This window comes from Gardnerella sp. KA00243 (assembly GCF_049244105.1).
In the GTDB taxonomy this organism is placed as follows: Bacteria; Actinomycetota; Actinomycetes; order Actinomycetales; family Bifidobacteriaceae; genus Bifidobacterium; species Bifidobacterium leopoldii.
The window spans coordinates 403700-1326445 of record NZ_CP058375.1 but is presented as its reverse complement, the minus strand read 5'-3'; the positions used below and the strand labels follow the sequence as shown (position 1 = coordinate 1326445).

General features: G+C 42.2%; 670 protein-coding genes, 23 tRNA genes, 6 rRNA genes, 2 other RNA genes, 6 pseudogenes, 1 CRISPR repeat array and 6 riboswitches (2 of these 714 only partly in view). Of the genes and pseudogenes, 449 read left to right on the top strand and 258 right to left on the bottom strand.

Features of this window, described 5'->3' with window-relative positions:
• The 4 genes from valS to HXT50_RS05085 form a co-directional block, all read right to left on the bottom strand.
• Positions 1–1930: the 5' portion of a valine--tRNA ligase gene (valS, locus tag HXT50_RS05100; RefSeq protein WP_004105649.1), read on the bottom strand. 836 nt of this gene lie to the left of the window's left edge; the window shows 1930 of its 2766 coding nt (coding positions 1–1930); its start codon is at positions 1928–1930; its stop codon lies off the left edge, out of view.
• Positions 1931–1978: 48 nt separating this feature from the next.
• Positions 1979–3484, bottom strand: a complete 1506-nt coding sequence (locus HXT50_RS05095; protein WP_174164407.1) for an ABC transporter substrate-binding protein — start codon at positions 3482–3484, stop codon at positions 1979–1981.
• Positions 3485–3596: 112 nt separating this feature from the next.
• Positions 3597–4250, bottom strand: a complete 654-nt coding sequence (gene nth, locus HXT50_RS05090; protein WP_032835362.1) for an endonuclease III — start codon at positions 4248–4250, stop codon at positions 3597–3599.
• A 21-nt stretch (positions 4251–4271) separates the two neighbouring features.
• On the bottom strand, positions 4272–5063 hold the full coding sequence (locus tag HXT50_RS05085; RefSeq protein ID WP_032835323.1) for a response regulator transcription factor: 792 nt from the start codon (positions 5061–5063) through the stop codon (positions 4272–4274).
• Positions 5064–5304: 241 nt separating this feature from the next.
• Between HXT50_RS05085 and HXT50_RS05080 the strand changes: the two genes are divergently transcribed.
• Positions 5305–6096, top strand: coding sequence for a beta-carotene 15,15'-monooxygenase (locus tag HXT50_RS05080; protein WP_174164273.1), 792 nt, complete (start codon positions 5305–5307; stop codon positions 6094–6096).
• A 150-nt stretch (positions 6097–6246) separates the two neighbouring features.
• Here HXT50_RS05080 and HXT50_RS05075 read toward each other — a convergent pair whose 3' ends face one another.
• Positions 6247–6741, bottom strand: a complete 495-nt coding sequence (locus HXT50_RS05075) for an inorganic diphosphatase (RefSeq protein WP_004105658.1) — start codon at positions 6739–6741, stop codon at positions 6247–6249.
• Positions 6742–7062: 321 nt separating this feature from the next.
• Between HXT50_RS05075 and HXT50_RS05070 the strand changes: the two genes are divergently transcribed.
• The 4 genes from HXT50_RS05070 (at position 7063) to pgl (ending at position 12972) form a co-directional block, all read left to right on the top strand.
• The gene (locus HXT50_RS05070) at positions 7063–9471 is read left to right on the top strand and encodes an acyltransferase family protein (RefSeq protein ID WP_112928861.1); all 2409 of its coding nucleotides are present in this window, start codon (positions 7063–7065) and stop codon (positions 9469–9471) included.
• Positions 9472–9574: 103 nt separating this feature from the next.
• The gene (gene zwf / locus HXT50_RS05065; protein WP_004105660.1) at positions 9575–11155 is read left to right on the top strand and encodes a glucose-6-phosphate dehydrogenase; all 1581 of its coding nucleotides are present in this window, start codon (positions 9575–9577) and stop codon (positions 11153–11155) included.
• Entirely contained in the window at positions 11152–12093 is a 942-nt protein-coding gene (locus tag HXT50_RS05060; protein WP_410295695.1) for a glucose-6-phosphate dehydrogenase assembly protein OpcA, read from the top strand. The genes zwf and HXT50_RS05060 overlap by 4 nt, the downstream gene beginning before the upstream one ends.
• 54 nt (positions 12094–12147) lie before the next feature.
• A complete protein-coding gene (pgl, locus tag HXT50_RS05055) occupies positions 12148–12972 on the top strand; it encodes a 6-phosphogluconolactonase (protein WP_004574148.1) in 825 nt (274 codons plus the stop codon).
• A gap of 100 nt (positions 12973–13072) precedes the next feature.
• On the opposite strand, the gene gndA is transcribed toward pgl, so the two are convergent.
• Positions 13073–14527, bottom strand: a complete 1455-nt coding sequence (gene gndA / locus HXT50_RS05050) for an NADP-dependent phosphogluconate dehydrogenase (RefSeq protein WP_004574149.1) — start codon at positions 14525–14527, stop codon at positions 13073–13075.
• Between the two features lie 427 nt (positions 14528–14954).
• Between gndA and nrdH the strand changes: the two genes are divergently transcribed.
• The 5 genes from nrdH (at position 14955) to HXT50_RS05025 (ending at position 20159) form a co-directional block, all read left to right on the top strand.
• Entirely contained in the window at positions 14955–15215 is a 261-nt protein-coding gene (gene nrdH, locus HXT50_RS05045) for a glutaredoxin-like protein NrdH (RefSeq protein ID WP_004574150.1), read from the top strand.
• 3 nt (positions 15216–15218) lie between these two features.
• Complete coding sequence (gene nrdI, locus HXT50_RS05040; protein ID WP_064621463.1) at positions 15219–15719, top strand: class Ib ribonucleoside-diphosphate reductase assembly flavoprotein NrdI; 501 nt, start codon at positions 15219–15221, stop codon at positions 15717–15719.
• Between the two features lie 75 nt (positions 15720–15794).
• Positions 15795–18020, top strand: coding sequence for a class 1b ribonucleoside-diphosphate reductase subunit alpha (nrdE, locus tag HXT50_RS05035; protein WP_101885856.1), 2226 nt, complete (start codon positions 15795–15797; stop codon positions 18018–18020).
• A gap of 97 nt (positions 18021–18117) precedes the next feature.
• A complete protein-coding gene (gene nrdF / locus HXT50_RS05030) occupies positions 18118–19212 on the top strand; it encodes a class 1b ribonucleoside-diphosphate reductase subunit beta (protein WP_004105670.1) in 1095 nt (364 codons plus the stop codon).
• Positions 19213–19565: 353 nt separating this feature from the next.
• Entirely contained in the window at positions 19566–20159 is a 594-nt protein-coding gene (locus HXT50_RS05025) for a hypothetical protein (protein WP_004105672.1), read from the top strand.
• Positions 20160–20336: 177 nt separating this feature from the next.
• Here the strand turns inward: HXT50_RS05025 and HXT50_RS05020 are convergent, their stop codons facing one another.
• A complete protein-coding gene (locus HXT50_RS05020) occupies positions 20337–20597 on the bottom strand; it encodes a hypothetical protein (RefSeq protein WP_004105674.1) in 261 nt (86 codons plus the stop codon).
• Between the two features lie 190 nt (positions 20598–20787).
• Positions 20788–21000 (bottom strand): hypothetical protein, encoded by a 213-nt coding sequence (locus tag HXT50_RS05015; protein ID WP_004105675.1) that lies wholly within the window; start codon positions 20998–21000, stop codon positions 20788–20790.
• Positions 21001–21570: 570 nt separating this feature from the next.
• Between HXT50_RS05015 and HXT50_RS05010 the strand changes: the two genes are divergently transcribed.
• The 5 genes from HXT50_RS05010 to HXT50_RS04990 all read left to right on the top strand — a co-directional run bounded on the left by HXT50_RS05010 (position 21571) and on the right by HXT50_RS04990 (position 24839).
• Positions 21571–22032, top strand: coding sequence for a hypothetical protein (locus HXT50_RS05010; protein WP_004574152.1), 462 nt, complete (start codon positions 21571–21573; stop codon positions 22030–22032).
• Positions 22033–22066: 34 nt separating this feature from the next.
• Entirely contained in the window at positions 22067–22720 is a 654-nt protein-coding gene (locus HXT50_RS05005) for a response regulator transcription factor (protein ID WP_004105678.1), read from the top strand.
• A 34-nt stretch (positions 22721–22754) separates the two neighbouring features.
• Positions 22755–23927, top strand: coding sequence for an exodeoxyribonuclease V (locus HXT50_RS05000; protein ID WP_004574153.1), 1173 nt, complete (start codon positions 22755–22757; stop codon positions 23925–23927).
• Between the two features lie 448 nt (positions 23928–24375).
• Positions 24376–24669 carry a DUF2089 family protein gene (locus tag HXT50_RS04995; RefSeq protein WP_421777087.1) on the top strand — a complete coding sequence of 98 codons (294 nt, stop codon included), beginning with the start codon at positions 24376–24378 and terminating at the stop codon, positions 24667–24669.
• Positions 24666–24839 (top strand): hypothetical protein, encoded by a 174-nt coding sequence (locus HXT50_RS04990; protein WP_004105682.1) that lies wholly within the window; start codon positions 24666–24668, stop codon positions 24837–24839. The genes HXT50_RS04995 and HXT50_RS04990 overlap by 4 nt, the downstream gene beginning before the upstream one ends.
• 81 nt (positions 24840–24920) lie before the next feature.
• Here HXT50_RS04990 and HXT50_RS04985 read toward each other — a convergent pair whose 3' ends face one another.
• A complete protein-coding gene (locus tag HXT50_RS04985) occupies positions 24921–26138 on the bottom strand; it encodes a histidine kinase dimerization/phosphoacceptor domain-containing protein (RefSeq protein ID WP_004574155.1) in 1218 nt (405 codons plus the stop codon).
• Complete coding sequence (locus HXT50_RS04980; protein ID WP_004574156.1) at positions 26132–26872, bottom strand: response regulator transcription factor; 741 nt, start codon at positions 26870–26872, stop codon at positions 26132–26134. Before HXT50_RS04980 ends, HXT50_RS04985 begins: the two co-directional genes overlap by 7 nt.
• Before the next feature lie 193 nt (positions 26873–27065).
• On the opposite strand from HXT50_RS04980, the gene HXT50_RS04975 reads away from it, so the two are divergent.
• The gene (locus tag HXT50_RS04975) at positions 27066–27677 is read left to right on the top strand and encodes a hypothetical protein (RefSeq protein ID WP_004574157.1); all 612 of its coding nucleotides are present in this window, start codon (positions 27066–27068) and stop codon (positions 27675–27677) included.
• Between the two features lie 56 nt (positions 27678–27733).
• Here the strand turns inward: HXT50_RS04975 and HXT50_RS04970 are convergent, their stop codons facing one another.
• From HXT50_RS04970 to HXT50_RS04875, 20 genes are all read right to left on the bottom strand, one after another.
• The gene (locus HXT50_RS04970) at positions 27734–28333 is read right to left on the bottom strand and encodes an FMN-binding protein (protein WP_004574158.1); all 600 of its coding nucleotides are present in this window, start codon (positions 28331–28333) and stop codon (positions 27734–27736) included.
• Positions 28334–28378: 45 nt separating this feature from the next.
• Entirely contained in the window at positions 28379–29224 is an 846-nt protein-coding gene (locus tag HXT50_RS04965; RefSeq protein ID WP_004105693.1) for an ABC transporter ATP-binding protein, read from the bottom strand.
• A gap of 50 nt (positions 29225–29274) precedes the next feature.
• Positions 29275–30594 (bottom strand): FtsX-like permease family protein, encoded by a 1320-nt coding sequence (locus HXT50_RS04960; RefSeq protein ID WP_421777086.1) that lies wholly within the window; start codon positions 30592–30594, stop codon positions 29275–29277.
• Entirely contained in the window at positions 30584–31918 is a 1335-nt protein-coding gene (locus HXT50_RS04955; RefSeq protein WP_421777085.1) for an ABC transporter permease, read from the bottom strand. Before HXT50_RS04955 ends, HXT50_RS04960 begins: the two co-directional genes overlap by 11 nt.
• A 12-nt stretch (positions 31919–31930) precedes the next feature.
• Complete coding sequence (locus HXT50_RS04950; protein WP_421777084.1) at positions 31931–33202, bottom strand: Fe-S-containing protein; 1272 nt, start codon at positions 33200–33202, stop codon at positions 31931–31933.
• Positions 33203–33274: 72 nt separating this feature from the next.
• Positions 33275–33919, bottom strand: coding sequence for an iron transporter (locus tag HXT50_RS04945; RefSeq protein WP_004105701.1), 645 nt, complete (start codon positions 33917–33919; stop codon positions 33275–33277).
• A 95-nt stretch (positions 33920–34014) separates the two neighbouring features.
• Positions 34015–35733 (bottom strand): FTR1 family iron permease, encoded by a 1719-nt coding sequence (locus HXT50_RS04940; RefSeq protein WP_064340277.1) that lies wholly within the window; start codon positions 35731–35733, stop codon positions 34015–34017.
• A gap of 256 nt (positions 35734–35989) precedes the next feature.
• Positions 35990–37021: an FAD:protein FMN transferase gene (locus tag HXT50_RS04935; RefSeq protein ID WP_421777083.1), complete on the bottom strand. Its 1032-nt coding sequence runs from the start codon at positions 37019–37021 to the stop codon at positions 35990–35992.
• 344 nt (positions 37022–37365) lie between these two features.
• On the bottom strand, positions 37366–37518 hold the full coding sequence (locus HXT50_RS04930) for a hypothetical protein (RefSeq protein ID WP_421777082.1): 153 nt from the start codon (positions 37516–37518) through the stop codon (positions 37366–37368).
• A 183-nt stretch (positions 37519–37701) separates the two neighbouring features.
• On the bottom strand, positions 37702–38421 hold the full coding sequence (locus HXT50_RS04925) for a Fic/DOC family protein (protein ID WP_421777147.1): 720 nt from the start codon (positions 38419–38421) through the stop codon (positions 37702–37704).
• A 20-nt stretch (positions 38422–38441) separates the two neighbouring features.
• Complete coding sequence (locus HXT50_RS04920; RefSeq protein ID WP_004105736.1) at positions 38442–38627, bottom strand: antitoxin VbhA family protein; 186 nt, start codon at positions 38625–38627, stop codon at positions 38442–38444.
• 893 nt (positions 38628–39520) lie between these two features.
• Positions 39521–39835, bottom strand: coding sequence for a F0F1 ATP synthase subunit epsilon (locus HXT50_RS04915; protein ID WP_032835331.1), 315 nt, complete (start codon positions 39833–39835; stop codon positions 39521–39523).
• A 2-nt stretch (positions 39836–39837) separates the two neighbouring features.
• Positions 39838–41325: a F0F1 ATP synthase subunit beta gene (atpD, locus tag HXT50_RS04910; protein WP_004105740.1), complete on the bottom strand. Its 1488-nt coding sequence runs from the start codon at positions 41323–41325 to the stop codon at positions 39838–39840.
• A gap of 6 nt (positions 41326–41331) precedes the next feature.
• Positions 41332–42336 (bottom strand): F0F1 ATP synthase subunit gamma, encoded by a 1005-nt coding sequence (locus tag HXT50_RS04905; RefSeq protein WP_004574170.1) that lies wholly within the window; start codon positions 42334–42336, stop codon positions 41332–41334.
• Between the two features lie 3 nt (positions 42337–42339).
• The gene (atpA, locus tag HXT50_RS04900; protein ID WP_012913755.1) at positions 42340–44001 is read right to left on the bottom strand and encodes a F0F1 ATP synthase subunit alpha; all 1662 of its coding nucleotides are present in this window, start codon (positions 43999–44001) and stop codon (positions 42340–42342) included.
• Positions 44002–44017: 16 nt separating this feature from the next.
• A complete protein-coding gene (locus HXT50_RS04895; RefSeq protein ID WP_421777081.1) occupies positions 44018–44599 on the bottom strand; it encodes a F0F1 ATP synthase subunit delta in 582 nt (193 codons plus the stop codon).
• Positions 44600–44697: 98 nt separating this feature from the next.
• Entirely contained in the window at positions 44698–45240 is a 543-nt protein-coding gene (locus HXT50_RS04890; RefSeq protein WP_101885844.1) for a F0F1 ATP synthase subunit B, read from the bottom strand.
• A 60-nt stretch (positions 45241–45300) separates the two neighbouring features.
• Positions 45301–45534 carry an ATP synthase F0 subunit C gene (gene atpE, locus HXT50_RS04885; RefSeq protein WP_004105752.1) on the bottom strand — a complete coding sequence of 78 codons (234 nt, stop codon included), beginning with the start codon at positions 45532–45534 and terminating at the stop codon, positions 45301–45303.
• 100 nt (positions 45535–45634) lie between these two features.
• Positions 45635–46489 (bottom strand): F0F1 ATP synthase subunit A, encoded by an 855-nt coding sequence (gene atpB / locus HXT50_RS04880; protein WP_004105753.1) that lies wholly within the window; start codon positions 46487–46489, stop codon positions 45635–45637.
• A gap of 199 nt (positions 46490–46688) precedes the next feature.
• A complete protein-coding gene (locus tag HXT50_RS04875; RefSeq protein WP_421777080.1) occupies positions 46689–47720 on the bottom strand; it encodes a homoserine O-succinyltransferase in 1032 nt (343 codons plus the stop codon).
• 155 nt (positions 47721–47875) lie between these two features.
• Here HXT50_RS04875 and HXT50_RS04870 point away from each other — a divergent pair.
• Positions 47876–47949: transfer RNA gene (locus tag HXT50_RS04870), tRNA-Met, on the top strand.
• A gap of 99 nt (positions 47950–48048) precedes the next feature.
• On the opposite strand, the gene HXT50_RS04865 is transcribed toward HXT50_RS04870, so the two are convergent.
• From HXT50_RS04865 to HXT50_RS04855, 3 genes are read right to left on the bottom strand one after another with little or no spacing between them, the layout of a single operon-like run.
• On the bottom strand, positions 48049–49074 hold the full coding sequence (locus tag HXT50_RS04865; RefSeq protein WP_004574175.1) for a tetratricopeptide repeat protein: 1026 nt from the start codon (positions 49072–49074) through the stop codon (positions 48049–48051).
• A gap of 41 nt (positions 49075–49115) precedes the next feature.
• Positions 49116–50180 (bottom strand): hypothetical protein, encoded by a 1065-nt coding sequence (locus HXT50_RS04860; protein ID WP_421777079.1) that lies wholly within the window; start codon positions 50178–50180, stop codon positions 49116–49118.
• On the bottom strand, positions 50173–51969 hold the full coding sequence (locus HXT50_RS04855; RefSeq protein ID WP_421777078.1) for a hypothetical protein: 1797 nt from the start codon (positions 51967–51969) through the stop codon (positions 50173–50175). Before HXT50_RS04855 ends, HXT50_RS04860 begins: the two co-directional genes overlap by 8 nt.
• 79 nt (positions 51970–52048) lie before the next feature.
• Here HXT50_RS04855 and HXT50_RS04850 point away from each other — a divergent pair, with 79 nt between their 5' ends.
• On the top strand, positions 52049–53035 hold the full coding sequence (locus HXT50_RS04850) for an FKBP-type peptidyl-prolyl cis-trans isomerase (protein WP_064340281.1): 987 nt from the start codon (positions 52049–52051) through the stop codon (positions 53033–53035).
• A 97-nt stretch (positions 53036–53132) separates the two neighbouring features.
• On the opposite strand, the gene nucS is transcribed toward HXT50_RS04850, so the two are convergent.
• From nucS to HXT50_RS04730, 24 genes are all read right to left on the bottom strand, one after another.
• Positions 53133–53840: an endonuclease NucS gene (gene nucS, locus HXT50_RS04845; RefSeq protein ID WP_004105764.1), complete on the bottom strand. Its 708-nt coding sequence runs from the start codon at positions 53838–53840 to the stop codon at positions 53133–53135.
• 36 nt (positions 53841–53876) lie between these two features.
• Entirely contained in the window at positions 53877–55310 is a 1434-nt protein-coding gene (locus tag HXT50_RS04840) for an amino acid permease (RefSeq protein WP_100066591.1), read from the bottom strand.
• A gap of 225 nt (positions 55311–55535) precedes the next feature.
• Positions 55536–58217: an FtsX-like permease family protein gene (locus HXT50_RS04835; RefSeq protein ID WP_421777146.1), complete on the bottom strand. Its 2682-nt coding sequence runs from the start codon at positions 58215–58217 to the stop codon at positions 55536–55538.
• A gap of 85 nt (positions 58218–58302) precedes the next feature.
• Entirely contained in the window at positions 58303–59004 is a 702-nt protein-coding gene (locus HXT50_RS04830) for an ABC transporter ATP-binding protein (protein WP_004105770.1), read from the bottom strand.
• A gap of 109 nt (positions 59005–59113) precedes the next feature.
• Complete coding sequence (locus HXT50_RS04825; protein WP_004105772.1) at positions 59114–59734, bottom strand: DUF5701 family protein; 621 nt, start codon at positions 59732–59734, stop codon at positions 59114–59116.
• 52 nt (positions 59735–59786) lie between these two features.
• On the bottom strand, positions 59787–60854 hold the full coding sequence (locus HXT50_RS04820) for an aspartate-semialdehyde dehydrogenase (RefSeq protein ID WP_421777077.1): 1068 nt from the start codon (positions 60852–60854) through the stop codon (positions 59787–59789).
• An 84-nt stretch (positions 60855–60938) separates the two neighbouring features.
• Entirely contained in the window at positions 60939–61508 is a 570-nt protein-coding gene (locus HXT50_RS04815) for an ACT domain-containing protein (RefSeq protein ID WP_421777076.1), read from the bottom strand.
• A 63-nt stretch (positions 61509–61571) separates the two neighbouring features.
• Positions 61572–62336 carry an aspartate kinase gene (locus HXT50_RS04810; protein WP_112928851.1) on the bottom strand — a complete coding sequence of 255 codons (765 nt, stop codon included), beginning with the start codon at positions 62334–62336 and terminating at the stop codon, positions 61572–61574.
• A gap of 129 nt (positions 62337–62465) precedes the next feature.
• Entirely contained in the window at positions 62466–63074 is a 609-nt protein-coding gene (gene recR / locus HXT50_RS04805; protein WP_004105782.1) for a recombination mediator RecR, read from the bottom strand.
• Positions 63075–63079: 5 nt separating this feature from the next.
• Entirely contained in the window at positions 63080–65485 is a 2406-nt protein-coding gene (locus HXT50_RS04800; protein WP_421777075.1) for a DNA polymerase III subunit gamma and tau, read from the bottom strand.
• 105 nt (positions 65486–65590) lie between these two features.
• Complete coding sequence (locus HXT50_RS04795; protein ID WP_004574187.1) at positions 65591–65995, bottom strand: Rv3654c family TadE-like protein; 405 nt, start codon at positions 65993–65995, stop codon at positions 65591–65593.
• Positions 65992–66372, bottom strand: a complete 381-nt coding sequence (locus tag HXT50_RS04790) for a TadE/TadG family type IV pilus assembly protein (RefSeq protein WP_421777074.1) — start codon at positions 66370–66372, stop codon at positions 65992–65994. Before HXT50_RS04790 ends, HXT50_RS04795 begins: the two co-directional genes overlap by 4 nt.
• Before the next feature lie 29 nt (positions 66373–66401).
• Complete coding sequence (locus tag HXT50_RS04785; protein WP_004574189.1) at positions 66402–66677, bottom strand: DUF4244 domain-containing protein; 276 nt, start codon at positions 66675–66677, stop codon at positions 66402–66404.
• A gap of 138 nt (positions 66678–66815) precedes the next feature.
• Positions 66816–67463 carry a type II secretion system F family protein gene (locus HXT50_RS04780; RefSeq protein WP_421777073.1) on the bottom strand — a complete coding sequence of 216 codons (648 nt, stop codon included), beginning with the start codon at positions 67461–67463 and terminating at the stop codon, positions 66816–66818.
• Between the two features lie 3 nt (positions 67464–67466).
• Entirely contained in the window at positions 67467–68042 is a 576-nt protein-coding gene (locus HXT50_RS04775) for a type II secretion system F family protein (RefSeq protein WP_421777072.1), read from the bottom strand.
• A 29-nt stretch (positions 68043–68071) separates the two neighbouring features.
• Complete coding sequence (locus HXT50_RS04770) at positions 68072–69148, bottom strand: CpaF family protein (protein ID WP_064340588.1); 1077 nt, start codon at positions 69146–69148, stop codon at positions 68072–68074.
• Positions 69135–70310, bottom strand: a complete 1176-nt coding sequence (locus tag HXT50_RS04765; protein WP_421777071.1) for an ATPase — start codon at positions 70308–70310, stop codon at positions 69135–69137. Before HXT50_RS04765 ends, HXT50_RS04770 begins: the two co-directional genes overlap by 14 nt.
• Before the next feature lie 123 nt (positions 70311–70433).
• Positions 70434–71801 (bottom strand): ClC family H(+)/Cl(-) exchange transporter, encoded by a 1368-nt coding sequence (locus HXT50_RS04760; protein ID WP_012913741.1) that lies wholly within the window; start codon positions 71799–71801, stop codon positions 70434–70436.
• 39 nt (positions 71802–71840) lie between these two features.
• Entirely contained in the window at positions 71841–72251 is a 411-nt protein-coding gene (locus tag HXT50_RS04755) for a fluoride efflux transporter FluC (protein ID WP_004574195.1), read from the bottom strand.
• Positions 72251–72754, bottom strand: coding sequence for a fluoride efflux transporter FluC (locus HXT50_RS04750; RefSeq protein ID WP_004574196.1), 504 nt, complete (start codon positions 72752–72754; stop codon positions 72251–72253). The genes HXT50_RS04755 and HXT50_RS04750 overlap by 1 nt, the downstream gene beginning before the upstream one ends.
• A 95-nt stretch (positions 72755–72849) precedes the next feature.
• A complete protein-coding gene (locus HXT50_RS04745; RefSeq protein ID WP_004574197.1) occupies positions 72850–74151 on the bottom strand; it encodes an adenylosuccinate synthase in 1302 nt (433 codons plus the stop codon).
• 116 nt (positions 74152–74267) lie between these two features.
• Positions 74268–75323, bottom strand: coding sequence for a class II fructose-bisphosphate aldolase (fbaA, locus tag HXT50_RS04740; RefSeq protein WP_101892179.1), 1056 nt, complete (start codon positions 75321–75323; stop codon positions 74268–74270).
• 147 nt (positions 75324–75470) lie between these two features.
• A complete protein-coding gene (locus HXT50_RS04735; protein WP_004574199.1) occupies positions 75471–75812 on the bottom strand; it encodes a chorismate mutase in 342 nt (113 codons plus the stop codon).
• A 5-nt stretch (positions 75813–75817) separates the two neighbouring features.
• Positions 75818–76279 (bottom strand): Lrp/AsnC family transcriptional regulator, encoded by a 462-nt coding sequence (locus HXT50_RS04730; RefSeq protein ID WP_004105907.1) that lies wholly within the window; start codon positions 76277–76279, stop codon positions 75818–75820.
• 282 nt (positions 76280–76561) lie between these two features.
• Here HXT50_RS04730 and HXT50_RS04725 point away from each other — a divergent pair, with 282 nt between their 5' ends.
• Positions 76562–77767 (top strand): pyridoxal phosphate-dependent aminotransferase, encoded by a 1206-nt coding sequence (locus tag HXT50_RS04725; RefSeq protein WP_116971229.1) that lies wholly within the window; start codon positions 76562–76564, stop codon positions 77765–77767.
• A gap of 96 nt (positions 77768–77863) precedes the next feature.
• Here HXT50_RS04725 and rho read toward each other — a convergent pair whose 3' ends face one another.
• The 7 genes from rho to gatC form a co-directional block, all read right to left on the bottom strand.
• On the bottom strand, positions 77864–79834 hold the full coding sequence (gene rho / locus HXT50_RS04720; protein ID WP_004105901.1) for a transcription termination factor Rho: 1971 nt from the start codon (positions 79832–79834) through the stop codon (positions 77864–77866).
• 339 nt (positions 79835–80173) lie between these two features.
• Entirely contained in the window at positions 80174–81793 is a 1620-nt protein-coding gene (locus tag HXT50_RS04715; RefSeq protein ID WP_032835339.1) for an NAD(P)/FAD-dependent oxidoreductase, read from the bottom strand.
• 91 nt (positions 81794–81884) lie between these two features.
• Positions 81885–82199 (bottom strand): DUF2469 domain-containing protein, encoded by a 315-nt coding sequence (locus HXT50_RS04710; RefSeq protein ID WP_004105898.1) that lies wholly within the window; start codon positions 82197–82199, stop codon positions 81885–81887.
• Complete coding sequence (locus HXT50_RS04705; RefSeq protein WP_064340577.1) at positions 82199–83107, bottom strand: GNAT family N-acetyltransferase; 909 nt, start codon at positions 83105–83107, stop codon at positions 82199–82201. The genes HXT50_RS04710 and HXT50_RS04705 overlap by 1 nt, the downstream gene beginning before the upstream one ends.
• A gap of 256 nt (positions 83108–83363) precedes the next feature.
• A complete protein-coding gene (gene gatB, locus HXT50_RS04700) occupies positions 83364–84863 on the bottom strand; it encodes an Asp-tRNA(Asn)/Glu-tRNA(Gln) amidotransferase subunit GatB (RefSeq protein WP_004105892.1) in 1500 nt (499 codons plus the stop codon).
• A gap of 33 nt (positions 84864–84896) precedes the next feature.
• Complete coding sequence (gene gatA / locus HXT50_RS04695) at positions 84897–86438, bottom strand: Asp-tRNA(Asn)/Glu-tRNA(Gln) amidotransferase subunit GatA (protein ID WP_421777070.1); 1542 nt, start codon at positions 86436–86438, stop codon at positions 84897–84899.
• Positions 86439–86441: 3 nt separating this feature from the next.
• Positions 86442–86738 carry an Asp-tRNA(Asn)/Glu-tRNA(Gln) amidotransferase subunit GatC gene (gene gatC, locus HXT50_RS04690; protein WP_004105888.1) on the bottom strand — a complete coding sequence of 99 codons (297 nt, stop codon included), beginning with the start codon at positions 86736–86738 and terminating at the stop codon, positions 86442–86444.
• Positions 86739–87238: 500 nt separating this feature from the next.
• On the opposite strand from gatC, the gene vly reads away from it, so the two are divergent.
• Together vly and HXT50_RS04680 are read left to right on the top strand one after the other, a co-directional pair.
• The gene (gene vly / locus HXT50_RS04685) at positions 87239–88789 is read left to right on the top strand and encodes a cholesterol-dependent cytolysin vaginolysin (protein WP_004574203.1); all 1551 of its coding nucleotides are present in this window, start codon (positions 87239–87241) and stop codon (positions 88787–88789) included.
• A gap of 138 nt (positions 88790–88927) precedes the next feature.
• The gene (locus HXT50_RS04680) at positions 88928–91024 is read left to right on the top strand and encodes an ATP-binding cassette domain-containing protein (RefSeq protein ID WP_421777069.1); all 2097 of its coding nucleotides are present in this window, start codon (positions 88928–88930) and stop codon (positions 91022–91024) included.
• Positions 91025–91220: 196 nt separating this feature from the next.
• On the opposite strand, the gene HXT50_RS04675 is transcribed toward HXT50_RS04680, so the two are convergent.
• The 6 genes from HXT50_RS04675 to clpB all read right to left on the bottom strand — a co-directional run bounded on the left by HXT50_RS04675 (position 91221) and on the right by clpB (position 99262).
• Positions 91221–92195, bottom strand: coding sequence for an ABC transporter permease subunit (locus tag HXT50_RS04675; protein ID WP_004574206.1), 975 nt, complete (start codon positions 92193–92195; stop codon positions 91221–91223).
• Positions 92192–93184, bottom strand: coding sequence for an ABC transporter ATP-binding protein (locus HXT50_RS04670; RefSeq protein WP_004105867.1), 993 nt, complete (start codon positions 93182–93184; stop codon positions 92192–92194). Before HXT50_RS04670 ends, HXT50_RS04675 begins: the two co-directional genes overlap by 4 nt.
• Before the next feature lie 146 nt (positions 93185–93330).
• Positions 93331–94137: a TrmH family RNA methyltransferase gene (locus HXT50_RS04665; protein ID WP_116971232.1), complete on the bottom strand. Its 807-nt coding sequence runs from the start codon at positions 94135–94137 to the stop codon at positions 93331–93333.
• 57 nt (positions 94138–94194) lie between these two features.
• Positions 94195–95124, bottom strand: a complete 930-nt coding sequence (locus HXT50_RS04660) for a hypothetical protein (protein WP_421777068.1) — start codon at positions 95122–95124, stop codon at positions 94195–94197.
• Between the two features lie 58 nt (positions 95125–95182).
• A complete protein-coding gene (gene rmuC, locus HXT50_RS04655; protein WP_004105862.1) occupies positions 95183–96523 on the bottom strand; it encodes a DNA recombination protein RmuC in 1341 nt (446 codons plus the stop codon).
• A gap of 144 nt (positions 96524–96667) precedes the next feature.
• Positions 96668–99262 carry an ATP-dependent chaperone ClpB gene (gene clpB / locus HXT50_RS04650; protein WP_421777067.1) on the bottom strand — a complete coding sequence of 865 codons (2595 nt, stop codon included), beginning with the start codon at positions 99260–99262 and terminating at the stop codon, positions 96668–96670.
• 315 nt (positions 99263–99577) lie between these two features.
• On the opposite strand from clpB, the gene HXT50_RS04645 reads away from it, so the two are divergent.
• Positions 99578–100393, top strand: coding sequence for a fumarylacetoacetate hydrolase family protein (locus HXT50_RS04645; RefSeq protein ID WP_174143486.1), 816 nt, complete (start codon positions 99578–99580; stop codon positions 100391–100393).
• A 37-nt stretch (positions 100394–100430) separates the two neighbouring features.
• Here HXT50_RS04645 and HXT50_RS04640 read toward each other — a convergent pair whose 3' ends face one another.
• The 3 genes from HXT50_RS04640 to HXT50_RS04630 form a co-directional block, all read right to left on the bottom strand.
• A complete protein-coding gene (locus tag HXT50_RS04640; protein ID WP_004119565.1) occupies positions 100431–101231 on the bottom strand; it encodes a YggS family pyridoxal phosphate-dependent enzyme in 801 nt (266 codons plus the stop codon).
• A 34-nt stretch (positions 101232–101265) separates the two neighbouring features.
• Positions 101266–102315 (bottom strand): glutamyl-Q tRNA(Asp) synthetase, encoded by a 1050-nt coding sequence (locus HXT50_RS04635; RefSeq protein ID WP_101885829.1) that lies wholly within the window; start codon positions 102313–102315, stop codon positions 101266–101268.
• 172 nt (positions 102316–102487) lie between these two features.
• On the bottom strand, positions 102488–103219 hold the full coding sequence (locus HXT50_RS04630; RefSeq protein ID WP_032842372.1) for an MIP/aquaporin family protein: 732 nt from the start codon (positions 103217–103219) through the stop codon (positions 102488–102490).
• Between the two features lie 663 nt (positions 103220–103882).
• Between HXT50_RS04630 and HXT50_RS04625 the strand changes: the two genes are divergently transcribed.
• The 4 genes from HXT50_RS04625 (at position 103883) to upp (ending at position 109200) form a co-directional block, all read left to right on the top strand.
• On the top strand, positions 103883–106120 hold the full coding sequence (locus HXT50_RS04625; protein WP_064340417.1) for an RNA degradosome polyphosphate kinase: 2238 nt from the start codon (positions 103883–103885) through the stop codon (positions 106118–106120).
• A 289-nt stretch (positions 106121–106409) separates the two neighbouring features.
• The gene (locus HXT50_RS04620; protein ID WP_004119574.1) at positions 106410–107570 is read left to right on the top strand and encodes an NUDIX hydrolase; all 1161 of its coding nucleotides are present in this window, start codon (positions 106410–106412) and stop codon (positions 107568–107570) included.
• Between the two features lie 46 nt (positions 107571–107616).
• Complete coding sequence (locus HXT50_RS04615) at positions 107617–108270, top strand: hypothetical protein (protein WP_004119577.1); 654 nt, start codon at positions 107617–107619, stop codon at positions 108268–108270.
• Between the two features lie 291 nt (positions 108271–108561).
• Positions 108562–109200 (top strand): uracil phosphoribosyltransferase, encoded by a 639-nt coding sequence (gene upp, locus HXT50_RS04610; RefSeq protein ID WP_004119581.1) that lies wholly within the window; start codon positions 108562–108564, stop codon positions 109198–109200.
• 128 nt (positions 109201–109328) lie between these two features.
• Here upp and HXT50_RS04605 read toward each other — a convergent pair whose 3' ends face one another.
• The 6 genes from HXT50_RS04605 to ftsY form a co-directional block, all read right to left on the bottom strand.
• Positions 109329–110126: a type 1 glutamine amidotransferase gene (locus HXT50_RS04605; protein ID WP_117008630.1), complete on the bottom strand. Its 798-nt coding sequence runs from the start codon at positions 110124–110126 to the stop codon at positions 109329–109331.
• Between the two features lie 5 nt (positions 110127–110131).
• Complete coding sequence (locus HXT50_RS04600) at positions 110132–111550, bottom strand: MurT ligase domain-containing protein (protein WP_174143491.1); 1419 nt, start codon at positions 111548–111550, stop codon at positions 110132–110134.
• 15 nt (positions 111551–111565) lie between these two features.
• Complete coding sequence (gene dnaB, locus HXT50_RS04595) at positions 111566–113026, bottom strand: replicative DNA helicase (protein WP_004105840.1); 1461 nt, start codon at positions 113024–113026, stop codon at positions 111566–111568.
• Between the two features lie 65 nt (positions 113027–113091).
• On the bottom strand, positions 113092–114453 hold the full coding sequence (locus HXT50_RS04590; RefSeq protein WP_004105838.1) for an MATE family efflux transporter: 1362 nt from the start codon (positions 114451–114453) through the stop codon (positions 113092–113094).
• Between the two features lie 417 nt (positions 114454–114870).
• A complete protein-coding gene (locus HXT50_RS04585; RefSeq protein WP_064621992.1) occupies positions 114871–116652 on the bottom strand; it encodes an ammonium transporter in 1782 nt (593 codons plus the stop codon).
• A 161-nt stretch (positions 116653–116813) separates the two neighbouring features.
• On the bottom strand, positions 116814–117995 hold the full coding sequence (ftsY, locus tag HXT50_RS04580; protein ID WP_101885826.1) for a signal recognition particle-docking protein FtsY: 1182 nt from the start codon (positions 117993–117995) through the stop codon (positions 116814–116816).
• A gap of 187 nt (positions 117996–118182) precedes the next feature.
• Here ftsY and HXT50_RS04575 point away from each other — a divergent pair, with 187 nt between their 5' ends.
• Together HXT50_RS04575 and HXT50_RS04570 are read left to right on the top strand one after the other, a co-directional pair.
• The gene (locus HXT50_RS04575) at positions 118183–118443 is read left to right on the top strand and encodes a glutaredoxin domain-containing protein (protein ID WP_004105832.1); all 261 of its coding nucleotides are present in this window, start codon (positions 118183–118185) and stop codon (positions 118441–118443) included.
• Between the two features lie 71 nt (positions 118444–118514).
• Positions 118515–118587, top strand: a tRNA-Lys gene (locus tag HXT50_RS04570).
• A 153-nt stretch (positions 118588–118740) separates the two neighbouring features.
• Here HXT50_RS04570 and HXT50_RS04565 read toward each other — a convergent pair.
• On the bottom strand, positions 118741–120156 hold the full coding sequence (locus tag HXT50_RS04565; protein ID WP_004105830.1) for a DUF4032 domain-containing protein: 1416 nt from the start codon (positions 120154–120156) through the stop codon (positions 118741–118743).
• Between the two features lie 250 nt (positions 120157–120406).
• On the bottom strand, positions 120407–121534 hold the full coding sequence (locus tag HXT50_RS04560) for an ABC transporter ATP-binding protein (RefSeq protein ID WP_004105828.1): 1128 nt from the start codon (positions 121532–121534) through the stop codon (positions 120407–120409).
• Positions 121535–121774: 240 nt separating this feature from the next.
• On the opposite strand from HXT50_RS04560, the gene HXT50_RS04555 reads away from it, so the two are divergent.
• Positions 121775–122734, top strand: a complete 960-nt coding sequence (locus HXT50_RS04555) for a DsbA family protein (protein WP_101892176.1) — start codon at positions 121775–121777, stop codon at positions 122732–122734.
• Between the two features lie 95 nt (positions 122735–122829).
• Here HXT50_RS04555 and HXT50_RS04550 read toward each other — a convergent pair whose 3' ends face one another.
• Both HXT50_RS04550 and HXT50_RS04545 read right to left on the bottom strand, forming a co-directional pair.
• Positions 122830–123792, bottom strand: a complete 963-nt coding sequence (locus HXT50_RS04550) for a DsbA family protein (RefSeq protein WP_004105824.1) — start codon at positions 123790–123792, stop codon at positions 122830–122832.
• A 132-nt stretch (positions 123793–123924) separates the two neighbouring features.
• The gene (locus tag HXT50_RS04545; protein WP_004119604.1) at positions 123925–125763 is read right to left on the bottom strand and encodes a serine/threonine-protein kinase; all 1839 of its coding nucleotides are present in this window, start codon (positions 125761–125763) and stop codon (positions 123925–123927) included.
• A gap of 165 nt (positions 125764–125928) precedes the next feature.
• Between HXT50_RS04545 and HXT50_RS04540 the strand changes: the two genes are divergently transcribed.
• From HXT50_RS04540 to HXT50_RS04525, 4 genes are all read left to right on the top strand, one after another.
• Positions 125929–126005 (top strand) — tRNA-Thr (locus HXT50_RS04540).
• A 449-nt stretch (positions 126006–126454) separates the two neighbouring features.
• The gene (locus tag HXT50_RS04535) at positions 126455–127915 is read left to right on the top strand and encodes a G5 domain-containing protein (RefSeq protein WP_004119612.1); all 1461 of its coding nucleotides are present in this window, start codon (positions 126455–126457) and stop codon (positions 127913–127915) included.
• 55 nt (positions 127916–127970) lie between these two features.
• Positions 127971–128867, top strand: a complete 897-nt coding sequence (rsmA, locus tag HXT50_RS04530) for a 16S rRNA (adenine(1518)-N(6)/adenine(1519)-N(6))-dimethyltransferase RsmA (protein ID WP_116442562.1) — start codon at positions 127971–127973, stop codon at positions 128865–128867.
• Between the two features lie 129 nt (positions 128868–128996).
• Complete coding sequence (locus tag HXT50_RS04525; RefSeq protein WP_004105817.1) at positions 128997–129623, top strand: LytR C-terminal domain-containing protein; 627 nt, start codon at positions 128997–128999, stop codon at positions 129621–129623.
• Between the two features lie 58 nt (positions 129624–129681).
• On the opposite strand, the gene HXT50_RS04520 is transcribed toward HXT50_RS04525, so the two are convergent.
• Positions 129682–131154, bottom strand: a complete 1473-nt coding sequence (locus tag HXT50_RS04520; protein WP_050397226.1) for a CCA tRNA nucleotidyltransferase — start codon at positions 131152–131154, stop codon at positions 129682–129684.
• A gap of 42 nt (positions 131155–131196) precedes the next feature.
• Here HXT50_RS04520 and HXT50_RS04515 point away from each other — a divergent pair, with 42 nt between their 5' ends.
• The 5 genes from HXT50_RS04515 (at position 131197) to trxB (ending at position 139502) form a co-directional block, all read left to right on the top strand.
• Positions 131197–131973: an NUDIX hydrolase gene (locus HXT50_RS04515; protein WP_004105813.1), complete on the top strand. Its 777-nt coding sequence runs from the start codon at positions 131197–131199 to the stop codon at positions 131971–131973.
• Positions 131924–134347 carry a DUF6049 family protein gene (locus HXT50_RS04510; RefSeq protein ID WP_174164414.1) on the top strand — a complete coding sequence of 808 codons (2424 nt, stop codon included), beginning with the start codon at positions 131924–131926 and terminating at the stop codon, positions 134345–134347. The genes HXT50_RS04515 and HXT50_RS04510 overlap by 50 nt, the downstream gene beginning before the upstream one ends.
• Positions 134344–136140: a murein biosynthesis integral membrane protein MurJ gene (murJ, locus tag HXT50_RS04505; protein ID WP_116442561.1), complete on the top strand. Its 1797-nt coding sequence runs from the start codon at positions 134344–134346 to the stop codon at positions 136138–136140. Before HXT50_RS04510 ends, murJ begins: the two co-directional genes overlap by 4 nt.
• A gap of 166 nt (positions 136141–136306) precedes the next feature.
• On the top strand, positions 136307–138526 hold the full coding sequence (locus HXT50_RS04500) for a kinase (protein WP_032835464.1): 2220 nt from the start codon (positions 136307–136309) through the stop codon (positions 138524–138526).
• 34 nt (positions 138527–138560) lie between these two features.
• On the top strand, positions 138561–139502 hold the full coding sequence (trxB, locus tag HXT50_RS04495) for a thioredoxin-disulfide reductase (RefSeq protein ID WP_410297159.1): 942 nt from the start codon (positions 138561–138563) through the stop codon (positions 139500–139502).
• Between the two features lie 150 nt (positions 139503–139652).
• On the opposite strand, the gene HXT50_RS04490 is transcribed toward trxB, so the two are convergent.
• The 9 genes from HXT50_RS04490 to rpmH form a co-directional block, all read right to left on the bottom strand.
• A complete protein-coding gene (locus HXT50_RS04490; protein ID WP_421777066.1) occupies positions 139653–140132 on the bottom strand; it encodes a hypothetical protein in 480 nt (159 codons plus the stop codon).
• Positions 140133–140515: 383 nt separating this feature from the next.
• On the bottom strand, positions 140516–141874 hold the full coding sequence (locus tag HXT50_RS04485; protein ID WP_004106045.1) for a ParB/RepB/Spo0J family partition protein: 1359 nt from the start codon (positions 141872–141874) through the stop codon (positions 140516–140518).
• Complete coding sequence (locus HXT50_RS04480) at positions 141874–142845, bottom strand: ParA family protein (RefSeq protein WP_004106046.1); 972 nt, start codon at positions 142843–142845, stop codon at positions 141874–141876. The genes HXT50_RS04485 and HXT50_RS04480 overlap by 1 nt, the downstream gene beginning before the upstream one ends.
• Before the next feature lie 757 nt (positions 142846–143602).
• Positions 143603–144313 (bottom strand): 16S rRNA (guanine(527)-N(7))-methyltransferase RsmG, encoded by a 711-nt coding sequence (rsmG, locus tag HXT50_RS04475; protein ID WP_004119703.1) that lies wholly within the window; start codon positions 144311–144313, stop codon positions 143603–143605.
• A gap of 138 nt (positions 144314–144451) precedes the next feature.
• Positions 144452–145006: a protein jag gene (locus HXT50_RS04470; protein ID WP_004106048.1), complete on the bottom strand. Its 555-nt coding sequence runs from the start codon at positions 145004–145006 to the stop codon at positions 144452–144454.
• Between the two features lie 136 nt (positions 145007–145142).
• Positions 145143–146156: a membrane protein insertase YidC gene (gene yidC / locus HXT50_RS04465; RefSeq protein WP_004106059.1), complete on the bottom strand. Its 1014-nt coding sequence runs from the start codon at positions 146154–146156 to the stop codon at positions 145143–145145.
• Entirely contained in the window at positions 146156–146476 is a 321-nt protein-coding gene (gene yidD, locus HXT50_RS04460) for a membrane protein insertion efficiency factor YidD (RefSeq protein WP_004119706.1), read from the bottom strand. The genes yidC and yidD overlap by 1 nt, the downstream gene beginning before the upstream one ends.
• A gap of 38 nt (positions 146477–146514) precedes the next feature.
• The gene (gene rnpA / locus HXT50_RS04455) at positions 146515–147012 is read right to left on the bottom strand and encodes a ribonuclease P protein component (RefSeq protein ID WP_004119708.1); all 498 of its coding nucleotides are present in this window, start codon (positions 147010–147012) and stop codon (positions 146515–146517) included.
• A 21-nt stretch (positions 147013–147033) separates the two neighbouring features.
• Positions 147034–147168: a 50S ribosomal protein L34 gene (gene rpmH / locus HXT50_RS04450; protein WP_004106067.1), complete on the bottom strand. Its 135-nt coding sequence runs from the start codon at positions 147166–147168 to the stop codon at positions 147034–147036.
• 429 nt (positions 147169–147597) lie between these two features.
• Here rpmH and dnaA point away from each other — a divergent pair, with 429 nt between their 5' ends.
• The 7 genes from dnaA to HXT50_RS04415 all read left to right on the top strand — a co-directional run bounded on the left by dnaA (position 147598) and on the right by HXT50_RS04415 (position 158365).
• A complete protein-coding gene (gene dnaA / locus HXT50_RS04445; RefSeq protein WP_421777145.1) occupies positions 147598–149172 on the top strand; it encodes a chromosomal replication initiator protein DnaA in 1575 nt (524 codons plus the stop codon).
• A 429-nt stretch (positions 149173–149601) separates the two neighbouring features.
• Complete coding sequence (dnaN, locus tag HXT50_RS04440; RefSeq protein ID WP_004106071.1) at positions 149602–150726, top strand: DNA polymerase III subunit beta; 1125 nt, start codon at positions 149602–149604, stop codon at positions 150724–150726.
• Positions 150727–150824: 98 nt separating this feature from the next.
• The gene (gene recF, locus HXT50_RS04435) at positions 150825–152126 is read left to right on the top strand and encodes a DNA replication/repair protein RecF (protein WP_004119711.1); all 1302 of its coding nucleotides are present in this window, start codon (positions 150825–150827) and stop codon (positions 152124–152126) included.
• Positions 152126–152593 carry a DUF721 domain-containing protein gene (locus HXT50_RS04430; RefSeq protein ID WP_004106074.1) on the top strand — a complete coding sequence of 156 codons (468 nt, stop codon included), beginning with the start codon at positions 152126–152128 and terminating at the stop codon, positions 152591–152593. Before recF ends, HXT50_RS04430 begins: the two co-directional genes overlap by 1 nt.
• 181 nt (positions 152594–152774) lie before the next feature.
• Positions 152775–154850: a DNA topoisomerase (ATP-hydrolyzing) subunit B gene (gyrB, locus tag HXT50_RS04425; RefSeq protein ID WP_004106076.1), complete on the top strand. Its 2076-nt coding sequence runs from the start codon at positions 152775–152777 to the stop codon at positions 154848–154850.
• Positions 154851–154919: 69 nt separating this feature from the next.
• A complete protein-coding gene (gene gyrA / locus HXT50_RS04420) occupies positions 154920–157550 on the top strand; it encodes a DNA gyrase subunit A (protein ID WP_004106095.1) in 2631 nt (876 codons plus the stop codon).
• A gap of 245 nt (positions 157551–157795) precedes the next feature.
• Positions 157796–158365 (top strand): DUF3566 domain-containing protein, encoded by a 570-nt coding sequence (locus HXT50_RS04415; protein ID WP_407645754.1) that lies wholly within the window; start codon positions 157796–157798, stop codon positions 158363–158365.
• Positions 158366–158450: 85 nt separating this feature from the next.
• Here HXT50_RS04415 and mscL read toward each other — a convergent pair whose 3' ends face one another.
• Both mscL and HXT50_RS04405 read right to left on the bottom strand, forming a co-directional pair.
• A complete protein-coding gene (gene mscL, locus HXT50_RS04410) occupies positions 158451–158861 on the bottom strand; it encodes a large conductance mechanosensitive channel protein MscL (RefSeq protein ID WP_004106097.1) in 411 nt (136 codons plus the stop codon).
• A 23-nt stretch (positions 158862–158884) separates the two neighbouring features.
• Entirely contained in the window at positions 158885–159622 is a 738-nt protein-coding gene (locus HXT50_RS04405; protein WP_004106098.1) for a phosphatase PAP2 family protein, read from the bottom strand.
• 155 nt (positions 159623–159777) lie between these two features.
• Between HXT50_RS04405 and HXT50_RS04400 the strand changes: the two genes are divergently transcribed.
• The 7 genes from HXT50_RS04400 to pknB are packed head-to-tail and all read left to right on the top strand — an operon-like array spanning position 159778 to position 168613.
• On the top strand, positions 159778–160479 hold the full coding sequence (locus HXT50_RS04400) for an FhaA domain-containing protein (RefSeq protein WP_004119721.1): 702 nt from the start codon (positions 159778–159780) through the stop codon (positions 160477–160479).
• A 33-nt stretch (positions 160480–160512) separates the two neighbouring features.
• Positions 160513–161049: an FHA domain-containing protein FhaB/FipA gene (locus tag HXT50_RS04395; RefSeq protein ID WP_004119723.1), complete on the top strand. Its 537-nt coding sequence runs from the start codon at positions 160513–160515 to the stop codon at positions 161047–161049.
• A 3-nt stretch (positions 161050–161052) separates the two neighbouring features.
• Positions 161053–162717, top strand: a complete 1665-nt coding sequence (locus HXT50_RS04390; RefSeq protein WP_101885817.1) for a PP2C family protein-serine/threonine phosphatase — start codon at positions 161053–161055, stop codon at positions 162715–162717.
• Positions 162714–164195, top strand: coding sequence for an FtsW/RodA/SpoVE family cell cycle protein (locus tag HXT50_RS04385; RefSeq protein ID WP_004106107.1), 1482 nt, complete (start codon positions 162714–162716; stop codon positions 164193–164195). Before HXT50_RS04390 ends, HXT50_RS04385 begins: the two co-directional genes overlap by 4 nt.
• On the top strand, positions 164188–165654 hold the full coding sequence (locus HXT50_RS04380; protein WP_004106109.1) for a peptidoglycan D,D-transpeptidase FtsI family protein: 1467 nt from the start codon (positions 164188–164190) through the stop codon (positions 165652–165654). The genes HXT50_RS04385 and HXT50_RS04380 overlap by 8 nt, the downstream gene beginning before the upstream one ends.
• Positions 165651–166613, top strand: coding sequence for a serine/threonine-protein kinase (locus HXT50_RS04375; protein ID WP_004109538.1), 963 nt, complete (start codon positions 165651–165653; stop codon positions 166611–166613). Before HXT50_RS04380 ends, HXT50_RS04375 begins: the two co-directional genes overlap by 4 nt.
• Positions 166610–168613 carry a Stk1 family PASTA domain-containing Ser/Thr kinase gene (gene pknB, locus HXT50_RS04370; RefSeq protein ID WP_004106112.1) on the top strand — a complete coding sequence of 668 codons (2004 nt, stop codon included), beginning with the start codon at positions 166610–166612 and terminating at the stop codon, positions 168611–168613. Before HXT50_RS04375 ends, pknB begins: the two co-directional genes overlap by 4 nt.
• Positions 168614–169014: 401 nt before the next feature.
• Here the strand turns inward: pknB and HXT50_RS04365 are convergent, their stop codons facing one another.
• Both HXT50_RS04365 and HXT50_RS04360 read right to left on the bottom strand, forming a co-directional pair.
• Positions 169015–170121: a class E sortase gene (locus HXT50_RS04365; protein ID WP_004106114.1), complete on the bottom strand. Its 1107-nt coding sequence runs from the start codon at positions 170119–170121 to the stop codon at positions 169015–169017.
• A 45-nt stretch (positions 170122–170166) separates the two neighbouring features.
• The gene (locus HXT50_RS04360; RefSeq protein WP_004106116.1) at positions 170167–170922 is read right to left on the bottom strand and encodes a DUF881 domain-containing protein; all 756 of its coding nucleotides are present in this window, start codon (positions 170920–170922) and stop codon (positions 170167–170169) included.
• Between the two features lie 77 nt (positions 170923–170999).
• Here HXT50_RS04360 and crgA point away from each other — a divergent pair, with 77 nt between their 5' ends.
• Positions 171000–171392 (top strand): cell division protein CrgA, encoded by a 393-nt coding sequence (gene crgA, locus HXT50_RS04355; protein WP_004106118.1) that lies wholly within the window; start codon positions 171000–171002, stop codon positions 171390–171392.
• A gap of 56 nt (positions 171393–171448) precedes the next feature.
• On the opposite strand, the gene HXT50_RS04350 is transcribed toward crgA, so the two are convergent.
• On the bottom strand, positions 171449–172765 hold the full coding sequence (locus HXT50_RS04350) for a THUMP-like domain-containing protein (RefSeq protein WP_421777065.1): 1317 nt from the start codon (positions 172763–172765) through the stop codon (positions 171449–171451).
• 256 nt (positions 172766–173021) lie between these two features.
• Positions 173022–173726, bottom strand: coding sequence for a rhomboid family intramembrane serine protease (locus tag HXT50_RS04345; RefSeq protein WP_004106124.1), 705 nt, complete (start codon positions 173724–173726; stop codon positions 173022–173024).
• A 161-nt stretch (positions 173727–173887) separates the two neighbouring features.
• Here HXT50_RS04345 and HXT50_RS04340 point away from each other — a divergent pair, with 161 nt between their 5' ends.
• Positions 173888–174097, top strand: coding sequence for a hypothetical protein (locus HXT50_RS04340; protein ID WP_004106126.1), 210 nt, complete (start codon positions 173888–173890; stop codon positions 174095–174097).
• A gap of 200 nt (positions 174098–174297) precedes the next feature.
• Here the strand turns inward: HXT50_RS04340 and HXT50_RS04335 are convergent, their stop codons facing one another.
• A complete protein-coding gene (locus tag HXT50_RS04335; RefSeq protein ID WP_004106128.1) occupies positions 174298–176787 on the bottom strand; it encodes a glycogen/starch/alpha-glucan phosphorylase in 2490 nt (829 codons plus the stop codon).
• A gap of 237 nt (positions 176788–177024) precedes the next feature.
• Here HXT50_RS04335 and HXT50_RS04330 point away from each other — a divergent pair, with 237 nt between their 5' ends.
• Positions 177025–177441, top strand: coding sequence for a sterol carrier family protein (locus tag HXT50_RS04330; RefSeq protein WP_004106130.1), 417 nt, complete (start codon positions 177025–177027; stop codon positions 177439–177441).
• 118 nt (positions 177442–177559) lie between these two features.
• Here the strand turns inward: HXT50_RS04330 and HXT50_RS04325 are convergent, their stop codons facing one another.
• Positions 177560–177940 carry a DUF3073 domain-containing protein gene (locus HXT50_RS04325; protein WP_004106131.1) on the bottom strand — a complete coding sequence of 127 codons (381 nt, stop codon included), beginning with the start codon at positions 177938–177940 and terminating at the stop codon, positions 177560–177562.
• A 145-nt stretch (positions 177941–178085) separates the two neighbouring features.
• On the opposite strand from HXT50_RS04325, the gene trpS reads away from it, so the two are divergent.
• Positions 178086–179177, top strand: a complete 1092-nt coding sequence (trpS, locus tag HXT50_RS04320) for a tryptophan--tRNA ligase (protein WP_004106132.1) — start codon at positions 178086–178088, stop codon at positions 179175–179177.
• A gap of 98 nt (positions 179178–179275) precedes the next feature.
• On the opposite strand, the gene HXT50_RS04315 is transcribed toward trpS, so the two are convergent.
• Positions 179276–180997: a threonine/serine ThrE exporter family protein gene (locus HXT50_RS04315; protein ID WP_064340440.1), complete on the bottom strand. Its 1722-nt coding sequence runs from the start codon at positions 180995–180997 to the stop codon at positions 179276–179278.
• A 206-nt stretch (positions 180998–181203) separates the two neighbouring features.
• Here HXT50_RS04315 and HXT50_RS04310 point away from each other — a divergent pair, with 206 nt between their 5' ends.
• From HXT50_RS04310 to HXT50_RS04255, 12 genes are all read left to right on the top strand, one after another.
• Positions 181204–183960, top strand: coding sequence for a phosphoenolpyruvate carboxylase (locus HXT50_RS04310; RefSeq protein WP_421777064.1), 2757 nt, complete (start codon positions 181204–181206; stop codon positions 183958–183960).
• A gap of 227 nt (positions 183961–184187) precedes the next feature.
• A complete protein-coding gene (locus HXT50_RS04305; RefSeq protein ID WP_004119757.1) occupies positions 184188–184847 on the top strand; it encodes a carbonic anhydrase in 660 nt (219 codons plus the stop codon).
• Between the two features lie 55 nt (positions 184848–184902).
• Positions 184903–185997 carry a permease gene (locus HXT50_RS04300; RefSeq protein WP_004119759.1) on the top strand — a complete coding sequence of 365 codons (1095 nt, stop codon included), beginning with the start codon at positions 184903–184905 and terminating at the stop codon, positions 185995–185997.
• The gene (locus HXT50_RS04295) at positions 185994–186764 is read left to right on the top strand and encodes a TIGR03943 family putative permease subunit (protein ID WP_101885814.1); all 771 of its coding nucleotides are present in this window, start codon (positions 185994–185996) and stop codon (positions 186762–186764) included. The genes HXT50_RS04300 and HXT50_RS04295 overlap by 4 nt, the downstream gene beginning before the upstream one ends.
• Before the next feature lie 76 nt (positions 186765–186840).
• Positions 186841–188136: a hemolysin family protein gene (locus tag HXT50_RS04290; RefSeq protein WP_004106139.1), complete on the top strand. Its 1296-nt coding sequence runs from the start codon at positions 186841–186843 to the stop codon at positions 188134–188136.
• 57 nt (positions 188137–188193) lie between these two features.
• The gene (locus HXT50_RS04285; protein ID WP_004106140.1) at positions 188194–188673 is read left to right on the top strand and encodes a Dps family protein; all 480 of its coding nucleotides are present in this window, start codon (positions 188194–188196) and stop codon (positions 188671–188673) included.
• 126 nt (positions 188674–188799) lie between these two features.
• Positions 188800–188873: transfer RNA gene (locus HXT50_RS04280), tRNA-Ile, on the top strand.
• A gap of 34 nt (positions 188874–188907) precedes the next feature.
• A tRNA-Ala gene (locus HXT50_RS04275) sits at positions 188908–188980 on the top strand.
• Positions 188981–189304: 324 nt separating this feature from the next.
• Complete coding sequence (locus tag HXT50_RS04270) at positions 189305–191617, top strand: heavy metal translocating P-type ATPase (protein ID WP_064340210.1); 2313 nt, start codon at positions 189305–189307, stop codon at positions 191615–191617.
• A gap of 310 nt (positions 191618–191927) precedes the next feature.
• Positions 191928–193406: an FAD-dependent oxidoreductase gene (locus HXT50_RS04265; protein ID WP_117008643.1), complete on the top strand. Its 1479-nt coding sequence runs from the start codon at positions 191928–191930 to the stop codon at positions 193404–193406.
• Between the two features lie 105 nt (positions 193407–193511).
• The gene (locus HXT50_RS04260; RefSeq protein ID WP_004106145.1) at positions 193512–194390 is read left to right on the top strand and encodes a M48 family metalloprotease; all 879 of its coding nucleotides are present in this window, start codon (positions 193512–193514) and stop codon (positions 194388–194390) included.
• A gap of 130 nt (positions 194391–194520) precedes the next feature.
• Positions 194521–194594 (top strand) — tRNA-Gly (locus HXT50_RS04255).
• Between the two features lie 67 nt (positions 194595–194661).
• On the opposite strand, the gene HXT50_RS04250 is transcribed toward HXT50_RS04255, so the two are convergent.
• A complete protein-coding gene (locus tag HXT50_RS04250; protein WP_421777063.1) occupies positions 194662–197694 on the bottom strand; it encodes a Rib/alpha-like domain-containing protein in 3033 nt (1010 codons plus the stop codon).
• A gap of 345 nt (positions 197695–198039) precedes the next feature.
• On the bottom strand, positions 198040–199218 hold the full coding sequence (locus tag HXT50_RS04245) for a lipase family protein (protein WP_004119768.1): 1179 nt from the start codon (positions 199216–199218) through the stop codon (positions 198040–198042).
• A gap of 352 nt (positions 199219–199570) precedes the next feature.
• Between HXT50_RS04245 and ahpC the strand changes: the two genes are divergently transcribed.
• From ahpC to HXT50_RS04230, 3 genes are all read left to right on the top strand, one after another.
• Complete coding sequence (ahpC, locus tag HXT50_RS04240; RefSeq protein ID WP_032842454.1) at positions 199571–200134, top strand: alkyl hydroperoxide reductase subunit C; 564 nt, start codon at positions 199571–199573, stop codon at positions 200132–200134.
• Between the two features lie 126 nt (positions 200135–200260).
• Positions 200261–201934, top strand: coding sequence for an alkyl hydroperoxide reductase subunit F (gene ahpF / locus HXT50_RS04235; protein ID WP_421777062.1), 1674 nt, complete (start codon positions 200261–200263; stop codon positions 201932–201934).
• A 41-nt stretch (positions 201935–201975) separates the two neighbouring features.
• Complete coding sequence (locus tag HXT50_RS04230; protein ID WP_004106155.1) at positions 201976–202878, top strand: LysR substrate-binding domain-containing protein; 903 nt, start codon at positions 201976–201978, stop codon at positions 202876–202878.
• 163 nt (positions 202879–203041) lie between these two features.
• On the opposite strand, the gene trpB is transcribed toward HXT50_RS04230, so the two are convergent.
• The 3 genes from trpB to HXT50_RS04215 form a co-directional block, all read right to left on the bottom strand.
• Entirely contained in the window at positions 203042–204235 is a 1194-nt protein-coding gene (gene trpB, locus HXT50_RS04225) for a tryptophan synthase subunit beta (RefSeq protein ID WP_004106157.1), read from the bottom strand.
• Between the two features lie 571 nt (positions 204236–204806).
• Positions 204807–205388, bottom strand: coding sequence for a dCTP deaminase (dcd, locus tag HXT50_RS04220; protein WP_004119774.1), 582 nt, complete (start codon positions 205386–205388; stop codon positions 204807–204809).
• A gap of 299 nt (positions 205389–205687) precedes the next feature.
• A complete protein-coding gene (locus tag HXT50_RS04215; RefSeq protein ID WP_421777061.1) occupies positions 205688–208678 on the bottom strand; it encodes a cation-translocating P-type ATPase in 2991 nt (996 codons plus the stop codon).
• 228 nt (positions 208679–208906) lie between these two features.
• On the opposite strand from HXT50_RS04215, the gene rlmB reads away from it, so the two are divergent.
• Together rlmB and HXT50_RS04205 are read left to right on the top strand one after the other, a co-directional pair.
• A complete protein-coding gene (gene rlmB / locus HXT50_RS04210) occupies positions 208907–209905 on the top strand; it encodes a 23S rRNA (guanosine(2251)-2'-O)-methyltransferase RlmB (RefSeq protein WP_004106172.1) in 999 nt (332 codons plus the stop codon).
• Positions 209902–211665 (top strand): ABC transporter ATP-binding protein, encoded by a 1764-nt coding sequence (locus tag HXT50_RS04205; protein WP_421777060.1) that lies wholly within the window; start codon positions 209902–209904, stop codon positions 211663–211665. The genes rlmB and HXT50_RS04205 overlap by 4 nt, the downstream gene beginning before the upstream one ends.
• Before the next feature lie 139 nt (positions 211666–211804).
• Here the strand turns inward: HXT50_RS04205 and HXT50_RS04200 are convergent, their stop codons facing one another.
• Complete coding sequence (locus HXT50_RS04200) at positions 211805–213598, bottom strand: S1C family serine protease (RefSeq protein WP_112928824.1); 1794 nt, start codon at positions 213596–213598, stop codon at positions 211805–211807.
• A 185-nt stretch (positions 213599–213783) separates the two neighbouring features.
• Here HXT50_RS04200 and tgt point away from each other — a divergent pair, with 185 nt between their 5' ends.
• The 12 genes and pseudogenes from tgt (at position 213784) to HXT50_RS04140 (ending at position 227363) form a co-directional block, all read left to right on the top strand.
• Positions 213784–215109 (top strand): tRNA guanosine(34) transglycosylase Tgt, encoded by a 1326-nt coding sequence (tgt, locus tag HXT50_RS04195; RefSeq protein ID WP_004106178.1) that lies wholly within the window; start codon positions 213784–213786, stop codon positions 215107–215109.
• A gap of 75 nt (positions 215110–215184) precedes the next feature.
• Positions 215185–215267: transfer RNA gene (locus HXT50_RS04190), tRNA-Leu, on the top strand.
• Positions 215268–215443: 176 nt separating this feature from the next.
• Positions 215444–216214: an alpha/beta hydrolase gene (locus HXT50_RS04185; RefSeq protein ID WP_032842459.1), complete on the top strand. Its 771-nt coding sequence runs from the start codon at positions 215444–215446 to the stop codon at positions 216212–216214.
• Between the two features lie 74 nt (positions 216215–216288).
• Complete coding sequence (locus HXT50_RS04180) at positions 216289–216750, top strand: nucleoside deaminase (protein WP_004106182.1); 462 nt, start codon at positions 216289–216291, stop codon at positions 216748–216750.
• Positions 216751–217140: 390 nt separating this feature from the next.
• Positions 217141–218150, top strand: a pseudogene (locus tag HXT50_RS04175) (LacI family DNA-binding transcriptional regulator).
• A gap of 216 nt (positions 218151–218366) precedes the next feature.
• Complete coding sequence (locus tag HXT50_RS04170; protein ID WP_032842457.1) at positions 218367–219860, top strand: sugar ABC transporter ATP-binding protein; 1494 nt, start codon at positions 218367–218369, stop codon at positions 219858–219860.
• Positions 219861–220031: 171 nt separating this feature from the next.
• Positions 220032–221033, top strand: a complete 1002-nt coding sequence (locus tag HXT50_RS04165) for an ABC transporter permease (protein WP_004106187.1) — start codon at positions 220032–220034, stop codon at positions 221031–221033.
• Positions 221034–221297: 264 nt separating this feature from the next.
• The gene (locus HXT50_RS04160) at positions 221298–222236 is read left to right on the top strand and encodes a D-ribose ABC transporter substrate-binding protein (RefSeq protein ID WP_004119817.1); all 939 of its coding nucleotides are present in this window, start codon (positions 221298–221300) and stop codon (positions 222234–222236) included.
• 293 nt (positions 222237–222529) lie between these two features.
• Complete coding sequence (gene rbsD / locus HXT50_RS04155; RefSeq protein WP_004106191.1) at positions 222530–222925, top strand: D-ribose pyranase; 396 nt, start codon at positions 222530–222532, stop codon at positions 222923–222925.
• Between the two features lie 46 nt (positions 222926–222971).
• Entirely contained in the window at positions 222972–224018 is a 1047-nt protein-coding gene (locus HXT50_RS04150) for a ribokinase (protein WP_004106193.1), read from the top strand.
• A 242-nt stretch (positions 224019–224260) separates the two neighbouring features.
• Entirely contained in the window at positions 224261–225229 is a 969-nt protein-coding gene (locus tag HXT50_RS04145; RefSeq protein WP_004106195.1) for a ketopantoate reductase family protein, read from the top strand.
• Positions 225230–225443: 214 nt separating this feature from the next.
• On the top strand, positions 225444–227363 hold the full coding sequence (locus HXT50_RS04140) for an alpha-glucosidase (protein ID WP_004106198.1): 1920 nt from the start codon (positions 225444–225446) through the stop codon (positions 227361–227363).
• Between the two features lie 25 nt (positions 227364–227388).
• On the opposite strand, the gene HXT50_RS04135 is transcribed toward HXT50_RS04140, so the two are convergent.
• The gene (locus HXT50_RS04135; protein WP_004106199.1) at positions 227389–228159 is read right to left on the bottom strand and encodes an SIR2 family NAD-dependent protein deacylase; all 771 of its coding nucleotides are present in this window, start codon (positions 228157–228159) and stop codon (positions 227389–227391) included.
• A 280-nt stretch (positions 228160–228439) separates the two neighbouring features.
• On the opposite strand from HXT50_RS04135, the gene HXT50_RS04130 reads away from it, so the two are divergent.
• From HXT50_RS04130 to HXT50_RS04105, 6 genes are all read left to right on the top strand, one after another.
• Positions 228440–228721, top strand: a complete 282-nt coding sequence (locus tag HXT50_RS04130) for a hypothetical protein (protein ID WP_421777059.1) — start codon at positions 228440–228442, stop codon at positions 228719–228721.
• A 192-nt stretch (positions 228722–228913) separates the two neighbouring features.
• Positions 228914–230440 (top strand): 16S ribosomal RNA (locus tag HXT50_RS04125).
• A gap of 375 nt (positions 230441–230815) precedes the next feature.
• Positions 230816–233876, top strand: a 23S ribosomal RNA gene (locus tag HXT50_RS04120).
• Positions 233877–234055: 179 nt separating this feature from the next.
• Positions 234056–234172 (top strand): 5S ribosomal RNA (gene rrf, locus HXT50_RS04115).
• Together the 16S, 23S and 5S rRNA genes form the textbook arrangement of a ribosomal RNA operon.
• 446 nt (positions 234173–234618) lie before the next feature.
• Positions 234619–235338, top strand: a complete 720-nt coding sequence (locus HXT50_RS04110) for a nitroreductase family protein (protein WP_421777058.1) — start codon at positions 234619–234621, stop codon at positions 235336–235338.
• Between the two features lie 21 nt (positions 235339–235359).
• Positions 235360–235710, top strand: a complete 351-nt coding sequence (locus tag HXT50_RS04105; protein ID WP_421777057.1) for an XRE family transcriptional regulator — start codon at positions 235360–235362, stop codon at positions 235708–235710.
• A 187-nt stretch (positions 235711–235897) separates the two neighbouring features.
• On the opposite strand, the gene HXT50_RS04100 is transcribed toward HXT50_RS04105, so the two are convergent.
• From HXT50_RS04100 to HXT50_RS04090, 3 genes are all read right to left on the bottom strand, one after another.
• The gene (locus tag HXT50_RS04100; protein ID WP_004104853.1) at positions 235898–236266 is read right to left on the bottom strand and encodes a hypothetical protein; all 369 of its coding nucleotides are present in this window, start codon (positions 236264–236266) and stop codon (positions 235898–235900) included.
• A 161-nt stretch (positions 236267–236427) separates the two neighbouring features.
• On the bottom strand, positions 236428–237588 hold the full coding sequence (locus HXT50_RS04095; RefSeq protein WP_421777056.1) for a histidine kinase: 1161 nt from the start codon (positions 237586–237588) through the stop codon (positions 236428–236430).
• Positions 237585–238256 carry a response regulator gene (locus HXT50_RS04090; RefSeq protein WP_421777055.1) on the bottom strand — a complete coding sequence of 224 codons (672 nt, stop codon included), beginning with the start codon at positions 238254–238256 and terminating at the stop codon, positions 237585–237587. The genes HXT50_RS04095 and HXT50_RS04090 overlap by 4 nt, the downstream gene beginning before the upstream one ends.
• Positions 238257–238732: 476 nt before the next feature.
• Here HXT50_RS04090 and HXT50_RS04085 point away from each other — a divergent pair, with 476 nt between their 5' ends.
• Genes HXT50_RS04085 through HXT50_RS04070 form a run of 4 tightly spaced genes read left to right on the top strand, consistent with a single transcriptional unit; the run spans position 238733 to position 242089 of the window.
• A complete protein-coding gene (locus HXT50_RS04085; protein WP_032842258.1) occupies positions 238733–239635 on the top strand; it encodes an efflux RND transporter periplasmic adaptor subunit in 903 nt (300 codons plus the stop codon).
• Positions 239632–240342, top strand: a complete 711-nt coding sequence (locus HXT50_RS04080; protein WP_032842256.1) for an ABC transporter ATP-binding protein — start codon at positions 239632–239634, stop codon at positions 240340–240342. The genes HXT50_RS04085 and HXT50_RS04080 overlap by 4 nt, the downstream gene beginning before the upstream one ends.
• Positions 240326–241537 carry an ABC transporter permease gene (locus HXT50_RS04075; protein WP_101886213.1) on the top strand — a complete coding sequence of 404 codons (1212 nt, stop codon included), beginning with the start codon at positions 240326–240328 and terminating at the stop codon, positions 241535–241537. Before HXT50_RS04080 ends, HXT50_RS04075 begins: the two co-directional genes overlap by 17 nt.
• Before the next feature lie 27 nt (positions 241538–241564).
• Positions 241565–242089 (top strand): hypothetical protein, encoded by a 525-nt coding sequence (locus HXT50_RS04070; RefSeq protein ID WP_410295728.1) that lies wholly within the window; start codon positions 241565–241567, stop codon positions 242087–242089.
• 44 nt (positions 242090–242133) lie between these two features.
• Here the strand turns inward: HXT50_RS04070 and HXT50_RS04065 are convergent, their stop codons facing one another.
• Complete coding sequence (locus tag HXT50_RS04065; protein WP_421777054.1) at positions 242134–243396, bottom strand: MFS transporter; 1263 nt, start codon at positions 243394–243396, stop codon at positions 242134–242136.
• 135 nt (positions 243397–243531) lie between these two features.
• Entirely contained in the window at positions 243532–245076 is a 1545-nt protein-coding gene (locus HXT50_RS04060; RefSeq protein ID WP_004104838.1) for an aminotransferase class I/II-fold pyridoxal phosphate-dependent enzyme, read from the bottom strand.
• A 319-nt stretch (positions 245077–245395) separates the two neighbouring features.
• On the opposite strand from HXT50_RS04060, the gene HXT50_RS04055 reads away from it, so the two are divergent.
• A complete protein-coding gene (locus HXT50_RS04055; RefSeq protein WP_064340161.1) occupies positions 245396–245653 on the top strand; it encodes a hypothetical protein in 258 nt (85 codons plus the stop codon).
• 35 nt (positions 245654–245688) lie between these two features.
• Here the strand turns inward: HXT50_RS04055 and HXT50_RS04050 are convergent, their stop codons facing one another.
• Both HXT50_RS04050 and HXT50_RS04045 read right to left on the bottom strand, forming a co-directional pair.
• Positions 245689–246495: a nitroreductase family protein gene (locus tag HXT50_RS04050; RefSeq protein WP_064340162.1), complete on the bottom strand. Its 807-nt coding sequence runs from the start codon at positions 246493–246495 to the stop codon at positions 245689–245691.
• Positions 246496–246539: 44 nt separating this feature from the next.
• Positions 246540–246998 (bottom strand): DUF4235 domain-containing protein, encoded by a 459-nt coding sequence (locus HXT50_RS04045; protein WP_421777053.1) that lies wholly within the window; start codon positions 246996–246998, stop codon positions 246540–246542.
• Between the two features lie 169 nt (positions 246999–247167).
• On the opposite strand from HXT50_RS04045, the gene HXT50_RS04040 reads away from it, so the two are divergent.
• Both HXT50_RS04040 and HXT50_RS04035 read left to right on the top strand, forming a co-directional pair.
• The gene (locus HXT50_RS04040; RefSeq protein WP_064340164.1) at positions 247168–247878 is read left to right on the top strand and encodes a histidine phosphatase family protein; all 711 of its coding nucleotides are present in this window, start codon (positions 247168–247170) and stop codon (positions 247876–247878) included.
• 360 nt (positions 247879–248238) lie between these two features.
• Positions 248239–249582, top strand: a complete 1344-nt coding sequence (locus HXT50_RS04035; protein WP_004104821.1) for an ABC transporter substrate-binding protein — start codon at positions 248239–248241, stop codon at positions 249580–249582.
• A gap of 162 nt (positions 249583–249744) precedes the next feature.
• Here the strand turns inward: HXT50_RS04035 and HXT50_RS04030 are convergent, their stop codons facing one another.
• On the bottom strand, positions 249745–250758 hold the full coding sequence (locus HXT50_RS04030) for a LacI family DNA-binding transcriptional regulator (protein WP_004118390.1): 1014 nt from the start codon (positions 250756–250758) through the stop codon (positions 249745–249747).
• A gap of 301 nt (positions 250759–251059) precedes the next feature.
• Between HXT50_RS04030 and HXT50_RS04025 the strand changes: the two genes are divergently transcribed.
• The 3 genes from HXT50_RS04025 (at position 251060) to HXT50_RS04015 (ending at position 253544) form a co-directional block, all read left to right on the top strand.
• Positions 251060–251911, top strand: coding sequence for a carbohydrate ABC transporter permease (locus HXT50_RS04025; protein WP_004118392.1), 852 nt, complete (start codon positions 251060–251062; stop codon positions 251909–251911).
• Complete coding sequence (locus HXT50_RS04020; RefSeq protein WP_004104804.1) at positions 251908–252741, top strand: carbohydrate ABC transporter permease; 834 nt, start codon at positions 251908–251910, stop codon at positions 252739–252741. The genes HXT50_RS04025 and HXT50_RS04020 overlap by 4 nt, the downstream gene beginning before the upstream one ends.
• Before the next feature lie 191 nt (positions 252742–252932).
• Entirely contained in the window at positions 252933–253544 is a 612-nt protein-coding gene (locus tag HXT50_RS04015; protein WP_004104802.1) for a DUF624 domain-containing protein, read from the top strand.
• Between the two features lie 183 nt (positions 253545–253727).
• On the opposite strand, the gene malQ is transcribed toward HXT50_RS04015, so the two are convergent.
• From malQ to HXT50_RS03990, 5 genes are all read right to left on the bottom strand, one after another.
• On the bottom strand, positions 253728–255977 hold the full coding sequence (malQ, locus tag HXT50_RS04010) for a 4-alpha-glucanotransferase (protein ID WP_064340166.1): 2250 nt from the start codon (positions 255975–255977) through the stop codon (positions 253728–253730).
• 276 nt (positions 255978–256253) lie between these two features.
• A complete protein-coding gene (gene pulA / locus HXT50_RS04005; RefSeq protein ID WP_116442882.1) occupies positions 256254–258263 on the bottom strand; it encodes a type I pullulanase in 2010 nt (669 codons plus the stop codon).
• 313 nt (positions 258264–258576) lie between these two features.
• Entirely contained in the window at positions 258577–259500 is a 924-nt protein-coding gene (locus HXT50_RS04000) for a sugar ABC transporter permease (RefSeq protein WP_004104797.1), read from the bottom strand.
• The gene (locus HXT50_RS03995) at positions 259497–260903 is read right to left on the bottom strand and encodes a carbohydrate ABC transporter permease (RefSeq protein ID WP_004104794.1); all 1407 of its coding nucleotides are present in this window, start codon (positions 260901–260903) and stop codon (positions 259497–259499) included. The genes HXT50_RS04000 and HXT50_RS03995 overlap by 4 nt, the downstream gene beginning before the upstream one ends.
• A gap of 159 nt (positions 260904–261062) precedes the next feature.
• A complete protein-coding gene (locus tag HXT50_RS03990) occupies positions 261063–262292 on the bottom strand; it encodes an extracellular solute-binding protein (RefSeq protein WP_064340169.1) in 1230 nt (409 codons plus the stop codon).
• 258 nt (positions 262293–262550) lie between these two features.
• On the opposite strand from HXT50_RS03990, the gene HXT50_RS03985 reads away from it, so the two are divergent.
• Entirely contained in the window at positions 262551–264251 is a 1701-nt protein-coding gene (locus tag HXT50_RS03985; protein WP_117008981.1) for an alpha-amylase family glycosyl hydrolase, read from the top strand.
• Positions 264252–264328: 77 nt separating this feature from the next.
• The gene (locus tag HXT50_RS03980) at positions 264329–265165 is read left to right on the top strand and encodes a TraX family protein (protein ID WP_004119097.1); all 837 of its coding nucleotides are present in this window, start codon (positions 264329–264331) and stop codon (positions 265163–265165) included.
• A gap of 148 nt (positions 265166–265313) precedes the next feature.
• Here the strand turns inward: HXT50_RS03980 and HXT50_RS03975 are convergent, their stop codons facing one another.
• Positions 265314–266339, bottom strand: coding sequence for a LacI family DNA-binding transcriptional regulator (locus tag HXT50_RS03975; RefSeq protein WP_004118431.1), 1026 nt, complete (start codon positions 266337–266339; stop codon positions 265314–265316).
• A 273-nt stretch (positions 266340–266612) separates the two neighbouring features.
• Between HXT50_RS03975 and HXT50_RS03970 the strand changes: the two genes are divergently transcribed.
• From HXT50_RS03970 to HXT50_RS03910, 13 genes are all read left to right on the top strand, one after another.
• Positions 266613–267998, top strand: a complete 1386-nt coding sequence (locus tag HXT50_RS03970) for an extracellular solute-binding protein (protein ID WP_410297182.1) — start codon at positions 266613–266615, stop codon at positions 267996–267998.
• Positions 267999–268045: 47 nt separating this feature from the next.
• Positions 268046–268981 (top strand): carbohydrate ABC transporter permease, encoded by a 936-nt coding sequence (locus tag HXT50_RS03965; protein WP_004118448.1) that lies wholly within the window; start codon positions 268046–268048, stop codon positions 268979–268981.
• 101 nt (positions 268982–269082) lie between these two features.
• Positions 269083–269889 carry a carbohydrate ABC transporter permease gene (locus HXT50_RS03960; protein ID WP_032835185.1) on the top strand — a complete coding sequence of 269 codons (807 nt, stop codon included), beginning with the start codon at positions 269083–269085 and terminating at the stop codon, positions 269887–269889.
• A 126-nt stretch (positions 269890–270015) separates the two neighbouring features.
• Positions 270016–272763, top strand: a complete 2748-nt coding sequence (locus HXT50_RS03955; RefSeq protein ID WP_421777052.1) for a TIM-barrel domain-containing protein — start codon at positions 270016–270018, stop codon at positions 272761–272763.
• 671 nt (positions 272764–273434) lie between these two features.
• Positions 273435–273538: riboswitch (TPP riboswitch) on the top strand.
• Entirely contained in the window at positions 273531–274601 is a 1071-nt protein-coding gene (gene thiO / locus HXT50_RS03950) for a glycine oxidase ThiO (protein WP_004104781.1), read from the top strand. (Overlaps the previous riboswitch by 8 nt.)
• A 122-nt stretch (positions 274602–274723) precedes the next feature.
• Positions 274724–274930, top strand: coding sequence for a sulfur carrier protein ThiS (gene thiS, locus HXT50_RS03945; protein ID WP_004104778.1), 207 nt, complete (start codon positions 274724–274726; stop codon positions 274928–274930).
• 89 nt (positions 274931–275019) lie between these two features.
• Positions 275020–275832 (top strand): thiazole synthase, encoded by an 813-nt coding sequence (locus tag HXT50_RS03940; RefSeq protein WP_410295737.1) that lies wholly within the window; start codon positions 275020–275022, stop codon positions 275830–275832.
• 36 nt (positions 275833–275868) lie between these two features.
• On the top strand, positions 275869–276600 hold the full coding sequence (locus tag HXT50_RS03935) for a HesA/MoeB/ThiF family protein (RefSeq protein WP_004118451.1): 732 nt from the start codon (positions 275869–275871) through the stop codon (positions 276598–276600).
• A 267-nt stretch (positions 276601–276867) separates the two neighbouring features.
• Positions 276868–278751, top strand: coding sequence for a molecular chaperone DnaK (gene dnaK, locus HXT50_RS03930; RefSeq protein ID WP_004104772.1), 1884 nt, complete (start codon positions 276868–276870; stop codon positions 278749–278751).
• Positions 278751–279434 (top strand): nucleotide exchange factor GrpE, encoded by a 684-nt coding sequence (gene grpE / locus HXT50_RS03925; protein WP_004118452.1) that lies wholly within the window; start codon positions 278751–278753, stop codon positions 279432–279434. The genes dnaK and grpE overlap by 1 nt, the downstream gene beginning before the upstream one ends.
• Positions 279435–279560: 126 nt before the next feature.
• Positions 279561–280613, top strand: a complete 1053-nt coding sequence (locus tag HXT50_RS03920; protein ID WP_004118453.1) for a DnaJ C-terminal domain-containing protein — start codon at positions 279561–279563, stop codon at positions 280611–280613.
• An 87-nt stretch (positions 280614–280700) separates the two neighbouring features.
• Entirely contained in the window at positions 280701–281297 is a 597-nt protein-coding gene (locus tag HXT50_RS03915; protein WP_004104765.1) for a heat shock protein transcriptional repressor HspR, read from the top strand.
• 150 nt (positions 281298–281447) lie between these two features.
• The gene (locus tag HXT50_RS03910; protein WP_101886205.1) at positions 281448–282191 is read left to right on the top strand and encodes an HAD family hydrolase; all 744 of its coding nucleotides are present in this window, start codon (positions 281448–281450) and stop codon (positions 282189–282191) included.
• A 116-nt stretch (positions 282192–282307) separates the two neighbouring features.
• On the opposite strand, the gene HXT50_RS03905 is transcribed toward HXT50_RS03910, so the two are convergent.
• A complete protein-coding gene (locus HXT50_RS03905; protein WP_174191656.1) occupies positions 282308–284632 on the bottom strand; it encodes a transglycosylase domain-containing protein in 2325 nt (774 codons plus the stop codon).
• Positions 284633–284804: 172 nt separating this feature from the next.
• Between HXT50_RS03905 and HXT50_RS03900 the strand changes: the two genes are divergently transcribed.
• The 6 genes from HXT50_RS03900 (at position 284805) to HXT50_RS03875 (ending at position 292438) form a co-directional block, all read left to right on the top strand.
• Positions 284805–285947, top strand: coding sequence for an inositol-3-phosphate synthase (locus HXT50_RS03900; RefSeq protein WP_004118456.1), 1143 nt, complete (start codon positions 284805–284807; stop codon positions 285945–285947).
• Between the two features lie 41 nt (positions 285948–285988).
• Positions 285989–286085: signal recognition particle sRNA small type (gene ffs / locus HXT50_RS03895), an RNA gene on the top strand.
• 45 nt (positions 286086–286130) lie between these two features.
• A complete protein-coding gene (locus HXT50_RS03890) occupies positions 286131–287465 on the top strand; it encodes a phosphatase PAP2 family protein (protein WP_421777051.1) in 1335 nt (444 codons plus the stop codon).
• A gap of 131 nt (positions 287466–287596) precedes the next feature.
• Entirely contained in the window at positions 287597–290452 is a 2856-nt protein-coding gene (topA, locus tag HXT50_RS03885) for a type I DNA topoisomerase (RefSeq protein ID WP_421777050.1), read from the top strand.
• A 48-nt stretch (positions 290453–290500) separates the two neighbouring features.
• Complete coding sequence (tmk, locus tag HXT50_RS03880; protein WP_064340640.1) at positions 290501–291205, top strand: dTMP kinase; 705 nt, start codon at positions 290501–290503, stop codon at positions 291203–291205.
• Between the two features lie 54 nt (positions 291206–291259).
• Entirely contained in the window at positions 291260–292438 is a 1179-nt protein-coding gene (locus HXT50_RS03875) for a DNA polymerase III subunit delta' (RefSeq protein WP_101891397.1), read from the top strand.
• Between the two features lie 12 nt (positions 292439–292450).
• Here HXT50_RS03875 and HXT50_RS03870 read toward each other — a convergent pair whose 3' ends face one another.
• Both HXT50_RS03870 and HXT50_RS03865 read right to left on the bottom strand, forming a co-directional pair.
• Positions 292451–293530 (bottom strand): LacI family DNA-binding transcriptional regulator, encoded by a 1080-nt coding sequence (locus HXT50_RS03870; RefSeq protein ID WP_004104752.1) that lies wholly within the window; start codon positions 293528–293530, stop codon positions 292451–292453.
• 99 nt (positions 293531–293629) lie between these two features.
• On the bottom strand, positions 293630–293896 hold the full coding sequence (locus HXT50_RS03865) for an HPr family phosphocarrier protein (RefSeq protein ID WP_004104751.1): 267 nt from the start codon (positions 293894–293896) through the stop codon (positions 293630–293632).
• 274 nt (positions 293897–294170) lie between these two features.
• Here HXT50_RS03865 and ptsP point away from each other — a divergent pair, with 274 nt between their 5' ends.
• The 7 genes from ptsP (at position 294171) to HXT50_RS03830 (ending at position 302605) form a co-directional block, all read left to right on the top strand.
• Positions 294171–295829, top strand: coding sequence for a phosphoenolpyruvate--protein phosphotransferase (gene ptsP / locus HXT50_RS03860; protein ID WP_064340721.1), 1659 nt, complete (start codon positions 294171–294173; stop codon positions 295827–295829).
• 104 nt (positions 295830–295933) lie between these two features.
• Complete coding sequence (locus HXT50_RS03855) at positions 295934–296383, top strand: PTS sugar transporter subunit IIA (RefSeq protein WP_004104748.1); 450 nt, start codon at positions 295934–295936, stop codon at positions 296381–296383.
• A 63-nt stretch (positions 296384–296446) separates the two neighbouring features.
• Positions 296447–296716: a PTS sugar transporter subunit IIB gene (locus tag HXT50_RS03850; protein WP_004104746.1), complete on the top strand. Its 270-nt coding sequence runs from the start codon at positions 296447–296449 to the stop codon at positions 296714–296716.
• A gap of 116 nt (positions 296717–296832) precedes the next feature.
• Positions 296833–298365, top strand: coding sequence for a PTS ascorbate transporter subunit IIC (locus tag HXT50_RS03845; protein WP_004104741.1), 1533 nt, complete (start codon positions 296833–296835; stop codon positions 298363–298365).
• 223 nt (positions 298366–298588) lie between these two features.
• Positions 298589–299140: a YbhB/YbcL family Raf kinase inhibitor-like protein gene (locus HXT50_RS03840; protein ID WP_004104740.1), complete on the top strand. Its 552-nt coding sequence runs from the start codon at positions 298589–298591 to the stop codon at positions 299138–299140.
• 111 nt (positions 299141–299251) lie between these two features.
• Positions 299252–300859, top strand: coding sequence for a C69 family dipeptidase (locus HXT50_RS03835; protein ID WP_101886198.1), 1608 nt, complete (start codon positions 299252–299254; stop codon positions 300857–300859).
• A 228-nt stretch (positions 300860–301087) separates the two neighbouring features.
• Entirely contained in the window at positions 301088–302605 is a 1518-nt protein-coding gene (locus HXT50_RS03830) for a formate--tetrahydrofolate ligase (RefSeq protein ID WP_421777144.1), read from the top strand.
• Between the two features lie 188 nt (positions 302606–302793).
• Here the strand turns inward: HXT50_RS03830 and HXT50_RS03825 are convergent, their stop codons facing one another.
• Positions 302794–303636: an alpha/beta hydrolase gene (locus tag HXT50_RS03825; RefSeq protein WP_004104737.1), complete on the bottom strand. Its 843-nt coding sequence runs from the start codon at positions 303634–303636 to the stop codon at positions 302794–302796.
• A 129-nt stretch (positions 303637–303765) separates the two neighbouring features.
• Between HXT50_RS03825 and rsmI the strand changes: the two genes are divergently transcribed.
• On the top strand, positions 303766–304668 hold the full coding sequence (gene rsmI / locus HXT50_RS03820; protein ID WP_004104736.1) for a 16S rRNA (cytidine(1402)-2'-O)-methyltransferase: 903 nt from the start codon (positions 303766–303768) through the stop codon (positions 304666–304668).
• Between the two features lie 31 nt (positions 304669–304699).
• Here rsmI and HXT50_RS03815 read toward each other — a convergent pair whose 3' ends face one another.
• Complete coding sequence (locus HXT50_RS03815) at positions 304700–304963, bottom strand: hypothetical protein (protein ID WP_004104722.1); 264 nt, start codon at positions 304961–304963, stop codon at positions 304700–304702.
• Positions 304954–305580, bottom strand: a complete 627-nt coding sequence (locus HXT50_RS03810; protein ID WP_064340685.1) for a hypothetical protein — start codon at positions 305578–305580, stop codon at positions 304954–304956. The genes HXT50_RS03815 and HXT50_RS03810 overlap by 10 nt, the downstream gene beginning before the upstream one ends.
• Positions 305581–305884: 304 nt before the next feature.
• Here HXT50_RS03810 and metG point away from each other — a divergent pair, with 304 nt between their 5' ends.
• Positions 305885–307756 carry a methionine--tRNA ligase gene (gene metG / locus HXT50_RS03805; RefSeq protein ID WP_004118486.1) on the top strand — a complete coding sequence of 624 codons (1872 nt, stop codon included), beginning with the start codon at positions 305885–305887 and terminating at the stop codon, positions 307754–307756.
• Positions 307757–308097: 341 nt separating this feature from the next.
• Here metG and HXT50_RS03800 read toward each other — a convergent pair whose 3' ends face one another.
• Entirely contained in the window at positions 308098–309540 is a 1443-nt protein-coding gene (locus HXT50_RS03800) for an aminopeptidase C (protein ID WP_421777049.1), read from the bottom strand.
• A gap of 563 nt (positions 309541–310103) precedes the next feature.
• Here HXT50_RS03800 and HXT50_RS03795 point away from each other — a divergent pair.
• The 14 genes from HXT50_RS03795 to HXT50_RS03730 all read left to right on the top strand — a co-directional run bounded on the left by HXT50_RS03795 (position 310104) and on the right by HXT50_RS03730 (position 331924).
• Positions 310104–311087: an ABC transporter permease subunit gene (locus HXT50_RS03795; RefSeq protein WP_081378950.1), complete on the top strand. Its 984-nt coding sequence runs from the start codon at positions 310104–310106 to the stop codon at positions 311085–311087.
• A 24-nt stretch (positions 311088–311111) separates the two neighbouring features.
• The gene (locus HXT50_RS03790; RefSeq protein ID WP_004104713.1) at positions 311112–312059 is read left to right on the top strand and encodes an ABC transporter permease; all 948 of its coding nucleotides are present in this window, start codon (positions 311112–311114) and stop codon (positions 312057–312059) included.
• Between the two features lie 21 nt (positions 312060–312080).
• The gene (locus HXT50_RS03785) at positions 312081–313970 is read left to right on the top strand and encodes an ABC transporter ATP-binding protein (protein ID WP_421777048.1); all 1890 of its coding nucleotides are present in this window, start codon (positions 312081–312083) and stop codon (positions 313968–313970) included.
• Positions 313971–314293: 323 nt separating this feature from the next.
• Positions 314294–316036, top strand: coding sequence for an ABC transporter family substrate-binding protein (locus HXT50_RS03780; RefSeq protein ID WP_004104709.1), 1743 nt, complete (start codon positions 314294–314296; stop codon positions 316034–316036).
• Between the two features lie 179 nt (positions 316037–316215).
• Entirely contained in the window at positions 316216–318030 is a 1815-nt protein-coding gene (locus HXT50_RS03775; protein WP_116442889.1) for an ABC transporter transmembrane domain-containing protein, read from the top strand.
• Between the two features lie 2 nt (positions 318031–318032).
• Entirely contained in the window at positions 318033–319829 is a 1797-nt protein-coding gene (locus tag HXT50_RS03770; RefSeq protein WP_174163550.1) for an ABC transporter transmembrane domain-containing protein, read from the top strand.
• A gap of 54 nt (positions 319830–319883) precedes the next feature.
• The gene (locus HXT50_RS03765; RefSeq protein ID WP_174163552.1) at positions 319884–320864 is read left to right on the top strand and encodes a TatD family hydrolase; all 981 of its coding nucleotides are present in this window, start codon (positions 319884–319886) and stop codon (positions 320862–320864) included.
• Positions 320865–321028: 164 nt separating this feature from the next.
• Positions 321029–323662 carry a KUP/HAK/KT family potassium transporter gene (locus HXT50_RS03760; protein WP_012914496.1) on the top strand — a complete coding sequence of 878 codons (2634 nt, stop codon included), beginning with the start codon at positions 321029–321031 and terminating at the stop codon, positions 323660–323662.
• 23 nt (positions 323663–323685) lie between these two features.
• A complete protein-coding gene (locus HXT50_RS03755) occupies positions 323686–324501 on the top strand; it encodes an HD domain-containing protein (RefSeq protein WP_004104700.1) in 816 nt (271 codons plus the stop codon).
• A 144-nt stretch (positions 324502–324645) separates the two neighbouring features.
• The gene (locus HXT50_RS03750) at positions 324646–324792 is read left to right on the top strand and encodes a hypothetical protein (protein WP_162720529.1); all 147 of its coding nucleotides are present in this window, start codon (positions 324646–324648) and stop codon (positions 324790–324792) included.
• A 192-nt stretch (positions 324793–324984) separates the two neighbouring features.
• Positions 324985–326511, top strand: a 16S ribosomal RNA gene (locus HXT50_RS03745).
• Positions 326512–326886: 375 nt separating this feature from the next.
• Positions 326887–329947: ribosomal RNA gene (locus HXT50_RS03740) — 23S ribosomal RNA — on the top strand.
• Between the two features lie 179 nt (positions 329948–330126).
• Positions 330127–330243: ribosomal RNA gene (gene rrf, locus HXT50_RS03735) — 5S ribosomal RNA — on the top strand.
• A 430-nt stretch (positions 330244–330673) separates the two neighbouring features.
• Positions 330674–331924, top strand: coding sequence for a DUF6591 domain-containing protein (locus tag HXT50_RS03730; RefSeq protein WP_421777047.1), 1251 nt, complete (start codon positions 330674–330676; stop codon positions 331922–331924).
• Between the two features lie 133 nt (positions 331925–332057).
• On the opposite strand, the gene HXT50_RS03725 is transcribed toward HXT50_RS03730, so the two are convergent.
• A complete protein-coding gene (locus HXT50_RS03725) occupies positions 332058–332597 on the bottom strand; it encodes a hypothetical protein (RefSeq protein WP_421777046.1) in 540 nt (179 codons plus the stop codon).
• A gap of 316 nt (positions 332598–332913) precedes the next feature.
• Here HXT50_RS03725 and HXT50_RS03720 point away from each other — a divergent pair, with 316 nt between their 5' ends.
• The 14 genes from HXT50_RS03720 to HXT50_RS03655 all read left to right on the top strand — a co-directional run bounded on the left by HXT50_RS03720 (position 332914) and on the right by HXT50_RS03655 (position 351273).
• A complete protein-coding gene (locus HXT50_RS03720) occupies positions 332914–333468 on the top strand; it encodes a cysteine hydrolase family protein (protein WP_421777045.1) in 555 nt (184 codons plus the stop codon).
• 229 nt (positions 333469–333697) lie between these two features.
• Positions 333698–336016, top strand: a complete 2319-nt coding sequence (locus HXT50_RS03715; RefSeq protein ID WP_421777044.1) for a choice-of-anchor M domain-containing protein — start codon at positions 333698–333700, stop codon at positions 336014–336016.
• A 34-nt stretch (positions 336017–336050) separates the two neighbouring features.
• The gene (locus HXT50_RS03710) at positions 336051–337253 is read left to right on the top strand and encodes a choice-of-anchor M domain-containing protein (protein WP_421777043.1); all 1203 of its coding nucleotides are present in this window, start codon (positions 336051–336053) and stop codon (positions 337251–337253) included.
• A 13-nt stretch (positions 337254–337266) separates the two neighbouring features.
• Complete coding sequence (locus tag HXT50_RS03705; protein WP_421777143.1) at positions 337267–339462, top strand: choice-of-anchor M domain-containing protein; 2196 nt, start codon at positions 337267–337269, stop codon at positions 339460–339462.
• 51 nt (positions 339463–339513) lie between these two features.
• On the top strand, positions 339514–341229 hold the full coding sequence (locus HXT50_RS03700) for an anchored repeat ABC transporter, substrate-binding protein (protein WP_004118551.1): 1716 nt from the start codon (positions 339514–339516) through the stop codon (positions 341227–341229).
• A gap of 20 nt (positions 341230–341249) precedes the next feature.
• A complete protein-coding gene (locus tag HXT50_RS03695; protein WP_410295756.1) occupies positions 341250–342038 on the top strand; it encodes an anchored repeat-type ABC transporter ATP-binding subunit in 789 nt (262 codons plus the stop codon).
• Positions 342038–342901 carry an anchored repeat-type ABC transporter permease subunit gene (locus HXT50_RS03690; protein WP_064340515.1) on the top strand — a complete coding sequence of 288 codons (864 nt, stop codon included), beginning with the start codon at positions 342038–342040 and terminating at the stop codon, positions 342899–342901. The genes HXT50_RS03695 and HXT50_RS03690 overlap by 1 nt, the downstream gene beginning before the upstream one ends.
• A 20-nt stretch (positions 342902–342921) precedes the next feature.
• Positions 342922–343806 carry a lysophospholipid acyltransferase family protein gene (locus HXT50_RS03685; RefSeq protein ID WP_064340516.1) on the top strand — a complete coding sequence of 295 codons (885 nt, stop codon included), beginning with the start codon at positions 342922–342924 and terminating at the stop codon, positions 343804–343806.
• A 141-nt stretch (positions 343807–343947) separates the two neighbouring features.
• Positions 343948–344943: an NAD(P)H-dependent glycerol-3-phosphate dehydrogenase gene (locus HXT50_RS03680; RefSeq protein ID WP_174163563.1), complete on the top strand. Its 996-nt coding sequence runs from the start codon at positions 343948–343950 to the stop codon at positions 344941–344943.
• 72 nt (positions 344944–345015) lie between these two features.
• Positions 345016–346158 carry a D-alanine--D-alanine ligase family protein gene (locus tag HXT50_RS03675; protein WP_116442850.1) on the top strand — a complete coding sequence of 381 codons (1143 nt, stop codon included), beginning with the start codon at positions 345016–345018 and terminating at the stop codon, positions 346156–346158.
• Positions 346159–346259: 101 nt separating this feature from the next.
• Positions 346260–347252, top strand: coding sequence for a CPBP family intramembrane glutamic endopeptidase (locus tag HXT50_RS03670; RefSeq protein ID WP_410295759.1), 993 nt, complete (start codon positions 346260–346262; stop codon positions 347250–347252).
• Between the two features lie 61 nt (positions 347253–347313).
• Positions 347314–348705 (top strand): homoserine dehydrogenase, encoded by a 1392-nt coding sequence (locus HXT50_RS03665; protein WP_421777042.1) that lies wholly within the window; start codon positions 347314–347316, stop codon positions 348703–348705.
• An 18-nt stretch (positions 348706–348723) separates the two neighbouring features.
• Positions 348724–349800 carry a homoserine kinase gene (thrB, locus tag HXT50_RS03660; protein ID WP_421777041.1) on the top strand — a complete coding sequence of 359 codons (1077 nt, stop codon included), beginning with the start codon at positions 348724–348726 and terminating at the stop codon, positions 349798–349800.
• Between the two features lie 33 nt (positions 349801–349833).
• A complete protein-coding gene (locus tag HXT50_RS03655) occupies positions 349834–351273 on the top strand; it encodes a Maf family nucleotide pyrophosphatase (RefSeq protein ID WP_421777040.1) in 1440 nt (479 codons plus the stop codon).
• 221 nt (positions 351274–351494) lie between these two features.
• On the opposite strand, the gene HXT50_RS03650 is transcribed toward HXT50_RS03655, so the two are convergent.
• Positions 351495–352436 (bottom strand): AEC family transporter, encoded by a 942-nt coding sequence (locus HXT50_RS03650; protein WP_004106240.1) that lies wholly within the window; start codon positions 352434–352436, stop codon positions 351495–351497.
• A 394-nt stretch (positions 352437–352830) separates the two neighbouring features.
• Here HXT50_RS03650 and HXT50_RS03645 point away from each other — a divergent pair, with 394 nt between their 5' ends.
• The 14 genes from HXT50_RS03645 to HXT50_RS03580 all read left to right on the top strand — a co-directional run bounded on the left by HXT50_RS03645 (position 352831) and on the right by HXT50_RS03580 (position 371360).
• Positions 352831–356154: an Rne/Rng family ribonuclease gene (locus tag HXT50_RS03645; protein WP_421777039.1), complete on the top strand. Its 3324-nt coding sequence runs from the start codon at positions 352831–352833 to the stop codon at positions 356152–356154.
• A gap of 174 nt (positions 356155–356328) precedes the next feature.
• A complete protein-coding gene (gene rplU / locus HXT50_RS03640; protein ID WP_004111933.1) occupies positions 356329–356637 on the top strand; it encodes a 50S ribosomal protein L21 in 309 nt (102 codons plus the stop codon).
• 33 nt (positions 356638–356670) lie between these two features.
• A complete protein-coding gene (gene rpmA / locus HXT50_RS03635) occupies positions 356671–356922 on the top strand; it encodes a 50S ribosomal protein L27 (RefSeq protein WP_004106248.1) in 252 nt (83 codons plus the stop codon).
• 147 nt (positions 356923–357069) lie between these two features.
• On the top strand, positions 357070–358752 hold the full coding sequence (obgE, locus tag HXT50_RS03630) for a GTPase ObgE (RefSeq protein WP_004118573.1): 1683 nt from the start codon (positions 357070–357072) through the stop codon (positions 358750–358752).
• 25 nt (positions 358753–358777) lie between these two features.
• A complete protein-coding gene (proB, locus tag HXT50_RS03625) occupies positions 358778–359923 on the top strand; it encodes a glutamate 5-kinase (RefSeq protein ID WP_004106251.1) in 1146 nt (381 codons plus the stop codon).
• A 102-nt stretch (positions 359924–360025) separates the two neighbouring features.
• Positions 360026–361264 carry a pyridoxal phosphate-dependent aminotransferase gene (locus tag HXT50_RS03620; protein WP_410295764.1) on the top strand — a complete coding sequence of 413 codons (1239 nt, stop codon included), beginning with the start codon at positions 360026–360028 and terminating at the stop codon, positions 361262–361264.
• Positions 361265–361421: 157 nt separating this feature from the next.
• Positions 361422–361497, top strand: a tRNA-Trp gene (locus HXT50_RS03615).
• A gap of 36 nt (positions 361498–361533) precedes the next feature.
• Positions 361534–361761 carry a preprotein translocase subunit SecE gene (gene secE / locus HXT50_RS03610; RefSeq protein ID WP_004106254.1) on the top strand — a complete coding sequence of 76 codons (228 nt, stop codon included), beginning with the start codon at positions 361534–361536 and terminating at the stop codon, positions 361759–361761.
• A gap of 41 nt (positions 361762–361802) precedes the next feature.
• Positions 361803–362732, top strand: a complete 930-nt coding sequence (gene nusG, locus HXT50_RS03605; RefSeq protein ID WP_421777038.1) for a transcription termination/antitermination protein NusG — start codon at positions 361803–361805, stop codon at positions 362730–362732.
• Between the two features lie 337 nt (positions 362733–363069).
• The gene (locus HXT50_RS03600) at positions 363070–365349 is read left to right on the top strand and encodes a hypothetical protein (RefSeq protein ID WP_421777037.1); all 2280 of its coding nucleotides are present in this window, start codon (positions 363070–363072) and stop codon (positions 365347–365349) included.
• A 244-nt stretch (positions 365350–365593) separates the two neighbouring features.
• The gene (locus HXT50_RS03595) at positions 365594–367465 is read left to right on the top strand and encodes a SpaH/EbpB family LPXTG-anchored major pilin (RefSeq protein WP_421777036.1); all 1872 of its coding nucleotides are present in this window, start codon (positions 365594–365596) and stop codon (positions 367463–367465) included.
• Between the two features lie 206 nt (positions 367466–367671).
• Positions 367672–368670: a class C sortase gene (locus tag HXT50_RS03590; protein WP_410297202.1), complete on the top strand. Its 999-nt coding sequence runs from the start codon at positions 367672–367674 to the stop codon at positions 368668–368670.
• A gap of 186 nt (positions 368671–368856) precedes the next feature.
• Complete coding sequence (locus HXT50_RS03585; RefSeq protein WP_421777035.1) at positions 368857–370224, top strand: ATP-binding protein; 1368 nt, start codon at positions 368857–368859, stop codon at positions 370222–370224.
• A gap of 629 nt (positions 370225–370853) precedes the next feature.
• Positions 370854–371360: a hypothetical protein gene (locus HXT50_RS03580; RefSeq protein WP_421777034.1), complete on the top strand. Its 507-nt coding sequence runs from the start codon at positions 370854–370856 to the stop codon at positions 371358–371360.
• Between the two features lie 18 nt (positions 371361–371378).
• Here HXT50_RS03580 and HXT50_RS03575 read toward each other — a convergent pair whose 3' ends face one another.
• Positions 371379–372518, bottom strand: coding sequence for a RelA/SpoT domain-containing protein (locus HXT50_RS03575; RefSeq protein WP_421777033.1), 1140 nt, complete (start codon positions 372516–372518; stop codon positions 371379–371381).
• A gap of 46 nt (positions 372519–372564) precedes the next feature.
• Between HXT50_RS03575 and HXT50_RS03570 the strand changes: the two genes are divergently transcribed.
• From HXT50_RS03570 to HXT50_RS03540, 7 genes are all read left to right on the top strand, one after another.
• On the top strand, positions 372565–373026 hold the full coding sequence (locus HXT50_RS03570; RefSeq protein WP_421777032.1) for a Panacea domain-containing protein: 462 nt from the start codon (positions 372565–372567) through the stop codon (positions 373024–373026).
• 197 nt (positions 373027–373223) lie between these two features.
• Positions 373224–373514, top strand: a complete 291-nt coding sequence (locus tag HXT50_RS03565) for a hypothetical protein (protein WP_410297523.1) — start codon at positions 373224–373226, stop codon at positions 373512–373514.
• 341 nt (positions 373515–373855) lie between these two features.
• Positions 373856–374287, top strand: a complete 432-nt coding sequence (rplK, locus tag HXT50_RS03560; RefSeq protein ID WP_004118588.1) for a 50S ribosomal protein L11 — start codon at positions 373856–373858, stop codon at positions 374285–374287.
• Positions 374288–374301: 14 nt separating this feature from the next.
• Positions 374302–374997: a 50S ribosomal protein L1 gene (gene rplA, locus HXT50_RS03555; protein WP_004106273.1), complete on the top strand. Its 696-nt coding sequence runs from the start codon at positions 374302–374304 to the stop codon at positions 374995–374997.
• A gap of 614 nt (positions 374998–375611) precedes the next feature.
• Positions 375612–376472: a hypothetical protein gene (locus HXT50_RS03550; RefSeq protein ID WP_004118590.1), complete on the top strand. Its 861-nt coding sequence runs from the start codon at positions 375612–375614 to the stop codon at positions 376470–376472.
• 430 nt (positions 376473–376902) lie between these two features.
• Entirely contained in the window at positions 376903–378348 is a 1446-nt protein-coding gene (locus HXT50_RS03545) for a hypothetical protein (protein ID WP_421777031.1), read from the top strand.
• A gap of 413 nt (positions 378349–378761) precedes the next feature.
• On the top strand, positions 378762–379223 hold the full coding sequence (locus tag HXT50_RS03540) for a hypothetical protein (protein WP_004118594.1): 462 nt from the start codon (positions 378762–378764) through the stop codon (positions 379221–379223).
• Between the two features lie 121 nt (positions 379224–379344).
• Here the strand turns inward: HXT50_RS03540 and HXT50_RS03535 are convergent, their stop codons facing one another.
• Entirely contained in the window at positions 379345–380691 is a 1347-nt protein-coding gene (locus HXT50_RS03535) for a helix-turn-helix domain-containing protein (protein ID WP_421777030.1), read from the bottom strand.
• 15 nt (positions 380692–380706) lie between these two features.
• Complete coding sequence (locus HXT50_RS03530) at positions 380707–382737, bottom strand: DUF6020 family protein (protein ID WP_421777029.1); 2031 nt, start codon at positions 382735–382737, stop codon at positions 380707–380709.
• Positions 382738–382839: 102 nt separating this feature from the next.
• On the opposite strand from HXT50_RS03530, the gene HXT50_RS03525 reads away from it, so the two are divergent.
• Entirely contained in the window at positions 382840–383742 is a 903-nt protein-coding gene (locus HXT50_RS03525; protein ID WP_112928807.1) for a biotin--[acetyl-CoA-carboxylase] ligase, read from the top strand.
• 589 nt (positions 383743–384331) lie between these two features.
• Here the strand turns inward: HXT50_RS03525 and HXT50_RS03520 are convergent.
• Positions 384332–384982 carry a biotin transporter BioY gene (locus tag HXT50_RS03520; protein ID WP_101886142.1) on the bottom strand — a complete coding sequence of 217 codons (651 nt, stop codon included), beginning with the start codon at positions 384980–384982 and terminating at the stop codon, positions 384332–384334.
• A gap of 205 nt (positions 384983–385187) precedes the next feature.
• On the opposite strand from HXT50_RS03520, the gene HXT50_RS03515 reads away from it, so the two are divergent.
• The 3 genes from HXT50_RS03515 to HXT50_RS03505 all read left to right on the top strand — a co-directional run bounded on the left by HXT50_RS03515 (position 385188) and on the right by HXT50_RS03505 (position 398438).
• Positions 385188–387092: a biotin carboxylase N-terminal domain-containing protein gene (locus HXT50_RS03515; protein ID WP_004106295.1), complete on the top strand. Its 1905-nt coding sequence runs from the start codon at positions 385188–385190 to the stop codon at positions 387090–387092.
• Positions 387089–388735, top strand: a complete 1647-nt coding sequence (locus tag HXT50_RS03510) for an acyl-CoA carboxylase subunit beta (protein WP_101886141.1) — start codon at positions 387089–387091, stop codon at positions 388733–388735. The genes HXT50_RS03515 and HXT50_RS03510 overlap by 4 nt, the downstream gene beginning before the upstream one ends.
• Positions 388736–388853: 118 nt before the next feature.
• Positions 388854–398438, top strand: a complete 9585-nt coding sequence (locus HXT50_RS03505) for a fatty acid synthase subunit beta domain-containing protein (protein WP_421777028.1) — start codon at positions 388854–388856, stop codon at positions 398436–398438.
• Between the two features lie 362 nt (positions 398439–398800).
• Here the strand turns inward: HXT50_RS03505 and HXT50_RS03500 are convergent, their stop codons facing one another.
• The gene (locus tag HXT50_RS03500; protein WP_421777027.1) at positions 398801–408154 is read right to left on the bottom strand and encodes a Rib/alpha-like domain-containing protein; all 9354 of its coding nucleotides are present in this window, start codon (positions 408152–408154) and stop codon (positions 398801–398803) included.
• Positions 408155–408868: 714 nt separating this feature from the next.
• Here HXT50_RS03500 and HXT50_RS03495 point away from each other — a divergent pair.
• The 4 genes from HXT50_RS03495 (at position 408869) to HXT50_RS03480 (ending at position 412324) form a co-directional block, all read left to right on the top strand.
• Positions 408869–409432 (top strand): DUF4190 domain-containing protein, encoded by a 564-nt coding sequence (locus tag HXT50_RS03495; RefSeq protein WP_240321012.1) that lies wholly within the window; start codon positions 408869–408871, stop codon positions 409430–409432.
• Positions 409433–409652: 220 nt separating this feature from the next.
• On the top strand, positions 409653–410135 hold the full coding sequence (locus HXT50_RS03490) for a holo-ACP synthase (RefSeq protein ID WP_421777026.1): 483 nt from the start codon (positions 409653–409655) through the stop codon (positions 410133–410135).
• A 120-nt stretch (positions 410136–410255) separates the two neighbouring features.
• A tRNA-Gly gene (locus HXT50_RS03485) sits at positions 410256–410329 on the top strand.
• 138 nt (positions 410330–410467) lie between these two features.
• Complete coding sequence (locus tag HXT50_RS03480) at positions 410468–412324, top strand: GH25 family lysozyme (RefSeq protein WP_421777025.1); 1857 nt, start codon at positions 410468–410470, stop codon at positions 412322–412324.
• A gap of 325 nt (positions 412325–412649) precedes the next feature.
• Here HXT50_RS03480 and HXT50_RS03475 read toward each other — a convergent pair whose 3' ends face one another.
• On the bottom strand, positions 412650–414842 hold the full coding sequence (locus HXT50_RS03475; protein WP_407645753.1) for a hypothetical protein: 2193 nt from the start codon (positions 414840–414842) through the stop codon (positions 412650–412652).
• Between the two features lie 268 nt (positions 414843–415110).
• Positions 415111–416241, bottom strand: coding sequence for a LicD family protein (locus HXT50_RS03470; RefSeq protein WP_421777024.1), 1131 nt, complete (start codon positions 416239–416241; stop codon positions 415111–415113).
• A gap of 264 nt (positions 416242–416505) precedes the next feature.
• Here HXT50_RS03470 and HXT50_RS03465 point away from each other — a divergent pair, with 264 nt between their 5' ends.
• Both HXT50_RS03465 and HXT50_RS03460 read left to right on the top strand, forming a co-directional pair.
• Entirely contained in the window at positions 416506–418302 is a 1797-nt protein-coding gene (locus HXT50_RS03465) for a phosphotransferase (RefSeq protein ID WP_415696121.1), read from the top strand.
• Between the two features lie 98 nt (positions 418303–418400).
• On the top strand, positions 418401–419366 hold the full coding sequence (locus tag HXT50_RS03460) for a DMT family transporter (RefSeq protein ID WP_116442827.1): 966 nt from the start codon (positions 418401–418403) through the stop codon (positions 419364–419366).
• Here HXT50_RS03460 and HXT50_RS03455 read toward each other — a convergent pair.
• From HXT50_RS03455 to HXT50_RS03445, 3 genes are all read right to left on the bottom strand, one after another.
• Positions 419301–420935, bottom strand: coding sequence for a hypothetical protein (locus HXT50_RS03455; protein WP_421777023.1), 1635 nt, complete (start codon positions 420933–420935; stop codon positions 419301–419303). The two genes, HXT50_RS03460 and HXT50_RS03455, sit on opposite strands and share 66 nt — an antisense overlap.
• An 86-nt stretch (positions 420936–421021) precedes the next feature.
• Positions 421022–422002, bottom strand: coding sequence for a glycosyltransferase family 2 protein (locus HXT50_RS03450; protein ID WP_421777022.1), 981 nt, complete (start codon positions 422000–422002; stop codon positions 421022–421024).
• 63 nt (positions 422003–422065) lie between these two features.
• Entirely contained in the window at positions 422066–424381 is a 2316-nt protein-coding gene (locus HXT50_RS03445; protein WP_174163623.1) for a glycosyltransferase, read from the bottom strand.
• 104 nt (positions 424382–424485) lie between these two features.
• On the opposite strand from HXT50_RS03445, the gene HXT50_RS03440 reads away from it, so the two are divergent.
• Positions 424486–425322: an ABC transporter permease gene (locus HXT50_RS03440; RefSeq protein ID WP_004107518.1), complete on the top strand. Its 837-nt coding sequence runs from the start codon at positions 424486–424488 to the stop codon at positions 425320–425322.
• Positions 425323–425376: 54 nt separating this feature from the next.
• Positions 425377–426684, top strand: coding sequence for an ATP-binding cassette domain-containing protein (locus HXT50_RS03435; protein ID WP_174163626.1), 1308 nt, complete (start codon positions 425377–425379; stop codon positions 426682–426684).
• Between the two features lie 50 nt (positions 426685–426734).
• Here HXT50_RS03435 and HXT50_RS03430 read toward each other — a convergent pair whose 3' ends face one another.
• A complete protein-coding gene (locus tag HXT50_RS03430; RefSeq protein WP_174163629.1) occupies positions 426735–428879 on the bottom strand; it encodes a glycosyltransferase in 2145 nt (714 codons plus the stop codon).
• Between the two features lie 115 nt (positions 428880–428994).
• On the opposite strand from HXT50_RS03430, the gene HXT50_RS03425 reads away from it, so the two are divergent.
• Positions 428995–430242 carry a UDP-galactopyranose/dTDP-fucopyranose mutase family protein gene (locus HXT50_RS03425; protein WP_004107524.1) on the top strand — a complete coding sequence of 416 codons (1248 nt, stop codon included), beginning with the start codon at positions 428995–428997 and terminating at the stop codon, positions 430240–430242.
• A gap of 146 nt (positions 430243–430388) precedes the next feature.
• Positions 430389–430473, top strand: a tRNA-Ser gene (locus HXT50_RS03420).
• Between the two features lie 99 nt (positions 430474–430572).
• On the opposite strand, the gene rfbB is transcribed toward HXT50_RS03420, so the two are convergent.
• Complete coding sequence (gene rfbB / locus HXT50_RS03415) at positions 430573–431664, bottom strand: dTDP-glucose 4,6-dehydratase (RefSeq protein ID WP_004107526.1); 1092 nt, start codon at positions 431662–431664, stop codon at positions 430573–430575.
• A 204-nt stretch (positions 431665–431868) separates the two neighbouring features.
• Between rfbB and HXT50_RS03410 the strand changes: the two genes are divergently transcribed.
• The 4 genes from HXT50_RS03410 to HXT50_RS03395 all read left to right on the top strand — a co-directional run bounded on the left by HXT50_RS03410 (position 431869) and on the right by HXT50_RS03395 (position 435921).
• A complete protein-coding gene (locus HXT50_RS03410) occupies positions 431869–432948 on the top strand; it encodes a DMT family transporter (protein WP_004107528.1) in 1080 nt (359 codons plus the stop codon).
• Positions 432949–433062: 114 nt separating this feature from the next.
• Entirely contained in the window at positions 433063–434076 is a 1014-nt protein-coding gene (locus HXT50_RS03405) for a ribose-phosphate diphosphokinase (RefSeq protein WP_004107531.1), read from the top strand.
• A 103-nt stretch (positions 434077–434179) separates the two neighbouring features.
• On the top strand, positions 434180–434518 hold the full coding sequence (locus HXT50_RS03400) for an ACT domain-containing protein (protein ID WP_004107532.1): 339 nt from the start codon (positions 434180–434182) through the stop codon (positions 434516–434518).
• A 38-nt stretch (positions 434519–434556) separates the two neighbouring features.
• Entirely contained in the window at positions 434557–435921 is a 1365-nt protein-coding gene (locus tag HXT50_RS03395; RefSeq protein ID WP_032842559.1) for a PFL family protein, read from the top strand.
• A 118-nt stretch (positions 435922–436039) separates the two neighbouring features.
• Here HXT50_RS03395 and HXT50_RS03390 read toward each other — a convergent pair whose 3' ends face one another.
• The 3 genes from HXT50_RS03390 to HXT50_RS03380 form a co-directional block, all read right to left on the bottom strand.
• On the bottom strand, positions 436040–436852 hold the full coding sequence (locus tag HXT50_RS03390; protein WP_064340229.1) for a hypothetical protein: 813 nt from the start codon (positions 436850–436852) through the stop codon (positions 436040–436042).
• 129 nt (positions 436853–436981) lie between these two features.
• Positions 436982–437977 (bottom strand): A/G-specific adenine glycosylase, encoded by a 996-nt coding sequence (locus HXT50_RS03385; RefSeq protein ID WP_174143288.1) that lies wholly within the window; start codon positions 437975–437977, stop codon positions 436982–436984.
• 33 nt (positions 437978–438010) lie between these two features.
• The gene (locus tag HXT50_RS03380; RefSeq protein WP_004109264.1) at positions 438011–438712 is read right to left on the bottom strand and encodes a tRNA (cytidine(34)-2'-O)-methyltransferase; all 702 of its coding nucleotides are present in this window, start codon (positions 438710–438712) and stop codon (positions 438011–438013) included.
• A 311-nt stretch (positions 438713–439023) separates the two neighbouring features.
• Here HXT50_RS03380 and rpoB point away from each other — a divergent pair, with 311 nt between their 5' ends.
• From rpoB to thiD, 3 genes are all read left to right on the top strand, one after another.
• Entirely contained in the window at positions 439024–442572 is a 3549-nt protein-coding gene (gene rpoB / locus HXT50_RS03375; protein WP_032835542.1) for a DNA-directed RNA polymerase subunit beta, read from the top strand.
• Positions 442573–442641: 69 nt separating this feature from the next.
• On the top strand, positions 442642–446661 hold the full coding sequence (locus HXT50_RS03370) for a DNA-directed RNA polymerase subunit beta' (protein ID WP_004118670.1): 4020 nt from the start codon (positions 442642–442644) through the stop codon (positions 446659–446661).
• Between the two features lie 681 nt (positions 446662–447342).
• A complete protein-coding gene (gene thiD, locus HXT50_RS03365; protein WP_064340227.1) occupies positions 447343–448263 on the top strand; it encodes a bifunctional hydroxymethylpyrimidine kinase/phosphomethylpyrimidine kinase in 921 nt (306 codons plus the stop codon).
• Positions 448264–448419: 156 nt separating this feature from the next.
• Here thiD and thiM read toward each other — a convergent pair whose 3' ends face one another.
• A complete protein-coding gene (gene thiM, locus HXT50_RS03360) occupies positions 448420–449997 on the bottom strand; it encodes a hydroxyethylthiazole kinase (protein ID WP_004107252.1) in 1578 nt (525 codons plus the stop codon).
• Positions 449987–450098, bottom strand: a riboswitch (TPP riboswitch). Its footprint overlaps the gene before it by 11 nt.
• Positions 450099–450293: 195 nt before the next feature.
• Between thiM and HXT50_RS03355 the strand changes: the two genes are divergently transcribed.
• The 14 genes from HXT50_RS03355 (at position 450294) to HXT50_RS03290 (ending at position 476760) form a co-directional block, all read left to right on the top strand.
• Complete coding sequence (locus HXT50_RS03355) at positions 450294–451109, top strand: hypothetical protein (protein ID WP_064621718.1); 816 nt, start codon at positions 450294–450296, stop codon at positions 451107–451109.
• A gap of 43 nt (positions 451110–451152) precedes the next feature.
• Positions 451153–455781 (top strand): PD-(D/E)XK nuclease family protein, encoded by a 4629-nt coding sequence (locus HXT50_RS03350; protein WP_421777021.1) that lies wholly within the window; start codon positions 451153–451155, stop codon positions 455779–455781.
• A 2-nt stretch (positions 455782–455783) separates the two neighbouring features.
• Positions 455784–459989, top strand: a complete 4206-nt coding sequence (locus HXT50_RS03345) for an ATP-dependent DNA helicase (protein ID WP_421777020.1) — start codon at positions 455784–455786, stop codon at positions 459987–459989.
• Between the two features lie 181 nt (positions 459990–460170).
• On the top strand, positions 460171–460857 hold the full coding sequence (locus HXT50_RS03340) for a GNAT family N-acetyltransferase (RefSeq protein ID WP_004107272.1): 687 nt from the start codon (positions 460171–460173) through the stop codon (positions 460855–460857).
• Positions 460858–460917: 60 nt separating this feature from the next.
• Positions 460918–462312, top strand: a complete 1395-nt coding sequence (locus HXT50_RS03335; protein ID WP_004107275.1) for an MFS transporter — start codon at positions 460918–460920, stop codon at positions 462310–462312.
• Positions 462313–462466: 154 nt separating this feature from the next.
• Entirely contained in the window at positions 462467–464494 is a 2028-nt protein-coding gene (locus tag HXT50_RS03330; RefSeq protein ID WP_004118687.1) for a ribonuclease J, read from the top strand.
• A 106-nt stretch (positions 464495–464600) separates the two neighbouring features.
• Positions 464601–467216, top strand: coding sequence for an aminopeptidase N (gene pepN, locus HXT50_RS03325; protein ID WP_421777019.1), 2616 nt, complete (start codon positions 464601–464603; stop codon positions 467214–467216).
• A 581-nt stretch (positions 467217–467797) separates the two neighbouring features.
• Positions 467798–469225 carry a phosphoglucosamine mutase gene (gene glmM, locus HXT50_RS03320; protein WP_112928885.1) on the top strand — a complete coding sequence of 476 codons (1428 nt, stop codon included), beginning with the start codon at positions 467798–467800 and terminating at the stop codon, positions 469223–469225.
• Positions 469226–469401: 176 nt separating this feature from the next.
• Positions 469402–470055: a peptide deformylase gene (locus HXT50_RS03315; RefSeq protein WP_004107289.1), complete on the top strand. Its 654-nt coding sequence runs from the start codon at positions 469402–469404 to the stop codon at positions 470053–470055.
• Between the two features lie 264 nt (positions 470056–470319).
• A complete protein-coding gene (locus tag HXT50_RS03310) occupies positions 470320–471546 on the top strand; it encodes a hypothetical protein (RefSeq protein ID WP_421777018.1) in 1227 nt (408 codons plus the stop codon).
• 75 nt (positions 471547–471621) lie between these two features.
• The gene (locus HXT50_RS03305) at positions 471622–473016 is read left to right on the top strand and encodes a hypothetical protein (RefSeq protein WP_421777017.1); all 1395 of its coding nucleotides are present in this window, start codon (positions 471622–471624) and stop codon (positions 473014–473016) included.
• Positions 473017–473245: 229 nt separating this feature from the next.
• On the top strand, positions 473246–474616 hold the full coding sequence (locus HXT50_RS03300) for an ABC transporter permease (RefSeq protein ID WP_004118695.1): 1371 nt from the start codon (positions 473246–473248) through the stop codon (positions 474614–474616).
• Positions 474617–474690: 74 nt separating this feature from the next.
• Positions 474691–476013: an ABC transporter permease gene (locus HXT50_RS03295; RefSeq protein ID WP_421777016.1), complete on the top strand. Its 1323-nt coding sequence runs from the start codon at positions 474691–474693 to the stop codon at positions 476011–476013.
• A 105-nt stretch (positions 476014–476118) separates the two neighbouring features.
• Positions 476119–476760, top strand: coding sequence for an ABC transporter ATP-binding protein (locus HXT50_RS03290; protein ID WP_004107298.1), 642 nt, complete (start codon positions 476119–476121; stop codon positions 476758–476760).
• Positions 476761–476830: 70 nt separating this feature from the next.
• On the opposite strand, the gene glnA (HXT50_RS03285) is transcribed toward HXT50_RS03290, so the two are convergent.
• A complete protein-coding gene (glnA, locus tag HXT50_RS03285; RefSeq protein ID WP_004107300.1) occupies positions 476831–478267 on the bottom strand; it encodes a type I glutamate--ammonia ligase in 1437 nt (478 codons plus the stop codon).
• Positions 478268–478458: 191 nt separating this feature from the next.
• On the opposite strand from glnA (HXT50_RS03285), the gene HXT50_RS03280 reads away from it, so the two are divergent.
• The 12 genes from HXT50_RS03280 to HXT50_RS03225 all read left to right on the top strand — a co-directional run bounded on the left by HXT50_RS03280 (position 478459) and on the right by HXT50_RS03225 (position 496512).
• Complete coding sequence (locus HXT50_RS03280; RefSeq protein WP_410297543.1) at positions 478459–480048, top strand: AI-2E family transporter; 1590 nt, start codon at positions 478459–478461, stop codon at positions 480046–480048.
• On the top strand, positions 480045–481271 hold the full coding sequence (locus tag HXT50_RS03275; RefSeq protein WP_032835541.1) for a glycosyltransferase family 2 protein: 1227 nt from the start codon (positions 480045–480047) through the stop codon (positions 481269–481271). The genes HXT50_RS03280 and HXT50_RS03275 overlap by 4 nt, the downstream gene beginning before the upstream one ends.
• A gap of 712 nt (positions 481272–481983) precedes the next feature.
• Positions 481984–482898: an ABC transporter ATP-binding protein gene (locus tag HXT50_RS03270; protein WP_101892126.1), complete on the top strand. Its 915-nt coding sequence runs from the start codon at positions 481984–481986 to the stop codon at positions 482896–482898.
• Positions 482899–482912: 14 nt separating this feature from the next.
• Positions 482913–484565, top strand: a complete 1653-nt coding sequence (locus HXT50_RS03265) for a hypothetical protein (protein ID WP_410295800.1) — start codon at positions 482913–482915, stop codon at positions 484563–484565.
• A 74-nt stretch (positions 484566–484639) separates the two neighbouring features.
• Complete coding sequence (locus tag HXT50_RS03260) at positions 484640–486394, top strand: D-alanyl-D-alanine carboxypeptidase (RefSeq protein ID WP_421777015.1); 1755 nt, start codon at positions 484640–484642, stop codon at positions 486392–486394.
• Between the two features lie 46 nt (positions 486395–486440).
• Positions 486441–487559 carry a tRNA lysidine(34) synthetase TilS gene (tilS, locus tag HXT50_RS03255; RefSeq protein WP_415688407.1) on the top strand — a complete coding sequence of 373 codons (1119 nt, stop codon included), beginning with the start codon at positions 486441–486443 and terminating at the stop codon, positions 487557–487559.
• Complete coding sequence (gene hpt, locus HXT50_RS03250; protein ID WP_101886119.1) at positions 487534–488088, top strand: hypoxanthine phosphoribosyltransferase; 555 nt, start codon at positions 487534–487536, stop codon at positions 488086–488088. Before tilS ends, hpt begins: the two co-directional genes overlap by 26 nt.
• Positions 488089–488149: 61 nt before the next feature.
• Positions 488150–490459 (top strand): ATP-dependent zinc metalloprotease FtsH, encoded by a 2310-nt coding sequence (gene ftsH / locus HXT50_RS03245; RefSeq protein ID WP_004107318.1) that lies wholly within the window; start codon positions 488150–488152, stop codon positions 490457–490459.
• A 274-nt stretch (positions 490460–490733) separates the two neighbouring features.
• Positions 490734–491969, top strand: a complete 1236-nt coding sequence (locus HXT50_RS03240; protein ID WP_032842550.1) for a hypothetical protein — start codon at positions 490734–490736, stop codon at positions 491967–491969.
• A complete protein-coding gene (locus HXT50_RS03235; RefSeq protein WP_032835493.1) occupies positions 491969–492472 on the top strand; it encodes a DUF3180 domain-containing protein in 504 nt (167 codons plus the stop codon). The genes HXT50_RS03240 and HXT50_RS03235 overlap by 1 nt, the downstream gene beginning before the upstream one ends.
• A gap of 153 nt (positions 492473–492625) precedes the next feature.
• The gene (gene ettA, locus HXT50_RS03230; protein ID WP_004118724.1) at positions 492626–494302 is read left to right on the top strand and encodes an energy-dependent translational throttle protein EttA; all 1677 of its coding nucleotides are present in this window, start codon (positions 492626–492628) and stop codon (positions 494300–494302) included.
• Between the two features lie 293 nt (positions 494303–494595).
• Complete coding sequence (locus HXT50_RS03225) at positions 494596–496512, top strand: DEAD/DEAH box helicase (RefSeq protein ID WP_004118728.1); 1917 nt, start codon at positions 494596–494598, stop codon at positions 496510–496512.
• A gap of 431 nt (positions 496513–496943) precedes the next feature.
• Here the strand turns inward: HXT50_RS03225 and HXT50_RS03220 are convergent, their stop codons facing one another.
• Entirely contained in the window at positions 496944–497366 is a 423-nt protein-coding gene (locus HXT50_RS03220; RefSeq protein ID WP_004107331.1) for a DUF3052 domain-containing protein, read from the bottom strand.
• A gap of 269 nt (positions 497367–497635) precedes the next feature.
• Between HXT50_RS03220 and nrdD the strand changes: the two genes are divergently transcribed.
• The 6 genes from nrdD to HXT50_RS03190 all read left to right on the top strand — a co-directional run bounded on the left by nrdD (position 497636) and on the right by HXT50_RS03190 (position 506037).
• Positions 497636–500053 (top strand): anaerobic ribonucleoside-triphosphate reductase, encoded by a 2418-nt coding sequence (nrdD, locus tag HXT50_RS03215; RefSeq protein WP_004118729.1) that lies wholly within the window; start codon positions 497636–497638, stop codon positions 500051–500053.
• A 220-nt stretch (positions 500054–500273) separates the two neighbouring features.
• Complete coding sequence (gene nrdG / locus HXT50_RS03210; RefSeq protein WP_082851874.1) at positions 500274–500981, top strand: anaerobic ribonucleoside-triphosphate reductase activating protein; 708 nt, start codon at positions 500274–500276, stop codon at positions 500979–500981.
• An 859-nt stretch (positions 500982–501840) separates the two neighbouring features.
• A complete protein-coding gene (locus HXT50_RS03205) occupies positions 501841–503691 on the top strand; it encodes an ABC transporter ATP-binding protein (RefSeq protein ID WP_421777014.1) in 1851 nt (616 codons plus the stop codon).
• A gap of 2 nt (positions 503692–503693) precedes the next feature.
• Positions 503694–505745, top strand: a complete 2052-nt coding sequence (locus HXT50_RS03200) for an ABC transporter ATP-binding protein (protein ID WP_004118732.1) — start codon at positions 503694–503696, stop codon at positions 505743–505745.
• 102 nt (positions 505746–505847) lie between these two features.
• Positions 505848–505921 (top strand) — tRNA-Asp (locus tag HXT50_RS03195).
• Between the two features lie 43 nt (positions 505922–505964).
• Positions 505965–506037, top strand: a tRNA-Phe gene (locus HXT50_RS03190).
• Positions 506038–506086: 49 nt separating this feature from the next.
• On the opposite strand, the gene galE is transcribed toward HXT50_RS03190, so the two are convergent.
• Complete coding sequence (gene galE, locus HXT50_RS03185) at positions 506087–507097, bottom strand: UDP-glucose 4-epimerase GalE (RefSeq protein ID WP_004107342.1); 1011 nt, start codon at positions 507095–507097, stop codon at positions 506087–506089.
• Positions 507098–507270: 173 nt separating this feature from the next.
• On the opposite strand from galE, the gene HXT50_RS03180 reads away from it, so the two are divergent.
• The 23 genes from HXT50_RS03180 (at position 507271) to tuf (ending at position 537964) form a co-directional block, all read left to right on the top strand.
• Complete coding sequence (locus HXT50_RS03180) at positions 507271–507549, top strand: YggT family protein (RefSeq protein ID WP_116971142.1); 279 nt, start codon at positions 507271–507273, stop codon at positions 507547–507549.
• Positions 507550–507701: 152 nt separating this feature from the next.
• Complete coding sequence (locus tag HXT50_RS03175) at positions 507702–509030, top strand: DivIVA domain-containing protein (protein WP_004107347.1); 1329 nt, start codon at positions 507702–507704, stop codon at positions 509028–509030.
• A gap of 96 nt (positions 509031–509126) precedes the next feature.
• Complete coding sequence (locus HXT50_RS03170; RefSeq protein WP_004107349.1) at positions 509127–509621, top strand: signal peptidase II; 495 nt, start codon at positions 509127–509129, stop codon at positions 509619–509621.
• Positions 509614–510552, top strand: coding sequence for an RluA family pseudouridine synthase (locus HXT50_RS03165; protein WP_032842548.1), 939 nt, complete (start codon positions 509614–509616; stop codon positions 510550–510552). The genes HXT50_RS03170 and HXT50_RS03165 overlap by 8 nt, the downstream gene beginning before the upstream one ends.
• A gap of 46 nt (positions 510553–510598) precedes the next feature.
• A complete protein-coding gene (gene dnaE / locus HXT50_RS03160; protein WP_004107352.1) occupies positions 510599–514165 on the top strand; it encodes a DNA polymerase III subunit alpha in 3567 nt (1188 codons plus the stop codon).
• Between the two features lie 81 nt (positions 514166–514246).
• On the top strand, positions 514247–514969 hold the full coding sequence (locus tag HXT50_RS03155; RefSeq protein WP_421777013.1) for a hypothetical protein: 723 nt from the start codon (positions 514247–514249) through the stop codon (positions 514967–514969).
• 199 nt (positions 514970–515168) lie between these two features.
• Positions 515169–516506, top strand: a complete 1338-nt coding sequence (glnA, locus tag HXT50_RS03150; RefSeq protein ID WP_004107357.1) for a type I glutamate--ammonia ligase — start codon at positions 515169–515171, stop codon at positions 516504–516506.
• Between the two features lie 1100 nt (positions 516507–517606).
• On the top strand, positions 517607–518419 hold the full coding sequence (mraZ, locus tag HXT50_RS03145; protein ID WP_004107368.1) for a division/cell wall cluster transcriptional repressor MraZ: 813 nt from the start codon (positions 517607–517609) through the stop codon (positions 518417–518419).
• An 11-nt stretch (positions 518420–518430) separates the two neighbouring features.
• Entirely contained in the window at positions 518431–519456 is a 1026-nt protein-coding gene (gene rsmH, locus HXT50_RS03140; RefSeq protein WP_032835539.1) for a 16S rRNA (cytosine(1402)-N(4))-methyltransferase RsmH, read from the top strand.
• A gap of 1 nt (position 519457) precedes the next feature.
• Complete coding sequence (locus HXT50_RS03135; RefSeq protein WP_004107375.1) at positions 519458–520045, top strand: hypothetical protein; 588 nt, start codon at positions 519458–519460, stop codon at positions 520043–520045.
• The gene (locus HXT50_RS03130) at positions 520045–521886 is read left to right on the top strand and encodes a peptidoglycan D,D-transpeptidase FtsI family protein (protein WP_421777012.1); all 1842 of its coding nucleotides are present in this window, start codon (positions 520045–520047) and stop codon (positions 521884–521886) included. Before HXT50_RS03135 ends, HXT50_RS03130 begins: the two co-directional genes overlap by 1 nt.
• Positions 521887–521928: 42 nt before the next feature.
• Complete coding sequence (locus HXT50_RS03125) at positions 521929–522972, top strand: hypothetical protein (RefSeq protein ID WP_032842547.1); 1044 nt, start codon at positions 521929–521931, stop codon at positions 522970–522972.
• A 99-nt stretch (positions 522973–523071) separates the two neighbouring features.
• On the top strand, positions 523072–524661 hold the full coding sequence (locus tag HXT50_RS03120) for a UDP-N-acetylmuramoyl-tripeptide--D-alanyl-D-alanine ligase (RefSeq protein WP_064340269.1): 1590 nt from the start codon (positions 523072–523074) through the stop codon (positions 524659–524661).
• 78 nt (positions 524662–524739) lie between these two features.
• Complete coding sequence (gene mraY, locus HXT50_RS03115) at positions 524740–525843, top strand: phospho-N-acetylmuramoyl-pentapeptide-transferase (protein WP_004107386.1); 1104 nt, start codon at positions 524740–524742, stop codon at positions 525841–525843.
• Between the two features lie 24 nt (positions 525844–525867).
• Positions 525868–527469 carry a UDP-N-acetylmuramoyl-L-alanine--D-glutamate ligase gene (murD, locus tag HXT50_RS03110; protein WP_064340270.1) on the top strand — a complete coding sequence of 534 codons (1602 nt, stop codon included), beginning with the start codon at positions 525868–525870 and terminating at the stop codon, positions 527467–527469.
• 514 nt (positions 527470–527983) lie between these two features.
• Positions 527984–529195 (top strand): peptidoglycan glycosyltransferase FtsW, encoded by a 1212-nt coding sequence (locus tag HXT50_RS03105; RefSeq protein ID WP_410295820.1) that lies wholly within the window; start codon positions 527984–527986, stop codon positions 529193–529195.
• A gap of 51 nt (positions 529196–529246) precedes the next feature.
• Complete coding sequence (locus HXT50_RS03100) at positions 529247–530446, top strand: UDP-N-acetylglucosamine--N-acetylmuramyl-(pentapeptide) pyrophosphoryl-undecaprenol N-acetylglucosamine transferase (RefSeq protein WP_004118776.1); 1200 nt, start codon at positions 529247–529249, stop codon at positions 530444–530446.
• On the top strand, positions 530446–532008 hold the full coding sequence (murC, locus tag HXT50_RS03095) for a UDP-N-acetylmuramate--L-alanine ligase (RefSeq protein WP_064340274.1): 1563 nt from the start codon (positions 530446–530448) through the stop codon (positions 532006–532008). The genes HXT50_RS03100 and murC overlap by 1 nt, the downstream gene beginning before the upstream one ends.
• Before the next feature lie 52 nt (positions 532009–532060).
• Complete coding sequence (locus HXT50_RS03090) at positions 532061–533311, top strand: cell division protein FtsQ/DivIB (RefSeq protein ID WP_421777011.1); 1251 nt, start codon at positions 532061–532063, stop codon at positions 533309–533311.
• A gap of 267 nt (positions 533312–533578) precedes the next feature.
• Positions 533579–533950 carry a 30S ribosomal protein S12 gene (gene rpsL, locus HXT50_RS03085; RefSeq protein WP_003813881.1) on the top strand — a complete coding sequence of 124 codons (372 nt, stop codon included), beginning with the start codon at positions 533579–533581 and terminating at the stop codon, positions 533948–533950.
• Positions 533951–533953: 3 nt separating this feature from the next.
• Positions 533954–534424: a 30S ribosomal protein S7 gene (gene rpsG / locus HXT50_RS03080; RefSeq protein WP_004107405.1), complete on the top strand. Its 471-nt coding sequence runs from the start codon at positions 533954–533956 to the stop codon at positions 534422–534424.
• Positions 534425–534466: 42 nt separating this feature from the next.
• Positions 534467–536596, top strand: a complete 2130-nt coding sequence (fusA, locus tag HXT50_RS03075; protein WP_004107409.1) for an elongation factor G — start codon at positions 534467–534469, stop codon at positions 536594–536596.
• A gap of 168 nt (positions 536597–536764) precedes the next feature.
• Positions 536765–537964 (top strand): elongation factor Tu, encoded by a 1200-nt coding sequence (gene tuf, locus HXT50_RS03070; RefSeq protein WP_004118785.1) that lies wholly within the window; start codon positions 536765–536767, stop codon positions 537962–537964.
• Between the two features lie 626 nt (positions 537965–538590).
• On the opposite strand, the gene HXT50_RS03065 is transcribed toward tuf, so the two are convergent.
• Together HXT50_RS03065 and HXT50_RS03060 are read right to left on the bottom strand one after the other, a co-directional pair.
• Positions 538591–539337: a Bax inhibitor-1/YccA family protein gene (locus HXT50_RS03065; RefSeq protein ID WP_004118787.1), complete on the bottom strand. Its 747-nt coding sequence runs from the start codon at positions 539335–539337 to the stop codon at positions 538591–538593.
• 162 nt (positions 539338–539499) lie between these two features.
• On the bottom strand, positions 539500–540309 hold the full coding sequence (locus HXT50_RS03060) for a GTP pyrophosphokinase (protein ID WP_004107417.1): 810 nt from the start codon (positions 540307–540309) through the stop codon (positions 539500–539502).
• 142 nt (positions 540310–540451) lie between these two features.
• On the opposite strand from HXT50_RS03060, the gene miaA reads away from it, so the two are divergent.
• The gene (gene miaA / locus HXT50_RS03055) at positions 540452–541465 is read left to right on the top strand and encodes a tRNA (adenosine(37)-N6)-dimethylallyltransferase MiaA (protein WP_421777010.1); all 1014 of its coding nucleotides are present in this window, start codon (positions 540452–540454) and stop codon (positions 541463–541465) included.
• Positions 541466–541533: 68 nt separating this feature from the next.
• On the opposite strand, the gene ssrA is transcribed toward miaA, so the two are convergent.
• Positions 541534–541930: a transfer-messenger RNA gene (gene ssrA, locus HXT50_RS03050) on the bottom strand.
• Between the two features lie 323 nt (positions 541931–542253).
• On the opposite strand from ssrA, the gene HXT50_RS03045 reads away from it, so the two are divergent.
• The 11 genes from HXT50_RS03045 (at position 542254) to HXT50_RS02995 (ending at position 563821) form a co-directional block, all read left to right on the top strand.
• Positions 542254–551670, top strand: a complete 9417-nt coding sequence (locus tag HXT50_RS03045; RefSeq protein WP_421777009.1) for an InlB B-repeat-containing protein — start codon at positions 542254–542256, stop codon at positions 551668–551670.
• Between the two features lie 157 nt (positions 551671–551827).
• Entirely contained in the window at positions 551828–552040 is a 213-nt protein-coding gene (gene rpmE, locus HXT50_RS03040; RefSeq protein WP_004118797.1) for a 50S ribosomal protein L31, read from the top strand.
• A 147-nt stretch (positions 552041–552187) separates the two neighbouring features.
• A complete protein-coding gene (gene prfA / locus HXT50_RS03035) occupies positions 552188–553285 on the top strand; it encodes a peptide chain release factor 1 (protein WP_004118799.1) in 1098 nt (365 codons plus the stop codon).
• 33 nt (positions 553286–553318) lie between these two features.
• Positions 553319–554317, top strand: a complete 999-nt coding sequence (gene prmC, locus HXT50_RS03030) for a peptide chain release factor N(5)-glutamine methyltransferase (protein ID WP_004119662.1) — start codon at positions 553319–553321, stop codon at positions 554315–554317.
• A complete protein-coding gene (locus tag HXT50_RS03025; protein WP_421777008.1) occupies positions 554314–555000 on the top strand; it encodes an L-threonylcarbamoyladenylate synthase in 687 nt (228 codons plus the stop codon). Before prmC ends, HXT50_RS03025 begins: the two co-directional genes overlap by 4 nt.
• A gap of 128 nt (positions 555001–555128) precedes the next feature.
• Positions 555129–556232 carry an MraY family glycosyltransferase gene (locus HXT50_RS03020; RefSeq protein ID WP_004107423.1) on the top strand — a complete coding sequence of 368 codons (1104 nt, stop codon included), beginning with the start codon at positions 555129–555131 and terminating at the stop codon, positions 556230–556232.
• A 52-nt stretch (positions 556233–556284) separates the two neighbouring features.
• On the top strand, positions 556285–557829 hold the full coding sequence (gene guaB / locus HXT50_RS03015) for an IMP dehydrogenase (RefSeq protein ID WP_112928771.1): 1545 nt from the start codon (positions 556285–556287) through the stop codon (positions 557827–557829).
• 200 nt (positions 557830–558029) lie between these two features.
• Entirely contained in the window at positions 558030–558737 is a 708-nt protein-coding gene (orn, locus tag HXT50_RS03010; RefSeq protein WP_004107431.1) for an oligoribonuclease, read from the top strand.
• A gap of 57 nt (positions 558738–558794) precedes the next feature.
• On the top strand, positions 558795–560252 hold the full coding sequence (locus HXT50_RS03005; protein ID WP_174163731.1) for a PIF1 family DEAD/DEAH box helicase: 1458 nt from the start codon (positions 558795–558797) through the stop codon (positions 560250–560252).
• 324 nt (positions 560253–560576) lie between these two features.
• On the top strand, positions 560577–562412 hold the full coding sequence (locus HXT50_RS03000; RefSeq protein WP_116442869.1) for a proline--tRNA ligase: 1836 nt from the start codon (positions 560577–560579) through the stop codon (positions 562410–562412).
• Between the two features lie 104 nt (positions 562413–562516).
• Positions 562517–563821 (top strand): zinc ribbon domain-containing protein, encoded by a 1305-nt coding sequence (locus tag HXT50_RS02995; RefSeq protein WP_231880158.1) that lies wholly within the window; start codon positions 562517–562519, stop codon positions 563819–563821.
• A 169-nt stretch (positions 563822–563990) separates the two neighbouring features.
• Here HXT50_RS02995 and HXT50_RS02990 read toward each other — a convergent pair whose 3' ends face one another.
• The gene (locus tag HXT50_RS02990; protein ID WP_004118831.1) at positions 563991–564479 is read right to left on the bottom strand and encodes a single-stranded DNA-binding protein; all 489 of its coding nucleotides are present in this window, start codon (positions 564477–564479) and stop codon (positions 563991–563993) included.
• Between the two features lie 312 nt (positions 564480–564791).
• Between HXT50_RS02990 and HXT50_RS02985 the strand changes: the two genes are divergently transcribed.
• Complete coding sequence (locus HXT50_RS02985) at positions 564792–566240, top strand: CAP domain-containing protein (RefSeq protein WP_421777007.1); 1449 nt, start codon at positions 564792–564794, stop codon at positions 566238–566240.
• 105 nt (positions 566241–566345) lie between these two features.
• On the opposite strand, the gene HXT50_RS02980 is transcribed toward HXT50_RS02985, so the two are convergent.
• Positions 566346–568484, bottom strand: coding sequence for a M13 family metallopeptidase (locus tag HXT50_RS02980; RefSeq protein WP_421777006.1), 2139 nt, complete (start codon positions 568482–568484; stop codon positions 566346–566348).
• Positions 568485–568575: 91 nt separating this feature from the next.
• Here HXT50_RS02980 and map point away from each other — a divergent pair, with 91 nt between their 5' ends.
• The 12 genes from map to HXT50_RS02920 all read left to right on the top strand — a co-directional run bounded on the left by map (position 568576) and on the right by HXT50_RS02920 (position 582760).
• Positions 568576–569349: a type I methionyl aminopeptidase gene (gene map / locus HXT50_RS02975; RefSeq protein WP_004107450.1), complete on the top strand. Its 774-nt coding sequence runs from the start codon at positions 568576–568578 to the stop codon at positions 569347–569349.
• 80 nt (positions 569350–569429) lie between these two features.
• Positions 569430–570566: a peptide chain release factor 2 gene (prfB, locus tag HXT50_RS02970; protein ID WP_421777005.1), complete on the top strand. Its 1137-nt coding sequence runs from the start codon at positions 569430–569432 to the stop codon at positions 570564–570566.
• Between the two features lie 60 nt (positions 570567–570626).
• On the top strand, positions 570627–572018 hold the full coding sequence (ftsE, locus tag HXT50_RS02965; protein ID WP_421777004.1) for a cell division ATP-binding protein FtsE: 1392 nt from the start codon (positions 570627–570629) through the stop codon (positions 572016–572018).
• A complete protein-coding gene (gene ftsX, locus HXT50_RS02960; RefSeq protein WP_004107457.1) occupies positions 572018–572941 on the top strand; it encodes a permease-like cell division protein FtsX in 924 nt (307 codons plus the stop codon). The genes ftsE and ftsX overlap by 1 nt, the downstream gene beginning before the upstream one ends.
• Positions 572942–573087: 146 nt before the next feature.
• On the top strand, positions 573088–574494 hold the full coding sequence (locus HXT50_RS02955; RefSeq protein WP_421777003.1) for a CHAP domain-containing protein: 1407 nt from the start codon (positions 573088–573090) through the stop codon (positions 574492–574494).
• A 134-nt stretch (positions 574495–574628) separates the two neighbouring features.
• Complete coding sequence (smpB, locus tag HXT50_RS02950) at positions 574629–575126, top strand: SsrA-binding protein SmpB (protein ID WP_004107461.1); 498 nt, start codon at positions 574629–574631, stop codon at positions 575124–575126.
• 275 nt (positions 575127–575401) lie between these two features.
• On the top strand, positions 575402–576310 hold the full coding sequence (locus HXT50_RS02945; RefSeq protein WP_004118845.1) for an ABC transporter substrate-binding protein: 909 nt from the start codon (positions 575402–575404) through the stop codon (positions 576308–576310).
• Between the two features lie 144 nt (positions 576311–576454).
• Entirely contained in the window at positions 576455–577456 is a 1002-nt protein-coding gene (locus HXT50_RS02940) for an amino acid ABC transporter permease (protein ID WP_004118856.1), read from the top strand.
• 85 nt (positions 577457–577541) lie between these two features.
• Positions 577542–578330 (top strand): amino acid ABC transporter ATP-binding protein, encoded by a 789-nt coding sequence (locus tag HXT50_RS02935; protein ID WP_004107481.1) that lies wholly within the window; start codon positions 577542–577544, stop codon positions 578328–578330.
• A gap of 95 nt (positions 578331–578425) precedes the next feature.
• A complete protein-coding gene (gene glmS / locus HXT50_RS02930) occupies positions 578426–580333 on the top strand; it encodes a glutamine--fructose-6-phosphate transaminase (isomerizing) (RefSeq protein ID WP_004118863.1) in 1908 nt (635 codons plus the stop codon).
• A gap of 46 nt (positions 580334–580379) precedes the next feature.
• Entirely contained in the window at positions 580380–581810 is a 1431-nt protein-coding gene (locus HXT50_RS02925) for an ABC transporter substrate-binding protein (RefSeq protein ID WP_064340159.1), read from the top strand.
• A 182-nt stretch (positions 581811–581992) separates the two neighbouring features.
• Positions 581993–582760 carry a type III pantothenate kinase gene (locus HXT50_RS02920; RefSeq protein WP_004107486.1) on the top strand — a complete coding sequence of 256 codons (768 nt, stop codon included), beginning with the start codon at positions 581993–581995 and terminating at the stop codon, positions 582758–582760.
• 266 nt (positions 582761–583026) lie between these two features.
• Here HXT50_RS02920 and pdxT read toward each other — a convergent pair whose 3' ends face one another.
• Positions 583027–583626 carry a pyridoxal 5'-phosphate synthase glutaminase subunit PdxT gene (pdxT, locus tag HXT50_RS02915; RefSeq protein WP_004118885.1) on the bottom strand — a complete coding sequence of 200 codons (600 nt, stop codon included), beginning with the start codon at positions 583624–583626 and terminating at the stop codon, positions 583027–583029.
• On the bottom strand, positions 583623–584456 hold the full coding sequence (gene pdxS / locus HXT50_RS02910) for a pyridoxal 5'-phosphate synthase lyase subunit PdxS (protein ID WP_064340158.1): 834 nt from the start codon (positions 584454–584456) through the stop codon (positions 583623–583625). Before pdxS ends, pdxT begins: the two co-directional genes overlap by 4 nt.
• 543 nt (positions 584457–584999) lie before the next feature.
• Here pdxS and HXT50_RS02905 point away from each other — a divergent pair.
• The 12 genes from HXT50_RS02905 to dnaG all read left to right on the top strand — a co-directional run bounded on the left by HXT50_RS02905 (position 585000) and on the right by dnaG (position 601882).
• A complete protein-coding gene (locus HXT50_RS02905) occupies positions 585000–586691 on the top strand; it encodes an ABC transporter substrate-binding protein (RefSeq protein WP_112928747.1) in 1692 nt (563 codons plus the stop codon).
• 475 nt (positions 586692–587166) lie between these two features.
• Positions 587167–588132 (top strand): ABC transporter permease, encoded by a 966-nt coding sequence (locus HXT50_RS02900; RefSeq protein ID WP_421777002.1) that lies wholly within the window; start codon positions 587167–587169, stop codon positions 588130–588132.
• Between the two features lie 42 nt (positions 588133–588174).
• Complete coding sequence (locus tag HXT50_RS02895) at positions 588175–589059, top strand: ABC transporter permease (protein WP_004118899.1); 885 nt, start codon at positions 588175–588177, stop codon at positions 589057–589059.
• Positions 589056–590738 carry an ABC transporter ATP-binding protein gene (locus tag HXT50_RS02890; protein ID WP_421777001.1) on the top strand — a complete coding sequence of 561 codons (1683 nt, stop codon included), beginning with the start codon at positions 589056–589058 and terminating at the stop codon, positions 590736–590738. The genes HXT50_RS02895 and HXT50_RS02890 overlap by 4 nt, the downstream gene beginning before the upstream one ends.
• A 117-nt stretch (positions 590739–590855) precedes the next feature.
• A complete protein-coding gene (locus HXT50_RS02885) occupies positions 590856–591350 on the top strand; it encodes an S-ribosylhomocysteine lyase (RefSeq protein ID WP_004106032.1) in 495 nt (164 codons plus the stop codon).
• A gap of 53 nt (positions 591351–591403) precedes the next feature.
• Positions 591404–591943, top strand: a complete 540-nt coding sequence (locus HXT50_RS02880; protein WP_032842431.1) for a histone acetyltransferase — start codon at positions 591404–591406, stop codon at positions 591941–591943.
• An 84-nt stretch (positions 591944–592027) separates the two neighbouring features.
• Complete coding sequence (alr, locus tag HXT50_RS02875) at positions 592028–593407, top strand: alanine racemase (RefSeq protein ID WP_421777000.1); 1380 nt, start codon at positions 592028–592030, stop codon at positions 593405–593407.
• A gap of 64 nt (positions 593408–593471) precedes the next feature.
• On the top strand, positions 593472–594755 hold the full coding sequence (locus tag HXT50_RS02870; protein WP_004106024.1) for a deoxyguanosinetriphosphate triphosphohydrolase: 1284 nt from the start codon (positions 593472–593474) through the stop codon (positions 594753–594755).
• A gap of 83 nt (positions 594756–594838) precedes the next feature.
• Positions 594839–596581: a PASTA domain-containing protein gene (locus HXT50_RS02865; protein ID WP_032842433.1), complete on the top strand. Its 1743-nt coding sequence runs from the start codon at positions 594839–594841 to the stop codon at positions 596579–596581.
• A 191-nt stretch (positions 596582–596772) separates the two neighbouring features.
• Complete coding sequence (locus HXT50_RS02860; protein WP_421776999.1) at positions 596773–598515, top strand: zinc-ribbon domain-containing protein; 1743 nt, start codon at positions 596773–596775, stop codon at positions 598513–598515.
• A gap of 390 nt (positions 598516–598905) precedes the next feature.
• The gene (locus tag HXT50_RS02855; RefSeq protein WP_032842434.1) at positions 598906–599559 is read left to right on the top strand and encodes a hypothetical protein; all 654 of its coding nucleotides are present in this window, start codon (positions 598906–598908) and stop codon (positions 599557–599559) included.
• A 181-nt stretch (positions 599560–599740) separates the two neighbouring features.
• Positions 599741–601882, top strand: a complete 2142-nt coding sequence (gene dnaG, locus HXT50_RS02850; protein WP_407645738.1) for a DNA primase — start codon at positions 599741–599743, stop codon at positions 601880–601882.
• Between the two features lie 100 nt (positions 601883–601982).
• On the opposite strand, the gene HXT50_RS02845 is transcribed toward dnaG, so the two are convergent.
• On the bottom strand, positions 601983–603734 hold the full coding sequence (locus HXT50_RS02845) for an acetolactate synthase large subunit (RefSeq protein WP_082851858.1): 1752 nt from the start codon (positions 603732–603734) through the stop codon (positions 601983–601985).
• Positions 603735–603989: 255 nt separating this feature from the next.
• Here HXT50_RS02845 and HXT50_RS02840 point away from each other — a divergent pair, with 255 nt between their 5' ends.
• Together HXT50_RS02840 and HXT50_RS02835 are read left to right on the top strand one after the other, a co-directional pair.
• Entirely contained in the window at positions 603990–605183 is a 1194-nt protein-coding gene (locus HXT50_RS02840) for an SLC13 family permease (RefSeq protein WP_064340223.1), read from the top strand.
• Between the two features lie 79 nt (positions 605184–605262).
• A tRNA-Arg gene (locus tag HXT50_RS02835) sits at positions 605263–605335 on the top strand.
• 127 nt (positions 605336–605462) lie between these two features.
• Here the strand turns inward: HXT50_RS02835 and HXT50_RS02830 are convergent.
• From HXT50_RS02830 to HXT50_RS02810, 5 genes are all read right to left on the bottom strand, one after another.
• Positions 605463–605867 (bottom strand): Fur family transcriptional regulator, encoded by a 405-nt coding sequence (locus tag HXT50_RS02830; protein WP_004106002.1) that lies wholly within the window; start codon positions 605865–605867, stop codon positions 605463–605465.
• Positions 605868–605887: 20 nt separating this feature from the next.
• A complete protein-coding gene (purK, locus tag HXT50_RS02825; RefSeq protein WP_004106000.1) occupies positions 605888–607060 on the bottom strand; it encodes a 5-(carboxyamino)imidazole ribonucleotide synthase in 1173 nt (390 codons plus the stop codon).
• Positions 607044–607508 (bottom strand): 5-(carboxyamino)imidazole ribonucleotide mutase, encoded by a 465-nt coding sequence (gene purE / locus HXT50_RS02820; RefSeq protein WP_217430206.1) that lies wholly within the window; start codon positions 607506–607508, stop codon positions 607044–607046. Before purE ends, purK begins: the two co-directional genes overlap by 17 nt.
• A gap of 113 nt (positions 607509–607621) precedes the next feature.
• Positions 607622–610285 carry a phosphatidylglycerol lysyltransferase domain-containing protein gene (locus tag HXT50_RS02815; RefSeq protein WP_174143308.1) on the bottom strand — a complete coding sequence of 888 codons (2664 nt, stop codon included), beginning with the start codon at positions 610283–610285 and terminating at the stop codon, positions 607622–607624.
• Position 610286: 1 nt separating this feature from the next.
• Positions 610287–611666 carry an alpha/beta hydrolase gene (locus HXT50_RS02810; protein ID WP_064340224.1) on the bottom strand — a complete coding sequence of 460 codons (1380 nt, stop codon included), beginning with the start codon at positions 611664–611666 and terminating at the stop codon, positions 610287–610289.
• 309 nt (positions 611667–611975) lie between these two features.
• Here HXT50_RS02810 and HXT50_RS02805 point away from each other — a divergent pair, with 309 nt between their 5' ends.
• Positions 611976–614045 carry an LTA synthase family protein gene (locus HXT50_RS02805; RefSeq protein ID WP_004118929.1) on the top strand — a complete coding sequence of 690 codons (2070 nt, stop codon included), beginning with the start codon at positions 611976–611978 and terminating at the stop codon, positions 614043–614045.
• A gap of 116 nt (positions 614046–614161) precedes the next feature.
• Here the strand turns inward: HXT50_RS02805 and purD are convergent, their stop codons facing one another.
• The 6 genes from purD to purT all read right to left on the bottom strand — a co-directional run bounded on the left by purD (position 614162) and on the right by purT (position 624352).
• Positions 614162–615433 (bottom strand): phosphoribosylamine--glycine ligase, encoded by a 1272-nt coding sequence (purD, locus tag HXT50_RS02800; protein WP_415696150.1) that lies wholly within the window; start codon positions 615431–615433, stop codon positions 614162–614164.
• Between the two features lie 79 nt (positions 615434–615512).
• Positions 615513–616547 (bottom strand): phosphoribosylformylglycinamidine cyclo-ligase, encoded by a 1035-nt coding sequence (purM, locus tag HXT50_RS02795; protein ID WP_415688388.1) that lies wholly within the window; start codon positions 616545–616547, stop codon positions 615513–615515.
• A gap of 96 nt (positions 616548–616643) precedes the next feature.
• Positions 616644–618131 carry an amidophosphoribosyltransferase gene (gene purF / locus HXT50_RS02790; protein WP_004105975.1) on the bottom strand — a complete coding sequence of 496 codons (1488 nt, stop codon included), beginning with the start codon at positions 618129–618131 and terminating at the stop codon, positions 616644–616646.
• A gap of 81 nt (positions 618132–618212) precedes the next feature.
• Complete coding sequence (locus tag HXT50_RS02785) at positions 618213–621968, bottom strand: phosphoribosylformylglycinamidine synthase (protein WP_415688387.1); 3756 nt, start codon at positions 621966–621968, stop codon at positions 618213–618215.
• Positions 621969–622110: 142 nt separating this feature from the next.
• Positions 622111–622893: a phosphoribosylaminoimidazolesuccinocarboxamide synthase gene (gene purC, locus HXT50_RS02780; protein ID WP_004105967.1), complete on the bottom strand. Its 783-nt coding sequence runs from the start codon at positions 622891–622893 to the stop codon at positions 622111–622113.
• Between the two features lie 175 nt (positions 622894–623068).
• Positions 623069–624352, bottom strand: coding sequence for a formate-dependent phosphoribosylglycinamide formyltransferase (gene purT, locus HXT50_RS02775; RefSeq protein ID WP_004105966.1), 1284 nt, complete (start codon positions 624350–624352; stop codon positions 623069–623071).
• A 139-nt stretch (positions 624353–624491) separates the two neighbouring features.
• Between purT and HXT50_RS02770 the strand changes: the two genes are divergently transcribed.
• Positions 624492–624567, top strand: a tRNA-His gene (locus HXT50_RS02770).
• 178 nt (positions 624568–624745) lie between these two features.
• Here HXT50_RS02770 and HXT50_RS02765 read toward each other — a convergent pair.
• The gene (locus HXT50_RS02765) at positions 624746–624931 is read right to left on the bottom strand and encodes a hypothetical protein (RefSeq protein ID WP_101886089.1); all 186 of its coding nucleotides are present in this window, start codon (positions 624929–624931) and stop codon (positions 624746–624748) included.
• A 46-nt stretch (positions 624932–624977) separates the two neighbouring features.
• Here HXT50_RS02765 and HXT50_RS02760 point away from each other — a divergent pair, with 46 nt between their 5' ends.
• The 8 genes from HXT50_RS02760 to HXT50_RS02725 all read left to right on the top strand — a co-directional run bounded on the left by HXT50_RS02760 (position 624978) and on the right by HXT50_RS02725 (position 638249).
• On the top strand, positions 624978–628751 hold the full coding sequence (locus HXT50_RS02760) for a Rib/alpha-like domain-containing protein (RefSeq protein ID WP_421776998.1): 3774 nt from the start codon (positions 624978–624980) through the stop codon (positions 628749–628751).
• A 233-nt stretch (positions 628752–628984) separates the two neighbouring features.
• Entirely contained in the window at positions 628985–630628 is a 1644-nt protein-coding gene (locus HXT50_RS02755; RefSeq protein WP_421776997.1) for a SpaH/EbpB family LPXTG-anchored major pilin, read from the top strand.
• Between the two features lie 89 nt (positions 630629–630717).
• Positions 630718–631740, top strand: coding sequence for a class C sortase (locus HXT50_RS02750; RefSeq protein ID WP_421776996.1), 1023 nt, complete (start codon positions 630718–630720; stop codon positions 631738–631740).
• A gap of 208 nt (positions 631741–631948) precedes the next feature.
• Positions 631949–634648 (top strand): DNA translocase FtsK 4TM domain-containing protein, encoded by a 2700-nt coding sequence (locus HXT50_RS02745; RefSeq protein ID WP_421776995.1) that lies wholly within the window; start codon positions 631949–631951, stop codon positions 634646–634648.
• A gap of 78 nt (positions 634649–634726) precedes the next feature.
• Entirely contained in the window at positions 634727–635407 is a 681-nt protein-coding gene (pgsA, locus tag HXT50_RS02740) for a CDP-diacylglycerol--glycerol-3-phosphate 3-phosphatidyltransferase (RefSeq protein WP_032835516.1), read from the top strand.
• Positions 635408–635516: 109 nt separating this feature from the next.
• Positions 635517–636206 carry a CinA family protein gene (locus tag HXT50_RS02735; RefSeq protein WP_421776994.1) on the top strand — a complete coding sequence of 230 codons (690 nt, stop codon included), beginning with the start codon at positions 635517–635519 and terminating at the stop codon, positions 636204–636206.
• A 204-nt stretch (positions 636207–636410) separates the two neighbouring features.
• Entirely contained in the window at positions 636411–637550 is a 1140-nt protein-coding gene (gene recA / locus HXT50_RS02730) for a recombinase RecA (RefSeq protein WP_004118965.1), read from the top strand.
• A 30-nt stretch (positions 637551–637580) separates the two neighbouring features.
• Entirely contained in the window at positions 637581–638249 is a 669-nt protein-coding gene (locus HXT50_RS02725; protein WP_004118976.1) for a regulatory protein RecX, read from the top strand.
• Between the two features lie 59 nt (positions 638250–638308).
• Here HXT50_RS02725 and thrC read toward each other — a convergent pair whose 3' ends face one another.
• Positions 638309–639835, bottom strand: coding sequence for a threonine synthase (gene thrC / locus HXT50_RS02720; RefSeq protein WP_112928728.1), 1527 nt, complete (start codon positions 639833–639835; stop codon positions 638309–638311).
• Positions 639836–640034: 199 nt separating this feature from the next.
• Between thrC and HXT50_RS02715 the strand changes: the two genes are divergently transcribed.
• From HXT50_RS02715 to HXT50_RS02670, 10 genes are all read left to right on the top strand, one after another.
• A complete protein-coding gene (locus tag HXT50_RS02715; protein ID WP_117008706.1) occupies positions 640035–641312 on the top strand; it encodes a glutamate-5-semialdehyde dehydrogenase in 1278 nt (425 codons plus the stop codon).
• A gap of 28 nt (positions 641313–641340) precedes the next feature.
• Positions 641341–641868 (top strand): hypothetical protein, encoded by a 528-nt coding sequence (locus HXT50_RS02710; RefSeq protein WP_004106492.1) that lies wholly within the window; start codon positions 641341–641343, stop codon positions 641866–641868.
• The gene (nadD, locus tag HXT50_RS02705; RefSeq protein ID WP_004118981.1) at positions 641858–642670 is read left to right on the top strand and encodes a nicotinate-nucleotide adenylyltransferase; all 813 of its coding nucleotides are present in this window, start codon (positions 641858–641860) and stop codon (positions 642668–642670) included. Before HXT50_RS02710 ends, nadD begins: the two co-directional genes overlap by 11 nt.
• A 96-nt stretch (positions 642671–642766) precedes the next feature.
• Entirely contained in the window at positions 642767–643789 is a 1023-nt protein-coding gene (locus HXT50_RS02700) for a ribose-phosphate diphosphokinase (protein ID WP_032835511.1), read from the top strand.
• Positions 643790–643880: 91 nt separating this feature from the next.
• Positions 643881–643951: transfer RNA gene (locus HXT50_RS02695), tRNA-Gln, on the top strand.
• A 114-nt stretch (positions 643952–644065) separates the two neighbouring features.
• Positions 644066–645475 carry a bifunctional UDP-N-acetylglucosamine diphosphorylase/glucosamine-1-phosphate N-acetyltransferase GlmU gene (gene glmU, locus HXT50_RS02690; protein WP_004118983.1) on the top strand — a complete coding sequence of 470 codons (1410 nt, stop codon included), beginning with the start codon at positions 644066–644068 and terminating at the stop codon, positions 645473–645475.
• 36 nt (positions 645476–645511) lie between these two features.
• Positions 645512–645934, top strand: coding sequence for a ribosome silencing factor (rsfS, locus tag HXT50_RS02685; protein ID WP_004118984.1), 423 nt, complete (start codon positions 645512–645514; stop codon positions 645932–645934).
• A 24-nt stretch (positions 645935–645958) separates the two neighbouring features.
• Positions 645959–646777 (top strand): histidine phosphatase family protein, encoded by an 819-nt coding sequence (locus HXT50_RS02680; protein WP_004118985.1) that lies wholly within the window; start codon positions 645959–645961, stop codon positions 646775–646777.
• A gap of 138 nt (positions 646778–646915) precedes the next feature.
• On the top strand, positions 646916–647425 hold the full coding sequence (locus HXT50_RS02675; protein WP_004106477.1) for a LytTR family DNA-binding domain-containing protein: 510 nt from the start codon (positions 646916–646918) through the stop codon (positions 647423–647425).
• 110 nt (positions 647426–647535) lie between these two features.
• On the top strand, positions 647536–647985 hold the full coding sequence (locus HXT50_RS02670) for a DUF3021 family protein (protein WP_004106474.1): 450 nt from the start codon (positions 647536–647538) through the stop codon (positions 647983–647985).
• Positions 647986–648299: 314 nt separating this feature from the next.
• On the opposite strand, the gene HXT50_RS02665 is transcribed toward HXT50_RS02670, so the two are convergent.
• Complete coding sequence (locus HXT50_RS02665) at positions 648300–648704, bottom strand: pyridoxamine 5'-phosphate oxidase family protein (RefSeq protein WP_004106472.1); 405 nt, start codon at positions 648702–648704, stop codon at positions 648300–648302.
• A gap of 344 nt (positions 648705–649048) precedes the next feature.
• Here HXT50_RS02665 and HXT50_RS02660 point away from each other — a divergent pair.
• The 4 genes and pseudogenes from HXT50_RS02660 to HXT50_RS02645 all read left to right on the top strand — a co-directional run bounded on the left by HXT50_RS02660 (position 649049) and on the right by HXT50_RS02645 (position 653414).
• Positions 649049–650055 (top strand): annotated as a pseudogene (locus HXT50_RS02660) (DMT family transporter).
• 190 nt (positions 650056–650245) lie between these two features.
• Positions 650246–651322: a hypothetical protein gene (locus HXT50_RS02655; RefSeq protein ID WP_004106467.1), complete on the top strand. Its 1077-nt coding sequence runs from the start codon at positions 650246–650248 to the stop codon at positions 651320–651322.
• Positions 651323–651501: 179 nt separating this feature from the next.
• Positions 651502–651574, top strand: a tRNA-Ala gene (locus tag HXT50_RS02650).
• A gap of 113 nt (positions 651575–651687) precedes the next feature.
• Positions 651688–651873, top strand: a riboswitch (Lysine riboswitch).
• A 149-nt stretch (positions 651874–652022) separates the two neighbouring features.
• A complete protein-coding gene (locus HXT50_RS02645; RefSeq protein WP_004106466.1) occupies positions 652023–653414 on the top strand; it encodes an amino acid permease in 1392 nt (463 codons plus the stop codon).
• Positions 653415–653527: 113 nt separating this feature from the next.
• Here the strand turns inward: HXT50_RS02645 and HXT50_RS02640 are convergent, their stop codons facing one another.
• Positions 653528–654430 carry an ATPase gene (locus HXT50_RS02640; protein WP_421776993.1) on the bottom strand — a complete coding sequence of 301 codons (903 nt, stop codon included), beginning with the start codon at positions 654428–654430 and terminating at the stop codon, positions 653528–653530.
• A 181-nt stretch (positions 654431–654611) separates the two neighbouring features.
• Positions 654612–654687, bottom strand: a tRNA-Asn gene (locus tag HXT50_RS02635).
• 206 nt (positions 654688–654893) lie between these two features.
• On the opposite strand from HXT50_RS02635, the gene HXT50_RS02630 reads away from it, so the two are divergent.
• Entirely contained in the window at positions 654894–655511 is a 618-nt protein-coding gene (locus HXT50_RS02630) for a M23 family metallopeptidase (RefSeq protein WP_421776992.1), read from the top strand.
• Between the two features lie 142 nt (positions 655512–655653).
• Complete coding sequence (locus HXT50_RS02625; protein ID WP_032842478.1) at positions 655654–657465, top strand: AMP-dependent synthetase/ligase; 1812 nt, start codon at positions 655654–655656, stop codon at positions 657463–657465.
• Between the two features lie 97 nt (positions 657466–657562).
• On the opposite strand, the gene HXT50_RS02620 is transcribed toward HXT50_RS02625, so the two are convergent.
• From HXT50_RS02620 to HXT50_RS02605, 4 genes are all read right to left on the bottom strand, one after another.
• Positions 657563–659272 carry a hypothetical protein gene (locus tag HXT50_RS02620; RefSeq protein WP_421776991.1) on the bottom strand — a complete coding sequence of 570 codons (1710 nt, stop codon included), beginning with the start codon at positions 659270–659272 and terminating at the stop codon, positions 657563–657565.
• 123 nt (positions 659273–659395) lie between these two features.
• Entirely contained in the window at positions 659396–660247 is an 852-nt protein-coding gene (locus HXT50_RS02615; protein WP_350222947.1) for a fructosamine kinase family protein, read from the bottom strand.
• A gap of 54 nt (positions 660248–660301) precedes the next feature.
• Positions 660302–660745: a DUF2871 domain-containing protein gene (locus HXT50_RS02610; RefSeq protein ID WP_421776990.1), complete on the bottom strand. Its 444-nt coding sequence runs from the start codon at positions 660743–660745 to the stop codon at positions 660302–660304.
• A gap of 74 nt (positions 660746–660819) precedes the next feature.
• Positions 660820–661260 (bottom strand): hypothetical protein, encoded by a 441-nt coding sequence (locus tag HXT50_RS02605; RefSeq protein ID WP_004119000.1) that lies wholly within the window; start codon positions 661258–661260, stop codon positions 660820–660822.
• Positions 661261–661500: 240 nt separating this feature from the next.
• Here HXT50_RS02605 and leuS point away from each other — a divergent pair, with 240 nt between their 5' ends.
• The 22 genes from leuS to pyrE all read left to right on the top strand — a co-directional run bounded on the left by leuS (position 661501) and on the right by pyrE (position 695467).
• On the top strand, positions 661501–664485 hold the full coding sequence (gene leuS, locus HXT50_RS02600) for a leucine--tRNA ligase (RefSeq protein ID WP_421776989.1): 2985 nt from the start codon (positions 661501–661503) through the stop codon (positions 664483–664485).
• 153 nt (positions 664486–664638) lie between these two features.
• Positions 664639–665460: a ComEA family DNA-binding protein gene (locus HXT50_RS02595; protein WP_410309263.1), complete on the top strand. Its 822-nt coding sequence runs from the start codon at positions 664639–664641 to the stop codon at positions 665458–665460.
• A gap of 7 nt (positions 665461–665467) precedes the next feature.
• A complete protein-coding gene (locus HXT50_RS02590; RefSeq protein ID WP_174182556.1) occupies positions 665468–667159 on the top strand; it encodes a ComEC/Rec2 family competence protein in 1692 nt (563 codons plus the stop codon).
• Positions 667160–667225: 66 nt separating this feature from the next.
• The gene (gene holA, locus HXT50_RS02585) at positions 667226–668233 is read left to right on the top strand and encodes a DNA polymerase III subunit delta (protein ID WP_421776988.1); all 1008 of its coding nucleotides are present in this window, start codon (positions 667226–667228) and stop codon (positions 668231–668233) included.
• Positions 668234–668304: 71 nt separating this feature from the next.
• On the top strand, positions 668305–668877 hold the full coding sequence (gene tsaE / locus HXT50_RS02580; protein WP_004119012.1) for a tRNA (adenosine(37)-N6)-threonylcarbamoyltransferase complex ATPase subunit type 1 TsaE: 573 nt from the start codon (positions 668305–668307) through the stop codon (positions 668875–668877).
• 89 nt (positions 668878–668966) lie between these two features.
• Positions 668967–669794 (top strand): tRNA (adenosine(37)-N6)-threonylcarbamoyltransferase complex dimerization subunit type 1 TsaB, encoded by an 828-nt coding sequence (tsaB, locus tag HXT50_RS02575; protein ID WP_112928704.1) that lies wholly within the window; start codon positions 668967–668969, stop codon positions 669792–669794.
• A 25-nt stretch (positions 669795–669819) separates the two neighbouring features.
• Positions 669820–670350, top strand: a complete 531-nt coding sequence (gene rimI, locus HXT50_RS02570; RefSeq protein ID WP_112928703.1) for a ribosomal protein S18-alanine N-acetyltransferase — start codon at positions 669820–669822, stop codon at positions 670348–670350.
• A 21-nt stretch (positions 670351–670371) separates the two neighbouring features.
• On the top strand, positions 670372–671415 hold the full coding sequence (tsaD, locus tag HXT50_RS02565) for a tRNA (adenosine(37)-N6)-threonylcarbamoyltransferase complex transferase subunit TsaD (protein ID WP_112928701.1): 1044 nt from the start codon (positions 670372–670374) through the stop codon (positions 671413–671415).
• A gap of 43 nt (positions 671416–671458) precedes the next feature.
• Positions 671459–672625: a tRNA (adenine-N1)-methyltransferase gene (locus HXT50_RS02560; RefSeq protein WP_112928699.1), complete on the top strand. Its 1167-nt coding sequence runs from the start codon at positions 671459–671461 to the stop codon at positions 672623–672625.
• A 9-nt stretch (positions 672626–672634) separates the two neighbouring features.
• The gene (locus tag HXT50_RS02555; RefSeq protein WP_004119025.1) at positions 672635–673192 is read left to right on the top strand and encodes a SixA phosphatase family protein; all 558 of its coding nucleotides are present in this window, start codon (positions 672635–672637) and stop codon (positions 673190–673192) included.
• 118 nt (positions 673193–673310) lie between these two features.
• Positions 673311–675689 carry a 5-methyltetrahydropteroyltriglutamate--homocysteine S-methyltransferase gene (gene metE, locus HXT50_RS02550; protein WP_421776987.1) on the top strand — a complete coding sequence of 793 codons (2379 nt, stop codon included), beginning with the start codon at positions 673311–673313 and terminating at the stop codon, positions 675687–675689.
• 3 nt (positions 675690–675692) lie between these two features.
• Positions 675693–676547 (top strand): methylenetetrahydrofolate reductase [NAD(P)H], encoded by an 855-nt coding sequence (gene metF / locus HXT50_RS02545; protein WP_119521719.1) that lies wholly within the window; start codon positions 675693–675695, stop codon positions 676545–676547.
• A gap of 716 nt (positions 676548–677263) precedes the next feature.
• A complete protein-coding gene (locus HXT50_RS02540; protein WP_421776986.1) occupies positions 677264–684865 on the top strand; it encodes a peptidase in 7602 nt (2533 codons plus the stop codon).
• A 91-nt stretch (positions 684866–684956) separates the two neighbouring features.
• Positions 684957–688145, top strand: a complete 3189-nt coding sequence (locus tag HXT50_RS02535; protein WP_421776985.1) for a bifunctional [glutamine synthetase] adenylyltransferase/[glutamine synthetase]-adenylyl-L-tyrosine phosphorylase — start codon at positions 684957–684959, stop codon at positions 688143–688145.
• 80 nt (positions 688146–688225) lie between these two features.
• Positions 688226–688459 (top strand): hypothetical protein, encoded by a 234-nt coding sequence (locus HXT50_RS02530; RefSeq protein WP_116442760.1) that lies wholly within the window; start codon positions 688226–688228, stop codon positions 688457–688459.
• Complete coding sequence (locus HXT50_RS02525) at positions 688459–688791, top strand: type II toxin-antitoxin system RelE/ParE family toxin (protein WP_004106416.1); 333 nt, start codon at positions 688459–688461, stop codon at positions 688789–688791. Before HXT50_RS02530 ends, HXT50_RS02525 begins: the two co-directional genes overlap by 1 nt.
• 141 nt (positions 688792–688932) lie before the next feature.
• Positions 688933–690168 (top strand): aspartate carbamoyltransferase, encoded by a 1236-nt coding sequence (gene pyrB, locus HXT50_RS02520; RefSeq protein WP_004106414.1) that lies wholly within the window; start codon positions 688933–688935, stop codon positions 690166–690168.
• A gap of 55 nt (positions 690169–690223) precedes the next feature.
• The gene (locus HXT50_RS02515; RefSeq protein WP_421776984.1) at positions 690224–691636 is read left to right on the top strand and encodes a dihydroorotase; all 1413 of its coding nucleotides are present in this window, start codon (positions 690224–690226) and stop codon (positions 691634–691636) included.
• 34 nt (positions 691637–691670) lie between these two features.
• Complete coding sequence (pyrF, locus tag HXT50_RS02510) at positions 691671–692714, top strand: orotidine-5'-phosphate decarboxylase (protein WP_421776983.1); 1044 nt, start codon at positions 691671–691673, stop codon at positions 692712–692714.
• A gap of 94 nt (positions 692715–692808) precedes the next feature.
• The gene (locus HXT50_RS02505) at positions 692809–693705 is read left to right on the top strand and encodes a dihydroorotate dehydrogenase electron transfer subunit (RefSeq protein ID WP_421776982.1); all 897 of its coding nucleotides are present in this window, start codon (positions 692809–692811) and stop codon (positions 693703–693705) included.
• A 5-nt stretch (positions 693706–693710) separates the two neighbouring features.
• Positions 693711–694712 carry a dihydroorotate dehydrogenase gene (locus HXT50_RS02500; protein ID WP_004119039.1) on the top strand — a complete coding sequence of 334 codons (1002 nt, stop codon included), beginning with the start codon at positions 693711–693713 and terminating at the stop codon, positions 694710–694712.
• A 62-nt stretch (positions 694713–694774) separates the two neighbouring features.
• Positions 694775–695467, top strand: a complete 693-nt coding sequence (gene pyrE / locus HXT50_RS02495) for an orotate phosphoribosyltransferase (RefSeq protein ID WP_004106403.1) — start codon at positions 694775–694777, stop codon at positions 695465–695467.
• Here pyrE and HXT50_RS02490 read toward each other — a convergent pair.
• Complete coding sequence (locus HXT50_RS02490; RefSeq protein WP_174143328.1) at positions 695443–695832, bottom strand: YccF domain-containing protein; 390 nt, start codon at positions 695830–695832, stop codon at positions 695443–695445. The two genes, pyrE and HXT50_RS02490, sit on opposite strands and share 25 nt — an antisense overlap.
• A 117-nt stretch (positions 695833–695949) precedes the next feature.
• On the opposite strand from HXT50_RS02490, the gene HXT50_RS02485 reads away from it, so the two are divergent.
• The 18 genes from HXT50_RS02485 to HXT50_RS02400 all read left to right on the top strand — a co-directional run bounded on the left by HXT50_RS02485 (position 695950) and on the right by HXT50_RS02400 (position 718629).
• On the top strand, positions 695950–697146 hold the full coding sequence (locus HXT50_RS02485; RefSeq protein ID WP_004106400.1) for a zinc-ribbon domain-containing protein: 1197 nt from the start codon (positions 695950–695952) through the stop codon (positions 697144–697146).
• A gap of 92 nt (positions 697147–697238) precedes the next feature.
• On the top strand, positions 697239–697802 hold the full coding sequence (gene efp / locus HXT50_RS02480) for an elongation factor P (protein WP_004111770.1): 564 nt from the start codon (positions 697239–697241) through the stop codon (positions 697800–697802).
• 167 nt (positions 697803–697969) lie between these two features.
• On the top strand, positions 697970–698452 hold the full coding sequence (nusB, locus tag HXT50_RS02475; RefSeq protein ID WP_004106395.1) for a transcription antitermination factor NusB: 483 nt from the start codon (positions 697970–697972) through the stop codon (positions 698450–698452).
• 289 nt (positions 698453–698741) lie between these two features.
• The gene (gene carA, locus HXT50_RS02470) at positions 698742–699953 is read left to right on the top strand and encodes a glutamine-hydrolyzing carbamoyl-phosphate synthase small subunit (protein WP_112928691.1); all 1212 of its coding nucleotides are present in this window, start codon (positions 698742–698744) and stop codon (positions 699951–699953) included.
• A gap of 51 nt (positions 699954–700004) precedes the next feature.
• Positions 700005–703400, top strand: a complete 3396-nt coding sequence (gene carB / locus HXT50_RS02465; protein ID WP_004119051.1) for a carbamoyl-phosphate synthase large subunit — start codon at positions 700005–700007, stop codon at positions 703398–703400.
• Positions 703401–703403: 3 nt separating this feature from the next.
• Entirely contained in the window at positions 703404–704315 is a 912-nt protein-coding gene (gene pyrF / locus HXT50_RS02460) for an orotidine-5'-phosphate decarboxylase (RefSeq protein ID WP_004106386.1), read from the top strand.
• 15 nt (positions 704316–704330) lie between these two features.
• Complete coding sequence (gene gmk / locus HXT50_RS02455) at positions 704331–704966, top strand: guanylate kinase (protein WP_421776981.1); 636 nt, start codon at positions 704331–704333, stop codon at positions 704964–704966.
• A gap of 53 nt (positions 704967–705019) precedes the next feature.
• Positions 705020–705304 carry a DNA-directed RNA polymerase subunit omega gene (rpoZ, locus tag HXT50_RS02450; protein WP_004106383.1) on the top strand — a complete coding sequence of 95 codons (285 nt, stop codon included), beginning with the start codon at positions 705020–705022 and terminating at the stop codon, positions 705302–705304.
• 139 nt (positions 705305–705443) lie between these two features.
• Entirely contained in the window at positions 705444–706661 is a 1218-nt protein-coding gene (gene metK / locus HXT50_RS02445) for a methionine adenosyltransferase (protein ID WP_004106381.1), read from the top strand.
• 72 nt (positions 706662–706733) lie between these two features.
• The gene (locus HXT50_RS02440; RefSeq protein ID WP_421776980.1) at positions 706734–709172 is read left to right on the top strand and encodes a primosomal protein N'; all 2439 of its coding nucleotides are present in this window, start codon (positions 706734–706736) and stop codon (positions 709170–709172) included.
• Positions 709173–709194: 22 nt separating this feature from the next.
• The gene (locus HXT50_RS02435) at positions 709195–710364 is read left to right on the top strand and encodes a shikimate dehydrogenase family protein (protein WP_421776979.1); all 1170 of its coding nucleotides are present in this window, start codon (positions 709195–709197) and stop codon (positions 710362–710364) included.
• Positions 710361–711284 (top strand): RNase adapter RapZ, encoded by a 924-nt coding sequence (gene rapZ, locus HXT50_RS02430; RefSeq protein WP_421776978.1) that lies wholly within the window; start codon positions 710361–710363, stop codon positions 711282–711284. Before HXT50_RS02435 ends, rapZ begins: the two co-directional genes overlap by 4 nt.
• 272 nt (positions 711285–711556) lie before the next feature.
• Entirely contained in the window at positions 711557–712504 is a 948-nt protein-coding gene (whiA, locus tag HXT50_RS02425; protein WP_004119060.1) for a DNA-binding protein WhiA, read from the top strand.
• 779 nt (positions 712505–713283) lie between these two features.
• A complete protein-coding gene (locus HXT50_RS02420) occupies positions 713284–714489 on the top strand; it encodes a phosphoglycerate kinase (protein WP_004119063.1) in 1206 nt (401 codons plus the stop codon).
• A gap of 163 nt (positions 714490–714652) precedes the next feature.
• Positions 714653–715459 (top strand): triose-phosphate isomerase, encoded by an 807-nt coding sequence (gene tpiA / locus HXT50_RS02415; RefSeq protein ID WP_032842481.1) that lies wholly within the window; start codon positions 714653–714655, stop codon positions 715457–715459.
• 61 nt (positions 715460–715520) lie between these two features.
• Positions 715521–715769, top strand: coding sequence for a preprotein translocase subunit SecG (secG, locus tag HXT50_RS02410; protein WP_004119067.1), 249 nt, complete (start codon positions 715521–715523; stop codon positions 715767–715769).
• A 139-nt stretch (positions 715770–715908) separates the two neighbouring features.
• On the top strand, positions 715909–716736 hold the full coding sequence (locus tag HXT50_RS02405; protein WP_421776977.1) for an HAD family hydrolase: 828 nt from the start codon (positions 715909–715911) through the stop codon (positions 716734–716736).
• A 261-nt stretch (positions 716737–716997) separates the two neighbouring features.
• Positions 716998–718629 carry an RNA-binding domain-containing protein gene (locus HXT50_RS02400; protein WP_421776976.1) on the top strand — a complete coding sequence of 544 codons (1632 nt, stop codon included), beginning with the start codon at positions 716998–717000 and terminating at the stop codon, positions 718627–718629.
• Between the two features lie 260 nt (positions 718630–718889).
• On the opposite strand, the gene tal is transcribed toward HXT50_RS02400, so the two are convergent.
• Together tal and tkt are read right to left on the bottom strand one after the other, a co-directional pair.
• Complete coding sequence (gene tal / locus HXT50_RS02395) at positions 718890–719993, bottom strand: transaldolase (protein ID WP_004119072.1); 1104 nt, start codon at positions 719991–719993, stop codon at positions 718890–718892.
• A gap of 204 nt (positions 719994–720197) precedes the next feature.
• A complete protein-coding gene (tkt, locus tag HXT50_RS02390) occupies positions 720198–722297 on the bottom strand; it encodes a transketolase (RefSeq protein ID WP_004106357.1) in 2100 nt (699 codons plus the stop codon).
• 220 nt (positions 722298–722517) lie between these two features.
• Here tkt and hrcA point away from each other — a divergent pair, with 220 nt between their 5' ends.
• From hrcA to HXT50_RS02355, 7 genes are all read left to right on the top strand, one after another.
• Positions 722518–723534 carry a heat-inducible transcriptional repressor HrcA gene (gene hrcA / locus HXT50_RS02385; RefSeq protein WP_004106356.1) on the top strand — a complete coding sequence of 339 codons (1017 nt, stop codon included), beginning with the start codon at positions 722518–722520 and terminating at the stop codon, positions 723532–723534.
• Positions 723535–723625: 91 nt separating this feature from the next.
• Positions 723626–724777, top strand: a complete 1152-nt coding sequence (gene dnaJ, locus HXT50_RS02380; RefSeq protein ID WP_421776975.1) for a molecular chaperone DnaJ — start codon at positions 723626–723628, stop codon at positions 724775–724777.
• A 69-nt stretch (positions 724778–724846) separates the two neighbouring features.
• Positions 724847–725830 carry a methionyl-tRNA formyltransferase gene (gene fmt, locus HXT50_RS02375; RefSeq protein ID WP_004106353.1) on the top strand — a complete coding sequence of 328 codons (984 nt, stop codon included), beginning with the start codon at positions 724847–724849 and terminating at the stop codon, positions 725828–725830.
• 25 nt (positions 725831–725855) lie between these two features.
• Complete coding sequence (gene serB, locus HXT50_RS02370; RefSeq protein ID WP_421777142.1) at positions 725856–726509, top strand: phosphoserine phosphatase SerB; 654 nt, start codon at positions 725856–725858, stop codon at positions 726507–726509.
• Between the two features lie 243 nt (positions 726510–726752).
• On the top strand, positions 726753–727583 hold the full coding sequence (locus HXT50_RS02365; protein ID WP_064340188.1) for an inositol monophosphatase family protein: 831 nt from the start codon (positions 726753–726755) through the stop codon (positions 727581–727583).
• Between the two features lie 474 nt (positions 727584–728057).
• Entirely contained in the window at positions 728058–734156 is a 6099-nt protein-coding gene (locus HXT50_RS02360; RefSeq protein ID WP_421776974.1) for a hypothetical protein, read from the top strand.
• 236 nt (positions 734157–734392) lie between these two features.
• A complete protein-coding gene (locus HXT50_RS02355; protein ID WP_004106348.1) occupies positions 734393–734929 on the top strand; it encodes a peptidylprolyl isomerase in 537 nt (178 codons plus the stop codon).
• Positions 734930–735240: 311 nt separating this feature from the next.
• Here the strand turns inward: HXT50_RS02355 and thiC are convergent, their stop codons facing one another.
• From thiC to HXT50_RS02335, 4 genes are all read right to left on the bottom strand, one after another.
• On the bottom strand, positions 735241–737898 hold the full coding sequence (gene thiC / locus HXT50_RS02350; RefSeq protein ID WP_004119078.1) for a phosphomethylpyrimidine synthase ThiC: 2658 nt from the start codon (positions 737896–737898) through the stop codon (positions 735241–735243).
• A riboswitch (TPP riboswitch) is annotated at positions 737896–738001 on the bottom strand. (Overlaps the previous gene by 3 nt.)
• Before the next feature lie 64 nt (positions 738002–738065).
• Complete coding sequence (locus HXT50_RS02345) at positions 738066–738746, bottom strand: methionine ABC transporter permease (RefSeq protein ID WP_004106344.1); 681 nt, start codon at positions 738744–738746, stop codon at positions 738066–738068.
• A gap of 2 nt (positions 738747–738748) precedes the next feature.
• Positions 738749–739573 (bottom strand): methionine ABC transporter ATP-binding protein, encoded by an 825-nt coding sequence (locus tag HXT50_RS02340; protein WP_004119080.1) that lies wholly within the window; start codon positions 739571–739573, stop codon positions 738749–738751.
• Positions 739574–739765: 192 nt separating this feature from the next.
• A complete protein-coding gene (locus tag HXT50_RS02335; RefSeq protein ID WP_004106340.1) occupies positions 739766–740599 on the bottom strand; it encodes a MetQ/NlpA family ABC transporter substrate-binding protein in 834 nt (277 codons plus the stop codon).
• A 221-nt stretch (positions 740600–740820) separates the two neighbouring features.
• Between HXT50_RS02335 and HXT50_RS02330 the strand changes: the two genes are divergently transcribed.
• From HXT50_RS02330 to tig, 6 genes are all read left to right on the top strand, one after another.
• Positions 740821–742518: an NAD+ synthase gene (locus tag HXT50_RS02330; protein WP_421776973.1), complete on the top strand. Its 1698-nt coding sequence runs from the start codon at positions 740821–740823 to the stop codon at positions 742516–742518.
• A 117-nt stretch (positions 742519–742635) separates the two neighbouring features.
• A complete protein-coding gene (gene pflB, locus HXT50_RS02325; RefSeq protein WP_004106337.1) occupies positions 742636–745011 on the top strand; it encodes a formate C-acetyltransferase in 2376 nt (791 codons plus the stop codon).
• Positions 745012–745121: 110 nt separating this feature from the next.
• Complete coding sequence (gene pflA, locus HXT50_RS02320) at positions 745122–746003, top strand: pyruvate formate-lyase-activating protein (RefSeq protein WP_421776972.1); 882 nt, start codon at positions 745122–745124, stop codon at positions 746001–746003.
• Between the two features lie 106 nt (positions 746004–746109).
• On the top strand, positions 746110–746457 hold the full coding sequence (locus HXT50_RS02315) for a hypothetical protein (RefSeq protein ID WP_004106331.1): 348 nt from the start codon (positions 746110–746112) through the stop codon (positions 746455–746457).
• A gap of 206 nt (positions 746458–746663) precedes the next feature.
• On the top strand, positions 746664–748094 hold the full coding sequence (locus HXT50_RS02310; protein WP_421776971.1) for an HRDC domain-containing protein: 1431 nt from the start codon (positions 746664–746666) through the stop codon (positions 748092–748094).
• A gap of 53 nt (positions 748095–748147) precedes the next feature.
• Positions 748148–749497 (top strand): trigger factor, encoded by a 1350-nt coding sequence (tig, locus tag HXT50_RS02305; RefSeq protein WP_012914242.1) that lies wholly within the window; start codon positions 748148–748150, stop codon positions 749495–749497.
• Positions 749498–749633: 136 nt separating this feature from the next.
• Here tig and HXT50_RS02300 read toward each other — a convergent pair whose 3' ends face one another.
• The 4 genes from HXT50_RS02300 to HXT50_RS02285 all read right to left on the bottom strand — a co-directional run bounded on the left by HXT50_RS02300 (position 749634) and on the right by HXT50_RS02285 (position 755232).
• A complete protein-coding gene (locus HXT50_RS02300; RefSeq protein ID WP_421776970.1) occupies positions 749634–751286 on the bottom strand; it encodes a recombinase family protein in 1653 nt (550 codons plus the stop codon).
• Positions 751287–751356: 70 nt separating this feature from the next.
• Positions 751357–751524: a hypothetical protein gene (locus HXT50_RS02295; RefSeq protein WP_180947200.1), complete on the bottom strand. Its 168-nt coding sequence runs from the start codon at positions 751522–751524 to the stop codon at positions 751357–751359.
• Positions 751525–751541: 17 nt separating this feature from the next.
• Positions 751542–752489, bottom strand: coding sequence for a phage major capsid protein (locus HXT50_RS02290; RefSeq protein ID WP_070469374.1), 948 nt, complete (start codon positions 752487–752489; stop codon positions 751542–751544).
• 418 nt (positions 752490–752907) lie between these two features.
• Complete coding sequence (locus HXT50_RS02285; protein ID WP_004121944.1) at positions 752908–755232, bottom strand: phage/plasmid primase, P4 family; 2325 nt, start codon at positions 755230–755232, stop codon at positions 752908–752910.
• Between the two features lie 311 nt (positions 755233–755543).
• On the opposite strand from HXT50_RS02285, the gene HXT50_RS02280 reads away from it, so the two are divergent.
• Both HXT50_RS02280 and HXT50_RS02275 read left to right on the top strand, forming a co-directional pair.
• Complete coding sequence (locus HXT50_RS02280) at positions 755544–755756, top strand: helix-turn-helix domain-containing protein (RefSeq protein WP_004121956.1); 213 nt, start codon at positions 755544–755546, stop codon at positions 755754–755756.
• Positions 755756–756046, top strand: coding sequence for a DUF5960 family protein (locus tag HXT50_RS02275; protein WP_004121959.1), 291 nt, complete (start codon positions 755756–755758; stop codon positions 756044–756046). Before HXT50_RS02280 ends, HXT50_RS02275 begins: the two co-directional genes overlap by 1 nt.
• Positions 756047–756163: 117 nt before the next feature.
• Here HXT50_RS02275 and msr(D) read toward each other — a convergent pair whose 3' ends face one another.
• From msr(D) to HXT50_RS02260, 3 genes are all read right to left on the bottom strand, one after another.
• Entirely contained in the window at positions 756164–757627 is a 1464-nt protein-coding gene (msr(D), locus tag HXT50_RS02270) for an ABC-F type ribosomal protection protein Msr(D) (protein WP_000420313.1), read from the bottom strand.
• A gap of 119 nt (positions 757628–757746) precedes the next feature.
• Entirely contained in the window at positions 757747–758130 is a 384-nt protein-coding gene (locus tag HXT50_RS02265; RefSeq protein WP_421776969.1) for an MFS transporter, read from the bottom strand.
• 385 nt (positions 758131–758515) lie between these two features.
• The gene (locus HXT50_RS02260; protein ID WP_000873143.1) at positions 758516–758686 is read right to left on the bottom strand and encodes a hypothetical protein; all 171 of its coding nucleotides are present in this window, start codon (positions 758684–758686) and stop codon (positions 758516–758518) included.
• A gap of 557 nt (positions 758687–759243) precedes the next feature.
• On the opposite strand from HXT50_RS02260, the pseudogene HXT50_RS02255 reads away from it, so the two are divergent.
• The 4 genes and pseudogenes from HXT50_RS02255 to HXT50_RS02240 all read left to right on the top strand — a co-directional run.
• Positions 759244–759414: pseudogene (locus HXT50_RS02255) on the top strand (hypothetical protein); the annotation flags it as partial.
• Positions 759415–759480: 66 nt separating this feature from the next.
• Positions 759481–761214, top strand: coding sequence for a type I restriction enzyme endonuclease domain-containing protein (locus HXT50_RS02250; RefSeq protein ID WP_306467725.1), 1734 nt, complete (start codon positions 759481–759483; stop codon positions 761212–761214).
• Between the two features lie 65 nt (positions 761215–761279).
• Positions 761280–762203, top strand: coding sequence for a hypothetical protein (locus HXT50_RS02245; protein WP_020757464.1), 924 nt, complete (start codon positions 761280–761282; stop codon positions 762201–762203).
• Positions 762204–762438: 235 nt separating this feature from the next.
• Positions 762439–763836 carry a chloride channel protein gene (locus tag HXT50_RS02240; RefSeq protein WP_421776968.1) on the top strand — a complete coding sequence of 466 codons (1398 nt, stop codon included), beginning with the start codon at positions 762439–762441 and terminating at the stop codon, positions 763834–763836.
• Positions 763837–763969: 133 nt separating this feature from the next.
• Here the strand turns inward: HXT50_RS02240 and HXT50_RS02235 are convergent, their stop codons facing one another.
• Complete coding sequence (locus HXT50_RS02235; protein ID WP_064340609.1) at positions 763970–764740, bottom strand: hypothetical protein; 771 nt, start codon at positions 764738–764740, stop codon at positions 763970–763972.
• Positions 764741–764954: 214 nt separating this feature from the next.
• Between HXT50_RS02235 and HXT50_RS02230 the strand changes: the two genes are divergently transcribed.
• The 5 genes and pseudogenes from HXT50_RS02230 (at position 764955) to HXT50_RS02210 (ending at position 768746) form a co-directional block, all read left to right on the top strand.
• Positions 764955–765566, top strand: coding sequence for an ATP-dependent Clp protease proteolytic subunit (locus tag HXT50_RS02230; RefSeq protein WP_004106325.1), 612 nt, complete (start codon positions 764955–764957; stop codon positions 765564–765566).
• Positions 765567–765568: 2 nt separating this feature from the next.
• Positions 765569–766243: an ATP-dependent Clp protease proteolytic subunit gene (locus HXT50_RS02225; RefSeq protein ID WP_004106323.1), complete on the top strand. Its 675-nt coding sequence runs from the start codon at positions 765569–765571 to the stop codon at positions 766241–766243.
• 153 nt (positions 766244–766396) lie between these two features.
• Positions 766397–766470 (top strand) — tRNA-Arg (locus HXT50_RS02220).
• Between the two features lie 159 nt (positions 766471–766629).
• Positions 766630–767868: pseudogene (locus tag HXT50_RS02215) on the top strand (Na+/H+ antiporter NhaA); the annotation flags it as partial.
• A gap of 71 nt (positions 767869–767939) precedes the next feature.
• Positions 767940–768746 carry a TIGR00730 family Rossman fold protein gene (locus HXT50_RS02210; protein WP_174191566.1) on the top strand — a complete coding sequence of 269 codons (807 nt, stop codon included), beginning with the start codon at positions 767940–767942 and terminating at the stop codon, positions 768744–768746.
• Between the two features lies 1 nt (position 768747).
• Here the strand turns inward: HXT50_RS02210 and HXT50_RS02205 are convergent, their stop codons facing one another.
• Positions 768748–769833 (bottom strand): succinate dehydrogenase/fumarate reductase iron-sulfur subunit, encoded by a 1086-nt coding sequence (locus tag HXT50_RS02205; protein WP_004119090.1) that lies wholly within the window; start codon positions 769831–769833, stop codon positions 768748–768750.
• Positions 769834–769927: 94 nt separating this feature from the next.
• Between HXT50_RS02205 and HXT50_RS02200 the strand changes: the two genes are divergently transcribed.
• The 6 genes from HXT50_RS02200 to era all read left to right on the top strand — a co-directional run bounded on the left by HXT50_RS02200 (position 769928) and on the right by era (position 775556).
• Entirely contained in the window at positions 769928–770725 is a 798-nt protein-coding gene (locus HXT50_RS02200) for a 16S rRNA (uracil(1498)-N(3))-methyltransferase (protein WP_174163855.1), read from the top strand.
• Between the two features lie 112 nt (positions 770726–770837).
• Entirely contained in the window at positions 770838–771200 is a 363-nt protein-coding gene (locus HXT50_RS02195; RefSeq protein ID WP_004106318.1) for a histidine triad nucleotide-binding protein, read from the top strand.
• A gap of 3 nt (positions 771201–771203) precedes the next feature.
• Positions 771204–772397: a PhoH family protein gene (locus tag HXT50_RS02190; protein ID WP_174163857.1), complete on the top strand. Its 1194-nt coding sequence runs from the start codon at positions 771204–771206 to the stop codon at positions 772395–772397.
• Between the two features lie 3 nt (positions 772398–772400).
• Positions 772401–772961 carry an rRNA maturation RNase YbeY gene (ybeY, locus tag HXT50_RS02185; RefSeq protein ID WP_064340645.1) on the top strand — a complete coding sequence of 187 codons (561 nt, stop codon included), beginning with the start codon at positions 772401–772403 and terminating at the stop codon, positions 772959–772961.
• 20 nt (positions 772962–772981) lie between these two features.
• The gene (locus HXT50_RS02180; protein WP_004106315.1) at positions 772982–774490 is read left to right on the top strand and encodes a hemolysin family protein; all 1509 of its coding nucleotides are present in this window, start codon (positions 772982–772984) and stop codon (positions 774488–774490) included.
• A gap of 70 nt (positions 774491–774560) precedes the next feature.
• Complete coding sequence (era, locus tag HXT50_RS02175) at positions 774561–775556, top strand: GTPase Era (RefSeq protein WP_004119093.1); 996 nt, start codon at positions 774561–774563, stop codon at positions 775554–775556.
• Positions 775557–775746: 190 nt separating this feature from the next.
• On the opposite strand, the gene HXT50_RS02170 is transcribed toward era, so the two are convergent.
• Both HXT50_RS02170 and HXT50_RS02165 read right to left on the bottom strand, forming a co-directional pair.
• On the bottom strand, positions 775747–777135 hold the full coding sequence (locus HXT50_RS02170) for a CAP domain-containing protein (RefSeq protein ID WP_421776967.1): 1389 nt from the start codon (positions 777133–777135) through the stop codon (positions 775747–775749).
• 175 nt (positions 777136–777310) lie between these two features.
• Complete coding sequence (locus HXT50_RS02165) at positions 777311–779359, bottom strand: AMP-dependent synthetase/ligase (RefSeq protein WP_004106511.1); 2049 nt, start codon at positions 779357–779359, stop codon at positions 777311–777313.
• 337 nt (positions 779360–779696) lie between these two features.
• Here HXT50_RS02165 and HXT50_RS02160 point away from each other — a divergent pair, with 337 nt between their 5' ends.
• The 3 genes from HXT50_RS02160 to HXT50_RS02150 all read left to right on the top strand — a co-directional run bounded on the left by HXT50_RS02160 (position 779697) and on the right by HXT50_RS02150 (position 782626).
• On the top strand, positions 779697–780323 hold the full coding sequence (locus HXT50_RS02160) for a 50S ribosomal protein L25/general stress protein Ctc (protein WP_004106514.1): 627 nt from the start codon (positions 779697–779699) through the stop codon (positions 780321–780323).
• 279 nt (positions 780324–780602) lie between these two features.
• Complete coding sequence (locus HXT50_RS02155; protein WP_004106516.1) at positions 780603–781772, top strand: branched-chain amino acid aminotransferase; 1170 nt, start codon at positions 780603–780605, stop codon at positions 781770–781772.
• A gap of 140 nt (positions 781773–781912) precedes the next feature.
• Positions 781913–782626, top strand: coding sequence for a trimeric intracellular cation channel family protein (locus HXT50_RS02150; RefSeq protein WP_032842495.1), 714 nt, complete (start codon positions 781913–781915; stop codon positions 782624–782626).
• Between the two features lie 91 nt (positions 782627–782717).
• On the opposite strand, the gene rpsT is transcribed toward HXT50_RS02150, so the two are convergent.
• Complete coding sequence (gene rpsT, locus HXT50_RS02145) at positions 782718–782978, bottom strand: 30S ribosomal protein S20 (protein WP_004106518.1); 261 nt, start codon at positions 782976–782978, stop codon at positions 782718–782720.
• A gap of 722 nt (positions 782979–783700) precedes the next feature.
• Between rpsT and lepA the strand changes: the two genes are divergently transcribed.
• Genes lepA through HXT50_RS02130 form a run of 3 tightly spaced genes read left to right on the top strand, consistent with a single transcriptional unit; the run spans position 783701 to position 787413 of the window.
• Positions 783701–785581, top strand: a complete 1881-nt coding sequence (gene lepA / locus HXT50_RS02140; protein ID WP_032842496.1) for a translation elongation factor 4 — start codon at positions 783701–783703, stop codon at positions 785579–785581.
• On the top strand, positions 785578–786900 hold the full coding sequence (gene hemW, locus HXT50_RS02135) for a radical SAM family heme chaperone HemW (protein WP_004119123.1): 1323 nt from the start codon (positions 785578–785580) through the stop codon (positions 786898–786900). Before lepA ends, hemW begins: the two co-directional genes overlap by 4 nt.
• A gap of 57 nt (positions 786901–786957) precedes the next feature.
• The gene (locus HXT50_RS02130; protein WP_004106523.1) at positions 786958–787413 is read left to right on the top strand and encodes a hypothetical protein; all 456 of its coding nucleotides are present in this window, start codon (positions 786958–786960) and stop codon (positions 787411–787413) included.
• Between the two features lie 376 nt (positions 787414–787789).
• Here HXT50_RS02130 and HXT50_RS02125 read toward each other — a convergent pair whose 3' ends face one another.
• From HXT50_RS02125 to HXT50_RS02110, 4 genes are all read right to left on the bottom strand, one after another.
• The gene (locus HXT50_RS02125; RefSeq protein ID WP_004106525.1) at positions 787790–788239 is read right to left on the bottom strand and encodes a Panacea domain-containing protein; all 450 of its coding nucleotides are present in this window, start codon (positions 788237–788239) and stop codon (positions 787790–787792) included.
• Between the two features lie 118 nt (positions 788240–788357).
• Positions 788358–789290, bottom strand: coding sequence for a LysR family transcriptional regulator (locus HXT50_RS02120; RefSeq protein ID WP_410294487.1), 933 nt, complete (start codon positions 789288–789290; stop codon positions 788358–788360).
• A gap of 182 nt (positions 789291–789472) precedes the next feature.
• Complete coding sequence (locus tag HXT50_RS02115) at positions 789473–790123, bottom strand: HAD family hydrolase (RefSeq protein WP_004119121.1); 651 nt, start codon at positions 790121–790123, stop codon at positions 789473–789475.
• A 98-nt stretch (positions 790124–790221) separates the two neighbouring features.
• Positions 790222–791352: an ADP-dependent NAD(P)H-hydrate dehydratase gene (locus HXT50_RS02110; protein WP_421776966.1), complete on the bottom strand. Its 1131-nt coding sequence runs from the start codon at positions 791350–791352 to the stop codon at positions 790222–790224.
• 471 nt (positions 791353–791823) lie between these two features.
• Between HXT50_RS02110 and HXT50_RS02105 the strand changes: the two genes are divergently transcribed.
• The 15 genes from HXT50_RS02105 (at position 791824) to HXT50_RS02035 (ending at position 806846) form a co-directional block, all read left to right on the top strand.
• Positions 791824–793005 carry a metal ABC transporter substrate-binding protein gene (locus HXT50_RS02105; protein ID WP_004106533.1) on the top strand — a complete coding sequence of 394 codons (1182 nt, stop codon included), beginning with the start codon at positions 791824–791826 and terminating at the stop codon, positions 793003–793005.
• Between the two features lie 144 nt (positions 793006–793149).
• Positions 793150–793872 (top strand): metal ABC transporter ATP-binding protein, encoded by a 723-nt coding sequence (locus tag HXT50_RS02100; RefSeq protein WP_004574322.1) that lies wholly within the window; start codon positions 793150–793152, stop codon positions 793870–793872.
• A 6-nt stretch (positions 793873–793878) separates the two neighbouring features.
• Entirely contained in the window at positions 793879–794835 is a 957-nt protein-coding gene (locus HXT50_RS02095; RefSeq protein WP_004574321.1) for a metal ABC transporter permease, read from the top strand.
• Positions 794836–795729 carry a metal ABC transporter permease gene (locus HXT50_RS02090; RefSeq protein ID WP_004574320.1) on the top strand — a complete coding sequence of 298 codons (894 nt, stop codon included), beginning with the start codon at positions 794836–794838 and terminating at the stop codon, positions 795727–795729.
• Positions 795730–795912: 183 nt separating this feature from the next.
• The gene (gene thrS / locus HXT50_RS02085) at positions 795913–797943 is read left to right on the top strand and encodes a threonine--tRNA ligase (protein WP_101886057.1); all 2031 of its coding nucleotides are present in this window, start codon (positions 795913–795915) and stop codon (positions 797941–797943) included.
• Positions 797944–798158: 215 nt separating this feature from the next.
• Positions 798159–798815, top strand: coding sequence for a CDP-alcohol phosphatidyltransferase family protein (locus HXT50_RS02080; protein WP_004574317.1), 657 nt, complete (start codon positions 798159–798161; stop codon positions 798813–798815).
• A 62-nt stretch (positions 798816–798877) separates the two neighbouring features.
• On the top strand, positions 798878–799636 hold the full coding sequence (locus HXT50_RS02075) for a YebC/PmpR family DNA-binding transcriptional regulator (RefSeq protein WP_004106544.1): 759 nt from the start codon (positions 798878–798880) through the stop codon (positions 799634–799636).
• Between the two features lie 6 nt (positions 799637–799642).
• Complete coding sequence (gene ruvC, locus HXT50_RS02070; protein WP_004106546.1) at positions 799643–800224, top strand: crossover junction endodeoxyribonuclease RuvC; 582 nt, start codon at positions 799643–799645, stop codon at positions 800222–800224.
• An 87-nt stretch (positions 800225–800311) separates the two neighbouring features.
• A complete protein-coding gene (gene ruvA / locus HXT50_RS02065) occupies positions 800312–800941 on the top strand; it encodes a Holliday junction branch migration protein RuvA (protein WP_064340661.1) in 630 nt (209 codons plus the stop codon).
• Between the two features lie 94 nt (positions 800942–801035).
• Positions 801036–802040 (top strand): Holliday junction branch migration DNA helicase RuvB, encoded by a 1005-nt coding sequence (gene ruvB / locus HXT50_RS02060; protein ID WP_217428681.1) that lies wholly within the window; start codon positions 801036–801038, stop codon positions 802038–802040.
• A 59-nt stretch (positions 802041–802099) separates the two neighbouring features.
• Entirely contained in the window at positions 802100–802498 is a 399-nt protein-coding gene (gene yajC / locus HXT50_RS02055) for a preprotein translocase subunit YajC (RefSeq protein ID WP_004574313.1), read from the top strand.
• A gap of 140 nt (positions 802499–802638) precedes the next feature.
• Positions 802639–803220, top strand: a complete 582-nt coding sequence (locus HXT50_RS02050; protein WP_064340745.1) for an adenine phosphoribosyltransferase — start codon at positions 802639–802641, stop codon at positions 803218–803220.
• A gap of 89 nt (positions 803221–803309) precedes the next feature.
• Positions 803310–804683 (top strand): DUF6350 family protein, encoded by a 1374-nt coding sequence (locus HXT50_RS02045; RefSeq protein WP_004574309.1) that lies wholly within the window; start codon positions 803310–803312, stop codon positions 804681–804683.
• Positions 804684–804716: 33 nt separating this feature from the next.
• Positions 804717–806387 (top strand): bifunctional phosphoribosylaminoimidazolecarboxamide formyltransferase/IMP cyclohydrolase, encoded by a 1671-nt coding sequence (gene purH, locus HXT50_RS02040; protein ID WP_421776965.1) that lies wholly within the window; start codon positions 804717–804719, stop codon positions 806385–806387.
• 141 nt (positions 806388–806528) lie between these two features.
• Entirely contained in the window at positions 806529–806846 is a 318-nt protein-coding gene (locus HXT50_RS02035; protein ID WP_421776964.1) for a DUF3017 domain-containing protein, read from the top strand.
• Positions 806847–806854: 8 nt separating this feature from the next.
• Here HXT50_RS02035 and HXT50_RS02030 read toward each other — a convergent pair whose 3' ends face one another.
• Entirely contained in the window at positions 806855–807826 is a 972-nt protein-coding gene (locus HXT50_RS02030) for an MIP/aquaporin family protein (protein ID WP_004106561.1), read from the bottom strand.
• Between the two features lie 245 nt (positions 807827–808071).
• On the opposite strand from HXT50_RS02030, the gene HXT50_RS02025 reads away from it, so the two are divergent.
• The 6 genes from HXT50_RS02025 (at position 808072) to HXT50_RS02000 (ending at position 818142) form a co-directional block, all read left to right on the top strand.
• Positions 808072–808845, top strand: a complete 774-nt coding sequence (locus tag HXT50_RS02025; RefSeq protein ID WP_004106562.1) for a pseudouridine synthase — start codon at positions 808072–808074, stop codon at positions 808843–808845.
• Positions 808842–811046, top strand: coding sequence for a bifunctional cytidylate kinase/GTPase Der (gene der / locus HXT50_RS02020; RefSeq protein ID WP_101886053.1), 2205 nt, complete (start codon positions 808842–808844; stop codon positions 811044–811046). The genes HXT50_RS02025 and der overlap by 4 nt, the downstream gene beginning before the upstream one ends.
• A 60-nt stretch (positions 811047–811106) precedes the next feature.
• Positions 811107–813635, top strand: coding sequence for a DUF3516 domain-containing protein (locus HXT50_RS02015; RefSeq protein WP_174163884.1), 2529 nt, complete (start codon positions 811107–811109; stop codon positions 813633–813635).
• Between the two features lie 86 nt (positions 813636–813721).
• Complete coding sequence (locus tag HXT50_RS02010) at positions 813722–815089, top strand: replication-associated recombination protein A (RefSeq protein ID WP_064340532.1); 1368 nt, start codon at positions 813722–813724, stop codon at positions 815087–815089.
• Between the two features lie 135 nt (positions 815090–815224).
• Positions 815225–816937 carry a PASTA domain-containing protein gene (locus HXT50_RS02005; RefSeq protein WP_415706167.1) on the top strand — a complete coding sequence of 571 codons (1713 nt, stop codon included), beginning with the start codon at positions 815225–815227 and terminating at the stop codon, positions 816935–816937.
• Positions 816938–816972: 35 nt separating this feature from the next.
• On the top strand, positions 816973–818142 hold the full coding sequence (locus tag HXT50_RS02000; protein WP_421775653.1) for a hypothetical protein: 1170 nt from the start codon (positions 816973–816975) through the stop codon (positions 818140–818142).
• Positions 818143–818257: 115 nt separating this feature from the next.
• Here HXT50_RS02000 and HXT50_RS01995 read toward each other — a convergent pair whose 3' ends face one another.
• From HXT50_RS01995 to HXT50_RS01985, 3 genes are all read right to left on the bottom strand, one after another.
• Positions 818258–818563 (bottom strand): YhbY family RNA-binding protein, encoded by a 306-nt coding sequence (locus HXT50_RS01995; protein ID WP_012914205.1) that lies wholly within the window; start codon positions 818561–818563, stop codon positions 818258–818260.
• A gap of 174 nt (positions 818564–818737) precedes the next feature.
• Positions 818738–821050: an energy-coupling factor transporter ATPase gene (locus HXT50_RS01990; protein ID WP_421776963.1), complete on the bottom strand. Its 2313-nt coding sequence runs from the start codon at positions 821048–821050 to the stop codon at positions 818738–818740.
• 47 nt (positions 821051–821097) lie between these two features.
• A complete protein-coding gene (locus tag HXT50_RS01985; protein ID WP_004574293.1) occupies positions 821098–821667 on the bottom strand; it encodes an ECF transporter S component in 570 nt (189 codons plus the stop codon).
• 6 nt (positions 821668–821673) lie between these two features.
• A riboswitch (FMN riboswitch) is annotated at positions 821674–821820 on the bottom strand.
• A gap of 72 nt (positions 821821–821892) precedes the next feature.
• Between HXT50_RS01985 and HXT50_RS01980 the strand changes: the two genes are divergently transcribed.
• The 3 genes from HXT50_RS01980 (at position 821893) to HXT50_RS01970 (ending at position 825075) form a co-directional block, all read left to right on the top strand.
• The gene (locus tag HXT50_RS01980; protein ID WP_004106577.1) at positions 821893–822927 is read left to right on the top strand and encodes a glycosyltransferase family 2 protein; all 1035 of its coding nucleotides are present in this window, start codon (positions 821893–821895) and stop codon (positions 822925–822927) included.
• Between the two features lie 93 nt (positions 822928–823020).
• Positions 823021–823794 carry a polyphosphate--glucose phosphotransferase gene (ppgK, locus tag HXT50_RS01975; RefSeq protein WP_004574289.1) on the top strand — a complete coding sequence of 258 codons (774 nt, stop codon included), beginning with the start codon at positions 823021–823023 and terminating at the stop codon, positions 823792–823794.
• A gap of 93 nt (positions 823795–823887) precedes the next feature.
• Positions 823888–825075: a pyridoxal phosphate-dependent aminotransferase gene (locus HXT50_RS01970; RefSeq protein ID WP_415688495.1), complete on the top strand. Its 1188-nt coding sequence runs from the start codon at positions 823888–823890 to the stop codon at positions 825073–825075.
• Positions 825076–825094: 19 nt separating this feature from the next.
• On the opposite strand, the pseudogene HXT50_RS01965 reads toward HXT50_RS01970, so the two are convergent.
• Both HXT50_RS01965 and HXT50_RS01960 read right to left on the bottom strand, forming a co-directional pair.
• Positions 825095–827312 (bottom strand): annotated as a pseudogene (locus HXT50_RS01965) (beta-carotene 15,15'-monooxygenase).
• Between the two features lie 46 nt (positions 827313–827358).
• Complete coding sequence (locus tag HXT50_RS01960) at positions 827359–828960, bottom strand: ABC-F family ATP-binding cassette domain-containing protein (RefSeq protein ID WP_012914200.1); 1602 nt, start codon at positions 828958–828960, stop codon at positions 827359–827361.
• A 284-nt stretch (positions 828961–829244) separates the two neighbouring features.
• Here HXT50_RS01960 and uvrA point away from each other — a divergent pair, with 284 nt between their 5' ends.
• The 19 genes from uvrA to HXT50_RS01865 all read left to right on the top strand — a co-directional run bounded on the left by uvrA (position 829245) and on the right by HXT50_RS01865 (position 849980).
• Complete coding sequence (uvrA, locus tag HXT50_RS01955) at positions 829245–832136, top strand: excinuclease ABC subunit UvrA (RefSeq protein WP_421777141.1); 2892 nt, start codon at positions 829245–829247, stop codon at positions 832134–832136.
• A 102-nt stretch (positions 832137–832238) separates the two neighbouring features.
• Positions 832239–834581, top strand: a complete 2343-nt coding sequence (gene uvrC, locus HXT50_RS01950; protein ID WP_421776962.1) for an excinuclease ABC subunit UvrC — start codon at positions 832239–832241, stop codon at positions 834579–834581.
• A 67-nt stretch (positions 834582–834648) separates the two neighbouring features.
• Complete coding sequence (locus HXT50_RS01945; RefSeq protein ID WP_004106592.1) at positions 834649–835779, top strand: GuaB3 family IMP dehydrogenase-related protein; 1131 nt, start codon at positions 834649–834651, stop codon at positions 835777–835779.
• A 366-nt stretch (positions 835780–836145) separates the two neighbouring features.
• Positions 836146–836736 carry a hypothetical protein gene (locus tag HXT50_RS01940; protein WP_004106594.1) on the top strand — a complete coding sequence of 197 codons (591 nt, stop codon included), beginning with the start codon at positions 836146–836148 and terminating at the stop codon, positions 836734–836736.
• A 287-nt stretch (positions 836737–837023) separates the two neighbouring features.
• The gene (locus tag HXT50_RS01935) at positions 837024–839063 is read left to right on the top strand and encodes an AMP-dependent synthetase/ligase (protein WP_004106596.1); all 2040 of its coding nucleotides are present in this window, start codon (positions 837024–837026) and stop codon (positions 839061–839063) included.
• Between the two features lie 64 nt (positions 839064–839127).
• Positions 839128–839616: a peptide deformylase gene (locus tag HXT50_RS01930; protein ID WP_004106598.1), complete on the top strand. Its 489-nt coding sequence runs from the start codon at positions 839128–839130 to the stop codon at positions 839614–839616.
• 309 nt (positions 839617–839925) lie between these two features.
• Positions 839926–840744 carry a 30S ribosomal protein S2 gene (gene rpsB / locus HXT50_RS01925; protein WP_004574276.1) on the top strand — a complete coding sequence of 273 codons (819 nt, stop codon included), beginning with the start codon at positions 839926–839928 and terminating at the stop codon, positions 840742–840744.
• A gap of 100 nt (positions 840745–840844) precedes the next feature.
• Positions 840845–841696, top strand: a complete 852-nt coding sequence (tsf, locus tag HXT50_RS01920; protein ID WP_004106601.1) for a translation elongation factor Ts — start codon at positions 840845–840847, stop codon at positions 841694–841696.
• 175 nt (positions 841697–841871) lie between these two features.
• Entirely contained in the window at positions 841872–842621 is a 750-nt protein-coding gene (pyrH, locus tag HXT50_RS01915; RefSeq protein WP_004106602.1) for a UMP kinase, read from the top strand.
• A 19-nt stretch (positions 842622–842640) separates the two neighbouring features.
• On the top strand, positions 842641–843195 hold the full coding sequence (gene frr, locus HXT50_RS01910; RefSeq protein WP_421776961.1) for a ribosome recycling factor: 555 nt from the start codon (positions 842641–842643) through the stop codon (positions 843193–843195).
• A gap of 33 nt (positions 843196–843228) precedes the next feature.
• On the top strand, positions 843229–844260 hold the full coding sequence (locus HXT50_RS01905) for a phosphatidate cytidylyltransferase (protein ID WP_012914196.1): 1032 nt from the start codon (positions 843229–843231) through the stop codon (positions 844258–844260).
• Positions 844261–844302: 42 nt separating this feature from the next.
• Positions 844303–845220: a prolipoprotein diacylglyceryl transferase gene (gene lgt, locus HXT50_RS01900; protein WP_004106607.1), complete on the top strand. Its 918-nt coding sequence runs from the start codon at positions 844303–844305 to the stop codon at positions 845218–845220.
• Positions 845221–845299: 79 nt separating this feature from the next.
• Positions 845300–845965 (top strand): ribulose-phosphate 3-epimerase, encoded by a 666-nt coding sequence (gene rpe / locus HXT50_RS01895; RefSeq protein WP_004574269.1) that lies wholly within the window; start codon positions 845300–845302, stop codon positions 845963–845965.
• A gap of 123 nt (positions 845966–846088) precedes the next feature.
• The gene (locus tag HXT50_RS01890) at positions 846089–846694 is read left to right on the top strand and encodes a CDP-alcohol phosphatidyltransferase family protein (protein WP_004574267.1); all 606 of its coding nucleotides are present in this window, start codon (positions 846089–846091) and stop codon (positions 846692–846694) included.
• Positions 846695–846713: 19 nt separating this feature from the next.
• The gene (locus tag HXT50_RS01885) at positions 846714–847763 is read left to right on the top strand and encodes a DUF881 domain-containing protein (RefSeq protein ID WP_004106613.1); all 1050 of its coding nucleotides are present in this window, start codon (positions 846714–846716) and stop codon (positions 847761–847763) included.
• A gap of 2 nt (positions 847764–847765) precedes the next feature.
• A complete protein-coding gene (locus HXT50_RS01880) occupies positions 847766–848098 on the top strand; it encodes a small basic family protein (RefSeq protein WP_004106615.1) in 333 nt (110 codons plus the stop codon).
• Positions 848099–848101: 3 nt separating this feature from the next.
• Positions 848102–848938, top strand: a complete 837-nt coding sequence (locus HXT50_RS01875) for a DUF881 domain-containing protein (RefSeq protein WP_004574263.1) — start codon at positions 848102–848104, stop codon at positions 848936–848938.
• 18 nt (positions 848939–848956) lie between these two features.
• Complete coding sequence (locus HXT50_RS01870) at positions 848957–849397, top strand: FHA domain-containing protein (protein WP_004106618.1); 441 nt, start codon at positions 848957–848959, stop codon at positions 849395–849397.
• A complete protein-coding gene (locus HXT50_RS01865) occupies positions 849375–849980 on the top strand; it encodes a MerR family transcriptional regulator (protein ID WP_004106620.1) in 606 nt (201 codons plus the stop codon). The genes HXT50_RS01870 and HXT50_RS01865 overlap by 23 nt, the downstream gene beginning before the upstream one ends.
• Before the next feature lie 644 nt (positions 849981–850624).
• On the opposite strand, the gene HXT50_RS01860 is transcribed toward HXT50_RS01865, so the two are convergent.
• The 12 genes and pseudogenes from HXT50_RS01860 to hisS all read right to left on the bottom strand — a co-directional run bounded on the left by HXT50_RS01860 (position 850625) and on the right by hisS (position 865591).
• Positions 850625–851359, bottom strand: a complete 735-nt coding sequence (locus HXT50_RS01860) for an HAD hydrolase-like protein (RefSeq protein WP_421776960.1) — start codon at positions 851357–851359, stop codon at positions 850625–850627.
• A complete protein-coding gene (locus HXT50_RS01855) occupies positions 851352–851699 on the bottom strand; it encodes an RNA polymerase-binding protein RbpA (RefSeq protein WP_004106625.1) in 348 nt (115 codons plus the stop codon). Before HXT50_RS01855 ends, HXT50_RS01860 begins: the two co-directional genes overlap by 8 nt.
• Positions 851700–851808: 109 nt before the next feature.
• Positions 851809–854441: pseudogene (locus HXT50_RS01850) on the bottom strand (DEAD/DEAH box helicase).
• 27 nt (positions 854442–854468) lie between these two features.
• A complete protein-coding gene (locus HXT50_RS01845) occupies positions 854469–854810 on the bottom strand; it encodes a hypothetical protein (protein WP_004574254.1) in 342 nt (113 codons plus the stop codon).
• Positions 854811–854812: 2 nt separating this feature from the next.
• Positions 854813–856732 carry a helix-turn-helix transcriptional regulator gene (locus HXT50_RS01840; protein WP_119526605.1) on the bottom strand — a complete coding sequence of 640 codons (1920 nt, stop codon included), beginning with the start codon at positions 856730–856732 and terminating at the stop codon, positions 854813–854815.
• 291 nt (positions 856733–857023) lie between these two features.
• Positions 857024–858463, bottom strand: a complete 1440-nt coding sequence (locus HXT50_RS01835) for a UTP--glucose-1-phosphate uridylyltransferase (RefSeq protein ID WP_004106635.1) — start codon at positions 858461–858463, stop codon at positions 857024–857026.
• Between the two features lie 208 nt (positions 858464–858671).
• Entirely contained in the window at positions 858672–859757 is a 1086-nt protein-coding gene (locus HXT50_RS01830; protein WP_004106637.1) for an amino acid ABC transporter permease, read from the bottom strand.
• Between the two features lie 5 nt (positions 859758–859762).
• Entirely contained in the window at positions 859763–860440 is a 678-nt protein-coding gene (locus tag HXT50_RS01825; protein ID WP_004574250.1) for an ABC transporter permease subunit, read from the bottom strand.
• 1 nt (position 860441) lies between these two features.
• The gene (locus HXT50_RS01820) at positions 860442–861275 is read right to left on the bottom strand and encodes a glutamate ABC transporter substrate-binding protein (RefSeq protein WP_064340390.1); all 834 of its coding nucleotides are present in this window, start codon (positions 861273–861275) and stop codon (positions 860442–860444) included.
• A 68-nt stretch (positions 861276–861343) separates the two neighbouring features.
• A complete protein-coding gene (locus HXT50_RS01815; RefSeq protein WP_004106646.1) occupies positions 861344–862156 on the bottom strand; it encodes an amino acid ABC transporter ATP-binding protein in 813 nt (270 codons plus the stop codon).
• 146 nt (positions 862157–862302) lie between these two features.
• The gene (gene aspS, locus HXT50_RS01810) at positions 862303–864099 is read right to left on the bottom strand and encodes an aspartate--tRNA ligase (RefSeq protein ID WP_032842491.1); all 1797 of its coding nucleotides are present in this window, start codon (positions 864097–864099) and stop codon (positions 862303–862305) included.
• A 91-nt stretch (positions 864100–864190) separates the two neighbouring features.
• A complete protein-coding gene (gene hisS, locus HXT50_RS01805) occupies positions 864191–865591 on the bottom strand; it encodes a histidine--tRNA ligase (protein WP_004106651.1) in 1401 nt (466 codons plus the stop codon).
• A gap of 96 nt (positions 865592–865687) precedes the next feature.
• Here hisS and HXT50_RS01800 point away from each other — a divergent pair, with 96 nt between their 5' ends.
• Positions 865688–867058: a DUF349 domain-containing protein gene (locus HXT50_RS01800; protein WP_004574246.1), complete on the top strand. Its 1371-nt coding sequence runs from the start codon at positions 865688–865690 to the stop codon at positions 867056–867058.
• Positions 867059–867150: 92 nt separating this feature from the next.
• Here HXT50_RS01800 and HXT50_RS01795 read toward each other — a convergent pair whose 3' ends face one another.
• From HXT50_RS01795 to HXT50_RS01620, 36 genes are all read right to left on the bottom strand, one after another.
• Positions 867151–868278, bottom strand: coding sequence for an Mrp/NBP35 family ATP-binding protein (locus HXT50_RS01795; RefSeq protein ID WP_004574245.1), 1128 nt, complete (start codon positions 868276–868278; stop codon positions 867151–867153).
• Between the two features lie 3 nt (positions 868279–868281).
• Entirely contained in the window at positions 868282–871050 is a 2769-nt protein-coding gene (ligA, locus tag HXT50_RS01790; RefSeq protein ID WP_421777140.1) for an NAD-dependent DNA ligase LigA, read from the bottom strand.
• 58 nt (positions 871051–871108) lie between these two features.
• Positions 871109–874363 (bottom strand): tetratricopeptide repeat protein, encoded by a 3255-nt coding sequence (locus tag HXT50_RS01785; protein WP_421776959.1) that lies wholly within the window; start codon positions 874361–874363, stop codon positions 871109–871111.
• A gap of 174 nt (positions 874364–874537) precedes the next feature.
• A tRNA-Gly gene (locus HXT50_RS01780) sits at positions 874538–874613 on the bottom strand.
• A 143-nt stretch (positions 874614–874756) separates the two neighbouring features.
• Positions 874757–875524, bottom strand: a complete 768-nt coding sequence (locus tag HXT50_RS01775) for a thiazole synthase (RefSeq protein ID WP_004108959.1) — start codon at positions 875522–875524, stop codon at positions 874757–874759.
• Entirely contained in the window at positions 875514–876137 is a 624-nt protein-coding gene (gene thiF, locus HXT50_RS01770; RefSeq protein ID WP_004106663.1) for a sulfur carrier protein ThiS adenylyltransferase ThiF, read from the bottom strand. The genes HXT50_RS01775 and thiF overlap by 11 nt, the downstream gene beginning before the upstream one ends.
• Positions 876138–876335, bottom strand: coding sequence for a sulfur carrier protein ThiS (gene thiS, locus HXT50_RS01765; RefSeq protein WP_004106666.1), 198 nt, complete (start codon positions 876333–876335; stop codon positions 876138–876140).
• Between the two features lie 59 nt (positions 876336–876394).
• Positions 876395–877771: an allantoinase AllB gene (gene allB / locus HXT50_RS01760; protein ID WP_421776958.1), complete on the bottom strand. Its 1377-nt coding sequence runs from the start codon at positions 877769–877771 to the stop codon at positions 876395–876397.
• A 1-nt stretch (position 877772) separates the two neighbouring features.
• Complete coding sequence (allW, locus tag HXT50_RS01755; RefSeq protein ID WP_421776957.1) at positions 877773–879257, bottom strand: allantoin permease; 1485 nt, start codon at positions 879255–879257, stop codon at positions 877773–877775.
• Between the two features lie 319 nt (positions 879258–879576).
• Positions 879577–880818 (bottom strand): hydantoinase/carbamoylase family amidase, encoded by a 1242-nt coding sequence (locus HXT50_RS01750; RefSeq protein WP_119522786.1) that lies wholly within the window; start codon positions 880816–880818, stop codon positions 879577–879579.
• A 193-nt stretch (positions 880819–881011) separates the two neighbouring features.
• Positions 881012–881101: riboswitch (TPP riboswitch) on the bottom strand.
• A gap of 254 nt (positions 881102–881355) precedes the next feature.
• Positions 881356–881428, bottom strand: a tRNA-Val gene (locus HXT50_RS01745).
• A 39-nt stretch (positions 881429–881467) separates the two neighbouring features.
• Positions 881468–881539, bottom strand: a tRNA-Val gene (locus HXT50_RS01740).
• A gap of 30 nt (positions 881540–881569) precedes the next feature.
• Positions 881570–881640: transfer RNA gene (locus HXT50_RS01735), tRNA-Cys, on the bottom strand.
• Positions 881641–881668: 28 nt separating this feature from the next.
• A tRNA-Gly gene (locus HXT50_RS01730) sits at positions 881669–881741 on the bottom strand.
• 412 nt (positions 881742–882153) lie between these two features.
• Positions 882154–882402, bottom strand: coding sequence for a hypothetical protein (locus HXT50_RS01725; RefSeq protein WP_421776956.1), 249 nt, complete (start codon positions 882400–882402; stop codon positions 882154–882156).
• A 917-nt stretch (positions 882403–883319) separates the two neighbouring features.
• Positions 883320–883714: direct repeats of the CRISPR family, unit length 28 nt; unit sequence GGATCACCCCCGCGTATGCGGGAAAGAC.
• Positions 883715–883816: 102 nt separating this feature from the next.
• Positions 883817–884899 carry a type I-E CRISPR-associated endoribonuclease Cas2e gene (gene cas2e / locus HXT50_RS01720; RefSeq protein ID WP_421776955.1) on the bottom strand — a complete coding sequence of 361 codons (1083 nt, stop codon included), beginning with the start codon at positions 884897–884899 and terminating at the stop codon, positions 883817–883819.
• Between the two features lies 1 nt (position 884900).
• A complete protein-coding gene (gene cas1e, locus HXT50_RS01715) occupies positions 884901–885842 on the bottom strand; it encodes a type I-E CRISPR-associated endonuclease Cas1e (RefSeq protein ID WP_421776954.1) in 942 nt (313 codons plus the stop codon).
• A gap of 35 nt (positions 885843–885877) precedes the next feature.
• Positions 885878–886525, bottom strand: coding sequence for a type I-E CRISPR-associated protein Cas6/Cse3/CasE (gene cas6e / locus HXT50_RS01710; protein ID WP_004106694.1), 648 nt, complete (start codon positions 886523–886525; stop codon positions 885878–885880).
• Positions 886526–887401 (bottom strand): type I-E CRISPR-associated protein Cas5/CasD, encoded by an 876-nt coding sequence (gene cas5e, locus HXT50_RS01705; protein ID WP_421776953.1) that lies wholly within the window; start codon positions 887399–887401, stop codon positions 886526–886528.
• A gap of 58 nt (positions 887402–887459) precedes the next feature.
• Positions 887460–888548, bottom strand: a complete 1089-nt coding sequence (gene cas7e / locus HXT50_RS01700; protein ID WP_004106698.1) for a type I-E CRISPR-associated protein Cas7/Cse4/CasC — start codon at positions 888546–888548, stop codon at positions 887460–887462.
• 94 nt (positions 888549–888642) lie between these two features.
• On the bottom strand, positions 888643–889257 hold the full coding sequence (gene casB, locus HXT50_RS01695; RefSeq protein WP_421776952.1) for a type I-E CRISPR-associated protein Cse2/CasB: 615 nt from the start codon (positions 889255–889257) through the stop codon (positions 888643–888645).
• A 22-nt stretch (positions 889258–889279) separates the two neighbouring features.
• Positions 889280–890950, bottom strand: a complete 1671-nt coding sequence (locus HXT50_RS01690; RefSeq protein ID WP_421776951.1) for a type I-E CRISPR-associated protein Cse1/CasA — start codon at positions 890948–890950, stop codon at positions 889280–889282.
• A 3-nt stretch (positions 890951–890953) separates the two neighbouring features.
• On the bottom strand, positions 890954–893791 hold the full coding sequence (cas3, locus tag HXT50_RS01685; protein ID WP_421776950.1) for a CRISPR-associated helicase Cas3': 2838 nt from the start codon (positions 893789–893791) through the stop codon (positions 890954–890956).
• Positions 893792–894365: 574 nt separating this feature from the next.
• A complete protein-coding gene (locus tag HXT50_RS01680) occupies positions 894366–896333 on the bottom strand; it encodes a KAP family P-loop NTPase fold protein (protein ID WP_421777139.1) in 1968 nt (655 codons plus the stop codon).
• A 2-nt stretch (positions 896334–896335) separates the two neighbouring features.
• A complete protein-coding gene (locus HXT50_RS01675) occupies positions 896336–896647 on the bottom strand; it encodes a P-loop NTPase fold protein (RefSeq protein ID WP_421776949.1) in 312 nt (103 codons plus the stop codon).
• 309 nt (positions 896648–896956) lie between these two features.
• On the bottom strand, positions 896957–897865 hold the full coding sequence (locus HXT50_RS01670; RefSeq protein WP_421776948.1) for an ABC transporter substrate-binding protein: 909 nt from the start codon (positions 897863–897865) through the stop codon (positions 896957–896959).
• A 70-nt stretch (positions 897866–897935) separates the two neighbouring features.
• A complete protein-coding gene (locus HXT50_RS01665; protein ID WP_421776947.1) occupies positions 897936–901097 on the bottom strand; it encodes a type I restriction endonuclease subunit R in 3162 nt (1053 codons plus the stop codon).
• 20 nt (positions 901098–901117) lie between these two features.
• Positions 901118–902275, bottom strand: a complete 1158-nt coding sequence (locus HXT50_RS01660; protein ID WP_421776946.1) for a restriction endonuclease subunit S — start codon at positions 902273–902275, stop codon at positions 901118–901120.
• Positions 902268–903290, bottom strand: coding sequence for a virulence RhuM family protein (locus tag HXT50_RS01655; RefSeq protein WP_421776945.1), 1023 nt, complete (start codon positions 903288–903290; stop codon positions 902268–902270). Before HXT50_RS01655 ends, HXT50_RS01660 begins: the two co-directional genes overlap by 8 nt.
• Positions 903290–904858: a type I restriction-modification system subunit M gene (locus HXT50_RS01650; protein ID WP_421776944.1), complete on the bottom strand. Its 1569-nt coding sequence runs from the start codon at positions 904856–904858 to the stop codon at positions 903290–903292. The genes HXT50_RS01655 and HXT50_RS01650 overlap by 1 nt, the downstream gene beginning before the upstream one ends.
• A gap of 141 nt (positions 904859–904999) precedes the next feature.
• The gene (locus HXT50_RS01645; protein ID WP_421776943.1) at positions 905000–907633 is read right to left on the bottom strand and encodes an ATP-dependent Clp protease ATP-binding subunit; all 2634 of its coding nucleotides are present in this window, start codon (positions 907631–907633) and stop codon (positions 905000–905002) included.
• 151 nt (positions 907634–907784) lie between these two features.
• Positions 907785–909203, bottom strand: a complete 1419-nt coding sequence (locus HXT50_RS01640; protein ID WP_421776942.1) for a DUF3027 domain-containing protein — start codon at positions 909201–909203, stop codon at positions 907785–907787.
• Positions 909204–909220: 17 nt separating this feature from the next.
• The gene (locus HXT50_RS01635; RefSeq protein ID WP_004106732.1) at positions 909221–909610 is read right to left on the bottom strand and encodes a cold-shock protein; all 390 of its coding nucleotides are present in this window, start codon (positions 909608–909610) and stop codon (positions 909221–909223) included.
• A 191-nt stretch (positions 909611–909801) separates the two neighbouring features.
• Positions 909802–911751, bottom strand: a complete 1950-nt coding sequence (locus tag HXT50_RS01630) for a sensor histidine kinase (protein WP_116442714.1) — start codon at positions 911749–911751, stop codon at positions 909802–909804.
• A 2-nt stretch (positions 911752–911753) separates the two neighbouring features.
• Positions 911754–912494 carry a response regulator transcription factor gene (locus HXT50_RS01625; RefSeq protein WP_004106736.1) on the bottom strand — a complete coding sequence of 247 codons (741 nt, stop codon included), beginning with the start codon at positions 912492–912494 and terminating at the stop codon, positions 911754–911756.
• Positions 912495–912573: 79 nt separating this feature from the next.
• Positions 912574–913479 (bottom strand): hypothetical protein, encoded by a 906-nt coding sequence (locus HXT50_RS01620; RefSeq protein WP_421776941.1) that lies wholly within the window; start codon positions 913477–913479, stop codon positions 912574–912576.
• A gap of 53 nt (positions 913480–913532) precedes the next feature.
• Between HXT50_RS01620 and HXT50_RS01615 the strand changes: the two genes are divergently transcribed.
• Positions 913533–913826, top strand: coding sequence for a WXG100 family type VII secretion target (locus tag HXT50_RS01615; protein ID WP_004106739.1), 294 nt, complete (start codon positions 913533–913535; stop codon positions 913824–913826).
• A gap of 102 nt (positions 913827–913928) precedes the next feature.
• Here the strand turns inward: HXT50_RS01615 and groL are convergent, their stop codons facing one another.
• Entirely contained in the window at positions 913929–915554 is a 1626-nt protein-coding gene (groL, locus tag HXT50_RS01610; RefSeq protein WP_004119509.1) for a chaperonin GroEL, read from the bottom strand.
• 199 nt (positions 915555–915753) lie between these two features.
• Positions 915754–916428 (bottom strand): LytR C-terminal domain-containing protein, encoded by a 675-nt coding sequence (locus HXT50_RS01605; protein WP_004106743.1) that lies wholly within the window; start codon positions 916426–916428, stop codon positions 915754–915756.
• A 129-nt stretch (positions 916429–916557) separates the two neighbouring features.
• On the opposite strand from HXT50_RS01605, the gene HXT50_RS01600 reads away from it, so the two are divergent.
• The 7 genes from HXT50_RS01600 to HXT50_RS01570 form a co-directional block, all read left to right on the top strand.
• Entirely contained in the window at positions 916558–917274 is a 717-nt protein-coding gene (locus tag HXT50_RS01600; RefSeq protein WP_004106746.1) for a uracil-DNA glycosylase, read from the top strand.
• A 90-nt stretch (positions 917275–917364) separates the two neighbouring features.
• Positions 917365–918489 carry an AAA family ATPase gene (locus tag HXT50_RS01595; RefSeq protein ID WP_004119505.1) on the top strand — a complete coding sequence of 375 codons (1125 nt, stop codon included), beginning with the start codon at positions 917365–917367 and terminating at the stop codon, positions 918487–918489.
• The gene (locus HXT50_RS01590; RefSeq protein ID WP_064340180.1) at positions 918486–919427 is read left to right on the top strand and encodes a DUF58 domain-containing protein; all 942 of its coding nucleotides are present in this window, start codon (positions 918486–918488) and stop codon (positions 919425–919427) included. Before HXT50_RS01595 ends, HXT50_RS01590 begins: the two co-directional genes overlap by 4 nt.
• Before the next feature lies 1 nt (position 919428).
• On the top strand, positions 919429–919956 hold the full coding sequence (locus HXT50_RS01585; RefSeq protein ID WP_174143352.1) for a hypothetical protein: 528 nt from the start codon (positions 919429–919431) through the stop codon (positions 919954–919956).
• Entirely contained in the window at positions 919956–921092 is a 1137-nt protein-coding gene (locus HXT50_RS01580) for a vWA domain-containing protein (RefSeq protein WP_421776940.1), read from the top strand. Before HXT50_RS01585 ends, HXT50_RS01580 begins: the two co-directional genes overlap by 1 nt.
• On the top strand, positions 921089–922204 hold the full coding sequence (locus HXT50_RS01575; RefSeq protein WP_174164382.1) for a vWA domain-containing protein: 1116 nt from the start codon (positions 921089–921091) through the stop codon (positions 922202–922204). Before HXT50_RS01580 ends, HXT50_RS01575 begins: the two co-directional genes overlap by 4 nt.
• A protein-coding gene (locus HXT50_RS01570; protein WP_004119493.1) for a DUF6466 family protein crosses the window boundary here: on the top strand, positions 922201–922746 show its 5' portion. Its footprint extends 45 nt past the window's final position; the window shows 546 of its 591 coding nt (coding positions 1–546); its start codon is at positions 922201–922203; its stop codon lies off the right edge, out of view. The genes HXT50_RS01575 and HXT50_RS01570 overlap by 4 nt, the downstream gene beginning before the upstream one ends.

Genomic DNA, 922746 nt, shown 5'->3' with positions numbered 1-922746 from the left:
TTTGGCCTTCGTCGTAAGTTGCGTCCAAGCCAAGTTTTGCAGAAGTTGCCCAGTAGCGTACAGCATCTGCACCAAACTCTTCGATTGGCTTATTTGGCACAACAACGTTGCCTTTAGATTTAGACATCTTCTTATGGTCAGGATCAAGAATCCAGCCAGAAAGTGCAGCATGCTTCCAAGGCAAGCAGCCGTTTTCAAGATGTGCGCGATCAACAGTACTAAACAGCCAAGTACGAATAATATCCTGGCCTTGTGGACGCAAATCCATTGGGAAAGTAGCCTTAAACAAAGCTTGATTTTCCTCACCTGGCTCTTCCCAACGAGTCACGATTTGTGGAGTTAAGGAAGATGTAGCCCAAGTGTCCATAATGTCTTGCTCAGCAGTAAATCCATTTGGCTGGTCTCGCTGCGATTCATCGAATCCTTCTGGAACGTCAATAGTTGGATCGATTGGCAAACGATCTTCGCTAGGAGTCAAAGGATGCTCGTAATCCACTTCCCCATTTTCGTTTACTGGATACCAAAGTGGGAATGGCACACCGAAGAAGCGCTGGCGAGAGATAAGCCAGTCACCATTCAAGCCGTGAACCCAATTCTCATAGCGCACGCGCATAAAGTCTGGGTGGAAGTTAAGTTCCTTGCCTCGCTCAATAAGTTCAGCATTCAACTTTTCGTCCGTGCCACCGTTCTTTAAATACCACTGGCGAGAAGTGACGATTTCCAAAGGCTTATCGCCCTTTTCGTAGAAGTTCGTCATACGCTTTGTTGGCTTTGGATCGCCTTCCATGTCTCCAGCTGCTTGCAAAGCTTCAACAATTTCCTTACGAGCAGAGAACGTGGTTTTGCCGGCAATTTTCTCGAACATTTCACGGCCGGATTCATCTGTAATCCAATCAGGAGTCGTCATAACGATGCGACCGTTACGCTGAATAATTGGTCGAGTTGGCAAATTCAAATCGCGCCACCACTCAACGTCTGTTACGTCACCAAAAGTACAGCACATTGCAATACCAGCACCCTTGTCCATTTGAGCAGCAGAATGCGCCAAAATCGGAACCTTCACCTTAAACAGTGGCGAATAAACTTCCTGACCAAAGTACTTCTTGTAACGCTCATCTTCTGGATTTGCAATTAAAGAAGTGCATGCAGCAAGCAATTCTGGACGCGTAGTTTCAATATAAATTGGCGTACCATCTTCAAAACGGAACGCAATCTTATGGTAGAAACCAGGATATTCGCGTGATTCAAGCTCTGCTTGTGCAACTGCAGTCTGGAAAGTCACATCCCACAATCCAGGAGCATCTTTTTGATAAGCTTCTCCGCGAGCAAGATTGCGAAGGAATGCTTTTTGCGCAACTCGACGAGGCTGCTCACCAATCGTGTGGTAAGTTTGCGACCAGTCTACAGAAAGCCCGAGCCTGCGCCACAATGCTTCAAAAAGCTTCTCATCTTGAGAAGTCAAGCGCTCGCAAAGCTCAATAAAGTTCTGTCGGCTTACAGGAACCTGATCTTTAGCCTCAATCTTCTTGCCTTCAGTGCCTTCAAAAGGCGGCTTAAAATCAGGGTCATACTTCAACGAAGTATCCACTCGCACACCGTAATAATTTTGTACGCGGCGCTCTGTTGGCAAGCCGTTATCGTCCCAACCCATTGGGTAGAACACGTCAAAGCCTTGCATGCGCTTATATCGCGCAATGACATCCGTATGCGTGTAAGAGAATACGTGACCTACGTGCAAGTGGCCACTAACGGTTGGAGGTGGAGTATCGATAGAATATACGGCCTTACGGTCGCGAGAATTATGGAATGCGTAAGTTTTAGCTTCGTCCCAATTGCTACGCCACTTGTCTTCAAGACCATCAACGCCAACTTTGTTAGGAAGAGGCGTTAAATGTGCGTGCTTTACTGTGTTATTATCCTGTTCACTCATGAACTGAATATTAGAAACTCAGCGCGACAACGCAAATCTTACGCTTTTCTATTTCACCACTACGCTCTGCAATGGCAGAAGCTGATCCGTCATATTTTTCGTATAGCCGCTTACATTAGACTTTACAGCCATAATGCTCTTTCGAGCATATAACCAGTGAGCTGCAGCATTATTGCTTACTTCGCGCGCATATGCACGAGCATTTGCCTCATATTCGTTTGCATTCTTAGAATGAACCGCATCGGCCCAAGCTTGTTGAGCACGCGCGTCTTGCAAAACGAACGGAGAACCGCTTTCTGCAAACATGCCTTCATCTAAAGTACGATTGCTCGTAGTAAGCGCAAGATCATACTTACCTTCACTAATACGCTTACGCATAGTTTGTTGATCAACTTCTTCAAGATTGACCTTAAAACCACTCACGGAACTAATCTGTTTTGAAAGCTCGCGCCCAACTCCACCTTCGCCCTGTGGAACAAGAAAATTGATAGTTCCTAAATAGCTTGCGCTAAAGTAATGGAACAAGGGAGCAGCTTTGCCTGGATTATAAGGATACAATCCATTTAAATCTTCATAACCAGTTGAAAGAGGATCAATAGGTCCTCCTACTGGAACACCACCATTGCCATCAGCTGCAAGTACAGTTTGCGCATTCAAAGCGTATCTCGCAGCTTTACGAGCCTGCTCATCGCAGAAAATCGATGAAACTGTTGTATTTATTGCAATAAATCGCACTCTTGTGCTCTGACCCTCTACCATTTGCGTATTAGCAACAGCAGCAAGACGCTTATTTTCGTTACCTTCAAGCGGAACTGCCATTTGAATATTGCCCTTTTCCATTGCCTCAGCTAGAGCAGTATCGCTATTGAAATATTGCAAAGTAATACTTGCACAAGAAGCAGGGGTTCCCCAATATTTATCGTTGCGAAGTAATACTAAAGAATTGCCTTTATTGTAGTCACTTACAGTGAAAGGACCTGTGCCAAGAGCAGCACTTGCATAGTCGATCATCGATTTTGTGTCATAGACAATGCCAACACGTCCAGCAAGACGACGTAGAAGTAACGCATCTGGATTATTAAGTGTAATTACTAAAGTGTAATCATCCGGATTATTAACAGTTTTAATATTTGTAAGTGCGCTATAACCAGGATAATTATTTGTGATGCCTTGTTTCAAAGATTGTAATACGGAATTCGAAGTCATCTCACTACCGTTAGAGAAACGCACACCTTGACGCAAATTAAAACGATATGTTAAGCCGTCTTTCGAAATATCCCATGACTTCGCGAGACCTGGTTGCAAACTATTATCATCGCCACGTTTAACAAGAGTTTCGTAAACATTACCAATTAAAGCTTGCTGTAAAGCGTCACTGTCGTCGTTTCTAATATCAAGAGATTCAGGAGCAGTACGTAAACCAACTTTTAGCACTGAGTTACTAGCTGGATGCATTATTGCAGCAAAAGGCGAATGACCCTGGTATATTTGCCATCCACACCACAAAATGCCGCTCATTATTACAGACACAACTACAAACACAACCCATGGCATCCAGTCTGCATTAGTGCGAGCATGAGCTGACCTGGAAGTGCGATACGCATATTTGCCTGTTCTTGACATAACCTACAGTCTATATCAATATCTGAATTGGAAACAACACGCTTTAAATAATTGCCGACGGACATGTTGTATTTAAAGGGCATGAAACACATTTTGGATTCCGAGCAGTGCAAATTTTTCTGCCATGCAAAATAAGTCTATGAGAAAGATTAGTCCACTCTTTAGGAGCAAAATAAGCAGTTATTTCGCGCTCAATAGCAACAGGATTTGGACGATTCTGAACCTTACGCCAACCAAGACGACCTGTAACACGTATTACGTGAGTATCTACAGGAAACCCCGGTAATCCAAATGCGTTGCCAAGAACAACATTGGCAGTTTTACGACCAACACCCGGCAACGATATTAAATCTTCCATATTTGATGGCACTATACCAGAAAAATTATTAAGCAAACATGCAGATAATGAAATAATATTCTGTGCTTTTACTCTATAAAATCCGAGAGGGTAAATAATTGACTCAACTTGAGATACAGGAGCAGCAGCTAAGGAACTCGCGTTGGGAAAAATAGAAAAGAGTTCAGGCGTCACGATATTCACGCGCTTATCCGTAGTTTGCGCGCTTAATACAGTAGCGATTAGTAGCTCAAATGGATTTTTGAAATTTAATGCACACTTCGGCTCCGGTATTTCTTTGCACAATAAATCGTACTCTGCATAAATACGAGCTAATTTCGCTTGTTTTGATTCTCGCATATTAGAGCTTCGATAAATCATTTATTGCGCAGACTGCTTATCTGCATCATTTTCAGAATCATCTTCAACACTGCTTTCGGAAATTTCGCTATTCTCATCAGACTCCGAAGGATCAAAGCGATAGCCAACATTACGCACTGTGCCAATTAGATGTTCATATTCAACACCAAGTTTTGCACGAAGCCTACGAATATGAACGTCTACAGTACGAGTGCCACCGTAGTAGTCGTAACCCCATACTTCTTGCAACAAATGAGCACGAGTAAACACCCTGCGCGGATGCTGCACAAAGTATTTCAGCAATTCAAATTCTTTATAAGCTAAATCAACAGGATGACCATGCAAACTCACTGTGTAGCTACGCATATCTACAACAAGATCTCCAGAACGCATAGTTCCATTGTCTGAATTGAAAGAATCATCAATTTCAGAGCCTTGCGAATGCACAAACAAATCATCAGAAGATCCGTGTTGCAAAGAAGCCAAACGCAAACGACCCTCTACTTCCGCCGGAGAAGCATTAGTAAGCACAACATCAGAAATGTTCCACGAAGGATTTACTACAGTAAAACCACCCTCAGTTATAACTAATATGACAGGAACCGTAATATTTGCAACACGCAGAGAAGAACACATTGATTTAGCGAGAGCTAAATCCTCACGCGCATCAAGCAAAAGAATGGTTTGTGCGGGCAGTTTTGCCAAACTTGACGTATCCAAAGAAAGTAAACGCACTTTATGAGATAACAAAGTAAGTGAAGGTAAAACTGAAGAAGGAGAAGCACACGAAGTCATCAATGTGATATCAGTCATATGATGCCTCCAACAAACAATTGATGTAGTAGCAAATTCAGCCTTTACAGGAATTGTAAACCATACTGCGAAAAATAGCGACAACTGCAACACTTGCATCTTCTAAAGATAAAAAATATCAACACAATAAAGCGCAGTGCAGGTTATAGGCTACATTAGTAAATAAACAAAGTAATTTGTTAATATTTTATGGACATATTACGCTTTATAAATATAAAACTTACAGCACTAGGGAGTGTGTATGAGCAATGAAACACGTATCTGCAATAATAAGATGCAGAAAAATGATAATTCTTGCGTAAATGTTCAAAAACATACCCGTATACCTAGCATGAACGCATTAGCGATGTTTGTAAGCCAAATTTTTGTTGTAGTACTTCTCGCAATTGCAGCAATATTGCCAAACGCAACAGCAAAAATAACACTTATATTATGCCTTATCATAATGCTTACATTTATAGCGTTGTGGCCACTGCACGGAAATGTAATTGACCGAGCTATTGCATTATGCGCAGGAATTGCTTCTACATGGTTTGCAACCGGAGTATTAAAGGTATGGCTACCAAAAAGCGTCATTATTGATAACGAAACTGTGTCGATGAGTAAGTTCATTGCTGCAATTCACCCTTACGAACGCTGGGCTGTATCTTTTGCTCTAATTCTTGTAGCAGCAACATTTGTAACATTCTTGAGGCAAATGCTGCGCGAGAATCGCACAAATTTAGTACGAAATCTTTCGCACACGCTTACTGCAAGTATTGCTTGTGCAGCACTTCCGGGTTGGCTATTTTTGCCGTCAATTATTAGTTTTATGCCATCGCTTCGCAATTTAGATGGTGGAATACTCGTTATAGTACTGTGCATATTTATGCTAATCGCGCTATCAGGACTTTCATATTTATGGGTTCGCAACAATTATGAAGAATACGAAACTGGAATAGTTTCGCACGATATCGCCATTTCTATATTGCCAATAATGCTTTCAGGAATGCTCGTGTATATTGCAGGCCTTGGAATGCTAGTAGCTGCTTAAAATTATTTAAAAGCGTATGCAACGTTACATTTTAATTTACTTTTGGAAGCAGCACGCACTTACATAAAAACGTCGAAAACACGGTATGTGTCTTCGACGTTTTATTTATTAGCTTTTAATCTTTATTGTTTTACTCATTAAAAGCGAAACTTATTTTTCGCTTTCTTCCAAGCGCTTGCGAGCTGCGACGATTTCCTTCTCAGCCTGCTCTACACCAGCCCAGAAGTCACCAGGAAGAACTTCCTTACCTGGCTCCAAAGCCTTGTACTGCTCGAAGAAGTGCTTGATTTCAGCTTTATGATACTCGTTCACGTCATCGATATCCTTGATGTCGTCAAAACGAACGTCTGCTGGAACGCACAAAACCTTGTCGTCTCCGCCGGCTTCATCAACCATGTGATACAAGCCAACGGCGCGGCACTCAACAACGCATCCTGGGAACACAGAATTTGGAATCATAACAAGAGCGTCGAGTGGATCGCCATCTTCGCCCAAAGTGCCATCAATATAACCGTAATCATCTGGATAACCCATAGCTGTGAAAAGGGTGCGATCCAAGAATACGCGACCAGTTTCGTGATCCACTTCATATTTGTTCTTAGAACCGCGTGGAATCTCTACCACAACGTTAAAAGTTTCTGCCATATTGGCTCCTTTGATAACTTTAATAACAATTCATATAACTGTTCTATCTCACTTTAGCGCGCACCGACGAACGACAGCAATAGAGCATATAAAACAAAATTTTGTTAACAAATTTCGTTAAATAATAAACGTTTTGTATCACTTACAGAAGTAGTATAAAATCACATATTTCTAGCACATCCTAGGCATAGCAACAAGACACGCTTTAAGCTATAAAAGTGTCTTAATACACAGTTACTATTGCTACGTTTTACACACGATATGTTGCATACATACCAGTATGGTTACCGAAGCGTAGGCAAGATGACAAAAAAGAGATGCGTGAACACTTCCACTGCTTCACAAGCAGATCAATCCTTCAAAACAAAGAAGGTTCCTGCAGAAAAAAATGCTAGTAAAACGACCTCAACTAATCTTTCAGCAAACGCAAATAATACCGTAGAAAAAACTATTCATAGCGCAAAAGCTGAAAATAAACAATCATCTACTTTACCTACAAATACTGTTTCGAAGCGAAATAAAGCAATAGACGGTTTAAGAGCTTTAGCAATTATTGGTATTGTATGCTTTCATATGCGTCCAAGCCTTCTTATGGGAGGATTCCTTGGAGTAACACTATTTTTGGTATTGGCAGGATATTTTTGTACGAGATCAGTTCTGCGCTATTTAAACGCAGATGAAAACGCAAAAAATACAAAAAATATCGGAGATAATAATAAAAATACTCAAGGAATCAAGCATTACTGGGAGTATTTACTAAAGCGCGTAAAAAGAATTTGGCCGTCAACACTTGGAATTATCGCTATAACAGCACCAATTATGTGGCTTTTTTCGCCAAGTCTACTACCAAAGTTACAAGCGGATGCTCTTTCAGGCTCCGGATTCTTTAGCAATATAATGTATGTTGCCCGTAAACTTTCATATTTTGAACAGTCCGGACTACCTTCTCCTATCAAACATCTTTGGTATCTCGGACTTTTAATGCAGGCTTTTGTTATATGGCCTATTATCCTTGCTGCACTTATTAAATTCGTGCGTAGCAAGCTAATACGCATGTATATCACAGCAGGCTTAGCCATACTTTCTTCTATTCTTACTTTTACTTTTGCCTACTTATTTAACAATTACACAACTCCAGCTCGCGTCTACTATTCTCTAGATACGAGAGCATCAGAATTCTTAATGGGTGCAATGCTAGCAATGTACGGTGCTTGGTTTGTCAAACATTCATTCCACGCGTGGCTTATTCATGCATTACATTTGCTAATGGGCAAAAAGAACATATCGGTCAGCTTAGCTTCATCAGTTAAGTTAGACAGTAGTGTAGATAATTCAGCACTAACGAAAAAATCAGATAAATCCTGCGCAAATAAAGAAAAAGAGTTTATTGAAGATGGAATACCTGCTGACTTGCGTAAAGGATTACAAATTGATTTATCAGATAATGGCGTAACTCCAGATATACAAGAACTTCCAAATAACGCATTCAATAAGCCAAAAACTGTTTTTTATAATCCACTTCGTGCATGGCAGCGATCTTGCGTTGGGTTATTGGCAACAATTGTGTTGTGCTACTGCTTCGTGTATGCAGAAGGCACATCTTCAGTATTTGTTTTTGGCGGATACACAATAACAGCAGCCGCTTGCACACTAATACTATGGTCTTGCACGCAAACTGATAATATTTGCTCGAGAATATTTGCATGGACTCCACTCGCCTATATCGGCAGACGCTCTTTTGCAATTTATTTAGTTCACTTCCCTGTTCTTGAATTATTCAACCCAGCAAATAGAACAACTGCTATTTCTACAGGAGAGCAAATCTTGCAAGCACTAGTAATAGTTGCACTTGCAGAATGCTTGTATCAGTTATTTGAAAAGCCAATAAAAGATCAACAATTATTTAAGCTTATTCGCTCTGTCTCACTAACTTTGTGCTGCATAATTATTGTGTCGTTAATTATCTTGCCAGTAAATTGGCAGGATATAGCCAAGCATAGGTCAATGCAGCTTCGCCCAGAATTGACAGCACAAGTAGAGCAATCTTCATCGTCAAATAAAAAACCTACTGCTTTTGACAAAACTAATTCTAAGCAAGAAACAAAAGAAAAAGCAGTTCCAAAAGGTGTGCAAAAGAATGTAGTAAAACAGTCTCTTCCACCTACACCATCGAAGTATCGTATTCTCTTCCCTATTGCAGAAAAAGTTCCACGAAATCTTGTTACTACTCATACGCGGATCGACAAACGACGCAATACTTGTTCCGTAAACTTAACTATGGTTGGAGATTCCATTACTGAAGGCGCTAAACCATATTTGATGCAAGTTATGCCTAACGCTTATATAGATGGAAAAGTGAGTAGACAAATTTTCCACGGAGCTGATGAATACGAGAAAGATATTTCGGCAAAACACGCTGGAGATGTGGTGATTTTCGCTCTTGGAACCAACGGTCCTCCTCATGACGATAGCGTGCTTCAACACATGGTTGATGTCGCAAAAGGTAGACCTGTTTATTTCGTTACCACACGAGTTCCGCAACCTTGGCAGGATGCAACGAACGATAGCTTACGCAAGTTCGCAGCAACTCATCATAATGTTGGCATTATAGACTGGCATGGTTTGAGTAATGGTCACTCGGAATATTTGACTGACGATGGAGTTCACTTAACTCCAATTGGCGGTCCACAATACGCGAAGATGATTCGTTTAGCTGTATGCGGCGGATGAAAATTAGAGTTATAACGCGCTAAAACTTTTTAATACTGTTATTAAGCATAATAAATTGTGTTTTGCGTGGTGAAAATAGCTACGAAATATTACGATAGTATCTATGACTGAGTTGAGGACACTACGTGATTTGCAAGACGCTGGGGAAAGCGTATCTACTTGGACGAATCCTTTGCGCGATCCACGTGATTTGCGTTTAGCTCGCATTGCGGGTCCGTGCAGCCTAGTAATTTTTGGCATTACTGGCGATTTAGCACGCAAAAAACTTATGCCAGCAGTATATGATTTAGCTAATCGCGGGCTTTTGCCTCCAGGATTTGGTTTAACTGGTTTTGCGAGACGCGATTGGACGGATGAACATTTCGTAAACTTTGTGCGCGAAAATATTGAGCAGCATTGCAGAACGCCATTTCGTGAGTCAACTTGGATTAATCTCGCTAAAGGCATACGTTTCGTACGCGGCACCTTTGACGATGCGTCCGCGTTTGAGCGTTTAAGCAAAACAGTGAACGAACTTGATCGAGACAGAGGTACTCGCGGAAATCACGCTTTTTACATGTCTATTCCGCCTTCCAGCTTCCCAGTTGTTGCCCAACAGCTTGCAGCATCAGGTCTTTCGCACTCTTCTGAGCATGCTTGGCGACGCGTAATTATTGAAAAGCCTTTTGGTCACGATTTAGCGAGCGCACGAGAATTGGATCGCGTTGTTTCTGAAGTTTTTGATCCTAATTCTGTGTTCCGAATTGACCATTATTTAGGCAAGGAAACTGTGCAAAATTTGTTGGCTTTCCGCTTTGCTAACGCAATGTATGAGCCGATTTGGAACGCAAATTACGTCGATCACGTGCAAATTACGATGGCTGAAGATATTGGCATTGGCGGAAGAGCCGGATACTACGACGGAATCGGTGCTGCACGTGACGTGATCCAGAACCATTTGCTTCAACTTATGGCGCTTACTGCTATGGAAGAGCCTGTAAGTTTCCGCGCTAGCGATTTGACTGCTGAAAAAACGAAAGTTCTATCCGCAATCCGACTACCTCAAGACTTGGCTGCCAATACTGCTCGAGGACAGTATGCAGCAGGATGGCAAGGCTCTTACAAAGCTGTTGGATACTTGGAAGAGCAAGGAATCGACCCTAAAAGCACTACTGAAACGTACGCTGCAGTGCGACTTGACGTTGATACTCGCCGTTGGGCTGGAGTTCCGTTCTACTTGCGAACCGGAAAACGTTTAGGCAAGCGCGTTACGGAAATTGCTGTTATTTTTAAGCGCGCTCCGCATTTGCCGTTTGAGTCTACTGCAGTTCGAGAGCTTGGTAGCAATGCTATTGTGATTCGGGTGCAGCCAGACGAGGGCGTTACTATGCGCTTTGGTGCGAAAGTTCCTGGCGGAACTGCTATGGAAGTTCGAGACGTTTCTATGGACTTTAGTTACGGACGCTCTTTTACTGAAAGTTCCCCTGAAGCTTACGAGCGCTTGATTCTTGACGTACTTCTTGGCGAACCACCGCTATTCCCAACTACGCAAGAAGTAGATTTAAGTTGGAAAATTCTTGACCCTATTGAGGAATTCTGGAGTTCGCTTGGCACACAACCGCAACCATATCGCGCTGGAACGTGGGGTCCAGCAGAAGCTGATGCTATGCTTGCTCGAGATAATCGCCATTGGAGGCTGCCATGATTATCAACCTTCCTGATACTAATACAAGCAAAATTGCAGCAAAAATCGACGAATTGCACGAAGAGCGCGGCGAATCTGCTACTGGTCGAGTGCTCACTTTGCTTATTGATACAACTCTTAAAGAGTTAGAGCATGCACTTGATGCAGCAAACGCAGCTAGCCGCGAGCATCCTTGCCGAGTTATTGCAATGGTTCGAGATTGGTCTAGCGAGCACGCTGCTGAGCGCGGTGAGGTTGTGCCGAATCTCGATGCTCAAGTACGTTTTGGGGCAGATGCTGGAGCTGGCGAAATTATTATTTTGTATCCGCACAACGGTTTAGTTCGTCATCCGGATACGCTTGTCATTCCACTACTTGTGCCAGATGCACCGGTTGTTGCATGGTGGCCAACAAACGCTCCGGAAGATCCTGCTCACGATTTGCTTGGAGCTATGGCAAGTAGCAGAATTACTGACGCACAGCGAGCAGACGATACTCTTAAAACTGTGCAAAACTTGCGTAAAAACTGGTCTCCGCAAGATGCAGATTTGTCTTGGACGCGTTTAACTCCTTGGCGCGCGTTACTTGCTTCTATGCTCGATCAACCTCCACATTTGCCTATTCTTAGCGCGAAGGTTGTGGGTCCTACTCATTACGTATCTCTGCATTTACTAGCAGCTTGGATTAAGAGTAGCTTGCACGTTCCTGTAGAAATAGTTGAAAATCCTGAAGCTCAAGCTATTACTTCCGTAACTTTAGAACGCAAGGATGGCACATTGTCACTCACTCGCCCTGCTGGCGGAGATCAAGCTTTGATTAGCCTGCCTGGACAGGCTGCACAACCTATTGCGCTTCCTATTCGCACTCTGGATGATTGCTTAAGCGAAGAATTGCGACGCATTGATCCTGACGAAATTTATGCGCAGCTGGTGCGAGATAATCCTTCAGAAAATGCGTGAAACATTACGTGAAACAATTCGTGAAATATTTTTAATTGCATAAAAGGAACAACTATGACAAATAATGAAGTTACTTTTGCACATAACGCAAGTATTTACGGATACGATAATCGCGATGTGCTTGCAGCCGTTGCAGCCCAACGTCTAGTAACGCTTATTATGGAATCACAGAATGATGTGCAAAATCTCAATAAACCATTTCATTTATTACTTACTGGTGGCACAGATTCAATACGCATGTTCCAAATGCTTGCTAATAACCCGCTTTTACCAGCAATTAATTGGAATTTAGTGCATATTTGGTGGGCAGATGAGCGTTTCGTAGCTTATGATAGCGAGGATCGCAATGCGCGCAAGGCTCGCGAAATGTTTCTTAACTTACTTACTTCTAACAAAGCTTTGACAGAATCTCATATTCACGAAATGCCTGCAGATGAGCGTAATGCGGAGGAAATTGTAGCAGCCAGCGACGCTGAAAATGACGCTATTTTAGACGCTGCAGCGCGCGACTATGAGGAAGAAATCGTGAGCATACTTGGCAAAGAGCCAGTGTTTGATCTAGCAATTCTTGGCATGGGGCCGGATGCGCATATGGCTTCACTTTTCCCAGGATTACCGCAGGTTAATAATCGCGATCGCATTGTTGTTGGAGTAAATCACTCCCCTAAACTTCCGCCAATGCGATTGTCTCTTACAGTTCCTGTGCTGGCTCACAGCCACCGCACTTGGTTCTTGACTGCCGGAGTAGAAAAAGGCGCTGCTTTAATGAATGTACTTTCTGGTGATAATAATCCAGAATATCCTGCGTCTTTTGCAAACGGAACTGACGAAATCTCTTGGCTAACCACCGCGGAAACTTTGCAAGCTGCTATTAAGTAACTTGTATAGCTTTCTAGCAACATGCATAATACTCAGAACAATAAATAACAGACCTCTGCATAATAATGCAAAGGTCTGTTATCTCTAAATATTATTTGTTTTAATCTTGCTTTACTTCTGGGCGATTAGGCTCTGCCCACAAAGTGTGGAATACGCCTGGCTCGTCAATGCGACCGTAAGTGTGAGCGCCGAAGAAATCACGCTGAGCCTGAATAAGCGAAGCTGGCAAACGCTTGGAACGCAATCCATCGTAGTATGCAAGCAAGCTAGAGAATGCTGGCACAGGAACCCCGTGCTCAACTGCACGCGCAATAACACGACGCCAAGCAGCCTGCGACTTTTCAATAGCATCCTTAAAGTACGGTGCAAAAAGCAAAGAAACGCTCGCTTCACCGGACTCAAAAGCCTCAGAAACGCGGTTCAAGAACTGAGCGCGAATAATGCATCCACCACGCCAAATGCGAGCAACCGCAGCCTGGTCAATCTTCCAATCATGCTCAATTGCAGCAGCAGCAATCTCGTCGAATCCCTGAGCATAAGAAACAATCTTAGAAGCGTACAAAGCTTGGCGAATATCCTCAATAAACGCCTTACGCTCAGCATCGTTCAAATCAAAATGCACATCCGGACCAGTCAAACCTTGGCTTTCAGCAGCTTCTCGCAAAGCAACCTGGCTGGAAAGTCCGCGAGCAAACACGGCTTCAGCAATACCGGTAACTGGTATGCCGAGCGAAAGCGCAGACTGTACAGTCCAAGTGCCAGTGCCCTTCATGCCAGCGTGATCCACCATCATCTCAACCAAAGGCTTACCAGTCTTAGCATCCTTCTGGCGAAGCACATCAGCCGTAATTTCAATCAAATAAGAATCAAGTTCGCCCTTATTCCACTCGCTAAACACGTCTGCAATTTCGTCGGACTTCATGCCCAAACCGCGAAGCATTAAATCGTAGCTTTCGGCAATAAGCTGCATATCCGAGTACTCGATGCCATTGTGAACCATCTTCACAAAATGACCAGCGCCGTCAGTACCAATATGCGTTACGCAAGGTTCACCTTCAGCAACAGCAGCAATAGACTTCAAAATAGGACCAAGAGTCTTCCAAGATTCCTCAGTGCCACCAGGCATCATCGAAGGACCACGCAAAGCACCTTCTTCGCCGCCAGAAACACCGCAACCAACGTAATGAAGACCACGCGCGCGAATGTCACGCTCTCTGCGAATCGTATCTTCAAAATAAGAGTTTCCTCCGTCGACGATAATATCTCCAGGCTCCATAGCATTTGCAAGTTCTTCAATCACAGCATCCGTAGGAGCACCAGCTTTTACCATAATTATTGCGGTGCGCGGACGCTTTAGAGAAGCCACAAATTCTTCAACAGTTTTTGAAGGCACAAAAGCACCTTCACTGCCATGCTCATTCATTAAAGTTTCAGTGCGCGAATAATGACGATTATAAACAGCTACTGTATTTCCATGATGCGCAAGATTACGCGCTAAATTCGAACCCATGGCAGCCAAACCAACAACACCAATATTTGCCTGAGCTTGAGTCATAATGACACCTCTTATCTTGTACTTGTTTTGTTATTTGCACGCATGCTTTGCGCACCCAAGCAATCTGCATTATCTACAAAATGCACAACTTTTTATTTTGCGTTACGCCCCTTCAAGAAACGCACTTAATAATTTTATAGGCGGATATGCACAAGGCTTAACAATATGCAAGTTAAGTAGTTCCAAATATAAATTCTGTGAAATAGATTACATTTTTAATCGTTAAAACTAAGCTCATATTCACTTCATAAAACACGACACGCTTACAAACACGCTATTTTTAGCTATTTTAAATAATAACTATATATAGTGTTTACACAGTCGACACACCACTATAAATAGTGCTTATTCAGAGTAAGCTAACTACTTGGCTTTTGTCGATACAACACGGAATTGCAAAATTCCCCCATCACCAGAGGAGATTGAAATGACTATCACAGTGTTTACTAAACCTCATTGCCCACAGTGTGATGCAACTAAGCGACAGTTCACAAAACTTGGCGTGAACTTTGAAACAGTAGACTTGTCAAAAAGCCCTGAATCACTCGAACAGTTAAGAAATGCCGGATACCGTCAAGCTCCAGTAGTCATTGCTCCCGACGCATCCTGGAGTGGGTACCGTCCAGATCTAATTGCGCAAATTGCGGATAAACTCGGAACTTCCGCAGAGGCAGCAAAAGAAGCATAAGAAATGTGTGAGCAAGAAAATATAACACAACAAAGCGAGCCTGAATCGCGCGCACAAGGCGAATCAATCGGAGCTGTAGTCTACTTTTCCTCAGTTTCCGAAAACACGTTAAGATTTGTGCAAAATTGCGATTTTCCAAGCAATAACGTAAACGTGTACCGCATACCACTTCGCCCTAAAGAGCCGGAATTAAACGTGCGCGAACCGTACGTTTTGATTGTTCCAACTTACGGCGGTGGAAATATTGCGAAAGCAATACCAATGCAAGTTCGCAAATTCTTAAATAATCGCGAAAATCGTTCGTTTATTCGCGGGGTAATTTCTTCCGGAAATACAAATTTTGGAGAAGCATATTGCGCTGCAGGCGGTCAAATTGCAGGAAAGTGCAAAATCCCAAATATGTACTCGTTTGAACTCACAGGAACTGCAGAAGATATAGAAAAAGTAGCGCATGGGATACCGAGATTTTTAAAACAACTCAAAGAAACAGAACAAACGAAATAAACGAAATAAGTAAAAGAAACAAAACAAACAGCGTTTGAAAAACAAAAATAACGCATGAAGAAAGGAACAAACCCCATGAATAGCACAGATCCGATGAGCGAATCTACTTCGCTTAATCTTGATCACACTGATTCTGCAAGCACAACTGCCAGCACAACAGCAGAGCGCATTCGCAACAGCCGCGACTACCACGTTCTTAACGCTATGCTCGGTCTTTTTGACCCAGAAAAAGGCATTCAGTTTGATAAAGATCAGGAAGCAGAAAAGCTTTACGTTTCGGATTACGTGCAAGAACACAGCATGAAGTTTGCTTCAACTCGCGAACGCTTGAACTATTTGATTGACAACTATTACTACAACGGCAACGTGTTCAACAAATACAGCGATGAGTTTCTCGATAAATTCTACGAGCATGCAGAAGCCGCTCACCACACTTTTGGCACATTCTTAGGTGCTTTTAAGTTCTACACTTCTTACGCTTTAAAGACTTTCGACGGCAAACAGTATTTGGAAAACTTCGCTCAACGCGCAGCTGCAGTCGCTTTGGAACTCGCAGACGGCGACGAAAAAGCAGCGCTCAACTATTTGGACGAAATGCTTGCAGGTCGCTTCCAGCCAGCCACTCCAACGTTCTTGAATCTTGGTAAAGCTCAGCGCGGAGAGGCTGTGAGCTGCTTCCTCGTGCGTTTGGAAGATAATATGGAGTCTATTGCGCGCGGAATTAATTCTGCTTTGCAACTTTCTAAACGAGGCGGCGGCGTGGCTCTTTTGCTTACGAATTTGCGCGAGCTTGGCGCTCCTATTAAGCGCATCGAAAATCAGTCGAGTGGCGTTGTACCTGTTATGAAGCTTTTGGAAGATTCATTCTCTTACGCTAATCAGCTTGGCGCTCGTCAGGGCGCTGGTGCTGTGTATATTAGCGCTCACCACCCAGATATTATGCGTTTCCTCGACACTAAGCGCGAGAACGCGGACGAGAAGATTCGTATTAAGTCGCTTTCTTTAGGCGTTGTTATTCCAGATATTACTTTTGAGCTTGCTAAGCGCAAAGAAAAGATGGCTTTGTTTAGCCCTTACGATGTTGAGCGCGAATATGGCAAGCCTTTTGCAGACATTTCTGTTACTGAACATTACGACGAGATGGTTGCAAATCCTCGCATTCACAAGAAGTACATCGACGCTCGCGAATTCTTTATGACACTTGCGGAAATTCAGTTTGAGTCTGGCTACCCTTACATTTTGTTTGAGGATACTGTGAATCGCACAAATCCTATTAAGGGTCGCATTACTATGAGCAACTTGTGCTCCGAGATTTTGCAAACTCAGGAAGCAAGCACTTATAACGCTGACTTATCTTATAGTCACGTTGGCCGCGACATTTCTTGCAATCTCGGCTCTCTTAATATTGCTAAGGCAATGGATGGTGACTTGGGTGCAAGCGTTGATTTGGCGGTACGTGCGCTCACTTCTGTTTCTGAGCATACTTCGATTGATTCTGTACCTTCGATTCGTCGCGGAAACGCAGAAGGTCACGCTATTGGCTTGGGTCAAATGAATTTGCACGGTTTCCTTGCTCGCGAGCACATGCAGTACGGAAGCGAGGAAGCTCTTGACTTTACAGACATGTACTTTATGACTGTTGCTTACCACGCTTATAAGGCTTCTCACGCTTTGGCTGTAGAGCGCGGACACGCTTTTGCAAGCCTTAAAACGAGTGCCTACGCTAAGCCTGCAGGAAAAGGCAACTATTTCGATAAATACACTGATGGAAGTCGTTCTCTTGAGCCTCGCACTCAAGCGGTTCGCGATTTGTTTGCTCGTTTCAATGTTGCGATTCCAAGTGTTTCAGACTGGGAGCAACTGCGCGACGAGATTTTGCGCGACGGCATTTACAACGAGTATTTGCAGGCTGTTCCTCCAACTGGCTCAATCTCTTACATCAACCATTCCACGAGTTCAATCCACCCAATTGCTTCTCGCATTGAGATTCGTAAAGAGGGCAAAGTTGGTCGCGTCTACTACCCTGCAGCATACATGACGAACGACAATATGCAGTACTTTAAGGATGCTTACGAGATTGGCTGGAAGGCAATTATTGATACTTACGCTGAAGCAACTCAGCATGTGGATCAGGGATTGTCGCTTACTTTGTTCTTCCCAGACACTACGACTACTCGCGATTTGAATAAGGCTCAGATTTACGCATGGCGCAAGGGCATTAAGACTCTTTACTACATTCGTATTCGCCAGAAAGCTTTGGAAGGTACGGAAATTGAAGGTTGCGTAAGCTGCACACTATAAGTAGTAGTGATAAAAATTTTAGCTACGTAGATATTTCCAAATTAAATAAAAAAACTTAAAAATTTTGTAAAACGTAAACACAAGATCAGGAGTAATTATGACAGAACTCGATACAACTGCGCTCGATCCAACAGCATTGCGCAGTAGCCTCGATAAGCCTTTCGGCACAAATCGCGTAATCGCAGATGACGCTATGATGGCAGCTTCTATCACACCATCTCAGTACCGCTACCATCACGGATCGCGTGTACGCCCAGTTAATTGGAATAATATTGTTGACGACAAGGATTTGGACGTTTGGAATCGTCTTATTGCTAACTTCTGGCTTCCTGAAAAAGTGCCGCTGAGCAACGATATTCCTTCTTGGCGTTCCCTCACCGATCTTGAACGCAAGACCACTACTCGCGTTTTTACGGGCTTGACTTTGCTTGATACTAGCCAGGCAACTATTGGCGAGCTTTGCCAGATTGAGCACGCTCGCACTGAGCACGAGCAGGCTATTTACACGAATATTGCTTTTATGCAGTCGATTCACGCGCGCTCCTACTCCTCTATTTTCTCTACTCTTTGCTCTAGCGAGGAAATTGACGAAGCTTACCGTTGGGCTGTTGGCAACGATGTTTTGCAGCAGCGCGTCACCACTGTGCTTTGCGAGTACGAGAGCGAAGATCCGCTTAAACGCAAGATTGCTGCAACTATGCTTTCTTCACTTCTTCTTTACGCGGGATTCTACCTTCCGCTTTATTTTGCTTCTCGCGGAAAGATGATGAACACTGCCGATATGATTCGTTTGATTTTGCGCGATAAGGCGATTCACGGCTATTATTCTGGTTACAAGTTCCAGCGCGGTTTGGAGCTTAGAAGCGAGAACGATAAGAAGAATCTTGAAAAGTTCACTATGAACTTGCTCGATACTTTGTACGATTTGGAAGTTGAGTATTCTGGTCAGATTTACGAAGGATTTGACTTCCACGATGACGTTTTTGACTTCGTTCGTTATAACGCTAACAAGGCTTTGATGAATCTTGGCTATCCTGCTAAGTACAGCGAAGAAGAAACTCACGTAAGCCCAGAAATTCTCGCAGCTCTATCTCCTGCTGCCGACGAAAATCACGACTTCTTCTCCGGCTCTGGCTCCAGCTACATCATGGGAAAGTCTGTTGAAACCGACGACGACGATTGGGACTTCTAGTCGCATAATTGATTGTTTATTTGATTAACTGACTGTTCGATTGGTTAACTAATTAATTTAATTAGTTAACCAATTTAATTTATCTAAGTCAATTATTGAACCAAAATATCGTATACATAAAAACTGAAAAATTAGAAAGTAACATGAGCCCCCTCAGCCTTTATGGTACACTATGGAAAAGAAACTGGTTTTGTTAATCCCTTTATGCAAAAATCAGCAGTGACTATCAATTCATCCTCCGTTTAAACTAAGCGTTTTGGGCTGAACTGAGCAGGCGCTCAAGTTTGGAATCCAAATTGATAAGGATGCCTAGCAGTTGTTAGTCACATCTATACGAAGAAAGAAGGTCAGTTATGGGGAAAATGACTTATAAAAAAGTACTTTGTGTTGTAGTGCTATTCAGTTCGCTGGTGGGGCTAGCGGCCTGCGGTAGCTCCAAAGCAAACAATTCAGCGTCTACGAAAATAACCCATCAGTCAACTAAAAAACATTCAAAATCAATCAAAAAACCTTCAGAAAAGAACGTTCCTGAGGCTTTTGTGAAAGGCGAAAAAGGAACTTTTGAAGCACTAGGTGAAACTAAACCCGTTATTTGGGACGCTTATCCTGATAAGTTGGCCTACGTGAAAGATGCTTTTTATCATTGGACACTTCAAGACGACTGGTTCCAAGTCATTACTGGTCACTACATGGTCGTCGACCGTTTAAATACTTCAGGAATGTTATTAAAGAAACTTCAAAAGGGCACACCAGTTAAATTAAACGGCAAAGACTATAAAGTGGCAGATTATAAAGACTTTGAAGGAGGAGGCAGCGCGGATAAATTGTTAAGCCAGTTCAAAGGATATGTTGAGCAATTCCCTAAATCTGCTTACTTTATTCAAACCTGTCTTGATGCCAGAACTTATGGCGGACAACGTTTAGTAGTTCTTGACGTAGCAAAATAGTAAATGGTTTAGCCACAAAATTTAGGCTATTTGCCAAATTTTGTTGTTTTGAAAATATTGCCTGTTAATCAATATCGTTGATGAACAGGCAATATTTTTTAACTGATTACGCGACTGTATCGTATAACTTTAATTGCACATTCGCTATGTTATACGCGTTATCGTGGTTAATTTACGCTATCTGTCCTCTTCAAGACCAGCAGTGAATTTTTCTGCTAAGATGTGAAAGCCTTCTAAATATTCTCCATAACCATCGGCAATAATCGCATCGTCATGAACTACAAACTTATTATTTTCTAACACTACATACTTGGTAAAGAATTGCTCAAGCTCTGCAGCCAATTTATCAAAATCTTCTTCAGAAAGCTCATCGTCATCGTCACTAGTATTTGCTGCAGCAGATGGATTCCAATTTTTTACTCCAAAATCTTGACTCATGATATTCCTTCTTCTTAATGTAATCTATGAATATTGCATATTAGCATCCTAGACAGCAACCAAAAAGTTACTGATAAATAAAAAACAACTAAATAGGATTAAAATCTACCGTAATATAACTTAGAAAATATGAAATAGAAGATTAGCGAAGTGCTGTGTGCATTTCGCTAATCTTTATGAAATAAATTGTTCAATAACGATCATCAGGTATGAAGGCACGTGCAAAAGCAACAATAAGTGTAAAAACAAATGTTTCAATCCACCTATTTGGAGATGAAATGTAAGCAATTGTATTGCCACTAAATATTGCAAAAATTCCAAGCAAGCCAATAAATGTCAACGGCATATAAGTAGCTTCTCGTTTGATAAGTCGCTTAAAATAAGCCAAAATTTGCTTTTTCATAATGATTCACCTACCCCACTGGTCACGACATTGCCATGCGCAATACCCAATTGAAATGCAATACCAACAGAACCACCGAGTTTCTTTAACACTGTCTTTGCTAAGCGCTTCACCGCATAATTCCTTTCCTTAAAACGTTATTTTGCTGTACAAATAAATTGTGCAATGGCTCTCAGTGTAATAAAAAAATACTGTCATGTAATCAGCTGTAACTATATTTAGTGACACAGTAAAATTGGCAATACTTGTGATTGTTATTTTTGGGCTCAGTAGAAATTTTTATGCTGCAAAAATCAACCCAAACACATCCGTTATCGTGTCAGTTTTTGTTAGATTTGCAATTTTTGCCACGATAACTCCATAAATATGTCTTTATTTAAGAATGGTTCCAAAACGGAAATGTTCTTAAATGTTGATTGTTGAGAACATACAAACTGCTAATCGTAAAAGTTTTAAAAAGTTTTCTAAAAACGCTATCGTTAAAAATAAGTACGCCTATTTGTGTAGATAAAATTTGAACGTTAGTATGTTGGTAATTTACAAAACAAGAATCACAAGGAGGTGCTTATTATGACCAATCCTTTGCGCGGTATACGAGAAGAAGATATCGTCAAGTACTTTAAAGATCACAATCTTTCAGTTGATAAGACGTATGTATTTACCATGAAATACGACCCTTGGTGGAAAGATTTACTCAAACTATTTTTGTTACCTAAATTATTCTATGTAGCGCAAAGTGTTGATGCGCGTATTGTTGCTGCCACTAATAATGAGTTTATTGTTGTTAATCCGAATACCATTTTAGGCTCGGGTAATCTAGCTAAATTAGACGATAAGCATCTTCATCGCATTCCGTGGAATCAACTCACTAATTTTGAAGTTATAAATAAGCCAACAACCCAAATAATTCGCTTTACTGCGAATGGTAAAACCGAAGAATGGAGTGTGCCAACGGAAAGTGCTAGCGTATGGCACTTTAATGTGTACAATCTTGATAATTTGAGAAAAACAATACAATCGCACATCTCTTGATAAGCGGATTCCAAAACAAGATACCATATATTGTATGAACACTACTTACGCAATTGTTGATAATGACACGCTTGTATTGCGATATATGCAACTTCTTCTGAGAAGTCGTTTGCCTGAAAACTTTGTTTGTGCATGGATGTGTTCTTCTGCAAAACAAGCTATTCATCGTTGCGTTACAGAAAATACTCCTGACATACTTTTAGTAGATATGTCAATGAGAGAAATGAGTGGTGTTGATGTAATTAAGGCAATTCGCGAGCGCAATAGCAATATTGTTTTGATTGGCATTACTTCCTACATGCTGGATGAATACGTATTGCAAGTTGCTAAGTCGGGTGGTCAAGCGCTAGTACATAAAGACAATTTAGCAGACATAGTTGCAGCTATTCAATCGCGCACAACAAGCTACGGTTGCCCAGAATTGCCACAATATATTGACTATTTTCACACTCCGCAAGAATCATTCAATATGATTTCTCAGCTTCCGAAGACTTCAGTTTTGTCTCCTCAAGAATCGGAAATTATGCGCTTGTGCAAACAGGGATCTTCTACGAAAGAGATTGCAGATCAGCTTAATGTGAAAGTTTCAACAGTCAACACGCACTTACGGCGTATTTATGGAAAACTTCAAGTTAAAAGTCGTATGCAAGCGCTCGCTGCGCTCGCAAAATATTCGCATGACATATAACGTGTAAGAAATTAACATGTAAAAGTAGGTAGTTATGAAATTATTAACGCGTATGATCAATTTTTTGCCGCATGATGCCTGGCAGAAAATTGGAATTGGCGCAATCATAAGTTGTACTTTGATTCTTGAAATTTGTTCCTATAATAATCTTCATTACTACTCTAATTGGCATGCAATTACGGTTGAAATAGTATGGATTGTAATCTGCTTATGTATTGCAATATGGCCTCGTAAAGCATCTTTTATTGTGCTTATTTGGATGCCGTTGGTAATTATTGCGCCAAATATCAACTACTCATCTATGATGCTTACCATATTGATTTGTTTAGCAATTGCTGTAATTACTCAACCTTGGTACACTGTGCTTTCTTCTTGCGGAGTTTCTTCATGGTTCTTTATTATCTGCGATTTTCAAAACGCTTATGTGTTAGCGTGGTGGCTTCTTATCACTCTTATTTCTAGCGCAATCGTAAAATACTATATTTCCACTATTCACCAACAGCAGGAACAGTTATTTGCACAGCGTTACAACATTTTTCAAAAATATGCCACTATTGCAGCAATTCGCATGCACGATGAAGTAACTAATGAGCTTTCCAGCATTATGATGATAGCTCAACAATCTATTGAACCTCAAACAACTCATGACCAAGAGCATGAAAATTCGCGAGAGATTCTTCAACGTGCTACTACAACTGTTCATAGAGCACGTAATATTATTTCTCTTCTTGACAATGCTACAACTGCAAGCACTGGCGATGTTATGCAATCGACTACATTTTATAAAGATTTTTGCACAGGCTTACGTGTTTTATTTGACTGTGAACAAAAGTCATTTGAAAAGCTTGACTATATTGGTTCCATTGACTTGAGTAGTGATTTAGCTACTGAAAATTCGAGATCAGCACATTTGCCTTTTGAAGAATGTGCTCAGATTGAGTATATTTGCCGAGAACTGCTTGCGAACGTAAAAAAGCATGCTGCAAAACCTAAAGAATACGCCATGAATGTAATGCTTAATGACCATGAATGTCATATTACGTGTATAAATAGTGCGCAACGAGGCGTTCTTGCTAACTTGCAATTAGGATATGGACTGCGTTTTCATAAGATGCTTGCGGAACGAGTTGGCGGAACTTTTAAAGTTATTGAAGATGGCGATTCGTGGATTATTAATGTACATGTTCCACTTCATGTAGAGAAATAGTCATTGTGCTTTCTTGCGCTTTAATCGAGTATTTGGACACGTTTTAATCGAGTATTTGGACGAAGCTTTGCACAGAAGATGCAAGTAAGCGGTTAATTTGCAATGCAGAATGCTGTTTCGTTGCTATGTCATACACGTTATCGTGGCAGTTTTTGTAAGATTTGCAATTTTTGCCACGATAACTTGCTTAAAAAATATAGTTATACAAAAGGAATAACATTTTCAAGCGAACTTGATGAAATTATAAACTTATTGAACGTTCTTAGCTCTAAGCAAAATGACTAAATTTTGTATCCATTGGCGACAAAGCGACAATTTTGGCGACATAAAAATGCCGCTTTGTGTCATATCTCTCATGTTTATTCTTGACAAACTCATATAACAACTTTAATATTTTTAATAAAAGTTTAATTTAATTAAAGTTTTATAGGTTGACGAAAGGGGTGATATGGATCATATTCCAAAATGGATGGCTAATCTCACAGACGAAGATATGTCGTTTATAAGGAACTTTGTATTATCGTCTGGATCGTTAAAAGAAATGTCGCAAATGTATCAAGTCTCTTACCCAACGATGAGAATCAGGCTTAACCGGCTCATTGAAAAGCTGCACATAAGCGACAATGAACCAGAAGACCCGTTCGTTCTTTTAGTAAAGAGTCTTGCTATTGACGATAAATACGATGTTGACACAGCTCGAACACTCATAAACGAATATAGAAAAAGAAAGGATGAATCATGAGCTATGCATTATTTGGTCCAATAATTGACATTCTTATTGCACTTGTTATATGCGTATTAGTGTTCTTTATTGCAAGAAGTCTTATTCGATATGCGCATTCTCTTAAAAAAGACGATAAGTCATCTAAGCAGTCTGCAGAAGATAAAAGAATTGTATTACAAGACTTATAAAACACAAAAATCACACGTTATCGTGGCAAAAATTGCAAAATTCGCAAAAACTGCCACGATAACTCGAGAGTTTAAGTACTGCTAGTTTAGTGGAATAACAACATTGACCAGCCAAGTGTCATCATCTTTTTGCGCGTTTAAAGATCCACCTAAACGTTCCACAGATTTTTTGTGGAATAGTAACCCTTTGCCAAAAACAAGCCTTCCACCAAACTTATTCGACAACGAATTCATGCACATTATTTTGCATTCTCGCTCATCAACAGTAACGTTCATAGAAAAGTCAACGCTAGTATTGCAATGCTTGCGAATATTAGTAAGCAACTCGCTGCACATGCGAATAGCACATTGAGCTTTTTCAGTACTAACAGTTGCAGATGCAGCAAAATCACCACTCCCCGAACTTTTATCAACCACTATTAAAGAGCCATAGTACCCAAGCTGCTCACAAATTTGCCGTTCAGCCTGTAAACGCGCACGAATATTGCATAAAAGATCAGTCAAATTCATGCAATCATTGTTATTAGAACTATAAACAAACTGCGTACTAGCAATATTTGAATCTAAAGAATCATCATACTTTTGTTCAGCTTGCTCAAGCAGGCTGATAACAAGTCTCGCTTTGGAAAGTGCATTACGCGAATGTTCAATAATCTGCTCTAACGATTCTTTTGTATGTTCATTGTTCTCAACATATAAAGCATCCGTCGCAAGCAACGTAATATCAGTAATCTCATTGTTCACATCGTCATGCAATTGCAACGCAACAGACGCAATATAAGACTGGAACTTACTCCGTACAATATCCATTTTTGCGCGATTATTTTCTTCCAACATGTTCAAATATTTGCGCAAAGCGTAGCCACAAATCATAGAAATAAGAACAAAACAAGGAAAAGTAAGCGGAATGTACGCCATTTTTGCAAAGTACATAATATTAAGCGAAACTATGTAAGCGCAAAGCAAATACTTCCACGAATCGTAAAAGCCTGCAACAAGCATGCCAGCGAGCAGCGCAAAAAGCACACAAGTTGCATTTACGCCTGGTACTGCTAACGTTACGCAATAAAAAATCGGAGTTACGAGTGATATTTGACGCGGAAAAGCAATCATAAGAAAAGTTGCAAACATCCAAACGTATTGGCACGCAGATTGTAATGGATTGTGCCACAACCCAGCTGTATTGCAAGATTGCACGTCCATTGATACTACAAGAATCGCCAATATTATGAATAAAGTTCGCTGAATTTTCCAGCTTTTAACCAACTCAATAACGCGCGAAAATGTGTTCATTAACATGCACTATCCGTTTCTTGCAAAAAATTCGGATGATTCTGCGGCGAATTATAAGCATACGACAGATTGCTATTTTGCTCACGATTTTGCATTGCAGCAAATGCGGATATTGCTTGCACTCGGTTAGAAACATGCAATTTTTTGTAAATTCTATGAATATGCGTGTTAATAGTGTTTGGCATAAGACCAAGTTGAGCCGCAATCTGATTCGTTGTGTAGCCTTTAGCAAGCAGATCCATGATTTTTAGTTCTTGAGGCGGCAAAACGCTACGCGATCTTGATTTAGAAAGCCTAATAAAAGATTCTTGCGGTGTAGCAAAATCGTAAGCAACGTCTTTAACGCAACGGCAGCCATACACGTGCTGATTATCGCAATATTGCAAAGCTTCTGCTAGCCCTTTGAAATTGTCTTTAGCAACCATTGCCTGCCCACCAACTTGCGCTACTGACGAAGCATAGGATCTGCAGTCATACGAAGTCATACCAATTAAAATAATGCTATTGTTTTTCTCACGAATTGCGCGTATTACGTCTACTCCAGACATGTCTTTCATTGACATATCAATCAAAATATAATCCGGAGTAGTTTTTGCTACTTGGCAGTATTCCAAAGCTTGCGCTCCAGATTTTACGCACCATTTGCACGCGTACTCGCTTGGCAAAAGCTTGCTGAGCACGTTTCGCATAACCGCTAAAACTAATGGGTCGTTATCTACTATTGCATACGTTTTTTGCATAATGGCTTTCTTGCAATTTCACGCTACTTTTCTTATATTTTACTTTATAAGTGCGCACAAAATAGAGCAAATTGTGTAGCAAGAAATGATTACAAGTAATGCATGTAAGTCAAATGTGATTATAATAAGTGACAGTATGCGACTTTTGGTTGCGTTGAAAACTCATTTTCAATAATGATTGCAGCAGGATTATATGACAAAACGATTAGTAGTATTGCACTCCGCAGAAGTAGCTGCGATGGCGTTTGCCTCGGCAGCTGCTTTTATGCGTAGTTTTGGCTTTTTTGTTTTGTGGCTTGTTTTAGGACTTCTTTCTGTTGCAATGTATTCTTATGCATATTTTTTCTTGCGCAAGAATGTTCTTGAAGGCGAAAATGCAAGTAACACAAATAATATAGCTGAGCTTGATAGCGATAACACTAACAGTATAAGTAGAGATAGTGAACTTAAGAGCACAGGCAGCGAAAAAGCTTGCGATACTGAAAATTACGATAGCTGCGATAATTGCGATAACTATGACAACAATGTTAAAAACAGCTACGGCTCAGAAAACGACAAAAGCGAAAGTGCCGAAGAAAACAAAGTTGTCGCACTAAAACGCAAAAAAGTCGAATTGCAAAATAAGCAAATACTTAACAATTACTCAAATAATTTAACAAATATTATTACATGCTTTATTTGTGGGCTTATTCACGTTCCTTGGATTTATTACTACGGAATTGCAAATGGTGTCTTAGCATTAGTGATTTTGTGTCGAGTCATAAAGCGCCCACAAGGGCACCCTACGGATAAAAGCGATTTTTAAGGATTTAAGCTTATTGGCAATCTACCATTACGTTGAGCACTAACTTTTGAGTACATTTATTGCACGGATTGAATTGAGGCCTCTTGGCGAGCAACATCAAGCGCTTTGTTGAAGGCATCGCTAGTCCAACTTGCTCCAGCAACAACCGAAATATGCAAATTTTTCAACGACTTTCCAACAATTTTTCCAGGTATAGCCTTTGAAAATGCATCCATATGACCTCTTGAAATCGGCGTAAACGGATGAGGCGTTATTTGCACATCGCTAACATTTCCATTTGCAACGCTTAAGCGTACATCAAAACTGTCTTCTGAAACCGGACCATACGTGGATTTGACTTTATAGTCACCATCTTTGTAATTGCCAGTATCAGTTTTAGACTGGTTTTTAGAATCCCCAGAATCTTCACTTTGAGCTGAAGACTTAGATTGCTGAGCACCAGCATTGTACTTGCCTGAAGGATTACCACCATCATCTGCACTCTGACCAGAATTGCCAGCAAACTCATCATTCATTGGCACAGCACTAGGTTCACCGCAAGCCGACAACATAGCAGAAGATGCAGCTACAATTGCAAGCGTAGCAACGGTTTTTGCAACTTTTTTGGATTTCAAATCATCGCGTGAAACATCGTGAAACATATTATCTGAAATCATAAAATCATCGCCTTTAAATCTTGTATATTTTAAAATCTTGCGCAACTAATCATCTAAATTCGCTAATTTAGGCGACTTAGTAGGCTCATGGTCTTGCAAAGCTTCCACAACACTTTCATCAACGTGAGCACTCGTAAACGCAGGCTTGCCACCAATCGCCTCGTACGCTTTGCGCGCACTCTCATTATTCCAACGCTCACCAACAAGCACACCGTGATTAAGCATAATTTCGCGATCCGCGCATTGAGCAACCAGAGAATCGTGAGTTACAACAATAATCGTAGTCCCTTGATTGTGCAGCTGCTTAAACAAATCGAGCACAATCTGCTCATTTTTTTCATCCAAATTACCAGTCGGCTCATCCGCAAGCAGCAACTTCGGACAGTTAATAAGCGCGCGAGCAACGCACACACGCTGCTGCTCGCCGCCAGAAAGCTGGCTTGGTAAATGGTGAGCGCGGTCCTTCAAGCCAACTCGATCCAAAGCATCCATTGCCTGAGCTTCGTCAACAACAGAATGATAGTATTGCGCAACCATCACGTTTTCAACTGCCGTTAAATGCGGCACAAGATAAAACTTTTGAAAAACTAAGCCAATTACGTTTTTACGAACGTCAGCAAGCTGACCGGCATTCAAATCCTCAAGTTTGCGACCTTGCAAAGACACGGAACCCTTGGAAGGCGAATCCATGCAGCCAATAATGTTCATAAGTGTTGTTTTGCCAGAGCCACTCGAGCCAACAATAGAAAGCCACTCGCCTTCTGGCACAGTAAGCGACAAATCGTCAACCGCGCGAAGAGATCCGTAAATCTTGGAAATATGATCCAAAGTCAACAGCATTTTTGGTTTAGACTCCGCGCCTTCCAACTTATTTTCTACATTCTCTGTCATATTAAATCCTTAACTCAAATCTTAAACAATCTCTAAATTTACGCTTAAAATTATTCTTCTCGAAGCACAATCGCCGGATCGATCTTTGAAGCGCGCAAAACAGGCGGCAACGCAGCAACGCAAGATGCAATAATGCTAAACGCCACCGAGAACGCAACAAGCCACCAATTCACGCCCAAATCTCTAGAGAACACCATTGCTGCAAGCAAACGTGCAAACACATACCCTACTGCGGTACCAGCAACGCCACCAACGAAGCCATATAATCCAGCTTCAGCAGTAAACTCCACGCCAATACTCCGTGCACTCGCACCCAAAGCTTTGCGCAAACCAATTTCGTTTCGACGCTGCTGCACAATCGAAGAAATAGTAGTGCTCACACCAACCATCATCAAAACTAGAACAACTAACGACACAATGCAGAACAGGCTGCGAAGCATAGTGATAATACCAGTGTCAGCAGCAGTAACTTTAGTAACTTGCTGAGCACGCACACGCATAGAAGTCATGTCGTTAATACTTCTCACAACAGCATCAACGCTAGGAGCAGAAGACGAGTAAGCAATAACATCCGTACCACGCTTAACTCCTGTAAGAGAATTTACATCTGCGTTTAGCGCATATAACATGGAATCCTCTGCGCCGCCTGTGTCCAAAATGCCACAAACGCGGAAAGTTGTGCCGTGAGTATCCATAATATCTGTTGAGACTCTGCCTTCAACGAGCTTTTGTTGAGATGAATTTTGTGCAGATTCTTCTGAAGAATTTGCAACAGAATTTTGCGCTGGTTTATCTGCAGATTTATTTGCAGCCTTATTTTCAGACTTCTCTGCTGGCTTATGCGAGCCGGCAGCATTATCTGAAGATCTATACGCAATCGCAATTCGAGAGCCTATTTTTAAGCCCATCGCAAGAGCTACATCTCGCCCAACCATAACATTTCCACTGCTAGGCCAAGAGCCGTCTACATTCCAATGCTTATTAAGCGACTTTACTGGACGAACGTCTATTCCTGCTAAAACATACGGAGCTGCGTTAATACGCACGTTTTCGTAACGATACGTAGCAGAGCGCATAGCACCTTTTGCAAGAACCATATCATTTGTGTGCAAAACCATTGCGCGATCAATACCGTTTTTCCACTCGCCCTCAATTGGAGTTACGATAATATTCGCTCCATACGCACGCATTTCATCGCTCATTTGCTGAGGCACAACAAGGCAGATTGCAGCTAAACAAAACAGCGTGGCAGCACCAACAAGCGTTGCAATAACAGCCATCAAAGCACGCGATTTTCTACGAAATACCGCGCTAAATAGCATGGTAATAAACATAGAATTGTTGGAAGTCATATAAGATTTACCTGCCATGAAGCACCTCCGCAGGACGCACACTCAAAATCGAACGAATCGACGAGCCTGCAGCCGCAAGCACAGTCAACGCAAGCAGCACGAACACCAGAACAAATACCATCGGTCGGAACAAAATCGCAGAGTCGAACACTGTAAAACCAATAATCTGCGCCACTGCAAATCCCAAAGCCATGCCGAGTAACGCTCCACCAAACGCAATAACCGCAGTTTCCATAAGCATAAGACGAGCAACAGCACCATCACGCGCACCCAAAGCCTTAAGCAATGCAAGCTCACCGGAACGCTCAGAAATTGAAGCAGCCATAAGATTCGCCACAGCAACAGCCGCAGCAATTAAACTTAACGCAGTCATCAAAACCATAACAGCGCGCGTCTTATTTAATACGTTACCCTGAAGAGCTGCAACTTGACGAACCTGCTTTGCAACAGCTCCAGGAATTACCTCCTCAATTTGGTAAGTAATCGAACTCGGGTAAGCCGTGCAATACCAAGTTTCCCACTCTTCCTGGCTGAGCGCTGCCGGATTTTTAGCAGCCTTTCGCGCTAAATCATTTTCAGGAGTAGTAAGCGCCTTTACTTCAATCGAATCAACCTTATTCGGCTTATTTGCAAGGCTTTGAGCATCGCTAGAACTTGCGTAGATTGCGTTATTATCGTCGTCGCCAGAATCGTATACGCCAACCAAGCGCAACGAAACCTCGCGCCCGTCACGAATCAAACGCAAACGCTGACCAATTTTTAAGTGCAAATGCTCAGCTAGCTGCGCACCTACCATTGCCTCAGATTTATTATCTTTTGCCCAACGACCTGCATTAATCTTCCACCAAGAGCGCAAACCCCTAACACCAACAACCGTTGTTTCCCCGGAAGCGAGCGCAAGCTTACGATTAAACCAAGTTCCAATAATAGGCACTACCAAATCGCCAGAAGATTTCGCTTCAAGATTTGCGTGAACTTTTATTTTCGGCGCAAAATTAGTGATATTAAACGCCCAGAAAATCATTTTTATTTTTGCAGCATCAGATTCTTTTAGCGAAGCAGTAGACTCGTGACTTTCCGCAGCCTTTAAACTCCCAGAACCATTAGTATCAATCTGCTCGCGAGAAGCATACAAATCATTTACAACAGCGCTAGATTTTGGCTGAACCACAATATTCGAACCATATGAACTAAGCTCTGCGTTAATTTTGTCTCCAACGTCATACACAACGCTAAGCATTGACACGCTAACGCACGCGCTTAAGCACACTACGAGCGCAATTAACACACGCTTTTTCAATTGCCGCACAAGAGATCGAGCAACCATGCGCATCATAAACATAGCAACTCTCCCTTACTTAAAATGCGAACTGAGCACGTCTAAATCAGCAGTATGAATTGTGATTTTGCCATGCCCAGCCTTATACGGGAACGGAATCGGATTGCAACCACCTTTAAAACCGATAGTTGCCAAATTAATTGCTACGTCACATTTACGGCAAATAATCTTACCGTCTTTTTCATAGTAGCCTGCATCTCCACAGTTTTCGCAAGCATCCAAGCCAACGCCATACGCTCCACCATTCTTTTTAATGATTATAAAGCGCATAACAGTGCCGTCTTTTGCTTTGTATTGGAAGCGATGCAAATGACCATCTGAAACTTGAACGTAATTAATAGTCGCAACACCATCGTGCAATTCGTACGGTTCTGGAGGCGTAAGAGTTGGTTTAATATTCATAATAGATACGCCTACAGTAAGCGTAAGTATTACTGTGATAGCAGCCAAAAGAGCTGCGAGCGCAGACTTTCGAGATTTCCTTTTAAACGCTCGCTTCGTGCGAATTTCTGCAGCATTTTCACCAACTACAGCCGTTTTAAAGCCGATTATTACGGATGCAGCAGCAGGAATCATAAACACGCTAATTTGCGCCATAATCATTAACGGAGCGTTATTAATTAGCCAAACAAGCACGCTGAAAGAAAAGTCATCCATATAAAGCAGAATGCTTCCTTGCATAATCTGCAAAAGTGAAGTTATGTGCTGCACTAGCAAAATAATCATGCTTAAAACTACAGCGATATTGAAAGAAATCGCGTTAGATGTAGTGCGCAAAGAACGAACCATAAGGCTTAAGCAAATAGCAGCAATAACTCCAAGCACAAAACCAAGCGCTCGAAGCAACATGTCTGATGTAAAAGGCGGAGTGCTTGAATCCACGAAGATAGTAAGCTGCAAAATAACATCTGGCAAAGCATAAAACACAGTAAACGCTAAGCAACATGCACCAATTGCGTTACTTATGTGCATTAAAAGCGGGCAATTACGCCAATTTCTTACTATTTTGTGTGAAAAGATAACCACAATAATTGCAGCAATATCAAGCGGAACTGCAATGCACAACGCCGGCATATTAATAAAGTTTCGCTGATTAATGACCACAGATGCGCGAAGTATAGCAAAAATAAGAGCTGCAACTGTGCCTGCAGACAGCCCATACAATCTCCAACGTGCGCTTAGAGGCTTATCTCGCCCCTCGCCAACAGTGAGCGATGTGCTTAATCCCATTGTGAGTAGCGTAAGAGGGAGCAGCCCAGGCATAACTGCCACAAACAGTCTGAGCATAACTCCCTCCTTTGCTGTTACTTATTATTTACTAAAATTATTAATTAATCGCTAATTATTAACTAGCTATCACTACCACTGACGAGGAGTGTACTTCCAATCGTCGAAGGTTGCCTTAATTGGCTCAGTCCAGAAGCGACCGGTTACGCCGGTAGCAGGATCGACGTGAAGCATCCAACCCTTCTTTTCTGGGGATTCAATAGAAAGCACGAGCTTGTAATTTCCAGCCTTGTCAAGCTTAACGTTTGCACCGTAGTGAGGGCCATCGGAAGCGTTCATCTGCATAAAAGTACCCTTGCCAACGGATTCACCGCTTGCCTTATCGACAATCTCATAATTCACAGTCAAATCTGGAATGAACTCGCCCTTACCGTAGCCAAGCTTTGTACCTTTTTGGTTAGCGTGGATATCGGCTTCAAGGTGGAAGCTTGCTTCACTTGCCTTCAAACCCATACCGGCTGGGAGCATATCAACTGGCTGGAAGTACACGGCACCAATAGTAAGAGGTCCAATGTTCTGATCTTGGTGAGGACCAACTGGAACCTCCTCAAAGCCCTTATCGCCGCCCTTGTCGTCGGACTTGTTATCAGACTTCTGCTCGGTTGCTTGTGACTTAGCATCAGTTTTAGCTGAATTGCCATTGGAACCGCATCCAGCGAGCGCAAGCAGTCCAGCAAGAGCTAAAGCTGCAATTGCTGTCATTTTATTATTCTTCATATCTAACCTTCTGTGTTTGTTGTTAGTTATTTTTATTTAATTGTTGTTATTGGTTGTTTATTAATTATTTATTAGTTGGTTATTTGTTGTTTTGCTTATTTATTTTCTATCGCGCGTTTCCCACGACTTCGCGCAATAGATACGCAAAGCAGTGAAATCACAACAATTGCTGCCACAATTTGAGCAACAATCGTCTCAACATACGGATAGAACCCAAGCCAATCGTTAGTTGGCAAGCCTTGAATATACATTCCTTCGAGAGCATCGCCCTCGATTAACGCGTGCACGCCACCGCCCGCAAAAATTACTACGAGAACAGACATAAGAGCGCTTGTTCCAGTAAAGAATGGGCGAATTGGTATGCGCACAGATGCGAAACGAATCAGCAAGAATATCACTACAAGAACTGCAGCAGCGGAAATGAAGCCTCCCCAAATCATAGAGTCAGCTCCGTTTGAAACTGCAAAGATTGCTTGATAGAAGATTACAGTTTCAGCACCTTCGCGGAACACCGCAAGGAAACTCAATAACACTAAAGAAACCAAACTTCCCTTAGAAACTGCTGCCGTTGTTTGCTCACTAATATACTTATTCCATGCTTGCACTGAAGATCTAGAAATCATCCAATTACTCGTGTAAAGCAGCATAAGCATTGCGAACAATGCAACAACGCCTTCTGTAATCTCCTGCTGCGGACCAGAACCATTAAATAGCAAGCCGAATAGTGCAGCTACAGCAAGAGATGCCACAATTCCAGCCGCAATACCTAGGTAAATATACTTCACCATATTCTTGTGACCGGATTTAACAAGGTAAGCAATAATTGCTGCAACAACTAGCAACGCTTCCAAACCTTCACGAAGCAAAATTACGAAAGCCTGACCGAATGAGCTAGTTATGAATTGCATAAATGGATTTGCGCTTGAAGATGCGCCTTTGTCTAATTTTGCTGCGTCTTCAATAAGCATCGCTTTAAGATCCGTTACGAACTTTTTAGCTTGCTCAATAGTTCCGCCGTTGTTCATTGTTTGGCGGCACTCTTTGAATTGATACTCGACAGTCGAAACGCGACTTCCGCTTATTGCATTCATCACGTTCTTCTCGAAACCAAGCTTTTCGTAATACTGGTAATAGGCTTCGTTAATTAAATCAACTGCAGATGCTACTTGAGTTTTATTACCTTTTGCAGACTTGTATTTTGCAACAGACTTGTCGAGAATAACGTTCATTTCTCGAGCAACTTGACCCCACGTACGACCATTGCGCCCGAGGTTTTTCTTTTTTGCAGCATCAAGCTTTTTGCGCTCTGCTTTAATTTGCGCACGCAACTTTTGTGCATAAACATTTGGCTTATCCACTTTTAAGTTGGCATCGAGACTAGATGCAGTTTGTGCAACATCCACTGAAAGAGCCGTCGAAACAGCACTTATTTGTGAACCTTGATTTTGCTGGTATACAAGCGTTTGTAGCTGCTGGAATTGATCAGTTTGTGCCTGAACTTTATTCTGCCCGATTGCATCTCGCACAACCGTAATCATGTTAGAAGCAACATAAACGGAATTGTATGCTGCTTCAAATCGAGTTGCAGCTCCAGAATTATTGCCACTATTGTATTCTGATTGACCTTGTAGCAATTCTTTATTAATTGCTTTAGAAACTTCTGTCCAGCTAGTATATGAACGATCCGCATCTGTTGCAAAAGCTGGAATAGTTGTAGCGAACGAACTCACTATGCAACCTACCAACATGCACACAGCCAGAATCAGTGCAGCCGAGTCACGAATAATTCGGCGCACTTTTACATACGCGCGCATAACATCTCCTCGCGTTCTTCCGCGTCTTCTTGCGATTCCGCACTTCTCACGCGTTTTACGCCTTTTGCGTTAACGCATTTCTGCATATCTACGCGCTCTACCCCAAATTGAGCGCACCCAACTAAAACTTGCCATTACAAAGGCCCCACAGGTACATAATATCGACATATCATGTAGATTGATATAGTTCTACGCAAAAAACACGCAAATATTACAAAAATGATATTGATAACGATAATTATCAATCTTTTTGCGATTATGCAGCAAAAAAATACGCTGGAAAGGCGGCCGTTTTGCGAAGCGCATAATTTGGCGAGATTACAACAAACTCAGCGCCGGCAGTTTGCACAATTTTTTGCAAATCGTTTTCTTGCGAAACAAAAAGCGCAGTTGCGAGCGCGTCGGCATAAGCAGTTGGAAAAGCGCAAGTTTTAGCAGGAATATACGCCCAGCTTGCAGAAAGTTTTTGCGCAGGAGTTCCATCTAAAGCGTTGATTAAGTGAGTCGCAATTAAATTAGACTCAAAAGCATTGTCTGCAAGGCAATTTGCGTCTTTTACTTTCCAACGCTTTCTTGCAGCAGACGAAGCACACAACGCTCCGCTTGCAATTGATGCCACTCCAACTGCTTGCGTTGTATCAAAAGGATTTTCCAGCGCAACTTTTATTTGGTAATCTTCATCGCTAAAGCAAGCGCGCATATCACCGCCGGCATTTACCAAAAAATCGCAATCCGAAAGCGAATCGTCACCAAGCTCGTCTTTAAGAATATTCGTTACAAGATCTACAAAATAACCCTTCCCAGCTGCCCCAAAATCAAGCTGCACTGGCTGATTTGTGTGAAGCGTTGTGCCGCTGTCATCTCGAGAAATATCTGCCCACTTAACTGGCAAAGCGCGGCGATATTTGCTCCAGCTGCCGCTGACACTGCCACTATTCTCGCTCGCGCTAACAGTAGATTCCGGAACGAATTGCACAGAATTATCGTAGCCAAGCGCAAGCAGATCCGCGCCAATACAAGCGTCGAAAGCTCCGCGAGTGGCATCGTAAAACTCGTCGTAAATTGCAAAAAGCGACCCAGCCCACGACGGAAACTCAAAATCGCCGCCATGCTCCGCACAAGCCATACGCGAAACAAGCGAATCTTCACGAAAGCGCGAAAGCACCGATTCATACTCTTCAACAAAAGCGCGAATCCGCTTCTGCACGCGCTGCGAAATCGGCTTGCTGCTAGAGATAATAATCCCCGTTCCAAGCGCGCGCGCAATCGCAGTAACATTTTCAAACATCGCTTGCTTCAATCCCTAAGTCAAAACTCTCTGTTACTCGTCAAAATCCGCAACAAAACAACAAAAACAGCAAAATGTCGACATAGTTTACAGACAGTCTCATTCTATACCGACATTTTTAAAAAATAGCAGCATAGCACACAAAAACATTCGCCTATACCTACATTCTGGCAAAATGAAGGCATAGCGTGCAAAAAATATTCATCTATACCAAAATTTTTGCAAAAACGCATTATAGAAATATTTATGGCACTGGCAACATAACGCAACTCGTTTCTGCGTAGCACGATTTACGCGTTTTAATGAATACCCATAACAACTAGCTAAGAAACAAATAAACAACGCTACTTAAGCAACCAATCAACAATGTTTTCAACACGAATGCCGTCGTAATCATCGTCCAAAGCCTTACTCAAACTAATAACCAGCTTTTCATAATTATTCTGAATCTTCCGAAGCGGCTTTAACTCTCGCTCGCGCACAGACTCATCCATCATGCTTTCAGTTACTTGAATATAAAGCTTTTCGCAAGCAGAAGTCGCAACAAAATCAACTTTTCACAAGTTTAAGTCATTCATGACCTAAACTTCGATTTTTCCTAAGTTTAGGTTATTGATAACTCAAACTTTGTATTTTTGCAAGTTTAGATTGCACACTATAGCGATACATAATTGCTAGATTCAATCTATGCCGTAACGAGTTTTATACGCAGCGTAATCCTTATCTTGCAAAACACTAGCCACATTCGGCGCGTATTCGTATTCTTCTTCAACAAGATGCGCAAACTGCTGCTGCGCTAAAAGCTCAACCTGCAAAGGCTTTGTAATAATGTGGAACATATCTTCAAGAAGCTTTGTCTTGTTAGTATCTTTAGCCTGGCTCGAAGCTTCGTCGTCAACACGCTGCGTTATTAATCCCCAATCGAAATGGTATCCAGCATCTCGCGCAACTATATCCCAAAAAACGCGTTGCGTTCTACCATTGCCCTCACGAAATGGGTGTAAAACATTAAAATTATTGTAATTTACGCTTAGCTTACTAATAAACTCGTCAATAGATAAACCTTGTAATAAATTATCATTTTTAAGCGTTTGCTCGCAGTAGCGAATTCCAACGCCCATATATTCAAGCGGATGAAACGGCTCGCCACCGCCTTTAGACATGTCAATAGTGCGAATCTGACCAGCCCAATCGTAAACATCCTGGAAAAGATAATGATGAATCCACTGCAATTGCTTAACAGTTCCTTCAGCATGCGGCAAATTTTCGTACAAAATAGAACATCTTGTGAGAACAGCATCGTTCTCATATTTATCTAATTCAATCTGATTATTTATATTAGATTTGTTCTTCAATACCCTTGTGTGAGGAATAAGATAAGGGTCAAAAACTGTTTCCACGACACACATAACCCAATAACTTAATCCATTACGCCATATCTAGAACGCATTCTAGCAACAAATTCGTCACTGGTTATAAGACCTTTAGCATATTGATTTGCGTCATAAAGAAACTCTTTTGAAGGCGAATTGCCTTCAAGTCTGCCTGAAGCTATTGCGAGACCCAAATTTTCTTGACGCCTACGTTGCGTTTCTTTATCAATCATTTCTTCTCCCCGCCAACACACACACCCAAATCAAAAACAACTATTAACTATTTTACTATGTGCAATACATTTTGATTACAGCATATTCAATTACAACACATTTTTGTTGCATCATATTTTGCGATTTGACGAATCCAGCATCGGCAACATAACGCCACTAGTTTCGGTGCAACATGATTTACGCACTTTAAAACTAAGCAAATCCCACTTCGCAAATTTGAAAATTTTTTAATTTTGCGAAGTCAGATGATATTTGCACAAGCCGCAAAACACAAAAAACAGAACGCAATCGGAAAATGCATAAAGAAAAGAGCCTTCGCGCGAGCGCAAGCAAGAAAACAAACAAGCGAACGCGAACACAAATAGGCACTCACTTTCAAAAGTGAAAAAATATTACAGTTTTGAAAGTGAAAATACGCATCTATTTTCAAAAGTGAAAAATACTACATACTGCGATTCTGAAAACAAAATTAACGATGATCCCAAATTGGAGCGCGATACTGCTACTATCGCCAACACAATCCCAAAACCCAAACCAAAGCCTAAACCCAAACCAAAGCTCAAACCAAAACAAAGCCTAAACCCAAACCAAAGCTCAAACCGAAACCAAGCCAAAGCTCATAACAAACCTCGCACCACTGCGCGGCAGAAACTTTACAGCGGCGTAAAGTTTCGGTCGGATTAAGGCTGTAAAACGTCAGAAACTTTACAGTCATGTAAAGAAACAGTCGCGAAATAGCAGAAAAACGGCAGAAACTTTACACGCGAGTAAAGAAAAAGTCGTCTACACACCAAAAAACGTCAGAAACTTTACAACGCGCGCCAAAAACAAAAGGCAGGAGCTCGGGATACCCAAACTCCTGCCTTTTCGCTTACTTCACTTATACGTAAGCCTAAATCACCTTAGCGTTAGGCAGCACGTTGCCGTCTTTATCAACGTTACAACTATGCTCAACAGCAATAGTAATATGATCAGAATCAACAGAGAAGAAGCCGTCTGTCACTTTAAAAACGTGACGCACACCCTTCAAATCGTCAACCTTCACAAAACCGTGATCAATCAACGCAAGCACAGCCTCATGTCCAGGAAGCACGCCCATAGCGCCATTCACAGAAGGAATAACCACGAACTTGGCGTCACCTTCCCAAACAGGATGCCTGGCTGCCACCACACTAACGTGCAGCGATTTTACTTGCTTCTCCGACATAATCACGCACCAAACTCTTGCTGCATATCGTGCCAACGACGCTCAAGATCATCAATGCCACCGATACCAGAGAATGCCTGCTCAGGAATCTCATCGTAAACACCATCGCAAATGCGAGTGAATGCCTCAATGGTTTCGTCTGCTGGCACATAAGAACCTGGACGACCAGTGAACTTTTCAGCCACATAGAAGTTCTGACCAAGGAACTGCTCAATCTTACGAGCGCGGCTCACAGTAGTCTTATCTTCCTCACCAAGCTCATCGATACCAATCAAAGCGATGATGTCCTGAAGCTCCTTGTTACGCTGCAAAATAGCCTTAACGCGGTTTGCGCAATCATAATGAGCCTGACCAACGTAACGCGGATCCAAAATTCTAGAAGTAGAAGTCAAAGGATCCACAGCTGGGTAAATACCCTTAGCTGCAATATCACGTGAAAGCTCAGTAGTTGCATCCAAGTGCGTAAAGGTTGTTGCAGGTGCAGGATCAGTGTAATCATCTGCAGGCACATAAATAGCCTGAAGCGACGTAATGGAATGACCGCGCGTAGAAGTAATACGCTCCTGCAATGCACCCATTTCATCTGCCAAGTTTGGCTGGTAACCAACTGCGGAAGGCATACGACCCAGCAAAGTGGACACCTCAGAACCAGCCTGAGTAAAGCGGAATATGTTATCGATGAACAGCAACACATCCTGATTCTGCACATCGCGGAAGTACTCAGCCATAGTCAAAGCGGTAAGAGGCACACGAAGACGAGTCCCAGGAGGCTCATCCATCTGACCAAAGACAAGCGCTGTTTTCTCCAAAACGCCAGCATCAGCCATTTCGCCAATCAAATCGTTACCTTCACGGGTACGTTCGCCAACGCCAGCAAACACAGACACACCACCGTGATTCTGTGCAACGCGCTGAATCATTTCCTGAATCAACACAGTTTTACCAACGCCTGCACCACCGAACAGACCAATTTTACCGCCCTGAACGTAAGGGGTAAGCAAATCGATAACCTTAATACCAGTTTCGAACATCTGAGTCTTAGACTCAAGCTGATCAAAAGCAGGTGGGTTACGGTGAATTGGCCAACGCTCAGTTACTTCAATATGCTCGCCAGGCTTAGCATTCAAAATGTTGCCTGTAACATCGAACACGTGACCCTTAGTAACGTCACCAACAGGTACAGAGATTGGACCGCCAGTATCTCGCACTAAAGCACCACGAACCAAACCGTCAGTAGGCTTTAAAGCAACTGCACGCACAGTCGAATCACCAAGGTGCTGCTCAACTTCCAGCGTGATCTCGTGAACGGTATCACCTTCCGTGTTACCAACGGTAGCAATATCGACTTTGAGAGCATTGTAAATATCCGGCAGATAGCCGACTGGGAATTCAACGTCAATCACGGAACCCTGAACGCGGGTTACGCGACCAGCTGTTGGATCGACCTCCTGCTCAGCTTCTGGAGGCGCTGTGGTCTGATTTTCAGCCATATGCTCCTAATCCTCCTCATTATTCAGCGCATCAGCGCTGCCGATAATCTCGGTAAGTTCTTGAGTAATGGATGCCTGACGAGAAGCATTAAGCTTTCTTGTCAAATCATCCACCAAATTGCGGGCGTTATCTGTAGCCGTATGCATAGCGTTCTGTCTGCTTGCCGTTTCGGAAGCAGCAGAAGTAAGTAAGCACTCGTGAATACGAGACTGAATATACTTCGGCAAAACAGCATCCAATACTTCATCCGGGCTTGGTTCGAAGCAATACTCCACAGCTTCTGGATTGCTGCGGCTAACTGCTTCTTCACGAGCCGAAACTGCGCTCGTAGACGACAACGCTGCTGAAGGACCAGATGCTGCTTCATAGTCAGGACGATGCATAGAAAACTCTTCACCGTCCTTCAAAGGAACCAGCTCAACTGGCAGCATGCGTAACGTACGAACTTTTTGCCTCACCATATTTATAAATTCAGTGAACACAATATACAGTTCCGAAACTCCGCCTTCTGCTTCCGGCGTCATATAAGCGTCCATTAAAGTATCGGAAATCTTTTCAGCAATAGTAACGTCAGGATGGTCAGTAGAACCTTCCCAAGTACCTGCCACATCGCGATTGCGATACTTGTAGTAAGTTGCACCGCGTCGACCGTACACGTACAGTTCTGCATGCTTACCTTCTGCATCGAGTTTTGCAAGAAGTGCTTCAGTCTCACGAATAATCGAAGACGTAAACGCACCTGCCATACCACGATCAGAGGTAAGAGCCAAAACCGCTACGCGATTGCCGGCATGCTCTTTACCAAAAATAGGATGCTTAATATTTGCTTCGTGATGAGCTACCAACGCCTGCACGGCATCGAAAATTGCGTCACTATAAGGCTTAGCATTAAGCGCAATATCTCGCGCTTTAGCGATATGAGAAGACGCAATCATTTCCTGAGCCTTAAAGATTTTACCCAAAGACTGTGTGGAAATAATTCTCGATTTCAATGCAAGTTGGGAGGACATACGCTACTTCCCCTCAGGCTCGCGACTGTCTGCTTTTGGCTTAGCTACAAGCTGTTCCTTCTCAACAGGAGCAGGGTTTTCAGCCGGCGGCAAAGAATCCTTTACAATCAAAGGCTTGCCAGCAGATGTCTTAAACGTCCTACGGAAATCATCAATGGCTGCATCAAGCTTAGCTTCAGTTTCCTTAGTGAAGTCTTCAGTATCGCGAATTACTTGCAAAATGTCGGTTCCTTTATCCAAGTAATCCAACAATTCGCTTTCGAAACGCAACACATCCTTCACAGGAATATCGTCAAGCTTTCCATGAGTACCAGCCCACACAGAAACAACTTCTTGCTCCATTGCTCGAGGAGAGAACTGCTTCTGCTTAAGTAGCTCAGTCAAACGAGCACCGCGAGTAAGCTGTGCCTTTGAGGCTGCATCCAAATCAGAAGCGAACATTGCGAAGGATTCCAAAGACTTGTAACGAGCCAAGGAAATCTTCAACATGCCGGAGACTTTCTTCAAAGCCTTAGCCTGAGCTGCGCCACCAACACGAGACACGGAAATACCAACGTCTACTGCTGGACGCTGACCTGCGTTGAACAAATCAGACTGCAAGAAGATCTGACCATCGGTGATAGAAATCACATTGGTTGGAATGTATGCAGAAACATCGTTTGCCTTGGTTTCGATAATTGGAAGACCGGTCATAGAACCGCCACCCAAATCGTCAGAAAGCTTAGCACAACGTTCAAGCAGACGAGAATGCAAGTAGAACACGTCGCCTGGGTAAGCTTCACGCCCAGGTGGACGACGCAAAAGCAAGGAAATTGAACGGTATGCTTCTGCTTGCTTCGACAAATCATCGAAAACAATCAAAACGTGTTTGCCGTTGTACATCCAGTGCTGACCGATTGCAGAACCAGTGTAAGGTGCAATGTATTTAAAACCTGCAGAATCAGAAGCTGGGCTTGCCACGATTGTGGTGTATTTCATAGCTCCTGCTTCTTCAAGGCTTTGACGCACTGAAGCAATAGTGGAACCCTTTTGACCGATTGCTACATAAATGCAGCGAACCTGTTTCTTTGGATCTCCAGTTTCCCAGTTAGCCCGCTGGTTAATAATCGTATCTATTGCGATTGCAGTCTTACCTGTTTGACGATCACCAATAATCAACTGGCGCTGACCACGACCTATTGGCGTCATTGCGTCAATAGCCTTCAAACCAGTAGACAATGGTTCATCGACTGGATGACGGTGAATAACGTCTGGAGCCTGGGCCTCAAGAATACGACGCTCACTGCACTCAATCGCACCCAAACCATCGATTGGATTACCCAACGGATCAACGGTACGACCAAGATAAGCGTCACCAACCGGCACAGACAACACCTCGCCTGTGCGGTATACTTCCTGCCCTTCCTCAATGCCTGTAAAATCGCCGAGAATAACAACGCCGATTTCGTGTGCATCAAGGTTGAACGCAAGACCCAAGGTATCATTCTCGAATGTGAGCAGCTCGTTTGCCATGCAGCCGGACAATCCAGCTACGTGCGCAATGCCGTCACCAGCCGTAACAACATAGCCAACTTCTTGCGTTGGCATGTCGGTAGGCTTATACGAGTCAACAAACCCGTCGAGTGCCTTGCGTATCAGGGCGGGATCAATAGATAGTTCCGCCATAATTCTCCTTAATTTACTACTTCACTGCCTGTGTCCAAGCACCATTTCGTGCAGAACGCTGCAACTGCTTAAGCTGCATCAACATGGTGCGATCGGTTATTTGATCACCGATTTGTATACGCATACCACCAAGCACGTTTGGATCCACAATTGGGTTAATGTATGCGCGATGACCCAACTTATTGCTGTAGATTTCAATCAAACGCTTAATTTGCTTATCTGTAAGCGGCTGAGCAGTAGTAACTGTAACCAATGTTTCGCCAGCTTCACGCTCAAATCCTGACCAAGCACCACCGAAGCTACCGGTTTTACCGCTTTCAGCACCTCCGTGCCAAGTTCCTACTAGATAATGCATAATGCGCAATACAACAGGGTGCGCCTTACCTCCAATAAGCTCGTCAATAAGGCGAGACTTATCTTCCGAAGACCTATTCGGATCAGTAATCGCATCAGAAAGCTCAGGATACTTATCAATCATGTCCATCATTGACGAAAGCTCGTCCGAAATGCGCTGCGCTTCATCGTGCGCATCTGAGATGGCCTGAGCAAGCGAAGAACGCGACAAACTATCGTTTACTCGCGCTGCCTTTTCTGGCATTCTTACCTCCTCGTTTCTGTAAAAACGAAGTAACGCAAATAATACAAAATGAAATAACCGTAATTTTATTTTGCGATTATTCAGTTTTGCACATTACTTTACTTGCTTTGATCCGAATTTTTAGTGTCTCCAACTTCATCGATCACATGATCAATAATCTTGGAACTGACGGTATCGTCATCCAATTTGGATGCAAGAATCTTGCCAGCTAAAGCTGCTGCAAGAACCGATACTTCTCCTTGGAGGCTGGACATGGCATGCTTATGCTGAGCCTCAATAGAATGCTGTGCTTCACTGATAATCTTCGCAGCATCCTTTTCAGCGCGTTGTCTAGCTTCGCCAATAATTTTTGAAGCTTCCGACCGAGCCTCTTCACGAGTATTTGCAGCATCAGTTTGAGCTTGAGAAAGTTCGTTTTCAATCTGGCTCTTTAACTCGTCTGCTTCACGCTGCACATTAGCAGCCTTAGCCATTCCACCTTCAATTTTTTCTGCACGCTCATCAAGAATTGCCTGGAATTTAGGCATAACGAACTTGTAGAAAAACGCTGCAAGAACAACTAAAACAACCAGCGACCATATAACGTCGTAAGGCTCCGGCAAGAACAACGCCAGTTTATTAGTTTCGGCTGCATATGCCATGGCTTGTCCTTTCTATTCTTTCAACACTTGTATGCGTTGGAACGAGTTGTTTCGTTCGGTTCAGCTTCCCATAATGTAGGCAACGAATCCGAGCAAGCCCAGAACCTCAATGAATGCCAAGCCAATAAACATGAACAACTGAATACGGTTGCCGACTTCTGGCTGGCGTGCAGTGGATTCCATAGCCTTGGATACAACCATTGCCATTCCGATAGCAGGGGAAAGAGTAGCAACGGCAAAGCCGAGAATGCTAAGGTTGCCCGTCAATCCTGCGAGAGCGATGATACTATTCATTGGTTTCCTTTCTTTAGGAACAGTAACCAGTTATAAACCCTAAGATTATTAAACCTGTTTTATCTGTTTGCTTTAACTAGCTTTAATTAGTTTTACCTATTTATGCAATAGCAACAGCAGATTTTTCTTCTTTCTCGGGGTAACTTTCCGAAATATACACAGATGCAAGAACGGTAAAAATAAACGCCTGCAAGCCTGCGACTATTACTTCGAATACTGTAAACAGAATGCCACCAAGCAGCCATAATGCACCGCCTAAGGCAAGGAGTTTATTGCTGGAATCCACCACAAAGAAGTTGGTGAATACTAGACAAGTGGCCACCAGCAAATGGCCAGCAATCATATTCGCAAACAAACGGATTGTAAGCGAAAGTGGTCGCACAATCAACAATTCCAGAAGCTGCAATGGCGTAAGAATAAAGTAAATTGGCCATGGCACGCCTGCTGGGAACAAGGATTCACGGAAGAACGTTAGGAATCCTTTTTCTCTAATTCCAGTTATTAAGTATTGGCATACAACCCAAAGAGCAAACACTAATGGCCCTGTAATAGTTGCGGTTGCAGCCATATTTAAGCCTGGAATAACTGAGCAAAGATTAAAGAAAAATATTGTTATAAAAAGAGTTGTTATCATTGGCACATAACGCTTGCCGCGCTCTTCGCCAATCATTTCGTACACAATGTTAAATCGCACAAAGTCCATTAGAATTTCTAGCACGCTTTGGAATCTTCCTGGAACCACTTTTGCGCGAGCTGCTCCAATGCCAAAAATAATCATAACGATTACGGCCATAATAATACGCACCATAACAATTCGGTTCATGGCAAATGGAGTGCCTTGGAACAAAATCTCTGGAGGCAAAAACTCACTAATATCAGGTAGCTCTGGTTTATTCGAAGCTACAGTAGAAGCTACAGTCGTGGTCTTCTGTAAAACATCAACCATCACATCCATAAGTGCCTCCTTATAGCAATCCGTTCACACGCCTCAATTCAGTGCCGCTCACTCACATACTCAATTCAATCATTCTCGCGGCATATATATCAACTAGATCATATGTTTCATATTTCGTAAGGCGCGGGGCACGAAACGAAAAATATATCTAATTGCTGATTGTACTCTTTGCTTGTACATAATTACGCAACTTCAAAATTTATTTGTTCATACCGTACTTAATGCCGTCAAATGGATAAAAATTATCGGAGCGCGGAGAAGCCGGCTCATGCCTTATAGAACGTTCAGTTCCAAGCCTTCCAGCAGTTCTTAAATGAGGAATATCAGAAAGATTGTAAGGCGTAGTTTCGTACACCCAATTAAGCCAGTTGCGCCAAAGCAAATTCGCGTGCGCGCGCCAAGAAAATAATGGCTCTAATTTTGGATCGTCATGAGGGAAATAGTTGTAAGGAAATGGCACGTTGCTCAAACCTTTTAACATGTCACGCTCATATTCCTGCGCAAGAGTCATTTTGCCATATTCCCAATGTCCTAGCGCAAAAACTTCAGAAAAATCACGCTTAGCAACTAAGCCCGGACCAGATTCGGGACCATACGTAAGAATTTGTAAACGCTGATCTGCAGAAATGCTGTCAACATCAACACTCGCTATTCTAGAATGCGGTTGTAAAGCGATTTCATCAAAACCATTTGTAAGAAAACAGTACTCATCCTGCAAATATTGCGGGAACACGCCAAAAACTTTTTTGCTGAGAACATGCTTTTCTACGCCATATCGATAGTAAAGCGCGCCCATCGCGCCCCAGCACAAATACATTGTTGAGAAGACGTGTGTTGATGCCCAGTCAAGAATTTGCGTAAATTCGTGCCAGTAGTCGACTTCTTCAAATTCCATATGCTCAACAGGAGCGCCCGTCACAACGAATCCGTCGTAATAGTTGTTACGAAGTGCGTCAAGATTTTCATAGAATTTTACTAAATGATCAGCGCTAACATGTGTCGATACATGCGTAGAAGTTTTCATAAAATCGACGTCAACTTGCAAAGGAGACTTAGAGATGAGTCTCAAAAGCTGAGTTTCTGTCTCGATTTTTTTGGGCATAAGATTCAAAATCAACAAACGAAGTGGTCGAACATCCTGCTGTTCTGCTTCTGGGCGTTCCAATGCAAAAATTCGCTCAGCATCTAATATGCTTCGCGCTGGCAATCCTTCAGGAATCTTAATAGGCATGTGTTTATTATACTCCACACTTGTTTATGTTTATTATGTCTATGTCACTCATGTACACGAATCGTAAAATTCTAACCAAATACAGCGAGACACGCCCGAAAGTTGACAAATCTAAATTTGCACCTATCGTAGATAGAGCTGCTAAAAGTAGCCGACGCGGGGTGGAGCAGCTCGGTAGCTCGCTGGGCTCATAACCCAGAGGTCCATGGTTCAAATCCATGCCCCGCTACTAAAGCCAAGAATCACACAAATTTCTCACGATTGTTGTGGTTCTTGGCTTTTTTGTTTAATACTACATAAGTCGCCCAAAAGCGTCATCGCGCAATAATCAATAAAGAAGAATTGCAAGACGGCGACGAGCGCGCGCAAGACGCTCATCATCTGCAGGAAGTATGGCAAAATACTCAAGCATACGAGAACGAATAGCATCCGCATCACTCTTATGACCAGATGCAAGGAAGTCAAGCAGTCGCCCAAAAGCGTCATCAATATGACCGTCAATCATATCTACATCTGCTACTGCAAGCTGCGAATCTAAATCATCCTTATTATCGCCAGCAGCCTTTCTAACCGCAGCAACATCAGTATTAGTATTACGCGAAAGCAACAAAGCTTTTGCATGTTCACGCGATGCAAGCACATCATGAGGATCTGCTTCCATTACTTTTGCATACTCGCGTGCAGCACCTTCATAATCACCCTTCATAGCAAGCGAATGAGCTTGCTCATGAGCAGGCGGAACATTCTCAACAGAGTTATTCCCGGAACTATCTTGATCTGAGTCTTTAGACATTTCAGACTTTTTCTCAACCGAGGATTCCACAAAAGGAGCAGTTCCAGCAACACCAGAGCGTTCAGCAACCTGAACCAATTGCGGCAAAATAGTGCCACAAATCTGCTGTAATTCCTCGTCGCTAGGTAAACCTTGCGCAATAGGCATAGGACGTCCGCCAATTAAACCGTAAATTGCAGGAAGCTGCTGCGCTTGCAATGCTTGAGCAATACTTGGGCTTTCATCAGAGTCGATACGAGCTAACTGCATACGACCGTCAAGCGCGTTAACAGCATCCGCTAATTTCTGTGCCACATCATAATAGGCCTCGTCATTAGCTTGCCAAAGCAAAATAACAATTGGGAAACTTACAGACGTTTGCACCATCGCCTGAAAAGACTGCTCATTAACATCGATTACATAGCCGCCAGCTTTTGGAGCAGAAGAACCAGTAGAGCCCGATGCAGCTTTAGCAGCTTGCTTAGCTTGAGCTTCTACGCGACGCTTTACGCCTTCTAAATCTACAGCCCCAGCAAGCGAAAATCCGCCAGGATTCATGCCTTGCGCTTTACTACTCACCATTTTTCCTCTTTTCCAAGCACACTAAATTGTACTTACAAAATTTATAAAGCTTCTACCTTAATAGGCTGACGCTCAGCACCAACAGGAATAATCTTCATATGAGAACTAGCTGGAGGAACTACTAGAGCAATAACATTTACGTAAGTTACTCGCATAGTACCTTTTGCTTTACCGTCGCCAAATAATGCTTTTTCTTCATCAGAAGCAGGACGAGATTCACGCCCTTCACCAGCTTTACGAGTCCACACAGAATCTATGCGCGCAACAACCAAATCGCTTCCATCGCTTGAACGCATAATGCTTATTTGTTTGAGATTTGGTGTAAAGATTTGTTCTTGAGAGCCTTTATTTCGCTCCATTCCAGCTTGCACTGCTTTAGAAAGTTCAACTAACTTTTTACGCAAATAATCGTCAGCAAAATGCTTCGCGTACTTGCTGTTTTCACCATTTTGTAAAACGTCTGCATACGCAGCTACCGCTTCATCTGGAGTCATCACCAAACCAGTATCGTTAGATTTACCCATTGAAGAACCAATACTTGGCACAGCAAATTTAGGAAGATGCACTCCAGGGAATAAGCGCGCAACAGCCCAAAGTTTATAATTCGAACGCGCTCTCTGTTGACGTAAAACCAGCAAACGTTTTGACTGTTGATCTTTAGTAGTAGTTGTAATAGTCATTAAATCTCTTGGCCAACCAGAATTAGTTGGCACAATAGTTTGCGCGGCTTCACGTGGAATAGTGGTCTTAGGATCTAAGTTTCCAGTTTTGTTTGCAATCGTAAGCTCGCTCGTGCGAATATCGAGAGCAGGTCCAGAAACTGCTTGAGATAATGAATCCACATCTTTTTCGTCGTTTGCCTTTTCTAGAGTGCGAAGCAACCCCAAGCGGATATCTTTTTCTTGGAGCATAGTCACATTAGGCAACTCTTGATTACTACGCGCTTCAGCAGGTTTCGGCACCTGCCCATCGCAAGCAGATAATCCGGTTACCATAACCGTTGATACAACACATGCTATTAATGTGACTATGTTGTTGCGCAATACGCCTCTATTTTTACTTTTTACGCGATGAATATCGACATTAGTATTACGCATTTTACTCATTTCCTCGCTCACTTGAAGAATTACCACGGTAGCCTTTCCCATTTTTTCTGTAACGACCGTTACCACCGTCTCCTCTAAACCCATTTCGTTTTATGCGAGACTGCTTATCGTTGCTATTTTTAGACGAATTTTGACGTTTGTTTGATTCTGAGTTGCGATAGTTTTCGTGATCATTAAGCTTTTTCTTACTAGATTCATGTGAAATCTTGCTATTACTATCTGAAGGCTTGACCGTTTCTAAACGTTTCTTTGCAAACTTTTCAGAATTATTAGCATTGTTTCTATCGTTCTGACGGTTACGCCTCTTGTTATTCTGCTGTGCATACTTATTTTGCTGCTGATGCTTATCCTTATGATCGTTCAGACTATTGCCATCCGACGCGCTTGCGTAAGATTTTTTCTTATTTCGCGGAGTCTTAATATTCTGAGAATTCCGCTTATATTGCTTATTTTCTGAATTTGCTGATTCTGCTGAATTTCCAGAATATTTCGCATTTCCTATATCTTCCGCATTTGCTAAATCTTCCCCGTTTGCCGCAGCATCCTGATTGTGCAAATCATTAAATTCATCATCAACATTGCCTAAGTCATCTAAATAAGAATTATCGTCATGTTGCTGCATAAAGCGCGCGGCAAACGCAAGCATTTCATCTTGTGCAATAACAGTAGTTTCAGCCAAAGAATCAGTAGATGCAACCGCTGTAGAAGCAGACGCAATTCGAGTTTGCATACCATTTGAGTCGCCGCTTTGCATTGAATCTTTGCGACGACGTGCATGACCCCCATGCCTTGCGTGACTTCCAGAATCCTTCTTGTGTCGTTTGTGACCAAAAATACCAGACAAGGTTCCAGAAATCGCCTCAGCAAAGGTGACTTCGTCACGCTGTGCAGACTTTACTGCCAACGCTCCTGAACGGCTAGCTATTAATTGCTTATTACGACGACGATGCGGAGCCATTGCAAAAATAGTTGCAGAAAGTATAGCTAATACTGCAAAAAGTGCTCCTACAAAATATAAAGGCGTTGCAAAATCTGGAATTTGATTACGACGCCACCGCAATTCTATGGAAGCTTCCGGTACATTATCCCCCAAATCAATTAGCAAAACACGTCTAGCAGCCTGCGAACGCAGTGCAGAAGAAGCAGTATCAGAGCTATTTGACTTACTAGAGCGAGTGCCTGATTTAGACATTGTGCCGTTTGCAACAGCATGATCGTATGACGCAGAACCAGAAGATTGAACATAATCTGCAGTATTTATTGCCAATTTCGCTAAACCAAGCTGGCATGTAACTATAGGCCATAAATTAGATTCTTGGAATTTTACGTCAGGATCCTTAATGTCCACAGAGTCACCCGCTTGCACAGAGGTTCTACCAGACACTTCAGAAACTGAAAGATTATTCCAATCACGCAAACCAGTAATTCTTTGTACTGGAGAACCTGCCACCCAGCCTCTTACGTCTTTCGTTAAACCTACAGCAACACAAATAGGCTTACGCGTATGCAAAGCAGCGACACTAATACGAACCCTGTTATCTACAAGATTCAAAACACCAGGATCAGTGACAATATAACGAGTTCCAGATACTTTAGCGTACGCAATAACCACATTACTAGGCTTCCAAAATGTTGAGTTGGCAACACCAAGAACAACACTTAATACTGCAAGCAAAGCAAAAAATGGAGCTACAACGCCGCGCATGATTTTACTGCGCAAAGTGAGCCGTCGCATTGGTCGTCGCATTGGTCGTCCTTCTGTATCAGAAGCATCTTCTATATTTGTCATAACGATACCATTCTACAGTCTTTTAATATTACTTGCATGTTTTGATGTAAAAATCAGCGTCAAGCGGTAATGTGAGGCTATGAAAAAAATCAAAACATTAGGACAAAAATCTCTTTTACTTCGCGCTTTCGCAACTATTAGCGCAGTAGCAATGTGCGTAGTGCTTGCTTCATGCGGAGAAAATTCTGACAATAACAATTTAACTGATGAAAACGCTCAAAAAGCTGGAATGCAGTTACTGGAAGGCGTAAGCGCATCGGGAGAGCTGGGCAAAAAGCCTAAAATAACGCTGAAAACGCCTGTAAAAGTAAAGCAAAATACTTATGCCGTTTTGCAACGAGGCAACGGAGAAACAATTAAAGAAGGCGATCGCGTATGCTCTCAGGGCATTGTGTTCGACTCCAAAACCGGCAAAGAGCTTATGAATACTTGGAAAGAAGGCAAAGTTGATTGCTCAATTTCCATTAATAAAAACTCTACAAGCCGACCATATTACGCTTTAATTAAGGGCAAAAAAATTAATACGACTATTGCTTTGGGCGTAAGCGGAGGAGCCAAAAATCCTTCATATATTATGGTTCTTACAATGGTTTCGCGATCAAAATCTCTAACTAGAGCAACAGGCAAAGCTGTTACGAATATTCCCGCAAATTTGCCGAAGGTAACTCTTGATAAATCTGGAGCACCAACCTTAGATAAAAATAACTACGTTCCAGACGGAAAGCTTGTTTCTCAGACTTTGATTGAAGGAACCGGCAAAAAAGTAACTGCAAAAGACACAGTTTCCGCTCATTACACTGGTTGGACTGCCGATAAAGACGGCAAACTTCATCAGTTTGATTCTTCTTGGCTTCGTGGCATACCTGCAGACTTCCAACTTGCTGGAGGAGTAATCCCTGGTTGGACTAAAGGCTTAACTGGAAAGAAAGTTGGTTCCCAAGTTCTTTTGGTAATCCCACCAGAAGATGGCTACGGCAAAGAAGAAAAGAAGGACGCGCGCGGAAACGTAACTATTCCTGCAAATGCCACGCTGTACTTTGTAGTCGATATTCTTTATGCTTCGTGAGATTTGTAATTTTGCAAACTGTTGCAAAATTAACTAGCGATTCATAAATAATAAACCCCTCCTTCCCGAGGGGTTTTTACATATTTAGAACACATATTTAGAACAGACGAAGATCGTTGGACTCGACTCCACGCATTTCATCGTAATCCAATATTAAGCAAGTAAATCCACGATCCTCAGCCAAAACACGGGCTTGTGGACTAATAGTTTGCGCAGCAAAAATACCTCTAACCGGCTTAAGTAACGGATCTCTATTCAGCAACTCACAATAACGCGTAAGTTGCTCAACGCCGTCGATACCGCCATGCCGCTTAATCTCAATAGCGACATGTACACCATCCGCGTCCTGAGCCATAATATCCACTGGGCCGATAGCCGTAGGATATTCACGGCGCACCAACGTGGCACCATCGCCGATTCGTTCAATCTGCTCAGCCAAGTAACGTTGCAAATGATCCTCAACACCATCTTTAACTAAGCCAGGATCCTCACCCAAATCGTAAGTATTATCACTATAAACATGCTCAAGCGAAATCATAAGCAAATCATCGCTTTTAGCAGCAGCAACACGCAAAATACAGCCATCTACAACAATGCCAGCATCGGATTCGCCGCTATCTTCTTTACGTAAAACACGCATAGTACAAGGAGCTACCATCCAATTAAGAGGTTTATACGCACCAAGCTCAGAAAAAATAAGTACGCTGCCATCTGCTTTAATAAGCAACACTCGCTTAGCTAAAGGAAGCGTGGCATTTAACCTACCTGTATACTCTGCACTGCAATCTGCAACAATAATTCGCACACAGCAAGCATAACAGAAATCAAGTAAAGAAGTACCCTACTTCCCCAAAGCTTCAGCTAAATCGCGATTCTGCCAATGCTGATGTAAGGCGCAGTATCCGCCGAACAATACGAGCCACACTAGTCCACCAATTGCAGAAGCTCGTGTATCGTCACTAATAAACAAAGTCACATACACAAAAGCAAAGAACGCTATAGTAATAGAATTCAAAAGCTTATAATGCGGCATAACGAAACCGTCTGGCATAAAATCAGCAGATTCACGGTACTTACGATGCGTAACCATAATCAAAATATAAATCATGATTATCACTGCAGAAGAAGCCGAAGCAAACAAAATAAACGCACCATGAATGCCAGGGATCGAATTAATAATTGGCGAAAGAAGAATCAAAGCAGACGAGAACAAAATCGCGCGAGCAGGAACCTTCGTGCGTGAAACCTTACGCAACTTACCCAAAAGAGGCGAAGGTGACTCAAGCGCAATCTGATACATGTGGCGACCAGCAGAATACAGCAAAGAATTAAGCGCAGAAGAAGCAGCTGTAATAACCACAAAGAACACAAGCGCAGAAGCCCAATGCAATCCTGCGTATTGGAACACCATAATGAATGGTGACATAAATACGCCTTCCGCATTCGTAGCTTTAAACTGTTGCCACGGCACAATAAGCATAATCGCTATAAGAGCGCCAACATAGAAAACTAGTACGCGCACAATAATCTCGTTAATAGCCTTTGGTAAAACCTGACGAGGATTCTTAGTTTCCGAAACAGTCACACCAACAAACTCAATAAGCTGGTACGCATAAAACACCATTTGGAAGCTCATTAAGAAAGAAAGCCATCCGTTTGGCATAAGCGAAAAATTGTTGAAAATATTATCTAATCCAGCGTGACCAGCAGGACTTATTACGCCACCATGCAAAGGAGCTGCAGAGTAATGGTAACCAACTAAAGCCATAACTACGGCTGTAACAATAAGAGCAACAATTAGCGTGATTTTAATCATTGAGAACCAAAACTCAGTTTCCCCAAATAGCTTTACAGCTACCAAATTTATGCACACTAAAGCCGCTAAAAATACTACTTCTATAAGCCATTTCCAATGACTTACGTCAATATCGAAAGTTTGGAAGAATGTGACGCAATACGTACTAACTGCCGTAATTTCGCTCATACCAATAAGTACAAGCACAAACCAATACGACCATCCAGCAAAATTACCCCAACCTCTGCCAAGATAACGCGTAATAAAACTAATAAAAGTATGCTGGTTTGGATCCTTGTACATTAGCTCACCAATACCACGCATCAGCAGGAACATAATCAAGCCCACAATAATGTAAACGAATACAATACTCGGACCTGTTAAGCTAATTGATTTTCCAGAACCAAGGAACAAACCTGTTCCAATTGTGCCGCCAATAGCAATAAATTGCACATGACGCTTGGTAAGACTACGCTCCATTTGGTTTGTATTGCTACTTGCATTTTCTTGCGCAGATACGCTAGAAGATTGATTATGAGAAGATGTGCTATTGTGCGTCTCTGTAGATTCTGTTTGTTTAGAACCTACATTAATGTCACTATTCACAGTCTCACTCATTATTACAACTCCGTTCCTTAATAGCCACGAATTTCTAATTTTATAGGAACCCTTAACTATTCATTACGCATTCCACAATTCGCGCAACTATTCCACACTTTTAAGTGAGCTTACTGGATCTATGCGATCCAAAGCTGGGTTGGTAGCCCATTGCACAATTAACGCAAAAATTAGTGTTGCAACGCCAGCAATGCAATAGCTTAAAGGAGCTACTTCAACTTCAAAATACAAAGACGGCATACGAAGCGCGCTAGTCAACAATCCTGCAATAAGCCTTCCTAATGGCAATCCAACTGCAATGCCGATAACAGTTAAGGTAAGCATTTCTTTATGCACATAGGAATGAACTTCTCTACGATAAAAACCAAGAACTTTCAGCGTAGCCATTTCGCGAGTACGTTCCGAAATATTAGTACTTGCAAGAGTAAAAAGCACAGCTAAAGCTAAGCCAGCAGCCAAAGTTACGATTAAAGCAACAACAGCATTCATAAGATCAAAACTAAAAGCATGCTTCATACGCGTAATATTCATAACAGCAAGCACACCGTCACGTTCAGAAACCTTGTCAGCATATTTAATTTTATTATTATCGCTACCGCGCAAACGCAAAATTAACGCATTATGTTTCAGAAGCTTACTGTTTTCACCATTAAATAAGCGTTCGTAGCAACGTTCAGTCATGTAAATATTAGAACCGATAAGATTACGAACAATAGCTTTAACTTTAACCTTCGCACGTTTAAAACTAGTATTCGTCACATTAATTTCGCTACCACGAGTAATGTCCAGAGATACAGCAGCGCTTTGAGAAAGCAACGGACCTTCATCCGTAAGTTTAATAGTTTGCAAATTATTGTTCACATCCTGCAAATTTACAAGATGAGACAAAGCTTTTGTGTCTTTTACAACAATCAACTGCACGCTTTCCGCATCCTCAACATGACGACTATTCGACTTATTTGATTGGCTTTTAGCTATTTCTCCAGAGCCCACATAAGCCGGAAGTATAGTTTCTACTTTATTGTTTGACTTGTCTTGCTCAACGCTTTTCTTCATATTTTGGAAAGATCCTGGAGCCGAGATAGAAATCATATCGTATCGATAAATTCCCTCGTATTGGCGAATACCCAAGGTCGCAACAGTATCGTTCAAAGCAAGACCGCAAACAATAAGCGCTGTGCAACCAGCAACTCCACCAATAGTCATGCACAATCTGCCTTTAAATCGCGCCAAATTGCGAACGGTAACCTTATTTAAGAAACTCATTCGCTTCCAAATCCAAGGCAACCTTTCAAGAAGAACGCGAGAACCAGCTTTTGGAGCTTTTGGTCTTAACAAAGCTGCAGGAACTTGCTTTGTTTCTCGCCAACTAACAACGATTGTGCATATTGCAACAGGAATCACAAATGCTAGCACACACAAAGAGCCATATAGCCAGTCATACTTCAACCTAACGTCTGGCACAGCGTATAAACCACGCAAGATTTTTAGTAAAAGTGAAGGGATTGCAAGAAAACCCATAATATCGCCAATTCCGCCGCCAACAAAGCACGCAAATATCGCGAAGAAAGCATGTCTTGTTACTGCAGTAGAACGACCGTATCCCAAACTTAAGTATGTACCAATAAGCCCTCGCTCTTCTTCAACCATACGAGCCATAGCAGTTAAACTCATCATCATTGCTACAACAAGAAATACTGCTGGGAAAGCGTATCCAAGTGACTGTATTGAAGCAACGTCAGAACGCAAACTCGCATAACTATCGTTAGCTATGCGAGTAGATATATGCCATTGAGCTTGAGGAACACGTTTTTGAATCTCTGACTTAATTTGCTTACGAATTTGCTTTTTTGCTTGCTCTTTAACAAAATTTGGAGCACGCTGAAGCCTTGGATCGTTTGCAATAATATTTTTTAATTTTAAATTAACTTGTTTGTCGATAATTTGATTGCGTCGAGCTGTTTCGCGTTTAGATTGCACGAGTTCCTGAATCTGTTCAGATGCATCGTCAACAATGCCACGATAATCTTTAGAAAAAACATTGACACGTTGAGCATCATTCAAACGCACCGATATTGCTGTATACGGCAAGCTAGTCACGTTATCAGGAGCAGCAGAAGTAAATATTGGATATCTAGACGTCACAGAGTTACGAAATGCTTTAGATTGATAGCCATCAGGATTGTTTAAATCGTTGCTATCTAGCACGCTACCAGTTATGCGCAAACGATAAGTTTTAGACTTTGAATTAGAAGAACCAAGACTTCCAACGCCTGCATTTTGCTGCACGTTGACTACTATCACATTGCCAATGCTCAATCCACTATCGTGTAAAAATCGCTGAGTTACAACAGCTTCACTATTATTTTTAGGCATGTTGCCCTTAAGCAAATGCAAGCGATTAAGATTTTTTTGTGATTCTACATAATGCACGAAATTCATTGCGTATGAAGACTTTGCATCATCTGTTGCGTGCGCTGTTGCTTTCCAAGAACGCTCTGCTTCAACTTCACTCACACTTGGCAACGCGCGTAATGCTGCAACATCGTCTTTAGTTAAACCAAGAGTAGATACGATTTGCAAATCATAAGCATGCAATTTCGCATACATATCGTTAGTAGCGAGAAACATGTCGTTGCATCCTGCATAAATACCAGTCATAACAGCAACGCCAAGCATTGCAATAACCGCAAGAACGCAAAAGCGGCGCCATTCGCGAACCCACATTCTAATTGCGCTAATAAATACTATTGGCAGCAACGAATGCATGCGCTTAACTTCACCACCATTATTGGCATTTTTATTATCAGATTGCTTTGAAACTGCTGCTACTTTCCGCATAACAACCACCTAATCACCACTCAATATCGGCTATAGCCATAGGATGTTCTTGCACAGTTTCGTCTACAACTTTCCCAGAACGGAAACGAACAACTTTGTGAGCCATCGGAGCAATGGCAGCATTATGAGTAATAATCAGCACTGTCATGCCTTCAGTTCGGCAAATATCTTGCAATAATTGCAATACTGCCTTACCTGTTTCATAATCCAAAGCACCAGTAGGCTCGTCACATAGCAATAGTTTAGGTTTTTTAGCAAGAGCGCGCGCAATAGATACGCGTTGCTGCTCACCGCCAGAAAGTTGCGCTGGGAAATTATGAAGCCTTTCTTTCAAGCCAACATCAATAAGCGTTTGAGCAGGGTCAAAATGATCTGCACAAATTTGCGAAGCTAACTCTACGTTTTCAAGAGCAGTTAAATTTGGAACTAAATTATAAAATTGAAAAACAAAACCAATGTCTTCTCTGCGGTAGCGAACCAAATTACGACCTTTTAGCTTAGTAACATCGCAATCGCCAACAACAACACGACCACTTGTTGCAGTATCCATGCCGCCCAAAATATTTAATGCTGTAGTTTTTCCAGCGCCAGATGCACCTAAGATTACTGTAAGCTCACCGCTTTGTGCAGTAAAACTGGCATCATCTAAAGCTCGCACAGCACCAGAACCTGATGGGTATTCTTTCACTACATGATCAAAAGTTATATATGCCACAATGCACCTTCACAATATGAGAAACTATAAAAATTCAACTTCTCTTTATTTGTATTATCTACCGTTATATTTCGTACTATTTTACTAAATGAGCGCAAAATTCGCTAACTTACTTCAGCGACGACACTCCACATCTTTCCATGCAATATGCATTACCAAGCCAAGTATGACGAGAATTTGGCCAAACAGCACCTAAACGCGGAGCACACTGACTCATCCATATACTTGGCACACGCCCATCTGCGCTTTGCGAACCAAGCAAATTAAATCCATTCTTGCTTTCAAGCCAATCTGGATGCTGTGTTGCAATAGCAAGCCCTTCCTCAAGAGTAAGAGGCAAACGTTCATCAGAATCAATAAGCTTACGAGCGACATCAGGCTCTCGATTCAAATACGATGAGCCAGTATGTGGATCGACGACTATATAGAACGGGCCTTTAGGAAACTCATACCCGTCTTTGGGAAGAAAACTTATGATATCTCGCGGAGGCATAGTGGTGAATCCAGCCATACGATTAATACTCGTACGAGAAATCAACGATTCAGGCGAAACTAATTCACGCGTAGGAACCAATAAAATATTCGCACCTAAACTACTATTTTCAAGCGCACACAATATAGGATTTGCCAACTTACGAAAAGCATCGGCACTCATATCAGCCACATCTGGATACCCAAGTGCCACTATACGATCGAGTTGCTGCTGTATTTCTTCAGATGCTATTGACATAATTCCAGTTTACGCAAAATCTTACATAATCGCGAGCGCAATATAACCATAATTAGTTTAGGAAATTACGCTTTTTAGCAATAATTTCAGCCAATTGCACAGCATTTAGTGCAGCACCTTTTCGCAAATTATCGTTAGTGATGAAAAGTGCCAATCCCTTATTTCCATCGATCGCTTGGTCTTGCCTAATTCTACCAACATAACTTGCAGACTTTCCTGCCGCTAGCTGAGGAGTAGGAATATCGTTAAGCTCAACTCCTTCAGCCTTGCTTAATACTTCGCGAGCCATGTCTGGAGTTACATCATGCTCAAACTCAGCGTTTACACTCATGCCGTGACCAGTGAAAACACCTACGCGCACACAAGTACATGAGGCTGCAAGATTTGGCAAATGCAAAATCTTACGGCTTTCATTGCGCAATTTTTGTTCTTCGTCAGTTTCTTCAGAACCGTCATCAACTATTGAACCAATAAAAGGCACTACATTAAAAGCAATAGTACAAGCAACTTTTGTAGGTTCAGGGAAATCTATTGCACTACCGTCGAAAACGAGTTTATCTGCTCCTTGGTTTAATGCAGCTTGAGCCTCATTCATGAGTTGCAAAGCACCGGCTCGACCGGCGCCAGAAACAGCTTGGTAAGACGAAACAATTAAACGTTTTAATCCAAAAGCATCAGCAAGCGGCTTTAATACAGGCATGCAAGCCATAGTTGTGCAATTTGGATTTGCTACTATTCCTCTTGGAATAGTCTCTAAATCTTCAGGGTTTACTTCCGCAACTACCAAAGGCACATCGTTATGCATACGCCATTGCGAAGAATTATCTACTACAATTGCGCCAGCTTCAGCGAATTTCGGAGCCCAAATTTTTGAAGTTCCGCCGCCTGCAGAAAAAATAGCTATGTCAATCCCGTGCAAATCTGCTTTTTCTACATCTTCTACGACTACGTCTTTGCCACGATATTGCAAAACTGTGCCAGCAGAATGAGCGGAAGCCATAAAACGTAAATCTTTTATTGGAAAATCGCGCTCGTCAAGCACTCGACGCATTACCATACCAACTTGGCCAGTTGCGCCAGGTACTGCCACGTTCACGCCTTTTTCGTTGATAATTGTCATCGAGACTCCCCTAAAAGTAAGTACGTATAATTTCTACAGTTTTTACAATTCTACAATTTAGTTAATTTAATAATTTAAATTGCTTCAGCGCCCGCTTCCGCCGTACACTACTGCTTCAACCTGGCTTGCGTCCAAACCGTAAGCAGTATGCAAAGCACGAACAGCTTCATCAATTTGTTCAACAGGAACCATGGCAGCAATACGAATTTCCGAAGTAGAAATCATCAAAGTATTTATACCATGTTCACTTAGCACAGTGAAGAAGGTAGCAGCTAGACCTGAATGTGTTTTCATACCAACGCCAACAACAGCTACTTTTCCTACTACTGGAACGACATCCATAGAAGTAAATTTCAATTCATCATGCGCTTCTTCTAGAACTTTACGGACTGCTTCCATTGACGCTCCTGGAGCAGTAATAGAAATATCTGCTGTACCAGTAGAAGCACTTGCTTGCGCAATCATGTCAATATTTACATTTGCTTTTGCAAGAGTTGTAAATACTTTCGCAGCCATACCAGGAATATCTGGAATACCGCGAACCGTAATCATTGCCTCACTGCGATCATGAGCAACGCCAGAAATAACAGGAGTTTCCGGACCTAAATCAGGAAATAAATCGCCCATAGTCGAAAGAATATCGTGGTTTACCATTGTTACCGCCTTTAAGCTCGAAGATTATTTGACATTATCTATTAATATTTAGTTTCGTATTTTCTAACTCAGATTAGGCAAATCGTTCGGATTAATATTATTTGGAACTATAAGCGTTCCGTTCCTATGTGAGAATGAACTTCTAACATGAAGAGGCATACCAAAACGCTGAGCGTACTCAACACAACGCAACGCAAGTACGCGCGAACCGCAAGATGACATTTCAAGCATCGAATCATAATCGATTACAGGAATACGTTTTGCAGTTGGCACAATACGTGGGTCTGCAGTAAATACTCCATCTACATCCGTGTAAATCTCACATATATCAGCACCTAAAGCAACCGCAAGAGCTACAGCTGAAGTATCCGAACCACCTCTACCGAGAGTCGTGTCATCTCCAACTTCGTTAATTCCTTGGAACCCGGCAACAATTGCAACACTGCCTTTGCTAAGAGCTCTTCTGACACGATCAGGCTTAACCGCACGAATATGCGCAGCTCCGAACTGAGTATCTGTCATAAATCCAGCTTGAGAACCAGTAAAAGAATAAGCATGAGATCCTTGAGCATGAATAGCCATTGCAAGCAAACTCATAGAAATTCGTTCGCCTGCTGTCATAAGCATATCCATTTCGCGAGCAGGAGGATTAGTATTTACACTCATTGCTTGATCAATTAAATCGTCAGTTGTATCTCCCATCGCTGAAACTACAACAGCAACATCATTGCCTTCTGCTTTTGTAGAAAGAATGCGTTTGGCAACACGTTGTATGGAATCCGTATCCGCTACAGAAGAACCACCGTATTTCTGTACGATAAGCGCCAATTTTTACCCCTTGCTCATGTCAATATTGATAAACGCACAGGATATGCCGAATAATGGCTTCGATATCAGACTACCAACTATGCCCTATTTATTGATAATGATTTGTGCACATAAAAACAATATTCAAAATTACACAGATTGACGGCCAGAAAATGCACGACCTAAAGTGATCTCATCCGCATACTCTAAATCTCCACCAACAGGCAATCCACTTGCCAAGCGAGTAACTTTAATTCCTAGAGGATCGAGCAATCGAGCCAAATACGTAACAGTCGCTTCACCTTCTATATCAGGATCAAGCGCAAGAATAATTTCTTGAACTTTTGCATCTTTAAGACGTTCAAGTAATTGCGTAATTGCTAAGTCCCCAGGCCCAACATTTGCCATTGGGTTAATTGCACCACCAAGAACATGATAAACACCTGAATACTCATGAGTTCGCTCAATACTCATAATGTCTTTAGGTTCTTCAACTACGCAAATTTTGCTATGATCACGCCGAGGATCTGCGCATACTATGCAAGGACTCTGCTCGCATACGTTTCCGCATACATCACAAAAACGCACACTTTCTTTCATGTTATTAATTGCGTCTATTAGCTCTTGAACATCTTTATCCGAGGAAGAAAGTAAGTAAAACGCAATACGCTGAGCGCCTTTAGGTCCAATCCCTGGAAGCTTTGAAAATGCTTCAATTAAGCGACCAATTGCTCCATCATATGACGATGAATTATGCACTGTAACTACTCCTCTTGCTTTTTCTTAACGCTCATAATCGCATTTTTAGGATTTTTAGGATCAGTAGAAGCAAATTCTTCAACAGATTTAACTTCAAAAATTTGTTTAAGCTCATCAGTGCTTACAGATGTTGCTGATTCTAATGAAGCATCGTCCATTGAACATTCGTCAGCAGTAGCTCCATTCGTAGGAGAAACAGTAGTCTGAATTGATTCAGCAGACAATTCTGAAGTATTAGTTGCATTCTGAACTTGAGACTGTAGTTTATCTTGATCCAAGACACCAGAAATAGCTTCATCTTGGTTATGAGAATGCGAACTCTTCTGTATTGTAATCTCGTCATCATGATTCATAGGCTCATCTTCAATAGAAGAGCCTTTAGAAGAAGACTCTTCAGAAGAAGAGTTTTCTGGCATTGCAATCACATCCGACATAGGCATAGACGACATGTCTGCCCAAACATCATCATCCGCATTCGCAACATCACTTAACTCATCCGCAGTATTTTCAGAAGCTACTGATGCTGCGGAGCCATCAGCGCCACTAAAACCCGAAGATTCTTTTTTAGTAGGATTTTTATTTATTCCGCTGCTATCAGAATCAGTTTTATTACTAAAACCAGCAGATATACCTGTTTTACGCAATAAAATATCGCGCTTAACTTTTGCAAGCTTCTGCGGATCCATTCGAGCAACAGATTCTACTTGTTCACCATTAGCAGCAACTGGTGCAGGAGCAATCATTACTTGCGTGCCAAATATCTCATGCACTTCATTCATTACTACTTTTGGCACTTTTTGTCCATCATATGGAGAAGTAGTGCATACTGCGAGCGCAAACGCATGTTGACTCATAGGCTCATTAAAAGTCAAAATAAGACGCTGTCGACCTGATTGTGCTGAAGTAAGTTGCACTGTAGGAACATACTCACGAGTTACATACTCACGTACGTCATCAGGCAATTTTGAAACTACTTTATCCCACATTGCATCAGTATCCATGGAATCATTCTTTGAATTAGCATTATGCGCATCGTTCAAAAACACTTTTTTAGATTCCGTTTCTTTTGTGTTTGTAGCAGATTGCGTTTCTGCTTTAGCAATAGGAGATGCTGTAGTTTCAGAAGGTAGTGAAGAATTTGAAGTACTATTATTCTCACTATCTGCAGAAACATATTTCTTATTGCGTGTAGAACCTACGAAATGAGCACCAGAAGATACTTTATTTTGAATATTCTGCTTAGAAGTGGAAATATTTTGTTGTTGCACGTTATTGATGCGCAAATTAGTTGCAACAGTATTTGAAGTTTCGCTGTCTGCAAGCAAACGAGCAACTAAAATTTCCAAATTCATGCGAGGAGAAATTGCACTAGCCATTGCACTTAAAGCATCATTAATTGTTTGAGCCATACGTGCTAAATCATGCAATGTCATGCTTGCAGATTGCTTATTCAATATTTCCAAATCTTCTGGAGAAACATCATTAAGTAAGCTTGAAGCCGCTTTAGGACCTGCAGATACCATAAGCAACAAATCACGAACTCTACCTAATAAATCTTCTACAAACTTACGAGTATCGTAACCTCCAACAATAACGCGACGAACTACATCGTATATCGAAGCACCATCATGATTAATAAGATCGTCAATGAATTCGCTAATCAATGAATTAGGCGTAAAACCTAATAAAGCAACCGCAGAATCCAAAGAAATTGAACCATCAACAGCACCCACCATAAGCTGATCGAGCACAGATAACGTATCTCGCATTGATCCCGCACCAGCGCGCATAACAAGGCGAAGAACTCCCGGCTGCGGCAGAATACCTTCCTTTTTGCAAATATCTTCAAGATATGGAGACATTACCTCTGGAGGCACAAGTCTGAAAGGATAATGGTGTGTACGCGAGCGAATAGTGCCAATAACTTTATCCGGCTCAGTGGTAGCAAAAATAAACATTACATGCTCAGGCGGCTCTTCTACAATCTTAAGCAAAGCATTAAAACCTTGCTGTGTAACCATATGAGCTTCGTCGAGAATGAAAATCTTATAACGGTCACGAGCAGGAGCGAAACCAGCACGCTCACGCAACTCTCTAGCATCATCGACACCGTTATGGCTTGCAGCATCAATCTCTACAACGTCGATAGAACCTGCACCGCCAGTAGCTAAATCTTTACAGCTTTGGCACTCTCCGCATGGGTGCGAAGTTGGTCCTTTTTCGCAATTAATGCAGCGAGCTAAAATTCGCGCAGAACTTGTTTTACCGCATCCACGTGGTCCAGAAAATAAATATGCATGCGTTATTTTCCCTTGGTCTAATGCTCTAGACAAAGGTATGGTAACCTGATCCTGCCCAATAACACCATCAAACGTGTCAGGACGATATCTACGATACAGTGCAAGTGCCATGTTTCCTAACCTACCGCGACCTAACTATTTCCCCGATATATCTTAGTTAAGACTATCAGCAGCCGCCACCCGACTGCTGATATTTATATTCGTTTTTGCTACTTACTACTTATTGCAATCTTCTAGTCCTGCTCTAGCAGAAACTTCCACGTTAGAAGCAAATGGAATATTCAGCCCAACAGAAACACGAACAGTTACATCATTACTAGTAGAGTTGCAAGATTTCAAAAAAGCATTGCTTGAAGCAACAGTACGCGCAACAACCTCACACGCATTATCCTCCATCCTTTGCAACGCAGAAGCACCGGATAAAGCAGCAGAAGTTGCAACAGCATAAGCTTGATGTTTAGCTCCGAGAACATTACATAAAATAGCAGAAAGCACTAGTATTGAGCAGACTGCGATCACTAGCATAATGCCAAGCATAGTGCCAGAACCGCAGTCGATGCCCTTACATCGCTTATGAATGAAATTTATTGAATGCTTCACAAAATTCTTGCGCCTACTCATACTAAAACCTGGCTTACATGACTTTCCACTAGAGGCGGCAAAATATGAAGAGGATCAGGAATAAGAGGACATTTAACAACAATATTCGCCATATTATTGCTACGACTTATTTTCACCGACGCTCCTTGACCTGCGACCGACTGCACGATACTTGCGGCAGCTTTATCGTCCTTATGAGTCACAAGATAATACGCAACTTGCGCAGCAGCATCATGACAATTCATAGTACATACAACTGCTCTACCTATGCCAATCAATACAAATAACAGTATTAATGCACAAGGTAAAACAATAGAAAATTCAGCAGTTACCGTCCCTCTGTCATAATCACTAATTTTGCGCAACAACCTTTTGCACACAATAACTTTCAGCATCATAAGCTCATTTCATCCGCTAAAGCATGCCGTTAGCCGATTTTCAATGCTTTTTTAACTAAATCTGTCAACGTTGTGCGAACCGTATCTGATTTCAAAATAGCAACTAGCAGTGCAGCAAAACCAGTGGCAGCAATAATAACTACTGCATATTCAGCTGTTACAGCTCCAGAATCCTTATTTTTAAGACCGTCAGCGTACAATTTTCTTTTTTGACACAAACATGACTCAATATTCACTAATTGTTCATTTACTTGAAGCATAGACACAGAGCATCGTGCAACAAGTTTTTGCATTATCCCAACCATCATCTTGTACCTTTCACTTCAAACTATCCGAAATTTTCGGATAGAAATATTATTACAACTTGTTTTGCGAATGAAAATAAAAAAATTGCATTGTGGATAAAAGCTAATTTATTTTTCTAGAAATTTATTTTTAAAAAGCTAGCGCATAAGTGACATAACTGTTGGCAAAATTCCTATGCATATAAAAGATGGCAAAAAACATAATCCAACAGGAAGCAGCAATCGCACAGACAACCTAGAACTTTCTTGTCTAGCAATATTGGCCATATTTCTCTCATAATGTTGAGCAAGTGCAGACAATACAGGAACTGGAGATGAACCATAACACCATGATTCTTTTAAAGATGTCATTAACCATCTAGCTAATATTTCTGAAGAATCTAAGTTTTTACGATTAGTAAATTTTGATTTATTTTCTAATTCAAAATTATCTTGTCTAGTATAAGTAGAAGACCATGCTTCATGCCACGTATCTCCTGCAAGTAAAGCATTGGAAACAGAGCAAAGCCACATGCCTTGACCGCAAGGAAACACTTGCCCAACAGCACTAAGAGCCCTAGTAATAGCAACACCACTACGAAGTGAAACAATAATCATATGTAAACCAAGAAGAGGATCTACATATGAAACTTTTGAATTACGCCATTCGTATTTAAATAGCATAATTTTACTGTTAAAGCGCATACGATTATCTAATGAATCGCACTCTAATCTCAAACTCACCCATTGCCAAACAATTACAACAAACAATGGGATGATAAACAAAAGCTGCTTTGTGGATTCCATAAATCATCCTTCCAGCGAAGCAGCATCCATTGCATGCTGAGATATTTGCAACATAGAACTAACCCACGCCAAACCCAATCCATAACATATTCCACCTATTGTTAATAAAATCCATCCATTTACTGTTGTAATTAACATCAAAATAGGGTGACCACCTAGTAATTCACCAGCAAAAAGAGCCAAAATAGGTAGAGCAGTAAGTAATTTTATTGTTGCTTTTGGCATTGCAGCTACATCAGCACGTAAATCTTCTGCACGCTTCTGAGCATGATATGACGCTGCCGTAGCTTCCACACATTCTGCCATAGCGCAACCAAGAGTATTACTCAATTCATATGAAGCCATAAGACTTTCAGAAACAGTATGCATATGTTTTTCAAGCTGACGACGTTGAGTCTTATTCATATTGCGCTTCTTTGGAAAACAACGTTCATAAAGCCATTTATAAATAATTTTTGTATTAACTGCATTACTGCAAATACATTGTTGAGACTTAGAGTCACTGTGAACAATCATTGCAAGAGTAGAACCAGAACGTAATGCAGCAATCATTCCAGCAAGAACTTCTTCAATATCCATTTTTACGCTCCAAGCAACACAATCGACTACTAATTATTTGAACTGTCAACACATATGCTGGCCATATTCCCGGGAAGATTCCAATAATTTGAAAACTTAACCCATGCAGGCAAAAATTTCATAACAATACTGCCGTCAATTCCACAAGATAATTGCAAAACTGGAACGCCGCACAGCAACGAAACGCTAGAAGCGTATTGCAGAATACCGAGTTCTTTGATCATTCGACGCCCGTTAGAGGATCTCTCTACATGAATAACAACATCGAATGCTCCAGCAGCTAAAGCACATAAAGCTGCAGGCTCCAACCCAGCCAATAACCCTAATGCCATAAGACGAGCGGGAACTTTTTCTATTTCATCTGCATGAAGAGTTGTCATTCCACCCTTATGCCCGGAAGTAAACACTCTCAACAAATCAGCAATTTCTTCCCCACGACATTCACCAAGAATAATGCGATCCGGACGCATTCTTAATGTTGCTTTTACTAATTGAGATAAGCCAATTTCTCCTACACCTTCTACATTAGCTTCTCGCGCACTTAACGAAACATGATTTTGTGTCAACTCGCCAAGCTCTCTAATTTCTTCAACAGATACAATACGATCTTCGCAATCAGCAGCAGCCAACAAAGCCTTCATAAGTGTGGTTTTCCCAGATCCAGTACTTCCAGTGATCATTATATTTGCTCGCTTTTTAACTAGAACGCTTAGAATACAAGACAATTCTTTTGGAAACATGCCTTGATCACTCAAAGAAACAAGATCATAACGATTAATTGAAGGAAAACGAATTGACAATGCTGCTCCTTGAGATACAAGTGGCGCTAAAACAGCATGTATGCGAATGCCAGAAGTACTTGAAGCATCAGCAATAGGACACGCATCATCCAGTCTTTTGCCTAATTGTGCACAAAGCCATACAGCATATTCTCTTAACAAAGCAGGGTTGTTAAGCGGAACTCGAGTTGCGCGTTCCTTAAGACCTTGCCCACAATCTACCCACACACGACCGGACTCACTTACAACCATGTCTGTAACTCTTACATCATTGGCAAATTCCTGCAGAATTCCAAAATCGATATCACGAATATTATTTACGATCATATTTACCTCTTGAATATTTCGAACGACGATATTGCGAACGACGATATTTAGTTACAGCATTTTTTGTATTTGATATAACATCTCCAATAAGCCAATTATTTATGCATTGCATGGTTTCCTTCATTGAAGATGGGATATTTCGAATACCGTAGCCCCCTATAATGTCGGTGTGCATGCGAGCATCATGTTGCAATGAACCAAGAAATGTAGTTGATAAATATTCAGAAGCTTCATCGATACTTAAAACATAAGATTTTTGCGTTAAACCGCGAGGAGACAATCCAACAACAGCAAATTTGTTGAACTTTACGCCAGAATCACACAAAGTATCTAATTTTTGCAGCAACGCTCTAAACCTTGCTAAATCAAGCACAGATAGCTCAACCGCAGCAAGAGTCGCACTGTCAATAAATTGCGGAATATTACGGTAAGACTTCATAGCAGTCTCGCCAGAACCTATATCTACAATAACTACATCAACAGCATCAGCTAAACCTCTAATAGCAGCTTCTAAAACCCAAGGTTCAGGATATTTACCATGCCATGGAGAAAATGCTAAAACATCCACATTATCCCAATGCAATAGCTCATTGCGCAACACATAGCCATCGCATCTACCTAAGGGAGCATCAACTTCTTGCAACCTGCGACCTTCATCTGATTCCAAACCAAGCAGAACGTCTAAACCGCCATGAGTCAAATCAGCATCTACAAGAGCAACACTATGGCCTTGTTCACTTATATAGCGAGAAAGAATAGATAGAGAAGTGCTTAGCCCAATGCCATCTGCAGCAGACATTCCAACCAAAATATTTTTAGGCAATGGATCTAAAGAATCACGCGCAATAAGATTATCTTCTTCAGCATTATTAAACATACGAGATTTATGCTTAATAGAAATATCTTGCGAGCGTTCAGTATTTTGAAAACTCTCCACATCTTGAGAACTCTTAGGCAAAAGAGTCATCACAGTATGATCGTCAGCTATACATGGCGCAATTTTTATACCATTAGACGCAGATTCGTATATAGATTTATCTGCAACTTGAGGAGGATAAACATAACGTTTAACATCTCTAAATGCGCCTACAGCTTCGCCATTGTTATAATTCTTATCAATCTGCTTAACGCCAATTGATTTATTGTTTACACTCATATTCATACTCATGCGCCTATTGAAACGCATACAGCAATGAGTTTTCAACAATATTCATGCAATGTGGTTAAAAGCTCAGGAAATATTAAGAATAAGCAAATATTGCACAAAAATTATCTATAAAAACATCTATTTTACAGAATTTACAGATGGCAATACTAAATCTTTATTAACTTTCATATAGCGTTCAAGTAACTCACCATAAATTGGCTTAGTTTTTAGAATATCTGAAATAAGCAATGCGATAAATGCAGAAGCTGCAACTGGGAGCGTATGAATCATAGTTCCAGACATTTCAACAGTAAGCAAAATCGAAGTGAGTGGAGCTTTTACAGATGCAGACAACGTACCAGCCATAACGCAAACTGCAAACACAGATACAAATTTTGTATCAATGCCAAATGCTGAAACGCTAGTAATCCAGCGCGCAGCAACACCACCTGCGAGCGCACCTACTGCAAGAATAGGCATAAAAATACCGCCAGGAGCACCACAGCCAAAACTTGTAGAAGTAAACAACATTTTTGCCACAAATAGCAAACAAAGCATTGCAAGACTTGCTTTTCCATATTCAGAAAGTCGCACTAAATTAGATCCGCCACCAAGAACTTCAGGCAGGAACAAGCCAACTGGTATTGCAATTAAGCAAGCAATAGCAACAGGCATCCACTTTGGCAAATATCCGTATAATGTTTGCAAACCAAGTAACGAACGATTCATTATCGAGCCTACAAAACCTGCAAAAATACCAAGAGGAATAATCCAAATATGCAAGTTCATCGGCAAATCTGGAATCTGACCAAAATCAAGAACTGGACGCAATCCGAAACAAGTTTGCGAAACAAAATCAGCACATAAAGCAGCTGCAGCAGCTCCTATAAGAACAATTGAAGTTAAGCCGTGCTGAATCTCCTCCATAGCAAACATAACTCCAGAAAGTGGCGCAGAAAACGCAGCAGATAAGCCGGCTGCAGCTCCAGCAGTTACCACATAATGCTCTTTAATATCGTCACGCCTACCTTTACGGAAAATTCGAGACAACATCTGAGCACCACATGCACCTATTTGAATAGATGGACCTTCACGTCCAAGAGACAATCCAAATAAAGAACCAAGTAAACCGCCAACAAAACGCACTGGCAGAATCGTGTGCCATCGCATATTCAAACCGCGATTAACATACCCCACGACTTGAGGAATACCACTTCCAGAAGCCATACTTTCTTTACGACTCATCCAGCCAATAATTAGACCTGCAATTACAGCAAAAATTAAACATGGCAAAATCCACCATGCGTTATGCCGGATTTGTAAATACATCCAACGCGCAAAATCCGTACCGTATTCAATACCAAGCCTGTAAGAAGCTACTAATGAACCAGAAACAGCGCCGACAAATATCCCAGCTAATATTACTTTCCAACGAAGCTGGCAAAAAGTTTTTGATATTTGCTTTAACTTATTGCTTAAAAAGCTCAATGCATTCTTAAACTTCACTACAACTCGATTCTGCGCACAACACTTAACTTCTAAATACTAAATTACGTGCAGTAACAATATTTGCGAAACAATATACCCAACAGAAGCAGCAAAGAATGGAACAATAAGTTCTGCAAAAAGCAAGAACACTCCATCTTTTATGCGCTTTCTTTGAATAAGATCCACACCTTCAAAAATTGCAGTAGAAAACGTGGAAAATCCACCCAAAAATCCCAAAATCATCAAATAAGCAAAACGTACTCCACATATTGCAGCTGCAACCATGAAAACATTAGACACAACACCTATAGCAAATGAAGCAACGCAATTGATAAATAGCGTTGCAACTGGAACTTCGCTTTTATGAGCAGCTGAAATTTTTTTAGTCATTGCGCATCTTAAAACAGCACCTAAACCGCCAAAAAAGCAAGGCAAAATAAACATAATAAAAACGTATAAAGAATTCATCACTTCATCACCTTAGTATTAGCTTCTGCAACAGATCGACTTTGCTTTTTATTCATGCAATTCGCAATTCCTGCTCCAACCCAATTACCAACAAAAGCCATAAAAACGCCAAAAAGCAGCGAAAAAAGCATGCCCAAAACAACAAGCGTCATGCGTGGAGCCATGAAAGACATTGCACTTTCAAACGCGAAAGTAGACATAGTCGACAATCCGCCACAAAAGCCTGTTCCTAGCGCATATTTATACAAAGTTTGCTTTTCTTGCGTTAAAGCTTTAACAGATATTGCAGTAACAAGAGCAAAAATAAAGCATGCAATCATATTTGACAAAAAAGTCCCTAAAGTAAGCTGGCCAAATATAAATGATTGTCCGTCTACTTGGTGAATCGTGTGCGCATAAGAAGAAATTACTGCGCGCACGAAAGCTCCACATGTACCACCAATAAAAACTAAAAAGTATAATCGACAATTATTTTTTTTATTTTTTCCGCTTATTTTACTCATTTTCACTCTTTTTGAAATTATCGTCATAAACCAAAACGACACTCCCAATCGAGAAGTGCCGTTTTGCTAAGTTGATCATAAAATAATAAACAATTTCAGTCAATTAGTGAGTGAACACTAATGATATGATCACGCTGCGGACCAGTTCCAATAGCAGAAATACGGCAATGAGAAAGCTCTTCCAAACGCTTTACATAACTTTGCGTATTTTGAGGCAAATCTTCAAACTTATGGATTTGAGAAATATCCTCATTCCAGCCTGGAAGCATCTCGTATACTGGTTTCGCAGAAGCAAATAGTGATTGATCTACAGGCATTTCTTCCATACGCTGAACTGTTCCATCAGACAAAGCCACATCATAAGCCACGCAAACTGGGATTTCCTTCAAACCAGTCAAAACGTCAAGCTTAGTAAGAACAATATCCGTCAAACCATTTACGCGAGTTGCATAACGGCTTACTACAGAATCAAACCATCCACAACGACGAGGACGACCAGTTGTAACACCATATTCATGGCCTTGCTCACGCAACCAGTCACCCTGCTCATCCAAAAGTTCAGTTGGGAATGGACCTTCACCAACACGAGTAATATACGCTTTCGCTACTCCAATTACGCGCGTAATACGAGTAGGACCAACACCAGTACCCGTGCAAGCGCCACCAGCAGTAGGGTTTGAAGAAGTTACAAACGGATAAGTGCCATGATCGACGTCAAGCATTGTGGCTTGTCCACCTTCAAACAGCACAGTTTTGCCTTCATCCATTGCTTCATTCAATACTAATGAAGTATCAGCAACATATTTCTTCAAGCGTTTGCCAAGCTCCACAAGTTGAGCGGTAACTGCATCAATATCAATAGGATGTTGATTATAAAGTTTTACAAGCATTTGATTCTTTTGATGCAAACTTGCTTCAACTTTGTCGCGCAAGTGATCAGCATTAAATAAATCATGCACTCGAATACCAACACGATTAATTTTATCCGCGTAAGTAGGTCCAATACCACGACCAGTCGTGCCGATCTTGTGTTTACCAAGGAAACGCTCAGTTACTTTATCAATAACTCGATGATACGGAGTAATAACATGCGCGGCTTCGCTCACAAGCAAGCGCGAGCAATCTACACCGCGAGATTCCAAAGCGTCAATTTCTTCAAGCAATACCTCTGGGTCAACAACAACACCATTACCAATTACAGGCGTAACATTAGGGCTGATAATTCCGCTTGGAAGTAAATGTAATGCATAAGATTTATCGCCAACAACAACAGTGTGTCCGGCATTATTACCGCCATTAAAACGTGCGACAATATCAACCTTTGAACCAATTAAATCTGTTGCTTTGCCTTTACCTTCGTCACCCCATTGAGCTCCAATAAGCACAATACCAGGCATGCCGCACCTCCATTTTTGAGCTAACGCTGCTCAAATAAGCACAATTCTTACCTGTTAAGACTATCTCTATGCCACTACCGAATAAGAAAAAGAAATATATAAAATTAAAAAATTTACTATTTCAGTGCTTTACCAGCAGAACCTAACTGCACACAAGCTTCTACTACACGCTGAGCCATGGCTTTTTCGGCTTCACGACCCCAAGATCGAGGATCATATAACTTCTTTTCGCCAACTTCTCCGTCTATTTTAAGAACAGAGTCATAATTACTGAACATGTGACCAGCAATTGCACGAGTAAAAGCATATTGAGTGTCAGTATCTATATTCATTTTAATTACGCCGTAGCGCACAGCTTCAGCAATTTCTTGAGCAGTAGAACCAGATCCGCCATGAAATACCAGCAGGAACGGCTTTTTAGAAGCGCCAAAGGTGCGAGTATCACAAATATTTTGATAGTTCTGATATACAGTTTTTTGGATTTCTTGCAATAATTTAGGATGCAGTTTTACAACGCCAGGCTTATAGGCTCCATGAACGTTGCCAAAAGTAAACGCTGCCATATACCTGCCACGTTCACCCAAGCCAAGCTTATCTACAACACGCAAAGCATCTTCAGGCGTAGAATACAATCTCTCGTCAATATCAGCACGATGCCCGTCTTCTTCTCCACCAACAGCACCAATCTCAATTTCAAGAATTGTGCGAGATTTTTGCGAAGCGTCAAGCAACTGTTCTGCAACGTCTAGATTATGTTGCAAAGGCACTGTTGAACCATCCCACATATGCGACTGGAATAACGGTTCTTCGCCTTTTTTGACTTGTTCTGTTTCATAAGAAATTAGTGGTTTAATCCAACCATCTAAATATTGCTCAGCACAATGATCTGTATGAAGCGCAATAGTAATATTAGGGTATTGAGCTGCCACTTCGTGCGCAAACTTTGCAAATGCTATTGAACCAACAACACGATTATTGAGAGATTGACCTGAAAAATAAGCAGAACCACCGACAGAAACTTGAATAATGCCATCAGATTCAGCTTGAGCGAACCCCTGCAAAGCTGCATTAAGAGTTTGCGTACTAGTAACATTGATAGCAGGGTATGCGTAGCCACCTCGACTTGCAGCATCAAGCATATGCGCATAACGTTCAACAGTTGCAATAGTCATACTTGTATTATCCGCCTTTATTACTCAGATAGCTATGCATATGCACAAAAACATTACATACTGGTATGCGAAAATCTATCTTCAAAATCTACAAACTGATTGTGATTCTATAGTTCAGCTCAATTAAAATAACAGAAACATCTAATCTCAAAACTGCATTTGCTGATGACGTTTTTTAGCCTCAGTAACAACAAACTCGTGATATTTCAACGCAATCGAAGAATCTAATCCGGCATTTTCCGCAATATTTAGCAAACTTTCTATTTGCTGCTGCTCTCTTTTAGAATCCTCAGGAGCAAATCCAGCTTCAGCCTTCAACTCACCAATTCGTTTCGTAGTTTTAAACCGCTCAGCAAGCAGCGCAATTATTGCATTATCAAAATTATCAACAGATTGACGCAACACAATAATCTCTTCGGCAGCAACTTTGCAACATGTCGTAAGAGATGTATCGCGCGCGTCAACCGTTGTTTCAGAAAAATCACACATATTATTTAATCGAAATATGTTTGCAGAACCATAGTTGTTTCTGTACTGACAGGGACTATGCGATGAATGGTATTAATAAGTTCTTCCAATTTGCTTGGCGTAGCAACACGCACTACCAGCATAAAACTTGGACTACCAGTAATCGAATAGCAAGCTTCAATACCAGAAATATCACGCAATTTGTTAGGTATTGTAGCTTCCTGCCCAAAATCAAGTGGCGTAACAGACACAAATGCACTTACAGGTAAACCACGACGCTCATAGTCAATTAACGCGCGATAACCGGTAATAACACCTTTACGCTCAAGCTTTTGCACTCGAGATTGAACCGCAGAAACAGACAAACCCGAAGCCTTAGCCAAACGAGTTAACGTCGCTCGGCCATCATGCTCGAGAATATCAACAATGATTGCATCAGTTGAATCCATAGCTATACTAGTTTCAGCTTTATGAGGATTTCCAGCCATACGTCCTCCATTCTCCAGTCGACGCTGAATTGAGAATCTAAAACGAATCTATGTAGCGCCACATTGCAGTCTCTTTTATGGTACAGTATTTTTTACAGAAAAAGAACAAATTTATTCAAAAAATAATAAAAAATACAAATTATTACGTTAAAAATAATTTTTTCTTTTAACATCAGCCGTAATAGTGTTGTACAATTCGCATAATAAGCGTATAAACGAAACCTATAACCTTTAAAGATTATTCTTATAAAATCAAAACCAACAATCAAAAAGGAGCACAGCATGGCAAAAGTAGCGAAACATGCAATTTCAATACCTCGTTCAGGTATTAGAGATGTATTTGACCGTGTAGAACAAATACCAGACGCTATTTCACTATGCCTAGGAGAACCAGGCGAAACTGCTTCCTCACACATTGTTGAAGCCGCGTGCAACTCATTACGAGAGGGAAAAACAAAATACACAGACGTTTTAGGCATACCAGAATTCCGCGATGCAGCTGCAAATTATACGAATAGAGTAAAAGGTTTAAACTACAACGCAGACACAGAAATTCAAGCCGTTGACGGCGCTACTATTGGATTATATTTAGCTATTAAATCAGTAATAGATCCGGGAGATGAGGTTATTATTCCATCTCCATACTTCACATCATACGATGCAGAAGTGCTAATGTGCGAAGGAATTCCAGTAACTGTAGCCCTTAAGCCAGAACATGGAATGCATATTAATGCAGAAGAAATACGCAAAGCTATATCACCACGCACTAAAGCCATCATTATCAATTCTCCATGCAACCCAACCGGTGCTGTAACAACCGCAGAAGAACTCAAAAAAATTGCAAAATTATGCCAAGAATTTGATCTTTGGGTAATTTCTGACGAAGTCTACCATCCATTCGTATTCGCAAGCAATCCAGAAACTGAACCTTGCAGAAATGCTGTAGCACCATCTATTGCAGCAGCTGAAGGAATGCACGAACGAACCATTATTGTAGAAAGTTTATCGAAAACTTACGCCATGACAGGCTGGAGAATTGGATATATTCTTGCACCAAGTCAAGTTATTGAGCAAACCAGCAAAATTGCAGAAATGATGCATTCTTCTGTAAATTCTACCGCACAATATGGCGGCGTAGCTGCATTAACAGGTCCGCAAGATCACGTGCGCGAAATGAGAGAAGAATATCGCGCAAAACGTCAGCTTGTTATAGACGGATTGGCAAATTGCAATGCATTGCGTCTTATAGAGCCTCAAGGTGCATTCTACGTTTTTGTTGACGTTCGACCAACTGGTTTAAGTTCAGAAGAATTTAGCAAAAAACTTTTAGATGAAGAAAAAGTTGCTGTTGTACCAGGAGAAGCCTTTGGCGCAGAAGGAAGCGGATTCGTGCGACTATCTTACGCTGGAAGAGCAGAAGAACTTAAAGAAGGCGTAGCGCGCATAAGCAAATTTGCACTTGCGCAACAAGCTTTACATGCTGCATAAAATATTAGTTATTAATAAATATAAATATAAATAAAATTATTGCCCCTTGGTAGATAATCCAAAGGGCAATAATTTTAATTCCTTACGAAATAAGAACTACGCAATAGTCGTAGAAGAAGAATTATTCGTAGCAGTGCCAGTTTGTTGAGTTATAGCAGCTAAGAAATCACGGTTTGAAGCAGTTTTCTTCAATCGAGGAATCAAAGTCTGATACGCTTGCTCTGCCTCAAGACCACCAAAGAGACGGCGCAAACGATAAATAACTGGCAAATCTGCAGCTGGAGTAATTAACTCCTCGCGACGAGTTCCAGAAGCATTAATATCTACCGCTGGGAAGAGACGCTTATCAGCCAAATCTCTACTCAAGCGCAATTCCATATTTCCAGTGCCCTTAAACTCTTCGAAGATTACTTCATCCATCTTAGAGCCAGTTTCAACCAATGCAGAAGAAATAATCGTCAAAGAGCCGCCGTCTTCAATATTTCGAGCAGCACCGAAGAACTTCTTTGGTGGGTACAACGCCTGAGCATCAACACCACCGGAAAGAATACGACCAGAAGCAGGAGCTGCAATATTGTAGGCTCTAGCCAAACGAGTCATAGAATCAAGCAAAACCACAACATCCTGGCCAAGCTCAACCAAACGCTTAGCGCGCTCAATAGCAAGCTCAGCAACAGTAGTGTGATCTGTTGCAGGACGATCGAATGTAGAAGAAATCACTTCGCCTTGCACAGTACGTTCCATGTCGGTAACTTCTTCTGGACGCTCATCTACAAGCACAACCATAAGATGCACTTCAGGATTATTTGTAGTAATTGCATTTGCAATATTCTGAAGAGTAATGGTTTTACCAGCCTTTGGTGGCGACACAATCAAACCGCGCTGACCTTTACCAATTGGGGCAACTAAATCAATAACACGTCCCAACATGCGATTCGGAGTAGTTTCTTGCTTCAAACGCTCCTGCGGATATAACGGCGTCAACTTAGCAAATTGCGGGCGGGACTGAGCTTCTTCAACGCTCATTCCATTAATGCTATCGATTGTTTGCAAAGGAACAAACTTTTGACGCTGATTTCGACGATCGCCTTCGCGAGGAGCACGAATGGAGCCTTGAACTGCATCACCCTTACGTAAGCCATATTTTTTAATTTGGCTCATTGAAACATAAACATCGTTAGGACCAGGCAAATAACCAGAAGTGCGCACGAATGCGTAAGATTCTAAGACATCAACAATTCCAGCTACTGGCACGAGCTCTTCCTGAGGCTCTTCACGACGAGGCTCGCGTAAATCATGCTCTTCGCGAGCATCGCGCGCATCACGTGCATCGCGATCAAGACGAACATTGCGATCGTTACGATCTTGACGTTCTCCACGCTCAGCACGACGTTCATCACGATCTTCACGTTCTATTCGATCCATGCGTTCTGAACGATTCTGCCGATCTGAATAATCTGAACGAGACTCATCGTAATCACGTGCACGACCGCGCATACGACGCTGGAAACGATCAGCACGATTTTGTTGTTCTTCTCTATCAAAGTCACGAGAAGCTACACGCTGACGACGCGGTTCACCCTCTGCATGAGAATCTTCACCAGGCAATGTTGCCAAAATTTGATCCAACTCATGCGAGTCCATACCATCTTCTCTACGATCGCGATTATCATTACGATCTTCTGAGGAACGACGACGCTGGAATGTATTATTACGATTCGCATCGCGTCGATAATTTTTATTCCCAAAATCTTCTTCGTCTCTATAGCGACGATCTGAAGTAGCATTGGGAACCAAAACTTCTAATGCTTCTAAATCACTATTGTCTTTCGATGATCCAGCATCTTCTATATCTGTACTAGTATCTGCAGTTTTATTAGGATTTACAACATCACGAGGAACACGAACACTTACACCTGCAGGCGCTTCTCCCCCATTACGAGCAGCCGTCAGTGTAGCCACCAACTCAGGCTTACGCATTGTAGATGTTCCGCGCAAACCCATCTGTTTTGCAAGATCTTTCAATTCTGAAAGCTTCATTTTTTCAAGATTCTGGCCTGTTGCCACAATTTTACCTTTCCTTAACTCACACGGAATAGAGCCCCGGCAAGTCTTTACATGGAAGATTACGGAAAAATCCGTCACGAACTCGCTGCCATTTCATAACAATTCATATGTACATAACAACGAACATTATGTATGCTACTACAGCTATACGACGCTGTACAACGCGACGCGCCATAGTATTTAGTATTTTTTATTACAATTTTTATAAAGCTTTTAAAGCGATATTAGAATAAACAAAAAGCGCCAATAATATGGGTAACACCCAGTATTATTGACGCTATATCGCTAAATTATTTGCGCTTTAAAATCAAACGCTCAAATTTATACGAGAATTAATTACTACTTCTTTTCGTGATACGACTTTTCAGTGTTAACAGACCACACGTTCTTCTTAGAAGTTTCTCCAGTTCGGATATCTTCTACAGCCTCAATAGCAGTTGCCATTGAATGATCTTGGTTATTATAACGATGCTGTCCATTGCGACCAACACAATACAAATTACCGAAGCCATCAAGATAATCAATCAATTCAGGCATCTGAGCGTATGTGTCAAAGTAAGCAGGATATGCCTTTGGCACTCGCTCACGATGAGAATCAAGAACGTCTTCCTCACCATTGATAACCTGCATACGAGTCAACTCGTCAATAGCCATCTTACGAGCATCATCATCACTCATATTCCAGAAGTCGTCGCCTTCTTCGCAGAAGTACTCAAGACCGATCCAAACAGTGTTATCAACATCCTTAACGAGATATGGGCTCCAGTTGTTGAAGATTTGCAAACGTCCGACTTTATATCCAGGATCCTGCACGTAAATCCAGCAATCAGGAACAATAGGAGGATTACCAAGCGTTGGAATAGTGGTAGTATTACGCAGACGCACGCGCTTAACAAGCAAGCCTACAGTCACAAAATCGCGATAAGGCAAACCCTTGGCAACGCGTTGCATTTCTGCTGGAACTTCAGCCTTTTCGTCACCATCTGCACCCTGCTCAAGAGCAGCTACCAAATCCTTAATTGGCATAGAAGATATAAACTGGTCGGCGTGCAATTCTGAACGCTCTCCATTTGCATCTTCAACTACAACACTGGAAATCTTTCCGTCTGCTTGCTTAATAGCAACTACCTTTGCGTCTGTGCGCACAGTAGCACCGTTTTCGCGGCAACGGCGCTCAACTGTTTCCCATAACTGACCAGGACCAAGCTTTGGATACCAGAATTCCTCAATTAATGAGGTCTCTACTTCCTTCTTCTTGCCTTTTTTCTTAGGGAAAAGCTTGGAAAAAGCATTCTTCAACACTTCCACAATGCTCAAACCCTTAACGCGCTGAGCACCCCAATCGGCAGAAATCTGGCTTGGATGCCTACCCCAAAGCTTCTCTGTATAGCCCTCAAAGAACATGGAATAAAGTTTCTTGCCGAAACGATTAATGTAGAAATTCTCAAGATTAGTTTCTGGCAATTTGTGAATCATAGACCACAAATAGCTGAAGCCAACTTTCATTGTCAAAATAAAGCCCATAGAGCGCAAGGTTGCTGCAGAAAGAGAAATTGGATAATCAAAGAAATGATGATTCCAGAAAATACGAGAAACGCGATGACGCTTCAACATCACTTCATCTTCAACTTCAGGATCAGGTCCACCTGCTTCCAAATCGTGATGACGACCAAGCTTTTTATCATCATATGAAGGCGCACCCTGGAGAGGCAGCATTTCACGCCACCATTGCATAATACGGTCATCTTTTGAGAAGAAGCGATGACCGCCGATGTCCATACGATTGCCGTTATACTTCACAGTACGCGAAATACCGCCAAATTCACGCGTGGCTTCGAGCACTGTTACGTCGTAGCGGCTAGATCCACCATCCTTAACGAGTTCCCAGGCTGCCGTCAACCCTGCCGGACCGCCACCAATAATTACCACAGATTCCTTTGGGGATTGTGTATCCGTCACTTGTCCTCCATCTTAATACATCAAATTTTTACGAAAACACTTTGCGTGCTAGGTAAGCAATTTCTATATATCCTTATTGAGCATACGCGCATCACGCGATAGATTCAGGAATGTCAATGTCTGTTTTCTGTACTTCTTCAACATTTACATCTTTAAAAGTTACTATTCGGACATTTTTAACAAAACGCGAAGGGCGGTAAACATCCCATACCCAAGCGTCTGTAAGTTGAACATCAAAATAAACATCCTGACCTGCTGAACGCACATTAAAATCGACTTTATTGGCTAAATAAAATCGTCGCTCTGTTTCTACGACATAAGTAAAAAGCTTAATAACATCACGGTATTCTTTGTATAACGCAAGTTCTGCATCGGTTTCATAGTTGTCGAGATCTTCGGCGCTCATTACTTACCTTCCGTATTACGTTTGCGTCCACGACCTATAATGCGCCACCAAGCTTTTTTTGATGAACTTCCTTCAGAGACGTTTGCATTGTACGGCCATGCTTCATCAAGATTATCACGATGCACAGGTATAGCCACAGAATGTTCATGCGCGCTCAAAGCTTCGATTACACCAGGATTTTCTTCAATAACGTGTAGACCAAACGCATCCAGCGAACGAATGGCATCATATTCATCTACAAGAGTGTCCATTACAACAAAATCTTGATATTTTTGATTTTGAGCATCCCATAATGCGTCGCGCGCAGTACCTGTTTTTACAAATCCAAGAGATTGATACACAGAAAGTGAGCGAGTATTAGTTGCCGGAACTCCTACCCAAATTCTATGCAACCCTAGACCAGTCGGCTCTGATGCAAAGGCATAAGTCATAACCCTAGGCATTGCGTCGCGCGAATAGCCTCTTCCTCGATAATTTTTGCCTAAAACAACTTGAATTCGAGCACTGCGAGACCATCCGTCAATATCTATAAGGAAAATCATGCCGATAATATCGCCGGAAGCGTTATTTGAATCATCCAAAACATCAGGAACAATCGCCCACGCAATAGTGTGACGCAACTGAACATCGCCAGCAAAACGACAAGATTCAGAAGGATTTTCGCCAATAAGACTATCTTTAGTCCATTGCATAGAGCTTTCAACCCACGAATGAACCATAGAACGCTCTGAATTAGCATCCTTTCCAGTAATAACTGCAGCACCATCAAATGCGCACAAATCATCCATTCTTTGAAAATCATCGCACGTAGCTGGACGAAGGTGCGCCATCTCTCCACGAATTTGAGGAATTACTATAGATTTTGGTAACTCGCGAGAGTTAATAACACCATCATTGGTTTGTTGCATAGTCACCTACTTGTATTGTGCCTTTGAAAATTAAGCCCTTCGCATAATTCTCACATCGCATAATATATGATAATCCAGAAGACGAAAAATGCCTCGCAATGTTGATAAATAGTAAATTCTGCGCACCTGCTACACAAACAAATCTGATTTGAGTATGCAGCAAGTACGCAGCACTTACTTTTGAATATTGATTACGCTTTTACGTTTATACATTAGCGTTATCAAATATTAAATTTTTCAGCCTTTACGGCACTTTTCAGCCTTTGATTTTTGCCATCACAATCTTAGTAACAGCCTTAGCATCAGCCTGACCTTTAGTTGCACGCATAACAGCACCAATAATTGCACCCATCGGCTTCATATTTCCAGCCTTAAGCTTTTCTGCAACTTCAGGATCAGCAGCAAGAGCAGCGTCAACAGCAGCTTCCAAAGCGCCGTCATCGTTCATAACCTTGAATCCGTGCTTCTTAACAACTTCATCAGGCTTACCCTCGCCAGCCAAAACGCATGCAACAGTTTGCTTAGCGAGCTTATCGTTAAGATTGCCGTCTGCAATTAGCTTTTCAACTTCAGCCACATCTTGCGGAGTAATAGGCAATTCTTCCAAAGTCACGCCACGAGTGTTTGCTTCGCGAGCAAGCTCACCAAGCCACCACTTCTTAGCACCTGCCGCACTTGCGCCAGCCTTAACGGTTTCTTCAACCAAATCAAGAGCATCCGCGTTCAAAATATCGCGCATTTCAAGATCGCTAATACCCCATTCGCTTTGCAAACGGTTACGGCGCTCGCGAGGCATTTCAGGCATTTCTGCCTTCATGCGCTCAATATGCTCTTTAGTAATGTGAAGCATAACCAAATCAGGATCTGGGAAGTAGCGATAATCGTCAGCATCCGACTTCACACGACCACCAGCAGTGGTCTGAGTTGCCTCATCCCAGTGACGAGTTTCCTGCAAAATCTCGCCGCCTTCGCTCAAAATAGCAGCCTGACGACGAATCTCATATTGGAGCGTCTTTTCGATTCCGCGGAATGTGTTCACATTCTTAGTTTCTGAACGCGTACCAAATGGATCGGTTGGCTTGCGACGGAGCGAAACGTTCACGTCAGCACGCATATTGCCCTGCTCCATACGAGCGTGAGAGATGTTGAGAGCGCGAACAATATCGCGAATAGCACGCATATAAGCACCAGCAATTTCTGGAGCGCGGCTACCTGCACCTTCGATTGGCTTAGTTACAATCTCGATTAAAGGCACACCTGCACGATTGTAATCAACCAAAGAGTGATTTGCGCCTTCAATACGGCCGTCAGCGCCGCCAACGTGAGTATTCTTACCAGCATCATCCTCAATGTGAGCACGTTCAATCGGCACACGGAACACGGTGCCGTCTTCCAGCTCAACATCCAAGTAACCGTTGCCATTAGTAGGCTTATCGTACTGGGAGATCTGATAATCGCGAGGCATATCTGGGTAGAAGTAGTTCTTACGAGCGAACTGGCTCCACTCAGCAATTTCGCAATGTAAAGCCAAACCAAGCTTAATTGCATAATCAACTGCAGTCTTGTTTACAACTGGCAAAGAGCCTGGCAAACCAAGGCTTACAGGAGTTAGCTGAGTATTTGGCTCACCGCCAAAAGATACTTCTGCTGGGCAGAACAGCTTCGTACGAGTGCAAAGCTCAACGTGAGTTTCCAAACCGAATACTGGATCGAATTGCTCAACAGCATCGGCATATTTCATAAGTTTTTCAGCCATTAGATATCCTTCTTACTTAAGCTTTACTTCACTTTACTTAGCCAATGAATCGAGCCAACCAGCTTTAAGCGACTTCCAAATTGGACCGCCCCACTGCTCTTCGAGCGCTGCTTCCAACGCTGCTGCAGGCTTGTACATCTTTTCATCGTGGCATTGCGGAGCAATAATCTGAATGCCAACAGGCAAACCGTCGTCGCTTAAGCCAGCTGGGAGGCTCAAAGCAGGAACTCCAGCCATGTTTGCAGGAATTGTAGCAATATCGTTCATGTACATAGAAAGTGGATCATCCATCTTCTCGCCAAACTTAAATGCCGTTGTAGGGCTTGTTGGAGAAACAAGAACATCTACTTTCTTAAACGCTTCTTCAAAATCGCGAATAATAAGCGTACGAACTTTTTGTGCAGAGCCATACCAAGCATCGTAGTAGCCAGCGGAAAGTGCGTAAGTGCCGAGAATAATACGACGCTTTACTTCGTCACCAAAACCAGCTTCACGAGTTGCAGCCATCATATTTGCAGCAGTCTGAGGCTTGTCTGCTGGTGGCATGACGCGCAAACCGTAGCGCATACCGTCGTAGCGAGCCAAATTAGAGCTAACTTCTGAAGGCATAATAATGTAATAAGCAGCCAAAGAGTAAGGGAAGTGAGGGCAAGAAACTTCCGTAACCTCTGCGCCCATATCCTTAAGCAATTGCACAGCTTCATTAAAGCGTGCTTCAACGCCTGGCTGGAAGCCTTCACCGCTAAGCTCCTTAACTAAACCAACCTTCAAGCCCTTCAAATCACGGCGAGCGCCCTCACGAGCAGCTTGAGCCATTGGAAGAACAGGAGCTGGAATAGAAGTAGAATCGCGCCTATCGTTACCGCCGATAATTTCCTGCAAAAGCGCAGAATCAAGAACGGTACGAGAAACAGGTCCAATCTGGTCGAGAGAGCTTGCCATAGCGATTGCACCAAAACGGCTAACACCACCGTAAGTTGGCTTTGCGCCGACTGTACCAGTTAAAGCACCTGGCTGGCGAATAGAACCACCAGTATCTGTACCCAAAGCAATAGGAGCTTCGAATGCAGCAACAGCTGCAGCTGAACCGCCGCCGGAACCACCAGGAACACGCTCAGTATCCCAAGGATTGCAAGTAGTTTGATAAGCAGAATGTTCTGTAGAAGAACCTTGAGCAAACTCATCCAAATTAGTCTTGCCGAGAATTGGCATGCCAGCTGCTTTGAGCTTTTCAATAACAGTAGCATCGTAAGGTGGAACCCAGCCTTCGAGAATCTTAGATGCTGCAGTAGTAGGAATGCCCTTAGTGACAATCATGTCTTTAATGGCAATTGGCACACCAGCCAACTCAGGCAATCCTTCAGTCTCACCCTTAGCGTTCTTAGCATCAAAAGCATCTGCCTGCTCGAGAGCAATATCTGCAGAAACATGCAAAAATGCCTTAATTTCTGGCTCTGCAGATTCAATGACTGCCAAGTGAGCTTCAACAAGTTCACGGCTAGAAACTTCTTTAGCTTTTACAGCCTTTGCCATATCGGCAGCAGAAAGTTTTACCAAATCTTGAGTATTAGTCATGTTTTATTCCTCCCCCAAAATTCGAGGCGCTACAAACATGCCAGACTCACTTCTAGGAGCATCCGAAAGAGCTTCTTCTTGAGTCAAAGGTGTAGCAGGCTCATCTGGACGCAAATAAGCTTCCAAAGGCACTGGATTTGCAGTAGGTGGCACATCTTCGCCAGCAACTTCCTGCACTTTATTAATAGATTCTGCAATGACGTTTAATTCGCCTTGCAAGCGACTGATTTCTTCGTCGCTTAAAGCAATCTGGGACAAAACGCCCAAATGCTCAATTTCTTCGCGTGTGAATGTAGGCATAACCTCAACTATATGTGTGATACGTGACCTTCGTTAGTAGAAAAAAGCAATGTGGATAAAAGCTTTACGAGAGTTATTTGTTGATTATTTTTGTTTTATTGAGAAAGTACTACAAATTAATTTTTTAAGACTGAAGCAATTAAAAATTGCGCATGCGTAACACTAAATAATACTTGCACAAATATTTTGCATATATTTTCACAAAATTATCACGAATCAAAATACGTAAAATCCGCTCGTTTTATCTGTCAACACGCCGAAACAACAAAACTGACGTAACCAAAAAGTGTTGGTATTTCAGCATTATTTAAACTTTTGTTTGAAACTTAAAAAAATTATTTTAAACAATTATCGCATAAATAAAAAGTGTGTAATAATCATGTGATGTGAGAAGCTGAAGCTGATGCACTGAAGCATATATATGCACTGAAGCACGTATTTTGCGGCATCTCACTGAAAAATAATTTGAAATAAAATCTAATAAAAATCGAAGGATACATATGAAGAGCACAAAGTTCTACCGTAATGCAGCAATGTTGTTGCTCGCGGGCGCGACTATTATTCCACAATGCTTAGCAGTTCCAGCAATGGCAGATTCTTCCACAAAGCCTTCTGCACCAGCTGCATCTTGCGCAGCTAGCAAGGACTCGCTGAACAACTACTTGTGGGATTTGCATTACGATAAAACAAATATTCTCGCACGTCACGGCGAAACAATTAACAATAAATTCTCCAGCGACAGCTTCAACAAGAACGGCGAATTCGTTGTTGTTGAGCATCAGAAGAAGAACATCACCAATACAACGTCAAACTTGTCGGTAACTTCGGCCAACAATGATCGCGTGTATCCTGGTGCATTATTCCGCGCTGACCAGAATTTGATGGATAACATGCCAAGCTTGATTTCAGCAAATCGCGCACCATTAACTTTGAGCATTGATTTGCCAGGCTTCCACGGCGGCGAGAGTGCTGTAACTGTGCAACATCCAACCAAGAGCTCCGTTACTTCAGCAGTTAACGGTTTAGTTTCTAAATGGAATGCACAATATGCAGCAAGCCATCATGTAGCAGCTCGTATGCAGTATGATTCCGCAAGCGCACAAAGCATGAACCAGCTCAAGGCTAAGTTTGGTGCTGATTTTGCAAAGATTGGCGTACCGCTGAAGATTGATTTCGATGCGGTACACAAGGGTGAGAAGCAGACTCAAATTGTGAACTTCAAGCAAACTTACTACACAGTAAGCGTCGACGCTCCAGATAGCCCAGCAGATTTCTTTGCTCCATGCACCACGCCAGAAAGCTTGAAGAACCGTGGCGTTGACAGCAAACGTCCACCAGTTTACGTGTCAAACGTAGCTTATGGTCGCTCAATGTACGTAAAGTTCGATACCACCAGCAAGAGCACTGATTTCCAGGCTGCAGTAGAAGCAGCAATTAAGGGCGTAGAAATCAAGCCAAACACCGAATTCCATCGCATTCTCCAGAATACTTCTGTTACTGCAGTGATTCTCGGCGGCAGCGCTAACGGTGCAGCAAAGGTTATTACCGGCAATATCGATACGCTAAAGGCTTTGATTCAGGAAGGTGCAAATTTGAGCACCTCTAGCCCAGCTGTTCCAATCGCTTACACTACTTCCTTCGTAAAAGATAACGAAGTAGCAACTCTCCAGAGCAACAGCGATTATGTTGAGACTAAGGTTTCTGCTTACCGTGACGGTTATTTGACCTTGGATCATCGTGGGGCTTATGTAGCTCGCTACTACGTCTACTGGGATGAGTACGGCACTGATATCGACGGAACTCCATACGTACGTTCTCGCGCTTGGGAAGGAAACGGCAAGTATCGTACCGCTCACTTCAGCACAACGATTCAGTTCAAGGGCAATGTGCGCAATCTTCGCATTAAGTTGGAAGAAAAGACCGGCTTAGTATGGGAACCATGGCGTACAGTGTACAACCGTACTGATTTGCCGTTGGTTCGCCAGCGCACAATCAAGAACTGGGGCACAACCTTGTGGCCTCGCGTTGCTGAAACTGTAAAGAATGACTGAACTCATATTGCAATTGAGCATAAATAAATAAAACTGAAAAATTAAGGACTTTATCTTATAGCCAGTTATGAGATGAAGTCCTTAATTTTTTACACAAATAGGATTTTTTTATTACATTTTTAGCAGTAGGATTTAGTTATGTTAGAGATACAAAATATATCTAAGTACTATAAAAAACAGCAAGTACTAAATAATATTTCTTTTGTAGCAGAAGATGGTAAAGTTACAGGTTTTGTTGGACCTAACAGTTCCGGAAAATCAACTGCACTATATTGCGCATTGGGACTCATAAAAGCCAATGGAGGTGAAGCATTATTCGACGGCGTCCCATACAAAAAACTTAATTCCCCAATAGAAACAGTCGGCACAGTATTAGATTTAAAAGCTAATTATAGAAATACTAGTGCTATAAAAAAGCTCACATTCGTCGCGAAGTATTGCAAAATTCCAAAAACGCGCGTATCAGAGATTATGGATATTGCCGGAATCAACTCTATACAAAATATGAAAATTAAAGAAATGTCAACCGGCATGCGCAAACGACTTGAGATTGCTGCAGCACTTCTCACAGATCCTCATAATCTTATTCTCGATAATCCATTCTATGGCTTAGACGTTGAAGGAGTTAGATGGATGCGCGATATCTGCAAATACTATGCAGAACGCGGTGGTGCGGTACTTATCAGCACTAATAACATTAGTGAGCTTTCTCTTATTGCAGACGATCTTGTTATTATTGCACATGGTAAAATTCTACAAAAAACAAGCGTGACAGATTTGCTTACTGCATATTCTCAGAACACTGTACGAGTTGTTACTCCTGAACCAGAAAAGCTATTTGACATTATGCAATCGCAGCATAGTGAATGCTCTATTATGCAAGTTGAGCACAAAAACGAAGACGTACAGGAAGGCGCAGCTTTCGTTATAAATAATGCAAATATTGCAGATTTGGCGCAATTCTTTAACGATAAACAATTACTTACATATCAGTTGAGTAAAGAATGTGTTTCACTCGAAGATGCGTATATGGCGGCAATAGGAGACAACGCAGCATATGTGTCCAAACCTCCATATGTTTATAACAATGTACAAAAATACCAAAATTCTACAGAAGCATATGCTCAGGAACACATCCCTAATAATGTCAACAATGAAACGACTCAGCTAAATTCAATACAACAATTAACGCAAGATGCGGCAGTAGATACTCAATTGTTAAATGAGCCTGAGCCACAATTGACTCCTGAACCTCAACTAACAACAGAGAATACAACTGTGGAGGCAGAAGTAGAGACAGCAGTAAAGGAAGAAGTAAAGACAGCAGTAAAGGAAGAAGTAAAGCCTCAGCTGGCGGAAGAACCTCAAGCAGTTGCAGAACCTAAGGCAGTTGAACCTCAGGCAACAATTGCGGTTGAAACGCATGTGACTACTGAGCCTGAAGCACAGGTATTTCCTGAGCTTGATACGCAGCAAATGACAGAGCATGAAACAAAGGTAGCGCCTGAGACTGCTGTGCAAGTAACACCTGAGCCACAACCCGAGCCACAACCTGAACCTGAACCTGAACCACAAGCCAAGCCTGAGACTGAACCACAACCTGCACCTGTGCTACACGCCAACGTAATAGAGGAAGCCTCTCAAACTGACTTGCCAGCTCAAAAGGCACAACCTATTCAACCGCAGCAGGAGACTCCACAATACTTACAAAATCAGTATGCTCAGCAGCCGTACGCACAGCAACCGTATGCTCAACAGCAATATGAGCAACAACCGTACGCTCAACAGCCACAACAAATACAATACGATCAGCAGTACGCTCAACAACAGTACGCTCAACAACAGTACGCTCAACAACCGTACGCACAGCAGCCGTACGCACAACAATCATACGCGCAACAAAATCAGTATGCGCAACAACAATATGAGCAACCGCAACAAATCCAATACGGTCAGCCGTATGCACAACAGCCGTACGGACAACAGCCGTACGCGCAGCCACAATATTACAATCCGCAATACAGTCAGCAACCATACTATGAGCAGCAGTATGCGCAACAAGATCAGTATCCTGAACCACAGCATTGTGAACAGCAGTATGCGCAACCTCAGTATGCTAAGCCTACTACCGAGCTACCATTGTCTGATACTTCATATATTGGGCCAGAGTATGCTCATCCTCAATTTGCTAAAAAGAAACAAAACGATCAGGATTCTCAAGAAAATGCACAATGAGCTTAGTGCCAGAATTAGTGCCATCTATTATTGCTATGGTTGCTCGGGGCGTTATGCTATTTGCAGTGGGCGCTTTACTTCTAGCAAAAAGAATTAAAACTAGTATCGGCAAAAGTTGCAATAAATAAACCCCGCTCGTTTGCTCAGTAATGATTGCAATCGAACGGGGCTTATTTTTTATTTATACTTACTATGTTTAAATATCGCGATGCTTTTCAATAACGTAGCCAATTGCGTACATGACTACAGCCCAAGCGAGAACCACTAAACCGGACTGCCACCATTCGAAAGCAGTTGCGTCTGGCGGAAGTTGTTCGCCCGTTCCTAAGAATCGGCTCACAGCCTTGGCTGGCAAAAGCTGCATAAGTATTGAAGTCCACTTCGCGAAATTGCTCGTAATCATAATAATGCTAACAAAAGTAGGCAAAATCATCACGGCTCCAATAACGCACATAATTCCGCCAGCAGTTGACTTGCAAATCATGCCGAAACCGTACGCCATTGCTGCCACAACAACCATAATTACAGGTGAGCCAAGGAACAGAGTAAGAGGTAATTGCCATGTTCTACTTCCAGACAAGCCTGAGATATTCTCACCCATAAATGCTAATTCTGCAGCAACTAACGAAACTGCCATTGCAATAAGTTGCACAACAAAAACGTAGATTGTGATTGCAACAAACTTAGCAGTAAAGAACATACCCCTGCGTGGTACAGACGTAAGCGAAGCTTGAATTGAAGTTGTGGAATGCTCAGCTGTTATAGCAAGCACTGCAAAAATCGCAATAATAATCAAAGATATAGAGGCAAAACTAATAACTAAGTTGAAAATACCTTCTTGAGAAGAAATGAGGCTGCTTTTATCGCTCGGCCCCATGGTGACTACACCGCTTGATTTGCCAGCAGACGCACCATGTTTAGTAAAGTCAACTTTAGATATTGTTTTTTGCACAATCGCAATAATAAAGCTGAAAATTACAGGCAAAACAATGGCCAATGCCATACACCACCAGGTTGATGCAAGTCCACGCAACTTAACCATCTCAGATTTAAGCGAGTGCATAAATGTAAGACGTAGATGCTGAGCGTTCATGCTTCTGCCGGTTTTGTAAGAGTTGCTTGTTTCTTGATTAACAGATTGATCAACAGATTGATTAATTTGCTCACTCATTTTGCATTTCCTCCATCCGCATATTGCGTTCCAGTCGCAGCAGTAGCATTTGGCAATGCTTTTGTTACGTACTGCTCTTGGCCGTGCGTAAGAGCCAAATATGCTTCCTCAAGCGATGCATGCTCTTGATTTAGCTGGTAAACCATAATTTGATTATCTGCAATTTCGCGAGCAAGTTGATTAAGCTCACAACCTGTTACCTTAAAAAGTTCGCCCTCTTGAACATCTTGAGGTGTGCGATTATCAGACAAAATCTTACATTCCGGATGATTCTGAGTGAGCACAGACTTTAGTTTTTCGCCTTCAGGTGTCACTAAACGTATAGCATGCTGAGAATGTGCATTAACAAAATCTTGTACTGTTGTGCGCGCCAAAATTTCTCCGTGCGCAATAATCACAAGATTATCTGCAGTAAGCGCGACTTCGCTCATTAAGTGAGAACTAAGTAGTATTGCACGACCTTGGCTTGCATAATACTTGCATAATTCGCGAACCCACTTAACACCTTCCGGATCCAAACCATTAACCGGTTCGTCAAGTATGAGATTATGTGGATCTGCTAAAAGAGCCGCAGCAATGGAAAGACGCTGACCCATGCCAAGCGAGAATGAACCTGCCTTGCGATTTTTTACGCTAGTTAAACCAGTAATATCAATGACTTCATCGACACGTTTCTTTGATATTCCGTGAGTTAAAGCCAATGAATACAGGTGATTGTAAGCCGTTCGACCTCTGTGAGCAGACTTTGCATCAAGAACTGCGCCAACTTCCGTCATTGGGGATGCAATTTTTGCGTAAGGTTTGCCGTCAATAAGAGAAGTGCCACTATTTGCATGAATAAGATTTAACGCGCAACGCATGGTTGTAGATTTACCAGCGCCATTAGGTCCTAAAAAGCCCGTGACCTTGCCGTCTTCAGCGACGAAAGAAACATCGTTAAGCGCTGTCTTTGCACCAAAACGCTTTGTAATATGTTGAAATTCTAACATAAATTAACAATATCACAAATAAAAAAAAATAAACATCAAATGTAAGCGTTTATGAGTACAAGCTACTGCGTTTTAACTAATATTGCTGATGAGATTCTGCTGACAAAATTCTGCTACCGAAATTCTAATTAATATTTTATTAAGATTCAGCAATTTGGTGCTGCATGTTGCGCAATCCATGCGTGCATGGAAACAGCCGCAGCTGCTCCTGCGTTTAGCGAGCGAACAGAGCCAAATTGCGAAATATAAACAACGTCATCCGCCATTTCTAACGCTTTTTTAGAAAGACCCGGACCTTCTGCACCAAAAAGCATAAGGCAACGTTTAGGAAACTTGTAGTTTTCCATAGCAACAGCACCTGGAATAATATCGAGCGCTATAACGCGCGCGTTTTTAGCGTCGTGTTCCTTTATATTTGCGATTTTTTCAGCTTCTTTGTTGCCTTCTGCTTGTGCTTTAAGCAAAAGTTGATGCGCTTCTTCTGCTTCTCGTACTATATTTTCGCGCCAATTAGTTACTAGAGTTTCAATAGTTGGGCAGCACTCAACGTATTGGTAAAGCTCAGTCATTAACGAGCCTTTACGATTCCATTTATGAGGCCCTACAATATACACTTTTTTCGCTGTAAACGCATTTGCAGTGCGAACCATAGAGCCTATGTTGAAATCGTGAGTCCAATTTTCTACAGCTACTTCAAACTCGTGGCGTCCTTTAGAATCGAGATCCGCTTTTATAGCTTCTACTTTCCAGTATCGGTAGCGGTCTAGGACGTTGCGCTGGTCACCTTCGTCTAGTAATTCAGCGCTAAACCGCGCATCGTAATTTGGCGATTCTGGATTATCTGGACGAGGCTCACCTGGATGCTCTTCTTCCCACGGGCCAACTCCTATAGGTCGAAATTCTGGTTCATCGGAAGCTTTTGCAGCCAAAGTAATTGGATTCGGTTCGTGCATGTGTGAGTTTTGCTCCGTTTAATACTTTTGCTTAGTATTGGCAGCTAGTAATTACAACTAGTCTTGGCAGCCGTCAGTTGCGCAATCGCCTGTGCAACCTGACTTGCAATGACCGCCACAGCAATCGTCTTCGCAGCAAGGCTCAGTGCAACCGTCATGAGCGCAATCTCCCGTGCACTCTACTTTGCAATGGCCACCGCAGCAGTTATCTTCACAGCAAGGCTCAGTGCAACCATCGTTAGCACAATCTCCCGTGCACTCTACTTTGCAATGGCCACCGCAGCAGTTATCTTCACAGCAAAGCTCAGTGCAACCATCGTTAGCACAATCTCCCGTGCATTTAACCTCACAATGGCCGCCACAGCAATTGTCGTTGCAGCAATCTTCGTGATCTGCATCTGCACGTAATTCTTCTTCACCGAAAGCTTGAACAAATGCCATTTTAGTACTCTCCTCACTTATTGGATTTACTAATTGAAGATGCCTCATGCCTTGTTCGTCGGCGTCAACACCACCAATTAATGCAACTATAGCAAGAATTTGCGCGCCTTGCTGATGAACAATGCCAAAATCAAGACTTAATTCATTTCCGTGTCGTAAAGTAACAAGCGAAGAAGTTTGAACATACGATTTTTCAGAAAGCCAAGAGTCAAGTAACAATACTCGCTTGCCTTTAACTGACGGACCTTTTGTTGCAGGAAAAACAAAATCCATAACAAAGCCGTCGAGTGCAATTCCTTTACGTTCTGCAGCATGAATAAGCGCAAAAACCATCGGCACTGCAGCAGCAGTTAACGCACCAATAGCGTCAACATCGCGTTCTAACGAATACCCAGCTTTCTCAATTGCATCAAAAAGAACATCTCCAACCAGCTTAGAGCCGCGCTGAGCAAATGTAACAGAAAACAGTTCGCTAAATGGTTTCGCACTCATATCCGCACAAAGCATGCGCTTAAGTTCCGCGCGTTCCTCTTGTAATTCTGCCATTTTTGCACTCCTTAGCGTTTAGAGCTGTCCAATTTTTGACGCTTTGATGTTTTTATGCTTAACGATCTTCTACTGATACTTCTGGAGCGCTCAGCTCTTTAACATCAGCTTTATCGGAATCTATAAGATCTATTGAAGCAATAACCTTACTTTGATCTAACTTCTGAAGTTTACGCGCTGTTACCAACACTCTAGACTCAAGTGAGGAAGCAAACTTATTGTAAGCTGCAACTGTTCTTGCCAAAGATACGCCAAGTTTTGAAGCATTTTCTCCAAGAACCGCAAAGCGATCGTACAATTCTCTAGATAAATCGAAAAGTTCTTTTGCATCATCTGTAAGACTTTGCTGCTGCCATGCGTACGCAACAGACTTAAGCACAGCCCACAAAGTAACTGGTGAAGTGAGTGCTACTTTTTGTGCAAAAGCATCATCCATAAGCGTTGGATCCGCTTCAAGAGCCGCCTGAAGCAATGCTTCGTTTGGAATAAATGCAACTACAAAGTCTGGTGCTGTTTCAAAAGCCTGCCAATACGCTTTAGCTCCTAATACTCTAACATGCTCTCGCAAAGCCTTAGCGTGCGCTTTTAGAAGCTCGCTCCTTCTAGCTAATTCTTCGTCACTTGCGTTATCTGGGATTTCACAAGCACGCTGATAATCCGCATACGGAACTTTTGCATCAACTGGAATTGTTTTGCCTCCTGGCAGATGCACAACCATATCTGGCCTCTGCTGTTCGCCATTTACTCCAGTTACAACAACCTGCGTATCAAAATCAACATGCTCAAGCAAGCCTGCAGATTCAACAATATTCTTTAGTTGAGCCTCGCCCCAAGCTCCGCGAACCTTATTATTTCGCAATGCTGCAGAAAGCGAACTTGTTTCGCGGTCAAGCCTTGTTTGCTGCTCACTTAAGCCTTTAAGCTGAGTGCTCAGCACACCCATTTCTTGTTTACGCCCTTCTTCAATCTGCGAAACTTTATTCTTCAATGCTTCGAGATTGTCTTTTACTGGAGCAAGCGCTTCCAAAACTTTACCTTGTTCTTTCAAAGTTTTTTCACGATTTAATCGTTCGCGTTCTTCTCGCTCTGCGCGCAATTGTTCTTCGCGATTCACTCGCAATTGCTCTGCCTGCTGCGCTTTAGCAAGTTCTGCTTCAACAAACTTTAATCGCTCAGCAAGCTGCTCTGCTTGCGTGCGATACCGTATAGCCTGATTGCCATTTTCTTGAGCTTGAGCGCGCGCTTGTTCATACTGCGAGCGCAATTCGTTAAATTCGCGCTGGTTTACGCCATTAGCGCCTTGCGTTCCAGAGTTGTGCTTAACAATAGCCAGCACAACAATAGCGGTTATTACAACAGCAACCACCATTAAAACAAACATCACAATATTATCGAACATACGTTCTATTAAACACTATTGAGTTGACTTTTGAAATATAATTAAACACGTGCATTACCTAATACAAAATAGCGTGCTGTCTACTGGAAAATAATCCAATAAACAGCACGCTTTTTTATTTGACTACATTGAAGAATGCAGGAACTACGCAATCTTTAGGGTCACATGGTCGCTAGTATTCTCACAATCCGCAACTACGCGAGCACCATCATGCACCTTTCCAGAAAGCAGCAATCGCGCAAGCTGATCGCCAATTTCCGTCTGAACCAATCTACGCAAAGGACGAGCACCATAAACTGGATCGTAGCCATGCTCCGCAAGCCAAGCGCGAGCAGAGTCACTCACATCCAAGCTAATGCGGCGGTCGCTCAAGCGTGCAGCCACTTGACTAACTTGAATATCCACAATTCCACCAAGCTCTTCGCGGCTCAACGGATGGAACATAACAAGCTCGTCCAAACGGTTGATGAACTCTGGCTTAAACTCAGCATGAACAGCATTCATAACAGCCTTGCGTTTAGCAGCATCGTCCAAGCCTTCTTGCACAAGGAATTGCGAACCCAAGTTTGATGTCATAATCAAAATCGTATTCGTAAAATCAACCGTTCTACCCTGGCCATCAGTCAAACGACCATCGTCCAAAACCTGCAACAAAACGTCGAATACTTCTGGATGCGCCTTCTCAACTTCGTCAAAAAGCACTACAGAATACGGACGTCTACGCACAGCTTCAGTAAGCTGGCCGCCTTCCTCATAGCCAATGTAACCAGGAGCAGCACCGATTAGACGCGAAACGGAAGCCTTTTCCATGTACTCGCTCATATCAATGCGAACCATTGCACGCTCGTCGTCAAACAAAAAGTCAGCAAGAGCCTTAGCAAGCTCCGTCTTACCAACGCCAGTAGGACCCAAGAACAAGAAGGAACCAGTTGGGCGATTCGGGTCTGCAATTCCAGCACGGCTTCTGCGCACAGCATCCGCTATAGCCTGAATTGCTTCACTTTGACCAACCACACGCTTAGAAAGCTCCTTTTCCATGTTGAGCAGCTTCTCATTTTCGCCTTGCATCAAGCGACCAACAGGAATGCCCGTCCATTCGCTAACGACTCCTGCAATAGAATCAGCATCAACCTGATCCGGAACCATTGGCTCTTTCGCTTCACTTTTAGCATTAGCGGCCTCAGACTCCGCTTCTTCCAAAGCTTTTTGAATGCTTGGGATTTCACCATACAAAATACGGCTTGCTTGTTCCAAGTTGCCTTCACGTGTGAATTTGTCGGCTTCTACGCGCTTAGCGTCGAGTTGCGCTCGCAAATCACCAACCTTGTTATGGCCAGCCTTTTCCGCATCCCAACGCGCTTTCAATCCAGAAAGCTTTTCGCGCGAGTTAGCTAATTCTTCCTGCAACTTTTCTAAGCGTTCGCGCGCAGCAGCATCTTCCGCTTTCTTTAATTGCATTTCTTCCATTTCAAGACGCGTAACTTTGCGCTGCAATTCGTCGATCTCTTCTGGCTGAGAATCAAGTTCCATACGCAAGTGAGCTGCCGCTTCATCCACCAAATCAATCGCCTTATCTGGAAGCTGTCTGCCAGTAATATAGCGGTTTGAAAGCGTTGCTGCAGCTACGATTGCATCGTCACTAATCGTCACCTTGTGGTGCGCTTCGTAACGTTGCTTAAGTCCACGCAAAATCGTCACCGTATCTTCAACAGATGGCTCGCCAACAAACACTTGCTGGAATCTGCGTTCAAGCGCGGAATCCTTTTCAATATGCTCGCGATACTCGTTAAGCGTAGTTGCACCAACCAAGCGCAGCTCACCGCGCGCAAGCATTGGCTTAAGCATATTGCCAGCATCCATTGAACCTTCTGCAGATCCTGCGCCAACAACAGTGTGAATTTCGTCAATAAACGTAATAATTTGACCGTCCGATTGCTGAATTTCCTTCAACACTGCCTTTAAGCGTTCCTCAAACTCGCCGCGATACTTCGAACCTGCAACCATCGAAGCCAAATCGAGGCTTATAAGACGCTTGTTTTGCAAAGTCGTAGGCACATCTCCTGCCACAATTCGCTGAGCCAATCCTTCTACAACTGCCGTTTTTCCAACGCCCGGCTCGCCAATTAGCACAGGATTGTTCTTCGTGCGGCGAGAAAGAATCTGAATCACGCGACGAATTTCCTGATCGCGCCCAATTACTGGGTCGAGCTTTCCTTCGCGAGCGCGCGCAGTCATATCAACAGAATACTTTTCGAGCGCTTTGTAGTTGCCTTCAGCATCCGGACTTGTCACTTTTGCGCCACCGCGCACAGTTGGCACAGCCTTACGCAACACGTCTGCGGAAACGTTGTGCTTTTTGAAAATATCCGCAACAGCGTTTGGTTCGCTAGCAACCATGCCAATAAGCATGTGTTCCGTAGAAACGTATTCGTCTCCCATTGCGCGCATTTCTTTTTCTGCCTGGCTTAGCGCAGCCAAAAGCTGACGACTTGCATCTGGCTTAGTTGTAGTTGAGCCAGTAGATGAAGGCAATGCCACTAATGCGTTACGAATTTCAGCACCGATTTGTTGCGCGTCCGCCCCCGCCTGAGCAATAAGCGCGCGAACGACGCCCTGCTCTTGGCGGAGTAAAGCATCCGCCAAATGCAGAGTGTCAACTTGCGCATTGCCAGCAGCCGCTGCACTTTGCACAGCGTCGCTTAATGCGTCTTGCGCTAAGGTTGTAAACTTTTGTTCCATATCTACCTCATTTCCACGAAAGCTCTAAAACACATTTCAGTTAAGTCAAATCGCTGCAACTTTTATTGCAATTTCAAGCTTTTTGACGATACTTTTGAGTTCTAACGAGCTTTCACTTTCATGTATCTGATACGTATAACAGATTTTCCTATAACTTTATTCCTAAAACTTGAGTGTACTAGACTCAAGTTTTGTTTTCAAGAACTTTCAATCGCAAATAATTTACGCAAATAATTTAATTAAGCAGCAAGCAAAGTTTAGTTAAGTATCGAGCAATGCTTAATTAAGTATCAAATATGTCGTAATCTTAAAAACATGAGAATTGCACGTTTTTCGTATAATGAAGTTCCGCAATACGCTTTCGTTCAAAAAGATGAAACCGACGGTAAAGATTATTTAGTAGCGCTTGAAGGTCATCCTTTAAGCCCACAAGGAGTTAAACCAACTGGTAAACGTTACGCGTTGGATGCGGATGGCGTGCGCTTGCTTGTACCTGTAATTCCTTCGAAAGTATACGGATTGGCAAAAAATTACGATACCCGTTCTGACGACGAGCGCGCTGCTTCTCCTGCGGCATCTTCGCATACTGCTGCAGATATGGTGATTTTTACAAAGCCGAGCACTTCTGTAATTGGTCCGGACGATCCGATTGTGATTCCTGCTTGCTCAAACGACATGAATTTTGAGCCAGAAGTGGCAGTTGTTATGGGCAAAATCGCCAAAAATGTAACTGCAGATACCGCAATGAATTACGTTTTTGGCTTTACTTGTGTAAATGACGTAACTTTACGAGATTGCGCAGGAAGCGACCCAATGTGGACGCGCGCAAAAGGTTTCGACACTTCTTGCCCACTTGGACCTTGGATTACGACCGAGCTAAATTGGCGCGATGCACATATTTCATTTACGCTTAATGGTGAAAATGTGCCGGAAGCTGACGGCACTACAGCTCGACTTATTCACAGTATCCCTGAGCAAATTGCAGCGATTTCAAGCTTCTCAACGCTTCTTCCAGGAGACGTGATTTTGACAGGAACCCCATACCCGGCTGGGACTTTACGCGCGGGTGACGAAGCGATTGTACACGTAGATGGCATCGGTTCGCTGCGCAATGTGATTGTGCATGCGTAACTACAATCATCAATTTGGCTTAAACTTTGACTTAAAACTACACAAATGCGCGTGGGCCAAAGATTGCCGAACCGATTCGAACCATCGTCGAGCCTTCGGCAATCGCCCACGCAAAATCGCCGGACATTCCCATCGAAAGCTCTAATTTTGCAGAGTTTCCATCATAATCTTGCGCGAGTTGTCCACTTACACAATCTCGAATTTCTCGCAATTTTGCGAAACCACTTCTCACTATTTTTTCATCATCCACGCGCGCTCCGAGCGTCATAAATCCGTGCAAATTAAGCGCCGGAAGACTAGATATAGCGAGCGCTTCATCAATCGCACGTTCTGGCGCGCATCCCGATTTCGTAGCTTCTCCCGAAACATTCACTTCCAACATAACGTCTGTGCAAAGTCCCAAATTTTGCGCGCGCGTAGATATTTTTTGCGCAAGTTCAATACCGTCAACCGACTGAATACCATTTGCAAGTGGTAAAACTTTATTTATTTTATTGCTTTGCAGCTGACCGATTAAGTAGAGTGGAATTTCACCGTTCACTCCAACGCTTAAACCTTCTCTAGCAGCTTGTGCGCGTAAAATCTCGGCTTTTGCAACGATTTCTTGTGGGCGATTTTCCCCAACTACTCGCACTCCAGCTTTAAGCGCTGCCATGATTTCGCCAACATCTCGCGTTTTAGTTGCGGCAAGTAGCGTAACCGACTCAGCTTTGCGACCATAATGCAATTCGGCTTGAGCAATGGCGTCTTGCACGCTGTGCACGCCGTCGGCAATTTGACACGCACGAACACAATCGACTTCAGTATTCGCTAAATCTTTTTGCGTCATATATGCCATTTATGCCCCAATCTATCAAACCTAACTACATAGTTTAGTCAAGGAAGGGCACGGATTTGTCGGCTAGGTTTGCGCGAACAGAATCCCACGGCGTGTCAAGGCTTTCAAACAACGCAAGCGCATCGGCAGCACTCATATCTACCGATTGATTTTGACCATGCTTTTTGTATCCCAGAAGATACATACAATAGCCAATCATGCGCTCGGCACTCCAGCCAGATTCTCGAAGCGCACCGACGTCTAGCGAGTGCTTACTTTTTGCAAGCCGCTCACCTTGAGCGTTATCAATTAGCGGCAAGTGCGCAAATTGCGGACGCACATAATGCGTACCGTGAGCCGCAAAAAATCCTGATTTTTCAAGCAGCTCACCAATCCAAATTTGAAGCGCCGCAGAACGAAGCAAATCGCGGCCGCGCACAATATCATTTACTCCCGAAAGCACGTCGTCAACAACAACCGCAAGCTGGTAAGAAAAAACGCCATCCGCTCGGCGAATCACCATATCCCCCAAATCACGATTAATGTTAAACGATTGCGCACCAAAAATCGCGTCTTCAAAATCAATATTTGCTTGCCTCGAATCAGCCGAGGGAACAGCAAGCCTTAAAGAATGTTGCTGATTATTTTGCAAACGCTTTTCGATTTGCGCCAAACCTTCCGCAGTTTTGCGAAGATTTCTGCACGTACCCGGGTAGCGTATAAAACCGTCGCCTTCTTGCGGAGCTGCAATCGCGCGAATATCGGAACGCGAGCAAAAGCAAGGGTAAATCAACGACTTTCCGTCGTCGTCTTGCAAAGATTCTAGCGCCTCAAGAGCTTCTTGGTAAATTGCGGTGCGTTCATGCTGATAAGTCGGCTCGCCGACCCAATCAAGCCCAGCCCAATGCAAGTCGTCAATCACTCGCGCGCTAGCATCCTTTGGCATGCGCGCAATATCAAGATCTTCTAGACGTAAAAGCATGTGTCCGCCTTGCGATTTTGCAGAGAGCCACGCAGCCAACATTGCTACCATATTGCCAATATGCATACGCCCGGAAGGAGTAGGCGCAAAACGACCAATTGCAATAGTTGACTTCGAAAACATGATTTAGTCTTCCTTAATATCTTTAATTAATAAGCATAAACTTGCAAAACATAAGCTTACAAAATAAAAAGCGCGTAACGCATTCATACTAGCATTACGCGCTTCTTACAATCGCAATCAATAGTAATCAATCGCAATAAACCGCAATCAATTACAGCTAAAAGCAACTACTTTATGCAAATAACGACTTATACATAACCACACCCAAGATTGCGCCGGCAATAGGAGCAATAACTGGAATCCACGCTTCACCCCAGCGAGAAGATCCCTTGTGCGGAATTGGCAAAATTGCGTGAAGCAAACGCGGCATAAGATCACGAGCAGGATTCAAAGCAGGACCAGTTGGTCCGCCCATAGAAGTCACCAAACCCCAAACCACGAAGCCGACAACGATTGAAGCGCCAGCCAAATTCTTCTCACCCCATGGAGAGGTAAGGCAGCAAAGAGCAGCCAGAACAAGCACAAGTGTGCCGAAGAACTCGTTAAGGAAGTAGTTAAGCTTGTTGTTATACGCATCCGTAGTGCAGAAAGTGCCAAGAATTGCTTCTGGCTCCTCAGTTTCGTTGTAGTGCGGCAAATACGTTACGTACACAATAAGCTGACCAACCAGCGCACCTAAAAGCTGAGCTACAATATAAGGCACAACGTTAGCCCATGGGAACATGCCGTTTACAGCTTGCGCAATTGTCATAGCAGGATTGATATGCGCGTGGGAAATTCCGCCAAACATGAGCACTGGGAACATAACACCAAAACCGTAGCCCATAGCAATATTTAGCCAGCCAGCATGGTGCCCTTTAGTATTTTTTAATTCAACGTTTGCTACAGCACCGTTTCCGAAAATCATGAGAATAGCAGTGCCAATAAATTCTGCAGCCAACATTGCCATAAACGAATGTTGCATGGTCCTTCGATCCTTCTTACCTGTTTCAAACTCCACACACGTAATCACGCGCATAAATAACGACTCGTCACTTAACAATCGTCCAACAACTCGCAATTGCGATTAGCACAGCATGGAACACAATATATTCTCATTTTCAAAGAAGCTAAGAAAATGAATTCCAACATTTATTCTTTGATAGTTTCCCTTATACGCGCGACAGTCTGCGTAAATAGTAAAATCGCCCTCACATCAAAAGAGGCCCGCCACTTTGGCGAGCCTCTTATCTACAAAAACAATATCTGCGGTTTCATCTTCACAACATCCTCGTTGCAACGGTTAAAGTCTTAAATATCCCGTCCAACGTCCACGGATTTCATATCCATACACTTTTGTGGGTTACCGCTATCTCTTTTTTGTTTTTGTAATTATTATTATCATCGTTTTTTACCTAATAGTAAAGAGCAAATTAGCCTTTGTTAACATATTGTCACTACTGTTCAATTGCACACGAAAAATCGTAACTCTTGCGGCCTTTTGTGAACATGCAAAGGTTATCATGTTAAATTACGTTCGCATGAGACACACTCCGGCGTGTCGCAAGATATTTTTCGAGCGCGAAGCAAGCAAATAAAATCGACACTCATTCGCGCACTTCCCTTACAACGCATACAATTACAGAATATGGTACAAATTTTTGACGCTCCCTCAAAGGCGATTCTGCGCGGTCAAATTGCAGAGCATATCGCCGAAGATGAAAAGGCAGAAAAGCGTGAAGCTCGTGAGGGTGAGCTACCGTTGCCAAAAGATCGTTTCTTCGACCGAGAATTAAGCTGGTTGAAGTTCAATCGTCGCGTGCTTGAGTTGGCTCAGAATACAGATTTGCCACTTCTTGAACGCGCTAATTTTGCTGCTATATTTGCGTCAAATCTCGACGAATTCTTTATGGTTAGAGTTGCAGGATTAAAGCGCAGAATAGATTCTGGAATAGCAGTAACTGCAGCATCCGGCTTAAGCCCTCGCCAGCAGTTGCGCGCTATTAGTGAGGTAACTCACCGCCGTCAAGATGAGCACGCTCACTATGTTATTGAGCACATTCTTCCTGAGCTTGCCAAACAGCGCATTGTTTTGCTCAGCTGGGATAAGCTTACAGAATCAGAAAAAGCACGTTTGTCTGATTACTACAAAAAGCAAGTTTTCCCTGTTCTTACGCCTCTTGCAGTGGATCCTGCTCACCCATTCCCGTACATTTCCGGCAAGTCTATTAACTTGGCTGTTATCGTCGAAAATCCAAATTCTGGAAAGTCGCATTTTGCTCGTGTAAAGATTCCAGATAATTTGAATCGCCTTGTACCAGTTGACGATTTAACAGACGAGGAAGGTCGCGAAGAGCGTTACGGCTTCATTACTATGGAAAAGCTGATTGCAGCACACTTGGAATCGCTTTTCCCAGGCATGATTATTAAGGAAGCCCGCTCATTCCGAGTTACTCGTAACGAAGATATTGACGTTGAGGAAGATGACGCAGAAAACTTGCTCAACGCTATGGAGAAGGAACTTCTTCGCCGCCGCTTTGGACCGCCAATTCGTTTGGAAATTTCTAACGAGGCCAGCCCATTCCTTTCTCAGCTTCTTGCAAATCAGCTTCGCGTAAGCCCTGAGGAAGTATATCGCTTGCCTTCGCCGCTTGATATGACGGTACTGTTTGAATTGCAAGCGCTTGACCGCCCTGATTTGAAGTATCGTCCGTTCATTCCTACTACGAACCGTCAGATTGCGGAAGTTGAAACTAGCCACGCGCAAGATATTTTCGCTTCTATTCGCGAGCATGACATTTTGTTGCATCATCCTTACGATTCGTTCTCTACTTCTGTGCAAGCATTCCTCGCGCAGGCTGCCGCGGATCCAAAAGTGCTTGCAATTAAGCAGACTTTGTATCGCACGTCTAGCAATTCGCCAATTATTGACGCTCTTGTTGACGCAGCTCACGCTGGCAAACAGGTACTTGCGCTGGTTGAGATTAAGGCACGATTTGACGAGGACGCAAATATTGCTTGGGCTCGTAAGCTTGAGCGCGCAGGCGTTCACGTTGTGTACGGCATTGTTGGTTTGAAAACTCACTGCAAGCTTTCGCTCGTGGTTCGTCAGGAAGCAGAAGGATTGCGCCGCTACTGCCACGTTGGTACAGGTAATTACAATCCTAAGACTGCTCGCTTGTACACGGATTTGGGATTGCTTACTTGCGATCCTGTAGTCGGCCAGGATTTGACTCGCTTGTTTAACCAGCTTTCTGGTTACGCGCCGAAGTCTAGTTTCCACCGCCTGCTTGTTGCCCCTCGTACAGTTCGCACAGGTATTATTGCGCGAATTCAGCGCGAGGAAGCTGCAGCTCTTGCTGGTAAAGAAGCATGGATTAAGATTAAGGTCAATTCTGTAGTTGACGAGCGGACTATTGACGCTTTGTATCGAGCTTCGCAAGCTGGAGTAAAGATTGATATTGTTGAGCGTGGTATCTGCTCGCTTAAGCCTGGCATTGAAGGATTGAGCGACAATATTCGCGTTCGTTCTATTCTTGGCCGATTCCTTGAGCACAGCCGCATTTACGCTTTTGCTAACTCTTGCGGTCCGCAGATTGGCGACGGTCCTGCAAGCGGCCCAGAAGTGTGGATTGGTTCGGCTGATTTAATGCACCGCAATCTTGACCGCCGCGTTGAGACGCTGGTTCGTATCAGTGCGCCTGATCAGGTTGAAGCTTTAATCCAGTACATTGATTTGCAAATGGCTGATTCTACTGTTTCGTGGTGGATGGATGGTGACGGCACGTATACCTTGCATTCTCGCGATAAGGAAGGTCGTCCGCTCGTTGACAGCCAGGCTTACTTGATTCATACTCACACGCGTAAGCCTCGCGGCGCGAACTAATCGCAAGCAACTAAATAAACGATAAGTAAGAGCCAGATTCAGTAACATGTTTCTGGCTCTTTTTGTGTTTATTACCACTTCTAATCTGACTAAATCTCAAGCGTTCCAGCAATAGTCGAAATCTTCTACAGCACCATTTGCCAGTTTTAGGAAGTTTTTTAAGTAATTATTTATCAGTTTTGGCAAATTTAAGGATTATAAAACAATTTGTTACTGTTATGACTGTGACAAAAGTAAAAGATTACGGCACAACTAAAAGTTGTGAAAGAAAACCGCTAAAATAGTGAATATGAGTGCAGTAACGACGCAATACGTTGAAGCAGCTGGCGGAATTATTTATCGCAAGCGCAATACTACAAACAGCTCAAATGCAAGTGGAGAGGCAAAAACAAGCAGCGACTCAATAAAGTCTAGCGACGATGATTTTGAGCTTTGCCTAGTCTACCGTCCTAAATATGACGATTGGAGCTGGCCAAAAGGAAAGAATGAGCCAAAAGAATCACATCGCCACACAGCAGTGCGCGAAGTTGGAGAAGAAACAGGATATTCAGTCACACTAGGTCCGCACATCGCCAAAATAGAGTATCCGCTTGAGCGCGAAGGCAAAAAATCTTCCAAGAGCAACACATCAAATAGCAACCAAAATCGCAATTCTCAGCCGGAAGTAATAAAGCGAATCCACTACTGGATGATGCGCTTAATCGATAAGCCAACCGCAGCAAAGCGTCTTCCTGCTTTCGGACCAATTAAGCCTGCTAAACCCACTGAAATCGGCAATGTGTTATGGCTTACTCCTTCTCAAGCACGAAAAAAGCTTACGCACGATAGTGACCGCGAAGTGCTAGATGCTTTCTTAGAGAAGCTACACGAAGGTCAAGCAGAATATAGCACGTTGCTTTTAGTGCGTCACGGAAAAGCTGAGTCTCGAAAAACTTGGCAAGGAAGCGAAGCGACTCGACCAATCACGCCTCTAGGTGCTGCCGCCTCATACGCTTTAGGCCGCGAGCTTGCCTGCTACGCGCCGAATAAAATCATATCGTCTCCTTGGAAGCGTTGCTTAGAAACAGTTGCGGCTTTTGCGCACGACTCTTCGCTTTCTATCGAACAGGTTGCGGAACTTACAGAAGATTGTCACGAGAAAAAACCAAAATCTACATTGTCTGTGCTTATAAACGAAATACAAAATCTTGAGTGCAACACACAAAATACAAGCGAAACTAACAATGTAAGCACAACCAACAATGCAACAGTCATATGCTTGCATCGCCCGGTTATCGGCACTTTCTTCGATTATTTGCGCGAAATAACAAAACCTAGAGCACACAAACGCATACTCAGCCAAAAATCTCCATACATGCCTACAGGAAGCGCAATAGTTTTGCACATAATTAATACCCCTAAAGGCGCTCGCATTATCGATATTGAAAAGGTTCTTCCAAGTGTCTACTAGTTTAAATTCACAATCGAGTTCTATTCATTCAAGCAGATCTGCTTTTATGCCAAGCCCCACTGGCTCTGCCCGCCCAAGCCGACCTGCACAAATGGATCCTGCGATGCTCGCGCAGATTGAAGGAGGCACGGATCCGCAAATTGTGCATGAGATTAGCCGCACTTCCGCTGCTGTTTTGCTTAACCGCGTTCATAAAACACAGTCGCCGGAAATCGTTGAGCGCGTGCTGAATTTGGTTGAAAATGAAGGTATTGAAGTTATTGCAGATTTGTGGAGTCATGCGGAGGCTGAGTCTCTTCCTGGAATGTTGTGGCGACTGTATTTACTGCGCATGTCTTTACGAAAACAGCGCGAAGCTTACGCTGAGTACTGGAGTCTTGGCGAGCCTGAAGCAACAAGTGCTTCAGCTATTACAGGAATTGATGAGACTCCTACCGGAGAAGATATTGCGCGACTTGCAGATTCTATTCTTTCCGGCGCTTTTACAGGCGATTTTGCTGTAGCGCTTTACCGCGCTTCAACTTTTACTTCAATTATTGCGAGCGGAATGCGAGTTTACGCAAAAAAGTTAGACGAGCAAGAAAATACAATACACACGCAAAAAATTTCAAAGGTTTTGCACATATCCGCAAATATGCACGCTCTTTCACTATCTTTTGCTCATGGAGCAAAATTGTGGCGAGCAGGAAAGTTGGAATAAATTATTTTCGATTAAAATTGTGCGGCGCGTGAAAACAGAAAACAAGGTATACTCAAAATGATGCTGGCTTGTGCTTAAGCCCCGGGCTCCATTTTTTGCCGCTGCGAGCGGCGTTTGCGCCGACAGGCGCTTTCGCAAGTCAGTATCGTTTCTGTTTTGAATTTTAGATTTTAGATTTTGCTAGATAAGTTTAAATAAAATATATTTTCCACTCACATTTGTTTATATTTTGCGCAAAAATAACGGCACGCCGCTAGCTTAACGTGCAATGCTTGCACTAATCTAGAAAGTATGGATCTTCATGTTTTACATCATCCGCTGGTGGACCACAAGCTCACCGTTTTGCGAGATAAGAATACACCTTCTAACATTTTCCGCGAGTTGGTTTCCGAATTGGTAACCCTCGAAGCATACGAAGCAACCCGCAATTTGGAAGTTAGCGATCGCGAGATTGAAACTCCTATTTGCAAGATGACTGGCAAGCATTTGAACCGCCCACGCCCAATGGTTGTGCCGGTTTTGCGCGCTGGTCTTGGCATGCTCGATGGCATGACTCGCCTTCTTCCAACCGCTGAGGTTGGATTCCTTGGCATGAAGCGCGACGAGCAGACGCTCGACATCATCACTTATGCCAACCGTTTACCAGAAGATTTAACTGGCCGTCAGTGCTTCCTTCTTGACCCAATGCTTGCCACTGGTGGCACTCTTATTGCTGCTACACACTATTTGGCTGAGCGCGGTGCTAAGGACGTTACTGCTATTAACATTTTGGCAGCTCCAGAAGGCTTGGAACGCCTGGAGAAGGAGATTGATCCTTCTATTGACTTTAAGGTTGTTGTTTGCGCTGTTGATGAGCATTTGAACGACAAAGCTTATATCGTTCCAGGTCTTGGCGACGCCGGCGATCGCTTGTATGGCTTGATTGACTAATAGTTACTAACCAAATCAAGCGAAAGCTAGAATCAAAAACTACAAAAAGCCTGCTGATTTTGCAACACTTTGCAAGTTCAGCAGGCTTTTGTGTTTAGCGTTGACAAATTTTGCGCAGATAAATCTCTTTACCGCGGACGAGTTACGGCCACTTCGCGAGCGCGCTCTGCTAATTCGTCTAGTTTAGCAATTTCCGCGCGTTGAGAATCAGTCTGCTTTGGCGAAAATTCGCCGTAACGATTTTGCGCAGCAGTACGGATTAAAAAGTCAGCCAGACACGGATTTTTTGGCAAAACTGAGCCGTGCATATAAGTGCCAATAACATTGTATTTGCGCGCTCCTTCCGTGTGATCCTTGCCATTATTACCGCAATTTTCACTATCAACCGAGCCAAGTGGCTGAGTATCACCCTCCAAGCTTGTTCGTCCAGAATGGTTCTCATAGCCCACAATATCGCCAAAATCGTCGCTATGTTCCACAAGATTTCCAATCATGCGCACATCTTGACCAACCGTATGCTCGCCAAGTATTCCAATTCCTTTAAGCTTTTGACCCTCAACGGTTTCAAAATACTCTCCAAAAAGCTGGTAAAGTCCGCAAATCATAAGCATTGGAACGCCATTTTCTGCAAGCTCACGAATCGCGCCCGCGCGCGCAAATAAATCTTCTGTGACTCTGCTTTGACCATGATCTTGACCACCGCCGCCAAGAATCATATCCACACGCTCTGGCCATAAATCGCCAACATTGTACTCGTGAAGTACAGGCTTGTAACCGTACAATTCCGCTCGGCGCATAATCGTAAGCACATTGCCGTAGTCGCCGTAAATATTCATGTCTTTTGGATATAGCGACACAATATGTAGCACGCGATTTGCGTTTTCAAAAGTAGCATTTGCTTTACTAATATTACTGGAATCATTCATGACAACTACTTTCCAACTCCAACGTCTTTAACTTCCGCGAGTTGCGCTAAAGCAGCGCGTACGCGAAGCATGGCAGTATACGTGCAGTATATGCGTTTAGCATTTTTAGTATTGCCACTAAAATCGCCATTTACAAAAGCTTTAGCATCTTCTTCCAAATCCGTATTCACATTGCGAGCCTCAACCTTATCGTATTGCAGCCGCAAAGCCATATCCCATGCGCGAGTACCAGAAACGCACTCAACTCCAGTGCCGCTAAAGCTTGCAAAATCAACGTCCCACAGCCAGCTCATGTCTCTACCGTCCGCATATTCGTCACAAATTGCAATCATAGTATCGTGATTTTGCGGATGATCCGAAGCGATTGCAAGCCTAAAACCAATAGGATTCTTCACTAAAACAAGCTCAACAGGAGCGCCATTAACTTCAATTACTTCGCCTCTACCAAAAGCAGGAGTTACGTGCGAAATCGCTTCCATAAGCGCATCGTCATCGAATTTTTGCAGCGCAGAATTTTGTTTTGCAGCGTCCGCCAAGATAGCGCGAACTACTGTTGCTGCAGCAGCAGCGTTGAAAATATTGTAAGCACCGTCAAGTTTTACAGATGTGGTTTTACGCTTGCCATCAAGTATAAACTCAGCCTCATGGTCTCCAACTTTTGAAAGCACAACGTCTGCTTTAGGAAGATTGTTAGCCTTGCTTTCTGCAGCATCTTCGCAATTTTCGCTTTTTTCGGAACTATTGTGCAAATCATCATCCGTCGGGAACATGCTTTTTACAGCGTCATCCAAACCAAAATACCGCACACAAGTCCCGGAAGGAACAACTTTTGCAAGCGCGCAAATACGTGGATCCTCACGGTTTAGCACTACCGTTCCTTCGGTTGCTTCAGCCACGTTGCTTAATAGTTTTGCAGTTGTGTCAATTTCGCCGAATCGGTCAAGCTGATCTCGCATAACGTTTAGCAATAAAGAGTAGCGAGGCTTGATTTGATTTACAAAATGCACTGCGTACGCTTCGTCGAGCTCTAAAACTGCAATATCCGCATTTAGTTTTGTGCCAAAAGCAGGCATTGTTTTTGCAAGGGCTGCCACTACTCCTCTAGTAAAGTTTGAACCGGTTGGATTAGTAAATACGTTAAGTCCTGCGTCGCGCAGCATAGAAGTTACCATACGCGTTGTGGTAGTTTTGCCATTGGTGCCAGAAATCAACACTATTCCGTACGGCAATGCGGCAAGAGTGCGCGCTAAAAAGCCAGAATCGAGGCTCTCAATAACTTTCCCAGGCAATGCGCTTCCACCATGATGTAGCAGCCTAGAAAGCGCGCAAACAAGTTTACCAACAGCAGGCATGGCAAAACTGTACCAATGCTTATGCAAATTTTGGCGCAACTTTTTATGCGATTCATGGTCGCGGCTTGACATACTAAATCACACCCCTTATTGCTGGTAGTCTTGCGGCATATCCATGAACTTGGAAGTTGCACCCAAGAAGGCAAGATTAAACGTGTCAGTAGGGCCGTTACGATGCTTTGCCATAATAATATCTGCTTCGCCTGGGCGATCTTCCTTATTGTAAAAATCAGGGCGATGCACTAGGAACACAACGTCAGCATCCTGCTCAATAGAACCAGATTCGCGCAAATCTGAAAGCTGTGGTTTCTTGTCGTTTCGCATTTCCGGTCCACGATTAAGCTGGCTCAAAGCCACAACTGGCACTTCAAGCTCTTTAGCAAGAAGCTTCAGCGCACGCGAGAATTCCGAAACTTCCTGCTGACGACTTTCCACACGCTTGCCAGAACTCATCAGCTGAAGATAATCAATAACTACTAGCTTCAGATCATTAGTTTGCTTCAAACGACGGCATTTTGCGCGAATTTCCATCAAGCTCATATTTGGGCTGTCATCAATAAAAAGCGGAGCGTTTTGCATTTTTGTCCAAAAAGTATTAAGAGTATTCCAACGATCTGGAGTAATATCTTCCGCTCTTCGCATAGCAGCGAGTGGGATATTAGTTTCTGCAGCAATAATGCGCTGAGCCAATTCCACTTTGCTCATTTCTAGAGAGAATACAATAGACGTCATATTGTGGTGCAGTGCAGCCGAACGAGCAAAATCAATGCCAAGTGTTGACTTACCCATAGCCGGACGACCAGCAACAACAATCATTTGACCAGGCTGCAAACCCTGCGTAACTTCGTCAATATCTCTAAATCCAGTCGGTACACCTTGTTCAAGTTCGTGATTTTGCATTTTATCTAACTGATCAAGTGTATTTTGTAAAACTGGACCAATAGCAACGTAATCTTGACGCACTTTGCCAGCACTCATTTCATACACTTCTGATTGCGCAAGATTTACAATATCTTCTGCTTGCGCCCCGGAAGCAGAATAGCCCATTTGTGCAATTTTTGTGCCAGCAGTAATAACGTTACGAAGAACAGCATTTTGATGCACAATATCTGCGTAGTACATTGCGTTTGCGGCTGTTGGCACAGAAGCTACTAGGCTGTGCAAATAGTCAGCTCCGCCAACTTTATCGAGATTTCCATCTTTCATTAATTCGTTAGCTACAAGCACAACGTCAACAGGCTGTGAGCCAGCGAAAAGCGTAAGAATAGCATCGTAAATTGTTTGGTGCTGCGGTAAATAAAAATCTGATGTTTCAAGTAATTGAGACACTTCGCCAATAGCATCTTTGCTCATGAGCATTCCGCCAAGCACAGCCATTTCTGCATCAACATCGTGAGGAGGTACACGATCAAACAACGTAGCACCTACTTCGGCACCACGATTTGCAACGCCAGAACCATATGCAGAGGCGTCACCATTGCCACCATGATTGCTACCTGCGCGGATAACATTGCCTTTAGTAGATTGCCACATATCATTATCTGCCATAGAAACGAGTATAAACGCGCGCACGTATTATGAAAAAACGTAAATGTATTAACACAAAACTTTATCTACATTTTTAGCGCAGAATCCATCCACGTATCATTTCTTATGCGCAAACTATTGCCTATTGCACGCCCCCCAATATAAACAGCATTTAAAACAACCCACAAAGTAATAGTTCTTATCACGTCATTAGCATCAACGATGACATCAAAAACGCTTGTGAGCGCCAAAAATGTTAAATATACGACAGCCATTACTGAGCAAGCTTTTGCCAAGTAGCGATGATCACCTGCGCCAATCAATACGCCATCTAACGCCCACATCCATCCAGCAAGAGGCAAGAACAATCCTAATATTGTCATACCTACAGAAATTAAAAACTGAATATCTGTATGCTGACTAAATAGTGGCGCGCAACTCCAACCCACGAAAATCATGAATAAACCGACTCCTACGCTGCTTACAGCTCCCACTTGAGCACAAATACGCGTAATCATTCCTGCGCGCTTACGACAGCCTGCACCTAGCGCTGCAGCAACAATAGTCTGCGCAGCAATACCAATTGCATCTAAAATATTCATAACAAAATTCCAGCAAGAATTAGCAACCTGATACGCAGCGAGAGTATTGGTACCGAGATGAGTCGCAGTAACAACCGTAGCTACCATGCACACGCGCAATGCAAGTGTACGAACAAACAAAGGCATACCAGTTCCAGCAGAATGTAGAATATGCTGGAAATGCGGTTTGAGACGCGCACCACTTTGAGTAGCCCAAATAATTGCAGGAATAGTGAGAACAAGTCCCATATACCATTGCGCAATCATTGTTGCAATACCAGAGCCAGCAATTCCCATGTTGAGACCAAATACTGCGATTATATCGAGAATTGTATTTAGAACAGCTCCACTTACAGCAGCAAATAATGTTATGCGCACGTTGCAAAGACCGCGAAATATGCCATTTGCTGCATATACGAGTAGCATCGCAGGCAATCCAGGCATAACCATTTGTGTGTACACAATAGCATTTTGCAACGTAGAGCCACGCGCGCCTATTGCGTAGCATAACGGTTCAGCGGCAAAAATAAGTATGACTGTAAGAATTATGCCAAGCAATAATGCAAGCCACAACCCATCCATGCCAATGCTAAAACCTTCTCGACGCTTACCTGCGCCTAAAAGACGCGCAACCTGTGAAGTTGTATTGTAAGCCAAAAATAAGCAAAGACCTGTAGTAGTAAGAAGTACCGTTGATCCAATAGAAAGACCTGCTAGAGCACTTTTGCCAATGTGGCCAATAATAGCAGTGTCAATAAGTACAAATGCTGGCTCAGATATGAGCTGTCCAAAAGTTGGTACGGCTAGTAGCCAAATATTGCGCAGTACGTCTTTTTTGTTCTGGTTGTCCAACTTTTGATTTGTCATAATGCTTCATTCTACCGCTACTTTGTCACGCTTGTATAAAAGAAGATTGCAATTGCTAACAATTTTATGCAAAAACAATTGCAAGTGAAGTAACACAAATATGCGTAAATCGCAAATAAAAATATTATTTTAAAAAGTTATCCGCAGGATATCCACAATGTTATCCCCACTATGTGGATAAATTTGTGTGATATCCACGTAGACACGCCTAAAATGTGGATAACTTATCTTTTTTATCCACATCAAGCAATTCGTGCGTGTCATATGAATAACTTATTCATTAAAAATAACTTATTAATTAAAAACTTGATTTTAAATTAGCAAAAATAACAAAACCGCATATCTTAGATAAGACATGCGGTTTATATCAAAATAACTAGAACTTGTTGCTAAACAATAGCGCTTACGCACATGCTTCTATTCTTTAGCACTATTATTTCGTTTTCCTGTTTTCTTATTATTCTGCGCTGATTTATCTTTTTCTACAGTTTCAGACTCTTTTTCAGAAGAAGACTCTTTCTGCTCAACTTCAGATTTAGTATCATCAACCTCAGAATCGCCTTGCTCAGGATTTGCCTCAGATTGATCAACCATAAAATCAGATTGTTCAACCTCGTTTTCACCCATATCAATATCAACAGAAGTAAGAACAGCCATTTGAGTTTTATTTGCATCATCATCTGCAACAGCAACTACAGCGCCATCATGACTTTGTGCAATAGAAGAAAAATCGTAAGCACGCTCTCCTTGATCAGCTAAATCAACGCCCTTACGTTCCTTAGCTTCCGAGATTCGCCATCCAAAAAGCTTTTCAAGAACAAAAGCTAGCACTGCAGTTACAGCACCTGCATAAAGCACCGTAATCCCAATCAAGCACAGTTGTGCAACTAACTGATGCCAATCACCAACAGCGAGTAATCCAGAGCCATCAGCAAATAAGCCTACTGCAAGCACACCAATAAGCGCAGCAACACCATTCACGCTAACTACATGCAAGGCACCATCGTAGCGCACAAAAGTACGAGAGTGAGTCACTAGAGAAGTAATAACACCAGAAAGAACACCCAAAACTAAAGCCCACAATGGAGCAATAACATCCGCGGCTGCAGCACTTGCAGCTAATCCAGCCATAACACCAGACGCAGCTCCCAAAGCAGTAAAGCATCCAGAGTGTAAACGTTCAGTCACACCCCAGGCAAGCATTGAAGCAGAAGCAGTTATTGTGGAACTCACCCAAGCATAACCAGCAACTCCAGGAACACCTGCAGAAGAACCAATCATTAACCCAAGCCAACCGAACCAAATCAGGAAAACGCCAAGCATAACGAAAGGAACATTATGCGGCTGGCGAGCAGCAACACCATTTTCGACTGCTGACTGCGTTGCAGTGGATTCAGCAGCAACTTCAGTTACTGTAGCAACTGGAGAGACAACAGTCTCACTAGCAGCATTTTTAGCATGCTCAACATCAGCCCACAATGCGCGCGATAAACGACTTTTAGGATTACGCGAATTAGTAGCTCCAGAATTAGCATTGCCACTCGTATGCGCAACATTCTTAATATGCAAAACAAAACGCTTAAGAGGGAAGTGAGCATGTCCGCCAATGATCATAACAATTGCAAAAGCCGAAACAGCCGCAGCAATATGCAATATAGAGCCACCCGCGAAGTCATGCACTGAAATACCTAACGCCTGTGAAATAGCACCATTAGGCGAAAGCAATCCACCACCGCACACCATATGCGCTAACGGAGCGAATACTAAAGTAATCCACACAGCTACGAAAATAAGCCAAATAGCGTAACGCACTCGACCGGCTAGAGCTCCAGTAATAAGCGCTACTGCAACAACAGCACATGCTAAGCGAAAAGCTGCAGGAATGCCGCCAGATAATCCGGAATTTGCGTCCATAGACGTAAACACACCATGATCTGCCACCATCGAATCACGGAATAGCAAACCGCTCAATGGATCACCTATAACACCACCAGCCATATCTTTGCCAGCAAAAGCTAACGACCATCCCCACAGCGTCCAAACCAGTGTAGTTACAGCAATAGCGCCAGCTGAAAGCATCATCATATTCACCATGGAAGTAGCGCGTTCACGGCCTCCATAGAACAGGGCAATACCCGGCGTAATAATAAACACCAACGCGCCAGCCAACAATGCCCATTGCGGATCCATTGTGGTCATTTTTCACCTCAATTATTTGAAACAGCGCAACAATAACATCATTGCAGCTTAAGTATTACTTATATAACTATTGTACCGAGAAACTCTTATAGCCAAAACTCATAAAGACTTTAGTGGAAGATTAAAAACTACCACTCATGCAGCTACATCAATGCTCAGCATTAAGCGAGCAGACCGTCTACGAAGCTTTGAGCATCAAACGGGACCAAATCATCTGGTCCTTCGCCAAGACCTACTAGCTTAACCGGCACACCAAGTTCACGCTGTACAGCTATAACAATTCCACCTTTAGCGGAACCATCAAGCTTAGTAAGGACTACGCCCGTAATGCCAATAGCTTCAGCAAATACTTTTGCTTGAGACATGCCATTTTGACCAGTAGTAGCATCCAATACCAGCAATACTTCATCAACAGGCATAGTTTTTTCTATAACCCTACGAATTTTGCCAAGCTCTTCCATTAAATTTGCTTTATTCTGCAAACGACCAGCAGTATCTACAATCAATAAATCAGTTTGTTCTTCTTTTGCCTTATTCGCAGCAATAAAAGCAACAGAAGCAGGATCAGCACCATCTTTATCTGCACGAACAACTGGCACGCTTACTGCAGACGCCCAAGTTTCAAGTTGATCAGCTGCAGCCGCACGAAAAGTATCTGCTGCAGCAAACATTACTGAACGTTTTTGGGCAATAAACAATCGCGCTAATTTACCAGCAGTAGTGGTTTTACCGGTGCCATTAACGCCGACCATCATAATAACGCTAGGATGATGCGCATCTGATTTATCTGCATTTAAGCGTCGATCAGCGTCTTCATCTACTATTTTCAATAGTTTCGTACGCAATGCTGAATGCACATCTTCTGAACTAGAAGTACCAGCAATGCGTGCATCTTTGCGTAGATCTTCTACTAATTCTTCACTAGCTCGAGAGCCAACATCGGCCATAAGAAGAGTATCTTCTACATCTTCCCAATCTTCTTCCGAAAGATGGTCCTTGCTTATGATATTAAACAATGCACGACCAAATGGATTTGCACTATGAGCCAAACGTTCGCGAAGACGTTTAATACGCGAAGAAGTACTTTCTGGCAATAATTCAGACTTTACTTCTTCATTAGGTATAACAGCTATGTTACTTTCTATCTGTTTTCCAGATTTTTTTGTTCCACGCGCTTTAGTTTTGCCTGTATCGATTGAACTATCAACGCTTTCAGGAATTACTGGTCCATGACTATTGCTGTGAATGCGCAAAATCACTGCAACTGTTACTAATAAGATGGCAATAACAACAGCCGCAGCCGCAAACCAAATTAGCATGTTCATATCCATAACCATATTCATGACATCAAGACTATGAAAGTCAAGGGACACTAGCAATACATTTCACTATTTTTTCTCATCTTTGTCACACTTCAACGTCAATATGCTTAAGTACATCTGCATCTATTACACTAATAAAAGTAGTAATAAATAGCACGAGCTATTATTACGCAAAATTTGAATTCACAAAATCATTAAGGAGGATTTTATGTCAGATCAGCCTACCGTAAATGTATACGGTGCAGATTGGTGTGGAGATTGCAAACGTGCAAAAGCTGCGCTAACCCAGTATGGTGTGGCATTCGTTTGGCACGATATTGAAACAGAAGAAGGTGCTGAAGAAAAAGCGATTGAAATTAGCAATCAAAAGCACATTCCAGTTGTTACTTTTGCGGATAATACTTTTATGGTTGAGCCATCTGCAACACAAATAAAAGCAAAACTGGAGTCACTCGGAATACTGCAATAAATATATATAACACGCATAAGTTCACACGATATTCACTTCGTCGATTGAATGTAGTATACTTGGCATTTGTTGCCCCTTTAGCTCAATTGGCAGAGCAGAGTCCTTTTAAGTCTTGGGTTGTGGGTTCGAGTCCCACAGGGGGCACTTTTTTATATCCAAATTTAGGGTAAGCAAGTAAACTGCAATAAAAAAACGGGGGAGTCGAAGCTCCCCCTACGAAAAATTCACTTAAGATCAAAAACGACAATCAATGCCATACTTGTTGAGAATTAGCTAATTACTTATATAACGCAATACTCAACTCGCCCAAACACTAGCATCTTGATCATCTTCAACTATATCGTGACCTACAGGTGCTGGAGAAGAATACGTGTATTCATCATCCACAACGCCAGAATCAGCATCTGCATTAATAGCAGCAAGAACATGCTTATCCATTTTGTACTGTGGTAATACGTTCTTAATATAGCTAGTTACAGCATCTTGCATAGCAACGTCATGGCCAACTTTTTCTGCCATAAACCAACGATGATCCAACACTTCATGGAAGAACTGAGCTGGTTCAATTTGCGAACGGAACTCAGGAGGAATCATACGAACTGTTGGCTCGAAAATTTCACGCATCCAATCAGTTGCAACAATTTCTAATTCCTCACCTTGTCTCCACGTCGAAGTGCGATACGCATCCAAATCGTTCAGAAGCCTTCGAGCCTGATTCTCTTGAACGTCCAATCCAGTAAGACGAAGAAGCTTGCGGGAAGCATAACCAGCATCCACAACGCGAGGTCGAACCAAAACCCTTCGACCATCTTCTGAAGTCTTCATCTCCAACTCATCAACATCGAAACCAAGCTCATTTAGACGATTAACACGACGTTCAATTCGCCACATCTCATCAGGACTGAACTTATCAACGTCAGTAAGCGTACTCCAAAGCGAATGATAGCGATCTACTAGACGATTGCCTATACTGATTTCATCTACTTCTGTCGGTAAAAGCTGACCGGAGCTCAAATCCATAAGCTCACCAATAATGTTGGTTCGAGCTAAATCGATATCGTATTCTCGTTGACCTTCTGTTAAACTTCCATGCAAATCACCAGTTTCTGCGTCAACTAGGAATGCAGAAAAAGCATCTGCATCTCGCAAAAACAGCACGTTGGAAAGCGATACATCGCCCCAATAGAAGCCAGAAAGATGCAAGCGCACCATAAGAACAGCAAGCGCATCGATAAGGCGCTCTGCAGTATCCGGACGCAACGTACGAGCAAATAATGCACGATATGGTAGTGAGAACTTTAAATGTTTCGTAACTAACATTGCCTCAAGCTTTTCACCATTAGCGTCATGGCGTCCTGCAACAACAGCTATAGGAGTAACTGTAGGCAACTCAAGTTTACGAAGCCTACGCAAAAGCTCATACTCACGTTCTGCAACTTGACGAGTAATTTCCTTCATTGCATACACTTCATCGCCAACGTGAACAAATCGCACAACGTGACGAGAAATACCACGCGGCAAATTCACGAATAAATCAGCAGGCCATTGAGAAAGTGGTAATTCCCAAGGCAGTGTAAACATTTTTGGATCTGAACTAGCCGCAGTAATCTTCAGTGCCTGCGGCTCTTGAGACGACGCATTCTCGTCCTGTGCAGATACCGAAGTTGCTTGCACAGCACGCGGGTCTAATTGAGGAGCGTCATTCCATTCCATAAAGTTTATTTACCAATCAAGCTCATGCCAACGATATCACTGCATTCCAGATAAACACAGCTCAACCACCGACGAATTATTGATAACAACTATATATAATAAGCGATGCATTGTAATGATGTATTATTGCACACTTATTATGCTGCTTTTTTGTGCCAAAAACGGGGTTCGCGTCATACTGCGAACCCCGCTATACCTTATACCGAAAGTTTGCTTACTAGCTCATATAAGCAGAGGCAAACCAACACTTTTAGTTCAAACGCAACTCCGTAGAAGGTGCGAACAGATGCATCTTAGATGGATCAATCTTGATCTTCACGGTGTCGCCAACCTTTGGAAGAGCACGTGGGTTCACGCGAATAGTAGTGAGCTTGTTTTGATCAGACATCATCGTAGATGCTTCCTCAGGAGAACCATCGGTGATGATATTGCCGTAGATATAGCCATCGGAACCGAGATCTTCCACGTTCATTACCTTCAAGGAGAACGCATTTGGATCATCGGATGTTGCCAAGCTTGCATCTTCTGGACGGAAGCCAACAATAATCTGTCCGTTATCTTCTGCAGTGAGCTTGTCAACAGCCTCAGCTGGAAGAACTATAGAATCCTCACCGATCTGAGCTCGACCGTTTACAACTGGGTGCTGATTGATATTCATGGATGGCGAGCCAATGAAGCCTGCAACGAATACATTTGCAGGGCGGTCATAAAGCTCAGTAGGAGCTCCAACCTGCTGCAATACGCCAAGCTTAATCACTGCAATGCGATCGCCCATGGTCAAAGCTTCAGTCTGATCGTGGGTAACGTACAGAGTAGTAACACCAAGCTGACGCTGCAAAGCAGCAATCTGAGTACGAGTCTGAACGCGGAGCTTAGCATCAAGGTTGGAAAGAGGCTCATCCATGAGGAAGACTTTTGGTTCACGAACAATTGCGCGACCCATAGCAACACGCTGACGCTGACCACCAGACAAAGCCTTCGGCTTACGATCCAAATACTCTGTCAAATCCAACACTTCTGCAGCTTTTTCAACACGCTTGCGAATTTCTTCCTTAGGAACACCAGCAATCTTCAAAGCAAAGCCCATGTTATCAGCAACTGTCATGTGTGGATACAGTGCATAATTCTGGAAGACCATTGCAATATCGCGATCCTTTGGCTGCATTGTAGTAACATCTTGACCGCCGATGAGGATACGTCCTTTGTTAACCTCTTCAAGACCTGCCAACATACGCAAAGTAGTTGACTTACCGCAACCAGATGGACCAACGAGTACGAGGAACTCACCATCTTTAATAGTCATGTTCAAGTCATCAACCGAAGGCTTATCGTTGCCCGGGTATATACGAGTCACATGATCAAATACAACTTCTGCCATGATATGTCCTTTCATCGGCAGGTACGTGCCGAACGATCCGTAGTGAAGGGTGTGCACTCATGACCCCAATTCCTACATCGGCGGGTATCAATCGTCCACAGTTTACTTACCTGGTCCATTGAAGGTTCTCTTCGTTGAGCCATGCCTTAATATATCATGTTTATCTTAGAAAAACAGCAAAAAATCAGTATTTTGCATAAACTCGGCGTGTCGAGTAAGACGCACAAAAGGAGAATAACTATGGATCAACAACAAGAAACAACAAATGATGAAATGCAAAAATCAAATACCCCTTATAGTAAAAGCTTAATTGGCATCGTAATAGCACTAGTTATTCTTGCATTCGCTGCAGGAGCTGGGTTTATGACTTATTACAATTCAATCAATAAACCACAAGTAAAAATTGAAAATCCAACAACCAATAAGCCAGATACACAAATTGAGGATACAGCAAACTCCCAAATAGCCAAAGAGATTAAAAAACTGCCTTCTTCTGACATCCCACCGGCATCTAATTTACAAGGCGGAATTCTTCTTAGCAAGGATGGGTACGGCAAGCAAGCTGCTGGTGCTCCTACAGTTGCTACTTATTTTGATCCTTTGTGCCCTGGTTGCGGATCCTTTAATCGTACTGTTGATGAAACTTTAATTAAAATGGTTGAAGCAGGTCAAATTAACCTAGAACTTCACCCTATGTCATTCTTAAATCGTTTTAGCTCAGATCAATATTCTTATCGCGTCTCAAGCGGTATTGCTTATATCGCCTCATATGATAACGATCCAAAGCATTTGCTTCAGTTTATCAATAGCATCTTTAGTGAAAGATTCCAGCCGGAAGAAGGCGATGGATACCAAGCAACACCGAATAAAGCTCTTATTGATTTAGCTGAAGATGCTGGAGTTGCAAATAAGATTGCGAATGAAGCCTTTAACCTACACTATGTTAAGTGGCAAGAAGTTATTAATGAGAATACTCCAGAAGAAAAAGCTTTATGGAATGTTTCTGGCTCTAATAAAGGCGCTATGACAACTCCAACAGTAACAATTAATGGTAAGCTAGTAGATCTCAATGCAGCTTCTGAAAAGCAGATGGATCCTTTGGAAGCTATATTAAAGTCTTTGGGAATCGATAAAGAACATGTTGGCAAATCTGGCCATATGCCAAAAGTTACATATAAGAGCAAGCCGCTTGATTTATAAATAAAATTAAGTAATTTCTATACTAAAACGGACGTTAAGAATACACTCAACGTCCGTTTTTATTTAATAATTTATATTTCTATAATTTAGCTTATTTACAATGCAATAGGGGAACTAGTGTCAGACACTTTAGGCATCTGACCTGCAACTCCAACTTGCTTTTTATCCAAGCCAATGCAATGAAGCAGAGCATCAAGCACCTTCATTTTTTTCTCATTAATGGCATTCATATCAAGCAATTTATCGTTAATAGTTACTGTTGGAGTTGTCATAGATCCTTTATTTGAACCGCTGACATTCCACAATTCCTTACGATCAGGAGTGTATTTATTAACTAGCAGCTGCCACTTCAAATATTGGCGGTTAAAAGCTTTACTTGCAATTTCGTTTGGAATTCCAGATTTCTTAGCCAGTTTAATCAATTCTTTATTGCTTACAGGCTTATATCCCTCGCCTTCTTCCGGCTGGAATTTTTCGTTAAAAATACCATTGATAAACTGAAGCAAATGCTTTGGATCGTTATCATATGAAGCGATATAAGCAATAGCACTAGAAACACGAGTCGAGTAATGGTCAGTAGAAAGTCCATCCAAGAATGACATTGGGTGAAGTTCTAGGTTAATTTGACCTGCTTCAACCATTTTAATTAAAGTTTCATCAACAGTACGATTAAAGTTTCCACAGCCAGGGCACAAAGGATCAAAATAAGTAGCAACTGTAGGAGCACCAGCAGCTTGCTTACCGTACCCATCCTTGCTAAGAAGAATTCCATTCTTAGAATTAACACCGCTTGGACGAATACTTGGATCAATATTATCCAAATTATGATTAGATTTTGCAGATTGCTCTACTTTTTTCTGAGGCTGAACGTAAGCTGCCTGATACGCAGTAATGCCTACAGCAGCCAACATAGCCGCAACAATAATTACTACAATAACGCCGATAATTGCTTGCTGACGACGCTCACGCGCGGCACGTTCGCGATTTTCTATGGTTCTTTGTAGGCGAGTAGCAGATGAATCTCCCTGCTTATTATCACGCATCTGAATTTTAGGCATTGTTATCCTTCAACCCTTTATTTCGCATGCTAAGACTAGTTCCTAGCAGCATTCTTGCTAATGAAATAATAACCTCACCACAGTTTAGTAGATGGCATCAACGGAAAATACACATTACGTATCGTACTATTTTTATTTTTCAAATGATTTTCCAGAATAAAATAACGCACCTAATCCTAAACGGAATTTTGTAGTCCATTTAACTACAGCAAAAACAACCCATGCAACAATAAATCCTAGAGTATATCCAAATGCAGTATTTGAAAAAATATTAGGTGAGTAAGCTGGCAAAAGAATACGCAAGGATCCAACATCTATAGAAAGTAATTCAGGATTATCACCACAGAGAAATGGATATATAACAGCTCCAATACCTCCAGAAATCACAATAGCTATAACTCGTGGAAGCATGTAGACGAATCCTCGAATAATATGCCATGGCAAAGTTGCAATACGCACTACAGAATCATGACGAGGAATTATTCCATCGTTAAGTTGCCATCTTCGCAAGCTTGATGAAATACTGTAGCCGGATGTTGCACTAATCCACATAAAAACCATCGCAAAACCAATAGAATCGAGAATGCTTAAGCAAGCAATGGCTAAATGAAGAATTATACAAATCAGCAGTATCCATGTTCCTTTACGCACATAATCATGTTGATTAAGAGTATGATCAACAGAAGGCACTTCATCACTTTTAACATGAAGGGAATCGCCTGCTTCATTTTCAATATTGTCATTATCAAAAACGTTATTAGAAGCATGAATAAGTTTTGAAGATTGTGCAATACGTGAATTGTTTGAATTGTCGTTCTGTATATGCTGTAAATCGACATCGTTTAACGCATTAATTCGTGTTTTTTCATCTACACAAAATGTTTTATCGTCTTCACTATCTAATGAATGCGGCATAACAGTAGTAGAACGAACAGTTACGGTTGGCGTTTCTCCATCAGAGTTAAGATTTGTTATGCCAGCTGTACCAGCTGCATCGCAGGTACGAGAATTTGTTAGTATAGCAGTTTTTTCTTTTGTTTCACGACTCGTTTCACGCCACATTTTACGCATAGTTATGTTAGTGGCATTACGGTCAAAAGGGCGGTTCACCTCCGGCCAGGCTAAAGGATCCATAGCATCTTGACTAATTGCATTTTCTAAATCAGATAGCATGCAACGCTGTTCTCGAATCGGATTCAACGCCTTACGAAAAGCAGCCATTGTTCTAGGAGGCAACCCAGTTAAATCTGCATTGCCTGAGGCAGCACGCTCCAAAACCGCCATCATAGGCTTTGTGCCAAAAACAGGCTTACCGGTAGCCGCAAATGCAAGCACAGCAGCAACAGACCACCAATCTGTAAGTTCATCTGAATCTCCGCCTTCAATAATTTCTGGAGCAATAAAACCAGGAGTGCCCATCACTAATCCCGTGCGAGTAACATGGCTTTCACCTTCACCCATCGCAATACCAAAATCTACTAATACTGGTCCAGTAGCAGAAATCATTACATTAGTTGGTTTAATATCACGATGAACAATACCAGCTTCATGAACTGCCTTAACAGCTTCAATAAGCTTATGCGCAAGACGCTCTAAATCATCTGCAATATAGGGCCCATTCTCATCCACGTCTTCGCGCAAATTATGTCCTTCAATCAATTCTGTCACAATAAAAGCGATTGAAGCATCTAATTCCATATCCACTATCGCGCAAACACCTGGATGATGAATCCTCTGCAAAGCCAAAGCTTCACGTTTTAAACGCATTCGAGCACGTTCCTGCTCAGAATCCTCATCTTCACTCTGTTTTGTACGAACAGAAGCACGTAATATTTTCATAGCATATTGATTGCCGCCATCGTCATTAACGCGCCAAACTGACCCCATTGCGCCGCCGCCAAGCCTAGAAATAAGCGTGTATCCGCCTACATTATTCCCTGGCTGCAAATCGAACATGCTTGTATCTTCCATACTGCATTATGTTAATGCCTTATATTGCCAAATACACAAATATAAACAACAAAAAACACGCCGTTTCTATATTCAACATCGCCGTAATTTTGTAATGACGTGGCATATGGTACACTAATCAATTGTTCTACTTAGCATGATTTGTTATGCTAACGAGAAAACATCGCCTCCTTAGCTCAGATGGCCAGAGCGGCCGCCTTGTAAGCGGCAGGTCGCCGGTTCGATCCCGGCAGGAGGCTCCATTTTTATTCCACTCGTTTCGTGAGTATTTCTTATTTTTTGTTCACATATTCCAGAACTATAGTTTTGTTATCTTTCGTATCACATATAATGACGTGAAATGATTAAAGCAGAGGGGATAGTGGCTAATTAACTATTCAAAAATAGAAAAGATTTCTATTTTTCATATACAGTGCCAATTATGGCGTATTATGAAAATGACAAATCTATATCTGCGCACATGATCATCTTTATAACAAAAAACTTTTCGCGAGTAAGAACTCGGGAACCTTCCCCCAACTCAGGGTTTCCGAGGTGAGAGTGGAGCGTCCCCCAACCAGCTCCACCTCATAGGGGGCGGGAATATCCCCTTCTCTCCCGCCCCCACTTTTATTTTGTTTTGCATTCGATTTTGAATGCCAAACTGAAGGTATAATAGAAAAGTTAGCATTATTGCGAAGGGAGTGATTGTATGGCACGTCGATGGACGCCTAGACGATTAATAGTGATGCGTCGTGCAAGAATAATCGCCTGCGTTTTATCTATATCACTCACAGCAACAAGCTTGTTTATATTTACAGCTAAAAAATCTGTTGCAATGATCGTAAATGGAAAAACGCGTATTGTAAGCACTTATTCAACAAATCCAATACGTTTATTGGAAGAACAACACGTGCCAGTAAAAACTCACGATCAAATTATTTCTTCTTCTGGAGATATTCTCACAAATCATTCTACTGTAACAGTTCGCAGTGCTTATCAAACTTCTATCACTGTAGATGGAGTAACTATACCGTTCTGGACTGTTGCAACTAGTGTCGATCAATTAATCGGCTTTTTTAAAGCTAATGCTAAGAACGCTTCACGAATTACAGTAAATTTGCAAAATATTTACGATAAACTAACTTGCGGCTTATCGATTAATAAAAAAGGTCCAATTAGCGTTATCGCTGACGGGAAAACACGCGTTGTGCAAAATGGAGACTTACCTGCGAGCGCAATTCTTGATTCTCAAGGTATAGTGCTCGGCAAGGAAGATCGCGTAAGCGTAGAAGAAGATGATGGAAATACTGTTTTACGTGTTTCTCGAGTTACTCATGGCAAAGAAACTCGTACGGTTTCATTACCTTTTGCCACACAAACTGTAGTAGATCCTAAACTTCCAGCAAATTCTCGCGTTGTACAACAAGTTGGCGTGAATGGTGAGCGGGAAGATGTTTATAACGTTACATACGTAGATGGCAAAGCAGAAAGCGCAACTCTAGTTTCGCAAAATTTGGTAAAGCCTGCAGTTAATCAAGTTATTGCTGTAGGTAAGGCTGCTCCCGCACCAATTCACAAAAATAATACAAATACACAAAAGTCAAAACAATCCAAACAACAAACAAACTCTCAACACAAAAAGCAGAATACTGAGCAGCCTGCAAAACAGGAGAAGAAAAACAGCCAACAGCAAACTCAACAAAATCAGAAAACGCAAAATCAGGCTCAAAGCAAAGACCAGAATGGTAACAATGGTGCGCAAACATCACAAACTCAACAACAAACCGCATCTGCTGCCCCCGCACCTGCAGCTAATCCACCTGCACCCGCTCCAAGCTCTAATCCCGATAGCCTTGTACATGCTACTCCAGAACAAGCTAAACTATTTGCTCAGGGCGCGGCTGCGCAAATGGGTTGGACCGGTAAAGAATGGGAAGATCTTTTATGGTTATGGAATAAGGAATCTGGATGGAGATGGAACGCAGAAAATCCTAGCTCACACGCTTATGGCATTCCTCAAGCTCTTCCTGGAAATAAAATGAGCAGCGCAGGAGCTAATTGGCATGAAGATGCCGCAATACAAATTAGCTGGGGTCTAAGTTACATTAAGGGCAAATATAAAACACCTAGTGGAGCAGTAAAGCATTCGCGCGAAATTGGCTGGTATTAAAAGGCAGCAGCGTGTTTTAACGCACTTTGGTGCAACAGATTAATTGTTACGAAATTTGGATGGTAAAACTTTGACAGAAATCAGCATTGAAAATGAAGGTCAGCTTTTAGGTGCAGCAGATATTAGACGTATTGCTGCCGAGGAAGGCATTACTCCTACCAAAAAGTTTGGTCAAAATTTCGTTATTGATCCTGGTACAGTGCGAAAAATAGTAGCGGCAGCTGGCGTTAAATCTGGCGATATCGTTATGGAGGTAGGGCCTGGTCTTGGTTCTCTTACTCTTGCAATATTGCAAACAGGAGCACAGCTTACTGCAGTAGAAATAGACCCTCCGCTAGCTCGACGATTGCCGCATACTGTAGAAGAATTTATGCCTAAAGCAATGCAAAAGTTTAATGTCATTCTAAAAGATGCTTTAACAGTAAATGCCGATGATGTTCCACAAATTGCACAGGCTAAAAAATTTACTCTTGTTGCAAACCTGCCATACAATGTTGCGACGCCTATTATTCTTACTTTGCTAGAAAAATTTAGCAACTTACAGAATTTTCTAGTTATGGTTCAAAAAGAGGTAGCAGATCGTTTATGCGCACAACCTGGGAATAAAGTATATGGCACACCAAGTGTTAAGTTGGCGTGGTACGGCAAAGCCCAGCGCGCAGGGCTTATCGGTCGTAATGTGTTTTGGCCATCGCCAAACGTTGATTCAGCATTAGTTTCTTTTACTCGCGATTGCACAAGCAAAGGTGACAACAATGAGCGTGAGGGAGTATTCGCTTTCATTGATGCAGCCTTCCAGCAACGACGTAAGACATTGCACGCAGCTCTTAAAAATCAAGTTCCAGAAGAAGCATATAAAAATTCTGGAATTGACCCAACTAGACGCGGCGAGACGCTTACTTGCGATGAATTTATTGCTTTGTATCGCGCATGCAAAGATTGTCAACTATAAATAAAACGCATATTTATTCGTTGAATAAATATGCAAAATAAAATATTACGCAATGAAATATTACGTATATTCTGCAGCTTGTGTAAACTTGCTGCTAACAAAGTTACAAACCACAGATCGGAAGTGAACATGACGCAAGAATACGACGAACGTATTGCTCGTAAAGCTTTCATGTATCAAAGAAAAAGATCTGTACTCACCACAGTGGGCGTAGGCCTAGGCGTCACCTTTATATTTGCTTTACTTGTGCAATTCCACGCTTTTGGTATAAATTCTGTGCGTGCTCCAAAAGATAACCCAAATTATGGTGTTCCAGCTCCATGCGCAATAATAGGAAAAGAAGGAGCCAAAGCCCCTTACGTAGATAATAGAGCTGTAGCAATCAGAGTTCTAAACGGCACAAAGTTCCGCGGTTTTGCTCGCGCTGTTGGCGAAGCTTTAAACGCTCGTGGATTTAACTTAACAGAGGTTAACAATAACAAATCAAGTAATATTAAACGAACAATCATTTACTTTGGAAAAAACGCTATTAATGAAGCTTATACAGTAAACGCTAATTTTACCGATGCAATTATGCGAATGGATGATAGAAAAGATAAGCTCGTCGATATTGTGCTTGGCTCTACTTTTAATAATCTTCGCCCTAAAGTAGATGTTCCAGCAGCAGGCGCAGCAATACATGAAGTGCAAGGATGTATAAGAGCTGACCTTATGAAAAACATTCCTAAGGCAGATCAGCATAAGGAAGTTAGATAAAAAAGAGTAGCAGTATAAAATATTTTACTGCTACTCTTTTATTTAAGTGAAGAAACTTTTACTTTTTGTACGTTTCCTCATACCATCGCTGTAATTCTTCTACAGCAATATCATGGTCTACCGGACCATTATCGAGACGGTAATCAAGCATATGCTTATAAGCCTCACCAACTATTGGACCTGGTTGCAAATGCAATAATTGCATTATTTCATTACCGTCTACATCAGGTCTAATAGCGTTAAAATCTTCCTGCTTTTTAAGCTCTTTTACGCGCTCTTCCATCTCGTCCATCGCATGCTCAAACATTAACGATTTGCGACGATTCTGAGTGGTTGCATCTGCTCTAGTAAGTCGATTCAACCGCTCATACAGATGTCCTGAATCTTTTACGTAACGACGAACTGCAGAATCAGTCCACGGTTCATCAACATACCCATGAAAACGCAAATGCAAATTCACTAATTCAGTAACATCGTCGATAAGATGATGATCAAAATGCAGTGCTTTCAAACGTTTACGAGTCATTTTTGCGCCAACAACATCATGGTGGTGGAAACTAACTTTCCCTCCATCTTCAAATTTTCGAGTTTTTGGCTTCCCAATGTCATGCAATAAAGCAGCTAGGCGCAATGTTAAATCTGGAGACGGCACTGGACCTTCTTGATCTGTTTCCAAAGCTATAGCGCGCTCAAGAACCATCATTGTGTGTTCAAAAACGTCCTTATGACGATGATGCTCGTCAATTTCAAGCTGTAAAGCTGGAATTTCCGGAAGAACACGCTGAGCTATACCAGATTCAACAAGAGCTTCTAATCCTTTACGAGGTCTGTCCGAAAGTAACATTTTAGTAATTTCGTCGCGAATTCTTTCAGCAGAAACAATATCTAACCTATCTGCCATGTCTACAATCGCTTCAGCAGTATTTGCTTCGATACTAAACCCAAGTTGCGCAACAAAACGAATTGCACGCATCATACGCAAAGGATCGTCATCAAAAGATTGACGAGGATCAACCGGGGTTCGCAACACGCCTTTAGCTAAATCACTAGCACCGCCAAAAGGATCCACAAACTCTAAATCTGGCACGCGCAACGCCATTGCGTTGACAGTAAAATCACGCCTAGAAAGATCACCTTCTAAAGTATCGCCATATTGCACTTCAGGTTTACGAGAATCTGGATCGTACACATCAGAACGATATGTAGTAATTTCAACTTTTACTTCTGTACCATCAGCACGCCGACGCATAGCTCCCAACGTGCCAAATTTACGACCCATATCCCAAAAACCATCATGTCCCCAACGACGCAAAATAGGTTCAAACTCTTCAGGTCGAGCTGATGTACAAAAATCAAGATCATGCGACACGCGATGCAGTAGCATATCTCTCACAGGACCACCAACTAATGCAAGTTCATAATGACGCTCAGCAAAAAGTCGCCCCAACTCTATAGCTTCAGGCCAAACTTCGAAGTTCTCAGTCACCCTTACCGACACCCTTTCAGCAAAAATCAATCTATATTCCAGCATACCGTTACCCCAATGCACAGCGGATTGAGTAATGTTGACTATATGATTACTCCTGCAGATTTACGACGTACACTCGCCAAGCTTGCGGATAATCATGCCCAAAATCAAGCTGCTCCTGTTATTACACCACTTGATTTAGCTAAAATGCATAGAAAAAAGTCTTGGCAACAAGACAGTTGCGAAGAGCAAAATGTTGTTGATATTCCGCTGTTTTCTAAGGATGACGGTACTGCGCAAGACTCAGAATCGCCGGAAGATAATCTTCAAAAAACATCTTCTTTCTCAGGCGTATCTCCAGCACTTATGCCACCACGTAGACAGGCAGATACTCCTACAACTTTTGCTTCTTTAGATGCGCAAGACTTGCCAATTATTCGAGAATATTCCGCAGGCGGTTTAGTATTTGACTCTCTTGGGCGTGTCGCAATTATTGCTCGTCATTCGAGAAGCGGACACCTTGAATGGTGTCTACCAAAAGGACATATAGAAAAAGGTGAAACACCTCAAGAAACAGCAGTTCGCGAAATTCATGAGGAAACGGGTATAGTTGGCGAAGTAGTAGATTCGATTGCCACAATCGACTATTGGTTTACAGGCACAACGCATAGAGTACACAAGCTAGTGCACCATTTTGCGTTACGTTATGTAAGTGGCGACTTATCTGTATTAGGAGATCCTGATCACGAAGCAGAAGATGCAATATGGGTGAATTTTAAAGAACTTAATGCAATATTAAGCTATCCAAATGAACGTAAAATTGCATGGCTTTATGCCAAAAAAGCACATAGGCGGTCTAACAGTGAAGAAACTCACGCGTAAACATCAGACCACAAATGCGTCTACTGCTCTAAAGCAGAAATCACTTTCATACGTATTTTCTTTATTACGAATTACGTTACAGACTTGCTTAATTTCTGCACGTTTTATTTTTATATTATTCGTAGTATTTGCAACGATTTTTGCTTTTCCAACAGCAAAATATGCAGGATTAGTAAATTATGCATATGCAAACACGAAAAAAGCAGATTTATCTGACAAAACTTCTACAAGGCAAAATAAAAAACAATCTACGTATGAGAATCCGCATAGCAAGGGCATTGAAATAGATATAACTCAAGCAACGCCTGTAGTAACAGATAAAAGCGGATACCACCTTACTGCAACACTAAAAGCCGTAAAAACGGCACTTCCAGAAGGCACTTTACAACTTTCTATAAATTCCAATTACACTTTTGTTTCGCGCACGGACGTGCAAAATTGGTCGCAAGAGGAATCTCTTATACCAACTCCTCAAATTTTAGATTCCGTAAAAACTCCAAGTTTAGCTTCCGGTCACACGTGCACTCTTAGCTTTAACATACCCGCAGATAAACAAGAATTACGTTCCATCCTGAATTGGGGTCCAAAACCACTAAAAATTACGTATTTCTCACAAAATTATTCAAAATACAAATCGATACATTCTTTTTTGACAAGAGCAAATATTGGCATGCACTCAGCTAGCTTACCAGCGATGAAACTTACTGCGCTTATGCCAATATTAATTCGTACACAAAACGATTTACGCAATTTTAAAACTAATAACATTCAGCCTAGCGATCATTTAGAAACGCTACTTAGAGCCGACAAAGATAGTATTCACAACATTATTGGGAAAGCTGATTTAGCAAATAAACACTCAAAATTACAAACAATCGCAGATTTAAGCACAATACAAGCATCGCATTTAACACTCAAACCAAGCGCTTATATGCAACAATCTGGTTTTGATATCAGTGCTTATGCAGATGACAATAATGACGATTTGTATAAATCGGCAGGAATTACTAAAGAAAAATGGTCTGCAAAAAATTCGCAATCGCAGAAAAATATTACTAAAGCAAATAATTCAAAACAAACCGACTCAGCTAATCATAATTTAAATAAAGCTTATGCATGGCAAACATATGGCAAGTGGACTATTCATGCACTAGAGCAAGCAAAACGTAATGGATATGAAACTGTTATTGCAACAGACGAATTTGACAATAATGCTTCACAGTTTGCTGTTAGAAATGGCATATACGATATAGATACGCCTGCAGGGAATGTGCGAGTTTTGTCACCTCAATCAGTGCTTACTCTTCTAGCAAATGGAAAGCCTACAAGCGATAACGCAACAAGCGAACGAACTCAGGCTGGGCGCATTAATCGTTTAGTGGCACAAAGCGCGTTCTACCAAATGGAACAGCCGTATGTTGATAGGCATATTCTTATTACTTTTTCGAATAATGCATCTAATTCAAATATTGATGCTGTTATGAACGCATTAGAACAATCTCCTTGGCTGTCGTTAAGCGACTTGCAAACAATGGCAAATACGAAGCAAAATGCCTTGCCTGACTGGAAGAAAAATTCCATAATGCGTGAAATATCTCGCAACAGCTCTATAAGCGCGAATATTACTAAAACAAGACGCTCTTGCCTAAACGATTTGTCACATTCAAGGAAAGACGTTTTACGTTTTACTAAGAATATTCTCGACTATAGTGCCGCTAAGCATCCTCATAATACTGAAGGTGACGCTCAAGCACTTGCAAAGCAAACAGCCAAAACAAAAAAACTTATTAGCATAAAAGACTTAGAAAAGTATCTATTACGCTTATACGACGATATTTCGTTGCATGAATTTACCAATAATACAATCGAGCAGCAAAATTCAGCCAAAACTACTGCACACAGCAAGAAAAATAACAAGTCTTGTATAAGTAAAAATACTGCTAAGACTTTTGCAAATACACTGATGAATGGCATTCGCATAATCCCACCGCATGATATTACTGCCGTAAGCGAAACAGCAAGCATGCCTATTACGATAAGCAACACATACTCTTACCCTGTGCAAGTGTATTTATCTGCAAATACTCATGCTATGGAAATTGTTACACGCCGTAAAACTTTAGTAAAAATTCCAGCTAATAGCGAAACTCAAGTAACTTTACCGTTGAGAATTACTACATCAATTCACACAAAAGCTACTTTTGTGCTTGAAGACAATCAGCATCGCGTATTTGCAAAAGAACAGAGCACACTTATTACTAGTACACTGCAAATTAGTGATAAAAGCGGTACGATTATTATAGTATTTGCTTTCATTCTTGGTCTTCTTGGCCTTTGGAGGCAATTCCACCGTAAGAAGGATCCAGACGAATGAGTTCAGTAGGTCGAAATTCTGTAATTATGGCTAGCGGAACAGCCGCATCACGCATTACAGGTCAAATACGTACTATCTTATTAGCAGCAGCCCTTGGAACAACAGGTTTGGCAGCAAACGCATATCAAGCTGGATCTATGATTCCACAGCTAATATATACACTTGTTTCAGGTGGAATTTTCAACGCTGTATTAGTACCGCAAATTGTTCGCACTCTCGAAAAGAAAAATGCCGAGGAACGCTTAAATAAACTTATTACATTTGCAATTCTTCTGCTTCTCGCGCTAACAGTTCTTATGTCTATAGCAACACCTGTGCTCACTATGCTATACGCCGGCGGAAGCGCCGAAATGCAAACATTAACTTGTTCATTTACTTTATGGTGCATGCCTCAAATTTTCTTTTACGGTATTTATACAGTACTTGGGCAAGTTTTGGCAGCAAAAGAGCATTTTGCCATGTACGCGTGGAGTTCAGTTGCAGCAAATATTATTAGTTGCCTAGGCTTTGGCGTTTTTATCATCATCTTTGGTAAAGCAAATAGGATGCCACTAAGTTTTTGGAATGGCAATACTCTTTTGCTCACTGCAGGATTCTGGACTATCGGCGTAGCAGCACAAGCTTTAGTGTTATTCCTACCTCTTATAAAATGCGGAATACACTACAAGCCAAGTTTTGGTATACGAGATATCGGTTTAAGATCAATGGGCCCTGTTGCTGCATGGAGCATGGGCATTGTTATTGTTACACAAATAGTTGTAATGATTACTACGCATATAACAACAAGCGTCCCATTTGTTGCTGAAAAACGTTTAGGATTAGATCAGTTTGAAGTAGCAGGTAATGCTACTTATCAAAACGCTTACACAATGTTCCTATTGCCATACTCTTTAGTTGCAGTATCTGTTGCAACAGCAATTTTCCCTAAAATTTCACGCTCTATTGCATCTCACGATTTACATAGCGCGCGCAATGACTTAAGTGAAGCACTCAGGCATGTAAGCATAATTATGTGCTTCTTTACAGTCATTTTTATTGTTATTCCAACACCTATTTCGTTAGCTTTAATACCATCAATAAGTGTTCAAGAAGCAAACCTTATGTCCGCACCTCTAATGATGCTAGCTTTTGGCTTGCCTTTAACTAGTAGCTATTTGATTATTCAACGCACATTCTTTGCTTTTGAAGACGGTAAAAGTCCTTTTATTTTCGCAGCAGCGCAACTTTTTACTGAGCTTTTCGCTTTTATCGGTTGCATTAATGTACTGTCACCTACTTATTGGGTTACAGCTTTAGGCTCATCAGTTTCAATAAGCTACTTCTTGACTTTCCCATCACTTGTTCATATGCTTCGAAATCGTTTCAACAATGACTTAGATGATCGAAATCTTATAATTACGCATATAAAAATTATTATTGCTTCAATAGTATCTATTGTTGTTGGTTTCTTAGTGAGTAAACCACTATTGCATGTTTTAAACTTCAACTCCCCACATATGCATGGAGTATTAAGGTGGGTATACGCAATACTTATTTGCGCAATAACAACAATTATTATTGCTGTTGTTTATCTGTCAGCACTCTTACTTTTGAGGACCAGAGAACTTGTAGATTTGTCTGCTCCAATAATTAGTAAGCTTGCCCAAAAGATTCCTGCTCTTATTCCTCTTGCTAAAATTTTTGAAGAAACTGCAAAAAGTCAATCACAACGCGAACAGAAAAATCTTAGAATTCCACGTAGAATACAATCCGATGCAAAATATCATGATTCTTCTAACGGCAAAAACTTCTAAGAGCGTAGTTTCATATTGAGCTTTTCCTTAAAATATGTGATTATTTGGGAAATTATTTCAATAACAGCAAAATGCTGTACATAACATGACGGCTCACCAGTACAATTATGTGTTAGTAAAAAATGTTAAGTTACTTATTGCACATGCGTAGGAAGATGAGGAACAAATGGAACCTCGGTTAGGAGATATTGTACTAAATCGATACGTATTAGTATCGCTTTTGCGCAACGAAGCAGGCTTGCAAGTATGGCAAGCTAATGACCGCATACTTACGCAGGATTGCCAGCTTTTTATTGTACGAGATTCACGTTTTTTGCCGCAAGTAAATACAATTGCATCAACCTTGGCTTTATCGCATAGCCGCAAGTTTACGCAAGTACTTCAATTACGGCATCATGATTCTGTTGCAATTATTGTTACAGCTTTAGATCGCGGTATTACTATCAATGATTATTTGGCTCTTAAAAAAGCACCTTTAAGCTACGAAGCAATAAGAACTATTGTTGCAGAAACTGCACAAGCTTTAAGCAGATTACTTGCTAGCAATATCACTCACCACGCTGTTTCTAGTGACACTGTTCGCATAAGTTCTTCAGGAATTGAGTTAGCAGATACTCCAGTAAGTCCTCTTTTGGAAGATGTGACTCAAAAAGATGATGATCAAATTCCAAGGCAAAATGTTGAACATATTGCAACTAAGCAACTTGCGTCATTGTTATACACTTTGATTACTAAAACTTCTTCTCGAATACAAGCTCGTTTTGATGCGTCTCTTCTGCCAGATAATACTCCTTCAGAATTTAGGATGATTTGCACAAGAAGCCTAGCTCCAAATAAAAATAACAACGTAATACCTATGGCGTCTATTGCAGAATTAGTAGCATTATTAGGTTCATACACGCCTTTATCGAAGCTCACAACAAAAGATATTGTGCTTGATGGTAAAACAAGTGCTGCTTCTATTAGCAATGTTCGACTTCGCGAAGCAAAAGATGATTTTATATTACCTTTGCCTGAAGGTCTTTCACAAAGTGAAGAAGAATTTGATGCACAATTAATGCAAAGAAATAATCAGGATTCTAACGATTTTTCTTCAACTAATTCAGCCAACACTATTTCAAACAATACAAATGGATCCGCTAAATTAAGTAATAGTTTCAAAAATGCTGGGAGAACATTAGGATCTCTTCTTAAAAGAAGCAACACTAACTCAGATTCTGAAGGCATTGGTAACAATAGTTTTAGTGACGAAACTAACACTAATACAGATATAGATTTTCATGATATTGCAGCAGCAGAAATGGCTAGCATTCTCGCTCCTACAGAACTTGATACAGACGATGCTCTTTTCCCAACATTGTCTGCTTCATATAAACATTTTCCTGATACTGCTACGTCTAAAAATATTTTTGATCACGCTGAAAATACAAGAAATCAAACTTCCAAAAATACTATTAACGAAACAGGCGTAGTTAGTAGTTTTGATTTTGGGCATCTTCTTACTGAAAATAATCAGCACACAGAATTAATGTCAAGACCACAAAACTTAACTTCAGAAGGCGAATCTACTGGTCGCGTTCCTGTTGTTGATTCTCACGGAAGATTTGTAGCTCCTGGAGAGGAATCAGCAAGAGCACTTAGAGACGAAATAAACAGTGACCAAAACGACGATATCCAAGAAAATGGAGCACCTTCTTTGCCGCCAAGCTTCCAGCCTCTGGAACAAGCTGCTACTTTGCACAAACAAAAGCAGAATACACAAAATAACAACACTATTGCAGATGCTAAAATTTGGTGGGGTCTTTCAACCAAAGTTATTGCTATCGGTGCTGTTTCGTTACTCCTTGTAGCTGGATTAGCTTTGGCATTACATGGTTTATTTGGAAATCATGAAAGCACAGATAGCTTCGGAAACAACGGCTCATGGGATAGCACTAGTCTAGAAAATGTTCCGTTTGGCAGCCAAGGTATTCTTCCTCAAGAAAAACAACCTGCTAAGAAAAATATGGGTCGTAAGCAAGTAAAACCTGTGCCTAAGCCTAAAATTCCTACTAATAACGTTGCTTACGAAGCTGATCGTTATCAATTCTTAAGCTTCCCAGCTAATCAAGCTGGATATGGATACTATATTCACTTAACCGAACCACAAACTGTGTATCGCTTCGTTGTTTCGATACGTTCCTCTGGAGGTCACGCATATTTGTTGGCAGATACTAAAGATAATCCAACTAAGGGAACTCAAGTAGCAGAATTTACATTCGACGAAAGTGGAACAACAGATGTAAAACTTAAGAAGATTGTAAAATCTCAAGATTTCATGCTATGGGTTCCAAAAGATAGCATGCCTAAGAACAGTTTGTACATCAATTCTGTAAAACTGTACTGAATCTCTTATAATAAGTGCTTTAAGGAAATAAGTAATGGAAAATAAACTTCGAAAAGTTATCATAATTGGATCCGGACCTGCAGGATACACTGCTGCAATATATTTGGGTCGCGCTGGGTACAAACCACTTGTTATTGCTGGAGCTCTTACTCCAGGCGGTCAATTGATGAACACAACGGAAGTAGAGAATTATCCAGGATTCCCAGAAGGTATTTTAGGCCCTGACTTAATGGAATCTATGCAAAAACAAGCTGAAAAGTTTGGCGCAGAAGTATTGTTGAACGATGTCACTTCTGTAGACTTTAAGAGCGCTGTAAAGCTCGTTACTACCGATGACGGTATAACTTATGAGTCCGACGCAGTTATTGTCTCTACGGGCTCGCAAGTGCGCAAATTGGGCGTTCCGGGAGAACTCGAGTACTCCGGCAGAGGTGTATCTTATTGCGCAACTTGCGACGGCTTCTTTTTCCGAGGAAAACCAATTACTGTAGTTGGTGGGGGAGATTCTGCTTTTGAAGAAGCATTGTTCCTCACACGATTTGGTTCTTCTGTTACTTTAATTCACCGCAGAGATGAGTTCCGCGCTTCAAAGATTATGGTTGACAGAGCAAAAGAGAACGAAAAAATCAAATTTATTACAAATAGCGTTGTAGATGAAGTGCACGGCAACGATGTAGAAGCTACTTCACTCACTGTTCGCAATGTTATTACGGGAGAAACTCAAGAAGTTGAGTCAGCCGGATTGTTTGTGGCAATTGGTCACACTCCTGCAACAAAGTTCTTAAACGGCCAATTAAAGCTTAATGAAGATGGAACGATTGTTGTTGATGGCGCAACTACTCGCACTTCTGCTGAAGGCGTTTTTGCTGCTGGAGATGTTGTCGACAACATGTATCGTCAAGCAATTTCTGCAGCAGGAATGGGATGCAGAGCAGCTCTTGACGCTCAAGCTTATCTTAACGAAAAATATAGCTAAGCATCATAATATAAACTCCAGCTTTTATATTTGTTAAATTACTAAATTTTATTATTAAAATATTATTAAAGTATTTTCGGCTGAGTAAGTTTCACGTGAAACAAGCTCAGCCGAAAAACGATTTTATCTAATAGATATATTAGTTAGCATTTAGTTATGCTGAGAACCTGGCACAGGAAGAGCAATCTTAGCATTCAACTTTGCCTCGGCTAATTCTTTATGTTTCTCTAGCAACTCATTTTCAATTTCTGAATCCGAGCTGATCGTGTCGTAAGCATTTACTTCATCCAATCTGATGTCATCATCTATGTTAGTGTTGCCAGGATTAGCATAAGTATCGAGATTGACACCGTCAAAAGTAAAATCATAAGATGGAAGCGAAGTGTAATCCCCACCAGTCATATAATCACACTTGTTCAATAATTCAACTGAAACCTTTTTACCTGAATAAAGATTATCAAATGAGTCTAAACTACTCAGGTAAGAACTAGAAGGATTGGTATAAACACTATGATCAACATCATCAAAAACACATGCATGAGCACTGGATGCAAATAATCCAGAAACAACTAGCCCACAAACCACGCTTACACTAAAAGCAAAAGTTTTAGCAACTTTCTTATTTAACATATCTTTCCCTTTCTTCTATATATGCATTTTTGCAAATATTATTCACCATTTATGCGAATGAGCGTTATCTGTTTTAAATATCGGATAACACTAAACATTAGGCTATATACGAACCGATCAAAAATCAAGCATTATGCATAATATTGGATTTGATATTCCTATTTTACTTACTTCACATGCTATTCTTATACATGCCATCCTAATTACGTTGCTACTACTGAGCAACTTATTTGCACACTCCGATATTTATTTCTTAATAGTTCTTAACAGAGATGCAATTACTCGTTGCATAAATTTATTCCGTCCATAAACTGCGGAGATAGGAATATTAGCGCAATTTACTTACTGTTATATTTTGTGCTACATGCTCTTCAAATCTGGTTCTAGTTTTTACCATTCCCATCAACAAGTAAACCAATAATTCGTTGCATTTCTTCAGGAGAAGAAAATACGATTTCAATGCGACCATGATTTTCTGTGCCCTTAATAGAAACTTTGGTAGCAAAATGCTCCTCAAGCTGCTTGCGCACAGGCGAAGAAGACCACTGATTATTGCGACGCACACGCGTACGTACTGCTCCATGAGATGTATCTTCATTCTTCAACGAAACAATCTCTTCAGTACTACGAACTGACAATCCTTCTGCAATAATGCGCTTAGCTAGACTTTCCATATCTTCTGGATTTTCCAAGCCAAGTAGTGCTCGTGCGTGACCTGCAGAAAGCACGCCTGAGGCGACATGTTTTTGCACGCTAGCAGGAAGATTGAGAAGTCTTAAAGTATTAGCAATTTGTGGACGTGATTTTGATACAGACTGAGAAAGCTGAATCTGTGTTAAACCAAAATCATCTATCATCTGAGAATATGCTGCCGCTTCTTCAAGAGGATTAAGAGCAACGCGATGAAGATTTTCAAGCAATGCATCTCTTAACATATTTTCATCAGCAGTTGTGCGCACAATCGCTGGAACTGTATCAAGTTCAGCTAGCTGAGAAGCACGCCATCTTCTTTCACCCATAATAAGTTCATAATGTGCAATTTGTTCATCATTTTTATCGGCATCAACAATAGGTCGCACAACTATAGGCTGTAAAACGCCAACTTCTTTAATAGATGATGCAAGTTCTCGCAGCTCATCTTCATCAAAAATTGTTCGCGGTTGATGCGCATTAGGAACAATATCTAGCGGCTTAAGATAAGCTAAATATCCGCCTTTTACTGGCTTCAAAGGCTCATTTTTTGCGGTTTTATTCGATTTTTCAACAGCTTTATTTTTTTCGCCAAAAGCATTTTCTTCATTATTTTTTGTCTTAGATGACATAAATGTAGTCGATGCTGAATCTCCAAAAAAGAAATCCATAGGTCTAGTGACATCTCCAAGAGATGGCATAGTTGAACGTTTGTGAGAATGCTTGTTAGTATGAATTGACGGCACGGTTTCACGTGAAACATTCTTTATTTTGTTATTATTCTTATCCACATGAGGAGCAATTGAATTGCTCATACTAGGGACCTTTGTTTCATGTGAAACATTTTTTGATTGATTATTATCTTTATGTAACGTTTCACGTGAAACTTTTGCTTGTTTTTCTAATTGACTATCCACAGATTCGGATTTTTCTGTTTCATGCGAAACATTAAATTGCAAATTATTAGACGCATCGGCAAGCGCATCCTCGCCAGGCAAAGCTGGGAACAAAGCACCTAAACCTTTACCCAGGCGAGACTTATTTCCACTCATTATTTATTCTCCTGTTGTTGTTCTTGTCGATTAGCATCTTGCTTTGCTGCAATAACAGATAATACAGTCTTAGATCTTTTCGCAATTTCCAACGCAGCTTCGCGATAAGAAATCGCTCCTGATCCATGAGGATCATAAGTAATAACACTTTGGTTAAAACTTGGCGCTTCAGGTATTTTCACAGTACGAGGGATCGTAGTCTCAAGCACAATATTTGGATAATGTTTTTTAACTTCTTGGAAAACTTCTCTGCCTAATAAAGTTCGCTTGTCAAACATAGTAACAAGCATTGTAGAAACAACTAAAATTGGATTGTAATGTTGCTGGACCAAACCAATAGTTCTTATAAGCTGTCCTAAACCTTCAAGAGCATAATACTCAGCTTGAATTGGTATAAGCATTTCACGTGCTGCACACATTGCATTAATAACTAATAAGCCAAGCGACGGAGGACAATCGATAAAAACATAATCATAGTGTTCGCTGCTATTATCAAGATATTCTTGCAAGGCATCCTTTAACAGATTATTACGATTATCCATATCTGCAAGCTCTAATTCAGCACCGCTTAAATCAATAGATGCTGGAACAACATCAAGTCCCTCAATATCTGGACAAGCATGTTTTACTTCAGCGATACTTTTTCGCCCTTCAAGAACATCGTAAACCGACAAATTACCAGAAGCATGAGGAGCATTTAATGCAGTTGATGCATTCCCCTGTGGATCCATATCAATAAGAAGTACTTTTGATCCACTCACAGCCATAGCTGCAGCAAGATTTACAGCAGAACTTGTTTTTCCTACTCCACCTTTTTGATTAGCAACAGCAATAAAACGCGTTTGCTTAGGCTTAGGATATTTCGCCTGTTCAATGGAATGAAAACGAGATGTCAAATCTGCCAATTCAATACCTAGGGAGGATTTCGAATCTCCAAAAATTCGTTGAATCGTTTCAGCAGCTGATTCCACGATGTATCACCCCCAATTAAATATGCGAAACTCTTAAAATAAAATATCGTGTTTTAAGTTTCGTCGTTTCTATGGACATAAAAAGCACAAATTTTTTTGATGTTTCACATGAAACATCAACACCTTATTCCATAACTAACTACGTATTTTTTCGATTTTTCGCACTGATTAAATCTTGCACGTTCATGAAGCTTTGCAGTAATGCTTTGCTAACAGCGATTATTTGTTGCTTAGTGAGCTTTAACAGTATTGCTCTGCAGACGTTGAGTATTTATTGCTTAAAGAACACTAGCGCCATTGCTGCTGCACACGCCATACCAGGCACTCCTACCGTACCAAAAACAACTGTGATTGGAATTAACGTATGGGAGATAGGAATTGCTTGTCGAGCAATATAAAAGCGGAACGATAGTAATAATCTTATTGACGAATACTATTTTTGCAGAAAAAGTAAGTAAAAAACTAAACTTAACTACACAACCGCTAAGTCCAAATAAGGTATAAGAGCGGAGCGCTGTCCTCATGGCTAATCACCATTCGGCTGAGCTTGCACGGAAAGTCCACTGGACTTTCCGTCTGAACAAGCTCACGCTCCGAGTTGCTTTCGCGCGCTACGCTCTGAGCGCGAAAGCAGGTCGTCGCGCTAGTAATTCCTATCTCACACAGCCACTTCAGAAACCCGCCAGCCAAACACCAGCCCAAAACTCGCGCCACATTAAACGATAACTCGCGCAAACACAAATTTTAATTAAAAAAATTAGGCTTTATCGATTAATACGACTGTAGTCGGCTGCAAACCAGATGCAACTGGCGCTTCAAGAATGCGAGGATTTGTGCCACCAGCTTTTCGAATCATTTTTACAGCTTTTTCTACTTCTGCTTGAGCAGATTTACCTTTTAATGCTATTAATTTCCCGTGCTTATTCAATAGAGGAATAGTCCATCCAGCTAATTTCGTCATAGGAGCTACGGCTCTGCATGTTACTACATCAAACGCTGGAATTTCATGTGACTTAATTTTGTCAATAACTTCATCTGATCTGCCGTGAAATATAGTAACATTTTTTAATTTCATAAGAGCAACGCACTCACACAACCAATCAACACGACGCTCCATAGGTTCAATCAAAGTAACGTCATAATCAGGTAAGCACGCAGCTAAAACTAGACCAGGAAAACCTCCGCCACTACCTACATCTGCAACTCTTTTATTTTTCCTACCAACTACTGCTTCTTTAATAAAAGGAACAACTGCTGCAGAATTTAATATATGCCTTTCCCAAAGAATATTCATATCTCTAGGACCGATAAGACCTCTTACTAATCCTTCTTGCTGAAGTTTCACGTGAAACAGCTTGCACTTTTCTAATGCTTCACCTAAAACTTCACTTAACAATGGGGATCCTTCTAATTCGTCCGCTACTTTTTGTGCATCTTCCTCATATTTTTTATCTAAACTAGCTTCCATATTTTCCCCAAAACAAATAAAAGAAATATAATAAAAAATAAATAAAAAGTAACACAACAAAACATTTTTTGTTTCATTGTGTTACTTTTCATTTTATTTCTCTTTTCCTTTGAAAAGAAACAATTAAATAAAAATTAATTATTCTTCAGAATATTCGCCGTCTACATCGTCAATTTCGTCAATATTTTCATCTTCAGAAGCAACTGAAGGCATGTAAACAGTTACATAGCGGTGTGGTTCTTCACCATGTGAACGGGAACGCAAACCTTCGTCACGTACAGTATCATGAACAACTTTGCGTTCAAAAGAATTCATTGGCTTCAAATTCACAGGTTCACCAGTTTCACGCACCTCATCAACAGCATCTAACGCAATATCGCGCAAATGCTGGCGCTTACGCTTTAAGAATCCATCTACATCAACTATAAGATGCGAACGATCACCGGTTTTTTGCTGAACAGCAAGACGGCTCAATTGCTGCAAGGCATCGACAACCTCACCATTGCGACCAATTAAATTCTTAATATCAGTGTCATCATCTGCAACAATCTGAATCATTGGGCGATTATTGCGCACACCCATCTCAATATCACCCTCATAATCAGCAATATCGAGTAAGCCTTCTAAATAATCTGCGGCAATATCAGCTTCTTCATTGAGTTGATCAACCGTCCTCTTCTCATCTTGTACCATTAATTACTCCTTATCGTGAGAAAATTCACGTTTTAAAAATTTCTGAAGTCTAGTTTAGCGGATAATAAAGCCAAGTTACTAACTTATTTTAAAGTCATAAAAATGACTTTATATATCCGCAAAATGTATCTAAATATTAGCGCTTTGCCACCTTACGCTTACGTTGCGGCTGCTTGCGTTGGAATCCCTCAATCTCTCTACGCTCAGCTTCTTCACGAGCTTTTTGAAGATTCTCTTCTTCAATAGAAGGCAAACCTTCGCGCTCGCGCCGAGCAGTTTCTTTTTGATAATCACGCTTTTCTTTTTCTTCAGCTGCAGGAGATCCAGGAGTTGGGAATGCATAAACCTGCCAAATTGAACGCAGCATATTTATAACATTGTTTACTAACCAGTAAACCAACATTGCAAACGGCATAGCAAACGCAGAGAAAACGTAAATCAACGGGAATCCCCACATCATGAGCTTTTGTACAGTATATTGGCTACCCTGCTTAGACTCAGGCGGAAGATTCTTACGAATATTATTGAATTGCATGTACCACATTGCAGCACACATAAGTACAACAAATATAACTATAACAATTTTACCTGCGCCAGCAGTTGTCATAAAAGTATCTGCAACACCAACCCCAAATACGCGAGTTTTAACGAATTGCTGTGCTGTTGCAATATCAAAGGCACCAAGAGCTGCATGCTTACCACGAGCAATAAAAGGAATAACGGAAAGCGTATACCAAATACTCATAAATGCAGGACCCTGAATCATCATAGGCAAGCACGAACCAGCAGGATTAGCTTTGTTATCTTGATAAAGCTTCATCATTTCACGCTGCATAGCTTCTTTACTTGCAGGGTCATTTTTACCTTTATATTTCTGCTGTATTTTCTTAACCTTAGGCGCAATAGCTTGCATTTTGCGCATGCCTTTAATGCTTTTAATAAATGCAGGGAAAATGCACGCATGCACAACTAATACCAAGAATACGATGGAAAAAACCCATGAAAAGCCAATTTCATTCATTCCAAGAAGAGTTAATAACTTGTGGAATAATGACATAATTTGAGTCATAAGCCACTCAACTGGCGTCAAGATTTTATAAAACCATCCCAAGAATCCATTATCAAGTATGAAGTTATCTTGATTAAACATTAGTTTTCCTTGTCTTCTTCAGCCAAGGGAGTTAGCCGTGGCTCTTCATGTGCCTTAGACCAAGCACATCTGTAAAAAATTGAATATTTGCGTGGCACATCATCAATACTGCAGCTTGTCCAAGGTCTACAGCGTAGAAGGCGTAATAATGCAAGAATACCACCTCTGAACGTGCCATATCTAGCAATTGCTTCAATAGCATAACGCGAACACGTAGGATAGTATCTACAGCAAGCTGGTCTATTTGCAGAAATCGTGCGCTGATACCATCTAATTGCACTAATTACAAACTTAGAGCTTAAACTTTTTTTACTACGCATAACAATAACCACCATTTACTCAAAATAATATATTTCAATTATCCTTGATTCTGATTATTCTCATGCATTTTGCAATTTTGTGTAGAACATAAATCTGCACTAATTTTGCCAAAAAGCTTTTGTATCTGGCATTGTAATGAATCAAATGAAGATTGAGCTGCAGAAGGTTTTGCTCTTAGCACCACATCACAACCTGCAGGTAATAAAGATTCATAATTTTTTGCGATTACTCGTAGACGTCTTTTTACCTTATTGCGAACTACAGCTTTCCCCACTGATTTAGATACAGCAAGACCTAGCCTCTTTACATGTTCAAATTTTTGATCATGTAAGAAGGTACCAGAAAATGCCGCGGGAGTATCACTTTCAAAACCCGTGGCAATATAATCTAAACTTGCACTTCTATCTTCGTTAAGTGTGCTCTGCACGGCTATATCGTCACGCATAATGTAATGCGCGACGATATCCCGGGAACTCACCTTGCGCCGTTTTTTTAGCACCGCAACAAAATCACGGTGGCTTTTCAGCCTTTCCATGCCTTACGACGCTACCTTAACTCAGGCAGACAGTGACTTGCGGCCCTTGGCACGACGACGATTGATTACTGCGCGACCTGCACGCGTACGCATGCGAACGCGGAAGCCGTGCTTCATGTGACGACGACGATTATTCGGCTGAAATGTCCTCTTCATAACTAATGCTCCTGTATTCAGCCATGCAAAAGCATGGCCCCGTATGAGTCAAGCTATACCAAAATACTATTACCCCTCACCAATGTTCAAAACTCCACATTTTCTTATTAAAGAATCAACATAGTCAAATATAAATAAAAATGATTTATTCACATTTCTATTACAATTTATTATACACGCAGAATCGTTGAAAAATAGCCAAATCTCAGCTTTAAACTTATCCACAAATTACACACATGTTATTCACAATTAAACAATTTCAACACGCTAGACTGTGGATAACTTCGTAGGGTCAGAGTAAACATATCTTACTGATACTTATTACACACGTGCGCTCGTAAACAGAATCAGCATTATATACATGCGCTAAATGCAAGTTTGGGGGGTGAAATGGCTGATACATTAGGCGATCCTACATCGCAAGCTGCTTTGGTATGGTCTAATACGCTTACTGTTTTACAGCATAATGCCCTTTTAACTGCGCGCGATAAAGGTTGGTTTGAAGGTGTTAAACCAGAAGCAATCTTTGGTACAACCATTGTTTTGTGTGTATCTAATGCTGCAACGCAACAAGCTTTGCAAAATGAATTAAATTCTCCTCTACTTACAGCATTAAAGATTTGCACTGGTAAAGATATGTTTCCTGCTTTTAGGATTGTTCCTCAATCTGAATATCAGGAAAAAACTGCACAAAGTCCTTCAAATTCTTTATCTCATCAAGCACAGAACAATACGATTTTAAATAAAGCAGTAACTGATAATGCAGCTTTACCTGTTGATAATATTTCAGTTTCAGCATCTAATGATTTGCCATCAGTTACAGCTAATGATGTATCTCCTGTACAACCAGATTTTGATCATGCAACTGGAATATCTACTCTTCAACAAACTGATATTTCTACTGAACAGGCTGCACAGCAAAAAATGCCTGTCTCTGTTCAACGCGATGCAATTACACATTTAAATACGTGCGCAACTTTTGATACTTTTGTGCCTGGCGATTCAAATCGTTTTGCAAGAACTGTAGCTTTGGCAGTCGCAGAGGGTTCCGGCAGAGATTTTAATCCTTTATGTATTTATGGTGGCTCCGGTCTTGGCAAAACTCACTTGCTTAATGCAATTGGCAATTATGCTTTAGTAAAAGATTCTTCACTTAAAGTTCGTTATGTAACAAGTGAGGAATTCACTAATGAATTTATTGAAGCTCTTCAAACACCAAATCAAAGTCAAGGTCAAATTGCTGATTTTAATAGGCGATATCGTGAAGTAGATGTTCTTCTTATTGACGATATTCAGTTCCTTGGTGGAAAAGAAGCAACACTTGAACAATTCTTCCATACTTTTAATTCTTTATATCAAGCAAATAAGCGAATAGTTATAGCTTCAGATGTTGCGCCAAAAAATCTGAAGGGATTTGAAGCACGCTTAATTTCCAGATTTGAATCAGGTCTTACGGTTGATATTAAACCGCCAGATTTGGAAACGCGTATTGCAATTCTGAGAATGATGGCATCAATGAATCACTGTAATGTTCCAAGTGACGTACTTGATTTAATTGCTGAACGTTTTACGGAAAATATTCGTGAACTTGAAGGTGCATTGACACGCGTTACTGCTGTAGCATCTTTAAGTAATCAGCCTGTTAGTAAAGCTTTAGCTGAACAAGCATTACAAGATTTCTTTGCTACAGATATTGAAGTAAGACCAACTGACATCATTAGTCAAGTAGCTCAGTATTTCCACATGACTTTTGATGAACTTGTTGGTCGTCAGCGCACAAAGAATGTTGCACTCGCTCGTCAAATTGCAATGTATCTTGCAAGAGAAATGACAAGCATGAGTTTGGTTGATATTGGCGAAGTTTTTGGCGGTAGGGATCATACTACAGTTATGCATGCTTATACTCGAGTAAGTGGCGAGATGCAAGAAAAGCAAGAAATTTATAACTACGTCATGGAATTAACTGTTCGTTTAAAACAAAATCCTGTTGAGCGTAGAAAGTAAACTTATTTTCCACATATTTATGAAGAAATGTTTAAAAGTTTATAAAAAGTTATCCACATACTTAATAACAAATGTGGGTAAAAGCTGAGCATAACTCGTGGAAAACGCCGCTTAAAAATGTTATTAAGTTGTTTATAAGGCATTTAAAAATGTGGAAACTTTAAAAAATAGAAAAAGCTGTGGATAAGTTGCCTACTTATCCACATTGTTGTTCTTGCGTTATCCACATCTTTTAATTGTTAATAAGTCTTTTAAAAAGCGATTTTTAACCACTTTTCCACATATACACAGTCTTTATTACTGCTTTTATTTATTACTTACTTAATAAGAAAAATAACAATTGCAAAAGCAATGTAATCATTTAAAAATATTTTTTATAGGCAACATCATACTGTAGAATAAATGCAGACTTTACAGAAAAGAGGAAGCATGAAAGTAGAAGTCAACTCTGCATCATTTGCTGATGCTGTAGCTTGGACTACACGCGTAATTGACGCACGCCCTGCAAACCCTATTCTTGCAGGCTTAAAGATTGAAGCAGCAAATGGCACATTGCAACTTTCTGCATTCAACTATCAAATTTCTAGCTGCCATCACATTGAAGCTGGTGTTGACGAAGAGGGAAGCATACTTATTCTAGGCAAATTGATGGCAGATATTACTAAGTCTCTTCCTGCAGAAAAAACTTATCTAAAATCTGAAAATAATACTTTGACTATTACTTCCGGAAAATCAACATTTACTCTGCAACTTATGCCTCTTGGAGAATATCCTGATTTGCCTAAATTGCCTAATAAATTAGGTCAGGTTGATGCACCAACATTTATTCAAGCTGTAAACCAAGCATCTGTTTCTACATCTAGAGAAGAAAATAGACCGGTCTTAACTGGAATTAGGATCCAATTTGAAGATGACACCGTTACTATGACTTCTACTGATAGATTCCGTCTATCTAGATCTACTTTTAAGTGGACACCAGAACATAATGACATTCATTCAACCACTCTTACTCGTGGGTCATTACTAAGAGATATTGCTCATTCTCTTGACGATCATCAAAATGTTATTATTCATTTTAACGAGGAAGATAAGTCACTTTTAGGTTTTGAAAATTCCGGTCGTACAAGTACTTCACAAATAATTGATGGAGAATTCCCTTCTGTAGATCGACTATTTGTAGATGAATATCCTATTCACGCAATTATTAATAAACAATTATTGATAAATGCAATTAAGCGAGTATCTTTAGTCGCCGAAAGAAATGCTCCTATTCGAATGATTTTTTCAAATCAGGAGTTAACTTTGAGTGCTGGTACTGCTGACGAATCACAAGCAAAAGAAGTACTTGATATCGATATGGATGGAGAAGACATAACTGTTGCCTTTAATCCAAACTATTTACTTGAAGGTTTAGGAGCTATTCCAGAGCCATTTGTTCATATGAAAATGGCAACAGCTGTAAAACCTGTTGAATTTAATGGTCAGCAGGAATCAGATGGTGATGAATCAACAGATTATCGCTATTTGCTTGTTCCTATGCGTTTTAATAATTAATATTGTTGCGATATTGCATTGTATTTTAGATTATTTTTTGATGTACAATGTAATATCGCATTTTTCTTTTAAAACTATTAAGAAAGGGTAATTAAGCAATGTATATTTCGCGAATTGCCCTTGATACATTTCGTTCTTGGAACCATATAATTTGTGATTTTAAACCTGGAATAAATGTTATATATGGCAATAATGGTTTAGGGAAAACCAATATTGTAGAAGCATTAGAAGTTACTGGTACTGGAATAAGTCACAGAACATCTTCAACATTGCCTCTTATTAAAAAGGGCTATGAAAAATCAATAATAAGAATAAATACAATTAATAACGAAATAAATTATAAAAAAGATGAAACAAATACTGATTTAAATAATATTTCATCTTTAGAAAGTAATTTAGATAAAACAACTTATGAAATAGACCTTTACTTAAAAGGTTCTAATAGAGCACATATAAATTCTGGTAAAGCATTATATGTTAAAGACATTATTGGATTATTGCCAATAGTTTCTTTTACTCCAAGAGACCAATTTCTTATAATTGGTGATCCTAATGTTAGGCGTACTTTTATCGATCAAGCTGGATCTTTGTTAGTACCAAATTATGTGCAACTATTGCAAGAATTTAAACATATTTCTAAACAGCGTGCTGCACTGTTAAAAAATATTAGAGATTATTCATACAAAAATCAGACAGTTTCATTATCCGGATTAGAAATTTGGACTGGTAAATTTATTGAAAGTGGTATTAACTTAACAAAAGCACGACAAGAAACTGTGCAAATTATTAATAAATATTTCAAAAATATAATTAAATCTTTTACTAATGAAGAGAATACGGGAATAATATATGTTCCTTCTTTTGAAGAAGTATTATTTGAAAAAAATAGTGAGGAAAATGTTGAAAATAAAAACGAGCTTTTTTCTAAAATAAGTGAGCATTTTCAACGTATTTATGAGGGAGAACTAGCTAGAGGATGCAATCTTATTGGCCCTCATCGTGATGATATTGACTTTGTTATTAATAATATTTCTGCTAAAGATTTTGCTTCGAATGGTGAATCTTGGACAATTGCAATAGCTTCAAAAATGGCATTATGCAAGGCCTTAGAAGAAAAAAATAATAATAAACCTATTGTTATTCTCGATGATGTATTTGCACAACTTGATGAAAATAGGCGCATAAGAATATTAAATTTTGCACTTAATCAAGGTCAAGTTTTTATTACTACTTCTTCTCTTAGCGACATTCCTAATAAAGAATATATTAAAAAAACAAATCTTATAAATATTGGAGAACTATTAGAAAAAAATAATGAAATTAATAATTTCAGTGAAGAGCATAATAATATTTTGCTTGATGTAATAGAACAAAGAAAAAATAAGCAGGAGGAAAAATAATGATTCCTGTTAATATTCTTTTAAAAATTGATACTCGAAAATTACCTGCAATTATTTTTGATCCTATTAATAAAAAAGCTGAACGCGAAAATAATCGTGAAAAAATTGCAGAACAAGCTTGGGAAAATTTTGGAAAACCTGGTAGAGATCCTAAATCATTCTGTGGTATTTTAAAAAATTTTGCTTCTACAAGTAACTGGAATAGTCAACTTTCTATAGCAAAATTACGTTCTTCTTGGCATAAAGTAGTAGGGGAAAGTATTGCAAAACATTGTGAAATAAGTCAAGTTGTAAATGGTGTGCTTATTGTTCGTGCTCAATCAACAGTTTGGGCAACTCAACTTTCTTATTTAATTCCACAATTAAAAGAAAAAATTAATAATAACCTTGAAAATATTGAAATAAAAGAAATTAAAGTTATTGGTCCAACAACGAGTGGATTAGGATTTTTAAGAAATAAATTTTAATAATAGTATTATATTTTTTTAAAAATAGTAAAAATGCCTCTTTCTGAAGAGAGGTCATAGTATGTGTGTAGAATGTCATGTATTATGGCTAAAACGCTAGAATCCCCTTTTATGTGCTTTCTAGCATGTGTTGGCTCTATAAATGCCTTTTGATATGAGGCAATTTGTGAAGGGACCTAAAGTGGCAAACACGGAAGATAATTCGATGGATAATGCCGTCGAAGAGCATAAACTTGATGATGCTCAACTCGATGATTCACTTGCTCCTGAACATTATGATGCGAGTGACCTTCGCGTTCTAGAAGGATTAGAGGCAGTTCGTATTAGACCAGGTATGTATATTGGTTCTACTGGTCCTCGTGGATTGCATCATTTGGTTTATGAAATTGTTGATAATTCTGTTGATGAAGCTTTGGCAGGATATGCTTCGCATATTGAAGTAACAATTTTGCCTGATAATGCTATTCGTGTTGTCGACGATGGTCGAGGTATCCCAGTAGATGAAGTGCCAGGCGAAGGTGTTTCTGGTGTTGAAACAGTTATGACTAAGCTTCACGCTGGCGGTAAGTTTGGTGGCGGCGGTTATGCTGTTTCCGGTGGTTTACACGGTGTAGGTATTTCTGTTGTTAATGCACTTTCTACTCGTGTAGAAATTGAGGTTCGTCGTCAAGGATTCCACTGGACTCAAACTTATGTTGATCAGCATCCAACTGCTCCTTTGGCAAAAGGTGAGCCAATGGCAGAAGGAGAATCTACTGGAACTTCTGTGACTTTCTGGCCAGACGGAACAATTTTTGAAACAACAGTTTATGATTTTGAAACCTTGCGTTCTCGCTTCCAACAGATGGCTTTCTTAAATAAGGGTTTGAAGATTTCTTTAACTGATTTACGTAAGCCAGATGAAGCTGGAGATGAAGTTGCAGGTGATTCTGAATCTTCTAGTGAAGAAAAGCATAGAAGTGTAAGCTACCAGTATGAGCATGGTATTAAAGACTATGTTGATTACTTAGTTAAATCTCGAAAAGCTGTTCCAGTAGAGCCAGATGTTATTGACTTTGAGGCTGAAGATCTTGAAATTGGTATTTCTGCGGAAATTGCTATGCAATGGACTGTTGCTTATTCTGAAGCAGTTCACACTTTTGCTAATACTATTTCAACTACTGAAGGCGGTACTCACGAAGAAGGATTCCGTGCAGCGCTTACTACTTTAGTTAATCGTTATGCTCGCGAAAAGAATATTTTAAAAGAGAAAGATACTAATCTTTCTGGTGATGACGTTCGCGAAGGCTTAACAGCAGTTGTTTCAGTAAAGCTTACAACTCCACAGTTTGAAGGTCAGACTAAAACAAAGCTTGGAAATTCTGAAGCTAAGACTTTTGTACAAAGAGTTATGACTGAAAAGCTTGGAGATTGGTTTGATGCTCATCCAAATGAAGCAAAAAATATTATTCAAAAAGCTATAGAAGCTTCTCGTGCTCGACTTGCTGCTAAAAAAGCTCGCGAAAATACTCGTCGCAAGTCTATTTTTGAAACTGCTGGAATGCCAGATAAGTTGAAGGATTGCCAGTCAAGTAATCCTGAGGAATGTGAATTATTCATAGTCGAGGGTGATTCTGCAGGTGGCTCAGCAATTCAAGGTCGCGATCCTATTACGCAAGCAATTTTGCCTTTGCGCGGTAAGATTTTGAATACTGAACGCGCTTCAATTGACAGAATGATGAAGTCTGAAACTATTGAATCCTTAATTACTGCTGTTGGTGGTGGTTATGGAGAAGACTTCGATTTAAGCAAGGTTCGATATCACAAAGTCATTATTATGGCTGATGCTGATGTCGACGGCGCTCATATTGCTACTTTGAATTTGACACTATTCTTCCGCTATATGCGTCCTATGATTACTGCAGGATACGTTTATGTTGCTATGCCACCTTTGTACCGTTTGAAGTGGAGCAAGGGAGCACATGACTTTGTTTATACGGATGCTGAGCGAGACAGAGTTTTGGCAGAAGGTAAAGCTGCTGGTCGTCAACTTCCTAAAGGTGAAGGTATTCAGCGATACAAGGGCTTGGGTGAGATGAGTTATCAGGAGTTGTGGGAAACAACAATGGATCCTGAACATCGTATTTTGAAGCAAATTCATATTGAAGATGCTGCTCGAGCTGATGAAACATTCTCTATGCTTATGGGCGATGAAGTAGAGCCTCGTAGACTCTTTATTCAAAGAAATGCTCATGATGCAAGGTTTATTGACGCTTAAAAGTATTAATTTATTCGAAAAGATAAAAAGAAAAAACTTTAATTTTTATAAGATTAAGAAGGAATTGAAGTGGTAGACGAAATAAATTCCGCTCGTGATGATGCTGAGCGAGATCAGCTTCCAGATGGTTCTATGGAACCACAGAGCCCTCAGGAAGCAGATAATACTGATTATGGCTTAATGAAGGGTGCTCGCGTAAAGAACATGGATTTGCAGCAGGAAATGCGCGAATCTTATTTAGCTTACGCATTATCTGTTATTGTTGAGCGTGCTTTACCAGATGTTCGTGATGGTTTAAAGCCTGTTCACCGTCGTGTTATTTATGCAATGTATGATGGAGGATACAGGCCTGATCGCGGATATAACAAGTGTTCTCGCGTTGTCGGTGATGTTATGGGTAAGTATCACCCTCATGGTGATTCTGCTATCTATGACACTTTAGTGCGTATGGCTCAGTCTTGGTCAATGCGCTATATGCTTGTTGATGGTCAAGGAAACTTTGGTTCTCCTGGTGATGATCCTGCAGCAGCAATGCGTTATACGGAATGCCGTATGGCACCGTTGGCTATGGAAATGGTACGAGATATCGATAAAGATACCGTTGATTTCCTGCCAAATTATGATGGTAAAACTCAAGAGCCTACGGTTTTGCCAGCTCGTTTCCCGAATCTTTTAGTTAATGGTTCTGCTGGTATTGCTGTTGGTATGGCAACCAATATTCCACCTCATAATATGCGTGAAGTGGCTGATGGTGTGCACTGGGCGTTGGATCATCCTGATGCAAGCAAGGAAGAACTTCTTGAAGCTTTAATTCAGCGAATTAAAGGACCTGATTTCCCTACTGGAGCAACAATCTTAGGTCATAAGGGAATTGAGCAAGCCTATCGTACAGGTCGTGGCTTAATTACAATGCGAGCAGTAGTTAATACTGAGGAAATTAAGGGACGTATGTGCTTGGTTGTTACCGAGCTTCCATACCAAGTTAATCCTGATCGCTTAGCTGCTTCTATTCGTGAAGCTGTACGAGATGGCAAAATTCAAGGTATTGCAGATATGCGCGACGAAACGTCTGGCCGTACTGGTCAGCGTTTGGTTCTTGTTCTTAAGCGCGATGCTGTTCCAAAAGTTGTTTTAAATAACTTGTATAAGCATTCGCAATTGCAGCAAACTTTCGGCGCAAATATGCTTGCTTTGGTTGATGGTGTTCCTAGAACTTTGAGCTTGGATGCGTTTATTCGTCATTGGGTAACCCATCAGCTTGAAGTAATTGATAGGCGTACACGTTACTTAAAGCGTGAAGCTGAAGAGCGAGATCATATTTTGCAAGGCTATTTGAAAGCTTTGGATATGATTGATGAAGTTGTGGCTTTAATTCGTTCATCTAAAGATGTTGAAACTGCTCGTACTGGTTTAATGAATTTGCTTGATGTTGATGAAGTTCAAGCGGATGCCATTCTTGCAATGCAACTTCGTAGACTTGCAGCTTTGGAACGTCAGAAGATTCTCGACGAGCATGAAGATTTGATGATTAAAATTGCTGATTACAACGATATTTTGGCAAGCCCAGAACGTCAGCGCAAAATTGTTGGCGATGAACTGGATGAAATTGTTGCAAAATATGGTGATGATCGCAGAACTAAGATTCTTCCATTCTCTGGTGAAATGAATGTTGAAGATCTTATTGCTGAAGAAAACGTTGTTGTAACAGTAACTCGCGCAGGTTATATTAAGCGTACTAAGGCAGACGAGTATCGTGCTCAACACCGCGGTGGTAAAGGTATTAAGGGTGCAAAGCTTCGTGAAGATGATGTAGTTGATCACTTCTTCTTAACTTCTACACACAATTGGTTGCTCTTCTTTACTAATCGTGGTCGAGTTTATCGTCTGAAAGCCTACGAACTTCCAGAAGGATCTCGCGATTCTAAAGGTCAGCATGTTGCTAATTTGTTGCAATTTGCTCCTGGAGAAACAATTCAAGCAGTGTTATCAATTCCAAATTATGATGTCGCTAAATACTTGGTATTGGCAACTCGTTCTGGAAAAGTTAAGAAAACTGCATTGCAAGAGTATGATTCTCCACGTCAAGGCGGTTTGATTGCTGTACGTTTGATGGCAAATGAAGAAACAGGTGAACCTGTTGATGAGCTTATTGGTGCAGCTTTGTGTAATTCAGAAGACGACATTATTCTTGTTTCTAAGCTTGGAATGAGTTTGAAGTTTAGAGCAGATGATGAACAACTTCGACCAATGGGTCGTCAGACTGCCGGCGTTCAGGGTATGAGATTCCGTGAAGGTGACGAATTACTTGATATGGACGTTGTTGCAGCAGAAACTAGTAAAGATCTTCTTGTTGTTACTAATGAAGGTTTTGCTAAGCGAACTGCTATTGAAGAGTATCGTTTGCAAGGAAGAAACGGCTACGGTGTTAAAGCTGTTCAACTTGCAGAGGGTCGTGGTTCATTAGTTGGAGCTTTGATTGTTGAAGAAACAGATCAAGTAATGGCAATTATGAAGTCCGGTAAGGTAATTCGTTCTGACGTTAACGAAGTGAAGCGTACTGGTAGAACAACTCAAGGCGTAACCTTAGCTAAGCCGGATAAAGGCGATGAAATTATTTCTATTGCCCGTAATGAAGAAACGGATGACGAAGAAAATCAATTAGAAGAAAAAGAAGCTACTTCAGAAAATGAGGAAGCTTAAGAAACTTCTTATACGGAATAATATTAATAATATTATTTCTTAAAAATTTGAGAGTACTAATAAAAACTGTTCTAGTCTGTTTTTATTGGTACTCTCATTGGTATAATGGCACTGATTATAAGCAAATTAATAAGAGAAGGAACACTGAGATGAGCGAAAATTTTGAGCCATCGCAAAATCCGATGAATATGAATGAGGAATCTGCAAGATTTTTGTCTAATGACACAGAATTATCTGCAGAAAAAATGGTTCCTTCTAAGGAAGCTAATTATTCAAGTGAAGAAAATAATTTTGATGAAGTATCTGGTAATTCTTCTTTAGGAAATATTGTTAAAAATTCATCATCTTCTGGACGTGTTAGTGGTAGTTCCAATACGTATCGTCGTACAATTGGTGGCGTTGCTTCATCTATTTCCAATAAAACAAACGCAACAAAATCAGGACGTGTTCCGCGTGCTCGTCGTATGAGTCTTTCTTTAGTAAGAGTAGATGCATGGTCTGTAGCAAAAGTAACATTCCTTCTAAGTGTTGCAGGAGGAATTATTCAAGTTATTGCTGCAGGTTTAGTGTGGTTGTTCTTGAATATGATTGGTGTATTTGATCAAGTAACGCAGATTGTTTCTTCTACTGGTTTGGATAGTAACGGTTTTAATCTTGCAGATGTGTTCTCGCTCCCAACAGTATTAAGTGCTGTGACTATTTTTTCAATTGTAGAAATAATTATAATAACCGTATTATCTGCAATAATTGCCCTTCTATATAACGTTGTTGGTTCATTAGTTGGAGGAATTCACATTACTTTAGGTGACGACTGATAGTGTGAATAATTTAGTTTTGGATAATAAAATTCCCACTGTTTACTACGAAGCAGTGGGAATTTTTTATAAGAAAAATAAGAAATTAGCGTTTTACTAGTTCGTCACGAATATCTTGTAACAGTTGAATAGTTTTTTCTTCGCGCTCTTTTCTTTTTTCTTCTTCAGTTTTTTCATGTTCAATTTGCAACAAATCTGCACCAATTTCACGTAATTTATTAATAGGTAAAACAATGCAGAAATAAACTGCTGTAGCAACAATAAGGAAATTCAATAATGCTCCAATTACTGCGCCAAAAGAAATTGTTGCACCATTCATACTAATAGTTAGAACGCCATTAAGTTCTGGCTTTCCGCAAATCATTGCGATAAGAGGATTAATAATATAATTAACTATCGTTGTTACTACTGCAGTTACTGCACTACCCATAACAACACCGACAGCCATATCGATTACGCTGCCTCGTAAAATAAATTTTTTAAATCCTTTTATCATTAGTATTTTCTTCCTTTTATACATTATTGAATATTAGATTGTGAGTTAGAATCTAGTACTTGTTCTTCGTAAGTAGATTTGTCATCATTTCTGTTGTCAATATATAAATTATGTCGCTGGAACGAGCGCAAAATTGTAACAGAAAGTAGTGGATATATAATTGCTGCAGCTAATACATCCGTAGGGAAATGAGCAGCGACAATAATACGTGAAACAGCAACTATAACAACAAGAATTGCGCTAAAAAGTAATCCAAATTGAACTGACGATGGTTTATTAATGTAAAGAATTAACATTGCCATAACGCAAACTGCTACAGCTGCTGAAGTATGACCACTTGGGAAACTTGGATCAGGTGGTAATTTAATATTCAAACCAATGTACGGACGCGGACGATTTACAGCAAATTTAACTGCAAAAATGTAAATCATAGGAAGAAGCGAAATTAAAAGTTGAATTATTGTCATCTTCCAATTTTTATTTATAAATAATGAAAGCGCTGCTAATAAAACAAGTATTGCTATGCAACCCTTAGTTGAAAAAACTAAAGCTAATATTTTTGAAATACTGAGAATTACAGAGGGAACACTCTTGTGGAACCAGGAGACTATGGATGATTCATAAGTGCGCTCTTTACTCGTAACTAGTAGTGCTTTTCCTAAGCACGGAATAACAACTGCGAGTAATAGTGTAAAAATAGTAGCGGAATTTCTAGTGAAAACCGATAATCCGCTGTGATTACTGTTATTTTTCTGCATCATACTTGTTAAGATTACACGCACAATGATGTAAATGCACGTTGGAGAGTACGAAATAATATGTATAAAAAAGAAAATATATTAGAAGAAAAGCGTGTGGTAGTTGAACACCGTACCCGGTGACGAGTACTATGATGAACAGATAGAAAGGGTTTACCATGAGCGTGTTTGACCGATTTGAGAAGAGCGTGGAAGGTGCAATGAACGGCGTCTTCGCAAAATTCGGCTCCAAAGATTTGCAGCCAGTCGATTTTTCGAGTGCTTTGGAACGTGAAATTGACGCTGAAGCCATGCCTATTGGCAGAGATCACACAGTTGCTCCAAATGAGTATCGTTTTAAGCTGAGTACGCCTGATTTTGATCATATTGAACAATGGGGCAGTGAGGCATTAGCTAATGAGCTTGCAGATAATCTTACTCAATATGCTAAGAGTCAGCATTATGCTTTCGTAGGACCTGTAGTTGTTATTTTTGAAGAGGATTTGGAATTAACTAAAGGTAATTTCCATTTGACATCTGAATCTGTTCAGGGTAATGCTGTTCCTGTTACCACAGACGATCAGCAACAAAATCACCCTATGCTTGAAATTAATGGTAACCAGTACCTGCTTACAAAGGATCGTACTATTTTAGGACGTGGGTCTGGTTGCGATATTGTAATAGATGATCCAGGTATTTCTCGTCATCATCTTGGTATTGATATAACTCCTGACGGTGTTATTGCTCGTGATCTTGGATCTACTAATGGTACATATGTAGAAGGTCATCAGGTTCCTGCAGCAACATTGGTTGATGGCAACACTATTACTATTGGTCGTACGCGTATTCTTTATTGGGCATCGTCTCAAGACCAGGAGTAGTAAGTATTTCCGAGCTAGGAGACGATAACGCGCATGATGTTCACTGAATTAACGTTTGCAATACTTAAGTATGGCTTTCTAGTCTTACTCTGGATTTTTGTATGGTGCGCTATCCGTTCGCTTCGCTGCGATATTGAAGTATTTAGTCCTAAAAAATCTCGTTTTTGGAAGAAAAGTTCTCGTCGTAATTCTCGTGAAGCAAAGTTTTCACAAGTCATGCAAGTGCGTGAGACGCCAGTATTTACCAAAGCAGAAAATCAAGAAAATACATCCGGTTCTCCAACTTTGTTAGTTGTTATTGATGGACCTTTGGCAGGATCTTCATTCCCATTGAACGCTGCTGGTGTGACTCTTGGTCGTGCTGCTTCTAATACGGTCGTCTTAAACGATGAATTTGTATCTTCACACCATGCTCGTGTTTATTTTAATCAATCAGTTAATTCTTGGGTTCTTGAAGATTTAGGCAGCACAAATGGAACCATGATTGGTCATAATCGTGTTACTGAGCCTGTTATATTAGCTCCGCGTACTTCTGTGCGAATCGGCGCAACAATGTTTGAATTGAGGTAACAAATGAAACAAATCAATTCAAATAACGAAGAAGAAATTCAGACCGCAGTTACTGGGCAAATAGAAAAAATATCATCTATAACAGATAAAAATGATATTAAAGAAAATCGCGCAAATTCTGTAGAAAAAATACTTTTTATGTATGCTACGGCTGTCAGTGATGTTGGAACTGTTCGTAGTAATAATCAAGATTCTGCATTTGCTGGTGAACATTTAGCTGCAATTTGCGACGGAATGGGTGGTCATGCTGGAGGAGATACAGCTTCTACTATAGCGATTCGTTCTCTTGCACATATTGAACAAGATTCAAGACCGCATGATGTTAAAACTGTTTCTTCAATGATGGAAACATCGATTATGGCTGCTCATGATGCGATTGTTGGTAAAGCTAAGCGTGAGCGCCGTCTTGCTGGAATGGGAACGACAGTGACTGCAGTAACTCTTGTAAGAGGATACTGGGTTCTGGCTCATTTAGGTGATTCTAGAGCGTATCTACTAAGAGATAATCATCTTATGCGCATGACTACTGATCATAGTTATGTTCAGCATTTGATTGATACAGGTCATATTACGCCTGAAGAAGCGCGAAATCATCCTCAACGAAATGTTGTTATGCGAGTATTAGGTGATTTTGATATAGATCCTCGTCCTGATATTGCTTTGCGTTCAGCTCATCCTTCTGACCGTTGGCTTCTTTGCTCTGATGGATTGTGTGGAGTTCTTGAAGATTCAACTATTCAAGATGTGATGAGTAGTATTTCTAATCAAGAAGAATGCGCTCAAAAATTAGTATCTATGGCACTTCGTGCTGGTAGTACAGATAATGTTACAGCCGTTATTGCAGATGCAACGCTTGCACTTGATGCTGATGCATTTGATCTTCCGCATCAAACTCCACTTATTGGAGGAGCTGCAAGTAAGGATCTCGAGTCAATTGCAGATATCGTAAATAAAGCAGTAGCTTCAGCACCGGCATTGCGCGAAGATAAGAATTCACCAGCTCAACGAGCAGCCGCGCTAGCTCAAGATGATGATAATTCTAAAAATCCAGATGAAGGAACAATATCTATTACAAGAATTGTGCAACCTTCACACATTCGTGAAGAAGTTGGAGAATTACATACACCTGACACTAATGAGATTCCTATAGTCAAAAAAAAGAATGGTAAAGTTTCAACGGATCCTCATGATCCAGATGTTGCTCGTGCTGTCAAACATGAGCAGGATGAGGCACATCGTGCTCATTCATTGAGGCGCAGGTGGACTCGCATAGGCATATCTTTGGGAATATTGTTAGTATTATTTGTTATTTCTGGAGTAGGCTACGGAGTATATGCGTGGACTCAAACGCAATATTATATTGGAAAAGACAGTAACAAAGTTGTTATCTACCAAGGAGTGCCAACAAATATTTTCGGTATTGCATTATCTCATGAAGTGGAATCTACTGACATCCCTGTTAATAAACTAGATAGATCTTGGCAGGATCAATTAAAAGAAGGCATTAGTTTTGGCAGCTTAGTTGAGGCTCGTGGTCATGCTTCGTTAATTCGTCGAGAAATGCGTGCACGAGAACAAGAAAAACTTAATGAACAGAATCAAAAGAAATTAGAAAATAAAATAAATAAAAATAAAGATAATGCGAAGCAGGGGGGTAAAACCTCATGAATATGATTGCTACGCGTATCAGACAGATAGCATTGTTGCTTTTTGCAACGTTGCTTTCTGGCATGGCATTTTTACAGATGTTTTTCCGTATTGACGGTTATATTTCTGCTAATTATGCAGCAATGTTGATTCTCGTTATGGCACTGTTTTTCGTATTTTGGGGTGTTCTTCTTGTTAAACAGCCATATGCAAGTCAAGCTATTTTACCTTGTATTATGCTTTTAACTGCAATTGGAACAGTTCTTATAGCTAGAATTGATAGGCAAAATAATACAAATGTTGCAATAAAACAAATGGTGTGGATTTGTGCGGCACTGGTATTATCAATTATTTTCGTTATTCTTTTGAATGATTATCGCATTTTAAGGCGTTTTTCTTATGTGAATATGGTCATAGGCTTGATTCTTTTGCTTTCACCTATGGTTCCTGGATTAGGTAAAGAAATTGGTGGAGCAAGAATTTGGATAGGTTTTGGTGATCACACAGTGCAGCCAGGAGAGTTTGCTAAGCTTTTCCTGTCGTTCTTCTTTGCAGCGTATCTGTTTAATCATCGTGATCGACTTGCTGTAGGTGGAAATAAAGTTTTGGGAATTCACCTTCCTCGCTTACAAGACATGGGACCTATTGCTTTAGTATGGGCCGCATCAATGGGCGTGCTCGTTATTCAGCATGATCTTGGAACGTCATTGATGTTCTTCGCAATGTTTGTGTCAATGTTGTATGTTGCAACAGGTCGCAGAGGGTGGATTGCTGTTGGAGGTATTGCTTTTGTAGCTGGATGCTTGATGGCAGTAAAGTTATTCGCACATGTGCAATATCGTGTGGATTCGTGGCTTCATCCATTTGATAATGCGGTCTATAATCGTTTCCCTGGTGGCTCAGCGCAAATTGTATCTGGATTGTTTGGTTTGGCTGCTGGAGGAACAACCGGAACAGGTTTAGGACAAGGTCATCCTTCTATAACACCGCTAGCTAATTCTGATTTTATTTATGCTTCTGTTGGTGAAGAGCTTGGTCTTACTGGGCTTCTAGCCGTATTGGTTTTGTATTTAATTATTATTGCATCTGGAATGATTACTGCAATGAAAATTAAAGATGGCTTTGGAAAATTATTAGCTTCAGGGCTTGTTTTTACTATGGCTTTCCAAGTGTTTACTGTTGTTGGTGGAATTACTTTGGTTATTCCATTAACCGGTTTAACTTTGCCGTATATGGCAGCTGGAGGCTCTTCTTTAGTGGCAAATTATTTGCTTGCATCTTTGCTTATTGTTATTTCTCACGCTGCAAATAAACCTGAATCTGCTCCTGTTTCAGATACTTTCCAATACGCTGCCTTAGCAGCGTTGCGCGAGCGTGAATTGCGAGAGCGAGCTAATACGAATACAAATAATAGCGAATATAACAATACAGATTATGAAAATAATATAGATGCTTCTGCTGTTATTTCCTCTTCAGAGAGAGGTGATAACAATGAATAAAAGTCTTAGAGAACTTTTTACTGCAGTATTGGTACTTTTTGTAATACTTGGTATTTCAAGTACAATTATTACTTCTATTAAAGCGAATGCTCTAAATTCTGATCCTCGAAATCGCAGAGCTTTATACCATGAGTTTGGTGCTCCACGTGGAGCAATACTTACATCAGATGGCACAGTTATAGCGAAATCTGAACCATCTAAAGATGCTTTTGTGTATCAACGTCAGTATTCTAACGGATTAGTATATGCTCCAGTTACTGGATATTTTTCTATTAGCCAGCGTGCAGATAGAGGAATTGAAGCTTCTCGCAATAGCTTATTAAGTGGAGAATCAGACGCTCTGTTCTGGCAAAAATTCCGTTCATTATTTACTGGAGCAACTAATCGCGGAGCTTCTATAGAGACGTCAATTGATTCACGCTTGCAAAATCTTGCTTACAATCTTCTTAAAGGCAAAGACGCAGCTTTAGTTGCAATTGAGCCAAAAACCGGAAGAATTCGCGCCATGGTAAGCACTCCAAGTTATGATCCGAATGATCTTGCTCTTCACAATATTAATGAAGTAAATAAATCGTATGAGAGAATAACATCAGATGTGTCAAATCCTATGCTGAATCGTGCTGTTTCTGAGCTTTATGCTCCTGGCTCTACGTTCAAAACTGTTGTTGCAGCAGCAGCATTAGAATCTGGAAAATACAAGCCTGATACGAAAATACCTGCTGGTGCGAGCTATGTTTTGCCTGGAACCAAGACGTCTCTTACAAATGTCACTTACCAAGCGAATGGCGTTGATGGAAAAATATCTTTTGAGGATGCTTTAGCATATTCGTCTAATACTGCTTTTGCTCAATTGGGTAATTCTTTAGGATCTGACGTAATTGTAAAGCAAGCAAGAAAGTTTGGATTCTTCGATTCGCTGTCTATTGATGGTTCTGATTCTACTGGATTCCCAATGCGATCCGTGAAATCTACTTTTTCTATTAAGCCAACTCCAGATAGACTAGCTCTGGAATCAATAGGTCAAGGTGATGCTAAGGTTACACCTTTGCAAAATGCTATGATTGCGGCAGCTATTGCAAATAATGGAACATTGATGAAGCCTACTCTTGTTGATTGTGTAAGATCTAGTGATTTGTCAGTATTGTCACAAACTAGACCAACCGTTATGAACCAAGTAATGAGTAGTGACAGTGCATCTAAATTAACTTCTATGATGCAGGCTGTTGTTACAAAAGAAAATCCTAATCTTGCTTTACCTAATATTCATGTTGCTGCTAAAACAGGTACTGCACAGATTGGAATGTATAATCAAGCTGCTAATGGTTGGGTTATTGGATTTGCTCCTGCTGAAAATCCTAGAATAGCTATAGCAGTTATAGTACATAACACAAGTACATTTGGTAGTTACGCGGCAGGACCTATTATGCGACAAGTGATGGAGGAGGCGCTTAAACAATGAAACTCGTTGAAGGACAGTTAGTTCATCATCGTTATAGACTTGATCGCCGCCTTGCTCAAGGCGGTATGGGAGAAGTTTGGAAAGGCTTTGATATTCAACTTGGGCGAATTGTTGCCATTAAGGCGTTACGCACAGATACCGTAAACGTTGAAGCAAAATTACGTCGTCTTCGTGCTGAAGCGCATAATTCTGCCAATTTAGCGCATCCTAATATTGCAGCATTATTTGATTATTATGAGCATGATGGTATTGGATTCTTAATTATGGAATATGTGCCAAGTAAATCATTGGCAGATTTGTATCATAAAGAAAAAATAATTGATCCTACTAAGTTACTTCCTATTCTTATTCAAACAGCTCGAGGGCTTTTTGTAGCTCATTCTCATGGTGTAATTCATCGCGATGTAAAACCTGCAAATATTATGGTTTCTGATACTGGCAATGTGAAAATCACAGATTTTGGCGTGTCATATTCCAGCGACCAAGAACAAATCACTCAAGATGGCATGGTAGTTGGAACAGCTCAATATATTTCTCCAGAACAAGCGCAAGGTGAGCAAGCTACTGCACAATCTGATATTTATTCGTTAGGTGTTGTGGCATATGAAGGCTTGTGTGGACATCGTCCATTTACTGGAGCAACGCCGGTAGATATTGCTGCTGCACATGTTAATGATCCTGTGCCACCTTTGCCAGAAAATGTTGATTTGCAATTGCAACAGTTTATTATGTCTATGCTTGCAAAGAATCCAAAAGATCGTCCAAAAGATGCATTAGTCGTGTCGAAAGTATTATCTCGTATTGAGCGCAGACTGCTAGATCAAGAAACAGCCTTCAACAATACAACAGGAGTACTTTCTACAAATTTGCGACAACGAAGATGTATTAAAAGTATGCCGCAAAACCAAGTAAATATTATTAATATTTTTAATACCAATGATCGCAAGGAGCAGCAATGAATACCACAATGCCCACCTCATTAGCGAATGGTCGATACGAATTAGGGGAGCTTATTGGCCGTGGCGGCATGGCAGAAGTGCGTGTTGCTGTTGATAAGCGCTTAGGTCGTACAGTTGCTGTGAAAATTATGCGTTCCGATTTAGCGAACGATGAGATTTTCCTTTCGCGATTCCGCAGGGAAGCGCATGCCATTGCGCAGATGAACAATCCTAATATTGTGAATATTTATGATTCTGGAGAAGAATCTGTTATAGCAGAAAATGGCTTAGAAGAGCGTTTACCGTATCTTGTAATGGAATACATTAAAGGTAAAACATTACGCGATATTCTAAAAATGAATGGAGCTTTAAGTCAGAGAGACGCTGAACAAGTTATGCTTGGCGTGCTCAATGCTTTAGAGTATTCGCACAGAATGGGTATTATTCACCGCGATATTAAGCCTGGAAATATTATGATTTCTGAACAAGGCTTAGTAAAAGTCATGGATTTTGGAATAGCTAGAGCTCTTGATGATTCTGCAACAACTATGACACAGTCTCAAGGTGTTGTTGGAACAGCACAATATTTGTCTCCAGAGCAGGCTCGTGGTGAACAAGTAGATATGCGCTCTGATTTGTATTCTGCAGGGTGTGTGCTGTATGAAATGCTAACTGGACGTCCTCCTTTTATTGGAGATTCAGCTGTTGCCATCGCATATCAGCATGTTTCGGAAGTGGCGACACCTCTTAGCACACTTGTTCCAGGCATGCCTGCTATGTGGGACAAGATTTGTGCTAAAGCAATGGCAAAAGATAGACAAAATAGATATGCCACAGCATCAGAGTTTAAGAATGACATTCTAGCGTTTATGAACGGTGGAGTGCCTGTTGCAGCAGCGTTTAATCCATTGACTGATTTAGCTAATATGAAGGCGCGTAAGCAGGCTGAACAGAATGCTGCAACTATGGCTATGGGCATGACAGATGGTGCTGCAACTCAATCGTTTAATCCTATTACTGGTCAAGTTGAATCTGCAAATATTGCATTTTCTCCTAGCACGCGCGCGTCACAAAGAGCAACAATGCAAGCGCAACGTCGTAAACGAGTAGTAATCGGATCTATAGTTGGAGTATTAGTAACAGTATTAGTTCTTCTGGGTGTGCTGTTTATGCTCAACCGAAGTCGTGCTACTGGAGATGTTGTAGTTCCAACATTTATGGAGACAACAACGCAGGATGCTGCTCGTGAAAAGTTGCGTGCACTTGGTTTGGTTCCAGATATTCGTGAAGATGATCATTCTTCTCAACCTGAGGGAACTTTTACTAAGCAATCACCGCGTGGAGGTGAGCATGTTGCTTCTGGATCCAAGGTGACTGTATGGTTCTCGGTTGGACCACAATCAACTCGCGTGCCAGATGTAAGTGGTAAAACGCAAGAAGCTGCTCGTAAAATGCTTGAGCGTGCTGGGTTTAAGATTGCTAATGTTCGAGTAGAAGATAGTGCAGATATTAAGAAAGATCATGTAACTCGCACAGATCCTGACGCAGATTCGTTTGCTGATAAGGGTACATTAATTACTTTATATATTGCATCCGGCTTAACTAAAATTCCTGACGGTCTTGTTGGTCAAAGCAAAGACATTGTGGTTAGCCAATTAGAGAATTTTGGTTTTACTACGGATGTAGTTAAGGAAGATTCAGATAATGTGCCTGAAGGTTCTGTAACTCGACTAAATCCGTCGTCTGGTTCCTCTGTTAAACCACACAGCTCTATTACTGTGTACGTTTCTCAAGGTGCTTCGAAAGTTGAAGTTCCTAGTATAGATCTTGGTACTGTTACCTTCAAACAGGCGAAGAAAATACTTGAAGCAAAAGGTTTGAGAGTAGTATCTGATTCAATGGCAAAAGATGACGATATAGTCATGAGCATGTCTGAGGAAGCAGGAAGCAAGGTTGAGAAGGGCAAAGCGATTACATTAGTTACACGTCCAAGCCTTGGTTCTTCGTCTGATTCAGACTGATTTAGATTTGTGTTAGATTAAGTCTGTAAAAATAATGTATATGCTGCTTGTTCTACAAGAAAAGTAGAGCAAGCAGCATTTTTGTATCTCTAATGTTTGTATCTCTAATAAAATCCATATATTACTTATAAAAATTGATGCGTGAAAATAGATCTGCAAAAATAGACTTATATTAGGTTGCAAAGTATGTGATAAAACGAAAAAATAGCTGTTTAAGATATGTTTGTTTATTTAGACATAGTTTTATAGCAATGCGTTATTTTATGTGTTTCTATAGGCTTTTATTTTATTAATATAAACAAAAGGCGACTGCACTTCATACGCAATCGCCTTAAATGTTTTTATTTTGTAAGTTTTAAAGCAATCGTAAGAATATTTAAAACTTACTACTTAACCCGTTATCATACAGTTGTTGAGTAATTAGACATCTGCTGAAGGAATGGAATTGTAGATGCGGCCCAAGGGAAAATCCACTGGAATAATGCTAATACAATGAAGAAATAAATCAGAATCGAAAGAATCCAACGAATCGCTGTAATACCTGGTTGTATGCGCAAAAGACCGCCAAAAATGCTTGCATCAGGCTTTTTCTTTAATCCAGAATGAATAGCGCGAAGTTCTGGCCATTGCCAAGCGATTGCTCCTGCTGCGAAAATCATCACATACACTAATAAAACAACCACCATAACTGGCACTAGTGAAGAAAGATGAGAAACTAGAGATTGTTGCTCATTGTTAATAAACTTCACTTTTCCTTGCTCATCAATAGTAGAAAGTTCTTTTGGAATGCCATCGCTAATCTTTGCCCAATAAGCGAATTTTGCGTAGCTAATCCAGCGATGAGTTGCAGCAGTATACTTAGGTTCGCAAGTTGTAAGAGTAAGCATACGTTTTGTTGGTTTCTCACCAGGATGATCAGGATTTGCATCAATAACTTCACCGTGATCTGGTGTAACAATCTTGTAAGAAGTGTACTTATAGACGAACCAATAATCCTTTGTACGAACTACTATTGCGTCGCCAGGCTTCAGTAAGTCTACATCTCCCAATGGCTGACCATAACCATTTCGGTGACCTGCTACTGCGAAATTACCTATTGCGCCAGGCATTTGTGTGGTTGGATAATGACCTAAACCACGCTTGCTTAAGATGTCTGGCGTAATGCCTTCTACAACATTTCGTTCCCACTGATTTCCAAAACGTGGTATGTATAAACGAGCTACAAGGTCTTCAGACTTTGGTTTGCTTAAAGCAGGTGGGTCAGTATTCTGTGGTAAAGCAATCTTCGTTTTATCGCCAGTTTTTGGGTTTTGCCAAGATATTGCTTGACGCGCCTCTACTTGAGTGTGCTCAGCCTGCTCTCCAGTCCACCACATTTGCCATGCAATGTACAATGCGCAAATAACTGCAAAAGCTATCAACAGTTCGCCAATAATTCCAGCGGCTTGCCACCAGAAATTCGAGCTGCTACGCTTCGTTTTTCCTTCCTGCATATTAGCAGATTGCATAGTGTGCTACTCCTTTATTGATGTATGAAGACTTTGCAACATATTTTATTTGTTTAGCACTTTAGGAACTGTTGCGTACCTTAATGGTTGCAACAAGGCCGATGCTTCGGGGAATCGCAGATTATTCTTTTTCTCCACTTTCCATCCTAATCCAAACGAACTTACATACTCCTTGTAGGTGTGTATGGCTGGTGAATTGTTTAGAGCATCAACCATGCTATCCATTGGACCAATAGCAGATATTTTATACGGTGGCGAGTACTGATGACCTTGCAACATAAGAACGTTACCAATACAAACAACTGCGGAGTTAAATAATACTCGCTGATCCTGAATAGTTATTGCTTCTGCTCCGCCGCGCCACAAAGCATTTACTACAGCTTCAATATCTTGCTGGTGGATTACGTAATCATTAATATTTCCGGATGTTCCGGAACCATTAACTGCGCCTTTCCATAGAGGAGAGTCGTTAAGAGTTACAACAATTCCAGGTCCTTCAAGTTTTGGAAGTACGGTACTACTTCCAGTATCAGAAGATTCTTTTCCTTCACTAGTGCTGCTGCCGAGCGTTTTATTAAGTAAATTAATTTTAGAATCTAAAGATTTTATATCTTCTCGTAAATTTTTTGTGCGCTGCGAATTTCTTTCAACCATTTGACTCGTATTAGAAGTCACAAAAGCAGAGCGGTTTACGCGCAAATTAAGAACGAATAAATAGCCGGTAAGAAATACTGCAACGGCAACAGCAAAACTGCTTAACAGCGAGTGTTGAGCACGATGTTTCCCAGTTCTCTTAGCCATATTTTATCTTCATCCTTCACGCGTTCGAGTGTAACCACTATTATAGCGTGTAGCCGATTGATTGGAGAGTTACAGTTATGGCTGATGAAGAATTGCACACGACTGCAGCTGACGACGCTGCAAAGAAGAGCGATACGTCAAATGAGAATACTTATGGCGTTCCTATGGACGAAGTTGAAGCAGTGTTGAATGCTACTGCGGATAAAGCAACGCTTTCTCCACAGATTCAGCAAATGATGCAGAGACAAGCTGAAAATAGGCGACGTGTCGAAGAAAGCATTAAAGGCACAAAAGCTAATGCTGCATGGTTTGTGCCGCTGTTCTGCACATTAATGGTCGTTGGATTAATTTGGGCTGTTGTTTATTATTTGAACCCTGTGCTTCCAATTCCTGGAATTGGTGCATGGAATTTAGTTATTGCATTAGTAATAGTAATGACTGGATTCATTATGACAATGTGGTGGCGTTAGTCTGTAAAACAAACTGTTTAATATGTTTTAAAAGTAGCTATGCAAATGTTGCGTAGCTACTTTTTTGTTGCTGCTACTGCTCGAATAAGTATGTGATTTTTATTGTTATCAGTTGTTGCAATAATTCTTGTATTTCCGCCATCTTGTAGGTTTAATTTTTTGCGCAATGCTTCTACAGGTATTGGAAAGTTACGAGTAACAATATTTGCATGAGTAATATCAGCAAAAGTTTGTTTTATTTCGCGTTTATTCATGCTGCATACATTTTCAATTTTCCATGTCTTTCCTGGAAATTCTGAGTAGTATTCTTCCGATACGTAAACATGACTATTCGCACTGATTTGTTGTATATTGTATTGAGTTTCTAACAATGAAAAACAGCCAGCTTTCATGATTGCTGCATTCGGCTCATAAACGTATTGCGACCATTCTGGCCAGTTATTTATATCTAAATTTTCATCTTTTTTATTATTTTCTTCTCTATTATTTAAAACATTTGATTCAGGCTGTATTGACACCTGATTTGTTGAAGTATTGTAAGTTGCTTGTATAACAGTTATCTGATCATCGTTTGCACAATATACTGGTACCTTTGTGTGCTGAGAGTTACTAAGTATTATCAATAGTTCTTTGCACTCGTTATTATGTGCGACTATATGTACGGCTTCTACATTGCCACTGAAATCACTAACTGTTTTGTGCCAATCAAGCATTGGAGAAAGTTTAATAATCACTATTTCTGCTTTAGCGAGCAACTGATTTTTAAGATCTAATACGTTTGGAGTGCAATCTTCAATAGCGTATGTGCGAGATCCTTGTTTGTTACGGCGAGCTGGATCGACGTATATTACCGTTGACTTAGGAATATTTTTGAGTGCATCAAGGCTATTGTTGTTGTAGCACTTTACGTTTGTAATACCAAGTGCATTCATATTGTGATGTGCAATGCTAGAAAGTTCGTTTTGCTGTTCAATACAAATAACAGAATCGAAAACTTCAGACATTATTGTGCAATCAACGCCAAAGCCGCCAGTAAGATCCACAAGTGTGCTACTAAAATTTTCTGAATTTAATTTGTTGAGTAATTCTTTTGCAACATTTGCCTTGTATTGTGCTGTTGATTGAGAAGAACACTGTTCCATAGAAATATGCGCAGGGTATATAACTTCGTTGCAGGAAGCCCATTTTGGCAGTTTTTGTTGCGCAATCTGTCTACCTGCTATTTGGTTAATTGCAAACGGTATGTCGATATTCGCGTTGCGTGGAGCTTTAAGAGCAGCTTTGCTTGGCGACAATTGTGCGTTTTCTTTAATAAAAGTGAGTGTAGAAGCGTTTGCTGGTTCTATTGTTTTTGGAACTTGAAGTGTAGACATGAATCTCATTCCTTATGGAGGTGTAGAAAATTTTAGAGCAAGTAAATTTTAAAATTATGTAGTTGATAGTTTAGTCCACAAAAAACTTAAATTGTGGATAACTCTTATAAACTTGTGCACAGGTTCACAAAAGGCAAGTTATCAACGTTTGTGATTAACTATGTGGATAACTTATATAGTTGTCACCAATTTAGGCACAACTTATACACAATCCTGTGCACATTGGTGGAAAACTACACGTGTGTAATTTAATAAATCATGCCTTCAAACAAAACATTGCACAAGCAGTGAGAATAGCAAATAGTGATACAAAATATACTAAGAAACGCGTATTAAACGAAGCTTTTTTAAGTAGCGGATTTTGTACTCCGAGCAATGCTGCAATTGCAGTACCTGAAATTAAGCCTCCAACGTGTGATTGCCAAGCGATATTAGGTACAATAATTGGCATAGCGAGAGTAATAGCAATCCAAATAATTGTTCCTCGCATGTTTTCTCCTAGTCGCCATTGTGCTACGAGAAGTGCACCTATAAGCCCCATAATAGCTCCCGAAGCACCGTATGAAGCAACGAACCAATTATTAGTGAGTTTGCACCATACGATATCAGCTACGCTTCCGCCAAAGCCGGATATTAAATACAATCCAAAAAACTTCCATTTACCGAAGAATCGTTCTAATTCAACTCCGAGCGACCAAAGACATAGCATATTGAAGAAAATATGGGTTAAATTTGGTGCGTGAACAAACATTGATGTGAACCAAGTCCAAGGTGTTTGTAACGCAGTAATTGGAAGAAACGCAGTATAGCTTATTAGAGTCGAATAATAATTTGGATATGCAAAGTTTAGTACCATTTCCAATATCCAAATAAAAATGCATGAATATACTAAAATGGCTGTGGTTGTGTTAAAACGAAGTCTTATATTATTTAAAATATTTTTAATATCAAAGTTGTGCATATGCTTATGATATCGGTTTTACTTCACAAATTTAATCAATAACATTATTTAAAAAAGATGCAACTCTGAAGAAAAGCAACTATGATAGTTATTACGCGACAAAAAGCGGTATAGATTGTTGACTTGGACGAGCAGGTCAGCTTAACCGGAAAGGAGCCATCATGGAGAACAGATCCTCTGGCGGTTGGAAGTTCTTTGCACTGCTCTTCGGAGCACTGCTCGCAGGTATTGCTGCGTTGTATGTGTACAAGCAGCATAATCCTGATTATGACCCTTGGGAGGAACCATGGGAGAACAGTTCTTCGCCAATTGACCTAGGGTTAGAAAAAGAAGAGAAAGAAGCTAACGATACTCCTGCCGCTGAGGCATAAGTGACATTTGCTTTATACAGTCCAAAATAAAGGCGATTGCGTATATTCGTAGTCGCCTTTATTTGTAATTACTAAAGAATTGTTGCAAACAAAAGCGTTTGTCTTACATGCAATTTAACTAAAATCTACACAAAAAGGCGGAAACTGATTAACAGCCTCCGCCTTTTATTTTTTATGTATTGCTATTAGAGAATACTCAATTACTCAGCAACAGGTGTTGGAAGAGCACCAGTGTGCCAAATGCGATCGAGGTAATCTTCGATAGAGCGGTCAGAAGAGAAGTAACCAGAGTTGGCTACATTCAAGACTGCCATGCGAGCCCACTTCATTGGATCGCGGTAAGTTTCCTCAATCTGAGCCTGAATATCCATGTAAGAGCTGAAGTCAGCCATTGCCATGAAGTAATCATGGGTAAGCCAATCGTTAACGAGTGGCTCATACACGCTCTTGTCGCCGTTGGAGAAGGTGCCGTCAGCAACCATATCCACAGCAGTCTTCAAGCGAGGATCAGACTCATAGTACTTACGGGAGCCGCCGTGATCATAGCCTTCAGCGTAGAGCTTCTCAACCTCGTCAACGGTCATGCCGAAGAGGAAGAAGTTCTCAGCGCCAACGCGCTCACGAATCTCAACGTTTGCACCATCGAGAGTACCAACAGTCAAAGCACCGTTCAAAGCGAACTTCATGTTACCGGTACCGGAAGCTTCCTTACCAGCCTGAGAAATCTGCTCATCCAAATCGGTGGCAGGAATCAAGTTCATAGCAAGTTCAATGTTGTAGTTCTCTGGGAAGAACACTGCAAGCTTGCCCTTGCATGCTGGATCGTTGTTTACAACGCGAGCAACATTGTTAATGAGCTGAATCGTAAGCTTTGCCATAGCATAGCCTGGAGCGGACTTAGCGCCGAAGAACACGGTGCGTGGAAGCATCTTGTCAACGTCGATTGTGCCATTCTTGATTCCAGCGTATGTGGAGATAACCTGGAGGATCTTCATGGACTGGCGCTTGTACTCGTGCAAACGCTTAACAATGGTGTTAAACATAGTGTCTGGGTTGATTTCAAAGCCATACTTCTGCTTTGCGAAATCAACGAAGGCAAGCTTGTTCTGCTTCTTAACTTCGGCAAACTTCTTAACGAATGCCTTGTCGTCAGCCAATGGCTTCAAACCTTCAAGAAGCTCCAAATCACCCTGCCATGCGTCGGTGCCCAAGCCCTCAGTGATAAGAGCAGACATGCGTGGGTTGCTCAAGCGCACGAAGCGACGAGGAGTTACGCCGTTAGTAACGTTCTTGAACTTATCTGGGTAAACGCTGGAGAAGTCCTTCAAAGTGACATCCTTCAACAACTCAGAGTGAAGCTCAGCAACACCGTTAACGTAAGAACCGCCGTAGGTAGCCAAGTAAGCCATGCGAACTACAGCACCTTCGCCATTTTCGTCAGCGTCGGTAGCGATGCGCATGCGCTCAACCTGATCCTCAGCAACGCCCTTACCGCGAAGCTCGTTGCGGAACTGCTCGCTAATGCCCTGAATGATCTCAAGGTGGCGTGGCAAAAGTTCGCCGATAAGCTTGGCTGGCCAAACTTCCAAAGCTTCTGGAAGCAAGGTGTGGCAAGTGTAGTTGAAGGTCTTGGTGGTGATACCCCAAGCGGTGTTCCAATCGTAGCCGTACTCGTCCATAAGAACGCGCATAAGCTCTGGAATGCCGATAACTGGGTGAGTATCGTTCAACTGGAAGTTAATCTTGCTTGGGAAGGTGGTGAGATCCGGCTTATCCTGACCTGGGTAGAATACGCGGATAGCATCATGAATAGAAGCAGCTACGAAGAAGTACTGCTGCTCAAGACGCAAAGCCTTACCTTCTGGAGTGGAATCTTCTGGGTAAAGAATCTTAGAAATGTTTTCCGCTGCAACCTGTGGCTTAACAGCGTCCAAGTACTCGGACTTGTTGAAGGTGAGCAAATCAAACTCGTCGTAAGACTTAGCAGTCCACAAACGAAGAGTGTTTACGCGACCAGAATTATAACCTGGAACCATGTAGTCAACTGGTACTGCACGAACAGACCAAGCTGGCTTCCAAACGCGCTTGCCGTTTTCTTCTACAACTTCACCACCGAAGTTGACGCGCTGGTCACGACCATAATCAATGTGACCCCATGGCTCTTCATTGCTAAGCCAGTAATCAGGGGTTTCAACCTGCTTACCTTCTTCATCAAAGCGCTGCTTGAAGATGCCGTAACGATACTGGATGCCGTAGCCAAATGCTGGAACGCCAATAGAGGCGAGTGAATCGATGAAGCAGGCTGCGAGACGACCCAAACCGCCGTTACCTAAACCTGGTTCATACTCAGCATCGATAACAGCCTTTGGATCAAAGCCAAGCTTAGTAACAGCCTTATTGAATTGATCAGTAAGACCAGCGTTCAACAAAGCGTTCTCAAGCTGCTTACCCATCAAGAACTCTGCGCTCAAATAGCCCACAGCCTTGGTGTTGCCATTAACCATGTCATGCTGAGTCTGCATCCAAGAGTCCATCAAGTGACGACGAACTGCGGTAGCAGCGGCAACATACACATCTGCCGTAGTGGCCTGCTCTGGCGTTACACCCTGGGTGTACTTGAGGTGCTCTTGAAGTTCTTTGGCAAATGCCGTCGCAGTAGTTTTGGCTTTCGGCGCGACGTGTTTAGTCATATTTGACTCCTTGTGCCGTTTGATATATTTCCTAAAAGTGTGCAGTCTAAAACTTTGTGTTTAGACAATTAAACCACCACCATTTTGCAGATAACCTTTGCAGATAACTACAAGAGGCATGTGAATGCACACGATAACCCCAAGAATACCACAACCTAACCCCTTTAAATATTTGTATATAACGTCTTAATACAAATATATTGCTGAAAGTAGGTTGTTTAGAAGATAATAAAAAGTATGTCAGTAATACTTGAACGAGATATAAAACGAGGACAATGTGCTTGGCAATCCTGGCGCGAATCAGCTATTAAAGCACTTGGCGATGGCGTAGAAGCTACGCAAATAAATAGTAATATTTTAAATATCTCTTTAAGCGACGAAGCTTTAGCAGTTAGATATTCGCTATATCTTCTTGAAAATAAGGTGCCTGGGTGTGCAGTAGAAGTAAGAGTTGCGCCTTTTGGTGCAGTAAAAATTTTGGAAGGACCAGCTTCGGATCCGCATAATCTCACGCCGCCAGATGTTATTGAACTTGAGCCTAAAGTATGGCTTCGATTAGCGAGTGGTGTTACTAAATGGCATCAGGAACAGGACTTTGGCAACATAAGTGCAATTGGCGAGCGTGATGATTTAAGCGATATTTTGCCGTTGTAAGTTGGCTTTAAGCAGCTTAAATTGCGTATTTACAGCATGTATTTACAAATATCCTGGGCAAACAGTATTTCGAATGCCCAGGATACGTAAATAAAATAATTTTAATAAAATTTAATTTTTAATTGTCGTGTTTGTGTATGAAGTTTGGAATTGGCATAGGGATATGATGATGCACTGGCGTGTGCGCTCCCGAGTTTGTAGAAGAGTTTTCGCTGCTAACGGCTTTTGCAGCTGCTTCCGCAGCCCACTTGGCATACTCGTCTAAATCATCTTCGTTTGAAGCATCAACGGCATCATTTTCTTGATCTGTGTCATTCTCTTCTGGAAGATATGTATCTTCCTCATAGCTTTCGCTCGACGCAAATGGATCGAAGGATCCTTGTCCGGGTTCGCTGGAATTAAGTTCCTTAGCAAGCTCGTCATAATCCGTATCGGTCGTCAGGTATTTGAGCTTACGGGCAATTTTCTGTTGCTTTGCCTTCTGTCGTCCGCGGCCCATCTGACCCCCTCTAAAAATTAAGTAACAATCAGTTCATCACACAAGAGCGTACCACTTAACCGCAACCGAGTATATTGTCTGTGTAAACTTTTACCATAAAAGCCATATTTTCAGCGTAAAAATACGCACAATTAAGGAGCCTAAAATGCCGGAAGAAGCACAGGTTACAGCTGCTGGTAATGAGATGAGCGCAAGCTTCCTTGCAGCGCGTAAACGTTCAGATGCAACGCTTGAAAAGTTAAAAGCTAGCCCTTCGTCTTTTACTATGCTTACTGGAGATCGCCCAACTGGCCGTTTGCATTTAGGACATTATTTTGGATCTATTCGTGAGCGTGTTGCAATGCAGCAGCGCGGAGTAAAAACTAATATTATTATTGCAGATTATCAAGTAATTACTGATCGTGACACTACTGAGCATATTGAAGATAATGTTTTGAATTTAGTGCTGGATTATATGGCTGCCGGAATTGATCCTGAAAAAACAATGATATTTACTCATTCCGCAGTTCCTGCAGCAAATCAGCTTATGTTGCCTTTCCTTTCGCTCGTTACAGAAGCAGAATTACACAGGAATCCTACTGTAAAGTCGGAAATGGAATCATCTGGACATGCTTTAACCGGATTGCTCCTTACGTACCCAGTGCACCAAGCTTGCGATATTTTGTTTTGCAAAGCTAATGTTGTGCCGATCGGTAAAGATAATTTGCCGCACGTTGAAATCACTCGTACGATTGCGCGCCGTTTTAATGAGAGATACGCAAAAAAGAATCCAGTGTTCCCAGAGCCAGCAGCAATTTTGTCTGATGCTCCTGAAATTCCAGGATTGGACGGACGAAAGATGAGCAAATCTTACGGTAATTCGATTATGCTCGGAGCTACTGCCGAGGAAACTGCCAAATTAATTAAGAAGAGTCCAACTGATTCTGAGAGGATGATTACTTTTGATCCAGTAACTCGTCCGCAAGTTTCTGCGCTTCTTACTACCGCAGGTTTAGTTACAGGCAGGGATCCTAAAGAGATTGCTGAAGAAATTGGCAACGCTGGTGCTGGCGCATTGAAAGCTTACGTAATTGAAAATGTAAATAATTTCTTGGCACCTCACCGTGAGCGTCGTGCAGAACTTGCAAAAGACATGGATACTGTTCGAGACATTTTACATGACGGCAATAAGCGTGCAAATGCTATTGCAGAAGAAACGCTTTCCCAAGTGCGAGATGCTATGGGAATGAAGTATTAATTAAATTTCAATAAGTAAAGTAATAAAAAATAAAGCCGCTCGCAAGAAAACTTGTAAGCGGCTTTTTGTTAAAAATTAACGGGCTGAAACTTAGAACATCACACGTCGTAACGCCAGCTTTTATCTGTAATAACGCGTGCTACAGCAAGACCAATAGGTAAGCAAATAATTACCATGAAAGCGCGGAAAGTCCAGTCTAACGCCGGAAGCGTGTGGAATTGACCAAGATAAAACATTGCGCGATACATATAAAGTCCAGGAACCATAATTACGATAGATGGAACCGTAAGACCTATTCGTGGATAACCCAAATATTGAGGCGCTAATCCGTGACGAACGATAGTTCTCCAAGCAGAAGCTAGCAAACCTGCCAATAAAGCACCGCTGAAAGCTGCAATTTCGGCAGCAACTCCAAAATCTGTCATAGTTAAGCGAAGAGTATCTGTAATAGCGCCAATAATGCCAGCAACTATGCACATGCGTTGTGGAGAATTAAACAGCACTGAGAAGCCCCATACTCCGGCAAAAGCTGTAATAAGTCGAAGAACTGTGTTAAGCCAAGGGTTTAATCCGAGAGGAGGGAAGCCTTGAGGATTGAGCTGTACAAGGCTTGCAACCGTCCATCCTGCAAGAGTTCCCATCAAAATAATCGCCATTGTGTAACACAGTCGTTGAATTCCTGAAGGGAAATCAATTTTTGCAATATCTAAGCCGCCTGTAATAAGAGGGAATCCAGGAATAACAAACAACACTGAACCAATATATGCAGTTGTATGATTGAGCGCGCTAGGGTCAAAGAAGCCAATAAGACGTAAAGCCCCAATGCATGATAGTGCACCTATTGCAACAGCTACGAATGTAACTACAAACTGGTTTAGATGCTTCATAAACATTCTGCGACGAATATAGTGACCGATTCCTGCTCCAATAAAAGCACCAATCATGTCGTAAATGCCGCCGCCAAGCAAGAACGCAAAGGATGCGCAAGCAACTGCCGAAGCAAGACCAGCAAACCACGGTTTGTATAGCGGTTTCCTATTTTTAATCAAATCAAGACGGTCGTGTACTTCCCTAACTGTAAGAGGATGATCATTTTTAGATTCGTCATTACTATTAGATGCGTTTACGTGCGAAAAATGTTCAGCGTAAGCACTTTCTGGCTGCAATGCAAAAATGCCGCGTGGTTTTTCTTTTTTTATAGCTTCTTGCAACGCTTTCTTTTTTGCAATTTTAGTAGCATTTTCTTCAGACTGCTTAGCTGTTTGTACAATGGTATGTTCGTCGTCGCTCGCTTGCAATGTGTCAACTAATTCCTTAGAAACAGCAGCTTTAGAGTGATATAAAGAATCGTTTCCAAGCTTGACGTTAAACCAATCTGCAAAATGTTCTAGAAGCCAAATGCGCTCAGTGTTAACACCTGTGGTTGGAAGATCTACAACTTCAGTAATTCGCTCATGCTTATCAGTACAAGTTGCTTCAATATCTGTGAGATTCACGTCCGCGCGCACATGTACACCCATTGGTTCGCCGATTCTGTGCATAAGCTCGCGAACTCGGTAGCTTCCTGTGCCTGCTCCTAAACCGAGCGCACCGACGCGAATAATAATACTCGATTTCGCAGCAATTCCTGCTTGCGTAACTGGCTTATCCCAATCTCGCTCAACATCGTCCATATCGAGTGGAATAGCATGAGTATGAAAACGCCCAGAAGGTTTTCCGACTATATGACCAGTCGAAAGAATTTCAGGCTTATCGCAATCGCAGTTGTTGATGCTGTTGTTGTGTGTATTATTCTCAATATTATTCTCTGCTGTACTCACAATTTTTTAGTATACGCAACCCCGTTGCCGAGTTATATTTTGTTGATAAATCAGCATTCTTTACTACGTCCGGTGGTAGTTTCACAATTAACTTGGTATCTCGCTGGAAACAAGGCTGTGGGCTTGCAACTTCTGACCTACATAACCGCGGAGGAGCCGCGGAAGTCAGACGACCAAGCAACCTTAGTCTGGCGTAAGGAGGTCTGATGGCAACAGAAAATCAGCAGGTTACTCCGGCAGACGCAACTATTGTTACGTCTGGTTTAGGGCGAAAAGGCCCAGAGGAGCGTGACCTTCCAGCATCACTTAAGCAAGACATGGATTTGTGCTTGCATATTCTTCGCGATGTTCTTGGCGAATTTGATGAAAAATTATTAGCAGTATTCGACGATGTGCGTTTGAATGCTGTAGAAGCTAGTGCAGCTCATTTTGCGCAAATGGTAGACGCAAAAGTAACTGCAGATGATGGCTTAAGTAAAGCTGTTAGCAAGCTCAACGGAATGAATTTGCACGATACGCAGCTTTTAGCTCGTGCTTTCGCAACATATTTCCACTTGGCAAATTTGTGCGAGGAAAATTATCGTGTTTCTGTACTTCATCAGCGTGAATGTGAAGTTGAAGATTCGTTGCCGGTTGATCCAGTTAATGAACTAACTTGTGCTTATCACAAGTTGCTTACTGAAATGAGCCCTGCTGAAGCGAAAGAATTGCTCGCAAAGCTTGAGTTCCATCCTGTATTTACTGCGCACCCAACCGAAGCTCGTCGTAAAGCCGTTGCAGGTAAAATTCGCAGAATTTCGCAATTATTAAGCGAACATCATCGTTTAGGCGGATCTGATAAGCGCGAAAATTATCGTCGTCTCTATAACGAAATTGATGCGCTTCTTCGCACTTCTCCGATTGCTTTGAAGAAGCCAACTCCAGTTGAAGAAGCTGACACTATTCTTGACATTTTTGACGCTACTTTGTTTGACACGATTCCAGTCGTGTATCGTCGATTTGACGATTGGCTGCTTGGCAAGAAGGCTGGATTAGTTCCTCCGCGTTGCCCTGCATTCTTCCATCCAGGAAGCTGGATTGGTTCAGATCGAGATGGCAACCCTAATGTGACAGCTAAAGTGAGTCGTCAAGTCGCTCGAAAGTTTAGCGATCACGTGCTTGTGGCTTTGGAGAATCGTACTCGCAAAGTTGGAAAATGCTTAACTATGGAAACGCGCACAACGCCTCCAAGTGTGGAGTTGCTTGAGTTGTGGAATCGTCAGCGCGAAATGAGCGAACAGCTTACAGAAAACGCTTCGGATGTTTCTAACAGTGAGCCGCATCGTGCTGTAATGCTTGTAATGGCTGACCGTTTGCATCGCACTATTAGCCGCGATACGGATTTGATGTATCATTCTTGCGAAGATTTCATTGAGGATTTGCAAATTGTGCAACGCTCTTTGGCAGAAGGCGGAGATCCTCGTGCTGCATATGGTCCTTTGCAGGATTTGATTTGGCAGGCGCAAACCTTTGGATTCCACATGGTTGAAATGGAATTCCGTCAGCATTCTCTCGTGCATTCTCGTGCTTTGGAAGATATTCGCGAACATGGATTGCATGGCGAACGCGGTCCGCTTCAGCCAATGACTCGTGAAGTACTCGATACGTTCCGCGCTTTGGGAGCAATTCAAAAGCGCAACGGTATGCGCGCTGCTCGACGCTACATTATTTCCTTCGCAAAATCTGCTCAGCATGTACGTGACGTATTTGAGCTAAATCGTCTTGCTTTCGCTCATCCACAGGATGCGCCAACAATCGACGTCATTCCGCTGTTTGAGCAGCTTGAAGATTTGCAGAATTCCGTAAATGTGCTTGAGGAGATTATTAAAATTCCTGAAGTGCAAGCTCGTCTTAAGGCTACTGGTCGCAAGATGGAAGTTATGCTTGGATATTCGGATTCTTCCAAGGATGCTGGTCCTACTTCCGCAACGCTTGCTTTGCATTCCGCTCAGGAGCGAATTGCTCAATGGGCTAAGAAGCATGATATTGATTTGACACTGTTCCACGGCCGCGGCGGTGCTGTTGGTCGCGGTGGCGGTCCTGCAAACCGTGCAGTGCTTGCGCAGCCAGTTGGTTCCGTCAACTGCCGTTTCAAGCTTACTGAGCAGGGCGAAGTTATTTTCGCACGATATGGCAATCCAATTCTTGCTATTCGTCACGTTGAATCCGTTGCTTCTGCAACTTTGCTTCAGTCTTCGCCAAGTGTTGAGAAAACTAACACTGATATGACGAAGAAGTATGCAGATATGGCTGCAAAACTTGATGTTGCAGCTCATGAGCGCTTCCTTGATTTGCTGCAAACGGATGACTTTACTCCATGGTTCTCTACGGTTACGCCGCTTAGCGAGATTGGCTTGCTCCCAATTGGTTCTCGTCCTGCCAAGCGTGGTTTGGGTGCGAAGTCGTTGGACGATTTGCGAACAATCCCGTGGGTGTTCTCCTGGGCTCAGGCTCGCATTAACTTAGCAGCATGGTACGGTTTGGGCACGGCTTGCGAAAAGTTTGGTGACTTGGAAACTTTGCGCAGAGCTTACGAAGAGTGGCCGCTGTTCAGTACTTTTATTGACAATATCGAGATGTCTTTGGCTAAGACAGATGAGCGTATTGCTCGCATGTACTTAAGCCTTGGAGATCGTGAAGATTTGAGCGATAAAGTACTTTCAGAAATGCAGCTTACTCGCAAGTGGGTTTTGCAAATTGTTGACGACAAGTGGCCTTTGCAGCACCGTCACGTGCTTGGTCAGGCTATTCGTGTGCGCTCGCCTTATGTTGACGCGCTGTCTGTAATTCAGTCGCTTGCATTGCACAAGCTTCGCAACAAGGTAGACAAAGAAGAGCTTAGCGAAAGCCAGCAGGCAGAGTTCATCTACCTTATTCTTTGCACTGTTTCTGGTGTTGCTGCAGGCTTGCAGAATACTGGATGATTTTATAAGTTTATATGATTAAGAAAAGCCTTCGTGCTGCTTTATTAGCTGTGCGTTGGCTTTTCTTTTTACAATCATATTTTATAAATTTTGTTAGCTTTTATAGCATATTTTCTATTTAACACAGTAACGATAGAATATGTTTTATAAGTCGAAGTGTTTTTAAAATTTGTTGATAGCTTGTATTCGGCACCTTTGCGCAAGCGCATCAATACAAGGAGGTAATAATGCACGAGACAGTCAAAGAAGATCTTTTAGAAGAAGATTCACTTTTGGCTACATCTGTGTGGAGCGCGATGCTAGCTGGTAACCGTAAGTTTGCAGAAGGCTCATTAAATTGTGATGGACTTAGTGAAGAAACGAGATTATCTCTTGTTGAAGGTCAGCATCCTGGAGCTGTTGTTCTTTCCTGTGCTGACTCGCGCGTTGCTCCAGAATTTGTGTTCGGTGCCGGTTTAGGTGATATTTTTTCTGTTCGCACTGCAGGCGAAGTGCTTGATGATGCTGTAATAGCTTCGCTAGAATACGCTGTAAGCGATTTGGGAGTAAAAGTGCTTGTTGTGCTTGGGCACGAGCATTGCGGTGCTGTGCAAGCCGTTTTGCCGAATGTGCAAAAGCTGGTTTCTAAATACGGCGAAGATGAAACAAGCGAAATAATTGAGTCTAGCGAGTCAATATTGCTTCGTTCTTTAGGTCCTGCTGCACTTGCTGGTATTGAAGAAGAATTAAACACGGATGATATTGAACGAATCCATGTATCTAATATTCTTGCTGAAATATGTAATAAATCTCAAACTATTCGTGAATCCGCTTTTAATGATAACCTCATGCTAGTTGGTGCTAGGTATAGAATGAAGGATGGTTTGGTAGAGGTTCTTTCATGCTAAGTAGCATGTAGTCGCATTTTTAACAGAATTATTAATACGTTGTTAGGTTACAAATATGAATCAATCATCTAAAGATACGCTTGGTGCAAATTCTGCAAATTCCACTAATTCTGCGAATTATCTTTTCTTGCTTGTTGGAGCTCCTTTAGTAGCTTTTATTATTGCAGCTGCTCCTGCGTTACAGGGGCGACATCCTTGGTTTCTAATTGATACAACAATTCGAGGTGTTTCCGGCTTGTTGCTACAAGCGATACCTTTTACTCTCATAGGTGTGCTTGTTTCTGCTGCAGTAGAAACTTGGGTAACTGCTGATTTTATTGAGAAACATGCTCCAAAATCTACGGCAAACGGTTTTTTGGCTGCCATATTGGCTGGCGTTTGCGTGCCTGTTTGTGATTGTGTAGTAGTTCCAACGTTTTCTCGTTTAGTCGCAAGAAAACTACCATTGCCGTGCGCCATAACTTTTCTATGTGCAGTTCCTGTTGTAAATCCAGTATCTGTATTAGCAACATTTTATGCGTTCTCTGACGCTCCAGCTGTTGCTATTATGCGTATTGCTCTAGGTGTTGGTATTGCATTACTGGTTGGATTAACTTTTGTTATATTTCCTTCGAAAATCAATATTTTACGTAAGAAAATTTTAGTAGAAAACGAATCTTCTTTACATTGTTCTTGCGAATTGAATAACGAAAGTAATCTCACAAAAAATAATATTGAAAAGCCTAGTATTTCTGTGCAAATTCGCAAATATGTGCAGCATATACATCAGGATTTAATAAAATTAATTCCAATTATTGTATGTGGAACTATAGTTGCTTCTGTAATTCGCGCATGGCTCGGAGCTGATCCTGCTTCTCGCGTACAAGTGAGTAATGTGTTAATTGCTATTCCTGTAATGATGGCTATTGCGTACGCAAGCTCTCTATGCTCCAGCTCAGATGCTGTAATTGCAAGAAGTTTAGCAACATCATTGCCTATGTCGTCGGTGCTAGTATTTCTGCTGTTTGGTCCTATGCTTGATTTAAAGAATACGCTTATGCTCGTTGAGGATTGCCGTGGTAAATTTGTGTGGCGCTTAACATTAACTATTGCTTTTGCGTGCTTCCTAGCGTCATTATTAGCTCACTGGGCTTGGGGGTTCATCGCATGAAAAAACAAAAATGTGTTGAGCATAATGCTTGTAAAAAAATCACTTTAGCTCAATTGGTAGAAGCTATTTTATTGCTATTTTTTGCAGTCATAATTGCGGAAGTTACTTTAAGCGGTCAATATACGCTTTTTACTACGCCTAGAGCATATTATTATTTGTTAATTACTGCTATTTTGCTATTTATTCTGTCTATATGCGCTGCGATTGGATGGTTTTCTGTTTCTTCGCGCGATGTTTGGCGTATGCTTGTAGCTTTCGTTGTTCCTGCGCTACTTATTATTGTTCCTTTGCGTTACGCTCAAAATATTAGTGTAGATGGATTCGACCAGTATGCTGGTGGTCGTGCTATTGCTATTCGTAGCCAAAATTATCCTTTGCCAGGATTGTATGAAAAATCTCATGAGATAGCAGTTGATGATGATGATTTTGGCTCCTGGTATGACGAAATCGATCATAATGCTGCAAAATATGATGGATACACGATTACTCTTACAGGTTTTGTTAGCAGAGATTCTACGTTGAATGCAAATCAATTTAGGGTATCTCGTCAGCTTATGTCATGCTGTATTCTCGACATGTCTCCGTTTGGATTAGTTGCCGAAAAATCAAATATTGGCGAAATTCAAGATCATGAATGGGTGCGTGTTCGTGCACGCGTTTCTAGAGGCAATATTGGCATTCCTGGATATCAGCATCCTGGAGTTGTGCTGCACGTTATATCAATGCAAACAGCTCAAGCTCCAACTGGATATTTTTATCGCCCATAAATAATTTATCTTCGTTAATGGTGATAATTATTTTAGAATTGTTGATATCGCATAGAAGTAAACTAAGATAACAAGTATGGCGATTGGTTTTAATATTCTACTCATTATGATTTTTTTGCTATTTGGTTCCGTATTTGCGGCAACCGAATTAGCTTTAGTGAGCTTGAGAAGTTCGCAAATTGATCGCATGGAATTGCAGGATGCGCGTGGTGCTAGAGTTGCAAAAATTGCCCGCGATCCTAACACTTTTCTATCTGCTCTACAAATTGGGGTAACTCTTTCTGGCTTTCTTTCTGCATCGTTTGGTGAGTCTGCTTTAGCTCCGTATGTTGTGCCGGTTGTATGTTCATGGGGTGTTTCTTCGCACGTTGCTGGCCCACTTACAACAATCTTCCTAACTCTTGTTATTTCTTACTGTTCTATTGTTATTTCTGAATTAGTTCCAAAACGTATTGCTATGCAGCGTGCTGAGCAGATTGCGCGATCGGTTGTGCCGGCAGTTGATGTTTTCTCAAAGATTTGCAAGCCTTTAATTTGGCTTATTGGTAAGAATACTAACGGTTTTGTGCGCATTCTTGGCTTTGATCCTAATGAGAAGGAAAGCGAAGTTTCTGACGAAGAATTGCGTGTTCTTGTCAATAGCAATAAACGTTTAAGTCAGGATGAGCGCAATATTTTGGATGACGTGTTTGATGCTTCGGAAACTATTGTTGCTGAAGTGATGCGTCCTCGTGCTGATGTTGAGTTTTTGGATGGTTCATTGAGCCTTGAAGAAGCTGCCGCGAAAATTCGTGAGCTTCCGTATTCTCGCTACCCTGTTATTGGCAAAGATTTTGATGATGTTATAGGTTTTGTGCATGTTCGCGATTTGCTAGATGTGCGTGATCCAAATGCAAAAACTGTTGCAGATGTAACTCGCGAAGGAATTAGTCTTCCTGGAACTTCCAAACTATTGCCGAGCCTGGAACTTCTTCGTAAACGTGGTATTCATTTGGCTGTTGTCATCGATGAATATGGTGGAACTGACGGTATTGTTACGCTCGAGGACATGACAGAAGAGCTAGTTGGAGATATTCGCGATGAATATGATTTGCCTGGTGAAACTGAGCAAAATAATGTGAATAAAACAACTGCTTTTGTAAATGGTGTTGCAAAAATTGATGGCGGTATGACCATTGAAGATTTTGCTGACATTACCGGCATTGAGCTTGAAGACGGTCCGTATGAGACTGTTGCAGGCTACTTTTTAGCGCATACTGGTTCAATGGGAAGTGTTGGAGCTGTTTTGCATGATGCGGATGGTTACGATATGACTGTGACTGCGGTTGATGGTAGGCGTATTGCGACGATTGAAGTGCGTCGCCGCGCGTAGTTTAAGCCATAGCAGTAGAATAATAACGGTATTAACAAACCTAAGGAAGGATAGAACATGGCTTTGTTGCATATTTTGCCAGGTCTCGACGAAGCGGCCAGTGAAAAGGCTGTTGCCATTTTACAGAATCGTTTAAGCCACGAGCAGGAAGCTGCTTTGGTGCTTAAGCATGCGCATTGGAATGTTACTGGTTCAGATTTTATTGCAGTGCATGAAATGCTTGATCCACAGGTTGCTGAAGTTTTGGCGCAGGCGGATGAAACTGCTGAGCGAATTGCAACTTTGGGCGGTTCTCCACTTGGACGTGCTGATGATGTTGTTGCTGCTCGTACATGGAAGCGTTTTGCTTTGACTGGTCGCAAGTCCACAAAGGAGTATTTGCAAGCGCTTATTGAATACTATAACGATATGATTGCAGACGATCGCAAGGCTATCGCGGAGCTTGATGAGCTTGATTTAGTTAGCTCAAATATTATTCAAGATCATGTTCAACAGTTGGAAAAGTTCCAGTGGTTCATGCGTAGCCATCTTGATTAATTAACCTCTGTTTAATTTTTTGATTCAAACCGCAACATGCTATTTTCTTTTTTATGGCGTGTTGCGGTTTGACATTTTCTGTGTCTGTGCTAATGTAACTACTTGTATGTTTTAGGCGTACGAGTTGGGCCCGTAGCTCAGGTGGTTAGAGCGCATCCCTGATAAGGATGAGGTCGGAGGTTCAAGTCCTCCCGGGCCCACGGAATTGAGTGATTATTTCATTCAATACCGAATGGGGCTATGGCGCAGCTGGTAGCGCATCTGCTTTGCAAGCAGAGGGTCAGGAGTTCGAGTCTCCTTAGCTCCACGAACAGGGTTCTGATTGATTTTTCAATCAGAACTTTTTTGTTTATTAATTTATTTTTTTGGATTTGTTTTGGTTTTGCATTATTTAAGCTTGTGTTTATGAGAATGTTTCTCATCAAGGCTTCATGGTATATTAAAGAGACAAATAAATAATTAAAAGTCATTGTTAATTCCAAAATTGGGATTAACCAAAAATCAACATAAGTATCTTTACGCCGTGTATTGAGTGCGCTATTTAGGTTGCGCTCAGTGGGTTAACAAGGCGTGAAATCGTGTGTTAGCAGCGTTTTAAGCGTAGTTAACCTGATCAGCGTAAGGAAAGTGTATGCGTAAACTTTTAGCATATTGCCGTCGTGCACCACAATTAACAGTCGTAATTCTTGCTTTTCCGTTTATTGCGCCTTTGTACTCGTATAATTTGCCTATATTAACTACTTTCTGTGAGCAAATTTCTAATTTTTCGCAGCAAATCTTTGATTTTTTAAAAATTAATTGCAGTATTTCCATAAGTATTAGTCTTGGCAAAACTATTATCGCTATTCTCGTTTTATATACGAGCGTTATTTCTTTGCGTAATATGATTAAACATTTACTGCATGGAACTTTAGGTATTGATCTACTTGCTTTTGTTGCATTGCTTACAACACTTTGTATTGGTGAGTTCTGGGCAAGTTATTTGATTGTTGTAATGGTTTGGACTGGAGAAGCTATAGAAGATTTTGCGCATATGAAAGCTCAGCGCAATCTATCTCTTTTAGTAAGCGCAGCTCCAAAAACTGCTCACCTTATGACTTTGCCAGGTATTGAGCATGGTATGAATCATAATCAAGCAAATGATGAATCATACGAACCGCCATGTTTGAGTGAAAATCAGTGCAAGCCTAGCTCGTGTGTTCTGTGCCAGCATGCTGAATTTAGAAAAGTAGATGCCGCTAATTCTAAGCAATCTAATAGTAGCGAGCAAAATAGCGAAAGTAATTGCGAAAATAATGACTTGCAAAATTGCAACTGTAAACAAAATAATTGCCCATTTTTGCAAGCATCTACAGACAACGAAATCTCCTCAAATTTGCAGCGTTACGCTACAGTTCCTGTTGATGAGCTAAAGATAGGAAACGTAATTATTGTGCTTCCTGGCGAAACAGTGCCAGTTGACGGTGAATTATTAAGCGGTTCTGCAATTTTAGACACAAGTGCTATTAACGGAGAATCTGTTCCTAGAGAAGTCTATGCGGGAGCTGCAGTGCTTTCAGGCTGTGTAAACGGTGGAGTTGTGCTTATTATGCGCGTAACAAAGCTGTCTAAAAACTCGCAGTATCAGAAAATCATGCAGCTTGTTGAGTCTGCTAGGTCTTCTAAAGCTGCAGTAGTTAGATTTGCAGACATGCTATCTGTGCCGTTTACAGTATTATCTTTTGCGATTGCAGGTCTTGCTTGGAGCTTTTCTGGCGACGCATTGCGATTTGCGCAAGTATTGGTTCTAGCAACCCCATGTCCTCTGCTTATTGCAGTTCCAGTTGCTTGCATGGCTGGTACTGGGCGTTTAGCAAAACTTGGAATTGTTGTTAAAAGTCAGGATGTGCTTGAGCAATTAAGTCGTGTAACAGACGTATTTTTTGACAAAACCGGCACGCTAACTGTAAAACAGCCGCAAGTTGTAAACGTAGACGTAATCGATACTACGCAGAAAGCTGATCGAATTGTGATGCTCGCAGGTGTGCTAGAAACGTATTCTCAGCATATTCTCGCTGGAGGTATAGCAAAAGCAGGTTCAGTTTTGTGGGAGCACACGCATCCATCTTCAACTCCGCAATTGCCTAGCGTTAGAGAATACCCAGTAGTGCATAGTGTGAAGGAAACTGCAGGTCAGGGTATTCAAGGCGTTGTAGATGGTGTTTTGGTGCGCGTTGGGCGTAGAAAGTATGTTACTGAGCAAACTGATATTAATAAACAGGTCATGAATCATATTGCGACACAACATATTGCGGCACAACATGTAGTCAATGCGCTCGCTGCAGACGAAATGGCAACCTATGTTTCCTTTGACGGAGTGCTAGTTGGTCGGATTGTGTTAAAAGACGTGCCTCGCGATAACGCGAAATCAACTATTGACGCATTGCGTACGCTTGGTGCGCGCTCAATATCTATTCTTACTGGAGATAGTTTGCAAGCTGCAACAACAATTGGTAAAAGCGTTGGAATTGACACAATATATGCAGATTTGCTTCCGCAAGATAAATTAGCGTATGTAAAAAAGCACAATTACAATGCAGCCAAAAGTAAGAAAGATTCGACTGTAACAATGATGGTTGGAGACGGTGTAAACGATGCTCCAGTGCTTGCGGCTGCAGATATTGGCGTAGCGGTAACGGATGGCACAGATACGGCAGCATCTGAATGTGCTCAGTTAGTTATTATGAACAACGATATTTCTTCTGTTGCAAGCGCAATAAGAGTAGCAAAACATACTAAATGCGTTATGGTTCAGTCAGTATTGATGGGCATTGGATTGGCAATTATAAGTATGATTTTTGCGGCTTTCGGTTTTATTCCAGCAGTTATTGGCGCAATGATGCAAGAAGCAATTGATGTTGTTGCTATTATGTGGGCTTTAACAGCATTGCGCGAACGAAAATAAAAATATTTTTGGCAATATTTTTTACGATATTCATTACGACATCTTTAATAATATTCGTTTGAGCATTTTATTTATTTGAGCATGTTGTAAGACGAAGTAATGCGCTAGTCTAATTATGAAAGCATACGAGTTAGCTGCAAACGGTAAGAGCTCAAGCTTGTACGTAACTTATTTTTGGCGAAGAATTACATATAAACGCTTTACAGTTACGCTGCTGAGTGGATTGAGGCAACCTATGCTTGTAGGCCGCGCTAAATAGCGCGAAAACGGCGAAAAGTGCCGTATAATACAGCTCAATATGGGGATAATAATGGAAAAAAATAATTTAAGCGAAAATGTTTCACAAGAAACATCTCAACTGCGTATTGCTGTAATAGGAGCAGGCCCTGCAGGAGTGTATTCTTCCGATATCTTCTTACGCCAGATTGCAAAGCGTGGAGAAGAATTGGGATTAGGCTCTAGCGCTCGCATCGATCTTTTTGAAAAATTGCCAGTGCCTTTTGGATTAGTGCGTTACGGAGTAGCTCCTGACCATCCAAGTATCAAATTTATTGCGGATGCGCTTGAAAAGACGCTTGATAATCCAAATATTCATCTTTATGCAAATGTTGAATTTGGTAAGGATATTGCATTAGAAGATTTATTGGAACGCTACGATGCTGTGCTATTTGCAACCGGCGCTGTGAAAGATAGGCCTCTTCGAGGAGTTCCAGGCGCCGATTTAGACGGAGTGTACGGAGCTGCAAAATTCGTAGAATGGTACGACGGATACCCGACTAGCAATCGAGAATGGCCGCTTGAAGCAAAAGAAGTAGCTGTTATTGGCGGCGGAAATGTGGCAATGGATGTTGCTCGTGAGCTTTTACGAGATCCTGATTATTTGCGCGCGCATACGGATATTCCAGACGACGTGTATGAGGGATTGCAAAAAAATAAAACCCAAACCTTGCATTTATTTATTCGTCGTGGAGTTGCCCAAGCAAAATTCTCTGTTCAAGAATTGCGCGAAATGGAAAAGTTATCCGGAGTGCAAATTGTTATTAATGAGGATGATTTTGAACTTGACGATGAGACTATTGAAGTAGCCGGTAACGATAAGCTCACGCGTCAAATGGTTGAGGAACTTTTTGCGATTCGAGACATGGCAGAAGATATGGAAGATGGCGGAAACGTTGATTTTGAGGGGAATCCAGCCGACAAACGCTATATTATCCACTTCAACTGTGCGCCGGTAGAAATTCTTGGTGAAGATGGGCGTGTGAAAGCAATACGAGTTGAGCGAACTGTAACAAGCGCGGATGGCACAATGACTCGTACTGGAGAGTTCGAGGAGTATGCCGTTCAAGCTGTTTACCATGCCATTGGCTACCATCCTGCAGAAGTTACAGGAATTGCTTACGACGAAAAGCGTACTTTGCTTGCAAATATTGATGGACGCTTAGTGACGTCTGTAGAAAATGGCGAAGTCCGTGAGCGATTGTATGCAACTGGCTGGGCTAAGCGTGGGCCGGTAGGATTAATCGGCTCTACAAAATCTGATGCTCTTTTGATTGTTAATAATATGCTTGAAGATTTATCTAAAGCTGGCAATGCTGGGCGAATCGCACCTGATCGCGATGAAAATTCTATAGATAAATTATTGGCAGAAAAGGGCATTAAACCAATTGATTACGCCGGTTGGAAGCGAGTTGACTCTTATGAGCGTGAGCTTGGAGCCAATGAGCAGAGAACTCGAAAGAAAGTTGTTTCAGCGTCTGAACTTGTAAATATTGCTTTAGGTAGCAAATAATGCCCTAAATAAACTGAAAATATTGCTTAGTATTTAAGTTTGTAGTTAGTAAATACGCAGTATATATTCAGAAAAATTTAAGTTCGCATTATTAGGATAGTTCGTATGTTGAAAGGCTTGAGAATACACTATGGCAGCTTAAAAGCCGCACTATTTTTTGTTGTTGTGTGGCTTTTTCTTGCCTTATGTTGGGTTCTTGCTGGCTCGCATCTGTCATCACTAATATGGTTCATTATTCCTGGTATTGCATTTAGTGTTTTTGCTTATTGGTGCTCAAGTAAGCTTGCGATTATTGCTATGCGTGCTACAGAGGTTAGTGAAGAAGAAGAGCCTGTGCTCTACGCAATGGTTAGAGATTTATCTGCTCGAATTGGTAAACCTATGCCGCGAGTAATGGTTTCTCCCTACGAAAGTCCTAATGCTTTTGCAACCGGTAGAAGTGAGCGTCATGCAAGCATATGTTGTACTCGTGGTTTGATTAATATCCTTAACGAGCGCGAGTTACGTAGTGTTATTGGTCATGAATTAACTCATATTTATAATCATGATATTCTCGCTTCTTCGCTGGCTACTGCTACAGCAACAGTATTAACGTACGTTGGTTCTTGGCTTGTTTATGTTGGTGATACATATCGTCGTGATATTCGCAAGTATTGCAAATTTATTGGTAAGTTTTTAAATATTTTATTCGCTCCTATTGCTTCTGTTATTATCAATGCAATTATTCCTGGTTCGCGTGAATTTGACGCAGATAAGGGAAGTAGTGAAATTACTGGAGATTTTGCTGCGCTTGCTTCCGCACTTAATAAAATTACCTACGGCATGCAGCTTCACGAGATGAAATCTACTGCTGGATTGCAGGCTGTTGCTTCTTTGATGATTATTTGCCCATGGAATAATAACGCTCCTGCGCTTGTGCGTTTGTGTACTGCGCGTCCTACTGTTCAGGATAGGATTGGGCGTCTAATGAGCATTGCTGCATGAATATTTTGTTTGTTGAACTTGCTTGTCTTGTTTATTGAGTTCATAAACTGATTCCTAAATATTGAAGCGGTAAGCTGTGCATGATACCCTTAGATGGTTGTTGAAACTAGTTTGCTTTTAGTTACAGCATGCGGATGTAGTTCATCGGTAGAATGGAAGCTTCCCAAGCTTCAGAGGCGGGTTCGACTCCCGTCATCCGCTCCATTCAGATTGTAAAATTGTATAAGTTGTAGTTTTTGTACATTGGATGTATAAAAACTACAACTTACGCTTAGTTAAACTTTCTTTTTCTTGCAATTGTCACAATTGTGCTAGCAAACAGCATCAATGCAACGCTAAGTACAATTGGAATTATTTGTATTCCAGTACGAGGGAGTGCATTATTGGCTATTGTGGATTGTTTGTGTAAATGGGGGTCTTTCTTTACTAAAGTATTCGTCCACGCAACTTGTTTACCGTTTTCGTCAATAAGGACAATCGTATGATTGCCTTTATAGTCTTCCGGGATAACTACGTCGAATACAATCCTGCCATATTCATTAATGTGAACTGTTACATATTTCATTCCATTTGCGCTATAAAGAAGTTTAGGGTTGGAATATATGTAGGCATAAGCTTTTACTGCTTTTTCTAGTTGTAATCTGCGCATGAATTCTGATGTTGCATTTACTGTAACAGTGATATGGTTATTTTTTCCCGCATAAGCAATGTTATTATTCCCGACGGTGAGAGTGTTGCACAACGCTGGAAGTAAATCTGCAATACTCTTTGGTGCTGATGGAATCTGTTGCTGTAATGTGTGTGATTCTGAGTTTGCGTTAAGCTCTATGTGGTTTTCGCGCATAGAATCGTTACTAACTGCAGGAGTTTGTAGAGTTTTGGAAGGATGCGTTGGTCCGGGAAATCCCATGCTTGGAATTTCCTTATGGTCTTGATCGAACTTATTAGTCTGTGGGGTTGTGCTATTTGCAGACTTATCAGGTTCGCCATTGCTAGAGTGCTCACTGTTGCCAGAATGAGATTCTGGTGTTGGTGGAACAGGTTGTGGCTCTGGTTTAGGCGCAGGTTTTGGCGGAACGGGTGTTGGATTCACTGGGTTTGGTTTCGGCTGCAGAGGCACTGCAGGTTGTTGATCAGGCGTCGGTGTCGGCGTAGGCGAAGGCGTTGGTGGAACAGGTGTCGGAGGTACGGGAGTTGGTGTTGGAGCTGGTGTCGCTGGTGTTAGCTCGGTCCATGGTGTTGATTTCTTTGCAGGAATTAACACGGCCCACGTAATACTCTTTTTAGCTGGGTTTAGTGGTGTTGCTGGAATGATTTCTACAACGTGAGCTTTAAGAGTTACTTTCTGTTTTGCTTTGTTTGCAAAGGTTATTTCTACGATAAATGTTGTTTCTCCAGTGTTTGTTGTGTTTGGTTGTTTTACAACTTGTACTGTGCTGTTTTCTGGTAAGTTTTTTAAGTATGGTTTGAAGTCGAAATTATCGGGGATTTTATTGTCTTTTTTGACTTCTATTTTCTTGCCAGGTTCAGCAGTAACATTTGGAATCGGAGTAATGGTTTTGCCTGGTATGAGTTTTTTAGCTGGGTTTAGTGGTGTTGCTGGAATGATTTCTACAACGTGAGCTTTAAGAGTTACTTTCTGTTTTGCTTTGTTTGCAAAGGTTATTTCTACGATAAATGTTGTTTCTCCAGTGTTTGTTGTGTTTGGTTGTTTTACAACTTGTACTGTGCTGTTTTCTGGTAAGTTTTTTAAGTATGGTTTGAAGTCGAAATTATCGGGGATTTTATTGTCTTTTTTGACTTCTATTTTCTTGCCAGGTTCAGCAGTAACATTTGGAAGTTCCTCGATATTAGCCAATCGCTTATGAATAATTATTGGAACTATAATAGTTTTTACTGAATTATCAGATAATGCAAGTAATATTTTACCTTCGTATTTTCCACTTTTAGAAGTGTTAATAGAAGTTTTATCTGTAATATCTGTAATGGTAGATCCTTGCGGTCTGTCTGATGCATTAAGAAGATAATCTGTTACTTTTGGTAACTTATCGTTTTCAAAAATGTCTATGTTTTCAATTTTAGGTTCGAAAGATTGTTCGTCAGTTTTAATAACTGGTTCGTTAACTAATCCGTCGAGTGCAGCAATTTTGCGACCGGTTCCTTCAATTTTATTGCGTTCGCCAACTGTGAATCCTTCGAAACTATCCATTCTAGGCTCAAAGTAACTACGAGATCCGTGACCTTCTCCAGATCTTCCTATGCTTATTGCGCCGTTAAGGTTTCCTATTGGTCCTATTACTTTATCATTATCAACCTTGTAATGAACAGCATAACCCTCTTTTGTTAATTGATCGCCAAAATCAGATGTTTCCCAAAGCCATTTGTTGAATATATTACCTTTGATCCTCGGAGCGTTAAAAGTATAGGCCTTTGTAATCCATTGGTAATTTTTTTGTTTAGCGTAAATTAAAGCACGTTGAGATAAATAACCTCCGAGAGAATGCCCTGTTATATATAAATTAGTAGCAAGTTTTTCTCTATTGATTTTATCCATCACATTGTTTACATCTAAAGCTTGGCTCGGGTTTAATCCAATTGCTAGTTTAATGTCATTAGTAAAATCTCCGCCGCTTTCAGTTCCTCGGATTGCAAGAACTTGCACGCCGTTTTGCTCAATAAATGGGTATGCAGGATTTACATTTTCAAAAAGAATAGCATCAAATCCGCTTCCAAAGTGGTATGTTTCTTTGACTTTCCAGAATGGCGCAAGCTCGTTATGCATAAGCTTGTATTCGTTGCGATTTTTGTAAATTTTAGTGAGCGGTTTTGAGTAGTCAAGTACTTCTTTGACGTAGCTGTCTTCCCTATACACAAGCTCCATAAAAAGAGCCATGTCTCGGGGGCTAATATCCCACCTGCGAGGATTGTTATCGTTTTTGTCATCTAACCCGTCGCCGTCGGTGTCCTTAATAAGTGGATGCGAATTATATCCGTAATATGTGCGTCCGTTTTTTACGTAAGTGTAAAGCTCTTCGCTGTTCTTCAGACCGTCGCCATCGCTATCTTGATCTGGATCTAGCGCGGCTTTATGGTAAAGCAAAGAATCAATCTGATTATTTTCCAAACGAATTCGACCAGTAGAAATGTCGTGAGCAGTTTGTGCAGTCAAAGGAGTGTGAATTGGTGATGTTTCTTCTGCAACTGCGGTTGTTGCTAACGAAGGTACGTAAATCAGAGATGAAACAATCAAACCAAAAGCTAATACAATTCCACTAATTGTGTGAATGGTACTTACTTTTCTCATACTGCTATTCCTTACTTTTTGTACAGACTTCTACTTTATTTTGAAAATATTTTTGCGAGCAGCACAACAGATTTAGCTCAACGTGTTGATTTTATCAGATTTAACAACTTCATAAAATTGTATCTAGTTGAATCAGATAATTTTAATAAGTACCAAAAGTTAATACTTAAGCTTATGCGGTGTAATAGGAAAGAATTTCATTAGATTAATTGATATAGGAAAAGCGCTGAGCTACTTGGGATATTAATGAATCATCGGTAAATCAGCGCTTAGCTTATTGTTAATAAATTACACGAGGTAGCTATCTATTGCTGGTGCTAATTAGCAATCCTTAATTAGCAGTAATTAGAACGTGCGAACATCGTAGAAGTTGTTAAGTTCTTCCATCCAACGTCCAGTGCCAGAAATATCTCCTCTAGTACCTACGGTGAAACCTGGGAAATTGTTCATACGAGCCTCAAGATAGCTTCGAGAGCTATGTCCTTGCGCAGAATTGCCGACGCTTATAGCTCCAGCAAAATTGCCAACAGAACGAATAACCTTGTCGTTGTCTACTTTGTAATGAACAGCGTAACCTTCTCGAGTGAGCTTATTGCCAGTATTGGCGACGGTACGTAACCAACGGTTGAAAATATTTCCCCAAATTTGTGGTGAATTGAATGTGTAAATTTTCTTAATCCAGTTGTAGCCTTTGCCTTTAGCACGAATTAAAGCACGCTGTGCAAGATATCCTCCGAGGGAATGTCCGGTAATATACAAATTGCTAACAGTATTTTCGCGACCATAACGCTCAATCAACTGCTCAACATCTTTAGCTTGATCTGGGTTATGACCTACAGCTATTGCAAAATCATCATCGTAATCATTAAATTGGGAAGTTCCACGAATTGCTAGTACTTGAACAGTGCCTTGTTCTAAGAATGGGTATGGACTTACATTTTCAAACAAAACAGCATCAAATCCTCCCCTCTTGTGGTAGGTTTCTTTAACTTTCCAGAATGGTGCAAGCTCGTTGTGCATAAGGCGGTACTCATTGCGATTTTTGTAAATGTCGTGAAGCGGTTTAGTGTAATCGAGTACCTTATTTATGTAATTATCATCTCGATAAGAAAGTTCAGAGAATAAAGCCATATCGCGAGGACTAATATCCCACCTGCGAGGATTGCTGTCTTGATTATCTGGAATACCATCGCCGTCGGTATCGTTCATCATAGGGTGAGAATTGTACCCATAATAAGTCTTACCGTCTTTAGTGTAAGTGTAAATTTCCTGACTATTAGTTAAGCCGTCACCATCTAAATCAGCTTGCGGATCAAGAGGCTTCTTGTGATATAAAGACATATCCAAAGCCCCAGGTAAATCTAAGCCTATAGTTCCATTTGCGATTTGTTTAGCTGTTTCAGCAGTAAGTGGAGTTTTTGCATAATTATCTGCGGTTGTTGCCATTGCTGGCATTGCGAAAGCAGATAGGCTCAAGAGCATGCATAGGCTAGTTAGGAACCCTGTTACTGCATTGCGTTTCATAGTATCCTCCCATATTTTGTTTAGTTTTGTAGTCAACAAATGTATAGGACGACTGTTTACGATTTGTAGCACCTCTTTGTTAACTACGTGCGTTATATAAATTAATCGAAATTTATTTTGCCGCCACAATTGCTATTCTACACAATTCGTCAATTGTATAGTCTACATAAACAAAAGTCCATACTTCTAAATAAATGTTGTTGCTCCTTTTTGTTTACTAAAATCATTGACGATGTGTATAAGAGCCATAGAAAACATCTATATAACTAGAATTATCAATAGCCATAATCTATTCTTAATAATGAAAATAAAAGCGCAACGAAGGCGCAAATGACCTATTTAGGAGAATGATATGAGTTTAATGAACACACATATTCTTCCATTCAAAGTAAATGGTTATAAGAATGGCGAATTTGTTGAAGTAAACGATACTGATGTTCTTGGCAAATGGGCAATTTTCTTCTTCTATCCAGCTGATTTTTCATTCGTATGCCCAACTGAATTGGAAGATCTTGCAAACCACTATGAGGAATTGCAAAAGCTAGGCGTTGAAGTTTACTCAGTCTCTACGGATACACATTTTGTACACAAAGCATGGCATGACGATTCTGAAGCAATTGCAAAAGTAAAGTACACTATGTTGGGTGATCCTTCTGGAGCTCTTTCGCGTAATTTTGACGCTTGGAATCAAGAATCCGGTTTAGCTCACCGTGCTACGTTCCTCGTAGATCCGCAAGGTATGATTCAGTTCTTTGAGATGACCGCAGACGGAATTGGTCGTAACGCCGACGAGCTCCTTCGTAAAGTTAAAGCAGCACAGTATATTGCAGCGCACCCAGGCGAAGTTTGCCCAGCAAAATGGGAGCAGGGCGAAGAAACCTTGGAACCTTCTATCGATTTAGTCGGCAAAATCTGATTTTTGCAATTAAATATTAAAGAATCTTTTTAAAGAATATTCTCAATGCGTAGGGAGCTACGTTCATAGTTTCCTACGCATTCGCTTATTTTTACTTGTGACTAAAATTACCGAAGGAAGTAAATTATGTCTTTGTTGAATGCGTCATTAACTGCTCAGCTTTCAGAATTACTAAAAAAGATGGTATCTAAAATAGAAATCGTTTCTTACGTTGATAATTCTGAAACATCTCAAAAAGTTAAATCCTTACTAGAAGAAGTATCTCAACAAAGTGACAAAATTAGTATTTCTGAAGTAAATAATAATAAAATTAGCAATGTAAAGCGTAAGCCAAGCTTTGAATTGCGTAGAAAACTAGATAATCCAGTAAATGGAGAATCCACTGTATCGATTAGTTTTGCGGGATTGCCTTTAGGGCACGAATTCAGCTCTTTAGTACTAGCACTTCTACAAGTAAGTGGCTATGCGCCAAAAATTAGTGATGAGCAACGCGATGCAATACTAAAGTTTGGTTCACACAATGTGACAACGTACATGTCGGTAACTTGCCTGAATTGCCCAGAAGTTGTGCAATCGCTTAACACCATTTCTATTATTAACCCTAAAGTTCAGCATACTGTAGTTGAAGGTAGCGCTTTCCGCGAAGAAGTAGATAAACTTGGTGTAATGAGCGTGCCAGCAGTTTTTGAAAATGGCAAACTTATTTCCTCCGGACGAGCAGGAATTGACGAACTTGTATCTGTGCTTGCATCACAAGAAAAATCTGTTGAGCAGGATGAGGATGGCAATAATGGTAATAGCGTTTCTTCGGCAAATGTTGCGCTCGCAGAAAAAATGAATTCGCAAAATCCATACGATATTGTTATTGTTGGCGGCGGTCCTGCTGCTTCTGCTGCCGCAATTTACACTGCTCGCAAGGGCTTGCGTACGGCTATGATTATGGATCATCGTGGCGGCCAGGTTGTAGAAACTGAAAGTATTGAAAATCATATTTCACAAACTCATACGACTGGTTCTCAACTAGCAGTAGATTTAACTAAGCATATTTCTCAATACGATATTGACGTATTTACTCCTGATTGGGCAGACTCGCTCGATTTATCTAAGGAACCATATGGGTTACATACTATTCATGCGCGTTCTGGCGGATCTTTGAAAGCGCGTGCAGTGATTATTGCAACTGGCGCAACTTGGCGTACGTTGGGCGTTCCTGGAGAAGATGAGTATAGGAATAGAGGCGTATCATTCTGTCCTCATTGCGACGGTCCACTTTTCAAAGATAAGAATGTTGTCGTTGTTGGCGGTGGAAATTCTGGTGTTGAAGCTGCTATTGATTTAGCAGGAGTTGCAAAACACGTTACTGTGATTGAGTTCATGGATGTGCTTAAAGCGGATCAAGTATTGCTTAATGCTTTGCATAAATTACCTAACACTGAAGTTATTACAAGTGCTGCAGTAAGCAGTATTGAAGGTAGTGGTAGTAAAGTTACTGCAATACGTTACATAGATCGCAATAAAGCAGACAATGATGAAAACGAAGAACATATTGTTGAAACCGATGGGGTTTTTGTGCAAATTGGTTTAGCTCCGAATACTCGTTGGCTTGCAAATAATATTTCTCTTAATAATCGAGGAGAAATTATTACGAATCGCGCTGGATGCACTGATACTCCGGGTGTTTTTGCTGCTGGAGATTGTTCAGACGAACCGTATAAGCAGATCGTTACAGCGTATGGTTCTGGAGCCAATGCTGCGTTATCTGCATTTGACTATCTTATCCGCAACCCGCAAAATAAATAATTTATAAAATTTATTATGCAATAAACAATGGGAGGCGTCTTATGAATATTAGAGCGTTAGAATATCTAATAGCTTTTGCACAAGAAGGAAGCTTTACCAAGGCGGCTGTTCGTATGCGCGTCTCTCAGCCTACTCTTTCAACGCAAATTAAAAAACTTGAAGAGACTTTAGACGTAGAACTTATTGAGCGCACTCCCGGGAAACAAATCTTAACTCCTGCTGGGAGGGAAGTGGTTTATTACGCTAAACGTATTCAGGCAGATATGTCACGTATTCGACAAGCTGCAAGACGTTCAGAAGATCCATGGTCATCTACAGTGGTTTTGGGTGTGTTCCCAACGTTAGGACCATACTTACTTCCAAGAATTATGCCTGCACTCAGGCGTTTAAAACCAAAACTTACTATTCGTTTTATAGAAGAAAAATCAGCGAAACTTATTGATTTGCTAGATAGTGGTCAAGTCGACGCAGTTATATTAAGCGAAAGTTTGAATGCGCCTTCAATAAAAGTGTGTCATGTTTTTGACGAAGATTTTCTTCTTGCGGCTTCTACAAATTCTTTGCTAGGCCACGAGAGTAAACCAATTGAACTTTCAGATTTGTCTACTCAGAAAGTGCTTTTATTAGAAGATGGGCACTGTATGCGTAGAAGCATGCTCGATGTATGCCAAAAAGTAGGTGCGAAACAATCAGAATTTAGGGCAACGTCGTTAGAAACTTTGCGATATATGGTTATAGGTAGCAAAGATGTGACATTATTGCCGCGTCTTGCAACTGTACCTCCAATTGTGCAACCAATTGGTTTGACGTTGCGTGAGTTTAAGAATCCTAAACCTTATCGATCGTTATATTTGAATTGGCGTGCAGCTTCTCCAGTAGACAAAATTATGGAAGAATTGTGCAAAATAATTAGTTCAGCATGTTCTGATTTGCATAAAAAATAAGTAGGATATTCTGTTTAAAAATGAAAATAGGCACTTCTGTTTGCTAAGTTAGCTACAGAAGTGCCGTATTCTTCTTCTCTTACTTTTCTTTTATTCTCACTTTATTTTGAGAGTTACTGCCTCGTTTTATTTGCCTCGTTTTATTTGTTGCTAAATTAATGATTTATAATTCAATGCCAAGATAGCGTGCTACTTGATTCACATCCTTATCTCCACGGCCGGAAACTGTTACTAAAACAATGTCATCCTTACTCATCTTTGGAACCATCTTCATAGCTTGTGCTATTGCGTGTGAGCTTTCCAAAGCTGGGATGATTCCTTCAACTCTAGAAAGTGCGCGGAAAGCTTGAACTGCTTCATCATCAGTGATCGCGTAGTATTCTGCGCGACCAGAATCCTTTAAATATGAATGTTCTGGGCCGACTCCAGGATAATCTAATCCTGCAGAAATAGAGTAGGCTGGAAGCTCGTTACCGTCATCATCCATAAGAACATAAGTTTTCATGCCGTCCGTAATGCCAATTTTTCCATTCGTCATAGTAGCAGCATTTTGAGGAGTATCAGCACCTTTACCTGCGCCTTCAGCACCAATCAATCGTACAGACGGATCATCAATATATGCTGCAAAAGAACCAATTGCATTAGAACCGCCACCAATGCAAGCAATTACAGCATTCGGTAATCTGCCTTCTTTTTCTAGGATCTGCCTTCTTGACTCTTTGCTAATAACGCTTTGAAAATCGCGAACCATTTGTGGATAAGGGTAAGGTCCCACTGCGGAACCAACGATGTAGAAGGTATCATCCAAGTGCTGTGCATAATCCATAAATGCTGCAGTTACAGCATCTTTTAAAGTTTTTGTGCCCTCTTGAACAGCATGAACTTTTGCACCGAGCAAAGTCATTCTAAAAACGTTAAGTTTTTGGCGTTCGCAATCAAGTGCGCCCATAAAAATTTCGCATTCCATGCCGAATCGTGCTGCTGCAGCAGCAGTGGCAACGCCATGCTGACCGGCTCCGGTTTCAGCGATAATGCGCTTTTTACCCATGCGCTGAGCGAGTAAAATTTGTCCGAGAACATTATTCATTTTGTGAGCGCCGAGATGGTTTAAATCTTCGCGCTTTAAATATACTTTTGCGCCGCCTAAATATTTTGTGAAAGATTCAGCATAGTATAAAGGTGTTTCGCGACCGTCGTAATCTTTTAATAATCCCGCCAATTCATTGCGGAACTCTGGATCGTCTTTGTATTGTAAGTAAGCTGCTGCTACTGCGTCGAGTGCTGGACGAATCATATCTGGTACGTACTGTCCGCCAAATTCACCGTAATACATGTTTTGTTCAACTGCGTTTACCATAATTTTGCCCTTCTTGTGAGTGCCGAGGAAATCGGCATTAGGTTTGTTATTTGTTGTGTTGATTATTTTGTAATTTTGAAGGGCGTGTGCTCAGATAATAAAAAAGCTGGATGGCAGCTTATATGCCATTCAGCTCAAATAATGTTGATGATGAATCCGGCATAGCCCCGTTGATTTGTTTAAAATCAGCAAGCCCACACCGATATGTGAACTCGCTTTTAACTACGCCAGCTGCGCCAGAAACGAGTATTCATGTTCATCAACCTCCAATCTTGTTGCACAAGTTTAGCCGTAGCTGTGACAATGTCAACCTTTTAGTGTTAATTCGGCGTTTCGTGCGGAAAAAATTTAACCCCGGCGTCTATGCGCCGGGGAAATAAAGGAGAGAAGAAAAGAATAATTTTTTAGGTGCTTTGCACCTGTCTTTTTGTCGACAATATTATATAACCACACTATTCTGAGCAGAACAGTAACGCTAACTGATAATTACCTGAGAATTATCTACTTTTCTTCTAAATCTTGCTATTTTAGGAATTAATTTTCTAAAAACGGAATCATTTTTCTAAAAATACTATTCGCTTAAATCAGCACGATAGAAATGTTCATACGAACGTGACGGAGTTGGACCGCGCTGACCTTGATAGTGTGATCCGTTAACAGCTGAACCGTATGGGTTTTCACATGGTGAGCTTAACTGGAAGAAGCACATTTGACCAATCTTCATGCCAGGCCAAAGTTTAACTGGCAAAGTGCTAACGTTTGAAAGCTCCAAAGTAATATGACCTTCGAAACCTGGATCAATGAAGCCAGCTGTGGAATGTGTCAAAATGCCAAGACGACCAAGCGAGCTTTTGCCTTCCAAACGTGCAGCAATAGTAGCGTCAAGTTTTACATACTCCCACGTAGCGCCGAGTGCGAACTCTCCAGGATGAAGAATCCATGGCTCGTCAGGAGCTACCTCGAACTGTTCTGTAAGTTCTCCCTGATTTTCTGCAGGATCAACATACGTGTAAGCATGATTGTTAAATAATCGGAAGAAACGGTCGAGGCGCACGTCAATTGACGCTGGCTGTACCATTTCCGGGGTCCACGGGGTCAAATCAATGTGACCCTCATCATGAGCTTTGAGAATGTCGCGATCAGACAACAGCATGACGTCAAATCTCCTTGCAATAAAGCTTATACATCAGCAACTTCATTGTTCGCACGAAATATTTATTGCTATTTTGCGCGAAAAATACAATACGCACAATTGTAGCGCGTGCCGCGGTCTGTGAGTATGATGCAAGCTATTTCCTGAAAACAAATAAATATTCATGAGCAATAAGCAAAAAATTTTATAGAAAATAAAAACACAAAACGCGGCACAGAGACGTAGGTTATGTAAGAAAACTACGTACTGTACCGCGTATTTATAAATCAGCTGATATTTTTTAGCTAATTGCTTGCTTTTTAAGCAACTGCAGTTAAGGATTTAGCCGCTTTACGCTTAGCAAGAAAACGCAAGAAGCACTTTCTAAGTTCGGAAGCAATTAACACAACCATTGAAAGACCGAGGCACTCGAACCATTCCGTTACGCTCAAAGGAACAGTGCCAAATGGCTCGTTCAAGAACGGTATGTAAATTACAGCCAACTGAAGCACAACAGAAATTGCTATAGCACCCCAAAGCCAACGGTTTGCAAATAAGCCTACAAATACGCTTTGTGAGTCTGAACGAGATGCTAACGCATTCAGCATTTGCGCAAACACAAGAATTGTGAAGCCCATTGTGCGAGCGTGAGTAAGCTGAGCAGCGTGATCCATAATTCCAACAGAACGGTCCGTAAAGAATCCACCTGCCAAATGCATATCCATACCGATTAACGTAATAGCAGCCATGATTATGCCGATAAATACAATATCTCCCCACATTCGTCGGTCAATAACGCTATCGGTAAGCTTTCGAGGCTTTCGATCCATTACGTCGTCAGTTTGCGGATCAACGCCCATCGCGAGTGCAGGAGCTGCATCCGTAAGCAAGTTAATCCACAAAAGCTGAGTTGCAAGCAAAGGCAAAGTTACGCCAACAGAGTTTGGCTGTGTAATTCCCAGTGCGCCAGCGAAAACAACGCCGCCGAAAACAGTACAGACTTCGCCAACGTTAGAACTGAGCAAGTATCGCAAGAATTTACGAATATTGTCGAAAATTCCGCGACCTTCGCGCACTGCTGCAACAATTGTAGAGAAGTTATCGTCAGCCAAAATCATCTTGGCAGACTCTTTAGTTACTTCTGTACCAGTAATGCCCATAGCAACGCCAATATCGGCAGACTTTACGGCTGGAGCATCGTTTACGCCGTCACCAGTCATAGCAACAATGTTTCCTTGACGTTGAAGCGAAGAAACGATAGCTAACTTGTGCTCAGGGGCTACTCGCGCGTACACGCTAGTTTTACTGATAGCTTCATCAAAAGCAATATTATCGTCGTTGCGTGAAAGCAATTCGTCAAGTTCGTCGCCTGTAAGTGCATGCTCATCTTTTCCAATAATCCCAAGATCTCGAGCAATACGCGTAGCCGTAAGAGGATGGTCGCCTGTAATCATAACAGTGCGGATTCCAGCGCGATGAGCTTGAGCTACACTATCTCGAACTTCAATTCGCGGAGGATCAATAATTCCAACCATACCATTCCAAATCAAATCAGATTCTAGTACGTCACTTTGTTCTGCGACGTCCGCGATTTGACCTGCAGCGTTAGAAACCATGCCATCAACTTTTGAAAGACTATCGACTCCAAGCGGCCTATAAGCCATTCCAAGCGTGCGGTAGGCTTCTCCAGAAAGACGTTCAACAGTTGCTAAAATATCTTCGCGATCGCCGTCAGTAAGCGGACGCACGGCACCAGCTACTGCAATACGCGTGCAATAAGAAAGCAGCACGTCCGGAGCGCCCTTAGCGCAAACAATCAGATTTCCAGAATCCGAACCATCTTTAACAACAACAGACATACGTTTGCGTTCAGAAGTAAAAGGTACTTCCGCAACTCGAGTCAAATGAGCGTAACGTTTGTCTGCCTTTGTTTTACGCGCTGCTACTACTAGCGAAACTTCTGTAGGGTCTCCCACAGGCTGCCAACTTTTAGTAGTTTCGTCATAGTGTAAATCGCCGTCGTTAGCTAAACATCCGGAGCCTAACGCGCCTAATACTTCTGTAGCAAGATTTTGCGGCACTGCTAAGTCAGCATCTACAGAACCAATTAATATCATGCGACCTTCAGGCTTGTAACCGCTTCCTGTAAGCTGAACTTCGCCGCTAGGTGTTATTACGCGCTCAACAGTCATCTCGTTTCGAGTTAAAGTACCTGTTTTATCGGAGCAAATAACAGAAGCAGAACCAAGTGTTTCCACGGATGAAAGCTTTTTTACAACAGCATGATGCTTCACCATTCGTTGCACGCCAAGCGCAAGAACTACTGTCAAAATCGCAGCTAAACCTTCTGGAACAGCAGCAACAGCTAGGGAAACAGAAAGCAGCAGAGAATCAATAATATCTTGAATACTGTGGAAGCCTTCAATCAGCCACATGGAAGCAAGAACAACAGCCGCAATAATGCACACCGCAATTCCAAGAACTTTAGAAACGTGTACCATTTCTTTCTCGAGAGGTGTTGCTTCGTCATCTGATTTTGAAAGCATATCCGCGATTTTGCCAACTTGTGTGCGCATGCCTGTAGAGGTGACTACAGCGCGACCGGTTCCTTGTGTAACAGCAGTTCCGTTGAAAACCATATTTGTACGATCGCCTAAAGCTTTTGCAGACGAAAGTGTGTTTGGGCGTTTGCTTACTGCTACAGATTCGCCTGTAAGGCTTGCTTCTGCTACGCGTAAGGAGGCTGCTGCTATAAGTCGACCGTCTGCAGACACGGCATCGCCTTCGCCAAGCACTAAAATATCGCCTGGCACAACTTCTGCAGTATTAATGCGCACCACGCTACCATCGCGCAAAACTGAAGTTTGCGGAGCGCTCATTCTAGCTAAAGCTTCGACTGCTTCTTCTGCTCGCGACTCTTGAATGTAGCCAAGAACTGCGTTTGCAATCAAAATAATGATAATTACGATTGAATCAAACGGCAGAATCTCCCCACCGCTGTTTCCTTTATGTTGTGCGCGCTCAACAAACCACGCGATTGCAGAAATAATAGTTGCTGCAATAAGCAAGTAAACGAGCGGATCTTTAAATTGATCAAGGAATCGTTTCCATGCTGGAATTTTAGGAGCAGCAGCAAGCGCATTCGGACCGAATTGATCAAGTCTTTTTGTGGCTTCCTCAGAGCTTAAACCGCATGAAATATCTACGTTAAGCGATTTAGCTACTTGTTGAACATCACACAATGATGGATCTTTGCTATTAGCTGAAGCGTCAGCCGTTTTATTGGATTGATCAAGAGCGTGATCAACCATATCTTCCCCCTTGGGAGTGCCGCGGAGTAGTCAATAATCGCAATGCTAACGCTATTTTTAGCGCTTCGTATTGTAACTATTGCGCGGTTGTGGAATATTGCAATAGTTTGCAACAATTAAGTACCGTTCTATTATGCCATACAACGCGCCGAGCTTAGAATCAGCAAATTTTGCCGACTCCAGAAAGCCATTAATAGCAATGCCTCGGGGGCATGTGAGAATAGGAGTATGACTACGAAAAAAGGACCGACCAAGGGGTCGGGTGGAAAACATCGCAATGCTTTACGCGGAAAAGGGCCTACTCCGAAGGCTGAAGATCGCGTGTATCACAAAGCTTATTTTGCTAAGAAGGCTGCTATTAAGCGCACGTTTGCGGATCCTCGTTTGGCTGCGCGTCGTCGCGTGGATAAGCTTGGTAGCGATTCAGACGAGTTGGTAATTGGTCGCAATGCTGCTTTAGAGGCTTTAAGAGTTGGAGTTCCAAGCACGCAATTGTATGTAGCTAATCGCATTGAGCACGATGATCGCACGCGCGAAATCGTGAAGTTAGCAGGCATGCAAGGTTTGCGTTTGCTTGAAGCGGATCGCCTTGAAATGGATCGTATTGCACATAGCACGAATCATCAGGGCATTATTTTGAAAGTTCAGCCTTACCAGTATCACTCTTTGCAAGAGTTGGTTGAACGCGCTGAAAAGAAGGCGCGCGCAATGGAAGCTGCTGATTCAGATTCTGCTCGCATTAATGCTCGACCATTGTTTATTGCTTTGGACGGCGTTACAGATCCTCAAAATTTGGGTGCTGTTATTCGTTCTGCAGCGGCTTTTGGTGCTAATGGCGTAATTTTACCTGAGCGCAGAAGTGCTTCCGTAACTGCTGCCGCTTGGAAAGTTTCTGCCGGTGCTGCAGCTCATTTGCCGGTTGCTCGAGTTGTGAATTTAAATAAGGCAATTCAAAGTTTGCGCGAGCGCGGATGGTATGCAATTGGTCTTGATGGCGGAGGCGATAAGCTTGTTGGAGAAACTGGTTTTGAAACTGACCCGTTAGTTGTTGTGCTCGGTTCCGAAGGCAAGGGTATGAGTCGCCTTACACGAGAAGCGTGCGATGCTATTGCTGGAATCCCAATTTCTAGCGCGGTTGAATCTCTTAACGCTTCTGTTGCAGCAGGCATTAGTTTGTACGCTGTTGCTAACGCTCGTCGTTTGGCTGCGAAAACAGAACAACTATGAGCGAAAATACTACTGTGAATACGAATGCAGTTATTACAGATGCAACTGCAACTACGGATACGACTAAAACTTTAAATATTCCAAATAAACTATGGTCCGTAAAACATGCGCGCGCGATTATTTTTATTGCGTACATGGCTGTTGTTGTAGTAGTGATGTGCTTCCATGAGCCTTGGTTCGATGAAGCTCAAAGTTGGCTTATTGCACGCGATTCTTCGTTTGCTGATTTGTTAACTCTTCGCCCACATTATGAAGGCCATCCACCGCTTTGGACTTTGCTTCTTTCAATCCCTGCAAAAACAGGAGTGCCATACGAGATAGGTCTTAAAGGAGTGCAGCTTTTATGTACTGCGCTTTTGGGTGGCTGGCTTATTTTCCGCGCGCCTTTTAGTAAATTGGCTGTATTTTTGCTTCCATTTACGTATTTTTTGTGCTTCCAATATGGCGTTACCTCGCGTCCATATGCTCTTCTTTGCGCGGCTTTGTTTATGGTTGCACATTATTGGAAACAATCTGATTCTAAACCTTCTGATACTTGGAAACTCGCTTTAAGTCTTGTACTTTTATGTGCAATCAGCGCGTACGGTATTGCTTTATCGGCAGGTTTTGCTTTAGCTTGGATTTGGCGAGCTGCAAAATCTGCAGGAATTAAAAAAGCTTTTGCTGAAATATTCTCTAACATTAACAGATTAGTAAGCTGGATAATTCTTGCTTTAGTTGGAATTGCAAGCATTATTTGCATTTGGCCTGCTGCTAATGCTTTTGCATCACGTGAAACATTCGACGGAAATTCTCCTCTTACGCAATTCTTGTCGTTTATTTTCGTTATGCCATCAGAAAGTATGTTTACCCAATTTGCCGGCGATGTCTCTTTACGCAGACTTACACTAAGCGTACCGTCCGCGATTATTTGCGTTATTATTTCGATTTTAATATGGGCTTTCGCCGTAAGAATTGCTTATCGAAGGGGCATGCTTGTTTCTTTGATACTCCCTTACTTGACTTTTGCAGTAGTTGCTACGCAGTATTTCACTTTGCACCACGCAGGAATCGTTTTTGCATTCTTCGTAGCTCAACTTTGGATGTGCATTGCGCGTAAGTCACTGGAATCTAAAGATATGCCGACGATTATTTTTAGGTTATTCAAAGTTGTAAATAAAAATACAAATAAAGCTGAAAATAGCAACAGTAGATCTGCAAGTAAATCTGTTGGAAACAAAGTTATTGCTGGCATTATTACTGTTGTTTTATTGTCCCCAAGCTTGATTTGGAACGCGTATTCTTGCGTTAACGATATTCGATTCGACTATTCAGGTTCGCGCGCACTTGCGCAATTTATTAAGCAAAATCATGCTGAAAACATGCGATTCGTAACGTCTTGGCTGCATCAAGACGAAAAAACCGATAAACAAGGTAATGTTATTGTTCCTGAATTTGAAGATATTCATCAATATTCGTGGCAGCTTATTACAGCAAATCCTTATTTCTCAAAGAATCTTATTGATTGCAGTTATAAGAATAGCTCGTTTATTACAAATGAGCAGCCATCTCAAGAACAGGCATCAAATGAAATGGATGCTTGCAGAGCAAAGAAAGAACCTAAATTCTTTGTCACAGAATCAGATAAGCCTTGGTATTATTTTGTGTATTTAAACTACAATATTGACCATTATACTGAGCGTACTATTGCTAAAACAAAATCATCTTGGAAAGCAGGGACCTCAGAAGGAAGAATTATTGTATACGAGCGTAAAAAATAATTAGCGCATTTATATAAATACATTTAAATATATTTAATTACATTATGAAAATGCCCCTGCGTAAGTTAAGTAACTTATTTAGGGGCATTTATTTTTATTACAATGCTTTACTTTTTAATAGTAAAACATGCGGTTTTATTTACCAGAAACCGAATGGATCAAATATTCCACCATCGTCACCATCGTCATCTCCACGTTGTTGTAAATCGTCATCGTCGTCATCGTCCGACTTACTGCCGCGTTTTTTACTAGGCTTCTTTTGGTTTTTCTTTAATTTCTTTTCTTGCTTATTTGTGCCATTAACAGCAGCTTCTTCTTGGTTGAATGTAACTTGCAACTTAAGTGTGTTGCCGTTACGAACTATTGTGAGCGTAGCTTTTTGATTGAACGCTGTTGCTCTCACATACCCGAGGAGTGCGTAATTATTGGATACAGGCTTATCGTCAAAGGCAACAATAGTGTCATTGGCTTTGAGTCCGGCTTTTTCAGCAGGGCTTCCTTGATTGACAGAAACAATTTGAGCTCCTCCGCGAGTAATTCCTTCGGACTCAACTGCTGTGCTTTTAATCATGATTCCCAGTGCTACGTGTTTTACAGAACCGTTTTTAATAATTTCTGTAACTACTCGCTTCACCAAATTTGCTGGAATTGCAAAGCCGATGCCGATTGATCCTGTAGTTTCCCCTTGAGCTGATGTTGCTGCAATAGAAGAATTAATACCTATGACTTTTCCGGCAGCGTTAAAAGTTGGGCCGCCCGAATTTCCTGGATTAATAGCTGCATCAATTTGTACTGCATTAGTTACAATTTCAGAGCGGCTTTGGTCGTCCATAACTGATACTGGACGATTCAAAGCCGAAACAATGCCTGTGGTAGCTGTATCGTCATATCCAAGCGGATTTCCGATTGCCATAACTGGTTCACCAACGGAAAGTAGATTAGAATCTGCAAATTGGACTGTCTTTAAATTATTTGGTGAATTGTCTAATTTAAGTACTGCCAAATCAGTAGTTTTATCTGCTCCGACTAATGTAGCTGAATAAATTTGACCATTAGAAAGGGTTACTTGAATTTCTTTTGCATCAGAAATTACGTGATTGTTTGTTACAACATAACCTTTTGAATCAATGATTACTCCAGAACCCTTCCCCATGCCTTTCTCTAAACGAGTTTGTATAGAAACAACGGCTCCGGAAACATTTTTTGCAACTCCTTGCCAATCTGGAGATTGACCACCTTTAACTACTGCGGTCCCAGGGCCAGAAGAATGAGAGCCGATGTTTGCGAAAGAGCCGCTTTGTGGAATTGAAATAAGACCTTGCGAGACTACAAATAGGACTACAACTACGCAAACTATTGCAGAAATTGCGGAGGATAAAATGGCGACAAAAGCAGTTGACGAAGAGCTTTTTGTTTTTCTTTTGTTACCTTTTTTGTTTGTGTCGTTTGTATTTGCTGCATTTGTGCTAATAATGCTTGTTTTTGCTATATTTTCATTTTCTTCGTTACTTGCATTATTGTTAAAATTCTGCTGCGCTGGTGTTTGATTGCCAACTTCATTATTTGGGTAAGAATTATTGTCTGTGCCGTAATTATACGGATTTCCGAAGCCGTTAAAATTATTATTTCCGTAGTAATTTTGTGATCCAATGTATTGCGTAGGAGCATTGTTGATATTTGTATTATCCGCATCGTTATTTTGGTTTACGGCGTAATTGTTAGCTGGATACTGTGTAGTGTTTGTACCAACTTCATTTTCGTTATTTGTTGGGCCGTAAGCTCCGAATTCAGGAGCTGGGCTATATGTTTGTGCTGGTTGCGTTGTTTGCGTTGGTTGTGCTGGTTGCGTCGGCTGTTCCTGCTGCTCGTAATATCCATTATTTGCAGTTTCATTGGATTCCTGCTGATTTGCACCATACATATCGTCAGCCATTCATCCTCCTTACAAAAGACTCTTAACACACCATAATAAACCATGCCATTATCTATGTAAGAGATAGTATGTTTTTTTATAATTTTTTAAATAATTTGCCTTGTAAATTTCATAAATTTTGCAAATTAATTTGGATATTGCCACATAAAAATATAAATTGTGCGTGTTTTTTATTTATACTCGTCATGCCTTCTAATAAAGTAAATGCTATGACAAGTCTTCTTGAACATCCACGCGGAGCTGAGCCGGGGAAACCTGGTGACCGCAAAGAATTTTCGTTTACAACTAAAACGCGACTTTCCAATACTGCTGAAGGTAAAGGTCGTGACGGCGCTCGCTATGGGCGCACCGGCGTAATTCACACGCCTCATGGGGATATTCAGACCCCAGCATTTGTACCTGTTGCAACGCAAGCTGCAATGAAGGCAGTGTTGCCAGAAAGCATTAAGGATTTGGGTGCTCAGTGCATGCTTTCAAATGCTTTTCATTTGTACGAACGTCCTGGCGCGGATGTTCTTGACGAAGCTGGCGGATTGGGAAAGTTTATGAACTGGGATAAGCCAACCTTTACGGATTCTGGCGGTTTTCAGGTTCTTTCTTTAGGTGCTGGTTTTAAGAAGACTCTTGCAATGGACGTTACCGGCATGAAGTCGGATGATGTTATTGCAGCAGGTAAGGAGCGTATGGCTTTTGTTGACGAGGATGGCGTAACTTTTAAGTCTCCTCTTAACGGAGCCAAGCACCGTTTTAGTGCTGAAATTTCTATGGGAATCCAGCATAAGCTGGGTGCGGATATTATGTTTGCTTTCGATGAGCTTACTACTTTGATGAATACGCGTCGCTACCAGGAGGAATCGGTGGAGCGTACGTTCCGCTGGGCTAAGCGTTGTGTTGCTGAACATCAGCGTTTAACGCAGGAGCGCGTTGGCAAGCCTTATCAAGCGTTATACGGCGTTGTGCAGGGCGCGAATTATGAGGATTTGCGTAGGCATGCAGCTGAAGAAATTGCTTCTTTAGATTTTGATGGAGTTGGAATCGGCGGCGCTATTGAGAAGCGGATTATTGGTGATACTTGCGCATGGATTTGCGATGCTATGCCGGAAAATCGACCTCGTCACGTGCTTGGTATTGCCGCAGTTGACGATATTTTTGCGTGTGTTGAGAATGGTGGAGATACTTTCGACTGTGTTGCTCCTGCTCGTTGCGGAAGGAACGGCGCAATTTTTACTCGACATGGTCGCTACAACGTAAAACGTGCTGAGTTTAAGCATGATCAGCGTCCGCTTGAAGAAGGCTGCGATTGCTACACTTGTACGCATTATTCCAGAATGTATGTGGATCATTTGCTGCGCGCTAGTGAAATGAACGGATTTACGCTTGCAACTATTCACAACGAGCGTTTCTTTGTGAAGCTGCTCGACGATATTCGAGCTTCTATTGACGGCGGATATTTTGAAGAGTTTCGCGATGAAACTCTTGCTCATTATTACGAAAAAGGTGCAAAAGGCTGAGAGTAGTTTTGAGCGCAAAATGCTAGGCTAAATATTGCGAATTTATGTTAAATATGATAGCCTTGCACTTTGTATGCGAACGTGGCGGAATGGTAGACGCGCTGTCTTCAGGTGGCAGTGAGCGTATGCTCGTGCGGGTTCAAGTCCCGCCGTTCGCACTCGTCAAAAAGGCTGGAATTGCAAGGGTTTTGCCTCTTACGATTCTGGCCTTTTGTGCAAGTATAGTGCAAATATAAAGCAACTATATTGCAACTGCAGTGCAAAAAGTGCGAATGTTGTACAAACTTCTCGAGTATTGTACAAACTTCTATTTATTACAAGCGACGGTGATGTAATGAACGCTAACGATGAACTAAATACCAATAATGCAAATAACAATTCTTACAAATCTCATATCGGTCGTGAATCGCATGTTGTGCCTGGTTATTTTGGTGAGCCTTTAAAAGTTACAAATGCACAGTATTCGCAAGGGGATGCTTCAGCTCATCCAACGCATCCGCTGCTTCTGCTTCTTCACGGTTGGGGCTCTAATGAGGAAGATTTATTGGATTTGTTGCGAGTAGTGGCACCATATAATGATGCAATTGCTTTACGCGCTCCGCTTAAGCTGGCAGAAGGTGCTTACAGTTGGTTCCACGATGCTGTGCCGCAGCGAGAAGATTTAGATTACGACATGTATGCTGCTGCTGTCTCAATCGACGAGTGGGTGCGTGAAAATATTCCAGCAAATCGCGACATTGTGCCATTTGGTTTTTCGCAAGGAGCTGCGCTCGCAGTGCATGTTTTGCGTTTGAATCCTTCACGCTACCGTGCAGCCGTTTCGCTTTCCGGATTCATAGCTCCTGATGTTCCTGCTTCTGCATCTGAAATTGCTTTAAAAGATGACGATTTAGCTGAGCGTAATACTCCTGTATTTTTCGGCTATGGATTAGAGGATGGCGTGATTCCTCCTTACGAATTCTCGGCTGCTGCAGCGTGGCTTGAGGAGCACACTTGGCTTGAAGAACGTCGTTATCGCGGGTTGGATCACGCTGTTGATATGAACGAAATTGGCGATATTCGCAAGTGGTTCGTAACTCACGATATTTCTTCTGGGCTTATGTAAATTTACTTAGATTTATGTAAATTTATTCGATTTTGTTTTTTCTTAATCTGTAAATTAATCTGTAAAGTGATTTCATGAATATGCGCGATGAGATAGTATTTGCAATGAATCAAGCCTTGAATTTGGCTCGAGAGTCTGCTTCTGCAGGCGAAGTTCCAGTTGGAGCAGTTGTGCTTGATGGTGGCGGTAATATTATTGGCAAAGGCGCAAATATGCGGGAGCAGAGTGCTGATCCTTTGGCTCATGCTGAAGTGCTTGCTATGAAAGATGCTGCTATCTCGCGTAAATCTTGGAATCTATCTGACTGTACTCTGGTAGTAACTCTTGAACCTTGCCCCATGTGTGCTGGGGCTGTGCTGCAAACGCGTCTTAAACGCGTGATTTTCGGGGCGTGGGATGCCAAACTTGGTGCGTGTGGGTCTGTGTGGGATATTTTACGAGATCCTCATGTTGGCTCACGCCCGGAAGTCATTGGTTCAGTATGCGAATCTGAGTGTGCTAGGCTCTTGCGAAACTTTTTTGCGCATCAACGTTAGATAAGTGTTGCATTATTTTTTAATGTTGCATTTAATTCAAGATAACGCAGTGCATGAAAAGTAATTTTTAGCGTGTTCCCCTTGTGTTCATTCTAGCAAAATGTTATAGTTGCGGTAACGTTACCGCATGAGGTAAGTTGAAGAAACCGACAATTGTGGAAACGTTATCTCAATTTGCGGATTCTATTCAGCGCTGATGAAGCTGCTCATTGAGAATAAGATTGCACAGAGGCTCTTATGCATGGTTGCATAGTGCTGTTTTTCTCCAACGAGAGGAGTATATGGAAAAACGTAGTATAAAACATGGAGTACAAGCTAAAATCAAAACATATCGATAACAGTGCAAAATTGTTAACACTGGTTGAGCATAAGAGATGAGCTGGAGGTGTCATGTCGTACATTACGATTCGCGATGTTGCGCAACGTGCTGGTATATCAGTATCAACTGTTTCTCGCGCATTGAATAATACGGGTCGTATATCGGCAAACACTAAGGCGAAAGTTGAGCGTGCAGTTGCGGAACTAGGTTATATACCAGATTCTCGCGCTCAGGCGATGCGGTCATCTCGTACTAAGACAGTGGGGTTACTTGTGCCAGATATACGCAATGCGTATTTTGCTGAGCTTGCGTATACTGTGCAAGACTCGTTGTTTGATGCCGGCTATTGTGCGTTTATTGGAACATCTTCTGAGAGTGCGGCTCGTCAAGATTCATTTATTACAAGTATTCTTTCTCAACGCATTGATGGTGCGATTATTGTGCCTCAAGGTGAGGAAACTGATGCTATGAGAATGTTGATGGAGCAGCATCTTCCACTTATGTTTATGGATCGACATGTGGAACCTCGGACTGGCGATTTGACGCATGTGCCAGTTGTGGATTCGGATCCAGAGCAAGGTATTCGTGACGCATTATTGGATGTTAAACAACATGGTTTTTGCTCAGTTGGCTACGTGTCGGGTCCAATTATCGCTTCACCGTCACTGCAAGAACGTGAACAAGTATTTCGTACAGTGGCTTCGGAGATATTTGGCGAAGAACATGTATTTGTAGAATCTACGGGATTTGAACAATCCTCATGTGCTAGCGTGTTGCATCGCATGATTAGCGTTGGTGTAAAAGCGCTTATTATCGGCTATTCGCCAGATGCGCTGCGAGTGATGGATGTAATGGCTCGTGAAGGATTAGTGATAGGCAGTGATATTTCACTTATCTCGTTTGATGATGTTGAAATATTCCGCTTAGCAACGCCGCGTATTTCTACTATTTCGCAACAAGTTCAGCGCATTGGTCGTACTAGTGCTGCACTTTTTTGGATATGTTAGAACATAATGTTGATGTTCAATCGCAGCGAGTAGAAACTATGTATATTCCGCGTGAATCGTTAGGAAATGCGTAGCTGTAAGGCTGTTATTCTATAGCTTGACACTATTGTTATTGATTTTTGTACCGTGACTTTGTAAGCGTGTGCAGCAATCGCCTGAGCGTACCGTTGTTGTTACGTTTTTGCATGCACATTGCGGCATAATTCTCATCCAAAGTACAAGCGTAATGTAGCGTAATTTATTGCATTTTCGTGGCAGCAGTGGTGCTGTAGCGAAGAAAGAGGTAGGACATGACGGAACTATCGCTAGTAGGAGTATCGAAAATATTCGGTAATTCTACGGTAGTTGACAATGTGTCTGTAACAGTAAAACCAGGTGAAGTGCATGTTCTCCTTGGTGAAAATGGTGCGGGCAAGTCAACAGTTATTAAGATGATGAGTGGCATTTATCAGCCAGATAAAGGTCATATTGAGATCAATGGTGAAACAGTGCGAATTCCTAATGTGGATACTGCTCGCAAATTGGGCATTGCTGTGATTCACCAAGAGTTAAATTTGGTGCCAGAACTTTCTATTATGGAAAATTTGTTCCTTGGTATGCTTCCTACGAAAGCTGGTTTTGTTAGTCGGGCGACGATGCGTGCTCGTGCGGAATCTGCATTGCAAGTTATCGGTTTAGATGAAGATGTCAATAAGCCAATGGGACAACTTGGTGTAGCTCGTCAACAAATGGTAGAAATAGCCAAAGCACTTATGCAACATGCATCTATCCTTATTCTTGATGAACCAACAGCTGCTCTAACAAAACCAGAATGTGAACAGTTATTTAACATTATGGAAGATTTAAAATCCAAAAATGTTGGAATGGTGTTTATTTCTCATCATTTAGATGAAATTGCGCGTATTGGTGATGTTGTAACTGTACTTCGCGATGGCAAATACGTCGATACTGTTGATGCGCAAGTTCCTGAGAAGGAACTTGTAAAACTCATGGTAGGTCGTGATATTACAAATCAATTCCCTCATGGCAAACGTAGTCAAGGCAAAGAGCTGCTAAAAGTAGAAGGCTTAACGCGAAAAGGTACGTTAGAAAATGTATCTTTCAGCGTTCATGCTGGCGAAGTTGTGGGTCTTGCAGGTTTGGTAGGTGCTGGTCGTACCGAAGTTCTTCGTGCAATATTTGGTGCAGATAGTTATGATTCAGGTTCAATAACTGTTGATGGTAAATCTATTGCGAAAGCGAATATTGCAGGAAGCATCGCAGCTGGTCTTGGTTTAGTCCCAGAAGATCGTCGAGTACAAGGGTTGATTCTTGAAGCATCTGTTGCAGAAAATTTGGGAATTTCTACATTAGTTCCTACAGCACATGCAGGATTTGCGGATTTGAAAGGGCAGCGTACTCGCGAAGAAGAAACTGCAAAAAAATTGCGTATTCGTATGGCAAACATTGATCAACCCGCTGGTTCGCTATCTGGCGGTAATCAACAAAAAATCGTGTTCGGCAAATGGTCTATGGCGAACGTGAAAGTGCTATTGCTGGATGAGCCTACTCGTGGTGTTGATGTTGGTGCTCGTGTAGAAATTTACGAGTTGATTAACAGTATCGTAGAAAATGGAGGTGCTGTGCTGATGGCATCCTCAGATTTGCCTGAAGTGCTTGGCATGTCAGATCGCGTATTGGTGATGTCGAACGGCAGAATCAGCGGTGAATTAGCTGCAAGCGAGGCTACGCAGGAAAGTGTGATGGAGCTTGCAGTGACTCACCTTAATACATCTGGTATTTGAGCATACAGGAATGAGTAAAACCTTACTGCTTTCAATATGAAACTGATACATGAGCCATATTGAAATCTTAAAAATTAAAGTTACCAATCAAACGTAAAACTTGCATACAACAATTTATTGCACACAGTAGTGCAGTGAGTTATAGCAAAATTTGTTAAAGGAGTATAAATTATGGCTGCTACGAGTAGTGCAAAATCTGAGCATTTGGGATACGGTGCAGTTGATAAAGGATTTTTGCCTGCAGCGAAAAAGTTTGCGTCACGTAATGGCGCTCTTATCGGCTTGATTATCTTGTGTGCTGCGCTTTCGTGCGCCACGCCAGCATTTTTGACAAGTGTGAATATTCTCAATGTGGGTATTCAAGCTGCGACAGTTGCTATTTTGGCATTCGGTCAAACCTTTGTCATCGTGTCCGCTGGTATTGATTTGTCAGTAGGTGCGGTGGCTGCAATTTCTAGCATGTTGGTTGCGTATACAGGCGTTTCTATGGGGTTGCCGCCAGTGTTAACTGTTGTTGTAGGTATAGTAACCGGTGCGCTTTTTGGTCTTATTTCAGGTGTTGCGAACGCTTTTCTTAAGTTACCATCGTTTATTGCTACATTGGCAATGATGTCTGTTGCGCGTGGACTTACCCTTGTTGTTTCAGACGGTCGTCCTATTTCCACCTCTGGTATGGTGAATTTCTTTGGTGCCAACATATTAGGTATTCCAATGCCAATCGTGATGATGATTATCATGGGTGTTATTGCTGCAGTAATACTGAACTTCACCACTACTGGTCGTTCTATGTATGCTGTTGGTGGGAATATGGAGGCCTCTCGCCTTTCTGGTATCAATATTCATAAAACACAAATTATGGTGTTTATTTTTTCCGGTATTTTCGCTGCCATCGCTGGTTTAGTTATTGCCGGTCGTTTACATTCCGCTCAGCCTCAGGCCGCCACTGGCTATGAAATGGATGCTATTGCTTCTGTTGTTATCGGTGGTGCTTCGCTTTCAGGCGGTAAAGGTAAGATTTCTGGCACTTTCGTAGGAGCAATTTTGCTGGCTGTAATTCGTAATGGCTTGAATATTTTGAATGTTTCCTCCTTCTGGCAGCAAGTAGTTATTGGTTTGGTTATTGCCTTTGCTGTGAGCCTTGACACTTTGCGCCGCAAGGAAGATACGCACTGACAGCAAATTAATACTTTTTATAAACTTGATCTTCTCGTAGGAAGGAGGTGAATCTTGCAAATGTTGATTCGTAAGTGGCGAGTAATCAATATTTTCAGCAAGAATTGAAACGATTTGGAATATTATAACTGAACTTTATAACTCAAAACTACGTAACAATAAGGTAAAGAGATGGTGAAACATCAGCCTTATGTCACTGCAACATTGTGGATTTATCGAACTAAAAACTTGCGGTAGCACAGGGCAATAATCAAAGGAGATATGATGAATTATCCAATTATGCGTCGAGGCGTAAAGATTGCTTGCGCGGTTGCAGCAGCATCTGCACTTATTGTCAGCATGAGTGCATGTGGTAGTACTAATGGTGGCGATAAAGTCGCATTGCTAGTTTCTACTTTGAATAATCCGTTCTTTGTGGATTTACGTGATGGTGCCCAAGCTGAAGCAAAGAAACTTGGTGTTGATTTGCAAGTTTCCGACGCTCAGAATGATTCTGCAAAGCAGCAGGATCAAGCGCAGAATGCTCAATCACAAGGTGCAAAAGCTGTTATTATTAACCCTGTAGATTCTGATGCTGCTGGTCCTGCAGTTGCCCCGTTGCTAAGCGCGAACTTGCCTGTGATTTCTGTTGACCGTTCTGTAACTGGTGAAAAAGTTACTTCGCATATTGCTTCCGATAACGTTGCTGGTGGTGCTCAGGCTGCTGACACGCTAGCTAATAGTATGGGCGAAAAGGGTGAAGTTTTGGTTTTGCAAGGTATTCCTGGAGCGGCTTCTACTCGCGACCGTGGCAAAGGATTCAAAGATCGTATTAAAAAATATTCAAATATTAAAGTTGTAGCAGAACAAACTGCTAACTTTGACCGTGCTGAAGCATTAAATGTGGCTACTAATTTGTTGCAATCGCACCCGAATGCAACCGGCATTTACGCCGAAAATGACGAGATGGCATTAGGTGCCATTCAAGCATTAGGAGCTAAAGCTGGTAAAGAAATTAAAGTAGTAGGTTTCGATGGCACTGCTGACGGTATGAAAGCTATTAAAGCCGGCACAATGGCTGGAACAATTGCTCAGCAGCCAAAGGAACTTGGTCGTTCTGCCGTTGCTGCTGCTGTAAAAGCTATTAAAGGGCAAAGTGTTCCAAAGACTGAGCCAATTACTGTGAAAACAGTGACAGTAAAGAATGTAGGTGATTTTGAGTAATACATATTTGCATAAAACTATGTAATTCTGTGTATAAACATTAAAGTTTATGTTGAGTAGTTTTATGGATTAATATAGCTAATGCAAAATTTATATGGCGCTGAGAGCATTCATGATGTTTTCGTGAAAATAATTGTAACAGTAAAATTTATTAATACCGTATGATTTAGCGTTCTCAACGCCATTGTTTTCTTAATAAGATTTTTATCATATATGTTCGTGGTGGCGCATTTGTTATAAAGGTGATGATCATTGTTGATGTCGCTTTCATGAGCCACGATATGGGGTGAATTATGTTAACTCATGGTATTTTGAACGCACAATTAGCAGCTGCTATTGCAAAATTGAGGCATAAGGATCAATTTGTTGTTTCTGACTGTGGCTTGCCTGTCCCAGCGGGCGTAGAAGTTATTGATTTAGCCTTGGTTTTTGGAATACCGCGATTTCCTGATGTGCTTGCATCAATAAAGGACGATCTTGTTCTTGAGTCTGGTATTATGGCGGAAGAAGCTTGTGATGATGTTCCAGAAACATGGGTCAAGGATTTGCTTGGTGTGCCATTGACTTATGTGCCTCATGATGGCGAACAAGGATTTAAGTCTCTTGTTTCGCAAGCTAAATTCGTGATTCGAACGGGTGAGACTACTCCGTATTCTAACGTGTTGCTGCGTTGTGGTGTTCCATTCTAAGCTTTGTTTTGCGCAATATTTAGGGAGAATTATGTGTAGTTATCATATGCTTGACTCGTTGGAGAGTTTAGAAAAGATTAAAGTCATTCAGCCTGTTAACGTGGCTTTGCAACATGAGACATTGCCTGCGTTACGAAATATGAAGATGCCTACTGTAGCGATAGTTGGTTCTATGAATGCGGATTATACTATTGTTGCTAATCGTCTTCCTATGCCTGGTGAGACCATTAAAGGTGACGAAATACGAATACTGCCTGGAGGTAAGTCAGGTAATCAGGCAGTATCTGCTGCAAAGCTTGGTGCGCACGTATGTATGTTCGGTGCTGTAGGTAATGATGCTAATGCTGATTTTCTTACTGGTGCTTTGCGAGAATCTGGTGTTGATACGACGTATGTACGTCATGTACCCAATTGCAACAGTGGCGCAACAGTGATTACAGTGGATGCGCAAAGTGGCGAAAATACTATTGTTTATGCGCCTGGATCTAACTCGCAAGTTGATATTGATTATATTCAGTCGTCATCTGTGCAAGCTGCTATTACTAATGCAAAAGTATTAGGGCTTTGCTTGGAAAGTCCATTAGAATCGGTTACGATGTGCGCTCGCTTAGCACATGAGCATGGCGTAAAAGTTTTGCTTAATAATTCGCCTTTTTTGGATACATTACCGCGAGATCTTATACGATCTGCAGATATCTTACTGGTCAATGAGCATGAAATGGCACAGCTATTGCATATTTCAGAACCAGATAGTGGTGATTGGGATTCATTTGATTGGAAGCATACGCTTCATGCAATGCATGAGTTTGGCTTTAATGAGGCAATAGTAACACTTGGCTCACGTGGGTCTATGGTTTTGGATTATGCTGATAATTCGGTGCATCGAATTATGGCTCAGCATGTCAATGCCGTTGATACTACGGGTTGTGGCGATGCTTTTATGGGTACTGTGCTTGCGTGTTTGTCTGTGGATATGCGGTTGGTTGATGCGGCGTCACTCGCTTCTTATGTAGCTGCATATGCTGCTACTGGATTTGGCGCACAAGCTTCCTACGGTACAGTTGCTCAAATTCGTCAATTTTTTCACTTGTAAGTAGGTGATGCATGCATAAATTGTAAGTATATTCAGTTGACGTTCGCGCCTTGCCGATGTACAGAATTTTGACATTCTTCTAAAACTGTGTAATATGCTATAAAAACCAAAAAGCAGTTGGCTGATTTTAGTCACTACAATCAGCCTTACTGCTTTTTATTATATTCACAGCCGCTTCGACGAATTTCCATGTATGCACGAATTTCGCCTAAGCACATTTTTATCTAAAAGGAGGTGTCACTATGAGTGGCATGAAATATGCAATGATCGGTTCGGGAGCTATGGGATATCGCTATGGCGTTTTGTTGCAGGAAACGGCTGGCATTCATGTTGATTTCATTGATGCCTGGGATGAAAATGTGAATAAAGTTCGCGAGCAAGGCGGCGTAATGGTGAGCCGTGACCACGAAAACCGTCATTTAGTGCCGATTAATATGTATACGCCTGAAGATTATGACGGCGATCCAGACGTGTGGATCGTGTTTATGAAGCAAATGCAGCTTGCGGAAATGTTGGAGCGTTGTAAGCATTTGTTTAAAGAGCATCAGGTTGTGTTTGCTGCTATGAATGGTTGGGGTCATTTCGAAAAGTTGCAGCAATATTTCCCGGATGACCATATTTATGGTGGAACTGCAATGATTGCAACCGTTTTGAACGGTCCGGGCGACGTTGATTTTATTGGTAAAGTTGGCGTTGGTACCATGAACATGTGTGCGTTAAACGAGCAGGTGAGCGATGTTGAGCTTGCTATGCGAGACGACTTTAAAGCTGCAGGCTTGAATCCTACTATTACGGAAGATTTCAAGGGTACGTGCATGGCGAAGGTAGTTTTCAATTCCGTAGTTAACACTTTGTGCACAATGTATCAGATTCAAATGGGCCAGTTTATTTCGTACCCTGGGTCTATGGATATGGCTCGACAGCTTATTAACGAAGCGTACGACGTGTGCGATCGTGCAGGAATTCGTATGGTTAATACGCGTCAGCAGGAGTTGGAGGCTATCGATTACGTAAGTCGTGTTGCAAATCCTTTGCACTATCCTTCTATGTACCAAGATATGAGTCGCGGACGAAAGACTGAAGTCGATTACATTAATGGTTACATAGCAAAGCTCGGTCGCGAAAATGATTACGTTTGCCGTACTCACGAATTCTTAACGCACGGAGTTCATTTGGCAGAACTCGCGTTCAAGCTTCATAATCAGCAATAATTTAGAGAGTATCCCTATAGCTCTTGCAATGAATGAGAAGGAGGAGCGGCTCGCGGTTTTTACTGCGGGCCGCTTTTTATGATCCGCGCGTAACATCTAATATGCTGATAAAATTTAGAGTCTAAAATCATCAATACTATTAAATAAATAAAATTATTTGTAATAAATAAAACTGTAATAAAAATACTTATTAACGTAAATTAATGGGGTTTATATGACTACTTTTGACAGAGCAAACTTGCCAGAATCCGTGCGCACAAACGGCGCTACGCCAAACCCTTGGTGGGCGAATGCAGTAGTGTATCAGATTTATCCGCGAAGCTTCCAAGATACGAACGGTGACGGCATTGGTGATTTGAAGGGAATCACTTCGCGCCTTGACTATTTGGCTGATTTAGGTGTTGACGTGCTCTGGCTCAGCCCTGTTTACAAGTCTCCGCAAGACGATAACGGTTACGATATTTCCGATTATCAAGATATTGATCCGCTTTTTGGCACTTTGGAAGATATGGACGAACTTTTGGCTGGCGCGCACAAGCGTGGGCTTAAAGTTGTGATGGATTTAGTAGTAAATCACACTTCTGACGAGCATGCTTGGTTCCAGGCTTCAAGAGATGCTTCTAGTGATTACGCTGATTGGTATTGGTGGAGGCCTGCGCGTGAAGGTTGTGTGCCTGGTGAGCCGGGTGCGGAGCCGAATAAGTGGGGTTCGTATTTCGGCGGTTCCGCGTGGACTTACGATCCGAAGCGCGGAGAATACTTCCTTCACCAGTATTCTCCAAAGCAGCCAGATTTGAATTGGGAAAATCCTGCGGTTCGCGCTGCCGTGTACAAGATGATGAATTGGTGGATGGATCGCGGAATTGACGGCTTCCGCATGGATGTGATTACGCAAATTTCCAAGCATGTTGATTCTGAAGGTCGTTTGCCTGGGGAAGTTGGCTGCCAGATTGAAGATTTTCCAGCTGGTGCTGACGGCTATTCTTCGCCGTTCCCGTTCTGCTCGGATGGTCCTCGTTTAGACGAATTCTTACGTGAGATGCGTGCAGAAGTTTTCGAAGGGCGCGAAGGTTTCTTAACTGTTGGTGAAGCTCCGGGAATTTCTCCGCACCGTAATACTTATATTACTGACCCTACTCACAGTGAACTCGACATGTTATTCCTGTTCAATCACGTGGATATCGATTGCGAAAACGGAACTAAGTGGAACCCTGTGCCGCTAAAGCTTACGGAATTAAAGCGCGTGATGGCAGAGCAACAGCAAGCGGTAGCGGATGCTGGTTGGGCGAGCTTGTTCTTTAATAATCACGATCAGCCGCGTGCGCTTTCTCGCTGGGGTAGTGAGGCTAGTGAGGAGATGCGCGTGCGCTCTGCTAAGGCGATTGCCATGCTTCTTCACATGCACCGCGGCACGCCTTACGTGTACCAAGGCGAGGAAATAGGCATGACTAACGCGCACTTTACGCGTCTCGAGCAGTATCGCGATTTGGAAGCGTTGAATATGTTTAAGCAGCGCGTAGAAGAAGCGCATATTCAGTCGGCTGAGTCGATGATGGATGCGCTCGCAAAGCGCGGGCGCGACAATTCTCGAACTCCAATGCAGTGGAATGCTTCTAAATACGCGGGTTTTATGCCTTTTAATGTTACGTCGCAAAATAACGCAGAGCCGTGGATTAGCGTGAATCCTAACTACGTAGACATTAATGCAGCTGAGCAGATGGAAGATTCAGATTCCGTTTACGCTTTCTATAAGTATTTAATTGCTTTGCGCCATTCGGAGCCGATTGTTTCTGCTGGCTCTTGGAATTTGGTCGATGCGGATGACGAGTGCGTGTACGCTTTCGTGCGCGAGCTTAAATCTGATTGCGAAAAGCAGGATGACTCTGCAGAGACTGCTGCGGAATCTGCTGCAAATTCTGCGAAATCTACAGAACGCATGCTCGTAATGGTTAATATGACTGATTCAACCGTGCCTATACCTACGCAGAGCGCGCAATTATTGCAAAATCGCGCCTCTAACGCTTTTGTGGGGCGTGAAGTAATGGTTACAACTTACGACGTGAATCACGCGCTTACATCGCTTAAAAACGGTACGCTTGCGCCTTGGGAAGGTATAGCTGTTACTTTGCAATAGTTTTAATAGCGTTACTTTGCAATAATCACTTTGCAATAGTTTCGTCTACTAATTTTGGCAGAGCTTTCGCAATATCTTCGCGAATAATACGCTCTGCCAAATAGTCGTATTGTGTAGAGCCCAAGTTCATTATCGTAATAGGCACTCCTGCACGCGCGGCTAGCGGTACGAGAGAAGCAGCTGGAAATACTTCTAGCGTGGAACCAATAACCCACAGCTCGTCCGCTTTAACTATTGCTTGCGCGCTTCGTTCCATTGCTCCTTCAGGAAGTGCCTCGCCAAAATATACAACGTCTGTTTTGATTAAACCGTTGCAAGGCATATTGCTACGGTATGGAAGAGCGCGTCTGCAATGCGGATCTGGATTCTCGTCTAAATCTGCCATAATATCGGCAGTTTTATAGCTCGCGTGGCAGCTCATGCAGTGTGAGGTTCCAATGCTTCCATGCAAATTCACTATAATGTCTGGGTTATTGCCAGCTTTTTCGTGAAGTGCGTCAAAGTTTTGGGTGGCGATTAAATCTAGCATTCCAGCTTTCTCAAGTTTTACAAGCGCTTTATGTGCTGTTCCTGGTTGAGCATTCCAAACAGGTGACTCTTTTTGCCATCGCCAAGAGTAAATGCGTTCTTCTTCGCTGCTTAAAAACGCGTCTATGTCGTAAACACTCATTTGTTCTGGGTGCTTAGTCCATACGCCATCTGGTCCGCGAAAATCAGGAATGCCAGCGCTTGTGGAGATTCCTGCTCCGGTTAGTACAACAATATGGCGTTTGCTGTTCGATTGCTTGTTGCTCATTCTTCTGCTCCTTCTTTTTATTAATGTCTGTTAATGTCCTATTCTTATTTTCTTTATGTGCTTTATGCTTTTTGTGTTTTTATGTGCTTTGTATTCTTTATAAAAGTTTATTTAATAAGTATCTATTTATATAGGTATTTCTTATTTCGTATGTATTCCATATATCGCACTCATATATTTTTGTGTTATCTAATCGTATATCTCATCTTTTTCTGCTTTTATTGTGTATTTTTCGCGTTGATTCCGTATTAATTGCGTATTTGTTGTTGTTTTTCTTAATGTGTGGGTGCGCGACACTCCCGATTTTGAGGTTTTTGGGGCTATTTTTGATTATTTTTTGTTGGTTTTGATTATTGTTCCTGGTTTTGTGTTGGTTTTTTGGTGTTTTTTGCGTGGTTTTCGACACGCCGGTGTTTTGGCTTGTTTTCAATGGTTTTGGGGTGTTTGTTTTTGGTGGGTTTGCGTTTTAGCGTGGGTTGGTGTAAGTTTATCTCTTGCTGCTCAGCGCGGCTGGTTCTCCTCGGTTGAGGTTGATGGGCCGGCTGGTGTGGTGGTGGTTTGAGAACTCAAGAGCGTGTCTGTACTACTTATTAGTTAATTATTGCCAGTTCATTGCCTGCCTTGCAGATTGCAGGGTGCCTGAGAGATGGTTAAATGGTGGTGAGGTTTTTTGTTGGGATGTTCTTTCCTTAAAGAATGTCTCGTCTTTTTCTTTTTAATATTGGAGCCTTTTGTTGGCTCTTCATTGAAGTTTTTCGTGGAGGGTTCGATTCTGGCTCAGGATGAACGCTGGCGGCGTGCTTAACACATGCAAGTCGAACGGGATCTAGTCAGCTTGCTGACTGGTGAGAGTGGCGAACGGGTGAGTAATGCGTGACCAACCTGCCCCATGCTCCAGAATAGCTCTTGGAAACGGGTGGTAATGCTGGATGCTCCAACTTGACGCATGTCTTGTTGGGAAAGTGTTTAGTGGCATGGGATGGGGTCGCGTCCTATCAGCTTGTAGGCGGGGTAATGGCCCACCTAGGCTTCGACGGGTAGCCGGCCTGAGAGGGCGGACGGCCACATTGGGACTGAGATACGGCCCAGACTCCTACGGGAGGCAGCAGTGGGGAATATTGCGCAATGGGGGAAACCCTGACGCAGCGACGCCGCGTGCGGGATGAAGGCCTTCGGGTTGTAAACCGCTTTTGATTGGGAGCAAGCCTTCGGGTGAGTGTACCTTTCGAATAAGCGCCGGCTAACTACGTGCCAGCAGCCGCGGTAATACGTAGGGCGCAAGCGTTATCCGGAATTATTGGGCGTAAAGAGCTTGTAGGCGGTTCGTCGCGTCTGGTGTGAAAGCCCATCGCTTAACGGTGGGTCTGCGCCGGGTACGGGCGGGCTAGAGTGCAGTAGGGGAGACTGGAATTCCCGGTGTAACGGTGGAATGTGTAGATATCGGGAAGAACACCAATGGCGAAGGCAGGTCTCTGGGCTGTTACTGACGCTGAGAAGCGAAAGCGTGGGGAGCGAACAGGATTAGATACCCTGGTAGTCCACGCCGTAAACGGTGGACGCTGGATGTGGGGCCCATTCCACGGGTTCCGTGTCGGAGCTAACGCGTTAAGCGTCCCGCCTGGGGAGTACGGCCGCAAGGCTAAAACTCAAAGAAATTGACGGGGGCCCGCACAAGCGGCGGAGCATGCGGATTAATTCGATGCAACGCGAAGAACCTTACCTGGGCTTGACATGTGCCTGTCGACTGCAGAGATGTGGTTTCCCTTCGGGGCAGGTTCACAGGTGGTGCATGGTCGTCGTCAGCTCGTGTCGTGAGATGTTGGGTTAAGTCCCGCAACGAGCGCAACCCTCGCCCTGTGTTGCCAGCGGGTTATGCCGGGAACTCACGGGGGACCGCCGGGGTTAACTCGGAGGAAGGTGGGGATGACGTCAGATCATCATGCCCCTTACGTCCAGGGCTTCACGCATGCTACAATGGCCGGTACAACGGGATGCGACATGGTGACATGGAGCGGATCCCTTAAAACCGGTCTCAGTTCGGATCGTAGTCTGCAACTCGACTACGTGAAGGCGGAGTCGCTAGTAATCGCGAATCAGCAACGTCGCGGTGAATGCGTTCCCGGGCCTTGTACACACCGCCCGTCAAGTCATGAAAGTGGGCAGCACCCGAAGCCGGTGGCCTAACCCTTTTGGGATGGAGCCGTCTAAGGTGAGGCTCGTGATTGGGACTAAGTCGTAACAAGGTAGCCGTACCGGAAGGTGCGGCTGGATCACCTCCTTTCTACGGAGTTTTTGTGCACGCTCGGTTGAGTGTGGTTACTGGTGTGGAAAACAGTGGTTAACGTTTTATATGAGTTTGTTGGGCATGCTTTTGGGTTCCCGGATTGCCACCCCCCTTGTTTTGGGGTTGCGGTCCTTGACTCACAGGATTTCGGGTTGATGCTTTTTGAGTGTTGATGCTGGTTTTGTGGTGTTGTGGTGGTTTGAGAACTGGATAGTGGACGCGAGTAAAATGCGAGACTTTTTTGGTTTCGATTTTTTTGCTTTTATCAATTTCAACCGGCTCCTTTTGTTGGAGTCGCTTGATCGTTTTGTGATCGTTTAGTGTGATGATTTTTTGTCTAGAGAATTTTGCTGATGGGTTCTTACTTTAGTGTTTGTCACTGGTAAGGGCGTATGGTGGATGCCTTGGTAGACAGGACCGATGAAGGACGTGACGGGCTGCGATATGCCTCGGGGAGCTGCCGAGTGGGCTTTGATCCGAGGATTTCCGAATGGGGAGACCCGGCCACTGTTATGAGTGGTCACCACAGTTTTTGTGGGGGGTACGCAGGGAAGTGAAACATCTCAGTACCTGCAGGAAAGGATACTCCGTGAGTAGTGGCGAGCGAAAGCGGATCAGGCTAAACCGGGTGCGTGTGATAGCCGTCAGGTGTTGCGCATTCGGGGTCGTGGGATGGACTGTTCAGCCTCTGACGGGGTTGAGGAGAGTGATAAAATGTCGTGCTAGGTGAATGGGATTGAATTCCCAGCCGTAGAGGGTGATGGCCCCGTAGCTTGTCGTGCGATGTCTCTTTATGTTTATTCCCAAGTAGCGCGGGACTCGTGGAATCCCGCGTGAATCTGCCCAGACCGTTGGGTAAGCCTAAGTATTCCTGTCTGACCGATAGTGTACTAGTACCGTGAGGGAAAGGTGAAAAGCACCCCGGGAGGGGAGTGAAATAGTTCCTGAAACCGTGCGCTTACAATCCGTCGGAGCCTTCTTTGTGGGGTGACGGCGTGCCTATCGAAAAATGAGTCTGCGAGTCAGTGGTATGTGGCGAGGCTAACCCGGGTGGGGGAGCCGTAGCGAAAGCGAGTTTTAAAAGGCGTTTGAGTCGCATGTCCTGGACCCGAAGCGGGATGATCTAGCCCTGAGCAGGTTGAAGCGCGGGTAAGACCGTGTGGAGGACCGAACCCACCTAGGTTGAAAACTGGGGGGATGACTTGGGGTTAGGGGTGAAAGGCCAATCAAATTCCGTGATAGCTGGTTCTCTCCGAAATGCATTTAGGTGCAGCGTCGTGTTATTGCTTACAGGGGGTAGAGCTACTGGATGCTTGCGGGCCCATACCGGGTACCAATAGCAGCCAAACTCCGAATACCTGTTAGGTTTATCACGGCAGTGAGTCGGCGGGGGATAAGCTCCGTCGTCAAAAGGGAAACAGCCCTGATCGTCGTCTAAGGTCCCGAAGCGCGTGCTAAGTGGGAAAGGATGTGGAGTCGCATAGACAGCCAGGAGGTTGGCTCAGAAGCAGCCATCCTTGAAAGAGTGCGTAACAGCTCACTGGTCTAGTGGTTCCGCGCCGACAATGTAGCGGGGCTTAAGCACGCCACCGAAGACGCGGCTGCATGATTTGTTTCATGCGGGGTAGGAGAGCGTCCTGTATGGGGTGAAGCGGCAGTGTGAACTTGTCGTGGACTTTACAGGAGTGAGAATGCAGACATGAGTAGCGAGAGACGGGTGTGAATCCCGTCCGCTGAATGACTAAGGGTTCCGGGGCCACGTTCGTCGTCCCCGGGTGAGTCGAGTCCTAAGGCGAGGCCGACAGGCGTAGTCGAATGGATGAACGGGTTGATATTCCCGTACCGGTGTTACACCGTTCGAACTGAATCTGAGAGTACTAACCTTCATTTTCTTGTTGATTGCCTTTCGGGGTTGTTGATGGGTTTGTGTTGGGACTGTATCGGTAGTAGGTTAGCGTGGGAGTGACGCGGGTAGGTAGCCGGCTGCGGAGGTGGTTTTCCGTGGCTAAGCGTGTGGGCTGTCTCCTAGGTAAATCCGGGGGATGTTAAGCTGAGGCGTGATGGGTAGGCTGTAAGGCTGATTCCGGTGATCCTGCTTGCCAAGAAAAGCTTCAACGTGAGGTGTGATTCCGCTCGTACCCTAAACCGACACTGGTGGTCTGGTAGAGTATACCGAAGCGATCGGGCGAATCCTGGCCAAGGAACTCGGCAAATTACTCCCGTGCCTTCGGCATAAGGGAGACCCCTGATGGTGATATGGTTTTACATTGTTGAGCTGTTGGGGGTGGCACAAGCTAGGGGGTAGCGACTGTTTACCAAAAACACAGGAGCGTGCGAAGGCGTAAGCCGCTGTATACGCTCTGACGCCTGCCCGGTGCCGGAAGGTTAAGAGGATCCGTTAGCTTCGGTGAAGCGGTGAATTTAAGCCCCGGTAAACGGCGGTGGTAACTATAACCATCCTAAGGTAGCGAAATTCCTTGTCGGGTAAGTTCCGACCTGCACGAATGGCGTAACGACTTCCCCACTGTCTCGGCCAGGAGCCCGGCGAAATTGCAGTACGAGTAAAGATGCTCGTTAAGCGCAGAAGGACGAAAAGACCCCGGGACCTTTACTATACCTTGGTATTGTCGTTAGGTGTGGATCGTGTAGCATAGGCGGGAGGCTGTGAAGCGTGGGCGCTAGCTTGCGTGGAGTCGACAGGTGAAATACCGCTCTTTCCATATCTGGCGTCTAACCTCGACGCGTTATCCGTGTCAGGGACAGTGCCTGGCGGGTAGTTTAACTGGGGCGGTTGCCTCCTAAAGAGTAACGGAGGCGCTCAATGGTCCGCTCAGCCCGGTTGGCAATCGGGTGTTGAGTGTAATCGCACAAGCGGGCTTGACTGTGAGACTGACGGGTCGAGCAGGGACGAAAGTCGGAGATAGTGATCCGGTGCCGGCGTACGGACGTGGCATCGCTCAACGGATAAAAGGTACCCCGGGGATAACAGGCTGATCATTCCCAAGAGTCCATATCGACGGGATGGTTTGGCACCTCGATGTCGGCTCGTCGCATCCTGGGGCTGGAGCAGGTCCCAAGGGTTCGGCTGTTCGCCGATTAAAGCGGCACGCGAGCTGGGTTCAGAACGTCGTGAGACAGTTTGGTCTCTATCCTCTGCGCTCGTTGGAATGTTGAGGAGACCTGCCCATAGTACGAGAGGACCTGGGTGGACGAACCTCTGGTATGCCGGTCGTCACGCCAGTGGCGCTGCCGGTTAGCTACGTTCGGAAGGGATAACCGCTGAAAGCATCTAAGCGGGAAGCCTGCTCCAAGATAAGCATTCCTTGCACTTTAGTGTGTGAGCCCCCATGTAGAACACGTGGTTGATAGGCTAGATGTGGAAGCCCTGTAAGGGGTGGAGCTGACTAGTACTAACGGGCGATGGTGACATTCTTCCTCACTTTTACTAGTGGGGAGGGTGAGTTCCTTATGAGTATTATTCTTCTAGCGTTAATGAGTACTGAATGTTTTGCTTAACGATCAGTTGGTAAGAGAGTTTTTACGCGCGTTCATGTCCGGTTCCCTAACCGCCACGTGTTGCCACTCAATGGTTTTGAGTGTATAATCTAGTTTTGCGGTGGTCATGGCTCAGGTGAGACGCCCGGTCCCATTCCGAACCCGGAAGCTAAGGCCTGACACGGCGAGGGTACTGCACTCGATAGGGTGTGGGAGACTAGCACGCTGCCGCATTATTTTTCTAGCGGGGAGTTTTTTACTCCCCGCTTTTTTCATACTCGCATACTGTTCTTTCGTTTTCGTATACTGTTATCTGTAATCCTTCAAACGTGGGCGCGACGACCTGTCTGAGCGCTGCGATTTAGCGCGCGAAGGCAATTCAGAGCGGAAACTCGCGTTGGAAGTCCACTGGACTTCCAACGCGAGTTTCGTAGCGAGCACGTATAGTGCGAGTGTCGTCTCGCAAATGGAGCGTAGAGCGAGGGTTAACCCTCCAAACGTGAGAGAGTGTTCTCACAAATGGAGCGCAACACACACCGACACACTCCAAACACGAGGAAAAACTGCGGGCATTTGTGGTCAAAAATGCCGGGACTCTCGCGCTATAAGCACTCAAGCAGGTAGTCACACAAACACGAGAGAGAACACTGCGTGCGTATTCGGTGCGATATACTAAAAGCATGACTACACAAACTTTTGAAGCACTCGCAAAGTCGCGATTTTCTGCACGTGATTTTCTAAATAAGCCAGTCGATTCTAAAATACTTGAAACTATTTTGCAAACAGCTGCACAATCACCGAGCTGGTCCAATACGCGTGGCTACATGCTCGCTATTGCTCAAGGAGAACGCAAGCAGCAGCTAATCGACGCATATGTGCAAAAATGCAAAGCAATGTTTCGTACTAAAGACGCTACCCTTAGCGAAGAAGAGCGCCTGATAGCGCAGAAAATGAGCCAGCCGGATGGAGATTTTCTTGTAATGGCTCCGTATCCACAATCACTTAAAGAGCGTAGCGCTCGTTTAGGGTTGGCGTTGTATAAACATTTAAATATTGATCGCAAAGATTTTCCTGCTCGAAATGCTCACACTTTGCGCAACTTCCAGGCGTTCGGTGCACCAGTTATGGGATTTGTGCTTGTGCGCCGTGATTTTCTGCCGTTTGCTGCGCTGGATGCTGGGATTATGCTGCAAATGTTACTGTTGGCTGCCAAAGAGCAAGGCGTAGACTCATGCCCCCTTGGCGTTCTTGCTACATGGCGTTCGCCGCTTGACGAAGTATTCAACATTCCTCCGGAGTATGCGCTGATTACTGGTTTTGCGTTAGGGTATGCGTCTGAAGCGCACGTAAATGCTTTCCGCGCGGAGCATCCGCCAATCAAGCTTGCGCAGGAAAAGTAACTTCGCACAAACCGATCTATTTTGCAAAATCCAAAGTACTTTGGAAAATATCAGATAGAAGTGCCGGAAATACCAGGATTATTTACTCAAGTGCGTAGGCTTGATCAGGTTGCAGCAATGGTAAAAGATGCTGCTGCAACTTTAAATGTTAAAGTCAATGGCGTGAAAGTAACTCCGAAACTTAGTGAGCAAGATGAGCTTATGCTTCAGCGCATGTTATATGCAAAATCGGCAGCTATAAAAACTCAGCAAGAGGCATCTATGCTTATGCGTGAAACGGTTCGTATACTAAGGAATCAGGGCTTGACGGTTCGTGATGTTGCAGAGCTTACGGGGGTTACTCCGCAGCGAATAAGTTCGCTTAAAGCTTAGTGATTCAAAGCAATGTGGTTGAGGCTATGCGCAAGTAAGTCGCTTAGTAACGCATAAACTCTATGCAAAACAAATAAATAACGGATAAATAAGTAAAGGTCAAGCCGTAGGATGCATGGATGCAACTTGACCTTTGAAAATTGTGATATGTTTTTTATGTTATAAAATCGCAGTCTAATGCTTTTACTTATTTTTTGGCAATTCCAAGAGCTTTTGAACTTTCATCCTTGTCAAGGCCTATAAATAGAAGCACGATTATGCCAATAATCAGCGGAACATAACCGTATCCAGATCCGTGGATTATGCCGAATATTTCCATAAGCCCATTTGCTATTACAGCTAGTGAAGATACTATAAAATATAGTTGTGCGCACCACGGTTTTTTAATGAGAAACATGGTTGCAAGACCAAATAATCCAGCGATAATTTGAGGCACTCCCCATAGATAATCATTACGCATTACAATCAGCGCAATTCCGCTAGCAAGAAATACACCATTGGCTATTGTCCAAAATACGGATGGAATTTGTGCTTTTGTATCTTCTAAATTACTCATATTCTTCTCCTTCTAATACAAGAAAATAATTGTGTATATAAAACTTTGACAATTTATAAATTAATGGCGTGCTAAAAGGTAAACAATATCTTGTATATGAAAACCTTTACAAATAATTACTAACTAAAACTGCTTAAGATTCATTAATCTTTTAAACTGAATCAGTAAAGCATACTGTCTATACAGTTATGTTCATTTTTGAAAGGAATAACTGCATTACATTCCCAATACTTACCAAAGGCTCGAAAATAGAGTGAACCGCCTAAATGCTTTATGGTATCGCGATGAAGCAGAAGTCCTTTTTGAGATACTGAGCGAATTGCATCTTTACTTTTCCCGCCCAAAAATCGAACATTGAACTGTTTTATAACAATTTGTTTTTCGCGTATCGAAATTCTGATGTAATAAACTAAAGAAGCATATTTTCGCATGTTCAAATATAGTTCTTCGATTAATTCAATAACTTCACAGATGATTTCATTGCTAATGTCTTCAGGAATATCGTTACTAGATATATTGCATATGGATCTTCCTTTTAATCCACAAGATGTATTGATTGAGTCGTTCATTTGTAGTGTATCTTCAATGTGCTGGATGAACTCGCTTCGAGCATCTTGCTTAGCAGTATTTCCACGTAGAATGTCGATAATATTATGTCCTTCTTCAAAAGCCTGATCTGCCAAATCATTTATTGCCTCAATAGCACTTCGCTGTTTTTTAGAAATAGACTTGTCAAGTAATGCTATTTTACTTTGTAGTGCAATATCTGCAATCTTATTAGTTAATCTATCGTGCATTCGCACAGCCAGATGAAGATTATTAATTGTTTGCTTATCTTTTTCATAAAGAACCATTTTTTGGTGAGAAATGCGCAAAATAATACCAGTGCAAACGCAAAATATATTTATTAAAAGGTAAGCAATAAGATACTTGAAAGACAAAGTTGATAAGTATCGGTATGCAACGTAGTGTAATGCATCTATTACTAAGAATAAAGGTAGTGTAAATTGAATCGGATATAAATACGAAATAAAAACAAATGATATGATGAGCCCGAAAGTTACTGGTGGAAGATTCAGACTAGGAATAACAAGAATGCTGAGATGTACAAAAATATAGCACATGCTCATAAAATGCGGGAGCAAGCAAAGAAACAGATTTATAGCAGCAAGAATCATGTAAACTATAACAAGTTGTATTGTGCTATTGTCGCTATTCGAGTAAATATATGCATCCATTGTGCTCGACAAACATCCCAATAGTAAAAATGTTTTATTGTCAATAAGCTTTTCTCGCAAACGACGTATTAAGAAAATAATCATTGTGTATCATTTCCTAAATATTCATCATGCAGCCATGTAGTAATAAGTTGTGAACGATTTGTCACATTCAATTTTTTGAACACGCGACGAAGGATAGTTTCCACAGTACAAGTTTCAACAAATAAACGTTTGGCGATTTGCGCATTAGTCATGCCTTTACTGCACAACTTTATAATTTCAGTCTCATGATTCGTTAAAGCAAGGCGTCCATTTTTTGGCTTATTTTGCAAACGCTGAAATGCTGTCGTCGTGTCGTCAAAATGAAGATCTCCTATTATTTGTGGCTTGAACGTGCTATGGGCAATACTGCTAAGCATGGCGCAAATAGTTTCTGGGTGGTTCTTTCCAACAATGCCTTGCGCGCCTGCTGTTGATGCTTTTAAAGCATAATCGTTGATAGGGAATGAAGTTATAGCAATTATTATTGGGAGTGAGTATCTTCTTCGCAATTCGTATAATATTTTAATTCCCGAAACCCCAGACATATACATGTCAATTAGCAGCACGTCTGGGCATTGATTTTGACAAAACTGAATTGCTTGATCGGCGCACGTGGACAACCAGCAAATATTGCAGGACGGAACAACCTGTTCAATATATGTTTTTAGGCCGTGTAGACAAAAACAATCATCATCAACAATGCCAACAGTAATATGCTTTGCTATCATATTGCTCCTTTAGAAAAGCATTATTTAAGTAATAATAGTACTTGAATTTGTATGATGAATATCTTGTCTAGGAAAACCTTTACAAAGCAGATTGTATAAAGGTAGTTACTGGAGCTTATGGGGGTTACTCCGCAGCGAATAAGTTCGCTTAAAGCTTAGTGATTTAATCACAATGTGGTTGGGGGCTATGCGCACGGAAGTCGCTCAGTAGTGTATAAACTCTATGCCAAACAAATCATTCTCTGGTATTACGCAAGCTCCAAGAATCATAAATAAAATCATCATTTAGTCTGATGCAAACTCTTTACGGCGATTATAGGCTATTAAGCAAAAGCTTAAATCTTCAATAAAGTGACAATTATAAAAGCGTCAATTGTAACATTATCAAGCACTTTATTTATTTTGGATCAGTTTGAGAGGCTTGTTTCGACGCATACTATGTGTCTACGAGTTTGGTGAGTAAGGAGATTTGTATTATGAGTAAATTTATGAAAGTACTCTTGCTTGCTGCTCTGCCAGTGTGTTTGCTTACTGCATGCTCTGGTAGAGCAGTTGATGATAGTCAACAGCAGGCATCACATGATTCAGTTCCGCTTGTTTCAGTCAAAAAACAGCCTTTAACACAAGTTGTGTCGGGTAAAGCAGCGATAGAACAATCGTCTACCTTTGTTATCACTGCTGTAAGTAGAGGGAATTTTTCTCCATCGGTAAAAGCAGGCAGTACTGTAAAAGCTGGGAGTGTTCTAGGCTACAATGCTGGTAACAAAATTATTGCTCCCGTAGACGCTAAAGTTGTGTCAGTAGCTGAATCATCTGCGGACGTGCCTAAATCTTTCTCACTATTCACTCTTAAATATGAAGGTTTTTCAATAAGCCTTAATGCAAAAGCTTTACTTCGTTCTGCGGATATTACAGATGTTAAAGGTCGTTTCCAAATTGAAGACGGTGTTGGACCAACCAATTGTTTGCAAATAGTACAAAGCGGTGGAACTTCTACCGATATTGCAGCCTCGGGTAGTAGCAAGAATGATAATGCTGATTCGACTCAAACAGATGAGTCGAGCGCGCAAAGTACACCTAGTGTATCGTCAAAAGTTTTAACGTGTTTAATAGATAAAAGCACAGAAGTAGAATCAGGCCAAAATGCGACGCTTGTTTTTAATGGCAAGCATAAACAATCGGTTCTAACGCTGCCCGTTAGTGCGGTTGCTGGAAGAGTTCAAAAAGGTTTAGTCTCATACAAAAAAGGCGATAATTGGGAGCGTAAAGAAGTTGGTCTTGGAATAAGTGACGGCGCTAATATTGAGATTACGTCTGGTTTGCATGAGGGTGATGTTGTAGCAGGTGTTTCTCCTGATCTCATTCCAGGAGTGCAATGATTATGGGAAACAATCCTGTTCCACTGGTTGAACTACAAGACGTGTCAGCGCGTGTAAAACTAGGCAATGGCGAATGGCTTACCACTGTCAACTCTGCGTCTATGCTACTTAATCAAGGTGAAACATACGCGGTAGTTGGCAGGTCTGGATCTGGCAAAACGAGTCTTATTTCTATTATTGGATTTTTGAATAAAAATTTTACTGGAAAATACTATTATTCTGGCAAGTCAATCCAAAAGTGTAGTGATACTACAGTATCGCATATGCGCGCTAGAAATATTGGTTTTGTTTTCCAAAACTATTCTCTCATTAAGCATTTAAGCATTAGAGAAAATGTTGAGTTGCCGCTTTTATACGCAGGGCTACAACAAAGCAAGCAGACAAGAAGAAAAACGATAGAAGAAGCATTATGTGCTGTTGGATTGCAAGATAAACTCAACGAATACCCTGGAAGTTTATCAGGCGGTGAACAGCAGAGAGTTGCGATAGCGCGTGCTCTCGTCACTAATCCCGAATTACTTATTTGTGACGAGCCAACTGGTGCACTCGATAGTAGTACGGGAGAAAAAGTGCTTCAAGTGTTGCATGATCGTGTTAAAGAATCTGGAACAACATTACTATTAGTCACTCATGATATGAAAGTGGCTCGTTCTTGCTCTCACATTTTTACTATGGAAGGCGGTGTTCTTTATGATTATGCTGCTTAAAGATTTGCGCCTTTCTCCTATGAGATCCTTCCTCACAGGTTTTTCAATGTTTATAGGCATCATTGCCGTTATTGCGTCAGTGCTTATTGGCACGGTTGGTAAGGACTATCTTATTGCAACTAATGAACAGCTAAACGGTCGTAGACCAACATATGAGATTACTTTTTCAGCACAAAATTTTGACGAATATTCAGTATTTAACAAATTCTTAAATCGCATTGAATCCGTAAACCGTAACGCTAACGTTATGCTACAACCAAACACTGGACTACTGTTTAGCGCTTCTATGCCAGCCTCGAAGAGTGTAAAAATAAGCAAAGAATATAAGACTGGCAATCTTCAATATGTTGACGCTGTTTACACTACGGCAGGATACAACAAAGTTTATAACTTACCTATTGTAAGTGGAAGATGGTTTAGTAATAGCGCTAAAAGCAACGCATTAGAAATGGTAGTAAACCAATCTGCTAGCAAAAGATACAAGATTGGTGAAGTAGCATTTATTACTTCTCGTAAAACAACACAAATGAGTCCTATAAGGATTGTTGGAGTTGTGAACGATGGCGTAGACTCAGCAAAAGTATACGTGAATATTCTAGGATTATTACGTTACGCTCCAACTCTTTGGGAATATTCTGGAAAAGAAGCTCAAGGCTCAATCTACTGGTTGAATAAAGAAAATCGTTCTCAAAAATCAATTAAATCTTATGTTTCAGACGCTCTTTACGACTGTTGTGGTGGACAAGTAAACGAAATTAGAAGACATGATAATAGTGATGATTACGAGAATGTTATAACAGTACTGCAATTAAGTTTTGCTATCGTAGCAGCATTATTGCTTTTTGTTTCCGCGTTAGGTTTAATCAATATTGGTTTAGCATCGTTGGAGCAGCGCACGCATGAACTGCTTATACGCAGAGCTTTGGGTGCTACTAGATGGTCGATTGCTTCACTCGTATTAGGCAGTGCGATTATTTTAGCGCTGATAGTTTCGATTGCTGCTGTCGCTGTTTCTTTTGGCCTTGTGTCTACAGCATCAAGTTTTTGGGATGTAGCAAGCCCAGTTAGTCCGCCAGTTTACCCATATGAAGCCGCTATTGGAGCTGTTATTGCGGCTTTTATTACAGCGCTTGCTGGAAGTGTGGTGCCGGCAATAAAAGCATCACGTTTACAACCAGCATTAGCATTGCGTTAATTTTCAAAAAATAAGAAAGAAGGAATAATGAATAATCATACTATTGGTAAAGCAACTCTTATTGTTGGTGTGCTTAGTGCGCTTCTTATGTTTAATGCGTGTGGAGGAATAGGCAACAATGATGCGAGTGGTGTGGGTGGTGCGCGCTCGCAAAATAGTTCGCCTAGAGAGATTGTTGATTTTGCTCATATAGAGAAGGAATATCAGGAATCTGTGGCAAAGCTTAGTTGGCCTGAAAAATATAAAGCTCCTGCAAACTTGGTTGGAGAAGAAAAAGACGGCCAGTTCCAGAGTGGATATGGTGATACGCAAGCATCTAATTATTATCAGTGTGCTTGGGAACGGCAATGGTTAGATACGTATGCTAGTGATGAACAAGCGGCAAGTAAAGCTTTGCATGAGCTTGAAAAAGTGCCTAGCATGCCGTTTATGGGTCCAGACCGTTGTGATGATGCAACGCGAAACTTTTTCAAAGAGCATATGCGTAAAGCAAAACTGGGAGATCCGTCAGGATTCCAACAGGATGTGCAAGCTAATTGTCCTGTGATGTAATTGCATTTGTATAGCTTTATTGTGCTTTCTCACTAAATAGCTTGTTATATGCTTCTTTTTACCCATGTTGATGGTGTCCAATAATCTTTGGTAAGCATTGATGGGTATGTTTGTTTACGAGTTCGAATAATCCATAAGGCTATACCTGTTGAAACAAGTATTACGCCAGAAGCAATCATTATGAATAATGATGAATTTAGATTTCCCCATGCTAGTACGCTTGCATACCCTACGATAATGCCGCATTGCTCCATAATAGAAGTAAAAGTAGTAGTTGCGCCGAGAATGTGTGTTGGTATGCCGTCGAGAAGAGCTGTTTGCCCATAGACAATAGTGGCGTCAAAAATAATACCTGCAATGAAAGCAGAGCAAAGAAAAAGAGCAATCCAATTATTAAGTGCGAAAATAAGTAAAGGAATAGAAAGGAATCCAGGTAGTAAAATAGAGTATAAAATCTCATAATGCAGCACAATATATTTGCATAATAGCGAACCTACAATCATGCCAATGTTAAATATGCTGACTATTGATCCCCACGTGGATGCCGAATGAAAAAGTGTGAGACAATGGTGTGCTCCCATTAGTCTAAATGCAGCAAGCCATGATCCAGATTGTAATGCTGATACTACTCCTAAGACTATTAACCATGGTGTAGATTTCATATAGTGTAGAGAAGCTGCAAAACCAGCAGTTTTACTGCTTCCTGTCTTCGTATTGTTTGCGTTATTTTGTGCTTGCTGGTTTAGATTAACTAACAGTAGAGGTAGCGCCGCTAGTATCATCACAATAGCAATGCTCGTAAAGAAAATGAGCGGATTGCATATATCAACAAATATGCCAGTGATAGCAGGTGCAGCAAGCCTGCTGAGATTAATCCACATGCGCATGCTTGCTAAAAATTTGGTTTTTTCGCCAGCTGGCGCGCTATATGCCATTAATACTTTTTGATTAGGCGAAGAAAATGCAGTAAAGAACCCGAATATTATGCCGAGTAGTGTAACCGTAATAGCAATAAGATTATGCTGTGCTACTAAAGCGAAACCGTATCCAGTACACAGCAAGGCAAAGCAGAACGTTAGAGCTATAAACAATCTAGTTGGTGGATATTTATCTGCGATAATGCCGCCAAGCGGTGCTGCTATGCAGGTCATAAGCGCTACTGATACCGCGTTAAGCGCTGCGTGAGATAAGTCGACATGTATTAAAAGATATAGGCTTACGCCAAATCTACAGCTTGTTATAAGAAAAGCATTAAGCGATAAAACGGCAATAATAAGAGTTGTGCGAATTCGTGCCGCAGCGTTCATTTCCTTCTCTTTTTTCTTTCTTCATGTTATGAACGTCTTTCATATTCTGAGTAACATATGCCTCTTGATATACACCTTTTTATGGACTGTGAGCGAAATGAGTGTTTTATTGCAGTTTATATGCAGTTGTTGCAGCTACTGGCGATAGTAGGAGAGGAAGTTGGAGAGTTTGCTCATTGCGTCGCGAAGCGTTTGCAAGCGCGGCAAGTAAACTACGCGGAAGTAGCCTGGAGTCTGCCAATTAAAACCTTTTCCGTGCACAATCAGCAACTTTTGATCGCGTAGCAAATCAAGCGCAAACTGTTCGTCGTCGTGAATGTTATAGCGGTCTGGATCGAGTTTTACAAACATGTAGAAAGCAGCATCCGGTCGCTCAACGCTTACGCCATCCATCTCCTGAAGCGCGTTATAGCAGTATTCGCGCTGCTCATACACGCGACCTCCCGGCTCCAAATACTTCTCAACGCTTTGGTATCCGCCCAAAGCAGTCTGAATAATCGACTGTGCAGGAACGTTCGAGCACAAACGCATATTAGACAGCATGTTAAGTCCCATAATGTAGTCGCGAGCCTTGGATTTATCTCCCGAAAGGCTCATCCAACCAATGCGGAAGCCAGCAATCATATGCGATTTAGAAAGTCCGCTAAAAGTTACGCAGAACACGTCTGGAGCAAGAGAAGCAATCGAAATATGCTTCTTGCCGTCCATAACAAGACGGTCGTAAATCTCGTCCGCAAAAATAATCAAATTAAACTCGCGCGCAATCTTAACAATCTCTTCCAAAACTTCGCGACTATACAGCACGCCCGTAGGATTATTCGGGTTAATAATCACGATTGCTTTAGTGCGAGGCGTGATTTTAGAGCGAATGTCGGCAATATCTGGGTACCAATGCGACTTTTCGTCACACATGTAGTGCACAGGAGTGCCGCCAGCCAGGCTCGCGCACGCAGTCCACAACGGGTAGTCTGGGCTTGGTATAAGAATCTCGTCGCCGCAATCAAGCAACGCTTGCATAGAAAGGTTAATCAGCTCGGAAACGCCGTTTCCGGTGTAAATATCTTCCATTTGCACGCCTGGAATGCCCTTAAGCTGATCGTATTGCATAATCGCCTTGCGCGCAGAGAAAAGTCCGCGACTATCTGAGTAGCCTTCGCAGTCAATAAGCTGCTGCTGCATGTCGTAAATTACTTCGTCTGGAGCGCGGAAGCCAAAAGGCGCAGGATTTCCAATGTTGAGCTTTAGAATATGCGTTCCGTTTGCTTCCATGCGGTTTGCTTCTTCAACAACAGGACCGCGAACGTCGTAAAGCACGTGTTCAAGTTTTGTGGATTTGTTGAATGTGCGATGCTTTAGAGTTTTGGAAAGTTCAGCTTCTGTAAGCTGCGGCTGTTGCTGCTGTTGTAATTGATTTAATTGTGATTCTTCTGCAGACTGGCAGTTTTGCTCGATTTTTGCACAAGAATGACCGCCTTTGATTCCGTCGCTGCTGATTCCAAGAATTTCAGCTAGCATGTTACGCACGTCTTTGCGAGGCTCAGTTTTGCCGCTTAAATACTGGCTTAACTGGCTTTTGCCAAGCTTATGACCGTTTTTTGCCGCAAGCTCGATTACGTCAATCTGCTTGTACCCTTTGCGCTTCATAGCTTTCTTAAGCTCATCAGCAAAATTCTGTGCCATAATCTGTCTTTCTTGTAAAATCGGCATTTATAAATTGAACAAGTTTATAGCAAAGTTCAAAATATAAGTATTAAATTGAACTATTTGCTCAATATTAGTCGCAAAAATTATTTTGTATAGTAATTTTTCAAAAAATGACGAGAAATAGTAAAAAATAGTAGAAATATAGTAGAAAAATTGAACTAAATTATAATAAATTGAATTTATTTTGAACTTTTGTGAACGTGTTTTGTGGCTTAAGTTTAGGAATAATGCGTGATTTACGCAATTGCGTACGTCTTGTATAAGCTCTGTTAAGCGGTTTGCTACCATAAAAGCTATGTATTTCTTTACTCCGAGGCGTTGCGAATCTACCCAAAAAATCATGTACAAGAATAAAGGGCAGGCTCTTATGGCTGCGGAGCAGAGTCTACGAGAGCGCGGTGCGCAGTTGTGGGTTTATGCTTGTGAATATTGCGGTTGCTGGCATTTGACGCATAAAAACCCGGTAGATCGCATGTATTCCGATATGCGCTCGCCATCCGCAAGCACGAAGCCTAAATCTAGAAAGCGCGGGTACAAGCCAAGACGGCGTTAAGTTAAAACGGCACTAAATTAAAACGGTGCTAAATCTTACGCAACGTTAAAACCTTGCCTTGCAACCTGCTCAACATCTTCTGCTTCGTGTTTTTTGGCAATATCGTCTGCTGCTATAGTAAGAATTTGTGCGCTGAAAGCATCAACTGGTCTGCTAGCATTTCGCAAATCGTAATATTGATGCACGCGATTGTCGAAATCAGCAAGATTTTCTAATAATTCAGCGTCGTCAGCAGGGTAGGTATTCTCAAAAATCTGCATGTCAGCGCTCATTCGCGGCTTTAATTCTGGGCTTTGCGCAGGCTTACCAATTGCCAGGCCGAGCACGGGGTACGTGTATTTAGGCAAATTCAAAATATCAATAAGCTGAGTTCTACTGTTCAAAATTGAACCGAGAATTACGCAACCAAGCCCCAAAGATTCCGCGGCAGTTTCCATGGCATGAAGCGCCAAAATAACGTCATTTTGAGCCTGTGTAAAGCGGTAGCGAGTTTTAAGCATAAACTCGTCGCTACTGGTATCTACGCCATTTTTGTGCGCAATTGCAGCGTTTCTATGTTGATCAATAATAAAAACGTACAGTAGTGGAGCTGTAGCAATATATGTTTGGTTGCCAATTTCGGAAAGCTTTTGCTTAATTGAGCTATCCGTAATTTTAATCGCTGACCAGTCGTTCAAAAACTGGCTACAAGCAGCGCGCTGAGCTACAGCTTCAAGAGTGACAACTGTATCGTTGTCAATTGCTTCGTTGCAAAAAGCGCGAATGGAGCGGCGATTCAGTAAAGTATCGATAGTTTCGTTGTGGCGTAAATTTGGCACGTTATTTCTTATTCCTTTCAGCATTCTCGTTTCAAAATAAGGCCATTTAGTTTATAAAATTTAATAAATTAAAATCGTTTTTGTGAGCGCAATTGTCTTTTTCTTTGCCTTCTCGCAATATAAGACAAGGTTCCGTGGTTTGCTAAGCGACCAACAATCGTAGTAAGAATCGCAGAAAATACTGCAAATCCAAGAGACAGTAGCAGCGGCTCTTCTTGCTTAATACGCTGCTTTTGCGCAACTTTTTCTTTAGAAAGATTGTTAGAACGACTATTAGAGTTTAAATTGATTTTTCTAGTATCAACATGTTTTTTCCATATTAAGTGCGCAATCTGCCCTGCAATAAACGTTGCAAAAGAAGGAAGTGCAGATTTTAGTAATGAATCTCCTAAAGTATTTTGATTTCTCAATCGGCGCTCGCGAAGGGCCTCAATCTTACGATTTGCTGCATTAAGTCGTTGTACGGTAGCTTGAGCCGCACGATGGCTTCGTTGAGTTTTAGTATTAGCCGATGATAATTGCGTCATATTTTCTATGTTAGTGGTAACGAAATACCAATTTTGGCGGTACCATGGAACAGTGATCTTGATTTGCGGCAAAGTGGCTGCAAGTTAAGAAATGCTTACGTAAAGCAATCGTGCTGCTAGGCGTCCAGTGCGATGTGTGTACATGGCGCTGGTGAGGAATGTGAAGACTATGCAAAATAACGGCACTAAAGAATCCTCTCAGAAAGAATGCTCGAAGCAGGGTTGCTTGGTGTTACTTCGCCACGGCCAAACTGCTTGGAGTGTGTCCGGTCAACATACCGGGCGCACGGATTTGCCTCTTACTGAAGTTGGTGTTGAGCAGGCAAAAGAGGCTGGCGCTAGATTGCAGTGTGTGTTCACAAAAGGTTTTGATAAGGATTGTGTGCTTGTAAGTCCACTTCGTCGCGCGCAGCAAACAGCTCAGTTTGCTGGTTTTGATTCGTATACAATTTGCGATAGTGCGCTGGAGTGGGATTATGGTGCTGCTGAGGGTCGCACGCGCGCTGATATTTCTAAACTAAGTGGCGTTGAGGCTTGGGATGTGTGGAAGCATGGTCCTAAAGTTCTTCCTTCTCACATGGTTAGTGACGCTAAAGAGGTGCTTCCTAGTGGAGAAGCAGTGGATGTGCACAGAACTTCTGGAGAAAGCTTGCAAGAGGTTTCGGATCGTACTCAAAAGATTATTGATATGGCAATGCCTAAATTGAAATTAGGTAAGGACGTGCTTATTGTTGCGCATGCTCATGTGTTGCGTATTCTTACTGCGCGCTGGCTTGGAGTAAGCCCAGATTTTGCACGACTTCTTCGTATGGATACCGCGCATTATTCTGTGTTGGGCGCGTACAAAGGCGATAATGTAATTGTGCATTGGAATTGCTGAAATACGGAAAGGCATGGAATACTCTTAGAACCGCGTTTGTGGACGGATGGGCTAAGGAATATAAGATTGCTCGTGGGCAGGGTTAGCTGCTAATTAAATAATTTGTTTTAAACTATGATCCTCAAGAGATTGCGCAATCGTTTGCTAAATTGTTGCGTAATCCCTTTAATTATTGCCAAAAATACGTGCTAATTTTATCGAATATATTAGAGTGTAGTGTTTTTATGACGACACGCGTTAATTTAGTTATGCTATCGTTTGCAATATTGCAGCAGTTGAGGCATAATAAATATTGTCGATAAGGACACCTAGAGGTGTGGCAGTCCAATGACGGGATTGTCGGCATAGGAGAAAGGTTCGATGATGAATCGTACAATTAAATCAACAATTGCACTGGTAGCTTGCTCGGCAATGGCTTTTGGCGCGCTTGCAGCTTGCGGATCCTCCTCAAGTGACAGCTCTGCTAAAGGTAAGGTTTACTTCTTGAACTTTAAGCCAGAAGCTGCAGATCAGTGGAAGGAAGTAGCTAAGGCATACACCAAGAAAACAGGTGTTGAGGTTAAGGTTCAAACTGCTGCTTCCGGAACTTATGAGCAGTCTTTGAAGAGTGAAATCAGTAAGGGTGATGAAGCTCCTACACTCTTCCAGATCAACGGTCCAGTTGGTTACGCAAGCTGGAAGGATTACACTGCTGATTTGAAGGATACTGAGCTTTATAGCCAACTTCAGAACAAGGATATTGCTTTGAAGGATGGAGATAAGGTTGTTGGTATCCCATATGCAATGGAAACCTACGGCTTGATTTATAATAAGGCTTTGCTCAAGAAGTACACCGAGCTTAAGGACGCTAAGGTAAAGTCTGCTGAAGAAATCAACTCCTTCGATAAGTTGAAGGCTGTTGCAGATGATATTCAAAAGCACAAGTCAGATCTTGGTGTTGAAGGCGCGTTCACTTCTGCTGGTTTTGATTCCAGCTCTGATTGGCGTTTTAAGACCCACCTTGCAAATCTTCCTTTGTACTATGAGTTCAAGGAAGATCATGTTACCAAGCAGCCTGCAAAGGTAAAGGGTAGCTTCCTTGACGGTTATAAGAAGATTTTCGATCTTTACATTACTGACTCCACTACACCAGCAACAAAGATTGGTTCCAAGACTGGTGAAGATGCTAATGCTGAGTTCTCCCAGGGTAAAGCTGTGTTCTACCAGAATGGCACTTGGGCTTGGGGTGACCTCTCCAAGGCTGGTATGAAGGCTGAAGACCTTGGTATGCTTCCAATTTATATTGGCGCTAAGGGCGAAGAGAAGCAAGGTTTGGCAACTGGTTCTGAGAACTATTGGTGCATCAATGAGAAGACGTCTGACGCTAACAAGAAGGCAACTAAGGACTTCTTGAAGTGGCTGCTTACTTCCGATGCTGGTAAGGATGCTTTGTCCAAGAAGATGGGCTTCACCACTCCATTCAAGAGCTTCGCAGATATCAAGTCCGACAACCCATTGACTCAGGCAGCTGTTGAAGATGCTAAGTCTGGTAAGACTCCAGTAAGCTGGAACTTCACCGTAATGCCATCTGATAACTGGAAGAACGACCTCGGCTCTGCTTTGCTTGAGTACGCTCAGGGCACCGGCAAGTGGGATAAGGTTAAGACAGCATTCGTGGATGGTTGGGCTAAGGAATATTCTCAGGCTCATGAAGATGACGACTGATCCATTAATAAATAAATAGACGTTGCACCTGCTGACGTAAGCAAGCAAAGGTGACGTAAGCAAATCCGCTAGGATACTGGCACATCATAGTGCTAAGTCCTAGCGGATTTTGTTATTTCGATATTTTGTTATTTCGATATTTTCTAGAAAACTATAAAAGGTCTACTCTTTTAATAATGCAGCTGTGCTTGAACGCACAATAAGTTGCGCTGGAACAATGCGATACTGATCTTCAACTTTCTCTGCGTTTATAAGCGCAAGCGTGATATTTGCCGCAGTAGAAGCAATATCAACCGGATCCTGTCTAATAGTAGTTAAGCCAGTTTCATGCGCATAAAAACTATCGTCAAAACCAATAATTGACACATCTTTTGGAGTAGAATACCCGCTGCGGGCAAGCTGAAACATAAGTGGTATTGCAATCCCATCTTCTTGGCATGCAATTGCTGTTGGCATAATTGAACTTCCAAGAAGCATAGAAACTATGGCACTTATGCGATCAGAATTAGCAGGTGCCACAATTTCTGTAGGTGTGATTCCGCTATTTTGGCATTCATCAATAAAAGAATGGTAACGCTGCAATACGCTGAAATGTAGTGAAACGTCACGAGTTGTGCGCACATATGCAATATTGTGATGCCCTAAACCGATTAAGTGGCGTGCCATAAGTCTTGCACCTTGGTCATCGTCAATATTGATAGTCGCGTCAAAATCGCATTTTTGTGGATATAAGCAGTTTATGCCAACAATTGGCACGCCTGTTGATTTAAGTTGTGCGATTTCGTTGGTATTTACGTCAAAGGAACACACAACAACAGCGTCAGCATTACGTCTAGTTGGGAGCATTGTGAAAAATTCGCTACGCTCTTTGCTGCTGGAAATCTGAAAAATTGACAAATCGTATCCAGCTGTGTGGAATACTTGATTCAATCCTTGAATAATAGATGCAGAAAACCATAGGCGAATTTGATCGCTAATCAATAAAGCGATGCGCAAGGTTTTACCAGATTTTAGTGCTGCTGCAGATTTCGAAATAGAAAAATTCAATTGTTCGGCAATGGCCAATACTTTATTGCGAGTGGATGCAGATACTAAGTTTGGTCGTGTAAATGAGCGCGACACAGTAGAAACTGACACATGAGCTTTATTCGCTACATCTTGAATATTTGCCGACATGTGAACTCCTTTATTCGCGTATAACAAACGTGTAGCACAGCCTTGTGTTTAATTGTTTAGTGCGAACTTTTATAGTTCGAAACAAACAAACGTTTGCAGACATTTCTATTCTAGCAAATTTTGCTGGAATGCCAACGATAATAAGCAATTTTTTAAAATTAAATTCTGATATTTGTTTGAAGTGACATATCGAAAATGACAACGTTTGACATAGCTAATTCATGTAGTAGAATGAAGTTATTGGTTCGGGACAGCGATGTCTACGTGGATGTCGCTCTCAAGGAGGAGAAAGTGACGAGTCATGATTAGTATGAGCGGAAAAGCAATACGTAAATGGTGGTGGTTATTTGCGCTGCCAACGTTTGCTGCGTTTGTTGTTGGCTTCTTAGTGCCATTTATTATGGGTGTGTACTTGAGCTTTAGAAAATTCACTACTGTGACTGATGGTAAGTTTGTGGGTTTTCGTAACTACTATAGAGCTTTAAAAGATCCGCATCTTGTTTATTCGTTTTTGTTCACAACGCTTTTTGCAGTTATTACAACAATAATTATTAATGTTATTGCTTTTGCAATTGCGTACATGCTTACTAAGAAGTTCAAGGGCACGACGATATTCAGAGCCGTGTTCTTTATGCCAAATCTTATTGGCGGTATCGTTTTAAGCTATATTTGGCAGCTCTTGTTAAATGGTATACTCGGCTACTTCAATCGTACGATTACGTTCTCTGAAGTATTCGGTTTCTGGGGCCTTGTGATTGTTGTTTGCTGGCAGCAAATTGGCTATATGATGATTATTTATATCGCAGGAATGCAGGCTCTTCCTGGAGATGTTATGGAAGCAGCTGCTGTCGATGGTGCAAGCCCAAGGCAGACTTTATTCAAGATTACTATTCCATTGATGATGCCTTCTATTACTGTTTGCACATTCTTAACAATTACCAACGGCTTCAAGCTTTTCGATCAGAACTTCGCATTAACTAACGGTGGTCCGTCAAGGAAAACAGAGATGTTAGCTCTCAATATTTATAGAACTTTCACTACTCCAAGATGTGAAGGCGTTGGTCAGGCTCAGGCAGTCATGTTCTTCATTGTCGTGGCTGTTATTGCTATGGTTCAGAATATGCTCACTAGGTCGAAGGAGGTAGCGGCATGAACGAGAAAACAAAGCATCCTGCGTTATGGACTGTGCTGTTCACTCTTATAAGCTTGTTATGGATTTTCCCTATAGCTTTAGTGGTACTGAATTCTTTCAAGTCTAAGGTTGATATTGCAAGCAATCCTTTTACTTTTAGTTCAAAATCGTTTGTTGGAATGTCTAACTACGTATTAGGTTCAAATCGTACTGATTTTCCAATGAGTTTCCTCTGGACTATTGTTGTAACTGTTGGTTCTGTAATCCTCATTCTTCTGTGCACGTCAATGTGTGCATGGTGGATTGTTCGTGTGAACAATTGGGCAGCAAAACTTCTATACGTTTTGTTCCTGTTTAACATGATTGTGCCGTTCCAGATGGTTATGTACACCCTTGCTTACATTACGAACACTTTAAAGTTGAATACTCCATGGGGATTGTGGATTATTTACTTAGGCTTTGGTGCAGGACTTGCAGTGTTTATTTTCACTGGTGTGATTAAGGGTATTCCGCAAGAACTCGAAGAGTCTGCAATGATTGATGGTGCTTCTGTACCACGTATATTCTTCCAGATTATTGTGCCGATTATGCGACCTGCTATTATTTCGGTTTCAATCTTGCAGGCAATGTGGATTTGGAATGACTTCCTGCTTCCATTCTTGACGCTCGATCTCAACAAGTATAAGACGATTTCTATAGCTGTTCAGTATTTGAAGGGTGGTTATGGATCTGTTGAGATGGGTGCCATGATGGGTTGCTTGGTTATGGCAATTGTTCCAATCATAATCTTCTATCTCATCTGCCAGAAGTACATTATCAAAGGTGTTATGTCTGGTGCAGTAAAGGGATAAATTAATTCTCCTCCAAAATTCAAGTGGCAGTAAAAGCGGCGGTGTGCACATACTATTACGTTTGTGCACGCCGTCATTATTTTTTTTAATAGTTACGCTAGTTTGTAATTAGGTGGTAGAGTTCGTTGTTAAAGGTATCTATAGATAGTAGAGCATAGGAATTGCGTCATAAAACCAGGAGATAGTATAGAATGATTTTCTCGTTTGGAAGCCCAGATTCAAAGTTTGCGCAAAGCATGGAAACATTTGCTGATGCCGTGTGGCTTACAATATTGATGATTTTAACAAGCATTCCTTTAATTACTATCGGTGCTTCTCTTTGTGCCGGTCATGATGCTGCAAGACGTACAGAGCAAGGTGAAGGACATATTACTGCAGCTTATTTTCGCGCGTTTGCTAGCAATTTTTTGGAATCTACTATTATTTGGGCTGTAATGGGGCCAGTTTTGCTTGCTATTATTTGGCTATGGCTTTGCGTGTGGTCTACTCCACTTTTAATTATTAAATTTATTCTGAGCATATTGTGGGTTATTGTTGCCGAATGGGTGTTTGCATTACAAGCGCGTTTTAAAAATTCAATTGATAAAACAGTGGTTAATTCTCTTATTTTTGGTATTTCGTATTGGAAAGAAACTCTTATAATGACACTGCTAGATATAGTGTTTATTGTGTTAATATTTGCATCAATCGTATATTTGCCGCAGGGTTTGCCTTTGTTGGTATTCATTGGTTGGGGATCGCTTATTATGCTGCATACTCCGATTTTAGAGCGGGTATTTGCAAAGTATATTAAGCAAGAGTAGTTGACAGTTATATGAATAATTAAAAAATTGGGGTAAGTGGCAAAAAATTAATGAGGCGAGCACTATTATAGATGCTCGCCTCACATAGGACATCATGTAAGAAATATTTTGATTTGCTACTATGCAAATCATATTCCTTACGAGGGGGAATAGAGTCAGTTCATCAGTAAACCAACTATTAGATTATACATGCTTCCGTGTATTTTCGCCGCGCATAACTGCCGTCATAGATAGCACTCGTGGTGACTTAAATACTTCATCGGTGTGAACTACACGACCATCAGCATCAGCAAGTGGAATACGCCAGTTTGGATACTCTGTACTAGTTCCAGGCTGATTCTGTGAACGCTTCTCGCCGACAGCGTCAACCAAAGCAACTTGCAAAAGCAAAGATGGGGAAGTGAGCATAATCGCATGCATAGCTTCCACAATCTCTTGTACATGGCCTTCAACATCCTCAGCAGCATCTTTGCTAATCCAGCCGTTCTCAAGAAGCATCTTCATCATTGCATCGCGTTCAGCTTGAGCAGCCTCCTGGAACGTTTCTACGGAGTCTGTAAGCAGATGAAGCTGCTCGCGAAGCTTGACATGCTCAAAGGCAAGATAACCAGCTGTAGGTGGCATATCGTGCGTAGTAACGGAAGCAAGAGCATACTCTCGATATGTAGACGGATTAGCGAAAATAATTTGCTTCTTTCCAGCCTTCTTAGTAGCAGCTTCAGCTTCGTCGTCGTGAGTGAACCATTCAACAACAGTGCCAAGCACGCCATGAGATGCAAGAACCTTAGAAACATACTTCGGAACAGTGCCCAAATCTTCGCCAATAACAACGCCGCCTGCGCGAGTTGCTTCAACAGTAAGAACTGCGAGCATTGCATCTACGTTGTAGTACACATATGCGCCGTTTCTAGCACCTTGTCCTTGTGGAATCCACCACAAGCGGAACAATCCAAGAACGTGATCAATACGAGCAGCTCCTGCGTGCAAGAACACGTTATGAACCATGTCTCGGTAAGCAATATAGCCAGTTTCATCCAAATAATTTGGATCGAATGGAGGTTGACCCCAATCCTGACCTTGCTGGTTGTAGAAATCAGGAGGAGCACCAACGCTTACGCCATTAGCAAATCGTTCCGGACTCCACCAAACGTCAGCACCGTAGCCGTGTACGCCAACTGCCATGTCTTGCATAAGACCAATTGCCATACCAGCAGCTTTAGCTTCAGCGTGAGCTGCAGCAACTTGCTCATCAGCAATCCACTGAAGCCAACGATGGAACTCAAACAAATCAGCGTGTTCGCGCTTAAGTCGCTCAATTTGCGGAGTGCCTTTGCCTGTAGTGTCAAACCACAAATTCTCGCCCCAAGGAGCACCCCAAACTTCAAACGCAACACACCAAGTTGCAAAAGCGTCAAGATCTTCACCAGAACGATGCTTAAACTCACTAAACTCGCGCTCGCGTTCGGTAGAACGAGGTTGCTTGAAAATAATACGCAACGCAGGAAGCTTGGCATCCCATGCAGCGTTGATATCTATAGGATTTGGATTATTGTTTTGAGGAGCAATAGACTCATGCAATTGCTCCACTTTGGCAAGATCCTCTCCGCTTAATTCAGCATATTCCGGAATATCTTGCGGACGAATATAAGTGACATTCAAGAACCTACGAGACTCAGGCAAGTACGGTGAAGGCTCAAGAGGTGTTACTGGAGCGCACGCATGAATTGGATTAATCAGCATAAAATCAGCCTTACCAATTTCTCCAGCATCCTTAAGTAGGCGACGCAAATCGCCGTAATCGCCAATTCCCCAAGAATCTTTTGAACGCACAGAATACATTTGCGTCATGAATCCCCAACGATGCTTTTGTTTAACGCTTTCAGGCAACGGAATACGCGCAGGTGCAGCAATCAATGTAACATCAGCGTGTTGAGCTGTCTCGCCATTCGTGTTGATTACTTTAGCATGCAAAGTGTGGTAGCCCATTGGCAAATCATCCGGAAGCTCAATGAACAAATCTCCATTGTCTTCGGATTGAATATCGCCTAACGAGCCTTCATAATCTGTTCCATCTTCGAGTGTAAGAGAAATATGAATTTGCTCTTTTTTGGCATCTCCTGCGTGAATTGGTACGCAAGTTTTTGCGCCATTAAACGAAACGACAGTTGGTGGCAATAATTCGCTAGAGCGTTTGCGCTGAACCTTCTCGTATGAAATTGCAATATTGTCTTGAGTGTCGGCAGGCATGCCTAATGCATCAAGTACTCCAACTAATGCTTCATCTGTAATTTCGGTGTAGCTTCCTTGCTGATCAATATAAAAAGTGGCAACGCCGCACGCCTTAGCAAGCTTAATAAGTGGACGTGCAAGACGTTCTGCGCTTTCTTCCATAGGCTTATCAGCATCAGCTTTGCCAGTAGCTGTTGTTGTCATGGTGCTCCTTCTACTTTATGATTTGGCACATTCCTAACATCGTCGTAAGCGTGCCAAATGTGCAACTATGGCGATAGTGCGTAAATCAATACATCTCTGGATTGAAATACACCCTGCCTGTCAATTATATAAATACCTGACATCGTTTGCAAATTAGCGTTGCGACATATTTGCTAGTTTTTATAAGTAATTGCAACTAAACACAAGTGTTGTGATTACTCATGTTTAGTTGCAATCGTCTGATAGTTTATTATTTTTTTACTTACTAAAACGCAATTACTTGTTGCTAAGCACAACAAAAGTTCTGATAGGCAAGTGTAGGGTAGCAGCGCTTTTTTCAGTTGTAATATTTACCTTGGTGTCAGGCTGTTTTCCAGTCCACTTAGCAAAATAATCACTTGAATTAAGTACGCAATGCCACTCTTGAGATTTTGCACTATGAATTGCAGGTAGTTGAATAGTTGCATCTTCATGATACATAGGATTTGCGCAAACAATTAGATTATTGCCAATGCGCGTAGCCAAAACAGTATGGTTAGACGTTTCAAGTTGTTTGCGTTTGCCGTCATACAATGAGCTATATTCAGCGCGAAGCTTTATAAGTGCACGATACCATTGAACAAGCGGATTGAAACGTTCAGTGCGCGCCCAGTCAAGCTGGTTCATTAGTACACCGCGATTATAAGAATTATCGCAACCGTGCTTAGTGCGTCCAAACTCTTCTCCGCTTAGCATAAACGGCGTGCCTGCAGAGCACAAAACAATTCCAGCTGCAAACATATTAGCGTTCAAAATATCCGCAACTTGTTGTACATCTTGAGCGTCAAACTCAAAATCGCTAGCATTCTCGCGCATAGAGATACAAAGCTTATCCCACAAAGTCAAATCGTCGTGAGCAGAAGTATATTGAACAATCTGTCCAACTTCTTTACCTGCAGAAGGAGTATCACGCCATGCATTAAGAGTTTGGCGAGCCGCATCTGAGCACCAGAACTCATTGCCATTAACATATCCACGGTCGCGATGGTTCATAACATTGCCTTTGAGGGAATCGCGAGACTCGTCGCTAAACCAGCCTATGCGCTCGTTAAGAGTGCCTCTGCCGTCTTTATCTCCCATCGGAACTTTCTCATCAACAGCAGGATCCGAAGCACCCCACGGTTCTCCATACATAACAATATCTTTACCGCCAGGAAGCTTGTCTAATGCAGTTCGTGCCTGATTTAAGGTTTCAGTATCAGTCAATCCCATAAGATCGAAACGGAAGCCATCAATGTGATAGCAGCGTGCCCAATGCAGCAAAGATTCAATAATAAACCTGCGGAACATAGGATGTTCAGAAGCCATTTCATTTCCACAGCCAGAGCCGTTAGCAAAAGATCCGTCAGAGTCTCGCCTGCAGAAATACCCAGGAGCCATGCATTCGAAAGCGTTTTCTGCGGACTTGTACATGTGATTATAAACAACATCCATAATTACGCGTTGACCATTAGCATGTAATGCCGCAATCATTGCCTTGCATTCGCGAATTCGCGCAGTGCCATCGTAAGGATTGCTAGAATAAGCACCTTCAGGAACGTTGTAAGCGTGAGGATCATAACCCCAGTTGTATAGAGAATCTAATTCTTCTGCTGAAGCACCGTTTTTGCGCGCATTGTCGATTGTGGATTCGTCAACTGTTGCAAAATCGTAAATAGGTTCGAGTTGCACATGAGTAATGCCAAGCTGCTTTAAATAATCCAAGCCAGTAGGGAAGTTGCATTCAGAAGAATTTGGATTTTGCAAAGATGTATGTTCATCAGTAAAAGCGAGATATTGGCCTCTATGCTCTGGCTTAAAGCCGCCATTAGGATTGCTGCTGAAATCTGCAACATGCGTTTCCCACACAACCATTGCATGGCGCACAAACTTAGGAGACTTATCTTTATGCCAATTGGCAGGAGACACTCGCTCATCGTCTATGACAAGGCTGCGCTCACCATTTACACCGCTTGCTACACCCCAAGGGTCACTAGTTCGATTTACTGTGCCATCTTGGAAAGTAACAAGATAATCGTAGTATATGCCGTCTAAACGCTTACGGAAATTAATCCGCCAAGCTCCGTCATGCAACGGTTTCAATTCGTGTGTTTGAATTGGCTCACTGTTGTTTCCAGTTTCAAAAAGTCTTAACGTCACATTCTGTGCAGTTGGTGCCCATACGGTAAATGTTGTAGATTTAGCATTTAAAGTAAATCCAAGAGGTCCTTCGTATACAGGCCATGTTGCCGAAGATGGAGTCGTCATATAGGGTATCCTTCTTCTTTCGCTATTTTGCGAATTGTCTAAATTTTCTAAATTATCTAATCGTATTAGTCATTATACAGTTTTTTAAATTTTATTATTTACTTATTGTTCTGTTATCAAGTTTTTTTTATGTTTTGCGGCACTATTTGGCTAAACACGGTAGGGTTTATGCGATAGCCATTATCGTATTAAGTCAAACGGTGAGTGTGTTAAGTTATTTTTTATTTTTATGTGTTCGTGTTGTCTAGTGAAAGAGAAGGCTGAAACGCTCGAAAGCGTCTCAGCCTTCAGTAAATTTATATCCTGTAAATTATCAGCCTTTAACGGAGCCAGACATGGACTCTTCGTAGAAGCGCTGCATAATAATGAACAGGATTACGATTGGTATGGAAATGCACACAGCACCTGCCGCGAATGCAGCGTACCAATCAGGTAGATACTTTTTGGTAAGCATCTCCATTAATCCGTAAGCAACTGTGTAGTTTTCCTTATTGTCTCTCACTACTGTCTTCACCATAACGAAGTCTAGCCATGGTCCCAAGAATCCAGTAATTGCTTGGAACACAATCATAGGCTTGCAGATTGGAACAATAATCTTCCAGAATACTTGCCACTTTGTGCATCCATCCAAGTATGCAGCTTCATCCAAAGACTTTGGAATAGTATCCATGTAGCCCTTCATAATGTAGAAGCCAGCACCGCTACCTGCAGAATAAACGATAATAAGTGCGATTAATACAATCGAACCTTTTGTTAAACCAAGAGCCTTCAAAATGAAGTAGATAGCAATAACAGCCATGATACCTGGGAACATACCAAGAATCAGAGCAAGATTCATGAATGTCTTACGTCCTTTGAAACGGAGACGAGACATGCAGAAGGACACTGCTAACACAAACACCAAAGAAATAATGCACACGAAAATTGACACGATCAAAGTGTTGAGGAACATTCGTGGGAAATTAATGTCATCGGTATCGGTAAATAACTTTATATAGTTATTTAGTGAGTATTCAGTTGGGAAGAAGGTTTTCTGATAGGAACCAGTGTTCTTGTTGAAGCTTTCTAACAAAACCCACAAGATTGGAATCAACCAAATAACTGACAACACCAGCAAGAACAGATGCGAGAAAGTATCTCCAATTACTCTTCTGACATGTTGATCTTTAAGGAAAGAAACACTACGAGTGCTCTTTACAACAGCTTCTTCGTTCTTAGTTGTAGTTTTATCACTCACCGGAATCCCTCCTCATTCTTGTAAGATCCAGAGTTGCGATACGTAATCAGTGCTACGACGGCAAGTACCATGAATGTCAAAATACCAATTACTGCACCTGCGTTGTAGTTTTGCTGGTCAACAGTCAACTTGTAGAGCCATGTGATAAGCAAGTCGGTGCCGCCTGCACTGTTGACTTTGCTACTTGCTGGGCCACCTTTTGTTAAGAGGTAAATAACGTTGAAGTTATTGATGTTGCCAGTAAAGGTAGTAATCAAATATGGAGTCATAACAAAGATGATGTATGGCATTGTGACGTTCATGAAACGTTGCCACCAACCTGCGCCATCGAGCTCTGCAGCTTCGTAAAGTTCTGCAGGAACGTTCTGCAAGATACCTGTAATCTGCATGATGGTGAATGGGATACCAACCCAAAGATTGATAAGAATTACCGTCACTCGAGCCCAAGTTACATCCGTAAGGAAAGGAAGCTCTTGATGTATCCAACCGTTTTGCTTAAAGACAATGTTAATAACACCGTTCTGGCTAAGCATATTGTTCATAATAAGCAATGAAACAAACTGTGGAACTGCAATTGTAAGTGAGAAGCAAGTTCGCCACAATCCCTTAAGACGAGTGGACTTTCTATTGATTATCATTGCAATGAACATGCCGAGGAAGAAGTTCAGGAAGGTTGCAAGGAATGCCCAAACAAGAGTCCAGATTAATACGTCAAAGAATACGTCAGCTTTAATTAAATCACTTTTTCCGGTTAAGAATTGAGAAAAAACGTCTAACCCAATCCAGCTGAATTTTTGTTGATGATTCTCATCATAGCTTGTGAAAGCCATAGAAATCATGAAGAACAATGGCAAAATTGTGAATAACACAATGCCAGCAGTTGGAAGAGTCATAAAACCGACGTGTGCTTTTTCGTCAAGAAGAGTCTTAGCATCATCAATGAAATTAAGTGGCTTCTTGCCGTCTGCCATTACAGATTGCGCTTTGTACGCGCTGCGAAGAGCGAGAGTTGCCAGATATACAAGCAATACAATCGCTAATATCGACATAACTCCATACAGTAAAATTTCTACAGAATTATCGCCCGCACTGTATCGCCAGAATCCGTTGACTTTAACTCTGCCCTGTTCTACTGTGCCAAGAGTGTTAATTTTTGGAAGATAATCCAATCCAATTGTAAATAAGAATCCGAATAAAGCTGCTTCACACGCTAAGAATATAACGCCTTTGATGTATTGCTTGCGGACAAAATTGCCAAAGCCAAATATAACAACAGAAATCCATGAAAGAATGTCCGCATGTTTTGCAGCCTCTTTCAGTGAATAAGGTGAAGGAGCAAAGCGTTCTGCAGTTGACGTCTTCTTCTGGCGTCTTTCTCGCTTTGTGGATGTCGTGCCAGTCATGACATGCCTTTCATGTAAACAAAATTATTTTGTAGAAGATAAACAATGCGCCCCACCCCTTGCCGGAGCGGGGGCTGGGGCGCATTGTTTTACTCAAAGTGCATAAAACACTGCTTATGCATCTATTTAGATTTGTTGGCTAGAGTAAGTTTTGTTTACTTACTTCTCTAGGCCCTTAGCAAATTCTGCGGTCTGCGCGGCAGCATTATCGCCAGTAATCTTACCGGTGGAGATAGAAGTGCCGAATGCTTGAACTGGATCCCAGAACTTACCCATTTCAGGAATTGCTGGCTGCAAGACAGAAGTCTTAGCAATGGTTTCCATCTGAGCAACAGCAGCTGGCTCTGCCTTTACGCTGTCAGCAAGGGACTTGTCAGAAGGAATTGCACCTTCCTTTTCGAAAGCAATCTGCTGGGACTTCTTGGAGCCCAAGAATGCAGCGAACTTAGCAGCCATCTCTGGAGACTTGGTGTTGGTGTTGTAAGCAACAGCCTTAGAACCAGCGAAGGACTTCATCTGGTGCTCGCCAGACTCAGTCTTGAAGGTTGGAAGAGCAGCTGCAGCATAGTTATCCTTCAAGGCGTCCTTAACCTTGGCTGCATCCCAAGAACCGGAGAATATTGCATCAACGGAGCCGTCCTTCAAGCCAGCCAAGCCGCGACCATTTCCATCAAGTACGAAGTGCTTTTCGTTTCCAACGAGCTTTGTTGCAATGTACTTGGTAACTTCAGCAGCCTTATCACTGAGCTTCATGCCAGCCTTAGCATCGTTTCCACTTTCGCCGAAGAGAGTCATATTGCCATCGAGGTAGAAGCCTGGGAGATACCAAGCATTAGCAAGATCGAATGAAACCTTGCCTTTTTCAAGCATCTTGTCGAGGGACTTAACGTCATCAGCGGAGAACTTGGACTTGTTGTAGTACATGAACCAAGTGTTGCCGGTGTAAGGAACGCCGTAAAGCTTACCGTCCTGAGCGGTAACAGACTTGATCAAAGTATCTTCGTTCTGTTCCTTAACTTGCTTTGTGGCGTCATCGCTTAATTCGCCGATTGCTCCAGCCTTTACCAAGTCGCCGAGCTGATCGTTAGGGAAGAGGAACACATCAGCAGCAGCCTTAGCATCCTGCTTAACAGCCTTAGCAGCGTCTGGTGGCTCAACAACAGCGTTCTTGAAAGTAACGTTTGGATTTTCCTTCTTGAATTCTGCTTCAACAGTCTTAATCCAGCCGCCATCTTTCTGATCGTCAGCAGAACCCCAAACGGTGAGCTGAACAGGTGCTGAATCAGCAGCCTTCTTATCGCTATTGTTAGTGCTTGAACCGCAAGCTGCAAATCCAAACAAAGTAGCAACTGCAAGACCTGCACCCAGCATCTTCTTAATATTCGTCATCCTTGACCTCCTATATCATGCCAAAAACCGGCATATCATTTGGTGGCGTAGTAACGGACTCCGTTGTGGCGCAACATCGCGATTGCTGCGTAGAGCAGCGTCACAAGTCTCACAAATCCGTTCGTAAGCACTGTGTAGTATACACGGATATCGTGTCGTTTGCAAATGAGTGGCGGGTTAGTCTGTATATTTTGCCCTATAAATTTTTTCAAGTGGTTGTGTGTAAACTAAGTAGCACAACGCTAGAAGGGTGAAATAATGGCATTATACGATCATGCTCAGTGGCTTAAAGACGCGGTTTTTTACGAAATCTATCCGCAAAGTTTTTGTGATTCCAATGGCGATGGCATAGGCGATATTCAAGGAATTATCGAAAAGTTAGACTATGTAAAATCGCTTGGTTGCAACGCAATTTGGCTTAATCCCTGCTATGACTCGCCTTTTAAAGATGCGGGCTATGACGTGCGCGACTACAAAAAAGTAGCTGCGCGTTACGGAACGAACGAAGATTTAAAGCAGCTTTTTAGTGAAGCTCACAATCGAGGAATCCGCATATTGCTTGACTTAGTGCCGGGTCATACGAGTGAAGAACACGAGTGGTTTAAGGAAAGTTCGAAAGCTGAAGAAAACGAATTTAGCAAGCGATATATTTGGACAGACAGTGCGTTTAGCGGCTATTCTATGCCGTTTATTGGCGGTGAAACTGAGCGTGACGCCACTTATATTCTAAACTTCTTCAAATGTCAGCCTGCATTAAACTACGGTTTTGCACATAGGGATCGAGCTTGGCAATCCGCTCCAGATTCCAAAGAAGCGGCAGAAACTCGCGCTGCAATGGTTGATATTATGCGATTTTGGCTTTCGCTTGGTGCGGATGGATTCCGAGTTGATATGGCTGATTCGCTTGTGAAAAACGATGACAATAATGGCGAAGGAAGCCTTGGCAAAGACAATACAATTCGCGCATGGCAGGAAATGCTTGGCACTGTGAAAGAAGAGTATCCGCAGGCTGCTTTTGTGTCCGAATGGGGCAGACCACGTCAGGCTCTTACTGCAGGATTCGACATGGACTTCTATTTGAATTGGCGCTGGGATGGAAACCCTAACGGTTACGCACGTTTAGCTCGTGATGTTGATAATGCTTTAGACGGCAATCCTGAGCATGATCACAGCTACTTTAATGCGCACGGCGGCGGCAGTATTTGCCCATTTTTAGACGATTATTGCCCACAATATGAGTCAACCTATTCGCAAGGTTACTTTAGTTTCATCACGTGCAATCACGATACGCCGCGTCTTGCTCCGCGTCTTGGCGATCGTGAGCGTCGCGTGGCTTTCGGCATGATACTCACTATGCCAGGCGTGCCATTCGTGTATTATGGCGACGAAATTGGCATGAAATATCGCGATATTCCAACAAAAGAAGGCGGCTACGCTCGTACGGGCACTCGTACGCCAATGCAATGGGACGATGCAAAGAATTTTGGCTTCTCGATGGCTGCAAAATCTAAATTATACTTGCCTGTTGAAGCGCGAGCAGACGGAAGAACTTGCGCAAATTCTCGAAAACAAGCAGTGGAAAGTGGTGAAATTCCAACTGTTTCTGCGCAAATTAATTGCGAAGATTCCTTCCTTTCGTGGGTGCGCTCGCTTATTGCGCTTCGCCATAGTCGCAAATCTTTGCAAGCTGACGCGTCTTGGAGAGTTTTGTATGCTCCGGTTGACGGCCGCGGCTTTGCTTACGAGCGTTGCGCAAAAGGTGACGTAGGAGAATCAGCTGTGGAACGAAGCATTGTGGTTATGAACCCAGGTGTAAATAGCGAAATAGTTTCATTAGAAGCATTAGCGAATCTTACGCAAGAATCTGCTTACAATCCATTACTTAAAATTGGAGAAATATCAGTTAATGGTGATTGCTTAACACTCGGCGCTCAAAGTTTTGCAGTGTTTGGAATGTAAATTACAGGTTAGTTAGATACGTAACTACAGATAAAGTTTATATAAACTAGGTATGCGCAAATAAACAAGGACGTGCAATGGGTATTAATAGTGGTAAAGCAATAATGCGTGATAGCGGTAACGCGAATAAGGAAATGCTTGACGCAAACGGCAAACCAATTCGTGCTGACCGTAACATAAAAACTGGAATCACGCTCAATAAACTTAAAATGCTCGGCGCTTTTATGCTTATGCTAGGTGCATTTAGTAACACAGTAATTGCACGAATGTTCGGCGGAACAGTAACCAATAATATGTTCGCATTGACAGTCATATTAGTTTGCGAATTTATAAGCTGGACTGCAGTGCCATGGTATGCGTGGATATTAGTACGCGGATATCACAATACTCATAATTTGAATCTTTACATGTTAAGATTGTTGATTTTAGCAGTGGTCTGCGAAGTTCCATACGATTTGGTGAATTCAAAATGTTTGTTCGACATGCGTTCGCAAAATCCTGTATTTGCAATGGTTATCGCACTATTTGTACTTTCGAGTATAGATACAATTAGGGAGCGTTTAAGCGGATTTAGTAAAGGTTTTGCTATTACTGTGCTTATCATTGCGGGTCTTCTTTGGAATTTGATAGGAAAAGTTTTTGTGCAGCATGGAATTTTCTTCGGCGGTGTAACTTTGCTTATTTTCGTACTTCTTTTTGAATTATTAAAAAAGCGCGAAATTACTATGGAGATGACTGCAGGAATGTTCGGTGCTATGTCGATGCTTGCACCTGGTATTGGTGTGGCTGTGTTGCATTATCGTAGCGCTTATGGTGATGGTCCTAAAAACTCGACGACATTCCGTTGTGTTATGTATGTGTGGTATCCGCTGATGTTGATCATTGCGTCAGTGTTTGCAGTATTCTTGCGTTGAAAACATTTCGTAGCAGTTTTTGGATTTGTTTGTAAGGCGAGTTTTACCGCAAATCAGGGTTTATAGCAAATCAGGGTTTGCTATAAAGCGAGTTTGGTACTACGCCTTGCATAGCGTTTAAACCTAGTTTTCTAATCTGATTCGCTAATCAGTTTGCAGATGTAATGTCTGGGGCAGGACCAGTTGAGTTTCGGATTAGAAGCTGAAGCGGAGCTGTAATATGGCGTCTTGTAATTGGCTGCTCGTTAATAAGTGCTAAAGCAATATTTGCGGCTTGCTGAGCCATCAGACATGGATTTTGTCGAATGGTAGTTAAGCCTAATGCTTCTGCAAAAGTACTATTGTCAAAACCAATAATAGACAAATCTTCTGGCACTCGTATGCCTAGTTTTTGTAAACGAAACAGGAACGGTATAGCTGTGGAATCTTGGTGAAAGCACAGTGCAGTAGGAGGGTTGCTGCTTGAAAATAGTTCTGAAATAGTGGCATCTAAGGGATTGTCTCCAAAGTCAATTGGTAAGATTTTCCCTTGAACTCCTGGTGTATCGTTGCATATCGTTTCAAAACTGGTAATTCGTCTCGAAGAACTGAAGCGAAGTGGTGAATTAAAATGTTCGTAAACATACAGTAGTTTTTTGTGGCCTAAAGTAGTGAGATGGCGCACTGCAAGTTTAATTCCTGCAGTATCGTCAATGCTGATTGCTGCAGAAAGAATTTTAGACGCTACACAATTAATGCCCACAATAGGTACCTTTATGCGTTGAAGTTGCTCTGCCTCATTGTTGCTGATATCGAAAGAAGATACGATTACGGCATCAGTATTACCGCGTAAAGGTAGTTCTTTGAAGAAAGTTTTACGCTGTTCGATACCATCTACTGAATAAATTACTAGATCATATCCGGCTGCGTGCAACGTAGCGTTTAATCCTTCAATAATAGAAGCACTAAACCATTCTATGCGACTGCTACCAATAAGTAGTGCTATGCGGTATGATTTGCCTGATTTCAGTACTCCTGCGGTTCTTGATACAGTAAAGTCGAGTTGTTCTGCTGCTTGCGTAACTTTTGCTCGTGTTGCTGGCGCTACTTTGTCTGGGTGAGCGAAAGTTCTAGAGACAGTGGCTATGGAAACCCCTGCTAGCGTAGCTACATCGCTAATACTGTTTTTTGACATTTTATTTCTTCTGTTCTTTGTTTTTGCTCAAATATGAAGAGTGTTATATATACCCTTCAAAAAGAACATATAAGTGTTATGTAAATACAATAAATGTAAAGGTTTACATTTTTAGACACGCGGGTAAAAAAGTATTTATTTTCGCAAAAATGGTGCAGTTTAACGGATTCGAAATGAAAACCTTTACATTCACATTTTTTCTGTTTGACCAGTGAAAACTTTTCGCAATATTATAGATTTTACCCATTAATTTCACGAAGAAGTGGAGCAACAATGAACATTAGAAAAATATGTATTTCATGTGTCGCTGTTTTAGGCATGCTTGCTAGTGTTAGCGCGTGTGGCAGCAATTCTGCCGGTGTAACCGACACAAAAAAAGATAAAGGTTTGCCGGTAATGGGTGAAGCATTGAAATATGACCCTAACCATCTCGTTAATCAAGGCAAGCCAATTGCTTTGGAATATTGGAGCTGGGGAGACAGTAGTACCGACCCAATCTACGATATGATCAAGCAGTATACGAAAATCTACCCTAACGTAACGTTCAAAACGAAGAACGTTGCTTGGGACGATTATTGGACAAAACTACCGTTAGCACTCAAAGGTAAAAGCGGCCCAGCTCTGTTCAATATTCACAATTCCAAGGATGAGCTTATACGCCCATACGCTGCCGACTACAACGTTGACAAGGCAGCAATGGAAGCTGACTACAGCTCTTCTGTCGCACACGAAGATTCCAACGGAAAAGTAAAGTATATTGACTCGGTCATCAATACTGGCAATATTTACTACAATAAAAAGCTTTGGAAAGAAGCCGGTTTAACAGAAGCAGATATTCCTACGACTTGGGACGAGTTGCGCGAGGTGGCAAAGAAACTTACCAAGTGGAACGGTTCCAAAATGGTACAAGCCGGTTTCAATGTTAATGGTGATGCATACGCTGCAATCAACCAAGGCTTGAACTATCAACGTGGCGAACTTGCGTTCGATAAAAGTGGCAAAAAGCCTAATTTTGACAACAAAATTACGCGCGAAAACATGCAATTCCTAAAGAATTTGTACGACAAAGACAAAGTTATTGCAACAGACTTCGGTACTGATTACACGCAAAGTTTTGGCAACGGACAATCCGGAATGGTATACGCTTGGGGTTGGCTTGAAGGCCTACTGAAAGAAAAATATCCGAACGTAGAATACGGTATTTTCCCAACTCCAACATTCACGAAAGAAACGCCATTCGCTTATGATCGCTACAATGGCGAATCTACTCCAGGAATCAACGCTCACCAAAGTAAAGAACAGCAGGCCGTGGCACAAGACTTTATCAAGTTCATTCTCGCTAACGACGCTTTTATTCGCTCTGCAGTGAAACATCTGAACTCGTTCCCAGCGAAGAAATCGCTACAGAACGATCCAGAGATTCTTAAGGCCCCGGTAATGGCGGCTATTCAGCCTCGCGTGAATAGGTTGATTTGGCCAGGCATCACTCCTTCTACGGTGGAAACCAGCAGCAAGGCAGCATTCCAAAACGTTATGCAAAATGGTCAATCTATTGATTCCGCAGTAAAAGAAGCACAGGCGACCATGGTAAAAGACATGAAGAATTCCAACTTTAAGTCTGCAGAAAGCAAGTATGAATTCTTCAAAGAACACAAGTAAAGATTCATAAACTGAAGTGTGTTCTTTCAAGTAAGGCAAGGGAAATCATGGAACAATTAGATCAGAAATCTCATTCAACTCCTCTAGGGAAAAAATTTGGTGGTATAGCAAAAGTAACCGCTGCGTTGTCTCGAACCTTCTCATTTCGCAATGTGGCAGTGACATTTCTGGTTGCTTATTTCGCGATTTTCCTTGCCTATCCTATTTATAAAGCGTTTGCCGGCAGCTTCCACGAGTGGAATCCGTTGGTTGGAACGTACAACTGGGTTGGGCTCGATAATTTCAAACAGATTTTAACCGACGGCCTATTTTGGAAGTCAATCGGTAATACAGCTATTTTCATGACAATATCCGTAATTTTCCGCATTATTCTCGGTTTGGGTTTGGCAATGTTGCTCAGCTCCAAGCTCGTGCATTGCAAAGATTCGCTGCGTGGCCTATTTTATATGCCAACGATTACACCACTTGTCGCAGTAAGCTTCGTGTGGATGTGGATGTTTGATCCGCAGTTTGGCATGATTGATAAAGTTACGGGATTGAATATTAATTGGCTGCACAGTTCTACTTGGGCCATGCCGGCAATTATTATCATGACCATTTGGAAAGATTTTGGCTACGCAACCGTGCTATATTTAGCAGGCTTAATGAACCTTCCCAAAGATGTGTATGAAGCAGCCGATATTGATGGTGCTAACAGTGTGCAAAAATTCTTCCGCATTACTTTGCCTCTACTCAAACCTACAACGTTATTCATTGTGATCACGTCAATGATTGCTTACCTGCAAGCCTACGTGCAGATTTTAGTTATGACTAACGGTGGCCCAGGAACAGCAACTTACACTATTAGCTACTTGATCTTTGATCAAGCCTTCCAAAAGTATAACTTTGGTATTGCGTCAGCCATGAGCGTAGTGCTTTTTATCTTTACTGGCGTACTCACGATAATCATGTTCAAAGCTTCTGAGGACGGTGAGTTGGTGTGAGCAATAAAACGGAAACGACTGGAGTTGTTGTTACGGTGCCGGCTAAGGGGGGTATTGTGAAAAAATTACGTAACTGTGCAAGAAGCAGCACTCGTCATGCTGTGTTGAGTTGGTCGCTTACTATTTTTCTTTTTCTGCTTTCTGCGCTAACAATTATTCCATTTGTGTGGATGTTCATTTCTTCATTTGCACCAAATAGTGATATTGTGCGTGTCGATGGTGGACTATTTCCTATGCCTAGTACGTTTGATAACTACGTTGGTATTCAGGAAAAATTTGATTTCTTGAGATTATTCTGCAACTCGTTGTTTGTTGCTGTAGCAAAAACGGTAATTGCCATTTATACCAGCGCAGTGTTGGGATATGTATTTGCAAAAATGCGTTTCCGTTGCCGTAATTTGCTTTTTGGTATAGTGATGAGCACCATGATGGTTCCGTGGGCTGTAACTATTATTCCGCAGTACGATATGATGACAAGTTTCGGTTGGCAAGATACGTACCGAGCCTTAATTGTCCCGGGATTAATTAGCGCTTTCGGCATTTTCCTCTTCCGTCAGTCAATAACAGGTATTTCTGACGAACTCATTGAAGCTGCGAAACTGGACGGAGCATCTGATTTTCGTATTTTCCACAGTATTATTCTTCCTATGAGCCATAACACGATTGCGGCGCTCGCCATCTTTACTTTCTTGTGGAACTGGGAGGACTATCTGTGGCCGTTCTTGATGATTTCGGACGAAAAGAAGCAGCTGCTCGCAGTGGGCTTGAAGGTGTTTACTGGGCGATATGGCACTGATTATGGTGGCTTGTTTGCAGCGACTTCTTTGGCGATTGTGCCAGTTATTATAGTGTACGTAATTTTCCAAAAGCAGTTTATTGCAGGTATTTCCACTGGTAGCGGTAAGTAACCCGCATAAGTGAAGAGAAGATACGTAAGTGTTGTGCGCGAAAGCGTGGTGCAACAAGTGTTGTATGACAAATGTTGTGTGACAAATGTTGCAGTGTGGCATTGCGTACTGAGTAAAGGTGCTGCTATGAGTGTGATAAATATAAGCAATCAAGATAAATCACAAATTATCGGTGAAGCTGTGACGTATTCGGATTCGCAATCTCAAATTTTTGCTGACCTTGCAAATTCGCAGTATGCAAAGGCGCAGGATAGTCAGGTAATTAAGGGCGAAAAGTGGCGAATTACAGTTATTACAGATTCGCTGTTGCGTCTTGAGTGGAGTGACGATGGAGAGTTTGTTGACAATCCTACGCAAACTGTGATTTGTCGCAATTTTGCTCAGAAGAGCGCGGATGCTCAGCCACAATTTAGTGCGCATAAAAACGAAAATGGATGGCTGGAAGTAGAAACTGAAAAGCTTCACCTTACTTATAACTGCGAAGCTTTTAGCAAAGAAGGCTTAAGTATTGTTGTGCGCGGAGTGCCATGTACGCAGTTTAATACGTGGCATTATGGCGACGATTGCCCGGGAAATCTTCTTGGAACTTTTAGAACTTTGGATCAGGCGAACGGCCCAGTAAAGCTCGATAAAGGCATACTTTCGCGCGATGGATGGTCTATTTTAGATGATTCTGCAACTTGCGAAATTGCTCCGGCTGAGGAAATAAATGGTAAATCAAACCCGTATGGGGCTTGGGTTAAGTCGCGTGCGCACAAGGTTAGTGAGCAAGCTGGAAGATATAAAGACTTGTATTTCTTCGGCTACGGACACCACTACATTCAAGCAATTCAAGACCTTTATAAGCTCACAGGTGCTCAGCCGCTGCTTCCACGTTTTGCGCTAAGCAATTGGTGGAGCAGATACTATCGCTACCATCAAGACGAATATTTGCAATTGCATAATCGTTTTAAACGCGAAGGCATACCTTTCAGTGCAGCTGTTATTGACATGGATTGGCATGTTACGGATGTTGATGCAAAATATGGTTCCGGTTGGACTGGTTACACGTGGAATGAGGAACTTTTCCCGGATCATCGCGCTTTTTTGCGTAAACTTAACGCTGCTGGCTTGGCTCCAACTTTGAACTTGCATCCGCGCGACGGCGTGCGTGCGTTTGAAAAAGATTATCCGCAAGTTGCGCGAGAGATGGGAATTGATCCTGCAAGCGGTGAAGCTGTGGAATTTGATTTAACAAATCCGCAATTTGTTGAAGCTTACTTCAATATGCATCATCGTATGGAAGATGAAGGCGTGCGATTTTGGTGGATTGACTGGCAGCAGGGAGGCGTGACGCGCGAGCCTGGTTTGGATCCTCTTTGGATGCTAAATCACATGCATTATGAGGATGCTGCGCGCGAAGGTCGCTGGCCGCTTACATTCTCTCGTTATGCTGGGCCTGGTTCGCATCGCTACCCAGTTGGATTCTCGGGAGATACCGTTACTACTTGGGATTCGCTTGCTTTCCAAACTTACTTTACTGCTACAGCTTCCAATATTGGCTACGGATGGTGGAGTCACGATATTGGCGGACACATGCTTGGCGTTAGAAATAACGAGCTGGAAGCGCGATGGTACGCTTTCGGCGCGTTTAGTCCTATTAATCGTTTGCACTCGACTTGTTCGCCGTTTGCTGGAAAAGAGCCGTGGAATTTCCCTCCGGAAACTCGCGGAGCAATGGTGAAAATGCTTCGTTTGCGCGCGGAACTTTTGCCATACGTTTATACGATGAATTATCGCGCAGCTTTTGAAGGCAGACCGATTGTTGAGCCAATGTACTGGCAGTCGCCGGAAGTCGGCATGGCTTACGAAATTCCTAACGAGTACCGTTTTGGAAGTGAGCTTATAGTAGCGCCGATTGTTTCGCCTAATGATGCGGCTGCTTTGCGCGGATGTGCTGGAGTTTGGTTGCCGGAAGGTGATTGGTACGATTTGTTTGACGGACGCAGGTATGTGTCTCGCGGCTTGAATGGTCGCAGATTTGAAGCATGGCGCTCGCTTGATCGCGTGCCTGCTTTTGCGCGTGCTGGAGCAATTGTGCCTCTGCAAGTTTTGCCAGAAGTTGCAGATTGCGAGCGTAGTGCTGATGCTGCTGAATCGGTTAATAGCATTGAAAATCCGCGGGCTTTGCGAATTCTTGCATTCCCTGGAGCTGACGGCGAGTTCGTAATGCGAGAAGATAACGGTGACTTTGCTGCAGCGTCTGCTGGAAACACTGCAGATACACGTATGAATTTTGTGTGGCGAGACGGCAATGGCTCTTCGCAATTCATTATTTCCGGTGTTGCAGGATACGATGCTGCCGTAGAATCTGTACCGCAAAAACGCAACTGGAACGTTGTATTTAGAGGAGTTGCTTGCACAGATTTTGCTCACGTGCGCGTGTTTGTGGGGAGCCAAGAGCTTAACGCAAGCGAGTTTGCGATTTCTTACGAAGGTGAAGAGTCGACTTTGAGTTTGTCGGTTTCTGTAAAAGACGTGCCGGCTCGTTCGGAAATTCGCGTAATTGTTGACGGAGGATTGCAAGTTGCTGCCGATCCTAAAGTTGGTGACGCTTACCGATTCCTGCTTCAAGCACAAGTGCCGTACCGCGGTAAGGAAATGGCTTTTGATGCAGTGAGCGAGGCTAACGGAAGTGCAGGCGCTATTGCTGCAATCTCAACTCTTGAATACGAAAACGAATCGGAAGCAGAAAAGTATCGCAACAATGTTGATATGCTTAACGCTTACGCAACTGATCAGCCTTCCGTAGTGAAGTGGGCGCAATGGCGTTGCACTCTGCCTGTTTCTGTGAAGCATGCGCTTGAGGAGATTTTGCTGCGCTCGGTTGAGTGATTTAATCTGCGCCAGTAACGAAAAAACGGAGTTATGCATTGCCTGCGCAGCGTGACGACCTGCCTGAGCGATGCGATTTAGCGCGCGAAGGCAACTCGGAGCGCCGAGCTTGCTCAAGATTGAAAGCACGGTGTGCTTTCAACGCAAGCGAGGTCTGCCTTCGTCTCGATTGGCGAAGGCAGGGCAGAGTTGTGTGGTTGGGTTTTAGAAACTGGGTTGTGTTTTGTGTGCGCTGACGATCTGCCTGAGCGCATATCCTCACGGCATAGCCGTTCGGCTGATTTGGCATGTGAAGCACACCGTGCTTCACAATTAAGCCAAATCACGCTTTGAAGGAGTCTGAAATTCCAATAATTTCAGACTCAGGCAAAGCGCGCGCGAAGGCAACTCGGAGCGGAAACTCGCTTAAGTTGGGAGTCCAGTGGACTTCCAACGCGAGTTTCGTAAGCGAGCGCGTAATCCACGCGAGCGCTGACTGCGTCAGTAACAAAAATTGCTTAGTTTCACAGCTTGACATACCGGATAAATTAACAGATTTTCTGTAGAAGTGTTAAAATGCTGCACGGTAGTGTGATGAAATTCACATAATTTTGTTACATCTACCTGCAGCATTTGCATATTGCTAAGTTAGCAATATTGAAACGTTCTGCATTTGTAATTCTTGAAAGTCAAGGTTACACCGCGGGAGCCTGTTCTACACAGGCTGAGAGGGCGAAAGCCGACCGTAAACCTGATGCGGGTAATGCCGCCGTAGGGAAGGAGTATATATGCGAAATATTCGTATTATTGGTGCAGGTATTATTGGTTTAGCAACAGCGTGGAGACTTACGGAAGCTGGCGTAAAAGTTAGCATAATTGATCCAGATCCAGTCTCCGGTGCTTCTCACCATGCTGCCGGCATGCTAGCTCCTACCGCAGAAATGCAATATCAGCAAGAAGCGTTGTATCCTCTTATGTTTGAGTCTGCAACTATGTATAAGGAATTGGTTGATTCGGTTGCAAAGTACACCGATAAGCCAACCGGCTACTTAGAGTGCGGCTCTTACGTAATCGGTGGTGACGCTGCAGATAACGAGCACGTGAACGAGTTGTTAAACTTGCAGCACCGTTATGGACGTAGAGCTGAGCATATTTCTGTGAGTAAGCTTCGTGAAATTGAGCCTGCGCTTTCGCCGACGATTGCAGGCGCTGTAAGCGTGCCGGACGACCATCAAATCAACCCTCGTCTTTTCACTGCAGCAATGATTGATGCACTTGAAAAGCGCGGTGTTGTTATTGAGCGTCGCGCAAGCACTCCAGACGATTTGGGTCCAGACACAGTTTTGGCATCCGGCTTGGGTGCTAAGGATATGCTTCCTCAGCTTAAGCTTCGCGCTGTGTGGGGCGATATGATTCGTATGACTATTCCAGAGCCTTTGCGCCCAATTTTGAGTTCCGTGGTTCGTGGGTTTGTGCATGACCGCCCAGTTTATTTGGTGCCTCGCGCTAAGGAAACAGGCGAGCTTGTGCTCGGTGCTACTTCTCGCGAAGATGACCGCGATATTCCAAAGGTCGGTGGCGTGCTTGACTTGCTTCGCGATGCCGCAAGCGTGCTTCCTGGCATTCAGGAATGCTCGATTACTGAGGTTACTGCTGGCGGTCGTCCTGGAACTCCAGATGATTTGCCATTCATTGGCATTGATCCTAAGACGCACACCACGATTTCCACCGGTTACTTCCGTCACGGAATTTTGCTCACCGCTTTAGGCTCTTCTTTGACCACAAAACTCGTGCTTGAGCAAGAGTTGACTGAGAAGGAAAAGGGATTCTTGGAAAGCTGCAATCCTGCACGCTTCTAATCGCTAATTTCGGTGAATTTGCTATATTTCGCTGCGAATTTGTGAAGCGTTCAAATATAGACGTAAGTGTGATGCAGAAAGTACTTTTAGTAATTCAGCTTTTAGTTAGTAAAGGTTAGATTATGCAAATCGTAGTCAATGGTGAAACTGTTGAAGTGCAAGACGGATTAACTGTTGCTCAGCTTATTGCGCAACGTTATGGTTCGGATGCAGGACCTGGTATAGCGGTCGCAATTGGCGACGATGTGCTTTCTCGCGCGCAATGGGAATCAGCAGTCATATGTGATGGGAATCAAGTCGAAATTCTTAGCGCAGTTCAAGGCGGCTGAAACACCACAAAATTAAGCGTGAAATTAGTGCGCTTAATTATTTAATTTTAATTAAGTTTAAATATTAAATATTAAATAAAAGGCTTAAAATGACAGAAAATAATACAGAAGAAAGTGCCGATACTTGGCAGCTTTGCGGTAAGACTTTACACTCAAGGCTTTTGCTTGGTACAGGCGGCATGACGAGCATTGATATTATGGAAAAGTCGCTTGTTGCTTCGGGTGCGGAAGTGGCAACAGTTGCCATGCGTCGTCACGCAAAAACTGGCGTGGATATTTACGGCATGTTGCAGCGCCACAATATTAACGTTTTGCCAAATACTGCTGGTTGCAAAACTGCGCATGATGCTGTTCTTACAGCAAAAATGGCTCGTGAATCGCTTGGAACTGACTGGATTAAGCTCGAAGTAATTGCAGACGACGATACTTTGCTCCCAGATACTCGTGAAGTATTGCTTGCTGCAGAAAAGCTTATTGAAGAAGGCTTTAGCGTTCTTTGCTACACGAATGACGACCCGATTGTGGCTCGTCGCTTGGTTTCGCTTGGTGTGAAGGCTGTTATGCCTGGTGGTGCTCCAATTGGAACTGGTCTTGGCATTTTGAATCCTCGAAACATTGAGCTGATTGTTCAAGAATGCAAGACAGCTGGCGTTCCTGTGATTTTGGATGCTGGTGTTGGAACTGCTTCCGATGTTGTTAAAGCTTTCGAAATTGGCTGCTCTGGTGTGCTTCTTGCAAGTGCTGTAACTCGCTGCCCAGATCCTGTAAAGATGGGCCGCGCAATGGCTGCTGCTGTAACTGCTGGAAAGCTTGCTCACGATGCTGGCCGTATTCCTAAGCGTGAACATGCACTCGCTTCTTCGCCTGTTGAAGGTCGCGCTTGGGCTGATTCTGTACTGTAAATTTCTGTACTGTAATTTTTCGGCATATTATTCAACATGACGATTAATAAAATTTACGACAACCTGCAGGAGCTTGAGGCGGAACGCACTAGCCGTCACTTGCTCCTGCCGGGCTTTACTAATGAACATCAGCAGTTACTTCGCGATGCGAAAATCTGCATGGTCGGTGCAGGTGGACTTGGTTCGCCGTGCTTGCTTTCGCTTGCTGCTGCAGGAGTTGGAGAAATCACAATTTGTGACGACGACGTTGTTGAGCTTTCTAATTTGCAAAGACAGACTTTATATACTGTCGATCAGTGCGGCAAATCTAAAGCGCAACTTGCAGCTAATCGTCTGCAAGCGTTATCTCCAGGTTTAAAAATCAACCTTGTAAATAGATTTAATGAAGACAACGCAAAGCAGCTTGTAGAAAGTCACGATATTGTTATCGACGGTTGTGATAATTTTGATACGCGCTTTTTGATTGCGGATGCTGCTTGGAGTGCTGGTACGCCGGAAGTTTACGGTTCGGTGCTTTATTATGAAGGTCAAGTAAGCGTTTTCGTGCCAGGAAAAGGTCCTGGTTTGCGTGATTTGTATGCGTGCCCTCCGCCTAAAGAAAAAGTGCCAAAATCGGCTGTGTTGGGTGCAACTGCAGCTATTGTTGGCGCAATGATGGCAACTGAAGCAATTAAACTCATAACCGGTATTGGCACGCCGCTTATTGGCGTTTTAGCGCGTTATAACGCTCTGGATAATTCTTTGCGTCGCTTTAAGTTCAGCGCGTGAATCCTATTGAATTTTTCAGAATTTCCCATTAATTTTGCTTAAATTGCAAAACTTGAGTCTAGTTGTATAAAGTTTTTTGTAATTTTTGGGAATAAAAGTTGACTTTTATAAGTTGAGTGTAATAGACTCAAGTTTTGGAAAGTAAAAAAGCTGATGCTTTACATAGTTTCCAACAAGGAATCTAAATAAGGTTCAGCTTACGTAACTACAAAACTTGAAGGAAAGCGTAATTGCACAAAAGGTGCAATACCTAGTTAAGGAGAAATTATGGGACGCGCAGTAGGTATTGATTTGGGAACAACCAACTCTTGCATTGCTACTCTTGAAGGTGGCAGCCCAACAGTTATTGTAAACGCTGAAGGTGCACGTACCACGCCATCTGTTGTGGCATTCAGCAAGTCTGGCGAAATCTTGGTTGGTGAAGTTGCTAAGCGTCAGGCTGTAACAAACGTTGATCGCACGATTAGCTCAGTAAAGCGCCACATGGGCACTGATTGGACTGTTGATATCGACGGCAAGAAGTGGACTCCACAAGAGATTTCTGCACAGGTTCTGATGAAGTTGAAGCGCGATGCTGAAGCTTACTTGGGTGAGCCGGTAACCGATGCCGTTATTACATGCCCAGCATACTTCAACGATGCTCAGCGTCAGGCAACTAAGGATGCAGGTAAGATTGCAGGCTTGAACGTGCTTCGTATTATTAACGAACCAACTGCTGCAGCTTTGGCTTACGGCCTTGAAAAAGGCAAGGAAGACGAGCGCATTTTGGTATTCGACTTGGGTGGCGGTACTTTCGATGTGTCCTTGCTTGAAATTGGTAAGGATGACGACGGATTCTCCACAATTCAGGTGCAAGCAACTAACGGCGATAACCATTTGGGTGGCGACGACTGGGATCAGAAGATTATCGACTGGCTCGTTGGCGAAGTTAAGAACAAGTATGGCGTTGATTTGAGCAAGGATAAGATTGCTTTGCAGCGCTTGAAGGAAGCTGCTGAGCAGGCAAAGAAGGAACTTAGCTCTTCTACTTCTACCTCAATTTCTATGCAGTACTTGGCAATGACTCCTGACGGCACTCCAGTGCATTTGGATGAGACTTTGACTCGTGCTCACTTTGAGGAAATGACTTCCGACTTGCTTGGCCGCTGCCGTACTCCATTTAACAACGTTCTTTCTGACGCTGGTATTTCAGTAAGCCAGATCGATCACGTGGTTCTTGTTGGTGGTTCAACTCGTATGCCAGCTGTGAAGGATTTGGTGAAGGAACTTACAGGCGGTAAGGAAGCTAACCAGTCCGTGAACCCAGATGAGGTTGTTGCAGTTGGTGCAGCCGTTCAGTCGGGCGTTATTAAGGGAGATCGCAAAGACGTTCTGCTTATTGATGTAACTCCACTTTCCTTGGGTATTGAAACCAAGGGTGGAATTATGACAAAGCTTATCGATCGCAATACTGCTATTCCTACGAAGCGCTCGGAAGTATTCTCTACTGCTGAAGACAATCAGCCATCCGTGTTGATTCAGGTTTACCAGGGCGAACGTGAGTTTGCTCGCGATAACAAGCCTCTTGGCACTTTTGAGTTGACTGGAATTGCTCCAGCTCCTCGTGGCGTTCCGCAGATTGAAGTCACTTTCGATATTGATGCTAACGGCATTGTGCACGTTTCCGCTAAGGATAAGGGCACTGGTAAGGAACAGTCCATGACTATTACCGGTGGTTCTGGTTTGCCAAAGGACGAAATTGACCGCATGGTGAAGGAAGCTGAAGCTCACGAAGCTGAAGATAAGAAGCGTAAGGAAGAAGCTGAAGTTCGCAACCAAGCAGAAGCCTTTGCTTACCAGACTGAAAAGCTCGTGAACGACAATAAAGACAAGCTTTCCGATGAAATCTCTAAGGAAGTTACCGACAAGGTTAATGCTTTGAAGGAAGCTTTGAAGGGTGACGACGTTGAGAAGATTAAGTCTGCTCAAAGCGAGTTGATGACTTCTGCTCAGAAGATCGGTCAGCAGCTTTACGCTCAGCAGGGTGCTGCTGGTGCCGAAGCTGGTGCTCAGTCTGCTGCTGGTGCTCAGGCTGGCTCTGCAGCTAAGGATGATGATGTAGTTGACGCCGAAGTGGTGGACGACGACAAGGACGATAAGGACAACAAGTAATGTCCGACTTTAACGCCAACGAATATTTGCAAGATATGGAAGATGCTGACTCGCTGGATGTAAAAGCTACAGGTGATTCTGCGAAATCGTCTGCGCAATCTTCATCGAAAGCTGCTGAAGGTGCAAATCCTGCAGAAACGAAAGCTGATGCTAACGTTTCTGCGAATTCCGCAAATTCTGAGGATACGGCGAATTCCACTGAATCTTCAGAATCGAAAGACAGCCAAGACGCAGATAGCGGCAGTTTAACTCCCTTAGGTAAAGCTAAGAAAGAAGCTGCAGAGTACTTGGAAGCGTTACAGCGAGAGCGTGCTGAGTTTATAAACTTCAGAAATCGTTCTGCCAAAGAGCAGGATCGTTTCAGACAGCATGGAATTATTGACGTGCTGACAGCATTGCTTCCAGCATTGGATGATATTGACCGCATTCGCGAGCATAGCGAAATGGATGATTCGTTCAAGGCTGTTGCAACTAAGATAGATAAGGCTTTTGAAAAGTTTGGTGTGGAAAAGTTTGGTGAAAAGGGCGAAGATTTTGACCCGACCAAGCATGATGCAATTTTGCACAGACCAGATCCAGACGCTACAAAAGAAACTGTTGATGCTGTAGTTGAAGCAGGATATCGAATAGGAGATCGCGTTATTCGCGCCGCTCGTGTGGTCGTTTCTTCACCACAGCAATGACTAACGAAACTCTTTCGTGACTTTATTGCATAACTTGCTCGTGCTGACTCATAAGAGTTGGCACGAGCAGCCTATATTTGGTCAAAAGCGAAATAGCCAATGTGCTTGTGAAGAAAGGAGGCACAAATGGCTGAAAATGAATGGTTAGCTAAGGATTTTTATAAGGTTCTCGGTGTCTCCAAAGACGCAGATGAGGCAACGATTACCAAAGCGTATCGCAAACTTGCTCGTAAATATCACCCTGATTTAAACAAAACAAAAGAAGCTGAAGAAAAATTTAAGGATGTTTCTGAAGCTTATGACGTATTAAAAGATAGTCAAACTCGTCAACGTTACGATGCTATCCGCCAATTTGGTGCTGGTGGTGCTCGTTTCGCTGGAGGAGCAGGTGGTGCTGGCGGTTTCGATGCGTCGAGTTTCTCGGACATTTTCTCCATGTTCAACGGCGGCTCTGGCATGGGTGGTATGGGCGGAAACGGTTCGCGCATTCGCTTTACATCCAACGGTGCTGGACCAAATATGAGCGACATTTTCTCCATGTTTGGTGGAGGTCAGCGCTCTCAAGATTCAGCAGGATTCCAAGGTACGAGTGGCTTTGGCGGTGAGAGGTATTCTCAACCGCAGGAAGCTGACGTGCCTGAAGTTGGCGAAGATATAACAACCGATATAAAGCTCACATTTAAGCAAGCTTTTAAAGGCGCTACAGTATCGTTGCGTGCGGCTGGTGAAACTTTTAAAACGCATATTCCAGCTGGTGTAAAAACCGGACAGAAAATTCGTTTGAAAGGAAAAGGCAAGCCAGGCAAGTTCGGTGGTGCTGCAGGTGACTTGTACTTGCATGTTCAAGTAGAAGCATCAGATAAATTTACTTTGCGAGGCGACGATTTGATTTCTACATTGCCGTTAACGTTAAGTGAAGCAGTGCATGGTGCAAAAGTTAGTATAAACGACCTAGATGGCAATCCTGTTACTTTCAAAGTTCCAGCTTGTGTTTCAAGCGGTGATGAAGTTCGTATAGAAGGTGCTGGAGTGCCTGGAAAGAATGGCGATTTTGTTGGTGTTGTGCAGATTCGTTTGCCAAAGCGTTCGAGCATGTCTCTTAGACGCGTTGCAAAAGAATTTGATAAAACTGCTGGCGAAACTTATGCTGAAGAAATTAAAAAATTAAGACAAAACTAAGTTAACAATAATTTAGTAGGTTAAACACTGTTGAATTGCTTGTAACAGTGCTTTAAACATACTAAAAAGAGCAAAGGAAGGCGTGCTATGACACCAATAACGCGTGAAACTAAAGCACTGTATGAAATGTGTGCAGTTGCTTTAGTGCGTGGTACTGCAACGCTTGACGGGGCAGATGAAGTAGGATTTGTTCTTGATTTGCCAATATTTACCGTAAGCCATGTGGCACGCCTAACCAATACGCACCCGCAAACTTTACGACAGTATGATAGGCTTCATTTAATAATGCCGAATAGAACTGAAGGTGGCGCTCGCCGCTATTCTTTGCGAGATATAGACAGGATTGTGCAAACTCAGCATTTAAGCCAAAATGAAGGTATCAATCTTGCTGGCATCATGCAAATACTTGATTTGCAAGAAGAAAATCGACAGCTTAAAAGACAAGTAAGGCATTTGCTTGATTCTGCAGAGTCTTCAGAACGCAATATTTTTGCTGCAAATGCAGATGGTGACATTGTGGAAATGCAGCGTTCTCGCAATGCGCGTCGCTGGAGGCGGGATATTCTTACAGAGAGGCGAGCGTTACCTTCGTCGTATTCTTCGGAAAGCTATAACAGTAATTATAAAAATCGAAAGTCTTCGGATGAAAAATCTGTGGTGTTGTGGAGAGCGTGGAGCATATAGTAACGTAGGTATGGCTACTTATTGTGCTTAAGTGAGAAATTAGTGAGAATTAACGAGAAGAATTAATAGTGCGAAAAGTAATGCAGAATTAGTGCGAAAATGATGTGCTACAAAAGCTAAAGCAAATATATGCAATATAAAGGATTGTGAATGGCTGAACAGACGACGAATATGTGTGCAAATACTCTTAACTCTAGTGAAGAAAAACATGTGTTGCGTGCAGTTTTCTGGGATATGGATGGTACTCTTATAGATTCCGAGCCGTATTGGCATGAGTCGGAATTTTATTTAGTAAAAAAATACGGTGGATACTGGGATGAAGATTTAGCTTGGGAATGTTCCGGTGGATCCCTTGAAACTGTTGCCAATAAGATGATTCCTTCTGGTACAAAACTTACAGTAGAAGAAATTGGCAAAGGCATGGTTGATTACGTTGCTGCTCGTGAGGCTGAATCCGTGCCGTGGGTTCCAGGAGTTTTAGATGTACTTAAAAGTCTTACGGATGTCGGCATTCCTTCAATTTTGGTGAGCAATTCGCCGCGTTGTTTGGTTGAAAATATTGTGAATCATGCTCCAGAAGGTGCTTTCGCTGGGTACGTGTGTGGAGATGATGGATTTAAGCCGAAGCCTAGTGCTGAGCCTTATCTTGCTGCAGGGAAAATGGTTGGCATTGAGGGCGCGGATGAGGAAGTTGCAAAGCAGATGGCTAATTGCATTGCCATAGAAGATTCTCTATCTGGTCTTACTGCTGCAATTAATTCCGGAGCAACTGTAATTGCGCAAACAGGTTTTTCGCGCGCAAACATATCTGAGAGCAAGCATCATGCAGAACTTAACGGTTATGAAAATGTTACTGCTAAAATGCTTGAGAACATTGTTTTGAGCCGAAACTAATTAACAAACTAGCAAAACTAATTAACAAACTATTTAGCTATTTACTTAGCTAGCTATTCGCATATCTGTTCGTAAATTAGCTACAGTTTTGTTTATAAATAGCTACAGTTGATTTACTAGTTTCCTCCAGTTGTGTCATAGTTATTGTCATAACCATGACCGCCAGAATTATTATCGTAGCTGCCAACGCCGCCCGATGATGAATCGTCACGACCATACAGCTGACTATCAAGGTCTAAATCGTTGTCGTTGTCCTTGTCTTTATCTTTGTCCTTGTTTTTATCCTTACCCTCATTCTCAGTTTTTATATGCGTGAATGTATGTTGTTCGCCTAATCCCCATTTTCCATCAGGTCCACCAATTTTGCCTGTGTCTTTTGCTTCAGGGAATTTAGTATTCGGGGTTCCTATTACCGCTTGACGCATGTATCTTGTAAACAAGTGCACAGGGTAGTCGCTTCCGCCAAGATATCCGTGGAACGGTTTAATTACTTGTGGGCTACCTTTTGCGTCTGGATTCCATATGGCAAATGCGGTAACAATATTTGGCGTAAATCCTACAAAGCTACCAGCAGTTTCATCGTTTGCTGTTCCAGACTTTCCTGCAATTTCTCTACCTACAGCGCGAGCTTCAGTTGCTGTACCATGTTGCACTACGCCAATCATTGCTTTTGTAGCTAGAGCGGCATCGGCTGGTGAGAATACTTGCTTTCCAGCTGTTGGTGCACGGTAGAACTCCTTACCGTCAGGATTTTTTACGCTGGCAACAATATGCAAATCTGGGCGTCTTCCTTGGTTTGCAAATGTTGCATATGCACGCGCAATTTCGCTTACATGCACAGAATCGTTTCCGAGCACAGTAAACGGATTCTTACCATTGACTCGTTCAGGGCTTAAACCTGCCATAACTGCAGTATGAGCAACTTTCTTAGCACCAAGTTTACTTTGCAAATCCATATACACTGTGTTCACAGAATTTGCAGTTGCACTGTATAAGTTAATGGTGCCGTAGCTCATGTTTGCAAAGTTTCCAACAGGTTTATCGATCCCATCAAACTTGCGTGGAGAATTGCCATTGAACATCGTATCCAAGCTAGTGCCAGCCTGAATTGCTCCCATAAGCGCAAAAGGCTTCATAGTAGAGCCCGGCTCGTAAAGCGCTTGTGTGGCGTTATTAAGCTGTTTCTTTAGATAATCGTCTCCTGCGTAAACGGAAATGATTGAACCATCTTTTGCGTTTATTGAAATTCCGCCAACTTGCAGTCCTTCTGGCACAATTCCTCGTCCATCTTGAGAAGGACTTGCAACTTTGAACATTAAATCTTGCTTAGCTTTATCGATAGTAGTAATAATGCGATATCCACCACTGTCAAGATCTTCCTGCGTAAAAGCACCGTTCCTGGTTAACTCATCACGAACCATATGCAATAAATAACCTTGTTGACCTGCGTAAATGTTTTGAGTCGTCTGAGTAATAGTTTTAGGCATTTTTGCTTGCGCTGCTTGAGAAGCTGTAATGTAGCCATCTTCTTTCATAATGCGTAACACGCGCTTAAAACGAATGCCTGCTTCTTTTGGACCAATTGCAGGATCCCAGCTACTTGGTGCTGGAATAATACCTGCTAAAAGTGCAGCTTGCGAAAGTGACAAATCTTTTGCTTCTATGCCGAAATATGCTTTGGCTGCAGCTTGAATTCCGTATGCTCCTCTACCCAAGTAAATAGTATTCATATAATTGCAGAGTACTGTATCTTTATCTTGAGTTTGCGCAATTTTCAAAGCTAAAATAGCTTCTTTTAGTTTTCCAAAATAAGTTTTTGTTTCACCGAGATAATATCTTTCCGCATATTGTTGCGTAATAGTGGAGCCGCCCCAACGCCCGTGCTTTGTAACGTTATGAAGTAATGCGCGTCCAATTCCTTTAAAATCTATTCCGCCATCGTGGTAGAAGGAACGATTTTCTGAAGCAACTATTGCTTTACCAACATATTTAGGTAGTACTGAACAATTGATAATTTCGCGATTTTGCTCAGCAAAAGAACCTAATTCAGTTTTGCCATCTGAATAGTACACTTTCGTCTTATCTGCCATAGCAACTTTGTCTGGTGCAGGTATATCTGTAGTTGCGTACAGATAAGCAAAAACAATTGTGCCTAGCAAAATTGGTACAAAAATAACGATAAGTGCCCAAAAAATAATAGGATGTCTGCCTCGCCAAGTTCTACGACGCCTTCTGCGTGTTGCTGCGCGAGAACGTTCGAATCTCGAATTACGGCTGCTTTTGTTTGATTCAAAAGAATACGAATGTGGACGGTATGAGTCTTGTCCGCTTGGTGGGACAGATGAAGGCATATTCGTATTTTTTTGTGATTGTGACGATATGCTTCGAGTAGCTTTCTCATGCGAAGTAGACGCTCGTCTTCCATCTTTACGTGCAACCATACATTCCACCGTAGCGTCCGGTGTTGAATTTTTCTACAAAACAGCATGTTTTTGTTTAGAAAAGATTAAAAATATTGAATATTAGTACATATTTGTTAAAGCAATAGTATTATGAAATGTGTATGGTGCGGCATAATGTAATGTCGCTTATTTTGCAGGGCAAGGAGTCTATATGAGCATCCGCGTTGCCATTGCCGGTGTCGGCAATTGTGCTTCGTCGCTGGTTCAGGGCGTTGAATATTACAAAAACGCTGATGACGGTGAGAAAATTCCAGGGTTGATGCACGCTGTATTTGGTCAGTATCGTGTGCGCGATATTGAGTTTGTTGCGGCGTTTGATGTTGATTCTCTAAAGGTTGGGCATGATTTAAGTGAAGCAATTGGCGCTTCACAAAATAACACAATTCGTTTTGCTGATGTACCAAATTTGGGTGTGGAAGTATTACGTGGTCCAACTTATGACGGTCTTGGTGATTACTACCGTGAAATGATCGATGAGTCCGAGGCTGAACCTGTTGACGTTGCTCAAGTTTTGCGAGATAAGCATGTGGATGTGCTTGTTTCTTATCTTCCAGTAGGATCTGAGCAAGCCGATAAAGCTTATGCGACTGCTGCAATGGAAGCTGGCTGTGCATTTGTAAACTGCCTGCCAGTCTTCATTGCTTCTGATCCTGAATGGGCACAAAAATTCCGTGATGCAGGAGTTCCTATTATTGGCGATGACATTAAAAGTCAGGTAGGTGCAACTATTACTCACCGCGTTATGGCTCGACTTTTTGAGGATCGCGGTGTGCGTTTGGATCGCACGTATCAGCTGAATGTTGGCGGAAATATGGACTTTATGAACATGCTTCAGCGTTCAAGACTTGAGTCTAAAAAGATTTCTAAGACTCGTGCAGTAACTTCAATCGTGCCTCATGAAATGGATGAGCATAATGTTCATATTGGGCCTTCAGACTACGTAGCTTGGTTGGATGATCGCAAGTTTGCTTTCGTGCGTTTGGAAGGTACTACTTTTGGTGATGTTCCTTTGAATTTGGAGTACAAGCTTGAGGTTTGGGATTCTCCAAATTCTGCCGGAATTGTTATCGATGCTGTTCGAGCCGCAAAAATTGCTTTGGATCGCAAGCTTTCTGGTCCGGTTTTGGCTCCAAGTTCATACTTTATGAAGTCTCCTGCAGTTCAGCATGAAGATAGTGAAGCTCGCCAATTAGTTGAACGCTATATTGCTGGTGATGTTGAAGCTAACGAGTCTCAGCTTGATGAAGATACTGAATTTGCAAAAGAACATGGCAAGAGTGTGTGGCGCGCATAATTTATTACTACTCGACATGTAGCGAAAATCGTGTAATATAGATAAAGCCTCCGTGTGGCACTAAGTCACCCAATCCCCCCAGGGCAGAAATGCAGCAAGGGTAAGTGGCCTCTGGTGGGTGCGCGGAGGTTTTATTATGCGTAAAACTAGCGCGGTCGTAAATACTGTCGTAAAGTCTAAAGTATGAGTGAAGAATTTGCAGGAATTCAATCCAATAGCATTGACAATCAGCATGATGATTCTGCTGGAGAAAATGATGCGCTGCCGGTAGGTGGAACTTCGCAAGATATTAATCGCAACAGTGAAGGTAGTGACTATTCGCATCCTTTGGATTCGATTAATACGATTACGCCATTTTCCCCAATCTCATCTGAGGATAATGACGAAAAAATATCGCCTTTATTTCCAGAAAATACTGAAGAGAAATCTTCTAAACAGTCTGTAAAACAGTTTGTGAAACAAACTAAACGTCAATCTGATTTGTCTGATTTGTCTGATTTGTCTGATTTGTCTGATTTGTCTGATTTGTCGTATTCAACTAATCAGTTATCTTCTGAAGATTCTTCATCGGATGCAGATGATATTGATCAGCTTGATCCGCTCGTAAAGCGTCCTCGAATATCTACCATATTGTGGTGTGTTGCTATTGCAATTGTTTTCCTGGCTTCTGCTGCGTTCATATGGTTTATTAGTGTGCAAACAGTACTTGGTCAAAGCTATGAAGAAATGGTAATTGATGGATTTGGCTCTCATGGTATGCCGTCTTGGCTTGCATTTTGCTTGCGACCTATAAGCGTTTCTATGGTTGTTATAGTTACTGGCATAATAATTGCTCTTGTTTCACTCATAGTAGTTTGTATTCGTAAACGTTGGTGGCTTCTTGGTCAATGTGCTGGAATTATTATTCTTTCGGCTGCTGCTGAACCATTGAAAAAAATTCTTCCGCGCCCAATGCTTATAAGTATTGAATATTTGTCTGCAAATTCAGCACCTTCAGGTCATACCCTACTTATTACTGCATCATGTGCGTTGCTTATTTGCGCAGTTTCGCGCGTTTGGCGCGCATGGGCAGCGGTAGCTGCAGCTTTTATAAGCATTCTTGTGGAACTTTCTTTGGTTGCAGCACATTGGCATAGAGTTTCTGACGTTCTTATGTCATTACTTATCGTTGGTGCTGTAACGCTTATTATGCTCGCATGCACTCGCAGTAGTGGAATGGATATGCCAGCTTATCGACGTTCCTCAATTAGCGTTCAAATTGTAGGAAGCTCTATGATTACGATTGGTGTGTTGGCGTGTTTGTATGCACTTTATTTAATATGGCAAATTCTTCCTGGTGTTGATATTTTTGCTCAATGGGCTGCAAGCGTATCTTATGTAGCAACTTATTGGCTGATTATAGGCGTGTCTTTGCTTGTTTTTGGCGTAATTATGGTAATGCGTCACTCTACAGCTTCGCCGTTGAGTAGGCTTGGATTAGTAGGCGCTCCGCCGACGCCTCCATCTGCTTCTAAGTAATATTGTCTACTCTATCTGCTTTTATCCACCGAGGTGGAATGTAATAGACGTATAACTTAAGTTGCGATACAGTTAGCGTGAAACATATAGTTCGGAATTATATGTTCGATTGTGTTAGGAAAGGAGCGAATATGGCAGCACAGAATAAGCTAGTCATTGTGGAGTCTCCCACGAAAGCGCGAAAAATTGGCGGGTATTTAGGCAATGGATATACCGTCATGGCTTCAGTTGGGCATATTCGCGATCTCGCTCAGCCAAGCCAAGTTCCAGCCTCACGCAAAGCGGCGTTTGGTAAGTTTGGTGTAGATGTCGATCATGGTTTTGCGCCATATTACGTAGTTGGCTCAGATAAAAAGAAAACTGTTTCCGATTTAAAGTCTGCGCTCGCAAAAGCTGACGAATTATATCTGGCAACTGATGAGGATCGCGAAGGTGAAGCTATTGCGTGGCATTTGGTAGAAGCATTGAAGCCAACTGTGCCAGTAAAGCGCATGGTGTTTCATGAGATTACTAAGGATGCAATTCAAGCCTCGCTCAGTAATACTCGAAATGTTGACGACAATATGGTTGACGCGCAAGAAACTCGTCGTGTGTTAGACCGTTTGTATGGATATGAGCTTTCTCCTGTTTTGTGGAGAAAAGTTGGTCCTGGTCTTTCTGCTGGACGCGTGCAGTCTGTTGCTACTAGGTTGATTGTTGAGCGTGAACGCGAGCGTATGGCGTTTACTAAGGCGTCTTACTGGGATATTAGCGCGATTTTAAGTTCTAAAGGCTCAGATGGTGAAAGTGTTGATTTTGAAGCGCGCATGAGCGAGCTTTCTGGTCGCCGTCTGGCTGGTTCTAAAGATTTCAATTCAAAAGGTGAGTTGGTTTCTACAAAAGATGAATCACAAAAAGCTTTGCATGTTGATGCTGATTTTGCATCTAAGCTTTCTAAAGCTCTTGAAAATTCAGATTTTGTAGTTGACTCTATGGAAACGAAGCCGTATCATCGTCGTCCTTTGCCACCTTTTACTACATCAACTTTGCAGCAAACTGCTGGAAACCGACTTTCAATGAGCTCTCGCCAAACTATGCGAGCTGCGCAATCTTTATACGAAAACGGCTATATCACTTACATGCGTACGGATTCCGTAACGCTTTCCAAAGAAGCTATCGAAGCTGCACGTAGTGCCGCTCGTGCAGCGTTTGGCGACGAGTATGTTTCGCAATCTCCTAAGCAGTATGCAACTACGTCTGCAGGAGCGCAGGAAGCTCATGAATGTATTCGCCCTGCTGGAGCGCGTTTCTTAAGCCCGGACGAGCTTGCAGATAAATTACCTGCGGATCAGCTGAAGTTGTATACGCTTATTTGGCAACGAACCCTTGCGTCACAAATGGCTGATGCTACAGGTTTTACTGCAACTGTTAAGTTAAATGCTTCTGCTGGAGAATATGGAGAAGCTTTGTTCCAAGCTTCTGGAACAGTAATTACTTTTGCTGGTTTTATGAAGGTTTTTGGCAATGCACATGCATCTGAAGGTGAAAGCGATAAGGCGCTTCCTCAAATGCAAGCTGGGGATATTCTTGAAGCTAAAAGTGTTAGTGCGGATTCTCACGAAACTCAGCCTCCTGCAAGATATACTGAAGCTTCTTTAGTCAAAACTTTGGAAGCTAAGGAAATAGGCCGCCCTTCTACTTACGCAACGATTATTTCCACAATTATTGATCGTGGATACGTGTATGAGCGTGGACGTGCGTTAATTCCTTCTTGGCTTGCTTTTGCTGTAATTAAGCTTTTGGAAGCGAATTTCCCGAAGTATGTTGATTACGCGTTTACTGCTGATATGGAAAATGGTTTGGACAGAATTGCGCACGGTGAAGAAACCGGTCGCGATTGGTTAACTAGGTTCTATTTCGGTTCTGGTGAAGGTGCCGCTAATTCCGCTGATGAAGCTCATATTGGTTTGCAACAGCAGGTTGCAGAGCTTGGTGAAATTGATGCGCGTGAAATAAATACCATAGACATTGGCGATGGTTTGCATGTGCGTATTGGACGCTATGGTCCTTACTTGGAAGACATTAAGAATCTTGATGCTGAAGGCAACCCTCGTCACGCTTCTTTGCCAGAAACTTTAGCTCCAGATGAGTTAACTGTTGATGCTGCTCGAGAATTGCTTGAGAATAATGCTGAAGGTCCACGTGTGCTTGGAGTAGATCCAGAAACGGGTGGGAACGTAGAAGTGCGCAACGGTCGTTTTGGGCCGTACGTGGCACTGGTAGAAGAGCAGAATAATGCGGAAGATTCTAAATCTTCTAAGGCTTCTAAGTCTTCTAAGGCTCGTCCAAAAATGGCTTCTTTGTTTAAAACCATGGATCCAGCGACTTTGACTTTGCAAGAAGCGTTGCAACTTTTGAATTTGCCACGTTTGGTTGGTGAGTATGAAGAAGTTGATGCCGAAGGCGTTGTAAAACTAGCTCGTATAGAAGCAAATAATGGTCGTTACGGTCCATATTTAACTAAAACATATTCTGCTGTAGATACTTCTGCTGGAGAAACTGTGGAATCTAAGCCGGATACGCGATCTCTTTCTAGTGAAGATGCTATTTTTACTGTTACTTTGCAAGAAGCGAAAGATTTATTTGCGCAACCAAAGTACGGTAAGCGTACTCGTGGTGCCGCCAAGCCGCCTCTTCGTGAGCTTGGTGCAGATCCTGAAACTGGGAAGCCAGTAGTGATTAAGGATGGTTTCTACGGAGCTTATATTACTGATGGCGAAACGAATCGCACTTTGCCAAAGCAGTATACGCCTGAATCGATTGATCCGCAGGATGCATTTGCACTTTTGGCGCAAAAGCGTGCCGCAGGTCCCGTAAAACGCAAAAAGCGCGCGACTAAGAGCACTGCAAAATCTTCTGAAAAGAAGTCTACTGCGAAAAAATCTACCGCAAGGAAAACTTCTACAAAGAAGACTACTTCAAAGAAATCTACCGCTAAAAAAGCATAGGAATGAAATCTAAAGATTAAATAAACCTTGCATATGGAGTCAAAAAATATGGCATCTAAGAATGACGATTTCTCTGATGGCTGCGCTTGCGGAGGAAACTGCGGCTGCAGAAGTGAGCAATCTTATGCAAATAAAGGCTTATTTATTTCTTTTGAGGGCATTGATGGCGTTGGCAAAACTACGCAAGTTGAGGCTCTTAAGGATTATTTGCAATCTTCGGGGCGAGAAGTTGTAGTGACGCGTGAGCCTGGCGGTACGCAGTTGGGTAAAACTTTGCGCGAAATACTCTTGCATGGCACGAGTGTATCTGCCAGAACAGAAGCTTTGCTTTTTGCTGCGGATCGTGCACAGCATGTTGCGCAAGTAATTCGCCCTGCACTTAGCCGTGGTGCAGTAGTAATAACGGATCGTTATATTGATTCTTCGCTTGCTTACCAAGCAGGCGGTCGCGAATTGACTATGGATGATGTGCGAACTTTAAGTGAGTGGGCAACGGATTCGCTGTGGCCTAATCGCACTTATTTGCTAGATATGCAGCCGGAAGATGCTTTTAAGCGTTTGCATCGTGAGCAAGATCGCATGGAATCAGCTGGAATAGATTTCGCACGTCGCACTAGAGAAGCATTTTTAGATTTGGCGCAGGAATCTGCAGATCGTTATCGCGTATTAGATGCAACGTTCTCAGCGAAATCATTATCTGAACTTATTGTGCAAGACGTACATAACTTAATTGAAGAAATTGAAACTAAATAAAGTGGCGAATTTTATAAAGTGAAGAAGTAAAGAAGCTATGCAGGGGGTGAAGCGATGAGTGTGTGGGATAGCGTTATTGGGCAAGAACAGGTAGTTTCGCGATTGCGAAAAATTGCTTGTGCGGATGCTAGCAAAATAGCGCAATCTTGGCTGATTTGCGGAGCTGCTGGCTTCGGTAGTGCGCAAGTTGCGCGCGCTTTCGCTGCAGCTCTCGAAAGTCCGGATCATGGAGAAGGCAGTGATGGAATTAGCGGCGAAAATGAGCTTAGTAAAACTGCCAAAGAAGTTTTAGCAGGATCGCATCCTGATGTGCATACGCTTGCAACAAAAGGCGTAACTCTTAGTATTGACGATGTACGCGAGGCAATTGGGATTTCTGAGCAGATGCCTAGCACTGCTCCTTGGCGAATCATAATTATTGAAGATGTTGACAGAATGTTGGAACGTAGCACAAACGTTCTTCTTAAAGAGATTGAAGAGCCAAGCGAGCATACGATTTGGCTTTTATGCGCTTCAAGTGTTATGGATGTGCTTCCAACAATTCGTTCGCGTACGCAACTTGTGCAATTAGCTACTCCAAACGAGCAGTCTATAGCAGAATATCTTACTAAAAAAACGGATGCGGATAATAAGCTAGCAAATCGTGCAGCCAGGCTTTCTCAAGGAAATATAGCAACTGCTTTTATCTACGCAAGCGATGAGCGTGCTTTAAGTAGGCGAGATGAGCTTATTGCAGGATTGCTCCGTATGCATGATGCTGCCGACGCAATTATGCTTGCTGCAATGCTTATTGACGATGCAAAATCACAAGCAGAAGATGAGGTTCAGCGAAATGTTGAGGCTCAACAAAAAGAATTTCGTAGAATTAACGGATTAGGCGATGAGGATCGCATTCCGCCCAAATTGCGCGCAAGCTACAATGCAATTGGGAAAAAGGATGATATAAAACGTAAAGTAACTCGTGTAAGTCGTGACGTGTTATGCCGTTCTCTTGACGCAATCGATAGCGTGTATAGAGATGTTTTAGTTGTTATTAACGAAGCGCAAAAGTCTTCGCCGATTATAAATCAGGAATACAAGTCTAGAATTGTCCAGTTGGCACAAAGCATGACAGCAAGTAGTGCATTGGATTGTGTTGACAGCATTGCTACTACTCGTCGTCGGCTTTCGAGAAATGGTAACGCAACTCTTGTTTTTGAAGCACTATTTTGCTCACTTTTGCAAAGTCAATAAAATACAAAAGTATCATATCCTCCACGGAAGTGACATATCGCTTGTGCCTATTCTTGGTGAATTTGTTGATTCGCGTCGCATGATTTCCGGTCTAAACTCCATATGTGCAGGTAACCAATGTTGCTCTGATTTGTTAACAGCGGTTAGGCGGATTGCTTCGCGCGCAATTTGCTGATACGGAGGACGGATTGAAGAAAGCTTCGGCTCAGATATTTCTGCCTGTCTGCTATCTCCGTAACCTATTACGAGAACGTCCTGCGGAACTTGCAAAGAAAGCTCATCTAAAGCTAGAAGTGCTCCAAGTGCGACAGCGTCATTTGCGCAAATAACAGCGTCTGGTTTGCGAGATTGTTTAGCGGTAGAATCAGAAAAAAGCCGCATTGTATCTTTGAATCCACGTTGATAAGTAAGTTCTCCAAAAGTTGTCCAATCTGGCTCAGAAAGTAAACTTAATCGGCTTGCAGCAGTCTGAAAATTGGCAAATAAGTTTGCACTTTGTGTGGAGTCAACATTTCCACTTAAATAAGCAATATTATGGGCATCGTGATGCGAAAGATGTATCAAAGCGGCTTCCATCATTGATTCTTGATCCATGCCAACCCAATTCACGTGGAATGAAGTAGTAGTGCCACCAATTTGCACAATGGGAAGATTGTCAACGTAGTTTTCAAGTGTTTTTGTTAAATCACTATTGTTAGATGGCATAACAATAAGACTGTCAACATTATGACCAATAAGCTCTTCTATGCGTTCTTCTTGAGCTTCTGTGTCTTTTCCAGTTCCAACAAGAAGTATTTTATCTATTTCATGAGCTGCTTCATCCAATGCAGAAAGCATATTTACGCTGAATGAATCATCTACGTTGCTTGTGCCCATTACTACGCCGATTGTATTAGTTGTGTCACTTCTTAATGCGCTTGCTGCATAATTTACTGAATAATTAAGCTGCTCTGCAGCTTTTCTTACGCGTTTTGCGATATCGTCATCTTTGGCTCGTCTACCAGAAAGTACACGAGATACTGTTGCAATTGAAACTTTTGCAAGAGCTGCTACATGAGTTATGGAGGCGTTTTGATTAGTTTGATTTGTCATATTTGCCCCCGAATAAGTGCGGTGCTGTAATTATTGGTAAACAGCACCGCAAATTGAATATTATTTATTTGTCAGTTTATGTACACTTACTTATTTATATTATTCGCCTTTCGTGACTACGTCGACAAGATTGTTAGCTACATTTTCAGCGTCTTCACCATCAACGGTAATTGTGATTGAATCTCCTTTAGTAATGCCCAATCCCATAATTGAAAGAATGCTATTCGCACTTACAGGGGCACCTTCGCCTTTCGCAATCGTTACAATGCAATTTGAGGACATTGCGGCTTGAGAAAATTCTGACGCTGGGCGAGCATGTATTCCAACTGGGTCTTCAATAGTAACAGTACGAGTTGCAATTGCCATTTTTTCTCCTTTGAATAATAATTAACAAATTCTGCTTTTATTTTTTATTTTTCATATAAAAGCAAACCATATTTTTTCTTAAGGTTTTTTGTTTGCTATTTTCAACATTAAGTGTAGCATAATTAATTGAAAAATACAGAAAACGTTTTCACTTGTTGTAACAACATTTTTAATGGTGTATAGTTTCATTAGTAAGAAACGTTTACCTACAAGAAATGCTTATGCGGCGTTGCGGCCGTAATAAAGTTTCTAAACCTAAAGGAGGGTTTTAAGTATGGTAATCACTGGTGTTGGCATTGGGCGCTCGATGGCATATGGTGAAGTATTGTGTATGGCACCTGCTTTGCATGAGCCAGAGGATTCTCCTCGTGCTGTTAGTGTGTTGGCTGAGGATGCAAAAAAGGCTGTTAAAAATGCTTTAAATGAAGTAAATAAAGACCTAAACCATCGTGCAAGTGAGGCTCTTGAAGCAAAGGATGAGGGGACTCGAAAGGCAGCACCAATTATGCAAGCTCTTGCACAGATGGCCATCGATCCAGCATTAATAAGTGCAATTGAATCTGGTATTGATAAGGGGAAAACAGCTGAACGTGCCACTTGGGAAGGGTTCGCACAATTTGAAGACATGTTGCGTAATCTTGGTGGTTACATGGCTGAGCGTGCAGGAGATTTGCATGATGTTGGCCAGCGTGTTATTGCATCTTTGATTGGTGTTGAAGCTCCTGGAGTGCCGGAAAGTGATTCGCCTTTTGTACTGGTTGCTAAGGATCTTTCACCTGCTGATACAGCTTCACTTGATTTAAGCAAGGTTCAGGCAATTGTCACTCTTGATGGTGGTCCTACAAGTCACACTGCTATTCTTGCTCGTGCTCGTGGAATTGTTGCTGTTGTTGGAGCACACGATGCCTCTCAGCTGAAGAATCATCAAATTGTTGTAGTAGATGCCGTTAATGGTCATGTTATAAGCAGTCCTAGTGAAGAAGAAATCGCGCATGTTAAAGAGTCTCGTGAGCGTTTAAGCCGCGCTCGTGAATTGCGTGGATTGCCTGGAAGTACAAAAGATGGTCATTTGATTCCTCTTTTGGCAAATGTAGGAAAGCCCTCAGATGCTGTAACTGCTCATGAGTATGGAGCAGAAGGAGTAGGTCTATTCCGAACGGAATTTCTGTTTATTGGTAACGAGCAACCGCCTAGTATAGAAGAACAAACAGAATCTTATACAGAGTTACTATCTCAGTTTGAAGGCAAGAAAGTTGTTATTCGATTGCTTGATGCTGGAGCAGATAAGCCGTTACCATTCTTGACTCCTGAAGATGAACCAAATCCTGCCCTCGGACTTCGAGGTTTGCGTACTCTAAGACAGCATATGGATGTTCTAGATGGTCAGCTGGAGGCATTATCTCGTGCTGATGCTGTGACGAATGCTGACTTATGGGTGATGGCTCCAATGGTTTCAGACGAACATGAAGCAGCATATTTTGTAAAACTTGGTAAATCTAAAGGTCTTAAAAAGGTTGGCATTATGGCAGAGGTGCCTTCTATCGCTCTTGTTGCCGAGGAGGTTGCTCAAGTCGCTGATTTTGTATCTATCGGAACGAATGATTTGACGCAATACACTCTTGCAGCAGATAGAACCCTTGGGTCTGTTTCTAATTATCAAACTGCTTGGCATCCTGCAGTGTTGCGCGCGATCAAAATGATTGCAGACGCTGGTAACGCACATGCTATGCCAGTCGGAGTGTGTGGAGAAGCTGCAGCAGACCCAGACTTAGCGGTTGTTCTTACAGGTCTCGGTATTAACTCGCTTTCTATGACGCCGGTTGCTTTGGACGATGTTCGAGCAGAACTTGCTCAAACTACATTTGATGAAGCTAAGGCTAAAGCTCATGATGCTTTAGCTGGAAAGTTCTACCACTCAATCATGCAAGAATAAGCTAAGGGAGTAATTCAAAATATGATCGTTACGAAAAACATTAAAAATTCGATTACCAATCAGAAATAATCAAGAATAATTAACATGCTTAGAAAAGAGAAAATATGAGTACTGATATTGATGAGCTTCTCCCGGATTCTGCAGTAAACCTTGATATTGCAGCGAAAGATTGGCGTGATGCTATTTGTCTTGCAGGCAATGCTTTGAAGGAGTCTGGCTTTACTACTGATGAATATACGAATCAGATGATTGAAACAGTTGAGAAAATGGGCCCGTATATTGTTATTGCCCCAGGCTTGGCTTTGGCACATTCGCGCCCGTCGGAAGCAGTGTTAAAAAGTGGTTTGAGCTGGATTCGTTTAAGTACGCCTGTTAAATTTGGTAACACTGCCAACGATCCGGTCTCTTTAGTAATTGGTCTTGCAGGTCACGATGAAAATGAGCATATTGGCGTTATGTCCGCGGTTGCTGCAGCTTTGTCTAATCCTGTGAAGACTAGAGAACTTGCACAAGCAAAAAACGCTAAAGAAATTCGCGCAATTCTTAAAAGTTAAATACTAAAGAATTAATTAATTTTGCAAAATTAAAAAAATACAACTCAACGAAAGAGGTTATTTATGAATATTCTATGTGTATGCGGAAACGGCATTGGCACGTCTGTACTTTTAAAAATCAATGTTGAGGCTGCGGCAGCAGACTTAGGTCTTGATGTTACAGTTACTACTTCCGATGCGGGAAGTGCAAAAGGTACTGCGAATATGAATGATCTTGTGCTCACTTCTCCTCAGCTTGCTCCAGAGCTTGAGGGCACTACCACTCCTGTAGAAACAATTGAAAATTTCATGGATGTTGAAGAGGTGAAGGGTGTGCTTGAGCGTTACGCATAAATTATGTGTAACAAATAAACGTTTGATTATGCTGATTACGTGCTTACTGCTTTGGCATAGTCGTACTGTTATTTCATGCGCTATTCGCTTTTTCTAAATAAAAAGAAGGAAATAAGATGAACATTGTAGTTCAGGTTTTAAATTTCATAAGTCAGCAGATTTTGAATGTGCCGGCTTATTTGATTGGTATTATTGCGGCAATCGGTCTTATCGCACTCAAACGTAGTGCAGGACAAGTGATTGCAGGCGGCTTAAAAGCTGCTATGGGTTACCTCATTTTGGGTGCAGGTGCTGGCGTTGTTGTTGGTGCACTTGCTCCATTTGGTGACTTGGTTTTGAAGTCTACTGGTGCTCATGGTGTTGTACCTACGAATGAGGTTATTACTGCTCAGGCTGCAGGTCAGTACGGTGCTACTTCTGCATACATTATTGTGCTCAGCTTCGTTCTTATGCTTCTTGCTGCACGCTTTACTCCTTTGAAGTACATATTCTTGACTGGTCACCACATGGTGTTTATGTCTATGCTTTTGGCTCTAGTTCTTTCCGTTGGTTTTGGTGCAGGCAACCAGTTGCTTATTGTTATTGTCGGCTCTGTCATTATGGCAACGGTTATGGTTGTTCTGCCAGCTTTTGCGCAGCCTTTTATGAACCGTATTACTGGTAGCGATAAGCTCTCGATTGGTCACTTTAACTCTTTAAGCTACATTGTTTCTGGTGCTGTTGGTGCTGCTGTTGGTAAGAAGTCTAAGTCTACTGAAGATATTAACTTCCCTAAGGGTTTGAGCTTCTTGCGTGATTCAATGGTCTCCACGACTTTGTTGATGGTTGTGCTGTATTTGGTATTCGCAGTGTGGGCTTCGGTTGTGTTGCCAGTAAAGGAACTCTTCAAGATTTTCGCGTCTCACCCTACGGACTATAGTGCCTTCTACATGGCGGCTTTTGCTCAGGCTTTGCAATTTGGAATTGGTGTTAGTGTCATCCTTTATGGTGTTCGTATCATTTTAGGTGAATTGGTTCCTGCATTCCAGGGCATTGCTAACAAGGTCGTTCCAGGCGCTCGTCCAGCATTGGATATTCCAATCGTATTCCCATACGGTGCTAATGCTTCTCTTATTGGCTTCTTGTCTTCCTTCGTTGGAGGTCTTGTAGCTCTCGGACTTATTGCAATTTGGATGGGTCCAGCTTGGGGATTGGCATTGATTCTCCCAGGAATGGTGCCTCACTTCTTCGATGGTGGTGGTGCAGGCGTGTTTGGTAATGCAACCGGTGGTCGCCGTGGTGCTATTCTCGGTGGTTTTATTAACGGTTTAATTATTACATTCCTTCCAGCAGTATTGCTTACTGTTATGGGTTCCTTCGGCTTGGCAAACTCCACCTTCGGCGATGCTGACTTTGGTTGGGTTGGCACTGTTGTTGGTAACTTCGCTCACCTCGGTGCAGGCGTTGGTGCTATAAGCTTGATTATTGTTGCTGTTATTCTGTTTGCCTTGGCTTGGGTATGGCAGGTTAAGGTTGTTAACACTGGCTGGCTTCCTGCAGTAAAGCATGCTGAGTTCATTGAAGGAATTAAGAAGCAAGAGCGTGCTGCTAAGAAAGCAGCTGTGGCAGCTAAGGCTGCTGAAACTCATGAGGAGGCTGCTACAAAATAAATAGAGTACAGTAAAAAATTACATTTTAGTTAATGCGCCCAGTTTAGATTTTTCTGGGCGCACGTTTTATATTGACCGTCAAATTATGCAGTTAGCGTTGTTTCTTAGTGTTGTTTTTGCTTGAGTGCCACGATCTGCTTGAACAATTAGATTGCGCTAACGTTTGCGTTTATTTGTTACTCGCGCAGTTGATTAGTGTTGTGTAATGGTAGATACTTAAATTATGAATATTTCTACAGATTTCACTACCATTCCGGATGATTATTCTAAAGCTGCGCCGGAGCAGAATAAGATCAGCGGAGTTCCAGTAGTTTCTTTCCCATTTTACGTTGATAATATGCCATCTTTCGTGCATTATTTGCATTGGCGTTTTGTTGACGACGATGCAATACCGGTATGCGGTTTTGAATGGATTCACTGGACTGCCGCGAACGTGCCTGTTGAAGCGTTAATGTTTGATTTTAATGATTCTCACGCTTTACAAATACCGGAAGATTTTTCTCGCACAATGACTTCTATGATTCCGGAAGCTCTTCAAGGTCGTAACTCGCAAGCAAGCAGATTTATTGGTTGCAATGATTCAGCAATTACTATGCGATACAACGGCCCTCAGCCTCCTGATAAAGATCACGAATACATGTTTGAAGTTTTTGGCACAGAAAAGCCTTTGCCAAATCTTAAGCCGGGATTCTACATGAATGAATTGTTACGCGAAGTAAGAAATGTAACTTCAGGTGTAGATGCTGGTGGAATGTTCCTTACTGGTAAAGCCTAAACGCAAGCACGAGAGCAACCAATTAGGTTAGCAGTTAACGCCTAAGCGTTAGAATCAAACAGTAACAAATCTAAAAATAAAATATAAAATCTAAAAACAGAGGATGCAAATATGGCATGCACAACAATTCTTGTTGGTAGAAAAGCAAGTTACGACGGATCCACGCTTATTGCGCGTAACGAAGACTCAGCAAATGGCGAGTTTAATCCGAAGCGTTTAGTAGTAGTAAAGCCGGAAGATCAGCCTCGCGTTTATAAGTCTGTTCTTAGCCACGTAACAGTCGAGTTGCCGGATAATCCAATGCAATACACAAGCGTGCCAAATGCAGACTTGCGCGAAGGAATTTGGGGAGAAGCTGGCGTTAACGAAGCAAACGTTGCAATGAGCGCAACTGAAACGCTTACGTCCAACGAGCGCGTGTTAGGCGCAGATCCAATGGTTGAACTTCAAAAAGAACAAGGCAAAGTTGGAGATGCTGACTACAAGCCGGAAGCGCCGGGTGGAATTGGCGAAGAAGACTTCTTAACGCTTGTTTTGCCTTATATTCGTAGCGCTCGCGAAGGTGTTGAGCGTTTGGGTGCGTTGCTTGAAAAATACGGCACTTACGAGATGAATGGCGTTGCATTTTCGGATGTGAACGAGATTTGGTGGTTTGAAACTGTCGGTGGTCATCATTGGATTGCTAAGCGTGTGCCGGATGAAGCTTATGTTGTTATGCCAAACCAGCTTGGAATTGACGAGTTCGATTTAGATGATGCTTTTGATGCTCAAGAGGAGCATATGTGCTCGGCTGATTTGCTTGAGTTTATTGAAGAAAATCACTTGGATTTGTCGGTGGAAAACGCTTCTCCGTTTAACCCTCGTGATGCTTTTGGCTCTCATTCGGATGCTGACCACGTGTACAACACTCCTCGCGCATGGTTCATGGAGCGCTTCTTGAATCCGTATGACGAAGTGTGGGATGGTAAAGACGCTGATCATCGTCCGGACAGCAACGATATTCCTTGGGCTCGCCAGCCTGAGCGTAAAGTGACGGTTGAGGATATTAAGTACGTTTTAAGCTCTCACTATCAGGGCACTGAGTATGATCCTTACGGCAATCTTGGAGATGAGCATACTCGTCATATGTTGCGTCCAATCGGAATTAATCGCCAAAGCGAGCTTGCTGTAATGCAAATCCGCCCTTACATGCCGGAAGCAATGCGTGCAATTCAGTGGATTACTTACGGTTCTAATCCTTTCAATTCTTTGATTCCGTTCTATCCAAACGTAAATCGCACTCCAAAGTATTTGGAAGATACGACTACTCGCGTAACAAGCGAAAACTTCTATTGGGAGAATCGCATTATTGCTGCTCTTGCGGATGCCGCATTTAACGACACTGCAAACGCGATTGAGCGCTACCAAGAAGTTGTCGGTTCCCTTGGTCACGCAATGGTCAAGTCTACGGATGCTGCCGTGGCAGATCTTCTTGGCGTTGATTTGGCTGATTACGAGCCAGAACGTGAAGGTGATGAAGGCGAAGATTACGATGATTTAGTTCGCGATCCTGAAGCTATTATTGCCGAGCTTCGCAACGATAAAGTGCGCGAGGCTTTGGCTGAAGCAAATGACGATATGGCAGCAAAGTTGAAGAAAGAAACCGATTCTTTGCTTGACACGGTGCTGTACATCACTAGCATGCGTATGAAGAATGGTTTCAATCGTTCTGATCACTAAATTTAAATTTTATTAAAAATTAAGTGCCTTCCTAAGAAATGAACTTTTTATTTCACACGGAAGGCATTTTTGTTATCTTTTGTTATTTTGCTATAGACGTTGATAATAACGCGTATAGATATTGCGTGTGGTGGCTATGCTACGAACAAACAATCGTATAGTATGAATCATGTAATTAACATTATCCGCATGCATAGTTGTGCCAATATGCCTATGAAAGAGGGGTACATGAGCATTCTTGATTCATACACTACAACATTCGGTTTGGTTAAAAAAATTGATGCCTTTGGGTACTTGGATTATTTAAAGCAACATCCAGAGGAGCCTAGGAAGCGCGGTAAGGTTCTGCTTGTTACTGCTGATACTCCTTTAAAAGCTTCTCGCGGAGAAGGTAAAACAACTACAACTATCGCGTTAGTTGATGCATTGCGTGAGCGCGGTGTGGACGCAGCTGCAGTTCTTCGTCAGCCAAGCATGGGAATTACAGCTGCTGGTTCTAAAGGTGGTGCAAGTGGTGGCGGTAAGTCTTCGCTTTCTCACCCTGAGTTGATTGACTGGGGCCTGTGTGGTGAAATGGCTGCTATTGCTTGCGCGCAGAATTTGCTTGTGTCGTTTGCGGAAAAAGCAGTCGACGAGGGTGTTCTTGATACTATTTTAGTTCCTCGAGTTAGTGAAGTTCCTTCGCGATCTTTGCGAAGCATTGCTGTTGATTTTGGCAAGGGGACTGTTCCTGAGCGCGTTGTTTTGACGCCAACTTGCGAGCTTATGCAAATCGTAGTGTTGTCGCGCAGTATGGACGAGATTTCTCATCGTGTTTCTTCAATGATTGCTGGCACAAAAGACGGTAAGCCTGTTAAGTTTGGTGAGTTTGTGGATTTGTGGCGAATCACCAATATTCTTGCCGACGCTGTAAAGCCTGCTAAAACTGAGACGATTAATGGTTCTCCAATCTACGTCCATTGCGGCCCGTTTGCGAACGTTTCGCTTGGTATTCCAAGCCTTGTAAGCGTTGAAATGGCTTGCGCTGAGCATGATGTTGTAGTGGTGGAAGCAGGTTATGGTACGGATGCTGGTGCTCAAAAGTGGTTAGATATTGCTGCTCGCGAGTTTGGCGCAAAGTGGCCTGCTGCTGCAGTTGTAGTTACTCGCGCAACTACTTGGCGAGATGACGAAACTTTGGCTTGGCGTTACCCATTCCATGTTTCTCGTTTGGAATCTCTTAATATCCCTACGTTCCCGTTGATTAATTTGTGGGAAGGCGAGGATGATCAAGTGCCTGAATTGTTGGAACAAGCCAAGTCTTTAGGATTCAGAAAGCCTATTGTTGGCAATTTATTCCGCGATGGTGGCGATGGTTTGGCAAATCAGCTGGACGATTTTGTGTCTGCAATAACTGATGATGTTGAAACGAAAGTTCCAGAAAGTAGGCGTGGAAAGACGCTTAGGGAGCGAATTAACTTGTTGTGTGCAGAAGCTTACGGTGTTCCTGTTGAGCGTGTGATCGACAAAGCAGGTTTTGCTGATTCATTGAAAGAAGCGCAGGATTTGTGTGCAAATTCTGGAGTTATTTTCGATGACCTTGCGCTTGTTGCTGTTAAATCTCCTGCAACTATGACTGACGACGATCATAAGCCTGCTGAAGAGCGCACTGTGACATTGAAGAAAGTGGAAGTTCACGCTGGAGCTGGAGTTGTGCAGGTAAATCTCACATCTTCACTAACAACTCCAATGCCAAAAATCGTGTGATTGCTTTCTGCTGATTTTCGCTTCACACACGTGCTAGAGCGTGAGCTGAAACGCAAGCTATAAAGCACACTAGAAACGCATATTAAAAACGGCGCTAACGCACAATTTATGATGTGTTAGCGCCGAAATTATATAAATTACATTAATGATTGTTTTACAACGTATTAGAAATGCAAAGCAGCTTTACATCACGCAAAAGTGCGATGCAACCAATCGCAAGCAAGCTTAACCCACTGCTGAACTTCTGGCTGAACAAATTCAGTAAGCACATTTCCGTTTTCGTCGCGTTTTGCTGTTTCTTTAACTGCCAAAGCTAAGCCGTGCGGTCCTTTAGGGAACAGGTGAGCTTCAACACTTACTCCAGCTTCAACGCAAGCGTTCACAAACATTATTGAATTTTCTACTGGAACTGTTTGATCAGTAATGGTTTGCCATACAAATACAGGTGGAGTTTTGCGATCCACGTGATTTTCCAGCGAAAGTTTATTAACAAGTTCAGTTCGCTCTTCGTCGCTAACTTCTCCAAATAGACGATCGAACGTTGGCTTATGCGCATATTTTCCAGCAGAAATAACAGGATATGCGAGCATAAGTGCATTTGGACGCACGTCATCAGCAGCATACCCGTTTGCTTCCTCAACTTCGTCGCTAACACTAGTTGCAAGGTTTGCAGCCACATGCCCTCCAGCGGAGAATCCAATAATTGCAACTTTTTGCGCATCTACGTGCCATTCTTTTGCGTTTTTGCGAATTAAGCTCATCGCTTCTGCGGCTTCTAAAAGCTGAGTTGGGTATGTACTTGGAGTAAGCGAGTATCGCAACACAAAAGTGTGGAATCCTTCTGCAGCAAACTTCATGGCAACAGGCTCTGCTTCACGATTCGAGACGCGCAAGAAACCTCCGCCTGGCAAGATTAAAATTGCAGGACGGTTTTGTAAGCCTTCGCTATCTAAATTATCGTCTAAAATATATCCAATAAGCTGCGCATCGCTTCCATCTGTACTTTTTATTTTCTGATTTATAATCTTCATAGTGTCTCTTTTCGTTTCGCTTATATTGCAATTACACTAAGCATAATTCTAATCAAATACCTCGCTTTGTAAGTGCGTTCTTTTATAAATTCGTGTAGAGTTTTAAGAAGTTTTATAAGGAGATTCAAGATGTGTGATGAAGAAGATAATTTAGGTAAGGTTGTTTTAGCTGCTACGCCTATTGGGAATATGGCAGACGCTTCTGCACGATTAATTAATCTTCTTGAAACTGCTGATATTGTTGCTGCTGAAGACACGCGTAGGCTTTATGATTTAGCGAATCGCCTTGGCGTACATGTTTCTGGTAGCGTAATCGCATATCACGATCATAATGAGCGCAACAAGGCAGATGGTTTGCTAGACAAAGTTGAGCAGGGCAGCACTGTTCTTGTTGTTTCAGACGCAGGTATGCCTACCATTAACGACCCGGGTCTTGCTGTTGTTCGACGTGCAATAGAGCGCGATTTGCCTGTTACTTGCGCGCCTGGTCCTAGTGCAGTTTTAGATGCGCTTGCTCTTTCTGGATTGCCAACTGATCGCTTCTGTTATGAAGGCTTTTTGCCTCGTAAATCTGGTGAGCGTCAACAGCATTTGCGCTCGCTTAAAGCCGAGCGACGAACAATAGTATTTTATGAGGCTCCACATCGTATTGCAGAAGCTATGGAAGATATATTGGCAGTACTTGGCTCTAATCGTCCAATGGCGTTATGCCGTGAACTTACAAAAGATTTTGAGGAAATTCGTCGTGGAACTGTGCAAAGTATTCACGATGGTGTTTTAGCGGATCCTCCTCGAGGTGAAATAGTTTTAGTTATCGGTGGTGCAAGTGACGAAGAAGTGCAGTCTGAAAGCACAGATTTAAGCATTGATGCTCTTGCAAAGCTTTCGCTTGAATGTGCAGAATCCGAAGGTTTGCGCATAAAAGAAGCCATTACAAAAGTAGTAAAAGAGCATCCGTTTGCTGACGGATCTTTTGCTAATCGTAAGCAAGTTTACGCGTCTTGTCTTGAGCACAAACCTGATCAAAAGTAAGATTTCTGCTTTTGCTACTATTTTTTGCTTTCTATTCATTGCTGTCATACGCAGAAAATAGCACTTCAAAACTGTAACGAACGTCAGGCCCGCCTTGTTGAGAAATATATTCTAAGATTTGCGCGTCTGCCGAAGGGTTTGCAATAATCCATTTGCGAAGTTCTGGTATTTTTTGCGCGATATACCATAGCACTTCCGTTTTTGTTGCAGGGTCGATAGCAACAGATGGCGTGAGTATTATAGGTGGTTTTGGAGGGCTGCTTGTTTTAGTTGCATAAGAGTTCTTTATTTCCATGGTTTGTTTGCTTCTTTCGCAATGTTTCGTATCCAATTTCTTGCATGTATTGAGCCTGGGAAATATGGGTTTCCGTCAATAGTACGTTTGCATTTTCGCAAGTCAATGCTGTATTTAGATATCAATAAGTGAGCAATATCTTTTCTATAAGGTTCGTACTCTTCGTTTTCGCTTGGAGTGTACGCTAAATCGCAAATTGTTCGTTCTGGCGTTGTTATTCTAATTTTTCCAAGTATTACGTATTCTTCATTGTTTAAGTGTCTTCGAAATGCTCGGATTGCATGGCCGTGCGGCTTTTTTCTTCTATGCCCATAATCAATAACATCTATATTTTCAGGAAAATTGCCTCCTATCCAAACCCATGCTGCAGTAAATAAGCAGGCTATGCTTTCTGTAGGTATAAGATTGCTCACAATATTACTTCTTCCTTGAGTGGAAATAGCTGCTTTATTTGAATATCCTGCATTTAAATCAAGCCTATTGAATACGCCAATTTGAGAAAGTTTTTTCATGCACATTGGGCCTGGTAAATGGTTGTCGTCAAGTAATTCCGGGAATTGTGTTTGTGTTTCTTCGCAAATATCCAATAAATCGCGTATGTTTTGTTGTTTTTTCAATTTTCCTCAATCCTTTCTTTTTGCATATTTATTTTTTAGCGCGACTATTTACAATGTGTATCGCACATATTGTTGTTTTTCTAACGCATATTTTGTAATTCATGCTTTGTAGTGAATAAGTTTCGTAATGCATAAGTTGAGATTATGTTTATATTTGCTTCAATTCCAGGCTGGTTTTATAACTTGTGGATATGTGGATGAACTCGTGTGAGGCTTGTTATTCAGCGTGTTTTCTCGTATATTTTGGGATTCTTTTTGCAATGTTCTTATGTACTGTCCGCGTTGAACAAGATAATAATTGTCTATGAGTCATATTTTGGTGAATGTTGCTTGGCCGTATGCTAACGGCCCTCGTCATATTGGTCACGTTGCAGGTTTCGGGGTTCCGTCGGACGTGTATGCGCGTTACGAGCGCATGAAAGGTAATGACGTATTAATGGTGTCTGGCACGGATGAGCACGGCACACCTATTTTGGTTGAAGCAGATAAGGAAGGCGTTTCTGCGCAAGAGCTTGCTAATCGTTATAATCGTGTGATTACTAAGGATTTGTGCGATTTAGGTTTGAGCTACGATTTGTTCACGCGTACTACTACTGCAAATCACGAGCATGTTGTGCAAGAAATGTTCCGTCAGTGCTTAAAGAACGGCTATATTTACAAGGGCACTCAGAAGGTTGCTATTTCTCCTTCCACTGGTCGTACTTTGCCAGATCGTTATATTGAAGGCACATGCCCATTGTGTGGCGCAGATGGTGCTCGTGGCGATCAATGTGATGCTTGTGGAAACGAGCTTGATCCGGATGAGCTTATTAATCCAGTTTCTAAAATTAATGGTGAAACTCCGCGCTTTGAAGAAACTGAACATTATTTCCTAGACCTGCCTGCTTTGGCTGAGGCGAATGTTAATTGGCTTCATTCTCGCGAAGGTTGGCGCACGAATGTTATTAATTTCTCGCTTGGATTATTTAATGAAGTAAAGCCGCGAGCTATTACGCGCGATATTGATTGGGGTATTCCTGTTCCTGTTGAAGGATGGATTGATAATCCGAATAAGCGTCTGTATGTGTGGTTTGACGCTGTTATTGGATACTTGTCTGCATCTATTGAATGGGCTCGTCGACAAGGCAAGCCAGACGCTTGGCGTGATTGGTGGTGTGATCCTAAGTCTCCTGGATACTACTTCATGGGCAAAGATAACATTACTTTCCATTCTCAGATTTGGCCTTCGGAAATGCTTGCCTACAACGGTGCTGGTTCTAAAGGTGGTGAGGCTGGCGTTTATGGTCCATTGAACATGCCTGAACAGGTTGTTGCTTCTGAGTTCATGACTATGGAAGGCAAGAAGTTCAGCTCTTCGCGCGGAATCGTGATTTATGTGAAGGATATTTTGGCGCGTTACCCTGTAGATGCTGTGCGTTACTACATTTCTATTGCTGGTCCAGAAAATTCTGATGCTGATTTTACTTGGGCTGAGTTTGCTCGCCATAATAACGAAGAGCTTGCTGCAAGCTGGGGTAATCTTGTCAATCGTGTGGCAAATCTTATTAATAAGAACTTTGGTGTAATCCCTCCTCTTGACGAAGATTCTATGACTGCAATGGATCGCGCTCTTCTCGATCAAACTTCTGATGCTTTTGCTTTGGTCGGTAGTTTGATTGAGCGTCATCGTCAGAAGAATGCTCTTACTGAAGCAATGCGAGTAGTTGCGGATATTAATAAATATATTTCTGCAACTGAGCCTTGGAAAATTAAAGATGATGAGGCTCGCCTTGGTACTGTGTTGCATGTTGCAGCTCAGGCTGTTTCGGATGCTAATCATCTGCTTGCGCCATTCTTGCCTCATGCAGCTCAAAAAGTTTGGGAAGCACTTGGTGGCACTGGCGTATTCTCGCCTTTGCCTCATATTGAAGAAGTTGAAGATTTGGATAATCCAGACTTCAAGTATCCGATTATTACGGGCGATTATCGCTTGGGGGAAACTGTTCATCCTTGGGAGAGTGAGGAGTTGGTAGCAGGTACGCCTGTGCCTAAGCCAAGTCCTATTTTTGCCAAGATTCCAAAAGAAGCAGTTGAGGAGGAGCTTGAGCGTTTCGCATCTGCCTTGTCCGAGCGTCAGCGTGTCGAGGCAGAAAGACTTGCTGCAGCAAAAAAATCTTTGGAAAATAGTGAGAAATAGGTTGAAATTTTCAATAAATAAATTATAAAATTAGAAAACATAGCAAATGGTTCTCTAAAAGAAAATATTTTAAGGAAATTTTAAGGAAAAACTCTTTTCTTTGGACGAATGTTTAGCTATACTAACATGTGTTAATGGTTCGCCATTAGCGAGGTTCGTTTTCGAACCCCATAATTGAAACCTTCTTCTCTCTTTCTCTCTGCCCCGGCGGGTTTCTCTTCCCGCCGGGCTTCTTTTTAATTTATGAAAAATAAAAAATAAATAAAACAACAATAAAAGCGCAGACTGCAAAAGCAATCTGCGCTCACACGGTTACCAAACTTAATTTTAATGGTAACTATTTAACGGCAACGCTTCGAAAGTGGCGCCCATGGTTCAAGCATTACTGGTTCTTGATCCAATACAGCTAAAGTTTCTTTGTCAAGGTACTTTTTGTTGATGATTATTTCGTTCACATAACGATCGAACCACTCTGCTGAGCCAACATAATAGCCGTCTTCGCCAGCATCCTTGCCCCAGCTGTTCTCGATCTTCCAGCGATCTGGATCGCCATCTTTATTAAGATTTACGCCAGTGAATGTCATTGCGTGATTTCCTGGGCAATCCATATATTCCAAACCGTGAGCTTTATCGAATGTAAACTTCACATCAAACAATTCATCTACGCGCACAACTGCAGGATCGAAGAATCCACTGTCACGCAAGGAGAACTGTGTGCAATCGCATGCAAACCAGATTGGATGACCATCTTTTAATTGGTCTACAGCTGCTTTTTTGAATACATCGAGAGGAACGTTAACAAATTCCATTTCCTTTGTTTCAGCTACGTTGGTGCTGTACTTGAATTGGTAGAGCTTGTTGAATGGTGTGCGTTCCATAGGCGCGTTGCATATTGTTACGAAGTCGTTTACGTCAACTGGGACGTACTTCTTTGCGAACTCAAGTGGAGTAATTCCATATTCACAAATCATTGGACGCTCATCTTTGCCGGTTTTTGGCTTGTCAGCTTTGCTGGTTTTCTCGCTATCTTTCTTGGTTTCGTCTTTTTCGCCGTCCTTCTTATCGTCATCGTCATCTTTAGTTCGTGCGAAGAAGTCAAACTGTGCAGGTGGTTCACCCAGGGCAATAGTTGTCATGCGATAAACGGTTTCCAAATCGCGAACTTTCATTTCGCGCAATTCTTCCAAAGAAGTTCCGTTCTTATGAGCTTCACGCAATTCGTATGCAAACTCGCGCAACTTGGTATTGATGTATTGTACGAATGCATCAGAGTCGACTGAGTTCTGTGAATCTGGATATGCACTCTTTGGCACAAGTCCGTACTTGTTTACCAAGTTGACGAACATTTGCCACCAGCCGCCGTCATCGATTGGACCATAGTTAATGCTCTCAAAAAGTCGGCTATTAACATCTTCATCAAGTGTTGAAAGCACATTTTCCAAATAAGCGTTTGCTTTTTCAATCTTGTCCCAGAAGAATAGGTAGCTTTCTGAAAACTCAAAGTCGTCTAAATTCCACTTATGCATTACTTCGTATCGCAAAGTATTAAGTGAGGCGAACATCCAGCAGCGTCCGGAGCGCTTCTGATTGGTAATGCTGCCTTGTTTTAATTCTATTGAGAATTCGCGAGGAAGAGCACGCTTGCCTTGGTAGCTTGTTGCGGCTTTAAGCACACCATTTGTTACTGCTGCATTTGCTGCGAGAAGATTTGCGCGCTGTTCGTTGAAATGTTTGGAATAATTTTTTACATGTTCCAGAGTTACGGCTTTGATGTTTTCAGCCATGAGCTTATTCATTCTCCTTTTAGAGTTGAAAGTACGAATAAAAAATATTGTATACTGCTCAATGTCTCGCGTGTGTTTCTTGTCTATGCCTATTTTCGGCATTTGCTTGAATACTATTAATTATTTTAGTAAAACTACAATTTTTTCGGTAAATATTCAGTTTTTGTAATTAAATTTTGAATTTATTATATTTGCTTATAAAACGTATTTTGTATGTATAAAAATACTTTTTTGATTTTAAAATACATATCTTTGTGTAAAAATATAGCTAGAAATCATTGATATTTTGCGCTTTTTTGCATGTTTAGATATGTATAATGTAACTTATATATACGAAATTTTTCCCTTGGGTATTGAGAAAAGTGTTGTGTAAAAATATTTTCTGTTTGTCTCTTTGTACATAGCTTGGCTAAAAATATACTAATTATGTGTCCCGGATTGACAAGGGTCGATTCAAACACGCCCTTTTCAAGGTCGAGTGTTAGATCGGCAATACTGTAAATCACAAGATTTATGGATGCCGAATGGAGGTAAAAAATGGCTAGTCGTAGAAAAGAGTCACAATGATACGATACATCATTAGGCGATGCCTGAATTATGTGGTGATGTTGTTCGTCGCCGTATCCATGACATATTTCTTGACAAGTGCTTTTATGAGACCGCGTTCGAACTACATGTCTAGGCATCCGCATCCACCTATTGCATCAATCAACCGTTCTTTGGATTTGGCAAATATTAACGACCAGACTCCAGTGTTTACTCGTTATTGCCGTTGGATTTACAACATTTTTACTAAGTGGGATTGGGGATTGAGCCCAGATCAGGCTCCAGTTGGCCCGGCAATTATGTCTCGTATTGGCGCATCTGTTCAGCTGGTTACTGGCGCTACAATTCTTGGCATTGTTCTCGGTGTTAGCGTTGGTGTTTACACTGCTATCCGTCAGTACAAGTGGCAAGATAGAGTTCTTAATTCCACCGCAACCTTCCTGTTGGTTGTTCCTGCAGCAGTTTTGGGTTTGATGGTTGTGCTTGCTGCTATTAGCATTAACCACGCAACAGGCGTGCGACTTTTCTACGTTACTGGTTTGCACTCTTACCAGGGTTCTGACCCGTTCATGTTCCTTCTTGACTTCCTTCAGCATTTGATTTTGCCGACGATTGTTATGACAATTCCTGGCATGGTTGGGTATCATTTAACGCAGCGCACGTATCTTCTCGATACTATGAATGCTGATTACGTTCGTACGGCTCGCGCTAAGGGCTTACCTTTGAATTTGGCTATTCGCCGCCACGCTTTGCGTACTTCTTTGATTCCAACAGCTGTTGACGTCGCCTTCTCTATTGCAGGCGTGTTTACGGGTGCTGTGATTACTGAAACCGTGTTTGCTATTAACGGCCTTGGTAGCTACTTCGTTCAGACCATTATGCAGAACGATATTAACGGTTCTGTTGCTATTGCAGCGTTTGGTGCTGTATGTACCTTAGTTGGTGCTCTGCTTGCAGATATCTTCTCTGCTTGGCTCGACCCACGTATTCGTTTGAACTAGCAGAACAGTGTAGGTGAATTTGATATGAATAAAAAAGATGTATCTTCAAAACCTCAAGAATCTGCTGCAGATAGAAAAGCTACTGCTGGTGCCTGGGGCAACTTTAAGCGCACTGGTAAGATGACGCTTTATACGCGTCGATTCTTCCGTCGCCCGTCTGCAGTTGTGGGCTTGGTTATGCTCGTAATTTTGATTCTTTTTGCTTTGTTTGGCTCAAAGATTTCAAAGTGGAGCTACGACGAACCAGACTTTTCTTCTCTAGCAACTCCTCCTTCTGCAGAGCATTGGCTGGGAACTACGCCAGGCGGTTCAGACATGTACGCAATGGTTGTGCGCGGACTTGGTCGTTCACTTTCCATTGGTATTGTTAGCTCTATTACCATTACAGTTATTGCTGCTTTGGTTGGTACTGCTATTTCTTACTTCGAAGGATGGTTTGAGCAGGTTGGTATGTGGCTTTTGGACATGCTGCTGATTGTTCCTTCCTTCCTGCTGATTGCTTTAATCATTAGTGCTTCTAGTGGTGGTAGCGATTGGCTGTGGTTGGCATTTGGCTTAACAGCTTTTGGTTGGATTGGTTACGCTCGTACTCTTCGTACGTTGACTTTGAGCTTGCGCGAACGTGAGTATGTTCGTGCAGCTAAGTTCGAGGGCGTTTCTTCGTTCCGCATTATTGTGCGCCACTTGGTTCCAAACTTGGGTTCTGTATTGATTATTAACACGGTTCTTGGTGTTATTGGTGCGATTAACGGCGAAACTGCTTTGAGCTTCTTGGGCCTTGGTATTAAGGCTCCGGATACTTCTCTTGGTACTTTGCTTAATGCTGGCCAAAGCGTTGTGCAGACTTCTCCGTGGGTGCTTTTGGTGCCGTCTGCAGTGCTTGTTTTGCTAACCTTCTCCGTGCAGCTTATTGGTGACGGTTTGCGTGATGCCATTGATCCATATTCTAGGTCTGTTGGTAAGGCCGACTAACGAGCGTTTGGAGTGATAAACATGACTGATATTGCAAATAACGCTATTAAGGAAGAAACCACGATGGAAGATCAAAACAACGAACCGTTGCTTTCAGTACGCGACTTGCAAATTAGCTTCGCTTCTGAAGCTGGTACTGTGCATGCTGTGCGCGGAATGAATTTTGATTTGTACCGCGGAAAGACTATTGGTATCGTTGGCGAATCTGGTTCTGGTAAGTCGGTTACGTCCTTGGCTGTTATGGGCTTGCTGGATAAAAACGCTAGCGTTAAAGGCTCTGTAAAGTATAAGGGCGAGGAGCTTTTAACTAAGTCTGATGCAGAAATGAGTAAGATTCGTGGCAAGAATATTGCCATGGTTTTCCAGGATCCTCTTTCTGCTTTAACTCCAGTTTTCTCTATTGGTGATCAGCTTAAGGAAGCTTTGGTTATTCATAACCCGGGCATGAGCGAAGAGCAGATTCGCGAGCGTTCTATTGAATTGCTTGATTTGGTTGGTATTACTAAGCCGGCTGAGCGTTTGAAGGCTTTCCCTCACGAGTTTTCTGGTGGTATGCGCCAGCGCGTGATGATTGCTATGGCAATTGCTAACGATCCGGATATTATTATTGCAGACGAGCCTACTACCGCTTTGGATGTGACTATTCAGGCTCAGGTTTTGGAAGTTTTGAAGAAAGCTCAGCGCGAAACCGGCGCTGCAATGATTTTTATTACTCACGATTTGGGCGTAATTGCTGGCGTTGCAGACGAAGTTATTGTTATGTACGCGGGCCATTTGGTTGAGCATAATAGCGTTGAGGAGATTTTTGCTCACCCAACTCAGCCGTACACTATTGGATTGTTGGGCGCTGTTCCTCGCGTTGATCAAAAGCGCACTCGTCGTTTGACTCCAATTTCTAAGCCGACTATGGATATGCTTATGGCTGAAGAAAATAGCGGCGACGACAGTACAATGATGGGTCTTGAAGCGGAAAGCGAAACTGTTCGCTCGTTGCTTCATGCGGAAACCGAAAAGCCAATTAAGCCAATGTTTGAAGGCATTCCTCGTGAGCAACGAAAAGTTGTTTTGGATGTTAAGAACTTGGTTAAAACATTCCCAATTACTAGCGGCGGCTTCTTGCGACGTAAGGTTGGCGAAGTTCGCGCGGTTGATGGTGTGAGTATTGAGGTTCGTGAAGGCGAAACTGTGGCTTTGGTTGGCGAGTCTGGTTCTGGTAAGTCCACGACTTTGATGGAGATTATGGGCTTGAAGAAGCCTGAGTCTGGTTCTATTACAGTTTTTGGTACTGAGTTGAACGATAAGTTGACTCGTGAGCAGCGTCGCGAACTTCGTTCTAAGATTCAGTACGTGTTCCAGGATCCAATGAGCTCGCTTGATCCTCGTATGCTTGTTTACGATATTTTGGCAGAGCCTTTGCTTGTGCAAAAGAAGTCTAAGGAAGAAATTCGCCAGCGTATTGCTGAGCTTATGCAATTGGTTGAGTTGAATCCTGATCAAGTTGATCGCTTCCCAACGCAGTTCTCCGGCGGCCAGCGTCAGCGTATCGCTATTGCTCGCGCTTTGGCTGTGAATCCTAAGCTTTTGCTTCTTGATGAGCCAGTTTCGGCTTTGGATGTTTCTATTCAGGCTGGAATTATTAACTTGCTTGAAGATTTGCAAGACAAGTTGGGCGTTGCTTACTTGTTCGTGGCTCATAACATGGCTGTTGTTCGACATATTTCTAGCCGAATTGCTGTTATGTATCACGGTCGAATTGTTGAATCTGGTGAAACGGATGAGGTGTTTGATAATCCAAAGCACCCTTACACTCAGGCTTTGATTAGCGCTGTGCCAATTCCGGATCCTACAATTGAGAAGAACCGTAAGCGTATTATTCTTTCTGAAGAAGATAATTTTGACGATGTTAGGTAATTCATGACTTGTTGATTTTAGTTAATCTTCATCAATCTGAATAAATTACTTAGTCGCGCATGTTTATTACAACATGCGCGATTTTTTATTGTGTAACATAAATTTAAAAAACGTAATATATTTTGTTTTTTAGCCAAAATAAACTAAAAAATTTTCTGTTTTGCTCATTATAGATAATAAATTATTCTTTTTTGCCTAATTTTCATAAAGTTGAAAAGAAAAAAATCAATATTTTGTGAAAACGATTTGTCGAATGTCATAGAGTTGTATATACTCATACAACATACCGGAAGACGGACATCATCCGGGGAATGAGAGGAATCATGAAAAATACAAATGCAGGTAAACTGACTGTATTTGCCGCAGCTGCACTTTCTGTTGCAATGCTGCTCGGCGCTTGCGGCGGTGCTACTAACAATGCTGGTAAAGCAGGTATGACTGAAGAGCCAGCTGCTGGTGTTGACACTTCTTACACTGGCGAACTTCCAATGCCAGATGTCAACAAGCGTTACGATAATCCACAGTCACGTGACAACGTTAAGGACGGCGGCACTTACACCGTTGCTCTTCCTGTTCTCGGTCCAAACTGGAATTACGCTTCTAACGACGGTAACTCTGGTTACATGAATACTTTGTGGGGCTTCTACCAGCCAAATCTTATGGCTTATGACACCGTTAAGGGTGAAAAGCTTAAGTACAACCCTGACTACATCACTTCCGTTAAGAAGGTTAGCGATAAGCCACTTGTTGTTCAGTATAACTTGAACCCAAAGGCCAAGTGGAATGATGGCACTGATTTTGACTACACTGCATTTAAGGCTACTTGGCAGGCTTTGAACGGAAAGAACAAGGATTACTCCGTCCCAAGTACTGAAGGCTATGACTGCATCAAGAGTGTTGAACAAGGTTCCACTCCAAAGCAGGTTGTAGTGACTTATGAGAAGCCATGCGCAACATGGGAAATGCTTTTCGCTCCACTGGTTCATCCAAAGGCCGGTGACGTTAAGACCTTCAACCAGGGTTGGGTAAACAATCCTCACAACGAGTGGGGTGCAGGTCCATTCCAGATTGAATCCGCAACCGAAAATCAGGTTGTTTTCACCCGCAATCCAAAGTGGTGGGGTAAGAAGGCAAAGCTCGATAAGGTTGTTGTAAAGCGTATGGAAGATACTGCAGCTTTGAACGCTTTCCAGAACGGTGAAATCGATGCTGTAACCGATAGCATTTCTGCTAAGGACGCAATCAAGTCTGCTCGTAGCGTTAAGGGTGCTCAGCTGCGTTACGGCTACAGCACCAAGGTTCGCGTGCTTAACTTCAACGCTAAGTCCAAGCCACTTAACGAGCTTGCAGTTCGTAAGGCTGTTGTTCAGGCATTCGACGTTGCTACCTACAACAAGATTCAGTTCCAGGGCATGAACTGGAAGAGCGAGCAGCCAGGTTCTGAGCTTCTCTCCATGTTCCAGGCTGGCTACAAGAACAATCTTCCTGCTGACGGCAAGTACAACACCGAAAACGCTAAGAAGACCCTTGAAGCTGCTGGTTACAAGATGGGCAAGGATGGCTACTACGCCAAGAATGGCAAGACTCTTGAGATTTCCTTCACCTTCTTCGGCGATGATTCTACTCAGGCAGCTCTTGCTAACGCATTCCAGGCCATGATGAAGAAGGCTGGAATTAAGTGCAAGACTGTGAACCATGCTGTTGCTAAGTTCTCCGAGGTTGTTGCTTCGCACGAGTACCAGGTGCTTCCATTGGCATGGCAGTCCACATCTCCATTGAGCTTCTTGTCTGCAGCAAGCCAGGTTTACAAGTCTGATAGCGATTCCAACCTCGGTCTCGTTGGCAATAAGAAGATTGATGCTATGCTCAACAAGATTGGCAAGACCTACGATTACAAGGAACAGACTGATTATGCAAACAAGGCAGAGTCTGCAGCTCTCGCACTCTACGGAACTCTTCCAGTTTCTGCTCCTCCTATTTACCAGGTGTTCAAGAAGGGCTTTGCTAACAACGGCCCTGCTGGTTACGCAAGCACCTACCCAGAGGATATGGGCTGGCAGAAGTAAGTAAATTTGTAGCGATAATTCGCGCAAGTTTACTAAGCTGATTGCTTAACTTATAGCATGTGGCGTGTAGTCTTTTGGCTACACGCCACATCTTTTTGTGTATGCTAATGTGAGAAAATAGTATAAATTTAAAATTAAGTCTCAAAAAGCAAAATCGGAAACAAAGGAGAAGCTGGCGCATGTACGTCAATCCGAATAAACGCAAAGATGCGAGTAACGTGCGCTGGGTATTGCAATACTGTAAGCCGGACATGTGGAAAGTTTGGCTTGCTATTTTTCTATTTATTATCAATGACACGATGGCAATGACAATGCCGTTGCTTTCTGGCTTTATTGTGGACAAAATCATTATTGGCAAACAGCATAATTTGCTTATAAGCGTATGCGTTTTAATGGTTGCGATGATGATTGTTCGCGTTGGCTCAAGGTATATTTACCAGCTTTTAATGGAAAAGTTTGGTCAAAATGCCGTGTATCGCCTGGTGAGCGACGAGTACGAAAAGCTTCATTCTCTCGATTTTACGTACTTTAATCACACGCGCACAGGCGACATTATGAGTCGTATGACATCGGATACTGACGCGATTCGTCATATTTTAAGTTGGGTTTCGTATATGGCGTTAGATTGTGTAGTAATGTTCGTGTTAGCGCTGGTTATAATGTTTTCAATTCAGTGGAAGCTCGCTTTAGCACTTATGTCAATTACGCCATTTTTGTTTCTGCTCGCAAAAATTATGGGCAAAAAAGCTAGACCGAAATTCCTTGCAATTCGTGAATCCTTTGCGCGCATGAATTCAATGGTGGAAGAAAATATCGAGGGGAATCGCGTAGTAAAAGCTTTCGTGCGTGAGGATTACGAAACTAAGAAATTCGATAAGTGCAACGAAGACTACTTTAATTGCAATATTACGCTTGCAAAAAATACTCAAAAATACATGCCTTGGCTCGATGGCATGGGTTTTGTGCTTGAGCTTATAACAGTTGGTTTCGGCGGATGGCTTGTTTTGAATGGCAACATGACTTTAGGTGCATTCGTCACTTTTAATAGCTTCCTTTGGATGCTACACATGCCTGTACGAATGGTGGGCTGGCTTATTAATGATTGGCAGCGTTTTAACGCAGGATGCGTGAATATTCGCAAACTTCTTACGCAAGAATCGCATATTAGACATCCAAAAGAAGCGGACGAAACCGTTAAAATTAGAGGTAAAATTACTTTTGAGCATGTTGATTTTTCATTCCCAGACGATCAAGACTCTCCAATCTTAAAAGATATTGATTTAGACGTTCCTGCTGGAAGCAAACTGGGTATTCTTGGTGAAACTGGTTCCGGCAAATCAACTCTCGTAAGTCTTATAGCAAGATTCTATGATCCTACGCGTGGTCGTGTTTTAATTGACGGAAAAGACGTGCGCGAATGGCCGTTAGAAACTGTTCGTAACCAAGTTAGCATAGTTGCGCAGGAAACATTCCTATTTTCGGACACTATTGCAGGAAATATTAGTTTTGGATTACCTCAAACTAAAGAAAATTGTAAGGAATTAGATAATACCATTCGCACGATGGCAACAATTGCTGCAGCAGACGATTTTATTATGGATATGCCAGAAGGCTATGAAACAGTAGTAGGCGAGCGTGGGGTAGGTCTTTCTGGTGGGCAAAAGCAGCGTTTGAGCTTAGCTAGAGCGTTGGCAAATAATCCTGCAATCTTGATTATGGACGATACAACTTCTGCTGTAGATATGGAAACGGAAGAGCATATTCAGCAGGAGCTGAAAAAGCTTGATGGCACGCGCACAATAATCACTATTGCGCACAGAATTTCATCCGTTAAAGATGCAGACATGATTGTTGTGCTAGATCACGGGAAAATTGTTGAACGCGGCACGCATGCTCAGCTTGTTGCAGCGCACGGGAGGTATTGGGAGATTTATAGAAAGCAACTTGGCTTTAAAACTGGCAGGTCTGCAGGATTCGAAACGAAGGGGGAGTAGAAATGGCACAACGTAATACTTATCGTGAAGACGAAGGTCAAGAAGAACACATAAACGTGCACGAACTTATGCGCGTTAGAAAATATATGAAGCCGTATGCTACTAAACTTCTATTCGTAATTATGGTAGTTATTAGCGGCAGCATAATTATGACAGCGATGCCAATGATTACGAAAACGCTAATCGACGTTGTATTGCCTCAGAAAAACGTCAATTATTTATATGCAATTATTGCCGTATTCGCACTGCTCATTATATTGTATGAGCTTGGTTTAGCGTACAGAACTTTAGCAATTACGCGCATTGGTCAGATGATAATCAGGGATATGCGCCGCGATATTTTTACGCATGTTCAATCATTGTCTTTTGATTATTTTGATTCGCGTCCGCATGGGAAAATTCTGATTCGCATTGTAAACTACATCAATACGCTTTCTGACACGCTTTCATCCGGTTTAATTAACGTATTTTCTGACGTTTTTGTGCTTATTATTACATTAATAACAATGTTTGTTATAGATTGGCGAATGGCTTTGTGGAGCTTGGTGCTATTCCCAATATTTATAATTTGGACGCGAACTTTACAAATTTTGCAAAGAAAAGCGTCTAAAAAGTTATCAAATAAACAAAGTAATTTAAATGCGTATTTGCACGAATCAATCGCAGGAGTAAAAACAACGCAAACTTTTGCGCGAGAAGCTACGGCATACGCTACTTTCCAAGAGCAACAAGCAGAAGTAAGAAGTGCTTGGATGCGAAACGTTAGAGTGCAAATGTTACTTTGGCCTGGTGCTTCAATTATTGAGACTGCAGCAATAGCGCTTTTGTATTACTCTGGCATAGCAAACTTAGGTGCAATGAACGTGAGCACGGGAACACTTATAGCATTTGTTTGGTATTCGACTACTTTCTGGGATCCAGTAGTAAATATTGGAAACTTCTATACGCAACTTGTAACGTGCTCAGTTTATTTGGAACGAATTTTTGAAACTTTACGAATTAAGCCAAATATCGTAGATAAGCCAGATGCTATTCAATTGCCTCAAATCGAAGGAAAAGTAGACGTAAACGACGTTGTTTTCCGTTACGAAGAAGATGGAAGGCCAATATTAAACTTGGTTGATTTGCATGTTAATCCTGGCACTACTGTAGCTCTTGTGGGACCTACTGGTGCAGGAAAAACAACTCTTGTAAGTCTTCTTTCTAGATTCTACGACGTTTCAGAAGGCTCGATTACTATAGACGGGTACGATGTACGTTCAGTAACGCTCGCATCTCTTAGAAAACAAATGGGCGTAATGTTGCAAGATAGTTTTATTTTCAGTGGAACCGTACGCGAGAACATCCGTTATGGAAAGCTCGATGCCACTGATGAAGAAATTGAGATTGCAGCGCGTGCAGTTCATGCTCACGAATTTATTGAAGGATTACCGAACGGATACGATACTGAAATTGAAGAGCGCGGAGCCACTCTTTCTGCAGGTCAGCGTCAGCTTATATCGTTTGCGCGAGTATTGCTTGCGAATCCGCGAATTCTTATTCTAGATGAGGCAACAAGTAATATTGATACTCGTACAGAAGAAGCATTACAAGCAGGATTAGCTCAATTACTTAAAAATCGCACATCTTTTGTAATAGCGCATAGGCTTTCGACGATTGAGAATGCGGATTTGATTTGTGTAATCGATCATGGAGAAATTGTTGAAAAAGGCACTCATAACGAGCTTATGGAGGCAAGAGGAGCGTATTATCGTCTTGTAAAATCGCAATATGATGCAATTCGCAAAGCAGTTTTATAAATACTTATCATTCAATAAAAATTGACAGTTGAGTTTGCGAGTAGACTTAAAAATATGAGTAAACATCATCGCGAACATAATTGGGCGCCGGCTTTAGCAACGCAATCTGCAGTATGGGAAAATCTGCTACAAGAAGGAATAACAATTGCAGACGATCATACGCACATGCTTAGCGTTGTGGATTTTGCGCATAATTTGAATCAAGAATTAGCAGAAAAAGGCCGCGATGTAATAGCGGAACCTACTGCAGACGATTTAGTTGTTCAAGCAAAATCATCAGGCGTTTCGCACATGCTAGAAGTCGGATGTGAATATCCAGATTGGGAGCCGACGATTAAGTTTGCTCAAACGCATGAAAATTCAGTTCGCGCAGCAATAGCAATACACCCAAACGAAGCAGTATTACACGGTCACAAAGGAGCTAAAGGTCCTGACGGACTGCCGATAGTTTACAAGCCGTATCACGATATTCCATTTGACGAAGCTATGCAACATTTGCGCTCGCTAGTAATTGCTCATCCAAAAGAAGTAGTGGCAATAGGCGAAACCGGTTTAGATTACTTTCGTACGGGAGAGCCTGCGCGAGAAGCACAAATAGAGGCTTTTCGCGACCATATTGCGCTCGCAAAAGAGCTGAATTTACCTTTACAAATTCACGATCGTGATGCGCATGAAGACGTAGTAAAAGTCTTACTAAAAGATGGCGCTCCTGAGCGAACAGTATTTCACAGTTATGCTGGTGGTGTGGATTTAGCCGAAATATTGAAAGAGCACGGTTGGTACGCAAGTTTTTCTGGAACTATAAGTTACAAAGGCAATGATGAATTACGCGAATCTGCGCGAATTATTGGCGAAGACCATATAACTGTTGAAACGGATGCGCCTTATTTAACGCCAATGCCGTATCGTGGACGGCCAAACGCGCCTTATATGGTTCCTTATACGCTAGAAACACTTTCTGAAGTTCTAAATATATCGTTATTGCAAGCAGCGAAAGTTACACGCGAAAATACGCGAAAAATTTACGAATTTTAGGAATATAAAATCCTTAATTTTCAAGGATTTTTTAATATTTTTTGCGCGATGCACTATTGTTGTATACAATATCCAAGTACGGAAATAAAACTGTGAGGTGTGAGGTTTATGCGACTTCTTGTTGGCATCAAGAAGAAGCCTCATATATGGAGGAACAATTAAGCATGACTAAGTCACGCACTGCTGTACCGTCAAACGATAGTACAAAGGATCCTCGCAACGGCGCGAAAGATTCCGAGAAAAGCACTAAATCCTTAAAAGGTACTAAGGATGCTATATTGCGAGCTGCCTCGTTTACTAAGGCTCCTCAGGTGTCAAAAAAAACGACAACACGCGAAGAGCGCAAAGTAATAGCTCAGCAGCAAGCGCAAGAGGTAAAAGAAGCGGAAAAGCTTGTTGCTAGTGCCGTACGAGGTCCATTAGGTAGATGGTGGGCAAAATTGCAAACCAGTTCCGATCGTTTTACATTGGGAATGGCAATTGTTGCTCTTGGCGTTGTTTATGGCGATATTGGTACTTCTCCGCTTTATACTGCGCAAACATTTTTAGCAGGTCAAGGCGGCTTACAAAACATAAATCGCGCGACTATCTACGGAATGCTTTCGCTACTGTTCTGGTCAATCACATTAATTACAACCGTAAAATACGTATTTGTTGCAATGAGAACAGACAACAAAGGCGAAGGCGGCATTTTTGCTTTATATTCGCTTCTACGTAAAAAAGGCGCATGGCTTGCGATACCGGCAATGATTGGTGGAGCCGCGTTTTTGGCAGATTCTGTGCTGACTCCTGCAGTTTCCATCTCTTCAGCAGTTGAAGGTTTGCGCACTATTGCAGTGTTTAAGCCAATATTCTTAGAAAATGAGAATTTGTCGATGATGATTACGGTTATTATAATCGTCATACTTTTCTCTGTACAGCAACGCGGAACTGAGCGAATTGGCAAAGTATTTGGCATTGTTGTGATGCTTTGGTTTGCTTTCCTTGCGCTGGTTGGTGTCATGAACATTGGCCAAGATTGGACTATTTTTGAAGCACTTAACCCGATTCATGGCATAAAATTCCTGTTTAGCACGCATAATGTGCAGGGATTAGCGGTTATGGGTGTGATCTTCCTTTCTACTACCGGTGCTGAAGCGTTATATTCTGATATGGGTCATGTTGGTAGAGGCAATGTGTACGCAACCTGGCCGTTTATTAAAGTTGCTTTGCTGCTGAATTACTTTGGGCAAGGCGCTTGGATGTTGAAAAATCAAAACGATAAAGCATTATGGTCGATAGAAGGTTTGAACCCATTCTTCCAAATGCTTGAACCGAATGTGCGATATGTTGCCGTTATTCTTTCGGTTACTGCTGGCATTATTGCTTCTCAAGCGTTGATTACAGGCGCATACACAATGGTTTCTGAGGCAACAAGCCTAAATTGGATGCCACATTTGCAAGTGCGATATCCTGCTAGAACTCGTGGACAGCTGTATATTCCAGTTGTGAATGTTGTGCTGTGTGTTGCCACTATTACGGTTCTTGCAGTATTCCGCGATTCTGAACATATCTCTGGCGCATACGGTTTAGCTTTAACTCTAACTATGCTTGCTACGACTATTTTGCTCACAGTGCACATGTGGTATCAAAAGAAGCGATTTGGTGCCTTCATATTTGCAATCGTATTCCTCATGATTGAGATGATGTTCTTTGTGGCTTCCATGGCGAAATTCATGCACGGTGGCTGGTTTACTATGCTGCTCGGTGTTTCAATTTTGATCATTATGGTCACTTGGAAAGATGGAACTAAAATTGAGCGTTCGCAACGTTTGCACATGAAACCGAAAGATTTCCTACCTGTGCTAGATAAGTTGCACGGAGATTTCCGTATTCCGTATTTCGCTGACAATATTGTGTATTTGACTTCCGATCGTGAAATGAAGCGTCTCGATACTGGAATCTTCTTCTCTATTTTTGCCGACCATCCAAAGCGTGCTAGAGCTTGGTGGGCTGTTTCTGTAGAAACAGATGACGCTCCGTTTACTCGTGAGTATTGTGTAGAGAATTTCGGTACGGACTACTTATTCCGCGTAAAAATTAAACTCGGATTTAAAGTGTCGCCTTCTATACCAGCGTATCTTCACCAAATTATGCATGACTTATCGCACACGGGCGAACTTCCTCAGCAAAAATCCGTGTATCCAAAGGTTGATGCAGATCCAGATATTGGACCAATTCGCTATGTTCTGTTGCACAAAGCGTTGATGCCGGAATCTAATATTTCTGTGCGTGGAGCGTTATCTTTAAAGATGAAATATGCAATTAGACATGTTGCTGGTACGCCTGTTAAATGGTTTGGTTTGGCTCCTTACAATCCGGTTGTTGAAGTGCAGCCGTTGTTTGTTTCTACTCGCAGACCTCCGCGTTTGAAGCGTGAAGACTGTTCTCAGCGAGCAGTTCAATCTTTGCAAGGTGCCTCAGCGCTTGAAACTAATATTCACGTTGTGAAAGATATCAGACCTACTGATGCTGAGCAGACTGCTGTTATGAACGCACGAGATATTGCTGCTGCTAATGTGATGTTTGCTAACGAAAAACTTGCCAATACTGGGAAAATTAGCCCAGTTCCAATTAAAGAGACAAAAAAAGTTAGCGTGGAGAAGCCTAATAAAGATGGGGCAAATATCGATGCAGCGAATGTAACGCATGCTGTTGTGCAGGCTGTGGAGGATGCTGCTCGTGCCAATGATGCGAATAGTGTGAAATCTGAAAAGAGTGCAGCAACTGAAAAGAGTGCAAAAAATAATCTTAAGTAAGAATCTTAAGGAAGAGCCTTAAAATGGAAAATGGTGCAGAAAGCATACTTAATTGCAACTCGATAAAACTCGCTAATCTACCTGATTTTGGTGAAGTAGAGAAATTGCATAGTGCAACTGCACCATCTTCTGCTGCTTATGAGCTTATTCACGGTCATTGTGTTGTAATCTCAACAATTGCTTGGCAAATTGCTCATCATTGCAATATGCTTTTGTCCGCTGAAAATCGTGCTGCTCAAATGAGTGGAACTTTGCGTAAGCGTGCTGAAATAGCAAAAAATTGCCTTCAGGAGCTTGTCGGAGATAGTTATGCAATATTACCTGCGGTTAGTGATGGCTTAGCTCCAAAACAGTATATTGATGAATACGCAGCTTTAATAGGTGGATTGTTGCACGATATTGGCACGTATTTTGTGCTTGAAAGTGATGGCAGTAGTAACGCTGGTGGCATATTACGCTTTGATGGACCGAATTATATTTTGCATGGTTTGCGCGGATATAAATATTTAATTGATAATGGTTTTAGTGAGGATGCTGCGCAATTTGCGCGCAACCATACTGGAGTTGGCTTAACTCGAGAGCAAGTTGTTGCGCAAAATTTGCCTCTTCCTGCTGAAGACTATATTCCGCAAACAGTTGAGCAAGAAATTGTTATGGTTGCGGATAAATATAACAGCAAATCGATACCTCCTCGTTTTTTGACAGTTGATTCTTATCGTCGCAAGGCTGCGCGATTTGGTGAAGACAATGCTAATCGGTGGATGCAATTAGTTACGAAATATGGTGAGCCAGATATTGCAGGCCTGGCAGAAATCTTTAATATGCGTGTTGATGCGTGAGCGCTATTGATTTTTTGCGTATTTTTATCCTATTTTTGTGTATTTTTTAAGAAATCTATTATTTTTTAAAAAGTTTTTTATAGATTCAATATCAGATAGCATGTTTTTTGGTGTTTTTTGCATGGTTTTCGACACGCCGGTGTTTTGGCTTGTTTTCAATGGTTTTGGGGTGTTTGTTTTTGGTGGGTTTGCGTTTTAGCGTGGGTTGGTGTAAGTTTATCTCTTGCTGCTCAGCGCGGCTGGTTCTCCTCGGTTGAGGTTGATGGGCCGGCTGGTGTGGTGGTGGTTTGAGAACTCAAGAGCGTGTCTGTACTACTTATTAGTTAATTATTGCCAGTTCATTGCCTGCCTTGCAGATTGCAGGGTGCCTGAGAGATGGTTAAATGGTGGTGAGGTTTTTTGTTGGGATGTTCTTTCCTTAAAGAATGTCTCGTCTTTTTCTTTTTAATATTGGAGCCTTTTGTTGGCTCTTCATTGAAGTTTTTCGTGGAGGGTTCGATTCTGGCTCAGGATGAACGCTGGCGGCGTGCTTAACACATGCAAGTCGAACGGGATCTAGTCAGCTTGCTGACTGGTGAGAGTGGCGAACGGGTGAGTAATGCGTGACCAACCTGCCCCATGCTCCAGAATAGCTCTTGGAAACGGGTGGTAATGCTGGATGCTCCAACTTGACGCATGTCTTGTTGGGAAAGTGTTTAGTGGCATGGGATGGGGTCGCGTCCTATCAGCTTGTAGGCGGGGTAATGGCCCACCTAGGCTTCGACGGGTAGCCGGCCTGAGAGGGCGGACGGCCACATTGGGACTGAGATACGGCCCAGACTCCTACGGGAGGCAGCAGTGGGGAATATTGCGCAATGGGGGAAACCCTGACGCAGCGACGCCGCGTGCGGGATGAAGGCCTTCGGGTTGTAAACCGCTTTTGATTGGGAGCAAGCCTTCGGGTGAGTGTACCTTTCGAATAAGCGCCGGCTAACTACGTGCCAGCAGCCGCGGTAATACGTAGGGCGCAAGCGTTATCCGGAATTATTGGGCGTAAAGAGCTTGTAGGCGGTTCGTCGCGTCTGGTGTGAAAGCCCATCGCTTAACGGTGGGTCTGCGCCGGGTACGGGCGGGCTAGAGTGCAGTAGGGGAGACTGGAATTCCCGGTGTAACGGTGGAATGTGTAGATATCGGGAAGAACACCAATGGCGAAGGCAGGTCTCTGGGCTGTTACTGACGCTGAGAAGCGAAAGCGTGGGGAGCGAACAGGATTAGATACCCTGGTAGTCCACGCCGTAAACGGTGGACGCTGGATGTGGGGCCCATTCCACGGGTTCCGTGTCGGAGCTAACGCGTTAAGCGTCCCGCCTGGGGAGTACGGCCGCAAGGCTAAAACTCAAAGAAATTGACGGGGGCCCGCACAAGCGGCGGAGCATGCGGATTAATTCGATGCAACGCGAAGAACCTTACCTGGGCTTGACATGTGCCTGTCGACTGCAGAGATGTGGTTTCCCTTCGGGGCAGGTTCACAGGTGGTGCATGGTCGTCGTCAGCTCGTGTCGTGAGATGTTGGGTTAAGTCCCGCAACGAGCGCAACCCTCGCCCTGTGTTGCCAGCGGGTTATGCCGGGAACTCACGGGGGACCGCCGGGGTTAACTCGGAGGAAGGTGGGGATGACGTCAGATCATCATGCCCCTTACGTCCAGGGCTTCACGCATGCTACAATGGCCGGTACAACGGGATGCGACATGGTGACATGGAGCGGATCCCTTAAAACCGGTCTCAGTTCGGATCGTAGTCTGCAACTCGACTACGTGAAGGCGGAGTCGCTAGTAATCGCGAATCAGCAACGTCGCGGTGAATGCGTTCCCGGGCCTTGTACACACCGCCCGTCAAGTCATGAAAGTGGGCAGCACCCGAAGCCGGTGGCCTAACCCTTTTGGGATGGAGCCGTCTAAGGTGAGGCTCGTGATTGGGACTAAGTCGTAACAAGGTAGCCGTACCGGAAGGTGCGGCTGGATCACCTCCTTTCTACGGAGTTTTTGTGCACGCTCGGTTGAGTGTGGTTACTGGTGTGGAAAACAGTGGTTAACGTTTTATATGAGTTTGTTGGGCATGCTTTTGGGTTCCCGGATTGCCACCCCCCTTGTTTTGGGGTTGCGGTCCTTGACTCACAGGATTTCGGGTTGATGCTTTTTGAGTGTTGATGCTGGTTTTGTGGTGTTGTGGTGGTTTGAGAACTGGATAGTGGACGCGAGTAAAATGCGAGACTTTTTTGGTTTCGATTTTTTTGCTTTTATCAATTTCAACCGGCTCCTTTTGTTGGAGTCGCTTGATCGTTTTGTGATCGTTTAGTGTGATGATTTTTTGTCTAGAGAATTTTGCTGATGGGTTCTTACTTTAGTGTTTGTCACTGGTAAGGGCGTATGGTGGATGCCTTGGTAGACAGGACCGATGAAGGACGTGACGGGCTGCGATATGCCTCGGGGAGCTGCCGAGTGGGCTTTGATCCGAGGATTTCCGAATGGGGAGACCCGGCCACTGTTATGAGTGGTCACCACAGTTTTTGTGGGGGGTACGCAGGGAAGTGAAACATCTCAGTACCTGCAGGAAAGGATACTCCGTGAGTAGTGGCGAGCGAAAGCGGATCAGGCTAAACCGGGTGCGTGTGATAGCCGTCAGGTGTTGCGCATTCGGGGTCGTGGGATGGACTGTTCAGCCTCTGACGGGGTTGAGGAGAGTGATAAAATGTCGTGCTAGGTGAATGGGATTGAATTCCCAGCCGTAGAGGGTGATGGCCCCGTAGCTTGTCGTGCGATGTCTCTTTATGTTTATTCCCAAGTAGCGCGGGACTCGTGGAATCCCGCGTGAATCTGCCCAGACCGTTGGGTAAGCCTAAGTATTCCTGTCTGACCGATAGTGTACTAGTACCGTGAGGGAAAGGTGAAAAGCACCCCGGGAGGGGAGTGAAATAGTTCCTGAAACCGTGCGCTTACAATCCGTCGGAGCCTTCTTTGTGGGGTGACGGCGTGCCTATCGAAAAATGAGTCTGCGAGTCAGTGGTATGTGGCGAGGCTAACCCGGGTGGGGGAGCCGTAGCGAAAGCGAGTTTTAAAAGGCGTTTGAGTCGCATGTCCTGGACCCGAAGCGGGATGATCTAGCCCTGAGCAGGTTGAAGCGCGGGTAAGACCGTGTGGAGGACCGAACCCACCTAGGTTGAAAACTGGGGGGATGACTTGGGGTTAGGGGTGAAAGGCCAATCAAATTCCGTGATAGCTGGTTCTCTCCGAAATGCATTTAGGTGCAGCGTCGTGTTATTGCTTACAGGGGGTAGAGCTACTGGATGCTTGCGGGCCCATACCGGGTACCAATAGCAGCCAAACTCCGAATACCTGTTAGGTTTATCACGGCAGTGAGTCGGCGGGGGATAAGCTCCGTCGTCAAAAGGGAAACAGCCCTGATCGTCGTCTAAGGTCCCGAAGCGCGTGCTAAGTGGGAAAGGATGTGGAGTCGCATAGACAGCCAGGAGGTTGGCTCAGAAGCAGCCATCCTTGAAAGAGTGCGTAACAGCTCACTGGTCTAGTGGTTCCGCGCCGACAATGTAGCGGGGCTTAAGCACGCCACCGAAGACGCGGCTGCATGATTTGTTTCATGCGGGGTAGGAGAGCGTCCTGTATGGGGTGAAGCGGCAGTGTGAACTTGTCGTGGACTTTACAGGAGTGAGAATGCAGACATGAGTAGCGAGAGACGGGTGTGAATCCCGTCCGCTGAATGACTAAGGGTTCCGGGGCCACGTTCGTCGTCCCCGGGTGAGTCGAGTCCTAAGGCGAGGCCGACAGGCGTAGTCGAATGGATGAACGGGTTGATATTCCCGTACCGGTGTTACACCGTTCGAACTGAATCTGAGAGTACTAACCTTCATTTTCTTGTTGATTGCCTTTCGGGGTTGTTGATGGGTTTGTGTTGGGACTGTATCGGTAGTAGGTTAGCGTGGGAGTGACGCGGGTAGGTAGCCGGCTGCGGAGGTGGTTTTCCGTGGCTAAGCGTGTGGGCTGTCTCCTAGGTAAATCCGGGGGATGTTAAGCTGAGGCGTGATGGGTAGGCTGTAAGGCTGATTCCGGTGATCCTGCTTGCCAAGAAAAGCTTCAACGTGAGGTGTGATTCCGCTCGTACCCTAAACCGACACTGGTGGTCTGGTAGAGTATACCGAAGCGATCGGGCGAATCCTGGCCAAGGAACTCGGCAAATTACTCCCGTGCCTTCGGCATAAGGGAGACCCCTGATGGTGATATGGTTTTACATTGTTGAGCTGTTGGGGGTGGCACAAGCTAGGGGGTAGCGACTGTTTACCAAAAACACAGGAGCGTGCGAAGGCGTAAGCCGCTGTATACGCTCTGACGCCTGCCCGGTGCCGGAAGGTTAAGAGGATCCGTTAGCTTCGGTGAAGCGGTGAATTTAAGCCCCGGTAAACGGCGGTGGTAACTATAACCATCCTAAGGTAGCGAAATTCCTTGTCGGGTAAGTTCCGACCTGCACGAATGGCGTAACGACTTCCCCACTGTCTCGGCCAGGAGCCCGGCGAAATTGCAGTACGAGTAAAGATGCTCGTTAAGCGCAGAAGGACGAAAAGACCCCGGGACCTTTACTATACCTTGGTATTGTCGTTAGGTGTGGATCGTGTAGCATAGGCGGGAGGCTGTGAAGCGTGGGCGCTAGCTTGCGTGGAGTCGACAGGTGAAATACCGCTCTTTCCATATCTGGCGTCTAACCTCGACGCGTTATCCGTGTCAGGGACAGTGCCTGGCGGGTAGTTTAACTGGGGCGGTTGCCTCCTAAAGAGTAACGGAGGCGCTCAATGGTCCGCTCAGCCCGGTTGGCAATCGGGTGTTGAGTGTAATCGCACAAGCGGGCTTGACTGTGAGACTGACGGGTCGAGCAGGGACGAAAGTCGGAGATAGTGATCCGGTGCCGGCGTACGGACGTGGCATCGCTCAACGGATAAAAGGTACCCCGGGGATAACAGGCTGATCATTCCCAAGAGTCCATATCGACGGGATGGTTTGGCACCTCGATGTCGGCTCGTCGCATCCTGGGGCTGGAGCAGGTCCCAAGGGTTCGGCTGTTCGCCGATTAAAGCGGCACGCGAGCTGGGTTCAGAACGTCGTGAGACAGTTTGGTCTCTATCCTCTGCGCTCGTTGGAATGTTGAGGAGACCTGCCCATAGTACGAGAGGACCTGGGTGGACGAACCTCTGGTATGCCGGTCGTCACGCCAGTGGCGCTGCCGGTTAGCTACGTTCGGAAGGGATAACCGCTGAAAGCATCTAAGCGGGAAGCCTGCTCCAAGATAAGCATTCCTTGCACTTTAGTGTGTGAGCCCCCATGTAGAACACGTGGTTGATAGGCTAGATGTGGAAGCCCTGTAAGGGGTGGAGCTGACTAGTACTAACGGGCGATGGTGACATTCTTCCTCACTTTTACTAGTGGGGAGGGTGAGTTCCTTATGAGTATTATTCTTCTAGCGTTAATGAGTACTGAATGTTTTGCTTAACGATCAGTTGGTAAGAGAGTTTTTACGCGCGTTCATGTCCGGTTCCCTAACCGCCACGTGTTGCCACTCAATGGTTTTGAGTGTATAATCTAGTTTTGCGGTGGTCATGGCTCAGGTGAGACGCCCGGTCCCATTCCGAACCCGGAAGCTAAGGCCTGACACGGCGAGGGTACTGCACTCGATAGGGTGTGGGAGACTAGCACGCTGCCGCATTATTTTTCTAGCGGGGAGTTTTTTACTCCCCGCTTTTTTCATACTCGCATACTGTTCTTTCGTTTTCGTATACTGTTATCTGTAATCCTTCAAACGTGGGCGCGACGACCTGTCTGAGCGCTGCGATTTAGCGCGCGAAGGCAATTCAGAGCGGAAACTCGCGTTGGAAGTCCACTGGACTTCCAACGCGAGTTTCGTAGCGAGCACGTATAGTGCGAGTGTCGTCTCGCAAATGGAGCGTAGAGCGAGGGTTAACCCTCCAAACGTGAGAGACTCACATCATAATTGGAGCAGATGTTGACGTTAAACCCTCAAAAACTCATACAACATTAATACTTAAAAGTCCAACAATTTATTTGATATTATTTATAGCAAAGCATGAGATGCATTTTCATGATATGTTCGTATCAATATTGTTAGGAGATGATGTATGAAATGTACAAGTTGCGGAATGGAGTCTTGGAATGACTTCTGCCCATACTGCGGATCAAAATTAAAGGTCGAACAATCAACAGCAGCTTCGACTTTTGAGCAAAATATTCCTGTTCCGCCGCCGCAGCAGAATCTCACTGTTCCAGCAGCTACAGGTTATGGCAGCATGCATGCCAAAAAGAAAAAGCCAATTTATAAAAGATTTTGGTTTTATTTACTCAGCATAATAATAATTGTTGTTGCAATATGCGGATTCTTGAATATTAAAAAATTAGATAACGGCGTTGTTATTAATTGGAATGAGATGGTTTTAGGCTCAGAATTGCCAAATCCTCCATCTAACATGGGTAAAATCATTGAAAACTCTTCTGAAGAAATGAATGTTGATATAAACAATATTTCTGCCAAACAGTTCAATGATTATATTAAAGCTTGCAAGGATAAAGGATTTACTGTAGATTCAAAAACTGATTCTACAGAATATTCTTCTTATAACAGTGAAGGCTATAAATTAAAATTGCTTCGTTATGAAAGCAATAATAAGCTAAGTATTGAGCTAAATGCGCCTATGGAAATGTCTCCAATTACTTGGCCATCGAGTAAAGCAGCTAATCAATTGCCTGTACCAAAATCTATATTCGGAAAGTTCTCCTACGAAAATGAGGATAGCTTCGTAGTTTATATTGGCAACACCAGTATGGAAGATTATGAGAAATATGTGAAAGCTTGCTCTGATAAAGGTTTTACAGTTAATTATAGTAAGGGAGATGATTGGTACTATGCGTACAATAATTCAGGCTGGCATTTGTCATTAAAATACGAAGGCAATAATATTATGAGCATTGGCATCAGTGCTCCAGCCAACAATCCTAAAGATAGTGGTGATTCCAATAAGTCTGATGCGAAGAAAGATGCCGCAAAGGCTGCTCCAAAGCAAGCTACTCCAAAAGCTGAACCAAAACCTAAAACTAACACGAAGCTTGTTAATGGATTGCGTAGTGATTTCAAAGCGGCAATGGATAGCTATGAAACAGTTATGGACGAATATGTTGCGTTCATGAAAAAGTATAAGAAAAATCCAACTGATAAGACTATTCTTAATGAGTACTCTGCGTATTTAGATAAATATAATGATGCAGTAAAAAAGTTCAACAATTGGCATAGCAAAGATTTGAACTCTGATGAGCTTAATTATTATGTTGATGTTCAAGCGAGAGTTTCTAAGAAACTTATAGCTGTGTCCCAATAGTATTAACTATATTTGTTTGCAAATGTAGCGATAATAGTAGGGGTCAATGTTCTAAAATATTGACCCCTACAATTATTTTGTAAACTGCTTATAATTTACAATTTTGTTTACTTTTATTTTGCATGTGCAAAATTTAAAGTCTTGCAGCTTTCTTTTCTTTCTTTTTTATGACAATTCCAACTATTGAGCAAACTATTACAGCCACTGCCAACGGCGTATAAAGGTAATATGTAAAGCCAAAAGTATAATTATCTGAAGGAAGTGCATGACGGCTTACTGCGTCATAATTCATAAGAAGTGATGCAGCTGCCAAGATGAGTGCAAATACAATATTTGCAACAGGCTTATTTAAAAGTGTAAACAATAGTATAAGAAGTATAGATGCGATTAGTGCAATTATGAGAACAACATTTATTATTGCTTCATTCTTGAGCCAGTCATTTCCATGAGAATTATTAGCAAGACAGAAATATAACCTAAGATTTTCTAACATCGATAAATCGACAGCGTCAATATTTTTAAAACCTATTTCTTTTGCAAACAAGATGTCTGGATTTGATGTCAAAAAATTCCTGTATTCTCCGTACGATGAAGAATATGGCAGAAGCAATCCAATTAAAGCAATGCCGCTAAAAATAAGATTAATAATCTGGTGAATTTTTATTTTTTTCATATTCCCTACCTATAAAACTACTTAGTACTGTTAATTTGTTTTTTTGTTTCAATATTTTATCAGTAAGATTTAAAATTTGCCGCAAGGTAGTGATTAAATGATGATAGTCGGTGCAGAAGCAAGTGAGCTTTGAGTATTCTTTGAATATTAAGGTATTGCGCCGATTGCAATTGGGCCAGCAATTGAGTTGATAATTGGGCTATCAATTGAAATAAAATCAAGCAATTAAGAATGCGGAATATTGTAACTAAAGCGATTATGCTATTGCAGTAGAGCTATTTGCGATTATTCTGTAAATTTCATACAAGGAGTAGGTATGAATAAAGCTCTTATTAACATTGATTATACGAATGATTTTGTGGCAAGCGATGGCTCTCTTACTGTGGGCGAGCCTGCGCAAAAGCTCGAAAAGCGTATTACTGAGATTTCGCAGGAATTTCTTGAGGCTGGTGAGTTCGTGGTTTTTGCGATTGATACGCACCATTTGAATGATCCGTATCATCCTGAAACTAAACTTTTCCCACCTCACAATATCGCCGGAACTCACGGTCAGAAGCTGTACGGCGCGCTTGGTGATTTTTACGAAGCAAATAAAGATAAAAGCAACGTGTATTACATCCATAAAACTCGCTACTCTTCGTTTAATGGCACGGATTTGCTGATTAAGCTTCGCGAACGCCATATTGAGGAGCTGCATTTGGTGGGAGTTTGCACGGATATTTGCGTGCTTCACACTGCTGTCGATGCGTATAATCTTGGATTCAAGATTGTGGTTCACAAAGATGCCGTGGCAAGTTTTGATCCTGCAGGTCACGAATGGGCTTTGCGCCACTTTAAGACTTGCCTTAATGCTGATATTGTGGAAGGCTGAGAATTTTAGCTAAAAATATTTAAATAAGTATTCAATAATTATTGAGAATAATAGACGCTGGTTGCTTTAAGCTGCCAGCGTTTTTGTTTATTCGGAGTGTCGACTTGCTATTAATGAGAATCATTATTATTATTAATAGACGTTGTTAAAAAATCTTCCATAATTATTTGCGAAAAGAAGAGCGCATATAACGATAAGAAGATGAAGTGTAGAGAGTGAAATAATAATTATGACTCAGGTCATCAGGAATATTGTGAAACGTGCTTTTGCGATGGCAAGTGTTGCAATACTTGCGTTTGCTGTGCTTGCATCAGGATTTAGTGCAGCTTTACCGGCAGTTGCATTAGAAAATAGTAATCCTGGTGAAAAATACGATCCTACAAAAAAGGAAGTGCTAAGTCATGGCCATACAGACGTGTTTTACCCAATTCAATACAACGGTAAATTCATTATGGCCGTCGAAAAAGACGCTGCTACTTTCTTAAAGCCTGAAAACACTACTTTGCGCGTAGCTAAAAGCACGTACACTACAAAATCGCAACTTCCTGCTCTCGCTACTGAATACTACTATCTCGATAGTTCCGGAAATCAAAAAGGAAACCCTCTTTTCCCGGGTTGGGACACAGGTTATGCTGCATCTTTAGTTGGCGCATCTCACGCAGATGATGCAACAGCAGATATTGCAATTCAGCAAGTTACTGGACCAATGAACGGGCGCATTCTGCTTTGGACTACCGATGGCATTGGAAAAAATTCGAAGAAATTATCATTTGAAGAGAATGATTTAGACGACGAACCTGATACTGATGGCAGTCGATTTATGCTACCTGGCGTAATTCACCAACATACTGCTGGCCACGTGCATGCAAACTGGGGATTTACGCAGCCTGGCGTTTACAAGCTAAAAGTAGCAGCAACTATTACAAATAAGAACACTAAGAAGCAGATCACAACCGAACCTGCAGAATACACTTTTGAAGTAGAAGATACATATTCAGGCGAAGTACCTGCTTCTGGCATTACGGAAACGCTTGATTTGCACCGTCGCGGTGATTTTATTAATCCTGACGATGATGAAGAAGCGCACGAAGCTTCCAAAGATCATAAAGACACAGATAAAGACGATGGCGGCGATATGCGCATCGGCAATATTCGTGATTCCGGGCCTCATCCGCATTATCATTCATACGAAGGTTATGGTGGTTTAGACTTAAAAGTAGTTAACAAACCAAAGGGTGCTCGTATTGAGTGGAGATATGTGCGTGCTGACGAAGGTCCTGACGCGTATGGAACCACTCTTTTTGCTGAGAGATTGCAGCTTCCAGCTGAGCCTGCAATGAACAAGATGAAAGTGTATGCTCACGCAACTGAAGGTGAAACGCAAGTTGGCAAAGATACTGCGTCTGCAACCATCGCCGTTGAAGATCACGGTGCCGACGGACATCCTGTAGTAAAAGCAATTGCTCCTTATAAGCGTTTCAAACCAGGGGATACTTTACACGCGAAAACAGTATTGCTTAACCCTCATGTTGCAACCGACGGTGTTACCGGTGCGCCAATTGACGATCCGACAAGTCCAGTAACTTCCATTGTTAAAGACTATGTTTGGTTGATGAAAAAGGAAGGAGAAAGCGAATTTAAGCGCATTCCGGGTGCTGCAAGCAGCAAGTTGGAGCTAAAACTTGATGCGTCAATGCAAGGTGCAACGATTCGTCCTTCCTTAGTTTTAAAGAACGGTGAACTTTACCGTAATAAAATGTTTGATGAGTTTTGCGATTATGTTATTGAGATGAAAGGTGTTCCTCACTCTCATAACCATGATGGCGATGATGATCAAAGTGGTTCTGATTCTGAAGATGATGAGAACCCTCACGGGAAAAAGCACCATGAGAAGCGTCATAATAAGCGCAAAAATAAGACTAAGCATTTCGCTGGTGGAAAGAACTTTTTGAAAGGCGTATTCGGCGGTGCTGCAAATTCGGGACTATTTGGATCTAGTTCTAATGGTGGATTCCAATTCGAATCTAATTTCTTTAAGAAATCCAACAGAAAATTCAAGCGCACAAAGAAGAATCGCAATAAGACTAACCGCACTAATCGTAAGAATAATTCTAAAAATAATACGCAAAGTGGTGCTAGTTCTGGTTCTAGTTCTTTTACAAGAACAGAAAATTCAAGCGGAACATCGTTACATAATTCATCGCGACGAACTTCTGGCGGAACTCATACTAAGAACAAGAGCTCTAAGAAAAGTGGACAGACTATTCGTAATTTCGTGAGAACAGATAATAATTCTGGCAATAAGTCCAAAAATAGTTCTGTCAATAACCCTGATTTTGTTAAGAATACTGAACACCATGCTTTGCAAGGTGCAAGGCAATACAACGAAGAATCTGATGAAGCGTATGAAGATGATTCAGATGATACAAAAGGTGATAGTTCTTCGACTAAGTGGGTTGCGGTTGCAGCTTCAGGTGCGAGCGTCGGCTTATGCACAATAACTGGTGCATGCGGCGCATTGGTACGTCCTAGATTGAAATTGTTGTAAATAGTATTCGTATTATTACTAGAAAGTTTAAATAATGAATTACAAACAAAATGAAACATTGCAAGTAAAACGAAAGCATGCATATTCTACTGCGTTGCTTGCGCTCATATTTTCTTTAGTAACTTTGGTTGCATCTTTATGTGCACCAAATCCAATGCAAGAAACTGCTTATGCCACTGAAGGCAATCAGCCAGTTATGATTCAAGCAGGTCATGCTGATTTTGGACCAACGCTAATCGACGGCAAATGGAAATTGAAGATTCGCGATGATACTGGTGATGAACCAGTGTGGCGAGACCCAGAAAATGTGGTATTTAAATTAGGTGGCAATTCAATAATTCCTATGCCTGATGACGCTGCCTACAGTTTTATTGGCGAAAAGCCTGGAACGAAGCTGTATGTTATTCCACAAACTCAGAATCCTGATGTGCCGTGGCTTGGTTGGAATACGCAGGAAGGTGGCGTGCTTAACGAGCTCGATCGTGGTGCAAACCTTTCGCTTGAAGGAGTAAGTGGTCCAGGCAAATTGCATGTTTACTTAGAAAATGGCAATAACAATCCACAGCAGCTTTGGGATAGTACTAAAGGTTATCCGCAAAACAGCTGGATTGAAACTAACGCTCATACTCACGTGAATTGGGTGTTTTCTAAGCCTGGAATTTATCATGTGAAGCTTACTTTTTCAGGAAAGCTTAAAAACGGACGCGCTGTAAGCGATACGCGTGTTCTTAATTTTGCAGTTGGAGATAATACTGATCCTAATGCTGCTTTAGGTGCGGGTGCTGCTGCTGGAGCAAGTGGCGACGAAGGTAATGAAGAGGATCAAGATGAAGAAGACAACGATGAATCCACAAAAGATGAAACTAACAATCATCACAAACTCCTTCGCAACAAGCATAAGCATTCTCACAAAGTATCTGAAAAAAGTGACGATACAGCTTTAGTTCTTCAAATCGTAGGTATTTTTGTTGCTATTATTGCCGTAATTATTGTGATTTTTGTGCTAATAGCTGTAGCTAAAAGCAAGAAAGCACGAAATCTTGCGCTTGCTAAGCAAGTTTCTGCACAAGCTAATCAACAGTATGCAAATAATGCAAATTTTGTGAATAATGCAAATGGCGACAGTACTTTGTCAAATTTAGTGCGTGACCAAGAAACGACAGTGATGTCACCAATTAATAATTCTCAATATTCTCAATCAGACAATATGCAATCTGATGGTACTCAGTGGAAATAATGGTGTGACGAAAATGGTTCGTAATAGTATAAAGAAATTATCTCGCGCTTTGTTGGTGGGCGTGTGCTTGTGTGGCATGATGATGGGAACTCCCGCAGCTTTTGCTGACAATGGCAGTGACGCAACTGTTGTAAGCGGAAAGAAATCTTCTAAAGATTTTACCGCCATAAAGCAAGCTAATTTTAAAGCGTGTACGGCTGCTCGCTTAGATAAAACTGCTTCACAACCTGCGGCTGATAGTAAAGCTGCAATGTGCCACGCATATAAAGGTCATACTGACGTTTTTGCAACTTTCTTTGATAGTGCAAGCAAGCGCATAGTATTAGGCACCTTGGGTGATGCGTTTGAAAGTGAAGATAAAGATCACACTCGTTATGATACGAATCGACTTATTTTTGAAGTCGGTTCTAAAAACATCATGCAGCTTTCCAAAGATGAGAACAATCCGGTAATAAAAGAAATCTACGCAACAACTCGCGAAGGTGTAGTCTGGTTCTTTGATCAATCTGGAGCTGGAAATACTGGTGCATTATGGCCCGGTTTAGATACTAGACCGTTATATGAGGGAGCTGGTTCTACAAAAGTTAACCCAACAGTCAAACTGTCATTAACTGGTATCGAAGCACCCCACAACGGCGAAGTTTTTATGTATACTCGCAGCGGTGACGATTATGAGAAAATGCTTGGTTCTGTTGATGGATGGCCGAAAGATGTTGACATCACTGAGACTGGTGGCAAGCATTCTCACATGTATTGGTCTTTTAACCGTCCTGGTGTGTACAAGTTAAAAATGAAGGCTACTACTACCGTTGGTGACGAGGAGCAAAGTTCTGAGCAAGTCTATACATTCCACGTCACTAATCATGATGTAACAGCTGGGGATTTTGCTGATTATGATGGCGCATCTTTTGATGGTGATGAAGATGGTGAAGATGACGAAGAAGATTCAGATGATAATGACGATTCTCAAAGTGAGGATCACAGTATTAATGTGCAACAAAGTAACGGATCTTTCTTCATTAACGGTAACAACAACACTGTGTATGTGACTCCATGGCCTGGAGCAAAAATGCAACAACAAGGACTTCTTGGAAGTAATAGAGGACTTTTTGGAAGTAATAACGGTGGTCTTATTCATGGGGAACATAACGCGAAAAGCGGAAAGCAAGATTCTCAAAGTCAGCAATCTACTTCGACAAAGTTCAAAGACATCAAGGGTGACAAACTCGTTATAGACCACGGTCATGTTGATATTGCTGTATATACTGGCGATTCAAATAAAGTTGATATGGCTGTGCAAGAAGATGTGACAGGAAGCCACGTCTTTAGAGACCCGGATACAGTTGTATTCGCAGTTGGTGATGCTGGTAAAACTAACGGCGTGTATCGTATACCGCAAACACAAATTGATGGTGTGCCATGGATGGGTTGGAATAATCAGTCTATGAATCCGCATAAGCCAACTCAATTGAGCCTAACAGGAGTTGAAGGTCCTGGAAACGTACGTGTTTGGATGTTTGGAGGCTTGGGTGGCGGAGATCAAGAGATTTTCTCTACTCAAGGAGCAACAGATTATACGATACCTGCAAATACGCATGCTCATGCGAATTGGGATTTCGACAAACCTGGATATTACACATTGCAATTCCAAGCTTCTGACGGAAATTCTACAGTAACTCGCAATATTCACGTTGCTGTTGGTGTAGATCCACAAGAAACACCAATGGGCTCTGCTGGCGGTGTTGAAAACAATGAAGAAAAGGACACCAAAAGCAAAAAAGGTGGACCTTCTGCACCTCATAATCCAGCAAAACCTGCTAATTTGCCTCATTCTGGCGGCAATCATGGCAGCCGTGGAATCGGTTTTGTCGGTGGCGGAAATTCTTTTGTTGGAGGTCGTGGTTTTGGATCAAACAATTCACGTTCTGGAAAACAATTGCCAAGAAAAGCTAAAAAGCATAAAGGTCTTGTTTCAAAAATTAGTAACAAGAGGCTCGCTAAAAGTTTGTACCGACAGAAGTTGAACGATAATGATGATGTTGTGAAGTCTGAAGCAAAAGGCGTAACAGGATTATTTAAGCGAAATCCTTTACTTGCTTATTCGCTTCTTGCTGGTGGAATTATTGCTGTGCTTGGCGTTTTGGGTGCAGGGATTTGGTATCTCTACAATCGCGGACTTATTAACTTCAACTGGCTGTTGCGCTATTAGTAGTAGGAGTGTGTGAGGGTGATTCATAGGCCCAGAAGAGTAAAGCAAACTTTGTTTTCTTCGATTGGTGCAATTGCAGTCGTCGCGCTTATTTTGCCGCTTTCTGCTTGTGGTAGTGCTAATGGGAATCGTGCAGGACATCGCGATGGTCGCATTAATGTAGTTACAACTACAGGCGTTTTGCGTGATATGGTGGCGAATGTAGCAGGGGATGCTGCAAATGTGAGTTCAATCGTACCTGATAATGCAGATCCGCACTCTTACGAGCCGCGATTGCGTTCAATCAGAGACGTTGTGTATGCGGACGTGGCTTTTAGTAATTACATGATGCTTGAGGAGCATGGTGTTATTACTGCTTTAGATGCGAATTTGCGAAAAGGCGTGCCGAATGTGCAACTTGCTGAAGAAAGCGTGAAACATGCGGCGGATATTATTCCAATGGTCGAAGATGTGTCGTTGGACACTATTTGGCTTGGTCTTGCTACAGAACGCCAAACTTCGCAGACGGTTGAGGAAGCTGAAGATACTAAAGAGCAACAAAAATCTCAAGAGAAATCTGATAAGTCGCAGTCTTCTCAGGTTTCTCAATCTTCGCAATCAAACGCGCCTTCCACTGTAACGAAAGAAGGACGCGCTACTGTAATAAAGCCAAAAGCATACAACATGAAGCGTTCGGACAGGATCCGCTTAACTGCAACTAAAGTAACTGGTCCTGGTTCGCTTTTCGCTTACCTTACTGGCACTTTTGGAAGTGTAGAAACTTACGTTAATTCAGCAAACGGGATTAACGATGAAGATCATGTGGATTTGCCTGCGGACGCGCACACGCATTTAAGTTGGGCTTTTAGTAAGCCAGGAGAATACACTCTCGGTTTTCACGCAGATATGCTCAATGCTCAAAACGAGAGGGTTGCAAGTTTAGGAAACGCAACTATGCGTTTTGCTGTTGGCATTAACGCGCAGAAATTAGCGAAAAAGCGTGGAGCTAGTGTAGTCTTGAATCAAGGCCATGCAGATTTGGCTTACGATTTAGCTAAACGCGGATTTTTGTACAGAGTTGACACTTTGCAAGAAAAGCGGTCGGTTGCGCCAAAGCGCGTGTATTATGAGCCGCGAGATGTAGTAGTAGAAGTGCCGACTAATGCTTTAAAAGAAATTCCAGCTGAACAAGGCTATAGATTCCTTGGATTTGCAAGGCAGAAAATTTATCAACTTCCACAAGCTGTTCTTGGAAAACATGTTCACGGAGATATTGATCCGCATTTATGGCAGTCAGTGAAAAACGGAATTGCTTATGTGCGCACAATAGCTGACCGCTTGTGTGAAGTCGATCCTAAAAATGCTCGCAAATATCGCGCAAATGCGGACCGATACATTAACAAGCTATTAGATGTAGACGCGTATATGAGGCAAAAAGTGGCGTCAATTCCAAAAGAGCGTCGCAACTTGGTTACAACGCATGACGCTTTTGCATACTTAGGTAAAGCTTATGGCGTAAATATTGCGGGATTTGTAACAATCAACCCTTCAAGCGAGCCAAGCGTGCAAGATAGGCGCAGACTTTCGCAAATTTTGCGCGACTTGGAAATCCCTGCAGTGTTTTTAGAGCCGAATTTAATTTCTCGCTCGTCTGTGCTTAAAGAGCTTGCGTCTGAAGCGCATGTGAAAGTTTGCCCAATTTATGGTGACGCTTTCGACGCAAATGTGCGAACTTACGCGGATATGATGCGAGCTAACGCGGATTCTTTAGCGAAATGTTTGAAGTGAAAGTGTTAAAGGTAGTAAATATGGAAGAAAATGCAGTAATTTGCGCACACAATTTGAATATTTCGTACGGGAATCGCGCTGTGGTAAAAGACGTTTCTTTTACCATTAATAGTGGCGAATTTGTGGGATTGCTTGGTGCAAACGGTGCCGGTAAAACAACGCTATTTCGTGCAATTATGGGTTTGATTCCACATACTGGAAAACTCGAAGTGCGTGCTCCTCATATGGAAGGTGCAAAACTTAATTCTCGCGTATCTTACGTTGGGTATGTGCCACAACGTCACGATATTGCGTGGGATTTCCCACTTTCTGTTTTAGATGTAGTGATGATGGGTAGGATTCGTCATATTGGTTACGTTCGCCGCGCTAAAAAAGAAGATTACGAGATCGCATTAAACTCGCTTGAACGCACAGGAATGGCTGATTTCCAAGATCGCACGATTGGAGAACTTTCTGGAGGCCAGCGGCAACGCGTGCTTGTTGCTAGAGCATTAGCTGGAGAGCCGCGTTTACTTTTGCTCGACGAACCGTTTACTGGACTCGATATGCCTACTCAGGAGCTGCTTACCGATTTGTTCTTGAAATTGTCTGCTTCTGGTGAAGCAATTCTCATGAGCTCACACGATATTATTGGCTCAATTAACTCATGCTCGAGAATAATGCTATTTGATGGCACTATTGTGGGCGACGACGATCCGCAAAATTTGCAAACAGAACAGTGGGTACAAACCTTCCACGTAGCTCCGCAAAATCCGCTTATTAAAGCAGTTGAGCGCGTAATTGGTAAGGAAAGTGTGGTAAAAGAGTAATGTTATCTCCAATAGAATTTATACAAGATTTAACAAATCCGGACCTTTGGTTTTTGCTAAAAGCACTTATTGTAGCGTGCCTTTCTAGCGTAATTTGTGGTGTAGTTGGATGCTATGTAGTGCTTAGAGGAATGGCGTTTATTGGAGATGCTGTAGCTCACTCAGTATTCCCAGGACTTGCTATAGCCTTCGTATTGCAAGGAAATCTGCTATTTGGAGGAGCACTCGCAGGAGTTGCAACCGCGCTAATCGTATCTATTTTTAGCCAAAACCGTAGGCTTCGCGAAGACTCATTTATTGGCGTATTTTTCGTATCTGCTTTTGCTCTTGGAATTGTGATTATTTCTAAAGCATCTGGCTACGCTGGATCCTTAGAATCCTTCTTGTTTGGCTCGATTACAGGTATTCCTGATTCAGATATTGCTGTTGTTGCTATTACTGGTTTGATTATTTTGGCTATATTATGCATGTTCCACAAAGAGCTTGTTTGCGTATCGATGGATCGAGAAACTTCGCGCGCAATGGGATTGCCGGTTGCATGGCTAGATGGAATGTTGTACGTGTTAGTGGCTATCGCTGTAGTTGTTTCCGTGCAAATTATTGGAAACGTGCTTGTGCTTGCTCTGCTTGTGACTCCTGCTGCAACTGCGCGACTGCTTACTGATCGGCTATCTAGGATGATGGTTTTAGCTCCTGTTATTGGTTGCGTTTCTTCGATTGTTGGAATGTATATTTCGTGGAGCTTTGATACAGCAACGGGCGGAACAATTGTGCTCGTAGCAACCGCTCTCTTTGTGCTCGCTTGGGCGTGCTCTCCTAAACATGGGTTGATTGCAAAAGTAGGTCGTAGCGTAGGTTTATAGCATGCTGCACAATAGAAAGCATGGTATCAAAAGGAAAACCTTCGCCAAGAAGTGCAGTAAAACCACTCAGTGATGAGCAAGTAAAGCTTTTAGCAAGTAAACACAATTTAGTTGACCCAACATATTACTATCCGACAGGAAAACGCAAGCCAAATCAGGTAGAAATTGACGCGCAAAATCCTAAAGCCGCCGAAAGACTGCTCGAAGGAACGTCGCGCGTATTGCGTTCGCGCTGCAAAGTAAAGGCGTGGGGATTGGAAAACGTGCCAGAAGAAGGCGTGTTTATTACAGCTTGCACACACGTGACGATGTTTGACGTTTTCATACCTATGACTGCACTATTCCACCAAGGTCGTCGTCCGCGCTACATGGCAAAAGCGGAACTCGCTCACTGGCCAATCTTAGGCAAATGGTTCCAACTTGTAGGCATGCAGCCGGTTCCTCGCAGAAGCGGAAAAGCGCGAGAAATAGAAGAAGAATCTATTAAAATCCTCACCAATGGCAGACCTTTAAGTGTATGGCCTGAAGGAACAGTTACGCGCGATCCTAAAAAATGGCCTATGAGCATGAAGCCCGGAATTGGTATAATTGCTCTCGAAGCATCGCGCAGACTCGGACATCAGATTCCGCTATTTTGCGCGGTTACATGGGGCGCAGCAAGCATTAACCACTGGTGGCCATGGCCAAAGAAAAATGTTGTAATGTGCTACGATACCCAACTCGATTATGCTGACTTGCTAAAGGGGAGTGAAAATTGGGGAGAGCTACCTCCTCTTGAATCTGCTGAAGAGTTGGCTCGTCGCGTGCGTGTGCGTATGACGCAGATTATGGAAGAAATTCGTGGAGAAAAATCTCCTGCAGGATACTTCGATTACAGGCAGATGAAACGCGTTACGGAAGAATAAAAAATATACAGAAGAATAAAATAAAGTATCTTTTAAAAATCCCGTAAAGCGGCATGTGTAGAATTATGTAATAGTGTGATTACAAATAAATAGCTATACAGTAGCTTATAAAACTCACAACCGAAAGGCAGGACGTAAAACATGAACGTTACGGTGTTGGGTGCTGGTGCTTGGGGAACTGCGTTTGGACAAGTACTTGCGGATGCAGGAAATCAAGTGACAATGTGGGCAATAGAGCCGGAAATTGTTGAAGGAATTCGCGACCATCATCATAATGGCGTGCGTCTGCCTAGCGTAGAAAAACTTCCAGAAAACATGACTGCAACTGGGGATCGAGCAGAGGCTGTTGTGAATGCGGATATTGTAGTCGTGGCGATTGCGGCACAGTTTGCTCGCGTTGCGTTGGAAGGTTTCGTGGGTTTGATTCCACAAAATGCGATCGTTGTTTCGCTTATGAAAGGCATTGAGCGCACAACCGGCAAACGTATGGATGAAGTTGTGTGCGAAGCTTTGAACTTACCGCGTAACCGTTTTGCTGCACTTTCCGGACCAAACTTGAGCAAGGAAGTTGCATCTCGCCACCCGGCTGCAGCAGTAGTTGCTTGCGCAGAAAAATCTCAGGCAGAAGTAGTTGCAAAAGCATGCTCAAACAGCTACTTTAAAGCATTTGTGTCAACAGACGTAATCGGCGTAGAAATGTGTGGCTCGCTTAAAAACGTGGTTGCGCTCGCAGTTGGTATGGCTCGAGGCGCAGGATATGGCGAAAATACGGCGGCTATGATTGAAACGCGCGGTTTGGCAGAATTGACGGCATTGGGCGTAGCAGAAGGCGCAGATTCGCGCACTTTTGCAGGTCTTGCTGGCTTTGGTGATTTAGTTGCAACTTGTGGATCTCCTCTAAGCCGCAACTATACTTTCGGTGCAAATCTTGGAAAAGGCATGAGCGTTGAAGAAGCAACTGCCGTAAGCAATGGTGTTGCAGAAGGCGTGCCAACCACAAGTGCAGTAGTTGCAATGGGCAAGCGTTTGGGTGTTGCAACTCCGCTTGCAAGTGCAATGGCTCGCGTGCTTGAAGAAGGAATTTCCTGCCAAGAAATGCTCGCAATGCTTTTCGACGACGATGTTTGCGAAGAGTAAGTAGCGTTTGCAAAAATAATCAAAACTAATCCAAAATAACTAGAATAATTCAAAAATATATAAAGGAAAAAAATGACGAAAAAGCGTGTAGTGTTCTTGTATGGCGGTAAGGCAGACGAACATTCGATTTCTTGCATATCTGCTGCTGGAGTGCTCAGTGCTGTAGACGAAAATCGTTTTGACATTGTGCGGATCGCAATCACAAAACAAGGCGAATGGATTGTTGGTGGTGAAGATCCTCGTAACTTCCGCATGGAAGAAGGCGAGTTGCCAGTAATCACAAAAACCGCTGGAACGCGTGATGTTGTGCTTGACCCTGCAAAGGGTGCAGACGGATTCTTGGTGCGAAAAGCGGACGACACGCTTGAAAGTTTAGGTCATATCGACGCTGTTTTCCCAGTTCTTCACGGACCAAACGGTGAAGATGGCACTTTGCAAGGTTTGCTAGAAATGATGCAAGTGCCGTACGTCGGTTGCGGAGTGTTGGCTTCGGCTGCATGCATGGATAAATACTACGCAAAGCAGCTGTTTAAGGCTGCCGGAATTGATGTCGCTCCGGGGATTGCGTTGGATGCTAGAAAATTTGCAAGTGACTCGACGAATCGCTTTGCTGCGTACGCAAACGAAATGCTTGCGCAAGTTGAGGCAGCAAAACTCGAGTATCCGCTTTTTGTAAAACCAAGCCGTGCAGGATCTAGTTTTGGCGTAACAAAAGTGGAATCGCATGATGCTGAGGCTTTAGCACAAGCCGTTTTTGAAGCTTCGAAGCACGATTGGCGAGTGCTAGTAGAGCAAGGAATTAACGCGCGCGAGATCGAGTGTGCGGTTCTTGCAGCTCGCGATGGCGAGGAGCCGAAAGTAAGTTTGCCAGGTGAAATTGTGTTAGACAAGCGTCAGGCTGGCGAAGATCAGTTCTACGATTTTGATAGCAAATACATGGATTCCGCGGCTTCGCACGTGGAAGTTCCAGCAGATCTTCCTGCGGAAACTTTGGAGCTCGTGCGTAAAACAGCGCTCGCAGCATTCAAAGCAGCAGACGGTAGAGGATTAAGCCGTGTTGATTCGTTCGTGACTCCTGAAGGTCATGTGATGATCAACGAAATCAATACAATGCCTGGGTTTACGCCAATCTCCATGTATCCAAAAGCTTGGGAAGCAACCGGAATAAGCTATGGCGATTTAATTACGAAGCTTATTGAGGGTGTGCTTAAGTAAGTGTGAATAGTGCGAGTAGCGCAAGCAGCGCAAACGTAGCACACGTCAAATAAAAAGCGAAAAATCACAATAAAGCGTAAAGAATAACAAAAGGAATGAGTATGCAAGAGATACAACATGACGACACATATTTGTTGGCGCGAAAGCGGCAGGGAACTATTGGAATGTCATTATGCATGTTCATGGTTGTGTGGATTGCTGCTGCATATGCATTAGGTATGTGCTTTCCGTATTTTTTGCCTAAAGAATTTTTAGAAAAATCTATTGCAACAATATTAGTGTCTGACATTGCGCAATATTTAATAGCGCTTCCTATTGCAATGCTGATTATGCGAGCAGTGCCAACTCTTGCGTCGCGTGAATTTTCTATGTCTTTGCGTCAATTTTTGGGATTCTACGCAGTTAGTGTGCCAGTTATGTATGGAGGAAACTTAATTGGTACAACATTAGCTTCAATTATTACAGACGGTAAAGCAGAAAATCGCATTTCAGAGACTATTGTGTCTGGAAATATGTGGGAAACGTTTGTGTTCGTAGTGATTCTTGCTCCTATTATGGAAGAATGGTTTTTTAGAAAGCAAATACTTTCTCGATTGCGTGTGTATGGCGAAAAGAAAGCAATTGTGTTCTCTGCTTTAGCTTTTGCATTATTCCACATGAATGTATTCCAATTTTTCTACGCTTTCGGGCTTGGGCTTATTCTCGGGTACATGTACGTGCGAACTTCTAAATTGCGTTACAGCATATTTCTTCACATGATTGTGAACTTCCAAGGAAGCGTTGTTGCTTTATGGTTACTAAAACAGATGACAGATGCAAACGGGAATGTTATAGAAATTGACAAATTATCAAATAAAGAGTTAATGGATTTGCCTTCTGGATTTGTGCTAGCTGGATTATATAGCATATTTGTGTTTGCAGTGCTTGTAGTTGGAATAGTGTTACTTGCTCGTAGTCGCCGATATTTAGTTTTCTTTGATGCGCCTTTGGAATTGCCTAAGGAAAATAATTTGAAATCACTTTATGGAACCGTAGGTGTAATTGCATTTTTGATTATTTCTGTGATTCTTAATGTGATGATGCTTTTTTCGTAACTGCTATTTTTCGTAACGAAAAACAAAAATTCAAAATTCATGACTTAAGGAGGCGAGTTATATGTTAAGCAAAAAATTAGCCAATAAAACTATTCGCGTTGGATTGCTTGGTGCCGGAACAGTCGGTTCGCAAACAGCGCGACTTATAGTTGAGCAGAGTGATGAACTTGCGGCTAGAATTGGTGCAAATATTGAGCTTGCAGGAGTTGCGTGCTTGCATCCGGAAGAAGTTGACGCTCCTTGGATTAAGCGTGATTTGCTAACTACAGACACTGCCTCTTTGTGCACCCGCGAAGACGTTGATATTGTAATCGAGCTTATTGGCGGACTTGAGCCGGCTCATACTTTTGTAAAAAGTGCGCTATGCCACGGAAAATCTGTTGTTGCTGCAAATAAAGCGTTGCTTGCAAAGTTTGGTCCGGAATTATACGAGTGTGCAGAAAGTCACGGAGTTGATTTGTACTTTGAGGCGGCTGTAGCAGGAGCGATTCCTATTGTTCGACCGCTTCGAGAGTCACTTATTGGCGACGAAATTACGCAAATTTTCGGGATTGTAAACGGAACTACCAACTATATTCTTGACGAAATGACTGTGCGCGGACTTGATTTTGACTCGGCTTTACGCGCAGCTCAAGAAAAGGGTTATGCTGAGGCTGATCCAACCGGAGATGTTGAAGGTTTCGATGCTGCAAATAAAGCTGCGATTCTTGCAACTCTCGCATTCCAAATGCCGGTAAGTATTGACGATGTTTCTGTTGAAGGAATTAGCGCGATTGACTCTGAAGATATTGCTGCAGCGAGCGCGGAAAAGCGTGTAATTAAGCTACTTGCAGCAGTTGAAAGGCATTGCGACGGCGAATCAAACTCAGATGGCGGAGTAAGCACAGATGGCGGAGTAAGCGTTAGTGTGTATCCGGCGCTTGTTGGCGCGGAGCACCCTTTGGCGTCGGTTCATGGCAGTTTTAATGCTGTATTTGTGAAGGCGCAGGCTGCAGATGATTTGATGTTCTACGGACGCGGTGCCGGCGGCGCTCCAACTGCAAGTGCTGTTGTTGGAGATGTTGTTAGTGCTGCTCGAAATCTTGTGCGTGGATGCGCAGGTTTTGGCGTGCCAATGTACAACAAGTATGTGCCGGCCTCTAGCGAGCAGACCAGAGCAGATTTTGTGATTCGTTGCAATATGGAAGATACTTCTTTGGCTTTGTGCAGCGAAGTTATGGATGTTTTTGCAGATCATGGCGTTGTGTATGAGCGTTTGGCTTCGGCGTGTCAAGCTAAGTATTCTCAAACTGAAGGTGATTCGGATTGCCCACAGTGCGGTCTTGGTGGACCTGGCAGTGTGCGCGTGCTTGTGAGCGAATGTTCGGAAGCTGCGGTTCAAGCTATTTGCGAGGATTTGCAGAAGTTGGACGTTATGTGCGGAAAGCCGCTAGTTTTGCGCGTTATAAAGTGAAAAGCTGCAGGTGATCGTATGAAGCCAGTATGTAACAGTGTTTCCGTGCGCGTGCCAGCAACTAGCGCAAATCTTGGTTCTGGGTTTGATACAGCCGGTATTGCGCTTGATTATGCGGATTCTTTAGTTTTTACTCTGGATGATAATCGTTCTAAAAATTCGCTTGATTCGCTCGATTCTGCTGGAAACGTGCGCGTAATTATTCACGGCGAAGGCGAGGATACGCTTCCAAAAGATGAAACGCATCTAGTTGTAGCGACTTTTCGCAAAGCTTGCAAAATATTTGGTCTGCCAAACTTGCGATTTACGTTAGAAGCGCATAATCGGATTCCGCAAGCGCGCGGTATGGGCTCTTCTGCAGAAGCGATTGTTGCTGCAGTTGCTGCTGCTTGGGCTTTTGCTCACGAAGGTGATCTTAATCGCGAAGCAATTTTCGAAATTGCGGCCGCAATTGAAGGTCATCCAGACAATGTTGCTCCTGCAGTTTTTGGCGGTTTGACGATGAGTTGGAAGCTTGATGCTGGGGAAGGCAAAGGTTCTGTGCGCGTGGATGGAGATTGCGAAGCTCCGCTTTCTACCGGTTTTCATACTGTGCGATACAAAGTTTCGCAAGATATTTCTGTGTCGGTATTCGTTCCTGATTTCGAGCTTTCTACAGAGCTTGCTAGACGCGCGCTTCCAGCAAAAGTGCCGTATGGTGACGCAATATTTAATGTGTCGCGAGCTGCAATGCTTCCGGTTGCTTTTGGTGAGTTAAATAGCGATTCTGAAAATAAATTAGGCACAGTAAAATCTGATATTTCGCGAAATGCGCTACTTTTTGCAGCAACTCAAGATGCTCTTCATCAAACGTATCGTGCAAATCTTATGAAAGATTCGTGGAAGCTGGTGGAGACGTTGCGCGAGCATGGTTTTGCGGCAGCGATTTCGGGAGCAGGATCGTGCGTTGCTGTATTTTATGCAGGAGATGCCGAGTATAACAAGAGTGCAGCTCAAAAAATCGACGCAATTGCCGAGCCGTGGCTTTCGCGTACGGGCTGGCGCGTTTTGCACGTGCCTGTTGATTCTACTGGCGTTGCAATAACTCGCGAATAAGTTGTGTGAAGTTGTAAAAGGGAAGGGTAAGGTATGACAGTTTCGTTGATTTTAGCCTCGCAGTCTCCTTCGCGTAGAGCGGTTTTGGCGGCGGCTGGCGTGATTCCGGTAATTCACGTAAGCGAAGTGGATGAGCCGGCGGCTTTGCGTGATGCCGCTAGTGAGCGAGGTACAAGCGTTGAGCAGTTGAGTGTTGAGCAGCGAGTTACTATTTTGGCTCGCGCAAAAGCTCAAGCTGTGTACCATGCGTGGAAACGTGTGGCGGATACGGCTGCTTCGGCTAGTGGCGATTTAGTTGTGGGGTATCCGCTGGAAGCTGAAACTGAATCTTCTGAACTTGCAGAAACTGCGAAATCTGCTGGTAATGCTTTAGCAAGCGATTCGCAATCAGACGTAACGCATAACGTAGATACGGCGCAAACTCGCGATTTTTCAGGCGTTACTGTTCCTACAAAAACTTTCGATATTCACGATTTTGCATATACAAATAAATCTTCTCATGATTGTAGCGGTGTGCTGATTGTTGGCTGCGATTCCATGTTCTTACTCGATGGTGAGTGCTACGGAAAGCCGCATACTCCTGAAGTGGCATTTGAGAGAATCAAGCAGATGAGCGGAAAAACAGGACAATTGTGGACTGGCCACTGCTTAATCGACGCAAAAACCGGCAAAACTATTTGCAAAACAAGTCATGCAAGCGTAACTTTTGCGCAAATGAGTGACGCGGAAATTCGCGCGTATGTAGCAACTGGTGAACCTCTAGAAGTTGCAGGATCCTTTACACTAGAAGGTTTTGGCGGAGCTTTTATTGAAAGCATTAATGGAGATCCTCACGGTGTTCTTGGAATCAGCTTGCCGCTGCTGAGACAAATGGTTTCAGAGCTTGGATATGCTTGGCCGGATTTGTGGAATAAGGAAAGCTTGGAAGAAGTTGGCGAAAAGAACGATCCGACTTCCACGGCGGTACCTAAAGAAAATGTTCACCAGCCGGGAGATGGCTGGGTGCATTGCAATTGTGGTCGCAGACATTGGGGTCATAACGGTGCTGCTGGAGTTCTGCTTGCTAGGCGAGATGTCGAAACTGGTCGCGTGACGCACGTTGTGATGCAACATCGCGCGCTTTGGAGCGCTGAGGGTGGCACTTGGGGCATCCCTGGTGGCGCAATTTCCGATGGAGAAAGCGCGATTGAGGGCGCATTGCGTGAGTCTTTCGAGGAAGCAAATATTACTTCGGGAGATATTGAAGTTGTTGGAGCTTACCGCGAGGATCACGGAAACTGGTGTTATACAACGGTTTTTGCGTTTGAAAAGCCGGGGCATAGTGTGGATCCTTGCGCGCACGACGACGAGAGTATGGAAATTAAGTGGGTGCCAATTGACGACGTGCCTAAGCTGAAGCTGCTTACGGCAATGCGCACGGATTGGCCGTCTTTTCGTGCGCGCCTTGATGAGTTAGCGCTCCGACATGCTTGAGCGCAGCACAGCGCGCGCGAAAGCAACTCGGAGCGCCGAGCTTGCTTAGGGTTGAAAGCACGGTGTGCTTTCAACGCATGCGAGGTCTGCCTTCGTCTCGATTGACGAAGGCAGGGCAGGTTTGTGTGGTTGGGTTTTAGAAACTGGGTTGTGTTTTGTGTGCGCTCCGACCTGCCTGAGCGCAGCATTGCGCGCGTAGGCGGCATAAACTGCGCACGAAATCATCCCAAAATTGCGGCAATTACGGCTATGCAAATTGGGCTAGTGACAGTAGAAAACAGTATGCCGTCGCGCGCAAAACTTAAGCCGACGTTGTAGCGCGCAGCATAATTGTAAACGTTTTGACCAGTTGGAAGAGCAGCTAACACAACGCACGCATACAAAGTCGCCCCGCGGAAACCCATCACAAAATAAGCTAGCAAAAACGCAATTGCAGGCATAATAAGATTTTTTAACACAGCAACCGTGGCAATAGCAGCGCGATTAGAATCTTTTTGCAAAGGCTTGCTGCCGTAAAGCGACATTCCAAAAGCCATTAAAATCATTGGAACTGCAGAATCGCCAATCATCTTAATTGGATCGTAAAGAAAATTAGGAACAGGGAAGTAGCCAACTTTTGCGGAAATTGCAGAAATAATAATTCCCCCAAGCGAACCAATTAAAAGTGGTTGTTTTAAAGGCTGCTGAGCGATGCGCTTAAGCGAACATTTCCCAGTAGTTGTAATGTCGAGAACAGTCAAACCAACAGGAGTAAATACAGCCTGTTGCATAACTAAAATCGGAGCAACAAGCGCAGGATTTCCCAAAATATAAGTCGCAACCGGCAAGCCAATATTGTTTGAATTTAAATAAAGAGAATTGAGAGCACCTATAGTGCAGTCAGCTGCAGGAAGATGGAAGCAAAAGCGATTAAGCAGAACGAACGCAACTCCAACAATCATCGCAGAAAAGAATGCAACAAAAATCGAAGAGTGAAAAATCTCAAAAATAGGCTCTTTAGAAAGTATTGCAAACATTAAGCAAGGGCTGGAAACGAAAAAACTTACGCGATTTAGGACCATTTGAGCCTGTGAACCGCCAACGCGCATGCGAGCAGTAACGTAGCCTGCAGCAATAACAATGCCAATTACGCAAAAGCCTTGCATTGCGCTGATTAAGCCCATTTCTTGCCTCCAAAATTCGTTAATTGCACGCAAATTGCATGCGTGCGAACCTATGCTGTAACTATAGGAGAGATACGCAACTTTTATGTGCGCTATGGATAAGTTTGAAATTATTGGAATTTTTAGTAACTGCTAATTGGCTTAAAAACAGCGATGCAAATTTTAATATTCAACGAGTCATATATTTGACTCGGCAATATGGCATACTAGAGAGCGGTGGCACTGCAAGCCGCCAGGCAATCGATGGCGTCGATCCCCTCGTGAGCGTTTTCCGAGGCTGGCGTCCGCTGTCGCGCAGCTAGACTTTGTAGAGAGCTTTGGGGTGGCTCGCGCACGTGCGTGCTCAACTTAAAGCCAGGGATGCGAGGCGATGCAGCGTCTCGTGAGGAGCATAGTGCCCAGAATAATAAGAGAACGCTTCAATGAATCTGAAGCTGAAAATAGTAGAACTGTGTCTAAAACCGCTACTTCTGCGGAAATGTCCGGAATAATGCAATCTACAGATTTTGCGGAAAGTAATATAGCTGCCGGTGATACTTTGCAGCAAAGCTCTGGCGTTACGCGTCGCCGTCGCGGTCGACGAGTTACTCGTGGTGCCGGTGCGGCTGGAGAAGCAATGGAACTAAAAGTTGAGGATTCTAGTGCGAAGAATTCTGAGCCGCATGTTGTTAAATCGCGCCCAATAACTTCGCTCCTATTCCAGGAGCCAGTTCTTCCTAAGGTAGTGAACGATCGTAGCGAGGAAAGCAGCAGTTCGCGTAATGACTTGCGTGACAACTCGCGTGATGGCTTGAATGATGATTTGCGCGATGATTTACGTGATATTTCTCGCGGAAGGCGCGGTGGACGCAATAGCCGTGATTCTCGTGATAGTCGTGATAGTAGCGAACGCAAGTCTCGTTCTGAAAGACGCGAGAATTCAAGCGAAATAAAGCGTGATAGTGGCAGAGGGAATAGTCGTGAAACATCGCGTGAAACAAGTCATTCTATGTATTCTCAAGATTCTGAGTACGCTAAGAATTTTCAGGATTCGCAAGATGATCGCGATGAAAAAACTCGCAAAAGCCAGCGTTCTCGCCGTTCTCGCAGATTGAATGCTGTTGAGCGACGTGCTGCAGCTGAAGTTGAGCAAATTGAAGAGGATCTTGCATACGACAATATTGTTTATGCTCCCATTGATACGCGCATCGATGAAACTCTTGATGTTAGCGATATTTTATCTGCGGAAAATGCTTCAAATAGGCGTTCTAATCGTCGCAATATGTCGAATAACATCTCTAATGATGATGACGCTCGAAATGAAAACGGTGCAGTAGACAGCAGAGGCGGTAGCAATAGCAGAGATAACAGAGATAGCCGTAATAGCAGTGACGAAGGCGATAACAGAGGTACAAACGACGATTATAATGCGAATAATAGCAACGATGACGATGAAATAATGATTACGCGTCGCCGTCGTCGCCGTCGTAGCTCTCGCACTGATCGAAATGAAAGCCGCAACGGAAGTCGCGATTTAGACATCGATATTTCAAATGATCTTGACGATGACGTGAATTCTCGCACAAAACGCACAAGTCTAGATGAAGTCTCTCAAGAAGATCGCGATTTAATTCCAGATCCAGAAGAACTTCGTGAGCAAGATGAGGAAGAAACTCTTTATACGCGCCGCCGTCGCCGCCGCCGTTCTAAATCCTCCGATGACACGAATTCCGCACCTTCTCAGGAAGAGTCATCCGACTACACTAATGCAAACGAAGACGACTTGACTTCTCGCCGCTCGCGCAAGCAGCAGTATATAGACGAAATTACGGATATTGAAGGCTCTACGCGACTTGAAGCAAAGCGCCAACGCCGTAGAGATAATAGGCGTGAGCGTAGCCGTCAAAACCTTCTTATGGAGCAAGATTTCCTTGCTCGTCGTGAAAATGTTGAACGATTAATGGTTGTTCGTGAGCGCGATCGTCATACGCAAATTTCCGTTATTGAAGACAATATTCTTGTAGAACATTATGTTTCTGATATTCAAGAAGTTGCTACTGTTGGAAATATTTATCTTGGGCGCATTCAAAACGTGCTTCCAAGCATGGAAGCTGCGTTTGTGGATATTGGTCAGGCTCGAAATGGCGTGCTTTATGCAGGCGAAGTTAATTGGGATATGGCTCGTCTTGAAGGTCAGCCTCGTAGGATTGAGCTTGCGTTTAAGTCTGGCGATCCTGTGCTTGTGCAGGTTACTAAGGATCCAATTGGACATAAGGGTGCTCGATTGACTTCGCAAGTAACTCTTGCAGGGCGTTTCTTAGTGCTTGTGCCATCTGGCGGTATGACAGGTGTAAGCCGCAAGCTTTCAGATCGAGAGCGCTCGCGTTTGCGCGCTATTGTGTCGAAGATTGCGCCAAAAGATATGGGTGTTATTATTCGTACTGCTGCTGACGGTGCAAGCGAGGAGTCGATTGAAAAAGATTTAGATTCGCTCGTTAAGCAGTGGGAGCGCATTGAAGCTAAGCGCGAAGAATACTTGCATGGAAAGCGTCCTAAGTTGTTACAGGGTGAGCCTGATGTGGCAATTCGTGTTGTGCGCGATATTTTCAACGATGACTTCCAAAAGCTTATTGTGGAAGGCGAGGGAGTGCGTCAGCGAATTGATGAATATCTTGAGATGATGGCTCCAGATTTGCGCAGCAAGGTTGAATATTGGGATCCTGCTGAGCATGAAGGCAAAGACGTTTTCGATAAGTGGCAGATTGATAGTCAGCTTCGTAAGGGCATGGAGCGTCAGGTTTATTTGCCAGCTGGCGGCTCTATCGTGATTGATCGTACGGAAGCAATGACTACGATCGATGTGAATACTGGACGATTTATTGGGCGTGGTAAGTCTTTGGAAGAAACGGTTACTCGTTGTAATTTGGAGGCTTCTGAAGAGATTGCGCGCCAGCTTCGTTTGCGCGATATTGGTGGCATGGTTATGATCGATTATGTCGATATGGTTATGCCAGCGAACCGCGATTTGGTTTTGCGTAGGCTTTTGGAATGCTTGGCTAGGGATCGCACGAAGCATCAGGTTGCTGAAGTTACGTCTCTTGGTCTTGTGCAAATGACGCGTAAACGCGTTGGCCAAGGCTTAGTTGAAGCGTTCTCTGAAGAGTGTCCAACGTGCAAGGGACGTGGATTTATTTTGCACGATGAGCCTACTGTTTCTTCGGAATATGCGGATCCTTACGCGCTTAAGGGCGGAGATCCTTTTGTTAAAACAAACAAGTATGGTCACGGAAGCGCAACGGAACAGCCTGCTCCTGTTAAGCAGCAGGGTTCTAGCGCGGAAGTGAGAGCTAAGTTAGCGCGTATAGCTGCCGCATCTGTAATTACTGACGCAGCTCATAAATCTGAAGAAGAAACGCAGTATAGCAATTTTTTGAATTCTGACAAAGAGTCTGTATCTTCTAAGGCGGATGAAACTGGCGAAACTGCGGAAACTGGCGAAACTGCGGATGCTGGCGAAACTGCGGAAACTGGCGAAACTGCTGATGCTGGCGAAACTGCTGAAACTAGTGAAGTTGCGGAAACTAGTGAAGCTGATAAAACTTCTGAAGAATTAATTGAAAATAATTTAGAGGATACTACGCAAGAGATTGTTGGTTATACTTCGGAGCAACCTACGCAAGATGCTACGCAGGAAACTACGCAAGAAACTACAGAAAATGATGATTGCGCCTCTGAATAGTGACTAAGTATATGCCTTGAGTACAATATTGAATATTGTCTGCATTGACTCATGAATCTAGCGACTTGACGTTAGTACATGGGTAGGTGTATTTTTGATAGTCGGTGTCTTGCCGCGCGCGTTTTGCTGTGCGCAAGGCAAAAGTAAGCTTTCAATTGAGCTAAGGAACGAATTATGTACGCGATTGTGAAGGCCGGTGGCCATCAAGAGAAGGTCGAGGTTGGCGACGCCATTCTCGTGAACCGTCTCGATGCAAAGAAGGGCGATACCGTGGAATTCCCGGTCGCGCTCGTTGTTGACGGTGCTAAGGTGACCTTAAGCGCCAAGGATCTTGCTAAGATCACGGTGAAGGCAGAAGTCTTGAATGACGAAGCCAAAGGTCCAAAGATTAGCATTATGAAGTATAAGAACAAGACTGGTGTGGCTCGTCGCAAGGGTCATCGTCAGAAGTTGACTCTCGTCAAGATCACGGCCATCGCCTGATTGACGGTGTTATAAACCTGAAAGGACAGTGAGATGGCACATAAGAAGGGTGCGTCTAGCTCGCGCAACGGTCGCGACTCACAAGCGCAATATCTTGGTGTTAAGAAGTTTGGCGGTGAAGCTGTAGTGGCTGGCAACATTATCGTTCGTCAGCGCGGCACTAAGTTCCACGCAGGTCAGAATGTTGCTTTGGGCAAGGATCACACGCTGTACGCTTTGGTGGACGGCAATGTGAAGTTCGGTATCCGTCGCGACCGCAAGGTTGTTGACGTTGTTACCGCCTGAATTTTAGCTAAGCCAAAGCGCTTCAACAATAAGTCGACGATAATAACTCGGCGATAAAACGTTTAAGCCGCACCCAGTTCGGTGCGGCTTTTTTGTTCTCGCATGTTCCCGAGAATTTAGGTGTTTAGCTTCGAGTAAGGTAGCAGTATGAGTGATTTTGTAGACCGCGTAACAGTGCATGTAAAAGGCGGAGATGGTGGAAACGGATCTGCCGGAGTTCGTCGCGAAAAGTACAAGCCATTAGCAGGCCCAAATGGCGGTAATGGCGGTGACGGTGGTTCCGTTATTTTTGTAGCTGATCGTAACGCAAACAGCTTACTTGACTACCGCTTCATGCCCCACCGCACTGCAGAAAACGGTACGATGGGCTTAGGTGACACTAAAGACGGTTCAAAAGGTGCAGACTTAGTACTTCCTGTGCCTGTTGGAACTGTTGTTTTTACAGCACGCGGTGCCGCAGGCTCTCAAAAGCGACCTGGCGAAGTTTTGGCGGATTTGCAACATGTTGGAGACAAATTCGTTGTGGCGCAGGGGGGTGCCGGCGGTCTTGGCAACGCAGCACTCGCAAACAAAACTCGTCGTGCCCCAGGATTCGCGCTTTTAGGCGAGCCTGGCGAAGAACGCGACGTAATTTTGGAACTCAAGTCTATCGCAGACGTAGCTTTAGTTGGATTCCCTTCTGCAGGAAAATCAAGCTTAGTTGCCTCAATTAGTGCAGCTAAGCCGAAAATTGCTGATTACCCGTTTACTACTTTGGTGCCAAACCTAGGCGTTGTAAGCTTCGGCAACTATCGCTACACAATTGCAGACGTTCCAGGCTTAATTCCAGGAGCTTCCGAAGGAAAAGGCTTAGGTCTTGAGTTTTTGCGTCATATTGAGCGCACAGAGATTATTGCGCATGTAATTGATTGCGCAACGCTGGAGCCAAATCGCGATCCAATTAGCGATTACCACGCTCTTGAGCATGAGCTTGCGCAATACGCTGATAAACTTGAGCTTCCGTTGGGTGCGATTCCAATTCCAGAGCGTCCGCGCATTATTGTGCTAAATAAAGTCGATGTGCCTGAAGCTAAAGAATTGGCTGATTTTGTACGCGGTGAATTTGAGAAAATGGGATTGACTGTATTTGAGATTTCTACCGCGTCTCACGAGGGCTTGAAAGAGCTTGGTTTTGCGCTTGGACGATTGGTTGAAAAGATGCGCGAGAAGCTCGCTGCCGAGGAAGCAGCACGAGAAGAAGAGCGTGTTGTCATCCAGCCGCTTGAGCAGCAGACTTCAGCTTTGCGTCGTCGCCGCGATGATGGACGTGGAAATAGCGCAGACTTTGAAATTAAGCGCGAAGAAGATAGGAATGGTGATTTTTGGTTCACTGTTACTGGCGCAAAACCTGAGCGCTGGGTTGTACAAACGAATTTTGACAACGATGAAGCCGTTGGTTATTTGGCAGATCGCTTAGCAAAGCTTGGTGTTGAGGACGAATTGCGCAAGAAGGGAGCGCGTCCAGGAGACGAAATTCGTATTGGCACTGGGAATCATATGGTTTGTTTCGATTGGGATCCAAGTATTGCCGCCGGTGCAGAAGGATTGGACGGCGCTAACTTGGGTGCGCGTGGTAAGGATTTGCGAATCGAAGCGAACGATCCTCGCGGAGCAAGGCGTACGAATGCTGAGCGTAGACGAGATTATCACAGCATGATGGATGCAAAGAGCGCAGTTCGAGACGCGATGATGGCTGAGCGAAAGTCGGGTCACTGGGCAGATCCTTCTGTGGATGACGATCGTCATGATGAAAATAGCCTGTTTGGTCGTGGAGAAGAGCAGAAAAACTAGAAAAATCAAGGTCAAGGGGAATCTTATGAATAATCCAGAAATTGAGCTTACCGAAGATGGGGTTCGGTGTTCAATTCGTGAGGCGCGTACAATCGTTGTAAAAGTTGGCTCAAGCTCACTTACGAGCGCGTCCGGTCAGCTGGATGTGCAAAAGTTGCGCGCTCTTGTGACTGCAATAAGTCACGCGCAAATGCAAGGCGCTCGCATTGTGCTTGTGTCTTCTGGCGCAATTGCAGCTGGATTTGGTTTGCTCGGCTTTAATGAGCGTCCTAAAGATGTGCCAACTCAGCAGGCAACGGCTTCAGTTGGCCAAGGATTGCTTATGGCTCAATACGAAGCTGCATTTTCGCAATTTGGTTTCAGAGTCGGGCAAATGCTTCTTACGGCGGACGTTACTATTTCGCCGTCGCGCTACCGCAATGCGCAACGCACAATGCTACGTTTGCTTGAGCTTGGCGTAATCCCAATAGTAAACGAAAATGATGCACTTTCTAGCAACGAAATTCGATTTGGTGACAACGACCGTCTTGCAGCTCTTGTAGCAAATATTGTGCGAGCGGAAGCTCTTGTGTTGCTTACGGATGTGGATTCTCTCTATACTGCGCCGCCTAGTGAACCGGGTGCTAAGCGTGTGAGTTTTGTGCCAGATGTGACGCGCGCGATTGAAGAAGTGAAAGTTGGCGCAAGTGTTTCGGGTGTAGGTACCGGTGGTATGGTGACGAAGATGGAAGCTGCGCATGTTGCTGCAGTTTCGGGAATTCCAACTGTGCTAACTTGCGCTGGAAATGCCGGTCCGGCACTGGCTGGAGATGCTGTTGGTACTGTGTTTGCGCCGGTGCATACGCGCGATTCTTCAAGGCGACTTTGGATTGGTTTTGCTTCGCATCCGCACGGAGTTTTGGTGGTTGATAATGGTGCTGCGAAGGCGGTTCGCGGAGGTCGCGCGAGCTTGCTTGCGGCTGGTATTGTTGGCGTGCGTGGCGAGTTTTCGGCGACGGATCCTGTGTGGATTGACGATGAGCAGGGTAACCATTTGGCTAAGGGTTTGGTTGCTTTTGACGCGGAGGAAATTCCGGAGATTATGGGGCGTACGAGCGATGAGCTTGAAGAATCACTCGGCCGTCAGTATGCGCATCCGGTTGTGCACCGCGACAATCTCGTGCTTGTGTGATTACTAGTGGTTCGTGTTTTGTCGATTTCACCAAATGGTTTTGTGTTTTCGACAGTTTCGCTTGTTTCGCTCGTTTCGCGGCTTAAGGTTACACTGTAAATCATGGCAGAGAATATTGCAGAAACTTCATCCTCAGAAAATTGGCGCGTATTAAGCGAGCGTATTAACCGAGTCGCTCCGAGTGCAACTTTGGCGGTAGACGGCAAGGCAAAAGCTATGAAAGCTGACGGCATTGACGTTGTAAGCTTTGGCGCAGGCGAGCCAGATTTTCCTACTCCCTCTTATATTGTTGATGCTGCAACACAAGCGTGTAAAGACCCGCGCAACTATCGTTATACTGCTACGGCAGGTTTACCGGAGCTTAGGGAGGCGATTGCGAGCAAAGTGCAGCGAGATTCCGGCTACGAAGTTTCCCCAAAACAAGTCGTAGTTACAAACGGCGGAAAGCAAGCTGTGTATGAGGCTTGCCAAATTCTCTTAAATGATGGCGACGAAGTTATTATTCCAGCTCCGTATTGGACGAGTTATCCGGAGGCTGTGAAGCTTGCAGGCGGTGTACCTGTGCCAGTTTTGGCAGGTGCAGATCGCGGTTTTGAACCAGATATTGAGGCGATTGAGGCAGCTCGTACTTCACGCACGCGCGCAATTATCGTAACTTCGCCTTCGAATCCTACAGGCGCTATTTGGAGCGCGCAAACTATTCGCGCAATCGGCGAGTGGGCTGTAAAACACCATATTTGGGTTATTTCTGACGAGATTTACGAGCACCTGCATTACGACGGCATTTCGACTTCGTATATTGGCGTTGAGGTGCCGGAAATTCGCGAGCAGCTGCTGATTTTGAATGGTGTTGCGAAAACTTACGCCATGCCTGGCTGGCGTGTTGGCTGGATGGTGGCACCAGAAGATGTTGCTAAAGCTGCAATTAAGCTTCAAAGCCATATGACTTCTAATGTTTCTAATATTTCGCAGCGTGCAGCAATTGCTGCAGTCGGCGGTTCGCTTGACGTGGTTGCCACTATGCGCGAGGCTTTTGATGCTCGACGCAAAGCGATTGTGGAAGCGTTGAACAATATTGACGGCGTTACTTGCCCTCTTCCTCATGGCGCTTTTTACGCGTTTGCTAACGTTGAGGAGCTGCTTGAGCGTCCGCTCGGGGAGCATAGCGAAGTGCCGCATACTTCTTCTCGATTTGCTGAAATGTTGCTTGACGAAGCGCATGTTGCTGCGGTTCCAGGAGAGGCTTTTGGTGCTCCTGGATATTTGCGATTCTCTTGCGCTCTTGCTGACGACCAGCTTGCTGAGGGCATGCGTCGCATGAAGAAGTGGGTTGAAGCTTAAGCAAGTATTTATTGCAAAATAAGAACTTGCTTACCATTGCAAAATGCGACACTCGCTTTTGTGTGATGATATAACGAAATCATGCCCATGAGATAGTATGTCTATCTGGCGGTTTGCTATTTCGTTCCTTTTGGGGTATGATGAGCAAGTTCACCTTAGGGATGTGGCGCAATTGGTAGCGCAACGGTCTCCAAAACCGTAGGTTGTGGGTTCGAGTCCCGCCGTCCCTGCCAGTTTTTTGTTCAAGTTTTTACACGAAGGATTCAAGCATGGCGCAGGCACGCAGTACTAAGAAAGCAGTAAAGCATAACTTGTTCGTGCGTATTGGCATGTTCGTTAAGCAAACTATTGACGAGACACGCAAGGTTATTGCACCTCATGGCAAAGAGTTGTTTGCTTGGTCGTCTGCAGTTTTCATATTTGTTGTATTTTTGATGGCTTTCGTCACCTGCATGGACTTCGGTTTGGGTAAGTCCGTAATGTGGCTGTTCGGCTGAGTTGAAATTGGCTGAGTTGAAATTTTGAAGGTGTATGCAAGATGACTGATGAATTCAATCTCGAAGAAGCAAGTGAAGCTGATGAGGCTTTTGCTTCTCATGATGCTGACGAAGCAAACGAATCAGCTGTGAATAATGAAGCTGTTGCTTCTAGCGAGTCTGTTGAAGCTGATGTGGATGAGGAATCTGCTGATGTTGAAGCTGATGTAGCTGATGGCGCTGCTGCTGACAGTGTTGTAGCTGACAGTGTTGCTGATGCTTCTAACGAAACTGGCGAAACTGGCGATACTGGCGATACTGGCGATACTGGCGAAACTACTGATGCTGATGATGTGAACGAAGCCGACCCAACTGATGCCGGCGCAATCGCTGTAGCAGAATTTTCTAAGAAACTTCGCACTTTGGAAGGCAAGTGGTACGTTCTTCACACGTATTCTGGTTACGAAAAGCGCGTGAAAACTAACGTTGAATCCCGCGTGCAGAACTTTGGTTTGGAAGATAAGATTTTCCAGATTGAAGTTCCTATGGAAGAAGTCGAGAAGCATACAGAAAAGGGTAAGAAGGTTATTACCCGTGTGCGTGTGCCAGGATATGTGTTGATTCGCATGTGGCCGGATGAGAACGCTCGTCGCATTGTGCGCGAGACTGAGGGTGTGACTGGTTTTGTTGGTCCTTCTAGAGAGCCTGCACCATTGAGCCGCAAGGAAGTTGTGTCAATGATGGCTCCGATGATTGCTTCCGAAGCTTTGAAGAATGCTGGCGATAAGCCGGCTGCAGCGCGCAAGCGTAAGGTTGAGGTTGCTTACAAGGTTGGCGATCAGGTGACTGTGACTGACGGTCCATTCTCAACGATGGCAGCTGTGGTTTCGGATGTGGAGCCTACAACTCAGAAGCTTACAGTGTTGGTTTCCATCTTTGGGCGTGAAACTCCTGTGGAGCTTGGATTCAACCAAGTGGAGCCGATTGTTTGAGATGAAAGACTGATCCAAAAGCTTGAGTGAAAAGCTTTAAGTTTTTGTAACTTTTACAAACCGGGGTGTGTTAATTCGCGCCCCGGTTTTTATTATTTACTGCAACACGCCGTAAAATGGGGAAATAATCCTAAATTTTCTTGCAATTACAGTGCTTTTATCAATGTAAATAATAAATATTTCCAAATATTTCGTTTGGCTTGCAAATAGGCGTGGGGGGGGGGGTATAGTGCTGAGTGTTTAAGCAGAGTAATTGAGTTGTTGTTTTTTTTTTTAAGTGTCATCGTAATGATGACATCATGATTCGTAAGCTTTGCAGACTAGAAGGTAGGTGTATATGTTTAATTCGCATATATTTAGCCGTTTCCTTCGACTAGTGCGCTCAATTCGTCGTTCGTTATTTGCTTTTTTCGTGGCGATTGCAATGTTGCTTGCTACATTTGTGATTGCTCCAACTTATGCGTTGAGTGCTGGTGAGAATACTACTGTTACTGAGAAGGTTGAAGGTGCTAAGTCTGGTTCTGCTAAAAATGATGATGAGAATAAGCAGCGGACTAAGCAGAGTGAATCTATTAATACTGAGCCTAATAAGAAAAATACTGATACTTCAAGTACTTTAAATAAAGATAATAAAGAATCGAATCCTGTTGAAAAGCAGCAGAATGCAGATGTGTCTGTCGATAAAGCTAAGTCTGAGACTGCTGTAAATAAAAAAGCTAAAAATGCCCAAAAGAAAGATGCTGATTCTGCAAAAGCTGCTAATAACGGCACTGACAGAAGTGTGAATGGAAAGCCTCAGCTTCCGGAAGAGTGCAAGGGGAAGAAGAGTTTAAGTTCATGCTATAAGATTAGCTACAATATTGGTAGTCCTACTGTAGATAATGATGGTAAGACTATTTTAATAAAGCGTGGTGAAACTAGAACTATTACCCCAGAGTTCAAATTAAGAAAGACTAGAAAACAAACCGGTGTACCAGGCGGCTTGTGGTTTACGTTAGAAAAAGATGGTGAAGATCCTGTACCAAGTTGGGCGAATTTTGAAAAAGATAATGGTGCCACTAAAGTTAAGGATACTAGTAAAGATAAAACAGGCTTTGATGGTTCTGTTACGTTGCGCCCAGGCAAATGGGATCGCGGTAGTTATACATTCAAAATTGGCATATACCACCCTACTGATACAAAAGGTAAAAAAATTGATGTAAGTGTAAAAATTGACGAATCTGATATATCAAAAAATGATTTATCGCTGAGCTTATACGATTTTGGGAAAGAGAATGATAAAGTTCCTGTAAGCGATGACAAAATTATTATAAAACAGAAGTCTAAAGCTATTACTAATAAGCTTTTTATTGATTCTCAATCCAAAGAAGAGCCTGGTTATATTCATCACCATATGATTTGCCATAAAGAGACTAGTACTAATGGTAGTGCAGAAACTAGTGATAGTGCCGATAGTTATACGTTAGACAGTGTTAATGGTTTGAGTTTAGGTACGCAGACTCAGTTCAAGCACATGGATGGTAAGGATCGACCTTCTACTGGTGCAGAGGATTCTGCTGTATATGAGAATGATGATTATACTGAGGAATCTCAAAGCTGGATTAGTGGCACGCCTACAAAGGCTGGGACTTTTGAGTGCAAAGTGTTTGCTATTAAGGATACTAAGTTAGTAAGTAGCGGTGGAGGTAAACATTTCGAAAGTTCTACAGTATCAGACGAGTTTAATAAAAAAGTCCAAGATGATGCAGGTAAGAAGTCTCTGTTTGAGGGAAACATTGTTGAAGATAAGTGGGACAATAAGGCGGATATTCAACAAGGTGTTGACTGGGATTATAAGACTGTAAAAATCCAAGTTGGAGATGATGATAAGCTTGCGCTTAATGTTTATCCTTTTAAGGGCTCTAATGCGTTGACTAGCAAGAATAACAAGATTTCTGCGATGCTCGGTATGGAGCTTAAGCCGTTTGTTGATGCTACTTCTGCGGCGGATAGCGCGAATAAGATTACATTGCGCGTGCTCTGCTCGAAGGGCAAGAAGAAGGATTCTGGCTCGCGATCTGAGCAACCCTCTGAACCGTCGCAACCGTCTCAAACTGCTGGATCGCCGCAAGCTGAGGAGCCTCTTGAATACAAGACTTGGAGTAGCAATCTTGCCGAGCTTGGGTTGAGTGTGCCTGAGGATACGAAGCAAACTAGATGCAATAAGGCAAATGATGGGGATAAAGAATGTACTGCGAAGAACGTTGCGTCTCAAGCTTCTATGGAAGTGACCTTGAAGCCTACTGCTGTTGGCAATTACCAGTGCGTTGTGTACGCGCTGAAGCCTAAAGCGTTCAATGCTCAATCTGGCAAGCAAACGCCTGCGGACATTGATAAGGCATTAGCTGATGATAAGTCTCTTAAAGAAAATAAGGATTTTGCTGCTTTTACGCTCAATATTGATTCGGTGAGCAATTTTACTTTGCCGCACACGGGTGGGCAGAGTTGGAATTTGCAGCTGGGTATTCTTGCCGCTCTGTTGGTGAATCTGCTGGCTGCTGGCTTTGTGGTAAGTCAAAGTGAGCGAGGTCGCAAATTAATTTTGGGAAGGTGGCGAGGCTTATGCAATTACGTATGAAGCAGTTGTATATGCATTTACTCGCCGTGCTTCGCATAAGGCGATTACGTACGCATTTGCGCATAAAGCCTTCCTGTTTCGCGCATTGTTTTATTGCGTATTGTTTTATTGCGCAGTCTTTCCGGATTCGGGAGCGTGATAACACAAGGTAAATGCCAAAAATTTTAAAACTTTACTCGTATGAGCATTATCAATGCAAATTAATTTTCTAGTTGCCGTAAAACGGCAAATGAAAGGAGTGAACATGAAAAAGTTCACTAATAAATTCGTGGCGGCGATTGCGTCGCTTGCTATGGCTGGCACGCTGTGCGTCGCCGGCGCTGTAACAATGACTGGAGTTGCATGGGCTGGTAAGCCGGTTGTTCCGCAACATCCTGCGAATACGGATCCTAAGGATCCTAAGGCTCCGTGGGAGACTGACGCTCCAAAGAATGGTACTATAACCATTCTTAAGTGCGTGAAGAAGGCAAATGATGATAACTCTACTACTTCTCAGACACAAACAGATCCTCAATGCAAAACTGGTTTTAAGCCACTTAAAGATGCTACTTTCAAATTGACTAAAGTCACTTCTGTTAAGGAAAGCGGCAAAGACGTTAATTTAGATCTTACCAAATTTGAGTCTTGGCAGAAGATTGCAAAGCTTGTTACTAAGCTGAACGATCACACTATTAAAGACAGTGGCACTGATGCAGAAGTCAAGCTTGATACCACTAACGCTATTAGTCCGAAGAACACTGATAAAAATGGTATAGCCAAGTTTGGTGATGGCAAGAATAATCTTGATCTTGGCTTGTATAAGGTTGAGGAAACTAACGCGCCTAAGGGCTATGGTGTTTCTGATTTGCAATCCTTCTATATGACACTTCCTTTGCCGGAGTACACTACTAGCGAGGGCAAGGATGCAAAAACGACTGTTTCGTATAACTATAATCCTGTTGTGACGCCGAAGAACAAGGATCTATCGGCTACTATTCAGAAGGTTTACGATAAGACTAAGTTCGCTAGCGTTAAGGATAAAGTGCCTTTTACAATTACTGCGGAAGTGAACAAAGCTAAGCCTAAAGATGGTAAGTTGACTGCTGCTAATCTTCAGGGTTATAAGGTCTTCGATGATGCTCCAACTGCTGCCTTCGCATCGATAACTAAAGATGCTGTGAAGACTGTGAAGATTAACGGCAAAGAGGTGACTAATGACGCCACTACTACTTATTACAAGGTAGAAAATCCTATCACTTCAGCTAATGATGCTGAAGGTAAGAATCTTGCTGCTGGTCACACTCGTATTCTTGTGACATTTGCTGAGAAAGGCCTTGAAAAGATCGCTGATGCTATAAACAATTGTTCTAAAGCTGGAGACACGATTAAGGTTGAAGTAGATCTTGAGTTTGAGCTTAATAAAGACTATCAGGGTGGTAATCCTCCTGCGGATGGTCAGACTGCAGCTGACACTAGCAAGGATCAGATTGTAAACAAGTCTGGCTTCTTCCAGGCTCATGAGAAGAATGAGGGTGACTTGCCGCCAATCATTCCTGATAATGATCATTCTCAAGCGACTATTGACTTCGGTTTCCTTCAGGTGCATAAGTTCTACAAGGAAGGTACTGAAGAGAAGCCGCTTGAAAATGCTGAGTTCAGGATTTTTGCTGATGAGAAAAAGGCAACTGCTTGCGCTCAAGGTCTGAAGGAAAATAAGGAACTTGACAAGATTGAAGCTTGCAAGGCTGCGTCAACTATTGGTGATGCAGCTGCAGCTGCTCAACCTGCTACTGACGTACAGACTGCTACAACAGATTCTAAAGGTAACTTCGCGAAGGCATACAAGACTCGCGCTGATGTTCCTGTTTATCTTGTTGAGGTTAAAGCTCCTAAGGGTTATGCGATTTCTCCTGTAGTCCACGATGTGACTGTTAAGAAGGATCAAACTACGACTGAGCCGTTTGAGGACCTCCCACTTAAGGGCGGCGACAACGGCAAGAGCTTCTGGTTCAATCTTCCTGCAACTGGTGCTTACGGCGTGCTGATTTTCGCTGTTGTGGGCATGGTTCTTATTGTTGCGAGCGTGATTATGTACGTGCGCAATCGCAAGGAAGAAGAACAGCAGCAGAACGCTTGATCCGCTTTCTAAAGCTGGTCTTGTAGTCTAATAGCAAAGTGTGAGTCTAGGGTTTACTGAACTAAATCCTAGACTCATATTTGTGTGGTAAAGATTTGAGATTTTTCGCTCGCGCGAACCTTAAGTAAACAAAATCAAGAACCATACCCCGAATTTGTTTACCGATACGCGCTCTAAGTTAAATAATCCAACGAAACGGAGGAAGCATGAAATTAAACGACGTTGTTACAAAAGTATATGCTTTCTTCAATCAGTCTAAAGCAAAACCTGCAACCGAATCAACCCAAGATTCAGCAACCGCATCAAAACCCGCGCCAAAGCCAACAAAAAAAACCAAATCCAAACTCCGCCGCACTCTTGAGCCAATTGCCCTCGCGCTTGCAGCGATTCTGTGCTTCACGTACCCGATTGCGTCAACGTTGTGGAATAACAAGGTCTCGAAGGAGATTTCTACCGCGTATGATCGTTTGAGTCGTAAGCAGACTGCGAGCGCTCGCGAGAAGATTTTGAACGCGGCTCGTCGTTATAATGCGCGCCACAAGTCGATTATTACGGCTGATCCTTATGATGGCACGACGGATTATATGAAGACGCCGGAGTATAAGGAATATGCGAAGCAGCTGGATGAGCCGATGGGGATTATGGGTATCGTAAAAATCCCGAAGATTGGCGTTAAGCTGCCGATTTATCACGGTAGTTCGCAGGAGGTTTTGGCGTATGGCGCCGGGCATTTGTATGGCACGGATTTGCCGGTTGGTGGCAAAACGCGTCACGCTGTTGTGACGGCGCATACGGGTTTGCCGAATGCGACCATGTTTGATGATTTAGTAGAGTTGAAGAAGGGTGATTTCTTCTACTTTGACGTGCAGGGGGAGACGCTGCGTTACAGGGTATTCCGCATTAGTGTGGTCGATCCGCATGATATTAGATTGCTTCAGCGCGAGAAGGGGCGCGATTTGGCGACGCTGCTTACGTGTACGCCGTATGGTGTGAATACGCAGCGGCTGCTGGTGACGGGGTATCGCGTGCTACCGGATCCAGTTTCCGCGCCGGGTGATAAGTTGCAGTGGCCGCTTTGGATGACGATGTTTGTGCTCGCGCTTATTGGATGCGCGGTGATTCTTACGACGATGATTATTGCCGCGGTTCGCAAGCGCCGCCGCCGTGCTGCTTCACTTGCTCATGCCAAACATATAACTGCTTAGAATTGCTGTAATGCAGCGTGTTGCGAAGATTTAGAGAAATAACACCTTGATTTTCGTGAAAATTCGGCATATATTTACCCCTGATTTCGTGAAAATTTAGCATAAATTGACATTGATTTTCGTGAAATATATACTATAAAACAATAGTATTTTCAACGGTTTTGTGGTAATTAAGAGTGGTGTTATATGTTAAGGCGAAAATTCTATCAAAAAATGCTCGATTGGAAGAATGCTGATCGCGGTTCAACAGCGCTTTTAGTAACAGGTGCTCGAAGAGTTGGGAAAAGTACTATAGTTGAAGAGTTTGCAAGAAACGAATACAAGTCTTATATTCTTATTGATTTTTCGCAAGCATCAAAAGATGCGCTTCGGCTATTTGAAGATTATCGTTCAGATTTAAGCACTTTCTTTACATACATATCTGCACTATATGGTGTGAAACTTTATAACCGTGAATCGGTAATGGTTTTTGACGAAGTGCAATTTTTCCCACAGGCTAGAGAATTTGTAAAACAACTAGTTGCAGATGGCAGATACGACTATATAGAGACTGGCTCGTTATTGTCTATTAAACATAATGTTGAAACAATATTGATTCCATCTGAAGAACAAGAAGAACGCATGTATCCTCTTGATTTTGAAGAATTTTTGTGGGCTTTTGGAGAAGAAAATCTATCGAAAGTTATTAAAAATTCATTTGATGCGTTAAATCCTTTGCCAGATGCTTTACATAAAAAAGCGATGCGACTTTTTAGAGAATATATGCTAGTTGGTGGCATGCCGCAATCTGTAAATGAATATGTTGATTCGAGAGATTTTACTCGAGTAGATAGGGTTAAGCGTCGTATTCTTTCGCTCTATAGGCAGGATGCTGCAAAGTTTGCGAAAGGGTATGAAATGAAAGTTATGGCTGTGTTTGATGGAATACCAGCACAGCTTTCCAGGCATGAAAAAAGATATAGGATTACTTCCTTAGGCAAGAATGCTCGTATGCGTGATTACAAGGATGCGTTTTTTTGGCTTTCGGATGCGAGTATTACAAATAATTGCTATAAATCTACAGATCCAAATGTGGGATTGAATCTTAATGCAGATGATGCGCTAGTAAAATGTTATATGGCTGATACTGGTTTGTTGACTTCTATGATACTTTCAGATAGTAGTATTGCGTCTAATAATCTATATAAAGAAATTTTATTTGGAAAAATCTCAATTAATGAAGGAATGCTAGTTGAAAACGTTGTTGCGCAACAGCTAATAGCATCTGGACATCGCCTATTCTTCTATTCAAATAGAGATAAAGAAAATTCGGAAAATACTATGGAAATAGATTTTTTGATTTCTAAAGCTTTTCAGGATTCTGCTGGCAAAATGCGTATATCTCCTATTGAAGTTAAATCTGGGAATGTGTTTAAAACAGTTTCTCTTGATAAATTTAAGAACAAGTTTTCAAAAAGAATTGGAACTAGTTATGTATTTGCTCCTAAACAGCTTAGCGTTAGAAAAGATTTGAATCTCGTAATATTACCACTTTATATGTGTGGATTGGTGTAGCGCGCGAAGGTAGGTGCGAAGGTATGTGAAACTTTGTTTCTTTGTGGCTGTGTATTTAATAACACTAGCTCTCGTGGCTTCTTGCTGACTTACTGCTAACCTAAGTTCATGAATATGAAAATTAATAACGAAGTTTCCAATAATAAATATAATCAACTATGACAAGATTAATCGCATTGGTATTGCAGTGCGTATATATTGCACTTACTAAAAGTGAGTTTGGAATGCTTGATTTAAAAGATAAATTATATTCCTTTTTTAGCAGTCGTAGGAATTGTATACTAGTGGCATGCGTGCTTTTAATGATATTATCTGCGCTTTTACTGTATCTTACAATAGGCGTAATTTTTTACGGTAATATTGAATACTCAAAGCGAATATATTCTATTGTTAATGCTTGTGTAGTGTACTTAATACTATTTTTATTGTTTCTTATTTATTTAAAGTTTAAGAACAATGAAATTCTATTTTTAATACCTTTTATTCAGTTGTATTTATCCTTTTGCATTTTTGCATATATTTATTATGATTCCATTAAGGGGTTGCCAGAATGTTATAAATCGCTAGCAATGTTCATTCTATGGTTTATACCGTTCTGCTTTTTAGTACGCAGAAGCGTTAGAGCTTTCTTGAAAAGTTCAAAGTTCTTGATTTCTGTTTTGTCAGTATTGTTTACACTTTTAGGGTTTTTAAATGAGTCTAATTGGACGATAGTTGCTTTGATAATAACGTGCATTGTATTTTTGCTTAAATTGGAAAATTTACAGATTCTATGTAAAGGGATATTTGATATAAAAATAGAAGATTCAGATAGTAATAAATATAAATTAATTATTATCAATATTATGACAGTAGTTTTTGAGGCAATGTTGTATTTATCTATAAAACTTTCTGAGTATTTATCAGAATTATTAAATTGGATTTATGATTGCGTTAGTGCTAGTGGTGGTACGAAATCGTTAAATAATGAAATTATTACAGAACATATGTGGTTAGGATTTTACAGGTTTATTATTTTAGCTGTTATTTTCATTATTGTATGTAATTTTTTTGAAAGTAAGCAGAATGCCATCTCAACATGCATAAAAAATATATTTGACTGCGAAGATAACGCCCAGATGAAGAAGAATTTATGATTATTATCCCAATTTTCATTAATTAATAAGTTCTTCTACTTTTTCAATAAATTTTTCTATGTTATATGAGTAATTAGGATAAGTATCTCCTAGTTGATCCTCGTTTTTCGCATAAATAAGTACCCTGTTAATACTAGTTATATATGAGGTTTGCGCATCTGGTTTCTCAACTGTCAGGTCTTTATTTACGCTACCGCTATCAATTTCTGTATCATATTGAATTTTGTTAGCTTCATTGCTTATGCTGCTATTTTCCTTGCTATTATAATTCGTTATAGCTTTTTCTACGCAATCCATAGTGTATGAATGTATGGTTAATTCTTGTGTTTCTCGAGAAAGTTCAAGTAAGTAAAGTCCTTCGCCACTTTTTGCGATATTTTTTTGCATATTAATAGTTACACTGTTGCGCGCAGCTTTAAGATCTTCAATAATTTCTTTAAAATTATCGTTTGTTCGCACTGAATTTGCTAGTTCTTCTTTAAACTCGTCATCGTTATTTTCACAGCAAGCAAATAACTTAGAGATTACTTTGAAGAATTGTAAGCAAGATTGTATTCGAGTATTACCTTCACTTACCAAAGTAGGATCTTTGTACTCTACGTTATCTATCTCACTCATAGCTTCTACTGCTGTTGACCAATAGTGTTGAAGCTTAGTACGTATTTGCAGTTCAATCCTATATTGTCTGTCTATGTTTTCTTGTTTTAATGTCTGTTTTATTATTATGTGTAGTGACCTATATCCGGATTTTTCTGGATTTTCTATATAGTCTTTCGTTTTCTTAATATCGATTTCCCCAGCTTCTTTGAGATTAAGAATTTCATTATAAACTTCGTAAACTTCACTCACAGAATTTACAATCGCCCTACACCCTGCGATGTCATCCATTGCGCCAAGCTCAAAATTTCCATTGCTGCGGTATAACTTTTTAAGTATTGATTCTTTGCGTTTAAGACGATACGTAGCCATCGCGTCTGGATACTTATTTATGATTCCAACAAGTTTCTTGAAAAAGATTTGTGCCGGTTCTTCATGCTGATGACGCCATGAGTCGAGTATTAATATCTGCTTCCTATACTCTTCTGAGTTTTGCTGGCCGATTAATTCCTTTAGTATTTTGCCAGCTGCAGTGGCCTGCTTTCGACTAATTATCGTCATACGAATATAATATATGACTTGTCTGTTTTATAAAAGGGAGGTGCGTATGACAACAATATTTAACGTGGCAGCGTACATCCTTAATATTACTGGAACTATTACCACTATGAAGCTTCAGAAGTTAGCTTACTATTCGCAAGCTTATTCTTTGGCTACTACTGGATATCCGTTATTTAACGAGGATTTTCAGGCATGGAGGAATGGTCCTGTTTGCCCGGAATTATTCGCAATGCATCGTGGGAAGTTTTTGATTCGTAAGGGAGAAATCATGCTTCCTGATACCGAGAAACTGAACGAGGATTCTTTAACGGATAATCAAAAGCTCATTGTGGAAAAGGTATGCGAAAAGTTTGCTGAATATTCTGGTAGCGATTTGAGCGCGCTTACACATCGTGAGGATCCATGGAAGAATGCTTATGATGTTACTGATGGCTCTGCAATATGCGTTCATAAAATTACTAAGGCTTCTTTGAAAGAGTACTATTCAATTCATAATTTACTTCAGTAAATGTTATATTCTTTTGTGTTTTTATTTGCTTTGAGTTAGTTGTAGCGTTGCTTGAGATTCGTTGAGTTTGTGTTAAGAGCATAAAAATAAAGAATGATATGGTATCCTTTTCTGACTGAGCTTGAAAACAACGCAATACTTATAATTCATGCGAATCGTCTTACAAAGGGATTTTTACAAGAGATAAGGGATGCGAGATGAGTAAGAATACGTATACTGCGGAAAATGGGTTCGTTATTACTGACGATATTGTTGATAAGTGGGCTGAGGAGGCAGAAGATAATTTTCCTGGTGCCACTATTACAGAGTTTGCTGGAAGAGCTTGGGAAGATGAAACTCAGCCGTTGAAACCGCGTACTGTTAGGTTAAGTGATACCGTTTGGCATTTAATCGAAGCTGATGCGAAGCGCAGAAAAATGACTGTGAGTGCGTGGACTAGAAACGCTATACTTAACGAATTGTCTAGTGAGATAGCTGCGCAAAGATAGTTGCGCAAAGATAGTTGCGCAAAGATAGTTGTACGAAGGTATGCAACTTGGAAGTAGACTTCCAACTTTTGCTGTTGCGCAAATGTAGTTGCGCAAAAATAGCTATGCAAAGATAGTTGCAGCTTTCGTAATGATGCGTGTCGCGAAGATGTGGCATAATAGGAAGGCTTGTGACTGGAGGAGGAATCCGCTAGCACAGCACAGCAATACAAGATGCGGGAGGAAGCTGCAAAACGGCTTTATAGCAACGTTTCGTAAGTGCTTTACTTCTGTAAGAAGCGACTATAGAAGAGTTTGCAGCAACCATTTGAACCGCTTGTACAAGAAAGAAGAACCATATTATGGCTCCGAAAAAGAAAGTCTCCGCGCTTATTAAGCTCGAGATTCAGGCTGGTAAGGCAAATCCAGCTCCACCACTGGGCCCAGCATTAGGCTCCCACGGCGTGAACATCATGGACTTCTGCAAGGCGTATAACGACCAAACGAAGGACAAGATGGGTCAAATCGTCCCAGTTGAGATCACCGTTTACGAAGATCGTTCCTTCACCTTCATTTTGAAGACCCCACCAGCCGCTGCTTTGTTGCTTAAGGCTGCTGGAATCCAGAAGGGCACCGAGAATCCATTGACTCACAAGGTTGGTTCTGTGACCAAGGCTCAGGTGCGCGAAATCGCCGAAATTAAGATGCCTGACCTCTCCGCACGTGACGTCGAGGCCGGTATGAAGATCATCGCGGGTACTGCTCGCTCGATGGGTATTACCGTTACCGACTGAAAGGGAGTGTAGAAATGGCTAAGCGTTCTAAGAAGTATCGTGAAGCGGCTGAGAAGATCGACCGCAATAACCTGTACACCCCAGCTGAAGCTATCGCTTTGTTGCAGAGCATGCCAAAGCACGCTTTCGACGAGTCCGTTGAGGCTGTTATGCGCCTTAACGTGGATCCTCGCAAGGCTGATCAGTTGGTTCGTGGCGTTGTGAATTTGCCAAACGGCACCGGTAAAACCGCTAAGGTTTTGGTGTTCGCTCGTGGCCCAAAGGCTACTGAGGCTCAGGAAGCTGGCGCTGACATTGTTGGTGATGACGAGCTTATCGAAAAGGTTGCCGGTGGCTTCCTTGACTTCGATGCAGTCGTTGCAACCCCAGACATGATGGGTAAGGTTGGCCGCTTGGGTCGTGTTCTCGGTCCTCGTAGCTTGATGCCAAACCCAAAGACTGGCACCGTGACTATGGATGTAGCCAAGGCTGTTGCTGACATTAAGGGCGGTAAGATTGAGTTCCGCGTGGATCGCCAGGGCAACCTGTCCTTCCTCTTCGGCAAGCTCTCCTTCGATGCTAAGGCTCTTGAAGAAAACTTCAAGGCTGTTGCAGACGAAATCCGTCGCTTGAAGCCAAGCACCATTAAGGGTCGTTACATTACTAAGGTAACTGTGACTTCTACGATGGCTCCTGGTGTTCCAGTTGATATCGCCAGCATTGCTGCCTGATTTATTGCTTGCGTAGCTTATGCGAAAGCATGGCTGGTAAGTAGTAGATTAAGTTTAAAACTTATAAACGCTGAAAATGTGCTCTTTTGAGTCATGTTTTCAGCGTTTTTTTTTGTTACTTGTGTTACTGCGTTTCTGCGTTAGCAACGAATAATTGAGATTTTGCGTTACTGGTGCAGTACGCAAACTGCGTTAGTAATGAATAGGTGACTGGAGAAGTTGAGGGCGCGTAGTCGTGCGCGGCGTGTCGCGGGGGAATGGCGATTTTGCAACGGTTTTGCGGCTGGTTGGGGGAGTATTCAAGAGTTTCCTGAGAGTTTTCTGGGAAAAATCTTTAAAAACCTTGAAATTGACATTTTTACGAAAAATAATGCATAATACTGTATTTTTTACTTTTAAAAATAGTTTGACTGAAATATTTTCATAAAAATATGAATATTTTTTGTTAATGAGTTGTGTGTCTGCTCTTGACTTTTTCGAACGGGGGGGGGGTATGTTAATAACAGCTTCCAGCCGGATGCTCTGCGCTGGTAGTTATTCACAAAACTTAAGTTGTGAATATTAATTTTTTCTTCGCGCGTTTGGCGTGAAGGAGAAGAAGAAAGGAAAATATTATGTTAAATAAGAAGGCTATTGCCGCATTTGCTGCCGGCGCCACCCTCCTCTCCGGTTTCGCTTTTTCTGCTCCAGCAATGGCAGCAGGCTTGGATGACTGGATTAAGGTTCCAGGTATGAGCAGCCACACTACTGATCCAACTGGTCAGCAGTCTGATAATGGTGTTCCTGGTACTCCTGCAGCTGATCCAGAAAGCCATGATCCAATCAACTCTGATTTGCTTCAGCATAACTACAAGGGTCAGTTCGTAGAGGTTTTGAAGCGTGCGCAGACCAATGTTCACCTTTATGATGCTCTTCTCCAAAAGCTTGAAGCTACACAGGCTCACGGCTGGGATGACCTCATCAAGGGTATGGGTGACACCTGCGCTTACTTGAAGGATATTCGTCGTAAGCTTGAGAAGGCTGTTTTGCACTACGGTCATGTTGAAGCTACTGTTAAGGATCTCAAGGCTGAGCTTGCTGAGGATATGAAGGATGCCCTTGCTAAGGGTGATTACGTTGAGGCTCACGAAGTCCAGCAGCTTCAGGCTCAGGTAGAAGCTTTGCTCAAGGTTGCTGATAACAACCGTACTCGCGCTGCTGCCTTGTTGGATTCCGCACGCGATCACGCTAAGGATCAGAGCTGCGACACTGGTGCCAAGGATATCTTGAATGCTATGAAGAAGGAACCAAACTTCCCAGGTAAGAAGGCTCCAGCTAAGAAGGCTGCTGCTAAGGCTGAGGCTAAGACTGCTGCAGCTAAGACCCCAGCTGCCGCTGCTCCATTGGCTAAGACCGGCGCTGCTGTAGCTTTGGCTGCTGTTGCTGCTTCCGTGCTTGCCGGTATGGGTGCTGCTCTTCGCAAGATTCGTCACTAAATTTAGTGAATAATTTTTCACTCAACTTGTGGCATGAGACTGTTTAAGTTTTATGCCACAGGCGACTTGCAAATTTTATTGTGCGTTTTCACTGTTTTGCCAAATCTCTTTCTTCACAGTGCTGGCGTTGATAGTGTTTGTAAGCTAGCTGTTGAGTGTTGAGTCAGTGTTGCTTGTTAGGGAAGCAATGCTGATTAGTGTAAGAGGCTTGGGGAATTGTGCTACTAGGGGCATTCGTTTCCCAAGCCTTTTGCCGTATGTGTTAGTATTTTGGGTTTTGATTAAAGTTTGAAGGTTATTGCTCAAGATATTGAATTAATTCCCAAAATATGAAACTCATTTTGAATATTTACTAAATTTTGTTTATTGATTTTGCTTTTGCGTGAACAAATGATGTCGCGCAATTTATGTGAGAAAATTGAGGTTTATTATGTTGAATAAGAAAGCGATTGCCGCATTCGCTGCCGGTGCCACATTGGTTTCTGGTTTGGTGTTTGCCGCGCCTGCTATGGCAGAGCCGCCTGTTAATGGTGGTTCTACTCCTACTGTGCAGTCCGCTGATGCTACTGAACTTAAAGGTGTTGTTTTTAACTTTAAGGTAGGTAAAACGGATCATAAGACTACTGCTATGACTCTTTATAAGAAGGGTGATAAGTACGGTGCTGATAAGAGCGATATTAACTATACTATAGCTCAGATTGGTGCTGGCTTGTTAGCTCAGGTGCAGAATGATCTTACTCCTGCTCAGGGTGATTCTGTAGTTGATACTGGTACTGTTGGTACTATTGCTTATCCTAAGACTATTGAAGCTGGTGAGAATACTGTTACAGTTACTCTTACTTATAAGAGCGATGTAACTGATGATGTTGTTACGACTATGGCTGGTATTGGTGATTTTAAGACTTTTGAAGCTACACTGAAGCAGCAGAAGAAGAAGATTAGTCCTGTCCAAAAAGCCTTATTTGACGCTCAAAGAGCGAAGGTTGAAGAAGCAATATCTAAAGATAAGGCTAAGAAGGATGCGCTTATTGCTGAGGCTGAGCGTTTTGGCTTGCCAAAGAGTGTTATTGATGCTTTGAAACATTATGCTGAGTCTAAGGAGTCTGCTGCTGTAGCAAAGCTTCTTGAGCAGGGTAAGAAGAATGCTAGGGAAGAGTTAGCTAAGAAGGCTGAGAAGGAAGGTTTCGCTTTCGTTGCTAAGCTGATTCGTAATTCCAAGAAGTCTACTTTGACTGCATTGAAGGCTTTGCTTGCTGAGGCTGAGCGTGAAAAAAGAAATATTAACAATGGCGTAGCTCCTGCAGTTAATAATGTGCCTGAGTATAATGGTGCTGATTTGTTCAAGGGCTTGACTTATGACCAGGCTAAGGCTTTGTACGAGGAAATGAACGCTAATGCAGAAGCTGCTAAGAAGGCTGCTAAGGATGGCAAGCTTGATGCTGATACTGTAAAGCTTCTTGCTCAAGCTAAGGCTGCTTTCCAGAAGATTGTTAAGGCTGAGATTGAGAAGATTGCTCAGCAGGCTGAGAAGGAAGGTTTCACTTTCACTGCTAAGCTGATTCGTAAGGCTAAGACTGTTGAGGGTGCTCGTGCTTTGCTTGCTGAAGCTGAAAAGAGCAAGAAGCTTACTCCAAAGCCTATTAATCCTTTGACTCCTGTTCCAAGTCAGCCTAGCGGTAATGGCGCTGGTACTGGCAACGGCGCTGGAAATGTTGCTGGTAATACTAATGACAATAAGACAACGAAGAATGCAACGAAGAATGCTGCAAATGTTGCTGCTCCATTGGCTAAGACTGGTGCTGCTGTAGCTTTGGTTGCTGTTGTTGCTTCTGTGCTTGCTGGTGTGGGTGCTGCTCTTCGCAAGATTCGCCACTAAGCTTTTAATGCACAAAAGTGCATGATTGCTTAACTATTTGTGAGCGTGCTGTATGCGAATACGGTGCGCTCACTTTTTACTTTTTAGTTCAGTTTTTGCTTACATTATTTACTTCAGTATTACGCCAGTAACTGATTATCCATAGTTTGTTCTGCGTTAAGTTCTAAGCGTTCTCTTATACTGCTGGTAGTTGCTTTGTTACAGCAAAACGCCTTTATTTAGTGTTTTTTCTTTAAAATACTTTCTATTTGTGAAAAAATTGGTGTACCCTGTGTTATTGTAATTTAGATTGGTATATTCCGAGTTGGTGTATTCCGGGTTGGTTTATTCCAGTTTTAATATTGGTATCTGGCTTCTGCGTGTTAGCCCTAACTTTTGCGCGGGGATCAGATAAAAGAGATTGAAGGTCTAATATGTTAAAGAAGAAGACCATTGCAGCTTTCGCTGCAGCTGCTACTTTGCTTGCAGGTTGTGCTTTTGCTGCTCCAGCAATGGCTGATGATGAAATCGATACTCATGTTCTTGAGTACGGTACTCCAGATCCATTGAACGGTGAGAATTTGTATCCAGAGACTCATGAGGCTCCTGCTAATCCTAAGGGTTACAATGACCCTACCCAGGTTCCTGATATGAATCACTGCTACAAGAACGCTTTGGGCACTGTAGTTTGCGAGCCTGCTACAAAGACTTTGTACAACAGAGCTCTTACCAGCAATTTCCATGAGAATGATAAGAAGCCAGCCCCAGCTGCTCCAGCTCCAGCTGCTCCAGCTAAGGCTAAGCTTCCTAAGACCGGTGCTGCGGTAGCTGTGATTGCTGTCGTTGCTTCTGCTCTTGCCGGCATGGGTACTGCTCTTCGCAAGATTCGTCACTAAATTAGTGCCGTAAGTATAAATAATATATTATTATTGTTTGTGCTTGCTTTATTCTTGCATTTAGCGTGTGATGTAAAACCTTTGGTTTTGCGTCGCACGTTTTTTGTTTGTAAAGTTAGACTTAATGTGAATCGCGAATTCTACCAATTGTTATAGCTGTTTGCAGCACATAAGCGGCGCGCGGATCCGTAGCATCCCATCCTGTAGTTTGCGCAACTTTACGTAAACGGTAACGAACAGTATTTGGATGCACATTAAGTTCGTGTGCTGTTTGGTCAAGAGCTCCACCAAAGCGCAAGAACATGTCAATAGTTTCCAGAGTTGGATCGTCATGACTGTAAGGAGCCAAACTTTGATACACCTTGTTGTAAAGAGTATCAAAAGCTGTGGCATCGCCAATAAGTGCTCGCTCCGGAAGCAAATCATCCGTGTGAATGATTTGCGGCAAATGCTTTACTGCTGGAGCAACAGCAATTGCGGCAAGAGTAGCAGTAAGAGCGGAAGAAATCTGCTCAACGCCCTCAACCATGCTGCTAACACAAATCGTCTTATGAGAATTCTCAAAAACTTTGCACAGCTTCTCTAAAGCCTGATCGCTAGGATTTTCGCGTACAGCAAGCAGAATAATATGAGAAGGTGCTGCAAAAGTAGAAGAATTTTTCGTAGATGCTGATATCAGTGCTTGCGTTTTTTGCCAAGCTCCCGTAATGCGCTGCAAAGCACTACTTTGTGTGCGCTCAACTATTGCATCATACGCATTGCAACTACCAAGCTGTGGCCAAATATTTCGGCGCAAAGTGTCAGTGTTATCAGGTGGAATATCTGGTGCTGGCTTGCGATTTGGTCCGTCATCTGGCTTAATTGCAGTGCCGAAAGTTCCTACAATAACAATAACTTTTGGCGAATCTGACCATTGAAGTAAATGCATGAAAGCGTCAATACGAGCATCTGCAATACCATTCATTAAGCACGTGGCAATAATCGAGTGTAATTGCAAGCGCATCGCCGCGTCAAAAACTTGGCCATCACGATTGTCGAAAATTCTAAGCGGTTCCGAGCTAGTTGATTTTTGCGCGCTGGGCAATGGAGTAAAACTCGGTGAATTATTACCTTTAGTATTTTCAGAAGATTGACTTGAATGACTCGAACGACTTTGATTTGATGAAAGACGATGCCATAAGTGGTGCTTGTGCTTTTCTTCGTTTTCTTGCTCTGCTTTAGAAGAGCTCTCTTGATCATTTGATACAGCGTTTACTTGCGTTTTGTTTAACTGTTGATTTTCAAGAGAATTGGCAATATTAGAATCCTCCGCGTGCTTTTCTGCTGCTTGTACGCTTGCTAGTATCGAAAGAAAATCGCTACTAAGTAAGCTGTTTCCTGCAAGTTTATCTTCATAATTTTCTTCGGACATAATAGAAGAAGCAGCGCTGCTATCTTGCGCAAACTGAGGTGTATTCTTCTCGTCCATCTTATGCCTTTGATTCTAACATTCTCTACTATTATAGCGCGATTGAGTAAAAGTATCTCGCCAAAAAGTAAGTGCTACAAAGCAGAAAACAAAAGCTAACGGTAGCATATGTCGCTCAAAATTATTAGCTGGAGCAAGAATCATAACTCCAACCAGCAAGGCAAGTGGAATATGCCATAACAATGTGCGCCAACGGCGAAGAATAATTTCTGCAACTCCAATAAGTAGTGTAAAAATAACGAAAGTATTTCCGTGAATTGACCAACTTAAAACAGGAATATCACTAAACGTGCTAATGTCTTCTGCAAATTTAGTTCGCCACTTAGGATTCCAATATTTAATCCAATCAGATTTGTGTATGCTGTCAGTGTCTATGTAATATTCTGGTCCAACATACGGGCGGTCAAAAATATCAAAGTATCCGTAAGTCTTTGCAAGAAAAGCGTCAGTTGCCACAAATGGACTATGCGTAATCATTTGCCACCAAGCGAAATCTAATTTACGAATATTGTCTTTAGTAACGTATCGCCAACGATAACTCACTTTTTTAGATTGCAATCCGGAAGATTTCACAGGGTCTGCGTCATAAGGTTTGTATGCTTCTGCAGTTTGATCCAGATTAAAAATTGGTGCAATAATGCGCTTTGCACTACGCGGTATGCTATGCGGATCGAGCTTAGCTATACGTGCAATTTGTTGTAACTGAATGCCGCGACTCTCAATAGGATCGCCGCTAATAATAGCACCGCTCGAAATAAGCATAATTAACGAGCCGTGAATTACAACGGTTGGAAGCAAAATTCCGCAAACCCACAAACGCCAGCGTTTGCGCTCAAAAATAATTAAAAGCACGAATTGAACAACCAGAATATACCAGGCATATTTTGCAGCAATAAGCATTACACACACTGAAATAATTAATTCCAAAACAGTGTGAAGTCTAGGCTTTTGCGCACTCGGCTTTGTGCTAGGTGTATTTTTAGTGTCCTTCGCATGATAGCAATTAGTTAACTCGTAATTTATGCCAAACCACCAAACAAAAGCGAACGCAAAAAGCGGAGATTTTGTAAGCGCAATAGTTGAGCACAACACAAGCGGGTTAAGTAAAAACATAAGCAGAATAACGAATCTTGCAAAAGTTGTTGTGCTGCAATTTGTTGAGCTAGATTCTGCGTTAAGCCAAGGTTTGTTTAAGAAGCGGTGTGCTGTTGCAGAAACGCACCATGCTGCAAATACAAATTGTGCAAAGGCAAGAAGTGCAATTCCAGCGTCGTTTGAGTCGGTAAAGTATCTGGAGACTGCTGTTGTTGCGCCATAAATAACAGTTAGAACAATGTTGTGCTGATCTGTTAAATAAGTTGGATGAGTTGGCCACAAGTAGTGCGCAGTTGGGTAAATATCCATTGGGACAAAGCTAAAGAAGCCGATATAAGGCTGGTCTAAGCCTGTAATTTTATTCCAAGTCCAACTGTACTCACGAATTTGCGAGCATATATCTGCACCGTATGCGGCAAGTAACGTAGCTGGAACCCAAATCCAGCCCACGAAAAAAGTAAGAAGTAGGTTTCTTCTGTTGCGAGTGGAGTGGTTAATGAACCATTTAGCGCAATTAAAAAATAGTTTTGCAGATTTTAAAAGAAAATGCGAAATATTGCGGAAAATAGTGTGTTTAGTAGTAAATTTTTGTAATTTTGACTGTTTTTTATTTTCACTATTTTTTCTTAACGCAATTGACTTTATTAATTTCGTAAAAGGTTGATATTTAGGCAAAAACTTTTTATTTTTACCGTAGTAAATAAGCACAGTCAGTATTAATGCGTATATTATGAAGGCAGCAACGAAAATAAAAGCATTAACCAACGAAAAATCAGCGATTGATCCTAAATGAACTTTAATATCTTGACTGCGGAAAATTGGCCCCAGGCTAGTGCAAAAAGCAAGTATAAAGCATAACAAAGCAGCAAGAGTGTAATCTAAAAAACGTGCTACAACAGCACGCAATGTGCGCGGCTTCTTGTACTGCTTTTTGCGACGTATGCGCTCCATGTGTTAACACCTGCTTAATTGATGCCTAGCTATTTTGGTTGCTATTGCGCGCAAAACATGCAATTACGCGCGCAAAAATATAATCTGATGTAAATTATACATATGACTATTTTTTCTTCGCAAAGTGTGGCATTGATGCCGCAGACATCAGAAGTAGCAGATTTGGTAAAATATTTCGCAATTACAGATTCTACGCAAAATATTGCGCGAGAAATGATACAAAAAGGCGAAATAATCGCGCGAGATGACGGAAAGCCAGCAATAGTTGCGATTGTGGCAGACGAGCAAACAGCAGGAAGAGGACGATTAGGGCGCGCGTGGGTAAGCCGACCGGGAGAAAGCTTTTTAGTTTCATTCGTAACTTTGCTGCCGAAGTCAATTGTTATGGACGCAAGTCACAATGGCTGGCTGCCTATTATTGCAGGGCTTGCAGCGCGTGACGCACTTCTAGAAACGTTTAAAGAGTGCGGAAGTTCGCCGATACACGGTGATGCTTGCGCGATAAAACTTAAATGGCCTAACGACGTGTTTTTGCACGATTGTAAAGAAGGCGGAATCTTAACAGAAATCGTAGCCGATCCAAGCAAAGACAATGTTGTTGGAGTAATTTTTGGAATCGGATTGAATTTGTGCGTGCCGCAAGAAGTGCTGCCAATTAAGATGGCAACTTCGTTGCAAATGCATATGACTGATTTACCAGAATCTAAAGAATTGCGTGATACGATTGCTGCGAAAATAGTTACTGGATTGAGGACGAGATTGTGCGATTTTATGCGTGATTATCCAAGTAACGCTGCCGATTTGCTTAAAGAGGTAAATGGTGTGTGTTGGACTCTTGGACGCGAAGTTAACGTGCATCCAATTGACGGAAGCGTGGTGACAGGAACTGCTGTGCGGCTTGGAGAAGATGCGTCGCTTACAATTCGTGAGGCATCTGGCGAGGAAATTGTGGTAAAAAGCGGCGATGTGCACGCAGTTGCGTATGAAGCGCGACGACCTGCTTGAGCGCTGCGATTTAGCGCGCGAAAGCAATTCGGAGCGCCGAGCTTGCTTAGAGTTGAAAGCACGGTGTGCTTTCAACGCAAGCGAGGTCTGCCTTCGTCAGTAAAGACGAAGGCAGGGCAGGTTCGCTTGGTAGTTCATTGGGAATTCTGCTGTGATTGGTGTGCGCTGACGACCTGCTTGAGCGCTGCGATTTAGCGCGCGAAAGCAACTCGGAGCGCCGAGCTTGCTCAGGGTTGAAAGCACGGTGTGCTTTCAACGCAAGCGAGGTCTGCCTGCGTCAATAAAGACGCAGGCAGGGCAGGTTAGTGTAGTTGTGCTTTAGAAACTAGGTTGTGACTAGTGTGCGCTGACGACCTGCTTGAGCGCTGCGATTTAGCGCGCGAAAGCAATTCGGAGCGTGAGCTTGCTCAGACGGAAAGTCCAGTGGACTTTCCGTGCAAGCTCAACAGCGAGCGCTTAAAGCGCAAGCGTCAGCTGTTTGCTAGTTATCTCAGTCAAAGAGCAAGTGCGCGGCAATCTTATACAAAACGGCATTCCCTTTTACAGTCGTGTAAAGGAAATGCCGTTTTTCTGCAATATAACGTTTCCGCTACGCGCGCTTTTTGTTAAGTGCGTTGTACAAGCCGGAGCAAGCCGCGCTCGCAACAAAAGCCTTAATCAAATCGCCAATCATGAAGATAATCAAGGTTGCGGCGGCAGTTGAAAGTGGCATGCCAGTTAGGTAGCTTTGACCGAAAATGCCGAATGCGTAAATCACGATCGTGCCGATTATAGAAGCTACAGAGTAAGTGCAGAAGCGTGCGAAAGTCTTCTTGAAGGAGTTTTCTGACATCATTGCGTCAAGAGCTACGTCAAATACGCGCTTCAAAGCTGCAGTTGCAGCAACGCCAAATATGAAACCGGCTAAGAATCCTGCAGTAGGGCCAACAAAAACAGCCCAGCCGCCCTTAAAGCCAGCAAACACAGGCAAACCTGCTGCGCCAACAGCAAGGTACATAACTACAGAAGCTACGCCTTCGCGCCAGCTCAAAGTTAAACCAATAATGCACAAAACAAGAGTTTGCAACGTAATAGGCACAGGAGTAATAGGAAGATAAATTGCGCCTGCCATGGTAGAAAGAGCCAAAAGCACAGTGAGAAGCGCTGGCTTTGCAAGCCATGCTGCAGCTACTTTCAACTTATTTGCAACGTTTGAATTTGCTGAAGCTGTTGCTGCATTATTTTGATTTATGTTAGTCATGAAAACCTTCTTTTGGTTATTTCCGGTTTGCCGTTTGCAGCTAATAGGTTGTCAATTAAACGGTTTTGCCGGTTGTTTTCCGTTTCGCTAATCACATTACGTGCCTAAAAAATCATGTGCATTGGAGAAGTGTACAAAATTTTGCTCTAGCTTTTGTGTATGTCGACTCATCCGTAAACGCAACTTTTCTAATATCTTGTAACGTATGGTTACGAATATCAAAAAAATTCTCATCGCAAACCGCGGTGAAATTGCCTTGCGAGTTATTCGCACGGCTCACGAAATGGGCATTTCTACCGTTGCTATTTACGCACCTACTGATCGCAACGCGCAGTTTGTAGAAATGGCAGACGAAGCGTACGCACTTTCCGGAGACACGTATCGTGATACTTATTTAAACGAAGATGCGATTCTTGACATTATTAAAAGAAGCGGCACGGATGCTGTGCACCCGGGTTACGGTTTCCTTTCGGAAGTTGCGTCTTTTGCGAAAAAAGTTAACGATGCTGGGGTTATTTGGATTGGTCCTCGCCCGGAAGCTCTTATTGATTTGGGAGATAAGATTACGGCTCGTCGCGTGGCAGTTCGCGCGAAAGTGCCGCCAGTTCCAGGCATTTCGGAGCCGGTAAAAGATATTCGAGAACTTTTAACTTTTGCGCAAACGCACGGATATCCTGTGATGATGAAGCGCACGGATGGCGGTGGCGGACGCGGCATTACAGTCGTTCGTAACGATGACGAGTTGCGAGGCTTTTACATGAATCACGACGCTCTTCAGGGCGGCGACTTAGATGAATATTTTATTGAGCGTTTTATCGACAAGGCTCGCCACGTTGAAACGCAGTGCGGCCGCGACGCTCACGGAAATTTCACCGTATATTCCACGCGCGATTGCTCGGTGCAGCGCCGAAACCAAAAGCTGGTTGAGGAAGCTCCTGCACCGTTCTTGACCGACGATGAAAAAGATCAGCTTTACCGATATTCTCGTAACCTATTTGAAGCTGTTGACTACGTTGGTCTTGGCACGTGCGAATATATGGTGACTTCTCAGCATAAAGTCTACTTCTTGGAAGTTAATCCGCGATTGCAAGTTGAGCACACGGTTAGTGAGGAAGTTAGTGGACTTGATTTAGTGCGAGAACAGCTCAATATTGCTGACGGCGGCGAGTTGATTAAGGATCCAGAACCTCGCGGACACAGCTTCGAGCTTCGCATTACTTCGGAAGATCCTGCTACGAATTTGACTCCAAGTTCCGGCACTTTAACGAAAATAAAGTGGCCTTCCGGTCCTGGTATTCGCGTCGATTTTGGTGTTGAAGTTGGCGATAATATTTCGCCAAAATTCGATTCGATGATGGGCAAGCTTATTATTACTGCGCAAAGTCGCGAAACTGCTGTCGCTCGCGTGCGTCGCGCTTTGAAGGAACTTTGTATTGAGGGCGTGCCAACTCCAGCAAAACTTTTTGAGCAGATTTTTAACGACCCTGAGTTTACTGCGGAAAATCACAGTTTTGACGTGTCTACTAAGTGGATGGAACGCAAGTATTTGAACCGAGTTCCTGCAGCTTCCTTGGGCGGTCAGCCGGCTTCGCTTGTTTCTGGAAAGTCTGCGGATGAATCCGAAAATAAGCAGCCTGCAATGGAATCCTTCATTATTGAGGTTGATAATAAGCGTGTAAAGCTTACGATTCCGCAAGATATTGTTGATAATTTGACTGGCTCGGCGCGAGTTCGTAGCGTTTCTAGAGCTTCGCAGCCTTTGCGCGGACGTTCGCTTCGCGGAAGTACTCACAAATCTGAAGAACAAAAGCAGATTCCTGGCGTAATTGCAGCGCCTATGCAAGCTGTTATTACGCGCGTGAATGTGGCTGAAGGCCAGCAGGTTGCCAAGGGTGATTTGCTTGTGGTGCTTGAGTCTATGAAAATGGAAAATTACGTTTACGCTCCTGCAGCTGGTACTGTTACTGGAATTTTTGTGGGGCCTGGTGACGGCGTGGAATCGGGCGCAAAGCTTGTGACGATTGATCTTGCTGGAGACAAAAGCGCAGATAAAGGCGCAGAAAAATCTTCCGAAAAAAGCGATGAAAAGCCGGAAGGAGAGCAGAAATGAGCGCTTTAGTAAAAGAAAAGTCTGAAATCTCTGAAACTTCAGCGAAAACAGTTAGTAACTCTTCTGTTAATAGCTCTGCTGACGATACAAACTTGCAGCCTCGTCGCGGAAAAGCTGCAGTTCAGCACGCAGCACAACTTGCTCGTGACGCAGAACAAAAAGCTTTAGAACGTCAGCATGCAAAAGGAAAGTCAACTGCAAGAGAGCGTCTTGACTTGCTTTTTGACACCGGATCGTTCGTGGAAATCGGACGTTTTAACGGTGGTGACATTAATAACGACGTTGCAGGGTGCGCTGTAATCACCGGATTTGGCGAAGTCTATGGCAGAAAAGTTGCAGTTTATGCGCAAGACTTTTCCGTGCGCGGCGGAACTTTAGGCAAAGCTGAAGGCGAGAAAATCTGCCATCTTTTAGATATGGCTGTTGAACTTCGCGTGCCAGTTGTTGCCGTAATTGATTCCGGCGGCGCTCGCATTCAAGAAGGTGTGAGCGCGCTTATGCAATACGGGCGTATCTTCAAAAAAACTTGTGAAGCAAGCGGCTTAATTCCGCAAATCTCAATTATTCTGGGTCCTTGCGCTGGTGGTGCAGTTTATTGTCCTGCGTTAACAGATTTGATTATTATGACTCGCGAGCACTCAAACATGTTTGTAACCGGTCCGGATGTTGTTAAAGCTGCAACCGGCGAGGCTATTAGCATGGACGATTTGGGCGGCGGTCTTGTGCATAACGCAACTTCCGGTGTCGCTCACTATTTGGGAGAGGATGAAGCTGACGCAATTGACTACGCGCGCACAGTTTTGGCTTACTTGCCATCTAGCTGTGAGGTAGAGCCTCCAACTTTTGCATACGCTGCAACGCGCGCAGATCGCGAAACTGCGCGCGAGTTGGCGAATATTGTGCCGGATAACGACCGTCAGCCTTACGATGTGCTCGACGTGATTCGCAGAATTGTTGATTATGGCGAGTTCGTGCAAGTGCAGGAGTTGTATGCTGCTTCTGCAGTGGTTGGTTTTGCTTGCATTGAGGGTCATCCTGTTGGAATCGTAGCAAATCAGCCGAAGGTGAACGCTGGTATTTTGGATGTAAATTCTTCCGAAAAAGTCGCGCGATTTGTGCGATTGTGTGACGCGTTTAATTTGCCTGTGGTGACTTTGGTTGATACTCCAGGTTACAAGCCTGGTTCAGATCAAGAGCACGCAGGAATTATTCGCCGAGGTGCGAAAGTGATTTATGCGTACGCGAATGCGCAAGTTCCGCTGGTTACGGTGATTTTGCGAAAGGCTTTCGGTGGAGCTTATATCGTTATGGGTTCCAAGTCGATGGGTGCGGACGTAAATTACGCGTGGCCAACCAGCCAGATTGCAGTTTTGGGTGCGCAAGGTGCCGTAAATATTATTCACCGCAAGGATTTGCAAAAAGCTAAAGAGCGTGGGCAAGACGTTGCGGCTCTTAGAAAGCAGCTGGTTGACGAGTATGAGGCGACTACTGTGAACGCAAATCTTTCGTTGGAAACTGGTCAGATTGACGCAATGATTGACCCGGAGCAGACTCGCGATATGATTGCCGGCTCATTGAAGCTTTTGCGCAGTAAAAAGCGGGTTTCCAGAACTGGAAAGCATCACGGAAATCAGCCAATGTAAGTGATTTATAAAAATTATAGGAATTATCAAACTTATAACTAAAAACTATAAAACTTACAAAACTTACAGAATTTACAGAATTTATAAAACTTATCCAAATCAACGAGAAGGAAACATCATGACAACATACTTTTTTGACCAACTCGCTAATAATCCGCACGCACTCGTGTTTGCAGGTCAGTCAACTCCGTGGGTTGAAGCTTTGCGCGAGCTTAGTTCAGACGAAGAATTAAACGCAGAACTTCACGAGTATGAAGCAGGCGCAAAAGCTTTGCTATCGCCAATTTATTCTGAGCTTTTAGCAAATGCAGGCGGCGACATAAACGTGTTTGACGCGCTAGAAAATAAGCATATGAACGCTGCAAACGCGCTTCTTAGTGTGCCTGGAATTACGCTTGCACAGTTCGGTGCAGTGCGCGACTTAACAAATCTTGGATACAACTTTGAAGTAAACAAGCCGTGCGCAGTTTTGGGTCATTCTCAAGGCGTAATCGCAGCAGAAATGGTAAAAGCTCGCATAAAAGCAAAGTCTTGGCAGAAGGCTCGCGCTCAAATCGAAGAATTACTCGCAATTGCCTACTTAATTGGAGCTGCAGGAGATCGTGAATCTCGAATGCTTGAAATTACTGGTGACGGCGAGCATACGCCAATGCTGTCACTTAAAGGAGTTACTAAAAAGCAGGCAGAAGCGTTGATTTCCCGCGTAGAGCGCACGCGCGGTGAAGTGTCAATTGCTGTTAAAAACGCTTACAATCACGTGGTTATTGCAGGATACCCGGAAGATATGGAAGCTGTTGCAAACGAAGCGCAAAAAGAAACAAAGCGTTCGAAAAAATTGCGCGAAATGAAAGTTCGCGGTGGAGCTGTATTTGCGCCAGTTGCTGAATATTTGGATGTTACAGTTCCATTCCATTCGCCAATGCTTCAATCTGCAGTTGAGCAGGTAGTAGAGTGGGCAAATGAGGCTGGTTTGAACACTACAGTTGCTCGCGAATTGGCTGATGCAGTGCTTGTAACTCCTGTTGATTGGGCTACGCAAATTGGTGAAGTTTTGGAGCAAAACGACGCGCGCTCGCTTTGGATTTTAGACATGGGTCCTAGCGAAGTGCTCGGAAAGCTTACTGGAGTACTTGTGCAAGGAACCGGCGCTGGAATAGTAGAGGCTGCTACCTTGCGCTCGCGTGCAGAGCTTTCGACAGCTGACTCTGCTTCTGAGCTAGAGCGTACGGGCTGCTGGGCTGATTTTGCTCCTCGAGTAATCAACACGCCTGCAGGACGTAAAGTACTTACTAAATTTAGCAAGCTTACAGGCAAAGCTCCTGTGCTTCTTGCAGGAATGACACCAACGACAGTAGAGCCGGAAATCGTTGCTGCAGCAGCAAATGCAGGCTACTGGGCTGAGCTTGCTGGCGGCGGTCAAGTAACTGCAGAAGTTTTTGATCGTCATATGAAGTCGCTTGAAAATCAGCTTCGCGAAGGCGCAACTATCGAATTTAACGCCATGTTTATGGATCGCTACCTGTGGAATTTGCAATTTGGTTCGAAGCGAATCGTGCCAAAAAAGAGGCAGTCGGGAGCTCCTATTGATGGTGTAGTTATTTCTGCAGGCATTCCAGAACTTGACGAAGCCAAGGAATTAGTAGCATCCTTGCAAGCTGATGGATTCCCTTACGTAACGTTTAAGCCTGGAACAGTTGACCAAATTCGTCAAGTTGTGCGAATTGCTAAGGCTGTTGCTCCAGCCACGATTATTGTGCAGGTTGAGGGCGGTGCTGCAGGCGGTCACCATTCGTGGGAATCTCTTGACGATTTGCTTATGACAACTTACGCGCAAGTGCGCGAGTGCGAAAATTTGGTGCTTGTTGCAGGCGGCGGTATTGGCACTCCTGAGCGTGCTGCAGGCTACATTTCTGGCGAATGGGCGAATGAATACGGTTTGCCAAATATGCCAGTTGATGCTGTAATGATTGGCACAGCTGCAATGACAGCAAAAGAAGCGCATACAAGCCCTGAAGTAAAGCGTATGCTTGTGGAAACTCCGGGTATTGCGATGCCAAAATCTTCTAGCATTGAAGGTTTTGATGAGGATCCGTTCGCGCCAATGGGTGAGCGTTGGGTGCCTTCTGGCAAAGTGATTGGCGGTGTGACGAGTGGTTTAAGCCATTTGCACGCAGATATTTACGAGTTAGAAAACGCTTCTGCTCGCTGCGGTAGATTGCTCGTTCATATGATGAAACATCCTGAAGAGCTTGAATCACGTCGCGATGAAGTAATCGAAGTGCTTAACTCTACTGCAAAGCCATATTTTGGTGACGTAGAAAGCATGACTTACTTGCAATTTGCTCAACGTTTCCTAGATTTGGCATACCCTTGGGTGGATCCGACTTACGCAGATCGCTACATGCATTTGTTACAGCGTATTGAAGCGCGTTTAATTAATCAAGATTCAGGCGAATTTACTTCTATTCTGCCTTCTATTGAAGAAGTTTCTAAGCACCCTCAAGCTGTTTTATATACGCTGATTGATGCGTTGCCTCAAGCTCGCGAGATGAACGTTGTGCCAATGGATGCCGCTTGGTTCCCAACTTTGGTGCGCGAATACCCTAAGCCAATGCCATTCGTGCCAGTTATTGACAACGATTTGTTGCGTTGGTGGGGTCAAGATCAGCTTTGGCAGTCGGAAGATTCGCGTTACTCGGCAGATGCTGTGCGCGTAATTCCAGGACCGATTTCCGTGGCTGGAATTACGACTATGGATGAGCCGATTGCCGATATTCTGGGACGTTTTGAAGCAGCTGTGCTCAATCGTGCAGAATCTGGAGCGGAAACTGGAGTAGAAGCAGAAAATAAGGAAAATGCGGCGAGCAAGTCTTCAAAATCTGCTTTTAGTCAGATTGCTGATGCTAAAAACGTTGAAGCTTACGTGCGTGCATGCCCGAATATTTCTTGGGTTGGTCATGTAACTGCAAACCCTGCTTACGGAACGTCTTTAGGAGACGAAAATTACGTAATTACAGTAACTTCTAGTAATAATGACGTAATTTCGCTTGATTTAGATATTAAGCTAGATACATTCTGGGATAATCAAGAAAATCAGGAAGCAAAACACTCCACAAAAAACGCTGCAAACTCGCCAAAACGCAAGCATGCAGTACGAGATATTGTAATTCCGCTAACTGTTGACGCAAGTCAAGCTGGAAGCATACCAGTAGTTGACCGCGAACGCTTGCCAAAGCACGTGTACGAAATGCTTGCAGCAACCGCAGGTATTGGAAATACAGCGATTACTGGCGATGTGCTTGACGCTATGCCTAAGGTTGAAACAGTAAAAGAAGATGGCAGTTTGGCAAAATTGCCGGAAGATTTGCTCGCAGAAGGTTATAGAGATTTCCCGTTTGGATTGGTTCATTCTTCCTATACTTTCTCAAGAAATCTTGGAATTGATCACGAGTCTGCTACTGCTGGAAGACTTCCAGATGGATTGCTTGCTTCTCGCATTGTGCCAGACGCGTTAGTAGGTCCTGCTTGGCCGACTATTTACTCGGCTTTGGGTTCCGTAATGGTTGATGGATACCCGATTATTGAGGGTCTGCTTAACGCTGTTCACCTAGATCATTTAGTAGAACTTGACGTCGATGCTGAAGATTTTAAAAAGTATGTCGACAAGCGAATTAATTTGCTCGGCTGGGCTGAGCCGTATGCAGAATCTGCTTCCGGACGCGTGGTAACTATTCACGTAATGCATACTGCTGCAGATGGAACTCGTTTGGCTCACGAAACTGAGCGTTTTGCTATTCGTGGACGAAGCTTCAGCAACGCGCTTCCTGCTCCAGCTGCGCAATATGGCGAAGCTGCAGGATTGCACGGATACGAAATTGAAGACACACCTCGCAGAGCTTTGCGCAGAGTAGTCGTTCGCGCTCCTCACGATATGACCGCTTTCGCGCGTACTTCTGGAGATTTCAACCCAATTCACACTTCTAAACGAGGTGCTGCAATTTCCGGGCTTTCTGCTCCTTTGGTACACGGTATGTGGCTTTCTGCAACAGCTCAGCATGTGGCTCAAGCAGTTGATGAAAAAGGTGCTCGCTACGAGCTCATTGGTTGGTCCTACAACATGTACGGCATGGTTCAGCTTGACGACGAAGTAGAAATCACAGTTGAGCGCGTTGGTAAAGTTCGTCGCGGCGGACTTGCTTTGGAAGTTACATGCAGAGTTGATGGGCAAATCGTGTCTAAAGCAAGCGCACTTACTCGCGCTCCACGTGCAGCATTCGTATACCCAGGTCAGGGTATCCAAAAGCAAGGAATGTCGCTGGATGAGCGCGCAAAGTCGCCTGCAGTGCGCGATACTTGGGAGCGAGCAGACAAGCTTACTCGCGAAAAGCTTGGATTCTCAATCCTCGCAGTCGTGCGCGATAATCCAAAGGAGCTTACTGCTCACGGCGTAACTTATCACCATCCTGAAGGATTGCTTAATTTAACACAATTTACGCAAGTTGCGCTCGCAACAGTTGCCTTTGCGCAAACCGCGCGTTTGCGTGAAGCAGGATGCGATATTTGGCCTGCTTACTTTGCAGGACATTCGCTTGGCGAATACAATGCTTTGAGCTCCTTCGCGCAAATTATTCCACTCGAAACTGTGCTTGAATTGGTGTTCCACCGCGGATCTACAATGCATCACTTGATTGAGCGCGATGCGCAAGGTCGCTCGAACTACCGCATGGGTGCGCTTCGACCAAACCAGTTTGGAGTGTCAGACGAAGGTGTGAACGCTTACGTTGATGGCATTTCCAAGGCTACTGGCGAATTCTTGCAAATTGTAAACTACAACTTGGCAGGTCAGCAGTACGCAATTGCTGGAACTATTAAAGGCTTGAAGGCATTGGCGGCAGACGCTTCTAAGCGCGCTAAGGAGTATGGCGGCAAGCCTCCATTTATGTTTGTTCCAGGAATTGACGTGCCGTTCCACTCTCGAATTCTTCGAAAGGGTGTGCCGGAATTCCGCGACAAGCTCGATTCGCTGCTGCCGAAGCATATTGATTACTCTGTGCTTGTAGATCGTTACATTCCAAACCTCGTGGCTTGCCCGTTTGAGCTTACGCGAGAATTTGCGCAAAAGATTTTGGATGTTGTGCCATCTGAGCGCATTGAAGCAGCTTTGGAAGATGAAACTACGTGGAAATCTTATGCAGAGGATGAGCAGAAGCTTGGTAGATTGCTTCTTACGGAGCTTCTTTCATGGCAGTTCGCTTCTCCAGTTCGTTGGATTGAAACGCAGGCTCTTATGTTTGCTGATCGCGCTCGCGGTGGTCTTGGCGTTGAAGAGTACGTTGAAGTTGGTTTAGGAAACGCGCCAACTTTGGCAAATCTTGGTGCTAAAACTCTTGCTTTGCCGGAGTTTAGTGGCGAAAAAGTGACTGTTTACAACGTTGGTCGTGATGAAGGCCGCGTTTATATGACTGACACTGATTCGCTTGTGCCTGAAGTGTTTACTGAGGAAGATAGTCAAGAAGCAAGTAGCATTGCTGATGCGACTGCTGCTCCTGCAGCTCCTGCAGCAAATGTTGTCTCTGCTGCTCCTGCGGCTTCTGCTTCTGCAGCTAATGCAGCAGCAAGCGGACCTGTAGCAGACTTGCCATTCAAAGCATCCGACGCAATCTCAATGCTTATTGCGTATAGTGCAAAAATCCGCCTCGACCAAATCGGAGACACTGACACAACTGATACTCTTACAAACGGCGTATCTTCACGCAGAAACCAGCTTCTTATGGATATTAGTTCCGAGCTTGGCGTGGCAAGCGTGGATGGTGCTGCAGAAGCTCCAATGAGTGCGTTGCGAAAGCTTGTGGATTCGGTTGCTCCTCGCTATAAAGCTTTTGGTGCTGTGCTTTCCGATATTGTGCGCGAACGTTTGCGTGCGCTTTTCGGTGCAGCCGGTGTGAAACCAGCGCAAATTGACAAGCGTATTTTGGAAGTTTGGCAGCTTGGTGAAGGCTGGCGTGCGCACGTTCTTGCGGCTTTGGTTTTGCAAACGCGTGAAGGTGCTAGCGTGCGCGGTGAAAATCTTGCGCAACTTTCAACTGATCCTGCAAAGAATACTGCTGCAGCCGACGCTTTAATCGACGCAGCTATACAGCAAGTTGCGCAAGCTCACGGCGTTAGCGTTTCTCAGCCTGGCGCTGCTGGCGCAGCCGGTGGTGCTGTTGTTGATTCTGCAGCTCTTGACGCTTTTGCGCAGCAAGTTGTTGGCGCAGACGGCGTACTTGCTGCAACTGCTAAGTTTGTGCTAGCAAAGCTTGGTGTTGAAGCTCCTAAAGCAGAAACTGAAAGTGACGAAAATGCTGCTGTTGTAGCTGCTGTTGAAGCAGAATTAGGTGCGGATTGGCCGAAGCAGGTGGCTCCTCGATTTGATGAGCGTAAGGCAATTCTTTTCGACGACCGCTGGGCTTCTGCTCGTGAAGACGTTGCTCGCTTGTACTACAAGTATGCTGGAAAGAATGTTGATATTCAGGTAAATGAAGTTTCTGAAATCTTAAATGATTTTGGTAGTTTCCTTGGTGCAGGGGAAGCAGTAGCTTCGGAAGCTGAGTGGTTTGCAAGTCTTTCTAAATCTCGCGAATTAAACAATCTTGCAACAATATTTAATGATATTGCTCACGATTCTCGCACTAAACTTGCGCAAAACAACGTTGATACTGCTCAAGCGACTCGTTTTGCAGGAGAAGTTGCAGTAGTTACAGGTGTTGCTCCTAATTCGATTGCTGCTCGCGTAGTAACGGGCTTGCTTAAGGGTGGAGCTACGGTTATCGCAACTTCGCACAGTTTCAAGCCGAGCGTTAAGTCTTGGGCGAAGAAAGCGTATCGCGAAAACGCTCAAATGGGCGCAAAGTTGTGGCTTGTTCCAGCAAACTTGTCTAGCTACCGCGATGTTGACGCGCTTGTAAAGTGGGTTGGCACAGTTTCGAAGAAAGTTAGCGGCGCAACTACTACTATTTTGAAGCCTGCTTACGAGCCGAGCATGTTCTTCCCGTTTGCAGCGCCTCCAGTTCACGGCACTTTGGCTGATTCTGGTTCGCTTTTTGAATCGCAATCGCGCTTAATGCTGTGGGGAGTGGAGCGTGCAATCGCCGGATTTGCGCAAATTGGAGCAGATACGGATGTGCAACATCGTATGCACGTTGTGTTACCTGGCTCTCCAAACCGCGGTATGTTTGGCGGCGATGGTGCTTATGGCGAAGTCAAGAGTGCTTTCGATGCGATTGTGAACCGTGCGCATGCAGAAAGTGTGTGGTCGGATCGCGTGACTTTTGCGCATCCTAAGATTGGATGGGTGCGTGGAACCGGCTTGATGGGTGGAAATGATCCGCTTGTGGCTGTAGTTGAACGTCATGGCTTAACTACCTACTCAACGCAAGAAATGGCAGATCGTTTGCTCGATTTGTGCACGAAGGAAGCGCGCGAACAGGCCGCAATCGCGCCTTTGGACGTTGATCTTACGGGTGGATTAGGCAAGGAGCCTCTTGATTTGAATGCTCTTCGTGCAGAAGCGTTGGAAGATCAGAAGCGTGCTGAAGCTGCGGAAGAAGCGGCGGAAGCTGTAGAAGAAGCTGCAGAATCTTCTGCTAAATCAACTGCTAAATCAACCAACAAAGCACTTCCAACTCCTTACATGCCAACTCAGCCGCGAGTCAACTTGGCTGATTGGAAGAACGTAACAGCGCGTCCAGAAGACGAAATTGTGATCGTCTCAGTCGGCGAGCTTGGACCGTGGGGTTCCGGACGTACTCGTTTCGAAGCAGAACTTGGAATTCGCGAAGATGGATCCGTGGAGCTTTCTGCAGGAGCAGTGCTGGAATTGGCTTGGAATATGGGCTTGCTTACTTGGCAGGATTCACCAAAGCCAGGCTGGTACGATGCGGACGGCACGCTTGTTCCAGAAGAAGATATTGCAGAGAAATATCGCGATGAAGTAGTTGCGCGCTCCGGTATTCGACCATTCGAAACCGGCATGGGTGGCGACTACAAGGATGGAGCGAACGAAGAAGAAGCAGAAATCTTCCTCGATCACGACGTGAGCTTCAGCGTTCCAACAGAAACAATTGCGCGCGAATATGTGGCACTTGACGAATCGCACACTGAAATTGCTCGCGATGCAGAATCTGGCGAATGGACTGTTACGCGCAAGGCAGGTTCTATGATTCGCGTACCGCGTAGGGCTGCAATGACCAGAACCGTCGGTGGACAATTCCCTAAGGGCTTCGATCCGCTGAAGTGGGGAATTCCTGCTTCAATGGTTGGAAGTGTTGACACGATTGCGTTGTGGAATATTGTCACAACTGTAGACGCTTACATTTCTGCTGGTTTCACACCTTCGGAGATTTTGCAATCTGTGCATCCGTCAATGGTTGCTTCCACGCAAGGAACCGGTTTCGGTGGCATGAGCTCAATGCGAAAACTGTACTTGGATCGCTTCCTTAACCACGAAATTCCTACGGACGTACTGCAAGAGGCGCTTCCAAACGTTGTTGCAGCTCACGTAATGCAAACCTATATCGGCGGCTACGGAAATATGGTTCAGCCGGTGTCTGCATGCGCAACTGCAGCTGTTTCGCTCGAAGAAGGCGTCGACAAGATTGCTCTCGGCAAAGCTGACTTCGTAGTAACTGGCGCAATTGACGATATCGGCGTGGAATCCGTAGTTGGCTTCGGCAATATGAACGCAACTGCCAATAGCGAAGAAATGTATGCGAAGGGCATCGATCCACGATTCTTCTCTCGCGCAAACGATCGCAGACGCGGCGGCTTCCTTGAAGCTCAAGGTGGCGGTACGATTTTGGTTACGCGTGGCGATATTGCTTTGAAGCTTGGCTTGCCTGTTGCTGGTGTGGTTGGTTTCATTCACTCCTACGCTGACGGCATTCACACTTCTATTCCTGCTCCGGGCTTGGGTGCTTTGGCTGCGGGCATGGGTGGAGCTAAGTCTAAGCTCGTGCGTGATTTGGCAGCTCTCGGCGTTACTCCGGACGATATTGCTGTGGTTTCTAAGCACGATACGTCTACGAATGCAAACGATCCGAACGAATCCGAGCTGCACAATACTCTTGCGCACGCAATCGGACGCACGGACGGAAATCCACTGTTCGTAATCAGCCAAAAGACGCTGACCGGGCACGCAAAGGGTGGCGCGTGCATCTTCCAAATCAACGGTTTGACGCAACTGTTTAGAAGTGGCGTAATTCCTGGAAACGCATCACTTGACTGCGTGGATCCTAAGCTTGCGCGCGACGACCACATGGTTTGGTTGCGTGAGCCGATGCGGATTGGCGATGGTGCAGGTTCTTGTGCAGTGAAGGCTGCTCTCGCAACTTCGCTCGGCTTCGGTCATGTTAGCGGATTTGTGGCATTGGTTCACCCTGGTGCTTTTGAGGCTGCTGTGGCTGCTAGTGCAGGTGTTGATGCGCTTAAGAATTGGCGTACCAAGGCAAATGCGCGTTTGGCTGCAGGTCAGAGGCGATTTGAGGAAGGCATGATGGGCCGATCTGCTTTATTCGAGCCTGTTGAGAATCGTCACTTGCTGAAGGATGGCACGCGCCTTCCGGATGGCACTCGCTACGACGGTCACGAAGCAGAAAAGGCGATGTTGCTTAATCCTGAAGCTCGCCTTAACGCTAACGGATACTATACTGCTGAGTCTAAGTAGTTGCAAATGTAAAGAAAAGGTCGGATTTTAGCTTAAATCCGACCTAAATTTTACAGGCGTGTAAAATAAAGGTCGTTTTATTGCCTTAATTCGGCAGAAACTTTACGTCCGTGTAAAATAAAGGTCGTTTTTAGGTGAAATCCGGCAGAAACTTTACACCGTTGTGCACTTCGCTCGCTGCGCTTTGAGCACTACAGTATGTCAACGCGAAATAGTGGGCAAAAACCTGTATATTAAAATGCTCTGTGGTTGAGTAGTTATCGCAATTTGCGAATTTTCTCTTCCACAGAGCATTTAGTTATTTAGTTATTTGGTTTATTTAGTTTTGTGGTTTATGCTGACTATTTCCCAGCATGTACACCTTACTTGCGCTTCCTTTTGCGAGCAATAACAGCAATCGCTCCACCTATTGCTACTGCAAATGCTGCAACAGCTCCTGCAGCAGCAATAGCGGCTCCAGTGTTACTCAGATTTGAAGTAGTAACCTTACCGGATGAGTGCCGTGCCGGAGCGTTATTTGCTACGTTCTTCGCGTTGCTTGTATTTTGCTTTACAGAGTCTGAATCAGACTTATTCTCATTAGATTCTTGAGTTTTAGCAGTTTGGGTTTGCTGCTTATTGTCTTTAGAATCTTGCTCTTGTTTCTGGTCTTCGCTTTGATCTTGTTCATGATCTTCTCCCGGAAGTGGCTCTGGAAGAATATCAGGAAGCTCGTCAGGAAGCGGTGAAGGAGTTGGCAAAGGCGATGGAGTCCCTGTTGGGTTTGCTCCAGCTGTGCCTGTTACTTCTGGAGAAGTAGTTTCACCCTTCTTCGATTTCGCAGTGATTTGGGTATTGTCTTTTATCTTATTCGCTGGAATCGTTACTTTACCAGTAGTTGGATCAACTGTTACGCCTTCTGGAGCTTTTCCGTCAAACGTCCACTTGCCGTCCGTTCCTTTCTTCACTCTGATTGTTACGAGTGTAGAAGGAGTGGTATCAGGCGCTGGAGTTGGGGTAGGTGTTGGGGTAGGTACTGGTGTTGGTGTTGGAACCAACGGGGAACCAGGAATAGAGATTCCAGGTATTTCACCAGCCGCTCCAGTTCCTTCAGGAGTGTATGTAATCTCCATAGAATCAGCGTCAGATGGTGGTGTAACAGTTGCAGAGCCCTGCTCGGCACCATCTTGTGGTGTTACCACAAGTGGCCTGTCTGTTGGGATAGGCGTTGGAGTTGGTGCAGGCTTCTCCTTTTCGCCAACTTTAGCAGTTACCACTTCTGACTTGCTCTTGCCAGTCTTATCGCTACTGTCTTCTGATTGCGCAGTAATAGTGCTACCGTGCTTAATCTTGTTTGCTGGAATCGTAACAACGCCAGTTTGCGGATCAACAGTCACGCCGTTAGGTGCAGAGCCGTCAATCTTCCACTCATGCTTATCGCCTTCAGCAACAACGGTAATCGTTGCGGTTGTTTCACTGCCTTCTGGCGTGTAGGTAATTACAACCTTGTTGACACGAGTATCCGTGAGATCCGGCGTTACGCTAGCGCCACCATTGGTTGGAGTGTCAATCTTTGGCTTAGTAATATTTCCGCTGACAGTAATATTTATACTATCGCCCGTCTTTGCATCATCACCCTTACCGTTGGTTGGCGTGAGGGTGACGATAGCACCAGGCTTTTGCTTCGGGATAGTAATAGTGAAGTTGCCATCTTTATCTGCAACGCCACTTCCTATTTCCTTGCCCTTTTCGTCGGTAACAATTACCTTCGCGCCTGGAAGCGTCTTTCCAGTGATGATTTGCTTAGTAGAATCATCTGGATTGTCTTTTAGCGTTTGCTTGGTAATCTGCGGAGTCTTAAAGCCGGTTACAGCAGTAGCAGGATCAGATGGTTTATCCGTCTTGTTCTTAGCTACTGCAGTAATAGTGCTACCGTCTTCCAAGTCTTTTGCCGGAATCGTAACAACGCCAGTTTGCGGATCAACAGTTACACCTTCTGGAGTGTCTCCGTCAATCTTCCACGTGCCGTCATCACCCTTCTTGACAATAATTGTCTGTTCTGGCTTTTCTGGACCGTTAAGCGGATTTGGCTTGTCGTTAATCACAATCTTGACAACGTTTTCATCGCCGTGTGGCGGTGTTACAGTTACGTTTCCGCCGTTCTTGTGATCGTCGGTTGGTACCGTAATCTTTGGCTTTTGTGGCTTAGCAGTAACTTTTACTTCTACTGGAGTGCCTTCGTTATTACCCTTGCTTGGAACAAGCTCGAGTTTTGTGCCAGGATCCTTCTTATCGATTTCGATAGTGAAGTTTCCGTCTTTGTTAGCAGTTCCAGTACCAACAGTCTTACCGTCTTTGTCTTTGACAGTTACGGTGTTTCCTGGCTGAGTTTTACCAGTAATAGTGGTCTTATCAGGCTTATCTGGTGTGTTCTCGGCTTTGTCATCGTTGATAAATGGCTTGTCTTTATCCACAACGTTTACTTTTACTGTTACATTCACAGGAGTTGTAATATCCGGAATATTTACAACAACAGTTCCAGTTTGCTCACCAGTATTAGACGTTGATGGCTTACCGTTAGTTGCCCAAGTAAATGTGGTTTTCTCAGGGAAGTCACCATTATTGGCAATCATGTCTTTTGGATCCGGCAAAGCGGAGTCTTTTTGCACGTTTACCGTCTTGCCTTTTGGATTTGGCACAACGAGCACGTTGACTGGAATGTCAACATCTGGCTCGCCATCCACCTTAACAGTCACAATTCCTGGCTGGTTGCCAGTCTTTGACGTATCAGGCTTCTTCTTCCAAGAAATACTAGCATCCTTAGGTAGATTATTAATAACATCCTTTGGCTGAGGAGTGGTATCCTTGCCGTCAGTCTTTTGCAGCACGGTTACGTCTTTTCCTTCAGGAGATGCTGTAACAGTAATTTTTACAGTCACTTCTTTAGGCTTTTGTCCTGGAACAGTTACCACAACGTTTACTGTTTTTTCGCCAGTTGTAGATGTGTCTGGCTTGCCAGACTTTCCGTCTTTGCCTGTACCCCAAGTAAAGGTAGTTCCGTCTGGGAACTTATCCTTGTTTTCAATGCTGTTCTTAGGATCAGGATCGCTGTTCTGAATAACGGAGGTGTCCTTTGCCTTAGGCTCAGGAGTTACGTTCACAGTAACTTCTACATCAGCAGAAGTTCCAGGCTTTCCATTTACACCTGGAACAGTGACGGTTATTGTGCCTTTCTTGTTGTTGCCAGACTGTTTAGTATCTGGCTTAGTTTTCCACTCGAACTTAGTGCCCTTAGGGAACTTATTCTTATCGGTAGAATCCTTAATAACATCACTTGCGATTGGGAAATCTGTTCCATTTTGTGGAATGTTCACAATATTCGCTTCTGGCGTTGGCAAAACATTAACCGTTACAGGCACCTCTACAGGGGATTGACCTGGGAGGGTAACAATAATCTTGCTGTTCTTTTTGCCAGTATTGTTAGTGTCCGGTGTATCTTCCTTACTCCACTTGAACTGAGTGCCATCAGGGAATTTACTCTTATCGCTAGAATCCTTAATAACATCTTTAGCTTCTGGCAACTTGCCTTTTTGTAGCACGTTGACTTCAGATGCAGTTGGGTCAACAACGTTTACAGTCACTGGCACTTCTTGAGAAGGCTGATCTGGAACTGTTACAACAACAATGCCTTGCTTGTTTCCAGCTGTCTTGGTGTCTGGCTTGCTGTCTTTATTCCACTCGAAGGTGGTTCCATCAGGGAACTTATCCTTATTGGGAATCATGTCTTCTGGCTTAGGTTCCGCATCCTTTGGCACAGTCACAACTTGCGGTGTAGCAGTTGGAGCCTTAATAATTACAGGCACGTTGATCACGGTTTTTGATCCATCCGGATACGTAATTGTTACAGGCACTTCAAACTTGCCAGCCTTATCTCCAGCAGGAATCTTATCCTTATCGCCATCAGCAATAGAGTAAGTTAGCTTATTTTTTTCGCCTGCTGGCCAAGTAGGAACGCTTACTTTGCTTGTAATGTCAGTGTCTGTTGGCTTTCCGCTGTCGATATTCCTTTCAAGCGGTTCAGCTTGTGGATTATGCGTATTCGCATCCGTGTCCTTAACAACCACATGAACTTTTACAGTGTCACTAGTTCCATCTGGGTAAGTAACAGTAACCGGCACGTCTCTTTCGCCTGGAGTATCAGTATTTGGTAGCGTTGCTCCATTGCTTACGGCCTTATCTGGTTGTTTTTTTCCGGTTGGATAATTAGGCACACTTACTTGATTAGTAATATCTTCATTACTAATCGTTTCGCCGTGCTTCTTCGTAAGAGTTTTAGCGGTTGGTTCGTAAGAGTCTGAATCCTTATTCAAGATTGTAACGTTTACGTCCACATCTTCGCTTGTGCCGTCCGGATAAGTTACTGTTACCGTTACCGTGTAAACTCCAGGATTTGACTTTTCCCCTGGAATCTTCTTAGTATCCTTGACTTTGTAAGAGATTTTAGTTGCATCTCCAACAAAGTGTGGAACTGTCACCTTATCAGTAATATCCTTCTTGCTAATAGTTGAGCCGTAAGGCTTTTCTAGCGTAGAAGACGTTGGCGTGTAAATATCTTTGTCAGTATCCCTAACTACCACTGGAACTTCAAGAACAACTTCTGACCCATCTGGGTATGTGACCTTAACAGGAACATTAGTTGTGCCAGTCTTAGTCATATCAGGCAAGTTGTTTTTGTTTACAAGCTCTACTTTTGTTTTGCTCTTATCCGGGGTCTTGCCATCAACTGTAGAAGTCTTTACAGCATTCTTAATGTCATCAGCAGTGATTTTATCCCCACGGTTTTTCTTAACTTCGCCTGCGCTTGGTGCGTAAGTCTTGGTATCAGGATCTCCAGTAGTAACTTTTACTGTAACGCGAGATTTGGAGCCATCAGGATACACAATATTAACGTTAATATTTACGTCGCCAGGAGTTGTACCATTTGGAATATCGTTAGCATTTTCAACAGTTACGGTTGGTTTAGGCTTACTACTGTCAAAAGTAACGTGATTCTGTACTTCATCTGCATTAGACTTTTCGCCATACTTCTTCGTTATATCAGTAACAGTTGGCTTATTTGTTTCGCTTTGTGGCTCGCCAATTTTTACCTTAACAACTGTATAATTTTCTGAACCATCCTTATAGGTGATTGTTACAGGAATATTGAAATCGCCAGCTTTAGTTCCGTCTGGAATGTTACTTGGGTTGTCAATAGCAATATTTGCGCCAGTAGGAAGCGCTGTATCTTTACCCTGCTTATCTTTAAGACTAATGCCTTTATCCTTGCCAACACCAGTAATTTTACCGGATATGTTGTCAGTCTTTGGCTTCGAGTTGTAAGCAAACGTAAGCGTATTGCCTTGTGGGTTGTAGCTCTTGCTCTGCGGATCGCCAATCTTAACTTTTACTGTGGCGTATCCAATAGAGTTATCGCTATACGTTATCTTTACAGGAACTTCGTATGTGCCAGGTTCAGTTCCGCTAGGAATCTTGGTTTTGTCGGAAATTTCAATTGTTGTATTTCCTGTAGGAACTTTGCCAGTAGGCCAAGATATTCCGCCGCCAGTAGAAGTGCTTGTTATGGAATCTTCTATTTGCTTCTTAGTAGAGCCGTAAGACTTTTCTACAGTGTTAGATTTTGGAATATGTGTTCTGCTAAGAGCAGTAGCAATAGTGACAGGAACTACAACTTCCGTCGTGGAACCGTCTGGGTAAGTAACAATTGCTGTAACCTTAGAGTTTCCAGAAGTTTTGCCATCTGGTAAAGTTTGTCCAGCTTTTACAGAAACTACTGGTTTCTTAGTTTGATCTTTAATCTTATAGTCAGTTGTTATTGCATCTTGAATGTCTTTAACAGTTACTGCTTTATTAAATGGTTTTTTGACTTGCTTTGATGTGGCTTTGTGCTCCTCTGCGCTCGTATATACAGCAATCTGAATAGGGAGTTCAGATTTATTACCAGCCTCGTCTGTTACAGTAACAGTACGGCTCCAATGTTGATCTACTACTTCGTTGGTTGGTGCTGTGCCAGTTATATGCACAATAGCAGGGTTCTTAACACTGTGGTTGCCTGCATTGTCAACTGTTAAATTAGTTTTAGTAATTCCGCAATCAGGTACATTGTTATCCAAGCTTGCGCCGACTATTTTGCCAGTGTTGTCATGAACTTTCAGTGTAAGGTCAAACTTCTCACCGCGATGAACTTTCAGCAAGTAATGATCTTTGCCTCCATGTGATGCTGTTCCTAAATCAGGCTTTTCAATAACAGGCTTAATAGTATCCGTAACAGTAAGCTTTGGCGAAACGTCTACGTGAGAACCGTCCGGGAACGTTATGCGAATTGTAGCAGTTGTATCTTTGCCAGGCTTATTCCAATCTGGTTCTTTAACCCAAGAATACGTGGTACCTTTTGGCAAATCTTTCTTGCTAGTTTCCGAGATACCATCCTCAGCCTTTGGATGATTGTTATTATTGCCGTCAGCAGGAATGTTATGAGTTATATCCTTTGGAGTAATCTTGCTAAACTTATCTGCTTGAGTGTGCACAATAAAACGAATTGGAAGATTAGTTTTATTTCCAGAACCATCAACTGCTACAAGAGTCCTAGAGTACGCTCCGGCAGCCATGCCATTCGGCACATTGCCTGCAATCTTTATAGCTCGAGGATCATTTTCGGAACCAGCGCCTTGCTTTGTTGCAAAATCAGATGTAGTCAAGCCTGTTAATAAACTATTAATATTCAAATCTGTAACTTTGCCACTGTTGTCGGTTGCAGTTATTTTCAGTTCGCACTTGTCACCGTGGTACGTGTCAATCTTTGTGTAACTTGTTTTGCCTTCAGTAACCTTTTCGGTTACTTCAGTCCAAGTGTCACCAGGGCCTTTCTTGTACACCTTTATTACTGGTTTCACTGTATCTTGAACTGTTACAGCTACAGGAATCTCCTTAGTTTCTCCTCCAGGAATGCTGACTTTTACTTTGCCTGGCTTTTCTTTCCCGGTTGAATTGGTTTCAGGTTTAGTAACCCAAGTGTATGTTGTTCCAGAAGGAACATTCTTGCTGTTTTCAAATATCTTCTTAGCGTCATCATTAGTAAGTTTATGACCTAAGTCAACGGTAATAGGATTTGCTTTTAGCTCGTAAGGTTGCTTAACTGTTAGTTTCACTTCCTTCTCAGTTTTGTTTCCAGCAGCATCGGTAACTGAGAACTTAAGCTTGTGTTCTCCAACTTCGCTTGCTTTCATGCCGAGTATCGTAATTTTTACTTTGCGATCTTTTGGATTATCTTGTGTTCCTTGATAATCAATCTTCAAACGTGAAAAATCACCATTTACAAGTTTCGCTAACGGAGCTGCAATATTGAAGTCGTCAATTTTAATATCATCTTTTGCTTCAAGATTAAAGCTTAAGTCTTCTCCAACTTTTGCAGTTGCATCGTTTGCTGTAAGTGTTGGCTTTTGTTTATCTTCTGTAGCTTGATGGTTTTCACTTCTATCGGAAGATAAATTGAAGGTATTTGTATGTTTATCCTGAGAATTGTTGTATGAACTGCTTGTAACTGCATACACGTTTCCTGCAGGTATGCCACCAGCTACAGTAATAGTTGCTTTACCGTCTTTGATTTCAGTAGTAGAGCCAATTACGCTACCTTTGGCATCGTATAAGGTAACCGTGTTTGTGGCGTCTGGTATAAACCCAGTGCCGACGTTTACTACTACTTTCTGGTTTTTAATTTTTGCGCGACCGTTCAAATCCGTTTCAATAACAGGTGTTTTCGGCTTAACGTTAAATGTTACAGTAGTGTCTTTGCGGCTACCGTCTGTGTAATTTACTCTGACAGTGTTATTAAATTTGCCAATTGTGCTGGAATTAGGCTTTCCGCCGTACCATTCGACTTTTTGCGGCTTAACTTTATTGCCAGAATTATTTTCGAGTGTTATGTAATCGCTTGGTTGTTTAAGTTTATCCCCAACGGTTACAGCGTTCTCGCTGCCTTTTGGTGCGTGCTCAAAAGCGAGTGGCTTTTTAACTATTACAGGAATGTTCACTAGATGGTAGGATCCATCTGCATATATGATTTTTGATGCGACTTGCAGAGTGTTACGAGAATGTTTGAAATGGCTTTCGGACAGTTTTGTCTTTGGCAACTTCTTGTCAATAAAAGTTATTGTACCTTTTCCATCATTGCCTTGAATCTGCTGCTTGAGCTCATCTTCGGTAAGCGTATGCCCCCAATCAACAGTAATTGGTGTAGCAGTTGGTTCTTTGTACTTCTTATTCAGGTTCCTAAGATGTACAGTGACTTTCTTTTCCGCTTTGTTGCCGGAAGCGTCGGTTGCAGAAACAGTAATCGTGTAGTCGGAGTTTACTGGCGTATTACCGTTCTTGTTCTCAAACTTAACGTCTTTAACTTCGTGGTTGTAGTGATTTTTTTCAGTCGCGTCAAAACCGTCGTTGCTCTTGTCTGTAAAGTTTGCGTTCTTTATGCTATCTGGGAATCCGCCTACAGAGAAATTAGTTACCTTTTCGCTATTGTCGGAAGTGCCGAAAGAGATCTTTGGCGACTCGCCCTGATACACGGTAATGCTACTGGAATCATCTGTAAGCTCCTTGCCATTAAAATACAGCTTTGGAGGGATTTTATCGCTTTTTGTGCGCTTAAGATTTGGTTCACTCCAGCGCTCGCGACCAGAAATAAAGGTATATGCGGAGTTAGTAGTAGTTCCATAACTACTCGTATTTGCTAATGTATAAGCATCTTGAATGTCCTCAAGAGTGACTCCTTGACGTAATTTTACTTTGCAATGCATGTGTACTGCGTAGTTGACGTTTGTGGTTCTTAAACCAATGCCATAACTGTACTTACTGTAAATACCTTTCAGTGTTGTAGCATTGCTAATGACTCCGTCGCCTGCATTGTTGTGGAAAGTAGCATTCAAATCTTGTCTGTTGCTGGCTCCCATACGTATACCTAAGGTATACAAATAGATAGAACCATTGTGATCATTATCCTTTCCTAAGAAACCAGTAACAAATGATTTACTATTATCTTTTTCGAACAAGCCAATGTCGCGTGAAAGAACAGCATTTGTCATTTGTGGATTAGCTTGATTGCGTTTATAGAAATCAAAGGAAACATCGCTTAATGTGTCACCTTTGTAAGAACCGTCACCTTTTAAATCTGCAATTGCATAAGGAATCTGCCACATATATTGGTGTTGTGTAGAATGGGTGACCATAGATTTACCATCGTTGTTAAAGAACACATCGAAGACTAAGTATTGGTCGTTTCCATTCTTTTCAAGATATGCGTACATATCCGATTTCTTGGTGGTGTTATCGTATTCACCTAAATCGGCTGTTGAACCAGTGTTTCCATTGCTGTTAGCAAAGCGATACCTCTGGAACTCAAGAATATTTGGCGTGTGTAACCAAGGAGTAGTAGTGTCTGCGCTACGCACTTCTTGCGCAAAAGCTGCCGTAGTTGGAGGAAGAAGAATATTAGAGGATGCGAGGATTGGCTGACCGCCTAAGCAAGTGGCGGCAGTAAGAACTGTGGCAAGTGTGCTCAATGACACCTTGCGCATGGTAGCAGACGCGGAAGTTGCGTTCGTTTTTGCTGCGTAATATGCGCATGTGTTTGCAAATGCGCTCGTAGCTTTTTTGCTAGAGAGCTTTTTGCGAGTGTTATTTGCCATAGTATTCCCCTTGTTTTGGTTTTAACTTTTACTTCTATGAGTGCGTTTTATTCTAAACTTATGTCCATTTTTTCTATACTTATTCGTTATTTTTTCATAACGAATACTGGCATAAATATTTATGCGCATACACATAATTCATAATATTATACAGTATTTTATTAAAGTTTATATAATTTTTTTATTGTTAGATATATAACAACTTTAAAATTTTCTGCCGGGGGGGGGGGGTGCTCTATGTATAAAATATTGTCATAACGACGGATTATTTAAAATTATCTAAAATTTTATCGTTTTATAGTAATTTATTCGCATATGAATTAATCGCACTTGTAGCGTTTCTCACGCACATGCTTAAGCAGGTCGTAGCGTGCGTAATTTTCTGGCGTTTGCTGTCGTTTTTGTAGTTTTGGAAAACATTTTCCGTGATTTTCTCGGCGTTTGCTACTGCAGTGAAGAATCACGTAAGTAATTGTTGATTTAAATATATTTTATACAAGATTTTATATAGTATTTTTGCGTAGAACATAAAAATGTCAAATACGTTATGTGTTGACGCTTAATTAATTAATTAATGTTGTATGTGTTGCATGGCTTACATGTGTTGTATAATCGCATTGTTTGTCTTATCGTTTGACAATCGAAATTATTTGGAAAGCTTTATGAGCTACATGGAATTGTATTACTTGTATTGCTTTTGCAGATGGAGGGAAAATGGACGAAAATAACCAGCAGGTTCCGCAAGCTCAGCCGGTTCCTCAAGCTCAGCCAGTCCAACAGACTTACACTCAGCCAGTCCAACAGCAGCCATACGCTCAGCAGCCTCAGCAGTCTTATGCTCAGCAACCTCAGCAACCGTATGCTCAGCCTGCTCAACAGCAGCCTTACGCTCAGCAGCCTTATGCTCAGCAGCCTCAGCAGCCATATGGTCAGCAACCAATGTATATTCAGCAGGCTCCTGTTTCAGGCTTGGCTGTTGCATCATTAGTTCTTGGAATTATTGGTACCATATTTGCTTGGGTACCTGTATTCACTATTATTTGGTGGGTTTTGGGTATTCTGTCTGTTATTTTTGCTGTTCTTGCAATGCGTAACACCAAGGCTGGTGTTCCAGGTGCCAAGCGTGGTCACGGTATGGCTGTTGCAGGATTGGTTCTTGGAATTATAACTATTATTATTGCTGCTTATATTCAAATTACTGTGGTCAGCAAGATTGATGCCTTTGTTAACGGTGTGAATGATTTGCAGAGCAGCTATTCTCGTTCTTATAATTATTAAATTCGCATAAAGTAATTTTGTAATAATAAGTTCTTTAGTAATAATTAAAAATTTACTTGTAAAGGCGGGTGTTGTGCATCCGCCTTTACTTTTTACCTAACGAAATATGCTTATATAGTAATAATAGTATGCAATTTAAAAGTAGGTGCGCATAAAAGTAGGTGCGTGTAAAACATGTGTGCATTCTAAAAGTAGGTATGCATGCTAAAAGTAGGTGTGTATGATTGCAGGAATAGGGCACGACTTGGTAAACGTTGCGCAGTTTGCTCAGCAGATGCAGGATGGCAATGGTTGGCGTGCGCTGTTTTCTGTGCGAGAGCTTCGACAATGTGATCTTCGTGCGCAAGTGAAGAATGATGAGAAAGCTTTACATATTGCAGCACGTTGGGCTGGCAAAGAAGCTGTGATTAAAGCGTGGTCCGAGGCGTTATGCACAATAAATAACCCTTATCCATATAGTCTGGATAACATGCCGTGGGCGAGTATTGAGATTCTTAACGATTCCCATGGTTGCCCGCGCGTTATTCTCAGCGCAGATGTGCATTCGCAACTTGTAAAATCGCTTTTCAGTGCGCACAACGAGTGCGTAGATAGTAGCGAGCATATAGATAATATTCGTTGGCATATTTCGCTCAGCCATGACGGATTATTAGACGATAATTCAGCTTTCGCATCAGCTGTTGTAATGCTTGAAGTCTTATAAGAAAAGATACAATATAAGAAAAATATGTTTTGTGCACTTGTGTCGATGTCACAAGCATCTGTATACTTGAACGAGTCGATATTTGTGCGTGAATATTTCGTGCAAGTATGGTGCGTAATTGCGGACGTAGCTCAATGGTAGAGTCTCAGTCTTCCAAACTGATTACGCGGGTCCGATTCCCGTCGTCCGCTCCATTTTTTATTTTTGCTTTACGTTTTGCAATTCTCTTTTTAATGGTTTATTTATTTCAGTTTTTTGTAAAAATCACATATTTTTGCATATTATTTTCACATTTCTATTGAATTTATGCTTGTTATTAGGGTGCTATTGCTATGGTAGTAGCGGAGAAACACGTAAAAAACATGTCTGGAGGACTCGTGGGACAGATTATCGTACGTGTATTAGCTGGATTAGTATCGGCTGCTACTGCTTTCACTATGAATGTCGTTGCGCCGCAAAAATCTTCATCGATTGAACATGTGAATACTAATGTGCATGCAAATGTGCGTGCTAATGTGCATACCAAAAGTGTTGTTAAGCCTATTATTCAATCACATTCTGGCACTGTGTATCAAAGCTCGTTTATTGATAATGAGTATGGTGCGCATTGGAGCGATGCTGATGGCACTACGGCTTTTATCGATGGAAATGATGATGTGTTTGTCAATAACGCTAAGGCGGTTATTGACGTTTCTGAGCATCAAAAAGAAATTGATTGGGATGCTGTAAAAGCTTCTGGAGTAGATGGTGCGATTATTCGTATTAGCTATGGCTGGGATAATGGCTATGACAAGCAAGCTTTGCGCAATATTAGCGAATGCAAGCGTCTTGGTATTCCATTCGGCATTTATATGTATTCTTATGCTGAAAAAGCTGAAGATGGTGCTGCTGAAGGTGCCGACATTGTAAATCTTTTACAGGGTGCTGGAGTAAGTCCTCAAGATTTAACGTATCCTGTTTATTACGATTTGGAAAAGTGGAGCTGGAGTGGTCATAAACCACCAACATCCCCATATGTTTACCAGGATATTGTTGCTTCCTGGTGGAATCAGTTAGTTTCTGCAGGCTACCATAAGCTCGGCGTTTACTCTTATACAAATTATTTGAGAGGACCATTAAATTCTCAGTATATTCACGAGCGTACAAGCTGGGTTGCTAGCTACGGTTCTCGTGTAGGCTTCCCTATTTCTACAGCATTGCGCGGATGGCAGTACACTTCCGACGGCAGCGTTGACGGAATTGATGGTCGCGTTGATTTGAACGCATTTGGCATGGTTGATGGCAGCGAAATCAATGGTGTTTCTGAGTTTGGTAACACGATTACTAACACCAGCACAAATTCTTCGCAAGAAGTTGGAGACGGCTGGAAAGTAAGTAAGAAAGCAAATCGCCGCGATCTTTGGACCAACGGAGATAAAAGCTTTATTCTTCAGTACGAATTGCGCGACTCCTACTATGGTCACGGCGGTTACGCTCGTCTTGGTGCTCCTGTTGCAGACGAAGAAAACTTGGGAGGCGGCTGGTGGCGTCAGCGTTGCCAGCATGGCGACGTGTTTACCCAGGGTCGAGATAAGAAGTATGTAATTCAGTATGAATTGCGTGACTCTTACTACAAGCATGGTGGCTATGGTCGTCTTGGCGCTCCTGTTGCAGACGAAGAAAACTTGGGAGGCGGCTGGTGGCGTCAGCGTTGCCAGCATGGCGACGTGTTTACGCAGGGTCGAGATAAGAAGTACGTGATTCAGTATGAATTGCGTGACTCTTACTACAAGCATGGTGGCTATGGTCGTCTTGGCGCTCCTGTTGCCGATGAGGAGAATATGGGTGCTGGCTGGTGGCGTCAGCAATGCAAGAACGGTGACGTTTGGACGCACGGCAAAGACATTAAGTACGTGATTCAGTTCGAGTTACGCGACTCTTACCAAGGGCATCGTGGTGCTGCTTGGCTTGGCGCTCCTGTTGCCGAAGAGGAAAACATGGGTGCTGGCTGGTGGCGTCAGCGTTGCCAAAATGGTGACGTTTGGACGCATGGTAAGGATAAGAAGTTTGTTCTTATGTTCAATCTTCGTAAAGATTACTACGCTCGCGGCGGCTTCGAAAAGCTCGGTGCTCCTGTTGAAGATGAGCATCATGACGGTAATGGTATTTGGCGTCAGGATTGCCAGAAGGCTACATTGCAAGCTAAGTAATTAAGTCTACTAGCTAAAGTGGCCGGTGTGCTCAACAGCATGCTGGCCATTTTTTATATAGTTTATTTTACATTTTGTTTCATGTTGCGCGAGTTTTATTTTCGATATTCTTTAGTATCGTCTATGAGTTTTGTAACTGATTTAATTTTTCGGTTTTGACGAGGCTGGAAAATTTGTGTTTGCGCTTATAGCGCTCGTACACTTTGCGTGTACTTGCTGCTGAGCTTGCGTTGAAAGCACACCGTGCTTTCAACGCAAGCAAGCTCACGCTCCGAGTCGCCTTCGCGCGCTACGCTTTAAGCGCTACGGCAGGTCGTCGCGCAAATCAGCGACCAATCGTAAATAAATCACTCCACTTAAGGAATAAATCAGGGTTTACGTTTTGTATATCTGCAGACGGCTCAGTATGATTACTGAATACTAATAAACCAACTATTACAATAGTTACCGCTGCACAAAGCACAGCTGGAATATACAAACGCAAAGACGATTGCTCAGCAATTGCACAATCTTTTTCACAAGTAATATCAATATCTTTGCTATAAGGCTTAACTCTGTGAAGCATACTCATTATTGCAATCAAAATGAATATAATAATCGAATCGCAATAGTAGCGGTACAAATTGCCGCCTAAACAGTAGTTAAGATACAGCAGCAAGAAGGATGCTACTAATCCAACGACTGTCATAATATACTCAATTTTTTGCATAAACTTACGTCTTAATGTAAACAGCCACCAGAAAAGCGGAATCATCATAAGACCGAAAATCATATGCGTGTAGAAAGAATTTCCATAACCTTGATTATTTGCCCAAGGTATAGAGATATATGGGAAATTTTCCGAAATATTAAAAGGTTTTAAGAAATAATTAAGGAAAATATCGCGAATCTTAGTAGGGTCAAAAGATTTACTATTAAATCGCAAATCGAAATTAGTAAGTTGCTCTTCATTGCCAAAATTAAAGAAAGACTTAAAACGCAAGTAGTTATAAGCTAATATTCCAGCTACACCTACGATTGCAGGAACAAGGAAGCTTGAAGCCGCAGCAACGCGATTTGCAATACTTCGTTTCGCGTCAAATAATAGCGCAATAAACAGCGGAGCTATAAAAGCAACAACAGGAATGCACGCGTTTGGCCTAGATCCACACTGTAAAGCAAGACTTATGCCAGCGAGTGCAAAAAGAGCATACCCAGCGCGCGGATGAGTTGCGTGAAGTCGCACAGCTTTAAGAGAAGCGTATACGAATAAGATCCCGAACAGTATTGCGCTAAGCAGAGGCATATAGTAAAGGGATGCTGAAGATTGCAAGTAGAAGATTAAGCATCCAAATGGGAAGGCTGCTGCAGAAAGCAAAAACAGGCAGTAATTGGCACGTATTGCAAAGAATTCAACAACTTCTCTAAGAAGCGCGAACATAGACGGAATAATCGCAACTGCAAATATTGTAACAACTAATATTGCGGAAGGAACTGCATGTGGGAAGAGCAGATTAAAAGGCAAGTAAGTGAGCAGGAATGGTACTATGCCAAAGTAGCAGTAGTAATGATTGTTGTGGAATACCACATCCCAAGGTATGGATACTCCTTTAGAACCCAAGTCCATGCGTTGGCCCCAACTAAACGGGTTTGCGGATTCTACTAATTCTTTAGGTGGCTGCTGCAGCAGAGCCAAAGAGTTTGATTTCCAAGCTTTAAGCTGCTCAGTGTATGGATTTCCGTTGACGCGATCGTATAGGTCAGACGGGAATGGCACTCGTATGCCGTGGCCGTGATATACAACAAAGCACAGGTAGAGCGAGAATCCCATAAGCATTGCGCATACTGCCCAAAAAACTATATTTTGTGCAAGATTGTGGCGGTCGTAGTTAAGCAAATACCACTTTTTCTTGTATACCAAGAATATAAGTGAGCTTGCAACGAAAAGTATTGCCCACATTCCAAAGTTTATGTGCAGCGCAAAAGGCGGATTTACTGTTACAGCTTTGAGTGTAAAAGGAGCTCCTGTTTGGTTGAAGTGTAAGCGAATTTTATAAGCGTCTCCGTGGCTTTCAAATCGAAGTGTTCTAGTGTTGTGTTTTCCTGTAGACATTTGGAAAGAGTCTGCTAGAGTGTACGCGTTTGGAGCTATGCCGAAGTCTTCGATCTCAACAGTTCCTGTAACTAGTGTTACTGGTTTTGTTTGCTCTAACTCAATTTTTATAGCTTTAGTAGCGGAGTTGATGTCGCTTAATATTACATCTGATCCAGAAGTTGGAATATTTATTGTATTTCCAACTATATGAGCTTGATCTTTAGTTTCTTTTTTGCCTGTTTGCGCATTATAGCTGCTGGAGTCTGGTATTGATGCGTTAACTAGAGCAAGTTGTTTTTCTGCATAATTTTTAGAACTATAGGAAAGATATAGATTACTGAAGAAGAAAATAGTAACAAGTCCAGTAATTACAAATATTGTTATAAAGGGTAATATTTTGCGCAATAATGCGTGGGTTTTTAAAAAGTTTTGCGTATTTTGCATAGATGGCATTATTTTTAGTAGAAAACTCTGCATTATGCGCGTACTTTTTTCGTTTGTGCTGTTTTCATGCATTTCGCTTTTTGTCGCTATTGCTGCCACTATTTACCCCACATTATTGTGCGTATCGGTTCTAAAATCTGTTACTTTTAAAGCAAGTATATTGCAAGCGCATGGCAAGTAGCGCGAAGGCTTACCGCTTTATGTATTTTACGATCAATGCCAATGAATGTAATGCGTATACTTGTTACATTCCAGAGTTTAAGCATGATCAGTGCATATAAGGGTTAGTTTCAATATCTTGCTCAATTGCTTCAATAGTATGTTTGTTATTAAGTAACTCACGGCTTACATGCTGCAAGTGCGAAACCATATCTGAAGGAAGCTGATAAATATTCCCATAATAATTGAAGAGAATTTTTTCTGTTTTATTAGGTACTAAAATTGCGAATTTTTCAAATTCTTCTTGCCTAAGCGGGAACATATCCTCATATTGCGATGTGTATATTAATTCAGAATCGACGTTATCAATCCCGTAAATAATATTGCACTCGTTGCTAGTAACGTCATCTGCAATAATATTTTCACTTTTTGCAATATTTTGATATTTGGTGAAAGTATTTTCTATTTCGTCACTAAACTCTTCGCCATCTTCCAAGTATCCGTTTGCGTGCCATTTATTATAGAAAGGTTTAGATTTCAAATCTTTTTTTAATTCTTCACGAATTTCAATAAACCTTTTCTTAGTATGCTCATCGTATTTAGGCATGTAATCGTAGAAGAAAATATCAATGAAGCTGGGGTCTTCAGAATTTTTGTATCGCAATCTAAGCTGCCTGCAGAAAACGTAAGGGTCAAATATAAGCACTGCGCGATAGCGTTTAGACAACTTTTCATCTTTTTTAAGCAATTCAAGAAGCCTATCTACATCGCTTCGCATCATTCCTAAATCTGTATCGTCATCCCAAGGAATAAATCCGCGATGGCGAATAGTGCCAAGCAAAGTACCAAAATCAGCCCAATATTGCAAATTATATTCTTTAGCAAACGTTGCAAATTCATTTAAAAGCGAAGCGCAACCGCGTTGAATAAGTCGCACTGAACCAGTTGCTTGAGGAAGACCATAGTAAAAACGCTTGCGAGCGTCAAAATCGCTTTCATTGTCATGACGGTAGTTTGCCCAAGCTAAGAGAGAAGCGTGCTCTCGATTCGTAAGTATGTCAACGTGCATATTGCGTTGGTTTTCAAGAATTCGCGGCAATTGCTCGTCTAACACGCGTTGCATGCGATCTATGCTGGTTTGTAAATCGCTAACTTGCGCTCTAAGATCTTTTATTGAACGTTTTGATGAAGGACAATGCTCAATAAATTTGCGCATTAGCTTACGAAATACAGACGCCATACTTACACCTTCTGTTGCTTTCTCTCACTTTTACTAGCAAAAGTCATATGGTTACTCATTATATACGTTTTGTTGCTTGCAAGCGACCTATTCTTTACGTGGCTGCACAGTTTCGGTCGGATTCTCGCTAAAAAGCGACATAAACTTTACATGCTTGCGCAGTTTCGGTCGCTTTAGCTGCGCGTTGTTCAAAATAAAAATTTAATAGCTATTTTTGAACACTTGTTGTATAATGAACAAAATACCAACACAAGCGAGGCTCGCATGGCTATCAATCACAACGAATTTAAGCTTCTTACAACGCTATTAAATAACAAAAACAGAAGTGCGCAATTAAGCCAGCGAGACATAGCCTCGCAATCAGGAATTTCACTCGGAACTGTTAATTCAGCAATAAAAAGCGCAGAAAATAAAAATCTTATTGAAACAACAAATGAATTGCGCATCACTGAAGAAGGCATGAAATCTCTTGAACCATATAAAGTACGCAACGCTATTATTATGGCAGCAGGCTTTTCTTCAAGATTTTCTCCTATTTCATACGAGATACCTAAAGGACTAATCAAAGTTCGAGGAGAAGTTCTTATTGAACGCCAAATCAAGCAACTTAACGAAGCTGGGATTAACGATATAACAATTGTTGTTGGCTACAAGCAAGAGCAATTTTTCTACTTAGAAGACGCTTTTAACGTGAAAATCGTGCCCAATAGCGAGTACAGCACGCGCAATAACAACAGTTCAATTATGGCAGTAGCAAACCAGTTATCGAACACTTATATTTGCTCATCCGACAATTATTTCGACGAAAATCCATTTGAAAAATACGTTTGGAAAGCTTATTATTCCGCGCAATTCCAGCAAGGATACACTAAAGAATGGTGCATGACTTGCGGAGCGCATGATCGCATTACAAAAGTCACGATTGGCGGAAGTAACGCTTGGTACATGATTGGTCACGTATATTTTGACGAAGCATTTTCTAAACGATTTATGCAAATTCTTCGTGAAGAATACGATTTGCCACAAACTGCAGGAAAACTTTGGGAAGATATTTTTATTGAACACATTGACGAACTCGACATGCAAATACGCAAGTACGATACGCCAATTATTCACGAATTTGATTCTATTGATGAGCTACGCGAATTTGATCCACTTTTCCTAGAAAATATTGATAGCGCAATTTTTGACCATATCACTCAAACACTTAACTGCAAAAAATCCGATATTCATAACGTTTATCCGCTTAAAAAAGGTCTTACTAATTTATCTTGCCATTTTTCGGTTGACAATAGCGAATACGTTTATAGGCATCCTGGCATTGGAACAGACGTGCTTATTAACAGACAAGCTGAAGCTGAAGCTTTGCAATTGGCTCAAAAACTTGGTTTAGATGGCACTTTTATTACAGCAGACGCTAAAGAAGGTTGGAAGATTTCACGATTTTTGCCAGATTGCCATATTGCAAATATGCACGATCCTAACCAATTACAGGAAAGCTTGAAATTAGTTCGTTCTTTGCATGAAAGTAACGAAAGCGTGCATCGCAACTTTGATTTTTACGCAGAATCTCAGCGCTATATGAAAGAACTTAATGATAGAAATGTAGAAATACCGCCAAAAATCATCGACCTAAGTGTTTTAGCTGACGAGCTTCATAACTTTGTAATTACTCAAGACGGCTCGCATACTTGCCTTTGCCATAATGACATACTAGGCGCAAATATTCTAATAGATCAAAACAATCGCTATCATCTTATCGATTGGGAATATGCTGGAATGTCTGATTACGCTCAAGATTTTGGTACTTTATGTGTTTCAGACGAATTCAATAACACCGAAATAAGCGAAGCAATGCCTATTTATTTAGTGCATACTCCATCTACGCAAGAAAAGCGTCATTTATTGGCTTATATAGGATTTGCAGGATGGTGCTGGCATTTGTGGTCACTTGTTAAACAAGCAGAAGGCGAAAATATAGGAACTTGCATGTACACGTATTACAGCTATGCGAAACGATATATTAACGAAGCTTTAAAAGCTTATGAAAATAATAAATAAATCGACAAACTAATAACAAGCAAGTGAAAGCTAAATAAGCAGCATATAAACAAGCAGAAACAAATCACAAACATCTTCTAACAAGCAAGTAGGTATTTATGAAATATTCGTTTCTAAGTGGACTTTTATGGGGAGTAGATACAGCTCTTCTAGCTCTTTTAACTGCATCATTCGTATTTACAAATAACACATCATACGAAAACAACACTGCTCTAGTAATCTTCACAGGAATTATTGGCGCATTACTTCACGATATTGTATGCGCAATACTCATATGGACTTATATAAGTGTTAGAAAAAAGTGGAATAAAACTTTTGAAATACTAAAAAAGCCAAAAATTCTCACGCCTATTATCATCGGATCCTTACTTGGCGGGCCTATTGGCATGAGCGGATATGTTTTAGCAGCAAGCAATATAGGAGCTGGGTATGCTGCAGCGATTTCCGCACTATATCCTGCTTTTGGAGCAGTTCTTTCCGCAATCGTGCTAAAAGAACGTTTAAGTGTAAAAAAATACGCAGCTTTTACTTTAGCTCTTATAGCAGTAGGAGTACTTGGATATTATTCATGCTCTGATGCGCAAAATACACTAAGCTCTGCAAACATTACAAACACACTATTAGGGTTAGCTGGAGCATTTTTAAGCGTAATCGGCTGGGGAAGCGAAGCTGTAGTATGCGCTTGGGCCGCTAGAAAGCAAAGCGTAGACGACGAAATAATCTTACACATTCGAGAAACAGTATCTGCTATTTCTTACACGATAATCGCGTTAATGCTATGCTTCACAGCCAATATTGCGACAGGTAGCATATTTGCGTCTTCTAAGCTTTTAGCAACTATATCAATGATAATTGCAATAGGTTTACTAGGCACAAGCTCGTATTTAAGCTATTATCGCGGAATTGCACAAGTAGGAGCCTCTCGCGCAATGGCAGCAAACGTCACATACGCTGCATGGGGAATGATTGCATCTTCCATAATTTACCAAACAATGCCATCAATTATTGCTTGGGTTTGCTGCATTACTATTATTTGCAGCACGATTTTCGTAGCGCGAAAGTAGCATATCGAAACCTCGCGCGGCAAACGGAATCATAAGCAAGTATGCTGGCAAAATATATTGCGACTGTGCTTCCCAAACAAGATACAAAACAGCCATTCCTAAGACAATAACAAGCGGAGTAAAATATTCGCAAGAAATTGACTTTTTCTTTCGTAGAGCTACGCATAAGAATAGTGCGGTAAAAGCAACAAGCATAAATTGAAGAGCGTCTAAGAAAGTAAATGTAATAATATTAAGCTTTCCAGAATAAAGCGATCTTAAAACAGGATTCATTTTGCGATCAAGCAAAACTGGTCTATTTGGACCATTCCACTTCCAACTACTTGCAAGTAAAGATTCGTAAGTAGGTTCAAGCCATTCTCCAGCAAATTTTTTAGTGACAAAACTAAAGGCATCACCCGGATTATTTGCGAAATGCCTAAGATTATTGCGCAATAATTCCGTAGATTCTTTCTTAATATCATCTTTGTTATACGTTTTAACGTCAAAGCTCGTAGGATACCCGTTATACCATCCAGGATTATTTGGACCTATTTTGCGAGAGGGATCTGTTGCCATTGCAAGCCAAACAGTAGAAGGCAAACCATCTTTTGCATTATGTCCGAAAGAATTAGCTGAACTTGCCACAGCAACATTACTTAAAGCAAAGAACACAATGGCAAGCAATACGCAAACAGCGTGTTCCCACTTTTTAGAGCGCAAAGCCGACACAATCCACACGACAATCATGCCAATTAAGCAATAAGCCATAGTTGACTTAAGCAATATAGCAAAGAACATGCAAATCAACGACTGAACCGCATTAAGCCAACTTCCACTTTTAATATTTTTAGCATGAAAAATGAGCGCGCCAAAAACAAACGGTAAGCAAACAGTATTGCCGTACGCAAAAGTCGCGTAAAAAATCATAGGCAAAAATGCTGCATACAAAAGTAAAGAAAGAATAGTCACATCCTTATTACGGAACAGCAAATTTACGTAGTATGCAATAAGAATTCCAGTAATAGCAGCGCATAACACGTTCAATACTTCAAAAGCAAGGTACGCGTTAGAGCCAAAAACGATTACCAAAAATCGCATAAGAGAAAGAAGAGGGAATTGGAATGGGAATCTAGTGAAGTAACCGCCCGGGCAAATAATCCACGATAATTCCGACGTATCAGTAGCGCAATTTATAGGTTTTCGATTAGGATCCGCATAATATTGCGCCGCGCTAAACATATAAGCAGGATCCCATTCAGGCCAAGCACGAGTAACTTTTATCCACAAAAATCCCAATACAAGTACATAAGCAAAAACTGCTGCAGCAAAGTATCGAATACGGATTTTATCAAAAACATGCCGTTTCTTTAAAAACACGAAAATAAAGAATAATAAAGCACTTAAAATGAGTACAAATGGCGACTGAAACCATAAAAACTCAAGTCTGTATTCTCCGGGGAAAAGATGAGCAGAAAGAATTAAACTCAGTAATGCTAACGCGCTGAAAAATACAGCTGAACACCATACAATAGCATTGCTAAAAAAGCGCCCGAGCATTACGCTTACATGCTGAAAACGCTCAATCATACTTTTTGAACCTCTCTTTAAAAATTGCTTTTATAAAGTGCCTTCACGAAATTGTATTTATAAAATTATATTTACAAAGGCTGTATTTACAAAGATTTCTCAATATAGTAGCGTGGACGATGCTTAGATTCCAAATAAATTTTGCCAATATAGCTTCCCAGTATGCCCATAGAAATCATAAGGAATCCGCCAATAAACCATATTGAGCACATAAGCGATGACCAACCAACAGCAGTGTGATTGGTAAATAAAGACACAATTACGTATACGAACATTGCAAAACCAATAACAATAGAAAGCAATCCCATATACGTAACTAATTTAAGCGGCTTAACGGAGAATGAAGTAATACCCTCTAAAGCGAAAGAAATCATTTTCCGCAAAGGGTATTTTGAAACTCCAGCAGTTCTTACTCCACGCTCGTAATAAACTTTGCCAGTTTTAAATCCAAGCATTGGCACAATTCCGCGCAGGAATAAGTTGACTTCACTGTATTCGGAAAGAGCATCCAAAGCAATTGCGCTCATTAGGCGATAATCAGCATGATTTGGCACAACTTCCGCACCCATTGAAGCAAAAACCTTGTAAAAAGCCAAAGCCGTATTGCGCTTAAACCAAGTGTCTTTTTTGCGCGAAGAACGAACTCCGTAAACAACCTCGCAATGTTCTTCAACAAATTTCTTAAGCATTTCGTCTACTGCATTTACGTCATCTTGTAAATCAGAATCCATAGAAATAGCAGCGTCGCAACCTTGCTTGCGAGCGTACATAAGCCCTGCGTAGAGCGCATTCTGGTGACCGCGGTTATGCGCAAGCTTTACTCCGCCAAAAAGTGAAGGGTTTTTGCGATTAAAAGAAGCAATTAAATTCCATGTTGAATCTTTAGAACCGTCATCTACAAAAATCACCTTGCTGTAAGAGTGAATGAGTTTTTGATTCATAAGATAATTCATCTTCGTTTGGAGGACTTCGGCGGTTTTAGAAATGCCTTCTTCCTCGTTAAAACAAGGTACAACAATGTATAAAATTGGAACACTTTTACGCTCATTGTTTAACGAAGTATTCATAATCTAACGATCTCCAACAGATTTACCTACAACAAACAGTATAGTATATTACGAGAATCTAAATTATTTATTATCTCTTCTCATGAGGCGTATCTTTTTCTGCAATTTTGCAATAATAGACGGGAAGGCTATTTTCTTCGCTGTTTTTACGATTTTTTCGCCAATAACATAGCGTGCAGAAGTGCGAATATTACTAATTTCCTGCTCGCATAATTCGCTTTTGCGCTCAAAATCAAGCATGCGCTCTTTTAGCCACAAAGTGCGAGAAGTGGCGTTAAGCTGCAACTTTTGGAATTCGTTATAAGCTTTTTCGTCGTAAAAATACGTTGGTAAGTTGTGTGAATTTCTTTCGTAATTCAGAACCTCTAATACTTCTTTTAACTTATCTTGGACGATGTTTGCCAACGATTCAGCAGTTACTCGCGTATGGCAATCGTGAACGAAGCTTTCCACAAGAGCATTCGCGTATCCTTGATTGTATGTTTCAAGAAGCCCTTCGCTTTCAAGCCATTTTCCAACCTCTAACACCGAATCAACTTCAAGCGGTGCTTCGTTGAATGAGGTATGATGCTCTATTGAAAGCCAGAAGTTTTCTGGAATTGTTTTACTGTTAAGGTTTTCGAACCCTTCGTCAGCTCCAATGCTGAACCTGCCATAAGCATTTTCGTATGATTTAGCCAAATCGCAATACATAATATTTTGAGCTGCTAATGCTGCGCGAGTGCTAAAAGTCATAAGAGTTGCAGGAGTATCGTTAACTCCAGCTTCAATGTGAGCAGATTTCAGAAATTCAGTTCTCCATACTTTCTGCCAGCCATAGTTGTAGCAACTGTTTATTAGAAGCTCTGCAATATCTTTAGGAGCGTAAGATCCGTAATAAGTATCTTGCAGTGTGTCATCATTATTTACAGGTCTAATAAAGCTTTCTTCAGAAAGATCAATATTATGTTTAATATCATTTTTAATGGAACAATCAATTAGATAATCGCTATGCAAACTCTTATTGTTAAAGAACTCAAGATCAATGATCTTATTTTTATTGTTAGAGCATTTAAGCATATTATCTAAAGCGGCTCTAAGCACGTTTTCGTTGATTATATAGCTTGAAGGCATAAAAATAGTGTATTCTCCATGAGCATAATCAACCGCTTTAGAGAGCATATCTTTTACAGTATATAAATTGTCATTTTGCAGAATTGTAAAGCGCTTATCTTTATCTGTAAATCTGTTAGCAATATTAAGAGTGCTGTCCAAAGAATGAGAGTCTACGATAATAAATTCGCAAGAAATATTGCTTATAGAAGTGCAAGCTTTAAGAGAATCAACAATCCAAGAATGAGCATTATGCGTAAAAATAACAAGAGAAAGCTCAGGATTAGATTCTGCTTTGTGTGCTTTAACTTCGTACGAGGATCCTAAGAAATCCATGTAGTAATCCATAAACTCTGGCCTTAAACGTGAAGCCATAAGGAAAACTTCTTTTGAATCCATAGAACTAAAAACTTCGCGAATAAGCTTGCGTATTTCCGGATTCTTATCGTCAAAACCAAACTCAGTAATTAACGAATTAACGTAATCAAATTCGCGTGAATAAAAAGCTTGTAAAACTTCGCGTGAAATATTCTGCTTACTGAGAAACTCGCGCATATCACGCAAACGGTCAAACGGAAGATGAAAATCCTTCAATAAACTAGAAGCGCCAGGATTAGTTTGACGATAATAGTAGTACTTTCCAGGATTCCAGCAGATTTTATTTGCTAAAACCATAGTTTGCGCAAAGAAAGGATTATCAGTCCAACCTGCTCCAGGAATCGGCTTAAAACGTATGGTTTCATTATTTTTGTTATCTCCGTTAAGAAAATCTTTGCGGTAAATAGCGGACCAAATAGAAGGATGATGGTAGAAAGGCTCAGCAAATTCATTCAAGCTAAAAATAGACCTGTGTTTAGGCATAAAATAGCACAAGTTTGGCGTGTCTACTGCATCCTTATATCCATCTTTTCCATCGTAAAAAAGCCAGTATCCGCCTTTAATAATATCGATCTTTTCATTCGTAAGATCTGTATTGCTTAAAAGACGCTCATACATGTGCGGATCGATGAAATCATCCGGCTCAACAATGCTAATCCACTCGCCTTGAGCACGCTCCAAACCGCGATTGCAAGTGGCTCCATAGCCCTCGTTTTCTTTTTCAATAACAACAAAGCGACTATCTTTTTCAGCAAAAGATTTCATAATATCGATGGAACCGTCTTTGCTCCCATCTGAAAACATTAAACATTCCCAATCAGTAAAAGTTTGATTTTGGATAGACTCTAAACATTCTGGTAAAAAGGCTTCAACATTATAAATTGGAACGATAATCGATACTTTCGGCATACGTACGATGTTAGCATAAATGTCTTATGTGTAGCACTTGCGTGTATTCGTATCATATTTGATTAAGCACATTCAATTACAATATAACTGATATTATAGGGAACGTGAAAAATCTCATAACTCGTTGTCGAAACAAGTACGCTTATGCAAATATCGTACTTCGTGGTTTAGTAAAAACCGATTTTAAGCTGCGCTATCAAGGCTCCTTCTTAGGCGTAGCATGGTCGGCGTTGAAGCCGTTGATGATGTTTTGTGTGATGTATCTTATTTTTGGCAAGTTTTTGCGAATGACAGATGGCACACCGACTTATCCTGTGGTGTTATTACTGGGTATTAGTGCATGGCAGTTTGTGCAAGAATCAACTTCGATCGGTTTGCGCTCGCTTGTAGATCGTGGCGATTTGTTGCGCAAAATTCATTTTCCAAACTACATTGTGGTGGTTTCGGCAACAGTTGGTTCTTTAATAAGCTTCTTAATCAACTTAGTAGTTGTGCTTATTTTTGCAATTATTGGAGGGGTGCATTTTACTTGGAGAGTGGTTCTGTTGCCAATAAGTTTGGTGCAGATTTACGCGATTGCAATTGGTATGGCGTTAATAATGTCTACTATGTACGTGTTTTTCCGCGATATTTTGCATATTTGGGAAGTGGTTCAACAGCTACTGTTTTACGGCATGCCAATTATTTATCCGCTTAGCTATGTGATTAATAAAGGTGGTATTTTTGCGGCACTAGCAAAGCTTGAGCTGCTTAATCCTATAGCACAATGCATTCAAGATATGCGTCACAATATGTTGGCTCCAGACACGCAACCAACTGTGTGGAGTGAATTTGGATTCTCTTGGATGTCTTGTGTGCCACTTTTACTTACTGTGCTCATAGTGTGGCTGGGAGTTTATCTATTTAGAAGAAACAGTCGTCTTTTCGTAGAAGTTATGTGACGATGTTGAAAATTGCGAAAATTTTACGACAGTTATGACGGGGAAGTGGAATTTATGAATACATTACAGGAAGAAGCGGAAGTGACGGCAACGCGAGAAGCTGAAGTGGATGTAGCGCGAGAAGCGGAAGCAAGCGACGACGATATTGTTCTATCAGTCAATCATGTAGGCAAGTATTTTAAACTACCAACAGAGCAAGCAACTGGTCTAAAGCAAGCGTTTATAAATCTTACAAAAGGTATTAAAGGCTATAAAATTCAGAACGTTCTTAAAGACATAAGCTTTCAAGTGCATCGCGGTGAATTCTTCGGAATCGTCGGTCGAAACGGTGGCGGAAAATCAACGCTACTAAAAATCATTTCGCAAATCTATTACCCGAATACTGGAAGTGTAAAAGTAAAAGGCAAGCTTGTGCCGTTTATTGAGCTTGGTGTTGGATTTAATCCGGAACTTACCGGCCGCGAAAACGTGTATCTTAACGGAGCTTTACTTGGCTTCACTCGCGCAGAAATCGACGCAATGTACGACGATATTGTGGAATTTGCTGAGCTTGAAGATTTTATGGATCAAAAGTTAAAGAATTATTCTTCTGGTATGCAAGTTCGCTTGGCTTTTTCTGTGGCAATTAAAGCGCAAGGAGATATTTTAGTTCTTGATGAAGTTTTGGCTGTTGGTGACGAAGCTTTCCAGCGCAAGTGCGATTCTTTCTTTACTGAAATTCGAAAAGATCCTACTAAAACAGTTATTCTTGTTACGCATGATATGAATGCTGTTAAACGCTATTGCACACGTGCGATGATGATCAGTGATGGTGAAGTTGCTGCGATTGGCAATACTGAGTCCGTGGCAGATCAATATACTTTGGCAAATATCGAAGCTGAACGCGAAAAGCAAAATAAGCTTGGCGAAAAGCTGGGCAAGGGTCAGTATGCTCAAGGTTTGAATGCAAAGTGCCCGTTGCTTAGGACGTATGCTTTGGAAGACAAGATTTACAAAAGTAGCGATACTTTCCGTTTTGCTGTTGAGTATCAGTATGACGAGCCGGGTGACTTCTATTTGGCGATCGCTTTGCATGACGTTCGACGTGGTGGAATCACTTACGATACTGGTTCTAAAGTGCTGAAAATGCAAAAGCGTGGGCATCAAACAGTGTATTTTGAAATGCCGCTAAATTTGTTTAACAATGGCGAGTTTACGCTGTTTACTTCTTTACGCACACCTAGCCCAACTGAGGATGATTATACAGATTTGCTAGCTGTGGCTGTTGACGAGAACGCTTGCACGTTTGTGATTAGAGATAGTCGCAATCGTGATTATGCTTTACTAAGCGATCGCGCGATGACGATTAAGCAGGTTTCGTGAAACATTTGCCGGTAATTTCTCCGGCGTTTTGTAGCTGTTTCTTCCGTTACTTACTTGTTGTTGGTTGAGTTGAAAATCTTATCCCAACTTTCAACGCTCGCCATATCGTAGCTGCGGTACTCTCTAGACAGCTTCTTCCACTTACGCAACATTTTTAACGCCAAAAGTGCGTCCGCACGCAACATTCTACGGAATAACTTGCTATCTCGTTGGAAAAGATTCAGCGTAGTGCCATCTGGAGCCGTAACAATTGCGGTATTAACTCCAACAAACGAAGGCCAAGAAACGTCTTGAGCTGGGATTGCAACTTCTGGGCGAGGATTCTTTGCGTGCTTTTCGTGCGCAAACAAAGCCTTAATCGTTGCGTGCTTTTGTGTTTTACGCAAAGCCTTAGCGTCATGTGCAGTAAACGGGCTTACGTGTTCGCGCAAAACCTCACTAATGAGTGCCTTATCGTTTACCGGCTGCGTGTCGCTAAACGCTTGGCGCGCTTTACGAACCTCGCCAAGCTTTTGTGGCATTGAATCAACAATATATTGCGGTCCGCGCAAGATATCCTGTAATCCCATATGATGCAAATGCATTGCAGAATACGCAAGTTTTAAGCCGGAAGCCAAGTCGCTTCGAAGCATTTCAATCGCGAAACGTAAGCTTGGATGAGTGCAATGAAGTAATCCACAAATCCAACGATTGCGCTGGAAGAAGTACTCTTCCCAAGTGCGTGAAGGATCCTTATCGTGCCAAGCTTGATGCCAAACTGCCACTCCTGGCAGGCAAATCGTGTGGTATCCGTGCTCAAGTGCTCTAATCGAATATTCAGTATCGTCAAACTTAATAAACACAGGTAGCGAAAGACCGATTTCTTTCATAATCGCAGTTGGAATAAGGCTCATCCACCAACCGTTGTAATCAGTGTCTATTCGCTGGTGACGTTCTGGGCAATCTTGCAAAGTAATCGCTGCAAAATCATGATTGTAATCAAGATTCTGTGAAGGCTTCATCCACACATTGTTGCGCGTGAAACGCTCACCTTGAGTGTAAAGGACGGTACGATTATCCAAGTGAAGCATTCCGCCGCCAATAATGGCTGGTTTAATTGTGTAATCAGCAAACTGAAGCGCGCGAAGAATACACTCTGTTTCACTAATTGCGTCGTCGTCGAGAAGCATTGTGTAACTGCTTTTTCCTGCTTTAAGCGTTTCAAACATGCCGCGCGAGAATCCGCCGGAACCGCCTAAATTAGCCTGCTGAATATAGGTGAGCTGGTTGCCAAGATTTGCGCTTGTTTCATTAAATCCAGGCTGATTCTTAACTAAATCGGTGCCTTGATCTGTGCAATAAATTGTGTCAAGTCGCGCGCGAAGTGCTTTGTTTTCTGCTATTGCCTTCAGCTGATTGTGGCAGTATGAAGGGCGATTAAACGTAGTAATAGCAATAGAAAAAGTGCTATTTGATTGCTTAGCTGAATCTTCCTGATGCTTTGTGTTGCTAAATTGCACTTTATTTACAAAAGGAACACTCCATTCGGCATTGCTAACAGTTAGACTGCTAGAATCGCTTGCTTTAGCTTCAAACCAAAAATATCCACCGTCTGCAAGACCGGTCATAGGTATTTCGTAGCTAATAATTTGTGTATCTTGCGTAACTTGTGCTGGCTGGTTTGGTTGCTGTTTATTAGAATCAAACTCAAACTTTTGCACAGGATACGTAAGCCCGCGGCCAGTCGATCGCATAAGTTGCAAGTAGCCAGTGCCTTCAACACTGGCAGTGAACTTAACAGTTTTTACGCTCGTCCAATGCTGCCAATAGCTTGCAGGAAAAGCGTTAAAGAAAGTGCAAAGAGACACATGTTTTCCAGATGCAATGCAAAGTGAGTTGCGCGAAAGAACAGTGCAAACCCCTTGAGTTTCAACATTTGGCAAATGACTGCTAGTGTCTGCAAGAAGCTTTTTAAAATCAGTAAGATTGAGATTATTTATATCGATTGCGCGCATATTCATACGAGGATCGAGCACAGTGCGCTGCAAATACGAGCGATGCCAAGGAATTACGTAAAGTGGCATAGTAATTTCAGCGTCTTTTACAGGGTAAACAACACGATTTACAACTTCCCAACTTCTATTGTTGCTATTTGCGCTGCTAGTATTTTGCGCTTCTTGTATTTCTTGGGTTTTTGCACTCTTTGCCTTAGTCATATTAGATATTATATATACGCTTAAGCCTATTCTTAGAATGTATTGTGCATGAATGAATTGAGTTGGAGCATAGTTTGAATAATAAGCCCAACTAAAAGTACGAAAGGTAAATGATATGACGCAAGCAGCAATCTCCCAAAATGCAACTTACCCAGATTTAGTAGTTGTTGGAGCAGGATTGTTCGGCTTAACTGTAGCTCAACAAGCAGTGGAGCATACTGGCGCTCGCGTTGAAATTATTGACGTTCGTAATCATATTGGCGGCAATGCTTACTCGTATTTTGACGAGCGAACGGGAATCGAAATTCACAAGTATGGTGCGCATCTTTTCCACACAAGCAACAAACGCGTGTGGGATTATGTGAACCGTTTTACGTCGTTTACTAACTACGTGCATCGCGTGTACGCAACTCACGACGGCGAAGTTTACCCGTTGCCAATCAACTTGGGTACGATTAACCAATTCTTCCATGCGCACTACACGCCAGAAGAAGCGAAGGCTTTGATTGCAAGCCAAGCGGGGGAGTTTGCTGGCAAAGATCCGCAAAATTTGAACGATAAGGGCATTAGCTTAATTGGGCGTCCGCTTTATGAAGCGTTTATTAAAAACTACACAGCAAAGCAGTGGCAAACGGATCCTTCTGAGCTTCCTGCTGGAATTATTAAACGCTTGCCTGTGCGATTTAACTACAATAATCGTTATTTTAAAGACACTTGGGAAGGCTTGCCAACGGACGGCTACACAGCTTGGATGCAGCGCATGATTGACGATCCGCGTATTCACGTTTCGCTTGGCGTAGACTTTTTCGACGAGTCGCAGCCATTTAACAAGCGCGCGTTGGCGGAGGCTGGAGTGCCGGTTGTTTATACCGGTCCGGTTGATAGGTATTTTGACTATGCGCTCGGCGAGTTGAAGTGGCGCACTGTGGACTTTAAGGAAGTGCGTTACGAGGAGAGCGACCATTTTGGCTGCCCAGTTATGAACTATTCGGATGCTGATGTGCCATTTACGCGCGCGATTGAGTTTAAGAACTTTAATCCAGAGCGTGAAGAAGTTGGCGGAGAGGCTAGTGGCGATACTAGCGGTGAAGCTGATTTTGTGCCGGGTAAAAGTGTGAAAGCTGGGGAAACTGTAGTGTGGCAGGAGTATTCTCGCGCTGCAACTCGCGACGATGAGCCTTACTATCCTGTGAATACTGATGCAGATAAAGCATTGTATGCGCGCTATGCGGAGCTTGCTGCGGCTGAGCCTCGCACAGTTTTCGGTGGTCGCTTGGGCACTTACAGCTATTACGACATGCACAACGTAATCGACATGGCTTTGCGTGCTTATGAATCTCAAGTAGCGCCGCTGCTTAAGTAGTCTCAACTTTCGTCGCCGCAAACATTTGCCGGGGATTTAGTCGTGGTTAGTCGCCTCGGCGCGCGCGAGTTTGCAATATCTCAAATTCGTGGTATTCTATTTAAGTTGTTTGCTTATCAAGCAATTTGGTTGTTAAGTTAACATTTGGAGAATTCGCCTAGTGGTCTATGGCGCACGCTTGGAAAGCGTGTTGGTGTAACAGCCTCACGAGTTCGAATCTCGTATTCTCCGCGCCTAGGGTTTCTAGCCAATCGCTAGAAGCCCTTTTTTCATGCCGAAAACCCGATTGCCGCTTAACCCAATTTCGTCACCCAAATTCGTCACTCAAATTCAGTGCCCTAATTCAGCATAATGCTGCTCGACTTGCGCTTTAATAGGCTTCCATAAATCTGCGTGAGAGTCGTACCACGATATTGTTTCTTGCAAGCCTTGCTTCAGATTGTTGTACTTAGGCTCCCATTTTAATTGCGTTCGAATTTTCGTAGTATCTAGTGCGTAACGCCTATCCTCGCCTATTCTGGGATTTACATACGCTATATTTGTTTCCGGCACGCCCATTAACTGCATCAAAATCCGCAAAATATTTATGTTGTTAACTTCACAGTTGGCACCGATATTATATGTTTCACCGATTGTTCCACGCGTTAGAACATGCCATATTGCGTCGCAATTATCTTCAACGTGGATCCAATCGCGTATCGAATCTCCTACGCCGTACAATTTTGCTGGCATATTGCACATAATATTTGTAATTTGGCGAGGAATAAACTTTTCAATATGCTGTCGTGGCCCGTAATTATTGCTGCTATTCGAAATAGTTGCGCGCAAACCGTAAGTCCTACACCATGCTTTTACCAACAGATCGCCTGCAGCTTTGCTTGCAGAATATGGACTAGACGGACAATATGGACTTGACTCGTCAAATTTAAGCACGCTGTCAATAGGAAAATCCCCGTAAACTTCATCGGTACTTACTTGATGGAAACGAATATTATATTTGTGTGCAAATTTAATGAGCGTATGCGTTCCTAAAATATTTGTGCTTATAAATGGGTCAGAAAACTCGATTGCATTATCGTTGTGTGATTCTGCAGCAAAATTTACAATTGCGTCGATAGCAGGAAGTGTTGTTCCTTCTGCCGTTTTAATTGGATTATGCGGATCTAATAGCTGATCAACTATATTTTCGTCTCGAATATCTCCGCGAATAAAAGCGTATCGGTTGTTTGCAAAATCTTGAGGTAAGTCGTAAAGATTTGCCATATTCCCAGCGTAGGTAAGCAAATCAAGTACCGTAACAGCAACCGTTGTATGATGTTTAGCTATGTAATGCACAAAATTAGATCCAATAAAGCCTGCGCCGCCAGTAACTAAGATGTGGTGTGGTTGAAAAGTATTACTGCTTGATGCGTAGTTGTGCATGTTACCGCCTTCATATGGCTAGTGCGTTGATTTTATTGTTTAATATGCGCATTTTGAATTGTAATTTTTTAATACTATACATTTCTTTCGTGTGTGCAAATAGAGTATGTTTCTCTAAAGTGTTGTTTACCAGCAAATTAGTTGAGTAGATGTGCAATAATTACTGCATGTTTGCTTGTTTGGGGATGCGAGGTGAATCTAATAATGGTTAAGTTTTCTTGGCGTAGCAGTGCGCATGATTTGGATTCATCAAATATTGATTCCTCTTCAACAAAAAAGCAACAATCTTCGAAATTGCAATCAACAGGTTCAAAGACTTTTGACACATCAAAAGCTGCAGTAAAAGCAATCGAAGGTACTCCAAATAAACCTAATCCAGCGTTAAATCATTCTACAAACGCTATTCTTGTAGGAATATTTTTAACTCTTTTGGGTGGCGCATTTTGGGGTGCAAACGCAACAGTTTCGAAAATCCTTATGTCGACGTATCACGTATCTCCTTTGCAAATCGCTTGCGTTCGTCAAATTGCTGCTGGCATGTTATTTGTCATTACTGCTGCAGTGTGCACTCCTAAGCAGTTAAGTGGTGCTGTGAAAACTGGTCGCACATGGATTTCGATGGCGTTTACTGGCGTAGTTTGCGTGCTTCTTACGCAAGTTTCGTATTTATGGACTATTGATTGGACTAATTCTGGCACTGCTACTGTGCTTCAAAGCCTTAACTTACTGTTTGTTTTGGTTTATGTGTGTTTTCGCTCTCGCCGCGTGCCAACTATGCGCGAAACTATTGGAGTTGTGCTAGCTTTTGCAGGAACCGCTTTAATGGCTACAGGCGGTAATCTTTCTTCACTATCTTTGCCTGTTATGGGTTTGCTTTGGGGTCTTGCAGATGCTGCGTCTACAGCGGCGCTTGCTATTATGCCTGTGAAATTGATTGCAAAATGGGGAAATCTGACTGTTAATGGCATTACGTTTATTATTGCTGGTTTTATTATGCTCCCGTTTGTGCGACCGTGGGAAACGATGCCTGCATTAGATTTGCGCGCTATGCTGCTTTTTACTTTTACTGTTATTGCTGGAACTTTTGGAGCATATTGGCTGTTCTTAGAGGGCATTATGCGAGTAGGTTCTGTTCGTGGTACTTTGCTTGGAGCTAGCGAGCCTGTTACTGCTGCAATTACTGCTGTTATGTTTACTGGAGCCGTTTTTTCATGGGCAGATTTTGTGGGATTCGGGCTTATTTTCGTAATGATGATTTTGCTTTGCAAACGTAGCGCTCAGTAATTTTTAAAGTAACGCATTAAAATAAAACGCTTGTTGTGTCGTACGAGGCGTACAGGCTGCTAAAATGGGAGGTGACTATGTCGCGTACACCAGTTTGCAAACGGGAAGGCAATTATGTCAATAATTCTTGAAGGCAATCCAAAAAAGCAGATGATGTTAGTTACGGGTCGTGCATACCCAGAGCTTGCTAATGAGACTGCACAGTATCTTGGTATTGATGTGCTTGAGACTACTGCCTACGATTTTGCGAATGGCGAAATGTATGTGCGCTTTACTCAGCCTGTTCGTGGCTCAGATGTGTTTGTGCTTCAGGCACATACGAATCCTATTAACAATTGGATTATGGAACAGCTGCTTATGGTCGATTCTTTGCGACGCGCATCTGCTCGCAGTATTAACGTGGTTGCACCGTTCTTTGGATATTCGCGTCAGGATAAAAAGCATCAGGGACGTGAGCCTATTACTGCTCGCCTCATGTTTGACTTATTCCGCGCTGCTGGCGCCACGCGCATTTTGACTGTCGACATGCACGCAACTCAGGAGCAAGGTTTCTTTGATGGTCCTGTTGACCATTTGACTGCGATGCCTGTGCTTATTGATTATGTGCGTAATTCTATGAAGCTCGACAACGCAACTATTGTTTCTCCTGATGCGGGGCGAATTAAAGTCTCTGAGCAATGGGCTGCAAAACTCGGAGATTTACCTCTTGCTTTTATTCATAAAACGCGCGATATTACTCGTCCAAATCATGCTGAAGCTCATGGCATTATCGGTGAGATTAAAGGACGCGATTGCATTGTTGTTGACGACATGATTGATACTGCTGGCACTATTTGCGAAGCTGTACGCACTTTGCGTGAGGCTGGAGCAAAATCTGTTACTTTGGTTGCAACGCATGCTTTGCTTTCTGGACCTGCTGTTGAGCGTTTGAAAGCTGCTGGAGTTCGCGAGATCATTGTGACGGATACAGTTCCTGTGCCTGAAGAGAAGCGTCTTGATAATATGACGGTTCTTTCGATTGCGCCGCTTCTTGCTGCTGGTATTCGTTCCGTGTTCCGCTCTGGATCGCTTGTGTCGCTTCGCAACGCACTTCCGGAAGATATGAAACAGCATAATATTTACGCATAAAGCGCATAAAACGTACAATATATAAAACAAATAACCGCATAATTCGTGTAACTGCATAAGCTTTATGCATTAACGTACGGGTTCAAAACGGCAGGAGGCAAATATGGTCGCCAATAACACAACAGCAGTTGCAGAAAATAATGAATCGCAAGAAGCGTTGCAATCTGATGCTTCCAGAGCGATTATTACCGTTGTCGGCTGCGATACCGTTGGTATTATTGCAAAAGTTACTTCGCATGCTGCCGAGCATAATGTAAATATTTTGAATATTTCTCAAACAATTGTCGACGGATTCTTCAACATGATGATGATTGTTGACGTGTCTACTGTTGATTGCGAATTTGGCGACTTTGCTGCAGGATTAGAAACGCTAGGAGACGAAATTGGCGTGCGTATTCGCTGCCAGCGTAGCAATATTTTCACTGCAATGCACAGAATCTAAAATCCGCAGCAATCTAAGTAAATGTAAGGAAGTACACAATGCTCAACCTGATGGAAGTAAGCGAAACTAATTCGATGATTGAGCAAGAACAGCTCGACGTTCGCACAATCACCATGGGAATCAACCTGCTAGATTGCGCTTGCGAAAACTTGCAGGACGTTTGTTGTAAAGTTGAAGCAAAAATCACACGTCTTGCGAAAGATTTAGTAAAAACCGGCAACGATATTTCGCGCGACTACGGAATTCCAATTGTAAACAAGCGAATTACCGTAACTCCAATTTCGCTTGTTGGAGCGTCATCTTGTAAAAAGCCTGAAGATTTTGTGCAAATTGCGCACGCATTAGACAGAGCAGCACACACTGTTGGAGTTGATTTAATTGGTGGGTATTCGGCGCTTCCTGCAAAGTCGATGACTGCAGCAGACCGCATGCTTATTGAGTCGCTTCCACAAGCCTTAAGTGAGACGGAAATTGTGTGCTCGTCTGTGAACGTCGGCTCGACGCGAACTGGTATAGACATGGATTGCGTAGAGCTGCTCGGACGCACGATTAAAAAGATCGCTGAAGCTACAGCTGGAAACGATTCTTACGGTTGTGTTAAATTCGTGGCTTTTTGCAATGCTCCGGACGACAATCCGTTCATGGCAGGCGGCTTCCATGGTGTAACTGAAGGCGATGCTGTGATCAATGTTGGCGTGTCTGGTCCTGGCGTTGTTTCGAGTGCACTCGATGCTGCTAGAGGAAAAGACTTTGCTTTTCTATGCGAAACTATTAAGCGCACTGCGTTTAAGATTACTCGTGTAGGTCAGTTGGTTGCGCAAGAGGCTTCTCGTAGGCTTGGTGTGCCGTTTGGAATTATAGACTTGTCGCTTGCTCCAACTCCTGCAGTTGGCGATTCTGTTGGCGAAGTGCTTGAGAAAATCGGTTTGGACCAGGTTGGTGCTCCTGGCACAACTGCTGCGCTCGCTATGCTGAACGATCAAGTTAAGAAGGGCGGCATTATGGCAAGTAGCTATGTTGGCGGTCTTTCTGGAGCGTTTATACCCGTTTCGGAAGATGCAAATATGATTGCTGCTGCGAAGTCTGGCTGCTTGACTATTGAAAAGCTTGAAGCAATGACATGCGTTTGCTCAGTCGGTCTTGACATGATTGCGATTCCTGGAAATACTTCCGCTGCAACGATTTCTGGCATGATTGCGGATGAATCTGCAATCGGCATGATTAATCAAAAAACTACCGCTGTGCGAATTATTCCAGTAATTGGAAAAGGTGTAGGCGAAATGGCGAACTTCGGCGGATTAATGGGATATGCGCCGATTATGCCAGTAAACCAAACAAGCTGCGAAGCTTTCGTAACTCGCGGCGGACGTATTCCTGCTCCAGTACACAGCTTCAAGAATTAGCTACGTTTCGACTTGCTTTCGTGCTTTGCGGGCACAAGCGTCGCGTCTGGCTTTAATTTTGATGCGCAAGTTGTTACTAGCTTTTAGTACGAGCGCATTTTGTACGGTATGCTAGCGATTATTGCACGTTAATTAGCACAGGTTCGCTATGCAAACCTTGTACTCGTTTGTGCTCAATGCGTAAAACGTAAGTTCCGCGATTCACTTTTGGCAAATCCTCATCAGCGGTGCAGCCTTTGCCGGAAGTGGAATTAGTGTTCCAAGTAATTTTCTTCTCAAAATGGTCGCCTTTTGCCATAAGAAGAGGTTTCAAAGGCATATCGCATACGTCTGAACGCCATACTGCATGGGATAAGTAGTCAACGCTCTTACTGGAGTCTTTAAAGTCTTTGCTGTCTTTGCTATTTTTGCTGTCTTGATTATTTTTCTTTTTATTATCTTTAGTTGTTTGCTTACCTTGCGTAACTTCTTCACTACTATTAATCGTTAAAACAGCATTCATATCCGATGCGTCAATAAGGCAAGAAGAGTTTCCTTCGTACACAAATCGTTCTGTCAATTCAACGCTACCGCCCATGGGAACAGTTTGTGACTTAGTAGAAAGCTCAAGACGAATATCTTTAGCAGTGCAATGAGGTGTTAAGCCAACAGGACGAGGGTCTGGCACTGGTTGACGAACAATAGTAACTTCATGGCCAGCAATCGCTTTACCAATAGCAGCAATACCCTTACTCAAGCTAATAACGCAAAATATGACCAGCATAATCAAAAGCAACAAAGCAATACCAACAACAATTCTGCGGCGACGATACATTTTTCGTTTTGCTGCACTCATGTTGCGTACGGGCTTACGCACGGGTTTGCGCATCGGGTTGCGAAATGATGTTGCACTCGCATTGCGATGCGGTTTACGTGGTGACGTAGTTGGCATTGACATATTTACCATTGTAATACATAAGTCGATGAGATGAACTGTACTCACTACACAAGGTAGACTAACATACAAAGTAATTAAGTTGTTAATTAAAGAGTTACAAAAGCAGCGTAATTAGTTAGTTACTTAAGGTAGTGCTAAAGTGCCATCCGGCAATATAGTGATAAGACTGTCATGATCGAGCGAAGCAATGCATTTGTCAAGTTGCGTTTGATTCGACCATAAATTGTTGATCTCGCAACGTTGCAATACCTGCTGTTTTTTATGTGCTTCACGCAATGCCTGCAAAATAATGCCGCGCACTTGCCGATTAGTGCCGGCAAAATGTTGCTGTGGGCGGGTATGGTGGCCAAGACCTGGAAATCCAGCAGCTTTGAAACGGCACCATGTTTGCAAAGGGCATGTAGTGCATTGCGGAGATCGTGCTGTGCAAATGGTAGCACCAATTTCCATAATTGCCTGATTCCAAATGGATGAAGTGCAAGTAGTGTTGGTGGTGTTAGTAGCGTTAGCAGTGGCAGTAGTAACATGATTATCTTCCGGCAATACTGCTGCAGCAAGCTCGCGGTCAGATTGCGTTGTGCTGCCACCATGCGATTCAGTTCCAGTAAAAGCGCGCATAAGTACGCGGCGAATATTTGTATCAATCACCGCAATGTGCTTGCCATAAGCAAAGCTGAGTATTGCACTTGCTGTGTAATCGCCTACACCTGGCAAGGCAATAAGTTCTTCATAGGTGCATGGCAGCTTATTGCGATATGTTGTTGCTACAACTTGAGCACAAGATTGTAAACGTAACGCGCGTCGAGGGTAGCCGAGGCGACCCCAAGCTGTAATAATTTCAGCACTCGTAGCGTGAGCTAGTGATTGTGCATCTGGCCAAGTTTGCATCCAAGTGAGCCAATAGGGTACAACGCGGCTCATTTGCGTTTGCTGGCTCATTACTTCACACACAAGCACACCCCAAGGGGTAGTGTGCCCAAACCTCCAAGGCAAATCGCGTGCACAACTATGCCAAAAAAATGCAACATTATCGCGCGTAAGTGTTGCCAATTCGCGCAATGGCTGAGAAGTTTCTTCGGTGAGATGTTCTTCGGGAAGAGATTGTGAATCTTGCTGCATGCTTAATTATGTAAACGTCGTATGCTTTTGTGATTACTTTCCGCCTGTAAAACCGAGTTGCCTCCACGCTTCATACACTGCAATAGAAGCGCAATTTGTAAGATTCAAACTACGAAGTGACGGGCGCATAGGAAGACGCACCTGCTCTGCAACGTGTGGACCAGCCATAACATCCATTGGATCAGGAATATCTCCTGGTTCTGGTCCAAAAAGCAGAATATCGTTCGGCTTATATTCAATTTCAGTGTAAAGTTTCGTAGCATTCGCAGTAAACGCAATAATTCGCGAATTTGGCATTGACTCAACTAAATTCTCAAAATTTGGGTGCAAAACAACGTGAGCCATATCGTGATAATCCAAGCCTGCGCGACGTAATTTAGTATCGTGCAAATTAAAACCAAGCGGCTCAACCAAATGCAAAATAGTGCCAGTTACAGCGCAAAGTCGAATTGCGGAACCTGTATTTCCTGGAATACGAGGGGAGTAGAAGCAGAGGTGAGGAGTGTGCGTTTCTGCGCGCGCGGCATCGTCGGCGCTGAGCATTGCGTCCATAACGCTAATCGGATTTCCGTGAGCGTCGGTTACAAGCTCGTCTGGGCCATAGTTTGACTTGCGGTAGCCGTACTCGTACATTTGCTCTACGCGGCTTGCTGCTGCTTTGTGTGCTTCGGTTTGTGCTTCGGTTTGCTTTTTGGTTTTGGCTGCTGCTTCTTGCGTATTCTCGCTGTTATTCATGCTATTCCTTAGCTTTTTAAGTATCTTTACGTAACTTCGTAATCGTAACGTATTTAGTTTACTCGCAACTTGCACATTACTATTGCGAGCGTTCGTTATTAGTGGGGAAAAGTCCGGAGTTTTTGGTAGAGTAGACAGACTGTGTAAGGTGTGTCATATAGCGGGCATGCTCATGGAACCGAAGAAGGCGCCCGCGCATCGCAACTTGCTTATTTGGCAGTTTCGTTTGCCGCGATTTTCTTTAGTTTTTCAAAGATTAAATAGTTAACTAGCGAGTGATAAAGGAACGTCCATTGGCTGCTGAACAAGCTATGACGAGCACCACGAAAGTCATCGCACGTGCTGACGAACATGATATTAAGTTGCATAAAGCGTCAGATCGTGTGAATTTTGGCTCCATTTGTGAGCCTATTGATGTGCCATACCTCCTCGGCGTGCAAACCGACAGCTTTGATTGGTTGATCGGCTCTGAACGCTGGAAGAAGCGCGTTGCAGAAGATGAAGCAAACGGAACTCACACCGTGCCTCATGTCTCTGGTCTCGACGAAGTCTTCCAGGAGATTTCCCCAATTGAGAACTTTGCTGAGACGATGAGCCTCACATTCTCTGATCCATACTTTGAAGAGCCACGTCACACTGTGCTCGAGTGCAAGGAAAAGGATTACACCTATTCTGCTCCACTTTATGTGAATGCTGAGTTTGAAAACGGCGAAACTGGCGAAATTAAGAGCCAGACTGTTTTCATGGGTGATTTCCCATTGCAAACTCCTCACGGCACATTCATTATTGGTGGCACCGAGCGAGTAATCGTTTCGCAGCTTGTGCGCTCCCCAGGCGTGTACTTCGATCGTACACAAGATCGCACTTCCGACAAGGATGTTTTCGGTGCGAAGATTATCCCAAGCCGTGGTGCATGGTTGGAGTTTGAGATCGACAAGCGTGACGTTTTAGGCGTTCGCGTTGACCGCAAGCGTAAGCAGTCTGCAATCGTATTCCTTATGGCTATTGGCATGACGAAAGACGAAATTGCAGATGCTTTCCAAGGCTATCCACTTGTTTTGGATGCGCTCGCAAAAGAGCCTATCGAAACGCAAGACGATGCACTTACCGATTTGTATCGTAAGATTCGCCCTGCAGATACTGCAACTCCAGAAGCTGGTCGCAATCTTCTCGATTCCTTCTACTTCAACACAAAGCGTTACGATTTGGCTCGCGTTGGTCGCTATAAGATCAACCGCAAGCTCGGTATTGAAGCAGATTACAGCGATCGCAGCTTGAATCGCGAAGATATTATCGCAACTATTAAGTACTTGGTAACGTTGCATTCTGGCGAAAAAACCTTCCCAGGTAAGCGCGACGGTCAAGACGTACAGTTGCGCGTTGACGTTGACGATATCGATCATTTCGGCAACCGTCGTATTCGTCAGGTTGGCGAGCTTGTGCAGAATCAGCTTCGTACCGGCTTAAGCCGCATGGAGCGTGTTGTGCGCGAACGTATGACAACTCAGGATGCAGAGGCAATTACTCCTCAGTCCTTGATTAACATTCGTCCAGTAAACGCAACTATTAAGGAATTCTTCGGAACTTCCCAGCTCAGCCAGTTTATGGATCAAAACAATCCTTTGGCAGGCGTTACGAACAAGCGTCGTCTTTCCGCACTTGGTCCTGGTGGTCTTTCTCGCGATCGCGCTTCTATGGAAGTTCGAGACGTGCACCCATCCCACTTCGGACGTATGTGCCCAATCGAATCCCCAGAAGGTCCAAACATCGGTCTTATCGGTTCTTTGGCAACCTTCGGACGCATCAATCCATTCGGCTTCATCGAAACCCCATACCGCAAGGTTGTGAATGGTCACGTAACTAATGAAGTCGAATACATGACTGCAGACCGCGAAGCCGAGCACGTTATTGCTCAAGCAAACCAGGAACTCGACGAAAACGGCAACTTCGTTGGCACTCAAGCACTTGCTCGCGTGGACGAAGAAGAAGCAGTCGATGTGCCTGTAAGCACTGTAGATTACATGGACGTTTCCCCACGTCAGATGGTTTCTCTCGGCGCTTCCTTGATTCCATTCTTGGAGCACGATGAAGGCCACCGCGCATTGATGGGTACGAACATGCAGCGTCAGGCTGTGCCGCTTATTAAGTCGGAGCGACCACTTGTTGGTACCGGTTCTGAATGGCGTGCAGCAGTTGATTCTGGCGACGTAATCTTGGCTGAAAAGCCGGGCGTAGTAACTTACGTTTCTGCAGATATTATTCGCGTTATGAACGACGATGGAACTCAGTCCAGCTACAAGCTTTCAAAGTTCCAGCGTTCTAACCAGACTACTTGCTACAACCAAGTGCCGCTTATTAAAGACGGCGAGCGCGTTGAAACTGGTACAGTTTTGGCAGACGGTCCTGCAACCGAAAAGGGCGAACTTGCATTGGGTAAGAATTTGCTCGTTGCGTTCATGCCTTGGAACGGTTACAACTACGAGGATGCTGTGATTATTTCCCAGCGTCTTGTGCAAGACGATACGCTTTCTTCTATTCACATTGAAGAATACGAAATCGACGCTCGCGAAACCAAGCTTGGTTCCGAAGAGATTACTCGTGACTTGCCAAACGTTGGCGAAGATGCGATTGCAAATCTCGACGAGCGCGGCATTATTCGTATTGGCGCTGAAGTCGAAGCTGGCGATATTTTGGTTGGTAAGGTAACTCCTAAGGGCGAAACCGAGCTTACTCCAGAAGAGCGTTTGCTCCGCGCAATCTTCGGCGAAAAGAGCCGCGAAGTGCGCGATACTTCTTTGCGCGTGCCACACGGCGAGACTGGTACTGTGATTGCAGTTAAGGAAATCACTCGTGAAGACGCTGAAGACGACGGTGACGAGCTTCCAAACGGCGTGAACCAAATGATTCGCGTTTACATTGCTCAGCATCGTAAGATTACGCAAGGCGATAAGCTTTCCGGTCGTCACGGCAACAAGGGTGTTATTTCCCGCATTTTGCCAGAAGAAGATATGCCATTCTTGGCTGATGGTACTCCAGTTGACATCATGCTTAACCCGTTGGGTGTGCCTTCTCGAATGAACTTGGGTCAGGTGCTCGAGCTTCACTTGGGTTGGATTGCTCACGCTGGCTGGGATATTAACTTGGATCCAGACTTGGAAGCAGCTTGGAAGAAGTACGTGCCGCAAGGTGCTGAGCATGGCGATCCATGCACTCCAGTTGCAACGCCAGTATTCGACGGCGTGCGACCAGAAACTTTGAAGGGCTTGCTTTCTACAACACTCGCAAATCGCGATGGTGACAAGCTTGTTGGCTCTGACGGTAAGGCAACCTTATTCGACGGTCGTACTGGTGAGCCATTCCCGAAGCCAATTTCTGTGGGCTACATGTACATTTTGAAGCTGCATCACTTGGTTGATGATAAGATTCACGCACGTTCCACTGGTCCTTACTCCATGATTACCCAGCAGCCGTTGGGTGGTAAGGCTCAGTTCGGCGGTCAGCGCTTCGGCGAAATGGAAGTGTGGGCGCTCGAGGCTTACGGTGCTGCTTACACATTGCACGAAATGATGACTACGAAGTCTGATGACGTCGACGGTCGTGTGCGCGTGTACGGTGCTATCGTCAAGGGCGATAACCTGCCACCAGCTGGCATTCCTGAATCATTCAAGGTGTTGCTTAAGGAAATGCAGTCGCTTTCGCTTAATGTTGAGGTGTTGAACGCTGAAGGCGTCGCAATCGACATGAAGGATGAAGAGGACGACCCAGTTTCATCTTCCGACGATCTTGGCTTCAATATTGGCGCTCGACCAGATTCGTCCGCCAAGGAAGATCAGATTGCTGTTGAACCTGAATACCAGTGATTCGGTAACGAACACACTTTAAGAAATTAAGAAACGTTAAAAACAATTTCATGAGACAGGACGATAAGAGTGCTGGACGTCAACGCATTTGACAAACTGAGGATTGGACTGGCAACCGCCGAAGATATCCGTAGCTGGAGCCACGGCGAAGTAAAGAAGCCAGAAACCATTAATTACCGTACCCTAAAGCCAGAGAAGGATGGTCTGTTCGGTGAGCAGATCTTCGGTCCAACTCGCGATTGGGAGTGCGCATGCGGCAAGTATAAGCGCGTGCGCTTTAAGGGAATCGTGTGCGAACGATGCGGCGTAGAAGTTACCCGCAGTCGCGTTCGCCGCGAACGCATGGGTCATATTGAGCTTGCAGCTCCGGTAACGCACATTTGGTTCTTCAAGGGTGTGCCAAGCCGTTTGGGCTACTTGCTCGACATTGCACCTAAGGATCTTGAAAAAGTAATCTACTTCGCAGCCTACATGGTTACGAAAGTCGACGAAGAGCAGCGTCACCAAGATCTTCCAGATTTGCAAGACGAATTCGATACAGAAATCGGCAACCTTCGCAAGCGTCGTGATAACGAAATTGAAGCGCGCGCTAAGAAAGTTGAAGAAGACTTGCATGAGCTGGAAGAATCTGGCGAAGGCAAAGGTGCTGCAAGATCTAAGTTGCGCGCTAGTGCAGAACGCGAAATGTCTGCTATTCGTACTCGCTATGACGAGCAAATTCAGCGTTTGAACGCCGTATTCGATCGTTTCAAGGGCTTGCGTGCCGGCGATATGGAAGGCGACGTTGACTTGTGGCGCGAGATGGAAGATCGCTATGGCGATTACTTCGAAGGCTGCATGGGTGCTGAAGCTATTAAGAAGCGTTTGCAAGATTTCGATTTGAAGTCTGCTGCCGAAGAGCTTCGCGCAGAAATTGACAACGGAACCGGTCAGCGCAAGGCTCGCGCTTTGAAGCGACTGAAGGTTGTAAACGCGTTCTTGACTACTGGAAACAAGCCAGAAGCTATGGTTTTGGACGTAATTCCAGTAATCCCACCAGACTTGCGACCAATGGTTCAGCTCGATGGTGGTCGTTTTGCAACTTCCGATTTGAACGATTTGTACCGTCGTGTAATCAACCGTAACAACCGTTTGAAGCGACTTATTGAGCTTGGTGCTCCTGAGATTATGCTTAATAACGAAAAGCGCATGCTTCAGGAAGCAGTCGACTCACTCTTCGACAACGGTCGCCGCGGACGCCCAGTAACCGGCGCATCCAACCGACCATTAAAGTCGCTTTCCGACATGCTTAAAGGTAAGCAAGGCCGATTCCGCCAGAACTTGCTTGGTAAGCGTGTTGATTACTCTGGTCGTTCCGTAATCGTCGTTGGTCCAAGCCTTCGCATGCATCAGTGCGGTTTGCCAAAGCCAATGGCATTGGAGCTTTTTAAGCCGTTCGTTATTAAGCGTTTGGTGGATCAGGGCTTCGCTCAGAATATGAAGAGCGCAAAGCGTTTGGTTGACCGTGGCGACTCCGAAGTTTGGGGCGTTTTGGAAGAAGTTATTTCCGAACATCCTGTGCTTCTTAACCGCGCACCTACACTTCACCGCTTGGGTATTCAAGCATTCGAGCCGATTTTGGTTGAAGGTAAAGCAATCCACCTGCCGCCACTTGCCTGTGCAGCATTCAACGCAGACTTCGATGGTGACCAGATGGCAGTGCATCTTCCGCTTTCTGCAGAAGCTCAAGCGGAAGCGCGCACTTTGATGATGGCTTCCGACAATATCTTGAAGCCAGCAGACGGTCACACCGTGACTATGCCTTCTCAGGATATGATTCTGGGTCTTTACTACTTGTCTACCGTAATTGACGGAGCAAAAGGTCAGGGCCGAATCTTCTCCTCGCTTGCTGAAGCTGAAATGGCTCTCGACAAGCATGAGATTGATATGCAAGCTAAGGTGCTGATTCGAGTTCCTGCAGACTTCGTATTGCCAAAGAATTGGGAGCCTGCTGAGCTTAAGGTTGTTGACCCTGAGCCAGGCAGCCCAGACGTTGTGCGCGAAGAGCGTTTTAAGGACGGGACTGTACTGTTTGCAACTTCTTGCGGACGCATTTTGTTCAACGGAACTTTGCCAGTCGACTATCCGTTCGTAAACGAGCAGGTGCCAAAGGGCGTACTTTCTAAGATCGTCGACGATATTGCAACCCGCTATTCTACAGCTCAAGTTGCAGCAACACTCGACGCTTTGAAGGATCTCGGCTTTACTCGCGCTCCTTGGTCTGGCGTAACGATGGCATTCTCTGACATTGTGCTTCCTCCAAATCGCGAGCAAATTGCGCAAGATTACGAGGATCAGGCTGCAAAAATCAACTCTCAATACGATATGGGTCTTCTTACAGACGAAGAGCGTCGTCAAGAGTTGATCAACTTGTGGACTGAATGCACCGACAAGGTTGCAGACGCAATGCGCGAAAACTTCCACGATGACAACAACGTGAACATCATGGTTCAGTCAGGCGCACGTGGTAACTGGATGCAGATTCGTCAGATTGCTGGTATGCGAGGTCTCGTGGCAAACCCTAAGGGCGAGATTATTCCTCGACCTGTTAAGTCAAACTACCGCGATGGTCTTTCCGTGTTGGAGTACTTCATCTCGCAGCACGGCGCTCGTAAGGGCTTGGCAGATACCGCACTTCGTACGGCAGAATCTGGCTACTTGACTCGTCGTCTTGTGGATGTTTCGCAGGAAGTAATCGTGCGTGAAGAAGATTGCGGCACTAAGCGCGGTCTTATGATGAAGATTGCTGATCGCGACGAAAACGGCAATTTGACGCTTGTTAAGGCTGCTGACGGTGGTCCATACTCGCGCTTGCTTGCTGCAGACGTAATTGATCCTGCTGACGGTACGACAGTTTTGGCAAAGTGTGGCGACGCACTTTCTATGGACGTTTTGCGTGATTTGGTTGCTCACGGCGTTGAGGAAGTTAAGGCGCGTTCTGTGCTTACTTGCGAATCCAAGCGCGGCGTTTGCGCAAAGTGCTACGGCTGGTCCTTGGCTACAAGCCGACTCGTGGATGTTGGTGAGGCTGTTGGTATTGTTGCAGCACAGTCCATTGGTGAACCTGGTACGCAGCTTACGCTTCGTTCCTTCCACTCCGGTGGCGTCGCTTCGGCTTCTGATATTACTCAGGGTCTTCCTCGTGTTACGGAGCTTTTCGAGGCTCGTACTCCTAAGGGTGAGGCTCCAATCGCTGAGTTCCCAGGCGTTGTGAAGGTCGAGGATACTGATCACGGCCGTCAGGTGACTTTGACTCCAGACGACACTACGATTGATCCAATCGTTTACCCAGTGACTCGTCGTGCGCCAATGCTTGTAAAAGATGGCGACCATGTTGAGGTTGGTACGCAGCTGATTGAAGGTTCTGTGGATCCTAAGAAGATTCTGCGTATTCTTGGTCCGCGTGCGGCTCAGGTGAACATCGTGGAAGAAGTGCACAACGTGTACCGTTCTCAGGGTGTTGATATTCACGATAAGCACATTGAAGTTATTGTGCACCAGATGCTTCGCCGTATTACGGTGATTGATTCTGGCGATACGGATCTTCTTCCAGGTGAGCTTGTGGATCAAGCAAAGTTCCGCGAGGCAAACTTGGCTGCTGTAAAGAACGGCGGAAAGCCTGCTGCTGGTCGACCAGAGCTTATGGGTATTACCAAGGCTTCTTTGGCTACGGATTCTTGGCTTTCTGCAGCATCGTTCCAGGAGACTACGCGTGTGCTTACTGAGGCCGCCTTGAGCCAGAAGGAAGATGACCTTAAGGGCTTGAAGGAGAATGTGATTATCGGTAAGCTCATCCCAGCTGGTACCGGTTTGGCACGTTACCGCAATGCTAGTGTGGAGCCGGATCCTCAGGTTCGCGACTCTATTTATCCGAACTTTGGTTTGGGCGGTGCAGATAGCACGCCTTCGAACTTCGGTGAGAGCGATATGGGCGATGTTGACTTCTCCAACATTGATTTTGGTGATATGAAGCTCGGCGACGACTTTAATCCAGATGACTTCCTTGACGATCAGGGTGGTCAGAGCGATTATGGCGACGAAGCTGAGTGATTGCGCTAATCTAATATAAAAATGGGGCTTCAAGCTTTCGGGCTTGAAGCTCTTTTTTGTTGCTGGCACAGTTGGCGCTCGCGTGGATTACGCGCTCGCTTACGAAACTCGCGTTGGAAGCCCACTGGACTTCCAACTTAAGCGAGTTTCCGCTCCGAGTTGCCTTCGCGCTAAATGGCAGCGCTCAGGCAGATCGTCAGCGCACGCCAGTCACAACTTAGTTTCTAAAGCGCAACCACGCAACTCTGCCCTGCCTTCGTCAATCGAGACGAAGGTAGACCTCGCTTGCGTTGAAAGCACACTGTGCTTTCAACTCTGAGCAAGCTCGGCGCTCCGAGTTGCTTTCGCGCGCTAAATTGCAGCGCTCAAGCAGGTCGTCAGCGCACGCTAGTCACAACTTAGTTTCTAAAGCGCAACCACGCAACTCTGCCCTGCCTTCGTCAATCGAGACGAAGGCAGACCTCGCTTGCGTTGAAAGCACACTGTGCTTTCAACTCTGAGCAAGCTCGGCGCTCCGAGTTGCTTTCGCGCGCTAAATCGCAGCGCTCAGGCAGGTCGTCGCGCTGCATGAGTGTGATTTTGCCTACCTTCGGACACTGATGCAGAAAAGGGGGTACATATCACTGCGCTAGTAACGACCTACTTGAACACAAACGAGCGCGACGCAATATAATAAAAAATATGACGCTAGTATCAAGTAAGCAGAACGACTTGCAACATACGCAATCGCTTTCGCAGCAATCAAATCCAATCATTCCACGCGTGCTAAGCGTAGCTGGCACAGATCCGACAGGTGGAGCCGGAATACAGGCAGATCTTAAATCAATCATGGCGGCAGGCGGTTACGGCATGTGTATACCAACTAATCTTGTTGCGCAAAACACATGCGAGGTGCGCGAAGTATTCACGCCACCAGTAAGCTTTTTCCGCACACAACTTTCATGCGTGTACGACGACGTTACAGTTGATGCACTAAAAATCGGCATGCTCGGATGCACAGAATACATTGAAGCAATGCGAGACTGGATGCGTGATAATCCGGTTCCTGTAAGCGTTCTAGACCCAGTTATGATATCAACTTCCGGGAAGCGCTTGCTTGAGGCAAGTGCTGAAAATGCGATGCGAAACTTTATAAGCTGCGTTGATGTAGTGACGCCAAACGTGCCGGAATTGGCGGCTTTGTGCGAGTCAAGTGTTGCGGAAAATTTTGAGGAAGCTTGCAACCAGGCGCGCAAGTTGGCTGCAAAAAACAGCGTTGTTGTAATCGTAAAAGGTGGGCACTTAACTGGCGAAGACGTTGGAAATACTGCGGTTTTCCCGGATGGCTACGCAAGTCACGTACCAAGCGAACGAGTTGAAACAAGCACAACTCACGGAACTGGTTGCTCGCTTTCTTCTGCGCTTGCTACGAAAATTGGGCTTGCTTTGCGCGAGGGAAAGAATTTGAGTGATCACGATACTGTACTTCGCGCGCTTGAATGGTCAACGGCGTGGCTTCGTGAGGCGATTGCGGCTGGGAGTGAATTGCATGTTGGGCGCGGCGGCGAGCGCGGGCATGGACCGGTAAACCATTCCGTGCGCATCCTTCAGCAAACTGTGTGAACATCGAAGCTCTGTTCGTAAACAAATGCCGGGAATTTTCCGGCATTTGTTCCCAAAACCAGCCAACGCTCGCGCTTAAGCGAGTTTCCGCTCCGAGTTGCTTTCGCGCGCTACGCTCTAAGCGCGAAAGCAGGTCGTCGCGCACGCGTGCCAGTTTTACTCAGTAATCACGCTTTTAAGCTCGCGCGCAACTTTCCCAGCATCCTCAGCGCACATAAGCGCCGACACTGTGCAAACTCCGTCAAGCTCAAGACCGCGAATAGGGAACACCGTGTTCTCGTGAATTCCGCCAATTGCCAACGTTTTTACGCCCATAGAGTGCGCAACTTTCGCAACTTCGTTTACGCCTTCAACTCCCAGTGGAGGCACGTCGTGCGCTTTCGTATGCGTTTCAAAAGCTGCACCAATGCCAATCACATCCGGCAGTGGAACGTCGTTTTCTTTGCACTCGCGGTAAGCTTTCTCCATCAAATCCGGTCGAGCGCAAGAAAGCCCAACCATCCACTCTGCTGGCATCGCCTTTCGTGCCTCAACAAACGGCGTATCCTTTTGCCCAACGTGCAAGTTGAAACCAAGATGAGCTGCGCAATCAACATGATCGTCAATAAACACAGGCACATCGCCGTGTCCGGAATCAATAAGCGCGTGACGCAACTTCTTCGCCTTGGCCGAAATTTCAGCGTCATTGGAATACTTATCGCGCAATTGCACAACTGTAACTCCGCCTTCAACTGACTCTACTGCAACTTCTTCTTCCGGGCGATTTCCCATGCGCGGATCCGTTACCAAATACAGTGTCCAATCAACAGGCTCCACCGTAAACTCAATATTTGTCAAACTAAACATATCATTTACGCTAAGAGTTGAAAGCGCATCCATCCACAGTGTGCGGAAAGTGCCTGGAGCTGTGGTTTGGCGAGCTGCCCAAGTTCCAGCCGCTGCTGCGTGCACGTGCGCTGCAACAGTTGCTGCGAGCGGACGTTCCGGGTTTGCGCCAACGTATGCTGCAACTAACGCTCCCAAAGCGCAACCTGTTCCAACTACCTTAGTCATAGCTTTGTGGCCACCTGTTACGCGAGCTAAACATCCGTGAGCGTAAATCGCGTCTTTTTCTCCGGAAATTGCCACTACGGATCCGTATTTTTTAGCTAATTCGCGAGCAGCTTGAAGCGCGTCGTTTACGTTATCGTGAGAATCTACGCCTTTTCCGTTGCTTTCTTTGCCTGCAAGTGCCATTATTTCGGAAGCGTTTGCACGAATTACAGTAGGGTGGTGCTTAATAATTTCGTGTACAAAGCGCGCGCGAGGTGCAAGTGCTGGAACGCCGATTCCAACCGGGTCAAGCACCCACGGAGTATCAGCTTTTTCGCATCCTTCAACAGCTGCGCGCATGTATTCGGAAGTTTCTGGCTGATGGAATGTGCCAACGTTTATGAGCACGCCTGTGGCAATTTGCGCAAGTGCATGCGCTTCTTCTGGATCGGTTACCATAATTGGCGATGCTCCTGCAGCGAGCAGTGCGTTGGCTGTAATGTCTTGCACGATTACGTTCGTGATGCAATGGGTGAGTGGCTGCTGTGTGCGCACACGTTCGATGCATTGACGCACGTCGTTAAGGAACATACGTCGGCGTGCGCGTACAGAGAAGCATGTGTCGACTTGCGTTGTTGAGCTTGTGCAGTATTCGTTTGCTTCGTTGCAGGTATTTGTTTTTTCAGTGTTGCATGTTGTCATAATGTTTCCCTTCGCTAGCACTATCTAGATCAGGTTTTACGGATGTAATCTCAGCGCTTGACTTCACAATTTGTTGCAATTGCGCACTCCGAACCATCCTTCGACTATATCTTTTGTTCATGACTTACGCTCTTTTGCGTTAGTGTCTCATTTTGCTTGTTTTGCAGCACTTGCAGGAATCTACAAAAATCGCGCCGCATTTTTGCAACTTCTTCTACATATTTTTGCTTTCAACTGTGTAAACATAAATATAGTAAATAAAAAGTAGATTATAGAAGTTACGAAAGCGAGATAACATGGCAAACGATTCCATGCTAGAACAAAAGACTCCGCTCACAGCGCGCGAATACGCGACACGCACAGCAATACGCGCGATTGCAATCATCGCATCTGTTTATGGTATGGCTGCTTCGTGGGAAGGCTTAATGACCTTCACTTATTTTACGAATCTTTCTAACCTTATGATTTGCGTAGCTCTTGCTGGATCGCTTTTGCTTGATACAGCTGCGTTTATGCGTGCTCGTAATTCTGTAGATTTAGCAGCGCAGCCAGTTTCCGCCTCCCAGCAAGATTTCGCAGCATCTTGCGCATGGTTCGACTCAAAATCCAACGCTTGGTACATTTTCAAATTCATGATGACCATCTCAATTGCTGTCACATTCACTTTGTACCTGTGTTTCTTAGCACCTACCAATAAGCTTGGTTTTGTCGGCGCTTACATGAATAACGGATGCAGCAGCCTTTGCGTTCACGCAGTTGCGCCGCTTCTTGCAATCGCTGATTTTGTGCTTTTTGATTATCGTTTCCGCTCTACTCGCGCACATTTGTATGTTTCTACTGTTCCGCCTCTTGCTTATGTTGCTTATGCTGCTATGCTTAGCGAGTTTGCTGGTGTTCGTTGGGGTGTTCATGCAATGCGCGCGCCTTATAATTTCCTCAATTATGGCGCTCCTGCCGGCTGGTTCGGCTTTGCACCGCAAACTTTTAATGCCACTACTTTGGGCGTTGGTGTTGCGTATTTGTTAATTGTGTTTACTCTTATTTTTATTGGTGTCGGCAGTGTATTTCTTGCGCTTAAGGATGCTCGCGCTCGTGCAATATTAAAAGAATAGTATTGTTGCGCGCCACTATTGCCTAATTGCTAGAATTAAGCGTATGAGTGAGGATACTGCATTACAAGCATTATTTGACGGTACGTTACGCAATTCTTCTGGCAATGTGACTAATGCGTTGCTTGTGTATGGTGCGCCGAATACTGGTAAAACGCAGTTTGCTGTGCGCGCAGCAATTTCCGGCTATAAGCGTTGGTCGCATAATGTTACTGCGATGGCTGTGCAAAATCGTGTTCTTGCTTCAAAAATTGACAATATTATTATTCGTCAAATTGGTGTGAGTAAGCAGTCTCGTCCAGTTGGCACTTTGGCTTCTTTAGCTTTTAATATCATTTCTGCTTGCTGTAAGTTAAAGAATGAGCCTTCGCCTAAGCTGCTAAATGGTGCTGAGCAGGATTCTTTGCTTCGTAAAGTTTTGCGCGCACACATTGAGCATGTTATGTGTGGAGATAATGGTGATTGCAATATATGCGCGCTTTTTAAGGATTATTTTGAAACGTCTCAATGGGTTATTCCATTAACTTGCGCAGTTTCTAATACTTCCGCCACTTCTAACACTTCCGCGCCTTCAACAACTCAGGCTGCTCAAGCAGCTTCTTCGTCTCCAGAATTTTTGGCAGATAGTTTCGATATTAACAACGCTTTTATGCATCAATTGCGCGATATGCTCGCTCGTTTAGATGAGCTTGGTATTAGCGATTTTGAAAGCGAAAATTCAGTTCTTTGCGCTCTTAGTGACGAGCAATCTTACGCCAATAATAGTGATATTTTACAAACGTCTGTGCTTATTAAACGTAGATTAACTCAATGGCGTTTGGCGTTTGCTTTGCGAGCTGAATATCGAAAAATAATTGCCGACACTTATAAATCTTCTTTCCGACTTGACGCTTCGCAACTGTTGGTTGAGGGCGCAAAATCTGCGCGCGAATTAGGCGAGCATGGTTTAGTAAACTCTTCTGAAATTCCGGCTCTTCTTGTAGTCGATGATTATCAAGATATTACTTTGGCTGGTTTGAGTTTTATTGAGACTTTGTCGAAGATTGGCACGCGTTTAGTTTTGCTTGCGAATCCGGATGAATCTGTGCAATCGTTTAGAGGAGCGTACCCGGATTATGCAATTTCTGCAGCTTTGGATGAGTTGAATGCTGCTGAACAAACTTTAGAATATACGGGTTTTGCTGATTCTTGCGAAAATTCTTCCGACGATTCTGCTGATTCTTCTAAAAATTATTCTGCAGATCCAACTTTTGCAAATTATACCCAAGCACCTTCGATGCGTGAATTACTCGCTTCGCGCGTTTCTCTTTCGCTTACTTCGCAATATAAAACAGATGTTGCGCTCCCAAATCGCCCTTGGAAAATGCCAAAATTTGTAGGGTCCTTACCGATTGAGCCTATAGAAACCCCACAAAATTCTCATCTAAACTCAGATGACACTGTTTTTACAGCGTTATATCGTTCACAGCGCGAGGAATTAGATGCTGTTATTTGGCAAATGAAGCAATCTCACGTAAATAATAAGCGCAAGTGGAGCGATATGGCGTTAATTGCGCACGACAATTCCACTGTTCGTCTTTTTGGCGAGCAGCTTCGCGCTTCTGGAGTTCCTGTGCGATACTCGTTAGTAACTCGCCCATTAAAAGATGAGCCGTTTGTGCAAGGTTTATTTGCGCTTATTGAACTTGCTCAATTTGCGCAGCACGGTTTTTCTGGAATTGTTGAGCAAGTAAAACATGGTAGAAGTTTGCAAAATTTGGCTTCGTGGGTGCGTTTGCGAGTTCAGAATATTATGGATAGTCCACTTTCCTCGATTACTAAGAGCGATTCTGGATTTTACGGTGATTTAGACGTTGAAATACCTGCGAAGTTATATTCTGTAGATTCGCTTATGCGTTCTCTTTCTTCTCTTTCGGCTGTTTTAATTGAGAAAAATTGTGAAAATAACAAGAGCTTTGAATCTAATGCGCCTTTGCGAAATCTTGTTCATAACTGGGATTTGTTGCAAAATTCGCTTCATAATGCGCAAAGCAAAGCGTACTTTGAATCTCAAATTTTGGTTGATAATAGTCGTATTGATGGCAGTTCAAATGAGCTTATGCCATTGTCTCTTGATGCATGCTATTTGCTTTGTGTAGCAGATGTTGCACGTTTTATAGATGATGATTCTAATGTTCGTAAAGATTCTACAGTGTTGCAAATATTGCAGAATATGGCACCTCGGAATCCGCACGTTGCATCTTTTGTAAAACTGTGGAAAAACGTGCAAATTCTCGCTTCTCGTATGCACAATAATCCTGATTTGAGTAGTGCTCAATACGCTCTTGGTGAGGCTTGGAATATTTGTCATGTTGCTGAGCGTTGGCAGCGTATGTCTTTACAGCATAATTCGGAAGGTTATCGAGCTAACGATCGCTTGGATGCTGCAATGCGTCTTTTTGATTACGTTTCTTCATATGTTTCTTCTGATATCTCGTCAATGAATACGTTTGACGATACTTTTAAACAAGAAAATATTGTAAGTATTGCAGATTTTATAGCTCAAGTTCGTGGCATGGAAATTGAAGCTGATTCTCTTGCTAAAGTAGCGCCTGTCCCAGATGCTGTAACGCTTACTACTCCTGCTGGTTCTGTTGGAAAACATTGGAATCTTGTGTGGATGCCTACTTTGCAACAACGTGTGTGGCCAAATCTTGCTTCTCGTAGCACTATGTTTGGCGCAGAAAGTTTAGCGAATATTATTTTGCATTCTAAGATTTCTGCTTCTAAATTGACTGTGAATGCGTCACTTCTTTCAAATAATGATAAATCTGCAGTTTTTGCCTCGGAGCAGCGCAGTTTTTTGTTAGCTATTACGCGCGCAACAGAGCGTTTGTATATAAGCGCGCAATATAGCGATAGTGCTGTGCCAAGCGACTTTCTTTATTATTATTTGCCTGAAAGATACTACAATAATGAAAATTCGCGCACGCCTTTTACGGAATTTACTACACCTTTTGCCGGTTTAGATATGGATGTTCGTGGATTAGTGTGTGCTGCTCGTTCGCAAATTTTGCGTGCTTCTTCTATGAAAGAAGAGTTTGGAAATAGTGTAGGTAATGCAGGTAATGCAGGTAGTGCGAATAGCTCCGATAGTGAGAATAGTAAGTCTAGAAATGCGATTATTGACGCTGCTCAAACGTTGCAATTACTTAAAGAAAATGGAGTATTTTGCGCTGATCCTTCTGAGTGGGATTTTATGAGCGATGTCGATGACTATGTTGATGAGAAATCTTCTGTTGAAAAAGACAATGAAAAAAATAATGAAAAATATAATGAAAAAGCTAGCTCTGCTAAAAAAACTAACTCTGTTGTAAGCTTGTCTCCTTCAGCTGTAGATAGTTTGTGGGCATGCCCTGTGTGTGGATTGGTCAATCGTCAGCTTTTAGGCCCTCAACCCGGCAGCGCAGCAACGTATTTTGGCACGCTAATTCACGAAACTGCAAGGTGGGCAAGCGAAAATCAGCATTACGATATGCCGGAAACTGAAGTTGATGAAACTGAAGCGACGAATAATGCGGCTGAAGCGACGAATAATTCAGCCGACTATTCGCCTTACTCTCCGCTTGTGCGCCGCAGTAACGCAATCGCAAATCTTATGGAAAACTATTACTTAAGTATTGCGCCTGAACTTGCAGATATTCGAGATAGTAAGGAGCATTATTCGGCTCTTGCGCGTGAGAAGAATATTAAACGTGCGTTACATGCAATTGCGCAATATTTTGTTACTTCTTACGATCAATCAACATATGCGCTTAACTCAAAAAAGTCAGAAAACGGCATATTAGAATCTCTTACAAAAAGCGAAAAATCTTTAGAAAGCAGCATAGGCAGATTGCAACAAGCGTATTGCGAATTGCAAACAAGCGCGCATTTTGGATTTAATGATATTGCTCGCGTATTGAACAATACTTTTAAGAATGCAAATTTGCAAACCGTTACTACGCATGACTGCTACGAATTGATGGGTGCTTTAGTTGGAGGGTGGCCGGATGGCGCAAGTGAAGATATGCAAGTACATATTCACGGTCGAATTGATCGCATGGAAAAGCGCATCAATTCAGATGGTTCTGAGCATATTCGTTTACTGGACTACAAAACAGGAAAACCTTTAACAGCAAGCGGAGTTTTTAACGATTTGCAGCTAGTTTGCTATCAGCTTGCTTTACTTTTTTCTGATGAGAATCCGCTTATTGATGCTTCGAATGCGCCGATTATTTCACGAAGTGTTCTATTTCACGTTGCTAAGAATGATTATCCTGCTCAAGATCATAACGTTGCTGAAAACGTGTATCAGCCGCCGCTTTGCGTAAAAAATACTTTAAATAATAATCCGCTTGAGTTACGAGTTGGATTCAAAAATATGGCAAGATTGTTAGATTGTCCGCAGCTTGACGATATTGCGAAGAATTGTCCAGAAAATGTAAGCGAAAACGCTTGGCAGTCGTTTACATCATTAAATCAAAGCGCAAAATGGTCTCTTACTATGATTTCGCGCGTTTGCTATGCTGCTGCGGCAGTTCGTTCGCATAAGATTATTGCGCACCCAACTTCTGAACACTTGAAGTATTGCAATGGAAAACAAGTATGCCCAGCATGCGCAGGTTGCATAGATACTGTATATGAGGTGCTGTAGTTATGATTGATAAAACAAATAAGCAATTTACTCGCAAGAACACCGATAGCGTGGAACAAGCTGCAGCAATTCAAGCGCCAACAAATAAGAACATGATTATTGTTGCAGGAGCTGGAAGTGGCAAAACGTATACGATGACTCGTCGCGTTATCGACCTTATTGAGCGCGGAGTTGCTCCTGAAAGTATTTTGGGGTTGACTTTTACTAATAAAGCAGCTTCTGAGCTGCTTGCAAGAGTTGCTCAAGCTGTAAGTCAGCATAGTAGCGAAATAAATAAGCTCATTAATAACGGAAATTCTGCATCTTCAAGTGGCTTTTTGAAGCCAGAAGTAATGACATACGATGCTTTTTTCCAGTCAATTGTGCGCCAATATGGTTTGCTCGTTGGATTTGATCAAAATACGCAACCTTTAAGCGATGCAGGTGCGCGCGAATTAATAAAACCGCTAGTAAACGATTATGTTACTAATCATGCGGAAATACTGTCTTGGTATAGTTTTGATGCGCTTATTGACGACGTGCTTGCGCTCGCAGCAGATATTTCATGCTCGATGATTGGCATAAATAGCAGGGGAGAGTCTATAGATAGCACGTCTAAAGCTGTTCTAGAAATTCAAAAGTGGAATAACGCTTGGATTGAACATTTGCAAAAAGCAATTGATTGTGCTGAAACTACTGAAATAATTGCAAAAAAGCCTAGCTCTATTAAATTGCGTCGCGGAAAAAACGATTCGGATGAAAAATATTTCGAAAAGTGCGAAAATTACGGAAAAGAATACGTAGAATACCTGAATATTACATTAAAAAATAAGTGTTATGAATCTTGTAATAACTTGCTTGAAGCTGCTAAGAAGCGCAATGCATTACTTGAATTAGTTTTGGCTTTTGACGCAGCAAAGCAGCGCGCAAATATGGCGCAATTTAGCGACTTTACTATTGCTGCATACCGTTTGGTGACGCATTTTCCTTCTATTGCAGAGCAGTATCGCCGCCAATACAGCCAAGTTTTGCTTGACGAATATCAAGATACTTCTACCACTCAAGCAATGCTGATTGCAACGCTGTTTCATAAAAAAACTAGCGGTGTTGAAGAAGCTAGCGTTGTTGCGAAAACTAGTGAAAATCAAGACTTTTTGACTACTCAACAAACGCATATTGCTGCAGTAGGTGATCCCTTCCAAGCTATTTACTCGTTTAGAGGAGCTAGTTCCGGAGCTTTCAGAAAGCTTGAGCAAGCACTAAATATCGACCAGTCAAGTGAGTTTTCTCTTACAAGAACGCGACGCAATTCGCAGCTTATATTAAAAGCTGCAAATTCTATTACGAAACCTTTGCGAGTGCCTCCGCTTCGTCATAGTAGTTCACTTGCTACAGAAGTAGAAGTGAAAAACTTGCAATACTTAGATAATGCGCCAAAAGGTACTTTTGGTGTGTTAAATATGCCTACGCAATATCAAGAAGTAGAAGCCGTTGTGCGTTTTGTAAAATATGTAAAACATAATGCGCTATCTGAAAACGACGATACTAATTCTGCATCTGCTAGAGTTGCAGTTCTTTTCCGTAGCAAAAATAATATTCCATTATACGAAGAAGCATTACAAAAAGCAGGTTTGCGCACTCTTACTGTTGGGTATTCTGCATTGCTTGAAAAACCAGAAATTCGAGATGTTTTAGCTCTTCTTTCTGTTGTTGCAGATCACACAAATACTCAAGCTTTGATGAGATTGCTTGCAACGCCTCGTTTTGCGCTTAATACTGACGATTTAGCTGCTATAGCTAATATTGCAACATCAAAGAATATCGAATATGTTTTTCGTGCTTTAGTGCAAGCAGGTTTAGTAGATGCTGAAACTCCTCGCTCTAAGTGGTCGCAAGTTGTTCGAGAACAGCAATCTCAAGCTTCGCAAACCAATAGTATTCATGGTGGAGTTTTTGTGGCGGATGTTTTGCTTGAAGCATACGAAACCCAACTAAGCGAAGAAGCAAAAAATAACGACAATAACGACAATAATTTGCTTTCTGATCTAAAAAATAATTTAAGCTCTAAAGCTTATGTAGCAGTGTTAAGAATAGGGCAAATGATTCATGCAATACAACGTGCTCAATCTGGCTCTTTGCAAGATATTATGCGCGTTGCTGTAGAAACGCTTAACGTTGATATTGACGTTGCGCTATCTCGTGCGCTTATGAATGATACTTCCTCTAATGCAACGCTTCTTAACGATATGCACTCTACTGTCGATTCTATTTGTCTACTAGCAGACGCGTATTTGCAAGAAATGAGCGATTTTACAACTCCTACTTTGCATGGGTTTATGTCTTGGATTTTCAATATAGACAAAATTAACGATCAACCTTCTTCAGTGGATGAACCTGCGGATGTCGTATTAATGACTATTCACCAATCGAAAGGTTTGGAATGGCCTGCTGTAGCGATAGTTGGGCTTAATGAAGGCGTGTTCCCAAGTAATCAAGGCGATAATTTGCGCGTAATAGCAACGCAACAAAGTGGCGTGTACAGGGAAAGGGCATACGCAACGCTCGAAGTTGCTGCAAAAGTGCCTGTTTCTATGAGAGTGGATGCAAATATATTGCCAAGATTCCCTCACGATGTTGATCTTGAAACTAGCATGGAACCTCAAAAATCTTTGAAAAATATGTTAACTGTAGACGATATTGACGCAGAAGTTTATGGTTCAAGAGCTAGAGAAATGTTTGATTTGGCAGAAAAGTTCCATGAGCATGAGCAGGCTCCAGTAGAAGCGATTCCTTCAGAAGCTAGCAAAGTGTATGACGCTGTGATGAAAACTGGCACATTGCCTCTTTCGCAAGTCGAGGAGCGTGGGCGCGCTTTGCACATTGACGAGCGTCACCTTATGTATGTTGCTTTGACGCGTGCTAAATTCGCAGCATTGCTCACTTGCAGCCAGTCTAATGCTATGAGCGTTGTTGAGAATAAAGAAAATTTTGCAAATAGTGCAGCTTCTTCTGTAGATGAATCTTCAAATATTTCAACTTCTAGAGTTAAAAAACCTTCTGTTTTTTGGCAGGAAATGTATGATTCAATGCGCGGATCTGAAGAATCTCCGGTTCAGGTCACAGCTAAGGTTTCAGATTCTTCAAATCAAGTAGGTTATGTTGTAGGGGAGTCAGCTTCGCAACTTGCGCAATTATTTAGCGAGGAAAGCTCTATTCCAACTGAAGATAATAAGAAGCAATTATCTTGGCCGAGTGCATCTAGTGAAGCTATACGTAGTGTATTGCAAAAATCTGCGCAAGACGTTGTAAATTCAAAAATTAGTAATCAAGTTTCTGGTATTTCAAAAGATAATTCTTTGCTTTACAAAGCTCAAGCTTTGCTACAAGATGCGGATTTAATGCCGAAAATTGATTGGTATTGCAACATTCAAGAGTTAAAAAACAGAGCAGAGCAGCTTTCTAATGTTGAAAATGTCAATGTGACTGCTGTGCAAAGGCGCGCTATGTTTCGTAATGATTATTCGCGCGCGAATGAAGATTTTGATGATGCGGATGCTAAGCGTTTGCGAAAGGAATGGATGGCAATTATTCGCCCTATTCCTAGTGTTTCTTCGCCTGCTTCTGATTTGGGAACTCGTTTTCATGCCTGGGCTGAACAGTTTATAAAAACTGGTTGTGTGAATAAAAATTCTATTCAGTATGACGTTGATGAGAACGTTGGCGAGAATATTGATGAGAACGTTGCTGGAACTTGCGAGAAGATTTCGCAAAATGCAAAATCTTCTGAGCGCAAATTGTTGATATGGAAGCAGCGTTTAATAACATCAAAATGGGCGCATCGCCGTCCTATAGCAGCAGAGCAGCCGATTGTAGCTCATGTTCCAGAATTAGGCGATCAAATTATTAATGGCAAAATCGACGCAATATTCGCAGGTGGTTTAAATCCAGAAGATCCAAGCAAATTGTACACGATAGTCGATTGGAAAACCGGTAGAAAACCAACCAAGCCACAAGATATTGCGCTTAAACTTGGTCAGCTTGACTGGTATCGTCTGCTTCTGTCTCTTATGACTAAGGTTCCGCTTGATGCTATCGATGCCACCCTTTATTATGTGAACATATCGGATGAATGTGAACGGGAAATTCATGCCGAGCAAAAAACGAAAGATGAGATCCTTGCCGAGTTACACTCTGACACGTTAATCTCCCTCGATGATGATGACGCATAAATGTTGCTATTGCAATCATTTTGCCGCAATTTATTTGCTGCAATTTTTGTTTGCTGTAACGTATTTTGCGCCGCGATTGAAACGCATCGTGCATCACTTCGAAAACGTGCAGATTCCTCGTGCAGTGTGTGTGGGCGGGCATACGCACAACATCGATTTGAGTATGAAGTAAGGAAGAATCATGACTGTTGAATTTCGTTCTGTAAAACTCAGCGATATTGATGCAATGGTTAAAGAATATGAACGTACTTGGGGTATTGCGCAAGAAGTTGGGAAAGATGCTTCGTTAAGTCTTTCTCGAAGATGTGTGTTGCATTACTTGGAACCTTCAACGCATGGTACTATTGCTGAAGTAGACGGTAAGTTTATGGGTCTGCTTTTGGCGCGAGTTTTTGGCGCACCTGTTTTATTTCCAGAAGTAGGGAGAATGCTTCGCGAGCAAGAAGCCGCAATGAAAGAAAATTGTGACAAAAACTATGCTCTCGCTTTAGAAGAAGCGTATGGCATGCGCGCGTTGGAAACTAAACTTGAAGCAAAATCTCATATTAATAATTTAACTCAAGCGGAATTGGAGCTTTTCCTTGTATCTCCGGATGCTCGTGGGCATGGTGTCGGTGGAGGCTTGTGGAAGCGAACAATGCATATGCTAAGAAATAATGGCGTAAATCGTTACTATTTGCATACTGATTCAGCGTGCGACGTAAGCTTTTATGATTATCACGGGCTTAGAAGAGATGCTTCTTTTATGCGTTCGGATCATCCTTATGAAGCTAAGAACGTGAAATCTTTGGTGGATGACTTGTATATTTACTCAGGTGAGCCGAGAGTTCGTTCAAAGCAAGCGAATGCTCGTTCTAAAACGTGCTAATAAAAAATATGCAAATGTATAACGTGCGTGACTTGCTTGACAAAAGGAGCAAAGAAATATATGTCGTCGCAAACGGCAACTAAGAAAGCATCGGTATTTTCTCAATATTCTAGATTATTTTCATTTAATGGAGCTAAAGCGTTTTGCGTAGCAGGCGCAATTGCGCGTTTGCCAATGTCTATGATTGCGTTGGGGATTGTTCTTGCATTAAACCATTTGTATAACAACTGGACTATTGCTGGAGCAATGTCTGCGTCGTATGTGCTTGCACAAGCTGCGGTAACTCCTGTGTATGCTAAGCTTTTCGACCGTTTTGGTCAGCGTAAAGTTGGAGTTATTGCGCTAAGTGCACAAGTAATCGCTATGATTTCTTTTGCATGTGCAGCGTTATTTAAGGTTCCTCTTGTTTTGCTTTTTGTGCTAGCAATTGTGATGGGCGTAACTCAGTTTGCTTTTGGCGCGTTGGTGCGTACTCGTTGGGCTTATACATTGCGTGCAGAAGATGACGATTCTTTATTAAACGTTGCTTATGCGTTGGAATCTGGTATCGATGAAATTGTGTTTATATTAGGACCTATTTTAGCTGCGTGGTTAGCAACTTCTGTGCATCCTGTTTCGCAATTATTCGTGCCAGTATTTGCAAGTGGATTGGGCGGAGCTTGGTTCTTTTCTCTAAAAAATACTCAACCTGCTGTGCTTAAAGTAGTGGAAGTTCCAACTGCTGCAGCTGAAGACGTTGATGTATTAATCGCTTCTCAAAAAGAAGATGAAATTTCTAAAGATTATGCGGAATCTCAAAAGCAAGAACCGAAACGCTCATTTGCAGACAAATTTAGTCTTAAGCAATTGCACAATCATCACTCAAAAAAGCGTGGCAAAAACGTGCTGCTTTACCGCGGTATTATCCCGCTAGTGCTCATGTTTGTTGTGTTTAATATGAGTTTTAGTGCATTTGACGTGTCTGTAACAGCTGCAATGAAAGCTCAAGGACTTGATCATTTTATTGGTATGCAGCTGGCATTGTTTGCATGCGGTTCGCTTGTGGGAGCGATTATTTTTGGATCGCATAAATTCCGCGGTTCTAATTGGTCGCATTTGATTGTATTTTTGACTGGTTTAACTGTTGGATTTGTGCTTATGAGTCTTAATATTGACAGACTTATGCTTATGAGCGTTTTTGAAGTGCTTTCCGGCTTATGCGTTTCGCCAATTTTTGCTACTGGAAATCTTATCGTTAAAGCAACTGTCCCTGAAGAATCGCTTACGGAAGGTCTTTCATGGCTACCAACTGCGTCTGCTGTCGGCTGTTCTTTAGGTTCGATGGCTGCTGGAGCTGCAATCGACTCGTGGAATTCGCATGCCGGAATGATGGTTCCGTGGATTTCAACAATGGCAGCTATACCTATCGCAACGTTCGGCTGGTTTATTGTAATGGTGCTTAAAAAGCGACATTAACTGCGCACGCGTGTAAAGTTTCTGCCGCTTTTTGGCTAGGGAACGGCAGTTTCTTTACGCCGCTGTAAAGTTTCTGCCGTTTCAGTAACAAAAGCTGAGTTGAGTCCTAACGGTACACTAGAAAGAAGTGCGCAATATCGCAAGATGTAGTGAGATGAATATGAAAATAGAATATGATGAACGTACTGAGGAAATTCTTGCTGAAGTAGTACGCGATGCGTTGCAATCTGACGCTGATAATATGCGTTCTCTTAATAACCAAGAATCTTCTGCGTCGTCTAAGCAAATTCGACAGTCGGTGAAAAAAGTGAATAAAAAAATGTCTTCTGATACTTCAACTAAATCAGTATCTACTAAAGATGTAAAATCTGCTAAAACTAAATCAACTAAAAAAGCTAAATTCAACAAAGAAACTAAAACAGAAAACGCAAAGTCATCAACTCGTAGAACAGGAAATGTTCTTCCTCCTGTAGTTAACGATCAAAGAGAAGGTGCGCTTATTGCGCCGCCAAAGTATCGTAAAGGCTCAATGCGAATCGTACCGCTTGGTGGTTTGGGTGAAATCGGCCGCAATATGAACGTAATTGAATATAACGGTCATATTCTGCTTATCGATTGTGGTGTGCTATTCCCAGAAGAAGAGCAGCCAGGCGTTGATTTGATTCTCCCAGATTTTCACTACATTCAAGATCGCTTAGACAAAGTTGAGGCATTGGTTTTAACGCATGGTCACGAAGATCATATTGGTGGCGTGCCTTACCTTCTTAAGATGCGTCCCGACATTCCGTTAATTGGTTCAAAGCTAACTCTTGCTTTTGTGGAAGCTAAGTGCAAAGAGCATCATATTGATCCGGAGCTTATTCGCGTAGAAGGTCGCGATAAGATGAAAGTCGGTCCGTTTAACCTTGAATTTATTACTGTTACGCATTCTATTCCAGATGCGCTCGCTGTGTGCGTAAAAACTCCAGCCGGAACGCTTATTGATACTGGAGATATTAAACTTGACCAGCTTCCTCTTGACCATCGCATTACTGATTTAGTTGAGTTCGGGCGTTTAGGTGAGCAAGGCATAGATTTGCTTATGGCTGATTCCACTAATGCTGAAGTCCCAGGATTTGTGAAGCCTGAAACTTCGATTGGTCCGGCTTTGGATCGCGCTTTTGCTGAAGCTACGCGCAAAATTATTGTTGCTAGCTTCTCAAGTCACGTTCATCGCGTGCAACAAGTGGTTGACGCTGCGCATAAGTTTGGGCGCAAAGTTGTGTTCGTTGGTCGCTCGATGGTTCGTAATATGTCAATTGCTGCGGATTTAGGCTACTTGCATATTCCTGAAAATACTGTTGTTGACTTAAAACAGGCGAAGGATATTCAGGATGACAAGCTCGTATACATGTGCACTGGTTCACAAGGTGAGCCTATGGCTGCGCTTGGGCGTATTGCAGATGGCAGTCACCGAGATATTACTGTTAACGAGTTTGACACTGTTATTCTTGCAAGTTCGCTTATTCCAGGCAATGAGCATGAGGTTTACAAAGTTATTAATAAGCTTGTGCAGTTGGGTGCGCGCGTAATTAACAAAGATAATGCTGCTATCCACGTGTCTGGTCATTGCAATGAAGGCGAGTTGCTGTACTTGTACAACATTGTGAAGCCAAAGTGCGCCATGCCAATTCATGGTGAGCATCGTCACTTGGTTGCAAACGGATTGATTGCAGTAAAAACTGGCGTTGATCCAAATAACGTTGTGCTTGCTGAAGACGGCGATGTTGTGGATTTGTATCATGGCAATGCTGCAGTTGTTGGTTCTGTGCCATGCGGTTACGTGTATGTTGATGGTGATTCTGTCGGTGAGCTTACAGATGAAGAGCTTGAAAAGCGCAGAATTTTGGGCACGGAAGGTTTCGTTTCGAGCTTTGTTGTAGTTGATACAGAGCACGCTGACGTGGTTTCTGGTCCAAAGATTTTCTTGAATGCTGTTGCTGAAGACGAGGCTGATTTTGAGAAGGTTCGTCATCAAATTGTTGAACAGTTGCAAGATGCTATGATGCGCGGCGAGCACGATACTTATAAATTGCAGCAAATTATGCGACGCACATTGGGCAGTTGGGTGGCTCGCGCTTTACGCAGGAAGCCTATGCTCGTTCCGGTAGTTGCGGATATTGCAAAAAATAGTCAAGAATAATGAAAAATAATCAAAAATAAAGAAAAATATTCGCGATTATTCGTAAATAGCTGAAAATAATCGTAAATATAATTAAAAATAAGAAAAAATAAGAAAGGTACAAAATATGCCAGGAGCAAATCTTACTCGCGTAGAAGCTCAAGAGCGTTTCGACGCTATCCAAATGCCAATTCACTACGATGTTGCGCTCGATTTAGGAAAAGGCGGACGCGATTTTACTTCGCGCACAAAGATTGAGTTCGATGCTAAGGCTGGTAGCGCAAGCTTCCTCGATTTAATTGCAAACAGCGTAGAATCCGTGGTGTTAAACGGTACCGATCTTGACGTTTCTAAAGTTTTTGCAGACAGCCGAATTGAGCTTGCAAATTTGCTTGAGCATAATACCGTAGAAGTTGTAGCAAACTGCCAGTATTCCAACACGGGCGAGGGTTTGCACAGAAGTGTCGATCCTTCTGACGGAAACGTGTATTTATATACTCAGTTCGAAGTGCCGGATGCTCGCCGTGTTTATGCTGTATTTGATCAGCCAGATTTGAAAGCTGTTTTTGATTTTACGGTTGATGCTCCAGAAAGCTGGATTGTGACTTCCAACATGCCAGTTAAAAGCGAAACAGTGCTGGAAGGCCGCGAAACTGAAGCAGGCACTTTGGAAAATGGCACTGTAGAAGGCATGAAGCGCTGGGTATTCGAGTCAACTCCAAAGATGAGCTCTTATTTAACTGCTATTTGCGCAGGACCTTACGCGCAATGGCACACAACTTACGACAACGAAGACGGTCGCGTAGTGCCAATGGCAATGTACTGCCGTCAGGCACTTAAAGACGCTTTTGCAAAAGACGTTGACTACTTGTTCGATATTACGAAGAAAGGTTTTGCTTTCTACGCTAAGACTTGGGGAGTGCCGTATCCGTACGCAAAGTACGATCAGATTTACGTGCCAGAATATAACGCTGGAGCTATGGAAAACATTGGTATGGTTACGATTCGCGATCAATACGTGTTTGAATCCAAAGTCACGGACGCTTATGCTGAGCGCCGCGTTGTAACAGTTTTGCATGAGCTTGCACACATGTGGTTCGGCGACTACGTGACCATGAAGTGGTGGAATGATTTGTGGCTTAACGAATCCTTCGCAGAATTCACTTCTACTCTTGCAACTGCTGAAGCAACCGAATGGCATGACGCTTGGAGCACTTTCAATTCCGGCGAAAAAAGCTGGGCACTTAATCAAGATCAGCTTCCAACAACGCACGCAATCGTGGCTCCAATCAACGATTTGAATGACACTTCCGTCAACTTCGACGGCATCACTTATGCAAAGGGTGCTTCCGTATTGAAGCAACTCGTAGCGTATGTTGGTCGCGAAAAGTTCTTTGAAGGAATTCGCAACTACTTGAGCAAGCACGCATACAGCAACGCAACTTTGGCCGATTTGTTGCACGAGTTAGAGCTTACAAGCGGCCGCGATCTTAAAGCTTGGAGTGCTCAATGGCTTGAAAAGGCTGGAATTAACACGATTTCTACCGAAGTCGAAGAAGCAGGTGACGGCACTATTGCTTCCTTGCGTTTGCGTCAGAGCGCGCCAGCTGAGCATCCTGTTCTTCGCGCACACCGTTTGGCTGTTGGATTCTACAATGTAGACGAAGCAACTGGCGAAATTAAGCGCACAAAGCGAATCGAACTTGACGTAGACGGCGAAGTGACGGAAGTTGTTGAGGCGCGCGGCGAAAAAATGCCAGCACTTATCCTTGTAAACGACGACGACTTGACTTACACGAAGCTACGTTTTGACGAAAAGTCGCTTGAATTTGCTGCCGAAAACTTGTATCGTTTCAAGGATTCTTTGACTCGCTCACTTATTTGGCTCGCGTTGTGGGACATGACTCGCGACGCAGAATTCCCAGCAGAACGCTTCGTAGAACTCAGCCTTAAAGCTTTGGCAACTGAGCGCGAATCAACTACTTTCCGCTATGCTCTTGGTCAAGTGAAAGTAACTGCAAGCCACTACGTTGTCCCAGAGCGTCAAGCAGAAGTCGCAAAGCATGTTGCTCACGAATTGTGGCAGTTGGCTTTGGCAGCTTCTGCAGGTTCCGACGAGCAATTCCAGCTCGTTAAGGCTTATCTTGGATACGGCGAAGTTGGAGATGCTGAGTTCTTGCGCGTAGCTAACGGCTTGCTCGACGGTTCCGTGCGCTTGGAAGGCTTGGAAATCGACAACGACTTGCGCTGGAGCATTTTGATTGCGCTCGCAGGCGTGAATGCTTTGGACGAAGCTGGAATTGACGCGGAACTCGCTAAGCGCGATACTACCGAGAATCGCGAATATGCTTACCAAGCTCGTGCAGCTCGCTCAACTGCAGAAGCTAAGGATTGGGCTTTCGAACAGGCTTTGCGTAATCTCGATTTAACTAATATGCAAATGGGTGCTGTGGTTGCCGGCTTTGCAAGCACAGCTAAAGGCGATTTGGTTAAGCCTTATGTTGAGCGCTACTTTGCTGAAGTTGAGTGGATTTGGAAGAACCGCACATTCCATATGGCTGAGGCTCTGATTGAGGGCTTGTATCCTGTGTATGCGCCGGTTGAGGAGCTGGTTAAGCACGGTGAAAAGTGGCTTGAGGCTCATGCTGATGCGGATCAGGCTTTGCGTCGCATGGTTCTTGGCAGCCTTGATTCTTCGCGCCGCACGCTTAAAGTGCAGCGCTACAACGCTTTCTTGCGCTAGTGCGATGTCCTGCTTTCGCGCTGCATTGAGCAAGTAAGTTCTTGTTTAATGTGGCGCGAGTTTTTTGTTTAATGTGGTGCTTGGCTGGCAGTTTTCTGGAGTGGCTGTGAGGGGTGGGGTTACTTGTCTCGCAGCGCTACGCTCCTATACCTCATTTGGACTAGTGGATAGGTAGTTAAGTTTAGTTTTTTGTTTACTTTTTCTGCGGAAATAGTTATTCATCATCACGATTATTACTATCGTTCCGCTTTTATATTGCTCGACCAAGCAACACCCGCCCCTCACTATTAGTAAAACCGCTAGTGTTTTGTGGTGTGGTAGGAGAGTCTGGTGCAGTTTGTGCAGCAGCGCGAATGCTAGTGTCCACTAGGTGATAAGTATTCAATATCTGCAGAGCATGAATGTTAAAGTTCACTAATCAACAAGTAATCGATGTTCGCAGAAGTATTACTGCAAAGCTTCTTTGCGCTAGCGCGTTATGCGAAACAGTGAGTAGAATTGCGGATAGTGTGTGACGCGCTAGTATGCGATGTTGTTTGCTTGCGCGCAAGAGAAGTGATTTTTGCGAAAGAGGCTTTATTATGCCAAGAATGTTTGGTACAGACGGTGTGCGTGGATTAGCAAATCGCGATTTAACAGCGCAACTTGCGTTAGATTTAGGTGACGCTGCAGTGCGCGTTTTGGGAGATAAAAGCGCGGTTGCGTCTGCTGCAGAAGAAGAAGCGTCATCAGATACTTCTTCTCGCTCCGCTCACGCTCGTCGCCGCGCGCTTATTGGTAGAGATACTCGCGTTTCTGGCGATTTTCTAGCTTCTGCTCTCGCTGCTGGCATGAGTGCTGGCGGTTTTGATGTTATCGATGCTGGAATTATCCCAACTCCTGGCGTTGCTTTCCTCACTTCCGTGCTTAACGTTGAAATGGGTGCTGTTATTTCTGCGTCGCATAATCCTATGCCAGATAACGGCATTAAATTCTTTGCGCGCGGAGGCTTTAAGCTTCCAGATAGCAAGGAAGATGAGATTGAGGCTGTGCTTGGTCAAGATTGGGAGCGTCCAACTGGTGCTGGTGTAGGTCGAGTCAGCCATGATACTACTACAGCTACTAACTTGTATATTGATCATTTAGTTTCTGCTGTTGCGCCTTTAAGTAACGCTTCTACTACGCGCCCAAAGCCGCTTGCAGGTTTGCGTGTTGTAGCAGATTGCGCGAATGGTGCTACTTCTGTTGTTGCTCCTGAGGCTTTGCGCCGCGCTGGTGCAGAAGTTGTAGTTATTAACGCATCTCCTGACGGCTACAACATTAACGATCATGCGGGCTCGACTCATCCTGAGCAGTTACAAGCTATGGTTAAAGCTTCTAAGGCTGATTTAGGTGTTGCGTTTGATGGCGACGCGGACCGCTGCTTGGCTGTCGATGAAAACGGCAATATGGTTAATGGCGATCAAATTATGGGTATTCTTGCTCGCGCTAAAAAGGCTGAAGGCAAGCTTAATCATGACACTCTTGTAGTTACAGTTATGAGCAATCTTGGCTTAAAACTTGCTCTTAAAGATATGGGTATTGCAACAGTGCAAACAAACGTTGGCGATCGCTACGTTCTTGAAGAAATGCTCAAGCACGATTATTCGCTCGGCGGCGAGCAGTCTGGTCACGTTATTAATCGCGAATTTGCAACCACCGGCGACGGTACGCTTACTGCTTTGACTTTGTGCCGTGAAGTTGTGCGTTCAGGCAAGAAACTTTCGCAAATGGCTGCAGACTTCCCACAGCTTCCGCAAGCTCTTGTAAATGTGCCAAATGTAGATAAAATGGCTTCGAAAACTAACGCAGCTGTGCTTGCAGCTGTTGAGAAAGAATCGAAACTTCTTGGAGATACAGGTCGCGTGCTTTTGCGTCCTAGCGGCACCGAGCCTCTTGTGCGCGTTATGTGCGAGGCTGCAACTCAAACTCAGGCGGATGAGGTTTGCGCTCGTCTTGCTCAAGTTGTGGTTGATAATCTGAAGTTATAAGTTTGTTTACTTTTGCGTTCTCTGTTTGCTTACATCTCAGTCGGCTCTAGCAGTGCGCAAATAATTTTGATACACTTATATCTTTAGTGCTGCTTTCAAATTCTGCTCGCGGCATGTAAATTTTGTATATTTTCGCGTTATTATGCGCGTTATTTAAAACGGTGAAAAGGAGTCCTATGTTTACGCATCACGCAAGTGTTGATACTAAGCTCAGTCGCGCTGTTGAGCGCTTGCTTGATTCCGCTACAGAAGACGGCATTTTGCCGATTGTGCAGGCAGGTGAGCCTGTTCTTCGCCAGCGTACTGTTGCGTATGATGGTCAGCTTACACGTGCAACTCTTACTAAGCTAATTTCGTTAATGCATAGCACAATGTTGGAAGCTCCGGGAGTTGGTTTAGCTGCTCCTCAAATTGGTCTTGGTCTTGCTATTGCTGTTATTGAAGATCATGTTCGTGATGATGAGGACGATCCTCGTGACATCGCAGAGCTTCCGTTTAGAGCTATTATTAACCCTCATTATGAGCCTATTGGTACGCAAACTCGTAGTTTTTATGAAGGTTGCTTAAGCGTTTCCGGCTATCAGGCTGTACGTCAACGTTGGCTTGATATTCAGGCTACTTGGCAGGATGAGGACGGCAAACAACATTCCGAGCGTTTGCATGGTTGGCCTGCGCGTATTTTCCAGCACGAAACAGATCATCTTCGTGGTGAACTTTATATTGATCGTGCAGAAATGCGTTCACTTTCCACTGATGAGAACCTTGAGGATTATTGGGCGGATGAAGCAGTTCCAGTGGCGGCGGCTCGCACTTTGGGATTTGCTATCTAGGTTTTATTGTCAATTTATTTATTAATTTGATTTTGTTTTTGATTAATAGATACTGACTATATTTTTCTGTTTTTCTATTTTTGCGTCGTATTTTTTACTGATTTATGTCGTGTTTATAGAATTTTTTGTTTCAAACAAGCACTTTTTTGTTACGTCTGGTTTGTTTTGTGTGCTTTTAGTAATAGAATTGAGCGCAAGTGGTTTGTTAAACATTTTTCGGTTAGCAAATTTATGGGATCTGTTCCATTAACAAAGGAGAGACGAGTGAAAGTTTGCGCTCAATGCGGTACCCAGAATATTGATACTGCAAAATTCTGCAAGGGCTGTGGTAACAAGTTTGAGGCTGTTCAGCCGGCGCCTGCTCAGCCGGCACCTGTTCAGCCAACACCTGTTCAGCCGGCGCCTGCTCAGCCGGCACCTGTTCAGCCAACACCTGTTCAGCCGGCACCTGTTCAGTCAGTACCTGTTCAACATGCTCCAGCTCAGCCTATTGCGCAGCATGCTCCTCAGTTTGCGCGTCCTAGTATGCCTCAGCAGGGTGTGCCAGCTCAGCCAGGAATGCCTCAGCAGGGTATGCCAAATATGCAACGTCCAGGCTATCCATATGCCCAGCAGGGTATGCCAGCTCAGCCAGGAATGCCGGGTATGCAGAATCGCCCAAATACTCCAGGCGTTTCGCACTATAGCCAAATTTCAAACCAGCTTAATGCTGAACAGATGATGAACTTCTTCCGTTGGTTAGTAACTGCTCTTAAGAATCCTTCCCAGAGGTATCGCGTATCTAATATTTACGCAGTTTTAATTTCTGTGATTTCTGGTTTGCTGTTTGGTTTCCAAGCATATTTCTCTTCGCTTTCTTTCTACAATGCTTCTAATAGCACTGCTTTGGAACTTGTATCTAAGTTCGCTGGACAGCAAACTCCTGGTGTGCCTTTTACACTATTCTTCTATAAGTTTGTTATTGGAATGATTACCGTATACGCTGTATACGGTGTAGCTTTGCTTGGCATGAAGATGTTTGGTGAAGAGGTTTCGCCAGCTCAGCTTCACGTTCTTTTTGCTCAGAAACTCGTACCGCTTTTAGGCTTGCAAATTGTTTCAGTGATTTTGACTTTCATTGCTCCATCTATTCCTGTTATGAATTACTTTAAAGGAAAAGTAGAAGGCAGTGATTCTTTAGTTGCATCTATAATCTACAGCAATTCAGACATCTCATTGTTAATGAATAATCCTAGTGCTGTTTTGCAAGTTCCATCTATGTCTTTGCACACACTTTACTTGGTATTATTGATGCTCATTCCTGTATCGTTTATGGCAACTGCACACTACAAGGGTAAGCTTGATCGTGAGTGGATGTGGGTTATCTTTATCTTGATTGGAATTGTTGCAATATTTATCGTTGCTGCAATCAATACTGCTATGGTTAATTCCTTGGTTCCTTCGAATAATCTTATGAATAAAGCACAAGACCTAGCTAATTTATTTAAGTAAATATATCTAATAAGTCATAAGCCTAGCAGTCTTGTCTGCTAGGCTTATTTTGTAAAAATATACGGAGAGAAATATATGAATTGTCCATATTGCAACAGTCAAAATGCTTATGGAGCTATAGTATGCTCATCTTGTGGAGCTAGTCTTGTGCCGCAGCAAGCTAATTCAAGTTATCAGCCAATGCAAAGTGCTCAATATCAGCAAAATCAAATGAACGATGTACAACAAACGCAGTTCATTCAGCAGAATACGCAAGCTTATCCTCAACCTGTTTATAGCAGTCAAAATACTTATGGACAGCAGGATTATTCAAATCAACAGTACTATAATCAGCAGGATTATTCGCAAAATCAGCCTACAGAATATTATGCTCCTGATTCGTTTAATCCTAATTTCGTAGCAGGTAATGTTGTGAGAAGCACGCCTATGAAACACAGCACAAAAATTATGCTTATTGTAATTGGCATTGTTATTGTGGTTCTTGGTATAGGTTATACAGTTATTCAACAGAATGTGTATTCTCCACACGCAACAATTCAACGTTATGTGAAGTCTTTGCAAGAAGGCAATTTTGATGAAGCTAACAATATGACAGATTGGTCTTCTTCTAAAGTTCCAGAAAATTATCGTGCCTTACTTACAAGCGCAATAGGCAGAGCTTCCAAGAATCATATGTCTTACATGAGTGTTGATAGTGGCCCATACAATTCATTTAAGCTTTCTTACAAAATTGGCAATAGTGATGCTTCGGCAGTAATAAGCCTTGTACCAGCTGGCAAACAGTGGCTATTCTTTGACTCTTATAAAGTTCAATATCCACCATTTGGTCACATTACCATAACTGTGCCAAATGAAGTTGATAAAATAAAAGTTAATGATTCTGAAATAAATTTGTCTACTCTCAAAAAATCGCCGAAATATGACGGTGAAAGCTACAGTTCAGAATACGGTTATTCAGTATATACATCAGCTACAGAATATAGACTTCCAGTGTATCCTGGTGCTTACCATATTGAATCTGCAAAAAGTTCGCAACTGTGGACCACAAATTCTGCTGACGCGTCAATTAGCGAAAAAGATAGTTCGGAATCTGCAGTGTTAGAACTAGAAGCTACAGAAACATTAAAGGATGAGCTTACTAAGGCTATTCAAAAGCATGTTGATAAATGTGTAGCGTCAACTGAAACTGATGTTCCAGAGAGTTGTAGATTTGCAAGCTTTAGTTACTATACCAGCTATAAATATGACAATATTAAGCGTAGTGTTAATAGCACTCCTATGTTGGATCAAGTTAACATGTCGTCAGGAACTTTTCAGAGCGATGAGGTTGGTGTAGACATTACTTATCGCTATAAGGACGATGATGATGATAGTGATTGGAGAGACTCGCACACTAGAAATAGTGGTTATGTTTATGGAAAGTTTAGTATTAAAGATAATAAGCTAGTAATAGATTTTAACCAAGACTAAACCTAACGAATGTGCAAAATTTAAAGGCGCATTAAATACGAATAAAAGTTTCCCTCTACAATTTGTTTTGCAGAGGGGAATTTTTTTATAGCGTAGATTTGCGCACTGGTAGATTTGCGCATTGTAAAGTATGACACTAAACGCATTTTTCAGTATGGATATGTTATACTGGTAGTCCGTATATTTAAAGGTTGATATACAAGCAATTTTCAATGAAGAAAGGTAGTCGATGACGTTTATCTCTCGTGCAATACGCTACATTCTGAGGAAACGAATAAAAACAGCAATAGTTTTCATTATTGTATTTCTTATTTCGACATTGTTATTTTCTACTTCTGCAGTTTCAAATGCTGCAGGTAGAGAAGGAGAAAAAGTTGAAGCGCAAGCAGAGTCTAGTTTTGTGCTCGCAAATAACCCTCAAATAAACCCTGGAACTCCTAGAGGAGCTGGAACTGTAAAACCTAAAGATGTACAGGCAATTGCAAAGTTAAATGGAATTGCTTCCTACGTTGTTCGACAAAATGTAACAGCGGATTTAGTTAATGCTAAAGCGGCAAGAATTCCAGGCGTACAAGAGTATGACAATAAGCGTGAACAGCAGTTTGGCAATGCCGTTAATATTGAAGGAACGAATGACTCTACTGGTTTAAATACTTTTAAAACAAAAGCAATAACTATGTCTAAAGGCAAGCATCTTATTGCTAACAACGTTCATGCATCACTAATTCATGAAGATCTCGCTAAAGCTAACGGATTACATGTAGGAGATACTCTTACACTTCGCGCTAATCCTTACGATGCTGACAATATTCAACAATCAACAGCAACAGTAAAAACTCGTATTGTTGGAATTTATGCCGGAGCAAATAAGCGTCAAGTCGCAACTAGGGCGGAATTGACAGCTAATACCGTGTATACGGATTTGCAAACTACTCGCGAATTATATAAATATAAGCCTGGAAAAGAAATATATCAGGATGCAAGTTTTAGAATAAAGCGCGGCGAGGATGCGGATAATATTATGTCTCAAGCTGCGAAATTGCCTATTGATTTACAAAACTATCAACTAACTCGTGACGATCAGTTCGTTTCTGGTTTGTTGAAAGCAGCAAAGGGAGTGCGCTCAATAATGACTGTTACAACAATTGCTGTTGTATCATTCGCTATTATTGCTTTGGCATTAGTGCTTTTGCTGTGGATGAATGAGCGACGTAATGAAATTGGTGTGTTTGTTGCAATTGGCACTGGCAAATTATCTATAGTTGGTCAATATCTTGCTGAGATTGTGCTTATTTCAATACCTTCGTTGATTGTGGGTTACCTTTTTGCAAAAGTTATAGCTCCGTTGATGGCTAATGTTGCTCTTGGCTCTGTGCAATCATCAGCCGCCCGTGAATTGAGTAATATGGGTCAAGCTGGTGGAAATCTTGAATCAACTTTGGCAACAAAAACTTTGGAAACACTTAGCGTACAAGTAGACGCTCAGTGTTTTGTCGGAGTTTCTACAATTGTTGGTGCAGTAATCGTTATTGCAGTTGTGTTGTCTTATTTGCCAATTATATGCAAATCTCCTCGTGAGCTCCTCGGATTGCAAAAGTAGAACCATGCTGTTTGGCGGCATAGTTTTCATAATTCGTCGTATGAAAGTTATTTGAAAAGTTAGTGAGTAACATTATGAATGGTGAAGTAATTTCTTTATGTGCTCGAGCGAAACTTGCAATATTGCGCAAACCTCGACGTAACGCAATAATTGTGCTGATTATGACTCTTGTTTTAAGTGCGCTAGTTTCACAAGCTGGTATCAGTGCTTCTGTTGAGGGTGCTAGGGATCGTATTCAATCCAGTATTGGCTTAGGTTTTACTGTACGAGCAAAAACTCGAGGTGAAACTCTTCCAGAGCAAAGTAATGCAAATTCTAATTCTGCTACTGCTACATCTAGTTCCTCAATTCCTCAAGATTTGGGCGCAAATGAAGGAATTGACTCTAGTCAAATTCGTAAATTTGCTGCGATTTCGAGCGTAAAAACTGTAGTGGAAGAGCGCGATGTTTTAGCTGTGCCTGTTGGAAAGCAACTTGTGCTTCCTGCGCAGGGTCCTAGACTAGACGATGATGTTTTGGCTCATGCTGCCGGAATTACTGGCACAACAGATTCTCGATTATCTCAAGGTTTTCAAGAAGGATTATACCGTTTAGAACAGGGTGAGCATATTACTAATCGTTCTTCTGGTAGAGCAATAGTGCATCGTGATTTTGCTAAGAAGAATAATCTTAAAATTGGCTCTACTATAACTCTTAAGCAGGGGTTTAATGTAAAAGTTCGCGTTGTTGGCATTTTTGCCGGCAAATTGCAAACTAAAGGAGCGCTTCCTTCGGATACGTCAGAAAACCGCATATTTACTGACTTAAGTTCTGCGTTGTCTTTGGCGGGTTCTTCTAATCGAAGTGTTTTGCGCTGTGCTGTTGAGCGTTCTGATTTATTAACTAGTGCAATACGGGAGGCTAAAAGTATTGCTGGCAAGTGGGCAGATGTAGAGCAGAATGCTTCGCAATTGTCTGATGTAATAAGCTCGGTTAACTCTGTGCAACAACTTGTGCGAATGATTTTTGTGGCACTAAGTTTTGTTGGTATTTTAGTGCTTGGACTTGTATTAGTGTTCTGGGTTAGAGGACGTATGCACGAGATTGGCGTACTTATGTCTATCGGATTATCTAGAGCAATAATAGTTAGTCAATTGCTTGTTGAAATAGCGATACTCAACATTGTGTCATTCGTCATTTCGTTAGGCTTCGGTGCTGCTTTTTCTGGCGTTATTGGTTCTGCGATTTTGCATAGTGCTGATTCGTCATTTATTGCGGATGGTATGCCAGTATTGCCATTGCTGCAAACTCTTGCTGCCTTTGTTATGGGTTTGTTTATTTCAATAGTCGCATTACTTGTTGCAGTGCTGCCAATATTAATAAAGAAGCCTCGGAAAATACTGAGTGCCATGAGTTAGCAGAAATGTAGTTGCGTATGCGAATTTTCTACTAAAAGCGCAATCGCATAAATGGAACAAATCGTATAAATCATATTTAAATTATGTAAAAATAAGGAGCTTATTATGTCGGCTTTATTGCAATTAAAAAATGTGAAGTACACTTACGGACCTGCAAATATTGCGGTACTAAATGACGTGAATGCAGATTTCGAAATTGGCAAAATGTACAGTATCATGGGAGCTTCTGGAGCAGGAAAGTCTACTATGCTCTCACTTTTAGCTGGATTAGATACTCCTTATAAAGGTGAAGTATTGTTCAATGGTGAGGATATTGCAAAAACAGGATATGTTGAGCATCGCAAAAAACATATTTCACTTGTTTTCCAGAATTTTAATCTTATTGACTATTTGACGCCATTAGAAAATTTGCGATTAGTAAATTCACATGCTGATGTTCAAGTGCTAATAGATCTTGGGTTAACTGAAGAAGAAGCAAATCGTAACGTCACTAAACTTTCTGGTGGCCAACAGCAGCGTGTTGCAATTGGACGAGCTTTAGTATCTTCTGCGCCGGTAATTTTAGCTGATGAGCCTACTGGAAGTCTTGACCCTGCAACAACTAAAGAAGTTATTGCAATATTAAAAAAAGCTGCTAGAGAGCATGGCAAATGTGTGATTGTTGTTACTCATGATTCGAAGGTCGCATCTCAAGCTGATGTAAAATACGTGCTAAAAAATAAACAGCTAACGCGACAATCTGCTTGAGCGCCAAACAATAAGCCGACTCTGCGAAATCGTAGAGCCGGCTTATTGGCTAGAAGAACTTAACTACAAATCAGATGTGGAAGTAAAGCTCATACTCGAGTGGAGTTGGAGCCAAGCGCGCCATATCCATTTCCTCATGCTTCAAATTCAGCCAAGTTTCAATCAAGTCGCTAGTAAATACGTCGCCTTGCATAAGGAAGTCGTGATCCTCTTCCAAAGCTTGCAAAGCCTCACCAAGTGAAGAAGGAACTTGCTTAATGCCGTCATGCTCCTCTGGAGGAAGCTCGTACAAATCTTTATCAACAGGGGCAGGAGGCTCAATATGGTTAACAACACCATCCAAACCTGCCATAAGCTGAGCGGAGAATGCTAAGAATGGGTTGCATGAAGGATCCGGTGCACGGAACTCAATTCGCTTAGCAGCAGGTTCCGTACCAGCAAGAGGAATACGAATAGCTGCAGAACGGTTACGAGCAGAGTAAACCAAGTTGACTGGAGCTTCGTATCCTGGAACCAAGCGATGGTAAGAGTTAAGCGAAGGATTCGTAAATGCAAGCACAGAAGAAGCGTGCTTAATCAAGCCGCCAATGTACCAACGTGCAATATCAGAAAGTTGAGCGTAGCCAGTTTCCGCATAGAACAATGGCTTGCCATCCTTCCAAAGCGACTGATGGCAGTGCATGCCGGTGCCGTTATCTCCAGCAATTGGCTTTGGCATAAATGTTGCAGCCTTACCAGCTAAAGCAGCAGTTTCATGAACCACATACTTGTACTTCATCAAATCATCGCCAGCATGAACAAGCGTATTGTAACGGTAGTTGATTTCCTGCTGACCTGCGCCGCCGACTTCGTGGTGAGAACGCTCAAGAATCAAGCCGACCTTTTGCAAATTGCAAACCATGTCATCGCGCAAATCCTGATTGTGATCTACTGGTGGCACAGGGAAGTAGCCGTGCTTTACGCGATTCTTGAAACCAATATTGTTGCTGCCGTCATCCTCAGTGTCGATGCCAGAATTCCAAGGAGCTTCGTTAGAATCAACCTCATAGAAGGAGCGTTGCATGTCGTTAGCAAAACGCACCTTATCAAAGATGAAGAACTCAGCTTCAGGGGCAAAGCTTGCAGTGTCAGCAATGCCAGTTGACTTCAAATAGGACTCTGCTTTAATAGCGACCTGACGAGGATCCCTAGAATATGGCTCATCTGTTACAGGGTCAACAATAGAGAAAGCAACATTCAGAGTCTTATGCTTACGGAATGGGTCAATATAAGCAGTGTCAACATCTGGAATAAGCTTCATATCTGATTCGTTAATAGCCTGGAAGCCCTGCATTGAAGAACCATCGAACGCCATTCCATCAGTGAAAGCACTGTGCAAGAACTCGTCAGCAGGAACAGTAAAGTGCTGCTGAACGCCAATTAAATCAGTAAATCGTACGGATACGTATTCAATGCCTTCCTTTTCAATGAGGGCTGCGGCATCTTCTTTAGTTTGCAAAGTGGTCATGGCCACCATTCCTTTCTTAAAAAACCCAGTAATGAGTTTATGACTATGAATGCCATTTTGGATTTCAGCGACTCGAATATCTCGTTACGTTTGTGTTACATAATGTTACGTGTAGTTGCGTAGATGCGAATAATGTAATACTACATGCCGCTAATTCGCATTCATCAGTTCGCGCAGTTACAATAGTACCTATGAATTACCAAGAGCAAGAAATGCATGAATATAAGATGCATGAGCATATTAAGGAAAGTGAAAATAAGCTAGATTTAGCTTCACTTTTCCCAGCCAAAGGCGATGATAGAAGGCCGCCAGATTGGCTAGGTCGTGCACTTATTTACGTTGCAATTGTTACTTTTGTGTCCATCTTCCTATGGTTCGCTTGGAATAGCATTTCATTCATTGTTTTCGATGTTGTGATTTCTATTTTTATTGCGCTCGCAATGGAACCGCTTGTTGTTCGGTTAATTAAGCATGGTTGGAGGCGAGGAGTTGCTTCTGGCTTTACGCTAACGGGCTTGCTTGTTGTAATTAGCTTGCTACTTGCTTTGTTTGGTAATTTATTTGCTCAGCAGGTTGTTTCAATGGTTATGGGCTTGCCTGATTTATACAATCAATTTGCAAATTTTGTGCTTCACTATACCGGTTTTAAAATGCCTAATATTGAGCAGCTTGGCATGGAAATTTTGAAGCATGTGCAAACATCTTGGGTTGTTGATTTTGCTGGCCAAGCACTTAACACAACATGGGGATTGATGACTGTTCTGCTTGATTTGCTTACCATTATTATGGTTACGTATTACATTTCTGCAGCAGGTCCGGCTATGCGTCGTAGCATGTGCCGTTGGATGAATCCGCAAGCTCAGCGTCGTTTCCTATTTATTTGGTCAGTTGTTCAAGAGCAGATTTCGAGCTTCTTATTTTCGCGAATTATTTTGGCAGCGATTAACGCAGTGGGTACCGCAATTTTCCTTATTGTGATGAATATACCGTATTGGCTTCCGCTATCCTTATTCTGCGGAATTGTTTCGCAGTTTGTGCCTACAATTGGTGGCTATTTGGGTGGAGCTTTGCCTATCTTGGTTGCGTGGGGTTCCAATGGTTTTGGTGCGGCTGTTGCAACATTAATTTTTATTACGATTTATCAGCAAATTGAGAACATGGTTATTTCGCCGAAGATTTCCGAAAAGACTATGGATCTGAATCCTGCAGTAGCTTTTATTTCAGTTCTTGTAATGGGCGCTGTATTTGGTGCTCTTGGAGCATTTTTGGCTTTGCCTGTGACTGCAAGTTTGCAAGCAATTTTTAGAGTATGCACGAAGCAATATAGTTTAGTTTCTTCTCCGCTTATGAACGATCCTCACCCTGATCACACTTCTATTATTGTTCATTGCGTTGAGGCGATTGGCCGTAAGTTCATGAATCCAATGAGTGAAAGTGTTCATCGTGTAATGAAAGGCACAAGCTCTCGCATTTCTCTGAACGAGGATATTTTATATTGGTATAAGCAAGCTTATGTGTCAGATTCTGACGATGCGAATAGTAGCAAAGTTTCCTCTAACGATTCTGATCAAACTGACGTATTGGCAACAATGCCAATTTCGCGCGAAATATTAGATGCCGTAAATAAAGATATTGCAAAGCGTAAAGTAGATTCTGAAAATAAGGATTCTCCTAAAGCAAAATTGCAAGTAGGCGAGTCTAAAATAGTAAACAATACAAAAAATACAAAAAATAGTAAAAGTAACGTAAAAAATAATCCACGGAGCGGATGGAAGCGATGATTCTTCTATCAATATTTGATGTACTAGTAATACTTATTGGCATAAGCGGTGTTGTGTATCAAGGTGTTTGTGCCGTTGCATCTTTATTCGCTAAGCCTATTGTTTTTCCTGAAGCGCCAATGGATAAGCATTATGCTGTGCTTATTTCTGCGCGCAATGAGGAAGCTGTTATAGGTAATCTTATTCATTGCATTCAAACTCAAACATATAGACAAGATTTTATTGATATTTGGCTTGTTGCAGATAATTGCACTGATTCTACTGCGCAAGTTGGTCGCAATTGCGGATGCAACGTAATTGAACGTTTTGATAAAGAGCATATTGGTAAAGGTTATGCGCTCAGCTATCTCCTCGATCATATTATGAAAATTGGTGCGGATAAAGTTTATGACGCGTACTTTGTTTTCGATGCAGACAATAAACTTGATCCGCATTATTTTGAGGAAATGAATAAAGGTTTCCACGCAGGATATCAAATTTTAACTAGCTACCGTAATTCCGTGAATCTTTCAGATAATTGGGTTTCTTCCGGCTCTGCACTTTGGTTTATTCGAGAATCGCGATTTACTAACAACTCTCGAATGCTATTCGGTTCGAGTTGCCATGCTGGTGGAACTGGATTCATGTTCTCGCGTGAGATTATGCACAGAAATAGCGGATGGAAATTCCATCTTCTTACTGAGGATCTTGAATTCACTATGGACGCTATTCTTCACGGAGACAAAGTTGGATATTGCGGTTCTGCAGTATTATATGACGAACAGCCTGTGTCGTTTAGGCAGAGCTGGAGGCAGCGTCTTCGCTGGAGCAAGGGATTCTTGCAAGTATTTCGTTACTATGGAGCAGCTCTTATTCGACATGGTATTCGCGAAAGAGATTTTTCGTCGGTTGATTTTACGCTTATGCTTTTCCCGTTTATGGTTTTGGCTGTTGCAAGAATAATACTTGGTTTTATTTTTGCAGCATTTGGATTCGTAACATGGATGAGTCAAATTTCTTCAATGATTAATTTCATTACCACTACTGTTACAAGCGTTTTAGGCATGATGATATTTGTGTCACTCACTATTTTGGTTGAACACGATAAGCTTGGGGCCACGAATAAGGAGCTGTTTGCGTACGCTCTTAGCTTCCCGATTTTTATGCTTTCGTACGTGCCTATTGCGTTCCAAGCTATTTTCTCAAAGAGCGAGTGGAAGCCGATTCAGCATACCGGTCGCTGAGTGAAAGAATGAAATTCTATAGTGTGGCGCGAGTTTCGGAGCTGGTGTTTGGCTGGCGAATTTCTTGTGTGACTGTGAGTGGTGGGTGTTACTTATCTCGCAGCGCTCCGCTCTTATACCTTACTTAGACTTAAAGGTTGCGTAGTTAAGTTTAGTTTTTTACTTACTTTCTCTGCAAAAATAGTATTCATCATCACGATTATTACTATCGTTCCGCTTTTATATTGCTCGACCAAGCAACACCCACCCCTCACTACTAGTAAAACCGCTAGTGTTCTGTGGTGTGGTAGGAGTGCCTGGCGTGACGCATGCAGTAGCAATGACGCTAGTGTTCTCTAAGCAATAAATACTCAACGTCGGCAGAGCAATAATGCTAAAGTTCACTAAGCAACAAGTAATCGGCGCTTGCAAAGCAATACTGCAAAGCTTCAGTAGGTTTGGGAGATTACGACTGTTTCCATTACACGGATGTAAAGTTTCTGCCGTTTTTGGTGATTGGGGGGGATTGTCTCGCTTTTGGAGGTTTATCTGTTGTGTTTTGCTCCAAACGCGGGGAACTTATCTCGCGTTTGGGGTGGTGAGTGCGGCGGCTGATGGCGTTGCGATTGCGCAAAGATTGCGAGTATGAGATAATAGAAACCTCTATGTAAACGCTTGCTTGCGTAGCATTGTGGCGCGATGCGTGCGTTTATCTGTATACTGCGAGGTTCTTATGGTAGATTCTATTCCGTCTGAATATCCGTCCGGAAATGCTTTTGCTAGCAGCGTTCCGGTTTTTGGCGCAAACACTTATTCGAGTGATGCTAGCGATAGCAATGCAGATGTTCCAGCGGTTTCTATTCGCGGATTTGTTAAGACTTTTGGCAAGAAAGTTGCTGTAGATAATCTTTCGTTGAGCATTCCAGCAGGCTCTTTCTACGGATTGGTAGGTCCGAACGGTGCCGGCAAAACTACTACGATTAAAATGCTTACGGGCTTGCTTATGCCGGATGCTGGCTCAGCTTCGATCTTTGGCAATGACGTTTGGAGCGATGTAAATAGTGCTAAGCGCGCAATCGGTTTAATGCCTCAAGCAGATGAGATTTTTAAGACAATTACTGGTTTGCAGCTTTTAACTTACGCTGGCATGCTTCGCGATATGAGTCGCGCGGAATCCGTAAAGCGCGCGAACGACTTGCTTTCTGCTTTCGACTTAACAGAAGCTGCAAACACCATGGTTTCTGACTATTCAACTGGTATGACTAAGAAGATTTGCCTTGCAACAGCTATGATCCATAGCCCTCGCGTACTTGTGCTCGATGAGCCTTTTGAGGCAGTGGACCCTGTTTCTAGCGCAAATTTGAAGGATATTCTCGCCGAGTATGTTTCTACTGGCGGTACGGTTATTATTTCTTCGCACGTTATGGAATTGGTTGAAAAAATGTGCTCGCACGTGGCGATTATTAACGAAGGTCATGTTGCAGCTTCTGGCACTCTTGCAGAAGTGGCTCAGGGCAAAGATCTTGAAGATCGCTTTATGGAGCTTGTTGGTGGACGTCACGCAGCTGCGCGAATCGACTGGCTTAACGGCGGCAAGTCTGATAACGCTGCTGTCGCTTCTACCGAGTCTGCTAATCTCAACGCCTAATAAGGATGGCCATAATGTCTATGATTTTTACCATGGTTCGCCTTCGCTGGGCGCTTACTTTTTCCGTTATGCGAAAGTCGATTTGGCAAAAAATCGGCTTTGGTATAGTCATTGTTTTTGGACTTGCGATTATATGCGCTCTTGGTTTTGCGGGCTGGCAAGCAGGAAAGTATCTTAATCCAGGAATGCTTGCAGATACTAAAAATTGGCAGGAATTTCAGTTCGCTCCAATAATGGTTGCGTCGATTGTGTCAATTTTTACGCTGTTTATAAACCTATTTATGTTCGGCAGTGACACAACACTAAAGTCGCGTAGTTTTGCGCTTTACGGCATTCCCTACGTAAAGCAGCAAGCTGGTATGCTTCTTGGCTCCCTTTTTGGAGCGCTTTCTATAAGCTGTACAATCGCGCTTGCTTTGTGGTCTTTAGCGTACAGAAACTTTGGAATTGTGCCGGTTTTAGTAAGCGTAATTGCAGCTCCGCTTTACGTTGCAACAATCGTGTCTTTAAGCAAAATGCTTATTGAGCTTTTGGACACTATTTTAATAAACAAGCGTTCAAGAAACATTTTTTACTTTGCTATTTTCGTAGCGTATATGATTTTTGTTTCCACTGTGAATATTGGTAACAAAAGTCCAAGAGGAATTGTGTTTGGCTTAGGTTTTTGCTCTGCGTCCGCTTTTACTCCATTAAGTGCTGCTATGGCTTTGCCTCTTGATGCCATCAATGGCAATTGGCTTGCGCTTGTTATTCGCTTCTTTATTTGTGTACTAACAATTGCTGCTTGCTTTGCAATCTCTGTATTTTGCGCAAAATTAGAGCCGAAGCTACTTCGCGGTGAGCAAAAAACAGTTGTTAAAACTAAAGGAATTGGCTTGTTTGCTGCAGTTCCAGACAACGTAGTTGGTGCGATTGTTGCGCGAATTATTAGCGTTATGAGAAGAGATATGCGCCAACTATTTTTGCTTATTGCGCCGCTTTTTATTCTGGTAGTTGCAGGAGGAACTAGTTTTAATGCTAAAGGATTTGGTTCTATAGCACAGGACATAGGCGTTTCTAGCTGGCTTATGTATGCTGCTTTGCTTATGGGCATGGTTGTTGGAAACAATATTGCATACGATGGCACAGCTTTTACTATGCACGCGATTATTGGAGTAAAAGGTTTGCACGATCGTTTAGCGCACGCAATAGTTTGGTCCGTGATTTGCGCTGTGTACTTTGCAATTCTTGGAATAGGGGTTTACGCTTTCCTTTTCTTTGTAGCAAATGTTAAGCAAAATATGAATGCAGTTATGTTCCAAACTCTTTCTCCAATTGGAGTAGCTTTTGCGACCATAGGCATTGGCTTAATTTCTTCGTGCATAGCAATGTACCCTGTAGCGTCAATCGAAAAGCCATTTTCTAGGCCGCAAGGTTCTGCAGGCGCTAGATCTTTTGCTCCAATAGGTTTTTCGCTTCTTTCTGCAGTATGCATGATTCCGTCTATTGCTGCAGCTATGACGTTTTTGGCTATTAACACGAATCTTTTGTGGATTGCATGCATTCTGTTCGTAGTAAACGGATTTGTTGTGTTGGTTGTTGGCGTAATTCTTGGCGGCAAAGTGATGGATAAGCGCATGATTCGCATTGTAGAAAACTTGCGCAGATTTGCGTCGATTACTGCGTAACTTATGCACGCTTTGTTGCAAGCGCAATGTATAGTTAAGCGCGGTATTTGCAATCGATTTAAAGGTGTGCTCGCATGGAAAGTAGTAAAGGCTCAAATGATGCCTTAAATACTCCTAATGCGAGCACGCCAACGCAAAGCGGCGAATCCAACAAAAGTATCGAGCCTAAAGCAAGTAGTGAATCTAAACCAAGTAGTGCACAGAAGAAAAGTAAATACGCTGCTATGGTTTTAAGAAGCCAATATCCTTCTCGTTGGCGATTACTTATTGCATTTATAGCAGTTATAGTTAGTGCAGCAATTATTTTTACTTATTTTTTGCTTGACGTATACGATATTCTTCCTGGTCCTTTGACGTTGCGAAGCCAACATTATGCTGTAACTGTTTCTTCTCCTAAATCACTTTTGCGAGTTAATTCACTAGCTAAAGGCGTGACTTATGGTAAAGAAATAAATCATTCGCAAGCTCAAAAACTTATTGACGAGTTGGTTTCCGATGCTTCTATGAGTAGCAGCACTTCAGCAGTAATTATGGATGCTAATGGGCGAGTAGTTGCTTCACATGAGCCAAATGCTTTAAGAGAGCCAGCATCAACGCTTAAAACTTTAACTGCTAGCGTGGCTTCTCGCACTCTTGACATGGGTTCAACTCTTGATACTCAAGTATTTTTGTTGCCTAAAACAGGCGGTGAACCAGAACGAGCTTCTAGTGCGAATGCTAGAAAGCTTGTGCTTCGCGGCAATGGTGACATGCTTCTTGGCGTTGGAGAAAACGATTGGAACCATGTTAATGGCAGAGCAGGCTTAACGACATTAGCGAGAAGAACAGCCAACGCTTTGAAACTTGAAAATATTCGCACAGTTTCTTTAGCTGTTGATGACTCATTGTTTGGCGCAAAACGTGCTCCTGATTTGATTTATGAAACAGATGTTGAACGACGCTTTTATGCTCAAACGTCATCTTTGGCTATAGATGATGCTCGTCAGCGTGACCTTTCAGTGCAAGGTGTTGACGCTGATGCTATGACAGATTTTCCGCTTTCTGATCCTCATCCTGCTTTAAGTGTCGGTCGTGTTTTTGCTAAATTATTAAGCAAACAGGGAATAGTTATAAGTAATTATTCTAATAAAACCACTTCTGACGAAAAAAATTCCGGTTCAGACTCGTCTGCAGATGATTCTTCTGAAAATAACAAAGATTCTGAAAATGAAAATAAATCTGCACAATCTGAAAATTTTGTAATACCAGTAAGCGAAACTAAATCGTTAATATCATCTAATTCGCGTTTAATTGCACAAGTTTCTTCTGCACCTTTAAACGAAATAATGGCATATACGCTTCGTATTTCAGACAATACATTGGCGGAAGAGTTTGGTCGTTTGACTGCGCTTGCAACTCACAAATCCAACTCTCCGGAGGGTGCAGTTCAGGCAGTAAAAGAAGGATTGCGCAAGCTCAATATCGATATACGTGGTTTGCACATGTCTGATTGCTCAGGCTTGTCTCCAAAATCAAGGTTGCGCGCAACAACGCTAGCTCAAGTACAAGTGCTTAATATTAAAGCCGATTCTGGAGGTGCTGCAGCTGCTGAAGGATTGTCTCTTCCTGGTTTAGTTGGAACAGCAAGAAAGCGTTTAGCGGATGAATCTTCTGCCGGTATGCTTCGCGTAAAGACTGGTTCTTTAAGTGAAGTTACTTCTATGGTTGGTAATGTATCTAGGAAAAGTGGTGGAGTGCTAACTTTCGCTGTTGTTGCGAACCAGCCAGCTGATATTTGGGGAGCATTCGTAGCGATTAATAAGTTTATGGCAGAATTGCCAAAACTATGATTTATGAGTTGCAATTTAGCGTTATTGGCGCGCTACACTAGAAGCTATGGTGTATTCTTCTCGCATACGCGCAGGAATTGGCGCAATCAAGCATTGTTTTGATGAACTTTCGTTGTGTGCTCAAGACGCGCGTTTTTCCGAACATGGCAACCACGCGACAGATGTTGATGCTCCTCTGGTTCTTATTGCGTGCTCTGGAGGTAGAGATTCTCTTGCACTTACAGCATTGAGCGTGATTGTGTGCGCAAGTAGAGGTATTCGTTGCGGTGTTGTAATAGTAGATCACCATTTGCAGCCGCACTCAACTGAAATTGCTAATATTGCGGCTAAGCATTGTTTGCAATCTGGAATAGACGAAAAGTACGTGTATATTCAATCTGTGAACGTTGAAGATTTAGGAGAAGGCGAAGAGTCTGCTGCTAGAAAGGCTAGGTATCAAGCAATTATTGAGGTTGCTAAAAAGCAGCAAGCTGCAGCCGTGCTTCTAGCTCACACTGCAAATGATCAAGCAGAAACTGTAATGATGGGGCTAAAAGATTCTGCAGGTTTAGAAGCAGTTGCTGGCATGAAAGCAGTGACATTGCGTCAAAACGTGCTTTTTGCAAGGCCTCTTATTAAGCTTACTAGAGAAGATACTACTGGTATTTGCGAGGATTTAGGTATTTCATGGTGGGATGATCCTACAAATGGTGACGATATTTCGCAAAATGAGGAACTTTCAGAAAATTATCCATTGAGATCTCGAGTTAGACACACGTTAATGCCTTATATTTCGCGATTTTTTAATGCGAATATGGTTACTTTGCTTTCTCGCGGAGCTGAAATAGCTAGAGACGATCTTGACTATATTAATTCTCAAGTTGACGAAGCTAGTTCACAAGTGATGGAATTTGATAAAAATGCGAAAACTGTTAGGTTAAAAGCTGATAAATTAGCGCAATATCATCCATCAATTCGCAGACGAATTATAGTGCGTGCGTTAAGTGAGCTTGGTCTGCGTTTCTCGTCAAGTCACATATCTGCAGTGGACGAACTATGTACAAAATGGCATGGCCAGAAGCCTTTTTCGCTGCCAAATTATTATGAAGCGACTCGGCTCTCGCGCAATATCGTCATTCGCTTATGCAAAGATAGTGAACATGCAAATTGCAGATATACGAGATGACATCGACTATGAATTAATTAGCCACGAAGACCTTATGAAGCGTATTCGTGAAGTTGCTAAACAAGTAAGTGAAGATTACAAAAACCGTAATGTTTTGCTTGTTGCAGTTCTAAAAGGTGCTGTAAATACTCTTGCTGTATTTTCGCAAGAATTAAGCATTAACGCATCAATGGACTTTATGAGCTTGTCTAGTTACGGCAGTGGCACTCAAACTAGCGGACAAATTACTGTCCGCGAAGATTTAAGTACTGATGTGCGCGGTCGAGATGTGCTTATTGTAGAAGACATTGTTGATTCCGGTCGCACGCTAGCTTGGCTTGTAGATGAGCTAAAAGGTCGTGGTGCTGCAAGTGTAAAAGTTTTTGCATTGCTCAGTAAGCCTGCACGTCGCGAAGTAGACGTACAAATCGACTACTCGGGCTTTGAAATTCCTGATGCATTTGTCGTTGGTTTCGGAATGGACTACGACGAACGCTACCGCAACCTCAATAGTATTGCGGTATTAAAGCCATCAGTGTATGGTGCTTGATTTTATAGATTCTATTCAGAATTTTTATATAAATTGAGGAGTTTGAAAGGAGCCTTATTACATGGGCGCTTCTCCTATGACACCGCAAGGCCCAATGGGCGGTCCTGGGCGTGGAAATAACGGAAATAATCCGTTTTTAAATCCACGCAACCCTAGGAATCAGCGAAACAACGGTCAGCAGGGCAAGAATAATAAAAATAACGAGAACAACCATAACAATCGTCGTTCCTTCTGGCAGTCGCCATGGACGTGGATTGTGCTTCTTGTGTTGCTTTCAGTTGTCGGATTCCAAATGTTTGTTCATAACGGATCGCAAACTATCGATACTCAGGATGGTATTGAGTTAGTGCGATCTCATAAAGCAAGTTATGTGGAAATTATTGACAATAAACAGTTAGTTAAGCTTACGCTTGATAGTCCGTTTAAGAAGTTCGATAAACGAAGTAAGCAAAATCGTGACTTTGGCAAGGATGTGCAATTCTACTACGCGTATGCACAAGGTAGGTCAATTGTACAAGAAGTCGAAAAGGCGAAGCCTTCTAACGGCTGGACTGCTAGCTTACAGTCATCTAGCATTATTTCGTATTTGATTACTTCGCTTGTTCCAATATTGTTCTTCCTTGGCATGATTTGGTTCATGTTTAGCAGAATAGGCGGTGCCGGCGGAAGTATGCTTGGCATGGGCGGCGGACGTGGCCGTGGCAAGCTACTCGAAGGTCAGACTCCTAAAACTAAGTTTGCTGACGTTGCTGGCGAACAAGCTGCTGTTGAAGAAGTTGAAGAAATTAAAGACTTCTTGAAGGACCCTTCGCGCTACAAGGCTTTGGGTGCTCGTATTCCGCGCGGTGTGCTGCTTTATGGTCCTCCAGGAACTGGTAAGACTTTGTTGGCTCGTGCTATTGCAGGCGAAGCTGGTGTGCCGTTCTATGCAATGGCTGGCTCTGACTTCGTGGAAATGTTCGTAGGCTTGGGCGCGTCTCGCGTTCGTGAACTTTTTGACGAAGCTAAGAAGAATGCTCCTGCAATCATCTTTATCGATGAGATTGATGCTGTTGGTCGTCGCCGCGGAAGTGGCATGACTGGCGGTCATGATGAGCGCGAGCAGACACTTAATCAGTTGCTTGTTGAGATGGATGGTTTCGACAACGATACTAATTTGATTATTATTGCTGCAACAAACCGTCCAGATGTGCTTGATTCTGCACTTCTTCGTCCTGGTCGTTTTGACCGTCAGGTGGCTGTTGAGGCTCCTGATTTGGAAGGTCGCGAGGCAATTTTGAAGGTTCACGCTAAGGGTAAGCCTTTTGTGCCGGATGTTGATCTTCATATGGTTGCTGTGCGCACTCCTGGTTTTACTGGTGCAGACTTAGCTAACGTGCTTAACGAAGCTGCGTTGCTTTGCGCTCGATCTGGTGCTCAATATATCGATAATCGCGCTATTGATGAGGCAATTGATCGTGTTCAAGCAGGACCTCGACGTAAGTCTAAGGGCATGGCTTTGGATGAATTGCGTAACACTGCTTACCATGAGGGCGGTCATGCTCTTGTTGCTGCTGCGCTGCACCACACGGATCCTGTTACTAAAGTAACGATTTTGCCGCGAGGTCACGCACTTGGATACACTGCTGTGATGCCAACAAGCGACCGTTACTCGCAGTCTCGCAACGAATTACTGGATCAAATGGCATATGCTATGGGCGGACGCACAGCAGAGGAAGTTGTGTTCCACGATCCAACAACTGGTGCTTCTAACGACATTGAGAAAGCTACTGCCATTGCTCGTAAGATGGTTGTTGAATATGGTTTCTCAGCAAAGCTTGGAGCTGTTAAGTGGATGGATGCTGACGAAGATTCTTCTGGTTCACTCGATTCTTTGCAATCTCGTAAGTTCTCGAATCGTACTGCTGAAGTAATCGATGAAGAAGTTCATAAGCTTATCGAAACTGCTCATACTGAAGCGTGGGAGATTATTAACAATAATCGTGACGTATTGGATGAGCTGGTTCGTCAGTTGCTCGCTAAGGAAACTCTTAACGAGAAGGAACTTAAGGAAATCTTCAGTAAGATTCGTAAGGCTCCTGAGCGTACTCTTTGGCTTTCGGACGATAGAAGACCAGATTCTGATCTTCCCCCTGTTGAAATTCCAGAAAGTTTGAAGCGCAACGTTGAAGGTAAGAATGAGCAGACTGAAGCTTCTGAACTTTCTGAATCTTCCAATAATGCAACTTCACAAAACCAGCAGTCTGATCAGATGCCTGTTGATACGTCTATTCAAACTCCTGCACCTGCTCCTCGAACTGTTATTGGAACTGTTAAACCACCTGTTAATCCGCCTACTAATCAAAATGACGGTACTCAATTTGGTGCTTAATAGTGTAAATGCAGTGCTAAAAAGCAGATAAAATAAAGTTATTAATAAACGCTGATAACAATATAATTTATTGCTGTCAGCGTTTATTTTTATTTTTCTAAGAATTTAATAATAAAAATTAGTGCTATATGCAAAAAATTACGCATGTTGATTTATATCGAGTACAATATATCAAAATATTAGTTTTGCGTATTATAGGTAAGAGTAATAAAAGATAAATAAACGAATAATTGAAATTTTAAATTGTTTTTATTAGAGAGTAGAAGATGAAATTATGAATACGACCATAAGTTTGAAGGGTATTCGCCCAAGCGGTGACTCAATAGTCATTGGATTATATTCTTCTATTTACATAGATGCTGTTTTAAAAGTTAATTTGAGTAATGCATTAGACGGAGATGAGACTAACGCAATAGATATTCCTCAAATTGCTGAGCGTCTTGCTTTTATGCTTAAACGTTGCGAAAAAGATAGCGAGATTGAGGAGCATCCTGCTATAGCTTTAGAACTTATTGCTAAATCTGTTTTAAATTCTGCTATGCACACTTGGCAAATTAGTGAGGCTGATATTACTGTTCATGCTGCTTTAAGAAGCGAATATTACGGCATGAAAAGCACTGTTGACGATGTTTGTGTTACTTTGAATAGCGTTTCTAGAGAAGAGTTAAATTATTCGGAACGGCGTGTAGTTCCTGAGTCTCTTGCGCATGTTGCTGTTCGCAGTGGAAGCGTATCGGTTGACGATCTTGAGGAAGGCGAAATAGCAGATTACTACCGTTCTCTTATTGAGGAAGATAGAAAAGAAAAGCAACGCAAAGAAGATGAAGACGCTGTTGCAGCTGCTAAAGCTGCTGTTGATATTGCAAATTCTTTCGCAGATGATTATGAAAATAATGGAGATTCACAGTGCTCTTGTGGCGATGAATCTAAAAGTGTCAATTATGGCAATGAGCTTGTTAAAAGAGAAACTAAGTCTCCTTTGTTCCGCATATGTCCAACTCCGTTACAAACAACTGCAGTGATTTCTATGAAGGGTGTCGCGAAACAAGACACGCGTTCTGCTATGCTGAGAATAGTTGCAATGCTCGAGCAGGATAGAGAATCTCGCGTTGACGGTGTATCGGCATTATATGTTGCCAATATGCTTGATGCTGATTATTACGCGGCTGTATTTATTCTGTCTTCGGGTGGTGACGAGTATGAGCTGCTTCGCTTGCTTCGCGCTGTTGCTACTTTGTATAAAGATAAAGTGACTGTGCGAGTGTTGGGTACGCGTTCATATGGTGCTTCTGCTGCTGACACAAGAACTGTTGATGCAGAAAAATTGCCACAACAACTAGCGGAAATGGTGACGGTTGACCCTAAGGCGCCTGAACTTATGCCGTGGATGCAGATAGAGTCGGATGCTGCTTTGGACGATAACTCAGTTTCGTACTCATTAGCGTTTGCTTTTGATGCTCAAACTGTTGGGGTATACTCAGAGCAATGGCTTATAGGGGATGGTTGTTAATGAAAGCGTATCGCACACCTTGGTGGTATCTGGTACTAGGGTTACTGTTTGGCTTTGTGCTGGGCGCATTTCTAGTGTCGTCAACAGAGTCTAGTGCTATGTCGTTAGCAGGAGCTCCGTGGGTTGTTGTTGCAATTATGGTGATTGCTGGCTTAATAACTTTTGTTATGGCATTGCAAACTCATCAAAGTGTTGCCAACAACAAAGATAAGAATAAGAAGCATGTAAGTTCTCAATTTGCTGTTGCGGCTCTTATGCTGTCGAAGGCATTGGGAATGGCAGGTGCTATTTTGTCTGGCTGGTATGTTGGGCAATTGTTAATGAGTTTGCCACACAGTGAGATAATTCTGTATAACTCTGTTGTGCGTGAATGCTCTATTGCTGGCTTGGTGTGCTTTATTGATATGGTTGTTGGCATTTTAGGCGAGTGGCTCTGCCAGATTCCGCCTGAAGATGATTCTGAGTCTGTCAATAAGTCAAATCGTACGCCAGCAACATGCTAGTATTTGCTAGGCTCGTATTTACTAGCTATTAGTTTGCGTAGTTTTATGTAAGTTGCATCTTGCTTGAATTAAGTAGGTAAAAGTATTAAACGCTTTTGACGCAAGTTGCAACAAACGCTGGAATTTCAACGTTTGTAAGGATGGTATATTACTTTGGCTGAATTTATCTATCAGATGATTAAGGCGCGTAAATCGTATGGAGATCGTGTAATTCTCGACGATGTTACTTTAAGCTTCCTTCCGGGCGCAAAAATTGGTGTTGTGGGTCCGAACGGCATGGGTAAGTCGACGCTGCTGAAAATTATGGCCGGTTTGGAAAATGTGACCAACGGTGAAGCTTCTTTGACTCCTGGCTATACGGTAGGTATTTTGCAGCAGGAACCACCTCTTGATGACACTAAGACGGTTGGCGAAAACATTAAGATGGCTTTTGGTGAGATTGCGCAAAAAGTGGCGCGTTTTAACCAAATCGGCGAAGAAATGGCTAATCCAGACGCTGATTTTGATGCGTTAATGGAAGAAATGGGTAAGCTTCAGACTGAAATTGACGCTGCAAACGGTTGGGATTTGGATTCGCAGCTTGAGCAAGCTATGGACGCTTTGCAATGCCCAGACCCGGATTCTCCTGTTTCTGTGTGCTCTGGTGGTGAAAGGCGTCGAGTGGCATTGTGTAAGCTTCTTCTTGAAGCTCCAGATTTGCTACTTTTGGACGAGCCTACTAACCATTTGGATGCGGAATCTATTTTGTGGCTTGAACAGTTCTTGCACAAGTACGAGGGTGCTGTCATTGCGGTTACGCACGATCGCTACTTTATGGATAATGTTGCAGAGTGGATTTGCGAAGTTGACCGTGGTCAGCTTTATCCATATAAGGGCAATTACTCAACGTATTTGGAAACTAAAGCAAAGCGTATGGAAATCCAGGGTGCCAAGGATGCTAAGCTTGCTAAGCGTTTGAAAAATGAGCTTGATTGGGTGCGCAGCTCGCCGAAGGCGCGTCAGGCTAAGAACAAGGCTCGTTTGGAACGTTACGACCAAATGGAGCAAGAGGCACGTAATTCCAAGAAGCTTGATTTCTCTGAAATTCAAATTCCAGCAGGTCCACGTTTGGGCTCGCAAGTTTTGGAAGCAAAGCATATTCACAAGGCTTTTGGCGACCGTGTGCTAATCGACGACTTGTCGTTTACTTTGCCTCGTAACGGTATTGTTGGCGTGATTGGTCCAAACGGCGTTGGTAAATCTACGCTGTTCAAGACGATTGTGGGCTTGGAGCCTCTTTCTGGTGGCGAGCTGATTGTTGGAGACACTGTGAAGATTTCTTACGTGGATCAGAATCGTGCAGGATTGGATCCTAATAAGAACTTGTGGGAAGCTGTTTCAGGCGGACTCGATTTTATTGAGGTTGCAGGCGTTGAAATTCCTACTCGCGCATATGTTGCAAGCTTTGGATTTAAAGGTTCGGATCAGCAGAAACTTACGGGAGTGCTTTCTGGCGGTGAACGTAACCGTTTGAACTTGGCTTTGACTCTTAAGCAGGGTGGAAACTTGCTGCTCCTCGATGAGCCTACTAACGATTTGGATGTTGAGACTTTGGAAAGCTTGGAAAACGCTTTACTTGATTTCCCAGGCTGCGCTGTTGTGGTTTCACACGATCGTTGGTTCCTCGACAGAGTTGCAACGCATATTCTTGCTTGGGAAGGCGACGACGAGAATCCTGCAAAATGGTACTGGTTCGAAGGTAACTTCCAAGCTTACGAAGAAAATAAGATTGCGCGCTTGGGTGAGGAAGCTGCTCGTCCGCATCGCTTGCACCGTAAGCTCACTCGCTAGTTGAGTTTTGTTTTCATTTATTGGCAGAAACATTTGCCGGTGATTTTTACGGCGTTTGCGCAACGACCTGCTTTCGCGCTTGGAGCGTAGTGCGCGAAAGCAACTCGGAGCGTGAGCTTGCATGGAAAGTCCACTGGACTTTCCATGCAAGCTCAGAAGCGAGCACTTATGGTGCGAGCGTCTTGGCGCTTTTTGACAACATTTGCCGTTATTGTGCCAGGCGTGTGCTAGGCTCGATTAGTTCACGTTTTGAAATTTAAGTTTTGAACACACATATTTTACGAAAGGCTATTGTGCCGCATACTCATCATGCTGCGTTCGCTCAAAAGCGAGGCGCGAAGAATACCAAGAATGATAAAAATACGAATAGTATAAACAATACGAATAATAAAAATAGTTATAAAACAAAAAAGCCTAAAAGCGCCAAAAATACTAGGAAATCAGCTGAAAAACGCAATCCTTTTGAGTATCAGGGGAGCCATAAAAATTATGGTTCTAATCACGAGTTCAATTCACGCAGGGAGCGCAATCGCAAAGCAGAAAAAGCTCGTCAAAAGACGCGCGAAAAAGCCTTGCGTTATGAAGAAGTAGCTATTGCGGATGCTGAACAAGATTTTGCTAAGCATAATATTGATAAAAATAATGTTGCTAAGCATAATAGTGCAAAATCTCATAATACAAAACAAAATTCTGCAATATCTTTGCACCCTACTTCGAAAAAGCAAAAGCAAGATTCTCATAACGCAACAATTATTCCAGACTCTGCCATTGAATCTCGTGAAAATTACCGTGACGATGTAACTTTTGCGCAACTTGGCGTTCCAGAGCCTTTAGTAGAGGTGTTGCGTGCGGATGGGAAAACCACTGCATTCCCAATTCAACAAGCAACGCTTCCCGATTCTTTACAAGGCGCGAATATCCTAGGGCGAGGTCGCACAGGAAGCGGTAAAACATTAGCATTTTCTATTCCACTTGTTGCACGTTTAGCTGAGAATTTTGTTGATTTAATTCATTCTGATAAAAACCGTAAGTCACGCGAGTCTAGCGATATTCCTGCTCCTAGAGCAATAATTCTTGCTCCAACTCGTGAACTTGTGCATCAAATTGATGACGTAATAGCGCCGCTTGCTGCAGCTTATGGCATGCGCACTGTGACAGTGTATGGAGGCGTGAGATACCAACGCCAAGTATCGCAGCTTAAGCAGGGCGCGCAGATTGTGCTTGCTTGCCCTGGTCGTTTGGAAGATTTGCTGCGTCAGGGAGCGCTTACGCTTGAAAAAGTAATGGTTAGCGTGCTCGACGAAGCAGACGAAATGGCGGATATGGGATTCCTTCCTGCTGTTACTAGACTTCTTGAGCAAGTTGCGCCAGATGGTCAACGCATGCTGTTTTCTGCAACGCTTGATAGGCAAGTTTCTACATTAGTTGAGCGTTTCCTTCCAAATGCTGTCGTCCATGCTGTGGATGATGCTGATTGCCAAGTTGATACTATGACGCATCATATTTTTGCTGTGTCAGCAGGGGATAAGTACGAAGTTTTGCGAAAGCTTGCTTCCGGAAAGAAACGTTCTATATTCTTTACGCGCACGAAATATCAAGCGAAGAATATGGCGAAAAAATTTGTGCAGCAAGGTATTCCTGCAGTCGATTTGCAAGGTAATTTGTCGCAGAATCAGCGAGATCGTCATTTGGCTGTGTTTGCTGAAGGCTTGGTACGTGTGTTGGTTGCTACGGACGTTGCTGCGCGAGGTATTGACATTAGCGACGTTGCATTAGTTGTGCAAACTGAGCCTCCTGAGGATCCTAAGTCTTTCTTGCATCGTTCGGGTCGCACTGCTCGAGCTGGTGAAGAAGGCGATGTTGTAACGCTTGTGCTTCCTAATCAAAAGCGCGCTGCCCATATGATGCTTCGCAAGGCTGGAATTCATGCGAAAGCTGAGGATGTGAATCCTGCTTCGCTAGTTTTAGATGAGATTGTGGGTGAAGCTGCTGAGCTTCAAGAAGGCTGGAGTATGCCGGAGCCGGAGCAGCAGAAGCGTAAGGGTCGTGGTCGCGGTCGTGGGCAACGCAGTGGGCGCGGGCGTGAGCGTGACGAGCGTAACGGTCGCAGCAGTCGTAATGAGCACGGTGAACTTAGTGAACGCAACGAACGCAGTGGGCGCGGTAAACGTGGCGAGCGTGGTAGTCGTGTTCATCACTTCGGTCGTTAGTTTGGCGGTATTGCGTAACGGTCGTAAGTTTGTTCGCTTTGCATAACAATCGTGAGCTTTAGAAACAAATGCTGTGTTTTTCCGGTATTTGTTTCAGCTTTAGTTTTCTTGTCTGTTGTGGCGCGAGGCTTGTATATTTCTCTCCTCGCGCTTTTATTTGCGCTATTCTTGTGCGTTTTGTCGATTTCGCAAATGATTATGTGTTTTTTTTTTACAAAATTGTCCTGTTTTTTGTCGAAAGTATCGGCTGATTTGGTGTTTTTGACAAAAACAGTAGCAATACTACAAAAATAAGTAGCAAGTTAACAAGCAATAAGCAAGTGATAAGTGACTTAACAAGAAGCTAAGCTAGCAATTAAGCAAATAGGCAGTTAACCAGGCAGTTACGCAAGTCAATAGTCGGTTAAGCTAGTTACGTCAACTAGCAAATACTACTTAGATTGACCTTTACCAAATGCGCGCAGTTGCACGCCGTTCCAGTCAGCGCTTACGGTTAACGGAGTGGCTGCGTTCATGCCAGCTGTTTTTGCTGCAGATTGAACTGTGCTAGAACTTGGGGAACCTTCGCGACCTGGTTTTGGAGTAAGAACCCACATAGGCGCGTCATCGTCAAGCATATTTGTGGCATCCATAATGGTGTCCGCGAGCTCATCTTCATCGTCGCCGTCGCGCCACCAAATAATCACACCATCAACAGCAGCGTCGTAATCTTCATCTACCAACTCTTCGCCGGTAAGTTTCTCGATGCTTTCGCAAATTGTTTCGTCAACATCGTCATCCCAGAGCCATTGTTGCACAATGTCTCCTGGTTGGAATCCGAATTCCTGTGCATGCTGAAAAGCTATCTGTTCCACGTGATTCAATATATCAAAGCGTCACGAAGTGCGCACATTTGACGGCGTGTATTAAGTAATTTATTGTTTATCAATTACGACACACCAGGACACGCCTCAAAAATCGCGATTATGACACAAATCACTATATATAGGTGGTTATCTTTGCGTCTTGCCCTAGATATTGTGCATGAGTTGGGTTATAGTAGAGCGAGTCGTTAGAAATAGTTCCCATGTTTGCAACGAGAAAATTTGCTAGAAGGAACAGTGTTTAAGAAAGGTCTGTACCGATGCAGGTTTTGGAAGAAACTGCTGTCACAAGCGCAGAAAATTGTACGGATGATGTAGTTGAAGCTCCAGTTTCTCGTGTGCAGGTCGAAAAGCGCGATGGTCGCGTAGTTGATTTTGATCCGCTGAATATCATTATGGCAATTAAGGCTGCTTTTAAGGACTTAGGCAAGGAAGTCGGTCCGCAAGAAGAGCAGATGATTCGCGATATTTCAGATCATATTGAAGCTGAGATTCAGGATCGTTACAATGGTCCAGCAAAAATCGAAGATATTCAGACTTTGGTTGAGCACAGTCTTATTGAGAATCATCTTTACGAGGTTGCTCGCTGCTACACGAGCTACCGACTGAACCGAGATATCGACCGCGCTAAAGCTACCGATATCAACGAGGCTGTTAACCGCCTTGTAAATCGTGATGAGTCTCTTGTTCGCGAAAACGCAAATAAGGATTCCAATGTTTATGCAACTCAGCGCGATCTTCTTGCAGGCGCTGTTTCCAAGGCTTCTGCGTTCTCTATGCTTCCTCACGCAGTTTCTAACGCTCATATGAAGGGTGATATTCACTTCCACGACGCTGATTATTCGCCATTTACTTGCATGAGCAACTGCTCGCTTCCTGATTTTGGCGATATGCTTGCTAAGGGCTTTGCTCTTGGTAACGCAATGATGGATAGCCCAAAGTCTATTGGTACTGCTGCAACTCAGGTTACGCAAATTATTAAGGATATTGCTGGAGCGCAATATGGTGGTCAGACTGTTAATCGCGCTGACGAGATGCTTGAGCCTTATGCTAAGTGCGATTACGACAAAAATCTTGCTATGGCGCACGCTATGATTCCTGATTCCACGCCAATTCAAGTTGCAAAAGATATGATTGACGGCCTAAAAGCTCAGGAGCCTAAGAATCTTCATTGCTTGGACAGAGATCCACTTCCTGCTGATACTCCTTTTGACGAAAACTTGAGTGAGCTTGATCAGCTTCGTGAAGTTTATGCAAAGATTATGACGCGTAAAGCTATTTACGACGCTATGCAAACGATGGAATATCAAATTAATTCCAACCGTGTTTCTAACGGTCAGACTCCGTTCGTAACTGTTGGCTTTGGCTTGGGTACTTCTTGGTTTGCCCGCGAAATTCAGCGCGCTATTTTGCTTAACCGTATTCGTGGTCTCGGCAAAGATCGTCATACTGCAATCTTCCCTAAGCTTGTGTTTACTATTAAGCACGGTGTTAACGCGGACGCTGGCGACCCGAACTACGATTTGAAGCAGCTTGCGCTTGAGTGCTCTACTAAGCGCATGTATCCAGATGTTGTGTTCTACGAGAATATTATTAAGATTACTGGCTCCTTCAAGGCTCCTATGGGTTGCCGTTCATTCCTTCAGGGTTGGATTGATCCAAAGACCGGCAAAGATGTTGAAGATGGCCGTATGAATCTTGGCGTTGTAACTGTTAACATGCCGCGTATTGCTCTTGAATCTCACGGCGATGTGACTCGCTTCTGGAAGCTTTTCGACGAGCGTATGGAAGTAGCTCACCAGGCTTTGCGATTCCGTATTATGCGTTGCAAGCAAGCAACTCCTGTAAACGCTCCAACGCTATTCCGTTACGGTGCTTTTGGTCGTTTGGAAGCTAACGAAAGTGTGGATCAGCTGTTCCGTAACGAGCGCGCTACAGTTTCGCTTGGTTACATTGGCTTGTACGAAACTACTGCAGTGTTCTTCGGCAAGGATTGGATGCAAGATCACAGCTGGAATGAGGAAGGCAAGGAGTTTGCGCTTTCTTTGGTTCGCCGCATGAATAAGCTTTGCCAGCAGTGGTCAAAGGCTGAAGGCTACCATTATTCTGTTTACTCAACTCCTGCTGAGTCTTTGACTGACCGCTTTAACCGTATGGATCGTCAGAAGTTCGGCCGCATTGAAGGCGTTACCGATCACGACTTCTACACTAATTCCTTCCATTACCCGGTTTGGTTGCAGCCAACTCCTATGGAGAAGCTTCGCTACGAGGTTGACTTCCCGTATCTTGCTTCCGGCGGCTTTATTAACTACTGCGAGTTCCCATGCTTGCAGGCGAATCCTAAGGCTTTGGAAGCTGTTTGGGATTACGCTTACAAGATTGGCATCGGTTACTTGGGTACGAATACGCCAATCGATCACTGCTTCGTTTGTGGATTCCAGGGCGATTTTGAGCCGACTAAAGAAGGCTTCCGTTGCCCGGAGTGCGGCAACAGCGACCCAGATAAGTGCAATGTGACTAAGCGTACTTGCGGCTACTTGGGCAATCCTGTTCAGCGCCCAATGGTTCACGGACGTCACGAAGAAATCGCTCACCGCGTAAAGCACATGTCTGGCGAAACTGGCCATGTGACTCTTAACAACGGTGAGTCTCGTGAATGGTATGAGGAAACAAAATAAACTTAGCTAATTTACTATGTTGAAACTTAGTAAAATAAGTATGACTAGATAATTTAGCTAAATAAATAGCTTTTCTTGTGTTTGTTGTTTGGTGATAATCTGGCCGTTAGAAATGTATTGCGTTTTGTGATTGCACTTTCTAACGGCTGGATTTATTTTATTTTCGCAAATTTGGTCGTTTATTTTTTAGTTGCTTATTCGGTTTGGAAGGGGGTTGGATATGGCTCGCATGAGTTTGCACGATTTTGCGCCTGCAGACGTGAATCGTGGACCGTGGATTCCTACCTCTCTTTCCAATAACCCTCGCGCAGGACAGTGGTCTAGTGAGCGCATGAGCCAGGGGATGATCGCCGATTACAAGCGTTTTTTGATGACTGACGGCGAGGGGATTCGTTGTTCGCTTTACGTTTCCGGCTGCCCGTTCCATTGCGTTGAGTGCTATAACGAGTCGATTTGGGATTTTCGCGCAGGTCATCCTTATACTCAAAAGCTTGAAGATCAAATCATGGAAGATTTGGCGCAGCCTTATGTGCAAGGTTTAACGCTTCTTGGCGGCGAGCCGCTGCTTAATACTGGCATTTTATTGCCTCTTTGCAAGCGTATTAGAAGCGAATTTGGTCATACGAAAGACATTTGGAGTTGGACTGGATACACTTGGGAAGAGCTTATGCGCAAAGGGGAGACGCCTGATAAGCTTGAGTTGCTACGTTACATTGATATTCTTGTTGACGGCCGTTATATGAAAGATTTGCACGATTCGCTGCTGCAATTCCGCGGCTCTAGTAATCAGCGAATTATTGACGTGCCAAAGTCGTTGGAAAATCCGCAAAATCCTCCTGTAATCTGGGAAAAGCTTCACGATCAGGAGCGTTTTATTCCGTCAATTTACGGAAAAGACCGCGCGCAAGGCGAAGGTGATGCTTCGTAATCCTATTGAATGCGCCACTCATACGATATATTTAACAATGTTTGTGGACGATTATAAGAATGCATACATATACACATGTTAAGCTAAATATAATTAACCTAGTAACATCTGTATTGCAAACTGTCAAAAGAATTATGCTAACTATGCTCATAAATACTGTAACTAAACGATATACAGTTGGGTATGTTTTTTCTTTGCATAAATATAAAAGATAGATTAGTAATATTAATAGGACGAATGCTTGAATGGTGAGACTAACAGTATTAATACAAGTGTTATCGTCTTTTAAGTCCTTCAATTGTTTAAAAAAATAAATAGCTGACGAAATATAACAAAGCAGCGTTATTGGCAGTAGAACTATGTGTTTGCTGTTCATATTGTTCCTCACATAATTGTTGATATTAATGTGGAAATTCTCACTGCAAGTCGACACGAATGCCTTTCTGCTGTGCTACAGCGCCAACTATCTTTGTGTTACTCATAAGTTTCTTCTTGGGTGTTGGCTTGAACTTGCAATGATAGTAAAAAAGACATGGATAATGCTACTGAGCAAGTAAGTATTCTATTAATAGCTTTTTTATATTCATGACAGTACCTCTTTATACATGCGAATATACATTTTTTTATTATATAATTTTTTATAAGATGAAATCAATCGTTGTTTATAATTTGAATGTGTAGAAGCACTTTTTCGTATGTGATTTGTCTGTATACTACTATGTCAAAGATTCATCTATTTATGCATTTGGTAATGAAGTAACTCAATACGGAAATGCGCCATGCGCAATAATTCAAATATGTATTTGAAGAAGTGATATTATTAAACCTACACATGACGTTATGTAGGGGAAGGGATGCAATGACAGAAAAGCCGAAGAACAATTCACGAAAAATTAGCAATAATCCTCCTCGCGCATTGCGTACGATTCTGTTATCTTTAAAAAAGTACCGTTTTCTTGGCGTTTTAACAGTTGTTACTATTCTCGTTGAAGCTGCTATGCAAATTGAGATCCCTACAGTAATGTCAAATCTTATTGATTTTGGCATTATGTCACGTTCTCAAGAAGCTGTGCAATATTATGGTTTGCAATTGCTCATTTTTGCTGCAATTGCAATGATTACAGGCATTATTTCTGGTATTTGCTGCGCGCATTCTAGTGCTGGTTTTGGTAAAAATTTGCGCCACAACATGTTTTCACGCTTGCAAGGTTTAAGTTTTTCTGATTTAGATAAGTTTTCTAGCGGCACTGTTGTTACGCGTATGACTAGCGATGTGTCAAATGTGCAATTTGCTTACCAAATGATTATTCGCTCTGGTGTTCGCAGCGTTATGATTATCATCACTGCTTGGTGGTTTACTTTTTCAATTAGCCCTGCTATCTCGTGGGTTTTTCTTTCATTCGTGCCTATTGTTGGTGCAATTGGCGCTTTTGGTGCGAGTATAGTTGCTCCAGCATTTTCTCGAATTTATCGAATGATTGACGAGATGAATAATAGAGTTGGCGAGAATTTGCATAATATTCGCGTCGTAAAGTCTTATGTGCGTTCTGATTATGAAATAAGTCGTTTTACGTGTATTTCGCATAAAATCTATGATTATTTTATTAAAGCTGAGTATGTGTTAAATTGCAGTATTCCTTTGTTTAACTTATGTTTTTATTCTGGCATGCTGCTTATTGCGTGGTTGGCTTCGCACGAAATTGTGGCTTCAGGAAATAATCCTGCTTTTGGTTTAACAACGGGAAATCTTGCTGCATTAGTAGTGTATGCTTTGCAAATTTTGTTTGCTTTAGCGAATTTAGTTGCAGTTTTTGTAATGTCGTTAACAGCTCGAGCTTCGATGCATCGTATTTCACATGTTTTGCAATCTCGAAATACTGAAGTTGTTTCCAAGCATCCACTGACAAAGCTTTCTGACGCTTCTGTGCGTTTTGAAAATGTTTCGTTACGCTATCCTCAATCAGATAATACAGATGAATCCACTCCAGCAGAACAGGAAATTTTACATGATATAAATATATCTATTCCTGCTGGAGCAACTGTTGGCGTTGTTGGTGCAACGGGATCTGGAAAATCAAGTTTAGTGCAATTAATTGCAAGACTTTATGACGTAACTTCTGGCACTCTTTTTGTAGGCGGAAAAGATATTCGCGATTATGATTCTTCTAGTTTGCGTGAAGAAGTTGGTGTTGTTCTACAAAAAAATATTTTGTTTAGTGGCACAATTGCAGAAAATCTTCGCTGGGGTAGGGCGGAAGCAAGCGATAATGATTTGCGTCAAGCTTGCGAAATTGCTTGTGCTGATGAGTTTATTAAAGATTTACCAGACGGCTACAATACGCATATTGACCAGGGTGGTAAGAATGTTTCCGGTGGTCAGCGACAGCGTTTGTGCATTGCGCGCGCACTTTTGAGGAAGCCGAAAATTTTAATCCTCGACGACTCGATGAGTGCGGTTGATATGAAAACGGATAGTAAAATTCGCGATGGCTTGAAAAAGTTTATGCCTGATTCTACGCAAATTATCGTTGCTCAGCGCATATCTTCAATCGAACATGCGGATATTATTGTTGTTCTTAAAGATGGTCGTGTTGTTGCTAACGGTTCGCATGATGAATTATTTAAATCTTGTGAAATTTACAGAAATATGGCGGTTTCTCAAGAAAAAAGTCGCATAACTAGCGCAACTAAAGAAGAAGGAGCTAAATAACAATGGCTAAGAATAAAACGGCTCACTCTTCTAAAAATGATTCAGCTATTAGTTGGAAAACTCTTAGCAGACTTGCCTCTTATGTGCTTGTGTATCGAGTTAAAATTTGCGTAATTATTGCATCAATAATAGTTAGCGCAATCGTGCAAGCTGCAAGCGCAATGTTTTTGCAATCTCTTGTCGACTCGTATATTCTTCCGCTTGTCGGTAAGCATAATCAGGATTGGACGCCTCTTGTTCGCATGATTATTCTGATGGCAAGTGTTTATGTTGTTGGCGTGTTTTGTTCTTGGCTTTGGAGCAGGCTTGTTGCGAATATATCTGAAAGTGTTATGCGTGATTTGCGAGATTCTATGTTTAAGCATCAGCAGAAGCTTTCATTGCGTTACTTAGATTCTCAAGGTTACGGCGATATTATGAGCCGTTACACAAACGATACTGAGGTTCTTCGTGAAGCAATTTCGTGGGCTTTTCCTGACTCTTTTTCTGCACTAATGTCAATTTTGGCAGCATTTATATCTATTATGTGCTTATCGCTTCCGGTTGCAGTTTTTGTAGCTATATTCACTGCAATATTGCTTTATTTAGTGCGTTTTATGCTAAAGAAATCTGGCAGTTTATTTGAACAATTCCAGCATGCATTAGGCGAGTTAAATGAGTTTGTTGAAGAATCTGCAACTGGAAGCAAAGTAATTAAAATTTTCAATCATGAAGCAGATTCTATTGAAAAATTAGATAATTGCATAGAAAAAGTGCAAAAAATTTCTGCAAGTGCGAATTCTTATGCAAATAACGTAATGCCTGTTATTAGTAATGCAAGCTATTTGCTTTATGTATTAATTGCTTTACTTGGTGCGTGGGCTGCTTCAGTGGGTCTGCCAACGCTGGGATTATCTGGATCTAGTACTCTTACATTGGGTACGCTTATATCTTTGCTGGCACTTTCGCGCGCATTTATTAACCCTATTGGCGAAATTACAATGCAAGCTAACGCACTTATGATGGCTCTTGCAGGAGCTTCTCGTATTTTTGAGTTACTTGATGAAAAGCCAGAACTTGATTCTGGCAGTGTGCAATTAGTTAAAGTGCGTGTACCTCAGTCTGATGAAGATCTTGAAGAAAAATCAGCATTTGATGTGCTTGAAGAAGTAGACGAACAATCTGAAGGAAGCAATATTTATTGGGCTTGGAAAAGATCAAAGCAAGATAATGGCACTAAAGCTAAAAAGCGCGCTCAAAACTTAAGCGAAATGGCTCAAGAGATTGTGTGCCATGCAAAGCGAGATGCTCGCACTTCTAAGGATGGCCGCTATACTTTGCTTCGAGGCGATGTGCGTTTTACGGATGTTGTGTTTGGTTACAAAGAAAATCATCCAGTTTTGCACGATATTACGTGGTTTGCAAAACCTGGTCAAAAAGTTGCTCTTGTTGGAGCTACGGGTGCTGGAAAAACTACTATTGCTAACCTTCTTACGCGTTTTTACGACATTGATGATGGACAAATTTTGTATGATGGCATTGACGTGCGCGATATTTGCAAAACGGATTTGCGCCACGCTATTGGCACTGTTTTGCAAGATGTGAATTTATTTACAGGCACAATAATGGACAATATTCGTTATGGAAATCTTGATGCTAGCGACGAAGATTGTATTCAAGCTGCAAAATTGGCTCATGCTGACGCGTTTATTTCTCATCTTCCTGACGGATACAATACGCAGCTTAACAATGGTGGTGAAGGGCTTTCTCAAGGTCAGAAACAGCTTATTTCTATTGCTCGTGCTGCAGTAGAAAATCCGCCTGTGTTAATTCTTGATGAAGCAACTTCATCGATTGACACGCATACTGAAGAATTAGTTCAACATGGAATGGATTCTTTGATGGAAGGGCGCACTGTATTTGTAATCGCTCACAGGCTGTCTACAGTGCGCAATTCTGATGTGATTATGGTGCTGGATCACGGTCGCATTATTGAGCGCGGTTCACATGAGGAATTATTGGCAAAACGTGGGGAGTATTATCAGCTTTGCACTGGAGCTGTTGAGCTTGAATAATAGCTTGATTTTGTGCTGCAACACGCCGAACACGCGCGGCACTTGCATTTTGCTAAGGATTCTGTAAGATAGTGACTCGGCTGTTCGAGAGAACAAAGCCACGGCCCCGTAGCTCAGTTGGTTAGAGCGCCGCCCTGTCACGGCGGAGGTCACCGGTTCAAGTCCGGCCGGGGTCGCGATTAGTAGAATACCCGGTTCGCCGGGTTTTTTATTCATCATGGCTCTGTAGCTCAGTTGGTAGAGCGAGCGACTGAAAATCGCTAGGTCAGCGGATCGATCCCGCTCGGAGCCACAACAAAAAACGCGCGACACGATTTGTGCCGCGCGTTTTGTTTTATTCGCTAGTCAAGCTGCTTCCACGAATCAACATCAATATGATGCTCAGGATTTGCCTGCCAAGCTGCCCAAGCAGATTCTACGATATCCTTAACGTCGTAGCGAGCATGCCATCCCATTTCTTCGTTAATTCGCTTCGTGCTGCCAATAAGCTGTGGAGGATCTCCAGCTCTGCGATCAAGAACAGTTTCTTTAAATGGCAAACCGGTCACTCTGCGCACTTCGTCAACAATTTCGCGCACAGACGTACCCTTACCAGTTCCTACGTTAAAAGCGTCGTACTTGCGCTCGTCGCGATCCAAATACGTGAGTGCCGCAATATGCGCGTCTGCTAAATCAGAGACGTGAATATAGTCGCGAATGCAAGTACCATCAGCAGTAGGGTAGTCGTCGCCAAAAATAGCAGGTGCTTTTCCTCGCTGTAGTCTGTCAAGAAGCATAGGAATTAAGTTCAAAATCGCAGGATCTTCCAATTCCACCGGCCCGCATCCAGCTACGTTGAAGTAACGCAGTGCGCAGAAGCGAATTCCGTATGTGTGCTCGCAAGCACGTGCCATCCACTCGCCAAAAAGCTTGGTTTGACCATAAGGGTTAATTGGCAACATTGGCACAACATCTTCTGGTACAACTTCAACAGGAGGCACGCCATAAGTTGCTGCAGAAGAAGAAAATACGAGCTTCTTAACTCCGCTATCTTTCATGCCTTCAAGCACATTAAGCATGCCGTTAATATTCTGTTGATAATACCAAAGTGGCTTTTCTACGGACTCTCCAACTTGCTTTCTAGCAGCAAAGTGAATTACAGCATCAACATTCTCGTCCTTCATGATTTGCGCAAGTCGTTTTCCTGCATCAGGAGAAGAGATATCCATACCATAAAGACGTGCGCCTTCAATTCTTGTAGGCTTTCCGTAGCTTAAATCATCAACGACGACGACATTTTGATTTGTTTCATGTAAGGCGTGAACTACGTGTGCTCCAATGTATCCGCATCCACCTGTAACGAGAACAGTCATTGTCGACCTTCCTTTTGAATAATATCAATACAATCAGTGAGATTATATCTCGTAAAACTGAAGTTTAATGATATGCATCTGTTGCATAGCATCTGTTATTCTTGCATTTTGATTCTGCAGCGTATGCTTAACTTAAATGTGTCAGTTGTATTATTTTGTAGGGTGATGTTCGAATGATATTTGTTGCGTTATCTATATTGCGTGTGATTATACGCGCTTATTTGATAATAATGATTATTCGAATGGTTGCAGATTGGTTATTTGTGCTTGTTCCTCGTATGCGTCCTAGAGGTGTTTTTAATTTTCTAATACGGATTATTTATTTCACAACAGAACCGCCATTACGCGTATTGCGCAAGTTTATTCCGCCAACTCGTTGTGGAAATATTAGTATTGACGTAAGTTATATGCTTTTATATTTTGTTTTGTACGTTCTTCAAATTTGGTTATAGATGAGTTTACGTTTTTTCAACGCGTAATTTTTATAAAAGCGGCGTTTTGTTACATAAATTTTTGTATTAACCGCACTAATTTTCTGCGGACGTGATAGCATCGAATAGATATATATCAAAGGGCTGTGCCCAAAAAGCGAGGTGTAAAGCATATGACTCTGTTGACGCCTAAGGACATTCGAGAGCATACCTTCCAAATTGTACGTTTTAAGGGAGGTTATGACGTTGACGAGGTCGACGAGTTTCTCGATCAGGTTACAGAAACAATAGAAGCACTCGGTCAGCAGGCAGTGCAGGGCCTAGGGGCTTCCACGCAATCTCTTGGCCGTGATGTTGCGGGTTTGAATACGAAGATTGCTGAGTTAACTTCTAAGGTAGAATCCTTAACTAAAGAAAATGAGGCATTGCGTAATGCTTCTAAGAAGCAGGGTGAATCAAATGAAGCTGCTTCCCAACTTGAAGCTACTGCAACTAAGTTGCGTGAAGCTGAAGAAAGTAATCGTGCTTTGACTGCTCAAAACCAGCAGTTGAAGGAACAGTTAGATGGTTTGGGTGCACAGGTAGATCAGTTGACTGCTCAAACTGCTCAAGCAGACAATGCTAAGCAGGTTCAAAAAGAGCTTGAAACTGTTACTCGCGAGCGTGACGACTTCCGTGCAAGCAGCGAAAACTTGGGTCGCGAGCTTGAAACTGTTCGTCAGCAGCTTGTTGTCACTCAGCAAGAAAACACTAAGATTGAGGAACTTTCCAAGCAATTGGAAGAGTCCCGTCAGCGTGAAGAGCAGCTTCGAAAGCAGGTTGCTAAGATGGAGCCAAATACTGAAACAGGTAGCTTGCAAAAGATTGCTGGTGCTGGTGCAGAAGCACAAGGTTCTGAACCAGAACGTGCAACTGCAATGTTGACTCTTGCTATGCAATTGCATGATCAATATGTAGATAAGGGCAAGGCTAAGGCTCAGCAAATTGTTGAAGAAAGCCAAGCTCGTTATAATGAAACTGTTGCTAAGGCGGATGAATATTCTGCACGTACTCGTTCTGAAGCTGAAGAGTACAGCAAACAGACTCATGCTGATGCTGACGATTACTCTACTCGTACTCGCAGCGATGCTGATTCTTATGCTGCTCGTGCTCACAATGAAGCTGATGCTTACTCTGGTAAGGTTCGTCAAGCTGCTGATGATTACTCTAAGCAGACGCATGATCAAGCTGACCAGTATGAGGCTGAAGTACAGCATCGTGCTGCAGACTATGATTCTACAACTCGTACAGCTGCTGATGCATATGCTCGTCAGGTACGTGAGAATCTTGAGAAGCAAACTCAAGTTATTGAAGGGAATATTCAGAGCCTCAAGCAGTTTGAAACTGAATATCGTACTCGCTTGACTGATTTCCTTGGTCAATTGGTTGCTCAAGTTTCTGATGAAAATACCTATGCTGGATTAGGTCAGAAGCAGGGTGAGGAATCTGGTAAGCAAGAGTAGTTTTTAGCAGTGCGTAACTGATATTTTAAAATGTTGTGCACTGCACCGATACTATTTGAATTACTAAAGATCGGATAAATATTGACGCATAGAGATGTGCGTGTGAAACGGCTACGTACTCGCGTAGCCGTTTTTGCACTGATTGTTTTTATTGGTGTTGTGCTAGATCGCATAACAAAACTCTGGGCTTTGTCGACGCTTAGTGACGGGAAAAACATTGAGCTTGTGCCGCACTTGCTTTCTTTAACTCTTGTACGAAATCCTGGAGCATCATTTGGCTTAGGTTCTTCTTTTACATGGGTTATCAGCGTATTAGCTTGTGCTGCTTGTGGTGCCATGATAGCGGCTATTAAGCACACAAAATCTTTGTATTGGACTATTGCGTTTGCTCTAGCGTTTGCTGGAGCTTTTGGAAACCTCATTGATAGAGCGCAATATGCTCAAGGTTTTTTGAATGGCAAAGTCGTAGATTTTATAAACTACGGTTGGTCTGTTGGCAACGTTGCGGATATTGAGCTTATGTTTGCAGGAATCGCAGTTGTATGCCTTATTTTGATTGGGATTCCTCTTTTAGAGCATGCCGATGAGTGATATTTGCTTTAAAGTTACAAGCCAATTTTCCGGCTGCAGATTTGACGTTTGTTTATCAAAACTAATGGGAGTTTCGCGTGCAAATGCGATATCTCTTATTGAGCGTAACCAAGCGAAAATCTTAGGTAGAAAATCACAAAAATCCTCCATTTTACAAGATGGAGATACGATTGTTGTCGATCAAAAAGAAAGTGCAGAACGAAAAGAAGAGCGAAATAATAAATCTTCTGTATGTAATATTCCAATCATTTACGACGACGACGATGTTGTTGTAATAGATAAGCCTGTTGGAGTGGCGTCTCACGCAGCAAAAGGATGGAGCGGGCCGACAGTTCCAGAATGCCTAGAAGCTGCTGGAATAGATATAAAAACAACGCTGTGCGACGAATCGCGCAAAGGAATCGTAAGCAGATTAGACGTTGGAACAAGCGGATTAATGATAATTTGCAAAACAGACTTTGCCTATGAAGTAATGAAAAATCAGTTTGCAAAGCATATCGTTAAAAAAACATATCATGCGCTTGTTCAAGGAGATTTAGCGCAAGATAAGGCAACTATTGATGCTCCTATAGGTCGCGCAAAAGTATCTGATTTTCGTTTTACTATTACTTCGGACGGCAAGCCTGCTGTTACGCACTGGGATGTGCTTGAGCGTTTTGGTCAAGCAACGTTAGCAAGTGTTAATTTGGAAACTGGTCGTACGCATCAAATACGCGTTCATTTTTCGTCTATAGGTCATCCTTTGGTTGGGGATTCAATGTATGGAGCGAACCCAGTTTTGGCTCAAAAACTTGGGTTGCAACGTCAATGGTTGCATTCTATGGAACTTACTTTTACGCATCCGCGCACGGGTAAATCAGTGACTGTTAAGTCGCATTATCCTCTTGATTTGCAACACGCGTTAGAAGCTATGCGAGCATTATTAAAGTAACGTTTTTGCATTTTTTCAGTCAACTTTCGCTTATAGAATATCTTTTATGACTCAGCCGGAAACCAATTTTGTGCATTTACACAATCACACGCATTATTCACTTCTAGATGGTGCGTCAAAAATACCTGATTTAGTAGCGCGCGCTAAAGAATTAGGTATGCCGGCTGTTGCAATTACGGATCATGGCAACATGCACGGCGCGTACGAAATGTGGAGTACGGCTGTAAAAGCTGGAATTAAGCCAATTATTGGCATAGAAGCGTATGTTACTCCGGAAACAGCAAGACAAGACAAAAGTCGCGTGCATTGGGGCACGGAAGATCAGCGTGCAGATGACGTTTCTGGCGGTGGTTTAATTACGCATATGACTTTGTGGGCGGAAAACGATACCGGCTTAACAAATCTTCTTAAAGCTTCGTCTGTTGCAAATCTTGAAGGCCGTGTAATGCGCTACCCGCGTATGGATAAAGACGTGCTTTCAACTTACTCAAAAGGTGTAATTGCGTCTTCAGGATGCCCTTCTGGAATTATTCAAACGCGTCTTCGTTTAGGTCAGTTCAAAGAGGCTTTACGAGCAGCTGGCGAGTTTCAAGATATTTTCGGGCGTGACAATTTCTTTATTGAGCTTATGAATCACGGGCTTTCTATTGAAACGCGCGTAACTAAAGACTTGCTTGAAATTGCAAAAAAACTTAATGCACCTCTTCTTGCAACGAACGATTTGCATTACGTTCATGAAGAAGATCGTGAAGCGCAAGATGCTATGTTATGCATTAATTCTGGTTCTAGGCTTGACGATCCTGACCGTTTTAAGTTTGACGGTTCAGGATACTATTTGAAGTCCGCTGAGCAAATGCGTGAGCTTTTTAAAGAATTTCCAGAAGCTTGCGATAACACGCTTGAGATTGCTCGTCGATGCAATGTTATGTTCGACGACGGTGAAGATGGCGCTTTTATGCCGCAATTTGACTGTCCGGAAGGTTGGGATGAGACTTCGCTATTCCTTAAAAAAGTTGAGGAAGGTTTGGAGCGTCGTTACAATAACAACATCCCAATGGAAGTTTTAAAGCAGGCCGATTACGAGTGCGGTGTGATTTGCCAAATGCAATTCTGTGGATACTTTTTAGTTGTTGCAGATTATATTAATTGGGCTAAAGCGCATGGTGTAATGGTAGGTCCTGGTCGTGGTTCTGCTGCAGGTGCTATGGTTGCGTACGCAATGGGCATCACAGAGCTTGATCCTATGAAGCATGGTCTGATTTTCGAACGCTTCTTAAACCCAGAGCGAGTATCCTTGCCTGATATTGACGTTGATTTTGACCCGGATGGTCGAGCTAAAGTTCTTGAATACGTGGGCGAAAAATACGGTAGAGATAAAGTTGCTCAGTGCGTTATTTACGGAACTATCAAAACGAAGCAAGCTCTTAAAGATTCTGCGCGTATTATGGGCTACGAGTTTTCAGTGGGCGAAAAAATTACGAAAGTTCTTCCTCCTGCTAAAAACGGCAAAGATATGAGCTTGCACGATATTTTCGACGAAAAATCAAAGCGATATGCTGAAGCGCGCGAGTTTCGCGAAATGTACGACACGGATCCAGATACTCATCGCATTACGGAAGAAGCTAAGGGCATTGAAGGTTTGATTCGTCAAACAGGTGTGCACGCTTGTGCAACAATCATGGGTTCGGAGCCAATTACAAACACTTCACCGCTTTTAGAGCGTACTGACGGTACTATTACTACAACTTTTGAGTATCACACTTGTGAAACGCTCGGTCTTGTAAAAATGGACTTTTTGGGGCTTTCTAACTTAACGGTTATTCGCGATACTTTGCGAAATATTGAAAATAATGGGAAGGATCCGATTGATTATACTAAGATTCCGTTAGACGATAAAGCTACTTATCAACTGCTTTCTAGGGGTGACACTTTAGGCGTTTTTCAGCTTGATTCCGACGGTATGCGTGCGCTTCTACGTACTTTGAAACCGGATAATTTCAACGATATTTCGGCTTTGATTGCACTTTACAGGCCTGGTCCTATGGATATGGATTCGCATACGAATTACGCTAAGCGCAAGAATGGTTTGCAAGATATTATCCCTATTCATCCAGAAGTTGCTGAGCCGTTAAAGGAAGTTTTGGACGAAACTTACGGTTTGATTGTTTACCAGGAGCAGGTGCAGTCTGCAGCGCGTATTTTAGCAGGCTACAGTCTTGGTAAAGCAGATGTGTTACGTCGAGCAATGGGCAAGAAAAAGCCGGAAGTGCTGGCAAAAGAGCAAGTGCCGTTCTTTGAAGGTATGAAAGCTCACGGATATTCTGAAGAAGCTGCACAAGCTGTGTGGGATGTTTTGGTTCCGTTCTCTGGTTACGCGTTTAATAAAGCTCATTCTGCAGCTTATGGCTTGATTTCTTACTGGACTGCATACCTAAAAACGCATTATCCTGTGGAATTTATGGCAGCTTTGCTTCAAAACGAACGTACGAATAAAGACAAAACTGCACTGTACTTGGGCGAGGCAAGGCGCATGGGTATTCAAGTTTTGCAACCTGATGTAAACGAGTCTGTTCTTGAGTATTCTGCAGTTGGAGATGTTGTGCGCTTTGGTTTGGGTGCTATTCGTAACGTTGGAGACAAAGCAGTAAACGATATTATTACTGAGCGCGAAGGTGAGCGCGGACGTTTCGTAAACTTTATGGATTTCGTACAACGTGTTCCTATTAGTGCACTTAATCGGCGTTTAGTAGAATCACTTATTAAAGCTGGAGCTTTTGATTCTATTGATTCAAATCGTCGTGCGCTGTTTCAAATTTGTGATCCTGCAATTGATTCTGTGATTGCGCTTAAGCGTAAGCAGGCAGAGGGTCAGTTTGATTTATTTGCTGATCTTGATTCGTCTTCTGACTCGGATGACGACAACGGTATGGGAGATATGCAAATTACTGTACCGGATGTTGAAGAGTGGGATAAAAAGACAAAGCTTAATTTTGAGCGAGAAATGCTTGGATTGTACGTTTCTGATCATCCACTAAGCGGATTGTCTGCAGTTTTGGCAGATTTACGTGAGATGTCAATCGCTCAACTGATCGACAGAGCGAGAACTATGAGTGACGGTCAGCAAGTAACTATTGCAGGCCTAGTTACAAGCGTAGATAGGCGAGTGTCTCGAAAAGGTAACGCTTGGGCGATTGTCACAGTTGAAGACATGGAAAGTTCAATACAATGCATGTTCTTTGGCAAAGTGTACGAAGCTTCAGCGCAAGAACTTGCAATTGATCAAGTTGTGCGTATTCGTGGACAAGTTGAAGTGCGTGATGAAACTGTTTCAATGCGTGCTACAGAGTTTGAAATACCAACTCTTGAATCAGTGGATGAAAGACCTTTAACAGTTGTTATTCCGCGTAAAGTTCTAGATAAAGGTCATGTTGCGCAATTAAGTGACATTTTGAGCCGACACCCAGGCTGCTGTGAAGTGCGCTTGGCTCTTGTCGATGATACTGGCAAGGCGCAAGTTCTTACGTTTGGGGATCGTTTCCGTGTAAAGCGAGATACTTCTTTGTTTGCTGAAATGAAAATTGTTTTTGGATCTAGTTGTTTGCCTAGTGCGTAGAAAATATGCACTACTAATTTGATAAAATATAAAACTAGGTATGTTTTAAGAAGTTCATTGAAAGGGGAGGAAATAACGAATATGTTAAACAATGGTGACGAACGCAACAATGACGACGAACGCAATAATGACGACGAACGCAATAATGACGATTCTGTGCGCACTTCTTTTACTGATGCGGAATTAGATAATGCGCTCGCGGGATTTGAACGTGAATTTAAAGAAGAGTCGCAAGAAAATTTAAATAGCGAAAATTTAGAAAATAACCAAAAAAGCGACGATAATCAAGAAAATGATTTTCTTGATCAAGCTATGCGCAATATTGAAGAAGCTAATTTTGAAGAAGATTTGCAAGGCCTGCTTGGGAATAAGGCAAAAGTTGCGTTAATGATTACGTATGTGCAGCCTGCGCAGTTGTTGGCTGCTTTTTGCAAAATGGCTAGTGTTTCAGCACGATGCTTCGATGAAGAGCAAGGTGCTGTTGCGGTATTAAAAAATTTGGACGGCAATGAGCCGGAAGAAGCAGTGCAAAAATTTGTTGATTTCTTCCGTGGAATGGATGTTATGCTCATTACAAATAGAGCTGATAAATTAACTGCAAAAGTTTACGAATATAATTGCGAACCGCAAGAAATAGTTGCGCCTATGGCGTTAGCTGTGTGGTCGCGTGCAGTAGAAGATTTAGCTATTGGCATGGAAACAGTTCAAACTCTTTCAAAACAAAATATAGAAATGTTCAATAGTGACGATTTAAGCGATGCAAACGCGTACGAGCTATTTCAAAAATATGGCAAAAGAAAGTAAAAATAATTTGAGCAATTAATTGTCATATTAAATTGAAGAAGTTGCGTTAGAAAGTAGAAATTTCATTACAATTACGTAAATTCATTGCATATAAGCTCAACATATGAAGCGCAATACGAAATAATACACTACAATTGCATGTGAATATGCATATGTGCGTGACTATGCATACAACCGGATGATACCCAAGGGGCTTATTATGGATCGACAACAAGAGTTTGCTCTACGTACTGTTGAAGAGCGAGACGTGCGTTTTATTCGACTCTGGTTTACGGACGTCTTAGGCACGCTTAAATCTGTTGCTATTGCCCCTGCTGAATTAGAAGCAGCTTTTGAAGAGGGAATAGGGTTCGACGGCTCAGCAATAGAAGGCATGACTCGCGTCCTAGAAGACGATATGATTGTGAAGCCGGATCCGTCGACGTTCCAAATTCTTCCATGGCATGGAGGTCCGGAAGGCACAGCGCGCATGTTCTGCGATGTGCTAACTCCAGACGGAGAGCCTTCGCTGGGAGACCCTCGTCACGTTTTAAAGACTGCGCTCGCAAAAGCGAAAGAAAAAGGATTTACTTTTTACGTGCATCCGGAGATTGAGTTTTATTTGTTTGAAGCTCAGGATGATTGGTCCAAAGCTCCTGTGCCGATTGATGAGGGTGGATATTTTGACCATGTTCCTAGAAGTTCGGCTATGGATTTCCGTCGTAGCGCAGTCAGTATGCTTGAGCAAATGGGTATTTCTGTAGAATACTCGCATCACGAGGGTGGTCCTGGTCAAAACGAAATTGACTTGCGTTATGCAGATGCTCTTACTACCGCGGATAATATTATGACTTTCCGCACTGTAGTTAAGGAAATTTCTCTTGAGCGCGGAATGTACGCAAGCTTTATGCCAAAACCTTTAACTGATCAGCCTGGTTCTGGTATGCATACGCATTTGAGTTTGTTCGAAGGTGATACGAACGCTTTTTATGAGGCTGGTCAAGAATTTAATATGTCTCTTATTGCGCGTCAATTTGCGGCTGGTATTTTGCATCATGCTTCAGAAATTTGCGCTGTAACTGATCAGTATGTGAACTCTTACAAGCGTTTGTGGGGTGGTGCGGAAGCTCCTAGCTATGTTTGCTGGGGTCATAGCAACCGTTCTGCACTTCTGCGTGTTCCGCAATACAAGCCTGGTAAAGGTAATTCTTGCCGAATGGAATTCCGCGCGCTAGATCCTGTAGCGAATCCGTATCTTGCTTACTCTGTGCTTCTTGCTGCTGGTTTGGATGGTATTGAAAAGCAAATGACTTTGTGCGATCCAACTAGCGACGATGTGTGGGAGCTTACTGATGCTGAGCGTCAAGCAATGGGTATTCAGCCATTGCCAGAATCCTTGGATGAAGCACTAAAGATTATGGAGCGCTCGGACTTCGTTGCAAGCGTATTAGGTGAACACGCTTTTGAGTACTTCTTGCGCAATAAGCATCAAGAGTGGGAAGAGTACCGTCGCCAGGTTACGCCTTTTGAACTTGAGAAGTATTTGCCGCGTTTGTAGCGTGACGACCTGCTTGAGCGCTGCGATTTAGCGCGCGAAAGCAACTCGGAGCGTGAGCTTGCTCAAACGGAAAGTCCAGTGGACTTTCCGTGCAAGCTCAGCAGCGAGTGCGTTACCCGCGCGAGCGTTGCCTGGCGTTTGGCTGGCGGGTTTCTGGAGTGTCTGTGTGATATAGGAATTACTTATCTCGCAGCGCTCCGCTCTTATACCTTATTTGGACTTAGCGGTTGCATAGTTAAGTTTAGTTTTTTAATTACTTTTTCTGCAGAAATAGTATTTATCAACAAGATTATTACTATCGTTCCGCTTTTATATTGCTCGACAAGCAATTCCTATCTCCCACTCGTAAATCCACTCACCGTTGTTTTGTGATGTGGTAGGTGCGTATGGTGTGGTGTGTGCAGCAGCACGAATGCTAGTGTTCTATAGACAATAAATACTTACCGTTCGCAGAAGCATTACTGCAAAGCTTCATGAACATTTGCTGGAGTTTTTTCTCCGGCGTTTGTCGCTTGTTTTGGGACACTGCTGCAGACGTCGCGCTGCGTTCCAAGCGTTTTTACGATTTTTGCAGCTTACTAAAATGTCGAAAATACCAAATCGTTTGGTGAAATAAACAAAACGCAAGCCAAAACTGTCGAAAATACATAATCGCAAGATGTTTTCGACATTTTCTATTGACTGCAAAAATATTTAACGCGTGTATCGATTCGCTAGCAGCGCGATTGTAAAGTTTCTGTCGGATTTTCGCTCGTAGCCGACCGTTTCTTTACACCGCTGTACAGTTTCTGTCGTTTTCTGGCGCGCAAACGGCTTTTTCTTTACACCGCTGTACAGTTTCTGCCGTTTTTTCGCGCGTAGGCGACCGTTTCTTTACACCGCTATAAAGTTTTGGTCGTTTTTTGTTACTGGTGCAGATGGTCGACTGCGTTCGTAACGACCTGCTTGAGCGCTGCATGCGTGTCTTTTGTTTTTATTGGTGATTTGCTTCAAAAAAATCAAAAATTTTGTAAAAAAGTGGGGATTTTTGGGGAGGAATGGGGTAAAATGGTGAGCAACGTGTAAATGGCATAGTACATGTTGAGTTAAGGAGGTGGAGTATGGCACGTCGTGCTGCTAATAAGCAACCGCGCAATAACGCCAATTCTTCCTCTGCGCATTCCATAAATCAGGCTCAATCAGCTGCTGATCCAAATGTTTCTCAGCAATCGCAGATGCCACTGCAAATGCAAGATTCACAAGTGCCTCAGCAACAATACGTTCAGCCTGTTCAACCTATACAATCTAAGCAGTCAATTCAGGGTTATTATGGTATGCCTCCAACTGTTATGCCAGCAATGCAGCAATATATGCCAGCACCGGTTTTCACCTCCACTCCGTCCGGCGCTGCTGATTCGTCTGCACAAGCTGCGGCTATGCCAGTTGCACCTTTTTATGCTTCTCAATATCAAGAAGCTGTGTCAACTCATCCAGCAACACCTATTTTGTTAGGCACTTATACTCCAAAAATTGACGATAAAGGTCGTGTTGCTCTTCCTGCAAAATTCCGTTCTCAGCTCGGAACTGGTTTTGTTATGGCTCGCGGTCAAGAGCATTGTGTTTACGTGCTGCCTATGGTTGAGTTCCAGCGTATGACAACGCAAATTCAGCGCACATCTATGAGCAACAAGTCAGCTCGCGATTATCTTCGCGTGTTCCTTTCTGGCGCTGTTGATGAAGAGCCAGATAAGCAGGGACGCATTGTTGTGCCGCCAATGTTAAGAGATTACGCCAATTTGGGCGATCAAATTGTCGTTATTGGTGTTGGTACGCGTGCAGAGATTTGGAATAAATCTGCTTGGGAAGAGTATCTTGCCGATCGTGAGCAAGGTTATGCGGATATTGCTGACGATGTACTTCCGGCGGTGATGTGATGACTGATGTTATGAAAGACATTACAGCTATTCACGCACCGGTATTATTGCAAGATTGTGTTGATTTAGTTACTCCTTCTTTGCAACATAAAGGCGCAATAGTAGTAGATTGCACTTTAGGTCTTGCTGGTCATGCAACTGCTTTTCTTAAAGCTGCGCCTTTTGCAACACTTATTGGTATTGATCGTGATGCTGAAGCACTTTCGTTAGCAACGCAAAGAATGCGTAGTGAAGGCCTTGAGAATCGTTTTATTCCTGCACATGCGGCGTTCGATGAGATTGATGAAGTACTACGAGAAAACCGCATTGACGGTATTGATGCTGCTTTTATGGATTTGGGTCTTTCAAGTTTGCAAATTGACGAAACTGATCGCGGTTTTTCTTATTCTCACGATACAGCACTTGACATGCGTATGGATACAACGCAAGCAACTACTGCCGCAACGATTTTAGCTACTTATGATTCTCGAGGATTAACTAGAATTTTCCGCGAGTATGGTGAAGAACGTTTTGCGTCTCTTATTGCTCGTCGTATTGTTGAAGTTCGCGCTACGGAGCCTATTGCTACTTCGGGTCAGTTGGTTAGCTTAGTTGACTCTGTAATTCCGAAAGCTCATCGCGCTACTGGAAATCCAGCAAAACGAGTGTTCCAAGCTTTGCGTATTGAAGTGAACGGTGAATTAGATAAATTGAGCCGTACTCTTCCTAAAATTGCTTTGCATCTTCGTGAGCATGGTCGCTTAGTTGTTGAATCTTATCATTCATTGGAAGATACAGCTGTAAAACGTTTTATGAATCAAGGATTAACCGTTGATGTTCCTGCAAACATGCCTGTTATCCCTGACGATGCTCAGCCGTTCTTTAAAGCTCTTACTCGCGGAGCTATGAAGGCTTCTAAAGAAGAAATTGTTCATAACACTAGATCTTCTTCAGTTCGTTTACGCGCTGTCGAATTATGCCGACCTATTCCTGAGCGTTGGATTCCAAGGCTTGAAGATGAGGCGGCTGGTCGTAAAGCTATAAAAGGAGGTCGCTGACATGGTATTGAACATGCAAAATCGTGTTTTGCGCTCTTCTGCGTCTTCTGCTTCAGCTCCAGCTGGTCGTACTAAAGATAATTCGACTCGTAAAGAATACGTACATAATTCTGCTCCTTCGGCGTTTAACCCATCTCAACGTAAATCTTCTGCTGTGCTTGAACGATTCCGCAAGGTTATGACATGGAGCAATACGCGCAAAGTACCTCTTGTAAATTGCATGATTATTGTGATTTTTATGGTTGTTACGTTGTTGACTTCGCTTCTTTTGCGTACGCAAATGGCAGAGATTTCCTTCGACCAAACTGCAGTACAGATGCGTATTTCTCGTTTGCATCAGGATGTGGAAGCTCGTCAAGCGAAATTAGATACTTTGGAATCTGAACTTCCTGCAAGAGCGCAACGAATGGGAATGGTTCCGCAACAAGGTTCTATTTCTATTGACTTGAGTGATTATGCAGCAAAACGAAAACATGGTCATTCTGAGAAAACTAAGCACGAAAAACAAACTAATAACTCAAATAAAACTCAAAAACAAGAACAACAAAATCGTCAATATCAACAGAAAGCAAAACAGGAGAAACATTGATGCGCCACTTAATCAAACAACGTTTCGCTTCTCAGCAGATATTTGCGCGTAAGTGCACCGTAATTGCAATTGTTTTTGCGTTAATTGGTGTTAGTGCAATAGTAAAGCTAAGTTTTATACAGATTATTAATGCTCGTTCAACAGCGCAAGCAGCTCAGGCTGAGCGTAGTCGTGTGCGACCAATTCTTGCACGTCGTGGTCGCATACTTGATGCTAATGGTGCTGTGTTGGCTCAAAGTGTTGAGCGATTTAATATTATTGGAGATCCACTTAATGCTCAGGCTTTTGTGCCGACTCCTTGCACAAAACAAACCGAGCATAACTGTCATATGCTTAATGGCAAGCCTGTAGAAGGCACGGGCGCTGTGGCGGTCGCCCGTTTGCTTGCTCCGATTTTGCACATGAGTTCTGTAGAACTTGGTGGAAAGCTGGCTGGCGTTGGTCGTTACGTTTTATTGAAACGTAACGTGACTCCTGCAATGAAACGTGCCATTGACGATTTGAATCTTTCTGGGTGTATTTATGCAGAGAACAGTAGTGAACGAGTATATTCAAGCGGTCCTATTCTTGGATCTGTGATTGGTGCTGTTGCTAATGCCGATGAAGTTAATCGTAAAGATATTAAAGATCGTAAAGGCGAGGTTGGTGTTACAGGTCTTGAATTTACTAAAGATGCAACTTTGAACGGCGTAGACGGATATCAGCGTTATCAAGGTAATAATGCAGGAAATGAGAAAATTCCTGGTACTGTAACTGAATCTAAGCCTGCAATCAACGGAAGCGATGTTAAGCTCACAATCGATAGCGATGTCGATTGGTATGTTAAAAAAGTTTTGCTTGATGGCAAGAAAAAATATCATGCAACTTGGGGTATTGCAGTAGTGCAAGATGTTCATACTGGCGAAATACTTGCTTTGGAAGATACTGATGAGATTAAAGCTGGAACAACGCAAGCTAAGGTGAATGTTTCTAGAGCTGTAAGCCAAACCTTTGAGCCTGGTTCTATTGGTAAAGCTTTCTCAATGTCTGGAATGTTACAAACTGGTGCGCATAAGCTTACTGATAAATTTGCTGTTCCTAATACTCTCAATAAGAACGGTCAAGCATTCCATGATGCTGTTAGCCACGGTGTTGAGCGTTGGACATTAGCTGGTATTCTTTCAGAATCTTCTAACGTCGGTATGGTTATGGCTGGTGAAAAATATCCGATAGATAAACGCTATGAGTATCTTTATAAATTTGGTCTTGGTCAGTACTCGGGATTGAATTTACAAGGAGAATCTCGCGGCTTGCTTCCTAGCGTTCAAGCTTGGGATGGTCGTAAAAAAGATACCGTTCTGTTTGGTCAGGGTTATGCAGTGAATGCTTTGCAGCTTACTAATGCGATTGCAACTATTGCAAATAAAGGCGTGAGATTGCGTCAGTCAATAGTTAAATCCGTTATAGATCCTAATGGTAGGGTTACAAAGTCTTCTCGCCCTGCAGGAACGCGCGTTTTGGATGAAAATGTTGCTGCACAAATGATGAATGCTTTGGAAAATTCTGGTGAGCATTATCATAGATTTGCTGGTGTCGATGGTTATCGTGTTGCTGCAAAGAGTGGTACAGCTGAAGTTGCTGGCGCTGATGGTAAACTTAGCTCTACAATCAGCGACTGGTCGGGTGCTATACCAGCAGATAATCCTCGCTTCGTCATAACAGTTGTTTTGCGTGATCCACAAGGTATTTATGGTGGTATGACTGCAGGTCCACTGTTCAAAACTATTGGAGAATTCTTAATGCAAAAGTATGATATTCCAGCTTCTTCTCCACGCACAAATCCTGTTCCTGTGAATTGGTAGTGTACGCATTACAATGTTGTTGTCTATAAAGTAGGGTGTGCAATGAGTGCGGTTGATGAATACTCTAGAATTAGGGTGACGCTAGGTTTTGCTGCAAAAAATTATGGTTTTGAAGTTGTTCCTGCGTTTGCTTCAGAGGTAACTATTACTTCTATTGCTCATGATGTGCGTCATGTACGTCCTGGTGGATTATTTGTGCCAATTGGTCATATTGATCGTCGTCAGCTTGAGGCTGCACGTGATGCTGGGGCATATGCTGCATTAGTTTCACCAGAATTTCGTGGTGAGGCTGCAGATTTAGGTCTACCTTTGCTTGTTTCTTCTGCTAATCCAGTTGCTTTGGGCAAGCTTGCTTGCGATATTAATGCAGATCCTTCTTCATGCGTCGCAATATTTGCGATTGCTGGTGACGATGATGATGAGATCCATGCTAACGTTTTGCGATTAGCTGATTTTTTGCATATGTTAGGCAATCCTGTTGGTGTTATTAGTGATGCTGGATCTACTTCATTACAGCGTGAATTGTCTTTGCAATATCCTTTAAATATTGCCGATGTACAGCATGCTTTATCCGTGTGTGCAGAAGATGGTGCCGCAGCTGTTGTTATTGCACTTAATTCTGCAACTTTAGCTAAGAATGCGTTGCAATCCGTTAGTATTGATGTTCTTGGCGTTGAGCAAATTCAGAATGAAAGCAATTCTGGCGCAGGATCTGATTCTCAATCTGATACTGAGTCTAAAGATAGCTCTGATACTAATTCTGAATCTGAACCTAATTCTGAATTTAAAGATGCAGCCTCAAATGTGAAAATTAGCGCAAAGATATCTTCTTCACCGCTTTACCCGGCATATGCAACCGGCATGAGTTTTTATGCGTTGCGTCAACGTTATGGTTTTTCTGGAAGAGAGCACGCTTATTGTGTTACCAGATCGGCTGAGTCTGACGAATTAGCTGAATTAGCGGATCAAATTGGTGGCAATGATGTACAGCGGCATCTTTCATTATCTATTGCAATGGTGTTAGCTGCTGGTGTTCGTCGTGGGACTATTAAAAGTGCGCTGCGAGTTTCGCATGAATTGCACTGAATTGTGCTGAAGCGCTGATTTCATTCGAGTTTTCAAATAAATTAATTGCGTGAGTTTTGTTTAAGAGCTTTTAATTATGTGGCTAATTTGGAGGATGTTATGAGTTGTGTTGAAACTTCGTGTGCTAGCAATGCTAAGAGTTTAGATTATGCTGATATGATGCCTATGAATATAAGCGAAATTGCTAACGCTGTTCATGGGGAAATGCACGAGTTTAATAGTTGTGACACAGATTTAGTTGCAAATTCCGTTTTTAGTGATTCTCGTCAAATCCGTAAAGGTTCTGTGTTCGTAGCTATAGTTGGTGAACATGTTGACGGTCATGATTATGTAAAGAATGCTGAAAAATCTGGAGCTGTTGTAGCTATTGTTGAACATGTTGTCGAAGGCACTAATCTCAATCAAATAGTTGTTAATAATTCTGTAGAAGCGCTGGGTTTGCTAGCTAAACATAATTTGGAACTTCGCCGCAATCTTAACAAACCTTTCACTATTATTGGTATCACTGGTTCCGTTGGCAAAACAACAACGAAAGATATGTTGAAGGCTTTGTTGAGCACGCTAGGCGAAACAGTTGCTCCTGTTGGATCTTTTAATAATAATATTGGTTTGCCTCTTACTGCTTTGCAAGTTGGCAGTAATACTCGATTTTTAATAGCAGAAATGGGTGCTAACCATGTTGGCGAAATTGCCAATTTAACTCATATTGCTCCTCCGGATCTCGCAATAGTGCTTAAAGTTGGTGTTGCTCATTTAGGTGAATTTGGCTCAGTTGAGCGAATTGCGCAAGCAAAAAGTGAGATTGTGCGTGGGCTTTTGCCACATGGCATAGCAGTATTAAATTCCGACGATAAGCGAGTTTCTGCAATGTCTTGTCTTGTAGAGAATAAGCATGTGCGCTGGTTTGGTAGAAATGCTAAAAACGGATTGCTGGAATCAGCTAGTAAAGATGACTACCAACTTTCAGCTAGCAATATAAAGTTAGATTCTTTTGGTAAAGCAGTTTTTACTATCACTGAACGCATTAATTCTTCTGATTTAGTGAATCATATTGAAGTGCATCTTGCTATACAAGGCGAGCATAATGTTATGAATGCGCTTGCAGCAGCAAATGTTGCCAGATATTTGGGAATGACTTTAGATGATATTGCTTCTGTGCTGTCTAAAGTTTCGCATATTAGCCCGCATCGCATGCAATTGAGTACAGTTTCTAAGAATGACGAGAAATTTACACTTATTGATGATTCCTTTAATGCAAATCCTGATTCTATGAAAGCAGGAATCGATGGTTTGTGCGCTTATGAAAATGATTCTTGTAGTGCATCTTCGAAACCTTTCCGTATAGCGGTTCTTGGTTCTATGTTGGAGCTTGGCAGCAACGAAGATGAATTGCACACAAATATTGGAGAATATGTGGCAAATTCGAGTGTCGATGCGGTTGTTGCTGTTGGTTCGAAAACGGACTCTGACTTAGATAAATTAGCTCACTGTATTGCTCAAGGTGCGCGTTCTTCTTGGAATAATAAACTACCTTCTTCTCATGAGGCAGTCTATTTTGTACACAGTGCGAATGAGGCTGATGATATTGTTTGGAAACTTGTGGCCGAGCATCCGAGTAGTGTTGTGTTATTGAAAGGCTCTCATGCTTCAGGCTTGAGCGTGCTTGCTGAACATTGGGCAAATATTTAACTGCTCGATGCTCAATATAAGTGTGAAATTAATAAATTAAGTATTATAGCAAACAGAACAGTAAACGGAGGTTAAGCGGTGATTGCGCTTATTGTAGGAATTGTGGTGTCGCTCGTAGTTACGATTGTTGGCACACCTTTGCTTATTCGTTTAGTGCATCGTTTGCACTACGGTCAGTACATTCGCCAAGATGGACCACAATCTCATTTAGTAAAGCGCGGCACGCCAACTATGGGCGGTGTTGTTATTAATTTTGCTGTAGTAGCAGGTTGGGCTGCTTCTGCTCTTTATAGATATGTTTCTGTTGGTCGCTCGCCTTCATGGTCTGCTGTTTTGGTGCTGTTTGCAATGCTTTCAATGGGTTTGCTTGGCTTTATTGATGATTTTGCTAAGGTTCGTAAAAAGCAGAATCTTGGTCTTTCTGTACATGCGAAGTTTACTGGTCAAATTATTTTTGCAAGTATTTACGCGCTTTTGTCATTGCTATTGCCAACTCAATCTGGTATTGCTAGCGCTCAACCTGGAATGAGTTTTATTGAAAAACCATTTTTTGATTTTTCTATACTCGGTAAAGGTGTAGGAATCGTAGTATTTATTGTTTGGGTTAATTTCCTTATTGCTGCTTGGTCTAACGCTGTAAACTTGACTGACGGACTTGATGGTTTAGCTTCTGGATCTTCTATGATTGCTTTTGCTGGTTACGCTTTGATTGCTTTTTGGGAAAGCTACCATGTGCGTGGAGGCGGTCATTTTGGATTCTCTTACGCTGTTTCTGACCCTCTCGATTTAACTATTATTGCTGTTTGCGCTGCTGTTGCTTGCTTTGGATTCTTGTGGTTTAATTCGAATCCTGCTCAAGTATTTATGGGAGATACTGGTTCGTTGGCTTTAGGCGGATTATTTGCAGCTCTTTCTATTGCAACTCACACAGAGTTTTTGGCTGTGATTTTGGGTGGATTATTTGTAATGGAAGCTGCAAGTGACGTTATTCAAGTTGGATTCTTTAAAGCTACGCATAAGCGCGTGTTCAAAATGGCTCCTATTCATCATCATTTTGAATTGCTCGGCTGGACGGAAACTAAGGTTGTTGTGCGATTCTGGATGATTGAGCTTATGTTTGTGCTTTCTGCACTTATGATGTTCTATGCCGATTGGGCAGGGCATTCTGGCTTGCTTATTTAATTTCAAAAATTGGAAGGCTTCAATATGAATATTGTCGATGGCAATGGAGTATCTGTTTCGTCTGAATCTACTTGTAAGTCGTGCACAAGCGATAAAGCATTTGCTTTTAAGCGTGTATTAGTTGCAGGTCTTGGAGTTTCGGGTCGTGGCGCAGCTGAGGTTTTGCGCGCTGTTGGATCTGAGACTGTGACTGCAGACGAAAATAAGCCTGATGCCGATATACATGATTTTTCAGCAATAGACTGGTCTAAAATCGATGCTGTTGTTACATCTCCAGTATTTAACCCTCGCACGCCATTTTTGCAAGAAGCTGCATCGCGCAATATTCCAGTAATGAGCGAAGTTGAATTAGCGTGGCGCTTGCGCGTACCTTCTAAGCGCACGAATAAACCTGCTTATTGGATTGGCATTACTGGCACAAATGGTAAGACTTCTACTACAGAAATGACTTCTGCAATGCTAACCGCTTGCGGATTAAATGCTCCAGCCGTGGGAAATATTGGAAAGTCTGTGTCACATGCTGCTTTGGAATGTGAGCATGATGCTTTATGCGTTGAATTAAGCTCTTTCCAATTGCATTTCACTGATTCTTTAGCTCTTGATTGTGCTGCTATTACTAATATTGCTGCTGATCATTTAGATTGGCATGGTGGCATGGAAGCGTACGCTCGTGACAAGTCAAAAGTATTTAATAATGTGCAAAAAGCTTTGGTTTACAATGCTCAAGATGAGCGTGTAAGCAAATTGGCAGATTGTGCACAAGTTGCTGATGGTTGTAAAAAGATTGGTTTTACGTTAGGAGAGCCTAAAGATGGTGAAATTGGCGTAAAAGACGGTTGGATTGTCGATAACAGCGGTGTTGCTGGAGGAACTAAAGGCACTCTAAAACCTATTGTCGAATTGCGTGAGCTAAAACATCTGTGCGAGCCTGATGGCAGTGTGTATCCGCATTTATTAGCTGATGCTCTTACTGCGTTAGCTTTATCTTTAGGTTTAACTGGTGACGTAGATTCTTCAGTTCGTGCTTTACGCGAATTTGCTCCTGGAGGTCATCGCATTCAAACAGTTGCGACTTTGATGTCTGAAGATGAAAATCCTTCGCATTGTATTAGATTTGTAGATGATTCTAAAGCAACTAATGCTCATGCTGCTTGTGCATCTTTAGCTAGTTTTGCTAATAATTCGGTTGTTTGGATTGCTGGCGGTTTAGCTAAAGGTGGTCATTTTGAAGATTTAATTGCAAACCAACTTCATGTGATTAAAGCAGTTGTTGTTATTGGAATAGATCAACGTCCAATTGTTGAAGCTCTTCACAGTTCAGCTCCTCACATTCCAGTAACTATTGTTTCACAGGATGGTTCTTGCGCTAAATCATATGATTGCGTTGATGACTTAGTTTGTGAGAATATTGAGAATACTTCGCTTGTAAATCCTGATTCTTCATTCGGTGAGGCTGTTATGCGTCAAACTGTAGAAGCTGCTGGGCGTTATGCTAAGCCTGGTGATGTTGTTCTGCTTGCTCCTGCTTGTGCCTCTATGGATCAATTTGTTTCGTACGCCGATCGCGGCAATCGTTTTGCTAAAGAATCTCAACGATGGGTGCATAATCATGGTGTTCAACAGTAATAAGCCTAAAAAGTTTTTGCGTTCATTAGCGCGCAAAGTCTCAGAAGTTATTATGGAAGATCATATTGAAGCAGATTCAGATTCTTCTCATTCTTCCCAAAAACAAAAATTTGAATCTTTTAAAAAATCTATTAGGACTTCAGCAAGTAAAGTAGGCGAGTCCATAAGCAAAGTAGGAGCGTATGCAAGCAAAGCGGGTAAGGAATTAGGCAAATCTGTAGGAAAGTCTGTAAGTAAGTCCGTAAGTAATTCTGTTACTAAAGTTGGCAGATCTGTAGGTTCTTCTTTCAATGAATCTGTAAAATTTGTAAAAGATGTAAAGAAGTCGAAGGTTGCGAAACAAGCGAAACAAACTAAACGGGCTAATTTAATAAAGCCTGCAGAGCAAGCAAATCCTGTAAATACTATAAATCCTGTGAAACCTGCAAAGCTAACAAAGATAGCGAAACCAGCAAATACAGCAAAGCCGGCAAAGTCAATTAAATACGCAAAATTAGCGCATACTGTATCTGGAATATTTTCCTCGAAAAAAGACTACTCAAAAAACTCGTTAGAGCGCAAAACTCAAGATTCAGAGTTAAAGAAGTATGTTGGCTTGCGCAGTTTAACTAACCCACTGTGGTGCTTATACGGCATGCGAGTATCAGTGGTTATACTGTCGATTTTTGGCTTATTCATGGTGTTTTCTAGTTCTTCAGTAACTATGATTACCTACGGAATTGCACCTTGGGGTCAAGGCGTAAACCAAACAATGTATTGCGTTTTAGGCTTAATTGGCTATATTTTCGCTTCTCGACTTCCAGTTACAGTTTATAGACGATACGTTGCTGTCATTTACATTATTTCTGTTATTGCACAGTTCTTAACATTTGTTCCAGGTTTACGACGTGAAGTTAATGGTAATGCTGGTTGGATTGCTTTCGGCCCTATTACTTTGCAGCCTGCAGAAATTACAAAACTTGCATTATGTATTTGGCTTCCAATAGCTTTGATTGCTGCAAAACAAGCATATGAGCGTGTGCAAATGCGCGCATATATTCCTGTAGCAGCAGGACTCGGCGTATCGTTATTGCTTGTTATTGCAGGTAAGGATCTTGGTACTGCTTTAATTATTATTCTTATTGCACTTATAGCTTTTTATCTTGGTGGATTCCCTACGCGCTGGCTGATAGGAAGTATTTTTATTGCTATTGCTATGGTCGCTATACTTGTTTTGACAAGCCAAAATCGTATGCGACGTATTCTTGCTACTTTGCACGGATGCGATGCAAAAGCAGCTAAAGGCGTTTGCTTCCAAGCAATTCACGCTCAATATGCAATGGCTTCTGGTGGACTATTAGGCGTTGGCATCGGAAACTCTCGTGAAAAATGGAATTATTTGCCTTACGCTCACAATGATTTTATTTTCGCTATTATTGGCGAAGAGATGGGCTTTTTGGTTGCAGCAGCAGTAATTTTGCTATACGTAATTATTGGTTGGTGCATACTATCTTCAGCATTGAAAGCGAAATCGCAATTTATTTCAATCGTATTAATGTGTATTGCAACGTGGATTGTAGGCCAAGGATTAGTTAATATTCTTGTTGTTGTGCAAATACTTCCGGTTATGGGAGTGCCTATGCCGTTTGTGTCCGCAGGTGGATCTTCGCTTGTTATGTGTTTGGTTGCAATTGGCGTAGCTGATGGTCTTATGCGTTCCAATCCGCAACTTACTATATCGAAGTAGTAAGTATTTACAACTTTTTTATAATATGAAAGTTATAACAAGGGTAGTGAAATGAAGTTTGATAATGCTATTGAGCAGGAAGTGCATATTGTTCTTGCAGGCGGGGGTACTGCAGGTCATGTCAATCCTTTGCTTTCTGTTGCAAACGCGATTAAAAAGCTCAATCCTGAAGCGTTAATTAGTGTAATTGGCACAGAAGTTGGTTTGGAAAAAAGTCTTGTGCCGAATGCAGGGTACGAACTTGACACTATAGAAAAAGTGCCGTTCCCACGTAAGCCAAATCTAGATGCAATTAAGTTTCCAATTCGATGGATGCGCGAAAAACGCAAGGTGCGAAATATACTAGCCGCTAGAAAAGCAGATATAGTAGTGGGCTTCGGTGGCTATGCTTCTGCTCCAGTATATTCTCAAGCTCATGCGCAGCATATTCCTATTGTGATTCACGAGCAGAATGCTAAATCTGGAATGGCAAATCGCTTAGGTGCAAGTTGGGCTGATGCTGTTGGAACAGTTTATGGGAATACTGATTTGCGCACACGAAAAGGTGTCAAAGTTGAAAGAGTTGGTTTACCTCTTAGACCTGCTATTTCTCAATTGTGTGAAAGATTAGAAAAAGATTATGATTCCGCTCGCGTTGAAGGTGCGCAAAAACTTGGCGTTGACCCTAAACGTCCAATTATTCTTGTTACCGGCGGATCTTTGGGTGCAAAAAGCATAAATCAAGCTGTTGCTGCAGCAGCAGGAGATATTTTAAAACATGCGCAAGTAATTCACTTGACTGGTCGCGCAAAAGCGGAAGAAGTGCGAGATATAGTTGCAAAGCAAGTAGGTGAATCGCAAATAAACGATATTAAACCAGAGCATGCTGGTTGTGGCGATTATCATATTGCAGAATATTTAGAGCGTATTGATTGGGCTTTTGCTTGTGCAGATTTAGTTATATGTCGTGCAGGAGCTGGAACGGTTGCAGAAATTTCTGCACTTGGCTTACCTGCTGTATACGTGCCATTGCCTATTGGCAACGGCGAGCAGCGTTTCAATGTTGAGCCTGTAGTAAATGCAGGGGGAGCATTAATGGTAAATGATGCTGATTTCAATGCGAAGTGGTTTATAGATGAAGGATTAGCTTTATTGCAAAACAAAAAGCAATTACAAGCTATGCGCACTAAATCTTGGAATTATGGTATTCGTGATGCTGCAGACGTTATGGCGAAGCGTATTCTTGAAATCGCAAAAGAAGGCAGAAAGTAATGACTAATCTTAATAGCAATACAACTTCATCTCATAACAACATTGATTTAAACCCAGTAAAATCAGCGTTTGATGATTCGCAAACTATTTCAAAACTAGGGCGAGTGCATTTTATTGGCATTGGCGGAGCTGGAATGAGTGTTCTGGCAGAAATGTTGCATGAAGAGGGAGTAAGCGTAAGCGGTTGCGATCGTGAAGCAAATGATCACACTCAACGCTTGGAAGAATTAGGTATTGAAGTAGAAATTGGACAAAGTGCTTCACATGTTGAGCATGCAGATGTACTCGTGTATTCAAGTGCTATTAAACCGAGCAATCCGGAGATTATGGCAGCATATGAGCGCGGCATAAAACTTGTTCATCGCAGCGATATTCTTGCGTTATTATTATCTGCAAAAACTGGTGTGACTGTTGCTGGAGCGCATGGTAAAACAACTACTAGCTCACTTCTTTCTCATATATTAACTGTGGCTGCAGTAGGCGATTTGGCTGATCCAAGCTACGCAATCGGCGGATCTATTCAAGCCGCAGACGGAACAGTTTTAGACGGCGGTCATGCTGGTAATGGAATTGTTATGGTTGCTGAAGCTGACGAATCTGACGGAAGTTTTGAAAAATACAGCCCAAGTATTGCAATCGTAACAAATGCTGAAGCAGATCACTTGGATCATTACGGCTCTAGTGAACGATACAGAGAAGCATTTGTTGAGCACGTAAGTCATGCTGTTAATAACGTAATAATTTGTGCAGAAGACGAAGGTGCTAGAAAAGTACTTGAAGCTATGCCGGATAATATTTTAAACAAAACAATTGCTTACGGTAATTTGGATACTTGGAGCCTAAAACTCAGCTCGCGCGTACAAAAATTAGCTATCTTCGCAAGTATTGAGCATGAAAATGAGCAAGCTGTAAGTGGTCGCGAAATGTTTACGCTTGTATTGCCAGAAAAAATTTTGGATGAGCATACTAAATGTTCGAACAAGGTGCAAGTTAGCTTGTTAATACCAGGTTTGCATAATGCTCTTAATGCTTCTGCAGCTATTGTTGCTGCAGTATTGCTCGGTATGAATCCAGAAAATGCGGCTCGTGGTGCAGAAAGCTTCCGAGGTGCGTCTCGTCGTTTTGATATTCGTGGATGTGTTGATGGTGTAACAGTTGTGGACGATTATGCTCACCATCCAACTGAAATAGCTGCATTATTGCGCGCTGCTCGAAGAAAGTACACTTCTTCTACTCTTCGCGTGCTGTTTCAGCCTCATTTGTTCTCCAGAACGCAGGCTTTTGCTAATGAGTTTGCAAAATCTTTGGCTCTTGCAGACGATGTAATTGTTACAGGAATTTTCCCAGCTCGCGAAAAGCAGGAAGATTTTCCAAATATTAATGCTGAAACTATTGTTAAAGCTGCAAAATCACAGAATCTTGATGTAAAAATTGAAGCGGTTGACGATATGCGCGCAGCTGCGTTGAAACTGGCTTTGCGTGCAAAATCTGGTGATGTGCTGCTTACAGTTGGTGCAGGAAGTATTACTGCTATGACGTCTGTTATGCTAGAAGCATTGTAGTGCTTTGAAATTAAGCGATTAAAATATAAATAAATTATTACGAGAGGCAATTATGGGTCGCGTGAGGTCAAGCAAATCGTACGATGCTGATGCAAATAATTCGCATCGTCGTACCGTTTCAAGTCTTAATATTGCGCGTACTGAAGAGTCTCGTAGTAATAAATCCAGCAATAGTGCGTCTCGTAGTAGTGCGTCTCGTAGTGCTGAATTGCTTAATAATGAATTGCGTAGTGGTGTATTGCGTGGCATAGCGCGTGGTGCGAAATCTAATATCGGAAGATCTAATATAAAAAAATCTAGTATCAAAAAAACGCGTGATGAAAAAATTCATATTTCTAAACCTAGATCTGCTTCGTCGTTGCGCAAAGACCAGCGTTTCCAAAGGCATATAATCAGCCAAAACACATCGCAAATACGAGTAGCTGATGTTAATGAAAAAAATCATCAAGGTAAGTTTGTTGACGCTAGACTTTTGCCGAAGCTTGATTTTGTAAGAAAAACTTTAAGTCAAACTTCTGGTTCTCTTGGAATGATTACTCGTCCTAGAATAATTAATTTTCGAGAGCGTTTGAAAGAACGTAAATCTGCTTATTTGCAATTTACTGTTAAACGAATTCTTGCAATTCTTGCAGTGATTGCCTCTGTTTCGGCGATTGTTTGGTTTTTATTCTTCTCGCCAGTTTTTCTTCTTAAGTCTAGCGATATAAGTATTTCTGGATCTAACGAGTGGGTGAGTGAGCAAAAAATTGCTTCAATTGCGTCAACTCAGGTTGGTAAATCACTATTTTTAGTTTCTTCTCAAGAAGTAATTAACCAACTTAACGATATTCCTGGCGTAACTGAAGCAAAAGTTTCTAAGAATTTTCCTAATGGTTTGCATGTTTCTGTACATGCGCAACGTCCTGCAGCAATGCTCAAAACTCGAGATAGCAATAAATTAACTGCTGTTGACGCTAAAGGTCGCGTGTTAAATGCCGTAGCTCAAGTTACAACACAAGGAATACCTGTTATTGAAGTTTCAAATGTGCAAAGAAGTTTGAATAATAGAGCGGTACTTGAAGCTGTAAAAATTGTTAGTTCACTTTCGGAATCTTTGCGAGCTAGAGTTACGAGAGTTAGTGCAAAAACTCAAGATTCTGTCGAAACAGAATTAGGGGATGTTAAAAAAACTATCATATGGGGCAATTCATCTCAGATTGAGTTAAAGAAAGCTATTGTTGCCAAGATTATTGATGATCCTAGTAAAATTGGAAACAAACGCAGCTTAGATGTGTCTGCTCCTGTGCGTCCAATTCTTAAATAAGGTTTTAAAACTTTATTAATTGCATTGTCAAGATTAGGTGTATAATAGTAATTCGTGTGTGCCAACGGCGTGCCTTATGTTATAGGCGTGCGTGTTGGGATATCCCAAGTGCCAAAGATAGTGCGCAGTAATGTGTGGCTGGAGGTGCGAGGGCCATCGGGCCGGTGGACTGTGGCTTTTACTCTTTAACCGATTCTTTGGTTATGGTGTGCTGCAGTGTGGCGGTTTTCACCAAATAGAAAATAACAATGAATCGGAGAACTTAAGTTGCCTACGATTGAACAACTTGTCCGTAAAGGACGTCAGGCCAAGCCGAAAAAGTCAAAGACTTTGGCCTTGAAGGGTAGCCCGCTGCGTCGTGGCGTGTGCACCCGTGTGTACACCACCACTCCTAAGAAGCCAAATTCCGCGCTTCGTAAGGTTGCTCGTGTGCGCCTCAGCTCTGGTATTGAAGTAACCGCCTATATTCCAGGCGAAGGTCACAACTTGCAGGAGCACTCCATCGTGCTCGTGCGTGGTGGCCGTGTGAAGGATCTCCCAGGTGTGCGTTACCACATCGTGCGTGGCGCATTAGATACCCAGGGTGTCAAGGACCGCAAGCAGGGTCGTTCCCTGTATGGAGCAAAGAAGGCGAAGTAAAACATGTCACGTAAAGGACCTGCAAAAAAGCATCAACTGCTTCCTGATCCAATCTACGGCTCGACCGTCGTGGCTCAGTTGATTAACAAAATCCTTCTCGATGGTAAGAAGTCCATCGCAGAAAACATCGTCTACACCGCTCTTGAGCAGGTGAAGGCAAAGACCGAGCAGGAGCCAGTTTCTGTATTGAAGCGCGCTCTTGATAACATTCGTCCGAATCTTGAGGTTCGTTCTCGCCGCGTTGGTGGCGCAACTTACCAGGTTCCAGTCGAAGTTAAGCCTGCTCGTGCAAACACTCTTTCCCTCCGCTGGCTTACTGACTTCTCACGTGTTCGTCGTGAAAAGACTATGGCTGAGCGTTTGGCCAACGAAATTCTCGATGCCTCCAATGGCTTGGGTGCTTCCGTGAAGCGCCGCGAGGATACCCACAAGATGGCAGAAGCAAACAAGGCTTTTGCTCACTATCGCTGGTAATCCACAAGATAATCGGTATCTTAAAGAGCTAAGGATAAGAATATGGCACAAGATGTGCTTAACGACCTGAATATGGTTCGTAATATCGGCATCATGGCGCACATTGATGCTGGTAAGACTACTACCACCGAACGTATTCTTTACTACACTGGTAAGAACTACAAGATCGGTGAAACTCATGATGGTGCTTCTACCATGGACTTCATGGCTCAGGAGCAGGAGCGCGGTATTACTATTCAGTCTGCTGCAACTACCTGCTTCTGGAAGCGTCAGACTCATGACGTTGATGATCGCTATCAGATCAACATCATCGATACCCCAGGCCACGTGGACTTCACCGCTGAGGTGGAACGTTCCCTTCGCGTGCTCGATGGTGCTGTAGCAGTCTTCGATGGTAAGGAAGGTGTGGAACCTCAGTCCGAAACCGTGTGGCGTCAGGCTGATAAGTATAGCGTCCCACGTATCTGCTTCATCAATAAGATGGATAAGCTTGGCGCTGATTTCTACTATTCTGTCAAGACCATCAAGGAGAAGCTCGGTGCAACTCCACTCGTTATTCAGCTTCCAATCGGTGCTGAAAACGACTTCGTCGGCGTTGTTGACTTGATTCGTATGAAGGCTTACGTCTGGAATGACGTTAAGGACGATATGGGTGCTCACTATGACACCGTTGACATTCCTGAAGATTTGCAGGAACGTGCAGAACAGTATCGTGCTGAGCTTATGGATCAGGTTGCTGAAGCTGACGATGAGCTGGTTGAGAAGTATCTTGAAACTGGCGAACTTACTGAAGAAGAAATGCGCGCTGGTATCCGTAAGCTTACCATTGAGCGTAAGGCATTCCCAGTAACTTGCGGTTCTGCATTCAAGGATAAGGGTGTTCAGCCAATGCTGGATGCTGTTGTCGACTTCCTCCCAAGCCCAGAAGATGTTCCATCTATTAAGGGCTTCAAGCCAGGTGACGAATCTGTTGAAATTGACCGTAAGCCAGTTAATACAGATCCATTTGCAGCATTGGTATTCAAGATTTCAACCCATCCATTCTATGGCAAGCTCGTGTTTGTGCGCGTTTACTCTGGCGAAGTAAAGCCAGGCGATTCCGTGTACGATTCCACGAAGTCCAAGAAGGAACGCGTTGGTAAGATCTTCCAGATGCATGCTGATAAGGAAAATCCTGTAGATTCAGCTGAAGCTGGTAACATCTACACCTTCGTTGGTTTGAAGAACGTCAGCACTGGTGATACTTTGTGCGACGAAAAGAACCCAATTTCTTTGGAATCCATGACATTCCCAGATCCTGTTATCGAGGTTGCTGTGGAGCCAAAGACGAAGGCTGATCAGGAAAAGATGAGCTTGGCTTTGGCTAAGCTTTCTGACGAGGATCCTACATTCCAGGTTAAGACCGATGAGGAATCTGGTCAGACTTTGATTTCCGGTATGGGCGAGCTTCAGCTTGACATTATCGTTGATCGTATGCGTCGTGAGTTCAAGGTCGAAGCGAACGTTGGTAAGCCACAAGTTGCTTACCGTGAGACGATTCGTAAGGCTGTTATGAACCAGGAATACACTCACAAGAAGCAGACCGGTGGTTCTGGTCAGTTCGCAAAGGTTTTGATGAACTTCGAGCCTCTCGACACAGAATCTGGCGAAACCTATCAGTTTGTCAACGAAGTTACCGGCGGCCACATCACCAAGGAATTCATTCCTTCAATCGATGCAGGCGTGCAGGAAGCTATGGAATCCGGCGTTTTGGCTGGCTTCCCAGTTGTGGGTGTAAAGGCAACCGTCACCGACGGTCAGACTCACGATGTCGATTCTTCGGAAATGGCCTTCAAGATTGCAGGTTCCATGTGCTTCAAGGAAGCTGCTCCTAAGGCTAATCCGGTAATTCTCGAACCAATTATGGCTGTCGAAGTCCGTACTCCAGAAGAGTACATGGGCGATGTCATGGGCGATTTGAACTCTCGTCGCGGTAACATCCAGTCTATGACTGATGCTACTGGCGTGAAAGTTATCGATGCCAAGGTGCCGCTGAGCGAAATGTTCGGCTACATTGGCGATCTTCGTTCTAAGACTCAGGGCCGCGCAATGTTCACCATGCAGATGGACTCTTACGCGGAGGTCCCGAAGGCCGTTTCGGACGAGATTATTAAGGCTCAGCGCGGCGAATAAAGCGCACGCTACTTCGGTGTTTTCTGTCCCCGGTCAACGCTAGAATTTCCTACGTTGACTGGGTTCTGGCACCGAAGTGGCACCTAACCCAGAAACCCAGTAATATGTAGCGAAAGACCTCTCACAAATGTGTGAGGCAAACTACGAGACGTCCAGGAGGACAAACACATGGCAAAGGAAAAGTACGAGCGTACTAAGCCGCATGTTAACATTGGTACCATTGGTCACGTTGATCACGGTAAGACTACCTTGACCGCGGCTATTTCTAAGGTGCTGCATGGCGAGTATCCAGATCTGAACCCTCAGTATGACTTCGATCAGATTGATGCCGCTCCAGAAGAGAAGGAACGCGGCATTACCATTAACATCGCACACATCGAGTATCAGACCGCTGAGCGTCACTACGCTCACGTGGACGCTCCAGGCCACGCTGATTACGTGAAGAACATGATCACCGGTGCTGCTCAGATGGATGGCGCAATCCTCGTGGTTGCTGCTACCGATGGTCCTATGGCTCAGACCCGTGAGCACGTTTTGCTCGCTAAGCAGGTCGGTGTCCCGAAGATCCTCGTTGCTTTGAACAAGTGCGATATGGTTGATGATCCAGAACTTATCGACCTCGTCGAAGAAGAGGTTCGTGACCTCCTCGAAGAAAACGGCTTCGATCGCGACTGCCCAGTCATCCGCACCTCTGCTTACGGTGCTTTGCACGATGACGCTCCAGATCACGAGAAGTGGGTAGAGACCGTCAAGGAGCTCATGAAGGCTGTTGATGAGTACATCCCAACCCCAACTCACGATCTTGACAAGCCATTCTTGATGCCAATCGAAGATGTGTTCACCATCTCCGGTCGTGGTACCGTTGTCACCGGTCGTGTTGAGCGTGGTAAGCTCCCAATCAACACCCCAGTTGAGATTGTTGGTTTGCGTCCAACTCAGACCACCACCGTTACCTCCATCGAGACCTTCCACAAGCAGATGGATGAGGCCGAGGCTGGCGATAACACTGGTCTTCTTCTCCGTGGTATCAACCGTACCGACGTTGAGCGTGGTCAGGTTGTGGCTGCTCCAGGTTCTGTGACCCCACACACCAAGTTCGAAGGCGAAGTTTACGTCTTGACCAAGGACGAAGGTGGCCGTCACTCGCCGTTCTTCTCCAACTACCGTCCACAGTTCTACTTCCGCACCACCGACGTCACCGGCGTTATCACCTTGCCAGACGGCGTTGAGATGGTTCAGCCAGGCGATCACGCAACCTTCACTGTTGAGTTGATCCAGGCTATCGCAATGGAAGAGGGCTTGACCTTCGCAGTTCGTGAAGGTGGCCGTACCGTTGGTTCCGGTCGTGTGACCAAGATTCTTGCCTAGTATTTTCTCTAACTGAAAATATTAGCTAAGGCTTAATAAAGACCCCACGAGTTTCCCCGCGGGGTCTTTATTATGTTCGTGCGCGCTTTGAAGGAGCTTGAAATCCCAATGATTTCAAGCTCCTTCAAAGCGCGATTTGGCATGCGAAGCACGGTTGTGGTTAATGCTCAAGCATGTCGTCGCGCTCACAAAACACAACCTCCCTCCCAATGAACTACCACACTAACCTGCCCTGTCTTCATCTTTATTGACGAAGACAGACCTCGCTTGCGTTGAAAGCACACTGTGCTTTCAACCCTGAGCAAGCTCGGCGCTCCGAGTTGCTTTCGTGTGCGCAATGCTGCGCTCAAGCATGTCGTCGCGCTCACAAAACACAACCTCCCTCCCAATGAACTACCACACTAACCTGCCCTGTCTTCATCTTTATTGACGAAGACAGACCTCGCTTGCGTTGAAAGCACACTGTGCTTTCAACCCTGAGCAAGCTCGGCACTCCGAGTTGCTTTCGCGCGCGCAATGCTGCGCTCAAGCATGTCGTCGCGCCCATGTTTGGAACACAGAACACATAAATAAAAACCCTGCCGAACGAATTCAGCAGGGTTTTTGTGTTTAGAAAATCAGAACTACTAATCTCTATTATCTCCAAGCAACTCTAGCAAGTAGATGAACATGTTAATGAAGTCCAAGAACAGCTGGAATGCGCAGAAAATAGATACTTTCTTAACCATTTCAGGCTGATTTTCATATTGTGCAAGTAATGCGCGAGTTTGCTGAGCATCGTAAGCTGTTAAACCTGCAAAAATAACGATGCCAATTCCAGCCATAAGACGCATGGTTCCAGTATCTTGCCCAATAAACGAAATAATAATTTGCGCAACAACGAATACAAGTAATGCAACCATTAAAATTGGACCAGCTTTAAGCAAATCCTTTTTTGTAGTAAGTGCAAGCATTGTCAAGCACAGGAAGAATCCTGCAGTTAAAGCAAACACTAATGCCACGGATCCAAGGCTAAATACTTGAAAGACTGAGCTTAAAGTGAATCCTGTTAAAGCAGCATAAGCATAGAACAAAACTCGTACTGTTGTCTCACTCATCTTCATTAAACGCGTTCCAAGAACAACTGCTATCACAACCTGAGCAATTGCCAGCATCATCCAACCCCATCCGCGGGTTGCAAACATAAATCTAAGCCAGAAATTACCGCTCTGAGTGAACAGTGCCACAAGAGTTGTAACAATCAATCCAAGCGTCATTTCGCCATAAGTGCGTCCTACTGAAACTCTTTTTGCTTCTTCAAAAGCATATGTTGCCTGAGTGTCAATAACCTCAGGAGCACCGCTTCCGTAATAATCTTGAGTAAAGTTTGTCATTATTTCTCCTTAACAGCTATGAAATAAAACGCTGTCAAGACAACGTTCTCACATAATTATAATTAAAGCATCTGGGAAAATGCTAAAAAAATACAGCATAATTTATACGTTCGTACAATAAGCTGATTTTAGTATTGCGTAATCTTGCGCTTCGCATTGATATTATGCCTTACTATTAGGTGCCTCTTCAACTTGAGGAGCACCATTAATATCGCGGTGAATACCTTGCATTTGTGTTTCAATATTTTGCAAGCTATGTGCGCAATCGAGCAAGGTTTGAGAGTGCTCAGCCAACTTTGCATCTGGCAAACCGGCTTTGTATCTTAAAGCGTGCTCCAAGCTGGCCCAATAATCCATCGCAATAGTTCGGAATTGCACTTCAACTGGCGTGTAGTGTGCTCCAGAAGACAAGAACACAGGAACTGCATAAATTACGTGCAAACTGCGGTATCCATTAGGTTTTGGATTCTTAATATAATCCTTAACTTGCAATACTTGAATGTCTGTTTGTTTAGAAAGATATTGTGCTACAGAATACACATCGTCGCAGTAGTTGCAAATTACGCGAATTCCAGCTACGTCGAAAAGATTATCACGTATAGAGCGTGTGGAAATATCTAGATGACGCCTTTGCAGCTTCTCAAAAATTGAGTGCACTGATTTAAGACGGCGTTCCATGTGGTGAATTGGGTCGTGAGAGAATCGCACCTGAAATTCGCTATCTAGAATCTCGAGCTTTGTACTTATTTCGTACATTGCTCCTTCGTAAATTTGCATCATGTTTACAAATTCGTCGATTTGGTCTTCAGGAAGCATAAGCGAATTAGTTTTGTCGCATTGGGAGCAATTTTGTTGATTTTTTGTATTGCTTACATTGCTACTTAAATTGTTGCTTTCATTAGCTGCTTCGTTGCTATGAAGACGCGCATAGAGTTCTGCTGCGTTTACGCGGTTATGACGATCAAGTATCACGTCTTTTAATAATACTATAAAAACTGCTAAACGTCTGGGAGTGCGTATGTAAATGTAATATTCTTTGCAAAGCGTGATATAAATATCTTAGGTGATTGCGCGCAAGCAAAATCTAGGAAAGTATTTTGACGGGGAGTGTATTTTGTCTGAAAATAAGCAGGATAATATTCCTAAAGTAATTTCAATAGTTGGTCCTACAGCTTCAGGCAAAACTAGTCTTGGTATTGCGCTTGCGAAAAAATTAGCTGAGCGCGGGATTCGTGCGGAAATCATCAACGCAGACGCGTATCAAATGTATCGTTACATGGATATTGGCACGGCTAAGGCGAGTGCGCAGGAGCAGGCGGAAGTACCACACCATTTGCTTGACATTATTGATCCTGAAGAAACGATGACGGTTGCGCGCTTTCAAACTTTGGCAAGGCAGTGTATTAGTGAGTTGCAATCGCGTGGTGTGAGGCCGATTTTAGTTGGAGGATCGGGATTGTATGCTCGTGCTGCTGTGGATGATATTACATTTCCAGGCACGGATGAGTCTATTCGTGCAGCTTTGGAGGAGCGCGAGCGCAAAGGAGGAGCAGGTGCGCTTTTTGATGAGTTGCAACGAAAGGATCCGGTTGCTGCGGCTCATATGGATGCGCGCAATCCGCGACGTACAATTCGCGCGCTTGAAGTGATTGAGCTTACAGGAAAGCCTTATTCCGCAACGCTTCCGAAGTATAAGTATGTGATTGATTGCGTGCAAATTGGCTTAGATTTGCGTCGTGAAGATTTAGATAAGCGCGTGGATTTACGTACGCAAATTATGCGTGAGCAGGGTTTTGTGGATGAGGTGCGCGCAATTCGAGGGCGATTGGGTGTGACTGCAGCTCGTGCTCTTGGCTACCAGCAGATTATGGATTATTTGGATGGCGTTTGGAGTGAGGATGAGGCTTTTGCGGATATTGCGCAAAAAACTCGACGACTTGCACGCAAACAAATGGGTTGGTTTGGTAGGGATGCACGCATTTACTGGTTGGACGCGTTGCGACCGGATCTTGCGGAAGCTGCGCTCGCGATTGTTGATGCTGCGGATGCGGGGGAGTTTGATTGCAATAGTTCTGACGCTACTGAGCACGCTACTCAGCACCATCTCGGAGATGCTTTTAACGTTTAATTTAAGCATTGGAAACATTGGGTTTTGCTACAAAAAACGCCACTGTTTTAGCAGTGGCGTTGTTGCGTTTGTGGAGTCGCGGGGAATTGAACCCCGGTCCGGTGACCGTACCCTCGGTCTTCTACGTGCGTAGTCTGCTGGCCGTGCGGCAGTTTTTCTGCCCCCATGTTATCGCAGACAATTCATGGCGAGCATATCTACAGTCAAAGTCCCTGAATTGCCCTGCAGCTCGGCAATTCAAGCAAGTCTTCTTATGACGTTCAGCACCACTCCGAAGACGTGAGTGGGTGAACGGAGCAGCTGCTCACTGGTTAATCCTGGCGCGAAGCTCAGGCAGCGAGAGCGAACTCAGTGCGATTAGATTTAGCACTTATTCTTTTGCGAAAGGACGTTTACGAGTGGACTTCCGCATTCTCGGCACGCTTCCCCGCGGCGAACAGATCGCCGTCGAAACCGATCGACCCCTTTTGATTTTTCAAACAATTGTTGCTCTAGAGCACACATTCCTACATTGTATCATATTTTAACGTTACGAACTGCTTGAGCACTTATTCCTCACGGCATAGTCGTTCGGATGATTTTTTTTGGGGGGGGGGTATTGATTAGTATACTATTAGTTAGGTGATTTTATTTGCCAAGCGTAAATATGAGTTGTAGTTGATTTGTAATGAATAAAAGATTATAACAAATGTTTATTTTATGCCCATATACTGTATTCATGTATAATACATATGAAGATTTATAAGTATGCGTGGTCTACTTGAAATTGGTTGGAGTGAGGAGAAATAATGGCAGAGCGTAAAGATTTACACGGTGATGTGGTACCAAGAAGAACACTTCGTAAGGCTCATGCGGTGAAGCGTTCTCGTGCTTTGCGTAAGGGAGTTGCTGGAGTTGCTGTTGCTTCAACTTTGGCAATGATGCTGCCATCTGTTGTAGCTTCCGCGCTTCAGCCTACTCAAAAAGATATTATCGATGCGTCTAATATGACGCAAAAAATGGGCAAAGGTAAGCCTGATGTAGACGAATTGAACATGCAGCGTTGGGGTGCTGGCGTGCTCAATAAGAGTGCTCAAACTCAAAAGTTTGTAGAGCTTGCGCGCCATGATGCACAAATGCAACAGTTGCGCGAGGCACAACAGCGTGAGATTGAGCAGCGTGAAATAAATAAGAGTGAAGCAAAACAGCACGAATCGCAACAACAAGAAACACAACAGCGCGAAATTGATTCGCAGTTAGGCAGTTCTTCAGAACAGGTTAATTTCGGACATTCTTATGAGACTATTGAGAACGCTCAGAATACACGTGATTTGCAGAATTTGCAAAATGCGAAGAATATTGAGTCTGCAAATTCTAATAAAGCTTCTAATAGTGTTCAGTCTGCTACGCCTACAAAGACTTCTGAGATTAAAAATGCAACTTTAGGCTCAAAGTCAAATGTTGCTGAAAATACGGTAAATGCTGTTGGGTCTGCTGGATCTGCTGCAGTAAGTGCGCCTGCGCCAGTGCAGAATACAAACGCACAACCTTCAAGCACTCACACAGAAAATACGAATACAGTAAGTAATGCAAATACGACAAAAGTGCGTGCTCGTACGTCTGCTGATGGCAGTAATAGTGCTTCCAACGGGAGTAGTGTAGCTCCTGCAAGTAATGCAACTTCAACTCCGAATGCGGCTCCTGCAAATAATGCACCTACATCTCAGACTGCGGCTCCTGCAGATAATACAACTGCGCCGTCTACTCCTGTAACTTCAACAGGTACAGAAGCTAACGCTGGTGCTGGAACTGCAGCGACCCCAGGTGCAGATACAACTGCACAAGGTAATGCGCAAGTGTCAAGTGCGCAAGGGCAGGGTACAGAAAGCTCTACACAAGGTTCACAAGGCTCTGCTCAAGGTTCGCAAACCAATACACAAGGTGAAAATACAAGAGTCCCAGGCGAAGGTAAAAGTACTACGCATTCAGCTTCTGGCTCAACACCTGCTCCAGAGTCTAGGTCTACTTCGAGCAATCAGCCAACGCCTTCACCTTCTCCTGCACCGACCTCTGGCACACAGAACGCTGGCACAACAACTAATAACGCAGCAACTGATCCAGACAGCCAGGTAATTAAGCCGAATACGGATAATCCAGAGGCGAAGAGCACAGAGCAAGCCAACGAACAGGTACAAACCGACACTAAGCCAAAAGCTACGTACAATTTGCAAATTCGCTATACGATTGGCGGTGCTGCGAATAAGCAGCTTGTACAGCCTTATGAGCTTACAATTGACCAAGAAGACTTCGATAAGCTTGACAAAGATGGTAAGTACGAATACATTGAGCTTCCGCAGGCTGCTGGATACCGTCCATCTGTATACCATTCCGGGGATTATCAGTACTACATTAAAAACGACGAAGGCAAGTTTGTTATTGACGACGGTACGGATGCGGATGCTAAGCGCTACTTGCGTTTGAGTAAGAAGCTGATTACTGAGTATGCTGTAAAGAAAAGGCCTGCTGTTGGAGCTAACAACGGCGCTCAAGCCCCGCAAGCCTCGTCATCTCAAACAACTTCGCAATCTTCATCATCTGCGCAACCGGCAGTAGAAGACGGCATTCAGTATTACGGCGAGTTGAATATCAACTACGCTCCTAAAACAGCTAAGTACTATGTGCGTCACTTGGTGCAGGATCTCGATAATAAGGATGAGTTTCACGATGCTCCAAATCTTGGCGTTGGCAAGACTATTGAAGTAACTTACAAAGATGGCAAAAAAGAACGTATCCACGTCACTGAAGTTACTGGCACTGTTGGTTCAGATGTGAGTGCTGTAGCTCTGTATATTCCAGGCTACGAGCCGGAGCATAATCTTATTAGCTCGCCACTTTCTGATTCTGAAGATGAAAAAGACAAGCTAGTTTTGAACCTTCGTTACTATCGTAAGGCGTATGAAGTTACTTACGATTCTGCTGGCGGCACGGATGTTACTGCTCAAAAAGTGTATTATGATCAGGAAGTGCCTGCGGTTCCAGAACCTACATATCGTGGTCATAAGTTCCTTGGGTGGCAGGTAGTAAAACCAGGGGATACTAATCAATCAAATACTTCTGGTAGTCCACTAATTAAAGGAAATTCTACTAACTACAAGATGCCGGATCACAATGTGCGATTCCGCGCAGTTTGGGAAGCTAACAATACTACCAGCTACCGCGTGAACGTGTGGGTACAGAAGGCGGATTTGGTAGACAAAGAGCATCCGGATTCGCTTGTAAACTACGACTTTGTTGGTCTTGTTGAGCGCACGAATGTGCAAACTGATAGCGACGTTGTGCTCGATAAGATGGATGATGCTGGTGTTGCTAAAGATACTGATGAGCTTAATGGTAAAAGCGAAACTGATTATGTAACGAACCCGGAGCTTGGCTTAACAAAAGAAGAGCTGCAAGGTACAGATGCGAATAATCATAAAGATGGCTTAATTTCAAAGTTCAACTGGATGAACGATACGCCTGTAACAAGCTTAGACGGGTATGATACTGAGCATCCTGGTGATGCTAACAACAAGGGTAAGGACTTATTCACCCGCTACTTCCACGTGAATAAGAAGCTGACTAAAGAGCTTAACAGTGAGGAACATAATCTTGTGCAGGGTCGCCCAGATTTAGGCAAACGCAGTAAAGCGAAGCTTTGCGCAAACGACTTAAACAACACTCTTAACTTAGTTTACGATCGCAACGAGTACGAGCTTATTTTTGCTAAGCCTGCTGGCGTAAATAGGGGTGACAATGTTGCTATAAAAAGAAAAGATGAAAACGGCAAAACAACTATTTATTGCTATGCTGGCGGTGGCGGTTGCTCGGATAAGTATGATAAAAAAGACAAAGATGATAATGACAATGCAATTAACCATAAAGGCTACCGCGTAAAGGTTCGTTACGGTCAAAAGCTTACTGATATTTGGCCTGATGTAAATGAATTATATTTTAGTGAAGAGGGAAAAGGCTCTTTAGGGTGGCAGCTTGGATTTGCGGGGGATATAAAGTATCGTGACACTCCTCCGTATCGTTTTACTAAAGAAGAATTTGCTGACCCTGAATTCCGTGCTGTTTTTAAAAAAGATCAAAAAGACAAAGTAGCACCTAGAATTAGCGATGACCCTGAGAAGACTCCTCAAACTACATACGAGTTAAAAGATAATCAGCGTCTGCTTACTGCTGATAGCAGTGATCAAAGTCAGCCTATACAGGTGATTATTAGGAAGCAAAGTATTGCATCCGCTAAAAAGGGTGGTACAGCAAGCGATGACGATTATGAGCTTTCTACCGATTCTTATAGCAAAGATGATACTCCCAACACTGGCTATGATTATCCAGCTCCATCTATTGCTGGTTTTAATCCTGCTAATGGTTATGATAAGACAAAAGTTGGTGATGCGTTAGATTCAGACGACTTTAAAGATAATCTGGAAGTGTGGTATAACGAATCTCATGCTCATGGGGATTGGGATGATTTAAGTGAGGATGAGCAGAAAGCTTTTGCTAAAAAGTATCATTTAGCATTTCGAAAGTATAGGGGCGTTCCAGTAGATGAACAAGAAAATTATTCTGGTGATGAAAATGAATTTAATGATAACAAACCACTTGAGTTTAAGTATGACCGCCAGTCGTACGACGTGCAGTTTTATAATGCGGACGGCAAGGCTATAAGCAACGCAAAGGATGGCGCTGCTACAGAGAGATTGCCGTACGAGTATAGCTTGACTAAGCGCGGCAAAAAAGATTTGACGGGCGAAGACAAAGATTTATACGGAAAAGATACGTCTTACGATGATTCTGTAACTAAAGACAATGCTAACGATACGTCTAAGCAGTTCGATGGAAAGTACACTTTCACGCTTAACGGCAAGACTTACTCCATCACTCGTCCTAACAATTTGCCAAAAGACTACGTGTTTAAAGGCTGGGCTGTTGATCAAGCTGGTAGTCAGCTTATAAATGGCGAGAGTGAAGATGCTAAAGGTGAAAGCAAAGATAAAAGCAAAGCTAAAGATATTACAATGCCAGTTAATGGCATTAAGCTTTATGCTGCGTGGGGTAAGCCAACCAATATTAAGCACACGGTAACGTTTAACTACAATATGCCGAATATCGATGGGAACGGTAATGAGGTAGCTGGCACAAACGTAGTTAAGAAAAAGGAGTTCGCTCGCTACCATGTTATTGACGAAAAGGATGAAATAGGCACTCCAACTCGTAAAGGCTACGACTTCTACGGTTGGGAAATCAACAAGAATGGCAAAACTTTGCCGTACGCCTTTGGCAACAAAGTAGTAGAAGATATAACGCTTAACGCAGTGTGGGTGAAGGATACTCGCTACAAAGGCACTTTTAAGCATATATTCTTAAAGCCTGGATACACGATTTCTGACTATAAGAATGCTGTTACGAAAGAGGCCAAAGCTGCGATGGTAGACCATACCGCCGAGCAAACGGTTTCCGGCTTGCGCGAGCATTTGCGCTACAATGCGGAAGCAGTCTATAGTGACGAAACGCACTTCCCAGATAAGCATTTCACGAGCTTTGAAGCTTCGAGTACTGAATCTGAGAATACTGGCGAGTTTATTTACCAAACTTATAATATGCGCAAGTACAAAGTTCGCTATGTAACTATTGGTAAGGACGGTAAAGAAAAGGAGCTTCTTCCAGAAAGCGAAGTTAGCTCTGTAAATAGGAAGTATGACGTAGTATTCTACAAGCCTATTGAAGGCTTTAAGCCAGAAAATACGCAGCAGCGTATTGAATACGTTACTGATCCTTACGGCAAGCAAAAAGCTGAAGATATTCGTACTATCACATTTAGATATGATGACGTACGCGTGCTTAAGCGTAAGGACGATCATCAAGCTCGACCAGATCACTACACGCGTTACGTGTTTAAAGTGGCTGATGGTCAAGACTCTATGGGCAGCGTTGTTGACTGGCAGAACAAGGATGTAGCTGACGGCTCTGCTCTTGTGTACGACGCAATTAAGGGCACAAAAGCTTATCAAATGCCACTTCCAGCAGTGAAAGCAAAGCCTGGATTTGAGTTTGTTGGTTGGACTTCGAAAGTCGGTTCGTCTGAAGTTGGCTCGCATACGCTTCAGTATTCCGATGGTGTAAATCGCTTGCCGATTCGCTCCGAAGAGCAGAACAATCCTGAGGTAATTTACACTGCTAACTTCAAGCTAAAAGCTCCTGTTGCAATTGATACTAAGGTTTTGAAGCCAATAGATACTTTGAATCCGGCTGATCCAACTGCAGCTAAAGCTCTTATAACGAATGCTGATGAGTATCCAAGTGATGCTACGTTCTCATTCGGTAAAGACGAAAAGTTTGACAACACTCCAGGCTTGCACAAGATTAAAGTGCAAGTGCATCTTGATGGCAACATTGCTGAAACTGAAGTGTTGTACCGCACGCTGCCGGATTTGGTGTACGGAAGCGAGTGGGAGAAGTTTAAGGCTACTGACTACGGTAGCAAGCATAAAGACGAGTACGTGCCGATTACCTTTACCGGTAAGAACGATGAAGGCACTATTATTGGTCACGATGGAGATAATTCTAATCATCCTGATGACGGAGACACTACGCTTACTGCGTACGTTTATAAAGGTAAGGATGTTAGAATCCGCGTGCCGCAAGCTTTCGGTAAGGATCATAGTGCCGATAATTACCACTACGTGTTTAAGGGCTGGGCAACTAATGTTGTAAAGCCGACTGCTGAGAATCCGAATCCAGAGCAGAAGTACGATATCGATTCTGAAGGTCGTTATAAGGATGTTAAGGTTAACGATAATTCCGGCATAACTTATAACGCTGTTTACAAGAAGATTGAATACTTCTCGAGTTCCTCTGACGGCGGTGAAGTTCCTAAAGATGCTGTAGTTGCAATCTTCAAGCCTGCTCCAGGACGATTGTGGAGTGACGGCACGAGTGGACCTAAAGTGTTCTACGTAAAGAAGGGCACTGATATTTCCCAAATTACGAAGATCATTAATGGAAAGCAAGTGAATGTTCTTGAGATGCTGAAAGGCAGTCTCACTGGAGCTACTGGCACTTGGAAACGAAGCAGTATGCTTAATGACGGTAAGAAAGTTACTGAAGTTAAAGATGTTGCTGACGTGACCGGTGATTGGAAAGATGGCTGGAAAGTCAATGAACCATTCCAAGAGTTCGTGGCAGATCAAACCCCTTGGACAGAGCCAGCAGTGCAGACTGATTACCTTGTTGCTGTGCAAGATGACCCTGACACGCTTCCAAAGCTAACCGATTTTATAACTAATATGTCTCAGCTCAAAGCAGATGCTGCTGTGAATAATGGCATAGAAGACATAAAAGTCGAATACGATTTACCAACTGAAGCTGAACAAAATAAGTTAAAACAAAAAATGCTTAAGAAGCCTGCTTTGTACACTGTTCCTTTGAAAGTTACAGTTAAGTATAAGGATGCAGTGGATTACAAGACTTATAGACTTGTAGGACGCTTAAAAGTGCTTTATCAGTTGATGTACCCAGAAAGCTTGCCGAAGGAGAATACGCAGGATACTACGCAAACTGGTGCTAATGCTGAACGCAAACTAGTTTTTGATAAGACTAAGTATGTTTCAGTCAACTTTATAAATGCTCAGAGTGATAATAAGTCACCAAATGGCAAGGGTGAATTTGCTGAAGGTTCGCGCGAGTTGTACTACGCATATAAGCAATCTGCTAGTGGCGTTCGTGCACCGCAGGTTATTGGCAAGGATTACGATGCGAAAGGATACCATTACGAGTTCCAAGGCTGGGAGATGCAGGCAGCTACTGCACCTGTAGCAAATTCGACCAACACGCCAAATATTACGAATGGTACAAATACTGCTGCATCAGTAGTCCCTGTTGTGACACTTGTTGCTACTGCGGCTCCAACACCTACTACTGTGTCGAATTCACCAAAAATTAAGCTATATTCTAGTGCTGAAATTGCTGGTATGAAGTTTAGTGGGAACACCACTTTTATAGCACGTTATAAGCTTGTGCCAAACGTAATTGACGCTTCTCAACAAGACGATATTCCAGATGGCTACGTTGCAACCATATTCCTTCCAGGATTTGGTAGAACGTGGGCTGACGGTTCGTATAAGCCAAAACTTCTGTATATTCGTCACGGAAAAGATAAAGAAGATAACATTAAGTTTGCTCAAAAAGTTGCAAACGATACTGCTGCAGAACTTTCCGGTTTTACAAAGTGGCAAATGTATGATGCAAAGAGCCGTAAGTCAAACATACTCTTACACGACAATTGGGATATCAGCAGGCCGCGCATTTTCGTTGCTGAACAAAATGGCGCTGATGGTGTGAAGATTCCAGAAACAGTTGTTGGCGTTGGAGATAAGATTCCAAACGTCAATAAGCTCGTACATAGTGCTGACCCTAAAGTGAGTGTATCTGTAGATGAGAATGCTAAGGTTGATGTTTCAAAGCCTGGAATTTCAACAATTATGGTGAATGTAACTAAGCCTACTGATGAAATTGATAAGACTACAGGAAAGCAAAAAACTGTTACAACTAAGTTGCCTGTGCATGTGTATGTTTTGCCTAACGTGATTGCAGATAACGATTTGCCGGCTAAGGGCACTGCTGCGGCTAAGTTCATAGAAAAGAACTACACGAAGGTGACGTATGTAGCTGGTAAGGGCGGAAGTTTGCAAAAATCGCCTCTTGAGAGTGCTGGCGACAAGATAGTTTCAGTATATTGGGTACGAAACGGCGCTACTAATTTGCTTATGCCAGTTCCAGATGTGCTTGCCGATAAGGGCTACGTGTTCAAGGATTGGTCGTCTAATACGACTGAAAAGCCAGCGGCTCTGGCAGATAAACGCAAGGCCACAGAAGAAGAACGAGAAGCTTTGGCTCGAATGGCAATTATGGATGGTATGCCATATGTAGCAAAGTTGATTCGTAACTCAGATAAATATACGCTTGCTGCTTTGCAAAATCTCCTGAACGAAGCGCAAAAGCAACATGCTGCGCAAGTCTACAATGCTAAGCGTGAAGAATTAGCTCAGGTTGCTGAAAGAAATCATAAGACTGATCTAGCTTCTGAAATTCGTCAGTCTCATGATTCCTTACAAAAGATTAAGGATAAGCTTGTCCAAAATGGCATTGATGTTGACAAAGTCATTGAGCAAGTTCATGAAAAGACTTTGCTTGTAAAACTTGCTAAAGAAGCTGGACAACCATGGCTTGCCAAGCAAATTTCCAATTCTATGTATTCTTCAATAGAAGCGCTGAAGAATTTGATGCAAGAAGCAGGAATAGACTTAACATTTGCTAATCTTGAGAACGCAATTGATAGTTATGTTCTTGATGAACAGCGAGAAGTGCTCGCTGAGCTTGCTGATGAAGCAGATAAGCCATTTGTTGCAAAGATAATTCGCAGCTCCAAGAAGTCTAGTTTGGAAGCTTTGAAGCAGGTTTTGCGCAATGCTGGAGTAAATCCAGAGATTTCGCTGCCAAAGCCTCACTCAAAACACGAAATCACTATTACTGCAAACTTCGAGAAGATGGCTCCTATGAGGTTTAAGTTTAGTGGTTCTGCTCGCGAGGGTATGTTAACGAACTTTACTTTGCAAAACATGACTGAAGGATCTGGCGATGCTACTAACAAGATTACGGTAGATGGTAAGGAAGTAACCATTAACGAGTTAATCTCAAAGGTTACGAATTCTGTAAACGGTATTAACGCAACCTGCGCTGGTACTGCATGCAAGATTTCCGGCACTCCTAAGATTGTGAATGGAAAGCCAAAAGTTGAGCTAACGTTTACTACTACCGATAAGTATGGTCGCGAAGCGGAAATTGCTGTTGAAATTGATGTGATTTCTGAGAGCAAACCAAACTCTCCAACTCCAGCACCAATTCCAAGTCCAGCACCAGCGCCTGAGCAGCCAACTCCAGCGCCTGAGCAAGTTATTCCTTCTCTTGATTCTTCTACTTCATATGACGTAACTATTGAGGATGAAAAGAAGCAAGAAAAGGATCTAAAAGAAACTGTTGAAGCAAAGCTGGAATTAGCTAAAACTGGTAGCGACACGGTTTCTTCTGCATCTGCTGGTATTTTGTCGGCAGCAATCGCAGCAATTGGTCTTGCGGTGGTAAAGACTGGCAAGCACCATCGCAAGCGTCGCAATAATAAATAATTTATTTAAATTTGGAGCGTTTGAATTTTTCATGCGCTCCATTTTTATACGAATTATAAGCGCGTCGAGGGTGGTGACTAAAATAACGAAGGTTCCGGTTCACGCTTAGCTATTGGGGCTTTGCGACCCGGGTCGCCCGAATTCCATAGGAGACATTATGAAGCAGGGTATTCATCCCGACTATCACGCAGTGCAGGTTACCTGCTCTTGCGGAAGCACTTTCGTAACTCGTTCCACCGCTGATGGCGATCACATGACGGTTGACGTGTGCTCAAAGTGCCACCCATTCTATACCGGCAAGCAGAAGATTCTCGACACCGGCGGCCGCGTGGCTCGCTTCGAGAAGCGCTACGGTAAGAAGACTAAGTAGCTTTTGTGACGCCAGCCCTGCTTTCGTGTAACTCGCGGAATCGGGGCTGGCGTTTTATGTGCTAAACATGTGTGTTTAGTGTTCTACATTTAACATTTAAATTTTTTGATTTACAATCCGCGTTAAGCGCGACTACAAAGGAATATGATGGCTGAGTCAGTAGAGGAACAATTCCCGGCAGCAGTTACCGCGTTAGAAGAGTATCGCGATATTGAAAGTCGCATGGGAAGTCCGGAAGTTGCGTCAAACCCGGACGCTATTCGCAAGCTCGGCCGCAGGCACGCAGAACTCGGCTCAATCGTAAATGCTTACCTAAATTACAAGCAGCTTTGCGACGATTTTGAAGCCGCAAACGAAATGGCAAGCGACGACCCAGATTTTGCTGAAGAAGCTAAGCGCTTAGAAGAGCAGCTTCCAGCAGCAAAAGAAAAGCTTCGCACGGCATTAATTCCTAGGGATCCGGATGATGCGCGCGATATGATTATGGAAATTAAAGCTGGCACAGGCGGCGAAGAAGCGGCTCTGTTTGCTGGCGATTTATTGCGTATGTACATGCGTTATGCCGAAAAGCGCGGCTGGACTACCGTAATCCAAAGCGAAAATTCAACGGAACTTGGCGGCGTAAAAGATGTGCAGCTTGCGATTCGCGCAAAAGGTACTCCTGCTCCAGAAGACGGCGTGTGGGCAAGCATGAAGTACGAGGGTGGCGTACATCGTGTGCAACGAATCCCAGTTACTGAATCGCAGGGGCGCATACAGACTTCCGCAGCCGGCGTAATCGTGTTTCCAGAAGCAGACGAAGATGACGACGAAATCGAAATCGATCCAAAAGATTTGAAGATCGACATTTTCATGAGCTCCGGCCCTGGTGGACAGTCCGTGAACACTACTTATTCCGCGGTTCGCATGACGCATATTCCAACCGGAATTGTTGTTAGCATGCAAGACGAAAAGTCGCAGATTCAAAACCGTGCGGCAGCCCTTCGCGTGCTAAAGTCTCGTTTGCTCGCTATGAAGCATGAGCAGGAGGCAGCAGAAGCGGCGGATATGCGCCACTCACAGGTGCGTTCGCTCGACCGCTCTGAGCGAATCCGCACGTACAATTTCCCAGAAAATCGTATTGTGGATCATCGCACGAATTACAAGGCTTACAATCTTGACCAGGTTCTTGACGGCGACTTGCAGCCTGTTATCGACAGTGATATTCAGGCGGATGAAGCTGACCGCTTAGCGCAAGCCAAGTAAGTAGCCGATTAAAATTTCTAAACAATTCTTAAAATGCAAGAACTTTTGCGAGTTTTGCGCGATGCTGTTAAAAAGCTTGAGTTTGCAGGTGTGGAGTCAGCAGAATATGATGCGCGCTTGCTGCTGGCTCACGCTTGCGGAGTGAGCTTAGCTGAGCTAAACAAAGCTCTGCTTATGGGTGATTACAAGAATTTTTCGCCCGATTATGCTAGCAAATATAGCGATTTTGTATCTAGGCGTGCTTCTCGCGAGCCGTTGCAGCATATTATTGGTCGCGCGCCTTTCCGCTACTTGGATTTGCGCGTTGGCAAGGGCGTTTTTGTGCCGCGGCCCGAAACGGAAATTGTTGTTGAAGCGGGATTGGATTGGCTTAGAGAATCTGGTATTAGCAAGCCTACGGTAGTCGATTTATGCGCAGGTTCGGGAGCAATCGGATTGTCGATTGCAACGGAAGTTGCAGACGCGCAAGTGTGGGCTGTAGAAAAATCTCCTGAAGCTTTTCAATATTTGCGAAAAAATTCTGAAGAAACTGCAAAGAATTACGAAAATATGCAGATTTCCAGTCGATACCATGCTGTTCTTGCAGATGCAACAAAAGCGCATATTTCAGATTTAACTCCTGAACTTCACGCAATTTGCGGCAAAGTAGATTTAGTAATAACGAATCCGCCTTACGTGCCGGAAAATCAAGTGCCGGAACAGATTGAAGTGCGAGAATATGATCCTCCGCTTGCGTTGTACGGCGGCTCTGTGGATGGCTTGCTTATTCCGGAGCAGATTATGCGCGCGGCTTTTGCGCTTCTTAAACCCGGGGGAGCTATGGTTATGGAGCATGATATTTCGCAAGGAGATGCGCTTAAAAAGTACGCGGAAAGCCTAGGTTTTGTGTGTACTCGAGTTGGAAACGACTTAACAGGCAGACCGCGATACACTTTTGCGCAAAAATATGACTTGAATCAGATATATGACTTGAATCAAATAGAAGAAAATAAGCAAAATAAACAACAAAAGCAACAAAAGAGGCAAAAATGAGCAAAATTTACAATATCAACGGAGAATCACTGCAAATGGCAGCGCAAATTATTAACGAAGGCGGCGTAATCGTAGTGCCAACTGACACTGTGTATGGCGTTGCTTGTGACCCATTTAATGAAGCTGCAGTTGCAAAAATTTACGAGCTTAAGCGCAGGCCGCGCACGAAGGCGTTGCAAATTTTAATGAGCGGAGTGGAAGATTTAGAAAAACTTGGGCTGTATTTGCCGTCTCCGCTGGATATTTTAGGCAAAAAGTTCCTTCCGGGTGGATATTCTCCGATTGCGCGCGCTAAGAAGGACTCGGTTGCGTCCAAACTTGCAACGCTGTGCAAAACGAATGAGACTGATGAGAAAACTCAAGAAACTGAAACAACTCAAGCAATCGAATCAACTCAAGGTGTGCGCGTGCCTGATTGCCCGGAATTAATGCAAATTTTGCGCGTTACGGGCCCGCTGGCTGCTTCTAGCGCGAATCGCAGTGGTAACGAAAGTGCAGACAGCGTCGAGGAAGCATTTGAGGCTTTCGGCAACGAAATTCCGCTGTATTTGAACGCAGGTCCAACTCGCTCGCACGTGGCAAGCACGGTAGTTGGTGCGGATTCAAGCGATAAAGACGGTATTGTGATTTTGCGCGAAGGTGTGATTTCGGAGTGCGAAATTCGTAATGCGTTAAGTGAGTAAGTTTATTAACTTATTTCTGATACTAAATTTCTGGTACTAACAAATCGCTACAATCAAAATAAGCAAGCGAAAAATTTAGCAAACGCTGCTAAAACCAACGAAGTAATCGCATAGCAAAGGACGCATTTATGAGGGTATACCTGTTTATTGCAGCAATTGCAGGCGGTGCTACGTGGCTTATTATGCCGCTTGTTCGTCACCTTGCGATCCGTATGGGTGCTGTTGGCAAAGTTCGCGCTCGCGACGTGCATACTATTCCAACGCCACGTATGGGTGGTGTAGGTATGCTTTTTGGTTTTGCAGTTGCGATGGCATTCGCTAGTTCTATGCCATTTATTTCCGGGCTTTTTGCAGGAACGCACCAGCCGTGGGTTGTACTAGCAGGAGCCGTTATGATATGCCTGCTTGGGGTATGCGACGACATTTGGGATTTAGATTGGATGCTAAAGCTTGCCGGTCAGCTGCTTATAGCTGTTTTTGTAGCGTGGGGAGGGTTGCAAATCGTAACTTTGCCGCTCGGTTCGCTCGTGACGGCATCTCCAAGCGTGTCAATCGCAATAACTGCAATACTAATCGTTGCTTCAATTAATGCAGTAAATTTTGTAGATGGGCTGGACGGACTGGCTTCCGGAATCGTTGCAATTGGAGGAATCGCCTTCGCAACCTACTCCTACATGCTCGCGCGCACGTCGCCATCCTACGCATCAATGGCAACTCTTATTGACGTTGCAATGGTAGGTATGTGCGTTGGATTTATTATGCACAATTGGCATCCTGCGAAACTTTTTATGGGCGATTCCGGCTCCATGCTAATCGGCTACTTAATTACTTGCGCGTCGATTATTATGACCGGTCATTTGGATCCGTCGGCTGTGCATACGAGTATTTATTTGCCTGTATTTATGCCGATTTTGTTGCCGATTCTTGTGCTGTTTTTGCCGGTTCTTGACATGTGCTTGGCTATTTTTAGGCGTGTTGCTAAAGGGCAGTCGCCAATGCATCCGGATCGCATGCACTTGCATCACCGCATGCTTAGAATCGGACATTCTGTGCAGGGTGCTGTGCTGATTTTATGGGGATGGGCTGCGCTAATTGCGTTTGGCTCTATTATGATTTTGTTCTTTAAAGCTGTGTATGTGCTTGTTGGAATGATTCTTGCTGCTGCGTTGCTTACTGTGCTCACAATGATGCCGTACTTGCGTCGTCGCCTGCCCGAACTTCGCAATTCGTAGCGTTTCGTTCGGAGTTTCGGCAAACGTCATAGCAAAAACGTATAGTAACCCTATGGCTACAACTGATATTAACACGAAATCCGTGTATGCTCCTGTTCCACCAATTTTCGAGAAGCTCGGTCTCGCTTATGACGATGTCCTTTTGCTTCCAAACGAAACTGATGTTATTCCGTCCGAAGTGGATACTTCCACTCGTCTGACTCGCGAAATTACCATGAAAGTGCCAACTATTTCGGCAGCTATGGATACTGTTACCGAGTCCGATATGGCTATTGCCATGGCGCGTAACGGTGGTATTGGAGTACTTCACCGCAATCTTTCTATTGATGATCAAGCTGCGCAGGTTGATATTGTTAAGCGCAGTGAATCCGGTATGATTACCGACCCGCTTACTGTTCACCCAGATGCTACGCTCGCCGATTTAGATAAATTGTGCGGGCGTTTCCATATTTCTGGTCTTCCGGTAGTGGATAGCGAAAATCATTTAGTTGGTATTATTACCAACCGTGACATGCGTTTTATTGCTTCCGAAGATTACGATCGCTTGAAAGTTAAGGACGTGATGACGCGCGAAAATCTCGTCACTGGTCCTTCCGATATTTCTAAGGAAGATGCTCACCGCTTGCTTGCGGATAACAAGATTGAAAAGTTGCCTTTGGTTGATGCTGAAGGTAAGCTTACAGGCTTGATTACTGTTAAGGACTTTGTGAAGACTGAGCAGTATCCGGATGCTACTAAGGATGATCAAGGTCGCTTGCGTGTTGCTGCTGGCATTGGCTTCCTTGGTGATGCTTGGCAGCGTGCGTGCGCTCTTATGGAAGCTGGAGTTGACGTGCTTGTGGTCGATACCGCAAACGGCGAGGCTCGCTTGGCTCTCGACATGATTCGTCGCATTAAGGCAGATAAGGCTTTCGACGGCGTGCAAATTATTGGCGGAAATATTGCAACTCGCCAAGGCGCACAGGCTATGATTGATGCTGGCGTTGACGCTGTAAAGGTTGGCGTTGGCCCAGGTTCTATTTGCACTACGCGTGTTGTTGCAGGCGTTGGTGTACCTCAACTTACTGCAGTTTACGACGCTGCTCAGGCTTGCAAGGCTGCTGGTATTCCATGCATTGCAGACGGCGGCATTCACTATTCCGGCGATATTGCTAAGGCTTTGGTTGCTGGTGCTGACACCGTTATGCTCGGCGGCACTTTGGCTGGATGTGAGGAAGCTCCTGGTGAGAAGGTTCTTCTTCACGGCAAGCAGTACAAGCTTTACCGCGGCATGGGCTCGCTTGGCGCAATGGCTCCTCGCGGTAAGAAGTCTTATTCGAAGGATCGTTACTTCCAGGCAGACGTTACCAGCTCCGATAAGGTGGTTCCAGAAGGCGTTGAAGGCGAAGTTCCATATCGCGGTCCACTTAACGCTGTGCTTTACCAGTTGCTTGGTGGCTTGCATCAGTCCATGTTCTACGTTGGTGCTCACAATATTAAGGAAATGCAAGAGCGCGGACGCTTTATTCGTATTACTGATGCAGGTCTTCGTGAATCTCATCCTCACGATATTGTGATGACTGCAGAAGCACCAAACTACAGCGGTTTCCACAACTAAGTCGCGTGGTGCGTAAGTTGCGCGAGTTACGTGAGTTGCGTGTGTGAGTCGCGTGTAAGTCGCAACTATTTTGCATTAAACGGCGAAAAGTTACGCAAGTTATCTACAACTTGCCTGCTTTTCGTCGTTTTTAATACGTGTCTCGTCTCTACGAAGATGTAGGCTGATGGGTTCGAAAAAATATTAGGAAAGGAACGAAAATGGCTGAAGCTAAGGAAGATCTTACGTTTACGCCGGAAGAGTCGCGCTTAATTTGGATTGATTGCGAGATGACGGGACTCGATATTTTCCACGACGAATTATGTGAAGTATCTGTAGTTCCAACCGACTTTAATCTGAAAGTTTTGGACGACGGCATTGATTTAGTGATTAAGCCGAGCGATGCTGCTGTGGCTCATATGAACGATTTTGTGCGCAATATGCACACTTCTTCCGGACTCGTTGACGAGTGGAATAAGAACGGTTTGCCGTTAGAAGAAGCGCAAAAGCAGGTAGTTGAATACGTAAAGCGCTTCCTGCCGGCTCGCGGAAAAGCTCATCTTGCTGGAAACTCCGTCGGTTCCGACAAAAAGTTCCTCGACCGCTATATGCCAGATTTAATGGCAAATCTGCACTATCGTGTAATAGACGTAAGCACGTTGAAGGAAATTTCGCGCAGGCTTTACCCGGACGTTTACCGCAATAAGCCGGCAAAACATGGCGGTCACCGTGCGCTCGCGGATATTATTGAGTCGATTGACGAGCTTCGTTACTACCGCGATATGATGTTCGTTCCAGCTCCAGGCCCAAGTGAGTCTCAAGCAAAAGCTGGCGCACAGCACATTGAAAGCACGAGCTTGCTTCGTGACTACGAACGCCGCGGAGAGGCGCTAGAAGACGTAAATTCCGCAGAAAAGCGCGACTACTAAACACAACGCTACTATTAAATAAAGCGTGACTACTAAACGCAATAAAAGGTACTGCCAATGAAGCAATCCGAAGCTCTAACCATAATCAACGCTGGTGCAAGCGCGTTCATTACCGGCGCTCCGGGTGCAGGTAAAACCTACGTATTAAACGAAGCTATTCGCGAAATGCGAAAGAACGGTTTAAGCGTGGCTGTAACGGCTTCTACCGGAATCGCAGCAACTCATTTAAACGGTCAAACCATTCACTCTTGGAGTGGAGTTGGAGTTGCAAACGCACTTACGGATACGCTTCTTAAAACCATTAGAGCTAGGCGAGGAAAGCGCATAAAAGCCACGGACGTGCTCGTGCTGGACGAAGTTTCAATGATACACGCGTGGCTTTTCGACATGGTTGACGAAGTATGCCGAAAAGTGCGCAAAAATCCCGCTCCTTTCGGCGGGCTTCAAGTAGTTATTTCGGGCGACTTCTTCCAGCTGCCTCCTGTTAGCACTTCTATGCGAAATCGTGACGTGTTCGAGCCGAGCCCGGAGTTTATTTCGTCGCGCGAAAAGTATGCTGCAGCTGGAAAAAATCCGGAAGGCTATATTACGGAATCTTTCGCCTGGGATGCTTTGAAACCTGTTGTGTGCTATTTAACTGAGCAACATCGTCAAGACGACGGTAAGTTACTTGATGTTTTAACAGATATTCGTAGCGGTCTAGTAAGTGACGACGATAAGCAAGTGTTGGCCAGCCGTCTTGGTGAGTATCCGCAAGATGACGAAGTTGCAGTACATCTTTTCCCAACGAACGCGCAAGCAGATGGTTTAAATAATATGCAGCTTGCGGAAATTAATGCTGAGCCTCACGAATTCGTTGCAACGGAAGCAGGACCTAAAAATCTTGTTGAACGCTTAAAGAAGAATATGCTTGCTCCGGAGCGTTTAGTTTTGAAGGCCGGAGCTGCTGTGATGGCATTGCGTAATGACCAAGAAAAGCAGTATGTAAACGGCTCTGTTGGACGTGTGTTGCGTTTTGTGCCTGAATCTAAAGGTGGCTGGCCGATTGTTGAGTTTGAAAACGGAAATATTGTCACTCTTAAGCCAGCTGCGTGGGAAATGACGGACGGTGAGACTGTACTTGCTAGCGTAAATCAAGTGCCTCTTCGTTGCGCGTGGGGAATTACGATTCATAAGTCGCAAGGTATGACGCTCGATAGTGCGGTAATGGATTTGCGTAGAACTTTCGCTCCTGGAATGGGATATGTTGCGCTTTCTCGTGTGGAAAATCTGGGCGGTCTTTATTTGGAAGGTATTAACGATCGCGCGTTTAGCGTTTCAGTTGATGCCGTTCTACTAGATGGATCTTTGCGCGATGCTTCCAAACGTGCGAGTGGGATGCTTGCTAGCGATGGTGCTTCTGTATTTTTGACAGATAAGTTTGAAGGCGATTCTGCAAATCAGCAAGAGTTTGACATTTTTGGCGCTGTCAATTACACAGATAATGAAGAGTTTTCCTTCGATGACGAGTTTTAGTGCGATTTTTTGTGGAACATTTGCGCGACGACCTGCCTGAGCGCTGCGATTTAGCGCGCGAAGGCAACTCGGAGCGGAAACTCGCTTAAGTTGGAAGTCCGGGGGACTTCCAACGCGAGTTTCGTAGCGAGCGCGTTACCTGCGCGAGCGTTTTGGTGCTTTTGTGGAACATTTGCCGTGAATATACACGGCGTTTGTTGTCGTTTTTGCGTATTTGGGAAACATTTGCCGGAGTTTTAACTGGGTTTTTGTCGCTGCTTTGGCTTGTTTGTTTAGCTGTGTAAACAAGTGTTTATGTCCTCATGCGCAAATAGATTGGAACGCATGAATTCCAATGTACTTCGTATGTCTCAGCTGTTCCTTCGTACGCTGCGCGAGGATCCTGCAGACGCGGACGTGACTTCCGCAAAACTTATGCAGCGCGCAGGCTATATTCGCAAATCTGCCCCAGGTGTGTGGACTTGGTTGCCGCTCGGACTCAAGGTTTTAAACAAGGTTCAAGCGATTATTCGCGAAGAAATCAACGGTATCGGTGCGCAGGAAGTCCACTTCCCAGCACTTCTTCCACGTGAGCCTTATGAGGCTACAAACCGTTGGGAAGAATACGGCGACAACATCTTCCGCCTTAAGGATCGTCATGAAGCTGACTATCTTCTTGCTCCAACGCACGAAGAAGTTTTCACGCTCCTTGTTAAGGATATGTATTCTTCGTACAAGGATTTGCCTGTTACTTTGTATCAGATTCAAACGAAGTATCGCGACGAATTCCGTCCTCGCGCAGGTCTTATCCGCGGTCGCGAGTTTATTATGCAGGATGCTTATTCGTTCTCAATTGACGAAGATGGTTTGAAGTCTGCTTATGTTGAAGAGCGCGCTGCTTACGCTCGAATTTTCGACCGTTTGGGCATTAAATACGTGATTGTTCACGCTGTTTCTGGTCCAATGGGCGGTTCTGATTCTGAGGAATTCTTGGCTCCAATGCCAATTGGTGAAGATACTTTTGCTCTTGCTCCTTCCGGAAAAGCTTGGAATGTTGAGGCTCTTACCACTCCAGAAATGTCTGAGGTTGATTATTCTGCAACTCCTGCAGCAGAAGCGCTCGAAACTCCAGACGCTAAGACGATTGAAGCTTTGGTTAAGGTTTCTAACGATTTGCATCCGCGTAAAGATGGTCGCGAATGGCAAGCAGACGACACTTTGAAGAACTTGATTATTGCTGTTAAGCACCCGGCTGACGCTGAGGGTGGCGAGCATGAGGAGCCATGGCGCGAAATTGTTGCTATTGGTATTCCAGGTGACCGCCAGGTAGATATGAAGCGTCTTGAAGCTCAGTTCGCTCCTGCAGAAATCGAAGAAGCAACTGAGGATGATTTGAAGTCTCATCCTGAGTTTGTTAAGGGCTACATTGGTTTTAGCGTATTAGGTCCTCAAGCTCGCAAAGAGGGTAGTGGTATTGAAAATCCTGTTCGCTACTTGATGGATGCTCACGTTGCAAAGGGAAGCGCCTGGATTACAGGAGCTGACGAAGACGGAAAGCACGTTTACAACGCTGTTTACGGTCGCGATTTTGAGGCTGACGGCGTTGTTGAAGCAGCCCAGGTTCGTGACGGCGATATGAGCCCAGATGGTTCTGGTCCGCTTAGCTTCGAACGCGGTGTGGAAATCGGTCAGGTGTTCCAGCTTGGCTTAAAGTATTCTAAGGCTTTGAGCTTAAGCGTTCTTAACGAAAACGGTAAAGCTGTGCCAGTTTGGATGGGCTGCTACGGTATCGGCGTTAGCCGCGTGATCGCATGCTTAGCAGAAACACATCACGACGACGCTGGTCTCGCATGGCCTATGGCAATTGCTCCAGCTCAAGTTCACGTCGTTGCTACTGGCAAGGATCAGATTGCTTTCGACGCTGCTGAAAAGGTTGTTGAAGAGCTTAGTAAGCAGGGAATCGAAGTAATCTTTGACGACCGTCCAAAGGTTTCTCCAGGCGTAAAGTTTAAGGATGCTGAGCTTGTTGGCGTGCCGCTGATTGCTGTAGCAGGTCGCGATACCGTGAACAACGGTACGATTGAAATCCGCGATCGCAACGGCTCAAATGTTGAAGCAGTTCCAGTTGACGAAGCTGCAAGCCGCATTGTAGAGCGTGTCAAAATACTTTTGAATAAGTAAAATTTGGTGCGTAATTTTGAATCGTGAGAAATATTAATAACTTGTGGGCTCTGCGTTTGCATCCCACTTGTTTTATATATACGTAATAGGAAGAAGTTACACATATGTTTTGTGAAAAATGTGGATCACAAATTAGTGATGATCAGCAATTTTGTAATGAGTGTGGAGCGAGGATTGATTCTTCTATTGGTTCGCAAACTTCTGCAGAACAAATAAATAATCCGCAGCAAGCAGTTTATAACCAATCAGAACAGCAACTGTATACTCAGGTTTATGAGCAGCCTGTAGACGCGCTTAAGAATAAGAAAAGTAAGTATTCAAAATTAACAATTATTATTTCGGCAGTAGTTGCATTAGTTGTGGTAATTGCTGGAATAGTTTGTTTTTTGAATCTAAATAAAAGAGTAAATAGTGCTGATGGGTCTCATAATAACGTAATTAGTGAGGCTGGAAAACAATATAAAAAAGTTCTAAAAGATTTTAGCGAAACCAAATCTTCCGACAGTAGTGACATGAAGTATTACTACACGCTATGGGATATAAACAAAGACTCTATCCCAGATTTAGTGATTGCGTCTTCGCGCAGCGCTGATACTACTAGAATGATAGACGCTACATATGGCGTTCGTGTTGCTTCTTACGATGGTAAAAAGCTTATAAAATCTGAAGATTTGACCACTAGTAGCGATTCATATGCAACTTTGTATTTTAACAAGAATCATGATGGAATAGTTACACTTGCTCCATTTGGTTCCGATGCTACAAGTGATGGAGATATGCCTTGGACAAAAACAATATATCGCCTAAATAAACATCATAAATTCACAACTAGTTCTGAAACTGTTGAGCATCCGTTAGGAAGCGATGGTGTTGTTCAAGGAACTGATGAATTATCAAGAGTAGTAATGCCGTCGTTTATTTCAATTTCAGACATGAGAGGCGTTGACGCATTAGTGAATAATGAAGAGAATTCACAAAAAGTGCGTGAGCATAATAAGAATGTTCAGAATTGGATTGAAAAGGGTTACCAAGTCTACACTGGAACAATAAAGACCTTAAGTAAGGAAGAAGCTAAGAACTTACCTGGCGCTGATAAGGATGATACTACTGGCTTCCCAGACACTTATGATGATAATGCACGCTTTACTGTTCTTTTGCTAGATAATCCATCTTCAGTTACAGTGGCTAATGGTTTTATGGATTGTGCTTTAAGACCAACTATTACTTTCGCTAATAAAGTAGCTGTGCTTATCAGTGACTCTAATGATGGAACTAGTAATAATTTCAAACAATACGAAGGTAAGAGAATTACTATTGCAACGAAACCTAATGGCATTATGTATCATGGTGGTGATTTGCCTTATGGTCAGCCATCGGTTTCTTCTGATGACATACATGTGATTAAGTAGTAGATATCTCAGTTTCAGTAAATTAGGAAATACTTAATTTGCGAAATAGAGAATAAATAGATTTGCCGCCAGGAATGTTGATTCTTGGCGGCTATTTTATTTTATTCATATTAATTTGCTTACCGTTGCGCGAGTTTGAGGGATTTCTTGAGTTGCGATTTTATTTTTCTTAAATATCAGTTTCGCCCCCAAATTCATCATTCAAAATGTTTGCGTTAGAGTTATTTTGTTGTGCCCTATTGTTCTGCTGTGCTTGATTACTTTCTTTCGTATGATCATTTTTAGCGGAATCAGCGTTTCGCTTTGTAAATTGAGTAGTTCCACGATTTAAATCGTGACCAATAGTAGCCGCTTCTAAAATTATGCGATTATAATCATTGCCGTCTTTTGTCCAACTTTCAGTACTCAAATTTCCAGAAACAACAATTGCATCACCTTTATGCACGCTTTTAAGAACGTTTGAAGCCAAAGTTCGATACGCCTTCACAGTCATCCATGTGGTTGGACGCTCATGCCATTGCTGCTCATCATTTCGATAATAAGATTGTGTGCTTGCAATTCGTAGAGAACAAGCAGGAGAATTTTCGTTGCGTCCAAAACTTATTGGTTCTGCGCCTACAAATCCGCTAATAGTCACAGTTGACTGTTGTTGTACCATATTCATCATCCTTTCACGATTTGGACTGCAGCCATTTCAGCCCCGAAATCAGAGCCATCATTGCCCCTGAGCTTCGCAGCCACAAGGAAATGCCGCAGTAATAACAACTATGAATGTTTTGCGAGAATTGTTCTAGAAAATTCTTTTATTGTGGTTAAAAGCTATGTTTTAACCACAATTTATTAAAAATATTGACAATAAAATCACTTGTAAAACAGCAAGATTGCAAGCATTTTCGCAATAATTCCTTATTAAGAGATACTATTAACCTATATTTGTTGCATTGAATGAACAGAAGAAGAGTTTTTTACTATGAAAAATAATAAGCAGGGATTGGTGCGCAATTTAGCTATGCATGTAAATTCATGCTCATCTAATTTATTTAAATCATTTGGTTTTAAATCGAATAGTTCAATGAATTCGAAGAATACGATAGTTAAAAGTGCTGTAGTGAAGCATATTGTATGTTCGCTGATAAGCCTGCTTGCTGTAGTATCCTTTGTGTGCTTGTCTGCACAAAGCTCCATGAATATGAATTTGATGGGCATAAATTCGTTAGAATTAAGCAAAGAAGCATCTAATTCGTCTACGTCAAACCTGTCTATTAAAAACCCGATTATTAAACAAAAAAACGTTGCACGTAGTGTTGGCTGGGTTCGATCTGTTGATGTAGTGCGCTATGTGCTGGCTTCAATTCGTAATGCACGTTCGCGTTTATACGACGATCGTAGTATTTACTTTGAAGGAATTCCTTTGCAAGATTATGTGAGTCGTTGCGGTTTAACTAAACAAGCTTATGTGAATAATATTCAATACGATTCCGCAAATGAAGAGGATGCGTATCGTCGCGCACAAGAGACTGCTCAACATGGTAAATTTGGTCATTTTGCTCCAGATGGTAAAAGCGCACCTGATTTTAATGGTAGAAAAGCTTGGGGTGAAAACTTAAGCTGGGGTACAGATCTTGCTGGTTCTATGCGTTTATGGATTCAAAATGAAGAGGGACCATTGCGCGCTACTCGTGGTGCCTTTACTGACGAGAATGGTCATTTGTATCAAATTTTGAATCCACGAAATATCTCCTTTGGTTATGGTGAAGCTCAAGGCGGTCCGTACGGCATTGTTGGTGATTTAACTTTGTCGGAATATAACGGTGATATTGACTATCCTGATGGCAAAATTGGTTATGGAAGCCCTCAAGTTTATCAGCGTCCTGCTGCAGTAGCGAATAATACTAAGGCAGCTAAATCCGATAAGGATAAAAAGGACGACAAGGATAAAAAAGATAAGAAAGATAAGAAGGACGATAAAAATAAGAAAAAACATAAGGGTGATAGATCTAGCAAAAAGAAAGCATTTGGAAAAAATAAGCATTTAGCCAATAAGGTTAATTCTCAAATTGCAAATAGTAAAGATTCCGCTAAAAATACTGAAAAAACTGGTATTTCTGGAATGGTGGTTGCTGTAATTGCAATGGTAATTATTCTTTGTGCTGTAGTTGTATTTTCTATCTTACTTTATAAGTCACGCAAAAATGCGCGTGCAAAAGCTGCTTCTGTAGACACTGCTGTTGCTAATACTGATACTGCTGTTGCTGATGCTGAAGCTGTAGCAGAAGTTGCTGATGCTGCTGTTGATAATGATTATGCTGCTGATAATGCTCCTGCTGTAGCAGAAGAAGCTGTTTCAAATGGGACTATTTCGCAAGATTTTGCTGCAGAAGAAGCTGTTTCTGCAGGTTCTGCCTCTGCGGAAGAATAAAAACTTATAAGGTTATATAAATTAAGCCTGCAAACGATTAGTAAAGAACGCTTGCAGGCTTTTCTATTTCTTATTTTCTATTTTCTGTGCTCAATTTGAGATGCTTTACCAAATGTGCACGCGCTCGCTTGGGTCGAGCCACATCTCGTCGCCTTCTTGAACATCGAACGCATCGTAGAACAAGTCAACGTTGCGAGCAATGCCGTTAGTGCGGCATTCGGCTGGGGAGTGCGGGTCGATTTGAAGCAGCTGTTCCGCAATTTCATTACGAGCCTTGGAACGCCATACTAACGCGTAGCTTAAGAAGAATCGCTGCAAAGCAGTGAAACCATCTACTTCAGGAGCGTTAAGCAAGGTTTCGCGAATAGCATCATCACTTCCGTTGATTTCTTGTCCCTTGCTCTTTTGCAAGGCGAAAGCGTATGCTTTAAGCGCAATAGTCACGCCGCTTAAATCGCCAATATTTTCGCCGATTGTTAAAGCACCGTTTACGTGAGGCATCGCATTGCGCTCTTCTTTGCTCTTCAAGTGAGAGTACTTAACAATAAGCTGCGTTGGTGTGAAAGCATTGTATTGCTCAATAAGCTTCTTAGTGCGCTCAGTGAAGTTGGTTTTGTCTTCTTCAGTCCACCAATTGTTAAGTACGCCGTCGCCGTCGTATTCGCAACCTTGATCGTCAAAACCGTGACCGATTTCATGACCAATCACGGCACCAATAGCACCATAATTTGCTGCGTCTGGAGCGCTTGGGTTAAAGAATGGTGGTTGCAAAATAGCAGCTGGGAACACGATTACGTTCAGCAGAGGATCGTAGTAAGCGTTCACAGTTTGCGGAGTCATCTGCCACTCTTCGCGATCCACAGGATTTCCGGCTTTTGCAGTATTTTTACCAAAGCCAAATCGATAAACTTCGCGCATATTCTCAACTAAATCAGCGTCTTCCTTAATATTTAGCGCAGAGTAGTCAACCCAATGGTTTGTGTAACCAATATTTGGCTCAAATTTACTAATCTTTTCCAAAGCCTTCGCTTTAGTTTCCTCGCCAAGCCAGCTGCTGTGAGAAATCGACTCGCGGTAAGCGTTAATAAGATTGTCAACTAAGCCTTGCATATATTCCTTAGAAGACTCAGGGAAATGCAATCGCACGTATTCGCGTCCAACTTCCTCGCCGCAGGCATCGTCAACAACTCCGACTGCTCGCTTCCAGCGGTCGCGTTGCTTTGTGGCTCCAGAAAGCACCTTGCCGTAGAAGTCGAATCTAGCTTCGGCAAAGTCTTCACTCAGTAAGATTGCCCAGCACAAAATCACGTGCACGCGTGCCCAAAGCTTTAAATCTTCTAAGTTAGTTTCCTGCCAAATCTTATTCAATCCTTCTATAAAGCTTGGCTCGTGAACTACTACTTTGCTAAAAGCTTCACGAAGATTGATTGGTTGATGTTCTGCTTCTTCGCAAGTTTCGTACGCTTTTTGTGCAGCATCTAAGAAAGCGTCGAGATTCAGCGCTTCAAGATTTTTTGCCAAATCAGCATAATTGCAAGGATTATAAGTTTTTTGAGAATCGCGAGTTGCCACGTTATCCCAATGATGCTTCGCGATTTTAGTTTCAACATTCAAAAAACGCTCGGCTTGAGCTTGGGTAGTGGCGGTATCTCCGTAACCAGCCAATCTCAACAACGAAGCTACCATTTTTACATATTCAGTGCGAATTGGAGCGTAGTTATCTTCGCGATAGTATGCTTCGTCTGGCAAGCCCAATCCCGATTGCTCAATATGCATAATATTCGTCTTAGGATCTTTAGGATCTCCGTAAACTCCAAAATAAAACATTGCATCTGGACCGCCGTACGGATTAAGCGCGCCAATAGTGCGAACCAAATCTTCCTTAGTTTCTGCTGAATCCACAGCGTCTAGATCGCCCTTAATTGGCGTAATTCCAGCTTTTTCAATAGATGCGGTATCCAAATAGTTACGGTATAAGGTTTGCGACTTTTTGGCTGGGCAATTTTCGTTTTCTAAAATATCTCGAATTTGCTTTTCTGCATCTTCTGCAAGCTTGTGGAAAGCACCATACATTGGTTTGTCTTCTGGGAGAGTGTAAGTGTCAATCCAAGGACCATTTACGTAACGGAATAAATCGTCTTGTGGACGAGTAGCCGACGAGAAGGAGGCAGGGTCGAAATCTACAGCAGAAATTTCCTTCTGCGATTCCTTATTATTACTATTGTTTTCATTGTTGTTAGACATGTGATTAGCTTACAAGTATTAAGCGACACTATTAGTTAGTATTTTCGCTATATTTTGCTTTATTTTCGTGCCTGCGCGTTAGTCTTGAAGCATGATTGAACTTAAAACTCCATCTGAAATTGAAGCGATGAAGCCTGCAGGTCGCTTCGTCGGTAGTATTCTTAAAGACTTGAAAGCAATGACCAAAGTTGGCACGAATCTTCTTGAGATTGATGACTTCGTTCGTCAGCGAATTATGAGCCGCAAAGGTGCGTCTTCTTGCTATGTTGATTACGCTCCTGATTTTGGTACAGGTCCTTTTGCGCACTATATTTGCACTTCTGTAAACGATGCTGTCCTTCACGGAGTTCCTTTTGATTATAACCTTAAAGACGGCGATTTGTTGACCCTTGATTTGGCAATTAACGTCGATGGATGGGTTGGTGATTCCGCTATTAGTTTTGTGGTTGGAAAGCATGCTGATCCTGAGGATTTACGCTTAATTAAGTGCACTGAGGAAGCTCTTGAGGCTGGTATTAATATGGCTCAGCCTGGCAACCGTCTTGGCGATATTTCTGCAGCTGTTGGTTGCGTTGCTCACGAGTATGGTTATAGCGTAAATCTTGAGTTTGGCGGTCACGGAGTCGGTCATATTATGCACGGCGATCCGCATGTTCCTAACGATGGAACTGCTCACCATGGCTACAAGCTTCGCCCAGGTCTTGTGATTGCAATTGAGCCATGGTTCTTAAAGACTACTGACGAAATTTACCAGGATCCTAAGGATGGTTGGACTCTTCGCTCTGCTGATGGTTCTCGCGGTGCACACACTGAGCATACGATTGCAATTACGGAAAACGGTCCTGAGATTTTGACCGTGCGCTAAACTTATCAATAGTTGATTTTGTAAGTATTTTGCGAGTAGTAATTGCGTAAAACAGGTATGTAAAGAGGTACTTTAAGTAAATGGCGGAATTTGATTTTTCCCAAGCGTTAAATGATGTTGAAGCAAAGTATTCTTTGATTTCTAAAGCACTAGATGTCGATTCGTTGAAGGCTACGATTGCTGATTTAGAAAAGCAGGCTGCAGAGCCTGGACTTTGGGACGATTCTGAGCATGCTCAGCAAGTCACGAGTAAGCTTTCTGCAGCTCAGTCTCAATTGAAGCGTTTGCAAGCTGTTGAACAGCGTATTGAAGATACTAAGACTTTAATTGAGCTTGGTGAAGAAGAAGGCGATGCTGATTCAATGAATGAGGCTCAAGAAGAGCTTGGAAATATTGCTCACGAGTTGGACGATATGGAAGTTCAGACTCTTCTTGACGGCGAGTATGACGCTCGTTCTGCGGTTGTTACGATCCGTTCTGGTGCGGGCGGTGTGGATGCTGCCGATTTTGCTCAAATGCTTCTTCGTATGTACTTGCGCTGGGCTGAGCGAAACGGCTATAAAACTAAGATGATGGACACGTCTTATGCAGAAGAGGCTGGTATTAAATCAGCCACTTTCCAAGTGGATGCCCCGTACGCGTATGGTCGTCTTTCTGTAGAAGGTGGCACTCACAGAATGGTTCGTATTTCGCCATTCGACAATCAAGGACGTCGCCAAACTGGTTTTTCTGCTGTTGAAGTAATTCCTCTTGTTGAAGCTACGGATCATATTGATATTCCGGATTCGGATATTCGCGTGGATACTTTCCAGGCTTCAGGGCCAGGAGGTCAGGGCGTGAACACTACGTATTCTGCTGTTCGTATTACGCATTTGCCAACCGGCTTGGTTGTTTCTATGCAAGATGAGCGAAGTCAGATTCAGAACCGCGCCGCTGCAATGGCAGTTTTGCAATCGCGTTTGCTTGTGCTTAAGCATGCTGAGGAAGCTGCAAAAAAGAAGGAACTTGCTGGAGATATTAAGGCAAGTTGGGGAGATCAAATGCGCTCTTACGTGCTTCACCCTTATCAGATGGTGAAGGATTTGCGCACTGGCTACGAAACTTCGCAAACTCAGGCTGTTTTTGACGGCGATATTGACGGTTTTATTGAAGCTGGTATTCGTTGGCGTCACGAGCAGCGAGTTGCGGCTCAAAAAGAAACTGAAGCAGAATCTTAAAAACTAAAGCTAGAACTAAAAACCAACGATTACACATAATCTTCGGAAGGAATTGAAACAATGTCGCTGATTTCATTAGATCATGTGTCAAAAATATATCCTCGAGGTACACGTCCTGCATTAGACGATGTGTCTTTGCATGTAGATCGCGGAGATTTTGTGTTTCTTGTTGGCGCTTCCGGTTCTGGTAAAACTACATTGCTTAGTTTGCTGCTTCGCGAAGAAGAAGCAAATGGTGGGGAAATTCACGTAGCCGGTAACGATTTGCGCAGACTTTCTAACCGACAGGTGCCGCAGTATCGTAGATCTCTTGGCTTTATTTTTCAGGATTATAAGCTGCTTAATAATAAAACAGTTTACCAAAATGTTGCTTTTGCTTTGGAAGTGATTGGCACGAGTCGGTCTACGATTCGTTCACTTGTTCCTCGTGTTCTTGAAACGGTTGGTTTGACTGGTAAAGAAAATAATTACCCACATGAGCTTTCTGGTGGTGAGGCGCAGCGAGTTGCAATTGCTCGCGCATATGTCAATCACCCTCAAATTATTCTTGCAGATGAGCCTACTGGTAATTTGGATCCAACTACTTCTCTTGGAATTATGGAAGTTTTGGATGCTATTAACCGAACTGGTACAACGATTGTTATGGCTACGCATAATGAGGAAATTGTGAACTCAATGCGTAAGCGCGTTGTGGAGCTTCATGCTGGCAAAATTGTGCGTGATGAGCGTGAAGGATCATATGATTCTGCATTGTATTTCCCGGATAGTGAAGTTGAGCATAATTCTAAAGCACAACAAACTGTTGAAAATTCTCAAGATCAATCAGATAGTGATGCTCAAAAATCAATTGCTCAATCTGAGCATACTGAACGTCATAAGAGGCTTTCTAAAAAAGCTCAACGTGCTGCTCAGGCGCGTGAAGTTGTTGACATGGTAACGCAATCGTTGAAGAGTGACACTTCAGAAAATGAAGGAATTGCACGTTTGGCTCAGTCTGTCCATTCTGGCAGAACTGGTCGTTACGGCGAAGTGTTCCAGTCTTTGGAAACAACGATGACTTGGGGACGCGGATTGATTTCTGCAAACGATAATGAAGATGTTGAAGAGAATGATTCAGAAGTTGAGATTTCGGAAGATAATAAAGAATCCTATGAAACTGCCGAATCTCACGAAACTGCTGAAACTGCTGAAACTAATGAATCTACTGAATCTACTGAATCTACTGAAAACTCTGAAGTGAGCGGAGAATCACAATCCGAAACCAGCGATGAGTTGCAATCAGAAGCAGAAAGTAAGTTGCAATCCGATGCTGAATCTGAGCGTAAATCTCAGCTTCCTCCTATGCCTCCAGCTCCGCCTAAGCCACCTGTTGCAGCTGAAAATACTAATAATGAGAACATTAGTGTTGACGATAGCAATAATGACATTAATAAAACTGAAGGAGCAGAGTAATGCGTTTACGATTTATTTTTTCCGAAACTTGCATTAGTTTGCGTCGTAATGTTTCGATGATTCTTTCGGTTATGCTTGTAACGTTCATTTCTTTCCTTTTTATTGGTGTTTCAGTGCTTATGCAAGCGCAGATTACCAAGGCAAAAGGTGACTGGTATGACAAAGTAGAAGTGGTTGCCTGGCTGTGCCCGGATGGAACTAGCCAATCTCCTTCTTGTGCTTCTGGAAAAGCGCCTACTAGTGCCGAAATTGTAAAATTGGAGCATATTATTCACCAAGAATTAGGCGATGATGTTTCAAATATCACTTATGTTAGCCGCAACGAATTTTATAAAAACACATTCTTAAAGCAATATCCTAACGGAATGTATCAAGGACGTACTTTAACTGCGGCAGACATGCAAGATTCGTTGCGCTTGAAGCTTACTAATCCTATGAAATATCAGGTTGTTTCAGAAGTTCTTTCTGGACGCGATGGTGTGGAAGAAGTTGTTGATCAGCGTCAGATTTTTGATCCTGTTTTCAGTGTGCTTAATCGCGCTACTGTTGTGACAATTGTGCTTGCAGCGGTTATGGTTGTTGTAGCTATTATGCTTACTGGCACTACGATTCGAATGTCTGCTGCTAGCCGTCGTCAAGAAACCGAAATTATGCGCTTAGTTGGTGCCTCTAACTGGACTATTCGTATGCCGTTTATTCTTGAAGGAGCGTTCGCGTCGTTTGTAGGTTCTTTACTTGCTGGTGCTGCGCTAAGTTTAGTAGTTAAAATTTTTGTAACTGATTGGCTTGCGCAGAATGTGCGTTGGATGCCATTTGTTACTCAAACAACTGTGTGGCTATGCGTTCCAATACTTGTAGCTGGTGCAGTGGTGTTATCTATAGTTGCTTCTGCTATTGCTTTGAGACGATACTTAAAAGCTTAAAATGCAAAATAATAGGTGTGTAATTATTTGCGTTATTTTCGTATGAGTATTGTAAAAGTACTATTTTAGAAGATTTGAAGTAGAAACTCGCGTGATTCCTTGCATTACGGTATAATTCGCAATAGTGATGTTGAAAGGGAAGTGATATGAGCGAAGATCGACATAGCATGTATGCAATTCGACGCACTCATACTGTAGTGAGTTTAATAGTTGCTATTTCAATGATGTTTGCTGGTGTTGCTGGTGCATTATTTAATGCGTCTACAGCAAGTGCTGTCAACATGAAGGAATATAGGCGCAAAATACAACGAAACGAGAATTTGAAGCGCCAACTTGCTGGCGTAAGTAAACAACTTGCAAATAAGATCATTGAATTGAATGATTTAAATGAGCATAAAATTCCAAATCAAATACGAGCTGCTCAACAAGCAGAAGAGCAAGCTTCTCAGGCGCGCAGTCTTGTAGAATCAACGCAGCAGCGTCTAGAGTCTGCACAAAAAGATAAGCGTGATTTGGAAGAGAAAATTAAAAAAACTGGTGAAGATTTTGATGATGCTAAGGCTGCTGTAGCACAGCTTGCTCGTAAGAGTTTCCATGGTTCTCAGGCATCTAATGTTATGGATATTGTGACTAAATCAACTACCACAGAACAGTTTGTTGGAAAGTTACAATCCGAGGCTGCTGTTGCTAGAAGTGAAGCAAACGCTGCTAATGATGCTGCTATCAAGTTGAATACTTCTATGAATCGTCGTCAGCGTTTGGCTGCTATTGAAGCAGAAATAACCAAGTTAAAGCAGCAGGCGGATGCCCAAGCGCAAAGTGCTCAAATCGCTGCGAAAGCTGCCAATGATCGCAAAAAGTCCTTGCAAAGTTTGCGAGATCATGGTGAAGAGATTCGTAAGCAGCTGGAAGGTCAAAAGAGTAGTTTGACTTCTCAGTCTGCGCGTGAGGCTGCAGAAATTATAGCAATGAAATCTGCCATCGATGCTCAAGCGCGTGCTCTTGCTAATAAGTCATTCGCTAAAGCCGATCCGAATGCTGGTAATCGTCAGCAATTGAATGGAAGTTCTGGGAAGAATGTTTACCTTCCTCCGATGCAACTTTCTAATGGCGCTGCTAATGGTATGAATTATACTGTTCCTGGAAATTGCGCAGAAGGTTCTAAGTTCTGCTACGGGCATAATACTGGAAACACTGTTGGTGGTTCTGCTTATCCTGCTCGTCAATGCACGTTATGGGCTTATTTGCGTCGTTCGCAACTTGGTCTGCCTGTTGGCTCCTACATGGGTAATGGTGCTGAGTGGGCGAATACTGCTCGTAGGTTTGGATATTTAGTTAATAGAATTCCACATGTTGGTGCTGTTATGGTGTTTGCTCGTGGCCAACGTGTTGGTAATTGGAATGCTGATTGGCAATATGGACATGTTGCGGTTGTGGAACGTGTGAATGCTGATGGATCAGTTCTTATTTCTGAAGGTGGAACTGGTTTTGCAACATTCCCTGCTTATGAAACTATTTATAATCCAGGCGATTATGAGTACATTCATTATTAAATATAAGCACTTCATAGTTTTCAATTTATTGAAATTGAAAACGTTGTAAGATTTACGACTTATTGTTCTTGCCATAAGATAGTAGTATCTTATGGCAAGTTTCTTTTGTGTGTGATGTGTACTGGAGGGGAATTATGGCAAATAAGCCTGCGCAAGATGGCACTGTTACTGTGGCACAAAACCGTAAAGCGCATCATGATTATGTAATTGAAGATTGTTATGAAGCAGGTCTTGCTCTTACTGGTACTGAAGTTAAGTCACTTCGCGAAGGGCGTGCTTCTTTAGCTGAATCATTTGTGAATATTGATCGTCGTGGTGAAATGTGGCTTGAAGGAGCAAATATTCCTGAATATTTAAACGGCACATGGAATAATCATGCTCCTAAGCGCAAGCGTAAGCTTCTGCTTCATGCTGCTGAGATTGCTAAGCTTTCTAGGCAAACTGAGGCGAAAGGCTACACTGTTGTGCCTTTGCGTTTGTATTTTAAGGGAAGCTACGTAAAAGTAGAAATTGCTTTAGCGCGCGGTAAAAAGGAATTTGATAAGCGTCAGGCTTTGCGTGAGGAGCAAGATAAGCGAGAGGCCTTGCGTGAAATGCGTTACCGTAATCTGCGTTCTCGTAGTATTGATTAAGAGTTGATGTTTCTTTTTATACGTTTTTGAAACACATGTGCGCTTCGCATGGGATAGAAAGTGCGACAATACGACACGCACATATTATACATTATTGCGAATAATATGCAGTTTTTGTTTATGAAAAGCATAATTATTGTGCAGATGTACTGCATGAGTATCTTCGTATATTCAATAATCGTATAAAAGGCTGTTGAATTTGTAGGGTTATCGTGTATAGTTATACACATTAATGCAAATTATAGATTCTTAGTACATACATGAGGAGAAGAACTATGTTTAAATCTATGAAGCCTGTTGCTATTGTTGCATCTTTAGTAATGATTGGCAGTATTGCTGCATGTGGACCTGCTGATTCTAAAGAAGCAGACCCTGATATTGCTCGTAGCTATGATATAAGTCATGTGCAAAAAGATGATGCTGTTGCAGCATTGGTACCAGCAGAAGTTGCAAAAACAGGAGAGTTAACTGTTGGTGTAAACGTAAGTTATGCCCCTGCAGAATTCTTTGCTGCAGACGGTAAAACTCCTGTAGGTTACGAAATTGATTTTTCGAAGGCTCTTGCAAAGGTCATGGGCTTAAAAGCAAAAATTATGCATGCTCAGTTTGACTCAATCATTCCAGCAATAGGAAGCAAATATAATGTCGGTATTTCTGGTTTTACAGTAAATGCTGAACGTATGAAGTCTGTAGACTTTATTACTTATGCAAACGCAGGTTTGTCTTTTGAAGTGCGTAAGGGAAATCCTACTAAGGTAGATCCAAAGAACCTTTGTGGCAAGAAAGTAACTTTGGAAACTGGAACTGTTGGCGAACCTATTATGGAGGAAGCAAAGAAACAGTGCGCAGCTAAAGGGAATAAGCCTCTTGAAATCATGAGCTTCAAGGAGCAAACTGACGCAACTACCGCACTTCTTTCCGGTCGCGCTGATGTTATGTATGCAGATACTCCTGTTGCCGGTTACGCTTCAATTAAGAATCCTGGAAAGCTTGAAATTTTGGAAAACAGCAAGGATTCTGAACCAATGGGAGCGGCTGTTAAAAAGGGTGATGCAGCGATGTTGAAGGCTGTAAAAGCTGGTATTGATAAGCTTATGAAGTCCGGCGTCTACAAGGATATCTTGAAGAAGTGGGGCGTTGAAGATGTTGCTATTGAAAAGTCTGTAGTTAATCCAAAACTATAAAACTTTAGCTATCAAACTTTAGCTATCAAATAATCGAATAATTATCTAAAATGATATCGTTAATCTGAGTCGTGATTTAATTCTCGGCTCAGATTGTTTCTTTACTTTGCTGTTTTTGTATAAACGTACTTATTGGAGCATATTTTGAATTCTTTAATTGGTAACTCTGCTAAGAGCAAGTCCGGAGTAGCTAACTCTGAACGTATTTTGCCAGTAAAAAAGCCAGGACCTATTATTGCCGGAGTCATTGTAGCTGTAATAGCATGTTCGCTTCTTTACAGTATTATTACTAACCCTCGTTTTGAATGGCAAGTAGTCGGAATATATTTAATAAGCGATAACGTGCTTTCTGGTATTGGCTGGACGTTACTTCTTACGCTAATTGCTATGGTAATTTCAATCGTGTTTGCTGTAGGCTTAGCGATGATGCGCAAGTCAGTTAATCCTGTGCTTCGTGGCGTAAGTTGGTTCTTTATTTGGTTTTTCCGTGGTACTCCTGTTTATACGCAGCTTGTATTTTGGGGCATGTTTGCGGTTCTTGTGCCGAGAATTGGTATTGGTATTCCTTTTACTTCTGTAGAATTTTGGTCTATTGATTCTAATGTAATTATGACTTCTCTTACTGCTGCTGTAGTTGGTTTGTCTTTGAATGAATCGGCTTATTTGTCGGAAATTGTTCGCGCAGGATTGGAAGCTGTCGATAGTGGACAAGTTGAAGCTGCTAAGGCTCTTGGAATGGGTAGAGCTTTAACTATGAGGCGTATAATTCTTCCTCAAGCAATGCGTATTATTGTTCCTCCGCTTGGTAACGAAACAATCGGTATGCTAAAAACGACTTCGTTAGTTCTTGCAGTTCCGTTTACTCTTGAATTGCAATTTGCTACAAATGCTATTGCTAACCGTATCTATAAACCAATTCCGCTTCTTCTTGTTGCGAGTATTTGGTATTTGATTATTACTTCCATTTTGATGGTTTTGCAATACATGCTCGAGAAGCATTTTGCTAAAGGTTTTGAAGCAAGAGATATTGTAAAGCATGCTCAACTTAATACTGATTCTGATCAGCGCGGCGATCAATCATTAGATGCTAAACGGAAAAATGTTAAAGGACGAAATGATGCTGCTATGCTCGGATTTAATGCCTAAATAAACGCATAATAGCTTAAATTTTAAATATTTTTCTTTGTAAACTTTAAATTTTGCATGAAACAAACAAATTGGATGTGAATAAATGGTAGAAGCAAAATCTAATCTTCCTGCGGTTGCTATTAACGACGTGCAGAAATCTTTCGGTCAATTGCATGTACTTAACGGTATTAATATGACAGTGAATCCAGGTAGCGTAACAGTTATTTTGGGTCCGTCCGGTTCTGGAAAATCGACGTTATTGCGTTTAATTAATCAACTAGAAACTTTGACTGCAGGAAGTATAAGTATTTATGGCGAGCGCATCGGCGTAAAGCAAGTAATGCATAAAGGTGAGAAGTGCCTGCAGGCTCTTAACGACAAAGAAATTGCTCAACAGCGTGCGAAGCTTGGCATGGTATTCCAGCGTTTTAATTTATTCCCTCATATGACGGCTTTAGAAAACGTTATGGAAGCTCCTATTCATGTTATGCATATGAAAGCTCAAGAAGCGCGCGATTTAGCTATTGAAGAGTTAAAGCGAGTTGGCATGGATGAGCGTATGAACCATTATCCTGCAGAACTTTCAGGCGGTCAGCAGCAGCGCGTTGCAATTGCTCGCGCTCTTGCTATGAAACCGGAAATTATGCTATTTGACGAGCCAACATCTGCGCTAGATCCAGAGCTTGTAGGTGAAGTGTTAACCGTTATGCGAAATCTTGCTAAAGATGGCATGACTATGATTGTAGTAACTCACGAAATTGGTTTTGCGCGTGAGGTTGCAGATCAGGTTGTGTTTATGGATGGCGGTGTCATAGTTGAGCAGGGTAGTGCAGATATTATTACTAATCCGCAAACTGATCGTTTTAAAGATTTCCTAAATCACGTATTGTAATTTACGTAAGAAACGTATCTTATTTATGTAGTTTTGCATAGTTTTTGTGTGCTTCTCTGGCGTGCACTCGCTCGCATAACGTACAATAGAAGATTATGTGTGGCATTGTAGGATACGCAGGTTTTGGAAAAGTTTGTGCAAAACCTTTAGAAGTTTGTTTAGGTGGGTTAGAGCGTCTAGAATATCGCGGATATGACTCTTCGGGCGTAGCTTTAGTTGCTCCTGGGATGAAATGTGCGACTGTGAGAAAGAAAGCTGGTCGTTTATCTGTTCTTCGCAATGATATTGATGCAAACCCTATGCCTGAGGCGAGTGCAGCTATTGGTCATACTCGTTGGGCTACTAATGGTGCTCCTTGTGACATTAATGCGCATCCTCATACTAGTGCAGATGGCAAAATCGCGCTTATTCATAATGGCATTATTGAAAATGCTGTTGTATTAAAAGAGCAGCTTCACGAAGAAGGATACGAATTTTCTTCTCAAACAGATACTGAAGTTGCTGCAAAATTACTTGGCAAAATTGCGAATGATATTGTAAACGAAACTGGTAAGCCTGATTTATTCACAGCTCTTCGTCGTACTGCAAAAATGTTAAAAGGAGCTTTCACATTACTTGCTGTTGACGTTCGTCAGCCTGGTATTGTGGCTGCTGTTCGTCACGATTCGCCTTTGGTCGTAGGTCTTGGAGACGGTGAATATTTCCTTGGCTCTGACGTTGCAGCTTTTGTTGCTTATACGGATCGAGTCTTGGAAGTTGGTCAAGATCAAGCTGTGTGCATTGGAGATGTAGATGGCAGCGGCAAGGCATCTTTGCTTCTAACTGATTTTGACAATAATATTGTTGAAAATCCTACTTGTTTTACGGTTGATTGGGATGCTTCTGCAGTAGAAAAAGGCGGTTGGGATTCCTTTATGGATAAGGAAATTCATGAGGATCCACATGCTGTCGCTGACACTTTGCGAGGTCGCTTTGATGCGCAAGGAAATATTGTGCTAGATGAAGTGCATATTAGCCAAGATGTTTTGCGTTCAATAGATAAAATTATTGTTGTTGCTTGCGGAACTGCAAGTTATGCCGGATTGGTTGCAAAATATGCTATCGAGCATTGGGTTCGTGTGCCTGTAGAAGTTGAATTAGCGCATGAGTTTAGATATCGTGATCCTATTTTGACTCATCGCACGCTGGTTGTTGCTATTTCGCAATCTGGTGAAACAATGGACACGCTTATGGCTTTGCGCCATGCGCGCGAGCAAGGTAGTCGAGTTCTTGCAATTTGCAATACGCAAGGTTCTAGCATTCCGCGCGAATCTGATGCAGTTCTTTACACGCATGCAGGTCCAGAAATAGCAGTTGCATCTACTAAAGCTTTTGTTGCGCAAATAGTTGCAGCCTATATGCTTGGTCTGTTTTTGGCGCAAGTAAAAGGCACTATGTATCGCGACGAAATTCAGCAAATCGTTGCGCAATTAAAAGAGATGCCGGATAAAATTCAGCATGTACTTGATACACAATCTGAATCAATTATGAAAGCTGCTGAGCATACTCTGGAAGCTAAATCTTTCCTTTTCTTAGGTCGACATGTTGGATATCCTGTTGCGCTAGAAGGTGCGTTGAAGCTTAAGGAAATTGCGTATACCTTTACTGAAGGTTTTGCTGCGGGTGAGCTTAAGCACGGTCCTATTGCGCTTGTAGATGAAGGTGAGCCGGTAGTTGTGATTGTGCCATCTTCTCGCGGTCGTGATGTGCTTCATGCGAAAGTTATTTCTGGAATTGAAGAAGTTAAAGCGCGCGGAGCTTTCACTATAGCTGTTGCAGAAGAGGGTGATCCAGATGCTTCTCGCTATGCAGATATTGTGTTCTGGCGTCCTAAATGTGCGACTTTGCTAAGTCCTCTTGTAGATGTAGTTGCATTGCAATTATTTGCAATGGATATGGCAAAGTTAAAAGGTTATGATGTTGATAAGCCTCGTAATCTTGCAAAGTCTGTAACTGTTGAGTAAGCGCATAACAACGTTGAGTAACATAAAGTAACGGATGGCAAATCTTATGTCTGCATTTGCAAGAATTTTGCAACAACGCAATCATTTTGGACGCTTGCTTCTGTCGATACTTTGTGTTTTTTCTTTGCTGTTTTCTTGCGGATGCGGAACTAAAGATTCTAGAACTCAAATTAGTGTTTGGTCTTGGGAACCAAGCATGAAACGACTTGCTGAAGAATTTGAATTACATAATCCAGATGTTCATGTAACTGTAAAAGATACTAGCGGATATAGCAATCTTAATAGTGCTATTCAAGATGGCTATGGTATGCCAGATATTGTTCAATTAGAATATTTTGCTCTTCCGCAATATGCTGTAAGTGGACAGCTTTTAGATATTACTGATCGTGTGAAAAATACTCGCACATTCTATACTCCTGGAACATGGTCTTCTGTGCAACTTGGTGGACGTGTTTACGGTTTGCCGATGGATTCTGGCCCAATGGCTTGGTTTTATAATGATGACGTGTTTAAGCAGGCTGGTGTAGATGCCACAAAAATACACACTTGGGAAGATTACCGTCACGCTGCTCGTAAGCTTAAAGATATCGGTGTGTATATTGCAGCAGACTCAGGTGACGCAAGTTTTTATAACGCTATGATTTGGCTTGCAGGTGGACACCCGTTTATGACTTCTCATGATGGGAAAACAGTTACTGTTAGATTGAGCAAAGATAAGGGTACTGAAGAGTTTACAAAGTTCTGGCAATCAATGATTGATGAAGGATTGATTGACATTAGAACTACAACTTGGAGTCAACGCTGGAAGAACGGTGTTGGAGCTGGTAAGATTGCTTCTGTTTTCTCAGGAGCCTGGATGCCGTCTTTGCTTCTGGAAAATGTGCCTGGAACTGCAGGATTGTGGAAGGTGACGAATGTGCCAACTATGCACGGAGAAAAGCGTAATGCAGAAATGGGCGGTTCTTCGTTATCTGTGCTTAAATCGAGTCGTAAGCCTGAAGCAGCAATGCGATTTGTGAATTTTGTATGCCATGATATGCATGGAATTCGTACTCGTGTCAATGGTGGAGCGTTTCCTGCAGATGTTGTTACGCTTAGAGATAAGTCATTTTTAGATAGAGCTACTATTCGTGATTCACGAGGCATTGATATACCTTATTTTGGCGGCCAGAAGTTTAATCGTGTATTTGCAGATGCCGCTAATCGCGTGGATACGGGATACAGGTATTTGCCTTTTGAAGTGTATTCGCGAAGTGATTTTAGAGCAACTATGGGTCAAGCATATGACTGGAGTGTTAAATCTTTAGCTAGATTAAACGTGCAAGCCATGATTGATGCTGGTGTTACTCAAGATGATGGAAGTAAATTGTGGCTTCCAGATGATCCTGGTAAACGTATTTCTTTAAAAGATGGTCTTTTATTGTGGGAAAAAGATCTTCAAGAATATGGTTACAATCAAGGATTTGTAGTTAGATAATTTCGTAACGTATTAAAATTAAGTGATTTCGTAAAAGCAGCTTAATTTTGCGTAAAAGTAAGATCATTAGCAAAAGTAGTATAAATACAATAGGATAGTATAAATACACATACAATACGTGCGCGCGTGATTGCAGATTAACTTAATTAATCCGTAAATGTCAATATAGGAAGTAGGCACACATGTTATTAGCAGTAGACATTGGTAATACGAATATTGTGCTGGGTTTTTTGGAAAATAACCAAATTGTTGGCACTTATCGTATGACAACAAAGTCTAATCATACATCAGACGAGTATGGCATTATGATTGCGCAATTTTTGCATTTAAGCGGATTTACAATAAACGATGTTGAAGATGTTATCGTTGCTTCTGTTGTGCCGAAAGTTATGCATTCATTCCGCGCTAGTATTATCAAATTTCTTCATATTGATCCTATGATTGTAGGTCCTGGTGTTAAAACCGGTATGAATATTCGTATTGATGAGCCAAGAACTCTTGGCGCGGATTGTTTAGCTGATTGCGTTGGTGCGTTTAGTGAGTATGGAGGATCTGTACTAGTTATTGATTTTGGTACGGCAACAACTTACAACTATATAGATAAAAGTGGTGCTATTACTTGCGGACTTATTTGCACAGGTATTCGTACTGCAGCTGCGGCACTTTGGGATAACACGGCTCAGCTTCCAGAAGTGGAAATAGCTAGACCGCAGTCTGTTCTTGCAAAATCTACTAAACTCGCAATGCAAGCTGGATTATATTACAGCTTCTTGGGTGGAATTGAGCGTACAATTGCACAATTTAAAACTGAAATAGACGAGCCATTTAAGGTAGTTGCTACTGGTGGCTTGGGTAGGCTTTTTGAAAATGACGTGCAATCGATTGATTATTACGATCCGGATCTTATTTTCAAAGGTATGGCTTCGATTTATCAGCGAAACTTGCGCTAATAGTAAATATCGTTTATTTGTTGTTTTTTGCTCCAAACGTGGGTAATTTTGCTCGTGCTTGGAGGGCTTTGGGTTGTGTTGTGCTCCAAATGTGAGGGAGGTCTGCCTTCGTCGATAAATATGAAGGCAGGATAGTTTTCGTTCTGTGTCAATGTTCAGAATAAAAAACCTCCGCAAATATTGCTACTTGCGAAGGTTTGTATGTAACTTATTTAAGATTTACGCTTTAACTGGCGCTTTACTTACGTTTTTATTTGCAAATTCGATTACAAATCCAGGAAAAGCTGATGGATTCGCATATCGTCGTCAAGCTCCGGGTGGAAGGATGTGCCGATTTGCTTTCCTTGGCACGCGGCGACAACATGACCATCTACAGTTGCAAGAGCTTTGGCATTAGAGCCTACTTCTGCAATGTAAGGCGCGCGAATAAACGTCATCGGCACATTGCCTAGCTCACCAAATTCAGCCTCGCAATGGAAGCTTCCGAGCTGGCGTCCGTAAGCATTGCGTTTAACTGTTACGTCTAAAGTGCCAAAACCGTTTACTTCGTCACCTTCCACGTTTTTCGCAAGCAAAATCAAACCTGCGCAAGTGCCAAGAACAGGCATCCCTCCTGCAATGCGCTCGCGCAAAGGTTCGAGCATATTTTGCTCACGAAGAAGCTTAGCTTGCACAGTGCTTTCGCCGCCCGGAAGTACTAAGCGGTCAAAAGACTGCTCCAAGTCGCGCGCTTGACGAAGTTCAATAACGTGCGCGCCTAATTTTTCAAGCATTAAGCGATGTTCAAGAAAAGCACCTTGAACAGCTAAAACTGCTACAGTATGAGCGGAGTTATCAGTATTGGTAGGTGAGTTTGACAAAATCACTCGCCTCGCTCAGCCATTAAAAGCTTGATTTCCTGCTCGTTAATGCCAACCATAGCTTCGCCCAAGTTTTCGGAAAGTTGAGCAATCATCTTGGCATCCTTGTAATTAGTTACAGCCTTAACGATTGCGGCAGCGCGCTTTGCTGGGTCTCCAGACTTAAAGATGCCGGAGCCAACGAATACGCCTTCGGCACCAAGCTGCATCATTAAAGCAGCGTCGGCTGGGGTAGCAACGCCGCCGGCTGCGAAGTTAACAACAGGAAGCTTGCCGTTTTGTGCAACGTATTTTACGAGTTCGAAAGGCACGCGCAAATTTTTGGCTTCTTCAAAAAGCTCATCCTCGCGCATGCTTGTAAGCTTACGAATTGCGGAATTCATCATGCGCATGTGACGCACAGCCTGAATCACGTCTCCAGTTCCAGGCTCGCCCTTAGTGCGAATCATGGAAGCACCTTCGTTAATTCGGCGCAAAGCTTCGCCCAAATCCTTAGCGCCGCAAACGAAAGGCACAGCAAAATCGCGCTTATTGATGTGATACACGTCGTCGGCTGGAGAAAGCACTTCGCTTTCGTCGATGTAGTCGATCTCGATAGCTTCAAGCACTTGTGCTTCAACAAAGTGACCGATGCGGCATTTTGCCATAACAGGAATAGACACAGCCTCTTGAATGCCGTGAATCATTGCTGGGTCGCTCATACGAGAAACGCCGCCGGCTGCGCGAATATCAGCAGGAATACGTTCCAAAGCCATAACTGCGCACGCGCCAGAATCCTCAGCAATTCGCGCCTGCTCTGGGGTGGTGACATCCATAATCACGCCGCCTTTAAGCATTTGTGCCAGTTGACGGTTCAATGCTGTACGGTCTTCGCCGCTTTTGTTTTGCGGATCCGAGGATTCGTTCACAGTTACCGTAGTATTCAAGTTCTCAGCCATCATTCCTCGCTTTAGCTTTAACATATGAGCTTTAACATATGAGATACGTGTATGCATCTTAATATTTCGTGAATTTGCGCGCTTCTACGCTTTAATCTTATGTCGATTATTGCGTACGTTTGCAAGTTTACGTTCTGTTGGAATTTAACCACATTCGTAGGATATATCTCATATGTATTGGTATAAAAATATTACAAAAATATACAAAATATGATTTGATTTTTTGGACGCGCCATAGGTGAGACTGGCTTGTCAATCGACTACGATTAGTAATGCAGTCGACTTGTATTTGGGTTTATGTGGTATGCAAATAGTTATGTTTGCAAATGTGCATTTCCAATAAAGCGGCGAGCTATAAGACAAAAATAAATAAAGAATAAATAAAAAAATAAATAATAATAAATAAATAATGTTTATATGCCATTAAGAAAGGTTTATGGTATGGCTAACAGCAAACCTGAGGAAAGCGTGCACGAAGAAAACGGCGCGACTGAAAAATTCTCCGGTAAAACTAACAATGAGACTAATAAAAGCACTTCTTTCGTTGCGAGCACTGACTCTTCGCTGAATGAAGCTGAAAAATATGCTTATTCAGGCTCGAAACGCAAAATGGGCAAGATCTGGCTATTTAGCTTAGCTATTGTTTTGGTAGTAGTGTTTAGTGCAATTTTTGCAACTCTTACTACATCTAATAAACCAAATAAATCAAATTCAGTATCGGAAATTTCGAACAAAACTATATCTATAGGTCTAAAGTTAGCTCCTACGAATCTTGATATCCGTAATCAATCAGGTTCCTCACTCGACCAGTTGCTTATTGGTAACGTGTATGAAGGCTTAGTTGCTCGCAATGCTACTAATCAGGTAGTTCCTTCGTTAGCTCAAAGCTGGGAAGTAAGTAAAGATGGTTTGCGTTACACATTCCACATGCGTAAGGGTGCTGTATTTTCTAACGGCAATAAGCTTACTGCGCATGATGCAGAATGGTCGTTTAGCGAGCTTATTGCTAAAAAATATCGCGGCTCTAACATGGTTGGAAAAGTTGAGTCTGCTAAAGCAAAAGATGATTACACGTTTGAAATCACTCTTAAAGAGCCAAATGCTAAGCTTTTGTGGGCACTTTGCAGTCGTTCAGGTTTAGTTTTTGATAAAAGCGCAAAGTATGATGCAAAAACTCAAGCAGTCGGTTCTGGACCGTATCTAATTGACAAATTTGTGCCAAATGATCGTGTTGTTTTAAAAGCAAATCCGCGTTATAAAGGTATTCATCGTGCGCAAACTAATAAGATAGTAGTTCGCTATTTTGTTGACGATAACGCAGCGGTTGACGCACTTTCTTCCGGTTCTGTGCAAGCATTAGCTCCTATTTCTGGTCAACTTGCTAAGCCTTTTAAAGATGATTCCAAGCGTTACGATGTCAGTGCAGGTAATGGCACAGATAAATTTGTTCTAGCTATGAATATGAAAGGCGAACGTACTAAGGATAAGCGCGTGCGCAAAGCTATTCGTTACGCGATTGATCACAAGCAAATTATTGCATCTCGTGGCGGCACGGATTTAGCTCTTGGTGGTCCAATTCCTTCTCTTGACCCTGGTTATGAGGATTTAACTAAGCTGTATCCTCATGATTTGCAGCGCGCTAAGGAGTTAATGAAGGAAGTCGGATTTGACGAATCTCATCCTATGGATTTGACGCTTACTTATCCGAATATTTACGGCACGCAAATTGGCGATCAGCTGCGCTCGCAATTGAAGCCTATTGGAATCAATTTGAAAGTTAATATTGTTGAGTTTACTACTTGGCTTCAAGATGTTTATAAGAATAAGCAGTATGATTTGTCGATGGTTGATCACAATGAGAGTCACGATTTTGGGCAGTGGGCGGATCCTACGTATTACTACGGTTACGACAATAAGCAAGTCCAGGATTTGTATGCTAAAGCTATGCTTTGTGCGGATCCTAAAGAGTCAAATAAATTGCTTGCTAAAGCTGCGCGAATTATTAGCGAGGATGCTCCTGCTGATTGGCTGTTTAACTATCGCGTTGTAACTGCGAAAATGAAGAATCTTGAAGGAATGCCTTTTGACATGAATCAAGAGATTTTGCCGCTATACAACCTGCGGCTTAACTGATTTTGTGTTAGCTGTGCGCGACGACCTGCCTTCGCGCATAGAGCGTAGCGCGCGAAGGCAACTCGGAGCGCCGAGCTTGCTCAAGTTGAAAGCACAGTGTGCTTTCAGCGCAAGCGAGGTCTGCCTTCGTCTCGATTGACGAAGGCAGGGAAGACTCACATGTGGGCACATTGGGAATTTGGTTGTGGTTTGTGTGCGCTGACGGCCTGCCTTCGCGCATATTCCTCACGGCATAGCCGTTCGGCTGATTTGGCATGTGAAGCACACCGTGCTTCACAATTGAGCCAAATCACGCTTTGAAGGAGCTTGAAATCCTGTTGATTTCAAGCTCGGTCAAAGCGCGCGAGCGTAATCTGCGCGAGTGTCCCAAAACATGCAAAATGAGACACTCGCGCAGCGCGCAAACTGCACTAGTGCCCGAATTTGTGTATTTGTGGTGCGTTTCGACTAGAAGAACATAGAAAGGAGGCATTTTATGTTTCGCATGATTTGCTACAGAGTATTGCTGTTTACTCTTGCTTTACTTGGTATTTCTGTAGTTATTTTCATATCGTTACGTGTACTTCCGGGCGATGTTGCGCAAGTTATGGCCGGCTTAAACGCTCCTAGCGGAAAAGCAGAGGAGCTTAGAGCAGAACTTGGTATTAATAAACCACTTTTTACGCAGTATGTTGACTGGATTTGTGGTGTTTTCCGCGGTGACTTTGGCGTATCCATGTTAACTGGTCGTTCCGTAAGTTCAACTATTGCGATGCGTGCTTCTATTACTTTTCCGCTGATTCTTTTGGGTCTGTTTATTGCTTTAGTAGTTGGTATTTCACTTGGATGTTTGCAAATTACTCATGAAGGCAAACTTTCACAGGCAATTATGCGCTTTTTGGCTATTACAGCAGGCTCTGTTCCAGCATTATGGGGTTGCATGCTACTTATTTTGCTATTAGGACGCGGTATTGGTGTGTTCAGTTTGTTGCCAACTCAAGGTTTCCCTACAGATGGCTGGAGCGAATTTCCTGAAGCTTTTGCGTCTCTTCTTATTCCGGCTCTTACAGTAGGACTTATTGTTGGCTCTAGTTTTATGCGTTACACTGCTGCAACTGTTGAAAATATTGTTAAAAGTGAAGTAGCTTCTCAAGCTATGGCTTGCGGAATGACTCGCAAACAAGTTGTGTGGCGTGTTGGTTTGCGACTTGCTCTTCCTCAACTTGTATCTGTTATTGGTTTAACTTTCGCTCATATGGTTATGGGCGTGATGGTTATTGAAAACCTGTTTTCCTTACCTGGTATTGGTACGGGAATGGTTCGAGATGTTGGTTTGCGCGATCTAATTGCAGTGCAAGGTGAGCTTTTTATGCTTGCTGCGCTGTTCTTACTAATCGGCTTTGTAGTTGACATTACCCATCGACTACTTGACCCTAGGTTATCTAAAGATAGTTTGAATTAATTTCCTATTGTTGAATCTAACATGCGAATAAGGTGAGTTTTTATGTGCAATATGTCTAAAAAAAGTATCAAAGTAAAATCTACTTTGTTTAAGCGCATATGGAATGCTACTTTCGGTAAATTTGTGTGTTTAACGTTTGCAATATGGTTTTTTGTTGCTTTGCTTTCGCTTTTATGGACTCCGTACTCACTTTTAGAAACTAATGGTTTTAAAGTATGGCAGAAGCCGTCATTTTCGCATTGGCTTGGCACGGACGGCACTGGTTCAGATATGCTTAGTTGGCTTATGGCAGGTTCAAGAATTGAGCTGATTCTCGTTTTTTCTACTGTTCTAGTTGCTACTTGTATTGGGTTTATTGTTTTGAGCTTTATGATTTCTAGTTCACAAATTGTTCGCACAATAAGCATTATGTCTGTTGACGCATTGATTTCTATTCCAACTGTTTTAATTGCGCTTATACTTGCAGTTCCGTTTGGAGCTAGTGTTGTTGTGATTGTTATTGCTTGTGGAACTGGCTATGGCTTGAATTTAGCACGTATTGTACGACCTAGTGCGCAGCTTGCGTTGCAATCTGATTATGTGACTTCAGCTGTTTTGCAAGGTTCCTCGCGTAAATATGTTCTTATTCATCATGTTTTACCAAATATTATTCCTGTTGCTTTTGTTGAGCTTTCTCTTTCTGCAGGAACTGTTATTTTGGCTGAAAGTGGCTTAACATACTTGGGTATTGGTGTTCCTTCTGGAGTTCCTAGCTGGGGGCGCGTGTTGGCTACTTCTGTTTCGTTAATTCACGTAAATCCTTTATCGGTTGTCTGGCCGGGTTTGATTGTGACTGTGGTTGTTGTTGCTCTTAATCTTTTTGGTGACGTATTGCGCAAAGTTTTAGATCCTTCATCAAAAAGTACGAATAAAGTAGGGGAAAAATGAGCTTAAATATTCAAAATCTCACGCTAAAACTTGGCGGAAAACTAATTCTTGACAACGTATCAATTGAGATTTCTGACGGTGAGCGTGTTGGCTTAGTTGGTTCTTCTGGCTCTGGCAAATCTATGCTAATTCGAGCTATAACTGGATTATTGCCGTCAAATGCTGAAATTTCAGGCTCTTGTATGCTTGGCAATTTTCAAACAGTGAAAGCAAAAGATGAAAATTTAGCTTCTATTCGCGGAAAATACGTTGGTGTAGTATTTCAGCAGGCTAATAGAGCGCTTAATCCAATGTTAAGCGTTGAAAAACAAATTTCTTTGCCTTTGCGAATACATTACAATCTAGATGATGACGATATTCACAATCGAGTATGCATGATGCTTGAAAAAGTAGGGTTGTCGAAAAATCTCGCATCTAAACGCACGTTTGAGCTTTCTGGAGGTCAACAGCAGCGAGTTGGTATTGCTACAGCTTTGATTACTTCTCCGCGTTTGATTTTGGCTGATGAGCCTACTACCGCGCTTGACTCGGTTACACAAAGTGAAGTTGTGCGAATGCTTGCTTCACTTGTAGATGATATGGGCGCTTCAATGCTTTTTGTAACGCACGATTTTTCTGTGCTTTCGCATGCTGCTAATCGTTGCTATGTGCTTGATTCTGGGCGTGTGGTCGATAGTGAAAATATTAAGAATTTGCTTGATAATCCGCGTATTTCTTCTACTAAACAATTAGTGAGTGCTGCTAAAAAGTTGACTTTTAGAGCGCAAAATTTAGGTTCTAAAAATTTAGATTCTGTAAAAGTGGGTTCTGCAAATGTTGATTTTGCAAATACTGGTTCTGTAAACGTTGATTCTAAGAAATTTAATTCCCGTATTGGCAATAGTGAAGAAAATTCGCTTATAAATGCAAAAAATATTCACGTTATTTTAGGTCGCGCAAAAACTCGTGCTGAAGTGTTAAGAGGCGTAGATTTAAATCTTAATATCGGCGAATCTTTGGCGATTATTGGCGGATCTGGTTCCGGCAAAACAACTCTTATACGCGCTATGTTGGGGCTTGAAACTCTTTCTGAAGGAAACGTTACTTATTGCGGTGAAATTGTAAATAATGCCAATTTATTAGAAGTAAATAAAAATGCTTGTACGCTTATGAGACGCGAATCGTCGCTTGTATTTCAGCATCCGTTTGCCGCATTGGATCCACGCTGGACAGTTCAAAAAAGTGTTGCTGAGCCTCTTAGAATATGGCAAAAATCGCTTAAATTAGACGATGCAACTATTGAGCAGCGTGTTTGTGAAATGCTGAAATTAGTAGGCTTAAAACCTGAAGATTTTTTGGAACGTCATCCTCACGAGCTTTCTGGCGGTCAAGCGCAATGTGTTTGTATTGCTCGCGCATTAATCAATAATCCTCGAGTTTTGCTTGCTGACGAGCCTATGAGTGCAATTGATGTTGCGGAAAGAACTCGCATTTTAGACGCTTTTGCATCCATTCGCTCCGAGCGTAAAAGCATGTCATGCATATTTGTAAGTCATGATTTGGGTATGATCCGGCATTTAGCAACGCGAGTTATTGTTCTTAATGAAGGAAAAGTTGTGGAATGTGGCAGTGTAAATGATGTGCTCAATAATCCACAAAATGACTACACTCGTGCTCTTGTAAACGCAGCAATCATGTAAATAAATCTTTCTACTAATAAATCTTTCAACTAATTAGGCAATTACCGTCTACTATAGAAGTACTCACTACGTTAAAGAGTACGTTGTTTATTGTGTAGTTAAGCGAAGGGAATACTTATGAATAAGCAGGATGCGTCTAGACCTAGACCAGAAAGTTTTGAACTAGATCATACTAAAGTAAAAGCACCTTATGTGCGCTATATCAATACACAAAAAGGTCCTAATGGGGATGTTATTTCCAACTATGATATTCGTTTAACGCAGCCTAATGAGGAAGCGATTCCTACTGCAGCTTTGCACACAATTGAGCATATGATTGCAGTGTTACTTCGTGAGCGTATTGATGGCTATATTGATTGCTCTCCTTTTGGTTGCAGAACTGGTTTTCATCTGCTCACTTGGGGCGAACACAGCACAGAAGATGTGGCGCGTGCTTTAAAGGAATCTCTTGAGTTTATTGCGTTTAAGGCCACCTGGGATGATGTTCCTGCAACAACTATTGAATCTTGCGGCAACTATAGAGACCACAGTTTATTTGGTGCTAGTCAATGGTGTAAAGATATTCTAGCGAAGGGAATTAGTTCGGATCCTTTTGAGCGCAAACTTGTGTAAGTAATAATTAGCTAATTTTGCGTGATTTTATTTGGTTTCTTTTAGAGGTTGGCATGGAAGATATAACATTGAGAAAAGCAACTCTTGGTGACTTGCGAAATATTGAGCATATTTATGAAAATGCTCGCAAATTTATGCGTGTTACAGGTAATCCTCATCAGTGGGGGAATAGTTTTCCACTTGTTTCAAGTGTTATTGAGGATATTCGTTTAAAACGTTTCTATTTGATTGTTGACGAGGATCCAGAATCGCATAACGAGCGTATTTTAGCGCAATTCGCATTATGTGAAGGTGTTGATGAAGTGTATGCCAGTATTGACGGTGCATGGCTTGATGATATTTCCCCTTATGTAACAATTCACCGCTTAGCATCTTCGGGAATAAAACCAAAAATGGCAACAGCGTGCTTGCATTGGGTGCAGCAAAACTATAATAATGTACGCATTGATACGCATCCAGATAACGTGATTATGCAAAAAGTAATTACGCGTGCAGGGTTTAGTCGTTGTGGATTGGTCGTTATTCCAGATCGTGCGCACAGTGCAGTACGTATTGCATACCAATGGGTGCAAACACTTAATCATGTCATATGAAATGCGCATGTGTTCTTAAAAGCTTATGGAGAGTATACAAAAGAGCATGTAGCATTAAAGCATACTAAATCAGTTAGGTGAGTTATGAGTACAGATTTAAGTAATGCGGCAAGTAATAGTGCACGTAATACGGCAATGTTAGAAGCAAACTATGCTTGTGCGTTAAGTGCATACCCTGGGCAAGTAATTGTCGATTTGAAGGCGCTTCGAGACAATATGCGTACTTTGGTTGAGCGCGTTTCGCAAGATTTGCAGCCTAGTCAGAATGCGCCGGAAGTTATGGGAGTCGTAAAAGCAGACGGATACGGTCACGGGCTTGTTCCTAGTGCGCTCGCGGCTTTGGCTGGAGGTGCTACTTGGCTTGGCACAGCTCAAACGTACGAAGCGTTGCGTTTGCGTGCAGCTGGTATTGATTCTAGCCGTTGCCATATTCTCACTTGGCTTACTAGCGCTCCAACTACGAGATTTGCAGATCTGATTACAGCAGATATCGATATTTCAGTAGGCTCTGTTGACTCTCTTGATGCTGTAGCTTTTGCTGCACGAAAGTTAGGTAAACCTGCTCGCGTGCACGTAAAAGTCGATACTGGTTTTGGACGAAACGGTTTTACGCCAGAAGGTTTTAGTGCCGCTCTAGAAAAATTGCAACAATACTCTAGTGAAGGCGTAATTGAGGTTATTGGCCAATGGAGTCACTTAGCTGTGGCAGATTCTCCTGATGTTCCAGAATTTGTAGATGCAACCGACCGGCAAATCCAACAATTCCACGAGTTTACAAATCGCATGAAAGAAGCATCTGTGGCACCTAAAATCCGCCATTTAGCGAATACTGCTGCAACGCTTAATCGTCCAGAAATTCGTTTTGAGCTTGTTAGACCAGGAATTGGTTTGTATGGATACGAGCCGGATCCTGCAATGGGGGATTCTCAAACTTATGGATTGCAACCAGCTATGACGCTTCAAGCGCAACTTGGCACTGTAAAAGCTGTAGAAGAAGGGCATGGAATTTCCTACGGGCGCACGTATTTAACTCCAAATAATACGAGTACTGCTATTGTGCCGCTTGGTTACGCTGACGGAATTTTGCGATCTGCTTCCGGATTTGATATGCAAGGTGCGCGTCATGTTGATAAGCAGGGCGGACCGGTTAGAGTAGAAACCAATAAAGGTGCGCGAATTTTGAATGTTTCAGGGCGAGTTTGCATGGATCAGTTCATAGTTGATTTAAAAGGCGATGCTGCAGAGTTAGGCGTCCGAGAAGGCGATACTGTAACGCTTTTTGGTCCTGGAAGAGGTGTGGAATTTGCTGAGCCTACTGCCGACGATTGGGCAGAAGCTGCAGGAACAATCAGCTACGAAATCATGACTGGAATCGGACCTCGCGTGCCGCGGCTTTACCGCAATGCTTACGAAGTGCTATCTTCTAGCGATATTGCAAAATTGGACGCAAAAAGTCTTATATAGCTTGTTGCTGCTTGGTTTTTTAGAAGGTTAAATTAGCCTTAATTGCAAATAAAAGAGGTGCTGTATGTGCAACGAAGTAATTGCATCGGATAATGAGATCGTTGGCGAATACGATTTGCATGATACTGAGCGCTGGGCGAGTGAGCCTCATCACACTCGTGTGAGAACGCCTTTTGAACGAGATCGTGCGCGAATCATACACTCATCTGCGCTACGTCGATTGGGTGCAAAAAGCCAGGTTTTAGTTGCGGGTTCGGATGATTTTGCTCGAACTCGCTTGACACATACTTTGGAAGTTGCGCAAATTGGTAGGCAAATTGCAGCAATGCTTGGATGCGATCCGGATGTTGTTGATTGCGCTTGCTTATCGCACGACTTAGGGCACCCACCATTTGGCCATAACGGAGAACGCGCGCTCGCAGAATTAGCGAAAAATATTGGTGGATTTGAAGGAAACGCACAAACTCTTCGCTTACTTACGCGCTTAGAACCGAAAGTTTTTCGCGAAAACGGTAGAAGTGCAGGAGTAAATCTTACGCGCGCAGCATTAGATGCTGCAGTGAAGTATCCGTGGGGATTAGAAGAAGCAAAAGCGCACGATAAAGGCGAGCGTGATTTGAAATTCTGTGTGTATCCGGATGATCGAGATGTGTTTGAATGGCTGAAAATTGGTGCTCCACGCGAAGCAAAACCAATGGAATGTCAAATAATGGATCTTTCAGACGACATTGCTTACAGTGTGCACGATATTGAGGATGCGATTGTAACTGGCGCTTTTAACCCTGCTTTAGTTGCGGATTCAAAAGTTGTAGATGAAGTTATTGAAGAAACCCATGCATGGTATGGTGAACGTTGGGATGTAGATAAACTTTTGGATGCTTTGAAACGTTTGCGCTCGCTTCACATGTTTCCTAATTCTTTCGACGGTTCTCGTCGAGCGCTAGCGCAGTTGAAAAATATTACTAGTGCTCTTATTGGTCGTTTTGCAAGCTCTGTTGAGCACGCTACGCGTGAGCGTTATGGCAACGGTCCGCTTGTTCGCTACCGCGCAAACCTTGTGATTCCGGAAAATACTTCCTACGAAATTGTGATGCTGAAAAGCTTAGCTGTGCACTTTATAATCGCTCCTCGCGAGCGTGAAGTTTATAAGCGCGAACAGAAAATTTTGACAGATTTAGTAGAAGTATTTATGAGCAAGTCGCCGCGCTCGCACGATGCAATGGAGGAAGTATTCGTGGGAGATTGGAACGAGTGCACTAACGATGATGAGCGTCTTCGTGTTGCAATCGACCAGGTGGCAAGTCTTACAGACGGTTCTGCTACAACTCTTCACGCGGCTTTGTGCTAGGTGCTTTTGCTAAGTGCTTTGTTCTGGGTGAGCTGTGAGTGTAGATTTGTTGTAAAGACTAAAGTGTGCGAAGAAGGTTGAGAATGTTTTGTGCAAATTGCGGGAATAAGATTGATGAAGGTAACAAGTTCTGCAGTTTTTGTGGAGCTGTTGTTGAAAGCGATGTAGCCGATTCATACAGCTCATTAAACTCGTCCAACTTATCAAGCTCGTCGCAATCTCATAATTCCTTCAAATTTGACCCTCTTCATAATCGCAAGCAACTCATAATTATGATTACGAGCATTATTCTTGCAATCGCGCTTGTAATTACAGGCACTGTTTTATATTGCGTAAAAAATCCTAATTCAATCGCAAACTTAACCAGTGCAAAAGCCTACGCTAAAATTCCTAAAGCAAAAGCTGGAGACGATACGGATGGAGTTGTAAAATCCTTGGAAAATAAGGGTTTCCGTGCGAAAGTTATAGACGAGTTTGGCGCCGAAAAGAAGGGCAACTTCCTTCGATACGCAAACGTTAAGCCGGGTTCTAAAGTGTCAACTAAAACAGTTGTAAAAATTCTAAGATCTAAAGGCCCGGGTGTTCCTGCAAAAGGCGTTGTTGGCGCAAGTCTGGACAATGCTAAGAAAATTGTGAAGTCAATGGGCGTTCCAGTAAAACTGCATCACGTTCCTTCCACCGATACTGCAGACGGTAAGATTGTTGCGTCTAGCCCTATGCCTGGAAATGCTGTTGGTAAAGACGGCGTAATAAATATTGCGGTTGGCGAAAAGTGCGATGGCGTGCCAGTTGACGTGTTTGGATTAGATAAAGACAAAGCCAAGGACATGCTATCTTCTAAGCCTTTCAGCGTGGATCTTCGCCCGAAGTTCTCGTCTGCAAAGTATTTTGGCAAAATCGTTGGCGCCTACCCAGCTTTGGGCACTAAAGGCAATCCTAAAGCCGTAACGCTTTACTATGGTGTTGACGCGTCCAAAGCTAAGGATGTGGTGACTGAGCCGATGACTTTCGGAGACGAAACGGCTTATCTTGTAACTCGAGCAGGCTCTTTTGTTGGCAAGTGGTGCACGAAGAGTGGCGATTGCATAAATCTTATTCCGCGTTTTATGAGTGGAGTTTCCGAATTAGACACGGAAGAGAAGGACATTACGGAACTTATACCGGCAGATATTGCTGATAAAAACGGTAGAATACCTGATAAAGACCACAAAGATTATATAAATATGAAAGGTGTTCTTACACTAAATTCAACGGGCCAAGATCCTACGGATTACGCTGTATTTGATAAGAATCTTCCAAATAGTTCAATGATGAGAAATCACCTTATTTCTGGTGATACTGGTGCTGTTGAACTGTATTCTGGTGGAGGAGTTATAGAATGCGGCGGTGAGGATACTTTTATTATGGGTGCTGGATTCGCATGCCTGAATGGAAAATACGTTCAGTATCCAGATAACGATCCAGACGAATATCACCGTATTCAAGATGATCCAGGCAATGGTGTTGGTTTCTACTATACAATGCGAGATTTTATGGTAGTTGTGCCTGTTGGTGCGAAATTCGATAAGCTTGTAAATAGCGGATATTTCGTTGGAAAAGTTGAGAATAAGCCTGATTTGACACGACCGTTTATTTTGCGCAGAAATCCTAAGCTATACAAAGAAACGCGCATGGACCAGAAAGCAGGAAGCGATTGGGTTAATCCTTTTGTACCTACGGAGCGTAGTCGCGCGGTTCCGTTCGCTCCAGCTCCGGACGATTCAAACGCGTACTATCTTGTGGAAGAACCTTTCGACTGGAGTGCAATTCCTGGCGAATCATTGTGATTTGGCCGCGTCTAACCACATTTGCCGTGTTATTTTCCCGGCGTTTGTTGCCGTTTCGGCGTTATGTGGAAACATTTGCTGTGAATATTCACGGCGTTTGTTGTCGCATTAAAAAATTGCGCAAGTAGCTGTAGTATAGAAATTAGATTTTTCTGTAGATGAGATTGTTGCGCGCACGAGAGAAGGCTACGATGTTTTGTGCAAATTGCGGGAATAATATTATTCCTGGAGAAAAATTCTGTGGTAACTGTGGTGCTTCTGTTTCATACGGGAATAACGTTGAACAATCTCAGCCTACGGAAGTGATGCAGCCCGGAATTCAGATAGCTCAGCCTGAATATGCAACTCCGCTTATAAAAAATCGCAAACTAATTATTATAAGCGCATGCGTTATAGCAGCGGTTGCAATTATTGCGGCGGCAGTCTTCTTCTTTACTTTTCCGCATTTTCGTAAAGCAGCGCCATCTGAACGCATAGTCGTACCTAAAGCAAAAACTTCACAATCTGCGCAAGATGTTGTACGTGAACTGCAAGAAAAAGGTGTTGAAACTCGCTTAGTAAAAGATTTCGGAGGAAGTAAACCAGGTAATTTTGCGCGATATCAAAACGTAAAACCTGGGCAAGTTATTCGCGGGAATCACGTTGTAACGGTCGTTGAATCCAAAGGTCCTGGAATGCCGGAAAAGGGAGTGATTGGAAAAACTGTTGAAGAAGCAGCACCTCTATTAAAATCAATGGGAGTTCCAGTAAAAGTTTACAAAGTAGCCTCACTTCATCCTGGAAAAATCGCCGCAACTAACCCAATGCCAGGAGAGCCTTTAGATGGAAATAAAGGAATCTTCATAGGCATTGGAGAAGAAGATAAATATCCTGATAGTGGCAGGTCTGTTCCTGTTGAATTATTCGATAAAGATAAAGACGAAGCGTACAAAATGATGTCTGATGAAGGATTCAAAGTTAGACTCGTACCAAGGTACTCATCCCGAAAACACTTAGGCAAAATTGTTGGGTCTAATCCTGGATTAGGGCAATCACATAGGGGAGATTCCGACATAACGCTTTATTATGGCGCTGATGCTTCTGAAACTAAGAAAATGTTTACTAGCAAGCGTGGATATGGTGAAAGTAATCAAGCAACTGTAGTTTCTACATTAGTTCCATTTGTTGGAAAATGGTGCACTAAATCTGGAGATTGCTTAGAGTTTGAACCTACAAATTATGATACAGAAATAGGCGAGAATACTAGAGTGCTTCTTCGTGGCACTCATGCTATGGATGATTTAGTAGATGATGAAAATAATAAAGATTATGCACACAGTTTCGGAATGTGGCAGTATACACAGCAATTATTGGGTGATGCAATTGATACTGATGATAGTGATGAAGATAAGAATTCTCTTCCTTTGCACAATACATTGATTTTTGGTGATTCTGGCATGACTGAAATATTTCGCGATGGTGGAGATCCTTATTGTGGCAATAAGGTATACAATGTGCATTCGGGGTTGTGTGTTAACGGACAATTCCAAGATTACCAAGATTTAGATAGCAATTATCCAGATTATTCTAGCAATAACTTTATTGATGTGCCGGGAGTAAATAAGGGTATAACGTATAAGATGCGCGCGTATTTTGTGCTTGTTCCGGTTAGTGCAAAGCTCGACGAACTAGAAGCAAGCGGATTCTTTAAAGGCAAAGGCAAGACTAAACCGGATATGGATCGTCCGTTTATTTTGCGCAGAGATCCTAAATATTACAGTAAATCAGAGATAACAGTTGCTTCAAAAGATGGTGATATGAGAGACAATCCTTTTGTTCCAACTTCTAAACATAAAGCAATACCTTTTGCTCCAGCTCCGGATGATTCAAACGTTTACTACCTAGTTGAGAAGCCGTTTGATTTTACTGGTTTCATTAAAGATCGGGAATTGTAAAGTAGCAAAAGATTACGAAAGATTGCGGAAGATGCGGCTTGCGCAACTATTTGCGATTTGTGCGTCTTCCGCTGATTTCGTAGCGTATTTTGTCGATATTATCGTTGATTTGGTGTTTTCGACAGTTTCGTCTCGTTTTGTTTATTTCACCAAGTGATTATGTGTTTTCGACGGTTTTGCATCAGTTATATGGTGAATTCTCGCAAATTTGCTGTCATTAATTTAGCCTGAAAATTATATAGCTTTGTTCTATTTTTCCTTCTACTTCATTCATTTTCTAGGGGGGTATTTTGTGATATAGGTCACATGTTTGACCCAAAGTTACACTAACATATTTTAGTGCAAAATTCTTCGCACGCTGTACGTGAGAAGGAAGAAGAAAGGAAAATTATGTTAAACAAGAAAGCTATCGCAGTATTCGCTGCTGCTGCAACTTTGCTATCCGGATTAGCTTTTTCTACTCCAGCGATGGCTGATGATTATTCCAATGATAGTCAAGAAGAAGATGTTGATAATTTGATTTTGGAAGTATTGTCTCGCGCAAATGAAATCGTTTCCGCAGGCGATACGAATGCTAAGGGGTACGCCGAAGCTAAAGCATTGTTGGAAGTAAATCATGAGATTTGCGAAGCTAAGGCTAAGTGGGTTGCAGCTTTAGATGAAGTTGATAACGCTTCTACAGAAGAAGAAAAAGCCGCAGCTCAGAATAAGGCAGATGAAGCTGAATCTTATTATCTTAGTTTGCACCATCCAAAGTTTGATGGCGCGCTCAATAGGTTTGTAGCTGCTATTGATTACTTCGGACATTCTCAAAAAAATTCTGAATCGGCTGACACTCAATCTGTAGATACTTCTATTCCGCATCGTGTCGATAATAGTAAAGCTGATAACAATAAGACTGATAGCGATAAGATTGATAGCAATAAGATTGATAGCAATAAGACTGCTAAACTTCCTAATACTGGTTCTTCTGTAGTTTTGGCTGCTGTCACTGCTTCCATGCTTGCCGGTATTGGTGCTGTTCTTTGCAAGAGTCGTCACTAAATAGTTTATTCGCTAATCTTTTCTCTAGTTATTTTTAGGTATTAATGCTTATAAATTGCATTTATAAATTGCATTTGTATCTGTTGTAATCAAGTAATTGATTTTAAGGCGGTGCGTAACGCAGTATATCCTGTGTTCGCATCGCCTATTTTTGTATTATGCTTTGGAAAAACGGTGAAAAGTGGCTGAAACACTAAAATTATATGCGCAATACCACTCGCCGCAGATTTGCGATAAGCTAGATAGCATGGTTGGAATGATTGTGAAAGAAGACATTGAGCGCGTGCGCGCTGCGGCAGATTTGTATGACATTGTGTCTGCAACAGTGACGCTTAAGCCTTCCGGAACTGGCACTTTTGTAGGTCTTTGCCCATTCCACGATGAAAAAACGCCAAGTTTTAGTGTGCGACCAAGCTTGGGAGTGTGGCATTGTTTTGGTTGCGGCGCTGGCGGCGACGTATTTAAGTACGTTGAGCAAAAAGAGAATATTGATTTTCGTGAAGCGGTCGAGTTTTTAGCAGATCGTTACCACATTGAGATGCATTATAAGCAGGAGCAAAATAGTGATTCTCAATCGCGCGGTTCTAAGCGAGCCAGGCTTTTAGAAGCAAATGAAGAAGCGCAAAAGTTTTTCGTTTCAAATCTCGGCACTCAAGAGGCAGCTCCTGCGCGCGAATTACTTGCAGGGCGAAACTTTACTCCGCAACAAAGTGCGCGTTTTTCTTGCGGTTACGCGCCTAAAGGCTGGGATAATTTAGTTAGATACTTAGCGAATAAAGGTTTTACGCGTCAAGAGCTTCTCGACGCTGGTCTCGCTAGACTCGGTCAGCGCGGAATATATGATTATTTCCGTGGCCGCTTAACTTGGCCTATTCGCGACTCGACTGGTCGAACTCTTGGCTTTGGTGCAAGAAAGCTTTATGATGACGATTCTATTAGCGCGAAATATATTAACACTCCCGATACTGCACTGTATCGAAAAACGCAAGTTCTGTACGGAATTGACTTAGCTAAGGCAAATATTGTAAAAAAGCGTCAAGTTGTAATTGTAGAGGGCTACACAGATGTAATGGCATGTCATTTGGCTGGTATTGATACTGCTGTTGCAACTTGCGGAACTGCGTTTGGCGTTGAGCATGCAAAAATTGTGCGCCGCCTTATTGCAGACGATTCTTTGGGGGCAATTCAGCTTGTTGGCCCACTGAAGGTGGATGGACAGTCTGTAAGTTCGCGCATCGTTTTTACTTTCGACGGTGATGCTGCAGGTCAAAAGGCTGCGCTACACGCTTTTGGTTTGGATTCTGCGTTTTTGACGCAAACTTTTGTTGCTGTAGCAGACAATAATCTCGATCCTTGCGATTTGCGTATTCAGCGCGGTGATGAGGCTGTGCGTTCGCTTGTTGCACATGCAAGTCCGCTATACGATTTCGTTATTGACACAGTAATTAATCGTTTTGAGACTTCGTACACTACTGGTCAAATGGGCGCTATAAAGGCTGTCGCTCCTCTTATTGCGCAAATTCGAGACCGTTCGCTGCTTGACTTGTATATGCGCAAAGCCGTGCGTTCAATTGGCGTTGATTTAGCTGTTATGCGCAATGAAGTTGAGTCTGCACGTAGACGTTTGAAAGTGCGTGACGACGATGCTTATGCGCAAAAGCATAACGTTATTCCAACTTTTGGTCAGCAAATTAATGACGACCGTAATGCAGGTTTTAAAGCTTCGCGCATGGAAATTATTAAAAGTTCTGCTAAAAATCAGCATTATTATCGTGTGGATGATGCTGTATTTATGTGCGAACAACAATTTATGGCGTTACTTTTGCAAGTTCCGCTTGCTTTTGATGAGAAATTGTTTGCGCAATTGACTTTGAATAATTTTATTACACCAGTATTTCGTACGCTGTTTCAAGCATTTGTAGCTGCAGGTGGATTGCCGGTTGGCAATGTTTCGCAAGGATTGTGGCTGCATATGATGACAAAAGCTGCAGGTCCTTTGCTTGAATCCGTTATTACAGAACTTTCTGTAATGCCGTTGCCGCTTCCTTCTCCTGCAGATACATTGGAAGATACCGGCAATCGACAGAATCAGCAAGTTTCAAACGGATCTCCTTCAGATCTTTTGCGGAAAGCTACGAGTGCAGAAAGTAAGTATGCAAACGAGCTGCTTATTCGCCTTCTTGATATCGGCTATATGCGTAGAATCGGTGCTGCTAGAGTGCGTATGGCGAAACTCAAGGATGGTCAGGAAAAGCTTGAACTTCTAGGAAAAATTACTTCAATGGAAGCGGCTCGCAAAAACTTACAATCGCAAATCATGTAGCCTTTCATGCAATCTTTTGTACAAAACTGTACTAACAAACAAAAGGCTACGTAATCTAGCGTGATTACGTAGCCTTTTGTTTGCAAAAATTTATTGAAACTCAGTTACTAAAGTCAATATCGCCGAGCTTTTCAATAAGCTTCATATTCTCACTGTAGTCAACTGGGCAAGAAATCACGTCGACGCCGCTTTCCTGATCCAGCGCTTCACGAAGCATGTTGTACAAATCCTCCGGTTTTTTAACAGCATGACCGCGCGCGCCAAAGCTTTCAGCTAGTTTTGGCACGTCCGGATTATGGAAATCAACGTACTCGTGCTCGCCTGCATGAAGCTCCATCTTCCACTTGATTAAGCCGTACGCGTTATCTTCCCAAACAAGAACTACCATTCGGCTGCCAACGCGCACTGCAGTTTCAATTTCCTGCACGTTCATCATAAAGCTTCCGTCGCCCATCACAGCCAAAACCGGTTTCGTGTTAATTTTGCCGGAATTATCGCGAATAAACGAAGCTCCAACAGCACCTGGAAGCGTCCAAGCCATAGTTGAAAGACTGTTGTCGATTATGCAAGTATTCGGGTGCATAGTTGGGTACAATCGTGCCATCCACATTTTAAGAGCGCCTGTATCTACAAGAACCTTCGTGCCTTCAGGAACAGCGCGGCGAATATCGTAAACTACGCGCTGTGGTTTCATTGGCATGCTTTCGTCGTTTTCGCAAGAATGTAATTCTTCCGTAAGTAGTTGTCGAATACGTGGGTGACTTACGTCAAAAGTAATGTTTCGTGTCTTTAATACTTCTGTAAGAGTTTTAAGCGTTTGGCCAATATTCGCCATAATATTCAGCGCAGTAGGGTAGTGTGCGTCGGTATCTTCCACAAAAGTATTGATGTGAATAATAGTTTTATCAATATTTGGGTTGATTTTCTTCGGGTCGAACTGCTGAATTGAGAAGCCGACAGCAATAATCAAATCAGCAGTGTCAAACGCGAAGTTCTCGTAATCGCGATGCATGAAGCCGACTACGCCAAGTGCATTCGGATGATTATCTGGGAAAACGCCCTTACCTTCGAAAGTAGTTGCAACCGGCACATTAAGCTGCTCAGCAAACGCAAGAAGCTGGTCCTCAGCGTGAGAGCGCGCAACGCCGTTTCCAGCCAAAATAATAGGTTGCTTTGCTTGACTAATAATTTTCGCAGCTTCTTCAATAGTGTCCGGCGCTGGCATAATATGCAGCGGATGCGGAAGTGGAAGAGGCTTTGCGTTGTCAGGTGCTGGCATTTCGCTGATATCTTCCGGAATAACAAGGCACGTGGCTCCCGGACGGTTGCGACCGGCAATTGAGAAAGCTTTTCGAACCATTTCTGGCGCAGATTCTGGAGCAAGCATCATAGAAGACCATTGCGTAATTGGCTGGAAGAGTGCAACCAAATCAATAATTTGGTGAGATTCCTTATAAAGCCTAGAAACGTTACCTTGTGCGCAAATCGCTACAAGCGGTGTGGTGCTTGCGTTTGCTTGAGCTACAGGAAGTGTTAAATTCAATGCGCCAGGACCTAGAGTTGCCAAGCATACGCCTGGTTTTCCAGTAATATGAGCGTATGTCGCTGCCATAAAACCAGCGCCTTGCTCGTGGCGAGTAAGCACAAAACGAATGCGTCCATCGCGTTCAATTGCTTCAAGAAGCGGAATATTTTCCTCACCTGGAATACCGAATACTACTTCAACGCCTTCGTTTACCAAGCATTCAACAACTAAATCTGCAGTATTGCGCTTGTGGTTTTCACGAAGATGCTTTTGACGAGCAAGTTTTTGTTCAAGCTTCTGATCTTCTGTTTTGTTTATTTCTGCCATAATTCGCTTCTTGTGTAGACAACAAATTCTTTGTTTTAATATGATATACGCAATCTTGTCTTTAAACGCAATTTTTTCAATGCGCGTGTCATAAAAAAGGGCGGAATTTTATGTTAGCTACTTTAGGCTAAATCACGCTATTAATAGTTGCTAATTTATTGTTATTGCAACGATTTTGTCGGGAATTTAACCCGATTGTGGGACTGGGTTTCTAGTATAATAGAGTCATTATGTCTATTGCGTTACGGAGGAATGATGAAGCGCTGGCTGTTGAATGTGGTCAAGTGTGAAACCATTCTTATTGTTGCTGCAATTTTGGCAGTTATTTCCTGTTTTTTGGTACCTCCAGATCCGCAATATTTGAGTTATATTCATCTCAACACTATTTCGCAATTAGTGTGCCTTATGATGGTTGTGTGCGGATTCCAGCGCATTGGTGTGTTTCGATCTATTGGTGCGCGTTTGCTAAGGCATGTGCGCACTGAGCGCGGCTTGGTGCTCGTGCTTATGTCGTTAACATTCTTTTCGGCAATGTGGATTACGAACGACGTTGCTCTCGTAACTTTTGTGCCTTTTGCACTATCTGTGCTCGTAATGGCGAATGCTGAAAAGCAGTCAATTCTTGTAATTACGCTTATGACTATTGGTGCCAATGTTGGAAGTATGCTCACTCCTATTGGCAATGCTCACAATCTGTATTTAAAGGCGTTGACTCATATGTCTACGCAAGATTTTTTGAAGATTATGGCGCCTTATACGATTACAGCAGCACTGTTGATGATCGTATTTGCATTCGTATTCTTTAAGTCGCGCACAGTTGACCAGTTTGCAGGTTTGCATGGTGACGATATTGAGCAAAGCGTGTTGGCCCCTTCGCATGGTCATCCGCAGCCTGATGAAATTCGTGTTATGGGCTATGGCATGAGTTTTACTCGCTGGCGTGTTACTGTTTATAGTTTGCTTTTTGTTGTTTGCTTGTGTGGTGTTAGTGGATGGATTCCTGACTGGATTATGGTGCTCATTATGGTTGCAGCTTTCCTTGTTTGCGACCGCCACGTATTCCGTGTTTTAGATTGGGCTTTGCCGCTCACGTTTATTATGTTCTTTGTTTTTATTGGCAATATGCGTCGAGTTGCTGGATTTAGCGATCTTGCGCAAATGTGGGTTGGTACGCATCCGATGGAAGTTTCTATTGCTTCAAGCCAATTTATTAGCAACGTGCCGACGACGATTCTGCTTTCTGGATTCTGTGATCAGTGGAAGCTTCTTATTATTGGCACGAATCTTGGTGGAATGGGTACTTTGATTGCTTCTATGGCTTCGCTTATTTCTTATAAGGGAATTACACACCAGTATTCGCATTACCGTGGGCGTTATTTGCTCACGTATACTATTGTCAATGTGTTCTTCCTTGCAGTGTTGATGTCACTTGCGTGGATTATTGAATAACAATTTTTATATAAACGTTTGATATTTATAATTTTATGGCGCGTTGATAGTAGTTTTTTGGTATAATAACCATTTGTTTGCCTCTGTAGCTCAAAGGATAGAGCAACGGCCTTCTAATCCGTTGGTTGCGCGTTCGAGTCGCGTCGGGGGCACTATGAAATCTTGAAATAGCATAGCGCATTTCAAGATTTTTCATGGTGCCGAGCTTGCTCGGGGTGCAAAGCACGGTGTGCTTTGCACGCAAGCGAGGTCTGCACGCGTCAATAAGACGCGCGCAGGTTACTTATCTTCTTCGCGGCAGCTTTCGCATAAGCCGAATACTTCTAGCGTATGATCCACCACAGTATACCCGTGAGATTCAGCTACTTTATGAATCCAGCCTTCGTCGTCAGGCGGCTCAATATCAACAGTTTTTCCGCAACGTTCGCAAACTAAATGATGGTGGTGCGTATTCTCGTCGCAAATGCGGAATAATTGCTGACCGTTAAAACGCACTGTGTCTACTTCGCCGCTTTGAGTAAGCGAATTAAGTTGACGATACACTGTTGCTAAGCCAATAATCTCCCCGTCTTTGGCGAGTATTCTGTGCAAATCTTGTGCAGAAACAAAATTACGAGACTCGCGTAAGTAGGAGAGTACTATTTCTTTTTGTTTTGTATGTCTACGCATAGGCTCACTAGACATTTCGCATCCTTTCGTCGTTTTTAGTCTAGTTCGTCGTCCCAGCAGCCTGTTGCATCTAATGCGGCAGCGGCATCAACAGGATTATCGCATAGCACAGTAATATGACCCATTTTGCGATTCTTACGAACTTCAGCTTTTCCATAATCGTGTATATGCCATTCTGGATGTTCCAAAATCAGCGAACGCGTAGGAGCCACATGTTGTCCAAGAACATTTACCATAACAGCAGGGGAAAGTAGCTTAGGCTTCTTTAAAGGCCAACCAACAATACCGCGAATATGTGCTTCAAATTGATCCATATCGCAAGCTTCAATCGTATAATGCCCGGAATTGTGAGGGCGAGGAGCGAGTTCGTTTACTACTACGCGATTATCTTTAGTGATGAAAAGCTCAATTCCTAATGTTCCTGCTAGTTCGAATCCTTTAGCTAAGCGCAAAGCTAATTCGTGAGCTGTTTTTTCAACTTCAGGATCAACTACTGCAGGAGCTAAAGTCATGTGCAAAATACTATTGTGATGCACGTTTTTTACTAGAGGATAAGTTACGAAATCCTTACCATTTCCAGAAACCAGGATCGATGCTTCAAAAGCAAAATCAACGAAACCCTCGAGAATTGAAGGAGGGAATTTTCCTCCGCGATCCGAGCGATGGTGAATGTTAGCAACGTCTTCTTCTGTACGCAAAACATCTTGGCCATGACCGTCGTAGCCGCCGCGACGAGTTTTAAGAATTGCTGGCAAGCCTATTTCGTCAATAGCAGTATCTAAGTCGTCTAAATTATTTACTTCACGCCACGGAGCTGTTTCGATTTTATGACTATTAATGAACGTTTTTTCACTGACGCGATCTTGAGTTACGCGTAACAGGTCAGTTCCTTGTGGGATTGCGGTTAAATGACGAACTTTATCAAGTGCGTCTGCGTTAACATTTTCAAATTCGTAAGTTAATACATCGCAACGTTCAGCAAGCTCACGCAAGCCTTCAGGATCGTCGTAATTAGCTTCAACCTGCAAATCTGCTACTTGGAACACAGGGCAGTCAAGCGTAGGATCAAGAACACCAATACGAAAACCCATATGGCGAGCTGCAATAGCCATCATGCGCCCTAACTGGCCGCCACCAATAATTCCAATAGTGGATCCTGGCATTAAACGTTCAACAGCGCCATTAGTTACTTCAGATAAGGTTGGCATTTGATTCCTCGACTTTTTCTTTTAGTTCATTGCGATATTCTGCTAGTTCTTTAGCAAGACGATTATCAGTTGTGCTTAGAATGCTCACAGCAAGCAATCCAGCATTTGTTGCTCCAGAGTTTCCAACTGCAGTAGTTGCAACAGGAATACCTCCTGGCATTTGTACTATTGAAAGCAATGAATCCCAGCCTGATAGCGCATGCGAGCGTACTGGCACTCCAATAACAGGAAGCGTGGTTTGTGCCGCAATCATGCCAGGCAAGTGGGCAGCTCCGCCGGCTCCAGCAATAATAATTTTGAAACCGTTTGAGCGAGCATTATGCGCAAAATCTGCCATTAATTCTGGTGTACGATGTGCGGAAATAACTCGTTTCATATACGGAACTTGGAATTTATCTAGAATTTCACAAGCATGACGCATGGTTTCCCAATCACTTGAGGATCCCATTACGACAGCGACGGTTGGCTTTACTTCTGACACGATGAACCTCCCTGACGTGCACTTGTTACTTTACGCAACACTAGGGAGAACTCGCCGAAGTTTATCTAAAACTTAACAAATTATTTGTTCGCTTCGCTACTTTTTGGACGCAACGATTTTACCATTTCTAGTATTTGTTTAGGATTAGCTTCCGGTAAATAGGCGTGAGTCACAGCTAGTGAAATCTGAGCTAATTTTGCAGAATCCATGTAGCAGACATATACGGAACTTGCGGATGGTTGGAATTTTTTCTTGAAGAAATATAGCGATTTGAACCCATAAGCTGGTTCCAAAATGTCAGACATCATTTCTAGCGCATGATTAATAACGTTAGAAGATTTTTGACCATTTTCGTTCAATGTGTCTTCGTTTATGCCAGCTAGAGGTGCTGCAGAAAGGCTCATAAATTCTACAGAACAGTCTGGGTTTTCTAATCCTTCATCTCTTAAACGTTCTGCCATTCTAGCAATTAATAATTCCATAATCCCATTAGGACTATCTGTGCGGTGACGCATAAAATCGAGTGTCCAACCGATGATTCTATTATTCCTATACGTTGGCATCCAGCTAGTTACTCCAAGTACCCTGCCGTCTTCATTAATAGCGTATAAAATTTTGACGCGGCTATCCTGAAGTTCGTCAAGTCCACCGAGAGTAAATTTCATTTCTGGAAGAGCTTTTAACTCTGCCCATTCTTCTGAAATTTCTACAATCTGTTGCTGTATGTCCCAAGAGGCTTCGTTATAAGTTGTAAGTACGTCGGCAATTCCATCTCGTTTTGCTTTGTTTATAGCTGTACGAATATCTTGCCATTTTTTCCCTCGCGTCTGCCAAGCATTAGGGTCTACTAGCATGTCTGTTCCGACTTTAATAGAAGTAAATCCAAGTTTTTCTAGTTCTTGACGCGTTTTATCGTGCACAGCATAGAATGCTGGAGACCACGAATTTTGTTCGCATAATTTAATAAATCCTCGAATATCTTGCGAATATTCTTTTTCATCTCCAAAAGGCTCTGTAAGAGTGAGTGCAATACCGTAATTTAGTCTATAGGCGATTGCAGATTGCCCGCTTTGAGAGAACCAATAATGGTTATTTGCCCAAGTCGTCATAAAGCTCATTGTGTTTCCGCCAAGTTCTACTAATGAGCTTGCTTTTTTTCTATCGTTTTCGCTTGTAGAGATGCTGCTGCGGAACCACGTAAAGCAGACAATAAACAATATTGCCCAGAATATCACGCCCACGCTTTGTGCTAGTAAAGAAGATAGAGGTGTTTCAGTGCGAAGCATTGCGTTAGATCTGTTTCCAAATCCCATAGGCATCCAGCGCCCTGGTAAATCTCGCAATAAGTGGTAAACATCAGCAGATGGAGTAAATTCTTCAGGTATCATAAGACCAAAAGCAACATATCCAGCGCCAGTTATGTACAATGCTATAAAAATCGCTATTAGTCCCAAACGTGCCTGTAGTTTGCTCGTATGAACAGAAAAATGCTTTAAATTAATTATCAACAAAATAGTAAGCAATAATGGTGGGAGAGCTGTAAGCATAAAAGCAACAGCAACAGCATTATGTTGATGTTCCAAAATATTTTGTTTTGTGGCAATTAAAGGCAAAACAGTGAAATACATTCCTGCATATAGCACAGTTAGTGCGTTTATAAATATAGAAGTTAATGCAGCTAGTCTACGCCCTCGTAACATTCCCCACGCAATAATCATCAGTGTGATGCTTGGTAATAGAATGCGAATCCATAATCCGCCAATTGCAGCGTGATGTAGACCTGAATGAAGAAAACAATTATTTGTACTGTAATTTGTCATGCATCGCGTAAGCCATGTTTTAGAGCCTAGTTGCGGTGACATAAACAAACCAAGAGTAGTAAGAATTCCTGCGTGAGAGCGCGAAGATAATGCCAACACTGGACCTAATGCAATAATGCTCTGAGCTACTGCAAAAAGCCTGCGAATTTCGTAATCTGTACCTTCCCACCAGTTTACACTTCGTTTAACGCCTTTTGTTTTGCTCATAATATTGCCGATGATGTGCCCTGTAAGGGCTGCAATAATAGTGCAATAATCGCCAGGATTTCCACTATAAAGAAGCATTGCTGAAGTAGTAGCGTATCCAATTACTAAAGTTCTTCTGCGCCACAAAATAGATTCGTAAGATGCAGAAGCCATAAAAGCGCCAATAAACAGTGTGAATGGAGATAGTCGAATAGGAATCTTGGTAATCCAATGCATGTTTCGAATAATGATTGAAAGATTACCTATGATTGTTAATCCTACAATTATGCCAACAAGTGTGCTAAATATTGCAATATAAATAATATTGAGTCTACTTATACGAGTTTCTGCAACGCCAATAAGTACGGCAACAAGTAAACAATTAACCATAAGAGATGGCATATTATTTACGAAAATAAGCGAATGACATACTTTTATCAGCAGCTCTGTGACGTTTCCGTGCCCGAAGAATAGGCTTGGACCTTTTGAGCGATGATGCCGCATAAACAATTGTGCAAGAGTAGCGCTTGTGCCATAAGTATAAAAATGCATAAGCGTTAATACAACCCAATGTATGCAATTTATAACAATAAAAATGCACGTAAGTGTTAATGCAAAAACTTTATGTTGCATCCAAGCTATGAAATCGTGCATCAATATTTTTGTATGCCGAATTGCTGAATGTTTAGAATCAGAATCATTTTTCTTACAACGTTTATGAAAGAAAGACAGCATCATATTAGTCTCGATTCACCTGCTGGTTGATAAGAATTTGTACATTTTGGTAGGTATTAAGTTTTGGTGCAGTGCTTGAAATACCTGTTTTTTTGCAGAATTGATCAATTGCTATTTTTAATCCAGCTTTTACTGTGTGCCAATCATGACCATTGCCTTGAGAAAGCATGGTTATAACGTTCATTCCAGCGCGATGTGCGCTTAGTGCGATGGTTGCCTGATTCGCTTGAGATTTAGTATCCCATGAGCCCGCAATAGCGTAATAATTTTGTTTCAAAGGAGCATTTTTACGCATTATCACACTAGGTACGTGTCGTTCATATTCTGATGTGTTTCCATTGAAATAATGATTAATTGTTTCTTGGCGATTCTTATACGTTGGTTCTAGTTCCCCTCCGGCAGAAAAAATGTTTCCAAATATATCAGGGTGGGATGGAACTAGTTGCGTTGAGCAAGTGCCTCCTTGCGAGAAGCCGCCCATAAGCCACATTTTAGGATCTTTGCTTACTGGCAAATGTTTGCGTATCCATTTAGGAACATCATTAATTAAATATGTTTCTGCTTTGCCGAACACATGTGTATCCGCACACAGAGAATTATGCGAAGATTCACCATTTTGGTCAGGGGCTACAACAATAGGTGCAAGACCGTAGTGATCTTTCGCGTAATTGTCTAAAGTATTTGCAATATCGCTTGCTGCAAAAAAGTGATTAGGGCTACCAGGTTGTCCTGCGAACATGACCATAACTGGCAGTTTTGGTGGTTTTTTAACAAGTGCAGCAGGTGGCAAGTATACGTTCGCTATTCTAGCATTGAAATGTGAAGCAGTGTTAGGGATATAAACTGAACGAACAATACCTTTTTTAGGAAGTTTTGGCAGTTTTTGTTGGGCTGCTAACTCTCTCCACTGCTTAATACTAGAGGATGCGGATTTTTGCTTATTAACTTCTAGTTTTGGAAAACCGCCCATTCCAAATATTGAACCTATTGTCGTGTATTCCCCATAAATCATGTCTACATGAAGAGCTGTGCTTGCTAACGTCAAGATAATAGCTATTACTGCAACTAGTTTCCTCCATTTGTGTAAGAAAACAAGTGCTGTTGCTGCAAAACCTATAAGCCCGAAGCCGCATGCAATAGAAAAAATAACGAGCCATCCAAGACTTACTCCGAATACAAGAAACACGTCAGAAATAAGCCAAGCAATTATTCCACCGACAAAAAATGTTATGACACCTATTGCAAGCTGTATTAGTAAGTGGAACATTTTCTTGCCGCGTTTTGTTTTCATAAAAAGCAACAAGACTAAAGAAATACCATTTACGCTAAAAAGGCTTATTGGTAGCCATCCTTGCAAAAGACTCACTTTTGCCAATTGCAGCATGTTTGACTCCTATACTTTCTAGTCTAATTTGCGTACCAGTTACCAATCTAAGCGACATATACGCACGGTAATTGCCCAACCTAGTAATGTAATGCTAGTATCTGAAATTTTCCTCAATATTTGTTTTATTTTTTATTATTTATTCTATTTAAATAATAAATATCGAAACATATATTGTAATCAGTCCTAAGTATTAAAATCGCTATTTTTCTTGTTTCAATGCATTGTTAAAAAGTTATGACGATAGCAATAAGTAAACTTGCACATTATTAGTAATAATTAGTACGTGTGTGATTTATTGAGGATAGTATGAAGTCATTTTTGCGCTTGAAAGTTCCGTATTGGCTGTATGCATTTCTTTTCTTTGTTATTGACGGCATGTCGGTAATTATTGTGCAAATGGGTGTGCAGCGCGCTGGAAGAGTTGAGATGACTTCTGCAATGTCTGGTGGACGTTGGGGATTAATAACTAAAACTTGGAGAGAACTTAATTTTGTTATTGTTCTTAGTGCGCTCGTTGTTGCGATGATATACGGTTTAATTCTTTTGATTAGTAACCGATTTTGGATATCAAGTGCGATAATTCTAAGTGTTTCATTGCTTATTGCTGTTATTGAATATATGAAAGTAAATGTTCGTTATGAAACTATTCTTCCTGCGGACTTAAACTTTTTAAAAAGTAACACTGGTAATGTCGCTTCATTTTTGCCAGATAATGCCCCTATGGTCATTGGTGTTGCTTTAGGCGTTTTTATTTTGCTTTTAGTTACAACTGTTTGCTTACACATATTTGATACAAATCATGGAAAGATTGTGCGATTTAAAGATTGGCGTTATTCTGCTGGTATTCGTGTTGCAATTGCGTTGATTTTAATAGGGAATTTAAGCTGGTATATTGGCGGCGTTGGCACAGTTGACTCTTCGGCTAACGTTTTTTCTAAAATGCTTGGTGACAGTCCTGCTATGTGGGATTCTGTTTATGACGCTCAACGCAATGGTGCTATTGTGGCATTTTTGCGTAATGTAAATCCTAAAATTATGGATAGGCCGGCTGATTACAGTGAAGAAACTATGAAGGCTGTATACAAGCGTTATAACGATGAAGCTAAACGTATAAATCGTTCTCGTACAACAAATATGAACGATAATACTTTTATTCTTATTTTGTCTGAATCGTTCTCTGATCCTACTCGTGTTCCTGGTTTGAGGTTGAACAAGAATCCAATACCATTTATTAGCAATTTGAAGAAGCATACGGATAGTGGTTTGATGCTTTCTTCTGGTTACGGTGGCGGTACTGCAAACCTAGAGTACATGTCTTTAACTGGTTTGAGCATGGCTAATTTTGATCCTTCAATGACGAGTCCGTATCAGCAGTTGGTTCCTAATGCTCAATGGTCTCCAACTATTAATCAATATTGGGATGATTCTCGTAATTCTATTAAATCTATAGCTTTCCACCCGTATGAGCCGAGCATGTATTTGCGCGCTACTAATTACAAAAAGTTTGGATTTAGTAAGTTCTATGCATTGCAAGGACCTGATGTTATTGCTCACCGTGATGTGCTAGATAAATCGCCGTATGTTTCTGACGCATCAGCATATAAGAGTGCGTTAGAAAAGATTAAAGAACATAAGCAACCTAGGTTCGTACAAATTGTTACTATGCAAAACCACATGCCTTATAGGGATTGGTATGCGAATAATGAATTCGAAGCGTCTTCTAAAGATAGTGCCGCTGATCTTGGTGATGATGAAAAAACTTCTATTGAAACGTATGCTAAGGGTGTGCAGCACACTGATGAAGCAACGCAAGCGTTTTTGAAGAGTTTGGATAAACTGAATAAGCCTATTACTGTTATGTTTTATGGTGACCATTTGCCAGGAATTTACGGTACTGCAAGTTCGGATGAAAAGAATTCATTGTCTTTGCATTTGACTGATTATTTTATTTGGTCAAATAAAGTTGCTTTGGAGCGTAAAGAGCGTAGTGAGAAAAAATCTTCAAACAAAAATGTAGAGCATTCTAATACAAGTAAAGATGTAGATCGTACTAATAAGTATTCTTCGCCTAACTTCTTTATTTCTCAGGCTGCTTTACATATGAACGCTAAAGTTTCTCCGTATCTTGCTTTCTTAACTCGTCTGCATGAGCATGTGAGTGCTATGGAGCCTCCTGTTGTAAATACTATTCAAGGCTGGGATAGAATTCCTGAAGGACAATCAATTTATTTGGATAACGATGGTAATCCGATGATTTTGTCTAAGATGGATAAGAAGTCACGTCAACTTCTTCACGACTATCGCTTAATACAATACGATATTACTGCTGGAAAGCATTATTTGCGTAATACTGATTTTATGAAATTACCGCGCTAAAAGTTAGTTTGATAATTAAAATGCCCCTCGTTTGTATTTGATAAATATTATTTTTCAAATAGCGAGGGGCTTATTGATTTGCAGTTTGTTAATGAAAACTATATTTAATTAACAAACTATTTTAAAGCTTTTTCTGCGATATCATGCCTAAAGAACATGTGCGGAAGATTAAGCTTATCTAATATGCTGTAGACGTTGTTTTGAGCGTCTTTTACGTCGTCTCCATGCACTTGTACAAGAGCTACTCTGCCTGAAGAAGTAAGAAGTTTGCCGCTTTCTTCATCGCTTTTTACTCCTGCATAATACACGTGCTGACCTTGGTTTTCGTCAACAGGAATTTGAGGAAGTTGAGTTCCAGTAACTAAAGTGCCAGGGTAGCCTTCGCTAGCAATGATCACGCCGAGCGTAACACCGCTATTTTTCCAAGTAAAAGTCGGATTTTTATGCTGCAAAATATTCCATATAGCTGCACCAAAATCTGAAGTAAGGCGAGGAAGTACAACTTCTGTTTCTGGGTCTCCAAAACGAGCATTAAACTCAATAACTTTAGGACCTGTTGCTGTATCAATTAAGCCAGCATAAAGCACGCCGGTAAAAGGCGTACCCTCTTTAGCTAGTCCTTCAACAGTTGGGCGCACAATTTCGTCGATAGCACGCTGAACTGTTTCGTTGCTAATTTGTGGCACAGGGCTATAAGCTCCCATGCCGCCAGTATTTGGTCCTTTGTCTCCGTCGTAAGCGCGCTTGTGATCTTGAGAAATAGGCATAACCCAAAAATCAGTTCCGCTTACAAAACTCATAAGTGAAAACTCTTGGCCTTGCAAAAATTCTTCAATAACGACTTTTGCTCCAGCTTGACCAAAACGATGATCGACGAAAATATCCTCCAAAGCATCAACTGCTGTTTGCTCATCCATAGCAACAGTAACGCCTTTTCCAGCAGCCAAACCGTCCGCTTTAATAACAATTGGAGCACCATGCTCAAGAACGTATGCGCGTGCTGTCTCCAAAGCGTCAAATGTTTTGTAGGAGGCGGTTGGAACGTTGTGACGAGCCATAAGCTTTTTTGCGAAATCTTTAGAGCCTTCAATTTGAGCTGCGGCTTTGTTTGGACCAAAAGCGGCAATTCCATGCGCTTCAAAATCGTCAACAATGCCATTCATAAGCGGAACTTCAGGACCAATGAACGCAAAATCGTAGTTATTGTCTTTAACGAACTTAATAAGAGCGTCATGATCTGATTGACTTATGTTTGCAGTTTGAATGCCATCTGCTGCAATACCAGGATTTCCAGGAGCAACAGTTACTTCTTCAACGCTTTCTCCTTTAAGTAGCGCGTGTGCAATAGCGTGTTCGCGAGCGCCAGAACCAACTACTAAAACTTTCATTTTTAATCCTTTATTGCTTTAAGATTTCGCTGTCTACTGTTTTGCAGCTTTATATTTTGCGGTTTTGCGTTTTTGCGGTTTACAACAACTCAACTGCAGCGTTTTCGCGCTTAGCCATTTTGCCAATAATATAAGCGGTTTCGTTATGCTCTTTTAGTATTCGCATTGCCTCGTTTGCTTTGTTTTCGTCAACTGCCAAAATCATGCCAATACCCATATTAAAAACGTTGAACATTTCAGCGTGAGCAACTTTTCCAGCTTTTTCAAGAACGCCAAAAATAGGTGGAACGCTCCAGCTAGTAGTGTCAATTTTTGCAGCTAAATCATCTGCGTACATGCGCGGAACATTTTCAATAAATCCGCCGCCTGTAATATGAGCAACTCCCTTAATAAGATGCTCAGCAAAAAGTGGCTTTAAAGCTTTTACGTAGATTCGAGTAGGTTCAAGAAGAACTTCTCCAAGTGTTTTGCCATTAAGCTCATCTAGCTTGGTGTCGACGCTAAAACCTGCTTCTTCAAACAAAGCTTTGCGAACAAGAGAGAATCCGTTTGAATGAACTCCTGAAGAAGGAAGTCCTATAAGCACGTCGCCGGCAGTAATAGTGGAGCCGTCAACAATATTTGAACGTTCTGCAACGCCTACTGCAAAACCTGCAAGATCATACTCGTCTTCGTCATACATTCCAGGCATTTCAGCAGTTTCGCCGCCAATTAAACCTGCTTCTGATTGCACGCAACCATCTGCAACGCCTGAAACTACCTGCTCAAGTATTTCAGGATTGTTTTTTCCGCACGCAATGTAATCGAGGAAGAAAAGCGGCTCGGCACCTTGAGCTGCAATATCGTTTACGCACATTGCAACGCAATCAATGCCAATCGTATTGTGCTTATTCATCATTTTGGCGACCATAAGCTTGGTTCCAACGCCATCTGTGCCAGAAATCAGCACTGGCTCTTTGTAACCAAGAGACGCCAAATCAAATAAGCCGCCAAATCCGCCAATGCCACCTACAACGCCTGGGCGCTTTGTGCGATTTACATGAGATTTAATACGACGTACTACTTCGTATCCTGCTTCTACGCTTACGCCAGCTTCTTCATATGCATGTGGCATATCGGTTCCTTTCGTAACAATGGTATAAGTATTTTCTTAAGTTTTATTTATAAATTGCAATGAACAATTTAATTAATAAATAATCAAATTATTAAGTTATATAAGATTTTCGTGCGAATATTTACTATGTTTCCTTACTTCTTGCAAATGTTCGCGTTCTTCAGGAGTAAGTGAAGCCAAGAATTCTTCGCCGTAATCGTCTAGTGCAGTAGGGTAGTCGCCATTAAAGTAAGCAACGCACAAACCGCCATAAGGAGCAGGCTTTTTTAATCCAATCGACTCGACTAATCCATCTAAAGACAAAAATGCTAAGGAATCAGCATCGATATATTCGCGAATTTCTTCAACTGAATGCTTTGCTGCAATAAGTTCCTTCGTAGTTTGAATATCGATACCGTAGAAGCAAGGATATTTAAGCGGAGGAGAAGAAATACGCATATGCACTTCTTTAGCGCCAGCTTCTCGGAGCAATTGCACAATGCGCTTAGAAGTAGTTCCGCGAACAATCGAATCGTCAATAACGATAACGCGTTTTCCTGCAACCACACCACGAACAGCAGAAAGTTTCATACGAACGCCTTGCTCGCGTAATTCTTGCGTCGGTTGAATAAAAGTGCGTGCAACATACTGGTTTTTAATCAATCCCATTTCGTTTGGAATTCCGCTTGTTTCAGCGTATCCTGCAGCAGCAGAAAGTGAAGAATTAGGTACTCCAATAACCATATCTGCTTCAACAGGAGATTCTTTAGCCAAACGCGCACCCATACGCTTTCGCACAGAATGAACATTAATACCGTAAATATTAGAATCTGGGCGAGCGAAATAAATAAATTCCATTGAGCATACTGCATGCTGCACATGCTTCGTATATTGCTCAATAGTGTAGCCATCGTCATTAATAACAATGATTTCGCCAGGCTCAATATCGCGAATAAACTCTGCTCGCACAATATCAAGCGCACAAGTTTCAGAAGCGAGTACGTACGCGCCGTTCTTCATACGACCAAGCGAAAGAGGGCGGAAACCATTTGGATCAGTTGCTCCAATTAATGCGTCTTGAGTAAGCAATAAGTAAGCGAAACCGCCATGAACAGTTTGTAAAGCTTCTTTCAGGCGATCCATAAAAGTTGCTTTACTAGAGTGGCGAATCAAATGCATCAATATTTCAGTATCAGAATTTGAGTGGAATATTGAGCCTTTATCTTCCAAGGAATTACGTAGGCTAGTGCAATTTGTCAAATTTCCGTTATGTGCAAGAGCTACGTCTCCATCGTGGAAACGGAATAGGAAAGGCTGAATGTTATCAACGCTTCCAGAACCTGCAGTAGCATATCGCACGTGACCGATAGCCCGGTTTCCAGTAAGACGATCCATAACTTGTTCATTGCTAAATACTTGAGTTAGCAATCCCAATCCGCGATACCCATGCAGTTTGCCATTGTCGTTAGATACAATGCCGGCACCTTCTTGTCCTCGATGCTGTAGCGCATGAAGTCCAAAATATGTCAGCCTAGCTGCATCTTGATGACCCCACACACCAAATACGCCGCATTCTTCGTGAATATCTTCAAGTTCTGCAGACATTCATACCCCCTAATAATCGATGATTGTAATCGTCGAATTTGTAGTTATTTTGATACAAGTTTTGCAACTGTAAACTAAAGCTTATGCAGTGAAATATTCAACGCCAGCTTCAAACAATGGTTGCTCATGGAAATCAGGAATATTGACATACAAGTCACGACCTGCGCGCTCGCAATGTCCCATTTTTCCAAAAACTCGACCGTCTGGGCTTGTAATACCTTCTACTGACATCATTGAGCCGTTAGGATTTACGTTTAAGCTCATACTTGGTACGCCATTGCTGTCAACATATTGTGTAGCTATTTGACCGTTTTTAATAAGCTTTTCCATAACTTCGTTAGTAGCAATAAAGCGACCTTCTCCATGAGAAATTGCAACAGTATGCATGTCTCCAACTTGCGTATTTGCTAACCATGGTGAAAGATTTGAAGCAACTCTAGTGCGAACAATCCTACTTTGGTGTCTGCCAATAGTGTTGTAGGTAAGAGTTGGGCAGTTAGAATCCATAGGAACAATATCTCCAAAAGGAACCAAGCCCAGCTTAATAAGCGCTTGGAAGCCATTGCAAATTCCAAGCATTAAACCGTCACGATTATTAAGCAAGTCACGAACTGCGTCTGTTACTGCTGGATTCCTAAAGAATGCTGTAATGAATTTCGCAGAACCGTCCGGCTCATCGCCTCCGGAGAAGCCTCCTGGAATCATTACAATTTGACTCTTTTTAATCTCTTCAACCAATTTCTCAGCTGATTGTGCAATATCTTTTGCACTTAAATTATTAATAATAAGCGTATGAGCGTCTGCTCCAGTTTTTTCAAAAGCAGCTTGAGTATCGTATTCGCAATTATTTCCAGGGAAAACTGGGATAATAACGCGAGGATGCGAAAGCGGCTTTAGTTTTCCTATGTGCATGTGATTTGTAGTAGAAACATTAGTTTTGTTATTAATAGTTTCTACAATCTCGCCAGGCTTTTTATACGGGAAGATTGAGGAAAGTTCGCTTTCCCAAACCTTTTGCAAATCACTTAAATCAATTTCTTCGCTATTTGATGAAGTAATTGCGTAATTTTCAGTTGTTTCGCCAACAATCTCAACGTCAACCAAGCTTGTATTAGCTAAAGATGGAACTTCAGCGTCTTCCTTGAGTTCAACGTAGAAGCTTCCATACGCTGGCTTAAATAAATCATCGTCGCTTAAATTGTTGAATAATTTAAGACCAATATGATTTCCAAGCGTCATTTTGAATAAGCTTTCTGCGCTAGCACCGTAGCCAGGAGTAGATATAGCAAGAGCTTGCTTGTTTTTCGTAATATTTTCTACAATTTCTAGTGCTTTCAGGAAGCTTTCTTTTTCTGGAGTGATTCCGTCGGATTTATACTTTGGAGCAATACGTATAACTTTATGATTTACACCCTTAAATTCAGGTGAAACAGTTAAACGTGCGTCTCCGGTAGAAACAGCAAACGAAATCAAAGTTGGTGGCACATCCAGATTCTCAAAACTGCCGCTCATAGAATCTTTGCCGCCAATAGCACCAACTCCAAAATCAAGCTGTGCACTTAAAGCACCAAGAACTGCTGCAGCTGGCTTTCCCCAACGCTCTGGAATATCGTGAGGCTTGCCAAAATATTCTTGCAAACTCAAGTAAGCACGTTCGCGCGTGAAACCGCTAGCTGCTAGCTTTGCCAATGATTCAACAACAGCAACATAGGCACCAGTGAATTGGTTTTTTTCCATTAAATACGGATTAAAGCCCCAAGCCATTGCGGAAGCTGTGTTTGTTTCGCCAAATACTGGGAATTTAGCAACCATAGCTTGAGCAGGAGTAAGCTGACGGCGACCGCCAAAAGGCATAAGCACAGTAGCAGCGCCAATAGTAGAATCAAATCGTTCAGATAAGCCTTTATTTGAAGCAATATTAATATCCGAAACTAAGTTATGCATGCGCTTTTCTAACGGCAAATTTGACTGATTCTGCCATGGAGTTTCGTAAGATTCTCCACTTTCAATATGCAGTATCTGCTGTTTTGGAGCGCCATTAGAAGCTAAGAATGCTCTGCTTAAGTCAACAATGGTTTTTCCACGCCAAGTCATTCGCATTCGCGCTTCTTCAGTAACAGTCGCTATTATTTCTGCTTCAAGATTTTCTTCACGAGCATACTTCAAAAATTCTTCAGCATCACTTGACGCAACGTCGACAGCCATGCGCTCTTGAGATTCAGAAATAGCAAGCTCAGTGCCATCGAGACCTTCATACTTTTTAGAAACTTTGTCGAGATTAATAGTTAAGCCGTCGGCAATTTCGCCAGTTGCGACAGAAACGCCGCCAGCGCCAAAATCGTTGCAACGCTTAATAAGTTGGCAAGCATCCTTGCGTCGGAAAAGTCGTTGGAGTTTTCGCTCAATAGGAGCATTACCTTTTTGAACTTCAGCTCCGCACTCTTCAATACTTTCAACATCTTGAGCTTTAGAAGCGCCGGTAGCACCACCAATGCCATCTCTGCCAGTGCGTCCACCAAGAAGAATAATCACATCGCCAGGAGCTGGAGTTTCTCTGCGCACATGGTCGGCTGGGGTAGCGGCAACAACCGCACCAACCTCCATACGTTTTGCAACATAACCCGGATGATAAAGTTCATGCACTTCGCCAGTAGCTAAACCAATTTGATTTCCGTAAGAAGAGTATCCTGCGGCGGCAGAAGTTACGATTTTTCGCTGTGGAAGCTTACCGTTTAAAGTCTCGCTAATAGGCGTGCGTGGATCTGCAGCACCAGTTACGCGCATTGCTTGATACACGTAAGAGCGTCCAGAAAGAGGATCGCGGATGCAGCCACCAATGCACGTTGCAGCTCCACCGAAAGGCTCAATCTCTGTAGGATGATTATGTGTTTCGTTTTTAAACAGGAATAGCCAATCTTCGTCGTGACCGTTTACGTCCACTTTAACTTTTACTGTGCAAGCGTTGATTTCTTCTGACTCGTCCAAATTTTTAAGCTCGCCAGTATGCTTTAAGTATTTTGCGCCAATAGTTGCCATATCCATAAGGCAAACAGGCTTATTTTCGCGATTTAGTTCTTTTCGCAAATCAAGATAACGGCTAAATGCTTCTTGAACAGTGTTATCGTCAATAGAAATATCTGTAAGCTCGGTGCCAAAAGTCGTGTGACGGCAGTGGTCGGACCAGTACGTATCAATAACGCGAATTTCTGTAATAGTAGGATTTCTATGTTCTTCACAGAAATACTTCTGGCAGAACTTTGCGTCAGCCAAATCCATTGCCAAACCGCGAGTATTAATAAAGTCTTGTAATCCAGCTTCGTCTAAATCGTTAAATGAGCTAATTACTTCTACATCAGATGGTACAACTGCTTCTCGCTGTAAACTTTTTACCTCATCAAGTGAAGCTTCTCGCGCTTCAACAGGATTAATAACGTAGTGTTTAATATCGTTTAGTGCTTTTTCGTCAAGATCACCTTTTAAAGCGATTACTCTAGCAGTGCGCACTGTTGGACGTTCGCCTTGACTAATAAGTTGAATGCATTCGCTAGCAGATTGCGCACGCTGATCGAATTGACCAGGCAAAAATTCTACAGCAAATACGTGCTCGTCGGTTTCAATAGGCAAGTAATCGTAAGTATTATCAACTGGAGGTTCGCTCAATACTGTTTGCACAGCATTGTCGAATAAATCTTTGCTGATACCTTCAACGTCATAACGGTTAATAATTCTTGCGGAAGTAATCGCGCTTATGCCAAGAATCTCCCTAAGCTCATGTAAAAGCTGTTGCGCTTGAACGTCAAAACCAGTGCGTTTTTCCACATATACGCGAAATACCACGAGAAACCTACCTTGTTGAATGTGCGGTATGAATGCAGTGTTTATTGTTGTATTGGTTTTAAATTATAAATATTAAATTATTCAAAATCACATTAAGAATGCATGTGGCTCGCACCCTTAAAGGTACGAGCCACAACAATCATTATCGTTCTACGCAATCGTCAGGTTTGCGCACAGAAACATCCAAACCTTCGCTTTGAGCTAAAGATGCAAGCCTATCGTGAATTTCTTCATAAGCAGGAATGATGTCGCCTAAATCGCGCCTGAACAAGTCCTTGTCCAAATGACTTACTCCGTTCGTACCAGCATTGCGCTTATCCCAAAGTCTGCAAGTATCAGGAGTTATTTCATCAGCGAGAAGAATATTTCCTTCGGCGTCCACGCCCTCTTCAATCTTGAAGTCGACAAGCTGAACATCAATCTTTGAGAAAATATCCAACAAAGCATTGTTAACAGCATGAGCTTGACGAGTGACTTCTGCTATTTCTTCATCTGTTGCTAATCCAAGAGCCACAACGCCTTCAGGATTAATAAATGGATCACCAAGCTCGTCGGACTTTACGCAGAACTCCAACAATGGCTTCTTTAAAGGTGTTCCTTCTTTAACGTTATAACGTTTTGCAAAAGAACCTGCAGCAGTATTTCGCATAATAATTTCCAGTGGGAACATGCGCATACGCTTTACAAGTTGTTCAGTATCGGAAATTCGTCCGAGGAAGTGGCTTTTTACGCCGCGCGCCTCAAGTAAATGGAATAGTAACGAAGTAATCCGGTTATTTAAACTGCCTTTACCTGCAATCTGAGCTTTCTTCAGACCGTTACCAGCTGTTGCCTGGTTCATGTATTCAACCCATAGCACATTGGTGTCATCGGTAGCATACAGTTTTTTGGCTTTGCCTTCGTACAACTTCTCAAGTTTTTCCATGATATGCCCTCTCTTATGTGCATTCACAGTTGTAGGCGCAAACCAACAATATTTGTAGGTTTACCTGACCTTTGCCAGCACGATTAGCGTAACAATTGTTACCTACAAAATTTCCCTTCGTGCATACTGTAAATTATTATCTTTTTTAACTCCTATGCCTTAATTTTCAATGTATCTAAGCATTTGTTTGTGTAGTTTTTAGCGAAATGGCGACGCGTGTCGCATTTTCTCTAGCTTCTTCTTGCGTTAATCCAGTAGCTAAAGAAACTGCCATGCGTCTGTGACCATGTACAGAAGGCTTAGCAAAAATACGCAAGTTGCATCGATAATTTTCGCCAGATTGCAAAGCTTGAGCAATATTCGTAAAACCAACAGATCCTTCCGCCTTAATAACAATGGCGTGACTTGCTGCAACTTCATTATTTTTCAAAGAAAGCTCAGTATAGTTAGCTGTAACTGGAACTCCCAAAATAGCCAATGCATGCAATGCAAATTCACTGTAATGCTGCGAAATCATAGTTACCATGCCAGTATCGTGTGGGCGAGGTGACAATTCATTAAAAAGCAAAGAGCCATCAGTAAGCACGAATAATTCGACTCCATAAACGCCCCAACCTGCTTCGCCAGCTTCTTGCGCAATATCAGTCAAACCTTCTACAGCGCGCTTTGCAATATCTTTCGCATTAGTGCGGATCGATTCAGGAATATTTGCAGGCTGCCAAGATTCTCTATAGTCTCCGTCTTGCTGACGCTGAGCGATCGGCTCACAAGTAGTAATTCCTGCGCAAGAGCTTATTGTAAGTACTGTAAGCTCATAATCAAGCGGAGCTAAAGCTTCAACAATAACGCGTGAACACTCATTCTCATGACCAGCTGCTGCACGCCTGCCATGCTGAGCTTCATTCCAAGCTGCAAGCAAATTTTCAGAACTACGAACTATTGACTGACCGTGACCAGAAGAGCTCATAACAGGCTTAACTACACAAGGATATCCAACTTTTTTAGCTCCATCCTCTAACTCTTCATAAGATGAAGCGAAACAATACGGTGTAGTAGGCAGTCCTAAATCTTCGTGCGCAATTCTACGCAAGCGCTCGCGATCCATTGCAATCGCGGCAATATCTGAGCTAGGAACGACTTGAATATTCTTTTTAGCAGCATCTTTCAAAACTTCAGTAGCAATAGCTTCAACTTCTGGAATAATAATGTCAGGATTCACATTTGAAATAAGTTCTTGCAATTCTTGTGGATTCGACATATCTAGCACGTGGTATTCGTGAGCTATTTGCATTGCTGGAGCGTTTTTGTAGCTATCGGCAGCGCATACTCGCACGCCTAGTCGCATAAGCTCAATCGCAATTTCCTTGCCAAGTTCGCCAGATCCAAGAAGAAGCGCGGTTGTGTTGTTACTGTTTTCAGTTACGCCAAATATGCGCTGATTTTGCTCAGAAAAACTCATACATCCATTGTTGCATTTGCCATTGTCGAATAATTGATGTTGTTACTACGACGCGCCGAAGTGTGTTGCGCTAGCATAAATCGAGGAAATCGTGTATAGTATCCCTTTGTTGTGTGATTCAATTCGTTTCGCGCACATGGTGGCTATAGCTCAGTCGGTAGAGCATCTGATTGTGGTTCAGAAGGTCGCGCGTTCAAGCCGCGTTAGCCACCCCACTTGAACGGCAGGTAAATATCTGCCGTTTTTTGTTTTTTGGATTGCAATATTTTTGCCTATAACCCGTATATAACCCCGAATTTAGGAATTTTTACGAATATTAAGAAATTTGCAAATTTTACTTGAAATTTTTCATGGGGGGGGGGTATAACAACGTATGTGCTTAGCAGTAGTGCACTACATTATCTTGCGTTTAAGTTTTTGGCGTGAATTAGTCTGCTGATTTTGGGCATGATTGTGCTTGCTTGCGTTCGTATCGACGTTTGCTTTGGTGGTTTGTGATATTTCGCGCTCATTTGCTGCTGATAATGCAGTGTTCTGCACCCCGGGCAATGCTTGTTGATTCATAAAACCAACAGGCATGAGTATTCGAGCAGCTTTTAGATTTTTAAGAAATCGAGGCGTTAGAATGTCACGGCTTCACGGCTGTTTCTCTAACCTTATACGTATAACTTGTAGTTTTATGAATTGTCATCATGCGCTTGATGATGTTAACGGTTCTGTAACTTTACAAAAATCTAAAAGGTGCACTAAAGGGTGCTCTATTGCTAGCGCTTCTAAATTGTATTACATTCGTCGCGCGGCTCTTGCGTTGATTGTCGCCGTGGCGACTATTCTTGCTGTTCTCGTTGTGCCAGCTAAGCCTGCAAGCGCTGCGCAGGTTATGTGGTCGTATGGTGGCTATGGATATTTTACTGCTAATGGTAATGGTATTGGTAATGCTGTTGAAAATATGCATATTGCACCAACACTTACTAAGGATTCTAATGGTACTCATGTGCAGTATGAAATATATTTTAACTATGCTTTTAAGGAGAAGTTAAATCCTCAGCCTAGACAGCGTATTCCAGCACGAGTCACTTTTTACGTAGATCTTCCGAAACAGCTTATTACAGACACTATTAGAGTGAAAAGAGATAGGCGAAATGTTTACGAGAAAAAGTGGAATGACTGGACAAGTCAGAATGATAAAGGCATCCCAGAAACAATGAAAAATTGGGATAAGTATTGGGGCTGGTCTAGAACAATTTCTCGTTGGCATTATGCGTATGGTAGTAACGATTTTAATGGTCAGTGGGAAGATACTGTTGGCAATGGTAATTTTGGCTGTGGATATAATACTGATCCTTCGTCTAAATTTAAGAATTACAGTTTATGCGAAATAAAGAAGTGGCATGACAATGGCGACTTTGGTATAATGCTGCGTTCGTTTGAAAGTGCTAATTCTACGACTTGCTACCGTTGGGTTATTACTGCAGATGTGCCAGATGGTACTGATATTCGTTACATGCCTATTATTGCTGGATATCAGTCTACTAATGCTGAATCTCATGAGCGTGATTATGCAACTTATGGTCCGTATGATCACGATGGTGATGGCATACCAGATAACGTGGAGTGGGATAATAGTACCGATCCAACTAAGCCTGGTGGATTACATTTTGAGGAGTCGGAGGATTCACAGCCTCGTCAAGCTTCTTCCGTAAGAGCTTATACTGATGATGGTCATTGGCATGAGAATGATGGTGATTACTTCGATAATAAGGGTAGTTTTGTTCCTGATTATGGCAGTGACGGTAAAAGAGGTAAGCTGTACAATCATATTCCTAAGAATCTTACTTATTCTATTGATGGTAACGCTTATTTTGATAACAATAAGGGATCCAATGCTCAAGTTACTTTTGATGATCCTAATAGTCCGAAGCCAGAGCCTTTACAACAAGGTCATGCGTGGATTGACAAGTCTACAGGTAAAGTGTATTTTAACCCAGCAGACTCGCATAAGAATCATACAGTTTATATACCGATTAAGGTAACTTATCCTAATCCAAGTAACTACAACTGTAATCATCCTCAGCCTTTTTCAGAGACGGTTGTCGCTAAATTCAAAGTTTGGCCTATGTCTCATTTTTATAAGCCTGTGTATCCAGATTATGATAAAAAACAGGTGCAAGCTGGAAAATCAATTACGTCGGTTCCAAAAAACGAGGGGATTACTAAAGGCGATTTTCCGAAAGGTACTAGGTTTGAGCTTGGTAAGAGTAATAAATATTCTAAACCAGTGCTTTCTTGGTCAAAAATGACTAATGCTAATACTGGTGAGGTAACTTTTACTCCGAGCAAACCTCAAGATCCTAATAATTACGATACTCCTGTAATTGCTCACTATCCTGATGGCTCAAGTAGTACGGATAATGGGCAGGTTTATGCTCACGTTAAAGTAACGCCACTTACTGTAGGCAATAACGACTTAGGTTTTTCTATTGCTGAGGGTGCAGGTATGCACGATTTCGGTAGTAACTATTCCGACCGTATTACTTATGGTTCGTATCATACGGATCATTACACGAATCTTGATAAAGATAAGCAGATAGATGGTAGTAAGCTTCTTATACCTGACGCGTGGTCTGCTAACAATAAGTCTCCGATTACATTCCGCACTATTTGTCACGAAGAAAATAAGGATAATTATACGCTTCTTAAATGGGATGAAGCGAAAAACAAGTCTGTTGGTGAAGTTAACGGATTAAAGTTTACAGCTTTTCGTCAATGGAAGATTGCTACGGAAGACGAAGAAAACAAGTGCAGGAATAATAAAAACTGTAATCTTAATGATTTTAAGTACTCGTATTTAACTAAAGATGAGTACAACACGAATACTATGGCTCGTTCTCGCGCGATTATTACTGGAACGCCTAAGAAAAGCGGTAAGTATGAGTGTCGCGTGTTTGCTTTTAACAATGCTGTTAGTCTTAAGAATTTCGATGACATAATTGTCAATGACACTGGCGGAAGTGTTGTTTATAAGAAAATGCTCTTTGCTAATTATGGTACTAAGGGTGAGACTAAGGATTCAAAGGGTAAAGATTGGAATGATCAAACTTTAAAGTTTAGTGTTAAAGCTTCTTACGCGCATAGGAATAATCCTAGTTACGTGCCGTTGAAAGTGAAGGCTGGTGAATATCATGCAAGCCTTACTAACGGTTATAAGAATGTTACTGATGTGCCTACGAGTAAGAAAGGCGCTAATAATGCTACTCATCAGGATGATATAGAAGAAGGCGCGCTTCCAGACGGTACTTGGTTCGAGTTTGATGAAAACCAGTATAAGAAAGATAATTCTGGTTGGTATAAGAAGGATAAGGGTCATCCTTATGGAATGTCTTTCTACGATAATGGTCAAGATAATAAGCCTAGCGATGGTGGGAAGACTGGTAAAAACCATGGTACGGGTGATGGTTCTCACTATGGAGTGATGTCTTTTAAGCCGCTTAAGTGGCAGAAGCCTGGCGTGTATAAAATTCCTGTGATCGTACATTATCCGGACGGTTCAAAGTCTACGGATAAAGATGCTGGTAATGGGGATGGCATAAGTAAACCAAATCCAGTGTACGCGCAAGTGACAGTGGATCCTATGGAAGGCGATGATATAAAGCTTCGAGTGCTAAGGTCAGATTCTCCTGACGCGCCTGATATTAGTGATACTGATGGTCAGTTTGGAAGTGGTAGCGGTCTTACCATTATGAGTGGCATGAGTCTTATGTATAGACCGTTTATTGACGCTTGGTCTACAAAAGACGTGTGGAATAGTGGTAATAAAACTGAGAAGAAAATAGGCTTGGAAGTTTTATGCGAAAATGATGACCGTGATTTTGTTTCAAAACTTGCGGGTATGAAAGCAAGTAATCCAATTACATGGAGTCATATTGATACGTACTCCGAGCGTGAGAAATGTAAGAATAATTCTAATTGCAACGCGCAGCATAAATTGTATAGCTATAACGCTAAGGATAATCCGAATAATCCGTTCGATGCTGCTCAACGTACTACTGCTACGCTCGATGGTATTCCAGAAAAAACTGGTGACTATCAGTGCGTTGCTTGGGCTTTGAAACCAGAAGCTAAGAAATCTTTTGATGGTATGAGTAATCATCATGGTGCTAAATATGATTTGTTGAATGAAGTTTACGGTGATCAGTACACCAGGGGTAAAGATTACGAGTTTAAGACTTTCATGATTCACGTTGTGAAACCATTCGCGCTGCCAAAGACCGGCGGATGCGGCTGGAATGCGTCTTTGTGCGTTGTTTCTGCGATGTTGTCTAGTTTGATTGCTGCTGTGTTTGTAATGGATCAAACTAAGCGCGGTCACGAGTTGCTTGGAAGGTGGCGACTCGTATGAAGCTTTTCTACTGGGTGCATGTTTTTAATGTGCGTGTTTTTGATGCAAAATCTCATGGAATTTTGGAGCGTGATATTGCAACATAATATTCCTAAACTTAAAAAATTTACTCATTTATGAGCAAATTGCGTAAATAATTCGAAATTCGGTTAAAACCGATAAACAATTACATACTTACATCAAAATTTCAAAACTTTTAATTGCTGGAAACAGCATTTATGAAAGGAATGAATATGAACAAATTCACTAAACAATGCGTGGCGGCATTCGCCTCGCTCGCAATGGCTGGCACGCTGTGCGTCGCCGGTGCTGTGGTGGCAAACAACGTAGCATTTGCTACGGATTCGACTGCAGCAGCTACTGATGCTGATGCACCTTGGAATGCTGCCAATAAAGATAGAAAGGGTTCCATCAAGATTACAAAGTACAAGGATGAAACCGATGAGAAAGGTAATCAGAAGAAGGCAACTCCTGTTAAGGGTGCAAAGTTCAAGGTTTACAAAGTAACCACCTTTGATTTAACAAAATACGATCAGTGGCTTGATATTGCTGCTAAGGTTCCAACTCTTAATGCTAATCCAAATGATTCTTCTGCTGGTTTAAGCTTTGATAATGGAACTGAAAAACCTACAAATGATAGTGGTGTTGCAAAGTTTGATCAATTGGGTATCGGCTTATACAAAGTTGAAGAAACAAGTGTTCCAGATGGATACGAAAAGCTTCCGCAGCCATTCTTTATGACTATTCCACAAATCACCAGTGGTAAAAAAGGCACAGAATATGATTACAATCCAACTGTCGATCCTAAGAATGCATATACTAAGGATGCTATTAAGAAGACTGTTGACACTACAGGAATGGTTGGTACAAAAGATGATTTGCCATATACCATTTCAACTTCTGTAGTTACAACTAGTGGTACGCCTGTTAAAGATCGTAAGGCTGATGATTATCAGGGCTTTGCTGTGTGGGATGATGCGTTGAAGACTGCTTATGATTCTAGTAAAGATGTAGTTAAAAGCGTTAAGATTGGGAATACTCCTATTACTAACAGCAAGGATAAAGAAGATAAGTATAAGGTAAATGTTCAAGATACGCCTGATGATAGTACTCGTAGTCGTATTACCGTATCGTTTACAGATGCGGGTCTTGGTGAAATTGCTAATGCTCTTAAGACTTCGCCAAATGCAAAGTTAACTGTTGAACTTAAATTCACTCTTAAAGAAGGAGTTGCTGCTGGCGACCTCGTTAACAAGTATGGTTATCAGCCAGGATATAAGAAAGGTACTCCTGACCAGGATAAGCCAAAGCCTGTTAATCCAACTCCAAATCCAGATTCTAAGGTAACTCTTGTCAAATTCCAGATCAAGAAGATAAGCAGTACTGACGGAAAAGCTATTAAGGGCGCTAAGTTTGCTGTGTTTGCAAAGCCAGATGATGCAAACGCATGCGCGGCTGACGCTTCTCGTACTGATGCTAAGTGCAAGAACAAGTCTTCTAAGGGCTTTGCTGATACTGAAACTGCTGATAAGACTGGTTTGACAGCAGCTGGATTCAAAGCAAAGGTTGGACAAAAGTTCTACGTTGTGGAAACTAAAGCTCCAGACAACTATGTTTTGGCTCCAAAGGTTGAAGAAGTTACTATTCCTACGGCTTACACAAAAGACGCTAATTATGATAAAAGTTCGCAGACGTTTGTTTACTCGTTCAAGGATGTTCCAACGAGCAACAATAACATCGACCACTGGTTCAAGCTTCCTAAGACCGGTGCTTACGGCGTGTTTATTTTCGCTATTGCTGGCATTGTTTTGATTGCTGCAAGCGTGTTTATTTACACTCGTAACAATCGCAAAGAAGAAGATAAGCAGCGCGCTTAGTATTCTTCTAACGTAAATATATTATAAAAAACTCAGGGGGTTGGGCGGTATTTGCTTAGCCCCCTGTTTTACTTTTTGGAAGTGGATTTATGAGTTTTATTAAATTTGCAAAAGCTTGCCGCAGTAGCTTAGAGAGGGTAGAGCGATTAGCAGGCTTACATATTCTTAAATCCACTCCCAATGAATCGTCTGCAAACAAATCTTCTGCAGACTCAGATTCTGCAAATCCCAAAAAATCTGTTTTTAAATGCGTTATTGAACCAATCATTCTGGCGCTAGCTGCAATTCTATGCTTCACCTACCCAGTGGCATCAACACTGTGGAATAATCACGTGTCTAAACAAATTTCCATAGATTACGACAAAGTAACTTATAATCAAGCCGCTAGCGTGCGACAATCTATTCTAAAAAGTGCGCGAAAATACAATGCGCGCAGAAAAAAAATTTTTACAGCCGATCCGTATGATGGTAGTGACAATTACAAAAAAACAGCAGACTATAAGTCATATATCAAGCAACTAGACGAACCAATGGGAATTATGGGAATCATAAAAATCCCAAAAATAGGCGTAAAACTACCGATTTATCATGGTGCTTCGCGCGATGTTCTAGCTCGCGGAGCAGGGCACTTGTATGGCACAGATTTGCCAGTGGGCGGCAAAAACAGGCATACTGTTATCACAGCTCATACTGGTTTGCCTACAGCAACCATGTTTGACGGTTTAATCGATATGAAGCGTGGAGACTACTTCTACATTGATGTACAGGGCTATACAATGCGCTATAGGGTGTTTCGCATTAGCGTTGTAGACCCGCATGATATTAGTTTGTTGCAGCGAGAAAAGGGTCGCGATTTAGCGACTTTGCTTACATGTACGCCGTATGGTGTTAACTCGCATAGATTGCTAGTGACGGGGTATCGCGTGCTGCCGGACCCAGCGCATGCTCCAGAAGATCATCTTCAGTGGCCATTCTGGATGACTATGTTCCTTATAGCATTGATAAGTTGCGCGGTAGTTCTTGCCACAATGATTATTGCTATAGTTCGAAAACGTCGTAATAATAATATTGCGCCGCAAGGAATGCATATTTGTAGGAAAATAAATACATGATTGCTTATTGTGAAAGAAAGAAGTGATATATCAGCGATTTATCAGTTGATGAAATACTTGAGGAATGTGCATCATATTAGCATTAGAGTAAGCGGTAATTGGTTCATTTAAATAACCTCAGTCTATGGAGTAGACTGGTATGGTTACGCATATGTATGTTGATGATGACATGGCGTACTAAATAGCACATGGTGCAGAAGGAGTATTTATGGCTGGTAAGGCTTCACCTAGTGAACCATTGTGGGAGACAATTCTCCTGTTTGTGCCTAGAACTTTAGGAAAGTTAGTGCGCTCGCTTTTTGGTGTTGGAGAATACGATGAGGCATATCGCAGAGACGGTTTGTGCTTCGTTATGCTTGTTCTTGCGATTTTATTCTGCGCATCAGAATGGTTTAGAGTTAGTGGATTTATTGGAGTAGGTCTCCATTTTGTGTCTTCTAGTTTGCTTGGAATTATGAGCGTTGTTCTGCCTGTATGGTTAAGCGTTGTCGCTTTTAGGTTGATGCGTAACAGTGGAGCTGGCTCTGGTAATCCTCGTGTTATTAGCGGATTTATTATCCTATTGTTATCTGTTTGCTCAATTCTTGATATTTCTTCTGCGCCTCGCGGAAAAGCATTTAATTTAGACACTGTGCAGAAGTCAGGTGGGTTATTAGGTTTTGTGCTTGGATCTCCGCTATCGTGGGGTCTTTCTCGTATTTTTGCAATTATTATTTTTGTAGTAGCTGCTATTTTTTCGATATTAATGATTACTCGCCTTCATGTAACTGATATAGCTCAAGGTGTTGCTACTATTTTTGCTAAATATAACAGTAAAAAATCTTCTGAAGATTTAGGAAACTCTGAAGAAGATAATTCTGACAGCAAAACCAATTCTTTGGAATTTGCAGATGGCGTGCCAACTCACAATGAAGAGTCGTCGAAAAATAATAGCGGATCTTCTCAAATGTCTTCTGTGTTGAAACTGTTTAAATCATTCTTTAAGCGTAAAAACAGTAATAATAATGGGGAATTGCTTGACGAATACGCCGGCGATGATGCATTTTCGCATGCTGCTTCTCACGGTAATAGTGTAGATAATCTTGAAAGAGTTGAACCTCGTAAAGCAAGAACTGTGAGCAGCTCTTCCGATAATAATGCTGCAAATAATTCCCAATTTGAAAATGCTGATAATAATTCAAGTCAACTTACACCTAGAAGTGTTTCATCTTCATCAAAGCCTGTTCCTGAAGAAATATTGCCAAAAGCTCCTATGAGTGATTCCTCTTTATCTGCAAGCGATCCATGGTCAAGTATTCCAGCTGAACGTATGGATCAATATCGCAGGGATCAGGAAGATTCAGATAATGAAAATGCTACCGACAGTGAAAATGGTGCTGGCAATAATAATGAGCCTTCTTTTGATTCTTCCTCTGAACCTTACAAGCTCCCTGATTTGAATCTTTTAGCTCATGGCAAGCCTCATGCTGCGAGAACTCCAGCAAACGATAACGTTATTCGTGCGCTAACTTCTACTTTTGAGCAATTTGACGTCGACGCTCACGTTATTGGATTCCTTAGAGGACCATCTGTTACGCAGTACGAGGTTGAGCTTGGTCCTGGTGTAAAAGTTGAAAAAGTTACGAATTTGCAAAAAAATATTGCATACGCTGTAGCTAGCACGGATGTGCGTATTTTGTCGCCAATCCCAGGAAAGTCTGCTATTGGTATTGAAATTCCAAACGTCGACCGCGAAATTGTGCATTTGGGAGATGTTCTGCGCTCGCAAAAAGCTATGAATGACCCTAATCCTATGCTTACAGGCGTTGGAAAAGATGTTGAAGGTCATTTCGTAACTGCAGCTCTCGATAAAATGCCGCATTTGCTTGTTGCTGGCGCTACCGGCTCTGGTAAGTCGAGTTTCATTAATTCAATGCTTACTTCGATTATTATGAGGGCAACTCCTGAGCAAGTTCGCATGATTATGGTCGATCCTAAGCGCGTGGAGCTTTCTGCTTATGCTGGCATTCCGCATTTGCTTACTCCGATTATTACGGATCCTAAGAAGGCTGCGCAGGCTCTTGAGTGGGTTGTTAAAGAGATGGATGCTCGCTACGATGACTTGCAATTCTTTGGTTTCCGTCATGTTAAAGATTTCAACAAGGCTGTTCGTGAAGGAAAGGTTCACGCACCGGCTGGATCTGAGCGAAAAGTTGCTCCATACCCGTATTTGCTTGTGGTTGTGGACGAGATGGCTGATTTGATGATGGTTGCTAAGAACGATGTTGAAAGTTCTATTCAGCGTATTACTCAGCTTGCTCGAGCTGCAGGAGTGCATTTGGTTCTAGCTACTCAGCGCCCGTCTGTTGACGTTGTAACAGGCTTGATTAAAGCAAATATTCCTTCTCGTTTGGCTTTTGCTACTTCGTCTGCTACTGATTCAAGGGTTATTCTCGATACTGTTGGTGCAGAAACTTTGATTGGTCAAGGCGACGCTTTGTTCCTTCCAATGGGTGCTGCAAAACCTCAGCGTGTGCAGGGATCGTGGGTGAGTGAATCTGAAATCCGCAAGGCTGTGGAGTATGTTCGCACGCAGCGTAAACCAAAGTATCGTGAAGATATTGAGCAAATGGCTCAAAAAGCGGATGCTCAAGCTCAAAGCAAGCTTAAAACTAGCGATATTGGCGACGATATGGACGAGTTGCTCCAGGCTGCTGAGCTTGTTGTCAGCTCGCAATTTGGCTCTACTTCAATGCTTCAGCGTAAGTTGCGCGTTGGCTTTGCAAAGGCAGGTCGATTGATGGATTTGCTTGAATCTCGAGGTGTTGTGGGACCTTCTGAAGGTTCTAAAGCTCGCGAAGTTTTGGTTCAGCCTGAAGATTTGCCAAAAGTTTTGGCTTTTATTCGTGGCGAGTCAGATTCGTTATAAGATATTGTATTGTTGTGTACAACACCAAGTTGTGTGTGCTAGAAGTTTTTACTTTGCAGTAGAATGAAGGTTATGCGTATGAAGAAAAAAGCTAAGTCATCATTTTTTGCTGGCTGGAATTATGCTCCAAATATTGTGACTTATATCCGTATCGTGCTTTCGCTTGTTTTTATTGTTTTATATTTGAAAGCAGGTACGTGGGGTTTTGATTCAGTTTCGTTGCGTTGGGCTGCGTTTGTGCTGTTTGTCGTAGCTGCTTCTACGGATAAGCTCGACGGGTGGATGGCTCGTAAATATCATAAGGTTACAGAATTAGGTAAGTTACTTGATCCAATTGCGGATAAAATTCTTATTCTAGCTGCGCTTATTATTGCTTCTGTTTTCGGCGAAATTTATTGGTGGATAACCATCTTGTTCATGATTCGCGAAATTGCTATTACTCTTGTGCGAATTTATGTTGTTAATGTTCGTGGAAGAGTAATTGCTGCATCCTCTGCAGGAAAGTATAAGACTCTTACGCAGTCGATTGGTATTGCAATGATTATTGCACCTCTTGTTGCAACTCTTCATGCTAATCCATTGCCTTCTTGGATGGTTTCTTACTATGCAGTGGCTTTTGGCTTGCTTGGTATTTCTTTGGGCTTTGCTTTCTATTCTGCAGTTTTGTATGTCTATAGTGCTTTCTTTGAGGGTTCTTCAGATAGCGAATCTCAAGTTGATGATGCAAAAAATGCGGTTCCTTTGCCTCCTGTGAAGTAAATAAAATCAATAAGTAAACTTCTTGTTTGTAGCTTACGGTTTTTCATAGATTATCCCTAAAGGGTTTATGTTGTGGAAAATCGTAAGCTACAATCATATCGAGCGTATTATGAATAATTCTTCAGATTTTAATACAGTTTCTTTAGCCGCGGATCTATTGGAAAAAAGTTTTATTAAAGGAATGCATATTGCTTCAGCAGAGTCGTTAACTGGCGGGCTTTTGGCTGATGCTTTTGTTTCTGTTCCTGGTGCATCACGAGTTTTTTGTGGTTCTGCTGTCACTTATGATATTCATGCTAAATCCAAAATTCTTGGTGTAAATTCTAATCTTTTACAATCTGAAGGCGCGGTTTACCAGGATGTTGCTTTTCAAATGGCGATTGGAGCTGCTCAAATATATCGTGGCAGTGGATGGGTGTATGGGGAAGATTATGAGTGTTGTGCAAATTTTCCTATTATTGGCTTGTCTACAACTGGTGTTGCAGGTCCTGGTCCCGATGGCAATAAACCAGCAGGTTTAGTTTATGTTGGAATATTTTTGCCTAAAGTTAATGATGCTGTGGATTCTGTTAAAGATGCGGCTCATAAAGAACTTGAAGATGGATGCGTGAGTAACGTCTATGATTATGATTTTGCTCAGATCGAGAGTCAAAGCGTAACTAAAATTGCGCAATCAAGTGTTGCTTTTGTTTTTGAATTGAGATTATCTGGCAGTCGTCAGGAAGTTCGCGAATCTACTGTATTTCAGTTGTTGAGAATTACTAATGAGTTGATTGCTTATGTCGAAGATTGTAAGTAGTTGGGTTGTAATCAAGACACGCGCTATCGAACAAATGTTCGCATATATAGTATACTTGTGTTTGTCGAAATGATTTAAGCTGAGTTAGCGTTTAAGTGCTTGGATTAAATGTTTTATCCACATTGCACAAAAATGCTTGTACTTGAATCTAGTATGGAACTAAGGTCGTTCGATACATAACGGCATGCGAAAGGAGTAGCATACATGGCGCAAACGAAAAGTAAAGGCAGTATTAATCGCCTTATTGATGCGGATAAAACAGATCCACGTCGCCAAGCAGCGTTAGAAACTGCTTTAGCCAATGTTGAACGACAATATGGAAAAGGTTCTGCAATGCGCTTAGGTGATAGACCTATGCAAGATGTAGAAGTTATTCCTACTGGTTCATTAGCGTTGGACACTGCTTTGGGGATTGGCGGTGTTCCTAGAGGGCGAATAGTTGAAGTCTACGGTCCTGAGTCTTCTGGTAAAACAACTCTTGCTTTGCATATCGTTGCAAATGCTCAAAAAAATGGTGGGGTAGCGGCATTTATTGATGCTGAGCATGCGTTGGATCCTGTCTATGCGCGAAAGCTTGGAGTAGACACGGATGCTCTTATTGTTTCTCAGCCAGATAACGGTGAGCAGGCATTGGAAATTGCTGATATGCTTATTCGTTCTGGTGCGTTAGATGTTATTGTTGTTGATTCTGTAGCGGCATTAGTTCCTAAAGCTGAAATCGATGGCGATATGGGAGATAGTCATGTGGGCTTACAAGCTCGCTTAATGAGTCAGGCGTTGCGTAAGATGACTGGTGCTCTTTCACAAGCTGGCACTACTGCTATTTTTATTAATCAGCTTCGTGAAAAAATTGGCGTATTCTTTGGTAACCCTGAAACTACCACTGGTGGTAAAGCTTTGAAGTTCTATGCGTCTGTGCGTATGGATATTCGCAGAGTTTCTACTATTAAAGAGGGTGAAGAAGCTGTTGGCAACCGAACGAAAGTTAAGATTGTCAAGAATAAAATGGCTCCGCCTTTCAAAACTGCTGAGTTTGATGTTCTTTACGGAGAAGGTATCTCTACTGAAGGTTCTGTTATCGATATGGGGCTGCAAGCTGAAGTTATTAAGAAATCTGGTTCTTGGTTTACTTATGACGGTGAGCAGCTTGGACAAGGTCGTGAAAACGTCCGTAAGTTCTTGAAAGATAATCCAGCTATTACTGAAGAAATTAGCGAAAAAGTCAAAGCTTCGTTAGGTTTAATGCATCCTGAAGATCAATTCGCTGAAGATTCTGAACTAGATCAATTCGCTGATGATTCTGTAGCTAAAAATTCTGCACAAAAGTCATCCGAATCGAAGTAATAATAAGATTACAGTGTAAAGCGAATGAATATGCCTATTAGTGTAGAGAGTTTTCTTCGCGATCATCCAGTAGAGCGGACTGAAGAAGATGACGAAAGTAATAGCGTAAAGCCACATACTCGCAAAAAAATATCGCATAAATCAGTACTTTTAAGCGCAAAAAATAATACAAAAAACATGCCGTATGTAAAAAACACTAAAGTAAGTGATTTAAGCGACGAACTTTGCAATAGTAGTGAAGATGATTGCAGGGAAGCTGCTTTAAGGCTTTTAGATTATGCTCCTCGCTCTGTGATGGACATGCGCAAAAGGCTTAAAGAAAAAGGCTACACGGAAGTTGCTATTGACGCGGTTATTCATCGTTTGCTTGAATTGCATCTTCTTGATGACAATCAATATGCTCAAATGGTGATTCGCTCTTGCGCTGTGAGGCTTCTTGGTGCTAGAGCTACTCGAATGGAATTGCAGCGTAAAAATGTTGATCCTGCTGCTATTTCACAAAACGTAGCTTCTGCTCAAAACTCTGGAGTATTCACTGAAGCAGCGTGGGAACTCGGTCGCAAAACGGCTTCGCGCACGAGAAATCTTGAGCCTTTAGTCAGAAGACGAAGATTTTTCGCAGCAGCTGCAAGAAAAGGTCATGATTTAAACGTTATTAACGAAGTGTATGCAGCTTTATTCGAAAGTAATAACGAATGAATAGTAAAAGAGGCTGGATTATACAAGTAAACCAGCCTCTTTCGCTTAAAACTTTATGATTATTTTGCGAAATTATGCGCTTGAGCTAAAACATACTCAGGCATATCTTCAACATTAATAACATCATTAAAGCGTGGAGTTTTATTTTCAAGATTTCTAAGCATGCTTGGAGCTTTAGTTCCTGTAGCTTTACTAAGAGCGTCCATGCATTTGAAATCATCCATATCTTGCACATGCTCAATATTCAAAGATTCAGCAACAACACGAGGGAATTTATACGGGCTTGCAGTGCTTAGCAATACTCTAGGTGTGCTTTCGTCATGTGGAATATTTTGCATAACGAAGAATCCGCAAGCAGTATGTGGATCGATCACATACTTGTACTTGTTCCAACAGTCATAAATAGCTTCGCGAATTTGATCCTCATTCGCCCAACCGCAGCCAAACAGTGAGCGAATCTTTGCAAGCACATTTTCTGGAATCTCAAAAGCGCCCCATTGAGTCAAGTCATTCATAAGCATTTGTATTAAACGCGTGTCTTTATCGCACATGTAATAAAGCATTCGCTCCAAATTAGAAGAAACCAAAATATCCATAGAAGGAGCAACAGTGTGATGGAATGTGCGCTGACGGTTGTAAGTGCCGCTTACCAAAAAATCAAAAAGCACATTGTTACTATTGCTAGCAACAATGAGATGCTTCACTGGAAGACCAAGCATTTTTGCATAATATCCTGCTAGAATATCGCCAAAATTGCCTGTAGGAACACAAAATTCTACTTCGTCTCCAAGTTTTATAACTTCGCGTTCAATAAGCTGCTTGTATGCTGCAAAATAGTAAACAACTTGTGGCACAAGACGACCAACGTTAATTGAGTTAGCTGAAGACAATACTGTATTCGCATCTTCTTCAATATTTTTGTTGAGCTCATTATTTGTGAAAATCTGTTTAACGCCTGTTTGAGCATCGTCAAAATTACCGCGGACTGCGCAAACTTTCACATTTTCGCCTACCTGAGTAGTCATTTGCAATTCTTGGACGCGGCTAACTTTTCCTTCTGGATAAAAAGTAATCATAGAAGTGCCTGGAACATCAGCAAAACCAGCCAAAGCAGCTTTACCTGTATCTCCAGAAGTTGCAGTTAGAATCATAACGCTTTTTTCAATATCAGATTCGTTCTCGTGTTGAGTTTTAGTGCGAGACATTAATTGTGGCAACATTTGCAAAGCAACGTCTTTAAACGCACAAGTAGGACCATGGAAAAGTTCCATCACAAAATCGCTAGTGTTCCCAAGCTGCTGGAGTGGAGTAATAGCGTTATTAGACCATTGATTGCCGTATGCCAGTTTAATGCAAGAAGAAAGCTCTTCTGAAGTATAATCAGGCAGCAACAGTTGCAAAATATCCTGCGCAATTTCTTGATACGATTTGCCTTGCAATTTAGAAATATCGTAACGCTCGCTACCAAGGCTATCAGCTACAAATAATCCGCCATCTTCAGCAATTCCTTTACGTATTGCCTCTTTTGATGTGCATGTTGGCTTAAGCGAACGAGTGCTATGGAAAATAGTTGTATCTGATGCCATAATAACTCCGTAACCGTCTGTTTATAGAGAATATTTTTTACTTACGTAGATTATTTATGTAAATTATTTACACAACTTATATCAAATTATGGTACCTGAAGCGCTGGGCGAATGGGCGTGTGCTAATCTCATATATATAAATGCTTTTGTTTTACTATTAATTAATTGGCGATTAGGCAAATAATCTATAGGGGGAACGTTGTCTGTTGATGATTTAGTGAATGCTCGTGCTGATTGTGCGCGCAAAGCGTGGCGTAATTTTGCTCATGCAGATACTCGCGCAAAAAATGCGCTTCTCGAAAAAATGGCAGATGCTTTAGAGTTTGCAGCTTCAAATATTGCTGAGGCTAACAAAAAAGATCTTAAAGAAGCTGAAGCTAAGGGAATGGATGCTGGAAAGCTCGATCGGCTTAAATTTGATGAAGAGCGAATCCAAGCTTCTGCAAAAAGCGTGCGAAAAATTGCGCAATTGCAAGATCCTGTAGGTCAAGTAGTTCGCGGATACACTCTTCCTAATGGAATTAAACTTTCGCAAATTCGAGTTTCAATGGGCGTTATGGGAATGATTTACGAAGCTCGTCCAAACGTAACTATTGATGTAGCTGCTTTGTGCATTAAATCTGGAAATGCTGCGATTTTGCGAGGAGGAAGCGCGGCTCTTCATACGAATCAGGCGAGTATTGAAGTTATACAATCGGTTCTTAAAAATTCTAACTTTAGTGCTGATTTGATTCAGGCTGTTGACGATTTAGGAAGAGACGGAGCTACGTCAATGATGCATGCTCACGGTCATATTGATGTGCTTGTGCCTAGAGGTAGTGCAAATCTTATTGCAGCAGTTGTTCAAGAATCTACGGTTCCTGTTATTGAGACTGGAGCTGGAAACGTACATATTTATGTAGATAAAAGCGCTGATATTAAAAAAGCTATACCAATTATTGTTAATGCAAAAACGCAACGAGTAGGCGTGTGTAACGCTGCTGAAAAATTATTAGTGCATAAAGCTGTTGCGCAAGAATTTTTGCCAAAAATCGCTGCTGCTTTAGCTGAGCATAATGTAATTTTGCATGCAGACGATAAATCTTACGATATTTTGCAATCCGCTAATATTCAAGGATTGCAGCTTGAGTGTGCCACTGAGGAAGATTGGAAGCGAGAATATTTGTCGCTGAATATGGGTGTAAAAGTTGTAGATGATTATACTGATGCAGCTTCTCATATTGCGAAATATTCTACTGGCCATACTGAAACCATTATTGCTGAAGATTACTCAACTATTCAAAGTTTTATTGCAAGTGTTGATTCCGCCGTAGTTATGGTAAATGCTTCAACGCGCTTTACAGATGGCGGCGAATTTGGTTTCGGCGCAGAACTTGGTATTTCTACGCAAAAATTACATGCAAGAGGCCCTATGGGTTTGCTTGAAATGACAACAACCAAATGGATCGGCTACGGAGATGGGCAAATAAGAGCATAAAGTGCATAAAGTGAGGTATTGTAAGAATATGGTAAATATGGATGAGAAAACTTCTTGTTTAACTCCTTTAGAAGCGCTTGATATTGCTGCTGAACGTTTGTCCATTGTGCGATATGTTTTTTTGGTGCAAATTGAAGATGGTATTGCTTCTGCATCGCAACGTTCATCGCTTGAGTATGCTGATGCAGTGTTAATGGGCTGGCCAGATTCTGATTCGAATGATGTGACTATTCCTGATGAAACTTCGTTTAATAATGTTCTTAAAAATGTTCGCAATATGGAAAAGAATATTATTAAGTTTAGCGAATTAGAACGTGATCATGATATTGATGGCATGACATCCATGCTTGCTAAAATTTCGGAATCTGTAGCGAAAATTCGTGGTGCGTATCAACCAGATTTCCCTCTTCCAACTTTTGCCGAAATCCAGCGTGTCGTAAAAGATGAGTGGGATGAAGAAATGGGCAATATTAATCCGGATAGCGCAAATGTTGCATCTGGGTTAGTGAATGAAACTCAAGTGGAAGACAAGGAATCTGAAGCGAATGAGTCCTGAAATTTACGAAGATGCAGAACGTCGCATGTCTGACCTATTTCATGGCGCGTTTACTGGTAAAGAAGCGGCTCCTCCTGCGGTTGTGAATTCAGTTCATAAACGTACTTCTACTCGTGGCAATGTGCACGAGCGTCAGCGCATTGGAATTATGGGCGGCACATTCGATCCAATACACAATGGTCACTTGGTTGCTGCTTCAGAAGTTGCTTGGGTTTATGATCTTGACGAAGTTATTTTCGTTCCTACCGGTAGGCCTGTTTTTAAGCTTGATAAAAAAGTTACGAATGCAGAAGATCGTTATTTAATGACTGTTATTGCAACAGCCTCAAATCCAAAGTTCACTGTTTCTAGGGTTGATATTGATCGCCCTGGAGTTACTTATACTATCGATACTTTGCGAGATATACGTGCTCAACATCCTGATGCGGAACTTTTCTTTATTACTGGAGCTGACGCTATTGCTGAAATAATGCAATGGAAAAATGCGCGCGAAATGTGGAATTTGGCTCGATTTGTGGCTGTTACTCGTCCTGGCTATTCGAGGCCAGAAAAGTTAGCAGATTCTAATTCTCCGTTAATGCCTCGCCAAATGCATACGAATGATACTGGTATTGCAGCGAATCGTGACGATATGGTTCATTGTGATTCTACGCATTTGCCGGTTGATATTTTAGAGATTCCAGCATTGTCTATTTCTTCTACTGATGTTCGTCGTCGAGCTGAGCATGGTGAGCCGGTGTGGTATTTAGTTCCAGATGGAGTAGTTCAATACATAGTTAAGCATGGTTTATATCGTGCGTAATTATTGATTTTGTAGGCTTGTCGTTTATCGTCTGTGCAAAAAGTTAGTATTGATTATGTTCATTTCGCGAATTAAAGCGAACTAATGTTTGGAGATATGGTGAGCATCGTCCTTGAAGGAAAGCCAGATAAAAACCTTGTTCTCGTTACCGGTCGCGCACATCCGAAGCTTGCTCGTGATGTAGCTGATCAGCTTGGAATTGATGTACTTGAAACTACGGCATACGATTTTGCTAATGGTGAAATGTATGTTCGCTATACGCAATCTGTGCGTGGTACAGATGTATTCGTTATTCAAAGCCACAGTGATCCTGTTAACAAGTCCATTATGGAACAGTTAATTATGATTGACGCTTTGAAGAGGGCTTCTGCTCGTTCTATTACCGCAGTTTGCCCACTTCTTGGCTATTCTCGTCAAGATAAGAAGCATCGCGGTCGTGAACCTATTTCTTGCCGCTTGATGTTTGACTTGCTAAAGACTGCTGGTGCTGATCGCATTATGAGCGTCGATTTGCATGCGGCTCAGTCTCAAGGATTCTTCGACGGTCCTGTTGATCACTTGATTGCTATGCCAGTTTTGGTTGATTACGTACGTGATCGTTTCCGCGATGATCTTGCTAATGTGACTGTTGTGTCTCCTGATGCTGGTCGTATTCGCGTAGCAGAACAGTGGGCTCAGCGCTTAGGCGGCGGTCCTTTGGCTTTCGTGCACAAAACTCGCGATATCACTTGCCCTAATAAGACGGTTGCAAATCGCGTCGTTGGTGACGTTGCTGGACGCGATTGCGTTATGGTTGACGACTTGATCGATACTGCAGGAACTATTGCAGGAGCTTGCAATGTGTTGAAGGAAGCTGGAGCTAAGTCTGTTACAGTTGTTGCAACTCACGGCGTGCTTTCTGGTCCTGCAGTCGAACGTTTGAAGTCTTGTGGTGCTAGGGAAGTTGTTTTGACTGATACTGTGCCTATTCCAGAAGAGAAGCGTTGGGATGGTTTGACTGTTCTTTCAATTGCTCCGCTTCTTGCAAGCGCTATTAAAGCAGTGTTTGAGGATGGTTCGGTTGCTAAGCTTTTCGACACTTATCCTGAGCATCACGGACAAGGATTCTTATTTGCTTAAGTATTGATTTTGTGCGGTTTGCTTTTCGGCGCGCCAATTTGACGTTTTTCGATATTATGGCATAATAGTGACTTGGCGGTTTTTCCGCCGTTCCCTCATGGTGTAATGGCAGCACACGGGTCTTTGGAACCCTTTGTCTTGGTTCGAATCCAGGTGAGGGAGCTTACTTGAAGCGCTACTCGTTGAATCGGGTGGCGTTTTTTGTTTTGAACGCTGCTAATAAGTAATAGAATTACATACAGCGAAATTTATTGAAATAGTATAAGGAGCGTATGCGTGGAAAAGCATGATGTAACTGCGGCAATAATTTTGGCAGCAGGCGATGGGACGCGTATGCGTTCAGAAACTCCAAAAGTACTACATCCATTTGCTGGTAAAACATTTCTCAATCGTGTTATGGATGCCATGAATGGCGTAAATCCTAAAAAACTAGCTGTAGTTGTGCATGCTCAGGCTGAACGCGTAGCTGCTGCTGCTGTTAGCTATAACGAAAATGTGCATATTGTAAATCAGGACGAAACTCCTGGAACCGGCAGAGCAGTGCAATGTGCTATTAAAGATCTTAACGAAATTGCTAAAAACGAAACTGGTGAAGCATTAAAAGGAGCTGTGCTGATTGCCGCAAGCGATATGCCGCTACTTGATACGCAAACTTTGCAGTCTTTAGTTGATTTTCACAATAATAATAACAATGTGGCAACAGTTCTTACAGCAGTATTAGACGATGCAACTGGCTACGGCCGTATTGTGCGCGAAGCAAACGGTGACGTTTTGCGTATTGTTGAGCATAAAGATGCAAATGCTGGAGAGCTTGCTATTCATGAAGTGAACACTTCTGTATATGTATTCGATGCGACTGTATTATGTGACGCGATTGCAGATCTTAACTCTCAAAATGCTCAAGGTGAGTTCTATTTGACTGATGCTTTGGAACATGCTCGAAAGTTTGGTCATGTTGGTGCAATGTCTGCTCCAGATCCGCTTACTGTAGAGGGCGTAAATAATCGTGTGCAATTAGCTGCGCTCGCAAAAGCACATAATAAGCGCGTGTGTGAAAAATGGATGCTTGAAGGTGTAACTATTCTCGACCCTGATACTACTTGGATTGAAGATAGTGTTACGCTCGCACAAGATGTTACTGTGCTTCCTGGGTGCTTCCTTCAAGGTCGTACTACGGTTGCAAGTGGTGCTGTAGTTGGCCCTTACACGACTCTTATTGATGCGCAAATTGATGAGGATGCTGTGGTTGAACGTTCGCGTGTACAGGAATCGCATATTTGTAGAGCTGCAAACATCGGTCCTTGGACGTATTTGCGTGCAGGAAACGTACTTGGTGAGGAAAGTAAGGCAGGAGCTTTCGTAGAAATGAAGAAAGCTCATATTGGAAATGGCACTAAAGTACCTCATTTAAGCTATATTGGCGATGCTGATTTGGGTGAGCATACGAATATTGGCGGCGGTACGATTACTGCAAATTATGACGGAGTGCATAAGAATCATACTACGATTGGTTCTGGTGCTCACGTTGGCGCAGGAAACCTGTTTGTAGCACCGGTTACTGTGGGAGATGATGTTACTACCGGCGCTGGATCGGTGGTACGTCACGATGTTCCGGCTGATTCTATGGTGTACTCGGAAAATACTCAGCACGTTGTAGAGGGCTGGAAGCCAGCTTGGGAACGCTAAAAAGCGTTTGTTGGAGAATTAAGGAGTAGTAACATTATGACAGCTTTAGAAAGCTCAATTAGTGCAATTCGTATTGCTGCCGCTGCTGCAGACCGTTTGAAAGCAACGAACGAGCAGGCTTTTGATGTAAGCGATTTGCTTGGTATTACGGATGCTATGTTAGTTGTTTCTGCTTCAAATGAGCGTCAAGTATTAGCTGTTGCAGAAGAAATCGAAAAAGACTTGTACTTGAAAGACAACAAACGCAAGGCTTTATCTCGTGAAGGCTTGGAATTAGCACAGTGGATTTTGCTTGATTTTGGCGATTTTGTGGTTCATGTAATGCATGAGGAAGCACGAGCATTCTACCGCTTGGAACGCCTGTGGAATGATTGCCCGGCAATCGATTTGCAACTGCCAGAGCATGCTAGCGAAACTGAAGATTCTAGCAAAACTGAAGATTCTAGCGAAACTGAATAATAAGAAGAAAGTACGGTACAAACCATGGTTGATTTCGTAGAAAATGTTGCGAGTAACGTAAATAATTCCATTAATAGTGCGCATGAAGGAATTGCTCGTTCTGTTATGCTTATTCGCCACGGTCAAACTCCGTATAATGCACAGTTCCGTTTGCAAGGCATGATTGATATTGCTTTGGATGAGTCTGGAATGGATCAGGTGACTCGCTCTGGAAAAGCTTTGCGCGTGCTTTTTGGTGCTTCTGATTTAGAAGATCCAAAGGACCCGAACAGCACTGAACACGTGCGCATTACGCCAGAAGAAGCGGACGCGAGTTTTGTGGCGATTGTTTCTCCACTTATTCGCGCTCAACAGACTGCTCATGCTTTTGCAGATAAGATTGGGCTTCATGTGCATGTTGAAAATGGTGTGCGCGAGCGTTTCTTTGGCGAGTGGGAAGGTTTGAATCGTCAGCAGATTAGCGAGCAGTGGCCGGAAGATTTCAAAGCTTGGGTTGAAGGTAAAAGCGGAGAGCTTCGTCATGGTGCTGAAGCTAAGCAGGAAGTAGGAGAGCGCGCTGCTGCTGCAGTAGAAGATTGGGCTCGCAAAACTGGCGCAGACCGTGATTTGCTAGTATTTTCGCATGGTTCCTGTCTTTCGCAAACTGTTCATAAGCTGCTTGGATTAGATAAAGTAGATCCTTCTTACAAGACGATTGGCGGCATGGGAAACGGTCGTTGGGCGCGCTTAATTCCAAGTCTTAACGCTGATGGTTCGATTCATTGGCGTTTGGATGCTTATGATCAAGGTCCTGCAGCTGACCCTACAAGCCAGCGTCTTATTCGCATTTGGGGTGCTGCGTAATCTCTCCTTTACCGCTTAATTACCGAAAGCTACCGTTTAGCGATTTTGTAAAGACAGACTATTTACAGTGCCGTATAGTCAAAATTACAAAACAAAAAGCTAACAAACGCTAACAGTAGTGTACGGAAAGGAGGCTTGATGAAAGTAACTATTGCTATCGTTCCGCCTGAGGAAGAGCAGTCAGTTCAGTTGTCAATTCACAATATTGACGATGAGCTTAAGCACATTATCGCTCAGTTACAAAGCATTGACTCCAATGATGCAAATGTAAGAAGTGCTGAAAATAATACTGAAATTAATACTTCAGATAAGTTGAGCAACAATAATCCATTCATATACGGTTATATTAACGATTCGATTATTGTTATGCATGAGCCAGATGTGATTATGATTTGCGTTGAAAATTCGCGCGTAATCATTCACGGTGATAAAGGCGAGTGCGTGTCTTACAAGCGCCTAATGGATTTTGACAATCCGCAATTCGCGTCGTTTGTGCGCATATCTAAATCCGCAATCGTGAACTTGAATCGCATTGTTCGAGTTGATCCAGGATTTGGTGGAAGTATGAGCGTAAAAATGGACGATGGAAGCGTTGAGTGGATTAGTCGCAGATGCTTAGGTGGGTTCAAAAAGCGCTTAGGGATGTAGTTATAGTAATAACGAATGTAGCTAGAATGTAGTCAAATATAAAACTATCAAAAATTTTAATACTGATTTTTTTAATACTAGATTTTAATACTTAAAAGGAAGCGATTATTATGGAAAAGCAAGTTGCAACATTAGGTAAAACAATGGTAAAAAACATTGTTAAAGGCATTGGCATAGGGTGCACTATTTTTACAGTAATGTCTTTTATATCAAGTCTGTTAGCGCATAGTGAGGTTGGAAATAGAATTGCATCTTATGCTGTAGCATCGTTTGTTATAGGCATAGGATATGGAGTGTTCGCTATTTTTTGGTCGAATGAACGCATGTCAAATTTTGCAAAGTTCGTTTTTGCGCTAGTTCCGCCAATTGCTATTCAGTTTATTGTATCGGTGATTGTTGGATGGATTTCGTTCAAAGATGAGCCAGCGGTGATTTGCGGATGGATCGCGTTCACTGTTATTTTACCGATTCCTATTGCTGCAATAATTTATTACTTCGAGAAGAAGAAAGCGAAAGAAATGAACGCTAGACTGAAAGCATTGCGTAAAGAAAGCAAGTAAATTAGTGACAACTAAATAATCAAGTAAAGAATTGAGTGGTGTTCATCTTCGCCGTTGAGGACGAACGCCACTCGATATTGTATGACGCCTACTATAGACGTACTAATTCGGCGTTTTGCGCGACGACCTGCCTGAGCGTTTAAAGCGTAGCGCGCGAAGGCAACTCGGAGCGGAAACTCGCTTAAGTTGGAAGTCCAGTGGACTTCCAACGCGAGTTTCGTAGTGAGCGCGTTACCCGCGCGAGCGTCCGCGCTCAGTGCGAAAAATCTCAAATCTCTACCGCACTAATATCCACACGACTGAATGACGACGCATTAATCTTTTGCAATAGTTTTGCCGGCAGTAGCTCCAGAAGTCAAGTCCTGAATCTCAGTGATTTCCATAACTGGAACTGCAGCTGGCTTCTTCGTACCTTTTTCTTCGGCCACACGTACCTGTTCTTCGTAAATCGCGTCATCAGTGTGAAGAGTTACTGTTCCGCGGAAGCGATAGCCTTTCTTTTCTGCCAAATTAGCAACTGCTACAACCAGCTGGCTGCCGTCTTGCAAGTTCTTATAATGCTGACCTGCAGTGCGCTCGTGGTAGGCAAGGTGGTTGTCGTCGAGTACGAACATAGACATTTTTGGTCCCAAATCAAGCTCGCCATCTTTGCTTACTGTTGCAATCCAAGCCAAATTATTCGCAATAAATTCTTTCATATCTGCGCTAAGAGTTGCCATAATATTCCTTTCCTAACAAGATTGCGTACTTTCTTCGTACGCAATTTATAAGCCTACATTGCTACATTACGCTGATTTAAAAGTGTATACGAGCGTGTAGCGTAAAAAAATTGTAAGTTGTGATATAAATCACCCAATTCTTCAATAGTTTCGTGGGCGAAATTTATACAGCAAAATACTTGATTGCCACTGTTTTCTGGAGCGTATATCGGAAATTTTACGAAAGAACGCCAGAAAGTTGTACTTTTCACGATTTTACGGCTATTCTGTCTATTTTATAAGCTAAAACGCTTTATAAAAGAAAAATTTTAAAGAATCAACTTTTATAGTTGAAGGGGAACATTATGAAGGTGAAATATGAAACAGCTAAATCTATAGCTGAACCGCTTTCGGATAAATCGGGCATGCCTCAAGGCAAAAGTGTTCGTACTGCTCAGATTATGTTGTTGATTTGTGCTGCTATTTGGGGTGGCAGCTATGTTTCTTCAAAATATGCTCTTGAAGTGTTTCCTGTGCAATGGCTTATGGGCGTTCGTATGGTTGGAGCTTGCACAATTATGGCTGTTATTTTTTTCGGTACACTTCGTAAAACTTTTACAAAAAGCTTATTGTTCCTTCTTTACTAACTGGAATTACGTATTATGCTACTTTAATTTTGCAAACTGAAGGGTTACGTTCAATTGATCCAGGCCGTAGCGCGTTTTTGACAGCAGCATATTGCGTAATTACGCCATTTTCTGCTTGGTTAATTGTCAAGAAAAAGCCAACTCTTTTAGGATTAGTAGCTGCAGTTATGTGCGTTGCTGGAGTAGGTTTTGTGGCATTAAAGCCTGGAATGCTTGTTCTCACATTGTCTTATGGAGATTTCCTTACTTTATTATGTGCTGTAGTTTTTGCTTTTAATCTTACGTTCCTTGCGTATTATTCTCGTAAATATAATCCAGTTACGTTAACTTTTGGGCAATTTGTTGTTTCAGGCGTACTTTTTGTAGCTGGTGCGCTTATTTGTGAGCCTTTGCCAAACTTTAACGCTGCTGATCATTTCTCTATTTTTGCTAATATGTTCTACCTTACAGTGGTAGTAACAGTAGTTGCGCAAATTATGCAAAACTATAGTTTGGTGAATCTTTCTACTGCAAACGCTTCTGTGATTATGTGCACTGAAAGTTTGTTCACGCTTTTATTCTCTACTATTCTTTTTCATGAGCATGTTTCTAACATGGCTTTTGTGGGATTTGCTTTAATATTTGCTGCAATTATTACTGCAAGCTTAGGTGAGCATTATTGTGATAAAAGAGCGAATTGTGAGCTTTCTTATAAAGATAGAGATTTTGAGGTTGCTAAGTCTTAGGCATTTCAGTTTTGTGTAGCTAAGTTTTATGTATATAAGACTTGTGATTTTGTTGTAAGAATGCTCTGGCAATGCTGTGCAATTTTTGCGTAGAGTGATACCATCATTGTTGTAATGGTGTTGGTAGTGGAATTTGCATATTTGCCATGCATTTTGGCATTATATTCGCATAAATAGTTAAGGTGCATAAGTGAAGAATTTCTTCAAAGGCATATCGTTTACGCAAGTATTAGCTGGATCGCTCGCTGCAGTGACTTCGTTTTTACTTGCTTCTAAAATTGGTATTGCTGGTTCAGTTATTGGCGTAGCTATTGGTTCTATTGTCTCAGCAGTAGCATCACAGTTGTATCAGAATGTTATTCACGCTTCATCGCGTAAACTTTCGGAAGTAAATCCGAATACTTCTACAGAACAGTCTAATTTTAGTAATGTGTCAGATTCTAGCGTGCGTTCAAATGGTTTAGAGAATGTTGATTCTAAAAGAATTGGAGATGATATTCATATGCAATATTCATCAAATTCGTTGCAATGTAATACTGATCCTTCAGATGACAAAAATATGACTGTTCAAGATGCAAGATCTGGACGCACTGTTAGTTCGCAAGTCCGTAATCCGGAATTAGAAAATACGCGTATTTTGGAATTGTCGAAATTACGTGAACAGCATGAAGAAGACATGGAACTGTCGGAGGGCACAATTCCAGAGCCGGTGCCGTTATCTAAGGTTGTTAGTGGAAACTACGGTTACTCTTCTAGATCTTACCAAAATAGAAACGATCATCGTACAACAATTGTTGTTGCTGTTATAAGTGCTCTTATAGCTGTTATTGTTACTGCAGGTGCTGTTCTTTTGTTTACACAAGGAAAAGGCACAGACAATATTGATAAGCCTGAAGAAATTAGTCATGAGCAGCAGCAAAATCAGCCGCAACCTAAGCAACGTCTTAACACGAATACTAATCAAGACCATAAGAAGTCTCATGATGATTCTGATAGTAAAGATGCTAATGAAGACGAAAATGATGAGCATAGCAATGAAAACGCAGCTGGCTCAACAGGTGGTCATTCTGATAATGATTTAGGTAGTGACACTAACAATGATTCAGGAACGAATTCAGGTGATGCTGCTAGTGGGAATAGTGGATCGGGTGCTGATAGTTCTGATGCAGGTGCTGGATCTGCTGGATCTTCGGGATCTACTGGTTCTTCAAACAATGTAACTTCTCCTGGTAATGGTGATCAATCTGGAAGTGCCAATGGTAACTAGTTCTTGAATTGGTTTGCCGAATTGGTTCTTGAATTGGTTTGCCGAATTGGCGACTAAATTGTTAGTAGAATTCGCAGGATTTTTGGAATTTGTAAGTTGAATTCGACACGCCGCATTTGGATAGAGCGGCTATTTGTTGTATTCTATCAAAGGTTCGTTTGAACGGCATAAGTAAAAACGGGGCTATGGCGCAGCTGGTAGCGCATCTCCATGGCATGGAGGGGGTCGGGGGTTCGAATCCCCCTAGCTCCACAAATTTTAAACGTCACTTCTCATGAAGTGGCGTTTTTTGTTATTATTTTTCGATTTTTATGCGCCACGCCGTATTTTTTACTGTTTGTCTGCAAGTCGTACTAATAATGAACACCATCGACCAGAGGTCGCGCTCGACAAGAGTAATAAGCATGAGCTAGGGAAGCGTTAATTGCTTACAAAAGGGGAGAGCGCCGAAGTTTACTGCTTAATCCCAAAAGTAGTGAGCTGGGACTTGGCTTAATATACCAAGGACTGTCGCAGCGAGTCGGCATTCGCTGCGGAGAGCTATCGACACGCTTGCTTTTGCTTGCTTGTTTTGCCTCTGATTGTCATGAAAGGAGGAAAAATGAGTAGCTCATTATCATCTACTGCTGTACAGAATACTCAGCAGAATACTCAGCAAAATAACGATGTCCATAGAGGATTAAAAACCCGCCATATTTCCATGATTGCTTTAGGTGGCAGCATTGGCACCGGCTTATTCGTTGCTAGTGGTGCAACAATCCATATGGCTGGTCCTGGCGGCGCTTTGCTCGCTTATGGTGCGATTGGCATTATGGTCTACTTCCTTATGACTTCCCTTGGTGAAATGGCCACTTTTATGCCTATTAGTGGATCGTTTGCATCGTATTCTGGACGTTTTATTGATCCTGCACTCGGTTTCGCAATGGGCTGGAACTATTGGTTTAATTGGGCTATTACGGTTGCAGTGGACGTTAGTACTGCAGCAATAGTTCTGCAATACTGGTTCCCAACAGTGCCAATATGGATTTTCTCGCTGTCGGTTCTTATGCTTATTTTGGTTATCAATGTGCTTACAGTTAAGTGCTTTGGAGAAACCGAATACTGGCTTTCTATTATTAAAGTGTTGGCAGTAATCGTATTCCTTGTTATCGGTTCGCTTACGATTGTTGGCATTGTTGGCGGCAAAGCGCCATTCTTGCAAAACTTCACTCATAAGGACGCTCCATTTGCAGGCGGTGTTCCTGCAGTGTTGTGTGCTTTCGCTATTGCAGGCTTCTCTTTCCAAGGAACTGAGCTTATTGGTATTACTGCAGGTGAGTCTGCAACTCCAGAAAAGAGTATTCCAAAGGCTGTAAAGCAAGTGTTCTGGCGTATTCTTCTTTTCTACATTCTTGCAATTTTCGTTATTGCTTGCATTATTCCTTATACTGACAAGAACTTACTTGGTTCTGATGTAACTGATATTGCTATTAGCCCATTCACGCTCGTGTTCCAGCGTGCAGGTCTTGCAGCTGCTGCAGCAGTTATGAATGCTGTTATTTTGACTTCTGTTATTTCTGCAGCAAATTCCGGCATGTATGCTTCAACAAGAATGCTTTATTCACTCGCAAAAGAAGATAATGCTCCAAAAGTATTTGGCAAGGTAAGTCTTCGTGGTATTCCTGTTCCTGCGTTGATTGCTACATTTGTAGTTGCTTTATTTACTTTCTTTATGAGTATTTTTGGCGATCAAATATACATGTTCCTGGTTGCTGCAAGTGGTTTGACTGGTTTTATTGCTTGGGCTGGTATTGCTGCAGCTCATTATCGCTTCCGTAAGGCATACTTGGCTCAAGGTCATTCCTTAGATGAATTAGTTTACCGAGCAAAGTGGTATCCGTTTGGTCCTATTGTTGCGTTCTTCTTATGCATTCTTGTTATTGTTGGTCAGGATTTGCATTCATTTGCAACGCTTAACTGGCAGGCTATTGGAATCACGTACATGTCTGTGCCGCTATTTATCGTTCTATACATTGGTTACAAGATTAAAAACCATACTCGAGTAATTCCTCTTGAAGAAGTCGATTTAACTCATGTTCGAGTAGCAAAATGAACGAATAGTTTATAAAGTTCAACATCGTTTACGATGTAGAGTTAGATAATGTAAAAGCTCCCAGCGTATATCACTGGGAGCTTTTACATTGAGTCAGATAACAGAGCAATGTTTTATGGTTTTTGTGAACCTGCTATTATGTCCGGGGTTTGTTTTTTATCGGAATCTTGGTTGTCCTTTTTTGCTTTATCATTCGGATCTCCTTGACCACTATTTCCTTTAGGTTTTTCAGCACCAGCTCCGTCTCCGCTGCCTTTTGGTTTTCCGTTTTCTTTACCTTCTTCGCTGGTGTTTTCGTTTTCGGATTCAGTGCAATTTTTATCTCCTTTTTTGCACTGTGGATTTTCTGTATTACTATTTTTTTCAGTCTTTGTTTGAGTCTTATTTTCAGTATTCTGTTTCTTAGTGTTTTGTGTATTCTTCGTCGGTGCTGGCGTTGGCTTTGGCTTTGGTGGGACAACATTTGAACGCTGAATTACAATTCCAGTCGATTCATTTATCTCTTGCTTCTTTGTTTCTTCGTCTTGCTTGTCTTTGTCTTTGTCTTTATCTTTATCTTTATCTTTATCTTTATCTTTTTTGCTATTTTCATCGATTAATGTAACAGCCAACTCGCGCACTTTTTTTGCTTTGACTGCATACCATTCAGAAGCAGCTAAAGCTTCTGCGCTTTGGGAACCAAGTTCTTCAGGAGAGTTTGCTGTGCAAGATACTGCGTCAGGAACCTTTTCACTCATGATTTTAGCAAGTTCTTTTGCGTTATCAGAGTCACCTTTTGTGAGATCTGTTATTACGCTGTTGTGTACTAAACTTTTCCATACGGCATTGGCTTTAGAAACTTGCGCAACTTTTATTTCGCACTGTCTGCGAGCTGCTTTAGTGCGTTCAGTTTGCTTCATGTACCAAAGTGTGCCAACTGTGCCAAGAGCTAAAGCTAGCACAACAATTCCTGCTATGAGAATAATGAGCTTTTTCTTTTGGTTCGTTTCAACATTATCGGAGCTATGTTGATTCATATTTGTCCTCTGTTATCTATTGCTGCTCAACATTAGCGTATTTGAATACGCAACTTGTTTATATAATACGCCAAAATGTTTATGTTAGCCACGCTCATGAGCGCTAAACAATCAAGATTTTGCTTGTGGATACAAGTCGTAATATTTAACGCAAAAAGCCACTGGAAAACCAGTGGCTTTATGGCTCCTGCGGCTGGGCTTGAACCAGCGACCATTCGATTAACAGTCGAACGCTCTGCCAACTGAGCTACGCAGGAATATCTTGTGCTCAACTAAGCGCTGTGCACAAGACATTTATATTACACGGAATTTTCAAAGATGCAAATATGGCGTGTTTTGGCGTGTCGAAATAATGATTATAAGCATATGTTTTATCCACAATGCTTTAAAAGCTTATGATTTTCGCAAATTAGCTGCAAAACTTTTATAAAAGTCGTTTTATAAAAATATGGATGGGGAATATATGTGTATTCGCAAAAATTATGGATTATATTACAAAATATCTGCCTGTTTGGGGATTTTTATAATCTCAGTTATTTTATTAGATGCGCTGTTTTTACAACCCGAAATTTCGCAAAATAATCATCATCTTAAATATTATGTTGTAGAATCTGCTGTGACATGTTGCCACAAGTGTGCTCTTTCTAAAGGTGATTATAGTGAAAAAACATGCAAGTCAGCTATGCAATGGCCTGTAAAACCTGCACAAATAGTAAAAGCTTTTAATCCTCCGCCTAAACCTTGGATGGCTGGGCATCGTGGCGTAGATTTAGCTGCAAGCACAGGGACTCCTTTATTTGCGCCTGCAGATGGCGTTATTAGTTTTGCTGGTAAAGTCGCTGGTAAATCAGTTGTGACTATTAGGCATGGTGAACTGACATCCACTTTTGAGCCTGCTGTAACAAAGTTTAGCGTTGGGGTTTTTGTGAAAAGAGGCCAGAATTTTGCACATGTCGAAGGAGGTTCGGACCATTGCGGCACAACTTGTGTGCAGTGGGGTTTAAAGCGCAAAAATCGTACATATGCTAATCCTGAAAGAATGACTGTTAAGCGTCGCATTGTGCTTAAGCCTGTGGAATGAGCAAAATAATATATTTATATCGTAGATATTTGTAGATAAATGAACAAAATTGATTACAATCTTGTAGATATTCGCATATGCGAAGGCTTGCAAATCGCGTATAGTAAAGATATACGTCAATTCAGCAGATAGAGGAGCTAATATGCAAGAATATTCTCGTCCACTTGATGAGTCTATTGATACAGATGTTAATGTTTTCTCACTGCTAGAAGAGCGAGCAGAGCGCAATCCTAATGGTTCTTTGGTTGAATACGTTGGGGCTGACGGCGTTTGGAAGTCATATACTGCTGAAGAATTTAGAGATAAGGTAATAGCTGTTGCTAAAGGCTTTATTGCTAGAGGAGTAATGCCTGGTGATGCTGTGTCAATTATTGCTCACACTTCATGGCAATGGACAGTTCTTGATATGGCTATTATGTCTATAGGCGCATTGACAGTGCCAATTTATGAAACAAGCTCTTCGCTGCAAATACAACATATTGTTCAAGATTCTCAAGTATGTTCAATATTTGTGGAGTCTCCTGAAATGTTGCCAAAAGTAGAGGCTGTTCAGGAAGAATGTCCTACTCTTCACGACGTATATGTAATGAATCGTGGTGCTATCGACGCGTGCATTGAATACGGTAAAGCAGTAACTGATGCTGAATTTTATGAGCGAGTGCACGCTGTTAATGGAAGTGACATAGCAACAATTGTATACACTTCAGGTTCAACTGGTGAGCCAAAAGGAATTGAGCTTACTCATAGCAATTTTGTTTTTATTGCTAAATCAGGTGTTATTTCTATGCCAGATATTGCGTTAAAAGACAGCCCGCGTCTTTTGCTGTTCTTGCCTCTTGCGCACGTTTTTGCTAGGTTTATGCAATTGTTCTGCTTTGCTGGAAATATAACTCTTGGTTTGACGAGTAATTTGAAAACTGTATTGTCTGATTTTCAAACTTTTAAACCAACATTTATTCTTGGTGTTCCACGCATTTTTGAGAAGATTTACAATGCTGCTTCTCAAAAAGCAGGCAGGGGAGTAAAAGGTTTTATTTTTGCTTATGCGTCTAAGGTTGCTCGCGAATGGTCTCGCGCTCAGCAGTCTAGTTCAATGGTTCCTCCAATGCTTGCTCTTAGCCATTCAATATGTAAAAAATTAGTGTATGCTCCACTACTACACGTATTTGGAGGCTCTGTTTCATACGCTATTTCGGGCGGCGCTCCTTTAGATTTGTCGATTGCGCATTTCTTTAATGGTATTGGTTTGCCTCTTCTAGAAGGCTATGGAATGACAGAAACTTGTGCACCTTCTATGGTGAATCCTACGACAGGTTATCGCATTGGTACCGTTGGTTTGCCTGTAAAGGGTGTATCTGTTGCTATTGCTGACGATGGTGAATTGTGCATTAAGAGTCCTGCAGTATGCAAAGGCTACCATAATAATCCTGAGCTTACCAAACAGCAGATTGTAAATGGCTGGTTGCATACGGGAGATTTTGGGTCTTTAGACGATGACGGTTTTGTGCGTATTACAGGCAGAAAGAAAGATCTTATTATTACTGCTGGCGGTAAGAACTTATCTCCAAATGCGTTAGAAGCTTCATTAATGTCTTCACCTATTATTTCTCAAGCTGTTGTTATTGGAGACAGGAAGCCGTTTGTTTCAGCAATTATTGCGCTCGATTTATCAGAAGTAAATACTTGGCTTTCTTCGCGTGGCGCATGCCCTGTACGGTCTTTAAAGGAGGCTTCACGTAACGGTATTGTGCGAGCAGAAGTTGAGCGTGCTGTTAGCAAAGCAAATGAGCTAGTTTCTAGAGCTGAGTCTATTCGCAAGTTCGAAATAGTTCCAGATGAGTTTACTCAAGCAAACGGTTTGATTACGCCAAGTTTAAAGGCGCGTCGTCAAGTTGTTGTAGAGCGTTATAACGACCTTATCGAACATGTTATTTATGCTCCACGCAAACGTTAGCTGCGTGTAAATTCGTAGAATATAGTTTGAAGTTAGCCTGAAGATACAGATTGCGTTCCACAAATTATATTTCACAACTTGCATCCAAAAATTGTATTTACAAGCCTGCGTCTGCTAATGATACGTAGCCTGGGTCAATTAAACGTGACTTTAGATTTGTTGCGCTTACTGCCACTAGTCGCTCGTTAACAGTAGGGACAGTTTCCCCGTGTTCAATTTTTGTTTGCACTGTAGCGATTTTTTTGTCAAGTTTACCGTTTCTGTTCAAAGAATAACAAGTAGCAGTAAGATCTTGAACAATCTGCTTATGATTTTCTATAGTTGTCATCCATTGCTTTCCGCTCACAATGTTTGGCATAATATTTTTGTACGCGCCATAACCAGTTATTACTGGCCATTTCTTTGCTTCTGATTCTTCTTCCTCATCTTTTTTCTGCTGTTGTTGTAACTCTTTTTCGGTTTTCTTCGCAGAATCTTTTGGAGCAGGAACTGGTCTTTTATTAAGATCTCGTTTCCCTATGAAGTTTCCGATAACGTCCGGCAAATTGAAAGATGGGTTTATATCTGCTGCGCTTCCTTCATAACCGAGATCGTTTAGTGCTTGTACGGCTTGTAAAGCAATTTGATCATCGAGCGCAATAATTCCATCAACGCGATGCCTTGAGTGTGAAAAAAGACTTGTACTTCTCGTAATTCGTTTTGTTAACTCATTTTTCACAGAGTCAGCTACATCTGCGTCGAAAGCAACATTGGTCCAGTCTTTTTCGCTACTATTCACATTCAATCTTCCAGAAGTGCTTATTAATGTCCCCGAAGCAAAATATGGTCTCAAAACTTTCCAAATGCCAGCGAATGCTTCTTCAGCAAAATCATCATGGAATGCTGTTTCGCTATTTGCATGCGTATTGTTGTTAGAATCATCATCCTCGCTTGCTTCGTCGCTGTTATTTTGTTGATTATTATTGTTTGCATTAATATTTTTTTGATTGTGACATGGCAAAAGAACTTCAATATAGCGTGGATTTTCTTTAGTTGCACGATCTAGAGCGATTTTTTGTACCAGAGTTGTTGCTTGAATTTCGCCAATGGTTCTTGCGTCAGATAAATGGAACATCACATCAGGTTTTAAACCGCTAACACGTCGTGAGAGCATAACAACGTGGATTCCTGCCTTTTTTGCTAGGCTAAGTGATGATGCCAATCGTTTTTCTGCATTAAGCTCATCTTTAGATGATCGAGAGTTATCGTCATTTCGTAAATTTAAGTCTTGAGTATTTGATTTTTGTGTATTTTCAGAATTAGACGCAGGTAACGTTGCATAATCTCCATAGTTATTATTGCCGTTTTTGTTAGTCCATGGAGCTATAACAATTGTCGTTTTACTTAATTGTTTTTTGATTTTTGAATTTTCAGAAACAGAATTGTGCTTTTCTGAATTATTCTGTTTTGCATTGTTTAATGAGCTTAGCAAATTTACTACATAATCTTGCACATCGCGACTTTGTTCTGAAAGGCTAGAAGAAGTTTTAGTAGTAATAGAATTATCGTCAAATCCCTTATCTTTTAACGATTTTATTAATTCTGGAACCAGTACATCCCACGTGCTTAGAGGCTTATTGCGTGTTATTGCCAATCCGTCTGATGGAGTAAAAACAATAACGTTACCGTGATTCGCTTGTTCTTTATTTTCAGATTTTAAAGAAGTTTTTGTTGAACTTGCGCACGAGCTAACAACAAAAAGCATCGTAACTAATGCTGTCAGCATAACTAAAGAACGATGCATAGTTCTGTTGCACAAACGAATCATAGTAGTGACCTCTCGTTTCGTGGTCTATCTGTTGCTGTCTATATGTGTTCTACTTGTAACTATCTTCTAACATTGTATATAGCCGTGTGCTAAATACTTACATTGCTATTTTAGTGAGCAAAATTATCTTATAGAACTTTTTATAAGACTTTCGCACATATTATGGTATTCGCTCACGTAGCCTCCACCAAAGAACACGCAATGTCCTGCAATAGGGTAGAGCTGCCAAATAATCATGCGCTGCTCAAAACCTGCTTTAAGTGGATGAACAGACTGATAGCCGTCTAAAATCTGCTTAAAATAGCTGATTCCAAATAAATGAAGCATCGCTAAATCTTCTTCGCGGTGCCCACCATGTGCTGCAGGGTCGATTAGAACAGCTTCAGTGTGTTCGCCGTCTGAACTTTTAGTCCATAACACGTTTCCGCTCCACAAGTCTCCGTGAACTCGAGCAGGCTTATCTTCTGCAGCTTTTCCTAATAAATCAGGCAGCGCATCAATAACTTCGTTTGTAAGATCTAAATCGCTTTTAGTAAGCTCTCCGCGAGCAATCCCAAGCTCAACCATAGGGCGCAATCGTCCGTCCGCAAGGTAGTCAATAACATTACTCCAAGTGCCAGTTGGCATTTCAACTGGATCGCTTAAAGGTCCAAAATAGCATGTGCCATCGTAATCTGCTGGTGCTTCACCAAAATATTTTGCACCGTAATCGTGCATATGAGCGAGCGCTGCACCAAACTCAAATGCAGCAAGTGGTGTTGCTGAGTGAGTGTCAATGCGCTCAATATTAAGGTAACCGTTTCCCCAATCAAATACTTCAGCCACTCTAGGGCCGCCGTATTTGTGAGCTTCAGAAAGCCATTTTAAGCCTTTACCTTCGCATTCAAAGAAACGCTCAGGCGCGTATAATCTACTTTTCTTATATACAGCGTTGTTCATAGAAGCCTTCTTAACGTAGTAGCGCATACGAAACATGCGCTACATACTTAATAAAATATTTATTAATAAATTAAATTATTCCCAAGCTCACTATTTTACTGAAGTATTAGCACAATGAGTGATGCTGTGTTTGATTTGCAATAAGATGAGTATAATACTTACGCCAAGTAGTATGTGACCGATTCCTGCCAGACCAGTTATGGCAAAATCTATAGATGGACTGAGATGTAGAAGTAGTACTTGTGCAATGCCACGAGTAACCATCATTAGTGCTGTGAGGTTGAGTCCAATATGATAAGTTACTAAGATTCGTGTAGTTTTTTCGTTACTAAAACTGAAGTTTTTCTCAACTAGTATAAGTAACAGAAAAACAACCATGCCAAGCATAAAGTAGTGTGTGTGAACTACAGCAAGCATACTTTTTGCATGGAAAGCATTAAATTTTGTAAATTCGCGATAAAAGACGCCGCCAATCATAGCGATGACAGCATACAACAAAGACGTATTAATGTAACGTTTCATAACATGGTTCATAGTAACTTCCTTACGTAGAGTGATAGTCAAATATTCACTAGTAATGTTGCTGGTGTTGCAAGTGTTTGTAAGCGCTATTGCATAGCATGAGTGTTTTTGTAACGCGGATATACAGTTTTAGCAAATTGATAACCAAAAAGTAATCCTGCTAAGGCTAATGCGGAGCCTAATCCCGTATAAAACACGGCAATAAAGCGTTCTGGAGCGATATTTGTTGCACGAAGAACAATTCCAAAAGTCATCATAAAAGCCATGATTATAAAAGATTTAACGTCAAAGAATTTAAGGAAAAACTGCTTTTCTTCCACATAGCCGTTAATTCTTTGAGTATGTTTTTTAACGAGTTTTCCAAAAATAAGGAATTGGAATATTGCAAAAACTAATAACGATAAAGCGTAATTTAGTGGCTGCAAATAATTTGGGTATGCCAATAAGCCAATCTTAAGAATATTAAAACCAGCAGCTCCCCAAACTAAGCAAGCAATAAGAAGTAACGTATTTTTTTGTACTTTCAATTCACAACCTCTTTAATATTTATAGTTTTATTGAATTTTACCTAATTTTCTAATCTTTATTTGCTCAAAAAGTTTATTTACTATTGTAATGATTTATTTTGCGAAATAATCATAAAATCTTAATCTTGTGCGCATATTAGGAAAACTTACGTTAAAACCACATATTTTCTTAATAAAATATCAACAAAACTTGTAAAAAGTGTTGCGTAATGACGATATTAGACGCTATAGTCCTAGGGTATGAACGACAACGATCAACAGTATGCAACAGCTGACAACAAAGCTACTATTGCTGAGCCAGCTTTTCGTTACAACGCGCAGCTCGCACAAGATATTGAGCAGCGCTGGCAAAAAACCTGGGATGAACAAGGCACGTTCTGGGCTGCTAATGTTAAAGGCGATTTGAAGGATGGCGAAGGCAAGCTTGCTGACGGTCGTCCTTCTTTCTTTGCAATGGACATGTTCCCGTATCCTTCCGGCAAAGGCTTACACGTTGGACATCCTCTTGGATATTTGGCAACGGATGTTGTAAGCCGTTACCATCGCATGAAGGGTGAGAATGTTCTTCATGCAATGGGTTACGACGCTTTTGGTTTGCCAGCAGAACAGTATGCTGTTCAAACTGGTCAGCATCCGCGCATCACCACTGAGGCAAATATTGCTAATATGCGCAGGCAGTTGCATCGTATGGGCTTGAGTTTTGACGATCGTAGGTCTTTTGCAACGATTGACACAAATTATGTGCGTTGGACGCAATGGATTTTCTCGAAGCTTTATGACGCTTGGTATGACACTAATTTTGTGCGCAAAGACGGCGGAAAGGGTTCTGCTCGTCCGATTGCTGAACTCGTTGATGAGTTTAAGAGCGGCAAGCGCGAAATTCCTGGTTTTGTAAGCAAAAAGTGGGAAGAGCTTAATAAAGTAGAGCAAGCGGATGTATTAAACAATTTCCGCATTGCTTATATTTCTAAATCTCCTGTAAATTGGTGCCCAGGCTTGGGAACTGTGCTTGCAAACGAGGAAGTTACTGCAGAAGGTAAGTCTGAACGCGGAAACTTCCCAGTATTCCAGCGCAACCTTCGCCAGTGGTCCATGCGAATTACCGCTTATGGACACCGCTTGGTGGAAGATTTGAACACTATTGATTGGCCAGAAAAAGTTAAGCTTATGCAGCGAAACTGGATCGGCGAATCTCACGGTGCATCTGTGCACTTTGAGGTGCCATGTGCAGACGGCGAAGCGCGCGATTTGGAAGTGTACACTACTCGTCCAGACACGCTTTTTGGTACAACGTTTGCGGTTGTTTCCGTAGATCACCCAATTCTTGAGCATGTTCCAGAAGCTTGGGGTGCGGACGTTCCAGAAAGCTGGAAGGGCGGTTACGCAAGTCTTAAAGAAGGCTTGGCAGAGTATCAAGCTCAAGCTCGCGCGAAGACTGCTAAAGATCGCACGGAAGATGCAGGAGCAAAAACCGGCTTGTTTACTGGTCTTTACGCAATTAATCCTGTAACTGGAGCAAAACTTCCGCTGTTTGCTGCTGACTACGTGCTTATGGGTTACGGTACAGGCGCAATTATGGCGGTTCCTGGCGGCGACCAGCGCGATTATGATTTCGCAAAAGCATTCGGTTTGCCAGTAATTTACACTGTTGAGCCTTTGCCTGATTCCGAAGAAAAGTTGGCAGATTACGAAGGTAAAGCTCCGTTTGTTTCTCACAACGGAATTGTTATTAATTCAGCAGTAGAACATACGCACAAGCTTGGTGACGCTTTGTCTATTAACGGTTTGCGCGTAGACGAAGCTATTAAAAAGGTGACTACTTGGCTTGAAGCTGCAGGCGTAGGAAAAGGTAGGGTTTCTTACCGACTTCGCGACTGGCTGTTCTCTCGCCAGCGCTACTGGGGTGAGCCATTCCCAATCGTTTATGACGAAGATGGTGTTGCTCACTTAGTGCCAGATAGCGAGCTTCCAATTGCATTGCCGGACGTTCCTGATTATCAGCCAAAAACTTACGCTCCAGACGATGCAAATTCGGAGCCTGAAGCACCTTTGAGCCGAAACGAAGATTGGGTAAAAGTTCAGCTCGACCTTGGCGATGGCGTAAAAACCTACTATCGTGACACCAACACTATGCCGAACTGGGCTGGTTCTTGCTGGTATTACATGCGCTACTTGGATCCAAACGATGCTGAGCATATGGTTGACAGCGATGAATACGACTACTGGATGGGCACAAACCGTCCAGGCAAAGAGCATGTTTCTGGCGGCGTTGACCTTTATGTTGGTGGTGTAGAGCACGCAGTTTTGCACTTGCTTTACTCGCGCTTCTGGCATAAGGCGCTTTACGACTTGGGTTACGTGGATTCTGCTGAACCATTCCACCGCTTGTTTAACCAGGGTATGATTCAGGCTTACGCTTATACGGATGAGCGCGGACAGTACGTTCCTGCTGACGAGGTTGAAGAAGGTGCTTCAAACAGCGCTGGTGAGCCAACCTTTACATGGCATGGCGAGAGCGTGAACCGCGAGTTCGGCAAAATGGGCAAGAGCTTAAAGAATATTGTGACTCCAGACTACATGTACGAGAACTACGGTGCAGATACGTTCCGCTTGTACGAAATGAGCATGGGTCCGCTTTCTGAATCTCGCCCGTGGAATACGCGTAACGTTGTTGGTGGCATGCGATTCTTGCAGCGCTTGTGGCGTAACGTTGTGAACGAAGAAACCGGAGCTTGCGTGGTAACCGACGACGCACTCGACGAGAAGACGTTGAAGGTTCTTAACAACACAATTGCAGAAGTGACTGTGGAAATGGAAGCAATGCGTCCAAATACTGCAATTGCTAAGCTGATTGTGCTTAACAACCACTTGACTTCGCTTCCTCACGTGCCGCGAGCAGCTGTCGAGCCGCTGGTTCTTATGCTGGCTCCAATTGCGCCGCATATTTGCGAAGAAATGTGGAGCAAGCTTGGACACGCAAAGTCGATTGCTCACGCAGATTGGCCTGTTGCGGATTCTCGCTACGTTGGTGAGGATACTGTTACTGCCGTTGTGCAAATAAAGGGCAAGGTTCGAGCAAAGCTTGAAGTTGACCCAAATATTGACGCTTCTGAGCTTGAAAAGCTTGCGCTAGAAGCTGTAGCTGATCGCTTGGGCGGTAAGGCTCCGCGCAAGGTGATTGTGAAGGCTCCTAAGATTGTGTCTATTGTGCCTGACGAGAGCTGAGTCGAAGCTAAAATCTGCTTAATTAATGCTGTATTGCGCGATTTTTCGTGCTTTACAGCATTTTTTGCTTTTAACCACAGGCGCATATTTTTGTTGCGAAGTGTTATAAGTTGCCCAATAGTTAAGTTAAGAACTTTAAGAGTTGGGGGATTTATGGAAGACTTTGAGCAGAATTTTGGGCAGAATCATGAGCATAATTTTAGGCTTAATAAGCCTGCGTCTGATTTGCCTAGGAGACGAATTGCAACGTCTTTAGAAGAATTTTCTAACAGCAATTTTGATAAAAATTTTAGTGACGACTATTGCGAAAAAGCTTGTAATTCTTTTGATGAAGAAATTATAAGTAGAAAAACTCATCCTAGATTTCACATGAAGCCTGTACATACGCTTGCTTTAATGCTGATACTAGTTGCGGCTCTTTGTGCAAGCTTGACAATGCTTATTTCTCAATCCTTAACATATCAACGAGTTCAGAACGAAAAAGCAGGCGCGTTTGCAATAGAAAACGACGATACTAGTCGCGAAAAGCATTCTTTTAGCGATTTAAAAGGTAACAATAAAAATGATGATGAAGAAAAAAGTGTAAGTAATGAACTCGACGAAAACAGCGGAGGTGACGGAAGTAAAGGCAACAGAGGAAGTAAAGGTGATAGTAACGACAAAAGCGACGTGAGCAACAAAAGCGACAGAAGTAATAAAAGTGACAGAAGTAATAAAAGTGACAGAAGTAATAAAAGTGACAGAAGCGACAAAAATACTGCTTCTAATCAAAGTAGCACTGGCAGAATCAATATAAACACGGCAACGCTTGATCAACTAGAAACCTTAAAAGGAATCGGTCCCAAAACTGCTGCGCGCATTATCGCTCAGCGTAAAAGAGTTGGTTATTTTCGCAGTTTAGAAGATTTGATGCAAATTAAAGGAATTGGGTCTAAAACCTTAAATAAATTCCGTGGGAATGTTGACGTCAAATAGGTGAATTATGCGAGAAAACGTAGAAAAAGTAGAAAACGTTTCTAGAAGTCGTGACTTTCGTATGATTCCTGTTGCTGCAGCGTGCTGGGCTGGGTGCTTAATTGGAAAATTCTTATGCGATTTTACTATAATTTATTGCATTTCAATAGTTTTATTCAATGCAACTATAGTTTCGATTTTTATATTTTGCAAAAAATTTAAGTTTTTTATATGGCGTAGAACAGTTTTAGTGATAATAAACGCTTTTGTAGCTGCGTTCATGCTTTCGTACATAACTCAATATGTGATATCTGGTGACGTTATTATGCGAGAAATATGCGGCAATAATCCTACTAAAGCACTGTATTCTCGAGGAAATAATGCCGGGCGCGCACATTTTGCAGAATTTACAGTAGTTACTCCTGTGCGCTCGTCTAGAAGTTTTAAAGGAGATTGCCAAGCTAATGTTCAAGTGCATAAGTTTGATGCGCAAAAAAGTTACGTTCAAGCGCGACTGTATGCGTATTCGCCAATATGCAAGCAACTTAGCTACGGTTCTAGCCTAAGCGTTCCTGTTAGCGTGAAAGCTTCGAGATTTGATAGTAGTAAGCCTGAATTGCATGTAGAAAAAACTCAACGAAATTTGCATGTTGTACAAGACTCAGACTTTTGGCACAAAGCCGTTAGTAATTTGTGGAAATCGTTTTATGACGTAACAAATAAGCTCGATATGCAAGGCAGAATGTTGGTTCCTGGAGTAACTGTTGGCATGCTTGGGCAAGAATATGTGCCAGTAGAGGATGCAAGTTCACTTGAGCCTGTCGACGAAACTTATGCGAATATGACACGTCAACATTTTCAACATGCTGGAATCATGCACGTTATGGCAGTTTCAGGCGGACACTTTTTGCTACTTAGTATGATTATTCGCAAGTTTTGCGCACGATTACTGTTGGCTCGTTGGGCTACATCTTTAATACAAATTACGTTGCAAATTGCTTTGGCTGCGATAGTTTACCCTTCTGCATCTGTGCTTCGAGCGTTAATTATGGGAATAATATCCGCTGTTGCGTGGTGTTGCAAACGTCCATACCAGTCAGTTAGTGCTTTAAGTTGGACTGTTATTGGAGTGCTACTAGTAAATCCTTCATACGCTTGGGATTATGCTTTTGCTCTTTCTTCTGCAGCAACTTTAGGAATTGTGGTTATGGGAGTGCCGATTTCTAAAACGTTTGCAAAATATATGCCATCTTGTGTTGCTTCTGCGCTAGCTATAACGCTTTCTGCACAATTTTGGACTATGCCAGTGCAAATTCTTATGCAACCGGAAGTGTCTTTTATGTCTGTGCCAGCTAATCTAATAGTCGCTCCTCTTATGGATTGGGCAACAGTGTGCGGCTTAATTTCACTAGTTTGTGCGAGCTTTAACGGTGGATTATCGCTTATTTTTGCGAGAGCTTCATCAATTGGAACAAGCTTTATGCAAAAGTGCGCGTGTTGGTGCGATGAAGTATCTTTTGGCGTGTTTCCATGGATAAAAGGTGCTGCAGGAGCGTGGGCAATGTTGTGTGCAGAATTTGTGATATTGGCTTTGTTTATGCTAGCTTTGCGCGCTTTTCGCAATAAGTATTATGCTCAAAGAGCTAGCATAATTGGTCAACTGTGGTCTGCTTCGGCAAAGCGAACATTACGAGAAGCAGAGAAAATTTTCGAAGAGTAGCAAACACGCACGCATATTCGAATGCAATATTATGATGGTTAAGAGTTGGTTGGTTTAAGGAGCATTATGGCAGCAAATAATAAGCGCGCGCAACGCGTTATGCCAGTTACGCTGGTAGTTGGAGGTGACGCTTACTTAAACGAGCTAAATGCTCGAAATGTGCGTGAAAAAGTTCAAAAAAGTGCTCCGGATGCTGAAATTATTGAACTTGATGCGTCAACTGCGGATCAGTACGCATTTGACGAAGCTGTAGGTCCTTCGCTTTTCGGTGACGGAACGATTGTAATAATAAATAATTTGCAACAAGCAGACGAGTCTTTAGTGGACGCAATCGAAAATTTCTGCAAACAAGCGCAAAATAGTGAAAATAGCGAAAATAATTTTGTAGACTCTTCTGCAACTTGGGTTATTGCACGTCACGAAGGTGGGCTTAAAGGAAAGTCTATTATTGCGCGCCTTACGAAAGCTGGCGCAAACACAATTACAGTGCCGGATCTTAAAAAAGACGATGCCAAGCTCAACTTCGTTATGAGCATATTTGAGCGTCACAATCGAAGCGTTGAGCCTCAAGCAGCACAACGTCTTGTGTCAGTTTTGGGAAGTAAAACAGGGGAGCTTGCAGCATTATGCTCGCAATTATGCTTCGACTATGACGATAATCCAATAACGCTTGATATTGTCGACCGATACTTGATTGCAGATCCGCAAGTTACCGGCTTTTTTGTTGCGGATAAAGCTGTTGCAGGTCATGCAGGTTCTGCTGTGCTTGCAGCAAGAACTGCAATTGCTCAAGGAGTTGACGCCATAGCATTAATAGGTGCTTTGGCTGCAAAAGTACGTGTAATTGCGCTCGCAATGGCAATTCGCAACGGCACGATTTCTAGTGCTGAAGCGAAAGTAAACCCGTGGGCTCTTAAAATGGCAATGCGTCAGCTTGCTGGATGGAATAGTGCAGGTGTTTCTAAATGTTTGCAATCTTTAGCTTGGGCGGATGAGCAGTGCAAAGGCGGATCTAGTGATGCGAATTATGCGCTTGAAAAATGTATTATGCTCATTGCGTCTCGAGGAAATTAGAAAGCGTAAATTAAGAATCGTAAATAAGAAACGTAAATTAAGAACTGCAAATTAGAAAGATTGTGTTAAGTATGAAAGAAGAAACGGTGTCAGAACAGCAAAAAGTGTGTACTGTGCCTACGGATACTGATATGCGCGAGCTTGGTAAAGCTGTGGCAAAACTAGTTAAAGAAGGCGACGTTTTGCTGCTTTCTGGTCCTCTTGGAGCTGGTAAAACAACGTTCGCTCAAGGTTTTGGTGCAGGGCTTTCAATTAGTGAGCCGATTGTGTCTCCAACTTTTACGATTGCGCGCGAATTGCATGGCACTTTTGCGGATGGTAAGCCGGCGACGCTAATTCACGTTGATGCTTATCGTTTGGGTGGCGAAGATTTTGCTCCGGGGCAAGATACTGTTTCGCGTTTGCTTGACGAGCTTGAATCTTTGGGGCTTGACGAAGCTTTGGAAGAGCCAGGAGACGGCACTGTTGTGCTTATGGAGTGGGGTGAGCAAATGGCAGGAGTGCTTGCTGCTGAGCGCTTAGAAGTTCATATTGCAAGACCTATTGACTCTTCGCAAGTAGACGATTTTACTAGCGATGGCGAGCGAATCTTAACTTTGAAAGCTGTTGGCAAGGATTGGCTTAATCGACTTGCAAAATTGTAATTAGAAATACGCGAGTAAATATCGCAACAAATAAATCAAGTTGTGCTAAGCGAGTAAGCTAGTCTGGTACGTGATTTCGAGGAATGAACATGAGTAATACGCTGATTATTGACACATCATTTGGTTCTACTGTTGGAATTGTGGGCCATGAGCCGATTGTTGAAACCGACTCTCGCACTCACGTGGAGCGTTTACAAGTAAATATTGCAAAAGTTGTGGAGGACGCTGGGCTTAAGCCTTCCGATATTAAACGCGTGGTTGTGGGAGTAGGTCCTGCTCCTTTTACAGGACTTCGCGCAGGATTAGTTGCAGCAAAAGCGATTGCATTTGCAAATAATGCTGAAATTTTGGGGTGTGATAGTCTTCTTCCTCAAAGTTTGATGATGCGTTCCGGCGCGTTCGAAGAAGCTCGCAAAAATGGCGTTATTTGCAAGGATTTGCTACTAAATATTCCGAATTCTGTGGATTCTTGCGACTCTAATATTCGTCACTACGTGCTTTCACTAAATGATGCGCGTCGTCGCCAAGTGTACATGTCCTTATACGACAACGAAGGAAATGCGCTAATAGATATGGATATTGACTATCCGCAAAATGTTGTTGCTCGTGTGAATGAGTATTTAGCAAGCGAAACTAACGAAAATTATTGCGTGGATGTGCTCGGACACGGTGCTAAAAAATACGTTGAAGATTGGCGAAATATTGCCAATATTGGCGTTATTGCTGAAGTTTGCGCGCTTGACTTGGGTGTGCAAGGCTTGCAAATTTTCGAGCAGTGCGCTGAGAATTGCGTCGATAAAGATGAGCGCGTAAAAGCTGTTGAACCGCTTTATTTGCGCCGTCCGGACGTGTCTGTGCCAAATCCGCTTAAGCATGTGCTTGGCTCTGGCGAAGCGAATAAGGCAAAAGAAAAATAGAAGCGTTTTAACGATTTGAGTAATTATGATTGTTGATATAACGCGTTCTAAATTTCCAGCAGTAGTCGAGAATTGCAATATAGTTCCAAAGTGCGATTTTACTTGCAATGAGTTAGCGCAAAAAATAGCTCCTATTGAAGCCGACTTGTTTGGCAAAGGCTCATGGAATGAGAGCATGATTTCGCAAGAATTGCAAGCTCCTATGCGCGCGTATTACGCTCAAATCGACGAAAATACGCATACGTTATGCGGGTATGCCGGCTACTGGTTTGACGGCGATGACGCGCAAATAATGACAATTGGCATTGCAAAACAATATCAAAGAAAAGGCCTAGCGTCGGAACTTTTATCAACTATGATCAAAACCGCAGAAAAAATTGGTGCTAAGCGCATGTTGCTAGAAGTGCGAGTTGACAATGTTCCTGCGCTCGCGTTGTATGAACGTTTTGGTTTTAAGAAAATGGGTTTGCGGAAACGTTACTATCAGCCGGAAGGCGTGGATGCGTACACAATGTGCGCTGATCTAACCGCAAAAAATAACGGAACTGAGGAATAACGAGGAATAAAGAGGAATAAAATGAGCGAAGCAATCGTATTGGGGATTGAATCAACTTGTGACGAAACTGCCGCAGCTATTGTGCGCGGACGCACTCTGGTGTCGAATGTGGTGGCATCTTCAATGCAGGAGCATGCGCGCTACGGTGGCGTAATTCCAGAAATTGCTTCTCGTGCGCACGCTGAAGCTTTCGTGCCGGTTGTTTCTAAAGCATTGGCAGACGCAAACATGGATTTAAGCGATGTTGACGCGATTGCAGTAAGCGCAGGTCCTGGTCTTGCTGGCTGCTTAGCTGTGGGAGTTTCGGGAGCTAAAGCACTAGCTTGGGCTGCAAATAAGCCGATTTATGGTATTAATCACGTAATTGGGCATATTGCAGTAACACAATTGCAATTCGGCGACGTGCCGGAAGATGTGCTGGCTTTAATTGTTTCCGGCGGTCACACTTCGCTTCTTCACGTGAACGATATTGCTAGAAGTATTGACGTTGTTGGCACAACTTTGGACGATGCTGCAGGCGAGTGCTTTGACAAAGTTGCGCGTTTGCTTGGATTCCCATACCCGGGTGGCCCTCATATTGATAGGCATGGAAGGCTTGGCAATCCGGATACTTTGAAAGTGCCGCAAGGTTTGACGCAAGGTCGTTCCGGCAAAGAGCATCCGTACGATTTCAGCTTCTCGGGCGTAAAAACTGCTGTTGCGCGCTGGGTTGAAGCGCGTGAGGCTCAAGGGCTTGAAATTCCAGTTGACGACGTGTGTGCTTCTTTGGCTAATTCTGTGGCGGAAGTGCTTTCACACAAAGCTATGATGGGCTGCGAGCAGTACGGTTCTAAAACGTTGATGATTGGCGGCGGATTCTCTGCTAACTCGCAGCTTCGTGAGCATTTGCTGGCTTGCGGCGAGGAGCATGGAATTGAAGTGCGTTTGCCAGAGCTCAAGCTTTGCACAGATAACGGTGCGATGGTTGCAATGCTAGGCGTGAATTTGGTAGAAGCAGGAGTTCGTCCTTCTGCTCCTGATTTTGCAATCGATTCTGCAATGCCTCTTACCACTGTGAGCTTATAATAGTAGAAATAATAAAAGTCGTTTTAAAGTTGCGAGGTGTTTAGTGCGTTCAGGTAGTTCGCGTAGCGGAGTGTTACGAGTAGGTGAGAAGATTCAGTTCACTGATCGTAAAGGTAAGCGAATTACTGCACAACTTATTGCAGGCGGATTTACACAAACTGAGCATGGTCTTATTTGTCACGACGATGTGATTGGTCAAAGCGAAGGCGTTGTAATTACTACTGTTAGTGCAAAGCGCGAATCTCAGCAAAATAGCGAAAATCAAGAATCTAAAGACTTTTCAAAATCTGGCAATAAGCCTTGGAAAGCAGCTCGCGCTATTGGCGGATGGGATTATGTAGTTATGCGACCGCGCATGGTTGACTACGTGCTTTCTATGCCTAGGGGTGCGCAAATTATGTATCCAAAAGATATTGCGCAAGTAATCGCTTTAGGAGATATTCGCTCCGGAATGCGCGTTTTGGAGTCGGGTGCCGGTTCTGGTGCTATGAGCTTAAGCCTTTTGGACGCAGTTGGGGAGTGTGGAAAGCTTACTACGATTGAGCTTCGCCCGGATTTTGCGCGCATTGCCGAGTCTAACGCAACTTTGTACTACGGAAAGCGCCCAGAATGGTGGAATTTGCTTACTGGCGATTTTGATTCTGTTGCAAAAACCTTAGATGCGCACAGCGTGGATCGCATTATGCTAGACATGCTTGACCCTTGGAATCGCCTCGAGCAAGCTCATCGAGTTATTGTGCCTGGAGGCGTGCTTGTTGCGTACGTTACGACTACTACGCAAATGTCTCGCATGGCTGAAGCTTTGCGAGAAAGTGGCATGTGGACTGAGCCGGAGATTCAGGAAACATTGGAACGCACTTGGAAAGCTCAAGGTTTGGCGGTTCGTCCGGATCACGCGATGATTGGCCACACTGGATTTTTGATTGTTTCGCGCGCAATGGCTGAAGGTTTTAGCGCTTTGAAAAAGCGTGAGCACGGTACTAAAGATACTGTGAGCGATATTGACGATATGACAGCAGAAGAGCGCGCGGAGCAGTTGGAAGACTTGTCTTTGCGCGATATTTCGGATCGTAAATTGCGTAAAGTTTTACGTGATTTAGACGTGCAGCTTGCGCAATTGCCGGAAGATTCGCAGTCGCAAGATTTGCAGTCGCAAGATTTGCAAGATTCGCAGTCTGCACAACAATCAGCGCTTAATCAAGCTAAGTAGGAGAGCATTATGGCATCACCAATGAAAAAGCTTATGAAGAAAGCACATCATAGTAAGTACGTTTTGTTGCTGATGCGTCATGCTAAAGCTGAGGCTCCTCAAATGGGTGACGACTGGGGTCGTGGTCTTACAGATAAGGGCTTGAAGCAGGCGAAAATTATGGCAAAAGGCTTGGAATCTTTGAAGCTTGTGCCGGATTATATTGTGTGTTCTAGTGCGAATCGCACTGAGCAAACTTTGAAACGCATGTTGAAGCGTTTTGGCGACTCTCCTGTGGTTGAGTCGCGCAAGAGTCTTTACGATGGCGGTATGCAATCTGTTATGGACGAGTTGCAAGCGATTCGAGGCGATGTTCATACGACGATGATTGTTGGGCATGAGCCGACGATGTCTATGGCTGCGCAGTGGCTTTCTTCGCCTGATTCGGATCCGGATGTGCTTGGGGCGATGCGTTTGGGGCTTGCTAATGCGTCTGTTGTGGTGCTTGTGTCTGATCGTCCATTCGCAACTTGCGGCTTGCGCGGTGCCACGGCCCTCGCAATCCTCACCCCCAAATCCTTTGCATAACCACACGAAATTAAGCATATAAATTAAGCTTATAACGACACCCCAAGTTCTTGAATGACCGCATTCAAGCATTTCTTTGCTAGGCTAAAGCGAGTCAAAGAAATTTTTTGGAGGATGTATGTCTGCGGTTTTTACTTCTGTTTCCGGTTTCCCACGTATTGGCGCTAATCGTGAGTTGAAGAAGATTATTGAACGTTACTGGAAGCAGGATGCTTCTTTGGATGAAGTGCGTGAAGTTGCTCAGTCTTTGCGAGCTAAGCATTGGCGTTTGCAAGCTGAAGCTGGGATTGATTTAATTCCAAGTAACGATTTTAGCTACTATGATCAAATGCTCGATACTGCTATTTTGCTGGGTGCTGTGCCTGAGCGTTATCGTAAATTGAATTTTGAGCATGCTGAGGATACGCTTTTTGCTATTGCGCGCGGCTATCAGGGTGAGCGCGGCGATGTGACGGCGTTGCCAATGAAGAAGTGGTTTACTACGAACTACCACTATATTGTTCCGGAAGTTGTGAATCCGGAAGGCTTGCATTTGGCTGGAACTAAGCCTTTTGACGAGTTTTTGGAGGCTCGCGCGCAGGGTTTGGAAACGAAGCCTGTGCTGATTGGCCCGTACACTTTTTTGAAGTTGGCTCGTACTCCTGAAGCGCAGGAGTTGAAAGTAACTGAGTCTGTGATTTCAGCTCTGGCTTTTGCTTATGCGAGTATTGTTAAGCGTTTTGGCGAACTTCACGCAACTTGGCTGCAATTTGATGAGCCTTATTTGGCGCTTGATAAAGAGGAAGGCGATTTGGAGCTTTTTGAAGCTTTGTATAAGCCTTTGCTTGATGCTAGGAGCGCGGAAGTTAAGATTCTTCTTAACACGTATTTTGGCAATATTGCTGACGCTTACGAAACTGTGAATAATCTTGGTTTTGACGGTGTTGGCGTTGATTTGGTGGAAGGCAAGGAAGAAAATCTTGCAGCCATTGAGCGTTATGGTGTGAACGAAAAAACTACGCTTTTTGCTGGCGTTGTGAACGGCCGCAATATTTGGCGCAACGATTATGCTGTGAGTCTTGGTTTGGTTGACGCTTTGCGTAAGAATGTTACGGATCGCGTGGCTGTTTCTACTGCTTGCTCGCTTCTTCACGTGCCGTTTAGCACTGTTGGTGAGGATGCTTTGGGTGCGGATGTTTTGCAACATTTTGCTTTTGCTGTTGAAAAGTTGCAAGAGATTCGCGATATCGCAAATCTTGCTGTAGAAAGTGACGAAAGCCGTAAATCGAGTAACGTTTTGGCTAAAAATCAGGCTTTGTTCGACGGTTCGCGCGTGAAAGCAGATTCTGCTGTTGCTAATCGTCTTGCGAATCTTAAGGATTCTGATTTTGTGCGATTGCCGGAAAGGGCAGAACGTCAGCGTTTGCAAAAGGAAGCTCTTGGCTTACTGGATTTGCCAACGACTACTATTGGATCCTTCCCGCAAACTAAGGATATTCGTAACGCTAGAGCCGCTCTTCGTAAGGGTGAAATTACTCGCGAAGCTTACGACGAGTTTATGCGCGATCGCATTGCCAAGTGCATTGAGCATCAGGAGCAAATTGGCTTGGATGTACTTGTTCACGGCGAGTTTGAGCGCAACGACATGGTTGAATATTTTGGCCAGCATTTGCGCGGCTTTAAATTTACGAAAAACGCTTGGGTGCAGTCTTATGGTACTCGCTGCGTGAAGCCTCCAATCGTGTGGTCGGATGTTTCTCGCGAGTCTGCGATTACTGTGGCTTGGAGCGCTTATGCCCAAAGCTGCACGAAGCATATTGTTAAGGGCATGCTTACAGGACCTGTGACGATTCTTAACTGGTCTTGGCCTCGCGAGGATATTGCTCACGAGCAGCAGACTCAGCAGTTGGCTCTTGCTATTCGCGATGAAGTGTTGGATTTGGAGCGTGCGGGTATCCGTGTGATTCAGATCGATGAGGCTGCTTTGCGCGAAAAGTTGCCACTTCGCCGCTCTGATTGGCATAAGAAGTATTTGGATTGGGCGATTGCTGCTTTCCGCCTTGTTCATTCTGCAGTTGCTGCGACTACGCAAATTCACACGCATATGTGCTATTCGGAGTTTAATGACATTATTCGCGACATTGATGCTATGGATGCGGATGTGATTTCTTTCGAGGCTTCTCGTGGCGACTTGGTTGTGCTTGACGCTATTCACGACGCGCATTTTGAGACTGAGGCTGGTCCTGGCGTTTACGATATTCATTCTCCGCGCGTTCCTGGTAAGGCGGAGCTTGTGGAGCGTATTCACGAGATTTTGCGTAAGATGCCTGCTCAAAAGCTTTGGATCAACCCGGATTGTGGTCTTAAAACTCGAGGCGACGCTGAAACTTGGCCAAGCTTGAAGAATCTTGTTGCTGCTGCTAAAGAGGTCCGTGCGGAGCTTTCTAATAATCAGCAAAGCAACGAGCAAAGCGGAAATCCAAGCGGCAATTTAAGAAACAATCTAAATAGGGGGTGAGCTATGCCATATAAACCAAAGTTTTCGCTGGAAGTTTTTCCACCTAAGCGCACATCTCCTATTGGTACGATTTACGATACTTTGGATGGCTTGAAGGGTCTTGACCCGGATTTTATTTCGGTTACTTACGGCACTGGAAAGCTGCAGGATCGTACTGCTACTGCGCGTATTGCTCATACGATTCGCTCCGAATATGGCATTGACGCAGTTGCTCATTTAACAGCTCGCTACCTTGATTATGATGCTGTTGATGAAGCTTTGGAAATGTTTGATAATGCTGGTGTTTCCGGCGTTTTGGCTTTGCGTGGCGACGTGATTGCAGGTCAGGAAGCAGCAGGCGTTTTTGAGCACGCTAGTGACTTGGTTTATTATATTCGTTCAAAGCGCCCGGATTTGCCGATTTTGGGCGCTTGCTACCCGGAGAAGCATCCGGAGGCGGAAAGTTTGCAAGCGGATATTGATAATTTGAAGCGCAAGGTTGATGCTGGTGTTACGCATTTAATTTCGCAATTATTCTACGATAATGAGGATTTTTTGCGCTTCCGTGATTTAGCTCGTGCGGCTGGCATTAACGTGCCGATTGAGGCTGGAGTAATGCCTGTGGCGAACGCTTCGCAAGTTAAGCGCATGACGAGCTTATGTGCGTCTCGAATTACTTCGCAAGTTTCCGCAATGATGGATCGTTGGGGGAGTAATGCTGATTGCTTGCGTGATGCTGGCAGTATTTTTGCTTCCCAGCAGATTAACGATTTAATTGCAGAAGGCGTGGATGGCATTCACTTGTATACGATGAATCATCCGGGCATTGCTCGAAGGATTTGGGCGAATGTGAAGCCGCTTTTTACGAAAATTGGGTAGGTTGCAGCGTTTTGGAGTGGCTGTGAGGGTGGGTGTTACTTGTCTCGCAGCGCTCCGCTCTTATACCTTATTTGGACTTAGCGGTTGCATAGTTAAGTTTAGTTTTTTACTTACTTTTTCTGCAGAAATATTATTTATCAACAAGATATTACTATCGCTCCGCTTTTATATTGCTCGACCAAGCAACACCCACCTTCACTACCAGTAAAGCCGCTAGTGTTTTGTGGTGTGGTAGGAGTTTCTGGTGTTGAGTGTGCAGCAGTAATGATGTTAGTGTTCTTTGAACAACAGGTAGTGAGTATTGAAATTTAACATAGAGTGTGTAATGTATACAAATACGCAAAAATGTATAAATGCATAAAATAATTGCGTTTTATACTAAACATGTGTTTAGAATCACCATTAAAACTGTAATCTAGCTTACATTTGTTATGAAAGTTTTCGCCCCAAAAATCTGCTAAAAATGTTGGAATAAAGCCTCTGGGGGGGGGGCTTCATAGGCTATACATTATAACAAATACGTTGCAAAATATTCGTATATTCGGTATTATTGAATGTAAATCTCAATAAAAGAGATTGCGCTTTTGAGAGCTGAGCAGAAGTTTCATATGTATTTGACCGTAGTTCGATCAGCGTTTGATTACTGCACAAAGCTCTTCACTAATAAATTCATAAAGACTTGTTCAGAGAGAATCTGGTATTCAAGGAGATACACAATGGCTAATTCAAATTCCGGAAGGCATGCACGCAAGGTTACATTGGATGCTGCAGTAAGTAATGCGATTGCTAAGGCTGTGGATGCACGCAAGGTGGCAGCATTTACGGTTGGAGCCGCTGGCGTGTTGGCTGGTGCGGCGTTCGCTTTTGGAGCAACTCCGGCAATGGCGGCGGAGAATGGTGCTGCGGCTGGTGCGGCTTCGGTTCCTGTTGAGGCTGGTAAGAAGCCTGGTGTTGATAAGAAGGCTGAAGCTGGTAAAAATGCTGATGCTAAGCCTGAAGCTAAGGAAGCTGATAATAAGGATCAGACTGAAGAGAAGTCTGCTACATACGAGAAGACCGACAATAATACTTTAAAGAAGGTTCACAAGGATAATAATAACAAGTCTAAGCTCGAACAGAATTTAACTAAGGAAAAGAAAGTTTCTACGCAGTCTGTAGCAAAGACTGATGGCACTGAGACTGAGCAGAAGACTGTGAACACTGAGTCTGTAGATAATAAGGTTACAGATATCACTTCTGCGGAATCTGGTGCAAAGAAGCTCGCAAAGCGTTCGTTAGAAAATAATCAACCTGATGTCACTGCGCCTGAAAATCAGGATCGCGCTTCTGATGGTGCAGCAAACCAAGATCCTAATAAAATTAATCCTGATACAACGGATACTGCTAATACCAAGATTGAAATTAATGAGAATAACGCTGGCACTATGCCGAACGTGTATGGCTGGGGAAGCTCAGACAATACATACAGCGTAAATGGCGAAAAGCACACTGTTACTTTCCACTTTGCAGCTCCAAAAGATGGTAGCAAGATTACCAGTATTGCTATTTTCCCTTCTAAGACAAATGGTTTCAATAATGCAAAAAGTGAGAGAGGTATTGATTTTTACTCGAAAAATCCAGACAAACACCAAGATTATTCTGGTGAATATATATTTACTGCTAATTCCGACGGATCTGCAACTCTTACGATGAGCACTCTTTTTAGGGATGGTAACCTTAATGGCGGTGCTGAGAAGTATACAGCCAGTCGTTCTATTTTCGTGTATGTAACTAAAGATGGTAGTAGTACAGAAACTATTGCATATAAAACGAATGTATTCCGCGCTGTAACGCTTGTTCCGCCAAAAACTTCTGGATCAGTGGTGCTGAAATATAATCAGCCTCTTACGGCAGAAAAGGTTCAAGCAGCAATTACTGAAGCTGGCAATATTGAGACGGCGCGTAGTGATAAGAAGTCTGTAAATGATCAGCTTTCTGGAACGTTTACGCAAAATATTAACGTAAAGTCTGAAGATGCTTACGACAAGACTACGTTTGAGGCTATTAATAAGGAAACCTCAGCTCAAGGCGCAACAAATAAAACTTATGTAACTGGAGCGAAGACGCTTAACACTTATATGGTTACGGATTTGGGCTTTAAGTCGCAAGCTATTCCGCTTACCGTTGCGCGCTACGATGATCGCATTGACAAGCCGATTGTGGAAGATCCGACTAATCTTTCGGCTGAAGTTAAGGAAGAAATTAAGACGAAGCTTGCCAAGATTAATGGCGTTACAGCAGATAAGATTTCGTTTGATGGAGATAATGCTGTAATCCATTTTGACGGCGTGGATGAAAAAGATGCTCCTAAGATTGCTCTGCGTGACCTTGTGTTGAAGAAGTTTACCGAAGATCAGATTAAGGTTCCTGCAGAAAGTACCGCAACTGTTATCTACAATCCACTCGCTTACTCTGATGCTGAGATTAAGAGCATTAAGAAGGCTATTTACGAAGCTAATAAAGACAACACAGAGCTTGGATTAAGCGCTACCGACTACGAGAAGCAGATTACGCTTTCGTATCTTACTGGCAATCTTACTGCGGCTGGTCATGCAAATCAGGGCATCTCGAATGGTCAGGCAGAAAATACTATTACCGTTAAGATTAAGACCGATAAAGCGGTTGCTGAGTTTAAGTCTGATGTAAAGGCTGGCAAGCTCACGCGTTTGGCGGATATTCGCAAAGATTACGACGTTTCGTGGAAGAATAATAAAATTGCCGGCCGCGACACCGACGAAGGCCTTTCGTGGAGCGAAGACCACAAGACCATCATTTACCGCTACGACCCAACTAAAGCAGAAGGGTTTGATACAAATAAGATTCTTAATTTGTTGAAAGCTACGCCGAAGGATGGCAACGCTGGTTTGCGCGAGCTTACTGGTGGCGAAGCTCTTGCTCATGAAGGCGATAAAGAAAACGCGCAGAAGTCGCATGTGGGCTACGTGATCGACAAGAACGGCCAACCTACAACTGAGTTGTCGCTCGGCAATATGAGCGGTGCTTATTGGCAATATAGTCAGAATGTTTCTAATTCTGGTGAAAATCTTGGCGATTCTGAATCGAATGCAGGATCGTATTCCTGGGATGAAGAAGCTAAGCCAGTAGTAGTTGCTGCTAAAGGAAACAAGGTATATAAAGCGCGCCTGTTTGTTTTGCCGTATGGATTGACGATGTATAGAAACATTTACATCGAAAATGGCAAAAACCCTGGGAATACGCCTAAGGCGATTAACGTTATCTTTGTGCCGCAGACGAATCATAAGACAAGTGATTTGAAGAAGTCGGTTGAGGATCACAAGACTACCCATGTTGAGGGTAAGGAAGTTCCTACTGATTCTGCATACTACAACGCTTCGGACAAGGTAAAGAGCGACTATGATGATGCGTTGAAGGTTGCTAAACAAACGCTTGAAAAAGTTGGTAACACAGCTGATGCTGATTTAACCGAAGCGCTTAAGGCTGAGGTTGATAACGCAACCATTAAGCTGGAAAAAGCTCGCAAAGCTCTTGATGGTGACGCTACCAAGAAAGAGGAGCTTAAGAAATCCATCGATGAGAACGGTAAAGCTGCAGAAGGTCAGCAAGCTGCTACAGGCACGCAAGCAACAAACCAGTTCAAGAATGTGAGCGATCCTGACTTTAAGAAGTCAGATGGTTCTGCCGACACCGACAGGAACGAAGCTGCTAAGAAAGCAAAGACAGCTTACGATGAAGCACTTCAAGCTGCTGAAGCTGCAAGGGACAACAACAACGCCACGCAAAAAGACGTTGACGCTGCTAAGGCAAAGCTTGATGCTGCGCGTAAGGAGCTTGATAAGTACAGCACCAACAAGGATGAGTTGAATAATGCAATCGCTCAGCATGGTAAGGTAAAGACTGGTGATACGTCTAAGCAAGGCGAGGAGAAGCTCAAGACCGCTGACCCAGCATATCAAAACGCAACTGATCTTGAGCGCAAAGCATACGATGAGGCTGTAAAGAAAGCAAATGATCTTTCAGCTGATCCAACTGCTTCTCAAAAGGAAGTAAACGCTGCAATTACAGCTCTTGAGGCCGCTAAGAAGGCGCTTGATGCTAAGGCAACGAATAAGGCTAAGCTTGCAGCTGCTGTTCAGCAAACCTTCGACAACCCTGATCCTGATAATGCTAATGGTAAAAAGAGTACCTTCTATAAGAATGCTAAAGCTAAGTCAGAAAGCACTGACACGGGTGTAACGGAAGCACAGAAGACAGCTGCTAAGAAGGCATATGAAGATTATGACAAAGCTTTAGCAAAAGCTAAACAAGTACTTGCTAGTAAGGATGCCACTCAGAAGCAGGTAGAAGAAGCTGAACAAGCATTAACTTCTGCTGAAGATGCGCTTCATAAAGATTATGCAACTGATGCTAATGATTTGACGAAGGCTTTGGCGGACAATATTGATGGATATTTGAAACCAGCATACTTTAATGCTTTTGATAAGGCACAAGCAGGCGATCAGAAAGCTAAGCAAGCGTTTAAGGAATATAACGAAGCGTATCAAAAGGCTAAGGAACTAAAGCGAAAGTTTGCTGAAACCGAAACGTCTAAACAGCCAACTGCGGAAGAAATTACAGCAGCGAAAGAAGCTCTTGAAAAAGCTCGTCAAGTTATTGACACGTATGCGACTGATACGTCTAAGCTGTCGGCGGCATTCTGGAATGATCTAGCTATTCAAAATAGTCCTGCTTATAAGAATGCAAAAGCACTTGCTGAGAAGCAGAATCCTACCGAGGAAGAAAAAACTCAGGTAGAAGCTGCTAAAAAGATAAAGCAAGCGTATGATGATGCGGTTGCTAAGCTGCACAAAGCATTTGAGAATAAGCTTGATAAGGATAAAGGGACGGATGGAACTGATATTCCTGTCACCAATATTCCTGATGCAAAGGGTGACCTGAACGATAAGGATTATCTCAAGAACATTCAGGCACACGAAAATGGTGAGCCGCTTGATAGAGATGTCACAAAAATTCTGAAGGCAATGAACGACGCATCTGCTCAATTAAACCAGTTTGCGACTAAGACGGATAAGCTGCAGGAATCTATTAACAAAGATTCGGATACTCGCCAAACTCCTGGATATAAGAATGCTTCAGTTCATAATTATTTGAGTGCTGATGGTAATGCTGATTCTATTAAGAATACTGCTGCTCGTAAAGCTGCAAATGAGTATGGTGAAGCTCTTAACAAGGCTAAGGATTTGCTCAAGAAGTCTAGCGCAACGCAGGAAGAAGTGGACGCAGCGCTTAAGACCTTGGACGAGAAGCGCAATGCTCTTGACATGTACAACACCGACACTGCTAAGCTTGAAACTAGTGTCAAAGCTCACGGCTCTACAGATGGCGCTGCACCTACAGAAGGTACACTTACTTCTGATGCGTATCGCAACGCTTCTGATCCTCATTTCTTAACAGCTGAAGGCAAGCCTGATAGCAAGAAGAATGATGAAGCTAAGAAAGCTAAGAAGGCATACGACAAGGCATTAGTTGAGGCGCAGGAGCTTTTGAAGAAGCATGACGATAAAGATACGCCGCAAGACGCAAAGCCAACGCAAAAAGACGTCAACGACGCGCTTAAGGCTCTCGATGATGCTCGTACTGAGATTGAGAAGTACAAGACTGATACCACTGCTTTGAACACAGAAGCTGAGAAGTCTAAGGCAGATACCGAAGGCGCTAGTGTAGATGGCAAGTTCGAGGACTCTCCAGAGTTTAAGAATGCTAAAGCTAAGACGAGCGATGGTAATGAAAATGCAGATGTTACTGCTTACAAGACGGCTCTTGCCAATGCTCGTAAGTTAGTAAATGACGCAAAGGATACAAGCAAGAAGAACAGCGAGCGTCCAACGCAAAAGCAGATTAACGAGGCGCTTGACGCTCTGAAAGCGGCCAAGAAGCAAATCGCCGACAACTATAAGACCAAGTTTGAGCCGTTGACTGCTGCCAAAGACTTTGCAGGTGGTGACTTCAAGAAGACGCCTGAATATCAAAATGCTGTTGCCAAGAAGACCGCTGGTGACCAGGGTGCCATGCAAGCACTAGGTGAAGATGGCAAAGATACGGGCTTTGACAATGTTCTCAAGAAAGTTGCCGCTAAGCTTAATGACGAAGATTGGAAGAAGACAGCAACTCAGAAAGACGTTAACGCTCTGCTTAAACAGCTGCAAACTGCTCAAGACAATATTGCTAATAAATACAAGACTGATGCAATTAAGCTTGAGTACGAAGTAGGTGATAAGAATCAAGACGGCAAGCCTGTAACTCCTAAGTTTGAAGAGTCGATTCCGTATAAGAACGCTCTTGAAAAGAAGAACGCTGGCGACACTGATGCGACCTCAAAGCTGAAGGATTACAACGATAAGCTCAAGGCTGCGCAGGATCTTATCAACAAGGTCAAGAATCCTGATCCAAACGCAAAGCCAGAAAATCGTCCAACTCAAGCGCAGGTAGACGCTGCTCTTAAGGCTTTGCAAGATGCTAAAAAGGCAATCGACGACAGCTTCGGTACTAAGATTGACGATTTGAAGACTGAAGCTGCGAAGTCTACTGCTGACGGAGGCACGGTAGCGGATACTGACTTTGAGGCTACTACTGAGTTCAAGAACGCTGATTCTAAGAAGGCTGAAGATGGCAAGTCGGATAATGCTGACGTCTCTGCTTATAAGGATGCGTTGAAGAAGGCTAGGACTTTGCTTAGCAAGTTCGATGAGAATGGTAAGCCAAAGTCTGATGCTAAGGATGTTCCAACTCAGAAGGAAGTTGACGAAGCTCTTAATAATCTGAAGGAAATTAAGGATAAGATTACTAAGAACTACGTCACTAGCCCGCATGACTTGTATAAAGAAGTTGATAAGTCTAAGGACGGCGATACTGATACAAGCACCGACGTGTTCGAGAACACTCCTGCGTTCAAGAACGCTCAAGCTAAGGGTGATGACGCATCTAAGCAAGCTCTTAAGGATTACAACGACAAGCTAAAGGCTGCCAAGGATCTTCTCGCTGCCTTCGATCGCACAACTGGCAAAACAGTAACACCTCTTCCTCAAGGCATGAAGCAGGCTCCAACCCAAAAAGAGCTCGACGATGCTCTAAAGGCCTTGCAGGAAGCCAAGAAGAAGATTGAAGACGAGTACAGCACGGTCAAGTCTGATTTACGTCAAGAAGCTGGTAAGGATTCTGATTTCACTAAGACGCCTGAGTATCAGAATGCTCAGGCTAAGGGTGATGACGCGTCTAAGCAGGCTCTCGAAGACTACAAGAAAGCTCTCGAGGATGCGAATAAGGTTCTTGGTGATAAGGATGCTACGCAGGCTCAGGTTGATGAGGCTTTGAAGAAGCTTCAGGATGCTAAGTCTAAGCTTTCTGATGGTTATAAGACTGATAAGTCTGATTTGACTGCTGAAGCTGGTAAGGATTCTGATTTCACTAAGACGCCTGAGTATCAGAACGCGGCTGCTAAGGGTGATGACGCTTCTAAGCAAGCTCTTGACGCCTACAAGCAGGCTCTTGAGGATGCGAATAAGGTTCTTGGTGATAAGGATGCAACCCAGGCTCAAGTTGATGCGGCTTTGAAGAAGCTCCAGGATGCTAAGAAGAAGCTTACTGATTCTAATAAGACTGATAAGTCTAAGCTTCAGACTGAGGCGGATGCTGATGCTAAGTTCCGTGATTCTGTATTCTTTATGATTGGAATGACTGAGGATATTGACGCGTATAACAAGGCTTTGGCTGAGGCTAACAGTGTGCTTGCAGATCCTAACGCTACTCAGGCTCAGGTTGATGAGGCTTTGAGGAAGCTTCAGGCTGCTAAGGATAAGATTAATCACCCGTTTGGTATTGATAGTGGTGTTGGAAGCGGCTCTGGTTCTGGTGTTGGTTCTGGTTCTGCTGCTGGTTTCGAGACTGCTGATTCTCAGAGTGTTTCGGTTGATAAGTCTGCTTTGAGAGTTGAGGTTAACAATGCTGAAGCGGATTCTTCTGCTGCGTCTAAGGCGAATACTGCTGCTGCTAGAGCTTATGTGAGTGCTTTGGCTGAGGCTAAGCGTGTGCTTGCTGATAAGAATGCTACTCAGGCTCAGGTTGATGATGCTTTGAGGAATCTTAAGGCTGCTAAGGCTGCGTTGCGTAATGCTTCCGGTAATGCTGGTGGTCTTGCTAAGACGGGTGCTGCAACTGGCTTGTTTGCAAGTCTTGCCGCAGTCTTCTCCGGACTTGGTGTTGCAGGCATAGCTTCTCGCCGTCGCAAGCACTCCAACGAGTAGTCTCGCTCATAACTAAGTGAAATCCCTCGCAGGTTATCTTCCGGTAATCCGCGAGGGATTTTTGTACACCACCACAATGTAAAGTTGCGGTATGGAAAGTGCGAACAGAACAGATAGTACAACTACTGAAACCAACTGCAACGAAAGCAGCGCAAACTCTTCCGCACTCACCTCAAGAAGCCTTATTAAAGCGGGCTTTGCTCGCCCGGATGCCGCACGTTGCGCAATGATGGCAATACGCAAAAACTGCAATAAAATATCGTTTGAAACACTACTAAGAAGCGCGCTCACAGTTGAAGATCCAGATTCTGCATTGCTTTCATTGCAAGATTTAAGTGAAGCATACCCCGAAATAATAAATAATATTTCAACTTCAAATTCGCAAGTATCTGACTCATTAACAAGCCTAATGCAAGTATTAGGTGCGTCTAACGCGTTGGCAATGCTTATGCGCACAAGACCTAATCTTGTAAAAGCTGCAGCAAACGACCCGAATCATCTTTTTGCAATGACTAGGGAAGAACGCGTAAAAGACTTACTCGAAGCAATACAAGCTTACACTGCAACAGTTGTTTCTTCTGAAAGCAGCGATTCTAACACAATTTACTTAACATCACTCGGCTTTGCACAAGCAGTTTCTGCGCTTCGTGCGCGCTACCGTGAGCATGTTGCTGCAATTATGGCAGCTGATTTAGCGAGCGCTGACCCTGTTGAAGTGCAGCCAGATATTAGTCGTAAGCTTTCCGACGCTGCCGATGCTGTTTTAGAGGCAGCGTTGTCTATTTCGCGAGGACAGGTTACTGGTTCTTCCGCATGCAGATTTGCGATTATTGCTATGGGCAAGCTTGGAGCGCAAGAAATTAACTACGTTTCCGATATCGATTTGATTTATGTTGTGGAGCCTGCGGATTTAAGCAACAAGCAGAACCAGGATGCTGCTTTGCGCGTTGGTGTTTCTATGGCAATGGTTTTGCAAAAAGTATGCCAGTCGGTGGTTATGGGCTCTGTGGAGCCTCCGCTTTGGCAGATTGATACTGCGCTTCGCCCGGAAGGTAAGGATGGTCCTCTTGTTCGTAGGCTTGATTCTCATAGAGAATATTATGAAAAGTGGGCGAGTAGCTGGGAGTTTCAGGCGCTTTTGAAGTCGCGCCCTGCAGCAGGGGATACGGATCTTGGAAAAGCTTATCGCGATATGGTCGAGCCGTTTATTTGGAAGGCTTCTGGTCGTGAGCATTTTGTAGCTGACTGCCAGCATATGCGTCAGCGTGTGGAGTCGCTTATTCCGGCTTCTCAACGCGATTTGGATATGAAACTTGGTAAAGGCGGCTTGCGTGATGTTGAGTTTACTGTGCAAATGCTGCAGCTTGTGCACGGAAGTGAGGATGAGTCGCTTCGAGTAAGGGATACTATTTCCGCTTTGCAAGCGTTGGCTCAAGGTGGCTACGTCTCTAGGTCTCAGGCGGCGCTATTGACAGAACACTACCGTTTTGAGCGTGTTCTTGAGCATCGTCAGCAAATGTGGAGTATGCATCGCACGCATTTGTTCCCAGATTTGGGTGCGCAAGGAAACGGCGGCTTGGATCGCGCGCGCACAATTTCTACAGAGCAGCTTAACAACAATGAGCAGATTTGCCGACTTGCTCGTGCTGTGCGGCTTCGTCCGGAAGAGTTAGTTGCGCGTTTTGATAAAGCTCGTCGTGAAATTCGGCACTTGCATAAGGATATTTACTACCGTCCGATGCTTCCTATTAACGCTCAAACGGATGCGGATCCTATTGTGCTTTCGCCGGAGGCTGCTCGCGCGCGCTTTGCTTCTATTGGTTTTGCGGATGCTCGCGCAGCGCAGTTGCATGTTGAAGCGCTTACAGAGGGGCTTTCTAGGGCTGCTAAAATTCATAGAATTTTGCTTCCGGCAGTGTTGAAGTGGCTTGGCGAGGGGCAGAATCCGGATATGGGTTTGCTTGCGTGGCGGCGTCTTGCTGAGCGTTTTGGCGGAAAGAGCACGTATCTTGGTTTTTTGCGTGATTCTCCTTCCGCAGCTCAGCGTCTTTGCCACGTTTTGGCGGATTCGCGCTATCTTGGCGACGCTATGATGCAGTCTATGCAGTCTATTACTTGGCTTGGTGACGACGAAGCGTTATCTGCTCGCGATAGGGCAAGTCTTGACATGCAAACTAGTGCAATGGTTGCTCGTTATGCAAGTAATATTGCGGATTTTGCGCAGTCTTTGCGCGCTCTTCGCCGGCAGGAAATTGAGCGAGTAGCTTTAGCTTGGATGTGTGGTCTTATTGATGACGATACTTCTATGCTTGCAATGAGTGATGTGTTTGATGCTATTTTAGATGCGACTTTGCAATGGTCTATGCGTGAAGCTGTATCAGTCATGAATTTGAATGCTCCTCAAGCTGAAATTGCTATTATTGCTTTAGGTCGCTACGGTGGTAGAGAAGTAAACTTCTGTTCTGATGCAGATATTATGGTAATTTACAAGCCGGTTGGCGAAGATTGCGATTTAAACGCAGCTCACCGCTTTGCGCAAAAAACTGTAGATATTTTGCGCAATATTTTGCAAGGTCCTCTTACGCTTGAACCAAAAATCATGGTCGATTTGGATTTGCGTCCGGAAGGAAAAGACGGTCCGCTTGTTCGTTCGCTAGAATCTTGCGAAAAGTATTATCGTCAATGGGCTAGCACTTGGGAGCATCAAGCGTTGTTGCGAGCGCGTTTTGCTGCAGGTTCTAAGGAGTTGGCGGATGCTTTGCTTAACGGAGTTGTAAACGAATTGCGTTACGCTGCAAATCCTCTTAGTGAATCTCAGCTTGCTGAAATTCGTAAGCTTAAAGCTCGCATGGAAGCGGAGCGTTTACCTCGAGGAGTTAGTAGGGACAGGCATTTGAAGCTTGGTCGCGGCGGTTTAAGCGATGTTGAGTGGACTGTGCAATTGATGCAATTGCAATATGCTTCAAAGCATGAATCTTTACGAGTAGTTGGAACTATGCAAGCGTTGAAAGCATTGCAATCTGAGCATTTTATAAGCGACGAGGATGCTGAAGTTTTAAGCCGCTGCTGGCATATGTGTTCTGCAGTGCGCAACGCAAACTTCTTGTGGTCTGGATCAATGGCTCGCGCAGATATTATTCCAACTGACTCGTATTCTTTGGGCGGAATAGCAACTTACCTTGGCTATGAGTCGAATCAGGGCCGCGTTTTTGAAAACGATCTTTTAGCAACCATGCGTCAGTGCCGCGAAATCATGTCTCGTCTTTTCTACGGTCGCTAATCATTTCATCTTTAGTCACTTTGCGTTTATTGTTGCATTATTTGTTTTAGGTTATAATTACAAAACGGGAGGTGATTTTAATGAAAAATGCAGTAATAAGTAATGATGTAAAAGAAAGAGCTAATTCTTCAGTTTTTTATGCTGATGTTTCTGCACCTATAAAACAAGCAGTCAGTAGTGAAAATTTAGAAGAAAATGACGAATTATTATCTACTGATTTTGCTGCAAAACTTATGCATAGTTATAAGCAGTCAGTTTCTGGTTTAGTGCGCCCATATGCGGATGTTTTTGCTGAGTTAGAAAAGGGCTTGTAATGAGTTCTTTTAATATTCTTGTTACTCAAGATGCAGAAACTGATTTAAAAAATATAAGAGACTATATTGCATCTAATATTTCTAAGAAAACTTCCGTAAGAATTATTAATCTTATTAAATCTAGTATTGAAAGACTGTCTCTTTTTCCTCAGTTTGCACCTGTAGTCAAGTATGAGCCTTGGAATTCACTTGGCGTGCGTCGTATAGTTGTAAAGAATTTTCTTGTTTATTACAGAGTTGTTTTAGAAGAAAATACAGTTTATATTTTGAAGGTTACTTATGGTAAACGTAATCAACAAACTGTATTGGAACAAATAGATTTATTGGATTAAATACTTATTAAATGTTGCATAATAAGTTATAGTTCTTCGCCACTCCGTATATAAATTCGTCAACGCTAATCAGTAAAATTACGTAGGTCGCGTGTGGTTGCGACCGTCTTGCCAATTGACGGAAGGTGAGCGGTACTTATTATGACGAACGCAATTTCTAGTTCTTTGCATCAAACTTTTTCTCGCAGCACAATTGCAAATTCTCTAGCTGGCAAAAGTGTTGTTACATTAGACGATATTTCAACTGCGCAAATACGAATGCTCTTAGACAAAGCGCGATACATTGATTCGCACCGTAAAGAAGTGGCTCACACTTGCGATGGCAGAGTGTTGGCCACTCTTTTTTATGAGCCGAGCACGCGCACTCGCTTAAGTTTCGAAACAGCAATGTTGCGTTTGGGCGGAAAAGTAATCGGCTTTGCAGGTGCGCAACTTTCCAGTGCAAGCAAGGGTGAAACTGTAAACGATACTTTGAAAGTCGTGTCTAATTATGTTGATGTTGTTGCAATGCGTCACCCAAAGGAGGGTGCTGCTTTCGTTGCTACGCAAGCTGTGAGCACGCCTATTATTAACGCAGGTGACGGCGGCCACATGCACCCAACTCAAACTCTTGCAGACTTGGCAACTATTCTCGCGCGTTTTGGTCGCCTTAATAATCTCACTGTCGGTTTGTGCGGCGACTTAACTTATGGACGCACAGTTCACTCGCTTATTGAAACTTTGTGCCGCTTTGGAAACGTTCATTTTGTGCTGATTAGCCCGGATGAGCTTAAAACTCCGCAGTACGTAATCGACCGCATTAATGACACTCCTTCGTGCACTTACGAAGAAACTCGCGACTTGATGGAAGTTATTGGCAAGCTTGACGTGCTTTACATGACTCGCGTGCAAGAAGAGCGTTTTACGGATCGCGAGCAATACTTGCGACTTCGTGACACGTACATTTTGACTGAAGAAAAATTGCAAAAAGCAAAGTCGCATATGCCTGTGCTGCATCCGCTTCCTCGAATTAACGAGATTTCTGTTGATGTTGATGACGATCCTCGCGCAGCATATTTTGAGCAGGTTAAAAACGGTATGCTTATGCGTATGGCTTTGGAAAGTTCCGTTCTTGGAGACGAGCTTTGCGGCTACGAACCAACTGATTTTGTAAACGTGCCAGAAGACGAATTGCAAGCAGTTGACGCACACGGAATTTCATTAACGGATCCTCGCGTGCACGTAACAGACGTGAATGCGCCTGAAGATCTTACTTGCCCGAATCCTCGTTGCATAACAAACAGCGAACTAACTCTTAAACGCAAGTTCTACAAAGCTGATTCTGACAGTCACGAGTATCGTTGCATGTATTGCGACGAAGAAGCAGAAACTAAATAAAAAATTTAATAATATTATTATATAACTGTAAAAATTACGCAAAACCAGGAGTGAAATGAACGAATCAGGCACCTTAACTTTGCGCAATATCTCTGTGTGGGATACTGGCGAACGTATTGATCTTATTGTTGATGGCGTTCGTCAGGATGCCCTTATAGAGCAGAATGCGCGCGTTACTGGCGACATTGACGCAAGCGATTGGGTTGTTGCTCCTGGTTTTGCAGATCCGCATGTGCATTTTAGAGATCCAGGTCAAACAGCAAAAGAAACAATGATGACCGGCAGTGAGGCTGCTGCGGCTGGCGGTTATACGCAAGTTTTGATTATGCCAAATACTGTTCCAGCTCTTGACGGCGAGCCTTGGGAAGATGCTCCATTTGATGTAGATAATGTAGTTGACTATTTGCAGCGCTATGGTTGCATTTACGGCGTAAAATTGCCAGTTCGCTACGATTTGAGCGTGTGCGCATCATTGGGGCGTAAAGGCTTAAAACCAAGCAATATTGAGCTTTGGAAAAAGTATGTTGCTGGAATCGACGATGACGAAAAAACTTCTCCTATGAAAAAGCACCCGATTACTGCTATAAGCGACGACGGTGCTGCAGTGCCTGAACCGATTTTGCGAGATGTGTTAGCTATGGCAAAACAAACTGGTTTGCCATTCGTGGAGCATTGTGAGCATCATGATACGGGAGCTGTGAACGAGGGTCCGATCGCAAAAATGCTTGGTGTTGGTGGAATTCCAGCTTCTACTGAGCTTGCAATTGTTCAGCGAGATATTGATGCTTCCCGCGAAACTGGCGTACATGTGCATTTCCAGCATGTGAGCACTGCTGCTGCGTTTGAGGCTATTCGTAAGGCAAAGAAAGAGGGTTTGCCGATTACGTGCGAAACTGCGCCTCACTATCTAGCTTTGTGTGATGAGGATGTTTTGCGATATGGTGCTATGGCTAAGATGAATCCTCCTCTTCGTTCAAAAGCGGACAGGCAAGCGACGCTCGCTGCTATTGCGGATGGCACAGTTGACATGATTGCAACAGATCACGCGCCTCACACTGCGGAAGAAAAGTCAGGAAATTTTGCAAGCACTCCTAACGGAATTATTGGGCTTGAGTGCGCGTATGGCGTGTGCCGCAAAGTTTTGGTTGATGCAGGATATACGGACGATAAGCATTTAATCGAATTAATGGCAGTAAATCCAATGCAATTGATGAGCAGAAGACCTACTGATATTGCGGCTTTGCTTAACGTTTCTTCGCGATGCGCAAACAAGCGAACGCTGCGTTTAAGTATTACTGAACACCCTGAAAACGTTGATTTAGTGCTGATTAATATGCGCGAAAATTGGGCGGTTGATGCAAATTCGTTCCATTCAAAAGCTCGAAATACTCCTTTTGATGGATGGCAACTTACAGGCAGGCCTGTTGCGACGATTATTGGTTCAGAAATTGCTTTCTCGAGAATGTGATTGATTAAATATAAATTTGGAATGGTAGTAAATTATGGACGAACTTATTGAAGCGATTGCAGCCAAGCAAAATCCTAGCGTAGTGGGCTTGGATCCTAAGCCTGGAATTGTTCCTGCCGAAATTATTAGCTCTCTTGCGGACGAAGTTTTGCAAGAAGTAGAAGGCGAGGATGCGCTGCCAACGCTTTTAGCTACAGCTTATTTTGAGTTTAATCGTGCGATTATTGACGCAGTTGCAGATTTTGTGCCGGCTGTAAAGCCGCAAATCGCTATGTACGAGGCGCTTGGTCCTGCAGGTATCGATACTTACGCAATGACCTGCGAATACGCAAAATCGCAAGGATTAGTTGTAATAGGTGACGCAAAGCGCGGAGATATTGGCTCTACAGCTGGTCAGTATGCGGCTCATTTAAGCGGCTTCGCTAATCTTTCTGCATATTTTGAAGACGAAAATGCGACTGATAACGCACTGCCACAATCTCTTAAAAATCTTCTAAAAAGCTCTAAAAATCTTGACGTTTGGCATGAAGATTCGCTTACAGTAAACCCTTATATGGGTTCGGATGGAGTGAAGCCTTTTATCGATGAAGCATTAGCGTACGATAAAAGCATTTTTGTGCTGCTTCGCACTTCGAATCCTTCTAGCAAGGAGCTACAGGAGCTTATTTTGCAAGATGGCAAGCCAGTGTATGAGCATATGGCTGATTTGATTGAGAACTGGGGTGCTTCAAGCATTGGCAAGCACGGTTATTCAAGAGTTGGCGCAGTTGTAGGTGCCACGCATCCGCAGGAGGGCAAGCATTTGCGCGAGATTATGCCGCACACTTTCTTCCTTGTTCCAGGCTATGGCGCTCAAGGCGGTACAGCTCAAGATGTTGCAGGAATGTTTGATGCAAATTCTGAAGGCGCTATTGTAAATTCTTCGCGCGGTATTATTGGTGCTTGGAAAAAGTCTGAAGATTACGCTAAAAATCAAGGTCATATGTCTTTCGATGACATTCTTGATATTGTGCGTGATTCTGCAGCTGTTGCTGCGAAAAATATGCGTGACGACTTGCGAAATGCAGTGTATCGCTAGAATGTATAACTAAAATAAATATAACTAAAAATATAATTAAAATTAAAAATAAAACGCAACGGTACAAAACACATACAAGGGTAGGGGAAACCACATGAGTGATGGCATGTTTATTCCAACGCGAAAAGCTTCTGGAAACGCCATAATTACGTTACGTGAAGACGCTTTTGATTCTTCCGGCTCAAGTTCTGCAGACGAAAGCAATAATGCAAAATATTCGCGCCTTTGGGGGCGCAGAGCTGTAGAAGTACTCAATAATGAGAAGCTAGACGAAGGCGTGTACCGTTTAACTTTGCGAGATTCTGAGATTGCTAAAAAAGCTGCTCCTGCGCAATTTGTGAACTTGTATTCCCTTGATCCAACTGCTATGCTTCCGCGTCCTTTTGGAGTTGCAAGCGTAGAAGGCGATACTTTTACTTTGATTTTTGCTGTGATTGGCAAAGGCACTGCTAAGTTTGCTGAGCTTAAACCAGGAGATAGCATTGACGCTCTTGGACCTTTGGGACTTGGCTTTAATATTTCCAAACCTGCACATTATGTGTTGGTAAGTGGCGGCTTGGGTGTGCCACCTATTTTGTGTGCTGCTCAAGCGCTTTCAAAGCGTGAAGATTCTAGTGTAACGGCAGTGCTTGGCTACCGTAATAAGCGTTTTGCAGATGATTTAACGAAAGAATATATTTCAGACGTACACAGTATTACAAATGCTGAAGGAACTGTTATTACACTTCTTGACGAACTTGAAAAAGTTAAGCATTTTGATTTCGAAGACGATTTGCCAACGGTTATTTTGTCTTGTGGTCCTTTGCCTATGATGAAAGCTGTAGCTCACTGGGCACATGAAAGAAATATTGAGTGCCAGCTCAGTTTAGAAGCGCGTATGGGTTGCGGATACGGAACTTGCGTTGCTTGCGTTGTTGACACTTTGGAAGGCAGGCTGAAAGTTTGCAACGACGGTCCTGTTTTTGATGCGAATCGTTTGGGTTGGGAGTAAAAAATATGAGTGCTGTAAATAATGCCGAAAATAATTCTGTAAATAACGCAAATTCCGTAACAAATTCCGCTGAAACTTTTGGTTTTGACACTAGCCACGTTTGGAAGCACCCAACTCAAGTCGCAGGCGTTAAGTGGAAAAACATGGTTGGAACTGCTTCTGGAACTTTCCAGCTTGCAGCTTGCCGACGCTTTTACGACGTAAGCCAACTCGGCGCAATTTGTACAAAAGGTGTTTCTCCTGTTCCGTGGGAAGGAAATCCTTCTCCGCGCACTGCAGAATCTCCTTCTGGAATGGTAAACGCAGTTGGATTGCAAAATCCTGGTGTCGACCATTATTTAGTAGACGAGTTGCCGAAACTAAAATCCATGGGAGCACTTGTTATTACTAATGTTGCAGGTCACAGTGACGACGATTATGCGCAAGTTGTTGAAAAGCTTGCAGATTCTGCGGCCGACATGCTTGAAATTAATGTAAGCTGCCCAAACGTGACTCACGGCGGAATGAGCGTTGGCACTGATCCGGTTGCATTGCACCGCTTAATTAAGCGTCTTCGCGCAATGACAAGCAAGCCAATGATTGTAAAAATGACGCCAAATGTGACGGATATCGTTTCGATTTGCAAAGCTGCAGTTGATGCTGGAGCGGATGCTTTAAGCATGATTAACACGCTAGTTGGTTTGCGAATTGATATTCGAACAGGCGAGCCTATTATTGCAAATCGCACGGGCGGTGTTTCCGGTCCTGCTATTTTCCCGATTGGACTTGGGTTTGTGTGGCGAGTGCGTCAAGCTATGCCAGATATTCCAATTATTGGCATTGGTGGCATTGATTCTGGCGAAAAAGCTTTGGAATACTTGTATGCTGGCGCGAATGCTGTAGAAGTTGGTGCTGCTGCTTTGGTGGATCCTACTGCTCCTATTCGCATTGCTCGCGAGCTTGACGATTTGCTTGATTCTCGTCCAAAGCTTGCGTCTTTACTCGCTGAAGGCAAAACTTGGCGCTGAAATTAAGTATTTAAAAAGTATTTAGAAAGTATTTAAAATCATTTTAAGAAAGAGAGCTAATTATGGCAGAATTAGACGAACGTTTTACAAAGTTTTTGCTTGATTCAGGTGCGCTTAAATTTGGTGACTTTACGCTGAAATCTGGTCGTCAATCACCTTATTTTATTAACGCTGGTGCTTTTGACGACGGCATGAAAATCGCAAATCTAGGCGCATACTACGCTGAGCGCGTTGTTGCAGCAATCGAAGATGGCAAACTTCCGCAAGATATCGACACTGTTTTCGGCCCTGCTTATAAGGGTATTCCGCTGGCAGTTTCTACGGCAATGGCTTTGACGAATAATCATAATATGCCTGTTGGTTTTACTTTCGATCGCAAAGAGCGAAAGGATCATGGCGACGGCGGAATTATGGTTGGAAAACCGTTAAAAGACGGCATGAAAGTTCTGTTAGTTGACGATGTGATGACTGCTGGAACTGCAGTTCGCGAAACTTTGCCAAAGCTTAAAGCGGAAGCAAATGTGCAAGTTGTTGGCTTGATTTTGGCAGTAGACAGAATGGAACGCACGAAAGACAGCGAGCTTTCTGCAGTAAAAGCAGTAGAGCAGGAGTTTGGCTTCCCAGTTTTGCCAATTGCAAACGTGCGCGAAATTTTCGCTGCAGCAAAGCGTTTAGTTAATGCTGACGGTAAGCCAGTTATGGATGAGGAATTAGCTTCGCGCGCTGCAGATTACTTGCGTACGTATGGTGCGTAATTATCCTCTACAATTTCGGAACCAAACGGCCACAACGCAAGTTTTGCCATTTTGAAAGATTGTATGCCAAATGGAATGCCAGCAATTGTGCAGCAGCAAATGAATCCTGAAACGATATAGCCTAATGCAAGCATTGGCCCAATGAAAAATACAATCCATAGTATGTTCCAAATTGTGCTAGTGCCGCCTTGGTAAATAACATGTTTTCCAAATGGCGTGAGCGTGAGCTTTGCCATTTTGAATGCTTGAATACCGAATGGTATGCCAATAACGGTTATGCAAAGGAGGAAACTTATAAATAACCAGCTTGCAGCAATGAAAAGACCGCCGAATATCAGCCACACAATATTGCCAAGAAGTTTCATAAAAGTAGTATATAAGTTTTTTAAGTTTTAATGAAGTATGATTTTTGATAAGTGATTTATTGTAAGCGGGTTGTAAAATAATGCGTTGCAATAGATGCATTTGTTTAAAGGAAGAATATGTTCTGCACGCAATGTGGTAATAAAAATGATGATAATAGCAAGTTTTGCAATACTTGCGGAGCGCTTTTAGAAGTTACGTCAACAGTCGAGCCGTCAATCCAAAGTCAACAATACGAATTGCCTACTAACGAAGCGCCTACTACTGTATTTCCTGCGCAGGAAGCTTTATCGGATAATCTAAACGTTTTAGGTTCTCCTATTATGGGTTCTTCGAGTGAACAGCCTTCTATGAATAATTCACCTTACGTACAAGGCGAAGCTCCGGCTAATTATTCTCATTCAGAGGATGATAAGCGCAAGAAGAAAGTAATTATTACTTTAATAACCGCTATTATTGCTTGTGTTTTGGTTATAGGTGCTGGTGCATGGTGGTATGTAAATAGTGCGCGAACAGCTCAATCAAATAATAAAACTGAATTACAATCATCAAAATCAAAGAATAATAAATCTAAGCAGCATGTTCTAACCAATGATGATTTAGATTCAGACGATGAAGATAGTGATACTAGCAGCGATAAGGATAACGCTATTGGTGCGAGTGAAAAGCTCAATACCAAAAAAATCAATAAATTAGTAAGCAATTTTGCTTCAAATAATAGCGTATCTGTAGCGATTTCTGGCAAGAAGGGCATATTGTATGAGTCTTCTAATTCTCGTAAAACATTCCCTGCTGTAGGTTTTTATTTCCCTGTTGTTCTTTATACTAAGGATAATCCACAGCATGATTATGAAGATAAGTGTGAAGATGTTATTAAGGCAATGAGTAATGACTCCGCTAATGAGCTTTTAGATGATCAAGGTGGCATAGACGGATTAGATCAATGGCTGTCAGATAATGGCTATGCAAATACATCTTTTACTCGCAAATATGGTGATGTTGATGCATCGAACGATGGTCACGAAAATCTTACTTCTTCTCATGATGCTGCGATGATGCTTTCAAAAGCTATGCAAAATTCGACTATTGCCAATGCGACGGGTTACGATATTTCTGCTGATGGCGTGAACGTTCCAGACGGCATAGAGGTTATGGCTCATCGTGGTCAAGGAATTAAGAATGTTTATAACTATTTCTTGATTCTTAAGAAGGGCAAGAATAGGATCGGAGTGTCTGTTTTAACAAAAAGTGCAGATAAAGATGACGTTGCTGAATTTGTTTCAAAACTGTTGAATTTGTTGAAAAATAATCTCTAAATATATTAAGTTGACGCTTTGTGGCATAATAAGCAAGGTTTATTTCTTAGCTGCTTAATTTGCAGCCTATTAGCGAAAGAAACGGGTAACTCGTGGCACAGACTACCAATGATATTAAGAATGGATCGGTTTTGAACCTTGATGGTCAGCTTTGGACCGTCGTTAAGTTCCAGCACGTGAAGCCAGGCAAGGGTCCTGCTTTTGTGCGTACCACCATTAAGAACGTGCTCTCGGGCAAGATTGTCGACAAGACTTTTAATGCCGGCATGAAGATGGAGTTCGAGACCGTTGATAACCGCACGTTGCAATATTCATACGAAGATGGCGACAACTTCGTCTTTATGGATATGACCACTTACGACCAGGTTTATATTCCTAAGGTTTTGGTTGGCGAGCAGAGCAAGTATTTGCTTGAAGGCACCGACTGCATCGTAAGCTTCCATGATGGCACTCCTTTGAGCGTTGAGCTTCCAGCTTCCGTGATTTTGACTATTACTCACACTGAGCCAGGCTTGCAAGGCAATCGTTCTAACGCTGGTACTAAGCCTGCAACTGTGGAAACCGGTGCTGAAATCCAGGTTCCACTCTTCGTGGGTGAAGGCGAAAAGGTGAAGGTCGACACTCGTGACGGCTCTTACCTTGGTCGTGAAAACTAAAGAATTAATTATCTAATTAAAATAATTAGTTATCTAATTAAATTAGCTATTTATTTCTCAATAATTTTTATAGAGTGACCCGGTGGCGATTATTCGTTGCTGGGTCGCGTAATTTTTGATACAACTTTATTAAGTAATTTTTATACGTTACACAGAAGGGCGTTACGATGGCACGTTCTACCGCTCGTAAAAGGGCTTTGAATACGCTGTATGAGGCGGATGAGAAGAATCAGCATATTCTTTCTTTGCTTGAGGAGCGAGTTAAGGAGCCTGGCGCTCAAACTCCGCTCCCAGAGTACGCTATTGAGATTGTTCGAGGCGTAGGAGAGCGACGTAACAGAATTGACAAGACGCTAAACCGCTATTCGACTGGCTGGAAAGTTGGCAGAATGGCTGTTATCGATCGCAATATTTTGCGCATTGCAGTTTGGGAAATGCTTCTTAATGATGAGATTCCAGATAAAGTTGCTATTGACGAGGCGATTGCGCTCGCAAAAATGTATAGCGATGACGAAGCTATTGCGTTTATTCACGGCTTACTAAGCGCGATTATGGCAGATAAAGACGCTTGCTTGGCAAAGTTTAATGGCGAATCTTCTCCTGAAGACGCTGCTACGGAAGAGTCTACGGAAGAAGCTGCTGCTGAGTAACGTCTCATTTTGCATGTTTTGAGACCCTCGCGCAGAATGCTTACTGCGTTAGTGTCTCTAGTTGATAGTTTTGGGACACGCGTGCAGTAGTCGCTCGCGCGGATTACGCGCTCGCTTACGAAACTCGCGTTGGAAGTCCACCGGACTTCCAACCTGAGCGAGTTTCCGCTCCGAGTTGCTTTCGCGCGCGCAATGCTGCGCTCAAGCAGGTCGTCGCGCCGGCGCGTCGCCCGTCCGCCAACCTGAGTAGACTTACCACGAATATCCTAAAGCCATAAGGGGGGTTAAGGTGGATTACAGCGACACCTTTGCCGGATTCGGCAGTGATGATGCAGTATTGGTGTTGGAGGATGGTCAGGTTTACGTTGGTAAGCCTTTTGGTGCGCAAGGTTCTACGCGCGCTGAGATTGTGTTCTCCACGGGCATGACTGGTTATCAAGAAACATTAACTGATCCAAGTTATGATCAACAAATCGTAGTTCAAACATTCCCACACATAGGTAATACGGGAATGAATCACGAAGATCCAGAATCTGCCCACATTTGGGTTGCTGGTTACGTAGTTAAGAAGCCAAGCCCAGTAGTTAGCAATTGGCGAGCTGAAGGTTCCTTGGAAGACGATTTACAAAAGCAAGGTATCGTTGGCATTAGTGGTATTGATACTCGAAAGCTGGTACGTCATTTACGCTCGGTAGGCGTTATGCGTGCCGGCATTTTTTCTAATAAGGCCCTGGTTGATCCGTCAACCGGGGCTTTTCGCACCGTCGCTTCTTTCGTTGACGAAATTAAGCAAACTCCTCAAATGCAGGGCTTGCGTTTAACGGATGAAGTCAGTACTAAAGAAACGTACACGATTGAGCCTTGCGGTGATTTTGAAGGAAAAGATCCACTTTACACTGTTGTAGCAGTCGACTTTGGTATTAAATCTATGACTCCTCACCGTTTGGCTGAGCGCGGCTGCCGCGTGCACGTTGTAAGCTCCTCAATAAGCTTCGAATCGCTGCAAGCGCTTAACGCAGACGGCGTATTCTTCTCGAATGGTCCTGGAGACCCTAGCCAAGCAAATCGCGAAGTTGAGCTTTTGCGCAAAGTTTTGGATGCAGGTTACCCGTTCTTTGGTATCTGCTTTGGAAACCAGTTACTTGGTCGCGCGCTCGGCTTTGGAACTTACAAGTTGAAGTTTGGTCACCGCGGTATTAATCAGCCTGTAAAAGACGTTACAACCGGAAAAGTGGAAGTTACGGCTCACAATCACGGCTTTGCTGTGGACGCACCTCTTGACGGTCCTGTGCAATCTCCTTACGAAAACGGACACTTTGGTCGCGTGCTAGTTTCGCATATTGACTTGAACGACAACGTTGTAGAAGGCTTGCAATGCCTTGATATTCCAGCGTTCTCGGTGCAATATCATCCGGAAGCTGCAGCAGGACCGCACGACGCTTCCTATCTATTTGACCGTTTTGTGCAATTGATGCGCGAAAACGCTCGAAAAAGCAAGTAATACTCGAAAAAGCAAGTAAGATTTTAAGATTTACGGAAAGAGAAGTTTACTATGCCAAAACGTACTGATATTAAGTCGGTTATGGTAATTGGTTCCGGTCCGATTGTTATTGGTCAGGCTGCAGAATTTGATTATTCCGGAACGCAGGCTTGCCGAGTTCTTCGCGAAGAAGGTATTCGCGTAATTTTGGTTAATTCCAACCCGGCTACGATTATGACAGATCCGGAGCTTGCGGACGCAACATATATTGAGCCAATTGACACTTCGATTTTGGAGCGAATTATTGCGAAGGAGCGTCCGGATGCGCTTCTTCCAACGCTTGGTGGTCAAACTGCGCTTAATGCTGCAATGGATTTGGGTCGTGCAGGAATCCTAGAAAAATATAACGTTGAGCTTATTGGTGCTTCTTTGGAAGCAATCGACCGCGGAGAAGACCGAGAGCTTTTCAAAAAAGTCGTTGAAAAAGCCGGAGCTGAGTCAGCAAAATCCTTTATTGCTCACTCAATCGAAGAAGTAGACAAAATTGTTGAAACTTTAGGATACCCGGTAGTAGTACGTCCAAGCTTCACAATGGGCGGCTTGGGCTCTGGTATTGCTCATAACGAAGAAGAGCTTCACCGCATTGCAGGAGCTGGCATTCACTATTCTCCAACAAACGAAGTGCTTATTGAAGAAGGCATTGAAGGCTGGAAAGAGTTTGAGCTTGAACTTATGCGCGACGCAAAAGATAACGTCGTAGTTGTTTGCCCAATCGAAAACGTCGATCCTGTAGGCGTGCACACTGGCGACTCGATTACAGTTGCTCCTTGCTTTACGCTTACAGACCGCGAGTATCAGAAGATGCGCGATATCGGTATTGCTATTATTCGAGGCGTTGGCGTCGATACCGGCGGTTGCAATATTCAGTTTGCAATCAACCCTCAAACTGGTCGCATTATCGTCATCGAAATGAACCCGCGCGTGTCCCGTTCTTCCGCGCTCGCATCTAAAGCAACCGGCTTCCCAATCGCAAAAATCGCAACGAAACTTGCTCTTGGCTACACTTTGGACGAAATTCAAAACGATATTACGCGTTCAACTCCTGCAAGCTTCGAGCCAACAATCGACTACGTTGTAACAAAGATTCCGCGCTTTGCTTTCGAAAAGTTCCCAGGAGCGGATACCACGCTTACAACTTCCATGAAGTCTGTTGGTGAAGCAATGGCTTTGGCTGGAAACTTCCAGGAATCCCTTGGAAAAGCAATGCGCTCAATCGACAAGCGTCACTCATGCTTTAGCTGGGATGGTGAGCGCCCGAGCAAGGAAGAAGTTAATAAGCTTCTTGAAGAAATGCATACTCCAACCGAGCATCGCTACTTGCAAATTCAGCGCGCGCTTTGGGGTGGGGCAACGCCGGAGCAGATTTTTGCAGCAACAAAAATCGACCCTTGGTTTGTAGAGCAGCTGGCTCAAATTAACGAGACTGCGCTCGCAGTTCGTGAAGCTGAAACCTTAACTCCTAAAGTTTTGAAGCGCGCTAAGCTCGCTGGTCTTTCTGACGTGCAGATTGCGCATTTGCGTAATCTTGGCGACGAAGGCGAAAACATGGTTCGTGAGCTTCGTTGGGCTTACGGTTTGCGCCCTGTTTACAAGACTGTTGACACTTGCGCAGCTGAGTTCGACGCAGCAACTCCGTACTACTATTCTTGCTACGCTGACGAAAGCGAGTTGAAGAAGCGCGATCGCGAAGCTGTGATTATCCTTGGCTCTGGTCCAAACAGAATCGGCCAGGGTATTGAGTTTGATTACACTTGTGTTCACGCTGTTCAGGAATTGGGCAAGGATTACGACACCATTATGGTCAATTGCAATCCTGAAACAGTTTCTACAGATTACGACATGTCTGATCGCCTTTACTTTGAGCCTCTTACTTTCGAAGATGTGCTTGAAATTTACGAAGCAGAAAAGAAGCTTGGACCTGTTAAGGGCGTGATTGTGCAGCTTGGTGGTCAAACGCCACTTTCGCTTGCCGCTCGTCTTAAGGCTGCAGGAGTTCCAATTTTGGGAACGACTCCTGAGGCTATTGATTTGGCTGAAAACCGTGAGCTTTTCGGCGAAGTTCTTCGTCAAGAAGGCATGAACGCTCCTCGATACGGCACAGCGTTAAGTCTTGAGGAAGCAAAAGATGCAGCTCACGCAATTGGCTACCCAGTTCTTGTGCGCCCAAGCTACGTGCTCGGCGGTCGTGGCATGGAAATTGTATACGACGACGCTCAACTTGCAAAGTATGTTGATCGCGCATTGGATGAGGCTCGAGCAGACACGGTTGTTTCTGGCCGCTTGCCTTCGCCGCTTTTGATCGATAAGTTCCTTCAGGACGCTATTGAAATCGACGTTGACGCACTTTACGACGGCAACGAGCTTTATATTGGCGGCATTATGGAGCATGTTGAGGAAGCTGGCGTGCACTCTGGTGACGCTGCTTGTACTCTTCCTCCAAGCACGCTTTCGGACGATCAAATTCGACGCCTTCGCGAGGGTACGCTTTCGATTGCTCGCGGCTGCTCAGTTCGCGGTCTTATCAACGTACAGTACGCTTTTATGGCAAACACTTTGTATGTAATTGAAGCAAATCCTCGAGCGTCTCGTACTGTTCCGTTTGCTTCTAAAGCTACTGGCGTTGCTCTTGCTAAAGCTGCTGCTCGAATTATGGCTGGTGAAACCATTGCACAGCAGCGCAAGCGTGGACTTCTTCTCCCGCAAGGCGATGGCGGAGATATTCACCCAGGTCAGCAGGTTGCTATTAAAGCTTCTGTGCTGCCGTTCAAGCGTTTCCGCACTCCTGTTGGTCGCACGGTTGATATTTTGCTTGGACCAGAAATGCGCTCTACTGGCGAAGTTATGGGTTTTGATCGCGACTTCCCTCACGCTTTTGCTAAGAGCCAGCTTGCAGCATACAAGGGCGGTTTGCCTACCAGCGGAAACGTTTTTGTGTCCGTAAGCGATGCAGATAAGCGACAACTTCCACTTCTTGCAGTGCGATTAGTGGAGCTTGGTTTTACGATTTGGGCTACTGAAGGTACAGCTTCTGTGCTTCGTCGTTATGGCATTGATTCTGTTATTGTCGATAAGCTTTCTAGTCAGGGCGACACGGCGAAGGATATGCCAAATAGTGAGAAAGCGAACGAAAGAATCGGTAAGAATGTTGTAGAGCTTATCGAAAATGGTAAGATTGACATGGTATTAAATACGCCGAATTCAAGGGGATCGCGCACTGATGGTTATGCCATTCGTGCGGCAGCTGTAGCAGCTGATCTTCCACAATTCACTACTATTACCGAATTTGCACCAGTATTAATGGCTATTGAAGCTGTTAAGAACAATGATTATCAGGTGATGAGTATACAAGAACATGCTCAACAGCTGTTTGCAATTGAACAGGCAGAAAGTCAAGAAAGTCGGGCTTAATACATGACCGAGAGCATTCGTGATCAAGAAGTGCAGGCGCAACGATCCGATTTTGGTTTGCGTTTGAAGAACGCTATGGCAAAATATGGACCATTGTGTGTTGGAATCGATCCTCATCGCAAAATGCTGCTTAATTGGGGATACAACATGGATGCTCTTGGAGCTGAACTTTTTTCTATGCGAATGCTGCAAGCTATGAATGGTAGGGCAGCGGCAGTTAAATTCCAATCCAGCATGTTTGAGCGCTACGGTTCTAAGGGTTTCGCAGCGCTTGAGCGTGTGCTGTATGCCGCTCGTCAAATGGATATTATTACTATCGTTGACTGCGGTCATGGAGGATTGTCTACTACTATTTCTGCGCTTGCAGACGCATATTTTAAGCCTGGAGCTCCGCTTCTTGCTGATGCTATTACTTTGCTTCCCTATTATGGCGCACGTTCTATGGGCGGCTTAATTAACGAAGCTCTTAATAACGGTCGCGGTGTTTTTATTGCGTCTCTAACTTCTAATCGCGAAGGCGCAAGTTTGCAAACTGCTATTAGGCAGAGCGGAACTTACCGCGGAACTACTGTAGCTCACGGAATTGCTCAAACAGCTCAAAGTTTTAACAATAAAACTAAAGGAATGGGTTCTGTTGGTTTAATTGTTGGAGCTACTATTGGCGACTGGATGAACGGTGGTGGAATTGACGTAACCAGTTTTACTGGTCCAATTCTTTCTCCTGGTTACGGGTGGCAAGGTGCAGAAGCTGACGATTTAAAGCGTGTTTTTGCTGGTACACATGGTAATGTATTGGTAACTGTTTCGCGTTCGATTGCGTCGCATGGTCCAAATATTGGTGAACTTTCGGCTGCAACTGAACGCATAGCATTGGATATTCGTCAGGCTCTTGTTGATTCAGGCGAATGTGTGTAAACGAGGGGTAAGCAAATGGGTGCCACGGATGAGGCTGCAGTTTCGCAGTCTAGACGTCGATTAATCGTATTAACGGGTCCTACTGCGGCTGGTAAAGGCACAGTAGAAGGCATACTTCGTGAGAAGCATCCTCATATTTGGCTATCTGTTTCTGCTACCACTCGTGCGCCTAGACCTGGTGAATTTAATGGTATTCACTATTGGTTCTTAGATGAAGAAGAATTTGAGCGTCGTAAGCGTAATGGTGAATTCTTGGAAACCGCGCTAGTTCATGGCATGGCTCATTATGGTACCCTTCTTCAGCCTGTTTTGGATCATCTTACGCAAGATATTCCTACTTTGCTGGAAATAGATTTGCAAGGAGCTAGGCGCGTAAAACAAGAGGCTGCTCGTCTTGGATTAGAAGTTGTGTACGTGTTCATTGCGCCTCCGAGCTTTGAAGAGCTTAAGCGTCGTCTTATTGGTCGTGGTACTGAAACTCCTGAGCAGCAAGCAAAACGTTTGGAAACTGCTAAAGTTGAGATTGCTGCAGCTAAAGAGTTCGATGTTGTTATTGTGAATGATAATGCTGAGCGTGCTGCAGATGAACTGTGGAATGTTATTGCAAGCGAATACGACTTATATAAAACTTACTCAATATCCAATCGGTAGCATATAATAAGCCTTTTGGAACTATTGTAGCACCATAGAATTTGGAGAATATTATGGCATTAGGCACTCAGCCAACACCTACTGGTCTTGCGAATCCACCGATTGATGATTTAATGCAACATGCGGATTCCCAGTATGCGCTTGCCTTATTTGCTGCAAAACGAGCACGTCAAATTAATGCTTATTTTACTCAGCTTAATGAAGGTTTGCTTCAAAATGTTGGCCCACTAGTTGAGTATCAAAATCAAGAAAAGCCTTTAGCTATTGCTTTCCGCGAAATTAATGCTGGATTGCTTGAAGAGACTCTTGGTGAGGACGACTTAAGCGAAGGTAATTAATAAGCCTTGCTAATAAACGTCTTTATGGGTATTCGCAGTCGCGTATCATCCGTGCTCAATAAAGCGGATGCACGGCTGCGTTTTTCGCTTTATTTAGCCTATATTTAGCCTTTATCGACTATGAACTTAAGGGGGAAATGTGGAAGAACGTAAATTAATTTCTGCAGAATCTGTAACTGAAGGTCATCCTGACAAGTTATGCGATCAAATTGCTGACGCTATATTGGACGATATGCTTCGTCAGGATTCTCATGCGCATGTTGCTGTAGAGGTTTGTGCTTCCGTTGGTCAGTTCGTGGTTTTTGGTGAAGTGCGTGGTGAAGTTTATAGCGATATTCCGGGAATTGTACGTCAAGTTGTTCGTAATGTTGGCTACACGAGCTCCACAATTGGTCTTGATGCTGATTCTTGTGGTGTTATGGTTTCTTTAACTGAGCAAAGTGCGGAAATCAATCAAGGTGTTGCTAGGTTGGATGCTTCTTGTGAGAGTGCATCTTCTCGTGAGGAGCGCTACGCTGCTCAAGGTGCAGGCGATCAAGGTGTTATGTTTGGTTACGCTAGCGACGAAACAGATACTTTAATGCCTTTGCCGATTTATCTTGCTCATCGTTTAGCTCAAAAGCTTGCTAAAGTTCGTAAAGATGGCACTGTTGCGCATTTGCGTCCGGATGGGAAAACTCAAGTAACGATTGAGTACGATTCCAAAGGCACGCCTAAACGTTTGGATACTGTGCTTATTTCTACTCAGCATGATCCAGAAGTTTCTAGAGACTGGTTACAAGATCAGCTTGTTGAGCATGTTGTTAAGCCTGTGTTGGACGAAGTTCTTGCTCAAAAAGTTGCGCACGATTCGTACCGTATGCTTGTAAACCCTACTGGTTCTTTTGTTTTGGGAGGCCCTGCTGCTGATTCGGGCTTAACTGGTCGAAAAATTATTGTTGACACTTATGGTGGTGCTGCTCATCATGGTGGTGGAGCTTTTTCCGGTAAGGATCCTAGTAAAGTTGACCGTTCTGCAGCTTATGCAGCTCGCTGGGTTGCAAAAAATATTGTGGCAGCTGGTTTAGCTCATAAGGCAGAAGTTCAAGTTGCTTATGCTATTGGTATTGCTGATCCTGTAAGCGTAAACGTAGAAACTTTCGGAACTGAAGCTGACGGTATTACGCGCGCAGATATTGCGCGTGCTGTGCGCGAAGTATTTGATTTGCGTCCGGCTGCGATTATTGACGAGCTTAACTTGCTTCAGCCAATTTATGCTCCAACTGCAGCTTATGGTCATTTTGGTCGTATGGATGTCAAATTCCCTTGGGAAGAAACGAATCGTATTGAGCAATTGAAAGATGCGCTAAAAAAGTAGTTTTATTGATAAATTTTGCTGTAAAATAACAGTAATTATGTGATGTAATTCAAGTAAAACTAAGGGTTATTTATGGCAGAGCAACCTTCGCTAGACGGCTTAGCGCGTAAAACAAGACGTAAGCGCAATGCTGTTTCTCTAGTGCCTGCTAATGAATGCCCTATTGCGCATGTGATGCTTGATGTTCAAGCTTCACATTTAGGTCGTACTTTTGATTACTTGATATCGCAAGATCAAGATGAATCTGCTCAGCCTGGGGCGTTTGTACGCGTTCGTTTTGGAGCACAAAAGCTCACTGGAGTTATTTGGTCTCGTTCTTCGCATACTGAAACCCCTCATGTTGCTTTAAGATTTTTAGAGCGCGTATTTCCTTCAGATGTTTTGCTTTCTAAATCTTTGCGAGACGATATTGACGCCATAGCTAAAGCTTATGGTGGAACTAGCTCAAATATTTTGCGTCTTGCTGTGCCTCAACGCGTAGCTCGTGTTGAGCATGAGGAAGTTTTTGACAACATACGCTTGCAACGCAGAAAACAGTGGCGTGAAAATCTTAAGAAGCGTTTGCAAAACGATAACAATACAAACCCAGGTTACGCTACAACTTCTCGCATGATTTATGATTACGAAAATGCAAATGTTTTATACAATGCATTAATCAAAAAATCTATTGACGCAAGTTTTAGTGAAAATAAAGCAGAAAATCAATTAGTCAAGCAAGCAGAAAATAATTCTTCTCAATCTTTTATTGTAGACGCTTTACCAGGTTCTTGCCGGCTTGCACAAGATTTAGCGTGGATGATTGTCACTGCTTTAAGCGCGTGTAAGCAGGCTGTTGTAGTTTTGCCGACGCTAAGAGAAGTCAATGATGTAATGCGCGCGTTAATGGTTTACGGCTTAAAGCCATATAAGCGTGTCAGTGAGAATCATCATGGTTTTTCTGCTGGAAGTTTTGATGGCGATGTCGCTCGACTTTGTGCTGCGGATCCTCCAGCTGATAGGTATAGAGCTTGGCGTGCAATCGCGTCCGGAATAGTTCCTTGCGTTCTTGGCACTAGAGCTGCAATGTATGCTCCAGTTGAGGGAGATGCTTTATTTGCGATTGTTGAAGATTGCGCGTACCAATATGCTGATGGCATGATGCCGTATGCTCAAGCGCGTGGCGTTATGCGGCTTCGTGCGAAAAGGCATGGCGGCGTATTTGTGTCAATGTCGTATTCCAGAAGTGCGCTTAGTCAAAGTGAAGTAGACTGCTATATGTCGAATGCGCAAGATGCGCAAAGTGTGCAAGATGCGCAAAGTGTGCAAGATGCGCAAGCTATTCAAACTGCTGAAATTGCTGAAATTGCTGAAACTGCTGAAACAATAAGCGGATCTAGTATCCCTGTAAGCGCGAGTAAACTTGCTCGCGAAAAGTTAGTTCCGTGGGTTCGTTGGCTTAATCGTGAAGCTTTACTAAAATTAGCTGACCCAAGCATTGGCGCTCGCATACCGCATAGCGCAGTAAGAGCTATTAACGATGCTCTTTCGGATGGTAAGCCTGTGCTGCTTTCTATTGCGCAAGATGGTGTGACGCAATCGGCTATATGCTCTTCGTGCAAACGTCAAGCGCGCTGTAGACGATGCACCGGGCCTCTCGATGTTGCAAATAGTCAGCAAACAGCACGTTGCTCATGGTGTGGTGCTAGTGCAATAAATTGGTCTTGTTCTAATTGTGGCAGTAGCAATATGCGAGTTATACGAGTTGGTGCTGCTGGCGTTGCGGAAGAATTATCTAAACTATTTCGTAACGTGCCTATTATTATTTCGTCACAACACCAACCGAACGGAATTATCCAGTGTATTGATGAAAAACCTGTAATTGTTGTTGCAACTCCTGGATGTGAGCCTCGCATACAAACGCAAGACGCAAATTGTAATGGAGAATATGGTGTTGTAGCAATACTTGATACGTGGGTAAGTTTGTACGCTTCAGGGCTTGATGCGCGAATAGATACGCTTAATTCGTGGATGAAAGCTTCTGCTTTATGTGCTCCTAGAGCGCGTGGAGGAAGTGTACTTCTTATTGGTGAAACGTATCCTGTTCTTGCGCGCGCGCTTACATTGTGGGATACGACTCAACTTTCTTGCAATGAGCTTTCAGAAAGAGCTCAAGCAATATTGCCGCCTTGCGTAACTGCAGCATGCGTATGGGGTGCTCGTGATGCGGTTATGCGTGCGCTTGAAAATATTGGTGCAATGCAAGAAAATCTTGGGTGCGAAAGTAGTCAAGATGCTGATTTTTCAGCAATTTCTCCATTATTAGGAATTGTTCCAATGCATCCGCCTGTTACAGACAAATACCAGCATTTTGACGATATTTACGACCGTGTAAAAGCTGTAGTAAGAGTTCCGCTTTATTTAAGACAAGAATTAGTGAACCGATTGCACAAGGAAGTAGCTCGTCACGTAGCAACACGTGCTGCAGGAGAGTTGCGTTTTTGTGTTGATCCAAAAGATTTATTAGCGTACTAACTTACTAATAGGGGAGAGAAAAATGGTAAAAATATATCATTGCGCAGTTTTGGGAGATCCTATCTCGCATTCGCTGTCGCCTGTGCTTCACAACACGGCTTATAAGGCTTTAGGTCTTACAAATTGGCAATATAGTAAGGAAAAAGTAAGCGAAACAGATCTTCACGATTTTATTGCGCATCTTGACGATTCTTGGAAAGGCTTAAGCCTTACTATGCCGCTTAAAAAAACCGTAATGAAACTCGGCACACCTTGCGACTACTGGTCGCGCGCACTTAACGTGGCAAATACTGCAGTTTTTGCTAGCAATCCAGCAACCGCTTCGCAATCGCAAATAAAGCTATACAACACTGACGTAAGTGGCATATTAATAACATTTATGCACGCATTACATGAGCGCATATGCGAAGTAAAAAAGGCTGTTATTATTGGCAGCGGCAACACTGCATCCTCTGCACTGGCAGCTTTAATTGAAATTGCGCAAGTAGCAAAGCTTGAGCAAGTGCAAGTTGTTGCTAGAACTGAAGATGACGGTAGTGTAAAAGGCGTTGAACGTTTTAATAATCTTATACAAAAGTATTGCGCTGATTTTCCAAATAAAATAAGCATAGGTCAAAATAATAAAAGCGAAGAAAATGACGCTATGTATGAGCCTGTGCAAGGTATTGAGTTCCCAACAATAAGCGAAGAAGTATTTTCAAAATTTGCAGACTATAGCGCAGAAAAATTGAGCGCAGAAAAATTGTCAGAATGTGATAAATCTCTCATTTTGAAATCTTTAAATTCACTAGAAGCTGTTCGTGCAATCGCAGAAGCAGACATAGTAGTAAGCACAGTTCCAGCGCATGTAGCAGATCCAATTGCGCTTGCGTTGAAAGCATACTGTCAAGATAGTGCGCATAATCAAACGAAATTAGGAACATTGCTTGACGTAGTTTACGATCCTCGTCCAAGCATGCTACTTAGTGTATGGCAACAATATGGTTGCGCTATTGGCGGAGAAGAAATGCTTTTGCAACAAGCTTTAGCACAAGTAAGTCTTATGACGATTGACTACAGGCAATCTAAAGAAAATTTTGAGGATTGTGCTGAGACTGGTTCTGAGCTTGGTTATAAACCTAGTGCTGACAAGGCTAGATATTACGATGACTTAAGTAGTCTCATGCGAAAAGCCTTACAGGAGGCATTATGAGCGATAATACGCAACATACTACGCAACGTTCCGCGTCGACTAGCGTACAACTAGCTGACGGATTTGAAGTTATGCTAATTACCGGCATGAGTGGAGCTGGGCGATCGCACGCTGCTAACGCGTTGGAAGATATGGGATGGTATGTTATCGATAATCTTCCGCCAAAACTGCTCATACCGCTAGTAGATATGATGACTTCATCCGGTTCTAAAGTGCATAAGCTTGCTGCTGTTATTGACGTGCGTTCTAGAGGATATTTCGACGACCTGTTTGCAGTTCTTGCGCATATTGATGACCTTGGTGTAAAAACGCGAATTCTGTTTCTAGATGCTTCAGATGCTGTGCTTATTAAGCGTTATGAGTCTGTGCGCAGACCGCATCCTTTGCAGCGCGGCGGCAGACTTATTGACGGTATTCTAGAAGAGCGAGAGCTGCTCAGTCATTTGAAAGATTGCGCAAATATTATTATCGATACTTCTGCACTTAGTATTCACCAACTTTCTACAAAGCTTTACGAAGGATTGCTTGGAAAAGGCTCTTCTACGGTTTCTGTGCATATTTTCAGTTTTGGATTTAAATACGGCATGCCAATGGACGCTGATTTTGTTGCCGATATGCGATTTTTGCCGAATCCTTTCTGGGTTCCTGAATTAAGGGAGCTTACAGGTAAGGATCAAGCTGTGCAAGATTACGTTTTATCGAATCCTGCGGCAATTGCATTCTTAGATTCTTACGAAAATGCGCTTCTTACAGCTATCGACGGATTCGCTAAAGAAGACAAGCATTACGTGACTATTGCTGTAGGATGTACTGGTGGTCAGCATCGTTCTGTTGCCGTAAGTATTGAGCTTGCTAGACGTTTGAGATTGCACGGTTTGCAAGTTACAGTATCTGCAAGAGAGCTGCAGAGAAGATCGTAGTAAGTGAAGAAGTAAAGTAGTGAAGAAGTAAAGTAGCGAAATGCGATTATGAAACTAATCAATTAAAATTAATTAAGAAATTAAATAAAATTGCGTAAATTATATAAAATATAAAAATCTTGTACTAAAAGCATGTAAAGCATGTGCAAAAACCGGTAAAATGTCCAACGTACTCTGTATCACAGAAAGCCGGGCATGTCGTGTGCCACAGCATCATGCAAGTACCCAACAGCACTCATATTTTAAGAAGAACAAAAGTAGGAGGTTGTCCCTTGGCTCTTCTTGACGACGTCAAAAATGAACTCGTTTCAAACAACAATGAGCTCCCGACTGTCATTATGGCTCAAGCTGCAGCAATGATGCGCTTTGCTGGCGGCTTAAGGCCAGTAAATAATCAGGCTGTTATTCGCGCTCAGTTAGATTCTCAGCGTGCAGCTCAGTGGCTTGTTGAGGTATTGAAAACTCATTTCCAGAGGGAAGCAACAATTGCTCAAGTTTCTCGTCAAACTCCTACGGGCACTGTAGTTCGCTATGACGTGGTAGTTGAGCGTGGTGCTGCAGCATTGGCTTTGCAATCTGGTCTTCTTGATCGACGTATGAGAATTGTTGCAGGTCTTGCACCTGAGATTGTTGGTGGAAGTATCGCCCAAATCAAAGCAGCTTGGCGTGGTGCTTTCTTGGCTCACGGTGCTATTTCGGATCCTGGCAAAGCTAGCTATTTGGAAGTTGTTTGCCCAACTCATGAGGCTGCAAATGCTTTGCAAACTATGGCAGCGCGACTTGGCATTAGCGCCAAGGCTCGTCAGGTTCGTAGTTCTGAGCGAGTGACGTTGCGCGATTCTGACGCAATTGAGCGAATGTTGATTTTGATTGGTGCTCCTCGTTCTGCTCGCGAATGGACCGGTAAGCGTTCGGACGGTGAAGCTCGCGGAAAAGCAAACCGTTTGGCTAATTTTGACGATGCGAATATGCGTCGTAGCGCTAAGGCTGCTGCTGAGGCATGCGAAAAGGTTCGTCACGCATTCGATATTTTGGGCGACGATATTCCGGATAATTTGTTAATGGCTGGAAAGCTTCGTCTTGAGCATAGCGACGCAAGTTTGGAAGAGCTTGGTCACTTGGCTGATCCTCCTATTACAAAGGATGCGATTGCAGGGCGAATTCGTAGACTTTTGCAGCTTTCGGCGAAGGTTGAGAAGTCGCGTATGCAGCAGCTTTAATGCTGATTTTGCGTGGTTTGTGTGCGTAACTGTTTTGGTTGCGATGTTCTTGAGTATCGTCTATGAGTTTTGATTAATGTTTTCTATAGTCGGTCTGATGAGCCTCGAAAGTTTTCAGCATCGCAAGTCCCGTCCTTCGTCGCTTTAACTGTTAAAGGCTTTACTGTATCTTTGTTCTTAAAAGAATGTTGCTTCCTCAGTCCTCTTTTATTGCTCTACCCGAAAACTTTTGAGGCTCTAACACACATTCCACTAACACAAAACTCATAGACTCGTGCAGAAAGTTGCGCAACTGCGTGGTTTACTAAGTGGAACTAGAGTCGCGCAATTAAGCTGCGGAGGGGTGTGTAGGTAGGAGTGCCTGGTGTAGTGTGTGCAGCAGCAATAACGCTAGTGTTCGCCAAGCAATAAATACTCAACGTCTGCAGAGCATTAATGTCAAAGTTCACTAAGCAACATATAGTCGACGTCTGCAAAGCATTACTGCAAAGCTTCAGACGCAACGTTTGCAAAGCATTACTGCAAAGCTACAAAATCACCGTCTGCAGAGCACTGGTGCAAAGCTACAGAAACAGTTGTTGGAATTTTACCCGGCTTTTTGTTGTTGCGGGTGGGGTGGTATGTGGTGATGGATTGTTGAAGATGTGCGGTATAATTGTACCCGGCAATGTGTTGATGTTTGAGGCTGATTTTGCGTTTTGTTGAACGAAGTAAGCCGGCACGGTAAGCCAGTATGTAAGTCAAATATGGTAAGCCAATATGGTTTGGAAAGGATACCAATGAAGACACTGAAAGATTTGGGAGATTTGAGTGGTAAGCGCGTATTGGTTCGCGCTGATTTTAACGTTCCTCTCAAGGGTACGACGATTACTGATGATGGTCGTATTCGTGCTGCTTTACCAACCATTAAGGCTTTGCGTGAGCAGGGTGCTAAGGTGATTTTGATGGCTCACCTTGGTCGTCCAAAGGGTCAGGTTGTTCCAGAGCTTTCCTTGGCTCCAGTTGCGCAGCGTTTAGGTGAATTGCTCGGCACAAATGTTGTTTTGGCTGCAGACACTTACGGCGAAGATGCTCAAGCTAAGGTAGCTGCCATGAATAATGGCGACGTTGTTTTGCTCGAAAACGTGCGTTTCAACGCTGAAGAAACCAGCAAGGATGCTTCCGAGCGCGCAGCCTACGCTAAGAAGATTGCTTCTCTTGGCGAAGTATTTGTTTCCGACGGCTTTGGTGTTGTGCACCGCGCTCAGGGTTCAAATTACGATGTTGCTGCCGATCTTCCATCAGCTGCAGGCTTGCTTGTTGAGAAGGAAGTTAAGGCACTTTCTCGCGCAACTGAAAACCCAGAGCGTCCTTTGACTGTTGTTCTCGGCGGTTCCAAGGTTTCCGACAAGCTCGGCGTTATTGAGAACTTGCTTTCTAAGGCTGATCGTCTTGTTATTGGCGGCGGTATGGTGTTCACATTCCTCAAGGCTTTGGGCCACGAAGTTGGTACTTCTTTGCTTGAAGAGGATCAACTCGAGAAGGTTAAGGGTTACATTGAAACCGCTAAGAAGAACGGCGTTGAGCTTGTACTTCCAACCGATATTGTTGTGAATGCCGGCTTCCCAGCAGGGGATACTCCAGTTGCTCCAGAAGTAGTTCCAGCAGACGCTATTCCTGCAGACAAGATGGGCTTGGATATTGGTCCTGACTCTCAGAAGCTTTTCCACGACAAGATTGTTGACTCCAAGACTGTTGTTTGGAACGGTCCTATGGGTGTGTTCGAGGTTCCAGAGTTTGCAGCTGGTACTCGCGCTGTAGCCCAGGGCTTGGTCGATGCAACTAAGAACGGCACTTTCACCATCGTCGGTGGTGGCGATTCTGCTTCTGCAGTGCGCAACCTTGGATTCCCTGAAGATGGCTTCTCGCACATTTCTACTGGCGGCGGCGCTTCTCTCGAGTTCTTGGAAGGCAAGACTCTTCCAGGTTTGAGCGTGCTTGAGTAAGTAATATTGCTTGAGTAAGTAATATTTACGCGAGCAAGTATAAACTAAATATTTCCGCTTATGCCGACTTTCGATTTTATGAATCCGCTTTGTAAATCGAGGTCGGCATAACACTAATTTGCGCAATACTATTAATCTCAATCGTAAACTTTTAAGGGTGATTATGGTTTCCAAAAGAAAGCCGTTAGTCGCTGGTAATTGGAAAATGAATTTCAACCACCGCGAAGCTACGCATTTTATACAAAAATTTGCGTGGCTACTGCGTGACGCGCATTACGACTATCACGATTGTGAAATTGCACTTATGCCTTCTTTTACTTCAATAAGAAGCGTGCAAGTTCTTGTTGAGTCTGACCATTTGCCAATATTGTACGGAGCTCAAGCTGTTTCTGTTACTGCTCAAGGTGCTTTTACTGGTGATGTTTCTGCAGATATGCTTGCAAGTCTTGGATGCTCAATGGTTATTGTTGGTCATTCTGAAAGACGCAAGTATCATCCTGAAGATGATGCAAATATAGTTGATCAAGTTCGAGCTGTGCTTGCCGCAGGAATGCAGCCAATTCTTTGCATTGGTGAAAGTCTTAAAGAACGTCAACAGGGTGTTGCGCTCGATTTTGCTGTAGGGCAAGTGCATGATGTAACGCGCGATTTGGATGCGAAGCAAGCTAAGCGTTTAATTATTGCGTACGAACCAGTTTGGGCAATTGGTACGGGTATGGTTGCCACGGCTAATTCAGCTCAGGAAGCTGCATTGGCTATTCGTGAAGACTTGCGTGTTACGTTCGGTGACGATGTTGCAGATACTGTCCGTATTCTTTACGGCGGATCTGTAACGTCTTCTAATGCTTCAAGTCTTATCGCGGAGCCAGATGTCGATGGATTCTTAATTGGTGGCGCTTCTCTTGATGCGCAAGAACTTGCTAATATTGTGCAACTAACGGCTGCACAAACACGTTTAGAAACTAAATAAGCTTAAGTGGTCAAAGGTTATTATTAGACTTAACCAGGTACTGTAAAACAGGAGGTTGGTTGTGTCCACTGTGAAGATTATTTTGCAGGTGTTGCTTGTGCTCACTAGCATTTTGCTCACATTGTTAATTTTGATGCACAAGGGCAAGGGCGGCGGCCTTTCCGACATGTTCGGCGGCGGTTTAACGAAGAACGCTGGTAGCTCTGGTGTTGCAGAAAAGAACTTAAATCGTTGGACGGTTATTATTGCATTAATTTGGGTTGCTGTGATTGTGGCTTTAAACTTAATGACTAAGTTCTCGCTCATCTGAGTATTCTTTTTGAAAAGCGCATGGTCGTCGGATTGTGCGCTTTTTGTTTATATGCTTTGTTTGCAGGCTTTGCCTGAAGCTTGCTTCACTGTTTATTTGCCCGTTGTATTCGCCCATTTTGTTTATATAAGTGTTTTCTATGATGCGTTTTTCTCCTTCTTTAGTAATTGCGGATCTTGATGGTACCATGCTTCACGATGCCGATACTTTTGAAGGGCGCTTTTTAAGCAACGAAACTGTGAAAGCAGCTAAGTGTTTGCGCGAAAACGGAATTCCTCTTGCGATTATTACGGCTCGTCCTGTCGGAAGTGCTTTTGATTTTATTCACGATTTAAATGCTCAAGTTTGTGCGTATCTCAATGGTGCGCTCATCGATTTTGATTGCGCTAATAGCACGATTTCGGAGCTTACTTCTCAGCGCGAAATAAGCACGTTATTACGTTTTGGTTTTGATTCTAAGCATGCTTGCGATGTGTGTTTGCGTTTGCTTGATAAAATCCCTACATTACGTCTTGGCGTTGTGATGAATGATGTTCGTTACACTAATTTTGACGTTCGTATGCTTTGGAGCAAACAGGATTTTGTTATTACCGACTTTTCAAATGTGCCGCGCGGAACTGCAGACAAAATAATTATTGTTCCGCGAGATAGCGAGAAAGAGCAGCTTCAGCGCATTCTTCCGGACGATTTTTCGCTGCATATTAGCGAAGACGTTTTGTGGATGCTCACGAATCCTCTTGCAAATAAGGGGCATGCGCTGAACGTTGTTTGCAATCGTTTGGGCGTGAAGCCTAGCCGCACAGTTGTTTTTGGCGACGATGTTATTGACATCGACATGTTCCGTGCCGGTGGTTATGGGGTAGCGGTGGCGAATAGTAATCCGCGTTTGCTTGCGATTGCGGATGAGATTTGCGCTTCCAACAATGACGACGGCGTTGCCAACTGGCTTCAAAGCGAATTGCTCTAGCGGTTTATTGCAATCATCATAATCGGACGCAAATAGCAGTAAATCGGACGCGTTCTACAGAATACGGACGTTTAGGCAAAATTTACGGACGTTTTCTTGTTTTTTGGACGCAAAACAAGTAGAATCGGACGAAAAGGATGTAAAATCGGACGCAAAAAATATTTTTAAGTTTTAAAATGTCCGATTTTAAATGCAAATATAAATACAAACTTAACTAAAAAACGATATTGCAACAAACCTAACTTACGAAGCGAGACTGCAATGTTCAATATAAATTCACTATCTTCACTAAGAGAGAGTAATCAATTAGAAGCGAAAGCGGCTTCAAATGGTACGCTGAGAAGTATGTGGGAAACGTATTGTGCTTTTGCTAATACGAATGGTGGAACTATCTTGCTGGGTGTAGGCGAAGATGCGCAGCATAATTTACAGCTTGTTGGCGTAAATAACCCTGAACATATGGTAAAAGATATTTGGGATACGCTAAATAATAAGAATAAAATTAGTTCGAATATTCTTATTGAAGAAAATATTTCTATTGAACAGATGGATGATAACAAATCTATTATCCGCATAACTGTTCCAAGAGCAAATCGTTCTGATAAACCGATTTATATTAATGGAAATCCTATAGGCGGTACGTATCGTCGTAATTTTGAAGGCGACTACAAATGTTCGCAAGAAGAGTATCAAGCGATGGTCAGAGACAATGGTTCGAGCGTAAATTCTATGGATCAATCTCCACTGTTGCAACACAGTGTTGACGATTTTGATATGGATACTGTGCGCTCTTACCGCAATATGCTAAGTGCAGTGCGTCCTCAACATCCTTGGCTTACGCTTGATGCGGATGAATTTCTTATGAGAATCGGAGCGTTAGCAAAGGACGAGTCGAATAAATTGCATCCTACTCGAGCGGGTCTTTTAATGTTTGGTCACGAGTGGTGCATTCTTACGGAATTTCCGTACTATTTTCTTGACTACAGAGAAATCACAAGTACTGATAGTAGGTGGAGTCATAGGATTGTCAGCTCGGATGGTTCGTGGAGTGGAAATCTTTATGATTTTTGGAGTATTGTATGGCAGCGTCTTTCTCGTAAAATTGATGTACCATTTTTGCTTAATTCGCAGTCATTACGAGTTGATGATACTCCGTTGCATATGGCAGTTAGAGAAGCCCTTGCAAACACGTTGATTCATGCTGATTATTATATGCGAGGTAACACTGTTATTACATATGATGATGCTGTGAGTACTGATGTTGATGGTTCTTCACAATCTTCTATAGAAACAAATAGCGCAAATGATGGTTTTAAGCTTTCTTTTGCAAACCCGGGTTGCTTACGTATGCCTGTAGAAGTGGCTTTAGCTGGAGGTTTTTCTGATTCTCGGAATCCAGCACTGCTTAAAATGTTCGCGCTGATTTCTGTTGTTGAACGTGCTGGAAGCGGATTTGATGCTATGAGAGCTGGTTGTGATTGGGCTGGAATACGCTATCCAATGTTAAGTGAGTCCTTTAATCCAGACCGTACTACTCTTGAATTTTTTGTAAGCGATAAGAATAACTTTGTATCTGCTTCTTCAAAAAACAAAACTGAACTTAATGCTAATTCATTGAATTTAGTGAACGGTACTTATAATTCAGAACTTACTACAAATTCACTTTCGCAAGATTCTAATAACTCGCATAAACGTATGAGCGTTGACGATTGCTATAAAAAGATTATTGAAGCAGTACATAATCATGGAACAATAAAGCGTGAGCAAGTGCAAAATATTCTTAACGTGGGTAGTACCAAGGCTAAGCAATTGTTATCTGATTTAGTTAGTAGAGGAGATATTTCAGTTTGTGGAAAAGGTCGAGCTACTACCTACGTTTTTAACCGCAGTTAAACAAAAACCGCACATGTGTGAATTAATCGCTTATGCACGAAACTCGCGTGCGCCATCGTAACGTTTTAACCAAATCTCGCTGGCAAACTCTTTCTGGCAAGTAATCGCCGTTACTTTCTCAGTTGGTTAGTCTGCTTGAGCGCTCCAATTGTGGGGAGTTTTCCTCGTGTTTGGAGTGCTGCACAAACAAAAAACCGCACATGTGTGAATTAATCCACGAACATGTGCGGTTTATGTTTGTTTATTACTGATTAATCAAATCAGGCGTTTACGCGATCAATACCAGACTGCACGTCAGCAATCACGGAATCCCAAGACTTGATGAAGGCGGCAACACCGTCGGCCTCAAGCTTGTCGGTAACGTCCTTGATGTTGATGCCAAGCTCAGCAAGCTTGTTCATAACAGCGTGGCTCTCTTCGTAAGTGCCCTTAATGGAAGCAGCACCGTTGCCGTGATCAGCAAGAGCGTTCAAAGTCTTTTCTGGCATGGTGTTAACAACATGCTCAGCAACCAACTCGTCAACATACTTGCAATCGGAGTAAGCTGCGTTCTTTGTGCCAGTAGAAGCCCAAAGTGGACGCTGCTTCTTAGCACCCTTGGCCTCAAGCTCAGCCCAACGTGGGTCAGCTGCGAACTTCTTCTCGAAGAGTTCGTAAGCCAAGCGAGCGTTAGCAACAGCAGCCTTGCCTTCAAGAGCCTTAGCTTCAGCAGAGCCGTTAGCTTCGAGGAGCTTGTCAACAGCGGTATCAACGCGGGAGACGAAGAAGGAAGCTACGGAACCAATGTGCTTCAAGTCGTGGCCGTTAGCGGCAGCCTGAGCGATACCTTCGATGAAGGCATCGATAACCTGCTCGTAGCGCTCGAGGGAGAAGATCAAGGTTACATTCACAGAAATACCCTTAGCAAGGGTAGCGGTGATAGCTGGAAGACCTTCCAAAGTTGCTGGAATCTTGATCATAACGTTTGGACGATCAACCTTTGCCCAAAGCTCTTCAGCCTGCTTCTCAGTGTTAGCAGTATCGTGAGCCAAGCGTGGATCAACTTCGATGGAGACGCGACCGTCAACGAAGTCGGTCTTTTCAGCGATCTCGCGGAAGATATCGGTTGCGTTACGAACGTCGGTGGTGGTCAACTCGCGGATAGCGGTTTCAACGTCGACCTTGCCGAGTTCCTTAAGCTGTGCATCGTATGGGCCAACCTGGCTCAAAGCCTTCTGGAAGATGGATGGGTTGGTAGTAACGCCAACAACATTCTTATTAGCAATCAAATCCTGCAAAGAGCCGGACTCAATGCGGGTACGGGACAAATCGTCCAACCAAATAGAAACGCCGGAATCGCTGGTGCGCTGCGTTGCTTCAGTCATGTTATCTCCTTAACACTGTGCTCCACCAATTGGGGCACGTCGGTAGTTTGGCGTTTTTACAAGAAACAGCGGTTGATGTCGAACCAACGGTAGCTCGGCATCAACACGCCGTCGCTGTTTCTTGCGAAGTGTTTCGTCAGCACTTCTAGTTTTGTGACATATCAATTTTATTTTGATACATCAAGCTTTATTTCGCTTATTTACTTAAGCGCGAGCTTCTTCGATAGAAGCCTTAGCAGCTTCTACTACGTGCTCAGCAGTAATGCCCAAGTCGATCATGTTCTGACCGCCGTCACCCTGTAAGCCGTACTGTTCGATAGAAACAGCCTTGCCGCAATCGCCAAGATACTTGTACCAAGGCAATGCCAAGCCAGCTTCGATAGAAACGCGAGCCTTGACGGACTTTGGCAAGATTTCTTCCTTGTACTCTTCGTCCTGTTCTTCGAACCATTCGAGAGATGGCATGGAAAGAACGCGAGCCTTGATGCCTTCAGCTGCCAAAGTCTTGGCGCCAGCAACAGCCCACTGAACTTCGGAACCGGTTGCCATGATGATTACGTCTGGAGTGCCTTCGCAATCAACCAAAACGTAAGCGCCGTGCTTGACGCCTTCGCGAGCCTTTTCAGCAGTCTCAGCGAGGGTTGGAACGCCCTGGCGGGTCAAAATCATGGCAGTTGGGTAGCTGTTCTTCTTCTCGAAGAAGTAACGGTAAGCTTCAGCAGTTTCGTACTCATCTGCAGGGCGTACAACCTCAAGTTGAGGAATAGCGCGGAAAGCAGTCAAGTGTTCGATTGGCTGGTGAGTTGGACCATCTTCGCCCAAAGCTACGGAATCGTGGGTCCAAACGTAGAGGTTTGGAATCTCCATCAAAGCAGCCAAGCGAACTGCTGGGCGCTCGTAGTCAGAGAACTGGAAGAAGGTGCCATTGAATGGGCGAGTGTCAGAACCAAGCAAAATACCGTTGGTAATAGCACCCATTGCGAACTCACGCACACCGAAGTGAAGCTGACGGCCATGCTCGGAAACGTTTGGCCAAGTGCGAGTTGCATCCTCGGATGGACCGAAGGAGTCAGCACCCTTAATGTTGGTGTTGTTGGAGCCGCCCAAATCAGCGGAACCACCCCAAAGTTCTGGCATAACGGCAGCAATTGCGTTAAGAACTGCGCCGGAAGCCTTACGGGTAGCGACCTTAGAACCAACTTCGAAGCCAGCAACCAAGTCGTCAATAGCCTTGTCGAAGCCTTCAGGAAGCTTGCCAGCCTTAATGCGCTCGTAGAGAGCAGCCTTATCTGGGTTGGCGGCAGCCCACTTTGCAAGAGCTTCGTCCCAAGCCTTGTGAGCAGCCAAGCCGCGCTCTGCAACCTTGCGAGCGTGAGCCAAAGCTTCTTCGTCGATTGGGAATTGAACTTCTGGGTCGAAACCGCAAAGTTCCTTCAAGCCCTTCACAGCTTCTTCGCCAAGCTTAGAGCCGTGGGAAGCTTCGTTGTTGGTCTTGCCTGGGGTTGGCCAAGCAATCAAAGTATTAACCTTAATGAAGTGAGGCTTGTCGGTAACTTCCTGAGCCTTTTCAATAGCTGCAGCCAAAGCCTGAACGTCTTCCTTGTAGGAGCCGTCTGGCTGGATGAAGCTAACTTCATCGGTGTACCAACCGTAGGCGCGGTAACGAGCAAGAATATCCTCAGAGAAGGTGAGCTTAGTGTCGCCTTCAATCTGAATATGGTTTGCATCGAAGATTACAGTCAAATTGCCAAGCTTCTGGTTTCCAGCCAAGGAAGCAGCTTCAGAAGAAACGCCTTCCTCAACGTCGCCTTCGCCGCAGATAACCCAAACCTTGTGATCGAATGGGGAAGTGCCGGCTGGAGCTTCTGGATCAAGAAGACCGCGCTCAAAGCGCTGACCATAGGCAAAACCAACAGCAGAGGCAAGACCCTGACCGAGTGGGCCAGTAGTCATTTCGATGCCTGGAGTCAAGCCGTATTCTGGGTGGCCTGGAGTACGCGTGTCTGCACCGCCACGGAAATACTTGAGATCGTCAAGAGTCAAGCCGTATCCAGAGAAGAACAACTGCACGTATTGCGTAAGCGAAGCGTGACCGCCAGAAAGAATAAAACGATCACGGCCAGCCCACTTTGGGTCAGCTGGATCGTGCTTAATGAAATGCTGGTACAATGTGTACGCAATCGGTGCTAATGAAACAGGGGAGCCAGGATGTCCGTGTCCTGCTCGCTCAACAGCATCAGCCGAGAGAACCTTCGCCATCTTTACGGCGCGCTCGTCTAATGCAGACCAGTTGAAATCGGTCATGTGATCTACTTTCCTTCCAATAATCCGGGTTTTTAAGCACAGCTTACGCTGGCTTTTTACCCTCTCATTGCCCTTCAATCCTATCTTTCGCGCGCGACGAATATGTTACAAAGTGTGTCAAAAGTTTGCTTTTATGTTCTGTTGCGTGCTAAGAAATAGACTACTATAGGAATATAGTATTTAGACGTGTTTGTAAGGAGTGGTAATGCAGTCACGACGCATGATGATTTTGCGCGCAGTTGTCGAGGATTATATTCGTTCTCAAGAGCCTGTTGGTTCTGCGGCTCTTGCAAAGCATCATCAGCTTGGTGTGAGTTCAGCTACTATTCGTAACGATATGTCGGCTTTGGAAGAGGAGGGATACCTTGTTCAACCGCACACTTCTGCAGGTCGTATTCCTACTGAAAAAGGCTATCGCTACTTTGTTGACGGTTTGGCTTCTGTTATTCCGCTTTCTGAACCGCAGCGTCGCGCTATACGTAACTTTTTGAGCGGATCTGTCAGTTTACAAGATACTTTGCAACGTTCCGCACGTCTTCTTGCAAGTATTACGGGTCAAGTCGCTCTCGTAGCATCTCCAGCATTGTCTAAGTCAAAAGTAAAAAGAATTGAGATTGTTCAAGTATCGTCTTCTACGCTTTTGGTTGTTGTGATTACAGATGCTGGAGGCGTAGCTCAGCACATGATTCAAGCAACTAATATAAATTCAGATGACTTATTGCATCTAACTAATATGGTTAATGAGTGCTGCATTGGGCTATCCCTTTCATCTGCTTCACAACGCGTTTATGCGCTCGCAAATCACAAAGATTTAGCATCAGCTTTGCAAATTATTAGTCAACTTGCTAACGCTTTAGAAGATATGCATGACGGTGAGCATGCTCACGACTTATACATGGCTGGAGCTTCTCAACTTGCGCATAGACAAAGTATTGTTGATTTTGCTTCACTTTTTGACGCACTCGAAGAACAGGCTGTTATTATGCGACTTATGACTTCTTTAAGTGAGGAAGCAAGCGATTGTGCAAGTGGTGTTAGTGTTGCAATCGGCTCGGAAACGCATACTCCTGGTTTGCTTAACGCTTCTGTTGTAACAAGCGCTTACGGCTACAATGCTGATTCTGACTCTGCTTTTATTGGATCAATTGGTCCTACGCATATGGATTATGCTGCAACGATGACTGCTGTTAAGGCTGTTGCGCGCTACCTTAATTCGTTTATATCCGAAAATTCATAAAAACATGGCTGGTTTATGGCTGGTTATTCGGCTTATGTCTGGCTGTGCCTTATGCAAAAATGATTTTAGAAAAAGGTAAAAGGGGAATTAATTGACTGATTACTACAAAGTTCTAGGCGTTGATCACAATGCTAGCGACGACGAAATTCGCAAAGCCTACCGCAAGATGAGCCGCAAATATCATCCTGATATTGCAGGCGCTGAGTTTGAAGAAAAGTTTAAGGAAGTAAATGCTGCCTATGACGTGCTTTCTAATCCTGAAAAGCGTCGAATGGTAGACATGGGTGTTGATCCTAACGATCCTTCTGCAGGAAGTGCCAGAGCTTCAGGCGCTGGTTTTGCAGACATGGGAATGGGTGACATTTTCAGCCAATTCTTTGGTGGCTCTTTCGGCAATTCGCAAGGACCAATTTCGCGTGTGCAGCCTGGTGACGATGCGTTAGCTGAGGCTCGTATTGATTTGAAAACCGCTATTTTTGGCGGAAACGTTAGCGTACGGTTAACTACTTTTGGTGTTTGTAAGGATTGCTCTGGTTCCGGTTCTGCCGACAATTCCGCTCCAGAACAGTGCTCAGTATGCCACGGTTCCGGCTTCTGTCAAAAAGTTGTTCGCACTATGCTCGGTCAAATGATGTCTTCGATGCCTTGTGAGCATTGCGAAGGTCATGGCACGATTATTAAGAATCTTTGCCAAAACTGCCACGGTCATGGTCGCGTGCGTTCAATTCGTGAAGTTGGCGTGAACGTACCGGCTGGAATTCGTGATGGCAGTCGTTTGCGCTTAGCTTCTCAAGGAAGCGTTGGTGAGTGCGGCGGTCCTGCTGGCGATTTGTACGTTGATATTCATATTCGTGCAGATAAGCAATTTACTCGCAACGAGGATGATTTGCATTGCTGGATTACAGTTCCTATGAGCTGGGCTGTTCTTGGTCGCAGTCTTGAAATCGACACTTTTGATGGTACTCAAAAAATAACTATTCCTGCAGGTTGCCAAAACGAAGACACTATTACTTTGCCAAATCTTGGTGTAACGAAGCTTCGTTCTAAAGATCGCGGAAATATCGTGGTTCATGTGCTAGTGCAAACGCCTTCTAAGTTGAATGATGAAGAGCGTTCTTTGATTGAAAAATTTGCTAAGTTGCATGATAGTTCTGTGAAGCAAGTGCAGCAACATTCGTTAAGCGAGCAGTCGAGTGAGCGTAAAGGTTTCTTTAGTAAATTAAAGGAAGCTTTTGCCGGCTGATTTTACGGATTTAATTTACTGCTTTAAACGGATTTAATTTACTGCTTTAATTTAAAATAGTGGGGAAATATGGCATTACCAATATTGTTTGCTGGAACTCCGGAAGTTGCGGTTCCATCTCTTCGCGAGTTAGCTAAAGATAGTGAGCATTTTGATGTTCGCGCTGTTCTTACGCGACCGGACGCTCCGACTGGTCGTGGCAGAAAGCTTGTGCCAAGCCCTGTGAAACAGGCTGCTCTTGAGCTCGGCTTGCCAGTGCTTGAGTCGGATCCTAAAGATGAAAATGTGTTTCTTGAACAGCTTGCGGCAACCGGTGCAAAAGCTGCAGCAGTTGTAGCATACGGTAAGATTTTGCGCCAGAATGTTTTAGACGCGTTGCCACTCGGTTGGTATAATCTTCATTTTTCGCTTCTTCCGCAATGGCGAGGTGCAGCTCCTGTGCAGCGCGCCATTTGGGCTGGAGATGACATTACAGGTGCTACTGTTTTTCGCATTACGCGCGGCATGGATTGCGGGCCTATTTTGGCGCAGTTTACTACAAAAATTGAGCCTCACGAAAATTCTGGCGATCTTCTTGCGCGACTTGCAAACGACGGCGCTCCGCTTCTTGCAGCATCTCTTCGTGGCATGGAAACTGGTGAAATTGTGCCGGTTGATCAAGATCAAACTCCTCAAGAAGTTGCGCAAAAAATCACTGTTGAAGATGCTCACATTGATTTTCATGCGCCAGCTTTTGCTGTTGATCGTCAAATTCGCGCTTGTACGCCGAATCCAGGTGCGTGGTGCGAACTTCACGCGGACGATGAGAATAACGCAGAGCCGATTACTTTGCATGTTTTGCGCGCAGTTCCTGCAGATGCTAACAATCCACATGGTGAGGAATTGATGAAGCTTGATCCTGGAAAATTACTTGCTGGTAAGAAGCAAGTTTGGGTCGGTACTTTAAGCGGCGCACTTGAGCTTTTGGAAGTAAAAGCGCAAGGTAAGAAAGCTATGAAAGCGGCAGACTGGGCGCGCGGAGCCAGGCTTTCGGCAGCAGCTTACTGCGCATAAAATTATGAGTATGAACTTTTCTTCGATGTTGCCAACTTTGTCTAAACCTGGGCTTTTGGTTATGGATGTTGATGCAACGCTTATTGAAGAAGAAGTTATCGATTTGCTCGGTGCAGAAGCTGGATGCGGAGATGAGCTTTCTGAGATTACAGCGCGAGCAATGCGTGGCGAAATTACTTTCGATACTTCCTTGCGTTCGCGCGTGTGTATGCTTCGCGATTTGAATCTTGACGAGTGCAAAAAGCGTATTATTTCTAAAATTCATGTAACTAAAGGCGCGAATGTTTTAATTGACACGCTTCATGCACATGGTTGGAAAGTTGGCGCAGTTTCTGGCGGTTTTCACGAGATTTTGGACGAATTTTTGCCGAGTTTGAATATTGATTTTTGGGTGGCTCACCATTTAGAGTCTATTGACGGAAAGCTTACTGGCAACGTGCTAGGAAATATTGTTAACGTTAATGCAAAAGTTGAAGCGCTTAGAACTTGGGCAACTAATCTTGGAATTGATCGCGAGCAAACTGTTGCCGTGGGGGATGGAGCGAACGATATTTCAATGATTAAATTTGCTGGATTAGGCGTAGCTTTTTGCGCAAAACCAGCAGTTCAAGCGGCCACTCCTTACCGCATTCTTACTCGCGATTTAAGCGCTGTCTTGCGTTTTTTGAATGCGAATTAATAAGAGGATTTCTTGCATTTATAGAACGAAAAGTTGATGAATGTACATAAGCAATGTAAAATAATGAAGCAATGATTAAAGATTAATGATTAAATTTTTTTGTGAAAGTTCTGTATCTTTTAACCACAGAGCTTAAATGTGTTGGTGAATCTTTCTATTAAGTGAGTAAAATAAAGTTAATTTATAGGAGAGAGAGTGTGCATAAGTACGGGAATTTTATGCATTTAGGGTAGGGAGTGTAAGTTGAATTTACGAGAAGTTGCGCTTGAAGTTGCGCGTATTTTGGAAGATGTTGGTAAACATGCGTATCAGGATCAATTAAGCCCTCAAGATATGACGTCGATTGCGTTGGGTGATCCTAATAAATCTGAATCTGGTTTTGGTGATAAGCTCGTGCGTTTTATTCAAAATCGTTTGACTTATGTGAATCCTTTCCAAGGTTTTTGGCAAACTAGGCCGGAGCAGTGCAATCCGGGAGACCGTTTTTGGTGTGTTGGAAACGTCGACGGCGCTATTAATTTTAATCGCGATATGGCTGAGTGGACTCTTACGGTTTCGCTTTTTGAGTTTAACGATGAAGGCTCCGCTCGTCCGGTTCTTGGCGTTGTGCACGCTCCTGCGTTGGGATTGACTTATTTGGCTGCAAAGGGTCAGGGTGCTATTCGTATTCGTAGGACTCCGCAAGGAGAGAAGCGTGAGAAGATTACGCCTTCCACAACTTCTACTTTGCAAGGATCTGTGGTTTGCTACGGAATGTCTTATATACCTGGTGAATCTAAGCGTGCACTTGGCGTAGTTGCTTCTGTTGAAGAAGGCTGTCCTGCGGATATTAAGCGTATTGGACCTGCGTCGCTCGACTTATGCAAGGTGGCAGATGGCACTTATGACGCTTATTTTGAGCCTCACTTGCATTATTGGGATATTCCAGCTGTTTCTGCTGGTGCTGTGGTTGTGGAAGAGGCGCAGTGCCAGGTGTGCCAGTGGGATGGAAGCCCTATTCATTGGCGCAAGGAAAATGATGTGGTTGCTTCTAATGGCTTGCTTATTAAAGAGTTAAAGCCGTATCTTAAGTAACTAATAATCTCGTGTGTGTCGTAATTTTTAATAAATATTATGACGTCGTAATATGCAATTCATGCGGGATTTATGCGGTAGTGAAATACAAATTACGAAATTATAGCATAAAACTACTTGCAATGTATGAACATGTGAGTATCATACAACCTGTATGAGTGTCAGTTTGCACATTTTTATGCATATTGAAACGTATTAAGAGAGTATGAAGCGTTGTGTAAATAGCAAATTGGTATGAAACAAAGAAGCGAATGCTAATTTATTGGCTGCCGCATGATTGCATATTACAAATTATGTATAAGCAGAAACATAAAGAAGACACATTATTGAAGTGAGGAATAATGACGAAGAAGATCATGAGTGCAAAGCATCTTGCTGATTTGCAAAAGTCTATGAAAAAATCTAGTAACAGCGTTATTTATGCGCCACTTTCTAAGAGCGTGTGCGCAGCTATGCTCGCAGGTGCTATGGTGATTGGGGGGGGGGGTATTCGTTTCTACTCCTTTGCCTGCGTATGCTGATGGGTATGTAAGTGGTGACGGTGCTCGCGTTTATTACGGCTACAAAGCTGACGCTGATTACAGTAAAGAGCGTTTGCTGATTAAAGTAACATATTATAAAACTAAGGCTGACGCGCTTAAAGGTGGAAACGATGGTGTTGATCCGCTTGGTAAGTTTGTGCGCGTTGAATATACTTCTAATAATCCTGAGGATGCCAATAAACAACCAGATAAGTGGGCTTTAAGACCAACTTGGTGGTTTGGTGTGCCAAATGGTTTGAAAGCAGATACGATCTCCCAAATCCGCTTGGTAAGGAATGAGCGAGGAACTCAAGAGGCTTCTAGTCCATCTACTCCTGGCGCTAAAAAGTTGAAAAATGCTTCAAGGCAAGGCTATGTTGTAGCAAGTGACCACACGTATAACAGCATAGATCAGTGGAAACACAGTGTTTCACGCGATTATTACTCTGGTAGCGACAAGACCATCGATGGCAAGGGTTGGCAGCGTATGGTCGGTATTGGTGGTAAATCAGGAGATTACGATAATTCTGGTAATACCAGAGATCAGTGGAATATTTACAAGGATGGTAATGCTAACGGTCTTCAAGGTATTTTTGCTGACTGGGAGTCTGCTGGTCAACGCTACTACGAAATGTCGTATGTAGCAGAAATGACAGATGATGCTTGGAAGCAGCGCGATCAGAAGCCGCTATTGTTTGTTGCAGGCATTTACCGCGGTGTTGGTAATTGGCGTTACGTTGCAGGCAGCACGATGCGTGCACCAAAGATTGCGGATCATTTGGAATTGAAATATCCTAAGCCGACGCCTGTAAAGAATCTTGACTCGCTTGATGATAATGAACAGAAAGCAGTAAAAACTGCTATTAATGATGCTAATAAGAGTAACGATAAAGACCATCCAAATCTATTTGATCAGTTGCTAGCAAAAGACGGCATTAGTGTTGACACTAAAGGTAATGCGACTATTACTTTTACAGACGGCACTAAGCGTGTTATGCCGGCTAGCTTATTGGTATTAAAGAACGAAACAGATAAAGACAAGTATAAGCCAACGCTTCCAGCTCGTACGCCTGTAGTGAAGTTGTCGAAGCTCACGTCTGATGAAAAGACTGCGGTAACTCAGGCAATTATTAATGCTAATGGTGGTTCTACGCCTAATGCCTTCTTGCAGAATGTGAAGAAAACTAATAACCATTATGAAATTCGCGTTCAAGAAGACGGCAGTGCAAAAGTTACTTATGCTGATGGATCAGAGCTTACTATTCCTTCTACAGATTTGGTGTATCAAGGCGCAACTATCGCCGATTGGGCGCCGTATCGCGTTCCAGTTCCTACGGAAGTAGATGACCCATCTCAGGCTTTAACTGAGGAGCAAAAGACTGCTATTGCGTCGGCATTTGATGAAGCAAATAAGAGTTTCCCTGTTTATCAAGCTGCTAAAAAGCATAACAAGAATACGTCTCCTGTAACGTTTGATAACAAAAACAATGCTGTAATTACTTGGGCAGATGGTTCACAAACTACCATTCCCGCTTGGCAGTTCTTGAAGAAGAAGCAGGCGCAAGCTCCAACGCCTGAGCAAAAGCAAACTACGAAAGAGTTCACGGTTAATTTACCAGAAACACCTACGGAAGTTAATTTCGATCCATTTGATAAGAATGCAACAGTTGGTCAGGATCAACTTACCAACCTTGAAGCTTCATTGAAAGCTTTAACAGCTAAGGATGCAAGTGATAGTAATAAGACTGTAACTCTTACTTCTGCAAAGATTGATATTGCAACTGGTACGGTAACTTTTAAAGCTAAAGGATATGAAGATAGAAAGTATCCAATCGGAATTTTCTATAAGAAGAAGGTAAATGGAACTGGTACTCAGAATCCTACGCAAAAAAATGAAGAGACTAAGGATGGATATAAATATAAAATTCCTCATGTCAACATTGCTGGTGATTCTCCAACGTTAGCAGAAGGGCAAGAGGCTCTTAAGCAGTTCGTTACGTTGAATTACGATGGGGCGGTTCCTAAAATAAAGTACGACGGTAGTAGTAGTACTATCACGATTGAGGATTCTGGTTTAACTGCAAAAGACCCATCAATGACTCCTTATGGTGGTAATGGAAATGGTCATATTGTAGACGTAATGGTTTCTCATTTGGGAGACATTACAATTAACTATGATTCTATACTTGCGAAGGATAAAGATGATCCTAACGATCACGATATGACGCAATCGATACTTATTAATAGCGAAGATATTTACATCAAGAAGAATAACAATAAAGACAACACTATTGATAATTTGAAGGCTCTTGCTAAGCAGCTTTTGGATGAAAAGAAGAGTCTTACTAAATCTGACTTTACAAGAGCTGGTTTAAATAAAGATAAAATAACTAATGATGTTATTGATAATATGACTGATGCCGAAGGTCTTCGTGATCTTATTAAGAAGCTGAGTGAAGCAAAGCATACTGATCGTACGTACAATTCTATTGGTGAGGTTGTTGTTGATAATCCAGCCACGCCTACTGAAGATGATTTCAAGAAGGCTGTGGAAGCGTTTGTAAAAGCTAACTACGATAAGAGCGACAATTTCCACGCTAATACTGTTACTACAGCTTTGCCTACTGATTTAACTCCAAAGTCTGGCACTGTTGACATGGAGATTGCTGACGATAATATCAAGTCAGTTACTTCCAGTAAGACTGGTGATGCTGATGATTATAAGTCAATGGTATTTAAGGATGCCAAGGGTACTCTGCTCTTCACTGTTGCTATTAGCTACAAGAAGAAGGAAGAAACTCCAAAGCTTAGCGACGATGCTCTTAAGGAGATGAGAAAGCAAGCTAAGGAGACTATCGATCATAATCCAAACCTGACTAAGACAGATAAGGAAGGTTTTGATAAGCGTATTGATGCAGCAACTACTGCTGAAGACATTCAAAAGATTTTGAAGGAAGCTGCAGAGAAAGCAAATCAGAACTCAACTTCTAATGATCCTAAGATTAAGGGTGAAATAAGCGGCAATCAGAGTGGTACTGACGCTGAGAACCAGCAGAAACTCGATGCTGCTAAAGAAGCTGCTAAGAAAGCAATCGATGCTCTTACTCATTTGTCAACTGAAGAAAAGACGGAGTTTAAGAATAAGCTTAATGGTGTAGATGTTAAGGCTCCTGCAGACGTTCAAAAGATTGTTGATGCTGCAAAGCTAGCAGATGAGCTTAAGGGCGTTAAGGAAGAAGCACAAAAAGAAAAGTTTGTGTTCCTCGACCACGGTAAGGGTGGAAAAGATGATTCGTCTGATCCAAACCACGTTGAGGATGCTGCTCTTAACAGCGTACTTGGCTCTACGCCAGAAGAAGATTCTACGCTTAAGACTTTGGCTGAGAAGTTGCAAGCAAATCCTGCATCTGCATCTGAGATTCGTGATGCTCTCGAAGCTGCAAAGCTACAGAATACAAGTAATGAGCAGAATGCCAGGAATGCTGGTATTGCGAAGCTTGAAACTAAGAAAGCAGAGCTTGTTGCAGCATATAATGCTTTAAGTGCTGATCAACAGACGAAAGCTAAAGATAAGTATGATGCTGCTATTAAAGCTATTGATGATGCTGAATCTGCTGTTAACAAAGCAACTAAGCCTTCTGAAATCAAGAAGGCTGTTGATGGCGTAGATACTTCGCTTAATGCTGCTAAGGAAGATATCAAGAATAATACGCCTAAGCGCGATACTTCTAGTATCACCAACGATCAAGATTCTGCACTTGCCGAAGAGAAGAAAGCTGCTCATGATCGTGTCAATAAGACTAATCTCTCTCCAGAGGAAAAGAAGCAGTACAATGATGCAATCGATGCTTCAACAAAGCTTGGCGACCCAACTGGTATTGCTAACCGAGCTGAAAAGCATCAAAAGATTGAGGATGCTAAGAAGCAGATTGCTGATCTTAAGTATTTGAACAAGGCTCAAAAGCAGTATTATGAGGATCTTCTTGATAGCACTGATGCTTCTGATCATGCTGACGGCAAGGATGACATCGATGATGCTCTTGAGCAAGCGTTGAACTTGAACGGTGTGATGAAGCGTTTGGCTGATCTTGCTACGAGTGCAGACGCGCTTAAGAAAGATGATAAAGATAAAAAGTATTCTTCTGCTGAGCAAACTAAGAAGGATGCTTTCGATGCTGCTTTGAAGGCTGCAAACACTCAACTAGATAAGGTTGATGGCGCAGACAGCGACAATATTAACGCTGACGGTGCTAACGCTTTGTACAACGATTTGCTTACAGCTATGCAAGGCCTTGATAGCACTGTTAAGGGTGTTGGTTTGTACACTGACGACTTGCAAAAAGAATACGATGCTGATGTTGCTTTGAAGGATAATCCTGTATACAAGAATGCAACTAAGAATGTGAAGGAAGTATTCGACAAAGCTCTTGAAGCTGCAAAAGCTGCTCTTGAAAATGCAACAAAGAATCCAACTGCGCTTGGTGCTGATGCTGCAGTTCAGCAGAATGCAATCGGTGCTGCTCTTGCTAACTTAGTGAATGCTCGCAAGGCTCTTGACGGCATTGATACAACTGCATTGCAAGCTGAAGTCGACAAAGATAAGCCTTTGAAGAATGATGTGAAGTATAAGAATGCTTCTGATGATAAGAAAAAGGCTTTCGATAAGGCGCTTACGGCGGCTGAAGATGCAATTGCGGATGCTGAGGGCAGGAAACAGTTGGCTGCCGGCGAGGATCCAAAGACTCAAGAACAGAAGCAAAAAGCTGTTAATGATGCATTGGCTGCATTGCAGAATGCTGCTAAGGATCTTGATGGTAAGGAACAAAAGCCAACCCCGGCTCCTTCTGTTGATAAGAGTGATTTGAAGGCTCTTGTTGATGCTGCTGGGCAGGTGAAGGATTCTGACGCGTATAAGTATGCTGATGCTGATAAGCAGGGTGCTTACGATAAGGCTATTAGTGATGGTCAAAGCGTGTTAGCTAAGACTGATGCTACGGCTGATGAGGTTGCTAACGCTGTTCAGGCTATTACTACTGCTAAGACTGCGTTGGATGGTAAGAAGCCAGAACCAACCCCGGCTCCTTCGGTTGATAAGAGTGGTTTGCAGCATGAGATTGCGAATAGTGGTGATGTGAAGAAGTCTGATGATTATACGAATGCTCCTTCGGATAAGAAGCAGGCTTATGATCATGCTTTGGATCACGCTAACGAAGTGAACAATAATCCGAATGCTACACAGGATCAGGTGAATCAGGCTACTGAGGATTTGAAGAAGGCTGAGAATGATTTGAAGCCAACTCCAAACCCGATTCCAACTCCTGGTGCCGGAACTGATAATACTGGAACTGGTGCTGGAACTGGAACTGGAACTGGTAATGCTGGTTCTGGTTCTGAAGCTGGTTATGGTGTGAATGATAATGCGCCTACTACTGTGGATAAGGGTGAGTTGAATGTTCAGATTCAGGGTGCTGAGTCTGATTTGCAGCCTGGAAATGCTGGTAACGGTAACGCTGGTGCTGGTGCTGGTGCTGGTGCTGGTGCTAATACTGGTAATTCTGCCAACGTAGCTGGTAAAGCTGGTGCTGGCGCAAACTCTGGTAATGCAGGTAACGCTGCTAACACCAATGCTGCCAACGCTAACGCTAATAATGCTAATGGCGTAAATTCTGCTGTTGTGAATGCTGCTGTTGAGAATAATCCGGCTGTGAAGCAGGCGGATGCTCAAGTTGCTAAGGCTCAGGCTGTTGTGAATGCTGCTTTGGCTGAGGCTAAGAAGGTTGCTGCTGATCCTAACGCTACTCAGGCTCAGGTTGATGCTGCGGTTAAGAATCTTTCTGCTGCTCGTAAGGCTTTGGCTGCTGCTAAGGCTCATGCGGCTGATGTTCGTGCTTCTGTGCGTGCTCAGGTGTTGAAGAGTGGTAGTGTTGCTCAGCTTAGTAAGACTGGTAGTGACGTGTCTGTGTTTGGCTTGTTTGCTGCAACTCTTAGTGCTGCTGGTGCTGCGCTTTTCTCGGCTAAGCGTCGTGGTACTTCTCGTCATAGTAATAAGTAGAATATTTGCTAGCTGGTCTGGTTATTGCAGATCAGCTAGTTTTAGAGCTGCTTAATGTTTGCTTAATTGTATTCAGTAAGTTTGCTGAGTATTGGGTTAATTAGCATAATGAAGTTAATGTAAAATGTGCCTCACTTTGCGTCTTTCTTTACTACGCAAAGTGAGGCATTTTTGTATGCGAATATTTTTATCTAACACGAATTGAAACAGTCTTGAAAATATGGGAGAATTACCACATGACTACAGTTATTATGCATACTTCTGAAGGCGATATAAAAATCAATTTGTTTGACAGTAACGCGCCTGAAACCGTCAAAAATTTTGTTGGCTTAGCTACCGGCGAGCGTGAGTGGCTTGACCCATTCAGTGGAAAACCTTCGCATGAGCCATTTTACGATGGTTTAACTTTCCACCGCATTATTAAGGACTTCATGATTCAGGGTGGCTGCCCACTTGGTAACGGAACTGGCGGTCCTGGATACGAGTTTGACGATGAAATTGACGCATCCTTGAAGTTTGATAAGCCTTATTTGCTCGCTATGGCAAATGCTGGAAAGCGTCGCGGTCGTGACGGTCGTTTGCATGGCACTAACGGTTCGCAGTTCTTCATTACAACTGTGCCAACTCCATGGCTTGACGGTCACCATACAATTTTCGGCGAAGTTGCTGACGATGAATCGAAGGCGGTTGTCGATAAGCTCGAGGCTGTCGCAACTGATCGATCTGATGCTCCTCTTGAGCCTGTAGGTATTATTTCTATTGAAGTTTTGTGATTAAACATTATGTGATTTAATATTCTTTAATACTACAGTTCTCAATTACTAATCCGACATTTTCTATACGCTTGTGTACAGAAAAGGTCGGATTTTTGCTGTAAGGCGGCAGAAACTTTACAAGCGTGCAACGAAAAGGTCGGATTAATAGAATCTAAATGCGAATATAAAGAAAGCGAGTCTTATAGCAAGCGTAATAGCTCACTATAAAACTCGCTTTGGTTTATATCAACCTTCTTCTATTGTTATCCGTTGTAAGTATTGTTATTGAAGCACTTGCAATTCAGTTTTTGCTTCCGTACTTCTGCATTTTATGCTTTCACGCTTTGATACAGCGATGAGCCGGATTCTTGGAACTTTTTGCTCATCTCTTTCATACCATCGGCAATTGCCTGACTGCGTGCTTCTTCAACGAGCTGCTCCTGCTGAGCTGCTCCGCCAAAACGCTTACGAATATTTTGCGAAATAGCCATCGAGCAGAACTTTGGTCCGCACATCGAGCAGAAGTGCGCCATTTTTGCCGGCTCTGCAGGAAGTGTTTCGTCGTGGAAGGCGATTGCGGTATCCGGATCGTAGCTTAAGTTGAACTGATCCAACCAGCGGAACTCAAAGCGAGCCTTACTGATTGCGTTGTCGCGATCCATAGCATGTGGATGGTGCTTAGCAAGATCAGCTGCGTGGCAAGCAATCTTATACGCAATCACGCCTTGCTTCACGTCGTCCTTATTAGGCAATCCCAAATGTTCCTTAGGAGTCACATAGCAAAGCATTGCAGTTCCGTATCGTGCAATCTCCACGCCACCAATTGCGGAAGTAATGTGGTCATAGCCCGGTGCGGTATCCGTAGTCAAAGGACCAAGCGTATAGAATGGAGCATTCTGGCAAATCGCCTTCTCCATCTCAATGTTCATACGCACAGTGTCGAATGGCACGTGACCAGGACCTTCAATCATCACCTGCACGTCATGCTTCCAAGCGATCTTTGTAAGCTCGCCAAGTGTCATAAGCTCGGAAAGCTGAGCCGCATCGTTAGCATCAGCCAAGCTACCTGGACGCAAACCATCGCCCAAAGAGAATGCAACATCGTACTTTGCGAAAATCTCGCATAATTCTTCAAAGTGCGTATACAAGAAGCTCTCTTGATGATGCTGCAAGCACCATTCAGCCATAATTGAGCCACCACGAGAAACAATACCGGTTACGCGGTTTGCAGTAAGCGGCACGTAGCGAAGAAGCACGCCAGCGTGAATAGTCATGTAGTCAACGCCCTGCTCGCACTGCTCAATAACAGTGTCGCGGAAAAGCTCCCAGCTGAGCTTAGAAGCATCATCCTCAACTTTTTCCAAAGCCTGATACATTGGAACTGTTCCAATTGGCACAGGGGAGTTGCGCAAAATCCATTCGCGCGTTGTGTGAATATCGTTACCGGTGGAAAGATCCATAACGGTATCCGCACCCCACTTCGTGGCCCACGTAAGCTTTTCTACTTCTTCGTCAATAGACGACGTAACAGCAGAATTACCCATGTTTGCGTTGAGCTTAGTTAAGAAGCGTGAGCCAATAATCATAGGCTCAGCTTCAGGATGGTTAATATTGCAAGGAATTACAGCGCGTCCTGCTGCAATTTCTTCTCGAACTAGCTCTACATCGCAATTTTCGCGCGTTGCAACGTATTGCATTTCCGGAGTAGTAATTCCGTGACGAGCGTACCACATTTGCGTAATCGGATGATCTGCGCCCTTCATTGGCTTATGCGTGCGACCACGCCATTCTTTAGAAGCTTTGCCTCGCTTAATTGCGCGCTTGCCGTCGTCTTGAAGATTGCGCCTGCGACCCTCATATTCCACAACGTCACCGCGGTCGCGAATCCAGTCAAGTCGAAGCGGAGCCAAGCCTTCCTTCGGATCGCACTTTGGACCTTCAGTATTGTAATCCTTAAAAGGCGGGTTAGGACCTACGCCAGGAGTATCCGAAAGCTTAATTTCCGTATAAGGAACTTCCAAATCGTAAGAACCATATTCATACTCAAAATGAACTGGAGTTGTTTTGCGAATATGAGCTTTATCGCGCTGAGTGCAACCACGAGCTGCAATGTCAACTCGCTGTTGTTTAGCTAATTTCGCAGCATCCTTTGCTTCTTTAGCGTTAATAAAAGTTGGTTTCTTTTCTTGAGTTTCTGAAGATTTTGATTCAGAATTTTCTGCAACTATTACTCGCTTAGCGTAGCCGTGCTTTTCTTCGCCTCGCACAGCTTTCCAATGTTCAACAAACTCACGCATAGTTGATTCTGGTGTTTCTGAAGAATACAGTGCTTCAGAAACGAACCATCCTGCAGCCTTAGTGTGAGCGATTGTATCGATATCGTCGAGCGCAGTTCTTCCGCCAACTAGAACTGGGAAATCACTTGCGGAACAAATCGTATTAATTTTCGCTTCGTCCAGCGTTGTGTGGTTTGCTTCCAATTCGTAAGCGGCAGTAGTGCTTTCGCATCCTTCTTCAGGATTGTGCATTGCTGTTACGCAAATGTAATCAATGCATCCATCTGGCAGTTCGTTTATTACTTTAACTAAGCTTTCGGTTTCAACAGATAAGCCGATTACAGCATCTTCGCCAAGAAGTGCGCGAGCCTCTCTAGGCTCCATGTCGCTTTGTGCTAAATGCACTCCGTCAACTTTGATGCTTTGATTGCGAGCTTGCCAAACGACATCAACACGTTCATCGATAACAAAAGTTACAGAATCGCATTTGTTATTGTCTTCGATGATTTGTGCAATATCGCGTGCAATAGTAGTGATTTCTTTAGCGTTTTCATTGTTGCAATGAAGACGAATAAAAGTCGCTCCAGCGCGCAAAGCATCATCGACAATATCTGTAAGTGGACGATTATTACAAGCTTGTGGGTCTGCAATAAAGCAGGCACTTAGATTAAATTGATTACGCATTGATGCGTACGGATAATTCGATGTCATACTAAAATCGTTGCTCCCTACGTTGTATTAACTAACAGGTTCGAAGGGTTAGGCAAATTAATACCATCTCAGCCTTCTTTCGAAAGCACCCCTGCAAAATGTCGAATTACCAGTAAGTTTACACGATTATGTGCATTTAATTGGTGGTGGGTATGTTGCGAAATTCTTTAGCGTTCGTGATGATTGATTGCGCGTGAAATAAAATCTCCCAAGCTTTGCACAATCTGCACGAGGATAATGCAAAGAATAACAGCCACTGTCATCACATCGTATTGATAGCGCTGGTATCCGTATCGTATTGCAATATCTCCGAGTCCGCCTGCGCCAACTGTTCCAGCCATTGCGGAGAATCCAAAAAGCGTAATAAATGTAAGCGCAGCTCCGCGAATTAGCGAAGGTAAAGCTTCCCACAGCAACACTTTGCAAACAATTTGCAATTTGCTTGCTCCAAAGCTTTGTGCTGCTTCAATTAAGCTTCCGTCAACTTCGGCTAAAGATTGTTCAACTACTCTAGCAACGAATGGTGCAGCAGTAATTACCAGTGGCACAATAGCTCCAGGAACTCCCAAAGAAGTGCCAACTATGAGACGAGTAAAAGGAATTATTGCAACTAATAAAATAATAAACGGCACAGAACGCACGATGTTAACAATCCAGCCTAGAACTGCGTTAATTGGCGCGTTAGGGCAAATACCTTTTTTGTTTGATGTAATGAGAAGTACGCCAACTGGAAGTCCAATAAGGTATGCAAAAAGTGTTGCAACTGATGTCATTACGAGTGTGTCTTGCACGCCTTCAATAAGTAAGTCACCGTAGTCGTTAAAAAATTGTGTAGCAGCTTCTAACATTGTTATTTCACCTCATTGGTAAGCGCGTTTGTTTGTGCGTCTGTTGCCTCGTTTGCAAGCGTGTTTGTAGTTTTAGCACGATGATTTTCTTGTTTTTCATCTGCAATAAGAGTTCGCAAAATATCGCTTTGTGGATTTGCAAAAAGCGTATCCGTGTCACCTAATTCCACAATGCGTCCGCCATCAATCATTGCAACTCGGTCGCAAATATTTCGTGCTACAGCCAGCGAATGTGTAATAATAACAAGTGTTACGTTGAGTTCGCGGTTAATTCGGCGCAATAAATCAAGGATTTGCGCAGTAGTTGTGGAGTCCAGTGCGCTTGTTGCTTCATCGCAAAGCATAATCGACGGATTATTCGCCAATGCTCGTGCAATTGCTACGCGCTGCTGCTGTCCGCCTGAAAGTTGGCTAGGGTAGCGGTTTGCAAAATCTTTTAAACCAACTAAGTCAAGCAAGTAGTTTGCGCGTTCTTCTCGTTCCTTTTTTGCAGTGTGATTTAACTCTAATGGGAAAGTGACGTTTCGCAATACTGTACGTTGCTGGAAAAGGCTAAAATTCTGGAAAATCATGCCAATATTAGTGCGTACTTTTGCAAGTTCTTTATCTTTTACTTCGCTAATATCATTTCCGTCAACAATAATTTTGCCAGAAGTTGGTCGCTCAAGCAGATTCATGCAACGAACTAGCGAAGACTTTCCTGCACCAGAAGAACCAAGGATTCCGAATACTTCTCCCGATTCAATAGTCAGATTAATGTCGTGTAATGCTTCATTCGCTTTGCTACCTTTGCCGTAGCTTTTGTGAAGATGTTCGATCTGAATCATGCTTTTCCTTAACAGATTATTGCTTTCTGTGTGAAATATACTTCGTTACTAACTAGAGTTACTAACTAGCGTCATTAACTAGATTATTGACTAGCACGCACATTACGTATATTACACGCTTATAAAATAATGTCGCAAAGCATACACGAAGCATACACATGCGGCATTAGGTGGCTACATTGTGAGTATTATTTAGAAAACAGGAAGCACAGCGCCTTTGTAAGTTTTAGTAATATAGTCGCGCACTTCGCTTGTCTTCAAAGCTTTGAGTAAGGCTTTGATTTTTGCAAACTTTTCAGAGCCCTTCTTTACTACAATAATATTTTCATAAGTTTTAGCCGCAATGCCACCAACTTTTTCTGAAGTAAGTGGGTCTTTAGTTGGGTTAAAACCAGCTTGAATAGCGTAATTGCCATTCATGGCAGCAAGATCCACATCCTTAATGGCAGTAGGAACTGTTGCCGCTTCAAGTTCTTTAAACTTCAAATTCTTAGGATTCTCAGTAATATCTTTTGTAGTAGCGTTAATATCCTTTGGATTCTTCAACTTAATCAATCCAGCATCTTGCAAAAGAAGCAATGCGCGAGCCTCATTAGTAGGATCATTTGGAACTGCAACAGTTGCGCCATTTGCTAATGCTTTAATCGTCTTGGTTTTTCCTGGATACAATCCAAATGGTTCAAAATGAATTCCACCTACTGAAACAAGGTGAGTTCCCTTTTCCTTATTAAAGTTGTCAAGATAAGGCAAATGCTGATAGTAGTTTGCGTCAACTTCGCCTTCTTCAGTAGCTGTATTTGGCTGCACGTAGTCAGTAAATTCCTTTACTACTAGCTTGTAGCCTTCTTTTTGCAAGATTGGCTTTACAACCTTATTTAAGATTTCAGAATGCGGAGTAGGCGAAGCAGCAACAGTAATAGTTTTGTCATCCTTCGCGCCTGCTTTTGAGCTACCGCAGCCACTTAAAGTGAAAGTCGCTAATGCTGCCAGTGCTGTAATTGATGCAATAACTTTAATTTTTCGCATATTTCCTGCTCCTTGTTCGGTGAAATTCGTTTAAAGTTAAATCCCCTTCGCGAGTAACGAATTATCAATATAGGCGAGAAAAATCAATAATTCTATACTTTGCTTATTAGTATTATTTATGACGTGTTAATAATTCGCATACTTGCAGTGTGGAAAGAGAAAAAATAAGTTTTTCAACACGTCGCTTACTTGCAATGAAGCTATCTACTAGACTGTAATGTATGAGTTTTTTGCGATTGGCGTTAGCGCAGATAGATACCTGCGTTGGGAATATTGATAGCAACGTTGAAAAAGTTTTGAAGTATGCTGCGCGCGCAAAGCAGTCGGGTGCTCGCATGGTTGTATTTCCTGAGATGACTTTGACTGGGTATCCTATTGAAGATCTCGCCTTGCGTGCCACGTTCCGCACAGCTGCACAAAAAGCTGCAGACTTGCTTGCATCAAAACTTTCAGAAGAAGGCTTGGGGGAGCTTTACGTAGTAGTTGGAACTGTTGGCTTTGACGAGTCTGCTGGAAAGCCTCGAAACAGGCTTCTCGTATTGCATGAAGGCAAATCTGTGTTGCAATACGACAAGCATTTCTTGCCAAATTATGGTGTTTTTGACGAGTTTCGTATTTTCTCTTCTGGCAATAAGTGTGAGCTGCTGGAAGTAGATGGAATGTGTCTAGGTTTTGCTATTTGCGAAGATATTTGGCAAGATGGCGGTCCTGTTGCGCGTTTGGCAAAACTTGGTATCGATGCGCTAGTAACTATGAACGGTTCTCCATATGAGGAAGGTAAAACTCATGTGCGTTTGAGTTTGGCTCAAAAGCGCGCTGTTGAAGTCAATGCGCCGGTTGTGTATGTGAACCAGGTCGGTGGTCAAGATGATTTGGTTTTTGACGGTGGAAGTTTTGTTGTTGATTCTGACGGAACTTTGCTTGAACGCTCGGCAATGTTTGCTGAAGATTTGTCGTTTGTTGATTTTGATAACTCGCTGAAAAAGCAGAAAGTTTCAAGCATTGCTCCAAAACTTGACGCAGATGAAGAAGTGTATTGTGCGTGTGTTGTAGGTCTTAGAGATTACATGCGTAAGAATGGTTTTAAGGGCGTGTGCTTAGGACTTTCTGGAGGAATTGATTCTACCTTAGTAGCTACTATGGCTGCCGATGCTTGCGGTGGAGCAAATGTGTATGGCATTTCTATGCCAAGCATGTACTCTTCGGACAGTTCTAAAGACGATGCGCGCGATTTAGCAGAGCGAATTGGCGCTCACTACGATGTGCAACCAATTGAACCGCTTTTTAAAGCTTTCCAATCACAACTTTCCTTAGAAGGAGTTGCTGCGGAAAACTTGCAAGCTCGCGTTCGTGGCGTAATCGTAATGGCATATTCAAATTCGCGCGGTGTTTTGGCGCTCGCAACTGGTAATAAATCGGAGCTTGCTTGCGGATATTCTACTATCTATGGCGATGCGGTAGGAGGGTATGCTCCTATTAAGGATTTGCTTAAGACGCGCGTTTGGGCACTTTCTCGTTGGAGGAATCGCGCTGCGAATGCTGGAGTAGGTATTGGTATGCTGCCAATTGTTGGATATGAGGATTCTCAGAAAGCGAAAGCTCCGCAAGATGGCGTGCTTATTCCTGTTAATTCTATTATTAAGCCTCCGAGTGCAGAGTTGCGTCCAGGGCAAAAGGATTCTGATTCTTTACCTGAGTACGATTTGCTTGATCGCGTTTTAGAGGCTCATATTGAGCTTGCTCATGGTAGAGCGGATTTGCTTGAAGATGGTTTTGACGAGCATACTGTTGACACGGTTATGCGTTTAGTTGATCGCGCAGAATGGAAGCGCAGGCAGTATCCACTTGGACCAAAAGTAAGTGCTATTGCTTTTGGCAGGGATCGCAGAATGCCTGTTACCACAGCTTTTCGTGAATAAATGTGATGTATTTCACTAGATTTTTTGCAAAACTACTCGTGTATGCGTTTACCCATGCTTTAACATTGTTATTAGGGCAGCGTGAAGATGCGTTGCGGGTACAAAAGGAGTCTAAACATGACATCAGTTGATGCACCAGTTCTCAGTGAAGAGGATCTTCGTACCGAAGCGTGGAATGGTTTTACTGACGGCAATTGGAAGAAAGACATTGACGTACGCGACTTTATATTAAAGAACTATACGCCATATGAAGGTGACGAAAGCTTCTTGGCAAATGCCACTGAAAAAACGAAGCACATGTGGAAGTATCTCGACGACAACTACTTGGCTGTTGAACGTGAACGTCGTGTTTATGATGTTGAAACTCATATCCCAGCAGGCATTGATGCAATGCCAGCAGGCTACATTGAAAGCCCAGAAGTAGATAACGTAATCGTCGGTTTGCAAACTGATGAGCCTTGCAAGCGCGCTATGATGCCAAATGGCGGTTGGCGCATGGTTGAGCAGGCTATTAAAGAAGCTGGCAAGGAAGTAGATCCTCAAATCAAGAAGATCTTCACCGTCTACCGCAAGACTCATAACGATGGTGTATTTGGCGTTTACACCAAGAATATTAAGATTGCTCGCCACAACAAGATTTTGACCGGTTTGCCAGATGCTTACGGCCGCGGTCGTATTATTGGCGATTATCGTCGTGTGGCTCTTTACGGCGTGAACATGCTTATTGAGTTCAAGAAGCGCGACAAGGATTCGATTCCATACCGTAACGATTTTACCGAGACTGAAATTGAGCATTGGATTCGCTTCCGCGAAGAGCATGACGAGCAGATTAAGGCTTTGAAGCAGCTTATTAACTTGGGTAACGAGTACGGTTTGGATTTGACTCGTCCAGCTAAGACCGCTAAGGAAGCTGTTCAGTGGACTTACATGGGCTATCTTGCTTCTGTTAAGAGCCAGGATGGCGCTGCAATGAGCTTCGGTCGCGTTTCTGCATTCTTTGATTGCTACTTTGAGCGCGATTTGAAGGCAGGTTTAATTAACGAAACCGACGCTCAGGAAATTATTGATGCTCTTGTTATGAAGCTTCGTATTGTGCGCTTCTTGCGTACTAAGGATTACGACGCAATCTTCTCTGGTGATCCTTACTGGGCAACTTGGTCCGATGCAGGCTTCAGCGAGGACGGTCGCACTTTCGTAACCAAGACTTCGTTCCGTTTGCTCAACACTTTGACTCTTGAGCATTTGGGACCTGGTCCTGAGCCAAATATCACTATTTTCTGGGATCCAAAGCTTCCAGAAGCTTATAAGCGTTTCTGCGCACGAATTTCTATCGACACTTCTGCAATCCAGTACGAGTCCGATAAAGACATTCGTGAGCACTGGGGTGATGACGCTGCTATTGCTTGCTGCGTTTCTCCAATGCGCGTCGGTAAGCAAATGCAGTTCTTCGCTGCTCGCGTGAACTCTGCAAAAGCTTTGCTTTACGCAATCAACGGCGGTCGCGATGAAATGACCGGTATGCAGGTTATTGATAAGGGTGTTATTGACCCAATCAAGCCAGAAGCTGACGGTACTCTCGACTACGAGAAAGTTAAGGCTAACTACGAGAAGGCTTTGGAATGGCTTTCCGAAACCTATATTGAGGCTTTGAATATCATCCACTACATGCACGATAAGTACGCTTACGAGTCCATCGAAATGGCTTTGCATGATAAGGAAGTTTATCGTACGCTTGGTTGCGGCATGTCCGGTTTGTCTATTGCTGCAGATTCCTTGGCTGCTTTGAAGTATGCAAAGGTTTACCCAATCTACAACAAGGATGCTAAGACAACTGAAGGCCACGAGTACGAGTACATTGAGGGTGGCGACGACGACTTAATCGTTGGCTACAAGACTGTTGGCGAGTTCCCAATTTACGGTAACGACGACGATCGTGCAGACGACTTAGCTAAGTGGGTTGTGAGCACTGTTATGGGTCAGGTAAAGCGTTTGCCTGTGTACCGTAATGCTGTACCAACTCAGTCCATTTTGACTATCACTTCTAACGTTGAGTATGGCAAGAACACTGGTTCCTTCCCATCCGGTCACAAGAAGGGTACTCCGTACGCTCCAGGCGCAAACCCAGAAAACGGCATGGATTCGCACGGCATGCTTCCTTCGATGTTCTCCGTTGGAAAGATTGATTACGACGATGCTCTTGACGGCATTTCGCTTACGAACACCATTACTCCTGATGGTTTAGGTCGTGACGAAGACGAGCGCATCAGCAACTTGGTTGGCATTTTGGATGCTGGCAACGGTCACGGTTTGTACCACGCGAACATCAACGTGTTGCGTAAGGAACAGCTTGAAGATGCTGTTGAGCACCCAGAAAAGTATCCGCATTTGACGGTTCGAGTTTCCGGCTATGCAGTGAACTTCGTGAAGCTCACTAAGGAGCAGCAGCTCGACGTTATTTCTCGTACATTCCACCAGGGTTCAGTTACTGACTGATTTGGTTGATTAGTAAACACCGCCGGGAGCGAGGCTAGTTTCGCTCCCGGCTTTTGTTAATTGCGTATATTATTTATTATTTATTTATAAATAGTTTGGAGGGCAGTTAGATGGCTGAAAACACAGCGTTTCGTACTACTACTCAGCATATGCTCAAAGAGTCAAAAGAGTATGCTCGTCAAACTTTAATGGGTGGACTTTCCGGCTTTGAATCCCCAATTGGGCTAGATCGAAAAGATCGCCTTGTTGCTCTTAAAACAGGCGATATTGGGTTTGTGCATTCGTGGGATATTAACACTTCTGTTGATGGCCCGGGAACTCGTATGACAGTGTTTATGAGCGGTTGCCCGCTTCGCTGCCAGTACTGCCAAAATCCTGATACTTGGAAAATGCGCGACGGCAAGCCAGTCTACTTAGATGCGATGATTAAAAAAGTTGACCGTTATCAAAGTCTTTTTAAGGCAACAGGCGGCGGAATCACTTTTTCTGGCGGCGAGTCCATGATGCAACCAGCTTTTGTATCTAGAGTTTTTCGTGCTGCAAAAGAAATGGGCGTGCATACTTGCTTAGATACTTCGGGATTTTTGAATCGTAATTACACGGACGAAATGATTGAAGACATTGATCTTTGCCTTCTTGACGTTAAATCAGGAACTGAAGAAACGTATAAAAAAGTAACTGGCGGCTTGCTTCAGCCAACTATTGACTTTGGTCAGCGCTTGGCAAAGGCTGGTAAGAAGATTTGGGTGCGTTTTGTGCTTGTTCCAGGTTTGACTGACAGCGAAGAAAACGTTGAAAAAGTTGCTGAGATTTGCGATTCGTTTGGGGATGCTGTTGAGCATATTGACGTGCTTGGCTTCCATCAACTAGGTCGCCCAAAGTGGCATGAGCTTCGAATACCGTACCCTCTTGAGAATCAAAAAGGACCTTCTAGGACACTAAAAGAGCGAGTTGTAAACCAGTTCAAAGACCACGGTTTTGTTGTGTACTAGACTGAACCTCGATGCGTTTTAGGCAATTTTTGCGTATTGTATTGTTTTTTTTTTGAAGGATTTTTGTATAATTACACAAACACCCTTTTTAGAGAAAGGATACGCAATGAAGCGCAGAATAGGTTGTTGGATTGCATTAGCTTTTGCATTAGCGTTAGCTATTTTTGCACGGTGTAACGATCAGTTTGGCTTTGGCACAGCGCTTATTATTTTAATTGTTTTGCCGATAATTTTGTTGCCGATAAATATCGTTGCGGCTTTCGATAAGAAACTTCTTATTGAAGTGCCAATAATATCTATTGCTATAACCATTGCTACAGAACTTGCCACTTTCCCAATAAGAGATTTAGGTTTACATACTGTCTACGTTATCCCAACAGTTTTAGTTTCGGCAGTCGCATTTACTCTTACTAGATTCCTTAAAACCAAGCTTGTTAAGAGCATAACTCAATAAGATCAAACAATAAAACAGATTGATTATTTAATTGATTATTTATTTTTTGAATAGTCGTAGTTGTGTGCGAAAGTTGAAGCCGTGTTACAAGATGCATAATCTTTAACACGGCTTAAATATATCTTGCGCAATATTTTGCAAAAAGTACAGAATAAGTTGCAAAAAACGTAAGAATTTGACTAAAGCATTCAAATCGGGAGGCGTACTTGTTCGAGGAACCAAAGCTTTTAAAAGAGCCTAGGGAAGGAGTTCCAGAAGTCATTGATACGCTTGAAGCATATAAAGAATATTGTAGCTTATTGGCAGCAGGTTCCGGTTCTTTAGCTGCAGATGCTGAGCGAGCTTCCGGTTTTAGATATGGTCATGAAGATTGGTTGATTCAGTTTAAACGCAAAGGTGCAGGAATAGGGTTACTGGATCCAATAGAACTTACAAAACTTGGAGCTGATTGGAACGAATTTAACAAGGCTGTAGGAGATGCGCCTTGGATTATTCACGATTCGATGCAAGATTTGCCAGGATTTTTCGATATTGGTTTGCGTCCTCGTGCTTTATTCGATACCGAGATTGCAGCTAAATTACTTGGAAGAAAGCGCTTTGGTTTAAGTTCTGTAACCGAATATTATTTGGGTTTGACGCTCGCAAAAGAACATTCTGCAGCGGATTGGTCTTACCGCCCACTTCCTAGAGATTGGCGAAATTACGCGGCTTTAGACGTTGAATTGCTAATCGAATTAGAAGAAGTAATGCGTGGCGAGCTAAAAAAGCAAGGTAAGCTTTCCTGGGCGGAAGAAGAATTTAAATACTTACTTAATAAGGGTGCACAAAAGAAAGCTCCGCATCCGCGTCCATGGCTTAAAATATCGCATATAAGTGTGCTTATGCACGATCGTGTTGGTTTAGTTATTGCGAAAGCATTGTGGCAAAAGCGAGATGCTTTAGCGCGTGAATATGATATTGCGCCAACTCTGCTACTTTCTGATGCTGCGATTATTGAAGCTGGTAAGCGTAAACCTAGTAATGCGCGCGCGTTTCGTGCTATTCGTTCTTTGAATGAGCGAGTGCGAGTACACACTGGCAGTGAGCAAGACAAAATGTTCGAGCGTTACGCTCCAATTCAGCGCAAAATTAAACCATCTATTTGGAAAAACGTTATAGAGAATGCTATTTTGCGCGCTAAATCTGGTGAAACAGCTATGGATGATGTGCATCCAGTATTACCGAATGGAGCTATTCAACTTAATTCGCGCGAATCTCGTAAAACGAGCGTACTTAAATCAACAGATACTGACGAGTCACAAGGTTCTAACGATTGTCAGGATTGCCATGATTTATCAGATTCGCAGTATTTACAGGATATGCAAGATTCACAAAGCGCTCCTAGATCTATGAAATATTGGCGAGAACATCACCCTAAGCGTTATGAGCGTTTACAAAGAGTAAAAGCTGAGTTAAATCAAATTTCTGAATACACTCATACTCCTGCAGAAATTATTATCAAACCACAGATTATTCGTAATCTTTGCTGGCGTGATGATGCGCAAGATATTGATGTTAAAACATTCTTAAGTGAGCATGGTGCTCGCGAATGGCAAACCCGATTGGTAGCTGAGTCCGTAACTCGCGCTATCATGTAACGGTTGTGCCATACGGCAGAAGCTAGAAAAAACGTAATTTCAGGAGCGCAAGCGTGAAAATCAGCGTCAGGAATCTTGAGCCAACTAAAGTTAAGCTCACCATTACCGCAGATCTCGAAGACTTCAAACCATTCTTGGAAGAAGCTCGTAAGGAGATTGCTAAGCAAATTAACGTGCCAGGTTTCCGTAAGGGACATGTGCCAGGCAAGATTGTAGATCAGCGCGTCGGTTTCGCAGCTGTTGCCGGCGAAGCCGTAAATTCCGCTGTACCAGAGCTTTATTCTAAGGCTTTGGAAGAAAAGAAGATTCGCCCAATGGATCAGCCAGAATTTGACGTTCAGGAAGTTCCAACGTCGACTGATGCAGATGCAAGTCTTAAGTTTGTAGCAACAGTTGAGCGTCGTCCAGATTTCAAGTTGAACAAGTTCAAGGGCGTTGAGATTGAAGTTGAGAAGCCAAAGGTTTCCGACAAGGATGTCAAGGAGCGCTTGGAAAGCCTCCGTCAGCGTTTTGCTACTTTGGTTGGTGTTGACCGTCCTGCAGCTAAGGGTGATTACACTAACATTGATTTGGAAGCTCGTATCGATGACGAAGTAGTTGATGCGCAAGAGGGCGTAAGCTACGAAATCGGTTCCGGTGTGTTGCTTGACGGTTTGGATGAGGCTTTGGATAGCCTTTCTGCCGGTGAAGAAACCACCTTTGAGGGTACTCTCGAGTCCGGTAAGCATAAGGGCGAGAAGGCTCAGATCAAGGTTAAGGTTAATTCCGTAAAGACTCAGGAATTGCCAGAGCTTGATGATGATTTTGCTCAGGAAGCTTCTGAGTTTGATACTTTGAAGGATTTGAAGGCAGATATTCGCAAGGCTTGCGAGCAGGCTGCTGAAGGTCGTCAGGCAACTAATGCCCGTGACGCATTCCTTGTTAAGCTTCAGGAAGAAGTTGAAATTCCTGTGCCAAAGGGCGTTTTGGACAAGGCTGTTTCAGAGCATTTGAAGGGCATGACCCCTGATCCTGAAAAAGCTACCAAGAAGCAGAAGGACGAAGCTCAGCAGGCTGCTGAGAAGGAACTTCGCGACCAGATGGTTCTTGACGCTTTGGCTGAACAGATGGATGTGACTGTTTCCCAGGCTGACGTCACCAACTTCTTGGTTTCTGTTGCTCAGCAGTACGGCATGGATCCAAACCAGTTCATTAACGCAATCGTTAACAACGGTCAGCTTGGTTCCGCTGTGCAGGAAGTTGCTCGTTCTAAGGGCTTGCTTGCTGGTATGCGTGCTGTAAAGTTCGTTTCCGGCGGAGAAGCTCTTGACTTGAGTGCATTCTTGTCTGAGGATGATGACGAAGACGAAAGCGTGAAGGCTGCTTCTGCTGCTGCAGAAGTTGCTGACGAACTTTCTAAGTAGTATTTTTCAAGCAAGAAAAAAAGTTTATACTTTCTCATATTTGCTAAAAACCCAGGGCTTTAGGGGCGTTCACTTAGGGATTTAATTCCTAAAAAAATTATCGGCGTAATCGGTATTACTACCGGCTACGCCGATTTTACTTATGGAGTGGAATATCAACTGCACCTATGTAATTCCACTGTATCCATATGGTTTGTTTCTTGGTTCTTGTACCTGCTACCTTTTCAGATTTTTCAACATAAATCTTATCTACAAAGGTTCGAATGATCTCTGCATTAAGTTCTTGTATATCTGTGTATTGTCGTACTAATTTCAAGAAAGAATCTACGTTGAGACATTCCTCTTGCGCTTTAGAAATAAAGGCTTCAAGGGATTCAATCTTGCTTTTCAGTTCAGCTTGTTCCTTGTCGTAGGACTCAGACATGCTCTTAAATCGTTCATCAGAAATTTTACCGTCTAAGTTGTCTTCATAGAGATGCTGAACAATTGTGTCAAGTTTGCTAATTCTTGCTTTTGCTTGCTCGAGTTCCCTATTAGAGGACTTTAACTTTTGGGTTAGTTCTTTCTCGCTTTTCTTCATCACAAGTCCCACGAACTCTTCTTCGTGCTGTTTGGCAAATGAAGTAATAGTTCTAAGCTCGTGAAGCAGTATTGCTTCGATCTGAATATTTCTAATTTGATGTGATGAGCATTTGCCTTTTTGCTTACGATAGGTAGCACAGACAAAGTATTCTTTATCATGGCTCCAATCTTTTCCTCGAACCTGATAAAGCTTGTTACCACAATCCGCACAAAATAGCATTCCTGATAACACTGGCATTTCTCCAAGATTGGCACGCACTCGTCTACCATTTCTTATACGTTGAACTATGTCAAAAGTTTCCTGGTCAATAATTGCTTCGTGTGTGTTTTTGAAAATTAGCCAGTCTTCTTTGGGATTCAATAATGTTTTCTTGCACTTGTACGATTTCTTTCTTGTTTTGAAATTGACCGTATGCCCAAGATATTCTTGCTTTTCAAGCATATTAGAGATAGTTTTTTGATTCCAGACTCCCTTAATCTCCGATTTCGCGGAAGGAATTTTAATACCAAGAGAGAAAAAATGCTCAGAAGGTGTTGGAATATTCCTTTTGATTAGCTCATTGGCAATCTGGCTAGGCCCATACCCATTAACGCAGAGTCTAAAGATTTCACGCACTACACTGGCAGCTTCTTCATCTACAATCCAATGATTTTTATCTTCAGGATCCTTAAGATATCCGTAAGGAGGATTGATGCAGAGCGGCTTCCCACTTTGTCCTTTTGCTTTAAACACAGCTTTTATTTTTCTGCTTGTGTCTTTAGCATAAAACTCATTGAAGATGTTGATGAAAGGTGTCATGTCGTTGTCTGACTGATTATTGCTATCTACGCCGTTATTTATTGCAATAAAGCGAATATCAGCGTTAGGGAATACCATCTCTGTATACATACCAACTTGCAGATAATCTCTACCCAAGCGTGACATGTCCTTGACGATAATGGTTCCAATCTTTCCTTCGTCAATGAGAGCAGTTAATTTAAGCCAATCAGGTCGCTGGAAATTAGTACCCGAGTAGCCATCGTCTACAAAGAACATAAGATTGTTGAAATGATTGTCCTCGGCATACTTTTTCAGCATGCTCTTTTGATTGATGATGGAATTGCTGTCACCTTGTAATTCATCGTCTTTGGATAAACGGCAGTAAAGTGCCGTTATCTTGCCTACATTATCTAGAGTATAAGAAGGCTGTCTATTTAGTTTATTCATCTGTTTTCCTCCTTTCCGACAGCCTTCAAGCGGTCAGTATATATTCCCGTATAACTCAGAATTTATCAAGTTATTTAGCTTCTATTACATGGTTTAAATTGCTTAAAATAAGGTGTTTGATTAGGTCTTTGACACCTTTCTTAGCACTCTTGCTTTCAAGAGAGTGAACCGTAAATTCAGTATTTCCGATTCTTAACACTTCGGTTTTTACCGGTGTATCCTTAATTTGTTCATCCATGCATTTTGACCTCTTTTTTAAGAAAGTTGCAATACTTTAATTGCTTCAGGATGTACCAGTTTCCCATCCAAATACTCAAAAGAGAGGTAACCTATCTGGTCTATAAGAGAAAATATTTCGTTTAGAACCTTGATGGTTGGGTTATGGCGTTCGATAATCCAATAGTTGGAAAAATCACCAAAGGCGATAACTTTCGCTCCCTTTTGAGAAGAAGGCATGGCATTGTCAATGACCACAGGTCTGCCCATTAAGTTGCCATCAAAATCAGATAGGATGTATGATCCGGTAGTGTCCTTTAAGGTTTGAAGATAAAGAGCAGTTTCATCATTCATAAGCCACGTGGCATTTTCTCGATACTTACTATCTAGCGAGAAGAATAAACGTTTGATGGCATCTGCGGAAATCTCTTTTGCTTGCACAGCAACCTCAGCACCTGATGTATCTGATAAAATTCCTGTCGGTTTAGTTATTCCATCACCATTTATAAAAGCTTCTGACTCACTCAATATGAATTGCTTTGTCAATTCGCTTGTTATGAACTCTTCGATATCAAAGTCAAGGTCAGCTGCAAAATCCGTACCCAAACGAATGAGGTTAACTAGGGTATACTCCGTTACATCAATACGCTTAAAACCATCTTTAATAGGCATATACGTCATGATGCTTGTGTCATAATCTTTCATCCATTTGGTGAACGGTGAGGCTTCATAGATGAACAATTTACTTGCTTGGGAGTGTGCTTTTACCACTGTACACAGTTTTCTAAGATTACTTTTGTTTGCAAGTTTTGCTTCGAGTTTTGCTAGAGAAGAAGTCGGCAAATCATATGCACCTGTATGAATGTGGCGCAGTTTTCCTGCAATATTGTTCGCATTACCATTTGCGTCGCGCAGTACGTTCCAAAACGTGTTGTGGTAGTCCTGACTTGCTAGTTTCATTTCTTTTTCAATATCTCTGTTAATCATAATTGTTAGTTCCTTTCATTACTGTTTTCTGCAATTACTGCAGTAATTTGCTTGATTTTGCCCATTTACCCTTTTGAATTCGCTGTTTTTGCACGCAAGACCCTGCGCCCGTTCCCGAAGGGGTACTCTTTAGAGATTTGACCCCCCCTAGGGGGTTAGGTTCAGAAAGTAGTATGCGAATAAATTTCTAACAGCACAGTACCTAGGCAGGTTTTCTTTCTTCAATGTTGTCAAAAAGCTGAAATCATTTCAGTATTTTGATTTGTGCATGATAGTATTTCTTCTTCATGTTCAACACAGGTTTGCGATACGAATTACGCAATCATAGGCACCACCTCCTTAAACGTGGCATGATGTGGCAGTTAAATTTCGTTATTGCCTTATAGGGTTATATGGGGATATAGGTTATTAACTGCCACTAGTTGCCACTTAAAAAATCGCTAAACTCACTTTTAAGCCTGTAGCCTTTAAGAAGCGTGGTTTTTTCTCCGCCTGTCTTGGGACGCTTTCTTACAACCTCGGCAAATTTTCTTAATTCCTGATTGAAGTTTCTGCTGTTCTCAGAAAAACAGCCGTTATCAATGCACCACTTCTTGTAGTGGTCGTATACAACTGCCGTTCGAATCTCAGAGCTCTGGTCTTTAACGAGTACATCTTCAGCAAACTGTGCCATCTTGTCACTGTCGTGGGCATAACTAAAAATGGCATCAAGAACGCTATTAGGCGGCTTAAAGCCTTCATCTCGGAGGTGGGTAAAGCCTTCAAGAAGCCAGTTTAAAATGGCACTTTGCACCTCTTTTTTAGAAAACTCCGCCTTTAAGGTTTTATCCTGTTCCCACGCTTCAAAATGCCTGTTAAAGGGAATAATCTGCATGCGGTCGCTACTAAACACTGTCATATCGCTGATGACGGGCAGATAATTGGTGTTCACGTACAGTTTGAACTGTGGTTTAAAGTCAAAACTGTTCTCATGCAGGAATCGAGCGTTTAAGGTATCACTTCCCGTCATGTATTTAACTTGGGCTGAATTAAGGAATAGTCCTCGGCTCGGCTCAGATATATTGGCAAAGCGAACACCGGCAAGGCGTGCTACATCCTCGGTCGGCTGTGAGCTATTAGGGTTCTTCTTTAGAGCAATGGTTTCCGCGCGTACCGCTTTTCCGTAATCGCCCATCACAGACAGAACGCTTTCCATGAGTGTGCCTTTACCGTTTCTTGTGCTTTCTCCAAAAAGAAAGAACATGCACTCATAGCGTGTATCACCGCTTAACGCATAGCCTAATGACTTTTGAAGATACAAGGCTTTCTCACAATCTCCGCTCATAATTTCATCGACAAACTGGCGAAAACGTTCACTTCTTGCCTTCGGGTCATAAAACACAGGTGATACTTTGGTAATAAGATCTGTTGCTAAGTGCTTGCGAAATACACCGTGCTGAAGGTCTAAAGTTCCGTTTTGGCAGTTAAATAGATAAATGTTCTTATCGAACGCTTCCATCGAAATGGGGTAAACGCTTTGAGCTTCCTTGATATAAATCTCACGGTTACGACGGCTGCTCCATTTGTTCCAATACTCAACAAGCATGGAACGGGTTCTCTCGTCTTTAATGACACCAGCATAACGTATAAGAGAAAGAGCTAAATCCTTGCATAGTTCCATCGTTTTAAGCGTTCCAATATCGCAAGTCCAACGTACACCATCGAAGATGAACCACATTTTGCGCTCCGGTACATAGTGCAGAATGTTTTGGAAAATATCAGCAAACAATCTGCCATTACCTAAATCACCGTTGCGATATCGTATATTTTCATCAGGCTTTAGTTCCTGTAATTTAGATAAGAGATCATCAAAGTCTTCCTCAGCACTTGCATTATGGAAAGGCTCATAGAAGGTATGACATTTAGAAACAGCTTTCTGAATGGTTGTGTTGCCATAAGTATCCGCGCCACGGTGTTCATCCCACTTAGGACGGAATAAAGCAGACTTACGAAAAAGTCGGTCTATTTGCTCCTTGTTACCGCCACAGTAAAAGGCAAGAATAGACACAAGCGCGGCATCTGCTTCGCTATGAGAAGGGTAAGCCGAAATGTCACCATGCCAAAGTGCTGTAAATTTAGCTCCATTTATGGCGTTGCCAGCTTTTTCAATAACAGATGTATCGCTTAAATATGACCTTGTACACGCGTTATTTTCTTTTTCATGAGTGTTTATGTTTCGCTTCATGTACGTGTCTAAAAGCCACATGATGGCTTCATCGTCTTCTAAAAGCTCGCCTTCCTGATACACGTCGCCCGTAACTGTTAGATAGCGATTCGTAGCTAGAGCGCTGTAAACCTCAATATCCCCATGCTTGATGTAATAAGACTTTTTATCGTATGCGCCGTTAAACAGAAGCAAGATATGAAAGCCATGCTTACTTGGGCTGTATTCGATATAAGCGTGCTTGAAATGGGCAATAATCTCTTTTGCCCAGTCTTTAATGATGCCATTATCGATGCAGTGGTCTAAATCGATGCCTAAGAGGTTATCAACAAGCTTTATACCAATTCCGTCGTATTGGTCTTTTACTTTCATGGCATCATCAAGCGAGGTGAAATCGCTTAAGTTGTCTGTAGCTGCTTTCTTTCCCGTTATGGGGTTATAAGGCGGCTTAGTGAGCCTACCGTTTTCTTGCTGCTCGTACTTCCATGAACAAAAGATATTCTTGTTCTTTAGTGCTTTTGGCAGTTTCTCTAGATCCATATTTGATCCTCCTTTTCTAGAAGGCTTATCCCTTCTACATCACAGGCAAAAGAAAAAGCCGACTTTTTAACCTGTCTTAAAAAGTTTTTTTGGTCTTCTACTTGGTAGCCATGAAAGAGGGTGTAATCTGACGGTTTTAGAAAAAATTTTTGACAATAAAAATCTCCTAAGCATTCATTAGGCATTTGCCTTGAATGAATAGCAAAGGAGACTTTTTTAATCTGCTATATTCCGGAGTGGCTAGCTCTTTATATCGTTGATATACTCACAGAATCGTGATAATATTTAACTATTAAAATAAGGAGGGAATTATGGCTGTTAGTTATAAAAAACTATTACATCGCATGATTGAAGAAGATATTTCCAATCAGGACTTAATGAGAATGAGCAATATTTCCGCCAACATTATTACGAAACTACGCACTGGGCAATATATATCACTGGAAAAAGTGGAAGGTATCTGCACAGCTTTACACTGCACGCCCAACGATATTTTGGAATTTATAGCGGAGGATGAAAAGTAATGGCTAATAATCAAAAACTGGAACTTACGTGGCTTGGTAAGGATAAAGAAATCAAAATAGAGCCTAGGATTCTAGTTGAGGATAAAGAAAAATCAAACTGCAAAAATGATCCTAATACAGAAAACATGCTCATACATGGAGATAACCTACTCGCACTAAAAGCGTTAGAAAACAAATATGCAGGTAACCGCGATCACTTCTTCATATTTGAAGTAAGTACCGTAGATGAGAATCCGCTAATCTATCATTATACATATAAGAAAACTACAATATATTTAGCAGAAAAATAGGAGCAGTTCAATTGACTGTTCCTATTTTTAATATTCATAAAATCTAAAGTCTTTATACTCTTTAACAATGGAGTCGCCAACCAGAACAGACTATACTGACCAGCGACTACCTTAAATTTAATGTTTCAGATTTATTTTCTTATCTCTAATTTCATAAACTACATCTGCTACATTTTCGAGTAATCGTTTATCGTGGGTGATAAACACGATAGTTCCGGTGTACTCCTTCATTAGTATTTCCAAAGCCTCTAAACTTGGTATGTCAAGGAAGTTACTGGGTTCATCCATTATTAGGATGTTATATCTACCCATGAGCATTTTAGCAAGCAACAATTTTATAATTTCTCCACCGCTTAAAACAGATAAACTTTTTCCAATATCGTTCTGTTTGAACCCCATAGATGCTAGCACTGAACGAATTTCTGATATATTGTAGTCACAATCCTTCTGCATAAACTCCATAACATTCTGATTACTGTTGTACTTGTAACCATTCTGTGCAAAGTAACCTATTTTTGCCTTAGGCGAAATAGAAATTCCTTCTTCATGGTTTAAGATCATTTGGATTAAAGTTGTTTTTCCGATTCCATTACCACCAGTTAACGCCACTTTTGCTCCTAACGGAATTTGAAAAGATGCATTTTCAAACAGAGCCTTATCCCCAAATACTTTATTAATTTCTGCACCGACTATAGGGTATGGATTATGGAGCTCCAATGCTTTACTTTGCCTGAAACGAATTCTGCGAATGCCTTCCGGAGCTTCTACTTTTCCTAAGGCCGCAATCCTGTGCTCTAGGGTTTTAGCAGCATTATACATCTTTTTTTCCTTACTTCCTATTGATTTTTGATGAGCTAAACGCCCTCCGTCTTCAGTACTTTTTTTCTTTGAAGAACCTTTTGCCTTCTGTTCTATTTTACGAGCCTGTTTTCGCTTTTCCTCCGCAGCCCTTTCCAATCGGGCACGTTCCGCAATAAATTGTTCGTATTCTGCAGCTTGGCTCTTACGTTCTTCCTCTTTCTGACGAAGATAATCAGAATAGTTTCCCCAATACTCAGTGATTTTGCCATCTTTCAGTTCCCATATTTTATCTACTATTTCATCAAGAAAATAGCGGTCATGGCTAATAACTAACAGTGCACCTGTAAAATATTTTAGCTGTCCTATTAGAAAATCAATTCCTTCACGGTCTAAATGGCTCGTAGGTTCATCCGCTAAAATACCATGAACCTGTGCCGATAAGGCCTGTGCTATTTTAAGCCTTGTTTCTTCACCACCGCTCATAGTCTGTATATTTAATTGCTCAACACCTAGCTTGCCTACAAGTGCAAAATCTTTTTCCTCCTGCAGAGTTACTTCGTCCAACTGGGGAATATAGGCAAGTTCACCCAGACGATTCATTTTACATCCTGGGGGAGTTAATTCTCCTAAAAGTACCCTGAGTAAAGTGCTTTTTCCAGCACCATTTGCTCCTACTAAACCAATACGGTCATAATCATATACTTCTAATTCATTTATATCTAAAACATCGCGTCCTTTGAATTCCACACGAATGTCTTTTGCTTTTAATATTAATTCCATAACATTTCCTCCTGTCTATAATCGCATGCTTTCATTTGCTTGTATGCAGGGAAAACCCTGCGATTTTAGCAGGAAGAGTTACATGAAAATAAGATACATAAATATTCCTCCAATATTGTTTATTTTAAATCTAATTTTCTAACCTCAGTTATCATTTGGCAAACTATAGCAATGCCAATAATTAAAATACCTGATAGTAAAAACCAATGATTTACACCGATTTTATCAGCAAAGAATCCAGAAAGAATTAACCCAATTGGCATAGCAAGTGACATGATACTTCCGATCAAAGAAAATACACGTCCTAAATATTCAGGCTTAATTTTCTCCTGAAAAAGAGCTGTTTGCACACCGCTATAAAATGGCACCGAAAGCCCCATTATTGCACAGCAAACTACGAATATTACAAATCCATTTTGCAGGATGGCACTAGTGATTAATGATACTGCTTGCCCTGCCCATATTGCATAAAATTTTCGTTTCCAATTGTTGTATTTTTCCATTTATATTATCTCCTGCATATTATTTTGCTTGAATTTCTATTTTGAATAGCATTCTAGGCAATAAAAAATGCAGGCCAAACCCCACAATGTGGCTTTTGGTCTGCATACATACAATTTGGAAACATTCATATTAAAGACATAGTTAAATAAAGGTATAGTTAAATAACCAATATCCTCACCGTAACTAATGAATGCTCAATATCGTATAAATAAGCACAACAAAAAAGCCTATCATCGGGTATAGATTCTGCTTTTTTTATTGCCAGCTTATCTTAAACGCATTGAGGCTGTCATAGTTTCGGTTCCTCCTACATCTTTGTTTATATCAATTTATAGTATAACACAACAAGATGATATGTTCAATATAAAAGTTATGGAATGAGACTCATACTTCCAATTCGATGCCAGATTTAAAGGATATGACGAAGTTTTCTTCATAGACTGTAACGCTCTGGATTATCTTCCTTAGTAGCAAGCGATTAGCTTTCACAAAATCTTCTGTTTGTAGTTTTAAAAATTCATCAGGATTTTCTAACTCAACCTCAAAATATTTCATTTTACATTCCCTCATTTCATTTATTGATAAATTGAGTTTGCAAAAAAGAGTGGACAATTTTTGTCTACTCTTAACCTTTAAAATAGTTTTTTTTTTAATCGATTTGAAGTTGCCTAAATTATTACTTATTCGGTAAAATGAAGTATTGCTTTCAACAGATTTCCTTCAACTACACTTCACTTGATTCAAACAAGGTGGGTACATTTCTATTCCCACAAACTCCTTGTCAATGGAAACAAACACGTACCCACAGGGTAAATGGAAATAGAAACTGATAATTTCTAGCTATCACTTCTACTCATTCCAAAAATTTTCTCACTCTGATACTTACCCACCATAAAGCAAAAAGCCTTGCAATCAAGGCTTTCATTATCCCTTTCGTTCAAAGGTTTCTAAGCTTTTACGAGCAGAGCGACACACTCAGCGGTTCGCTATCTCCGTTCTGTCTGCGTGCTAGCACTTGTCAATCACGGACAGCTATCGCATGGGCGGAAGTAAATGCTAATCTTCGTCGTTTTACTCCTTGACTAGCAAACTTACCGCCTCAACATGCTACGTTTGTAGGTTTCACAGGAACTCCTATTGCCGAAACATATCAGACCTTTGGTCAGGAAATTGATAGATACACTATGGATCAGGCGGTCGCAGATGGACTAACTGTTTCTATTAAGTATCATCCTCGTATTGCCAAGGTGTTACTTGATAAGACCAAAGCTAAAGAAATTGAAAATTACTATAAAAAGTGTGCCGATGATGGTGCAACGTATGATGATATTGAAGCCAGTAAACGTGCAATGAGTTCTATGGAAGTTATCCTTGGCGAGCCTTCTCGCTTGGAGAGGCTTGCTATAGATATTCATGACCATTATATTTCATCTTGTGATAGTGACCCAGATAGAATTCAGAAAGCAATGATTGTCTGCTCTAGCAGAAAAATTGCATATTCACTTCTTTTGAAATTCAAGGATAAATATCCGGAATGGTTTGAAGAAAAGAAAACTCCTGACGGAGTTACTGCAACAGATGAAGAACTTAAAGAATTAAAGCCTATGCCATTTATGGCTATGGTATCGAGTGTTGGAAGTAATGATGAAGCTGAGATGTATAACTATCTTGGTGGAGTTAAAAATGATAAACGTTGCGAAGAACTGGATGCAGCCTTTAAACAGGAAAAGTCTAATTTCCATATTGTTATCGTAGTTGATATGTGGATTACGGGATTTGATGTTCCGTCACTTACATATTTATATAACGATAAGCCTTTGAAGAAGCACTTGCTGATTCAAACTATCAGTCGTGTAAACAGAAAATATCCCGGCAAAGAATATGGTATGGTTATCGACTATATTGGCATTCGCGATAATATGCGTGAGGCCATGAAGGTTTACGGTGGTGATACATCAGTTGCTCCCACATCGGATGACGTTGAGCAGGCTACCTCTGCATTCAGGGAGGAGATTGAAATACTTAAAGCACTGTTTACAGATTATGACTTAGCTCCATTCCTTAATACGAAATGTGACCCTGTTGAAAGATATAAATTACTTTCCAAAGCGGCTGAGTATGTCTTTACATCAGCACAGGTCTTGCAGACAGAAGGAAACGGAAAAACTAATCAGGTCTCATTTAAGACATATTTCTTAAAGTCTGTTAAGAGAATGAGAAGTGCTTTTGATATTTGCCAACCTTCTGGAAATCTGGGCGAAGAAGAATCTGCGCTTGCACAGTGCTTTATGGCTATAGCAGGCTTCGTTCGTAAAATGAGTGGAACCAGCGATGTTGATGCTGAAACTATGAATCTTGTGGTATCAAAGATGGTTGAAGAGGCATTAAAATACAATAAGGTAGAAAGTGTTCTTGAAAGTGGCGAGGAAGAAGATATCTTCTCTCCTGAATACTTTGAAAAATTATCAGATGTAGAAATGCCTGCTACAAAGTTAGAATTACTTATCAAAATGCTCCGTAAGCAAATAAAGGAATATGGCAGGGTTAACCAATTAGCAGCGAAATCTTTCCAAGAAATGATTGAAAAGACTATTGATGAGTACCATGAAAGACGTAAGCACCTTACTGCTGAAGAAGCCGGGGCAACACAGGAAGCTGCCTCAGAAGATATTATTAAGGCTGCAACTGAACAAGCTTTAGTGATACTTCGTCAGATGAACGAAAATCGTGAGAGTTTCCGTAAAATAGGATTAACCTTTGAAGAAAAGGCATTCTATGATATTTTGATTGCTCTTCGTGACCAGTATAAGTTTGAATATGGCATTGACAAAGAAGTTAACGGTGTTGTGATAAACGATAAATGCAAGACACTTGCTAAAAAAGTTAAGGAAATAATAGATACCGAGTCTTCATTTGTGGACTGGCTCAACAATCAGAATGTGCGTAATCAGTTAAAATTGAAGATAAAGATTTGTTTGGTTAAGAACGGCTATCCGCCACAGTATAGTCCTGAAGTGTTCACAAAGGTGATGGAGCAGGTAGAAAATTTTGAGGAGCATTCTGAAACAACTTCAGAAAGTTAGATTATTCCTTTTCCTTATTGCTTCTATGTGAAGAACTATGATGTTTGCTGAGAATAGTGCCCTATATGGTAGAAAGAAGGATGGTGAATAACATGGGAAGTATTGTTTTAGAATTACAGAATGAAATTGTGTCATCAAATTGCGATGTTGTTAATATATTACGCAAAGCACATTTGATTGCATCAAAATTAAAGCTTGCTGATTTTGATCAATGGATTCAACACGAATTAAATGGTTATCCTGACCCAGAATCTTGCCCTGAGTATAGAAAGGTTCGTGGAAGTTTAAAAACTTTCAATCCTTATCGCGGTTGGATTCCAACCTCAATACAGGATAATGAATACGAAAAAAAGATTTGTGAAAGAAAGTTAGTAAATTCAATTTCTGAAATCATTTCTTTATGTCAGTCCTCAGGAAATGTATTAACTTTAGATTTTTCAGGCGAACAACTTGCATTGTTTGATAAAATGGCTGATTCGCTACTTCCAATGGATTATGCATTACATGTACCTACAACTGCAGTTAAAGACATTGAAGAAAAAGTCAAAAATACTATTTTAGAATGGACATTGAAATTAGAATCGGAAGGTATTGTAGGGGAAAATATGGTTTTCTCTGAGACTGAAAAAGAATCCGCAGTGAACATGCCGCAAACCGTGAATAATTATTACGGGAATACAAGTGTGATCAATTCGCCATCCGATAATGTACAGATAGTGTCTGGAAGTGAGAATACAGTTACATTTTCCTATGATAAAGTTAAGGATGTAGTTGATGCCGTTGAAAAAAGTATTAGTGAATCTGATTTATCAAAAGAGGATATAGAAACCGCAACAGAATTATTAGCTGACATCAAATTAAAAATTGAAGAAGAGAAGAAACCGCATATTTTAAAATCAGCATTGGTTGGACTAAAAGACTTTTTAATTAATACAGGTGCCAGCGTTACTGCAGTGTTAATACAAGCTCAAATACAAGGTTTGTTCTAAAAATCTCAAATACTATTTCGGTATCTGAGTATAAGAAAACGGCCACACAGAGTATCTCTACTCTTGTATGGTCGTTTTATTTCTTATGTTCCCGCTTAAAGGCTTTCAGTTGGTTTTCTTTTAATCCCTTACTGAACACTCCTTTTGCTCTGGGTTTTTGTGTTGTTGTTATACTTTAAAGAAAGTGAAAAACAAATAAAATGAAAAACAAATAACATAAGGAAGGCTGCTGCTAATGGAAAAACGCAATTTGCAAATGGTAGACAGTAAAAAACCTGGTAAGTGTTTGAACTATGTTTTTACATGTTTACGATTAAGTCTTATTGCTTTTTTTGTTGCAGTTATGGCTGGAGTTGGTGCAGTATTATTAACTCTGTTACTACATGCTGTGCAAAATGTAATGTTCGGATTTTCAGAATCTGCTCTTAAACCTTCGCCAGTTGGATTGCCAGTATTGCATTATGTTGCTGTTGTATTAATTGTGATGTCTGTTGCTGCAATTATTTGGATGTGGTTATGGACAAAATCTTCTAATCGTATTGTCGATATAGCTCATGCTGTTAGTGGCCAATCGATGCCATTTAATACGACGATTATCCATGTATGTTTACAAATTTTTATAGTTGCTTCTGGCGCAAGTTTAGGTAGAGAAGTTGCGCCTCGAGAATTGGCTGCAATGCTTACTCAGAAGTTACTCTGCTTTATTCGAGTCAGTGAATTTCAAGCTCGCGTTTTGGTTGCAAGTGCTGCTGGTGCTGGTTTAGCTGGAGTTTATCGCGCTCCAATAGCGGGTGCGATTATGGCACTAGGTTTGGTTGCAATTCCACGTTTTTCTCACGAATCGAAATCTTCTTTAAAGCGTTTGAAATGGTATTGGCTTATACAAAAATTTGGTATTTTTGCTATTGCGTTATGTATAAGTGAAATTGCATCATTGACTACTATTTTTGTGCTTGGGGATGAACCTTACTATTGTTTGCCAAGTCTTAATGACATCCATATTGTCAACACTACTGTGTTGCTGCTTGCAATTATAGTTGGCATTGCTTGCGGTATTGTGGGTATTCTTTTCCATAAGATGATTCGTTGGGCTCGCTCTAAGTGTGCTCACAATTACCAAATCTTATATTTTTTGCCATTAATGGGCTTAGTAACGGGATTAGTTGCATCGTGGAATCCAGCAATTATGGGCAATGGCAGAGCTTTAGCACAATACGCATATAATATTGCAAAAACAAGTATTGCAATTGACAAAAACTCTTTGGTAACTTTGCTTCTACTATTTGTTGCAAAAATAATTTTAACAAGTTGCACTCTTCGAGCTGGCGCAAGTGGTGGTGTGCTTCAGCCGAGTATGTCGTCTGGGGCTTGCGTAGGGCTGATCGTAGGTTTTATAAGTATGAACATTCCAGTTGTTGGTGGCATGTTATCAAGTCAGCCAAAATTATTGATAATAGCTGCTATTTTTGGCGCTGCAAGTCTGCTAACTGCAAGCCGAAAGTCATTGTGGTTTGCGCTTTTTTTGGTAGCGCAATTAGTGAATGTGCCTATGATTATGATTATTCCGATGGCTGTTTCTTGTGCTGTATCTAGAAGCATAGCGATAATACCAAAAATTTTTATGCGCAAATAATGTTTGAATTTTTAGTATGGAAAATACAATATGTGCAAAATAAATGCGCCTATGCTAGTTCAGTATTAGCAAAGGCGCATTTGTTATTAGTAAATATTTTTTAGTTATGTTGGTTATTTTAGTTATTTTTTAATTAATTATTAGAACTGAATTCTTTATCTGCGATAAAAGTTCCATCATCGTTTGAGAAGGAGAAATGTATGCGTATTGGTGCAATAATTTTTTCTTTCATTTCATCCGATGCTGATTGTGGCATCAAGTTCGAGAGGCTATCGCCGTATGTTTGCATTCCAGTCTTTAACGCTGTAATTTCTAAATCAGATAGGTGCCTTTTGAACTTTGCATTTATATTGAGCTGATCACCTTTAGTGTCAAACGTTATGTTGAATGGTGAGCTGCTAGTGGCATCATTAAATCCATTAGTGAGTTTTTTAGCTTCTTCTGGATGGCAATGTACGTATTCTTCAATATTTGCGCTTTTTGGTGCAGCGCAATTGTAATGCGGTTTAAGATTAGTTGAAATTACGTAGCCACCTACTGCAACTATTGCTACTACTATGACAACAATAAGCCAAATGTATTTTGACTTATGAGCACTTGTATTTGTTGCATTTGGATAAGCGTTTGCAGGATAGTTGTTGACTGGTTGTTGATTATTCTGATATAAGTTTGGTTGGTAACCATTATTTGGATTTACATTATTAGGGTAATTGTTGTTCTGGTATCCGTTATTTGGGTATCCGTTGTTCTGGTACCCATTGTTTCCATAACCATTGTTTGGGTATCCGTTATTTGGATTTACATTATTTGGGTATGTATTATTTTGGTAACCATTATTTGGATACTCGTTATTTGGCATCGGAGCAGGCGAGTAGTTGTTGTCTGGCAATTGGTTAGGATCCATAATTACTCCTTATAATGAATTGATAATCCAATAAAAATATACTCAATAATGCATACTAACGTGAGGTAATAAGTAAAAATTACATCTGTTGATATGAATAAAATTTTAGAAATTTGGCGTAAAACATTCAATTCAAATCATATTCGCAATATTTTCTATGCGGTCATGCGCACAAGGTAGTGTAGAAATAATTACGTGGTAACAAGGAGATATAGTGACTGAGCTTTTTACAGCTTCTCCTGTGATGGAACAGGCTGAAGCGCCTACATCAACTGATTCTATTTTTAATCGGTTGCTAAAAGATCGCATTATTTGGTTGGGATCTGAAGTAAAAGACGAGAATGCCAATGTTATTTGCGCGCAAATGTTAATGCTTGCTGCGGAAGATCCTAAGAAGGATATTTGGTTGTATATTAATTCGCCTGGAGGTTCAATTACTGCTGGTATGGCAATTTACGATACTATGCAATTAATTGAGCCAGATGTTGCAACTATTGCTGTTGGCATGGCTGCATCTATGGGTCAGTTCTTGCTTAGTTCTGGCACTCCTGGTAAGCGTTATATTACCTCACATGCTCGTGTGCTTATGCATCAACCTTCTGGCGGTGTCGGTGGCACTGCTACGGATGTGCGAATTAACGCAGAGCTTATTATGGATATGAAAAAAACGCTTTCTGAATTGACTGCAAAGCAGACTGGTCATACGGTAGAGGAAATTTACCGAGATAACGAATACGATCACTGGTTTACAGCTCAGCAAGCTTTGGAGTATGGTTTCGTAGATAAAATTGTGACCACTCCTGCTTCTATGCGCGGTGAGGAGTAATTATGGCAAGTGAAGAAGCAAAGTTTGTTGCGCGTGCTGAGCGTTTAGCTGGTTTTGGCGGCGTTACTTCTGCTCAGCGCATTACTAATCGTTACGTGTTGCCTCAATTTGGCGAGCAAACTCCATATGGCATGAAAACGCAAGATCCTTACACTAAGCTGTTTGAAGATCGCATTATTTTCATGGGTGTGCAAGTAGATGACACTTCTGCTGACGACATTATGGCTCAGTTGCTTGTTTTAGAAAGCATGGATTCTGATCGCGATGTGATGATGTACATTAATTCACCTGGCGGTTCGATGACTGCTATGACTGCGATTTATGACACAATGCAATACATTAATCCAGATGTTCAAACTGTTTGCTTAGGTCAGGCTGCTTCTGCTGCTGCTATTATTCTTGCTGCTGGAGCTGCTGGTAAGCGCATGATTTTGCCAAATGCTCGTGTGCTTATCCATCAGCCTGCAATGGGTCAAGATTTTGGTAAAGCTACTGAAATTGAGCTTCAAGCTAAGGAAATGTTGCGTTTGCGTTCTTGGTTAGAATCAACTCTTGCAAAGCATACTGGTCAAGATATTGAGCGCATCCGTAAAGATATTGAAGTGGATACTATTTTGACTGCTCCAGAAGCTAAAGCTTATGGAATGGTTGACGAAGTGCTTGAGCGCAGAGCATAATTCAATCTTTACAACTTAGCGAGTATTTATCAATTCTTGCATTTCTTAACAACAAACCCCGGTCGACACGCCGGGGTTTGTGTTTTAGCGCGGATGGTTGTATATTAGTCAAGTTGCCGGAAACAAGGACATGGTTCTTGAGGCTGGAAACATGCGCCAGTAGCCCAACGGATTAGAGCATCTGACTACGGATCAGAAGGTTGCAGGTTCGAATCCTGTCTGGCGCACAAACAAAACGCGAAGCTTTTGCTCCGCGTTTTTTTAATTCGTATGCAACTCGCTCGGTTTATGCCTCTCAGTTATACTTAAAAGTGCGAATCACATATTTTGCACTATAAAACGTTATAAACGTTATAAATGCATTTAGTGGAGGAAATATTTACAATATGATACGACGCAGTTGGAGAGTAGCACGCAATATTGCAAATAATGAGCGAATTTCTGGCTTAATTATGCTTGGTTTCGCTCTTACCGGCTTATTGCTTGCAAATATTCCTTTAACCGCACCAATATTTGAAGCCGTATCGCATACTCATGTAGGCATTCCGTGGACGAATATACACATGTCGATTGGTCACTGGGTACAAGATGGCGTGCTTACTATTTTCTTCCTTTCGGTTGGTTTAGATTTAAAACATGAGCTTATTGCTGGTTCGCTTTCTGACCCTCGCGCAGCTGCAATGCCAATGATTTGTGCTGTTGGTGGAATGATTGTGCCTCCTTTGCTGTTTGTTGCTACAGTAACTGTATTTTCTGAATTGCATGCTGGGCAGGAGATTATGCGTCTTACTTCTGGCGCTTTACCTTCGCTTGATATGGTTCGTGACGGGTGGGCAATACCTACAGCAACGGATATAGCTTTCTCTCTTGCTGTTCTTGCTTTATTTGCAAAAACTTTGCCACACGCTTTGCGCGCATTTCTTATGACTCTTGCTACAGTAGACGATTTGCTTGGAATAGCACTTATTGCTGTCTTCTTCTCGTCTCTTAACGCATGGTATTGGTTTGCTGGAGTAATTGCTTGCGGTTTGGTTTGGACTACTTTAGTGCGTTTGAAGCGCGTTCCATGGCCGTTGGTTGCAATAGTAGGAATTATGGCTTGGATTATGATGTATGAAGCTGGCGTGCATCCAACTTTAGCTGGAGTAATGGTGGGTTTGCTAACTCCGGCGCATTTAGTTCATGGTGAAAAAACGCTTCGGGCTGAACGCTATCGTGAAAAAATTCAGCCTGTTTCTGCGTTATTGGCTCTTCCAATTTTCGCTCTTTTCGCTACAGGAGTGCATTTTGAAACATTGACTTGGGAGTTGTTCTTCTCGCCAATTTTGATTGCCATCACTATTGCTCTTGTTGTTGGTAAACCTGTTGGAATTATGGCAACTGCTTGGATATCAAAGCGTGTTCTAGGTTTGAAAGTTCCTGATGGTCTTCGCGTAGTAGACTTAATGCCTACAGCATGTGCGTGTGGAATTGGTTTCACTGTTTCTCTTCTTATTGCCTCGCTTGCGTATTCTGACGCAGATTTGTCTGCTGAAGCACGTTTTGGCGTTCTTGTTGCTTCTATTATTGCTGCAGGAGTTTCTGGCTTCTTACTTTCTATGCAAGCAAAGCATATGGAAGAAGAATTAGATGAAGTTGAAGACTAGTTTTAATTATTATTTTCAATATATTTGAAAGTAAATTTCTAGGAGAAATCATGTTTAATAGTAATAAAGAAGATTTTTCAGTAGATGTTCCACCTTGGAATAACACGTATCATCGTGGTTCTGTTGTGATGCGCGGTTCTATGATTCCTAAGGAGAGCACTACAGAGACGCTTCTTCGTAACGATAACAATCAGCAGCTTGTTTCTGGAGTTGGTGTAGAAGTAGATAAGAGATGGGATTGGCGTAGCGCGGATCCATGGCGTGCGCTTCGTATTCAAGCTGAGTTTGTTGATGGTTTTGACGCGCTCGCATCGTTAGGTAAAGCTGTTAGTATTTTTGGTTCTGCTCGAATAAAAGAAGATGATCCTGAGTATTCTTTAGCTCGTACTATGGGTTCAGAGCTTGTAAAACGCGGTTTTGCTGTTATTACAGGTGGCGGTCCTGGAATTATGGAAGCTGCAAACCGTGGAGCTGCAGAAGCTGGTGGTACGTCTGTAGGATTGGGGATTGAGCTTCCTCATGAGCAGGGTTTGAATAAGTGGATTAATCTTGGCATGCAATTTCGGTATTTTTTCGTGCGTAAAACAATGTTTATGAAGTATTCTTCTGGAATTATTGTGTGCCCTGGCGGTTTTGGCACGATGGATGAAATGTTTGAAGCTTTGACTTTAGTGCAAACGCATAAAGTTGCGCGCGTGCCTGTTGTTCTTTTCGGTACTTCGTATTGGAATGGTTTGATTGACTGGCTGAAGTCTACAGTAACTCAACGAGGTTTTATTTCTTCACTCGATCCGCACTTATTTGCTGTCACAGACGACCCAATAGAGGCAGTGCGCATAGCATCTGGAATTGAATAATCTAAGAGTTTTTGCGCTCGTTTACAAGCGTTGTAAGCTGCCAAATTTCTTCGCCAATATCAATTCCGCGAGGGCACTGTCTTGAACATGCTCTAACTGACTGGCATGCGCTAATACCGTCACTGCTGTCTATTAGATCAAGGCGATGCTCTGTTGCATTGTCTCTGGAATCGTAAATAAAACGAGCCGCGTTAACCAATGCTGCAGGCCCAATAAAGGCTTCTCCGCCTGCATAAATTGGGCAAATTCCTTCGCAAGCACCGCACATAATGCAATTGCTCAAAAGCTCAAATTTTTTAAGTTCCTCAGGATGTTGCAAAAACTCAATAAGCTGGAGTTTCCCTTCAGTATTTCTCGTAGAAACGTTAGATGCCTGCAAATAAGGTTCTAAGCGTTTTATTTGCGAAATCATAGGCGAAATATCGCAAATAAGATCTCGTTGAACTGCAAATCCTGAAAGTGGAGCAAGCTCAATAACACCAAAAGTGCCATTTTGCAAAGTGGTAGTCTCTTTAGATTTTTGCTGTAAAGTTGGCGATTTTGTCGACTGTGAGGAGCTGCTAGTAGTGCCAGTTTTTCTAAAGCCTCGAGATTGCACGCTATTTGTGCTTTCAGGACGTGCGTTTGCACCAATAGTTGCACTGCATAGTAAGGTTGGCATGCCATTTACGTTTGCAGCGTCGGAACCGCAAACGCCGTGACCGCATGAGTAGCGGAAAGCTAAAGTTGGGTCGATTGTGCGTTTAATAGTCAGTAAACAGTCAAGAATAGTGTCAGTAGAATGAACGCGTAAACTGTAATCTTGAACCCAATGCTTACCTTGAATGCGTTTTGGAGAAGATTCGTAAGATTCACCGGATTCACTAGATATTCTGGATTCACTAGATTCGGAAGAATTATTTATGTTATTTTCTGAAGAATCTAGTTTTGCGAAAGGATTACTGCGCTTTCTGCGCGCAAAAGGACTTTCTCTGCGCTTGCGCTCTGTCTGTTTACTGTTTGCATCATCTTCAGATTTATTACATGGAGTAAAGCGTGAAATACGCAAAGTAACAAGCGCAGTGTTATCACCAAGCTCATTACTCATTGCAAACCTCCAATACGTACTGTTCTAGTTTGCCACAATACTTGCACAGAAACATTTTTTAGTACTTGGCGCATCCTCACGTTAGGCTTGAACTATGACTGACGCTTTATTTTTGCTTGATACTGATCACGATAATGCTCCTGTGCTTGCAGAAGGAATCGAAGAAGGGTGGACGATTGCGCTTCCATCTCAAGTAAAACGTCACGCTATATCTGCCATGCGACTATTAGAAGGCGATGCTTTGCAACTTTCTGACGGCAAAGGCTTGCGCATTCATGCAAAGGTGACGGATGTTGAAAATGGCTTAGTTCGTGTAGAAGCGTTTACTAGGGAAGCTCCGCGAATGACTAGACTTGCACTTGTTCAAGCTTTGGCAAAAACAGGGCACGATGAGCAAGCAATTGATATGGCTACGCAAATTGGCGTGGATGAAGTAATCCCTTGGTGCGCGGATCGTTCAATTGCAAAGTGGAAACCTGGTCGCACAGATAAGCGTTGGAGCCAAGTTTTACAGTCTGCCACAGAGCAATCTCGTCGTGCATGGATGCCTGAACTTCAAGAATGTGTTTCGAGCAAGCAAATAGTTGCAATATGTAGGCGTGCGTGCGTTTACGGAAATCTCGTAATTGTATTGCATCAAGACGCAACTGATTGCTGGAATCAAATAGAACAAGCAGTAAATACTCTTAGCGAGCGCTGTTTGGAGGATGGTAAAGAGCGTACTATTTACGTTTTAGTTGGGCCAGAAGGTGGTATTAGTGACGATGAAGTGTCAATGTTTATTGATGCTGGTGCTAAAAGCTGCGTTTTAGGCAGTAATATTCTTCGCGCATCTACTGCAGGACCTGTAGCTCTTTCTCTTCTTTCGCGTGCTTTAGGACGTTACGAATAATCGCATAAATCGTATCTAAAAGTGCTCATAATTGTGTAAAATAATAAGAAGAGTGTCGATTGCTTTTGGCTTAAGGCATTGATTTCATTTAGTAGCAAATAGGGGAGAAACCATGAGTGATATTACTTACAATACTGATGCTGATTGCATTTTTTGTAAAATTGTTGCTGGAGAAATACCGAGCAGCAGAGTTTATGAAGACGATTCGGTAGTTGCTTTTAAAGATATTAATCCGCAAGCAAAAGTGCATGTGCTGATTGTGCCGCGCAATCACTATAAGAATGTTGCTGAGCTTGCTAGTAAAGCTCCTGAAACTTTGGCTCATATTGCTGGTGTCGCACAAAAAATTGCTGATGATGAATTCAACGGTGATTATCGACTCGTATTTAATACTGGTATTGATGCTGGTCAAACAGTGTTTCATGTTCATGCTCACGTATTGACTGGTGAAAAACTTGTAGAAGGTAGCTTGTAAATCGTGACGAAAAGTACTACGCGTTTTGTGCAAATTCCTAGCGAATTAAGCTCGGTTGCAGTTTTAGGTGCTGCAGATGCTGGTTTGCGTGAAGTAGAACATGCTTTTCCAGAAGCAGATATTACTGTGCGAGGCAAAGATGTTCAAATTGTTGCTCGTTCAGCTAGAGCAGATGAAGATGCAGCTAAAGCTGAGTATGCGTTTAGGCGCATGATTGATGCAGCTTACGAACAACCTATGGATGCATACGAAGTAAGACGCATGCTTGAGCGTGATATTTTGCATAACGATGAACACAATGTGCGCATAAACCGTATCGGTCATGATGGTGGAGTGCTTGGAAATAGTATTATTTCTTCATCCTATGCAATTAATAATCCTGTTTCGCGCGCTGAAAATGAGTTTTCAAGAGATTCAAGTGAGCTGTTGCCTTCTAGCGAAGAAGCGCATCGCCGTGCTATGAGCAGAAGAGCTCGAATGAGTAAAGGCGTGATCACGTTTGCTGGAGGAAATCCTGTTCGTGCAAAAACTGCTGGGCAAACAGCGTACGTGCAAGCAATGGATTGCAATATTGTAACGTTTGGAATTGGTCCTGCTGGTACTGGAAAAACGTATTTAGCAGTTGCTAAAGCTGTTCGTGCATTGGAAGATGGAAGAGTTCGCAGAATTGTTCTTACTCGTCCTGCTGTTGAAGCTGGCGAAAACTTAGGATTCTTGCCTGGCACTTTAAACGATAAAGTTGATCCATATTTGCGCCCACTCTATGATGCGCTTTCTGATATGCTTGGATCTGCACAACTAAAACGCTATCTTGACGAGAATGTTGTTGAAGTTGCTCCTCTTGCTTATATGCGAGGTCGCACATTAAACGATGCTTTTGTTATTCTTGATGAAGCGCAAAATGCGACTGTTCAACAATTAAAAATGTTCCTAACTCGACTCGGTTTTAATACAACCATGGTGATTACAGGAGATAGCACGCAGGTTGATTTAGCAGTTGTGCGTTCTGGTCTTGTTTCTATTGAGAAGATTTTGGGCGAAGTTAAAGATATTGCTTTTGTGCATTTGCAAGCAGAAGACGTTGTGCGTCATGCTTTGGTTGGTCGTATTGTGGAAGCATACGAAAATTACGATGCAATGCTTGAGCGTAAAAAACGTGAACGTACTAAAGAATCTACTGAGAGGAATAACGGATAAATCATGAGCATTGAAGTCATGAATGAAACAGTGTGGAATATTGACGCTAAAATCTTCTCAGATCTTGGAATGTGGGTTCTTCAACAAATGAAAGTAAGTACGCATTCGGATTTATCGATTACTTTTGTTGATCCAGAGCCAATTGCCTGTTTACATGAACGTTGGATGAACCTAGAAGGCCCAACGGATGTTATGAGTTTCCCAATGGACGAGCTTACTCCTGGAAGCGATGAAAAAGTTTCTGAAGGAATGCTTGGCGACTTGGTGATTTGCCCATGGGTTGCTCAACAGCAGGCGCTCGCAGCTGGGCATAGTACTATGGAAGAAATGTTGTTGCTAACTATTCACGGCATTTTGCATTTGCTTGGCTACGATCACACTACTCCGGAAGAAGAAAAGCAAATGTTTGGTTTGCAACGTCAACTAATGCTTACTTTTTTCGCTGCTCGATCTGGAGAATTGTATGATGCAACTTTGCCAGAAGGTGCAGTAAACGAGCTTGAGCGTTACGATGCTGAGCATGAAGCGAGTAGCGTCAAAAATAAAAATAAAAAACAGCATTAAAGCGCATTAAGAGCATAATTATGGAATATATTAAGCAAATATTTTCTAGCATATCAGTTCCGCAATTGCCGTTGCATATCTGGATTGGCTTAGCTGCATTGCTTGTGCTGGCAATGCTGCTTGTATGGCTTTCGCTTGCTATGGCTGCTGCAGAAGGTGCAGTGCCTAGAGTTACTCGTGCAAGCTTAAATAATCTTATGATTGAAGCACAAACGCATGATGATGAAACTAGTGCCATAGTGCGTATGCGTCGAATTGCTAGAATCCATCGTGTAAAAAAACTGATTGCTGACCGTTATACAACTTCTGGAGCATGCGCTTTTGTGCGTGTGCTATGTAACGTTTTAGATGGAGTTTTGTTTGCTTCTTTAGCTGCATTTTTCGGCTCGCCTTTATGGGTAACTCTTATTATTGGTGTTGTTGTTTCAGTAGCTGTAGCTGTGATTTCTATTCTTGTTCGTCCACGTTCAGTTGGTGCGGCTCAACCTGTAGCAAAGTTGATGCGACTTTCTCGCATTGTGTCTATTGCTATTGCGATTAATCCTTTAGTGCATATTGCTAGCGATGTTGACGTCACTTCTAGGAAAAAGCATGTTGATCTTTCAGATGATGAAGCTTTGGAAGATATTCAGCTAGATCAAGCAAAGGCGAGTATTGATCGACTTGTTGAAGCGAATGATTTCGATCCGGAAGTTTCGGAAATGATGCGCAATGTGCTCACGCTTTCAGATACTTTGACTCGCGAAATAATGGTACCTAGAACCGATATGATTTGCGTAAAAAGTGACGAAACGCTGGAAAATTTCCTTAAATTATGCTCTCGTTCAGGATTTTCTCGAGTTCCCGTTATTGGAGATTCTGTAGATGATTTAGTAGGTGTTGCTTATTTGAAGGATGCTGTACGCGCTACTGTGTTTAATCCTGCAGCATCTTCTAGAGCAGTTGAAACAATTAGCCGAGACCCTATGCTTGTTCCTGAGTCGAAGCCGGTTGACGATTTATTCCATGAAATGCAACGAATTCGCCAGCATGTGGCAGTAGTGGTTGACGAATACGGCGGTATTGCAGGCTTGGTTACTATTGAGGATGCTATTGAGCAAATTGTTGGCGAGTTGGAAGATGAGCACGATCGCACTCAGCATGCAGATCCAGAAGAAATACGTGACGGCGTGTGGAAGATGCCTGCTCGAACGTCAATCGCAGATTTGGAAGATATTTTTGAAGTTCATATTGACGAAGACGATGTGGATACTGTGTTTGGTTTGCTTACGAAGTTGATTGGTAATGTGCCGATTGTTGGTTCCAGCGCTGTTACAAGAGGACTAAAATTAACTGCTGTAGATTCAGCTGGTAGGCGAAAGAAAGTATCTACTATTTTAGTAGAACGAGATGCACAAGTTTTGGAAGAGTCTAAGGATTCTAAGGATAATCAAAATGACATTAGCTCTTCCGAAAAATCTGCTGAAAGCAAACAAACCAATGCTTTGAAGCAAGCTAGTACTATGAAACAAACGAATATGCTGAAATAAAGAACTGGACGGTAAGAATAACGTGAATAATATTAACAACTTCGACGACACTGATGACTTCGACGACGAGATGTTTGCAAATCTAGACGCTTCAACTCGCGCAACGATTTCTACTCCTGATTTTCACGGTTATCGTTCCGGTTTCGTAGCTGTAGTTGGTAGACCAAACGTTGGTAAGTCTACGCTTATGAATGCTCTTATTGGTACGCAAATTGCTATTGCGTCGTCTCGTCCGGAAACTACGCGTAAAGCTATTCGAGGGATTGTTACTACCGATAATGCACAAATGGTGTTGGTTGATACTCCAGGTATTCACCGTCCTCGTACGCTTCTTGGTCAGCGTTTGAACGATATTGTTGACGAGTCACTTTCAGATGTTGACGCGATTGCATTTTTGCTTCCAGCAGACCAGGAGATTGGTCCTGGGGATAGGCGAATTCTGAGTCGACTTCGTTCTGATTTTGCTAAAAAAGATGAGAAGGGCAATTGGACTTGGAAAGTTCCGCTTATCGGTATTGTTACGAAAATTGATACGCTTAGCCGCAGCGAGTTAGTTGAGCATTTGCTTCAAATACAACAGTTTGCTGATTTTACGGATATCGTGCCGGTTAGTGCGTTGGAACGCGACAATGTTGACGAAGTTAAGAATGTTTTGATTCAAAACTTGCCTGAAGGTCCGCAAATGTATCCGGCGGATCAGCTTAGTGAGGAAAGCCCAGAAAGCATGATTTCGGAGCTTATTCGCGGCGCATTTTTGGAAGAGTTGGACGACGAGTTGCCTCATTCTTTAGCTGTTGTAGTTGACGATATTGTGTATCCGGGCGGTGGAGAGGATACTCAATACGACGACAATAAAGCGCATGTGCTTGTATCTGTTTATGTTGAGCGTGATTCTCAAAAGCCGATTATTATTGGCCATCGTGCGGAGCATTTAGTGCGCGTAAAGAAGCGTTTGCGCACGGCTGTAAATCGTATTACTGGCACAAAAGCTGTGCTTGAATTGCATGTGAAGGTTGCAAAAGGATGGCAGAGCGATCCTAAGAAGCTTGAGCGTTTGGGGTTCTAGTAGAGCATATTTACTTATTTTGTGACAATCTACTTAATAAGTAATAATGGTTTCTGTGGAAGTGATTATGAGAGTAACCTTACTCAAGTTGAAAACACAATTCTTTGCAAATAAGTTGTAATAAAAAGTGACGCAACGGTGAATGCCGCTGCGTCACTTCATTTTTGTTTGTTAATTAGATTTCAGCTTCTTACAGAAGTGTGTCAGGATCAACTACAGGGGTATCCGTAGTGCTAGATGCAGGTAAAGTAGTTGAAGCGTTGGAGCCGTTTAAGTCTCCGAAGTTGAAGTCTCCCAAGCTAGAGTCTCCGATGTTGGTTCCGCTGAAGTCGGTGGTGTTGCCTAAGCCGAAGTTGAAGTCTCCGATGTTGGTTCCGCTGAAGTCGGTGGTGTTGCCTAAGCCGAAGTTGAAGTCTCCGATGTTGGTTCCGCTGAAGTCGGTGGTGTTGCCTAAGCCGAAGTTGAAGTCTCCTAAGCCGAAGTTAGAAGAATTGATATCTCCTACACCAATATTGTAATCGGAATGGCTAAAGCTTGGATATTCTTCTGGAATATTGATATTTGGCATAACATCTGGTGTAACAGTATGATCTACTTCAGGATCTGACGGCACCGTGTGGTCAGGAACTGACGGTGTTGGTGTTTGGCTGGAAGATCCACCATTACCATTGATGTACCTGTCAATAAGTTGTTTGTATTGTTCGATTGTGAAAGGAGCGCTTTCTGTTGAAGCATCCCATGCTGCAATGCTACCGTACTCATTACTAATGTTTCCAGTAGTGAATCCCATTGAACCAAGTGAGCCGTTAATGAAGTTCAAATAGTGACCAACTTCGCCTTCTGGAGCCTCTTGTCCACGTGACTTGTATTCGTCGTAAACTTTCTTTTCGTCTGTAATCCACTGCTTCATTGCGCCAGTCATTGTTTCAGGTGTTGTGCCACCGGTGTATGAACCATCGCCGTAATCAGCCCAAGCCAAATTTTCATAAGTATTATAGTGACGAGCATGACCGATGTAGTTTGCAGAATAGAATGCATCGTTAATTGCATCAGCGGTTAATTGGAGGCTTACGCCCATAGGACTTAATCCTATGCTTTGGCGATAAGCATTAATTGCTTGCATATAAGATATTGCTTTGCTTAAGCGAGAAAGAGAATCTGGGTAAATATCTCCTTTTCCTAAAGTCACCTTTGAGTCGTACCAGCTTGGCTTATTTAATTGTCCGGTCAAAGTTTCGTAAGCTTTGCGAGCATCTTCGCGCTGTGCCGCAGTAAGAGAAGGATCGTTCATTGCAAATCTAAAAAGACCTGCGGCAGTCTTTTCTACACTGCTTTGTGAAGTTGTTGCGCCTTTTGTTAGTGGAGCTGATGCTACATTGTAAGTGACTTTATTGTTAGGAATGAGAACAGTAGGTTGTTTTAAATCAGTTTCGTTTGCATATGCACTATTGGCAGTAACTGCAAACATTGAGATAGAAGCCCCAGTTAAAATTACCGCTACGCTTGCGGCAGTAAGTTTCTTAGAAAAAGTATTTGAATAAACTTTTCTTTCAGATTTTATAGTTTTGTTTTTATTCATAATTGTTCTCTTTCTTGTAGGAAAAATTCCCTTGCACGCATAATTTTAATAAGTATGTGAAACATTTTAAATGTGTATTTTTTATGCAATTTACCCCGCATTTGTAGAGTTAAATATATTAACTTTCCAAATACGGGGTAAATTGTGTGCGTTCAGCTGAGTTAATTTAAACAAACTACTTTTTGCGCGTCGTATACATTTGTGTATTAAGTAAAGTAGTGTAGCGCTTAATAACTCGTGGACGAATAATCTTCATAGACGCAGTCATTAAGCCGTTTTCTTGCGTAAACTCTTCTGGCAAAATAATGAACTTTCGCACAGATTCTGCGCGTGACACGCCTTCATTGGCAAGATCTATAAATTTTTGCACTTCAGCACGAACGACAGCATTATTAGCAGCCTCTTCCATGCTCATAGTAGCGTCAAGACCCTTGAGTTTAAGCCAATTTCGTAAAGTTTCTTCGTCTAAAGTAACAAGTGCAGAAATAAACGGACGCTTATCTCCAAGAACGAGAGCCTGGGACACAAGTTCGCATCTCTTAATCATCTCTTCAATAGGTCCAGGAGCAACATTCTTACCGCCAGCAGTAATAATCAAATCCTTCTTACGTCCGGTAATATAAAGCATGCCATCGTCGTCAATTCGTCCCAAATCGCCTGTTGCATACCATCCGTCTTTAGTAAATGAAGTTTCTGTTGCTTCATCGTTTTTGTGATACTTATGGAATACGCAAGTGCCTTTAATTTGCACTTCTCCGTCGGATGCGATTCGCAAAGTAAAAGCTGGGAATGCAATGCCAACAGAACCTTCTCGGAATGGAACTCCAATAGGAGTAAACGCGCATGGTGCAGTAGTTTCTGTAAGACCATAACCTTCGTAGACAGGAACTCCTGCTCCGCGGAAGAATGAAAGCAATTCAGGATCTAGAGGAGCTCCACCTGCAACAATCCAGCGTGCGCGACCGCCAAGAGCTTGGCGAAGTGGACGATAAACAAGCGGATCGTAAGCAGTGCGGCGAGCTTTAGTAAGAGCCTTAGCGTCACCAAATTCCTGAACTTCCTTCATATACTGTTGAGCCGTCACAACAGCACCCTGGAAAGCCAAGCCTTTAGCACCGTGACCAGCCTTCTGCGAAGCTGCGTTATAAACCTTCTCAAGAACTCGAGGGACAACAATCATAACCGTAGGTTTTGCAACTTGCAAATCGGAAATCAAAGTAGGAATACCTTGAGCAATATAAATGCGCAACGTACTTGCAACAACAATATAGTTAATTGCTCTTGCAAAAGAGTGTGCTTGAGGAAGGAACAGAAGCACAGAGCCGTCTTTTTCGCTAAGCAAATTCGGCAAGTAAACAGGCAAATTCAACGCTGTAGTGCAATAGTGTTCGTGAGTCATTTCCACACCTTTAGGTGCAGCTGTGGAGCCAGAAGTGTAAACAATAGAGCACAAGTCTGTTTTCTTTACAGAATCAATGCGAGCATCTAGTTCCTCATCGCTAACAGCGTATCCGAAAGCTTGAAGTTCTGCTAAACCGCCTGTTTCAATGCAAATAATGCGTTCCAAACTTGGGCATTCTTCAATAGCTCCATCAGCTTTATCTCGCATGTCAGTTGTTTCAACAATAAGGAAACGCGAGTCGGAATTATTCACAATATTGCGAATTTGCTCAGCTGAATCCGTGTCATAAATAGTTGCAAGAACACCGCCGCAAGCCATAACTGCTGCGTCTGTTACATCCCACTCGTATGATGTTTTGCACATAAAAGCAACAGCGTCGCCTTTGCGCAATCCGTAGTGCATCAAACCTTTTGCGGCATCGCGTACTTCTTGAAGGAACTGATTAGCTGTTTTTGTGACCCACTTATCGTTTTCTTTATAAGTGTAAAGAGGATCGTCGCCCATACGTGCTGCGCGATCTGCGTATAAGTCATAAATGCTTGTGCCATCGTCAAGAGGTGCTGCGCTTTCGGTTTTTGTGGTCAGCAAGCCTGTTTCCGGATCGATAAACGTCGTTGTTGGCATTTGCGCACCCCACTCTTCTACGTGTGGAAGGCGTTGTTTTTGTGAAAGTAAAGTATTTGTGTTTTCTTGATCCGTATTAAGGTAGTCTGGTCCGCCTGCACGGTCATCGCTGACTGGGTGCGCGAAGTTACTGCCAATACGCAATGCTTTACGGGCAAGATTAAACGCTTGCTGTTGGAGTGCATTAAAAACGGACACATTTGCTCCTTCATTATGCCAAACGGCTTGCGGATTAAGCGCACATCATAGTATCATGCTATGCACTTACATACTATTAACTATAATAATCGTTTGTATGCTCAAGTAGCAGTTATATTCGATTTGATTAGTAATAATTTTGTATTTGCTATAAGTCGTAGCCTGTCGTTAGAATAGCAAAGTTGCTTTGGCGAGGGAATATGCCACTAGCTTGTGATTAGTTTGTTGGCAGAGTTCCGTTATCGACTGGGCTGATAGCCTCTTATGGTTTTCGGCGCGTCGGTGCGCCTGAAGCTGGATTAACAAACTAAACTATCCAGACCATAAGGAGACCGATATGGCTACAAAAATTACTCTTGAAGGCGAATTGCGCACTGAGTTTGGTAAGGGTGTTGCTCGTCGTTTGCGCGTAGCTAAGCTGATTCCAGCAAGCCTTTATGCTGGCGGTGCTGAACCAGTGCATGTTACTCTTCCAATGCGCGAGACCACTTTGGCTTTGCGTCACGCTAATGCTTTGTTCACTATTAAGTTTGGCGAGGAATCTCGCATTGCAGTTGTTAAGGATGTTCAGCGTAACCCTGTTAAGCGCATTGTAGAACACATTGACTTCTACGAAGTTAAGGCTGGCGAAAAGATTGACGTTGAAGTTCCAGTCTTCGTTGAAGGCACTCCAAAGGGTGCTGCAGTTGCATTCGTGGATGTCCAGGAGCTCAAGGTTCGCGCAGACGTTGCTAACTTGCCAGAGCGTTTGGTTGTTAACGTTGATGGTTTGACCGACGGTACCAAGGTGTTTGCTAAGGATGTCAAGCTTCCTCAGGGTGTTGAGCTCGATATGGATGGCGAAGAATCCGTGGTGAGCGTCACTGTTCCTGAAGATGCTGCTACAGCCGAAGCTGCTGCTCCAGCTGCTGATGCTGCTGCTGATGCTGCTCCTGCTGCCGCTCCAGCTGCAGAAGAAAAGTAAGTTATAAAATAAGTTAATGTATTTGATTACTAATTAACTTATAATTCATAACTTATAAAATAGTTTAAAATTTTAAGCCGCATAAGTCAGTTCTTATGCGGCTTTTTTCATATAAAATCAACAAATTTGCTAAATAATTTTTATTTTAAAGCATATTTTTTGAAATATTTCTTAAGATATTTTGGCGTGTAAGTTTTGCGAAAAACAAGAATCGTATTAATCTATACGTTAATTGCGGTAAAAGGCAAGTAGAAATAATCCACATAGAAAAGAGACATAATGGCTGATTTAGAAGTAGCTCCAGAGTTTTCTGACGCTTATGAGTCTTATGATCATAGCGATACAGCTCTGTTGAACAAATTGGCTGGCAACTTTGAAGTTCTGCCGAATGATAATCCAGTTTCGGATGCAAAACGCAACGAACTTATTGATAAGCCTGCTTTCGGTCAGATTTTCTCCGACAATATGGTTCATATGTCTTGGACTAAAGGTGAAGGATGGTCTGATCGTCGTGTAGAGCCTTATGGTCCATTGAAAATGGATCCAGGTGCATCTGTGTTGCACTATGCTCAGGAGTGCTTTGAAGGTTTGAAGGCTTATAAGCGCGCCGACGGCTCTATTTGGCTTTTCCGCCCAGATATTAATGCTGCTCGTTTCCAAAATTCTGCTAAGCGTTTGTATTTGCCGGAACTCTCTATTGATGATTTTATTGGATCGGTTGCAGCCTTGGTAAAGCGAGACAAGCAATGGGTTCCGAGCCGTCGAGAGTATACGCTTTACATGCGTCCATTCATGTTTGCTTCCGAGCCGTTCCTCGGTGTGCGCGAAGCTCACGAAGTTGAATACTGTGTTATTGCTTCTCCATCCGGCCCATACTTCAAGGGTGGTTTGAAGCCTGTTAGCATTTGGGTTGAAGATCAGTGGTTCCGCACTGGTCCTGGTGGTACTGGTTTTGCTAAGTGTGGTGGAAATTATGCAGCTTCCTTGCTTGGTGAATACAAGGGTATTGAGCATGGTTGTGAGCAAGTGTGCTTCGTTGATGCTGCAACTAAGACATATTTGGAAGAGCTTGGTGGCATGAATATGTTCGCACTCCACAAGGATGGCCATTTGGAAACTCCATCTCTTACTGGCAGCATTCTTCCTGGCGTTACGCGTCGTTCTTTGATTCAGCTTGCTGAGGAAGCAGGACATAAGGTTGTTGAAACCATGATTCCTCTTCAAGGGTTGCTTGACGATATTCGTTCTGGCGAGGTTACTGAAGTCTTTGCTTGCGGTACTGCTGCAATCATTACGCCAATTGGTCGTTTTAAGTCCGATGAATTCGATCTTAAGGTTGCCGATGGTGGCGTTGGTGAGTTAACTCAGGCTTTGCGCGATGAGTTACTTGGCATTCAGCTCGGTGATGTCGAAGATAAGCATAACTGGATGTGGAAAGTTTGCGACTAATTTATATAAGTTAGTTAATATTATCTCATCTAATGTTGCTTATGGCGCGTTGTACTCTATATTTAGATATCGTATAGAGTACAACGCGTTTGTTTGTTATACACGTAGTGTTTTGGCGAATTTATTTGAAGGGAAATGCTTTGGAAGGTGCGTTAGGGGATAACGTCTTTTTTCTTATAGTTGAGTATGTTGCTATGGGATGTTGTGGCATGGTTGGCGGCATGTGGGCTATTCGTAAGAATTATGATGTTTTTGCGATTATTACTACGTCTTGGATAACTGCATTGGGTGGCGGTATTGTTCGTGATGTGTTGCTTGGAGCATTGCCGCCTGTTGGTATTGCTGATCGTGGTTTTGTTATTACAGGTCTGCTTTCTGGTGTTATTGTGGCTGTTGCTCACCCTGAGATTGATAAATGGCGTTGGCTTATGCTTACGCTTGATGCCTTGGCGTTGGGTCTGTTTGCTGTGAATGGCACAGCAAAAGGTTTGGATTTTCACATGTCTGGTATGGCTTCAGTATTTTTAGGAATGGCAACTGCATTGGGTGGCGGTTTGATTCGCGACATGATTTTGAACCAAGTTCCTGTTATTGTGCGAGATAAGCATTGGTACGCTTTACCTGCTGCTCTTGGATGTGTATTAACTGTTTTTGTTGTAAAAGCAAAGCATGCAGGTTACTTTGGTTTAACTGTTGAAATATTGCTTGATGTTCTTATTGTTGTTCTTGTTGTTGCAATGCGCTTGTTGTCTGTGAAACTAGATTTAACTTTATTTGGAGCAATGAACCGCACGGAACCTATTAAGGTTAGACGTCCTCGTATTCGTCGTATTAATAATCGTCGTCACCGCTAATATTGCATACGATGATAAAAATAATCCCCAGCACCGATTGGTACTGGGGATTTTCCTTACATGCTGTGTTATGCAGTTATCTGCACAAACTTCACAGAGCGTTAATCGCTACAGCAAGACCAGACTTGCGGTTTGCAGCCTGATTCTTATGAATCACGCCACGACCTGCAGCCTTGTCAAGCTTCTTAGCGGCTACTGCGAAAGCGGCCTGCGCTGCAGCCTTATCACCAGCGGTGATGGCTTCACGAGTAGCACGAATAGCGGTCTTCAAAGCAGACTTTACTGCTACGTTACGCTTATGTGCTTTCTCGTTAGTGAGAACACGCTTTTTCTGCGACTTAATGTTTGCCACTGTTACTCCAAACGACGTTTGCTATATAAGGACATACAAATAGTAAGTGTATCATGCTTATTAGATAACGTTATTCGTTTCTATTGTTCGTTTTGGGATTTCCTCCTCAATGTGGCGCGAGTTTTGGGGGATTTCTCTCCTCGCACGTCCCGTCCTTCGTGCGCTCTGGCTGCTAAAAGAGCTTAGTGTGTTCGTCTTTCTTTAAAGAATGTAGCTTCTCAGTCCTCTTTTAGTGCTCGTAGAGAAATCCCCCAAACTCTGCGTGTTTAATCTTTAATAACCGTGTTAATCGCAGAGATTTTTCGATTTTTCTTCTTCGCTTGGCGAATCAGCAGCCTGCGGCTCTGCGCGACGACCTGCCTGAGCGCTTAAAGCTTAGCGCGCGAAGGCAACTCGGAGCGGAAACTCGCTTAAGTTGGAAGTCCAGTGGACTTCCAACGCGAGTTTCGTAGCAAGCGCGTTACCCGCGCGAGCGTCCGCGCTCAGTGCGAAAAATCTCAAATCTCTACCACGTGAATACTTACTTAACTGATAACGACGAATATTAAGTCAAATAAGCTATTAGTTTTTTGCGTAGCGTTATTTTGTATTGTCAAAACTCAATAAGTGCTAAAAATATTGATTTATATTATAAAATAGGGTAGTAGAGTTGGTAAGATTAATTACTTGCGTAGCTTACGCAATTTAATACTATCCGCGTATTTAATAAGGAGATGCTTGCTTTGATTACACCGCATAACCAGCCAGGATTTACGGATCAATCGTTGATACGCAATTTCTGCATTATTGCGCATATAGATCATGGCAAGTCCACTGTAGCAGATCGCATTTTACAACTTTCAGGAATCGTGCCAGAGCGTGAAATGCGAGACCGTTTCTTGGATCGCATGGATATTGAGCAAGAGCGCGGTATTACTATTAAATCGCAGGCTGTTCGCGTTCCTTGGACTTTTGAAGGCAAAGAGTATTCGCTTGGAATGATTGATACTCCTGGACACGTCGATTTTACTTACGAAGTTTCGCGCGCGCTGGCAGCATGCGAAGGTGCGGTGCTGTTGGTAGATGCAACCCAAGGCATTGAAGCGCAAACTCTTTCTAATCTTTATATGGCAATCGACCATAATTTAACGATTATTCCTGTTCTTAACAAAATCGATTTGCCTAGCGCTGAACCAGATAAGCATGCTGAAGAAATAGCTGGTTTAATTGGTTGCAAGCCGGAGGACGTGTTGCGCGTTTCTGGTAAAACCGGCGAAGGTGTTAAAGACTTACTTGATCAAATTGTGCTGGAAGTTCCAGCCCCAAGCGGAAATCCTGATGCTCCTGCTCGCGCTCTTATTTTTGATTCAGTATACGATTCGTATCGCGGAATCGTCACCTATATTCGTATGGTTGATGGCGAACTTAAGTCGCGCGAAAAGTTGCATATGATGGGAATCGGCATGACGCACGATCCTATTGAAATCGGTGTTATTAGCCCAGATATGACTCCAACTAAGGCGCTTGGAGCCGGAGAAGTAGGCTATGTAATTACAGGCGCAAAAGACGTGAGTCAATCTAAAGTCGGCGACACCATTACCAGCGCTATAAATCCTGCATCTGAGCCTTTGGATGGTTATCGCGATCCTAAACCTATGGTTTACGCAGGTCTTTTCCCAATTGATAACGCGCAATTCCCAGATCTTCGAGATGCTCTCGACAAGCTAAAACTTAACGATGCTGCTCTTATTTACGAGCCAGAAACGTCTGTTGCGTTGGGCTTTGGTTTCCGTTGCGGATTCTTAGGTCTTCTTCATATGGAGATTGTTTCCGAGCGTTTAAGCCGCGAGTTTGGCTTGGATCTTATTTCCACTGCTCCTAACGTAACTTATGACGTTACTAGCGAAGATGGTAAAGAGCATCATGTAACGAATCCTAGCGAGTTTCCAGAAGGCAAGATTAAGCGCATTATTGAACCAATGGTTGCTGCCGATATTATTACGCCGAAAGAATTTATTGGTGCTGTAATGGATTTGTGTCAGGAACATCGCGGAGAAATGGGCACAATGGAATATATTAGTGCCGACCGCGTGGAGATGCATTACAGGATTCCTCTTGCAGAAATCGTTTTTGACTTCTTCGATCAGCTTAAAAGTCGCACAAAAGGCTACGCTTCTCTCGACTACCATGAAGACGGCGAGCAGTCTGCGGATCTTGTGAAGGTTGATATTCTTATTCAGGGAGATAAGGTTGACGCTTTTAGCGCAATTGTGCACCGCGATAAGGCTTATTCTTACGGCGTTATGATGACGAAGAAGCTTCGTGGACTTATTCCTCGACAGCAGTTTGAAATTCCAATTCAAGCTGCGATCGGCTCTAGAATTATTGCTCGCGAAACTATTAGCGCACTTCGAAAAGACGTGCTCGCTAAATGCTACGGCGGCGATATTACGCGTAAACGTAAGCTTCTCGAAAAGCAGAAGGCTGGTAAGAAGCGTATGAAGATGCTCGGCCATGTTGAAGTTCCTCAAGAAGCGTTTGTTGCTGCATTAGCTACAGACGAGAGCGCAAACGATCGCGATACTAAAGATAAGATTCGTGCAGCACAAAAGTCCGAGGGATGAGTTTAGAGTTGGATGCTGAATTAAATAAATCAGCTATGCAAACTAAAAGTATGCCTTTTGAAGTGTACGTGCATGTGCCGTTTTGTTTGCGTCGTTGCGGTTATTGCGATTTTAATACGTATACTGCTCGCGATTTAGGAGAGGGAGCAAGTCGCGAAGGGTACGCGGATGTTGCGATTCGTGAAATGCAACTCGTAAAAAAATGGCAGGAATATCACGGGATTTTCGAGCCTAAAGCGCAATCTGTTTTCTTCGGCGGCGGCACTCCAACAGTTCTTAAAGCGCGCGACTTAGTGCGAATTTTGCAAGAAATACGTAACTTGTGGGGATTGAAAACTGGAGCGGAAATAACTACTGAAGCAAATCCGGATACTGCAGATGAAAAGTATATTGAGACGCTTGCAGAAGGTGGATTTACTCGAATATCTTTTGGAATGCAATCGGCTGTTCCGCATGTTCTTAAAACTCTTGACCGTACTCATACTCCAGAAAATGTAACTCGCGGTGTAAACGCAGCAAACGCATGTGGCTTGCGTTCAAGCGTTGACTTGATTTATGGAGCTCCGGGGGAGAGTTTAGACGATTGGCGAAAGTCGGTAGAAATGGCTTTAAGTCTAGGCGTTAACCATATTTCTGCATACGCGCTAACGGTAGAGCCGCGTACAAAAATGGGCCGTCAAATCGCTGCTGGCACTATTCAAGCGCCAAATGATGATGATGAAGCCGCAAAATACGAGTTGGCAGACGAACTTTTTAACTCTGCTGGATTACAATGGTACGAGATTTCTAATTGGGCGCGTCCTGGTTTTGAGTCTCGTCATAATCTTGGCTACTGGCGAAATATTGATTGGGCTGGAATTGGTCCTGGAGCACATTCGCACTACAATGCTGCAAATCACATTAGTAAACAAAGCATGGATGATAGTGCTTCTTTAGCTAATACAAGTGAGTTTTATAACCTTCGCTCATGGGATATTTTGCACCCAAAACATTGGGCTCATGCTATTAACGCAGGAAACGTGCCGTGGCAAAACTACGAGTGTATAAATGCTGAAGACGCGCTTATTGAAGAGGTAATGCTTGGGCTTCGCATTAAAGAAGGGCTTGATATTTCGCAATTGTGCGAAAAAATGCGCGAAACTAATAAGGTGTTCGATGATTCACATTTGCAAAAAGTGTTACGCGAAGTGTGTAAGGAAGATTTGGCAGTGTTGCACGAAAATCGCATTATCGCAACACGCAAAGGTAGGCTGCTCAACGATTTATTAATAGAAAGAATTGTTGACGCGTGTGAAGAAGGTATGACCGTGCTAAAATAATGCGTATTGTGTCATAAATGCTTGATATAAGAAAATTCAATGTAGAAAGGAACAATCATGGCAAACCGCAAAGAGCGTCGCGCGAAGGAAAGGCAGAGCCGCAAAGGGATTCCTTCTCAATATGATGAAACAAAAGGTCGCGCTCGCGGAGGCATGATTGACGAATACAATTTACAAGAACGCTCTAGAAGACTTCAAGAGAGGGGAACTGGTCCTTGGAAGCCAACGTCTAACGTGACAGCTGAGGAGGAGAGATTGGCTCGCAATGTTAAGCGATCTCAGGTTGGCGATGATACTTGGAATGTTGTTCGTAAAGTTGTTGGAGTGTTTTCCTGGGCTGTGATTTTGCTTTCAGCGCTTGCTTTCTTGGTGATTATGTGGCTTCCTAATCAGCCTATTGTGCTTGTTGTGGTAGTTTCTGTTTTGTTTGCATTAGGCGTGTTTGGCTTGTTCTTTAGCTTTAGTAATTCTAGGCAGAATCCGCGCCTTGACGAGCACGGCACTGCGATTTAGATGTACTTATAAAATAAGAATGTTTTTAATAATTAAGGCGGGCACTTGCTAATAACAACGTGCTCGCCTTAATTATTTGTGTGCGCTCCGACCTGCTTTCGCGCTTAGAGCGTAGCGCGCGAAAGCAACTCGGAGCGGAAACTCGCTTAAGTTGGAAGTCCAGTGGACTTCCAACGCGAGTTTCGTAAGCGAGCGCTTATTCCTCACGGCTATTGGTAGCCGTTCGGCTGATTTGGCATGTGAAGCACACCGTGCTTCACATGCCAAATCACGCTTTGAAAGAGCTTGAAATCCTGTTGATTTCAAGCTCGGCCAAAGCGCGCGAGCGCATACTGCGTTACGGTCTCTAGTTGGCGCTCTTCGGACATTCGCGCATTTACACAATAGGATGCTTAATGTAGTAATCTCGCATTGACTTCTTGGAAATTATTTCCTCGCTGCCTTGATTTGCAGATATGCCGATTCTCGCGCGAATCCACGGATCTTCTTTATGTGTTCTTTCGCTGAGCTGATTCCCTGTAAGATTTCCAAGTTTTGCGCACACTTCCTTTATAATCTTCACCTGCTCATATTCTAAAGTTGCGCATCTTTCTGGAAGAGAAATCAGTAGTTCTTCTTTGCGAATTGTGAATCTCCCTCGATGCCTGTTAAATAATTCCAATGAAACTGGACCGTTCGTCCAAGCTTCAAAATCTTCCGGAAATAGCGACAATCCAGTTGTAGCTAAACTGTGCGCTTGAGAATAATACACAAGCTTTTGCAGTTTCATAGTTGTCATTGGTCCCATAATTTCCAATATTTTTGCCGCTACGTTAATAATACCCACCGCGCACCTCCTTTTTCTTTGCAACAAATTAATAGCGATTTTATGAATGGAAAAAGTGAGCGTCAATTCGATTAAAGAAATGTGGACAACTTTTATTATGCGTAGTTTTTGGCTTGCGTTAATTTTGTGAATCTATAAGCGCGTAGCCATGTCTTACAAGCACAGATTTAAGTTGCGTAAGATAAGCGAGTGAAGCTTTTGAAAGCTTCGTGCGCTCGTTGGTAATCCAGCCAACAAGCATAGTGTCATCACATTCAAGCGGAATAGTGACGATTTTTTCATTGTTTAAATCGCCGTTATCTATTCCAGTGCAAACAGTATAACCATTCAACCCAATAATAAAGTTTAAAATGGTAGCGCGGTCAGAAACGTTGATTTTTTTCGGTGGGCGAGTAGGCCAAACAGCCTCTTCTGCGAAGAAGAAACTTCCTTCTTCTCCCTGTTCGTATTGAATAAACGGGTACGGTTTTAAATCTTCCAAGCTCAAGCTTTTTCGCACTGCAAGCGGATTGTTTCTAGAAAGAAAAACATGCAATTTTGCACGGAAAAGCGGGTGGAACTCCAAATGTTTTTCACGAAGCAGCTTGCCGATTACATCCTTGTTGTAGTCAGAAAGATAAAGAATTCCAAGGTCTGCGCGCATATCGCTTACTTGCTTAATAATATTTTTTGTGCGTGTCTCGCGAATTGAAAACTCGTATTCATCAGAATGAATACTGCGAATCATATCGACGAATGCTTCAACGGCAAACATATAGTGTTGTGTTGCAACGCTGCATAATTGTGGGCGAGGCTTCGTACTTTTGTATCGTTCTTCAAGAAGATCTGCCTGCTCAATTACTTGTCGAGCGTACGTCAAAAATTCCGCTCCATCAGCTGTTAATGCAATTCCTTGAGTGGACCTAGTGAAAATTTCAATGTTAAGTTCTCTTTCAAGCTCTTTTACAGAAGAGCTCAATGCTGGTTGTGAAATATATAGTGCTCGTGCTGCTTCGTTCATTGAACCGCAGTCAACGATTTTTACAATATATTTCAGTTGTAGCAAAGTCATACGAGCTTCTTTCGTGAGCTAAAAGTTACGATAATCATCAAAAATCACATAAATGAACCGCTAACGAATCTAGCAAAAGGTATAGGCATAACTTAATTTTTAGTTGCCATAACCATAGTTTCACATAACCATAGTCTCATACATGATCTTAGTAATATAAGCTAAATATTTAAGCAATATTATTAAAGATTTACTCCCACTGAAGCTAAATCCTTACGCGCCTGCTCTGCGGTTGTAAAAACAAAGCCATGCATGCCAACTCTATGAGCTCCATCAATATTTGCTGGTTTGTCGTCGAAGAAAACAGTTGTTTGCGGATTCAATCCAAATCTACTTATAGCAAGTTCAAAAATTTCCGGTTCTGGCTTATGCAAATGCTCAACACCGGAAATAATAGTTCCTTGTAAAAGAGTAGAAAGTTCTGGGAATTTACGTAAAGCAAGTGGGAAAGTTTCTTTAGACCAATTCGTTAAGCCCCACACGCCGTATCCAGCTTTACGCAGATCATGCAATAAATCAACCATTCCAGGCATCATGCGCGTCAAAACTTGGTCATAATGAGCACAATACCAACGGAAAGCTTCAGCAAGTTCGCTTCCAAAGCGACGTTCGTATTCAGGCATAAGATCTTTCAAAAGCTCGCCGCCATCCATGCGGTCCTCAAATTCATAGAACCCGGCTAAATCGTTCTTTCCAAAGCTTCCATTAGGGCAAATAGTATCAACTAAATTCGGGAATTGCTTTTGCAAACAGTTTCGGCAATTCCATTCGAGTAGAACTTTGCAATAGTCAAACATAACGTCATGGATTTCAATATTTTGTGCGTTAGTCATTTGTTTCTACTCCTTCTATTTTGTTTCATACGTTATTTTACATTTGCGTATTTTGTTTCATGCGTTAATTTTGCACGCTATTGATATTATTCTGCGCGCTACTTTATATTAATAAGAATCCCAAGAACATGCGGTAATGCATTTATAATGTCGCTTGCCACAATTGGATGTTCCAAAGTTAAAGCATGCTTTGATTTCACTATGTCTTGCACTAGTTGAGTGTAATTGTTTCCTCCGCTACTGCGTGATGCAAATACTGCGCAAATTCCATGAATCACAGCTGCGCTCGCTGCAATAAGTGCGTAATTTTCGTTATTTGCGTTGTCGTTCTTGTCGGCGTTTTCGTTATCTTTTTCGTACTGTGCTAGCAATGCTCCTAGAATTCCTGCTAGCACATCTCCTGAGCCTGCAGTTGCTAGCCAAGATGGAGCGTATTGTGCAATATAAATAGGAGAGTGCAGCGATGATGGTGAAGCAACTGCTGTTGTTGCGCCTTTAAGAAGCACAGTTGCTCCAGTAAGATTTGCTGCTTTTTGAGCGTAGTGTGTTGGGTTGCTAGATATTTGTTGTGCGCTTACTTCTAAATCATATCTAGTAAAAAGCGAGCTTAATTCTCCTGCATGAGGTGTGAGAACTACTTTTTCGCAAACTTGTTTTGGTAGTAAGTCTAATGCTCCAGCATCTACGCATATTGGCGGAAGATTGTTATTTAATTGCGTTTCAGCGTTGTCGTTTTCGTTTTTGTTGTCGTTTTCGTTGGAGTATTTTGCAAGTATGCTAGCAATGTATTTTCTTTGAGATAAAGCAGTTTCGTCGTTGCAATGGCTTTCGTCTGGTATGCCGCATCCAACTGTTATTGCGTCTATTTTTCCGTTTAATTGTTCAGATGCTACTACCTCAGGCGATGCTTGCAATACTAAGTTTTGTGCGCGAAGAGGACCTGAATAACGAACCATTCCAATATTTGCATGTATTGCAGCGCTTGTACTTAACACTGCTGCTCCGGGATAGTCGTTTGAACCGGTAATTACGCCTAGAACACCTCTTGAATATTTATTATCGCTTGCGTGAGGCGTGCTCAATGGTGTGGAAGCAAGATGAATATCTACTGATATTTCATTAGTTGCAGAGTTTTTATCGTCAGTGCGTGAACTGTCGGGTTTTGCAATGTAATTCATACCATCTGTATTGCCAAACATAGTATTAAGTGTAATTGCTGTTAAGCACATGCAGAGTTGGCTAAACATGTGTATTATTGTCTAAACTTATGTATTGTTACAATTTGTAAACATTTTGAAAATATTTGTAATTTTTTGTTATTCTGCGTGTCGTGAGTGTTACGGCGTGTCGCTACTAGTTTTGCGTAAAAAATAAACAAAAATGCCTGATTAATAAATTTGTTCAAATGTTATAATCACATTTATTTTTTCGTTGGTATATTAACGTTTTTTAATGCAAGATAAAGCAGAAAGTAGCACGGTCTTTTTTGAAATTTTGCATTATAACAGATGGAAAAGTCGCGAAACGCATTTTTGCAAAAATAATTATATTTTTTCACATTTTTTATTGACCGTCACGCATATTTTTCTTATGCTATAAGCGTTATTGCGAATGATTATTTTTTTCATGAATAGCTTTCATGAGTACCTCTCACAATCAACCCATGCAATAACAGTTAAAGATTCCCGAAAGGAACGAGTGTGAAAACTTCACGAATTTTCGCAACTGCAGCTGCGGTTGCATTATTAGCAACTTCTATGGGTGCTTGCGGCTCTGCAAAAAATGCCGAAAATAAGGCGAAGGGCAATCAAGTAAATGTAGTGGCAACTACAACTCAAATTTGCGATTACGTAACTCAAATCGCTTCAACTGCTGACGCAAAATCTGGATTGAGCCTCAATAAGACTGATTCTCAGGGCAAGAAGTCTGTAATCGGAGCTCCTCAAGACAAAGCAAAGTCAACAATTAATTTGACCTGCTTGCTTGCGCCAAACGCTTCTGCTCATGAGCATGAAATGACTCCAGCTCAATCTAAAGCTCTTTCTAAGGCTGATTTGATGCTCGTTTCTGGTGTAGATCTCGAGCACTTCTTGGATCAAGCTGTGAAAGCTACCGGTTTTAAGGGCACTATGGGTGTAACTTCCGGTATTCTCACTGCTGATGAAATCAAGGATTCAAAGGCTGAGGCTGCTAAGGAAAAGGATCTTCCATACAAGGTTGATCGCGGTATCGCTAAGGTGCATGCTGAAAAGTGGCCATTCCCTCCAGAAGAAGGCGAGAAGGAGCCTGAATTCCAGTACGATCCACATATTTGGACCAGCACGAAGAACACGATGATTCAGGTTAAGAATATCGGTTATTTCCTCGGGAAAGCTCTTCCTAAGAGCAAGTCTATTTTCGATGAGCATGTTGAAAAGTTCGTTAAGTCTTTGACTGATTTGGATGCTTGGGCAACTAAAGCTTTGAATAGTGTGCCACAAAAGCATCGTGTTCTCTTCACTTCTCACGATGCATTCGGTTACTTCTCTCGTGATTACAATGTGAAGTTCATTGGTGCAGCACTTTCTGATTTCAACAGCCAGCAGGATGCTACTGCAGATCATATTCAGAAAGCTGCAGAAGATGTCAAGAAGTCCGGAGCTGTTGCGATTTTTGCTGAGAATTCTAACAATTCCAAGTCTATCAAGGCTGTTGCTGCAGCAGCAGGAGTAAAGGCTGTTATTGGCGACGACGCACTTTATGGAGATTCGCTTGGACCAGTCGGATCTGCCGGAGAAACTTACATCGGTTCCATTGTTCACAATGTTGAAACATTGGTGAAAGCTTGGAATGGTAATGTTCCTGAACTTCCAGATTCAGTTAAGACTGCATTGAAGAAGTGACATATAAATAACAGTAAAAATAATAGTATCGTAACAGTAACTTTAATAGCGAAAGTTTAATAGCGAAAGCAGGAAGTTACTGTTACGAATACTTATTAATAAACTGAAAAGACTGGAAATATAGTGAATAAGAGCGTCCTTGCAATGAAAAATTGCGACCTGGCATACGGTTATAAAACTGTAGTGACTGGTATTAATGGCAGTGTGCAAGCCGGGGAAGCTTTGGCTTTAATAGGTCCAAATGGTTCTGGAAAAACAACGTTTTTGCAGGCTATTATTGGTATCGTGCGCGTAAGTCGCGGTGAACTGAAAATGCCTAAGGCTTTGTCTATTGGATATGTGCCACAGCAGGTTGATTTGGATTTAACATTCCCTATTACTGCACGGCAAGTTGTTGCAATGGGCTTAAGTAGACAGACAGGTTTTCTTGGATTGCTTAAAAAAGATCAGAAAAAAGCTGTTGAGGATGCTCTTAATCATGTTGGTTTATTAAATCGTGCAGATGTGCGATTTGGTGACCTTTCTGGCGGTCAGCGCCAACGCATTCTTCTTGCGCGCGCTATTGTTGCAAAGCCAACGCTTATTTTGCTCGACGAACCTTTTAATGGTCTTGATGAACCGAATCGCCGAGAACTTCTTAATATTATGAAATCAGCAAAGCAAGAAGGTATTGCTTTTGTTGTGTCTACGCATGATTTAGTTATTGCAGATGCTATTTGTGAAAAAGCGCTACTTTTAGCTGGCAAGCAGATTGCTTTTGGTGCGCTTAAAGAAGTAATGACTAAAGAAAATATTACTCGCGCATATGGTGGAAGCATGCCTGCTGCTTCTGCAGGTCTTACTTTTTCGGAAATTGCGGAAGGCTGATTTTCAATGCTTGCCCAATTAGTTGAGTCATTAAGAGAAGCTCTGGAACCAATTCCAGGTTTTGATTTTATTGCTTCTGCTCCTTATATTTTTCGCCCGTTCTGCTTACTTATAGTTCTGTCTATAGCTAGCGGAATCGTTGGTGTATTCGTGAACTTGAGATGTGCTGAATTTAATGCGGAAGCTATTGTGCATGGCATATTTCCTGGAATTGTTGTAGGCGCTTTGTACGGTGGCATAGATCAAATTATTCCTGGTGCTGCAATTTGTTCAGTATTTTTAGTTGCTGCGTTAGTGTGGGCTTCTCGTTCAGCTCGCATAAATGAATCGATTATCGCAACTGTTTTAACTACTTTCTTTGCTCTTGGTGTAGTAATTTCACTAAAAAAAGGTGATATGTCAGGTCAGCTCGAGGCATTGATGTTTGGTAGGCTGCTTGATGTCACTGATGAGCGAATGACTCAAGCAATGTGGATTTGCTTGTTTGCAATTATTGTGCTTTTGGCAACTTGGAAACAGCAGATTATTGTTGCTTTCGATCGAGCAAGTGCTCCATTAATGGGAGTGCATACTCTTTTTGTAGATATTGTTCTTAACGTTGGTATTGCTGCGGTTGTTGTTTCTGCATCTTCAGCTGTTGGCGTTCTTCTTGTGATCGGATACCTTATTATTCCAGGAGCTAGTGCTCGTTTAGTGTCTAGAACAGTTGGGCGCATGGTTGCAGTTGGTATTTTTGTTGGTATTGCTGGAGTTGTTCTTGGTATGTACGTTATGAATTTGGAGCTTGATCATCCTATTTCTCCTCAAGCAGCAATTGCATTAAGCATGTGTGCAATGTTCGTAGTTGTGCTTGTTGTGCGCTGGCTGTTCCAAGTTATTTCATCTATAGTTTTTGCGCATAAAACTCATACAAGCGATAGCGATATGCAAGTTTTAGCAAAATCTTATAAAGGTAGGGCATAGATGGTAAGTATTTGGCAAATTATCGCTCTACCTATAGTTGAAGCAATTGTTGTAGGTGCTCTATGCGGTTTTGTTGGCTCTCTTGCTCTTCTTAATCAGCGAATATTCTTTACTGAATCTATTACTCATGCTGCATTTCCTGGAGCAGTATTAGGTGTAGTTTTAACTTCTGCTTATACAATAGATCAAAATATTTTGTCGCTTGGGCTTTTTGTTGGTGCTGCTGTTGCGTGCGTTGTACTTTCCTTAGTAATGTATGCACTTTCGCATCTTAAAGGCATTTCTTCGCAAGCTGCAGCTGGCATTACTTTAACTGTCGGCTTTGCTAGTGGATACTTTTTAAATAAGTGGTTTGCTCCATTGCCATTGCGTATTGAGGGATTTTTAACTGGATCATTGCTTAATTGCACTCCTGCAGACGTGATTTCAGCCTCTGTTGCTTTCTTACTTGTTTTGGGATTATGGGTTTTTAATTCTGCTAATCTTGTGCATTGCTCGTTTGACCCTATTAATTACCGTGCTGCAGGCGGAAGATCAGGTTTTATACAGGGCATGGTTCTTGCTTTGATTATTATTACTGTTTCCGTTATTATTCCAGCAGTTGGTACAGTTGTTTCAGTATCTCTTATTGCTGCTCCTGCTGCAGCATTAAAGGGAAGAATTGCTTCTATAAATAAATTCGTGCTTGCATGCGTAATTACTGCTGTTTCGATTGCTTTAATTGGACTAGCTTTGGCTGTAATACTGAAACTTTCTGCCGGCGGCACTATTGCTATCGTAGCTGGAGCTTTCTTCTTAATAGTCAAGATTAGTGAAAGCATTTTTATAAAAATTAATGATTTTTCATCAAGATTGCATGCAAGGCGAGAAAAAGTAGCCGAAAACGCTATTTAGCAAAAGTTCCTTAAAAGTCGCTCTGTTGTCCTAGAATATCAACGAATTGCGCGTGAAAAATGCGCGCGATTGACGTCGTTTTTTGCGCGTTTTATTTATGTTTTAATCGCGTAAGTTTATCGACGCCACACAAGTCCAGGTCTGCACATTAGTAACGCAAGACCCCGATAGAAAAGGACAATTATGGCTGAAAATACCATCTCCATCACCGTAAACGAGGAACGCAAGGAGGTGGATGCAAGCTTCACTGGCGTTGAACTTTTCGCGGAAGATAAGAATATTATTGCCGTGCGTTTAAATGGCGAGTTGCGTGATTTGTACACGCCTCTTCATGACGGCGATACCGTGGAATCAGTAGCCCTTGATAGTGAAGATGGCATCGCAATCATGCGTCATTCCGCTACTCACGTGATGGCTCAAGCTGTTCAAGAAATTCGACCAGACGCAAAGTTGGGCGTAGGTCCTGTAATTAAAGACGGCTTCTACTATGATTTCGATGTTGATACTCCATTTACGCCAGACGATTTGAAGCAAATCGAAAAGCATATGCAGCGCATTATTAAAGAGTCTCAAAGCTTCCGTCGTCGCGTTGTAACTGAAGATGAAGCGCGCGCTGAAGAAGCAAATCAACCTTATAAGTTGGAGTTGATTGGGGATAAGGAAGCTGCTCTTGATCCGGCTGCTGCTGGCGAAATTAGCAAGCATGAGCTTAGCATGTACGACAATTTGGATCGCGAAGGCAATAAAGTTTGGAGCGATTTGTGCCGTGGACCTCATTTGCCAAACACTCGCTATATTAAGGCTTTTAAGCTTGAGCGTGTTGCTGCAGCTTACTGGCGTGGCTCGGAGCATAATCCTATGCTTCAGCGCATTTACGGAACTGCTTGGCCTAGCAAGGAAGAGCTTAAAGCTTATACAACTCGCATGGAAGAAGCTGCTAAGCGCGATCATCGTAAGCTCGGTCAAGAGATGGATTTGTTCTCATTCCCAGATGAGATTGGTCCAGGCTTAGCAGTGTTCCATCCAAAAGGTGCTGCAATTATTAACGCAATGGAAGATTATTCCCGCGAACAGCATCGCAAGCATCACTACAGCTTCGTACAAACTCCGCACATTACTAAGGGCGGCTTGTATGAGACTTCCGGCCACTTGCAGTGGTACAAGGATGGCATGTATCCTCCAATGAAGCTTGACGAAGAGCGCGACGAAAACGGTAACGTAACTCGCCAAGGTGCTGACTACTACTTGAAGCCAATGAACTGCCCAATGCATAACTTGATCTTCAAGTCTCGCCAGCGTTCTTATCGCGAGCTTCCTTTGCGCTTGTTTGAGTTTGGTACTGTGTATCGCTACGAAAAGTCTGGCGTTGTGCATGGGTTAACTCGTGTTCGTGGCTTGACTCAGGATGATTCGCATATTTACTGCACTCGCGAGCAAATGCGCGATGAGTTGAAGAGCTTGCTTAACTTTGTGCTTGGTCTTCTTAAAGACTTCGGTTTGAACGACTTCTACTTGGAGCTTTCCACTAAGGATGAGCACAAGTTCGTTGGTTCCGACGAGATTTGGGAAGAAGCAACTAATACTTTGGCAGAGGTTGCTAAAGAGTCTGGTTTGGAACTCGTGGACGATCCAGGTGGAGCTGCATTCTACGGCCCGAAGATTTCCGTGCAAGCTCGCGATGCAATCGGCCGCACTTGGCAGGTTTCTACTATTCAGCTCGACTTCAACTTGCCTGAGCGCTTTAAGTTGGAATACATTGCGGCTGACGGTAGCCACCAGCGTCCTGTGATGATTCACCGCGCACTCTTTGGCTCTATTGAGCGTTTCTTCGCTATTTTGCTTGAGCACTATGCAGGCGCATTCCCAGCATGGTTGGCTCCAGTCCAGGTGACTGGCGTTCCTGTTGCAGATGAGTTCGCTCCACACTTGCAAAAGTTGATTAGCGATTTGGAAGAGAATATGGTTCGTTGCGAAATGGACAACTCTGACGATCGCTTCGGCAAGAAGATTCGTAACGCTTCTAAGTCTAAAGTGCCTTTCACTTTGATTGCTGGCGAAGAGGATGTGAACAACAATGCTGTGAGCTTCCGCTTCCGCGATGGCAGCCAATTGAATGGCGTTCCTGTTTCGCAAGCTAAAGAGTGGATTTTGTCCATCATTAAGCAGCGCGTTCAGGTCAATACTGCAGAAGATTTTGAGCGCTACACTAAGTAGCATAAGCTATTTAAGTTATGTAACTTAAATAACGTTACTTAAGCAGCACAGTTTCGCTTGAAAACTAAATTGCAATAAATAAACGAAATAAGCAAAAGCCCACACTTCTTAAAGTTGTGTGGGCTTTTGTGTGTATTACAGCCGATTGACTAATATGGGATTGTTTATTGAACCCAAGTTTTATTTGCTTGATTACGCTAGGAAGGTTGCATTCAATGTTGGAATCATTACGCAGTGGGTTTAAGCGCACTATTTCTCCAATTGCAAAATTGCTAGTCCGATTAGGCATAAGTGCTAACTGTGTAACAATTGTCGGCACAATAGCTGTAGTTATTATTGCTTTTGTTACTGCTTTTACTAAACAGTTTGTTGTTGGCACTATATTTTTAACTATTTTTGTGCTTGCAGACAGTTTAGATGGTTCTGTTGCTGCTTTGACAACAGGCGGCACAAAATTTGGTGCATTTCTTGACTCAACTCTCGATCGCATTGCAGACTGGTCATTATTTTCCTCTGTATGCATTTGTTTGTATGAAGCTCACGAAAAAAATATGTGCACTTGGATTTCAACTTTGAATGGCAATGCAATAAAGTATGTAGGATTATTAAGCTGTTTGGTTGCTCTTATGGCAGCTTTCGTAACTTCATACACTCGCGCTCGCGGTCAGTCAATAAATGTAGATCCTAAAAAAGGTTTAATAACTCGTGCAGATAGAGTTGCCGTGATTCTTGTTGCTATGGGGCTTGTTGGTTTTACAAATCAACTTTTTTGGTTGAGTTTTGCTATGATTCTGCTTGCTGTTGGCGGTATTATTACAGTTTTCCAGCGTATTTTTGAAGTAAAGCATGGGCTTGATATAAAAGATAAATAAAATTTGTCGCGAAAGCGCAATAAAATCGTTTCGTTTGATTAACTGTACGTTTTAGGAGTATCATGTCAGGTCATTCCAAGTGGGCGACTACAAAGCACAAGAAGGCCGCTATCGACGCAAAGCGTGGCAAGCTTTTTGCCAAGCTTATTAAGAACATTGAAATTGCTGCACGTTTGGGTGGTGGCGATCCTGATGGTAACCCTACGCTGTACGATGCCATCGTTAAAGCCAAGAAGGCTTCCATGCCTGCTGACAACATCAAGCGCGCTGTAAAGCGTGGTTCTGGTGAAGAAGCTGGCGGCGCAAACTATGAAGAGATCGTTTACGAAGGTTACGCTCCTGCAGGTGTTGGATTGATTATTGAATGCCTTACTGATAACCGTAATCGTGCTGCCGCTGATGTGCGTTCAACTCTTACTAAGGGCAACGGTTCTTTGGCAACAAGCGGTTCCGTGAGCTTCAACTTCGAACGTAAAGGTTTGATTGAGGTTCCATCCGAAGGCGTTGACTATGATAAGCTTTTCGAAGTTGCAGCTGAAGCTGGAGCTGAAGATGTTGCTGATGATGGCGATGTTTATTCTGTTTACACCAATTCCAGTGATTTGGTAACTGTGCGTAAGGCTTTGCAGGAAGCTGGTTTCGACTATGATTCTGCAGATATCATTATGCATCCAAACAATGAGGTTGAATTAAGCTTCGAAGATGCTCAAAAGGTTTCTCGCTTAATCGATAATCTCGATGACTTGGACGATGTTCAGAATATTTACAGCAACTGGACCGCTTCAGATGAGGTTATGGCTCAGCTTGAGGAAGATGAATAGTCTCCTATGATGATTTTGGGCGTTGACCCCGGGCTTACTCGCTGCGGGGTCGGCGTGATTGAAGCCGGCGTCTCGCGTCGGCTTTCTTTTATTCACGTCGATGTGTTGAGGTCTGAGCCTGATCTTTCGCAAGATTTGCGACTTTTAAAGATTTATAACGGATTAGTTGAAAAAATTGAGCGTTTTTCGCCTGATACTGTGTCTATTGAACGTGTTTTTGCGCAAGAAAATCGAAATACTGTTCTTGGCACTGCACAGGTTGCTGGTATCGCAATGCTTGCTGCAGCTCAGCGCAATATTCCTGTTGCTTTACACACTCCTACTGAAGTTAAACTTGCTGTAGCTGGAAACGGAAAAGCTCAAAAACCTCAAGTAGAGCGCATGGTAGCGCGATTACTTGGTCTTAATGTTTTGCCTACTCCTGCTGATGCTGCCGACGCTTTAGCTCAAGCTATTTGTCATGCTCTTCGTCCTTCTGGTGCTTTGCAAGGTGGCGAGCGCGAGCAGCATCTAACTGCTGCACAGAAACAATGGGCTTTAGCTCAAGCTCAGGCGCGTAAATCTTCTTCTGTCGTTCGAGACATGTAGGATATTAATAGAACAGATGTTCTATTATAATTGTATTTGACTTTATGTGCTTTAAGTTATGAGTTTTTGTTAAGTAGGAGTGAGCTTATGATTGGAATGCTTGTTGGGCAAGTTGCGTCAATTGATGCTCGTTCTGCGCTTATTGTTGTTTCTGGAGTTGGCTACGAGACTTATATGCCTTCTCAAGATTTGTCTTCTTTGCATGAAGGGCAGGAAGTTCGCGTTTATACGTCGCTTCAAGTTTCGCAAGATGCTTTAACTCTTTATGGTTTTACAACTCAAGCTGCTAAACGAATGTTTTTGCAAGTGCAAAAAGTTAGTGGAATTGGTCCTAAAGTTGCTCTTTCTATGCTTTCAACTTTGAATGTTGATCGTCTTTTACAAGCTATTTCTGAGGGAGATGTAACTTCTCTTTCTTCTGCGCCTGGTTTAGGGAAAAAGGGTGCGCAGAAGATTATTTTGGAATTGAAGGGTTCTCTTGATCCTTCAATACTGGCAGATAGTTCTAATGATTCTACTCAATCTAATAAGCAGATTGTTGATTCTAGCGTGCAATGCGTCATAGAGGGTCTTGTTTCATTGGGTTGGAGACAAGTTGACGCTCAAAGAGCAGTTGAGCAAGTCTGTGCAGAGAATAATATTTCAACTCCTATATCTGATGCAGATTTGCCTAATGTCTTACGAATGGCATTAGCTTCACTTGATAGAGGTAGGTAATCATGTTTGTAAAGAATCTAGTATTGGGGGAGTTGAAGTGAGTGAAAAGTATGCTTCTGCGCTAAATACTGGTGTTGCTGAAGAATCCTTACGCATGGTTTCTTCAACTCCTTTAGGAAATGAGCAACTCAGTGATGAGGAGCTTCGTCCTCACGCATTAGAAGGTTTTATTGGCCAACCAGTTTTAAAAGCGCAATTGCAACTGTTTTTAGATGCTGCTAAAAAGCGTGATGTTGCGCCTGACCATATGTTATTGGCAGGTCCTCCTGGATTGGGAAAAACTACATTAGCAATGATTGTTGCTAATGAATTGCAAGTTCCTATTCGAATTACTTCAGGTCCTGCTATCCAGCATGCTGGAGATTTAGCTTCTATACTAAGCGCGCTTGATGCAGGTGAGGTGTTGTTTATTGACGAAATTCATCGTTTGCCTCGTGCTGCAGAAGAGTTGCTTTATATTGCTATGGAAGATTTTCGCGTTGACGTTATGGTGGGTAAAGGTCCTGGCGCCTCATCAATACCGTTAACTCTTCCTCGTTTTACCGTAGTGGGAGCTACTACTAGGGAAGGAATGTTGCCTTCTCCATTGCGTGCTCGTTTTGGTTTTACTGCTCATCTTGATTTTTATCCTCACGAAGAGCTTGAAAAACTTATTGAACGATCTGCTAAAGTCTTAGGGATTCGTCTTGTTGATCAAGCTGCTAAAGAGCTATCATTGCGCTCTCGTGGCACTCCTCGTATAGCGAATCGTTTGTTGAGGCGTGTCAGAGATTGGGCTATTGTGCATGATTTGTCAGAAGTAAATCATGAAGCTGTTGTTGAAGCGTTAGCTTTATACCAGATTGATACGCAAGGTCTTGATCGACTTGATATTGCAGTTTTGAAGGCTATGGTTTGTCAGTTTAACGGTGGACCGGTTGGTCTTAATAATTTAGCTGCAATGGTTGGTGAAGAAGCTGAAACTGTTGAAACAGTATGTGAACCATATTTAGTGCGTGAAGGATTCTTAATTCGCACTCCTAAAGGTCGTGTTGCAACTAGTAAAGCTTGGAAACATTTGGGCTTTAAAGAGCCTAGTAATGTCAGTGAGCTAGCTTAAAATAATTAACTTGGACGGCATTTCGACCGTCTTAGGGTTGGATACTTAAGGAGTTTACTTTGCCTCAATTTTTCCAGCAGTATGGCATGCTTATTATTCTCGTTGTAGCAATGGTTTGCATGATGATGTTCCAGACTCGCAATGCTAAGAAGCGTCAAGCTGAAATGCGTTCCTTCCATGAATCTTTGGAGCCAGGCACTGAAATTATTACAATTGGCGGCATTATCGGCAAGATTGTAAGCGTAGATACGCAGTATGAAGAGATTGTTATCGATTCAGAAGGTAGCTTGATGCGAGTATCTTTCCGCGCTGTAAACAGATTGTATGTGCGTCCAGCGTTTATTAGCGATGAAGAGGCAGAAGCTGCACAAGCAGAAGAAGCTAAGCAGGATGATGCAAATAAGTCTGTAAACGAAGATAACAAGCCAGTATCAGAATCTGCAGAATCTGAAAAGTAATAACTTTTATTCCATAAATTTATAATTTAATACTTAAGTCGTGATGTGTGAGTTAGCGCATGTCTCACACATCATGCGAATATGTGACATTCTTTCCATATTCCAATAACAAGTCTTGTGAAGAAAAGAACGTTAGAATTATGACAGCAACGGATATTACAGTGAAAACGTTGAAAACAGTAAGTAACGATGACGCCGCTTATCTTGCTTCTTTGATTCGTACCGTTCCAGGATTCCCCAATACTAGTATTATATTTCGTGATTTTCTTCCTATATTTTCAAATGCTCGCTCTTCGCGAATTCTTATTGATTCTTTGATTGATGCATTGCCTGTACCAGCTGATTCAATTGATTTGATTGCTGGGCTTGAAGCTCGAGGTTTTCTTTTTGGACCATTGTTGGCATCTCGGTTAGGCAAAGGTTTTCTTGCTATTCGTAAAGCTGGTAAGCTACCTCCTCCAGTTATTACTGAGTCGTACATGCTTGAGTATGGTCAGGCAAGTATTGAAATTGAAAACGACGCTATTAAGCCAGGTCAACGTGTGCTTATTGTTGACGATCTTATTGCAACTGGAGGCACTGCAAAAGCTGCTGCAAATATTGTCAAGCGCGCTCAAGGAATAGTTGCAGGTTTTAGTTTTGTTATTGAACTTACAGGTATTAGTGGAATGAGTGAGTTATGCGATTATCCTTGCAGTAGTTTAATTACTATGCCAGCTTAAAAGTTTATTATTATCGCTTATTATTAAAGTAATATCCTATTTAAAGCAATATATTGGTTTTGCACCTAAAAGAATTGAAAGGAAAAGGCATGGTTGAGAAACTTAAGTCATTCTTAATAAACATGTCTAAAGGTGTAATAACTCCTATTATTGTTATTTTTATTTTTTCTCTTACAATAGGTCTTTTCCTATCTCTCACACTTCTTGTGGTTTCTATCGAAGAGGGAGCAGGCAATCTTTCTGAATCTGCAATGTCTATGACTTGGGCTGTGTTTATGTTTGCTCAAGGCGTAGGTCTTACTTTTGGCAATTGCATTCTTACGATTATTCCTTTAGGTCTTACTTTTCTACTTATTGCAACACTTGTATGTTTAATTCGCCGTATTCGAGGTGGAGATATAGCATATTTTACTGGGCTTGTAGTCTGGGCTGTTATTAATGCGATACTTTCTCAAAATACGCATGTTACTTTACTGGATTCTACTTTTATTGTTGCTTGTAAATCTTCTTGTATTTATTTAATTTCTTTGCTTATAGCGGTTTTCCCAAGCAGCTCATTGTTTATGTCGTTAAAGCAGCGCTACAAGCAAATGTGCCCTGAGTATATTCAAAAAAATATTCGTATTACTAAGCGTACAGCAGTAATTTTATTTGGTTTATACGCTTTTATTGCGTTAATAACTGTTGTAGTTTGGGCTTGCACAAATTTTGGCTATGTTAATTCATATTTCAATAAATTAGGCATGCAAAATGGTTCTCGTATTCTTACAACTATTGCTTGCTTAGTTTGGCTGCCGAATATTGCTATTTGGGCATTATCTTGGATTTGTGGATCTGGATTTAATATTGGATCTGTTGCACACTTTACTTTAGCAGTTTCTCAGCGTAAATCTTTGCCTCCTATTCCGGTTTTTGGAATATTTCCTGATGCTATTGTTGATGTTATGCATCGCACTGTTTTTTACTCCATAGTTCCAATTTTCTGCTTTATTGTAATGCTTATAACTTTATTGCATAAAAGCGGCTGTGGCTTGCGTTTAAAAAATATTATTGACAAAACCGAGCGTGAGTCTTTTATGTTGAATGCTGTAGAAGCTGCAACTGATAGTGTAGGTGTATCCGCTTTAATTACAATTATGTGGACTGTTGTTTTCTCAATAGCAAATGGTTCATTGGGTGAATGTCGACTTTCTTATATTGGAGTTGACATTATTGAAAGTACTAGGGCTGTTGGTCATCTTACTCTATACGCTTCTGCTGTAGCATGGGTTATTTCGATTTTTAGTATCCTACTTATTTGTGGCGCGCGATATTGCTTTAATCTTATTGCTGCTAGTAAGTCGAATAAACCTGTAAAATCTGCAGAATTAATCGAAAATAAGACTAGTAATAAAAAGAATCAACCTTTGCCTTTGAAAAAAGCTGCTCCTAGGACGGTTTCATCGAAGGCTAAAAGAAAATAATTCCTCACTACTATTTTGGGAAGGAAGGCCGCCGTGCAACAGACACAGAGCAAAGAATCAAACGCAAATGTGCTGATAACCACAGGTGAAAAGCAAATTCGTAGAGTTCTTGTTTCAGTTTTTCATAAAGAGGGACTTGAAATATTAGCTGAAGCATTTAGAAAGGCTGATACTGAAGTAGTTTCAACCGGCTCTACTGCTGCTAAATTGGCTGAACTTGGCGTTCATGTTACTGAAGTTTCTGACGTTACTGGTTTCCCAGAAAGTCTTGATGGAAGAGTGAAGACTTTAGATCCGCATATTCACGCTGGAATTCTTGCAGATATGAGTAATGCTGATCATGTAAAGCAACTTGAAAAGTTAAACATAAAGCCGTTTGATGCTGTAGTAGTTAATTTGTATCCATTCGTAGACACTGTAATGAGCGGTGCTGATAGTGACGCAATTATTGAGAAAATTGATATTGGTGGACCTTCTATGATTCGTGCTGCAGCAAAGAATCATAAGTCTGTTGCTGTTATTACAGATCCTGCAGATTACCAGCTTTTAGCTAATAGAATCGTTTCAGGTGAAGGCTTTAATTTGCAAGAGCGCGAATATTTGGCTGGTAAAGCATTTGCTCATACAGCAGCTTACGATGCTTCTATATCTGAGTGGACAAGTAAAGCATGGCAGAAGCCTGAAAGTTTGAACACAAATGATGAAGAAGATAATCAAAATGCTGAAGCTGTGAAGCTTCCTGCAAACTACACGCGCACTTGGAGTTTAGAGCATACGCTTCGATATGGTGAGAATCCCCATCAGCAAGCAGGATTGTATTTAGATCCTTTGCATAAGGGTGGTTTGGCTCAGGCTGAGCTTCTTGGCGGAAAACCTATGAGCTACAACAATTATGTGGATGCGGATGCTGCTTGGCGTGCAGTTTGGGATTTTGCTCCACAAATTGCGGTTGCTGTTTGCAAGCATAATAATCCTTGCGGCTTGGCAATAGGCACGACTGCAGTAGAAGCGCACAAAAAAGCTCATGCTTGCGATCCTGTAAGTGCTTACGGTGGTGTGATTGCTGCAAACACTACTGTGACTTTGGAAATGGCAGAAAGTGTGCGCCCAATTTTCACAGAGGTTATTGTGGCTCCAGACTATGAGCCTGAAGCTTTGGAATTGCTTCGCACTAAGAAAAAGAATCTTCGCATTTTGAAGGTTGCAACCCCGCCAGTCTTAGATTTGCAAGTTCATCCTATTGACGGTGGTGCTTTAGTTCAGTCTGCAGATAAGATTGATGCAGTTGGTGATAATCCTGAAAACTGGACGCTTGTTTCTGGAGATCCTGCTGATGCTGACACTTTGCGTGATTTGCAATTTGCCTGGCGTTCGCTTCGTTGTGTAAAGTCTAACGCAATTCTACTTGCGCATGATAATGCTACTGTTGGCATTGGTATGGGGCAGGTTAATCGCGTGGATTCGTGCCATTTGGCTGTTGAACGTGCGAATACTTTGGCTGATGGTGCTGAACGTGCTCGCGGAGCTGTTGCGGCTTCGGATGCTTTCTTCCCATTTGCTGACGGTCCGCAAATTTTGATTGAAGCTGGCGTTCGTGCGATCGTGCAGCCTGGTGGCTCTATTCGCGACGAAGAAGTGTTCGAAGCTGCGCGCAAAGCTGGTGTAACGATGTACACTACCGGTACTCGTCACTTCTTCCACTAAAATTGCTTTAGCTAAGATTCATAGACAAATAAATTAATCAATATTATGGATGCAGCGCTTGTGTACTTCAAGCGCTGCATCTTTGTGTTAGTGCATAAAACAACTTATGTTTTCTTATCGCGGAGCAGGTATGATACAAGTATGACAGATAGTGAGCATCAGACTAGAAGTGCTAAAACGGAGCATCCGTACGTGTCGGAAAAACGTGAGGGTAAGCCTTATGCTGAATGGATTGTAGCAATTATTATTGCACTTTGCGCATTATTGGCATTTATAGGATATGTAAAAGCCGCCACAGTTGTTATTTCTGTGACGGCTGTACTTCTAGGAGTTATGCGCTTAATTATGCGTCAGCGTAGCCCTTGGAAAGTTCGCTCAGTTGGCTTTGATTCTTTCATAAGTATTACGCTCGGCATAGGTTTGTTTATAACATACGCTTCAATTATATTTTTGCTATAACTTTATTTTTAAAGATTGTTCGCAACGTTATTGTCAGATACGTTTTGAACGTACTCATAGCTCATATCTGGCGCTGCAGGAGCATCTGCTTTTGTGTCTGCAAAATTTTGTATTGGTGCAGGATTTGTTTCATTTGATACAGCAAGTTTTTGTGCTGAGTTTGAAAGAAGCTTTGTTAATAGCAAAACTAGGCTAACAAGCGCTGCAGCAAAAATTGGAGCAATCCAGAATACCCACAATTGACTTAGTGGTTTAACTTCCAAATCATGAGAGTTTGCGAATAATGCGATGCCGGTAGAACGCGCAGGATTCAAACCAGCTCCTGTAATTTGATACGTAATGAAAGCGCCAGCTGCGTATGCAATACCGATGTGTGTTGCATAACCGCATTTAGTATTACCTTCATGGTCTGTGCTGCGCAATGCAGTGGCAACAATCAAAATAACAGCAATAACTTCAACTAATAACGCAGATACTATTCCGAAAGACAAGTTTATTTCTTTTAGTTGACGTGCAGAAAGGGATGCCTTTTCGAATCCGTTTACTATTGAAACAAACCAATACTTTTTGTCAAAACCTGAGCCTTGACCAACTTGTGACGGATCAATGCTTGAATCCTGCTGAGGAATAATAAGAATAAACAATCCTGCAGCTGCAATAGCACCAAGAACTTGGGCAACAATGTAGCATAATCCTGCAGTGTATGAAGTGCGTCCAGTAAGCATCGAAGCAACTGTTACTGCAGGGTTAAGGTGGCCCCCAGAAACTTTAGATGCAATATATGTCGCTGCAGCATAAGCGATACCAGTGCCGGCGGCAATCATTAAAACGTTGATTCCGTACATTACGGTAGTAAGAGAATAAAAAGTGTAAACAACGAACATCGCTAAAGCTGTAGCAATAAATTCAGTACCAATACGAACAATAAGTGGCGCAGCAGTTTTAGTTGTGCTGCACGGTGTATCTGTAGTTTTAATCATAATTTTCCTTAATTTTAGTTGTGCCGCTTTGTTAATGATTGCAACACAATGAAACCTAGGCTATACTATCACGGCTATGCCATACGGTAACATAGGAAGACGTGGTGTTTTTGATTTATTGCAAATTTAATAAATTACCACATAAATTAGTAAATTAATGAGTAATGAATTGCTTATATTGCGTATTCTTAAGTAAATTCTGGCGCAAATATGTATGTAATTCTTTAGGTCACGTTGGGAGAACGATGCCAAACGCATATTCCCGCGCCAATCAGGCGCATTCAGATGACAACAACGCCATTCGACTGCAGAAGCTGCTTGCTGAAGCGGGATTTGGTTCAAGACGTAAGTGTGAAGAGATTATTCTTGACGGGCGTGTTGAAGTAGACGACGAATTGGTTACAACACTTGGTACTCGAGTAGATCCAAAACGTCAAAAAGTGCGCGTTGATGGATCTCGCGTAAAGTTCAACACAAAGCTAGTAACGCTCGCATTGCATAAGCCTAAGCGAGTTCTTAGCGCAATGGACGATCCAAAAGGTCGCTTTACTTTAAGAGATATTGTTGGAGACAAGTACGAGCGAATTTTCCACATGGGACGCTTGGATTACGATTCTGAAGGTCTTATTTTAATGACCAACGATGGCGAGCTAAGCCAGCACGTAATGCACCCAAAGTATGAGGTTGAGAAAACTTATATTGCAACTGTTGAAGGCAAAATCAACGGTATGGTTTGCCGCCGCTTGGTTTCACAAGGTGTAAATCTTGAAGATGGTTGGATTAAGCTCGACCGTTGCGCAATAATCGATCAGAATCACGACACAACCATGGTAAAAGTTGTGTTGCATTCTGGCAAAAATCGTATTGTTCGCAGGATTTTTGGAGCCGTAGGATACCCTGTAAAGCGTCTTGTTCGTACGCAAATTGGCCCTATTAAATTGGGTGACTTAAAAGCTGGATCGTATCGCGTGCTTTCTCAAACAGAAGTGCGCTCGCTTTCTAAGGAGGTTGGCCTGTGATTTGTGTAGCAATTGATGGACCAGCAGGAGTAGGTAAGTCTTCTACTTCTCGTGCTTTAGCGCAATACTATGGTTTTGCGTATTTAGATACGGGTGCAATGTATAGAGCTGCTGCTTGGTGGTGCTTGAAGCAAGGTATTGATTTAAGCACGCAACTTGAATTGGATGAAGAAGGAAATCCTGTAAATCCAGCGGATGCTGAACGTTTTAATCAAATTATTGAAGCTGTTGGAGCCTTATTTACTGAAAGTGACGCTGACTTTAGTGTTGATCCTAAGAATCCTGTAGTGACTGTTGAAGGTGAGGATATTAGCGAAGAATTGCGTTCCAGCGAAGTTTCTTCGCATGTGTCTACTGTATCTTCGATTCCTGCAGTTCGCCGTATGCTTATTGCTGCTCAGCGTGCGTATATTGCTTCAGAGTCAGATGAAGATTCTTTCTCTAAAGGTGAGGGAATAGTTGCAGAAGGACGCGATATTACTACTGTTGTTGCTCCTAATGCTCAAGTTCGAGTGCTTCTTACTGCACGCGAAGAAGTGCGTCAAGCTCGCAGAAACAAGCAGAATATTGCGCAAGAAAATTTGCAAAATAATGAATCTAAAAATAATGAATCTGAAGAAGACGATATTCGCGCTCGTGATGCTAAAGATGCTAAAGTTACGCATTTTCTTCAAGCAGCAGACGGTGTTACAACGCTCGATAATTCTGATTTGACTTTTGAGCAGACTCTCGATGCTCTTGTTGAAATGGTTGACGCTGCAATTGAGCAGGATGAGTATGACCGTTATGCTGCTAATCTTGAAGGCTACGATCTTGACGATGAAGATCGTGCGCTTCTTCGAGGCGACGAAGTAAGTCAAGACGATGCAAAAGACTCTAAAGCTGTTGGAGTAATCGCCATTATAGGTCGACCAAACGTTGGAAAATCAACGCTGGTAAATCGTATTTTGGGTCATCGTGTAGCTGTTGTAGAAGATACTCCAGGTGTTACGAGAGATCGCGTAAGCTACGACGCTGAGTGGGCTGGGACCAACTTCAAGCTTGTTGACACTGGCGGCTGGGAAGCAGATGTTGAAGGTATTGATTCTTCTATTGCTCAACAAGCGCAAGTAGCAGTGCGTTTAAGCGATGCTGTGATTTTCCTAGTAGATGGTCAAGTTGGTTTAACAGCTACAGACGAGCGTATTGTTTCAATGCTTCGCGCTGCAGGTAAGCCTATTACTCTGGCAGTTAACAAAGTTGACGACGCTAGAAGCGAGTATTTGACTGCAGAGTTTTGGAAGCTCGGAATGGGTGAGCCTTACGGAATTTCTGCAATGCACGGCAGAGGCGTTGGAGATTTGCTTGATGCAGCGCTCAATTCTTTGAAGAAAGCGAATAAAACTTCAGGATTCTTAACTCCAGAAGGACTTCGCAGAGTTGCTTTAGTAGGTCGTCCAAACGTTGGTAAGTCTTCGCTTTTGAATCATTTAGCTCATGAAGAGCGATCTGTTGTAAACGATTTGGCTGGAACTACTCGTGACCCTGTTGATGAGGTTGTGCGAGTTGACGGCGAGGATTGGCTGTTTATTGACACTGCTGGTATTAAGCGCAGACAGCACAAGCTTACGGGTGCTGAATACTATTCTTCACTTCGTACGCAAGCTGCGATTGAACGCTCGGAACTTGCTTTGATTCTTTTCGATTCTTCCCAGCCGATTGCAGAGCAGGATTTGAAAGTTATGAGCCAGGCTGTAGACGCGGGTCGAGCAATCGTACTTGTGTTTAACAAATGGGACTTGATGGACGAATTTTCCAGACAGCGCATGGAACGCTTATGGAAAACTGAGTTTGAGCGCGTAACTTGGGCTGAGCGCGTAAATCTTTCCGCAAAAACAGGATGGCATACGAATCGTCTTGCGCGCGCTATGCGAACAGCTTTAGACAGCTGGGATAAGCGCATTCCTACAGGCAAGCTCAACGCTTTCTTAGGGCGTATTCAGTCTGCTCATCCGCATCCTTTGCGAGGCGGAAAGCAAGCGAGAATCTTGTTTGCTACGCAAGCTTCTACGCGCCCACCGCGTTTTGTAATATTCACAACTGGCTTCTTAGAGCACGGATACCGTCGCTTTATTGAGCGTTCTCTTCGAGAAGAGTTTGGATTCGAGGGAACTCCTATTCAAATCTCTGTAAAAGTACGAGATAAGAAGAAGCGCAAGTAAAGCGCAAATAAAGCGTGATTAAATCAAAGTAAGTTAGGGTTAAGTAAAGTAGGAGCGTATATGGCTGGTTTGGGCGAGTTAGCTTTCGATTTGCATCATGCTAGCGAAGATGAGATTTTTCAAGCATTTGTTGATTGGGTTAAAGATAACAAACATGTAGATTTGTGGCCGCATCAAGAAGAATCCGTTATGGATTTGCTTGCAGGAGACCACGTTATTTTAAACACTCCAACAGGTTCTGGAAAGTCGCTTGTCGCGCTCGGTATGCATTTCGCGGCGCTCGCCACCGGCAGACGCTCCTACTATACTGCGCCAATTAAAGCTCTTGTATCCGAAAAATTCTTCGATTTAGTAGCTATTTTTGGACGTGACAACGTTGGTATGATTACAGGCGACTCGCATATTAATGCAGATGCTCCAATAATCTGCTGCACGGCGGAAATCTTAGCAAATCAAGCTCTGCGTGAAGGCGCAAACGCTGAAGTCGATTGCGTTGCAATGGACGAATTTCACTACTATGGAGATCCAGAGCGCGGATGGGCTTGGCAAGTTCCGCTACTTACACTTCCAAATACGCAATTCTTACTTATGAGCGCAACTCTTGGAGACGTAACGGATATTGCGGAACGCTTAGAAAAATCAACAAAAAGAAACGTCGATATTATTGCAGACGCTCCAAGACCAATCCCGCTCGAATACGAGTACACAGATAAGCCGCTTGCAACAACTGTAGAACTCTTATTTAACAAGGGTTTAACGCCAATTTACGTAGTTCATTTTTCGCAAGACGCAGCTCTTGAAACAGCGCAAGCGCTCGCAAGTACTGGAGTTTCAAGCAAAGAGCAGCGAGACAAAATTGCTCAAGCCATTAAAGGTACTAAATTCACTACAGGTTTCGGCAAAATTTTGCAAAGGCTACTGCGCACTGGTGTAGGCGTACATCATGCTGGCATGCTTCCGCGCTACCGTAGGCTTGTCGAACAGCTCGCTCAGCTTGGACTTCTACCAGTTATTTGCGGCACAGACACTCTCGGCGTTGGCATTAATGTGCCAATTCACTCGGTTGTGCTTACAGCTCTTACAAAATTTGATGGGAATCGTAGTAGAAAGCTTCGCGCTCGCGAGTTTCACCAAATTGCAGGACGTGCAGGCAGAATGGGATTCGATACTGAGGGCTTAGTAGTTGCAGAGGCTCCAGAGTTCGAGATTGAGAATGCGCGCGCTGTTGCAAAAGCTGGAAATGATCCTAAAAAGCTTAAAAAAGTTAAGCGTAAGAAAGCTCCAGAAGGCTTTGTTGTTTGGGGCGAGCCGACATTTACTAAGCTTATTGAAAGCGCTCCCGAAACTTTGAATCCTCACATGGTTGTAACGCATTCAATGATTTTGAACGAAGTTACGCAAGGTGGGGATGCTAGAGCGCGCGTTGAAAAACTTATTGAAGATAGTGCACAAAGGCCACAAGATAAAGAAAAATTGCTTGAGCGTTGTGATGATATTTTCCAGACTTTGCTCGATACTCAAGTCATTGAATGTAGAGAGCGCGTTGACGGTTCTTGCGATTATGATCTTGATGTTGCTATGCCAGACGGTTTTGCGCTAGATCAGCCGCTTTCTCCATTCTTACTCGCAGCTTTGGAACTTCTAGACCCAGAATCTCCAAGCTATGCGCTTGACGTAATTTCCATGGTTGAAGCAACTCTGGATGATCCTAAGCCTGTTCTTCGTGCTCAAGAGCGCAAAGCACGCGATGCTGCAATGGCTGGTATGAAGGACGATGGCATTGACTATGAGGAGCGCATGGAACGCTTAGCTGAAGTTAGCTATCCTAAGCCTCTTGAAGACTTACTAGCTCCTGCTTTTGCGCAATATCGCAAGGATGTGCCGTGGGCGAACGACTACTGGATTAAGCCTAAATCTGTGCTTCGAGACATGGTTGAAACAGCATCTGATTTTACTGGATACATTTCTCGTTATGGCATTGCTAGAAGTGAGGGAACGCTTCTTCGTTACCTTTCGGACGCTTACCGTTCTCTTGCGCGCACTGTGCCTGAAGATATGCTTAACGAAGAATTGCGTGATATTATTTCGTGGCTTCGTCTTGTTGTGCGCTCTATTGATTCAAGTCTTGTTGACGAGTGGGAGAGTGCTGGAGGATCGGATGCTGAAGCTAGCGCTGTAACTACGGCTGCGCCTTCAACTTCTGAGTCTGTAGTTGAGGATCGTCGTGGACTTATTGTGTTGATTAGAAACGCAATGTTTCGTCGCGTGCAGCTTATGGATTTGGAAGATGCGGATACTTTAGGAGAGCTTGACAAAGCTTGGGGTTACGGCGTTCACGAGTGGAATGATGTGCTTGACGACTATTACGATGAGCACGAGTATGTTGGAATAGATGCTAAGGCTCGAAGTGGCGACTTGTTTATTTTGGATGATTCGCTTGAGAAAAGTGAACATTCGTGGAAAGTTCGGCAGATTATTGACGATTCAGACGGGGATCATAATTGGGCTATTACTGGCGTTGTCGATTTAGATACAACTCAAGACGAAGGTGAAGTTGTGTTCTTTGATTACCAAGTTTCGCATGTGTGATTTTTAAAATGTGCTAACGGAATGCAAAACACAGAATGCAAAATGCAATCGAACGTTTGTTCTATATGTAGTGTAAGCTGGTATTTATGGAGCAGGATTTATTTGCAGCAAGTAGCGCGCCGAGTGATGTGACTCGTCCGTTGGCAGTGCGTATGCGCCCGAGCAGTATTGAAGACGTGCTAGGGCAGTCGCATGCTCTAAAAGAAGGTTCTCCTTTGCGTAGGCTTGCAAATCCGCAATCTAAAGGTTCTCTTACTGCTCCAAGTTCTGTTGTGTTGTTTGGTCCTCCGGGAGTTGGCAAAACTACGCTCGCTTATATTGTTGCTCGTCAGTCTGGTCGCGTGTTTGAAGAACTTTCTGCTGTAACTTCTGGAGTTAAAGACGTTCGTGCGGTACTTGATCGCGCGCATGAGCGTTTAGTTAGTAATGGTCAAGAAACAGTTTTATTTATTGACGAAGTTCACCGTTTTTCTAAATCTCAGCAGGATGCTTTGCTTCCAAGCGTTGAAAATCGCGACGTAACTTTTATTGGAGCTACTACCGAAAACCCAAGCTTTTCAATTATTAAGCCGCTACTTAGTAGATCAGTAGTTGTTAAACTTGAGTCACTTAGCGTTGAAGATTTGCATACTCTTATAGAACGTGCGCTAACTAGCGAAAATGGTCTTAATAATCAGCTTAAAATCGACGATGACGCAATAGATTCTATTATTCGCTTAAGCGGGGGAGACGCTCGCAAAACTCTCACTATTTTAGAGGCGGCTGCAGGAGCAGTAACAGGAGATGTTGCGTTACAGCATGGCAAAAAGAAGCCTGTAATTACTGCTGATATTGTTTCTAACGTAATGGATACTACTACAGTTCGTTACGACAAAGACGGCGACGATCATTATGATGTGATTTCTGCTTTTATTAAGTCGATGCGCGGAAGTGATGTTGACGCTTCTTTGCATTATTTAGCGCGAATGCTTCGAGCTGGTGAAGACCCGCGTTTTATTGCAAGGCGAATTATGATTGCTGCTGCCGAAGAAGTTGGTATGGCAGCTCCGCAAATTTTGCAAGTAACTGTTGCAGCAGCTCAAGCAGTTGCTTTAATCGGCATGCCAGAAGCGCGTATTATTCTTTCGGAAGCTGTGATTGCTGTAGCAACCGCTCCTAAATCAAACGCAAGCTACAATGCTATTAATCAGGCTTTGCAAGATGTTGATGCTGGAAATATTGGTCAAGTTCCTCTTCATTTGCGTAACGCTCCAACTGCTTTGATGAAAAGTTGGGGAAACCATGACGGGTACAAGTATGCTCACGATTATCCGGGTGCTGTAGCATCCCAACAGTACATGCCAGATGAGCTAGTTGGTTGCGAATACTATCAGCCGTCGAATCGCGGCTACGAGCACGAGATTTCGCAACGTTTATCTCAAATCCGTGCCATTCTTCATGAATCTAACAAATAAATAAGTGCTGTGTTTGTTATTGCATCTTTGTGTTTATCAGACAGTGTAACTAGAATCGTGTGTAGATATTTCACTTAAGAGGGATTTGCTGTGTTAAAAACTCGGTAAGTGCGAGCACAGTTAAGAGAGGGAATTATGGCATTTTGTGAAAATTGTGGAAATAAACTAGAGCAGAATAGTAAGTTTTGTGATTCATGTGGCAATGTTGTTGCAAATTATTCGGACGTTGCGAATGAAAATTATAATGTGCCACCTGTAAAAGAAACTTATACTCAGCCTGGGTATATTGCAAAAAGTAGTAGCGAGAAATCTTTTGCTAAATCAAAGCAATTTAAACTACTGATTGCTTCAATTGTTACTGTAGTACTTGTTATTGCTGCTGCGGTTGCGTTTATGGTATTTTATTTACCTTCACAAAGTAGTCATACTGTTCTTATTCCTAAAGCTAGTGCATTAAAAAGTGCGCCATTGCAAAAAACTGTAGACGATCTACGTAAGCAGGGTGTGAAAGTTATTATTGTTAAAGAGTTTTCTTCTGTTAAACGTGGTGGTTTTGTTCGTTTTACTAATGTTCGTCCTGGTCAACGTGTGCAAAGTTCATCGCATGTTACTGTTATAGAATCTAAAGGTCCTGGAATTCCTAAAAAGGGAGTAGTAGGTCAACCTCTCGAAAAAGCTAAGAAAATAGCTGAATCTATGGGTGTTCCTGTTGAAACATACAACATTATTTCTACTAATACTGGAAAAGTTATTGCAACTGATCCAATGCCAGGCTTCCCAGTTTCGAGCGGAAGTAGTGATGATGGTGTGATTCGTATTGCTGTTGGAGTTAAAGACAAAGGTATTCCTGCAGACTTGTTCGGCATGGATAAAGACGAAGCAGTAAATAAGTTGCGAGATTTAGGATTGAAAGATGTTTCATTGCACCCGCATTTCTCGTCAGAAAAGAATCTTGGTAAGATCATTTCTTCTAAGCCTGCTTTAGGTACAAAGTTTTCAGGTGGGCATGTTGACTTGTACTACGGTGTTGACGCTTCTGAAACCAAAAATGTGATGACAGAAAATGATCCTTATGACAAAACTATTATGTATGCGACTAATGCGTCTCCTGTTATTGGCACTTGGTGTACTAATGATGGCGACTGTATTGAGCTTCAGAAACATGATTATCCTAAAGATAATCCGGACTATATGTTTTTGCAGCTTCCTACCGATCCTAAGTATCCTGATGATTCTCATTTCTATGAGTATTTAACTTTTGGTAATGGTGCTCATGAGATTGGCGGATTGGTATTTTATAAGGATAATAATAAAAACAAAGACAGTCAGATGAAGAATCATTTGATTGTTGGAGATACTGGCGCCTTTGAACTTTATCGTGGAATGGGATTGCCATATTGTGGTGAAACAGCTAATGACAATATTGGCAATATGTGTGTTAATGGTAAGTGGGTTGACGCGTTTGAACCTCCTGAAGACATTAAACAATATGGAAGCCCTGATAAAATTCCTGGCTATTGGAAAGACTCTTCGTTTAGAATGCGCGACTTCTTCCTTGTAGTTCCAGTTCATGCAAATCTTAATAAGATTGAATCTTCTGGCTATTTTGAAGGAAAAGGCAATAAAAAGCCAGATACTACAAGACCGTTTATTTTACGCAGAAATCCGAAACTGTATTCTAAAACAACTGTTGATGCTGAGCCTTACAAAGGTGCAATAGAAGATAACCCGTTCGTGCCAACAGTTAAGCACAAGGCTGTTCCATTTAAGCCTGCTCCAGACGATAGTGTTGCATACTACTTGGTTGAAAAGCCTTTCGACTGGAGTAAGCTTCCTGAACGTGACTAAAGGTTTTAAATAAATCGAAAGTAGATATGTTGTCTATGAAAAAGAATAGTGATTTTCTGTATTATTGCGTATCGACTGTTGTGCTTATATGCTGGCTTACTGCTTGCGTTGTGTATACTCTTTTTGCTGCAGATACCTTACAAAACAGCGGCTTTTCGTTGAAAAGTATTACCAGCAATAGCATAATAAGCACAATCACAAAACCGCATACTCGCAGTACTGACGATATTCTTTCTCAAGCTGGTAAAGAATACAAAAAGGTGCTTGAAACTTCATCGTATGTTTCAAATAAATTCCCGCAGGATTTCGAATATTATTATGATTTGTGGGATATTGATAACGATAATATTCCAGAAATGATTGTTATTGCTACAAATGAATATAATAATAACTCTAACAAGTGTATTCATGTATTTTCATTTAAGAATGGCAAGTTAGTTAAATATCCAGAAATTATAGATAATGCGCATGATGAAAATGAGAATTCAGGTACAATATATTTTGATCCGCACCATAAAGGAATTGTAATTCTGCGTGCTATTGAAAAAAATTCGCCTAATGTTTTCCCGTGGATTAAAACAATCTATAAGCTGAATGAAGGCAACTTTACCAATACTAGGTCTATTGTTTATCACCCATTAGATAAAGATAATACATACGATCCAGTTCCTGGAACTGGTGAGATAAGTAAATTATTACATCCAACTTTTGTGTCAGTTGATGATTTTACTGATATTAATATGATGATTAATGCTAAAAACTTGACTCAAGCTCAGCGTAAGCATAATAAGCTTGTTCAACTTTGGCGCGAGAAAGGTTATCAAGTATTTACTGGAACTGTAAAAATATTAAATGTTGATGAAGCATATGATTTTCCTGGAACTACACCAAATAATACTGGTAATAAAGACAATGTTCTGGAAGAAAATAAAGATAATATTTATACGGTATTAGTATTCGATAGAAAGATGTCTGTTGGAGGATTTTGTAATGGTACAGATTGTGGAGTAATGCAAACGCGCAATGATCTTAATAATATTTTGGTTACGATGAAGATCTCTAAATCAAATGAAAGCAATAGGTTTGAAAAATATAATAACAAAAAAATTACTATTGCTGCTCAATATGGGGATGATGGATCAAATTGGCTGGAACTTCCAGCAGGTCAGTCAACAGTTAGTGGCGTACAAATCATTGACGAATAGCAAGCTACTATAAAATTAAGCTCCATGAATGTTGAATTGCCTCAGCAGTTTTGCAATCATGGAGCATTTTTATTTACGAATTATCGCAAAAATATAAAAATATTAAGAGAGAGTTTTATTCACGCACAAGCATAATGTGGTCAACGCTGTCTAATGGAGATACGCGGAACAAAACAAAACGATTGCCAATTACTTGCACGACTTCGGCGCCGAGCTTTTGAGCAAGTGCATCAGCAGCTTCTTTAGCGCTTAATCCGGAACCATCTTGCACAGAGCACTTCATGAGCTCGTGGTACTGCATGGTTTCGTCTGCTTGCTTCACAGCTGCATCAGTAATATCGTTCTTGCCAACGTATAAAAGTGGGCTAAGCGTATTAGCGAGCGCGCGGAGCTGCTTAATCTGCTTTTTTGTCAATGCCATAAGGCGTCCTTTCAAATGCAAGTTTTATAACGCAAATATTACATAAATTACATAGTGCTTAACGGATTATACAGTATATTGCGAATTGTTGCATGTGATAATACAAATTTATTTACTGTGCATTGTGTATTTATTACGCGCGCTGCAAAAGTGTGAAATATTTTCAAAATTTTATTACAAAGGTAGCATTTTGCACACAATAATCGCGCTTACAACACCAAGAGTAACTACTGATAGCAGCACATCTTTTATACGCATTTTCCATGAGTGCAAGTGAGTTCTTTCAGCTCCAGGCGTGTAACAGCGTGCATCTAATGCGAGCGCAAGAGTGTCAGCATGGCGAATTACTCCTGCAAAACCTGGCACTATTAAAGCTGTTATAGCGTGTACTCGTTGCTTAAAAGAACCATCTCGAATGCTACTTCCTCGAGCGATTTGCGCTAGTGCCACAGAGTGCGCTTCTGCACTGAGTGTTGGTAAGAACCGTAGTGCTAGGCTCATAATAAGTGCTATTTCTTGCGTTGGTATTCCAATATGTCGAAGTGGTGATAGTAATCGTGTGCAAGATTCGTTAAGCGTTGTCTGACTCATTGTTAGTACTAGAATTGCTCCAATGATAATAACAAGCGAGAATCGTGTTGCAAAAAGTATTGCGTAATTAATTCCATCAGTTGTAATAGGAATAGTTGCAATATTTGCTAGCACTGTGCCGGTTCGCACTGCCAGAATGTTAAGTAATCCGGAGAAAACAAATACCGCAATAATCATGTGCAGTGAAGCAATAAGCTTAACAAATGGTATTTTTGCAGCAACAGTTAGAGTAAATGTTACAAAAGCAAGAATAGCTAACTGTATGTAGTTAGTAATACTAAAAGCACTTAGCATAAGAATAAAGCATGATAGCAGCGTCGCGCGTGGGTCAAAAGATTTAAGTAGCGAAGTTGTTTTTGCTTTTGCGGAACTTTCTTTGTTTTTGTTATTTTCAGTATTTTTTGCTGTGTTGCTTGCTTTATTATTTGCTTTTAATGTTACTAATCTTGCGCCTAAATCTTCTACTTCTTGAAGATTATGCGTAATAAGTATTATGGTTACGCCTTGATTGTGTAGCATTCCAAGAATTTCTCGAATACGTAACGCAGCTTCAAAATCTAATCCAGCTGTTGGCTCATCCAGTACGAGCACGCGTGGCTTGCAAGCTAAAACGCCAGCTATTGCAACAAGACGCTGCTGACCTCCAGAAAGCGCAAAAGGTGATTTTTCAGCCAAATTCTCAAGGCTCAATAAGCGTAGGGTTTCATCCACACGTTCTTTAAGAGCATTGCCTTTCAGCCCAAAATTTTTTGGCCCATACGAAACATCGTTCCGTACTGTATCAGCAAAAAGCTGTTGTTCTGGCAGTTGCATAACGTAGCCAATTGTTTGATGTAGCTTTTGTCGTATTATTTTAGATGTTTTACCTCTAACAGATATACCATGCACTGTTATGTTTCCTGAATTGGCTTTTAACAATCCACACATTGTTTTAACAAGAGTTGATTTACCGCAGCCGTTTTCGCCCATTATTGCAACTGTTTCGCCACTTTTAACAGTGAGTGAATAATCGTCAATAACAGCTGGAGAAGTTTTATCATATTGAACAGTTAGTCCGGAAATTTCTACAGCGATATCTGACTCATTTTCTTTGAATCTGCTATCTGTTAAGTTTTTGTTCTTGCTGATTTTAGTTAAATGATTATTAGCCAACTCAATATTAGAAAGGTAAGTTTTTAAACCATTAAAGCTTACTTCTTTCAGAATGCCATTTTTTAGTAGAAGTATGCGATTTGCTCGTTTGCATTCCTCAAAATTGTGTGTAATTTGAACAATAGTAGTGCCATTTTTATGCAAATTATCGAATAAAGCATCAACGTCTTTGCGAGCGAACGAGTCGAGCATAGAAGTAGGTTCGTCAAGAACAAGCAGTTTAGAATTCATAGCAATAGCGCTTGCTAAAGCTACTCGTTGCTGCTGTCCGCCGCTCATAGTGCTAGGGTCAGCGTAACGCTTATCTTCCATGTGAACAGTTTTTAAAGCTTCACTGATACTCTTATACATTGTTTTTCGAGAGAATTGCAAATTTTCTAGTCCGAAAGCAACATCTTCTTCAGTAATTGTTGTAATAATCTGGTCTTCAGGACTTTGGAAAAGTGCGCCAATATATTTTCGTGCATTTTTATATGATTCAGCACAAGCAGTAGTATTTTCAAAAACTTTTTCACCGCATAATGTAACGTAACCGCTATCTGGTGCCGTTAAACCTGCAATAATTTTTGCCAAGGTTGACTTACCAGAACCGTTTAATCCCACAATTGCCACGCGCTCGCCAGCATTAATTGTAAGACTTAAATTATTAAGCGTCCAAGTTTTTCCATCATCGTAGCTAAAGCAAATATTTCGCAACACTACTTGCGCATTGTTTTCAATCATGTGCTTTTTAGCTTCGTTCATGCTACTACTTGTGCTGATATTATGCATAATTATGCCGCTTAGAATTATTATTTATTTTCGTGTAGCAGGTTGGAAATTGGTTTGTAAATAAGCATAGTTACTACAACGTGAAGTGCAAGTTTAATAATATTAAACGGTAGCAGTGCTGGAATAATAAGAGCCACAACCTGTGAAACAGTCATGTGAGCATAAAGTGGCGTAATAACAAGATTTCCAGCTATTGCAAGAGCAATAGCAATAATTGATCCTGCCAAAAGTCCGATTATTGCGCCTTTTCTGGTATGCATTTTTTTGTAAATTAATGCCGCTGTGACGCTAGCTCCTAAAGATACTAGCACTGCCATAACTGTGCCTAGTGGATTGGTAAATAAGTGCGGTGCGAAACCTAGTATGCTTACTATTGCTGCAGCTGCAGGACCATATGCGAATCCTGCAACTAGGCATACTATTCCTGAAGGATCATATTTTAAATACGACAAGTCTGGAATAAGTGGAAATTCTATGAAACTTACAGCCATTGAAAGTGCCACGAATAGAGCGTATTTTGCTATTTTTTCGCTAGACCAGTTAGAGTTCTTTGCATAAGTTTGGTGATTATTTGTATTAGAAATGCCCATGATGGGTCTCCGTTTCTTTCATCCGGACTGTAACCGTTGGCTTCGGAATTTAACCGAATCAGCAGCTTGTAAGCCGCTCGCGGGCTTCAAAAACGCATGAAATACGTATTTTGTTACCGCCAGTAAGGATTTTCACCTTCCCTGAAACTAACTATTCTTTTGTATCTCATGCTAAGAACATTGTTGTGATAATTGTGTGGCGAGGGTAGGTGCGAGAATACAAGTATGAGCAATACGAGTGCATCAAAAAAAATTACTACTAATAACGCAACTAGCATTGATAAATTAGCTATTGTTGTTGTCACTTATAAGCGTCAAGAGCTTTTGGAGAATTTATTCCATTCGTTTGAATGTTTAAAAGAATGCCCTTGGCGTATTGTCGTTGTTGACAATGAGTGCAGTGACAAAACCGGCGAAATGGTTGCTCGTCTTGAAGCTTCTTTAACTAATCGTTGGGGTAAAGCTCAAAAAGATTGTGAAGGCAATGAACTTCATGTTGTGTATGCTCCTCAAGATGAAAATCTTGGTGGTGCTGGCGGTTTTAGTGCTGGTGTTAAAAAAGCTTATGAACTTGGAGCTAAGTGGTTCTGGGTTATGGATGACGATGTTGAAACAGTGCCTGAATCTATTGAGCGTCTTGCTCCTTGGACTAAGCGTCATGCTGTTGTTCAAGGAAGTCGTTTAGATTATGACGGTGGTAAATTCTACTGGCAGTACGATTTTTTGGTTCCGCTTGGTATTCCAAATCCTATTGCGCCTGCTGCTTTCGGCAGAGCTGGATACAAAGTTATGAATACGATGTGTTTTGAGGGCGGTTTGATTCGTCGAGATATAGTTGAAAAAATCGGCTTCCCGGATTCGCGCTACTTTATTTACTGGGATGATACTACTTACGGGTATCTTGCGAGTAAGGTTACGAATCCTATTGTTGTTCCGGATATTATTCTTCGTCGCACTCGTGATATTCCTAATTGGGATATTGCAGGAGTGCGTCAGCTAAATTCAACATCGGACATGAATCGTTATCATATTATGCGAAATAGAGGCTTTATGGCTCGCTACTTTATGGTTCATGGCGATTTTCGTCCGTTTATGTTTGCGCTTGGAACTGCTTTAACAGCTGCTAAAGAGCTTATTCGTTTGATAGCTGTCGATCGTGAGCATATTATTTCGGGTATTGGTAAATTGTTTACCGGTTGGATTGATTCTCGAAAAATTTTGCACGATCAAGACTGGAAACCTATGCCTTCGTTGAAGTAGAAGTTAGTAAACAGTAAGCGTGTCGTATCAAATATACGATAGAATACTGGTAATTGTCCATACAGCACACATTCAGAGGGGAGTGTTAGTGAAATGATTGACACTGCACAAGCATTTGGCGTCGATATTGGTGGATCCGGTATTAAGGCTGCTCCAGTAAATTTGGAAAAGGGAGAGTTCGCAGAACCTCGATACAAAATTCTCACTCCTACGGTTTCTACGCCTCAAGCAGTTGCAGATATTGTTCGTCAGCAGCTTGAACATTTTGAAGTACCTGCAGATGTTCCTGTTGGAATTGCATTCCCTGCTCCAATTAAGCCTGGTAAGAAGCTCGATTTTATGGCAAATCTTGACCAGTCTTGGATTGGTGTTGATGTTACTGAAGTCTTTAGCGAGGCTTGTGGTCGTCCTGTAACAGTAGTTAACGATGCCGATGCTGCTGGTTTAGCTGAGCAGCGTTTTGGTGCGGCGAAAGACAAGGATGGCTTGGTTATTGCTACTACTCTTGGCACTGGTATCGGCACGGCTTTGATTTACAACGGTGTGCTTATTCCAAACACTGAGCTTGGTCATATTCAGCTTGAAAAAGGTAAGGGCGATGCTGAAAAGTACGCTGCTTCTTCTGTTCGTGAAAAGTTGGATATGGGCTATAAGAAGTGGGCTAAGCGTTTGACTAAGTACTACGGCCTGATGGAAAAGTATTTCAACCCAGATTTGTTTGTTGTCGGTGGCGGTGTTAGCCGCGTAAGCGAAAAGTTCTTGCCGCATATCGATATTAAAACTCCTATTGTTGTTGCAACATTGCATAATGAGGCTGGAATTATTGGTGCAGCTTACTATGCAATGCAAAAGATGCAGCAAAACTAAAAAATAACTAAATATTATTTGTTATCTATTGAGCTGGGTGAGCAGTTTATGCTGCAGCCCAGCTTTTGTTATGCCAAGTGTTAGGGTAGTTTCGTGCGATTTTCTTCTAGAATAGATGTGAGTGAGCCAAATCCTATTATTTTAGCTCAGCGAAAAGCTATTTTTAATGGTGTAAAGCTTACTAAATTAAACGATTCCAATCCAACGTCTCACGGCTTAGCGCCTAAATGTTTAAGTGGACGTTACACGGCAGACCCTAGGGGTCCTAAGGAAATTCGCGATATTCTTTCAAACTTTATCAATAAGCGAGATAACCGCACTGAAAAGTCTGTTCCATCAAAGCTTAATCCAGATCAGCTTTATGTGCTTTCTTCAACTTCTCAAGCTTACGCATGGCTTATGATGCTTTTATGTGATGCAGGGGATGCCGTTATGGGACCGACTCCTGGATATCCTCTTATAGAGTCTATTGCGCGCTTGCAATGCGTGAATGCAATACCGTATCCTTTGCACTATGATGGTTCTTGGACTATTGATATTGCGCGTGTTAGAGAACTTTTAGAAGATGTGTCTTTGCGTATTAAAGCTCTTGTGCTTATTAATCCAAATAATCCTACAGGCTCATATGTCAAGCCTGAAGAACGTGGAATACTATTGCAATTATGTCGTGATAATGGTGTTGCGATTATTGCAGACGAAGTATTTTATGAATATTCGCTTGAACCTTTTGCTGGAAATGCTCGTCTTGCTGGAGAATCTTCTACTTTAGTTTTTGCGCTTGATGGATTCTCCAAAATGCTTGCTGCTCCTCACGCAAAAGTTGGTTGGATTGAAGTTTCAGGTCCTAAAGATGATGTTTATGAAGCACAAAAAAGGCTTGACGTTATAGCGGATGATTTTTTGCCTATTGGTAATACTGTTTCTGAGCGAATACCAGAATTATTGCAATATGCATCTTCTCAAAACGTTATTGTACGAAATCGTATTATTAATAATCTGCATACGCTTCGAGAAACGTTGGCATCCACGCCTAAATGCTGTGTTAGCGCGTTGCGTGCGGAGGGCGGATGGAATATTTTATTGCGTGTACCATCTTGCATTGACGATGATGTATTAGCTTTGAGATTGATGAAAGATTATAATTTAGTTTCTCAACCTGGATATTATTTCGATATGCCAGTTAATGGGTATTTAGCATTGTCATTATTGCCAGAGCCGCAGCAGTTTATTAGCGGATTGCATGCGCTTCTTCGAACTGTAGATGCATTGTTAGAAGAATAGTAATTATATAAATAATTATTTAAAACAATGTCATCCAACTTCTAAACGCGAACCATAAGTTTGGGTTAAAACGAAGCGTGCTGTCTTCACGTCCTGTAACAAACCAACTGAGTACAGCGATAGAAATAGAAGCAAATAGCAATACTGCTACAAGTAAGCGTATTGTGTAAGCAATAGTTTTTTTATGTAAAGAATTTTCTGATTGCAAAGTGGATGCATATTCTAAAAGCAAGCTAATTCCAATTGCGGCAGCTATAGCAAAAGACCACGCAAAATCAGCAATATATCTCCATCCGATACCAGCTTTTAAGCTGTCAAAAACAATAAGAACAAGCCCAACTATTATAGCTATTACGCTTGTTTGCCAAGCAATATGCGTGCGGCAGCGTTTTTTCATAATAAATACGCATATTATGCCAACTAATGCCAATGGTGAAAGTGTAAACATTCCGCCAATCATAGGCTCTGCATATTGCCAACGGTCAAATGCAATAGGCTGAATACCAATCCAAGGAAAAGTTGGAATAAAACGCAAAGGTAGCGCAATATAGCTGAAAATAGACGGCAAAATATTTTGTGACGGCAAACGCATAGTCGTCATGTCAGTAATAGTTATTTGATACTCATTGCCAAAATTTAACGGTGAGCCAAAGCGCAAAAGATTATAAACGCCAAATGGAATTGCAGTAATTACGCATGGCAGTATCCAAGCTGCAAAATATTTAAAAGGCTTATGCCATGAAGAAACTTTTTTCCAGTTGCGCAAAATATTTGGTAAATCTTTTTCTATATGCGAATAAATTGCAGGAAGTGCAAAAAGAACAGCTATAGAAAAAGTAGGTCTACATCCTAAATTTAATGCAATAAAGAAAGAACCTAAAACAATATTTAGCAAAGAGTGTGTTTTTATTAAAACCTAGGTAGCACCACAATCCAAGAGATGTGAAGAAAAGTGAGGCTGCCATAGGTACGGAATAAAATGACGTTCTAAACCACAAATACACTGTATTTGAAGTAATGAAGAATAAAGCAAGAACAATGGATGTCGTTCCTAAAGATACTTTTTTTGAAGTCTGCTCAATAATTCGAATAACCAATAGGGAGCCTGCGATAAGAAAACCAATTAAGAATATTATCGTAGCTACTGTTGTTGGAAGCATAGAGCCTTCAGGAGTCCATAGTCTTGAAATAATGCGATAAGGCAAAAATAGCAATATTGCTGGAAGAACTCCGAAGTAGGAATACCAGTGACCTTTGTAGTATGCGTAATCCCAATACATATGTTGTACTGAGTGGTTTAACAAATTATTTCTAGCCGTAGGGTCGTAAGGATTTTGCAAGTGTTCTAACTCATTAGGAACAGGAAGATTTAAATGCACCTGACCTTTTAACAATGCGTCTGCAGTGTGGGCATATTGATCAAAATCATATGCATAATTACCGTTTGTGTAAAAATGCATAGGAGTTGCGTTTCGTAAATTCCAAAAAATAGTTATTAACCCAACAGCAATAAATGGAAGAAGAGAAGCAGCAAAGCAGCAACGTTGAATAAGACTATGAGTGTTGAGTTTAATTTTCCAAAGCTTGGACCAAGGATTCCAAAGCGTAACAAGAAATGCAAAAATAGCAAGTATTAATACGCGACCCCATGACCACCTAAAAGGCACTCGAACGTTTGCTCTTGAGTCTTCAATATTCAATATTGATCCTATTGGATGTTGCAGCCACACTCTAACAATGCAAGATTTTCCTACTGCTTGTTTTGGAAGTTTAAGCAAAGATGGGTTTAGAGAAGCAGTGTTTGTGCTTTGAGGTTTGCTTAAGTATTTGTTTGCTTCAACTAAAACATTGATGTTTGAAATAAGATTATTATTTTTGCTTTTCTTTTTAATAATCGCAGGCTCTAAGCGAATATAAGGCGAACTTCCATCGGATGTTACTTCTAAATATGCTTCTGAAGGATCCGTTATAAGAATGCCGCCGGAAGCTAAGCGTCTAATTCCAGAACCTATATCGTTGTGTGCAGAAATGCTATCTGTGCTTCCTGTAACACTACTCCAAAATGGCAGATTTCCAATAGAACATTCAAATAAGGTTATAAGAATTATTACGATGAATGGTATTCGCAAAAAATGTAGCGTACATTTTATGCAATGTTTGTCAATTTGATTGCTTATACGACTGTTGTCACTATTTGCCGTATTTGGCAAAGTCTTAGACGCGTACGTTGAAATCACTGCTTAACCATTCTATTGCACAATTCAAGTAATTCAGTTCAACATTTTACTCTTCGGCAACTAAATCGAGATATTCGTCATTCCACAAGTCTTCGTCGCCATCAGGCATGAGTAGCACTCGCTCAGGTTGTAAGGCTTGAACTGCACCCTCATCGTGTGTAACAAGAACAATTGCTCCCTCATACTTTGCAATAGCTTTAAGTATTTCATCTCGAGATGCTGGGTCTAAGTTGTTAGTAGGTTCGTCTAGTAGTAGCACATTGGCCTTGGAAGTGACTAGTGTTGCAAGTGCTAGACGCGTTTTTTCGCCACCTGAAAGCACTCTTGCAGGCTTCATTGCGTCGTCGCCGGAAAACAGGAAGCTGCCAAGCATAGAACGTGCTTGCGTGTCATCCAGGTTTGGTGCAACATGCTGAAGGTTTTCCAAAACTGTAGAATCCAAGTCTAATGTATCGTGTTCCTGTGCAAAATAACCGATTTTGCATCCGTGTCCGTATTGAACTTCACCAGTATCTGCTGTTTCTTCTCCTGCCAAAATGCGTAATGTTGTTGTTTTTCCAGCACCGTTATAGCCTAGAATGACAACGCGTGAACCTTTGTCTATAGCAAGATTAATTCCAGCGAAAACAATATTAGAACCATACGCTTTGGAAATATCTTTTGCCATAATTGGAGTTTTTCCGCATGCAGCTGGTTCTGGAAAACGAATATCTGCAACTTTTTCTTGTTTTTGAGCTTCACTTGTTTCGCTTAATAGGCGTTCAGCTCTTCGCATCATGTTTTGAGCAGCAACTGCTTTTGTAGCTTTAGCATGCAAGCGAATGCCTTGTTTCATAAGGCGTTCAGCTTTCTTTTCTGCAACTTCTCGTTCGCGACGACGTCTTTCTTCGTCTACTACGCGCTGATGCAAGTATGCTTTCCAACCCATTGAGTACATGTCTATTTTTGCAAGTTGCGCATCTAAATGCCATACTTTGTTGACTACTTCGTCTAGTAATTCTGTGGAGTGAGAAATTACTAGGAATCCGCCTTCAAATCGTTTAAGATAATTGCGCAACCATATTATTGAGTCTGCGTCTAAGTGGTTTGTAGGCTCATCGAGAATTAATGTATCTGCGTCAGAAAACAGAATTCTAGCAAGTTCTATGCGGCGACGTTGACCACCTGAAAGTGTTCCTAAAGCTTGTTGCATAACTTCTTGTGGAAGTCCCAAGCTTGTTGCCATCGATATTGCTTCAGATTGCACTGAATAACCGCCTGCTTTTTCAAAATCTTGCATTGCTTTGTCGTAGCGGTTCATAGCTTTAGTCATTATGTCTGGATCTGGATCTGTCATTTCTTTTTCCGCTTTGCGAATACGCGAAACGATAGAAGCAATATCTCGAGCACTCATAATGCGATCTATAACACTTTGCTCTGGGTCTGCTGCGTGCGTGTCTTGAGGTAAGTAGCCTAAACCTCCACTAACTCTAACCGAGCCTCCTGCTGGCAGCATGTCTCCTGTAATAACGCGAGTAAGCGTAGTTTTGCCTGCGCCGTTTCTGCCGACTAAACCGATCTTATCTCCCTTTGTGACGTGAAAATCGGTAGGATTTAACAGCGTTCGCGCACCAATCTGAATGGTTAAAGCTTGTGCGTCAATAGGCATAATGTCTGTTCCGTTCCCCAAAATTTAGGCTGTTAGTATTTATTACTTATAAAAGTCATAACCAAACTCACCATTATACTGCTTACTGGTAACGAATACAGCATGTGGTTGATAGTCAAATACTTTACTTTTTCGAACACTTGTTCTATAATTTTCTTGTTAGTAATAAAATTGGGTATTGGTTGGGAATATTCAAGTGATTATGGGGAAGTGTGGAGGTAATTGTGTCAAAACAGGCGAATGAACAAAATGACTCGTTGCAAGAATTGCTTGATAATGCTCCTATGAGCGCTAACAACGGTACTTTTATAGCTGATTTATCTAGTATTCCTTCTGAATGGAAAATAACTATCCAGGGTGCTAGAGAGCATAATCTAAAAAATGTAAGTTTATCGATTCCTAGGAATCGTATGGTTGTTTTTACTGGTCTTTCTGGATCTGGTAAGTCCTCGCTTGCGTTTGATACGCTTTTTGCAGAAGGTCAGCGACGCTATGTTGAGTCGCTTAGTGCTTATGCTCGCCAATTTTTAGGACGTATGGATAAGCCTGATGTTGATTTTATTGAGGGCCTAAGTCCTGCTGTTTCTATTGATCAAAAAACTACGAATCGTAATCCTCGTTCTACTGTTGGAACTATTACAGAAATATATGATTATTTGCGATTATTGTTTGCTAGGATTGGTGTGCCTCACTGTCCTGAATGTGGTCAAATAGTAAGCTCTCAAACTCCTCAGCAAATGACTGATTCGTTGCTTGCTATGCCAGAACGTACGAGGTTACAAATTCTTGCTCCAGTAGTTCGTGGTCGTAAAGGAGAATTTAAAGACACGCTTGAGCTTTTGCGCTCAGATGGTTATGCTCGTGCGATTATTGACGGACAAATGCATGAGCTTTCTGAAGATATTACTCTTACTAAACAGAAGAAACATACAATTGAAGTAGTAGTAGATCGTTTAGTTATTAAAGATGGCATTCGTGTTCGATTAACTGATTCGATTGAAACAGCATTAAAACTATCTAAGGGAGTAGTAATTGCTGATTTTGTTGACGAACCAGAAGACTCACAAACGCGTCGTAAATCATTTTCGGAGCATCGCGCATGCCCAAATAATCATCAATTAGAGCTTGATGAGATTGAGCCTAGAACATTTTCATTCAATGCTCCTTATGGTGCTTGCTCTGAATGTTCTGGCATTGGATACAATCTCGAAATTGATCCTGAACTTGTTATCCCAGACCCAGACAAATCTCTTGCGCAGGGAGCTATTGAGCCGTGGGCAATGAATAAGTCAGCTGGAATGTATTATCAGCACATACTTTCAGGACTTGCTAAAGATTTGCATTTTGATATGAATACTCCGTGGAAGGATCTAGCGGAAGACGTTAAACATGACATCATGTATGGTCATGATTTCACAGTTCAAGTTTCCTACACAAATAGGTGGGGGCGTCAGCGTGAATATTCTACTGGCTTTGAAGGTGTAGTTCGTACGCTTATGCGCAAACATGACGAAACTGATTCTGATCAAATGCGTCAATATTATGAGTCGTATATGCGTGAAGTTCCATGCCAAAAATGTATTGGAAAGCGTTTACGTCCAGAAGTTCTTGCAGTTACAGTATCTAATACTTCCATAGCTGAAGTTTGCGATATGCCAGTAGAGCGAAGTCTAGCATGGGTAAATGCTTTGCATTTGGATGGTTCTCAAGCAGTAATTGCAACAGAAATATTAAAAGAGATTCGTGCTCGACTTGGTTTTTTGAACGATGTGGGTTTAAGCTATCTCACTCTTTCAAGAGCTGCAAAAACTTTGTCTGGTGGAGAGGCTCAACGTATTCGTTTAGCTACTCAAATTGGATCAGGTTTAGTTGGTGTTATGTACGTGCTTGATGAGCCGTCTATTGGATTGCATCAAAGAGATAATGAGCGTTTGATTGCAACATTGCATCATCTGCGAAATCTTGGTAATACGCTTATTGTTGTCGAGCATGATGAAGATACTATTCGTCAGTCCGATTGGCTTGTTGATATTGGTCCAGAAGCTGGCGAGCATGGAGGAGAAGTAGTATATTCAGGTCCGTCTGATGGAATTATTAAAGCTCAGCGTTCAATTACTGGAGATTATATTGCTCACAGACGCTCAATAGATGTGCCAAAACAACGTCGTAGTGTAGACGAAAATCGTATGCTCCATATAATTAATGCCCATGAGCATAATTTAAAAAATATTGATGTAAGCATACCTTTGGGAGTATTCACATGCATAACGGGTGTATCTGGATCTGGTAAATCAACACTTATAAACTCAATTTTATATCCTGTTCTTGCAGACAAACTAAATGGTGCTCGAATTGTTCCAGGAAAGCACAAACGTATTGATGGTATTGAGCTTTGTGACAAAGTAGTGCATGTCGATCAGAATCCTATAGGAAGAACTCCTCGTTCTAATCCAGCAACTTACACTGGTGTTTGGGATAAAATACGTTCATTGTTTGCTCAGACTCCAGAAGCAAAAGTTCGTGGCTATGGTCCTGGTCGCTTCTCGTTTAATGTTAAAGGAGGCAGATGTGAAGCATGCCATGGCGACGGTACTTTAAAAATAGAAATGAACTTTTTGCCTGACGTATACGTAGAGTGTGAAGTTTGTCATGGTAAACGTTATAACCGTGAAACTTTGGAAGTTACATATAACGGAAAGTCTGTTGCAGATGTTCTTAATATGCCTATTTGTGAAGCTGCAATATTTTTCAAAGCATATCCTTCTATTTCTCGATATTTAGATACTTTAGTAAAAGTTGGCTTGGGCTATATTCGTCTTGGTCAAAGCGCAACAACGCTTTCTGGCGGTGAGTCTCAACGAGTAAAGCTTGCTACAGAGCTGCAGAGAAGATCTACTGGTAAAACAGTTTATATTCTTGATGAACCTACTACTGGACTGCATTTTGAAGATGTTAGGAAACTTCTAGCGGTTTTGCAATCTCTTGTAGATAAAGGCAACAGTGTTATTGTAATTGAACATAATCTTGATGTTGTGAAATCTGCAGATTGGATTATTGATTTAGGTCCAGAAGGAGGAGATAAAGGCGGAACCTTAGTTGCAGAAGGTAGTCCTGAGAGCGTAGCGCGTAATGGCGAGAGTTGGACAGGTAAATTCCTTAAGCAAATGTTACATTAAGCGTTCAAAAAAGTTACCGATCTGTAATTTGCTGAACTGAGAAATTTACTCGACAAATCTTATGAATAGTTGCATAAATCTTGTTTAGGAAAGGAGGTGAAAATGAAAGATAATGATCTTAATAAAAATTCTTATAAAGCATATGATTTGCAAGAAGAAAATAGGATGAGAGATAGTGAAAAATGGCGTAAAACGCAAGCAATAATAGATGAACAGTTTTCGAAAGATTCATCATTTGATGATGAAAGAGTAAATGCATTAGGAGCTCCATTGCTTGGTGATACCCGTGATTTATTCCGTCCAGCTTCTCGTGATATTCCAGCGCAACCTGGAGTATACAAGTGGCGTGATGGCGAGGGGCGAGTTATTTACGTTGGAAAAGCAAAAAATTTACGCAATCGTTTAGCGAATTATTTTCAACCTCTTTACCAACTTCATCCTAGAACTCAATCTATGGTTCTTACAGCTCGCAGTTTGGAATGGACTGTTGTAAGCACTGAATTTGAGGCTCTTACACTTGAATATACTTGGATTAAAGCTTTTAATCCTAGGTTTAATGTAGTTTTTCGTGACGATAAAACATATCCTTATGTTGCAGTTTCGCTAGAGGAAACTTTTCCAAGAGTATGGATTACTAGAAATCGTAGTGCGCGGCATGCTAGATATTTTGGTCCGTATGCAAAAGTGTGGCCTCTTCGTCATAGTTTAGATTCTTTACTTAAAACTTTTCCTATTCGCACATGCTCATCCTCTGTTTTTAGCAAAGCTCATAGGACTGGTAGACCTTGCTTATTTGCTTCGATTGGTAAATGTTCAGCTCCTTGTATAGGAAACATAGATCCTAGCGAACATCGCAAGATGGTAGAACATGTAGTTGGCATACTTACAGGCAGTGTTGGAGAGTCTTATATTTCACAAATTAAGAATGAGATGAAAGAAGCAAGTGAAGAGCTAGAATTTGAGCGTGCAGCTAAATTGCGTGACGAAATTGCTGTTTTGAACACTATTTTGCAACAAAATGCAGTTGTGTTTGACAATGATGTAGAAGCAGATGTTTTTGGATTCTGCGGAGATGAGCTTGAAGCGTCAATTCATGTATTTTTTGTCAGAGCTGGAATGATTCGTGGAGAGAAAAATTGGTCGGTAGAACGAAATGAGCATATCAGTGACAGTGATCTTATAGCTGATTTATTAACTCGCGTATACGCAGAATATGAGCAAAATTACACACAAAACCATGAAGATACTATTAGCATTAAGAAAGTTCGCGACGCTGTTAGCTCTACGCAGCAAGCTACTGCAACTGATGTAATATTGCGAGCGCAAGCTACTAAAACTCGTCGTGAACGTCAAGAGAGAACAGGTCGTGAGGATTTACTTGCTCCTATTTCGCCTGTTCCTCGTGAGATTATAGTTCCAATTAAAATTTCTGATGAACGTAAGCAAGAGCTTGAATTGTGGCTTAGCAATATTCGTGGTTCTCAAGTAAGTATTAGAGTTGCAGAGCGCGGAGAAAAACGTGCTCTTATGGATCGTGCAAACGATAATGCTAGTCAGGAATTGAAACGAATAAAATCTAGCCGTATTAACAGCATAGATATGAGAACAGAAGCTATGAACGAAATAGCAAAAGCGCTTGGAATGAGTAAATCTCCTTTGCGAATTGAATGTTATGATATCTCAAATACAGTTGATGGCAGTTATCAAGTTGCTTCTATGGTTGTTTTTGAAGATGGTGTTGCTCGTCCTAGTGAGTACCGTCATTTTGCGGTTCGAGGTGAACATGGTGATGGTAAAATAGATGATTTAAGTGCTGTTTATGAAACATTATTGCGAAGGTTTAAGCATAAAGATGTTTATGCAGAAAATAGGCTTGATGCATCAGATTCATCAGATACATCAGATACATCTGACTCATCTGATATTAATATTTGCGATGCTAACAGTATTTCTAATAAGCATTTTTCAGGTAATTCATTGACTAGTGCGCGGCATTTTGCTTATAAACCTCAATTAATTATTGTCGATGGAGGAAAAGAACAAGCAAAAGCTGCTAAAAGAGCTATGAGAGATGCTGGCGTAAGTGATATTACTGTTTGTGGTTTAGCTAAGAAGCTTGAAGAAGTGTGGCTTCCTGACGAAGATTATCCAATCATTTTTAAGAGAAGCTCAGAAGGATTGTATTTATTGCAGCGTGCTAGAGACGAGTCTCATCGTTTTGCTATTTCGTATCATCGTAAATTGCGAAGAAAAGGTTCATTGCATTCTACTTTTGATGCAATTCCTGGAATTGGAGCAGTGTATCGCAAGCGTTTGCTTGCATCTTTTGGTTCAATAAAATCTTTGAAAAATGCTTCATTAGAAGATTTGCAAAAAGTACCTGGAATTGGCGAGAATAAAGCAAAAGCTATATACAGTGCTTTGTGTAAAAATAATGATAAATAGCTTTTGAATTACTATAAGTCTTACTATGAGTCGTAACTCGTCAGCATAAGGCACTAGCCTAAGAAGTATGTCTCAGGAAATTGAAATTGGTTTGGGCAAAAAAGCCCGAGTTGCATATTCGCTTGACGATATTGCTATTGTTCCTTCGCGCCGCTCGCGTGATCCTCAAGCTGTATCTACTTCATGGCAAGTAGATGCTTACACGTTTGATATCCCAATTATTGCTGCTCCGATGGATTCTGTTACTAGCCCGGATACTGCGATTGCAATTGGTCAAATGGGTGGTCTTGGAGTTCTTGATCTAGAAGGTTTATGGACTCGATATGAGAATCCAGAACCTTTGTTAAAAGAAATAGCTGAGATGCCGTCAAATATTGCAACCCGCCGCATTCAGGAGATTTATACTGAGCCAATCAAACCAGAATTGATTGCAAAGCGTTTGCATACAATCAGAGATGCTGGAGTGACAGTAGCAGGAGCTCTTTCTCCACAACGCACGCAAGAATTATATAACACTGTGCTAGAAGCTGGTGTTGATTTATTTGTGATTCGCGGAACAGCAGTATCTGCGGAACATGTTTCTAAAGATCATGAACCTCTTGATTTAAAGAAGTTTATTTACGATCTCGATGTCCCTGTTATTGTTGGAGGTTGCGCGGATTATACTTCTGCTCTTCATTTGATGAGAACTGGAGCTGCAGGTATTTTAGTCGGATTTGGCGGCGGAGCAGTATCCGCAACAATGAATACTTTAGGTGTGCAAGCACCTATGGCTACTGCCATTGCGGATGTTGCTGAAGCTCGTAGGGATTATATGGATGAATCCGGCGGTCGTTACGTGCAAATTATTGCTGATGGAGGAATGGGTAATTCCGGCAGCTTTATTAAGGCTCTTGCAGTTGGAGCTGACGCAGTTATGCTTGGTACTCCATTAGCTCGCGCAACTGAGGCTCCTGGTCATGGCACTCATTGGGGTGCTGAGGCTCGCCATTCATCACTTCCTCGTGGCATGCGCTCAAATGTTGGCACTGTGGCTCCGTTAGAAAATATTCTTTTCGGTCCAAGTCATGAAGCAGATGGTACTACAAACTTTGTTGGTGCATTGCGCAGAACAATGGCTTCTACAGGTTATGTTGATGTTAAGAGCTTCCAGCGTTGCAACGTAGTATTTAACCCATTCCATCAGGATATTCGTTAGTGTTATAAGTATGATGCTTATTGCATAAAATATGGCGGTTCAGTAATTTGCTCTGAGCCGCCATTTTTGTTTTCAAAATTGTTATATCTATATGAACATTCTATTGATTTATGCATAAATATGATTTTTTAGCTATATTTGCTATTCTTTTAAACCGTAATGTGTATAATTCAACACGCATAAAATCGTTTATTTTCAATAAAAACGACGAATATTTTGTAATTTATCCACATTTTTATTAATTACGCAGTTAGAGAAAAATTACGTTGTAAGCTTTTATCTAAACTCGTTTAGTTTGTAGAAATATAAGCTTAACAAGTTTTAAATAACAACAGTTTTAAATAATTGTTAAAACAGGAGAGAAACATGAAGATAGATTTTGCTGATGCCTATGGCATGGAAGATAACGATTACAGTGATGATGAGCTGAAAGATAAGTCCTCAAAGACTAAGAAAAACAATGACGAGGATCCTCCACATGTTTTCTGTAGACCTCGTATTAGCTTGCCTGTATATGAGGGTGAAGTTAGTGTTGGTTTTTCGCGTGAATGCTTGAAATACCATGTTGGAATGTGTTATTTCGACAGTAGAGATGAGCAGGCTTTTGTTAATTTAGCTTTAAAAACTTGTCAAATTGCTTGCATAGCTGCAGATATTTCGAGAGGTAGGCCTATTTCTCCAGCAATGTCGCAGCTTTTAACAAAAAGTTGTATTACTAAATTAACTAACATGTGGAAACTGATGGATGAGTATTTCACTGATAATAACGATTCGGAAACTCGCTCTGCTGTGCGTAGTTTTCCTGCAGTTCCGAGTTTGTTTAATGGAATGTTAGTCAGCCCGAATCATTTTGAAGGTGTTGTGCGCATTTGTGCAGGACCTGTGAAATACTGGGCGTCGTTATCTTTGGAATTGAAAAATAATCGTTGGATTTGCACGTATGCAGATCTAGGATAAAATCGTCGCTTATAGTAGGTAGCTGAAATAAGACATCTATGATAATGCGTTTGAAGACTTATGTACATATATTCAAATAAATATGAGCCCCTTATTGCTTGATTTGCTGATTTTTCAACAATTTTAGCAATAAAGGGGTTCACTTTTGTAAGATTAAACATTCTAACTTGTACGACTTGTAGAATCTAAGTTTTTTCCCAGTGTTTGTTTGTAAATGACAATATTAAGTATTATTTTTTGTACTTCGTGCAGTCGTGTCGATTCTGTTATCAAGTACAATAAATAATATGCTCCGAGAATTTGCTGTAGAAGCCATTCACCCAACTCAAGACGGTGATACCATTTATTCCTTACTCGCCAATCGTGCTATGCGTAGCCCACAAGATTTGGTTGCTCAATGGCAAGACGATGAAACTCGTCGTTGGCATGATGTTACTTCATCTGAAATGCTCGCGAAAGTTCGTGCAGTAGCTCGAGGCTTAATAGCACTCGGAGTTCAGCATGGCTCCAAAGTTGTTATTTACTCTGCTACATGTTATGAGTGGGGTATTGTCGATTTTGCTTGTGCATGTATTGGTGCTGTAAGCGTTCCTATTTATGAAACAGATTCAGCATTGCAGGCAGCTGACATTATCGATGAAGTTAAGCCAGTTATTGCTTTTGCTGGAGACGATGCGCATGCTCAATGCTTAGAGCGTGTTCGTCAGGATCATAAACATATAACTTTGAAAACCGTATTTAATTTCAAAGCTGGTGGCTTGGAAGCAGTTGTTGATTTTGGTAGATCTATTACTGAGGATGAGCTTAATAAAGCTGTTGATGTTGTTAAGGCAGATGATTTAGCTACTATTGTTTACACCTCTGGCTCGACTGGTAGACCTAAAGGCGCAATGCTTTCAAATCGTAATTTTACGCATATTGTTTTTGCTGGTTACGATGTTCTTAACGATATGTTATGCAAACCAAATCGTTTGCTTTTATTCCTTCCATTGGCGCATTGTTTTGCTCGGTACATTCAATATGTTGCTATTGGTGCTCACGGTGTTATTGGATATGTGCCTAATGCTAAGCATCTTTTGGCTGATTTACGTAGTTTTAAGCCTACGTATTTACTTGGCGTGCCTAGAGTTTTTGAAAAAGTTTATAATGCTGCGTCACAAAAAGCTGGTGCTGGCATAAAGGGTCGTATCTTTGCTAAAGCTGTAAAGCATTTCATTCAATGGTCTCGCGACAATGTTGAAGGTAAAACTCATTCTCTTGCTGCACGCATGAATCATGCGATGTACATGAAAACAGTTGGTTCTTCTATTCGTTCAGCTTTAGGTCCTAATCTTTCATGGTTAGCTTGCGGTGGAGCTCCAATGGATGCTGATTTGGCTCATTTCTTTAATGGTCTTGATGGTATTACTTTTATTCAAGGGTATGGAATGACTGAAACTGCCGCTCCTTGTGTAGTTAATTTTGAGCATGCAAATCAAGTTGGATCTGTAGGTCGACCTGGTCCTGGTATAGCTATCCGTCTTGCTGACGACGATGAAGTGCTTATTAAAGGTCCTAACGTATTTATGGGATATTTCAATAAGCCTGAGCTTACTGCAGAAGTTATTGACGAAGATGGATGGTTGCATTCAGGCGATCTTGGCTCAATAGATGATGAAGGATTCTTGTCTATTACTGGTCGCAAAAAAGATATTATTATTACTGCCGGTGGCAAGAATATAAGTCCTGCTCCTATGGAAGGTATTATTGCTCAATGCCCATTAGTTTCTCATGCTGTAGTAGTGGGCGATGGTAAGCCATTTGTTTCTGCTTTAATTGAGCTTGATCCAGATATGGTTCGTTCTTGGCTAAAGAATAAGGGTATGGATGTTAACCTTACTATGAGTGAGATTGCTACTAACGAAGCAGTGCGTTCAGTAATTCAGCAATTTATTGACCAAGCTAATAGTACTGTTTCTCGCGCTGAGTCTGTTCGTAAGTTTGTTATTTTGCAAGATGAATTTACTCAAGATGCTGGAACCTTGACTCCAAGTATGAAGATTGTTCGTCCGAAGATTCTTGCTCGCTATGCTGATATTATCGAAACGCAATTGTATGCTCCAAAGCCTAATACTCGTCCTTTGCCAGCAACTGTAAAGATTCTCGATAAAACTACTGAGACTGTTAAGCAAGCACAGGAGACTGTTAAGCAAGCTCAGGAAGCTGTAACTCCTCGAGTACGTCAAGCTATCGATCAAGCTGCGAATCATTTGAAGCGTTTTGGTGAAGAATCTTCATCAGATTCCTCTTCGACATCGCATAGTGATCATAATGAACATGTCGAGTAAAAAGCTTACATATTTGTAGTTGTTTTTTCGTTATTCCTACTTACATAAAAGAAAGAGTAATCGAGTGTCTATTAGAAAAATTCGTATTGTTCCGGATCCCGTATTGCGAACTCCTTGTGATGAGATTCGTGAAATTACGCCAGCTGTGAAACATTTAGTTGATGATTTATTGGAAACGGTAAATGATCCAGGTAGAGCTGGATTGTCTGCTAATCAGATTGGTGTAAGTTTTAGAGCTTTTTCTTACAATATAAATGGTCGAATTGGCTATATTCTAAATCCAGTAATTGAAGAGCTAAAAGGTGAACAGTACGACGACGAGGGTTGCCTTTCTGTTCCGGGATTATGGTACAAAACTAGGCGTGCAAATTATGCTAGAGCTCGTGGAATTGATTTAGATGGTAAGACTGTAGTGCTTGAAGGTGAAGGTCTTATGGCTAGAATGATTCAGCATGAGTGTGATCATTTAGATGGTCATATTTATTTAGATAGGCTTGAAAAGGATGTGCGCCGTCAAGCGTTGCGTGAGTTGCGCAATAATATGCGTAGCTAAGTTTTAGTTTTTATGCGTTATGTGTAAATAATTTTTTAAAAGTTATCGGCATTTTTGTTGCTTTTATTGCTACAAGGATGCCGATTTTTGGTATTGAGTATCTGATATAATCACTCTCTGCGTGTCCATTTTGAGCATGAGTATTGCCGCGTTATATGATTGCTCGCTTTTTATTGTCTACACGGATTCGCAAATACGCGCCATGTACGCGTCCGTTCGTGTCGGTCGGCTTGGATTTAGGCATGTGTCAGCCAAGTTGCATGCGAACAGACATGGCCAGGAAATAACCGACAAGAAAGGTATATAGATATGGCACAGATTACCATGAGCGAAATGCTGAAGGCTGGTTTGCACTTCGGTCATCAGACTCGTCGCTGGAACCCAAAGATGAAGCAGTTCATTCTTACCCAGCGCAATGGTATTCATATCATCAATTTGTTCAAGTCTCTCGACATGATCGACAAGGCTTATGACTTCATCAAGCAGACTGTTGCTCACAACGGCACTGTTCTCTTCGTGGGCACTAAGAAGCAGGCTCAGGAAGCTGTACAGAATCAGGCAACTCGCGTAAACATGCCTTATGTTTGCGAGCGTTGGCTTGGCGGTATGTTGACCAATTTCCAGACTGTTTCTACTCGCGTAAAGCGCTTGAAGGAACTTGAGGAAATGGACTTCAGCGATGTTCGTGGATCCGGCTTGACTAAGAAGGAACTTTTGCTTCTCGAGCGCGAGAAGGACAAGCTTTCCAAGCAGCTCGGTGGTATTCGCAACATGAACCGCACCCCATCCGCCATGTTCGTTGTTGATATTAACAAGGAAGCTTTGGCTGTTGAAGAAGCCCATAAGCTTGGTATTCCAGTTGTGGCAATTGTTGATACCAACACTGATCCTGAGTCTGTTGAGTATCCAATTCCTGCTAACGACGATGCTATTCGTGGCATTGAGTTATTGACCAGCTTGATGGCTGATGCTGTAGCTGAAGGCTTGCTTGAGCATGCCGGTAAGGGCGCTAAGTCTGAAGGTAATGATGCTCAGCCAATGGCAGCTTGGGAGAAGGAATTGCTCACCAAGGAAGGCGAAGCTGAAGCTAAGCCTGCCAAGGAAGAAAATACTGAGGCAAATGCCTGATAAGCTAATTTGCAACCAGATTCTTATCTAGAAGCTGCAAAATCCAATTGATTTTGCTTTTTGCAGCTTTTAAGAATCATATTGATACGAGGAGAACAAAATGGCAGCAATTACTGCAGCGTTGATTAAGCAGGTGCGTGAAGAAACCGGCGCCGGCATGATGGACGTTAAAAAGGCTCTTACTGAAGCTGAAGGCGACGTTGCCCGCGCTAAGGAAATCATCCGCGCTAAGGGTATTCAGGCAGCTGGTAAGCGTGAAGGTCGTAAGGCTCAGGAAGGTACCATCGCTTCTAAGGTTGTTAAGTCTGCTGAAGGCGAAACTGGTTACGCAGTTGAGTTGAATTCTGAAACTGACTTTGTGGCAAAGACACCAAAGTTTGTGGAATTCTCAAACACTGTTCTTGACCATGCTGTTGAAGCTAATGCTTCTACTGCTGAAGAAGTACTTGCAGCACCAGCTGATGGCGCAACTGTTAAGGAATCTGTTGAAGAAGCAGCAGCTTTGTTTGGCGAGCACGTCAAGGTTGGTCAGGTTGCTAAGGTAAGCGGTCCACACGTTGAGATTTATGCTCACAAGAAGTCTGTGGAATTGCCTCCAAGCATCGTTTCCATGATTGCTACTGACGAGGCTGGTGCAAAGGTTGCTCACGAAGCTGCTTTGCAGATTTCCGCTATGGGTGCGCAGTGGCTTCGCCGCGAAGATGTTCCAGAAGAAGTTTTGGAATCTGAGCGTCGCGTTGCAACCGAGAAGTCCTTGGCTGAAGGCAAGCCAGAGAAGATTGTTCCAAAGATTGTTGAAGGACGTATGAACGCTTTCTTCAAGGAAACTGTACTTCTCGAGCAGGCATACGTTAAGGATCCATCCAAGAGCGTTGGTGACTTGTTCAAGGAAGTTGGCGGCACCGCTCTTGCCTTTGCTCGCGTTGAGGTTGGCAAAGGTGCTGCTGAATAAGCACTAATTATATAAGAATTTATTTTTGTTCTTGTATATAGGGTTGCGTGCACAAGTTGTGCGCAACCCATTTTTTATATTCATTTTCCAGCTTAACGTGCGTTTTGAGTGTCGTTATTGATAGATAAACTGACAAAGATATACCTCATTCGCCGTTATGACTGGAGGAATCTGTATGGCTATTGCACAAACGGATGAAGGAAAGTCCCGTAGGGTTTTATTAAAGCTTTCTGGAGAAGCATTCGGTGGTGGCGCTGTTGGTATTGATACTAATGTTATTCGTAGGATTGCTGGCGAAATAGTAGCTGCAGTGAATCAAGGCGTTCAGGTTGCTATTGTTGTCGGCGGCGGTAACTTCTTTAGGGGAGCAGAACTGCAGCAAGCAGGTATTGATCGTAGCCGTGGCGATTATATGGGTATGTTGGGCACTGTAATGAACTGCTTGGCTCTTCAGGATTTTCTTGAGCAAGCAGGGCAAGCAACTCGCGTACAAACTGCTATTACAATGGGTCAGGTTGCAGAACCTTATATTCCGTTGAAAGCAATTCGTCACCTTGAAAAGGGTCGTGTGGTTATTTTTGGTGCTGGTGCCGGAATGCCATATTTTTCTACTGATACTGTTTCTATTCAACGTTCATTGGAAATTCATTGCGATGAAGTTCTTATGGGCAAGAATGGTGTGGATGGCGTATATAGTGCTGATCCTCGTAAAGATTCTACTGCTCGTAAGTTCCTAACATTAAACTACAATCGCGCTATCGTTGATGGTTTAGCTGTTATGGATGCGTCTGCGCTTTCTATGGCTCGCGATAATAATCAAAAAATTCGTGTGTTTGGTCTTGAGGGCGAAGGTAACGTAACTAGTGCTCTTGTTGGAGAATCTATTGGCACATTAGTGTCTAATGCAGAGCCAACATTTGCTTAAATATTATAAAGGAGAACACATGTCAGCAATAATTGATCAAGCCCGTGAACAGATGAATAAGTCTGTTGAAGCTACTAAAGAGAATTTTATGGGTATTCGCACCGGTCGTGCTAATCCTGCTTTGCTAAACGGAATTATGGTTGATTATTATGGTGCTCCAACTCCAATTAAAGCTGTTGCATCTATTGGTGTTCCAGAGCCTAGAACTCTTTCAGTTACGCCTTTTGACGCTTCTCAAGCGAATGCTGTTGAAAAGGCTATTCGCGATTCTGATTTAGGTGTAAGCCCTAATCATGATGGCAATGTTATTCGTGTTACTATGCCAGAGCTCACGGAAGAGCGTCGCAAGGAATACGTCAAGCTTGCTAAGAATAAAGCAGAAGAAGGCAAAGTTGCAGTTCGCAATATTCGTCGCAAAGCTAAGGAATCTATTGACAAGTCTGTTAAAGATGGTGAACTTGGCGAAGATGAAGGCGATCGTTTACAAAAAGAGCTTGATAAAGTAACTAAGCAAGTTACTGATTCTTTAGACGTTTTGCTTGAAGGTAAGCAAAAAGAAATTATGGAAGTCTGAGATTTTTGTAGTTTCAAACTGAATGGGTGCCGTATGAGTCAAATAAAACAGCATAATTTTGCCAATGAAGTCAGTAAAGCAAATGCTGAAAAAACTGCATCAGAAGTAGGATTGTCTTTTGACAAAGCAGATACTGCTACACATGGCACCCATGAAACTTTAAGTGATATTAATCGTCGCACGGGCAGGAATATGCCTCAAGCAATTGCTACTGCCGCAATACTAGTTGTAGCAATTGTTTCTTGCTTAATTATTAGCATTGATGTCTTTATAGTGCTTATGGCCATTTTTATGGTTCTGGCATTGTGGGAATTACATGTTGATTTTGCAACTCTCGGTTTGCGTATTCCTTTCGTAACGTTATCAATATGTTCGCTTGTAACTATTTTTGCAACATACTATGCAAAATGGCATGCTGTTGCTATGGCTAGTGGAATTACTGCATCTTTGCTTCTTACAGTAATTTGTGCGACTCTTAGCAGTACTATTTCAGATAGAACGATGCAAGCTGTAGAAAAAAAGCTCGATGGTTCTAACCGCTCATCATACGAACATACTTTATTTACGAATACGTCTGTTTCGCTATTCGTGGTGTTGTACATTCCACTTTTAGCTTCTTGCATTGTATTAGCTCTTACAAATACAAAATACGCAGTTGCTCACGCTATGCTTTTGGTATTTTTACCTGCATTAAGTGACACTGGCGGATTATTTGCTGGTGCATGGTTGGGCAAACATAAGCTTTCTCCGCGAATCTCTCCTAAGAAGTCTGTAGAAGGCTTAATAGGCTCAATGCTTTTTGCAATTATAGGAGCATATGCAATTATTGCAGGTTTTTATGGTTCTTCTTGGTTCAATTTCTGGTGGATGCCATTAGTCATGGGTATTTCTTCTGGAATTATTGGCACATTCGGTGACTTGTGTGCCTCTATGCTTAAAAGAGATATTGGTATTAAAGACATGGGACATTTGCTAAAAGGTCATGGTGGTGTTCTTGACCGAGTAGATTCTATTTTGCTGTGCGGTCCTGTGCTGCTTGTGCTTTTGCAACTTGCTCATTTCTGAATTTATCTGTCGCAATCGTGGGCTTAGACTAATATCGACGCCATGACAGTCTGTTTTATCCCGTCGCCAAGTATTTCGCAATTTTCTCTTGGCTTTGTAAACATAAAGTTTTACGCTCTTAGTATTCTTGCCGGTATTTTGGTTGCAATGTGGATTACTACGCGTCGATGGAAGCGTCTTGGAGGAGATTTTAACCAGATACTTGATCTTGTTTTAGTCAGTCTTCCTGCTGGAATAATTGGCGCGCGTTTGTATCACGTTATTACAACTCCAGAAAAGTTTTTTGGCTCTAATGGTGATTTTTTAGAAATTTTTAGAATTTGGAATGGTGGTCTAGGAATTTGGGGTGGCATATTCTTAGGCGCATTGGCTGCTTGTGTGTTATGCAAGTATCGTAAATATCCTATTGGATTACTAGCTGATTGTGCAGCTCCTGCTGTGCTTATTGCTCAAGGTATAGGAAGATTGGGGAATTGGTTTAATCAAGAACTTTATGGAGCTCCTACTAACTTGCCATGGGGTTTGAAGTTAAATTATGATACCACTCAAGCAATAGGTCATAGCGAAAGATGTTATGATGGGTTAACGTGCCCAGAAGGCACATTATTCCATCCGACATTTTTATACGAGATGATTTGGAATTTCATCGGTGCTGCATTGCTTATTTATTTTGGCAAAGTTATAGCTAAGAAATTAAAAGCCGGTTCCGTATTCGCACTTTATGTTATGTGGTACACAATCGGACGAGTATGGATTGAGGCATTGCGAATTGATTTTTCACATGTCTTCTTAGGTGTTCGCATTAATGTTTGGGTTTCTATTATCGTATTTATTTGTGCAACTATTGTTTTTGCTTTGCTGCAAAAGAGTGCTAGTACTCGTGATTCTCTTGTTGAACGACTTATAGATATAACTTCAGATGAAAGAGAACGTGAGTCTCAGAATACTTCTAGTAAATAAGTTTCAAGTATTTGAAAAAACAATTTTAAAAATTTTGTTTTTATAAAACTAGTCGCTTGCATTTTCTAGAATAGTACACATGAATATACAAATAGCACCTAGCATTCTTTCCGCAGATTTTTGCAATCTTGAGCGTGACCTTGATGCAATATCTAATGCGGATCTTGTTCATGTCGATGTAATGGATCATCACTTTGTACCTAATTTGACTTTGGGTGAACCAATTGTTAAGCGAATTTGTGAGGTTACTAAACTTCCAGTTGACGTACATTTGATGATTGAGGATCCAGATCGTTGGGCTCCAGAATACGCTAAGCTTGGAGCTGCTTCTGTGAGTTTCCATATGGGTGCTACTCATGCTCCAGTGAGATTAGCTCGTCAGCTTCGCGATATGGGTTGTAAAGCTTGCTTTGCTGTGCGCCCTGCGGAACCAGTTGAACCTATTTTCGATATTCTTGATGAATTCGATATGGTTCTTATTATGACTGTTGAGCCTGGTTTCGGTGGACAGAAGTTCTTAGCTAATCAAATGAATAAGGTTCGCCGTTTACGTGACGAAATTACTCGTCGCGGATTGCAGACTCATATTCAGGTCGATGGAGGAGTTAGCCCTTCAACTGCAGCAATAGTTGCTGAAGCTGGTGCTGATGTGCTTGTTGCAGGTTCTGCAGTTTATGGAGCAGAAAGTCCTAAAGAGGCGATTGAAGCTATTCGTAATACTGCAAAAGCTGCTTGGCACGAATAAATATTAGATGTATGTTGGGGACATGAAATATGTCCCCAACATATTAAGTATTGCACAACAAGCGAGTTTTTTTGATGCGAATATATGCTGATTAATTGAGTGATTTCGTATGAGGAAGATATTATGACTAAGTTCGTTATTAATCAGGAATATAGTCCTGAAGCAATGAATCGAGTTTTGACAATACCTAATCTAATCAGTTTTTTGCGCATATGTTCAATTCCTTATATTGCTTGGCTTATTACACAGCATCAGATGACTTTTGCTCTTATTGTTTTAGCAATATCTGCGTTTTCTGATTGTCTTGATGGTTATATTGCTCGTACTTTGAATCAAGTTAGTAAGTTGGGTCAAATCCTTGATCCTATAGCTGATCGTCTATTGATTTTTTGCAGTACGTTAGCTTTAGCTGTTGCAATGATTATCCCTTGGTGGGCACTTTTATTAGTAGTATTGCGTGATGCTATTATGGCTGTACTTGTAATAGTACTTGCGCAAAGAGATTATGGTCCTTTGCCTGTTAACTTCGTAGGTAAAGCTGGCACGGCGCTTCTTATGCTTTCAATCGTTTCTTTAATGATTGTTTATGCTGTAGCTACTGAGTCTATGTTCCTGCTTTATGCTGCTGCACTTGCATGTGGAGTGTGGGGTATTGCTCTATATTGGTATGCTGGCTTGCTTTACTATATGCAAGCTTATTTGTTACTTGCTAAGTCAAGAAAAAACTAAATAAGGCGTGTACGCACATATGACTAAGCAAGATGAATTTGTTAGTTTAAAAGATAGTATCAAAGATTTAGATGTAAAACATACGTCTCATAAAAGCACTATGCCAATGTCTTTTGCTGCTCCTGATGGAATGTTGTTAACTAGGCGTAGAGCATTATTCTCGCACTCATTTACTGGTATTTCAACGCATCATGTTGTAATGTCTCCTAGTGGTTTTGCTCACAATCATGATCGTAGACGTTATATTGACGATTATGCTTTGCGTCTTATTGATGATTTAACTAATCGTCCGGTTGATCCAATGTTTATGGATGCAAGATTAAGTAAACAACCTGTTAAACCGTTTAATCTGTGGTTCACTAGAGCTATAGTATTTTTATTGTGTGTTTCTATCGGTACTGTTGGGAGCCAGTTTGTTCGTAAGTTACACACTGATCCTAGAAAAGCAATACGTTCTTCATTAGCTAATGAGTTGTCAGGTTATACGTCTCGTTTCGATAAGCTTGTAGAAGAAGTAACGTTATTGAGAAATAACGTAGATCATGAGTCGCAAAAAATTACTACGCCTGAAGAGGATGAAGTTAGTAAATCAGATGATATGGTTAATGGCACTCATGCTGTAGAAGGTTCTGGGATTACTGTAACTATTGCTAATCCTATTTCTGCTTCGAGCGATGTGAATAGCGGTTCTTTGCCTCGCGAGAGTAATGGCGCAAGAATGCGATTAGTTACAGATCGCGATATTCAACAATTTGTATCATTATTGTGGAAAGCAGGCGCTGAAGCTATTTCTGTTAATGGGCATAGACTTGGAGCACAAACTTCTATTCGTGTTGCTGGCCAAACTATTCTTATTGGAGTTAATCAAACTCAAAGTCCATATGTTATTGAAGTTATTGGCGATTCTGATGATTTAATTAAACAGTGTAATGATATGAAACGCATGAAATGGTACGCATCTTTAGCTAATGCAGGCATTAATCCACAGGTTTCACCTTCGAGAGTTATACGACTCAGCGCAGCAAACACAGGCGATATCAGTTTTGCCAACGAGAGAATTAGGAGATAAGCATGGCAGCGATTTTTGGATTAATTTTGGGAGTATTAATTGGAGTTGTCGTTCATCCAGATATTCCTATTGTCATTCAGCCTTATTTACCTATTATGGTCGTTGCAGCACTAGATGCGTTGCTTGGTGCCGCACGTGCATATTTTGAGAGAAACTTTTCGGATAAAGTTTTTGTTATTTCATTCTTCTCAAACGTTATAGCAGCTACGTTGCTTGTTTTACTTGGAAATCAGCTTGGTGTAGGTGCACAATTACAAACTGCAGTTATCGTTGTTTTAGGAATTCGTATTTTCTCTAACGTTTCTGCAATTCGTCGTTTCATCTTCAGGAGTTAGCATATGGTTTCAATGTTTTCTCATTCTCCACAAGGTGATGATATTCTTCATAAAATGCGTCGTCAAAAAGCGCATGATCGTGAAAGTGATGAAACTCAAACTGGATCTTTCCCAGCAGTTCATCGTAAAGTAAAATCTTCACTAAGTGGTCATGTGACGCGGGCGCGTATATTTACGGGCTTTTTAATGATGTTGCTCTGCGCTTTATTAGGTTTTGCGTACATGATTCAAGTTAATCGTAGTAACTCACTTTTGTATGAAACAATGAGTGAAGAGGAGTTGACGCGTCTTATTACAGAAACTCATTCTCAAATTCAGAGTTTGGAAAGCCGAAAAAGTGAATTAACAGGTCAGCTTAATTCGTTGCGTGAAGCAGTAGATAAACAAGATGAAGCTCGTCGCATTGCTCAGCAGAATGCTCAAGCAAATGGTCTTATTTCTGGACGTCTGCCGGCAGTAGGTAAAGGTATTGTAGTTCACATTACCGCAGGTGAAAAAGAGAATATTGATGCCGCTACGATGTTTCAGCTAATAGAGGAATTGCGAAATGCTGGCGTAGAAGTTATGTCTATTAACGGTGTGAGAATAGTTACTTCAAGCTATATTTCACAAACTAAGCATGGTCTTATATGTGACAATATTATGATTGATCCTCCTTATATTGTGAAAGCAATTGGTGACCCTCAGAATTTGCAAAATGCTGTTAATATTGCAGGCGGTGTTGGGTCGCGTTTAAAAATTAAATTTGGTTCTTCTGTAATGGTTTCAGTGCCTGATGAGGTAGAAATTACTTCGACACGCGAACCAAAACAGTACGAATATGCAAAACCAGTCGAGTAACAAGGTAGAATAGCAAGTATGACTGAACCGATTCCTACAGCTGGCGAAACCACTATTATTGGTATGCCAGCTATTCATATTCCAATGAATACAACTTCAGATCGTCCTATGCAGCAGGATGATTTTGATACTATAGCGAAACTACGTCCTGGTACTGCGTTGTTGATTTCAACTAGGGGAGCAGTGTCTGGTTCTCGCTATCTTCTCGATGAAGACTTAGTAACAGTTGGGCGCGATTCGCATGCTGATATTTTGTTAGATGATTCTACTGTTTCGCGTGCTCATGCAGTGTTTAAGCGCCATAATGGCGTGTTTAGCATTTCAGATTCTGGAAGTCTAAATGGTACGTATGTAAATCGTGAACGTGTTGATGAATCAGTGCTGCATAATGGCGATGAAATTATGATTGGCAAATTCAGACTGGTATTTTTCGCACATGACGCAGTCACAGTCCGATAATGTGATTAACGCAGTACAGGGGGAGCTTTTTAATTTTTCTCTGTCTGCTGATCACGCTTCAGGATACCGTGGTAGTGTCGCTATGAAGGTTGCCGGTATTACTTACCGGCAACTCGATTATTGGGCTCGTAAAAGCATTATAGAGCCTTCAATTCATGCATCTAGCGGTTCTGGTTCTCGTCGTTTGTATTCTTTTAAGGATATTGCGATTATGGCTGTAGCTAAAAGGCTGCTTGATGCTGGCGTTAATTTAGTTAATGTTACTACGGCTATTATTTTTCTTAATCGATACTCAGAAGAGCGTTTGAGAAATATGACTATTATTTGTGATGGTCAATCTGTTCAAGAGTGCGATGAGAATCAAGATAATATGCGTAGTATGCTTGCTTCTGGTTTAGCAGTATTTGCTATTGCTGTTGGCCGCATTGTTTCTAGAGTTGAAGAGGACTTATCTTCTGAAAATTCTGTTGATGCTACGCAAGTTGAAGAAAAAAGTAGTAAGTCTACTCGCAAATCTTATTCAAAACCTACTTCTCATACATCTTCAAACTCATGGAGTCTTGTTCAGGAAACGTGGGGATAATGGCATGTTTGTAGTTGTTATTATCGCTGTTATTTGCTGGTTTGCTTCAGTATCATTGTTTTTCTATAGTTTATTTGCTTGCGTGCGTTTTTTAGTAAAATTTCGAAAAAATGCTTATTTGAAGGCAAATAGTATTAGCAATAGTAATAAGAGAAATTCTATTGGTTTAATGCCTTGGAGTATTGTTATTACGCATTGTTGTGGGCTTCCTTGCGCAATGCTTGCGTACATGCTTTTACATATTGTTCGCGATTTTGGATTTGTTCGCGATGATTATTGGTTATTAATGAGATCAACGCTGATTACGTCATATGTGATTATTATCGCGCTTATTTTTGTCAATATTTTTGCAATGCTATTTTGTGCGTACCGAAGTTGCAAGTCTTAGATTATTTAGTAAGAAGTATCAATAGGGATATTATTTGATAGTAGTTGAGATTTTGTTGGTTGTGTTTGATTGTTTATCTCTAATTTGACATAACGTACATTATCGGATAAATATCAAGTAAATCTAGCCAAATAATAAGCTCAACCGACAGAAACTGTGCATGTATGTAAAGAAACTGTCGTTTTCCCGCCAAAAAACGACCGAAACTTTACGAGGGTGTAAAGAAAAAGCCGTTACGACAAAAATTCTGATTAGATTAAGCGAAATATTCGCAAATTGTAGTGCTTAATTCGCTTACGCTACCAATAATTCTGTAAGATCCGTGTGCTTCAAGCTCGCCAGGCTCAGCATAGCCCCAAGCGCATCCCAAGCAATCCAAGCCGCAATCTTTTGCTCCGTCGGCATCAGTCCAGCGGTCTCCAACCATCAAAGCTCTGTCGCCTTTTTCTGGATTGTAATCAATCTCATCAAAAACATAACGAATAACTTGAGTTTTGCTAATGCGCGACATATCTTTGCTAGCGCCATAAATTCCGTCAAGATACTTCGTTAAACCAAAATAATCGCAAATAGGCTTTACTTGATATTCTGGCTTGCAAGATGCGGTTGCTAAATAATATCCAGCTTCACGAAGTTTTGTGAGTTGCTCAAGTATTCCATCGTATACTTTGTTAAGTAGGCATCCTGGAATCTTTTTACCAGGATTATTTGGATCATCAAAAGTTGCTACTTCAGAATAATACTTGCGATACGTAGCAAGTCCCTTTGCTAGCAGCGATTCAGGCACATTATTGCGTTGAAGAGATTCTAAAATTGAAGGACCTATAAAACGATGCATTTCAGCATCGTCCGGAATAGGCTGTTTCAATTCTTTCAATGCAAGCTTTGCGCAAGTAATAATACCAGCATCTGACTTTGTTAATGTGCCATCAAGATCAAGCAGAATAATGCGACGACTAGTGCATCCTGAAGTCACCGAGAATTCACTCATAGTCAGGAATCCAGCCCTCATGATGCATTTTTAGACGTTTGTCTAGTAAAGTTTTTAATTCTTCTTCACTACGACGTTCAAGCAGCATATCCCAATGCGTTCTAGAAGGCTTGTTGAAATCATCATCTGGACGATCATCGTCGCCTTCGCGATGTGCAATCGTGCCGCAGCGGCATTCCCACTCTTCAGGAATTTCTGCGCCTTGAGCAAAAGGAAGAATCGTGCGATGTCCCTTTGGGCACACATACACAACATCATTTCGTGCCGCGAAATCTACATTATCGTCAGATTCTAATGATTTCGCACCAATGCTCATACCGCGTAAACTGCGTTCTGCCATAGTATCTCCTTGTGTAGTACTTTATAAAATTACCGAATTGCACGGACTATATATATAAAAACGATTTATATATACAAAATACATGCGTTTTATTTGTATATGCTCATACTTATACATCTGAGTATGCAACAACTCCACGGTTTAATAGTTTTGCAGCTTCATAAGCACACGAAGAAAGATTTTTATCTACGCCATCTATAGATTGTAAATATTCTCCTGCTGCGAAAAGTTGAGTAAGTAAATCAATAAGACGTTTAGCTTGACGCACGAAATCTCCTCCAGTGCTGTCGGTATTGCGCAAAATTTCAGCTAGATCAGCACCATTAGCCCAATCATACATAATATCTACAGCACCAAATTCAAGCGGTCTTAACGCTGGCAAATGAGCGTCTGCGCATAATGCGCTAGTACGCATAAATAATTCTTTCATTCGCAATACTGTATTAAATATCGCGCCATCCTTGCCGCCTGGATATCGTCTAGGTTCTCCCCTGCAGGTCCTCTAGATTCATAAACTAATGCAGACAAGCACGATAATAATTCAAGCGGTGAAAGATTATTAAAAATTCCTTCGCAAATAGCTTCAGCAAATACAATGTCTAGTTCGTTATACAACCTTCTTAACAATTGACCGCGCTCAGTAAGGTGCAAAATTTGGTTTTGTGAAGAATCTTCAGATTGTAAATAATCCAAACTGTACAATACGTCACAAATATGGTCAAAAGTTCTAGCAACAGAACCAGTACGAGATTCGTAGCGTTCACGTACTTGATCAAGTTCCTTATGTTCTCTAATCCAATGGTAGCCCCAACGCAAATGTTGTTGAATATCTGCACAACCTGCACACGGATGCGTTCGCTCAGCTTCTCTAAGATTTGCAATAACATCATCCAGCGCTTTAAACGCTGCTGTGCGTTCTGCATCTGTGTGGAATAAAGTATGTTTCAGTTTACGGCGTTGATCGTGTTGAGCTTCTTTAAGCTTCATACGTAATTGTAAGAATTCAGCAAAATCCCCATGTTCGCAGTGGAATGCTTCTTCATAGCCTTTAAGAGCTGTTTCAAGTTCGTTCATGCGATTATGTAAACGTTCAGCAGAAGCATTAGCTTCCCATTGAGCAAAAGAACGATCTAGTGTTGTTCGAGCAGTATCTGCATCGCTTGAGTTCAGCAAATTAACTGCCATATTAAACGTAGGAACGAAGCTGGAATGTAGTGGGTATACGCGTTTACTAGAAAGCGCTGCAGCCTGTTGAGGAACAAAATCAGCATGATCTACAAGAATTGCGTAACCAATATCGTCAATTCCACGTCTTCCAGCACGACCTGTAAGTTGCGTAAATTCTCCAGGTGTAAGAGGTACATGCCCAGTACCGTCAAATTTTACTAGCTTTTCTACAACAACGCTTCGAGCTGGCATATTTAAGCCTAAAGCAAGTGTTTCTGTTGCAAAAACAACTTTAATAAGTCCGCGTTCAAATAGCGTTTCAACAATGTGACGGAATAACGCAATCATACCGGCATGATGTGCTGCAAATCCTTGTTCGAGAGCAAAACGAAAACGCTCAAAGCTTAAAGCGTGTAAATCTTCTTTAGAAAGTTGATTTGCAACCATACTGTCGACAATTTTACGTATTTCGTACATTTCTTCATCAGATGTAAGTATTAATCCTGCGTTTAAACATTGTTGAACAGCTTGATCGCATCCGGAACGAGAGAATATAAAATAAATTCCTGGCAGCATTCCTAGGTAATCTAATTCGTCAATAACAGCCCAGCGGCGAGGAGTATGTCGTTTCGCGCATTTATCTAACTGTGCAACTCCCCCGTTAATACTGTGCTTCTTACCTTTTCTGTAACGGTATTTGCTATCGCTGTAAGATTCTTTACGGCGACGAGCGCGGTATTCAAATTCATTAAGTTTCCTAGTCAATGCAGGGTTAACGCGCTTAGTTACGTTCCCATTATTGTCATGGTCGTATAAATCGAGTAACTCAGGCTCAGTTACAGAATCCTCTTGAATAACAACATGTCTTTCTAAAGGCACAGGTCTGTGTTCGTCGACAACCAAATGAGTTTCTCCACGCACTGATTCTAGCCATGCAGAAAAATCTTCAACATTTGAAACAGTTGCAGACAACCCAATAATTTTCACTGATTTCGGAAGGTGAATAATAACTTCTTCCCACACAGCTCCGCGGAATTTATCTGCAAGATAATGAATTTCGTCAAGAACGACAAAACCTAAAGATTGCAACGTAATCGAATGCTCGTAAAGCATATTTCTTAAAACTTCAGTAGTCATTACAACAATGTCTGCTTCAGGATTTACAGAAGTATCTCCAGTTAATAACCCTACTCTGTCTGAGCCGTACAGTTCGCAGAAATCGTGATATTTTTGATTACTTAAAGCTTTAATAGGCGTTGTGTAAAAAGCTTTTACATTGCGATTTTGCGCAAGAAATACAGCAAAATCCGCAACAACAGTTTTACCAGCTCCAGTAGGAGCAGCAACTAAAACATTATTGCCATTTTCTAGTGCATCAATAGCATCAAGTTGAAAATCATCAAGTTCAAAAGACAAAGAACGCTCAAATTTAGATGCCATTGAACGCTCGTGCTTCATTGTATTTTTAAAAGCTGCGAAACGTTGTGAAGGAGATAATACTACATCATTCTCATTGCAGTCAGTTGGATTGCTTGATTTATTTTTGCAGTCTTTTTTATGTGATAAATGAGACATAAAAAGTATTAGTCGCTTTCTTATATGCTATAGCTGAATGTCTTCTTCGCGAAGAGATTTTTTATCCCAATGCTGCCATATTTTACGGTGATTTTCGCGAATTTTTTGATGACGCTCAATAACTCTTGCGTGCGTTCGCTCATATCGATTCGTTGCATCTTTAATAGGAAGTGTAAATAATGGATCTCGAGGATTTTCATTATCTTCTTTATTTGGTTCATGCAAACGTTCAAATCTAGAAGAAACGTCTTCGGAAATGCCAAAGCAGACCCTAGCTATTTTTATTGCGCTTAAAACGACAATAACAACTCCTAGCGCTACCATGATCAGCATAAAAACTGTTATGAGTAGCCAAATCCACCAAGGCATTGTTATTCCTCTGTATTCGCATTATCAGCGTGATTAACGCTTAATTCACGTTGAGCGCGAGCAATAATCATACTACGCAATGTTTCAGGAGCAACAGCTGTAATATGACGTGCGTGAGCAATGCAAAAAGCAACGAACCATGAATCAGAAGAAACAGTAAGATGGACTTTTACTCCGCTGCCACAAGTTTCCATAGTGGCTCCAGAAAGATTCTTCAAAAAGTTCAATTCTGTTTCGTCGGTAATGAAGCAAGTCTCAGTTCCGTTATCAAAGCTCCACTTGCGAAGTTCGCTAACTGGCACATCTGGAATTTCAACTTGAGACACAGGCTCTACAACTTCTGCACGTTCAATACGTGCTACGCGAAGAACTTGCCAAATGCGAGGCAATCCATTCGCTTTATTAATTGTCGTATCTTTAGCAACAAATTCACGTTTATCTTCTGGTGTTTGCTGCTCTACATCAGTCCACACTGCAACATAGTAAACGCCTTCATCAACGTAAATCTTCGACGGTGCAACAATCTTGCGACGAATACGTCCTGCCCCGTCAGTGTATTCCATATCTAGCAAAGATCCAGAGTTAATAGCACTGCGAACAATAGAACAATTTCGAGGCTCAATTTCGTAACCTGTTAAACTCAGCCATGGAGTTTGACCAGGAAGAACATGACGGCGAAGACGTTTATACAAGGATTCAGCTTGTGTGCGCTGCTCAATAGGCAAAAGCAAGGAATGTGCCAAATAATTAGCAGACGCAGTAAGCATGCTCAAATATTGCTGCGAAATTCCAGCAAGTCTTTCCAATCCTAGAGAATTAGTAGCAGAAACAATTCCCTCGTTCTCAAGAAGAGTCCAATCTATATCAAAGAATTGGCTTCCGGCCATTTCCCCATCGTCAGAAACAGTAGTAAGAGTATTTATATCCTTGTGAAGAATTGTAACAAATCGACGGAGTTCATCATCGCTTTTTGGTCTACCAATAAAACGCTCAGCAAGCTCGTCTAATGGGAATTCCTCTCCAAGATGAGCAGACAAGAAAAGCATCAATCGAAGCCTACGATCTACTTCACTTCCAGTTTGGAATGAAGAGCCTTTTTTGGTATGCGATTTATCAGTGTCGCTATTTTGTTCTTCAATATTTTGCGCTTCTTGTATAGCATCTTCTTCATCTTTTTGCTCATTTTCGTCACATTGAGCAAAATTAACTGCTGCGTGCAAACGGCGATGGAAAGCATCAACTGCTTCTTGAGGGCTTACTACGCTAGATCCAGGATGTTCTAGCACAAACATCGCTAAGTCGTCAGCATCAGTATAAGCAACGTTTAAATGTTCACCATCGACATCCACAGTTGCGGCAAATCTGCGAGAATCAATAACTTTTACCAATGAATCAGGTAGCATTTGTGTTCCAAGACCAGGTGCGATTGAATCCAAGCCTAAGCCAGGAATAGGAGTTTGTGGAACTCTAGGAGCAGTGCGAGAAGTGCGCTGTTGCTCGTGTTGACCTGAATCAAGAGAAGAAATAGACATTGAACGAGCAAGATAATTTGCTGCAGCTAAAACTGGTAATTCAGATTGGTCGAAACGTAAACGTACGCGAGGTTCATCGCCTAATTGCAAACGATAAGACGCAAAGTCTTGACCTTCGGACTTTGAAGAATATTCTGGCTGCCTAGATTCGATTGCAATACCCATAGCAGCAAGCTTTGCGCGATCTCGCTGGAATTGTTTTGCGAATGCTGCTTTAGCTGCTTGATCTGCAAGCTCACCGTACGAATCTGCATATGCCTTTACGCGCTGTGCAATTTGACGCGAAGTCAGCCATTGCGGGAATGCGGAAGACAATACAGCGAGTACATCTAACTCGTGTTTGCCCCATTTGTCGGAAAAACGTCGCCTTCCGTTGCTTCCTTCTACCATTAGTCCTCACGTATCATGTTTGTATCAATTTACTTATGCGCCTTGCATACAAGCGACTACGAAATGCAGCAAAACTTGTGTTGCAATACTGCGCACACCTTTTCTATTTTAATGGTGTTTTGCGGTACGTGTGGACATTTTTTAAAAAACTTCTAATAATTATGTATTTTTTATTCACACGAACATCAACAACGTTGAAAATACGCCATTTTTTCGCGACACGCCATATAACTTTTTATAGATAATTTTATTTACTATCAATAAAAATCGCATATTTGCAAGAAATCTGCTTTAAACCCAAGAGTCTGGTTCAATTCCTTGCGGTCCCACGAATTCTCCGTTCGGCACATAACTTGGTTCTCCTGTATCTTCTAAAACAGCGTCAGCAAACATTGAAACTTGATTTCCAAATGTCCAATCCCCTCTAATAGTTACTGATTTTGCAGCAGCTAAAGCTGGAACAGAATATGGGAATCTTTCGTTGAAATCATTGATGTTTTTGTAATAACGTGGATCCAAATCAATATCAGGAAATATATAGTTACCATCTTCCATTTCATATGAATCAGTAAGATGGAATCTATCTGATCGCATAATAAATAAGTCATTGGTTGTTTTAACAGGCAAGAAACGCATGCGATCAACTTCTACGCAAATTGCGTCATCAAAAAGTGAAGCTATTGCGCCCATTGCTGTTTCTAATTGCACTACTGGTGTGCTGCTTTCGTCAGTTGGGTCAACAGTTTTGTGATTAAAAATAACAGGCAAAGGCAAAATTCCTTTGTGCTCTTTTAACTTTTTTTCTAGAGCATCTACACGAACCCAAATATTATTTGTGTTGAAGTATGGATGTTTTTTAATGCTTTGTGCGCTTCTACGATCCTCAGGATGAACCTGTGTCATTTCTCGTAGTATTAGTCTTCCTGTTTGCGCGTCCCTAACAATGTGACCGCCCTTACGATCTGCTTGCGTTCGCTTCGCAACCTCAATCATGATAGGTGCGCCAGTATTTTCAAAATGTTGAGCAAGAGTGCGCGACGGTCTAGCACCTAAATTGTCAGAATTTGAAATAAACAAATACTCAATTCCATTTTCTTTAAGAGTATGCAATAAATCAGATTCCCACAGAGTTGAAAAAATATCGCCGTGACCTGGAGGGCACCATTCAAGAGATCGATCTTCCTTGTGAGAAACCGGTTCTCCAGTTTCCTCTACTAATTTTGGTTCTTGATGTTGAATAATTTCTACAGGAATATTGTCTTGCACAAACTTGCGATTGCGTTTTAGTACTTGCAAAGTATCATGAGACGTGCGGAAAGAATTCATGAAAATAAGCGGAAGATTAACTCCTAATCGTTGACGAGCTGTAAGAACTTGTCCAATAATAATATCAATAAAGCGCATTTGGCGAGCTTTATGCCTACGAACTGGTAGTAAAGATTTTGCGCAAGACAAGCCCATAGATGTTCCCAAACCGCCATTTAATTTAATAAAAGCAGTTTTTGCGAATGCGTTAACAGCTTTGTCGTGATCAATAGTTTCGTAAATTTCGTGGAAAGTTGGAACGCTTTTAATAGGCTCAACCGTGCTCTCGCGAATAAACTCCGCAGGCTTATCCCCTGATTTATCTAAATTCCAAGCATTATATAAGTGTTTAAATTGTTCAATAGCAATTTCGCTCATGCCTTGTTCGCGCATCTTTGCAGCGGACAACTCAAACGCGTCATCCATGTAAAAGCCTCCTCGTATGCATGTGACCTTAATAGTTTAGCGATTTGTGCGTCGCTGCGCAAATATTGCTTTTAACGGTTATTTTGAAATACTATTATGATTCTACCAAAGTTAGAAATTGCAAGATAGAAAATAATAAGCGCAGCCAATAATAAATACTGACTGCGCTTATGAGAAATTTGCTACTAAACACCACTAAATATGAAATTTAGTTATTTTCTGCATTGTTGTCATCATTTTCTTCCGGTTCATCTCCAGTTTTTAGATGATGCTCGTCATAGCCTTGCAAGTAACGAGTGTGACGCCAATGGTGAATAGAAGCGTTTGTACCGCGATGATGTACGTGATACTTACGTGGAGTACCACCATAAGGAAGCTCTTTAACTTCGCTAGCAACTGCTATTTGGTTCACATTAGAAGGATCCATAATAGCAATTGGAGCAACAGGCTCTGGTTCTGTTGGAGCGGCAGTTCGATTCTTCAAGTGCGATGGCAACCATTGTGCAAACCAAGACAATGCCAAGCAAATAAGGAAATATATTACTGCTGCAACGCTTAATGTTTGCAAAATATTAAAGTACATTGATCCGAGTCGACGCGATTCCTGAAGCAAATCAGTGTACATAATAATTGAACCAAGTGCAGTATCCTTCAAAACAACTACAAGCTGAGTTACTGCTGCAGGCATCATAGCAATAATTGCTTGAGGCATTTCAATTTGTGTCAATGATTGGTATTCGCTCAATCCTAATGCAAGCGAAGCTTCTCTTTGACCGTTTGGCAAGTTGCCAACACCAGATCTAACAAGTTCTGCAACAACAGAACCGTTATACATAATCAGTGCCAAAACAACAGCCCAGTATGATGATTCTTTCATACCAGAAAGTGCGAATGCTCTCCACAAGAAAATCATAAGCATCAATACTGGTACTGCACGGCAAAATTCTACTACTATTGCGGAAATACTACGAATAATAAAATTAGGTAGTAAACGGCAAAGTCCGAAGAATAAGCCAAATACAATAGAACCAACTACTGCAAGTAACGATGCCTTTAGTGTCATCCATAATCCAGGAAGATAAAAATCAACCCAGGCTTCAGATTCGAGTGCAGGATTCCAAAGTGTCCAAGAAAGTTGGTTTTCTCCCTCTGGAGGATTGCTCAAACGAACGAGAATAGCAATAATGCAAATAACAAAAATGCAACCGGCAATAATATTAGCTATGCGAATTTTCTTAAGAGCTTTTGGACCTGGAGCATCAAATAATAATGATTGTTCACGTTGTTTAGCCATTGTTATCACCTTCTCACAGCAAGTTTATTTGACAAATAAGTAGTCAAAATGCCGATAGGAATGATGAGCATAATGTATCCGCAAGCGAAAATTAAGAAGATTGGAACAATCAAATCTGCATGTTTCTCAATCATTTCGCTCATCATTGTTGAAGTCTCTGTGGCAACTGATGCTGCAGCAGCAACTGTAGAATTCTTAAGCAAAGCAATAAAAGTATTACCTAATGGTGCTACTGAACCGCAGAAAGTTTGTGGAAGAATTACTTGTGTTGCAGATTGGAAGAAATTTAATCCAAGAGCGCGGCAAGCTTCTGCTTGGCCAACAGGCACTGTATTAAGACCAGATCTCAAAGATTCGCAAACAAATGCTGCAGTATAAAGCGACAATCCAGCAATTGCCAGCCAGAAGAAATTCACTTCAAAAATTGAGGAGAATCCTATCTTAAGCTGAGCGTAAACGCCTAAAACCATAAAAACCATAATGATGGTAAGTGGCATGTTTTTAAACAATTCAACATAAACTGTAGCAATCATGCGTAATGATGAAACAGGGCAAATGCGCATAGTAACAAGAATTACGCCAATAATTGATGAAAAAAGTACACTCCATAAAGTTATTTCAATATTAACCAAGAATGCTCCTGGAATATTGTAGGAGGTAAATAGCTGCATAAAATCTTGCATATTACTTCTCTCCTTCTTGAGGAATTGGCGGATTATACTTTGCGTTTGGCTTAAAGCCAGTGCCTCGTAAATTGTCGTCTAGAGCTCTTTTCCATGATCCGTTACGAATCATGTCTTTTAAGGCTGTGTTAATTTTCTTAGCTAAGCCTGTATTTCCTTTTTTAATGCCAATTCCGTAATATTCTGCGGTAAATGGCTTGTTTACAAGCTTTAAACGACCTCGAGAAGCGGTTGCTAAACCAGCAAGAATAATGTCGTCGGTAGTTACAGCATCTACAATTCCTGAGAATAATGCAGTTGCACATTCTGCATAACCAGGCTGTTGCATAAGCTGTACCTTTGAAGAGTAACGCTCCTTAATAGCAATTGCAGATGTTGAGCCTGAAACTGAGCATAAACGCTTTCCGTCCAAATCATTTGGACCGCTTACTTTATGCTCATCTTTTCGAACTAGTAAATCCTGGCCAGCAATAAAATATGGTCCTGCAAATGTCACCATTTTTTTACGAGCATCCGTAATAGAGTATGAGGCTACAATCATATCAACATCGCCATTTTGGAGCATCGTTTCGCGTTGTTTAGATGGTGATTCTTTCCACACAATCTGATCTTCGGAATAGCCAAGCTTTTTAGCAACATACTTTGCAACATCAACGTCGAATCCAACGTAAGTTCCTGATTTTTTGAAGCCGATGCCTGGCTGATCGAATTTAATACCGATGCGTATGACTTTTTTACCATCGCTACGATCGCACGCTGTAAGTGGCATAACGCAACATATGGTACAAAGCATCGCTAGTATCGCACGAAAAATGCGATTTTGTAATATTTTCATATCTTTTCCCTTCATAAGAACTGTTTTAAAGTTTCAGAATTTTACTGAAAGATAAAACAAAAAGCAGATTAATGCGTAAGAATCTTGGAAAGGAAATCTTTTGCACGATCAGTTTTTGGATGTTCAAAGAATTCTTCAGGAGTGCCTTGTTCAAGAATTTGACCATCTGCCATAAATACAATTCTGTCAGCTGCCTTGCGTGCAAATCCCATTTCGTGGGTAACACAAATCATAGTCATGCCTTCTTTTGCAAGTTCAACCATGACATCAAGAACTTCATTAACCATTTCCGGATCTAGTGCAGATGTAGGTTCATCAAAAAGCATAACTTTTGGCTGCATAGCAAGAGCTCGAGCAATTGCAACACGCTGCTGCTGACCGCCGGAAAGTTGTGAAGGCATTTTATTTGCTTGATTATCAACTCCGACTCGAGTAAGCAATTCCATAGCAAGAGATTCAGCACTTTGCTGATCCATATGCCGCACTTTCATTGGAGCAAGAATAACATTTTCCAAAATAGTCTTGTTAGCGAAAAGATTAAAGGACTGGAATACCATACCAACTTCTGCTCGCAAAGCTGCAAGTTCTTTTCCTTCTTGAGGAAGTGGCTCACCGTCAATACGTATGTCACCTGAATCAATAGTTTCGAGACGGTTAATTGTGCGACACATTGTCGATTTACCAGAACCAGATGGACCGATAATAACTAGTACTTCGCCTTTGTTAACAGTCAGATTGATGTCTTTAAGCACATGAAGTTTTCCGTAATGCTTTTCGACATGACTTAGTTCTACGAGGGGATTTGCCGCTTTTTGCACTGAAATAGTGCGATTAGTCATATCCTCGGCGTTTGGATTTGACTTTGATACTTGCTTATCCATAACAAGAAGTTTAGCTAACCTGTGTTACGGCTATTTATCACTATCGTTACGTTTTGTAACTCTTACGTTACAAAAAAGCCGTTAATTGTAATCATAAAATCAACAATCAACGGCTTATCAATAACACTTTTTACAAGTATTTCTATTTACTCGTTTTCTTCTGGATCGTAATCAACGCCAGTTTCAGCACGCTGCTCGTCAGAAATCGGAGCAGGAGCGCCGGTTAGAGGATCCCTACCGCCGCCAGCCTTAGGGAATGCAATTACGTCGCGGATTGAGCTTGCGCCTGCCAAAATTGCAGCAGTACGATCCCAACCCAAAGCAATACCAGCGTGAGGTGGAGCACCATACTTGAAAGCTTCAAGCAAGAAGCCGAACTTTTCGTCAGCTTCAGCCTTATCGATTCCAAGAACATTAAGCACACGATCTTGAATATCGTCGCGGTGAATACGAACGGATCCGCCGCCCATTTCGTTACCGTTGCACACGATATCGTAAGAATCGCTCATAGCGTGCTCTGGATCTTTATCAAACTTATCGATCCAATCAGCAGATGGCATTGTGAATGGATGGTGCATAGAAGTCCACTTTGAGTGACCAACAGCAACGTCGTCATCATCTGGATCATCAGTGCGCTTGAACAGTGGGAAGTCAACAACCCAAGTGAAAGCAAACTCATCTGGGTGAAGCAATCCTGCGCGGCTAGCAAGCTCTACACGAACAGCACCGAGCAAAAGCTGCGAAGACTCGCGGGAGCCTGCTGCGAAGAACACTGCATCGCCATCTTCTGCTCCAACAGCTTCCTTAAGACCTGCGCGCTCTTCTTCACTAAGATTCTTAGCAACAGGACCCTTTAACTCGCCATCTTCACCAAACACAACGTAAGCCAATCCCTTAGCTCCACGCTGCTTAGCCCAATCCTGCCAAGCGTCAAACTGACGGCGAGGAGTTGCAGCACCGCCCTTAAAGAGCACAGCGCCAACGTATGAAGCTTGGAACACGCGGAATGGAGTGTTCTTAAAGTAGTCAGTCAACTCAATAAGTGGGTTTCCAAAACGCAAATCAGGCTTATCGGAACCATACTTATCCATTGCTTCCTGCCAAGTAATACGAGGCAAAGGAAGAGCAATCTCGTGACCAGCTTCCTTCCAAATAGCAGCAATAACGCGCTCTGCCATAGCCATAACATCTTCCTGGCTTGCAAAGCTCATTTCCATATCAAGCTGAGTGAACTCAGGCTGACGATCCGCACGGAAGTCTTCGTCGCGATAGCAACGAGCAAGCTGATAGTAGCGCTCGACGCCAGAAACCATGAGCAACTGCTTTAGAAGCTGAGGAGACTGTGGAAGTGCGTACCAAGAGCCTGGAACCAATCGTGCTGGAACAACGAAGTCGCGAGCACCTTCAGGAGTTGACTTAATGAAAGTTGGTGTTTCAACTTCAGTAAAGTTCATGTCTTCCAAAGCATGGCGGGCAGCCTTAGCCATATCAGAGCGAAGCTTCAAATTGCGCTGCATAGATGGGCGACGCAAATCAAGGTAACGATACTTCAAACGAACATCTTCGCTTGGAAGCTTGTTCTCGGACTCGTTTTCCAAAGCTGTTGAAACCTGGAATGGCAAAGCGTCTGACTTTGCGAGAATAGTAACAGTTTCTGCAACAATCTCAATTTTACCGGTTGCTAAATGATCGTTTTCGTTGCCATCTGGACGCAAGCGAACTTCGCCGGTCACTTGCACAACGAATTCACTACGCAATGGTCGTGCAGTTTCTTCATCGTAAATAACAACTTGCACTAAGCCTGTGTTATCACGGACATCAACAAAGGCAACTCCACCATGATCGCGGCGACGATCAACCCAACCAGCGATGGTTACTTTTTGCCCGACTAATTCTTCAGTCACTTCAACGGCATGATGTGTGCGATACGCCGTCTGGCTCATAAGTCCACTTCCTCTACAATCTAATTGATATATTCATTTGTTTCTATTGACATGATTTTGCGCACAATATTCAAGCAAATTTGCAAGAACATTATTTAGCGCAAGAAACTGTCTGCCGGGCATAAACAGTATCCGGTTGCCAAGACGTGGCATCCGCGGTTTCCTGTTCGCCAGTAATAATATTTTTTACTTCATCGTGAGATGACTCTGATTCAGTGCTATCAGCAGGGAACCACACATAAGGAATGCCGAGCTTGTCAGCATATTTTATTTGCTTACCAAGCTTTGCTGCGCTAGGAGCAACATCTGCTGCAATGCCTCGATCTCGTAAAGTTTTAGCAATAGCATTGCATGCAGGACGATCTTCTTCATTCCACACTGCAACAAGTACTGCAGCAGGAGAAACTCGAGAAACAGTAGCTCCTGCAGTGTGAAGCATATAAGAAAGCAGTCGAGACATGCCAATTGAAAGTCCTACGCCTGGATACTTCTTCTTGCCCTGTGAAACTAAATTATCGTAACGTCCACCAGAGCAAATTGAACCAAGAGATGCTGCATTGTCAAGGAAAGTTTCGTAAACAGAACCAGTATAGTAGTCAAGTCCACGAGCAATCTTCAAATCAGCAACAACAGCGCCTGGGCGAATACGTGCTGCTTCGTCTACAATCATTGCAAGAGTTTCAACACCTTGAGAAGCTAAAACGTAAGACTCGTTATCATCACTTCGAGAAATATTATGCTTATCGCATAATTCGTCGAAACGAGACTTCAACTCATCTCCTGTTTCGGCAGTAAGTTCAGCTAATTCTAAGCATGCATCAGCTTGAGAAGCCGTAGCGCCGCATTCTTTTACCAAAAGCTTGGATACTTCTTCAGCGCCAATTTTGTCTAGCTTATCGATTTCTCGAAGAACTCCCTCGATATCGCTTAATCCAATACCGCGATAAAAACCTTCAGAAAGCTTTCGATTGTTAGCATGAACAGTTGCCTTAGGAAGACCGAACTTACGTAAACGCTCAAGAGCTTCAACCATGACAAGTGGAAGTTCAACTTCGTAGTGTGAAGGTAATTCGCCATTTCCTACGACATCGATATCTGCTTGAACAAACTCACGGAAACGACCTTCTTGTGGACGCTCCCCTCGCCAAACTTTTTGCATTTGCCAGCGCTTAAATGGGAACGTCAAATCACCAGTATGCTCAACGACGTAACGGCTGAGTGGAACTGTTAAATCGAAATGTAAACCAATGCGTTCTTCTACAGGAGTGTCGGATTCGTGACCAACTTCTTGTAAACGCGATAATAAATAAATTTCTTTACTGGTTTCGCCTTTTTTTAATAAGCTTGAACCCTGTTCTACTGCACGCGTTTCAATTCCAATAAAACCGTTGAGTTCAAACACTTCTCTTAGTGTGTCAATTACTTGCTGTTCAACAGCGCGTTCACTAGGAAGCCATTCAGGGAAACCCGATATTGATGAGCCTTGTACCATGTCCACTATAATAGGTGGTGTTGCGGAAAAATCATGGCTTACCGTCATACTTATTCGTAACAATGTTACCGTGCATCTGCTGTAAGGAGTCGTCCCGTGACCGAACAGACTAAACCTGAAGAAACTACTAAAACTACTACCGCGCCAAAGCCAGTTGCTCCATCTCCAGCAAGCTTCGCGCATAAGACTCGTGTTGTTGCTCAAGCACCAACCATTTCTTATAGTGAAGAGGATATTAAAGCCGCAAAAACTTTTGGCCGTGTTGATGAAAATGGCACTGTTTACGTTACTGAAAACGGTGCTGAGCGTGAGGTTGGTCAATACTCCACTGGCACTCCTGAAGAAGCGTTGACTTTCTATATTCACCGTTATCTTGATTTGAAGATTAAGCTTGATCTTTTTGCTAAGCGCTTAGAAGCTTCCAATGTAAAAGCAAAAGAAATTGACGAAACGCTTAATACTTTGAAAGCTGAATTGGAAAATCCTGCTGCCGTAGGCGATATTGCTGCTTTACGTGCGCGACACGCCGAATTGACTGCAAAAGGTAATGAAAAGAAGGAAGCAATCGCTAAAGCTCGAAAAGAAGCTCTGGAAAAAGCTTTGAAAGAGCGTACAAATATTGTAGAACGTGCAGAATTGTTAGTAGCGCAAATGAATGAATCTACTAATTGGCGTGAATTAAACGATAAGCTACGTGCTTTATTTGACGAATGGCAGGAGCATCAGCGTACTACTATTCACTTGAATAAGTCTGATGCCGATGCTTTGTGGCAGCGTTTTTCAAAGGCTCGTTCTGCATTCTCTCAGGCTCGCAATTCTTGGGTTAAAGAACGTGAGCACGTGCGTAATACTGCTAAGCAGCTTAAGGAAGCTATTATTGCAGAAGCTGAAAGCTTAAAAGATTCAAAAGATTGGCGTGAAACTTCTATGAAGTTCAATGCTTTGATGGATCGTTGGAAGAAAGCTGGCAATGCTGGCCGCCAGCACGATGATGCTTTGTGGGCTAAGTTCCGCGAAGCTGCTGATGCTTTCTATCATGCTCGTCAAAATGACCGTGAAAAGGTTAATGCTGGAGAACACGAAAATCTTGCTAAGAAGGAAGCTTTGCTCGTAAAAGCAGAGGCTTTGTTGCCAGTAGAAAATGAAGAAGCTGCTAAGAAAGCTCGTAAGGCTTTGTCTCAGATTCAGGAAGAATGGGATGCTATTGGTTTCGTTCCTCGTGAAGATATGCGTCGTATTGAGTCTCGCTTAAACGACGTTGATAAAAAGATTAAGGCTGTTGAAGAAGCTGCTTGGCGTGAGGCTGATCCTGAAGCTAACGCTCGTAAGTCCAGTTTTGCTTTACAGTTGGAAGCACAACTAGAAGAGCTTAACGCTGCTATTGCTAAGGAAACCGATAATAAGCGTAAAGCTAAGTTGGAAGCTGAAAAGGCTACTAAAGAGCAGTGGTTGAACGCTGTTAAATAATTAGTTTTATAACTAACTAAAAGTATGGGGTCGCTTGATTTTAAGCAACCCCATACTTATTTTTTCGGCTGTATTTTTAAGCTTTATTTGCTTTAAGAGTTTTTTATTAAAGATTTAGCTAAATGAATAAAAGTATTAGCTAAATTAGAATCTGCCAATTTTCCATCTTCGGTTAGAACAGCAGGTCTCCCTGCTTCACCAGTTTCTCTAAGCGCAGGATCTAAAGGAAGTTGAGCTAAAAGAGGCACATTAGTGTCAAGAGCGTTACAAAGTTGTTCGCTTACTCTCCTTCCTCCTCCTGAACCAAATAATTCTAAGCGCTCGCCGTTATTTTCAAACCAGCTCATGTTCTCAACAACTCCGCGAACTTTTACAGGAATTTGCAAAGCCATAAGACCTGACCTAACTGCTACATCTGATGCGCTAGGCTGTGGAGTTGTTACTACAACAAGCTCTACGTTTGGTAAGGATTGCGCTACAGCTAATGCCATATCTCCTGTGCCTGGAGCTAAATCAAGAAGTAAAACATCAGGGTTGCCCCACCAAACATCTGAAAGAAACTGCTCTAAAGAACGTTGTAATCGTGGTCCTCTCCACAAAATAGCACGATCAGTTCCAGCAAACATTCCAATAGAAATAAGCTTTACTCCCCAAGCAACTACAGGCATAAGCATTCCGTTTAAATTTGTTGGTTGAGAATTAACTCCAAACATTCGCGGTAAAGAAAAGCCGTAAATATCGGCGTCAATAGCTGCAGTATCGTAACCTAATGCTGCAAAAGTTGCAGCTAAATTAGCAGTTATAGAAGATTTTCCAACTCCGCCTTTCCCAGAAGCTATAGCAAAAATTCTCGTGCGAGTGCCAGCTTTATTAAATGGATTTTCTTTGCGTTCAGCTTTTAAATCTGCAACCAACTTTTCTAATTTAGTTTTACTCATTGCAGTAGCGTTAACGTGCGGTATGAGTATTGCTTGAGGATATTTAGATATAGCTTCTTGAACTCGTCCTGTAATTACTTCTGCAAGAGGGCAATTTGGCACAGTAAGTTCAAGATTTATTTCTACATCATAAGCAAACTTTGTTGTATCAATGGTTTCAGCTTTTTCTATCACATGCACTCCGGTTACCATATTTAATTCGGTAACAGAGCGACCTAATTCTGGATCAATAACGCTACCCAGCAAATCGTAAACTTGTTTTTCGAGTTCACTTGTATTCATGCGTTATGATTCCTCAGCAATGAGATTTGGAACAGTATTATTTGCAATTTGTAGTATTTCTTCTAAGTTCCCAGTTTTTAAAAGAGTATTAAACTGTTGTTCGTTAAGCATAGGGATGCCAAGTTCTTGCGCTTTAGTTGCCTTGGATCCTGCATTTTCGCCTAGAATAACGCAATATGTGTTCTTGCTTACTGATCCTGATGCTTTGCCGCCTCTTGAGACTATAGCTTCTTTTGCGCTGTCTCTTGTAAATCCTTGCAAAGATCCTGTAACAACTATTGTTTTACCTACTAATGTTTGAGCGAAAGATGATGCTTCAACTTTCCCTACTACACCTGCTTCTTGCCACGATTTTAATACTTCAAATTGCCAATTAGTAGGGTCTTTAGCTTGTTGGAACCAGTTGTATACTGCTTGCGCAATTTCAGGACCAACTCCATCAATTTGTGTAAGTTCTTCAATAGATGCTTTGGAAATATTGTCTAAAGATCCAAAATTTGCCGCTATAAGACGTGCAGTTGGTGGACCTAGTCTACGAATAGATAAAGCAACCAAAACTCGCCACAGTGCTGCATTTTTGCCTTTTTGAGCTATTTCTTCAAGCATACTACGAGTAGTTTCAGAAGGTCTTGTATACCATGGCACATTTATTGTTTCTTTAGCGTTGTCGCTAGTTTTAGCATTTCTAGTAATGCGCTTATTTTTCCAAAGTACCACTTTAGCGTCAATTGGAACTTGGAATTTAGGATATTGAGGATCCCATTGTTCGTTTGGTGAAGTAGTTTTTTCGGGAGTTCCTTCTGCTTCGTAATTTGTAGATAACTTTGCTTCGATTGTGCGAGTCCAAAATGCTCTAACTTGATGCCAAAGACCAGATCCGCCTATTTTGCGTGTACGCTTTTTAAAGCTACCGTCTTTACTAACTTCTTTCCACTCTTCAACAAGAGGAATTTCTTTCCAAACCATTACATTTTGCAAATCGTCGGCAGTAATACTAAATAATCCAGCTTCATTTCTAAGTACTGGAGTTTGTGGTTCAGGTAGCGTTAAATCTGGTGCCGGTATATATGATTGTTGAGTTGCTCCTCGCTGAATTATAATTTTATCCATATCTGGGCAGTAAACTTCTGCAGTTGTAGGCCTGCAATCCTCAGGATTTGTAAGAGCTAGCGCAGCGTTATCGCCCAAATTTTCAATATCAAAAGCTTGTCTGGAAGCCAAGTGAATTATTCGTTCTGTAAGTTGAGCTGGGCAGTTTTCTACATTTGGGCAACGAATGTCTTTATCTCCCTCTTTTGCAGGAGCTAGCTTAGTTCCACAAGATGGGCAGTATTCTGGCATAACAAACTTTCTAAGTTCATTTTCTCGCCCTTCCCTAGCTTTAAGTACCGGTCCGACTAATTCTGGAATAACATCCCCAGCTTTACGAACTACGACAGTATCGCCAATTAGCACACCTTTATGTTCAACTTCGTAAGCATTATGAAGAGTTGTGCGAGAAATTGTCGATCCTGCTACAGTAACAGGTTCAAGAACAGCTACAGGAGTTACTCTTCCAGTTCTTCCAACCTGGACAATAATATCCTTCAAATAAGTATTAACTTCTTCAGGAGGATACTTGTATGCAATAGCCCATCGTGGAGCTCTAGAAGTAGCTCCTAGTTGATGCTGTAATGCTCTGTCATCAACTTTTACAACTATGCCGTCTAAAGCGTGCAAAATATTTGCCCTATGCTCTCCGTAATAGTCAATCATTTCTTCTATTTCAGAAAAATTTGTGACTTTTCTTGTGTACGGAGAAACAGGTATTCCCCACTGTTGATAGAGCTTATATGCGTCAGACTGATTAAATTTTGTTTCACTATTGTTATGGCTTGTATTTTCTTTCCAACGAAGCTCACCTAGTCCGTGTGCAAAAAAGCTTAATCGACGCGTGGCTGTAATTCGTGGGTCTTTTTGGCGCAAAGAGCCAGCTGCAGCGTTACGAGGGTTTGCAAAAGCAACTCGTCCAGCATTTTCTTGTTCATCATTTAATTTTCTAAAGTCTTCCCATTTCATAAAAACTTCGCCACGAATTTCCACGAACTCAGGAATATCGTCAGGATTGTCAGAATGAAGCTGTGTTGGTATTGCTTCAATCGTTCTTACGTTTAATGTAATATCTTCGCCAGTTACGCCGTCGCCTCTAGTAAGACCTTGTTCAAGAGTACCGTTGCGATAAATAAGATTTAAAGCAAGACCATCAATTTTTACTTCGCAAGTCATAGGAAGAGGTTTAGACTCATCCCATTGTAAATCGCGAATTACGCTGTTATACCAATCGTGTAATTCTTCAATTGAAAATACATCATCCAAACTCATCATTCGAGACGGATGCTTTACAGAAGTAAAATCGTTAGAAAAAGTTCCACCTACGCGATGTGTTGGGGATTGAGGAGTATCTAAAGTTGGGAAGGCAGCTTCTAAAGCACTTAGCGCTCGCATTCTTGCATCATATGCTGCGTCTGAACTAGTCGGAGAATCTTCTACGTAATAAGCAATTTGATCAGATTGTGCCCAAGCTGCCAATTTTGCCCAAAGTTTCGCAGCTTGCTCTATAGTAAGCGTCGCTGGCTGCAAGTTTCCAAGAGTCAACGCATCAGTGTCTGTTGGTTGAAGTTGAGCAATCCATGTATCTGTTTTTTGCGTATTTTCATGAGTCTTATTTTGCTCGTCAAAATCGTCAAAAAGAGTCCATTGTGCGTTTTTTGACTCGATATCATCGTGAGCCATACTCATGAAACCCCCTTCAAATCAGCTGTTGCTTTATATAGATTATGTCACTTACCATTTACGCATTTAATGAACGTAAGAACTGTGATTGTACTGCACCTTCACAATCGTCATTCAGTGACATTCGAATATGCGCTACACACAAAGTTCTTGCAATTACAAACATTCCATCGTCAACAGTTAGCTTTGCAGCTTTTCCAATAATATGATTTGCTTCAATATTAGGCCAGACAGGAATATCGTCACTCATAAAGCAATGTCTAACATCATCCATACTAGTAGGAGCTTTATAACACTGCGAGCGCATTCGTGATAATAACTCTTCTAGTTCCATTTGTAGCGGTTCTATTCTTCCTGGAGCTAAATAGTCTGCCATTCGGTAAGCGCTTGCTGCCAGAGTGAACTTGTCTTGCATCCAAGCTGCATAAGCTAATCTGTAGTATGCGAATGCTGCGTCGTCTTTGTCTAATGCGACTCGAAGTGCGTTTAGACATGCTGCTACTGTTGACGTCCAATCTTCTTGTTGCGATAACGCTGCTGCAAGTCGCAAATGCGATAATGCGTATGTTGGAGCATATGAAACCATTGTGTTTAAATGTTTTAACGCCGCATCATATTGATGTAGTTGTGAGAGCAAATCTGCTAATTCCATGTGGGCGTAGAATAATCCGTCTGGAATAAGTAGTGTTTGCTCGTCTGGTGTTGCGAATAAGCGGTTGTACACTACTCGTTCTGCATATGAATTAAAGTAACGTGGCACAGCATTATCTATTGTGAACATGGTGTCAAATTTTGCAATATTGTTCTCATAAGATTCTAATGCTTGTTTAATGTCGCCCTCTATGAGTTGTTCTTGGGCGTGTATGCGCATATCTCTTATATTTTGAGATGCTTTGAAATGAAGTTCCGGTATTGTAGTTTCGTCAATAAGTGAACGAGTTACTATATCTGCTTGGTTGTTAAGCTCTGGGTCGCCAATTTGTTCGATGATATTCATTGCTTCACGAGCTTTTTCAGCTGTTGTTAGCAATGGTTGTGAAGCAATATGATGAAAATCGGCGACTGCTTGCTGTAGCAAGTCTTCTCGTTGTATAGAAAGACCTTTAGCATGTTCTGTTCCGAGTATTTCTTCTTGTTCTTCGTTAAATAGTGTGTCTGAAAACTCTGGCTCTTCCTGTGCACCGTTAGGCGAGAAGCAAGTGTCATGCAAATCGAATGATGGTTCTACAGTGTTAAGCTTGCAATTTTCGTTTAAGCTTATACGCGCGTTAGATTTTTTGTAGAATTCTATAGGATTTCGTAATCCGTGCGAGCGAATATGTTTTACGAAATTGTCACGTTCGAAAGTGACGGTCATTAAAGTTCGCACTTCTGGCGGTTCGCTAAATGCTGCTAAAGGATTTGTGTTATTTGTGTTGTTTGCGTTGTTTTCATTGTTTCCGGCTGCCATCGCGCTTGTTAAATCATCGCTATGCTCATCTACTAATGATTGCGCAGCTTCTACAACATCAGCAAACGGTAGGTGTTGCAAATCTTGCAACTTAGAAGGGTCGCCATGAATGTCTCCATCTTTTGGCTCACCTTTTTCGTGCGTCGTACTATTGTTATCAATTCTATTTAGTGCTCTTAGCGTACGATTTAGTAGATTGCTAATAGCGCTATCTTGTGCAGCAACCATTTCTTCTAAACCTATAGAGTCAAGTCTAATAGAAACTTGCTGTATTTTATCGCTAATACCAAAAGCGAGAGTTGCAAGCATAATTCCAATTCTCAAATTGTAATTTACTGAAATATTGGACTTTTCGCTATCGCTATACTCATGCCACTTATTTTTATGAGTATCGTAGATACTTCTTGGCATTAGTGATGATCCTGTTGCTGTAAAAGCTAATGCAACTTTCCCATCTCCTAAATTAGAGCGAAAATCTGCATCAAAACGGAACGGTAAATACAAGCTACGAATAAGTTCAGCTAAAGATTGGCGATACAACCACTCTCCTGCTTCAGTCTGTTTTAAATACGATGCAGACTGTTGGCACTTGCGAGCTTTGCGCCATAAATGCATTAATGGGCGAATACAGTCATCTTGCGTAGGATCTCCGAAACTTTGCATTCCTAAATCTTCGCTAGCAATAAAAGCTGGATCTTCAATAAATGAGTTATCGATAGCACAAATGCGCTCGCAAGTAATATTATCTTCTAAACTTTTACCACCTTGCGATGCGTTTGCTTGAATGCATTGATAAATTGCTTGTAGTCTGTTTAATGCACCTTCAATGCGCAACACTTTCAAAGCTGCAGAAGGCTCTAATGAATCATCCCAAATCAAGTAATGTGCTGAAGTTTTCTGTGCAGGTTGTAAGTGTAATCTTTCCGCTGCATGGACTGCTTCTAGACTGTGAGTTTGCTCTAATGCTCCAACGTCGCGCATGACGCGTTCGTAGTATTCTTCCAAACCGGAAACTCTAAAACCTTCTTTGCGCGCAGTTTTAATATCGGAAACGCTTCTTCTTATTGCGCCAAGAGGAGCTTCTGTATGCAAGCGGTGTAATACGTGAAAATATCCAAAACCAACTAATGATTGGTGTAAATCTGGCACAAAAAAAGTCGCAAAAAATACTGTAGCAATAGCGTCTTCATATGAAAGATTGCATCTAAAATCGTCACTCAACGATACGCGTGTGCCTTCGATAGTATATTTTTTATGCTTTCCATTGTTTAAGCAGATCCATGAAGCAACTTGATGTAAGCCATCATCTAAAGAAACTTGCATAACAACATCGCCATAGACAAAAGGCTTATCGTTAATGTTTTGTTTTGCGTATGAGCTTGAAGTATTCTTATTTACTTTCTTTTTTCGTAAATTTTTAAATACGTTTTGTAGTTGTTTTGTAAAGTTATGTGATGCTTGTATTTGCTTAGATCCATAGAATCTAGTTTTGTTATATAGATTAAAAGACCCTTGCTCAATAAATGACAATTGTGGTATGCGCTCAATTGCTTCTACAGGAGTTACTTTATCTCCTGTGTAAACTCTCCCATCTTTGTCTGCGATTGCAAGTTGACGAAAATGTTTTCCATCATCTTTGCATAAACCTAGCGCAATTCCAAATAGTTTCCCAGGGATTTTAAACCAAGCTAGTTGGGTATTTGCTGGAAGTCCTGGAAAATCACAAAAAATACGGTGTTTAGAAAAAGTAGGAATGGAAGTAATTTCGCCTTGTTGCCATAAGGAATCAATAGCGTCTGACATGATTGACATACGATCTTCTTTAGAGTGTGTCTGCTCGGTAGATTGCACGTCTTCAGCCATAATCCCCATTCTTTCAAGTCGTTGACATAATGCAAGTTGCGTTCGTAAGCATTCAGCATTTAATCTTGTGCGCTGACTGCACTCGTCACATCATAGTTCAGTATATAAGTAGTATATAGGAAACGCATGTTCGATGTGTGAATGTTGCAGAATTGTGGATATTTTATTTTCAAATGGAGCGGACAACGGGACTCGAACCCGCGGTCTCAACCTTGGCAAGGTTGCGCTTTACCAACTAAGCTATGTCCGCAAACAAGTGAATACCTTATATCATTTTCATAAAAAGTGCAAATTAGGTATGTCGCAAGCCTTACAAGTACTGGCTGCACTTGTAAGGCTTACTTGTTTCAGATTTTCAGTGTTTTAAGTTGAAGACTTATTTTATTTGTTTGCTTACTTGCTTTCGTCATCGCGCTTTGGAGAAGATGGTGTTGCACCCTTTTCAAGCACTCGACCTGGACCTGCAAGATAAGCTGCGCGGCCTGCTTCAATGCCAAGCTTGAATGCTTTAGCCATAAGCACAATATCGTTTGCAGTAGCAACTCCAGTATTTGCCATTACAGCTGCAGCACCCATTTCCATTGCTTCAGCAGCCTGGCTTGGAACGCCAATGCCAGCATCGACAATAACAGGAAGATCGATTTCGTCGATAATAAGCTGAATAAACTTCTTAGTTTCAAGACCCTTGTTAGAGCCAATCAAAGAGCCGAGAGGCATAATTGCAGCAGCTCCAGCGTCGCGCATTGCCTTAGCAAAGTACAAATCTGGATACATGTAAGGAAGAACAGTAAAGCCTTCGTCAGCCAAAATCTTTGTTGCTTGCAAAGTAGCTTCATTGTTTGGCAACAAATACTTGCGATCAGGAATAATCTCAAGCTTGATGAAGTTTCCGCAACCCATTTCGCGAGCAATATGTGCAGTGTTAACTGCTTCCTCTACAGTTACGCATCCGCTAGTATTAGGCAAAATGGTAACGCCTTCTGGAATATGCTTTAAAATTCCTGCAGCTTTCTCGCTATAACGAATTGCTACAGTAATCATTTCAGCTTTAGCACTATTTACTGCGGCATCAATAAGCTCCTCAGAATACTTTCCAGAACCCAAAATGTATCGAGAAGTAAACTTCTTACCACCTAATTCTAAATAATCTTCATTCTCCATAATTTCCTCCATTTTTTATCCATTTCAACGCTTCTAACGCTTCTAAACTTGCGATAATCGAAACATAAGGCAAATACAAGCCTTCTTCAGGAGAAGACTTAAAATCACCTACTAAGCACACGTTTGAAAGATGCTTAATTTTTACGTTCTTAATATCTCCTAGTCCAGATAAGCCAGAAGCGGTAATAACATATTTGTTAGGATGATTCATGAAATAGTCAAGAACCATTGCTTTTGATTCGCGATTGTCGAATGCTTCAATAAACAAGTCGGAGCGCTCAGCAATCTCATCTAACGATTCCGGCGTAACTTTTTGTACGAAAGCTTCTACTTCAACGTATGGCAAAGTTTCATTAAGCCGCGCTTTAGTAGCAGATACTTTGTGTTGTCCAATTTCGTTAATCGTATAATTTTGACGGTTTAAATTCGAATACTCGATACTGTCAAAATCGTAAATGTACAACTTTTTTACGCCGGCTCGCGCAAGCATTAACGCAATATTTGATCCCAAACCGCCGCAGCCAAGTATTGAAACTGATTGTTGAGCAAACAAATCATTATCTTCCTTTAGCTGACGTTTAAGAACTTTTGCGCGAATATCGTCACTTTCCATTCATCCTCCTCCCATAATGCTAAATACTTCAATTTTTGCGTTATCTTTAACTATGAAAGTTTCAAAATCTTTGCGTTTTACTAATTCACCATCAACTTCTATTGCAACAAAAGTACTGTCGTAACCTTCGCGCTTAAGTAGTTCAAGTAAATTCTCGTTCTCAACATAATCCACAGTATCGTGATTAAGTTTCAGCACACTTACCTCCTTTCTGTAGAATATGCTTTAAGTTTTGAATATTACGTTAAATATTCTATCTAAGCCTTAGCAGGATGAAGAATAAACTTGCCCTTGAAGCCTTTGCAAACGCCATTTTCTTTGCTGTAAATTTCTTCGCCGCGAAGCAAAGTTCTTACCACCTGGCAGCCAATAGTGCGACCAACGTATGGGCTGAACTTGTTTCGATACTCAAGGTCTTCAGCTTTAAGAACATAAGGAGCATTTGGTTTAATGAATGCAAGATCTGCGTCATAACCCAAACGTATGCTGCCTTTTCCTTTCAAATCGAAGCGTTTTGCAGAATTGCTGGAATTCAATGCCACAAATTGAGTCAACGACATTCCGCGCTTTTGCACAGCTTCATCAAAGAACACATCAACATCGTTTTGAACGCTACCAATACCACCCCAAGCTGTGAAAGCATCATCAGTTTGCTTCAAACTCAAAGGAGCTGGCGAATGGTCGGAAACAATGAAGTTAATAGAACCGTCAAAAACCTTTTCCCACAAGCCATTCTGGTTTTCCTTGTCACGAATTGGCGGAGTGCACTTAGCGATATTTCCAATTTCGTCAAGCTCAGAAGTGTCGAAATACAGGTAATGGTTGCAAGTTTCGCAGCTTACGTCTACGCCATTCTTACGAGCGTCAGCAACAGCTTGAGCGCCTTCCGGTGAAGAAACATGAACAATATGAATTCTGCATCCAGTTTCTTTAGCAAAAAGACAAGCGCGTTCAATCGCTTCAACTTCAGTGAAAACAGGTCTGGTTGCTACGAACTCAGAAAGTTTTCTAGCTCCCATTTGATGAGCTTTCTTTCCAAGCTGGTCTGTAATAGGAGCGTTTTCGCAATGCATAATCAAAATTTTGCCGGTTTTTGCAATCTGCTGCATACCGGTGTAGAGGGAATAATCGTCGCAATTATACAAATCAACTTGCAAATCCTTGTCACCAGTAGTGCCGAGGAATGCTTTGTAATTAACGACACCCTGCTTATCTTGCTCGCATATTCCACCGTTTAGATTTTGCGGCTCCAAACCACCAGTTTGACCAACATCAACCTTGAGCTTTCCGTCGGCTTCTTCAAGCACTGCTTCAAATGACTTTCCATCAGTAGTAGCAGGAATCTGATTGCAAGGCATTTGCAGCATTGTAGTAATACCGCCTTTTGCGCCGGCAGAAGTTGCTGTTACAAAACCTTCCCAATCGTCGCGAACGCCGCCGCCTGGAGCGTTAATATGAACATGAGAATCAACTTTTCCAGGAACAACTATTAAATCAGTTGCGTCAATAGTTTTATCGGCTGTAAAGTTGCTTCCAAAAGCGGCAAACTTGCCGTCTTTAATTGCTATATCGGCTTTAGTTGCTTCATTATCGAATACAACCAAACCGTTTGTGATTACTACATCGTAGTTCATATTATTTCCTTTCTTTAGCCATTGTTGGCTGAAAAACTTTTGATAGTAATATTTGACACACGAAGCCTACAGCGCATCCCACAATCCATGAGATTTGAGTAAGCGGTGAAAGTAGAGGAATTATCTGCCCGGAAAGAGCAAATAAAAGCCCAAGTATCGTAGAAGTATAAGATATCCAGTTAGTTCCAGAATAGGCAGATTTTGACGAGCTATTTGTATCGTAATAAATTTGATCAAGATCAATATGCGTGCGCTTTACTACGTAATAGTCGGCAAGTAGAACACCTGCAATAGGGCCTAAAAGCATACCAATAAGATTCAAGAAGCCTGTAATATTAGCCATAAACTTCCACGGCATTAACACAGTGCTTACAAGAGCTGCAATAACTACGCCACGCTTATAATTTACAAATCGCGGAGCTAAAGCAGTTAGCTGGTATGCTGCAGGAACAATATTGCCAGTAGCATTTGTGCAAACTGTAGTAAGTAGAAGCAACCCAGTAGCTATTGCAATTGCAGGAAGACTATCCCACTTGTTTATGATAACAAGAACATCTGTAATAGTTTCATGGTAAAAAAGCGATCCGCCCACTAAAATAACTACGCTTGTAAAAGCAAAAAGCGCGTAACTCAGCAAGAAGCTAGCAATTTGACCTTTTAGTTGAGCCATAGTTGACTTTGCGTTTTGCGTAAAATCAGCAATAGAAACGGCAGGAGCAGCCCAAACGCCCAGTACAGAATTTACAACCATCATCATGAAAAGCCCAAGACCGTAATTAGTTGGCGCTTGAACAGTAGCATGATATTGCATGATTGCAGATAAACCACCAGCACAGCTAATAGCCCATACGCTCATGCAACCAAAAACAACGTAAATAAGTGGGCTTAATACTACAGTTAGCTTATTAAGAGTCTTTCCTCCGCCTAAACCAATCGCCAAATTAAGCAACCAAAATATTGCGAAGGAAATAATAATAGGTATGTGCGAACCTACAAATGGTATTTTGTTTCCAAAAGTAAGAAACTCAGGGCAAATTTTGCCAACTAGAATCTCTAAAGCTTTCGCACCTATATATGTTTGAATTCCATACCAGCATATTGCAGCAACTACTCCCCTGAGGAATCCTGGTAGTTGAGCGCCTGCTTTTCCGTATGTTGCTCGCAAATGCATAGAAAACGGTATGCCGTATTTGGAACCTACAACACCGTTAGCAACCATGACAATTGCTGTAAGAATTGCGCCAAGCATGATACCAATCATTACGTAAATTGGAGAGTATCCCATTAAAAGGAATGCGCCAACTGCAGCATAATTAGGAATATTGTGTACAGACTGCATCCACAAAGTGCAGAAATTAAGAGCGCTCATTGTGCGTTTTTCTTGCGGCTTTGGCAGTAAATCTTCGTTAGTGTAGCCGCGCTCGCGGTAACAGTCCAAGTTTTTACTAGCTACTGGCTCATCTTGTAGCAGTTTACTAATTTGCATGCGCACCTCCTTACTTTTCTTGTTTGTAAATTTGATTCTTTTTGTGTTTTGAGTTTTGAGTTTTTTTGAAAGTAATAATCGCAACTTTGCTCAAAAATAAAAAAAGATACGAAAGGATGTCGTACCCGTGGTGGTGCGCCCCTTCGTATCAGCCTCTTATTCGTGAATAAGCGTTGTACTCTCATTCGATATTCACTTTTCTTCGCTGCGATTAATTAAGCAGTGAAGTTTGCATCGTATATGCCTTTTGTATCCTTCCTAAATTTCTATTTTTTGATTTTCGTTTGGTTTTCGTTATCTTTTTAGTTGGTTTTTTTAGTTAGTCCTCATAAGCCAAACTATGCAGAGCATCTCGTAAAAGCTTTACTCCGTGAACAGCGTCTTGCGGATCTGTGTACTCTTCTGGAGCGTGACTAATACCATCTTTTGAAGGAACAAAAATCATTCCGGATTTTACAAACGGAGCAAAAATTTGCGTATCTTGACCAGCACCTGAATGCATGACTCTGTACGCATAACCTTGCTTATTAGCTTGATCTTTCAAAAGATTAATAATATCGTCGCTAAGTGGTGTAGGATCGTCAGACATCCACTTATCGATCTGCGCTGTAATGCCATAAGACTTGGCAGTTTCGTGAATATCCTCGTCGAGTTCCTGCAAGAATTTATCAAGAAAAGCTTTATCTGTATGACGGCAGTTCATTGAAAAAGTAACTTCTCCAGGAACAATATTTACTTGATTTGGAACTACGCTGATTCTACCGAAAGTAAGTACCAGTGGGTCGCCTGCTTGCTTGGCTTTGTCAAGATTCTTGGCGATTATATGAGACATGCAATCTACTGCATCGTGCCTGTAGGACATCATTGTTGTGCCAGCGTGATTTTGTACGCCTTTAAGATGAATATCCCAACGGTGCTGACCGGCAATGCTAGTGATAATACCTAAATCTTCGTGATTGCTGTAAAGCGTTGGTCCCTGCTCAATGTGTAGCTCAATCCAGGCTTCAAGATTTGCGAACTTAGGTTGAGTTGTTTGATAATTGAACCCAGCTTCACGCATTGCTGTTTCGAAAGGAACACCTTCACTGTCGCAAATATTTTCTACGTCCTCTTTTTTGGCTAGCCCGAAGAAATTCTTTGAACCCCAGAATACGTATGGGAAACGTGAGCCTTCCTCTTCTGCTAAGCAGATAATGCGAAGACTTTTCTTTGGCTTTCCATATCTAGTAAGTAAATTCTTAATTGCTAAATAGGCTGCAACTATTCCAAGTTGGCCGTCAAAACGACCTCCTCTTGAAACTGTGTCAATATGCGATCCGCAAGCTATTATGCTTTCTGGTTTTTCGCATCCTTCAACAGTTGCAATTAGGTTTCCAACTTGGTCGAATTCCACAGTCATACCGAGTTTTTCAAATCGTTGACGAAGAGCAAAAAGAGCCTGTTTCCAAGATTTTGTGTAAAGAGGTCGAGTAACTCCTTGTTCTCCTGGTTTTTCTGTGAATCCTGCAAGCCAGCTTATGGCCGATTCTATAGTTTCAGCACTTATGCTGCTATCGATCATGTGCAGTATTCCTCCTCACTTGTGCAAGTTTTCCCAAAAGTGACATTCAGGCGGATATTTTTTTGGTTTTGGTGTTTGGTTTTTAGTTTTTAATTGTTTTTTAAATCTTTTTTTAATTGTTTAGTTGATACTCGTGTAATTGCTACTACTTTGTGGCAACGCAAGATGTCACGAAAATCGTGACAGAAAGAAATCACTTATTGTAATTGCTCCCTACGCATGTCTTAACAAAACAGGTTCAAAGGGTGTTTCTCAACTGTTTCCAGTACCCCTGCAATTTTCACTTGTACTCGGACGAGTATAGCACGATATTAAATGAACTCAAAATGAACATTAGTATGTGTGTTTCTGTGAAGAAATGATTGGTTGATTGATTGACTGGCTGGTTGATTGGTTGATTTGTTGACTGATATGAGATATTGCTTCCATTTGTGGTTGCAGGTATGTTCGGCTGCAAAAAATTTTCATATGTAAGTTAGGAAATAAAAAATAGCCAGATAACAAAAAACGCAGTGCTTCTACACTGCGAACATATTGTGGGTGATATAGGAATCGAACCTATGACCCCTTCCGTGTGAAGGAAGTGCGCTAGCCGCTGCGCCAATCACCCAAAATTTTTTAATTATGTGTGAAAGGCAATCCTTTCGAGTGGGCGATACAAGGTTCGAACTTGTGACCCCTTCCGTGTCAGGGAAGTGCGCTACCACTGCGCCAACCGCCCGGTTGTGTATTAAGCTAACCCGCTTAATCGAGGTGGGTACGAGAGTCGAACTCATCTATACGGCTTTGCAGGCCGCTGCCTAACCGCTTGGCTAACCCACCGTAAGGTCGAATAACTCATCGGACCTAGAGCGGACAACGGGACTCGAACCCGCGGTCTCAACCTTGGCAAGGTTGCGCTTTACCAACTAAGCTATGTCCGCAATGCAACTTTACTGAACAATGTCAGCTCCGAAGCACGAGTAACTACTATACCCGAAATATTTACAAATGCAAGCCCTCGCCTATTTTGGCGTGTCGTTTGGTGGTGTTTTGGGGGAATGACCAGCTCTTTTGTAATAGTTAATTTTCCCGTTTTCTACTATGCAAACGCAATTCAGCTTCGTATCTTTTCTAGATAAACGTTTTTGAACAATAGTATTTATTGAATCATTTGTTACATTGGATATTATAAAAAATAAAGCTATAATGAAAATAACGCGAGGGCCTCGCAGCTGCCGTTTACGTCAGATTGTTAGTCGAGGGGTCCCTCGCAATTTTCATTTTAAGTGTTTTTTTAATATAAGATTTATTCATCTTCGTCGTAATCTGCAGAATGTTGACGACGTTGGATCCCTAGTTATCTGCCATTTCGTTATATAAATCAAGATAGTCATCGTCAATAAGATTGTATGTTTCAACAATAAGATTGCAAGGAGTATCTTGCTGTTCCCATGCAAAACTTAAGTAATCTGCTAATGCTTCATAAGACTCTCCTGCGCATGTAGCATTACTAGCTGCTTCTTTGCAATCTTCATTCATGTATGGCTCAGCATAGGGACGAAGTTTTTCAGCCATGTCATAATAAATTTTCTGCATGTTCATTAGCTTTTAACTCCTCTCTTATCTTCTATAACTGTGAACGCAGTATTAACACGCACACTTTTTCTTTTCTTCACTCAACCTTTGAAGAAAATATTGAAAATGGTACTCCTCAGACTAATGTTCCAGTCTTGAAAGCTGGTTGTCGAGGATCACACGCGCATTAAGATCACCCCCCCCCCCATAGGTGAAAAAGACGATTCCAGTCAACCTAAATGGCTATAACTTCTAGGAATCACACACATATTCAGAAAGGATCTAAAGTGCCATGGCGCGTCATTGTCAAGAGGACGAAAAGGAAAACCGCCCTTGCGCCACGGCTTTGCTAGGCTATCACTATACATATCGAATGTAAACACATTTGCATAAATCTTTGTGTAGAACAACTGACTTTGTTAGTTTTACGAAGTCAGTCCTCGCTTGCATTGAAAGCACAGTGCGCTTTCAACTTTGAGCAAGCTTGGCATTCTAAAGTGCTTTCGCGCGCTTTGTAGGAGCTTGAAATCAATGGGATTGCAAGCTCCCAAATCAGCCGCTACGAAGCCGTAAGGAATAATCGCTCAAGCAGGTCGTATAGTGTTTGAGATTTATATGTTGTGTTTTACAGTAATTGTTAAAGTGTTCGCACTTTATTACGCTTGCTATAAAACACGCATTGCCTTCGCGAGCTATGCTTTAACTATTCAGTTATGTCATAGCGCTCGGCAATGCGTGACCATACTCACAATTATTGACGTCACCTATAAAGTGTTTGCAATCATTGGCGTCATAATTACTTCAATAGCCGCGCTATATGCCATAAAGAAAGGCAAGTAGCGGATTGCATGGAGCGTAGCTAGCACCTGCGCTCTGTGCTTTCCTTTAGTATATCATAGAAAATGTAGAAATGAAATTTTTTAATAAAAACCCTTATGGTGTTGATATCACCCCCGCGTATGCGGGAAAGACATATCTGACGGCTTCACAGTGCCGCGCCTGTAAGGATCACCCCCGCGTATGCGGGAAAGACATTAAACCAAGTCCAAGAGTAGAACGCGTCTTAGGATCACCCCCGCGTATGCGGGAAAGACCTGGCGAGTTCTCATTGCAGGCGTCGGCGAAGAGGATCACCCCCGCGTATGCGGGAAAGACCCTATGAGCCGTAAAAATGCAACGACGTAATCCGGGATCACCCCCGCGTATGCGGGAAAGACAATGTCATTTGGATTTTTGCCTTCTGCGATGAGGGATCACCCCCGCGTATGCGGGAAAGACCCAAACCAAGCAGTGCGCTCCAAGACGCTATAGGGATCACCCCCGCGTATGCGGGAAAGACCTTTAAAAATCCCAATAAAATAGCTATTTTTCCAAGATTAAACAGCAAAAATTATTTACTTTTCAAAGCTATCATTATTGCGTATCACTTTCAATTCTACTATTATGCAAGAAATTTTAACAATTCTGTCAAATTAAAAACAAGATGCGCTGTTAATCTAGCATCCAGAAGAGCTCTATGTGGAACAGATTCAGCAATGTTGTATTCGTGCAGCACTGTTTTTAATTTGTAGTTTTTTAAAAATTTCTTTTCTTTCTTTACAAAACGAGAAATATCAAAAATTTTGTTAATTGAAAGAGAATGATCAAATCTTTCATCTAATGAAGATAAAGCAGAATTTAAAAATGACATATCAAATTGTACGTTATATCCAAGTACAGGTAATTTTTCGACAAAATCAATAAATTCTTTTAATGCTAAATCTAATCTGACACCATAAGATTCAAGCATGTTGGATGTAATACCAGTTAGCTCAATAATTTCATTAGGAATAAAATTATTTTTGTTAAAATTACTAACGCTATCGCAATTAATATTTATTAATTTCTGGAATTCTTCAATTTTCCCATCAATGAACTTAACGGCTCCAATTTCGATAATTTTATCAACTTTGCTATTTAAACCTGTAGTTTCGCAATCTATTACAACAAAATTTTTATCTATTTTATCTATAAAATCCTTCCAGTAATCGGTACAAGTTATCTCTTCATCATCCGTAGTAAATTTTGCAGTTTGAGAAGCATTATCATAACTTAGATAACTAATATTTTCATTAGCAAGATTATTTTCAATTGTGCTAGAAGGAGTATTATTAATATTTTTATGCCTTATATTTGAAAATTTCTTTGCATTATGAAAATGTGCTGCATCGCTAAATCCATGTTTAATATCGTTTTCTAATGTATAAACTGTTGGAATACGTACCAGAGGTAATCCATCTGAATAAACCACTTCACGATGCGAATGGATAGTCTTAAAATCGTAGCCAATTTCATTTTGTGAAGAAAAGCTCATTGTTACAGCACCGTTGCTAACACTATCTTCTATGCGCTTCCATAATTCTTCTCGAACTCGACTATTAAAATTGCCAACGTAAACGTCTGTAGCAATTTCTTGCATCCACTTAGTTAAATCACCTCTTAAAGATAGTGGACAGTTCGTCATTGTAATCACAGTCAACGGCATCTCAATTTACCTCACTGTAATTTACGCCAGAAGCTACTAGATGTTCCTTATCGTCCCAAAGATGTATTACATCAACAGTAATTTGGTTGTCAATCGGGATTTCAAGAAGATTTTGTATATCATTAACGATACGAGACATTATGTTGCAATTTGCGAAGCAATCGCGCATCTTCAAACGTATTAACTGTTCAATGTCATCGTCGGATTCACACCGAGCAGCAATTTCAAAAGATGCAGGAATAGTTAATTCAGCTTTATATAAGTCTGCAATATCGTATACAAGAGAAAGATCATGTCCGGTATGCACGAACCCTAATCCAGGTGCTAAACCTAAAGCAGATATTATGCTATGTACTAAACCGTAAAGGCATACATTACCTACAGACAACGCTTGATTAACAACAGTGCCACTTTCAAAATCATCGACTTTATAATCGCGACCATTCCATTGGACATTGTATTTATTAGACATCTCCCTATATATGCTTCTTACGCGAGCTCCTTCTCTACCTCTTAATTGTTGCATAGTATATGACGATATATTTTCATTAGGGAAACGCATTTGATACATTTTTCTCGCAACGTTCAATCTTGATCTACTATTAGTAACAAGTTTTGCTTGTTTTTCCAATAATCTTGAGCTTCTTGACAATGCTCTACCATGAGCATAATTGCGAACCCCATGCTCTCCGACCCAAACTATGCTTGCGCCAACATCTCCAAGTAATTCCATAGCTCTGTGAGTAATCTCAGTGCCAGGACCTAAAAGTAAAACGCCAATCATTGCAGCAGGAACTCTTATAGTTCCATTTGCATCAAAGACTGTAACAGCACTATCAAGACGATTAATTTTCGCATGCTCTACATATATAAAACTCACTCTGTCGCTTATACGTGGAAGCTCTGGTATTTCAGCTTTTTTGGCACCGAATTTCTTTTTCATACTGTTACAGCCTTTAATAAAATAGCGTAATTTATTTAATTGTCTAAAGGAATTACTGTCATCATTCCAAAGCCATACGCTTTCTTTTTGCCAATTCCTTCTAACAGTGTTTTACGCATGATGTCTGCGTCACTAATTGTTAAAATACCTTGATAAACAGCTTTACTTAATCGAATAGGTTTTTCTGACTTTGTAAATAAGCTATATCCGCGTTCAACAATAGCGAATTCATTTTCGTTCAACGAAAAACCTAATTTTTGTGCGCGATTAAGCAAAAAATTCATCTGCTGATCATAAGTAACATGTGGTACTACCCTACCTCTAGTAGTGCGAGTTTCAGCAGTATCAGAAATAGAAACAACAGGGTTAAGCGTCACACGAAATTGCATTCTCATGCCATTCATCAGTGAGCCTAAAAACTTATCATAAGTTTTACTTGACGCTGTTCCGGAAACACCATACATCTCTAGACGTTGCAAATCTGGTTCAGAATCACTTACGATAAGCAAGTAATATTTTCCATGCAGAACATCAACTCTCCATAGTTTTCGGCTTCTTTCATGATTCTCCCATTCGTCGGGGAAACTTTGCTCAACCCAATTGTGGAAAGCTCCGGCAGATTTAAGATCTCTCAATGATGAGGGCTTTTTATAATCAATTTCAACTCTGCTTAAATAAGACATTTAAGACTCCAATCCAGAAAAAGCATCATGCTCAGCAATAAAATCTCTAGTAGATTTCACATGCTTACTATCCGATGAAATACCTTCCGAATCCGAATTATTGTGGAGAATTCTCTTAATAGGTATTTCCATTTTTGACTCGTAACGGAATCCGAATTTTCTTTCCTTGTTAGAGAAAGAATTAACGAAATCCTTGCGCAATCTACGAACTGATTCCTGAATTTTATAAGTGCTAGTATCGTCTTTAACTAATTCTGCTGCAGCTTTATCTACTAAATCAGAATCAGCGTATAGGGATATAAATATCTCATTGTGCGATTCATTCGAAGACTCTGATGCTCCAGATAGTCTAGAAGTATTAAATCTTTTTTTAGACCACTTGTTTGCAAGCCACTCATGCGTTAATAGAGCCTGAATTACTCCGCAATCTTCTACGCCTAGAATAAAATCAGCTGTAGGAGGCAGCGATCTTCTACCTAAACTAGATTGAAAATACGGCGAGTGCAACGCATCGTTAATACTTTGAATAAGTTGCTCATTGTCGGATCCTATTGCAACAAGAAATATAGCATCTTCTAGATAGTAACGATTTGTAACGTAATTTTTTTCAAAATCACCATTAGGCTTATATTTTGCAGCAATATGATAATCTCTAAGCAAATTACCTTGCTGATCTATTCGTACTGCAAAATCCAAATCATTAAGCTTTGCAATCTCCTCATCACAATCTGCGCTTCTTCTATATCCAAAAGCTGCAGCAATCATACCTACTACAGCACTTTTAGATGGATAGTAGTCTGTGTGACGAGTCTCAAAATGCGAATCCGTACCCCATGATTGCAACGGTCCAGAAAACTTCAGTAATAAACTTTTCATAAGCTTCCTAACTGTTAAACACTAAATATCATCCAATAAGTGTCATTTATTAAGGAATTTACTGAAGAAATTCGGAGACTTTAGAAGAAAAATCATCTAACAATTGCTGCATACTTTGCTCTTCCACTCCTAATTTAAGATTCTCATTTGAAGAATCCATTGTTACGTAGAATGATGCAAGTGGCTTATGGACGAATTTTTGAACTTTCTCGTATTCTTGAGATAGCTTATCTATAGACTTTGAGACATATCCGTCTTTAGATTTTACTGGATCTTCAAATGCACTAACCAAGTTCACTGGCCTGTCATCTCTTAAAGTTACCACAAGCATTTGCGGCAAAGTTTGGTTAGCAAAAGTATTTGCTTTGCCAGTAGGCATTGCATTAGCGAAAGCTTCAATAAAGAGTCTAAGAGCATTAATTGTAGATTCTTTGTTATCGCTCAACTGATGGCTAAATTCATGTACTGCAACATTTGCATAACGATACAGCGTTGAAGAATTATATTCTATTGTGCCTAGCATTCCAGCTCCAGCATTATCCTCAGTAGATAAGTCATCAACAGCAGTATAGTAATCGAATTCAGCACGAACAGCGTGAGTGGAAATTGCGTGAGCAACTTGCGAAGAAGCATCTTCATTAAGCGATGGATCGTCTGCAAGCATGCGACCGAATAACGCAATATCAATAGGCGGATTATCTCTCAAGATTTCTTGCAGTTGCTTCTTGTCAGTAACATTATTGATTGCTGCTTGAGCTAGAGAATTTGCTTGAGTCTCGCCTAAGAAGAATAAAGCTTTTGCTGTAGGAACTGTTTCCCCCTTATCTGTCTTAGTTTTAACTCCAGCAGTATTTAACGTTTTATCTGCTAAATCTAATGCTTCTTGTTCAGATAATTCTGGTTTTAACGTAATGATTTTATCGGCAACGTATTTAACAATATTTTTGCTTCGTATTCCAACATTAGAGTCGCCGCTGTGCTCTTTGAAGTATTCACGCATTGAGTGCTTCCAGCATTGAGAACTTATTCTGGTTCTAGTTACACCGCCATATTGAGCAGTTTTTGGACTGCCAGCATCATCGCGATTAATATTGCATGGTGGAACAGTTTGGATTGCTTGAATATCTAAGAATAAATGAGCGTTCATTGTTTTGCCTTTCTAAATTTTAGTTAATTGTTTAATAACGTTGTTTTTGAAATATGTAATTTTTAAAATATGTGATGTTGCTAAAAAGTTATTGCTACTTGCTTAAGCGATAATATTCTTGTGCCCATGAAAGTCTTACTTTTTCTGAATCTTCAAACTGAAGCAAATACAAATCGCGCGCAAGTTTAGAATAATCGATTGCTTGCTTATTTTCTTTCGTTCTGCTTTTTAGCAATCGGACTAATTGACGAAGATAGTAGTAAAAACTCTCATAATCGCTTGCGGTAATCATAACACTAAAACGTCTATCCATCGCCCCACGTACGCCTTCATCACTTCTTAGTGTTCTTAAAGCTGTTCCCATATTGTTATAAGATTTTTCTTTTTCTGAATCTTCAGATTTGTTCAAATCTTTATAACTTGATTTTTCTACATAACTTTGCTCGTACAATGCGTATATTTGCAAAGTGTTTATAACAGCTCGCAATTGGTAGCTAACTTCACCATATTTATCTATGAAGCTTTCTGGCACATTGTTTAATATCCATGGCCATATTTCTACTGATTGACTTAATGGCTTACCAATTGTGTGACGTAGTTGAGCAAGCATAGCTCGTCTTGATGCAATATCTGCGCCATTCAAACATCGATTTATGATTTTACTGACAGCGCTTGATACTTCAATAGATTTGCTTTGATTTTCAGCCATAATAGCCTCCTTTCTATGTATTTTATTTTCTTGATAATTTTTTTAATCGACTAGTAAAAATGTTGTAAGCTGTAATTATATTTTTTGTAGATTCTTTCTCGCTTTGATCAGATGGTCTACCTGTAAAATCGCGCAATGTTGCATTTTCTAGCATTCCTTTTGCCTCATCTATGAGTATGTTATGCAAAGTATTTCTCCATTGAGTACAACGTTCATTCATTGAATCTTTTGGTTTAATATTTGCTAACCATTCTCTAAACGGTTGATCAACTAAGAAATAAGCCTGACTAATGTATCTAGCAGAATATTTAGTTGCATCATCTTTATTTCTATTGCGTATTTCACATATGTCGAGAAGAAATTGCTTGTAAATGAATCCTACGGCAGATCTTGTATACTCAACTTCATTGTTAATTCTGTATACCCATCCATCGTCAGCATTATCAGTTACTACGACTTCATCAATATACAGAGTATCGCATATTTCATCTGTAGGAACCCAAGATGTAGCATTGCCGTCATCTTTCATACTTATGGCTTGCAGTGAAATAGAAGAACCAGTAATATCATGTTTAATTTTGTTAAGCCATTCCATAATTCCTGGTTTGTGATTTTTTACACTCCCATCATATAATTCTTGCGATGTAAGGAGTCCAAATGATCTCCACATAGATTCTTCTGTTCTATGCTTCCTTGGAGTGTATTTGTCCTTGTTTTCACCTTCCTTGTTATACTGCCATACTGTCATTGGTTCAATAAAAGCATTTTTATGATTAATATCAGGAAGTTTCACTATAGAAACCGATATTGGCTTGTCAATACTAGTATCAGGATTTATATATATTGCCCTACTCCAGCGAGTGTAAAGCTGGGAAATATTGTCAATAAATGTATCGTAAAACGAATTTTCAATATTTTCTGTTCCTGAATATTCCCAACATGGCTTTTGTTTTTTCTCAGGAGATTGCGCTTCGCCAACAACTACACAGTTGAGCATAAGAGTTTCAAATAAATTGGCTCCTACTATCTCAATACCGCCTAAATCAAAAAGCCAACCTTTAGAAGCCTTATATTTTTCCGTACCAAACATGGTCTTATCTGCTAATCCAGCGTATGACTGTAAGGTAATAATCCATCTTGCTAATTGTGGTTCGGTAAGTGACGATTTGTTGTTATTAACATTATCTTTTGGAGAAAATACGGCTATTTTATTGTTACTTTCAGAAATCAATCGATTTATATTTTTACCAGATATCTCACTAGGAGATTTACCACCAAGCTTTTTACTATCTATATCCTGTTTAAGTACTTGGAAAAATGGATATTTGTCATCAAAAAGGTAGAAATGATCATGCCATTGTTCTAAATATTTGAAAACTGCATCTGGAAACTTTTTTGAATTCCAAACTTCGCGCCAAATATCCATTGTTTCTTCATTGAAATCATCTTCATTATCTTCACCTGAATCAAATTCACGAGAATTTCCCTGAATGTCATATCGAGAAAAAACAGTATGAAGCGCAGCAAGTAAAACGCGAAGCGATGCAAAGTCCTGTGTTTTCATATCGCCAGCAAGAGCTTTATATTCAGATGCATGCTTAAACACATCTGTCATTGATACGAGCTTATTGTGGCCTTTTTCGTCTACAATGACGGAAATCCAAGGCTCATCTAGTAGATTAAACCTGCTCACCTTTTATTCCTTTCTGTCTTCTTCCGAACTCTTAATACATACAATACCACTTTTTTCAGAATACACAACTCTATATTTCGATATTTCGCAAATATTATTTTCATCGAATAGTAAAACCAAAGACCCTCGTAGCCAAGGCTGATTATCCCAATTTTGGAACTGTTTTTGCTTACGTATTCTTTCCAGTTCGTTAATCGTTTCTTCAATGCGATTATTATTTAATGTAAACATCCACGGCAATCCTACTGTTTCTTGAGCAAGTTTCATTGCAACTTCTGAATCATCAATATTTTGCGAAATATCTTCACAATCATGGAAAGTTCCATAGCCAGATCCAACTTTTTTCACAGCAATAACTTCTATAGATTCACCGCTATTACGAACTTGAGCACATGCAAATTCATCAGATTCATTTGTAATTGGATTCTTCAACAGGCCAACAATAGATCTTTTACCGATTTCTGATTTTGGATTTTCAATTCTATATGTTTTTGCAGCACTTTCATTACTATTTCTGACCGAATCATGTTCTCTTTTTGCAGCAGCATACACATCTTTCAAATCTTCTTGTAACTCTAAAGGATTATCTCCATAAACTATTTGCACTAATCGAGAAATATCTTTAGGCATGTTTATAGCATCTGGCAAATAGTATTGAGTTCTCATAAGTAAATATTTACTGTAAATAGATTCTGAACCTTTATCAAATTCATAACGCTCACTGGTTCCCAACACATATAAAATTGGTTTTTTAAAAGAATCTGGGCGTTCTATCGCATGTCTGTGTAATCTACCAGCACGTTGAAGTAATAAATCTATAGGAGCGAGATCAGTAAACAAAATATCAAAATCAATATCAAGCGACTGTTCTAATACTTGGGTACCGATAATTATTGCACGAGTCGGTCTATGAGCATTCTTGCCAATCATATTGCAAATCTGTTGTTCTTTTCTAACTCTATCAGTAGCAATAAATTGCGAATGAATAAGTATAACTTCGTCATCACTAAATTCATCAACGCACGCATTATAAATTTCTTGAGCTCTTTTAACTGTGTTTACTATAATCCCAGCAATACCGCCATTATTTAACAAAGATTTAAGCTCACTAACAAGTGATTCGTGTAATCTATCGTCTGTTATTTTTCTTACAGAAACAGATTTATTATCACTAGCATCATTTTTAATAAATTTTTGTTTTACACAGTTTTTATCACTGTATGTGATTAAAGGATAATTATTTGTTTCAAAATCAACATTAGATTTATCACATTCTCTCCAATTAAATCCCGATAACCCACACATATAGGCTTTTATAAGTTCTTTTCTACGATTGGCTGGTAAAGTAGCAGAAAGTAACACTACGGGAACACCGTATGCTGCCATCCAAATAAGAGATTCTTCAAGATACTTATTCATATAAGCGTCATAAGCGTGCACTTCGTCAATAATTACAACTTTTTTACTTAAGCCCAAATGACGTAGCATAAGATGTTTTTGCTTTAACGAAGCTAACAAAAATTGATCTACTGTACCAACCACAAAGTCATCCAACATTGCGGTTTTTCGTCCAGTAAACCAATCATTAAGTATTACTCCATTATTATTTACATCATTACTATTAGAAGTACTTTCGCAGCCATCATTCATATTTTGCATTCCATGCGGCAAATGCGCATAATCTGAATTCAGTTCAGCTTTACCATGAACTAAACGTAAACCAATTTCACCTTGAAAATCACGATTCACGCTTTTAAGCCAATCCTCAACTCTCCTAAACATTTCGTTAGAAGTTGCTTGAGTAGGAAGACCAAAGAATACTCCGCTTCTTCCGGTTAGATTTGCTAATTGCTCAGCAGCAATTAAAGAAGCTTCTGTTTTTCCTGAACCCATTGCAGACTCAAGAATAAAAATTCCAGGCTCTTTAGACTGAGAAATAGCATCGCGCAACGCTATCTGAATATTATTTGGCAAGAAACCAAAACGATGCTTGTATATTTGCGAAACATCGCTACAACAATTTAATGATTCCCATACGTCTTTAGAACCATGTTGCAGCCACTTTTCCCAACCTTTTCTATATCTTTCTTCCTGATTTTCAATCAAGTCTTTTTCTATTGGAATAAGCGGAAAATAGTGTTCATTACTAGCAATCCAATCAGCCATAATTACTAGTCCACACAACAAAACTTGTGCTGGCTCACTTATTTCTGGAAGATCATCTACATTAGAAAAATCATTTCTTTCTAAAGCCCAATCCAAAATATCATTCTGCAATTTTTTCCATAATTTACTATTTTCACTCTCAATTTCACTTTGATAGTAATGGTCAGCATACGCAGATTCGTTACTTTTATAAACAGAATCATTATCTAAAGGCTTACCGTGATGAGCTCCAACTATTGCACAAATCCCTTCAGGAACTCCAGCATTAGAAAGAATAGCTTGACCAGTTATAGTGTGATGACTACTCGACCAATTTTCTGCATTATCAATAAAATAATCAATATTTGTAAAACCAACAGTAGCTAACTTATTTTTTAACGCAATATCTAAATCTTCTGAATTTGAATACGATTTTCGAAACTGAAAAACGGGAGTAGCTTTGCCAATATCATGTATGCATCCTAAAAATTGAGATAATTTTCTTGCATCAACATGTTTGCTCAATGAGGCTTCAATCAATCTTTGCTGACCATTGCTAAGCCAATGATCCCATAATTGACCAATAACATTTCCAGTATCCTCAAGATGTTGAGCAAGAGGAAGCCATTGCATTACTCCATTAACTTCTCTCTTTTTACCCCATAATGCAGAATTAACAACGTGATTACAACTCATGGTCACAGTCTTTCCATTTTCCTAATCCACAATGATTATTAAATAATGGCAAATATACTCTTAATAAGAGCTTTAAGAAAGATTGTGTTGCATATTTATTACTAAACTAGTTGAGCTTCAAACGTATTGCATGCATTTGAAGCTCAAGTAATTGCCTCGCCGATGCGAGAAAGACGATAGAACACGAAACATAGAAGGATCACACCCGCGTATGCGGGAAACTCTATCAAAAGCGATTATACATCAATAGCATTGTTATTGTGATTCTTGGTTATTGTTATTCCTTAATTTAGATCTTGTGCGTATTCAGTTAATCCGTTTGTAGTATAAATTTAAAATTGTTCAAAGTGGTATAACTAATGCACAAGTAAAGCAGATGTAGATGTAGATGTTTAATGCGTAAGAAGAGTGTCATTCACAAAAATAGACATAACACAGGCGTATCAAAATTGTTGCGTTAAGGAAACAGTTTTGATATTTGCGTATAGGTGTTTTTTTTTAAATATTTCCCGGTTAGTTGATAGCGACAAAAAATATTGGGCACTAACTGCAGTGTGCTAGTGCCCAATATGATTTATTTCTTTGCTATATTGCTTTCAGAGTTCCACTTTTCTATGAGTTGCAGCGCTTCATTCTCAGATGCATGATTAAATTCGTCATTATTATTTTCATAATTTAGTACAAACGACGCTAATATTATTTGCTCTTCTTTAGTAAATTCATCTAAATGATATTTAGCGAAATTTTTAATTTCATTGTAAAGATCTTCTCTAGAAATATAAGTTGAGCAACTTTTTAAATCAATATCCCAGCCATAACCATCCAAATCACGGAATAAATATGTTTTAGTGCAGATAAATTTAAGCTTACTAACGTTATCATTAAATATTATTTTAATATAATTTTCAGCTCCCTCTTTATCAATTTTCTCCCACAAATAAAATACTTTGCTAAATAATCCCATATTTAACAAATTTTCAGATTTTGCAATGAGTTTAATTTTATCAATATAAATTTTTTCGAGATATTCTAAATGCTTTAAGCTAACGTATTGCAAATCTGTACGCTCGGTTTTATTATCAAATCTCCCAAATGCACTTTCTTCTTGATTAAGAATATATGCAAAAAGTCCAAGATTAGATTTATTAGAATTTTTAAGAATAGAATAAATTATTTCATAACGTTTACATTCAGAGTCTATTGTTTGAATAAAATAGAGTACAAATTCATATACTGAATCAGAAATATTATTTATCTCATTTTTTTCTGTTACTTTATTTACAAATTCTCCATACAAATTTACAAGCGTAAATACAACGAACTTAAAACGCTCATAATGTTCTTTGTTAAACAATGACTTCATGTTTCTTAACAAATAGTCAAGGTTGCCTTGTGAATTAATATTTTTAACAGTACTAATTAAAAGATTTTTATCATATTTATACAAACAATCATAAATTTTCTCTCTTGAAACCTTAATTCTATTTATATCGAACATAAAATATAAATCGAATTTTGCAACAGATGCGATGCGATTATCTCTTAAAAGTTGCAAATCATCTGTATGAGAATATTCGCCAATGTAATGAATCGACCTAGCAAATGGAGGAAACATCAATATAAGCATTCGCATAGATGATTCTGAATTTAATCCTAACTGTTTGAATTCATTTTCATAGTATTCATAGGTTCTTTTTTCATATTTGTTTAAATCGTTATATGATTGTGATCCACATACATAGATTAAATTATCAAAAATCCAGTCATATAACTTAGGCTCAAAAATTTCTATAGCAGTAATGGCTAATAAATCAGCAAATGATGTTTCCTTACATAAAGCGCCATATTTGAAGCGAAAAGCATTAAGTAATCTATTTACATCCCTTATATTGTTTACATATGGATTTACGCAGTTTTTGAGTACTTTTTCAAAATATTTTCTATTTTCAAATTCTTCTTCACTCTTGTTTTTATGAACAATATCATTAAGACGATCTCTTAATATTTCATGCACTGTTGTTTTATCAATTTCAGGAATTTCAAAAGAAACTTGAACAATTTTCTTTAAATACTCATCTCCATCAATATTGTGATATTCAGACAAAGCATCGCAAACAATTTCCCTATCCATCGTAAGCACATAAATGATGTTAGGAAAATCGCCTACTTGTTTAACCAATTGGAAAATATCTTTAATTTGAGGAGTAGTTAATCTATCTATATCATCAATAAAAACAATTATTTTGCGGTTAAAATCTTCTAGCGACTTACACAGTTTTTCTTTAGCCTCATCCAAACTAGGATTTTTCATCAGTTTAGTACCTGCTACTTTGGATGTAGTTTTTAATATAGGAACGATTGCAGGCCCAACTGCTGGAATTATTGATAGCACGTCAATAATATCGGAATATTGACTTATAGCCTTTCTGATTTTTCCTTTGTGCTTTTCTCCTTTAGCAGCACTTAGTTTATTCTTTAATTCATGAAAGAATAAACTAATTAAATTGTTTTTGTCAGAATAATTCCATGGCGAAAATTTTATAATTATTGGATTATGCTTTTTATTTTCTTCTTTACTTTTTGTGCGGTAAAAAGTTCTTTGATTCTTTTGTATAATTTTGAATACCTTTTTTCATTCTCTACTTTTTGGGCATCATCTTCGTATACTGAAATCTCAGATATTGCCATATTTATAATAGATGTCTTACCACTTCCCCACTTACCATACAAGCCAATTACAAGACCATCTTTGCTATCATACTCACAAATCGATTTCCCAAATTGTTTCGCAAAATCGGATCTTCCTAATAAATCATCATCAACTTTTTCAATAGGTTTATCTGCGATGTAGCTCATATATTTCCCCCTATACTTACTTAATTACAGCATTTTGCATACTAATTTATATTCTAATAATTTATGCAAAATTATCCTTTATTTAGTTTTCTTACAATATTAAATATTTCATAAATTGGGTTATAAATTTATAAACACAAAATTTTATATTATAAAAAATAAAGCTAGAATGAATGCAACGCGAGGGCCTCGCAGCTGCCGTTTACGTCAGATTGTTAGTCGAGGGGATCCCTCGCAATTTTCATTCTATAAGTATATTTTTTAGCATAGGATTTATGGGTTATAGGCCAAAATGGTATGTAAGATTAATTAGAACAAACCTTGCATTTTGGCTTGAATAAGTTCAGCCGCAACATTAGCACCTGCATTAATCAAAAAATCTTTCAATCCGACTAATGCAGATTTTAGAATATGCGGCTTCTTTTCTTCTTCGATTTTTGACTTAATATCATTTAATAATTCAACTGCCGTTTCCATGTCATCTTTTGATAAATCTGATCCACTAATACTTTTTTCAACTTCAGTGATTATATCTTTAACTTTACTATATGAAAATGAAACTGTGTTTTCGCTACCAGATACGATTTGAACATTGTCAGATGGTGAATTAATAACACTTGTATTTCCGTAATAGTTATTAACCGTTTGAGGAATATTGATTGCACGATCTTTTTCTTTCTTAGAGAATGTCATATTTTCTCCGACAATTTCTTCTGCTTCTAGCTTTAGTGTCCATTCCAAGATAGTATTTTTAACTTTTTCTTCAATATCTTTTACAGCAGTTGTTGTGACGTGAAGTGCATATCTCATTGGCAGTGGAGAATCAAACATTTTATCAAGCAATGCAAGTTGTTCTCCAGAAAATTCTAATGTCAAAACATTTTTCGACGATTCACACAAGGATATGATTTCAGAAATAGAGTTTACCAATTTCCTTTCGCAAATCATTTTTTCGACTTTGTTATCTTGTATTAAAGTGGGTATCCATCCACGATATGGATTGAATGCCTTTAAAATACCTCGAACTTTTCTATACTCTGGACACGATTCTGAGTCAGGATAACCGTTTAATTCATATTGAATCCACTTATCGAAATCAGTAAGTTTTAGTTTTGATGCTATTAGATGTGCTCTGCGTAACACATTAACAACATCACAATTCGATGAAACGATTTCATTTTGCAATTCTAAAACAATACTTCCCATATTATTCACCATCCTTCTTCGTTCCATAAGTTGCAGTATCTTCAGCTACCATCAGCGATGACTTATTTGAAACAACATCAGCTTAATTCACAGTATTCGGTTCATTAGTAGTAAATGAGCCACCAACACCAAAGAACTTCTCAAAGAATGATTTCAGCTTATCAATGACACCTTGCTTCTTAGTAGTTCTGTCGCCACCGCCGAAACGAGATATAGGAGGCATAAGTCTATCTATATCCGTACCTGTTGTTTTAATTTCACCATCACGGAATGCGTTCTCGATGAATTTTCTTGTTTCAGGTTCCTTTAGCTTTTCATCTTTAATAATCTGAACAAGTTCTTCTTCACGCTTTTCGGCTACATAGTCATGCCATTCTGTCATAACGTCTTCAACATCATTAATTCCTGCAATAAAGGTTTCAATAAGAGCCTTCTTGCTACGAAGTTCAGGGCTGGCATCAATAGCTTTCCTGATTGTTGCAAGGGCTTCCTTATCTTCACAGTGACTATCGTGATATTTCTTAACAAGCATAAGGATATAATCGATATTGATTTCAATCTGCTTAATAAGTTCAACTTCAAAGACAATATCATCAATAATATCGGTGCTTTCACCTTTCTTGCGTTTTTCATTCCATTCATCACGCAAGTCCTGATACCTGCCAAGATAATCCTGCAAATCACGCTCAGAAATCATCTCTTTGCCAGCGAATTCATCAAATGCAGACAATAGATTTCTCATGCGTAGAATTGCACCAAATAGGGAGATAAAGCCCTTCTGATTCTGCTCGCCTATAATCTGTGGCTCTGAAAGTGGGAATTTTGATGTTAAATCATCCATCATATCCATATATCCTGGATACTGCTTTCCATCAATGCCTTCATAACCATAGTAGTAATCTTTGAAACCTTTCATCAGAACGATACCACCTGCATTCTTATCACCGAAAAGTGAAATAGCAGCGTCTACTCGTTTCTGAAGGTTTCTAAAGCATACAATATTACCGAAAGTCTTAATTGAGTTAAGAATTCGGTTCGTTCTTGAAAATGCCTGAATGAGTCCGTGCATCTTCAAATTCTTATCAACCCATAATGTATTCAAGGTTGTGGCATCAAAACCTGTTAAGAACATATTTACAACGATGAGCAAATCAAGTTCCTTGTTCTTCATGCGAAGAGAAACGTCTTTATAATAGTTCTGGAATTTGTCGCTGTCTGTAGAGTAGTTCGTATGGAACATCTCGTTATAATCTTTGATTGCCATTTCAAGAAAATCTCTTGATGACTGGTCAAGTGCTGATGTATCTTCTGAATTTTCTTCATCAAGAATACCGCTTGAGCCTTCGTCATATTCAGCTTCATTTGCACCATAGCTAAAAATTGTAGCGATACGAAGTTTCTTTGTAGGGTCAGCCTCCATCTGTTTTTTGAATTCCTGATAATATAATTTTGCCATTGGAACAGAGGCAACAGCAAAGATTGAGTTAAATCCACTTACTCGTTGTTTCTGCTTGATTTCTTCTACAGCACTATTCTTGCCGGATGCAACTTCTGAAATATTGGTAAGGGTGTTGTAAATATATGTTTTATCACCACGATATGTTTTCCTATCAAAGTTGTTAAGAATATATTCCGTCACAAGCTTGATACGCTCAGGAGCCATCATTGCCTTTTCGCGAGCAATATCCCATACCTGTTCGTCATCGATATCTTCATCCATATCCATTGTCTTAACATAGTCGACTCTGAACGGGAGAACATTCTTATCGTTAATAGCGTCAACAATAGTATATGTATGCAACTGGTCGCCAAAAGTCTGCTCTGTAGTAAAGAACTGCGTATTACGGGAGCTTGCTGTATTTGCAGGAAAGATTGGTGTTCCTGTGAAACCGAATAAGTGATATTTCTTAAAGCTTTTTACAATAGCTGCGTGCATATCACCGAACTGACTTCTATGGCATTCGTCAAAAATGATTACAACGTGCTTGTTGTATACTTCATGGTCTTTATTTTTCTTAATAAATGTTGCAAGTTTCTGAATAGTCGTAATGATGATGTGAGCATCGCTGTCTTCCAACTGCTTTTTAAGAATGGCAGTAGAAGTATTACTGTTAGCTGCACCCTTTTCAAAACGATCATATTCTTTCATAGTCTGGTAGTCCAAGTCCTTACGGTCAACTACGAAGAGAACCTTATCTATGTAAGGAAGAAGTGACGCCTGTCTTGCAGTTTTGAATGACGTAAGTGTTTTGCCAGAACCTGTTGTATGCCAGATATAACCGCCACCTGCAACATCACCATATTTTTTATAGTTATTAGCAATTTCAATACGATTAAGAATACGCTCCGTTGCCGTAATCTGATATGGTCGCATTACCATAAGCATATCTTCAGAAGTGAAAATACAATACTTGGTGATTATATTAAGAATCGTATGCTTTGCAAAAAATGTTCTTGTGAAGTCAATCAAATCAGGAATAACGCGATTGTTTGCATCCGCCCAGAAGGATGTAAATTCAAAGCTGTTGCTTGTTTTGCCTTTCCTGGCAGTAGCTGCAGCATTAAAATCCTTTATAGCATTGAAACGTGTGCTGTTGGAATAGTACTTTGTATTTGTTCCATTAGAGATAACAAAAATTTGTATGTATTCAAACAAACCACTTCCTGCCCAAAAAGAATCACGCTGGTATCTATTTATTTGGTTGAAGGCTTCACGAATAGCCACTCCTCTGCGTTTAAGTTCTATATGAACAAGTGGCAAACCATTCACAAGGATCGTAACATCATAGCGGTTATCGTGCTTTGCACCGTCAGACTCTCCAATAACGTACTGATTGATGACCTGTAAAAAGTTGTTGTGGATATTCTTCTTATCAATAAGAGTAATATTTTTTGTGCTGCCATCATCACGCTTTAATGCCTGAACATTATCTTCCTGAATCTTACGAGTCTTTTCTACAATTCCTTCATTCTGGTTGGCAATGGAATCTTTGAAAAATCTATCCCATTCCGTCTCAGAGAAATGGTAACTATTCAGTTTCTCAAGCTGAGTACGAAGATTGGCAAGGAAATCTTTTTCTGTGTGTATCTGAAGATATTCGTATCCCTGTTCCGTGAGCATACGAATAAACTCTTTTTCCAGTTCAGATTCTGACTGATAGCTGTTAGAACGTGCCTTTACAGGCTCATATTCGGTAACAACTGTATTTTCACTTGTAGCTGCCACTATATTGAAATATGGCATACAGGCACCTCCTCTTGAGATTATAATTGTTTGAAAGAAAGCAGCTTATCTCTATAAAATTCGTATTGCTTTTTACGTGCTTCTATTTCAGCAGGAAGACCGATGTTAAGGTCAGAGCAGATTGCGTCAAAGTTATCTAAAACATTGACAAGGCGTTTCTGGACATCCAAAGAAGGCAAAGCTATTTTATAGTCCCTTAAAGTTTTAAGTCCCAAGTTTTTTATAGTAGAACCGGTTAGATTCTTTTCAAAATATGACATTGTTTGTTTTGACTGGAGAATATAAAATAAGTATTTCAGAAGCAACTTGTCAGAAGTAATCGTAAAGTATGCTGCGGATTTTCCCAGTACAATATTTTCATTATTGTACAATGCAATGTTACCAATCGTTCCATTAATGGAATACAACAATGTTTCTCCGAATGGAATTTTGATTCTTTCATACTCATCGTTGCTTATTCTTTTTGTTTTAGAATCGAATACAATTCTTCCATTTGAAAGATTGTTTCCATTTATAAAATAGTATTCACCGTCATCGTTGTACTTAGGAGTGCCGTGGAGTCCATCACCAATATCGCACAATTCAGAAAGCTGAACAAACGGAATAGAAATATCAAAGGTCAATAATTCATTTCTATAATATTCATACTGTTTCTTACGAGCTGTAAGCTCCGCTGTAAGCTCCGCTGTAAGCCCCGTGAAATTGTCCAAAATGCGGACAATTTCACGTTGTACCTCCAACGGAGGTACAGCAAGCTTAATCCTTGCCATTACATTGCTCATCAGTTTAGGGTTTCCCATTCCTTTATTTACATATTTAGGAGCCTCAACTTGTAATGTGTGAAAAATGAATCTTGTTATCACATCATCTGTATTAACTTTTAAAAGACCACAAACATTGGTTATGCTAAATTTTCCTTTTCGATAAAATATCGATCCGGCATTCGCACCATCAGTAGTCCAAGTAAGATATTCTCCATTATATGCATAAGAAGAAATACGCCCCAATTCTCCGTCATTTTCTGTTTGCGAAGAATAAACAGGGTATTCACCTTCGTTCGCTTGTATAAAATCTTTGGACATTACTTTTCCCCTAGAAATGTCGCAGATTTCATCAACTCTTCTAAACTCCACCCCATTCGGGCATAATTCCGCAAGCAGCTCATCTAATTTACTCATTTTGCTCACCTGCTTTCAACATTCGATTGACCGCCTTATCAAAATCAGAGGTGATTTTCTGTGCTTTGTTAAATTCTTCATATTCAGCCGACGCTTTATCTTTTGCCAATCTACCGGATATTTTCCCCTTATCCCGCAGAATATCATATCGGCGAAACGCCAGAAATTCGTTCACGCTAGCGGCAAACTCCTCCATAGTAAAGGTATTTTCTCGCTCAATCAAATCTTCAATATAGTCGAAATAGCCTGTTACGGCACGCTCCAGTTGACGAATTTGTTTTTCTTTCAGATAGTTTTTTGCAACGACCACATCTGATTTTAAAATGCGTCCGTCCGGAGCATTTTTCCAAGTAGTAAGCCCCATATTTTCTTTGGTTCTGTCAGCAGAAGTATAGACAATTTCTGCCGCAGTCTGCCCGGTAATTGCAAAATGGAACTTGTTTTGTACCATAGCATAAAAATCATGGGTAATCTGTGCATTTTTATCATAGTCAATGCTACATTCCGCAAAGATGTCTGTGATTTGCTGCCAGATTCGTCTTTCGCTCGCACGGATTGAACGAACTCTTTCCAAAAGTTCACGGAAGTAGTCTTTCCCAAAGGCTGTTTTGCCCTGCTTCAAGCGTTCATCATCCATAGCAAAGCCTTTTATCATATATTCTTTCAAAACGCCGGTAGCCCAGATTCTGAACCTTGTTGCCCGTTTGGAATTTACTCTGTAACCAACAGATATGATTGCATCAAGGTTATAAAATTGCGTTTCTTTGCTTTGCGTTTTTCCCTCGATTGCTCCGTGTTGAGTGGTTGTTGCAATTTTTGCAACAACCACTTTTTCGTCAAGCTCACCCTCATTGAAAATATTTTTCAAGTGCCTGCTTATGGAAGATTTATCGACATCAAACAATTCAGCCATTGCTTTTTGTGTAAGCCAAATTGTTTCATCTTTCACAAGTGCATTGACTGAAACATTTTCTTCAGCGGTTTGATACACTAAAAAATTAAAATCATTTTCCATCACTGCACCTCGATTTCAGCGATGATTTTATCAATCTCATCACGAAGTACCTGCTCGCGAGCACAAATCGATGCAATTTGCGCGTTAAGCTCCGTAATATCAATTTTTTCTCTTGTATCCTCTGCTTCAACATAAGTTGATACAGAAAGGTTGTAGTCATTTTCAGAAATCTCATCATATGTTGCAAGATGTGAGAAATGCTCAATTTCACTGAGATTTGCAAAGCAGTTCACAATCTTATCCATATTGTCTTGAGTAAGTTTATTATTGTTCGTAACCTTGATACATTCGTTTGTTGCATCGATAAACAGCGTTTTATTATCTGCCTTGTTCTTTTTCATCACCATAATGCAGGTGGCGATTGACGTACCAAAGAAAAGGTTAGAAGGTAACTGAATAACGCAGTCTACAAAGTTGTTATCAATAAGATATTTTCGTATTTTCTTTTCAGCGCCACCACGGTACATAATGCCTGGGAAACATACAATCGCAGCTGTTCCATTTGATGCAAGCCATGAAAGTGAATGCATAATAAATGCAAGGTCAGCCTTGCTCTTTGGTGCAAGAACTCCTGCAGGTGCAAAACGAGGATCGTTTATGAGTAATGGATTATCATCACCATCCCATTTAATAGAATATGGAGGATTTGAAACGATAAGTTCAAAAGGTTCATCATCCCAATGCGCCGGAGCTATAAGGGTATCTTCGCAAGCAATATTAAATTTATCAAAATCGATATCGTGTAAGAACATATTTATACGACAAAGATTATAGGTTGTAATATTGATTTCCTGCCCATAAAAACCATTACGAACCTTATCTCTACCAAGTACCTTTTCAGCTTTTAAAAGTAGCGAACCACTTCCACAGGCTGGGTCATACACCTTATTGATTTCTGTTTTTCCAACTGTACCAAGTCTTGTAAGAAGTTCTGATACATCAGCAGGAGTAAAGAATTCACCACCAGATTTGCCTGCATTACTTGCATACATTGTCATAAGGTATTCATAAGCATCACCGAATGCATCAATATCGTGATCCTTAACATCACCAAGATTCATATCAGCAACACCATCAAGAAGTTTACAAAGCTTTTCGTTTCTCTTTGCAACTGTTGAACCAAGTTTGTTACTGTTGACATCGAAGTCATCAAATAGACCCGCAAAGTCGGATTCTGATTCGCTGCCTTTTGCAGATTCCTCTATGTGACGGAATACCTTCTCAAGTGTTTCATTAAGGTTTTCATCATCTTTAGCTTTTGCCCTTACATTGCAGAAAAGCTCAGAAGGAAGGATAAAGAAACCTTTTTCCTGAACAAGTCCTTCTCTTGCTTCCTCTGCATCGTCATCAGACATCTGTGCGTAATCAAATTCAGCATTGCCGGCTTCAATTTCACCTGCGTTAATATAGTTAGTAATGTTTTCGGAAATATATCTATAGAACATAGTGCCAAGCACATAGTTCTTAAAGTCCCAACCATCTACAGCACCACGAAGTTCATCTGCAATTGCCCATATAGCACGGTGAAGTTCGTCACGTTCCTGTTCTTTTTTATTATCTAAGGCCATTATATTATTCATCCTTCCAGCTATTTAGTCCATTCTGCTTCCAACGCACTGAAATCAATACCCTGCGTCTCACAAAAAGCCCGACGAGATTTACGCGCCGGGCTTTTAGTGTATTCATGTTTAGTTATTGCGCAGATTTACTTACTCTTTGCTGCTAGCTTCTTTATCTGCACTATCTTCAGATTTATTTTCTTCAGATTTATTTTCTTCAGATTTATTTTCTTCAGATTTATTTTCTTCAGATTTATTTTCTTCAGATTTGTTCTCTTCAGTAGCAACAGCAGCAGTTGTGTCTATTGTCTCAAACTTTTCGCCTTTAATTGTGAACTCCCCCAGCAATCCTTCGCCTTCAGCATCCACCTTAATGTGTTCGCCGTCAGAAAGTTCACCAAGCAAAATCTTTTCAGAAATAGTATCCTCAATATCTCTCTGAATTACGCGACGCAACGGGCGCGCACCGAGCAAAGGATCGAAGCCTTTCTGTGCAAGCAAATTCTTAGCGGCATCCGTAATTTCTAGAGACATGTGACGGTCAAACAGCCTGTCGTTAAGCAACTTCACGTCCATGTCAACAATTTTACGAACTTCTGGCTCTGTAAGCTGACGGAACACAATAGTGTCGTCCAAACGGTTTAAGAACTCTGGACGGAAATGACGCTTAAGCTCAGAATTAACCTGATCTTTCATGCGCTGATACGTGGAATCAGCATTATTTCCAAGTGTAAAGCCAGTGTTTGCAGCCTTCGCAATATCGCGAGTACCAAGATTTGTGGTAAGAATAATGATCGTATTCTTAAAGTCCACTTTTCTACCCTGACCGTCTGTTAAGTGACCGTCATCGAGTACTTGCAAAAGCGTGTTGAAAATATCTGGATGAGCTTTTTCAATCTCGTCGAAAAGCACCACGGAGAATGGCTTTCTGCGAACTTTTTCAGTAAGCTCGCCACCTTCTTCATATCCAACATATCCAGGAGGAGCACCGAAAAGCCTAGACGCGGCGTACTTTTCTGCAAACTCTGACATGTCAACTCTAATTAAGGCATTATCGTCATCAAACAAGAAGTTTGCGAGTGCCTTGGCAAGCTCAGTTTTACCAACTCCAGTAGGACCAGCAAAAATAAACGAGCCAGAAGGACGTTTAGGATCCTTCAAACCAACTCGAGCACGACGAATCGATCGAGCTAAAGCAGACACAGCTTCATCTTGACCAACAATACGCTTGTGAAGTTCAGATTCCATTTGAAGAAGCTTCTGCGATTCCGCTTGAGTAAGCTTTACTACAGGAATGCCTGTAGTGCTTGAAACAACGGAAGCGATCATGTCTTCGTCAACAACCATCTTGACGTTAGACTCGCCTTCGCGCCAAGCCTTTTCCTTCTCTGCAGCTTCATTCTCAAGCTTTTCTTGATCGTCGCGAAGATTTGCAGCTTCTTCAAAATCTTGCTGCTTGATTGCTTCATCTTTCTTTTCGGAAATCTTAGCAATCTTATGGTTTAATTCTTTGAGCTCAGGTGGCTGAGTCAAGCGCTTAATACGCAAGCGCGCACCAGCTTCATCAATAAGATCAATAGCCTTATCTGGAAGGTGACGATCTTGAATGTAACGATCAGAAAGCTCAGCAGAAGACTGTAAAGCTCCATCGGTAATAGTTACATGATGGTGATTTTCGTAGCGAGAACGCAATCCCTTAAGAATCTCAATAGTTTCAGCAATTGTAGGTTCTGGAACTTGAATCGGCTGGAAACGACGCTCCAAAGCAGCATCTTTTTCAATATACTTGCGATACTCGTCAGTAGTAGTAGCACCAATTGTTTGTAGCTCTCCACGCGCAAGCATTGGTTTAAGCATATCGGATGCACCAAGAGCTCCATCAGCAGAACCTGCTCCAACAATAGTGTGAATTTCATCAATAAAAAGCACAATATCGCCGCGTGTTTTAATTTCTTTAAGCACTTTCTTCAAGCGCTCTTCGAAATCGCCACGATAGCGAGATCCTGCAATCATTGAACCTAAGTCTAGTGAATAAACTTGCTTATTTTTTAACGTTTCAGGTACATCGCCTTCAACGATTTTCTGTGCGAGACCTTCTACAACTGCAGTCTTGCCAACTCCAGGCTCGCCAATAAGCACAGGATTATTTTTCGTGCGTCGGCTAAGTACAACCATAACGCGTTCAATTTCTTCAGAACGACCTATAACAGGATCAAGCTTTCCTTCTTGAGCTTCAAATGTTAAATTGCGTCCAAATTGATCAAGAAGAGCAGAGCCGGATTGATTCCGCTTATCTTGTACACTTCCAGCATTAGCTAACTCGCCCTTCTCGCTACCGTTAGGAGCATTATCTCCACGAATTAAATCAACAGTAGTGCTTCGCAAGTCTCCAAGATCAACTTCCATCTTTATAAGTACTTGCGTGCCAACTCCTTCGCCTTCGCGTATAAGCCCTAGCAAAATATGCTCAGTACCAATATAACTGTGACCAAGCTGAAGAGCTTCACGCAAACTCAGTTCAAGCACTTGCTTAGCGTGAGGCGTAAAAGGAATATGACCAGCAGGCGAAACAGTGCCTTTGCCGATCATCTCTTCAACCTGTTTGCGAGTGCCTTCTAGGTCTACGCCTTTTGAGCTTAACGCTTTCGCGGCAATGCCCTCACCTTCGCGAATAAGCCCTAGCAAAATATGCTCAGTACCAATATAATTGTGCTGAAGTGAGCGAGCCTCTTCCTGAGCTAGCACAATCACGCGTCGTGCGCGATCAGTGAACCGTTCAAACATAACTGCCTTCCGTTCTTTTCTTTCATTCCATGGTAACGAGTCGCCATGACGCGAAGCGTCGTATATATTTACTCATTCGTACAGCATTCCATAGCATCACAATAATCATGAATGATGAATCTAAATGTTCATATTTTCGTTTCTTGCATAATTACTTATGTTGTCTGCGAGATTTTCTTTTATATAATCGCATTGATGCGGATGCTGTAGTTTTTGAAGTGTCTTCAGATTCTTGTGGATCTTCAACTTTTTCTGTTAACGGTATTTCTTCTGTAACAGAATTTTCGTCTAGCAAGTTTACTTCTGAAGAATCAGGATAATCTGCATCGTTTTGGGATTTTTCAGATTTTTCAGATTCATTAGCTACAGTCTCTTCAATTTTTTCAGTTTGATTTTCAACTTTAATTTCGCGATTTTTGTCATCATTATTTTCATATAATTTTTCGTCAATAGTTGAATTGTCAATTAAATCAGATTCAGATAAATTATTTTGTTCATCTTTATCTGTTGAGGCTTCTTTTTTGTTACGCAATTTTGAATCTAATTTTCTGCGCTTACGACGATGCATCTTACTGTCTTCAATTGCTTCCTCAATAAGCTCAACGTCTGCTCGCTCATCTCGTGGAGCTTGTTGCAAAATGTCAATATGATAATCGTCGTATGCAGGCTCAGATTGAATCCAAAGCTGCGATGGCTCAGGTGGTTCAATGTCAGAATGCTCACCACAAGCATGATCAAGCGAGACAACTCGCCCATCGTCTGGGCTCCACATGTTTGCGCATACGCCAAACATAGAGCCTAAACTTCCAGCTAGAGGAATGAGGAATCCACATGATGAACATGCTTTGCCATCGGCAATTTTTGTAGATAACGACTTTGGACCATGTTGACCTGCGTACCAGCGTTTAGCTGTTTGCGAAATTGCTTCCGCAGTCATTACTCGTCTGCGAGACAGTCTTAGCGTTGAAACAGTTTCTTCGAGATCTTCATCAAAATCATTATTTGCATCGCAAGATTCTTGATTTTGATGAAGATCTTTTTCTGCGTTTGCGTTTGTGTCTGCATCTTCTTCGCTAGTATTAGCTTCAGTATTATCTTCAGCCTCAGTATTAGCTTTAGCGTCATCTTCAGTTTTAGACTCAGAATTATCATCTGAATTTGCTGATTCTATATTCTTTTCAGAATTACTATCATCAATATTATTTACTTGACGGAAGCCATCTTCTAGTCGAGAATCGTCTTCAGATGTGCCAATAGAATCCATTACAGAAAGATCACTTGGTTTCAATCGGTCTTTCCATGGAATCCATGGTGGTGGAAGCAAAGAATCTTCAGTAGGAACAAGCGTTGATTCATTCACAGTCCAACGTTGCGTTTCCTCATCATGATACAACGTAACTGACCACTGCCAGCCTTCATATCCAACTAAATTGCTTACGAAACGAAAGTCTGTAACTCCGTCACCAAGCTCTGTAGAAGATACAAAATCACCTACTGCACCAGTACGTTCTGAAGTTTCCACAGCTATACTTCTAGCTAGTTCTTGTGGATCCATCACTTCATCAGTCATAAATAATATTCCAGACACTATTCCTGAACGTCAAAATTATCTGCCACTGCACGCAACAATGTAGCAAGTTTTTTGCTTTCAGCAGTTGATGGATAATGACGTCGACGCAAACCATTACCAGCAGAATCAAGAAGTTTAATAAGATCTTCTACAATAGCCGCCATATCTTCGGCTTTAGGACGAGTAGCCTTGACAAGCGACGGTGCTGTTGCAATAACATTCAAACCCATCGCCTGTGGTCCTTTGCGACCTTCAATTACAGAAAACTCAACTCGTGTACCCTTGTGTAAAGTTTTTACAGTAACTGGCAATGCTGCTGCTGGCAGGAAAACATCCTTACCATCATCTCCAACAATAAAGCCGTACCCCTTCTGCGTATCGTACCAACGCACGCGCCCATTGGGCATAACACACCTCGCTCCAAATAATTCTCATTTCGCACGCTGAAGTGCACAAGGCATAAAACATCAGCATATGCGATAGGTCTATAGATAGTGTACCAAATATTATTATTACTTGTTTCCTTATTACATTGTAGCGCATACACGCGGGCAATAAAATTTTTTTAACCTACGCAGGTGTTACTAATGCAAATATTTTATTCACTAACAAGTTTAGAAGGATCTTCAATTTCATTAACTGGCAGCACTACAGTAAGAGTTAAGCCATGAGGTTTAACATCTATCGGCTCAGATCCATCCATAGTGTCATCAAGATTAGTTTTAGAATTGGTCGATGCTTCTAATGGAGAAGATATAGTTGCGCAAATAAAACCATGATGTGCTTTTACTACAGATTGCGCAATCGCCATACCTAAGCCAGTTCCACCTTTTTCTCTAGCTCTTGATGGGTCAGCAATATAGAAACGTTCGAAAATTCTAGACAAAGATTCTTCTGGAACTCCAGGACCATGGTCAACAACTCGAACTACTGCATACTTATGACCTGTATCAGTAGATTGGCTGACTTCCGCTGCTTCCAAAAACTCCTTGAGTGATTCTCTCACGGAAGGTAATTTAGATAATTCAGCTGGAGTTATAGACGCTTTCATAACTCCTACAGCAATTTCTACAGGAGAGTCAACGGGAGTGTATCTATGAATATTTCCTACAATATTTGTCATTACTTGTCGTAATCTAGCTCCATCGCCAAGTAACATAACACTTGGAAGTTTTCCAGCATGGAATTGGAGCTTACGCTCAAAATTGCAATTTGTGCAATTCATAAGCTTCCACTCATCCGAAATAGTCAAATAGCCTTGCTGAACGGATCTAGCAGGATCAAGAGCATGTAAATCATTAGCTGCGTCAGAAAGTATTGGAGACAAGCTAACTTGCTGTGAAATATTAATTCCACGACCTTCATCAAAACGCGCCAAAGAAAGTAAATCTTCTACTAGCTCAGTCATTCTTTCGCTAGAAGCTTTAATGTGAGCAATAGAGTCATCTGCTCTCTCCTGCTCTCCTGGCATGTTGCGCCACATTGTATACAATTCAGCGTATCCATGAATTGCAGCCAATGGAGTACGTAATTCATGACTTGCATCTGAAACGAATCGCTTCATTTTTTCTGTCATATCTTCTTGCTCATTAAATCCTCTTTCAATACGAGCGAGCATAGAGTTAAGAGAAGCTGCTAAAGATCCAACCTCAGTATTTTCAGGAGCAGATGGAACTCGTTTGCTTAAATCTCCAGAAGCAATTTTCGAAGCTGTTTTTTCAATTCGTTTTAACGGTCTTAAGGCTGATTGAATAATAATTGCTGCAAATACTGCTCCAAACAAAATAACTGCAATACTTACCATTATGCAGTAACGAGTAAGTGTGCTAACGGTGTCAATTTGATCGCTAAGAGATAAAGCAATATAGACGTAACCGCTAACGCTTAACTCTGAGTTATAGTTATTCTTTTGACCCCACGTTAATACTAAAACTCTCCATGGTGATTTTGCAGCTTTTTTAGTGATTGCATCGACTTTATTGGTATTTCCCCTGACGATTGCAGGTGCTGTGTAAGGTTTGTGAGTAACAATTTTTTTACTATCAAAACCGTCTGCAGGAAGTTTAGGAACCGAAACAATCGATCCTTTAATTTTTGGTATTAATGGAGTAGAAATAATCTTATTATGCGTATCCCTAACTTGCATAAAGTAATTATTCGGACCTACTGAAGATTGATTTGAGTTTTTCATGCGCAATGAATCAACATTGTCATAAACAAATTGCGCTTGACCGGCTAATTGTGCATCAGTTTTTTCTAGCAAATAATTTCCTACGAGCTGCTGAATCGATAGTGATATGCAAAAAGCAGCTACAGTTAAAATAGCGAGAGTACATGCAACTAAGCGCGTACTCAGTGGTATCGTATTTATGCGACGACGTAGCCAACAGGTTTTACGAGGTTTTTTATCTTTTTTGTCATTTTCGCTTAGCACTATCGCAACACTTTTTCCAGCAGTGCTAACATCTGAATCATCTTTAGAGTTATTATTCGTACTGTTGCTAATAGTTGATTCAGCATTATCGTAGTTATTATTACTAGATTGCATGATCAGGCTTGACCTGCCTTAGGTTCTCGAATCATATAACCGATGCCACGTTTAGTTTCAATAAGAGGAACTACTTTTTGCGGCTTTCCTGAATCGTCAGTAATTTCAATGCCATCAATCTTCTTTCTTAAATAAGAAATATAAGATTCAACTATCGCTGCGTCTCCGCCCCAATCGTACTGCCATACATGATTCAAAATCTGGCTTTTTGACAGAACTCGACCTTCATTGTCCATAAGATAATGAAGTAGTTTGTATTCAGTTGGGCTAAGTTCGATTGGCATACCGCATCGAGTTACATCATGAGAATCTTCATTAATCTCAAGATCCGCAACTTTTATAATATGAGTTTCTTCATCAGGTTCTTGTGTTCTGCGAAGAATTGCTCGTATTCTTGCCACTACTTCTTCCAAGCTGAATGGCTTTGTAACGTAGTCATCTCCACCAACGGTTAGACCCATAATTTTATCTTGTGTATCGTCTCTTGCAGTTAGGAACAATACAGGAACTTTAATCCCATTTTGACGAATACGTCTCGTAACAGTAAAACCATCAATATCTGGGAGCATAACATCCATAACGATAAGATTTGGATTTACTCGTTCAATTACTTCAACAGCTTCTGAGCCGGATGCAGCAGTTTCTACTTCAAACCCAGCAAAATGCAAAGATGCTACCAAAAGTTCACGGATTGATGGCTCGTCATCGACCACGACAATAGATGCTTCAACGTTCTTACTCATATTGATTAGCATCACTTATCAAGCTGAATGTTTCCTGAATAATTGCTGAAAATAAAACAAGTTATCGAATATTTTTTGTCTACCTGTGACGAGCGTGCCTTCTACGAGCTTTTCTAACACCAGCAAGTACTTGACGTTGTATGCGATTCTTTCTAAACAGAATAATCGCGACTATTGAGAATAATGCCAACAATATTAATAGCATAATAATTGTAGAAATAAGACTTGCAGAAGAAGTTGTTGACGTACGTTTTGCACGCATTATTTGTTTCATCATCATTATTGCAGATTGATCCCAATGCGTTCCAGTTGTGCTTACTAATGGCTTATAAGCTGCATCGGATAACGAGTCTACAGTATTTTTATTTTTGAGCCATTCATCGGAATTAGGCGAAACAGCTACAACTAATCTTCCATCATGAGTTGCTACTGCAAGCAGCACAGTATTTTTAGCTGGAAGCGTACTAATCAACAAATCACTAGCCCATTTTGATGGATTTTTTGTATTTCCAAAAGTAGACAAATATAAGAGCCTAACATTTACTCCTGTACGCTTTTTTGTTGTCTCAATCATGTCAGCAACTTTACTGACAGAATCCCCAAGCAAATTTTCTGTGTCTGTTATTGAGTCTGTTGCAACTATTCCAGAATTTTGCTCATTACTTTCAGCATATGCATTAATTGTATTTACTCCATTTAAAGGTGAAAATATGAGCGAATTTATTGGAAGAGTTGGAAGAATAAAAGAAAAACTAAATAAAAATGCCATTAATAAAAGCAATACGCGTTTAGCTAAAAATAGTTTTGAGTGAAGATGCTGGTAGTTAAAATTTGCAACGCGCGTGCAAGCTAAGCTTTTAACCACATTGGCGCATAAATCTTTTTCGTACTTTTTTGATGGCATATATTCATAATAGCGTGACATCACACAAGTAAAAGTACCATTATAAAAATCTTTGCTTAATTTATGTGAAATGTTTCGCAAAAATAATTTATAAAGAAGCGTTTATTTAGACGCAAAACAAATGGAGGGGAAATATGGCACAATTTCGAGTTGATTCAGAGCAAATTCAGCAGGCTGCGGCAGCCGTTGGAACCTCGGTTAGTGCAATTAGAGATGCAGTCAACGGGATGTATGCCAATTTACAGCAATTACAAAGCGTGTGGACTGGATCGGCGGCTACACGATTTGCGTCGACCGCTCAGCAATGGCGAGCAGCGCAACAACAAATGGAACAATCGCTAGAAGCAATTCAGCAAGCTATGCAACATGCATCAGGAGTGTATCTTGATGCTGAAACGCAAGCTACTTCGTTATTTGGGATGAGCTGATTAATGTGATGAAAAAGTAAATGGCGACACGCTTACATTGAGCATGCCGCCATTTACTTAAACTATTGAGTTTTAGACTTTTGAGCCACTTTTATTTTTTATTTAGTAGCCCATGTCGGCACCAGCTTGTGGTGCAGCAGCTGCCTTCTCAGGCTTGTTGGCAACAACAGCTTCAGTAGTTAAGAACAAACCAGCAATAGAAGCTGCATTCTGTAGAGCAGAACGAGTTACCTTAACTGGGTCAGTAACGCCGGCAGCCATCAAATCTTCGTAAGTGTTAGTTGCAGCATTGAAGCCTTCGCCTTCTGGAAGTTCGCGTACCTTGTTGAGAACGACGTCTCCAGAAACACCAGAGTTTTGAGCGATCTGCTTAATTGGAGCTTCTACAGCACGGAACACAATCGCAGCACCTGTAGCTTCTTCACCCTTAAGCTCTGTGATAGCTGGTGTCTTTTCAATCTTCGCAGCAGCCTGAACCAAAGCTACGCCACCGCCTGGAAGCAAACCTTCCTCAATGGCAGCCTTAGCATTACGAACTGCATCTTCAATGCGATGCTTGCGTTCCTTAGCTTCGACTTCAGTAGCAGCGCCAACCTTAATAACAGCAACGCCACCAGCGAGCTTAGCAAGACGCTCTTGCAACTTTTCGCGATCGTAATCAGAATCAGTGTTCTCAATTTCGGCGCGAATCTGAGCTACGCGAGCATCAACATCTTCCTTTGAGCCAGCACCGGAAACGATAGTTGTTTCATCCTTAGAAACAATCACCTTAGCTGCATGACCGAAAACAGAAGCATCGATTGAATCAAGCTTCAAACCAAGATCGTCGGACACAACCTGTGCACCGGTCAAAATAGCCATATCCTGGAGCATAGCCTTACGACGATCGCCGAATCCTGGAGCTTTAACAGCAACAGTATTGAAAGTTCCACGAATCTTGTTCAAAACAAGCGTTGGCAATGCTTCACCATCAACATCTTCAGCAATAATAAGCAATGGCTTACCAGACTTCATAACAAGCTCAGCAATGTGGACGATATCCTGCTGGCTTGAAACCTTGCCAGAAGTGAGCAAAATGTATGGATCTTCAAGAACAGCAGTTTGATCGTCAGCGTTAGTGACGAAGTAAGGGGAAATATAACCCTTATCAAAGCGCATACCTTCAGTGAAGTCCAAGTCAAGACCAAACTTGTTGTTGTCTTCAACTGTGACAACACCATCCTGACCGACTTTATCCAAAGCTTCAGCGATCTTTTCGCCAACTTCAGGATCAGCTGCAGAAATCGTAGCAGTAGCAGCAATCTGTTCCTTGGTCTCAACATCCTTTGCAGAAGCAAGCAATTCCTTAACGATTGCTTCAGCAGCCTTTTCAATGCCGCGACGAAGAGCAATTGGGTTGCTTCCTGCAACAACGTTCTTCAAACCTTCATGCACCAAAGACTGTGCCAAAACAGTAGCAGTTGTGGTTCCGTCGCCTGCAACGTCATCAGTCTTCTTAGCTACTTCTTTAACAAGTTCGGCGCCAATACGCTCGTATGGATCTTCAAGATCAATTTCCTTAGCAATAGAAACACCATCGTTAGTAATGGTTGGAGCGCCGTAGGCTTTGTCAAGCACAACGTTTCGACCCTTTGGACCAAGTGTAACCTTAACAGTGTCTGCAAGCTTATCAAGACCTGCGAGCATACCCTGACGGGCGTCCTCTTCATAGGCAATAATCTTTGCCATTATTCCTCCACATACGTTATTTATGGACTTTTCACTGCAATCTTGAGTAATAAGCCGTCAGCTGCTTATTATCACTCTCAAGGCTTGAGTGCTAATTTGAAGATTAGCACTCTATGTACCCGAGTGCCAACTTTTTTGGCGTTTATACACAAAAACCGGTTAGAAATAATTCTAACCGGTTATTTTTATGCGAAAAATATTACTTGCAAAGCACAACTACAATCGGAGAAACGATTTCTTTTTCGTTTTCGACAGCGCTAATACCTAAAGTCTTTGCAATATCTTCAGCTGCAGCTTTTTGGGAATCGTCTTTATACCAAACAACAGATTCGCTTGGGACTTTACCAGTTGGATTTCCAGCTGTCACATTTGCGTATCCTGCTTGCTTTAACTTATCTGCGCCAGCAGCAGCATGACCGCTTATCTTGGTTGCGTTAAGAACTTTCACAGCAACTGATTTGTCCAGTGAAGTTTGTGCTTTAGAATCATTTGCTGAATTATCTTTAGAGTCATCAGCATCTTTCTTATCTGATTTATTTTCTTCAGATTTATTATTATCGTCGTCATCATCTTCGTCTTCAGAAGATTTATCTTCGTCGCTTTTAGCAGACTTTTTGTTTTCAGAAGGCTTAGTAGGAGATGCTGATTGAGATGATTGTTGCTGATGGTTCCAAGGCAACGGAAGATGTGAGATTTCACCAGAAGCAATAGCCCAAACCAAAACGCCAACAACCGCCGCAATGATTAATGCAACAAAATAAGGAAGTATTACGGCATACCACGCAGGATTTCCACGATGAACTCCAACTGGTCCCTCTGGTGGCTCATCAAAAGCATCAGGCGTATACGACACGTTCTGATTATTTCGCGCCATAATTGCACTCCTTATAAAAGATCATTTAAACAACAATGAATCTATATTATCCAATGCTTAGCACAAAGCACAAATTTAGAAAATTTGATTAATTTCCTTTTATGGTATGCCTTGACATACAGTAGCAATATGAATCCTCAAAATATTAAACCTTTAAACGAGCTAATGGATCCTGATTGGGCTGAAGCATTAAAGCCAGTTGAGCCACAAATACGCGCAATGGGAGTATTTTTGCGAGAGCAGATAGAAAGCGGACATCATATTCTTCCTGCTAGCCACAATATTTTGCGTGCTTTTTCTATTCCACTAAAAAGCATTAAAGTTTTAATTGTTGGCCAGGATCCATATCCAACGCCGGGCCATCCAGTAGGCTTAAGTTTTTGCACAGCTGCAAAAGTGCGCCCACTGCCAAAAAGTCTCATAAACATTTATAAAGAATTAGTAAACGATTTAGGCGTAGAAACTCCAAAGAGTGGAGATCTAACACCGTGGACCAGGCAGGGTGTGATGCTTCTTAACAGATGTTTAACTGTTGAGGCTGGTAAGGCAAATAGCCACCAAGGAAAAGGTTGGGAGCCTGTAACCGATGCAGCTATTCGAGCATTAAACAATAGAACTGATTGCAATGGTAATCCATTGCCGCTTGTAGCTATTTTATGGGGTCGTAATGCGCAAAGTTTGGCTCCTTTGCTGACGAATGCAACTCTTATTACATCAGCGCACCCAAGCCCTCTTTCTGCAATGCGAGGATTCTTTGGATCGCATCCATTTTCAAGAGCTAATCAGGCCTTAATTAATATGGGAGTTTCGCCAATTAATTGGTCCCTAGATTCTCAAGAAATCTAATTGTCTTAAATATTGCAAATTATCTTATAAAGACAATAAAAATGCCATTTTTGAACATGTCAGTACTGCATATCGGTTAAAATGTCTCTTATGGCATTATTTCCACCGCAACCACAGAAGAAACCGTTAACCGATAAAACTTCAATTGCTTCTAAGCTTGGCATTGGATCAGCTGTACCTCAGCCGTCTGCTGTTTCTAATACAAGTGCGCAAGTTACTGCAACTATTTCGAGTGATGACATACGTCGTTGCCAGCAAATTGCAAATATTTTGCGCGCACGTTTTGCACAAACCTTAGTCGGTCAAGACGCTTTACGAGAGTCTCTTATCCTTACTCTTATTGCAGGCGGACACATTCTTATTGAATCAGTACCAGGTCTCGCAAAAACTACTGCTGCTCAAACTCTTGCAACAGCTATGTCAGGTAGTTTCCGTCGTGTGCAGTGTACTCCGGATTTAATGCCAGCAGATTTAGTTGGTACTCAAGTTTTTGATTTTGCTTCCCAACGTTTTACTACGCAAATTGGTCCTATCCATGCAAATGTTATTTTGTTGGATGAGATTAATCGTTCAAACGCAAAAACTCAATCTGCAATGCTTGAAGCTATGGCAGAAGGAGCAACAACTATTGGAGGCGAAAGAATTCCTCTGCCTCAACCATTTATGGTTATTGCTACGCAAAATCCAATTGAGGAAGAAGGAACATTTAATCTTCCAGAAGCCCAGATGGATCGTTTTATGGTAAAAGCAGTTATGACTTACCCTAATCCTGACGAGGAAGTTCGTATGCTGCAATTACTTACTCAACGAGGATCGGATGTCGTTGATCCTTCAAAGCTAAATACTCAACGCATAAGTTTGCAAGATGTTGTTTTTATGCGTACTGCAGCGCGTCACATACACGTTTCTGAAGCAGTTATGAAGTATGTAGTTGATCTTGTTGCCACTTCTCGCGGTGAAGGTACGCATCCACTTCCTACGATTAATTCATTGGTTCGTATGGGAGCTAGCCCTCGTGCATCAATTGCACTTATTCGTATTGCTCAAGCTCACGCTTTACTTTCTGGACGCGATTATGTGATACCTGAAGATATTAAATTGTTTGCGCATGAAGTGTTAAGGCATCGCATACTTTTAACTTTTGAAGCTTTAGCTGATTCTATTACTACAGATCAAGTAATTGATGCATTAGTTAAGACGGTTCCTGTGCCATGATGCGTACGAAGCGGTTAGTATTATCTGAACCTGCTAAAGCCGTGCGTCGCAAAATTGAGCTTTTGGATCAGCGAATTGATTTGCCTATTGCGCGTAAAGCTTTAGGCTTATTAGAGGGAGACCATCCTTCGCACAGGCGTTTTGGCACAGGTGATGTTATTGACATACACGCATGGCAGCCAGGAGATGAAGCTCGCATGATGAACTGGTCTGCGAGCGCTCGAACTGGACAGCCTATGGTGTCTTCTAGAGAGCGTACTTCGTCTTCTCATACTTGGATTGCTTTAGATACAAGCATAAATATGAATGGAGCTTGTGTTTCTGGAGAATCTCTGTATGAAGTTGCGTCTAATTCTGCATGCTTTTTTGCGTCTTTGAGTTTAAAACGTCATGATGCTGTTTCGTTGTTGTGTGCAGATGGAAAAAATGTTATCAATGTTCATGCTGCCAGCAACTTTTCTGATTTTGAGCGAAATCTAGATTATACGTTGCTTAATACTCGTAAAAATACCAGAGATATTGATGCATTGCTTACTTCGCTACTAAAAAATATTGACAATAATGGTCTGGTAGTTTTAATAACTGATGAGTATGCATTACAAGCTCATAACGCTGAATCTTTGCGCAAAATTACGCAAAACCATAAGCTTGTTGTTATTGTTATTTCTCCTATTAATCCTTTTGATTCTGCAATTGATTTGCAAATATTTGATGGAATTACTTTACGTAAAGTACCAGCGTTTTTGAAAAAAGAATCAAATAAAAATGAAGTTGAAGCTCGTAGAAATATTAGAATAAACGCTTTATACGATATGCTGCTTGGTGTTCAATCTTCAATAATTCATGGTTCTTCAAGTGAAGAAGTTTTCCATATTTCTGCGCAAAAAGTGAGCCGTACAAATTATCTTGCTGACTCATTTAGCAAGGAGGTTGAATAGAATGAGCCTGGAAGATATTCAAAAGCCTTTACATGATGAAACGCTTTTTTTAATACTACTTTCTGCATCGCTTGTTATTATCTTTATTGCTTTTGCGGTTTTATATTTTTCTTTTAAAAAGCCAAAGAAATTAGCTGAAAGTAGCAATTCTACAGAAGCAGTTCACGTTCATAATGTAAACAAACAAGCTTGGCGTAAAGATATTGATGCGATTGTTGAGAAGTATCATAACAATGAACTTACTAAAGATCAGGCTTGTGCAAAATTGGCGTCTATTGCTAGATCTTATATTTCGAAGATGAGCGGTGAAGATATTCAAACTCACACTTTGGGAGAATTGGCTTCTTTGCGTTTGAAATGGCGCAATAAAAAAGGTGCTGATATGTTACGCCAAACAATATCTGCTTTGTATCCTCCAGAATTTGCTGATCGCAAAGCAAACGAGCAAGCGCGAAATACTACTGTTGAGCAGGCTGCTGAATGGGTTTTAGTATTGCTTGAAGGCTGGCAAACGAAGGACAAACGTTGATGAGTAATAATGTTTGGGAATACATATGGCCATGGAGATGGCAATGGCCGCTGCTTTTTGTTGCAGGTGTTGTTGTTTCTGTAGCAATTTTTGCTGTCTTACTAATTTTAGATTCCATTCGTAGCAATATTTTAAAAAAGAAGTATAAGAGTCAAACTAGTAATATTACGCGAAAATTCTATACTTTTACTTTTGACAATGATCTACAAGGAACTACTACTAGTCATTCATGGTATATGTGGCGAATGTTTAGAAAGTTTGCTACGGCTGCATTGGTAGTATCTTTGTGCAGTGCGCTTGCTGTTGCTTCCAGGCCAGCACGAGTGTTTAATGCGAACGAGCAAGTTAGTTCTAGAGACATTGTTTTATGCTTAGACGTTTCAGGTTCTGCTCTACCATATGATCGCGAAGTGATTCAAGCGTATCTTAATTTTATTGAGCATTTTCAGGGTGAACGCATTGGATTGAGCATTTTTAACTCCACATCTAGGACAGTTTTTCCACTGACTGACGACTATCGATTGGCTAAAAAACAATTGCAATATGCTGCAAATTTGCTTGGCGGAGTTCAATCGCAAAGTCGCATTAATCGTTTACAACAACGTCAATATCAAGAAATTTCTGACTGGCTTGAAGGAACTCAAAATCGCAAAAACGCAACATCGCTTATTGGAGACGGTTTAGTTAGTTGCGCAGCAATGCTTCCAGGTTTTATTTATGGTTCTGCTCATAATAACCATAAAATACAAAGCCGTTTTAATAGGAGTTCTTCTATTGTTCTTGCTACAGATAATGTTGTTTCTGGAAAACAAACTTACTCATTAAAGCAAGCTTTAGATTTAACAAAGCAGGCTAAAATTACTGTCGATGGGTTATATTCTGGCGCAAAACAGAATGAGAATGATGACACTACATTAGAAATGAAACGGCTTATTGAATCTCATGGTGGAATTTTCCTGTCTCAACGCAATTCTGATTCCGTTATTAATTTAGTAAAAGAAATTGAAAAAAGACATACAGCAATTCCTCAAGGCGCTGCTCAGTCTGCATTTAGTGACGATCCTGGTCTTTGGGTTTTGTTTACTGTATTTAGCGTTGTGATTTGGCTAGCTATTGCAAAGAGGATGAAGCGATGACAACAACACTATTTTCTGCTACTACCCTACTGTTTGCACATGCTAAAACTGAAGCTTCTGACACTTCTCAAGCAGGTCAGTTGGTTTTTTCTCCATCATATGGTTGGATTATTGCGATTATTGCAATATTGGTTTTGTTGGCAGCAATGTTTTTTGAAATTGTGCCTATACGCAGGAAACCTGAATCAAGTGATGAAACTTTTTGCATGAGATTAAGACGTATTGGCATATGTATAATGCTAATAATTTGCGTGCTATCTCCAAGTATTATGCGTTCAACTTTACAAAGAGCAGTAAATGCAACAAACGTGATTATTGCTCTAGATATAACAGGTTCAATGAGAGCAAAAGACGCTGATTATGCAAAAAATAGTAAGATTGAGCGTATTGAAGCAGCAAGGAATATTATTCATCAAATAACAAAATCCTATGCTAACTCAAGTTTTGCTGCTATTTCTTTTGGTGCTTCTACGTCTGTTGATGTCCCATTGACGCCTGATGCTAGAGCAGTTGACAATTGGATAAATACTCTACGAACTGAGCCAACTAGCGTAGCTACTGGAACTAGTCTTGACGCACCTATAGATCAAACTTTGCTTACTGCAAAAGCTATACATGATGCTCATCCAGATGACACAACAGTTTTGTATGTTATAAGCGACGGTGAGGAAACAACTCAACGGAAGCGCCGCACATTTTCATCGCTCAGAGCTTATATTACTAACGCATTTGTTATTGGAATAGGCTCATCTAAAGGAGCTAAAATACCTTTGGAAAAAACACAGCTGCAACTTGACGACTACAGCGAAAACAATACCTCTAATCAATGGGTTATTGATCCTGCTACGGGCAATCCTGGCATTTCAAAGCTTGATGAAAAGAACTTACGAAATATTGCCGATGAGCTTAGCGGCAAGTATATGCACTCATCTTTAAATGTAACATTTGGAGACGAAGCAAAACCAATTCTTTCACACCAATGGAGAATGAACGAGACAGCAAAGCCTCGTTTGAGACCTGAACCAATTATTTGGCCGTTTGCAATATTTGCGTCGATACTTTTAATTTGGGAATTAATGTCGTGGTTTATAACTTCAAGGAAATTAGTATGAAGCACATGTCTAGTCGCACAATTATTCGCATTGTTACATTCTTGTTCTTGATTATTGCGATATTAATAGCGTATTTTGCTATCGTAAATTGGAGAGCACAATACGCATATAATGCTGCTACTGATAGCCTTATTTCTAACATAAAATCTTCCAAGAGTATCGATAGCGACAAGAATGTGCTTTTAACTCAGCAACAGCAAACTGATGCTCAATTTGATGATGCTAAATCTCAAGAAATGATGCTGCTTCCTCAACTTCGAAGTAGTATTGACAAAAATGCTGAATTATCACGAAAGTTAACAGAAAAATTAAAGCAGAATCAAAACAATACTAATAAGCAACAGAAACCGAAAAAGCATAACAATCATTTTAAAAACGATAATTCTGACAATCCTTCTAAAGATAAAAAGCAGTCAGATTCGTCTAAGCCTCAGTTGGACAATACTCAGCGCAATAAAGTTGAAAACTTGCTAAAACAGAACGATCATGTGGATTCTAAATATTCACAGGATCAAGAAGACCAGCAAGGTTTAGAAAAGACA

Bases quoted from the DNA above. Each gene is read 5' to 3' on its own strand.
- HXT50_RS05095 (WP_174164407.1), bottom strand. From the start codon at position 3,484: ATGCCATGGGTTGTGTTTGTAGTTGTGTCTGTAATAATGAGCGGCATT.
- nth (WP_032835362.1), bottom strand. From the start codon at position 4,250: ATGCGAGAATCAAAACAAGCGAAATTAGCTCGTATTTATGCAGAGTAC.
- HXT50_RS05085 (WP_032835323.1), bottom strand. From the start codon at position 5,063: ATGACTGATATCACATTGATGACTTCGTGTGCTTCTCCTTCTTCAGTT.
- HXT50_RS05080 (WP_174164273.1), top strand. From the start codon at position 5,305: ATGAGCAATGAAACACGTATCTGCAATAATAAGATGCAGAAAAATGAT.
- HXT50_RS05075 (WP_004105658.1), bottom strand. From the start codon at position 6,741: ATGGCAGAAACTTTTAACGTTGTGGTAGAGATTCCACGCGGTTCTAAG.
- zwf (WP_004105660.1), top strand. From the start codon at position 9,575: ATGACTGAGTTGAGGACACTACGTGATTTGCAAGACGCTGGGGAAAGC.
- HXT50_RS05060 (WP_410295695.1), top strand. From the start codon at position 11,152: ATGATTATCAACCTTCCTGATACTAATACAAGCAAAATTGCAGCAAAA.
- pgl (WP_004574148.1), top strand. From the start codon at position 12,148: ATGACAAATAATGAAGTTACTTTTGCACATAACGCAAGTATTTACGGA.
- gndA (WP_004574149.1), bottom strand. From the start codon at position 14,527: ATGACTCAAGCTCAGGCAAATATTGGTGTTGTTGGTTTGGCTGCCATG.
- nrdH (WP_004574150.1), top strand. From the start codon at position 14,955: ATGACTATCACAGTGTTTACTAAACCTCATTGCCCACAGTGTGATGCA.
- nrdI (WP_064621463.1), top strand. From the start codon at position 15,219: ATGTGTGAGCAAGAAAATATAACACAACAAAGCGAGCCTGAATCGCGC.
- nrdE (WP_101885856.1), top strand. From the start codon at position 15,795: ATGAATAGCACAGATCCGATGAGCGAATCTACTTCGCTTAATCTTGAT.
- nrdF (WP_004105670.1), top strand. From the start codon at position 18,118: ATGACAGAACTCGATACAACTGCGCTCGATCCAACAGCATTGCGCAGT.
- HXT50_RS05025 (WP_004105672.1), top strand. From the start codon at position 19,566: ATGGGGAAAATGACTTATAAAAAAGTACTTTGTGTTGTAGTGCTATTC.
- HXT50_RS05020 (WP_004105674.1), bottom strand. From the start codon at position 20,597: ATGAGTCAAGATTTTGGAGTAAAAAATTGGAATCCATCTGCTGCAGCA.
- HXT50_RS05015 (WP_004105675.1), bottom strand. From the start codon at position 21,000: ATGAAAAAGCAAATTTTGGCTTATTTTAAGCGACTTATCAAACGAGAA.
- HXT50_RS05010 (WP_004574152.1), top strand. From the start codon at position 21,571: ATGACCAATCCTTTGCGCGGTATACGAGAAGAAGATATCGTCAAGTAC.
- HXT50_RS05005 (WP_004105678.1), top strand. From the start codon at position 22,067: ATGAACACTACTTACGCAATTGTTGATAATGACACGCTTGTATTGCGA.
- HXT50_RS05000 (WP_004574153.1), top strand. From the start codon at position 22,755: ATGAAATTATTAACGCGTATGATCAATTTTTTGCCGCATGATGCCTGG.
- HXT50_RS04995 (WP_421777087.1), top strand. From the start codon at position 24,376: ATGGATCATATTCCAAAATGGATGGCTAATCTCACAGACGAAGATATG.
- HXT50_RS04990 (WP_004105682.1), top strand. From the start codon at position 24,666: ATGAGCTATGCATTATTTGGTCCAATAATTGACATTCTTATTGCACTT.
- HXT50_RS04985 (WP_004574155.1), bottom strand. From the start codon at position 26,138: ATGTTAATGAACACATTTTCGCGCGTTATTGAGTTGGTTAAAAGCTGG.
- HXT50_RS04980 (WP_004574156.1), bottom strand. From the start codon at position 26,872: ATGCAAAAAACGTATGCAATAGTAGATAACGACCCATTAGTTTTAGCG.
- HXT50_RS04975 (WP_004574157.1), top strand. From the start codon at position 27,066: ATGACAAAACGATTAGTAGTATTGCACTCCGCAGAAGTAGCTGCGATG.
- HXT50_RS04970 (WP_004574158.1), bottom strand. From the start codon at position 28,333: ATGATTTCAGATAATATGTTTCACGATGTTTCACGCGATGATTTGAAA.
- HXT50_RS04965 (WP_004105693.1), bottom strand. From the start codon at position 29,224: ATGACAGAGAATGTAGAAAATAAGTTGGAAGGCGCGGAGTCTAAACCA.
- HXT50_RS04960 (WP_421777086.1), bottom strand. From the start codon at position 30,594: ATGGCAGGTAAATCTTATATGACTTCCAACAATTCTATGTTTATTACC.
- HXT50_RS04955 (WP_421777085.1), bottom strand. From the start codon at position 31,918: ATGTTTATGATGCGCATGGTTGCTCGATCTCTTGTGCGGCAATTGAAA.
- HXT50_RS04950 (WP_421777084.1), bottom strand. From the start codon at position 33,202: ATGCTCAGACTGTTTGTGGCAGTTATGCCTGGGCTGCTCCCTCTTACG.
- HXT50_RS04945 (WP_004105701.1), bottom strand. From the start codon at position 33,919: ATGAAGAATAATAAAATGACAGCAATTGCAGCTTTAGCTCTTGCTGGA.
- HXT50_RS04940 (WP_064340277.1), bottom strand. From the start codon at position 35,733: ATGCGCGCGTATGTAAAAGTGCGCCGAATTATTCGTGACTCGGCTGCA.
- HXT50_RS04935 (WP_421777083.1), bottom strand. From the start codon at position 37,021: ATGTTTGAAAATGTTACTGCGATTGCGCGCGCGCTTGGAACGGGGATT.
- HXT50_RS04930 (WP_421777082.1), bottom strand. From the start codon at position 37,518: ATGATGGATGAGTCTGTGCGCGAGCGAGAGTTAAAGCCGCTTCGGAAG.
- HXT50_RS04920 (WP_004105736.1), bottom strand. From the start codon at position 38,627: ATGATTGATAAAGAAACGCAACGTAGGCGTCAAGAAAATTTGGGTCTC.
- HXT50_RS04915 (WP_032835331.1), bottom strand. From the start codon at position 39,835: ATGTCGGAGAAGCAAGTAAAATCGCTGCACGTTAGTGTGGTGGCAGCC.
- atpD (WP_004105740.1), bottom strand. From the start codon at position 41,325: ATGGCTGAAAATCAGACCACAGCGCCTCCAGAAGCTGAGCAGGAGGTC.
- HXT50_RS04905 (WP_004574170.1), bottom strand. From the start codon at position 42,336: ATGTCCTCCCAACTTGCATTGAAATCGAGAATTATTTCCACACAGTCT.
- atpA (WP_012913755.1), bottom strand. From the start codon at position 44,001: ATGGCGGAACTATCTATTGATCCCGCCCTGATACGCAAGGCACTCGAC.
- HXT50_RS04895 (WP_421777081.1), bottom strand. From the start codon at position 44,599: ATGCCAGAAAAGGCAGCGCGAGTAAACGATAGTTTGTCGCGTTCTTCG.
- HXT50_RS04890 (WP_101885844.1), bottom strand. From the start codon at position 45,240: ATGGCATATGCAGCCGAAACTAATAAACTGGCGTTGTTCTTGCCGGAG.
- atpE (WP_004105752.1), bottom strand. From the start codon at position 45,534: ATGAATAGTATCATCGCTCTCGCAGGATTGACGGGCAACCTTAGCATT.
- atpB (WP_004105753.1), bottom strand. From the start codon at position 46,489: ATGGATGTGATGGTTGATGTTTTACAGAAGACCACGACTGTAGCTTCT.
- HXT50_RS04875 (WP_421777080.1), bottom strand. From the start codon at position 47,720: ATGCCTATTAAGATTCCTGAAGGATTGCCAGCGCGAAGCATATTAGAT.
- HXT50_RS04865 (WP_004574175.1), bottom strand. From the start codon at position 49,074: ATGGTGAGTAGTAAAGCGCAAGGCATGAATCCTGGCGGATTTTCGCTT.
- HXT50_RS04860 (WP_421777079.1), bottom strand. From the start codon at position 50,180: ATGAGTAAAATGCGTAATACTAATGTCGATATTCATCGCGTAAAAAGT.
- HXT50_RS04855 (WP_421777078.1), bottom strand. From the start codon at position 51,969: ATGACAAATATAGAAGATGCTTCTGATACAGAAGGACGACCAATGCGA.
- HXT50_RS04850 (WP_064340281.1), top strand. From the start codon at position 52,049: ATGAAAAAAATCAAAACATTAGGACAAAAATCTCTTTTACTTCGCGCT.
- HXT50_RS04840 (WP_100066591.1), bottom strand. From the start codon at position 55,310: ATGGAGCGTAGTCTTACCAAGCGTCATGTGCAATTTATTGCTATTGGC.
- HXT50_RS04835 (WP_421777146.1), bottom strand. From the start codon at position 58,217: ATGCATTCGTTGCTGCCAATAGTATTTATTAGCGCAATTAGAATGTGG.
- HXT50_RS04825 (WP_004105772.1), bottom strand. From the start codon at position 59,734: ATGTCAATAGCATCTGAAGAAATACAGCAGCAACTCGATCGTATAGTG.
- HXT50_RS04820 (WP_421777077.1), bottom strand. From the start codon at position 60,854: ATGACAATTATCAACGAAAAAGGCGTGAACGTGGCAGTACCTGGCGCA.
- HXT50_RS04815 (WP_421777076.1), bottom strand. From the start codon at position 61,508: ATGGTAAACCACGATATTCTTTCGACTATGGGCGATTTATTTCCTGAT.
- HXT50_RS04800 (WP_421777075.1), bottom strand. From the start codon at position 65,485: ATGGCACTTGCACTGTATCGTAGATATCGTCCTGACACGTTTGATGGT.
- HXT50_RS04795 (WP_004574187.1), bottom strand. From the start codon at position 65,995: ATGAGTAGGCGCAAGAATTTTGTGAAGCATTCAATAAATTTCATTCAT.
- HXT50_RS04790 (WP_421777074.1), bottom strand. From the start codon at position 66,372: ATGATGCTGAAAGTTATTGTGTGCAAAAGGTTGTTGCGCAAAATTAGT.
- HXT50_RS04785 (WP_004574189.1), bottom strand. From the start codon at position 66,677: ATGGTTGGGATAATGCAAAAACTTGTTGCACGATGCTCTGTGTCTATG.
- HXT50_RS04780 (WP_421777073.1), bottom strand. From the start codon at position 67,463: ATGGAATCCACAAAGCAGCTTTTGTTTATCATCCCATTGTTTGTTGTA.
- HXT50_RS04775 (WP_421777072.1), bottom strand. From the start codon at position 68,042: ATGGATATTGAAGAAGTTCTTGCTGGAATGATTGCTGCATTACGTTCT.
- HXT50_RS04770 (WP_064340588.1), bottom strand. From the start codon at position 69,148: ATGATCGTAAATAATATTCGTGATATCGATTTTGGAATTCTGCAGGAA.
- HXT50_RS04765 (WP_421777071.1), bottom strand. From the start codon at position 70,310: ATGAATATGAGTGTAAACAATAAATCAATTGGCGTTAAGCAGATTGAT.
- HXT50_RS04755 (WP_004574195.1), bottom strand. From the start codon at position 72,251: ATGAATTCTTTATACGTTTTTATTATGTTTATTTTGCCTTGCTTTTTT.
- HXT50_RS04750 (WP_004574196.1), bottom strand. From the start codon at position 72,754: ATGAGTAAAATAAGCGGAAAAAATAAAAAAAATAATTGTCGATTATAC.
- HXT50_RS04745 (WP_004574197.1), bottom strand. From the start codon at position 74,151: ATGCCTGGTATTGTGCTTATTGGAGCTCAATGGGGTGACGAAGGTAAA.
- fbaA (WP_101892179.1), bottom strand. From the start codon at position 75,323: ATGACTATTGCAACTGTTGAACGTTATGCGCATATGCTTGATGCTGCA.
- HXT50_RS04735 (WP_004574199.1), bottom strand. From the start codon at position 75,812: ATGTGTGATTTTTCTGAAACAACGGTTGACGCGCGCGATACATCTCTT.
- HXT50_RS04730 (WP_004105907.1), bottom strand. From the start codon at position 76,279: ATGGCTGGAAATCCTCATAAAGCTGAAACTAGTATAGCTATGGATTCA.
- HXT50_RS04725 (WP_116971229.1), top strand. From the start codon at position 76,562: ATGGCAAAAGTAGCGAAACATGCAATTTCAATACCTCGTTCAGGTATT.
- HXT50_RS04710 (WP_004105898.1), bottom strand. From the start codon at position 82,199: ATGAGCGCCGAAGATCTCGACAACTATGAAACCGATGCAGAACTTGCG.
- HXT50_RS04705 (WP_064340577.1), bottom strand. From the start codon at position 83,107: ATGCAACAAACCAATGATGGTGTTATTAACTCTCGCGAGTTACCAAAA.
- gatB (WP_004105892.1), bottom strand. From the start codon at position 84,863: ATGGCTGAAAAACTTATGAAATATGCCGATGCTGTTGAGCAATTCGAT.
- gatA (WP_421777070.1), bottom strand. From the start codon at position 86,438: ATGACTAATACTCAAGATTTGGTAAAACTTTCTGCTGCCGATATGGCA.
- gatC (WP_004105888.1), bottom strand. From the start codon at position 86,738: ATGCCTACATTCACACGCGAAGAAATTGAGCATTTGGGCGTTTTGTCC.
- vly (WP_004574203.1), top strand. From the start codon at position 87,239: ATGAAGAGCACAAAGTTCTACCGTAATGCAGCAATGTTGTTGCTCGCG.
- HXT50_RS04680 (WP_421777069.1), top strand. From the start codon at position 88,928: ATGTTAGAGATACAAAATATATCTAAGTACTATAAAAAACAGCAAGTA.
- HXT50_RS04675 (WP_004574206.1), bottom strand. From the start codon at position 92,195: ATGAGTGAGCAAATTAATCAATCTGTTGATCAATCTGTTAATCAAGAA.
- HXT50_RS04670 (WP_004105867.1), bottom strand. From the start codon at position 93,184: ATGTTAGAATTTCAACATATTACAAAGCGTTTTGGTGCAAAGACAGCG.
- HXT50_RS04665 (WP_116971232.1), bottom strand. From the start codon at position 94,137: ATGCACGAACCGAATCCAATTACTTTGGCTGCAAAAGCTTCCGATGAA.
- HXT50_RS04660 (WP_421777068.1), bottom strand. From the start codon at position 95,124: ATGGCAGAATTACAAGAGGAACGCGCGGAACTTAAGCGCATGCTTTGT.
- rmuC (WP_004105862.1), bottom strand. From the start codon at position 96,523: ATGTTCGATAATATTGTGATGTTTGTTTTAATGGTGGTTGCTGTTGTA.
- clpB (WP_421777067.1), bottom strand. From the start codon at position 99,262: ATGGAACAAAAGTTTACAACCTTAGCGCAAGACGCATTAAGCGACGCT.
- HXT50_RS04645 (WP_174143486.1), top strand. From the start codon at position 99,578: ATGAGAATTGCACGTTTTTCGTATAATGAAGTTCCGCAATACGCTTTC.
- HXT50_RS04640 (WP_004119565.1), bottom strand. From the start codon at position 101,231: ATGGCATATATGACGCAAAAAGATTTAGCGAATACTGAAGTCGATTGT.
- HXT50_RS04635 (WP_101885829.1), bottom strand. From the start codon at position 102,315: ATGTTTTCGAAGTCAACTATTGCAATTGGTCGTTTTGCGCCTACTCCT.
- HXT50_RS04630 (WP_032842372.1), bottom strand. From the start codon at position 103,219: ATGCAACATTCGTTTATGGCAATGTTGGCTGCAGAATTTATTGGCACT.
- HXT50_RS04625 (WP_064340417.1), top strand. From the start codon at position 103,883: ATGGTACAAATTTTTGACGCTCCCTCAAAGGCGATTCTGCGCGGTCAA.
- HXT50_RS04620 (WP_004119574.1), top strand. From the start codon at position 106,410: ATGAGTGCAGTAACGACGCAATACGTTGAAGCAGCTGGCGGAATTATT.
- HXT50_RS04615 (WP_004119577.1), top strand. From the start codon at position 107,617: ATGCCAAGCCCCACTGGCTCTGCCCGCCCAAGCCGACCTGCACAAATG.
- upp (WP_004119581.1), top strand. From the start codon at position 108,562: ATGGATCTTCATGTTTTACATCATCCGCTGGTGGACCACAAGCTCACC.
- HXT50_RS04605 (WP_117008630.1), bottom strand. From the start codon at position 110,126: ATGAATGATTCCAGTAATATTAGTAAAGCAAATGCTACTTTTGAAAAC.
- HXT50_RS04600 (WP_174143491.1), bottom strand. From the start codon at position 111,550: ATGTCAAGCCGCGACCATGAATCGCATAAAAAGTTGCGCCAAAATTTG.
- dnaB (WP_004105840.1), bottom strand. From the start codon at position 113,026: ATGGCAGATAATGATATGTGGCAATCTACTAAAGGCAATGTTATCCGC.
- HXT50_RS04590 (WP_004105838.1), bottom strand. From the start codon at position 114,453: ATGACAAATCAAAAGTTGGACAACCAGAACAAAAAAGACGTACTGCGC.
- HXT50_RS04585 (WP_064621992.1), bottom strand. From the start codon at position 116,652: ATGACCACAATGGATCCGCAATGGGCATTGTTGGCTGGCGCGTTGGTG.
- ftsY (WP_101885826.1), bottom strand. From the start codon at position 117,995: ATGAATATGGTTATGGATATGAACATGCTAATTTGGTTTGCGGCTGCG.
- HXT50_RS04575 (WP_004105832.1), top strand. From the start codon at position 118,183: ATGTCAGATCAGCCTACCGTAAATGTATACGGTGCAGATTGGTGTGGA.
- HXT50_RS04565 (WP_004105830.1), bottom strand. From the start codon at position 120,156: ATGGAATGGAATGACGCTCCTCAATTAGACCCGCGTGCTGTGCAAGCA.
- HXT50_RS04560 (WP_004105828.1), bottom strand. From the start codon at position 121,534: ATGGCAGAAGTTGTATTTGATCATGTGACTCGTATATACCCGGGCAAC.
- HXT50_RS04555 (WP_101892176.1), top strand. From the start codon at position 121,775: ATGGATCAACAACAAGAAACAACAAATGATGAAATGCAAAAATCAAAT.
- HXT50_RS04550 (WP_004105824.1), bottom strand. From the start codon at position 123,792: ATGCCTAAAATTCAGATGCGTGATAATAAGCAGGGAGATTCATCTGCT.
- HXT50_RS04545 (WP_004119604.1), bottom strand. From the start codon at position 125,763: ATGGAAGATACAAGCATGTTCGATTTGCAGCCAGGGAATAATGTAGGC.
- HXT50_RS04535 (WP_004119612.1), top strand. From the start codon at position 126,455: ATGGCACGTCGATGGACGCCTAGACGATTAATAGTGATGCGTCGTGCA.
- HXT50_RS04525 (WP_004105817.1), top strand. From the start codon at position 128,997: ATGACGCAAGAATACGACGAACGTATTGCTCGTAAAGCTTTCATGTAT.
- HXT50_RS04520 (WP_050397226.1), bottom strand. From the start codon at position 131,154: ATGCTGGAATATAGATTGATTTTTGCTGAAAGGGTGTCGGTAAGGGTG.
- HXT50_RS04515 (WP_004105813.1), top strand. From the start codon at position 131,197: ATGATTACTCCTGCAGATTTACGACGTACACTCGCCAAGCTTGCGGAT.
- HXT50_RS04510 (WP_174164414.1), top strand. From the start codon at position 131,924: ATGCCAAAAAAGCACATAGGCGGTCTAACAGTGAAGAAACTCACGCGT.
- murJ (WP_116442561.1), top strand. From the start codon at position 134,344: ATGAGTTCAGTAGGTCGAAATTCTGTAATTATGGCTAGCGGAACAGCC.
- HXT50_RS04500 (WP_032835464.1), top strand. From the start codon at position 136,307: ATGGAACCTCGGTTAGGAGATATTGTACTAAATCGATACGTATTAGTA.
- trxB (WP_410297159.1), top strand. From the start codon at position 138,561: ATGGAAAATAAACTTCGAAAAGTTATCATAATTGGATCCGGACCTGCA.
- HXT50_RS04490 (WP_421777066.1), bottom strand. From the start codon at position 140,132: ATGTTAAATAAGAAAGTTGCTAAAACTTTTGCTTTTAGTGTAAGCGTG.
- HXT50_RS04485 (WP_004106045.1), bottom strand. From the start codon at position 141,874: ATGAGTGGAAATAAGTCTCGCCTGGGTAAAGGTTTAGGTGCTTTGTTC.
- rsmG (WP_004119703.1), bottom strand. From the start codon at position 144,313: ATGGAAGCTAGTTTAGATAAAAAATATGAGGAAGATGCACAAAAAGTA.
- HXT50_RS04470 (WP_004106048.1), bottom strand. From the start codon at position 145,006: ATGGTACAAGATGAGAAGAGGACGGTTGATCAACTCAATGAAGAAGCT.
- yidC (WP_004106059.1), bottom strand. From the start codon at position 146,156: ATGTTTAATCAAGATAACTTCATACTTGATAATGGATTCTTGGGATGG.
- yidD (WP_004119706.1), bottom strand. From the start codon at position 146,476: ATGCGTAGTAAAAAAAGTTTAAGCTCTAAGTTTGTAATTAGTGCAATT.
- rnpA (WP_004119708.1), bottom strand. From the start codon at position 147,012: ATGGAAAGGCTGAAAAGCCACCGTGATTTTGTTGCGGTGCTAAAAAAA.
- rpmH (WP_004106067.1), bottom strand. From the start codon at position 147,168: ATGAAGAGGACATTTCAGCCGAATAATCGTCGTCGTCACATGAAGCAC.
- dnaN (WP_004106071.1), top strand. From the start codon at position 149,602: ATGAAAGTAGAAGTCAACTCTGCATCATTTGCTGATGCTGTAGCTTGG.
- recF (WP_004119711.1), top strand. From the start codon at position 150,825: ATGTATATTTCGCGAATTGCCCTTGATACATTTCGTTCTTGGAACCAT.
- HXT50_RS04430 (WP_004106074.1), top strand. From the start codon at position 152,126: ATGATTCCTGTTAATATTCTTTTAAAAATTGATACTCGAAAATTACCT.
- HXT50_RS04415 (WP_407645754.1), top strand. From the start codon at position 157,796: ATGGTTCCTTCTAAGGAAGCTAATTATTCAAGTGAAGAAAATAATTTT.
- mscL (WP_004106097.1), bottom strand. From the start codon at position 158,861: ATGATAAAAGGATTTAAAAAATTTATTTTACGAGGCAGCGTAATCGAT.
- HXT50_RS04405 (WP_004106098.1), bottom strand. From the start codon at position 159,622: ATGATGCAGAAAAATAACAGTAATCACAGCGGATTATCGGTTTTCACT.
- HXT50_RS04400 (WP_004119721.1), top strand. From the start codon at position 159,778: ATGAGCGTGTTTGACCGATTTGAGAAGAGCGTGGAAGGTGCAATGAAC.
- HXT50_RS04395 (WP_004119723.1), top strand. From the start codon at position 160,513: ATGATGTTCACTGAATTAACGTTTGCAATACTTAAGTATGGCTTTCTA.
- HXT50_RS04390 (WP_101885817.1), top strand. From the start codon at position 161,053: ATGAAACAAATCAATTCAAATAACGAAGAAGAAATTCAGACCGCAGTT.
- HXT50_RS04385 (WP_004106107.1), top strand. From the start codon at position 162,714: ATGAATATGATTGCTACGCGTATCAGACAGATAGCATTGTTGCTTTTT.
- HXT50_RS04380 (WP_004106109.1), top strand. From the start codon at position 164,188: ATGAATAAAAGTCTTAGAGAACTTTTTACTGCAGTATTGGTACTTTTT.
- HXT50_RS04375 (WP_004109538.1), top strand. From the start codon at position 165,651: ATGAAACTCGTTGAAGGACAGTTAGTTCATCATCGTTATAGACTTGAT.
- pknB (WP_004106112.1), top strand. From the start codon at position 166,610: ATGAATACCACAATGCCCACCTCATTAGCGAATGGTCGATACGAATTA.
- HXT50_RS04365 (WP_004106114.1), bottom strand. From the start codon at position 170,121: ATGCAATCTGCTAATATGCAGGAAGGAAAAACGAAGCGTAGCAGCTCG.
- HXT50_RS04360 (WP_004106116.1), bottom strand. From the start codon at position 170,922: ATGGCTAAGAGAACTGGGAAACATCGTGCTCAACACTCGCTGTTAAGC.
- crgA (WP_004106118.1), top strand. From the start codon at position 171,000: ATGGCTGATGAAGAATTGCACACGACTGCAGCTGACGACGCTGCAAAG.
- HXT50_RS04350 (WP_421777065.1), bottom strand. From the start codon at position 172,765: ATGTCTACACTTCAAGTTCCAAAAACAATAGAACCAGCAAACGCTTCT.
- HXT50_RS04345 (WP_004106124.1), bottom strand. From the start codon at position 173,726: ATGCACAACTTTGATATTAAAAATATTTTAAATAATATAAGACTTCGT.
- HXT50_RS04340 (WP_004106126.1), top strand. From the start codon at position 173,888: ATGGAGAACAGATCCTCTGGCGGTTGGAAGTTCTTTGCACTGCTCTTC.
- HXT50_RS04335 (WP_004106128.1), bottom strand. From the start codon at position 176,787: ATGACTAAACACGTCGCGCCGAAAGCCAAAACTACTGCGACGGCATTT.
- HXT50_RS04330 (WP_004106130.1), top strand. From the start codon at position 177,025: ATGTCAGTAATACTTGAACGAGATATAAAACGAGGACAATGTGCTTGG.
- HXT50_RS04325 (WP_004106131.1), bottom strand. From the start codon at position 177,940: ATGGGCCGCGGACGACAGAAGGCAAAGCAACAGAAAATTGCCCGTAAG.
- trpS (WP_004106132.1), top strand. From the start codon at position 178,086: ATGCCGGAAGAAGCACAGGTTACAGCTGCTGGTAATGAGATGAGCGCA.
- HXT50_RS04310 (WP_421777064.1), top strand. From the start codon at position 181,204: ATGGCAACAGAAAATCAGCAGGTTACTCCGGCAGACGCAACTATTGTT.
- HXT50_RS04305 (WP_004119757.1), top strand. From the start codon at position 184,188: ATGCACGAGACAGTCAAAGAAGATCTTTTAGAAGAAGATTCACTTTTG.
- HXT50_RS04300 (WP_004119759.1), top strand. From the start codon at position 184,903: ATGAATCAATCATCTAAAGATACGCTTGGTGCAAATTCTGCAAATTCC.
- HXT50_RS04295 (WP_101885814.1), top strand. From the start codon at position 185,994: ATGAAAAAACAAAAATGTGTTGAGCATAATGCTTGTAAAAAAATCACT.
- HXT50_RS04290 (WP_004106139.1), top strand. From the start codon at position 186,841: ATGGCGATTGGTTTTAATATTCTACTCATTATGATTTTTTTGCTATTT.
- HXT50_RS04285 (WP_004106140.1), top strand. From the start codon at position 188,194: ATGGCTTTGTTGCATATTTTGCCAGGTCTCGACGAAGCGGCCAGTGAA.
- HXT50_RS04270 (WP_064340210.1), top strand. From the start codon at position 189,305: ATGCGTAAACTTTTAGCATATTGCCGTCGTGCACCACAATTAACAGTC.
- HXT50_RS04265 (WP_117008643.1), top strand. From the start codon at position 191,928: ATGGAAAAAAATAATTTAAGCGAAAATGTTTCACAAGAAACATCTCAA.
- HXT50_RS04260 (WP_004106145.1), top strand. From the start codon at position 193,512: ATGTTGAAAGGCTTGAGAATACACTATGGCAGCTTAAAAGCCGCACTA.
- HXT50_RS04250 (WP_421777063.1), bottom strand. From the start codon at position 197,694: ATGAGAAAAGTAAGTACCATTCACACAATTAGTGGAATTGTATTAGCT.
- HXT50_RS04245 (WP_004119768.1), bottom strand. From the start codon at position 199,218: ATGAAACGCAATGCAGTAACAGGGTTCCTAACTAGCCTATGCATGCTC.
- ahpC (WP_032842454.1), top strand. From the start codon at position 199,571: ATGAGTTTAATGAACACACATATTCTTCCATTCAAAGTAAATGGTTAT.
- ahpF (WP_421777062.1), top strand. From the start codon at position 200,261: ATGTCTTTGTTGAATGCGTCATTAACTGCTCAGCTTTCAGAATTACTA.
- HXT50_RS04230 (WP_004106155.1), top strand. From the start codon at position 201,976: ATGAATATTAGAGCGTTAGAATATCTAATAGCTTTTGCACAAGAAGGA.
- trpB (WP_004106157.1), bottom strand. From the start codon at position 204,235: ATGGTAAACGCAGTTGAACAAAACATGTATTACGGTGAATTTGGCGGA.
- dcd (WP_004119774.1), bottom strand. From the start codon at position 205,388: ATGCTGTTGTCTGATCGCGACATTCTCAAAGCTCATGATGAGGGTCAC.
- HXT50_RS04215 (WP_421777061.1), bottom strand. From the start codon at position 208,678: ATGGTTGATCACGCTCTTGATCAATCCAATAAAACGGCTGACGCTTCA.
- rlmB (WP_004106172.1), top strand. From the start codon at position 208,907: ATGACTACGAAAAAAGGACCGACCAAGGGGTCGGGTGGAAAACATCGC.
- HXT50_RS04205 (WP_421777060.1), top strand. From the start codon at position 209,902: ATGAGCGAAAATACTACTGTGAATACGAATGCAGTTATTACAGATGCA.
- HXT50_RS04200 (WP_112928824.1), bottom strand. From the start codon at position 213,598: ATGGCTGACGATATGTATGGTGCAAATCAGCAGGAATCCAATGAAACT.
- tgt (WP_004106178.1), top strand. From the start codon at position 213,784: ATGCCTTCTAATAAAGTAAATGCTATGACAAGTCTTCTTGAACATCCA.
- HXT50_RS04185 (WP_032842459.1), top strand. From the start codon at position 215,444: ATGAACGCTAACGATGAACTAAATACCAATAATGCAAATAACAATTCT.
- HXT50_RS04180 (WP_004106182.1), top strand. From the start codon at position 216,289: ATGAATATGCGCGATGAGATAGTATTTGCAATGAATCAAGCCTTGAAT.
- HXT50_RS04170 (WP_032842457.1), top strand. From the start codon at position 218,367: ATGACGGAACTATCGCTAGTAGGAGTATCGAAAATATTCGGTAATTCT.
- HXT50_RS04165 (WP_004106187.1), top strand. From the start codon at position 220,032: ATGGCTGCTACGAGTAGTGCAAAATCTGAGCATTTGGGATACGGTGCA.
- HXT50_RS04160 (WP_004119817.1), top strand. From the start codon at position 221,298: ATGAATTATCCAATTATGCGTCGAGGCGTAAAGATTGCTTGCGCGGTT.
- rbsD (WP_004106191.1), top strand. From the start codon at position 222,530: ATGTTAACTCATGGTATTTTGAACGCACAATTAGCAGCTGCTATTGCA.
- HXT50_RS04150 (WP_004106193.1), top strand. From the start codon at position 222,972: ATGCTTGACTCGTTGGAGAGTTTAGAAAAGATTAAAGTCATTCAGCCT.
- HXT50_RS04145 (WP_004106195.1), top strand. From the start codon at position 224,261: ATGAGTGGCATGAAATATGCAATGATCGGTTCGGGAGCTATGGGATAT.
- HXT50_RS04140 (WP_004106198.1), top strand. From the start codon at position 225,444: ATGACTACTTTTGACAGAGCAAACTTGCCAGAATCCGTGCGCACAAAC.
- HXT50_RS04135 (WP_004106199.1), bottom strand. From the start codon at position 228,159: ATGAGCAACAAGCAATCGAACAGCAAACGCCATATTGTTGTACTAACC.
- HXT50_RS04110 (WP_421777058.1), top strand. From the start codon at position 234,619: ATGACTACACAAACTTTTGAAGCACTCGCAAAGTCGCGATTTTCTGCA.
- HXT50_RS04100 (WP_004104853.1), bottom strand. From the start codon at position 236,266: ATGAGTAATTTAGAAGATACAAAAGCACAAATTCCATCCGTATTTTGG.
- HXT50_RS04095 (WP_421777056.1), bottom strand. From the start codon at position 237,588: ATGATTATTTTCTTAATACGTCGTTTGCGAGAAAAGCTTATTGACAAT.
- HXT50_RS04090 (WP_421777055.1), bottom strand. From the start codon at position 238,256: ATGATAGCAAAGCATATTACTGTTGGCATTGTTGATGATGATTGTTTT.
- HXT50_RS04085 (WP_032842258.1), top strand. From the start codon at position 238,733: ATGAGTAAATTTATGAAAGTACTCTTGCTTGCTGCTCTGCCAGTGTGT.
- HXT50_RS04080 (WP_032842256.1), top strand. From the start codon at position 239,632: ATGATTATGGGAAACAATCCTGTTCCACTGGTTGAACTACAAGACGTG.
- HXT50_RS04075 (WP_101886213.1), top strand. From the start codon at position 240,326: ATGATTATGCTGCTTAAAGATTTGCGCCTTTCTCCTATGAGATCCTTC.
- HXT50_RS04070 (WP_410295728.1), top strand. From the start codon at position 241,565: ATGAATAATCATACTATTGGTAAAGCAACTCTTATTGTTGGTGTGCTT.
- HXT50_RS04065 (WP_421777054.1), bottom strand. From the start codon at position 243,396: ATGAACGCTGCGGCACGAATTCGCACAACTCTTATTATTGCCGTTTTA.
- HXT50_RS04060 (WP_004104838.1), bottom strand. From the start codon at position 245,076: ATGGCACAGAATTTTGCTGATGAGCTTAAGAAAGCTATGAAGCGCAAA.
- HXT50_RS04055 (WP_064340161.1), top strand. From the start codon at position 245,396: ATGTATTTCTTTACTCCGAGGCGTTGCGAATCTACCCAAAAAATCATG.
- HXT50_RS04050 (WP_064340162.1), bottom strand. From the start codon at position 246,495: ATGCTGAAAGGAATAAGAAATAACGTGCCAAATTTACGCCACAACGAA.
- HXT50_RS04045 (WP_421777053.1), bottom strand. From the start codon at position 246,998: ATGACGCAATTATCATCGGCTAATACTAAAACTCAACGAAGCCATCGT.
- HXT50_RS04040 (WP_064340164.1), top strand. From the start codon at position 247,168: ATGCAAAATAACGGCACTAAAGAATCCTCTCAGAAAGAATGCTCGAAG.
- HXT50_RS04035 (WP_004104821.1), top strand. From the start codon at position 248,239: ATGATGAATCGTACAATTAAATCAACAATTGCACTGGTAGCTTGCTCG.
- HXT50_RS04030 (WP_004118390.1), bottom strand. From the start codon at position 250,758: ATGTCGGCAAATATTCAAGATGTAGCGAATAAAGCTCATGTGTCAGTT.
- HXT50_RS04025 (WP_004118392.1), top strand. From the start codon at position 251,060: ATGATTAGTATGAGCGGAAAAGCAATACGTAAATGGTGGTGGTTATTT.
- HXT50_RS04020 (WP_004104804.1), top strand. From the start codon at position 251,908: ATGAACGAGAAAACAAAGCATCCTGCGTTATGGACTGTGCTGTTCACT.
- HXT50_RS04015 (WP_004104802.1), top strand. From the start codon at position 252,933: ATGATTTTCTCGTTTGGAAGCCCAGATTCAAAGTTTGCGCAAAGCATG.
- malQ (WP_064340166.1), bottom strand. From the start codon at position 255,977: ATGACAACAACAGCTACTGGCAAAGCTGATGCTGATAAGCCTATGGAA.
- pulA (WP_116442882.1), bottom strand. From the start codon at position 258,263: ATGACGACTCCATCTTCGGCAACATGGCCTGTATACGAAGGACCTCTT.
- HXT50_RS03995 (WP_004104794.1), bottom strand. From the start codon at position 260,903: ATGACTGGCACGACATCCACAAAGCGAGAAAGACGCCAGAAGAAGACG.
- HXT50_RS03990 (WP_064340169.1), bottom strand. From the start codon at position 262,292: ATGACGAATATTAAGAAGATGCTGGGTGCAGGTCTTGCAGTTGCTACT.
- HXT50_RS03985 (WP_117008981.1), top strand. From the start codon at position 262,551: ATGGCATTATACGATCATGCTCAGTGGCTTAAAGACGCGGTTTTTTAC.
- HXT50_RS03980 (WP_004119097.1), top strand. From the start codon at position 264,329: ATGGGTATTAATAGTGGTAAAGCAATAATGCGTGATAGCGGTAACGCG.
- HXT50_RS03975 (WP_004118431.1), bottom strand. From the start codon at position 266,339: ATGTCAAAAAACAGTATTAGCGATGTAGCTACGCTAGCAGGGGTTTCC.
- HXT50_RS03970 (WP_410297182.1), top strand. From the start codon at position 266,613: ATGAACATTAGAAAAATATGTATTTCATGTGTCGCTGTTTTAGGCATG.
- HXT50_RS03965 (WP_004118448.1), top strand. From the start codon at position 268,046: ATGGAACAATTAGATCAGAAATCTCATTCAACTCCTCTAGGGAAAAAA.
- HXT50_RS03955 (WP_421777052.1), top strand. From the start codon at position 270,016: ATGAGTGTGATAAATATAAGCAATCAAGATAAATCACAAATTATCGGT.
- thiO (WP_004104781.1), top strand. From the start codon at position 273,531: ATGCGAAATATTCGTATTATTGGTGCAGGTATTATTGGTTTAGCAACA.
- thiS (WP_004104778.1), top strand. From the start codon at position 274,724: ATGCAAATCGTAGTCAATGGTGAAACTGTTGAAGTGCAAGACGGATTA.
- HXT50_RS03940 (WP_410295737.1), top strand. From the start codon at position 275,020: ATGACAGAAAATAATACAGAAGAAAGTGCCGATACTTGGCAGCTTTGC.
- HXT50_RS03935 (WP_004118451.1), top strand. From the start codon at position 275,869: ATGACGATTAATAAAATTTACGACAACCTGCAGGAGCTTGAGGCGGAA.
- dnaK (WP_004104772.1), top strand. From the start codon at position 276,868: ATGGGACGCGCAGTAGGTATTGATTTGGGAACAACCAACTCTTGCATT.
- grpE (WP_004118452.1), top strand. From the start codon at position 278,751: ATGTCCGACTTTAACGCCAACGAATATTTGCAAGATATGGAAGATGCT.
- HXT50_RS03920 (WP_004118453.1), top strand. From the start codon at position 279,561: ATGGCTGAAAATGAATGGTTAGCTAAGGATTTTTATAAGGTTCTCGGT.
- HXT50_RS03915 (WP_004104765.1), top strand. From the start codon at position 280,701: ATGACACCAATAACGCGTGAAACTAAAGCACTGTATGAAATGTGTGCA.
- HXT50_RS03910 (WP_101886205.1), top strand. From the start codon at position 281,448: ATGGCTGAACAGACGACGAATATGTGTGCAAATACTCTTAACTCTAGT.
- HXT50_RS03905 (WP_174191656.1), bottom strand. From the start codon at position 284,632: ATGGTTGCACGTAAAGATGGAAGACGAGCGTCTACTTCGCATGAGAAA.
- HXT50_RS03900 (WP_004118456.1), top strand. From the start codon at position 284,805: ATGAGCATCCGCGTTGCCATTGCCGGTGTCGGCAATTGTGCTTCGTCG.
- HXT50_RS03890 (WP_421777051.1), top strand. From the start codon at position 286,131: ATGAGTGAAGAATTTGCAGGAATTCAATCCAATAGCATTGACAATCAG.
- topA (WP_421777050.1), top strand. From the start codon at position 287,597: ATGGCAGCACAGAATAAGCTAGTCATTGTGGAGTCTCCCACGAAAGCG.
- tmk (WP_064340640.1), top strand. From the start codon at position 290,501: ATGGCATCTAAGAATGACGATTTCTCTGATGGCTGCGCTTGCGGAGGA.
- HXT50_RS03875 (WP_101891397.1), top strand. From the start codon at position 291,260: ATGAGTGTGTGGGATAGCGTTATTGGGCAAGAACAGGTAGTTTCGCGA.
- HXT50_RS03870 (WP_004104752.1), bottom strand. From the start codon at position 293,530: ATGACAAATCAAACTAATCAAAACGCCTCCATAACTCATGTAGCAGCT.
- HXT50_RS03865 (WP_004104751.1), bottom strand. From the start codon at position 293,896: ATGGCAATTGCAACTCGTACTGTTACTATTGAAGACCCAGTTGGAATA.
- ptsP (WP_064340721.1), top strand. From the start codon at position 294,171: ATGGTAATCACTGGTGTTGGCATTGGGCGCTCGATGGCATATGGTGAA.
- HXT50_RS03855 (WP_004104748.1), top strand. From the start codon at position 295,934: ATGAGTACTGATATTGATGAGCTTCTCCCGGATTCTGCAGTAAACCTT.
- HXT50_RS03850 (WP_004104746.1), top strand. From the start codon at position 296,447: ATGAATATTCTATGTGTATGCGGAAACGGCATTGGCACGTCTGTACTT.
- HXT50_RS03845 (WP_004104741.1), top strand. From the start codon at position 296,833: ATGAACATTGTAGTTCAGGTTTTAAATTTCATAAGTCAGCAGATTTTG.
- HXT50_RS03840 (WP_004104740.1), top strand. From the start codon at position 298,589: ATGAATATTTCTACAGATTTCACTACCATTCCGGATGATTATTCTAAA.
- HXT50_RS03835 (WP_101886198.1), top strand. From the start codon at position 299,252: ATGGCATGCACAACAATTCTTGTTGGTAGAAAAGCAAGTTACGACGGA.
- HXT50_RS03830 (WP_421777144.1), top strand. From the start codon at position 301,088: ATGAGCATTCTTGATTCATACACTACAACATTCGGTTTGGTTAAAAAA.
- HXT50_RS03825 (WP_004104737.1), bottom strand. From the start codon at position 303,636: ATGAAGATTATAAATCAGAAAATAAAAAGTACAGATGGAAGCGATGCG.
- rsmI (WP_004104736.1), top strand. From the start codon at position 303,766: ATGTGTGATGAAGAAGATAATTTAGGTAAGGTTGTTTTAGCTGCTACG.
- HXT50_RS03815 (WP_004104722.1), bottom strand. From the start codon at position 304,963: ATGGAAATAAAGAACTCTTATGCAACTAAAACAAGCAGCCCTCCAAAA.
- metG (WP_004118486.1), top strand. From the start codon at position 305,885: ATGAGTCATATTTTGGTGAATGTTGCTTGGCCGTATGCTAACGGCCCT.
- HXT50_RS03800 (WP_421777049.1), bottom strand. From the start codon at position 309,540: ATGGCTGAAAACATCAAAGCCGTAACTCTGGAACATGTAAAAAATTAT.
- HXT50_RS03795 (WP_081378950.1), top strand. From the start codon at position 310,104: ATGATACGATACATCATTAGGCGATGCCTGAATTATGTGGTGATGTTG.
- HXT50_RS03790 (WP_004104713.1), top strand. From the start codon at position 311,112: ATGAATAAAAAAGATGTATCTTCAAAACCTCAAGAATCTGCTGCAGAT.
- HXT50_RS03785 (WP_421777048.1), top strand. From the start codon at position 312,081: ATGACTGATATTGCAAATAACGCTATTAAGGAAGAAACCACGATGGAA.
- HXT50_RS03780 (WP_004104709.1), top strand. From the start codon at position 314,294: ATGAAAAATACAAATGCAGGTAAACTGACTGTATTTGCCGCAGCTGCA.
- HXT50_RS03775 (WP_116442889.1), top strand. From the start codon at position 316,216: ATGTACGTCAATCCGAATAAACGCAAAGATGCGAGTAACGTGCGCTGG.
- HXT50_RS03770 (WP_174163550.1), top strand. From the start codon at position 318,033: ATGGCACAACGTAATACTTATCGTGAAGACGAAGGTCAAGAAGAACAC.
- HXT50_RS03765 (WP_174163552.1), top strand. From the start codon at position 319,884: ATGAGTAAACATCATCGCGAACATAATTGGGCGCCGGCTTTAGCAACG.
- HXT50_RS03760 (WP_012914496.1), top strand. From the start codon at position 321,029: ATGACTAAGTCACGCACTGCTGTACCGTCAAACGATAGTACAAAGGAT.
- HXT50_RS03755 (WP_004104700.1), top strand. From the start codon at position 323,686: ATGGAAAATGGTGCAGAAAGCATACTTAATTGCAACTCGATAAAACTC.
- HXT50_RS03730 (WP_421777047.1), top strand. From the start codon at position 330,674: ATGAAATGTACAAGTTGCGGAATGGAGTCTTGGAATGACTTCTGCCCA.
- HXT50_RS03725 (WP_421777046.1), bottom strand. From the start codon at position 332,597: ATGAAAAAAATAAAAATTCACCAGATTATTAATCTTATTTTTAGCGGC.
- HXT50_RS03720 (WP_421777045.1), top strand. From the start codon at position 332,914: ATGAATAAAGCTCTTATTAACATTGATTATACGAATGATTTTGTGGCA.
- HXT50_RS03715 (WP_421777044.1), top strand. From the start codon at position 333,698: ATGACTCAGGTCATCAGGAATATTGTGAAACGTGCTTTTGCGATGGCA.
- HXT50_RS03710 (WP_421777043.1), top strand. From the start codon at position 336,051: ATGAATTACAAACAAAATGAAACATTGCAAGTAAAACGAAAGCATGCA.
- HXT50_RS03705 (WP_421777143.1), top strand. From the start codon at position 337,267: ATGGTTCGTAATAGTATAAAGAAATTATCTCGCGCTTTGTTGGTGGGC.
- HXT50_RS03695 (WP_410295756.1), top strand. From the start codon at position 341,250: ATGGAAGAAAATGCAGTAATTTGCGCACACAATTTGAATATTTCGTAC.
- HXT50_RS03690 (WP_064340515.1), top strand. From the start codon at position 342,038: ATGTTATCTCCAATAGAATTTATACAAGATTTAACAAATCCGGACCTT.
- HXT50_RS03685 (WP_064340516.1), top strand. From the start codon at position 342,922: ATGGTATCAAAAGGAAAACCTTCGCCAAGAAGTGCAGTAAAACCACTC.
- HXT50_RS03680 (WP_174163563.1), top strand. From the start codon at position 343,948: ATGAACGTTACGGTGTTGGGTGCTGGTGCTTGGGGAACTGCGTTTGGA.
- HXT50_RS03675 (WP_116442850.1), top strand. From the start codon at position 345,016: ATGACGAAAAAGCGTGTAGTGTTCTTGTATGGCGGTAAGGCAGACGAA.
- HXT50_RS03670 (WP_410295759.1), top strand. From the start codon at position 346,260: ATGCAAGAGATACAACATGACGACACATATTTGTTGGCGCGAAAGCGG.
- HXT50_RS03665 (WP_421777042.1), top strand. From the start codon at position 347,314: ATGTTAAGCAAAAAATTAGCCAATAAAACTATTCGCGTTGGATTGCTT.
- thrB (WP_421777041.1), top strand. From the start codon at position 348,724: ATGAAGCCAGTATGTAACAGTGTTTCCGTGCGCGTGCCAGCAACTAGC.
- HXT50_RS03655 (WP_421777040.1), top strand. From the start codon at position 349,834: ATGACAGTTTCGTTGATTTTAGCCTCGCAGTCTCCTTCGCGTAGAGCG.
- HXT50_RS03650 (WP_004106240.1), bottom strand. From the start codon at position 352,436: ATGGGCTTAATCAGCGCAATGCAAGGCTTTTGCGTAATTGGCATTGTT.
- rplU (WP_004111933.1), top strand. From the start codon at position 356,329: ATGTACGCGATTGTGAAGGCCGGTGGCCATCAAGAGAAGGTCGAGGTT.
- rpmA (WP_004106248.1), top strand. From the start codon at position 356,671: ATGGCACATAAGAAGGGTGCGTCTAGCTCGCGCAACGGTCGCGACTCA.
- obgE (WP_004118573.1), top strand. From the start codon at position 357,070: ATGAGTGATTTTGTAGACCGCGTAACAGTGCATGTAAAAGGCGGAGAT.
- proB (WP_004106251.1), top strand. From the start codon at position 358,778: ATGAATAATCCAGAAATTGAGCTTACCGAAGATGGGGTTCGGTGTTCA.
- HXT50_RS03620 (WP_410295764.1), top strand. From the start codon at position 360,026: ATGGCAGAGAATATTGCAGAAACTTCATCCTCAGAAAATTGGCGCGTA.
- secE (WP_004106254.1), top strand. From the start codon at position 361,534: ATGGCGCAGGCACGCAGTACTAAGAAAGCAGTAAAGCATAACTTGTTC.
- nusG (WP_421777038.1), top strand. From the start codon at position 361,803: ATGACTGATGAATTCAATCTCGAAGAAGCAAGTGAAGCTGATGAGGCT.
- HXT50_RS03600 (WP_421777037.1), top strand. From the start codon at position 363,070: ATGTTTAATTCGCATATATTTAGCCGTTTCCTTCGACTAGTGCGCTCA.
- HXT50_RS03595 (WP_421777036.1), top strand. From the start codon at position 365,594: ATGAAAAAGTTCACTAATAAATTCGTGGCGGCGATTGCGTCGCTTGCT.
- HXT50_RS03590 (WP_410297202.1), top strand. From the start codon at position 367,672: ATGAAATTAAACGACGTTGTTACAAAAGTATATGCTTTCTTCAATCAG.
- HXT50_RS03585 (WP_421777035.1), top strand. From the start codon at position 368,857: ATGTTAAGGCGAAAATTCTATCAAAAAATGCTCGATTGGAAGAATGCT.
- HXT50_RS03575 (WP_421777033.1), bottom strand. From the start codon at position 372,518: ATGACGATAATTAGTCGAAAGCAGGCCACTGCAGCTGGCAAAATACTA.
- HXT50_RS03570 (WP_421777032.1), top strand. From the start codon at position 372,565: ATGACAACAATATTTAACGTGGCAGCGTACATCCTTAATATTACTGGA.
- HXT50_RS03565 (WP_410297523.1), top strand. From the start codon at position 373,224: ATGAGTAAGAATACGTATACTGCGGAAAATGGGTTCGTTATTACTGAC.
- rplK (WP_004118588.1), top strand. From the start codon at position 373,856: ATGGCTCCGAAAAAGAAAGTCTCCGCGCTTATTAAGCTCGAGATTCAG.
- rplA (WP_004106273.1), top strand. From the start codon at position 374,302: ATGGCTAAGCGTTCTAAGAAGTATCGTGAAGCGGCTGAGAAGATCGAC.
- HXT50_RS03550 (WP_004118590.1), top strand. From the start codon at position 375,612: ATGTTAAATAAGAAGGCTATTGCCGCATTTGCTGCCGGCGCCACCCTC.
- HXT50_RS03545 (WP_421777031.1), top strand. From the start codon at position 376,903: ATGTTGAATAAGAAAGCGATTGCCGCATTCGCTGCCGGTGCCACATTG.
- HXT50_RS03540 (WP_004118594.1), top strand. From the start codon at position 378,762: ATGTTAAAGAAGAAGACCATTGCAGCTTTCGCTGCAGCTGCTACTTTG.
- HXT50_RS03535 (WP_421777030.1), bottom strand. From the start codon at position 380,691: ATGGACGAGAAGAATACACCTCAGTTTGCGCAAGATAGCAGCGCTGCT.
- HXT50_RS03530 (WP_421777029.1), bottom strand. From the start codon at position 382,737: ATGGAGCGCATACGTCGCAAAAAGCAGTACAAGAAGCCGCGCACATTG.
- HXT50_RS03525 (WP_112928807.1), top strand. From the start codon at position 382,840: ATGACTATTTTTTCTTCGCAAAGTGTGGCATTGATGCCGCAGACATCA.
- HXT50_RS03520 (WP_101886142.1), bottom strand. From the start codon at position 384,982: ATGACTAACATAAATCAAAATAATGCAGCAACAGCTTCAGCAAATTCA.
- HXT50_RS03515 (WP_004106295.1), top strand. From the start codon at position 385,188: ATGGTTACGAATATCAAAAAAATTCTCATCGCAAACCGCGGTGAAATT.
- HXT50_RS03510 (WP_101886141.1), top strand. From the start codon at position 387,089: ATGAGCGCTTTAGTAAAAGAAAAGTCTGAAATCTCTGAAACTTCAGCG.
- HXT50_RS03505 (WP_421777028.1), top strand. From the start codon at position 388,854: ATGACAACATACTTTTTTGACCAACTCGCTAATAATCCGCACGCACTC.
- HXT50_RS03500 (WP_421777027.1), bottom strand. From the start codon at position 408,154: ATGGCAAATAACACTCGCAAAAAGCTCTCTAGCAAAAAAGCTACGAGC.
- HXT50_RS03495 (WP_240321012.1), top strand. From the start codon at position 408,869: ATGGACGAAAATAACCAGCAGGTTCCGCAAGCTCAGCCGGTTCCTCAA.
- HXT50_RS03490 (WP_421777026.1), top strand. From the start codon at position 409,653: ATGATTGCAGGAATAGGGCACGACTTGGTAAACGTTGCGCAGTTTGCT.
- HXT50_RS03480 (WP_421777025.1), top strand. From the start codon at position 410,468: ATGGTAGTAGCGGAGAAACACGTAAAAAACATGTCTGGAGGACTCGTG.
- HXT50_RS03475 (WP_407645753.1), bottom strand. From the start codon at position 414,842: ATGCAAAATACGCAAAACTTTTTAAAAACCCACGCATTATTGCGCAAA.
- HXT50_RS03470 (WP_421777024.1), bottom strand. From the start codon at position 416,241: ATGGCGTCTGTATTTCGTAAGCTAATGCGCAAATTTATTGAGCATTGT.
- HXT50_RS03465 (WP_415696121.1), top strand. From the start codon at position 416,506: ATGGCTATCAATCACAACGAATTTAAGCTTCTTACAACGCTATTAAAT.
- HXT50_RS03460 (WP_116442827.1), top strand. From the start codon at position 418,401: ATGAAATATTCGTTTCTAAGTGGACTTTTATGGGGAGTAGATACAGCT.
- HXT50_RS03455 (WP_421777023.1), bottom strand. From the start codon at position 420,935: ATGATTGAGCGTTTTCAGCATGTAAGCGTAATGCTCGGGCGCTTTTTT.
- HXT50_RS03450 (WP_421777022.1), bottom strand. From the start codon at position 422,002: ATGAATACTTCGTTAAACAATGAGCGTAAAAGTGTTCCAATTTTATAC.
- HXT50_RS03445 (WP_174163623.1), bottom strand. From the start codon at position 424,381: ATGCCGAAAGTATCGATTATCGTTCCAATTTATAATGTTGAAGCCTTT.
- HXT50_RS03435 (WP_174163626.1), top strand. From the start codon at position 425,377: ATGAATACATTACAGGAAGAAGCGGAAGTGACGGCAACGCGAGAAGCT.
- HXT50_RS03430 (WP_174163629.1), bottom strand. From the start codon at position 428,879: ATGACTAAGGCAAAGAGTGCAAAAACCCAAGAAATACAAGAAGCGCAA.
- HXT50_RS03425 (WP_004107524.1), top strand. From the start codon at position 428,995: ATGACGCAAGCAGCAATCTCCCAAAATGCAACTTACCCAGATTTAGTA.
- rfbB (WP_004107526.1), bottom strand. From the start codon at position 431,664: ATGCACAACTACGCATCAAGCAGTAATACTTTTCAACCACACCACATC.
- HXT50_RS03410 (WP_004107528.1), top strand. From the start codon at position 431,869: ATGGTTAAGTTTTCTTGGCGTAGCAGTGCGCATGATTTGGATTCATCA.
- HXT50_RS03405 (WP_004107531.1), top strand. From the start codon at position 433,063: ATGTCAATAATTCTTGAAGGCAATCCAAAAAAGCAGATGATGTTAGTT.
- HXT50_RS03400 (WP_004107532.1), top strand. From the start codon at position 434,180: ATGGTCGCCAATAACACAACAGCAGTTGCAGAAAATAATGAATCGCAA.
- HXT50_RS03395 (WP_032842559.1), top strand. From the start codon at position 434,557: ATGCTCAACCTGATGGAAGTAAGCGAAACTAATTCGATGATTGAGCAA.
- HXT50_RS03390 (WP_064340229.1), bottom strand. From the start codon at position 436,852: ATGCCAACTACGTCACCACGTAAACCGCATCGCAATGCGAGTGCAACA.
- HXT50_RS03385 (WP_174143288.1), bottom strand. From the start codon at position 437,977: ATGCAGCAAGATTCACAATCTCTTCCCGAAGAACATCTCACCGAAGAA.
- HXT50_RS03380 (WP_004109264.1), bottom strand. From the start codon at position 438,712: ATGAATAACAGCGAGAATACGCAAGAAGCAGCAGCCAAAACCAAAAAG.
- rpoB (WP_032835542.1), top strand. From the start codon at position 439,024: ATGACGAGCACCACGAAAGTCATCGCACGTGCTGACGAACATGATATT.
- thiD (WP_064340227.1), top strand. From the start codon at position 447,343: ATGACGCTAGTATCAAGTAAGCAGAACGACTTGCAACATACGCAATCG.
- thiM (WP_004107252.1), bottom strand. From the start codon at position 449,997: ATGACAACATGCAACACTGAAAAAACAAATACCTGCAACGAAGCAAAC.
- HXT50_RS03355 (WP_064621718.1), top strand. From the start codon at position 450,294: ATGGCAAACGATTCCATGCTAGAACAAAAGACTCCGCTCACAGCGCGC.
- HXT50_RS03350 (WP_421777021.1), top strand. From the start codon at position 451,153: ATGAGTGAGGATACTGCATTACAAGCATTATTTGACGGTACGTTACGC.
- HXT50_RS03345 (WP_421777020.1), top strand. From the start codon at position 455,784: ATGATTGATAAAACAAATAAGCAATTTACTCGCAAGAACACCGATAGC.
- HXT50_RS03340 (WP_004107272.1), top strand. From the start codon at position 460,171: ATGACTGTTGAATTTCGTTCTGTAAAACTCAGCGATATTGATGCAATG.
- HXT50_RS03335 (WP_004107275.1), top strand. From the start codon at position 460,918: ATGTCGTCGCAAACGGCAACTAAGAAAGCATCGGTATTTTCTCAATAT.
- HXT50_RS03330 (WP_004118687.1), top strand. From the start codon at position 462,467: ATGAATATGAAAATAGAATATGATGAACGTACTGAGGAAATTCTTGCT.
- pepN (WP_421777019.1), top strand. From the start codon at position 464,601: ATGCCAGGAGCAAATCTTACTCGCGTAGAAGCTCAAGAGCGTTTCGAC.
- glmM (WP_112928885.1), top strand. From the start codon at position 467,798: ATGCCAAGAATGTTTGGTACAGACGGTGTGCGTGGATTAGCAAATCGC.
- HXT50_RS03315 (WP_004107289.1), top strand. From the start codon at position 469,402: ATGTTTACGCATCACGCAAGTGTTGATACTAAGCTCAGTCGCGCTGTT.
- HXT50_RS03305 (WP_421777017.1), top strand. From the start codon at position 471,622: ATGAATTGTCCATATTGCAACAGTCAAAATGCTTATGGAGCTATAGTA.
- HXT50_RS03300 (WP_004118695.1), top strand. From the start codon at position 473,246: ATGACGTTTATCTCTCGTGCAATACGCTACATTCTGAGGAAACGAATA.
- HXT50_RS03295 (WP_421777016.1), top strand. From the start codon at position 474,691: ATGAATGGTGAAGTAATTTCTTTATGTGCTCGAGCGAAACTTGCAATA.
- HXT50_RS03290 (WP_004107298.1), top strand. From the start codon at position 476,119: ATGTCGGCTTTATTGCAATTAAAAAATGTGAAGTACACTTACGGACCT.
- glnA (WP_004107300.1), bottom strand. From the start codon at position 478,267: ATGACCACTTTGCAAACTAAAGAAGATGCCGCAGCCCTCATTGAAAAG.
- HXT50_RS03280 (WP_410297543.1), top strand. From the start codon at position 478,459: ATGAATTACCAAGAGCAAGAAATGCATGAATATAAGATGCATGAGCAT.
- HXT50_RS03275 (WP_032835541.1), top strand. From the start codon at position 480,045: ATGATTCTTCTATCAATATTTGATGTACTAGTAATACTTATTGGCATA.
- HXT50_RS03270 (WP_101892126.1), top strand. From the start codon at position 481,984: ATGGTAGATTCTATTCCGTCTGAATATCCGTCCGGAAATGCTTTTGCT.
- HXT50_RS03265 (WP_410295800.1), top strand. From the start codon at position 482,913: ATGTCTATGATTTTTACCATGGTTCGCCTTCGCTGGGCGCTTACTTTT.
- HXT50_RS03260 (WP_421777015.1), top strand. From the start codon at position 484,640: ATGGAAAGTAGTAAAGGCTCAAATGATGCCTTAAATACTCCTAATGCG.
- tilS (WP_415688407.1), top strand. From the start codon at position 486,441: ATGGTGTATTCTTCTCGCATACGCGCAGGAATTGGCGCAATCAAGCAT.
- hpt (WP_101886119.1), top strand. From the start codon at position 487,534: ATGCAAATTGCAGATATACGAGATGACATCGACTATGAATTAATTAGC.
- ftsH (WP_004107318.1), top strand. From the start codon at position 488,150: ATGGGCGCTTCTCCTATGACACCGCAAGGCCCAATGGGCGGTCCTGGG.
- HXT50_RS03240 (WP_032842550.1), top strand. From the start codon at position 490,734: ATGAATACGACCATAAGTTTGAAGGGTATTCGCCCAAGCGGTGACTCA.
- HXT50_RS03235 (WP_032835493.1), top strand. From the start codon at position 491,969: ATGAAAGCGTATCGCACACCTTGGTGGTATCTGGTACTAGGGTTACTG.
- nrdD (WP_004118729.1), top strand. From the start codon at position 497,636: ATGCAGGTTTTGGAAGAAACTGCTGTCACAAGCGCAGAAAATTGTACG.
- nrdG (WP_082851874.1), top strand. From the start codon at position 500,274: ATGGCTCGCATGAGTTTGCACGATTTTGCGCCTGCAGACGTGAATCGT.
- HXT50_RS03205 (WP_421777014.1), top strand. From the start codon at position 501,841: ATGACAGAAAAGCCGAAGAACAATTCACGAAAAATTAGCAATAATCCT.
- HXT50_RS03200 (WP_004118732.1), top strand. From the start codon at position 503,694: ATGGCTAAGAATAAAACGGCTCACTCTTCTAAAAATGATTCAGCTATT.
- galE (WP_004107342.1), bottom strand. From the start codon at position 507,097: ATGACTGTTCTCGTTACAGGTGGATGCGGATACATTGGAGCACACGTA.
- HXT50_RS03180 (WP_116971142.1), top strand. From the start codon at position 507,271: ATGATATTTGTTGCGTTATCTATATTGCGTGTGATTATACGCGCTTAT.
- HXT50_RS03175 (WP_004107347.1), top strand. From the start codon at position 507,702: ATGACTCTGTTGACGCCTAAGGACATTCGAGAGCATACCTTCCAAATT.
- HXT50_RS03165 (WP_032842548.1), top strand. From the start codon at position 509,614: ATGAGTGATATTTGCTTTAAAGTTACAAGCCAATTTTCCGGCTGCAGA.
- dnaE (WP_004107352.1), top strand. From the start codon at position 510,599: ATGACTCAGCCGGAAACCAATTTTGTGCATTTACACAATCACACGCAT.
- HXT50_RS03155 (WP_421777013.1), top strand. From the start codon at position 514,247: ATGTTAAACAATGGTGACGAACGCAACAATGACGACGAACGCAATAAT.
- glnA (WP_004107357.1), top strand. From the start codon at position 515,169: ATGGATCGACAACAAGAGTTTGCTCTACGTACTGTTGAAGAGCGAGAC.
- mraZ (WP_004107368.1), top strand. From the start codon at position 517,607: ATGGCACGTCGTGCTGCTAATAAGCAACCGCGCAATAACGCCAATTCT.
- rsmH (WP_032835539.1), top strand. From the start codon at position 518,431: ATGAAAGACATTACAGCTATTCACGCACCGGTATTATTGCAAGATTGT.
- HXT50_RS03135 (WP_004107375.1), top strand. From the start codon at position 519,458: ATGGTATTGAACATGCAAAATCGTGTTTTGCGCTCTTCTGCGTCTTCT.
- HXT50_RS03130 (WP_421777012.1), top strand. From the start codon at position 520,045: ATGCGCCACTTAATCAAACAACGTTTCGCTTCTCAGCAGATATTTGCG.
- HXT50_RS03125 (WP_032842547.1), top strand. From the start codon at position 521,929: ATGAGTGCGGTTGATGAATACTCTAGAATTAGGGTGACGCTAGGTTTT.
- HXT50_RS03120 (WP_064340269.1), top strand. From the start codon at position 523,072: ATGAGTTGTGTTGAAACTTCGTGTGCTAGCAATGCTAAGAGTTTAGAT.
- murD (WP_064340270.1), top strand. From the start codon at position 525,868: ATGAATATTGTCGATGGCAATGGAGTATCTGTTTCGTCTGAATCTACT.
- HXT50_RS03100 (WP_004118776.1), top strand. From the start codon at position 529,247: ATGAAGTTTGATAATGCTATTGAGCAGGAAGTGCATATTGTTCTTGCA.
- murC (WP_064340274.1), top strand. From the start codon at position 530,446: ATGACTAATCTTAATAGCAATACAACTTCATCTCATAACAACATTGAT.
- HXT50_RS03090 (WP_421777011.1), top strand. From the start codon at position 532,061: ATGGGTCGCGTGAGGTCAAGCAAATCGTACGATGCTGATGCAAATAAT.
- rpsG (WP_004107405.1), top strand. From the start codon at position 533,954: ATGTCACGTAAAGGACCTGCAAAAAAGCATCAACTGCTTCCTGATCCA.
- fusA (WP_004107409.1), top strand. From the start codon at position 534,467: ATGGCACAAGATGTGCTTAACGACCTGAATATGGTTCGTAATATCGGC.
- tuf (WP_004118785.1), top strand. From the start codon at position 536,765: ATGGCAAAGGAAAAGTACGAGCGTACTAAGCCGCATGTTAACATTGGT.
- HXT50_RS03065 (WP_004118787.1), bottom strand. From the start codon at position 539,337: ATGACAAACTTTACTCAAGATTATTACGGAAGCGGTGCTCCTGAGGTT.
- HXT50_RS03045 (WP_421777009.1), top strand. From the start codon at position 542,254: ATGGCAGAGCGTAAAGATTTACACGGTGATGTGGTACCAAGAAGAACA.
- rpmE (WP_004118797.1), top strand. From the start codon at position 551,828: ATGAAGCAGGGTATTCATCCCGACTATCACGCAGTGCAGGTTACCTGC.
- prfA (WP_004118799.1), top strand. From the start codon at position 552,188: ATGGCTGAGTCAGTAGAGGAACAATTCCCGGCAGCAGTTACCGCGTTA.
- prmC (WP_004119662.1), top strand. From the start codon at position 553,319: ATGCAAGAACTTTTGCGAGTTTTGCGCGATGCTGTTAAAAAGCTTGAG.
- HXT50_RS03025 (WP_421777008.1), top strand. From the start codon at position 554,314: ATGAGCAAAATTTACAATATCAACGGAGAATCACTGCAAATGGCAGCG.
- HXT50_RS03020 (WP_004107423.1), top strand. From the start codon at position 555,129: ATGAGGGTATACCTGTTTATTGCAGCAATTGCAGGCGGTGCTACGTGG.
- guaB (WP_112928771.1), top strand. From the start codon at position 556,285: ATGGCTACAACTGATATTAACACGAAATCCGTGTATGCTCCTGTTCCA.
- orn (WP_004107431.1), top strand. From the start codon at position 558,030: ATGGCTGAAGCTAAGGAAGATCTTACGTTTACGCCGGAAGAGTCGCGC.
- HXT50_RS03005 (WP_174163731.1), top strand. From the start codon at position 558,795: ATGAAGCAATCCGAAGCTCTAACCATAATCAACGCTGGTGCAAGCGCG.
- HXT50_RS03000 (WP_116442869.1), top strand. From the start codon at position 560,577: ATGAATTCCAATGTACTTCGTATGTCTCAGCTGTTCCTTCGTACGCTG.
- HXT50_RS02995 (WP_231880158.1), top strand. From the start codon at position 562,517: ATGTTTTGTGAAAAATGTGGATCACAAATTAGTGATGATCAGCAATTT.
- HXT50_RS02990 (WP_004118831.1), bottom strand. From the start codon at position 564,479: ATGGTACAACAACAGTCAACTGTGACTATTAGCGGATTTGTAGGCGCA.
- HXT50_RS02985 (WP_421777007.1), top strand. From the start codon at position 564,792: ATGAAAAATAATAAGCAGGGATTGGTGCGCAATTTAGCTATGCATGTA.
- HXT50_RS02980 (WP_421777006.1), bottom strand. From the start codon at position 568,484: ATGTCTAACAACAATGAAAACAATAGTAATAATAAGGAATCGCAGAAG.
- map (WP_004107450.1), top strand. From the start codon at position 568,576: ATGATTGAACTTAAAACTCCATCTGAAATTGAAGCGATGAAGCCTGCA.
- prfB (WP_421777005.1), top strand. From the start codon at position 569,430: ATGGCGGAATTTGATTTTTCCCAAGCGTTAAATGATGTTGAAGCAAAG.
- ftsE (WP_421777004.1), top strand. From the start codon at position 570,627: ATGTCGCTGATTTCATTAGATCATGTGTCAAAAATATATCCTCGAGGT.
- ftsX (WP_004107457.1), top strand. From the start codon at position 572,018: ATGCGTTTACGATTTATTTTTTCCGAAACTTGCATTAGTTTGCGTCGT.
- HXT50_RS02955 (WP_421777003.1), top strand. From the start codon at position 573,088: ATGAGCGAAGATCGACATAGCATGTATGCAATTCGACGCACTCATACT.
- smpB (WP_004107461.1), top strand. From the start codon at position 574,629: ATGGCAAATAAGCCTGCGCAAGATGGCACTGTTACTGTGGCACAAAAC.
- HXT50_RS02945 (WP_004118845.1), top strand. From the start codon at position 575,402: ATGTTTAAATCTATGAAGCCTGTTGCTATTGTTGCATCTTTAGTAATG.
- HXT50_RS02935 (WP_004107481.1), top strand. From the start codon at position 577,542: ATGGTAGAAGCAAAATCTAATCTTCCTGCGGTTGCTATTAACGACGTG.
- glmS (WP_004118863.1), top strand. From the start codon at position 578,426: ATGTGTGGCATTGTAGGATACGCAGGTTTTGGAAAAGTTTGTGCAAAA.
- HXT50_RS02925 (WP_064340159.1), top strand. From the start codon at position 580,380: ATGTCTGCATTTGCAAGAATTTTGCAACAACGCAATCATTTTGGACGC.
- HXT50_RS02920 (WP_004107486.1), top strand. From the start codon at position 581,993: ATGTTATTAGCAGTAGACATTGGTAATACGAATATTGTGCTGGGTTTT.
- pdxS (WP_064340158.1), bottom strand. From the start codon at position 584,456: ATGCTTAAAGGCGGCGTGATTATGGATGTCACCACCCCAGAGCAGGCG.
- HXT50_RS02905 (WP_112928747.1), top strand. From the start codon at position 585,000: ATGGCTAACAGCAAACCTGAGGAAAGCGTGCACGAAGAAAACGGCGCG.
- HXT50_RS02900 (WP_421777002.1), top strand. From the start codon at position 587,167: ATGTTTCGCATGATTTGCTACAGAGTATTGCTGTTTACTCTTGCTTTA.
- HXT50_RS02895 (WP_004118899.1), top strand. From the start codon at position 588,175: ATGTGCAATATGTCTAAAAAAAGTATCAAAGTAAAATCTACTTTGTTT.
- HXT50_RS02890 (WP_421777001.1), top strand. From the start codon at position 589,056: ATGAGCTTAAATATTCAAAATCTCACGCTAAAACTTGGCGGAAAACTA.
- HXT50_RS02885 (WP_004106032.1), top strand. From the start codon at position 590,856: ATGAATAAGCAGGATGCGTCTAGACCTAGACCAGAAAGTTTTGAACTA.
- HXT50_RS02880 (WP_032842431.1), top strand. From the start codon at position 591,404: ATGGAAGATATAACATTGAGAAAAGCAACTCTTGGTGACTTGCGAAAT.
- alr (WP_421777000.1), top strand. From the start codon at position 592,028: ATGAGTACAGATTTAAGTAATGCGGCAAGTAATAGTGCACGTAATACG.
- HXT50_RS02870 (WP_004106024.1), top strand. From the start codon at position 593,472: ATGTGCAACGAAGTAATTGCATCGGATAATGAGATCGTTGGCGAATAC.
- HXT50_RS02865 (WP_032842433.1), top strand. From the start codon at position 594,839: ATGTTTTGTGCAAATTGCGGGAATAAGATTGATGAAGGTAACAAGTTC.
- HXT50_RS02860 (WP_421776999.1), top strand. From the start codon at position 596,773: ATGTTTTGTGCAAATTGCGGGAATAATATTATTCCTGGAGAAAAATTC.
- HXT50_RS02855 (WP_032842434.1), top strand. From the start codon at position 598,906: ATGTTAAACAAGAAAGCTATCGCAGTATTCGCTGCTGCTGCAACTTTG.
- HXT50_RS02845 (WP_082851858.1), bottom strand. From the start codon at position 603,734: ATGGCAGAAATAAACAAAACAGAAGATCAGAAGCTTGAACAAAAACTT.
- HXT50_RS02840 (WP_064340223.1), top strand. From the start codon at position 603,990: ATGAAGCGCTGGCTGTTGAATGTGGTCAAGTGTGAAACCATTCTTATT.
- HXT50_RS02830 (WP_004106002.1), bottom strand. From the start codon at position 605,867: ATGTCTAGTGAGCCTATGCGTAGACATACAAAACAAAAAGAAATAGTA.
- purK (WP_004106000.1), bottom strand. From the start codon at position 607,060: ATGCCAACCTTATCTGAAGTAACTAATGGCGCTGTTGAACGTTTAATG.
- purE (WP_217430206.1), bottom strand. From the start codon at position 607,508: ATGGGATCCTCAAGTGATTGGGAAACCATGCGTCATGCTTGTGAAATT.
- HXT50_RS02815 (WP_174143308.1), bottom strand. From the start codon at position 610,285: ATGATGCTGTCTTTCTTTCATAAACGTTGTAAGAAAAATGATTCTGAT.
- HXT50_RS02810 (WP_064340224.1), bottom strand. From the start codon at position 611,666: ATGCTGCAATTGGCAAAAGTGAGTCTTTTGCAAGGATGGCTACCAATA.
- HXT50_RS02805 (WP_004118929.1), top strand. From the start codon at position 611,976: ATGAAGTCATTTTTGCGCTTGAAAGTTCCGTATTGGCTGTATGCATTT.
- purD (WP_415696150.1), bottom strand. From the start codon at position 615,433: ATGAAAGTTTTAGTAGTTGGTTCTGGCGCTCGCGAACACGCTATTGCA.
- purM (WP_415688388.1), bottom strand. From the start codon at position 616,547: ATGCCACATGCATATGAAGAAGCTGGCGTAAGCGTAGAAGCAGGATAC.
- purF (WP_004105975.1), bottom strand. From the start codon at position 618,131: ATGTCTGCAGAACTTGAAGATATTCACGAAGAATGCGGCGTATTTGGT.
- purC (WP_004105967.1), bottom strand. From the start codon at position 622,893: ATGGAAAAACTTGAGAAGTTGTACGAAGGCAAAGCCAAAAAACTGTAT.
- purT (WP_004105966.1), bottom strand. From the start codon at position 624,352: ATGAGTTTTTCTGAGCAAAATCAGCGCATATTTGGCGTAACTGAAAAC.
- HXT50_RS02765 (WP_101886089.1), bottom strand. From the start codon at position 624,931: ATGCCTGTTGGTTTTATGAATCAACAAGCATTGCCCGGGGTGCAGAAC.
- HXT50_RS02760 (WP_421776998.1), top strand. From the start codon at position 624,978: ATGTCACGGCTTCACGGCTGTTTCTCTAACCTTATACGTATAACTTGT.
- HXT50_RS02755 (WP_421776997.1), top strand. From the start codon at position 628,985: ATGAACAAATTCACTAAACAATGCGTGGCGGCATTCGCCTCGCTCGCA.
- HXT50_RS02750 (WP_421776996.1), top strand. From the start codon at position 630,718: ATGAGTTTTATTAAATTTGCAAAAGCTTGCCGCAGTAGCTTAGAGAGG.
- HXT50_RS02745 (WP_421776995.1), top strand. From the start codon at position 631,949: ATGGCTGGTAAGGCTTCACCTAGTGAACCATTGTGGGAGACAATTCTC.
- pgsA (WP_032835516.1), top strand. From the start codon at position 634,727: ATGAAGAAAAAAGCTAAGTCATCATTTTTTGCTGGCTGGAATTATGCT.
- HXT50_RS02735 (WP_421776994.1), top strand. From the start codon at position 635,517: ATGAATAATTCTTCAGATTTTAATACAGTTTCTTTAGCCGCGGATCTA.
- recA (WP_004118965.1), top strand. From the start codon at position 636,411: ATGGCGCAAACGAAAAGTAAAGGCAGTATTAATCGCCTTATTGATGCG.
- HXT50_RS02725 (WP_004118976.1), top strand. From the start codon at position 637,581: ATGCCTATTAGTGTAGAGAGTTTTCTTCGCGATCATCCAGTAGAGCGG.
- thrC (WP_112928728.1), bottom strand. From the start codon at position 639,835: ATGGCATCAGATACAACTATTTTCCATAGCACTCGTTCGCTTAAGCCA.
- HXT50_RS02710 (WP_004106492.1), top strand. From the start codon at position 641,341: ATGGTAAATATGGATGAGAAAACTTCTTGTTTAACTCCTTTAGAAGCG.
- nadD (WP_004118981.1), top strand. From the start codon at position 641,858: ATGAGTCCTGAAATTTACGAAGATGCAGAACGTCGCATGTCTGACCTA.
- HXT50_RS02700 (WP_032835511.1), top strand. From the start codon at position 642,767: ATGGTGAGCATCGTCCTTGAAGGAAAGCCAGATAAAAACCTTGTTCTC.
- rsfS (WP_004118984.1), top strand. From the start codon at position 645,512: ATGACAGCTTTAGAAAGCTCAATTAGTGCAATTCGTATTGCTGCCGCT.
- HXT50_RS02680 (WP_004118985.1), top strand. From the start codon at position 645,959: ATGGTTGATTTCGTAGAAAATGTTGCGAGTAACGTAAATAATTCCATT.
- HXT50_RS02675 (WP_004106477.1), top strand. From the start codon at position 646,916: ATGAAAGTAACTATTGCTATCGTTCCGCCTGAGGAAGAGCAGTCAGTT.
- HXT50_RS02670 (WP_004106474.1), top strand. From the start codon at position 647,536: ATGGAAAAGCAAGTTGCAACATTAGGTAAAACAATGGTAAAAAACATT.
- HXT50_RS02665 (WP_004106472.1), bottom strand. From the start codon at position 648,704: ATGGCAACTCTTAGCGCAGATATGAAAGAATTTATTGCGAATAATTTG.
- HXT50_RS02645 (WP_004106466.1), top strand. From the start codon at position 652,023: ATGATTGCTTTAGGTGGCAGCATTGGCACCGGCTTATTCGTTGCTAGT.
- HXT50_RS02640 (WP_421776993.1), bottom strand. From the start codon at position 654,430: ATGAATCAACATAGCTCCGATAATGTTGAAACGAACCAAAAGAAAAAG.
- HXT50_RS02630 (WP_421776992.1), top strand. From the start codon at position 654,894: ATGTGTATTCGCAAAAATTATGGATTATATTACAAAATATCTGCCTGT.
- HXT50_RS02625 (WP_032842478.1), top strand. From the start codon at position 655,654: ATGCAAGAATATTCTCGTCCACTTGATGAGTCTATTGATACAGATGTT.
- HXT50_RS02620 (WP_421776991.1), bottom strand. From the start codon at position 659,272: ATGATTCGTTTGTGCAACAGAACTATGCATCGTTCTTTAGTTATGCTG.
- HXT50_RS02615 (WP_350222947.1), bottom strand. From the start codon at position 660,247: ATGTTTCGTATGCGCTACTACGTTAAGAAGGCTTCTATGAACAACGCT.
- HXT50_RS02610 (WP_421776990.1), bottom strand. From the start codon at position 660,745: ATGAACCATGTTATGAAACGTTACATTAATACGTCTTTGTTGTATGCT.
- leuS (WP_421776989.1), top strand. From the start codon at position 661,501: ATGAACGACAACGATCAACAGTATGCAACAGCTGACAACAAAGCTACT.
- HXT50_RS02595 (WP_410309263.1), top strand. From the start codon at position 664,639: ATGGAAGACTTTGAGCAGAATTTTGGGCAGAATCATGAGCATAATTTT.
- HXT50_RS02590 (WP_174182556.1), top strand. From the start codon at position 665,468: ATGCGAGAAAACGTAGAAAAAGTAGAAAACGTTTCTAGAAGTCGTGAC.
- holA (WP_421776988.1), top strand. From the start codon at position 667,226: ATGGCAGCAAATAATAAGCGCGCGCAACGCGTTATGCCAGTTACGCTG.
- tsaE (WP_004119012.1), top strand. From the start codon at position 668,305: ATGAAAGAAGAAACGGTGTCAGAACAGCAAAAAGTGTGTACTGTGCCT.
- tsaB (WP_112928704.1), top strand. From the start codon at position 668,967: ATGAGTAATACGCTGATTATTGACACATCATTTGGTTCTACTGTTGGA.
- rimI (WP_112928703.1), top strand. From the start codon at position 669,820: ATGATTGTTGATATAACGCGTTCTAAATTTCCAGCAGTAGTCGAGAAT.
- tsaD (WP_112928701.1), top strand. From the start codon at position 670,372: ATGAGCGAAGCAATCGTATTGGGGATTGAATCAACTTGTGACGAAACT.
- HXT50_RS02555 (WP_004119025.1), top strand. From the start codon at position 672,635: ATGGCATCACCAATGAAAAAGCTTATGAAGAAAGCACATCATAGTAAG.
- metE (WP_421776987.1), top strand. From the start codon at position 673,311: ATGTCTGCGGTTTTTACTTCTGTTTCCGGTTTCCCACGTATTGGCGCT.
- metF (WP_119521719.1), top strand. From the start codon at position 675,693: ATGCCATATAAACCAAAGTTTTCGCTGGAAGTTTTTCCACCTAAGCGC.
- HXT50_RS02540 (WP_421776986.1), top strand. From the start codon at position 677,264: ATGGCTAATTCAAATTCCGGAAGGCATGCACGCAAGGTTACATTGGAT.
- HXT50_RS02535 (WP_421776985.1), top strand. From the start codon at position 684,957: ATGGAAAGTGCGAACAGAACAGATAGTACAACTACTGAAACCAACTGC.
- HXT50_RS02530 (WP_116442760.1), top strand. From the start codon at position 688,226: ATGAAAAATGCAGTAATAAGTAATGATGTAAAAGAAAGAGCTAATTCT.
- HXT50_RS02525 (WP_004106416.1), top strand. From the start codon at position 688,459: ATGAGTTCTTTTAATATTCTTGTTACTCAAGATGCAGAAACTGATTTA.
- pyrB (WP_004106414.1), top strand. From the start codon at position 688,933: ATGACGAACGCAATTTCTAGTTCTTTGCATCAAACTTTTTCTCGCAGC.
- HXT50_RS02515 (WP_421776984.1), top strand. From the start codon at position 690,224: ATGAACGAATCAGGCACCTTAACTTTGCGCAATATCTCTGTGTGGGAT.
- pyrF (WP_421776983.1), top strand. From the start codon at position 691,671: ATGGACGAACTTATTGAAGCGATTGCAGCCAAGCAAAATCCTAGCGTA.
- HXT50_RS02505 (WP_421776982.1), top strand. From the start codon at position 692,809: ATGAGTGATGGCATGTTTATTCCAACGCGAAAAGCTTCTGGAAACGCC.
- HXT50_RS02500 (WP_004119039.1), top strand. From the start codon at position 693,711: ATGAGTGCTGTAAATAATGCCGAAAATAATTCTGTAAATAACGCAAAT.
- pyrE (WP_004106403.1), top strand. From the start codon at position 694,775: ATGGCAGAATTAGACGAACGTTTTACAAAGTTTTTGCTTGATTCAGGT.
- HXT50_RS02490 (WP_174143328.1), bottom strand. From the start codon at position 695,832: ATGAAACTTCTTGGCAATATTGTGTGGCTGATATTCGGCGGTCTTTTC.
- HXT50_RS02485 (WP_004106400.1), top strand. From the start codon at position 695,950: ATGTTCTGCACGCAATGTGGTAATAAAAATGATGATAATAGCAAGTTT.
- nusB (WP_004106395.1), top strand. From the start codon at position 697,970: ATGGCACGTTCTACCGCTCGTAAAAGGGCTTTGAATACGCTGTATGAG.
- carB (WP_004119051.1), top strand. From the start codon at position 700,005: ATGCCAAAACGTACTGATATTAAGTCGGTTATGGTAATTGGTTCCGGT.
- pyrF (WP_004106386.1), top strand. From the start codon at position 703,404: ATGACCGAGAGCATTCGTGATCAAGAAGTGCAGGCGCAACGATCCGAT.
- gmk (WP_421776981.1), top strand. From the start codon at position 704,331: ATGGGTGCCACGGATGAGGCTGCAGTTTCGCAGTCTAGACGTCGATTA.
- rpoZ (WP_004106383.1), top strand. From the start codon at position 705,020: ATGGCATTAGGCACTCAGCCAACACCTACTGGTCTTGCGAATCCACCG.
- HXT50_RS02440 (WP_421776980.1), top strand. From the start codon at position 706,734: ATGGCAGAGCAACCTTCGCTAGACGGCTTAGCGCGTAAAACAAGACGT.
- HXT50_RS02435 (WP_421776979.1), top strand. From the start codon at position 709,195: ATGGTAAAAATATATCATTGCGCAGTTTTGGGAGATCCTATCTCGCAT.
- rapZ (WP_421776978.1), top strand. From the start codon at position 710,361: ATGAGCGATAATACGCAACATACTACGCAACGTTCCGCGTCGACTAGC.
- HXT50_RS02420 (WP_004119063.1), top strand. From the start codon at position 713,284: ATGAAGACACTGAAAGATTTGGGAGATTTGAGTGGTAAGCGCGTATTG.
- tpiA (WP_032842481.1), top strand. From the start codon at position 714,653: ATGGTTTCCAAAAGAAAGCCGTTAGTCGCTGGTAATTGGAAAATGAAT.
- HXT50_RS02405 (WP_421776977.1), top strand. From the start codon at position 715,909: ATGATGCGTTTTTCTCCTTCTTTAGTAATTGCGGATCTTGATGGTACC.
- HXT50_RS02400 (WP_421776976.1), top strand. From the start codon at position 716,998: ATGTTCAATATAAATTCACTATCTTCACTAAGAGAGAGTAATCAATTA.
- tal (WP_004119072.1), bottom strand. From the start codon at position 719,993: ATGACTGAAGCAACGCAGCGCACCAGCGATTCCGGCGTTTCTATTTGG.
- tkt (WP_004106357.1), bottom strand. From the start codon at position 722,297: ATGACCGATTTCAACTGGTCTGCATTAGACGAGCGCGCCGTAAAGATG.
- hrcA (WP_004106356.1), top strand. From the start codon at position 722,518: ATGATGATTTTGCGCGCAGTTGTCGAGGATTATATTCGTTCTCAAGAG.
- fmt (WP_004106353.1), top strand. From the start codon at position 724,847: ATGGCATTACCAATATTGTTTGCTGGAACTCCGGAAGTTGCGGTTCCA.
- serB (WP_421777142.1), top strand. From the start codon at position 725,856: ATGTTGCCAACTTTGTCTAAACCTGGGCTTTTGGTTATGGATGTTGAT.
- HXT50_RS02355 (WP_004106348.1), top strand. From the start codon at position 734,393: ATGACTACAGTTATTATGCATACTTCTGAAGGCGATATAAAAATCAAT.
- thiC (WP_004119078.1), bottom strand. From the start codon at position 737,898: ATGACATCGAATTATCCGTACGCATCAATGCGTAATCAATTTAATCTA.
- HXT50_RS02345 (WP_004106344.1), bottom strand. From the start codon at position 738,746: ATGTTAGAAGCTGCTACACAATTTTTTAACGACTACGGTGACTTACTT.
- HXT50_RS02340 (WP_004119080.1), bottom strand. From the start codon at position 739,573: ATGATTCAGATCGAACATCTTCACAAAAGCTACGGCAAAGGTAGCAAA.
- HXT50_RS02335 (WP_004106340.1), bottom strand. From the start codon at position 740,599: ATGCGAAAAATTAAAGTTATTGCATCAATTACAGCACTGGCAGCATTA.
- HXT50_RS02330 (WP_421776973.1), top strand. From the start codon at position 740,821: ATGAGTTTTTTGCGATTGGCGTTAGCGCAGATAGATACCTGCGTTGGG.
- pflB (WP_004106337.1), top strand. From the start codon at position 742,636: ATGACATCAGTTGATGCACCAGTTCTCAGTGAAGAGGATCTTCGTACC.
- pflA (WP_421776972.1), top strand. From the start codon at position 745,122: ATGGCTGAAAACACAGCGTTTCGTACTACTACTCAGCATATGCTCAAA.
- HXT50_RS02315 (WP_004106331.1), top strand. From the start codon at position 746,110: ATGAAGCGCAGAATAGGTTGTTGGATTGCATTAGCTTTTGCATTAGCG.
- HXT50_RS02300 (WP_421776970.1), bottom strand. From the start codon at position 751,286: ATGAATAAACTAAATAGACAGCCTTCTTATACTCTAGATAATGTAGGC.
- HXT50_RS02295 (WP_180947200.1), bottom strand. From the start codon at position 751,524: ATGGATGAACAAATTAAGGATACACCGGTAAAAACCGAAGTGTTAAGA.
- HXT50_RS02290 (WP_070469374.1), bottom strand. From the start codon at position 752,489: ATGATTAACAGAGATATTGAAAAAGAAATGAAACTAGCAAGTCAGGAC.
- HXT50_RS02285 (WP_004121944.1), bottom strand. From the start codon at position 755,232: ATGGATCTAGAGAAACTGCCAAAAGCACTAAAGAACAAGAATATCTTT.
- HXT50_RS02280 (WP_004121956.1), top strand. From the start codon at position 755,544: ATGGCTGTTAGTTATAAAAAACTATTACATCGCATGATTGAAGAAGAT.
- HXT50_RS02275 (WP_004121959.1), top strand. From the start codon at position 755,756: ATGGCTAATAATCAAAAACTGGAACTTACGTGGCTTGGTAAGGATAAA.
- HXT50_RS02265 (WP_421776969.1), bottom strand. From the start codon at position 758,130: ATGGAAAAATACAACAATTGGAAACGAAAATTTTATGCAATATGGGCA.
- HXT50_RS02260 (WP_000873143.1), bottom strand. From the start codon at position 758,686: ATGAAATATTTTGAGGTTGAGTTAGAAAATCCTGATGAATTTTTAAAA.
- HXT50_RS02250 (WP_306467725.1), top strand. From the start codon at position 759,481: ATGAGTTCTATGGAAGTTATCCTTGGCGAGCCTTCTCGCTTGGAGAGG.
- HXT50_RS02245 (WP_020757464.1), top strand. From the start codon at position 761,280: ATGGTAGAAAGAAGGATGGTGAATAACATGGGAAGTATTGTTTTAGAA.
- HXT50_RS02240 (WP_421776968.1), top strand. From the start codon at position 762,439: ATGGAAAAACGCAATTTGCAAATGGTAGACAGTAAAAAACCTGGTAAG.
- HXT50_RS02235 (WP_064340609.1), bottom strand. From the start codon at position 764,740: ATGGATCCTAACCAATTGCCAGACAACAACTACTCGCCTGCTCCGATG.
- HXT50_RS02225 (WP_004106323.1), top strand. From the start codon at position 765,569: ATGGCAAGTGAAGAAGCAAAGTTTGTTGCGCGTGCTGAGCGTTTAGCT.
- HXT50_RS02210 (WP_174191566.1), top strand. From the start codon at position 767,940: ATGTTTAATAGTAATAAAGAAGATTTTTCAGTAGATGTTCCACCTTGG.
- HXT50_RS02205 (WP_004119090.1), bottom strand. From the start codon at position 769,833: ATGAGTAATGAGCTTGGTGATAACACTGCGCTTGTTACTTTGCGTATT.
- HXT50_RS02200 (WP_174163855.1), top strand. From the start codon at position 769,928: ATGACTGACGCTTTATTTTTGCTTGATACTGATCACGATAATGCTCCT.
- HXT50_RS02195 (WP_004106318.1), top strand. From the start codon at position 770,838: ATGAGTGATATTACTTACAATACTGATGCTGATTGCATTTTTTGTAAA.
- ybeY (WP_064340645.1), top strand. From the start codon at position 772,401: ATGAGCATTGAAGTCATGAATGAAACAGTGTGGAATATTGACGCTAAA.
- HXT50_RS02180 (WP_004106315.1), top strand. From the start codon at position 772,982: ATGGAATATATTAAGCAAATATTTTCTAGCATATCAGTTCCGCAATTG.
- era (WP_004119093.1), top strand. From the start codon at position 774,561: ATGTTTGCAAATCTAGACGCTTCAACTCGCGCAACGATTTCTACTCCT.
- HXT50_RS02170 (WP_421776967.1), bottom strand. From the start codon at position 777,135: ATGAATAAAAACAAAACTATAAAATCTGAAAGAAAAGTTTATTCAAAT.
- HXT50_RS02160 (WP_004106514.1), top strand. From the start codon at position 779,697: ATGGCTACAAAAATTACTCTTGAAGGCGAATTGCGCACTGAGTTTGGT.
- HXT50_RS02155 (WP_004106516.1), top strand. From the start codon at position 780,603: ATGGCTGATTTAGAAGTAGCTCCAGAGTTTTCTGACGCTTATGAGTCT.
- hemW (WP_004119123.1), top strand. From the start codon at position 785,578: ATGAGTTTAGAGTTGGATGCTGAATTAAATAAATCAGCTATGCAAACT.
- HXT50_RS02130 (WP_004106523.1), top strand. From the start codon at position 786,958: ATGGCAAACCGCAAAGAGCGTCGCGCGAAGGAAAGGCAGAGCCGCAAA.
- HXT50_RS02120 (WP_410294487.1), bottom strand. From the start codon at position 789,290: ATGACTTTGCTACAACTGAAATATATTGTAAAAATCGTTGACTGCGGT.
- HXT50_RS02115 (WP_004119121.1), bottom strand. From the start codon at position 790,123: ATGACTAACGCACAAAATATTGAAATCCATGACGTTATGTTTGACTAT.
- HXT50_RS02110 (WP_421776966.1), bottom strand. From the start codon at position 791,352: ATGTGCTTAACAGCAATTACACTTAATACTATGTTTGGCAATACAGAT.
- HXT50_RS02100 (WP_004574322.1), top strand. From the start codon at position 793,150: ATGAAAAATTGCGACCTGGCATACGGTTATAAAACTGTAGTGACTGGT.
- HXT50_RS02095 (WP_004574321.1), top strand. From the start codon at position 793,879: ATGCTTGCCCAATTAGTTGAGTCATTAAGAGAAGCTCTGGAACCAATT.
- HXT50_RS02090 (WP_004574320.1), top strand. From the start codon at position 794,836: ATGGTAAGTATTTGGCAAATTATCGCTCTACCTATAGTTGAAGCAATT.
- thrS (WP_101886057.1), top strand. From the start codon at position 795,913: ATGGCTGAAAATACCATCTCCATCACCGTAAACGAGGAACGCAAGGAG.
- HXT50_RS02080 (WP_004574317.1), top strand. From the start codon at position 798,159: ATGTTGGAATCATTACGCAGTGGGTTTAAGCGCACTATTTCTCCAATT.
- HXT50_RS02075 (WP_004106544.1), top strand. From the start codon at position 798,878: ATGTCAGGTCATTCCAAGTGGGCGACTACAAAGCACAAGAAGGCCGCT.
- ruvC (WP_004106546.1), top strand. From the start codon at position 799,643: ATGATGATTTTGGGCGTTGACCCCGGGCTTACTCGCTGCGGGGTCGGC.
- ruvA (WP_064340661.1), top strand. From the start codon at position 800,312: ATGATTGGAATGCTTGTTGGGCAAGTTGCGTCAATTGATGCTCGTTCT.
- ruvB (WP_217428681.1), top strand. From the start codon at position 801,036: ATGGTTTCTTCAACTCCTTTAGGAAATGAGCAACTCAGTGATGAGGAG.
- HXT50_RS02050 (WP_064340745.1), top strand. From the start codon at position 802,639: ATGACAGCAACGGATATTACAGTGAAAACGTTGAAAACAGTAAGTAAC.
- HXT50_RS02045 (WP_004574309.1), top strand. From the start codon at position 803,310: ATGGTTGAGAAACTTAAGTCATTCTTAATAAACATGTCTAAAGGTGTA.
- HXT50_RS02035 (WP_421776964.1), top strand. From the start codon at position 806,529: ATGACAGATAGTGAGCATCAGACTAGAAGTGCTAAAACGGAGCATCCG.
- HXT50_RS02030 (WP_004106561.1), bottom strand. From the start codon at position 807,826: ATGATTAAAACTACAGATACACCGTGCAGCACAACTAAAACTGCTGCG.
- HXT50_RS02025 (WP_004106562.1), top strand. From the start codon at position 808,072: ATGCCAAACGCATATTCCCGCGCCAATCAGGCGCATTCAGATGACAAC.
- HXT50_RS02015 (WP_174163884.1), top strand. From the start codon at position 811,107: ATGGCTGGTTTGGGCGAGTTAGCTTTCGATTTGCATCATGCTAGCGAA.
- HXT50_RS02010 (WP_064340532.1), top strand. From the start codon at position 813,722: ATGGAGCAGGATTTATTTGCAGCAAGTAGCGCGCCGAGTGATGTGACT.
- HXT50_RS02005 (WP_415706167.1), top strand. From the start codon at position 815,225: ATGGCATTTTGTGAAAATTGTGGAAATAAACTAGAGCAGAATAGTAAG.
- HXT50_RS02000 (WP_421775653.1), top strand. From the start codon at position 816,973: ATGAAAAAGAATAGTGATTTTCTGTATTATTGCGTATCGACTGTTGTG.
- HXT50_RS01995 (WP_012914205.1), bottom strand. From the start codon at position 818,563: ATGGCATTGACAAAAAAGCAGATTAAGCAGCTCCGCGCGCTCGCTAAT.
- HXT50_RS01990 (WP_421776963.1), bottom strand. From the start codon at position 821,050: ATGAACGAAGCTAAAAAGCACATGATTGAAAACAATGCGCAAGTAGTG.
- HXT50_RS01985 (WP_004574293.1), bottom strand. From the start codon at position 821,667: ATGGGCATTTCTAATACAAATAATCACCAAACTTATGCAAAGAACTCT.
- HXT50_RS01980 (WP_004106577.1), top strand. From the start codon at position 821,893: ATGAGCAATACGAGTGCATCAAAAAAAATTACTACTAATAACGCAACT.
- ppgK (WP_004574289.1), top strand. From the start codon at position 823,021: ATGATTGACACTGCACAAGCATTTGGCGTCGATATTGGTGGATCCGGT.
- HXT50_RS01960 (WP_012914200.1), bottom strand. From the start codon at position 828,960: ATGCCTATTGACGCACAAGCTTTAACCATTCAGATTGGTGCGCGAACG.
- uvrA (WP_421777141.1), top strand. From the start codon at position 829,245: ATGAGCGCTAACAACGGTACTTTTATAGCTGATTTATCTAGTATTCCT.
- uvrC (WP_421776962.1), top strand. From the start codon at position 832,239: ATGAAAGATAATGATCTTAATAAAAATTCTTATAAAGCATATGATTTG.
- HXT50_RS01945 (WP_004106592.1), top strand. From the start codon at position 834,649: ATGTCTCAGGAAATTGAAATTGGTTTGGGCAAAAAAGCCCGAGTTGCA.
- HXT50_RS01940 (WP_004106594.1), top strand. From the start codon at position 836,146: ATGAAGATAGATTTTGCTGATGCCTATGGCATGGAAGATAACGATTAC.
- HXT50_RS01935 (WP_004106596.1), top strand. From the start codon at position 837,024: ATGCTCCGAGAATTTGCTGTAGAAGCCATTCACCCAACTCAAGACGGT.
- rpsB (WP_004574276.1), top strand. From the start codon at position 839,926: ATGGCACAGATTACCATGAGCGAAATGCTGAAGGCTGGTTTGCACTTC.
- tsf (WP_004106601.1), top strand. From the start codon at position 840,845: ATGGCAGCAATTACTGCAGCGTTGATTAAGCAGGTGCGTGAAGAAACC.
- pyrH (WP_004106602.1), top strand. From the start codon at position 841,872: ATGGCTATTGCACAAACGGATGAAGGAAAGTCCCGTAGGGTTTTATTA.
- frr (WP_421776961.1), top strand. From the start codon at position 842,641: ATGTCAGCAATAATTGATCAAGCCCGTGAACAGATGAATAAGTCTGTT.
- HXT50_RS01905 (WP_012914196.1), top strand. From the start codon at position 843,229: ATGAGTCAAATAAAACAGCATAATTTTGCCAATGAAGTCAGTAAAGCA.
- lgt (WP_004106607.1), top strand. From the start codon at position 844,303: ATGACAGTCTGTTTTATCCCGTCGCCAAGTATTTCGCAATTTTCTCTT.
- rpe (WP_004574269.1), top strand. From the start codon at position 845,300: ATGAATATACAAATAGCACCTAGCATTCTTTCCGCAGATTTTTGCAAT.
- HXT50_RS01890 (WP_004574267.1), top strand. From the start codon at position 846,089: ATGACTAAGTTCGTTATTAATCAGGAATATAGTCCTGAAGCAATGAAT.
- HXT50_RS01885 (WP_004106613.1), top strand. From the start codon at position 846,714: ATGACTAAGCAAGATGAATTTGTTAGTTTAAAAGATAGTATCAAAGAT.
- HXT50_RS01880 (WP_004106615.1), top strand. From the start codon at position 847,766: ATGGCAGCGATTTTTGGATTAATTTTGGGAGTATTAATTGGAGTTGTC.
- HXT50_RS01875 (WP_004574263.1), top strand. From the start codon at position 848,102: ATGGTTTCAATGTTTTCTCATTCTCCACAAGGTGATGATATTCTTCAT.
- HXT50_RS01870 (WP_004106618.1), top strand. From the start codon at position 848,957: ATGACTGAACCGATTCCTACAGCTGGCGAAACCACTATTATTGGTATG.
- HXT50_RS01865 (WP_004106620.1), top strand. From the start codon at position 849,375: ATGACGCAGTCACAGTCCGATAATGTGATTAACGCAGTACAGGGGGAG.
- HXT50_RS01860 (WP_421776960.1), bottom strand. From the start codon at position 851,359: ATGAGTGAATTCTCGGTGACTTCAGGATGCACTAGTCGTCGCATTATT.
- HXT50_RS01855 (WP_004106625.1), bottom strand. From the start codon at position 851,699: ATGGCAGAACGCAGTTTACGCGGTATGAGCATTGGTGCGAAATCATTA.
- HXT50_RS01845 (WP_004574254.1), bottom strand. From the start codon at position 854,810: ATGCCTTGGTGGATTTGGCTACTCATAACAGTTTTTATGCTGATCATG.
- HXT50_RS01840 (WP_119526605.1), bottom strand. From the start codon at position 856,732: ATGGTAGAAGGAAGCAACGGAAGGCGACGTTTTTCCGACAAATGGGGC.
- HXT50_RS01835 (WP_004106635.1), bottom strand. From the start codon at position 858,463: ATGGATGACGCGTTTGAGTTGTCCGCTGCAAAGATGCGCGAACAAGGC.
- HXT50_RS01830 (WP_004106637.1), bottom strand. From the start codon at position 859,757: ATGGCTAAACAACGTGAACAATCATTATTATTTGATGCTCCAGGTCCA.
- HXT50_RS01825 (WP_004574250.1), bottom strand. From the start codon at position 860,440: ATGCAAGATTTTATGCAGCTATTTACCTCCTACAATATTCCAGGAGCA.
- HXT50_RS01820 (WP_064340390.1), bottom strand. From the start codon at position 861,275: ATGAAAATATTACAAAATCGCATTTTTCGTGCGATACTAGCGATGCTT.
- HXT50_RS01815 (WP_004106646.1), bottom strand. From the start codon at position 862,156: ATGGATAAGCAAGTATCAAAGTCAAATCCAAACGCCGAGGATATGACT.
- aspS (WP_032842491.1), bottom strand. From the start codon at position 864,099: ATGAGCCAGACGGCGTATCGCACACATCATGCCGTTGAAGTGACTGAA.
- hisS (WP_004106651.1), bottom strand. From the start codon at position 865,591: ATGGTACAAGGCTCATCAATATCGGGTTTCCCTGAATGGCTTCCTAGT.
- HXT50_RS01795 (WP_004574245.1), bottom strand. From the start codon at position 868,278: ATGAATACAAGTGAACTCGAAAAACAAGTTTACGATTTGCTGGGTAGC.
- ligA (WP_421777140.1), bottom strand. From the start codon at position 871,050: ATGGCTCACGATGATATCGAGTCAAAAAACGCACAATGGACTCTTTTT.
- HXT50_RS01785 (WP_421776959.1), bottom strand. From the start codon at position 874,363: ATGGCTGAAGACGTGCAATCTACCGAGCAGACACACTCTAAAGAAGAT.
- HXT50_RS01775 (WP_004108959.1), bottom strand. From the start codon at position 875,524: ATGGAGAATGAAGATTATTTAGAATTAGGTGGTAAGAAGTTTACTTCT.
- thiF (WP_004106663.1), bottom strand. From the start codon at position 876,137: ATGGAAAGTGACGATATTCGCGCAAAAGTTCTTAAACGTCAGCTAAAG.
- allB (WP_421776958.1), bottom strand. From the start codon at position 877,771: ATGAACTACGATGTAGTAATCACAAACGGTTTGGTTGTATTCGATAAT.
- allW (WP_421776957.1), bottom strand. From the start codon at position 879,257: ATGCAAATTAGTAAACTGCTACAAGATGAGCCAGTAGCTAGTAAAAAC.
- HXT50_RS01750 (WP_119522786.1), bottom strand. From the start codon at position 880,818: ATGATCGATAGCAGCATAAGTGCTGAAACTATAGAATCGGCCATAAGC.
- HXT50_RS01725 (WP_421776956.1), bottom strand. From the start codon at position 882,402: ATGAACATGCAGAAAATTTATTATGACATGGCTGAAAAACTTCGTCCC.
- cas2e (WP_421776955.1), bottom strand. From the start codon at position 884,899: ATGCCGTTGACTGTGATTACAATGACGAACTGTCCACTATCTTTAAGA.
- cas1e (WP_421776954.1), bottom strand. From the start codon at position 885,842: ATGAAAAAGAAATTCGGTGCCAAAAAAGCTGAAATACCAGAGCTTCCA.
- cas6e (WP_004106694.1), bottom strand. From the start codon at position 886,525: ATGTCTTATTTAAGCAGAGTTGAAATTGATTATAAAAAGCCCTCATCA.
- cas5e (WP_421776953.1), bottom strand. From the start codon at position 887,401: ATGAAAAGTTTATTACTGAAGTTTTCTGGACCGTTGCAATCATGGGGT.
- cas7e (WP_004106698.1), bottom strand. From the start codon at position 888,548: ATGAACGCTCATTTATTCTTAGATATTCAAGCAATCCAAACTGTTCCA.
- casB (WP_421776952.1), bottom strand. From the start codon at position 889,257: ATGGCTGAAAATCAAAGCAAATCTATTGAAGTATCAAGCGCTGTCAGT.
- cas3 (WP_421776950.1), bottom strand. From the start codon at position 893,791: ATGAGTTGTAATCACGTTGTTAATTCTGCATTATGGGGTAAAAAGAGA.
- HXT50_RS01675 (WP_421776949.1), bottom strand. From the start codon at position 896,647: ATGAGCTACATCGCAGATAAACCTATTGAAAAAGTTGATGATGATTTA.
- HXT50_RS01670 (WP_421776948.1), bottom strand. From the start codon at position 897,865: ATGGTGAATAATATGGGAAGTATTGTTTTAGAATTGCAAAATGAAATC.
- HXT50_RS01665 (WP_421776947.1), bottom strand. From the start codon at position 901,097: ATGCCATATTTCAATATAGTGGCAGCTACAAGTGAAAATACAGTTGTT.
- HXT50_RS01660 (WP_421776946.1), bottom strand. From the start codon at position 902,275: ATGAGTAAATTAGATGAGCTGCTTGCGGAATTATGCCCGAATGGGGTG.
- HXT50_RS01655 (WP_421776945.1), bottom strand. From the start codon at position 903,290: ATGGAAAATGATTTTAATTTTTTAGTGTATCAAACCGCTGAAGAAAAT.
- HXT50_RS01650 (WP_421776944.1), bottom strand. From the start codon at position 904,858: ATGGCCTTAGATAATAAAAAAGAACAGGAACGTGACGAACTTCACCGT.
- HXT50_RS01645 (WP_421776943.1), bottom strand. From the start codon at position 907,633: ATGTTTGAACGGTTCACTGATCGCGCACGACGCGTGATTGTGCTAGCT.
- HXT50_RS01640 (WP_421776942.1), bottom strand. From the start codon at position 909,203: ATGACTGATGAAGTGATGGATCCACAAGAACTAGCTAGAAGTATAGCT.
- HXT50_RS01635 (WP_004106732.1), bottom strand. From the start codon at position 909,610: ATGCCCAATGGGCGCGTGCGTTGGTACGATACGCAGAAGGGGTACGGC.
- HXT50_RS01630 (WP_116442714.1), bottom strand. From the start codon at position 911,751: ATGCAATCTAGTAATAATAACTACGATAATGCTGAATCAACTATTAGC.
- HXT50_RS01625 (WP_004106736.1), bottom strand. From the start codon at position 912,494: ATGAGTAAGAACGTTGAAGCATCTATTGTCGTGGTCGATGACGAGCCA.
- HXT50_RS01615 (WP_004106739.1), top strand. From the start codon at position 913,533: ATGGCACAATTTCGAGTTGATTCAGAGCAAATTCAGCAGGCTGCGGCA.
- groL (WP_004119509.1), bottom strand. From the start codon at position 915,554: ATGGCAAAGATTATTGCCTATGAAGAGGACGCCCGTCAGGGTATGCTC.
- HXT50_RS01605 (WP_004106743.1), bottom strand. From the start codon at position 916,428: ATGGCGCGAAATAATCAGAACGTGTCGTATACGCCTGATGCTTTTGAT.
- HXT50_RS01600 (WP_004106746.1), top strand. From the start codon at position 916,558: ATGAATCCTCAAAATATTAAACCTTTAAACGAGCTAATGGATCCTGAT.
- HXT50_RS01595 (WP_004119505.1), top strand. From the start codon at position 917,365: ATGGCATTATTTCCACCGCAACCACAGAAGAAACCGTTAACCGATAAA.
- HXT50_RS01590 (WP_064340180.1), top strand. From the start codon at position 918,486: ATGATGCGTACGAAGCGGTTAGTATTATCTGAACCTGCTAAAGCCGTG.
- HXT50_RS01585 (WP_174143352.1), top strand. From the start codon at position 919,429: ATGAGCCTGGAAGATATTCAAAAGCCTTTACATGATGAAACGCTTTTT.
- HXT50_RS01580 (WP_421776940.1), top strand. From the start codon at position 919,956: ATGAGTAATAATGTTTGGGAATACATATGGCCATGGAGATGGCAATGG.
- HXT50_RS01575 (WP_174164382.1), top strand. From the start codon at position 921,089: ATGACAACAACACTATTTTCTGCTACTACCCTACTGTTTGCACATGCT.